Origin of the sequence: Pseudomonas lyxosi, assembly GCF_047758685.1 — a bacterium.
GTDB lineage: Bacteria > Pseudomonadota > Gammaproteobacteria > Pseudomonadales > Pseudomonadaceae > Aquipseudomonas > Aquipseudomonas lyxosi.
The window spans coordinates 6,036,897-6,722,390 of sequence record NZ_CP180481.1; the positions used below are offsets into that span (position 1 = coordinate 6,036,897).

The following is a 685,494-nucleotide window of genomic DNA, read 5'->3' on the forward strand; positions in this document are numbered from 1 at the left end:
CGACTTCGTCCGCAACCGCCTTGACCAGTACATGGGCATCTGCGGTATCGCCAAACAGCATGCTGTCAAAGCGGTAGTCAAGCCCATCGGCCCGACCATATTTACTGACGGTGTTCATCATTGCGACAGCGGAATCCGGATTGCCGAGCTTGCGTTTAAGGGCCGCGATCATAGGCTCTGGTGCGTGATTCGCCGCCAGACGATAGGCCCTGACGTTGATTTGTACATTGTCTTTTTCAGCAAATTTATCGAGCGCCTGCTCGAATCGGCGCTTGGCTACCCAGCACCAAGGGCAAACAAAATCAGACCAGATATCCACTGCATATTTTTTCGAAGAAGTTTGCATGTCTAGTCCTGTACTCAAAGAAATTAAGACCGCGTTACCAGCGTTTCAAGCAAATGATCGAAGCCTGCCAACGGGTCGGTTGATCGGCCCAATGTCCAATCGATAAGGCTCGCGCCCTCCAAGCTGCTCAGCAGCATGAACGCGTAGGTCTCAACGGGTTTGTCCAGCGACCAGTTGCGCTGCCGGCCCCCTGCATTGAGGGTGGCCTGAAGCCAATCGAGCTGGGTTTCAAAGAACGCCCGAGTGAGCCCTTGCAGCGACAGCGGCAGTGCCGCCATTTCTGCCGCCAGGGCACCACACAAGGGCAGCAGCCCCTCGTTGGCGCTGAGGATGAAAAGCCGGGCAAAACCACGAAGCCGCAGCAGCGGATCGACATGCGTTTCTTCGATCGAACTGAGGGTCGCATCGAAGCGTTTGATGTAGTCCTTGATCAACTCCGCGCCCAGGCTTTCCTTGGTCGGGAAGTGATGGTGAATACTGGCTTTTCTAATGCCGATCTGCGCCGCAAGATCGGCATAACTGAACGCGGAATAGCCCTTGGAGCGCATTTGGGTTTCCGCAGCTCTCAACAGCGCTGCTTTTGTCGTGATCGACATTGAAGACTCCTGCAGCCAGCATTCAGCCTACTTTCACTTGTACTGAGTGAAGGCGTGAAAGCTCCCGCGATGGGAGCTTTCATCAGGCCGCGCTCGCCACTGTGGTCAGGCCCGAACAGCCATAATTCCAGCATCCACGTCCCAGATTGCGCCAGTCACCCAGGACGTCTTATCCGACAGCAGGAACAGGATGGTGTTGGCGACGTCTTCGGGAACGCCGACTCGTCCCAACGGGTGGAAATCGTTCAGCGACTTCATCGCTTCCGGGATCGCCTCTTTGTCCATGAACCCTTCATAGATCGAGGTGTGAACGATCCCTGGCGAGACAGCGTTGACCCGAATACCCGAGTGAGCCAACTCAATTGCCAGGTTGCGTGTCAGCGCATGCAAACCTGCCTTTGCCATGGAGTAGGCAGAGGCCGGCGAACCTGCCAATGCGGCCTGTGCACCGATGGAGCCGACGTTGACAATTGCCCCTTCAAGCTTGGCGGCCAGCATGTTCTTGACCACGGCCTGAGTGATGAAGAAGGTCGCGCGGTTGAGCGACAGGTACATGTCGTACTCGGCCTCATCGTGCTCGGTGAACGGCTTGGGAATAAAGATCCCGGCGGAGTTCACCATCAGGCTGATATCGCGATGGTTGGCATTGATTTCCATACGAACGAAATTCATGCCCTCTTCAGTCATCAGGTTGGCGACGATCACCGACACAGGGCCCAGCGAGCTCAGCTCGTTACGCACCGCATCAGCCTTGTCTTGCTTGCTGCCGGTGAGAACTACGCTGCCGCCTGCCTTGAGCACCATGCGGGCCGTTTCCAGGCCCATGCCACTGGTGCCACCGACAACTAGCAGTTTTTTACCTTTGAAAAAATCGTTCATTGCAGACTCCGGTTATCCAGAACTAATTAGGGTCGGCACCAAGGCGGCTGGCTGCCTGCTGGTGCACGCAAGGTTTGAATCTCTTTGAAACGAGCGAATCAGCCCTCACGCACTTCGAGGGTCGGCACCATACGGATAGCTTTCGAAAAGTTGGCGTAGTTGACAGAGGTTTTGAGCACCACGTTGTGCAGCTCTTCAACACGCTCACGGGAGGCGTCGGTATGCAGGCGAATCACTACACTCACTTCGTCGTAGCCCGGGTTGACGCTTTCGTCGATGCCCAGGAAGCCACGCAGGTCGAGGGTGCCGTCAGTCTCGATTTCCAGGCTGTGAATCTTGATCCCCATCATCGCGGCATTGGCGGCATAACCGACCGACATGCAGGCGTTGAGAGCGGCCATCAGCAGCTCTTGAGGGTTAGGCGCAGTGTTTTGGCCCAGCAATTCATTAGGCTCATCGGCGACGATTTCGAAATCCCGCGAGTAGGTTTCACCGGCCAGACTGTAGCGATTGACTTTGGCCACAGAGCGAGTCTGGCCTTTCCACTGAGTCTTGACGTTGAAGCTCGCGTGGCGCTTGGTCGCATCCTCAGCAACGCCTTGGGCAAACTGCTGGAGTGCGGCGACATCGATACCATTCAGGTTGTTGCTCATGTGTTCGTTCCTCTTCGGATGGACCGGGCGTTTGGCCCGGAAGAGAAACAAGCCTACCAACTAGTAGGTTGTCGATCAATAGATTATTCTTCTTATAACCAATCGCCAAAAAAAACCAGCTTCGACAGAGTTTTCCTGAATAGGGATAACTCCGATAACAATGCAGTAATTTCTACTTAATCTTGTACTTCTGGTCACACACCGAAAGTGTAGACATGGGTAGGTATCCGCAACCCAAATGCGAGACTAGACGTACGCTCGTCAGATTGAGTGCGCGCAAAAAGAATTCAGAGAGTGCGAGCTAAGCGGCTGAAACCACTTACGAGGCGGGAAAACGGACCGAGCCAGCAGGGGCAGAATCGGTCGTTTTATGACGCAGAAAAAAGCTGATCGAACCTCAGTGATGCGTTTCGGTAACCCGAAGCCCATCTAAAATGAAATCAAATCCTGAAGACTGTTCGTAATTGTCGCTCAGCGCCCAAGATACAAAGCTGCCACCTTCCAACGTATTCAAGATGAACCTGGCAACCTTCACGCCGTCCAGCTCAGCTTTGAGTTCCCCTGCCGCCTGGCCCAGTGCGATATTGGCCTGAAGCCAATTGAGATGGATTTCGAAAAAGTCCCGCGTCAATTCCTTTAGGCTTTCAGGCAAAGCCAGCAATTCCGCTGCCAGGGCGCCGCAGAGTGGAAGCATCGCGTTTTTACTGCTTTGCGCGAACATCAGGGCGAAGGCATTGAGCCGATCGATAATGCCGGTATTTTCATCATTGATGCATTCCAGCTGATTCTTGAACCGGAACAGATAACTCTCAACGATGGCGATCGCCAGACTTTCTTTGGTGGGAAAGTGGTGGTGAATACTCGCCTTCTTGATACCGATGTCTTCCGCCAGATCGGCATAGCTGAAGGCTGCGTAGCCCTTGGTACGCAACAGAATCTCAGCGCTGGTCAGGAGGTCGGAACGTGTACTCATGATGCCGTTTCCAAATTTATCAATGCGGCATCATAAATTAGTACTTCTTCATAAGACAGCGCTCAGGTTGCGCACCTATGAACCACCCTCTGGAATCGGCCACAAGCAGTCAGCCGTTTCACAGCGCTGCATTCTCCTCAGTGAAATAGGCCCAACGTTAGATTATTAATTTTCTACTGTTGCCGCTGCCGCGCTCATGAGGTACTGAAAGAACTCGCATAAAATACTGGCTTGATTAGGATAATCGTAGGGATAAAGACTTTAGAAATCAGCATGAATTTATTGTAAAACAGGTACTTAAGTTTTCATTCGAGTCCAGGTCGGGAGCCAGACAGCAATATCGAAAAGCCCCTGAATCGAAAGGTTCAGGGGCTTTTTTGTGGCTTTTCATAAAGTCAAAAGATCGCAGCCTGCGGCAGTTCCTACATGTAGGAACTGCCGCAGGCTGCGATCTTTTCCTCCCGCTATAAACCGTCAGACATGCTCACTGCTTTTCGCATGCACCGAGCGCGGTTCCGCCGGTCCATGGTCCACCTCCACCACCGGAATCTCATTCCCGTCGCAGTCACGCAACTTGCCTTCGCTGAAATAATCCCCTTCACGCAACGCTGCCAGATCCTGATAACGCAGGACGCGCTCAGTACCGGCCGCGAACACCGACTGCTGATCGGAGTTGCCGGCAGTGAGGTGGTTGAAGGTCAGGTTCAGCACGATCGCCATGATCGCCGAGGAGCTGATGCCCGAGTGGAAGATCGTGGCGAACCAGCTTGGGAAGTGGTCGTAGAAGTTCGGCGCAGCGATGGGGATCATGCCGAAGCCGATGGAGGTGGCGACAATGATCAGGTTGACGTTGTTGCGGTAGTCGACCTTGGACAGCGTACGAATACCGCTCGCCGCCACGGTGCCGAACAGTACGATACCGGCGCCACCGAGGACAGAAGTCGGTACAGCCGCGATGACGCGGCCCATAAATGGCAGCAAACCGAGGATCACCAGAAACAAACCGCCGGTAGCCACCACGAAGCGGCTCTTGATCCCGGTCACCGCCACCAGCCCGACGTTCTGGGCGAACGCGCTTTGGGTGAAGGAGCCGAAGATCGGCGCGATCATGCTCGACAGCATGTCGGCGCGCAGGCCGTTGCCCAAGCGTTTGGAGTCGACTTTGGTGCCGATGATTTCACCCACCGCCAAGATGTCGGCCGAGGTTTCCACCAGGGTCACCATGACGACGATGCACATCGACAGGATCGCGGCGAAGTGAAAGGTCGGCATGCCGAAATGGAACGGTGTCGGGAAGCCGAACATCGGGCCTTGAGTGACGGACGAGAAATCCGCCATGCCGAGGAACACCGCGATCACCGTACCGATAACCATCGCCAACAGGATCGACAAACGGGAGATGGTCGCGCTGCCGATCTTGCTCAACAGCAGTACCAGCACCAGCGTCACCGCCGCCAGACCGATGTTCGCCATGCTGCCGAAGTCCGGGGCATGGCTGTTGCCGCCCATGGCCCAGCGTGCAGCGACTGGCATCAGCGTCAGGCCGATGGTAGTGATCACAATGCCCGTGACCAGCGGCGGGAAAAACTTGGTGATCCGAGAGAACACCGGCGTGATCAGCAGGCCGATCAACGACGCGGCAATCACCGCCCCGAGAATCGATTGAAACCCGCCCTCCCCGCCACTGCTGACAATCGCCACCATCGTCGCGACGCCAGAGAAAGACACGCCCTGTACCAGCGGCAATTGGCAGCCGAAAAACGGCAAGCCCAGGGTTTGCAGCAATGTCGCCAGCCCCCCTGCAAACAATGAAGCAGCAATCAACAAACCGATGTCCGCCGGCGAGAGCCCGGCCGCCTGGCCGATGATCAAAGGCACCGCGACGATGCCGCCGTACATGGTCAGAACGTGTTGCAGGCCGTAAGCCATATTCGCGCCGACCCCGAGATTTTCATCCTCAGGCCGTTGGTGTGAAACATGGGGCGTTTTCATGGTTTGGGGGGTTCCCTGGTTTTTGTTGTGCGCACACTGTATGCAAGACCCAGGACAAATGTCTATAGAGTTGTATACAACTAATCGGTCAGATGATGGACACATAGCCATTTCACACCAGAGACTTGCGCCGCAGCATCCCTGATATGAAGCCAACACCTCCCGGCAACATGACGCAAGGCAAGACGTGCACTACTTTGATAGAGGTACGCTCTCACTGAGACCACGATAGGAAATCGACATGAGCAAGGCTGACCAACTCGCCGCAAAACTGAAGCAAACCCAGCACTCCAGCGCCGACGAGACACTTCGTGCAGATCACCAAATAGACAGCTGGCCTGCACAGGTTTACGAGCTGTACCACCTCATCGAATCCTGGCTGGCGCCGCTCAGCGAAGCCGGGCTGAACATCCGGCGAGTGCCGACGCACGTCTTCGAGCGTCATCCCGATGGGGCGACCTACGACTACGCCATCGACCAGTTACTGATTGAAAGCAACCACCACAGCATCACCTTCGACCCCGTTGCTCGTTTCACTGAGGATGGTGCCGGGCGGGTCGAGATCCGCACCCAAGGGAAAGCACTCTCGATGCTGCGAACCGTGAGCGAACACGGCGAGACACAGTGGTGGCTGCAAGCGATCGATCAATCCGGGCAACAGCCGGATGCGATTGCCATGACCGAAGACAATCTGCTTTCGGTGGTACAGGAGGGTCTGCAGCTTTGAGGCTCAGGGCTGTTGAATCAGCCCTTCAATAACCCGGCGCAACGCCGCCTCCCGCGGCACCCGAATGTCGAATTCGCTGCGCAACAACCCCAGCAATTCATCCACATCAGTCACCTGCCGCCGTTCAGTCTCACGGCCGATCCGATGAATCGCAAAACTGCCGTTGTTCAGCGTGCGGCGCCATCCTTCGCCGGTGCGCGCCACCATCAGCTGCCTGGCAAACGACGATTCGGGATGGGTCGAGACGTACCAGTTACCGACGGCGTAATCGATGTCTTCCTGGCGCTGCAAATCGAAAATGTACATCGCCCGCCATTCGCCGCCGACGTTGGCGCGCAGGGTGTAGCCATCCTCGTGCTGCTCGATGCGATAGGGCTCGTGAGGTGTGAACTGTTCAGCCGGGGTATCGAGCATCAGCGGTGCGGTGGGCACCATGCCGCCGAAGCCGACGTCGGTGATGTAGCGCACGCCGTCCAGGGTTACCAGGCTCAAGCGGTGTGTACGGGCGGTCCATGCGCCTTCGGGTTGGCCCATGACCACTCGGCCGGAGATGCCGCGAGCGTCGAAGCCCAGCGTCTGGAGCAAGGCCAGGAACAGGTTGTTGAGTTCGTAGCAGTAACCGCCGCGTCCATCGTGCAGGACCTTTTGTTCGATAGACGGCAGGTCGATGAGCACCGGTTGGCCCGACAACGTGCTGAGGTTTTCGAACGGAAAGGCGCCGGTGTGGCGCAGTTGAAGTTGGCGCAGGGTTTCCAGGGTCGGCGCCGGAGGCGCGTCGAAGTCCAGGCGCTGCAGGTACAACGCAAGATTGCTCAGGTGTGGCTCGCTCATTGCTCAGTCCTTATGCATGGCGCCGGATTTCTCCGCCGATGGGCGCCATGTATAAGGGAAAAAGCGGTTCGACTGACAATTGATTTAGCCAATCGCCGCACACCTGAAGATCAACGCCGCTTGCGCGAACTCAAGCGAATCCACGTCGGTGCATGATCACTCGCGTGGGGCTCGTTGCGAACCCAGGCATCGACTCCGGCCTCCTGCAGATAAGGACTCAGCGCCGGGTTAAGCAACAGATGATCGATGCGCAGCCCTGAGTTTTTCTGCCAGTGCTGGCGAAAGTAATCCCAGAAGGTATAGAGCCGATCCTCTGGATACAGATGGCGCAAGGAGTCGGTCCAGCCCTGGGTCAGCAGGCGCTGATAACACTCGCGGCTTTCAGGTTGCAGCAACGCATCCTTCAACCAGGATCGCGGGTTGTAGATGTCCAGATCGGTGGGCACCACGTTGTAGTCACCGGCCAGCACCACGGGATGCTCACTGGCCTGAAGCGTCTGCGCGTAGTGGATCAGCCGTTCGAACCACGCCAGCTTGTACTCGAACTTCGGCCCCGGCTGCGGGTTGCCGTTGGGCAGGTACAGGCAGCCCACCAGAATCCCGTGCACGGCGGCCTCCAGATACCGGCTATGGGTGTCGCTGTCATCACCCGGCAGGCCTCGACGACTCTCCAGCGGCTGAGCATCCCGCGCCAGAATCGCTACGCCGTTCCACGAAGACTGACCTTGCCAGATCGCGCCGTAGCCAGCCGCCTCTAGCTCGGCAGCGGGAAATGCACTGTCAACCGACTTGAGCTCTTGTAAACACGCGATGTCTGGCTGCTCTCGCTCAAGCCAGGCCAGCAAGTTCGGCAGTCGGGCGCGCATGCCGTTGACGTTGAATGTCGCGATTTTCAGGTTCTTCATGCTCCAACGCTCGCAACGCAGGGTCGATGTCCAGTTGTGACCGGGGGTGCGTCCCGGCAGTTGCCTCTACGAGCGAGTCAGGCGACTAAAGGCACGCCCCTACACTGGAAACTCGTCATACGACGCCTTGAGCAACGGTAGCAATGCCTGCTTTTCCATGGGGCGACTCAAGTAGAAACCCTGCACTTCATTGCACTGGTCCGAGACCAGGAAGTCCAGTTGCTCCAGGGTCTCGACGCCCTCTGCCGTCACGGTCAGGCCCATGGCTTTGCCCAGGTTGATGATCGCCTGCACCACGGCGCGGTCATTGCCGCCGCCGCTCATGGACGAGATGAAACGCTTGTCGATCTTGATTCCGTCGAACGGGTACGTGCGCAAGTAACCCAGGGACGAATAGCCGGTACCGAAGTCGTCCATGTTCAACCGCACGCCCAGTTCCTTGAGCGCATTCATGGTCGCCAACGCGCCCTCCACATCGATGAGCATCACGTTTTCGGTGATTTCCAGCTCCAGACGACTGGCCGGCAAACGGGTCTGGATCAATGCCTCCCTGACGTCCTCCACCACATCGCTGCGGGCAAATTGAACAGGCGACAAATTGACCGACACCATCAATGCACCGGGCCAGGTCAGGGCCGTTTCACAGGCTTCACGCAACACCCAGCGCCCCAAAGGCACGATCAGGTCAGTCTGCTCGGCCAAAGGGATAAACTCGTCGGGGCTCAGCAGCCCCTGTTCCGGATGCTGCCAGCGCAGCAACGCTTCCACCGAGACGACCTGCTTGCCGCCCATGTTGTAGCGCGGCTGGTAATGCATCACGAACTCGTTGTTCTTGATCGCCCGGCGCAGGTCGTTTTCCAATTGTCGGCGGTGCTGGATCTGATCGTTCATGTGCGGCGCAAAGTAGCACCAGGTCTTCTTGCCGTTGGATTTAGCCTGATACAGCGCAATGTCGGCACACCGGATCAGCTCGTTGGGAATGTGACCCTGACGCCGACTCAAGGCGACACCGATGCTCGCGCCGATGTGCAGCGTGTGATGCTCGTAATGAATCGGCTGCTGCAGGTTCTCGAGCAAGCGTTCGCAGAACCGGTCGATTTCAGCGTGGCTGTCCATGCCGTTGAGCACCAGCACAAACTCATCACCACCGAGCCGGGCGACCAGATCGATGTCCCGCGTGCACTCGCGCAATCGGGTGGCCACTTCCAGCAGCACGGCGTCACCAGCCGGGTGACCAAGGGAATCGTTGATCGGCTTGAAGTTATCCAGATCGATCATCAACAGCGCCAGCGCCGCCGAATGCCCTTTCTGCGCCAGGGCCTCGTCGAGGAAACGCGCCAGTTTGTTGCGATTCGGCAGCCCCGTCAGGGCATCGTGCAACGACAGATGCTGGATCTGGGCATGGGCGGCGACTTCATCGGTGATGTCGCTGGCCGTTCCGCGATAGCCCAGCACCGCGCCCTTGCGTTGGATCGGTCGTGCCGAAACCCGGCAAATACGCTGTTGCCCCGACTGATCGCGATAGGAGCAGCGCAAATGGCTGACGGGCTGTTCTTCATTGAGCTTATGCAGCCACTGCGACAAGGACATCGTATCGCAATTGAGCAGTTGCCCGATGTCCTGCCCTATCCATTGCTGATCGGAAAAACCGGTGACGGTGGCAAAACGTCCTGACAGATAAGAGATGCAATGCTTGTCGTCGATCTCCCAGATCCAGTCGGAAGCGGCCTCAGCCACGGCGCGAAAACGTTCTTCACTGGCCTCCAGCGCCTGGTTCGATAAATCGAGGCTGGTGTAGCTGGCATCCACGTGCCCGGACGTGCGCAAGACATACCGGAAGAAATAAGTCGTTAACAACGCCAGCACCAACAGCGCGCCGCCCAATGGCGGCAGCAGCGACCAGAGTAACTGGTGACCCGGTTGCTCAAGTCGGGAAACCAGGTTGTAGCCGGTGTCCGCCAGTGCCACGGCTGGCCTGCCGGGCGAGATGGTGTTATCAGGCGCCAGGTTCAAATCATGCAAACCGTAATCGGCGCTCAAGGCACTGAGTTTGTCAGGGCTTAATTGATCGACGAACACCAGCACCGAAGTGCTTTGGGGATCGACCGCCGGCCTTTCGTCATTGGGGACGATCGCGGCAGCCGTCAACAATGCCGGTTTGCCCTCGAACAACGTGAACTGGCTGATCGGATCAATGAGGCTTTCCTGACGCTGGACTGTCTGTATCAGCGTCGCCATCGATGCCGAAAGGTAGGTGGTCGCCGCCTCCTGCACCTGAAGCCCGCGCACCATTGCGTATTTGGTTTGCTGATGATCGACCACGAAGACGCCATCGTAGTGATCGATGCTGAACAAGGTTTTGCCCATGTTCTGCTCGACGTAAGCCCACTGCACATCGACCTGGCCGTTCAAGTGGTCGTAGGCAGTCGTCCAGTTTGCATAACTGGCGATGTAGTTTTTCGAGGCGGTGATGCGGTTTTCCAGCGCACGCTGGGTGTAGAACGTGGTCTTGGCCAGGTCCTGGGCGTCCAGCCGCCCGGCAATGTTGAACAAGGCCAACAGGGCGATCAGCACACCCAGAACAAACAGCAGGCCGACGACCAACACCAGGTTACGGGTTATCGGCGTATGACGAGGAGCGGTGACGGTGGTAACGGCGGTCATATCCATGCACTTGATCCTGTCAATCGATTGCCTGATCGGGATGCGACGCTCGCAATGCTTTTTTAACAGGGCACTCGCCGAACGTTCATTGACCATAGCAGCCATGCTGGGCCCTGGCGCCTGGATAACGCAAGGCATTGCAGCAATTGAAGAACCGTTAATACAACCATTGCCAATCGACGGCCGCTGCCCTGTAATTGCACGAATCGCCCGCGTACCTTTTGATGCCGAGAATGCCTGTTGATGGACACACTGGAAGGCATCGTGCTCCACGAACGGATCATGCCGGACGAACGCAAGCGCCCTGCCCTTCACACCGACATCAGGTAACGACTCATCTTGGAGACGCACCATGATGACCATCAAAATGACTTCGCGGTTACTGGCTGGAGTGCTGTCCGCCATGTCCGTCGGCATTTTTGCAGCCTCAGGCGATGGCGCTGATGCGACCGGTGCCCGATCGGGTTCAATCGGCGGCTCGACAATGGCGCCCAACAATAACCCTGGCCACCCCTCGAGCGACCATAACGCTAACGGCGGCAACAGCGGATCGGGATCGCCGGGTGGCGGAAATGGTGGCAATGCCGGGAACAGTGGCTCTGGCGCGGGGGGTGGCACGGGCGCGGCGGGCGGTGGAACAGGCGGTGCCGGCGGCGGGACGGGCAGCTGGACGCGTAAAAGCAGCCGATGATCGACGGCTGCTTTTGGGCCTGAAACGCGGGGCTAGGCTGGCTTGACGGGTGGCGGGTTCCACTTGCCGTTCAAAACCGCGGGCTTGGGCCCATACAAACGCATGGTCAGATTGAGCCTACCCTTCGCCCGTTGACCACGCGAGTGAGCGTTGGAACCTTCCACGTCTTCAGTGCCTGCGCGTCCTCGGGCACGGTCTGCAGCGCTGCTTTGATTTCAGGGTCCAGCGTATCCATGTTGAACGATTTTCCGGGTTCGATACCGATACGCTTCATCTGCGCCAGGATCGGTTGATCACTGATGTGCGCAGGGTGCACTTTGAGCAATTCGGCGGCGTAGGCGAAGTAGTCGGCCGCCGACATTGAGTCCACCTGGATCTTGGGCGGGGTCTTCATGTCCACGACCGGGTCAATGTTCACGTTGACCGGCTCGGGGCTTTTACCCAGCCGGGACAACGGTGTCACGGTGTAGCCAGCCTGAATTTTGTGCACGGCCGCGTAGTCCGCAGCGCCGTCGGTCTTGGTGCGGCCAATGACCCAGACAAAGGGCGTAGGCGCCGGCAGATGGTTCAGTCCGGCAGGCACCGTCCCGGTCCAGCCCGGCGGTGTCACCAGAAACTGCCCCGCCTGGGTGCCCGTGGTGCGCCAGCCCGGTGAGGCGAATACATCGGTCCACATGTCGAGCATCGGCAGCAAGTAAAAACGCCCGGCCGTATCGGGTGCCGCGATCACCAGCGGTTCTTGGGTCAAATCCAGCCAGGCAATGGAATACAAGGTGTCGACGTTCGAGCGCACCACCCCTTTGAAATCTGCAGGTGGATACTGCGGAACGCTGACAAACATATTCATCGGGCCTTTACCGAATTCCTTGCCCGATTCGATGTTGGTGAATTGTTTGCGGGTGATGTCCATGGTCAACAGCGGATACAAATGAAGGTAGGCATCCACGCCGATGGCGTGTGCTTCTTCGGCTGTGACTTTCGATTGAGCATGGCTCGCGAGCGGAAAGATGACGCAGGCTGCAACGGTTAGAGCAACGGCTGTCAATGCTTGAGTAATCAACATTTTGACGATCATCCGTGCGGTGGGGAGGCCTGCCAGGATCGGCAGCGTTACCGCAACTCTAGACGATCAATTGAAGAGGATCTGACAGGCAGACAGCCGGCTGGCCGGGGTGTTGCGCGGGTGAAACAACATCGAGGGACACCTCAACGATCCGAACGCAGCAGTGCCTCGACACCGCCCTCCATCGACAGCACCGCCGAGCGGTTTCGCCCCGAATGCTTGGCTTGATACAGCGCCGCGTCCGCACGTTCGATGAACACTTCCATGCTGTCTCGACCCGTCGGCACAAACGAATAACAACCCAGACTGACCGTCACGAAGCCCGAGGGCGAACCGCTGTGGATGATGTTCTTGTCCATGACACTGCGGCGTATCTGCTCGGCAATCACCATCGCGCCGTGAATGTCGGTGTCGGGCAGCAATACCGCAAATTCCTCACCGCCGTAGCGCACTGCCAAATCGGCTTTTCGATGGCAGCAACCCTTCACCGCCCGCGCCACTTCAGCCAGGCAATGGTCCCCCGCCACATGGCCGTAAGCGTCGTTGTAGCGTTTGAAGTAATCGATATCGAGCATGATCAGGCTCAGCGAACTCGACTGCCGGGCGCCTCGGCCGAACTCGATGTCCAGCGCCCCCTCGAACAGCCGGCGATTGGCCAGGCCGGTCAGGCTGTCGTGGGTCGCGATCAGTTTCAGCGCTTCCTTTGCCTTGCGCAAATCCGCCTCGACCTGTTCACCGACACGCACCTGATAAAGGAACATCCAACCGAACAGCCCCACGCCCAGCACCACCAGGGCAACGATGACCGAGGAACGAAACGCCGTGTCGTACCAATCCTTGAGAATCGATTCCTTGGACGAGGCGGCAGACACGACCAGCGGATAAGTGTCGAGCTGACGGTAGCCATACAACCGCACAACACCATCGACCAGCGAGCTGAACATCGCGTTACCAGAGGGCGCGTTGGGCAGCAATTTCTCGAAGATCTCGCTCTTGGCCAGAGACGTGCCAATCAGAGACTCCACAAACGGCCGTCGCGCCAGCAACGTTCCGTCGGTCAAGCCCAAAAACATCGAACCGTTGTCATCAATGCTGAAGCTTTTGAAGAACTGATCGAAGTACGCCATCTTGATACCGGCCAACAAGACGCCCTGGAAATTGCCATTCTTGTCGTTCACCCGTTTGGATATCGGAATGATCCACTCGCCATTTTTTCGACTGCGAATCGCCGGCCCGATGTGCGCCAGGGATGAGGCATTCTGCTGGTGATACTTGAAGTACTCGCGATCCGCCACACCCGGGCCGCGCGGCAGATCGTCGAAAGAGGTAACGACCCACTGACCCTTTTGATCGAACAGAAATATCCCGTGCAATTGATTCAGCGCCTGCACCCGCCGGGCGAACGTTTTCTGCAAGCGTGCCTTTTGGGGCGCGCCGAAACCGTCAGCCTGAATCCAGTCGGCCAGACTGGTCAGCACCAGATCGGCTTGCATGAAGGTGTCTTCGGCTTGTTGCGCCATGGCCCGCGTCAGGTTTGTAGACGCCACTTGCGCCAATGCCAGGTCATGCCGGCGCGATTGCTCCAGTTGCAGGTACAGCAAACCGCACAGGCTCAGGCACACGACCGCGATAAACAGCACCGCTGCTTTGCGCAGAGGTAACCGTTTCAACGTGACGCCGGTGGCGTTGTGCGGATCGTGAAGAGGGATAGGCAAAAGCGCGTCCTGTAAGGGTAAGGCATGGGTAACACCCCAAAACCCTTATTTTTTGTGAGCTTAGTCTACGGGGGGGTATGGGGCAAATGTCCTTTGGCCAGTCGCCGCATCGCGCTGTGCAAATGCGCCCGAGCACTTTCTGCATCCCCCAGGCGCATTTGTTCGTATGCCCGCTGGGCAATCTCATGGGGCACCGGTTTGAGTTCGCGCTGGGTCGCCATCGCCATCAACTGCACCTGGGCGGCACGCTCCAGGTAATACAGATCGTCCCAGGCTTCGGCGATGGTTGGCCCGGCGACGATCACCCCTGGTTCTTCAGAAACAGAATGTCGGCATCGCCCATGACGCTGGCAATCCGGTCGCCTTCAGACTCGTCGAGCGCCAGACCGTTGTAGTCCTCGTCCACCGCCGTACGGCCGTAGAATTTCAAGGCCGTTTGCCCCTGCCACAACAGCGGCGGGCCTTGCAGCAGGCACAACGCCGTGGCGTGAGTGGCGCTGTCCTCTGAAGCCGTTGAAGCGTTGGCCAGCGACCTCGATCTGGAGATTTTGCGCATTGGTGAACCGGAGGATTTCGACGCTCGACGCCTGGCAGTCATTCTCGCCGGCTTCAACCGGGCCAGACCTGAAGCGCGCCTGGAAACCGTCAGCGGCATGAGCATCGATCTCAAGCAGAAACTGAGCGCGGACGCCCTCGACATTGCGCTGGTCAAGCGCGAACCGGACAGCGGGCCGTGTTGGGCAGCCTGGCCGGAAGTGTTGGTGTGGGTCAAAGGTGCAGGCGTGGATTCAGCCAACGGGGTATTGCCATTGGCGCTGTTCCCGCAGGGCTGCATTTACCGTCAACGGGCCATCCGCCTGCTGGATGTGGCCCAGCGTCCCTGGCGGGTTGCGTTCGGCAGTCATAGCCTGACAGGCATTCAGGCCGCGGTGGCTTCAGGCCTGGGCGTGTCGGTGTTGCCCGCTTCGGCGGTATTGCCTGAGCACAGTGTGTGCACCGACCTGCCCGAATTGCCGCCGACGGAGTTGGCGTTGATCAGCCGCGAGGGAACGCTGACGGGGTTGCAACGAGCGTTGGTGGAGTTTTTGCGGGATGAGCTGGGCCAAGCATAATCACCAGACAAAAAAATGGGCGCCTCGCGGGCGCCCATTTCAATAAAGCACGAACAACTTTTAGATCATCTTGTCGATCTCATCCAGCGTCACTCGGGGAATGAGCTCACCCGGAATCCTTGAGGAACTGGACAGGTTGTAGACCTGAAAATCATCATCCACAACGTACTTCGACATGATCTCGAACGACGGCAGGATTCTCGTATGAAAATGCTGATCAAGCAGGCATGGTGACGCGACCGTGTCGGTCCCTTCGTAAAAACGGCTTACAGACTGGTTCAAGTCGACGCCGACCAGAAACACCTTGGTAAACCCCACGTGATAGGCAATCTGTAACGCCAGATAGGCTACCGTACGGGCATCAAAATAACCGCGTTTAAGGTTCTTGCTGAAACCAAGGGTTCTATTACGGCCAGTTCCGAGTTTGCGACTTCTGATGAGTTCTTTATCGGCCCTGAAAACCAGGTCCGTCCAGGAGAGTTTGGGTGCCCGGCCGAGTAAATACAGTTCGCCCTCAGGCGCTACCGTCGTATGCCAGATGTGCTCTTGCCACAGTGCAACCCGCTGACTGATGCGCATGGCCTCTGAAAACAGTTCGGGTTGCTGTCGGGAAAAGCCTTGATCCGTACAGGCATAAAAGAACGGCTTGATGCCCGTCCCGGAGAACATGGAAATGGCGCCGTTCATCGTGATCATCGGAACGTCTGCAAACTTTTCCAATGGAAAATCTTTAGCGGACGCCCCCGAGGCAATGATAAACACGGCACCTTTTTGGATGTTGCGGCACTCATCGAGGTCATGCACATCAAGCATACCTGTGTTGAATGACGGTTTTTTTTGCGCAACATCCATCTTCAATTTCCTATCCTTCACATCGATGATCGGTAACGATTTTTTACATTGTGATAGTTTTCAACGGGTGAGCCAACCTTTTGGCTTCGCCAACCCCGGAATCTGCGACGGAGCGCAAAGCTTGACGCAGAGCGCTTGCATCGTTGGCGCATCGATGACCTGCCCGTTACATACGGATAGCAAGTCCCGCTTCCTTCACGGCTATTGCCGGTATTGCCCCGTCGCGACAGCGGAAGTTCCTGCTCGTCGCACATCCAGAACGGGCAGTTCCGAAGGCAGATTCAACCCCCGAAGTACTGCGGAATCGTACCCGTAAACATCGGGTTTAAACATCACTCGACCATCGTTACTCAGGTCCACGGTCCAGTAAGCCAACAGCACCGGCACCTTGACGGGCAGCCTGATATTTTCGGTCTTGCCGTTAGCCAGTTGGGCCTGTATTCCGGCGCTGTTCCAACGAACCGGGTCGTTGAACAGTAGCTCTACTAACTGCAGCGGGTTCTCCACCCGTATGCAGCCTGAACTGGTGGCACGGCGCGATTGGGCAAACAACTCGCGATGCGGCGTGTCGTGGAGGTAAATCGAATAGTCATTGGGAAAGCGAATGACCACCTGCCCCAGCGAATTATCCGGCCCGGCATCCTGTCGCAGCGTGATACCGCGCGCGTTATCCCAGTCGACGGTCGACGGATCGAGCACATTCCCCTCTCGATCAAGGGCTCTTATACGGTTGGCGGCAAGGTAGCCAGGATCTCGTTGAATCTTCGGCAGCATATCTTTGACGAGGATCGTCGGTGGCACGGTCCAGGTGGGGTTGAACGTTACATAAGTAATCTCGGATTGAAACATCGGCGTACTGCGGAACGGCTTACCGACCTGAACCCGGGAACGCCATATCGCCTTACCGTCGCGATAGAGCGCCACTTTGTAACCCGCAATATCAACGATGACAAAAGTGCCCTGAAGTTTGAACAGCAACCAACGCGCACGCTCCATGTTCACCCGAACCTGGTCTATCCGCGCCTCTACGGGCACATTCAACGCAGCCAGTGTCGCGGCCCCCGCCACGCCATCCGCCCCCAGGTATTGCTCAGTCTGATACTTCTTCACCGCCGCGGCGACGCTGTCGTCGTAATCAGTGCGTTGCTTTTTTGATGGGGCCAGATAACCACCCGCCACCAATCGTGCTCGCAACTGCGCGACAGAGGCGCCATCCATGCCTGGCTTGAGCGATTGACCTTCGGCAATCTTCGGCCAGCCACCCGCGTCCCGAACCTTGCGCAGTTGCGCCAGGCCCACGCGCAGGCTGCGGTAAACCGCCTCTTGTGGTGGCGCTTCGGCAAAAGCGCGCGCCACGTCATGAGCATCGAGCGCGGCGAACAAGTTATTCATGTCTCCACGAGGATCGGCGCCGACGGGGTCGAAGTTCCAATGGATGTCCAGACGCGAAGGGTCAACCTTGCCACGCCGCAATTGCAGCAGCGCCGTGATAAAGGTCCGGGTGGCCGCAATATCGAACGCCGCCCGTTGCGCCACTGTCGGCTCTGCTGCCTGCATCGATGCTCTGGCCTTCGCCAGCTCATCAATATGAAAGTCCGCAGGATCCAACCCGTCGGCCTGGGTCTCGCTCAGGCTTTTCAATAACTGGATGACATCGCTGTCGTTCGCCCAGGCCGAGCGATAACTCCGGTGCATGTAAAAATCCATGACCACGCGACTCGGGTCCACCCGTCGATGGCCACGGGAAGTGAGCAAGGGTGGAAACGATGAACTCAATGGCTCAAGTGCCGCCTGAATCGTTTGAGCGACGTAATCGTCAGGTGCTGCGCCAGTTCTGCTGATGACGGCAGATACCGCCTCAATCGGCGAAGTTTCTGCAATCGCTGCGCCGCTGATCAGAAAGCCCATAAAAAAGATGCGGCTTATGACGAATAACCTTGTTAACTGCCCCATGGATAATCCTTAATCGCCCCGTATTCAACGGCTAGCATCCTGCACACTGCTAGACTCGAAACATTAATGTGAGACTTACATATGGCGCTAGACCGCTTTGGTTTCCTATTCACGGCCTTGCTGCTGACGTCAGTTTCGGTACCGGCAGCCTACGCCGATTCGCTTGAAGCCGCGCTGCTCAAAGCAGCACCAGGCGCCAACGCCAAAGTCATCGGGCTGGCCGTACGTGCTACCCAATGCAGCTTGGCCCAAGGTAAAGCACCTGTCCAAAGACTTGCTGTCATCGACTACTCACTGCCTTCGACCGAACAACGGTTGTGGGTGTTCGATCTGAAGAAACGTAAATTACTGTTCCACGAACTGGTCGCCCACGGTCGCAACAGCGGCGAGAACATGGCGGTCAAGTTCTCCAACCAGAATGAAAGCTTTGCCACCAGCCTCGGTTTGTACCGCACCCAGTCAAGCTATGTCGGCCAGAACGGTTATTCCTTGCGCATGGAAGGTCTGGAGCCTGGTTTCAACGACAACGCATTTGAGCGGGCGATCGTTATTCACGGAGCGCCCTATGTCAGTCCGGTGCTTGCCCGAGCGAATGGCCGGATCGGCAGAAGCCTGGGTTGCCCGGCTGTGCGGCCGGCGATTGCGCATAAGTTGATTGATTCGATGAAAGATGGGCAGTTGCTGTTTTCTTATTATCCGGATCAACGCTGGTTGAAGTCGTCTTCGTATATCAATTGCGGTGGCGGCACTGTGGCCGCAGCGTCAACGCCCGGGACACGCCAATAAATACGGGCATGAACCTGACAAAACTGTAATCCCCGCCTCAGCCTGCTGAAAGGCACCGCCCGTTAGCCTCGTCGTCAAGCTCTCTCCACGCTGACGGACCGGGAACACGGCATGCATTCCAACACATCAAGACGCACCTTCGTGAAGGGGCTCGCCGCGGGCGGGCTCCTCGGCGGCCTCGGGTTATGGCGCACGCCTGTCTGGGCGGTCACCAGTCCTGGCGAGCCTCAGGTGCTGGCGGGCACCGATTTCGACCTGCTCATCGGCGAAACCCCGATCAACATCACCGGCACCTCGCGCACCGCGATGACCATCAACGGCGGTATTCCCGGTCCCCTGCTGCGCTGGCGAGAAGGCGACACGGTTACATTGCGGGTGAAGAACAAACTCAACGCCGACACCTCCATTCACTGGCACGGCATTTTGTTGCCGGCCAACATGGACGGCGTGCCGGGGCTGAGCTTTCACGGCATCGAGCCGGATGGCATGTACGTCTACCAGTTCAAGGTCCGGCAGAACGGCACTTACTGGTACCACAGCCATTCGGGTTTTCAGGAGCAGTCCGGCGTTTACGGGCCGTTGGTGATTGACGCCAAGGAGCCGGAGCCATTCCAGTACGACCGCGATTACGTGGTGATGCTGACCGACTGGACCGATGAAGATCCGGTCAGCCTGATGAAGACGCTGAAAAAACAGTCCGATTACTACAACTACAACAAGCCCACCGTGGGTGATTTCATCCACGACGTCAGTGAGAAAGGTTGGGGTTCCACGGTCGCCGATCGAAAGATGTGGGCCGAAATGAAGATGAACCCCACCGACCTGGCCGACGTCAGCGGCGCGACTTACACCTACTTGATGAACGGCCAGGCGCCGAACGCGAACTGGACGGGTGTGTTCCGGCCGGGCGAGAAGTTGCGCCTGCGCTTCATCAATGGCTCCGGCATGACGTACTTCGACGTGCGCATTCCCGGGCTGAAAATGACGGTGGTCGCGGCGGATGGGCTGCACGTCAAACCGGTGAACGTCGATGAGTTTCGCATTGCGGTGGCGGAGACCTACGATGTGATTGTCGAGCCGACCGAAGCGGCTTACACCTTGTTCGCCCAGTCGATGGATCGGACTGGCTTCGCATGCGGCACGCTTGCAGCGAAGGCTGGTTTATCCGCGCCAGTACCGCCGCTGGACCCTCGACCGCTGGTGACCATGGATGACATGGGCATGGGCGGAATGGATCACGGCAGCATGGCGGGCATGGATCACAGCGCCATGGCCATGCCCGGCATGCAGTCCCATCCCGAGACGGAAAAAGACAACCCGCTGGTGGACATGCAAGCCATGACCACCACCCCCAAACTCGACGATCCCGGCCTGGGCCTGCGCAACAACGGCCGCCGCGTCCTGACCTATTCCGACCTGCGCAGCACCTTTGAAGACCCGGACGGCCGCGAGCCGAGCCGCACCATTGAACTGCACCTCACTGGCCACATGGAAAAATTCGCCTGGTCATTCAACGGCGTGAAGTTCTCCGACGCCGAACCTGTGCGCCTCAAATATGGCGAGCGGGTTCGGGTGGTGCTGCTCAACGACACGATGATGACTCACCCGATCCATCTGCACGGCATGTGGAGCGACCTCGAAGACGAGAACGGCGAGTTCATGGTGCGCAAACACACCATCGACATGCCGCCCGGTTCCCGCCGCAGCTATCGGGTCACCGCCGATGCGCTCGGCCGCTGGGCCTATCACTGCCATCTCCTGTACCACATGGAAATGGGCATGTTCCGTGAAGTTCGGGTGGAAGAATGAGGCGCCAACCCATGACCAGACTCACTCCAATCTCATTGGCACTCGTGACCGCGAGCCTCACACTCTCTTCGGCGATGGCCGCCACCGACGACATGCAGAGCATGGATCACAGCCAGATGCAGGGCATGGACCCTAGCCAAATGCAAAGCATGGACCCTAGCCAAATGCAAAGCATGGACGACGGCCAGATGCAGCCCGCCGCGCCGACCGAAAGCCGCACGCCGATCCCGGCGCTGACCGATGCCGACCGTGCCGCCGTGTATGCCAGTCCGGCCGGCCACAAGGTGCATGACACCGCGCTCAACCATTACTTGCTCGTCGACAAACTCGAATGGCAGGACGCTGACGACGGCAGCACCCTGGCCTGGGATCTCTCCGGCTGGATCGGCGGCGACATCGATCGCCTGTGGCTGCGCTCCGAAGGCGAACGCACTAACGGCAAAACCGAAGACGCCGAAGTCCAGGCCCTATGGGGCCACGCTATCTCCCCGTGGTGGGACGTGGTGACCGGCATTCGCCAGGATTTCAAACCCGGCGACCCGCAAACCTGGGCCGCGTTTGGCGTGCAAGGCATGGCGCTGTACAACTTCGAAACCGAAGCCACCGCCTTCATCGGCGAAGGCGGCCAAACCGCCGCACGACTGGAAGGCGACTACGACATCCTGCTGACCAACCGACTGATTCTGCAGCCGACCGCCGAGCTCAACTTCTACGGCAAAAACGATCCGCAACGGGGTATCGGTTCCGGATTATCCAACACTGAAGCCGGCTTGCGGCTGCGCTATGAAATCCGCCGGGAAATCGCGCCCTACATCGGCGTGACCTGGAACCGGACCTACGGCAAAACCGCCGACTACGCCAACGATGAAGGTGAGGATCGCAGCGAAGCACGCCTGGTCCTCGGTGTTCGCCTGTGGTTCTAAACGCATTAACTCAACAACCCAAAAAACAACCGCTTAAAGCGGTAAGAGGCATTGCATGCGCATGATTAAAACGACCGCTGTTGCCATTGGGCTGCTCATGAGCGCGCTCGCTCAAGCCCACCCGAAACTGCTCTCCTCCACTCCGGCGGAAGGTGCGGATGGCACGGCACCCGGCAAAATCGAACTGCACTTCTCCGAAAACCTCATGACCCAGTTCTCCGGCGCAAAATTGGTCATGACGGAGATGCCCGGCATGGCGCACTCCCCCATGCCCATGAAAGCCAAAGTCTCTGGTGGTAGCGATCCGAAAACCATGGTCATCACGCCGCTCTCGCCACTGCCTGCCGGCACCTACAAAGTCGATTGGCGCGCCGTGTCTTCGGACACCCACCCGATCACCGGCAACGTCACGTTCAAAGTGAAGTGATTGATGAGCGACTCAGTCAGCATTGCACTGCGCTTTGGGTTGTATGTGGATTTGATGCTGCTGTTTGGGGTGGCGCTGTTTGGGCTTTACAGCCTTAAAGGACAGGAACGGATATCGGGCGCGGTGTTGCCGTTTCGGTCGATGTTGACGGGAACGGCGGTGCTGGGCGTGCTGCTTTCTGTCGCCAGCATGGTGGTGATGGCGAGCGCCATGAGCGGTGAGTCGGACTTTGCCGAGCTGCGTCCGCATATCGAGATGATGGTGTTTGAAACGGATGTCGGGTTGGCCTGGGTCGTGCGTATCGTCGCGCTGGTTATCGCCAGTCTGGCGGTGATGCTCAATCACCGTGCGCCCGGATTCAGCCTGCTGATCGCGTCTTTTGCCGGCGCTATCGCCTTGGCCAGCCTGGCCTGGAGCGGTCATGGGGCGATGGATGAAGGCAGCCGTCGTTATTGGCATTTCATCACTGACATCTTGCATCTGCTGGCCTCGGGGGCCTGGTTCGGTGCGCTGGTCGCGCTTGCCTTGATGGCAAAGATCAACGATCTGCAAACCGAGGAACGCATCAGATTGCTGGCTCGGGCTGTCAGCCGATTTGAATGGGTGGGCGCGGTGATCGTGGCCGTCATCACGGTCACGGGCGTCGTGAATTACCTGTTCATCGTGGGCCCAACGCTCGACGATGTATTGCTCAGTACCTACGGGATTTTGCTGTCCATCAAAATCGCGCTGTTTGCCGGAATGCTGGTGCTCGCCGCGTTGAACCGGTTTCACCTGGGGCCGTTTTTGCAGCGGTCGTTGCGTGAGGGTCAGTATCGGGTGGCAGCGAATATGTTGCGGCGCAGCGTGGTGGTTGAATTGACAGCGGCGGTGTTGATTATGGGGTTGGTGGCTTGGTTGGGGACGTTGAGTCCGGAAATGGAGATGACGGGGCAATAGCTCTCGCGAATCGAGACCGATTCGAAAACCCAGGATGATGTTGAGCGGTGCAGCAGAAAGTAAGTACTCTCAGCCCCCACTCCATCATGGAAGCCGGATAACAATGAACAACCTGAAAAGCACAATGATGCTCGGTGGCCTGCTCGCTCTATCGTTTGGCGCTCAGGCAGAGCCATCGCATCTGGACAGCGTCATCCAACAGGGCCAACTGCGCGTGTGCACAACAGGCGACTACAAACCCTATACCGTCAAAGCCGAAGACGGCGAGTACTCGGGCATCGACATCGCCATGGCCCGTTCGTTGGCCGACAGCCTGGGCGTCAAGGTCGAATGGGTGCAGACCACCTGGAAAACCCTGATGCCCGACATGCTGGCGGGCAAATGCGACATCGGCGTCGGTGGCATCTCGGTCACGCTGGAGCGCCAGAAAAAAGCCTTCTTCAGCACCACGCTGGACGTCGACGGCAAAATCCCGCTGGTGCGCTGCGAAGATCAGGCGCTGTACCAGACCGTCGAGCAAATCAACCAGCCTTCGGTTCGTTTGGTCGAACCGGCCGGCGGCACCAACGAAGCCTTTGTTCACGCCTTTCTACCCAAGGCGCAATTACGGCTTCACGACAACGTGACCATCTTCCAGGAGCTGCTGGACAAAAAGGCTGACGTGATGATCACCGATGCTTCGGAAGCGCTCTATCAGCAGAAACTCAAACCCGGTCTGTGCGCGGTGAACCCGAAGCAATTCATGCAATACGGCGAGAAAGCTTACTTGCTACCGCGTGATGACATGACCTGGAAGTTGTACGTCGATCAGTGGCTGCACCTGGCCAAAGTCACAGGCAACTACCAAAAAGTTCTGGGCCAGTGGATAGCGACACACGAGACCAAATAACCGCACGTACACAATCCCTGTAGCCGCTGGCGAAGCCTGCGTCCGACTGCGCAGCAGTCGCCAACCCAAAGCACACGGCACATCAGGCAAAACGCAAAACGGCGGAAACACTTCCGCCGTTAATCGTCGTGCAACAACCCCGAACTGTACTCGCCGAAGCTGTTGCCGAGCGCACTGCCATGGAAACTCATCTTATTGGGGTTGTTGGTAGGCCCCGGACCAAAACCGGCAGACGGCAGGGTGGCTTCCGAATATTCGCTATGGGTGCTTGCACCTGAACAGGCGCTCAATAGCAATGCGCCGGCGATCAGAGCGACTTTTAAGAGATTCGAGATCATTTTTCAGTTTCCTGTGGGTTGGAAGCGCGGTGACCTTAGGGAGTCATCCTATGCCGCGAGACTGCCGGGAATTATGAAACTTTGCTGGGCGACAGCGTTTGTTCAGGTAGTGATTGCTTGAGGCAAAAAAAAGGGAGTTCTCCAGACAAACTGTCAAAAGAGCATCGTCCTACACGACTCTGGGAATTGTCCGTACACTTGCGCATTGCTGTGCTTTTGTCACGAGGCCTATAGTCCGATCCGCGTCCATAAGACGTATCGGGTTTGGCGACTCGATGACAACGGTAAAGAAACCTCCGAGCTCTTCTCGGAGGGTTTCTGAACGCACTTGGCTACCTGTTTTTTGGTGGCTGTGCGTGGGAGACCTTCGGGTCTGCCGGTTTTACCATTGTCCGGTTCGCCAACCCGCGTACAGCTACCACCCTTTTGTTTGGCGACAATTGAGTGGTAGGTCTTCCACCTACAATTGGTAACCACTCATGAAAGAATATATGGCTTTAACCAGCAACGCAGATGACCTTCCCTCGCTGTATGTAAACACCACCCAACCGCTGCATTCGCTGCTTAGCACCGCACGCTACCGAATTGGTGCGGTAACACAGATCCTGGAAAACCTCGCAATGCGCGGCGACATCACCACGGACTCGGTGATACTCAGCGACTTCGCAATGCTTTGCTGCATACCCTTGCGCGATGGCTGTGATGTGCTGGATGTAGTTGCGCGACGTATGGATGCTGAACCGTCCTGACGTCACAACGGGGCGCCCACCCGGACGCCCCTCCGCTCTCTCAGGGGGCTGGCAGCATAAGCCTTCCTGTTTACCGCTCATGCGGTTTGCCCGAGGACTATCAGCATGAATACGCACCCTTCGGAATCTCCGATGACCACTACCAAAAAAACCGATAAACGCTACAGAAAAGTCATTCGTAAAGAATTGACGTTCCTGGATATTCGGGAAGCAGTACGTGATGGGCAGAAAGTGTTTGATACGTTTTTGATCACTGGCAAGCTTCCTAGTACAAAGCAGGCCTGAATGCCGGTTACGAAAAATAAATCCGTCCCCTTTTCTATCCACAGACTGCTGTGAAATCAAGTTAGGCTCCAGCAAACCTGATGAAGAGCAATATAAAACCTTCTGATAGGCTGCTATCGGCCAAAAGCGCTTATTTTTCAGTCAATCGTCGTGATAGAAACGTTTACCCAAAACCCGCTTCATCATGGTTTCCATCTCTTTAGCATCTTTTATAGCTTTATCAAGTTCAGCTTTGTTGTTTGGACGGCGGCCGAATTCATCCTGAAAATAGTAAGTCCCATCCTGCATTTTCACTGTCATGAAGCCGACTTGAAGCGCCGTCGCAAAGCTCCGAGGCAGGAGAAACTTACCTAGCTTGCTCCAAAGCGTTGTTCTGAGATGGCGCTCAGGAAATAGGTCTCCTTCAGTACAGCTAGCGATGTAACGCTCCGCACGCATCTTAACTATGTAATTGACCTCTCGGACCTGCTTTTCAGAAAGCTGCCTTCCTCTCTGAATCCCGTCGTAGGTAATCAGTGGATTATCAAATAGCCGAGGATTGGTACGGGACTTTCTGGCTCGAAACTCGCCTTGCTTGCGCCCCCATTCCCGATGAGTGATTACCATCAAGCGGTCACTATCAAGAGGCAAAAGAGTTTGAGTTCCTAACCAATGCTGGGGCGCGTCCAAGCCTTCAGGTATTCCTAGATCTTTTGGGAAAACGTGAGGGTTAAAAAACGTCACAGGGTGGTCTGAAAAAATAAACTTTGTAGCAGACTGGACAGCCTCAAAAATTTCAATCGCGCCCTCCATCCACATAACGCAGTGCATCCTGCGAACTTCTTGCATACGAACCATGAGTTCTTGCTGATTTCTCGCTTGAAGTGTTGCCCGAAGGAAACGGAGGCCTTTGGGTGTACGCAGCCTGAGCGCGTCGAGGAACTCAAAAACCTGGGTGTATGTAAAGTGTACTTTCTCTAAGTCACTTTCTACTAACGCCTTTATTGCTTCCTTCCCTGTTCTATCTATTTCTCCGAACAGCAATCTCTCAATATCATCGTTCGGTTCCCCCAACACTCGAGTCGTGTACAGATTTCGCTCAAAAAACCAAGCATCCGGACCTTTGGTCAGTATCTGTCTTCCTTTCCCAACAATCACACCATTGTCATCGCGGAAGACCTCCGGGTGCATATCCAATATTTTGAGTACTGTATACCCTTCTAAAAGGAATCCCCTTTGGTACCACTGCGGCACGTAGTGGTGCCGGTACGATTGTTGTTTTGGCATAAAACAGCACCTACTAAAGTATTAATTGAAATGCATGCATTCAAATTTTTGGCTAAAGTTTTATTTTTTTAACTCTTCTATAAACATTCGTGGCGACCATCCTCGAGTGAGACCTTCAAGAAAGTACTGGCCTATTAAGTCAAGGCCAAAGTCAGCAGCGGGGCTGAACAAAGGGGACGGATCTATTTTTCTCATAGAAAACAAATCCGTCTCCTTTAGCTTCTAAAAGAGGGGCACATCTAAACTGGATATAGCCCTCTTTTTTTTTACCCCCGGACGAGACTTGTTAGCCCTTCGGCAATGGCCCACACGGTTCAATGCGGCGACTGTCCGTGCGGCTATCAATCTCACCCTGTGGCCCAATGTAAATGTCAGTATTAGGCCATGTCGGTTTGACGCGGATGCAGTGCGATTTGCCTCCGTTGTTCCAGTCAAACTCCATGAAAAACTTCTTATCAGGGAAGATGTGACCGGGACCTCCGGTCACTTCGCCGGGGTAAATTTCGCCCTTGGAGATGTCGTGTTGGACATTCAAGATGTAGCCAAGCCGACCCTGGCCTTTCTCGGAAAAGTAGAAATTCACCTGAGGCGTAGCAAAATACCAAAAGATGATGGGCGCCAGGAACAGCATGATAAGCCAGCGCCAGATATGCCGCGGGCGGGATTTACTTACAGATGTGGTCACGGATGCCATCCCCCCAGCTTGAGCGCGGTAGAGCTAACATTTCGTTCATCAACATTTTCGCTGTTATCCCGCCCTTTGGATGCTGCCTGTAGAGTTTGACGCCGATGCTGATAGACACTCTGTCTCCAATATCATCCCACGCCCGCATCCCTTCGATGTCTGCCGACCGGTGCGGCCCCTGTCTTTTATCCCACTTTTGAATTTTGCGGATGGAGTCCGAGGCGATCTGCTCAACACCTGCGCCATCCAGCAGAACGCCTTCGGAAAGTCCTCCCGCCATGCCGACGTATCCGTAATGTACGTTCGACCAGATGTCATAGAAATAATCAACCTTGCCCTGTTTCTGCCAAGGCCCGCCAAACTGTTCTCCTATCGTAACTTTGTGATCCCACGGTCTGTTCTGGCCAACCCGCTCCGCCCAAAGGGCCATCGCGGCGCCCTTGTTCCCCAGTTCCATGGCTTCGAAGTTGGGCGGAGACAGGCGGACATACCAAGCCTTTTGCTGAAGCTTCTTATATTCAGTAGCAGCGTCAAAGCTGTTGAGCTTCTTCATCTTCACCACTGACGGGTGAGTAATGTTGCGGTTCATTTCACCAGCAATGTAACTCGCGACCTCTTCCATTAAGTCAGGGTCTTTGCAAACGACAGGCTCCGTTTTCTTCTCTTCTGCTTTAGGTCCGGGAGGTGGGGTTGCCTGAGCAGCAGGGTCTACCAAAGCATTCGCAGCAGAGGCCTTGTCTGTCAGCTTCGGATCAGCCAGCAGGGTTGCCATGCGTTCTTCATCCACGGAGCCATCAGGGCGGATTGCTCCCATGACGGCAAAGTTGATGATTGATGCACCAGGAGCAACCCCCATGACAAAACCACCGCCGACATCGCCTGACCCGGTGATGATGGTTCCACCATGGCTGGTAGGGCTACCCAAGTGCGCCATGGGGCGCCCATTCACTTGAATGGAAGGAAAACCTGTAGTGATAACAGCGCCACAGCCACAGGTATCACCAACACGGGCCGAGCCCATGAAGTTAATGTTCGTGTCAGCGCTGGCGGAGGCAATGGGCGTAGTGCCGTGTCCCGGCAATGGGCAGACATGCTTATCGCCCAGTCGTGCAGAAGAGATCATTCGTCGTCCTTGATACATCTTTGAATCCCGGCCTGAGGCTGGGGGGCAGCTTCACATTACTGGGAAGTCCAGGTGCTGACTGTAGGGAAACTCCTAAAAGCCACCCTCGATTCCCTGCTCCATGTCATTGATGAGGTGAATGATAACCGCTCTGGTACGGTGCGTTGAATGATGGCAGATCGCTTTCCGCGAATCGGGATCAATGTTGTCCGTTTCTGATGACCCCGGCTGGCGCCTCCACTGAAAAATGGGGATTTATTTATTCGTAGCGATCCAGTCGATTTCCTCCCATACCTTTGCTCAGATGTCCTGAACCATGGCAGCAAGACTCGCCTGAGCCCTGCAACCCCAATCCTGATAAACTCCCCACCTCCCAGCCCCACCCATCTCAGAACCGCCAATGCCCCCAATCACCGCCACACCCGCCCCGCTCTCCCGCCGCTTCTCCGTCGCGCCGATGATGGATTGGACAGACCGCCATTGCCGTTTTTTCCTGCGCCTGCTCTCCAAGCACGCGCTCCTCTACACCGAAATGGTCACCACCGGCGCGCTCCTCAACGGCGATCACGACCGCTTCTTGCGTCACAACGAAGCCGAGCACCCGCTCGCCCTGCAGCTCGGCGGCAGTGTTCCGCTGGACCTGGCGATGTGCGCGCGCATGGCGCAGGAGCACGGTTACGACGAGGTGAATCTGAATGTCGGCTGCCCGAGTGATCGGGTGCAGAACAATATGATCGGTGCGTGCCTGATGGGGCATCCGCAGTTGGTGGCGGATTGTGTGAAGGCGATGCGGGATGCGGTGTCGATTCCGGTGACGGTGAAGCACCGGATCGGGATTAATGGGCGGGACAGTTACGAGGAGTTGTGTGATTTCGTCGGCACGGTTCGGGATGCCGGGTGCACGAGTTTTACGGTGCATGCGCGGATTGCGATTCTGGAGGGGTTGTCGCCGAAGGAGAACCGCGACATTCCGCCCCTGCGTTATGACGTGGCGGCGCGGTTGAAAACGGATTTTCCGGAGTTGGAGATTATTCTCAACGGCGGGATCAAGACGCTGGAAGCCTGTCACGAGCATTTGCAGACGTTCGACGGCGTGATGTTGGGTCGCGAGGCGTATCACAATCCTTATGTGATGGCTGAGGTGGATCAGCAACTGTTCGGCAGCACAGCGCCGGTGATCAGCCGGGCCGAGGCGCTGGCGCAGTTGCGGCCTTATATAGCGGCGCATATTGATGCGGGCGGCTCGATGCACCACATCACTCGGCATGTGCTGGGGCTGGGCACCGGGTTTCCGGGGGCGCGCAAGTTTCGGCAGTTGTTGTCGGTGGATATTCACAAGGCTAAAGAGCCTTTGGTCTTGCTGGATCAGGCGGCGGAGTTGCTTGAGGGGCGTTAACGGTCGCTCGGGTTGAACCTGTGGTCTGATTTGGCATCGTATTTACCGATACCACGCCCCACCATTCAAACAGCCGTTTTCAGGTTGTTGCCTCTGGGGCCATCGATACGTACACGCACCCTTGAGTGGCTGTCAGCGCTCGGGTAATGTCATTAGACCCATAGGACAGAGCACGCCCATGACTTCCAAGCTGGAACAACTCAAACAAATGACCACCGTAGTTGCCGACACCGGCGACTTCGAAGCTATCGCTCGCGTTAAACCCGTGGACGCTACCACCAACCCTTCCCTGCTGCTCAAAGCGGCGGCCATTCCCGGTTATGCCGAGTTGCTGAACGCTTGCGTCAGCGACTGCAAGGGCGATGTCGGCCTGGCCAGCGACCGTTTTGGTGTCGCGGTAGGGCAAGAAATTCTGAAAGTGATCCCGGGCCGTATTTCCACCGAAGTGGATGCGCGCCTGTCGTTCGACACTGACGCCGTATTGAAGCGGGCGCACCGTCTGATCGACCTGTACGACAAGGCCGGCATTGGCCGTGACCGCGTGCTGATCAAGATCGCTTCCACCTGGGAAGGCATCCGCGCTGCCGAGAAGCTGGAAAAGGAAGGCATTCAGTGCAACCTGACGTTGCTGTTCTCCTTCGCTCAGGCTGCGGCGTGTGCTGATGCAGGCGTATTCCTGATTTCGCCGTTCGTGGGTCGCATCTACGACTGGTACAAGAAAGCCAACGGCAACGACTACACCGGCGCGGATGATCCGGGCGTGCAGTCGGTAACGCGCATCTACAACTACTACAAGGCCAATGACTACAAGACTGTGGTCATGGGCGCGAGCTTCCGTAACCTGAATCAGATCGAGCAGCTGGCCGGTTGCGACCGTCTGACCATCAGCCCGGATCTGATTGATAAGCTGGCGGCGGATACTGGCAAACTGGAGCGCAAATTGGCCCCGGGTCATGCCGGTGAAGCTCGTTTGATCTTGAATGAAGCGCAGTTCCGTTGGTTGTCCAACGAGGATGCGATGGCGACCGAGAAACTGGCTGAGGGTATTCGTCAGTTCGCTCGCGACCAGGAAAAGCTTGAGGCGTTGCTGCAAGCCAAGCTGTGATTTGATTTAGCTAGTTGCAAAAAGGGCGAACCTTAACGGGTTCGCCCTTTTTTATGCGTTGAATTCGAGTATTGGATGGGCTTCGCACTGAAGGATGTGGGGCTTGTTATGGCGCCATCGCGGGCAAGCCCGCTCCCACAGGGGATTTGTGATGGATCGCGATAGTGTTTACGACTGAGGTTATGTGGGAGCTGGCTTGCCTGCGATAGGGCCTGTAAGGCCCACATCACTTTCAGGTGATCAGTGACGCTCGAGGGCGTTCACCAGATCATGGAATGCTTCACGATTGGAGTCGTTCAGGCCCATGAGGATCTTGTGCGCTTCGAGCACTTTGATCCGCACCACTTCTTCGGACTGATCCTGGTCTGGCAGATCGGTCAGGCACTCAGGGCACGGGATCGGGCGGTCAACGATGTTGAACACTTGCTCGAAGCCCATGGACTGCAGCAGACGGGTGATGTCTTCGTGGGTGGTGACGACGGTCGGCAGCAAGCCGACCTTTTGCCGAGACAGGATCGACAGCTTGGCCAAAAGGCCAAGGGTGGTGCTGTCGATGCTGCGGGTTTCGGTCAGGTCGATCACGATCGCGTTGAAGTTCAACGCCGTGAAGATCCGCTCAATAGTCGCATCCAACGCCGAACACAGGGTCAGGCGAACTTCACCGACGAACTTCAGGACGAAGGTGCCATCCTGCTCGGCGAACTGGATTCTACCGGTACTCATTAAAGATTCCTGCTCAACACCAACAGGGCGATATCATCCGGCATCTCCCCTAGCGTGGCCAATCCAAAAACCTGCCGCAGACCATCCAGGCTGCCGCCCGCTGCCTTGACCCGTTGGGGCAAAGCCGCTTCTTTTTCTTTGAGTGTAGGTTCTGGCAAAAGGTCCAGAATACCGTCGGACATCAGCGTCAGGCTGAACGTCGGCGGCAGCTCCAGTACGTGGTCTTCGTAGGTGGCTTCATTGAAGAGGCCCACCGGCAGACCACGCCCTTCCAGATAACGAACACTGTCTGGCGTGTACAACACAGGCAACGGCAAATGACCGCCGATGCTATAGGTCAACAAACCTGTCTCCTCGTCGATGACTCCACCGACCATTGTGACGTGTTTACCCAGCTTACAACTGATCAGGCCTCGGTTGATATGACCAAGGACCTCTGAAGGCTTGAATTCCGGCAATGTACCGCTGCGCTTGGACTCGAACAGCAAGCGCGTGGTCATGAACTTCAGCAGCACGGTAACGAAGGCTGAAGAGGCGCCATGACCGGAAACGTCCGCCAGGTAGAAGGCTACCCGACGCTCGTCGACCCGAAAGTAGTCGACGAAATCACCCGACAGGTACAGCGACGGGATGATCTGGTGAGCAAACTGGAACTCGTCGATGGTCCAGGGGCTGACCGGCAGCATGTTCATCTGCACCTGGCGACCGGCGTTCTGGTCTTCCTGGAGCAGGTTCAGGCTGGCGGCGAGCTCGCGGTTGGCCTTTTCCAGCTTCTCGCGGTAGCGCTGGTTTTCCAGCAGCAGGCGCGCACGATCCAGGGCCCGGCGCACAGAGTGCTCGAGCACAGCCAGATCTTCGAGAGGCTTGATCAGGTAGTCCGCCGCGCCCAGGCGCAGGGCCTCGACCGCGTCGTTCATCACGCCGGCGCCCGAAACCACGATCACCGGGGTTTGTGGCGACAGCTCGGTGACCTGGCGAATGAGTTCGAGTCCGCCCATCTGTGGCATGCGCAGATCGCAGATGACCAAGTCGGGCTTGTCTTGCTCGAATACCTGAAGACCCTGCTGGCCATTGCTGGCCTGCAAGACGCTGAAACCACTGTCTTCCAAATAGGCGGCGAGGCTCGCGCGCACTACTTCGTCATCATCGATTATCAGCAGCGTGGCACTGGTTTTTGGCATGTGGGCAAACGGCGCCAGAATTAGGTTGGCGTAGCAGGCAGGGGCTTTGTCCCGGCTCACACTACTGGATTCGCTTTCTAGCCTCTCTACTGCACTGTTTTCGAGCGTTTGCCCTACACACAGGTACACCAGAGGTGCCCTTCTAAGGCGCAGACGGTACTCCCATCCGCGGGGTGTTTCAAGCTCACGCCGATGGTCGCTTGACGTCTTTCCATTTCAAATCACCGGGAGTTATAAGAACCGGCAAAACCGTAACGTAATGGAAGGTTCAAACCCATCAGTCAAACCAGCCCGGAAAGCCAAACGAAAGAAGGCGGCCCACTGGCCGCCTTCTTCGTTTTACCGGTCGAGATCAAAAATCGTCTTCGACCTGGCCGTCTTTTACTTTGAATTCGCGGTTCTGCAGGTACGCATTGCGGATGAAGGTGTACTTGTCGCCGGTGATCAGCTTTTCACTCGACAGCAGATTGGCGCGGGTGTCGATGATGTTCAGGCCGAAGATCGAGTTACGCACGGGTACGTCGTTGATGTAAGGGTACGGGCCGGTGTAGCCGTCGACATACTTGGACGGCGCGTCACGCAAGGTGCTTGGGCCCAGAAGCGGCAGCATCACGTACGGGCCGCTGCCTACGCCCCAGTAGCCGAGGGTCTGGCCGAAGTCTTCGTCATTGCGTTGCAGGCCCATTTTGGTGCCCACATCGAAGAAGCCCAGCAGGCCGAAGGTGGTGTTGAAGATCAAGCGTGCGGTGTCGACGCCAGCGGCGGCCGGTTTGGCCTGCAAGATATCGTTGGCAAGGTTGGTGACCTCACCGACGTTGCGGAACATGTTGTGGATGCCGTCTTCAAGGAACTGCGGCGTCACGAACTGATATCCCTGGGCCAAAGGCTTCAGCGCATAGGTGTCGAGCACATCGTTGAACTTGTAGATCGGGCGGTTGATGCTTTCCCAAGGGTCGTCTTCCGAGGCTGCCTGGGCAACGAACGGCACCAGCAATACGCTGGCAAACACACAAAACTGAGCTAGATGATTGCTCCAGCGCATAGAAAAACTCCTTGGATTGTACTGGCGCGGGCGCTTGGCCCAAGCGGTAAGCGGGCTAGTATAAGACGGAAAAGCCGCTTTAGGCAGCACCGTGCGAGGCAGCCTGCGGATCATTCGTGATGATTGTGAGCGATTCACATCAGTGTCACTCAACTGTCACCGTCGCCCCCTAGCCTTGAGGCTATTTCAGGGACGTTGATATGCCGCACGCCGAAACCTTGCCCCACATTGCTCCCAGCCTGACCGCCGTCCTGTTCGGCCTCAGTGGTTGCCTGGTGGATTTCGGTGCCCGCACACGCGCACACGGCGTCCCCTCTGCCATGCACGCCGAGGCCACGCCCGGCGCGCTGGATAGCCTGCGCAGCTTGCAGCATCAGCAGATTCCCTGTGCCTGGCTCGATGAACTCCCCCCTGCCCTCAGCCATTCCCTGGCCGCTGCCTTGCCTTCATGGATCAAACCCTCGCAACACCCCGAAACAAACAATCCATGGCCGGCACCGCATGCCTGCTGGCAAGCCTTGATGACGTTAAATGTTGAACGACTGGAGGGTTGCGTGCTGGTCAGCGGCGAACCGCGATTGCTGCAAGCGGGGCTCAATGCCGGATTGTGGACGATCGGGTTGGCGTCCTGCGGCTCACTCTGCGGCCTGGCGCCCAACGAATGGCAGGCGCTGACTCAGCAGGAACGGGAATTCAAACGCGGCAAGGCAACGATGCAACTGTTCGGTCTGGGTGTGCATTCGGTGATCGATCACCTCGGTGAACTCGACACCTGCCTGGCCGACATCAGCCTGCGCCGGCTCAAGGGCGAAAAGCCCTGATCGAGATCATGCAGGTTGCGCGCGAGTGGATTAATCTAAAGGTCAAGCCATAGACCTTTGGCGTGCTGCTGCGGTCTATGCCAGTGCCTATCGATAAAAGGAAGAACGCCATGCCTGCCCGCGAACTGCAACAACAGCTCAATACTCTGCGCGAGCAATTGGAACAAAATCCACCGCTGACCGAAGCCGAGCGCGAAGACCTGCACGCGCTGATGCAACAAATCGAACTGGAAATTGAGCTGGAAACCAAAACCCAGGACTCCAGCCTCTCCGACAATGTGAACCTGGCCGTTGAACGCTTCGAAATCGAACACCCGACCCTGGCCGGCACCTTGCGCAACATCGTGCAAGCCCTGGCCAACATGGGGATCTGAACCCGCCGAATACAAAAAAGCCCCGCTAGTGATAGCGGGGCTTTTTTCTTACTGACGGACCAGCCGATGGTTCGGCAACTGCACGTCTTCGGTGCTGCGATACGGGTTGATGTCCAACCCACCGCGCCGCACATACCGCGCATACACCGTCAGTTTCTCCGGTTTCAACAACCGTTGCAGGTCGAGAAAGATCCGCTCCACGCACTGCTCGTGGAAGTCGGAGTGCTGACGGAAACTCACGATGTATTCCAGCAAACTCGCGTGATCCAGCGCCGCGCCACGGTATTCCACCGCCACGCTGCCCCAGTCCGGCTGACTGGTGACCGGGCAGTTGGATTTGAGCAAATGACTGTGCACGCTCTCCTCCACGATGCGCGATTCATCGCAACGCAGCAGTTCCGGACGCGGATGCTCATAGTTGCTGACGCTGATATCCAGATCATCAATGCACACACCCGGCAACGCCACGACGCCTTCAGCCTCGACGTCCTTCAGGCTGCGAATCCGCACGCCGACCGGTTTGCCGGCAGCGGCCGACAGGTCTTTGGTCAACGTCGCTTCAAGGCTCGCGGTGTCGGCAAACGGCGTCTGGTTCAGGGAGTTGAGGTACAGCTTGAACGACTTCGATTCGATGATATTCGGCGAATCCGCCGGGATAGTGAACTCGCCAATTGCCACCACTGGCTTGCCGGACGGCAACAGCCACGACAGCTCGAAGCAGTTCCAGAAATCCACGCCCTTGTACGGCAGGGTTTCAGCCGTCAGGCCCAGCTCGGCCCATTTCGCGGTGCGCGGGATCGGGAACAGCAAGGACGGCGTGTAGGTGGCGATGTATTCGCTGGATTTGCCCAGCGGCGAGTGTTCGGCTGCGGGATGCATGGCGGAAACCTGACTGAAGAATCAGCGGATTCTACCAGCCTTTGCTCCCGCCTTTGAGTGCTTACTGACTGACAGTCAACTTGCCGACCATGCCGGCCTGGTAATGACCGGGGATGTTGCAGGCAAATTCCAGGTTGGTGGCCTTGGTGAAGGTCCAGGTCAGCTCGGCGGTTTTGCCCGGTTCGACGAGCACGCTATTGGGGTCGTCGTGTTTCATTCCATGCTCCATACCGGCCATGGCGCCGTGGTCCATTTCCTTCATGCCTGTAGGCATCAGCATGCCGTTCTGCTGCATCTTCATCATTTCCTGCTGATGCTTGGCATGCATTGCCGCGTCACCGAGGTTGAATTCGTGCAGCAACTGGCCTTTATTCACCAACACAAAACGAACCGTCTCACCGGCCTTGATATCAATCGCCTTGGGCGTGAACGACATATCGCCCATGACCACTTCAATGCTGCGAGTCGCGTTTGCCGCCGGGGCCGGTTGGCCGAAGTCGTAGGTATGCGCTGGGGCAGCCCACGCCGGCGAGCTCAGCGCCAGCAAACACGCGACGCGCACCAGTGAATTGCGCAAAAACATAGTCGTACTCCAACAAGATAAGGTTCAGCCTGTGGAAAACTCTAAACTGCTGCGACTGCCCGCAACCTGACAACCAGATTACAACTTTGTCAGGTTGACCTGTATTAACGCCGCCCACGGTATAAAGCGTTCGTTCCATTTGCCTCGAGTCGCCCATGAAACTGCTGATCGTCGAAGACCAACCGAAAACTGGCCACTACTTGCACCAAGGCCTGACCGAAGCCGGTTTCAATACTGAACTGGTGGCGGACGGCAGCACCGGCCAGCAATTGGCGCTGACCGGCGATTACGCCCTGTTGATCCTTGATGTGATGCTGCCCGGTCGCGATGGCTGGCAGATTCTGCAAGCGGTGCGCGGTGCCGGCCTCGACACGCCGGTACTGTTTCTGACAGCGCGCGACGCGGTGGAGGACAGGGTCCACGGCCTCGAACTGGGCGCCGACGATTACCTGGTCAAACCGTTCGCCTTCTCCGAACTGCTGGCCCGGGTCCGCAGCCTGTTGCGCCGTGGTAACGCCACACCTCAGGAAACCAGCCTGCAACTGGCGGACTTGCGTCTGGACCTGATCCGTCGCCGGGTCGAACGCAGCGGTCAGCGCATCGACCTGACGGCCAAGGAGTTCGCCCTGCTGGAAATGCTCCTGCGCAGGCAAGGCGAAGTCCTGCCCAAGTCGTTGATCGCTTCCCAGGTCTGGGACATGAATTTCGACAGCGACACCAATGTCATCGAAGTGGCGATCCGTCGTTTGCGCCTGAAGATCGACGATGAATTCCCCAACAAGTTGATTCACACCGTGCGCGGCATGGGTTATGTCCTTGAAGAGCGCCCCGCCTGATGCGTCGACTTTCGTTAAGCAGCCGTCTGGCGCTGCTGTTTGCGGCGTGCACCGCCGTGGTGTCGCTGTTCGCCGGGGTGTTGTTCAGCCGGGCCAGTGAAGCGCATTTCGTTGAACTCGATCAGCAGTTGCTGGACGGCAAGTTGATTGGTTTGCGCCGGGCGCTTCACGACATTCAGTCGAGTGAAAGCGAAATTAAACTGGCCGATGAATTGAGCCGACAGGCTGATCTGTCGCTACGAATCACTGGCAGCGACGGCAAGCGCTGGTATGACGGTTCAACGAACCTGCCCCAGGAATTACCTATCCAGGCGGGTTTGTCCACGGTGAGCAGCGAAGGTACTGACTACCGCGTCCTCAATGCTCCGTTGTACCTCGACAAACCTGACTCGCCGCAGTTGACCTTGCTGTTGGACATCACCCATCACCAGCACTTTCTGCAACGCATGCAGCACCTGATCTGGCTGACAGTCAGTTTGTCGGCACTGGCCACCGCCCTGCTCGGTGCCTGGGCCGCACGCAGCGGGTTGCGGCCGTTGCGGCGCATGAGTGCGGTTGCCAGCGGCGTTTCAGCGCAATCGCTCAATGCGCGCTTGCCCGAAGAAAATATGCCGCCAGAACTCGCGGAAATGGCCCACAACTTCAACGCCATGCTCGGGCGCCTCGACGACTCTTTTCAGCGGCTCTCGGCCTTCTCCGCCGACATCGCCCATGAATTGCGCACGCCGTTGTCGAACCTGCTGACCCACACCCAGGTCACCCTCACCCGCCCACGCCCCATTGAGGATTACCGCGAAGCACTGCACAGCAATCTCGAAGAACTGCAATGGATGGCGCAACTGGTCAACGACATGTTGTACCTGGCCAAGGCTGACCACGGGTTGTTGATGCCCAAGCGCGAACCGCTGGAGCTGGCGGAAGAAGCGGATCTGTTGCTGGAGTTTTTTGCGCCGTTGGCGGAAGACGCTCAGGTCAGGTTGAGTCGTGAAGGCAGTGCGCGCATGGAAGGTGATCGCAGCATGTTGCGGCGGGCGCTTTCCAATTTGCTGGACAATGCGTTGCGGTTTACACCGGTCGAAGGCGAGGTTCGGGTGCGGATTGTTGATCAGCCCAAGGGGTTGAGCTTGACGGTCGAGAACAGCGGCGACGGAATTGACGGGGCGTTGCTGCCGCGTTTATTTGATCGCTTCTACCGGGCTGATCCGGCGCGCCAGGAAGGCAGTAGTGAACATGCGGGATTGGGGTTGGCGATCACTCAGTCAATCATCCGCGCCCATGGCGGGCAGATTCGTTGCGAATCGGAGAATGGGTGGACGCGGTTTGTGATTGAGTTGCCGCGAACCTGATCGTTTGATCGTTCCCACGCTCTGCGTGGGAACGCAGCCCGTGACGCTCCGCGTCACATCAAGAGCCGAACGCAGAGCGTCCGTTGAGGCATTCCCACGCAGAGCGTGGGAACGATCAGGGTGGGGTTATCAAAGCTTACGAATACCGCAACGCGGTAGCCGGCTCGACTTTCGCCGCACGCCATGCCGGGTAAACGGTGGCGAGGAAGCTCAGAATAAACCCGGCGGAGCAGATCAATACCACATCCGCCCCCTGCAGTTCGGACGGCAGGTTACTGACGAAGTACACGTCTGAACTGAAGATGTGCTGCCCGCTGACCCGCTCCATCCAGCCCACCAGTTCGCTGACGTTCAGCGCCGCAATCACGCCGAGCACGCCACCAATCAACGTACCGACAACCCCGATCACGGTGCCCTGCACCATGAAGATCGCCATGATCTGCCGCGGCGTGGCGCCGATGGTGCGCAGGATCGCGATGTCCGCGCCCTTGTCGTTAACCACCATGATCAGGGTTGCGATGATGTTGAACGCCGCCACGGCGACGATCATCAGCAACAGCAAGCCGATCATGGTTTTTTCCATCTTCATCGCACTGAACAGACTGCCCTGTGTGTGAGTCCAGTCATCAGCCTTGTAAGCGGTGCCCAGCCCCCCAGCAATATCGCTGGAAACCTGCGGCGCAGCGTACAAATCCTTTACCGCCAGGCGCACGCTCTGGACTTGATTCGGTGCCCAGTGCTGCATCTGCGCGGCATCGGCCACGTGGATCAGCGCCATGGAACCGTCCAGCTCGGCGCCGACCTTGAACACGCCGACCACGTTCAACCGCTGCATGCGCGGGGTGATGCCGCCCGGTGCAGTACTGACTTCCGGCACGATCAGGGTGATCTTGTCGCCAACGTTCAAGCGGAAGCGGCGTGCCGTGATCTCACCGATCACCACGCCGAACTCACCCGGCTTCAAGGCATCGAGATGGCCCTGAACGATGTGCTGGGCAACGATCGACACCTTACCTTCCAGCGCCGGATCAACGCCGCTGACCTGGATCGGCTGCATCGTCCCCTTGTAGGACAGCATGCCTTCCATCTCGGTGAACGGCACGGCCGCTGTCACTTCAGGATTCTTCATGGCCGCCGCAGCGACGGGTTGCCAATCGTCGATCGGGTTGACGCCGACGATAGTCGCGTGAGGCACCATGCCGAGGATGCGCGAGCTCATTTCGCGCTGGAAGCCGTTCATCACCGACAACACCACGATCATCGCCAGCACGCCCAGGGCGAGGCCGATCATCGAGGTCATCGAGATGAAGGAAACAAAGCGATTGCGGCGCTTGGCGCGGGTATAGCGCGCGCCGATAAAGATCGATAACGGTCTGAACATTCGCTGGGGCACCGTATAAAAATAAAAGACCCGACGCACTGTTCAGTACGCCGGGTTTCGGTCAATCAGATGGGTGTCAGGTAACCTTCCTGCAAATGCAGGACGCGATCCATCTGGCGGGCCAGGTTCATATCGTGAGTCACCACCAGGAACGCCGTGCGCATCGAGGTGCTGAGCTCCAGCATCAAATCCTGAATGCCCTGGGCGGTGTGGGAATCGAGGTTGCCGGTCGGCTCGTCGAGCATCACCAGGCCTGGCTTGTTCACCAGAGCGCGGGCGATGGCCACACGCTGACGTTCACCACCGGACAATTCGGCCGGTTTGTGTTCCAGACGATGGCCCAGCCCTACCCGCTCCAGCAATGCCGTCGCACGCTGACGCGCTTCCGGGATAGCCGTCTTGCCGATCAGCAGCGGCATGCAGACGTTTTCCAGCGCGGTGAACTCAGGCAGCAAGTGGTGGAACTGGTAAACGAAACCCAGCGACCGATTGCGCAGCAGGCCACGGGCCTTTTCGTTCAATGCCGAGAGCTCTTCACCGGCCAGCCAGACGCTGCCCTTGGTTGGTGTATCGAGGCCGCCCAGCAGGTTGAGCAAGGTACTTTTGCCCGAGCCCGACGTACCGACAATCGCCACGCGCTCACCCGGATGCAGCTCCAACTGCAGACCGGCCAGAACCTCTACCGATTCCGGGCCTTCCTCGTAGGATTTGCCCAGGTCGCGGCAGCTCAAGATTGCTTTATCACTCATGCCCAACTCACTCATAACGTAGCGCCTCCGCAGGCTGGGTGCGCGCGGCACGCCAGGCTGGATACAGGGTGGCGAGGAAACTCAGGACCAACGCGGCGGCGCAGACCATCAACACATCCTGGCTCTGCACTTGCGACGGCAGGTAATCGATGAAGTACACGTCGGCGTTCAGGAATTTGTGCCCTATCAGCCCTTCGAGGGCCGAGATCGCAGCGCTGACGTTCAGCGCGGCGAAGATCCCGACCACGGCGCCGATCAGCGTCCCTACCACACCAATGACGGTGCCCTGCACCATGAAGATCGCCATGATCGAACCCGGCGTGGCGCCAAGGGTGCGCAGAATCGCGATGTCGCCCTTCTTGTCGTTCACCACCATCACCAGCGTGGAAATAATGTTGAACGCAGCAACGGCGACGATCAGCAGCAACAGCAGACCGATCATGGCTTTTTCCATGCGGATCGCCTGATACAGATTGCCGTGGGTGCGCGTCCAGTCGCGGGCATAGAAATGGTCTTCGCCGAGCTGCTGGGCGATGCTCCACGCGACGCGTGGCGCCTGGAACAGGTCGTCGAACTTCAGGCGGATGCCCTGGACCTGATCCGGTTTCCAGCGATGCAATTTGGCCAGGTCTTGCAGATTGGTGATGCCCAGGTAGCCGTCCAGCTCACCGGCGCCGACATGGAAGATGCCGACCACGGTAAAGCGTTTCATGCGCGGGAACATCCCGGCCGGGGTCACGGTGACTTCCGGCGCCACAAACGTCAGTTTGTCGCCGATCGCCGCACCCAACTTGGCCGCGGCCTTGTCACCGATGACGATGCCGAAACTGCCCGGTGCCAGGTCGTCGAGTTTGCCCTGCTGCATGAAGTTATCAATGATCGAGACCTGCCGTTCCAGCACAGGGTCGATGGCATTGAGCAAGACTTTGGAGACCTTGCCGTTGTTGGTCAGCAAACCCTGCATCTGGGTAAACGGCGCCACGGCCGTCACCTGCGGGTTCTGCTTGACCTTGGCGGCCAGGCTTTGCCAGTCGCTGATCGGTTCACCGGACTCGATGGTCGCGTGGGGCACCATGCCCAGCACGCGGGTGCGCATCTCATGGTCGAAGCCGTTCATGACCGACAGCACCACGATCATCACGACCACGCCGAGGGCGAGTCCGATCATTGAAGTCAGGGAAATGAACGACACAAAATGATTGCGACGCTTTGCACGGGTATAACGCGTGCCAATAAATACGAAGAGAGGTCTGAACATGTCGGGGCTTGTTCGGAGGGAAAAGGAACGTCCTTGTGGCGGGGGTCGATAACCAGCTTTACACTCAGACCACCGCCGCTACCATGGGTTCGCCATGTCGACATTAGATGAAGAAGATCGCCGCGAATACTACCGTATCGAGGACACGATCGCACTGGAAATTCGGCCCCTGTCCGCTCCCGAAGCCGCAGGCCAGGAAGTGTTGCAGGATGCTTCTCCACTGTTCAACTTGCTCAGCGAGCTGCACCTGAGCGAATTCGAGTCACAGCACCTGTTGCGCCAGATCAGTGAGCGCGATCGGAATCTCGCGGCGTTCCTGAAATCCCAGAATAAACGCATCGACTTACTGAGCCAGGTGATCGCAATCACCGTGCTCGGGCAGATCGGCGAGCCGCAGCCGGTGATCATTTCCGAAGGCGGGATCGAATTTCAGCATCCGACGCCCATTGCCGAGGACACGCACCTGTCGGTCAAACTGGTGCTGATGCCGCAAGCCCTCGGCCTGTTGCTGCGAGCCCGGGTCACCCATTGCGATCGCAAAGGCGACGGCTATGACGTCGGTACCGAGTTCGAGTACCCGACCGATGCCCAGCGCCAATTGCTGGCCCGCTACATTTTGCAGAAGCAGGCCCAGGAACGACGTCTGGCCCGCGAACAAAACGAATCAGGCATTTAATTTAAGGAAGAACCGTGACTCTCATCTACGGCCATCGCGGCGCCAAGGGCGAAGCACCGGAAAACACGCTGACCAGTTTTCAGCAATGCCTCAAGCACGGCGTGCACCGCTGCGAACTGGACCTGCACCTGTCCATGGACGGCGAGTTGATGGTCATCCACGACCCGACACTCAAGCGCACCACCGACCGTCGCGGCAAAGTCGTCGAGCACACGGCGGCCGAGCTGGTGACCTACGACGCGCGCACTGGCGGACCAGGCTGGATCAAACCGTGCCCGATTCCAAAACTGGAAGAACTGTTCGAGAAATGCGATTTCGAGCACTGGCAACTGGAAGTCAAAAGCGCTTCGCGCACCCGCGCCGCGACTACCGTACTGGCGATTCGCGAAATGGCTCAGCGTTTCGGCCTGCTCGACAAGGTCACGATCACCTCGAGTTCGCGGGAAGTATTGAAAGCTGCCCTGGACTTCGTGCCGGATGTTTCTCGCGGATTGGTGGCCGAGTACGCCTGGCTCGATCCGTTGAAGGTCGCGCAAAGCTATGGCTGTGAGATTCTGGCGCTGAACTGGACCCTGTGTACGCCGGAACGCCTGCAGAAGGCGCAGCGTCAGGGACTGCATGTGTCGGTATGGACAGTCAACGAGCCTGCGCTAATGCGCAGACTCGCCGACTTCGGCGTTGACAGCCTGATTACAGACTTTCCCGGTTTGGCCAGCGCCACGCTCGAGAATTGCTGAAATCGGTCTCCCCGGCCGGCTCAGGCCACCGGCCGGAGCCACTCAAAAAAGCCGGTTGAGACCATCGTACGCCGCTACCCGATAGGCTTCGGCCATGGTCGGGTAGTTGAACGTCGTGTTGACGAAGTACTTCAGCGTGTTCATTTCGCCCGGCTGATTCATGATCGCCTGACCGATGTGAACGATCTCCGACGCCTGATAACCGAAGCAGTGAACGCCCAGCACTTCCAGGGTCTCGCGGTGGAACAGAATCTTCAGCATGCCCTGAGGCTCGCCGGCGATCTGTGCACGCGCCATGCCCTTGAAGAACGCCTTGCCCACTTCGTACGGCACCTTGGCCTGAGTCAGTTCCTGCTCGTTCTTGCCGATCGAGCTGATCTCCGGAATGGTGTAGATGCCAGTCGGCACGTCGTTGACGAAACGCCAGCTATGGTTGTCAACGATGCTGCCAGCGGCCGAACGACCCTGGTCGTGAGCAGCACTGGCCAGGCTCGGCCAACCAATCACGTCACCGGCGCCGTAGATGTTCGGCTTGCAGGTACGGTAGGCCTCGTCCACTTCGATCTGGCCACGGCTGTTGACCTTCACGCCGATGTTTTCCAGACCCAACTGATCGGTGTTGCCGGTACGACCGTTGCACCAGAGCAAGGCGTCGGCCTTGATCTTCTTGCCGGACTTGAGGTGCAGGATCACGCCGTTGTCCACGCCTTCGACGCGGTCGTAGTCTTCGTTGTGGCGAACCGTGATGTTGTTGTTGCTGAAGTGATAGCTCAGGGCCTGGGAAATTTCCGAGTCGAGGAAGCTCAGTAATTGACCGCGGTTATCCACCAATTCAACCAATACACCCAGACCGCTGAAGATCGAGGCGTATTCGCAACCGATCACGCCGGCGCCGTAAACGATGAGTTTGCGTGGGGTGTGGCCGAGGCTGAGGATGGTGTCGCTATCGTAGATGCGCGGGTGGTGGAAATCGATGTCCGCCGGACGATAAGGACGCGAACCGGTGGCGATGATGATGTGCTTGGCAACAAGCTTCTCCACAACACCGTTGGCGCAGACCACTTCAATGGTTTGCTCATCAGCGAAGCTGCCGGTGCCGAAGAACACGTCGACGCGGTTACGGGCGTAGTAGCCGGTGCGCGATGCGACTTGTTTGGAGATGACTTTTTCGGCGCTTTTCAAAACGTCCGGAAACGAGAACCAGCGTGGCTCACCAATGGCCCGGAACATCGGGTTGGTGTTGAACTGCATGATCTGCCGGACCGAGTGACGCAGTGCCTTGGACGGGATGGTGCCCAGGTGGGTGCAGTTGCCGCCGACCTGGCGACGGCTATCGACCATCGCCACCTTGCGCCCTGCTTTGGCGGCGTTCATTGCCGCGCCTTCTCCCGCCGGGCCGGAACCCAGCACCACCACGTCGTAGTTGTAGACAGCCATGCATACTCCTCAGAACAGGCCGCGGCGCCCTCGGCACCTGCGGCTAAATCACGCCGATCTGCGGCGTGAAGGAACAATTTGGGGCCAGTGCAGAACCCGGACACAGTCTATATAAGCGTCAACGCCGCGCACATTAACCCTTGGTCGCGTCGTAGGCTAGTTTTGCCTGCACTACAACACCAGTCTTTGCTGCTTGAATCGCCGTGATCACTCGGTTTTTCCGCCACTCAGGCGTTCAAAAGCCTGCGTGGTTCGTGTGACGAATCCTGTATCGGCACGAATCACAAAGAATGCACCGATGTCATGCGTTTGGGCATAGTCCCAACCCCTTTCGGGACCCAGAATCAGCAACAGCGTCGATAAGCCATCGGCCATCAACGCTGAAGGATGAATCACCGTGACTGACGCCAGGGTGTGTAGGACCGGCGCCCCGGTGCGGGCATCGAAGGTGTGGGAATAACGCCGACCGTCCTGCTCGAAATAGTTGCGGTAGTCGCCGGAAGTGGAAACGCCGTAACCGTCAACGGCGATGATGCGCTCGGCCACTTGCTGGTCGTCGCGAGGTTCTTCCAGGGCGACGCGCCATGGTGATCCGTCGAGTTTTTTGCCGGCAGCCTTGAGTTCGCCGGTGGCTTCGGCGAGGTAGTTGTGGATGCCCATTGCTTCGAGTTTTGCGGCAATCGTGTCGACTGCATAACCGGCGGCGATGCTATTGAAGTCGACCTCGACCGCGGCGTCCTTGCACAGCTGATCGCCATCGATACGCAGGTGACTGTGACCGACGCGCTGCCGCACCTCGGCCAGCGCTTCGGCGCTCGGAACCTTTTCCTCACGCGCCTGCGGGCCGAATCCCCAGAGGTTGAGCAGCGGCTCCACCGTCAGGTCGTAGGAGCCTTCGCTTTGTTCCGACAGACGTTCACCGACGCGCACCAGCTTGAGGATCGGCTCGGGCATTTTCTGACAATGATTGGCGGGCAGATCGTTGAAGCGCTCGATGTCCGAGTCGCTGCGGTAGGTCGACATTTGCTGATCGACTTCGACGAGGATCTTTTCTACTTCGGCCTGCACCGCTTTCGGCCCGGGCGTGGGGGAATGTCTTACGTATTGAATGGAATAACGGCTGCCCATGGTCGGGCCGTCGAAGCGTTCCAGGCTGTCGCCGTTGCCACAACCGGACAAAACGCCGGCCAGCATCACAACCCCACTCCACCGTCCAGTTAACAAATCTTCATCTCCCCTCAAAACCGCGCCCGCCATTATGGGCTTCAGAGCGCACGGGAGCGAGGCCTGCCTCTGCTGCCTGTCAGACGCAAACCTGTGAAGCCCCCCTCGCCACACAGGCCCGCACAGGTGCAGCGCTTCCAAACAAGATTTACCAGAGTGAGTATCTACAAATGGCTTCCAATACGAGCAAAGGCAAAGCGATTTTTCGCGTTGTCAGCGGTAACTTTCTCGAAATGTTCGACTTCATGGTCTACGGCTTTTACGCCACGGCCATCGCCAAAACCTTTTTCCCTGCCGATAGCGCTTTCGCTTCCCTGATGTTGTCGCTGGCCACCTTTGGTGCCGGCTTCCTGATGCGCCCACTGGGTGCGATTTTCCTCGGGGCCTACATCGACCGTCACGGCCGGCGCAAAGGCCTGATCATCACACTGGCAATGATGGCCGCCGGCACGGTGCTGATTGCCTGCGTGCCGGGTTACGCCACGCTGGGCGTTGCGGCGCCGCTGATTGTATTGTTCGGTCGTCTGCTGCAAGGTTTCTCGGCGGGCGTGGAGCTGGGCGGTGTGTCGGTGTACCTCGCTGAAATTTCTACGCCAGGTCGCAAAGGTTTCTTCGTCAGTTGGCAGTCCGCCAGTCAGCAAGCCGCGGTGGTATTCGCCGGCCTGCTGGGCGTTGGTTTGAACCACTGGCTCAGCCCGGAACAAATGGGCGACTGGGGCTGGCGTGTGCCGTTCCTGATCGGGTGCATGATCGTGCCGGTGATTTTCGTGATTCGACGCTCGCTGGAAGAAACACCGGAATTCCAGGCGCGTAAACACCGCCCGACCCTGCGGGACGTCGTCCGCTCGATCAGTCAGAACTTTGGCATCGTCATCGCCGGCATGGCGTTGGTGGTGATGACCACGGTGTCGTTTTACCTGATCACCGCCTACACCCCGACCTTCGGTAAAGCCGAGCTGCACTTGTCGGATCTGGATGCTTTGCTGGTGACGGTGTGCATTGGCCTGTCGAACTTTTTCTGGCTGCCGGTAATGGGCGCCGTGTCTGACAGGATCGGGCGCAAACCCTTACTGCTGGCGGCGACCATACTGGCGATCCTCACCGCGTACCCTACCCTGTCATGGCTGGTGGCGAACCCGAGCTTCAGCCATTTGCTGATTGTCGAGTTGTGGCTGTCGTTCCTGTATGGCTCGTATAACGGCGCCATGGTCGTGGCACTGACCGAGATCATGCCGGTGGAAGTTCGTACGACCGGTTTCTCTTTGGCCTACAGCCTGGCGACAGCAACCTTCGGCGGGTTTACACCGGCGACCTGTACGTACCTGATTCATGTGCTGGATAACAAGGCTGCACCAGGGATCTGGCTTAGTGGTGCGGCGGTATTGGGATTGATTGCGACGCTGGTGTTATTCCGTGGCAACTGGCATGAACTGCGGACGGCGCAAGCAGCTGTGGTCGGCGGCGCCTGATAAATCGCCATCGCGGGCAAGCCCGCTCCCACAGGGTTCTGCGGCGCTCCCACCATTGCGAAACCACCACCAAAACATGTGGGAGCGGGCTTGCCCGCGATGAGGCCCGCATAAACAACACACCTACAACTGACAAACCGCACAAACAAAAACGCCCCGACCAAAGTCGGGGCGTTCTCATGTGCAGCTAATGCTTAGCGCGGGAATGCAGGCGGGTTTACACCGGCCATGTCTTCCATCACGCGAACCACCTGGCAGCTGTAACCGAATTCGTTGTCGTACCAAACGTACAGAACAACGCGGTTGTCTTGGCTGATGGTTGCTTCAGCGTCCACCACGCCTGCGTGGCGCGAGCCAACGAAGTCGGTGGAAACCACTTCCTGCGAATTGACGTAGTCGATTTGCTTATGCAGATCGGAGTGCAGCGCCATGTAGCGCAGGTACTCGTTCATCTCTTCACGGGTGGCGGCTTTCTCAAGGTTCAGATTGAGAATGGCCATCGACACGTTAGGCGTCGGAACGCGGATCGCGTTACCGGTCAGCTTGCCGGCCAGCTCAGGCAGCGCCTTGGCAGCAGCGGTGGCAGCACCGGTCTCGGTGATTACCATGTTCAACGCGGCGCTACGGCCACGGCGATCGCCTTTGTGGAAGTTGTCGATCAGGTTCTGGTCGTTGGTGTACGAGTGAACCGTTTCAACGTGACCGTTGATGATGCCGAACTTGTCGTTGACGGCTTTGAGCACCGGCACGATGGCGTTGGTGGTGCAGGAAGCCGCGGAAACGATCTTGTCATCAGCGGTGATTTCACCGTGGTTGATGCCGTGAACGATGTTCTTCAGCTTGCCTTTGCCAGGCGCGGTCAGAACAACGCGATCGATACCAGGGCAAGCCAAGTGCTGGCCCAGACCGTCGGCGTCACGCCATACACCGGTGTTGTCCACCAGCAGCGCGTCTTTGATGCCGTACTGGGTGTAGTCCACTTCAGTCGGGTTTTTCGCGTAGATAACCTGGATCAGGTTGCCGTTGGCGGTGATGGTGTTGTTGGCTTCATCAATGGTGATGGTGCCATTGAACGAACCGTGCACCGAGTCGCGACGCAGCAGGCTGGCACGCTTGACCAGATCGTTCTCGGCGCCCTTGCGGACAACGATGGCGCGCAGACGCAGGCCGTCGCCACCACCGGTTTTCTCGATCAGGATGCGCGCCAGCAGACGGCCGATACGACCGAAGCCGTACAGGACAACGTCGGTGCCTTTGCGGGCGGAAACATTTTGCTGACCAACGACGTCAGCCAGTTCTTCACGGACGAACTGCTCGGCAGTACGGCCATTGCCTTCAGCCTTGAACTTGATTGCAAGCTTGCCCAGATCTACCGAAGCAGCGCCGAGCTTGAGCTCGCTCATTGCCTTGAGCAGCGGGAATGTTTCGTGGACGGACAATTCGCTGTCATCGGACTGGCGATGGCGAGCAAAGCGGTGAGCTTTGAGAATCGCGATGACAGACTGGTTGATCAGACTGCGGCCATAGATCGAACTCACCACGTTGTTATTGCGGTAGAGCTGACCGATAAGCGGAATCATCGCTTCTGCGAGTGCTTCACGGTCGATCCATTCACCAAGACACTGGTCGGGCTTCTGAGTCACGGGAACCTTCCACATGTAGGGGCAGAAAAAAGGGGCTACATTATGCCGCCGAGTGCCTCCCGTAGCAATGCGCGCCTGTCGCGCGGTCAGTAACAAATTCCTCTTCAAAAAAATGACGTACGGCTCAAGCCCAATAAAACCGCGGCCTGCAGCGCAGTCATTTTTTGGGAGACAACGCTGTCTTGTCTGTAACCCTCCGTAACACTCGGTCGTTTTGCCACTACATATTCAGCTATTTTTACTAAAAAACGGGATGATTTTGTCTTTACCACTACATTTCGCCCAACCTGCGTAATAGACACAGTCTGCAACTGACAGGCGGCACCCGAGGCCGCTACAATTACCGACTTTGTCGCAACGCTTGGAGCTCAACCTTCCGTGCCCGTTCTGCGTCTACCGCTACTCCCTGCCGCGGCAGGTAAACAGCACTGGGGCAACCTGCCCGGTGCCGCCCTGAGCCTGGCCATTGCCGAGGCCGCCAGCGCTGCCAAGCGCTTCACCCTGCTGCTGACTGCCGACAGCCAAAGTGCCGAACGGCTGGAACAGGAGCTGAGTTTCTTCGCCCCGGATTTGCCGGTGCTGCATTTCCCGGACTGGGAAACCCTGCCCTACGATCTGTTTTCGCCGCACCAGGACATTATTTCCCAGCGAATCTCCGCGTTGTATCGATTGCCGGAGCTGAGTCATGGCGTTTTGGTCGTGCCTATCACGACGGCCCTGCATCGCCTGGCGCCGACCAAATTCCTGCTCGGCAGCAGCCTGGTGCTGGACATCGGCCAGAAGCTCGATGTCGAGCAAATGCGCACCCGGCTCGAGGCCAGCGGCTATCGCTACGTCGACACCGTCTACGAGCACGGCGAATTTACCGTCCGAGGCTCGCTGATCGATCTGTTCCCGATGGGCAGCAAACTGCCTTTCCGCATCGACCTGTTCGACGACGAAATCGAGACCCTTCGTACCTTCGATCCGGAAAACCAGCGCTCCATCGACAAGGTTGAAACGGTTCGCCTCCTGCCAGCGAGAGAGTTTCCGCTGCAAAAGGATGCGGTCACCCGCTTCAAGGCACGCTTCCGTGAGCGTTTCGATGTCGACTTCCGTCGCTGCCCGATCTTCCAGGACTTGAGCAGCGGGATTACACCAGCCGGCATCGAGTACTACCTGCCGCTGTTCTTCGACGAAACTTCCACGCTGTTCGATTACCTGCCGCAGGACACGCAAGTGTTTTCCCTGCCCGGCATCGAGCAGGCGGCGGAAAACTTCTGGAACGACGTACGCAATCGCTATGAAGAGCGTCGCGTCGATCCGGCCCGTCCTTTATTGCCGCCAGCCGAGTTGTTCCTGCCGGTGGAGGATTGCTTCGCTCGATTGAAGAACTGGCCGCGCGTGGTCGCCAGTCAACAGGACGTGGAAACCGGCGTTGGCCGCGAGCGCTTCCCCGCTCGGGAGCTGCCGAACCTGGCCATTGAAGCCAAAGCCACCCAGCCATTGGCAGCGCTGGCCGGTTTCCTCGACGAGTTTCCCGGTCGCGTGCTGTTTACCGCCGAGTCCGCGGGCCGTCGTGAAGTGTTGCTGGAATTGCTTGAACGCCTGAAGCTGCGACCGAAAACCGTCGACAGTTGGCCGGACTTTGTCGCGAGCAAGGAGCGTCTGGCGATCACTATCGCGCCGCTCGACGAAGGATTGGTACTCGACGATCCGGCCCTGGCCCTGGTCGCTGAAAGCCCGTTGTTCGGTCAGCGCGTGATGCAGCGCCGTCGCCGCGAGAAACGCGCCGACGCCAACAACGATGCCGTGATCAAAAACCTCACCGAGTTGCGCGAAGGCGCACCGGTGGTGCACATCGATCACGGTGTCGGTCGCTATCTCGGGCTGACGATTCTGGAAATCGATAGTCAGGCCGCCGAATTCCTGACCCTCGAATACGCCGAAAACGCCAAGCTTTATGTGCCGGTGGCCAACCTGCACCTGATCGCCCGATACACCGGTAGCGACGATGCCCTGGCCCCGCTGCACCGTCTCGGCTCCGAGACCTGGCAGAAAGCCAAACGCAAAGCTGCCGAACAAGTACGCGATGTGGCCGCCGAGTTGCTCGACATCTATGCCCGTCGCGCCGCTCGCGAAGGTTATGCGTTCGCCGACCCGAAAGCCGATTACGCGACCTTCAGCGCCGGCTTCCCGTTCGAAGAAACCCCGGACCAACAAACCACCATCGAAGCGGTGCGCGCCGATATGCTCGCGCCGAAACCGATGGACCGTCTGGTTTGCGGCGACGTCGGTTTCGGCAAGACCGAAGTGGCGATGCGCGCAGCGTTCATCGCGGTGCATGGCGGTCGTCAAGTGGCGATTCTGGTACCGACCACCCTGCTCGCCCAGCAGCATTACAACAGCTTCCGCGACCGCTTCGCCGACTGGCCGGTGAGCGTGGAAGTGATGAGCCGCTTCAAGTCGACCAAGGAAGTCAACGCCGCGGTCGCGGATCTGGCCGAAGGCAAGATCGACATCGTCATCGGCACGCACAAGCTGCTGCAGGACGACGTAAAAATCAAAAACCTGGGGCTGGTGATCATCGACGAAGAGCACCGTTTCGGTGTCCGTCAGAAGGAACAGCTCAAGGCCCTGCGCAGTGAAGTCGACATCCTCACCCTGACCGCCACGCCGATTCCGCGCACGCTGAACATGGCGGTGTCGGGCATGCGCGACCTGTCGATCATCGCCACGCCACCGGCGCGTCGCCTGTCGGTACGGACGTTCGTCATGGAGCAGAACAAGAGCACAGTCAAAGAGGCCTTGCTTCGTGAGCTGTTGCGTGGCGGTCAGGTCTACTACCTGCACAACGACGTGAAGACCATTGAGAAATGCGCCGCCGACCTCGCCGAACTGGTGCCGGAAGCACGGATAGGCATCGGCCACGGGCAGATGCGCGAACGCGATCTCGAACAAGTGATGAGCGACTTCTATCACAAGCGCTTCAACGTGCTGATCGCCTCGACCATCATCGAGACCGGCATTGACGTGCCGAGCGCCAACACCATCATTATCGAGCGTGCCGACAAGTTCGGCCTGGCGCAGCTGCACCAGTTGCGCGGCCGGGTCGGTCGCAGTCACCACCAGGCTTACGCTTATTTGCTGACGCCGCCGCGCCAGCAAATCACGCCTGACGCCGAAAAACGTCTGGAAGCGATTGCCAATACCCAGGACCTCGGTGCGGGCTTCGTGCTCGCCACCAACGACCTGGAAATCCGTGGCGCCGGCGAATTGCTCGGCGATGGGCAGAGCGGGCAGATCCAGGCCGTCGGTTTCACCCTGTACATGGAAATGCTCGAGCGCGCGGTGAAGTCGATCCGCAAGGGCGAACAACCGAACCTCGATCAACCGCTCGGCGGTGGTCCGGAAGTCAATCTGCGGGTACCGGCGTTGATTCCCGAGGACTATCTGCCGGACGTGCATGCCCGACTGATTCTCTACAAACGCATCGCCTCGGCCACCGACGAGGAAGGCCTCAAGGACTTGCAGGTGGAGATGATCGATCGTTTCGGTCTGCTGCCGGAACCGACCAAGAACCTGATGCGCATTACCGCGCTGAAATTGCAGGCCGAGCTACTGGGCATCAAGAAAGTCGACGGCGGCCCGCAAGGTGGCCGAATCGAGTTCGCGACGCAAACCCCGGTCGACCCGCTGACGCTGATCAAACTGATCCAGAGCCAGCCCAAACGCTACAAATTCGAAGGCGCCACGATGTTTAAATTCCAGGTGCCGATGGAGCGCCCGGAAGAGCGCTTTAATACTGTAGAGGCGCTGTTTGAGCACCTCATTCCGAAAACTGCTTGAAGGACGCCGCATGCGCCTGTTTCGCTTACTGACCTCGTTGACAATGTTAATAACAGCGCTGGTCACCCCTACGGCATTTGCCGATGACTTGTATCAGATTGAAATGATTCTGGTCCGCCAAAACGCCGTGCCCGCCATCGTCAGCCGAGCCGCACCGGAAGACTGGGCTGCAGGAGCTCAGCCCATCAGCCCCGACAGCCTGCGCACACCGAGCCTCAATGCTGAAGTGGAAAAACTCACCGCCAGCAATGAATACACGGTGTTGCTGCACAAGGCCTGGCAGCAGAACCTTGACGAAGAAGCCAGCAAAGTCGCGATCAGCGAGGGCAAAGAACAGTTCGGCCAGTTCCCGATCGAGGGCACGCTGAGCATGAAACTGGGACGATTCACCGATGTGGATGCAGACTTCTGGGTCAACCAGATCGACGCCAACGGCATGGTTACCGCCAGCGAACGCATGAAACAGGAAAGCCACACCAAGAACGGCCAACTGAACTTCCTCGACAACGGCCATCTCGGCCTGCTGATCAAGATCACCTCGCTGACTACCCCTGCGCCTCGGCCAGTCCCCGATGAAATTCCGGACTGATTGAGTCCTTATGTCAGCGACCCTGAGCAAACCCCTGGCACCTTCCTGGGTCAGCCGATTCAAGGAACAGAGCCTGGAGCGTGGCCGTCGCTACGCTTTGGAGAACCGCGTCAGGATCGTCGAGGCCGGCGACGCCACGATCATTGCCGCCTGCGAGGGCTCTGGCGGTAACGTTTACCGTCAGACCATTCGCCTGCGCGAGTCAGCCAAAGCCACGTTACTGATGATTGACGCCACCTGCACCTGCCCGGTCCACAGCAACTGCAAGCATTGCGCGGCGGTGCTGCTGAAAGTGCAGGAAACCCTGGCCTACCCCGCTGCGGCGCAAGACGCCGAGCTACTCGAGAAACTGCAAGCCGTACTGGAAAACCGTAGCCCTAAGGCGCCACCTCAAGTGCTGGTGGATAACGTGCAACCGGTGCCGCGCCTATGGCTGGCGAGCATCGAGTTCAGCGCCTTCGAACCGCGCAATGGCAAGATGCAGCGTTATATTCAGCATCGCGCGGCGTTGTCTTTCAGCTATCTGGATGAATATGTTTCCGGGCAGAAGAACGCCGACATTCTGATTCGTCAGGAGACACAAACGTTACGGATAAAACGCCACCCGGAAGTCGAACAGACCTACAGGGAGCAGCTGCGAATCCTCGGCTTCAAAATTGCCACTCGGCAAAGCAAGGCCTTGCCGGAAAGTGCCGGCGAACTTTTCGAGATGGTCAACGACAGCGCCTGGCTGACCTTCACCCTCAATGAACTGCCGAAGCTGCGTACCCAGGGTTGGGAGTTGCAGATCGACGAAGACTTCGGTTTCGACCTGACGGCCGTGGACGATTGGTACGCCACTGTCGAACAGGCACCGGAACGCGACTGGTTCGATCTGGAACTGGGGATCATCGTCAACGGTGAGCGGCTAAGCCTGTTGCCGATCCTGTTGAACCTGATGCGCTCCCACACCGAGATCCTCAACCCGGAGCGACTGGCCCGACGTCGCGACGACGAGTTGATCCTGGTGAACATTCCTAATCGCCCGAACTCCGAGTACGGCCCGTTGCAAGTCGCCCTGCCCTTCGGCCGATTGAAACCGGTACTGGCGACCCTCGGCGAGTTCTACCTGCAAGGGCCCGGCGAAACGACGCTGCGCCTGAGCAAAGCCGATGCCACGCGACTGAATCCGCTGGAAGACCTGCCGTTACTCTGGGAGGGTGGCGAGCAAATTCGCACCTTTGCCCAGCGGCTGCGGGACATCAAGGACTTCACCGCGACCGCACCGGAAGGTCTGAACGCGACCTTGCGCCCCTATCAGCTGGAAGGCTTGAGCTGGATGCAGTCGTTGCGGCAACTGGAAGTCGGAGGGATTCTCGCGGACGACATGGGTCTGGGTAAAACCCTACAAACCCTGGCGCACATTCTCAGTGAGAAGAACGCCGGACGCCTCGATCGGCCGTGCATGGTGGTGATGCCCACCAGCCTGATTCCCAACTGGCTGGATGAAGCAGCGCACTTCACACCGCAACTCAAAGTGCTGGCGCTGTACGGTGCCAGTCGCAAAAAGCATTTCGACACGCTGGCCGATTACGACCTGATCCTGACCACCTATGCGCTGCTGCCCAAGGACGTCGAACGTCTCGCCGCGCAGCCTTTGCACGTGTTGGTTCTGGACGAGGCGCAGTACATCAAGAACCCCAACAGCAAGGCCGCCCACGCCGCCCGCGAATTGAATGCCCGTCAGCGTCTGTGCCTGAGCGGTACCCCGCTGGAAAACCACCTGGGTGAACTGTGGTCGCTGTTTCACTTCCTCTTGCCTGGCTGGCTCGGTGACGTGAAAAGCTTCAACCGCGATTACCGCGTGCCGATCGAAAAGCGCGCCAGCGAAGTACGACTTCAACACCTCAATGGCCGGATAAAACCGTTCCTGCTGCGTCGAACCAAGGAACAAGTGGCGACCGAGTTGCCGCCGAAAACCGAAATAATCCATTGGGTCGAGCTCAACGAAGCCCAGCGCGACGTGTACGAAACCATGCGCCTGGCGATGGACAAGAAAGTCCGCGACGAGATCACTCGTAAGGGCGTGGCGCGCAGCCAGATCATCATTCTTGAGGCGCTGCTGAAGCTGCGTCAGGTCTGCTGCGATTTGCGCCTGGTCAACGATGCCACCCTGCCCACTCGCGGCAGCACGTCGGGCAAGCTCGACAGCCTGATGGAAATGCTTGAGGAATTGTTCGATGAAGGTCGGCGGATCCTGCTGTTCTCGCAGTTCACTTCAATGCTGTCGTTAATTGAAGATGAGCTGAAAAAACGCGGAGTCGATTATGCGCTGCTGACCGGGCAGACCCGCGACCGGCGCGCCCCGGTAAAAGACTTCCAGAGCGGCAAGCGTCAGATCTTTCTGATCAGCCTGAAGGCGGGTGGCGTCGGCCTGAACCTGACCGAAGCCGACACGGTGATTCACTACGATCCGTGGTGGAACCCGGCGACGGAAAATCAGGCGACTGACCGGGCGTATCGCATTGGTCAGGAGAAACCGGTGTTCGTCTACAAGATGATTGCCAGGGGCACGGTGGAAGAGAAGATTCAGCATCTGCAGAAGGAAAAATCCGACTTGGCGGCTGGCGTGCTGGATGGGCGCAAGACCGGGGACTGGAAGTTGCAGAGTGATGATATTGAAGCGTTGTTTGCGCCGTTGCCGGACAAACTCGAAAAATAGCGGCGATTACTGAATCATCATCGTCGGAACGCTGCCCGGAGCAAGCTCGCTCCCACAGGGTTATCGCTGTACCTGTGGGAGCGAGTTTGCTCGCCTCGGTGTGACGACTGCTCAGCCTTTAAGCACCCGAGCCAACGTCGATTTCACCTTGCCCATCCCGTCATGCAGCACTTGCTCGATCTCGGCCATGGTGATCACCGAAGTGGACTTGCCCGCTGCCGGGTTCACCACCAACGCCAGACAGGCGTAATCCAGTTCCAGCTCGCGAGCCAATGCCGCTTCAGGCATCCCGGTCATGCCGACGATGTCGCATCCGTCGCGCTCCAGTCTCGCGATTTCAGCGACGGTTTCCAGCCGTGGCCCCTGGGTGCAGGCGTACACGCCTTGACTGGCAAAACCAACGCCTTCAGCCGCCAATGCCACGATTAGCTGCTGACGCAGGGCTTCGCTGTAGGGATAGCTGAAATCGATGTGGGTAACCTGTTCGAGATTATCGGCGAAATAGGTGTGTTCGCGACCGCTGGTGTAGTCGATCAGCTGATGCGGCACGCAGAAATGTCCGGTACCCATCGCAGAATGAATCCCACCCACGGCGTTGACTGCCAGAATCGCTTCGGCGCCAGCCTGTTTCAGTGCCCACAGGTTGGCGCGGTAGTTCACCTGATGCGGCGGAAAACGGTGAGGATGACCGTGGCGCGCGAGGAACAGCACTTCCTTGCCGGCGTACTCGCCAATCTGCACTTCAGCCGAAGGCGCACCGTACGGCGTGTCCACTGCCAATGATTGACGAATACTCAGGCCTTCGAGTTGAGTCAGGCCGGTTCCACCGATAATTGCGTAAACCGTCATAACGAAAAGCCCTCAATCAATCAGTTGAGCTTCTTTGAGCGCGCCCACGGCTGTCAGCCAGCGCGGGTCTTGACGATATTCGGTATTTGCGTACGACTGGCCGCGCATCCGCGCAATGCGTTCGGATGGCTTGACCTTCAGACGCTGGGCAGCGCTCAGGGCCAATTCAGCGGCCGCGCGATCGTTGCACACCAGGCCCATGTCGCAACCGGCAGTCAGCGCCGCTTCGATACGGCTGGCAGCATCGCCGACCACGTGGGCGCCGGCCATGGACAGGTCATCGCTGAAGATCACGCCGTCAAATTGCAGCTCGCCGCGCAGAATGTCCTGCAACCAGCGGCGGGAGAAGCCGGCGGGTTGGGAATCGACTTGTGGATAGATCACGTGGGCCGGCATGACCGCAGCCAATTGCTTGCTCAGCCGGGTGAACGGCACCAGGTCGTTGGCGCGGATTTCGTCGAGACTGCGCTCATCAACAGGGATCGCAACGTGGGAATCGGCCTCGGCCCAGCCGTGACCGGGAAAGTGCTTGCCGGTGGCGGCCATGCCGGCGCTGTTCATGCCGCGAATGAAGGCTCCCGCCAGCAACGCTGCACGCTCGGGATCACCTTCAAATGAACGGGTGCCGACGACGGCGCTGCGCTGGAAGTCGAGGTCCAGCACCGGAGCGAAACTCAGATCGAGGCCGACAGCCAGCACTTCAGTCGCCATGATCCAGCCGCACTGCTCGGCGAGGTACTCGGCATTCGGGTTGTCAGCGATGGCGCGCATGGCCGGCAGTCGTACGAAGCCCTGACGCAAACGCTGAACCCGGCCGCCCTCCTGGTCGACTGCCAGCAACAGATCGGGGCGAATGGCGCGGATTGAGGCGCTCAATTCGCGCACCTGACGCGGGTGTTCGATATTGCGGGCGAAAATGATCAGGCCGCCCACTTCGGGTTGGCGCAACAGTTGGCGATCTTCAGCCGTCAGCCAGGTACCGGCGACGTCCACCATCAACGAGCCTTGCAGGCCAGCAGTCATAGAGATTCCTTGATAACGATAGACCCGGCTCGCACGAAATCGCCGCCACGGGCTGTGCCCGGCAGGTCGGCGATATAAATGGGGAGCGGGTTCAGAACGAGAGTCGGCATGGGCGGCTAGCTTAGCGGATGTCAGCTGCCGCGCCCACCCGTGCGCGGTTAAACCTTGGCGGCAACCGGGGTTGATTTGCTGCGCGGACGTAGCTGCGCGGTGGCCATGGCCGCGTCGGTCACACCGGTTTCGGCGCGCATGCCCGCTGCCAGGAACGGCACCATCAGACGCATGACTTGCTCAATGGAGGTGTTGACGCCGAAGTCGGTCTCGGCAATTGCGCGCAGGGCTTTGATACCGGACATGCTGAACGCGGCGGCGCCGAGCATGAAGTGCACGCGCCAGAACAGCTCAATCGGCGGAATACGCGGTGCCGCTTCGTTGACCAACATCATGTAGCGGCGGAACACCTTGCCGTACATGTCTTCCAGATAACGCCGCAAGTGCCCTTGGCTCTGACTGAAAGCCAGACCCAGCAAGCGCATGAAAATCGACAGATCGTTGCCGCTGCGTGGTTGCACCACCAGGGCTTGCTCGACGAGGATTTCCAGCAGTTCTTCAAGCGTCGGCTTGTTCTCCGGCTTGGCCTGACGCCGCTCCAGCTCTTTATCAAGGCTTAAGCAGAACGGCCCGAGAAAGCGCGAAAAAACTGCCTGGATCAGGGCCTTCTTTGAGCCGAAGTGATAGTTCACCGCCGCCAGATTGACTCCAGCCTTGCTGGTGATCAGACGCAATGAGGTTTCAGCGAAACCTTTTTCCGCGAACAATTGCTCGGCAGCATCAAGAATGCGTTCAACGGTTTCCGACTGGGCCATGACTACTCCGCCTGACAAACACTTGTTTGAAACATACGTTTCAGCCTGTGCCTTGTCAAGCCTGGCAGTTCGTTTTGAGAATGGCCGGTCAGCTATTTAACCATACAACTCGCAAGCGTGAGTCAGCAGGCTTATCGACCGTCTGGCGGCCGGCAAAAAAAGGGGCATTGCCAAGACCGTTTCACTGTATATAATCCCAGTCACTGTATAAAAAGACAGAGCGATCAATATGCTAAAGCTGACGCCACGCCAAGCAGAGATTCTGGCCTTCATCAAACGCTGCCTCGAAGACAACGGCTACCCGCCAACCCGTGCGGAAATCGCTCAGGAACTGGGTTTCAAGTCACCCAATGCGGCGGAAGAACACCTCAAGGCGCTGGCCCGCAAGGGTGCGATCGAGATGACGCCCGGTGCTTCCCGTGGCATTCGTATTCCCGGCTTCGAAGCCAAGGCCGACGAGTCCACCCTGCCGATCATTGGCCGAGTGGCTGCCGGTGCTCCGATCCTCGCCCAGCAGCACATCGAAGAGTCCTGCAACATCAACCCGTCGTTCTTCCATCCTCGCGCCGACTATCTACTGCGGGTTCATGGAATGAGCATGAAGGATGTGGGCATTTTCGACGGTGACCTGCTGGCAGTGCACACCACCCGCGAAGCCCGCAATGGCCAAATCGTAGTCGCGCGGATCGGCGACGAAGTGACCGTCAAGCGTTTCAAGCGCGATGGTAGCAAGGTCTGGTTGATTGCCGAAAACCCTGAATTCGCCCCTATCGAAGTGAACCTGAAAGATCAGGAACTGGTGATCGAAGGCTTGAGTGTCGGCGTCATTCGCCGCTAAAGGAGGCTTTATGCAGTTCCCACACACATCACAGCAAGCCCAACTGCCGTTGTTCGAGGCTTTCATGGTGCAGCCATTGGCACCGATCCTGAAAGACGTGGTCGAGTCACCCTGGAGCGCCGAGCCCGAAGTCTTCAGTGAGCTGTCGCTGCGTGGTGCAGCCGGGAACTGCCTGAACCTTCTTGCGCCAATTCTCAGGGAACTGAGCCAGGACCAGGACGCGCGCTGGCTGACGTTGATCGCGCCGCCCGCCAGCCTGACCCAGGCCTGGTTGCGGGACGCCGGCCTTAACCGCGAACGCATCCTGCTGCTGCAACCGCGCGGCACTCAGAGCGCTCAGCAGTTGACCTGCGAGGCCTTGCGCCTGGGCCGCAGCCACACGGTGGTCAGCTGGCTCAACCCATTGAGCACAACTTCACGGCAACAGTTGATCAGCGCCGCCCGGATCGGGGACGCACAAAGTCTGAATATTCGATTGGGTTAACTGACAAACAATGCGCGCATTGAACAGCGCGGGGCTTCTCCAAGGATAGAGAAGCCGACCTGTAGTGATATCAGCAAAAAAGCGACGGGCGGGATCAATGAAGAACCCGAGACCCCTCGTCCGTATTGAAATCGCCTTCAACCAAGCGTCCGGCCATCTGAACGCCGACGCTCAACATCGCCTTGGCGACTTCAACGTGCTGGCCTTGCAGGAACGCTTTGGCATCCTCGGAGAAATCCAAAGTAACCAGAGAACCCTCGTCCTCGGCCCTGCGCAGCTCAATACGGCCGTCTGGTAACTCGACAATTTCTAGAAAGGACGTTGGCATAAAGGTCTGTTCTCCACGAAAGGCGGGGATTATATAGGCATCGACCAGGCTTCGCTCGGTAACTTGACCGGATGTCATTGCGAAGAAATATCTGCTAGCACTCATCCCTGAGCGGACAACCCATCGGGTCATCCTTCCCTCAACACTCGTTCAAACCTTCGCGAAACCGAATCGCCAACCCTTTGAGGTTCTGACGCCAGCTCTCCAGCTCTTCCCGACTCAGCTCTTGTGGAGCCTCTTCTTCATCCAGGTTAACGGCGAGGATCAGCGGCTGCGTCACGTCACCCTTAGGCTTGTGCGGCGCCCGTGGCGGCTGAAACAGTGCAGCATGGGCTGCCAGCAGTTTGGCCAGCCAGGTTTCCGGATTATTGGCTAACTCGACCATCTCGGCCATTTCCGGAATCGCGATGGCTTCAAGCACTTCGCGCGTCAGCAATAACTCGGCCCGAGGCGCATTAGCTTGAGGCAAGCGATAGAAACCGGCGATTTCATGGCACAGTCCCAGCAACGCACCGTACAGGTGAAACAACGCCGACTCGCGTCCAGCCTGGATCAGCGCCAGGGAGTTCATCGCCCGCCCCTCTTCGGCTTTGGCGAGCGCTTCCAGCGACAGGCCGGCGAAGTAAATCTTCTGGTTGGTACGGGTATAGAGTTCGTGGGCCATGACGGCAGCCTCCACAACGAAATAATTGCTTCACGCAGGTCAGACAGTGTCGTGGATCACCCGAGTTCACCGCAAGCACAAAACAAAAAGGCCGCATGAAAACCCGAGGGTTGTCATGCGGCCTTTTCAGTACAGCACCTGTTAAGCCTTGGCGGTCTTCGCCGGGCGCTTGTCTTCAACCGTCCACTTGCCGCCGTCGTAGTACGCCTTCCAGCCAGTCGGCTTACCGTCGACTTCAGTCTGTACGTACTGCTCTTTGGTTTTACGGCTGTAACGGATCACAGCAGGCAGGCCGTCCGGATCTTTCTTCGGTGCTTCGCAGAGGAAGTGGTACTTCGGATCGATCTCATCCTTGTGCGGCACAATTTCCATGACCAGCGGAGCACGCGTCTCGCGGTTTTTCGGAAATTGGCTGGCCGCCAGGAACAGGCCGGAAGCACCGTCGCGCAGGATGTAGGTGTCATTGACCTTTTCGCATTTCAGCTCAGGCATCTTCACCGGATCCATCTTCGGCGGCGCTGCATCACCGCTTTTTAGCAGTTTGCGGGTGTTCTTGCACGTCGCATTGGTGCAACCAAAGAACTTGCCGAAACGGCCGGTCTTGAGCTGCATCTCACTGCCGCACTTGTCGCATTCCAGGCTCGGACCTTCGTAGCCTTTGATGCGATAAGTGCCCTCTTCGATTTCGTAGCCAGAGCAATCCGGGTTGTTACCGCAGATGTGCAGCTTGCGCTTCTCATCCAGCAGGTATGCGTCCATCGCCGTGCTGCAGATCGGGCAGCGATGCTTGCCACGCAGCACCAGCGATTCCGATTCACCCTCGTCGTCCGCCGCGATTTCGTCGCCCGGCACCAGGTTGACCGTGGCCTTGCAGCGCTCTTTCGGCGGCAGGCTGTAGCCTGAGCAACCGAGGAACACGCCAGTCGATGCGGTACGAATCTGCATCGGACGACTGCACAACACGCACGGAATGTCCGTCATCACCGGTTGGTTGGCGCGCATGCCGCCTTCGGCGCTTTCGGCTACTTCGAGTTTCTTCTTGAAATCGCCGTAGAACTCGTCAAGTACGTTTTTCCAGTCGCGCTCACCTTGAGCCACGTCATCGAGGTTCTCTTCCATGCCGGCGGTGAAGCCGTAGTCCATGAGATTGGAGAAGCTCTCGGCCAGACGTTCGGTAACGATGTCGCCCATTTTTTCTGAGTAGAAACGACGGTTGTGCAGCGCTACGTAGCCACGATCCTGGATGGTCGAAATGATCGCTGCGTAGGTCGAAGGACGACCGATGCCGCGTTTTTCCATTTCTTTAACCAGGCTCGCTTCCGAGTAACGCGCTGGCGGCTTGGTGAAGTGCTGGGTCGGATCAAGCTTGATCAGCTTCATCGCGTCGCCCTGGGCCATGTCCGGCAGCACATCGTCATCACCAGGCTTGGCGATTTGCGGCATGACGCGGGTGTAACCGTCGAATTTCAGGATGCGACCCTTGGCGCGCAACTCGAAGTCACCGGCACCGACGGTGACAGTGGTCGACAGGTATTGGGCCGGCAGCATCTGGCAAGCGAGGAACTGGCGCCAGATCAGCTCGTAGAGCCGCTCAGCATCGCGTTCCATGCCCGACAGCTTGCTTGGCTCGGTGTTGGCATCGGAGGGACGAATCGCTTCGTGAGCCTCTTGTGCGCCTTCCTTGCTGCTGTAAACATTCGGGTTTTCCGGCAGGTACTTCTTGCCGAACTCACCTTCAATATAAGTACGCGCCATCGTCACGGCATCGACCGAGAGATTGGTGGAGTCGGTACGCATGTAAGTGATGTAGCCGGCTTCGTACAGACGCTGGGCCATCATCATGGTTTTCTTCACGCCGAAGCCCAGGCGGTTACTTGCGGCCTGTTGTAGAGTGGACGTGATGAACGGTGCCGACGGCTTGCTGCTGGTCGGCTTGTCTTCGCGCTTGACGATGCTGTAGCTGGAAGCCTTGAGCTTCTCCAGCGCGGCCATGGCCTGGGCTTCGTTGAGCGGCTTGAAGGCTTCGCCTTTCTCGCGAGCGACGTCAAAGCGCACGGTCGCGCCCTTGGCGGTGCCGAGGTCGGCGTGAACTTCCCAGTACTCTTCCGGGTTGAACGCGCGGATTTCACGCTCACGCTCGACGACCAGCTTCACGGCAACCGATTGCACGCGACCGGCGGACAGGCCACGAGCGACCTTGGCCCACAGCAGTGGCGAAACCATGTAACCCACCACGCGGTCGAGGAAACGACGCGCCTGTTGGGCGTTGACACGATCGATGTCCAGCTCGCCCGGCTTGGAGAAGGCTTCCTGGATCGCTTTCTTGGTGATTTCGTTGAACACCACGCGCTTGTAGCGGCTGTCATCACCACCGATGGCCTCGCGCAGGTGCCAGGCAATGGCTTCCCCCTCGCGATCCAAGTCGGTTGCGAGATAGATGGTGTCAGCATCTTTGGCGAGCCGGCGCAGCTCTTCGATGACCTTTTCCTTGCCCGGGAGGATCTCGTACTTGGCTTTCCAGCCATGATCGGGATCGACACCCATGCGCGAGACCAGCTGCTTGCGCGCTTTCTCTTTCGGCGTGAGCACCGGACCTTCACCCGCGGCGGCCTTGCCGCGCTTGGCGGCTGGCTCTTTGCTGGCGCTAGCCGAACCGCTGGTGGGCAGGTCTCGGATATGGCCGATACTCGACTTCACCACGTATTGGTTACCCAGATACTTGTTGATGGTCTTGGCCTTAGCCGGGGATTCCACAATGACCAGCGATTTGCCCATGGATCAGAAAATTCCTGAATTCTAGAAGTGAAAGGCGGTTGGCGCCTGACGCGGCACCGCTATATATAGTGGCTACAAGGTGAGGTCAAGCGCAGGGTCTTGCGCGCACTCAGCTTATGGCTTGGAAAAAAGGCTCGGTTCGGCTTGCACCAAAGCAAAGCGTGGCACCTGTTCGCCGTCAACCTCGACCGACTCCAGGAACATGCTCAAGGGACGCACCCAAAAGCCGTAATCGCCATACAGGGCTTGGTAGAAGACCACTTCTTCTTCGGTTTCCGAATGCCGCGCAATACTGAATACGCGGTACTGCGGACCTTTGTAATGTTGGTAGAGCCCAGGTTGTATCGGCATGGTTTGGCCCTCGCTCAAATCTTTTCAAAATAAAAACAAAAATAAATTCAGAAAAACAAAAACCGGGGCACTTGGCCCCGGCTTCCTTCAACGAAACGCTTAAACGCGTTCGAAGACGGTGGAGATGCCTTGGCCGAGACCAATGCACATGGTGGCTACCCCGAAGGTGCCGCCATTTTGCTTCATCACGTTCAGCAGAGTGCCGGAGATACGCGCACCGGAGCAACCGAACGGGTGACCCAGGGCGATGGCGCCGCCGTGCAGGTTAACCTTCTCGTTCATCTTGTCGAGCACTTTCAAATCTTTCAGCACTGGCAGGGCCTGTGCGGCGAAAGCTTCGTTGAGCTCGAAGAAGTCGATATCGTTAATGCCAAGACCCGCGCGCTTCAGTGCTTTTTGTGTGGCCGGTACTGGACCATAGCCCATGATTGCCGGGTCCACACCTGCCACTGCCATCGAACGAATCACCGCCATAGGCTGGATGCCCAGGTCCTGTGCACGCTGCGCCGACATCACGATCATGCACGAAGCACCATCGGTGATTTGCGACGAAGTACCGGCTGTCACGGTGCCGCCCTTAGGGTTGAACGCTGGCTTCAGAGCCGCCAGGCTTTCCAGGGTAGTTTCCGGACGAATGGTTTCGTCGTAGTCGAACAGTTTCAGGAAACCGTTCTCGTCGTAGCCCTGCATCGGGATGATTTCGTCTTTGAACTTGCCTTCCAGTGTCGCCTTGTGAGCGAGCTGGTGGGAGCGCACGCCGAAAGCGTCCTGTTGTTCGCGAGTAATGCCGTGCATTTTACCCAGCATTTCAGCGGTCAAACCCATCATGCCCGAGGCTTTCGCCGCGTACAGGGACATGTGCGGGTTCGGATCGACACCGTGCATCATGCTCACGTGACCCATATGCTCGACGCCGCCAACCACGAACACGTCACCGTTGCCGGTCATGATCGCTTGCGCAGCAGTGTGCAGAGCGCTCATCGACGAACCACACAGACGGCTGACGGTCTGGCCGGCAGCAGTGTGCGGGATCTGAGTCATCAGAGACGCCATGCGGGCGATGTTCCAGCCCTGCTCCAGGGTCTGGTTCACACAGCCCCAGATCACGTCTTCGACTTCGCTCGGATCAACCTTGACGTTGCGTTCCAGCAGTTTACTGATCAAGTGCGCCGACATGTCTTCAGCGCGGGTGTTGCGGTGCATGCCGCCCTTGGAGCGGCCCATCGGAGTACGACCGAAGTCGACAATCACGACGTCTCTAGGATTCAAGCTCATATATTCACTCTCACTCTAGTTGGGGGCGCTTAACCGAAGAACCGCTGGCCGGTTTTGGCCATTTCACGCAGTTTTGCGGTCGGGTGGTACAGCGCGCCCAAATCAGCGTACTGGTCAGCCAGGGCAACGAACTCTGCAACACCGATCGAATCGATGTAGCGCAGCGCACCGCCACGGAATGGAGGGAAACCAATACCGTAGACCAGACCCATGTCGGCTTCGGCAGCGGTTTCGACAATGCCGTCTTCCAGGCAACGCACGGTTTCCAGGCACAGCGGGATCATCATCCAGTTGATGATGTCTTCGTCGGTGACTTCACGCTGTTCGAAGACGATCGGCTTGAGCACTTCCAGTACCGTCGGGTCGGCGACTTTCTTCTGCTTGCCGCGCTTGTCGGTCTCGTAGGCGTAGAAGCCCTTGCCGTTCTTCTGGCCCAGGCGTTTGGCTTCGTACAGCACGTCGATGGCCGAACGACGGTCGTCTTTCATGCGGTCCGGGAAGCCTTCAGCCATCACGTCACGACCGTGGTGACCGGTGTCGATGCCGACCACGTCCATCAGGTATGCCGGGCCCATTGGCCAGCCGAATTTTTCCATGACCTTGTCGATACGGACAAAGTCCACACCGGCGCTGACCAGTTTGGCGAAACCGCCGAAGTACGGGAACAGCACGCGGTTGACCAGGAAGCCCGGGCAGTCGTTGACGACGATCGGGTTCTTGCCCATTTTCTTGGCGTAGGCAACGGTGGTGGCAACTGCCAGCTCGCTGGACTTCTCGCCACGGATCACTTCAACCAGCGGCATCATGTGCACCGGGTTGAAGAAGTGCATGCCGACGAAGTTTTCCGGACGCTTGAGGGCTTTGGCCAGCAAGGTGATGGAAATGGTCGAGGTGTTGGACGCGAGGATGGTGTCCTCTTTGACCTTGTCTTCCACTTCAGCCAGAACGGCTTGCTTGACCTTAGGGTTCTCGACGACCGCTTCAACCACCAGGTCGACGTGACCGAAATCACCGTAGGACAGGGTCGGACGAATGCCATTGAGCACTTCGGCCATTTTCGCCGGGGTCATGCGACCTTTATCAACGCGGCCCACCAGCAATTTGGCAGCTTCGGCCAGACCCTGCTCGATGCCGTGCTCGTTGATGTCTTTCATCAGGATCGGCGTACCTTTGGAAGCCGACTGATAAGCGATACCGCCACCCATGATACCGGCGCCCAATACGGCAGCCTGCTTCACGTCCTTGGCGATTTCGTCGTAGGCCTTGGCCTTTTTCTTCAGCTCCTGATCGTTCAGGAACAGACCGATCAAGCTCTGCGCGGCAGAGGTCTTGGCCAGTTTGACGAAACCGTTGGCTTCAACTTCCAGCGCCTTGTCGCGACCGAAGTTCGCGGCTTTCTGGATAGTTTTGATCGCTTCAACCGGCGCCGGGTAGTTCGGGCCCGCTTGACCGGCCACGAAACCCTTGGCGGTTTCGAACGACATCATTTGTTCGATGGCGTTGAGCTTGAGCTTTTCGAGCTTCGGCTGACGCTTGGCCTTGTAGTCGAACTCGCCAGAGATGGCGCGCTTGATCAGCTCCAGGGCCGCTTCCTGCAATTTCTCGGGAGCAACCACTGCGTCGACTGCGCCGACTTTCAGCGCGTCGTCAGGACGGTTTTCCTTACCGGCGGCAATCCATTCGATGGCGTTGTCGGCACCGATGATGCGCGGCAGGCGCACGGTACCGCCGAAGCCCGGGTAGATGCCCAGTTTGACTTCCGGCAGACCGATCTTGGCCTTGGTGGACATGACGCGGTAGTCCGCCGCCAGGCACATTTCCAGACCGCCACCCAGGGCGATGCCGTTGATCGCGGCGACAGTCGGGACGTTGAGGTCTTCGAAATCGCTGAAAATCTTGTTGGCTTCCAGGTTGCCAGCAACAAGCTCTGCATCAGGCAGCTTGAAGTTCTCGACAAATTCGGTGATGTCGGCGCCGACGATGAACACGTCCTTGCCACTGCTGACGATCACACCCTTGATCGAAGCATCTGCCTTGATGGTGTCTACGGCCTGACGCAGTTCGTTCAGGGTTAGACGGTTGAACTTGTTGACGGACTCACCCTTGAGGTCGAATTTCAATTCGACAATGCCACTTTCAAGAGCCTTAACCGTGATGGCTTTACCTTCGTAAATCATCAACTGATCTCCACGATATGGAAGCTGAACAGTACACGTCGGACGCAGGCGAATGGCTCGGCAGGGACGTTTAACGTCAATGCTACGCCCATCCACCCGGCACACCCGCCAACGCGATAGTCGGGATTCTGTAGGAGCGGTCTGTAATACAAACGCTCAATTCATACGCCCGTTTGATTTGGGTACGTCACCTTCACGGAATTTCCGACAATTGTCAATCGCCCAAAATACGGGTTGAAACGCGACTTTCCGGTCATTTCCGTAACACGAAGACCTGCAACACGCGGCTGCATGTGAGGCCATTCATAGAATCAATAGTTAGAAAAGTCGCCCTAATTCGCTGCAGCCTTTGTTTAACAAGCTACGCTGGCGGGACCTTGAGGAAAAAACATGAACGCTTTTGGCGAATGCCCAGCGTAATATCAGCGCCACACAGAATTACCGGCCTGCCTGGCCAACTCCAGCCCGATGATGATGTCGGGCTTTTTATTGCCTGTCTGCCGGACGTTTCGCGCCATTGCGGCGCGAAATTTCCGCGTTTTATGCCAGCGCCTTCAGCACCGCATCAATATCCTGCAAAACCGTCGCCTCGCCCTTCTCGCCCCAATACAACGTGATCATCTGCTTGTCTGCTTCGACCTTGTAAACGTTGTCTGGCAACTTTTCGAAATGAATCAGCAACGCCGGTTCCTCACAGACCTCCTGCCACTGATTGACCCACACACCCGGCGCTTTTTGCCAGTAACACCAGCACGCCGGCCGATTGCCACGCCGCGGTCGATGGTACTGGGCGCAAGGGCTCGGCGGCTCCTTGCTCAGCCAGTGCGGCCAGTCCTGAGGCGCCAGCTGCATCGCCAATCCGATGCGTCGCGCCTCCATGCGCAGGGCCATGCGGCCGCTCTGGTGGCGCGACGGCCGCAACCATGCCAGCGGACTCAGTACCACCAACAGGATTGACACCACTATCCAGACCGTCATATCTGTACTCCCGATTCTTGATGAGCGCATTGAGTCACTTTGAAAACAATGCGCTTGAAACCAGCCATACTTACCAATATTGCAACCCTCAGGAGGAGCACCTCATGCCCTACAACCACATTCTGGTCGCTGTAGATCTAACCGAAGAGTGCGATCCTGTAATCCACCGCGCTCGCGAACTGTCGGTGAGCAACGGGGCGAAGCTGTCCCTGGTGCATATTGTCGAGCCAATGGCCATGGCCTTTGGTGGCGACGTCCCCATGGACCTGTCACAACTGCAACAACAGCAGTTCGATCAGGCCAAGGAACGCCTGGACCGGCTGATCGTGAAGTATCCGGAACTCTCCAAGGAATACAGCCACCTGACCTACGGCCAGCCACGCCAGGAGATCCACCACCTGGCCAAGGAACAAACCTGCGACCTGATCGTGGTGGGCAGCCATGGCCGACACGGCCTGGCATTGCTGCTGGGCTCAACTGCCAATGACGTGCTGCATGGTGCGCCCTGTGATGTGCTCGCGGTGCGCCTGATCAAAAGCTAAACCACAGTGCCTACGAAAAGCCCGGCGTTCATCACTGAACGCCGGGCTTTTTTATAGCAGGATCAATCAGGCATCCAGCTCGGCCCAGCGCTCGACCATTACTTCGAGCTCAGCCTGCAACTGCTCCAACTGAGCAATCACTGCAGCGGTCTCGGCAGCAGGACGCTGATAGAAACCGGCATCAGCCATTTGCGCCTCAACGGTAGCGATCTGCTGTTCCATGGCTTCGATCTGACCCGGCAACATTTCCAGCTCACGCTGCAACTTGTAGCTGAGCTTCTTCTTCGCCACCGGCGCTTCGACTACCGCAGCAACTGGCGCAGCTTCGGCCGTCACGACCGCGGAGGTCAGGTCGGCTTTGCCGGACTTGCTCTCAGTCACGCCCAGCAGGCGCGGCGAGCCGCCCTGACGCAGCCAGTCCTGATAACCACCGACGTATTCGCGAACCTTGCCTTCACCTTCGAAGACCAGGGTGCTGGTGACCACGTTGTCGAGGAATGCCCGGTCGTGGCTGACCATCAGCACGGTGCCGTTGAAGGTCAGCAAGACCTCTTCCAGCAACTCGAGGGTTTCGACGTCGAGGTCGTTGGTCGGTTCGTCGAGGACCAGCAGGTTCGCTGGTTTGCTGAACAGTTTCGCCAGCAACAGACGCGCACGTTCACCACCTGACAGCGCCTTCACCGGCGTGCGGGCACGCTGCGGGCTGAACAGGAAGTCGCCGAGGTAGCTCAGCACGTGACGGCTCTGACCATCGATATCGATGAAGTCGCGACCTTCTGCAACGTTGTCAATTACAGTCTTTTCCAGGTCCAGCTGATGGCGCAACTGGTCGAAGTAGGCCACGTCGATGCGAGTCCCCTCTTCCACTGTGCCGCTGGTTGGCTGCAGACCGCTGAGCATCAGCTTCAGCAGCGTGGTCTTGCCGGTACCGTTGGCGCCCAGCAGACCGATACGGTCGCCGCGCGTCAGGACCATCGAGAAATCCTTGATCAGGAACGGGCCACCCGGGTGAGCGAAACTTACGTTCTCGAGGACCATCACCTGCTTGCCGGATTTATCAGCGGTGTCCAGCTGAATATTAGCCTTGCCGGTGCGTTCACGACGCTCGCTACGCTCGACGCGCAGGGCTTTCAGTGCGCGTACGCGGCCTTCGTTACGGGTGCGACGCGCCTTGATGCCCTGGCGGATCCAGACTTCTTCCTGGGCCAGTTTTTTGTCGAACAGCGCGTTGGCGGTTTCTTCGGCAGCCAGACTCGCTTCCTTGTGCACGAGGAAACTGGCGTAGTCGCCGTTCCAGTCGATCAGGCCACCGCGATCCAGTTCGAGAATGCGGGTCGCGAGGTTCTGCAGGAATGAACGGTCGTGCGTGATGAACAGCACGGCGCCCTGGAAATCCTTCAGCGCTTCTTCGAGCCAGGCAATTGCACCGATGTCCAGGTGGTTGGTCGGTTCGTCGAGCAGCAGCAGATCGGGTTCGGAAACCAGAGCCTGAGCCAGCAGGACGCGACGACGCCAGCCGCCGGACAATTCGGCGAGGGTCTTGTCGGCCGGCAACTGCAGACGGCTCAACGTGCTGTCGACCAATTGCTGCAAACGCCAGCCATCACGGGCTTCGAGGTCGTGCTGGACGTGCATCAGTTTATCCAGGTCGGCGTCGGTGACGATGTTCTGGCTGAGGTGGTGATACTGCGCGAGCAGCTCGCCGACACCGTCCAGGCCTTCGGCCACCACGTCGAACACGGTCCGCTCGTCGGCTACCGGCAATTCTTGCGGCAATTCGCCAATCTTGAGGCCAGGTGCGCGCCAAACGGAGCCTTCATCAGGCTTCTGGTCGCCCTTGACGAGCTTCATCATGCTGGACTTGCCAGTGCCATTGCGGCCAATGATGCACACCCGCTCACCACGGGCGATCTGCCAGGACACCTTGTCCAACAACGGCATAGCGCCGAAAGCAAGGGACACATCGCTGAATTTGAGCAGGGTCATGAGCTTCTCCAAAAACCGGGCGCGCATTCTACCTGACTTGAGGCTTCAGAAGGCCGGCAATTTCACCTTCGCGACACTCTGCATGACAAATGTTGCGAACTGATGCTGACAGGCCGGCAAAGCTTTCGCCCGCTGCTGGCAAAAGGCTAAGCTACAGACAATTCAGTGCAGGCCATGCCCGCACTTGTCATGATTTCTCTGCCCGGACGTCTCATGCGCAGTCGCCTTTTCAGTCTTTTATCCTGTTTTCTTCTTTCTGCCACTGCCGTTCAAACCGCCCAGGCGGTGGACCTGTCCACCCAGCGCCAGTATTACGATGAAGCCAAGCGTGCCCTCGCCAAAGGGGATACCGGTCCTTATTTCCGTTACAGCCAGGCCCTCAGCGATTACCCGCTGGAGCCGTACCTGGCGTATGACGAACTGACCGCCCGCCTTAAAACCGCGAGCAATGCCGAAATCGAGAAATTCCTCGCCGAGCACGGTGACCTGCCCCAGGCCAACTGGATGAAGTTGCGCTGGTTGCGTTGGCTGACCGAACGCGGCGACTGGGCGACTTTCGTCAAGTACTACGACCCCAAGCTCAATTTCACCGAACTGGATTGCCTGAACGCGCAGTATCAGATCGGGCATAACCAGAAAGCCGAAGGTTACGCCAACGCCAATAAACTCTGGCTGACCGGCAAATCCCAACCCGCCGCGTGCGATGCGCTGTTTGGGCAATGGGCTGCCGAAGGCCAGTTGACCGAGCAGAAACGCTGGGAGCGCACCAAGTTAGCCGCCCAGGCGCGCAACTATCCGCTGGCCAACAGCCTGGTCAACGGCCTGACCACCCTCGCCCCTCGCGGCCGCTTGCTGGTGGATGTGGCGCAGAAACCCGAGCTGCTCAACCAGCCGTCGCGCTTCACCCCGGCCGATGAACCGATGTCTGACATCGTCAGCCTCGGCCTGCGCCGCTTGGCCAAGCAAGACCCGGACAAGGCCATGGAGCTGCTCGACGGTTACGCCAGCAGCATGCACTTCTCCCGTGATGAGAAAGTGGCCATCGCCCGTGAAATCGGCTTGACCCTCGCCCGCCGCTTCGACCCTCGTGCGCTGGACGTGATGACCAAGTACGACCCGGAACTGCGTGACAACACGGTTTCCGAATGGCGTTTGCGCCTGCTGCTGCGCCTGGCCCGCTGGGACGATGCCTATCAATTGACCCGCCGTTTGCCGCAGGATCTGGCGACCACCAACCGCTGGCGCTATTGGCAGGCCCGCAGCCTGGAACTGGCGCAGCCGCAGAACCCGGAAGCGCAGACGCTGTATAAAGGCCTCGCCCGCGAGCGTGATTTTTACGGCTTCCTCGCGGCGGATCGCTCGCAGTTGCCCTACTCGCTGAACAACAAACCGTTGGTGCTCAGCCAGGCGCTGATCAACAAGGTCCGCAATACACCGGGCGTGCGTCGGGCGCTTGAGTTTCACGCTCGCGGGCAGATCGTCGATGGTCGCCGCGAGTGGTACCACGTCAGCCGCCACTTCAGCCGCGACGAAATGGTCGCCCAGGCGAAACTGGCCTATGACCTGAAATGGTATTTCCCGGCGATCCGCACCATCAGTCAGGCGCAGTACTGGGACGACCTGGACATCCGTTTCCCGATGGCCCACCGCGAAACCCTGGTGCGCGAAGCCAAGGTTCGCGGCCTGCATTCGAGCTGGGTGTTCGCTATCACCCGTCAGGAAAGTGCCTTCATGGCCGACGCCCGTTCCGGCGTCGGCGCCAGCGGCCTGATGCAACTGATGCCCGGCACCGCCAAGGAAACTGCGCGCAAGTTCAGCATTCCCCTGGCCTCCCCGCAGCAAGTGTTCGATCCGGACAAGAACATCCAACTCGGCGCCGCTTACCTGAGCCAGGTCCACAGCCAGTTCAACGGCAACCGCGTCCTCGCCTCCGCCGCCTACAACGCCGGCCCCGGCCGCGTGCGCCAGTGGCTGCGTGGTGCGGACCACCTGAGCTTCGACGTATGGGTGGAAAGCATTCCGTTCGACGAAACCCGCCAGTACGTGCAAAACGTGCTGTCGTACTCAGTGATCTACGGCCAGAAGCTCAACTCACCGCAGCCGCTGGTGGATTGGCATGAGCGCTACTTTGACGATCAATGAACCTGCTTTGAAGCACTGACAAAAATGCCCACATCGATTGATGCGGGCATTTTTTTGGGCTCTACCGGGTCGGTTACTTAGTCGGTTACCGGGTCGGTGAGAGCGCTGTGCCCATCACTGAACTGCAACGCCGCCAACCGCGCATACAACGCATTACTCGCAATCAATTCCTGATGCGTCCCCACCGCCACCAGTTTCCCTTGGTCCATCACCGCGATCCGGTCAGCGTTTTTCACCGTGGCCAGCCGGTGGGCGATGACCAGCGTGGTGCGGTTTTTCATCAGGCTTGGCAGGGCTTGCTGGATCAGGTATTCGCTCTGGGCGTCGAGGGCGCTGGTGGCTTCGTCCAGCAGCAGGATCGGCGCGTCCACCAGCAGCGCCCGGGCGATGGCCAGGCGTTGGCGTTGACCGCCGGACAAACCGAGGCCACCGTCGCCAAGGTGGGTCTGGTAGCCGTTGGGCATTTGTTCGATGAAGTCGTGGGCGTAAGCGATTTTCGCCGCTTCCTGAACCTGAGCCAGGGTTGCCGTCGGGTTGCCGTAGCGGATGTTCTCTTCGATGCTGCCAAAGAACAGCGCCGGGGATTGCGAGACCAGGGCAAAGCAGCGGCGCAGGTCCAGCGGATCGAGTTGAGTCAGCGGCACGCCATCAAGCAGGATGCGTCCTTCGGCCGGGTCGTAAAAGCGCAGCAGCAAGTCATACACCGTTGACTTGCCGGCACCGGACGGCCCGACCAACGCGAGGGTTTCACCGGCATTGATCGTCAGATTCAAACCATCGACCGCGAAGCTTTCGGGACGCGACGGGTAGGAAAAGCGCACGTCTTGCAGCACCAGGTCACCCTTCACCCGTTCAGGCAAGGTCACCAGGCCAGTAGTTGGTGACTGGATAATGTTTTCTGAGCGCAGCAACTCGGCAATCCGCTCGGCGGCGCCGGCCGCACGCTGCAGTTCGCCGATTACTTCGCTCAACGTGCCGAATGCGCTGCCGACAATCAGGCTGTAAAACACAAACGCCGCCAGCTCGCCCGCGGAAATCCGCCCGGCGATGACATCCATTCCGCCGACCCAGAGCATCACTCCGACCGCGCCAAGCACCAGTACGATCACCAGGGTAATCAGCCAGGCCCGCTGGAAGATCCGCTTGCGAGCGGTGTTGAAGGCCTCCTCCACCGTTGCGGCAAAGCGCTGCTCATCCTGGACCTGATGGTTGTAGGCCTGCACGGTTTTGATCTGGCCCAGGGTTTCGGAAACATAGCTGCCGATATCGGCAATCCGGTCCTGGCTCAGGCGTGACAGGCTACGCACCCGACGGCCGAAGATCAGGATCGGCGCGATCACCAACGGCAACGCGACCACCACGATGCTGGTGAGCTTGGGGTTGGTGATGAACAGCAGGACGATCCCGCCGATCACCATCAACAGATTGCGCAAAAACAGCGACAGCGAAGAGCCAATCACCGATTGCAGCAGCGTGGTGTCAGCGGTCAATCGCGACTGGATCTCGGAGCTGCGGTTGTCTTCGTAGAACCCGGGATGCAGGTAGATCAAATGGTTGAACACCTGACGGCGGATGTCCGCGACAACGCGTTCGCCGATCCATGAGACCAGGTAAAAACGCGCGAAGGTGCCAATCGCCAACCCGACCACCAGCAACATAAACAGACCGATGGACTGGTTGAGCAAATGCGGCGATTGGGTCATGAAACCCTGATCCACCAGCAGGCGAATCCCCTGCCCCATAGACAAGGTGATGCCCGCCGTGACGATCAATGCGAGCAAGGCACCGACGGCCGGCCAGCGATAAGGCGCGATGAAACGCAGGGCCAGGCGCATGGCGCGCCGATGACGGGAAGAGAGGATGGAGATCATTCGATGGCGCAACCAGTAGGGTTTGACGCGATCAAGCCTACACCGGTCGATGGGCTTGAACGCTGTAAATCATAATGAGTCAGGTTAAATATGACCACAAAGCCTAGGTCCTAGACGGTATTGGTCTAAAGTCCGGGTGGCAACACCGTGTTATTTCTGGTGGACTGATGTTGCCGCTCTGGAAAGATCGCAGGGAGTTGTCACAGCCCGGTCACCTGGCGGTTCTATAGTAAGCACACAACCTGATGAGGAGACAGGCCATGTCCTTGCAAAACAGCAGCGAAGACAAAATTGAAGTGATCCGCACACAGCCAGACCAGTCTCTGGGTTGCTCAATTATCGATAAGGACGGGCGCGAAGTACCGATCACTGAAGGCATGATCCAGGACGCTTGCCGCGAACTGGAAAAGCGATTGGTCAAGCCTGCCGAACAAAAGTGATATAGCCACCGTCTTCTTGACCCGGCCTCTGATGGCCGGGTTTTTTATGCCTGTTTTTCGAGGGTGCAGTTATCGGATCGCCTGCGCACCGAGTGCCGCCACTATCTTCAGCAACGCAGGCGAATCGCCATCAATGCGCACCTGCAACCCATCGATCTCACGCCGCAGCGGATAATGCTTGCGCAGTGAATCAAACGCCGCACGCTGCTCGTTCACATTGCCGACAAGGCTGCGACGGAAATCCGCATCATCACGGCGCGGGTCGTACACGCCACGGCACAACATGGCCAGCGACCAGGCCGGATCGCTGTTAGCGTTCAAGGTCACTTGCGACAACCAGGGTGCGGGCAGCAAATCGCTCAAGCTGATCTGGGCCGCTTGCCCGAGAAAATCGCAATAGGCTTGATAGATCTGCGCGGTCCCACGCTGTCTGCCGTCGAGGCTGTAACCGGCAATGTGCGGCGTCGCCAGCACGCAGAGTTCGGCCAGTGCCACATCGACCTCAGGCTCACCTTCCCAGACATCCAGCACTGCTTGCAGGTCTTCGCGTTGCAGCAGCACCTGGCGCAGCGCGGCATTGTCCACCACCGGGCCACGACTGGCGTTGATCAGCCAGGTGCCGGGTTTGAGCTGGTTCAAACGATTTTTATCGAACAGATGCCAGGTCGACTGGGCGCCGTGTTTCTTCAACGGCGTGTGCAGGCTGATGACATCGCACTGCTCGATGATCTGTTCGAGGCTGACGTAATAGCCACCTTCTGCGGCTTGCCTTGGCGGATCGCAGACCAGCACGTTCCAGCCCAGACCTTGCAGAACCTTGACCAAGCGGCCGCCCACTTCACCGGCACCGACGACGCCGTAGGTGCGTTGAGTCAGGTCGGCGCCTTCGATTTCGGCCAGGGTCAGCAGACTGCCGAGCACGTAGTCGACCACGCCCCGGGCGTTGCAGCCGGGCGCACTGGACCAGGTGATGCCAGCCCGCTGAAAGTAATCCAGATCCAGGTGATCCGTGCCGATGGTGCAGGTGCCGACAAAGCGTACCTTGCTGCCTTCGAGCAGCGCGCGGTTAACGTTGGTCACCGAGCGCACCAGCAGCACATCAGCCTGTTCGACAGTGGCGCGGTCAATGGAACGTCCCGGCACCCGGCGGATTTCACCGAAACCTTCGAAGAAGGCATCGAGCAGCGGGATATTTTCGTCGGCAACAATCAGCATGGCAGGCTCCTTTGGCGGATCGGCAGTGTAGGCGGAGATGGAGGTGATGAGCCACCGGGGATGCAGAAACATTCAAAATCCGATTACAAATCCGCAACACAGGACTTTTCCTGACCACTGCGTCAGGGCGTAGAATGCGCCGCCTTGCGCATCAACATCTTTGGACGTTTCGCCCTTGAATTCCGTGACTGACCGCCCCGCCGCCATTTCCCTCACCCGCCCGGCCCGGGTTCGCCTGGAGCTGAAAAACCTGCTCGGCCTGGCCTTGCCGATCATGATCGCGCAACTGGCGACCACCGCCATGGGCTTCGTCGATGCGGTGATGGCGGGCCGGGTCGGGCCACGGGATCTGGCGGCCGTGGCGCTGGGCAACTCGATTTGGGTGCCGGTGTTTCTGTTGATGACCGGCACGCTGTTGGCCACGACCCCGAAAGTCGCGCAACGTTTCGGCGCCGGCACCCACAGCGAGATCGGCCCGATCGTGCGCCAGGCACTATGGCTGGCGCTGGTGGTGGGGTTGATGGCGACTGGCATGTTGTTCAGCGCCGAACCGATTTTGCACATCATGAAGGTCGACCCTGAATTGATCGGCCCGTGCATGCAATACCTGCATGGCATCGCCAGCGGTTTGCCCGCCGTCGCGTTCTACCATGTGCTGCGCTGCTTCAGCGACGGCCTGGGGCGTACACGTCCGGCCATGGTGCTGGGTCTGTGCGGGCTGGCGCTGAACATTCCGCTGAACTACGTCTTCATCTATGGCCACTTCGGTGTGCCGGCCATGGGCGGTGTCGGTTGCGGCTGGGCCACGGCGATCGTGATGTGGGTGATGGCGCTGGGCATGGCCGGCTGGGAGCGCTGGGCGCCGGCGTATCGGTCGAGTGAGTTGTTCAGCCGTTTCGACTGGCCGCAGTGGTCGGTGATCAAACGCCTGCTGGGCATCGGCCTGCCGATCGGCATCGCGGTGTTCGCCGAGTCGAGCATCTTCGCTGTGATTGCGCTGCTGATCGGCAGCCTCGGTGCGACGGTGGTGGCCGGGCATCAGATCGCGCTGAACTTCAGCTCGCTGGTGTTCATGATCCCCTACTCCCTCGGCATGGCCGTGACCGTGCGGGTCGGCCAGGCGCTCGGCCGTCAGGAGCCGCGTGAAGCACGCTTCGCCGCCGGTGTCGGCATGGGCACGGCGCTGGCCTATGCGTGCATTTCCGCGAGCATGATGCTGTTGCTGCGTGAACACATCGCAACGATCTACACGGCTGATCCGACGGTGATTCAGGTCGCGGCGATGCTGATTGTGTATTCGGCGCTGTTCCAGTTTTCCGATGCGATCCAGGTGACGGCTGCTGGCGCGTTGCGCGGCTATCAGGACACGCGGGTGACGATGATCCTGACACTGTTCGCTTACTGGGGGATTGGTTTGCCGGTGGGTTACGCGCTGGGCCTGACCGATTGGCTCGGCGCGCCGAGCGGCCCGAGCGGCCCGAGCGGGCTGTGGCAGGGTTTGATCGTGGGCTTGAGTTGCGCGGCGTTGATGCTGTCGATCCGCCTGACGCGCAGTGCACGCAAGCGGATCCGCATCAGTCAGTCGGCGGGTTAAGCGAGTTTCTTGCGGATCCAGTAGAGGTAGGTGCCTGCCTCTTCGTGCTGCGCGACCAGTTCGTGGTCCAGAAACACGCAGAACTTGGGAATGTCGCGACGGGTCGACGGGTCGGTGGCAATCACCTTGAGCAGGCCGCCGGGCACCAGGTCACGAATGTGCTGGTGCAGCATCATCACCGGTTCCGGGCAGTTGAGACCGGTGGCGTCGAGGGTGCCGTCAACCGGCGTATCAATCATTTCACTCATGATTCACTCCTGAAACTTGCCGGCATTGTCGCGCATTGCCGGGGGTCTAGTCACTGGCAGCTGATCGTTCCCACGCTCTGCGTGGGAATGCATCCCGTGACGCTCTGCGTCACATCCAAAGGCGGAACGCGGAGCGTCCCCGGCGGCATTCCCACGCAGAGCGTGGGTACGATCGGTGCAAAGTCAGCGGGACTTGGGTTTCTTTACGTCGAGTCGGCGCAGGTGGCAGGTTACTTCTTCGCGGTCGTGGTACAGCTGCTTGCAGCCGATCTCGACCCGAATGCCGCGTTCCTTGAACCCATCGGCAATGCGTTCCAGCAAGCGCTTCACTTCGGCGTAACGCTGTTTCATCGGCAGTTTGAGGTTGACCACCGCTTCGCGGCAATGCCCCTCGCCAATCCATTCTTCCAGCATCGCGGCGTTGCGCGCCGGTTTCTCGACGATGTCGCAGACCATCCAGTCCACCGGTTGCTTGGGCTTGAAGGTGAAACCGTCAGCCATCAAGTGTTGCACCAGACCAGTGTCCATCAGGCTTTCGGCCATCGGGCCGTTGTCGATTGCGGTCACCAGCATGCCGCGGTTGACCAGTTGCCAGGTCCAGCCGCCGGGTGCGGCGCCAAGGTCGACGCCGGTCATGTCGCTGTGCAGACGCTCATCCCACTGATCGCGCGGGATGAAGTGGTGCCACGCCTCTTCCAGCTTTAGCGTCGAACGGCTCGGCGCCTCACGCGGAAACTTCAGACGCGGGATGCCCATCGGCCACATCGCCGAGTTGTTCGACTCGGCCAGGCCCATGAACACTTCACGGCCACTTTTGAAGGTCAGCAGCAGACGCGGCTTGTGGGCATCTTCAACCAGTTTGCCAGCGGCCATCAGCGCCTTGCGCAGGTGGCCTTCGAACTTCTTGCAGAAGTTCGACAGTTCCTTGCCATCGTTGGTGTCGACCATTTCCAGCCACAGGCTGCCGCACAGCGGGAAGTCCGCCATGTGGGCGAGGATCACGCTGATGCGGTCGGTTTCCGGCAGATCGATGAAGATCCCGCGAGCCCACTGCCGCGGGAAGATCAGATCGGCGAATCGCTGGCCACGCATCAGACGCTCGGCACCGTCTTCTTCGGTGCAGATGAATTCGGCGCAGGCGCTGGCGGTCTTGGCCTTGGCATAACCGGCCACGTTCAGCCGCGCGGCGTGTTCGGATATCTCGGAACAGACTTCGCTTTCGAAGCCCGGCCGGCAATGCATAAAGAGGGTGTTCATTCTTACTCCTGGGCAGATGGCGAGAAATTCAACCACTGCGCGATGCCCAGGCTTGCGTTGAAGCAAAGCCTGTCACGAAAACCGGCGCATGATAGCCGAGTTCGGAACCTCGGACTTGCCGATAGAGTCCAGTTATTAGCCAGCTACTTAAAACAGGGCTAGTTTTAATGCTCTGCCCGTCCCCTCAGTCCGTAGCCGTGCGGACTCAAAGGAGTGATCGTAATGCCGTCCCTTAATAGCCTGAACACCCTTAAAACCCTGCAAGTCGACGACAAGACCTACCATTATTTCAGTCTGCCCGACGCTGCCAAAAGCCTCGGTGATCTCGACAAGCTACCGATGTCGTTGAAAGTGCTGCTGGAAAACCTGCTGCGCTGGGAAGATGAAAAAACCGTCACCGGCGCCGACCTCAGAGCGATTGCCGCCTGGCTCAAGGAGCGTCGCTCCGACCGTGAAATTCAATACCGTCCCGCGCGGGTATTAATGCAGGACTTTACCGGCGTTCCCGCCGTGGTCGACCTGGCCGCCATGCGCGCCGCGATGGCGAAGGCCGGCGGCGACCCGCAGCGAATCAACCCGCTCTCCCCGGTGGATCTGGTCATCGACCACTCGGTGATGGTCGACAAGTTCGCCAGCAGCAGCGCCTTCGAACAGAACGTCGACATCGAAATGCAGCGCAACGGTGAACGTTATGCGTTCCTGCGCTGGGGCCAAAGCGCCTTCGACAACTTCAGCGTGGTGCCGCCGGGCACCGGGATCTGCCACCAGGTGAATCTGGAATACCTGGGGCGCACGGTCTGGACCAAGGACGAGGACGGCCGCACGTATGCCTTCCCCGACACCCTGGTCGGCACCGACTCCCACACCACCATGATCAACGGCCTCGGCGTGCTCGGCTGGGGCGTCGGCGGGATCGAAGCGGAAGCGGCGATGCTTGGCCAACCGGTGTCGATGCTGATCCCGGAAGTGATCGGCTTCAAACTCACCGGCAAGCTCAAGGAAGGCATCACCGCCACCGACCTGGTGCTGACCGTCACCCAAATGCTGCGCAAGAAAGGCGTGGTCGGCAAATTCGTCGAGTTCTACGGCGATGGCCTCGCCGACCTGCCGCTGGCGGACCGTGCGACCATCGCCAACATGGCCCCGGAGTATGGCGCCACCTGCGGCTTCTTCCCGGTGGACGATATCACCCTGGAATACCTGCGTTTATCCGGCCGCCCCAGCGAGATCGTGAAACTGGTCGAGGCGTACAGCAAAGCCCAGGGCCTGTGGCGCCTGCCGGGCCAGGAACCGGCGTTCACCGACAGCCTGGCGCTGGACATGGGCAGCGTCGAAGCCAGCCTTGCCGGGCCGAAACGCCCACAGGACCGGGTATCGCTGCCAAATGTTGCGCAAGCGTTCACTGACTTCATCGACCTGCAATTCAAACCCACCAGCAAGGAAGTCGGCCGTCTGGAAAGTGAAGGCGGCGGTGGCGTTGCGGTGGGCAATGCCGATCTGGCCGGTGAAGCCGACTACGAATACGACGGTCAGGTTTATCGATTGAAAAACGGCGCGGTGGTGATCGCCGCGATCACCTCCTGCACCAACACCTCCAACCCGAGTGTGATGATGGCCGCCGGCCTGGTGGCGAAGAAAGCCGTGGAGAAAGGCCTCAAACGCAAACCGTGGGTCAAGAGTTCGCTGGCCCCAGGCTCGAAAGTGGTCACCGACTACTACAAGGCTGCCGGCCTGACTCAATACCTTGATGAACTGGGTTTTGCTTTGGTCGGTTACGGCTGCACCACGTGCATCGGCAACTCCGGGCCATTGGCGGAGCCGATCGAAAAAGCCATCCAGGCCGCCGACCTGACCGTCGCCTCGGTGCTGTCGGGCAACCGCAACTTCGAAGGTCGCGTACATCCGCTGGTGAAAACCAACTGGCTGGCCTCCCCGCCGCTGGTCGTCGCCTATGCGCTGGCCGGCACGGTGCGCATCGACATCAGCAGCGAGCCTTTGGGTACCGACAAAGAGGGCAATCTGGTGTATCTGCGGGACATCTGGCCAAGCACCAAAGAGATCGCCGACGCAGTGAACCAGGTCAACACCGCGATGTTCCACAAGGAATACGCCGAAGTGTTTGCCGGCGATGAGCAATGGCAGGCGATTGAAGTGCCGCAAGCGGCGACGTATGTCTGGCAGGACGATTCGACTTACATCCAGCACCCACCGTTCTTCGATGACATCGGCGGCCCGCCGCCGGTGGTCAAGGACGTCACCGGTGCCAGAGTCCTCGCATTGCTCGGCGACTCGGTAACCACCGATCACATCTCCCCGGCCGGCAACATCAAGGCCGACAGCCCCGCAGGCCATTACTTGCGCGAGAAAGGCGTGGAGCCACGGGACTTCAACTCCTATGGTTCGCGTCGCGGCAACCACGAAGTGATGATGCGCGGCACCTTCGCCAACATCCGCATTCGTAACGAAATGCTCGGCGGTGAAGAAGGCGGCAATACGATTTACATTCCCACCGCGGAGAGGATGCCGATCTACGATGCGGCGATGCGTTATCAAGCCTCGGGCACACCGCTGGTGGTGATTGCCGGGCAAGAATACGGCACCGGCTCGAGTCGTGACTGGGCGGCCAAGGGCACTAATCTGCTGGGGGTCAAAGCGGTCATTGCGGAAAGTTTCGAACGGATTCACCGCTCCAACCTCGTGGGCATGGGCGTGTTGCCGTTGCAGTTCAAGCTGGATCAAAACCGCAAGAGCCTGAACCTGACCGGCAAGGAAACACTGGATATTCTGGGTTTGACCGGCGTCGAACTGACGCCGCGGATGAACCTGACGCTGGTGATCACCCGTGAAGACGGCAGCCGCGAGAAAGTCGAGGTGTTGTGCCGGATCGATACCCTTAATGAAGTGGAGTACTTCAAATCGGGAGGGATTTTGCATTATGTGTTGCGGCAATTGATTGCGTCGTAACAGCCTGCTGACACAGACACCGCCTTCGGGCGGTGTTTTTGTTTGGGTTGCGAGCGTCCCTATAATCCCGCGCCTCTATGTAGCAGCTGCCGAAGGCTGCGTTCGACTGCGAAGCAGTCGTAAACCCTGAATCCACGATGAATCTGAAAGACCGCAGTGCCTGATTTGCGACTGCTTCGCAGCCGAACGCAGCCTTCGGCAGCTGCTACAGGTTATCCGCTGACCAAAAGACCAAGGACTTCACATGATGACTCTGCCATGGATCTACCTGGCCCTGCTTTCTACTGGCTATGGTCTGGCACTGACCTACGGTCACCTCGGCTTGATGGCCGCAATCTCCGTCGCGTTGCTGCTGTTCGCCGGCTTCGCAGTCCGCCAACAAAAGCTCCCCATCGCGCGCTACCTAGGTCACGCCTTATTTATCTTTATGGCTCTAGCGCTCGCAATGCACTGGCTTCCCGGTTTCTACAACGGTCGCGCCATCGACCCTCAGCGACTCACCGACGATGCCGTGCCGTTTTCCATGTACCTGAACCTGGACAAACCCCTGATCGGTTTCTGGCTATTACTGGTCTGCCCGGGGATTGTCGGCCGGCGTTCGCTGCGCCTTTCCATCTATGCCACCGCTATGGCGCTGTGCCTGAGTGCCGTGCTGGCCTTGGGCGGCGCGCTGTTGCTGGGCGTGATCAGTTGGGCACCGAAGTGGCCCGATCAAGCCTGGTTATGGACGCTGAACAACCTGCTGCTGGTGACGCTGGTCGAGGAAGCACTCTTTCGCGGTTACATCCAGGGCGGTCTGACCCGGTGCTTCAAAAACCTGCCCTACGGTGAAAACCTCGCCCTGCTCCTCGCCTCGCTGCTGTTCGGCCTGGTGCATGTGGGTGCCGGCTGGCAATGGGTGTTGCTGGCGAGCCTGGCGGGTGTCGGCTATGGTCTGGCCTACCGTTTTGGTGGCTTGGGTGCGGCCATCGCCACCCATTTCGGCCTGAACCTCCTGCACTTCGGGCTGTTCACCTATCCGATGCTCGCCGGCTGACGCAAGGGTCGTTTTGCGACGAGCCACCGATTAATGAAAAATAATCTCAATAAATGACTGACGATGCCGACAACCCGTCAAAGCCTTGCGGATTGAAAAAGCCATGCGTAACAACCAGCCTATTACACAACGCGAACGGACCTTCCCGGCTCAGCAACGGTTGATTTCCACCACCGATGCCAAGGGCGTGATCACCTACTGCAACGACGCTTTCGTCGAGATCAGCGGGTTTTCTCGTGAAGAGCTGATCCGTGCGCCGCATAACCTGGTCCGTCACCCTGACGTCCCGGCCGCGGTATTCGCGCACATGTGGGGCACACTGAAACAAGGCTTGCCATGGATGGGCATTGTCAAGAATCGCTGCAAGACCGGTGATCACTACTGGGTTAACGCCTATGTCACGCCGGTTTTCGAAGGCAATCAGGTGGTCGGTTACGAATCGGTGCGGGTCAAACCCACCGCCGAGCAGATCCGCCGTGCCGAAGCGCTCTACCAACGCATCAACCAGGGCAAGTCGGCGATTCCTTCAACGGACAAATGGCTGCCGGTGCTGCAGGACTGGCTGCCGTTCATTCTGGTCAGCCAGCTGAGTTTCATGATCGGTACGTCGCTCAATTCCCAATGGGGTTTTGCGTTGGCCGCCGGCCTGTCGGTGCCATTGGGCCTGCTGGGGTTGAGCTGGCAACAGCGCGGCCTCAAGCGTCTGCTGCACCTGGCCGGGCAGACGACCTCCGACCCGCTGATCGCGCAGATGTACACCGACAGTCGCGGCGCTCAAGCACGTCTGGAAATGTCGATCCTCAGCCAGGAAGCCCGCCTGAAAACCTGCCTGACGCGCCTGCAGGACACCGCCGAGCACCTCAGCGACCAGGCGAAACAGTCTGACGCCCTGGCTCACAGCAGCTCCACCGGCCTGGAACGCCAGCGCGTCGAGACCGAGCAAGTGGCCACCGCCGTCAACCAGATGGCCGCCACCACTCAAGAAGTCGCCAGCCACGTACAGCGCACGGCCGATGCGACTCAGGAAGCCAATCGCCTGACCGGTCGCGGTCGCGACATCGCCGGGGAAACCCGCGAAGCCATCCAGCGCCTGTCGGTGGTGGTCGGTGAAACCGGGCTGACCGTGACCCAACTGGCCAAGGACAGCGACGAAATCGGTGGCGTGGTCGATGTGATCAAAGGCATCGCCGACCAGACCAACCTGTTGGCGTTGAACGCGGCTATCGAAGCTGCTCGTGCCGGCGAGATGGGTCGTGGCTTTGCGGTGGTTGCCGACGAAGTTCGCCAACTGGCGCAGCGCACCAGCGAATCCACCGGGCAGATCCACGCTTTGATCGCCAAGCTGCAACAGACCGCCAGCACCGCGGTGCAAACCATGGAAGCCGGGCATCGCCAGGCCGAAGAAGGTGTCGCGCGGGTACTGGAAGCGGATAAGGCACTGGTGGGCATCAGCGAAGCGGTGGCCAACATCACCGATATGACCACCCAGATCGCAGCGGCGACCGAAGAGCAAAGTGCTGTCGCCGAAGAGATCAGCCGCAACATCAGCAACATCTCGCACCTGGCGGATCAGACGTCGGAACAGGCTCAACACTCGGCGTTGTTGAGTGAAGAGCTGACGAAGACGGCGAATACTCAGTATTCGTTGGTGGAGCGGTTTAACCGCTGATTGCGCCTCGCCTGATCGTTCCCACGCTCTGCGTGGGAATGCCTCAATGGACGCTCTGCGTCCGCTGTTGGGACGCGGAGCGTCCCGGGCTGCATTCCCACGCGGAGCGTCACTAGTGTCCGGTAAAAACCGAAGGGGGAGCTTGCTCCCCCTTGCTGTGCCTGCTTCGTAAGCAATAATCAGGTTTTCAGACTTGATTTTCGCCCATGTTCAGCAGCACTCGATTTGCGCAAATGCTTCAAGCCCTTCCTCATCAGCTCTTCAAAGCCGCCGTCAAACGCTGTGGCGCTGATCGTTACGCCAAACAATTCACGTCCTGGGATCTGCTCGTCACGCTGATTTACGGTCAGCTGACGCAAGCCAAAAGCTTGCGTACGTTGGCGACAGCCTCGCAGTCGCTGCAACCCCATCGCCACCACCTCAACGCCAAGAACATGGTGCGTTCGACCCTTTGTGATGCGTTGAACAAGCGCAGCTCAGAGCCGTTTCGGCTGGCCTGTGAGCACTTGCTTCAAGGCATTGGCCGCAAGCAGCGCAAGTCGCTCGAAGCCATGATCACCCTGATCGATTCGACCTCGATCAGCCTGCGCGGACCCGGTTTTGACGAATGGACCACCGCGACGAAAACCCGCATAACCCAAGGCTTGAAGGTACATGTGGCCATCGATCCACAGCAAACAGCCCCGACTTACGTAAACATCACCGCCGCCAACGTCAACGATCTGAGCGATGCCCTGACCATGCCGCTTGAAGCAGGTATGACGTACGTTTTCGACAAGGGTTACTGCGACTACAACTGGTGGCACCAGATTGATCAGATGGGTTCTTTCTTCGTCACCCGACTGAAGAAAAACGCCAATCTAAAGCCGGTAGAAAATTTGAGGGAAAAGGATGCACCCGAATTCATTGAGGCGGACGAATCGGTATTGTTCGGGAAGAAATACCTGAACACTCGACGTCCGAATCTCTACCAAAATCAGGCTGTGCGTCGGGTTCAGATCCGCCGAGAGGACCACGAAACGCCATTGATTCTGGTCACCAACGACTTCTCTCGCTCAGCGGAGGAGATCGCCGATCTGTACAAACAACGTTGGCAGATCGAACTGTTTTTTAAGTGGATCAAGCAAAACCTCAAGCTCAAACGGTATTTCGGCTTCTCTGAAAATGCCGTTCGTTTGCAGATCTACAGCGCCTTGATTACCTATCTTTTGCTGCATCTTTATCAGCGCCGTTCAGGTTGCTCGGGATCTATTTCAGACTTTGCCATTCGGCTAACCCACAGCTTGTTCGAACGCCCATTAAGCATTGAACACCTTGAACAGCGAAGGCAAAAGCGAACAAAGCTGAAGGCTGCCCAAGGCAGCCTTCAGCTTTGAAAAGGTTTTACCGGACACTAGTGACGCGGAGCGTGGGAACGATCACTGGCCTAAAAATGCAGCTACCTTGCTCGCCGCAACCGCCAAATGCTGCTCATGGGTAAACCCGGAAGCCTTCAACGGCTTCAAGTCATGATCTCCCGCAACCAGCCAGAACATCTCGATCCCTGGCGCCAACGTGTAAGCCTCAACGGCCTCACGATTCCCCAACGCATCCCGCTCGCCCTGCACGATCAACGTCGGCGTCTGAAGCGCGGCCAAATGCTCAACCCGAGGCTTCTCCGGTTTCCCCACCGCATAAAACGGATACCCGAGGCACACCAAAGCATCGGCCTCTAGTTCATCCACCAACAAACTCGCCATCCGCCCACCCATGGACTTGCCGCCAATGGCCAGACGCCCAGCGACATGGCGTCGCACCACGCCATAGACCTCACGCCAACACTCGAGCAGTTTCGGTGCCGGGTTCGGTGGACGTTTACCCCCATCAACACGCCGTTGCGCCATGTACGGAAACTCGAAGCGCAGCACGTTGATCCCGGATGCAGCAAGGCGCGCAGCCATGTCGTTCATCCAGCCGCTGTCCATTGGTGCCCCGGCGCCATGAGCGAGAATCAGCGTCACAGGTTCCGCCGAGGTCTTTGAAGCCGCCTCACTCCACAACCATCCATGATCCCGCACACACCGCGCCCATTGATCCCCGTCAATACTGGCCTTGTGCTCTTTGTCCATGCTTGCCTCGCTTTTAGTCTGCCTATAACTCCAGGCGAAGGGAGCGTCTGCCGTGCGGCTTACTCGCAAAGACAGGCCTTCACTTCGGCTGAACCGTGGATGGGGAACCATGAACACTTCTATCAGTACCGCCTACAACTACAAGGTGGTCCGCCAATTCGCCATTATGACGGTGGTGTGGGGCATCGTCGGCATGGGGCTCGGGGTTTTTCTCGCGGCTCAATTGGTCTGGCCTGAACTCAACTTCAATCTGCCGTGGACCAGCTTCGGGCGCCTGCGCCCGTTGCACACCAACGCAGTGATCTTCGCCTTTGGCGGTTGCGCCCTGTTCGCCAGTTCGTTCTATTCGGTGCAGCGCACCTGCCAGACCCAATTGTTCGCACCGAAAATCGCCGCGTTCTGCTTCTGGGGCTGGCAAGTGGTGATCTTGCTGGCGGCGATCAGTCTGCCGCTGGGTTACACCAGCTCCAAGGAATACGCCGAACTGGAATGGCCGATCGACATCCTGATCACCATTGTCTGGGTCGCCTACGCCGTGGTGTTCTTCGGCACGATCATGCAGCGCAAGACCAAGCACATCTACGTCGGCAACTGGTTCTTCGGTGCGTTCATCATCACCGTGGCGATTCTGCACATCGTCAACAACCTTGAACTGCCGGTGAGTTTCACCAAGTCCTACTCGGTGTACGCCGGTGCGACCGATGCCATGGTTCAGTGGTGGTACGGGCACAACGCCGTAGGCTTTTTCCTCACTGCCGGTTTCCTCGGGATGATGTACTACTTCGTGCCGAAACAGGCCGAACGCCCGGTGTATTCCTATCGCTTGTCGATCGTGCACTTCTGGGCGCTGATCACCCTGTACATCTGGGCCGGTCCGCACCACTTGCACTACACCGCGCTGCCGGACTGGGCACAGTCGCTGGGCATGGTGATGTCGCTGATCCTGCTGGCGCCGAGCTGGGGCGGGATGATCAACGGGATGATGACGCTTTCGGGCGCCTGGCATAAGTTGCGCAGCGACCCGATCCTGCGCTTCCTCGTGGTCTCGCTGGCGTTCTACGGCATGTCGACCTTCGAAGGGCCGATGATGGCCATCAAAACGGTCAACGCCCTCTCCCACTACACCGACTGGACCATCGGCCACGTGCATGCCGGCGCCCTCGGTTGGGTCGCGATGATCTCGATCGGCGCGCTGTACCACATGATCCCGAAAATCTTCGGTCGCACGCAGATGCACAGCATCGGCCTGATCAACGCGCACTTCTGGCTCGCCACCATCGGCACCGTGCTCTACATCGCGTCCATGTGGGTCAACGGCATCGCCCAGGGCCTCATGTGGCGCGCTGTCAACGAAGACGGCACGCTGACCTACTCCTTCGTCGAAACCCTGGTGGCCAGCCACCCAGGCTTCGTCGTGCGCCTGGTAGGCGGTGCGATCTTCTTCAGCGGCATGTTGCTGATGGCCTACAACACCTGGCGCACCGTTCGGGCCTCGCAGCCTGCCGAAGTCGCCGCTGCTGCGCAGATCGCCTGAGGAGGCCGCCATGAAACACGAAACAATCGAGAAAAACGTCGGCCTGCTGATGTTGCTGATGGTGCTGGCCGTGAGCATTGGCGGTCTGACCCAGATCGTCCCGCTGTTCTTCCAGGACGTGACCAATAAGCCGGTGGAAGGCATGAAGCCCTACACCGCGCTGCAACTGGAAGGTCGCGACATCTACATCCGCGAAGGCTGCGTCGGTTGCCACTCGCAGATGATCCGTCCGTTCCGCGCCGAGACCGAACGCTACGGCCACTATTCGGTGGCCGGTGAAAGTGTCTGGGATCACCCGTTCCTGTGGGGCTCGAAACGTACCGGTCCGGACCTGGCCCGGGTCGGCGGTCGCTACTCCGAAGACTGGCACCGTGCGCACTTGTACAACCCGCGCAACGTAGTGCCGGAATCGAAAATGCCCGGCTATCCGTGGCTGGTGGCCAATCAACTCGACAGCAGCCACACCGAAACCAAGATCCGCGCCATGCGCACGTTGGGCGTGCCGTACACCGACGACGACATCGCCGGCTCAGTCGCCTCGCTCAAGGGCAAAACCGAAATGGACGCGCTGGTCGCTTACCTGCAAGTGCTCGGCACGTCCATCAAGAGCAAGAGGTGAGCCATGCCCTTTGAAATCATAAGTGAAATGAGCAGTGGAATGATCCGCGGCCTGGGCACGGTCGTGGTGTTCGTGGCCTTCGTCGGCCTGACGCTGTGGGTGTTCAACGGCAAGCGCAATCCGGAATTCGCCGAAGCGCGTTTGCTGCCGTTCGCCGATGAACCGCTACCCGATGACGTCACCCAAGAACCTGAAACAAGGAGTACCCGGCCATGACCACCTTCTGGAGTACGTGGATCTGCGTACTGACCATCGGCAGCCTGATCGGCCTGACCTGGTTGCTGATCGGCACCCGCAAGGGCGAAACCAAGGGCAGCGTCGACCAGACCATGGGCCACAGTTTCGACGGCATCGAGGAGTACGACAATCCGCTGCCGCAGTGGTGGTTCATGCTGTTCGCCGGCACGCTGGTGTTCGCCGTGGGCTATCTGGTGCTTTACCCCGGCCTGGGCAACTGGAAAGGCATTCTGCCGGGTTACGAGGACGGCTGGACCGGTGTCCACGAGTGGGAAAAGGAGATGAACAAGGCCGATGCGAAGTTCGGTCCGATCTTCGCCAAATTCGCGGCGATGCCCGTGGAAGAAGTGGCGGCGGACCCGCTAGCGTTGAAAATGGGCGGTCGCCTGTTTGCCTCCAATTGCGCGGTCTGCCACGGCTCGGATGCCAAGGGCGCTTTCGGGTTCCCCAATCTGGCTGACAACAGCTGGCGCTGGGGCGGCAACGCCGACACCATCAAAACCACGATCATGGGCGGTCGCATGGCTGCGATGCCGGCCTGGGGTGAAATCCTTGGTGATGCCGGCGTGAAGAACGTCGCGACTTATGTGCGCCATGATCTGGCCGGCCTGCCGTTGCCTGCCGAAAGCGGTGCCGACCTGCACGCCGGACAGCAAGCGTTCAGCACGATGTGCGTAGCCTGCCATGGGGCAAACGGCCAAGGTACCGAAGCCATGGGCGCGCCGAATCTGACGCAACCGGCCGGTTTTATCTACGGAACAAGCCTGGCGCAACTGCAACAGACCATTCGCCATGGTCGCCAGGGCCATATGCCGGCGCAAAACGAACTGCTCGGCAACGACAAGGTGCAATTGCTGGCCGCTTACGTTTACAGCCTGTCTCATGGGCTGAGCACCGAGCGTTTGCAGGCTGAAGGCAAACACGAATAAATCTCGACCGCTCTGCTGCCGCATTCTCCCGGATGCGGCAGTTCCCTGCCCCTTTGCGACCAAGTGTCGCACCCCTCCGTTGGTCCTCCTTTCGGTTCCCCAGATTCGGGTCTAAGCTTCCCCCGATGCGGACTGGCATGAGCCGGTTCCAGGTCGACCCAACCCGATGTGTTCGACGAATCTGCTCGATGACAAGCCGCAAAGGCTGGTAGATACCGGCTGTCGTGCCAATTGCCATCTGTCACCCGATCGTTGTGTTTGAACACACCCCGTTACATCCGACCTGACCCCCTCACCATTTTCGTCTGCTGCGACATTTTGCCCTTGGGCAATTTTGTCCCTACGCGGCGCATGGAAAGGCCGCAGAATCAGCTTTTGAAAGCATTGACCCAGGTCATGGCGCGTTGCAATGACCCCCCGCTTTCTCCATACTTGCGGCCGATTTTTACTCCTAATAAAACACCCAAACCGTGGAACCTTAGAATGAGCACAGCAATCAGTCCGACTGCTTATAACTATAAGGTAGTCCGCCAGTTCGCCATCATGACGGTGGTCTGGGGGATCCTTGGCATGGGGCTTGGTGTCTTCATCGCCTCACAGCTTGTATGGCCCGAATTGAACTTCGGTCTGCCGTGGACGACTTTTGGACGCTTACGCCCGTTGCACACCAACCTGGTGATTTTCGCCTTCGGTGGTTGTGCTCTGTTTGCCACTTCTTATTACGTCGTGCAGCGAACCTGCCAAACGCGACTGATTTCCGACAGCCTCGCCGCCTTCACCTTCTGGGGTTGGCAAGCGGTGATCGTCGGCGCGATCGTTACCTTGCCGCTGGGTTACACCACCACCAAGGAATACGCGGAACTGGAATGGCCCCTGGCTATTCTGCTGGCCATCGTCTGGGTTACTTACGGTCTGGTGTTCTTCGGCACCATCACCAAACGCAAAACCAAGCACATTTATGTGGGTAACTGGTTCTACGGTGCCTTCATCGTTGTGACGGCGATGCTGCACATCGTCAACCACGCTTCCCTGCCGGTCAGCTTCTTCAAGTCCTACTCGGCCTACGCCGGTGCGACTGACGCGATGATCCAGTGGTGGTATGGCCACAACGCGGTGGGTTTCTTCCTGACCACCGGCTTCCTGGGGATGATGTACTACTTCGTTCCGAAGCAGGCCGAGCGTCCGATCTACTCCTATCGTCTGTCGATCGTGCACTTCTGGGCGCTGATCACCCTGTACATCTGGGCCGGTCCGCACCACCTGCACTACACCGCGCTGCCGGACTGGGCTCAGTCCCTGGGCATGGCGATGTCGATCATCCTGCTGGCACCAAGCTGGGGCGGCATGATCAACGGCATGATGACCCTGTCAGGCGCCTGGCATAAGCTGCGTACCGACCCGATCCTGCGCTTTCTCGTTGTGTCGCTGGCCTTCTACGGCATGTCGACCTTCGAAGGCCCGATGATGGCCATCAAGACCGTCAACTCGCTGTCTCACTACACTGACTGGACCATCGGCCACGTACACGCCGGCGCCTTGGGCTGGGTAGCGATGATCTCGATCGGCGCCATCTACCACATGATCCCGAAACTGTTCGGTCGTGTGCAGATGCACAGCATCGGCCTGATCAACACGCACTTCTGGCTCGCGACCATCGGTACCGTTCTGTACATCGCTTCGATGTGGGTCAACGGCATCACCCAGGGTCTGATGTGGCGTGCAATCAACGACGACGGCACCCTCACCTACTCGTTCGTTGAAGCGCTGCAAGCCAGCCATCCTGGTTTCATCGTTCGCGCCCTGGGCGGTGCGTTCTTCGCCAGCGGCATGCTGTTCATGGCCTACAACGTATGGCGTACCGTACGTGCCTCGAACCCGGCTGAAGCCAAAGCTGCTGAACAGATTGCTGTAGTTGGAGCTCACTGATGAAGCATGAAGCAGTCGAGAAGAACATTGGCCTGCTGGCCTTCTTCATGGTTATCGCCGTCAGCATCGGCGGCCTGACCCAGATCGTTCCGCTGTTTTTCCAGGACGTCACCAACAAGCCGGTCGAAGGCATGAAGCCTCGCACCGCCCTTGAACTGGAAGGCCGCGACATCTACATCGCCAACGGTTGTGTCGGCTGCCACTCGCAGATGATCCGCCCGTTCCGCGCTGAAACCGAACGTTACGGCCACTACTCGGTCGCCGGTGAAAGCGTCTGGGACCACCCGTTCCTGTGGGGTTCCAAGCGTACCGGTCCGGACCTGGCCCGTGTTGGCGGTCGTTACTCCGATGACTGGCAGCGTGCGCATTTGTACAACCCGCGCAACGTGGTGCCTGAGTCGAAAATGCCGGCCTACCCGTTCCTCGTGGAAAACAAGCTCGACGGCAAAGACACCGCCAAGAAAATGGAAGTCTTGCGCACGCTCGGCGTCCCTTACACCGACGAAGACATCGCCGGCGCCAAGGATGCTGTGAAGGGCAAAACCGAAATGGACGCGCTGGTGGCCTATCTGCAAGGCCTGGGCACCATCATCAAAAGCAAACGGTGATTTAGATGGATATCGGGATGATTCGTGGCCTGGGCACCGTTGTTGTGATGGTGGCCTTCATCGGTCTGGCGTTGTGGGTATTCAGCCCCAAGCGCAAGTCGGAGTTTGAAGACGCGACCTTGCTGCCTTTCGCGGATGATCCCGAAGCCATCAAGCACGTCGAGCAAGCTTCTAGGAGTAACAAAGAATGACTACGTTCTGGAGTCTGTACGTCACAGTCCTCAGTCTCGGCACGATCTTCGCCCTGACCTGGCTGCTGCTGTCCACTCGCAAGGGCCAGCGCAGCGAAGCCACCGAAGAAACGGTTGGCCACTCCTTCGACGGGATCGAGGAGTACGACAACCCACTGCCGAAATGGTGGTTCATGCTGTTCGTGGGCACCATCATCTTCGCCCTGGGCTACCTGGTGCTGTACCCGGGCCTGGGCAACTGGAAAGGCCTGTTGCCGGGTTACAACTACCTCGATAACGAAAAGCAGACCGCGTTCGCCAACGGCCAGAGCGGCTGGACCGGCGTTCACGAGTGGGAAAAGGAAATGGCCAAGTCGGATGCCAAGTTCGGCCCGATCTTCGCCAAGTTCGCTTCCATGCCAATCGAAGAAGTCGCCAAGGACCCGCAAGCCCTGAAGATGGGTGGCCGCCTGTTCGCCTCCAACTGCTCGGTCTGCCACGGTTCCGATGCCAAAGGCGCTTATGGCTTCCCTAACCTGACCGACGCCGACTGGCGCTGGGGCGGCGAAGCGGAAACCATCAAGACCACCATCATGGGCGGTCGTCACGCTGTGATGCCGGCCTGGGCAGAAGTGATCGGCGAGCAAGGCGTTGCGAACGTTGCCGCGTTCGTACTGACCAACCTCGATGGCCGCAAGTTGCCGGAAGGCACCAAGGCTGACCCGGTTGCCGGCCAGAAACTGTTCGCCGCCAACTGCGCGGTGTGCCACGGTCCGGAAGGCAAAGGCACGCCAGCGATGGGCGCGCCTAACCTGACCCACCCGGCAGCGTTCATCTACGGTTCGAGCTTCGCTCAACTGCAGCAGACCATCCGTTACGGCCGTCAGGGCCAGATGCCTGCGCAAGAACAGCTGCAAGGCAACGACAAGGTTCACCTGCTGGCGGCTTACGTCTACAGCCTTTCTCACGGAGAGAAAGCGCCAGTGGCGGACGCCCAGTAAGGCAAACGCTTGATGCAACACAACGGCCCCGCCAATGAAAATTGGCGGGGCCGTTTGCATTTCGGCGCTTTAATGTTTTGAGATAAATGCTCAATAGACTCGAACTTCAACGCCCTGTAGCTTGCTTTTCACCCCGACAAGACCGTCAGGGTCATCGTCAAATACCTGCAATTCAAGGAAGAAAGCAATGAGAGAAGCCGATCACGACTGTGTGCAATCCAACGAGGATTTCACCGACTTCGATCACACCGTTGATGTCGCCCCCACTACGGACGATTCCACGAATGAATCCAAAACCACCGATACCGTCTATGAAAATAAAGGCAGCGGACTGGACAGCCTCGGAGGCGGAAGATTGATTTGATATCCGATCAAATCAGACCGTTTAACACGATCCATGAACGTCGCTTGCAAGAGCGAGTTTCATGGATCGTATATAGTCAATTGATCTGGATCAGGACTTGTTACATCTGCTACACCATTTACACCTCTCCCCCCAACGCGACCAAAGGTCGCACCCTTGACCTAGAGCGACAGGCGTATCATTACGCCACTGCAACACCTCTTTTTGACCGCGGTCGGCATGTACTGACCGGGGCATTTTTCCACTGCCGTGGGATGCAATGATGAGCAACCAGATTCCGGTACACGACGTCACCCCTGCCAAGAACGCGAACAACAGCGTCGACCTCTACGCCTCTCGAGAAAAAATCTACACCCGCGCCTTCACCGGCCTGTTCCGCAACCTGCGGATGATGGGCGGTGCCGGGCTGTTTCTGCTGTATTTCGGTACGGTCTGGCTGAGCTGGGGCGGCCATCAGGCCGTCTGGTGGAACCTGCCGGAGCGCAAATTCTTCATCTTTGGCGCAACCTTCTGGCCTCAGGACTTCATCCTGCTCTCGGGGATACTGATCGTCAGCGCCTTCGGCCTGTTCTTCATTACCGTGTATGCCGGGCGGGTCTGGTGCGGCTATACCTGCCCACAGAGTGTCTGGACCTGGATTTTCATGTGGTGCGAGAAGGTCACCGAAGGCGACCGCAACCAGCGCATCAAGCTCGACAAAGCGCCCATGAGCGCCAACAAATTCCTGCGCAAATTCAGCAAACACACGATGTGGCTGTTGATTGGTTTCGTGACCGGCATGACCTTCGTCGGTTACTTCTCGCCGATCCGCGAGCTGACCATCGACTTCTTCACGGGCGAAGCCGACGGCTGGTCGTATTTCTGGGTCGGCTTCTTCACCCTCGCCACCTACGGCAATGCCGGCCGGTTACGCGAGCAGGTGTGCATTTACATGTGCCCGTACGCGCGCTTCCAGAGCGTGATGTTCGATAAAGACACCCTGATCGTTTCCTACGACCCGCGCCGTGGTGAAAGCCGCGGCCCGCGCAAGAAAGGCGTCGACTACAAGGCCATGGGCCTGGGCGACTGCATCGACTGCACCATGTGCGTCCAGGTCTGCCCGACCGGTATCGACATCCGCGACGGCCTGCAAGTCGAATGCATCGGCTGTGCGGCCTGCATCGATGCCTGCGACAGCATCATGGACAAGATGGATTACCCGCGCGGTCTGATCAGCTACACCACCGAGCACAACCTGTCCGGGCAAAAAACCAATAAACTGCGCCCGCGCCTGATCGGCTACGCCACGGTGCTGCTGGCGATGATCGCTTTGCTGATGACCGCATTCTTCATGCGTTCGCTGGTCGGTTTCGACGTCAGCAAGGACCGCGTGCTGTACCGCGAGAACGCCGAAGGCCGGATCGAAAACGTCTACAGCCTGAAGATCATGAACAAGGATCAGCGCGACCACACCTACGTGCTCGAAGCCGCTGGCCTGCCGGACCTCAAGCTGCAAGGCAAGCGCGAGATCAAGGTCGCCGCCGGGGAGATTTTCAGCCAGCCGGTCGAACTGTCCATCGCTCCGGAAAAACTGCCATCGAGCACCAACGAGGTGAAATTCATCCTCAAGGATGCCGATGACGAGAACGTCCACATTGAAGCCAAGAGCCGGTTCATCGGCCCACAAGTTCGTTGAGAGAAGTGATCATGCCCGCAGCAAATGCCGCAAGTCCCTGGTACAAGCACCTTTGGCCGTGGATCATCATCGCCATCCTGGCGTGTTCCGTGACCCTGACCTTGTCCATGGTGACGATCGCGGTGAACAACCCGGACAACCTGGTCAACGACAACTATTACGAGGCCGGCAAAGGCATCAACCGTTCCCTCGACCGTGAGTTGCTGGCGCAGACCCTGCTGCTGCGCGCCAGCGTTCATCTGGACGACGTAACCGGTGAAGTCGACCTGCGCCTGAGCGGCAACAGCCAACCGAAAACCCTGGAGCTGAACCTGATCTCGCCGACCCAGCCAGAGAAAGATCGCAAGATCACCCTGGCGCGCAGCGAAACCGAACAGGGCCGCTACATTGGCCAGCTGAACGACAAGATCGATGGTCGCCGCTTTGTAGAGTTGTTGGGTGTACAGGACGACAAGACCTGGCGCATGTTCGAAGAAGAACAGGTCAGCCATGACAAGGATCTGCTGCTGGGTGATGAACCGCTGCAAGGCGCCGAAGACCTGAAGAAGTAAAAGCCTGCGCTTCGCGCATCGCGAGCAAGCTCGCTCCCACAGGGTTTTGTGAACGCCACAAATCCAATGTGGGAGCGAGCTTGCTCGCGATGAGGCCCTTCCGGACGATATAGACTTCACCTCATGACCACTCCACTCCCCTGCTACCACTGCGCCCTGCCCGTCCCGGCCGGCAGCCGCTTCACCGCTGCCGTCCTCGGTGAAACCCGCGAGTTCTGCTGCCCGGGTTGCCAGGCCGTGGCCGAAGCCATTGTGGCCGGTGGACTGGAAACCTATTACCAGCATCGCAGCGAGTCATCGGCCAACCCCGAAGCCTTGCCGGTGCAGTTGGTGGACGAACTGGCGCTGTACGACCGTGCCGACGTGCAAGCCCCCTTCGTTCGCCACGAAGGCGAACTCGCCGAAACCACCCTGTTGATGGAAGGCATCAGTTGCGCCGCCTGCGGCTGGCTGATCGAGAAACACCTGCGCGGCTTGCCAGCGGTGGCCGAAGCACGCCTCAACCTGTCCAACCATCGCCTGCACGTACGCTGGGCCGATGCGCAACTGCCGCTGAGCCAGGTCCTCAGCGAATTGCGCCACATCGGTTACGCCGCGCATCCCTATCAGGCCGACCGCGCCAGCGAACAACTGGCCAGCGAAAACCGCCTGGCCCTGCGTCAACTCGGCGTGGCCGGGTTGCTGTGGTTTCAGGCGATGATGGCAACCATGGCCACCTGGCCGGAATTCAACATCGACCTCAGTCCCGAGCTGCACACCATCCTGCGTTGGGTCGCGCTATTTCTCACCACCCCGATCGTGTTCTACAGCTGCGCGCCATTCTTCAAAGGCGCGATGCGTGACTTGCGCACCCGGCACCTGACCATGGACGTCTCGGTGTCGCTGGCAATTGGCAGCGCCTACATCGCCGGGATCTGGACCTCAATCACCGGCGTCGGTGAGCTGTATTTCGATGCGGTCGGCATGTTCGCGCTGTTCCTGCTGGCTGGGCGTTATCTCGAACGTCGCGCCCGCGAACGCACCGCCGCCGCCACCGCACAACTCGTCAATCTGTTACCCGCCTCGTGCCTACGCCTGAGTGCCGATGGCCAGAGCGAACGAATCCTGCTCAGCGAACTGCGTGTAGGCGATCAGGTGCTGGTGCATCCCGGCGCGATCCTCCCGGCTGACGGCAAGATCCTCGACGGCCAATCGAGCATCGACGAATCCCTGCTCACCGGCGAATACCTGCCGCAACCGCGCACGCCGGGCGATGCGGTCACCGCCGGCACCCTGAACGTCGAGGGTGCGCTGACCGTGGAAGTCCTTGCCCTCGGCCAGGACACCCGACTGTCCGCCATCGTCCGCCTGCTGGACCGCGCACAGGCCGAGAAGCCGCGACTGGCGGAAATTGCCGACCGCGCCGCGCAATGGTTCCTGCTGCTGTCGCTGATTGCCGCTGCCGTCATCGGCCTGATCTGGTGGGAACTGGATTCTTCGCGAGCCTTCTGGATTGTGTTGGCGATGCTCGTTGCGACGTGCCCGTGCGCCTTGTCCCTGGCCACGCCGACCGCCCTCACAGCCGCTACCGGTACGCTGCACAAGCTAGGTTTGCTGCTGACTCGCGGCCATGTGCTGGAAGGTCTGAATCAGATCGACACGGTGATTTTCGACAAGACCGGCACGCTCACCGAAGGGCGCCTGGCGTTGCGTTCGATCCGCCCGCTCGGCGCACTCAACAGCGATCAATGCCTGAGCCTGGCCGCCGCCCTGGAAAACCGCTCTGAACACCCGATCGCCCGCGCGTTTGGCCGGGCGCCGCTGGCTGCCGAAGAAGTCCACAGCACGCCCGGACTTGGCCTCGAAGGACTGGTCGGCGAACAACGCCTGCGCATCGGCCAACCGGGTTTTGTCTGTGAACTCAGTGGCGCTGCCGTGCCGTTAATGCCGGACGAAGCCGGCCAATGGCTGTTGCTCGGCGACAGCCAGGGACCTTTGGCATGGTTTGTTCTCGACGACCGCCTGCGTGCCGATGCACCTGCCCTGCTCGCCGCCTGCAAGGCTCGCGGCTGGCACACATTGCTGCTGTCCGGCGACAGCTCGCCGATGGTCGCCAGTGTCGCCGCAGAACTGGGCATCGATGAAGCCCGTGGCGGTTTGCGTCCGGACGATAAATTGCAGGTCCTGCAACAGCTGCACAAGGAAGGCCGCAAGGTGTTGATGCTCGGTGACGGGGTCAACGACGTGCCAGTGCTGGCCGCCGCCGACATCAGCGTGGCCATGGGTTCGGCCACCGATCTGGCGAAAACCAGTGCCGATGCGGTGCTGCTGTCGAACCGCCTCGATGCACTGGTACAAGCCTTTAGCCTGGCTCGACGCACCCGCCGGGTAATCATCGAGAACCTGCTGTGGGCCGGGCTGTACAATGGCCTCATGTTGCCGTTCGCCGCCCTCGGCTGGATCACTCCGGTATGGGCCGCGGTTGGCATGTCCATCAGTTCGTTGACCGTGGTGCTGAACGCCCTGCGCCTGACTCGCATGCCAAACACGCCTGCGATCAGCGCCACGCCAGAAACCCGTCCGCTGCCGGCTTGAGCCGCGCGGGCATGGAGTCCAGATGCCAGCTCTCTACGTGATGATCCCGGCCGCGCTGCTGATCGTGGCCATCGCCATTTACATCTTCTTCTGGGCAGTCGACAGCGGTCAGTACGACGACCTCGACGGCCCGGCCCACAGCATCCTTTTTGACGACCAGGACCCGAACCACAAAGCCGCGGTCGACGAAGCCAGCGGTCAGCCGGCCAAACCGGACGACAAGGCGCCACCCCATGCTTGAGTTGGCGCCGCTGCTGGTGTCTGCGGTGATTCTCGGTCTGCTCGGTGGCGGGCATTGCCTGGGCATGTGCGGCGGCTTGATGGGCGCGTTGACCCTGGCGATTCCCAAGGAGCAACGCAGCCGACGCTTTCGACTGCTGCTGGCCTACAACCTGGGGCGAATTCTCAGCTATGCAACGGCCGGCCTGCTGATCGGCCTGGCCGGTTGGGCGGTGGCCAACAGCCCGGCGGCGATGTTCATGCGCGTCATCGCCGGATTGCTGTTGGTCGCCATGGGTCTGTACCTCGCTGGCTGGTGGAGCGGCCTGACCCGCATTGAAAGCCTCGGTCGCGGCCTGTGGCGGCACATCCAGCCGGTTGCCAACAAACTGCTGCCGGTGTCGAGCGTCCCCCGCGCGTTGCTGCTGGGCGCGCTCTGGGGCTGGCTGCCGTGCGGGCTGGTTTACAGCACCCTGCTGTGGTCGGCGAGTCAGGGCAATGCGCTGGACAGTGCGCTCTTGATGCTCGCGTTCGGGCTCGGCACCTGGCCGGTGTTGCTCGCCACGGGGTTGGCGGCAGAGCGGGTCACGGCGTTGTTGCGCAAACGTAGCGTGCGGATGACGGGCGGATTACTGGTGATCCTGTTCGGCATCTGGACTTTGCCGGGGCCGCATCAGCATTTGTTGATGGGGCATTAATCGACCGTTGATGCAAATCAAGATGCCCCACCGCGCCTCCCCCTAGACTCGCTGACACTGCCAGCCTATCCGGGGAATGCCCGCATGATGCTCGACGCCATTCGTTGGGATACAGATCTGATCCGCCGTTACGACCTGGCGGGACCGCGCTACACCTCCTACCCGACCGCGGTGCAATTCGACGGTCAGGTCGGCACGTTCGACCTGTTCCACGCCCTGCGCGACAGCCGCAAAGCCCTGCGCCCGATATCGCTGTATGTGCACGTGCCGTTCTGCGCGAACATTTGCTACTACTGCGCCTGCAATAAAGTCATCACCAAGGACCGCGGCCGGGCCCAGCCCTATTTGCAGCGCCTTGAGCAGGAAATCCAGCTGATCGCCTGCCATCTCGACCCCGCGCAGAAAGTCGAGCAACTGCATTTCGGCGGCGGCACCCCGACCTTTCTCAGCCACGATGAACTGCGCCAGTTGATGGCCCAGTTGCGCAAAAGCTTCAACTTGCTGGACGACGATTCCGGCGACTACGGCATCGAAATCGACCCTCGCGAAGCCGACTGGTCGACCATGGGCCTGCTCCGTGAACTGGGTTTCAACCGGGTCAGTATCGGCCTGCAAGACCTCGACCCGGCGGTGCAACGAGCGGTCAACCGCTTGCAAAGCCTGGAGGAAACCCGCGCGGTGATCGACGCTGCCCGCACGCTGCAGTTTCGCTCGATCAACATTGACCTGATCTATGGCTTGCCGAGGCAGACACCCGAGAATTTCGCCCGCACCGTCGATGAAGTGATCAACCTGCAACCCGACCGCCTCTCGGTGTTCAACTACGCGCACCTGCCGGAACGCTTCATGCCGCAACGGCGAATCAACAGCGACGAACTGCCGACACCAGCGCAAAAACTGGAAATACTCCAGGGCACCATCGAGCAGTTGACCAAGGCCGGTTACCGCTACATCGGCATGGACCACTTCGCGCTGCCCGACGATGAACTGGCGATTGCTCAGGAAGAATCGACCCTGCAACGCAACTTCCAGGGCTACACCACACACGGTCATTGCGACCTGATTGGTCTGGGCGTGTCGGCCATCAGCCAGATCGGCGACTTGTATTGCCAGAACAGCAGCGACCTGAATCAGTACCAGAACACGCTGGCCAGCGCGCAGCTGGCCACCAGCCGCGGCCTGCTGTGCAACGCCGATGACCGCCTGCGACGTGCGGTCATCCAACAACTGATCTGTAACTTCAGTCTGGAATTCGCCGAGATCGAACACGCCTTCAACATCGACTTTCAGGGTTACTTCGGCGGACTCTGGCCACAGTTGCAGGGAATGGCCGACGACGGGCTGATCGAACTTGATAACGAACGGATTACCGTATTGCCCGCCGGACGATTGCTGGTGCGTTCGGTGTGCATGGTGTTCGACGCGTACCTGGAACAGCACAATCACCAGCGGTTTTCGCGGGTGATCTAGCCATTACTTCACTGCCGGTCTGCGAAACGCTGACTTTACGACCCTGCGACAAAATCGCCGCGTGCCTGAATGTCCTCCCGTGGGTTACCCTTACGGCTTATGTGTGTTTTTCCCACAAGGATTGAAGAAATGTCCGAGCCAGTAAAGCTGCGCGCTCATAGCCAGGCCCATTGCAAGGATTGCAGCCTGGCCCCCCTCTGCTTGCCACTTTCTTTGAATCTGGAAGACATGGATGCGCTGGACGAAATCGTTAAACGTGGCCGCCCGCTGAAAAAGGGCGAATTCCTGTTCCGCCAGGGCGACACGTTCGATTCCGTTTATGCAGTACGCTCTGGCGCCCTGAAAACCTTCAGCCTGAGCGATGGCGGCGAAGAACAACTCACCGGTTTTCACCTGCCGAGTGAACTGGTCGGCCTGTCGGGCATGGACACCGAAAAACACCCGGTCTCGGCGCAAGCCATGGAAACCACATCGGTGTGTGAAATTCCTTTCGACCGCCTCGACGAACTGTCGGTGCAACTGCCGCAACTGCGTCGTCAGTTGATGCGCGTGATGAGTCGCGAGATTCGCGACGACCAGCAAATGATGTTGCTGCTGTCGAAAAAAACCGCCGACGAGCGCATCGCCACGTTCCTGGTCAACCTGTCGGCCCGTTTCCGCGCCCGGGGGTTCTCGGCCAACCAGTTCCGCCTGAGCATGTCGCGCAACGAAATCGGCAATTACCTGGGCCTGGCGGTGGAAACCGTGTCCCGGGTGTTTACGCGTTTCCAGCAAAACGAACTGATCGCCGCCGAAGGCAAGGAAATCCATATCCTCGACCCGATCCAGCTCTGCGCCCTGGCCGGCGGTTCGCTAGACGGCTGATTTCGGCGTTTGCGGCTGAGCGAAACGGTTCAGCCGCCGTTATACTGCATCGTTTGCAGCCTGCCAGGACACCTCGACGATGGTCTTCGACTCCTTCGACATCAAATCCCTCATCCGCCCTGTGATCGACTTTCCCAAGCCGGGCGTGATCTTTCGCGACATTACCCCGCTGTTCCAGTCGCCCACGGCCTTGCGCCTGGTGATGGACAGCTTCGCCCACCGTTATGTCGAGGCTGACTTCACCCACATCGGTGCGATGGACGCGCGTGGTTTTCTGATCGGTTCGGTCCTGGCCTATCAGCTGAACAAGCCGCTGGTGCTGTTCCGCAAGCAAGGCAAGCTGCCGGCCGACGTGCTGGCCGAGGGTTATGCGACCGAATACGGCGAAGCTTTCCTCGAAGTCCACGCCGACAGCCTGTGCGAGGGCGATTCGGTGGTGATGTTCGATGACCTGATCGCCACGGGCGGGACGCTGATTGCGGCGGCGAACCTGGTTCGACGCATGGGCGCGCGAGTTCACGAAGCGGCGGCGATCATTGATTTGCCAGAGTTGGGCGGGTCGCAGCGTCTGGAAGATATGGGGATTCCAACGTTTTGCCTGACGCAGTTTGCGTTGAGCGATAAGTAAGGCGGCGCCTGGACTGACGCCTTCGCGAGCAAGCCCGCTCCCACATTGGCTCTCCTGTCAGACACAAGATTTATGTACGCAGGAGATCCTATGTGGGAGCGGGCTTGCTCGCGAAAGCGTCAGCCGCAACACCGCAAAAACTCAAAGCCCCATCTGCTTGCTGATGATCTCGTTCATCACTTCCCGCGTCCCCCCTCCAATCGAAAGAATGCGGTTATCGCGGTACAGCCGCTCCACCAAGCTCTCACGCATGTAGCCGAGACCACCCAGAATCTGCACAGCATCCGTAGTAATCCGATCAGCCGTATCGGTAGCAAAATTCTTGGCCATGGAAATCTCCTTGATCACACTCTGCCCCGCCGTCATTTTCGCCGCCTGGCGGTAGGTGAATTCCCGTGACACTTCCAGCGCCGTGGCCATTTCCGCAAGGCGATGCTTGAGTACCTGAAATTTGCCGATGGGTTTACCGAATGCTTCACGTTGACGAGCCCATTTCAGGCTCTCTTCCAGCGCCAGTTGCGCGGTCATGTTGGCCATTAGCGCCAGCGCCAGGCGCTCGCTCTGGAAGTTACCCATGATGCAGGCGAAGCCCATGTTTTCGGCGCCAATCAGATTTCCTACCGGCACCCGGCAATCGTCGAAGAACAGTTCGGCGGTGTCCGACGCCCACCAACCCATTTTCTTCAACTGACGGCCTACGGTGAAACCGGGTGTGCCCCTCTCGATCAACAGCAGGCTGATGCCAGCGAATCCCGGCGCACCGGTACGCACCGCGACGGTGTAGAAATCCGCGCGAACGCCACTGGTGATAAAGGTTTTGCTGCCGCTGACCCGGTAGAACTCGCCGTCACGTACGGCGCGGGTTTGCAGGTTGGCGACGTCGGAGCCGCCGCTGGGCTCGGTCACGGCCAGGGCGCTGATCTTCTCGCCGGCGAGCACCTGAGGCACAACGCGATCGCGAACTTCAGGCCTGGCCCACTTGAGGATCGGCGGCAGGCCGATGTCCAGCGAGCCGAGCCCCGCCACCAGACCGCCGGAGCCACAGCGCATCAACTCTTCGCTGGCGGCGACCTTGGCGAACAGATCACCTTCGTGACTGCCACCCATGGCTTCGGGGTAACCGATCCCCAGAATCCCCGCCGCGCCGGCCTTGAGGTAGAGCTCGCGGGGAAAGCTTTCGGCTTCTTCCCACTGGTCGATGTCCGGCAAGATCTCGCGCTCGACGAAACGTCTGACGCTGTCGCGGACCAATTGGTGGCTGGGGTCGAAGTATTCCTGAAAGGCAGGCATCGGCGAACTCCACTGAAGGTTCAGCGAAGTTAACCGAGCGCTTGCTTGGCTTTCAACAGGATTGTGTGAATCAGATGGACCGAGGCGCACCCATCGCGAGCAAGCCCGCTCCCACATTGGATTTGTGGTGTTTACAAAACCCCTGTGGGAGCGAGCTTGCTCGCGATGGCGTCAGTTCAAACACTACAAAGCGATCGGCTTACGCCCGGCAAACGAATGCGCCAGCGTCCCGCCATCCACCAATTCCAGCTCGCCGCCCAATGGCACGCCGTGGGCGATGCGCGAGGCGATCAGGCCTTTGTTGCTGAGCAACTGGGCAATGTAATGCGCTGTGGCTTCACCTTCCACGGTCGGGTTGGTCGCCAGAATGACTTCAGTGAACGTGCCCGCCTCTTCGATCCGCGCCAGCAGTTGCGGAATACCGATGGCTTCCGGCCCGAGTCCGTCGAGTGGCGACAGATGGCCCTTGAGCACGAAGTAGCGACCACGGAAACCGGTCTGCTCCACCGCGTAGACGTCCATCGGCCCTTCCACCACGCAGAGCAAGGTGTCGTCGCGACGGGTATCGGCGCATTGCGGGCAGAGATCGTCTTCGGTCAGCGTGCGGCACAACCGACAGTGACCCACCCCTTCCATGGCCTGGCTCAGCGCCAAGGCGAGTCGCGAGCCGCCGCTGCGATCACGCTCGAGCAGCTGCAACGCCATGCGTTGGGCAGTTTTCTGACCCACACCTGGCAAAATTCGCAGGGCGTCGATCAGTTGGCGAATCAAAGGGCTGAAGCTCATGGGGAAAAGTCCGACAAAACAACGAGACGCGGTTTATACCCGCGCCTCTGTTTAGCGTCAATTACTCAGTCCTGGGCGACCCGCACAACCAGTTTACCGAAGTTGCGTCCTTCCAGCAGACCGATGAACGCTTCAGGTGCCTGCTCCAGGCCATCGACCACGTCTTCGCGGAACTTCACCTTGCCGTCGCGCACCCACGGCGCCATGGCGCTGACGAATTCCGGCTGACGATCACCGTAGTCGTCGAACACGATGAAACCCTGGATTCGCACACGCTTGGTCAGCAGCGTGCGCTGCAATTGCGGCAGACGATCCGGGCCGGTCGGTGCTTCATTAGCGTTGTAGGACGCGATCAGTCCGCAGAGTGGAATTCGCGCCTTGGGCTTGAGCAGCGGCAGCACGGCATCGAACACCTTGCCGCCGACGTTTTCGTAATAGATGTCGATGCCTTCGGAGCACGCCTTGGCCAATTCATCGGCGAAGTTCGGGCTCTTGTGATCGATGCAGGCATCAAAACCCAGCTCATCGACCACATAACGGCACTTGTCCGCGCCACCGGCCACGCCGACCACGCGCAAGCCCTTGATCTTCGCCACCTGACCGACCACCGAACCCACGGCGCCGGATGCAGCCGCAACCACCAGGGTTTCGCCGGCCTTGGGCTGGCCGATGTCCATCAGCCCCATATACGCAGTCATGCCGGGCATGCCCAACACGCCCAACGCCATTGACGGGCTCGGCAGCCCGGACGGCACCGGAATGATGTCGCGACCGTCGCTGAGGCTGTGGCTCTGCCAACCGGTAGAACCGACCACCAGATCACCTTCGTGGAATTTCGGATTCAGCGAGCGCTCGACTCGGCTGACAGCGCCACCGGTCATCACCTCGCCGATTTCCACCGGTGCCGCGTAGGACGGCGCGTCGCTCATGCGTCCGCGCATGTAGGGATCGAGTGACAGGTAGAGGGTCTTGAGCAGCACCTGACCGTCGGCCAGGTCCGGCAGCGCAACGCGCTCCAGGCGGAAATTCTCCGGCGTCGGCGCGCCTACCGGGCGGGACGCCAGGACGATACGTTGGTTGAGGGTCAATGCTTGTGGCATGTGAGCTTCTCCTTTTGATCGATGAATTCGGCGGTATAGGGGAGCAGACACTTGTGGTGATGACGCGTTCGATGTTTCTGGTCCCGATCGGTGTGCCAGAAACAAAAATGCCAAGCGCGATGCCTGGCATTTTTTTGTAGCCCATCCGACGCGCTTTGGCGAATCAGAATGGCAGTTTCATACCCGGTGGCAGTTGCATGCCAGCGGTCATGCCGGACATTTTGTCCTGGCTGTTGGCTTCGATCTTGCGCACGGCATCGTTGACGGCGGCGGCGAACACAGCCTCCAGCATCTCTTTGTCGTCTTCGCTCAAGCCTTCGACCAGGCTTGGATCGATGGTCACGCGCTTGACGTCGTGACGACCGGTCATCACCACGGTGACCATATCGCCACCGGCTTTACCGGTGACTTCGGCGTTGGCCAGCTCTTCCTGCATCTTGGCCATTTTTTCCTGCATCTGCTGTGCCTGCTTCATCAGGCCGGCCATGCCACCTTTCATCATGGGAATCACCTCAAAAGTACTTGGATAAATACAGCGCCCGGCCCTTTCGGCCGAACGCCTTCAGTTATTAGCCCTGAGTGACCAGGGTCTCGACAGGTTCAATAGTATCGTTACGGACCACTGCACCGAACTGCTGCATCATTTGCTGGATGAACGGATCACCGTGGATCGACTCTTCGGCCTCGCGCTGACGGTTCGCACGGCGCCGGGACGCAGCCTGGGCCGGGGTTTCCTGCTCGGGCTTGATCAGCTCCATGCGCAGGGTCAGCGTACGCCCGTGAAACTGGTTCAACGCATCGTTCAAGCGACGCTGTTGAGTCGCGTTGAACAACGCGCTGTGAGCCGGGTCCAGGTGCATCAGCCAATTGTCACCGTCGACGGCGATCAGCGTGCAGTTGGCGGCGATGCTGCCGGTCATGCCGGAGATCGGCAGTTTCGGGAACAACTCCAGCCATTGCGCCGCCAGACCGGTGGCCGGCATGGCGGCCGGTTCAGGTTCGGCTTCCGGCGCTGGCTCAGCGGTGTGTTCGCTGGCCAGTTCATCGAGGTAGCTGTAGGCCGACTCCATGTCCGGCTCGATGTAGTCCTCGTCCAGCGGCGGCTCATCGTCCAGGTCCATGCCCGGCGTGGCTGCATCGACTTCGGCCACCGACGGCTCTGGAATCGGCGCAGCAGCCCACTCCGGTGCGTCCGGCACCACGCTGTCGGGGGTCGGCAATGGCATCGGCGCCAATTCGGGTTGTTCGCTGGCGGTTTCCAGCACCGGCTCGACGGCGGGTTGCTGAACGACTTCGGGTTCTATCGGGTCGTTCCAGGGCAAATCGACGACGGCTTCGACCGCTACTGCCTCAACAACAGGCTCAGGCACGACGACGGGCGCGACCGGCTCAGGCTCAGGCTCGGGCACTTGCACTGGAGCAACCACCGCCGCAACCGGTGCAGGCGCGACGGGTGCAACTGCCGCAGCGACTACCGGCGCAACAACGGGCGCGGCAGCCACTGAATTTGCGGAATCAACTGTGGCTTGGCTGATCCCCACTGGCTTTAGCGGTTGCCTCGGGGCGTCCGTGGTGTCTGCCGGCCGGAATGCGAGCATCCGCAGCAGGACCATTTCGAAGCCACCGCGCGGGTCTGGCGCCAGCGGCAAGTCGCGACGACCGATCAGGCCCATCTGGTAATAAAACTGCACGTCTTCGGCCGGCAAGGCCTGGGCCAGTGCCAGCACCCGGTCACGATCGCCATGACCGTTGTCGACGCCTTCAGGCAGGGCCTGGGCAATGGCGACACGGTGCAGCACGTTGAGAATTTCCGAGAGCACGCCGCTCCAGTCCGGGCCTTGTTCGGCCAGATGACGGACGGCTTCAAGCAATGCCTTGGCGTCGCCTTCGATCAGCGCATGCAGAACGTCGTAGACCTGACCGTGATCGAGCGTGCCGAGCATCGCCCGTACGTCGGCGGCCATGACTTTGCCTTCACCGAAGGCAATCGCCTGGTCGGTCAGGCTCATGGCGTCGCGCATCGAACCGTCGGCAGCACGACCCAGCAGCCACAGCGCGTCGTCTTCGAACGGCACGTTCTCGACACCCAGCACATGGGTCAAATGCTCGACAACACGCTCCGGCGTCATGTTCTTCAGAGAGAACTGCAGGCATCGCGAAAGAATGGTTGCAGGAAGTTTCTGCGGATCGGTCGTCGCCAGGATGAACTTGACGTAGGGCGGCGGCTCTTCAAGGGTTTTCAACAGCGCATTGAAGGAATGGCTGGAGAGCATGTGCACTTCGTCGATCAGGTAGACCTTGAAGCGCCCGCGGCTCGGCGCGTACTGCACGTTGTCGAGCAGTTCGCGGGTGTCCTCGACCTTGGTCCGGCTCGCGGCGTCGATCTCGATCAGGTCGACAAAGCGGCCTTCATCGATCTCGCGGCACACCGAGCACTCGCCGCAAGGCGTTGAAGTGATACCTGTTTCACAGTTCAGGCATTTGGCGATGATCCGCGCGATGGTGGTCTTGCCGACCCCGCGGGTACCGGTAAACAGATAGGCGTGGTGCAGCCGCTGGCTGTCCAAGGCATTGATCAGAGCCTTGAGCACATGGGTCTGGCCGACCATTTCGCGGAACGAGCGCGGACGCCATTTACGTGCAAGAACCTGATAACTCATCGAAAACCGTCGCAACTAAGGAACAGAAGCGGCTAATGCTAGCGGAGCAAGGCCAAAATTGCATCCGGTGCGCTCGTCTAATCTGGCTAAGATGGTCTTTGGGGGGCTTTTATCGGCTCGGGTTTTATCAGCACCGGAGCATTTATGCGGCGGGTCTTGGGGGCACTGCTGTTAATCAGCCTGAATGTCGCTGGCGCAGAGCCGCCATTGCGCTTCGCGGTGCCCGATAGTTGGGCGATGCCGATGGTGCAACTGGATCGCGGCCACCCCACCCAAGGCATCCTGCACGACGTAATGGTCAGCCTCGCGACCCAGGTCGGCGTGCCGGCCGAATTTCACGTGCTGCCTCGCACGCGAGTGCAAAACGCCATGGAGCACGGCGAAGTCGATATCCGCTGCTATGCGGCGCAGTCCTGGCAGCCGAATCAGTCCGGGGATTACATCTGGAGCATCCCACTTTGGTTTCAGCGCGACATGCTGATCAGCCGGCCAGATCCGCTGACCTCAGTGACGCCTGCGGACTTGTCGCGACAATCCATCGGCACGGTACTCGGCTACAGCTACCCGACCCTGCAACCGCTGTTTGACGCCGACCGACTGCATCGCGAAGACGCGCGCAACCAGGAACAGGTGCTGGAAAAACTCCTGGCCGGACGCTATCACTACGCCGTGAGCAATCAATGGACGCTGGACTGGTTCAATCAGCGCCTGCTGCCTGGTCGGCAACTGCAAGGCGTGGCGGTGTTGCAGGAACAGAGTGTCGGTTGTTATGTGCGCAACGATTCCAAGGTGCCCGTGCAGCGGATTTTGCGCACCTTGGAACGAATGAAAATGTCCGGGGAAATCGACGACATTATCCGACTGTATATCGGTGGCCCCGGAGACCTGTAGCAGCTGCCGAAGGCTGCGTTCGGCTGCGTAGCAGTCGTCAAAATCAGGCGCTTTGTTTTCCCGATAGATCCTGCACACCGGTTTTGCGACTGCTGCGCAGCCGAACGCAGCCTTCGGCAGCTGCTACATAGACCGCGTTCAGACTGCCTGCTCCAGTACCTGCCATTGCGCCGGAGCGACAAAACCCTCGACCCAGCCCGGTACTTCTGCGGGCGGCATCGGCTGGGCAATGAAGTAGCCTTGAGCAACTTCGCAGCCCAGGCGCAGCAACAATTCGCCATGCTCGATACTTTCCAGCCCTTCGGCGATCACCTGCCGACCAAAGGCCCGAGCCAGGCCAATGACCGCCATGGTCAGGGCCAGATCATCACGATCATTAAGGATGTCGCGCACGAACGACTTGTCGATCTTGATGGTTTGGGTTTGCAAACGCTTGAGGTAGCTGAGGGACGAATAACCGGTGCCAAAGTCCCCCAGTGAAAACTGCACCCCCAACGCCTGACAGGCCTGCAGACAGGCACTGACATGTTGAATGTTCTCGATCGCCACCGACTCGACGATTTCCAGATCGAGCATCTGCGGAGCCACCTGGGCATGCCGGGCGAGCACGTGCTTGAGCCGGTCGACGAAATCCGCGCGCTGGAAATGTCGTGCCGCAATATTAATGCTGACGGGCCAGCCCTGCCCCGCTTGCTGCCAATGGTGCAACTGCGACAGGACCTGATCCATCACCCACTCTCCAATGTCGATGATCAGGTCCGTTTCTTCCACCAGCGGCAAAAACTCCCGGGCCGGCACCATGCCGTGTTCCGGATGCTCCCAACGTAACAACGCCTCGAAGCCGACAACCTCGCCACGACGCATGTTCACCTTGGGCTGAAAATGCACACGCAACTCACCGGCAGCCAGCGCCTGGCGCACTCGCTCGACCGTCTGGTGAGTGGCCTTGACCTCCTGATCCCGGGAAACGTCGAACAAATGAAAGCGATTGCGACCGCGTTGTTTCGCCACGTACATGGCCTGATCGGCATGACGCAGCAGGGTTTCGGCATCTTCATTGTCGTCGGGGAACAAGGTGACGCCGATACTGGCAAACACATTGACGCCCTTGCCATGCAGCGAGTACGGCGCCGAAATGGCGCCCAGCACCCGGTTCAACGCCGCACGCAGTTCCGGCAGATCTCGCACGTATCGCAACACCAGCACAAACTCGTCACCGGCCAACCGTGCCACCACATCTTCGCCGCGCACAATGGTGCGTAAACGCTTGGCCACCTCGACCAACAGCAGATCGCCACTGGCATGCCCGTAGCCGTCGTTGACCGCTTTGAAGCCGTCGAGATCGAGCATGCACACCGCCAACGGGATGTTTTCGTGACGGGAGAACTCCAGCGCCTGATCCAGCAAATCCGAGAGGAACGCGCGATTCGGCAGCCCGGTCAGCACGTCATGCCCCACCCGCCATTGCAGTGAATGCAGCAATTGGTGTTTTTCGCTGATGTCGAAACGAATCGAAAGATAACGGTCAACCCGCCCGGTGGCGTTATCGAGCACCGGCACCATGGTGCTGTCGACCCAATACAGGCTGCCATCCTTGGCGCGATTACAAATTTCGCCTTTCCAGACCTTGCCCAAGGCGATGGTGCGCCACATGGCCGCGAAGAAATCGGCGGAATGCAGTCCCGAGTTGAGGAGACGATGATTCTGTCCGAGCAGTTCTTCGCGGCTGTAGCCGGAGACAGCACAGAACTGATCGTTGACGTGGGTGATCCGGCCGTTCAGATCGGTCTCGGAAAAAATCGCGGCGGCATCCACGGCCCTGCGGTATTTCTCATCCATGAGTCAGGCTCGCTGTGGCTAGCGGTGGTACCGCTCGACCCGTGCAGGATGCCCGGAAGAGGTGTTTTTATAGGTAATGCACAGAAACACGATGTCACTCCATGAACAGTGTTTGATGGTCTCCTGACAACAGAGATCAACTAACCTTAAAGGCCCCAGATACCCATTTTGAGCGGCGATTCTACGAAACGCATCACATTTTGCAAAGCAAGGTGATGGATCATGCAGTTGTCTAATGCAAAAATCTATCGTTAAGTTCTTGATTCTAAATGGGAATTAAGCGATGCAAATTTCAAGTTTGGGTGCGGCCATTCGGCGCTACCGCAAGGTCGCTGGGCTTACTCAGGCTGAACTCGGTGAAAAAACCGGTTTTGACCCCAAAACCATCAGCCGCTTCGAAACCGGCACCTACACCCCCAGCGTGGAAGCCTTGTTCCTGTTTGCCGATGTGCTGGGTGTGAAGCTGAAAGCCTTTTTCGCAGATTTAGGCGATGAAGACGAACAGCGGGCGTATCTGTTCGGTGTCATACATAAAGCCACCCCGAAGGATCTGGGAAAGCTGATTGCAGCGGTTGACCAGGCCTTGTCCAAGCCTTAGTGCCAGAAATAAAAAAGGAGGCCGAGCTGTCGTATTCGACAGCTCGGCCTCCTTTTATGTGTTCGCTCTGAAAACCGGAAACGAAAAAACACCGCCCTGGACACGATCCATGGCAGAGCAACAATAATATATTTTTAGACAGATCACGCGAGAGAGGACTCACGGCGCGTTATGGAGGCAACCCCACCAGCCACACCCCGGCACACAATGTTCCCGCTGTGGCTGCTTCCTTCCGGATCTGACCAGGTTCACGGGTAATCGTTGCGGGGGGACCGATGGGGTAAGGGTTTCAGGCTTTTGAGGTTGCTGGATATCTACCGTGCGAACGCGCTGCACGGGCAGTTAGAACTTGGGGTGTAGCCAGCACTGTCACACTTTGCTGTAACACTTTGGTGTCACACCCATGGCTTACATGATCAAGCGCGGAGCGCTCTACTACCTCAATCTCAAGCTGCCCAAGCATCTCTTCCCGAGGTGTCACACCTTGCGTTTGAGCCTGAACATTCGACATCGTCAACACGCACTCTTCCTGGCGACCTCACTCGCCCAGCAAGTCCACAACCACCTGAACGCACACCCTCTAGCAGACCTTCAGACGCTGCGTAGGCTGTGTTCGGAGTGGCGAGACTCTGCCCCCTCACCAACTATCCAGCCTTCTGCACGGAAGGCGCCAACCAATGCCGTGATCCGGAACAGCGCCGGCCCTACCCTCGCCACCTTGTCGAAGCTCTATATAGAAGAAGGAAAACGTGGCGGCACGTGGCGGGAGGTCAGCACCTTCGAGGTGGAACGTGCCTTACGCGATCTGTTCGAGTTGATCGGTGATATGCCCGCCGAAGCCTTCGACGCTCAGCAAGCTCGACTGCTGAAGGAGCGGCTAAGCCGATGCCCGCAATACTTCGGCCTACGCCCTGAATATAAAGGCAAGACTCTGAGGCAGGTGGTTGAGTCTGGCACCACTTACAAAACCATCACCGCCGTTACCGTAAACAACCGTCTACGCAAACTCTCTGCCTTCCTGAACTGGTGCAAGACAAATGGATACGTAGCGGACAATCCATTGATGGGACTCAAGGTCATGACCGGGTCAGCCAAGGAAGCCCGGCTGTCCTTTGATCGACAGGATCTGACGACCCTACTGGATCTGGTTGCACTCAAAACAGAAGCCCGCAAGCATCCATGGCGTTACTGGTTGCCGCTCCTTGGGAGAGCCACCGGGGCCCGACTGGAAGAACTCTGCCAATTGCGCGTGGATGACTTCATCGAACAACAGGGTATCCCGTGCATCCGCATCGATGACAGCCGCGAAGGCCAGAACCTGAAGAACTCCAGCAGCCGACGCATGCTCCCCTTGCACCCTGCACTGATCGACCTGGGGCTGTTGCAGCATGTTGAATCAGTCAGGAGCACCCGAGCAGATCGCCTGTTCCCTGAACTGGAAGCTGTGCGGGGGAAACTTGGTCACGCACCGTCGAAATGGTTCGGTCGGTACAAGACGAAGCTGGGCATCACTGATCCGAGGAAGACGTTCCACAGTTTCCGCCACACGCTCATTGATGATCTGCGAGATGCCGGGGTTCAGGACTCATTGATCAAACGGATTGCCGGACACGAGGATGGCGCGGTGACGTTCAGCATTTACGGCAGTCGCAACCCATTGAAGGCAATGGTGGACGCACTGCGACACATTGAGCTGGCACCTCACGCCCAAGCAGATGATCTAGGTCATGCATACCAAACATCCATGGGTGTGGAGACCAGCGATGAATGACATCCGCTTGCTGGCTGACATGATCGCCCGGCTTGAAAAACTAATAAGCCCTAGCCGTTACTGTTGACAAGATTGCCTTGAGCATCGACCAGCAGGGTTCACTTGTCGTTGCAGACATACCTTCAAGACCACAGCCAGACAGGTTGGAATCCCCAAGAGGTCAGCGATTGGATCACCGGTCACGCGTATTCAAACGAGGGTGACCGTTACGGGGTGAATCCCTTGTCCAGGATAGCAGAGGAAATACAGAAACTTCCGAGCATTGCAAAAGCCGCTGGACTAATACCCAGCGAATATAAAAGGGGGCTTCTCGGAGCAATATATTACCGAGAAGGCTCCCCAAGCAATTGCATCGAATTAAAAACAAACAAGCAACACTACAGTACACCACCAACAAAACAGCACCCATATCGATTTAATCAAATCATTGTTCGATATAAGTAAGCGAACCCCAAGCAACACCATTACAAGACCCCTAACATTAAAAAACTTTTGAAAGTGTTTAGAATCGGCCGAAAACGCGTTATAGTTATCTCAATTCAAACACAAATCCCCGCTGACACTACTGACAACCGTCATTGCCAGCCCGGATTTTATTCACCAAAAAAAAGGTATATTCGTAATGTCCAAGAAAACCATCTATACAGCTATCGCCGCCCCTGGGGCTGGGAAAACGCACGCCGTAATCAATAAGATTCCAGATTATATTGGAAACGGGCACAACGTCATCATGGCGCTTCCAACTTTAAAATTAAACGACGACATTTTGAAAAGCATGAAAAAAGCAAATCTAACCCCGCTGATCATTAACAGCAAACAGGATGAAATCAAACACAACAGAACATCGGTTACCAGGGTTCTGGCCGAAGTTCTTAAAAACAAGGATGCCCCCTTAATTATCATCACACACGACGCTCTGAGACGTACCGACCCCGCTCTTCTCAAAGGTTATATCTTGATCATTGATGAGCTTCCAGAAATCATGGATATCAATCATTTTTCCATGAAACCTAAAGAAGCAGAAGCAATTTACGCAGCCACTTATGCTATCCACAATCAATTAAAAATCTGGGATGATCGAATCACGGAAATTAAGGAACGGGTAAAGACTTATAAATCCTCCTTGTCGAATAGGGACACCGCCTCTACGTTATCAGCAGTGGAACACAAGATCTACGATACTATTTTGACCGGAAACATCGTGCTCTCCGAAACGGACAGCAACGGGAATATCAATGTCCACACCATTGTTGAAAAATCTGTTTTCGCCCAGATCGACCAGGCGAGAGAAACCCATATCCTGGCTGCAAATATTGAAGGAGGTATGTTTGACCTTTTTGCAAAAAAACTGGGATACCAATACGAGCGTTCTCTGTTTACCCCCGAACCTGCCAAGTATAACTGCGACATCTTTATTTATCCGATGATGAAAGGCAGCTGGTCGAAAACCAAAGTGCTAGCAAACGAAGAAGGAAACCAAGGACATACTCACGACGGGCAGAACAACCAAATCGTCGACCGGGTATTCGAGACAGCAATTCAGCATACGCCCAATGAGAGTTTCTTGGTCATTCAGAACTCATGGTCGAAATTCAGCGAAAATTATCGGCCTTCGACCCAAGAAGTAAAAACTGAAATTAAATTCGTCCCCATGGATTGTCGAGGGTTGAATTGCTACCAAGACAGTACTGCTGCGCTGTTGTTGTTTAGCGGGAAACCAAGCCCAAATGATAGGAACTGCCTAAAGATTGTAGGTGACAAGCACGGCTTCAGCTTAACTGAATTAATTGAAGCTTGGATCGTCAAAAACAAATACGAAGCTAGTTTGCAAGCCGTGACCCGTACTGCGATTCGAAATCGGTGCAATACCAAACCAGTATACTTCTATGTACAGGATACAGAAGTCGCGGACTACTTTAAACAGACTTACATGAGAGACGCTATCATTGATGATCGTCTCGCGCTAACCATTCCTACAAAACCAGATGGTAGGTCTAAAACCCCACCTGACGAGAAAGCCAAGGCCTTGACCTTTATCGGGCACGCTTTCAACAACGGTTTTAAACAGGCCGATATTAATAAGGCTGTGATGGAGTTTTGGAGCGTAGCGGAGAGAACTGCCCGTACATGGACAAAGAACGTACGCGAAAGCTTACAATCCAAGCCTGTCGAGGGCCTTGAAAGGTTCTTCGCATAATACTGATTCCGCCCGGTGCAAGCTGGGCGGCCAGCCTGCATAGAAACGGCTGCAATACGAAGAGTACCTCTTAGAGATATAGCCGCCTCTAAGACCTTTGAGGTCTTTAAACTTCTAAAACCTTGAAGGCGCTCTATAACTGAAAACCTATATCAATCAAGACCGAAATTAGAATGCACGAAGTGCGTTCTACCGTGCGAAGCGCGGATATACTCGGTTCAATTGATTCTCCGCCCCGTACCGGGGCACACTCGCGAGCTCGTGTAATCAAAGTTAACAGACCATAACCCTAGCGATCATCTATGATGTTTTAAAAGCATAGAGATTTAACAAACACATCCGTTCCGATTGCCCACGGCGTCACCTCGGACATTAACCAGGAGTTTCACATCAAACGCTATGCAGCTTGAGTAAAATCACACCCCGCATAGAACAACACAAAATATTAATATAAAAACATTTCTTGTTATTTTTAATGCCACAACCTTCGCTGGCCACAGCCTAAAAACCTGAGGACAAGTGATATGGCTATTGTACCAATGCGCCAAAACACGCCATTTAGAGGCGTTTCCTTACACAACAGTATGATAGAGCGACCAGACCACATAGCACTGGCCTTATGTGCCTTTTTATATTTTCAAGCTGAGTCATTCCATCCTATGACCTAATAAAATCGGGGCATCCTAGAGGACACAATACAACAGATCAAATAACCTTCAGAAATAAATGCGTATGAAAAAGCCCCTGAAAACGGGGCTTATATCTTTAACTTTTATGCTACCTTCAAACTGAACCAAACTTATACATAATGAGGAGCGACGATATCAAGGCACTGTTGACGCACCTCGAGCCTCAGCACGGTTTAGGCCTGCATGAGTTCGCTCGATCTGCGTCGATCAACTGCGACACCCACAACCAAAGTACAGGAATTAAAATCCAAAGGGCTCGTCCAATCAGCCACCGCATCTGACCTAGGAGTCAACCTGAGCACTGTCAAAAGGTTGGGGAACAAGGCCGGGTAAACTCACCCACGATCCCTTCACCTTACCTAAGGTTTGACACCCCCTATTTTAGGGGCTGAAGCCCTATTTGGATCCCCTTGGCCTGATTAGAACTAGGCTCTAAGTTAGAATCTTAAAAAATGGCCATCTTTTAGCCATAGTTCGCGTTTTTCCATTAGACTCGTTTTTTTGGATACCGTGAGAATATGGAAGTGGGCCCATCATTCGTAGACAAGAGCTGGAATTGCTATGCACGTCCGTTGTTTCTGGGGCTTTGCCTCATGCAGGCGGCCTGCTATGCATATGCTTCGCAGGATCTAACAGAAACCAAGAGTATGGCCGAAAACGGCGATACCTCTGCCCAAACACTGTTCCATTCCAGGGAAAGTGCCGAGGCGGAAGCTAAGGCAAAAGCCGCCGAATATGCCAAGGCTAGAATGGTAGAAGATGCTAAGGCTAAGGCGGCAGAAGAAGCCAAAGCTATAGCACAGTTAAAGACGTTAGAAAGTATCAATGGAGTGAAGTATTCCGGTGGGCTTTCAGATGCACTAGCGAACAACAAAGATAAGGGGTTGGACTGGTTCAAAAACAAGCTTTTCAAGCTGGACAAAGCCTCTGCCATCACCGCGTGTGATCCAGGCATATGTTACATTTTTGCATTTAATGGACTTTCTTCTCTTGGTATAACCCAAGAAGATGGAGACTTCAACGGTCGACAGCTGCAAGGGCAATTTGTTCGTGTCGTTGGCACGGACCGTTTCGGAAATATTGTGGTCACTAGATTAACCACAAATGATAAACCCTCGCAAAATTCACGCCCAGCGAAACATGTGGAGGAAGTGCGACAACTACCTATAGCTACAAACAAACCTGAGCGTCAGCCTATAGACGAAACTTTACGTCAGCTTTTAGCCGAACCTGAACGTCAGCAGGAACCGGCCGATCATGGTGGTGAAGAAGTTGCGGGCACTTTCGAAGATCTGATTCTTGCTCGGGCATCAGAAGGCTGGGCTCGCCCACCGTCAGCAAAGAAAGGCATGAAGGTCGTACTACAGATCAATATGTTACCGGATGGCACAATGAAATCAGTCAGTGTAGCCAGGTCCAGTGGAGATACTCCTTACGATAACTCGGCGGTGGCTGCTGTCAAAAACGTCGGTCGATTGCCAGAAATGCAGGGACTTAGGCCTAGTGATTTCCAACAGTACAGTTCATTCAGGATGACAGTAACGCCTGATGATCTAGCCTTGTAATCAATGGGCCAGCATGCACGTGAGGTGCTTTGAGGATTCGTGATATGCGCGTCTTCGATGCTGGGGTCACCATAGCCAAATATCCACTGCCCAGCCCCCAGCGTCATTCCGCAGGGGGCTTGGACTATTAAAACTCTGCTTGCTCGATAAACCCGGTAGCCAACATCGATCACCACCCACTCAAGGATGACCACCATGCCAGACAATACAGATGCCAACATCGCCTCAGCGGACGTACTGACCTTGCTACTGCACAACCAGCACGCGCTAGCCGTAGCAATTGAAGAAGTCGCCTTGTGGGCAAGGTCAACTGGTTCGCCCGAAGCACATAACAACGCCATCGCGGCGCTGGAAACCCTCGACACAAATGCCTCGGCCATCACCGCCGGGATTCTCAAGTTGAGGCAATAACCTCTATCAAAGACGTCTAGGATCAAGCGTGAGACGAAATAGCCATTGTGGTCGTTCACATAAAGCTCCCGCCCCCTCACCTCCAAGCCCTGACTAAGCTGGGGTAATGTGATCACCAGGAAGCCAGGAGCAATTTATGGATAGCAAGCGGGCGATAGAACTGGGCGCTAAGGTCATAGCAATACAGACGTTAATGATCGCGTATGCCACCGATGGCCGGACCCCTGCTCAAACTGCCGAATACCGGGAACTCTATCCGGAGGTGACGATTGATCTGGAAGAAGCGAAATATACGAATCCCAACCCGCACAAATCTCTCGAAGTCTTCATGGCATTTTGCAAGCTCCAGGAAATGAGCACCTATGCAAGTCGGCGTGTCTACGTGCAGGAACTCTATGCAGATGTCTTGCTCGACCTAAAACGGATACAACGACACGCCCCATCATCTAGGAATTGGAGCAAGGCAAATGAAGCGTTGGCCAACGAACTGACGCCAATCCGTGCGCAATGGCTAAAGGCGAAGAACTTCATCTACTCAGCAACGCCTGACTTCGAAAATTCCATAAAGGAGTCAATCAGCTCCGTTGAGTCAAGCCTCATGGTGCTGCTGAATGAGCCGAACGGAACGCTCGGCAAGATCATCAGACAAGCAAAGCTCGACGCTGATATTGAACGCTTGATCACCCAAGCCTATGGCTATGCGAGTAACAAAGATTTCGTTAGGCACGGTGGCACAGTCGAGTCAGGCCTTTCAAAGGCAGAAGCAGAGTTTTTCCTTGAGTTCGCAGCAACATCCATCGTCTACATCACTAATCGGCTAAAAAAGGGCTGACACCAGGGACCGACTACGTGCACTCAAAAAGGGCTAAAGGGGCTAAATGGGTCCACATTATCGGCATGGTCCAATCAAAAAATCGCCGCCCGTATTTTTTTGCATCCCGAAGTTTTCGGGCTGCGAATTTACGTACAACGCCTACGCACAATGCAGAAACGAAAAAACAAAGTGGCCACGTTTTATGCGAGTGGAGCATCATTAAACGACCGTTAAACGATACGAGCGAATCAGGCCAAAACTGGTATCAACAAAATAGGGTTGACGATAATTTACGATCCATTCACACTGATACCACCTTTAGCGATACCAGTGGAATCAGCAATCATGAGCCGCACATTTCTCTACTGCCGAGTCAGCACTTCCTACCAGTTCACTGAGAACCAAGTGCAGGAAGTGAAAACCGCTGGGTTCGATGTTCAGCCGAGCCGGGTGGTGGAAGAAACCATTTCAGGCAGCATCGCAGCCAATGAACGACCTGGCTTTACAAAGTTGTTGGAGCGCATGGAGTCGGGTGACGTGCTGATCGTTACCAAGCTTGACCGTCTCGGGCGCAATGCAATGGACGTACGTCAAACAGTCTTGCATCTGGCTGCTACCGGCATCCGTGTCCACTGTCTTGCACTTGGTGGCGTAGACCTCACCAGCGCAGCCGGGAAGATGACCATGCAGGTTCTAGGCGCCGTGGCGGAGTTTGAGCGTGACTTGTTAATCGAACGCACACAGTCAGGATTGCAACGTGCAAAGGCTGAAGGTAAGAAGTTGGGTAGACCAGAGGCTATCGACACCACCGCCGCCGTGCAGCGACTCAAGGCACAGGATAAGTCGCAATCTGAAGTTGCAGGTGACCTCAAGATTGGCATCGCGACAGTAAAGCGTCACTGGAACAGAGCCTGATTTAAAGCCCCAATGGGTAAGACTGTGGTTCGGTATGAATATCAGAAACCGCAGTCAAAGGTAGCCTTGCCGTTCGAAGTCATACCAAGGACTGTGGTTCTTCCATTTCAACCCTCGCATTTCGACTCCCGCTCCGCTGGTGAGCAAGGACATTTCCCTTTTGTTCTCCTCACTGGTGTCCTCACCAAACACCATACCCACCAAAGCACTTCCATATTTTACATCCAGCGGCTCCGTCGATTTCGAAAACGCGATCCAGCGAAATTCATTTTCAGCTTGCCAATCGCTCATTTTCTCGAAAAAAAGCTGGCGGTAATGTTTTCTTAAGTGGATCAACGGGTATTCTTCGCGGCCATATTTTTCAAGATCGTCAGTATTGATACTGAAGAGCACTTCTTCAAATATGTCTCGCGCGATCCCACAATCTTTGTACTGCACCGCACCACCGAGCAGTGGTGTGTGCGCAGCAAGCTGAGTGGTTATTTCTTTCTCTAGACTCTCGCGGTTGAACACCAGACAAACGCCGGTGTGTTTTTCAGCGTACTGCGCCCACATTCGAGGTTTACAAAAACCCCGGTTGAAAATGTCTGCGAGATGGGTGCCGGTCAACGGTCCTGTATCACGCGAGAAGCAGACTAGTCGCGTGTCGCGCTTCAACTCATCTGAAAGCCAAGCCGACATGACATTCCGGTCGTAATCTATGCGGTCGCGCTTCGGCTCGAACGATACGAAATCGAACTGCCAGTTTTTACTTTCCTTGGGGTCATTGGTCCGTTTGTACTCTCCAAACCGGAGAGTACGAAACTTGAGGATGCAATTGATCGCGGTCGCGGCACTGGTGTAGTGGTAAAGGTACTTATTGTGGTCAGTGACATTGAAAATCACGGTTTCATCCTTGGCGGCGCTGCATGAGGTGGTGATAGCCAAGGATGGTACTGCGGACTCCGCCCGAGACTCCATTCAAATGAGTAACCAATCGCAGCGTCACGAGTTGCAATACCTGGAGCGTTACTTCTCTCAGCTAGGCCGGGGGCAATCCACACTGCGTGTTTGCCCTAGCACTCACTCAAACGCGCTGATACGAGCTCACAGAAGCTTTCATGGCCATGCGTCTGTCGCTACTCAGGATTTCAGAATCATAAGGCGGGTGGCATGTTTCTAAAGCACGTAACCATTGAGCATGGGTGACAAATATCCATACCGGATTCTCACTGATGTCAGCACGCGGTTGAACGCCGATTGCCAACTTGGTTTTGGCGGGGGTTGAGTAGTAGAGATAGTAGTAGAAGAATTGAAAAATACCCAGACACAGAAAAGCCTCGCTGTCACAAAGGCATTTATTGGCATCATTTCGGGAGACGTGCGACCTATCACAAGTTCGTTTTCTAGACGCTGTAAGCTTCACGGCCTGACTACACGCTGCTTACTGGTGGCTTTTTTCTTGCTCGTTATATTTTTGAAGTCAGTGGCGGGGGGTGGACTACAGCGCGGCCTCTAAGGGGTTAACAATCAACCGAATTAGGGCCATCCTGAAATATCAGTGATTCCCGCATACAAATTACCCCTCGATTGCTTCCCAGAGTCGGTGAGGGCTACCCCCTAGGCGAGGGTAAGCAACGCAGGATTTCCACAGGAAAATTACTATTTAACATGAAATTACAGCAAGATGCTGGGAGCTAAAAACTATAGCTACCAGCACCCAAGGACTGAGCAGTGTTAATGGTTTATTTGTTAGCCTTCACCCATCCCAAAAAATCACTTAATCCCGGTGGGAAAACCGACCTGGAGGCTACGCAATCAAGATTAACAGATGCAACAGCCTCCGCCGTTTTAACTCCCATAAAATACTTACTATTATCTGAATTACGATCTCTGACCAATAAGTCTAACCATCGCATTAAAAACATCATTGCATATTTACCGCGATAATCTCGCTTCGCAGTCAGCTTAGAAAATTCTGCTCTTGCCATATCCAATTCAGCCTGCGACGGCTCGCGACTAAACTTAATAATATTTTCAGCAGACTCACCAACAGGAGACACGCCGTCCAGCTCCACAACCGCCAGTTTATTTAATTTTTTAGGAAGCCCTGGCACCGCTTCTATCTTCAGGTGCCTACAGACAAAGCTTCTAAAATTAATTTCGTGTGTAACGCTCAGAAACTCCGAATAAAGCTGATCAAAAAGATCCACCAATTTAGCCCTTAACGCTACATCCGGCAAAAAGTGAAAATGCGTTTTCAGCAATTCAACAACCGTTTCGGTTCTAACTATGTAATTTTCCACTGAGTATGCTTCAGTTAAAAATATTTTTTTGCTGACCGGATGCTCACATACTGGATCAAAATCCCTATCAACAAAAAAGTAAACGCCCTCCCCCAAACCATTGACATCTTTCTGAACCGTAGAAAAAAGCTTTAAAACCTGACTTTTACCATTACACACAAAAGGCTCATAAGACTGCGCATAATTAACCTTACATATCCAATGATGATAGACCGTCTTATCTTCGGGACCTTCAAACACGAACACTGTTGGATTGCGCAATGACGACTTGAGCACTACCAATTGCGTCTTTAAAACCGCCGATCGGTTTCGAGAATTTTTAAGGACCTGCAAAAGCCCGTCCCCTCCCGCAGGGGGTAAAGCCTCAGCATTACTCATTCATGTCCCCTCGCTCGTCATCCTTGGCTTCATCCATCTCAGCTTTCAAATCGATCACAAAGTCCAACGACTTTGCATAGGGCTCTAAAGCATTATCGAAGACAAATGGAGAATGAGTAATTGCAATAACCTGCTCGCAAGAATTGCTATTCAAAACATCAATCAAAATTTTTCGCTGCCAGTTTAGCGATAGCGACAACTCTGGCTCATCAATTAAAACGATTTTCTTTTCCGGGTAAAGATAGAGTCGAGCAAACAGCGAAATCATCTGCTTCTCCCCCGAAGAAAGAAATTCCAATGAAATCGTTTTGCCAGTGACGAGACTCTTTACTTTTACCTGAAGGGTTTTTCGATCAAGAATCAACTCTTTATCATCAGAGTAAGAGTATCTGCCATCCCCATTTTGATAAGCAGCTACACTATCATCTTCCTCCGATAAATATTTATTACAGCTTTTGATAAACTCCTCGACCTTCTCCTCAACACCTCTTGTAGCCTTAATCACAGAATTAAGCTTATCAAGGAAGTACGAAAGGAACTTATTCGACTCCACCGATATATCACTACCATAAACTTTATCTAAATCCGGAATCGTAACATCATCCCTGAAGTGAATCCCTCTATTATCCCTCAACCTAGCAAAAAATATATTGAGCGCTTCTTTATCAGGCCGCTCGAACGGCCCCACTTGATCTTTATCAAACCCACCGCCAATTAGATCACTAATAATATTAGCACTAATCTTCCGATAACCTTGATTCGACTCAAACAATATTTCTTGATTCAAATAATTAAGCCGCTCAGAGATATCAGCAAGCCCAAATTGAATATCGGTACTGAATAACGAACGACGACCAAGACCAAGCCTTGACTTTACACTCTTTTTTCTTCTTGGCCTTCTTACATCTTCGCTTTCATTATCCAGGGGTAGTTCGATCCGCCTATAAGTCGGAAGATAAACAACCTCACAGCCATTCAAAGCTTTCCTGGTGATACTTCTAACTTCTTGAATATTTGGAACTGCGTCATATAATGTCGCGAACAACTTATCACAAGTTTTGATTGAAATGTGTGTAGAATAGTTATTATTGTTTACGATTTTTTCGGCAATCTCTTCTCCAGAATACTCATTGATCGAAGTTCTGTAATCCCCATCCAGCAACTCCATAAGAGCGAATGAATCGACGCCGATCCGTCTAGCGTAGAGACCCACCTCAGAGCTATCTGAAATTTTACCAAGCTCATCAATCTCTGCCCTCTCAACAACCAGCTCTCGATCAACCCCCCTTAACTTGCAGGTTATTCTAGAAAACTGCAAATCAATTAGCCGGAGAAACTGCCCTTTCAAGAACGCATCAAGAGCCCCGAGCAATGTGGTTTTTCCGGAACCATTCTTGGCGATCAAGATAGTTGCAGAATATTGTGACGAAAGGCTAATTGTTCTGTACTTATAGAGTCCTTCAATTGTAAATTTCTCCACAAGTGAAGGTGCACTACCCACATTGTCCATAATACTATGCTCTTCCCAGCTATCATCCACATCCATGCAATATCTCCAAAGTCAATTCACCCTGCCTAGCGTTTTGCTGATCGACCGAGAGCAATTTCAGCAAAATTCAACACTGCTCATCGTTACGCGCAACAGGCCATCCATTGATGGCAGATTACTACCACATGGATCATTTAAAAAGCTAAGGTCGCAGAGAAAAAAAGAATAGACACCACCGATCCTCAGCGCTGTGAGGACGATGCAACAGTCATTGGAGAGCTGTCTAGATGCTGATTACAATGCTTAGAGGAATACACCACTTAGGTGTACCTAAACGCTGTCACACTTCGAGATTTTCGACTGATAAATCCTTGTAGAATCAAGGATTTAGAGATAGGAGGCAACCCCAGCAACTGCGCCCCAGATCACTATCAAAGAAGTAGACATGTCTGGTAGCCCGGCAACACCCTCAAAACCACTATCAAATGACTATTGCGGATAGCTATACGATTCAATTATCATTGACCTATCGATTCTTATGACAAAGGATAGTAGGTCATGAATACTCATCTTTACCTGCGTGCATCAACCAAGGATCAAGATGCCCACCGGGCGAAAGTCGCACTGGAATCGTTCGCTGCTGGCAAGGGCTTGAACATCACTGGTGTGTACGCCGAGAACATCAGTGGCACCAAACTCCTTCGTCCTGAACTGATACGCCTGTTGGACACTGCCGCAAAGGGTGATGTGCTGCTGGTGGAGTCTGTAGACCGCCTGAGTCGCCTGTCACAAGCCGATTGGGAGACGCTCAAGTCAACTATCAAGGCCAAAGGACTTCGCCTGGTGGTAGCTGACCTGCCGACCAGTCATATGATGGTTGAGGACAAGGGCATCACCGGCCAGATCATGGAGGTAATCAACAGCATGTTGCTGGACCTGATGGCAACCATGGCCCGCCTTGATCAAGAGAAGCGGGTACAGCGGATTCGGGAAGGCCTGGAAAACAAGCGTGCTGCTGAACCTGAGTGGAAGCCAGCGGGCAAAGGGCGTAATCAAGCGAAGTGGGGCAAGGTTGTGGGCTTGCTTAAGCGGAACGGCAACACTGTGGAAGAAATCGCCAAGATCGCCGACGTGGGAATTGCAACCGTGTACCGCATCAAGCGGGAGCTGACTCTGTAAACCATACCAGGGTGACATCCGCCACCTACGGGCGGTTTCTCATACCCGTGATATTTTGAATTCGTAGCCGTCGACAGCGAAGTGGTACGGGAATGGCTCTTAACCTCGACCCATCCTGTACAGGAAATCCGCCGATCTACCATATTCTCCGCCTTGATATTCCGCTACGGATTCGTGGGCGATATTCGATCTAGGGCAGGTGCCGATTTTGAAAAGTTTGGGTATCAAGGATTTCAAAGGGTGGCTTATGACCGACAGAGAACGGCCATAAGCAGCCTTAGAAAGTCGCCAAAAAATTGATTGTTTTAACACTAAAATTTTATATCTCGCACGCATCTACAGAGTTAGGACGCTTACTTCGATGATACCAAAGACCATAACTCGAGATCACGTTCTACAAGCAATCGCCAATATTCTGGCTGAGGGCGTACCTAAAAAGCGTAAATCTACCAAATTTGGTTTGATTCATGATGGACAATCCTACCCCCCAAAACTTGTCCTTTCCCTTGCTGCAAAGTATGCCTACGGTGAGGAACTCACTACAACCGAATTCTCGGGCGGAGTTGAATCCAATGTTTTCCTGGAACGCCTTGGTTTTCAAATCGAATCTAATTGGGAAGACTGGAGTTGGAAGGAGTGCTATTTCGCCGTTTGGGGATATGACCAACTAAATCTTGAACCCGGGCAAGTCAAAAAAGCGCTATACCGTGAAATCTCACAGCTTATTGGACGGAACGCCGGTTCGATCTATTACAAGATTCGGAACGTCGCGTCATTTGACCCGCGCCCCAGCGGAGAAAAGCCAATGGCCGAGGCTAAGAACGCACAGATATTACTGGGTGAAGTCTATCAGTGGTATTGGGACGATCGCTCAAAAGCCAGAGATTTTTATAATCAATACCGTGACGAGTTCCTATTCGTTTTAGACTCCACTACTAACGCTAAACCTAATCTGTCCCCGACCCAGACTCTTACAATTATTGAGGAGGGCGGTACCAATACCAGCCCCGCATCGAGACGGAAGCGTTCACAGAAATTACTTAATGAAGGTCGGCGCTACTTCCGGGGTTTGCACAAGGATGGAAGACTGCAATGCCAGGCCTGTGGGTTTTCAACCCCCGATGGATTAGATTTTGAAGTCATTCAACTACACCATACCAACCCGATCTATGAGTCCGACGTTGCGGGTAGGCGCATCCTGCTCTTGGATGCATTAAAATCGCTTGTCCCCCTATGCCCAACCTGCCATGCGCTTGCACATACGAGCCGCCCCCCTTTGTCAGTGCAGGCGATAAAAAAACTGCGTGAATCACTCCAAACTTACAGTGTTAATAAATAGATATCAGCCATTAGCACACTATGGTAGAGCCGCTTTGCAAATAGTCACCTAATGTGCCGAAATAATACTACGCAATGCTGATCCGCCATCTTTTACTAGCCCGTAATGTTCGGAAAGCGGAAGGATTACGCTTTTTGCTCAATCACAGCTATTCCCAAAAGAATCCATTGCCTGATGTCGGCTTTGGGTCGACCCCTGCCAGTCATGACATGCTAGAGCCGACCCGAGTTGCGCGAATGACAGAATATGTTAGAGGTTGTGTAAAAAAGATACCGAACCAAAACGTTGCTTGCGTTTTTACACAGCTGGCCCAAAGCAGCCCCGCGCACCTAAAATTGCACAAACGACTCATTCAACCAGTAAAGCTCCGATTAAATGTAAGTCCTTCAGTGATTGCGTATGTTTCCAACTGTTCCGGTATGTATCGTAAATAAGAGGTCATAACATCAGTATCGGATAACGCTTCGAAAACCACACTTCTAGTTTGAGGTGCCAACTCCATGAACGAATTCCACTCCCCCATTAAATCTTCGAGCATTGCAAAGCTCCCTCTAAACTCAAAAAAAGTCCCATCCACCTTCTTCAAATAAAGAATTTGCCGACCAGGGCGTCTACCCTTAATAAACTTAAGCTCATGAACAGTGTTTTTATCCATCAACAAATCCAGATCCTCGATGGAATCAATCTGCACATGCTTCAGCAATGTATCCCAAGAGTGTTTTTTCGCGAGAAACGCTAAATCCTTCATACCTAAAGCACGCACGAAGTTAAGCAACCGTCTATATTTAACAACAGCCTTGGCAACTTCACGCTCTTTAATATCGCCCATCGAGTTCAAAATAGCAGCCTTAAGATCCTCGAATTTCTCAGTAAGGTTATCCAGTCGCTTTGAATCTGTAACTTTCTGTCGCTGCTCATGAATCAAGCGCTGAAACAGAGATGACCACTGCGAACGCAAAACCTCTTCAATATCCTGAAGCTTTGAAAAGGTAAATACACTATTCCCTTTTGCGCGATGCCTCAAGAAATTAATAAACTCAAAAATAAATCTTGCAGTCTCTTGCTTTTCAATCGAAGGAATTGAATATCGTTAATAATCTTCCCTCCTTTATTTTTTTCATAAAGAGCATGATCATGCCAAACTGAGTTATCCACAAAAGTAAATACGGGAATACCTGACTCTACCGCCTTCAAAATCTCCAGTTGCGTAACGGAAAGAGACTCTTGCGACTTTAATAGCTCAACACTTTTGCTTTCGGCTTTCAGCAAATCAAAGTCCAACCTTGCCAACGCCTCAGGAAATACTTTTCCTCCAAATCGCGACCCGACAATTAAAACAACGACATCCGCTGCTGCCACTTCATCCACGCAACTTGAGTGTGTATGCAATCTCGGGTCATACAACAAGTCACTATAATCACTCATTAACGGTTCATGACCAAGAGCTTTAATAAAGACACGAAGTTGTGATCTAATAACGGATAGATCATAACATGTTGACGAAACAAAAACCCTTAGGCCAGCCATAAACCCCTCGTTAGCACAAATACATTTTTCGAATATACAAACAATTACATCCGTCACTATTGACGGCCCAATGCTATCATCCAAAAGGGGAGGCGTGTACTGATTTTCCGCATAAATCGCCACCGCTTTTGCGGGTATTTATGAACGTCTGCTTAGGGTCGATAACAGCCTCTCACGAAGGGTAGCTATCAGCCAGAAGCGGGCGTTTAAAACTATTTATAAAGCCGAAGGCGGAACAATGACCAAGGAGCCAGGGCACTTAAAAAATTGACTGGACCCAGTTATTTTTTGGGTGCCGCATAAAGCCCTATTAGCTGCTTTGCAAGTTCAGCAGTCGTTTCTTCACGCAGAGAGGCTGACTCATTAGAAATATTCGATATTACCTGGACTGCCATGCCTACAGCATTAATTCGTTCCAGAACGGATACATACTCTGTGGATTGAGCAAGAATTGACCGATAAATAATTAAAAATGAACCGCCTATCAAGCTAACTAAAACACCCGATGCGGAAGCGACTATAGATACAGGTAGTTTATCGGGCGATTCAAATGCATGATACAGCCCATACAGTATAAAGCCGAAGCCAACAAGCATGACTAGTAGAGTCAACCAAAATATGGATTTTACTTGACTAAGGTTTCTATCGAGATAGTTTTCTAATTTGGATCGTGCAAGATCCCAGGCTAGCTGGGGTTTTTCCGGGTGCTCGCGCACTCGTTTCTCGACCTGCTCAATTTTTGTGTTCTTTTCTTCCTGCTCGATATAACTTTGATACGCTATAACACCACTTGACAAAAGTAGAGCAATTACTGCAAATATTGCTGCAATAGGCTCGGCAATCCGCTGCTCAAGATAAGCCGGCTCTAAAAGACCTACAACAATAAAGGCCATGAATGCAAAAACAAATGAAACAATTATTATCGGTCGCGTGTAAGCTTGGTGTTTAAACCAAGCTCTATAAAGAAGCTCAACAAAATTACCAAAGGGAAAAGGGAACATTTATTAATCCTTCTAAGTATAATTTTACGACTGCATCGTTAGCCTGTAAGCCATATCAAGAAGCTCTAATTTCTTCAATTCATATGTTGTGGCTGTTTCGCCACAACACCAACATTTTGTTTGATTACTTTATTATACGAATGTCGCGACGATAGCCGAATGCCATCATACTGTCCACCTTTCCCTATACGCAGCGGCCTGTTGCTCCTCTCACGAACCGTTTTTGGTGCAGCGCCGACCGGTTTGGTCTTGACTGAAACCGGAATTACTCTACAGATAGATTTAAAGGCAGCGCATATATAGCTGAGAACACGCACTGTATTATCCATGCCAAGCCTTCAAGTTTTTAAGGCCAGACTATCGATGCCAGTTTTAGGTAGAGGTAGCCGAATACAGCTTCGGGGTTGTTCTACGATCTGGACGGCTTTGAACGATAGGGATTCGAACCCCTTCTCGCGTCCTTGTAGACCGCTTAAGGCCAGAAAATATTGTGCTTTCTTCCTTTGCTCATGGCGTCCTGCGGTCTTTGGCGGCCCTGATTTTGCCCTAATTTTGCCCTAAACCTCTTCACCACTACCGTTGCTATGCTTGTGTTTTTCTCGAAAGCAGTCGACTCCATGCCAGGTGATTACTCACGACCCGATGTGTTGGAAAGGATCTACCACAATCAACTCGCCCTGGAGGCGGCGATAATGGAGTTGACGTTGTGGGTGGAACAGCGAGATTCGCCAGAGGTAGGCGACAATGTTTCAAAATATCTGGGCGAATTTAACAGGACAACAAATTCGTCAAGTCTGATCTGGCAAATCCTCTTCCATGCCTATCGAGGAAATATTCGAAGTAAGAGTTAAGCGCTCATGACGGACCGACTCTAGCTCTGCCTCCAACTGAGAAACAAGAAAAGTCATATTACGAACACTTTCTACACACTTCCCGTAAGCCTGATCATCACGATTTACATTAAGCAAAACCATATCTTCAAGCAACTCTGCCAAAGCCCTAAGTTGAATACGAGCATCATGCAGATCAGTTCGAATCTTCGCCTCTTTCCCCCTTAGAGCAGCATCACTATCCTTCATCCAACTCGCCAATGTTTTATTAAAATACCACTTGTTCGGCGTGCTCTTTTCAAGCCAAGAATTCACTAAATCTAAGTTACGTTCCAAGCTAACCTTAGCATCTACTTGAACATCTCGAATCTCTTTGACGGCCTCCTCCGACGCAGCCTGATTCAGATATTCACTTGCCCTTTCCATAAATCGATCAGGGGGATACATATAAAAAGAGAAGCCGACAATGGATAGAAACTCCTCAATCAACTTTGGCTGAGGTCCAAGTGTTTTCCCTTGAAAGGAAGCCCACCAGTCTTCCTTTGAATCACCAGTTACAAATATAACCGGCTTCCCATCATTCTTTGCTTTGTCGAGAATTTGCAGCCAAACAATATAATCACCAAACGGCCTGCACTTTTCATCGAACACTACCGAATCAGTAAATTTTTTGGCATCACAAAATCCAGGAGGGGTTTTTTGCTCGTACCGAATTTGCCCGTCCTTTAAGACTTGCTCCAAGCGCTCACGAGAAAAAACCTGCCCAACCTTACCATCGAGCAGCTCACCTAACTTATCTTTAATCTCGTCAGAACTTATTCGCTTATCATGGATACGCTTATTTTCAATGAGCTCCGCAACCAACCGTTCGAATACAGCTAAGCTCTCCTTGAGAGTAACCTCACTAACGAACGGATGCTGATTATGATTTTCTAAACTTCTCTTTAGCGCTTCAACCTTCTTAACTGCGTCATCGTATACTTTCCCCTGCTCACCAATAACAGTGAGTCGATTGTTTAAATACTCTAACGCGACCTGATGAGGAATCCAAAGACGATCCCCTAGCGCCTCAAAGACACCAAGTAATTTTTCGCAAGTAGAGTCTGAGTACCGATACAGATTCAGTAAGATATTTGCATCCAGGACAAATAAACACTCGTCCCACATCTTATCGATATCATCAGCTGCGCTCGAAAAAAAACCCGGAAACTCACTTTTCATCTTCTGCTCTGTTCGACGAGGTAATGGCTAGTTGACAGCGTACCACTCAAAATAGACCCGACTGGCCTTTTCCACCACCCCCCTATGATAACCTCACTCTACAGCGCGAAAATTCGGTACCGCCTGATTGGCAATTTGCCCCATTTTTGCCTCACACTTTTGACAGAGCAGCCCTAAACCACTGATAAATAAAGCAATTCCGACCTATCCTCCCACACGCCAATTGTGCTCGAGTATTAACGTCATAGTAGGCGAAATGCCCGTCCTTACTGGTGTTAGTAGCGCTCTCATCGAACATGCATAAGCGCATAACTGGCATTGAATGGCATAGATTGGGGTATGAATTGCCCCATTTCTTCCCAACAAGTTCTGCGCCATTCGGAATATAACAATCCCGACAGGCTGGTTTCGGCCGATTCTGTTGAAAAAGTCGGTTTGCCCAAAACGCGCGAATATTGATTGATGAAAACACCTCTTTTGCACGCTGCTACGTGAAATCCGAGTACTTTAACCTTCTACAAAAACACAGATTTCAATCTCAGGCGCGTACTTTTCTACCATGGAAACCGAAGCCGACTTTTTCAACAGAATCGGCCAGAAGCAGACCGTCATCGCACCTTACTCGGCTTTGCATCAGAGCTATCCATAGCAAGGTCTTAGTAAGCTGCTGCCAGCTCATTGGCCCCAACATTGGCCCAAACCGCGGGCCTACTATCGGCCGAACACAATCCTACAAACGAAACTTTCAAGATGCTACGCTCACCTTGCGAAGGATGATTCACGACGCCTAAGTCTGACCTCCTCCCTTCCCTGTTGTTTTTTTACACCTTCAAGAAAATTCCATTTAGACCTCAACGGATTCGATGAAAACCTTCTAGAATATTATTCAGCTTTAAAATAATGATATAGCACCACTGGACGCATTATTGACCCGAGCCGTCTTGTATGACCTGGTTTCCCACCACAAGATTTTGAAGTATATGCTTCAAGCTCGGCCTTAATTCGATCAGCGCTTCCCTTTGCACTTTTTATTGCGCATGCAGCTGTCACCGGACTAGAGTTTCTTATACGCGCATTGATCATAGCTTCCTCAACAGTCCCGCCTGCTGCTAAAACGGCATTATATGAAGGCAACCAAACTTTGTTGAGCCAGCGCTCAATAATGTATCGTTGCACATCTTTTTCGCGAACACTGGCGCGCATCCAGTGCCTAAATATCTGCCAATCCTCCATGGTGGTACTACCTTTCTTATAAATTGGGCAGTATTTTTTTCCGCCTGGAAATTTATCGTGCTTAAATGGCTTCCCATCTAAATCATTCTTAATCTCAGAGCGAGGTTCTGTACATACGCCGCCATTTGCGCGGATAAGATCATAATTTATGCCTCGTAACTTAAAAAAATTATCAGATTTGGGTGCCAAATTAGGATGTTTTGTTTTCAAGTAATCAAAAAGCTCCTTCAACTCACCGCTATCTGTATGATTAATACCTATACCACCTACCGCATAACTCATTAGATGCTTACCATCGTCTCCAACAACGGGCCCCCTCCATTTCACACTGTGCGTGGTACTGTGAGGGTCCGGGGGTAAGGTAGCGTCAGATGAAACTCCCCATTCAGCAACGGAGGTGGTGAGTACCATAACCCCGAGGCCGACGGTAGATTCGAGATCTGAAGCCTTATAATTATCTACCCACTTTTTAATTATTGTGGAAGGAAGTTGCTCACTATAATATTGAGCGCTGTCATCCACAGATACACTCCAGTGACCCGCATTCAGAACCTCCTCAAAATCACTGTCTGGCAGATGTAGAGCTGCAAAAGAAGAAGATGTGAGTGCGAAAACACACGCTCCTACGGCGAAATTTACTTTTTTCATGCCAATACCTGCCCATTAAGAAAACCCAAGTCATGTGATTTTACCGCGATGAAAAGTCATAATTTTTAAGGCAACGCTCACTATTCATTGTGTACTCTCCATCATCCCCAAGCTGGGTGATATCGTCAGCGACGACGATAGAGGTTATCATTGAGTGACTACCCTGATCTTCCTGCTCTTTTGTGTAAGCTTGATCAACAGACGTTTTAAAGTAATAAACCTTCCTATCAATAGCTTTTGTAAAATAGAACTGCCTTGAATTTATTTTTGAAAATTGATAACAACCAGCCTCCCGTTGGTTCTGAGCAGTCAAAATTTCGTTAGCGGTTCTAAAAGGAAATCCTATAGGCGCGAAGTCGATTTTGAGATTTCTATCAAAAGGAGGATTGCCGGAATTCGGATTGAAAGTCTTCATAAATGAAGTGCCGCGCAGATCTGAAGCGGAAATACGAGAGTCTATTACCTCCTCTTTTAATGAATAAACGGAAAGCCCATCTACTTGAGTCGTACCGAAGCAAGCATCCAAAAAACTTGAATTCAAGAGCCCTTTGTGCGTCCCTACCAAGTAACTCTCCAAGAGGTAATTCAGATCATAGTTCGTCAAAATCCCCGCGTAAGTTTCACGCAAGAAGTCACATTCCTGTCGAGCAACCTTCAGGTTTCCACGATAATCTCTTATGGACATGCCATGCCGACCTACCTTTAGTTGGTCATCAACGGTTTTGTCACTGATTGTTCGCTCGAAAATAACGTCACCCGGTATCTTCCCCTTTAAAAGCGATTGGGTTTGTACAACTCTTATTTCTCCCAAGTCTTGAAATGGCGCCCCATCAATAGATAATTTAATGACCAACCTCTTATTTCCTTCAGAAGGCAACCTCAAGAAGGTAGTATTAGTGTCATTTGAACTTAAAGCATTACTAAGCACCACATCAACTTTGGCCGCTAGAGCATTCAGTGGGATAGCTGCCGCCGCGCTTATCAAAACATAGCCACTAAGTGCCGCTGTATCTGACGCCAAACTTACCACTTCCTTTAGCGACTCTACTTTTGTGGAATCTAAATATGCAATTATTATCTTATGTCTTTCCTGCGCCGCCATATCTAACCTCTTTTGCGGCAGAGCATCCACAGACGTATTGTTTATTCTTGTGCATTTTCCCGCTGCGCGGTCATATTCATATGCAACAATCGGAACATCATCAAGAAGAACGGTCAGTGCAGCAGTATCTCCGTATTTTAGTAATGACTTGGTAAAACGCCCAGCAAAACTACTTTCACAAGCTTTCAACCCTGCATTTGAGGACACAACAACTTTTTGATATCCGGAATCAATAGTTCCATTCTCCATCGAATCAATTCGCTGCCTGATTTTTTCGCCATCCTTGAAAACATCCGCAGCAACGAGGCCTGGCCCAAATAAAATTAGGGCCATCAGGGGAAGAGTTTTCCATAATTTCATAGATAAGCCCTCTACGACACTACTGACTTCATCTCGATCACTTCAACATTGTTTAGACCAGTATTGCGATGATTGCAAGCCATCCCAATAGGGTGTTTCACAAGGCTTACAACTACTGTCTAAAAATGCTAAAAACGCAAAGTTTTACAATCGACCTCCAATCGCCTGCCAGACTAAAATACTGGGCTACCATCAAGAACTGTGCAGTTACAAAAAAACGAAGGGTCAACACTGGCACAATCGGAATAACCATTATGAATAAAAAATCACAAGTGAGCTTCCTGGCTTTAGCTATCTGCTTACCCAGCATCGCACTGGCAACTGAAAAAATTGATCGTGTGTCCTTTTTTAAAAAGTGCGAGCAAACCGTAAAATCGAAGCGCAGTTTTACCGCGCTAGATAGGGAAGAAATGCGGACGTTCAAACTCGACAACAGAATTTTAAATGGTAGTGGACGACAGGGAATAAACTACATATTCGATGAAATAGAAAGGGTACCCCACCGAACCTCAAACTTGAAACAAGTGGCCTACGTCATCGGCACAGCCTATCGTGAAAGTGAAGGTTCAATGCTATCCACCACGAAGGAAAAATTATGGTGCCTTACAGAAGAAAGCTGTCGCGCCATGGGAAAGGAATTAAAAAAATACGCAAAAATTGATCCTAAAACAAACAAAAACTATGTAGGGCGAGGTTACGCCCAGCTCACATGGAGTGAGAACTACTTAAAGTTTGGAAAACTATTAAGCTTAACCCCGAACACAGCACTTTATATCAATCCTGATCTAGCGATGGATCCAGAGATCGCAGCAAGAATCCTAACCATTGGCATGTATCGTGGTGAGTTTACGAAATACAAACTAGAAAACTTTTTCAGTAACAGTAAAGAGGAATGGATAAAAGCGCGAAAGATCGTTAATCCGCATTCTCCGCGCGCGCACGTGACGGCTGGATATGGGATGTTATTTTACGAGTGTCTCGGTGGAAAACCTGAGATTTCAGAAGACACTGAAGGTAAATTAGTCTGGCCTGGTTAAGCGAAGGATGGATGTTTATTTGTTCGTACAGATAACCAAGAGTTTTCAATCGATCCTTTCGAATTAGCCATTTATAGAAAAGAAAATTTACCTAGGCACAACGTGCCTAGGTATTCAATCTGCTACTTCAAGCACGACCTTCTGTGGCTTACCGGAGACATTTGCCTTGCCCTCCTTACCTCCGTTGCACTCTACCGATACCGTCCGCCCCAACGGGGTGAGCGTGTGATCCACCGACTCCACCAGGTATCACGATCGAGCCCGCGGGCGATCGGTATGCATCGGCGGCATGCCCTCGGGCACGTAGGGGTTGTCCAGGTGCGAAATCAGCGGTTCGCTCGGTGACCGAGTCGTGAACGCGACGTTCCCGATGGACTGATATGGATGCTTCAGGTAAAAACATACGCCAGGCGGCGGATTGAGATCACTGGAGAGTTGAAGGATTTGATTGATCGAATCATGTCCCGAAAATCAGAACACAAGGTCGGTTCGACGAGGCTGATCAGCTTGATCCACATGGGTGTCAGGCACGATTCGGTCGTAGCCAACGATGAGGAAACGGGTTCAACCGGTCAGGTTGAGTTAAAGGTCAAACCCTGCAGTTAGAACTGCAGGACGCGCGGTCTTTTAACCTTGACTCGAGACCGGCTAATGGGTGTCCGCCTTATCCGTCCCCTTTATCCCCTCTTAATCCCCTTTATCCCTGAGCTCAGGCCGCTCTTGAAACTGGATACCTTAGGGCATGTTTTTTAGGGCTCATTTATCATCGGGCTTAATACTATTTGTGCGAATATATTGAACACCCACACCGTCGACAATAGTAGTGGAGTTAAAAAATCGATTAAGATCTATATGATTTGGCTCGCCTTTGGATTGCTTATCGGCGGATGCAAAAACCCCGCGATGGGTATATTGATGAACAATACATCGGTTTCCGCCCGAAGCAGAGAAGCACACTCGACCGATCGTTTTTTTACTAAAGTCAATATCTGATGCGTCGGCTCGGGTGTTTGCTAGCCAGATTGGCATTCCGTGTATTATCTTATTATCTTCTCGCTCTGCATATAGAAGATAATCTTGAAATATCGCTGGAAAAGTATAAAAAAATGTTATCAACTGTGGATACGTTTTTCTAACTTCGACTATCCAACTGCCAACCATCGCGCCATAGAACCCGCCATAAGCTTGCCTCTGCAAACTAGTTGGTTTGAGCGTGTCAGCAAACACATCTTCCACATCTAATGCAATCATTTGTCCTGAAAGACCAGCGATATTTGTGGCTGGAAAATTTTCTGGATGAGCCGTTTGCAAATCCTTTACAAACTGGGCAGCTTGGAGACGTCCAATTTCGCGTCCTTTTTCTAGTAGGTCGGCATAGGCAGATACATTATCCTTGTTGAATATTTTAGGATTTTTTTGGTACGCTCCGGGAACATCTAGAAAATAATATGGCACAACCACCACTGTCTGAGCTAAGAGTTTTTGGTAATGTTTTTGATAGCCTCCAATAGAATTTGCTCTCATTTTCACAAAGGCAAATGTCGCTCCGCATCGGCGCAGTTCGTCGTAGCGGACATTGTTGTATTCAGATAAATCTACCCCATGAACAACTTCAGTGTTTATATTGTTGATGACGAGATCTACGAAACCATAAACAACGGCACCTGAGTCGGTTTTTGTCTTGCCCCAAGGTTTCGGGTTCTCAAATTTTGTACCTGGCGCTTGCGAGTTGGGTACGCAATCTTTTTCTGCCAAAGCTTGATTGCTGGCAATTATACAAAAAACGCCTAAAATCAAAGAGTTTTTTAAATTATTCATTTTGAAAAAAGCTCCTTCATTTCCAACTCAGTGCCATAAAATCGATTTAAGTCTATTGGTGCGTCCTTTTCGTAAACTCCGAAACCACCAAAGCTTGTATATTGGTGCAGAATACATCTGTTTGTTTTTTCAGATCCACACAACTCGGAGACTTTGGCGAGCTTTATCGGATCTTTTTCTCTGTCAAATTTGTCACCATCATCATTTCGCCATCTGATCCAGATTGATGTCTTGGAAAGATCGCAGGCAGTACCATGATCAAGGTATGTGGCATAAACATATGGGGTCGTGAAAAGTATGACTTTCGAGGTGTATTTTGATTTTTGTAATGTATTTATCCACTCGCACACCATAGACTCATAAAGTGGTGAAAGTTGCTGCTTCTCCAACAAGGTCGCCTCTGCTAAAGGGTCGGTTGTGGCGTCAATAACAGACCGAAGATATGTAGGAGCCTCAGAACCTGTTAAAGGATCAGGTCGAGGATCCAGTTCCAAAACCTCATCTAGCTTTGAGATAAATAGTGATGCTTGAGATCTAGCGGACTCTAATGCCGGCCCCATCAAATCTTTTATAATTGCGGGGCGTTCATCAATGCTTGCCGCTTTTAGATGCTTAATTTCTTCAGGGATTATACTAAGATTGTGATAAGGACCCACATAAAGCCCCGCAGACCTTGCGTTTGCCCAATGGACCCGATATAGGGTTTCGTTCTTTTCGGAACTTCCTCCAGACAATCTGACATAAGCGAACATTGCACCGCATTTTTTTGCCTTGTCAAAATTCAGTTCGTCCTGGTACTTTGATACATCAACGCCATGTACAACTGGTGTATTATCGGCCAAACTGACGAAGCCTCTAGGAATGATTCCATCATTTGTGGGGTAGCCAGTCTTTGAAAGGCTAGATTGATGAAATTCAAATTTGCCGGGAGCAAGCGGCCGTGAGCACTCTGCATAGCTACCAGTTGAGAATTGTAATAACACCAAGCACGCAAATAGCTCCACTAACAACTCGCGTGATAAACTACGACTATTTTTTTGTAAATATTTCTCCTTTTTAAAAAATCGATTATTTTCTTTTACATTTATAGATTTACCAAAATAATTTAGCAGAACTCCAGAGAACAAAGCATCGTTGCTTTTTTTGGCATAGGGTTCCTCGAGCATTAAGAAATTCCACATAGGAACAGCCCTCCTACCCATTAAAAGAAATTAAGCATAACAGTCACAATATGGCGTCAAAGATTACTTTGGTTTAGCTTAAAAAACTGCGTTTGCAAACACTAATGGCGATTTTTTCTAAAATCGTTTTCCTCGATGTTGCGCAACATGCAAAAACCCCCTTCCGAACTAGGATACACGGGCAGGAAAAAAGGCGAACACACCGCGTTTCCTGGCTGATATCGAGCGGTTGGTGCCTTGGGCAGAACTGGAGGCGAAGGTGGTGCCGTTCTAATGCGAGACCACAAGCAAGCGAGGTTCCCCGCAATGGGATTGCTGCGCACGCAGGGCATGCAGCAGTGTCGGTTTCTCCGATGAATGCACCGAAGATGCTGCCTACGACAGCCAGGCCATTTGTGGCTTTTTGGGCATCGACTTGGGCGGCGAGTCGGCACCGGACGCTACTACCTATTGTGTTTTCGCCGCTTGCTGGAAACTCATCAGCTGACGATGGTGCTATTTGAAAACGAAATACCGGCATCTGGTGAGTCGTGGTCTGATCAAAGAAGGTACCACTGTCGATGCCGCCCTGATCGCCGCGCCGCCCTAGGTCAAGAATCGAGAACACAAGCGCGAACCTGAGATGCATCAGGTCAAAAAAGGCAATCAGTGGCACTTCAGGATGAAGGCCTAGAGTGGTGTCGACGCCATGTCGGGGTTGGCGCACAGCTTGGTGGGGACGGCAACGTCCTCAGGCCTGCTTCGCCGAACGTTGGGCGATATCGCTCAGCTCGGACGCCGGCACCACCGCTTCACCGGCACTGACCGCCTAGAGGCTGCTGTCCTGGTAAAGCTTGCGCGACAGGAACAACTGGTTGACATTGATGCCGTTACGCCGAGCGACCACTGAAACGGTTTGTCCTGCCTTAAAACTTTCGGTAACCATGCCAAGTTTTCGCTTTGGGCTCCAGCACCACCGCTCCTAACCCAAAAGCTCCCCACTCTTATCGTTGCTATTTTTCATAAACATAACCGGTTGCCTATCCCTAATCGTAAGGGGAAACGGTGTCCTGTCTTTCATGGGGCTCGCTCATTGCGAATCAGTACACGACATACCTAGATACGGGCATTGAAATACACTCTGCAACAGACAAGCTGCTCTTCTGTGCAGTAGGTGTGCAATTTTAAGGGTTGTCCATCCTGGAGCAATGTCTTGCGATTGATCGTATGTCCTTTAGGGATACCTTCAAATTGATTGCCCCATAGAGTTAGTATTTTGTCACCTTGATCTGCTAGGAAAAAGCCCGCATGGCCATTCCCAGATGATTTGACGTTTTTGAAAACTACGATGTCGTTAGGTCTTGTACAATCAGTGGTCTTTCCCCCGTTTCTAAAGGAAAGCGCCCTAGCAATTAGGGTTTGTGGACTTGCGCCTGCTGGCATAGTTTTGCCGGTAGCGGCTTTCATCAAGCAGTAGTTCATGTAAGTCGCACACCAAGCACTCGCAACACCACTCGGCTGCAATTTTGTGGCCTTAAAAAACTGTACGATCACCTGATTCCATTGCACAGGCCAAGCCATGATGTGTTGCTTACGATCATCTCCAAACTTGCCTTGGCCGACATCGTGAAAGTAAATCGCAACATCGATGACGGAGCAGTTGCTCGGAACACCGTCCAGTATTTTCCTCGCTAGCGATTCTTCGGCGTTTGTAGCTACCATGGTACACATCGGCTGATAGTCGGTAGGAAATTTGTCTTTGAACACTGCTGGACCGGCCGGGGTTATCCTGGTTTGAGTATCTTCATGAGATACTTCTGCCAAGTCAGGACTGGTGGCGAGACTTAAGCGTGGGGCAATAAGGGTGATACTGCTTACGAAAAGAATCTCACGTCTAGAAAGTGCCATGATGTCCCCCTCGGCGACGTGATGAAGTGCTGCTCATGGTCCAATGAGTCAGACCGTCTTAAAAATGGTATAGCAGATACCCCCTAACTTGCTCGGGAGATGCTGAACAATGCACCCCTTTACGCGCCCGCCATGATCGAACAATTTTTTCAATCTACCGGTCTGATACTGGGTATCCCGGGCCAATTTCAGGTCCGATTTTTTACCAATTAGCGAGTACGCCCCACCCTTCAGGAGGATTTATCCTCATGCGTGTTGAAAATACCGTTTTAACCTGTATCGGATTGGCCAATCCGAACTGACTGAACGGCTGCACCAAGTTCTTTTCCAGTCCGCGGCAAAGGACTGCTGCAGCGCAGATGGTTTCACAAGGGCACAATCAATCTTTGCCTCGAAGCTACCCAAGCGCAGCCGCAAATGTTAGGCAGCGATACAGGACTTTTTTGGCTGGGATACCCAGTGCAGCATTGCTGATAATCGGATTCAGGGGTTATGGTCTAGGCTTACATGCTGAACTCATCTGCTGAACAACTAGTTCACTAGACCGCAACAGCCTGTGCTGATGCAGGTACCAAGAGTGCCCAAGCTTGCTTGAAAGCCGTTTCCAATCAAATCCTTTCTGCGTTATCCGGGTGTTCCCCGTGGCTGGTTTTGTTGCAGAACCGGCGAATTCGGGTGGTGGCCAAGGTCAGCAGATACTGTGTTTCTTGTTCAGGATGGCATAACTGTCAACACAAGCTCGCGCCCCATGTGGCAACTTCGAACCGGTCTCCACCTCCCACAATAATTGTCGAGCTAGCGGCGAAACCGAGCCGGTGGGTACTAACCAAGATGGTGATCTAGGTTGGCTTGACGTGGTCCGTACTCTCTACAAAAAACCTGGCGCAGCGAGCGCAATGAGCTAATCTCCGCCAGGGCTAAGTCTATGCGTGCCCTGCACCTGTTTGATTAGGTGGATTATAGGACGCCTCCAAAAGGACAAACCATCGAGGGCTATCCATGCTTTTACGCACACTCTTGTCATTGATGCTTTTATACTTCATCCCTCAAGTGCAGGCCGAGTCTATTCGACTGACCATGTATGACGACGGCCTTTCATGCCCAGGGAATTGTGATGCGCACGTTGTATTTGAGGCTAACCTGAATGGTACAGAGTTCGCTCATAGCCCTAGCACTCAGGCTCGACCATTTACGAAGTGCGTCAACGGACAAAAATGCCGAATATGCCTGGAGTCAGGCGGTAAACAGTGCCTGGAGACTATTTATCGAGGCGGGGGACCAGCACCTAAAACTTTTGACTTCACGGCAGCTTTTTATCAAAAGGCATGTGCTACTGCGCCTGAGCAACCGTTGCTTGCAGCAAAATGTTTGCAATTAGAACGGGCAGCCAAAACGCTGGTAGGCCGTATCAACTGCATCGCGAGTCCAGACAATAGCGCCTGTAGATCACTTATGCCGCTAGCTATAGCCGCTCGAGATCAGGACCAAGTAAAGTACCGTAGATGCACGTCGATGGGAGCGGCGATATACAATCGGACAGTTTCTGCCAGCGAGAAGCGATCTCTAAATTGTGCATATGAGTTCAATGGCACTGGGGGTCCGAACTCGGCTGGAACAACTTGGCGGAGGTTGCTACCGGGAGCATGTCGCGCAGGAACGTTTGTCGGCCGAGATGGGCTGGATTGTTGCAGCGGAATTCTTCTCGCTGACGGCCCCTTGGTTCAAGAGTGCTCACGATTCTACCCAGAACCATAATGCGTCACCGATTGACGGAGCGGACTGTCTTCATAGTTGAGTCGGGGTAAATGGCTGTCACCCGGAAGAGTGCGAGCGGGAAGTGGGGAAGGCTTGGGAAGATTGCTGACCGACAGCTGTGGGTCCAGGCTGTGTGAAAACACCTGCAATTGTCTAATCTTCTGTTCGTCGAGATCGTAGCGGGGGCGATCATGAAGCGATTTATTGAAGGTGAGGCTCGGACGCAAGTCACGTTGCTGCCGGAGTGTCTGGACGATTACGTAGCCGAAGAAAATCCAGTGCGCGTGGTCGATGTTTTCGTCGATGAACTCGACCTGGGCGCACTTGGTTTTGAGGGCGTCGATCCTGCCGCAACGGGTCGTCCTGCCTACCACCCAGCGGTGTTGCTGAAGATCTATATCTACGGCTACCTCAATCGGATTCAGTCCAGCCGTCGGCTTGAGCGTGAGGCCGAGCGCAACGTCGAGTTGATGTGGCTAACGGGGCGTTTGGCTCCGGACTTCAAAACCATTGCCGACTTTCGCAAAGACAACGGCAAAGCCATCCGCAGCGTATGCCGCCAGTTCGTAGTTCTTTGCCGCAACCTCAACCTCTTCTCCCAGTCGATCATCGCCATCGACGGCAGCAAATTCAAAGCCGTCAATAATCGCGACCGCAACTTCACTCAGGGCAAAGTGAAGGCACGCATGCAGCAGATCGAGCAGAGCATTGATCGCTATCTGGCGGCGATGGATTCGGCGGATCGGGCAACGCCTGAAGTGGCCGAGGCCAAAGCTGAGCGGCTTAAAGAAAAGATAGAAACACTGAAAAAGCAGATGCAGAAACTCAAGGAAATCGAGGTGCAGCTCCACGAAAGTCCAGACCAGCAGATCTCCCTCACAGACCCAGATGCACGCTCAATGGCCACGAGCGGCCGAGGCACCGGAACGGTTGGTTACAACGTACAAACAGCTGTCGACGACAAACACCATCTGATCGTTGCCCATGAGGTGACCAACGTTGGTAATGATCGTGGGCAACTGAGCAATATGGCGAACCAAGCGCGTGAAGAAATCGTGGCTGAATCGCTAACGGTGGTGGCCGACCGAGGCTATTACAAAGGTCTGGAAATCCTTGCTTGCGAGCAAGCCGGCATCACTACCTACGTACCGAAACCCCTCACATCTGGCAGCAAAGCCGAAGGCAGATTCGGCAAGCAGGATTTCATTTATCTTATTGCGTCGAACGAGTATCGATGCCCTGCGGGGCAGTTACTAACCAGGCGGCATTCGTCGATGGAAGACGGCATGTTATTGCATTGTTACTACTTCTCGGGCTGCCAGTCTTGCTCAATGCAAAAACAATGTACGACGGGTAAGGAGCGTCGGGTGAAGCGCTGGGAACACGAGGCTGTAGTCGACGCGATGCAGGTTCGGCTAGAACATGATCCAGCGATGATGAGGGTTCGTCGACAGACCGTTGAACATCCTTTTGGAACGCTCAAGTTCTGGATGGGAAGTACCCACTTCCTGACCAAAACACTGCCGAGAGTGAGCACTGAGATGAGCCTTCATGTGCTCGCCTACAACCTCAAACGAATGATGAGCATCTTCGGTATTCCAGGGTTGCTTGAAGCGATCAGTGCGTGATCAACACGCTTGATCGTCCGTGAGCGACCGTTTGGGCCGCTCACGCGGCCCAAACGGCATTACGAACACCTATGTAGCTGACTTTGGCAATTCGCGCTTTCGCCCGCTGATTCCACAGGCAACCTTCGCAACTCTCAGTATCCAACGCGTTTTCACACAGCCTGGGTCGTTTCTTACCTCTCGCGACGGGCCAAAAACGGCCAAAAGCGGCCGGCGAGTACCAACAAGAGTCGGAGATCAGTGGGGCGTTCGGTTGCGTCTACTAAGCCAGGGGCTATTCAATGCTACGCTTCCTGTGATTCGTACTCGAACCCTCATCTAGGGCCAAAAAATGACAGCACTGAGGTTCTTTTTCGTGAAGTACAGATATCGCCTCAAGTCGTCGCTCGATAGCGAGTCCTGGTCCGAAGGCACAAGGCCGATTCGGGCGGATGGCCAATAAGATGCCAATTACAGTGCTAGGCAAATGCTCCCGCAGGAGATGCCAGATCATGTGGTTGAAATTTTAGACCTCAGAAACGAACCATAGGCCGCATACATGTCAACCGAACACCATCAAGCAACATCTGTGTCGCTTCCTCCGGAGTCGGCGATTGCTAAAGCCTACGCATCGATGAATCTCGCCGACGCTTACTCGATCGAGCTTCCCACCGGAGCGTCAACCAATCCCGAATTGTTGGCGAGGTTCATCTTCGCTCACCAAGCGCCTTGGGTCAGCAGCCTCTTAACGGTTCGAGACGCGCTCGTAGCCGGTTTCGGCCTCAAGACAGCTAAGCATCTCGCATCACTGGATGCGGAGAGCGGAGCGGGCCGACTCGGCATCTTTAAGATCTACAGCACAAGTCCAACTGAAGTTGTTCTTGGAGAAGACGACAAGCACCTGGACTTCAGGCTCTCTGTTCTGTGTTCCGGTCAGTCGTCGCCGGGAGCTAAACGTCACTTGACTCTGTCGACCGTTGTTCATTGCCACAATCGCTTAGGTCGTCTCTATATTTTTCTCATTGCCCCGTTTCATCGCTTAGTCGTTCAGTCCAATCTTCGTAGTGCGGCACGGATCGGCTGGCCGTCGGCGACGGAGGCGTAAGCCAAAGTCCAAATCATCATGCGCGGCCAACTGAGGTCTAACCCTTCCCTCAACTCGGACCGCAACCGAAGACTGCCGCTGCGCGGCATAGGTTGCGGCCTGTTAGCTCGGCTTTGAACGACAGCTTCCGGGAAGCATGACCGACGGCAAAGGGTCGTCTTCTGCCGGTCATAACCAGGAGCCGTGCTGGTCAAATCCGGTCCAAAGGACTGGTCAGGTCGAACGCAAACAATTTACCCACCAGCCCCAGCCACCGGCAAGATGATCTAGGATTCCCGCATATCACTCAAGGACGATAATAGCCATGCCAGATAACTCAAAAGCCAAGATCGCCACAGCGGACGCACTGACATTGCTCCTGCACAACCAGCACGCCATAGGTGCTGCCATAGAAGAAATTACGAAGTGGCTCTCTGAGAATGGGGAGAGGAGTGTTGCAGCTAACGCTATAGCGGCCATGGAAACGCTGGACACAAATGCTCAAGCCATCACAGACGCCATTATGCAGCTACGCCAGTCGTAGGCGTCGTCTAACACCCCCTGCTCCCTTCATGTGCCTACATTTCTTTCAACTACACAGTTATCTGTCAATGCTTCACATAGGCCCTATTTCCGCCTGATGTAATACAGTAATGCCCGCCCCGAGGCCCATAACAAAAATTCCCGCCGCCGCAGCTGCAGTCAGGTTCGGAGTAACCGCTATCGGATCTGGTTTTGGCCGAGCTTGTTGAGGTCTTTGGGATTTTTATGGCTTTAACCTGCTCAACCCGACTGGTCACGAATGAATCCGTGGTCTTCACGTTGCGGATGATCCGGCACTCAAGCACAGTCACCATTGCCGCCCCTAACCGGGAATCGCTCTTACCCAATTTTTCGAACGCATCAATGGCGTAACCTCGCTGGTCCATATGGGTGTTGTACGCATACACATACTTGCTGCGCATAGGCTCTTTGGCAGCCTGCTGAAGTATGGAAGTGAATGCCGGTGCTATGGGGCGACCCAAAGCCCGCAGTCGGTCAACAACCTTTGTTGATGCGCCTTCGCGGCCCACCAAGTCCTCCGATAAGTCAGCCCACAGGACCTCTGAGATCAGTCGAGTGAGCCCTGCCAACTGTCGCGGATCAAGCGATGGAAAGAAGTGCTTTTCAAGGTTTGGTGCCAAGCAATACTCGGTGTAGAACTGTTCAACATCTTGGCCGGGTTCCCACGGAGAAACACTTTCTGCATACACATAGGCGACCGGCCAAAAGGCCACAGTCAAAAATACAATCACTCGAAACATAGGACCGTCCTTTTCCTATCAGTTAGTGTCGCCCAGATAACGCTAATTTAAGCCTCGCCAAAAAACTCAGAAGGTAAATAACTTTCACCATGCCATTGTACTGGACGTGGATCGTGGCGACCGTGTCAGGCTCCTTTTTGTACGGAGCCTGTATGTAAAAGGACTTGATTGCTTGACTCTCGATGCGAATCTTTTCAGCTGGCTCCAGAAACTGATATCCCGGGTGCCACGCTTCGAATTCTTCACCCGAAACCGTACGAACCCGCACTTTTCTAATCGTTATCGGAGAATCGTGAGTCTGAATGTCCACGGTGTAGAAGTGAATCAAAGTAGTCTCACGTCCCCGCATATCCTGGCCTTGCATCGCCCCAAACTCAGAGCTGGCTTGCTCCCGAGCTTCATAGGAAACATCGAAAGGTTTCGGTGGCATAAGACGTGTGAATATCCACTTCACTAGTTTAAAAATCCATTTCCACTTCCAAGCAATGAGCGCCGTTGCTAACAACGACCACACCCAGCCTGGTGTAAGACTTCCAAGACTTTCCATTATGCCTACTCGATGCCGATGGCTTGAAAATGGCCCCCTCCTTATAGAGATAGCCCGTAATGATGGAGCGGAGAGCGACTTAAAGTATTTTTTTCAGAGGTTTGCAGCATGGAAGGCAAGCATCGTTAGGACGCTGCCGTCGAGGCAAGTGCCTCCGGATGTACTTTCAAGTCGTCGCACGCCGCCGCTATCCCTACTTTCGGGTTCGTTGTCTCGCTGTGTAATCTCAGTAGCAGTCCATGCTCACTGTCTGACCGTAAGCCATCGAAGTGCAATGTGTTTGTTTGGGCGCTGTGTAGGGTTGCGGTAGTGGCTGCTGATACTGCTGACTCTGCGAGTTCAACATTTGCACGATACGCTGTCGCCGTTCGTTCTCGGCTTGAGCGAGCTGACCCGTTGCTGTCTTGTCCAGTTGCACACGACAGTTCACGTAAGCGTCTGAACCCGGTGCTGCACCATAGGACCGGCACTGGGCATCGTCTTTAGATGATTGCAGCTCCTTAGCCGCCGCCAGGATTTTAAGGGTCTCTTGTCTGTTCGCGTAGCCATTGGTACCGGGAAGGCAGTCGTCCCTCGCAACCCCCATCGAACAATCGAGTGGATGATTAGCACACCCGGCCAACACCAGCAGTGCCGCAGCTCCAATCCAGACCTTCATGCGGAAATCCTTTTGAGTGAGCCGTCCATGTTAAGGGGTGGAGTGGCCGCCTGCCATCACGCTGAATACAACATGATATTCAATCGTCACTGCGTCGGTGATTAGCCGCTGAAGGAAGTCGGCTCTTCAATCAACGTAACGCTGTACTCCCCATAAGTTAGTGTTTGATGCAAATCGATTCCAGCGGTAGCAATCCATTCGCTCCAGATTTCATCAATGTCGTCAGAGCACTGTCGCATGAAGCCGATGGTCAGAGACGCTTCCCACTTAGCCCGCAAATCAAAATCGTCATAGTTTGTCCCCGGATGGAAATCCACCACCTCATTAACCTCGGCGACAGCGGGTTTGCCGTGGGCAATGGTGTCGCGGAAATCCTTCAGCTCCTTGATGGACGAATAAGGACGTACTGAAAAGTCAGGTTCCAACCCCAGCGCCTCCACCACAAGCTCGACTTTCTTGTTGAAAACCTGCCTTTCCTTAAACCCCTCCACCTTCTGTTCGCCGACGAAGTTGAGCCGTGATTCAAAGGAGAACGCCAACATGACGAGACAGGCAGTAATGTCGAGTGAGATCCCATGCCGGCTCCCCACTGCTTCCATTTCCTCGATACGAGTCTTGAGGTGATGTGCAGTGTTGGCAATATCGTTATGGATGTTGATGATCTTCTTGGCGGTCTTCTGCACCTGACGTTTTGTCATGTCACATTCTTCGCTGGAGTCGTAGTCACCAGAGCTTACCGACTCAGTGGAACGCGTGCCATCAAGTCACTCGGCTGCCCTGGAACTAGGTCTTGCCTTTGGTGTGATCACCATATGCGTAGCCCATCCGCGATGTTTCTTGCTCACGCTCACGCCGATACATATCACTCAGTGTCCTCCTCAGCCGTTCGTGTTCGATCTTCAGGGCGGCAAGCTCCTTCGATCCGTCACGGTACATCACGATCAACCCGGCAATGGTCTTATGGGCCCTGCGTAGATCCTGACGTGTTGTGTCCAACTCAGCTTCCAGCACCGAGCAGTAGTGCTGGAGCATTTCCACGTGTGAAGGCAATCCAAGCTCAAACCCAGAATCGTCGATCAAATCGTCTTCCATCACGCACACACCAATTACTGTATATGCGTACAGTACCGATTCGCAAGCGGTCGCTCAAGCGAGAGATGACAGGTGGTGATGAGGATCAAGTTATGGGAAAAGAAAATGCGATGGATGAGCAGGACGCTCTACTGAGTCACTGGAGTGGGTATTGCAGACACGATAATATGCCGCTCAAGGTGCACCACTTGGGTGTACCTAAACGCTGTCACACTTCGAGTTTTTTGACTGATAAATCCTTGTAAAATCAAGGACTTAGAGATAGGAGGCAACCCCACCAGCCACACCCCGGCACACAATGTTCCCGCTGTGGCTGCTTCCTTCCGGATCTGACCAGGTTCACGGGTAATCGTTGCGGGGGGACCGATGGGGTCACCATAACGACGCCCGCCTGACGGCGAGCCGCGCCATTGTACCTATCTGAGACGAAGTTACAACCGTTCGGGCGGATTAAAAAATATGAGAGGGCTCAAGCACTTGCTACTGCGCCTGCAACACCTCATCCGCCCGGCCGCCCTCTTGCTGGATCACCAGGTGGATGAAGTGCAGCTTGGCGATTACTGCCGGCGGCAGGACGAACGGATAGAAATCAGGCTGCCCCATGCTGCGTGACAGTTCATTCAGCATGCCGGCCAGTTCGATCCACGCATTGACGAACGACAGGAACGCCGCGCCGCCGGGATGCTGTGGATCGTAGAGGGTGCTTGGGGGAAACGGCTGATAGTCGAAGTCCATTTCCCGCGCACTCATGCCGAACCCCAACGCCGTATCCACCGCATCCATCATGTGCAGGTAGTGAGCCCAGGTTTCGGCCCAGTCCTCCCACGGGTGCATGGTCGCGTAGGCGCTGACGTAATGTTGCTGCCAGTCGAGCGGCGCGCCTTGCTGGTAATGCTGCTCGAGGGCGTCGGCGTAGCTGGTGCGCTCGTCGCCGAACAGGCCGCGGAACGGTTCCAGCCAATGGCTGTTGGCGATCAGCCGATCCCAGTAGTAATGCCCGACTTCATGCCGAAAATGCCCGAGCAGCGTGCGGTAAGGTTCGTGCATCTGCACCCGAAGCTGCTCGCGATGAGCGTCGTCGGCTTCTTTGATATCGAGGGTGATCAGACCATTGGCGTGACCAGTGGTTGGCGGTTTGCCTTCGAGGTCGACACCGATGAAATCAAAGGCCAGCCCCGTCTCTTTGTCCACGGCTTTGGGAATCACCTGCAAACCCAGGCTGACCAACTGCGCGACCAGACGCCGCTTGGCCGTTTCGACCTTGCGCCAGCGTTCGTGGTTTTCGACAATCGAAAGGTCGGGGATGGTGTGGTTCAGGCTACAGGCGATGCATAGCGCATCGTGGTCATTGGCGGGGAGCAGCCAATTGCACGCGGCCGGGGAATCGAGGTTGGCGCAGCGGCGGAATACGCCGGCCTCGGGATCGGCGTCGAGTAACCAGGTATCAGCCTGCAAGCCGGGCTGCAGCGACGATAAACGGCTCTGCTCCGGTTGATACCCCAACGCCGCCGAACACGCCAGGCACTGGCTGTTGCGAAAAAACAGCGACTGCCCGCACCGGCACTGCCAGACCTTGCTGTTGCGCGAGCTTTCGCCCATGAAGGGCGCGGCGATGCGTGTACTGAGCTGTTCGAAGAAGCGGTACATGGCGATCTCTCCCTGGGGCTTGCCAAGACTAGATCATTCCCGTGCGGAGATCGTTCCCACACTCTGCGTGGGAACGTTCGACTAAACAGAAATACCGTGCTTCTTGAGAAACTCGACAAACGCTTCTTCATCGAGAACCTTCAACCCAAGCTCATTGGCCTTCGCCAACTTCGAGCCGGCACCCGGCCCGGCGACCACACAATGAGTCTTGGCCGACACCGAGCCCGCCACCTTGGCACCGAGGCTTTCAAGTTTGTCCTTGGCGATGTCGCGGCTCATCAACTCCAGCGAACCGGTCAGCACCCAGGTCTGCCCGGCCAGCGGCAAGCCTTCAACGACTTTCTTCTCGCTCTGCCAGTGCATGCCGAAATCGCGCAGCTGTTTCTCGGCGGCTTCAGCAATTTGGCGATTTTGCGCAACTGCAAAGAACTCCCGAACCGAAGTGGCCTGTTTTTCCGGCAGCGCCTGACGCATATCCAGCCAGTCGGCGCTGAAAACCCCTTCAAGCGAACCAAACTTGTCCGCCAGTTTCTGCGCCCCACCCGGCCCCACCGAAGGAATGTGCAACTTGTCGAGGAAGCCACCCAACGTAGTGCTGGCAGCAAACTCGGCGCCAAGCTCACCCTGATCCTGAATCTGCATACCGTGCTTGAGCAGGTCTTTGATCACCTGCTGGTTATGCGCATCTTCAAAGAAGCTGTGAATCTCGTGAGCCACTTCCAGACCAACGTCCGGCAAATACGTGAGCACTTGCGGCAATGCCTGCTGAACCCGCTCCAGCGAGCCGAGAGAACGCGCCAGCACCTTGGCCGTCTCTTCGCCGACATCGGGAATCCCGAGGGCGTAGATGAAGCGTGCCAGGCTCGGCTGCTTGCTGTCTTCGATGGCGCTGAGCAAGTTCTTGCTCGACAGTTCGGCAAAGCCTTCCAGATCGACGATTTGCTCGAACGTCAGGGCGTAAAGATCGGCCGGCGAATTTACCAGACCTTCATCCACCAGTTGCTCGACGCTCTTCTCTCCCAGGCCTTCGATGTCCATGGCGCGACGGGAGACGAAGTGAATGATTGCCTGCTTGAGTTGCGCACCGCAGGCCAGACGACCAACGCAGCGGTAAACCGCACCTTCACTGACGGTCTCGCGACCTTTGCTGCGTTTGACCAGTTGCGTGCGCTCGACATGCGAGCCGCAGACCGGGCACTTCTCGGGAATCTGCACGGCTCGCGCGGTTTCCGGGCGACGCTCCATGACCACCTGCACCACCTGCGGAATTACATCGCCAGCGCGGCGGATGATCACGGTGTCGCCAATCATCAGGCCCAGACGCGCCACTTCGTCCATGTTGTGCAGCGTTGCGTTGGCTACGGTGACACCGGCCACCTTGACCGGTTTCAAGCGCGCCACGGGCGTCACCGCGCCGGTACGACCAACCTGGAATTCCACGTCGAGCAATTCAGTGAGTTCTTCCATCGCTGGGAATTTGTGCGCGATCGCCCAGCGCGGTTCACGAGCACGAAAGCCCAGCTCACGCTGAGAGGCAATGCTGTTGACCTTGAACACCACGCCGTCAATTTCGTAGGGCAGCGAATTTCGGCGCTCACCGATGTCGCGGTAATAGTCCAGGCATTCATCAATGCCCTGAGCCAGTTTCAACTCATGACTGATCGGCATACCCCAGGCTTTGAGTTGCTGCAGATTGCCAATGTGCGTATCAGCAATATCGGCCGAAATCTGACCGATGCCATAGCAGCAGAACTCCAGCGGACGGTTGGCCGTGATCTTCGAATCGAGCTGGCGCAAGCTGCCGGCCGCCGCGTTGCGCGGATTGGCGAAGGTCTTGCCGCCAACTTCCAGCTGCGTGGCGTTGAGGCGTTCGAATCCGGCCTTGGACATGAACACTTCGCCGCGTACTTCCAGGGTCGCCGGCCAACCAGTTCCGTGCAGCTTGAGCGGGATGTTGCGCACGGTACGCACGTTGACGCTGATGTCTTCGCCGGTGGTGCCGTCGCCGCGAGTCGCGCCGCGCACCAGCACGCCGTCCTGATACAGCAAGCTGACCGCCAGGCCATCGAGCTTGGGTTCGCAGCTGTATTCCACCGCCGCGCCGCCGCCAAACAAGTCGCCGACCGGCAGGTCGAGACCTTCAGTCACCCGACGATCGAACTCGCGCATGTCGGTTTCTTCGAAGGCGTTGCCGAGGCTGAGCATCGGCACTTCGTGACGCACCTGAGTGAACGCCGACAGCGCCGCACTGCCGACGCGCTGGGTTGGCGAGTCGCTGGTGATCAGTTCGGGATTGGCCGCTTCGAGGGCCTTGAGCTCATTGAACAACCGATCGTATTCGGCGTCCGGAATGCTCGGCTCGTCCAGCACGTGGTAGCGATAGTTGTGCTGATCCAGCTCAGCGCGCAGCTCTAGAATGCGGTTTTTGGCGGCGGTCATGGGTGTTCTCTCATAAAGCAAAAGAGCAGCCGAGGCTGCTCAATCTATTTTGCTGATCGTCCCGCGCGCGGCGCGGGAACAACCTTTTGAATCAACGCTTCTGGGTCAAGGCGCGACGTTCGAATTCAACGATGCGCTGACGGTAATGCTCAATCGTCTGGGCAGTCAGCACGCTGCGCTGGTCGTCTTTCAGTTCGCCGTTCAGCTCCTGAGACAGTTTGCGCGCCGCGGCCACCATCACGTCGAAGGCTTGCTTCGGATGACGTGGGCCTGGCAGACCGAGGAAGAAGCTCACTGCCGGCGTGCTGAAGTGGTCGATGTCGTCCAGATCGAAAACGCCCGGCTTGACTGCATTGGCCATCGAGAACAGGACTTCGCCGTTGCCAGCCATGCTTTCGTGGCGGTGGAAGATGTCCATCTCACCAAAACGCAGACCGCTTTCCAGAATGTTCTGCAACAGCGCCGGGCCTTTGAAGCCGGCAGCGTCGCGGCAGATCACGCTGATCACCAGCACTTCTTCGGCTTGTGGTTGTTCCTTGTCGCTGGCCGAACTCGAAGCCTTGGTGTCATCCGGGAAATCGTCGTCACGGCTGCTGAAGCTCGGGCCGCCGTCCAGGTCCAGACTGAGGTTCATGTCGCCTTGCGAAGGCTCGCCATGACCACGCTTGCCGCGCTTGGAACCCGACTCACGCTGCTCACGAGCAGGCATGCTCACCGACGGCAGATCGTGCTCGTCCAGTTGCGGTTCTTTATGCGTATCCAGCACGCGGGGCGGGCCCAACAGCTCGGCGCTGGTGTCCTCGTCCGGCAAATTGGACAAACTTCGGTCGAGACGGAATTTCAGTTTCCCCTTGCCGCCGCGCATGCGACGCCAGCCATCGAAAAGAATACCGGCAATGACAATAATGCCGATGACGATCAGCCACTCGCGCAGACCGATTTCCATGTAATCCCGTGCCTCTATAAAAAATGCTGAAAAATAAGAGGTTTACAACTCGTAAACCGCTTTAAAACGTGGCGCCAACTCTATGTTCTGACAGGCGTTTTGCCCACGTATACGAAAAATTGACATTAAACTAGCACGACCAAAGGCAACTTTACACCGTCTGTCACAACGGCTTGCGCGAATATGTCGATTGGCCAGCAAGTCAGGGTAGGTAAATAAGTCCTACAACTCAAAAATACCTCTCCTACAAGCGCCGACTCAGGCATCCACCATCGCCATCGCCTCCTCGACATCCACTGCCACCAGACGCGAACAACCCGGCTCGTGCATCGTCACCCCCATCAGTTGCTCGGCCATTTCCATGGCGATCTTGTTGTGGGTGATATAGATGAACTGCACCGTCTGCGACATTTCTTTGACCAGCCGTGCGTAGCGTCCAACGTTAGCGTCATCCAATGGCGCGTCAACTTCATCGAGCATGCAGAACGGCGCCGGATTCAACTTGAAGATGGCAAAAACCAGGGCCAAGGCAGTCAGGGCTTTTTCGCCACCGGAGAGCAAATGGATGGTGCTGTTCTTCTTTCCTGGCGGCTGCGCCATGATCGTTACCCCTGTATCGAGTAGATCTTCGCCCGTCAGTTCCAAATAGGCGCGTCCTCCACCGAAAACTTTTGGGAAAAGGGCCTGTAAACCGCCATTGATCTGATCAAAGGTATCTTTGAAGCGGTTTCGGGTTTCCTTGTCGATCTTGCGAATCACGTTTTCGAGCGTATCCAGCGCCTCGACCAAATCGTCGTTCTGCGCATCCAGATAACGTTTACGCTCGGATTGTTGCTGGTATTCGTCGATGGCCGCCAGGTTGATCGCACCGAGGCGCTGAATCCGCGCGGCAATGCGTTCGAGTTCTTCTTCGGCGTCTTTCTCGTTGGCCTCGGCCACCAGCGTGGCGAGTACGCCGTGGAGATCGTAGCCGTCTTCCAGCAACTGATCTTCGAGCGCCTTGCGGCGCACGGTCAGGGCTTGCCATTCCATCCGCTGCGTTTCCATCTGGCCGCGAATCAACTGGGATTGCTGTTCGGCCTGACTGCGACGTTTTTCCGCGTCGCGCAATTCACGGTCAGCGTCTTCCAGAGCGATCTGCGCAGTCTTGAGTTCTTCGTCAACGGTCATGCGCTTGTCGAGCAACTCTTCGAGTTTGAGGCGCAACTCTTCCAGCGGCGCCTCGCCCTCCTCCAGGTTGAGGCTGAGCTGTTCGCGCTTCTCGGTCAGGCGCTCGGACTGCATTTCCAGACGTTCCAGCGCCTGACGAGTGGAATCGTGCTGGGCCTTGAGCGAACCCAGACGCACCGCCAGCTGATGCGCGTGATCCTTGTGTTGCCGGGCTTCCTGCCGCACCCGATCAAGTCGCTCGCGCAAGCTGTCGCGCTGGGCCAGCAGCAACTCACGTTGCTCGGTGTCCAGCGCCATGCTGTCGAGGGCTTCCTGCAATTGCAGACGCGCCTCGCCGATATTTTCATGTTCCAGAGCGCGTTGCTCAGCCAGCTCGGTGAGTTCTTCATCCAGGCGAGTACGGCGCAAGGTCAGTTGTTCGGCCTTGGCTTTGCCGGCGGACAACTGGGCTTTCAACTCACCTTGCTGACGCGCTTCGTCTTGCAGCAGACGGCGCAAATGTTCGCGACCGTTTTCCTGTTGACGCTGTTGCGCCCGCAGGTTTTGTAATTGGGTTTCCAGGGTTTCGACCGTGGCTTCGCGCTCTTCGCGTTCAAGGCCCAGACGCTGGATTTCCTGGCCACGAGCCAGCACACCGCTTTCCGCTTCGCTGGCCCGGCGTACGCGCAAGAAGTGCCGACCAACCCAGTAACCGTCGCGGCTGATCAGACTTTCGCCGGCCGCCAATTGACCGCGCAGGGCCAACGCCTGTTCGAGGCTGTCGACCGGTTTAACCTGCCCCAACCATGGCGCCAGATCGATCCGCGCTTCGACCTTGTCGAGCAAGCTTCCGGGCACGCGCACGCCATCAGTGGCCGGGCTGAGCAAACGCAAATCGCCCTGGGCAAAACCGGCCAGATCGAAATCGCCGAAATCATCCACCAGCACCGCTTGCAGGTCGGCGCCGAGCACGGTTTCCACCGCCAGCTCCCAACCGGCTTCGACTTTAAGACCTTCGGCCAGACGCGGACGGTCCGCCAAATGTTGTTCGCGCAGCCATTCGGCAGTGCCGGTGCCCGGATCGAGTGCGGCTTGCTGCAAAGCTTCAAGGGAGGCGAGGCGACCGTTCAGACGCTGCAAATCGCCCTGGGCCTGCTGCTGATTTTGCAGTGCTAATTGCAATTCCTGACGCAGTTGCTCGAGGCGTTCGACCTGGGCTTCTTCACTGGCCTGCAAATCTTCGAGGGTCGCTTCACTCGCGGCCAATTGCTCGCTGAGTTCCATGATCGCCGCGTCTTCCGGGTCTGCCGAGAGCAACGCGCGCTCTTCGTTAAGACGCTTCTGACGATCGGCCAGGCGCTCCATGCTGGTTTCCAGCTGCTGGATCCGCGACTGCTGAACTTCGGATTGGCGACGCGGTTCGGCGGCCGTCAGGTTGAAGGTGTCCCACTGCTCTTGCCAGGCATGCATGGTGGTTTCGGATTCTTCCAGCGCGGCGGCAGCTTCTTCGGCGGCGGCGCTGGTGACTTCCTGTTCAGGGGTGAGCATGTCCAGCTCTTCGCCCAGGGTCAGGAGCAAGGTGCGGTCATGACCCAGGTGAGACTCGGTTTCCAGACGCGCGCGCTCGGCCTCTTTCAGGTCGTCCTGCAATTGGCGCAAACGCTGTTGACCGTGCTGGATGCTCTGCTCGACCCGGGCAATGTCGCCGCCGACCGAATAGAAGCGCCCCTGCACCAGATTGAAGCGCTCGGACAGGTCGTGGTGCCCGTCCCGCAAGCGTTCGATAGCCGCATCAGCATTGCGCTGCTCGGCCACCAGCGCTTCGAAGGTGACTTCCTGATTGCCGATGATCGCTTCGCGCTGACCGACCTGTTCATTCAACGCCTGCCAGCGCAGGGCCGACAGTTGGGCCTTGAGCTGACGCTCCTCGCCCTTGTATTCCTGATACTTCTTGGCGGCCTCGGCCTGGCGGTACAAGCGTTCAAGTTGACGCTCGAGCTCTTCGCGCAGGTCGGTCAGACGGGCCAGGTTTTCGTGGGTGCGGCGGATGCGGTTTTCGGTCTCGCGTCGACGTTCCTTGTACTTGGAAATACCGGCGGCTTCTTCGATGAAATTGCGCAGGTCTTCGGGCTTGGACTCGATCAGCTTGGAGATCATCCCCTGCTCGATAATCGAGTAGCTGCGCGGGCCCAGGCCTGTACCCAGAAAGATGTCGGTGATATCGCGGCGGCGGCATTTGGTGCCGTTGAGGTAGTAAGTGGTCTGGCTGTCGCGGGTCACTTTGCGGCGAATGGAAATTTCCGCATAGGCCGCGTATTCGCCGAGCAGGGTGCCGTCGGAGTTATCGAACACCAGCTCGATGCTGGCCTGGCTCACCGGTTTACGGCTGGTCGAGCCGTTGAAGATGACGTCGGTCATCGACTCGCCGCGCAGGTTCTTGGCCGAACTCTCGCCCATCACCCAGCGAACGGCGTCGATGATGTTCGACTTGCCGCAACCATTGGGCCCGACCACCGCCGCCATGTTACTGGGGAAGTTCACCGTGGTCGGGTCGACGAAGGATTTGAACCCCGCCAGCTTGATGCACTTTAGCCGCACGCTTAAGCGTCCGTCAGGGCAGAAACCACCAGATCACTGCTGCGCTGGGCATACGCCGTCAGCACGATGCGGATCTGCGGAAAATCACGGGCCAGCACGGCGGCGAGCAAGCGTTCGAACAGTTCGAGGAACTCGCTCATCGAGGCCTTGCGCTGTTCCAGGGCGAGGAAATACGCGCGGCTCATGGCCGGCTGCAGATTCTCGACGGTTTCCTGCAAGTACGGGTTGTTGGCGAACGGATACGCGGCGCGCATCACACTGAAGCTGTCGTCGACAAAGGTGCGAATGTCCTGGCGCTCGTAGCTGGCGGTCAGACGCTGCTGGATTTGCACGAACGGCGCCATGTCGGCCTGGACTTTCCAGCCGCTGGCCACTGCATTGCCCAGCAGGATGTAAAGCTCGCTCATCAGCGTGCACAGGCTCTGGACCTTGTGGACCGTGAGCTCGGTCACGTGGGCGCCGCGTCGCGGCAGGATCGCGATCAGGTGGCGACGCTCGAGGATCAGCAAGGCTTCACGAACCGAACCGCGGCTGACATTGAGGGCCAGCGTGACCTTCTGTTCCTGGATGCGCTCCCCGGGCTTCATTTCGCCACGAATGATGCGTTCGGCGAGGTGGTGAGCAATTTGCTCGGCGAGGCTGTCCGGCGCCTTGAACGTCATGGTTGTCCCTTCAAACTCTTCGATCTGCACAAGCGGCGCAGTGTACCGCACATAAAGGGTCATGGCGGAGTGCCCACTCAGCGGTTTTTGGCACGATTCAAGCAAAAAGCAGGCTATCCCATGAGGGTCAATAATGAAGGAACGAGTCGTTGATCGACAAAATGCTATTTCCTGACCTTTAAGTCAGAAAATCATTGACCGCGAAGTCAGACCTGATAAATTCGGTTCAAGTCGGTTAACAACAATAATGAGTCTGCGAGGCCTTCCGTGATCCAGTTTTTACTTAACCAGGAACTCCGTAGCGAGCACGCCCTGGACCCAAACCTGACCGTGCTCAATTATCTGCGCGACCATGTGGGCAAACCCGGCACCAAAGAAGGCTGCGCCAGCGGTGACTGCGGCGCCTGCACCGTGGTGGTCGGCGAGCTGCAAACGGATGACGATGGCCGCGAACACATTCGCTATCGCAGCCTCAACTCGTGCCTGACGTTCGTTTCGTCATTGCACGGCAAACAACTGATCAGCGTCGAAGACCTCAAGCACCAAGGCGAGCTGCACAGCGTGCAGAAAGCCATGGTCGAGTGCCACGGTTCGCAATGCGGCTTCTGCACACCCGGCTTCGTGATGTCGCTGTTTGCGCTGCAAAAGAACAGCGATCAACCGAATGCTCATAAAGCCCACGAAGCGCTGGCCGGCAATCTCTGCCGCTGCACCGGCTATCGGCCGATTCTGGCTGCCGCCGAACAATCCTGCTGCGGCAAGCAAACGGACCAGTTCGATGCGCGTGAAGCCGACACCATCGCTTGCCTTAAAGCCATCGCCCCTACCGACATCGGCGAACTCAACAGTGGCGACAAGCGCTGCCTGGTGCCGCTGACCGTCGCCGATCTGGCTGATCTCTATGACGCTTATCCCCAGGCTCGCCTGCTGGCCGGCGGCACGGATCTGGCGCTCGAAGTCACGCAGTTCCACCGCACCCTGCCGGTGATGATTTACGTCGGCAACGTCGCCGAGATGAAGCGCATCGAGCGCTTCGACGATCGCCTGGAAATCGGCGCCGCCACCGCCCTGTCCGATTGCTATGAGGCCTTGAAAGCCGAGTACCCGGACTTCGGCGAATTGCTGCAGCGTTTCGCCTCGTTGCAGATCCGCAACCAGGGCACCCTCGGCGGCAACATCGGCAACGCCTCGCCGATCGGTGACTCCCCGCCCCTGCTGATTGCACTCGGCGCGCAGATTGTCCTGCGCAAAGGCGAAGTCCGCCGCACGATGGCGCTGGAGGATTACTTCATCGATTACCGGGTCACCGCGCGTCAGGAAAGCGAGTTCATCGAAAAGATCATCGTGCCGCGTGCCAGCGCCGAACAACTGTTCCGCGCCTACAAAGTCTCCAAGCGTCTGGACGATGACATTTCCGCCGTCTGTGCCGCGTTCAACCTGCGCATCGACAACGGCGTGATCGCCGACGCCCGCGTCGCCTTCGGCGGCATGGCCGCAATCCCGAAACGCGCAAAAAACTGTGAAGCCGTTCTGCTCGGCGCCATCTGGAACAACGACACCGTCGAACGCGCCTGCGCTGCATTGGCCGAAGATTTCACGCCACTCTCGGACTTCCGCGCCAGCAAGGAATACCGCCTGCTTAGCGCACAGAACCTGCTGCGTAAATACTTCATCGAACTGCAAACACCGCACATCGAGACTCGGGTGACCGCTTATGTCTAATCATCACGCAGTAGAGAAGACCCAAGCCGAACTGGCTGAACTGTTCGCCAAGGACCTGACCACCGGTGTCGGCCGCAGCGTCAAGCACGACAGCGCCACCAAGCACGTGTCCGGTGAAGCGCAGTACATCGACGACCGGCTGGAATTTCCGAACCAGTTGCATGTTTACGCACGCCTGTCGGACCGCGCCCGCGCGAAAATCATCAGCATCGACACCCAGCCTTGTTACGCCTTCGACGGCGTGCGCATCGCTATCACCCACAAAGACGTGCCGGGCCTGAAAGACATCGGCCCATTGCTGCCGGGTGACCCGCTGCTGGCCATTGATGACGTGCAATTCGTCGGTCAAGTGGTGCTCGCCGTTGCAGCAAAAGACTTGGAAACCGCGCGTAAAGCCGCGATGGCCGCGATCATCGAATACGAAGATCTGGAGCCGGTGCTGGACGTTGTCGAAGCGCTGCGCAAACGCCACTTTGTGCTCGACAGCCACACCCATCAGCGCGGTGATTCGGCCGGTGCCTTGGCAACCGCCGAGCATCGTATCCAGGGCACGCTGCACATCGGCGGTCAGGAACATTTCTACCTTGAAACCCAGATCTCTTCGGTGATGCCGACTGAAGACGGCGGGATGATCGTCTACTGCTCGACGCAGAACCCCACCGAAGTCCAGAAGCTCGTTGCCGAAGTGCTCGATGTGTCGATGAACAAAATCGTCGTCGACATGCGCCGCATGGGCGGTGGTTTCGGCGGCAAGGAAACCCAGGCCGCGAGCCCGGCGTGCCTGTGCGCAGTGATCGCGCACCTCACCGGCCAGCCGACCAAAATGCGCCTGCCACGGGTCGAAGACATGCTGATGACCGGCAAGCGTCACCCGTTCTACGTCGAATACGACGTGGGCTTCGACAGCACCGGTCGCCTGCACGGTATTGCCCTGGAGCTGGCCGGTAACTGCGGTTGCTCGCCGGACCTCTCGGCGTCGATTGTTGACCGCGCGATGTTCCACGCCGACAACTCGTACTACCTGGGTGACGCGACCATCAATGGTCATCGATGCAAAACCAACACCGCGTCGAACACCGCTTACCGTGGTTTCGGTGGCCCGCAAGGCATGGTCGCTATCGAAGAAGTGATGGACGCGATTGCCCGGCACCTGGCCCTCGATCCGCTGGCGGTGCGCAAGGCCAACTACTACGGCAAGACCGAGCGCAACGTCACCCATTACTACCAGACCGTCGAGCACAATATGCTCGAGGAAATGACCGCCGAACTCGAAGAAAGCAGCCAGTACGCCGAGCGCCGCGAAGCGATTCGGCGCTACAACGCCAACAGCCCGATCCTGAAAAAAGGCCTGGCGCTGACCCCGGTGAAATTCGGTATTTCCTTCACCGCCAGTTTCCTCAACCAGGCCGGTGCGCTGATCCACGTCTACACCGATGGCAGCATCCACCTGAACCATGGCGGCACCGAAATGGGCCAGGGCCTGAACACCAAAGTCGCGCAGGTCGTGGCCGAAGTGTTCCAGGTGGAAATGGACCGCGTGCAGATCACCGCAACCAACACCGACAAGGTGCCGAACACCTCGCCGACTGCCGCTTCCAGTGGCGCCGACCTGAACGGTAAAGCCGCGCAAAACGCAGCTGAGATCATCAAGAAACGCCTGGTTGAATTTGCCGCGCGGCAGTACAAAGTCAGCGAAGAAGACGTGGAATTCCACAACGGACACGTGCGGGTTCGCGATCATATCCTGACGTTCGAAGCGCTGATCCAGCAGGCGTATTTCGCGCAGGTGTCGCTGTCGAGCACCGGGTTCTACAAGACCCCGAAAATCTTCTACGACCGTAGCCAGGCGCGGGGCCGGCCGTTCTATTACTACGCCTTCGGCGCAGCGTGCTGCGAGGTGATCATCGACACCCTGACCGGCGAATACAAAATGCTGCGCACCGACATCCTCCACGACGTCGGCGACTCACTGAACCCGGCGATCGACATCGGCCAGGTCGAGGGCGGTTTCATCCAGGGCATGGGGTGGCTGACCATGGAAGAACTGGTGTGGAACAACAAGGGCAAACTGATGACCAACGGCCCGGCCAGTTACAAGATTCCGGCGGTGGCAGACATGCCGCTGGACCTGCGCGTGAAGCTGGTGGAAAACCGCAAGAACCCGGAAGACACGGTGTTCCATTCCAAGGCGGTGGGCGAGCCGCCTTTCATGCTCGGCATCGCGTCGTGGTGTGCGATCAAGGATGCCGTGGCGAGCCTTGGCGACTACAAGCATCAACCGAAAATCGACGCACCGGCGACCCCGGAGCGGGTGTTGTGGGGCTGTGAGCAGATGCGGCAGTTGAAGGCGGCGAAGGCTGTCGAAGCTGAGCCTGAGTTGGCTTCGCTCTAGACCGAGGCGCGGTCTTCGCGAGCAGGCTCGCTCCCACAGGGGAATGCATTACAAAGTGGGTAGCGAGCCTGCTCGCGAAGAGGCCCGAACAGACAACAAAGATGTCGAGGTGAAACATGTACAACTGGATCGACGCCCTCGCCGACCTGCAATCCCAGGGTGAACCCTGCGTGTTGGTGACCATCATCGAAGAGCTCGGCTCGACCCCGCGAAATGCCGGTTCGAAGATGGTCATCAGCGCCAACCAGACCTTCGACACCATCGGTGGCGGGCATCTGGAATACAAGGCCATGCAGATCGGCCGCGAGATGCTGGCCAGCGGCAAACAGGACACCCATCTGGAACGCTTCAGCCTCGGCGCCAGCCTCGGCCAGTGCTGCGGCGGCGTGACCGTATTACTGTTCGAACCGATGGGTCAGGTCCAGGCGCAGATCGCCGTATTCGGTGCCGGCCACGTCGGCCGGGCGCTGGTGCCGCTGCTCGCCAGCCTGCCCTGCCGGGTGCGCTGGATCGATTCGCGGGAAGCCGAATTCCCCGAACAAATCCCCCACGGCGTACGCAAAATCGTCGCCGAAGAACCGGTGGACGAAATCGATGATCTGCCCGCCGGCAGCTACTGCATCGTCATGACCCACAACCACCAGCTCGACCTCGAACTCACCGCCGCGATCCTCAAGCGCAACGACTTCACCTACTTCGGCCTGATCGGTTCGAAGACCAAACGGGTGAAGTTCGAACATCGCCTGCGTGATCGCGGTTTCGACAGCGACGTGCTGCAACGCATGCGCTGCCCGATGGGCATCGGCGAAGTCAAAGGCAAGTTGCCTGTGGAAATCGCCATCTCCATCGCCGGCGAAATCATTGCCACCTATAACGCCAATTTCGGCCAGCACACCGCCAGCGCCGGATCATCGATTGCCAAACTGCTGCCTGCTTCACGCCGCAGCCAAGCTTCGAATTAAAAAGCCTCGAACTGAAAAGCTCCGAACTAATTGAGAACCCCCATGCCTCTGACTCGCAAAGCCTACCGCGCCGCCATTCTGCACAGCATCGCCGATCCTGCCGAAGTCGGTATCGAAGCCTCTTATGAGTATTTCGAAGATGGCCTGCTGGTGGTCGATAACGGCCAGATCAGCGCCCTCGGCCACGCCAGCGACTTGCTGCCGACCCTGCCGGCCGATATCGAGATCACCCATTATCAGGACGCGCTGATCACCCCGGGCTTCATCGACACCCACATTCACTTGCCGCAAACCGGCATGGTCGGCGCCTACGGCGAGCAGCTGCTGGACTGGCTCAACACTTACACCTTCCCGTGCGAAAGCCAGTTCGCCGACAAGGCTCACGCTGACGAAGTCGCGGGCATTTTCATCAAGGAACTGCTGCGCAACGGCACCACCACCGCGCTGGTGTTCGGCAGCGTGCACCCGCAATCGGTGAACTCGTTCTTCGAAGCCGCCGAACAGCTGGACCTGCGGATGATCGCCGGCAAGGTGATGATGGACCGCAACGCACCGGACTACCTGACTGACACCGCCGAATCCAGCTATGTCGAAAGCAAGGCGCTGATCGAACGCTGGCACGGCAAGGGTCGCCTGCACTACGCGGTCACCCCGCGCTTCGCCCCGACCAGCACCCCTGAACAACTGACCCTCGCCGGCCAATTGCTCAGCGAATTCCCAGACCTGTACATGCAGACTCACATCAGCGAAAACCTCAAGGAAGTCGAGTGGGTCAAGGCGCTGTTCCCGGAGCGCAAGGGTTACCTGGACGTCTACGACCACTACAAACTGCTCGGCGAGCGCTCGGTATTCGCCCACGGCGTGCACCTGTGCGATGACGAATGCGCGCGGCTGGCGGAAACCGGCTCGGCGATCGCCTTCTGTCCGACGTCGAACTTCTTCCTCGGCAGCGGTTTGTTCAACCTGCCGATGGCTGAGAAGCACAAGTTGAATGTCGGCCTCGGTACGGACGTCGGTGGCGGCACCAGTTTCTCGCTGCTGCAAACGTTGAACGAAGCGTACAAGGTCATGCAGATGCAAGGTGCGCGACTGAGCCCGTTCAAATCGCTGTACCTGGCGACCCTCGGTGGTGCGCGTGCGCTGCGACTGGAAGACAAGATCGGCACCCTGCAACCGGGCACTGATGCGGACTTCCTGGTGCTGGACTACAACGCCACGCCGCTGCTCAGCTACCGCTTGAAGCAGGCCAATAACATTGCCGAGACGTTGTTTGTATTGATGACGCTGGGGGATGACCGGACGGTGTTGCAGACGTATGCGGCGGGGAATCAGGTGCATCAGCGCTAAGATCTCTCCACGCTGATCGTTCCCATGCTCCGCGTCACTAGTGTCCGGTAAAACCTTTTCAAAGCTGAAGGCTGCCTTGGGCAGCCTTCAGCTTTGTTCGCTTTTGCCTTCGCTGTTCAAGGTGTTCAATGCTTAATGGGCGTTCGAACAAGCTGTGGGTTAGCCGAATGGCAAAGTCTGAAATAGATCCCGAGCAACCTGAACGGCGCTGATAAAGATGCAGCAAAAGATAGGTAATCAAGGCGCTGTAGATCTGCAAACGAACGGCATTTTCAGAGAAGCCGAAATACCGTTTGAGCTTGAGGTTTTGCTTGATCCACTTAAAAAACAGTTCGATCTGCCAACGTTGTTTGTACAGATCGGCGATCTCCTCCGCTGAGCGAGAGAAGTCGTTGGTGACCAGAATCAATGGCGTTTCGTGGTCCTCTCGGCGGATCTGAACCCGACGCACAGCCTGATTTTGGTAGAGATTCGGACGTCGAGTGTTCAGGTATTTCTTCCCGAACAATACCGATTCGTCCGCCTCAATGAATTCGGGTGCATCCTTTTCCCTCAAATTTTCTACCGGCTTTAGATTGGCGTTTTTCTTCAGTCGGGTGACGAAGAAAGAACCCATCTGATCAATCTGGTGCCACCAGTTGTAGTCGCAGTAACCCTTGTCGAAAACGTACGTCATACCTGCTTCAAGCGGCATGGTCAGGGCATCGCTCAGATCGTTGACGTTGGCGGCGGTGATGTTTACGTAAGTCGGGGCTGTTTGCTGTGGATCGATGGCCACATGTACCTTCAAGCCTTGGGTTATGCGGGTTTTCGTCGCGGTGGTCCATTCGTCAAAACCGGGTCCGCGCAGGCTGATCGAGGTCGAATCGATCAGGGTGATCATGGCTTCGAGCGACTTGCGCTGCTTGCGGCCAATGCCTTGAAGCAAGTGCTCACAGGCCAGCCGAAACGGCTCTGAGCTGCGCTTGTTCAACGCATCACAAAGGGTCGAACGCACCATGTTCTTGGCGTTGAGGTGGTGGCGATGGGGTTGCAGCGACTGCGAGGCTGTCGCCAACGTACGCAAGCTTTTGGCTTGCGTCAGCTGACCGTAAATCAGCGTGACGAGCAGATCCCAGGACGTGAATTGTTTGGCGTAACGATCAGCGCCACAGCGTTTGACGGCGGCTTTGAAGAGCTGATGAGGAAGGGCTTGAAGCATTTGCGCAAATCGAGTGCTGCTGAACATGGGCGAAAATCAAGTCTGAAAACCTGATTATTGCTTACGAAGCAGGCACAGCAAGGGGGAGCAAGCTCCCCCTTCGGTTTTTACCGGACACTAGTGATGCTCCGCGTGGGAACGATCTGACACTCAAAAAAAATCCCCCGCAGCCTCACACTGCGGGGGATTTTTTATCATCGGTACTTCAGAGCTTCGCGACCGGCCGCCCTGGCTTCTTGGTCTGCAACAAATGCGAGAACACCGCATGCAAATCATCCGACGCGCTTTCCTCGTCGAGGTTGAGTTTGCTATCGATGTGATCCATGTGATGCATCATCAGGTCCACCGCCAGCTCAGCGTTGCGCGCTTCGATGGCGTCGATCAGCTGGGTGTGCTCGTCGTAGGAACAGTGGGAGCGATTGCCGCTTTCGTACTGGGCAATGATCAACGAAGTCTGTGACACAAGGCTGCGCTGGAAGCTGATCAGCGGCGCATTTTTCGCCGCTTCTGCCAGCTTCAAGTGGAACTCGCCCGACAGACGAATACCGGCGCCGCGATCGCCACGGGAGAAGCTGTCGCGCTCGTCGCTGACCATCTGGCGCAACTCGGCAATCTGTTCGGCTGTGGCGTGCTGTACCGCCAATTCAGTGATCGCACGCTCCACCAGACGCCGGGCCATGAACACCTGGCGAGCTTCTTCGACACTCGGGCTGGCCACGACAGCGCCACGGTTCGGACGCAGCAGCACGACGCCTTCATGGGCCAGGCGCGACAGCGCGCGGCGAATGATGGTGCGACTGACCCCGAAAATTTCCCCCAGCGCTTCTTCGCTCAACTTGGTACCGGGCGCCAGACGCTGTTCGAGGATGGCCTCGAAGATATGCGCGTAGACAATATCGTCCTGGGTACCGCTGCGGCCGGCTTTACCTGCTCGCGGTTGTTTCTTTAGGGGTTGCAACTGTTCGTTCATGGGCACTCGAGTCGGGAGAACTGCGGCGAATTGACCGTGACTGTAATACGGCACAGTGGGTCGCTGGCAAGTATCGCGTAAAAAACACTGCGATTGTACACAATGGAGGGTGGCAACACGACTGTACGGCTGTTTGTCACTTCCGCTGTATTGCAACGACTGGTTACTTTTGAGTTTAGGCTTGAACGCAGAATCCGCAGCCTGAACAAGGAACACCGTTGTCATGACTGACGCCACGCACACACAGCTCCGCCCTTTGGCCGATACGTCGCCTTCTGCGATCGTCGCCGGCTTCATCGCGATGATGACCGGCTACACCAGCTCCCTGGTGCTGATGTTCCAGGCCGGGCAAGCGGCAGGTCTGACCAGCGGGCAGATTTCCTCGTGGATCTGGGCGATCTCGATTGGCATGGCGGTGTGCTCGATTGGCCTGTCTCTGCGTTACCGCACGCCGATCACCATCGCCTGGTCGACCCCCGGCGCGGCGTTGCTGATCACCAGTCTGGGCGGCGTGACCTACGGCGAAGCCATTGGCGCCTACATTACCTGTGCGGTGCTGGTGACGATTTGTGGTTTGACCGGCAGCTTCGAGCGGCTAGTGAAAAAGATTCCGGCTTCATTGGCAGCGGCGCTGTTGGCGGGGATTCTGTTCAAGATCGGCAGCGAAATCTTCGTCGCCGCGCAGCATCGCACCGCGCTGGTATTGGGCATGTTCTTCACTTATCTGGTGATCAAACGCCTGTCGCCGCGTTATGCCGTGCTGGCCGCGCTGTTGATCGGCACGGCGCTTTCCGGGTTCATGGGCCTGCTGGACTTCAGCGGCTTCCATCTGGAAGTGGCGACGCCGGTCTGGACCACGCCGCACTTCTCCCTGGCCGCGACCATCAGCATCGGCATTCCGCTGTTCGTCGTGGCGATGACCTCGCAAAACATGCCCGGAATTGCCGTGTTGCGCGCCGACGGTTACACCGTGCCGGCCTCGCCGCTGATCACCACCACCGGCATCGCCTCGTTGCTGCTGGCGCCGTTCGGTTCCCACGGGATCAACCTGGCAGCCATCAGCGCGGCGATTTGCACCGGGCCGCATGCCCATGAGGATCGCAACAAGCGCTACACGGCGGCCGTCTGGTGCGGGATTTTCTACGGGATCGCCGGGGTGTTCGGCGCGACACTGGCGGCACTGTTTGCCGCGCTACCGAAAGAGTTGGTGCTGTCGATTGCGGCACTGGCGCTGTTCGGCTCGATCATCAATGGCTTGAGCATCGCCATGAATGAAGTGAAGGAACGTGAAGCGGCGCTGATTACCTTTATGGTCACGGCGTCGGGGCTGACGCTGTTTTCCATCGGTTCGGCGTTCTGGGGGATTGTGGCGGGGGTGTTGACGCTGGTGATTCTGAACTGGCGTAAAAGCTAAAAGCTCGCAGCCTCGTTTCACTCGACAGCTGCTACAGGGCAATGCAATCCATGTAGCAGCTGTCGAGTGAAACGAGGCTGCGAGCCTTTGATCGTCACAAAAAAAAACGGCGACCCTTGGGTCGCCGTTTTTTACAACATCAAGCTACCGGATTGATCGGCTTTTCCGGGTACCAGACGTCGATCAGCGGGCTGACAGTCGCTTCAGTCAGTTCGCTGCGGCCTTTGAGCCAGGCTTCAACAGCGGCACGCTGCTCTTCGGACACCGAGCCACGCTTCTGCAGGCAAACCAGACCGAAGTCGTCGCCGCCAACATAGCCCAGACCGTTGGCTTCCATGGCTTCTTTCAGGAACGCGTCGAGGAAAGCATCAATGGCTTCATCGGCCAAATCTTCTTTGAAATCCAGGTTCAGTTCGAAACCCAGCTCTTGAAATTCATCGACGCACAGTTTTTTGCGCAGACGCTGGGAACGGTTAGTCGCCATTGGAACAATCCTCATAAGTAATAACGGGCGGCACTTTAGCAGTTTAAGGCGCCGATTGCCCGTCTCTCTGGGCTGCAAGCCCTACCGTCGGTAAAAAATAGCCAATTAGAAGGCCAGGGCACGGCACAAGCCGCTACACCTTGGGGCATAATGCCGACACTTTCATGACCACTGAGGGAATTTATCTTCATGCCCTCGTCTTTTTTCCCCTCGGCTGTAGGGTTTTATTTCACATGATCAAATCTTTGCGTCCATTGTTACTGGCCGGTTTTCTGCTCCCTCTGGCCTTCTCTGTTTCCGCCGCTCCGATCAACACCGCGCTGACGCCCAACGTTGAAAAGGCCATCAAGGCCAGCAAAATGCCAGCCAACGCCTTGTCGCTGGTGATGATTCCACTCAACGGCCCTGGCACCCCGACCATTTACAACGCTGATGTATCGGTCAACCCGGCCTCGACCATGAAACTGGTCACCACTTACGCAGCCCTGGAAATGCTCGGCCCGAACCACCAGTGGAAAACCGAGTTCTACACCGACGGCACGCTCAGCGGCGGCATCCTCAACGGTAACCTCTACCTCAAGGGTGGCGGCGATCCGAAGCTGAACATGGAAAAACTCTGGTTGCTGATGCGTGACCTGCGCGCCAACGGTGTGACGCAAATCACCGGCGACCTGGTGCTGGACCGCAATTTCTTCGTACAACCGCAATTGCCGCAGTTCAACGACGACGGCAATGACGATAACAAGCCGTTCCTGGTCAAACCTGACGCGCTGATGGTCAACCTCAAGGCCTTGCGCTTTGTGGCGCGTAACGACAATGGCCGGGTGCTGGTGTCGGTGGAACCGCCGATTGCCACCATTCGCATCGAAAACCAGGTCAAAGCCGTCAACTCCAAGCAATGCACCGGTGGCGTGCGTTACAACCCGGTGACCCAGGCCGATGGCAGCGTGACCGTGACGGTCGGCGGCCAGTTGGGCGAGGGTTGCAGCTCCCAGACTTACCTGTCGCTGCTCGACCACGCGACCTACACCGCAGGCGCCGTGCGAGCGATCTGGAAGGAACTGGGCGGCAGCATTCAGGGCGTGGACCGTTTGGCGCCAACGCCTAAAGATGCCAAGGTTCTGGCTCGGGCCTTTTCGCCGGACCTGGCGGAAATCATCCGCGACATCAACAAATACAGTAACAACACCATGGCCCAGCAACTGTTCCTGAGCCTGGGTGCGCAGTTCCGCACCGAGGCCGACGGTGACGATGCCAAGGCTGCACAGCGTGTCGTGCGTCAGTGGCTGGCGAAGAAAGGCATCACCGCGCCGCACCTGGTGATGGAAAACGGTTCCGGCCTTTCCCGTGCGGAACGTGTAAGTGCGCGTGAAATGGCCGGCATGCTGCAAGCGGCCTGGAAAAGCCCGTATTCGGCCGAGTTCATCAGCTCGATGCCGATTGCCGGCACCGACGGCACCATGCGCAAACGCCTGAAGACCACGGCGATGCGCGGTGAAGCGCACATCAAGACCGGCACCCTGAATACGGTTCGGGCGATTGCCGGGTTCAGCCGCGACATCAACGGCAATACCTGGGCGGTAGTGGCGATCCTCAACGACAAGGCACCGTTTGGCGCGTCGTCGGTGCTGGATCAAGTGCTGCTGGACCTGTATCGCCAGCCGAAACTGCCGGAAACGGCTTCGGTGTTGTAACGCCCCCTCCTGATCGTTCCCACGCTCTGCGTGGGAATGCAGCCCGTGACGCTCCGCGTCACTGGACGCAGAGCGTCCCTAGAGGCATTCCCACGCAGAGCGTGGGAACGATCATCCTCCCGGGGTTAATTCATCTCCCCCTCAACCCGATCCCGTCCTGCCTGTTTCGCCGCATACACCCCCGAATCCGCCCGCAGCAGCAGCGCATCCGCACCCTCCCCGACTCGCCAGCTGGCAATCCCGAAACTGGCGGTCACGGTCCCGACGCCTTCGATCGGCGAACTGCGCAGCCCTTGCCATAGCTGCAAGGCCAGGACATGGGCATGCTCGCCGTTGATGTCCGGGCAGAGCACCATGAACTCCTCGCCACCCAGGCGACAGAACACGTCGGTGCGGCGCAGCCTATGGCCGATGCGTTCGCACACGATCTGCAACACCCGATCGCCGACCGCGTGGCCATGCTGGTCATTGATGCGTTTGAAATGGTCGATATCGAGCATGATCACCGACAGTTCGCCACCACCGCGTTCGACCCGGGCCATTTCCGTGGTCAGGCGCTCCTGGAAATAGCGGCGGTTGTGGATCCCGGTCAGGGAGTCGGTGATCGATAGCGCCCGCAGTTCTTCTTCCACCCGTTTCAAGTCGGAGATGTCCGAAACATAGCCGTGCCAGAGCACGCCGCCACCGGGCAATTCCTCCGGCGTCGCCTCGCCACGAACCCAGCGCAGGCCGCGCAGGGGCAGCTGCACGCGGTATTCCTCGCGCCAAGGGCTGAGGGTGTCCGCCGACGCCCGGATCGAAGCGCGGACCCGGGTGGTGTCCTGCGGATGAATCCGCGTGAAAATCGCCTCGGCGTTGAGCAACATCACATCCGGTTCAAGTTCGTAGATATCGCGAATACCGTCGCTGGCGTAGATCACGCTGAAGCGACCATCGAATTCCATCTTGAATTGGTAGATCCCGCCGGGCACATGAGCGCTGAGTTTCTTCAGCAACAAATCCCGTGCCGCCAAGGCCTCGTGGACCCGCTTGCGTTCGGTGATGTCAATACAGATCGCCAAGTGCCCGACCCACAAGCCTTGCTCATCGAGGACCGGGGTCGCCAGCATGTTCACGGTCAAATGGCTGCCGTCGCTACGCAGCAGCGTCCATTCCCGCGCTTCGTGACCGCCCTCCTCGCCGCCCTCGACCAACATCGCCTGGCAGGTCGGGATCGGTTTGCCATAACGCGCGCTCAACTCCGCCGAACGTGCCAGGAGCTCCCGGGGCAGGTGCAGGTTTTCCAGGGTCATGTGGCCCACCACCTCGGTGCTGGTGTAGCCCAGCATTTGCTCGGCACCGGCATTAAAGGTTTGGATAACCCCGCGCAGATCAGTGGCGATGATCGCCACTTGGGTCGCGGCATTCAGCACGCCACGCAACTGGCCATGGGTGCCGCGCAACTCCTGCTCGCGGGCACGCAGTTCCTGGGTCCGTTGTTCGACCATTTTCAGCGCCCGTCGACGCTGACTGACCAGCACATAGAGCAAGGCACTGAGCAACAGACTGAGCAAGCCGCCCAGCACCACCAGGGTGGTCACCGAAGAATGATTGGCTCGCAGGAAGGCATCGCTGGGCTGAATGTCGACTTGATAGTCATGGTCGGCAAGCCGTAGCAGTCGGGTCGCGAACAACTCACTGGGGGCTGGGGGGTTGGGGGACTCATAAAGCACTTCGTGCTGATCATCTGTGGATAAGTCGAGGATGCGCACCGAAAGATAGTCACGGCCAGCCTCCGGCAGCCCGTCCGCCAGCAACTGATGCATGCTGATCACCGCCATGACATAACCGTACGGTTTCACCCCCGCCGTCGCCGGACTATTGCGCAGCAACACCGGTGCGACCAGCAGCACGCCGCGCGCATAGGCCGGTTCGATACTGACCAGATGCATCGGCTGCGATACCGCCATGCCGCCGTGCTGATCGGCCCGTTCAAGGGTGGCACGGCGCAAGGGTTGAGCCCACAAGTCGTAGCCCAGCGGCGAACCCAGTTTGCTTTGGGTCTGGCTATACAGCACCGCCACGTACTCATCCCGTTCGGCCGCCAGTTGCAGTTGGCCGTCGGCATTGAGTTCGCGCAGGGTGAAGTCGGGTAAACCCTCTGCACGCACCTGGCGTTCAAATACCGCCCGTTCGGCACCGGTTACCCGCTTGGCGAAGGAATAGGCCTGAGTCCGGTGCAACAGCGGTTGGGTGTAACCGTCGAACTCCGCGCGGGAGACCGAATCGGAATTGGCAAAGAACCGGCGCAGGCCATCGAGGCGCTGCTCCTGATCTTCGAAGCGTTCTTCGATACGGCTGTAACGTTCACTGGCCAGCAGTTGGAAACGTTGCCGCAATTGATGGTGGAACAGATTCAGCGTCGACCACGCCAGCAATCCCGTGAGAATCCCGCCGACAACCAATACCAGCAGAGCGACCAGCCAGGCCGAGACATCTTCACTGATAAAACCCAGGATCTTCGGGCGCACGGCGTGCAACGACATAGACGCAACTCAAAACGCCAGGTGCGGGAAAGCCCATTGGCCATGCGTTGAGTTATAGCTATTAGCCATCAATTTGACCAGCACAGAAAGAAGCCAAGAGCCTTTAAAAATCAAGGCTCTGTGGATCCAATCCCTTCAAGTTTCAACGAGCCGTGATTTTCCAGGCACGGTGGATCTTGCCATTACGGGCGAAATCCGGATCGATGGTCTGGGCGGTGATTTCCTCGACCGCATAACGCTCGGCAAGGTTTTCCTCGAGCTGGAACTTGCGGAAGTTGTTGGAGAAGTACAACACGCCGCCCGGGGCCAGACGCGCCATGGCCAGGTCGATCAATTGCACCTGGTCACGCTGCACGTCGAAGATCCCTTCCATGCGCTTGGAGTTGGAGAACGTCGGCGGATCGATGAAGATCAGGTCGTATTCGTCACGGCAGGCGTCGAGCCAGGCCATCACGTCGCCCTGCTCCAGACGGTTCTTCTCGGAGAAACCGTTCAGCGACAGGTTGCGACGCGCCCAGTCCAGATAGGTTTTCGACAGGTCGACGCTGGTGGTGCTGCGCGCGCCGCCCTTGGCTGCGTGAACACTGGCGGTTGCGGTGTAGCTATACAGGTTGAGGAAGCGCTTGCCAGCCGCCTCTTTCTGAATCCGCATGCGCATCGGCCGGTGATCGAGGAACAGCCCGGTGTCGAGGTAGTCGGTAAGGTTGACCAGCAACTTCACGCCGCCTTCGTTGACCTCGACGAACTTGCCCTGTGCCGCTTGGCGTTCGTACTGCTTGGTGCCGCTCTGACGCTCGCGACGCTTGACCACCACGCGGCTCTTGTCGATGTTCAGGGCCTGCGGAATGGCAGCCAAGGCATCGAACATGCGCGCCGAGGCTTTTTCCGGATCGATGGACTTCGGCGCGGCGTATTCCTGGACGTGGACCCAATCCTGATACAGGTCGATGGCCATGGAGTATTCCGGCATGTCGGCATCGTAGACGCGGTAGCAGTCGATACCTTCGCGCTTGACCCACTTGCCGAGGGCCTTGAGGTTCTTTTGCAGACGGTTGGCAAACATCTGCCCGCCTTCGCTCAAGCGCGGCTGCTCGATCACCACCGGTGCCGGTTTGATCGGGTTGCCGTTCTTGTTGTATTTCTCGTATTTGCCGGGTGCTACGTTGTTGTCTACGACTTCGACTTCGGCCTGCTCACGCTCGACCTGACGCTGTTCCGGAGTGCGACGTTCGCCGGTAACAAACTGGTCCGGCGTGACCTTGATCAGCAGCAACTTGCACGGCAAGGCGCCGTTCCAGAACGAATATTGTTTGTGGCTGCGGATGCCCATGCGCTTGCCCAGGTCCGGGGCGCCGGTGAATACCGCGGCTTCCCAGTTCAAGCAAGCCTGACGCAGACGTTCGCCGAGGTTCTGGTAGAGATAGAGCAAACTCGCTTCGTCACCCAGACGTTCGCCGTACGGTGGGTTGCAGATCACCAGGCCTTTCTGGTTCTGATCCGGACGCGGCTCGAACGTCCCGACCTCGCCCTGGTAGATCTTGATCCACTCGCTCAGGCCGGCACGTTCAACGTTGTTGCGGCCCGGTTGAATCAGGCGCGGATCGGCTTCGTAACCGCGAATCCACAGCGGTGGCTTGGCCAGACCGGCCGCGCAACGCTCAGTGGCTTCTTCGTGAAGCTTTTTCCACAGGGCCGGGACGTGACCGAGCCAGGCCGTGAAACCCCACTGCTCGCGACGCAGGTTCGGCGCCATATCGGCGGCGATCATCGCAGCTTCGACGAGGAACGTACCGACACCGCACATCGGGTCAGCGAGCGCGCCGCCATCGGCCGCAATGCGTGGCCAGCCGGAACGGATCAGGATCGCTGCCGCGAGGTTTTCCTTCAGCGGCGCCGCGCCTTGCTGCAAGCGATAACCGCGCTGGTGCAGGCTGTGGCCGGAGAGGTCGAGGGACAGAATCGCTTCGCCACGGTCCAGGCGCAGGTGAATGCGCAGGTCCGGGTTGAGCTTGTCGATGGACGGACGATCGCCCTGCGGCGTGCGCAGTTTGTCGACGATGGCGTCCTTGACCTTCAAGGCGCCGAAGTGGGTGTTGTCGATGCCCGAGCCGTGACCGCTGAACTCGACGGCCAGGGTGCCATCGTTGAGCATGTGGTCTTGCCACTCGATATCCAGCACGCCGTGATAGAGGTCTTCGGCGTCTTTCATCGGGAAACGCTTGAGCACCAGCAGCACCCGGTTCGCCAGACGCGACCACAGGCACAGGCGATAAGCGGTTTCCATGGTGGCCATGCCGCGCACGGCAGAGGTGTGCTCACGTGCTTCTTCAAGGCCAAGCCCGACGGCTTCCTCGATCAGCAGGCCTTCAAGGCCTTTAGGGCAGGTGAGGAAGATTTCGAATTGATCGGACATTGGAGTCTCAGAGCCTTTAGCTAAGTGAACCGGCAACGCATTGCCGGCCCGGTTTTCAATCAGGCGCTTTTCTAAAAGAGCGCCCGCGTGGCACGAAGGTGTGCCGTCCCACCCTTGCTGCTCGGGTTAAAAGAGCTTAGATGCAAAGACAGATAAAAAAGTTGATGCAACAAAATGTCATAAGTCGACCCTTCGTCGAATAGTCCCCCTGCTCAACAGGAGGCATTCTCACTAAAGGATTACCCCCATCATCCAGCGAGGAGCTGATCATACCGGGGTTTTGCCAATAAACACGGGACAACATCGTGTTACTTATCGCCATACCATCTTTATGGTTACGTCCTTATGACAAAACGATCATTCCCTCGATGTGACGCATTGGTTAGAACTCAATACAGGTTGACGCCGCAATGACGTCAACACCTTGGCTCGCGACGCCGGCAGCGAGCCCCCAACGGCAGGAGTTTTTCTGCCAGACCTCAATTGAGGTCGACGCGATAAATACAGTCAACAAGTGAGGGCAACACCCTATGAGAAGACTTAAGCGTGATCCGTTGGAAAGAGCATTTTTGCGCGGATATCAATATGGCGTTGGTGGCAAATCCCGTGAGCTTTGCCCATTTACTCTACCGTCGGTACGCCAAGCCTGGATTAACGGCTGGCGAGAAGGACGCGGCGACAACTGGGACGGTATGACCGGCACTGCGGGAATCCATAGACTCAACGAACTTCACGCCGTCGGCTAACACAGGGCACACACTCCGACACGACAATCTGATTACGTAACGACTTACCACGCACGCCCCATCCGGGCGGCGGGCTTCGGCCCAGGGGCTCCCTCGAGGAGCCCTTTTTTATGCCTGCTTTTCGCCGAAATACAATTCCCTTGTAGCAGCTGCCGAACGCAGCCTCGCGGTGCTCGGCAGCTGCTACAAGTCAGCGCAAGGCGGCGATGGCGTCTACAGATTCACGAATCAGCGCCGGGCCTTTATAGATGAAGCCGGAATAGAGCTGCACCAAGCTGGCACCCGCAGCGATTTTCTCAGCCGCGTGCTTGCCTTCGGTGATGCCGCCCACGGCGATGATCGGCAAGCGACCGGCCAACTCGGCCGCCAGCACCTTCACGGTGTGGGTGCTCTTGTCGCGAACCGGTGCGCCGGACAAACCGCCCGCCTCGTCACCATGCTCCATGCCTTCTACGCCGACGCGGCTCAGGGTGGTGTTGGTGGCGATCGCCGCGTCCATCCCGGTTTCGATCAGCGCTTGCGCAACCTGAGCGGTTTCTTCGTCGGTCATGTCCGGCGCAATCTTGATCGCCAGTGGTACATGCTTGCCATGGCGCAGCGCCAGTTCTGCGCGACGCGTGGCCAGGTCGGCCAACAATTGCTTCAGCGAATCGCCGAATTGCAGGCTGCGCAGGCCCGGGGTGTTCGGCGAGCTGACGTTGACCGTCACGTAGCTGGCGTGGGCGTAGACCTTGTCCAGGCAGATCAGGTAGTCGTCGACCGCTCGCTCAACCGGGGTATCGAAGTTTTTGCCGATATTGATGCCCAGCACGCCCTTGTACTTGGCCGCCGCCACTCGGGCCAGCAGGTGATCGACGCCGAGGTTGTTGAACCCCATGCGGTTGATGATCGCCTCGGCATCCGGCAGACGGAAAATCCGTGGCTTCGGGTTGCCCGGTTGCGGACGCGGGGTGATGGTGCCGATCTCGACAAAGCCAAAACCCAGTTGCGCAAAACCGTCGATGGCCGCGCCGTTCTTGTCCAGACCGGCCGCCAGACCCACCGGGTTCGGGAAGTCGAGGCCCATGACGGTCACCGCCATTTTCGCCGGCGCCTTGCACAGCAAGCCGTTGAGCCCCAAACGCCCGCCCGCGCCGATCAGGTCCAGGGACAGATCGTGGGAGGTTTCCGGGGAAAGTTTGAACAACAGCTGACGGGCCAGGGTGTACATGGGCGGGTTTGACTCTGGGCTACGAAAAGTGGCGGCGATTATAGCCGGGCATCGGGGTTGCAGGCGAGGCACACGACAAAATCAGCGGGCGATGGCATATGCCTTGCACCGTCACTGACATCAGCACTCATGCCAACGGCGGGATGAGTCGAAAGACAAAGGCGTCGTCACTTGGCCTTGCCCTGGCAAGCAGCCCGGTCCGGCGCTTTTTTATGGAAGGTGTTTACCGATGATTGAAGTTCCAGCCAACCCTCTGGCCTGGGTCAACGGCAGCGATGCCCCGGAAAAGACCGAAATCAACCTCGGCTTCATGGCCCTGAGCGACTGCGCTTCCGTGGTGGTCGCGGCCACGCAGGGCTTTGCCCAACCTTATGGCCTGACCCTGAACCTCAAGCGCCAGTCGTCCTGGGCCAACCTGCGGGACAAACTGGTCAGTGGCGAACTCGATGCCGCCCACAGTCTGTACGGTTTGATCTACGCCGTGCATTTGGGCATCGGCGGTGTCGCGTCGACCGACATGGCGGTGCTCATGGGCCTCAATCAGAATGGCCAGAGCATCAACCTTTCCCATGGCTTACAGACTTTAGGCGTGACCAGTCCTGAAGCACTGGACCGACACGTGCACCAAAGTCGCCCAAAACTCACCTTCGCCCAGACATTTCCTACGGGCACCCACGCCATGTGGCTGTATTACTGGCTCGCGAGTCAGGGTATTCATCCGTTGCAGGACGTCGACAGCGTGGTCGTGCCGCCGCCGCAAATGATCGCGCACCTGCAAGCCGGGCGCATCGATGGCTTCTGCGTCGGCGAACCATGGTCCGCCAGCGCGGTGCAGCAAAACCTGGGGTTCACGATGGCCACCACCCAGACCATCTGGCCCGATCACCCGGAAAAAGTCCTCGGCTGCACCCGTGCCTTTGTCGAGCAATACCCCAACACCGCACGGGCGCTGGTGATGGCGATCCTCGAAGCCAGCCGTTTCATCGAACAAAGCACGGAAAATCGCTGCAGCACCGCGAAGCTGTTGAGTGCGCCCGAATACCTCGACGCGCCACTCGATTGCATCGCGCCGAGGTTGCTTGGTGACTACGCCGATGGCCTGGGTAATCGCTGGCAGGACCCGCACGCGCTGCGCTTCCATGGTGATGGCGAGGTCAATCTGCCGTATCTGTCCGATGGCATGTGGTTCATGACCCAGTTCCGCCGCTGGGGTTTGTTGCGCGACGACCCGGACTACCTGGGCGTGGCCCGGCAGGTCCAGCAACTAGACTTGTATCGAGAGGCCGCCACCGCTGTAGGTGTGGCCACGAGTGATCAGCCAATGCGCAGCAGCCAGTTGATCGACGGCAAGGTCTGGGATGGCCTGGACCCCGCCGGCTATGCCCGCAGTTTCAAGCTGCACGCCATGAGCGACAGCTCGCCCCTTCTCGCCAGCCGCTGACAGGAGACTGCGAATATGTTGCGTATCCTGCTGATCAACGACACCGCGAAGAAAGTCGGTCGCCTGAAGGCGGCGCTGACCGAAGCCGGGTTCGAGGTGATCGACGAGTCGGGCCTGACCATCGACCTGCCCGCACGCGTCGAAACGGTGCGTCCGGACGTGATTTTGATCGATACCGAGTCACCGAGCCGCGATGTGATGGAACAAGTGGTGCTGGTAAGCCGCGATCAACCGCGACCGATCGTGATGTTTACAGACGAACATGACCCCGATGTGATGCGTCAGGCGATCAAGTCCGGGGTCAGTGCCTACATCGTCGAAGGCATCCACGCACAGCGCTTGCAGCCGATTCTCGACGTGGCCATGGCGCGCTTTGAAAGCGACCAGGCCCTGCGCGCCCAACTCAACGCCCGTGACCAGCAACTGGCCGAGCGCAAGCGGATCGAGCTGGCCAAAGGGCTGCTGATGAAAATGAAGGACTGCAACGAGGAAGAGGCCTACACCCTGATGCGCCGGCAGGCCATGAGCCGGCAGCAGAAGCTGATTCAGGTGGCGGAGCAGATCATTGCCATGAGCGAGTTGCTCGGGTAACCGATCGTTCCCACGCTCCGCGTGGGAATGCCGCCATGGACGCTCTGCGTCCGCTTCGAGCTGTGACGCAGAGCGTCACGGGATGCATTCCCACGCAGAGCGTGGGAACGATCTGCGTGAACCTGGCACAGATCTCGCTAGGTAATCACTACAGGTAACCAACGGCGGTTGCCCCACCTACGACAAAGACGTCGCTCACCTCATTCGCCCTTTGGCGAATCCGGTGGCGGCGTTTTTTTGTTTTGGCCCCACAGACCGGGGCCGGTGGTGCGGCCGATGCGGCGCCCCACCTGCAAGCTCATGACTCCTTCTCGAGACTCCTAACAGCTGAGGTGCGCGATGAATTCAAGCTTCTGGAAATCTGGCCATACCCCGACATTGTTCGCGGCCTTCCTCTATTTCGACCTGAGTTTCATGGTCTGGTACCTGCTCGGCCCACTGGCAGTGCAGATCGCCGCCGACCTGCACCTGACCACCCAGCAGCGCGGGCTGGTGGTGGCCACGCCGATTCTGGCCGGGGCCGTATTGCGCTTTGTAATGGGCTTGCTGGCTGATCGCCTGTCGCCGAAAACCGCCGGGCTGATTGGCCAGGTAATCGTCATCTGCGCCCTGTTCGGTGCCTGGAAACTCGGCATCCACAGTTATGAACAAGCGCTGGTGCTGGGCCTGTTCCTCGGCATGGCCGGCGCGTCCTTCGCCGTCGCCCTGCCGCTGGCCTCGCAATGGTATCCACCACAACACCAAGGCAAAGCCATGGGCATTGCCGGTGCCGGTAACTCGGGCACCGTGCTCGCTGCACTGATCGCCCCGGTGCTGGCCGCTGCATTTGGCTGGAGCAACGTGTTCGGCTTCGCCCTGATCCCGCTGATCCTGACCATCATCGTCTTCGCCTGGCTGGCCAAAAACGCGCCTGAGCGGCCGAAAGCCAAGTCGATGTCCGACTACTTCAAGGCCTTGGGCGACCGCGACAGCTGGTGGTTCATGTTTTTCTACAGCGTGACCTTCGGTGGCTTCATCGGCCTGGCCAGCGCCCTGCCCGGCTATTTCAACGACCAATATGGCCTGAGCCCGGTGACCGCCGGTTATTACACCGCCGCCTGTGTATTTGGTGGCAGCTTGATGCGTCCGTTGGGCGGCGCTCTGGCCGACCGTTTCGGTGGCATTCGCACCCTTTTGGGGATGTACACGGTGGCGGCGGTCTGCATCGCAGCGGTGGGTTTCAATCTGCCGAGTTCCTACGCGGCACTGGCACTTTTCGTCTGCACCATGCTCGGTTTGGGTGCCGGTAACGGCGCTGTTTTCCAATTGGTGCCGCAGCGTTTTCGTCGCGAGATCGGTGTGATGACCGGTTTGATCGGCATGGCCGGCGGTATTGGTGGATTTGCACTGGCAGCGGGCATGGGCGCGATCAAGCAAAGCACCGGCAGTTATCAACTGGCCTTGTGGTTGTTCGCCAGCCTTGGCGTTCTGGCCTGGTTCGGTCTGCACGGCGTGAAACGTCGCTGGAGAACCACTTGGGGTTCGGCAGCCGTGACCGCAGCTCGGGTGTGAGGGCTGAATGAGCCTGCAACTGAGTTTTGCCGAAGCGAGCGCCATCGGCCCTCGCGAGGAGAATCAGGACGCCCTGCGTCTGGTCACTCCGGCCCCGGCGCTGGCGGCGAGCAAGGGTTATCTGTTCGCCATCGCCGATGGCGTCAGCCAGTGTGCCGATGGTGGCCTCGCCGCCCGCTCGACGTTGCAGGCCCTGGCGCTGGATTACTACGCCACGCCGGAAACCTGGGGCGTCGCGCAGGCACTGGATCGCCTGCTGCTGGCACAAAATCGCTGGTTGCAAGCCAATGGCGGTGGGCAACCATTACTCACCACTGTCAGTGCTTTGGTCATGCGCGGTAGGCGTTTTACCTTGGCACATGTCGGCGATTGCCGGGTTTATCGCTGGCACACTGACACTTTGCAACGGGTCAGCGAGGATCACGTCTGGGACCAACCGGGCATGCAGCATGTGCTCAAACGGGCACTTGGGCTCGATCAGCATTTGGTGCTGGATTTTCTCGATGGCGAACTGCGGCTGAACGAAAGTTTCGTATTGCTCAGCGATGGTATTTGGGCCGTGCTGGGCGACACCGCGATTGCGGCAATTCTGCGCGATCAACCGGATCTGAACAGCGCGGCGCAGACCTTGGTCAGTGCGGCGCATCTGGCCGGCAGCCAGGACAACGCCAGCGCCCTACTGGTGCGGGTCGATGCCCTCGGTGAAACGAGCATCGGCGATGCGTTGATTCATTTGCAGCAATGGCCGCTGCCGCCAGCCTTGAAACCAGGCCAGACTTTCGAAGGCTGGCAAGTCGAAGGGATACTCGGTCAGAGCCAGCAATCGTTGCTCTATCGGGTGCGCGATGGGCAACAACAACCCTGGCTGCTGAAAACCTTGCCCGGAGCACTGCGTGACGATCACTTGGCCGGGCAGGCGTTGCTGTCGGAAGAATGGTTTCTCAAGCGCGTGGCCGGGCGGCATTTCCCTGAAGTCCATGCCGCCAGTCAGCGTCAGCATTTGTACTACGTGATGCGGGAATATTCCGGATCTACCTTGGCGGAACTGAACGCAGAGGTCGGACCGCTGCCTCTGCCCCAATGGCAGGATTTGGCCGAACGCCTGCTGCGAGCCGTTGGCATGCTGCATCGACGGCAGATTCTCCACCGCGATATCAAACCGGAGAACTTGCTGCTGGGGGACGACGGCGAATTACGCCTGCTGGACTTCGGTCTCGCCTACTGCCCTGGCCTGTCCGAAGACCAGCCTTCTGCCCTGCCCGGAACGCCCAGCTATATAGCGCCGGAAGCCTTTCGCGGGGAAGCGCCGACACCGCAACAGGACTTGTATGCCGTCGGCGTGACCTTGTATTTCCTGCTCACCGGGCATTATCCCTACGGCGAAATCGAAGCCTTTCAGCGCCCACGGTTCGGGGTTTCTGTCAGCGCCAGTCGCTATCGACCCGACCTGCCGGAATGGATCGCGCAAAGTCTGGAGCGCGTCGTGGCGGCGGATCCGGGTCAACGCTTTGAAACGGCGGAAGAATGGTTGCTGCTGCTGGAACAGGGCGAGCGGCGCAGTTTGAGCGTGCGACCCAGACCGCTGCTGGAGCGCGAACCGTTGAAGGTCTGGCGGACCTTGGCGCTGGTGTCGTTGCTGGTGAACCTGGTGCTGCTGTTTTTACTGTTTCATGGCTGAGTTTTTCACTGCCCCCAAAAGATCAAAAGATCGCAGCCTGCGGCAGCTCCTTCCGGTGCCCACGATCTCCTGTGGAGCTACCGTAGGCTGCGATCTTTTGACTTTTCTGCTTCAAAACCGGGCATCGCGCATTGAACCGGTGCACAGAAACACCCTCCTCCCGTGACAAGAGCCCATTAATTCGGCATTTGTGCGACTTGGCACAACCACTGCATTACCTCTCTCACCATACATAAAGCCCAACCTTCAACGTAGAAGGCTGCGCTGCCCGAGAGAACGGGACAAGGACAAAGGCGTCCTCGCTAGGCAACTAGCGGGACGCCTTTTTTTGTTTACGCAAAATTTGTCGAGCAAGACCTGAAAGCCCTGATGAGGCGGGTCCGAGCTCCCCGGAGAACCTGATGAAAAAACTAAAACTGGTGATGATCGGCAACGGCATGGCCGGGGTTCGCACCCTGGAAGAACTGCTCAAGCTGAGCAATGAGCTGTACGACATCACGGTCTTCGGCGCCGAACCCCATACCAATTACAACCGCATCCTGCTGTCACCGGTACTGGCCGGCGAACAGACCTTCGAAGAGATCGTGCTGAACGATCTGGATTGGTACCTGGACAACAACATCAAACTGCTGCTCAACCGCAAAGTGGTGGAGATCGACCGGGTCAAACGCCGCGTGATCGCCGAAGATGGCAGCGAGGCCGAATACGATCGCCTGCTGATCGCCACCGGTTCGACCCCGTTCATCCTGCCGATCCCCGGCAACACCTTGGACGGCGTGATCGGCTACCGCGACATCGCCGACACCCAGGCAATGATCGACACCGCGAAAACCCACAAACACGCCGTTGTGATCGGTGGCGGCCTGCTCGGCCTGGAAGCCGCCAACGGCCTGATGCTGCGCGGTATGCACGTCACCGTGGTGCACATCGGTGAATGGCTGCTGGAGCGGCAACTGGATAAAACCAGCGGCCAGTTGCTGCAAACTGCCCTGGAAGCCCGCGGCCTGCACTTTCGTCTTTGCGAGCAAACCCAGGCCCTGCACGATGCCGGCAATGGCCGGGTCGGCTCGGTTGAGTTCAAGAATGGCGACATCATCCCCGCCGACCTGGTGGTGATGGCCGCCGGCATTCGCCCCAACACCGAACTCGCGGAAAAATCCGGCATCCCCTGCAACCGCGGGATTCTGGTCAACGACACCCTGCAAACCTACGACCCGCGCATCTACGCCATCGGCGAATGCGCCAGCCACCGCGGCATCGCTTACGGCCTGGTAGCGCCGCTGTTCGAACAGGCCAAGGTCTGCGCCAACCACCTCGCTCAACTGGGCTTCGCCACCTACAAGGGCTCGGTGACGTCGACCAAATTGAAAGTGACGGGCATCGACCTGTTTTCCGCCGGCGACTTCATGGGCGGCGAAGGCACCGAAACCATCACCCTCTCCGACCCTATCGGCGGGGTCTACAAAAAACTGGTGATCAAGGATGACGTGCTGGTCGGGGCCTGTCTGTACGGCGATACGGCAGACGGTGGCTGGTATTTCCGGCAGATCCGTGAGAATCACGCCATCGACGAGATCCGCGATCACCTGATGTTTGGTGAAAACGCCCTGGGCGACGTAGGACATCAGGGCCAGGATAAAGCCATGAGCATGGCCGACACCGCCGAAGTCTGCGGCTGTAACGGTGTGTGCAAAGGCACCATCGTCAAGGCGATTCAGGAACACGGGCTGTTCAGCGTCGATGATGTGAAGAAACACACCAAGGCTGCCAGCTCCTGCGGCTCCTGCGCAGGGTTGGTGGAACAGATCCTGATCAACACCGTGGGCGGCGCAGCAGACGTCAAACCGAAAAGCGAAAAAGCCATTTGCGGTTGCAGCGACTTGAATCACGGGCAAATCCGCCAGGCCATCCGCGAGCAGCATCTGCTGACCATCGCCGGCACCATGAGCTATTTGAACTGGCGCACGCCGAACGGCTGCGCCACGTGCCGGCCGGCGCTCAACTACTACCTGATTTCCACCTGGCCCGGCGAAGCCAAGGACGATCCGCAATCGCGGCTGATCAACGAACGGGCCCACGCCAACATTCAGAAAGACGGCACTTACTCTGTAGTCCCACGGATGTGGGGCGGTGTGACCAATCCTTCGGAACTGCGGCGCATTGCCGACGTGGCCGACAAGTACAACGTGCCGATGGTCAAGGTGACCGGCGGCCAGCGTATCGATTTGCTGGGGATCAAGAAGCAGGACCTGCCGGGCGTCTGGAAGGACCTCGACATGCCGTCCGGCCACGCCTACGGCAAATCCATCCGCACCGTGAAGACTTGCGTCGGCAGTGAGTTCTGCCGCTTCGGCACCCAGAATTCCACGCAACTGGGCATCGAGCTTGAGCACGACCTGTTCAACATGTGGTCGCCGCACAAAGTGAAACTGGCTGTCTCCGGTTGCCCACGCAACTGTTCGGAAGCGGGCATCAAGGACGTCGGAATTATCGGCGTGGATTCGGGTTGGGAGATGTACATCGGTGGCAACGGTGGGATCAAAACCGAAGTCGCTGAGTTCTTCGTCAAGCTCAAGACCGCCGAAGAAGTGCGTGAATACAACGGCGCGTTCCTGCAGCTCTATCGCGAAGAAGCGTTCTACCTCGAGCGCACCGTGCACTACCTGCAACGGGTCGGCATGGAGCACATCAAGAAAGCCGTGCTGGAAGACCCGGAGCGGCGCAAGGCGCTCAACGATCGCTTGCAATTCTCCTTGTCGTTCGAGCAGGACCCGTGGAAGGAACGCCTGGAACAACCGTTGCTGAAGAAAGAATTCGACGTCATCGCAGTGAAGAACCTGGAGGTGTCGGCATGAACTGGCTGGATATCTGCGCACTGGAAGAAATCAATGCCCTCGGCTCGCGGATCATCGCCGGCCCGAAAGGCGACATTGCGATTTTTCGTACCAGCGACGATGAGGTTTTCGCACTCGACGACCGTTGCCCGCACAAGGGCGGGCCACTGTCCCAAGGTTTGATCTACGGCAAACGGGTGGCCTGCCCGCTGCATAACTGGCAGATCGATCTTGAGACCGGCGAAGCCCAGGCCCCGGACATCGGTTGCGCTCACCACCATTCAGCACGGGTCGAGAATGGCCGGGTGTTGCTGGCCCTGCGGGAAGCAAGCTGATGAACCAGATCACCGCTTCCACCTGCTGCTACTGCGGGGTCGGCTGCGGCGTGCTGATCGAGCATGACGGCGAGCGCATTCTCGGCGTCAGCGGCGATCCGGCCCACCCGGCCAACTTCGGCAAACTGTGCAGCAAAGGCTCTACCTTGCACCTGACCGGCGACCTCGCAGCCAGGGCGTTGTATCCCGAACTGCGTCTGGGCAAAGGCCTGGCCCGCAGCCGCACCGACTGGGACACCGCCCTCGATCATGCCGCCAGCGTTTTTGCCGAGACCATCGCCGAACACGGCCCGGACAGCGTGGCGTTCTACATTTCCGGGCAATTGCTGACCGAGGATTACTACGCCTTCAACAAACTGGCGCGAGCGCTGGTGGGCACCAACAACATCGACAGCAATTCGCGCCTGTGCATGTCTTCGGCTGTGGTCGGCTACAAGCGCAGCCTGGGCGCCGACGCACCGCCGTGCAGCTACGAAGATCTCGAATTGAGCGACTGCGTGATGATCGTCGGCAGCAACATGGCCTACGCCCACCCGATACTTTTCCGTCGCCTGGAGGAAGCTAAATCCCGGCGGCCGCAGATGAAAGTCATCGTCATCGACCCGCGTCGTACCGACACATGCGATCTGGCTGACCTGCACCTGGCGATTCTGCCAGGCACCGATGTCGCCTTGTTCCATGGGATTTTGCACCTGCTGTTATGGGAAGACTGGGTCGACCGCGACTTCATCAAGGCCCACACCGAAGGCTTGACCGAACTGAAAAACCTGGTGCGCGATTACACGCCGCAGATGGTTTCGCAGCTCTGCGGGATCAGCGTCGAGCAACTGCAGCAATGCGCCGAATGGGTTGGCACTTCACCGAGTTTCCTGTCGCTGTGGTGCATGGGCTTGAACCAGTCCACCGCCGGCAGCGCGAAAAACAGCGCACTGATCAACCTGCACCTGGCCACCGGGCAAATCGGCCGCCCCGGTGCAGGACCTTTCTCCCTGACCGGTCAGCCGAATGCCATGGGCGGCCGTGAAACTGGCAGCTTGTCGAACCTGCTGCCAGGCCATCGCGAGGCTGCCAATGCCGAACATCGCGCGGAAGTGGCGGCGTATTGGGGCGTGGATCAACTGCCTGCAAACACCGGGCTCACTGCTATCGAGTTGTTTGAGCAGGTACGCAGCGGCAAGATCAAGGCGCTGTGGATCGCTTGCACCAACCCCGCGCAATCAATGCCGGATCAAACCGCTGTGCGCGAGGCACTGCAAGCCTGCCCGTTCGTGGTATTGCAGGAAGCCTTTCGCACCACCGAAACCGCCGCCTTCGCTGACCTGCTGCTGCCTGCCGCCAGTTGGGGCGAAAAGGACGGCACGGTGACCAACTCCGAACGGCGCATTTCCCACGTTCGCCGAGCCATCGTCGCACCCGGTGAAGCCCGCTCTGATTGGGCGATCACGGTGGATTTCGCACAGCGCCTGGAAAAATATCTGCGTCCCGAGCAAACCAGCCTGTTCGCCTTTGAAAACCCGGCACAGGTCTTCGACGAGTACAAGCAATTGACCCGCGGGCGTGATCTGGACTTGTCCGGCATCAGTCATGCACTGATCGACCACCTCGGCCCGCAGCAATGGCCTTTCCCCACTGGCGCCAGCGAAGGCACGGCCCGGCTGTACCTGGACGGAATTTTCCCGACGGCCAGTGGACGTGCGCAATTCGTGGCCGACCCGTATCGCGCCGCCAAGGAACAACGCGACGCGCGCTTTCCGCTGACCCTGATCACCGGCCGCCTGCGGGATCAATGGCACGGCATGAGCCGCACCGGCACCGCCGCGCAATTGTTCGGCCACGTCAGCGAGGCCGTGTTGAGTTTGCACCCGGATGAACTGCGCCGGCATCGGCTGCAATCGGGCGACCTGGTCAGCCTGAAAAGTCGCCGTGGCGCGGTGATTGTCGCCGTCGGCGGTGACGACAGCGTGCGACCCGGCCAGGCCTTTCTGCCGATGCATTGGGGTGACCGCTTCCTCAAGGGTGGCGTCAATACCCTCACTCTTCCCGCCTTCGACCCGCTATCGAAACAGCCCGAACTCAAACACAGCGGCGTGCGCCTCGAACCTGTGGAACTGCCGTGGAACCTGTTCGCCCTGATCGAGGGCGATGTTCAACAGCACTTTGAGACGCTACGACCGCTCTGTGAGGCGTTTTCCTACGTCAGCCTCAGTTTGGCCGGCCGCGAACGCCCCGCGCTGCTGATACGCGCTGCCAGCGCCGTCGCGCCTGATTCGCAATTGCTGCGTGATATCGATCAATGCCTGGGACTCAACGATGGCCCGGTTTTGGCCTACGACGACCCACGGCGCTCCATCGGCAAACGGGTGCGGATCGAAAATGGCCGGATCACCGCGATTCGCCTGGCCGGTGAAACCCTTGCCCAACACTGGCTGCAAAGCCTGTGGCTGGAAGGTCGCGCTGACGAACAGCTGCGGCGCTGGCTGCTGGCGCCGCTGAGCGCACCGCCGGGCAACACCAGTACGCCGGCCATCGGTAACAAAACCCTGTGCAACTGCAAAAACGTCAGCCAAAGCGCGGTCTGCGCCGGCATTAGCCGCGGTCTGGACCTGCAGGGTTTGAAACAAGAATTGGGCTGCGGCACGCAATGCGGCTCCTGCGTCCCGGAAATCAAGCGTTTGCTGGCCGCCACTGTGCAGCCGGTCGCCGTCACCTCGTGAGGAAAACACTATGAGCGCAAAAGTCTGGCTGGTGGGTGCGGGTCCTGGCGATCCGGAATTGTTGACCCTCAAGGCCGTGCGGGCGTTGAGCGAAGCGGATGTGGTGCTGATCGATGACCTGGTCAACGATGCGGTGCTGGAGCATTGCCCGCAGGCGCGGATCATTCCCGTGGGCAAGCGCGGCGGCTGTCGCTCCACACCTCAGGCGTTCATTCATCGCCTGATGCTGCGTTATTCCCGCCACGGTAAATGCGTGGTGCGGCTCAAGGGTGGCGACCCGTGCATTTTTGGCCGGGGCGGCGAAGAGGCGCAGTGGCTGCGTGAACATGGGGTCGAAGTCGAACTGGTCAACGGCATCACTGCCGGGCTTGCCGGCGCAACGCAATGCGATATTCCGTTGACACTGCGGGGCGTTGCGCGCGGCGTAACGCTGGTCACCGCCCACACTCAGGATGGCAGCAGCCTGAACTGGCAAGCCCTGGCCCAAGGTGGCACGACGCTGGTGGTGTATATGGGTGTCGCAAAACTGAGCGAGATTCGTGAACAGTTGCTCGCCGGAGGAATGGCGGCGGATACACCGGTGGCAATGATTGAAAACGCTTCCCTGCCGCACCAACGGGAATGTCGGAGCGACCTGACAGCGATGGAAGAAGATGCCTACGCCTTTGAGTTGAAAAGCCCGGCAATCCTGGTCATCGGCGCGGTCGCGGCCTGTGCAGAAGTATCCCTGTCGGTATCTGATTTTCCCGCGAATGCAGTCAACCAGTCAGCCTGACTCTCCCCGCTTCAACCCTGCCTCATCAAATCGCAGACAAAGAAAAGCCCGGCCTAAGCCGGGCTTTTCAGAGCTGCGCGCTAATTACTTAGCGTTAGCTTCAACCTGCGCTTCTACGCGACGGTTTACAGCGCGACCAGCGTCAGTTTTGTTGTCAGCAACTGGGCGGGATTCGCCGTAGCCAACAGACTGAACGCGGGACGATTCAACACCGTACTGGTTGGTCAGAACTTGCTTAACGGCGTTTGCACGACGCTCGGACAGTTTCTGGTTGTAAGCGTCAGGACCGACGGAGTCAGTGTGACCTTCAACAGTAGTGCTGGTGGATGGGTACTGCTTCATGAAGTCAGCGAGGTTTTTGATGTCGCCGTAGCTGTTAGGCTTGACTACCGACTTGTCGAAGTCGAATTTCACGTCCAGCTCAACACGAACAACTTCAGCAACTGCTGGGCAGCCATCAGCGTCAACAGTTACGTTGGCTGGGGTGTCCGGGCACTTGTCAACGTTGTCGCAAACGCCATCGTTGTCGCTGTCGGAGCAGACTTCAGCTGGTGCTGGAGCTGGAGCTGCAGCAGGCTTGGAGCCGCCACCGAAGTTCACACCGATACCGACGCTTGGAGCCCACTCGGTGTCGCCCTGGTCGATGTTGTATTGAGCTTCAACGCCAGCACGGGCGTAGAAGTTCTCGGTGAAGTACAGCTTGGCACCGCCGCCAACGTTGGCGAATGTGGAACGGTTACGACCGCCGGAGCCGTTCTGACCGATGCTTTGATCGGAGAAGCCAGCCGATACGTACGGACGCAGCATGTCGCCCGGGTTGTTGAAGTGGTACAGAGCGTCCAGAGCGGTGTTAGCGCCCTTGATGTTACGACCGTCGTCGGAACGCACGTTGTGCACTTCGTCGTAGCCCAGACGCAGTTCTACGTCGTCGGTCAGGAAGTAACCAACCGAACCACCGAAGAGGTTGCCGTTGTTCTTGAAGTTACGAGCGCTGTCGAATTGTTCTTTCTTTGCGAAGCCTTCGATTTCAACTGCGCCTTGGCCTTGTGCCAGAGCGCCGAAAGAAGTGGCGGCAATCAAAGAACCAATGGCCAAGCCCAAGGTGTTTTTCAGTTTCATCCGTTAAATCCCCATCTGGTGATTGTGAAGCAGTCCCGCAAACCGGGGGACAACTCGGCGGCAAGTCTATCAGAACTTGCCTACACGTAAGAGATATTTGCGCCGAACTAAGTTTCAGCAATGCCTGCAAATTTCTCACGCAATTTATCTAGAGCACGTTTGTAACGCATTTTTGTTGCACTCAAACCCATGTGCATGATATCCGCGATCTCTTGAAATTCCAGCTCTGCGACAAATCGTAGCACCAGAATTTCACGGTCAATCGGGTTCACATACACTAACCAGCGATCAAGTCCACCCTTATCCTCAGGTTTCGGCGCCTTCTCTTCAGACGCTTCCTCGAGGGGGTCCAGACTCAAAGCATCCATCAAGCGACGCTTTCGCCGTTCTTTCCGATACTGCGTGATGCACTCGTTGTACGTGATGCTATAGAGCCATGTCTTGAACTTCGATTTGCCCTCGAAGTTCTTCAGGCCATACAGCACCTTCAACATCACTTCCTGACAGACATCGTCTGCGTCACGATCGTTCCCAAGATACCGTGCACAGACGTTAAATAATGTTCGCTGGTAACGCCGCATCAGTTCTTCATAGGCGCGCGTTACGTGAAACAGCTCGGTATGCGAGCGCGCGACCAACTCCTCATCAGAGAGCTCGCGGGGGTCGTAGCGCGTGGACAGCGATTGAGCTTTATTCAAAACAAGTCGGGCCGACAGTCAGGTCAATGTCCGCCAAAGCGCTTTCAGGGCACTTTGCGGCGGCATACATTAGCAGGGTTTGCCGAATTAGCGGCTACTCACATGCTGCTCCAGGAGGATCCGATTGGAGAGAGAGACTAGCTCACCCTCCTCGGTCAGCAATGTGGTCTTAACCGTGCCGATCTCTTCGATCTGACCTTCGACCTCGCCAACACGCACTTGTTGCCCAACCTGATACAACTCACGCACATAGATTCCCGCAAGAATCTGACCGGCAATTTCCCGGCTTCCCAACCCCATGGCCAGCGCAACCGCCAGACCAACGGTAATCAATACGATCACAATCACGTGGTTGAGCAGGTCAGTCTTGACCTCCAGCTGGCTGATTGCGACCGAAATACTGATGATAATCACCAGGCCCTGGGCAATTCTCCCCAGGCCCGCAGCGTAGTCCAGCCCTACGCCCTCTGCCGCACCCCGCACCAGCCCATTGGCCAATTGCGCGAGCAAAACACCCACAAGCAGCACCAGCGCGGCGCCAAATACTTTCGGCAAATACAGCGCAAGCATGTCAAGCGTAGCCGAAACTCGCTCAAGTCCAAGGGATTCTGCGGCAGAAACCAGAAAAATCAGCAGAACGAACCAATAGACAATCTTGCCAATCAAGGTCGAGATCGGCACTTGAAGTCCGGCCCGGGACAGCAATTTGGTCAGTCCGGTGCCGCCCATCAGGCGATCGAGCCCCAGCTTGGCGAGCAACTTGGACAACAAAGTGTCCAAAAGTTTCGCAACGACGAAACCCAACAGCAACACAACCAGTGCGCCGAACAGGTTCGGGATGAAATTTGCAACCTTGGTCCATAACGCAGTCATTGCAGTGACGAGGCTCTGAGTCCAGAGATCAAGTTCCATATTCAATCAGCCTTATCAGCAGTGCGAACGGTAGGTTTACGGTGGCGGGAAACCGGAGCGACATGGGCCGATCCGTTATTCAAGGCAATCATCAGCGCGGGCAGCCAGCGGCCCAGCAGGCTGAACAGATCACCGGCGCCGACCTGGCGGTTGGCGGTTTTCAGTACACGCCCAAGGCACGCATCGTCGTCCCGGGTGGACGGTGATGCCTTGAGCATGTCACGCAAAGACTGTTCAAACGGATCGTGCATACGCACCTCTCGTGATGTCAGTGAAAGACGCGGTCAAATTTGCTCGGGTCACATGGCTCACCCTCATACCCAGCGCAAACGTCGGAATAACCACCACTGCCCCAGCGCCACCGAGACCATCATCAGACACGCGATCAGGAAGCCATAGGGGCTTGCAGAGAACGGAATCCCACCGACATTGATACCTAAAAGACCCGCTAGAAAACTCATCGGCAAAAAGATCCCGGTGATGATCCCGAAGCGGTACATCGTGCGGTTCATTCGCACGCTCAAACGTCTATCTTCGGCCTCAAGGACCAACCCCACCCGCTCCCGGGTCAATTCCAGCTCCTCGAGATACCGGGTCAGGCTGTTGTTCAATTCGTTCCAGTAATCGCCATCGTCCTCGACGAACCATGGCAGCTTTATACGCGTCAGTTGGCCAAAAATATCCCGTTGAGGTGCAAGAAAACGTTTCAGCGCAGCGGCCCTGCGACGGATCTGTAAAACGGCGCCGTGCTCGGGCGTGTACCGTTCGTCGGCATCCAGCTTTTCTTCTTCCTCATCGACCACTTCCGAGAGGCAACTGACCAGATCCTGCACCTTGTTGGTGAGGTATTGCGCCATATAAAGGATGAGTTCTGACGCCGTTTTCGGTCCTTTGCCTTCGGCGAGCTGCACCAGCAACTCATCGGTGGCGCGCAACGGACGCAAACGCAGAGAAATAACCCGCTGGGCCGACGCGAAAATCCGCACCGAGACCATGTCTTCAGGCTCGGCGCCCGGATTCAGGTTGACCCCACGCAAAAATAGCAGCAGTTCGCTGTCCGAAAGCTGTAAAAGACGCGGTCGGGTGTTTTCTTCAAGTAAAAGATCACAGCTGAATTCGCTCAGACCGCTGGATTTGCGCAGCCAAGTCTGGGTTTGCGGGTGACTGCGATCCCAGTGCAGCCACAGGCTTTCATGGGCCTGCAGCTGCAAGTCATCGAGTTCAGTCCGGGCTATCGAACGCGCACCGCCTTTACCGTCCAGCACCAGGGCATGCACCAGCCCCCACTGCGCGTTTTCTTCCTCGAACATCCGCATCCCTTTGTTGGTTTCTGTTTATTCAGGCATTTTCAGCGGGCTTGGCGAGATGATCACGCCGTTGTTGTCCGCATAGATGTAATGGCCTGGATGGAACGTCACGCCGGCAAAGGTCACCGCTACGTTGAGATCGCCGATGCCGCGTTTGTCGGTTTTCATCGGGTGGCTGGCCAGCGCCTGAACACCTAGATCGGTTTGCGCAATGACGTCGACGTCACGGATGCAACCGTAGATCACCAGCCCTTCCCAACCGTTTTTCGCGGCTTTCTCGGCGATCATGTCGCCCAGCAGCGCACGACGCAGGGAACCGCCACCATCAACCACCAACACCTTGCCATTGCCCTTGAGCTCGGCTTGTTCCTTGACCAGCGAGTTGTCTTCGAAGCATTTGATGGTCACGATTTCGCCGCCGAAGGAATCACGGCCGCCGAAATTGTTGAACATCGGTTCCAGCACCTGCACCAGCTCCGGATAGGCGTCGCACAGGTCAGGCGTGAGGTAATGGTTCATCGAGAAACTCCTGTAAAGAGGAAGACAATCGAGGGTGTCAAAACGTGACCAGAACAGCTCAATGCGTCATATCTTAGCCGCAAGCCGAACAGAGCGAAATGCCCTTGTTAGAGCATCAGGCTCAGACCGCCGCAGCCCGATCCGGTTTTTCACCCAGCAATGGCGTCTGCTGATCTGCCAACCAGCGCGCCACCAGCGGCCAGACTTCCGTCTGGGCGGCTTTGCTGACAAGCATCTCCACATGACCGAAATTATCGCCAAAGCCCTGCTCGCGACCCAGGTTGATAAATTGCTTATGCTCGGAACCCACCTGATCGAACAACTTGCGACAAGCCCAGGTCGGGTCCTGATGGTCACCTGCGGCACTCACGGCCAATACCGGCAACTGAACGTCGGCCAATCCGGCCCACCAATCCTTGTCGGCATCGCCAAAGCGCCCGAACAGGCCATACCAGCGCATGCTTTCCAGGGCCAGGCCAATGGGCTCGTCCTCCGGGCCGCGCTTGAGCCGTGAACCGGACAACTGGGCAAAACGTTTGAGAATGAAGCGCCCGCTCCACTCCACCGGCGGAATCTTCAACGGCCAATAGGTGCGGCTCACTTGCGTACCGAAAAACGCCGCGGAAGCCACCACCGGCTCACCGATGTACTCACCACCCAGCGCTGCCGCCAGGGTAATCCCGCCCAGCGAGTGGCCGATCCAGTGCGGAATCTGGCCGCTTTGCTCGCGCACGAACGCGCCAATGGCCGGCAAATCGTAACGGGCGTAGTCGGCGACGCGGTTCTTGCGGTAGTTCTGGTTACGCTGGGACAGGCCGTGGCCACGCATTTCGGGAATCCATACATCGAATCCCAGACGCGTCAGATAGGCGCCCAGTCCAAGCCCCTTCGGGGAAAACCAGAACCGGCGATTGGAAAAGCTGCCGTGAAGCAAAATAACCGGAACGCCACGCGCGTCTGAGCCATCCGCCATGCCCAGGCGCGTCACAGCCAGTTCGACGGTGCCGTCAGGGCTGTTGCCGGGTTTCAGACGATAGACGTCTTCGCTCAGATCGCCGCGCCGCTCGGCGCTGATCAGGGCGACAGGAAATAGGTTGCTGCTGCTTTGCATATGCTCTTGCACAAAAAAGGGCGGCTTCCAGAGGAGCCCGCCCTACTTGATTCTTAAAGCCTCGGCCACTTGACCGAGGCTTCATTCACATCAAGCCGAAGCTTGACCTTCAGCCAGGAAGAACCAGGTTTCCAGTACGGAATCGGGGTTCAACGAAACGCTTTCGATGCCCTGCTCCATCAGCCATTTGGCCAGATCAGGGTGGTCCGAAGGACCCTGACCGCAAATGCCGATGTACTTGCCAGCCTTGTTGCAGGCCTGAATCGCGTTGGCCAGCAGCTTCTTGACCGCCGGATTACGCTCGTCAAACAGGTGCGCGATGATCCCGGAGTCACGGTCCAGGCCCAGGGTCAGCTGGGTCAGGTCGTTGGAGCCAATGGAGAAGCCGTCGAAGAACTCGAGGAATTCTTCAGCGAGGATCGCGTTGGACGGCAATTCGCACATCATGATGATGCGCAGACCATTCTCGCCGCGAGCCAGGCCATTTTCGGCCAACAGATCGATCACTTGGCTCGCTTCGCCCAATGTACGGACGAACGGCACCATGATTTCAACGTTGGTCAGGCCCATCTCGTTGCGCACACGCTTGAGGGCGCGGCACTCGAGCTCGAAGCAGTCACGGAACGCTTCGCTGATGTAACGCGAAGCACCGCGGAAGCCCAGCATCGGGTTTTCTTCTTCCGGCTCGTAGAGCTTGCCGCCGATCAGGTTGGCGTATTCGTTGGACTTGAAGTCCGACAGACGCACGATGACCTTTTTCGGGGTGAACGCAGCGGCCAGGGTGCTGATGCCTTCAACCAGCTTGTCGACATAGAAGCCAACCGGATCGTCGTAACCGGCGATGCGCTTGTCGACGCTGTCCTTGATGTCCTGCGGCAGACCGTCGTAGTTCAACAGCGCTTTCGGGTGAACACCGATCATGCGGTTGATGATGAACTCCAGACGGGCCAGGCCCACACCGGCGTTCGGCAACTGTGCGAAGTCGAAGGCGCGATCCGGGTTGCCGACGTTCATCATGATCTTGAACGGCAGATCAGGCATGGCGTCCACGGAGTTTTTCTTGATGTCGAAGCCCAGTTCGCCTTCGAAGATGTAACCGGTGTCACCTTCAGCGCAGGACACGGTCACGCCCTGGCCGTCTTTCAACAGCTGGGTAGCGTTGCCGCAACCGACCACGGCCGGGATGCCCAGCTCGCGAGCGATGATCGCCGCGTGGCAAGTACGGCCGCCACGGTTGGTGACAATGGCGCTGGCGCGCTTCATGACCGGTTCCCAGTCCGGGTCGGTCATGTCGGAGACCAGAACGTCGCCTGGCTGGACCTTGTCCATCTCGGACACGTCCTTGATGATGCGGACCTTGCCGGCGCCGATGCGCTGGCCGATGGCGCGACCTTCAACCAGCACGGTGCCGGTTTCTTTCAACAGGTAGCGTTCCATGACATTGGCCGAAGTGCGGCTCTTCACGGTTTCAGGACGCGCCTGAACGATGTAGAGCTTGCCGTCGTCGCCGTCTTTGGCCCATTCGATGTCCATCGGGCACTTGTAGTGCTTCTCGATGATCATCGCTTGCTTGGCCAGTTCGCTGACTTCGGCGTCGCTCAGGCAGAAACGTGCGCGATCAGCCTTGTCGACGTCGATGGTCTTGACCGACTTACCGGCCGTGGCGACTTCGCCGTAGATCATCTTGATGGCCTTGCTGCCCAGGTTGCGACGCAGGATGGCCGGACGCCCGGCTGCCAGCGTGCCTTTGTGGACGTAGAACTCATCCGGGTTCACCGCGCCTTGTACGACGGTTTCACCCAGGCCGTAGGCGCCAGTGATGAACACCACGTCACGGAAGCCCGATTCGGTATCGAGGGTGAACATCACGCCGGCGGTGCCGGTTTCGGAGCGGACCATGCGCTGCACGCCGGCCGACAGGGCAACCAGCTTGTGGTCGAAGCCCTGGTGGACGCGGTAGGAAATCGCGCGATCGTTAAACAGCGAAGCGAACACCTCTTTGGCGGCACGAATAACGTTTTCGACACCACGGATGTTCAGGAAGGTTTCCTGCTGACCGGCGAAAGAAGCGTCCGGCAGGTCTTCGGCGGTAGCGGAAGAGCGCACGGCCACAGCCATGTCAGGGTTGCCGGCCGACAGCGTGGCGAACGCGGTGCGGATCTCGGCGTTGAGCTTCTCGGGGAATTCGGCTTCCATGATCCATTGACGGATCTGGGCACCGGTCTTGGCCAGGGCATTGACATCGTCGACGTCCAGGGCGTCGAGGGCGGCGTGGATCTGATCGTTCAGGCCGCTCAGCTCGAGAAAATCACGATAAGCCTGAGCTGTCGTGGCGAAGCCACCGGGCACCGATACACCGGCACCTGCAAGGTTACTGATCATCTCGCCCAGGGATGCGTTCTTGCCCCCTACGTGCTCTACATCATGGACGCCGAGCTTATCGAGGGAAACTACGTACTCTACCAAGGTGATCTCTCCACTAACTGTGTTGGAAAAGCTCAGAAGCCGGCTGCTCTATGGAGCGTTTGCCAGCTGTATGGCCTGGACCTGGAAAATAAGTGAGAATGCGGGCCACTGGCGGCCGGCAAATCGCGCCTATCATATCCAAGATTCGTCACTAGCTTAAGGCCCAAGGTGCAAATGAAACGATCTGCTTTCTTTATCTCCGATGGCACCGGCATCACAGCCGAGACCCTCGGCCAAAGCCTCCTGGCGCAGTTCGAAAACATTACCTTCAGCAAATTCACGCGGCCCTACATCGACAACGTGGATAAAGCGCGGGCCATGGTACAACAAATCAACAAAGCCGCCGAAACCGACGGCTTTCGGCCGATCATCTTCGACACCATTGTCAATCAGGACATCCGTGAGATCCTCGCAACGTCCAATGGTTTCATGATCGACATTTTCTCGACCTTCCTGGCGCCTCTTGAACAGGAATTGACCGAGCATTCTTCCTACACCGTCGGCAAGTCCCACTCGATTGGCAGCAACTCCAATTACATGGAGCGGATCGAGGCGGTGAACTTCGCCCTCGACAACGACGACGGTGCGCGCACGCATTATTACGACAAGGCAGACCTGATCCTAGTGGGCGTGTCGCGTTGTGGTAAGACGCCGACGTGCCTGTACATGGCCATGCAGTTCGGCATCCGCGCGGCCAACTATCCGCTGACCGAAGACGACATGGAACGCCTGCAACTGCCAGCCACCCTGCGTGCCCACCAGCACAAACTGTTCGGCCTGACCATCGATCCGGACCGCCTCACCGCGATCCGCAACGAGCGCAAGCCCAACAGCCGCTATTCGAGCTACGCCCAGTGCGAATTCGAAGTGCGCGAGGTGGAGAATCTGTTCCGCCGCGAGAACATTCCGCACATCAATTCCACGCATTTTTCGGTGGAAGAGATTTCGGCGAAGATTTTGGTGGAGAAAGGGGTCGAGCGGCGGTTCAAGTAGTTCTTTAGCGTCTGTCAGGCCGCCTTCGCGAGCAGGCTCGCTCCCACATTTGACCGCGCACTTTTCCCGCGACTCGATCTAATGTGGGAGCGAGCCTGCTCGCGAAGAACGATCACTCGGTCTCAGCCAATGCCCCCGCCAACGCTTCAAACCCTTGAAGCAACAACCGATCATCCCCCGCCGAATTGCAAACACTCGCCCTGATGAACTGCGGCACCGCCCCATGCCCGACCGCAAACGCCTCAGCGGTGGCGATCAGATAATTATTCTCCTTGAGCTCCTCAGCAATTTGCGACGCCCGCCACGGCTCAGGCACTTCAATCCAGAAGTGCGGACTGTGTGAATGAGTTTTGTACGCCAAGCCTTCCAGCACACCACTCACCAACGCCTTGCGCCGACCGATCTCGGCAATCTGCTGGCCCAGCAACTGCTCGGCAATACCGTTTTCTATCCACAGACTCGCCACCTCCAGCGACAACGGGCTGGCCATCCAGCACGTCCCGCGCACGGCTGCGCTCAAGCGTCCGATCAACGGTTGCGGCGCATGCAGGTAACCGACTCGCAAACCCGCCGAAACCGCCTTGCTCAGGCTGCCGATCAGCACCGAGCGCTCCGGGGCGAAATGGCTCAAGGGTAACGGTCGCTGTTGAGCCAATACCGCGTGGGCTTCGTCTTCAAAGATCAACAGATTGTGCTGCCGACAGACCTCTGCAATCGCCTCGCGCCGTGCGACGGACATCACTGCAGCCGTAGGATTCTGGATCGTCGGTCACCAAATTGCCTGTGGAAAAGTGGCTCATCGGCAAAAAAGCAAACCCCTGGGCGACGGTCAGATCACAAACAAATCCACAAACCGATTCACCGGTGTCGCCTCAAGCGCAGCCTGATCCTTGCACAACGCAAAAATCTCGGCGCTGCGCTGGGCGTTGAAGCGGGTCGCCAGGTTGGCCTTGAACTTGTCTTCCAGCAGCGGAATACCGTCGGTGCGGCGACGGCGATGGCCGATCGGGTATTCCACCAACACGTTCTCGGTGCTGGAGCCATCCTTGAAGAACACCTGTATCGCATTGGCGATGGAGCGTTTGTCGGCCTCCAGGTATTCGCGGGTGTAGCGCGGGTCTTCGACGATGACCATTTTTTCGCGCAGCACATCGATGATCGGATGCGCCGCGTGGAAGTCGTCCTCGTACTGCTCGGCCACCAGATTGCCGAACGCCAGCGGCACGGCGGTCATGTACTGAATGCAATGGTCACGGTCCGCAGCGTTGGCCAGCGGGCCGACCTTGGAGATGATGCGGATCGCCGATTCGTGGGTAGTGATGACGATTTTGTCGATTTCGTGCAGGCGATTTCTGACTTGCGGATGCAACGTCACTGCCGCTTCGCAGGCCGTTTGCGCGTGAAATTCGGCGGGGAAGCTGATTTTGAACAGCACGTTTTCCATCACGTAACTGCCGTACGGCCGGGAGAAGCTGAAGGCGCGGCTGTCTTCGGGCTTGAGCGCCAGGTCGTTGTTGGTGTGGCTGAATAGCACGTCGTAGAAGCCCCATTGTTTGGCGGTCAGTACGCCGGGGATGCCCATTTCGCCGCGCATCGCGATGTCCGCCAATCGCACGCCACGGCTGGACGCGTCGCCTGCCGCCCAGGATTTGCGCGACCCGGCATTAGGCGCATGACGATAAGTGCGCAGCGCCTGACCGTCGGCGAACGCATGGGACAACGCGGACAACAACTGCTCACGGTTGGCGCCCATCAGCTTGGCGGTGACGGCGGTCGAGGCGACTTTCACCAGGATGACGTGATCAAGACCTACGCGATTGAAGGAGTTTTCCAGCGCGATCACGCCCTGGATTTCGTGAGCCATGATCATGGCTTCGAGTACCACGCGAACGGTCAGCGGCGCATCGCCATTGGCGAGGCGTTTTTGCGACAGGTGATCGGCCACCGCGAGAATGCCGCCGAGGTTATCGGACGGATGGCCCCATTCGGCGGCGAGCCAGGTGTCGTTGTAGTCGAGCCAGCGGACGATGCAACCGATGTCCCACGCCGCCTTGACCGGGTCGAGGCGATAACTGGTGCCGGGGACGCGGGCGCCGAACGGGACGACGGTGCCTTCCACCATGGGGCCGAGGTGTTTGGTGCATTCGGGAAAGCGCAGGGCCAGCAGGCCGCAGCCCAACGTGTCCATCAGGCAGTTGCGGGCGGTGTCGAGGGCTTCGGCGGATTGGATCTTGAAGTTGAGGACGTAGTCGGCAATGTCCTGCAGGACTGTGTCGTAGTCGGGGCGGTTGTTCTGGTCGACGTTGGTGCTCATGTTCGATTCACTCTTGAAGTGGTTCGTTGATGGGACCTCGGTTCAGGGGGCAATCTCAGTCAGTTACTACTTTCTTATTTTGGAACGCGGTCACCTGTGGGAGCGAGCTTGCTCGCGATTAGGCCATCACATTCAACATTGATGTCGACTGACCCACCGCTATCGCGAGCAAGCTCGCTCCCACAGGGTTTTGTGTTTATTCAGAAAGAATCGCAGGGAATACGGACAAAGCCTTCCATCAACACCCGCGCACTGCGGCTCATGATGGCTTTGTTCACGGTCCACTCACCGTTCACCTGGTTCGCCTCAGCACCCACGCGCAACGTGCCGGACGGATGCCCGAAACGCACAGCATTGCGCTCAATACCACCCGCTGCAAGGTTCACCAGCGTGCCGGAAATCGCCGCCGCCGTACCAATCGCCACCGCCGCCGTGCCCATCATCGCGTGGTGCAACTTGCCCATGGACAGCGCCCGCACTAGCAGATCGACATCGCCCGCAGCAATCGCTTTGCCACTCGAAGCAACGTAGTCCGCAGGCTTGGCCACAAAGGCAACCTTGGGCGTGTGCTGACGCTTGGCCGCTTCGTCCAGATCCTTGATCAGGCCCATGCGCAGTGCACCGTAAGCCCGAATGGTTTCAAACATCAGCAGCGCTTTCGGATCACTGTTGATCGCGCCTTGCAGCTCGGTACCGGTGTAACCGATGTCTTCGGCATTGACGAAAATCGTCGGAATACCGGCATTGATCATGGTCGCCTTGAAGGTTCCGACGCCGGGCACTTCGAGGTCATCCACCAGGTTGCCGGTAGGAAACATCGAACCGCCACCGCCCTCTTCTTCCGCTGCCGGGTCCATGAATTCGACCTGCACTTCAGCGGCTGGAAAGGTCACGCCGTCGAGTTCGAAATCGCCGGTTTCCTGCACTTCACCGTTGGTGATCGGCACGTGGGCGATGATGGTCTTGCCGATGTTGGCCTGCCACACGCGAACCACGGCAACGCCGTTCTGCGGGATACGGCTGGCGTCCACCAAACCATTGCTGATGGCGAACGAACCGACCGCCGCCGACAGGTTGCCGCAGTTGCCGCTCCAATCGACGAAAGGCTTGTCGATGGACACCTGACCGAACAGGTAATCGACGTCGTGATCGGCCTTGATGCTTTTCGACAGGATCACGGTTTTGCTGGTGCTGGAGGTCGCGCCGCCCATGCCGTCGATTTGCTTGTCGTACGGGTCGGGGCTGCCGATCACGCGCAGCAACAAGGCATCGCGAGCAGGCCCTGGAACCTGTGCCGCTTCGGGCAGGTCTTTCAGGCTGAAGAACACGCCTTTGCTGGTGCCGCCGCGCATGTAGGTGGCGGGGATTTTGATTTGAGGTGCGTGAGCCATGGTGCTCCTTCAAAGCAGACACGGGACTCAACATCCCGTGTCCGCACGTCGTGATTTAGACGGCTACTGCCGATTCAAGGAAGTCCTGAGCGAAGCGTTGCAGCACGCCGCCAGCCTCGTAGATCGACACTTCTTCGGCGGTGTCGAGGCGGCAGGTCACCGGCACTTCGACGCGTTCGCCGTTCTTGCGGTTGATCACCAGCGTCAGCTCGGCACGCGGGGTGCGCTCACCGATCACGTCGTAGGTTTCGCTGCCGTCGATGCCCAATGTCTTGCGATCGGTGCCCGGTTTGAACTCCAGCGGCAACACGCCCATGCCCACCAGGTTGGTGCGGTGAATGCGCTCGAAGCCTTCGGCCGCAATCGCTTCCACACCCGCCAGACGCACGCCCTTCGCCGCCCAGTCGCGGGACGAACCCTGACCGTAGTCGGCGCCAGCGATGATGATCAGCGGCTGCTTGCGTTCCATGTAGGTTTCGATGGCTTCCCACATGCGCATGACCTGGCCTTCCGGCTCGACGCGAGCTAGCGAACCCTGTTTGACCTTGCCGTTTTCCTGGACCATTTCGTTGAACAGTTTCGGGTTGGCGAAGGTGGCGCGTTGCGCGGTCAAGTGATCACCGCGGTGCGTTGCGTAAGAGTTGAAGTCCTCTTCCGGCAAGCCCATTTTCGCCAGGTATTCACCGGCGGCGCTGTCGAGCATGATCGCGTTGGACGGCGACAGGTGATCGGTGGTGATGTTGTCCGGCAGCACTGCCAGCGGGCGCATGCCCTTGAGCGGACGTGCACCGGCCAGCGCGCCTTCCCAGTACGGCGGACGGCGGATGTAGGTGCTCATCTCGCGCCAGTCGTACAGCGGCGTCACTTTCGGACCGGTGTCTTCGTGGATGGCGAACATCGGGATGTAGACCTGACGGAACTGCTCAGGTTTGACCGATGCCTTGACCACTGCGTCGATTTCTTCGTCGCTCGGCCAGATGTCTTTCAGGCGGATTTCCTTACCGTCGACCACACCCAACACATCTTTTTCGATGTCGAAACGGATGGTCCCGGCGATGGCGTAAGCCACGACCAACGGCGGCGAAGCGAGGAACGCGTTCTTGGCGTACGGGTGGATCCGGCCGTCGAAGTTGCGGTTACCGGACAACACGGCAGTGGCGTACAAGTCGCGGTCGATGATCTCTTGCTGAATCACTGGGTCCAGCGCGCCGGACATGCCGTTGCAGGTGGTGCAGGCGAAGGCGACGATACCGAAACCGAGTTGCTCCAGTTCGGTGGTCAGGCCGGCTTCATCCAGGTACAGCGCCACGGTTTTCGAACCCGGCGCCAGGGACGATTTGACCCACGGCTTGCGGGTCAACCCGAGCTTGTTGGCATTGCGCGCCAACAGGCCGGCGGCAATGACGTTGCGCGGGTTGCTGGTGTTGGTGCAACTGGTGATGGCGGCGATGATCACCGCGCCGTCCGGCATCTGGCCGGGCACTTCGGTCCACTGACCGGAGATGCCTTGGGCGGCGAGGTCCGAGGTCGCGACGCGGGCGTGCGGGTTGCTCGGGCCGGCCATGTTGCGCACCACCGAGGACAGGTCGAAGCTCAACCCACGCTCGTATTGCGCATTCTTCAAGCTGTCAGCCCACAGGCCTGTGGTCTTCGCATAGTTCTCGACCAGTTGCACCTGCTCGTCTTCACGGCCGGTGAGTTTCAGGTAGTCGATGGTCTGCTGGTCGATGTAGAACATCGCTGCGGTGGCGCCGTATTCCGGGGCCATGTTGGAGATGGTCGCGCGGTCGCCGAGGGTCAGCGCGGAGGCGCCTTCGCCGAAGAACTCCAACCACGCGCCGACGACTTTTTGCTGACGCAGGAACTCGGTCAGCGCCAGCACCATGTCGGTGGCGGTGATGCCCGGTTGCAGCTTGCCAGTCAATTCGACGCCGACGCTTTCCGGCAGACGCATCCAGGACGCGCGGCCAAGCATCACGCTTTCAGCTTCCAGACCGCCGACACCAATGGCGATCACGCCCAGTGCATCGACGTGCGGGGTGTGACTGTCGGTGCCGACGCAAGTATCGGGGAACGCCACGCCGTCGCGCACCTGGATCACCGGAGACATTTTCTCCAGGTTGATCTGGTGCATGATCCCGTTGCCCGGTGGAATCACATCAACGTTCTTGAAGGCTTTTTTGGTCCAGTTGATGAAGTGGAAACGGTCTTCGTTGCGACGGTCTTCGATGGCGCGGTTCTTCTCGAACGCCTCCGGATCGAAGCCACCGCGCTCGACGGCCAGGGAGTGATCGACGATCAATTGCGTCGGTACCACCGGGTTCACTTGCGCCGGGTCGCCACCTTGCAGGGCGATGGCATCACGCAGGCCGGCGAGGTCGACCAGCGCGGTTTGGCCGAGAATGTCGTGGCACACCACACGGGCCGGGAACCACGGGAAGTCAAGGTCGCGTTTGCGCTCGATGAATTGCTTCAGGGATTCGGTGAGCGTGGCCGGGTCGCAGCGACGCACCAGGTTTTCCGCCAGCACGCGGGAGGTGTACGGCAGAGTGTCGTAGGCGCCGGGCTGGATGGCTTCGACAGCCGCACGGACGTCGAAGTAATCCAGATGGCTGCCGGGCAGCGGTTTACGGAATTCAGTGTTCATCGTCAGGACTCGGTCACGGTAGTTTCAAAAGGTGGGGCCTGGCAGCAGACTTGAAGTTCACACCATCCACTGTGGGAGCGGGCTTGCCCGCGATGACTGAGTCACATCCAACATACATGTCGACTGACCCACCACTATCGCGGGCAAGCCCGCTCCCACAGGGATTTCGGTGAACTTCAATTTCAGTGACCGGCCCTCCCCGGTCAGCGTTGTTCGATTGGCACGAACTTGCGCTGTTCAACGCCGACGTACTCGGCGCTCGGGCGGATGATGCGGTTGTTGGCACGTTGTTCGAACACGTGCGCCGCCCAGCCGGTCAGGCGCGAGCAGACGAAAATCGGTGTGAACAACTTGGTCGGGATGCCCATGAAGTGGTACGTCGACGCATGGTAGAAGTCGGCGTTCGGGAACAGTTTTTTCTGCTCCCACATGGTCTTGTCGATGGCCTCGGAAACCGGGAACAACACGGTGTCGCCCACTTCGTCAGCGAGTTTTTTCGACCAGCCCTTGATCACCTCGTTGCGCGGATCGTTGTCCTTATAGATCGCGTGGCCGAAGCCCATGATCTTGTCCTTGCGCTCGAGCATGCCGAGGGTGCCTTTGATCGCCTCTTCCGGCGAGCTGAAGCGTTCGATCATTTCCATTGCCGCTTCGTTGGCGCCGCCGTGCAGCGGACCGCGCAGCGAGCCAATGGCCGCCGTGACGCAGGAATACATGTCCGACAGGGTCGAGGCGCACACCCGTGCGGTGAAGGTCGAGGCGTTGAACTCGTGTTCCGCGTAGAGGATCAGCGAAACGTTCATCACTTTGACGTGCAACTCGCTCGGCTTCTTGTCGTGCAGCAGGTGCAGGAAGTGGCCGCCGATGGATTGTTCGTCGCTCACGCAACTGATGCGCTTGCCGTCGTGGCTGAAGCGATACCAGTAGCACATGATCGCCGGGAACGCGGCCAGCAGGCGGTCAGTCACGTCGTGTTGTTCGGAGAAGTCTTTCTCCGGCTCGATGTTGCCCAGGAACGAGCAACCGGTGCGCATCACGTCCATCGGGTGGGCGTCGGCGGGGATGCGTTCCAGCACTTCTTTCAGCGCTTGCGGCAGGTCGCGCAGCTTGCCCAGTTTGCTGATGTAAGCGGCGAGTTGAGTTTTGGTCGGCAGTTCGCCGTAAAGCAGCAGGTAGGCCACTTCTTCGAATTGTGCGTCAGCCGCCAGTTCGCGAACGTCGTAGCCACGATAGGTCAGGCCTGCGCCCGACTGGCCCACGGTGGACAGTGCGGTTTGCCCGGCAACCTGGCCACGGAGCCCGGCGCCACTGAGTACTTTTGCTTCGGCCATTGCTGCCTCCAATCTTGAATTTGTTAGGGAATCTGCAATTTCTACACGGTTATCTTTTTTTCGTAGCAGCTGTCGAGCCTGCGAGGCTGCGTCCGGCTGCGCAGCAGTCGTAAATCCTGCTTACGCGAGCGCCTGGCTTGGCGAGTCCTTCGGCCTCGAACGCAGCCTCGCGCTGCTCGGCAGCTGCTACATAAACCTCTACTTCTTCGCGGCAAACAACGCATCGAGCTTCTGCTCGAAGGTGTGGTAATCGATGCGATCGTAAAGCTCCATGCGGGTCTGCATGGTGTCGATCACGTTCTGTTGCGTGCCGTCGCGGCGGATCGCGGTGTAGACGTTTTCTGCGGCTTTGTTCATCGCGCGGAACGCCGACAGCGGGTACAGCACCAGCGACACATCGGCAGCGGCGAGTTGCTCGGTGGTGTACAGCGGTGTCGCGCCGAATTCGGTGATGTTGGCCAGGATCGGCGCTTTCACGCGGCTGGCGAACAGCTTGTACATGTCCAGTTCGGTGATGGCTTCCGGGAAAATCATGTCGGCGCCGGCCTCGATGCACGCGGCGGCGCGATCCAAAGCGGATTCCAGACCTTCCACCGCGAGGGCGTCGGTGCGGGCCATGATCACGAAGCTGTCATCGGTGCGCGCATCAACAGCAGCCTTGATCCGATCGACCATTTCCTGCAGGGATACGATCTCTTTATTTGGACGGTGACCGCAGCGCTTGGCGCCGACCTGGTCTTCGATGTGAATCGCCGCCGCGCCGAACTTGATCATCGACTTGACGGTACGCGCGACGTTGAACGCCGAGGAACCGAAACCGGTGTCCACGTCCACCAGCAGCGGCAGGTCGCAGACGTCAGTGATGCGGCGCACGTCGGTCAGCACGTCATCCAGGCCGGTGATGCCCAGGTCCGGCACGCCGAGGGAGCCGGCAGCCACCCCGCCACCCGACAGATAAATAGCCTTGAAACCGGCGCGCTTGGCCAGCAACGCATGGTTGGCGTTAATCGCGCCGACCACTTGCAGCGGATGTTCGCTGGCGACCGCATCGCGGAAACGCTGGCCTGGAGTGCTCTTGTTGGAACTCATGACTCACCTCGTTCAGTGGCTGTCTGGTTAGCGCCGTCCTGGTAGTGACGGGCGATATTGCGTTTGGAGGCGCCGATGTGGCGGCGCATCAACAACTCGGCCAGCTCACCGTCACGGTCGGCAATGGCGTCGAGAATTCGGTGGTGCTCGGCAAAGGCCTGACGCGGACGATTGGGCGTGGTGGAAAACTGGATGCGGTACATGCGCACCAGTTGATAGAGCTCGCCGCAGAGCATCTGCGTCAGGGTACGGTTGCCGCTGCCCTGGATGATTCGGTAATGGAAGTCGAAATCGCCTTCCTGCTGGTAGTAGCCGACACCGGCCTGAAACGCCGCATCGCGCTCATGGGTTTCGAGGACCCGGCGCAGTTCGTCGATTTCTTCAAGAGTCATGCGTTCGGCCGCCAGACGGCAGGCCATGCCTTCGAGGGATTCGCGGATTTCGTAGAGTTCCAGCAGCTCGGCATGGCTCAACGAAACCACCCGCGCTCCGACGTGCGGCACGCGAACCAGCAGGCGCTGGCCTTCCAGACGGTGGATCGCCTCACGCAGCGGCCCGCGGCTGATGCCATAGGTGCGCGCCAGTTCCGGCTCGGAGATCTTGCTGCCCGGGGCGATCTCGCCCTTGACGATGGCCGCCTGAATGCGCCGGAAGACGTTCTCGGAAAGTGTCTCCGAATCGTCTTGGGCTATTACCGGGGGATCGAGTTGATCCAGCATATTGTCGACACCTTGAAAGCTGATGCCGCAAAAACTAGCGAATACAGACCTTTTAGTCAAAGGATAAATAGGTATTGTCGACAATCGTCTAATAACCGACTGCACCAGAACGACGCAGCCCCTCTGTTTATAGCCGCCTCCCGGCGGTGGCGCCATAAAACCACCGTGCTAGAATGCCGGCCGCATTTGTTTGTGACATCTGCACGGCTTGTCATAAACAGTTGATAGGCATACGAGGGAGCTTGCGCAGCGATGCCAGGGCCTTGAATCGAAGTACGGACCGCTGCGCACCAGGATTTATGAGACTCAAGCCCTTCCCCACCTTCCTTTATCTTCTTTGCCTGCCCGGTTTCGCCGCGGCGGCGGAAAAGACTGTTTACGGCCTCAACGAGTACGCCTCCCTGGACGGCATCGACCTGGAAGTCGCCGCCAAACTCGACACCGGAGCGAAAACCGCGTCCCTGAGTGCCCGTGACATCAAACGTTTCAAACGCAATGGCGAATCCTGGGTGCGCTTCTATCTGGCGATCGACGCTGCGCACTCGCACCCGATCGAACGGCCACTGGCCCGCGTCAGCAAGATCAAGCGCCGGGCCGGCGACTACGACCCGGAAGAAGGCAAGAAATACACCGCCCGTCCGGTGATCGAGCTGAATATCTGCATGGGTTCGGCTTTACGCAGCATCGAAGTGAACTTGACCGACCGCAGCGCCTTCCAATATCCGCTCCTGATCGGCTCCGAAGCGCTGAAACGCTTCGATGCGCTGGTCGACCCCAGTCTTAAATACGCTGCTGGCAAACCCGCCTGCGCCACCGACGCTCATACCGCAGAGTAATTCCAATGCGCTCTCTTACCCTTCACCTGAAATTCCTGATCGCCATCCTGGTGGTGCTGGGTATTTCAGTCACGGCCTATCAGATCTTCGTGCTCGGCATCCCCGTGACCGAAGACGCCACCGACGACTTGTGGAACATCGACGCCAAAGTCGAGTTCGTCGCCAGTACCAAGGACCCGGTCAAGATCCAGATGTTCGTGCCGCCGCTGAGCCGCGATTACGTCAGCCTCAACGAGAGCTTCATTTCCAATAACTACGGCGTGGCCGTGAACCGTGCCGACGGCAACCGCAAAGTCACCTGGTCGGCACGTCGGGCCAAGGGCAATCAGACCCTTTATTACCGCCTGGTGCTGACCAAGCGCTACACCGGTGAAAAATCCAAGGTCAAAGGTCCGACCTTCCGCGACAGCATTGCGGTTGAAGGCGCGGAAAAAGTCGCCGCCGAAGCCCTGCTAGCACCGATCCGCCAGCACTCGGCCGACGTTGAAACCTTCATCGGCGAAGCCATCAAGCGTGTCAACAATCTCAACGACGACAATGTGAAGCTGTTGCTGGGCGGCGATCCGTCCCCCGGACACAAGGCGAAAATCGTCGAATTGGTGCTGTCCATCGCGCACGTGCCTGTGGAAAAGGTCCACACCATTCGTCTGGTGGCCGACCAACCGCAAATGCCGGAACTGTGGTTGCGCAGCTTCAATGGCACCGACTGGCTGTACTTCAACCCGGAAACCGGTGAACAGGGCCTGCCGACCGATCGCCTGTTGTGGTGGACTGGCGACGAAAACCTGATCACGGTCGATGGCGGCAAGAAAGCCAACGTGACCTTCAGCCTGAACAACAGCGAAATGAACGCGATTCGCCTGGCCAAGCTGACCGACGAAAACACCGACGCCAACTTCCTCGAATACTCGCTGTACGGCCTGCCGCTGCAAACCCAGCAGACCTTCATGATCATGGTGATGATCCCGATCGGTGTGCTGGTGATTTTGATCCTGCGCAACCTGATCGGTATTCAGACCCTCGGCACCTTCACTCCGGTGCTGATCGCCCTGGCGTTCCGGGAAACCCAGCTCGGCTTCGGTATTGTGCTGTTTACGATCATCACGGCGCTGGGCCTGTCGCTGCGCTCCTACCTTGAACACTTGAAGCTGCAAATGCTGCCGAGGCTGTCGGTGGTGCTGACTTTCGTGGTGGTGCTGATCGCGGCGATCAGCCTGCTCAGCCATAAACTCGGCCTGGAACGCGGGTTGTCGGTGGCGCTGTTCCCGATGGTGATTCTGACCATGACCATCGAACGCCTGTCGATCACCTGGGAAGAACGCGGTTCCGGCCACGCAATGAAAGTGGCGATCGGTACGCTGTTCGCCGCGTCGCTGGCGCACCTGATCATGAGCGTTCCGGAGCTGGTTTACTTCGTGTTTACCTTCCCGGCGATCCTGTTGATCCTGGTGGGCTTCATGCTGGCGATGGGTCGTTATCGCGGCTACCGCCTGACCGAACTGGTGCGTTTCAAGGCCTTCCTGAAGAAGGCTGACGCCTGATGTTCGGCTTCTGGAAGACCTGGAAGGCCTTGGAAGCCCGGGGCATCATGGGGATCAATCGGCGTAACGCAGACTACGTGCTCAAGTACAACAAGCGCAGTCTGTACCCGATTGTCGATGACAAGATCATCACCAAGGAACGCGCCATCGCCGCCGGCATTCATGTGCCGGAACTGTATGGCGTGATTTCCACTGAAAAAGAAATCGACAACCTCAACGACATCATCGGCGGGCGCAACGACTTCGTGATCAAACCGGCCCAAGGCGCGGGTGGTGACGGCATCATTGTGGTTGCCGACCGGTTCGAGGGCCGCTATCGCACAGTGTCCGGCAAGATCATCGACTATGAGGAGCTCGAGCACCATATCTCCAGCATCCTGACCGGCCTCTATTCCCTGGGCGGTCACCGGGATCGGGCGCTGATCGAGTACCGCGTGACCCCGGACCAGATCTTCAAGAGCATCAGCTATGAAGGCGTGCCGGACATTCGGATCATCGTGCTGATGGGCTACCCGGTGATGGCCATGCTGCGGCTACCCACTCGCCAGTCCGGCGGCAAGGCCAACCTGCACCAGGGCGCCATCGGCGTTGGTGTCGACCTCGCCACCGGCCTGACATTGCGCGGCACCTGGCTGAACAACATCATCACCAAACACCCGGATACCACCAACGCAGTGGATGGCGTGCAACTGCCCTACTGGGACGGTTTCATGAAACTTGCCGCAGGCTGCTATGAGCTGTGCGGGCTGGGTTACATCGGTGTCGACATGGTGCTGGACCAGGAGAAAGGGCCGCTGATTCTTGAGCTCAACGCCCGTCCTGGGTTGAACATTCAGATTGCCAATGATTGCGGGCTGACGTTGCGCACCCATGCGGTTGAAGCGCGCCTGGAGGAGTTGAAGGCTCGTGGGGTTGTTGAGACGGTGCAGGAACGGGTTGAGTTTGTTCAGGAAATGTTTGGGCATATTCCGGCCGTCGAAGGTTGATCCTCCCACATTGATCGTTCCCACGCTCTGCGTGGTAATGCCGCCACGGACGCTCTGCGTCCGCCTGTGACGCGGAGCGTCACGGGATGCATTCCCACGCAGAGCGTGGGAACGATCAAACAGCCCGCCAATCTGCCAATCCCCGACATCCCTCTAGGAGCAATTCCCCGAGGGGACTACAATCGCCACCCCGCCTCGTTGGCTGATCTGCCCCGCCCATGTTGACCTGTTCCGTACACCCGCTCCCCTATCGCGCCAACCCCGCCGAGTACTTCGCGGCGATTCGTCATGCCCCCGGTGCCGTGCTGCTCGACAGTGGCCGGCCGAGTGCCGAGCGTGGACGTTATGACCTGCTCAGTGCCTGGCCGCTGGAGCAAATAGCAGTATTGCCTGACGAAAGTGGCAGCGATTTCCTGCAACGCCTTCGCGACAATCTGACACGACTCGGTGAAGCGGCTGTTCCTTGCGACTTGCCCTTTGCTGGCGGCCTCATCGGTTACCTGAGCTACGACTTCGGTCGGCATCTGGAAAACCTGCCGAGTCAGGCGCAGGACGATCTGCAATTGCCCGACGCACGTTTCGGGCTGTACGACTGGGCGCTGATCAGCGATCACCAACTGAGTACAAGTCAGTTGGTCTTCCACCCGTCGCTGATCGACAGCGAACGTCGGCGTCTTATCACGCTATTCAGTGAGCCGACGGCTGAAGCAATCGAGTCTTTCAAGTTGAAAGCCCCGATGAAGGCCGACCTGAGCGCTGACGAGTATCGCCATGCGTTAGAACGCATTCAGCAGTACATCCAGGCCGGCGACTGTTACCAGGTCAATTTCGCCCAGCGTTTCCGCGCTCAGTGCCAAGGCGATCCATGGGCCGCATATTGCGCGTTGCGGGCGGCGTGCCCGACGCCGTTTTCCGGTTTTCAGAGCTTGCCCAACGGCGGTGCGGTACTGAGCCTGTCGCCAGAACGTTTCGTCAAAGTCAGCGAACGCCATGTGGAAACCCGCCCGATCAAAGGCACCCGCCCTCGCGGACTGACCGCTGCCGAAGATGCGGCAAACGCCGCCGAACTGCTGGCCAGCCCCAAGGACCGCGCGGAAAACCTGATGATCGTTGACCTGCTGCGCAACGACCTCGGCCGTACGTGCCGCATCGGTTCGGTGCGGGTGCCGGAGTTGTTCAGCCTGGAAAGTTACCCGAACGTACATCACCTGGTGAGCAGCGTCACCGGGGAACTGGCGGATGACCGGGACGCGCTGGACCTGATCGCCGGCAGCTTCCCTGGCGGCTCGATTACCGGTGCACCGAAAATTCGCGCGATGCAGATCATCGACGAGCTGGAGCCGACGCGTCGTGGGTTGTACTGCGGGTCTTTGCTGTATCTGGACGTGCGCGGCGAGATGGACAGTTCGATCGCGATTCGCAGTTTGCTGGTCAAGGATGGGCAGGTGTGCTGCTGGGGCGGTGGCGGGATCGTCGCGGATTCCGAGTGGCAGGCCGAGTATCAGGAATCGATTACCAAGGTAAAAGTACTGCTCGATACCCTGCAAAACCTCTGACTCTACGCTTGATCGTTCCCACGCTCCGCGTGGGAATGCAGCCCGGGACGCTCCGCGTCCCAAAGCGGACGCAGAGCGTCCATTGAGGCATTCCCACGCAGAGCGTGGGAACGATCAGCGGCGGCAATTACAGGCTCAACGCCCTGTTGGAAGCCTTGATGAATTCCTGCTTCAGCTCTTCAAAGCTGTGCACCGCCGGGAACTGCGGAAACTCGCGAATCACATTGTCCGGCGCATGGAACAGAATCCCCGCATCCGCCTCGCCCAACATCGTGGTGTCGTTGTAGGAATCCCCCGCCGCGATCACCCGGTAGTAGAGGCTCTTGAAGGCCAAAACCGACTGGCGCTTGGGATCTTTCTGACGCAACTGATAGCTCGTCACCCGCCCGGAATCGTCAGTAATCAGACGATGGCAGAGCAAGGTCGGGAAGCCCAGTTGACGCATCAGCGGCTGGGAAAACTCATAGAACGTGTCCGACAGAATCACCACCTGAAAGCGTTCACGCAGCCAGTTGACGAACTCGATGGCGCCGTCCAGCGGCTTGAGCGTGGCGATCACTTCCTGGATATCAGTGAGTTTCAAGCCGTGCTCGTCGAGAATCCGCAGACGCTGCTTCATCAGCACGTCGTAGTCGGGGATGTCCCGGGTGGTAGCCCTGAGGGACTCGATCCCGGTTTTTTCGGCGAAGGCGATCCAGATTTCCGGGACCAGTACACCTTCAAGATCCAGACAGGCAATTTCCACAAGACACTCCCATTTGTAGTGATTATTGAGTCGAGCGAGCAAAAGGACTGCCGAACTCTAGCGACTCAGGCTGACCGGTGCAACGCAGAGGGCGCGCCAGCGGCTGCAGGATTTTGTTACCATCAGACCCATATAGAGCGCCCAGCGCCACCGACCTGTAGGAAGCCGCCCTGATGAGCCCAACGTTCGACGTCGTGGAACTCGCCACGACCTATGCCAACAAATCCGCCCAGGACATCCTGAAACTCGCGTTCGCCGAGTTTGGCGATGACCTGTGGATATCTTTCAGCGGCGCCGAAGACGTGGTGCTGGTGGACATGGCCTGGAAGCTGAACAAGAACGTCAAAGTGTTCAGCCTCGACACCGGCCGCTTGCACCCCGAGACCTACCGCTTCATCGATCAGGTGCGCGAGCACTACAAGATCGACATCGAACTGGTGTCGCCGGACTACACCAAGCTCGAACCTTTCGTGAAGGAAAAAGGCCTGTTCAGTTTCTACAAGGACGGCCATGGCGAGTGCTGCGGCATCCGCAAGATCGAGCCGCTGCGTCGCAAGCTCTCGGGTGTGACGGCCTGGGCCACCGGTCAGCGCCGGGATCAGAGTCCTGGAACTCGCAGCGCCGTCGCAGTGCTGGAAATCGACACCGCGTTCTCCACCCCGGAACGCACCCTGTACAAATTCAACCCGCTGGCACAAATGACCAGCGAAGAGATCTGGGGTTACATCCGCATGCTGGAGCTGCCGTACAACAGCCTGCACGAACGCGGGTTCATCAGCATCGGCTGCGAGCCCTGCACCCGTCCGGTGTTGCCGAACCAGCACGAGCGCGAAGGTCGCTGGTGGTGGGAAGAAGCGACGCAGAAAGAATGCGGTCTGCATGCAGGCAACATCATCAGCAAATCCAAGGGATAACCTGAGTCTTGTGAGGATCTAAATGTAGGAGCGAGCCTGCTCGCGATAGCGGTGGGGCAGTCAACATCGATGTTGAATGTCCCACCGCTATCGCGAGCAGGCTCGCTCCCATAGGTTCTGTGACCCGCTTACAAAATGTGTACACACGAATGTCACCATAGGTGCCATTTGTGTGTGCACTTTTCATTTCTTCGCCTCAAAAAGTTACACGGCCCTGCCCCGACTTCCTCAGTCGACCTTTCGTACAAATCCCGCTGAAAAATAAATACCTGTTCAAACAGTCAATTTATATCGCCTTTATTTCAGTCACTTATCGCTTACCGATAACAAAACGAAATTAGCAGTGAAATTCATAGATCGCTGACTGGCATGGATCTGGCTTAAGTGCATACATGTTTTGTATACAATCATACCAAAACATACACACACTTTAGATCCGCAAGCGTGAAGCGCTCTATCCCGTACAGGCTGCAGATGCCCGTAACCAATGATGCTGACTGCCCGCGACGAAGATTTGTCGAGCCAACGCTCATGCACAGTCATCGCGACGCCAAGCTCGGAGCCTGCCGGAATGCGTACTAGCCTCTCCAATAACAACATCGCGCTGGATCTGCCCTCCTTCCCACCCACCTCAACCCCTCACGACCAAACGTTTCAAGAACCTGTCGTACTCAGCCCTCGCCTGCACAATAAGGATCTGGCGCCGACCAAGGCCGAAGGTAGCCTGGGCTGGGTGTGCTTCGTGGCGATCTGGTTCGTGCAACTGGCGATCCTCGCCTATGGCATGGAGATGGTGCGGCGCTACGAGGCATTCGCCGGGCCAGTGATTCTGTTGACCGTCGCCGCCCTCGCCGCGTGGATGTACTTTCAGGCCAACGCGACCATCGCCTGGTCGATCCGCGAGCCGCTCACCGGCGGCGAGATGTGGCGCAACATCTTTGCCGGGGGGGCGTTGTGGCTGTCGATCTACGGCACGCTGATCCTCAACTTCTGCGACTTCGCCCGTTCTTCGCCGTGCCGCAAGACCATCAAGGTCGGCAATTTCTGGGGCCTGCCGGTAAATATTCTGGTGTTCGCCAGCATCACCGTTCTGCTCTGCGGCGCGCAATTTCAGATCAATGGCCGGATTATCGAAAGCCCGACCGAGATCATTGCTTCGATTCCCAACACCTTCTTTCTGGTGCTCGGTTGCCTGGCCTTCCTGATCGTCACCGTGGCGGTGAACATCATGGCCAATTTCGTCGCCCCGGCCTTCGTGCTGAGCAACCTGGCGCCCAAATACCTGACATTCCGCCGTGCCGGCCTGATCAGCGCGACCATCGCGGTGCTGATCCTGCCGTGGAACCTCTACAATAGCCCGTTGGTGATCGTGTATTTCCTGTCCGGCCTCGGCGCCCTGCTCGGCCCGTTGTACGGCGTGATCATGGTCGACTACTGGCTCGTACGAAAAGGTCAGGTCAACGTGCCGCAGTTGTACAGCGAAGACCCCAACGGCGCTTATTACTACAGCCGCGGAGTCAATTTACGCGCCGTCGCGGCGTTCATTCCTGCAGCGTTGATCGCCATTGTCCTGGCACTGGTACCGGGCTTCGACAGCGTATCGCCCTTCTCCTGGCTGATTGGTGCCGGGATTGCCGGGATGCTCTACCTGATCATCGCCAAACGGCAGCCCCACTACGCAGACGTCAGCGGCGAAACCATCGCCGTCGATAACGTCAGCCATTAATCCCCTGGCGGCCCGGCACCGTAGGGCCGCAGAACCACCCGCTATAAGGACTTCACATGCGAATTCTCGTGGTCAACGTCAACACCACCGAATCCATCACCCAGGCCATCGCACGTTCGGCTTAGGCCGTGGCCGCGCAGGGAACAGAAATCATCGGCCTGACGCCCTACTTCGGTGCTGACTCCATCGAAGGCAATTTCGAAAGTTATCTGGCCGCTATCGCGGTGATGGATCGGGTGATGTCCTACGACCAACCCTTCGATGCCGTGATCCAGGCCGGTTACGGCGAACACGGCCGCGAAGGCTTGCAGGAGTTGCTCAACGTGCCGGTGGTGGACATCACCGATGCGGCAGCCAGCACCGCCATGTTCCTCGGCCATGCTTACTCGGTGGTCACCACGCTGGACCGCACCGTCCCACTGATCGAGGATCGCCTCAAACTGTCCGGACTCTGGGACCGTTGCGCATCGGTGCGGGCCAGTGGTTTGGCGGTGCTGGAACTGGAATCCGATCCTGAGCGTGCACTGGAGGCAATTATTCGTCAGGCGGAATTGGCCGTGCTTGAGGACAAGGCCGAGGTGATTTGCCTGGGCTGCGGCGGCATGGCCGGGCTGGATGAACAGATTCGTCAGCGCACTGGCGTGCCGGTGGTGGATGGAGTGACGGCGGCGGTGACGATTGCCGAGTCGTTGGTGCGGTTGGGGTTGTCCACTTCCAAAGTGCGGACTTATGCGACGCCGCGGCCGAAGAAAATTATTGGCTGGCCGGGGCGTTTTGGCAGGTAGACCGCGTTATCGTTCATCGCGAGCAAGCTCGGCTCCCACAGGTTATGCGCGGTTCCACAATTATGTAAACGACGCAAAACCTGTGGGAGCCGAGCTTGCTCGCGATGGCCGCGCCTCGGTTTTGAAGCTGGCTCAGAGCGCACTAAACCGCTGCCCCAACCCCTGCTCCGCAAACTGCTCAATGATGAAATCCACAAACGCCCGGGTCTTGCCGGGCAGCAGTTTGTGCTCCGCGTAATAGATCGAAATGTTGCCATCGTCGACAAACCAGTCCGGCAACACCCGCTGCAAGGTCCCGGCCTCCAGATAGCCCACGGCAAACGGCATGCTCACCAGCGCAATGCCCAACCCTTGGGCGGCCGTGGCGCAGGCCGCCTCCGAATCACTCATGGTCATCCGCGTCTTGAGCGTCAGCGGGCTGTGTTGCTGGGTGCGACTGGTCAATTGCCAGGAACGCACACGCCCCGTCTGTGGCGATCGAATCAGGATGCCATCGTGATGCTTCAGATCGTCGGGCTCGGCAATCACCTCACGCCTCGCAAGGTAGTCAGCTGACGCGACCAGCACCCGATGGGCCGGTGTCAGCTTGCGTGCCACCACCCCCTGCGGCAGCTCGAATCCCCCACCAATCGCCGCATCGAAACCCTGAGCAATCAGATCGACCTGACGATTATCGAAGTGCCAGTCCGGGTTGATCGCCGGAAAGCGCCGCAGAAACTCCCCGAGCAACGGCACAATGTACAAACGCCCGAAAACCGTGCCCATGCTGACCTTCAACGTCCCCGCTGGTAGCCCCTCGGCGCTGGCCAGATTGGCCACGGCATTCTGGATCGTGTGAAGACTGGAACTCACTTCGCCGAGAAACCGATGACCCGCTTCAGTGAGTGTCAAGCTGCGAGTGCTGCGCTGAAACAGCCGCACACCCAGTCGCGCCTCAAGTTTGGCAACACTCTTGCCCACCGCCGCCGGGGTCAGACTCAGACGGCGCGCGGCTTCGGCGAAGCTGCCGACCTCGGCACTGCGCACGAAGCATTCGATACTGCTGAAGGTTTCCATAAGCGCCACTATAAACTTTTGGTTTACACAGACTATCGCAATTACCGTCTACACAGCCGGTAATCCTGAATCGATACTAGGCTCCATCAACCGAGACATCTCGCCTCGGGACTTTGGAGATCGATATGACTACTCAGAACCTCAGCGGCAAAGTGGCTTTGATTCAAGGCGGATCCCGCGGTATCGGTGCCGCCATTGTCAAACGCCTGGCTGCTGAAGGCGCGACAGTCGCCTTCACCTACGTCAGCTCCACGGCCAAAGCCGAAGAATTGCAAAACAGCATCACCGGCAACGGCGGCAAAGCCCTCGCGATCAAGGCTGACAGCGCCGATGCCGAGGCCATCCGCAACGCGGTGACCGCCACTGTAAAAGCCTTTGGTCGCCTGGACATTCTGGTCAACAACGCTGGCGTGCTGGCCGTTGCCCCCTTGGAAGACTTCAAACTCGAAGACTTCGACCAGACCCTCGCGATCAACGTGCGCAGCGTATTCATCGCCACCCAGGCCGCCGCCAAACACATGACCGAAGGCGGTCGCATCATCAACATCGGCAGCACCAACGCCGACCGCATGCCCTTCGCCGGTGGTGGCCCGTACGCCATGAGCAAGTCGGCGCTGGTCGGCCTGACCAAAGGCCTGGCTCGCGACCTCGGCCCGCGCGGCATCACCATCAACAACGTGCAGCCGGGCCCGGTCGACACTGACATGAACCCGGCCAGTGGTGACTTCGCCGAAAGCCTGATCCCGTTGATGGCGGTGGGTCGTTACGGCAAAGCGGAAGAAATCGCCAGCTTCGTCGCCTACCTCGTCGGTCCCGAAGCCGGCTACATCACCGGTGCCAGCCTGACCATCGACGGTGGTTTCGGCGCCTGATGTTCTGACTCACGCATAAAAAAACGCCGGCAACCCTGATCAGGTTGCCAGCGTTTTCATGTACGCAGCTTTAAGCCCATTCGAGGGCTGGCAAACCGCAAGCGCTCGGTTTGAACGCTTTCAGCGTACGAAGAATGCCGTCGGCGTGTGCGTATTTTTCATCAGCCATCGCCGCATCCGGGATCGCAATCGCGGTCATCCCCGCCGCTTTCGCCGCCGTGACACCGAACGGCGAATCCTCGAACACCAGGCAATCCTCAGGCGCAACACCCAAGCGCCGCGCCGCCGTGAGGAAAATGTCCGGCGCCGGTTTGGCTGCGCCGACTTCCGGATCGTCAGCCGTCACGATGAAATCGAACAGCGCGAACCAGTCGCGGTGCAAGGTGGTTTTCTGGCCGAACGACTGACGCGAAGAGCTGGTGCCCACCGCGATCGGAATGTTATTGGCCTTCAGATGCCGAACCAGCTCCTGTGCGCCAGGCATCGCCAGTGCTGTAGGAAAACGCTCGCGCATCAGTGGTTCGCGGATCACCAGGAACTCTTCGGCGGTAATCGGCAGGTCCAGCGCCTTGACCACATAACGCGCCAGATCACCCGCGCCACGGCCGATGATGTTCTGTTTGACGCTCCAGTCGAAGACCCGACCGTAACGCGCGGCAATCATGGACGTGACTTCGGTGTAAATGCCCTCGGTGTCCAGCAACAAGCCGTCCATATCGAATATCACGGCCTTGATCGGGCCGAATTCATTCAGTGGTGCATTCATCGCATCTGATCCGTTTTCTAATGACATCCCAGAGGCGGCTCAGGTACGGCCGGGTCCGCGATCGATTAAAGGATTCAGCAGCATAGCGAGCGCGGCAGGCATAGGGCAACGGGCAATGCCTGAACGGTACTAAAACCTGCGCCAAAGTGCTCTTCGTCATTTAGCGATTTCCCCTACACCAAACACTTACTTTCCCGACTTCTTTCCCCGCCGATCCCACGCAAAGTCTCGCGCTCTGAATTGATCCGCGCGAGGGACTGCGAATGTTCGTACCTGACAAGGTCCTGGCCTTGAACAACACCATCGGGCTGCTGGTGGTCGCCGCCATGGACCCTGACCAGCCGAATGTCGAAGCACTGCTCGATGACTTTCGACTGTGCCTGAATGACTACGACGCCTGGGCTGAAAGTTTCTGGACCGGCAAGGCCCTGGATGTCGAGCAAGTGTTCAAGGTCGGCAATGAAGTCCGTCTAAGCGCGCCGAAGTATTCGACCACGCCTGTCAGTGCGACAGTCGCCGCGTGCCCGGCCAGTGGTCCGTTGACCCTGGTGCATATGTTTGAGGCAGCGCGTTTCGTGCCGATCGGCAATACGCCGGTGATGCTTGAACCTTTGATTTCCGATGTGGCGGGTGTACAGACGTTTGGCGAGCCGATCTACGACGAGATCGGCCCCAGCGGCATCCTGGAAATCCCCGATTGCCCGCGCGGCCAGCGTTATCGCATCACGTTCTTTCCCGATGTATCCGCTGATCACGTCAAAGCACTTTACGCCTCCTATCAGGGCGTCATCGGTGAGCTGGAACGCTGGTTGCGCAACGAATGGACGACCGAGTTCGAGCCATCGTGGGCCGGTTTCTCACAGGCCGGTTTCATCAAGCGCTACGGCATGCTGCAACAAGCCGATTGGCGCGGCTTCGAGAACTCGCTGAACGGTTTGTGGGATGACGTGAAGCAGATTTATGCCCTGATCGCGGACCTGCAGGCCAACAGCGAAAAACTCCTGGAATACCTGACCCAATCCGAGCTTGAAACGCTGCTGAACGCTTCGGCGGAGTCCATCGCCAAGGTGTTGCTGATGCTGAGCGACGAGCCGTTGATGTTCATTCATCTCGCGGCGTTCACCAGTTGGCTGAGGATGCTGCCGCCGCAGTACATCGCCGAGGTTCTGGCGGAAATTCGTACGGAGATATTGATCAGTTTCCTGCTCATGTGCCTTACCGGTCCTGCGGGACTGGAATTGCGTCTGAGTGAGAAGGTGCTGTCCAGGATCAAGTCCCCGCAGACCCGGCAATGGCTGGCGGCCGCCAGTTTGCGATTGGCTGAGCTCACCGCCAGGTCCGACCTGACAGCCCACGCTGGCGCGCTCAAACCGCTGATGGTCAACGCCCGGAATGCACCGATCAAACCTGCGCCCGCCGTGTCGTTGCAAATCACCGCGGGTGTTGCGCCGGTTTTGTTGGTGAAGAATCCGGTGGCCATTGCTCGCGACAAATCCGAGGCCATGACCAGGATTGGCAGGCAGGAACATCGCGACGATGCCCCGGATCAAGCGAAAAACCCCAACGGTGACAGCGCCGATTGCGGACCGCTGACCTGTACCAATGGCTGTCCGGTATCGATGGTCACGGGCGAAGAACTGCTCACCCTGACCGATGGTTCACTGGACGGGATCCTGCCATTCGATTTCACCCGGCTCTACCGCACCAGTGCGGTGGAGATCGATTGCGGGCTCGGCTTCGGCTGGAGTCACTCCCTCGCGCATCACCTGGAAATCGATGGCGACACCGTCATCTGGATCGACCACGAAAACCGTCGTACGACCTTTCCGCAACCGAATATCGAGCGCCCGTCGATTCACAACAGCCTGTCGCGGGCTGCGATTTATCTAGGTGACGAGCCCGAAGAACTGATCCTCGTCCTGGCTGGCGAAAAATCGCGTTTTTTCCATTTTCGTGCAGGACGTCTGACGGCTATCAGCGATGCCTACGGCAATCGGCTGACGGTGCACCGGGACACTTCTGACAGGATCAAGCGCCTCGATAACGGCGCAGGGCGTTCCCTTCTGTTGCGCTATGAGCGCCGGCACATGGTCGCCGTCGAGTATCAGCATTTTCATCCGGCCGACACCCTGGAAGATTCCTGGCGTACCGAGCAAACACTGGTTGCCTACCGCTACGACGCTCGTCATCGCTTGATCGAAGCGACCAATGCCGCCGGCGAAAGCGAACGCTACGACTACGACGATCAGCACGTGATCCTGCAGCGGCAGTTGGCCGGCGGAGCAAGTTTCTACTGGGAGTGGGAACGTGCTGGTAAAGCGGCCCGGTGCGTGCGGCATTGGGCGACTTTTTCGCAGATGGACACGCGTTATGTCTGGGATGACAACGGCAGTGTGCTGGTTAAAAACGCCGACGGTAGCGAAGAGATTTACGAGCACGACGACCGGGCGCGGATGGTGCGCAAGGTCGAGCTGGACGGCGGCGAACACCTCAAGGCTTACGACGACAACGGTCGGCTGATTGCCGAGCAAGACCCGTTAGGCGCCGTAACCGAATACCGTTACGACGAAATCGGACGGTTGGTTGCGCTGATTCCGCCGGAAGACGAGCCGACGGCCTACGAATATCGCAACGGTTTCCTGCACGCACGGTTTCGCGGCAAAGCCGTCTGGAAATATCTGCGCAATGCGCAAGGCGACGTCACCGAGGCGACCGATCCTGACGGTCATGTCACCCACTATCACTACGATGAAAAAGGTCAGCTGCTGTCGATCCGTTACCCGGACACCAGTCGGCATGTCTTCGTCTGGAACGCCTTGGGACAACTGCTCGAAGAGACCTTGCCGGACGGTGGCCAGCGGCGGTTTTCCTACGAGGCGTTGGGCCGGCAGATTACCCGTCAGGATGAACACGACGCCGTCACGAAGTACCAATGGGATGCCGTTGGCCGACTGATCCAGACGACGCTTCCCACAGGCGCCAGCCGCGCGTTCAGCTACAACGCCTACGGCAAGATCACCGCCGACCGCGATGAGCTGGGCCGCGTCACCCGCTACGAATACGTCGACGACCTGCACCTGGTCAGCCGCCGGATCAATGCCGACGGCACCGAGCTGAAGTACCGCTACGACAACGCCCAGCTGTTACTCACGGAAATCGAAAACGAATCCGGTGAAAAATATTTCCTGGACTACACGCCTAATGGCTTGATCCGACAGGAAACCGGCTTCGACGGCCAACGCACGGCGTACACCTACGACCTCAACGGCCAGCTGCTGGAGAAAACCGAGTTCGGCGAGGACGATTCGCAGCTGGTGACGGCTTATCAGCGGGACTCAGCCGGGCGGTTGCTGGTCAAAACCCTGCCCGACGGCATCAAGGTTGAATACCGCTACGACAGCCTCGGCCGGCTGGTCAGCGTCGACGATGGCTACGACCATCCGCTGGAATTCGAGTACGACCAGCAAGACCGCCTGATCACCGAGCACCAAGGCTGGGGCACGTTGCGCTACGGCTATGACGCCTGTGGTCAGCTGAATCGCCTACGCCTACCGGACAACAGCAAACTCGACTACCACCACGCCAAGGGTGGCGCGCTGACGGCCATCGACCTCAACGGCACCCGACTGACGTCGCATACATTCTTCGCCGGGCGCGAACTAAACCGCCAACAAGGCCTGTTGCTCAGTGACTACCAATATGACAACCAGGGCCGTCTGAAAGCCCACGCTGTCAGCCAACACCTCCAACCGCTGTATCGCCGCGACTATGCCTACAGCACCAACGGCAACCTCGACTACATTGCCGACACGCGACACGGCCAACGCAGCTACCAATACGATCCACTCGACCGCCTGATCCGCGTCCGCCACTCCCGCGATCAACAACCGGAAAGCTTCGCCCACGACCCGGCGGGCAACCTGCTGATGCAGGATCGTCCCGGTCCGTCCACCGTCAAAGGCAATCGCCTGCTCATGCAAGGCGACCGCCATTACGACTACGACTCCTTTGGCAACCTGATCCGCGAGCGCCGTGGCACCGGGCAAAAACTCGTCACCGAGTACCGCTACGACTGCCAGCACCGCTTGATCGGCGTCACAACCCCGGACGGCCGTTGCTCCAGCTATCGCTACGACGCCTTCGGCCGCCGCATCAGCAAAACCGTCGACGGCAACACCACCGAGTTCTTCTGGCAAGGCGACCACCTCATCGCCGAAAGCAGCCGCGAGCATTACCGAAGCTACCTCTACGAACCCGGCACTTTCCGTCCGCTCGCCATGCTCGACGGCAAAGGCCCACACCAGGCCTGCCCGTTCTACTACCAGCTCGACCACCTCGGCACACCGCAAGAACTCACCGACTACAGCGGCGACATCATCTGGGCCGCCCGATACACAGCCTATGGCCGCCTGACTCGCCTCAACCGCGACACTCATCAGGTGCTTGATCAGCCGTTGAGGTTTCAGGGGCAGTATTTCGATGCGGAGACGGGCCTGCATTACAACCGGCATCGCTACTACAATCCGGATGTTGGACGGTATTTGACGCCGGATCCGAGTAGGTTGGCGGGTGGGTTAAACGGGTATCAGTACACGCGGAACCCGACGGGGTGGGTAGATCCGCTGGGGTTGAGTGAGTGTCCGGGTGGGGATGGGTGTAAGAAGCCGTCGTTTGGGGATGAGGATCCGGCGGGGAAGTTGGGAGTTAATGAGGGGGAGCCCGGCGCTCCATCCACAAAACCAAAAAATCGGTACTTGTACCGCGGAGACTCCCGGGAAGACTGGGAGATTTTCGAAACGGGGTTTGAGCCCTTGGGAGACAGTATGGATCTCTACTTACATGCCTTGGATAATCGAAGCCCTCCCAGTTTTTTTGTCAGCACTTCAACCTCGGAAAAAGAGGCCATAAAGTTTGCAACGGGATATGGTTTTGATGATGGCTTCGTCTATGTAATAAAAAACATTCGCGGAATAGATGTGAATAAAAGGCTTGGCATGCTTTCGCCTCACCGCAAGGAGGTTGAAATTGCATTTCCAGGAGGAATAGACAGCCACGACATCCTCGGCGTTACCCCCGTCAACGCCGATGGTAGCTATAAGGGCTACTCAACCCCTAACCCGCGTAGGAAGTAATCATGAAAATAATAGAAATATCTATCAACGCCCACGGAGTCACTCAGAACGTCGCTATCGAATGCGATCGACAAAACCGGACCTTAACTTACATATTAGAAAACGGCTTAAGAAAAACATATACAGCCCATGATCTTTACGTATGCCTTGGACTATTACGAGCCGATTTTCCAGAAACAAAATTTTTATGCAAAGGGGCTAAACTCAACGTTTACCCATCACGCATGTCATCGCAAATGTCTGCTGGGGTAGTGGCATATGAACTACACATGGGAAAACCCGCTGAATCGGAAGATATTGTAAATATTTTCGACTATGAAGAAAACGAAATCACACAGGATATTCAACAACAAAGGGATTACTACAAGCGATGGATTGAGTCACTGACAGAATAAATCCGGCTTATATCTGCCTAAAATCACCCAACACAAAAAGGTCATTGATGGCGTTAAATGGCACGTGACCAAAGAACGATCTGATCACCTCATTCTATCCAGCGGGAGGTAAACCGTGAGGAAAGAAGATAAGAATGGCACTTTCAGAAGCTTGGCCTGGACTGGTGATTCAGAAAAACTCGTTGAACTACTCCACGCCAAACCCAAGCAGGAGATAAAATGGAAACCACAAAATTATCCATAGTCGTTGACGGCCATAAGGAGCAGGCACAACTGCAATATGATGCTGCGAAAATATTTATAACCTTCACAATGAAAAATGGTTTCCGTAAAAAATATGAAGGCGAAGATCTCTACTTATGCCTAGCAAAAATCAGACATGATCTTCCACATATAAAATTTCTATGCAAAGGTTCAAAACTTAATGTAACCCCATCCACAATGTGCTCTCAAATGAGTGGTGGATTCGTCGCATACGAACTAACAATGGGAAAATCCGCAACATTCAACGACATAGTTCACATATTCAATTACGAGGAAAATGATATTGCACAAACATTGGAAGAACAGAAAGAATTTTATAAAACCTGGATACAATCGCTGAATACGAAATAATCAAAAAAGTCAAAGGAACAGAGCTATTTATTATGTGCATCGAGCTAAGCGCTCTAACCGCCGCTCAAAATATAATCAACAAGGATTATTCTCAGCGGTCAAAATCCATCTTGGCGCCACGAAAGCCCAGCAATTTGCTGGGCTTCAAAGTGAGATACCTAACAACTTAACCACCCGAACTACCGGATCCTCCAGACCCACTCCCAGAACCGCTCCCACTCGAACCTCCACCACTCATCGCCCCGCTTCCCTTCTCCGGGCTGGTGCTACTTCCGTTTGCATCACCACCATTCCCACCCTTAATAGTGCCTGGCGGCAACGCATTCCCGTCCGCTGAGCCCGCATTCATTTCAGAATAAGGCGGCATCCCGCCCTTATCCACAGGTGCATCGTTGCCGGAGGACTGAGCAAACGCCGACATTGAGGCGGCCAACAACACGCCGATCACCGTCAGGGTCGTCAATTTGGACCTGATCATGGTGTATCTCCTTTAACAAGGTGCGTACCTGAATTCTGGCAGCCATCGCTTTTTAAAGGTGCCGCACAATCGACGAGCGGCGCTGCGCCACCGCGTATGTTCAGCTCGGTTCGTTTGAGCCGTCTTCACCGGCAATGTCCGGGTCATCAGGGTGAGCTTCAACATCCCCGCGCTTCACTTCATCAGACGGCAACTGCTCTACAGCAGAGTCGTCATCAGGCGGACGTTGATCACGACTCAGGGGATCGGTCGGTGAAGGCAACGGATATTCGGGGGTATCGTCGATGTCGGAGTCTTTCGGATCAGCGTTCATAAGGCACCTCTCGTGGGGCCTGAAAAAAGCAGGCCCTGAAGTTTCGAGGATTGCGCCCTGCATTGCGTTCGATCAGAGAGACGATCGGTCGAATCGCAAAGCAGGATCAATCCTCGTCCTCATCCTCTTCCTCGTCTTCGAACTCGATATTTCCGACATCGCCCGCATCATCGGAATCATTGAGCGGCACCGTTGCGTCATCCATCAACGAGCCTGGGTCTTCGTTTCCTGGATCGTTAATGAACGGAAGCCCGCTTGGGCCTTTTTCTTCCTTGCCTTCGGTTTCAGGAGTCATGGCATGCCTCACAACGTTCTAGGGTGTATGGAGTTCGAGGCGGCCTACGACCAAACGTTCCAGAGTCCTACACCAGAAACGAAAAACCCGGCGCTTGGCCGGGTTTCTGCTGTGACTCAATGAAGAATCAGTGATGTTTGTTTCTGTGCTTATTTTTATGCTTATGCTTGTGGCCGTTACCGGAGTGCGAACTGCCGCTGTCGCTACCCAAGTTGTTGCCGACTGCCCCACCCGCCGCGCCGCCCAGGCCTGCGCCAATGGTCGAACCGGTAGAACCGCCGAGGCTATTGCCGATCACCGAGCCACCAGCCGACCCCAAACCACCACCAATCGCCGCTTCTGTGCGACTGCCTTTGTTCGCGCCGACCGCGCTACCTGCCGCGCCGCCTACACCGGCGCCAATCGCGGCACCCGTGCTGCCGCCCATTTGCTGGCCGACCACGTTACCTAGCGCACCGCCAATACCACCGCCAACTGCAGCGGTGCCGTCACCGGCTGCCATTGCACCTTGAGCGACCAAAAGTCCCAGAACCAACGTGGACAATGTCAAACGCATGATATGAACCTCTAAATTCCGTATCGGGGGTAAGAGAACGCGTTACGGATGGCGTCAGTCTAGCTTTTTCATCACGCCAGCGCTGATCGTTGGACAACGATAGAGTCAAAGAGCGTGAAGAAGAAATATCCAGATACGAAAAGCCCGGCATCAAGCCGGGCTTTTTGAGCTGATCGATCAGGATCAGTGACGCTTGTGACCTTTGGCCAGGTTGCTGCCGACGCCGCCGCCCAATGCGCCGCCCAAGCCTGCGCCGATGGTGGAACCGGTCTTGCCGCCCAGGCTGTTACCGATCACCGAACCACCGGCCGCGCCAACACCACCGCCAATGGCGGCTTTAGTGCGGCTGCCTTTGCGTGCTGCAACAGCACTGCCGGCCGCGCCCGCTACACCAGCACCAATCGCGGCACCGGTGCTGCCACCCATGCTCTGGCCGACCACATTACCCAGCGCGCCACCCAAACCACCACCGATGGCGGCAGTACCATCACCCGCAGCCATCGCACCTTGAGCAACCAAAAGCCCCAGAACCAAAGCAGGCAGTGTTAAACGCATGACAAGAACCTCAAAAAAGGGGGTAACCGAAAGGGACGAGATTGAATGCTTTAGAGGAGACAAAGTCCAGACACGCACGGGTACAACCTCGCAATAGGCGACGGTTGGACAGCGTTTTTAGAAAAGGTTTTATGACAGGCAAAAAAAAGCCCGCTGGGGAACGGGCCAGGTACTGCTTTCTAACGGATGAGTTGAGCCTACGTAGGTAGGTGTGAAAAGTTTGTGAAAAAAAACACCAACAGCGGGATGTGCATCTGTAGTCCAAATCCCAACAGCCGACCTTGTGAAAATAAAAACCCCGCTCAATGGCGGGGGGTGTTCGGTTTACTGTTACTTCCTGGAAGACGGCATCCTCTTGGGCAAGAATTTCGCCTTTTCGGTTCGGGGCGCCTTGGATTTCAATTTGGCGACCTGGGTCCGGTCTTCACCAAAGCCAGACACATACTCCGCTTGACCACACTGCACGCAATTGTTGATCGGAAACTCAGACCCGTCGTCTTCGATATACGAATCAGCCATACCTTTCCCCTCTCAAAAAAGGGTCGACACCGGCAAGCCCTATTTGCCTGAAAAATATCGACCTTCAACGCGTTTGAGACTAGTCAGTCATTACCGGACTTGTAGTTCAGATTATTGCGTCCCCGACGAACGGACTCGTGACCACATTCACCTCAACTTGACCGCCGTCCCGGTCACAAACACCACCACCATCCCGCCCTTCCCGGCCGGCATGCTGATCTCATAATCAAGCCCCACCACCGCATCAGCTTGAAGTGCCCGCGCCCGCTCCTTTAACTCGTCGGTGGCCTGAATCCGTGCTTCCTTCAACGCCCGCTCCAATGTCTGAGAGCGCCCACCGAAAAAATCCCGCATCCCGGCGAACATATCGCGGATCACGTTGACACCCTGCACCGACTCGGCACTGACGATGTCCAGATAGGCGGTGATTTGTCGGCCTTCGATGGTGTGGGTTGTGGTGGTGATCATTCAATTTCCTTCTTCATGGTCCGGGGGTAATTACTCAAGGCAACCTGGACAGGTGTTGAGCCAACGCATCAAACGCCGGCAAGGTCACCGGATCATTAGCCGAGTTACTGGCGACCGGATGGGAGGCGTAGCGAACAATCACCATTTCGGCTTTCGGGTCGACATAAATGCGCTGCCCATGGACCCCGCGCGCCATGAAGGCTCCGCCCTCTTTGTTGGTCACCCACCACATTGAACGGTAGCTCCAACCCTTCAACAAATCGTAACCCGCCTGGGCGAATGCCTGCTTGTCGCCGCCGCGACGGAGGTCGTCAACCACCGCTTTGGGCACGATTTGCTGACCGTTGAACTGGCCGTCATTACGCAACATCTCGCCAAATCGTGCCAGGTCACGCAAACCGGTGTTCAAACCGCCGCCGGCAAATGGGGTGCCAATGGAGTCCACCGTGAAATAGGCGTCCTGCTCAGCACCCAAACGACTCCAGATACGTTCCGACAACAACTGTGCGACGTTGCGACCGGTCGCTCGAGCGATGATCCAGCCTAGTTTTGCGGGGTCGCTGGCTATGGCATCGGGGAAAGTTTTATTCGTGGATGCAGTGGCGAATAAAGAGACGGTACTTATCAGCGCGGCGGTGAGGGAAATAGCTATGCGGCGGGAAGCGGCGCGAGGGTGAGGCATAGTGTCGATTCCAATCGAGGGGTTTGGGCAGTCCAACAGGTTAGAGCAGCTTGACCAACACAGTTGTGACAGTGGCCACCGTGCCAATCAACCCAGTCGCCACAGCCACCGGATACCAAAAAGTTTCACGGGTCATCTTCCCGGCCTCGGCGTTCAGCTTGCGCTGCTCAGCCATCAGCTTGACGATCTCCACGTGAACCTTTTCCAGTTCGGTCTGTTCCATGGTGAATTCCTGCATAACGTGCGTTCGTCCTTCCAGATAATCGGCCGCGTCATGTGCCTTGCCGTTGATTCATTTTGCCCCCTAAAGGCGCAAAGCGAATACCCCTCACGAAACGGCTCGTGTCAGGTGCTGAAACCTATGAACGCACCCAACTACCTGGCTTTCCAGCATTACTTCCCACATGCCTATCACCCGTCCTCCATGAATTTCGGAAGCGCCTTCGCCGATGGGCTTGGGTCAATAACATTGCCATCCACGAAATCCCGACGCCAGAAACCACAAAACCCCTGACTTCTTTCGAAATCAGGGGTTTTGGTTACATCGAATTTGGCGGTGAAGGAGAGATTCGAACTCTCGATACAATTTCTTGTATACACACTTTCCAGGCGTGCTCCTTAAGCCACTCGGACACTTCACCGTATCTCGTCAAACATGTTCTGTCTGTCGAGGCGCGCTAATGTAGTCGAAAGCTTTTCTGATGGCAAACTTTTTTTGCAGAATTTTCATGCGCTTAGCGTTTCAGTCGCTCTGGCGGTTTCCGGGCCATGGCAAACCCGCCAATCTCCGGCTTCGCGCCCTCCTCTATATAGAGGGGAATGCGCGGCCGGTGTGGCGGGCGACGCTTGCCGGGCGGGGGAAGGGTGACTGGGCGGTCAGTCACGGCGCTTTACCTGGCCTGCGGCGGTGGGTAACGTCTGCCCTACTTTATTGAAAGGAATAGCGTCATGAGTGAGTTGATTTCCTACCATCTCGAAGACGGTATCGCGACCCTGACCTTGAGCAATGGCAAGGTCAATGCCATCTCTCCGGACGTGATTGCTGCGTTTAACGCCGCGCTGGATCAGGCGGTGACTGATCGTGCGGTGGTGATCATTACCGGTACGCCCGGGATGCTGTCGGGCGGTTATGACTTGAAGGTGATGACCTCCGGTCCTAAAGAAGCCGTGGCGCTAGTGACCGCCGGTTCGACCCTGGCCCGTCGTCTGTTGGCGCACCCGTTCCCCGTGATCGTGGCGTGCCCTGGGCATGCGGTGGCCAAGGGCGCGTTCCTGCTGTTGTCGGTGGATTACCGCATTGGTGTCGACGGCCCGTTCACCATTGGCCTGAACGAAGTGCAGATCGGCATGACCATGCACCACGCCGGTATCGAGCTGGCCCGTGATCGTCTGCGCAAGTCGGCGTTCCACCGTTCGGTGATCAATGCCGAGATGTTTAATCCGCAGAGTGCCGTGGATGCCGGTTTCCTCGACCTGGTGGTGTCGGCCGAAGAGTTGCAAGACGCGGCGCTGGCGGCGGCTCGTCAGTTGAAGAAAATCAACATGACCGCTCACAAGAACACCAAGCTCAAAGTGCGCAAAGCGCTGCTGGAGAGGCTGGACAACGCGATCATCCAGGATCAGGATTTTTTGGTTTAAACCCAAACGTCCCGCACCGAAAAGCCCGACCGTCGTGTCGGGCTTTTTCTTACGCGCTCCGTTGAAAAGCCTACAACCGCTCTAGATCGCGTCTGACCCATAAGTCGGAAACATGCGCTCAAACATCGCCTATCTCCCACCTCTATAGCGGCAATTGCCGAAAACAGTGCACATCCGTACACTGCGCCACCTTTTGTCCCGGTGGGGCCTGTAAATGCTGTTTGTGTTTCGTATGTTATTGATGGGCTTGCACTTTATTCTGGCCGGCGTGCTTGGGGTGATTCTCGGCCTGTGCCGACCATTTAATCCGGACAACAGCCGTTTGTGCGCGCGTCTTTATGCATGGCCGGCGATGTGCATTTTGCGTCTGCGGGTGAAGGCTGACGTCGGGCCGCTGATGGACAAACCCGACAGTTGCGTGATCATCGCCAACCACCAGTCCAACTATGATCTGTTTGTGTTCGGCAACGTGGTGCCCCGCCGCACCGTGTGTATCGGCAAGAAGAGTCTGAAGTGGGTGCCGCTGTTTGGTCAGTTGTTCTGGCTGGCGGGCAATGTGCTGATCGATCGTGGCAATGCGCAGAAAGCGCGCCATTCGATGCTGACCACTACCCACACGCTGCAGAATGAAGACACGTCGATCTGGGTCTTCCCGGAAGGCACGCGCAACCTGGGCGAAGAGTTGCTGCCGTTCAAGAAAGGCGCCTTTCAAATGGCCATTGCCGCCGGCGTGCCGATTGTTCCTGTGTGCGTCAGCAGTTACGTTAAACACATGCGATTGAACCGTTGGCGCAGTGGGAAGATTCTGATCCGCTCGTTACCGGCAATTCCTACGGCTGGATTGAGCCTGGATGACATGCCGCTGCTGATTGCCCAGTGCCGCGAGCAGATGCGCGAGTGCATCGCTTCGATGGATCGGCAACTGCAAGCCGCGTAAAAAAAACCCGCCTTGTGCGGGTTTTCTTTTGCCCGCGAGCTTTTGCCTACGAACTCCGCAGATTTCACTGACTCTCAAGCAGTAGACAGGGCTAAGCTGGAGACTGCCTGCCACTGCCATCTTTGCTAATAGAAAGCTGCCAATAAGAAGTGAATCACTATCATGGGTAGAGTTGTTGCTGCTGCGGTTTATAGCGCCGGTAAGAAAGTCACCAATATCACCCTCGACGAAGGCGCTGCCTGGGCTGCAAAGCCCGGCCACTTTGTCTGGATCGGCCTTGAAGAGCCGAACGCTCAGGAGCTGTTCAACCTGCAACGCCAGTTCAACCTGCACGAACTGGCCATCGAAGACGCCCTGGAAAAACACAGTCGACCGAAACTCGAAACCTTCGGCGATGCACTGTTTATCGTCACGTATTCGCCTATCCGGCATGAAGGCAAACTGGAGTTCATTGAGACTCACATCTTTGCCGGCAAGGGTTACATCATTACCGCACGCAATGGTCACTCGGCATCCTACGCCCATGTCCGACAACGCTGTGAGGCGCGTCCGCTGTTGCTGGAGCACGGGGAAGATTTCGTACTCTATGCCATCCTCGACTTCGTGATCGAAAACTACCAACCCATGGGCGAAGCGATCCATGCAGAGATCGATGAGCTGGAAAGCAACGTCATGTGTAGTTCCCTGAACGAGCGCGACATTCAAAAACTCCACAGCCTGCGCCGGGATGTATTGCGTTTGCGTCGTTATGCGGCGCCGATGGTGGAGATTGGCGAGGAACTGCAAAAGCTCAACTTTCCGTTCATCGACAAGAACATGCGCCCGTACTTTCGCGATGTGCAGATCCACGTCACGCGGCAGATGGAAGACCTGACGACCCTGGCGGACATTGCCAGCCAGACCATTGAGGTTGGGGTGTTGCTGGAGGCATCACGCCAAAGCGTGGTGCAGCGCAAGTTTGCGGCGTGGGCAGCGATTCTGGCGTTTCCGACGGCAGTGGCCGGGATATACGGGATGAACTTCCAGGACATGCCGGAGTTGAGTTGGCATTACGGATATTTCGGGGTGTTGGGAGTTATTGCGGTGGGGTGCGTAAGTTTGTGGGCGAGTTTCAAGAAATCGGGTTGGCTTTAACGAGCTGTTGTGGCGAGGGGCTTGCCCCCTCACCACAGGTACTTTTCAGCTCATTGAACCGATCCAGCTTCAGGCTTGTGCGCCACAAACCGCATCATCCACTCCGCAACGGTAGTGCCGTGATGGTCGTGCTCAAGGCTCGCCATACCTTTCGAATAGATCTGCTCACCCAGCGCTTCCTGACGAATATCCAACAGCGCGCGCGAGTAATCGTGAATGAACTCCGGATGCCCCTGGAAGCACAGCACCTGATCGTTGATGTGGTACGCGGCGAACGGGCAGAAATCGCTGGAAGCGATGACCGTGGCGTTTTCCGGGAGCGCGGTGACCTGATCCTGATGGCTGATCAACAAGGTCAGTTCTTCCCTCACCGGGCTCATCCACGGCGCCTTGGCGGCGAGTTTGTACTTGTGGGTGCCGACGCCCCAGCCTTGGGTCGCACGTTCGCTCTTGCCGCCCAGCAGCAGCGCCAGCAGTTGATGGCCGAAGCACACGCCCAGCAGTTTGTCGCCACGCTCGTATCGGGTCAGCAGGTAAGCCCTGAGGGTTTCAATCCACGGGTCGGTGCCGAAGGAATCGGCCTTGCTGCCAGTGACCAGATAGGCGTCGAAGGTCAGCTCACCGCCGGGATATTCGCCCTGCATCACGTTGTACACGGTGAACTCGGCAGCGATGGGTTGCTGCGAAAACAGACGCTGGAACATCTGCCCGTAACCCTGATATTGATCGACCAGTTCCGGACGCAGGATGTCGGTTTCCAGAATGCAGATGCGTAACGACATAAAAAATACCTGACACGTGATGGGAATAATGCACACCCCAGAGCCTGCCTTGAAACACAGTGGCAAGGCAAGCCCCGGAATGCGTCACCCGTCCCCTAGAACGCCTCCCCTTTTGCAGCTTTCTCCAGCAATAGCGCAGGAGGTGCGAATCGCTCGCCATACTGATCCGCCAGGTACTGGGCGCGGGCGACGAAATCTTTCACGCCGTACTGATTGATGAACTGCAGCGCGCCGCCGGTCCAGGCGGCGAAGCCGATCCCGAAGATCGAGCCGACGTTGGCGTCCGCCGTCGAGGTCAACACCCCCTCCTCCACACAGCGCACCGTTTCGATGGCTTGCACGAACAGCAGCCGATCACGCACGTCCTTCGGCGAAATCTGCCCGTCAGCCTTCTCGAAACGGCTTTTCAGCTCCGGCCACAGATGCTTCTGCCCACGGGCCGGATAATCGTAGAAACCACCACCCGCAGCCTTGCCCGGACGCTTGTATTCGTTGAGCAGCAAGTCAATCACGGCGAATGCCGGGTGCTCAATCAGCGGTTTCCCTTCTGTTTGCAGGTCTTTGGCGGTTTGCTGACGGATATGGCTCATCAGGCTGAGGGAAACTTCGTCGGAGATCGCCAGAGGTCCGATCGGCATGCCGGCCTTGCGCGCTTCAGTCTCGATCATCGGCGCGCTCACGCCTTCGCCCAGCATGGCGATGCCTTCGTTGGTGAATGTGCCGAACACCCGCGAAGTGAAGAAACCACGACTGTCGTTGACCACAATCGGGGTTTTCTTGATTTGCAGGACGAAATCGAACCCGCGAGCCAGGGTTTCGTCGCTGGTGTGGGCGCCTTTGATGATTTCCACCAAGGGCATTTTCTCCACGGGGCTGAAGAAATGCAGGCCGATGAACTTGCTCTGATCCGGCACGGCGGTCGCGAGGCCGCTGATTGGCAAGGTCGACGTGTTGGACGCAATCACCGCATCCGGGCCAACGACTTTTTGCGCCGCCGAAGAGACCTTGGCTTTCAGATCGCGATCTTCAAACACCGCTTCAATGATCAGATCACAACCGGCCAGATCGGCATCGCTTTGGGTGGGGTGAATACGCGCCAGCGTTGCATCGCGCTGATCGGCACTCAATTGGCCGCGCGCAACCTTCTTGTCCAGCAGCGCAGCCGAATGAGCCTTGCCCTTCTGCGCGGCAGCAAGATTGATGTCCTTGAGCACCACATCGATGCCGGCCGACGCGCTGACAAAGGCAATTCCGGCGCCCATCATGCCTGCGCCCAGTACGCCCACCCGACGCGTCACGTAAGGTGCAAAGCCCTGGGGCCGCGAGCTGCCGGCATTGATTTCGTTAAGCTGGAACCAGAACGTGCCAATCAGGTTTTTCGACACCTGGCCGGTGGTCAATTCGGTGAAGTAACGGGTTTCGATCAAGTGCGCGGTGTCGAAATCCACCTGAGCACCTTCCACTGCAGCGCAGAGGATTTTCTCTGGCGCGGGCAGGCAGCCCTGGGTTTTGCTGCGCAGGATAGACGGCGTGATGGCTAGCATTTGCGCGACTTTCGGGTTCGACGGCGTACCACCGGGAATCTGGTAACCCTTCACGTCCCAGCGCTGCACAGCTGAAGGATGGGCGATAATCCAGGCGCGAGCCTTGGCCAGCAGTTCATCACGATCCGCCGCCAACTCATCAATCAAACCTGCCCGCAACGCCTGCTGCGGCCGGACTTTTTTGCCTTCGAGCAGATAGGGCAAGGCGTTTTCAATACCAAGCATCCGCACCATGCGCACCACCCCGCCGCCGCCCGGCAACAGGCCGAGGGTCACTTCCGGCAAGCCGAGTTGCACCGAAGAATCGTCCAGCGCAACCCGGTGATGACACGCCAGGCAGATTTCCCAACCGCCGCCCAACGCAGCGCCGTTGATCGCGGCGACCATCGGTTTACCGAGGGTTTCCAGGGTGCGCAGTTGCCCTTTGAGCGTCAGCACCATGTCATAGAAAGCTTTGGCTTCGGGCTTGCCGACCTTGATCAGTTCGTTGAGGTCGCCGCCAGCGAAGAAGGTTTTCTTGGCTGAGGTGATGATCACGCCAGCGATGGTGTCTTTGTCGGCAACCAGTCTGGCAACACACGCGGCCATGGCTTCGCGGTAGAGCGCGTTCATGGTGTTGGCGCTCTGGCCCGGCATGTCGATGGTCAGGACGACGATCTGGTCCTGACCTTTTTCGTAACGAATGGCTTCAGTCATGATGAAAGTGCTTCCTTGAAGTCGGTCGGGGCTCAGAGGCGTTCGATGATGGTGGCGATGCCCATGCCGCCGCCGACACACAGCGTCGCGAGGCCATAGCGCAGGCGCCGGGTTTCCAGTTCATCGAGCAGCGTGCCGAGGATTGCGCAGCCGGTGGCACCCAGCGGGTGGCCCATGGCGATGGAGCCGCCGTTGACGTTGACCTTGTCCGGGTCGATCGCCATGTCCTTGATGAATTTCAGCACCACCGAGGCGAAAGCTTCGTTGACCTCGAACAAGTCGATGTCCTCAACCCGCAGCCCGGCCTTGGCCAGTGCCTTGCGAGTGGCCGGCGCGGGGCCGGTGAGCATGATGGTCGGGTCGGTGCTGGTGACCGCCGTGGCGACGATCCGCGCCCGCGGTTGCAAGCCCAGCGCCCGGCCCTTGGCTTCGGAGCCGATCAGCATCAGCGCCGCGCCATCGACGATCCCGGAACTGTTACCCGCCGTGTGCACGTGGTTGATCCGCTCGACATGGCTGAAGACTCGAAGCGCGGTGGCATCAAAGCCCATTTGCCCGATCATCTCGAAGCTCGGCTTGAGCTGGCCCAAGCCTTCCATGGTCGATCCGGCGCGGATGAATTCATCGTGATCGAGCAGGATAATGCCGTTCTGGTCCTGCACCGGCACCAGCGATTTATTGAACGAACCGTCGGCCCTTGCCCGCGCAGCCTTTTGTTGGGAGTGCAGCGCATAGGCATCGACGTCTTGACGGCTGAAGCCTTCGATCGTGGCGATCAGATCAGCGCCCACGCCTTGAGGGGCGAAATGGCTGTGAAAACTGGTTTCCGGGTCCTGTGCCCAGGCGCCGCCATCGCTACCCATCGGCACGCGGGACATGGACTCGACGCCACCGACCACCACCAGGTCTTCGAAGCCGGAACGCACTTTCATCGCGCCGAGGTTCACCGCCTCCAGTCCCGAGGCGCAGAAGCGGTTGATCTGCAAACCCGCCACGCTGACGTCCCAATCCGCCACCTGGGTCGCGGTTTTGGCGATGTCGGAACCCTGGTCGCCGATGGGCGTCACGCAGCCAAGTACCACATCGTCGACCTGACTGGTATCGAGAGACGTGCGCTGTTGCAACGCCGTGAGCAGCCCGGCTATCAGGTTCACCGGTTTGACGCTGTGCAAGGCGCCATTGGCCTTGCCTTTGCCGCGGGGCGTGCGTAACGCGTCGAAAATCAAAGCTTGGGTCATGACGTCCTCGAACCTGAGCGGGGAGTAAATACAGAGTCCCCACCTTAGGCCGAGCGGCCCTGGATTCAATGACCGCAGTGCTCACAGACGTTGACGGTCACGCTCAGACGGACGGTAGGCAACCACCGGATTAACCGATTCATGACACCAAGCTGTCTAGCAAACGGGCGCCCAAGAAGCTGGCAATAGGCCTCATGCCTTTTTAAGAGCAATTTATGCGAAGTCCATACGAAATGGATCTAAACCAAGCGTGACGCGGGCTCTAAGGTGAACTTGTACGAAGTTGTCGTCGGGTTTTGCCGAGGCGCTCGTCAAACAGGAAGTGCAACGCTCTGCCGTCATGGAGAAATGCAGGCAGGCATCAGGAAATAACAATAAAGGCGGTCAAGCCATGTTCAAACAATCGAAAGTACGTCAAGCCGGGCTCATTCTTTTCGCCACTACGCTGTTGTTGATTTTGCCGAACCTGACCAAGGTGATCGGCTAGTCGGTCAATAAAAAATACGGCGCCAGGTTTTATATCGCCCTCCAAAAATGTGACTGGTTCGCTACCCGGGCCAGCGTGGGTGTGCCAACCTTTGCGGCACTTCCACGACATGGACGGCGATCACTTGAAAACGCTCATTCTGTTCGGGGCCTTGCTGCTCAGCACGCCTCTGTCTGCCGCACAGCTGAACCTTGAGCTCGGCGCGAGCAGTCGCACCTGGCAAACCGAGGAATTGCTCAAGCATCCTCAGGCTCAGACCATCACCATCAGCAACGACGTTTCCTACAAACAGGACATGCGCTATCGCGCTGTTCCGGTGGCTGCGTTGTTGACGGGCATCAAGCCTGAAGACCATTTACAGGCGGTAGCCCTGGATGGTTTTGCCGCAGAACTGTCGGCTGCGCCATTGCTTAATACCAAGGGCGCGCGCGCGTGGCTGGCGATTGAAGAACCCGCCAAGCCGTGGCCACCGCTGTCGGAAGGCAAACCCGGCGCCGGGCCGTTCTATCTGGTCTGGACCGATCCGCAGGCGGGAGATATCAGCCCCGAGCAATGGCCCTTTCAAGTGGCGAGCATCAAACGCTTGGCACCGGTGGCCGAGCGCTTCCCTGCCCTGCTGCCTGACCCGGCGTTGAAGGCTGACGATCCGGTGAACAAGGGCTTTGCGCTGTTTCAGAAGAATTGCCTGGCGTGCCATCGATTGAACGGCGCGGGGGATGCGCAGTTTGGGCCGGACCTGAATATTCCGTTTAACCCGACCGAGTACTTCGGCGCGGATTTCCTCAAGCGCTACATTCGTGATCCGCAGAGCTTGCGCCAGTGGCCACAGGCGAAGATGCCCGGGTTCTCGGCGACGGTGTTGCCGGAAGGGGATCTGGAGAGGTTGGTGGGGTATTTGAAGCACATGGCTGGGCGCAAGGTTAAACCCTAGCCGATCGCAGATCGTTCCCACGCTCTGCGTGGGAATGCAGCCCGGGACGCTCTGCGTCCCATCAAGAGCCGAACGCGGAGCGTCCGTTGAGGCATTCCCACGCGGAGCGTGGGAACGATCAGCGTGCAGGTTTACTGCTGTTGGACGGAGATAATCGGCATCGGTGTCGGTGACACAAACACCTTCGCATGCATCTGCTCGCAACCACCGCCACGCCGCATGCCACGCACCGGGCAGGCATCCAGGTAATCCAGGCCCACCGCCAGTTTCAGATGACGCTCAGGCCGCGCCAATTCATTGGTCACGTCAAAGCTGTACCAGGCGTCATCGAGCCAGGCTTCCGCCCAGGCGTGACTGGCCAGGTGTTCGCTGTTTTCGCTGTACAAATAGCCCGACACATAACGCGACGGAATGCCCAGGCTGCGGGCGCAGGCGAGAAACGCGTGGGTGTGATCCTGGCAGACGCCCGAACGCCCGGCGAAGGCCTGCGCGGCGCTGGTGTCCACTTCGGTGGAGCCCGGCGTGTAGGTCATGTGCTGGTTCAGGCCATGCATCAAGTCGATCAACGCCGTGCGATCCCGGCGTTGCTTGCATTCCTTCTCGGCGAACGCACGCAGGGCTTCGTCGGCTTCGGTCAGGCGCGTGAAGCGCAAGAACGGCAGCGCCGACTGGCTTTCATGCTCCGCCTCGCGCAATTCGTCGATGTCCACCTGCCCACGAGCACCGATGATGATCGCCTCGTGGGGCTCGTCCATGGTCAGCACGTGCAGGATGTTGCCGAACGGATCGAGTTGCGCGCGCACCGGGCGCGGCAGGTCGAGCTGCCAGCTGAGCACGTGCTGGCGCTCGCTGTCGTGGGGTGTCAGTCGCAGATACTGGATGCTCGCCCGCACCTGATCTTCGTAGTGATAGGTGGTCTCGTGGCTAATGGAAAGTCTCATGCAGCCTCCAGGTAGGAACTGTGTATGGCGTTACCCAACTGGCGCACCAGCGGGATGAACTCGGTCAGCCAGGCATGCAGGCCTTCGTCGAGAATTTCGGTGATGCCGGTGTAGCGCAGGCGTGCGTCCATTTCCGCTGCCAGGCGTTGCGCGGGACGGCCGTTGGCCCCCGGCAATTGGGCAAGGATCTGGTCGATTTCTTCTGTGCAGGCTCGCAACGACCGCGGCACATCAGCACGCAGCAACAGCAACTCGGCCACATGCCGGGCGCCGGGCGCATCGCGGTAGATCTCGGTGTAGGCCTCGAACGAGGACAACGCCCGCAGCAAAGCACTCCACTGGTAATACGCGTGAGCGGTGCCGTCGCTGACCGCCTCTGCCTGATCGCCGGCCATTTCGTAGCGGGCGTCGAGCAGGCGCAACGTGTTGTCCGCCCTTTCAATAAACGTCCCCAGACGAATGAAGCGGAACGCATCGTTACGCATGATCGTGCCGTAGGACGCGCCGCGGAACAGGTGGGAACGTTCCTTGATCCACTCGCAGAAACGGCTCATGCCGTAGCGACTCAAGCCCTGATCGGCAATCCCGCGGATTTCCAGCCAGGTGGCATTGATGTTTTCCCACATGTCAGCGGTGATTCGCCCACGTACCGCATGGGCACTGGCCCGCGCGGCGCCGAGGCAGCTGTAGATGCTCGCCGGGTTGGCCGCGTCCAGGGCGAAGAAATGCAGCAGCCGTTCGGCGTGCAATTCGCCGTGGCGCTCCAGGTAATCGTCCAGGGTGCCGGTGATCAACAACGGCATGGCGAGTTCATGCAGGCCGTCACCACGACCATCCTGTGGCATCAGCGACAGCGAATAACTGATGTCGAGCATCCGTGCGAGGTTTTCCGCCCGCTCCAGGTAACGCGACATCCAATACAAATCCGAGGCAGTTCTACTTAACATGGCAGGCTTCCTTCAATCCTCGACCACCCAGGTGTCCTTGGTTCCGCCACCCTGGGATGAATTCACCACCAGCGAGCCTTCGCGCAGGGCAACACGGGTCAAACCGCCGGGTACAACCCGGGTTTCGCGGCCAGACAATACAAACGGACGCAGGTCGATGTGGCGTGGAGCGATGCCGTTTTCGACAAAGGTCGGACAGGTCGACAGGGACAACGTCGGTTGCGCGATGTACGCATGGGGCTTGGCTTTGATCCGCGCGCGGAATGACTCGATTTCCGCCGCCGTCGCCGCCGGCCCGACCAGCATTCCGTAACCGCCGGAGCCCTGGGTTTCCTTGACCACCAGTTCCGGAAGATTGGCCAGTACGTGGGACAATTCGGAGGGATTACGACACTGCCACGTCGGCACATTCTTCAGAATCGGCTCTTCATCCAGGTAGAAACGGATCATGTCCGTGACGAATGGATACACCGACTTGTCGTCCGCGACCCCGGTGCCGATGGCATTTGCCAGCACGACGTTGCCGGAGCGATACGACGACAGCAGCCCTGGAACGCCAAGCATTGAATCCGGGTTGAACGCCAGCGGATCGAGGAACGCATCGTCGAGACGACGGTAGATCACGTCGACGGCTTTCGGCCCGTCCGTGGTGCGCATGAAGACCTTGTCATCCCGCACGAACAGGTCCGCGCCTTCCACCAGCTCAACGCCCATTTCCCGCGCCAGAAACGCATGTTCAAAGAACGCGCTGTTGAAACGGCCCGGCGTCAGCACCACCACGCTCGGGTTATCAATCGGGCTGGAGCTTTTCAGGGTGTCGAGCAACAGGTTCGGATAGTGGTCGATAGGGGCAATGCGCTGGGCCGAGAACAACTCGGGGAACAACCGCATCATCATCTTGCGGTCTTCCAGCATGTAACTGACGCCGCTCGGTGTACGAAGATTGTCTTCAAGCACGTAGTACGTGCCGTCGCCATCGCGCACCAGATCGACACCGGAGATGTGGGAATAGATATCGCGGTGCAGATTCAGCCCTTGCATCGCCAACTGGTATTGCTCGTTGGCCAGCACTTGCTCGGCCGGGATGATGCCGGCCTTGATAATGCGCTGCTCGTGATAGAGGTCGGCGAGGAACATGTTCAACGCCTTGACCCGCTGAATGCAGCCGCGCTCGACCACTCGCCATTCACTGGCGGGGATGCTGCGGGGGATGGTGTCGAAGGGAATCAGGCGCTCTGTCCCTTGCTCATCACCATAGAGCGTGAAGGTAATCCCGGCGCGATGAAATAACAGATCGGCCTCGCGTCGCCGTTGTGCCAAAAGCTCGTCAGGCGTTTCGGCCAGCCAACGGGCAAACTCCCGATAATGCGGGCGGACCTGGCCGCCGGCATCGTACATCTCATCAAAATAGGTGCGGATCATGCCGTACTCCTTGTCACCCGGACATCTGGGCTTCGCAAAGCCCGTGCCATCGGCATAAACGCTTTGATATCAATCAGTTGGATAATCGCACTGCACGCACCGCACCAATCCTGTGCGGTAAATGCCCCCACCTGATCGCCCCCGCTTCATTGCGAAGCAATCCTGTCGCCTATCACCAGCATAGCCAGAGTTGATTTCACTGCCCGTGAGTCGCTGCGGATAATCCGCACATTCGCTGAAAATCTTGACGAACTTCCCTTTAGCCGCCTGTTTAGGCGGCGTTTTTTTGTGTTTTTGAAACGTTATGAATCAAAAACACGATCAAGAGATCGCAGCCTCGTTTCACTCGACAGCTCCTACAGGAGAAAACGAGACTGCGATCTTTTGATCTTTCCAAACCCCACAAACGAAAACGGCCAACCCGAAGGTCAGCCGTTGCTGAGTGTTGTCACTGTTCATAAGTTATGCGAGTCGCCCTCGTACCTCCTGCTTGACGCCCCATCCTTCGATGATGCCGCCCAAAGGCTCGACCACCGCCTCGAAATCCTGCTCAAAATCGCCGATGCCGTCATAGGTGGCGTACATCACTTTGCTCAGTTCCAGGTACCACGCGCCGTCGTCGCGCACGCTGATTTGTGCATTCAAGGATTCACCGCAGTAATGCCCTGCCGCCCTGCGTGCCCGCTCCTCGTCCGGGAAAATGGCGTAGAACTCGATGGGATGGAATCGTGAAAAGTCGAAACCGCCTTCTTTCATGCGGCGCAAGACGCTGGTGCTGATGTCTTCTTGATAGGCTGTGCTCATGAAACGTCCCCCTCAGACTGATGGATAGACTTTCCGTATTCCCGGCACTCGCAACCGAATGGGGCGAGCGATGCGGCAACAACGTTGCCGGTGGGAAGCAAGCATGTAGCTGACAAGACCAGACCTTAGCGATCCGTTCGCTGATCTCGATTGCAGAGTAGCCTCAAGATAGAGCCGCTGCCAAGGCCTGGTTAGGAATGTGACAGGAGATGTTCAGATTGGCGTGATGCTGAGGATTTCAATGCTGTACTGGGTCTTCAGACTTTTGACAGTCGGATCATCGGTGCGCCCTTCCAGATCGTTGAGGTCCAGTTCGGCAGCCACAGGCAGGCACCGGGCACGAATGAGCTTCGCGGCTTGTTCGTTGTTCGGGCATTCATCGCTCTCGAACACTTCGTCTACTTGTTCACCGTGATCATCAACGAAAGTGACTTTCCACTTTTGCATCAGGTGCCTCCTCGATAAAACCCATGGATGGGTTTACATGTATCTCGACATTCTTCCCCGGCCAATCGTTCAACCGGACCTTCTATAAGTGAAGCATGAAAAAAGGGCCGTCTCCGGTGTGTTTTCACACAACCTGAGAGGGCCCTTTCTGGCTTGCTCGATATCAGTCGTTGCTAGGCTTGTTCACAGCCTGCAGGACGTATTGCGGCAAGGCGAACGCGCCGATGTGGATTTCCGGATTGTAGTAGCGGGTGATGATGCCGCTGCCGGCGAAGCGCTGCTGCAGGGTTTCGCGGGACAACTTGCGATAGGCGGTATTGGTCGCGCCCCAGGCAAAGGTCATGGAGCCGCCGATGTAGGTCGGCACGGCCGCCTGATAGAAGTGCCAGTCCGGGAACAGGCTGCGCAGACGCCCGGCGGTGGTTTTGACTTCTTCGATTTGCATGAACGGCGTGCCGTTCTGGGTCACCAGGATGCCGCCTTCGTTCAGGCAGCGACGGCAGGCCTGGTAGAAGTTTTCCGAGAACAGCACTTCGCCCGGGCCGATCGGGTCGGTGGAGTCGGAAATGATCACGTCGAATTTTTCGGTGGTGGTGGCGACGAAACGCATGCCGTCGTCGATCACCAGGTTCAGGCGTGGATCAGCGAACGCCCCCTTGGAGTGGTTCGGCAGGAATTCCTTGCACATGTCGACCACGGTGCCGTCGATCTCGACCATGGTGATGTGCTCGATGCTGCGGTGCTTGGCCACTTCACGCAGCATGCCGCCGTCGCCGCCACCGATGATCAGCACGCGCCTGGCAGCGCCATGCGCCAGGATCGGCACGTGGGTCAACATCTCGTGGTAGATGAATTCGTCGGCTTCGGTGGTCTGGATCACACCGTCCAGCGCCATGACGCGGCCCATGCGCGGGTTTTCGAAAATCACCAGGTGTTGGTGTTCGGTGCGCACTTCGTGCAACAGTTTTTCCATGCGAAAACGCTGGCCGTAGCCTTCATAGAGGGTTTCCAGGTACTCGCTGGTCGGGGTGTTGCTCATGGGAAGTGCTCCGATGAATGCGGGTGGCAAGGCGCGAATTCTACGTCGCGGGATATGACAGGTCGAACCTCGCTTGACGCCTCGACACAATCCCTGTGGGAGCTGGCTTGCCTGCGATGGGATCGCCGCGGTATGCCTGACAGACCTTGCCGCCTGAATCGCAGGCAAGCCACCCACAGGTTCGGTGTCGTTTTCGGGGATGCAGTCAGATTCGGACGTTGCCTCGTGGCCCGGCAATCGCCCAGATGATCAGGCCCAGCACCGGCAGCAGCAGGATCAGCAGCACCCAGATGATTTTCATCCCTGTGTCGGCACCACTTTTGAGCACGTTGATGATTGCCCAGATATCCAGGGCAAGAATAATCAGGCCAATCAGACCGTTGAACGTGGAACCCATGGTGTCGCTCCCTAAGAGTGGTTTGCACTCTTAGGATAGCCGGGCCTTGCGAGGGTTCCGTTTTTTAAACGTGGACGGCGATTTTGAGGGCTTCCAGCGAGGGCGCGGCAGCGATGCCGACCTTGGCGCACAACTCAAGCACGCGCGGCACGTCGTTGCCGTAGACCAGCACCACTTGCAGTTCGTCGTCGAGCAACTGACTGAAGTTCATCAGCGTGTAACCGCCGTTTTCCTTGTTCATGCTACCCATCTGCACCTGAATGCGATTGAGCGCGGTAAGGGCTTCAGTCTTGGCCAGTTGCTTGGGTTTGATATTGAAATCAACGCCGGGGCCGAACGAGGAAACGATCTGGGCGAACAGGTCCACATAGGTGTCGGCCTGGAACAGCACGGTCTCCGGAAGACTGCCGACAACGACCCACTCGCCCAGCGGAATCGGGAACGTTTCGTCGTAGTTGATATCCGGATTGGCCGTCAGAAAAGCCTCGGGATCGGCGTAGGCCTGGGCCGCTTCGTCAGCGACTTTCAGGATTTCGTCATCGCTCATGCACCCGGAGCTGATTTTGCTGATGAGTTCGACGAGTGCGGCTTTCATGGGGCGGAATCCTGTAGCGAGGGAAATTTGAAGGCGCGAAGGATAGCGCATTACGCCCCGCAATTCCTGTGCTCAAGCATGGCCGGGAACGTTGACCCACATCAAGATCCGGCGCCCCGAGTAGCGGCACAATACTGGCACCTTGCCGAAACTGTTTCCGCTATCAGAGAAGACCTCCATGGGTGCCTGGCTTAGCAATATCTCGCTGAAATACAAATTCTGGGCGGTCAACGCCGTCGCCTTCGTCACGACCTTGCTGCTGGTGTTGTACGCCGTACAGCTCGAACAACAGGCCCGCAGCCATGCTTATCAGGCATCGGCACAAGCCCAGGCGCGACTGCTCAACGCCTGGCCCGCCGGGCAGCCGCTCCCCAAAGCCGATAACGTGCTGACGTTCAGTCGCGGGCAGGCACCATTGCTGAACGGGCAGCCGGTACTGGAACTGGCCGATACCAACGGCTGGGTCGAAATCAATGCCATGCCGCTGTTCGGCAACAACCCGTTGATGGGCGCTGAAGTGTTTACGCGCACGGATGGCATCCAGGTCGCGGTGATTGCTCATGGCCCGAGCCTGACCCAGGTATTTGGCGAGCGTTTTCCCAACTATGCGGTGGCGGTGGCGATCCTGATGCTGGCGATGCTCGGCGCCTCGCAATTGTTGATCCGCTTTCTGCTCAGCCAGCTCAATACGCTGAAAGACGTGATGCTTCACGTCGAGAAAACCGGCGACCTCTCGGCCCGTGTGCCGCTGGCCTGCACTGACGAAGTCGGGCAGATGGCCAATGCCTTCAATGCCATGCAGGCCGGATACCAGCGGGTGGTCAACACTGTCGCCAGCACCGCCCGGCAACTGGATGTCGGCGCGGCGCGGCTGGCGTCGAGCATGAACGAGGTGCGTCACGGCATGCTCGGCCAACAAAGCGAAACCGATCAGGCCGCCACGGCGATCAATGAAATGACCGCCACGGTCTATCACATTGCCCAGCACGCTGGCGCCACCCGCGACCTCTCGCAAACCGCCGACACCCTGGCCGGCAGCGGGCAGGAAGTGGTCAGTCGGGTGCAGAAATCGATTGCTGGCCTATCCAGCGGAGTGCAGCAGACGGCCGAGATGATTCAGCGCCTGGCTGAGGACAGTCAGAAGATCAACGGCGTGGTTGGTGTGATTCACAGCATCGCCGAGCAGACCAATCTGCTGGCGCTGAACGCAGCGATTGAAGCGGCCCGTGCCGGTGAAATGGGGCGCGGTTTTGCGGTGGTTGCCGATGAAGTGCGCAACCTGGCCAAGCGTGTCCAGACCTCCACTGACGAGATCACGATCATGGTTTCGGCGTTGCAGGCCGGGACTCGGGACGCGGTGGATTTCATGCAGGAAAGCTCGTTCAAGGCCGACGATTGCGTGCAGCAGGCTCAGGAGGCCGGCGTAGCGTTGGCAGAAATCACCAGCGCCGTGGCACAGATGCGTGAAAGCAACACGCAGATCGCCGTGGCGGCTGAGCAGCAGAGCCACGTGGCGGAGGAGATGAATCGGTCGGTGGTGAGCATTCGGGATGTGACCGAGAACACCGTGCAGCAGACCGTGGATTCGGCGACTACCAGCCATGAGCTGGCGGCGTTGGCCGGGGAGTTGAGCAAGGCTATCGGGCAGCTCAAGCTGTAAGGGCCTCATCGCGAGCAAGCTCGCTCCCACAGGATTAGCGCTATTTCAAGATTTGCGCATTACCTGTGGGAACGAGCTTGCTCGCGATAGCGTCAGCCCGACCAACATCAATATTGAACATGACACCTATCACTCCGATAGCCAGCCTTGATTCGCCGACTGGTTTAGCCCGGCCTATTCTTTGTTCAAGAGCCTCAACGAACCAAGGAGTACCATCATGGGTAAACGTCACCCCAACCTCCCCGCCTGGCAATGGCGAGCGTACCCGAACAATCACCAGCACCCGACCAATCTGGTGCTGCACCTGATTGCCGTGCCGCTGTTCATCGTGGCGTTTCTGCTGATTGTCTCGGGAGTGTTCAGTCTGAGCTTCACCAATGTCGCGATTGGCGTCATCGGCCTGCTCGCCGCCCTCGGCTTGCAACGCCACGGTCACAGCCTGGAGGTGCAAGCCTCCGAGCCATTCAGTGATCGCAAAGATGCCGTGTCGCGCTTGCTGGTCGAGCAGTTTCTGACCTTCCCACGGTTCTTCCTGAGCGGCGGCTGGTGGCGCGCCTGGCGTGAGCGCCACCGTCGTCACTGATCAGGCGAAAATCGTCACCGTCTGCCGGCTCATGGCAATCAACTGACCGTCCGCGTTCCACAGCTTCGCGGCCGCATGGCCGTAGCCGTCATCGGCATGTTCGGTTTCAACCAGGTATTTGCACCAGTCCAGCGTGCTCAGTTCCAGCAATGGCTGGACGAATTCAATGGTCCAGGTCAGCGTGCTGCCCATCGCCGGTTTATTCAAATGCGGCATCAGGGCCGGTGGCCAGGCGTCGACCAGCGCCAATATATGCGCTTCGCTGACCGCCTCTTCCTTCACGTCCCCACGCAAGCGCACCCAGCCGCCCATCTCGCGGGATTTGTTGCCCGTGAACGGCAGACCGCCAACGCTCCAGCGCATCGCCAGATGCTGCATGAACTCCGGGAGTACCCCTTTGATGAACGGCAGTTCCTGACAATCGTCCCAGTGCTTCATCTCGGGCGCCGGTTCGGCGATCACCGCCACTTCCGACGCTCGCGAGGCGCCGAAGCTGCCCTGGACCAACGTCACCACTTGGCCGTTTTGCATTGCCCGACCCAGCACCTGGCTGACAGCCTTGCCTTCGCGCAACACATCGACTTCAAAGCTGACCGGCACTTCAGGCTCGACCGGGCCGACAAAGGTGATCGCCAACGAGCGCACCGGACGATCCGCCGGGACCTTCGCGCGCATGGCTTCGTACTGCAAGGCGGCCACCAGGCCACCGAAACTGGCACGCCCCTGAGCCCATTTGGCCGGAATAGACAGCTCCAGCGGCTGGCTGCGGACAGCGTCGAGCAGATCGGAAAAGCGCATGAAAACCTCGGTGCGGGAAAAGGATGAAGGGATCTTAACCAGCCTGTGGGGATGGCACAGCGCTTATTCCGGCCAAATTGACTGACAGATGAGCCGGATAGAGCCACCGCCCTTTGTAGCAGCTGCCGAAGGCTGCGTTCGGCTGCGTAGCAGTCGTAAAACCTGCCAATGCGGTTTACAGGTATACCGAGATAACCGGATTAGCGACTGCTACGCAGCCGAACGCAGCCTTCGGCAGCTGCTACATAGATCTGTCTTGTGGTGGTTTCAGGATTTGAAACAGGCAGCGCTGAGTTTGTCGAGGACGCGGTCGGCGCGGCCTTCGGCTTTGGCCATGGCAGTTTTCCAGGCCGCGACGCAGGGCTGCAAATCGGTTTCCTGCTCAGCTATGGCCAGCCATTGCAAGCAATCGTGCCAATCGCCCAAGGCACCTTGCGCGGCCTTCAAGCGCGGCATCGCCGCTTTCGGCAGTCGATCCAGTTCGGGATAGGCTTCGATGCCGTAACGCACACGCTTGATCAGCAGGCGCAAACGGTGGCGATCATGCGCCGGATCGTGCAGGGCTTTGTCGAGTTTTTTCCATTGCTTGGCCAACCGTTTTTCGATGCGCTGACGCAAGCCCTTGAGCAAGCCCTGACGCTGGGAGGCCCGCAGAAAACGCGGAAAGGCATCGAGGATCATCAGCAACTGCGCCACTTCAGGACTCGTCGCGACCGCCGGGTAAGCCTCGGCCATCTGCGCCATACGCCGATGGGCAGCCTCGGGTTGATCATGCTCGAGCAGGTACGCCGCCAGCACTTCGCGATCGCGCAACGGCGTGGTCAGGTCGCCGACCCGGGACGCCGCTGCTTCCAGCTGTTCGACCCCGGGCAAGCCGCGCAATGGCCGCAGCAAACTGCGTAAACGGCGCACCGTGGTACGCAGATCGTGCAGCGCTTCAGGGTCGGTGCGGGCACTCAAGCGTGCCTGACAGGCCAGCAAACGGACTTCCAGGCCCAGGACATGAGCCACCAACCGGTTAATCATGGGGGTTTACTCCGTAAACAGCTGCAAGCCGCCAGCCGAAATCCGGGGCGACCGACTTATTGCTTGCAGCTTAGAGCTTAGAGCTGCTTTCAGCGCCCCGCGCGCGATTCACGAATATAAAAACGCGCCTTCTCGGCCTTCTTGGCGCAGCCTTCGAACGCTTCGAATTGCTGCTGGGTCTTGGCGCCGGTCAGCAGCGACAGGGCCTTGGAATAGCTGACAGTTCCGGCAAAACCTTCAGCCTTGGCCAGATCCAGTTCACGCCACGCGGCATCGATCCCGCTACCGCAGCTGTCACGGTAAGCGGTTTTGCCGGCACAACCGGCAAGTACCAGGGCGATCAAAGGTACACAGATCCAGGCTTTCATTATTCACACCTCAAAGATAGGTAAACAGTCGTGCAGTTAAGACGGTCTGGCGCGTGAAAAGTGCCTTGGCCCCGCCTCGGAAACTCTAGTGCTCGCGAGAATACCCATCTGCCGCCAAAGAGTGTCGAAAAAACGACGCCCTCGCCTCGCGGAACGACCTTAGCGATTGAAGCGCGCCCCTCGATGGGTGCATTGTTGAACCTTGTCAGACGAGGGCGATTCATGAAAAAGCGTGTCGCGCTGGTGCTGGGCTCAGGTGGGGCCCGGGGCTACGCCCATATCGGGGTCATTGAAGAGATCGAACGGCGTGGCTACGACATTGCCTGCATTGCCGGATGTTCCATGGGCGCGGTGGTTGGCGGGATCTATGCCGCCGGCAAACTCGACGATTATCGCAACTGGATCGAAAGCCTGGATTACCTCGATGTCTTGCGTCTGGTGGACGTCAGTTTTCGTCTGGGCGCGATTCGCGGGGAGAAGGTTTTCGGGCAGATCCGCAAGATCGTCGGCGAGATCAATATTGAAGACTTGCGCATCCCCTACACGGCGGTGGCTACCGACCTGACCAACCAGCAGGAAATCTGGTTCCAGGAAGGCTGCCTGCACCAGGCCATGCGCGCCTCGGCGGCGATTCCCAGCCTGTTCACCCCGGTGATGCAGGGCAACCGCATGCTGGTGGACGGCGGCATCCTCAACCCTTTACCGATCGTACCGGTGGTGTCGAGTCATTGCGACCTGATCATCGCGGTCAACCTCAACTCCACCAACCAGCGCCACTATCAACTGCCGGTGATCCAGCGCCCGGCGGCGTTCAAGACCCGTTTCGACAGCCTGATCAACTCGCTCGGTTCAAAATTGCCCTTCCGCCGCAAGCAGGCAGAACAATTGCTGCTGCTGGAAAAAGAAGCGTTGATGGCGGAAGCGGCCGAGATCAACCCGTGGATCGAATCCGCCGAACCCGAAGCCCAGCAACCGGCCGCTGCCCCTGAACGCGACGGCGCGCCGAAATCCGCCACTGGTTCATTCATCATCGACAACGTCGGGCCGGCGTCTTTGCTGGACCTGATCAACCAGAGTTTCGAGGTGATGCAAACCTCATTGGCGCAGTACAAGATCGCCGGTTATCCGCCGGATATTTTGATCAACGTGCCGAAACGGGTGTGTCGGTTTTTCGAGTTTTACAAGGCGCCGGAACTGATCGCGCTGGGACGGGAGATTGCGCGGGATACGCTGGATCGGTATGAGAATGAACGGGACTCCTGAGATCAGGCATCAAGCAACCGATACCCAACCCCAGCCTCGGTGACGATAAACCGCGGCTGAGTCGGATCATCCGCCAGTTTCTGCCGCAAGTGCCCGACCACAATCCGCAAATAGTGAGTGTCCTCGGTATGGGTCGGCCCCCAAATATCCTTGAGTAATTGTTGCTGGGTGATGACCCGCCCCGGATGTCGCGCCAGTTGCGCCAGTACCGCGTATTCCTTGCGGGTCAGTGCGACTTCTGTGCCGTCGAGCAACACCCGGCGATAAGCCAGATCCACGGTCAACGGGCCGAATGTCAGCGCCGCTTGTTGAGCTTCTCCCGCCGGAGCCTGACGCAACAAGGCGCGCACCCGCGCAAGAAACTCCTGAATGCCAAACGGTTTGGTCACGTAGTCGTTGGCGCCGTTGTCGAGCGCTTCGACCTTCTGCCCTTCACTGGCGCGCACCGAGAGCACCAGCACCGGCACTGTCGACCACTCGCGAAACTCGCGCAGCACTTGCTGCCCGTCCATGTCCGGCAAGCCGAGGTCGAGTACCAGCAGGTCCGGTTTATTCAGGGCGGCCTGGGCCAGGCCCTCGGTGCCGGTGCCGGCCTCCAGCACTTTGTAGCCCTGGGAGACGAGGCTGATGCGCAGAAATTTGCGGATCTGCGGTTCGTCGTCGATGACCAAAATGGTCGCGGTCTGGTTCATGAATTCACATCAACACAAAGAAGTGGCAAGAGAGTAACGCAAGCACGATCAGGCTTCACTTTCGGCTCTTAATTTTCAAAGGCCGGCTGAGCCTGCAACGGCAGGTGCAAGGTGATGCAGGTGCCGCGCCCTTCGATGCCATCGGCGACGCTGATCCGCCCGCCGTGAGCACCGACCATGCCCTGGCAGATCGCCAGCCCCAGACCGGTGCCTTGCCCGCCACGATCACCGCGCGCGGCGGTGTAGAACATGTCGAAAATCTTCGCCCGCTCTTCCTGCGGAATCCCCGGTCCTTCATCGCTCACCGAAAAAAACAGCTCGCTGTCGTCGGCTCCAGCGCGCAATTGCAGACGACCGTGAGGCGGTGAAAACCGCGCGGCGTTTTCCAGCACGTTGACCAGCGCCTGTTCGATCAGCGCGGCGTGGACGTACAGCAGCGGCAACTCCGGCGGCACTTCGGTGGTCACCTGCAACGGCGCCAGCACGGCGCGCAGACGATTGAGCGAACTGCCGACGATGTCGGCCGGCGACACCCAGTCCCGCGCCAGCTTCAGGGCGCCGTGTCCGAGACGGGTCATGTCCAGCAGGTTCTGGATGTAGCGATCGAGGCGCTCGGCTTCATCGCGAGTGCCTTCGAGCAGTTCGCGGCGATCCTCCAGCGGGATCGCTTCACCGAGGGCCAACAGGCTGTCGATGCTGCCGCGCATGGAGGTCAGCGGCGTGCGCAAATCATGGGACACCGAGGCCAGCAAGGCACTGCGTAGTTGCTCGGTTTCGCCATGCAGCCGGGCGGCTTCGAGGTCTTCGGCCAATTGCGCCCGGGCCAGCGCCTGAGCCAGCGGCTGGCTCAACGCGGTCAACAAACGGCGACGCTGACCGCTCAAGGTCTGGCCCTCTTTGGCGCACACACCGAGCAATGCCAGCGGCCCGTCTTCCACCGACAACGGCCACCACCACCAACGCCCGAACGGCAGCGTGCCGGTGCCCGCGCCCGCCGGTTGATCGTGTTGCCAAGCCCAATCGGCGGCAGCGCGCTCGGATTCAGAAAATTCCAACGGGCCACCGGTTTCGACTTTCCAGCCGCCCTGCCCGTCTTGATTGAGCAGGCAGAGTTGCAGATCACTCCAGCCATTGAGGTGCTGGGCCGCTGCGCTGACCACTGCCTGGCGGTCGGTGGCGGCGGTGAGTTTGCGCGACAGGTCGAGCAGTTCGGTGGTCTCTTCCTGAGTGTCGCGCAGCGCCTGCAATTGCCGCCGTTGCCGGGCCGCGAGGTTGCCGGTGAGCGCCGCCATCAGCAGGAAGAACAGTAAGGTCAGCACGTCTTCTTCGCGCTGGATGCTGAAGGAAAAATTCGGCGGGATGAACAGAAAGTCATAGGTCAGAAACGACAGCGCCGCACAGGCCAGCGCCGGGCCGAGGCTGCTGCGCACCGCCACCAGCAACACCGCGGCGAGGAACACCAGCGAGATATTGGGCAGCGGCAAGACACTCGCCACCGCCCAGGCCAAGGCACTGGCGATCACCGTCGCCACCAGCGCCAGCGCGTAGTCGAACCACACCAGTGCCTGCGCCGAACGCTGACGCGGTTGATGCTGTTCGTGATCGCTGTCGAGGACGTTGATTTCCAGCCCGCGCGCATCGCGCAGTAAACGCGACGCCAGTCCGCCGCCGAACAGCCGTCGACGCAAACGCTGCCGGGACTGACCGACCAGCACTAGACTCGCGCGGCGTTCGGCGGCGTGCTGGATCAGGGTTTTCGCCACCTCGCCGGCGCGCAACAGCACCACTTCACCGCCGAGGCGTTCGGCCAGTTGCTGGGCACTTTGCAGACGTAGGCGCGACTGCTCGTCACGCACACTGCCGTTGTCCACATGCACCAGGCTCCACGGCAAATGCCGACGCTGAGCGACGCGACTGGCGTGACGCACCAGACGCTCGGCCTGTGCATCGCCATCGACGCCGACCAACAGACGACCGCGTATCGCCGGCGCCGCTTGGCCAAGCTGGCGATAGCCCTGGGCCAAATCATCATCGACCTGAGCGGCGGCGGTTTGCATCGCCAGCTCCCGCAAGGCCGTGAGGTTGGTCTGGGTGAAGAAAGCGTCGATGGCCGCCCTCGCCTGCTCCGGCACGTAAACCTTGCCATCGCGCAAACGCTCGAGCAGCTCGCGCGGTGGCAGGTCGATCAGCAGCAGTTCGTAGGCTTCTTGCAGCACCCAGTCCGGCAGGGTTTCGCGAACCTGCACACCCGTGATGCCGCGCACTTTGTCGTTAAGACTTTCCAGGTGCTGGACGTTGACCGTGGTGAACACGTCAATGCCTGCCGCGAGCAATTCCTGAATGTCTTGCCAGCGTTTGGTGTGGCGACTGCCGGGGGCGTTGCTGTGGGCCAGTTCGTCCACCAGCACCAGTTTCGGTTTGGCTGCGAGCAGGCCGTCGAGGTCCATTTCTTCGAGCATCACGCCACGGTATTCCGAGCGCACCAACGGCTGCTGTGGCAAGCCGCCGAGCAGCGCTTCGGTCTCGGCGCGACCGTGGGTTTCGACCACGCCGGCAATGACTTTCACGCCTTGGCGCAATTGGGTGTGGGCCGCTTGCAGCATGGCGTAGGTCTTGCCGACACCGGGCGCGGCGCCGAGAAAAACCTTGAGCCGGCCACGGCCGTCGCGGGGCAGGTCTGCTAACAGCGCGTCGGCGCGGCCGGAGTCACTCATGCTTGAAGTTCTCTCTATTGATCGTTCCCACGCTCCGCGTGGGAATGCAGCCCGGGACGCTCCGCGTCCCATCCAGAAGCGGACGCAGAGCGTCCATTGATGCATTCCCACGCAGAGCGTGGGAACGATCATTTGCTACAGGTTTTCCAGCGCGATGTTCAGCGCCAGCACATTCACCACCGGCGGACCAACGAGCGGCTGCTCGATATGCGCATCCATCAACTGCTGAAGGGTCGCCACCGGCAGATTGCGCGCCGCTGCAACACGCGCCAGTTGATAGGCAATCGCGGCCGGTGGCAAGTGTGGATCGAGGCCGCTGCCGGAGGTGGTGACCATCGCCAATGGCACTGGCCCCTGTCCCGGCACCAGCAGCTTGTTGGCATCGTCGATCACCCGAGTAGCCAGGGCCGGGTTGCTCGGCGAAAGGTTGCTGGCACTGCTCGACACGGTGGCAAATGCACCGGCCGATGGCCGCGGATGGAACCAGGCGTCGCCGACGAAATCCTGGGCGATCAGTGAGGAACCTCGGACCTTGCCGTCGGCGTCGTGGACCAGGCTGCCATTGGCTTGATCGGGGAATGCGACCTGGGCGACACCGGTGACGACCAGTGGATAGGCAACGCCAGTGATCAGGGTCATCAGGACGAGCAGGCTCAGGGCCGGGCGTATCATTGTGGACATTTCAAAATCCTCGAATTCGCAGAAAGCGGTGTGCCTGGCACACCGCCCCAGGGTCAAACCAGATGCAACGCCGTCAACAGCATGTCGATCGCCTTGATCCCCACAAACGGCACCAATATCCCGCCCAATCCATAGATCAACAGATTGCGTCGCAGCAACGCCGCCGCACTCGCCGCTTGCACGCGCACGCCGCGCAATGCCAATGGAATCAGCACCACGATGATCAAGGCGTTGAACACGATTGCCGAGAGAATCGCGCTCTGCGGACTGCTCAGGTGCATGACGTTCAGCACGCCCAGTTGCGGGTAGATCGAGGCGAACAGCGCCGGCAAAATCGCGAAGTATTTGGCCACGTCGTTGGCGATGGAAAACGTCGTCAGCGCACCACGGGTCACCAGCAATTCCTTGCCGATCTGCACCACGTCCAGCAGCTTGGTCGGATCGCTGTCGAGGTCGACCATGTTCGCCGCCTCGCGTGCCGCTTGCGTGCCGTCGTTCATCGCCATACCCACGTCCGCCTGGGCCAGGGCCGGGGCATCGTTGGCACCGTCGCCGCACATGGCGACCAGGCGACCGTCGTTCTGCTCGTGGCGAATGCGCGCCAGTTTTTTCTCTGGCGTGGCTTCGGCCAGCACGTCATCGACGCCCGCTTCGGCCGCAATCGCTGCGGCGGTCAGCGGGTTGTCGCCGGTCACCATGACGGTGCGGATGCCCAGTTTGCGCAGTTCGGCGAAACGCTCGCGGATGCCGGGTTTGACCACGTCTTTCAGGTGGATCGCGCCGAGCAATTTACCGTCGGCGCAGACCAGCAACGGGGTGCCGCCGCTCTGAGCGATCTTGTCGATTTCTCGGGACAGCGGCGCGGCCAGATCGGAGCGTTTCAGGCCAACGAAGGCCAGCAACGAATCCACCGCGCCTTTGCGATACACGCGGCCCCGATAGTCGACACCAGACAGACGCGTCTCGGCGCTGAACGGTACGGCGGTGAGCAACTCGGTGGCCGGCTCAGGTTGTGGCTGAGTACCACGCAGGTATTCGACGATGGATTTACCTTCAGCCGTGTCATCGGCCAGCGAGGCGAATAAGGCACCCTCGGCGAGTTCCCTGGCAGTGACGCCAGGTGCCGGATAAACCGCGGTGCAACGACGGTTGCCGAAGGTGATGGTGCCGGTCTTGTCCAGCAGCAGGACGTGTACATCCCCCGCCGCTTCCACGGCGCGACCGGATTTGGCGATCACATTCAGGCGTACCAGACGGTCCATCCCGGCGATACCAATAGCCGACAATAGACCGCCAATGGTGGTCGGGATCAGCGTGACCAATAACGCCACCAGGAACACCAGCGGCAGGCTGCCGTTGGCGAAGTGAGCGAACGGTTGCAGGGTGACAACCACCAACAGGAAGATCAGGGTCAGGCCGATCAGCAGGATGTCGAGCGCCACTTCGTTCGGGGTTTTCTGGCGTTTGGCGCCTTCGACCAGGGCGATCATGCGGTCCAGGGTCGACTCGCCCGGGTTGGCGGTGATCCGCACCAACAGCCAGTCGGACACCAGTCGGGTGTTGCCGGTGACGGCCGAACGGTCGCCGCCGGACTCGCGAATCACCGGCGCGGATTCACCGGTAATCGCCGCTTCGTTGACCGCTGCGATACCTTCGATCACCTCGCCGTCACCGGGGATCATTTCCCCCGCTTCAACGCGGACCACATCGCCCTTGCGCAAGCTGGTGGCCGGCACCACTTGAAAGGCGCCGTTGCTGGTTTTGCGCCGAGCACTCAGACCTTCGCTACCGGCCTTTAGGCTGTCGGCGCGAGCCTTGCCGCGACCTTCGGCCAACGCTTCGGCGAAGTTGGCGAACAGCACGGTGAACCACAACCACAAGGCGATTTGCGCGGCGACAAAGGTCGGCACGCTGCTGTCGGGAATGAAGCACAGCACGGTGGTCAGGATCGCGGTCAGCTCGACCACCAGCATCACCGGCGCGCGTTGCAATTGCCGAGGGTCAAGCTTGACGAAGGCTTGCACCAGCGCCGGACGCCAGAGGGCCGAGATCGCGGTTTTTGGTTGTTCCGGCGCCTTGACGGCAGCGGCTTTAGTTGCGGGCATATTCATCATTGACTCCTTAGAAGCCCAGGCTCAGATGTTCAGCAATAGGACCCAGCGCCAATGTCGGCAGGAAGGTCAAACCACCCACCAGCAAAATGGTCACGGTCAGCAGAGTCACGAACAGCGGGCCATGGGTCGGGAAGCTGTTCTGGCCGATCGGTGCGGTTTTCTTCATCGCCAGGCTGCCGGCCAACGCCAGTACCGGGAGGATGTAACCGAAGCGACCGATCAACATGCCAAGGCCCAGCATCAGGTTGTGGAACGCGGTGTTGGCACCGAAGCCACCGAACGCCGAACCGTTGTTGGCACTGGCCGAGGTGTAGGCGTATAGCAACTGGCTGAAACCGTGGGCACCGGGGTTGCTCACCGCTGCAACTGGGCCAGGCAGGCTCGCGGCAATCGCGCCGAGTACCAGCACACCGACCGGCATGACCAGCAAGGTCACGACCAGCAACTGGACTTCCCTCGCCTGCAGTTTCTTGCCGAGGTATTCCGGGGTGCGGCCGATCATCAGGCCGGCGAGGAACACCGCGATCAACACGTTCAACAACATGCCGTAGAGCCCGGCACCGACGCCGCCGAAGATCACTTCGCCGACCATCATGTTGACCATCGCGACCATGCCGCTCAGCGGGTTGAGGCTGTCGTGCATGCCGTTGACCGAGCCGTTGGACGCCGCGGTGGTGGTCACCGACCACAGCACCGTGGCGGTCGTGCCGAAGCGTGCTTCCTTACCTTCCAGCGGCGCGGTCTGTTCGACAGCAACATTGTTCAGGGTCGGGTTCGGCTGGTATTCAGCCCACAGCGACGTCGCGCCGCCGATCAGGAACAGCGCCAGCATGCAGGCGATGATCGCGCGGCTCTGACGCAGGTCTTTCACGTAGTGGCCGAAGGTGAACACCAGCGCCACCGGGATCAGAATGATCGAGCCGACTTCGAACAGGTTGCTCCACGCCGTCGGGTTCTCGAACGGGTGCGCCGAGTTGACGCCGAAGAAGCCACCGCCGTTGGTGCCCAGTTGCTTGATCGCAATCTGGCTGGCGGCCGGCCCGAGCGGGATCACCTGATTGACGCCTTGCATGGTCACCGCATTCACGTACTGAGTGAAGGTTTGCGGCACGCCCTGCCAGACCAGATACAGCGCCAGCAGCAGGCACAACGGCAGCAAGCCGTAGAGGGTGGCGCGGGTCATATCGACCCAGAAGTTGCCGAGGGTCTTGCTCGACTTGCGGCCAATACCGCGACACAAGGCAACTAGCACGGCGAGGCCGGTGGCGGCGCTGACGAAGTTCTGCACGGTGAGGCCGACCATCTGACTCAGGTAGCTCAGGGTCGCTTCGCCGCTGTAGGACTGCCAGTTGGTATTGGTCATGAAGCTGACGGCAGTATTGAAGGCTTGCGTCCACTCCTGACCCGGTAGGTTTTGCGGATTCAGCGGCAAGTAATCCTGGAACAACAGAATCGCGAACAACAGCAAAAAGCCCGCGAGGTTGAAAGCGAGCAAGGCCAGGGTGTATTTCTGCCAGCTCTGTTCGGCCTGCGGATCGACGCCGGCCACCCGATAACACCCGCGTTCAACCGGTCCGAGAATCGGCGAAAGCCAGGTGCGCTGACCTTCCATCACCTTGTAGTAGAAGCGCCCCAGAAACGGTGCCGGGATCAGCACCAGGGCAAAGAAGGCCAGGATCAGCCAATAGTCATAACTGTGCATAGCCGCTCCTAGTTCCGGTCCGCGCGCAACAGCGCAACCAACAGATAAATGAACAGCCCCACTGCCAGTAGCAGTGACACCCCGTCCAGAACGCTCATGGAAGTTCTCCGTGTTACGGCGTATTGCCGCGTGTGGAGCCATTGTCGGGAGGGAGGCTGTAAAGGAGCGAGATCGAGGGGTGGGGCGGGGAATAAAGAATGCGTAAAGAGTGGTCTTATGCTGCGGTTACAGCGGTGTTCGGGCGGGCCTCTTCGCGAGCAAGCCTGCTCCCACAGGGATCGACGTAGTGCGGGCAAACGTATTCCAAATGTGGGAGCGGGCTTGCTCGCGAAGACGGCAGAACAGGCAACAACGCCCCCAACTGGCGCACAAAAAGCGCCCATCCAGCCACGAACATCCCCGATACGACAGCTTTCAGCGCTTTACGACGCCCTCCTGCAAAATGGCACGCCCACTGCAAACGCCCTCTCCCGAGCTTTCCAAACCGTTCAGGGAGCAACGCATGAACACACAACTCAAACCCACGCTGGGCACGCTGCACCTGTGGGGCATTGCGGTCGGACTGGTGATTTCCGGTGAATACTTCGGCTGGAGTTACGGCTGGGGCGTGGCAGGCACACTCGGTTTTCTGGTGACGTCCTTCATGGTCGCCACCATGTACACCTGCTTCATCTTCAGTTTCACCGAACTGACCACCGCGATTCCTCACGCTGGCGGTCCCTTTGCCTACAGCCGCCGCGCCTTTGGCGAGAAAGGCGGATTGATCGCGGGGCTGGCGACGCTGATTGAATTTGTCTTCGCACCGCCAGCCATCGCTCTGGCGATCGGTGCGTATCTGAACGTGCAGTTTCCAGCGCTCGACCCGAAACACGCCGCGGTCGGCGCCTACATCGTGTTCATGGGCCTGAACATCCTCGGGGTGAAACTGGCCGCAACCTTCGAACTGGTGGTCTGCGTTCTCGCAGTGGCCGAGCTGCTGGTGTTCATGGGCGTGGTCGCCCCGGCGTTCAGCTTCAGTAACTTCGCGCTGAACGGCTGGGCCGGTTCCGATGTGTTCGGTGCGCCGGCGATTGCCGGGATGTTCGCGGCGATTCCCTTCGCCATCTGGTTCTTCCTGGCCATCGAAGGCGCGGCCATGGCCGCCGAAGAAGCCAAGGATCCGAAACGCACCATTCCGAAGGCCTACATCAGCGGCATTCTGACGTTGGTATTGCTGGCGATGGGCGTGATGTTCTTTGCCGGCGGCGTCGGTGACTGGCGCACCCTGTCGAACATCAACGACCCACTGCCGCAAGCGATGAAAACCGTGGTTGGCGAAAGTTCGGGCTGGTTGCACATGCTGGTGTGGATCGGCCTGTTCGGCCTGGTGGCGAGTTTCCACGGAATCATCCTCGGCTACTCGCGGCAGTTCTTCGCCCTTGCCCGGGCCGGTTACCTGCCGGCGTCCCTGGCCAAGTTGTCACGTTTTCAGACTCCGCACCGGGCAATCATCGCCGGTGGCGTGATCGGCATTGCCGCGATTTATAGCGATGGTTTGATCAACCTGGGCGGCATGACACTGACGGCGGCGATGATCACGATGGCGGTATTCGGGGCGATCGTGATGTACATCATGAGCATGCTCAGCCTGTTCAAACTGCGCAAAACCGAACCGAATCTGGAGCGCACCTTTCGCGCGCCGTGCTATCCGCTGGTGCCGTTCATTGCGCTGGTGCTGGCGGTGGTCTGCCTGGTGGCAATGGCCTGGTTCAACACGTTGATCGGGTTGATCTTCCTGGGCTTCATGGCTGTGGGGTTCGTGTACTTCATGCTCACGGCGCAACTGCGTGCCGATGCGCCGGCGGATGCGATGCTGACCGGGCTCTAAACAGGCGAAGTGCGGCTGTCAGAACAGGCATAGAATGGAACCACTGCGAAATTTAATCGCTCAAAGTGGTATGCACGATCGGTTGGCAAAACCCGCCAATCGGCCTGCCCTCAAGGAGAGCCCTATGCCCTGGTATGCCTGGTTGATTCTGATCGTTGCAATCGGCTCGATCGTTGGTGGTTTGATGATGTTGCGTGACACCGCCAACAAGGTCGAACTGACCGAAGAGCAACGCAAACGCGTCGCTGAACGCAACGCGGAAGCGGATGCCAAGGATGCGCAGGACCGCTAAAACAAACCCTGTCATTCTCATTGAATGACAGGGTTTTGCGTTTCTACTTTTCCCAATCGGCCTTGGCAATGTGCAGGCCGTGCAGCCCTTTGTATGCCGCGCGTTCCGGCTGGCTCCAGCCCTCAAGCAACGAATCCTCCAACCGATAAATCTCCACCCCAAGCGGGCGACACACGCTTAGCGGGTCCTGCGCATCCGGCCCCCACATGGCCAGCGACAGGTCACCACCCGGGCAGGTCGAGAGCGCACACAACAGATCGATTTCGGCAAAAAACTCCAGGTAATCGCCCTTCTGCGCCGGACAGGCTTTCATGAAGTACATGTCATCGTGGTTCAGGCCCGTGCACTGGAAAATGTTCAGCACGTCATGCACGTCGAACTCGGTCAGCCCATGAGGTAGCACTGCGCGGGTCAGGTTCGAGTGGCAGTGATGATGGAAGTCTTCGCCGGTGAGCATTTTGTTCACATAGGGATCGCAGCGAGTGCCCAGCAAGTCGTGCAGGCGACCGCCATGTTCGTCGATCCCGTAACCGGCCAGGCTGTCATCGGTGATGGTCACCAGCGGCCGCAGAAAAGGCAGGTTCGACCAAAGCCGATCATGGGTGCTGACGTGTGCGCCCTGTAATTGCCGGGTGCGCGCCGCCCACAAACGCTCCCGTGGATCGTTGGCATTCCAGACGTTGAAATCCCCGACTTGCGGCCCGACGGGCGTGGTCACGCGAAACACATGCCCGGCTGGCACTTTCCAGGCGCGGCCGGTGCGGATCGGCACTTCGAATTCCTCGATCAGCGTGCGCCCGTCCTTCTTGTCGCGGATCCGTTCGTAGAAGGCTTTGTCCACCTGCAAGGCTGAGCCTTTGCTGACTTGATAGGCCGCCGGATAGTCTTTGTACATGGCACGAATCCTCGATCAGTGATGGGAAACTGGGGCAAGCATTTGCAACAGGAGGTGTTCGGAATCGTCGAGATACAGGCTCATGGCATCCTCGGCCGCGCGCCTGTCGCCCTCGGCCAACAACTCATGAATCTGCCGGTCACGCGCCAGCCAGGGCGCCTGAAAACGAGATTCATCGGGGGCGGTGCAGAACACCAGGCGCAATTGCGCGACGACGTTGGTGAAGAACTCATCAAACAACGGACTGCGCAGCAATCCGACGATGTGTTGATGGAAAGCCAGGCTGTGGGTGCCGACAGCGCGCCAGTCTTCGCGCTCCCGGGCAAGCTCGGTGGCTTCCAGGGCTTCGAGCATCCGGTCGGATTGATAGTCGCGCAGCGGCTGACTCGCGCTGATGGCCTGCAGCTCCAGGGTGCGCCTGACCTTGAACAGATCCCGCACGTCCTCGATGCCCAGCCTGCGCACCATCACGCCCTTGTTGCGCACATAACGGGTCAGACCTTCCTGCCCCAGGCGATGCAGCGCTTCGCGAATGGTATTGCGGGATGCGTTGTAGGCAGACACCAGATCGTTTTCCACCAACGCCATGCCGGGCAGCAAACGGCCGCCAATGATGTCGGCGCGCAACTCAAGTGTGATGTGGTCAGCCAGGGACAGTCCGCTGTTCATACTCATTGCCTCGTGATTGTTCAACAATCGTCAGTTAATGAGTAATCACTATTCGTGCCACTTTATTCTAGACAGAAGGACGAAGTTGGACGCATCTGCATGCTTTTTAGAAGTAGAAGTACAATCACCATCCCATTTTCATTGGTTAATATGGCGCATTGTTGCGGAGATCCCCGATGCGTTACTCGCAGGACCATAAAGCCCAGACCCACGAACGCATCATCAAGGAAGCGTCAGCGCGCTTTCGCCGCGATGGCATTGGCGCGACAGGTCTGCAACCGCTGATGAAAGCACTGGGCCTGACTCACGGCGGCTTCTACTCGCATTTCAAGTCCAAAGACGAACTGGTGGAAAAGGCGTTGCAAGCCGCAGGCGAGCAGGTCGATGTGATTTGCGCTGAGCTCTTCGCTCAAGATCGTCCGCTGGAAGCGTTCATCGACACCTATTTGTCCGAATGGCACCAGACTTCACCCGATGAAGGTTGCCCGTTGCCGACCATGTCATCGGAACTCGGCCTGCGCAGGCAGCAGAGCCCGACCACTGACGTGGTGCTCAACGCACGGCTCGCACAAGTGCAAGGCACTCTTGAAGACGAGGACGCCGCCGACCAAAGCATCGTCATCATGTCGACACTGGTCGGGGCTTTACTGCTGTCACGCAGTGTCGAGAATCCCGAGCTGGCTCAGCGGATTCTCGACGTGACTCGCGCCTATCTCAAACAGACCCGGGACTAACCCTCCCAACGCTTGAACAGCACGCTGGCATTCACCCCACCAAACCCGAAGCCATTCGACAGCGCGTATTCGATGGCCATCGGTCGCGCCTGACCGTGGACGATGTCCACGCCCTGGGCGGCGGGGTCCGGGTTATCGAAGTTGAGGGTGGCCGGCACGACCTGATCGCGAATTGCCAACAGCGTGAAGATCGCCTCGATACCGCCCGCTGCACCGAGCAAATGCCCGGTGGCCGATTTGGTCGATGTCACGGCGATTTTGTTATCCGTGCCGAACAATGCCTTGATGGCTGCCAACTCCCCCAGATCGCCGACCGGCGTCGAGGTGGCGTGAGCGTTGAGATGCTGCACCTGAGCGGCCGAAATGCCCGCCTGGGCCAACGCCAGTGACATCGCCCGTTGCGCACCGCTGCCATCCTCGGGACCCGCCGTCAGGTGATAGGCGTCGGCACTGGTGCCGTAACCGACCAGTTCCGCCAGCGGTTGGGCACCGCGGGCCAAGGCATGTTCCAGGGATTCGATCACCAGAAGGCCAGCGCCCTCCCCCATGACGAAGCCATCGCGATCACTGTCGAACGGCCGCGAGGCACGCTCCGGGGTGTCGTTGTAACCACTGGACAAGGCGCGAGCAGCGGCAAACCCGGCGAGACTGACGCGATCGATCGCCGCTTCCGCGCCACCACATACCGCGATGTCTGCCTCGCCACAACGAATCAACCGCGCCGCATCACCAATCGCCTGGACCCCGGCGGCGCAAGCTGTCACCGGAGCACCCAATGGGCCCTTGAAGCCGTGCTGGATCGACACATGACCCGCGGCGAGGTTGACCAGGAATGAAGGGATGGTGAACGGCGACAGGCGTCGCGGCCCACGGCTGTCCGTGGTGCGCACCGCATCCGCTATCGCACCGAAACCACCCACGCCGGAACCGATAATGGTTGCCGTACGCTCCTGGGCATTGGCGTCCGCCGCTTGCCAACCGGCCTGCTCCAGCGCCTGACGCGCCGCTTCCATGGCGAACATAATGAAGCGGTCCATCTTCTTCTGCTCTTTGGGCGCCGTCGCCCGATCCGGGTCAAAACCCGCCTCGGGATCGTCAGCCAGTGTCGGCACTGCGCCACCGACCTTGGCCGGCAAATCGGCAACCACCTCATCCGGCAAATTGCGCAACCCGGAACGCCCGGCCAACAGACGCGACCAAACGGCTTCGACGCCAGAACCCAATGGAGACACCAGGCCCATGCCCGTTACAACTATTCGACGATCACTCATACCGCACATACCTCAAGCCGATTCATGACGCCTCACTTGTAACGCGCGGCGGCCTTACTTTTGGAAAGATTCGGCGCCAATACATGACGCGCCGCAATGAAGGCATCCCAGTCGGCCGCATCCGGCAACGAAGGAATGGTGATCAACTCACCCTGGTCCAGACCCGACAACGCTGCATCGACCATATCATCGGCTTCCATGACCATGTCCGCCGGAATCTGGGTTGCGTCAATACCGGAGCGCTCCCAGATTTCGGTACGTGTGACGCCTGGCAACACGGCCTGCACCTTGACCCCGGTGCCATCCAGTTCGGCGTTCAACGACTGCGTCAGACTTAACACATAAGCCTTGCTGGCGGTGTAAGTTGCGTTGAAGCGCTCGGGAAACAACGCCACCACTGACCCGATATTGATGATCGTCCCCCGACCCGCCTTGGCAAAACTGGCGGCTGCTGCCGACGCCAGCCGCGTTACCGTCGTAACGTTCAATTGAATCAAACGTTCCAGCTGATCCATGTCTGAGTTAGCCAACAACCCCTCGGACGCGACACCGGCATTATTCAGCAACAGGCTGATACTCGAATCACTGCGAAGACGCTGTTCAAGCTTCAGCACATCATCCTTTTGTGTCAGATCCGCCTTGAGCACCTCGACCTGAACGCCATGTTCGGCGCGCAATTTGGTAGCCGCTGCTTCCAGCCGCTCTTGATCACGGGCGACCAATAACAAATCAAAACCACGCGCCGCCAACCGCTCGGCGTAAATCGCACCGATACCGGAAGAAGCACCGGTGACGAGGGCCGTACCTTGGGACTGGACAGAATTCATGACTGTGCTCCTGGAAGATGCCTAAGGGAAAGACAAGCGCCTGAGGCTCAGAACGCTTGGCGGAAACCAATTTATTATAGGCATAATCTTAGCTGTATATGATAGCCGTAATTTTTCCCATATCGACGAAAGGCGCACCCTCACAGCGTTCGCCAGAAAGCAAAAAGGCCGATCAATGACCGGCCCCTGGCGCTGACATATAAGCTTAGTTCACCTCAAGCTTCTCGCGATTCTTATCCAGAATGGCTTTACCTATTCCCTTCACTTCGAGCAGCTCGTCCACGGACGCAAACGGCCCATTACTCTCACGATAGGCAACAATCGCCTTGGCCTTGGCCTCGCCCACACCGGACAACTCGCGCTGAAGAGTTGGCACATCAGCCTGATTCAGATCGACCTTGCCGGACTGTGCCTTGGGAGAAACCTCCAGCACCAAGGGTGCATTGCCAGCCTCGGGCTTGGCCGTCGGCGCAGCAATGGCAGCAATAGAGGCGCTGGTGAGCAGGGCAAAAACCAGAGAGTAGAAATAGCCAGTACGCATAAATGACGCTCCATGACATCAATTGAGAAAGCAGCTTTTCCGAAGCTGCCTCCCAAACTTAGGCGATGTCTGGAGCCTGTCAAAAATGTGTCCGTTACAGGATGTGAAACAATCAGGGTTCGAGGCGACGTTGCTGGTAGATCCAGTCAACGATATCGCCGTCGGGGGTGTAGCCGCTGACCGTTTCGCGCAGGAGCTGACGGACACGACTGTAATCGTCATGATCGACAGCAATCAGCAACTCCCTCAATCGGCCTTTGAGCACATCCCAGGGCAAATGATCTTCGTTGGCGCTCATGATCATCGGATGTTGCGTCGCTGCCACGTTGTCGCCAATCAGCAACTCCTCGTAAAGCTTCTCACCGGGACGCAGCCCGGTGAACTCGATGGAGATGTCGCCTTGCAAATTCTTGTCCGAACGAACGCTCAAACCGGACAGGTGAATCATCTTCTCCGCCAGCTCGACAATCTTCACCGGCTCGCCCATATCCAGAACAAACACATCACCGCCCTGCCCCATGGAACCCGCCTGGATCACCAATTGCGCGGCTTCCGGGATCGTCATGAAATAGCGAGTGATTTTCGGATGCGTGACCGTCAACGGGCCACCGGATTTAATCTGGCTGTGGAACAGTGGGATCACTGAGCCGGAGGAACCCAGCACATTACCAAAGCGCACCATGGTGAAACGGGTCTTGTTGACCCGGGAGACATTGGCCTTGTCACCGAACATCACCGGGGCGATTTCACGACTCAACGCTTGAAGCGTCATTTCGGCGAGACGCTTGGTACTCCCCATCACATTCGTGGGGCGTACGGCCTTATCGGTGGAGATCAACACAAAGTTGGAGACACCTGATTGCAACGCAGCCTGAGCGGTGTTGAGCGTGCCAATGACGTTGTTGAGCACGCCTTCGGCGATGTTGTGCTCGACCATCGGGACGTGCTTATAAGCGGCAGCGTGGTAGACGGTGTCCACACCCCAGGTTTTCATCACATCCAGAAGTTTGTCCTGGTGGCGGATGGAACCGAGAATTGGCAACAATTTGACCGAAACCGACTTACGACAAGCGCGCTGCTCCAGTTCCGAGAGGATGCTGTATAGATTGAATTCGCTGTGTTCAAACAACAAAAGCGTCGTCGGGCCAAGCGAGAAAATCTGCCGGCAAAGCTCAGCGCCGATCGATCCGCCAGCCCCAGTGACCATCACGGTCTTGCCTTTGATACAGCGTTCGAGCAAGTCCGATTGCGCAGGCACCGAGTCGCGTCCCAACAGGTCCGCGATATCCACTTCCTGGATGTCTTCGACCTTAACCCGGCCACTGGCCAGATCGGTGAAGTTTGGAACGCTTCGGATGTGAAGTGGGAAACGTTCCAAAACAGTGAGAATTTCCCTACGTCGTGCACGCGTCGATGACGGTAGCGCCAGGAGAATTTCCTGCGCGCCGGTTACGTCGATCATCTGTTGGATATGTTTGGGTTTGTAGACTTGAAGGCCCGAAATTGATCGATCGGCGATGCTGGCATCGTCGTCGATAAAAGCGACCGGACGCATCACCTTACCCATACGCAATGCTGCAACAAGCTGGTTACCTGCAACACCGGCCCCGTAAATCGCGACTTTGGTCAAACCGTTGTCGCGGTTGGTAAACGGCACATGCTGAGCTGCGCTGAACCAATCGCCCATAAAGTACTGGCGCATGCACAGCCGCAGGCCACCGATAATGACCAGACTGAGCCACCAGTAGTTGAAGACGATGGAGCGCGGCACCACAGATTCGTGATTGCTGTACCAATAGACCACGAGCGCCAGAATCAGCGACGACAAACTGACGGCCTTGATAATGGCGATCAAGGCGTCGTTGCCGAAGTAGCGCATGACGGCCCGATACATACCGAAGCGGATAAAGAGAGGAATCGCGACGACAGGAGCGCAAACAAACAGCCAGAAATGTACTCTGAACGGGTTGTACATATCATCAATACCCAAACGTACGATGAACGCCAACCACAAAGCAATCCAGACCAAAAAAATGTCTGTGCCGACCTGAATCAGTCGTTTCTGACGCCTGGGAAGCGCCAATAGACGCTCTCTGACCCTGTCCATAAACTCTTCAAACACCTCAGCACTCTCCCTTCAACTGCGGTTTCAGCGTAGTGAAACCTTATAGGCCCATCTCATTCACTTTAAAACCTAAATAACAGCGCTGCTACTCAGTCCTTCATCAGCGGCTTTTCAAGCTCGCCTGCGCGGAATTTGATGGCCACCACAACCAATGGAGCATAGGCCAGAATAATGCCAAGACTTGAATCAGGCCAAATTGCGTAACGCCTGATGCCATGGGCAACAACCAAAGCAAATTGATCGCACCGACGGCCACTGTAACCGGTAAATGGCTACCAAATCGACGGAAGGCAAACTGATAGGCGTGACTGCGATGCGCTTCGTAAACCTTGTCTACCCTGAGCAACCGGCAAAACAACGTGAACGTTGCATTGATTATGAATACCCCAGGCAAGCACAAATCGCTTCTACACTGGCAATGCCATCGATTCCGTCCATGAGACACCAGATAAAAAGCTGTCAGTACGTGACCTGCCCAACCCAAATCGAGATGGGAACCAAAAATCTCAATGGGCGGCAATCCACCCATCCAACCCAGAAGCCAGGTTGCCGCGTCACACATAACTCATTTTTTGCAGGACTCCAGAAAGCGCTGCGCCGCCAGCTTCAATCCATCATTCAGACTTCCGGGTGGACTCCAGCCCAGTAACTCTCTATTTTTTTCAAAGGCGCCGCATCAACTCGGTCGTTGAAACATCCTCATCATCGCTCACCAGAAAAACCTGGTTCACGGCCCGGGGATGATCGAGGCACGTTTTGACCAGATCAACGACGTTCTCCAGTGACACAAGACTTCGAAGATTGGTCACCACCCCGAACGGGAGTGAAATGCCCATCACAAGCCAGCGCATCATTTGCTGAAAGTTTGCGCCCACGTCCGAACCATAAATAACTACTGGACAGATGATGACCACTTCTATTGCACCGATTGTTGGCGCTGTTTGCGGATTAATCCAACGCTTACCACTTTGAATTGCTGAAGAGATATGAAATAAATTAATCGGGACGATCGAGTCATCCCGAGCTTATTAAAAAATCACCGATTTTATACCTAGCGCTTTATAACCCTGAGGATTTTATCCAATTATAAGTTTCAATGATGCCATCATGCAAAGGCGTCAGAGGCTGCCAGTTCAAGTGACTTTTTGCTCGGTTTATATCTAATATACTGACGGGAATATCCATGTTCCGGCCAGGTAGATAGTTGACAGCGAGCGATTTTCCGACCGCCTGTTCAAGTGTCGAGATGATCTCATTGAGACTAATACCCACACCAGAACCAATGTTAAAGACCTTATAGGGGCTATTGTTAGTGAGTGCCAGATCAATTGCATTAACAACGTCGTCGATAAATACGTAATCTCTTACAACGGTGCCATCCCCCCAAACATCTATCGGCTCGTCATGTATAGCATGTTGGAAGAAAGCAGAAATTACGCCTTGATTCTTCTTGTTAGTCTGATATGGGCCGTAGGGGTTAGCTACACGCAGAACGCAATAGTCAAGTTTATACAGGTGATAGTACAGAGAAAGATATTTCTCAATCGTAAGTTTACTGACGCCGTAGGCGGTGATTGGGTTATTTTCGGAGGCTTCAGGAGTGGGAATAATTGACGGAACACCATACACAGTGCCACCCGAAGACAAAAATATGACTTTCTTCACTCCCGAGTTTACGCATGCATCAAGCAGATTCAGCGTAGACACAACATTCGCCTGAAGGTCAGCAACACGATTGATGTTCGCGCTTGCTGGTGTTGAGGCATTAACGAGATGGATCACTGTATCACAATCACCAATGGCGTTCGCAATCTGGTTCGCATCCGCGAAATCACCCTCAATCCATTTGCATTTTTTAAATGCATCTTTATACATAGGGTTTCGACCGAATGCTTTGATATTGGAGTATTTCTCCCCGAGTTTTTCGCAAAGACGGGAACCAATGAAGCCGCTGGCACCTAAGACTATACAACGAGAGTTGTTTTGCATCACCAATCCCTGCAAATTAGTTATCAATTTCAATTAAGGCGTTTTTTAGTTTTTCAGCCTCGTATTCCCAGCTAGAGATATTAGCTGTTTTCAGCCCTTCAGAGCGAATTGCGGCATGCTTCTCCGGATTCTGTAATAGCTCACAAATAGCGTCAGCAAGACTTTCAGGGACCGCTTTAGTAAGTACCGAATTATGATCGTTCAACAGCCACTCCGTGCAAGGAGCACGGTTGCTGACAACCGGCACTCCGCACGCCATCAGCTCTAGAGGAAGGAGAGACAGGTTCGTAAAAGACAGCACAAGAGCAACATCGCACTGATTATAGAGATCTGGCAGGTCGCTGACATCCATGGTCCCTGCATTAATGTGATCGAACGGGATTTTAAAGGATGAAACATCCCAGCCAGCAAATACTATCTCGACGCCAGGAACTCTTTTGACGACTTCGTTCAACGTGATTAGTCCAAGTTCAAACGCGCGTCGCGGGGTGGGAGGGCGAGCGTAGAAGAAGACTTTTTTATTTTCTGGCTGTCTCCGCTCTATAACTCTGTACAAAGCTCGGTCATATGAAAAACTAATGGGATATGTCTTAGAGCCATATTCAGCGCAAAGCTTTTTCGCTAACCAATCCCCGGAAGTTATACTGTCGAAGCCGAAAGAATAAGTAGCTTCGGCCAACGCTGACTCCGATCCGACTGCGTAAAAATAAGGCTCAAAATCCTGGACAAAGTAACATTTATACTTGGTATTTTGAAAGTTACGGACATAGTATGCGGTCTGCCAGGATGTTGCCATCGTGTAGTAAGAGGCTGGAACAGAAGCCATCCCGTCATAGACTTGAGCTTTCAATGGGAAAAACCAGTCAGCAATCTGCTTCTTTGCTTCTTTGGTATCGTATTCCGGGTGAGATCCGACGATTACAACCCGACACTCATAGCCGAGCGCCTCCAGTAGAAATACGAACCGGAAAATATTGAGATGTCCACCTGATCCTTTTCCATAGGCAGGCACAACCCATGTAATAGTATTTGCTTCAGCGCTACCCTCCTGATAGGTCACACCTGAAGGGTTGTAGAGCGCAAAATCATAAGTACCCAGAACGTCATTTTTTTTAAAAATTGCCGTCCTATCAGACCTGAGGCTTTCTATCGTTTTTTTAAGCAAAGGTAGTAAGCCGTGCGTGCGATGATAGCTTATCGCTTGTTTGGCTTTGTTCTTGGCAACTATAAAATTCATGAAAATCCCTACTGTGCAAACAACTTTTTATCGCGAGATATACGACTTACAATCGCAGCGGGCAATCTGTCGCCTTTTGCTCCCAAGTAGTGTCCAAGAACCCTCATCAAATTATCTACCACCGCGTGAAGGACCGTTCCAGGGGAGGTCTTTATCAACCCGGTTTTTTTAGCAAAGCTAATATCACGCAAACTTAGCGCGCCTACAGATCTGATCATGAACTTGAGATCTGGAGAAAGAACGTATCCGAAAAAACGCCGAAATGCGTAGCTCTCGTCAAAGCTACGCTGAAAGCGCTCGAACAAGGTATAGTCATGAGAGTGATACACTGCGCCCGCTTCGGAGTACGCTTTATAATATCCGGCTTCAATAATCAGCTTTGCCCATGCCTGGTCTTCAGCAAAGTCAACGTCGGGATATGGTATAGACTCCCACACCGAGCGCCTGATTAACGCGTTATTGTCCGAAAAAAAATGTAGAAACTGCTTATATACAACATCGCTATTATATCGATCTTCATCTTCTAGATGAACAATCGGAACTAAATTGAAGCCACTAAAATGCAGCTCCAGCTCCCTCTTTGTGAAAACCGACGCGTGTGGGTAGGCGATATGACGTCCAAAAACGCCAGCAATCCTTTCGTCACTTTCTGCGCAGGAAACCAAGTTAGCTAGCCAATTATCGTCAACGGGTTTTGCGTCATGAGTAATAACGGCAATAAATTCACCCTTGGATTTCGAGATCGCAAGATTACGTGTACGCCCGTGCCCGAACTCACTGGCAGGAATCTCTATAAGCGACGCTTGAGGGCGACTCTTCACAAACTCAACAGTGCCATCCTTGGAGCCGGAGTCGATAACTATTATGTCGAACGGCCAATTAGTTTTTTGTGCAATAACCGCATCAAGAACTTCTTGAAAGATTCTTCCGGGATTCTTTGTGGGTATTATGATGGAGGCTTTTATGCTATTCATATTAGGCTCTAATAGCAATGGATGTGCTATTTGGATTAATTATCATCCACGCATTGCGCAGTTGTTGTGCCAGTCTGCAGCCAGGTTACGGCACATGCGCGCTAGGAAATGGACCACCCTGCAATACGTATTTTGCCCCGAACAACAAACGGGGCGGTTTCTGCATAGTGCAGCGTGCAATGTTATGGTTTTTTTTAGTTTTCCATATTTCGTGCGTACGATAAGGGGGCTCCAACAGGATGACTCAGACCCTCCCGCCGATGCTGAGTGATCTAGTTGATGTTGCCTCGGCTGGCTGGTTTCACCGGTCATTAATGTGCCGCCCTCATGAGCTGAATGCTATTGAAAACGCTTGTACATTATCATACGCTGGCCCGAGGGGTATTGTGTGCGGGCATGCAGTAGGCCAGCACTGCGGCTGCCTTTCCTATTCAGCCTAAAGCGGTGCACACGCTCTCCCGGCCCTCAAACTCTCCCGAGACAGGCCGCCAGGATCAGGCTGATGTTGGCCCCATGCGTCTGACGATAGATGCCCGCTCTGTGAAGCTCGCGGAGCCGCCCTCTCAAGCCTAGGTTGCGACCCGTTTCAAAGTGCTCAAGTATTGTTCGGGCTTCCTGAGTCAGCAAAGGGGACAAGGCCCTGAGAATCTCCAAATTCGCGTCATTCCACTCGATGAATCGTCCTGACAGCATCTTGCGAATTCGAACGACGCGATCCTTAAAGCCAGCATTCGCCCCGATGAGGTTCCCGCCATGCTGGCGATAATCCAGAGTTGCTCCCGAGTCGTAGAACGCCCGGCCGCCGCACGCAGTGACCAATATATAGGTGAGCCAATCATGCGCTACCACGGTAGCATTCTCGGGAACGCTTAACAGGACTCTACGAGCAGCCTGATTGATTAGCATGGTGTTGGCACCCGCGATGCTCTGGACGAGAGCGTTCTGAAAAGAAAGCGGGCGAGAGAACAGCGGGGAGAACCCGGTCGGATTGCCTTCGGCGTCAATCAATCTGGTTCTCGAGCAATAGAGTGCGGGCTGCTGCTCGGGCAATGACGCCAAACGGTCCACACTACGCTCTAGTTTGTCATCGAACCAAATATCGTCCTGGTCGCTGAACGCGTAATAGCGCGCCTGCACCTCAGGTCTTTTGAGCAGTGATATGAAATTCTTTCCGAAGCCTTGGCAAGGGCCGTCAAAAACGACTAAGCGGTCCTCACCCCAGCGACGCCGATAATCATCCAGTATGCTCCGCGTCGCATCAGTAGACGAATCGTCCGAAACGTAAAGGGTCCAGTTACGCAAGGTCTGCCGGCTGAAGGAGTCAAGCTGCTCCCGCAGGAATGATGATCCGTTGTAGGTGCACATCAAAATTGCGACATTGGCGCGATCTATGCCGCCACTTTCGCCCTGCAACACACTCGAGGCGCTCACCGATTTAGCGACGCAACCCTCATCTTTTTCCGTAAGCTGGGTTTTCAAAGAGATCTTCGCTAGTAAAATGACGTATTGTAACCTTAGTGGCTGCGTAGGTCTAAGCGGGATGTTCGCTGGCCGAGAGAGCTTGACCCGCTGAGGCTGCAGCAAGAGCTTATTTTCTGGAAATGGACGTTCGAACGCTGGCATTGAACATGTCAGCCACGATGAAATTTCGCGCTCAGACGCATTAGCACATGCCTGATCTCCAGCGGAGGCGCTCATGAGCCACGCGGTGCCGGACCTTCGAGATTGTAGAATAGTAGCTGGTGGAGGATATCGCATGGCAGTGTTGGTGCCGGTGATAGGAGGAGATTGCTTTGACTTTTAATTGCATTTTCAAGGCCCTGTCCGGGAGTGGTTACAGAGTTTTGACAATCAACTCTATAGCGGCTGGCTTTCCCAAACCTATGGGGCGCTCAGGATCAGGTATCCCAGTGGTGCGCGGTGTGCCGAGTACGGACGTCTGACAGGCAGCTGGTTGTTGCTGGATGGCGCAAGGCAATATTACTGATGTTATGTGTCACTCCATAGGCGGGCGGTTACGCCGAGCCGATGACAATAGAAAATTCACCCACTCTGGATTACAATCTGCGGCGCTATGGTCAACAGCTACTGGACAAGCGCCAAAGGTGAGCGTCCGATCAGCCTCAACGAATACAAATAGAGACACACAAACCTACCCTTAGGTAACATTTTTAGGGGAATAAGCCAAGCTTCAGGGATTTAGAATGACGTCGGTTACAGGCGGTGCAAGGTTGATAGATACAAAATTTGTGCTGGACTGGCTGCCCATATCTGATCAAGTGGTCAAATGCGTCAATGCACTTAACTACCCAGGTAACCGCGAGAATCCTATCCCACTGGATCGGGATGAAAGACGTTTTTTCGTGCACAACGTGACTAGGGACCCCACATTTTTTTCTGGTGCCCCTGCCTATTCGCAGGCTGACCCCATCAGCAATGTGGAAGACGAGAGCCGCGCAGGCCGATTCACCCGGTGGCGAGATGCGTTCACCAAGAGCTATACCGCGACCACCTTCCCCCTGTTGAATCCAGTAAGCATCCACCGCAACCACTGGAAAGCTGAAACCAGCCTGACTTCTTGCCTCCTGCGCAGATTGCACGATGGAGGCTTCAGTCCTCTCACTAAACGCGCCCGGTCCTTAGCGAGAACAAATCGCCGCAAGCGTCACGGTCAATACTTGGCGAATAATATCTAATGCGGGCCTGTCAACATCTTCTTGGATCTGCTCGTGATCGCGCGCCCCGCCTCACGCAACTGCAGTCCTCCTCACTCCCCGAAACACATCTACCCATCAACGTTCGCTTTTGCGGTCGCGGGCAGGATGCTGCCCGGGACTGGAGATGAGCAGCCAGTCGTGAGCTTGCCTTTGAGGAATACGACGTGGCATTGCCTCGCACACACTAACATGGCGTCACCGCCCTCGCTCAAAGATAGCGTGGGCATAGCGCGGATACACAAAGAGGTACATCTATGATTTTAGTTACAGGTGGGGCTGGCTACATCGGTTCACATACCGTCGTAGCTCTTGCTGAAGCAGGTTATAAGACGCTGATTCTAGACAATTTTTCTAATAGCCACCCAGCTGTTCTTGACAGGCTGGAGCGCATATCCGGGACCCGACCGAATTTCGTCGAAGGCGACATCCGGGATGGTGATTTGCTGGATAGCATTTTCAAGCAGTACTCCATCACCGCCGTCATGCACTTTGCCGGTCTAAAATCAGTGAGCGAGTCGGTAAGCAAGCCACTTGAGTATCATGCTAACAACGTCCTTGGCACTCTTAACCTTCTGGCAGCGATGCAACGCGCTGAACTTTTTACATTCATTTTTTCATCATCCGCCACAGTGTATGGTGACCCAGATAGCGTACCGGTCAAAGAAGAGTCGCCCCGTTCGACAACTAATCCATACGGACGCTCTAAGCTGATAATGGAAGATATTCTTGACGATCTGCACCGCGCAGAAGCGAAATGGAATATTGCCCGTCTTCGGTACTTCAATCCCGTTGGCGCACACGAAAGCGGTCTGATCGGTGAGGACCCGCAGGGCATTCCTAATAACTTGATGCCCTATGTTAATCAGGTCGCGATAGGGCACCGAGAAAAACTCTCCATCTTTGGGGGCGATTATCCGACTGTGGACGGGACGGGGGTGCGTGACTACATCCACGTTATGGATCTAGCAGAGGGGCATGTATCAACATTGGACTACCTGTTGAAGTCAGGCGGAATGCTAACAGCGAACCTAGGAACAGGCCGCGCCTATTCTGTGTTAGAAATGGTGAAAGCTTTCGAAGTCGCTAGCATGCGATCGGTGAAATACGAGATTGTTTCTCGTCGTTCTGGTGATATTGCTGAGTGCTGGGCAGACCCCTCTCATGCGGAAAAGGTATTGGGCTGGAAGACAAGACGTGGTCTCGACCAGATGTGCGCAGACAGTTGGCGCTGGCAACAACGGAATCCAGAGGGATACCAATGAATCCTCATGCCAACCAACCCACCTCCATTTTGGCGCTTACCCGAAGCCTGTGTACCAATCGTCGGCTGATCATGCAGATGATCAAGCGTGAGGTGGTAGGACGCTATAAAGGGTCCATGATGGGGTTGCTTTGGTCATTTCTGAACCCAGTATTCATGCTGCTTATATACACCTTCGTTTTTTCGGTGGTCTTCAAGGCTCGCTGGAATGTTGGCACTGAAGAAACCAAAACTCAGTTCGCTGTCGTGTTATTTGTCGGCATGATTGTGCAAAGCCTATTTGCCGAAGTATTGAATCGAGCACCAGGATTAATTCTCGCCAACACCAACTATGTTAAGAAAGTGGTGTTTCCTTTGGAAATACTTCCCGTTATCACCTTAGGGGCCGCGCTGTTTCACTGCGGTGTAAGCTTCCTCGTGCTATTGGGTGCTTTCGTCATTTTAAATGGCTTTTTACATTGGACAGCGATATTCGCACCGCTCATTATCCTGCCATTGATAATAATGACGCTAGGGTTTGCCTGGATGTTGGCGTCACTTGGAGTTTTTCTACGCGACATTGGGCAGACAATCGGCGTATTGATGACGGTTTTGACCTTTCTAGCCCCGGTTTTCTATCCTGTCAGCGCCTTACCCGAGAATCTCCAGCCTTTAATGAATGCTAATCCGCTAACAATGATCATCGAGCAGCAACGAGCGGTGTTGATATTTGGAAAAATGCCAGACTGGTATGGGTTAGGCCTTTATACGTTAGTGTCGATTGCCATCGCTTGCCTAGGCTACGCCTGGTTCCAAAAAACGAGAAAAGGATTTGCGGATGTCCTCTGATATCGTAATTTCTGTTGAAAACGTTTCCAAGATGTACCAGGTGTATAGCAAGCCCAGCGATCGAATGATGCAGATGATATATCGCGGTCATCGCCAGCTATACAAGGAATTCTGGGCTCTTAACGACATTAGTTTTGAAGTGCGACGTGGCGAAACGATTGGCGTGATTGGACGTAATGGCTCAGGGAAATCCACGCTGCTACAAATACTTGCAGGAACCTTGACGCCCACGTCTGGTCGCGTAGCCATCAACGGGCGCGTTACAGCGCTTCTTGAATTGGGCGCTGGATTCAATCCTGAATTTACTGGTCGTGAAAATATTTTTCTAAACGCTACAATCCTGGGGGTTACCCAGGAAGTCGTAGAGCGTAAGTTTGACGAAATCGCTGCATTTGCCGACATTGGAGATTTTCTCGAGCAGCCAGTAAAGACATACAGTAGCGGAATGTACGCACGCCTAGCGTTTGCTGTAGCTATATCATTCGAGCCTGAAATTTTAATAGTCGATGAAATTTTGTCCGTCGGTGACGTATTTTTTCAAGCCCGCTGCATGCGCAAGCTAGATGAATTCCGAGAGAATGGGGGCACTGTATTCTTCGTTACTCACGACACCCATGCGGTCGAGCGAGTATGCACCCGGGCCATTGTTCTTAGTCACGGAAAAAAAGTGTTCGAAGGTGGTACGGCCGATGGCGTCACGGTGTACTACAAGATGAGCCGGGAAGAGGCGAAGGCCTCGGGCAAACTGAATGAGTTGGAGACTGTAACGGTCGCTCAATCAGAGGGTAAGCATTCCGCGATAGCCGAACTTGAATCTATAAATATTCGGCGTGACCATGTTGTTGGTGATAATAGCGCGTTCATTGAGGAAGTCTATTTAACGGATGATGATGGCGTCCAGCGCTCTAACTTTGTAGTCGGGGAATGGATGACCGTTCGCCTGATGGTCCGATTTAATGCAGCCTTTGACTCGGTAGATTTCGGTGTCGGCATTCGCGACCAGTCGGGCACGTTAATTGGGGGGGCGCACTCAATGTATGAGAACTCATCGATTGGCCCAATTAATTCCGGCGAGCGGCGCTGTCTCTCGGCTAAAATCAAACTTGACTTGGCACCGCGCGAATACCTACTAATCGCGGGAATAGCGCGCCACGACTCTCTGCAAGTCTACCAAGAGTGCTATGGTCTATACGATTTTTGCGCCATCAGTGTGACTGGTAACAAGAAATTCTGGGGCGAAGTCGCTCTGCCCAGTAGCACCGCTGATGAGGGCGAGGCTACCCCTTCGCTCGAAACCGCGCTGTAAATGTCATTTCAACAAACTCGTACCTTATCTTCGTCGAGATATTATCCAGGCCTATGTCAAAATTTAACTTTGAAAACGAACTAATCGCCACGCCAGAGCACATTTTTCCAGCGATCGGTCTGCACTTTACAACGCCTGAGCGTAATTTCTCCTCCGAAGGCGAGGCGCGTTCCGTTAACGTCATTTACGAAGATGCTCAAAGCAATAACGTGGTTTGGCAACCAGATGTTCTCTGGGAGGCAAGAAATATTGCTGATCGTCAGGGAATCACACATGTAATCGATATTGGATGCGGTGGTGGCCATAAGCTTGTTCACTATTTCCAGGGTGGCGGATATGACGTCATGGGTATTGACTATCATGGATCGCTGTCCCTAAGCCGTGCTAGCTATCCTGAATGGCAATGGGTCGAGTGTGATCTGACGTCATGGGATGACCTTTCCCGAATCTCGCTTGGGCTGTCGACTACAGAGCCAGTAGTGATGATTCTGTCAGATGTGATCGAGCATTTAACCGACCCAAGACCTTTGGTTGCATGGATGCGCACTCAACTGATTGGGCGGCCTGGTAGCCGGTTAGTTGTGTCAACTCCTGATCGTTTGCGCCTCGGTTATGAAAGCGTGACTAGCCGACCGGAAAACAAAGCACATGTCCGGGAATGGTCCTTCACGGAACTTGAACGGTTTTTTGTCTCCAGTGGTCTGCAGATTATCCGATCCGGGCATACGCGGGCGAATCAATTTGATCCTGTTAATTCTACGATTTTCATTGAGAGTACTTGTTCCCACGAATACTACCAAGCGTTCCTCCTTGATGTCGGCTTACTGCACGGTAACGATCGACCGCGGCATCTTCTAGTCACTACAGAGTACGCCGGAATCCACAATACAGGAGGAATTGGGACTTTTGTACGGGAGCAGCGGGAGTCGTACGGCTACGATGAGTCGCTTTGCTTGTTTGGAGGAAGCGCTGATGGGCTGGACCAAGAACGTCTGCGCGCTGAAAAGCTTGTGTCTCCCTCGATGTTACTAGTTGAGTCCGACATTCAATCCCTGCCTTTAGAAGATCAGTTTCTAAAAGCCGTTCAGCAATTGCTATTTTATTTTCCTGAAATTGAAACAGTGCAATATGGCGATTATCAAGGTATTGGCTGTCGAATCGCGCAGGGAAAACAGACAGGGTTACTGCCGCAAACGGTCAGAGTTATAGCTCACTGTCATGGCATAACGCATTATCTTGAAAATGCGCATGAATCGTGGCTCGGGTTATCACATTCAGGAGTAGCCGAAAAAGAGAAAATTTCAGTAGAAGGTGCTGACCTAGTAGTTTTCCCGACTACGTTCTTGCGCGAACTTTATACTGAAGTTGGCATTAACGTCCCAGCGGAAAATACTTTCCTGCTGCGCTATCCTCTTCATAGCTCAATATCCGAACTTCACGCATCGGCCCCTATCGATACGTTAATATTTTACGGGAAACGTTCCCGTATGAAAGGCTATGACTTGCTCCTGAACACCTTGGTTGGGGTGGATGTCGAGCAATGGAAAAACGCCGGGATCACTACCATTTGCTTGATCGGGCCTAAAGTTGATGGTAGTCAAGAACGAGACTCAATGCTTGAGGTGCTACGGCAGCATTATCAAGTTGAAGAGTTTTGTAACTTGAGTAGGCAGCAGGCGATTGATGTCTTGCACGATCGAGCACATCGAGCGGTTTGCGTGATGCCCTATCTTGGCGACAATCACCCCTATGCGCTACTCGACGTTGCCTTCTCCACTGCATTTCCATTGATGGTCAGTGCTGGTGGGGTTCCTGAAATGATCCCTGAGCAATTTCAAAGTATTTGTTTAGCCGACCCCGATGCTTTAAGTCTCCGTGCGCGGCTTCAGCACCTCCTCGCAATGTCGCCAAATGCATTCCATAACCTGCGCGCGACCTTCGTTTCGACAATGGTCCAGACTCAAAAAGATATCAATGAGCTAGTCAAGGCGTTCCCTGGACATCACCAACCTAAGGCGCTTTCACGGGCCGTAGGCGACGCCACCATAATTGTCCCTGTATTTAATACACCGCTTAATTATATCGAAGATCTTATCTTCGGAATAAACAATCAGAGTCTTAAGCCAGCGGAAGTTGTTTTCGTGGATGACGCCTCGGAGGACAGCTACGTTTTAGAAATGCAAAGTTTGGTGAAAGAACTCCTTCAATTACCATACCGGATAATACGGCATAGCAAAAATAAGGGCTTGGCTGGGGCGCGAAACACTGGCCTCGCTGCCGTGCAAACCGATTTCATCATTAATATCGATTCAGATGATGTACCGTTGAATGATTTTGTGAGAGACATTGTTTTTACTCTCAAATCGAATCCGGGGCACGTGGCTGCTGTTCCCTATCTCTGTGCTTTCAATGACGGTACAGATTTCAACGTCGTGCGATTTGGCGGATATGTATACCGCCCTCTTGGTGACGGCGTAATTGCGTCGCAGCTGGACAATCAACTTGGGCATGCAAACGCGGGATTTAGAACATCGGTAATGCGAGAATTTGGTGGATGGGACGAGTCCAGCAAAGCGATGTGGGAAGATTGGGCGCTGTATCTGAAGTTGACCGCAGCGGGCCGAAAAATTGCGATCATTCCCAAAAATGGTTGCCTTTATCGTGTCCGAGCGGAGTCCATGCTGCGCACCTATAAGACTTGGCCAGCTATGCGGCGACTGGCCAACAACATGCTCGGGCTACCCAGGTACGAAAATTTCCGTTTACAGGCAATGCTCCGTAGCTATCGCGACATCGCGACGCAGGAAGCGGAATTACGTCACCGCATAACTGCTCGGGAAGCGGAACTGCATCATCGCATAGATGATCTTCAGCAAGAGCTAAATAGAGGAGCGGTTCGTGCCGCACGCAGTGTGGCCAACCGGTTCGCGCGATATCCTCGGCTGTTTAAGGTGGCAAGCAGATGTGGACGCATTAGTTGGAAAATCTTGCGCCGATTGATTCATCTGGCACGTCGATTCAAGGGATAAGCCGGCACCGAGTTGAGAACGGTCCAACTGACAATTGAACCTAAGGAAAGTCTGAAGTACCCACCGATTTTTTGATACTCCAACCATTTGGAGTTCAAAAAATCGGTGACCGGTCAAAAATCAGGCTTTGGCTCTCCTTAGTTCTTGTTTTGCAAAAAAACCAAGCTTTCGCAATGCACTGGTACAGAGTATCGCTCGGGTGAACACGATGTTGATAAATAACGCTGCACGTACATTAATGCAACAAGTACCCGGCATCGTTTCCTACTTATCTATCGGGAACTCCTGCCTTGCATTTCCACGCCAATAGCATTAATGGAAAATAAGCCAAGAGCACACCCAGAGCACCATTCAACCAACCGCTTCCGACCAACAAAGCCAATGGAAGCAAGAAGCAAACGTTTATTATCACTACCCCCACCGTTACCACCATGTGACTCTTAAATCGGTTAGTCGCATGTTGATATCCGTGACTGCGATGAGCTTCATATACTTTGTCGCCACGTATGAGACGCTGAATTAAAGTCCAGGTTGCATCCACGACAAAAATGCCGAGCAAAATTATCCAGCTCCAAAGCATCTCGGGAGAGCTTTGCGCCGACTGTATAGCCAGCCCCCCAAGCACCACCCCTAGAAAGCCACTCCCCGCATCCCCCATAAAAATCCGTGCTGGTGGAAAATTCCACCAAAGGAAACCTGCTACCGCCGCCGCCAGAATCAAAGGCGCCCAGATCAGCTCAACGTTTCCGCTTACCCAATAAACTAGACACATCCCCACACAGACGCTAATAGCCTCAGCGCTGGCCAAACCATCAATCCCATCCATGAAGTTATAGAGATTCAGCATCCATACCAAATACACCACCGCCAGTATGTTGCCCACCCATCCCAAATCAATTACGACGCCAAAGAACTCAATCGAAGGAAGACCGTTAAACCAGAACAACGCCCAACCTGCAGCAATGAAATGCCCCAGCAACCGCCATCTGGCAGCGATATGCCCATGGTCATCGGCGAACCCGATAATCGCAACGAGTAGACCCGAGCCAAGTAGCCCATACAGAGTCGAGGGGCTCAGCAGATTTAGGCCGCCAAGGACTGGAAGCGCCAAAAGGAAGGAAACAACAATGGCCACCCCTCCCCCGCGCGGCGTCGGGATCGAATGAGAGCTGCGCTCATTAGGTATATCCATCAAACTCTTCGTCAAAGCATAACGGCGCAAGACCAGCGTCAATACCCAAGAAACGGCGAATACAGCTAATAGAATCCACCAAACAATCATTTCGTTTGCGTTTCCAGATAATGGCCAGCGGTCTGACGCATGGCTTTGTCCATGTTGACGGGAGGGGTCCACCCCAGTAAGTCGCGATTTTTACTGATATCGACTTGTAGTGATCCACATACTCTCTGTGCAATGGCCTGCTTGCCCAGTGTGGATGCTGCCAGTTTCAATAACCACTCGGATAGCGGCAGAAGTCGGGCAGGCTTACCCAACGCCTTCGACAGACGACGCAGCAGTTGAGTTGTAGATAAGTCTTCACCGTCGCTTACCAGAAAGGTTTGGTTGGCGGCTGCCGGATGATCAATACACGTGACAATGAGGCTCACCAGATTTCCGATCGAAACCAGACTTCGCTGATTTCTAATCGCGCCTAAAGGCAAAGGAATACCTCTGCCAAGCCAGGTCAGCATGCTCAGGAAATTAGCTTTCACGCCAGGACCATAGACCAGCGGAGGACGGATGATCACCACTTCCATGCCGGTGTCTCGACCTAATTGCTTTAAACCCTCCTCAGCTTCGTACTTGGATACACCGTACGGATCCTGCGGATTGGGTCGGTCATCGGCTTTGAACGGCTTGCCCGCAACGGTACTTTCGCCATTGACCTTGATTGAACTGACGAAGATGAAGCGTTTTACCCCTGATGCAGCGGCACGTTGCGCCAACCTGAGGGTGCCTTCCACGTTGTACTTACGAAACTCGGCCAACGCGTCCACTGCGGTTTCATTCATGACATGCACTCTAGCAGCGGCATGAATGACTACTTGAACATCATCAAGCGCAGGCGGGGCCTTGGCGTTGGTCAAGTCGAAGGGCTGGATCGGACACAGCCCGTGCAAGTGCGTGGCACCGCGTGCAGCTGCGATCGGGTAAAACTTCTTATCCACCAACAGCCTGAAAACCACTGCTTCTCCAACAAAACCGCTTGCTCCTGTAACTAATACCTTCAGGGCGGTCATCTAGCCTTTTTCCCTATCAACGCAGTCACCCAGCAAATACAAAAGAAAAACACTTTATCCCGCACCCGCCGTCGGCAACGCCAGGCACTGAAGGAAAGCGTCATCAGGTGTCTGCGCCGCAATTCCAGCCACGTTCGCACAAAAGGATCAGTACCCTGCCCGACCAAGTGCGCAATCAACTGCACCTGTTTGAACCACCAACCGTCATGGATGCTTTTGTAACGGGCAATCAGCGGACTCAACCCCTTATTGGCGCCTACCTGGTTACGCTCATGTTGGCGATAGTCCATGGACGGCACAGGGTCGATGTACCAGCGGTAACTATGGCTACGGGCGAAGGCGTAGCAATACCAGTCGTGCAAGCTGACATCTTGTAGTTGCTGCCAGTTGGCGAGCATCGAAGCCTTTAGCGAGTCCGCGAGGCTTTTGCTCATTACATAAGTACAGCCGGGCCCCGCCGCTTCGAACAGGAAGTCCCATTCAACCTGAGGCTGTGCTTTGTCCAGCAAATGGGTTTTACCATCTGGCCAAAAAGCCGTGACGTTACTGGAGTAGGCGTCGACCTGACGGGTTTGAATGACATGGGTTGCACGCTGAAGCTTATCCGTATGCCAGACGTCATCCTGATCGGCGAAGGCAACGAAGTCGTAACCTTCAAAGTCGACATCGCGGATGAGTCGGAAGAAGTTGCGAGAGGCGCCACCAAAACTGCCGGCAGCTGGCAAGACCAGAACTTCGGGGTGTTTGGCAGCATAAGCCGCACACCAAGCTTCGGTACCGTCAGTAGAGGGGTCGATACTGATGTAAACGGTTACATCGGCAGCTGACTGGCCGAGGATCGAGGTCAACTGCTCCTCGATCCACTGCATGCCATTGTAGGCAGCCAGCAAAACCGCAAACTTCGGATGTTTTACTGGCATGCCATTCCTGCTTGCACCGGTTAAACGCTACTGTTAGAAAAGATTGAGCGTTCGTATCAGCGGGAAGGCGAGTCCAGCAACTTCTGCAGGTACTGACCGTAGCCAGTCTTCTTAAGGGCATCGGCTTGAGCGCCTAGCTGCCCGGCAGTGATCCAACCATTGTTGTACGCAATCTCTTCCAGGCAAGCCACTTTCAGACCTTGGCGCTGCTCGATGGTGTGCACGAAGTGACTGGCTTCCAGCAGCGAATCGTGGGTACCGGTATCGAGCCAGGCGAAACCACGGCCCAGCATTTCGACATTGAGCGTCTTCCGCTCCAGGTACGCACGGTTAACATCGGTGATTTCCAGCTCCCCACGCTCGGACGGCTTGATGCTCTTGGCGATCTCGACAACATCGTTGTCGTAGAAGTACAAACCGGTCACCGCATAGTTGGATTTTGGCTTCAGCGGTTTCTCTTCAATGCTAAGAGCGCGACCGGTTTTGTCGAACTCGACAACACCGAAGCGTTCCGGATCGGAGACGTGGTAGCCGAATACGGTAGCGCCTTGTTGTTGAGAGCTGGCAGAGCGCAGGTTGTCCGAAAAATGCTGGCCGTAAAAGATGTTGTCGCCCAGGATCAGGCAGCAAGGATCTTCGCCGATGAACTCTTCGCCGATGATGAAGGCTTGTGCCAGACCATCCGGACTAGGTTGTTCGGCGTAGGTCAGCTTGATGCCGTACAGGCTTCCGTCACCCAGCAACTTGCGGAAACACGGCAAGTCTTCAGGCGTGGAGATAATCAGGACTTCACGCATGCCCGCGAGCATCAGCACCGACAGCGGATAGAAGATCATCGGCTTGTCGTAGATCGGCAGCATCTGTTTGGACACGCCGAGGGTCAACGGATGCAGACGCGTGCCCGAGCCGCCAGCGAGGATGATGCCTTTACGATTTGTCGTGCTCATTTATTCAGAACTTCCCTAAGCATTCGGGTTACGCCACTTTGCCAATCCGGCAAGTGTAGAGAAAAATTGTCACGTAGCTTCTGAGTATTCAAACGCGAATTCAGAGGGCGGCGCGCAGGTGTTGGATAAGCCGTCGTTTCAATCGGATTGATCGCCGTTACGGCGAGCTGTTCGCCGTTGGCCTGGGCGAAACCGATCACATGGCTAGCATAGCCGTGCCAGGACACTTCGCCACTGGCCGCCAAGTGATACAAGCCCGACAGCTCGGGACGTTGCAGAACTTGCTGAATGGCCAGCGCGGTCACGTCGGCAATCAGGTCTGCCCCCGTCGGGGCTCCGATCTGGTCGGCGATGACGCTCAGGGTTTCGCGATCTTTGGCCAAACGCAACATGGTCTTGGCAAAGTTGTTGCCGCGAGCGCCATAGACCCAGCTGGTGCGAAAGATCAGATGTTTGCAGCCCGACGCAGTAATCGCCTGTTCACCGGCCAGTTTACTGGCGCCGTAGTGATTCACCGGAGCGACTGCATCTGACTCTTGCCACGGAGCAGAACCCAGGCCGCTGAAGACGTAGTCAGTCGAGTAATGAATCAGCCAGGCACCCAGAGTCGCGGCCTCTTCGGCCATGACTTGGCTTGCCTGACCGTTCACACGGTCGGCCAACTCGGTCTCGGACTCGGCTTTATCGACGGCAGTGTAGGCCGCAGCGTTGACGATGACGTCGGGTTTGACCTGACGGATCGTTACACGCAAGGCATCGAGATCGGACAGATCGCCGCACAAGCCATCAACAGTATGGCGATCCAGGGCGATTAACTCACCCAGCGGCGCGAGCGAGCGCTGCAGCTCCCAGCCTACCTGGCCGTTTTTTCCCAGCAGGAGGATTTTCATGCCTTGTTCGAGCGGTCTGCGTAGTTCTGGTCGATCCACTGCTGATAGCTACCGCTCTTAACATGAGCGACCCATTCAGTGTTGTTGAGGTACCACTCGACCGTTTTGCGGATGCCGGTTTCAAAGGTTTCTTCCGGCGTCCAACCCAGTTCACGCTGAATTTTGCTGGCGTCGATTGCATAACGCTGATCGTGGCCCGGGCGGTCCTGAACATAAGTGATCAGGCTGGCATGTGGACGGTGAGCAGAATCGGGACGCAGTTCGTCGAGCAGTGCGCACAGGGTATGCACCACTTCGATGTTTTGCTTTTCGTTATGACCACCGATGTTGTACGTCTCGCCGATGACGCCTTCGGTCACGACTTTGTACAGTGCGCGGGCATGATCTTCGACGTAGAGCCAATCGCGAACCTGGTTGCCTTTGCCGTAGACCGGCAGCGGCTTGCCTTCCAGTGCATTGAGGATGATCAGCGGGATCAACTTCTCAGGGAAGTGGCACGGGCCGTAGTTGTTCGAGCAGTTGGTAACCAGGGTCGGCAAGCCGTAAGTACGGCTCCAGGCGCGAACCAGGTGATCGGAACTGGCCTTGCTGGCGGAGTATGGCGAGCTTGGCTGATACGGTGTGTTTTCGGTGAAGAGGTCTTCCGGACCTTCGAGGTCTCCGTAAACTTCGTCAGTCGAAATATGGTGAAAGCGGAAGTTGGCTTTACGCGCATCATCCAGCGCCGCCCAATAGTGGCGCGCAGCTTCCAACAGGGTGTAAGTGCCGATGATGTTGGTCTGGATGAATTCAGACGGACCAGAGATCGAGCGATCAACGTGGGACTCTGCGGCCAGGTGCATGATCGCATCCGGTTGGTGCTCACGCAGAACACGGTCGATTTGATCACGATCGCAGATGTCGACGCGCTCGAACACGTAACGCGAGCTCTGGCTAACTTCGGCCAATGACTCAAGGTTACCGGCGTAAGTAAGCTTATCGACGTTAACGACAGCATCGGTAGTGTTGGAGATGATATGACGGATGACTGCCGAGCCGATAAACCCGGCGCCGCCGGTTACTAGAATTTTCACGCGAAACCATACCCTTGAGTTACTGACAGGGCCGCCAACCGAGCACTGTCTAATCCATGAATGCAGAAGCCATCAAGACAGCTGAGGCCTCTGGCAGAGTCAGTTTGAACCGACGTGGGCATATGCCACTATCGGACAAGCGCAGCATTTTACAGCTTAATGGCGGTTTTACTAATGGATATAGACAAGCTGTGGCTAAAGTTTAGTGCGCCTTCCGCATCATGTCGCAATCAGACAAGGCGCTTGCGTGAAACTCTGGACGTACGCCCCAGAAACCAGCCAAGAATCGGCCCGATCACCATCCCGATCAGCAGCGCAACAACGATGACCAGCGATACCGGTAGTTGCGGCCCCGCCCACCCGAGGAACAGCAGCGAAACCGATTGTTGATTCTCTAGAACGAACGCCAGAATCGCCAGAACCAGCAACAGGACGAATACGGCGAGCAGTACGCGCTTGAGGTTACGCATGAGCGACTCCTTGAATTGCGGTGGCCGTCAAAGCCCTTCCTCCTCGTCCTCGTTCACACGATCGCGCAATTCTTTGCCTGGTTTGAAATGCGGCACAAACTTGCCGTCGAGGCTGACGGACTGACCGGTTTTTGGATTGCGACCTACGCGCGGTGCGCGGTAGTGCAAGGAGAAGCTGCCAAACCCACGGATCTCGATGCGATCACCGGTGGCCAGACATTGGGACATTTGTTCGAGCATGGTCTTGATGGCCAGCTCCACATCCTTGGATGAGAGCAGCCCTTGATGGGTGACAATTCGTTCGATCAACTCCGACTTCGTCATATTTTTCCCTTCTTTTTCAAGCAGCTAGATCAGCGCTTCAAAGGTTTTAGCACGCCCGGATGGATTTGAACAGCCCGAGCTTTGACATATCTTTACCCTCAAAGGAATGCCCGATTTAAGATCACTGGAACGCTGATCATGCCCTTCCGGACTCACCTGCAGACAACCAGCATGGTGCGCGTCAGATAGCCCGCGGGATTGAAGCCAAAGGGGTACTCATCCTCTTCTTTGGCATCATCGGACCGGGCTACGACTTTGTAGCCCGCCGCCTTGCACTCTTTGCTGGCTCGCTTGCGACATTTATCCCAGCCCGACCCCAACCCCGAACAATCGACCTCGATGCCACTGACCCCATGCACCGCGTGAGTCTTGGCACTAGTGGTACAACCCGCCAATGTCAGTACTGCTATTACGACAATGAGCTTGTTCATTCGCTTCCTTAGGTCGGCGCTCTGTCTGACTGTCGTTCGCTTCAGGCTAAAGACTAGCCCCAAATAAACGATTGATCCGATTAAAGAAAGAGACAGCCTTGGGAGACAATTGGTTTCATGGGAATTTTGAGAAGGAAACGTGATCGCAAGATTCCAGCCGCCCCTGATGATCTAAGGGCTGCGCGCGCCCAGACCAATACGATCACATCGAAATACAGCTGAGCTCACTGAGAACCTCACCACCACAGCGACATCAAAGGTCGTTAAAAACTATTATTACGCAACGTAACATCTCAGGCTTGACCAATGCTCTTGCCACGAAAGGATGCTACTTTCACAACGACGGCGCCGGACAAGCATTTGGTTTAGGGATGGATCACGTGTACAAACTTTCTTCGTTGCAAGCCGCCAGAGGCCTGGCAGCTCTTATGGTCGTTGCATTCCACTCACTGTTTATTAGTGCCAAATATGTAGAAAGCAAAAATTTGCTACCCGAAATATTTTCTTTCGGACAAACCGGTGTTGATCTTTTCTTTGTAATCAGCGGTTTTGTGATGATTATCGCCTTCCGTAACAAATTCGGAAAAAAAGGTGAAATAGTCAATTTTTTGAAAGGCCGCTTCTTTCGTATATACCCTACTTACTGGATTTACTTCCTCGCCGTTTTTCTTGTATTCCAGATAAAACCCGAAATGATGAACGGCTCGCAAGGTGGGAACGTCGACCTAACGACTTCGTTGCTGTTGCTACCCGCCTCAACGTTACCGTTGCTGATGGTCGCCTGGTCATTGATCCACGAAGTGTGGTTCTATCTGGTATTTGCTGTAATTTTGCTACTGCCGTCCAAATGGGTATTGAGTGCCTTTTCCTTCTGGCTTTTCGCAATCATTTGCGCTTCTTCATTCACGACCACCCCTGACAACCCATATTTACGCGTGATGACCCACGCGTTTTCACTTGAGTTCATCTTTGGCGCATTGGCTGGCATCGCCTACTTAAAGCTTTCGAAAAGACCTACATCCTCGCCTCTCGCTGCGGCATTAATGGCACTTGCCGGACTGGGCGCTATCACTTTTGCCTTGAGAGCAGGGGCTGTCGACGGCTCTGACGTGATTCAATCCATATCCCTGGAGCGGGCCTTCGCGGTTGGAGGCGGATACACCCTTCTTCTGTTGGCATCCGCATTGCAAGAGTCGCATAACAGATTGAAGGTGTTTGGATTTCTGAAGTCAGTTGGGGACATGTCCTACTCACTTTATCTCTCGCATATTTTGACACTCAGTGTTTGCGGGAGGGTGTGGTTGTCGCTTGGCTATACGGGGAGCGGTGCTTGGGGGGCGATGGTGTTTTGGGCCACCTCGTACAGCGCTGTTCTTTTGGTCGCCTACTTGAGCTACCGCCTGATCGAAACGCCTTTACTGGCACTTACAACCTCATACAGAAAACCAAAACTTGTCAAAACACTACCGACAGCCGAAGGAGATACCTGATACACCAGCAACAGAGCTAGATACCCGCCGCAACTTGTCAGCCATCGTCTTCCCCCCTGACTGACTTACACCGACGATTGCGCAACTTCGCGCAGCAACCAATCAATAGAAAGCCGGACCCACTTCTTAGAACTAGAGTTTGTGGCTCGCGAGTACCGGCCTAGCCACTTCAGCAGCAGCCCCTACTCATACCCAACAGGAGATAAAACTCGCCAGGAAGGTAAATTCCAGACACAAAAAAGGGCGACCGAAGTCGCCCTTTTTCTATGGTCTGACAGAACTTAGTTCTGTTTTTCCATTTGTGCACGCAACAGGTCGCCCAGAGTGGTAGGACCAGCAGCGATGCTATCCGAAGGCTTGTCTTTCAAGCTCTGGATTGCTTCTTTCTCTTCAGCATCGTCTTTCGACTTGATGGAGAGCTGGATTACGCGGCTCTTGCGGTCAACGCTGATGATCTTGGCTTCTACTTCCTGGCCTTCTTTCAGAACGTTACGCGCGTCTTCAACGCGGTCACGGCTGATTTCGGAGGCTTTCAGAGTCGCTTCGATATCGTCGGCCAGAGTGATGATGGCGCCTTTAGCGTCAACTTCTTTCACGATGCCTTTAACGATTGCGCCTTTGTCGTTCTCTTGAACGTACTCGGAGAACGGATCGCTTTCCAGTTGCTTGATACCCAGGGAGATGCGCTCGCGCTCTGGGTCAACCGACAGGATAACGGTGTCCAGCTCGTCGCCCTTCTTGAAGCGGCGAACGGCTTCTTCGCCCACTTCGTTCCAGGAGATGTCGGACAGGTGAACCAGACCGTCGATGCCGCCGTCCAGACCAATGAAGATACCGAAATCGGTGATCGACTTGATGGTGCCGGAGATTTTATCGCCCTTGTTGAACTGGCCAGAGAAATCTTCCCATGGGTTAGATTTGCACTGCTTGATGCCGAGGGAGATACGACGACGCTCTTCGTCGATGTCCAGAACCATAACTTCCACTTCGTCGCCGACTTGTACGACTTTCGAAGGGTGGATGTTCTTGTTGGTCCAGTCCATTTCGGAAACGTGTACCAGACCTTCAACGCCTTCTTCCAGCTCAGCGAAGCAGCCGTAGTCGGTCAGGTTGGTTACACGAGCGGTAACGCGAGTGCTTTCTGGGTAACGGGCTTTGATAGCAACCCATGGATCTTCGCCCAGTTGCTTGAGGCCCAGGGAAACACGATTGCGTTCGCGATCGTACTTCAGAACCTTGACATCGATCTCGTCGCCAACGTTGACGATTTCGGAAGGATGCTTGATACGCTTCCAAGCCATGTCGGTAATGTGCAGCAGGCCATCGACGCCACCCAGATCGACGAATGCGCCGTAATCGGTGAGGTTTTTGACGATACCTTTGACTTGTTGGCCTTCCTGCAGGGATTCCAGCAGAGCTTCACGCTCAGCGGAGTTCTCGGCTTCGAGGACGCTACGACGGGAAACGACAACGTTGTTGCGTTTCTGGTCAAGCTTGATGACCTTGAATTCCAGCTCTTTGCCTTCCAGGTGCGTGGTGTCGCGCACAGGACGGACGTCAACCAGAGAACCTGGCAGGAACGCACGGATGCCGTTAACGTCGACAGTGAAGCCGCCTTTAACCTTACCGTTGATAACGCCCTTGACCACTTCTTCGGCTGCGAAGGCTGCTTCCAGAACAATCCAGCATTCAGCGCGCTTGGCTTTTTCACGGGACAGCTTGGTTTCACCAAAGCCGTCTTCAACCGAGTCCAGAGCAACGTGAACTTCGTCACCGACGTTGATAGTCAGTTCGCCAGCATCGTTGTAGAACTGCTCAAGCGGGATGAGTGCTTCAGACTTCAGGCCAGCGTGAACGGTTACCCAGCGAGCTTGGTAATCGATATCAACGATAACACCGGTGATGATGGAGCCTGCCTGAAGGTTCAGGGTTTTTAGGCTTTCTTCAAAGAGTTCCGCAAAGCTTTCGCTCATTTTAATTCCTGTTGAATAAGGGCGAAGGATACGCCCATCTCCACGTCCCAGACGACGTGGGTTATGTTCATTAGAAGAAACACCGCAAGACTATGACTGGTCCCCTACGGAGTTTCTTGGTCACCCGGCGATATCGCGAATGGCGATCTCGCTCATGATGCGTTCCAGCACCTGCTCGATGGATAATTCCGTGGAATCCAGCTGTATGGCGTCAGCCGCCGGCTTGAGCGGGGCTACCGCTCGCTGGGTGTCACGCTCATCGCGGACACGTATCTCATCTAGCAGACTCGACAGACTAACACCATCGACTTTGCCCTTCAACTGCAAGTATCGACGGCGCGCACGCTCCTCGGCACTGGCAGTGAGGAATATCTTCAGCGGTGCATCGGGGAAAACCACCGTGCCCATGTCGCGACCATCGGCCACTAGCCCCGGAGCCTCCTGAAACGCCCGCTGGCGCTGGAGCAGCGCATCACGCACCGCCGGCAACGCAGCGACCTGGGAAGCCCAGGCGCCAACTTGTTCGTTGCGCAGATCATCAGTGACATCGTCACCTTCAAGAATGATCCGCTGCGGATGACCTTCGGTCGCACCGACGAACTGCACGTCCAGATGAGCGGCCAACAGCTTCAGCGACTCTTCATTGGTCAGATCGACGCCATGGTTACGCGCGGCGAATGCCAGCAGACGGTACAGCGCACCGGAATCCAGCAGGCACCAGCCCAGGCGCTTGGCCAGAATCCCGGCAATAGTGCCTTTGCCCGAACCGCTAGGCCCGTCGATGGTAATGACCGGTGGCTTGATAATCACGACTGAGCCTCTTGTGCAACACGGATACCGACCTGCGCGCACAGCGCGAGGAAGTTCGGGAACGACGTCGCGACGTTGGCGCAATCATGGATGCGGATCGGTGCAGTGGCGCGCAGCGATGCCACGCTGAAGGCCATGGCAATCCGGTGATCGCCGTGTCCGTGCACTTCGCCGCCACCGATCTGGCCGCCGTCGATGATGATGCCGTCCGGGGTCGGCTCGCACTTGACGCCAAGCGCCAGCAAGCCATCCGCCATGACCTGAATCCGGTCCGACTCCTTAACCCGCAGCTCTTCGGCGCCACGCAGGATGGTGCGCCCTTCGGCACAGGCAGCGGCCACGAACAGCACCGGGAATTCGTCGATGGCCAGCGGAACCAGCGCCTCGGGAATCTCGATACCTTTGAGTTTAGCTGCACGTACGCGCAGATCCGCAACCGGCTCACCGCCGACTTCACGCTGGTTTTCCAGGGTGATATCAGCGCCCATCAGACGCAGGATGTCGATCACACCGGTACGGGTCGGGTTGATGCCGACGTGCTCAAGCACCAACTCAGAACCTTCGGCGATCGACGCGGCCACCAGGAAGAACGCGGAAGACGAGATGTCGCCCGGCACTTCAATGTGGGTCGCGGTCAGCTTGTGGCCGGACTCGACCGAAGCGGTCGCACCGTTGACGGAGACCGGGTAGCCAAAGCCACGCAGCATGCGCTCGGTGTGGTCGCGGGTTGGAGCCGGCTCGGTGACGGTGGTCTTGCCTTCGGCGTATAAACCCGCCAGCAGCAGACAGGATTTAACCTGGGCACTGGCCATCGGCATGGTGTAGGTCAGGCCATTGAGCTTGTTGCCGCCGCGAATGGTCATCGGTGGACGACCTTCAGCAGCGGTCTCGATCACAGCGCCCATTTCACGCAGCGGATTGGCCACGCGATTCATCGGACGCTTCGACAGCGAAGCATCGCCCGTCAGCGTGCTGTCGAAGTTCTGCGCAGCCAACAGGCCAGACAGCAGACGCATCGACGTGCCGGAGTTGCCCAGATAGATCGGACCCGGCGCAGGCTTCAAGCCATGCAGGCCGACGCCGTGAATGGTCACGCGACCGTGGTGCGGACCTTCGATCACGACGCCCATGTCGCGGAAGGCTTGCAAGGTTGCCAGGGCGTCTTCGCCCTCGAGGAAACCTTCCACTTCGGTAACGCCTTCAGCCAGGGAGCCAAGCATGATCGAACGGTGGGAAATCGATTTGTCGCCCGGTACTCGAATCCGCCCAGTCAGGCGGCCACCAGGTTGTGCCAGGAAAATCAGGTCGTTGGAATTCATAGCGTCCACATATGCCCGGCGGGCCAGGATTTTACTGAAATGTTCGCGGGCAACCCGGGCGCGAGTGAACACGCCCAACAATTGGTGCCCATCCCCTGCATCGACCGCGTCGCGCAAGGCGTCGAGGTCGCTGCGAAATGTATCGAGTGTGCGCAGAACAGCTTCGCGGTTGGCGAGGAAGATGTCGTGCCACATGACCGGGTCGCTACCCGCGATTCTTGTGAAATCGCGGAAACCGCCGGCAGCGTAACGGAAGATCTCAAGGTTTTCATTGCGCTTGGCCAACGAATCGACCAAACCGAACGCCAACAAGTGCGGCAAATGGCTGGTCGCCGCCAACACTTCGTCGTGACGCTCGACCTGCATGTGCTCGACATCGGCGCCCAATTCGCGCCACAACCGGTCGACCACTGCCAGGGCTGCCGGATCAGTTTGATCCAGCGGAGTCAGAATTACTTTATGGCGACGGAACAACTCTGAGTTAGAGGCTTCCACCCCGCTCTGCTCGGAACCGGCAATCGGGTGACCCGGCACGAAACGCGCCGGCATGCCGCCAAACGCCTCGGTTGCCGCCCGCACCACATTGCCTTTGGCGCTGCCGACGTCGGTCAGAATCGCTTGACCCAGGTCCATGCCGGCCAATCGGCCGAGCATTTTTTCCATGGCAAGGATCGGCACGGCCAGCTGAATCACGTCGGCGCCCTGGCATGCAGCGGCCAGGTCTTCTTCGCAGCGATCCACCACACCCAACTCAACCGCCAGTTTGCGCGACTGCGGGTCGAGATCGACCCCGACCACTTCGCGGCACAGGCCGCTTTCACGCAAACCCTTGGCAAACGAACCGCCGATCAGCCCCAGACCGACCACCACCAGGCGACCGATCATAGGTTCAGCAGATTGCAGTGCAGTGACATCAACCACGAGCCAGAACCTTGCTCAGCGCTTCGAGGAAGCGGCTGTTTTCCGCCGGCAGACCGATGGTGATGCGCAAGTGGTTCGGCATGCCGTAGTTGGCCACTGGACGCACGATCACGCCTTCGCGCAGCAAACCCTGGAAGACCGGAGCCGCAACACGACCCAGATCGACACAAATGAAGTTGCCCTTGGACGGAATCCAGCTCAGCCCCAGCTCACGGAAACCCGCTTCCAGTTGCTGCATGCCGGATTCGTTCAGGCGACGGCTTTCAGCCAGGTACTCGGTGTCTTGCAGCGCAGCGCACGCAGCGGCCAGGGCCAGGCTGTTGACGTTGAACGGCTGACGCACGCGGTTCAGCACATCCGCGACCACCGCAGTGGACAAGCCATAGCCGACCCGCAACGCTGCCAAGCCATAAGCCTTGGAGAACGTGCGCGAAACCAGCAGGTTCGGGTAAGCCGCCAGGAAATCCAGGCCATCCGGCAAGTCGCTGCCTTCGGCGTATTCGATATAGGCCTCGTCCAGCACCACCAGCACGTGTTCTGGTACGTCCTGCAGGAATTCGTCCAGCGCTTCGGCGCCAAACCAGGTCCCGGTCGGGTTGTTCGGGTTGGCGATAAAGACTACGCGGGTATCAGCATCGATCGCGGCGAGCATGGCCGACAGATCATGACCCCAGTCTTTGGCCGGGATCACTTTGGCTGTAGCGCCGACGGCTTGAGTGACAATCGGATAGACCGCAAACGCGTGCTCGCTGAACACGGCGTTCAGACCCGGCGCCAGGTAGGCACGGGCGACCAACTCCAGAATGTCATTGGAACCGTTGCCCAACGTCACCTGATTCAGCTCGACGCGGCACTGTTTGGCCAGCAGGGTCTTGAGCGCAAAACCGTTGCCGTCCGGATAGCGGGTCAGCTCGGCCAGCGCTTCGTGAATGGCTGCCAGAGCCTTGGGACTGGCACCCAACGGGTTTTCGTTGCTGGCCAGTTTGACGATGCTGGCCGGATCAAGGTCCAGTTCGCGCGCCAGTTCGTCCACAGGCTTGCCCGGAACGTAAGGCGAAAGTTGTTGCACGCCCGGCTGTGCCAGAGCGAGGAAGTCACCACTCATTTGCTACCGCCCTTAGAGAACTGCTTTCGGGTAGGAACCCAGCACTTTGAGTGCCACTGCTTCCTGACTGATCTTTTCCAGCACACCCTTGATCAACGGATCACGGTGGTGGCCGACGAAGTCGATGAAGAACACGTAGGTCCATTTACCGCTGCGCGACGGACGCGTCTCGATGCGCGTCAGGTCGATGCCGTTGTCGTGGAACGGCACCAGCAACTCGTGAAGAGCGCCGGGCTTGTTGCTCATGGAGACGATGATCGAAGTCTTGTCGTCGCCGGTCGGCGGTACTTCCTGGCTGCCGATCATCAGGAATCGCGTGGAGTTGTCCGGACGATCCTCGATTTTCTCGGCCAGACGGGTCAGCCCGTACAAGCCTGCGGCCATGTCGCCGGCAATCGCCGCCGAGTTCCACTCACCCTTGACCCGCTTGGCCGCTTCGGCGTTGCTGGACACCGCCACGCGCTCGACATTCGGGTAGTGCGCGTCCAGCCACTTGCGGCACTGGGCCAGGGACTGGGCATGGGAATAGATGCGGCTGATGCTGTCGGTCTTGGTGTTTTCACCGACCAACAGGTGGTGGTGAATCCGCAGCTCGACTTCGCCACAGATCACCATGTCGTGTTCGAGGAAGCTGTCGAGGGTGTGGTTGACCGCGCCCTCGGTGGAGTTTTCCACCGGGACCACGCCAAAGTTCACCGCACCGGCCGCCACTTCACGGAACACTTCGTCGATCGCCGCCATCGGCTTGCTGATCACGGCGTGGCCGAAGTGCTTCATGGCTGCGGCTTGGGTGAAGGTGCCTTCAGGGCCGAGGTACGCCACTTTCAACGGCTGCTCGAGGGCCAGGCACGAGGACATGATTTCGCGGAACAGCCGCGCCATCTCTTCGTTGCCCAGCGGCCCCTTGTTGCGCTCCATGACACGCTTGAGCACCTGAGCTTCACGCTCAGGACGATAGAACACCGGCACTTCGCCTTCGGCCAGCGAGGCCATCTTTACTCGCGCAACTTCCTGGGCGCAGCGTGCGCGCTCACTGATCAGCTCCAGGACTTTCTCGTCCAGGGCATCAATGCGCAGGCGCAGTGCCTTGAGTTCTTGCTCAGACATTAGCCGTGTTCCTTCTCGAACTCTGCCATGTACGAAATCAGTGCGTTGACCGCAACGATGTCGACGGCGTTATAGATGGAGGCACGCATGCCACCCACGGAACGGTGACCCTTGAGATTCAACAGGCCACGCTCTTCGGCACCGACCAGGAATGGCTTGTCGAGACGGTCGTCAGCCAGGCGGAACGGCACGTTCATCCACGAGCGATCCGACTTGTTGATCGGGTTGCTGTACAAGCCGCTGGCGTCGATGAAGTCGTACAGCGTGCGCTGTTTAACTTCATTGAGCTTGCCGATGGCTTCAACACCACCCTGCTCTTTCAGCCACTCGAATACCAGACCCGAGAGGTACCAGGCCAGGGTTGGCGGGGTGTTGTACATCGAGCCATTGTCGGCCGCGACCTTGTAATTAAGCATGGTCGGGCACAGGGAACGGGCGTGACCCAACAGGTCTTCGCGAACGATGTTGACGACGACGCCGCTCGGGCCGATGTTTTTCTGGGCGCCGGCATAGATCATGCCGAAGCGCGAAACATCGATCGGACGCGAGAGAATGTCGGAAGACATGTCGGCCACCAGCGGAACATCACCGGTTTCCGGGACCCAATTGAATTCCAGACCGCCGATGGTTTCGTTCGGCGCGTAGTGAACGTAGGCCGCGTCTTTCGACAGGTTCCATTCGTTCTGACCGGGAATAGCGAAATAGTCGTAAGGCTTGGCGGTAGCGGCAACGTTGACGTTTCCGTAGCGCGAAGCTTCTTCGATGGCTTTCTGCGACCAGATACCGGTGTCGATATAGTCGGCGGTGCCGCTTTCCGGCAACAAGTTCAGAGGAATCTGAGCAAATTGCTGGCTGGCGCCACCTTGCAGAAACAGCACTTTATAGTTCGAGGGGATATTCAGCAGATCACGCAGATCCTGCTCGGCCTTGGTGGCAATGGACACGAACTCATCGCTGCGATGGCTCATTTCCATGACCGACAGGCCTTTACCGTGCCAGTCGAGCAGCTCGGACTGGGCACGCAACAGGACAGCTTCAGGAAGCGCAGCAGGACCTGCGCAGAAGTTATAGGCTCGTTTGCTCACATCCACTCTCGCTATGCAATCACGGTAGCGGACAGAGCAAACACTCTGCCCTGCTACGATTTGGTTAGTCTTGCGGCTCTTCTTCGTCTGCGGCGTCAGCCTGCAGGTTGTCGACAGCATCGTCCGGCTCGGCACCGATTACGGTTCCTTCCAGTTCGACACCCTCTTCACCTTCTTCCAGCTCTTCACCTTCGACTTCCGACGGTTCCTGAACCCGCTCCAGACCTACCAGCGTTTCATCGCTGGCCAGTTTGATGAGGGTCACGCCCTGGGTGTTACGACCCAGACTGGAGACTTCGTCGACACGAGTACGAACTAGTGTGCCCTGATCGGAAATCAGCATGATTTCCTCACCGTCGAGCACCTGGACTGCACCGACCAGACGGCCGTTACGGTCGTTGCTGACCATGGCGATAACGCCCTGCCCGCCACGTTTGTACTCAGGGAATTCGGTGATCGCCGTGCGCTTGCCATAACCACGCGCCGAAGCGGTGAGGATCTGGCTGCCTTCTTCCGGGATCAACATCGAAATCAGCTTCTGACCTTCCGGCAGACGCATACCGCGAACACCGCGAGCGGTACGTCCCATGGCGCGAACGTCGGTTTCCTTGAAGCGAGTGACCTTGCCGCCGTCGGAGAACAGCATGACTTCGCGTTCGCCATCGGTAATCGCGGCAGAAATCAGTACGTCACCTTCGTCCAACTCCAGCGCGATCAGACCGACGCTGCGTTGACGGCTGAAGGATTCCAGCGGGGTCTTCTTCACGGTGCCTTTGGCAGTGGCCATGAAGATGAAGTGACCTTCGGTGTATTCGTCGACCGGCAGCATGGTGGTGATGTATTCATCACTGTCCAGCGGCAGCAGGTTGACCAGCGGACGACCACGGGCAGCGCGGGAGGCTTCCGGGATTTCATAGGTTTTCAGCCAGTACACTTTGCCTTTGCTGGAGAACAGCAGCAGCGTGGTGTGGCTGTTGGCGACCAGCAGGTGAGCGATGTAGTCCTCATCCTTCACGCCGGTAGCCGATTTGCCTTTACCGCCACGACGCTGAGCCTGGTACGCAGCCAATGGCTGGGTCTTGGCGTAGCCACCGTGGGAAATGGTCACGACGCGCTCTTCTTCCGGGATCATGTCACCCAGGGTCAGGTCGAGACGGGCATCGAGAATCTCGGTGCGACGCACGTCGCCGTATTCGGCACGGATCACTTCCAGCTCTTCGCGGATCACTTCCATCAGGCGCGTGGCGCTGCTGAGGATGCGGATCAGTTCGCCGATCTGGTTGAGGATCTCTTGATACTCGGCCAGCAGCTTTTCGTGTTCCAGACCGGTCAGGCGGTGCAAACGCAGTTCCAGAATGGCTTGCGCCTGCTCTGGCGACAGGAAGTACTTGCCTTCGCGCAGACCGTATTGCGGGTCCAGGGTCTCTGGACGGCACGAATCGGCACCGGCACGCTCAACCATCGCGACCACGGCGGAAGATTCCCACGCAGTCTTGATCAGCGCTTCCTTGGCTTCCGACGGCGTTGGCGAGGCTTTGATCAGGGCGATGACCGGGTCGATGTTCGACAGGGCAACCGCTTGGCCTTCCAGAATGTGACCACGTTCGCGCGCTTTACGCAGTTCGAAAACGGTACGGCGGGTAACGACTTCGCGACGGTGACGAACGAAGGCTTCCAGCAGGTCCTTGAGGTTCAGGATCCGCGGACGGCCGTCGATCAGCGCGACGATGTTGATACCGAACACCGCTTGCAGCTGGGTCTGGGCGTAGAGGTTGTTGAGGATCACCTCAGGCACTTCGCCGCGACGCAGCTCGATCACGACGCGCATACCGTCCTTGTCGGACTCGTCGCGCAGTTCGGTGATGCCTTCGAGCTTCTTCTCTTTTACCAGCTCGGCGATCTTCTCGATCAGACGGGCCTTGTTCAGCTGGTAAGGGAGTTCGGTGATGACGATCTGCTGACGGCCACCGACCTTGTCGATGTCTTCGATCATCGAGCGGGCGCGCATGTAAATGCGGCCACGACCGGTGCGGTAGGCTTCGATGATGCCGGCGCGACCGTTGATGATCGCGGCGGTCGGGAAGTCCGGACCAGGGATGTATTGCATCAGCTCATCGATGGTCAACTCAGGGTTGTCGATGAGTGCCAGGCAACCGTCGATGACTTCACCGAGGTTGTGCGGCGGAATGTTGGTTGCCATGCCCACGGCGATACCGCTGGAGCCGTTGACCAACAGGTTGGGAATACGGGTCGGCATGACCGCAGGGATCATTTCGGTGCCGTCGTAATTCGGCACCCAGTCCACGGTTTCTTTGTGCAGGTCAGCCAGCAGCTCGTGCGCCAGCTTGGTCATGCGCACTTCGGTGTATCGCATGGCTGCGGCGTTGTCGCCGTCCACGGAACCGAAGTTGCCCTGACCGTCTACCAGCAGGTAACGCAGCGAGAATGGCTGCGCCATCCGAACGATGGTGTCGTACACCGCGGTATCACCGTGAGGGTGATACTTACCGATCACGTCACCGACAACACGGGCAGATTTCTTGTACGGCTTGTTGAAGTCGTTGCCCAGCTCGCTCATCGCGAACAGCACACGCCGGTGCACGGGCTTCAAGCCATCGCGCGCATCCGGCAGTGCCCGCCCGACAATTACGCTCATCGCGTAGTCGAGGTAGGACTGCTTCAGCTCGTCTTCGATATTGACCGGGAGGATTTCTTTGGCCAGTTCGCCCATGAGAAGCCTGATTCCTTTTTCTGGTGAAACTTCGTCACATCCATATGGGACGAACGAAGCTCGCCGCTGCAGGCTGAGTGCCATGCACCGACTTACGACAAATCAACGAGTTATGCCATGGATCTGCGCAGTAAAGGCAGCCACATCGGGCTACCTTGGAAACCGCCGGATGTTATCACAAGAGCCGCCACGCACCTATCCCCCTGATGCGCATGGAGCATAGTTAGTTGACCGGTGACAGGCTTGAAGGGGACGAGAGAGGCTTAGAGGCGTCACAACCCAAGATTTGCAAGCAAAATGCCGGGTATCAGGGGCGGTAGACCGTGTCATCGTTCATCGCGGGCAAGCCTTGCTCCTACAGGAATGTGGAACCTGTAGGAGCAAAGCTTGCTCGCGATAGCAATTTATCCGACAACACAAAGCGTCAATGCAGACGCTTGCGACACATCAACTGCGCCATTTTCGCGGTGTCCGGGCGCTCGACGATGCCTTTTTCGGTGACGATCGCATCGATCAAGTCAGCCGGGGTCACGTCGAATACCGGGTTGAACGCATCGACATCCGCCCCGACCCGCTTGCCGCCGACTTCCAGCAACTCGCGACCATCGCGTTCTTCAATCGGAATGTCATCACCGCTGGCCAGGTTCATGTCGATGGTCGAACTCGGCGCCACCACCATGAAGCGCACGCCGTGGTGCATGGCGTTCACCGCCAGCTGATAAGTGCCGATCTTGTTGGCCACATCACCATTGGCGGTGATCCGGTCAGCGCCGACGATTACCCAGGTAATGCCCTTGGTCTTCATGATGTGGGCGGCGGCGGAGTCGGCATTGAGCGTGACGGGAATGCCTTCGTTGGCCAATTCCCATGCGGTCAGCCGCGAACCTTGCAGCCATGGACGGGTTTCGTCGGCATAGACGCGCTCGACCATGCCTTCAATGAAAGCGCCACGAATCACGCCGAGCGCCGTGCCAAAGCCGCCGGTGGCCAGAGCGCCGGTGTTGCAGTGGGTCAGAATCGCCTGAGCGTTGCCCTGGTGCTTGCGGATCAGGTCCACACCCAGTTGCGCCATGGTCAGGTTAGCTTCGCGATCACTTTCGTGAATGGCGATAGCCTCCGCCTCCAGCACCGCCAGCGGATCGGCGTGATGCTTCAGACGTTCAAGCCGGTCGCGCATGCGGCCCAGGGCCCAGAACAGGTTGACCGCGGTCGGACGGGAATCGGCCAGCAGCGCGAAATCCTCTTCCAGCGCCGCCTGCCAGTCACCGCCCTCGGCAAACCGCGCGCGGGCCGCCAGCACAACACCATAGGCGGCACTGATGCCAATCGCCGGCGCGCCGCGCACCACCATCGAGCGAATGGCCTCGGCCACGCCAGCAGCACTGGTGTAGGCGATCCAGGTTTCCTCGAACGGCAAAATACGCTGATCCAGCAGGTACAGGGCATCATCGCGCCAATCGATGGCCTTCACCTTCTCCGCAGCCAACAGTCGATCGCGCATCCGTCACCCCGTACTCATGAACAAAAGCCGTCGATTATAGCGATCCCCCTGCGAAGACGCTCGGGTATACTTCGCCATCCTTTACAAAAGCTCTGGAACCGATTCTCGATGCCGAACACTGCCGCTGCGCTCGACTTGCTATTGCTGCCGACCTGGCTGGTACCCGTCGAACCCGCTGGCGTTGTCCTCAAAGAGCACGCCCTGGGCATCCGCGACGGACGCATCGTATTCATCGGCCCACGCTCGGCTGCGCTGAAGCTTAACGCAACCGAAGTCCGCGAACTGCCGGACATGTTGCTCTGCCCCGGTTTGATCAATGCCCACGGGCATGCGGCGATGACGCTGTTCCGTGGCCTGGCCGATGATCTGCCGCTGATGACCTGGCTGGAAGACCACATCTGGCCGGCCGAAGCCAAGTGGGTCGATGAAGCTTTCGTACGTGACGGCACGGATTTGGCGATCGCCGAGCAGATCAAAGGTGGCATCACCTGTTTCTCTGACATGTATTTCTTCCCGAAGGTTGCCAGCGAGCGCGTGCATAACAGCGGCATTCGCGCACAAATCGCGATTCCGATCCTCGACTTCCCGATTCCAGGCGCCAGCACGGCGGACGAAGCCATTCGTCAGGGCGTCGAATTGTTTGGCGATCTCAAGCACCACGAGCGTATCAAAGTGACCTTTGGCCCCCACGCACCCTACACGGTGGGCGACGAGAACCTGGAGAAAATCCGGGTAATCGCCGAAGAACTGGACGCCTCGATCCATATGCATGTGCATGAAACTGCTTTTGAAGTGCAGCAATCCGTCGAGCAGCGCGGCGAACGCCCGTTGGCCCGCCTCGGGCGCCTGGGCTTGCTTGGGCCGCGTTTCCAGGCCGTCCACATGACTCAGATCAGCGACGAGGACCTGGTGTTGCTGGTAGAAAATAACACCAACGTGATTCATTGCCCGGAGTCGAACCTGAAGCTGGCCAGCGGGTTCTGCCCGGTGGAGCGTTTGTGGCAGGCTGGCGTCAATGTGGCGATCGGCACCGATGGTGCGGCCAGCAACAATGATCTGGACCTTCTCAGTGAAACCCGCACCGCCGCCTTACTGGCCAAAGCCGTCGCCGGTTCGGCCACCGCACTGGACGCTCATCGCGCCCTGCGCATGGCCACACTCAACGGCGCCCGCGCGCTGGGTATTGAATCAGAGGTGGGATCGCTGGAAGTCGGCAAAGCGGCAGACATCGTCGCATTCGACCTCTCCGGCCTGGCGCAGCAACCGGTCTACGACCCGGTTTCGCAGCTTATATATGCCACCGGCCGCGACTGCGTGAAACACCTTTGGGTCGCCGGCAAGCAACTGCTCGACGACCGTCGCCTGACTCGCCTGGATGAACAACAGCTCTGCGCCACCGCCAAGGCGTGGGGCCAGCGCATCAGCGGCCATACCGAATCGTAAGCACCCCGGACTCACCACCGGGGCAACAGGATTTTTCAAGTTTTAGAGGACTGAACCATGAGCAACGTCGACTACGCCGAAATCGCCAAATTCGAAGCCCTGGCCCATCGCTGGTGGGACCGCGAAAGCGAGTTCAAACCGCTGCACGACATCAACCCGCTGCGGGTCAACTGGATTGACGAACGGGTCAATCTGGCTGGCAAGAAAGTCCTCGACGTCGGTTGCGGCGGCGGCATCCTCAGCGAAGCCATGGCCCAGCGCGGCGCTACCGTCATGGGCATCGACATGGGCGAAGCGCCGCTGGCGGTCGCGCAACTGCATCAACTGGAATCCGGCGTGAGCGTCGAATACCGGCAGATCACCGCCGAAGGCCTGGCTGAAGAAATGCCCGAGCAATTCGACGTGGTCACTTGCCTGGAAATGCTCGAACACGTGCCGGATCCATCCTCGGTGATCCGCGCCTGCTTCCGCATGGTCAAGCCCGGCGGCCAGGTGTTCTTCTCCACCATCAACCGCAACCCGAAGGCGTACCTGTTCGCCATCGTCGGCGCGGAATACATCATGAAGCTGCTGCCGCGCGGCACCCACGATTTCAAGAAATTCATCCGCCCTTCGGAGCTGGGTGCCTGGAGCCGCATGGCCGGCCTGACCGTCAAGGACATCATCGGCCTGACCTACAACCCGCTGACCAAGCACTACAAACTGGCCTCCGACGTGGACGTCAACTACATGATCCAGACCCTGCGCGAGGAGTAAGCCGATGCGTATCAGAGCAGTTCTTTTCGACATGGACGGCACTCTGCTCGACACCGCGCCGGACTTCATTGCGATTTGTCAGGCGATGCGTGCCGATCGCGGCTTGCCGCCGATGAACGACAAACACATTCGCGACGAGATCTCCGGCGGCGCCAAGGCGATGGTCGCCGTGACCTTCTCCATGGACCCGGAATCACCGGGTTTCGAGGAGTTACGCCTGGAGTTTCTGGAGCGTTACCTCGCCGGTTGCGCGGTTCACAGCAAACTCTTCGACGGCATGGGCGAACTATTGGCCGACATCGAAAAGGCCAACCTGATCTGGGGCGTGGTCACCAACAAGCCGCTGCGGTTCGCCGAGCCGATCATGCAGCAGCTTGGCCTGGCCGAGCGCTCGGCGCTGCTGATCTGCCCGGACCATGTGAAGAACAGCAAACCGGACCCCGAGCCGTTGATCCTGGCGTGCAAGATGCTCGACCTGGACCCGGCCAGCGTGTTGTTTGTGGGTGATGACTTGCGCGATATCGAATCCGGTCGCGATGCCGGCACCAAGACGGCCGCCGTGACTTATGGCTACATTCATCCGGACGATAACCCGCGGCATTGGGGCGCGGATGTGGTGGTCGATCATCCGCTGGAGTTGCGCAAGGTGCTCGATAGCGCCCTGTGTGGTTGCTGAGCCTGTTTTCTGATTTGTTGAGGGGTTTTTATGTTTGATTATTCCGCCCGCCCAGAATTGCTCAAGGACCGAGTCATCCTGGTCACCGGCGCTGGCCGTGGCATCGGTGCTGCCGCCGCAAAAACCTTCGCTGCACACGGCGCCACCGTGCTGTTGCTGGGCAAGACAGAAGCCAACCTGACTCAGGTCTACGACGAAATCGAAGCCGCCGGCCACCCACAACCGGCCGTGATCCCGTTCAACCTGGAAACCGCCCTGCCCCATCAATACGATGAGCTGGCAGCGATGATCGAAACCGAATTCGGCCATCTCGACGGTTTGCTGCACAACGCGTCGATCATTGGCCCGCGTACGCCGATCGAGCAGCTGTCCGGCGAAAACTTCATGCGTGTCATGCACGTCAACGTCAACGCCATGTTCATGCTCACCAGCACCCTGTTGCCGCTGCTCAAGCTGTCCCAGGACGCCTCGGTGGTGTTCACCTCCAGCAGCGTCGGCCGCAAGGGTCGTGCGTATTGGGGCGCTTATGGCGTGTCCAAGTTCGCCACCGAAGGCTTGATGCAAACCCTCGCCGACGAAGTCGACACCGTGGCACCGGTGCGCTCCAACAGCATCAACCCGGGTGCCACCCGCACCAGCATGCGCGCCCAGGCTTACCCGGGTGAAAACCCGCTGAACAACCCGACACCCGAGGAGATCATGCCGGTCTACCTCTACCTGATGGGCCCGGACAGCACCGGCATCAATGGCCAGGCGTTCAACGCTCAGTAACGCCCGTGCGTCGCTTTTGTGCCGCGACGAGTTCCCGTCGCGGCACTCAAAGGGCGTCGTAACCGCACAGTGGCAAGTCAAACAACTGTCACTGCTTCCGGAAAGAAATTTAAAATAACCATCAAGATATTGATTTACAACGTTTTTTAATCGACTGAACTGAATGGCACGACTTTCGCTCTAAATTTGCTCAGACACGCAGTGTGAAAGCAAACGGGCGGACGCCTGAGCCGATGAGTTACTCATCTTCGGCAAAGCGGACTAAACTTGCGCCAAATGTCCTACGGGACTGATGGACCAGTATGACGCGCAGCCCAAAGCCGCTCTCACCCAGCCTGTAAGACAGCCTTACTGCTTAGGGGCGCATGCCATATGAAATCACCTTCCCAGACCAACGCAATTGACTTCGATGTTGCCAAATTGCAACGCCTGGGCTTTGGTCAGCAGGTTCCCCTTCGGGAGAGGCCTGTCAACCTTGCGCAACTGCGCCAGAAGCTGAGCTTGCAGCTACAAACCAGTCTCGAGCCGCAACGCATTCTTGGGCTCTTTTTCCGTGAGATTCAGCGACTTGTACCGCTCGACGCCTTGAGCTACCAGCACGAGGTCAGCGATTTGCGCCTGGAGTTCGGCCTGCGCGGCCATCACTCGATCAGCTACAGCCTCAGCCATGAAGGCGAGCATCTGGGTGAACTGGTATTCCGCCGCAATCAGCGCTTCAGTGAGCAGGAACAAGGCAACCTCGAGTCGCTGCTGTCCGCATTGATGTATCCGATGCGCAATGCCCTGCTCTACCGCGCCGCGACCCAAAGTGCCTTGCGCGATCCGCTCACGGACACCGGCAACCGCATCGCCATGGATCAGACCCTGCAACGGGAAATCGAGATGTCGCGTCGGCATCTGCAACCCTTGTCGCTGCTGATGCTGGACATCGATCACTTCAAACGCATCAACGACAACCACGGACACAGCGCCGGCGATGACGTGCTCAAGGCCGTTGCAGCCTCGATCAAAAACCAGTTGCGGAATGTGGACATGGTCTTCCGCTTTGGTGGCGAAGAGTTCCTGATCCTGCTTTCCAACACGAGTCGTGAGGCGGCGGCCATGGTTGGCGAACGGCTACGATTTGCAGTGCAGGCAGAGGAATATTCGGCCGACGGCCATGCGATTGAGCTGACGGTCAGCCTTGGCTGCTCGACGATATTGCCCGGCGAGTCTGCCGACAGCCTGTTGCGACGAGCCGACAGTGCGTTGTATGTGGCCAAGCGCGAGGGACGTAACCGGTTGGCGATGGCGGGCTGAATGCCCAGAGCGGGCACGCTTGGTTAGCGGCCCGCAACGAAGGAATTAGCGCACAGCGCCGCGCAATTCCCCCACCATCCCTTGCAACCGGGCTGGCTCTGCCACTTCAACCGACACCGCAGGCCCTGCCACCAGCGTCACCCGTGACCACAACCGGCGAAACACGCCCTTCTGTGGATCGCGACTGAAGAAACTCCCCCACAACCCCTGCAATGCCAACGGAATCACCGGCACCGGCGTCTCTTCGAGAATCCGCGTCAGCCCGCCCTTGAACTCGTTGATCTCGCCATCGGCGGTCAATTTGCCCTCAGGGAAGATGCACACCAACTCGCCGTCCTTCAGATACTGAGCAATGCGCGTGAAGGCTTTTTCGTAGATCTGAATGTCTTCCTGACGCCCCGCGATCGGAATGGTCCCGGCCGTGCGGAAGATGAAGTTCAGCACCGGCAGGTTGTAGATCTTGTAATACATCACAAAGCGAATCGGCCGACGCACCGCGCCGCCAATCAGCAAGGCATCGACGAAGGACACGTGATTGCACACCAGCAACGCTGCGCCTTCATCGGGAATCAGCTGCAGATTGCGATGCTCCACGCGGTACATGGAATGGCTGAGCAGCCAGATCATGAAGCGCATGCTGAACTCGGGGACGATGCTGAAGATGTAGGCGTTGACGCCGATGTTCAGCAGCGACACCACCAGGAACAGCTGCGGGATCGACAGTTTGACCATGCTCAGCAAGACGATCGAAACAATCGCCGAGACCACCATGAACAGCGCGTTGAGAATATTGTTGGCGGCAATCACCCGCGCCCGCTCGTTCTCGGGGGTACGAGACTGAATCAGCGCGTACAGCGGCACGATGTAGAAACCGCCGAACACCCCAAGCCCCAGAATGTCGATCAACACCAGCCAGGCGTGGCCAAAACCCAAGACTTCAATCCAGCCATGGCCTGTAACGCTGTCCGGAATTCCGCCGGAATGCCACCACAGCAGCAAACCAAACACCGTCAGACCAAACGAGCCGAACGGCACCAGACCGATCTCGACTTTGCGGCCGGACAGTTTCTCGCAAAGCATCGAACCCAGCGCGATACCGACCGAGAACACCGTAAGAATCAGCGTCACCACGGTTTCGTCGCCGTGCATCCACTCCTTGGCATAAGCCGGGATCTGCGTCAGATAAATCGCCCCGACAAACCAGAACCACGAGTTGCCGACAATCGAGCGCGACACCGCTGGCGTCTGCCCCAAGCCCAGCTTCAACGTGGCCCAGGACTGGCTGAAAATGTTCCAGTTCAGACGCATTTCCGGTGAGGCGGCCGCGGCCCGTGGAATGCTGCGACTGGCCAGATAGCCGAGCACCGCAACACCGATGATCGCCGTGGAGACGATCGGCGCGTAATGACTGGAGGACATCATGATTCCGGCACCGATGGTCCCGGCGAGGATCGCCAGGAAGGTGCCCATCTCCACGAGGCCGTTGCCACCCACCAGCTCTTCGTCACGCAACGCCTGGGGCAGGATCGAGTATTTCACCGGCCCGAACAGCGCCGAGTGAGTGCCCATGGCAAACAGCGCCACCAGCATCAGCGACAGGTGATCGAACATGAATCCGACCGCGCCTACCGCCATGATGGCGATTTCCCCGAGCTTGATCAGACGAATCAGCGCGTCCTTGGCGAACTTTTCACCGAACTGCCCGGCCAGCGCCGAGAACAGGAAGAACGGCAGGATAAACAGCAGCGCACACAGGTTGACCCAGATCGAGCGATCACCGTCGATAGTCAACTTGTAGAGAATGGCGAGGATCAGCGACTGCTTGAAGATGTTGTCGTTGAACGCCCCGAGCGACTGCGTGACGAAGAACGGCAGGAAGCGCCGGGTGCGAAGCAAGGTGAACTGTGAGGGGTGACTCATCTTCCATGTGTCCCTGATGTTGGGTAGAGAGTGGCGTGGATGCAGTTATTGGAATATCCAACGGCGATCCAGGCCACACATTACCTAAAACTTGCAGGTTATTTGTTTAATCCTGCAATGCACGGCGAGACAAATAACTCACCCCGCCAGGCGCCCTGCACTGTCCGTTTGGCGACGATCAGCCACATCACCGCCAGCAACACCACCAGCACACCGCCGAAGGCACTGAAAAACGTCAGGTTCAAGGTGCTGGCCAGTTTTAACGTCGCCAGGGAATAGACGCCCAACGGGAAGGTGAAACCCCACCAGCCGAGGTTGAAAGGGATGCCGACGCGCAGGTAACGCAGGGTGATGAGCACCGCGATCAGCATCCACCACAGACCAAAACCCCACAGGGTAATCCCGGCCACCAACCCCAGCCCTGCGGCGATTTCACCAATGCCTGGCAGACCGTTGGCAGCGAAGATCGCCGGTGCGTCCGCGCCCAGCAGCAACATGCCCAGCGCCCCGGTGCCGATCGGGCCGAGCGCCAGCCAACTGGAAGCGGCCATGTTTTCATGGGGCAACTTATGCAGCGCCATGCGCAGCAACAGAATGGTCAGAATGCTGAACGCAACTGGTAGGGAAAAGGCCCAGAGCACGTAGCTGGTCACCAGCACCACCAGTTGCGAATGGGCATCGGCCAGGTGCGGCGCCAGCAGACCACCGCTGGCGGCTGCCACTTCTGCCGCCACCACCGGCAACAGCCAGACGGCGGTCATCTGGTCGATGCTGTGCTCCTGACGGGTGAACATCAGGTAGGGAATCAGCACGCCGCACGCCACAGACATCGCCACATCCAGCCACCACAGCACCTCGGCGACATCAATCACACCCCCACCCCAACGCGGCAGGCCGAACACCAGGAAACCATTAATGATGGTCGCCAGGCCCATGGGGATGGTGCCAAAAAACATCGAAACCGTGGAGTGACCGAAAATCCGTCGCGCCTCATCGAAAAACAGCGCCCAACGCGCCGCATACATAACCGTGAATAAAACGAACAGCACGATGTTGAACAACCAAAGGGCTTCGGCAATCGCGTGTAAACCGGCATTTGCGCCAGGCAGCTGCGCCAGCGCCAACGCCAGCACACCGGTGCCCATGGTGGCGGCGAACCAGTTCGGCGTGAACTGGCGGATGACCTCACGCGGATGCTGCAAATGACTGAAGGGTTTGAAACTGACTGGGGCGGCGTTGGGGCATGTCATGGTGAACTCCTGTCCTCTGTTGAGGTGGAGCTCATGGTAGATCCGAATCGAATATCGATATAACGGGTAATATCTCTAACTGTTATCTGTTTTACAGATATTCCATCAGGCGCAGACTTTCACGGACCGCTGACGCATCAACGCAAACAGAGCGCCGACCGAGAGAATAATCAGCACCGCGCCGTAACCATCGGTGGTAGCCACCAGCCCGAAGGTCCGGGTCAAGTTCCCGGCCAGCAACGACGGCAAGCAGAACGCCAGATAACTGAGCACATAGAAAGCCGACATCAGCCCAGCCCTTTCGTGGGGCGAGGCCAGCGGCACGACGCTGCGCAATGCACCGAGGAAACCGGCGCCGAAACCGCATCCGGCCACCAGCGTCCCTATGAAAAACAGCGTAAGGCTGGCGCCGTGCACCGCCATCAGAACCAGCGCCACGCCGGCGGGCAGCAGACTGCCGCCCAAGCGCAACACCTTGTCGGCCGGCCGATTGCGCAAGGTATAGATCATCAACGCGCCGGTCACCGTCAACACGGCCACCGTCGCACCGCCAATCAGATTTGAGGTCGATCCGGTGGCAGTGCGTACCAGAGACGGTGCCAACGAGGCGTAAAAACCACCGAGCGCCCACACCGCGATATTGATCGGCAGCACCAGCCACAACGCGCGTCGCGCCTGGATCGGCACATGCAGGGTCGGACGCAGCGAGGCCCAGGCTCCCGGTTGGGGACTGACGCTTTCCGGCAAACGCCAGACGTACAGCGCCTGCATCACAAACAGCGCTAGCAACACCCAATAGGTCAATTGCAACGGCAGTGGTGCGAACTCAGCCAGCAATCCGCAGCCCATGGCGCCCGACGCCATGCCCAGCAACGGCGCGACACTGTTGACCAGCGACCCTTGCTGGCGATCGGTGTCCAGCAGCGCCGCACTCAATACGGCAGTGGCCATCCCCGTAGCAAAACCCTGAAGCACTCGTGCGCTGATCAACCAGGCGACACTGTCTGCATTGATAAACAGCAGCATCGCCAGCATGTTCAACATCACAGCGGTAAAAATCACCGGTTTGCGCCCCAGGTAATCCGAGAGCGAACCGACCGTGAGCAATGCCGCCAGCAAGCTGATGGCGTACACGCCGAAAATCAGGGTCAGGGTCGCTGCCGAGAATTGCAGGTGCTCCTGGTACAAGTGATACAACGGCGTCGGCGCGGTGGAAGCGGCAAGAAAACTGAGTAAGGTGATCGCCAGGAACCACAGGCTTGAACGATTAGACGTTGAACTGGACATGAGCACTCCATAAAAGCTAACTTTTTGCTTTTGCGGAGTGTGCGACTGGCTGACGCTTAAAGCAAATTCTTTGTGTTAAGGTCCGATGCATGGCTATTAAAGAAGGTTTACGCCCGGGCGGCCGCAGTGCCCGGGTGCAAGAGTCGGTTCATTCGGCAGTCCGCGATCTTCTCGAAGAGCAGGACCGCGCCACCGTGACCGTCCCGCAAATCGCTGCGCGTGCCGGCGTCACGCCGTCGACCATCTACCGGCGCTGGGGCGATCTGTCGGTGTTGTTGGCGGACGTCGCCCTCGCCCGCATGCGCCCCGAGGGCGAGCCGGCCAATACCGGCAGCCTGCGCGGTGACGTGCGCGCCTGGGCCGAGCAGTATCTGGACGAGATGAGTTCCGAGCCCGGCCGCAACATCTTGCGCGACGTGCAATGCAGCACCACGCCGGCCCTTTGCGCGACGATCATTGGTGGGCAGCTGCAGACGATTCTGGATCGTTACCCCGATCAACCGAAGCCGAACGTTGATCGGCTGATCAACATGGTGGCGGCGCCGACGGTGTTCAGGATCCTGTTTTCAGCGACGCCGCTGGAGGTTGAGGAATTACATCGGTTGATCGAGATTGCGTTGAGTCAGTAACGGCAAAATTCACCCTGCGACACCCCGCCGCGCCGCGACCTTGGTCGACACTGACTAACCCCTGCCATCGTGCGAGACTGTCTGTCCGGGCGCGAATCCCGGGTGTCTTTTGTCTGGAGTTCCCATGTCGCTGTCCAGCGGGCTGATCGCCGCCGTCGCCCTGGCCTATATGGCCATCATGTTCGCCATCGCCTTCTACGGCGACCGTCGCAGCACGCCGTTGCCGCCGCGAGTGCGCGCCTGGGTGTACAGCCTGTCGCTGGCCGTCTATTGCACCAGCTGGACCTTCTTTGGCGCCGTGGGCCAGGCCGCCGAACAGCTCTGGTCTTTCCTGCCGATCTACCTCGGGCCGATCCTGCTGCTGGTGTGCGCGCCGTGGGTCCTGCAAAAAATGGTGATGATCAGCAAGCAGGAGAACATCACCTCCATCGCCGACTTCATCGCTGCGCGCTATGGCAAATCCCAGTCGCTGGCCGTGGTGGTGGCGCTGATCTGCCTGGTTGGCGTGTTGCCCTACATCGCGCTGCAACTCAAGGGCATCGTGCTCGGGGTGAACCTGTTGATCGGCGCCGGTGCCGACGCCATGGGCACTCGCGCCCAGGACACGGCGCTGATCGTGTCGCTGGTATTGGCGCTGTTCACCATCGTTTTCGGTACCCGCAACCTCGACGCCACGGAACACCACCGCGGCATGGTGCTGGCGATTGCGTTCGAATCACTGGTCAAGCTGTTCGCTTTTCTCGCGGTCGGCGCGTTCGTGACCTACGGCCTGTACGACGGTTTCGACGACCTGCTCGACCAGGCCATGCTCGCCCCGCGCCTGGAAGAATACTGGAAGGAAACCATCAACTGGCCGTCGATGGTGGTGCAGACCGGCGTGGCAATGATGGCAATCATCTGCCTGCCCCGGCAGTTCCACGTGACCGTGGTGGAGAACATCGATCCTCAGGATCTGCGCCTGGCCAAATGGGTGTTTCCAGCTTATCTGGCGCTGGCGGCGTTGTTCGTCGTTCCTATCGCCCTCGCCGGTCAAATGCTGCTCCCAAGTTCGGTACTGCCGGACTCTTTTGTCATCAGCCTGCCGCTGGCCCAATCCCATCCTGCCCTGGCGATGCTGGCGTTTATCGGTGGCGCCTCGGCGGCGACCGGCATGGTGATTGTTGCCAGCGTGGCGTTGTCGACCATGGTCTCCAACGACATGCTGTTGCCATGGTTGCTGCGGCGCAACAACGCCGAGCGGCCGTTCGAAGTGTTCCGCCAGTGGATGCTCTCGGTGCGCCGAGTGAGCATTGTGGTGATTCTGCTGCTGGCCTACGTCAGTTATCGCCTGCTCGGCTCAACGGCGAGCCTTGCGACTATCGGCCAGATCGCCTTCGCCGCCGTGACCCAACTGGCCCCGGCCATGCTCGGCGCGCTGTATTGGAAACAGGCCAATCGTCGCGGTGTGTTCGCCGGTCTCGCCGCCGGCACATTCCTGTGGTTCTACACCCTGATTTTGCCGATAGCCGCCCACAGCCTCGGTTTGTCCTTGAACAGTTTCCCGGGGCTGGCCTTGTTGCACAGCAACCCGCTGAGCCTGCCGCTGACCCCGTTGACCCAAGGCGTGGTGTTGTCGCTTGCGGCCAACTTCACGCTGTTCGCCTGGGTCTCGGTGCTGTCACGTACGAGGGTTTCGGAACATTGGCAGGCGGGTCGCTTCATCGGTCAGGAAATCAGTGCCCGCCCCAGCGCCCGCTCGATGCTGTCGGTGCAGATCGACGATTTGTTGCAGCTGGCCGCACGCTTCGTCGGCGAAGAACGCGCCCGTCAGAGTTTTATCCGCTTCGCCTACCGCCAAGGCAAAGGCTTCAACCCGAACCAGAACGCCGACGGTGAATGGATCGCCCATACCGAGCGTTTACTGGCCGGTGTGCTCGGTGCTTCTTCGACCCGGGCGGTGGTAAAAGCCGCCATCGAAGGCAGGGAAATGCAACTCGAGGACGTCGTCCGAATCGCCGACGAAGCCTCGGAAGTGCTGCAGTTCAACCGCGCGCTGCTACAAGGCGCGATCGAAAACATCACCCAGGGCATCAGTGTGGTCGACCAGTCGCTGAAACTGGTGGCCTGGAACCGGCGCTATCTGGAGTTGTTCAACTACCCGGATGGACTGATCAGGCTTGGCCGCCCGATTGCCGACATCATTCGCTACAACGCCGAGCGCGGCCTGTGCGGTCCCGGCGAAGCCGAAGTGCACGTCGCCCGGCGCTTGCACTGGATGCGTCAGGGTCGCGCCCATACTTCTGAAAGACTTTTCCCCAATGGCCGTGTGATCGAGCTGATCGGCAACCCGATGCCGGGCGGTGGTTTCGTCATGAGTTTCACCGACATCACCGCGTTCCGCGAGGCTGAGCAAGCGCTGACCGAAGCCAACGAGGGCCTGGAGCGTCGGGTCACCGAGCGGACCCACGAGCTGTCGCAACTCAACGTAGCCCTGACCGAAGCCAAGGGCACCGCGGAGTCGGCCAACCAGTCGAAAACCCGTTTCCTGGCGGCGGTCAGCCACGACTTGATGCAACCGTTGAACGCGGCGCGACTGTTCTCGGCCGCCCTTTCCCACCAAGACGACGGCCTCTCCGGTGAGGCGCAGAAACTGGTCCATCATCTGGACACGTCACTGCGCTCGGCCGAGGACTTGATCAGCGACCTGCTGGACATTTCCCGCCTGGAAAACGGCAAGATCAACCCCGATCCCAAACCGTTCGTGCTCAATGATATGTTCGATGTCCTCGGTGCCGAGTTCAAGGCGCTGGCCCACGACCAGGGGCTGAAATTCCGCGTCAGGGGCAGTACGTTGCGCGTCGACAGCGACATCAAACTATTGCGACGAATCCTGCAGAACTTCCTGACCAATGCCTTCCGCTACGCCAAAGGGCCGGTGCTGCTGGGGGTTCGCCGACGCAAGGGCGAGTTGAGCCTGGAAGTCTGGGACCGTGGTCCGGGCATTCCGCTGGATAAACAGCAGGTCATTTTCGAAGAATTCAAACGCCTCGACAGCCACCAGACGCGCGCTGAGAAAGGCCTGGGGCTGGGCCTGGCGATCTCCGACGGATTGTGTCGCGTGCTGGGTCATACCTTGCGCGTACGCTCCTGGCCGGGGCGCGGCAGCGTGTTCAGCGTCAGTGTGCCGTTGGCCCGAGCTCAAGCCGCCCTGCCGCCCAAGACCGCCGAACTCAATGGCAAATTGCTGAGCGGCACGCAGGTGCTGTGCATCGACAACGAAGACAGCATTCTGATTGGCATGAACAGCTTGCTCACGCGCTGGGGTTGTCAGGTCTGGACCGCGCGCAACCGCGATGAATGCGCGGCGCTGCTCAGCGACGGAATGCGACCTCAATTGGCCTTGGTGGATTACCACCTGGACGATGGCGAGACCGGAACCGAACTGATGGCATGGCTGCGAACCCGATTGGGTGAGCCAGTGCCAGGGGTAGTGATCAGCGCCGATGGGCGACCGGAGACGGTGGCCCAAGTGCATGCGGCGGGGCTGGATTACCTGGCAAAACCGGTGAAACCGGCGGCGTTGCGGGCGTTGCTGAGTCGGCATTTGCCGTTGTAACCCTGCAGGCTCATCATTTACTCGGGTAACTCAGCCAACCCATCCACATCCGTCATCGCCCGCTCCAGCAAGTCTGCCGGCAGGCTCTTGCTCGCTCGCGCGCCAAGCAACTTGAGCTGCTCGCTACGGCTGACCAGATTGCCGCGGCCTTCCGTCAGCTTGTTGCGCGCAGAGCTGTAGGCTTTGTCCAATTGTTGTAAGCGATTGCCGACTTCATCCAGATCCTGGATGAACAACACGAACTTGTCGTACAGCCACCCGGCCCGCTCGGCGATTTCCCGGGCGTTCTGGCTCTGGCGCTCCTGCTTCCACAGGCTGTCGATGACACGCAGGGTCGCCAGCAACGTGGTCGGGCTGACGATCACGATGTTGCGGTCGAAGGCCTCTTGGAACAGCGTCGGCTCAGCCTGCAATGCGGCGGAAAACGCCGCTTCGATCGGTACGAAGAGCAGGACGAAATCCAGGCTGTGCAAGCCATCGAGACGCTTGTAATCCTTGCCGGACAACCCTTTGACGTGATTGCGCAGGGACAGCACGTGCTGCTTGATGGCGATCTGGCCGATGGCATCGTCTTCGGCCGCGACGTATTGCTGATAGGCCGTGAGGCTGACCTTGGAGTCGACCACCACCTGTTTGTCGCCCGGCAGATAAATGATCACGTCCGGCTGGAAACGCTCACCATCCGGGCCCTTGAGGTTGACTTGGGTCTGGTACTCGCGCCCCTTTTCCAGGCCCGCGTGTTCAAGCACTCGCTCAAGAATCAGCTCACCCCAGTTGCCTTGGGTTTTCTGGCCTTTCAAGGCGCGGGTCAGGTTGGTGGCTTCGTCGCTCAGGCGCAGGTTCAACTGTTGCAGCCGCTCCAGTTCCTTGGCCAGGGAAAAACGTTCGCGGGCTTCAGCCTGATAGCTTTCTTCGACACGTTTTTCAAAGGACTGGATGCGTTCTTTCAACGGATCGAGCAACTGACCAAGGCGCTGTTGACTGGTTTCGGCAAAGCGCTGCTCGCGCTCGTCGAAGATTTTGCCCGCCAGCTCGGCGAACTGGGCGCGTAACTCATCTCGCGAGCCTTGAAGGTCGTTGAGGCGCTGCTGATGGCTTTCCTGCTGCTCACGCAGCTCGGCGTTGAGCGAAGCGGCCTGGGCGTCCAGACGGCGCAACTCAGCCTCTTTGCCGGCGCGTTCCAGATTCCAGGCGTGGGCGGCGTCGCGGGCATCGTCGCGTTCGATCTGCAGCAATTCGACTTCACGGCGCACGGCGGCCAGGTCTGCTTGTTTGGCGGCGTTGGCCTGGCCCAGATCACCAATTTCATCGCGACAGGCTTCGAGTTGCGCGTTCAATCCATCCTGAGCCAGATGGGCCGTGGCCAGACGCTCCTCCAGCAGCGCAACCTCTGACTGCGTGGCGCTCGCTCGGCGTTGAAGTTGCCAGGCCAGTACCAGTAACGGCAGCGCAGCGCCCGCCAGACCGAGCAATGCGCTGGTCAAGTCCATAGCCATAGCCACTCCTGCCAATGAAATAAAGCTTGAAGGTTAACCAAGGCGTCAGGTCTTGGACAGCTCAGTCTTCGATCAGACCCAGTTCCTGCTGGGCGCGCCGATCCCCTGCCCGTGCGGCCGAACGCAAAAGGTCCTGGCCGATACGGCGATCCCGGGCATTCCCGCATTCACGGCACATCAGCTGACCGAGACGGCTTTGCGCGGCCACGACCCCTTCACGGGCCGGCTGCTTGAGCAAACGTCCGGCGAAGTGTTTGACGTTGTGGTTTTCGCCCAGACGCGGGCTGTCCAGCAGCCACTCGGCCACACGCATCGAAAAGCGCTTGGGCGGGGTAATGCTGGGAGGTGTGGAGGTTGCAGAGACTGATACTGAGCGAAACTTCATAAAGCACTGTGGGGCAGATCGGAAGGCGCGCCACTCTACTCTTTTTTTCTTACAGGTAAAGCCTAAAAAAACCCGGCACGCCCGTCCTAGAGCAAGCGCTCGGGACAATCCACAGAAGCTGTGGATAACTCAGTGGACAACCGCCCTTGAACTCTCGCAAAGCCGTATGGAATGGGGCTCGCAGTCAAACTGACGATTTTTTCACCAGTAAAAAAAAGCGATGTTTTTCATTGACTTAAATTTTGGTTACAGGCACCCACTGCGTTTGAAGGGAAGATGACAGCGGCGTGACACCCTCCGTGACTTATGTGCACAAGTACCTTCGAGGCAGTTATATCGATGCGCTTTTTCGGCGCATTTTTTGCCTGCACCTGGGGATAAACCTTGGCAAACCCATGATCCAGGCTGGTCCTGGCCCGATGAGCCGTGACTACCAATGGTCGGAATTTGTGCTATTACAGGGCAAGCCTGCGGGTCATGGCTTTTCCGAGTGCCAATCCGGACGTTGAATGAGGGGCATCCAGAGAACTTTTTTGCTAACACACTTCCCTTCAGCAATTCAATCCGTTAATATCCGCGGCGTTAGTACCAAGCTGAAAGTCAATTCTGGTCGAACAAATCCTCCCGGTCAGCCTTCCCAAAGGAAGCCTCCACCGACAAAGCGGGATCGACCACCTCGATGGTTTCCAGGTAAACCTTGCGTCAACACAGCCTTTGAATCGAAAGCAAAGGGTGTTGCGAAGCTCACTTACTCTGACCGAACCAACCTGCAAATTGATCAGGATCTTCACCCCGGGCCCAGAACCTTTGCCCTTGATGTGTTGCCTGCCCTCCTAAGTACCTACCTGCCAGCCCAAGCGCGCCAATTTATAGCGCTTCAAACTGGCTGCTTTGTTCCAGTCGGGTTCTTCGTTCGACCAATGGTGGTCGTCGTCACTGGAACGTTTTAATTTTGCACGGTTCTTATCCGTGTCGCTTGTAGGAACACCCAATGACTATGTCTACTCAAATCCACACCCAGGATGCCATCCGCACCCTAACCAACGCTTTTGCACCAATGAACTGCCTGATCATGGCTGCTCGCAAAGGCTGCTTCAGCTTCACTCTGGTCAACGAACACGGCATCGCTCGTCACAGCGAACGCCTGTACCCCGATCAATACTCCAGCGCCGAGCCGCTGCAGGCCGTGATCGAGCGTACCCGTCAGGCACTGGTTGCCTGATACGCCAGAAAGACTGAAAACCTCAAAAGCCTCGCTTAAAAAGCGGGGCTTTTTATTGCCCGATATTTCTCTTTTCGCTGCCACCGCCTAAGCACTAAGCGATATAACGGTTATAACTCGCAGCCGGAAATATTTTAAAAACAGGCCTTTACGGCGCGAATATGACACTACACTTCAACTCAAGCGGCTTCAGCCGCTTCCGGCGAGCCTGAGTCGATTCACCCGCTGCCAACGCTATCTTCAGGTATCGCCGACCATTTCACGTTTCGAGGGCTTTATGGGTATCGCTGCCAGCGAACTGTGCCGTTATGTGATTCGCCCGACATTGATTTACCTCGGGTGCCATAGCGCAACTGCCGAATCCCTGCTGCTGGGCGTCGCCGCCAGCCAGTCAGCCCTTGGAACGGCCCTGCATGACCGCCGTGGGCACGGCCTGTACCGAATCGCCGAACCCCGCCATCAAGCCCTTTGGGACCACTACCTGGCACTTGACCCGGAACGCGCAAGCCTGGTTCGCGGCCTGGCCAGCCAACATGCTTTCCTGAGTGGTCCGCACCTCGAATTGACCGTCAACCTGCGTTACGCCACCGCCATCGCCTGGCTGTTGGTAGAAGAACAGAACACCCCCCTCCCCGAAGCAGACGATCTACTGGGAATGGCCCGCATCTGGCGCCAGACCTTCCAGCCTCAAGGACGCCTGAGAGACTTCACCTGCGCCTGGCAAACCTGTGTTTCACCGCTGAATCTGGTCGCCTGCTGATCTGCGTTTCCGCAAGATCGCGCAACTGCTGCGATTTTGGTCGGATTGTCCTACAAAACCGCTCTAAATCAAGCATTACAGCCTATGGCGCTGGGACGAAAATGTTGGTAATTTTCGCCCCGGTGATCACCAGGAGTTCTAATAATGAAAAAAGTAATGCTCAAAACCACCCTTAGCCTCGCCGTTACCGTGGCATCCACCCAGATCTTCGCAAGTGGCTTTGCCCTCAACGAACAAAGCATCAGCGGGATGGGGACAGGTTTTGCCGGGCGATCTTCTTCTGCCGACGACGCATCCACCGTTTTTGGCAACCCTGCCGGCATGTCTCGCCTCAAACGCGAACAAGTGACCGGTGGTGTTGCATTTATCGACGCGCACGCTGATATCAGTGATGCGAGCTCCAGCCCGAATGGCGGTACCAATAAAGGTGACATGGTCCCTTTCATGGGCGTGCCCATGGGCTACTACGTAAAGCCAATTGATGACCACTGGGCAGTCGGTTTCGGCGTCTACGCTCCATTCGGCCTGGTGACCGACTACGAGAACGGCTTCGCCGGCCGATACTTCGGCAGCAAGAGCGAAGTCAAGATCGTGACTCTGCAGCCAACCGTCAGCTACGCCTTCAACGACAAGGTGTCGATCGGTTTCGGTCCGACCATCAACCGCATCGACGGTACCCTGGAATCGAACCTGTCGCTGAACCCTCGCGCAGCGGACGGCACCGTCAAGATCAAGGGTGATGACACCGCGCTGGGCTACAACATCGGCATCATGGTTCAAGCCCTCGAAAGCACTCGCCTCGGCCTGACCTATCACTCGAAAGTGAAGTACAAGCTCGAAGGTGACACCAAGGTGAACTACGGCGTGCTCGCGGCACTTGGCCAGAACCCGAACCAGAAGTTCGACGCTTCGCTGGACATCACCACGCCTGAGTCGGTGGACTTCTCGGTCACTCATCAGCTGGACGACCAGTGGACCCTCTACGCAGGCAGCACCTGGACTCGCTGGAGCCGCCTGAAAGAGATCACCGTCGAGAACGAAGGCGTTCCTGCCGCCCTGGCCGCACGCGGCTTTGGCACCATAACTGAAGAGCAGAACTGGCACGACACCTGGGCTCACGCCATCGGTGCTTCGTACCAGCTGAACAAGCAGTGGGTGCTGCGTACCGGCCTGTCGGTTGACCAGGCACCGACCAACAACGTAAACCGTTCCCCACGTATCCCGACGGGCGATCGCAAGATTTTCAGCCTGGGCGCTGGCTGGAGCCCGACCGATGACCTGACCATCGACGTAGCGTATTCGTACCTGCGCGAAGAGTCGGTCAAGGTCAACAACAGCAACGGCCGCCAGAACTACAGCGCAGAGTATGAAAACTATGCGAACGGTTTCGGTGTTGGCGCAACCTACCGCTTCTGATGATTCACGGCGAGCTTGAACCACTCGCTGCCTGAATTGAAAAAGCCCCGCTCTCTTGTACAGAGGCGGGGCTTTTTAATGGACGTCGATCAAGGTTGCGAGGCCAGTGCCTTCTCCACCGCTTCGATGAACTCGGGATCGTCAGGCTTGGTCAGGCTGGAAAAACTGGCGATCACTTTGCCCTTGCGATCGACCACATATTTGTAGAAGTTCCACTTCGGCGCGGTGCTCTGCTTGGCGATGATCTTGAACAAGTGAGTCGCGTCATTACCGCGGACTTTCTGCGGTTCAATCATGGTGAACGTCACACCGTAGTTCACGTAGCAGACCTTGGCAGTCTCCTCGCCATCCTTGGACTCTTGCTTGAAGTCGTTGGACGGAACGCCAATCACCTCCAGCCCCTGATCCTTATAACGCTGATTCAGCGCCTCAAGGCTTTTGAACTGTGGGGCGAAACCACAGAAGCTCGCAGTATTGACCACCACCAGCGGTTTGCCAGCGAAGCGCTGGCACAGGTCAATGGATTCCTTGGCGCGCAGCTTCGGCAACGAGCCTTGCAAAAGCTCCGGGCACTCAGCCGCTTGAGCCAATCCACTAAACGCTACCAGTAACGCGGGAACTGCGAGCCAACGCATCAGCATGTCGGTGCATCCTTAGAAGTCGTCAAAACGAAGTTACTCGCCCTCACATCCTGCTAGCAAGCACCCATGCCCAGTTGCATCAACGCCAGCCCGCCCTGATGCCAGCCCCACCACGACAGGGCCAGCAGCAAAGCGCAGACAGCGACGACAGCGATCCGCGGCCAGAGACTGTTCATATCGCACTCATCTGTGTTTGCAGACGCGCGACCGGCCGCTCACGCACCGGCCAGTTCAGGGCGGCGGCCAACAGGCTCAAGAGAATCGCCACTTGCCAGATCAAGTCATAGCTCCCGGTTCGGTCGTACACCACCCCGCCCAACCAGCCGCCGAGGAACGATCCGAGCTGGTGAAACAGGAAAACAATCCCACCGAGCATGGACAGATTTCGCACGCCGAACAAGGTTGCGACGGTGCCGTTGGTCAAGGGCACCGTCGACAGCCACAGGAAGCCCATCGCCATGCCAAACAGGTACGCGGTGGTCGTCGTGACCGGCGCCCAAAGGAACAACCCGATCACCACTGCCCGCAGCAGATACAGGCCGGTGAGCAAACGTGGCTTGGACATCCGCCCGCCGAGCCAGCCCGCCGTGTAGGTACCGAAAATATTGAACAGCCCGATCAACGCCAGCACTGTCGTACCGACGCTCGCCGGGAGGTGCTGATCCACCAGATAAGCCGGCAAATGCACGCCGATGAATACCACCTGGAAGCCACAAACAAAAAAGCCGAATGCCAGCAGCCAGAATCCCGAATGGGAACAGGCCTCGCGCAGTGCCTCGGACAGTGTTTGCTCATGTCCGAACACCGGCAGCGGTTTGTCCTTGAGCATGCTCACTAGCGGCACAATCAGCGCCACCAACAGGCCCAACACCAGCAATGCCGCGGACCAGCCGAGCCAGCCGATCAACCCCAGCGTACCGGGCAACATCGCGAACTGGCCGAAAGAGCCGGCAGCACTGGCAATGCCCATGCCCATGCTGCGTTTCTCCGGCGGCACTGCGCGGCCGACCACGCCAAGGATCACCGAGAACGAGGTGCCGGACAGACCGATGCCGATCAACAGGCCGGCACTCAGGGACAAGGTCACGGCGGAATCCGACAGGCCCATGAACACCAGACCCAATGCATACAAGACACCGCCGACCAGCACCACTTTCGCGGCGCCAAAGCGGTCGGCCAGCGCGCCGGTGAATGGCTGCGCCAGGCCCCAGATCAGGTTCTGCAAGGCAATGGCGAAGGCAAACGTCTCACGCCCCCAGCCGAACTCGGCACTCATCGGCGCCAGAAACAGCCCGAAGCCGTGTCTTACCCCCAAGGACAACGCGAGAATCAGCGCACTCCCCAACAAAACCCAACCACACGTACGCCACATCGATGTCATTCTTATTCTCCGGTAGCGGGTATATACCCGCTTAAGATCGGAAAAACCGGCATCACGCCAGTTCGTCCAGCAGTCGCAGCAAGGTTTCGCGTTTCTCGGCACCCAAGCGGTCAATCAATCGCTGTTGCGCCGCTTCCCAGGCTGGCAGGGCCGCTTTCAGGCGTTCAACACCGGCCTCGGTGAGCATGACGATGCGGTTACGCATGTCTTCGCCCTCGACCAGCATCAGCAGGCCTTCGCCTTCCAGCACCCGCAGATTGCGCCCCAAGGTGCTGCGATCCAGCCCCATGGCCTCGGCCAACGTGGAAATACTCGGTTTATCCAGACGCTGCAGATTACACAGCAGAGAATACTGGGCAACGTTGATCCCGAAGCCGTCGAGAGCGCCGTCGTAATGCCTGCTGACGCCACGGGCGGCGCGACGCAGGTTGATGCATAAACATTGGGAGTCGAGCATGGTGCGTGTATATACCCGCGGTTGTGTTAAATCAAGTTACATGATGTGGGAAGTTCAGCAGATCGCCAATCCCACCAGCACCGCGACCTCAAGAATTTCCAGCAACGCCCCCGCCGTATCGCCCGTCGTGCCGCCCAATCGGCGCAGCATCACTTGCCGCAGCCAGACAAACACCAGCGCCGCCAGCACAACTGCCAACACGCCGCTGAGACCAGCAATCAAAACACACACCAACGCACTCACCGCCAACACCTGCTTGCCCGCCAAACGCGGCAGATGATCAGCCAGCGCTTGCCCCAACCCGCCGGCACGCACATAAGGAGTGGTCAGGAACAAGCCCAGCATCGCGCTGCGCCCGATCAACGGAATGATGATCAGGACAACGGCGTGTTGCTGCTCGATTAATGCCAGCAACGCGGCGAATTTGAGCAGCAACACCAGCACCAGCGTCACGACCGCAATCGGCCCGCTGCGCGGGTCCTTCATGATCGTCAGGGTGCGCTCGCGGTCGCCGAACCCGCCGAGCCACGCATCGGCGCTGTCGGCCAGGCCGTCCAAGTGCAACGCGCCGCTGAGCAATACCCAAACCGTCAGCAACAGCGCGGCATGAAGCAATAACGGAGTGCCGAACAACAGCCAGTTGAACGCCCACAAGATCACGCCAAACAGCAGGCCGACCAGCGGATAAAACAGCAGCGACCGCCCCAACTCCTGTGGCGCCGGCATGCCCGGCAGACGAATCGGCAGACTGCTCAAAAATTGCAGGGCGATCCAGAACGGCAACATGATCAGATCGCTTCCTTTAACGACACGCCGGATTCGACCGACAGCGAAAACAGCGCGCCATGCCCGACTTCGACGTTGAGCAACTGCTCACGAGGCAATCCCCGCGCCTGAGCCAGCAACAAGCGCATGACCCCGCCGTGACTGATCAGCAACACTCGCTCGCCGGCGTAGGTAGCCTGCAAGCGCTCAACGGCTGCCAACACCCGCGTCGAAAAATCCACCACCGGCTCACCCTGAGGCGGTGTAAACGAATAAGGGTCGGCCCAGAACAATCCCAACGCCTCGGCATCGGTTTCCATGAGCGCGGCGGCGCTCTGCCCTTCCCAGGCGCCGAAGTGCAGCTCTTGCAGGTCTTTGTCCAACTGCACCGGCAAACCCAGCTGTGCGCCGAGTTCTTCGGCGAACCGCGCACACCGCTGCAACGGCGAGCTAATCAAACGATCCCAAGGCCCCTGCTCGACCACCGCCGCGCGCATCTGCGCCCAGCCCTTTTCAGTCAGCGCATCGTCGAGGCTACCGCGCAAACCGCCGCCGAGTTCGGTTTCACCGTGACGCAACAGGTCCAGGTGCAAGGTCATGCCGGACGGTCCGCCACGGCGGCCTCGGCGAAAGTCGCCATCTGCCCGTGAAGGTCGCACGCCAGACGCAACAACGGCACGGACAACGCCGCGCCGCTGCCCTCGCCCAGACGCAAGCCGAGGTCCAGCAGCGGTTCGGCGTTCAGGGTTTCCAGCACATGACGATGACCCGGCTCGGCGCCGCGATGACCGAACAACAGCCACTGACGGCATTCAGGGTTCAAGCGCACCGCCACCAACGCCGCAACGCTGCAGATGAAACCGTCCACCAGCACCGCAACGCCTTCCTGGGCACACGCCAGATACGCGCCGACCAATGCAGCGATTTCAAAACCGCCGAGGTTGAACAGGGTTTGCAGTGCGTCGCCACGTTGAGCGCTGTGCAACGCCAAAGCGCACTCGATGACCTGAGCTTTATGGCTGACACCCGCCGCATTCAAACCCGTGCCCGGCCCCGCCAGATGCACCACCGGGCAATCGAGCAAGGCACACGCCAACGCGCTGGCTGCGGTGGTGTTGCCGATGCCCATCTCGCCACCGATAAACAACTGCGCACCCGCCGCGATGGCGCGCTGCACGCTGTCGCGGCCGGCCTGCAAAGCGAGTTCGCCCTGAGCCGAGGTCATGGCCGAACCTTCGACGAAATTCGCCGTGCCCGGGCCAATGTTCAAGTGACGCACACCCGGCAAATTCAACGACGGCGTCACCGTGCCGAGGTCGACAACTTCCAGCGAGGCCCCGAGTTGCCGCGCCAACACGCTGATCGCCGCTCCACCGCTGACGAAGTTGTGCAGCATCTGCCCGGTGACTTCCTGAGGAAATGCCGACACCCCTTCAGCGACCACGCCATGGTCACCGGCAAAAATCGCGATCCACAGCTGATCCAGACTCGGTTTGACCTGCCCCTGCATACCGGCCAATTGCACGGCCACCGACTCAAGCCGGCCGAGGGAGCCGGCCGGTTTGGTCAACTGCTGTTGACGAGCTTGCGCCTGCTCGACCGCTTGAGCATCGATCGGTTTGCACGGGTTAAGCCACCAGGATTGAGTCATAACGCAGTTCCTTTCAAAGTCATGGGCAGACCAGCGATGGTCAGGACGACGCGTTGACAGCGCTCGGCCAACGCTTGATGCAGCCAACCGGCTTCATCGACATAGCGGCGAGTCAATTCGCCCAGCGGCACGACACCCATTCCGGTCTCGTTGCTGACAAAAATGATTTCACCCGGCAACGACGCCAGGCAGTCCAGCAAAGCATCACGTTCGGCCGACAGCCGCTCGGTGTCGTCGAGCATCAGCAGATTAGTCATCCACAACGTCAGGCAATCCACCAGCAAGCACTGATCGGCGCTGGCGGTTTCGCGCAGGATGCGGGCGAGTTCCACCGGCTCTTCGATCAACGCCCATTCGGCTGGACGACGGGCGCGGTGATGGGCCACCCGCTCGTTCATTTCACCGTCGAGGGGTTGGCTGGTGGCGATGTAGGTCACTGCCAGACCGCTGTCGGAGGCGAGTTTTTCAGCCAGGCGACTTTTGCCGGAACGGGCGCCGCCGAGGATCAGTTGCAGCATGGTGATAACCCCTCTTTAAAACCCACAGAGTTCCCGCAACAACCCGGTATCCAGATGCTTCTCCACCAGATCCGCCAGCCGCTCGATATCGCGCTCACGCAACGCGTGATAATCCACGTCCTGCACAGCCTGCAAACCTGCCCAGCGCAACAGCGCACTGCACGCCGCGGGCGATTCAAACAGCCCATGCAGATAGGTGCCGAAAATCTGCCCGTCCACACTTTGCGCACCGTCGCAGCGACCGTCGTCCAGCTGCACCGCGGCGTTTTCCAGCGCCGGCCCGGTGGTCACCCCGGCATGAATTTCATAGCCGCTGACCGCCGCGTCTTCCAGTGCCAGACGCCCGCGCACATTGCGCAGTTGCTTCTCTTCTTCGAGCTGGGTTTCGAACGCCAGCAAGCCCAGACCGGCGCTGGAACCCGGTGCGCCTTCAAGGCCCAGCGGATCGTGTACCTGCTCGCCGAGCATTTGCAGACCGCCGCAAATCCCCAGTACTTTGCCGCCATAACGCAGATGACGACTGATCGCGATGTCCCAGCCATTGGCCCGCAGGTACGCGAGGTCGCTGCGCACGCTTTTCGAGCCGGGAAGAATGATCAGGTCCGCCGGCGGAATCGCCTGACCGGGGCCGACAAATTGCAGATCCACCTGCGGATGCAAGCGCAGCGGATCGAAGTCGGTGTGGTTGCTGATGCGCGGCAGCACCGGCACCAGCACTTTCAGCACCTGGTCGGCCTTGTCGGTCTGACGCTGATCGATGCCGTCCTCGGCTTCCAGGTGCAGGTCCATCACGTAAGGCAGAACGCCGATCACCGGTTTGCCGGTGCGCGCTTCCAGCCAGTCGAGCCCCGGTTGCAGCAAAGCGATATCGCCACGAAACCGGTTGATGATGAAGCCTTTGACCCGCGCCTGCTCGCTGGGTGACAGCAGTTCCAGCGTGCCCACCAGATGCGCAAAAACGCCGCCGCGATTGATGTCGGCGATCAACACCACCGGACAATCCACCGCCTCGGCAAAGCCCATGTTGGCGATGTCACCGGCACGCAGATTGATCTCGGCCGGCGAACCCGCGCCTTCGACCATGACCACTGGATACGCCGCGCTCAGCCGTTCATGGGAAGCCAGCACTGCTTGCATGGCGATGGCTTTGTAGTCGTGATACGCGACCGCGTTCATCGTCGTGACCGCGCGACCATGGATGATCACTTGGGCGCCGGTGTCGCTGTTGGGTTTGAGCAGCACCGGGTTCATGTCGGTGTGCGGCTCAAGGTTGGCGGCTTGAGCCTGCACCGCTTGCGCGCGACCGATCTCGCCACCGTCGGCGGTCACGGCACTGTTGAGCGCCATGTTCTGCGGCTTGAACGGCACGACGCTGACGCCCTGACGCGTGACCCAGCGGCACAACGCCGTCACCAGCGTGCTTTTACCGGCGTCGGAAGTGGTGCCTTGCACCATCAACGTAGTCATTGGGTTTCCTTGGCGTAGGCTTCGAACGCTTGCGCGAGACGTGTCCAGTCGGCTTCATCGGCGGGCAAGCCGAAACGCAGGCTGCTGTTGTTCGTGAACAACCGCAGCAGAATGCCGCGCCGGGCCATGAACTCATGCAGGGCTTCGGCGCGGTCGGTGATCAGCCATTGAAACAAGGCGCAGCCGCCCTGGGGCTTGAAGCCGTGCTGTTCAAGCAGCAGTGCCAGACGCTCACTGGCTTCATCAGCGCGAACCCGTTGCCGGGCATGCCCTTCGGTATCCCGCAGACAGGCCTGCCCCAACACCCTCGTCGGTCCGCTGACCGCCCACGGCCCCACTTGCTCGGCCAGCAACTTGAGCAACTTGCGCTCGGCCAGCACGAAACCCAGGCGCACACCGGCCAGGCCGAAAAACTTGCCGAAGGAACGCAGCACGATCAACCCGACCTGATTGGCAAAAGGTGCCAGGCTCAGCTGCGGTGTGTTGTCCATGAACGCCTCATCCACCACCAGCCAGCCACCGCGCTGGGTCAATCGCGAGTGCCAGTCGAGCAGACGACTCGGCGTCAGGCTCAGGCCAGTGGGATTGTTCGGGTTGACCACCACCAGCACGTCGAGGCTGTCGAGAAAGAAGTCGACTTCCTGCTCCAGCACTTCACGCACGATGTAGCCATTACGGCGCCACGCTTCGGCGTGTTCGGCGTAACACGGCGAGAGCACGCCGACCTTGCCGACCCGGCGCAAACGCGGCAGCAACTGGATCGCCATTTGCGAGCCGGCCACCGGCAGCACCTGAGCGGCACCGTAATAATCACAGGCCGCCTGCTCCAGACCGTCATCGGTTTCCGGCAAACGCGCCCAGGCCCGCAACGGAATCTCCGGGACCGGAAACGGCCAGGGTGCGAGGCCGCTGGACAGGTCGAGCCAATTGGCTTCGGCGATGCCGTAATCGAGCGCCGCCTTGCGTAACCGACCACCGTGCTCAAGCATAAAATTCAGCCCCCACGCAGAGGATCAGCAACCATAACCATACCCCGCGCTGGACCAATTGCCAGCCACGGTCGATGGAGTCGGCGTCCGCCGGCATGCCTTCGCCCAGTGGCGGACGCTGATGCAGTTCACCGTGATAAATCGCCGCCCCGCCCAACTCGACACCGAGCGCACCGGCACCGGCCGCCATCACCGGACCGGCATTCGGGCTGTCCCAGGTCGGCCCCTGGGTGCGCCAGCATTTCAGCGCCAGTCGGGTTTTGCCCAGCAGCGCGTAGGTCAATGCCACCAGGCGTGCAGGAATGTAGTTGAGGACGTCGTCGATCTTTGCCGCGGCCCAGCCGAAACGCTCGAAGCGTTCGTTGCGGTAACCCCACATCGCATCCAGCGTGTTGCTCAAACGGTAGAGCACCACGCCAGGCGCGCCGGCCACGGCAAACCAGAACAGCGCAGCGAATACCGCGTCGCTGCCGTTCTCCAGCACCGATTCTGTGGCGGCGCGGGCGACTTCGGTTTTATCCAGTTCGCTGGTCTGGCGGCTGACCAGATAACTGACACGTTTGCGCGCCTCGTCCAGATCATCGCTGCGCAGTGCCTTGGCCACCGGCTCGACGTGTTCACCGAGGCTGCGCATGCCGAGGGCGCAATAGAGCACGAGAATCTCGACGATCCAGCCGACATAGGGCGCCCAGGAAAACGCCGTGGCCAGCAAGGTCAACGGCAACACTGCAATCACCCAAGCGGTGACACCATGGCTACGCCAGCCACGACCTTCACCATTGAAACGTTGCTCGATGCGGTCGGCAAAACGGCCGAACGCCACCAGCGGATGCCAGCGTTTGGGTTCACCCAGCAGCGCATCCAGCGCAACCGCGGCGACACTCAACAACGCCACACTCATTGACTCACTCCCCAATAATTTTCATACAGCAGCTCACTGAGTGGACGCGCCTGCGCCCAGCCTTCGAGTACCAGCATCGGCGCCGGATAGAATTCCTTGACCGGGCCGAGACAAAGAACGGCCAACGGCTTGGCTCCGGCGGGCAAACCCAGCAAGTCCGCCAGTGCTTGCGGCTCGAACAGCGAGACCCAGCCCATGCCCAATCCTTCAGCGCGGGAGGCCAGCCAGAGGTTCTGGATCGCGCAGGACAGCGAGGCCATGTCCATTTCCGGCATCGTGCGACGGCCGAAAATGTGGCGCTCGCGATCGTCCATCAGCGCAGCGACCAACACCTCGGCGCAGTCGTTGATGCCTTCGACTTTCAGCTTCATGAATTCGTCAGTGCGCTCGCCGAGGGCTTCAGCGGTGCGGATGCGTTCTTCTTCCACCAACAACTGGATCTTGCCGCGCAAGGCTCGATCGCTGATGCGGATGAACCGCCAGGGCTGCATCAGGCCGACACTCGGTGCCTGATGCGCGGCTTCGAGCAGGCGCCGCAGTAGCTCGGGCTCGACGGTGCCGCCGCTGAAATGACGCATGTCGCGGCGTTCGCCGATAGCTCGGTAGACCGCCGCACGCTCAGCTTCGCTGAACGCTAGATCATCTGGGTTCATGGCTTGAACAACGCCGCCACCGCCTGGGGATTGGAAGGGAAATAAAAGTGCACGTAGGACGCGGTCATCCGCCCTTCGCGGTAAACCGCCTCTGCCCCTCGCCCACCGTTAGGGCTCAGGCCACGAGCAATCGGCTCAAGCTCGGTGCTGGTCAGCGAATGGTGATAGGTGTGCCCGCGCAACGAACCTTCCGGCAACTCGACCGCCTGCAACGCCAGCGCGGCCAAACGCTTTTGCATCACCGCATCACCGGCCAGCAAGCCGACCAATTCAGCGCGAGTGCCCTCGACATCGGTCAACGAATCGAGCAAATACAGCATGCCGCCGCACTCGGCCAACAACGGTTTCCCCGCCGCATGGTGAGCGCGGATTGCGGCCAGCATCGTGGTGTTCTGTGACAGCGCCACATGGTGCAATTCGGGATAACCGCCCGGCAGATAGAGGCTGTCTGCCTCCGGCAATTGCGTGTCACGGATCGGCGAGAAAAACAGCAACTCAGCGCCCATGGCGCGGAGCAGATCCAGGCTTGCGCCGTAAGTGAAGGCGAACGCTTCGTCACGGGCCACAGCAATCCGCACACCAGCCAGCAACGACTCGGCAGCGATCACATCAGGGGCGGCGAATTCCACCGCTGGTGGCAGCGCGACCTCGCAGCTGCTGGCCAGTGCATCGGCCGCCGCATCGAGGCGCAGATCGAGATCGTTCAACTCACTGGCCTGAACCAGACCGAGGTGTCGACTCGGCAATTCGATCCCGGTTTCCCGGGACAAGGCGCCGTACCAGCGCAAACCTTCAGTGAGGCTGCCTTCAAGTAATTGCGCATGACGCAGGGTGCCGACACGGTTGGCCAGCACACCGGCAAACGGCAAGTCCGGCTGATAACGCGCCAGCCCCAGGGCCAGTGCGCCAAAGGTCTGGGCCATGGCAGTGCCGTCGATCACACCGAGCACCGGCACACCGAAATGTCGTGCCAGATCAGCGCTGGACGGCGTGCCGTCGAACAGGCCCATGACGCCTTCGATGAGGATCAGATCGGCTTCGCCGGCGGCTTCCCACAACAGTCGACGGCTTTCCTGCTCGCCGACCATCCACATGTCCAGTTGATACACCGGCGCACCGCTGGCGCGCTCGAGAATCATCGGGTCGAGAAAATCCGGGCCGCATTTGAACACGCGCACCTTGCGCCCCTGATTGCGATGCAAACGGGCCAGCGCGGCGGTGACGGTGGTCTTGCCCTGACCGGAAGCCGGCGCGGCAATCAATACCGCCGGGCAATGACGATGGCTATTCATAAAGTGCAGCTCACAACTCGACGCCTTTTTGCGCTTTGATCCCGGCCTGGAATGCGTGCTTGATCACGCCCATTTCGGTGACGGTGTCGGCCAGTTCGATCATCTCCGGTTTCGCACCACGACCGGTGACCACCACGTGCTGCATTGGCGGACGGGCCTGCAAGTCGCTGAGCACTTGATCGAGATCCAGATAACCGTGCTTGAGCGCAATGTTCAATTCATCCAGCACCACCAGGCCGATCGACGGATCACGTAACAATTCGCGGGACACCGCCCACGCGGCTTCAGCGGCGGCGATGTCACGCTGGCGATCCTGGGTTTCCCAGGTGAAGCCCTCACCCATCACATGAAAACGCACCTGTTCCGGAAAGTGCCGGAAGAACAGTTCTTCGCCGGTGCTGCTGCGCCCTTTAATGAACTGCACCACGCCACACTGCATGCCGTGGCCCATGGACCGGGCGAGCATGCCGAAGGCCGAGCTGCTTTTGCCTTTGCCGTTGCCGGTCAGCACCAGCAGCAGGCCACATTCATTCGGGGAATTGGCGATGCGTTCGTCGATCACGGCTTTTTTGCGCAGCATGCGCGCCAGATGACGTTCGTCACGATCGGGGGTATCAGTCATGGGGGAGCTCTCCGTTGAGGCTGGATAACGGCGGGCAGGCACAAGAATAGACGGCAAAAAGCCTGGCATCGCCCACCGTGATGCCGCTGGATGGATCAGGCCGGTCTCCGGGCTCATGAGCGGCATTTTGCCTGACTGCGCGCCTTCCCATGTCATACGACACAGTGGCTAGGGCCTGTCATCAGCTTTTTCCTATACCGCGCCACAGCAGGCCCGGCCCTTCGGGTTGTGTCTGAAAGCGGACCAGACTGCGTTGCAGTCCTTGGCAAGGGAACAACCATTACCAGCGGACTGCGCCTTGCCTGGTCCGCTTTCAGACCTCAACGCGGTATAGGAAAAAACTGATGACAGGCCCTCGCGCAGTCTTCACTCATTTACCGTTGCGGGGGCAGCGCCGGGATCATGGCTCTTCGTCGCTTGAAGAGAGTCACTCACCGGCTTCCCTGTTTCACTCTGTCGACCAAGGTCACAGAGCACCTGAAACAAGCCGCGAAGGTTAGAGGGTTGGGGATGGAGCGTCAATTGAAGACGGGCGGCCTGCTAGCGAATAACTGCCGTCGATCAATTATCTGACGCCAATCTTGTGCCACACTCTCAGCAGTGATATCAAAGAGCCACAATCTCACAACACAATAACAAGGGTGAGCCACATGCAAGGCATGATCATCAGCAATCCGAAGCTGGAATTCCTGCGCCCGGTGCTGGAACGCTGGTTTGACTGTATCGACCGCTACAACGCCGTGCGCGGCGATAACGACACGCCTTACTGGTTCGACGAAAAAGCCAACCTGAGCCTGCTTTCCGCCGCGGCCTGGATGGCGGAAATGGTCACGCTGCAACAAACTCCAACCCGTAAACAGACCGAAGAAGGCGAACGCAATGGCCGCGCCGATCTGTTTATCGCGACCAGCGAAGAGCGCGCGTACCTTCAAGCCACTCAACGCTGGCCACGCGTCAACAGCCTGAACCTGACTCAAGCCTTGCAGGACATCACCAGCGATGCCAAACGCATCAGCTACGCCAGCGACCTGAAACTCGGCTGCCTGTTCGTCGCGCCACAAAAAGCTCAACAAAGCGCCACCCCGGAAGAACTCCAGGACATGGTCGACGACCTGCAAAAGGAACACACCTGCGCGGTGGCCTGGTACTTCCCCTACGCCTATCGCAAGTTGCGCAACGAAGCCGGCAACTATCACCCCGGCATTGCCGTGCTGTTCAAGGAAGCCCGCGGCTGACCGGTTGAACCATCGCGTACCTGTGCTTCTCTACTGATTAGGTCAATGCATTCATAGGGAAGATCAGCATGCGCAAGCCCCAGCTCGCTCTCGTTATCGTGCTCGCCGGAGGGCTTGCCGCCTGTGGTGAAACCGCCAGGCTGCAAGTCTCCGACGGCATCGGCCCATCGCCCAAGCTGCCAGAACCGAACAAAACCCTGATCCCGACGGTGAACATCGCCCCGGCGATCGGCTGGCCGGACGGCACGAAACCCATCGCCGCGACAGGGACTCAAGTCGCGGCTTTTGCCGAAGGTCTCGATCACCCGCGCTGGCTTTACGTGTTGCCCAACGGCGACGTGCTGGTGGCCGAAACCAACGCACCACCCAAACCCGATGACGGCAAAGGCATTCGCGGTTGGGTCATGGGAAAAGTCATGGGCCGTGCCGGCGCCAAAGTGCCGAGCCCGAATCGCATCACGCTGCTGCGGGACAAGGACCACGACGGCATCGCCGAAACCCGCACGGTGTTCCTGGAAAACCTCAACTCACCCTTCGGCATGACCCTGGTCGGCAATGACCTGTACGTCGCCGACTCGGATCGCTTGCTGCGCTTCCACTATGAAAACGGCGAGACGGCGATCAAGTCGCAGCCGATGAAGGTGATCGACCTGCCGGGCGGTACGCTGAATCACCACTGGACCAAAAACGTCATCGTCAGCAAGGACGGCAGCAAGCTGTACGTCACGGTGGGTTCCAACAGTAACGTTGCGGAAAACGGCATGGACAAGGAAGAAGGTCGCGCGGCGATCTGGGAAGTGGATCGCGCCACCGGCAACCATCGGATCTTCGCCTCGGGGATTCGCAATCCAAACGGGCTAGCCTGGGAACCTCGGAGCGGCGCATTGTGGACAGCGGTCAACGAGCGCGACGAGATCGGAAGTGATCTGGTGCCGGACTACATCACCTCAGTGAAGGACGGCGGGTTCTACGGCTGGCCTTACAGTTATTACGGTCAGCACGTCGACATCCGCGTCGAGCCGCAAAACCCCGAGCTGGTGGCCAAGGCCATTGCGCCGGACTACGCGCTCGGGCCGCATACCGCATCGTTGGGCCTGACGTTCGCTGAAGGCAACAAGCTGCCGGCGCAGTTCAAGGAAGGGGCATTCGTCGGCCAGCATGGCTCGTGGAACCGTAAACCACACAGTGGCTACAAAGTGATTTTTGTACCGTTCGCGGGAGGCAAACCGACTGGGCAACCGATCGATGTGCTCACAGGTTTCCTCAACGCAGATGAGAAAGCCATGGGCCGGCCAGTGGGCGTGGTGATTGATCAGCAAGGGGATTTGTTGGTGGCGGATGACGTGGGCAATAAGGTGTGGCGCGTATCGGCGGCCAAGTAAACGCTTAGCGCTTGCGGCACAGCGTTAACCCATCACCCAACGGCAACAGCGACAGATCCACACGCGAGTCATCCTTCAAGGCGCGATTGAGCGCCTGGATGGCTCGGGTGTCTTCACTTTCGGGATTGTCCTCAAGCACCCGGCCACTCCACAGTGTGTTATCGAACACCGCCAGACCGCCGACGCGCAGCAGACGCAATGCGTGCTCCAGATAGCGTGGGTAGTTGGCTTTGTCGGCATCGATGAAGATCAGGTCGAATGGCTCTTGCTGATTCAGCTGAGCCAAGGTTTCCAGCGCGGGCGCCAGACGCAGATCGATCCGCTCGGCAAGCCCCGCTTCCTGCCAGTAACGCCGTGCAGTGGTGTTGTAGTCGCCGGGTATGTCACAGCAGATCAGAGAACCGTCATCCGGCAATGCAGCCGCCATGCACAAGGCGCTGTAACCGGTGAAGGTGCCCACTTCCAGCAGACGCTTGGCGCCGGTGAGCTTCACCAATAGCGCGAGGAACTGACCTTGCTCGGGCGCCACCTGCCAGCGAGCCATGGGCAGCGCTTGGGTTTCGTCACGCAAACGCTTGAGTAGCGGCGTTTCGCGCAGGGAAACGTCGAGCAGGTATTGATACAGGGAATCGTCGAGATTGAGTGTGCGAGCGGTCATGACAACCTCTGCAATTTAGGGGTTGCGTGCCAAGTGCTCAGGTTGCAAGACGCGCTTGGCACTCAGATAGGCTTTCTGCCAGTAAGCTTTGGACAAACTGTCGAGCTTCACCGTGCCGCCGGTGGCGGGCGCATGGACGAAGCGACCTTCGCCGACGTAGATCCCGGCGTGGCTGACCTGAGAACCGCCATTGGTGGCGAAGAAGATCAGGTCGCCGGTTTGCAGACCTTCCTTGCCCACGCTGGCCGCCTGCATGCTGATCATCTCGCGCGTGGTACGCGGCAGAGAAATGCCGGCGACGTCACGGTAGACATAACCGATCAGCCCGCTGCAATCGAAACCCGAATCCGGCGTGTTACCACCCCAGCGATACGGTGTGCCCACCAGGCCGAGCGCGCGGAACAAGACGTCTTCTGCCTCAGGGGAGAATGCTTGGGAGGAACTGAAAATAATGGGAGCGCGAACCACCGGCGAAGGTGGCGGTGTACGGCTGGCGCAGGCGCTGAGCAGCGCTGCGAAGAACATGATTGCGAGGCGGGCCGACGTCGACATATGCAGAGCATCCTGATCTGGCTGCGGCTTTTTCTGCAGGGGGCGCAGAAAAGAAAACCGCCTGCGCAGGACGCAGGCGGTTTGCCATCAATAATAGATCAGGATTCTAGCTGCTACGTGGCAAACTTCAAGTAAGACTTTAAGTTCACCTTACAAAAAGTCCGCTTACTTGCGAGCCGTGACGATCGTCGGTGCCATCGCCAGTGCGCGCTTGGCTTCGATGAAGGTTTTGCTCCAGTAGCTGTCGCCCAGGCTATCGATCCGGACACCACCGCTGCGGCGGCTGCTGGAATGGATGAACTGGTTGTCACCCAGGTAGATCCCGGCGTGACTGACGCGGCCGCGACGGCCATTGGTGGCGAAAAACAGCAAGTCGCCCGGCTCCAGTTTGCTGCGAGAAACCAGCGGAGCGTCGACGTTGATCATTTCGCGAGTGGAACGTGGCAGGTTCAGGCCGGCTTCTTCACGAAACAGGTAACCGATGAAGCCGCTGCAATCAAAGCCAGCTTCGGAGGTGCCGCCGAAACGGTAACGGGTACCGATCAGGGACATGCCGCGTTCGAGGATGCTGTCAGCCAGAACCGGAAGCTGGTACGACTTGCCGCCGGCGAAGTCTGCCAGTTCTTTTTCGGTGGCCGCCTCTTCCTGGAAAAGAGCTTGCTGATAAAGAGCGGAAGATTGGGCAGTAGCAGAATTTTTAACCTGCTGTTGTTGCTCTTGCTGGGACACTGGAGAGTGGGCAGCGCAACCGAACAACAGGGTGACGAGTGCGAGGGGCACGAGGGGTGCAAAGCGATTTAGCATGGGCACGACCGTGGCTGATAGTTCTAAAGAAGCCGAGACTATGCCTACTATCATCCTCATTTGCAAATTCAATCGAACTTTATGTGACTTCTTGGTTTCGCGTTTACATCTAAGCGCTTAAGCCCGTTTTAGACACTCGCGCAGCCTGCAACCCTGTAGGAAAGCGGATTTCTTGACGCCTGAAATATGCCAAAACCCGCTACAGGCCTTGGCTTTACCAGCCTAGCGTTTCTTTCAGAAAGGGAATTGTCAGCTTGCGCTGAGCTTGAAGGGAAGCCTGATCGAGACGCTCAAGCAGCTCGAAAAGTGCACTCATGCTGCGCGTACCGCGGGTCAAAATAAAATGCCCGACTTCATCGGTCAGGTGCAGACCGCGACGAGAGGCGCGCAGTTGCAAGGCACGCAACTTGTCTTCGTCGGAGAGTGGACGCATCTGAAAGATCAGCGCCAACGTCAGTCGGGATTTGAGGTCCGCCAGCTTCACCGGCAGTTCACGCGGGGATGTCGAAGCGGCAATCAGCAGGCGTCGACCGCTGTCACGCAAACGGTTGAACAGATGGAACAACGCCTCTTCCCAATCCGCCCGACCGGCCACCGCCTGCAAATCATCCAGGCAGACCAGTTCGTACTGTTCGAGGTTGTCGAGGATGGCGATGCCGCGATCAAGCAGTTCGGCCAACGGCAAATACACCGCCGGCTCACCCAGTTGCTCGAAGCGCAGGCAGGCCGCCTGCAACAAGTGCGTACGCCCTACCCCGTCCTTGCCCCAGAGATAAATCAGGCTTTCGGTCCAGCCGGCGTCGGCTTCGCATAGCCGCTCGACATAGCCGAGTGCAGCGGCATTGGCGCCTGGGTAGTAATTGATAAAGGTAGCGTCATCACGCAGACGCACACCTAGGGGCAGCTGAATCGGTTTCATGCTGACTGAACAGTTCCAAAGGAACCGTTAGTGGCCTCTGTGTAAAGTTTGCGAAGTTTATACCCGTGAGGCGGGTCGCACAATGCGACAGACCACAAGCAAAATCAAAGGTTTGCGTTAACGCACTGGTTTTATGACAGTTTCTTTGGCGGCGCATGTGACAGCCGCGCGAGGGATTCGGGTCAACCTGGCAATGAACCAGGCTGCCCGCCATGCTTGATCAGGCCCTCTTAAATCTCTGGCTCATCACCACCGCTGTACATATCCGAATCTTTATACAAATCATGCACATGGCGCACCAGCACCATGATCACCGCCGCCACTGGCAGCGCCAGCAGCACACCGGTAAAACCGAACAGCTCGCCCCCCGCCAGAATCGCGAAGATCACCGCCACCGGGTGTAGACCGATCTTGTCCCCCACCAACAATGGCGTCAGCACCATGCCTTCCAGCGCCTGCCCCACCATGAACACCGCGACGATACCGAACATGGGATACAGATCGCCGCCGAACTGGAACAGACCGGCAATCAAGGCCGCGCCAATCCCGATGACAAACCCCATGTACGGCACGATCGCCGCCAGACCGGCGATCAAACCGATCAACAGCCCCAGCTCCAGCCCTACCAGCATCAAGCCGGCCGCGTAGATCACACCCAACGCCACCATTACCAGCAACTGCCCGCGCACGAATGCACCCAGCACTTCATGGCATTCACCCGCCAGGATCACAACGCGCTCTTCGCGATCACGGGGCAGCAGGCTGCGGATCTTGGCCATCATCAGGTCCCAGTCCCGCAGCAAATAGAAGACCACCACCGGGATCAGCACCAGATTCGCCAGCAAGCCAATCAATGCGAGGCCGGAGGCCGTCGCCTGACTCAGAACGACCCCGACAATGTCAGTGGTCTGGCCCATGTGCTCACTGATCGCAGCCTTGAGCTTGTCGAACTTCCAGAAATTATCCGACAGTCCGAATTTCGATTGCGCCCACGGCAGTGCGGTGTGCTGCAACCAATCGAGCATCTGCGGCGTCAGTTCGTACAAACGAAACAACTGCTTGGCGAGCATCGGCACCAACACCAACAGCAGTGTCGTGAAGATCAAGGTAAACAGCGCAAACACCGCCACCACGCCCCAAGTCCGAGACAGACCGGCCTTCTCCAGCCGATCCACCAGCGGGTCGAACAGATAGGCCAGCAGCAACGCGATCAGGAACGGGGTCAGAATCGGATGCAACAACCAGACAAACACGCAGAGCAGAACCACCCCACCCAACCAGAACCAACGCCGCGTATCGGCCATGTACCACTCCATATGCATCTATATAAAGAAAGAAAACCTTACCAACGGAATCGCAACTGCGGCACAGGTGCCGGAGTCGGCGCTACTACCGGTGCCGAACCCTCGGCCGGTTGAACCGGTGCGACTGGCGCCGGCGCTTCACCGGCCGGAACCTCCTGCAACTTCGCCAGTGACAATTGCGCCCTCAACTGTTCGGCGCTGCCATTGACCCGATAGAGAATCCGGTCGCCGTCGACACTCTGCAGACGCGCACCAAACGGTTCCAGCAAACGCCCAAGCGCCGCGTAATGTTCCAGATTCATGCCCTGCACTTCGAGCAATTGTTCGCCCGAAGCACCCGGCTTGACGACAAACCGCGGCGCCAGCCGCTGATTGACCGCCAGCATCACCGCATCGGCCACCGCGGCCTGATCCGCGCCCTGCACGCTGCCTGCCTCCTTCTTGTCGCCGAGCCACAAATGCCACTTGGCCTGCCACTGCCCGCCCTCTTCACGGGCATGCACCGCGAGCAAGGCGTCAGCGTTGTAACGCTCCGATACCCCGCGCAGTGGCGTCGCGTCCGTACCTTCCAGATTCGGTGCCGTGGCGACGATCTGCTCACTCAGATCGGCCAGCGGCAGGCGCAGCGGCAAACCACGGTGTTGCGCGGCTCGACGCAGCGGTGCAGCACTGGCCTGGCCATCGCCGACCAGGCTCGAACCCTCGGTAGAGTCGTTCAACCACCAGCCAAGGATCGAAGGCCGGTTCGCCCCCCACAACGACAGCCCGGCACGGCGCAACGCTTGCTCGGTGGTGGCCGGGTCGAAATCGACCTTCAGCACTTCCGGCGGGCCAGCGTCAAAACCGTACTGACTGATGATTTGCTGCGGGTCTTTGCGCAATGCCGCCAACCCGGGGCTTTGTGCAGCCTTGGGATCGCCGGTCAGACGCAATACCAGCGTGTCCAGCGCGCGCTGGGTCGCTTGATCGCGCTCCTCGGTCGACTGGCTGCTGACAGGCTCGCGCACTTGATAAAGGCCTTTGACGGTTTCGGCATGACTCGCCAGGCTGACCAATGACATACAGCCTGCAAACAAAAATCTAGAAAAAAAACGCATGGAGGATTCCTGACGACAAGAGCGGCTGGAACAGGCCGCGTGAACCGGATTGAGCAAGGCTGTGACCACGCCCCCACGCAAAACATTCACCTGACCCTGGTAAGTTTTTGCACTGTGCTAACGATAGACGGTTAATAGCGATACCTTATACAGCCATGAAGGATGCAGCCAACACGGGCAATGAAGGTTTTTTTAAGCGGATATGCCCCTGCCGTCGGCCTGAGGATGGCCGCTGCCTCTCAAGCCTGATAAAATCGCGCGCCTTCGCAGACCGGCAACAGCCGGGCACCCTGAAATTCGCGGATGGCAATCGCCTTCGTCAGTTTCGGTGGTCCCACTGGACTCGGTCGTTACCCCTGAATCCCCCCTAAAGGCCTGGATCATGAGCAAGCAACCCTCCCTGAGCTACAAGGACGCCGGTGTAGACATCGACGCCGGTGAAGCATTGGTCGAACGCATCAAGAGCGTCGCCAAGCGCACTGCGCGCCCGGAAGTCATGGGCGGCCTGGGCGGTTTCGGCGCCCTCTGCGAAATCCCGGCCGGCTACAAACAGCCCGTGCTGGTTTCCGGTACTGACGGCGTTGGCACCAAGCTGCGCCTGGCACTGAACCTGAACAAGCACGACAGCATCGGCATCGACCTGGTTGCCATGTGCGTGAACGACCTGGTGGTCTGCGGCGCCGAGCCGCTGTTCTTCCTCGACTACTATGCCACCGGCAAACTCAACGTCGAAACCGCGACCCAGGTCGTGACCGGCATTGGCGCTGGCTGTGAATTGTCCGGCTGCTCCCTGGTTGGCGGCGAAACCGCTGAAATGCCAGGCATGTACGAAGGCGAAGACTACGACCTGGCTGGCTTCTGCGTCGGCGTCGTGGAAAAATCCGAAATCATCGACGGCTCCAAAGTCGCTGCCGGCGATGCCCTGCTCGCCCTGCCGTCTTCCGGCCCGCACTCCAACGGCTACTCGCTGATCCGCAAGATCATCGAAGTGTCCGGTGCCGACATCGAAAACATCCAGCTCGACGGCAAACCGCTGACCGACCTGCTGATGGCCCCGACCCGTATCTACGTGAAGCCGCTGCTCAAGCTGATCAAGGAAACCGGCGCCGTCAAAGCCATGGCCCACATCACCGGTGGTGGCCTGCTGGACAACATCCCGCGCGTTCTGCCAAAAGGCGCACAAGCCGTGGTTGACGTTGCGAGCTGGACCCGTCCTGCCGTGTTCGACTGGCTGCAAGAGAAAGGCAACGTCGACGAAAACGAAATGCACCGCGTGCTGAACTGCGGCGTGGGCATGGTTATCTGCGTCGCTCAAGAGCACGTCGAAACCGCGCTGAACGTCCTGCGCGAAGCCGGCGAGCAGCCTTGGGTCATCGGTCAGATCTCCACCGCTGCCGAAGGCGCGGCTCAGGTTGAACTGAAGAACCTCAAGGCTCATTGATGTCCCAGACCTGTGATGTGGTGGTGCTGTTGTCCGGCACCGGCAGTAACTTGCAGGCCTTGATCGACAGCACGCGGACCGGCGACAGCCCGGCCCGCATCGCTGCGGTGATTTCCAACCGCGCCGACGCCTACGGCCTGCAACGCGCCAGGGACGCGGGTATCGACACCCGCACCCTGGATCACAAGGCTTTCGAAGGCCGCGAGGCCTTCGATGCCGCGCTGATCGAACAGATCGACGCGTTCAACCCCAAACTCGTGGTACTGGCCGGCTTCATGCGCATTCTCAGCGCTGACTTCGTGCGCCACTACGCGGGTCGCCTGCTCAACATCCACCCCTCGCTGCTGCCCAAATACAAAGGGTTACACACTCATCAGCGCGCGCTGGAGGCCGGCGACACCGAGCACGGCTGCTCCGTGCACTTTGTCACCGAGGAACTCGATGGCGGACCACTGGTCGTACAGGCAGTAATACCGGTAGAGTTGCACGATTCGCCGCAGAGTCTGGCGCAGCGGGTTCATACCCAGGAACACCTGATTTACCCGCTGGCTGTACGCTGGTTTGCCGAAGGTCGTTTATCACTCGGCGAGCAAGGTGCTTTACTGGATGGAAAGTTACTCGCGGCCAGCGGCCACTTGATTCGAACCTAGGAGATTTTATGCGTCGCGCCCTGCTCTTCGCTTGCGCTCTGCTCGCACTGCCATTTGCGCAGGCTGCAGAACTTCAACCTTTCTCCGCCAGCTACACCGCTGACTGGAAGCAGTTGCCCATGAGCGGCACCGCTGAACGCAGCCTGACCAAGCAAGCCAACGGCGCCTGGAAGCTCAGCTTCAAGGCCTCGATGATGATCGCCAGCCTGACCGAAGAAAGCACCCTGACGCTGGACAAGGACACCTTGCTACCGCAGTCCTACCACTTCGAACGTGGCGGCCTGGGTAAAGCCAAGAAGGCTGACCTGGATTTCGACTGGACCAACAAAATGGTCACCGGCACCGATCGCGGTGACCCGGTCAAGATCCCGCTCAACCGCGGCATGGTCGACAAATCCACTTATCAGCTGGCCCTGCAGCACGACGTGGCCGCTGGCAAGAAAAGCATGAGCTATCAAGTTGTCGACGATGGTGAAGTCGATACCTATGATTTCCGCGTGCTGGGTTCGGAAAAGGTCGACACCAAGGCCGGCCAGATCGATGCAATCAAGGTCGAGCGCGTGCGCGACCCGACGCAAAGCAAGCGCATCACCGTCCTGTGGTTCGCCAAGGACTGGGATTACCTGCTGGTTCGTCTGCAACAGGTTGAAACCGACGGTAAGGAGTACAACATCATGCTCCTCGACGGTACGGTCAACGGCAAGGCTGTCAAAGGCAGCTGATCCGGCTCGACACAAAAATCCGGAATCCGATAAGGGTTCCGGATTTTTTTTGCCTGCTGACATTCAGATCCGCGCCAGCGCCTGCGCCAGGTCGGCGCGCAGGTCTTCGACATCCTCAACCCCCACGGACAACCGCACCAACGCATCGCCGATGCCGAGTTGCGCGCGGGTGTCTGCGGGGATGGTGGCATGGGTCATGATCGCCGGGTGCTCGATCAGGCTTTCCACCCCACCCAGGCTCTCGGCCAAGGCGAAGATCCGCACATTCTCGAGGAAGCGCGTGGCGCCGGCCAGGTCGCTGTTCAGGTCGAGGGAAATCATCCCGCCGAAGCCGCGCATCTGCCGCTGCGCCAGGTCGTGCTGCGGGTGCGACGGCAGGCCCGGATAATAGACGCGCGCCACCTGCGGCTGACGCTCCAGCCATTGCGCCAGGTCCAGCGCGTTGTTGCAGTGACGTTCCATGCGCAGCGCCAGGGTCTTCACGCCGCGCAGGGTAAGGAAAGCGTCGAACGGCCCGGCGATCGCGCCGACTGCGTTTTGCAGGAAGCCCAGACGCTCCGCCAGGTCTGCGTTTTGTCCGACCACCGCGATGCCGCCGATCACGTCGGAGTGGCCATTCAGGTACTTGGTCGTCGAGTGCAGCACGATGTCAAAACCCAGTTCCAGCGGGCGCTGTATCCATGGGCTGGCAAAGGTGTTGTCGGCCACACAAATGATCCCTCGCTGGCGGCAGATGCGCGCGATGGCAACGAGGTCGGTGAGGCGCAGCAAAGGATTGCTCGGCGTCTCGACCATGACCATTCGCGTGTCGTCCTGCAGCGCCTCTTCGAAGGCCGACAAATCAGTCAGGTCGACAAAGCTGAAGCGATGCCCGGCGCTGCGCCGGCGCACCTTGTCGAACAGGCGGAAAGTACCGCCGTACAGGTCGTTGCCGGAGACGATGTGCGAATCAGCATCGAGCAATTCGAGCACGGTGGAAATCGTCGCCAGCCCGGACGCGAACGCGAAGGCCTGGGTGCCGCCTTCGAGGTCCGCAACACAACGCTCCAGCGCAAAGCGCGTCGGGTTGTGCGATCGCCCGTAGTCGAAGCCCTTGTGCACGCCGGGGCTCTGCTGCAAATAGGTGGAGTTGGCGTAAATCGGCGGCATCAGCGCCCCGGTGGTAGGGTCGGGCGTTTGCCCGGCATGGATCACTCGGGTGGCGAAGGCACGTGGCACAGCGTTTTCATCGTGTTGACTCATGTAAGGGATCTCCGTAGATGAATGAGCATGTCGACTCGAGTAATCAAGCCGTAGAAGCCCGAAGCGTCGGCGATGATCGCCACCAGCCCGCGGTCGAGCTCCGCCCGCAGTTCGGCCAGACTGGCGCCTGGAGGCAGGGTTTGCAGCTTATCGGTCATTGCGCTGGCCACGCTCGCGCGAAAGTGCGAAGCCTCTTCTTGCATGCCCAGCAGAATGTCGGACTCGTCGATCACACCGACCAGCCGCTGCCCGCCCTCCAGCACCGGTAGTTGCGACACATCCGCCAGGCGCATGCGCTGGAACGCGGTGAGCAGCGTGTCGTCCGGGCCCACGCTGATCACCCGGCCATCCTCGAAGCGCCGTGAGATCAGGTCGCGCAGATCGCCATAATGTTTGTACTGCAGCAGGCCCTGATCGTTCATCCACTGGTCGTTGTAGACCTTCGACAGGTAGCGCGTGCCGGTGTCGCAGACGAAGCTGACGACCCGCTTCGGCTCGGTCTGCTCGCGGCAGTAACGCAGCGCCGCCGCCAGCAGTGTGCCGGTCGAAGAGCCGCCGAGTATGCCCTCGGCGCGCAGCAGTTGGCGGGCATGATCGAAGCTTTCCTCGTCGCTGATCGAGTAGGCGTGGCGCACGCTGGACAGGTCGGCAATCGACGGAATGAAGTCCTCGCCGATGCCCTCCACCGCCCAGGAGCCGGGCGTGCTCATGGTGCCGCTGCGGCTGTATTCGGCCATCACCGAGCCGACCGGATCGGCCAGCACCATGACCAGGTCCGGTTGCACGCGGCGAAAGAAACGGGTCAGCCCGGTCAGCGTGCCGGCCGACCCGACGCCGACAACAATGGCGTCCACATCATGCTGAGTCTGCGCCCAGATCTCCGGCGCGGTGCTGCATTCGTGGGCCAGCGGGTTGGCCGGGTTGTTGAATTGATCGGCGAAGAAAGCGTCAGGAATTTCCTGCGCCAACCGCGCCGCAACGTCCTGGTAGTAATCGGGATGGCCCTTGCCGACGTCGGAGCGGGTGATGTGCACCTCGGCGCCCATCGCCTTGAGGTGCAAAACCTTCTCGGTGGACATCTTGTCCGGCACCACCAACACCACTCGGTAACCCTTGGCACGGCCGACCAGGGCGAGGCCAAGACCGGTGTTGCCGGCGGTGGCCTCGACGATGGTGCCGCCGGGGCGCAGGCTGCCATCGCGCTCGGCGGCGTCGATCATCGCCAGGCCGATGCGATCCTTGATCGAGCCGCCAGGGTTCTGCGATTCGAGCTTGAGGAACAGCGTGCACGGGCCGGTATCGAAACGGCTGACGCGCACCAGCGGCGTATTACCGATCAGTTCGAGTACGGCGGGTCGGGAGTCGGTGGGCATGTCGTCACCTCGCTACGCAAATCAGCACTGGATGGACAGCGACCGGCGTCGAATCATTGCGCGCCAGTCGCGGCAAAGTATCGCTTGGACCATAGGCCGGGATGGCGTCACCCGCAACCTTGCACAGCCAGCCGGTAGCGTCGCCGGAACGACAAAGCCGCTCGGCGTTCAGACCGAGAACCGCGCCACCATCGTATTCAGATCGACCGCCAACCGAGACAGCTCCTGGCTCGCAGCACTGGTTTGATTCGCCCCGGCCGACGTCTGCAACGCAAGATCGCGAATGTTCATCAGGTTGCGATCCACCTCTCGCGCGACAGCCGCTTGCTCCTCTGAGGCACTGGCGATCACCAGGTTGCGCTCATTGATCAGGGTAAACGCCGAGGCAATTTCTTCCAGCGCCGTGCCGGCCGCTTTCGCCACTTCCAGAGTCGAACGCGCCCGCGTGTTGCTCTGCTGCATCGAGCTGACCGCAGCATCGGTGCCTTGCTGGATGCCGGAGATCATCTGCTCGATTTCCTGGGTCGATTGCTGCGTCCGGTGCGCCAGCGCCCGTACTTCATCGGCCACCACCGCAAACCCGCGCCCGGCACTCCCGGCCCGCGCCGCTTCGATGGCCGCGTTCAGCGCCAGCAAGTTGGTCTGTTCGGCAATCGAGCGAATCACCTCCAGGACTTTACTGATGCCATAAACCTTCTGCGCCAGGTCCTCGACCTGGGTCGCATTGGCCGTGACATCGTCGGCCAGGGATTCGATGGACAACACGGTCTGATTCACCTGCTCGCGACCGTGCTGGGCGATCCGGTCGGATTCCCGAGACGCTTCGGACGTGGCCACCGCATTGCTCGCAACCTCCTCCACCGCCGCGGTCATCTGATTCACCGCCGTCGCGGCCTGGTCGATTTCCAGGCTCTGCTGATGCAGGCCCCGGGTGGCCTCTTCAGTCACACAACTGAGTTCTTCCGAAGCCGAGGCCAATTGGCTGGATGAGTCGGAAATACGCCGCAGGGTTTCGCGCAAACTCCCCTGCATGCTCTTGAGCGCGTGCAACAGCCGCGCCGGCTCGTCCTTGCCGCTGATGCTGATATCACCGGTGAGATCGCCGCCAGCCACCCCTTCAGCCACCTTCAACGATTGGGAAAGCGGCACGACGATGCTGCGGGTCAGCAGCAGCGCCAGGCCGATGGTCATCAGCGCCGTCAGGCCGATCATCACCCCGACCCAGATCCGCGACTGGCTGAACACCTGGCGCCCCGCCTCCGTCGCCAGGTTAGCGTTGTGTTTATTCAGTTCGACCAATGCCTTGAGGGTGGCGGCGATTTCATCGGCCAACGGACTCATCTCGCCATTGAGGATGGCGGCCGCCTCATCCACCCGTCCCTGAGCAGACAGCGTCATCACCTGCGTCTGGAACTGCAGGTATTTTTGCTCCGAGGCTTTGAAGCGGTCGAACAGCACACGCTCTTCGGGCAGCACGATCAGCGCGTCATAACGCTGCTGAGGCTCACCGAGGTTACCTTTGAGCTCGTTGAGTTTGCTGACGTTTTGCGCCAGCGCCTGCGGGTCTCGATTGATCAACAGGCGCATGGTCAACGCCCGCAGCCGCAGCATGTCCTGATTCATCTCCCCGACCGCCATTACGCTGGGCAGCCAATTGTCATCGACCTGATCGGACTGCGCGCGCATGTTCGACATTTGCAGCAGGGCGAACGCCCCCAATCCAAACACCATCAACGCCAGCAGGCCAAAACCCAGGCCCGCACGCGGCGCAATATTGAGACTTCTGATACTCATTGCTCTGGTTCCTTCCAAAAGCGCTGCATCAACCCTGCAGCGGGTTGCTTAAGAAGGTATCGGCCCGGAGAAATTTTGCGTAAGACGAAAACGTGATATCAAAACGCCTCAACTGCTTCGATCGCCGGGCGGTAACGATTCAGCGCACGGCAATGGGCACGCAAGAAAGTGGAACGCGTAACCGGAGGATTGCTCTATACCTTCAAGGTCTTTTTTGATCGAATGACTTTTCCTGTTGCCTACGAGGTTTCCCATGACTGTCACCGTCAATACCGTCTCCGCCGAAGGTTTTCGTCACAGCGTACAGATCGATGACCATCAACTCTTTGCCGACGTACCGACACTCTCCGGCGGCGAAGGCTCGGCGCCCGAGCCACACGATTACTTCGACGCGGCCCTGGGTGCCTGCAAGGCCCTGACCCTGAAGATGTACGCGAAGAAGAAAGACATCCCGCTGACCGGTGTCACAGTCGAAGTCAAACGTGACAACAGCGAAGAGCAGAAAGGTAAATATGCCCTGCACGTCAAACTGACACTCAAAGGTGTGCTCACCGACGCTCAGCGCGATGAGCTGCACCGCGTGGCCGACCGCTGCCCGGTCCACAAGTTGATGACCACCACCGATGTCAGCATCGAAACGCACCTGTCTGAAGGTGCCTTCAGCCAATAGCGGCAAGGGCTGCGCAAGCGGGTTATGCTCCACGCATTACCCGCTCAGCCTGGAATGCAGCATGAACACTCCGCTCGTGATCCGTCCCCGCGCCGAAGATGTCGAAGGCCAGCCAATTCTTCGCGCGCTGCCGTCAGCCAAATGCCGCAGTGTCGGGCCTTTCGTGTTTTTCGACCACATGCTTGAAACCCGTTATGAGGCGGGAAAAGGCATGAACATCCGTCAGCATCCGCACATTGGTCTGTCGACCCTCACGTACTTGTTCGAAGGAAAAATCCAGCACAAGGACAGCCTCGGCTCCGATCAGGTGGTGGAGGCCGGTGATGTCAGCTGGATGACGGCGGGCAGCGCGATTGCCCACGTCGAGCGCACCCCTGAGGCGTTGAAGGAGAGCGGCTTCACCCTGCACGGTTTGCAGATTTGGCTGGCCTCGCCAAAAGATAAAGAGCACGGCCCCGGACACTACAGCCACCATCCGGCGGCCACGCTGCCGGTCAGCGATAACCTGGGAGTGAAGATCCGGATGATTGCCGGGTCAGGCTTTTGCCTGGAATCACCGGTCCCGGTGCTTTCTCCTACGCTGTATGCCGAATTGAACCTGCAAACGGCGACCACATTGCTGATTCCAACCGAGCATGAAGAGCGGGCGTTGTATGTGCTGGACGGCGAGGTGCGACTGGATGGCGAACTGATAGAACCGCTTTCGCTGGTGGTGTTGCCGGTCGGGGAAGAGATGACGCTGTTCGCTGAAAGCGACTGTCATGCCGTGTTGTTTGGCGGGGCGCCGCTGGATGGGCCGCGGCGGATCAACTGGAACTTCGTGGCGAGCGATCCGGCGTTGATCGATGAAGCGCGGCGACGCTGGGCGGCCGGGGATTGGCCGACGGTGGCGGGGGAAAGTGAGCGGATCGAGTTGCCAAAAGGACGAAGCGAGCCAACCCCGTTGTAATGATCGTTCCCACGCTCTGCGTGGGAACGATCACATCACAAGCAAGTATCAGCCTTTAAACACTTCATCCAGCAAGTTGTGCATCGAGGTAAACGCACGACTTGCCGTCTTCGCGTCATACATCATCATGCCCGGCACATTGGCATGCGGATCGGTGAAGGAATGCACCGCGCCGCCGTAGCTCAGCAGTTGCCAATCCACACCCGCCGCATTCATTTCTTCTTCAAACGCCGGCAGTTGCTCTTTCGGCACCAATGGGTCGGATGCACCGTGCAGCACCAATACCGAGCCTTTGATGTTTTTCGCATCGTTGACGTTCGGCGTATCCAGCGTGCCATGAAACGAAACCGCCGCTTTGACCGGCGCACCCGTGCGGGCCAGTTCCAGTGCACAGCAACCGCCGAAGCAGAAACCGAAGGTCGCCAGCTTCGCGGTATCGACTGCCGCCTCGCCCTGGGCCTGCAATTGCTCGAAGGCCGCCGCCATACGCTTGCGCAGCAATGCGCGGTCGTTCTTCAGCGGCATCATCGCCGCACCCGCCTCGTCGCCGTTTTGCGGACGGACCGACTGGCCGTAAAGGTCCGCGATCAGCACCACATAACCCTTGGACGCCACAGACTTGGCGATCTCCTCGGCACCGGCGCTGACGCCCATCCAGTTCGGCGCCATCAACAGACCGGGACGTGGACCTTTGTAGTCGGCATCAAACGCCAGACGGCTTTCATACGACTGGCCATCAATCTGATAAGCGACGGAACGAACAGTGATCTGGCTCATGACTAACTCCCAGTAAAAGACACCAGAATAAAAAAACCCGCCGAAGCGGGTTTTTGTACAACGCAGTTAAACCGACAGTTCAACCAGCAGCTTGTTGAGACGGCGCACGTAGGCGGCCGGGTCTTTCAAGCTGTCGCCGGCGGCCAGGGCCGCCTGATCGAAGAGAATGTGCGACAGGTCGCCGAAGCGTTCGTCGCTCTGCTCGTTGTCGAGCTTCTCGATCAGCGGGTGAGCCGGGTTGAATTCGAAGATTGGCTTCGATTCCGGAACTTTCTGACCGCTGGCTTCGAGGATCTGACGCATCTGCATGCCCAGGTCCTGCTCGCCGATGGCCAGAATCGCCGGGGAATCGGTCAGACGGTGGGAAACCCGCACTTCCGCGACGGAATCGCCCAGTGCAGTTTTCAGACGCTCAACCAGACCTTCTTTGGACTTGGCGACTTCTTCCGCAGCTTTCTTGTCTTCTTCCGAATCCAGGTTGCCCAGGTCCAGATCACCGCGCGCCACGTCGACAAAGCTCTTGCCGTCGAAGTCGCTGAGGTAGCTCATCAGCCACTCGTCGATGCGGTCGGTCAGCAGCAGCACTTCGATGCCTTTCTTGCGGAAGACTTCCAGGTGCGGGCTGTTTTTGACTTGCGCGTAGGTTTCGCCGGTCAGGTAGTAAATCTTGTCCTGACCTTCCTTGGCGCGAGCCAGGTATTCGGCCAGACCCACCACTTGCTCGCCTTCATCACCGTTGGTCGATGCGAAACGCAGCAGACCAGCGATTTTCTCTTTGTTGGCGAAGTCTTCTGCCGGGCCTTCTTTCATGACCTGGCCAAAGTTTTTCCAAAAGCTCTTGTATTGCTCAGGCTCGTTCTTCGCCAGCTTTTCCAGCATGTCGAGAACGCGCTTGGTCAGCGCCGACTTCATGGAATCGATGATCGGATCTTTCTGCAGGATTTCCCGCGACACGTTCAGCGACAGGTCGTTGGAATCGACCACGCCTTTGATGAAGCGCAGGTACAGCGGCAGGAACGACTCCGCCTGATCCATCACGAACACGCGCTGCACGTAAAGCTTCAGGCCTTTCGGCGCTTCACGCTGGTACAGATCGAATGGAGCACGAGCCGGCACGTAGAGCAGCGAGCTGTATTCGAGCTTGCCTTCGACCTTGTTGTGGCTCCAGCTCAGCGGGTTCTCGAAGTCATGAGCGACGTGCTTGTAGAACTCCTGGTATTCCTCGTCCTTGATCTCGGTACGCGGACGGGTCCACAGGGCGCTGGCGCGGTTGACAGTTTCCCATTCAACGGCCGGCTGCTCTTCGCCTTCAACGGCTGCCACTTCTTTCGGCAACTCGATCGGCAGAGCGATGTGGTCGGAGTACTTCTTGATGATGTTGCGCAGACGCCAGCCATCGGCGAATTCGTCTTCACCGGACTTCAGGTGCAGGACGATGCGAGTGCCGCGCTCGGCTTTATCAATGGTGGCAACTTCAAAATCGCCTTCGCCCTTGGACGACCAGTGCACGCCTTCGCTGGCAGCAGCACCGGCACGACGGCTGAACACGTCGACTTTATCGGCGACGATGAATGCAGAGTAGAAACCCACACCGAATTGACCGATCAGGTGCGAGTCTTTTTTCTGATCGCCGGAGAGATGTTTCATGAAGTCGGCAGTGCCGGATTTGGCGATGGTACCCAGGTGGGTGATCGCATCTTCACGGCTCATGCCGATGCCGTTGTCTTCGAGGGTGACGGTTTTAGCGTCCTTGTCGAAGCTCACACGGATTTTCAGTTCGGCGCCACCTTCCAGCAACTCAGGCTTGGACAGGGCTTCGAAACGTAATTTGTCGACAGCGTCAGAGGCGTTCGAGATCAATTCGCGAAGGAAAATTTCCTTGTTGGAATACAGCGAATGGATCATGAGGTGCAGCAGTTGCTTCACCTCGGTCTGGAAGCCCAGGGTTTCCTTTTGAGTTTCCACACTCATGGTCATCAAACTCCAATCAGATGGCAGTGGCCGCGACCTGAAGGGTCGGCGGCGGGTTGTCATCAAAGTTGGGGGCTGAGTTCAGGATTTCAAGGGCTCTTCAATTTTGAAATGGGCGCGGGCCGTGGCAATCGGTTCGGCTTCAGTGCTTTGCCAGGCCGTAATCGCAACGTTGGCGACCCGGCGACCCTGCCGGCAAAGCTGGCATCTGGCCCAGGTGTCGCGAAACTGCCCGGCGCGCAGATAGTCGAGGGAGAAATCGATGATCTTCGGCACACCCGGCGAACCGGTGAAAATCAGCAGGTGCAGCGCTGCGGACAGCTCCATGAACCCGGCAATCACGCCACCATGAATCGCCGGCAATAAAGGGTTACCAATGTTGTCCTTGTTGGCCGGCAAGCGAAACAGCAGATCATCCCCCACCCGCGAACATTCGACGCCGATAAGTTTGGCGTAGGGAATCAAGTGCAGCAGCGAAGCGTAGTCACCCTGCTCATGTGCCTGCTGAAGTTGTTCCTTGAAGGAATCGGTCATTTCGCACCTCCGGCGATGACGCCACCAAAGCCTTTGGTGCCCTTGATGGCTTTGCCCATGCGCATGAAGGTGCCCACCACATGGGCGATGGGCTGCTCGGGGTCGTCCTGGTAGGCAAAGCCGCGAGCAAAGATCACATCCGTGGTCACCCGGTAGCACTGGGCAAAACCGTAAACATCTTTATGCGGCTCGGCGGCGTGCATGTAGTCGATGCGCAGGTCAAGGGTCGGACAAACTTCGAACTCGGGCAGTACGCAGAGGGTGGACATGCCGCAGGCAGTGTCCATCAGCGAGGTCAGCGCCCCGCCATGAATCACGCCGGTTTGCGGGTTGCCAACAATTTGAGGACTGTACGGCAGGATAACCGTTAATCCTTCGCCGCTGGCGCTGAGAACCCGCAGCCCAAGTACCTGACAATGTCGCAGCGCCGATAGAAATCGTGTAGCGCGCTCAAAAACGGGGTTTTCGGCCATTTTGATAAAACTCTTCTTAGTGTTCAGGCAACGCATTAGGCGTTTTTAGTAAAAGTTCCCGTCGGAATAATCTTATATATCTGTATGAATTGAGGAACTTAACGCTATGGGCTGTGCTCTTAAGGCCAGTAGATATATTTTCCATAAGGAGAAACACCCCATGCGTAAGACTTTAGCTATTGCCTTGATGTTGACCGCTTCCCTCGGTCTCGCAGCCTGCGATAAAAAATCCGAGGACAAAGCTCAAGATGCTAACCAACATGCCGAGCAAGCTCAGCAAGATATGAGTAAAGCTCAGGATAAAGTGAACGACGCTGCGAAAGAAAACGCCGAAGCAGCCAAAGCTCAGGCTGAATCGAACGAAGCAGCCACAAAAGAAGCACCTAAAAACTAAAACAGTTTTTAGCGTGATAAAGAAAACCCGCCAAGTGCGGGTTTTCTTTTGTCTGGTTTTTTTGTTTGCAATGCAGGTGCTACAGCAAAATAGTTCTAAAAGTCGGACTAATCATCAACAACAACGAACACACTAGTCCAACGAACCATACCAGGCTTCGCTGCCAGGCCAGATCAACCCAATAGCACAGCAAATAAATGATTCGCGTGATCACGAAGATGATTGCCAGCAAGTCGATCAACCACCCCGCTGTCTGCGTGGTGTGCGCCATCAACACCCCCACCGCGAAGAGAATGAACGCCTCAAAACAGTTTTGATGAGCTGCCAACGCACGGGCACCAAAGCCTGTCAGTAGCGCCTGTTGCTGGCGCGGCAAGTGGTTGTCATAACCGCCATGGTCATTCATCGCCTTGGCCACGGGAATTTTTGCCACAAAAATCAGCAAGGCACTGATAAACACACACCAGAACGGAATACTCATCAAACAGCCTCTTTAATCGCCTCGGGCAATGGTGCCTCTGTAGGTGTATAGACCATCACGTCGAGAACGTCGGAATGAAACTCCCGGCGATACAACACCAGCACCACCCCGGCACTCATCAACATGAACAACCACGGGCTGACAAACCAGGCCAGCATGGTCATGCCGAAGTAGTAGGAGCGCAGTCCGAAGTTGAACTGGTTGGCGGCCATGGAAATGACGCGGGCCGCCCGGGCAGCAAAGGCTTTGCGCTCTTGTTCGGAAACGTGACGCTCACCGACCATAGGTGCCGAGCCCACCAGAATGGCCGCAAAGTTGTATTGGCGCATGCACCAGCTGAACGTAAAGAACGCATAGACAAAGACCAGCGCCAGGCACAGCAACTTGATCTCAGACATCCCTTGAGATGCCTGCTGCACCATCGGGATATCCGCCAACAACGACACCGCCCGTTCGGAGGCGCCGAGCACCGTGAGAATGCCGGCCAGGATAATCAGTGTGCTGGAGGCGAAGAACGAGGCGTTGCGCTCCAGGTTACCGATCACGCTGGCGTCAGCGATGCGGTTGTCGCGCAACAGCATGCGGCGCATCCAGTCTTCGCGATAAAGGTGCAGCACGCTGGCCAGGCACGCGGTGTCGCGGCCCTTCCACGTTGCATAACGGGTGTAGCCGCCCCAGCAGATGGCGAACCAGAGCGCGGCGAGGATGTGGATCATGTTGGCGTGGATGAACGACATGCAGGTCCTTGTGATGTGTTTGGCAAAGCAAGTAGTGCTTCGACGTTAGCTCAAGGAAAAAGACACTGCACCGACTCCAAAAAAAATGCCCCGTATCGATTGATACGGGGCATTTCCATGTGTGTTCACGACCCGCTTGTGGCGGGCCATGAAGCGGCTTAAGCCAGTGCTTCTTCGCGCTTGCCCAGCATGCGATCGCAAACCACCGCCACGACCAGGGTCATGACCGACGGCACCAGCCAGGCCAGGCCTTGCTCGCTCAGCGGCAGGTGGGACAACTGAGTCGGCATCCAGTCTGCCAGACCCGCGCCCTTGAGGGCGTCGATCAAACCGAAGATGAACGACACCAGCATCACCGGACCGACGATGCGGCCCTGCTCATGCCAGAAGTCCTTGCAGAAGCTCAGGGCGACCAGGGCAATACACGGCGGGTAGATCGCGGTCAGCACCGGGATCGAGAACGCAATCAGCTTGGTGAGGCCCAGGTTGGACACCAGCAGGGAGAATGCGGCCAGGATGATGACCAATGTCTTGTAGGAAAGCGGCAGCACACGGCTGAAGTATTCGGCGCAGGCGCAGGTCAGACCCACCGCCGTCACCAGACAGGCCAGGGAGATCAGCACCGCCAGAAAACCGCTGCCCAGAGAGCCGAAGGTGTGTTGCACGTAAGCGTGCAACACCGCCGCGCCGTTGGTGGCACCCGCGGCCACTTCATGGCTGCCCGAACCGAGACGGAACAGGCTGACATAAACCAGCGCCAGACCCACGCCGGCAATCAGCCCGGCGATGATCGCGTAACGGGTAATCAACACCGGCGACTCGACGCCACGGGAGCGGATAGCGTTGACGATGACAATGCCGAACACCAGCGCGCCCAGGGTATCCATGGTCAGGTAACCATTGATGAAGCCTTGGGAGAACGGTGCTGCCACGTATTCCGGAGTGGCTACGCCGACATCACCGGCCGGCAATGCAAACGCTGCGATGCCGAGCGCGGCCAGGGCGATGATCTTCAGCGGTGCGAGGAAACGTCCTACGGTATCCAGCAGCCGGCCCGGGTAGAGCGAGATGAAGAACACCAGTAGGAAGTACACCGAGCTGTAGAGGAACAGCGCCAGCGGGCTCTCGCCGGTCAGCGGCGCCAAGCCGACTTCGAATGACACGGTGGCGGTGCGCGGTGTCGCGAACAGCGGGCCGACAGCGAGGTAGCACGCGGCCGCCAGCAGGCCACCGGCGACTTTCCCGATCGGGCTGCTCAAGGCATCCATGGCGCCACCGACCTTGGCCAGGGCGACAACGGTGATCACCGGCAGACCGACCGCGGTGATCAGAAAGCCCAGCGCCGCCATCCAGACATTTGGACCGGACTGCAGACCGACGATAGGCGGGAAGATGATGTTGCCAGCCCCGACAAACAGGGCAAACGTCATAAAACCAAGTGCCAGGATGTCCTGGCCTTTCAACACTTTCATTAAGGAAATACCACACTACTGAATCGGAATTTAGAGAGGGATTTCCCTGAGGGGTGAGGGAAATGCTGTCGGTCCGTATAGGACTGACCCGTTTAGCGCGTAGCAACCTTGTGGGCCGCGGACGCAAAAATGGCTGCTAGCCTAACGAATTTGCCCGACAAACGCACTGTTAGGGTGCGATCTATCCGATACGCGACATTTCCGTGTCGCGTTTACATATCTAAATTTCCTACCTCAGCACAGATCGTTCCCACGCTCTGCGTGGGAATGCATCCCGTGACGCTCTGCGTCACATCCAAAGGCGGAACGCGGAGCGTCCCCGGCGGCATTCCCACGCGGAGCGTGGGAACGATCACCCAGAAACGACAAAGGCCACCCGAAGGTGGCCTTTGTTTGGTGAAGCGTCAGATAAGCGCGAGGCTTACTTGATCGCCCAACCGGTCAGCTCGGACAAAGCCTTGCCGATGTCTGCCAGCGAACGCACGGTTTTAACGCCTGCGTCTTCCAGGGCAGCAAACTTCTCGTCTGCAGTGCCTTTGCCGCCAGAGATGATTGCGCCAGCATGGCCCATGCGCTTGCCCGCAGGGGCAGTCACACCAGCGATGTAGGAAACAACCGGCTTGGTCACGTGTGCCTTGATGTAGGCAGCCGCTTCTTCTTCAGCCGAACCGCCGATCTCACCGATCATTACGATCGCTTCGGTCTTCGGGTCTTCCTGGAACAGCTTCAGGATGTCGATGAAGTTCGAACCCGGGATCGGGTCACCGCCGATGCCGACGCAAGTCGACTGACCGAAACCGGCGTCAGTAGTCTGCTTAACAGCTTCGTAGGTCAGGGTGCCGGAACGGGAAACGATACCGACCTTGCCTGGCAAGTGAATGTGACCTGGCATGATGCCGATCTTGCATTCGCCTGGGGTGATCACGCCTGGGCAGTTAGGGCCGATCAGGACTACACCCAGCTCGTCGCACTTAACTTTAGCGTCCAGCATGTCCAGGGTAGGAATGCCTTCGGTGATGCAGACGATCAGCTTGATGCCGCCGAATGCTGCTTCCAGGATGGAGTCCTTGCAGAAAGGAGCTGGAACGTAGATCACGCTGGCGGTGGCGCCAGTGGCAGCTACAGCATCTTTCACGGTGTTGAACACTGGCAGACCCAGGTGCTCGGTGCCGCCTTTGCCAGGAGTTACGCCACCAACCATCTTGGTGCCATATTCGATGGCTTGCTGGGTGTGGAAACTACCTTGCGAACCGGTAATGCCCTGGCAGATAACTTTGGTGTCTTTATTGATCAGGACGCTCATTATTTGCCCTCCGCAGCTTTGACAACTTGTTGAGCAGCGTCGGTCAGGCTGGTAGCAGCGATGATGTTCAAACCGCTTTCTGCCAGTACTTTAGCGCCCAGCTCAGCGTTGTTGCCTTCAAGGCGAACAACAACCGGGATTTTCACGCCGACTTCTTTCACAGCGCCGATGATGCCTTCGGCAATCATGTCGCAACGAACGATGCCGCCGAAGATGTTGACCAATACTGCAGCGACGTTAGTGTCGGACAGGATGATCTTGAACGCTTCGGTAACGCGTTCTTTGGTAGCACCGCCGCCCACGTCGAGGAAGTTGGCTGGTTTGCCGCCATGCAGGTTGACGATGTCCATGGTACCCATGGCCAGGCCAGCACCGTTGACCATGCAACCGATGTTGCCTTCCAGCGCTACGTAGTTCAGTTCGAACTTGGCAGCGTGCGCTTCGCGCGGATCGTCTTGCGACGGATCGTGGAAAGTCTTCAGCTTAGGCTGACGGTACATGGCGTTGGCGTCGATGTTGATCTTGGCGTCGAGGCAATGCAGATCGCCGTCAGCCTTGATCACCAGCGGGTTCACTTCCAGCAGAGCCAGGTCGTGATCCTTGAACAGCTTGGCCAGACCTACGAAGATCTTGGCGAACTGAGCAACTTGCTTGCCTTCCAGACCCAGCTGGAATGCCAGCTCGCGACCCTGGAATGGCTGAGCGCCAACCAGTGGATCGATAGTGGCCTTGAGGATTTTCTCAGGGGTGTCGTGAGCGATTTTCTCGATGTCCACGCCACCTTCGGTGGAAGCCATGAACACGATGCGACGGCTCGAACGGTCAACGACAGCGCCCAGGTACAGCTCTTTAGCGATATCAGTGCACGATTCAACCAGGATCTTGGTGACTGGCTGACCATTGGCATCAGTCTGGTAAGTCACCAGACGCTTGCCCAACCACTGTTGAGCGAATGCTTTGGCGTCTTCTTTGCTGCGAACCAGCTTAACGCCGCCCGCTTTACCGCGACCACCTGCGTGAACCTGGGCTTTGACAACCCATTCGGTCCCGCCGATCTTGTCGCACGCTTCTGCTGCTGCTTCCGGGGTGTCTACGGCGAAACCCTGGGATACTGGCAGGCCGTATTCAGCGAACAGCTGCTTACCCTGATACTCGTGAAGATTCATGCTTATTACCGTCTTCGTTAGGTACTGCGCATTCGGTGCTGCACTTGTTCAAGTGCCGCACCACCTGTGACTGCTGCTTGCGTAGGTGTTCCGGATAACCGGTGAGACTACGCAAGGCTGCGTCCGGCGGACATTCCGCGGTGAGTCTTGCACGCAAGGCTCACGACGGGCCTTCCGCCGTGGTTTCTTATTGTCTTGTCTTAACGCTTCTTGCGGTTGGCAATGTGGATGGCGCCGCCATTCACAGCCAAAGCTGCTTCGTGCAAGGCTTCGGACAGGGTCGGATGGGAGAAAACCATCATGCCCAGGTCTTCAGCGCTGGTGCCGAATTCCATGCCGATCGCGCCCTGCTGAACCAGTTCTGCAGCGCTCGGGCCAATCACGTGGACGCCCAATACGCGGTCAGTCTTGGCATCAGCAATGACTTTCACGAAACCGCCGGTATCGTTGGCTGCCATGGCACGGCCACTGGCTGCGAACGGGAAGGTGCCAACGTTAACTTCAACGCCTTCAGCCTTCAAGACCTGCTCGGTTTTGCCGACCCACGCGATTTCCGGGTGAGTATAAATAACAGACGGGATCAGGTCATAGTTGATTTGGGCTTTGTGGCCCTTGATGCGCTCAACCACCATGATGCCTTCTTCGGACGCCTTGTGCGCCAGCATCATGCCGCGAACCACGTCGCCGATCGCGTAAACGCCCGGCACGCTGGTCGCGCACTGGTCGTCAACGAAAACGAAACCACGCTCGTCGATGTTCACACCGCTGTCAGATGCCAGCAGTTCAGTGGTCACTGGACGGCGACCAACGGCAACGATCAGCTTGTCGAACGTGATGTTCTGCTCGCCGTTGGCATCGGTGTAGTTCACGACAACTTCGTTGCCGTTCACTTTGGAACCGGTAACGCGAGCGCCCAGCTTGATGTCCAGGCCTTGTTTGGTCAGGGTTTTGTAGGCTTCTTTGGAAACGGCGTCGTCAGCTGCTGGCAGGAACTTCTCCAGCGCTTCCAGAACAACCACTTCGGAACCCAGACGGGACCAGACCGAACCCAGTTCCAGGCCGATCACGCCAGCGCCGATCACGCCCAGACGCTTGGGTACCGATTGGAACTCCAGCGCGCCAGTCGAATCGACGATCACGTTCTGGTCAACCGGAGCCGGTGGAATGTCGATCGGACGCGAACCCGAAGCCAGGATCACGTTCTCGGCTTCGATGATTTCGACGGTGCCGTCTGGCTTGGTCAGTTCGACTTTCTTGCCGGCCAGCAGTTTGCCATGGCCTTGCAGGGAAGTGACGCCGTTCGCCTTGAACAGGGTGGCAACGCCAGAGGTCAGACCTTTGACGATGTTGGCTTTACGGCCAACCATTGCCGCCACGTCCATGGTCACGCCAGCGTGATTGATACCGTGAATCGCGAAGCCTTCTTTGGCTTCCTTGTATTTCCAGGAGCTGTCCAGCAGCGCCTTGGATGGAATGCAGCCGACATTCAGGCAAGTACCGCCGAGGGCCAGTTTGCCTTCCTTGTCGGTGTATTTCTCGATGCAGGCAGTGGAGAGGCCCAGTTGCGCTGCTTTAATGGCAGCCACGTAGCCGCCAGGGCCCGCGCCAATCACTACCACGTCGAATTTCTGAGTCATGTGTCATTCCTTCTCGAATCAAACCGGACGGGCCCTTTTGAGGACCGTCGTGGGACGAAGCTGGTCATTACAGAAGGGCCGTCCATCACTGGACGGCCCGTGCAACGAAATCAGATATCCAGCAGCAAACGAGCCGGGTCTTCCAGCAGGTTCTTGATGGTAACCAGGAAGGTCACAGCTTCTTTGCCATCGATCAGACGGTGATCGTAGGACAGAGCGAGGTACATCATCGGACGGATAACAACCTGACCGTTGATCGCCATAGGACGTTGCAGAATGTTGTGCATGCCCAGGATGGCCGCTTGTGGCGGGTTGACGATCGGGGTCGACATCATCGAACCGAAGGTACCACCGTTAGTGATGGTGAACGTACCGCCGGTCATCTCGTCCATCGACAGTTTGCCGTCACGAGCCTTCTTGCCGAAGGTGGCGATGCCGCCTTCGATTTCAGCCAGGCTCATCAGTTCGGCGTTACGCAGAACCGGAACAACCAGACCGCGGTCGCTGGAAACAGCAACACCGACGTCGGCATAGCCGTGGTAAACGATGTCAGCACCGTCGATCGACGCGTTGACAGCCGGGAAGCGTTTCAGCGCTTCGGTGGCAGCCTTGACGAAGAACGACATGAAGCCCAGGCGCACGCCGTTGTGGGACTTCTCGAACAGGTCCTTGTACTTCGAACGCAGGGCCATGACTTCGGTCATGTCGACTTCGTTGAAAGTGGTCAGCATCGCCATGTTCGATTGAGCTTCAACCAGACGCTTGGCAACGGTGGCCCGCACGCGGGTCATCGGTACGCGCTTCTCGATGCGATCGCCGGCAGCGAACACTGGAGCAGCAGCGGCAGGAGCAGCAGCCTTGGCAGGCGCGGCAGCCGGAGCAGCTTTCTTGGCAGCTACAGCAGCAACAACGTCTTCCTTGGTCACACGACCGCCTTTGCCAGTGCCGGCAACGGAAGCGATGTTGATACCGTTTTCTTCAGCCAGCTTGCGAGCAGCCGGTGCAGCAACAGGATCATCTTCGCCTTCAGCGGCTGGAGCAGCAGCTTGTGCAGCGGCCGGAGCAGCGGCAGCAGCTGGAGCGGCAGCAGCGCCGCCCGCTTCGATGGAGCCCAGGACTTCGTCGGACAGAACGGTGTCGCCTTCGTTCTTGACGATAGCGCCCAGCACGCCATCAGCGGTGGCCAACACTTCCAATACGACTTTGTCAGTTTCGATGTCGACGATCAGGTCATCGCGCTTGACGGCGTCGCCCGGCTGTTTGTGCCAGGTGGCAACGGTGCCATCGGCAACCGATTCCGGGAAAGTGGGGGCTTTGATTTCGATAGCCATTATCTGTGGGTCCTTAAATTCGGTTTCAGGTGCGCGAAGGCGTTAAACAGTAAAGGCGTCTTGCAGCAGTTTTTCCTGCTGCTCAGCGTGCATCGATGCATAACCACAAGCAGGTGCAGCAGAAGCATCACGGCCCGCGTACTCGAGTACGAGAGACTTGTTGTGATTGCCAACGATGCGGCGCATGTGGTGTTGGCTGCAGTACCAGGCACCCTGGTTCATCGGCTCTTCCTGACACCAAACGATATGTTTGAGGTTGGTGTACGGAGCCAGGACTTCGTTCAAGTCGTCCTCAGGGAATGGGTACAGCTGCTCGATACGCACGATGGCGATGTCATCACGACCTTCGGCACGGCGTTTTTCCAGCAGGTCGTAGTAGACCTTGCCGCTACACAGAACAACGCGTTCGACCTTTTTCGGGTCCAGGGCATCGATTTCCGGGATAACGGTCTGGAACGAACCTTCGGCCAGATCTTCCAGGGTCGAGATGGCCAGTTTGTGACGCAACAGCGACTTCGGAGTCAGGACGATCAACGGCTTGCGCAGCGGGCGAATCACCTGACGACGCAGCAAGTGGTAGATCTGAGCCGGCGTAGTCGGTACGGCTACCTGAATGTTGTGCTCGGCGCACAGTTGCAGGTAACGCTCCAGACGAGCCGAAGAGTGCTCCGGACCCTGACCTTCATAACCGTGCGGCAGCAGCATGGTCAGACCGCAGAGACGGCCCCACTTGTGCTCGCCACTGGTGATGAACTGGTCGATAACCACTTGGGCACCGTTGGCGAAGTCGCCGAACTGGGCTTCCCAGATCACCAGCGCCTCAGGCGTGGTGGTCGAGTAACCGTATTCGAACGCCAGCACGGCCTCTTCGGACAGGAACGAATCGTACAGGTCGAAACGTGGCTGGCCCTTGTACAGGTTTTGCAGCGGGACGTAGGTGCCCGCGTCTTTCTGGTTGTGCAAGACAGCGTGACGGTGCGAGAACGTACCGCGACCGATGTCCTGGCCCGTCATGCGAATCGGGTGACCTTCGAACGCCAGGGTCGCGTACGCCATGGTTTCGGCGTAACCCCAGTTGATCGGCAGGCCGCCGGCTTGCATTTTCTGACGGTCTTCGTAGATTTTCGAGACCTGGCGCTGAACCACGAAGCCTTCCGGAATTTCCAGCAGCTTGGCGGACAGTTCCTGCAAGGTTTTCAGATCGAAGCGAGTGTCGTGACGCGCGGTCCAGGCGTGGCCCAGATACGGACGCCAGTCCACGAACAACTCTTTGTTCGGCTCTTTGACCAGGCTTTTTACAACATGCAGACCGTTGTCCAGCGCATTGCGGTATTCGTCGACTTTCGCCTGTACACGCTCTGCGTCCAGCACACCGCCTTGAGTCAGACGATCGGCATACAGCTCACGGGTGGTGCGCTGTTTGGTGATCTGCTGATACATGATTGGCTGGGTGCCGCTTGGCTCGTCGGCCTCGTTGTGGCCACGACGACGGTAGCAGACCAGGTCGATCACCACGTCACGCTTGAACTGCATGCGGTAGTCGATGGCCAGCTGGGTCACGAACAACACGGCTTCCGGATCATCACCATTCACATGGAGGATCGGCGCCTGGATCATCTTAGCAACGTCGGTCGCGTACTCGGTGGAGCGCGAGTCCAGCGGGTTGCTGATGGTGAAACCGACCTGGTTGTTGATCACGATGTGCACGGTGCCGCCGGTCTTGAAACCGCGGGTCTGCGACATCTGGAAGGTTTCCATGACCACGCCCTGACCGGCGAATGCCGCATCACCGTGGATGGAGATCGGCAGAACCTTCTCGCCGGTAGGGTCGTTACGACGATCCTGACGGGCGCGAACCGAACCCTCGACCACTGGAGATACGATTTCCAGGTGGGACGGGTTGAAAGCCATCGCGAGGTGAACTTCACCGCCGGTGGTCATCACGTTGGACGAGAAGCCCTGGTGATACTTAACGTCACCGGAACCCAGCTCGACCTTCTTCTTGCCTTCGAACTCGTCGAACAGCTCGCGCGGGTTCTTGCCGAAGGTGTTGACCAGCACGTTGAGACGGCCACGGTGGGCCATGCCGATGACGATTTCCTTGGTGCCGTAGGAACCGGAACGCTGGATCAGCTCGTCGAGCATCGGAATCAGGCTCTCGCCGCCTTCCAGACCGAAACGCTTGGTACCCGGGTATTTGGTACCCAGGTATTTTTCCAGACCTTCGCCGGCGGTGACACGCTCAAGCAGGTGGCTCTTGATGTCGGCGGAGTACGTCGGACGGCCGCGCACGCTTTCCAGACGCTGCTGGAACCACTGGCGTTGCTCGGAATCGGTGATGTGCGTGAATTCAGCGCCGATGGTGCGGCAATATGTCTGCTGCAACGCTTCGTGAATTTCGCGTAGGCTCGCCTCCTCTTTGCCGATGAACAGGTCGCCGGCACGGAAGGTCGTATCAAGATCGGCATTGGTCAAGCCGTAATGATTGATCGACAGGTCTGCAGGTGCAGGACGCTGCCACAGCCCCAGCGGGTCAAGCTGGGCTGCCTGGTGGCCACGCATACGGTAGGCCTGGATCAATCGCAGCACTTCAACTTGCTTCTTCTCGTGCTCACTGCTCACGCTGCCGGCGGAAACCGGTTGGGCGCGGCGCTGGTTCTTTGCCAGCAAGACGAAATGATCGCGAATTGTGGAGTGCGAAACATCGGTGGCAGTGTTGCCGTCAGCAGGCAACTTCTGAAAGTAGGTGCGCCACTCTTCTGGCACAGCGTTAGGGTCGTGCAGGTAGAGCTCGTAGAGCTCTTCCACATAGGCAGCGTTACTACCGGATAGGTAGGCGCTGTTCCACATGCGCTGCATCACGCTTTCTTGCATGCTTGGTCACCCTCGGTTAGGGGAACACCACCGGCGTCGACACCGAGCACGCTTGCAGAAGTCCGAATGCAGCGACTAAAACAAGCCACTTAGGATCACGCTGATAGTCCGGGTACCAGCCCGGATGCCCCTGCTTGTCTCATTTCTTCAAAATAAGAGCCGCAGCCTTATAAGCTGCTGCTCAGGTTAAAACTACGGCGCCGGTTGAAGCCTGCGCCGTAGCATCTACGGGTACAGCGGTACTACATTTACAGCAGCTGAATCACACGCCGCTTTGCAGCAGCATGTTACGTACGTGACCGATGGCCTTAGTCGGGTTCAGGCCTTTCGGGCAGACGTTGACGCAGTTCATGATCCCGCGGCAGCGGAATACGCTGAACGGGTCATCCAGCGAAGCCAGACGCTCGGCAGTCTTGGTGTCGCGGCTGTCTGCCAGGAAGCGATACGCTTGCAGCAGAGCAGCTGGACCCAGGAACTTGTCCGGGTTCCACCAGAAGGACGGGCAAGAGGTCGAGCAGCAAGCGCACAGGATGCACTCGTACAGACCGTCGAGCTTTTCACGCTCTTCTGGGGTCTGCAGACGTTCGATGGCCGGAGCCGGCGTGTCGTTCTGCAGGTATGGCTTAACCTTTTCGTATTGCTTGTAGAAGATGCTCATATCGACGACCAGGTCACGAATAACCGGCAAACCTGGCAGAGGACGAACGATCAGCTTGTTACCTTTTACGACAGCGGACAGCGGCGTGACGCACGCCAGACCGTTTTTGCCGTTGATGTTCATGCCGTCGGAACCGCAAACACCTTCACGGCAAGAGCGACGATAGGAGAAACCTTCGTCCTGCTCTTTGATCAGGGCCAGCACGTCCAGCACCATCAGGTCTTTACCACCGGTATCGACCGAAAATTCCTGCATGAACGGCGCAGCGTCCTGATCAGGGTTGTAGCGATAAACACTGACTTGCAACATGGCGGCCACCCTTAATAAGTCCGAATCTTAGGTTCAAAAGTCGGAACAGTCTTCGGCGAGAAGTTCACAGCACGCTTGGTTACGCGCTTGTCACCCGGGAAGTACAGGGTGTGGCACAGCCAGTTTTCGTCGTCGCGATCTTCGTAGTCTTCACGGGCGTGAGCGCCGCGGGACTCTTTGCGGATCTCTGCGGCGATGGCGGTAGCTTCGGCCACTTCCAGCAGGTTCTGCAATTCCAGAGCTTCGATACGAGCGGTGTTGAACGCCTGGCTCTTGTCGTTGATCTTGACGTTGGCGATACGGCCACGCAGATCAGCCAGCTGAGCAATACCCTTCTGCATGTATTCGCCGGTACGGAATACACCGAAGTAGTTCTGCATGCAGTTTTGCAGTTCTTTACGCAGGGTGGCGACGTCTTCGCCTTCGGTACGCGAGTTCAGGCCATCGAGACGTGCCAGGGCAGCGTCGATGTCGGACTGGCGAGCGCGGGTGTAATCAACGCCTTCTTTCAGGGTCTGCTCCAGGAACAGGCCGGCCGCACGGCCGAATACCACCAGGTCGAGCAGCGAGTTGCCGCCCAGACGGTTGGCACCGTGAACCGATACGCACGCCACTTCGCCTACAGCGAACAGACCAGGAATGATCTGGTCAACGCCGTCTGCGTCCTGAGTGATTGCCTGACCATGGATGTTGGTGGCAACGCCGCCCATCATATAGTGGCAGGTTGGAACGACCGGAATCGGCGCCACGGCTGGATCGACGTGAGCGAAGGTCTTGGACAGTTCCATGATGCCTGGCAGACGGCTGTGCAGAACTTCTTCACCGAGGTGATCGAGTTTCAGCATTACGTGGTCGCCATCCGGACCGCAACCGTTGCCGGCGATGATTTCTTTAACCATCGAGCGAGCAACCACGTCACGACCAGCCAGGTCTTTGGCGTTCGGAGCATAACGCTCCATGAAACGCTCGCCGTGCTTGTTGATCAGGTAACCGCCTTCACCGCGGCAGCCTTCAGTAACCAGTACACCGGCGCCGGCGATGCCGGTTGGGTGGAACTGCCACATTTCAATGTCTTGTACCGGCACGCCAGCACGCAGGGCCATGCCGACGCCGTCACCGGTGTTGATCAGAGCATTGGTGGTGGACGAGTAGATACGACCTGCACCGCCAGTCGCCAGTACGGTGGCGTTAGCGCGGACGTAGGAAGTTTCGCCGGTTTCGATGCAGATGACGATCATGCCGACAAAGGCACCGTCTTCGTTCTTCACCAGGTCGACGCCGTAGTATTCGTTGAGGAATACGGTGCCGGCCTTGAGGTTGGCCTGGTACAGGGTGTGCAACAGTGCGTGACCGGTACGGTCGGCAGCGGCGCAAGTACGTGCAGCCTGGCCACCTTTACCGAAGTCTTTCGACTGACCGCCGAACGGACGCTGATAGATGCGGCCTTGTTCGGTACGGGAGAACGGCAAGCCCATGTGCTCGAGCTCGAAGACCGCTTCCGGGCCTACGGAACACATGTATTCGATAGCGTCCTGGTCACCGATATAGTCGGAACCCTTGACGGTATCGTACATGTGCCAGCGCCAGTCATCGTTCGGATCAGCGGACGCGATGGCGCAGGTGATGCCACCCTGGGCGGATACAGTGTGCGAGCGAGTCGGGAAAACCTTGGTAACTACGGCAGTCTTGTGACCACCTTGTGCCAGCTGCAGAGCAGCGCGCATGCCAGCACCGCCGCCGCCAATAATGATGGCGTCGAACGAAAGCGTATTAACTGTAGTAGACATGAATCAGATACCCCAAAGAATCTGCACACCCCAGACGAAGTACGCGAACATCGCGACGCCGCATACCGCCTGGAAGAGGAAACGTATTGCAGTCGCGGACTTGCCGAACGCCATTGGCGTCAGGTAGTCGGTCGCAATGGTCCACATGCCGACCCAGGCGTGAGCGCCGAGGGCAACGAGGGCCAGGAGACTGAAAATACGCATCCAGTTGCTTGCGAACAGTTCATGCCATTGGGCGTAGCCGATGCCAGGATGGGCAACGACGTATCCGATCAGGAAGATGAAATAAGCCGCGAGAACGACCGCAGACACACGTTGTGCCATCCAGTCATAGAGGCCCGAACGCGACAGGTTCGTGACGTTAGTTACCATATCCAAACTCCTGCCAGAACGATTACCACCACGGAAACGGCGATAACGATTTTCGAGCCCAGTTTGCCGCCCTCAAGCGACTCGCCGATGCCCATGTCCATCATCAAGTGGCGCACACCGGCAACCAAGTGATACAGCAAGGCGGACAGGATGCCCCATGTCACTAGCTTGGCTAGCGGACTGGTCAGACACGCTTTCACCTGACCGAAGCCTTCTTCCGAGTCGAGCGACTTGTCCAATGCATAAAGCATGATGGCCAGGCTGACAAAGAGGATGATTCCGGAGATTCGGTGAAGAATGGACGTGTAAGCAGTGACTGGGAGTTTGATGGTCCTTAGGTCTAGGTTTACAGGTCGTTGGCTATTCACGGCTTTTTTTCACACTGAAGAGCCCCTAACAATCAGGGCAAAGTTGTTGGGGAGTGCACTGGTCAGGTACCCACCACCCAGGGAGTGCGACCCCCAGTAAAGCAGGCCCAAAAGCCCCTGGCGGTCGGAGGCCGAGTATAGACAGTTAGGCTACTAATGACAACGCAATCGCCTTCCCCTAATAGCTCATTGCACAAGTCGTATAAAAGGCGTAAATGGCAGTCAATTTCGAGGAAAAAGTCCGGTTAAAGCCTTCTGGAGCAAGACTTTAGGCAAATTGACATTCGAATTTATCTCACTATAGTGGTGCGGGCCCTGCGTGGGGGGTCTGTCTGATGATTTCAAGCATAAATAGGAGGCCACATGGCTGACAAAAAAGCGCAGTTGATCATCGAGGGCGCAGCCCCCGTCGAGCTGCCCATTTTAACCGGCACCGTTGGTCCCGATGTTATCGATGTTCGGGGCCTGACGGCCACGGGCCGTTTCACCTTTGACCCTGGTTTCATGTCGACAGCTTCCTGCGAGTCGAAGATCACCTATATCGACGGCGACAACGGCATTTTGCTGCACCGCGGCTACCCGATCGAACAGCTGGCTGAAAAGTCGGACTACCTGGAAACCTGCTATCTGCTGCTCAACGGCGAATTGCCGACAGCAGAACAGAAGGCCCAGTTCGTCAGCACCGTGAAGAACCACACCATGGTTCACGAGCAGCTGAAGACGTTCTTCAACGGTTTCCGTCGCGACGCCCACCCGATGGCCGTCATGTGCGGCGTAGTCGGCGCCCTCTCGGCCTTCTACCACGACTCCCTGGACATCAATAACCCGCAGCATCGCGAAATCTCCGCGATCCGCCTGGTTGCCAAGATGCCGACCCTGGCAGCGATGGTTTACAAGTACTCGATGGGGCAACCCATGATGTACCCGCGCAACGACCTGACGTACGCGGAAAACTTCCTGCACATGATGTTCAACACCCCGTGCGAGATCAAACCGATCAGCCCGGTGCTCGCCAACGCCATGGACAAGATCTTCATCCTCCATGCCGACCACGAGCAGAACGCATCGACTTCCACCGTACGTCTGGCCGGCTCTTCGGGTGCCAACCCGTTCGCCTGTATCGCCGCCGGCATCGCTGCACTGTGGGGTCCTGCCCACGGCGGCGCGAACGAAGCTGTTCTGACCATGCTCGATGAAATTGGCGATGTGTCGAACATCGACAAGTACATCGCCAAGGCCAAGGACAAGAACGATCCGTTCAAACTGATGGGCTTCGGTCACCGGGTTTACAAAAACCGCGACCCACGCGCAACAGTCATGAAGCAGACCTGCGACGAAGTGCTGAAGGAACTGGGCATCACCAACGATCCGCAACTCGAACTGGCCATGCGCCTGGAAGAGATCGCCCTGACCGACCCGTACTTCATCGAACGCTCGCTGTACCCGAACGTCGACTTCTACTCGGGGATCATCCTCAAGGCGATCGGCATTCCAACCAGCATGTTCACCGTCATCTTCGCCCTGGCGCGGACTGTCGGCTGGATCTCCCATTGGAAAGAAATGCTCTCCAGCCCGTACAAGATTGGCCGTCCACGCCAGCTGTACACCGGCTACGAGTCGCGTGACATCACCAAGCTGGAAGACCGCAAATAAGACCTGTCTTGCGATAACGTCTTGAGTTGCACCGGGAACGGCCTCTATTTATATAGAGGCCGTTTTTGTTTGTGCGGTCTCAGCGGCCTGGGGGCCGACTGGCTTTTGGGTCGTGTACATATCCGTTTCTTCGGTAACGGCGGCTATTGGTTCCGCTCTTACAGCGGGTCACTTGGAAAAGCCCCAAGTAACCAAGGGCTCTTGCCCCTGTCGTTCGGTGCCTCGCTAAGGCTCGGCATGCCCTCGCTCCGGTCCTGCTCCGTGGGCACGCCGCCATCGGCCATCCATGGCCGGGGGCGGCTACCGCAAAAGCAAAGCGAGGCGGCCTACCGGCCGACCTGGCTTTGGCGAATGTACCCAATCCCCCTGTGGGAGCGAGCCTGCTCGCGAAGGGGCCGTGCCAGTCAACATCAATAGCGAACATCAGTCCGCTTTCGCGAGCAGGCTCGCTCCCACAGGGACCAGGCCGGCCAGGAGGCCGCCTCGCTTTGGCTTTTGTTTTTGCTTTGGCTTTTGATCTTGATCTGCCCCGTCGGAAGGCAGAGTGGAGGTTCTGCGCAGTGGGCAGCCCGGCATGGATGCCGGGTTAGCCGCCCCCGGCCATGGATGGCCGATGGCGGCGTGCCCACGGAGCAGGACCGGAGCGAGGGCATGCCGAGCCTAGGCGAGGCACTGTACGTCAGGGGCGAAAGCGCTTGGTTACTTGGCGCTTTTCCAAGTAACCCGCCGTAAGGGCGGAACCAATAGCCGCCGTTATCGCAGGAATGGATATGTACACCCCCAAAAAACATATCGCCTGAAACATCGCCATCGCAGGCAAGCCAGCTCCCACAAGAAATCGGGGAACACTCGCAAAATCTTCGTCGCCCCCTGAGGCCGCCTTCGCGAGCAGGCTCGCTCCCACAGAGTCAACGCAGCGTCCAAAAAAATGCCCCGATCTCTCGACCGGGGCATTTCTGTTTAACGCAGCTTATATATACAAGCCTGAAGCCTTAGTGAGCAACCGCCCCACTCGCCCCCAAGCCCGTCTGCGAACGAACAAACTGAGGGAAGAACAGCGCCCGCTCATTGTCAGCCGCGCTCGACTTGTCAGTGATCGAGAAGAACCAGATCCCGATAAACGCAATGGCCATGGAGAACAGCGCCGGGTACTCATACGGGAAGATAGCCTTCTCGTGATGCAGGATCTGCACCCAAATGGTTGGCCCAAGGACCATCAAACCAACGGCACTGATCAGGCCCAACCAGCCGCCGATCATCGCACCACGCGTGGTCAGCTTCTTCCAGTACATGGAAAGCAGCAGCACCGGGAAGTTACAGCTCGCCGCGATGGAGAACGCCAGGCCTACCATGAACGCGATGTTCTGGCTTTCGAACAGAATGCCCAGGCCAATCGCCAACACACCCAGACAGATGGTGGTGATTTTCGAGACACGGATCTCATCCTTGTCGTTGGCCTTGCCCTTCTTGATCACACTGGCGTAAAGGTCGTGAGACACCGCCGTAGCGCCGGCCAGCGTCAAACCAGCCACTACAGCCAGAATGGTTGCGAACGCGACTGCCGAGATGAAGCCCAGGAAGATACTGCCACCCACCGCGTTAGCCAGGTGCACTGCCGCCATGTTGTTGCCGCCCAACAGCGCGCCAGCAGCATCTTTAAAGGCAGGGTTAGTGCTTACCAGCAGGATCGCGCCGAAGCCGATGATGAACGTCAGGATGTAAAAGTAGCCAATGAAGCCAGTTGCATACAGCACGCTCTTGCGAGCTTCCTTCGCGTCACTCACGGTGAAGAAGCGCATCAGAATGTGCGGCAGGCCAGCGGTACCGAACATCAGCGCCAGGCCAAGCGAGAATGCCGAAACCGGATCCTTCACCAAACCGCCCGGGCTCATGATCGCCTCACCTTTAGGGTGAACCTTGATCGCCTCGGAAAACAGCAAGCTGAAGTCGAAGTTGACGTGCTTCATGACCATCAGCGCCATGAACGAAGCACCGGACAGCAGCAACACGGCCTTGATGATCTGCACCCAAGTGGTCGCCAGCATGCCGCCGAACAACACGTACATGCACATCAGGATACCGACCAGGATCACCGCAACGTAGTAGTCAAGACCGAACAGCAGCTGAATCAGCTTGCCAGCACCGACCATTTGCGCGATCAGGTAGAACGCCACTACCACCAGCGAGCCGCAAGCGGACAGCGTGCGGATCTGGGTTTGCCCAAGGCGATAGGACGCCACGTCGGCAAAGGTGTATTTACCCAGGTTACGCAGGCGCTCGGCGATCAGGAACAGAATGATCGGCCAGCCCACCAGGAACCCGATCGAGTAGATCAGGCCGTCGTAGCCAGAGGTAAACACCAGGGCGGAAATACCCAGGAAGGACGCCGCCGACATGTAGTCACCGGCAATCGCCAGACCGTTCTGGAAGCCGGTGATCTTGCCACCCGCCGCATAGTAGTCGGCTGCCGAATTGTTGCGCTTGGAAGCCCAGTAGGTGATGCACAGGGTCAGACCAACGAACGCGACGAACATCAGGATCGCGGAAACGTTGAGCGGTTGTTTGTGCACTTCGCCGGTAAGGGCTTCACCCGCCCAGACGACAGGTGCAAAGGCTGCGATGCTCAATAGAGCCATTAGACGCCGGATCATTGCTGAGCCTCCTTGAGAATCGCATTGTTCAGGTCGTCGAATTCGCCATTGGCGCGTTTTACGTAGATTGCAGTCAGGATAAAGGCCGAGAGAATCAGCCCGACACCAATCGGTATCCCCCAGGTAATCGAAGACTCGGGGCTGATTTTCGCGCCCAGAATATGCGGCCCGTAAGCAATCAAAAGGATGAATCCGGAGTAAAGCCCAAGCATGATCGCCGAAAGAATCCAGGCGAACTTTTCTCGCTTACTAACCAGCTCCTTGAAGCGCGGGCTGTTTTGAATCGAGAGGTAAATGCTGTCGTTCATTGTTTTTATCCTCGCAGCACAGATGAAGTTGGAACGTTATCCACTCTATGCGGCTACGGAACTGGTTCCAGACGACCTTAGTATTAGAACGACATGACGGTTTGGCCTTTTTTCAGCACATAATAATTAGCCTGCTTTGCACCCATCTTCTCACTACAAGTAACGCAGGAACGCAAAAGGCCGCTTGGCAGTGATACCAAGCGGCCCTGTAAGGTGCTGACCAGACGCGTCAGCTCAAATCATTTGGTCCAGTCTGCAACGCGTTCCGGGTGTTTGGCCACCCAATCCTTCGCTGCGGCTTCAGGTTTGGCACCATCCTGAATGGCCAACATGACTACACCGATTTCGTCTTTCGATGCCCACTGGAAGTTCTTCAGGAACTTGGCAACTTCCGGAGCCTTGGTTGCCAGTTCTTTGCTGCCGATGTTGTTTACGGTTTCAGCCGCGCCATAAACGCCTTTCGGGTCGTCCAGGAAGCGCAGTTTCCACTTGGCGAACATCCAGTGCGGCACCCAACCGGTGACAGCAATGGATTCGTTTTTCTTCTCGGCACGGGTCAGCTCGGCAATCATGCCGGCGCCGGAACTGGCCTTGAGTTGATACCCGGTCAGATCGTAGTCCTTGATCGCCTGTTCGGACTTGAGCATCACACCCGAACCGGCGTCGATGCCGACGATGCGTTTTTTGAAGCTCTCGTCGGTTTTAAGATCTTCAATGGATTTGGCTTTGACGTACTCCGGCACGATCAGGCCAATTCTTGCGTCCTTGAAGTTCGGACCATAATCGACGACTTGATCCTTGTTCTTGGTCCAGTATTCACCATGAGTCACAGGCAGCCACGCAGACATCATGGCATCGAGTTTGCCAGTGGCCACACCCTGCCACATGATCCCGGTGGCGACTGCTTGCAGTTTCACGTCATAACCGAGTTTCTGCCTGATCACTTCAGCGGCCACGTTGGTCGTGGCGACACTGTCCGACCAGCCGTCGACATAACCGATAGTCACTGCCTTGCCTTCGGCGCTGGCTACAGTAGAACTGATCGCCAGCACCAAAGCGGCACCTGCGCCCAAGAGTCGTCGCATCTTCATCGTTACTTCCCCGAAAGTGCTGCGCTCGACGGATGCCGAGTCGCGTCAACGTATTGTTATGGTGCACAGCGCCCCCATCACGCCCACTGCAAACTCGTCCGAACGTCAGCGGAGTACTGACGCCTCGATAATCAACCTCACGACAATGGCGACCTTCTCTGCCAGCGACCTCAAGGCATCGAGAAACGACATCAGAACGCCATTAATCTAGACCACCGGAAGTCCGCCGGCCAATCCGTCCAAACTTTGCATGTCAAAAGTATGCAGGCCACCAAGCACGCGGCAAATGAAGGTAACATGCGCGGCTTTGCTCCCAGACGGCCTGACCATGCCCGCGACATCCCGCTTTCCTTTTTTTGCTTATCTATTCGCCTGCCTGCTGGGGCTTTTTGCCCTTGGTGGCTTCTGGTACGGCCTCGGTAAACCGGTGGTGCTGCCGGACGTGGCCAGCGCGACGCACAAGCTGCAATGCGCCTCCTACACCCCGTTCGACAAGGACCAATCGCCGTTCGATCAGCCGTTCAAGCTGCGCCCCGAGCGCATGGACGCCGACCTCGCACTGCTGGCCAAAAGCTTCGAATGCATCCGCACCTATTCCATGACCGGCCTCGAAGCCCTGCCCGACCTGGCGCGCAAGCACGGGTTGAAGTTGATGATCGGCGCCTGGGTCAACAGCAACCCGGTGGACACCGCCAAGGAAGTCGACCTGCTGATCGCCTCGGCCAACACCAACGCGGACGTGGTGACCTCGGTGATCGTCGGCAACGAAACCCTGTTGCGCAAGGAGATCACCGGCGCGCAGTTGGCCAAGCTCATTGATAAAGTCAAAAGCCAGGTCAAACAGCCTGTCACTTACGCCGACGTCTGGGAGTTCTGGCTCAAGCACCCGGAAATCGCCCCGGCGGTGGATTTCCTGACCATCCATTTGTTGCCGTACTGGGAAGATGACCCGTCGAACATCGATGCCGCCCTGCAGCATGTGGCCGAAGTACGTCAGGTGTTCGGCAACAAGTTCGCACCCAAGGACGTGATGATTGGCGAAACCGGCTGGCCGAGCGAAGGCCGTCAGCGTGAAACGGCCCTCCCGAGCCGGGTCAATGAAGCCAAGTTCATTCGTGCTTTTGTCATCATGGCGGAGCAGCAAGGCTGGCATTACAACCTGATCGAAGCCTTCGACCAGCCATGGAAACGCGCCAGCGAAGGTGCGGTCGGTGGTTACTGGGGGCTGTTCGATGCCGATCGCCAGGACAAGGGTGTGCTCGCCGGTCCGGTGTCGAACGTGCCTTACTGGTCGCAGTGGCTGGTGGTGGGTGGTTTGATCTTCCTTGGCACGCTAATCCTAGGTGGACGTGTCCGCAGCACTCGCGCAGCGCTGGTTCTACCGCTGCTGGGTGCGCTGGCCGCTTGCTCGATTGGCGCCTGGGGCGACCTGGCCCGCGTCACTACGCGGTTTACCAGTGAATGGCTGTGGGTCGCTTTGCTGACGGCGTTGAACGTGTTGGTGCTGGCCCATGCGGCACTGACCCTGAGCGCTCGCACTGGCTGGCGCGGACGGGCGTTCAATGCGCTGGAACGTCGCGCGGGCTCGTTGCTCGCTGTGGCCGGGTTTGCCGCTGCGGTGACGATGCTGGAGCTGGTGTTCGATCCGCGTTATCGCAGCTTCCCGAGTGTCGCATTCATCCTGCCGGCGCTGGTCTATCTGTGCCGCCCGGTGAGCGTGCCGCGTCGGGAGATTGCCCTGCTGACCTTCATCATCGGTGCTGGCATTGCGCCGCAGCTGTATCGTGAAGGGTTGCAGAATCAGCAGGCCTGGGGTTGGGCGCTGGCGAGTGTGTTGATGGTTGCAGCGTTGTGGCGCAGTTTGCGGGTTCGCAAGGGGTAAATTTTCAGCGCCCCTGATGGCCCCTTCTCGAGCAAGCCCGCTCCCACATTTGACCGCGTTCTCATGATAGATGCGTTCGAATGTGGGAGCGGGCTTGCTCGCGAAGACGGACTATCAGGCGCTGCGGGAAGCCCTGACCAGACGCAAAGCAGCAATCACCACCGCAAAAACAGCCAAAGTCGTGTTGTACAACGCCAGCGCCGGAAACCCGAACACCAGCGCCAGCACCGCCAACCACCACCCTGCCCGGCCTGGCAGCACAAAACCGATAACGGCTGCCGCCAATGCCGCGAAGCCCAGGACATTGAAGTGAATCATCAGGCCCAGGCTCGAACGAACCAGGCATTCCCAGCGACTCGCTTCGTCCACGCAGATGCCGACCCATTGAGCATCCTCCATAAAGCCATAACGCGCGCCATAACTGGCGGCCAACCATAACGGCAGGAGAACGAGCAGCAGAATCACAGGCAGACGGCGGGACATGAAGCACTCCAATAAACGAAAACGGCGGCCAGCTTAATCCCCCGCCAGTAGTAAGCAAACGCGTGTGAGAGATAATTGGTCACGAAATCGCTGCAAAGTGTATCGTCCAGCTACTATTACTCCGAAATTAGGCCTGATTGGTGCCGATCCATGGCACTTTGGCGCAAACCCCGTGGTCATAGCCTGCGAACTTCATTCGGCACCTTTCTCTAAGGGATCTAGTCATGCTCCGTTCCTTGCGCTTCGCCGCCCTGTTTGGCGGCCTTATTTTGAGTGCGTCCGCGCTGGCGGTGGACATCGACGCCGCCAGTTATGGCTACCCCTTGACCAACCCGTTCGAGGCGACCATTGCCACGACACCGCCGGACTTGCGCCCGGAGTTGCCGCTGGATGACGACATCGATCAGCAGACACGCAGCGTTACCTTGCGCCCGGAGCGTGCATTCGAACTGCCGGACAACTTCTGGCCGGTCAAAAAGCTGACCTACCGCATCGCCACGCAAGACAAGGCAGCACCGCTGATCTTTCTGATCGCCGGCACCGGCGCGCGCTATGACAGCAGCCTCAACGAGTACCTGAAAAAGCTCTACTACAAGGCCGGCTACCACGTGGTGCAACTGTCGTCGCCGACCAGTTTCGACTTCATGAGCGCCGCCTCACGCTTTGCCACGCCCGGTATCACCAAGGAAGACGCCGAAGACATGTACCGGGTGATGCAGGCCGTGCGGGCGCAAAACCCGAACGTCGCCGTCACCGATTACTACCTGACCGGCTACAGCCTGGGTGCGCTGGACGCGGCATTTGTCGCACACCTGGATGAAACCCGCCGCAGCTTCAACTTCAAGAAAGTCTTGCTGCTCAACCCGCCGGTCAACCTCTACACCTCGATTACCAACCTTGACAAGCTCGTCCAGACCGAGGTCAAGGGCATCAACAACACCACCACTTTCTATGAGCTGGTGCTGGACAAACTAACCCGCTACTTCCAGCAGAAAGGCTACATCGACCTCAACGATGCGCTGCTCTACGACTTCCAGCAGTCCAAGCAGCACCTGAGCAACGAGCAGATGGCCATGCTGATCGGCACTTCGTTCCGCTTCTCGGCAGCCGACATCGCCTTCACCTCGGACCTGATCAACCGTCGCGGCCTGATCATTCCACAGAAATACCCGATCACCGAAGGCACCAGCCTCACGCCGTTCCTCAAACGCGCGCTGCAGTGCGACTTCGACTGCTACATCACCGAGCAAGTCATCCCGATGTGGCGCGCCCGCACCGACGGCGGCAGCCTGCTGCAACTGATCGACCAGGTCAGCTTGTATGCACTCAAGGATTACCTGCACGACAGCCCGAAAATCGCCGTTATGCACAATGCCGACGACGTGATTCTCGGCCCTGGCGACCTTGGTTTCCTGCGCAAGACCTTTGGCGATCGTTTGACCGTTTATCCACTGGGCGGCCATTGCGGCAACCTTAATTACCGCGTCAACAGCGACGCCATGCTGGAGTTCTTCCGTGGCTAAATACCTCCTGCTTATTGCAGCGCTACTCTGCGCAGGCGTCGCCAATGCCGACAACAGCAAAGCCAACGCACCGGTTGTGATTGACAGTGACGGCTTCAAGCAGCCGCTGACCAAACTCAAATTCAACCCGGGGCTGGATCAGCGCGAGTTCGAACGCTCGACGCTTAGCGCGCTGGCCGTCTACGACCCGCTGGAAGAGTGGAACCGCCGCGTCTACCACTTCAACTACCGCTTCGACCAATGGGTGTTCCTGCCAGTGGTCGATGGCTATCGCTATATCACGCCGAGTTTCCTGCGCACCGGTGTCAGCAACTTCTTCAATAACCTCGGCGACGTGCCGAACCTGTTGAACAGCTTGCTGCAGTTCAAGGGGCAGCGCTCGATGGAAACCACCGCGCGCCTGCTGCTCAACACCACCGTCGGCATCGCCGGCCTGTGGGACCCGGCCACCGCCATGGGTCTGCCGCGCCAGAACGAAGACTTCGGCCAGACGCTGGGCTTCTACGGTGTACCGGGCGGCGCCTACTTCGTGCTGCCGATCCTCGGACCTTCCAATATCCGCGACACCGGGGGCCTGGCGGTCGACTTCACCGCAGAGTCGGCGATCAACTTCCTGAACGTCTCCGAAGTCAGCGAAAACCATCCGGAAATCTGGGTCCTGCGTGGCGTCGACAAGCGCTACCAGACCGGCTTCCGCTATGGCCAGCTGAACTCGCCGTTCGAGTACGAGAAAGTGCGCTACGTGTACACCGAGTCGCGCAAGTTGCAGATCGCCGAGTAATTCATCGGCAACAAAAAAGGCCATTCGATGCGAATCGAATGGCCTGATCGTTCCCACGCTCCGCGTGGGAATGCCTCTCGGGACGCTCCGCGTTCCTGCGGCTGTGACGCAGAGCGTCACGGGCTGCATTCCCACGCGGAGCGTGGGAACGATCACAACAAATTGGTTGTGGTTGTCTTCAGCCTTTGACTGAGCGCCAGATTTTGCTCGCCGCCATGACGCCGGCCAACACCACCGCCCCCGCCACAATCCCCGCCACCGCATTCAGCAACGTCGGCACGACAAACCCGGCACCGCCCGCCCCTGCGCTGACGCTTTCAATCCAGTGATGAACCACCGGCACACCATGGGTCAGAATCCCGCCGCCGACGAGGAACATCGCCGCCGTGCCGATCACCGACAGGCTTTTCATCATGTACGGCGCCGCTCGCAAAATCCCGCCGCCAATGCTTTTGGCCATTTGACCAGGCTTCTGGGTCAGCCACAGGCCGAGATCATCGAGTTTGACAATGCCCGCCACCAAGCCATAGACGCCGATGGTCATGACGATGGCGATGCCCGAGAGCACGACGACCTGCTGGGTCAACGACGCACCCGCCACCGTGCCCAGGGTGATGGCGATGATTTCCGCCGACAAGATGAAGTCGGTGCGGATGGCGCCTTTGATCTTGTCTTTTTCGAACGCCACCAGATCGACCGCCGGATCAGCCACCGCCTCGACCAGCTCTGCATGCTCGGCCTGGTCTTCAGCCTTGCTGTGCAGGAATTTATGCGCCAGTTTTTCGAAACCTTCGAAACACAGGTACGCGCCGCCGATCATCAACAACGGTGTGACCAGCCAGGGAATGAACGCGCTGATGGCCAACGCCGAGGGCACCAGGATCAGCTTGTTGAGGAACGACCCCTTGGCCACCGCCCACACCACCGGGATTTCCCGCTCGGCACGCACACCGGAAACCTGTTGGGCATTGAGCGCCAGATCGTCGCCGAGCACGCCGGCAGTCTTCTTGGCGGCCATTTTGGTCATCAACGCCACATCGTCGAGTACCGCGGCGATGTCGTCGATCAGCAACAGCAAACTGCTTCCTGCCATGAATCAGGTTTCCTTCTTGAATGGATGCCGCGCAGCATAACGCGGCCGGGAGCCGCACGGGGCATTCTTGAGCGCCGCGCGAGGCCGGTGCTACCATGCGCAACCGCCAGAACAGGCAAGGAACCCCCTGGTTTATGAGCACCATCCGCGAGCGCAACAAAGAACTGATCCTGCGTGCCGCCAGTGAAGAATTTGCCGACAAGGGCTTCGCTGCGACCAAAACCAGTGACATCGCAGCCAAGGCGGGATTGCCCAAGCCCAACGTCTACTACTACTTCAAATCCAAGGAAAACCTCTACCGCGAGGTCCTGGAAAGCATCATCGAACCGATTCTGCAGGCCTCGACACCGTTCAACGCCGACGGCGTGCCCAGTGAAGTGCTGAGCGGCTACATCCGCTCGAAAATCCGCATCTCCCGCGACCTGCCCTTCGCCTCCAAGGTGTTCGCCAGCGAAATCATGCACGGCGCCCCGCACCTGAGTGCCGATCTGGTTGAACGGCTCAACGGCCAGGCCAAGCACAATATCGACTGCATTCAGACCTGGATCGACCGCGGCCAGATCGCCCCGATCGACCCCAACCATCTGATGTTCAGCATCTGGGCCGCGACCCAGACCTATGCCGACTTCGACTGGCAGATTTCCGCGGTAACCGGAAAGGCCAAGCTCGATGAGGCCGACTATGAAGCGGCGGCGCAGACCATTATTCGGTTGGTGCTGAAGGGGTGTGAGCCTGACCGTTAAACCGTGGTGCGGCCCATTCGCGAGCAAGCCCGCTCCCACACTCGATCTCCAACACACCGAAGATCCCCTGTGGGAGCGGGCTTGCTCGCGAATGGGGCAACTCAGTCCTGAGACTAAAGCCAAATGGCGTCCCACAGCGGATAGTCGCCAAGCTTCTCCACCAGCCCCGCCCGCAATGGGTTGGCGACAACATATCGAGCAAGCTTCACCAAATCCTCCTCTCGCCGCACCGCATGATCATGAAAACTCTGCTGCCAAAGACTGCCCGTCCTGCCGGTAACCGCATTGATTGTTCGAGTACTTAACGATTTTGCCTGGCACATCAATTGGCCCAGCGATCCTTTTTGCAACTGGACAAGCCAATGAAAATGATCAGGCATGACGACAAAGGCCAAAGAGTCGGCAAACCCTTGGTCCTGTGCTTGCTTGAATTGGTGTACGACCAATCTTCCCAAGGTGAACTCCCTGAAAACCGGCTCCCGCTTCAGGGTATTGGCAGTCAGGAGATAGATCCGGTTTTGCTCGGCATAGCGGCCGACTCGCAGGCGATGTGAAGCTGACAGTTCAGGCATTCCTTTGCCTCTCTCATGGATGAATTCATGAAAAGGCTAGATCAGTGAACTGAAGACAGAGGGACGGACTTTTAGCTGGATGTGTCTGGGGGATTGCCTTCGCGAGCAAGCCCGCTCCCACAGTGGATTGGCGGTATTCAGACATTTTGTGTCCACCACCGAACCATTGTGGGAACGGGCTTGCTCGCGAAAGCGGTAGGTCAGTCACTACAAAATCAAGCAGTCACCCCCGCATCCGCCCGCAACCCCAAAGCCTCGATTGCGTTGATCGCACATTGCTCATCAACATCAGAAAGATCACCGCTGATACCCACCGCCCCCAGCACGTTCCCTTCCTGATCCCGAATCAACACGCCGCCCGGTGCCGGGACGACGCTGCCCTGCCCCAGACTATTCAACGCAGCGATAAACGCCGGGCGTTGTTGTGCGTCCAGCGCCAGCAGGCGTGAACCTTTGCCCAGGGCGATAGCGCCCCAGGCTTTGCCGATGGCGATCTGCGGGCGCAGCAGACTGGCGCCGTCTTCACGCTGCAGGGTGACCAAGTGCCCACCGGCATCCAGTACGGCGATGGTCAATGGAGCCGCCGAGATTGCACGCCCTGCGGAGATAGCCTGATTGGCCAGGTTGACTGCGACTTTCAAGGTTAAAGCGCTCATGGTGCCGTCCTCATTTTGTTATAGGGAAAGCTGCTGGACTGCGTTTTGTTCAGTAGTCCGATGCAACAAATAGAACACAATGAATTATTTTTTTGTATACAATAATTCTCGAAAAGCGCCACATGCGACGAAAAGCCACAGTAGAACGGGCTTCCGACGAATGAAACGGCTGCTTGAGAAAATGGATTGACCTGCGCCGTCCGCCGTGAATACACTCTGCGCAAAGCCACTTGTATACAATTACAAAACGTAAGAGGCACAAAACCATGAGCAAAATGAGAGCAATCGAAGCCGCCGTTCTGGTGATGCGCCGTGAAGGGGTTGATACCGCTTTTGGCATCCCCGGCGCCGCGATCAACCCGCTGTACTCCGCCCTGCAGAAGGTCGGTGGCATCGATCACGTCCTTGCTCGCCACGTTGAAGGCGCCTCGCACATGGCCGAGGGCTACACCCGCACCAAGGCCGGCAACATCGGTGTGTGCATCGGCACTTCGGGACCTGCCGGTACCGACATGGTCACCGGGCTCTACAGCGCCTCGGCCGACTCGATCCCGATTCTTTGCATTACCGGCCAGGCACCCCGCGCCCGTATGCACAAGGAAGACTTCCAGGCTGTCGACATCACCGCGATCGTCAAACCAGTGACCAAGTGGGCAACCACCGTCATGGAACCGGGCCAGGTGCCTTACGCGTTCCAGAAAGCCTTCTACGAAATGCGCTCCGGCCGTCCAGGCCCGGTGCTGATCGACCTGCCGTTCGACGTGCAGATGGCTGAAATCGAATTCGACATCGACGCCTATGAACCACTGCCGCTGGCCAAGCCAACCGCTAACCGCGTGCAAATCGAGAAGGCCCTGGCCATGCTCGATCAGGCCGAGCGTCCGTTGCTGGTGGCCGGTGGCGGCATCATCAATGCCGACGCCAGCGAATTGCTGGTGGAATTTGCCGAGTTGACCGGTATTCCGGTGGTCCCGACCCTGATGGGCTGGGGCACCATTCCGGACGATCACCCATTGATGGTCGGCATGGTCGGTCTGCAAACCTCACACCGCTACGGCAACGCCACGATGCTCAAGTCCGACCTGGTGCTGGGTGTCGGTAACCGTTGGGCCAACCGTCACACCGGTTCGATCGATGTTTACACCGAAGGCCGCAAGTTCATCCACGTTGACATCGAACCGACCCAGATCGGCCGCGTGTTCACCCCGGACCTGGGCATTGTTTCCGACGCCGCTGCCGCGCTGACCGTGTTCATCGAAGTCGCTCGCGAATGGCAAGCCGCCGGCAAGCTGAAAAACCGTAGCGCCTGGTTGCAAGACTGCCAGCAGCGCAAATCCAGCCTGCAGCGCAAGACTCACTTCGACAACGTGCCGGTCAAGCCGCAGCGCGTTTACGAAGAGATGAACCAGGTGTTCGGCAAAGACACTTGCTACGTCAGCACCATCGGTTTGTCGCAGATTGCCGGCGCGCAGTTCCTGCACGTCTACAAACCGCGCCACTGGATCAACTGCGGTCAGGCCGGCCCATTGGGCTGGACCATTCCGGCAGCGCTGGGCGTGGTCAAGGCTGATCCGACCCGTAAAGTTGTGGCGCTGTCGGGCGACTATGACTTCCAGTTCATGATCGAAGAGTTGGCGGTGGGCGCGCAGTTCAAGCTGCCGTACATCCACGTGGTGGTGAACAACTCGTACCTGGGGTTGATTCGTCAGGCTCAGCGCGGTTTCGACATGGACTACTGCGTGCAGCTGTCCTTCGACAACCTCAATGCTCCGGAACTCAACGGTTACGGTGTCGACCACGTCGCGGTCGCCGAAGGCCTCGGCTGCAAGGCGCTGCGTGTATTCGAACCAGGTCAGATCCAGCCTGCCCTGCGCAGGGCTCAGGAGCTGATCGAGGAGTTCAAGGTGCCGGTGATCGTCGAGATCATTCTGGAGCGCGTGACCAACATTTCCATGGGCACCGAGATCAACGCCGTCAACGAATTCGAAGACCTGGCGCTGGTCGGCAACGATGCGCCAACCGCGATTTCGTTGCTGGATTGATGATCGTTCCCACGCTCTGCGTGGGAATGCAGCCCGGGACGCTCCGCGTCCCAAGCGGACGCAGAGCGTCCATAGAGGCATTCCCACGCAGAGCGTGGGAACGAGAACTTAAAACGGGAGACCACCATGCCGCGTTTCGCAGCCAACCTGTCCATGCTGTTCACCGAGCAGGATTTTCTTGCCCGTTTTGAAGCTGCCGCCAAGGCCGGCTTCAGTGGTGTCGAATACCTGTTCCCTTACGACTTCAGCTCCGCCGAGATCAAAGCCAAGCTCGATGCCAATGGCTTGACCCAGGTGCTGTTCAACCTGCCGGCTGGTGACTGGGCCAAGGGCGAACGCGGTATCGCGTGCCTGCCGGACCGGGTTGAAGAGTTCCGCGCCGGTGTCGACCTGGCGATTGCCTACGCGAAAGTGTTGGGCAATACCCAGGTCAACTGCCTGGCCGGTATTCGTCCACAAGGCATCGACGATGCCAGCGTGGAAAAAACCTTCGTCGCCAATCTCAAATACGCCGCCGACAAGCTGCAAGCGGCGGGCATCAAACTGGTGATGGAAGCGATCAACACCCGCGACATTCCGGGTTTCTACCTGAACAACACCGCACAAGCCCTGTCGATTCGCGAACAGGTCGGCAGCGCCAACCTGTTCCTGCAGTACGACATCTATCACATGCAAATCATGGAGGGCGACCTGGCCCGCACCATGGCTGCGCACCTGGGCGAGATCAACCATATCCAGTTGGCCGACAACCCAGGGCGCAACGAACCGGGCACCGGTGAAATCAACTACCGCTTCCTGTTCGAACACCTGGACCGCATCGGTTATCAGGGTTGGGTTGGCTGCGAATACAAGCCGCTGACCACCACCGAAGCTGGTTTGGGGTGGTTGAAAACCCATAACGCGATTTGACGCAATCCATGTGGGAGCGGGCTTGCTCGCGAAAGCGGTGTAACAGTCACATAGATGCTGAATGTTATGGCCTCTTCGCGAGCAAGCCCGCTCCCACCAAAAGCGCTCCCCTATTTGCTTGAGCAATACAAAAACAAGAGGAATTTCTCATGGCTAAAATCGGATTTATCGGCACCGGCATCATGGGCCACCCAATGGCGTTGAACCTGCAGAAAGCCGGTCACAGCCTGTTCCTGTCGGCACATCACGACCCCGCGCCTGCCGATCTGGTTGCCGCTGGCGCCGTCGCCCTGGCGAACCCGAAAGAAGTCGCGCAAGAAGCCGAATTCATCATCGTCATGGTGCCGGATACCCCGCAGGTCGATGACGTGCTGTTCCGCGCCGACGGTGTTGCGGCCGGTGTTGGCAAAGGCAAAGTCGTGATCGACATGAGCTCGATCTCGCCGACTGCAACCAAAGCCTTCGCTGCCAAAATCAACGAAAAAGGCGCTCAGTACCTCGACGCGCCAGTGTCCGGCGGTGAAGTCGGCGCCAAGGCCGCGACCCTGAGCATCATGGTCGGCGGCGATGCCGATGCCTTCGAACGCGTTCTGCCGCTGTTCCAGGCGATGGGCAAGAACATCACCCTGGTGGGCGGCAACGGCGACGGTCAAACCGCGAAAGTGGCGAACCAGATCATCGTGGCGCTGAACATCCAGGCCGTGGCCGAAGCCCTGCTGTTTGCTTCGAAAAACGGTGCCGATCCCGCCAAGGTCCGTGAAGCGCTGATGGGCGGTTTCGCATCCTCGAAGATCCTCGAAGTGCACGGCGAGCGCATGATCAAAGGCACCTTCGACCCAGGCTTCCGCATCAGCCTGCACCAGAAGGACCTGAACCTGGCCCTGGCCGGCGCACGCGAACTGGGCATCAACCTGCCGAACACTGCCAACACCCAGCAAGTGTTCAGCACCTGTGCGGCCATCGGTGGCAGCAACTGGGACCACTCGGCGCTGATCAAGGGCCTGGAACACATGGCGAATTTCTCGATTCGCGATAAGTAAGCCCTGCCCCGGCACTGATCGTTCCCACGCTCTGCGTGGGAATGCAGCCCGGGACGCTCTGCGTCCCAAAGCGGACGCGGAGCGTCCATAGATGCATTCCCACGCGGAGCGTGGGAACGATCATCTGCGTAAACCAAGAACAATAAGATTGGGAGCCCGCCATGTCGGTCAATCCGCAACAATTCCTGCGCGAGCTGTTTGCCACAGCCATCGACGCGGCCCATCCGCAGCAAGTCCTCGAAGCCCATTTGCCCAAAGACCGCAGCGGTCGGGTGATCATCATCGGCGCCGGCAAGGCCGCCGCGGCCATGGCCCAAGTGGTGGAGCGTTGCTGGCAGGGTGAAGTGTCAGGCTTGGTAGTGACTCGTTACGGTCACGGCGCCCCGTGTGAAAAAATCGAAGTGGTCGAAGCCGCTCACCCGGTGCCTGACGCTGCCGGTCTGGCAGTCGCCAAACGCGTATTGGAACTGGTCAGCAACCTGACCGAAGACGACCGCGTGATCTTCCTGCTCTCGGGCGGTGGCTCTGCCCTGCTGGCATTGCCCGCAGCCGGCATCACCCTGGCCGACAAGCAATCGATCAACAAAGCCCTGCTCAAATCCGGCGCCACCATTGGCGAGATGAATTGCGTACGCAAGCATCTCTCGGCGATCAAGGGTGGCCGCCTCGGCAAAGCCTGCTGGCCTGCCACTGTTTATACCTACGCGATTTCCGATGTACCGGGCGACCTCGCCACGGTCATCGCCTCCGGCCCCACCGTGGCCGACCCGAGCACCTCGGCCGAAGCACTGGCGATCCTCAAGCGCTACAACATTGAAGTCCCGACCTCGGTGCGCAACTGGCTGCAGAGCCCGGAATCAGAGACGGTCAAACCCGGCGACCCTAGTCTGGCGCGCAGCCACTTCCAGCTGATCGCGCGTCCGCAGCAGTCGCTTGAAGCCGCTGCGGTAAAAGCACGTCAGGCCGGTTTCAGTCCGCTGATCCTCGGCGACCTGGAAGGCGAGTCCCGCGAAGTGGCCAAGGTTCATGCTGGTATCGCCCGTCAGGTCGTGTTGCACGGTCAACCATTGGCGGCGCCCTGCGTGATCCTCTCTGGCGGTGAAACCACCGTCACCGTACGCGGCAATGGCCGTGGCGGACGCAACGCCGAATTCCTGCTGAGCCTGACCGACAGCCTCAAAGGCCTGCCTGGCGTCTACGCGCTGGCCGGTGACACCGATGGCATCGACGGCTCCGAAGACAACGCCGGCGCGATCATGACCCCGGACAGCTACGCCCGCGCCGCCGCACTCGGTCTGAGCGCCAGCGACGAGTTGGACAACAACAATGGCTACGGCTATTTCGAGGCGCTGGACGCGCTGATCGTCACCGAGCCGACCCGCACCAACGTCAACGACTTCCGCGCCATCCTGATTCTCGAGAGCCCTAAAAATGACGCCTGACAAGAAGGTTAAAATCCTCGCCACCCTCGGCCCTGCCACTAACGGGATCGACGACATCCGTGAGCTGGTGCAGGCCGGGGTCAACATCTTTCGCCTGAATTTCAGCCACGGCGATCACGCCGACCATGCGCAGCGCTATCAGTGGATTCGGGAAGTCGAGCGCCAGCTGAATTATCCGCTGGGCATTCTGATGGACCTGCAAGGCCCGAAATTGCGGGTCGGCAAGTTCGCCAAGGGCAAGGTGCAGTTGCATCGCGGTCAGGCGCTGCGTCTGGATCTTGACCCGACGCCGGGTGATGAACGCCGGGTCAACTTGCCTCACCCGGAAATCATCGCCGCACTCGAGCCTGGGATGGACCTGCTGCTGGACGACGGCAAGCTGCGTCTTCGCGTGGTGACCAAGTACTCCGACGCCATCGACACCACCGTGCTCAATGGCGGCGAACTCTCGGATCGCAAAGGCGTGAACGTGCCACAAGCGGTGCTGGAACTGAGCCCACTGACGGCCAAGGATCGTCGCGATTTGAGCTTCGGTCTGGAGCTGGGTGTGGACTGGGTGGCGCTGTCATTTGTGCAGCGTCCGGAAGACATTCGCGAGGCGCGCGAACTGATCGGCGACAAAGCGTTTTTGATGGCCAAGATCGAGAAGCCATCGGCGGTGACGCAACTGCGCGAGATCGCCGAATTGAGCGACGCGATCATGGTCGCTCGCGGTGACCTGGGCGTGGAAGTGCCGGCCGAAAGCGTGCCGCAGATTCAGAAAAACATCATCACCATCTGCCGTCAGCTCGGTAAACCGGTGGTGGTGGCGACGCAGATGCTCGAGTCGATGCGCTTCTCCCCTGCCCCGACCCGTGCCGAGGTGACCGACGTTGCCAACGCCGTGGCTGAAGGTGCGGATGCGGTGATGTTGTCGGCAGAAACTGCCTCTGGCGAGTACCCGCTGGAAGCCGTGCAGATGATGAGCAAGATCATCCGCCAGGTGGAAAATGGCCCGGACTATCAGGCGCAACTCGACGTGAGCCGGCCTAAGGCTGAAGCGACTGTTTCCGATGCGATCAGCTGCGCGATACGTCGCATCAGCAATGTGCTGCCGGTGGCGGTGCTGGTGAATTACAGCGAGTCCGGCACCTCGAGTTTGCGTGCAGCGCGGGAACGGCCGACGGTGCCGATTCTGAACCTGACACCGAACCTGCAGACTGCGCGCCGGTTGACGGTGGCGTGGGGTGTGCACTCGGTGGTCAATGATCGGCTGCGTCAGGTGGATGAGGTGTGCTCGACGGCGCTGGAGATTGCCCAGGCGCAGGGCATGGCCAAGCGTGGCGACACGTTATTGATCACGGCGGGTGTGCCGTTTGGGCAGCCGGGGTCGACTAACTCCTTGCGAATAGAAACCCTGATCTAACCCACAAGATGATCGTTCCCACGCTCCGCGTGGGAATGCAGCCCGGGACGCTCTGTGTCCCAAGAGCAGACGCAGAGCGTCCATTGAGGCATTCCCATGCAGAGCGTGGGAACGATCTGTACTGAACGACCCTTACCATGCCTGCCAACCACTTCAACACCCACTGCCCCGACTGGGCGACAGCCCTGCTCAACGGCTTCAGCCAGATCTTTCTCCAGCGTCATCCGCTGTGCGGTCTGCTGTGCCTGCTGGCCATTCTTTTCACCGCGCCCGCCTTGCTCGGCGGTGCACTGCTGGGCGGTGTCGCCGGGCTGCTCACCGCGCAACGACGCGGTTATGCCAAGGCCGATCGTCAGGCCGGGCTGTTCAGTTACAACGGTGTCTTGCTCGGTTTGCTGCTGAGCCTCTACTTCCCGTGGTCAGCGATGTTGCCGCCGCTGATCATTGCCGCGGGCGGCCTGAGCGCGATGTTCACTCAACAGTGGCTCAAACGCGTCCGGGTCAGCCAATACCTGCCTGCCTATACGGCGCCCTTCGTGGGGCTGGGCTGGTTGCTGCTGTGCTTCGCCACGCCCTCGACAAATGCACACTTGATCGAAATCAATACGCTGAACATGCTCGCCGCACCATTAAAAGGCCTCGGCCAGGTGATGTTCCTCGGTCATCCGCTGGCCGGTGCGATGATTGCCGTGGGTTTGCTGATCGCTGATCGCCGCGCATTCTGCTGGGCGTTGTTGGCGTCTGTCGCGGGCATGGGTTGGAGCCTGCTGCATCACGACTTCTATACCGCGTTGATCGGCCTCGGTGGCTATAACGCCGTGCTCGCCGCCCTCGCCTTCAGCTCGCAGCGCCAGAAGCCTTGGCTGCCGCTGGTCGGTATTGCATCAGCGCTGTTGCTGACGCCGGTGTTTGCCGCCATCGGTCTGCCAACGCTGACCGCGCCGTTCATCCTCGCCTGTTGGCTGATCCGTGCCGGCAATCGGGTGCTGCGCCAGGCCGCTGTCGACAGTGCGCCTCGCGCTATTGAGCGCCAAACCAAGGGTGGCGCCTGAAAGGCGCTGAATCTGCATTCAGCGCAATGGGTCCGTCTCGCAAGCCAATGGCAGATCCGACCGCGAGCCCCAGCTTTCGTCGTATCCCTGATCGTGGGTGGCGAGGGTTTCGACAACTTCCAGGCATTTGCCCTGAAGCTGCGTGGTGTAGACCTGGAGCATTTGAGGCGGCACGACCTTGTCATTCGAACCGATGAAATGACGTTGCGGGAGCGCACGCAACTTGTCGCGAAACTGCAGAGGTGTCACCGGTTTCGAGAATGGCGCGAGCTGCATCAGCTTCGCCCACTCTACAGGGTCGAGATTCCCGGCAATCGTTTGCACCTGAGTGACGTCGTTACGAGAACCCGCAAGGATCAAGGCAATCGCGGCACCGCCCGAGTATCCGACCAGTTCGAACTGCTCCACTGCAAAGCGACTTTTCAGACGATCGAGGGCCGCGCTCATGGTCTCTATGACCGATGAATTGAAACGACCGGAAGTCCACACATCAGTGTTGCAACCCGGTGATGTCACGAACTGACAAGGGCGCGCCAGATAGGCACTGGGCCCCCGATCTCCAGCGGCCAATCTCGCCATCAAGGACACGCGAGGGGTCGGATCGATACTCGGTTGAGATCGTGTTGCCCACGCCCGACCATCGCCTTCAATGTAAACACGCAGATGCTTGTAGCCCCCTGGTGGCGGAAGCAAGGCCATGAGTGTGTAAGGTGAACTATCGAGCGTGCCAGGCGTAAGCGAAGAGCCTTGGCTTACCGCCTGCAAATCGACTTTACCCGCGCACCCGCTGAGCCCGAGGAGCGCGAAGCCGATGGCGGCCAGTGCTTTAAACATGGTTTTAATCTGTTGATCAGACGCAACGGTCCGCCAGCGCGAACCGTTGCAATCCAGTCGATCAAAAAGCGTAGCGCGCTTCAAGGGTAAAGGTGTCGGCGTTAAAACCGGTCTTCGCTTGATAGCTGTAATTCGTCCCCAAGGTTAGAGCATCAATTTGATACTTCACCCCTACGCGACCTTCATAACTATCACGCACCGGACTGGCTCCCGCGACAATGAAAGGCGAGCCCCCCAAGGTGAAACTGGAGGTCTGATTGATCTGGTCACCGATGAAGTCATGGTAAGCCATCACGCTCGCTTCAGGTGTAAGGGTGCCATTGAGCAATGGCACGTCAGCGGCCATTCGCAACCCGGCACCCAGCTCGCCAATTTCGAAGCGCTGGGCATTGGAGTGCAGGGCGGCCGAAGAGCCATGCTCATTAAAACTGTCCAGCTGAATATTGGTGTAACGTGCGGCGACACGCGGCTCGATAATCAATTGGTCGGTGAGTTTGAAGGTATAACCGCTCAAGGCGCTCAGGCCCCACGCGTCACTGTTGTAGCTGGCTTTGGCCACGCTGTCGGCAATATAACGTTTGCTGTCATTGTCATTGCGCCCGTAACTGAGGCTGCCATCGACAAACCAGTTGCGCAGATCCCAGCTACCGTACAGCGTCAATGCGCTGCCCTGCACATCGGTTTTATTTCCGGTATCGGAAGTGACGTTAGTGTTCAGATACGAATAGGCCAGACCTACGGTGGAGTTGGCATTCAGCTTGCCATCCGCCCCGACAGCAACACCGCTGCTGTTGGCCGAATAACCGGCGACCGCATCACGACTGTCCTGATCCTGGTTGCTGCTCAGCCCCTGAATCCATACGCCGGTATCTGCCAGCGAATCCCCTGATGAGAGCCCCGAGCGCAGACCGGACACGCGGTTGCTGATCGCGCCATTCATCATCGCCTGACCCGACACTGCCGCATTGACCGCCCCACCGCTGACTTCCGGAGCCAGTTGCTCACCGAGCTTGGCCAGTTCCTCTTGGGAGGACGCGTTGGCAAAGGCTTTGAAGACCGCATCATCACTGTTCAATTGTCCCAGCGGGCCATTCTTGAAGCGATTGAGGATCTCACGGGTGCTGCTGGAGGTGCCGATGCTCCCCTGCTCTTCATCCACCTGATTGTCACTTTTCAGTGTGACCAGCGCGTTGACAGTCTGGGCATCGGTTGTATAGCTGGCGACGTTCAACAACGAGGACGAACTGGTAACGCTCAACCCATTGTTCTGCAGGCTGCCGGCCTTGACCAGTGTGTATTGAGTGCCGGCAGCGGTCGGCGTGAAATCACCTGGTTTGGCATTCAATGTCACTTTGGAGGACTGGGCGAAGGTGGCCTTGCCGTCCACCGTCAAATAAGGCGTACCGGGCGTGACGCGATCCGAAAGCAACATATCGATGCCACTGTTGGCACCGACGTTCAGGTCACCGGTAATTTCGGCCCCCTGGTTCTGAAGGTTCAGAGATCCCGAAACGATGGAAACCGTGCTGTCGATTTTGCTACCGGTGTAATTGGCCTGACCAGCGACATTCACCCCATTGAGGTTGAGCAGATCGCCCTTGATCGCACCGCCGGTCCAGTTCAGTTGCGCCAACCCTGCGCCATCGATGGCCGCCGCATGATTGCTGCGAATTTCGCCACCTTGCTGGTTGATCTCGAACGCCGATGTCTGGTGCGCATCGACCCGGATCGCAACACCGTCCGCAGTGATATTGCCGGAGTTGATAATGCCCCGAGCGCCAGACACAGCATTCTGCGTGAAAGTGGCACCCCCGAGCTTGATGCCAACGGCGTCTTCACCCGATGCCTCAATAGTCCCGGTGTTGAGCAAATAATCGACTGAACCCTCCAAAAACCCGATAGCCTCGGAGTTCTTGCCAACGCTCATGATCGAGCCGCTGTTCTCGATCCTCAACGCGCTGGTTTGGGTCTCGACGTGAAAAGCGGAGGCGTTCGGACCCGTGGCACGAATCGTTCCTGAGTTGAGAAGCCTGCCGGCGATGCTCACGGGAAGTCCGGAATGGGAATCCAGAATCAGCCCCACGGCATAATCACCCTGCACATCGACGACACCACTGTTGATCAGATCACCGCCAATAGTGGTCCCATGGAGGTAGATACCCTCAGGCGAGCCATAGATATTGGCTCCCGATGCCTGGGTGATGGAGACAGTCCCGGCGTTGATGACATTGCCGGTGATAGTCGCATTGGCGATCTCGATTCCCTCAGCGCTATTCACGTTGGAAAGAGAAAGCTTGCCGGCATTGATGAAGTCACCCTGAATGTTGCTGCCGCTGGAGTTGCGGAAACCGACATCCAGTCCGATCCCGGTCACCGTCGCGCCTTGAGCGTCGAAAGTGAAGTCGCCCCGGTTGATGAGTGAGCCCGCGACAGTGTTCTGGAAGAACGTGACACCCGTTTTGTCTGTGTTGCTCTGGCGGGTTCGTTGCCCGGTCAGGGTCAAGGTTTCACTAAGGGTTTGACCCGTCCAGTCCTTGAAACCCTGGCTCAGGTCGTACTCGCTGGCAAATACCTGAGCGGTCGAAGTGCTGACAACCATTGCCAGTAGGCTTTTCTTGAAAAACTGACTATCCATATCGCTTCCGTGTGGTTTTGAAACCCATCGCCTGAAATCTGGGCAGCACATCGAGACAAAGGTTCTTGTTCTGTGGGAAGTCGATATATCGACGAGATAATCAATTTCTTAAGCCATGAACGACTAGAACCGGCTGAACACGGCGTACCTGGCATCCAGCTTGCGCAATCCTCGCCAATCACCCAGGCTTCTCTCATTTTCGGCTTGGGCAAGACCTTATGGACAGCAGCAAAAACTGGCGTGAAGAGCTTTACGTCATGGTTTTCCAGAGCGACACAGTGGCCGGTCGGCGCTTCGACGGCATCCTGCTGTTGATCATCCTCGCCAGCATTGTGATCGTGATGCTCGACAGCATCGACTCCATTCACCAGAACTACGCCAACGTGCTGGCGTACATCGAGTGGGGCTTCACGGTCATCTTCGCCATCGAATACGGCCTGCGGCTGTACTGCTCGCCCAAACCGTTGCGCTATGCGTTCAGCTTTTATGGGCTGGTGGATTTGCTGGCAATCGTGCCCGGCATTCTTGCGCTGTATTACGCCGATGCGCAGTACCTGCTGATTATCCGGATCATCCGGATGCTGCGGATTTTCCGTGTGCTCAAGCTCAGCCCGTACCTCAAGCAAGCCAACTATCTGATGTCCGCATTGCGCGGCAGCAAGCAGAAGATCGTGGTGTTTCTGGTCAGCGTCTGCACCCTGGTGACGGTGTTCGGTACGCTGATGTACGTGATCGAAGGCCCGGAGCACGGCTTCACCAGCATTCCCAAAGGCATCTATTGGGCTATCGTCACGCTGACCACCGTGGGCTTCGGCGACATCGTGCCGAAGACACCGCTGGGTCAGGTGATTTCGTCGCTGGTGATGATCACCGGTTACTCGATCATCGCCGTGCCGACCGGGATTTTTACCGCCGAACTGGCCAACGCGATGCGCGGCGAACAACTGCAACATGACTGCCCCGTGTGCAAGAAGAACAGCCATGAACACGGGTCGGCGTTTTGCTCGCGCTGTGGCAATGCATTGTTTAAGAAACTGGAATAAGCAAAGTGCTTTTTAATCTTTAAAGGACTATGCGAGCCCCGTTATAGTCGCTGGCAAATTGCCTCACTTTTAAATAAAAACTTTACGAACAAGGACTGCGCAGTGAAAAAACTCTTTGGCGCCTCACTTCTGGCCGCTGGCCTGGCACTGACCAGCATGGCTCAGGCCGCACCGACCCTGCTTAACGTTTCCTACGACGTGATGCGCGATTTCTACAAGGACTACAACACTGCCTTCCAGAAACACTGGCAAGCCGAGCACAACGAAAACATCACCCTGCAGATGTCCTTCGGCGGCTCCAGCAAACAAGCGCGTTCGGTGATCGATGGCCTGCCGGCTGACGTCATCACCATGAACATGGCTACCGACATCAACGCCCTGGCGGACAACGGCAAACTGGTCCCGGATAACTGGGTCACCCGTCTGCCGAACAACAGCGCACCGTTTACCTCGGCCACCGTGTTCATCGTCCGCAAAGGCAACCCGAAAGCACTGAAAGACTGGCCCGACCTGCTCAAGGACGGCGTGCAGGTGATTGTGCCAAACCCGAAAACGTCGGGTAACGGCCGCTACACCTACCTCTCGGCCTGGGGTTATGTGCTGAAAAACGGTGGTGACGAAAGCAAAGCCAAAGACTTCGTCGGCAAGCTGTTCAAACAAGCGCCGGTCCTCGACACCGGTGGCCGCGCCGCCACTACGACCTTCATGACCAACCAGATTGGTGATGTGCTGGTGACCTTCGAAAACGAAGCGGAAATGATTGCCCGTGAGTTTGGTCGTGACCAATTTGAAGTGATTTACCCAAGCGTCTCCGCCGAAGCCGAGCCGCCAGTGTCGGTGGTCGACAAAACCGTCGACAAGAAAGGCACTCGCGCTGCTGCCGAGGAATACCTGAAGTACCTGTGGTCGCCGGAAGGTCAGGAGATTGCTGCGGCGAACTACCTGCGTCCGCGTGATCCGGCGGTGCTGGCCAAGTACACCGATCGTTTCCCGAAAGTGGATTTCCTGTCGGTAGAGAAGACCTTTGGTGACTGGCGGACTGTGCAGAAGACCCACTTCAATGATGGCGGGATTTTTGATCAGATCTACAGCGGTCAGTAATTCCTGAGCCCGATGAAAAAGGCGACCTGAGAAGGTCGCCTTTTTTGTGGCCGCTGACTGATCGTTCCCACGCTCTGCGTGGGAATGCAGCCCGGGACGCTCCGCGTCCCAACAGCGGACGCAGAGCGTCCAATGAGGCATTCCCACGCAGAGCATGGGAACGATCAGTGGTGAGTTCATTCCTCGATGCACCGTTACATCGGCGGTGTAACACCATCCTTGCCGGCTGAGATGGATTGGGCGGTCAGCGTCCCGTCGGCACTTTGGGTCACAAACGTCACGATCTTCACCCCCACCTTCAGCAAGCTGCGATCACCCGGCACCAGGTTCACGATCGGCACATCCTCTGGCACCAGAATCTTCTGCTGACCGCCCTTGTAGTTGACGGTCAAAACCCGGCCATTGCTGACGACCAGATCACCGACGCTGCCATTGGTCATGCTACTGCCCTTCGCCAGATCAAACGGCCGATGCCCGTCGCCGCTGCCGGCCAGTTCCGGAGGGAAGACATGGACTTCCAGCGCCTTGAGGGTGCCGTCCTCTTGCGGAATGGCAGCCGAGCCGATATAGCTGCCGGGTTTGATGTCTTCGATATTGGCCAGGGTGACGGCGCGGACCTTGGTGTCCTTGGTCAGGTTGATCACCACGTTTTCACCACTGTTGACGTGGACTTTCAGCACGTCGGGGCTGACCCCGGTGATCTCGCCGCGAACGCCGACGCGCATGCCTGGCGCGTCAGCAGCCTGGGCAGGACCTGCCGTGAACAAGCCGATCAAGGAAACAACTGAAGCGCCGCGAATCAGGTGACGAAACATCGCATTCATGGAAGTGCCTTCCGGTTATGAAACGTGAGGAGAGAACATAAGCACGCTATCGAAAAGGATGTAAGTGAATGTATCATCGGACCTCGATATTTTGACGCAAGGCTCCTCGATGGACATCACACACGTCCGTCACTCATTCCGCAACGGAATGATTGCTATCACTTCAAACCCTCTTCTGCCCATTCCGATAGCCCTTTAGCCTGCGCGCATTCCCTTTTGTTCAGCGAGACCCGTTATGAACCCAGCGAACCCAGTGCCCCACGGCACTGCAACAATGACCCGAGGCATGGTGCTGCTGTTTGCCTTCTGCTGCGGCGCCATCGTTGCCAACATTTACTACGCCCAACCGATCATCGGTCTGATCGCGCCGGACATCGGCCTGACCAGCACCATGGCCAGCCTGATCGTTTCACTGACCCAGATCGGTTACGCGTTGGGTCTGTTCTTCCTGGTGCCGCTGGGCGATCTGCTGGAAAACCGCCGCTTGATGATCATCACCACGGTGGTGGCGATTGCCAGCCTGCTGGGCGCGGCGTTCACCGATCAGCCAAACGTATTTTTGCTGATCTCGCTGCTGGTGGGGTTCAGTTCGGTGTCGGTGCAGATCCTGATTCCACTGGCCGCGCATCTGGCGCCGGAAGAGTCTCGCGGGCGCGTGGTCGGCGGGATCATGGGCGGTTTGTTGCTGGGGATTCTGTTGGCGCGGCCGGTGTCCAGCGTGGCTGACCATTTCGGTTGGCGTGCGATGTTTGTGATTGCGGCGGTGTTGATGGCGGCGATCAGCATCGTACTGGCGCTGACGATTCCCAAGCGTCAGCCTGATCACAGCGCTTCTTATGGTCAGTTGTTGGGCTCTCTGTGGACCCTGTTGCGTCAACAACCGGTGTTGCGTCAGCGCGCGTTTTATCAGGGGTGCATGTTCGCCACCTTCAGCCTGTTCTGGACCGCCGTGCCGCTGGAACTGGCTCGCAATCATGGTTTGTCGCAAACCCAGATTGCGGTCTTCGCCCTGGTCGGGGCCATCGGCGCCATCGCCGCCCCCATTGCCGGTCGACTGGCTGATGCCGGCCACACTCGCATTGCATCACTGCTGGCCCTGCTGTTCGCCAGCCTGAGCTTCCTGCCCGCCTTCATCCACCCGGCCTACAGCGTCATCGGCCTCGCGGTCACCGGCGTGGTGCTCGACTTCTGCGTGCAGATGAACATGGTCCTCGGCCAACGCGCGGTCTACGCCCTCGACGCCAAAAGCCGCAGCCGGCTGAATGCGTTGTACATGACCAGCATCTTCATCGGTGGCGCGTTTGGTTCTTCGGTGGCCAGTGCGGTGTATGAGCACGGTGGCTGGTTGTGGATCGTGATTGTGGGTAGCGCGTTTCCGCTGTTGGCGTTGTTGCGGTTTTTGGGTGTTTCGCAGAAGCGTTCGTTGGCGACGGCATAGTCCACCAATAGCTTCGCGGGCAAGGGGTAGGCGCCCGCGAAGGCGATGGTCTCGATCTCACTCAGTGCCGAACCAACTTCTCCATCGCCGCATCCGCCAGAAAGGAAGAGCGGCTTTTGACATTGTGCTCACGCACATAACGATCGATACGCTGGATCACGTAGCCGGGCAGCGTCACGTTGACCTTCTCGGTTTTACCCATGTACGGCGCGATGTCCAGCTCCAGCATTCCCCAGCCCATGTCGGCAAAGTCCGGATTCCCACGGTGAGCGGCAGCAGATGTAGGCATGGGAATTGACTCCCCGTCAGCCGCAATCTCCTGAAGCATGATGTGGGCAATCTCGACCGCTGCGTTATAGGCGTCTTCAAACGTATCCCCGGCCGTTACGGCGCCCGGAATATCGGGAATCTGAATACCGATGGCGGTGTTCTCGTCGCCCCACTCGATACAGATTGGATATTGCATTATGGATCTCCTGCGTAACTGGCTCCCGGGCAATACAGCCCGGCTCGCCTCCTGATGCTTTTGACCGTCCCGATCGGTAAATCCTTTTTCGGATGAGGGACGGGTATCGTGTACGGGTTGTATCGGTGTTTGAAGATGTGATAGCTGCCGGTAATCCGATCCAGTATCCAGCCAGCCTCCTCCAATTCCTTGATCAGTAGCCTGCTCTGCACCAATAGCCTCCTTGCTCAGGCTCAAACAAAAGTAACCCTAGAGTTATCTTTACTCAAGCACAAAAATCCAGATCGCGACGCTCGGTTGTTTTGCAGAGTGTGATCGAGAGACGCGTCATCCCACCCAGGAATGGATCTTTTCAAGTCGCCTGATCCGTTACGCCGAGGTCAACCCGGATTACACTCAGCGTCCTGAGCCTGACGCGATGATGGATGCGATTCGCGGCTGAACCGATCAAATGCCGCCTGACCCGCGGCATGTTCTTTCAAGGAGTGTGCAATGACCCGACGTACCTTTCTCATCACCGGCGCCAGCAAAGGCATTGGCCGCGCGGTAGCGGAGCACCTGGACCGCGCGGGTCATCGGGTGGTCGGTATTGCCCGATCGCCCGATCTAAGCTTTCCCGGCATCCTGTTTCCGCTGGATCTGAGCGACAGAGCACTGACTCAGGAAGTGCTGGCGGATCTGGCCAGGACCTATGAGTTCGACGGGCTGGTGAATAACGTCGGTCTGGTGCGCCCGCAGGTGCTGGGGGAAATCGACCTCGATACTTTCGACGACGTGATGCGAATCAACCTGCATTCGGCGTTGCAGGCTACTCAGGCACTGCTGCCGAACATGCGCGCCAAGGCCTGGGGTCGGGTGGTGAACATTTCCAGCCTGACGGTGCTGGGTATCACGCAGCGCACCGCCTACGCGGCGGCCAAAGCGGCGCTGATCAGCTTCACGCGATCCTGGGCGCTGGAACTGGCGCACACCGGCGTGACGGTGAACGCCGTGGCCCCGGGCCCGACCGAAACCGAACTGTTTCGCGCCAACAATCCGCCGGGCAGCGAAGGTGAGGCGCGGTATCTGGCCGGCGTGCCGATGGGGCGGCTGGGGCAGCCGCAGGAGGTCGCTGCGGCGATTGCGTTTTTGTTGTCCGAGCACAGCGGGTTTATCACCGGGCAAACCTTGTTTGTCGACGGTGGGTCTTCGATAGGTAAAGCGGCTTTCTGAGCTGAACATTGATCAAAACAAGGACCCTCGATGGACCGCCTCGCCGCAATGGAAACCTTCGTCTACGTGGTAGAAACCGGCTCCTTTTCCGCCGCCGCCCGGCGCTTGAATATCGGCCAGCCCGCCGTCTCGAAAGCCATCGCGCATTTGGAGGCGCGCCTCGCGGTCAGGTTGCTGTTGCGCTCGACCCGAGGCCTGACACCTACCGAAGCCGGCCTGGCCTTTTTTGAACGCTCCAAGCGCGCCATCGAAGAAGCCGATGAGGCTGACAATGCCGCTCGCGGTGCCGCCAGCGGTCTGGCCGGCAACCTGCGCATCTGCGCCGCCGTGACCTTTGGCCGGCTGCACATCGTTCCGCACCTGGGGCCATTTCTCGATCAGAACCCGGACCTGAACATCGATTTGATGCTGGACGATCGCAACGTCAATCTGGTGGAAGAAGGCGTCGACATCGCCCTGCGCATGGGCGCCCTGAGCGACTCCGGCCTCACCGCCCGCAAGATCGCCGAGTGTCGGCGCGTGGTGTTGGGCACGCCCGCTTATTTCGAAAAACATGGCGACCCCACCTGCCCTGCCGATCTGAGTAAACACCAAGCAGTCGTCTACACCTTGGGTGGCGGTGCCAATTGGCAGTTCCGCAACGGGACAGATGATCAGTCAGTCATCATCAGCGGGCGAATCCGCGTCAACGCCGCCGAAGGTCTGCGTGCAGCAGTGCTAGGCCATCAAGGGCTGACCATGGCGTCCGAATGGATGTTTGCACCGGAACTGGCCAACGGCGCGGTCAGGGAAGTGATGAAGGATTGGACGTTGCCGAATCAGGACCTTTGGGCAGTGTTTCCCACGGGCAGAATGGCCAGTGCGAAGGCCCGGGCGTTTGTGGAGTATGTGCAGGGGTTGCTGAAAAAGGAGGTCTGAGAAACGCTCAGAAAGCAAAACGGCGATCCAAGGATCGCCGTTTCTGTTTACTGCCCGAATTGCCGTCCCAACCCGCCCGGAACGCCATGGATGTCGGTCTCTTCCCATGGACCGTTCGGGCTGATCGACCGGCTCCAGCCGTTGTCCCAGCGATAGTACGTACGCTGGCGGTAGAAGGTGTTGGTCTGATCATCGAGTACGTACACGCCTAGCTTGGCGTCCCAATGGCTGTTGCCGCCCGGCGGCGGTGCGAAGCTCGCGGAGGTGCGTGGCAGCGGTTTGGCGGGCTTGGCCGGAATGCTCGGCTTGCCCGGTGTCGGTGTCGGGGACGGCGTCGGACGCGGCTGCGACGGCGGGATTGGTGGCAGCCGTTCAGGCTGCTGCGGTTGGACCACGCAAGCGCTTAACCCCAAAACCATACTGAGCAGGGTGATACGAGCGATGGCGGTCATAGTGGCGTTTCCTGTCATTTGTCCGGGCTGTCGATGGTCAGTGTTTGCTGCGCAGTGGTGCTGCTGGCCAGAGGCTGGCTGCGACCGATCCATTCACCGGCAGTGGGTTGGCCGGCGCGGGAGATGCGCGCAACCAGTTGGACTTCAGGGAAGTTCGACAGTTTCAACTGCGGCATCATTGCGTCGGCATCGCCCAGCTCGACGGTCGCCGGCAAGTCGGCCACAGTCAGGCGCTTGGCGGCCAATGGCGCAGGAGGCCCTGCGGTGGCGCGAGCGAAGATGAATACGCTGTCGCCCGGCTGAACCTTGGCTTTCAGCTCTGGTGCCAGATCCACGCGCACCTTGAGCAGTGCCGCCACCTTGGCAGCGGGCGCCTGGGCCACCTTGCCACCGCTGGCTTCGAGTTTCTCGGTGGCCCGAGTGATGCCGCCTTGCAGCGCGGCGCGGGAACTGTCCTCCGGTGGCAGTTGCACCAGCAGGCGATTCCAGTAGTCGATGGCGTCCTGATAACGCTGGCTTTCAAAGGCAGCAATACCGAGCAAGCCAAGACTGGTGACTTCTTTCGGATCGGCTTTGAGTGCTTCGTCAGTCAGGGCCTGAACCTTGTCCGACCACTTCTTGCCGTCGGCGAAGTACTGGGCCTGCGCCCACTGACCCAACAGCTCCGGCTGACGACCGGCCAGGGTCACCGTGCGTTCGAAGATCTTCGCCGCATCGCCAGGACGGTCCTGAGCCATGTACGTGCGACCGAGGAAATACAGGCCTTCAGCCGAATCCGGTTGAGCCTCGACCGCGCGTTCCAGGCGGCGGGTCATCTCTTCCATCGACTGCGGCGCCTGGGAGAATTCGCGGGTCAGTTCAACCTTGTCGCTCGCCCCGAAATGCAGATACAAGCCAAGACCCAGCACCGGCACCAGAATCGCCGCCAGCAAGGGCCACGGTTTGCCCAGGCGGGACACGCGTGGCGCCTCGACGCCTTCAGTGTCGGCGAGCAATTCACGGGCGGCTTCGGCGCGACCGGTGTCCATTTGCGCGGTGTCTAGAACACCCTCTTCCTGCTGAGTCTGCAACTCAGCCACGCGCTCCTGATACAGCGCGACGTTCAGGGCCGTACGATCCTCTTCAAGCTGGGCGCGACGGCCACGCAGAACGGGAATCAGCAGAAAACTCAGGGCAACCAGAAGTAGCAGACCTGCAGCGAGCCAGAAATCAATCATTCTTGGTTTTATCCAACAGGTGGTCGAGGCGCTCACGCTCCTCGGCAGAGAGCTCATCCTTGGTGTCAGCGCGTTGCACGCGACGACGGCGGACGATCACGGCGATGATCACAAAACCGCCCAGCAGCAGGCCGGCAGGGCCGAACCAGAGCACAGCAGTCTTGGCGTTCAGAGCAGGTTTGTAGCGGACGAAATCACCGTAGCGGTCGACCATGAAGTCGATGATCTGCTGATTGTCCTTGCCCTCGTTGAGCATGCGGAAAATCTCTTTGCGCAGGTCAGCGGCGATCGGTGCGTTGGAATCGGCAATGTCCTGATTCTGACACTTGGGGCATCGCAGTTCTTTGGTCAGCTCGCGAAAACGCTCGCGATCACCTTCTTTGGCGAACTCGTAGGTGTCGATGGCCGCGTGCGCCACGCCGGCCATGCTCAAACCCAATACTGCGGCGGCTATCCAGCGCTTCATGGCTTGGCCTCATCAACCAGCGCCTGATACTTGGCCGCCAGTTTTTCGCGCCAGACCTGTTCATCGATCACGCCAACGAACTTGTCGCGGATGATGCCCTTGGCGTCGATGAAGAAGGTTTCCGGAGCGCCATACACGCCGAGGTTCAGACCCAATGTGCCTGCGTCGTCACGTATGTCCAGCTGGTACGGGTTGTGGAATTCCACCAGCCACTTCAAGGCGTCAGCGTTGACGTCCTTGTAGTTGATGCCGTAGATCACCACGCCCTTCTCGGCCAGTTTATTCAGCACCGGGTGCTCGACCCGGCAAGAAATGCACCAGGTGCCCCAGACGTTAACCAGCGCTGGTTTACCCAGAATGTCCGCCTTGGTCAGGGTTTTGTCGCCCTGCACGGCCGGCAGGGAAAACTCCGGGAACGGCTTGTTGATCATCGCCGAAGGCAACTCGGCCGGGTTCAGGAACAGACCGCGATAAAGGAAAACAGCCACCACCAGAAAAATCACCAGGGGCAACAGCATCAACCAACGTCTCATGCCGTGGCTCCCGTCATACCCAGTGCTTCACGCACACGGCTGTTCACCTTGACCCGGTAACGGCGATCCAATGCCGCCAGCAACCCGCCCAAACCGGTGAGCAGACCACCGAACCAGATCCAGCGCACGAACGGTTTGACGTGGACGCGAACGGCCCAGGCGCCATCGCCCAACGGTTCGCCGAGTGCGACGTAGAGGTCGCGGGTGAAACCGGCGTCGATCCCGGCTTCGGTCATCACCGAGTTCTGCACGGTGTAGAGGCGTTTTTCCGGGTGCAGCACGCTGACTTCCTTGCCGTTGCGGATCACCCGAACGGTGCCCTTGTCGGAGGTGAAGTTCGGGCCTTCGAAGTGCTTGGCGCCTTCGAACACGAAGTGATAACCGCCCAGGTCCATGGACTCGCCCGGCGCCAGACGCAGGTCGCGCTCGGCACTGTTCTGGCTCGACAGCACGACGCCGAGGGCGCACACGGCGATGCCGAGGTGAGCGACCTGCATGCCCCAATAACTGCGGGTCAGGGTCGGCAAGCCTTTGATCAGGCCTTTGTGGCGAGTCTTGTCGAAGATGTCACGCACGCCAGCCAACAGCACCCAGGCCGCGAGCATGAACGTGGCGATCACCGCCCAATTGAAATCGCCATAAGCGACGCCGGCAACGACGGCCAGCGCGGCGCTGCCGAGCAACACCGGGGTCAGCATGCTCAACAGCCATTTGACCGGGGTGTCTTTCCAGCGCACCAACATGCCGACCGCCATCACCATCATCAGCAAGGCCATCAGCGGAATGAACAGTGCGTTGAAGTACGGCGGGCCGACCGACAGCTTGGCGCCGGTCATTGCATCGAGAATCAGCGGATACAAGGTGCCGAGCAGGATCATCGAAGCGGCGACGACCAGCACCAGGTTGTTACCCAGCAGCAGGGTTTCCCGGGACCAGAGGTTGAAGCCGACGTGGCTTTTCACCACGGGAGCGCGCAGGGCAAACAGCGTCAGCGAACCACCGACCACGAACAGCAGGAAGATCAGGATGAACACGCCGCGTTCAGGGTCGGACGCAAAGGCGTGAACCGAGGTCAACACGCCGGAACGCACGAGGAAGGTCCCCAGCAAGCTCAGCGAGAACGCGGCGATGGCCAGCAACACGGTCCAGCTCTTGAACACGCCACGTTTTTCCGTGACCGCCAAGGAGTGAATCAGCGCCGTACCCACCAGCCATGGCATGAAGGAGGCGTTTTCCACCGGGTCCCAGAACCACCAGCCGCCCCAGCCGAGTTCGTAGTACGCCCACCACGAACCGAGGGTGATACCGATACCGAGGAAAGCCCAGGCGACGATGGTCCACGGACGGGACCAGCGAGCCCACGCCGCATCAAGACGACCGCCCAGCAATGCAGCGATGGCAAAAGCGAACGCCACGGAGAAACCGACATAGCCCATGTACAGCATCGGCGGGTGAACGATCAGGCCGATGTCTTGCAGCAGTGGGTTGAGATCACGACCGTCCGCAGGAATTTGCGGCAGGATGCGTGCAAACGGGTTGGACGTGAGGATCAGGAACAGCAGGAAACCGGTGCTGATCATGCCCATCACCGCCAGCACGCGAGCCAGCATCACTTGCGGCAACTGCCGGGAGAACACCGACACCGCGAAGGTCCAGCCGCCGAGAATCAGAGCCCAGAGCAGCAACGACCCTTCGTGAGCGCCCCACACCGCACTGAACTTGTAGTACCACGGCAACGCGCTGTTGGAGTTGCTGGCCACATAGGCGACGGAGAAATCGTCGGCCATGAAGGCGTAAGTCAGGCAACCGAAGGAGAACAGCAGAAACGCGAATTGCCCCCAGGCGGCCGGCTGAGCGAGGCTCATCCACAAACGGTCACCGCGCCAGGCACCGAACAACGGCACCACGGCCTGAACCAGCGCGAAACACAGCGCCAGAATCATGGCCAGGTGGCCGAGTTCAGGAATATAGAGTCCAGACGTCATCGATCAACCCTCCTTCGCGGGCGTTGGAGCAGATTGACCACTGTCTTTCAAAGCCTTGGTCACTTCTGGCGGCATGTACTTTTCGTCGTGCTTGGCCAGCACTTCATCGGCCACCACCACGCCATCGGCGTTGAGCTTGCCCAGGGCAACAATGCCCTGCCCTTCGCGGAACAGGTCCGGAAGGATGCCGCGGTAACTGATGGTCACGGATTTACTGAAGTCGGTGACGATGAATTTCACGTCCAGCGAATCGCCGGAACGTTGCAGCGAACCTTTCTCGACCATGCCGCCAGCGCGGATGCGCGTGTCTTGCGGGGCTTCGCCGTTGGCGATCTGGGTCGGGGTGTAAAACAGATTGATGTTCTGCTGCAGGGCGCTCAGGGCCAGGCCGACGGCGGCGCCGACACCGACCAGAATCGCGAGAATGATGATAAGACGCTTTTTGCGCAGCGGATTCACTTGCCGTTCTCCCGGCGCAAACGACGCGCCTCTTGTTGCAGATACCGCTTGCGGGCCAGGATCGGCGCCGCCACGTTGAGGGCCAGCACCGCCAGGCAGATGCCATAGGCTGACCAGACATACAGGGCATGATGGCCCATGGCGAGGAAGTCGCCGAATGAAGCAAAACTCATCGAGCGGCCTCCAGACTGTTCTGCACTTCGGCCTTGACCCAACTGGCGCGGGCTTCGCGCTTGAGCACTTCAAGACGCATGCGCAGCAGCAACACCGCGCCGAAGAAACAGTAGAAACCCAGTACCGTCAGCAGCAATGGCAGCCACATCTCGGCGGGCATCGCCGGTTTTTCGGTGAGGGTGAACGTCGCGCCTTGGTGCAGGGTGTTCCACCACTCCACCGAGTATTTGATGATCGGGATGTTAATCACGCCGACAATCGCCAAGACCGCGCAGGCCTTGGCGGCACTGTCACGATTGCTGATCGCGTTGCCCAGCGCAATAAGACCGAAGTACAGAAACAGCAGAATAAGCATGGACGTAAGTCGTGCATCCCAGACCCACCACGAGCCCCAGGTCGGTTTGCCCCAGATCGCACCGGTGACCAGCGCTACGGCGGTCATCCAGGCGCCGATGGGCGCCGCGCATTGCAGGGCGACGTCGGCCAGCTTCATCTTCCACACCAGCCCGACGATGCCGCACACCGCCAGCATCACGTAGATGGACTGGGCCAGCATGGCGGCTGGAACGTGGATATAAATGATGCGAAAGCTGTTGCCTTGCTGGTAGTCCGGCGGCGCGAAGGCCAGGCCCCACACTACACCAACGCTGATCAGCAACAACGCCGCGACGCTCAGCCACGGCAGCAGTTTGCCACTGATGCCGTAAAACCATTTGGGCGAGCCGAGCTTATGAAACCAAGTCCAGTTCATTACTGTTTCCATCACGGTTGCTCTTCGCTATGAAGAGCCAAGGGTCTTTACTGATCAAAAAATGACCAGACCTCATTATTCGCCGACGCTGATCTTCAGGCCAGCAGCTATTGCAAAAGGTGTAAGGGTTATCGCCAGGGCGGTCAGGCTACCAAGCCACAGGAGATAACCGGTCGCCGGCATGCCCTGCAAGGCTGCCTGCAAGGCGCCACTGCCGAGAATCAACACCGGGATGTACAGCGGCAGAATCAGCAGCGCCAGCAACAGGCCACCACGCTTCAATCCCACCGTCAGGGCTGCGCCCACCGCACCGAGCAGGCTCAGCACCGGTGTACCCAGCAACAAAGAAAGCAGCAACACCGGCAGACAGGCGGTTGGCAAACCGAGCATCAATGCCAGCAATGGAGCGAGCAAAACCAGTGCCAGGCCGGAGAAGGACCAGTGTGCCAGTACCTTGGCCAAAACCAGAAGAGGCAGGGGGTGCGACGAAAGGACCCACTGTTCGAGCGATCCGTCTTCGAAATCACTGCGGAAAAGCCCGTCCAACGAGAGCAAAACCGATAAAAGGGCCGCTACCCACACCAGTCCCGGAGACAAGGTTTGCAACAATTGAGACTCGGGGCCGACCGCCAACGGGAACAGGGAAACGACGATCGCGAAGAATACGAGCGGATTGGCCAACTCCGCCGGACGGCGGAACAACAATCGGGCCTCGCGGGCGACCAACAGGCCGAAAACACTCATACGGCCCAATTCCCCAGATCAATGTCGCGATAGCCGGCCGGCATCCGGGTCAGCGTGTGGTGAGTGGTCAAGACCACCATGCCACCGCGCTCGCAGTGTGCGGCCAAATGTTCTTCGAGTTGCGCCACGCCTTGTTTGTCGAGCGCGGTGAATGGCTCATCGAGGATCCATAGCGGCGGGCTTTCCAGGTACAACCGCGCCAACGCGACCCGGCGTTGCTGCCCGGCAGACAGCGTGTGGCAAGGAACATCCTCGAAACCGCGCAGTCCGACGGCCGTCAGCGCTTGCCAGATCGCCTCATGGGAGGCCGGTTGATGCAAGGCGCAAAGCCAGCTCAGATTCTCTTCCGGCGTCAGCAAATCCTTGATCCCGGCGGCATGGCCGATCCACAGCAGGTTACGCGCCAGCTCAAAGCGTTGCTCGTTCAGTGGTTGGCCGTTGAGTAGCACTTGACCGGCAGTCGGCTGCATCAGACCGCAAAGCAGACGTAAAAGGCTGGTTTTGCCACTGCCGTTGGGGCCGCTGATTTGCAACATTTCGCCACTGGCCAGTCTCAATTCGAGATTTTCGAAGAGCAGCCGAAGGTCTCGCTCACAGGCGAGGGCAACGGTTTGCAGGACAGGACTGGTCAAGAGATCACGGGCCTTTTGGGTTCAAGTCGGCAGTGGAGCGGCCGTTAAAGATATGCAGGATAAATGCATTGGCGGCCCGTTCTAAGGAGCTGGATCAAGTATTTGAAATGTTTTCAGCGCCCCGGATACAACGGGGCGGCATTATACATGCCATGCCCTACTCTAAAGAGGGCAATTTCCTCAGGTTGTGACCGCGTATGACAGGCGAAATGAACATCCTCCCGCTACCGCAGACCACGCCCGCGACTTCGCGGCCGCTGGTGGTGAGTGGCGACCTGCTGAAGTTACTGACGCCGATGGAGGGCCTGATCACTCCGGGCCAGACCGCCAAAGCCGAAGTGCTGTCGCTCAAGCAGGCGGATCAGACCTTTCAACTGTTGCTCAAGGTCACCCTCGACAGCGGCCGTCAGACCACGGTCCAGGCCACCAGCACCCAACCGCTGCCTCAGGGCACCAGCCTGGCGATCACCCAGCCATCGGCGGGTAACCTGGCCGTCACCGTGCAACAGGCCATCGCCTCCAGCGTCGCCACTCTCACTCGTATCGATACCGCGCAACTGCCGGTCGGCACGCTGCTGCAAGGCAAAGTGCTGACCTCTCAGGTGTTGCCGCAGGTGCCGGGCCAGCCGACGGTGTTTCGCTCGATGGTGAGCTTGCTCAACACCGCGTTGAGCGGCAGCACCCTGAGCATCGACAGCCCAACCCCGCTGCGCATCGGCACCTTGCTGAGCGCGCTGGTGCAGGACACCCAGACGCTGAAGTTCGTGCCATTGAGCAGCCGTCAGGAGCAATTGGCGGTGACCCAACAACTGGTCAGTCAACAGAGCCGCCAGGGTTCGCTGGATGGCCTGCTCAAGCTCCTGCAAAACCTGCCGTCTTCGAATCAGACGTCCAGTGATCTGCGTGCCGCCGTCGACAAGTTGCTCGCAGGCCTGCCCGATGTTCAACAACTCAGCACGCCAAAGGGGCTGGCCCAGGCACTGGCCAATAGCGGGCTGTTCCTTGAAGCCAAACTGCTCAGCGGTCAGAACCCGACACTGGCCCCGGACATGAAAGGCGATCTGCTCAAGCTGATCGCACAACTGACCCCGGCCAACACCAATTTAAACGCGATCATTGCCGCCAACACTTTGGCCCAGGCCATGCCGAACTTCGTGCGCAGCGCCCTCGGCATGCTCGGTCAGGTCAGCGCCAAACCGCAACCAACCAGCTTCCCGTTGCCCGAACGCCTGCTACAAAGCACGGACGGCGAAGGCGATCTCGAGCACTTGCTGCGTTTGGCAGCAGCGGCGGTTTCGCGCCTGCAAAGCCATCAACTGTCGAGCCTGGAACAGACCGGCGTCACTGACGACGGACGGTTGATGAGCACCTGGCAACTGGAAATCCCGATGCGCAATCTTCAGGACATCGTGCCGTTGCAGGTCAAATTCCAGCGCGAAGAAGCGCCCGAGAAAGAACAGCAAAACGAACGCCGCGACGAGCGCGAACCCAAACAACAATTGTGGCGAGTGGACCTGGCGTTCGACATGGAGCCTTTGGGCCCGCTGCAGATTCAGGCACAACTGATCAAAGGCAGCCTGTCCAGCCAGCTGTGGGCCGAACGCCCGTACACCGCCAGCCTGATCGACAGTAATCTGGCCGAACTGCGCCAGCGTCTGCTGGCGTCCGGCCTGAATGTCGGCGATCTCGATTGCCACCTCGGCACACCGCCACAAGGCCCTCAAACCCGCCTCGAACAACGCTGGGTCGACGAAACCGCATGAAAAACCCCAACACCCCGCGCCAGGCCATCGCCCTCAAGTACGACGGCAGCCACGCCCCTACCCTCACGGCCAAAGGTGACGAAGCACTGGCCGAAGCCATTCTGAAGATTGCCCGCGATTATGAAGTGCCCATCTACGAAAACGCCGAGCTGGTGAAACTGCTGGCGCGGATGGAACTGGGGGAGAGTATTCCGGAGGAGTTGTATCGCACGATTGCCGAGATTATTGCGTTTGCGTGGAATCTGAAGGGCAAGTTTCCGCAGGGACAGGATCCCAATGCGCCGATGGTCGAAAAGGACATTACCGAGCGCGGGGATGATTATTGAGGTTTCGAGGACGCCTTCGCGAGCAAGCCCGCTCCCACATTGGATAAGCGGTGGACACAAAATGTGTGAACACCGCCAATCCAATGTGGGAGCGGGCTTGCTCGCGAAAGCGGTCTCGGCTGAAACGCAAAAATCAGTTCTTGTGCAGCTTACGCATCAACTCCGCTTCAGCCTGGGTCAAACCGCAAGACTGAGTCAGCTCATCAACGGTAGCCCCCATCCCGACCAATCGCGCCGCCTGGGCAAACGACAGGCTCGACGGGTCGCGTTGTTCCAGCTGAGCCAGTTTGTCCGGCAACGGGCCGACCACCGCGCGCAGTTCGTGCAGGTCTTCACCCATGCGCACGTTGCCGCTCTGGTAGTCCTCGACACGCCGGGCCAGGTCCTTGATGCGCTGATCGCGCAGCGCATCGCCCTGGGCCTGTTGCGCGGCGATCAGTCGTTGGCCTCGTATGTACGCCAGAAACATCGCCAGCGTGCCTGCCCAAAAGAGGAACAGGACAATGACCGCTACCTCAAGAATCAATCAGATGTTCTCCAGATCCGACCATTCTTCTTCGCTCATCATCTTGTCCAGCTCGACCAGGATCAGCAGTTCGTTGTTCTTGTTGCACACGCCTTGAATGAACTTGGCGGATTCTTCGTTACCGACGTTCGGCGCGGTCTCGATTTCCGACTGACGCAGGTAAACCACTTCGGCCACGCTGTCGACCATGATTCCGACCACTTGCTTGTCGGCTTCAATGATGACGATACGGGTGTTATCGCTGATCTCAGCATTCATCAGGCCGAAGCGCTGACGGGTGTCGATCACGGTGACCACGTTACCGCGCAGGTTGATGATGCCCAGCACGTAGCTCGGGGCACCCGGGACCGGGGCGATCTCGGTGTAACGCAGGACTTCCTGAACGCGCATCACGTTGATGCCGTAGGTTTCATTGTCCAGTTTGAAGGTCACCCATTGCAGGATCGGATCTTCAGAACCTTTTGCATTCGTCGCTTGATTACTCATACCCTGACCCCTCGAAAAACCGCTTCTGGCGGTGTGTGTTCTGTTGGCGGCATTCAACAATGCCGTCGCATACTTGTTATGTCGGCAGCTATGTCGGTTTGTGTAGCGGCTTGCTGCTGCCCATGTGCTTTGCCCCGCCGCTGGCGATCAACTCGGCCAGGGCGGAAACGTCCAGCAGCGCACACATGTGCTCAATCACCGTGCCGGCGAGCCATGGCCGCTGACCTCGATGACTTCTCCATTTGATTTCGTTCGGGTCCAGGCGCAACGAACGGCTGACCTGATGCACCGCCAGTCCCCACTCGTAGCCCTGAACCGAAATAACGTATTGCAGGCCCTGACGGAAATCGTCGCGGTAACGGTCGGGCATGACCCAACGCGCGGTGTCCAATACTTTCAGGTTGCCGGCCTGGCTCGGCAGGATCCCGAGGAACCATTCCGGCTGACCGAACAGCGGTGTCAGCTCGTGACCGGCCAAAGAATAAATAGAACCCAGACACACCAGCGGCACCGCCAGGGTCAGCCCGGCGACATCGAACAACAGGCATTCGAATGGCTCGGCGGCCCAGGACGGGCGACCATCGGTTTCCACTGGCGGTGGCGTGTTGCTCGGTGGCAGGTGGACTTCGACCACCGCTGGCACCAAGGCTTGCAGCAACGGTGCGATGGTCGATACCGGCGCGAGAACCGGCGCTGGCGCTTCGATCACAGCTACCGGTGCTTTCGCCACGGGCGCTGCTACCGGCGCGGCAACCACGGCGGGTTTCTGCGCATCGCGAGCCTGCTCTTCGAGTACCGCTGCCTGGAACTCGTCCAGCGCAGCTTCAACTTCGACAGCTTCAACAACCTCAACGATTTCAACCAGCGCTTCGGTTTGCGACGGCAACTCTTCGGTCGCCTCCATCAGCAAACTGTCCAGATAAGACTGGAGAGCCAGTTGCGGGCGTGAGGTGATTTTTACCGGGCGGTTCATCTCACGCCACCTGCGGAACAAGTTGTGCGGCCAGCAAATGCTTGAGCAACGCGCGATAAGCCAGCACCCCACGGCTCTTGCCGTCGAACTGCGAAGGCGTCACGCCAGCACGACTGGCATCACGCAAGCGAGTATCGACCGGGATGTAGCCCTGCCAGATGTCTTCCGGGTATTTGTCGCGCAACACCCGCAGCGTGCCGAGGGACGCCTGCGTGCGGCGGTCGAACAAGGTCGGCACGATGCTGAACGGCAGCGCCTGTTTACGCGAACGATTGATCATCGCCAGGGTGTTGACCATGCGTTCCAGGCCTTTGACTGCCAAATGTTCGGTCTGCACCGGGATCACCAATTGCTGGCTCGCCGCCAAGGCATTGACCATTAGCACGCCGAGCAACGGCGGGCTGTCGATCACGGCGTAATCGAAGTCCTGCCAAAGTTGCGCCAGGCTCTTGGCAATCACCAGGCCCAGGCCACTCTGCCCCGGCGACTGACGCTCGAGGGTCGCGAGCGCGGTGCTCGACGGCAACAGGGAAATACTCTCGTGGCTGGTCGGCAACAACAACTGACCGGGCAGGCCTTGCGGCACACTGCCCTTGTGCAGGAACAGGTCGTAGCTGCTGTGTTCCAAGCTGTCGGGGTCGTAACCGAAGTAGCTGGTCATGGAGCCGTGGGGGTCGAGATCGACCACAACCACGCGCTTGCCTGCCTCGGCCAGTAAACCGGCTAAAGCGATAGAGGAAGTGGTTTTACCAACACCACCCTTTTGATTGGCGACTGCCCAGACTCTCATTCGGATTGTTCCTCCCGGTCGAAATGGTCGACCGAGGAAAAGCTCAACGTATTAATGCGGGTGACGGAGAATTGACGGCACTCTCTCGTCCCGGCGACTTGACCGGGGTCGGTGCAGTTTGTGTGCCAGCACGCTTCAACGCGGCATCCGGTTTAGCATTGGCGGTTCCGGTTCCCGTGAGGCTGCGGCGTACATCGAGATTTCGTGACACCACCAGCACGACGCGACGGTTACGCGCCCGGCCCTCGGCAGTCGCGTTGTTGGCCACTGGCTGGAACTCGCCATAACCCACCGACGCCAGGCGACCGGGGTTCACACCCTGCATCGCCAGCATGCGCACGATGCTCGCCGACCGGGCCGAGGACAGCTCCCAGTTGGTCGGGTATTGCGCGGTGCGGATCGGTTGATCGTCAGTGAAACCTTCGACGTGAATCGGGTTGTCGAACGGCTTCAGAATCGCGGCAACCTTGTCGATGATGTTGAACGCAATGTCGCTGGGCATGGCGTCGCCACTGCCGAACAACAGGCTGGAATTGAGTTCGATCTCGACCCACAGCTCGTTGCCACGAATGGTCATCTGGTTGGAGCTGATCAAGTCGCCGAACGCGGCGCTGATGTCGTCGGCGATGCTTTTGAGCGGATCGCTGGCACCTGCGATACCGGCGTCGACCTGCTCGGCGTCTTTGACCAGCGGCTTGGCCGGGGTCACGGTCTTCGGTCGCTCGTCGCCGATAGGGATCGGCTTGAGGGCACGATCCGAATCGGTGAACACGCCAATCAACGCTTCCGAGATGACCTTGTACTTGCCTTCGTTGATCGAAGAGATCGAGTACATCACCACGAAGAAAGCGAACAGCAATGTAATGAAGTCGGCGTACGAAACCAGCCAACGTTCATGGTTTACATGTTCTTCAGGTTGCCGGCGACGTGCCATGGTCCATTACCCCCATCAATCCATGAAGCCCTGAAGCTTCAACTCAATAGAGCGAGGGTTTTCACCTTCGGCGATCGACAGAATGCCTTCCAACAACATTTCGCGATAACGCGACTGCCGCAAAGCGACGGACTTGAGTTTGGCGGCAATCGGCAGCAGCACCAGGTTGGCACTGGCCACGCCGTAGATGGTCGCGACAAAGGCCACGGCAATGCCGCTACCCAGTTGCGATGGATCGGCCAGGTTGCCCATCACGTGGATCAGGCCCATCACCGCACCGATGATGCCGATGGTCGGCGCGTAGCCGCCCATGCTTTCGAAGACTTTGGCGGCTTCGATGTCGCGGCTTTCCTGGGTGTAGAAATCCACTTCCAGGATGCTGCGAATCGCTTCCGGCTCGGCGCCGTCCACCAGCAGTTGCAGGCCTTTGCGCGCGTAGTTGTCAGATTCGGCGTCGGCCACCCCTTCCAGACCGAGCAAGCCTTCCTTGCGTGCGGTCAGGCTCCAGTTGACGACGCGATCGACGCCACCGGCGAGGTCGATGCGCGGAGGGAACAGGATCCAGGCCAGAATCTGCATGGCGCGCTTGAAAGCGCTCATCGGCGCCTGCAACAGCGCCGCACCGACGGTTCCGCCGATAACGATCAACGCCGCCGGGCCGTTGGCCAGGGCGCCGAGATGGCCGCCTTCAAGGTAGTTGCCACCGATGATGGCGACGAACGCCAGGATGATCCCGATAAGGCTTAAAACATCCATCAGATACAAGCCTCGACCAGATGCTTGCCGATATCGTCCAGGCCGTACACCGCGTCGGCGAGTTCAGCTTTGACGATGGCCATCGGCATGCCGTAGATCACGCAGCTGGCTTCATCCTGAGCCCAGATCGAGCTGCCGCCCTGCTTGAGCAGGCGCGCGCCTTCACGACCATCGGCGCCCATGCCGGTCAATACGACCGCCAGAACTTTGTCACCGTAGGACTTGGCTGCGGAACCGAAGGTGATGTCCACGCACGGCTTGTAGTTCAGACGTTCGTCGCCCGGGAGGATTTTCACCGCGCCACGGCCGTCGATCATCATTTGCTTGCCACCCGGCGCCAGCAACGCCAGGCCCGGACGCAGGATGTCGCCATCCTCGGCTTCCTTGACGCTGATGCGGCAGAGCTTGTCCAGACGCTCGGCGAAGGCCTTGGTAAAGGCAGCCGGCATGTGTTGGATCAATACGATCGGTGCGGGGAAGTTGGCCGGCAACTGGGTCAAAACCCGCTGCAAGGCAACCGGGCCACCAGTGGACGTACCGATGGCGACCAGTTTGTAGGCTTTACGTTTCGGCGCGGGCGACGACGAGGCTGGCGCGTGGGTACGCGCCGGAATCGGAGCCGGTGCCGGACGCGCAGGCGCGCTGCTGCCGTAGCTGCTGACGCTCGAAGGTACAGGCGTCGGAGCGGGTGCGGCGACAGGTGCCGGAGCGCTGTAGGTGTTGGCGCGACGGTTACTGCGCGAGATGCTGAGAATCTTCTCGCACAGCAGTTGCTTGACCTTCTCCGGGTTACGGGAGATGTCTTCGAAATTCTTCGGCAGGAAATCCACCGCGCCGGCGTCCAGCGCATCGAGGGTTACCCGAGCGCCTTCATGGGTCAGCGAGGAGAACATCAACACCGGCGTCGGGCAACGCTGCATGATGTGCCGCACCGCCGTGATGCCATCCATCATCGGCATCTCGTAGTCCATGGTGATCACGTCTGGCTTGAGGGCCAGCGCCTGATCAATCGCCTCTTTTCCGTTGGTCGCCGTGCCGACGACCTGGATATTCGGATCCGCTGAAAGAATTTCCGAGACGCGGCGGCGGAAAAACCCCGAATCGTCCACCACCAGGACTTTAACTGCCATAAACACTCCGTTAGACGGAGCGAGGCTCAGTCGCCCCGCCCCACCAGAATCAAATACGCCGTGCGGCGTAACGCTTGAGCATGCTCGGAACATCGAGAATCAGCGCAATGCGGCCGTCACCGGTGATGGTGGCGCCGGACATGCCTGGGGTTCCCTGGAGCATTTTGCCCAATGGCTTGATGACCACTTCTTCCTGGCCCACCAGTTGATCGACGACGAAGCCGATCCGCTGAGTGCCCACCGAAAGGATCACCACATGGCCTTCGCGCTGCTCTTCGTGAGCGGCGGAGCTGACCAGCCAGCGTTTGAGGTAGAACAATGGCAGCGCCTTGTCCCGCACGATCACCACTTCCTGGCCGTCCACCACGTTGGTGCGCGACAGGTCGAGGTGGAAGATCTCGTTGACGTTCACCAGCGGGAACGCAAACGCCTGGTTGCCCAGCATGACCATCAGCGTCGGCATGATCGCCAGGGTCAACGGGACCTTGATGACGATCTTCGAGCCCTTGCCCTTGGTCGAATAGATATTGATGGTGCCGTTGAGCTGGGCGATTTTGGTTTTCACCACGTCCATGCCCACGCCGCGTCCGGAGACATCGGAAATTTCGGTCTTGGTCGAGAAACCCGGCGCGAAGATCAGGTTGAAGCAATCGGATTCGCTGAGGCGATCCGCTGCATCCTTGTCCATCAAGCCTTTCTTCACGGCAATGCCGCGCAGAACATCGGCGTCCATGCCCTTGCCGTCATCGGAGATCGACAGCAGGATGTGGTCGCCTTCCTGCTCAGCGGACAGGATCACCTTGCCGCTGCGAGGCTTGCCCATCGCTTCACGTTCGGCCGGCTCTTCAATACCGTGGTCGACCGAGTTGCGCACCAAGTGGACCAGCGGGTCGGCCAGGGCCTCGACGAGGTTCTTGTCGAGGTCGGTTTCTTCGCCGACCAGTTCCAGGTTGATCTCTTTCTTGAGCTGGCGAGCCAGGTCGCGAACCAGACGCGGGAAACGTCCGAAGACCTTCTTGATCGGTTGCATCCGGGTCTTCATGACCGCGGTTTGCAGGTCGGCCGTGACCACGTCGAGGTTCGACACGGCCTTGGACATGGCTTCGTCGCCGCTGTTGAGGCCCAGACGGACCAAGCGGTTACGCACCAGTACCAACTCGCCGACCATGTTCATGATTTCGTCGAGACGCGCGGTATCGACCCGCACGGTGGTTTCGGCTTCGCTGGCCGGTTTTTCCGGTGGCGGCGCGGACGGGGCACGCGCCGGAGCCGGGGCAGCAGCAGCGGCAGGCTTCGGCGCTTCGGCTTTAGGCTCGGGCGCTTTGGCAACGGGTTTCGCAGCCGGTGCTGGCGCCTTGGCGACAGGAGCAGAAACCACTGCGCCAGTGCCAACCTCAGTGAACTTGCCTTTGCCGTGCAATTCGTCGAGCAGCGATTCGAACTCGTGATCGGAGATCAAATCGCCGCCGGCCGCTTTAGCGGTGGGCGCAGCCGGGGCCGGGACCGCAGCAATGGCCGATTCCAGCGCATCAACGGCAAAGTTGCCCTTGCCGTGCAACTGATCGAGCAGTGCTTCGAACTCGTCGTCGGTGATATCGGAGCTGTCGCCTGCCGCTTTCGGGGCAGCCGGTGCGGCTGGCGCCGGGGCCACCGCATCGACGGCGAACTGACCTTTACCGTGCAGTTGATCGAGCAACGACTCGAACTCGGCATCGGTGATTTCGTCGCTGGCTGCCGCATTGCTGCTCGGCGCTGGCACGGCTGCCGGGGCTTCTGCCTGAGCCTTGACGGCGTTCAGCGAGTCCAGCAGTTGTTCGAATTCGTTATCGGTGATGTCGCCTTCAGCCGCCGGTGTTTCGACCACTTCGGCAACTGGCGCGGCTTCTTCAGTTTGCGGCTCGGCCAGACGGGCCAGTGCCGCAAGCAATTCTGGCGTGGCAGCCGTGATCGGGCTGCGCTCACGGACTTCGGTAAACATGCCGTTCACCGCATCCAGCGCTTCGAGAACCACGTCCATCAGTTCCGAGTCGACGCGACGTTCACCCTTGCGAAGGATGTCGAACACGTTCTCGGCGATGTGACAGCACTCCACCAGCTCGTTGAGCTGGAGGAAGCCGGCGCCTCCTTTTACAGTGTGAAAACCGCGAAAAATTGCATTGAGCAAATCCGCATCATCAGGTCGGCTTTCAAGCTCGACCAGCTGTTCGGACAGTTGCTCTAGAATCTCGCCGGCCTCAACCAGGAAATCCTGAAGGATCTCTTCATCGGCGCCGAAGCTCATGTGTAGGGGTGCTCCTAGAATCCAAGGCTGGAAAGCAAATCGTCTACATCGTCCTGACCGGACACAACGTCTTCTCTTTTATCGGCATGAATCTGCGGACCTTCACCCTGAGAGAGATGTTTTTGCGGATCTTTTTCTGCCAGCATCGCTTCACGGTCATGTTCGATGCCCGCAAAGCGGTCCACCTGACTGGCCATAAGCACGAGCTTGAGCAGGTTGCTTTCAACTTCGGTGACCAATTGGGTCACACGCTTGATCACCTGACCGGTGAGGTCCTGGTAATCCTGAGCGAGCAGAATATCGTTGAGGTTGCTCGACACAACGCGATTGTCTTCGCTGCTGCGTGTCAGGAAACCGTCGACTCGCCGAGCCAGCTCGCGGAACTCTTCAGCCCCGACTTCGCGACGCATGAACCGTCCCCAATCGGTGCTCAAGGCCTGGGCTTCGTTGCTCAGGCCGTTGACCAGCGGCGTGGCGTTTTCCACCAGGTCCATGGTGCGGTTGGCAGCCGCCTCGGTCAGCTTGACCACATAACCCAGACGCTCGGTGGCATCCGTGATCTGCGAGACTTCCTCGGCTTGCGGCATGTTCGGGTCAATCTGGAAATTGACGATCGCGCTATGCAGCTCGCGAGTGAGCTTGCCCACTTCCTGATACAGGCCGCGGTCACGGGTCTGGTTGAGCTCATGGATCAGTTGCACGGCGTCGCCGAACCTGCCTTTTTCAAGGCTTTCGACCAGTTCGACAGCGTGTTTTTTCAGGGTCAACTCGAAATCGCCCTGTGAAGATTCGTAATGCTCCATAGCTCCCCCGTGGCGCAGTTTCTCAACCGATGCGTTCGAAAATCTTTTCGATTTTTTCTTTCAACGCCTGGGCCGTGAAGGGCTTGACCACATAGCCGTTAACACCGGCCTGGGCTGCCTCGATGATCTGCTCGCGCTTGGCTTCAGCGGTCACCATCAGCACCGGCAGGTGCTTGAGCTTTTCATCGGCACGCACGTGGCGCAGCAGATCGATACCGGTCATGCCAGGCATGTTCCAGTCTGTTACCAGAAAGTCGATGCTGCCGCTGTTGAGAACCGGAATGGCAGTAGTGCCATCATCGGCCTCGACCGTGTTGGTGAACCCAAGGTCACGCAACAGGTTTTTAATGATCCGCCGCATCGTTGAGAAGTCATCAACGATGAGGATTTTCATGTTCTTGTCCAATTCGACCTCCAAGCAGTCTTAAACGCGCCCAGCACCTGGACGCGCCATTTCAATCAATCCGGCAAAGCACTCAATGACTGTCTGGAGCACAACAGATCGCGACCGGTGCAGTTAATCCCACACCGGTCCCGCTCGCAGTGTCCCCACACTGCCTTCAGCGCGCTCGCCACTCCCCCAAACGCCCCCGCAAGCGGGCCGCGCACTGGCTGTGTAACTGGCTGACCCGAGATTCGCTGACCCCCAGGACCTCACCGATTTCCTTGAGATTCAACTCTTCGTCGTAGTACAGCGCCAACACCAGTCGCTCACGCTCCGGCAAATTGGCAATCGCGTCCGCCAGCGCCGCCTGGAAGCGTTCATCTTCCAGATCGCGTGACGGCTCGAGATGAGCACTCGCGCCATCCTCGTGCAGCCCTTCGTGTTCGCCGTCCTGCAACAGATCGTCGAAACTGAATAACCGGCTGCCCAGGGTGTCGTTCAAAATCCCGTAATAATCGTCGAGACTCAATTGGAGTTCGGCCGCAACTTCGTGATCTTTAGCGTCACGGCCGGTTTTAGCTTCAATCGAGCGAATTGCGTCGCTGACCATCCGGGTATTGCGGTGGACCGAACGTGGCGCCCAGTCCCCCTTGCGTACTTCATCGAGCATCGCGCCGCGGATTCGAATGCCCGCGTACGTCTCGAAACTCGCGCCTTTGCTGGCGTCGTATTTGGTCGACACTTCAAGCAGGCCGATCATCCCGGCCTGGATCAGATCTTCAACCTGGACACTGGCTGGCAGACGTGCCAGCAAGTGGTAGGCAATGCGTTTAACCAGTGGCGCGTAACGCTCGATCAGCTCGTACTGCGCGTCACGTGCCGACTTCTTGTAGAGGTTGTAGCCACTGGCTGTCATAGCACAGGTCCTGCGGTTTGTTGCACGAGGCGCTCGACGAAAAACTCCAGGTGCCCGCGCGGGTTGGCAGGCAGCGGCCAGGTATCGACCTTTTGTGCAATGGCCTTGAACGCCAGTGAGCACTTGGACCGCGGGAAGGCTTCGTAGACGGCGCGCTGCTTCTGCACAGCCTTGCGCACGCTTTCGTCGTAAGGCACCGCGCCGACGTATTGTAAGGCGACGTCCAGGAAGCGATCCGTGACCTTGGTCAACTTGGCGAACAGGTTGCGACCTTCCTGCGGGCTCTGGGCCATGTTGGCCAGGACGCGGAAGCGGTTCATGCCGTAATCGCGGTTCAGCAGTTTGATCAGTGCATAGGCATCTGTGATCGAGGTCGGTTCGTCGCAGACCACCAGCAACACTTCTTGCGCGGCGCGAACGAAACTGACTACCGAGTCACCAATGCCCGCAGCGGTGTCGATCACCAGTACGTCAAGGTTGTCGCCGATATCGCTGAACGCCTGGATCAGGCCGGCGTGTTGGGCCGGGCTCAAATGAACCATGCTCTGTGTGCCGGACGCGGCCGGGACGATGCGAATGCCGCCAGGGCCCTGCAACAGAACGTCGCGCAGCTCGCAGCGGCCTTCGATCACGTCGGCCAAAGTACGTTTGGGTGTCAGTCCCAGCAGGACGTCGACGTTCGCCAGCCCCAGATCGGCGTCCAACAGCATGACGCGTCGACCGAGCTCTGCTAGAGCCAGGGACAAGTTCACTGACACGTTAGTCTTCCCGACGCCACCTTTGCCGCCGGTCACCGCGATCACCTGTACGGGATGCATGCTGCCCATGAATTTTCTTTACCTTGTCTTACTTAGACGGAGGCCACATTACTGGCTGCGCGTTCACGAACTGAACAATGCATGGCAGACCATCGATGTAGGTACAAAAACTGTTCATTAATACCTCAGCCGACCTGCTTGGTCGGGCTGTGGTAAATATCAGCGAACATGTCAGCCATGGCTTCTTCGCTGGGTTCTTCTTGCATTTGCACGCTGACGGCGCGACTGACCAACTGATGACGACGCGGTAGATGCAAATCATCCGGAATCCGCGGGCCATCGGTCAGGTAGGCCACCGGCAATTCATGACTGATGGCCAGGCTCAACACCTCGCCCAGACTTGCCGTTTCATCCAGTTTAGTCAGGATGCAGCCAGCGAGCCCACAACGCTTGTAACTGTGATAAGCGGCCGTTAGAACCTGTTTCTGGCTGGTGGTTGCCAAAACCAGATAATTTTTCGATTTGATGCCACGACCGGCCAGGCTTTCGAGCTGCATGCGCAGTGCCGGATCGCTGGCCTGAAGGCCCGCGGTATCGATAAGCACCACGCGTTTGCGCAGCAAAGGCTCCAGCGCCTGCACCAGCGACTGGCCCGGATCGACATGCGTCACTGACACATTGAGGATCCGGCCCAACGTCTTGAGTTGCTCCTGAGCACCAATACGGTAGCTGTCCATGCTGACCAGCGCGATATTCTGCGCGCCGTACTTGAGCACGTAACGGGCCGCGAGCTTGGCCAGGGTGGTGGTCTTGCCCATGCCGGCAGGGCCGACCATGGCAATCACGCCGCCCTCTTCCAGAGGCTCGACTTCGGGTGTGACGATCATCCGCGCCAGGTGTGCCAACAACATGCGCCAGGCCTGACGAGGTTCTTCAATATCGGTAATCAGCGCCAGCAAATCGCGCGACAACGGGCCGGACAGACCGATGCGTTGCAGGCGACGCCAAAGATTGGCCTGGGCCGGACGGCTGCCTTGCAGCTGATTCCAGGCCAGGGAACCGAGTTGCACTTCCATCAGTTCGCGCAGGCTGTTGAGTTCGAAACGCATCGAGTCGAACGCCCGTGGGTCAACGCCACCGGAGGCAGGTGCCGCAGCCGGCGCAGGGCGACGGGGTTCGGTGTAGGTTGGCTCGATCAGCGGCTCGGCGGCGGTCAGTGGCAGGCCGGCGAACAATTGGCGATTGGTGGACTTATCGCTCTCACCATCGCTGCGCAGGCTCAGTTCGGCCTGGGCGGTGACGATCCGCGATTGGGTCTTGCGCAGCTCGTCTTCGAGTTCCATGTTCGGAACGCGCGGAGCCAGCGCCGACAACTTGTAATCCAGGGCAGCCGTCAGCTCGACACCACCGGCGATCCGGCGGTTGCCAATGATGGCGGCATCAGCGCCCAGCTCATCACGAACCAGCTTCATGGCCTGACGCATATCGGCGGCGAAAAAACGCTTAACTTGCATAAACCACTACCTCAGCCGTTGGGCCCTACTGTCGCAACGATGGTCACTTGCTTGTTGTCAGGAATTTCCTGGTAAGCCAACACATGCAAACCCGGGACTGCCAATCGGCCGAATCGCGACAGCATCGCGCGAACCGGACCGGCTACCAGCAGAATCACCGGTTGACCTTGCATTTCCTGACGCTGCGCCGCATCGATCAACGAGCGTTGCAGTTTCTCAGCCATGCTTGGCTCCAACAGAACACCCTCTTCCGAGCCTTGTCCTGCCTTCTGAAGACTATTGAGCAATATTTGTTCCAACCTTGGCTCCAGGGTGATCACTGGTAGCTCGGAGTCAGTGCCTACAATGCTTTGGACGATTGCGCGGGATACGCCGACGCGCACCGCAGCCACCAGCGCGGCAGTATCTTGACTCTTGCTGGCATTGTTGGCGATGGCCTCGGCAATGCTGCGAATGTCCCGTACTGGCACCTGTTCGGCCAGCAACGCCTGCAAAACCTTGAGCAACTGAGACAGAGACACCACACCAGGCACCAGCTCTTCGGCGAGTTTTGGCGAGCTTTTGGCCAGCAATTGCATGAGTTGCTGCACTTCTTCGTGACCGATCAACTCACTCGAGTGCTTGTACAGAATCTGGTTCAAGTGGGTTGCCACTACCGTACTGGCATCGACCACGGTGTAACCGAGGGATTGCGCCTGGGCACGCTGGCTGATTTCGATCCAGACCGCCTCAAGACCGAAAGCCGGATCTTTGGCGGTAATGCCGTTGAGCGTACCGTAGACCTGCCCCGGGTTGATCGCCAGCTCGCGGTCCGGGTAAATCTCCGCTTCGGCCAGGATCACCCCCATCAGGGTCAGGCGATAGGCACTCGGCGCCAGGTCGAGGTTGTCACGGATATGCACGGTCGGCATCAGGAAGCCCAGGTCCTGGGACAGCTTCTTGCGCACGCCCTTGATCCGCGCCAGCAATTGACCACCCTGATTGCGGTCCACCAGCGGAATCAGCCGGTAGCCGACTTCCAGGCCGATCATGTCGATCGGAGTGACGTCATCCCAGCCAAGCTCCTTGGTTTCCTGAGCGCGAGCGGGCGATGGCAGCAGTTCCTGTTGACGCTTGACCTCTTGCAGGGCCTGAACCTTGACCACGTTCTGCTTCTTCCAGAACAGGTACGCGCCGCCAGCCGCCAGGGCCGCCATGCTGAGAAAGGAAAAGTGCGGCATGCCCGGCACGAGGCCCATCACCGCCATCAAACCCGCCGCCACGGCCAACGCTTTGGGCGAGGCGAACATCTGGCGATTGATCTGCTTGCCCATGTCTTCCGAACCGGAAGCACGGGTTACCATGATCGCTGCAGCTGTAGATAAAAGCAGTGATGGCAATTGCGCCACCAAACCGTCACCGATGGTCAGCAGTGCGTAAACCTTGCCGGCATCGCCGAAGCTCATGCCGTGCTGGAAGATACCAACCGCCATGCCGCCGATCAGGTTGATGAACAGAATCAGCAGGCCGGCAATGGCGTCACCGCGAACGAACTTGCTGGCACCGTCCATGGAACCGTAGAACTCGGCTTCCTGTGCCACTTCCATCCGCCGCAGTTTGGCCTGGTTCTGATCGATCAGGCCGGCGTTCAAGTCGGCGTCGATGGCCATTTGTTTACCGGGCATCGCATCGAGGGTGAAACGCGCACTCACCTCGGAAATCCGCCCGGCACCCTTGGTCACCACGACAAAGTTGATGATCATCAAAATCGCGAAGACGACGATACCGACCACGTAGTTGCCGCCGATCACCACCTCGCCGAACGCCTGGATCACCTTACCGGCGGCGGCATGGCCGTCCTGACCGTGGAGCATCACCACTCGCGTGGAGGCCACGTTCAGCGCCAGTCGCAACAGGGTCGCCACCAGCAGAATGGTCGGGAACACCGCGAAATCCAGTGGCCGCAACGCGTAAACACAGACCAGCAAGACGACAATCGACAACGCGATGTTGAACGTGAAGAACACGTCCAGCAGGAACGGCGGCACCGGCAACATCATCATCGCCAGCATGACCAGCAGCAACAACGGCACACCCAGATTGCCTCGACTTAAGTCGGCAACGTTTGTGCGAGCACTGTTGAATAACTGAGAGCGATCCACCGGTTTTCCCCGTTCCTTTAAAGCAAACTTTTTGACGCCTGAAGCAGGCGCAGAGCCGCTACTGCAAGAAGCCTTCCAACTTTTGCCGAGGCGGGAAATAGAGGGGTGTAATGAGCTTTTGTAGCAGCTGTCGAGCCTGCGAGGCTGCGTCCGAGAACGAAGTTCTCGCAAAGGTTTACGACTGCTGCGCAGCCGGACGCAGCCTCGCAGGCTCGACAGCTGCTACAAGCGCGGACCTCAGGAATCGCGCCGCAGGTCCGGCGGAATCGGCAGGTCGTCCTTGAGCGGATCCGGGCGTTTGCCCTTGCCGGCGCGGTGCTGGCGGATCTGGTAGACGTAAGCGAGCACCTGCGCGACGGCAAGGTAGAGCCCGCCAGGGATTTCCTGGTCAAGTTCGGTGGAGTAGTAGATCGAACGCGCCAGTGCCGGCGACTCTAGCAGCAGCACTTCGTTGGCCACTGCGATTTCACGGATCTTCAAGGCCAGGAAGTCGCTGCCCTTGGCGATCAGCATCGGCGCCCCACCCTTGTCCGGATCGTACTTGAGCGCTACGGCGTAGTGGGTCGGGTTGGTGATGACCACATCGGCGTCGGGAATCGCCGCCATCATCCGGCGCTGGGACATTTCGCGCTGCAGCTGGCGAATCCGTTGTTTAACCTCTGGCTTCCCTTCCTGATCTTTATGCTCGTCACGCACTTCCTGCTTGGTCATCAGCAGTTTCTTGTGGCTTTCCCAAAGCTGCACCGGCACGTCCACCGCGGCGATGATGATTAGCCCGCAAGACATCCATAACGTACTCCAGCCCACTACCTGCAGGCAGTGAATGACGGCCAGCTCCAACGGTTCGTGGGCGATGCGTATCAGGTCATCGATGTCTGACGATAACACCTGCATAGCCACAGCCAGGATGATCAAAAACTTCGCAAACGCCTTAAGCAGCTCCGCCACCGCCTTGAACGAAAACATTCGCTTGAGGCCGGCGGCAGGGTTCATCCGACTGAATTTCGGTGCCAGGGAACCCGCTGCGAATAGCCATCCACCAAGGGAGATCGGCCCGATCAACGCTGCCAGCACCAGGGTGATCATGATCGGCTGAATCGCCAGCAAGGCTGTCAGCCCTGAATTCAACAGGTAAGTGCTCATGGAGCGCTGATCGAGAATGACTTCACGCGACAGGGAGAAATTCTGCCGCATCAATTCCATCAAGTCTTGCGCCAGCGCCCCGCCGAAAATCAGCAGCGCGACGGAACCGGCAATCATGATCGCAAGGGTGTTGAGCTCTTTTGAACGCGCGATCTCACCCTTCTCACGGGAGTCTTTTTTGCGCTTCTCCGTGGGGTCTTCTGTTTTGTCCTGACCGCTTTCGCTCTCAGCCATGACTCAGCGCGCCCGTGCCAGTTCGCGTAACAACTGCAAAGCCTCGGAGGCCAGCGGTTGATACTGATTGATGATGTCCGCCAGCCCGACCCAGACGATGAACAGCCCGAGCACCAGTGTCAGCGGGAAGCCGATGGAGAAGATGTTCAGTTGTGGCGCCGCCCGGGTCATGATGCCAAACGCAATGTTGACCACCAGCAACGCAGTGATCGCCGGCAACACCAGCAACAGCGCGGCACCGAGGACCCAGCCGAGCTTGCCGGCCAGCTCCCAGAAATGATTGACCATCAACCCGCTACCGACCGGCAGCGTAGTGAAGCTTTCGGTGAGGATTTCGAACACCACCAGATGGCCGTTCATGGACAGGAACAACAGCGTCACCAGCATGGTGAAGAACTGCCCGATCACCGCCACCGAGACGCCGTTGGTAGGGTCGACCATCGAAGCGAAGCCCATGCCCATCTGGATAGAAACAATCTGCCCGGCGACCACGAAGGCCTGGAAGAACAGCTGCAAGGAGAAACCCAGCACCGCGCCGATGAGGATCTGCTCGGCAATCAGCAGCAGCCCGCTCAGGTCCAGCGCATTGACCGACGGCATCGGCGGCAACCCGGGAGCAATCACTACCGTGATCGCCAGGGCGAAATAAAGGCGCACCCGCGTAGGTACCAGAGTCGTACCGAAAACCGGCATGACCATCAGCAAGGCACCGATACGAAACAGCGGCAGCATGAACGTCGCCACCCAGGTACTGATCTGGGTATCGGTCAGCTGGAGCAGCGACATGGTTTAGCCGATGACCTGAGGAATACTGCCGTACAACTGCAGGATGTATTCCATGAAGGTCTGCACCAGCCACGGACCGGCGACGATCAACGTCACCAGCATCACCAGCAGACGCGGCAGGAAGCTCAGGGTCTGTTCGTTGATCTGCGTAGCGGCCTGGAACATCGCCACCAACAGACCCACGAGCAAACTCGGAATCACCAGCACGGCAACCATCATGGTGGTCAGCCACAGTGCTTCCCGGAAGATGTCTACCGCAACTTCTGGCGTCATGGCGATACACCGCCGAAGCTGCTCGCCAGCGTACCGATGATCAACGCCCAGCCATCCACCAGCACGAACAGCATGATCTTGAATGGCAGGGAAATAATCAGCGGCGAGAGCATCATCATACCCATCGCCATCAGGACACTGGCCACGACCAGGTCGATGATCAGGAACGGAATGAAGATCATGAAGCCAATCTGGAACGCGGTTTTCAGCTCGGACGTGACGAACGCCGGGACCAGAATTGTCAGCGGCGCCTGATCCGGCGACGCAATATCAGTGCGTTTGGACAAGCGCATGAACAGCTCCAGATCGCTAGTGCGAGTCTGGGCGAGCATGAAGCCCTTGATCGGCACCTGCGCCTTGGCCACGGCGTCTTGAGCGGTGAGTTTCTCCGCCAGATACGGCTGCAAGGCATCCTGATTAACCCGGTCGAATACCGGCGCCATGATGAACAGGGTCAGGAACAGCGCCATGCCCGTGAGGATCTGGTTAGACGGTGTTTGCTGCAGGCCCAGGGCCTGACGCAGGATCGAGAAGACGATGATGATCCGGGTGAAACTGGTCATCAGCATGACGAACGCCGGGATAAAACTCAGCGCCGTCATGATCAGCAGAATTTGCAGGCTGACCGAATACTCCTGAGCACCGTCGGCATTGGTACCCAGGGTAATCGCCGGGATCGACAACGGATCGGCGGCGACCGCCAGCGGCGCGGCCAGCATCAGGGCAAGCGTCAAGATGATGCGTAGCGCACCCATTACTTCTTATCCTTATGATCCTTGCCCATCAGCTCCATCAGGCGCTGGGCAAACTCGGGGGTCGCTTTTTCAGTCCCGCCGGGCACTTGCACCGGTTCCTTGAGCACGTGCAATGCGGTGATGGTGCCGGGGCTCAAGCCAAGCAGAATCTGCTCGTTGCCGACCTGCACCAGCATCAGACGGTCACGCGGGCCCAGCGCGCGGGAACCGATCAGCTCGATCACCTGCCCCTTGCCGGCGGGTCCGGCCTGTTGCACCCGACGCAGCAACCAGGCGAGGAAGAAGATCAACCCCAGCACCAGCAGCAAACCGAACACCAACTGCGTCAATTGCCCGGCCACACCACTGCTGACCGCCGGCGCGGCGGCCGCAGTAGCGGTCGCTACCGGCTCGGCTGCCAGAACACTGAACGGCAACGCCAGCACAAACCCCAGTACCTTTTTCACTCAGCGCAGCTTCTTGATGCGTTCGCTTGGGCTGATCACGTCGGTCAGGCGGATGCCGAACTTCTCGTTGACCACTACCACTTCACCGTGAGCGATGAGCGTGCCGTTGACCAGCACGTCCAGCGGTTCACCGGCCAGACGATCGAGCTCGATCACCGAACCCTGGTTAAGCTGCAGCAGGTTGCGGATGTTGATATCAGTGCTGCCGACTTCCATGGAAATCGACACCGGAATGTCGAGGATCACGTCCAGGTTAGGACCGTCCAGAGTGACTGGATTGTTGTTTTTCGGCACGCTGCCGAACTCTTCCATCGGCAGACGGTTGGACGGCGAACTGGCGGCATCGGCGGCCAGCAAGGCGTCGATATCGTCCTGCCCGGCGTCACCGGTTTCTTCCAGGGCCGCAGCCCATTCATCGGCCAGCGCCTGGTCGTCCTGGGTGTTCATATCGTTAGCCATCAATTTGTCCTCGGCGGGCATCCATTCAATCAGGAGCCGTCAGTTAAAAGCACAGGGGGTTTTGGAGCGCCGGTCAGCGGCGCTCGATCGGCTCGATCACTTGCAACGCGAGGTTGCCTTTGTGCGAGCCCATCTTGACCTTGAACGCAGGCACGCCGTTGGCGCGCATGATCATCTCTTCCGGCATCTCGACCGGGATAATGTCCCCCGGCTGCATGTGCAGAATGTCCCGCAGGCGCAACTGACGACGGGCAACCGTGGCACCGATCGGAACGTCAACGTCCAGCACGTCCTGGCGCAAGGCGTTGACCCAGCGTTCATCCTGATCGTCGAGGTCCGACTGGAAGCCGGCATCGAGCATTTCGCGTACAGGCTCGATCATCGAGTACGGCATGGTCACGTGCAGGTCGCCGCCACCGCCATCGAGTTCGATGTGGAAGGTCGACACCACAATGGCTTCGCTCGGACCGACGATGTTGGCCATGGCCGGGTTCACTTCCGAGTTGATGTACTCGAAGTTCACTTCCATGATCGCCTGCCAGGCTTCCTTCAAATCGACGAAGGCCTGTTCCAGCACCATGCGCACCACACGCAGTTCGGTGGGGGTGAATTCACGCCCTTCGATCTTCGCGTGACGGCCGTCGCCGCCGAAGAAGTTGTCCACCAGTTTGAACACCAGTTTGGCGTCGAGGATGAACAACGCGGTGCCGCGCAACGGTTTGATCTTGACCAGGTTGAGGCTGGTCGGCACGTACAGCGAGTGTACGTATTCGCCGAACTTCATCACCTGCACGCCACCGACGGCAACGTCCGCCGAGCGGCGCAGCATGTTGAACATGCTGATGCGGGTGTAACGGGCGAAACGCTCGTTGATCATCTCCAGGGTCGGCATGCGTCCGCGGACGATGCGATCCTGGCTGGTCAGGTCGTAGCTTTTGACACTGCCGGGTTCAGCAGCGGTATCGGTCTGTACCAGACCATCGTCGACGCCATGCAACAGCGCATCGATCTCATCCTGGGACAGCAGGTCCTGCACGGCCATGTCGTGTTCCTACTGCAGTACGAAATTAGTGAAAAGCAACTGTTCGATGACCACTTTGCCGAGTTCTTTCTGCGCTACTTCCTGGACGCTGGCCGTGGCTTTCTGACGCAGCATTTCCTGGCCGACCGGCGACGCCAGGGTGGCGAAGTCTTGCCCGGAGAACAGCATGACCAGGTTATTGCGGATGACGGGCATGTGGACTTTGAGCGCTTCCAGATCGGCCTGATTGCGACCCTGCATGGTGATGCTCACCTGCATGTATCGCTGACGACCGTTCTGGTTGTAATTGGCCACGAAGGCCGGAGCCATGGGCTCGAAAATCGCTGGCTGCTTGCCGATCGGGGCGGTTTCGGCCGCGGCGGCAGGCTTGCTTTGGGCGCTGTGCATGAAGAACCAGGTTGCTCCCACGGACAAACCGATCGCCAGCAGCAGGGCCACCACGATCACAATGATCAGCTTGAGTTTGCCTTTGGTTGCGGGGTCTTTTACTGCTGCTTCGCTCTTCGCCATGCCAATAATCCGTCACTATTCGGGTTTTCACAGTCGCACGGCAAGGCAAGAGCAAGTGTTATGCCAGAAGTGTCTGAAGGAAAACCGGAAGGACAGATTGGATCGTTCCCACGCTCTGCGTGGGAATGCAGCCCGTGACGCTCCGCGTCACATGCAAGAGCGGACGCGGAGCGTCCATTGAGGCATTCCCACGCAGAGCGTGGGAACGATCGGAGAGAAATCAGGCGTAGTAGTCGACGGCGCTGGAGCCTATGACGCTGGTGGTGCTGGCCGCTACTTCGGCAACTGTTGGCGCAAGCTCTTCATCCATAGAGTCGAGACGACCACCGCTGGCATTGGTGCGTCCTCCCTGGCTTTGACCCTGTTGAGCCTGTTCCTGCCCCTGACCTTGCCAGCCACGGGACTGGTCGGACACATTGACGTCGACCTGGCCCATGCCCTGCTGCGCAAACATGTCACGCAAGCGATGCATTTGTCCGTCCAGCGCTTCGCGAACACTTGGATGGGCACTCATGAATGTCACTTGGGTCTGCTGATCCAGAACCATGTTCACCCGAATGTCCAGGCGCCCCAGTTCGGCCGGTTGCAACTGGATGTCGGCCGCCTTGAGATTGGCACTGGACAGGTACATGACCCGGTTTACTACTTCTTCGGTCCAGCCGCTCTGATGCATGGCGATCGGTTGATTCACCGGCAATGCGTTGGCGGTTTTCGGCGTGGCCGCCTGGGTCAGTGCAGCCAGACGGTTGGCGAAATCGTCGACCCGGGTATCGCTACTCGCCGACTTCAGGTCCTTGAGACCGTCATCGATAAGACCACCGAAGGCCTTGTCGCCGCCCTGGCCGGTGCTGTCCTTGTCGACTTGCACATCGAGCATGCTCGCCATGCCGGCGGCGAAGGTCTGCGCCGAGGTTGACTCGCCGTCGGCCTGGGTCTGGGCCGAGGTCGGTGCCGCTTTGGGCTGGGCCTGACTCGCAGCCGAAATATGGCCGCCCTGCTCCATGGCCATGCGCACGGCAGGCAGTGCATCGAGGGGATCGGCTTCGGGATCGAAATCGGTGTCAATGCTTGCAACGACCGGAGTCGTTGCCGCCGTCACAGCCACCTCGACCTGCGGTTGTGGGGTGACTACAACGGGCGGAGCTGCCGGTACCGGCGCTGGCACCGCAGGTTGTACTGCCTGCATCAACGCAGGATCCAGCGTCGGGTCAACGGGCGCGGCATCGGCAACCGGCGTCTGCGCAGTATCCGACCCGTCGTCGCTGGCGGCCTCGTCCTCAGCCTGCGCCGGTTTATCGGCGGGCAAGGATTTGCCGCTATCGGCAACCACAGGTTCCGGGGCGGCAGACTTGTCGTTGCTGACGTCCTTTTTATCGGGGCTGTCCGGCGCTTTATCGCGTATCGGCTTGGCCGATCCATCACCCACCGCAGAGGGTTTGTTCCTGGCTTGATTGGCGTAGACCTGAGCGAAGCTGGATGCCTTGTCCCCAGGCTCAGCGGCCAGCGCCGGTGTATTGGCGGAAGCGGCTTGAGTCTTGGCCTGCGCGGCGGCCTGAAGAAGCATATTGGGGGTAACGGGCATGGAACGGTCTCCGCTGCACTGGGATCGTAGGTACAGTTGACGAAGATACTGCAAAGGTCGCGCCAGGTTTGAGTGACAGGCGCTAAAAGCGCCGGACGGGCTCATTGGCAGAGAGGGAACGCTGACGCTCCGCCTCATAGAGAGGTCGGACGATGGCGAATTCGCCGTCAATTTCCCCGATCAGCTTTTCGATGCCAGCGAGACTTTTTTGCTTGGCGCGTTGCTCCAGCTCATGGCACAACTCAGCCAGGCGAATGGCGCCCATGTTGCTGCTGCTGCCCTTGAAGCTATGGGCAGCATTCATGAGTTGCGCGGCATCTTCAGCCATTCGCAAGATGCGTAAACGCTCTTCGGAATCGGCAAGAAAGGTATCCAGCAACGTCGGATACTCATCCTCCATGACCTCTTGCAACGCGTTCAGCACGTCGCGGTCCAGGTGCGTGTCAGCCACTTGCTCACTCCTTGATCAAGAATGCGTGGATTATGCCAGAGCCTCCCAGAAAAACTCCACGCGGGCACTTCGTCCATTGTCGGACCAACTCGCATTGTGGCCCAGCTGACGGATCAGACTGACGCCACGTCCCGACAGACGGACACCATCGACGGGCCGCTCCATCACCCGCGCAACATCGAAACCCTTGCCACTGTCTTCAACCCGAATAGTCAGGCAACCGCCCTCGCCCTTGGGTATCACCTGCAAATGCACCCGCACGAATCCGTCCTGCAACTCGTCCAGGCGTGTATTGCGTTGTTGATAATAGCGGGTAAACCCCGAGGCATCGCGCTTGAGCGCCGAATCCAGCCCCAGCACCCCATGCTCCAGGGCATTGGAATACAGTTCGGCCAAAACACTGTAGAGCGCCCCGCTCTGAGCCCGCAGACCGTGGACCTCAAGCAGCAATTGCAGAAGATACGGCAGCGGATTGAAGCGTTTGAGCGTGGCGGCGCGAAATTCGAAACTCACTGACCAGTCCAGCGGGCAGGACTGACCACTGTCGGAATACACCAGCGCCGGCGGGCTCAGTTGTGCGGCCTCCAGCAGACTGACCTCGACCATGCTCACGTCATCACGGGCCTCGCCGCGAAAGTCCCGCAATGCCTGCTCGATCTCTTCGAACAACTCATCAGGCTGACGATTGGCCGCAAACACCCGCTGCAATCGCTCCACACCAAACAACTGTTCGTTGGCATCGCAGGTATCGATCACCCCGTCGGACAACAGGAAGACCCGATCCCCGACCGCCATCGGAAACACCTCGGTGCGGTCATCAAAGGATTGCGGACTCAGCACGCCGAGCGGCAAATGCCGAGCCCTCAGTGGCGTTCGCTCACCGCTGGCGATGCTGTGCAGGTAACCGTCCGGCATCCCGCCATTCCAGACCTCCACCGAGCGTCGCTGAAAACTCAGGCACAGCAGCGTTGCACAACAGAACATGTCCACCGGCAGAATGCGCTTGAGCTTGGCATTCATCTCGCGCAGGGTTTCGGACAGGCCGTAACCCTTGGCGGTCATCCCATAGAAAACTTCGGCCAAAGGCATGGCACCGACCGCGGCCGGCAAACCGTGACCGGTAAAATCGCCGAGCAGCACGTGCATGTCGCCGGCCGGGGTGAACGCGGCCAGCAGCAGATCGCCGTTGAACAACGCATAGGGCGATTGCAGGTAGCGGATATTTGGCGCACTCAGACAGCCGGAGTGGGCCACCTTGTCGAACACGGCTTTGGCCACCCGCTGCTCGTTGAGCAGGTAGTCGTGGTGCCTGGCGATCTGGTCGCGCTGCTGCAACACCGTGGCCTGCAACCGCCGCAAGCGGTCCATCGCCTTGATCTTGGCGGCGAGGATCACCTGGTTGTAGGGCTTGGCCAGAAAGTCGTCGCCCCCGGCCTCCAGACAGCGGGCCAGCGCTTCGCTTTCGGTCAGCGAGGTGAGGAAGATGATCGGCACCAGGGTTTCCCCTGCCAATACCTTGATCTGCCGCGCCGCCTCGAAACCGTCCATCACCGGCATCATCGCGTCCATGAGCACCAGTTGCGGTCGTTGCTGGCGAAACGCTTCAACGGCTTCGGCACCGTTGGCGGCCGTCAGCACCTCATGCCCCTGGCGACGAACGATAGTCGACAGCAGCATGCGATCGGCCGCACTGTCTTCGGCGATCAGGATCGTCAGCGGTTCGAACAAGGACTGCATGGCGGTCACGCCACGTCGAAGATTTGTTCGAAGTTGGAGATGGCGAGGATCTTGCGCACATCTGCGTTAGCGTTGGTCAACGTGATCTCGGCATTCTCGCCGCCAGCGTGATCACGCAATAGCAACAGCATGCCGAGCGCTGAGCTGTCGAGGTAGGTAGCGTCTTTCAGATCCACCTCGAAGGATTCAGGTTTTGGCTGAAGATTTTCGTAGGACTCGCGAAATTCCTGATGCTTGGCGAAATCGAACCGTCCCTTGACCGATATCGTCAGCTTTTGCCCATTTTGGGAGACTTCTGTAACAACTGGCATTTAACGGCTTCCTTGTCATTGGTGAACGTACGTGTACAAGGTTTAGCACTTGGCGAGGGCAGGAGCAAGGCGGGAAAACGGTTGAACCCTGCCTGATCAATAGGGATCCTGACGCGGCAGCCGCTGGGACAACTCATCCAGCAGCTTTTGCTCACGCCGGTCTTCCAGCCGCCGCGCCTCATCCATGTAGCGCAACACCAGTTTGCGCAAGCCTTCGACCCGTGCAAACGCCTGCTGCCAGGATTCCCGCGCCTTGTTCAGGTTGTTTTGATGCCATAGCAGGCTTTGTCGCTGCTGGTCGATGGCGGTACCCAGTTGCGCCAGGAAGCCTTGATAACCCAGCAGCCATTGGCCCGACACGCCACTGCTGCCGCGCACGATCCATTGTTCTTGATAGTCGAGACGAAAGGCTTCGAGGTCGGCGAGTTTACTTTCGGCCAGACGGACCTGCCCCTGGAAGTGCCCCAGACGCAGGACCGCGGTTTTCTCGGCCTTTTCGGCCATTTCGACCACGGGGGCCAGGCGCGAGGCGCGACTCTGGGCCATGGCCGGTTAGCCGCCGGTCGCGGGAGCGAAAATCGTGCCGAGATAGGCTTCGCTTTCGCCCAGGCTGATGCTGTCGTTCAGGCCCTGGCGCAGGTATTTCACCAGCTGCGGTTGCAGGGAGATCGCCAGGTCGGTTTCCCGATCACCACCGGCCACATAGGCGCCGACGCTGATCAAGTCACGACTCTGCTGATAACGCGACCACAGTTGCTTGAAATACTGGGCGCGCATCATGTGTTCCGGCGTAACCACCGACGGCATGACCCGGCTGATGGAAGCTTCGATATCAATGGCCGGGTAATGACCTTCCTCGGCCAGGCGCCGGGACAGCACGATGTGCCCGTCGAGTACGCCTCGCGCGGCGTCGGCAATCGGGTCCTGTTGGTCATCCCCTTCGGACAGTACGGTGTAGAACGCGGTGATCGAACCGCCGCCCTTCTCGGCATTACCGGCCCGCTCCACCAGTTTCGGCAGTTTGGCGAACACCGATGGCGGATAACCCTTGGTCGCTGGCGGCTCGCCGATGGCCAGGGCGATTTCCCGCTGGGCCTGGGCGAAACGGGTCAGGGAGTCCATGAGCAACAGGACGTTCTTGCCCTTGTCGCGGAAATACTCGGCGATTCGCGTGCAGTACATCGCCGCGCGTAGACGCATCAGCGGCGCATCGTCCGCTGGCGACGCCACCACCACCGAACGCTTGAGCCCTTCTTCACCGAGGATGTGCTCGATGAATTCTTTAACTTCACGACCCCGCTCACCGATCAGCCCGACGACGATGATGTCGGCCTCGGTGAAGCGGGTCATCATGCCCAGCAGCACACTCTTGCCCACCCCAGTACCGGCGAACAGGCCCAGACGCTGACCGCGACCGACCGTCAACAAACCGTTGATGCTGCGAATGCCCACGTCCAGCGGCTCGCTGATCGGTTCGCGCTTGAGCGGGTTGATGGTCGGGCCGTCCATCGGCACCCAGTCTTCGGCCTTCATCCCGCCCTTGCCGTCCAGCGCGCGACCGGCGCCATCAAGCACCCGCCCCAGCATGCTCATGCCCATCGGCAGACGGCCGGTGTCGGCCAGAGGAACCACACGGGCACCGGGAGCGATGCCGGCAACGCTGCCGACCGGCATCAGAAACACCTTGCTGCCGGAGAAGCCCATGACTTCGGCTTCGACCTGCACCGGGTGATAACTGTCGTCGTTGATGACCATGCAGCGGCTGCCCATGGCGGCGCGCAAGCCCTCGGCCTCGAGGGTCAGGCCGACCATGCGCAGCAAGCGGCCCTCAAGGATCGGCGCGCCTTCCAGCTCGGTGGCCTCGGCGTAGCTGCCGAGGCGCTTGGCGAAGCTGGTGCGATCAAGGCGCATCGGGAACATCCGGTTCAGGTTCGACCGGCGAGACCGCTGGCTTGTCGCTGATCGGCAGTTCCAGGCTCAGATCCGGCTCGGCCGGGTGCAAGGCCTGTTCGTGCAATTGATCGAAGAGCTTGTCCATGACCCGCACAACGCGGGTTTCGACCGTGGCGTCGATGCGGCTGTGTTCAGTCTCGACCCGGCAACCGCCGGGCAACAACGCCTCGTCCTCGACGATGCGCCAGGTTTCTTCATGGCGTTCGCGCAGGGCTTTGACCTGTTCGAAATCTTGCGGATTGATGTACAGCCGCACATTGCCCACGCCCAGCGGCAAGAGCTTGAGGGCCTCGCGCATGACGTGTTCGATCTGCGTCGAGTCGATGGCGAGTTCGCGCTGAATCACCTGTTTGGTGATGTGCTGCACCAGGTCGACCAGGGACTTTTCGATCAAGGTGTCCTGCTCGGCGATAGGCTCGAACAGATGGCCCATCAGTTGCTCCAGAGCGGCAATCTTGGCGGCCAGGGCCACCTCGGCTTCCTGACGGACCTTGAGCGTGGTGCTGTGGAAACCTTCTTTCTCGCCCGTGGCGAAGCCTTCGTTGTAAGCCTCCTGGCGAATGCTTTCGAGCTCTTCGAGGGTCAGTGGCTGGACTTCATCCAGCGGCACTTCTTCCATTTCCGGCGGCTCGGGCTCAGGTTCCGGCTCGGGTTCCGGCACGAACGGATCGAAACTGGGCAGCGACCAGACGTCGAAACCATCGACGTCCTTGCCACGGATCAGATCGGTGTTGGACTCATCATGTTTGGACGACATAGTGACCTTAGATCATCTCTTCGCCGCCCTTCCCGCCGAGAACGATTTCTCCGGCTTCGGCCATACGGCGGGCAATGGTGAGGATTTCTTTCTGCGCGGTTTCCACGTCGCTGACGCGCACCGGGCCTTTGGCCTCGAGGTCGTCGCGCAACAGTTCGGCCGCCCGTTTGGACATGTTCTTGAAGATCTTCTCTTTGACGCCTTCGTCCGAACCCTTGAGGGCCAGCACCAGCACGTCGGAGGACACTTCGCGCAGCAGCGCTTGAATACCGCGATCGTCGACATCGGACAGGTTGTTGAACACGAACATGAGGTCTTCGATCTGACCGGACAGGTCTTCGTCGACTTCGCGGATCGAGTCCATCAGCTGACCTTCGATCGAGCTGTCGAGGAAGTTCATGATATCCGCCGCACGCTTGATGCCACCCAAGGTGGTGCGCGAGGCATTCGAGTTGCCGGAGAACTGCTTCTCGAGAATCTGGTTGAGTTCTTTCAGGGCCGCAGGCTGCACGGTATTCAGCGAGGAGACCCGCAGAATAATGTCCAGACGCACCTTGTGGTCGAAGTTGCCGAGCACTTCACCGGCCTGGTCCGGATCGAGATACGCCACGACGATCGCCTGGATCTGCGGGTGCTCGTAACGGATCACGTCGGCGACGGCGCGTGGCTCCATCCACTTCAGGCTGTCGAGGCCACTGGTGTTGCCGCCCAGCAGGATGCGGTCGATCAGGCCGTTGGCCTTGTCTTCGCCCAGAGCCTGGGTGAGCATTTTGCGCACGTAGTCGTCGGAGCCGACGCCGAGGCTGGTCTGGTCGCCGACGATGTCGACGAACTCGCTCATCACCTGCTCGACCTGCTCGCGGTGCACGTTACCCATCTGGGCCATGGCCACCCCCACACGCTGGACCTCTTTGGGCCCCATATGGCGCAGCACTTGGGCGGCGTCGGTAGAACCCAGGGACAGCAGCAGAATCGCGGCTTTGTCGACCTTGGTCAGTTTGGCGGCAACGGCTCGGTTATCACTCATCTGCGTTAATCCACTCTTTCACGACCTGGGCCACGCGACCCGGATCTTCTGCCACCAGACTCTTGATTGCGTTCAACTGTGCGTCATAGCCTTCGCTCGGGCTCGGCAGCAGAATGCTGGTCGGGCCACCGAGACTGACGCGGTCGTTGGCCAGTTCGCCGTCCAGGCCGCCCATGCCGCCCAACTCGACGTCGCTGCCCAAGCCTGCAAACTGCTTGCCTTTGCCGCCACCAGTGATGTTGTTGAGCACCGGACGCAGCACACCGAACACCAGCACCAGGATGAACAACACACCCAGCACTTGCTTGACGATGTCCCAGAACCAAGGCTGGGAGTAGAACGGAATTTCGGCAATCACTTCACCGCGCTCGGCGGAGAACGGCATGTTGATCACGCTGACACTGTCGCCACGGCTGGCGTCGAAGCCGACGGCGTCCTGTACCAGGCGAGTGAAGCGCGCCAATTCATCAGCGGTCCACGGCGCACGAGTGGTTTCACCATTGGCCGCGTTGATCTTGACCTGGTCATCCACCACCACCGACACCGACAGGCGATTCAAACGGCCCTGCTGTTGTTTGGTGTGGCTGATGGAACGGTCAAGCTCGAAGTTCTTGGTGGATTGTTGACGCTTGTCCGCCGGGTACGGTGCAAGCATAGGCTGGCCGGTGGCCGGGTCCATGATTTGCTGACCGTTGGCATCCAGCAGTGGCTGGCCTGGCTGCACCATGCCGGCCGACGCGGTAGCGCCACCGGTGGTTTGTGGTGCGGAGGCAGGCGACGGCGGCTGGTTGCTCAGGGCACCCGGCACACCTTGCGGGCCATTGCTGGCGGTACGTTGTTCGTTGACCGACTGCTCGCTGCGCAACGCCGGTTGGTCCGGGTTGAATTGCTCGGAGGTCGACTCGACGGCACTGAAATCCACATCGGCCGAGACTTCGGCTTTATAACGATCATTGCCCAGCACCGGTTGCAGAATGTTGTGCACGCGCTGAGTCAGCATGCTTTCCATGCGACGGCTGTAATCGAATTGCTTGCCGGCCATGGTCAGTTCGGAGTTTTCCGCCTGATCCGACAGCAGGTTGCCCTTCTGGTCGACAACAGTAATCTGGGATTTGCTGAGTTCAGGAACGCTGGTGGCTACCAGGTTGATGATCGCCAGCACTTGACCAGGCTCCAGCGAGCGGCCGGAGTACAGTTCCACCAGAATCGAAGCGCTCGGCTTGCGCTCGTCGCGCACGAACACCGAACTTTTCGGAATCGCCAGATGCACGCGGGCACCCTTGACGTTGTTCAGGCTGGAAATGGTGCGGGCCAGCTCGCCTTCGAGACCGCGACGATAACGGGTCGCTTCCATGAACTGGCTGGTGCCCAGGCCCTGGTCCTTGTCGAGAATTTCAAAACCGATGTTGCCGTCGCTGGGAGTGACACCAGCCCCCGCCAGTTTGATTCGCGCACGGGACAGATCATCGGCCTTGACCAGCAAGGCACCGGAGTTCGGTTCAACGGTATAGGGAATGTCGGCTGCGGCCAGGGTATCCATGACCTGTTTGGCGTCCATACCGGCAAGGCTGCCGTACAGAGGCCGGTAGTCCGGCTGCTGGGACCACAACACTACGGCAAAGCCAATCGCCACGCTCGCAGCCAGGCCGACCAACAGGCCTACCTGACGCAACATGGTCATCTCGGAGAGGTTTTCCAGGAAGGACAACCCGAACAGCGGCGGCTTGCCGTCTATTGGAGTGGCCTTGGCCGGAACATTATCGGCGACTGCTTCTGCCATGACTCAAATCGTCCTTAAACCGGCATCTGCATGATGTCTTGGTATGCCTGAACCAGCTTGTTGCGTACTTGGGTCAACGCTTGAAAAGACACGCTGGCCTTCTGCGAGGAAATCATCACGTCCGTCAGGTCGACGCCACTCTTGCCGATCTCGAAGGCACTGGCCAACTGACTGGACGCCTGCTGCGTCTCGTTCACTTTATTGACGGCCTGACCGAGCATGTCGGAAAAGCTGCTGCCACCCACTTCAGGAACAGCGGCAGTCGATTTCGACGCAGACATGGCATCCATTTGCATGGAACGCATGTCCAGCATCAATCGATTGAATTCAATACCTTGGCTCATGGCTTCTCTCTTTGACGAGCTACGTCTTTGGCGACCCGCAATTTTTTGACACTCACTCGGCGGGTAGTGAGGTGTTAGCAACAAGGGTGCCAGCTCCGTGGCCGCTCTAAACAAAAGCCGTCCAGGCTTTACATGGCTAACGAATCAGGTGGCGAACAAATAAGCTTCCACGTCCATTCCGGCATCACGCATCTGCGCCAGCTTGTAACGCAGGGTGCGCGGGCTGATACCCAAACGCTCGGCGGCCTCTTTGCGACGGCCGCGTTCGGAGCGCAAGGTGTCAATGATCATCTGGAACTCACGGCGACGCAGGTCATCGCCCAGCGCCCCGGCAGACTCGGCTTCGATCTCAACCGCCCGCACTGGCGTCGCAGCCAGTGCCGGCAACGGCGCACAGGCGACCGGCCCGGACAGGCAGAAATCCTGCGGCTGAATCAAACCACCCTGCTGCAGAATCAGCGCACGCTGGATCGCATTATCCAGCTCTCGCACGTTGCCCGGCCATGGATAGCCGACCAGGCACGCCTGCGCCTCGGGCGACAGCCTCGCTGCGGCATGCTTCATTTTATTGACGTGCTTGGCCAGCAGACGCTCGGCCAGCGGCAAGATATCGGCGGTTCGCTCGCGCAGCGGACGCCAGGCCAGCGGAAACACCGACAGGCGATAGTAAAGGTCTTCGCGAAAACGCCCCGCCGCTACTTCCCCTGCCAGGTCACGATTGGTCGTTGCCACGACCCGAATGTCCAGCGTGATCGGCTTGCGTGCGCCGACTCGCTCAACTTCGCGCTCCTGCAAAACTCGCAGTAACTTGGCCTGGAGCCCGAGAGGCATTTCTGAGATTTCATCGAGCAGGATAGTCCCGCCATCAGCCTGCTCGAACTTGCCGGCCTGCGCCGCGATGGCGCCAGTGAACGAGCCCTTTTCGTGACCGAACAAGGTAGCTTCGAGCATGTTGTCGGGAATGGCTGCGCAGTTGATCGCAATGAACGGCTGACTGGCGCGGTGAGAGTGCTGATGGATGTAACGCGCCAGCACTTCTTTACCCGTCCCGGACTCACCGGAGATCAATACTGTGGAATCACTGCGCGCTACCCGCGCGGCCAGTTCCAGCAATTGCGCACTGGCCGGCTCGAACGCTACAGGCCCCTCGCCCTCAGCCGCACCGAGACTGCCCAGCGCATGACGCGCCACCAGATCAAGTAAAGCCTTGGGCTCGAACGGTTTGACCAGGTAATCCGCCGCGCCCTGGCGCATCGCATCGACCGCCCGTTCGACAGCACCGTGAGCGGTCATCAGCAACACCGGCAACTGCGGCTGACGAGTGCGCAGCAATCCGAGCAGTTGATGGCCGTCCATACCCGGCATGTTGACGTCACTCAGCACCAGGTTGAACGCCTCATTACCGACCGCCGCCAACGCTTCTTCTGCCGAACCGACGGCTTTGAAATCGTGCCCGGCGAGCAGCAGCGTATCCGCCAGTGCTTCGCGTAGCGCGCGGTCATCCTCGACCAGTAAAACCTTGATTGCCATGTCCTTCACTCCGCTCCCTGAGCGTGGGGCTTTTCACCGGAAAAAAGCGGCAGGATGACCTGTGCACACGTGCCGCGACCGAGCCGCGAGCGCAGCTGCAATTCTCCTTGATGAGCACGCGTCACTGCCTTGACCACGGTCAGACCGAGGCCGGTTCCAGTGGTTTTAGTGGTAAAGAAGGGTTCACCCAGACGCGCCAGTACTTTCGTATTGATGCCACTACCGCTGTCGCTGACCGCTACACGCAGGTTGTTGTCACGGGTATAGAAATGGACTTTCAAACGCACATCGCCGGCGCTGGCCTGGATCGCGTTCTCGATCAGGTTAAGGATCGCCCCGACCAGCGTGTCGCGATTGCACAGCAACTCGCCGGAATGACTGTCGCACTGCCAGCGAATCGGCAGGTCCTGCACATGGGTCAGTGCTGCCGCCTGCAGCGACTGCATCAGCACTTTGGGTGTGACGCGATCGGTCAGCGGCAGCTCGCCGCGCGCAAACACCAGCATGTCGCGAACCTGATGCTCCAACTCATGCAGACGTTCTTTCAGGCGCCCGGCAAAACGCTGCTGGGTCTCGACCGGCAACGCTTGCTCAGTCAAATGACTGGCGTAGAGCAAGGCGGCGGACAAGGGGGTACGAATCTGATGAGCCAGCGAAGCGACCATTCGGCCGAGAGACGAGAGTCGTTCGTGGCGGGCCAGCTGATCTTGCAGATGACGGGTTTCAGTCAGGTCATTGAGCAACACCAACTGTCCGGGCTCGGCATCCAGCGAGCGAGTGGAGATCGACAAACGCCGACCGTCCTTGAGCGAAATTTCGTGACCGTCGTCTTCACGAGGCGCAAAGCAGCGGGCAATGACATGACGCCACAGCTCGCCTTCGAGGGGCAGACCGAGCAGTTCGCAGGCAGCGGGATTGGCTTCGCGCACGATGCCTTGGGCGTCGATGACGATGACGCCGCCGGGCAACAGATCGAGGAGGTTTTGCAGCCGGTTGGCCAGGCGTTCTTTTTCCGCCAGCTCCTGCATGCGCTGAGCACTGACCACCGCCAGCTCACCCTTGAGCTCGGTGACCCGGGCTTCGAGCATGCTGTAGGAATCGGTCAATTGGCTCGACATCTGGTTGAACAGCGCAAATGCCTGCTCAAGGCCAAGCCGGCTCGCCTGCTCTACGGACGACGGTTGTCCCGAAGCGTCGGGGACAGGAGACATCTGGGCGGCTTGGGGCATCGTGGTCTCTCGCTTGGCTGACCGTCAGTTAAACGGAACGTTGCGAGGGATGTAGCAATACCCGTGCCTAAAAAAAACTGCCTACAAATGAAGGACTTGAAAAACAGGCGTCAATCATCCGCCTGTTCATCTCCATCACGACGGCTCATGCCGTACTTGCGCATCTTTTCCACCAGCGTAGTGCGACGAATGCGCAGGCGTTCGGCGGCGCGCGCCACGATGCCATTGGCATCATCCAGCGCCTGCTGAATCAGCCCTTGCTCCAGACCACCGAGGTAGTCCTTCAGGTCCAGACCTTCCGGCGGCAGCAGGGCGCCGGCAGAGAAGTCCGGAGTATGACCGTTGATGGCCACGCGCTCTTCAAGATCGCTGCGAAAGCTGTCGACCAGTTGCTCGTCCTCGTCATCGACGTAACGGAATTTTTTCGGCAGCTCGACCACGCCGATCACTCCATACGGATGCATGATCGCCATGCGTTCCACCAGGTTGGCGAGTTCGCGGACGTTGCCCGGCCAGCCATGGCGGCACAGCGACATGATCGCCGCGGAATTGAAACGGATCGACCCACGCTTCTCGTGCTCCATGCGCGAGATCAACTCGTTCATCAGCAGCGGAATGTCTTCGACACGCTCGCGCAGTGGCGCCATTTCGATCGGGAACACGTTCAGGCGGTAGTACAAGTCTTCGCGGAAGGTACCGATCTCGATCATGCTTTCGAGATTCTTGTGGGTCGCCGCAATGATCCGCACATCGACGCTTTGGGTCTTGTTGCTGCCCACGCGTTCAAAGGTGCGTTCCTGCAATACACGCAGCAACTTGACCTGCATCGGCAGCGGCATGTCGCCGATTTCATCGAGGAACAGCGTGCCGCCATTGGCCAGTTCGAAACGTCCGGCGCGGCTGGTGATTGCCCCGGTGAAGGCGCCCTTCTCGTGGCCAAACAGTTCGCTTTCCAGCAACTCGGCCGGGATCGCCCCGCAGTTGACCGGTACGAACGGCGCGTCACGACGCTTGGAGTGATAGTGCAGGTTGCGTGCGACCACTTCCTTGCCAGTCCCGGACTCACCGAGGATCAGCACACTGGCGTCGGTGTCGGCGACTTGCTGCATCATCTGACGGACGTGTTGAATCGCCCGGCTGGTGCCGACAAGACTGCGGAAAAGATTGGGTTCACGGTGACGGCCGCGCTCGCGGGCCTGGTCGTACATCTCGCGATAGACCTGGGCACGGTGCAGGGAATCGAGCAATTTGCTATAGCTGGGCGGCATCTCGAGGGTCGAAAGCACTCGGCGACGCTGGTCTTCTGGCAAGTCAACGGAAGAATTATCGCCCATTAACAAAACCGGAAGGAACTCATCCCAGGTTGAGAGTGTCTTTAACAAGCCCACGAGTGCACCAGGAGCATTGACCGTCCCGATAAGGACACAGATTACTTCGCGACTTGATGACAATGAGCCGACAGCCTGCTGCCAGTCATGGCTACCGCAGGGTAAATTTTCTTCGCCAAGAAAATTTAAAATCACCGCCAAGTCGCGGCGGCGGACGCTATCGTCATCAATCAGCAGGATTTTGGTTTCACGCCACATGCAATAGCAACTTCCCTAGTCAACTCAATGCCCAAAATGAAGGGGCAAGCTAGACGCTTGCAGACACGTTATGCCTGTAGACGCCTGAAATCTGGTACCAGCCACTAGTTAAGTCAAAAAACCGTGCACAGTCAAATTTATGGCGCACTATGTTTGGATTAACCGGGGATTAACCAAACAGATGGTAAACCTTTGCCGCGCTCTGTGCTTGGTGGATCTGCGACATCTCATCAACTATCGCTTGCCGCTCCCCTGTCGCCGCCTCAAGAAGCTGTTTGTACACCCCCAACAACTCCTCAAGATTATCGCGTAACGCAGCCTCGTCCACCGAAGCTTCACTCAAGACGTCTTCCATGCAGGAACGGCAAGCCAGGTCTAACTCACCAATGGCTTCCCAGTTACGCTCAGCCAAAGCACCGACCAGGCCTTCACGGGTTTGTTCGATTCGCTGCAATACAAGACTCATGGTGATCTCCTTAAAACTGCGGACCCGGCGCGGCGATAGCATCCCAGCCGTCTTTGACGGTGCGAAGCAAATCAGCGACTTCGTCGAGAATCTTTGGATCGGTTTTGACGTTGGCTTCTGTCAGACGCTTCATCATGTAGGTGTACAACTTGTCCAGCTCACCCACAGACTCAACAGAGTTTTCCAGGTCCAGGCCCTCACGCAATCCGCCGATGATCCCGATCGCCTTGCCGATGAAAATACCTTTATTGGGGATATCCCTGCGCTCCATGGCACCCTTGGCCTGAGCAATGCGATCCAGCCCACCCTCCATGAGCATTTGCACCAAGCGATGGGGGCTGGCTTCGGAAGTCTGGGCCTGAGCGCCAATCTTCTGGTACTGCCGAAGGGCTAACATCGGGTTCATGTTCTACCTCATTAAAACTTTGTGATTCGTATAGCCAGTGTATCGACACGGCGTCAAAAATCTTTAGATCGAAACAAAAAAAGCCCGACAAGCGGAATCCGCTGCCGGGCTTTTGGCGTTTATGCGCTATGAGGCGTTTTTCTGCGCGTTCATCGCCTCGAACATCGAGGTAATGTTGCTGGCAGTAGCCTTTAGCTTACCGACCAGGGTGTCCATGGCGTTGTACTTCTTGGTCAGCACGTCGGTCAGCGTCGCGATCCGACGATCCAGTGCTTCCTGCTGGCTGGCCAGGTTGGTTTTGACCTTCGCCAGGCTGGTCGAACGCGCATCAAGGATGCCTTCGCTGCCAGTGACGGTATAAGGCGTAATCACCGCATTCATTCGTTCCAGCAGCCCCTTGGCCGCATCACCGGTCGCCGTTGGATCACCCAGGAACAGCTTCTGAACCTCACCACCCAGCTTCTGCGTATCCATAGCTGCAGAGAACTTGGTGCTGTCAAAATCGAGCGCACCGGTTTTCTGGTTGGTGGTAATGCCCAACTGTGAAAGTACGGTCAGCTTGTCGCCTGCACCAGTACTGGCCAACGGTTCACGGATCGACGCCAGGATGCCCCGAGCCAGCGGGTCACCGGTCAATGCCGCGGCAACGGTTAGCTTGCCATCTGCATCCAGGGAGGGCTTGGTCAGCGTATTGACGCTGGTGACAACCTGGTTGTAAGCATCGACGAAGGCCTGGATCGATTTTTTCAAACCGTCATTGTTCGGCCCTACCGTCACGGTGGAAGTCGCCCCCACTCCCCCTGCCACCAGATTCAGTGTCAGTCCGGAAATGGCGCCATCCACGGTGTTGGATTTGCTGGTGATCGCCAGTCCGTCAACCGTGAAGCTGGCGTCCACAGCGAGTTCACCGATCGCACCGGCCGAGGTCGCCGTAGGCGTGGTGCCCATTTTCTGGCCCGCGGTGATTTCCAGGCCGGCAATACCGCTGAGAGTGATATCGGAACCTGCACCAGTAGCAGTGGACCCCATCACCAAACGAGAGCCGAAGGAGTCAGTGACAATGTTGGCACTGAAGCCATTGGCGCCTTGCTGGGTGTTGATCGCATCCCGTACCGATTGCAGCGTGGCGCCGGCGGGAATGTCGACAGGACGGGAAATGCCATTTTGAGTGATATTGAGCGTACCACTCGGAATGGCACTGCTAGGGCCGCCGGCAAACGCGGCAGTCGCCACTTTCGACGAGGTCGCGAGATTGTTGACCTTGATGACATAAGTGCCGTTGACCGCCGAGTTGCTGGCGACAGAAGTCAGCACTTTGGGATCGGAACTCGTGGCGCTGTAACCCAGGAACTGCTGGGTCTTCGTATCACCGAGGTTTTTGATCGCGGCCTGGAAATTCGCGAGGACACTCTTGAGGGTCCCGACACCGGAAATCTGCGAAGTATTGGTGGTCGTCTGTCGGTTGATCTGACTCTGCTTGGCCGCTTTGTCAGCATCAACCAAGGCTTTGACGATAGCACCGGTATCAAGCCCGGAGCCTAACCCCAGACCCGGTAGAATTGGACTTGCCATGTGGGACTCCTTTCAGTGTGTCGCCGGCCTTTTGACCATTACAACGTCCAAAAGAACATAGCAACAAAATTCGTGCCAGCTGTCAGGCCTTAGCGCTGAACAACAGACTGCTTGCATCATTCAAACTATTGGCCAGCTTGAGCACTTCTTCGTTGGGGATTTGGCGAACCACTTCACCCGAGTCGCTGGCAATCACTCTGACAATTACTTTGCCTGAAGGCTCATCGATCGAGAACTCCAGATTGCGCTTGACCGATTGAACGAACTTTTCAATTTCCTGAACGGCCATCTTCAGTTTGTCCTGCTCAGTTGCCGCATCTTTTGGCTCATCCTTGACCGTTGCCACTGTGGCAGCATCGGCTCGAGGTTTTTCCGCCGGCTTGTCAGCAACAGTCGTCGCCGGCTTCGCAGCTGGATAAGACAAGTTCAGCTTCACGCTCATATCCATGTCCATCACCTCTTAAACTGAAAAAGCGAGAGAGCACGCGTGCGCACTCCCCCGCCAAAACTTACCCAGCTATTACTGAAGCAGTTTCAGTACAGCGGATGGCAGTTGGTTGGCCTGAGCCAGAACTGCGGTGGAAGCTTGTTGCAGAGTTTGTTGCTTGGTCAACTGTGCAGTTTCAGCAGCGAAGTCGGTATCTTGAATGCGGCTCAGTGCAGCACTGGCGTTTTCGTTGATGTTTTGCAGGTTGGAGATGGTGGTGGCGAAACGGTTTTGAGCAGCACCGAGGTCAGCGCGAGTGGCGTTGATTTTGGCCAGGGCGGTTTCGATGGCCGAGATCGCCGACAAAACAGAGTTGTGGTTACCCGAGTTGGTAGCACCGGAGATGGTAGTACCGGTCATGCCCAGGGCGCTGGCGTCGAAGCTCGTCGACAGGGTCAGGGTGATCTGGTTGTCAGAAGTAGTGTTCGAACCTACCTGGAATTCCATCGCGCCAGCAGTACCGTCGATCAGTGCCTTGCCGTTCAGGTTGGTGGACTGAGCAATACGGGTCAGTTCCGCGACCGACTGTTGGTATTCTTTGTCCAGAGCGGTACGGTCAGCAGTGCCGTTGGAGTCGTTACGCGATTGCAGTGCGATTTCACGCATACGCTGCAGAATGTTGGACGACTCTTGCAGAGCGCCTTCAGCGGTCTGAGCGATCGAAACACCGTCGTTGGCGTTTTTGATAGCCATGGTCTGACCACGGATCTGCGAGGTCATACGGGTAGCGATTTGCAGGCCGGCGGCGTCGTCTTTGGCGCTGTTGATTTTCAGGCCGGAAGACAGGCGAGTCATCGAAGTCGACAGAGCGTCGGAAGCACGGTTCAGGTTTTTCTGAACGTTCAGCGAAGTAGTGTTGGTGTTTACTGTCAAAGCCATGACGAATTCCTCGTTGGTTGGGTACTGCGGCTTCCGGCCCTGGCAACCGCCGGGTATGGCCTAGAGAACCTTCGTAATAGTTATCGTCGCGAACGCAGGTTGCTTTAGGGCATTTTGAAAAAAATTTGCCATCACACTGCCACCCCCAATGAAACAAGGGTCTGGCGGCAATCCAACCCAAAAAAGTGACGTCAGAGAAATGCCGGTAACGGGACAGCGAGGACTCACCTGTACCGGCAATTGTCAAAAAGCCTTAACCGGCAGCGGCTGCTTCCAGCAACTGGGGCAACTCATGATCGAGATAATCAGCCAGCGCCAACCAATCCAGCGCCTCCTGACAGGCAAGCATGTCGGTGAGCAACGCCGTCCAGCGGGATTGGACCTCGACATTCTCCCGAGCCATCGCGGATTGCACATCACTGCAGATCTGGACCATCAGCAGCGCAGCTTCGACATCTCGTCCCAGTCGGAACAAAACGGAACACTGCCGCGCCTCGGCAACCAGGGAGGATTCAGTCATCGCGTGAGCTCCGGGTGAAACGTCGTGCCGACGATCATCGCCCCTGCCCGACTGCTGTTATAGAAAGCCACCCGAGGATGCCCGGCGATGTACCGCTCCAGCTCGCACAGGTAACTGCGGAAATTGAGCTGCGTCTTGACTCGCTGACCGTGGCCATCGAGGACCCAGTGCCGGGCAGCGCCCACTTGCGGTCCAAGATCACCGTCATTCCAGCCGGCGTGGGTCTTGTTGTTCGGGAAAGCAAAGTCGGCGCCGAACAGAGTGATCTGGCTGCCCCCCATGTGTACCGCCAGGTCCACCGCCGGGTGAATCACACTGCCGCCGACAAAGAGCTGGGCCTTGGGTAATTGCTGGCGCATGTCCTTATAGACAGGACTGGCGGAATAGGCCACGTAACGCTTGCCCTGCCAGCCCCCCAAAACCGCCGGATCGACCATAGGCATGTAGACCAGCGTGATATCGCTCGTGGCATCGGACGGCAAATGTCGCGTCGAGATGCGCTGGTCAATCGTGACCACCACATCCGGTTTGATCCCATGCTCGACAAGTGGTCGGTAGGCTGTATCGACGCAAATGAACAGCGGCCGCCGCGCCTGTTCGCGTACCGTACGCAGCGTGTCGAAGTGCTGTTCCAGGCTCGGCCCGGTGGCAATGACAAACACTTCCCTGCCGGAACAGGTGGCAAACAGCTCGGCAACATCGGCATCGGCGCGAACGTGCTCTACACACGCCTGCAAACGCTCTGCAATTTCAGGATTGTCGGCATCGAATTCGCGATTATTGAAGGTCAGGTGGGTTTCGCTGATCAGCCGGTCGCGGATTTTGGCGTTGAAGTCGTCCGCCAGCACCAGCTCCGAAGGCAGCGCGAAGTACGGCAACTGGATTTCCGCCAGATCGCCGGCGTACAGCAGCACCACTCGCGAATCGTCGAGCCACGGCTGCTGATCGAGCAGTTGCAGCACCAGGGCAAACACCGCACCGTTCAGAATGTGCACGTACAGCCGTTCAAGCCCGGCACGCTCCAGCAATTGCAGCTGCAAATCACCTAGCCCGGTGCCATAGACATGCACCACCGGACTATCGACGGGCAGGCTGTCGGCCTGAAGCAACGCTTCGCGAGTGCGGTCATGGCGACTGGTCAACTGAATGCCATTGATGCTCAACGTCGAGCCCAGGCCTTCCACCAGATCAGCTTGCAAGGCGGCGCTGTTCTCCACCGTCAGTCGATGCCAGACCTTGGGCCAGCGTCGCTGTATCAACTCGCCGTTGCGCTCAAAGAACTCGCTCATGGAGCCTCGCTTTTCATTCGGGCAAAAAAATAGCGCTCAAGGTTACACCTTGAACGCTTTTTTTGTGCCTGGCTTTTGAAAGATCAAGGGCGATAGATAATCGCCGAGCCCCACGACAAACCAACGCCGAAACCGCTCAACGCCACGCGCTTCCAGGTGGAGTCCAGCACATGTTTTTCCAGCAGCAACGGGATGCTCGACGACACCGTGTTGCCGGTCTCAACCATGTCCTTGATGAACTTCTCCGGCTCGCCTTCGAAGCGTCGCGCCACGGCATCGACAATCGCTGCACTGCCCTGATGGATGCAAAAGGCATCGATATCGTCAGCGGTCAGTTGCGAATCGGCCAGCAACTCATGCAAATGCGCCGGGACTTTAAGCAGCGCAAAATTGAACACCTGACGGCCGTTCATGTAGAACACGCCATCGGTCACCTTCAGGTGCGGTGCGCCGGAACCGTCGGTGCCGAACTTGGCCTTGCCCAATTGCCATGGCGCGTTTTCACCCATCCAGGTCGCGGTGGCGGCATCACCAAACAACATGGTGGTGTTGCGGTCTTCCGGGTCGACGATCTTCGAGTACGGATCAGCGGTGATCAGCAGGCCATTCTTCAAGCCTGCGGCTTCCATGAAACCCTTGATAGCGTAGATGCCGTAGACGTAGCCGGAGCAGCCCAGGGAAATATCGAACGCGGCCACGGTAGTCGGCAGGCCCAGTTTGTCCTGAACGATAGCTGCGGTGTGCGGCAGGCCTTCTTCGTCGCCGTTCTGGGTGACAACGATCAGCACGTCGATGTCTTCACGTTTCAAGTCGGGATTGTTGGCGAACAGCGCATTGGCTGCTTCGACACACAGGTCCGAGGTTTCCTGCCCGGCGTCTTTACGCGGCAGGAAGGCCGAACCGATTTTGCCCAGGATGAACTCTTCATCCTTTTCGAATTTTGCACCTTGTGCGTAATTGTCCACGCCGGCTACAGGAACGTAGCTCGCAATGCTTTTTATGCCAATCATTACGGCTTCCCAATAATAAACAGCCCAATACCACCGCTCGCAAGGAATCGAGGGGCGCCGACAAACAGAGAAAAATGTCGCCCCGAGGGAGCGACGGACGGGAAGAATAAAAGGCTATCACTGGGCCAAACAGACACCAGGCGCCACCTCCCCGATTAATACAATACAGTGAAGATGCGCGTTATGACTCGCAGGTCACGCTATTTTGCCGAATCAGCCCCACAACAGGTTATTCGACCAACGACCAGTCCAGCGGCGTTCCGCGTTTGATCGCCTGGCGAGCGCGGCGCCCCAGAAGGCTTTCAGCGTGTTTGGGAGCGAGTCCCAGGCCAGGACGAATGGCCCGCAGATTGGCGGCAGTGAAGGGCTCACCGGCAGTCATGTCCTGACTCACATAGAGCGAACGGCGGTACACCAGGGACATGCGCTCGGCTTCAGTCACGCCGTAATGCACATGGCCCATGGCTTGCCAGGCGCGCTCGGTTTCGATTACCAGGCTGGCCAGCTCCGCAGGTTCGAGGGAGAAACTGGCATCCACGCCACCCGCCGCACGATCGAGAGTGAAATGTTTTTCCACCACCGTAGCCCCCAGTGCCACCGCGGCGACAGACACTCCGACACCCATGGAGTGATCGGACAGGCCAACTTCGCAGCCAAACAATTCGCGCAAGTGAGGAATCGTCCGCACGTTGCTGTTGGCTGGCGTCGCAGGGTAAGTGCTGGTGCATTTGAGCAACACCAGATCCTTGCAACCGGCCTCACGGGCGGCACGCACGGTTTCGTCGAGTTCAGCGATGCTGGCCATGCCGGTAGAAATGATCAACGGCTTGCCTGTGGCTGCGACCCGCCGAATCAGTGGCAGGTCGGTGTTTTCGAAACTGGCGATCTTGTAGGCCGGTACGTCGAGGCTTTCGAGGAAGTCCACCGCGGTGTCATCGAACGGTGTGGAGAACGCGAGCATGCCCAGCTCTTTTGCCCGGGCGAAAATCGGCGCGTGCCATTCCCACGGTGTGTGGGCCTTCTCGTACAACGCGTACAGCGAAGAGCCGGCCCAGAGGCTGTTCGGGTCCTTGATGAAGAACTCACCTTCGGACAGGTCCAGGGTCATGGTCTCGGCGGTGTAGGTTTGCAACTTCAAGGCATGGGCACCGGCCTTGGCCGCGGCTTCGACGATCTGCAGCGCCACATCAAGGGACTGGTTATGGTTGCCACTCATCTCGGCAATGATGAATGGCGGTGCATCGGCACCGATGGAGCGATGGCCGATCTTGAAGCTAGTCATTGCGGTGATCCTTCAATATGCGCGTGAACGCGCAAGCACGCTGGGTGAATCCTGCCTCGCGAAACAGCTTCAGCGACGGCTGATTCTCCGGCAACACTTGAGCGGTGATGGCCTGCAGTTGCGGCCAGTGGGTGGTCACGAAGGCTTCGCCCCGCGCCAGCAGCGCCCTGCCCCACCCCAGACCGAGGCGGCCTTCAAGCAGGTAAATCGAGACTTCGGCTTCAAGCCCGGCCAGGTCATAACGCAGTACCCCGACCGGGCCATTGTCCGCCTCGGCAATCAACAGTAATCGCCCCGGGTTGCTCAGGCTCGCGGCCAGCCAGTCTTGATGCCGTTGCCAATCGATGACTTGCGTATCCAGCGACCCGCGCCGCACCGACTCGGCATTGCGCCCCTCGAGCAGCAGCTGCGCATCGTCCAGGGACGCCTTGCGAACCTGCAGTACCGCACCGGCGAGCGCTGCCGCAACCCGTTGCGCACCACGCCCATCGACCAACTGTCGCGAGTGTTCGGCCAGGCTTTGGCGTAACCCCTGATTGCCCGCAAGAAAAGCGATGGCCTGATGCAACTGCTCGACGCTGACGTGTTCACGGGAGCCCAGATACACATGGGAGCCTGAGCTCGCCATGATTTCGCCGTTGGCTTGTTGATTGTTCGAGACCGCAATGCAGATCGTCGGCAACCCCATGGCCGCCCGCTCCCAACTGGTACCGCCACCGGCACCGACAAACAGGTCAGCCTCGGTCATCAAACGATAGAAGTCGCTGACAAAACTGTGCAAGCGCCAATTCGGACGATTGGCTGCAAGCGCCTGCATCTGTGCCAAGGCCGGGTTGTCGGCACCGGCGACGAAATCGACTTCGAGCTCATGCAAATCCGTCATTGCCAGCATCGCGTGATGGGTTTGCATCGCCGCATCGAAGCCACCGAAATTCACCAGCACTCGCCTGGCCTGGGGCTTGACCGGAATCGCCGGGCAGCAGAATTCATCGCGCAGCAAGGCAAAACGTGGGCCGAGCAAGGTCTGGCAACCGGGCGCCAGCAGTGAAGCATAGGCTTGTGGCGTACCCGATAAATTCTGGTTGAGCAGCAAATCAACGCTGTAGGTGCGCGTGGCGAGGTCGTCCACAGCGGCAATCCTTGGCGCCCAGCGGCGGGCGGCGGTCTGCCAATGATGGTCGAGACCGTAGTGGTCGACGATGACCCAATCGAACCCCGGATGATTACTCAGCGCCTGCCCAAGCGCGGCGATGTCCGCCTGCCAAGGCAGCAAGGATTCGATCGCCTGCTGCGAGTCTTCATCAGGGTAACGAGCCGCCAGGGCGAAGACTTCAAAGCCCTCGGCTTGCAGTGCATCCAGTCGATGGCCCGGCAACAGGCGGCAAGCGAAGGCCACCTGCGCGCCCTGCTTGCACAAGACTTTGGCCAGGGTCAAACAGCGAGCAATGTGGCCGCTGCCAATGGTCGGCGACGCATCGGCGCGTATCAGCACCCTCATTGCAGCTCTCCGCCAGCTTTCAATGCGGCATAGAGGTATTCGGCACGCTTCCAGTCTTCAAGGGTGTCGATGTCCTGCACCAGATGCCGCGGCAGAATCACCGGCAGGCTCGCCGCAGAAAACAGCACATCGCCGCGCAACCAGGCTTCTGTGCGCCCCCAATAGAACTGGCCGGCATCCTGATAGGCTTCAGGCAAATCCTGGGAACGGGTGTTGCGAAACTCCGGATAGAGCGAGGTCAAGGCACCCTGCTCGTCGAGGGTCAAGGCACGTTGCACCGGGAAGCCGAAACCGGCCACGGAAAAAGCGAAGGACTTGTCCGGATGCTGCACCAGTAATTCATACCCCTGACGCAGATAGCGCGCCTGCAACAGCGGCGCGGTAGCGTAGATGCAGCAGACGTAGTCGAAGATCGGCAATTGGCTCAAGGCATGCACGATCACCGCAGCTGTCCCGGTGAAATCATCAGCCAGTTCGACAGGCCGCACGAATGGCACCAGCGCGCCATGAGCGCGGGCGACGTCGGCAATTTCTTCGTCATCCGTGCTGACGACGACTTGATCGAACAACCCGCAATCGAGCGCCGTACGGATCGAACGGACGATCATCGGTACACCGTCGAACGGTTTGAGGTTCTTGCGCGGGATTCGCTTGCTGCCACCGCGGGCCGGAATGATTGCAACGCAGCTCAAGTGTCACTACTCCTCAAGAACCAACCGACGCAGTTGCTCGACCACGAAGTCCTGTTGTTCATCGCTCAGCAGAGGGAACAGCGGCAGGCTGATGGCTTCGGCGTAATAACGCTCGGCCTGCGGGAAGTCTCCCTCGGCAAACCCCAGATCACGATAGTACGGCTGCAAATGCAGCGGAATATAGTGCAGGTTCACCCCGATCCCGGCCGCCCGCAACCCTTCGAACACCTGTCGATGGCTAAGATTGATCCGGTCCGTCTGCAAGCGCACCACGTACAGATGCCACGCCGACTCTGCCTCGGGCTGAGGACTGGGCAAGGTCAGCGGCAAGTACGCCAACAATCGATCATAACGCTCCGCCAGCTCACGGCGGCGCTCGATGAAGCCATCGAGTTTATTCAGTTGCGACAGACCGAGGGCCGCTTGCAGGTCAGTGATCCGGTAGTTGAAGCCCAATTCCACTTGCTGGTAGTACCAGGGACCGTGACTGGATTCGGTCATCTGCTGTGGATCGCGGGTCATGCCGTGGCTGCGCAAGCGCTGCAAGCGTTCGGCCAGTTCCGGGCGGTTAGTCAGGACCATGCCGCCCTCAGCACTGGTGATGATCTTCACCGGGTGAAAACTGAATACCGTCATCGCCGCAAATTCGCCGCAGCCCACCGGGCGCCCGGCATAGGATGCGCCGACCGCATGGGACGCGTCCTCGATCACCGTAAAACCATAGCGTTCGGCCAACTCGGCGATCATGCGCATGTCGCAGCTTTGACCGGAAAACGCCACGGCCACCAGAACCTTCGGCAGCGTGCCGTCACGCTCGGCAGCTTCGAGCTTCGCCGCCAGGGTGTAGGCGTCGAGGTTCCAGGTCAGCGGATCGATATCCACGAAGTCGACGTCAGCGCCGCAGTAACGGCCGCAGTTGGCCGAGGCCAGAAAAGTGTTCGGCGTGGTCCACAAGCGATCGCCCGGACCGAGCCCTGCCGCCAGGCAGGCAATGTGCAGCGCCGCCGTGGCATTGCACACCGCCACCGCGAAATCGGCCTGACAACGCTCGGCCATGGCTTGTTCGAAGCGTTCAATGGTCGGCCCTTGTGTCAGCCAATCGGACTGCAACACGGCGACCACCGCATCGATGTCCGCCTGATCGAGGCTTTGCCGACCGTAGGGAATCATGCCGACAGCTCCGCGTGCAGATCTGCGATCTGGCCTACCGACAGGAATTGCGGGTTGGTGTCGGAGCGGTACTCGAAATCCTCGCTCACAGGCTTGCCCTGCTCGCCCAGTTTGTCGACGGCAAAATCCACATCGACGCTGGTGAAACGAATCGACGGCTGAATGGTGTAGTGATCATCGAACTCCAGGGTCATGCGCGCGTCATCCAGCGGCACCATCAGCTCATGGAGTTTTTCTCCCGGACGAATGCCGACGTTTTTGTGCGGCAAATGTTCAGCCATGCCCAACGCCAGATCGACGATGCGGATCGACGGGATTTTCGGCACGAATACCTCACCACCGTGCATGCGCGCAAAGCTGTCGAGCACAAACTGCACGCCGTGATCGAGGGTGATCCAGAAACGGGTCATGCGCTCATCGGTGATCGGCAACTCTGTCGCGCCCTCGGCAATCAGCTTGCTGAAAAAAGGCACCACCGACCCCCGCGAGCCGGCCACGTTGCCGTAACGGACCACCGAAAAACGCGTGTTCTGATCCCCGGCAATGTTGTTCGCGGCAACGAACAACTTGTCCGACAGCAACTTGGTCGCGCCGTACAGGTTGATCGGGCTGGCGGCCTTGTCGGTGGACAGCGCGACGACCTTTTTCACGCCGTTATCGATGGCCGCGGCAATGATGTTTTCCGCACCGTTGACGTTGGTGCGAATGCATTCGGTGGGGTTGTATTCCGCGGCCGGTACTTGCTTCAGCGCTGCGGCATGCACCACGTAATCGATGCCGCGCATGGCCTGACGCAAACGCTCGGCATCACGCACATCGCCGAGAAAATAACGCATGCACGGCGCGTTGAACGTCTGTTGCATCTCGTACTGCTTGAGTTCATCGCGGGAGAACACCACCACACGCTTGGGCTGATATTGCTCCAGCAAGCGGCGGATGAAATTGCGCCCGAACGAACCGGTACCGCCAGAGATGAAAATCGATTTACCGTTAAACATGCCTTGAGTCCTTTTGCCTGTCAGCCAGTCTTATGCGAGCAACTGCGCCCAGTTCACCGGGGCGGGTTCACCCAGGGCAAAGCCCTTGCCGGTCAAGGCCAGGTTGTTGTTGTAAGCCTCGTCGTGCGCAAAGCGCGCCTGCCACTTGTCTCGCAAGGCTGCCACTGCCTGAGGTTCGTTCGGCAAAACGCCCGGGTGGGCAATCTGAACCTGCGGCGTCCACACCGTGAGCAAACCGGCGTCGGCAACTTTCAGGCAGAGATCGACATCGGCGTACACCTCATCGAAATGCTCACGATCCAGTCCGCCGAGGGCAACGAAAACCTCCTTGCGAATCATCAGGCACGCCCCGGAGACGGCCGAATAGTTCTGTTCGACGAGCAGTCTGCGCATGTAGCCCGGCGCCTCCTTTTTCTCGCCGATGAAGGGCGAAGCGATCTCGCCGTTGAGCCCCAGAATCAGGCCGGCACCGGTGACATTGCCTTCGCGGTCCAGCAGTTTGGCGCCGACCACCCCGACTTCGGGACGCTGGGCCTGATTGAGTAACGCCTCGATCCAGTTCGCGTTGACCACTTCGGCGTCCGCCGCCAGCAGCACCAGGTATTCACCCAGCGCCTGTTCGGCGGCCAGGTTGATCAGGGCCGACGTGCTCAGGCGTTGCGTTGTCTTGACCAGACGAATCCGGCCTGCGCCGTTTTTCTCCAGGCTGTCGAGCCAGGCGAGCAGCTCGGTGGACTGGCTGTGGTTATCGGCAATGACGATTTCATTATGTTGATAGCGTGTGCGTTGCAAAACGCTGACCAGGCAGCGCTGCAAGTGCTCGAGGTTGTCCTGGCTATGGATGATGATCGACACCTTCGGGCGACCGGCATGACGGTAGTCGATACTGTAACCACCCGACACTTCGGCGTTGACCTGGGCCTGATAACCGCGCGTCGCCAAATGACGAACCAACGTCTGACGCTCATGGTCATTGGCTGTCAGCTCGGGTGCAGCGGTGATCAGCAACGGCTCGGCAAAATGCGCAAGGCCGGCCAGGCCACCGGTTTCGATCAAGCGCAGCAGCAGGTCGAACTCGAGTGCCGAGGTGAGTTCGCGGGCAAAACCGCCGACCTCCACCAGCGCCTCGCGGCGGATCAGCCAGTGCCGCGCGACGAGTGACGGCAGGCTCTGCAACAAGTCGAGGTTGAAGGCTGGCCGGAACACATCGACCAGCGTGCCATTGGCCTGGCGATGAATTTCGTCCATCGCCACCGCACGGCAACCCTCGGCGTTCTGCAACTCGAGGCTGGCACGCAGGAAACCGGCAGCGGTGAACTCGTCGCCCGCCTCGGCCAGCAGCAACCAGTCCGACGTCGACTGGCGAGCGATCTGGTTCAGCTTGTCGACGTAATTGGCCGCCGTGACCTTGACGAAATGCAGCGTGTTTTGTGCCGTGGTGACCGCCGGCAAGTCGCCCGTGGTGAAGACCACCACTTTGAACGCCCGGAACGCACTCTCCATGAGGCTATCCAGAGTGACCTGGAGTTTGTCCATGTCTGCGTCCAGATCGAGCAGCAGAACACCAAACTGAGGCCCCCCTTCGTTGGCCGCCAGGTGCTGGTTGATTTTCCTCACCACGGTGTCGTTCGGTTGCCGGGCTTGCAGCCAGTTGCGCAGACGTCCCGATGGCATCGTGTCGAGTAACTGGCGACTGTCGAAGATTGGCACGCTGTCCAGACGCTGAACCCAGTCGGTCAGCACCTGGGCATCAGCGGGCTCATCCATTTGCTGGAGCTGCTGCCCAAGCTTTTGCAGCACCCGACGGTTGAAGGCCCCCAACCGAACGGCTTCAAGCAGACGGTTCTGGATCGTCGCCGAACTGTCATTGGAGTAGGTGCGCTGCAAGGCCTCTTGTTTGAGCAATGCGCCTTCCATTTCTTCGAGTTGCAAGCGCCCGGCCGGCATCGCATGCAGCAAAAATTCGCACTGAGTGAGTTGTTCGAACAAAGCGCTGTTGTAGAACGGCATTTCGACGTATTGCTCAGCGCCAAAGACCCGCTTCGGCCCCACCGTCGGATCTGTCCAGTAGGACTCGAAAATCGGTTCAAGGGTCAGCGCGTTACGGGTCATCAGGCTCTTGGCCAGGGCGGCGAAACTTTGCAAGGCAAGTTGCGCGGTCTGCTGCTTATTCAGACCGCTGATGCCGGTCGGCAGCGATGCCAGAAACCCGGCAAAACGCTCACGGTCGGCGACAGATCGCGCGTCCTTGAAGGCCAGGGTCGTCATGATTTCGGTGTTGTGATCCGAGCGGCCATAGTTGACCTCACGCACCACGTAAGGCATCGGAAGAATCCGCGCCTTGGCCCGGGCCAGCATGTAGTAGACATGCCCGATCTCCTGCCACTGGAAGATCGTGCCTTCCGGCATCGCGTCATACCAGTCACGCAACAGCGAAGTACGGTGCACCGCGTAGAACGGCGGAATGTACTGGCTCATGTAATCCAGGACACGATCCTGACCGCGCTCGGCGTTGTAGTCCTCGTGTACTTTCTTGTCACGACGGTAGTACTGCACATAGTTGGAGTGGGTCAGGTACATCAGGCAATAGCCATGGCACAGACCGTAGTCGGGGTTGGCTTCGAGGAAGTTCACCGACTCGGTGAGGGCACCGTGCAACAGAAAATCATCGTCGGAGGCGAAGACCATATAGGGCGTGGTGACCTGCTCGACGCCGTACACCAGTTTGGCCTGGATTCCCCAGTAGCCAAATTGCGGCAAATGCCGATAGTCGATGGTGTCCGCAACCGTCGCCGCGCCCTCCAGCGCGATGGCCGATGAGTCGAGGACCAGAATCTTGCAAGGCAACGTGCTGTAGAACTGCAATGCCCTGCGCAGGAACGCCGGGCGATTGTGTGTAATCAGCACCAGAGTGAACAGTTCACTCAAGGGCCGCGTGTTTTCAGAACCGTAAATGCCTTGCATATCCTTCCCCACCACAGACCGATTGCCTGATGAACGCTTGAATAAAGGTGTCGCTTAACGCACTCGACGCAGGTAGCCATCTGGCGCGACAGTGATCAGCAGCTTGCTGTGAATGGCCTGGTCGATCTCGAAATCACGGTTCTCTTCCAGGTAGGCCCAGACCGCGGTTTTAGGGTTGTCACCCTTGCCCCACGGACGGTCCGGGAACGCATCTTCCGGCATGTCTTCGACCACGGTGTCCATGACCACGCAATAGCTGCCCACCGAGACCATCGGTGCATACAGGCGCAGCTCTTCGAGTACGTGTTCGTGGGTGTGATTGGAGTCGAGTACCACCAGCACTTTCTTGCCCTGGATGCGCTCGCGCACCTGGTCGACAATGGCAGTATCGATGCTCGAACCCTGAATCATCCGGATGCGTTTGCTCATCGGGTGAGCTTCGATCGCTTCGCGGTTGTGCTGGCGGATATCGATGTCGACACCCAGCACTTCACCATGGCCCATCAGTTCCAGGATCGAGGCGTAAAACACCAACGACCCACCGTGGGCGATGCCGGTTTCAACGATCACGTCCGGACGCAGGTTCCAGATGATTTCCTGCATGGCGACCATGTCCTGGGGGAACTGAATGATCGGCCGGCCCATCCAGCTGAAGTTGTAGGTGTACTTGTGCTTGGCCGTTGTGCCAACCCAGTCCAGCGACTCGGCTTGCAACGCCTTGTCCTTTTTCAGGCCTTCGATGTTGTCTTTTACTTCTTCGCGAAACTGCTCATGGGGATTCATTGCAACGCTCCAAAAAAATAGGGAAACGGGTTACTTGAAGACCCTACCGTCGGGGTAAGGCACCACGTTGGTCTTGATGATCCTGGCGGGATTGCCCGCCACGACTGAATAATCCGGGACATCTTTGGTGACGACGGCACCGGCGCCGATGGTCACCCAGCGACCGATGCGCAAGCGCGGAAGAATGGTGGCGTTGGTGCCGATGAACGTGCCGTCGCCAATCTCCACGCAACCGGCGATGCACACGCCGGGCGCCATGAACACCGAGTGGCCGATCTGGCCTTCATGCCCCACGACACTGCCGGCGCTGATACTAGTGTTGTCGCCCAGCGTCACCTCGGCCTGCATGAGTACGCCTTCCTGCAGATAACTGCCCTGCCCCATGCGAATCATGCTCAGGTCAATGCCGGGGTGGACGAACTGGCCCAGCGTGGCACCGGCCTCGACCAATTGGCGGGTGGTCTCGTAGCGCAGTCGGGTGCTGCCGGTGATCAGGTTGACGAAACACACGTCCGGCCCTTTAAGTTCACTCACCAGCCCGGAACCGCCAATAACCGGCACGCCATAAAACAAGGTGCCCTGTTTGCCCGGGTCATTGTCCAGAAACGCAAACTCGACGTTCGGCGTGCTGCGCTTCACCGCGTGCAGCATGCGCACCGCTTCCGGGTTCGCCGCACCCAGCAAGTACATCTTCACAGCGATTGCCTTTTGGCCAGCAGCGCACGTACCACATCCACCACCCGCGCCTGATCGGCGTCAGTCATGTCGTGATAACTCGGCAGGTTGAACGCACGCTCCGGCAAGGCAAACGAAACCGGTGTGTCGACCACGTGCTCGCTGAACATGGGCAACGACGACAGTGGCCAGAAGAACACCCGGGCGTCGATATCGGCAGCCTGGAACGCGGCGATCATCTCGTCGCGATGAATCCCGGTCCCGGCATCGAATACCACAGTGGGCATCCAGTAACCGTTGCGGGCATGGGCAGGTTCGGGGTTCAGCGAAACACCCGGCAGCGATGACAGCGCGTGGGCGTAATTGGCGAATATCGTCCGTTTGCGTTCGATCAGCTCATCGATCCGCTCGACCTGAGCGCAGCCGACGGCAGCCTGCAAGTTGCTCATCTTGTATTTGAAGCCAATGAACTCCGGCCAGAATTGTTTGGTGCTGCCCGCGACACGACCATGGTTGGACAAGGTCAGGACCCGCTCGTACAAGGCTTTATCCGACGTGACGAAAATGCCGCCCTCGCCGGTGGTCATGGTTTTGGTGCCATGGAATGAAAACGCACCGAACGCCCCCATCGAACCGGCAGCCTTGCCGCGCCACTGCGAGCCGATGGCTTCGGCAGCGTCTTCGATGACCGCTATACCGTGTTCGCGACCCATCGCCAACAATGCATCCATGTCACACAGGTTGCCGTAAAGGTGAACCGCGAGAATGGCTTTGGTCTTCGGGGTAATTGCACGCCTGACGAGTTGCGGGTCCAGGCACCAGCTATCTGGCAGAACATCGACAAACACCGGCGTAGCGCCCAGATACGTGATCGGTGCCGCCGAAGCGATCCAGTTGGTGTTGGCCAGAATCACTTCATCTCCCGCGCCGATGCCCAGCGCCGCCATACCCATGTGCAGCGCGCCGGTGCAGCTTGAAGTCGCAATGGCGTAGGTCGCACCAAGGTGCTCGGCAAACCCGTGCTCGAAACGCGTCAGGTATTCGTAGCAACGCGCGCCCCAACCATTCTGCACGGCATCCAGGGCATACCGGGCTTCCAGTTCGCCGACACTCGGTTTGGTGTAGTGAATTCTGCTCATTGAATACTCAACTCCGGAACGGCAACGACAAACTGTGCGCCCCACTCGTTGACCGAGGCGAATTGCTGGGTGATTTCCGTCAACAGGTTCCATGGCAGAACCAGGATGTAGTCGGGCTGTTCGAGGGCGATACGCTCGGGTGAAACCACCGGAATCCGGCTGCCAGGCAAAAATTTGCCCTGTTTATGCGGATTGGCGTCGGCGACCCAGGCCAACAGATCAGGCTTGACCCCGGCGTAGTTGAGCAACGTGTTGCCCTTGGCGGCGGCGCCGTAACCGACCACTCGTTTGCCATCGGCTTTCGCCTGCAACAGAAAGCGCAGCAATTGGTGTTTGATGCCCTCGGCGGCTGGCGCAAGGGTCGCGTAGTACTCGGGGGTTTGAACCCCGGCGACGATTTCGGCCTGCAATTGAAGCGCAACCGCGGGCTGCACTTCACGACGAAGCCCGTCAGCACGTTGCACGAATACCCGCAACGAACCGCCGTGGGTCGACAGCTGACTGACGTCGAACACTTCCAGGCCGTTGCGTTCGCACAATGTATGCACGGCAGTCAGGGACAGGTAGGAATAGTGCTCGTGATACAGCGTGTCGAACTGTTGCCCGGCCATCAGCGTCAGCAGTTGCGGAAACTCGAACGTCGCCACGCCAGCCGGCTTGAGCAAGGTCGCAAAGCCGCCGAGAAAATCATTGATGTCCGGCACGTGGGCCAACACGTTGTTGGCAGCCATCAGGTCCGCAGACCAGCCTTCGCCGACCAATTGCGCAGCGGTGTGACGGCCGAAGAACAACTCGCGGATTTCCAGGCCCTTTTCGCGCGCCGCTTGCGCGGTGCTGCGGGTCGGTTCAACGCCCAGGCAAGGGATGCCGCGACCGGCGACGTACTGCAACAGGTAACCGTCATTGGCAGCGATTTCCACCACACGGCTGTCGGCGGTCAGGCCGAAGCGCTCGACCATCTCGGCCACGTAGCGATCGGCATGCGCCAGCCAGGTGCTGGAAAACGAACTGAAATAAGCATACTCAGCGTCGAACAGGCTGTCGGCACGGGTGTAATCCTCGGTTTGCACCAACCAGCACTGCTGACACACCGCAACCTTCAGTGGCACCCATTGTTCGGCCTGTTCCAGCTGATCGGCACGTACGTAGGCGTTCGACGGCGGCGACGTGCCGAGGTCGATCAGCGGCAAGGCCAAAGGAGTTCCGCAACCACGACAGTTCATAGACGCACTCCAGCAAAGCGTTCATCGAGCAAGGGATGGCTGGCGTCCCTGTCTGACAGATTATTGACAGGCAACGGCCAGGCAATCGCCAGCCGTGGATCGTTCACCGACAAACCGCCTTCGTGCTCCGGCGCATAGTCGGCGCTGTGCAGATAAAGCAATTCGGCGTCGTCGGTCAGGGTCTGGAAGCCGTGGGCAAATCCGGCAGGAATGAGCAGGCTGCGACCGTCGCCAGCGCGCAGGTGTTCGGCGTGCCAGTGCAGGAACGTTGCGGAGTCGGGCCGCAAGTCCACCGCCACATCCCAGACTTCACCGCGCAGGCAGGTGATCAGCTTGGCTTCCGGCGCGTTGGCATTCTGGTAATGCAAGCCACGCACACTCCCGCGTGCGCGGGTGCAGGAATGGTTGATCTGGCGAATGGAAAACGCTTGACCGAAGGCACTCAGGCTGCCCTCGCAGAACAACCGGGCGAAGTGCCCACGATCGTCTTCGAAGCGTTTGTGCTGCACGCTGAACAAGCCCGTCAGCGGCAGCGTTTTCAACAAAAATTCGCTCACAGCGCGCCTCGGTACAGGTTCAACTGGCCCAAGGTGAAGTCACGCATGTCGTCGCCGTTTTGCCAGGCCAGGTGCCAATCCAGGGTCTGGGTCAGGCATTGCTGCAACGACCAGCGCGGTTGCCAGGCCAACAGTTGACGGGCGCGGCTGCTGTCCAGGCGCAACAGGCCTGCTTCGTGCAGATCACTCGGTTCGATGCGCAATCCGCGCGCTTGTGGCCAGCGGTTGGCGAGCAGTTCGACGACTTCGCCGACGCTGCACATGTCCGCTTCGCTCGGGCCGAAGTTCCAGGCGCCGGCAAACTCGGGACCTTTTTCATAGAGGCTGGCGGCCAGTTGCAGGTAACCCGCCAGTGGTTCCAGCGCATGCTGCCAGGGACGCACGGCTTGCGGGTAGCGCAGGGTCACGGGCTCGTTTGCGGACCAAGCCTTGAGTACGTCGGGAATCAACCGTTCCGGCGCGAAGTCGCCACCACCCAATACGTTGCCGGCCCGGGCTGTGGCCAGGGCCAAACCGTGCTCGGCATACTTTTCGGCCGGGAAGAACGAAGCGGCGTAAGACTGCGCCAGCAACTCGCAGCAGGCCTTGCTGCTGCTGTAAGGATCGTGTCCGCCGAGGGCTTCGTCTTCGCGGTACGGCCACAGCCATTCTTTGTTCGCGTAAACCTTGTCGGTGGTCACCAGCACGCACGCACGCACGCCGCCGACCTGACGGATCGCTTCGAGCAGATTGAGGGTGCCCATGACATTGCTGGAGTACGTCCCCAGCGGGTCTCGATAACCTTCGCGCACCAAGGGCTGAGCCGCCAGGTGCAGGACGATTTCTGGTTGGGTATCGGCGATCAGTTCCAGCAGCGCGCCCAAGTCACGCAGGTCGCCGCGCTGATCATTTATGCCTTCGGCCACCTTTGCCAGGCCGAACAGATTCGGCTCGGTGGATGGATCAAGCGAAAACCCGCTGACCTTCGCGCCCAGACTTTGCAGCCACAACGTCAGCCAACTGCCTTTGAAACCAGTGTGACCGGTCAACAACACTCGCTTGCCGCGCCAAAATTCCGGGCTCAGTCCCATTGCTTCCATGGGGCCTCCCCTGTCTGCCACAACGCCTCGAGATGGTTTTTGTCGCGCAGAGTATCCATCGGCTGCCAGAAGCCATCGTGCTGGAAGGCCATCAACTCACCCCGCCCGGCAAGGACGTCGAGAGGGCCTGACTCCCACGAGGTTTCATCGCCATCAATCAGTGGCAGAACCTTGGGTGACAACACAAAGAAACCTCCATTGATCCAGCCACCATCACCGCGCGGTTTTTCAGTGAACCCCAACACCCGATCGCCCTCACGATCCAGCGCACCGTAGCGGCCGGGTGGCTGCACCGCCGTGACCGTGGCCTGCTTGCCATGAGACAGGTGAAAATCCACCAGAGCACCGATGTTCAAATCGGACACCCCGTCGCCGTAGGTGAAGCAAAACGCTTCTTCGTTTTCCAGATAGCGGCTGGCGCGACGCAAACGGCCACCGGTCATGGTTTCTTCACCGGTATCGATGAGCGTGACGCGCCACGGCTCGCTGTAGTTCTGGTGAACGTCCATGCGGTTGTTGCACATGTCGAAGGTGACGTCAGAGGTGTGCAGGAAGTAGTTGGCGAAGAAGTCCTTGATTGCATAGCCCTTGTAACCCAGGCAAATCACGAAGTCATGAATCCCGTGAGCGGAGTACTGCTTCATGATGTGCCAGAGAATTGGCTTGCCGCCGATTTCAATCATCGGCTTGGGTTTGAGGTGCGACTCCTCACTGATGCGCGTGCCCAGGCCGCCCGCCAAAATAACTGCCTTCATCGTCTCCCCTCTTGTTCGTCACAGGGCTCAGCCAAGCTGTATCAAGCTTTTGCAGGCCTTCTGGATAAAACCTTCAATGCCGCTCAGGGCGCTTCTGGATTCACCGGAAGTGCTCGTTTTATGGCGATATCGGGGGGACTTGCAGGAAACGCGCCAGCTCTTTCAGTGCGGTGGGCGAGCGCTGAGACGAAAGAACCAGGTATTGAAGGCCTGATGCTGTTCACTTGGCTGGCGGTTCGAGGGTTGGGGTACATATCCGTTTCTGCGGTAACGGATATGCCCCCCAATCGCTAAAAAAAACCGAATCAGTTCGGCAACCAACCCTCAGCCCAATAATTCAGGTTATTACCACGCAGCATATAGTCGCGCAGCACTTCCTCACGCAGCGCGTCGCCCATGCGATAACTCGCGTCCGGGTCAGCCAGGTGCATACGGATTGCCTCAAGCCATTCTTCGGTACTGTTGCTCACCACCTTGGTACACGGCAGGTAACCCCGATAAGCCTCGGTGTCCGTACAGATCACCGGATAACCGCACGCGCCATATTCCAGAAGGCGCAAGTTGCTCTTGCAGTCGTTGAAGATGTGAAACTCCAACGGCGCCAAAGCCAGATCAAGGTTCAGGCTCGCCAGCTTGGCGGGGTAAGCCTGCAGGCCAACGGCGGGATGGAATTCATGTACGAAAGGCTTGAGTGCCGGTGGGCACATACCGAAGAACACCCATTCCACTTCATCCGCCAGCAGGCGAATGACATCGGCAATGATCGCCAGATCCCCATCATGACTGGTCCCCCCCCCCCAACCTACCCTCGGCTTGCGCGACGTACGTCGCAGGCTGCTCAGACCGGTCCACAGATGCGGAGCGAGCATGTTCGGCACCACGCGAATATCGTCATGCATGCCTTTGAGAGCATCGGCCAGCGGCTGGGTCGACACCACCACCCGGTCACACAGCCCGATCGCACGCCGCACGATCTGCTCAACGCCAACGATGGCCTTGCGTACGTGAGCATTTTTCTTCGGCACATCGATGACATAGTCATCAAGCTCGAAGATCCGGAAGGCCCGGGAGCTGTTTCTGACCCGCTCCACTTCATTCACCGCGCCCTCACTGTAGCGCCCTTGCAGGATGATGACGTCGGGCGACTGGCGCTCCAGCTCAATGTCCGAGGGCGTATGGTAAGAAAGGTTGCCGAGCACTTGCCCCGCAGCCTCCAGCTCGAGAAATGGCTGAGTGACACGGTAATGCCCTACTGCGGTCTCATTGATCGGAATCGCCAGAACCCGTGGCAGCATGTGACGGGCGAACGGATTCCAATCGTTCTTGAAACCAGGTTCAAGACTGAAATTATTGGTGTTGAGGCTCAGGTTGACGTTGTACGCCGGATCTCTTGCGATGATCGGCAGCCAGCGCTGATAAAACAGCTTGTGCTCAGCCACCAGCGTTGACACCACCGACCCGCTCTCCGTCTCGGCAGCCACGTGGACCGATTCGGCATACGGCGTCCAGACCACCAGATACCCCTTCTGTCTGACACGCAGGCAGAAATCCGGGCCGTTGAGCCTGTGCGAAAAGGCCTGCTCGTCAAACCCCTGAAGATCATCGAACACCTGCTTGCGGATCAGCAGGCATTCGGTGCTCACCGCGCTCAGGTTCTGCACCGCTTGCTGGCGCTGCATGTAACCCGGGGTGGTCACCACTTCCCCGCGCCAAGGCACGCCGACAGGGCCGCGCATCCCCAGTACCAGCGCCGAACCTTCGATACGCCCCTGCGGGCTGACCATCCGACCGCCCACCACTCCCACTTCCGGGCGCAAGCCGTGATTCAGCAGTTCGCCAAGCCAGTCTCGGTTGACGATCAGGCTGTCCGGGCTGAGCAACAGCACATATTCGCCGCGAGCCTGAGTCATCGCGAAGTTCTGCGCCGCTGCCGGGTTGTCGGGGTAATCGCAATGCAATACGCGCAGTTTTTCACCGCCCATTTGCGACATCGCGGCCAGCCAGTCCTGCGCTTCGATCGAGGTGCTGGCATTGTCGACGATCAATAATTCGTAGTGCGCATACGCCGTGTGCTCCAGCACACTCTCGATGCAGCGCTGAAGCGGGCCGAGCCGATTACGGGCCACCACAACAATGGACACCAGCGGTTGAAAGCCATGGTGGTAGTCAATTCGATTGATCAGCGGCACGTTGCCCTGCCGGACGTCGTGTGCCGCACCGATACGGTCAAGGTGCGCGGTCACTACACGGGAGTTTTGCTCGATCACTTGCGGCAATGCGAGCCACTGAGACATGCCGAACGAGGACTCGACCAACACTTGGGCGACATGCTCCACGACATGCGGGCCATGGCTTTCGACGAGGCGCCAGAGCAGATCATGAGGACTGAGCTCGGTGAAATCCGGGTTGAATCCACCGGTGTCCACAAAGCGCTCACGCCGAATGGCCAGTGTCCGCCCGATGTAGGGATAACTGCGCAACAGGTCAAGATTGAAATCCGATTTTAAGATCGGCTCGACCGACAACTCGTTGCGCAGACCACCTTCATCGCTGTAAATGCACATCGCGCCGGCACTCTCGACCATGCGCTCAGCCAAAAGCAGCAAGGCCAGTTCAGTCAGGCGATCACCCGCCCGCAGGAGATAGAACCAATCCGCACCGTCCATTTGCATCAGAAGGACGTTGAGCTGCTCAAGTCCGTCGCCTTGCAAGACCACACGAATCACGTTACCTGCAAGGGCACCGGTACGATCTTCACCGGAGAGCACCAACACTGTTTCGGCGGCATAAACCTGCCGATCGATGCTGTCCAGCGTGACGCCCAGCGCGGCATCGTCGGCATCAGCATCAATCACCACCGGCACAATGCGCGGTCGGGATGGCCACGAGGCAAGGCGCGTGGGCAACAGGCGCTGCTGGGCCGGGTTCAAGGTGCGACAGGCCAGCCATTGCTGGTACACATCAGCGAAGCTGTCACAGTTTTCACCCACCCGCGAACGGATCAAAGTCGCGGTAAAGCCCAGAGAACGACTCAGCGCCATTTCCTCCCAGGCATACGGCTCACCGAGGGCGGCACTGGCCAGATCGATGTAGCGAACATGCCCCGGCGCTGGCGCCGGCTCGCCGCTGCGCACCGCCAGCATTTGGGTCAGCCAGCCAAGTTCGACCGCCACGGCCTGGTCGACCTCCGGTTGATTGCTCAGGCGCGCCGGGTGCAAGCGTTCAAAGCTGAGCACCTGCGCTATTACCGCCAGATTGCCGCGACGCAACAGGCAGACAAACAAGGCGAAATCGAGACGGGCGACAAACCCTTCGCCGACCTGGGTCAATGCGGGCAGATACTCCAGCACCTGATGAGTACGCATCAGCGCACCACTCAAATTGCTGAGGAAGTTCAGGGCCGTGCTTTCCAGCACATCCAGCAGGTCTTCACCCTTGAACAGGGTATCCCCCGAGGCAAAGCTGGAGTTCTCCAGACGCTCGGGCAGCAGCAGGTAGTCGCCGTCGCAATACTGACGCTGGGCAATCACCAGGTTCACGTCGTCATGATCGATGAAACCCTGCACCTGACGGGTAATGCTCTCAGGCAGCAACTGATCATCATCACAGAGAAACTTGAGATACTCCCCGGTTGCCTGCTCGGCGCAGGCCAACAGATTCCCCTTGAACCCCAGGCGTTGTTCATTGCGCACATAACGCAATGTCACGGTTTGAGGCACCGTGCAGGCCTGGACCAGCTCATGGATTTTGTCGCTGTCGCTGTCGTCACACACGATCACTTCAAGCGACGCATAGGTCTGATTCAGAGCACTTTGCAGCGCTGCCTGAAAGTACAGCGGGTTGTAGGCGGGAATGGCGATGCTGACAAGAGGAGTTGGTTTCACGACAGGGGAACTCGCGAGCGGCGGGCGCCCACTCCGGAACGAGTGGAGCAGCCCTGAACCGCTGAAAAAAGACGGTTTGCACTCGGTGCCTCAACCTTCGCGCCAACAGCGCGAAGGCCTCGACTCAGACTTTGTTGAACAGCCCCAACTGAGCGATTTTGCTGAATGCCAGTTGCGAGGCCTGCAGCATGGTTTGCTGCAAGGTCAGGCGGGTCATCACCGTGGCCGGGTCCGAATCACGGATCGCCCCCTGGGTCTGCGTGTTGGCTAGCGTCAGGCTCTGGTTGATCTCGGTCTGAGTCGTCAGCGACGAACCGCGACCACCCACGGAGCTGATGCTGGAGGTCAACTGGTCAATGCCACTGGCCAGGTTGCCGATGCCCGAACCAATGGCTGCGTTGAGTTTTTGAATGGCCAGCGGATCGTTGTTGGTCGGCGTCGACAGCGCGGTTTTCAGCTGGCTGACGGTGTCCAGAATGTTCTGCGTCTGGTGAGTGTTGACCGTGACAGAGAACTGGTCACCGGCAAGCATCGACGGCGCAGGCACGCCGCTCAGCGTGAAGGCGACACCCGATGCGGTGGCGACGTTGCCCGCCAGAACGCCGCTGGAAACCGGCTTGCTGTTCGCGGTCAGAGGCGCCGCATACAAGTCGAAAGCCGTGGGACTGGTGAACTTGAGAATCGCCCCGCCTTCCGGAAAGCTGGCGTGGTAGGCGGCACTGTTGGTGATGCTCGTATTGGTGACTACTTCGGTAGACAGGTTGCCTGGACTGCGCGACGCATTGAAGCTGTCCGGCTTGGCCGCCAGGGTGAAACTGTAGGCGTTGCCAAACACGGTCGCCGGGATGTCACCAGGCTTCATGTTGATGTTCAACTTCAGATCAACGCCACGGAAACTGATCGTCTGGGTAGCCGCCCCGCCGGTAGAGTTGAACACGCCGTTCTCGCTGACTTCGGACGTGACGTCGGTACCCGACGAGTCTCTGATTTCCAGCTGTGTGGGGCTGAGGAAATTCACGGTGTAAGGCTCGCCACTGCGGAATTTGGCGTTGTAGGTCACGTCGGAACCTACCTGACCATTGGAAAGCACCACGCGACCGCCATCGACGAGCGCCGAGGGCGAAGTCATTGTGGTCTGCGTGCGACTGGTGTTGATGGCTTGCTGGAACACAGCCCAACCGGTGCTGTTGGTGGCCATCGACTGGGTATCACCAATCGGCAGGTCCAGCGTGACCTGATCACCGTTATAGCTGTAGGTGCCGTCGGTATTGCGCGAGAACGGAACGGTATCGCCTTTGGAACCGGCGAAAATGTATTTGCCGTTTTCGTCCTTGGTGTTCATCAGGCTCAACAGCTGCTCTTCGATCTGGCTGAGCTCCGAAGCATTGGCCTGACGGTCGGAATCGGTATAACCGGCGTTGCCGGCACCCAGGGCCAGTTCCTTGGCGCGTTGCAGCACGTTGCCGATACTGGTCATGACTGCTTCAGTCTGGCCAAGCGTGGCTTTGATCGTTGTCATGTTGTTCGAGAACTGATCGAGCATCGAAGCCTGCTGGCCTAATTGCAGCAGGCGCGAGGCGCCGACCGGATCATCAGCGGCGGTGTTGACGCGAACCAGGCTGCTCGCCTCTTCGCTGCTCTTGACCACGTTGGCGAAGTTCTTCTGATAGCTCGCAGCCGAGGACTCGTAAAACTGGGCGGTAGAAATGCGCATGGGCTACGACTCCTTAAATGCTGTTGATCAGTGTGCTGAAGATTTCCTGCGCAGCCTTGATGATCTGCGAAGAGGCGGTGTAGTACTGCTGATACTTGACCAGGTTGCCGGTTTCCTCATCGAGGTCGACACCCGAAAGCGAGTCGCGCGCACCTTTGGCGTTCGCCAGGATGGCTTCGGTCGCGGCGCTGTCGAGCTTGCCCTGGGCGGCCTTGGAGCCAACGCCTTCGACCAGTTTGCCGTAAGCGTCGTTCAGGGAAATACCTTTGCTGGCGGAGCCGGTGTCCACGGTCTGCGCGGTCTGCAAGCCGGCCAGCGTGGTGCCGTTACGGTTGTCCAGGCTGCCCGGCTGACTGAGCGAGACGTTAATTGCCGCGCCATTGCTCGGGGCACCGGCGAAGGTCATGCTGAAGGTCGCGGTGTACTGAGTGGCAGGCGCAGGCGGGATCGGCGCACCCGTGGCATCCTTGAGCGGAATGCTCAGGTTCAGGGTGTTGCTCTCACCTGGCTTGATGGTGCCGCTGCTGATCAACCCGCCCTTGGCATCCAGGAACTGGTAGGTCTGGCTGGTGCCGTCGGCGGACACCGCACCAAATACCACCTTGGTCGGCGTGGAGTTTTTCAGGCCGTTCTGCATCGCGGTGGCGGTCGCCGCATCGTAGATATCGAACTTGGTGGTCAGGGTCGGTTGACCGCTGGCCGGGATCGTCAGGGTGCCGCTGCCACTGCCGCTCGCTGCAATTGCCGCGCCCAACGGTGCCGCGATGGCCAGACGCTTGGAGTCGGTCATCTCGGTCTTGATGTTGGCGGCCGCATTGCGGGTCGGGGTGATCTTGAAGGTATCGCCTGCAGCCGCGGTGCCACCGGCAAGATTCAAGGAGAAACCGTCGATCACCGGCGCTGGCGTGGTCAGTGTGCTGAAGCTGCCCATAGACGAATTGTCTGGCAGGCGCTGCACGGTGTAGTCGGTGGCGCTGGTGAACGTCACCTTGTAATCGTTGATGGTCAGCTTGCCAGTGTCTTCGATGCTGACATCGAAGTTGCCCGAGCCTGCGCTGTTACTGCCCGAAGCGATGCTGCGCTGAGCCATCTGCGCGGCACTGTTGATGCTGTTGAACAGGTTCGAACCGAAGTCACCGTTCTTGTCGATGCCCTGGGCCTGGATGCTGTTCATCTGATCAGCGACGACCAGCGCCACGCGACCCAGTTCGTTCATGGCCGGGTCGAGCACGGTGCTGCGATAGCGCAGCAAACCGCCGATTTCGCCACCGGTCATGATCGACGTGATATCGATGGTGCTCGAACCACGATTGAGTTGCAGCGCCAAACGGTTCGGGTCGTCTTTGCCCGGCACGACTTCGAGTTTGTTGACGGTGTTGCCCATGACCAGCGGCTGGCCGCTACCCAAGTAGATATCGACGTTGCCTTCGCGTTCGACGATTTGCGCGCCGGTAAAGGTCGAGAGCTGGCGTACGGTCTCGTTACGGGCGTCGAGCAGCTCGTTCGGCATGCCGCCGGAGCTGGAAATCTCGCTAATCTTCTGGTTCAACTGCGCCACGGTGGCGGCCAGTTTGTTGACCTGATCGGCCATGTTCGTCAGGTTGCCATTGATGTTCGCGTTCTGCGCGTTCAACTGGCTGGACACCGAATTGAAACGGTTGCTCAAGGCCTGGGCATCGCTGAGCAGCAACTGGCGTGAAGCGTCGTCACCCGGCTTGGCGTTGACGTTCTGTACCGAGGCGAAGAATTTGGTCAGTGCGCCATTGAGGCCGGTGCTGCTGTCCGACAGCAGTTTGTCCAGCGGCGTGACTTGGCCCAGGTACGCGGCCGAATCGCTGTTGAGCGACGTGGTGGTCTGCAGTTGGGCATCAAGGTAGCTGTTGTACACCCGACGTACATCGGCCAGGGTCGTACCGGTACCGATGTAGACATTGCCGAACTGCTGCGAGGCTTTAGTACCCTGCACGGTCTGCTGACGCGAGTAACCCGCGGTATCGACGTTGGCGATGTTGTTACCCGTCGTCATCAACGACGATTGGCTGGCTGACAGCCCCGACATCCCGATGTTGAGCAAACTCATGGTTCAGACCTTATAGCTTATGCCTATAGAGGCGTGGTGGTAGCGCCCGCCGCAGCGTAGTTCTGGTAACTCGTCATCTGCTTGGCTATCTGCGAAATCTTGCTTGCGTAGTCCGGGTCGGTTGCGTAACCGGCCTTTTGCAACTCGCGTACAAACTGTTCTGGGTTATCGGCCGACTTCACAACATCTTGATAGCGATTGTTGGTTTGCAGCAGCGTCACAAGGTCATGGAAGCTGTCCTTGTAAGAGTCATAGGAACGGAACTGAGCCGTCTCCTTGACCATCTCGCCATTCCTGAATTCGCTGGTGATTGCCCGCGCCGATTCGCCCTTCCAACTGCTGCTGGCCTTGATGCCAAACAGGTTGTGGCTGCTGCTGCCATCCTGGGCACGCATGACCGATTTGCCCCAACCGGTTTCCAGGGCGGCCTGCGCCACCAGGTAACGCGGATCGACACCAATGCGTTCGGCGGCTTCTTTGGCCATCGGCAGCATGGTGTTGACGAATTCGTCGGCGGAACTGAACGCTTTCTTCGCCGGTGCCAGCGGTATTTGCGCCATGGCACGACCATAAACCTGCAGGCGCCCGGTGGATGTCGCATCCGTTTGCGAAGCCAGCCAATCGCCGTTGTACAGGGGGCCGGCACCGGTCTTGGTGCTCTGCGGCATTTGGATGTTGTTCTGCGCCGTCGTGGCGGTCGCGGCAGCGGTCGATGCCGACGGCACCAGCCCTGCGAGCAAGCGATCGGCCAGTTTCGGTGGCAGCGCCAGACGTCGCTGATTGATCAGCGCCATATCATTGCGATGAGTGCCCTCGCCCGCACTGGCTGGCGACCTCACTGAGCGCGAAGCCCACAACGGACGCTCGCCATTGAGACGCGACAGCGGCCCGTTGGTGGCGACCGTGCCAGCGCCAATCGGTGTTTCTACGGCGGCTTTCGCGGCAGCTTGCTTGGCGGCTGACGCGGCAGCAGCCTCGCCCGGGGCCAGCGGTTTGTTCTTCGACATCTGACGCATCAGCACGTCAGCCAGACCAATACCGCCACCCTCACGGGACATGGAAACGGCCAACTGCTGGTCGTACATTTCCTGGTATTGCTTGGCTGCCGGCGTGTTGAGCGGATTGTCCTGGCCCAGCGCGTCGGTGGCCGAGCGCATGGACTTGAGCATTTCACCGAGGAACAGCGACTCGAATTCCTGCGCAACCTTGCGCATGTTCCCGTCACTGTCCTTGTCGCCGACCTTGAGCTGGTTCAAGCGATTCAGGTCCGAATAGGAACCCGAATCGTTGCTGCTGACCCCCAATCCGCCCTTGCGCATATCCATGGTCGCCGTCCTCAGATCACGATCAGGTCGGCTTGCAACGCGCCGGCCTGTTTCAGTGCTTCGAGGATCGCCATCAAGTCACCCGGCGCCGCGCCGACCTGGTTCACCGCACGCACGATTTCGTCGAGGGTGGTACCCGGACCGAACTTGAACATCGGCTTGGCTTCCTGCTGGGCGTTGACCCGCGAGCGCGGCACGACCGCCGTCTGCCCATTGGACAGAGGGCCGGGCTGGCTGACGATCGGGTCTTCGGTGATGGTCACGGTCAGGCTGCCGTGGGTCACGGCGGCCGGGGAAACCTTGACGTTCTGGCCGATCACGATGGTGCCGGTCCGCGAGTTGATGATGACTTTCGCCACCGCCTGACCCGGGTCGACTTCAAGGTTCTCGATGATCGACAAGTAGTCGACGCGCTGGCTCGGATCGAGTGGCGCACTGACGCGAATCGAACCGCCGTCGATGGCCTGGGCAACGCCAGGGCCGAGCATATTGTTGATCTTGTCGACGATGCGCTTGGCCGTGGTGAAGTCCGAACGATTGAGGTTCAGCGTCAGGCTGTTGCCCTGGTTGAAGCCGCTCGGCACCGAACGCTCAACCGACGCACCGCCCGGGATACGACCGGCCGACGGAACGTTGACAGTGATCTTCGAACCGTCACGACCTTCGGCATCAAAACCGCCGACCACCAGGTTGCCTTGAGCGACCGCATAAACGTTGCCGTCGATACCCTTCAGCGGCGTCAGCAGCAAAGTGCCGCCGCGCAGGCTCTTGGAGTTACCGATGGACGATACGGTGATGTCGACCTGCTGACCCGGCTTGGCGAACGCCGGCAAATCAGCACTGATCGACACCGCCGCGACGTTCTTCAACTGCACGTTGCCCGAACCCGGCGGAACCTTGATGCCGAATTGCGAGAGCATGTTGTTGAAGGTCTGCAGGGTGAACGGGGTTTGCGTCGTCTGGTCGCCGGTGCCGTTAAGCCCGACCACCAGGCCGTAGCCGATCAATTGGTTGGAACGCACGCCGGAAATACTGGCGATATCCTTCAGCCGCTCGGCTTGCGCGTTGAACGCTGCGGACAGCATCAGGGCGGCCACCATGAGGTGTTTAAGATTCAACGTAGCCACCTAGAAAGGGAACAGCGGGCTGAGGAAGAAACGGTCGAACCAGCCTGGCTGACTCGCATCGGCAAACGCACCGGTGCCCGAATAGGTGATGCGCGCATCGGCGACACGGGTCGACGAAACGGTGTTGTCGGTGGCGATGTCATCGGCGCGAACGAGCCCGGCAATCCGCACCAGCTCATCACCGGTGTTGAGGGTCAGCCACTTCTCGCCACGCACGGCGATGATGCCGTTGGGCAACACATCAGCGACGGTCACGGTGATCGAACCGGTCAGGCTGTTGCTCTGGCCGGACTTGCTGTCGCCCTTGGTTGCGCGGTCACCTTCGTAACCGACATCCAGACTCAGGCTACCGCTGCCCACTGGATCACTGGTGCTCAGGCCGCCACCGAAAAACGAGCTCAGGCCGATGTCGGTCTTGCTGTTCTTGGCCATTTGCGAGTTGGCGTTCTTGCTGGCCTGGGTGCGTTCGTTCAGGGTGATGGTGATGATGTCACCGACCCGGAACGCCTTGCGGTCGCTGTACAGGTTCTGTTCGAAACCGGCCTGGTAGATCGAGCCGTTATTGGCGGCAGCCGGTAGTGGCGTGCGCGGCAACACCGGGGCGTAGTAAGGGTCATTGGGCTTGGGCGGCGGGGCAACGCAGCCCGCGAGCACGACGGCCCCACTCAGTGCCAGAACAGATACAAAGCGATTCATGACCCTACCTCACGGTGTTGCAGGCGACCTCATGGTCGCCTCATAGACTTGATTACAGATTCTGCGTTACGAACGAGAGCATCTGGTCGGCGGTGGAGATCACCTTGGAGTTCATCTCGTAAGCGCGCTGAGTGGTGATCATGTTGACCATCTCTTCAACGGTGCTGACGTTCGAAGTTTCCAGGGTGTTCTGCAGCGTGGTGCCGAAACCGGCCAGGCCCGGGGTACCGACTTGCGGCGCGCCGCTGGCAGCGGTTTCCAGGAACAGGTTGTTGCCCACAGCCTGCAGACCGGCCGGATTGATGAAGTCGGCGGTTTGCAGGTTGCCGATCACCTGGGATGCCGCGTTGCCGGCAACGGTGACGGACACGGTGCCGTCGCGACCGACCGTGAAGGTCTGGGCATCGTTCGGGATGACAATGGCCGGTTCCAGAGCGAAGCCGCTGGAGTTCACGATCTGACCGTTGGAGTCCAGGTGGAACGTACCGTCACGGGTGTAGGAAGTCGTGCCGTCCGGCTGCAGAATCTGGAAGAAACCGCGACCGTCGATGGCCATGTCCAACGGCTGCTCGGTGGTTTGCAGGCTGCCGGCGGTGAAGTTTTTCTGGGTGCCGACGATGCGCACACCGGTACCCACCTGCAGACCCGACGGCAGTTCACTGTCCTGGGTCGACTGGGCGCCTGGCTGGCGTTTGATCTGATAGAGCAAGTCCTGGAACTCGGCGCGGTCACGTTTGAAACCCGTGGTCGACACGTTGGCCAGGTTGTTGGAAATGGTCGTCAGGTTGGTGTCCTGGGCGGACAGACCTGTTTTGGCAACCCATAGAGCCGGAAGCATTCGATTCTCCTCGTGCGCCTGTTTTACGGCGCGACGTTCTGATAATTAGCTGATCTGCAAGACCCGAGCCATGGCCTGGTCATCGTCTTTGGCGGTGTTCATCATCTTGATGTGCAGCTCGAACTGCTTGGCCAGGGCCAGCACCGAGGTCATCTCTTCCACGGCGTTGACGTTGCTCGACTCAAGGAAACCGGACACCAGTTTGACGTTGGCATCGGCTTGCGCCGGCTTGCCGTCCTTGGTGTGGATCGAACCGTCCAAGCCTTTGGTCATGTTCTTGAAGTCAGGATTAACCAGTTTGATGCGGTCGACTTCCGCCATCACGCGCGGACCTTCGCCCATCGCACGAATGCTGATGGTGCCGTCTTCGCCTACTTCGATTTGCTGCTCGGGCGGCACGGCAATCGGCCCGCCATTGCCCATCACCGGCATACCGTTGCCGGCCCGCAGCACGCCCAAGGCGTCGACGTTCAGGCTACCGGTGCGCACGTAACTTTCGCCGCCGTCAGGGTTCTGCACGGCGATCCAGCCATTGCCTTGCACCGCGACATCGAGGTCGCGACCGGTTTCCACCAATGCGCCAGGGGAGAAATCGGTGGCCGGACGTTCGGACAGGGCAAACGCACGCGCCGGAAAGCTGTCACCGAACACCGGCATCGAACGAGCCTGCTCCAGGTCTTTCTGGAAACCGTTGGTGGAGATGTTCGCCAGGTTGTTCGCATGAGCCTTCTGCGCCAGTGCATTCTGGCTGGCGCCGGTCATTGCCACATAAAGGTACTTGTCCACACTCTTTCCTCTGCATGCCGGACGTTTGCCGCCCACTGCTGTACTGCTGAGCGATAAGCAATTTGCAGACCAACTTTTTTCTGGCGGCGCAGGGCCCGGCAAACAAAGGGCTTGAGGGATTTAGAGGGGATTGGAGGATTGTGTCGAAGACGAAAAACCGGCGGTGTTATGCCGCTTACGGCAAGTGTCGACCTCTTGGGCTCAACACCGACCTCGTAGCAGCTGTCGAGCCCGCGAGGCTGCGTTCGGCTGCGCAGCAGTCGTAAAACCATCCACCGCGGTGTATCAGTAAAACCTTGTATGCAGGGTTTGCGACGGCTTCGCCGCCGAACGCAGCCTCGCGGGCTCGACAGCTGCTACAGGGGCCTATGCGCTGCCGGGTTCTTTGCCGACTTCGTACTCACGCAGTTTGTTGGCAATGGTCGTATGCGAAACCCCCAACCGCTTGCCCAATTGCCGACTGCTCGGGTGCTCGGAGTACAAGCGCTCAAGCACCGCTTTCTCGAAGCGCCCGACAATCTCGTCCAACCCGCCCTCGAGCGAGAAATCGCCAAGTGGCTGACGCACGCCGTAGTCCGGCAGGCGAATATGTTCGGCCTTGACGGTCCCGCCCTCGCACAAGGAAACCGCCTGGAACAACACGTTTTCCAGTTGCCGGACATTGCCCGGCCAGTGGTAATGACTGAGCCGCTCCATCGCCGCTGGCGCCAGTTTCGGCAGCGGGCAACCGATCTGCCGACTGGCCTGATCGAGGAAGTGTTCCACCAGCGGCGTAAGTCCATCGAGGCATTCGCGCAGTGGCGGGATGTGCAGCGAAAGCACGTTCAAGCGGTGATACAAATCCTGGCGAAACTCGCCGCGTGCACACAACTCGGACAGGTCGACCTGCGTCGCGCAGATCACCCGCACATCTAGATAAACCTCTTCATCACTGCCCACACGACGGAAGCAACCGTCCTGCAGGAAACGCAGCAATTTCACCTGCAAGCGTGGGCTCATTTCCCCGACGCCATCGAGGAACAGCGTACCGCCCGCCGTCAGTTCCAGCAGCCCGAGTTTGCCTTCGGCCCGCGCCCCTTCGAAAGCGCCGGGGCCGTAGCCGAACAGCTCCGTCTCAGCCATGGATTCCGGCAGGCCGGCGCAGTTGAGCGCCATCAATGGTGACTGCCCCCGCGGACTCGCCAGGTGGCAGGCGCGCGCCAACAACTCTTTACCCGTACCGGTTTCACCTTCTATTAATAGCGGCGCATCCAGCGGCGCCATGCGTCGGGCTTCGCGCACCACCGCGGCCATCACCTTCGAGCTTTGGAAAATGCTGTCGAAGCCGCGCAACTCCTGCTTGCGCACGTTATAGATGCGCTCCCCTACCCGATCCGCGCGGTGCAGTGTCAGCACCGCGCCAGCCATGGCTTCGCTGTCGTCATGCTCCGATTGCAGCGGCGCGATGTCGGCGAGAAACACGTCACCCTTCACCTTGACCCGCAAGCCGTTGATCCGCGACTTGTTGGCGCGCACCAGTTCCGGCAAGTCGAAATCCTCGGCGTAACGCGACAGCGGAATCCCCGGCACCTCATCCACCCGCACGCCGAGCAATTGCGCCGCCGCGCGATTGGCGGCAACGATAGAGCCGCCCATGTCGATCGACAGCACCGGAAACTCCAGGGCACCGAGCAACGCATTGAGTTCCATGTGCCGACGTTCGCTGGGCATCAGCCCTACACGCTTGACGCCAAAAACCCCGGCAATCGACTCGAACTTGGGACGCAACGCCTGGAACTGAATGTTGATCAGGTTCGGGCAATGCAGGTAGATCGCGTTGCCATGCTCACCGCCAACCTCGCCGCGAGCGACGTTAATCCCGTACTCGACCAGCAAGTTGAGAATGTCGCGCAGGATACCGATGCGGTTCTGGCAGTGGACTTTGATACGCATATAAAGGCCCGAAACAGGAGAGATCGAGGGCCTGAGCAAGGATTTTTCTGCACAGGCGCCAACTTGGTCGTCAAGATTATGTGACACCTGCACTCCATTTCAAACCCGTAAATCCCAATCCCTGCGCCATAGCGGTCGATCCGTAACGAATACTTTACAAAAATCGACGATTTTTCCTACGCGCAGCGCAACTCGCGTGCTGCAACACCGCATTTCTTGAGGTATTTCTAGGTCCATAGCAGGACATAACAAGAACGAAATCCCCTAGCAGGAGAGCAGCATGAAGCAGACGCAATACGTGGCTCGCGAGCCCGATGCGCAAGGTTTTATCGACTACCCCGCCGAAGAACATGCGGTGTGGAACACGCTGATCACTCGCCAACTGAAAGTGATCGAAGGTCGTGCGTGCCAGGAATACCTGGACGGTATCGAAAAACTCGGTCTGCCCCACAACCGCATTCCGCAACTCGGTGAGATCAACAAGGTCCTCGGTGAAACCACCGGGTGGCAAGTTGCCCGAGTCCCCGCACTGATCCCCTTCCAGACCTTTTTCGAATTGCTCGCCAACAAGCAGTTCCCGGTAGCGACGTTTATTCGTACCCGCGAAGAACTGGATTACCTGCAAGAGCCGGACATTTTCCACGAGATTTTTGGCCACTGCCCGCTGCTGACCAACCCTTGGTTCGCCGAATTCACCCACACCTACGGCAAACTTGGTCTGCAAGCGACCAAGGAAGAACGCGTGTACCTGGCGCGCCTGTATTGGATGACCATCGAGTTCGGTCTGGTCGATACAGCTGAAGGTATGCGCATCTACGGCGGCGGCATTCTTTCTTCTCCAAAAGAAACCGTTTACTGCCTGTCGAACGAACCTGAGCATCAGGCGTTCGATCCGCTGGAATGCATGCGCACGCCGTACCGCATCGACATCCTGCAACCGCTGTACTTTGTCCTGCCGAACCTCAAGCGCCTTTTCGACCTCGCCCACGAAGACATCATGGGCATGGTCAAGCAAGGCATGCAGTTGGGCTTGCACACACCAAAATTTCCGCCAAAGGCTGCGTGATCCGCAGCTTTTAGAATCAAGTGAGCCTGTCAGGAACCACCGCTTTGGTTTAGCGTGGTGAATTGACGGCCGAATTCCAATAATTCGATTTCAGGAACCCATCATGTCCACATTGAACCAAGCCCACTGCGAAGCCTGCCGCGCCGATGCCCCTCAGGTCAGCGACGAAGAACTGCCGGTACTGATCAAGCAGATTCCTGACTGGAACATCGAAGTACGCGACAGCGTGATGCAGCTGGAAAAAGTTTTCCTGTTCAAGAACTTCAAACACGCACTGGCGTTCACCAACGCCGTCGGTGAAATCTCCGAGGCCGAAGGTCACCACCCAGGCCTGCTGACCGAGTGGGGCAAAGTGACCGTGACCTGGTGGAGCCACTCCATCAAGGGCCTGCATCGCAACGATTTCATCATGGCCGCGCGCACTGACGAAGTGGCCAAGGACGCCGAGGGCCGCAAATAATGCATTTCGACGCCATCGGACGAGTACCCGGCGACCCGATTCTCGGCCTGATGGAGGCCTATGCGCAGGACCCCAACCCGCGCAAATTCGACCTCGGCGTGGGCGTCTATAAAGACGCCCAGGGCCTGACACCGATTCCCCAGTCCGTGAAGCTCGCCGAGCAGCGTCTGGTGGATCGTCAGACCACCAAGACCTACATCGGTGGCCACGGTGAACCGGCGTTCGGCAAGGCCATCGTTGAATTGGTGCTCGGCGCCGACTCCGCGTTGATCGCCGAGCAACGGACCGGCGCGACGCAAACACCGGGCGGCACCGGCGCGTTGCGCTTGAGTGCCGACTTCATCGCCCAGTGCCTGCCGGGGCGTGGCGTGTGGCTGAGCAACCCGACCTGGCCGATCCACGAAACCATCTTCGCGGCGGCCGGGGTCAAGGTCAGTCATTACCCGTACGTCGGCAGCGATAACCGACTCGACGTCGAAGCGATGCTCGCGGTTCTCAACGAAGCGCCGAAGGGCGATGTGGTGCTTCTGCACGCCTGCTGCCACAACCCGACCGGGTTCGATCTGTCCCATGACGATTGGCGCCGGGTGCTGGACGTGGTGCGCAGTCGCGATTTGGTGCCGCTGATCGACTTCGCCTACCAAGGCTTCGGCGATGGTCTGGAACAGGATGCCTGGTCGACCCGGTTGTTCGCTGCCGCGTTGCCGGAAGTGCTGATCACCAGTTCCTGCTCGAAGAACTTCGGCCTGTACCGCGACCGCACCGGCGCGCTGATTGTCTGCGCGAAAACCGCTGACAAGCTGGTGGATATCCGCAGCCAACTGGCCAATATCGCCCGCAATCTGTGGTCGACACCGCCGGATCACGGCGCGGCTGTGGTAGCGACCATCCTTGGTGATCCAGAGCTGAAAAGCCTCTGGGTCGACGAAGTGGAAGCCATGCGTTTGCGTATCGCCCAACTGCGCAGCGGTTTGGTTGAAGCGCTTGAACCTCATGGTTTGCGCGAGCGCTTTGCGCACATCGGCGTGCAGCGCGGGATGTTTTCCTACACCGGTTTGACGCCGGACCAGGTCAAACAGCTGCGAGATCATCACAGCGTTTATATGGTGGGCACTGGCCGGGCGAACGTCGCCGGAATCGATGCCACACGCCTTGATTTGCTGGCCGAAGCCATCGCCGAAGTCTGCAAATAACCATCAAGCACCGCAAGTCCCCTGTGGGAGCGAGCTTGCTCGCGATAGCGATTCTTCAGCCACATTGATGTTGGATGTGCCACCGCTATCGCGAGCAAGCTCGCTCCCACATTTGTTTTGTGTCGCTCCCTCTTGTAGACCTGTCTAGACAACCCCATCCGTCGCAACAATTAGATATAAAAGTCTATTTGTCATTTCTTCTGCTGTATCCTCCCCAAGCTTTTTAAAAGCGCGGATCTACCAGATCTATCAACAGACTTTGCGAGGAGCGCGATATGCACGAGATCCCTAATCTCCCCTTCCCAAGCCTGCACGAAACTGAGCAGACGCCCACGCAACAAGCCGGTGCCCAACAGCCCGAGCCAAAAGAAGCCACTGAACGCCGCAAGGCCGACAGCGAAGACTGATTCACCTGCAATGCCAGACCGTGTGGAAAGCGCTAACATGCGCTTTCCACACCGCCTGAACCCTTGAGTTACCCACCATGACCGACGACTTCACTCCTCCTTTTGATGAAGAGCTGCAGGCCAGCGTCTTGATCGGCACCACCGAGAAGATGATCGATATCTGGAATCGCCTGTCCCCCGAGAAACGCGCCGCGCTGCTCGCCCGTTTCGGCAGCGAAGAAAACGCCCTGGCCGCCCTGGTCACCACGCACCTGGTCGCTCCTGCCAAACCCTGATTCATCCCCGCCCGGCAAATAGTTTTACTTTTTCCACGACCCGCAGCCGCTTGCGCCGCTATCATAAGCAGCCTATCTATCCTGCTTCCCCGTGGATCTTTACCCATGTCTGAAAACCAGCGCCCCCTGGCGGTCACGCTGCAAGTCGTTTCCATCGTCCTGTTCACCTTCATCGGCTATCTGAATATTGGCATTCCCCTGGCCGTGTTGCCGGGCTACGTCCACAGCGATTTGGGCTTCGGCGCCGTAATCGCCGGCCTGGTGATCAGCGTACAATACCTGGCCACCCTGCTCAGCCGTCCGTATGCCGGGAAAATCATCGACAACAAGGGCAGCAAACTCGCCGTGATGTACGGCCTCGCCGGCTGCGGGTTGAGCGGAGTTTTCATGCTGATTTCGGCCTGGACCCAGAGCCTGCCGACCTTGAGCCTGATCAGCCTGTTGATCGGCCGCCTGGTGCTCGGCAGCGCGGAAAGCCTGGTGGGCTCCGGTTCGATCGGCTGGGGCATCGGACGGGTCGGCGCGGCGAACACTGCCAAAGTCATTTCCTGGAACGGTATCGCCAGCTATGGCGCCATCGCCATCGGCGCACCGCTGGGCGTGCTGCTGGTCAATAAGCTGGGCTTGTGGAGCATGGGCGTGAGCATTGTACTTCTGGCCGTGCTGGGCCTGGCGCTCGCCTGGCCGAAGACCGCCGCGCCGATTGTGGTCGGCGTGCGTTTGCCGTTCATGCATGTGCTGGGGCGCGTGCTGCCACATGGTTGCGGTCTGGCGCTGGGCTCCATCGGTTTCGGCACTATCGCGACTTTCATCACGTTGTATTACGCCACGCAGCATTGGGACAACGCGGTGCTGTGCCTGAGTTTGTTCGGTGCCAGTTTCATCGGTGCGCGGCTACTGTTCGGCAACCTGATCAACCGCCTCGGCGGCTTTCGCGTGGCGATTGCCTGCCTGTCGGTGGAAACCCTCGGCTTGCTGCTGCTATGGCTGGCGCCGGACGCTCATTGGGCTCTGGCCGGTGCGGCACTGAGCGGGTTCGGTTTCTCGCTGGTGTTTCCGGCACTGGGCGTGGAAGCGGTCAACCTGGTGCCGGCCTCAAGTCGTGGCGCGGCAGTCGGGGCTTATTCGCTGTTCATCGATTTGTCGCTGGGGATTACCGGGCCGCTGGCGGGTGCGATTGCGGCAGGTTTTGGTTTTGCCTCGATTTTCCTGTTCGCCGCGATTGCCGCGTTGAGCGGTTTGGCACTGAGCGTTTACCTGTACCGGCAAGCGCCAAAGCACCTCAATGAAAAGTACCGGGAAGAACGAACAGCGCGCTAAAAGTCGACCTTGCCGCGCCCGGCCTTGATGCTGCCGCGTTTGGTCTTGGATTCGAGCCGACGCTTCTTCGAACCGAGGGTCGGTTTGGTCGGACGACGCTTCTTTTCGACCTTGATGGCACTGAGGATCAACTCGGTCAGCCGTTCCAGCGCATCCGCGCGATTGGCTTCCTGCGTGCGGTATTGCTGGGCCTTGATGATCAACACCCCTTCGCTGGTGATGCGACTGTCACGTAGCGCCAGCAACCGTTCCTTGTAGAACTCGGGCAAGGACGAGGCCGGAATGTCGAAGCGCAGGTGCACGGCGCTGGAGACCTTGTTGACGTTCTGCCCACCGGCGCCCTGGGCACGGATGGCGGTCAATTCGATCTCGGCATCCGGCAGATGCACATTGTTGGAAATCACCAGCATGGAAAAGCGTCCGTATTCAGAACGCGCAGGATACCGCGAATAGACTGAAGGAATGCGGCCCCTGTGGGAGCGTGGCTTGCCCGCGATTCAGGCACCGCGGTTCATCAGGCATACCGCGTTATCGTTCATCGCGGGCAAGCCGCGCTCCCACAGGTTTTGCATCGCGCACAAAAAACCCGGCAGTGGCCGGGTTTGTTGTTTCTGCATGCTGCGCTTACTTCGCGTTTGCCGCGTGCAACACATGCCGGTCACGACGCTTGTTCTTGATGCCGTAGCAAACCCACATGAACGCGACCCACACCGGAATCGCATACACCGAGATCTGAATCCCCGGAATCAGCAGCATCACGCCCAGAATGAACACCACGAACGCCAGGCAAACATAGTTGCCGTACGGGTACCACAGGGCCTTGAACAGCGGCGTCTGCTTGGTTTTGTTCATGTGCTGGCGGAACTTGAAGTGCGAGAAGCTGATCATCGCCCAGTTGATCACCAGGGTGGCAACCACCAGCGACATCAACAGTTCCAGCGCGTTTTGCGGGATCAGGTAGTTCAGCAATACGGCAATCAACGTCACCGCCGCCGAAGCAAGGATCGAACGCACCGGCACGCCGCGCTTGTCGATCTTCGACAAGGCTTTCGGCGCATCGCCCTGCTCGGCCATGCCCAGCAGCATGCGGCTGTTGCAGTAGGTGCCGCTGTTGTACACCGACAATGCCGCGGTCAACACCACGAAGTTGAGGATGTGCGCAGCGGTGTCACTGCCAAGCATCGAGAACACTTGCACGAACGGGCTGCCGCTGTAGGAATCACCCGACGCGTTCAGGGTCGCCAGCAGGCTGTCCCATGGCGTCAGCGAAAGCAGGATAACCAGCGCACCGATGTAGAAAATCAGGATCCGGTAGATCACCTGGTTGATGGCTTTCGGGATCACGGTTTTCGGCTTGTCGGCTTCAGCTGCGGTGAAACCGAGCATTTCCAGGCCGCCGAAGGAGAACATGATGATCGCCATGGCCATCACCAGGCCGCTGACACCATTAGGGAAGAAGCCACCGTGGGCCCACAGGTTGGTCACCGACGCTTGCGGGCCGCCGTCGCCGCTGACCAGCAGGTAGCTACCCAACGCAATCATGCCGACGATGGCCACCACCTTGATGATCGCGAACCAGAACTCGGCCTCACCAAAGACTTTGACGTTCGCCAGGTTGATCAAGTTGATCAAGACGAAGAAGCCGGCTGCCGAGACCCAGGTCGGGATGTGTGGCGCCCAGTAGTGGATGTATTTGCCGACCGCGGTCAGCTCCGACATGCCCACCAGAATGTACAGAATCCAGCAGTTCCAGCCCGACAGGAAGCCGGCGAAACCGCCCCAGTATTTATGGGCGAAGTGGCTGAAGGAACCGGCCACTGGCTCTTCGACGATCATTTCGCCGAGCTGGCGCATGATCATGAAAGCAATGAAGCCGCAGATGGCGTAGCCGAGGATCATCGACGGGCCGGCGGATTTCAGGACGCCGGCCGAGCCGAGGAACAGCCCGGTACCGATCGCGCCGCCAAGGGCGATCAGTTGAATATGGCGATTTTTCAGGCCGCGTTTCAGCTCGCCTGAATGCGAGTTTTGTCCACTCATGAAAAGGGTCTCACGCAAGGTTTGATGATGTTCGTTAGACGTTGCTGCTCGGTTGCGATTTCAAGCAGCGCCGATCAAACCCCAGCGAAGGCAAAAGGAGTTCAGCGTTTTTACAACGGTCATGCGTCACCTGTTTGTTTTTATCTGTGACGAAATCGAACCCGACACGCTTGTGGCGCGGCGGAGTGAACAAGGCGGATAGCCTTGAGGTTTGCGCAGATGCGCAGGAGGTCACAGTTAAAACGCGGCGCATTGTACACCTGTAACCCCCTGCTGCCAGACACCACTGGATCAGCGTGTCATTTGCCGGGATTGCCTGTGTCCGCCTCGAGGGTCTCGGGCGGCTGCAAAAATAGAGTCAGACCTTTGCGGGTCATCGACGGGGACGGCGGAAAAATCGCCCCACGGGGAGAGATGGAGATGAATCACGGCGTACATTGCGCCTCCTTCTTGTTATGCACCTGCACGACAGGCATGGGGCGCATCTCACCCTTCAACCGCGCCTGAAACAAGCGGGCCAGAGCCTTACGGAGGAGCGAATTGGCTGTTGGGCGGAAGGTTTTCCTTACATCCCTTCCGCAAGCGTCAAACCAAGGGCTTTGAGGCTCTATTTCGTCAGCATTTCTTTACATGCCGTAACGTAAATTTGCCGAATCAGATCTGACTGTAGGCTGACTGCAAATTGACGGTAGGACGTTTCCTAAGGAAAAGGTCGAGTTAGTTTTTTGTTTTTTATTAACAAATTGTTTAATAAAAAACAGAATAAAAAGTTCAAATAAATCTTATTTGATTATTTTTTTGCAATTTAAAAACCTGTGAACTAGGTTTTCAGCGACTTGCCGAGCCGCATCAATCAGCAAGTTGGCGGGTTGTTCAATGACTGAAAACGCGCCGCAGCACTTACCGAAAAAGTCATCTAGGAGATTCACAATGCAAGCACTTGAAAAAGACTTGGAAACTGAACTGCAACTGGACGATTGGTTTGAAGCACCGACCCATGAAGCCGCCGTTGAAATGATGCAAGCCGATGCGGTTGTTCCGTTCGGCACGGCGATGTGGCCTCTGTAAGACATCCCGGCAGGCACGATCCGGCCGGTTGTGCCTGCCACTTTTTCTCGGTTTGTCAGGGAGGACTACATGGATAAGCAACGCGCCATTTCGCATTTCCTTTACTACCTCGAACATCACCCTGCCCTTGCCGGCATCAACCCGGCGAAGGTCTTGCTCGGTCACACGGCTGATTACCAGGCACTGACGGGCGCCATCGCCGAACAGGTCGGTGACAGCCCACGGTTCAGTTTCAGCGCGATGCGGCTGGATCTGGAACCCACGGAATTGCTGGCCCAGGCGATTGCCGACAGCGATCTGTACATTTTCTTCTACGACTCTTCCACCCTGCCCAACCCACGCCCCGACGGCCCGGAATTTGTCCGCGCGCTGCAAGGCGTCATGGCCCAGAACTGGAAGAAGTCGTTGCTGTTCAAGGATTACGGCGATTACTTCTACGACACGTTCAGTGTCACCCCGCAGCGCATTGCCGGGTTGAACAGCCACTTGATCCAGCGCATGTCCCATGCCACCACGTTAAGTTTCAAAGATGATCACGGCTCGTGGTTCGAAACACCGTTGAGCAGTATCAAGAAGTGGACCGACATCAACGGTGTCGGCAACTTCGATCTGGCGCCTGGTGAAATAGCCACGCACAGCGAGGCGATTAACGGCCGGGTCAAGTTCATGGGGACTTTTCTCAGCACGATTCCTTTTGCCCGCAAATACGGGGTGCTGGAGTCGCCGCTAGAGTTGTGGATCGAAAACTCGACCATCAGCAAAATCGCCACCGAGGTGCCGGGGCTGGAACATGACTTCAACAAGTACCTGGAGGCCAATCCATCCAACAGACGGATTGAGGAGTTGGGGATCGGCACCAACGAAGGCGTTAAAGCGTTGTATGCGCGCAATGCAGGGTTTGAGGAGCGCCATTGCGGGCTGCATCTCGGGTTGGGCGGTGGCGCGAAGGGTAGCCATCATCTGGACCTGATCTTCTCCAGCGGCGTGTTGGCGCTGGATGATGAGCCGGTGTTTGATGGACGGTTTGTCTTTTAACCAAGATGATCGTTCCCACGCTCTGCGTGGGAATGCAGCCCGGGACGCTCTGCGTCCCATTGGAACGCGGAGCGTCCCTTGAGGCATTCCCACGCGGAGCGTGGGAACGATCAGCCAGACCAAAAAAAACGCCAACCCGAGGGTTGGCGTTTTTTATGCGGCGCTTACCGATTACTCAGGCTTGCGACGACCGAAGCCCGGGCGCTGGCCCGAACCGGCTGGCGCACCACGGCGTTTGCCCGATGGCGCGTCCTTGTCGACCAGGACGATGCCTGGACGCTTCTTCGCCGGAGCCTTGGCCGGGCGCTTGGTGTCGGAAGGACGATCTGCCACTGGCGTACCGCGACTCGAATCACCACGAGGAGCACCGCGATCGCTACGACCACCGCTAGGCGCACCACGGCCTTCGCCGCGCTCGGTGCGACCGTTGGCCGGACGCGGCGTGCGTGGACCGCGCTCGCCATCAGCGCGTGGCGCTGCTGGTTTGCGGGCTGGACGCTCGCCTTCGATTTGCGGTTCACGGGAGTCACGCGGTGTAGCAGCGGTCTGGTTACCGATGGCTGGACGCAACGAACGCACGCGCTCGGTCTTGCCCATTGGACGCGACGATTTACGCTGCATGCGGTCGAGCTTGTCTTTGCTCTTAGCGTTCATCTGCGGCATGGCCACAGGCGTCAGGCCCACTTCAGCACTCAGAATGTCGACTTCGTACTGGCTCATTTCGCGCCAGCGACCCATCGGCAGGTCGGAGTTGAGGAACACCGGACCGAAACGCACGCGTTTCAGACGGCTGACCACCAGGCCCTGGGATTCCCACAGACGACGAACTTCGCGGTTGCGACCTTCCATTACCACGCAGTGGTACCAGTGGTTGAAACCTTCGCCACCTGGCGCCTGCTTGATGTCGGTGAACTTGGCCGGGCCGTCTTCGAGGACGACGCCTGCTTTCAGACGCTCGATCATCTCGTCATCGACTTCACCACGCACACGTACCGCGTATTCACGGTCCATTTCGTAGGAAGGGTGCATCAGGCGGTTGGCCAGCTCACCGTCGGTGGTGAACATCAGCAGGCCGGTGGTGTTGATGTCCAGACGACCGATGTTGATCCAGCGACCTTCTTTCGGGCGCGGCATCTTGTCGAAAACGGTCGGACGGCCTTCCGGATCAAGGCGGGTGCAGATTTCGCCGTCCGGCTTGTTGTACATGATCACGCGGCGTACCGACTCGGCGGCTTCTTCGCGCTTGATCACCTTGCCATCAATGGTGATGGCGTCGTGCATGTCGACGCGCTGCCCGAGGGTGGCGTCTTTGCCATTGACCTTGATGCGGCCGTGGCTGATCCAGGCTTCTACGTCACGGCGCGAGCCGACGCCGATACGGGCGAGGACTTTCTGCAGTTTTTCGCCTGCTGGGCCGATTTCCTGGTCGTCTTTCTGGTCGTTGATACTCATCTGGGCACCTCCCGGTGTGGTCTGTTCAGGCAGCTCTGAAGTGAGGGTCCTGAAGAGTTGAAAGCTGGTACTTGGGCAAAGGGATCGCCGAAGGGTCGCGAATCATACGCTCATGGGAGCGTTTGCGCATCAGAGACTAGCTGATGAATGGAGAGTTATTTGTTTTTCCGCCGACCGGTGGCGCCGAGCTTGATTAGCCTGAGCGACGCTTCGGCGAGAACCGTGCGTTTGTCGTCCTTGTCGAATTTCTTCCATGCCTTGATCTCGCGCTTGCTGCGGCCGCAGCCGACGCAGATGTCGTCGGTGAATTTACAGACGCTGATGCAGGGGTCTTTAGTTGAACTCATTTTTTCACTCCGCTCGTTCCCACGCTCCGCGTGGGAATGCATCCCGTGACGCTCTGCGTCACAGCGGACGCGGAGCGTCCGTAGCGGCATTCCCACGCGGAGCGTGGGAACGATCTGTCAGGTTAATCGTCTTCGAATTCGCGGCGTTCGGCCTCGATCGCTTCGGCGAGGGCCCGGACTTCGGCTTCTTCGTCGGTCAATTCGGGCTCGGGTTTCGGTTGTTCAAGAGCGGCGACAGCAGCCAGGAGTTTTTCGCGCGCTTCGGCAACGCCAAGCACATCATCTTCCTGCTCTTCTTCGACTGTGGCTTCTGGTTCTACCTGAAATTCAACTTCGATCTCGGGCTCAGGCTCAGGCTGATCCAACACCTCTTCGGAATCCGTCACCGCGCTATCGCGCAGAATGTCGTCGAAATCGGTCTTGAGCCCCTCCTCCATGGTATCCAGCTCCAGCAACAACGTGTGGAAACTGGTTTCTTCCTTCGGCTCTTCCGGCTCGGCGCTGGCATCTGCCAATTCCTGTAACCCGGCAGGCACTGGCGCATCGTCGAAATCGAGCACTGGATCAGGCTCAAGCTCGCGCAATTCGGCCAGCGGTGGCAAATCGTCGAGGTTTTTCAGGTTGAAGTGATCGAGAAAAGCCTTGGTGGTCGCGAACATCGCCGGCTTACCCGGCACGTCGCGGTAGCCGACGATGCGGATCCACTCGCGCTCCAGCAAGGTTTTGACGATGTGACTGTTGACCGCCACGCCCCGCACGTCTTCGATCTCGCCCCGGGTGATCGGTTGGCGATAGGCGATCAGCGCAATGGTTTCGAGCATGGCGCGGGAATAGCGCTGAGGCCGCTCTTCCCACAAACGTCCTACCCACGGCGAGAACTTTTCACGGATCTGCAAGCGATACCCGGAGGCCACTTCCTTCAGCTCGAAGGCGCGGCCGTCGCAGGACTTGGCAAGAATCGTCAGGGCTTTCTTGAAGACTGGCGGCTCCGGGCGCTCGCCCTCTTCGAAGAGTTCGAACAGGCGTTCAAGCGATTGCGGTTTTCCCGAGGCCAACAGAAAGGCTTCAAGCAATGGCGCCAGCTCGCGGGGTTCAGTCAGGTTCATGATTCAACTCGTTATTCGGCTCGGGCCCGCACGTGGATCGCTGCGAACGGCTCATTCTGCACCAGCTCGACCAAGGATTCCTTGACCAGTTCAAGGATCGCCATAAAGGTTACCACCACCCCCAGACGTCCTTCCTCAGCGGTGAACAGCTCGGCAAAGGGCACGAAACCGCCGCCCTTGAGGCGCTCCAGCACGTCGCTCATGCGTTCGCGGGTGGACAGTGCCTCGCGGCTGACCTGGTGACTTTCGAACATGTCGCCACGGCGCAACACTTCTGCCATGGACAACAACAGCTCTGAAAGACGCACGTCTGGCAACAGCTTGCGCGCCCGGGCTTCCGGAGCGTCGAGTTTGGGGACGACCACGTCACGACCCACACGGCTCAGGCCATCGATGCCTTCGGCTGCAGCCTTGAAGCGTTCGTACTCTTGCAAGCGGCGGATCAGTTCAGCGCGAGGATCGTCTTCTTCGGCCTCAATCGTTTCGGCACGCGGCAGCAGCATCCGCGATTTGATCTCGGCCAGCATCGCGGCCATGACCAGGTACTCGGCGGCCAACTCCAGGCGCACCGATTGCATCAACTCGACATACCCCATGTACTGACGGGTGATTTCCGCCACCGGGATGTCGAGGATGTTGATGTTCTGTTTGCGGATCAGGTACAGCAGCAGGTCGAGGGGGCCTTCGAAGGCTTCGAGAAAGACCTCAAGCGCATCCGGCGGAATATACAGGTCCAGCGGCATTTCCATGACCGCCTGGCCATAGACCATCGCGAAGGGCAGCTCTTGCTGGGCTCCGGCCTGACTGTCGACAACGGGTTCTACTGCAGACATCTACGCCTCGGCCATGAACGGCGTCGGGTCGCCGCAACCGACGCGGATCACTTCCGGCTCGCCGTCGGCGAGGTTGATCACGGTGGACGCCTTGATCCCGCCGAAACCGCCGTCGATGATCAGGTCGACCTGATGCTCGAGCAACTGACGCATTTCGTAAGGATCGGTCATCGGGTCTGTGTCGCCGGGCATGATCAGGGTCACGCTCATCAGCGGTTCGCCGAGCTCTTCCAGCAGCGCCAGGGCAATCGGATGGCTTGGCACGCGCAGGCCGATGGTGCGTTTTTTCGGGTGCAACAACAGTCGCGGGACTTCGCGGGTGGCGTTCAGAATAAAGGTGTAAGGCCCCGGCAGGTGAGCTTTAAGCAGGCGGAAGGTGCCGGTATCAATCTTGGCAAACAGTCCCAGTTGCGACAGGTCGCTGCAAATCAGCGCGAAGTTATGCTTTTCGTCCAGCTGTCTCAACCGGCGCACGCGCTCCACGGCATTCTTGTCGCCGATCTGGCAACCAATGGCGTAGGACGAGTCTGTGGGATAAATCACCACCCCGCCGCTGCGGATGATCTCGACAGCCTGTTTGATCAGGCGCGCTTGCGGGTTTTCCGGATGAATCTGGAAAAATTGACTCACATTCTCTACCTGTTCAGACGGCGGCAATAATTGGGTCATGTTTGAATCGACACCACAGTGGTGGCAGATCCTCCGGGAGCGGGCGGTACTCACCGATCTCGGACCAGCCTCCAGGGCCATGAAAATCACTGCCGGCGCTGACCAGCAGACCGAATTCACGGGCGAGAATCGCCAGGCTGCCCACTTGCTCGGCGGGCTGATGGCCATTGACCACTTCGATAGCGTGGCCCCCTGCTTGAATATAGTCGGCAATCAGCCGGCGACGTTTGCTGCGAGTGAAATCGTAGTGCCACGGATGGGCCAGGCTGACCCAGGCCTTCGCGGCCCGCAGGGTTTCGACCGTGTCTTCCAGGGTCGGCCAGTGCTGCTTGACGTCCCCCAGCTTGCCGGCGCCCAGCCATTTACGGAACGCTTCGGCGCGGTCCTTGACGAAACCTTCACGCACCATCCAGTCGGCGAAATGCGGGCGGGCCGGCGCATTGCCGCTGTCGCCCAGCTCCTGCTGGATGGCCCGAGCCCCTTCGAGCGCGCCCGGCATGCCTTTAAGCGCCAACTTGCGACTTATTTCTTCGGACCGTAACCAGCGACCATCGTGCAATTTTGCGATGGCCTCGACCAACGGTGCAGCGTTGACGTCGAAACCATAGCCCAGCACGTGAATGGTCGCGCCGCCCCAGGTGCAGGACAATTCGACGCCGTTGACCAGTTGCATCCCCAGCGCAGTCGCCGTGCTGCGGGCCTCGTCGAGGCCCTCGAGGGTGTCATGATCGGTCAAGGCCAGGACTCGCACGCCTTTCTCGAACGCACGCGCAACCAGTACTGCTGGCGCGAGAGCGCCATCGGAGGCCGTGCTATGGCAGTGCAAATCAACGTTCACGGGGCTTTTTTACCTCAAATCAGCTGGCGCTATCGCGCGCCCATATGTTTGTTATTATGCCGCCACATCCTGCTTCTGGCTGCCACTGTGAAACAATTCATCGATTTCATCCCGCTTCTGCTGTTCTTCATCGTCTTCAAACTCGATCCACGGGTCGTCGACATCGCCGGTCACGAGGTAACTGTAGGCGGTATTTACAGCGCCACCGCCATGCTGATCATCAGCTCCCTGGTGGTTTACGGCACGCTGTTCATCAAGCAGCGCAAGCTCGAGAAGAGTCAGTGGCTGACCCTCATCGCCTGCCTGGTCTTCGGCAGCCTGACCCTGGCGTTCCACAGCGAAACCTTCCTGAAATGGAAAGCCCCGGTGGTGAACTGGCTGTTCGCCCTGGCGTTCATTGGCAGCCACTTCGTTGGTGAGCAACTGCTGATCAAACGCATCATGGGCCACGCGCTGACCCTGCCGGAGCCGGTCTGGACCCGTCTGAACATCGCCTGGATCGGGTTCTTCCTGTTTTGCGGTGCCGCCAACCTGTTCGTCGCGTTCACGTTCCAGGAATACTGGGTCGACTTCAAAGTCTTCGGCAGCCTGGGCATGACGCTGTTGTTCCTGGTTGCCCAGGGCATTTACCTGTCCCGCCACCTGCACGACGCCGATACCACCACGCCAAAAACCGAGGACTGACATGCTTTACGCAATCATTGCCACAGACGTCGCCAACTCCCTGGAAGCCCGCCTGGCCGCACGGCCTGCACACCTTGAGCGCCTGCAAGTGCTCAAAGGTGAAGGGCGCATCGTTTTGGCCGGCCCACACCCGGCGGTCGACAGCAATGATCCGGGCGCTGCGGGTTTCACCGGCAGCCTGATCGTCGCCGAATTCGATTCCCTGAGCGCCGCCCAGGCTTGGGCCGACGCTGATCCGTATATCGCTGCAGGCGTCTACGCCAACGTTTCGGTCAAGCCGTTCAAGCAAGTCCTGCCGTAATATCCCTCCAGCGCGATGAACCTTATCGGTTCATCGCGCTCTCAACGCTCATTATTCTCGTTTACCGGCCGACAACCTGCCCAATACTCGTATTGGAATCAGGAGTGGCGATGCGCAAAGGTCCGTTGTGTCTGATGTTGGTGACGTTGTCGATTGTGGCCCCTGCCCACGGTGAAGAAAGTGCCGAGGGCGGTAATTCCACACCGCTGTCCCTGAGCGCCGGCAGCCAGATCACCGAGTTACAACAGCGCTTGAAGGTAAGCGAACAGCAACGAGAAGTACTGAGCAAACAACTGCAGAATACCGATGCCGAACGCGAAAGCGCTCAGCTGAGCCGGTTGCGCCAAGAGAATCAGCGTCTCAAGCTGCAACTCAAGGAAGCCCAGGCCAGCAGCCCGCTGCCGCGTCTATTGACCGATCAGCAACAGTGGTTCGTCATCGGCGCCGCAGTAGCGCTATTGGCGCTGCTCTGCGGTATCTTCGCCAGTGGTGCCACCAGAAAACGTAGGCAATGGCTAAATTGAGTGAGTCATGAGCGAGCTGTTATTAATTGATGATGACCAGGAGCTGTGTGAGCTCCTGAGCAGTTGGCTGAGCCAGGAAGGCTTCCAGGTCCGCGCCTGCCACGATGGTCAGAGCGCCCGTCGCGCACTGGCCGAAACGTCGCCGGCAGCCGTGGTACTGGACGTGATGCTGCCGGACGGCAGCGGCCTGGAACTGCTCAAGCAATTGCGCAGCGATCACCCCGACTTGCCGGTGCTGATGCTCTCGGCCCGCGGCGAGCCGCTGGACCGCATCCTCGGCCTGGAACTCGGCGCCGACGATTACCTGGCCAAACCGTGCGACCCACGGGAACTGACAGCCCGCCTGCGCGCCGTGTTGCGCCGCAGTCATCCGGCTGCAGTCTCCAGTCAGCTCGAACTGGGCGACCTGTGTTTCAGCCCGGTGCGCGGCGTGGTCAGCATCGATGAACAGGAATTCACCCTCACCGTCTCCGAAAGCCGTTTGCTCGAAGCCCTGCTCAAGCAACCCGGCGAGCCGCTGGACAAACAGGAACTGGCGCAAATCGCCCTCGGCCGCAAACTGACGCTGTACGACCGCAGCCTGGACATGCACGTCAGCAACCTGCGCAAAAAGATCGGCCCGCACCCCGACGGCCGCCCACGCATCGTGGCCCTGCGTAGCCGCGGTTATTACTACAGCCTCTGAACCCTAGCGCGAACCTTCGTAGCAGCTGTCGAGCCCCAGCGAGGCTGCGTTCGGCTGCCCAGCAGTCGTAAAAACCAATCACCTCGGTGCTTCAGTTGAACTGCGCCGACAGGGTTTACGACTGCTTCGCAGCCGAACGCAGCCTCGCAGGCTCGACAGCTGCTACACCGGTCATGTTTGGTCAATGAAATCGGCGAAAGTGTTGGATTTGTCAGGAAGGTCCAAATTCGTCTTTACCCAAGCTTTACGCTCCGCTGACCGCCGCTGACCTTGATCTCCGTAATCTGTACTCATCCGGAACGTACCGGGAACGAGACAAGGAGATTCACCATGCGCAAGACTCTTATCGCTCTGATGTTCGCTGCCGCCCTGCCGACCGTTGCCATGGCCATGCCTGAAGGTGCCGACCCGATGGGTGGCCCGATGGACGGCTCACGCCATGGCGGTCAAATGCACGGCATGCACGGCAAAGGCCCGTACAGCCAGCTGGACCTGAGCCGCGAACAGCGCGAGCAGATCCGCAAAATCATGGGCGAGCAGATGCATGAGCGTAAGCAAGTGGTCGACAAGTACCTGGAAAAACTCTCGCCAGCCGACCAGAAAGCCATGAAAGATGAAATGGCGGCCAACCACAAGAAAGCAGAAGCTGACGTGCGTGCCTTGCTGAAACCGGATCAACAGAAGCAATTCGACGAGATCCAGAAAAAACAGGCTGAGCGTCGCGCCGAATGGGCCGAGTTCAAGGCCTGGAAAGCGCAACAGCCGCAAAAGGCGCAATAATGTTCTAGCGTCATATCACAGCCCAACGGTTAATCGCCGTTGGGCTTTCTTTGCTTGAGGATTTTCTGTGCGCTCATTGTTCTGGCGTATTCTGGCCAGCTTCTGGTTGGCCATCGCTCTGGTTGCAGGGCTCTCCATTCTGCTGGGGCACATGCTCAACCAGGACGCGTGGATTCTCAGCCGCCATCCCGGCCTCAATACCTTGGCCGAACAGTGGACGCAAACCTACGAGTCACAGGGTGAAGACGCGGCCCAGGACATTCTGGAACAGCGCAAGCGCCAGTATCACATCGACGTTCAAGTGCTCAACGAGAGCGGCGATCCGGTGGTGCGCGGTACTTTCCCACGCCGTGCGGCGGCCTTCGAAGCTCGGCAGAACAACGATGATCGACGCTTGCCGTGGCGTCGTCTGACCGCGGAATACACCAGCGAAAAAACCGGCGACACCTACCTGCTGATCTATCGAATTCCGCACCCGGAACTGGACTCATGGCACCGCGAAAGCCTGCTCTGGCCATTAAGTGCACTGGGTATCGCGCTGGTGGTCCTGACCTTGTTCAGCCTGTTCGTGACGATGTCCATTACTCGCCCACTCAACCGCTTGCGCGGCGCGGTGCATGATCTGGGGCAAACCACCTACCAACAAAACAGCCTGGTAAAACTGGCCAACCGCCGCGATGAGTTCGGCGTGCTGGCCAATGACTTCAACCGCATGGGCGCGCGCCTGCAAAGTTTGATCGGCAGTCAGCGGCAGTTGCTGCGGGATGTGTCCCATGAACTGCGTTCACCGCTTGCCCGGCTGCGTATCGCGCTGGCTCTGGCCGAGCGGGCGAACCCTGAAGAACGGGAAAAACTCTGGCCGCGCCTCACTCGGGAGTGCGATCGACTGGAAGCGCTGATCAGCGAAATTCTGGTACTGGCACGGGTCGATGCCGACAACGCCAGCGCTGAAGAGGTTGATCTCAATGCGCTGCTCAACACCCTGCAAAAGGACGCTCAATTGGGTTCCCCGGAGCAGAACGTGCACCTTGAGGCCGAGCCGCAGCTGAACCTTAAAGGCTGGCCGACCATGATCGAGCGCGCCGTCGACAACCTGCTGCGCAATGCTCAGCGGTTCAATCCGGTGGGGCAAGCGATTGAAATGCAGGCGGTGCGTCAGGGTGAGCGGATTGTGGTCAGTGTGCGTGACCATGGGCCGGGCGTAGAGGCTACGCATTTGAGCCAGCTGGGTGAGCCGTTCTATCGGGCGCCGGGGCAGACGGCGGCTGGACATGGTTTGGGATTGGCGATTGCACGCCGTGCGGCGGAACGGCACGGCGGGAGCCTGGTGCTGGCCAATCATCCCGACGGCGGGTTTATCGCCAGTCTCGAATTGCCGTTGGTGCCGGGAGTCGCCTCTTAAATCGTTCCCACGCTCTGCGTGGGAATGCCTCAAGGGACGCTCCGCGTTCCAATGGGACGCAGAGCGTCCCGGGCTGCATTCCCACGCAGAGCGTGGGAACGATCCTTACGCGGCTGGCCAGGCGCTGACGAATTCAGCCAGATCGACTTTCTCCGCCACGCGCGGTTCCTTCTGCGGCGTGCCGAGGTAAAGAAACGCGATCACCTCTTCCCCTTCCGCCAAACCCAAGCCCTTCGCCACATGCGCCGAATACGCCAGTTCACCCGTGCGCCACACCGCGCCAATCCCTTGCGCATAAGCCGCCAGCAAAATCCCGTGAGCCGCACAGCCCGCCGCCAGCAGTTGTTCGGACTTCGGATATTTAACGTGATCCTGCAACCGCGCGATCACCACAACCACCAGTGGTGCGCGCAGTGGACCGTTACGCGCCTTGTCCAGCGCCGCCTCGGACACCTCACTGTCCTGCAACTTCGCCGCTTCGGCCAGCAACTCGCCCATTTGCTCGCGCGCCGCGCCTTCGACTGTCAGGAAGCGCCAAGGCTGCAAGTGGCCATGGTCTGGCGCTCGCATCGCAGCGCCAAACAACACTTCGCGTTGTTCTGCGGTCGGTGCCGGTTCTATCAGTCGAGGAACGGAAACACGGTTGAGCAAAGCGTCGAGAGCCTGCATCGGCCACCTCCTGAAAAAAATGTGAAGCTATTCTAGGGCCTGCCATCAATTATTGCCTGCGCCGCGTTGTTGCCTGGAAGCGGGCCAGGCAAGACGCAGTCCGCCGGTAATGGTCGTTCCCTTGCCAAGGACTGCAACGCAGCCTGGCCCGCGTCCAGGCACAACCCGAAGGGCCGGGCCTGCTGTTGTGCAGGGCTGCGTTGCTCGGAGCTTATTTGGAATGACCAAACTACGCTCCTCGCGCCTTGCCCTGCACAACAGCAGACCCGGCGCGGCACAGGCAATAATTGATGGCAGGCCCTGCAACCACCTCGGGAGTGCCGGTTTACATAGCAGGCCCCACAGGTAGAATGGCGCCCTTCCCTATTTCAGCCCGAGCGGACTTCATGGCGTTGCCGACCTTACGGACTATTGGTTTCATCATCGGCATCTTCCTGATCACGCTGGCCATCGCCATGGTCGTGCCCATGGCCACGCTGGTGATTTTCGACCGCACCAGCGACCTGCCGTCGTTCCTCTGGGCGAGCATGATTACCTTTGTCGCCGGCCTCGCGCTGGTCATCCCCGGTCGCCCGGAACATGTACACCTGCGTCCGCGAGACATGTACCTGCTGACCGTCAGCAGCTGGCTGGTGGTGTGCATCTTCGCCGCGTTGCCGTTCCTGCTGACCCAGCACATCAGCTACACCGACTCGTTCTTCGAAAGCATGTCCGGCATCACCGCCACCGGTGCGACGGTGCTCACAGGCCTGGACAACATGTCTCCCGGCATCCTGATGTGGCGCTCATTGCTGCACTGGATCGGCGGCATCGGCTTTATCGGCATGGCGGTAGCGATTCTGCCCTTGTTGCGCATCGGTGGCATGCGGCTGTTTCAGACCGAGTCGTCGGACCGTTCCGAAAAAGTCATGCCCCGTTCACACATGGTGGCGCGTTTGATTGTTGCGGCCTACGTCGGCATCACCATTTTCGGCAGCCTGGCGTTCTGGTTGGCCGGAATGAGCCCGTTCGATGCGATCAACCACGCGATGTCAGCGATTTCCACCGGTGGTTTCTCGACCTCCGACCAGTCTCTGGCCAAGTGGCCGGAGCCTGCAGTGCATTGGGTCGCGGTCGTCATCATGATTCTTGGTGCCCTGCCGTTCACCCTGTATGTAGCGACCTTGCGCGGTAACCGCAAAGCACTGATCAAGGATGAACAGGTTCAGGGGCTGCTCGGCATGTTGCTGGTGACCTGGCTGGTGCTCGGCACCTGGTATTGGTGGACCACCCAGCTGCATTGGCTGGAAGCCCTGCGACATGTGGCGCTGAACGTGACCTCGGTGGTCACGACTACAGGCTTCGCGTTGGGGGACTACAGCCTCTGGGGCAATTTCTCGCTGATGCTGTTCTTCTATCTGGGCTTTATCGGCGGTTGCTCGGGCTCAACCGCTGGCGGGATCAAGATTTTCCGCTTCCAGGTCGCGTACATCCTGCTCAAGGCTAACCTTAACCAGCTGATTCACCCGCGCGCGGTGATCAAGCAAAAGTACAACGGTCACCGCCTCGACGAAGAGATCGTGCGTTCGATTCTGACCTTTTCATTCTTCTTCGCCATCACCATCTGCGTCATCGCGCTGCTGTTGTCGCTGCTGGGCGTGGACTGGATGACCGCCCTCACCGGCGCGGCCGCCACGGTGTCCGGCGTCGGTCCGGGACTGGGCGAGACGATTGGCCCGGCGGGCAACTTTGCCACCCTGCCGGACGCCGCCAAGTGGATTCTCTCGTTCGGCATGCTGCTGGGCCGACTCGAGATTATTACGGTGTTTGTTCTGTGTATTCCGGCGTTCTGGCGTCACTGACAGGAGCAGGCGTGCCCATCAGCCGCGCCCGGTACTCGCCCGGGGTGGCGTCGAACCAGCGGCGGAAAGCGCGGAAGAAGTTGCTCGGATCGGCGAACCCCAGCAGGTAGGCAATTTCCAGCAGGGTCATGGTCGGCTGCGCCAGGTATTGCTCGGCCAGTTCACGCCGGGTGTCATCCAGCAATGTTTGAAAACTCGTGCCCTCTTCCTGCAAGCGTCGTTGCAAGGTGCGTTGCGACAGGTGCAGCGTCTGCGCCACGGTATCGCGCTTGGGTTCGCCCTGGGGCAGCAAACGGCACAGCACCTGTCGCGCCTTGTGAGTCACGCGACTCTCGGAAAACCGCGCCAGGTATTCACCGGCAAACCGGTCATGCAACAGCGCCATCGCCTCATTGGCGGTAGGCAGCGGTGCTTCCATGTCAGCGCGTTCGAAGATCAAGGCGTCATAAGGTGCGTTGAACACCAAAGGCGCATGGAAGGCTTGTTTATAGGGTTCGAGATCGATGGGCTGATCGCCCTGCACCAGCACCTTGCGCGGCTGCAGGGTGCGTCCGGTCAACCAGCCGCACAGCGCCAGGGCACAGGCCAGTGACGCTTCGGCACTTTGCCGGGTCGGTGGCAGATGGTCGCCGTGGACCGTCAGAATCAGCGCGTAGCCTTCTTCCAACAATCGGAAACTCAGGTCGGCACTTTCCGCAATGATCCGCTGATAGCGCACCAGCCGTTGAAAGCCTTCAGCCAGGGTCTGGCTGGACATCAACGCGTAGCCCGCCACATGGAAGGAGGCCGGTCGCACCACCTTGCCCATGTTCAGGCCAATCGCCGGGTTGCCGGACAGCTCAACCGCGCGCTGCCACAGGCGTGTCATGGAATCTTGCGGGAAGCGCGCGTCCGGATCATCCAGTGCCGCGTAGTCGAGCCCCAGCTGCTTGAACAGAACCCGGCAATCCAGGCCGTCCATCTCCAGTGCTTTGACAATCCCCATCGCCCAGCTTGCAGAAGTCGTTCGTTCGCTCATGTCGTCCACTTACATGATGAGCCGCATGCTACGGCCAATTTCCGAAGGATACTAAAGTGGCGCCCATTGTCACTGGCTGATGCCAATGATCACTCTAGACTCAAATAAGGTACCCGCAGAACAACTTGCCGCCAGAACAATAACCACAGAGATCGCAGTCGTGGAAAACATCAAACGTTTCAACAGCTTCGCTGAGTTTTACCCGTATTACCTCAGCGAACACAGCAACAGCACCTGCCGACGATTGCACTTTATCGGCACGACGCTGGTTATTTTCATCCTGGCCCTGACCATGGGAAAAGGCGCCTGGCTGCTGTTATGGGCCCTTCCACTGGCGGGTTACAGCTTCGCCTGGGCCGGGCATTTCTTCTTCGAGAAGAACCGTCCCGCGACCTTTCAACATCCGTTTTACAGCCTGCTCGGCGATTTCGTCATGTACCGAGACATGATTCTGGGTCGCGTGCCGTTCTAGGCGCAATGAACCACAGGAGGACAGCCGATGAATGCCAACGCCCGTTTCACCCACATGCAGGACGGCACGCAGGAAGACTGGGCGATCATCGCCGCAGATTTCAGTGCCTATGCGAGGCAATTGCCGACTCGGATTGTGGCGCACCTGAAATTACTGGAGGGTGATTTTGGCGGCTTCCCGGTGGATCGTCTGACCCATTCCCTGCAAACCGCCAGCCGTGCCTGGCGCGATGACCGCGATGAAGAATACGTGGTCTGCGCGCTGCTTCACGACATCGGCGACACCTTGGGTTCCTACAACCACCCGGACATCGCCGCAGCGATTCTCAAGCCGTTCGTCAGCGCCGACAACCTGTGGATGGTCGAGAAGCACGGAATTTTCCAGGGCTATTACTTCTTCCATCATCTAGGGATGGACCGGCATCTGCGCGAGCAATTCAGCGGGCATCCGCAGTATCAGGCGACCATTGAGTTTTGCGCCAAATATGACGCAGCGGCGTTTGATCCGGCGTATGACACGCTGCCGCTGAGCTTCTTTGAACCGATGATGGAACGGCTGTTTGCGCACCCCAAGCATTCAATTTACAAAGCGGCGATGGAAGAACACGCGCCGGCTTAAGATCAAAAGATCGCAGGCTTCGCCAGCTCCTACATGGAAACGCGATCCCCCTGTAGGAGCTGGCGAAGCCTGCGATCTTTGCTTTTTTGCGGCCTACGCCGGCTCTGCGACTTTCGCCAACTTCAACTCGGCCTCCCGCGCCTGGGCATCCGCCAATCGATACAACTCGATCGATCCGTCCCAATGCTCGATCAGAGCGGTGCACGACTCCACCCAATCCCCGCAATTGAGGTAATCCACCCCGCCGACCTTGCGAATTTCGGCATGGTGAATGTGCCCGCATACAACGCCGTGCAACTCGCGTTTGACGCATTCGTGAGCGATGGCTTCTTCGAAATCGCTGATGAAGCTGACCGCGGTTTTGACCTTGTGCTTGAGGTACGCCGACAGCGACCAGTAACCATAGCCATAATGGGCACGCCAATGGTTGAGCCAGCGGTTGAGGGTCAGGGTGAATTCGTAGGCCGAGTCACCGAGAAAGGCCAGCCAGCGGTGATACCGGGTGATCACATCAAACTGATCGCCGTGGATCACCAACAGATGCCGACCATCGGCGGTCACGTGCACCGCCTCGTCCACTAATTGGATATTGCCCAGAATCAGCTTCGAATAGCGGCGCAGGAATTCGTCGTGGTTGCCGGTGACGTAGATCACCTCGGTGCCGCGCTTGCTCATGGTCAGCAAGCGGCGGATCACATTCGTGTGCGCCTGCGGCCAGTACATGCCGCCGCGCAGCTTCCAGCCATCGATGATGTCGCCGACCAGGTAGATCTTGTCCGCGTGGTAGCCCTTGAGAAACTGCGACAGGTGTTCGGCCTGGCAATCCCGGGTGCCCAGATGCACGTCGGAAATCCACAAGGTCCGCACACGTTGTTTACGACTGGGTTTGGCGAGCTCGGCGCTGGTCATGGGCAACCCTCTGCAAAAGTTTTTGCAACTTTGCGCCGGTCGGGTTAATTGCCCATGACAGTGGCGAGTCAGTCCTGTGACAGCGCCCCACGATTGCCCTCGGTGTAGACTGGCACCCTTGCCTGGGAGACCTGCGATGAGACCGATCCTCACGCTACGCCAATACACTCATGACCTGATCGTCCATAGCCACGACCACGCGCAGCTGGTGTTCGGGCTGTCGGGTGCGCTGGATTTCGAGGTCGACGGGCATGGCAGTCAGGTGGTTCAACAGAGTTTCGTGGTGGTGCCGTCCGGTTTCCATCACGCCTGCGGTAGCGCCAACGGCAGCCGTTGCCTGGTGCTGGATGTGCCCAGCGACCAATGGGTTTCTCAATCCCTGGGGGATCACGCCGAAGCCAGTCGTCGTTTACTCGACAACGCCGGTCGCCTGTCGCTGGATGCAGGGCAAAGCCAATTGGTCAGCTGGTTAGCCGGCAGTCAGGTCAGCGATCCACTGATCGCGCAACAAGGCGCGGTGTTGCTGCTGGCCAGCCTCAACAACGCCAAACCCGAGATCGTCGGCGGTCGGCGCCTGCCTTATGCGGCGCTGAATGCGCACATCGATCAGTACGCCGCCTATCCGCTGCAAGTGGCCGACCTTGCCCGCGTGGCCGGCCTGTCCAGCGCTCGGCTGCATGCACGATTCGTTGCTGAATGCGGGCAGACGCCGATGGATTACATCCGCAGTCGACGGCTCCATATCGCTGTGGGACTGCTGCGGGATTCGCCATTGCCCATCGGCGAGGTTGCCAGTCGAGTGGGTTACAGTTCGCAGAGTGCATTTGCTGCAGCGGTGTTGCGGGAGTTTGGCGCATCACCTGGCAAGTTGCGCCGAGAGGCTGGCGACAAAGGACGATAGTCTGGCGACAGACACAACGGGAAGTTGCGCGGTTCAATGTAGGACCTGGCTCTATACGTTTTTCAAGGATTGCAATGACTCCCCGTACCGCCCTTGGCGCCCTGCATATCGGCGCACTGATGTTCGGCCTGACCGGTGTCTTCGGCAAACTGGCTGCAGCCTCCCCCGCCGTCATCGTCTTCGGGCGTGCCGCGTTTGCTGTGCTGGCGTTGGCCGTTTTTGCACGGTTCGCCAGCCATACCCGCTGGCAGAGACTCGAGGCTGTGGACTGGCGCCGACTGTTGCTCAGCGGCTTACTGCTGGCCGGGCACTGGGTGAGTTTCTTCATCGCAGTGAAGGTCGCAGGCGTGGCAATTGCGACCCTGGGTTTCGCCAGCTTCCCGGCGTTTACCGTGATCCTTGAAGGGTTGATCTTCCGCGAGCGAATTCGCGCCAACGAAATCCTGCTGGTGGTGCTGGTCAGTGTCGGGCTGGTGCTGGTCACCCCTGATTTCGATCTGGCCAGCGGCGCCACAATTGGTTTGCTGTGGGCGGTGGGCTCAGGTTTGCTGTTCTCTCTGCTATCGCTGACCAACCGTGCCAGCTCCGGGCGAATCCCGGCGGTGCAGGCGGCGCTGTGTCAGAACGTGGTGGTCGCGTTGTGCCTGTTACCGGTGGCGGCACCGCAGTTGAGCGAAGTGCGCGCCATCGACTGGTTGTGGATCGGTCTGCTCGGGGTGTTCTGCACCGGCGTCGCTCACAGTCTGTTTGTCGCCAGCCTCGCCGTGATCAAGGCGCGGACTGCGGCAGTGGTGTTCGCCCTTGAGCCGGTTTACGGCATCACCATGGCCTGGCTGCTGTTTGATGAAAATCCGACGCTGCGCATGCTGCTCGGTGGCGCGTTGATCATCGTGGCGATCGTGGTCTCCAGCCGACTCTCGGGCGGCTCAAGCAAGAAGGTCGTTGCGGCAGAAGCCGCCTCTCACTGAGTGCGGTCGTTGTGCCCCAGGTCGCGGTCCGGATCAATTTGATCGCGGACCCGCTGCTTCAGCACTTTGGCCTCAGGGAAACCGCCATCAGCCTTGCGCTCCCAGATCTGCACATCGTCACAGAAAATGTGAAACACCCCTCCGGTGCCAGGCACCAGCGACACTTTGCCCAAGTCGTCACCGAAGGTGCTGAGCAGTTCCTGGGCCAGCCAGGCAGCACGCAACAGCCACTGGCATTGCGTGCAATACGTGATGATGATTTCCGGTTTGCGTGCAGTCATGATCGGCGAAACTCCTGAGCCAGAGGGCGCCGCTATGATAGCCCGGCGAGCAGGTTCCGGGCGGTCTGCTTAAGCGGCTCGTTACCTTCCTTGAGCAACTCGTTGAGCAGTTCGATGGCGCTGTCCACATCGCCGTCATCAATGCAGGTCTGGGCTTGCTCCAGTTTGTCGGCGCTGCTCGGCTCGGCTGGTTCCAGGTTCAGCGGTTCCAGTTCCAGCGACTGGTCGGGGTCGCCGAACTCGTTGAGAAAGGTGTCATCCAGAGACTGCGAATCTGGCTCGGCGACCCATTCAAGCTCGGGCTCGTCCAGCGTCGAGTCGTCGGGCATTTCAAATACCTCGGGCAAGACGTGCAGGTTCGAGACAAACAGCGGCTCGACCGGCTCGGATTCGCTCGATGGCTTCGCGGCGGACGGCGAGTGTTCAAAAGGGCTGATCAAGTCCCAACTCGAATCCATCGACAGGTCATCCAGGTTCAACTGGAATTCATCCCTGGGCACTGCTTCGGGTATCGCAGCCTTGGAGAGAGTGATTGGCGCTGCGACGGTCAACGCTACCGCACTGCTCAATTTCGGGTGTCGGGCGCGAATAGTCTTAAGCTCTTGCAGGTCGTATCCGGCGTCACGCAGGTTGTTTTCCTGTGTTTCATAGGCGGGTACGTCACCCTGTTTACCCAAGACTTCCAATAGCTGAACGGCCAGATCCGTGCGTTGCGGCTCCTTGATCAGCGCCTCTCGCAACAAACCGGCCGCTTCGGAAAAACGGCCATAGGCCAGATAGATATCAACCCCTTCAAGCACATCGCCTGCGGGCGACTCTTCACCCGATTCAGTTGCCGGTTGCAACTCTGACGATTGGGCAACCGGTTCTGCCGTGCGATTGAGCACCGGTTCATGCCGTGACGGCAAAACAGGTAAAGCGTCGGGCAATGCCTGAACCTGTTGTCGTTGACGCCGAACGAACAACCCCAGCAACACCAGAGCCACCACCGCCAACAACCCGAAAATCAGCCCCCAGTTGGTAGCCGCAGGCTCTTCAACAATGGCCGGCGCGGGAGCCACAACGGCGGGTGCAACCGGCTCCGCCGCTGCGGTCTTGATTTCCGCCAATTGGGTTTGCAGTTCAGTCACCTGCTTTTTCTGACCGGCGACCTGCTCTTCCTGGGCCTGAAGCTTCGCAGTCAATTCATCGATGGTTGCTTGCAGCTGCTGGTTCTGCAGCACGCTGGCGGCCAGTTGTTCGGCAATGGGATCACTCACAGGCGCTGCGGCAGGTTGATCGACGCGAGGAGCAGGGGGCTTTTTGCCCTTCGCCGCAGGTGGCTGCGCAACGGCCGGCTCAACCGTCGGGAATCCGGAGGACTGAACGTCGGTCACCGGTTCGTCAGTGACGGGAACAATCCCCGGTGAACCCGGCGGATCGATAAGCACCGTGTACTCGCGCAGCACGCGCCCGTTGGGCTGATTGAGCTGCACCAGGAAATTCAGGAAAGGTTCATTGACCGGTTTGCTGGAGCTCACCCGGATCAGGCTGCGGTTGCCGCGCAGGATCGGCGTGAATTTCAGATTATTGAGGAAGAACACCCGATCGACGCCGGCGCGGCTGAACTCGTCCGCTGTCGCCAGGCTGACCGAGAGTTCGCCCTCCTCCAGACCTGCGGCATCTTCGAGTGCGATGTCGGCGCGAAACGGCTGATTCAGCGCCGAATGCAGGGTGATATCACCCAGGCCCAACGCGGGCGCCAATGCCGAGTAAGTGACAGCACCACCGACCAGAAGCAGCCTGGCGCAACACCGTAAAGCCATATGCCAACTCTCGAGCATGAGCATCCCTTAGATAACCAGAACAATCTTGTACGCGTTCGCACATCCGGTACGAACACGATATTGCCAAGTAGTTCTTTATAGTCTGCCCAACGGGGTATCTCAAAAGTCCTGGGTGCGTTTATACCTCAAGACTTTTCCAGGTTGGCCAGAATGTGCCCGTGGACACGCATGCAGACCTTCAAATCCGCCTCATCGACGCCGTCGAACAACTCGTGGCGCAGTTGGGTGGCAATGGTTTCAATTTGTTCGATCAAGGGAAGGGCCGGGGCACAGAGGACGATTTTCTTCGCCCGGCGGTCTTCCAGCACCGATTGACGTTGCACCAGTCCCTGGCCTTCGAGGCTGTCGAGCAGACGAGCCAGGGTCGGCCCTTCAACGCCGACGCTCTGCGCCAGTTCACGTTGGGTCGGGGCATCATCAAAACGCGCCAGGTGCAGCAGCACCAGCCAGCGCGCCTGGGACAGACCCAGGCCAGCCAGACGGCGATCCAGTTCGGCACGCCAGCCGCGCGACATCTGGGCCAGTTGCATGCCAAAGCGGTGTTGGTCGGTTAACGGCATAAAACACTCATGATTAGACTGAAATAAAGAAAAACTAATTATTAGTCAGCTAAGCATGACCCTTGGTCCGAGGCAAGGCTTGCTCTGTACTGAATCGTTACATCTATGGGGCAGATCACCTAAATCTCGAATTCGGATTGCAGCGCCGCCCGAACACAGTACAAAACGCCTTCCGGCACTCTCCCGGCGAACAGTGCGGTAATCTCCGACACCGGCGGTAATTCGCCCTCGCCGTCAAGGAACGCGTCCTGGATTTCGCCCATCAACTCTTCGGGCAGATCCAGCGCTTGCTCCAGCGACAACTGCTGCTTGCCAATCGCTTCGGCGAGCAGTGTGTAGACGTTCTTTTCCGAGCATTGCAACTGACCGGCGATCTGCAACGGTGTCATACCGGCGCGGGCCAGGGTGATCAGTTCGTGGCGCAGGTCGGCCACCACTTTCGGCGCCTCGACTTGCCCGCCGAGGACTTCGAGGAAGGCCTCGCCGTACCGCTCCAGCTTGCGCGCGCCAACGCCGCTGACCGTGGCCATTTCCGACAGCGAGGTCGGTTGGCTGCGGAGCATTTCCAGCAGTGTCGAGTCGGGGAAGATGACGTACGGCGGCACGCCATGCTCTTCGGCGAGCTTGCGGCGCAGGGCGCGCAGGGCTTCCCACTGTTCGCGTTCTTCGCCGCGAACCAGTTGGCTCGCCTGGCTCTTGCTGCTTTTGGCCGTGGTTTGTGGCTTGAGGTCGCGACGCAGTTCCAGGGTCACTTCGCCCTTGAGCAGCGGTCGACAAGTGTCACTCAAGCGCAGGCCGCCGTAGCCTTCCAGGTCGATGTCCGCCAGACCGCGGGCAACCAGCTGACGGAACAAGGAGCGCCATTCGCTCTCGCCCATTGCTTTGCCAACGCCATACACCGACAGATGTTGATGGCCGAAGCTGCGAACCTTTTCGTTGTCCTTGCCCAGCAATACATCGACCAAATGCCCGACGCCGTAGCGCTGGCCGGTGCGGTAGATCGCCGAAAGTGCCTGACGCGCCGGTTCGGTGGCGTCCCAGGTCTGCACGCCATCGACGCAGTTGTCGCAATGGCCGCACGGCTCGGGCATGTCTTCGTCGAAGTAGGCCAGCAGCGTCTGGCGACGGCAGCGGGTTTCTTCGCAGAGCGAGAGCATGGCGTCGAGCTTGTGCTGCTCCAGACGCTTGTGGCGCTCGTCGCCCTCGGAGTTCTGCAACATCTGCTTGAGCATCACCACGTCTTGCAGGCCGTAGGCCATCCAGGCGTCTGCCGGCAGACCGTCACGGCCGCCGCGACCGGTTTCCTGGTAGTAAGCCTCAAGGGATTTTGGCAAGTCGAGGTGAGCGACAAAGCGCACGTTGGGCTTGTCGATGCCCATGCCGAACGCCACGGTGGCGACCATGATCAGGCCTTCCTCATTGAGGAAGCGCTTCTGGTGGTGAGCCCGGGTATCGTTGGGCAGACCGGCGTGGTACGGCAGCGCCGGGAAGCCTTGCTCGCTGAGGAACACCGCCACTTCGTCGACTTTCTTGCGCGACAGGCAATAGACAATACCGGCATCGCTGCGCCGTTCGGCGAGGAACGCCAGCAACTGCTTGCGCGGCTGCTCTTTGGGCACGATGCGATAGAAGATGTTGGGGCGGTCGAAACTCGACAGGAAGCGCTCGGCATCCTGAAGATGAAGGCGGTCGACGATTTCTTCCCGGGTACGCTTGTCGGCGGTCGCGGTCAGGGCGATACGCGGGACATTGGGAAACAATTCCGCCAACTGGCCCAGTTGCAGGTATTCGCGGCGGAAATCGTGGCCCCATTGGGATACGCAGTGGGCTTCGTCGATGGCGAACAGGGAAATCTCAAGACTTTGCAGGAACGCCAGCATTCGTGGCTGAACCAGACGCTCGGGCGCGAGATAAAGCATTTTCACTTCACCGCGCTTGATCCGTGCCGCCAGATCGCGCTGCTGCTCGGCGCTGAGCGTGGAGTTCAATGCCGCCGCAGCGACGCCCAGCTCTTCGAGGGTGGCGACCTGGTCGTCCATCAGGGCGATCAGCGGCGACACCACCACCGCCAGGCCTTCGCGCAACAGCGCCGGTACCTGAAAGCACAAGGACTTGCCGCCACCGGTAGGCATCAGCACCAGGGCGTCGCCGCCACTGGCCACGCGCTCAATGATTGCACCCTGACGGCCACGGAAACTGTCGTAGCCGAAGATGTCCTTGAGGACGCGTTGAGCCTGTTCGAGCATAGAAACTCCAAAAATCACAAAAACATCCCTGCAAGGCTGGTTCAGAACCGCGAAGGCTGCACCGACAAATCGTAAGTGCGCATTGCATGACGCTTTACATTTCAGCCACGACGCCTGCAGGGCATCACAAAACGCGGGAGTATACCCGACCCCTCCCCTGCAAAGGGTGCCGCTGATAAGGCACACAAGGACAAACACTGCGCAACCTGTGGGAGCGGGCTTGCCCGCGATGGCGGCGTGTCAGGCGATAAATGTATTGGATGTTCCAGCCTCATCGCGGGCAAGCCCGCTCCCACAGGGAATTGCGGTGCTCCATACTCCTGCATGGGGCCAAAAATGCCGCGCGGCTGGCCCAAGCGCTCAAGAAGGCCTAGAATTCCCGCATCTGTTTAATTCCCAAGGTAGCCCTTTAATGTCCTTCGCTGAGCAACTAACCCGCCTGCAAGTCTTCCTCGACGCCGACGAACTGCATGACGAGGCGCTGGACTACGTGGCCGCCCACGGCTACCTCACTGCGCTGTCGATCTGTTCCGAAACCGTTCCCGACCGTGAATGGATCGACGCCCTCTTCGCCGAAGAACCGCATTACGCCGACGACACCGAGCGTGAAGCGATTGAATCCACCCTGCTGGCCCTCAAGGCTCACATCGCACGCCAACTGGCGTCCGATGAAGAGTTTGAGCTGCCTTGCGACCTGGACCTGGGCGAAGAGCCGGATGACTCCGACCTGCGCGGCTGGTGCATCGGGTTCATGGAAGGCGTGTTCCTGCGCGAAGCAGCCTGGTTCGAAACCGCCGAAGACGAAGTCAGCGAAATGCTGCTGCCGATCATGGTCGGTTCGGGTCTGTTCGACGAACAGCCTGAGTTCGAAGACATCGCCAAAGACGCCAACCTGATGGACGACATGATCGTGCAGATCCCGGAAGCCCTGACCGCGCTGTACCTGCTATGCCAGGCGCCAGACGAAAAACCGGCGATCCTCAAGCCTCGTCACCACTAAGGTTTTGCCTATGGACAACCCCATAGGCAACCGCTCCCTGATGTTGCGTTACGTACTGCTGGCCATCGGCTGGCTGAGCGTAGCGCTGGGGGTAATCGGGATTTTCCTGCCGGTGTTGCCCACCACGCCCTTCCTGCTACTGGCGGCCGCCTGCTTCGCCCGCAGTTCGCCGCGTTTCTATCATTGGCTGGTTGAACATCCGCGGCTTGGGCCGTGGGTTCGCGATTACCTGAGCGGCAACGGCATCCCGCTCAAAGGCAAGGTCTACGCCATCGGGTTGATGTGGGTGAGCATCCTGCTCTCCTGCTATCTGGTGCCCCTGCCGTGGGCGCGGGGGTTCATGCTGACCAGCGCCGTGCTGGTGACGATCTACATCCTCAAACAGAAAACCCTGCGCAAATCCTGAAAACGCCACAATCCCTGTAGCAGCTGGCGAAGCCTGCGTTCGGCTGCGAAGCAGTCGTGAAATCAGGCGGCGCGGTCTTCCAGTTAAATCCGGGACTCAGGATTTACGACTGCTGCGCAGCCGAACGCAGGCTTCGCCAGCTGCTACAAGTCCGCGTACCAACCCGACGATCAACCCTCCCTTTCAAAAAACACCGCCTAGACTTCAGGCATCTGCACCCGAGCGGCCAGACATGTCCCGCAGTCCGCGTAGTCCAGGATGGTCAACGCTCCGACTTCGGCTCGGCGGATGGCTGTTGCTGATCACTTTTCTGTTGGCCGGGCTGGGCAGTGTCTGGGCCAACTGGAGTTTTACGCAGATTCTGCAAACCGCCGAAGATCGCTACGGCACCCTCGGCCAGGGACGGGGACGGATCGAGGCCTGGAGTCAGATGCTGCAAAGCGAAGTCAACGCCCCCGAGCGCGAGCAACTGAACGCGGTCAATCGCTTCTTCAATCAGCAACTGAGCTTTCTGGACGACACCCGCATCTGGCACCAGACCGATTACTGGGCCACGCCCGTCGAATCCCTGATCAAGGGTTCCGCTGACTGCGAGGACTACGCACTGGCGAAATATTTCAGCCTGCGCTACCTGGGAATTCCCAGCGAAAAACTACGCATCACCTACGTGAAAGCCCTGACCCAGAACCAGGCGCACATGGTGCTGACTTTCTACAACAGCCCCACGGCCGACCCGCTGGTGCTGGACAACTTGATCGGCGAGGTCCGCCCCGCCTCCCAACGCAAAGACTTGCTGCCGGTGTACGCCTTCAACGCAGAAGGCCTGTACTTGCCGGGAGCCAATGGCGGCAAACGCAGCAGCGACTCGAAAAAACTGTCGCGCTGGCAGGACGTACTAAAAAAGATGCAGGCCGAAGGGTTCGCCGTGGGCGACGGCTAGCCACCTGAGCAAGGAGCGATTTATGTCACTGCGTAAACAGTTGTTTCTCGCCATTTGCCTGTTCTTGCTGGTGGCGTTCAGCGGCAGTTTTTTTGTCAGCCTGGAAAGCTCTCGCGACCAGATGCTCGGCCAGTTGCGCTCCCACGCCCAGGACGCCGCCACCGCGTTGGGTTTGTCGTTGACGGCGCAAATCGATGACCCGGCCATGATCGAATTGATGGTCAGCTCGATTTTCGATAGCGGTTACTTCAGCAGTATTCGAATCATCAACATTGAGGATGCGCAGGTGCTGGTGGAGCGCAGTGCGCCGGGGCAAATCGACGGCGTTCCCGCCTGGTTTGTGAACCTGGTCAACCTGCACCCACCCGGCGGCGAAGCGCTGATCATGCGCGGCTGGGTGCAGGCGGCACGGGTCGAAGTGTTGAGCAATCCGCAGTTCGCCCTGGCCAAACTCTGGGACAGCACCCTCGGCAGCCTGATCTGGTTGCTGGTGTGCGGCCTGCTCAGTGCCGTGTTTGGTGGCTGGTTGCTGCGCCGGCAATTTCGTCCACTCGACACCATGGTCAAACAGGCCGAAGCCATCAGCAAACGCGAGTTCCTCAGCCTGCCGAAACTGCCGCGCACACCGGAGTTGAAACGCGTGGTATTGGCCATGAACCAGATGGTCGAGAAGCTCAAGGCGCTGTTCGCCGAAGAGGTCGCACGCAGTGAAAAACTGCGGGTCGAGTCCTATCAGGACAGCCTTACAGGCCTGGCCAATCGACGCTTGCTGGATGAAGAATTGGCCGACGAGTTGCTGGTCTCCGAGCAGAGCAGCGACGGCCATTTGCTGATGCTGCGGATCAACGATCTGGTCGGTCTCAACCAACGCTTGGGCGGCCAGCGCACCGATGCGCTGATCAGCGCCGTCGGTGAACTGCTCAAGCGTCTGACCCAGCCACCGGAACGTCGCACCTGGCTTGCCGCGCGCAATCGTGGCGGTGAATTCAGCCTGCTGACGCCAGGGCTGGACAGCACCGACGCCGCACGCCTGGCCTCCGAGATCAGCGCCACCCTGGAAAACCTGCGCCTGACCGGCGCCAGCGACGCCATGCCGGTGGCGCATTTGGGGATCGCCCCTTACCACCCCGGTGAGCCGGCCAGTGACGTGCTGACGCGGCTGGATCAGGCGTTGACCGAAGCCCGGCAACATCCCGAGCGCCCGTGGGTTCACTTGGCCGATTCCATCACCGCGCCGACCCCGTCCCAAAACGACTGGCAAACCTGGATCGACGACGCCTTGAACCAAGGCAAGATGCAGTTGTATTTCCAGCCAGTGGTGCAATGCGCCGACACCAGTCAGGTGCTGCATCACAAAGTCCTCGCGCGCCTGCTCGACCCGCAGGGCGAGGCCATTGCCGCCGGGCATTTCCTGCCGTGGATCGAGCGACTCGGTTGGTCGGCCCGATTCGACCTGGCCATGCTCGAAGCCACCCTCGACTACCTCATCGTCAATCGTTGGCCCCTGGCGTTAAGCCTGTCCGGCAGCACCCTGCGCGATCCAGCGCAGCTGCAACACATCCTCGACATGCTCGAATCGCTGCCCGAACTCGCGCCGTTGCTGATTCTGGAAATCGACGAACGCCAACTACCCCCTCAGGAAGAACTGCAACGCCTGAGCCACAGCCTGCTCAACACCGGTTACCGCATCGGTCTGCAGCATTTCGGCGGCAGCTTCGGCCAGATCGGCAACCTGGCTCAACTGGGGCTGGCTTACTTGAAAATCGATGGTGCTTACATCCGTCACATTGATGAGCAGAGTGATAAACGGCTATTTATCGAAGCGATATTTCGGGCAACCAACAGCATTGATTTGCCGTTGATTGCGGAGATGGTGGAGACCAAGGGGGAGTTGGAGGTGATCCGGGAGTTGGGGTTGTTTGGGGTGATGGGGCGGTTGATTGGGCCGCCGGAGCCTATGTAGTTGTGCAACGCCTTATGTCCCTGGTATTCACCTGTTTTCATTCACAGTAGAATCCGCGCCATATATGTTCCCCGGAAACATCACCTCTGCCGCAGCCTGGCATCGGTCCACATGGAGGAAAGTCTGTGAAACTGATCAGGCTGGAGCTGGAAAACTATCGCTGTTTCCCCACACTCAATCTCGAGCTCGATACCCAACTGACTTTGTTGGTGGCACGAAATGGCCAAGGCAAGACCAGTCTGCTGGACGCCATCAAAGTTGCATTGTGGCCCTATGTTCGTGGTTTCGATCTTGGCAGCGCTACCAACGATCTTACGGGGATACATCCTGACGACGTTTTTTTGCGTCCTGTTAAAGCACATCAGATGGAACCTTCACTTCCCGCCTGCCTGACCGCCCATGCTGTATTCCAAGGTGAGCAATTGCACTGGTCACGCCGGCGGGAAAGCATCCGCAAAGGTACGCAAACTCGTGGCGACGCCGGTGCCGCCCGGTTGGAAGCCTCCGCTCATGTACTGGAAGCCCTGATTTTCAACAGCGCTTTAAAGGACCAATTACCTCCAACCTTGCCCGTCCTTGCTTACTACGGCACAGGCCGACTCTGGAGCCAGAAAAAACTGACGGCAGCTTTCGAAAAGGCCGAAAACGCGGAATTTTCGAGGACCTACGGCTATCGTGATTGCCTGGATCCTGCCTCCAGCTATAAACACTTTGCCAAGTGGTACACACGAATTTTTCGCAGCTATCGTGAAGAACAAATTCGTAATCTTGAACGTGGGAAGCTCAGTATTGACGTGAAGGACGAGTTTGCCCATCCGGTGATAGCGGTACAGAACGCAGTGAATGCAGTCCTGGCCACCCAGACAGGATGGCGAGACTTGGCTTATAGCAGTGAGTTCGCTGATCTGGTGCTCGAGCATCCAGTTCATGGAATTTTGAAGGTCAGTCAGCTCAGTGACGGGATTCGCAATATTGTTGCTCTGGCTGCCGATGTCGCGTACCGCTGCGTCAAACTTAATCCACACCTGGGCATCATCGCCCCTCGCGAAAGCACTGGAGTCGTGTTGATTGATGAGGTCGACATGCACCTTCATCCCGCGTGGCAGCAAACCGTCATACCTGACTTGCTCGGGGCTTTCCCGTGTATTCAATTCATTGTGAGCACCCACAGTCCGCAGGTAATTACTTCAGTACCGGCACACTGTATCCGCGTGTTGCAAACAATAACCGATGAGCAGGGACGGCGGGTCACCGTGAGTAATGTGGATCAACAGACTCAGGGCGTTGCCAGTTCTCAGGTACTGGCCCACGTCATGCAAATCGACCCGACGCCCGACAATGAGCCTGCGAACAAATTGAGCGAATACCTGGCGCTGATTCAGCAGGATTTACAGGAGTCAGAAGATGGTTGGGTGCTGCGTAAATATCTTGATGCACATTTCGGGACTCAACATCCCGACATGCTGGACTGCGAACGTCTGATTAGGCTGCAAGCATTCAAGCGTAAACAACAGACGAATTAGTAAGCGAAGGAAGCAGGTACATGCACAAGCTTGTTCGGGGTGAAGGACCGCGCTGCCTGACCCGCTACCAACACGGTGTTCACAACTGGTCATTGAATTCGCCCACTCGGGAGGAGCGCGGGCAAATCTGGAATCACCTGAAGTCGGTGCACGATTCTCGCTGTGCCTATTGCGAAGCCGATATAAGCAATCGCGGCAACGCACACCTGGAACATTTCCGACAGCGGGACAGATTTCCTCAAGGAACGTTTGCCTGGAGCAATCTATTCGGCTCATGTAATCGTGAAGAGTCGTGTGGAAAATTCAAAGACAGGTGCGGCAAATATGATCACCGAGTTCTGATAAAACCAGATGACGATAACCCTGATGATTACTTCGTTTTTGTCAGCGACGGCACCATTGCCGTGCGAGCAGGCATTGATGACGTCTCTCGTCATAGAGCTGCGGAAACCCTGCGCATCTTCAATCTCAATGCTCAAAACGGTGCGCTTCGTCAAATGAGACGGGAAGCCGTTCGCCCATATCGGGACACCGCCCAAGCCCTTATGGACATGTTTATAGAAGATCCGGAAATCGAAGGTTTGCAGACGTTTTTTGACGAGGAGATTCAGAAAACCGCGCACTTGCCTTTTTCCACTGCTATCCGCCACTCCTTGTCTGCGTGCCTCTGAAAACATCCCCCAATTGAGGATTCAACAGCGATGTTTAATGGACACCTCAAGATACTCTCTGAGGCTACACAACCTTGCGTCGTTACCTACAACTCCGCCAGAATCCGCCGGCTTGTGCGCCTTGTACCGGGTCTCTATTGTTTCCGGGTCGCTGCCAATTCAGCGATCGGGTTTAGCAGCTCGGAGAATATCAAGGCACGTCAGTGCCGCCTCTGAACAACCGACAGTGTTTTCGTCAGTTGGTCTGCGTTATGGCGGCTTTGCGTGGGGCACTTCGGTGCGCCGGGTTCCTTGATCCCTGGTCTGCTAACCCGCGTACAGCCGCCACCCTTTTCGTTTAGCAGCGATGGGCGACGGCTCCAATGATCAAGGAGCTTCACCATGTTCAAAATCACACCCAACCCACCCGAAACCGACGACGTTTCCCCCTACGAAACCCCCGACTCGAAAAAATTCAACGAAGCCGCCGACCGCGCGCTCGACCACTACCTCAACCCGTCTGCCCACATCAAAGCCACCCCGCGCACACCCGGCACGATGTTCATCGTCAATCCGGAGCTCGATACCGAAACCCTGCTGGCCCACGCTTGCGAGTCGCTGGCCTCGGCCAATGTCATGACCATGGATCTGGCGGATCATATGGAGGGGCCGAGTCGCAATTCCCTGTTGGGTATTGCGCAAATCATCATGCTGGGGGAGCTGGCGGTGAATCGGGCGCTGGACAACATCGATCCGCAGGACTAGCGAGGGACTTGTGACGAGGGTGCTTACCTCCTCGCCACAAAGGTTTGGTCAGCGGCACCGCGTGCGCAGAGTTTGGGGCCGCTTCGCAACCCAGCGGGAGCAAGCTCCCTCGCCGCAGGGATCGTGGTTCATCAGATGAACCGCGTTATCGTTCATCGCGAGCACGCTCGCGATAGCGATGCTACGGACAACAAAAAAAACCCCCATCCCCTTTAACAGGGATGGAGGGTTTTGTTGTTTCAGATCACACCGTATCCACCTTCAACGAATGATCATTCAACATCCCGTTGATAATCGTCGCCGTATCGTGCCCACCGGCAATCACCCCACCCGCCCCCGGCGTTACGCCGTAATGGCTGGCCAGATTCACACCCGCCAGGTCGATGGTTTGATTCGGCGCGGCGCCAGCCATGGCGCTGACGTCGATGCTGGTGACCAGTGAATCGCCGCTGCCGGTGACTTTGAATTGCAGGTAGTCATCCAGCGACGCCGCGGTGCTGTTTTCCCCTTGCAGCAGTTGCGACAGGTCGAGTTTGTCGATGCCCGGCGTGAAGTCGGTGACCACGTCGTGGCCGCTGTTGCCTTTGAGCCACTGGAAGGTGTCGGCACCGCTGCCACCGGTGAGGGTGTTGTTGCCCAGGCCGCCGATCAGGAAGTCGTCGCCGCCCCCGCCGTTGAGCATGTCATTACCCAGGCCGCCGTTGATGATGTTGCTGTGGTCGCCGCCGGTGAGCGAGTCGTTGAAGTTTGAGCCGGTCAGGTTTTCGATCGCCGTCAGGGTGTCGGTCCCGGCGCCCACGGTGTTCTGCGCACCGAGCACGCCCAGATTGACCGTGACGCCGGCCGTCGCGTGCGCATAGCTCGCAGTGTCGACGCCGGTGCCGCCGTCGAGCAGGTCGTTGCCCGCACCGCTGAACAGCAAGTCATTGCCGGCGCCGCCGTGCATTTCGTTGTTGCCGGAACCTGCGGTCAGCACGTCGTTGCCGTCGCCGGCATTGATCACGTTGTTACCGGCACCCGCCACCAGTACATCATCGCCCGCCGTACCGGTGAGGGTGTGGCCGTCCTGATAGGTGATGGTCACGGCGGCGTTGTCGCTGCCGCCATGGCTGTCGTTGGCGGCGTAGGTGCCGTGGGCATCTGGCGCGATGTCGTGGGCACCGGCGTAGTTGACGGTCATGGTCAGCTGGTAGTTTTCTGCCCCCTTCCCGCTGTTGCCCGGACCGCCGTTGTCGATGTTGGTGATGTGGATCTGGTAGGTGCTGTCCGACGTTGCGGTGAGGGTTTGCCCGTCCGCGAGGGCGATCCATGCGCCGCCGTTGATTGAGTACTCCATGGCGACATGACCGGCCGCCAGGTTGTGGTCCAGGTTGAGGGTTTCACCCTGTTTGAGGTCGACGGTGATGCGGTCCTCATCGTGGGGGTTGTTGACCGCTCCCAGCGCCCCGCTGACTACCAACACTGCCGTCATGGCTGCCGTGTTGGCGACGAATGCACTGCGGGCGAGGGTCACCGCCTGCGCGTTACCGCCGGTGAAGCTGAAGTTTTGATGGGTGCCGATGAAGTCCGCGCCTTTGGCAATCCAACCGGTGCTGACGGTGGTCGGCGAAGCGGTCAGCGGATCGCCATTCGGATCGGTGTCGTTGGTCAGCAACAACTCGTCCGGTACTACGATGTTGCCTGACAGCACGTTGGTGATGATGTGGTCATCGACCGCCACCGGTGGCGCGTTCGCAATGACCGGCAACACCGGGCTGGCCAGGTCGTTGTCGCTGATGCAGCTATTGTTCACGTCGATGGTGATGGTGGTGGTCCTCTCGTCGCCATCGCCATCGCGCAAGGTGTAGGTGAACACGTCGGTCGCACCGGGACCGTTCACGGCGTCCGGGTTACTGTGGTACACGGCGTTGCCGTTGGCATCCAGCGTCAGGTAACCGTAGGTGCCATTGATCTGGCTGTTGAGGCCGCCGATGGCCGAGGTCGAGGTGTCTGAACCGGCACGCACGCCGACCACCCCAATCCCATCGGCATCGCTGAAGTCGTTCACCAGCACGTTGCCACTGACGATGCCGCCCTCCGCGACCGAGGCCGCGTCGGGGTTGGCGGTCGGCAGGTCATCGACGATTTTGACCACGATGGTGCTGGTGGTGGAATGGCCCAGGGCGTCGGTGGCTTTGTAAGTGAAACTTTCGCTGAGGGTATTCGCGCCATCGTCGGCGTGCGGCGTGGTGCTGGGCGCCGAGGTCAGCGTGTAGGTGTAGGAGCCATCGGGATTGAGCAGGATTTGGCCGTAGGTACCAGTGGCGCTGCTGACCAAGGTGTAGGTGATTGCGCCGACCGCGCCGCTGACGGAGCCGACCAGGGTGCCACTGGCGGTTTCAAGCGTGTGGCCCGGCTGACTCCCGGTAACGGTGCCGGGCGCCAGATCCTGGCCGTCCTGGTTCAGATCGAGGGCTTTTTCGTAGACGGTCACGTCGCTGTCGCTGACCGCGCTGAGGCAGCTGTTGATCACGTCGATGGTGATGGTGGTGGTGCTTTGGTCACCGTCAGCATCGCGCACGGTGTAGGTGAAGACGTCGGTCGCACCGGGGTCGCTCACGGCGTTCGGGTTGCTGTGGTAGACCGCGTTGCCGTTGGCATCCAGCGTCAGGTAACCGTAGGTGCCATTGATCTGAGTGTTCAGGCCACCAACGGCCGGGGTCGAGGTGTCGGAACCGGCACGTACGCCGACCACCGCGCCTCCTGCGGCGAGGCCATCGGCGCCGCCGACGTCGTTCCACAGCACGTTGCCACTGACGATGCCGCCCTCCGCGACCGAGGCCGCGTCGGGGTTGGCGGTCGGCAGGTCATCGACGATTTTGACCACGATGGTGCTGGTGGTGGAATGGCCCAGGGCGTCGGTGGCTTTGTAAGTGAAACTTTCGCTGAGGGTATTCGCGCCATCGTCGGCGTGCGGCGTGGTGCTGGGCGCCGAGGTCAGCGTGTAGGTGTAGGAGCCATCGGGATTGAGCAGGATTTGGCCGTAGGTACCAGTGGCGCTGCTGACCAAGGTGTAGGTGATTGCGCCGACCGCGCCGCTGACGGAGCCGACCAGGGTGCCACTGGCGGTTTCAAGCGTGTGGCCCGGCTGACTCCCGGTAACGGTGCCGGGCGCCAGATCCTGGCCGTCCTGGTTCAGATCGAGGGCTTTTTCGTAGACGGTCACGTCGCTGTCGCTGACCGCGCTGAGGCAGCTGTTGATCACGTCGATGGTGATGGTGGTGGTGCTTTGGTCACCGTCAGCATCGCGCACGGTGTAGGTGAAGACGTCGGTCGCACCGGGGTCGCTCACGGCGTTCGGGTTGCTGTGGTAGACCGCGTTGCCGTTGGCATCCAGCGTCAGGTAACCGTAGGTGCCATTGATCTGAGTGTTCAGGCCACCAACGGCCGGGGTCGAGGTGTCGGAACCGGCACGTACGCCGACCACCGCGCCTCCTGCGGCGAGGCCATCGGCGCCGCCGACGTCGTTCCACAGCACGTTGCCACTGACGATGCCGCCTTCGGCGACCGAAGTCTCGTCGGCATGGGCAGTCGGCAGGTCATCAACGATTTTGACCACGATGGTGCTGGTGGTGCTGTTGCCCAAAGAGTCGGTGGCTTGGTAGGTGAAGCTTTCGCTCACGGTGTTGGCACCGTCGTTCGCATGCGGCGTGGTGCTTGGCGCCGAGGTCAGCGTGTAGGTGTAGGAGCCATCGGGATTGAGCAGGATCTGCCCGAAGGTGCCGGTGGCGCTGCCGACCAGGGTGTAGGTGATCGCACCGACCGCGCCGCTGACCGAACCGACCAGCGTGCCACTGGCGGTTTCGCCCGTATTGCCCGGCAGGCTCCCGGTAACGGTGCCGGGCGCCAGATCCTGGCCATCCTGGTTCAGGTCGAGGGCTTTTTCGTAGACGGTCACGTCGCTGTCGCTGACCGCTTGGATGCTGCTGTTGATCACGTCGATGGTGATGGTGGTGGTGCTTTGGTCACCGTCGGCATCGCGCACGGTGTAGGTGAACACGTCGGTCGCACCGGGACCGCTCACGGCGTTCGGGTTGCTGTGGTACACGGCGTTGCCGTTGGCGTCCAGCGTCAGGTAACCGTAGGTGCCATTGATCTGGCTGTTGAGGCCGCCAACGGCCGGGGTCGAGGTGTCGGAACCGGCACGCACGCCGACCACCGCGCCTCCTGCGGCGAGGCCATCGGCGCCGCCGACGTCGTTCCACAGCACGTTGCCACTGACGGTGCCGCCTTCGGCGACCGAAGTCTCGTCGGCATGGGCAGTCGGCAGGTCATCGACGATCTTGACCACGATGGTGCTGGTGGTGCTGTTGCCCAAAGAGTCGGTGGCTTGGTAGGTGAAGCTTTCGCTCACGGTGTTGGCACCGTCGTTCGCATGCGGCGTGGTGCTTGGCGCCGAGGTCAGCGTGTAGGTGTAGGAGCCATCGGGATTGAGCAGGATCTGCCCGAAGGTGCCGGTGGCGCTGCCGACCAGGGTGTAGGTGATTGCGCCGACCGCGCCGCTGACCGAACCGACCAGCGTGCCACTGGCGGTTTCGCCCGTGTTGCCCGGCAGGCTCCCGGTAACGGTGCCGGGCGCCAGATCCTGGCCATCCTGGTTCAGGTCGAGGGCTTTTTCGTAGACGGTCACGTCGCTGTCGCTGACCGCTTGGATGCTGCTGTTGATCACGTCGATGGTGATGGTGGTGGTGCTTTGGTCACCGTCGGCATCGCGCACGGTGTAGGTGAACACGTCGGTCGCACCGGGACCGCTCACGGCGTTCGGGTTGCTGTGGTACACGGCGTTGCCGTTGGCGTCCAGCGTCAGGTAACCGTAGGTGCCATTGATCTGGCTGTTGAGGCCGCCAACGGCCGGGGTCGAGGTGTCGGAACCGGCACGCACGCCGACCACCGCGCCTCCTGCGGCGAGGCCATCGGCGCCGCCGACGTCGTTCCACAGCACGTTGCCACTGACGGTGCCGCCTTCGGCGACCGAAGTCTCGTCGGCATGGGCAGTCGGCAGGTCATCGACGATCTTGACCACGATGGTGCTGGTGGTGCTGTTGCCCAAAGAGTCGGTGGCTTGGTAGGTGAAGCTTTCGCTCACGGTGTTGGCACCGTCGTTCGCATGCGGCGTGGTGCTTGGCGCCGAGGTCAGCGTGTAGGTGTAGGAGCCATCGGGATTGAGCAGGATCTGCCCGAAGGTGCCGGTGGCGCTGCCGACCAGGGTGTAGGTGATCGCACCGACCGCGCCGCTGACCGAACCGACCAGCGTGCCACTGGCGGTTTCGCCCGTATTGCCCGGCAGGCTCCCGGTAACGGTGCCGGGCGCCAGATCCTGGCCATCCTGGTTCAGGTCGAGGGCTTTTTCGTAGACGGTCACGTCGCTGTCGCTGACCGCTTGGATGCTGCTGTTGATCACGTCGATGGTGATGGTGGTGGTGCTTTGGTCACCGTCGGCATCGCGCACGGTGTAGGTGAACACGTCGGTCGCACCGGGACCGCTCACGGCGTTCGGGTTGCTGTGGTAGACCGCGTTGCCGTTGGCGTCCAGCGTCAGGTAACCGTAGGTGCCATTGATCTGGCTGTTGAGGCCGCCAATGACCGGGGTGGAGGTGTCGGAACCGGCACGCACGCCGACCACCGCGCCCCCTGCGGCGGGGCCATCGGCGCCGGTGACATCGTTCCCCAGCACGCTGCCGCTGACGATGCCGCCCTCTGCGACTGAGGCCGAGTCAGGGTTGGCGGTCGGCAGATCATCGACGATGTTGACGTTGATTTGCCCGGTCGCCGTGCTGCCGTCGGCATCGGTGGCAATGACGTCGAAGTTCTCGTAGATGCTGTTGGCGCCATCGGCATTGGGGTGGTCGCTGTCGTAATTCAGGGTGTAGCTGTAGCTCACCACGCCCGTGGCCGGGTCGTAACCGGTGATGGTGAAGGTAGCGCCCGTCCAGGTAGTGGCGGATAGCGGGAAACCTACCGCCACCCCACCGCTGACCACCGTGACGCCGCTCACGGTCAGGGTTTGCAGGCCATCCGGTGCGTTGACGGTGAAGGTGCCACTCTGGGTCAGGGCCGGGGCATCAGGATCGCTGCCGTAGGCGAGATTTTTTTCGTAGACGGTGAGTTCGCCGCCTTCGACGTTCAGGCCGCCTATCGTGACCGGGTCATCGTTGTTATGGATGTTCAGCACAAGCTTGGCAGTGCTGTTGTCGCCGTCGGCATCGGTCAGGGTGTAAGTGAAGGTTTCGGTCCCGGCGCCACCCGCGTGCAAGGCTTTGAAGTCGGCGTCGCTGGTGTTCAGGGTGTAGGTGTATGTGCCGTTGGCGTTGAGTACCAGGGTGCCGTATTTACCGGTGAAAGTGCCGCCAACCACTGGCCCGCTCTCGGGTCCGGAAGGAATGCGATCAGCGCCCTGAACGTCGTTGGGCAGCACACTGCCGGTCAGGGTCACCAGGGTTTCCGACGCGGTGCTGGCGTTGCTGTCATCGAATGCCTTGGGCACGTCGTCGGTGATGTTGACGTCCAGGGAACCGGTGGTGGTATCGCCATTGCTGTCGCCGGCCACCACGGTGAAGTGTTCGCTGAGGTTGTTGGTACCGTCACCAGTCGGATGGGTTTCATTGTCGTTGAGGGTGTAGCTGTAACTCACAACCCCCGTGGCCGGGTTGTAGCCGGTGACTGTCAGGGTGTTGCCCAACGGGGTGGTGATCGATTGCGGGAAGCCTGCGGCAACGCCACCGCTGATCACGTTGATCCCACCGACGCTCAGGCTGGTCAGCCCGTCAGGAGCAGACACGCTGAACGTGCCGGTCTTGGTCAGTGCCCCAGGATTGGGGGCCGAACCGTCGGCCAGGTTGGCCTCATTGAGGGTCAGTTCCCCCCCTGCCACCGACAGGCCGGTGAGGGTCACCGGATTGTTCGGTACATCAGGAACAACCGGTGTCACAGGAACAACCGGTGTTACAGGAAGATCGCCTGAACCTCCTGAACCTCCTGAACCTCCTGAACCACCCGAACCGCCTGCACCGCCAGCACCGCCAGCACCATTGTCTCCGTTGTCTCCGTTGTCTCCGTTGTCCGGGTTTCCGGCCAGACGCTCCAGGGGAAATTCGGGAATGCCGTTGAAGCCTGCGGTAGGAAAACCAATAATCGGATCGACCCGCCCGCCCACCTCTTCAAGCATGACAAACGTGTGGCCGCCACCCAGTGCACCAGGTGCGCCGGTCGAACCCGGTCCGGCCGCCGTGGCTTCTGCGGTCTGGGTCGGGTCGTCGCCGGCAGCGATCGCTTTTTGCAGTTGCTCGACATCGGTCAGTTGCGCCTGAGTCGGCGTCACCGCTTCAGCGGTCTCTACATGGGGTGTTTGATTCGCGAGTAACTGGGGCGTCATCTCCATACTGCTGCCACGCCCGAGGGTCAGTTCCTGGCCATTCTGCAGATTCACCGCCACCGCGCCTTCGGCCCCGGTGACCAGTTGATCGCCGGCGAATAGCCGGTCCCCCTCGACCAGCGCGCGTCGGGTGCCATCGCTCGCAACCGCGAACACCTGACCAATGACCTTACTGACAATACCGATGAGCGTAGCCATGTGCACTTCCTCCGCTGCCAACCGCTGTCGGCATCCTGTTTTTGCGAAGAACGTGCTCCTGGCTTCAACGGGTTGCCTGACGGAATCGCCTGCTGGCAGCGGTTACCTGAAGTAAGCCGCTGCCCTGGCGCCGTTCTCGCCAAGCGTGCCGCTCGCGGGCGACGTGTCTGCTGCGGGATAAAAACCCTCTGCAATCAATGGCATCGGGATCCACTTGCGCAACAAGTCATCCTTTGAGCGATGCGTAACGGTTTTGATCCACTAAAGTGACAAAAAACCGTCACCTCAAAACCGTCCGCTTCCCTCCCCTCCAGCACTTCCCCGCCCTAAGTCGATATGTGGTTTGGAACTTTCCTCAAACCCCGTCGAGCGCCCTAACGCTCATAAATCAAGGGCTTTCGCAGTGAACAATGTGCTGGATTTTACGGAGCGCATAAGTTTTTTTTGGCATAAGCCTTATGAAAAATTCTTCTATGCTTTTCCCCAGAATGTTCTTAGCTCTGTTGTTACAAGCATGAAACGGTTTTCACTATAAATGCCGTCAAATATTTGGCGACTAATAAGCACCATTAGGAATCAGGGAGAGGCACCCATGCGCGTATTAACCCCCCTCTGCAGCGCAATTCTGCTGGCCATGGCCTGCACTTCTCAGGCTCAAGCCATGTCATTGACGGAGGCGATTCAAAGCACCATCGCGACCCACCCGGAGCTGGCGTCGCGTGTAGACAGTCGCCTCTCGGCCGATGAGCTAGTGAAAGTCGCCAAGGGAGGATTTTATCCATCGGTTGATCTGAATGCCGCGTACGGGCGCGGGTACAGCGATAACACCAGCACCCGGGCATTCGGTAATCACCACACCGAAATCCTGACCTACACCCAATCGGAATTGCGTCTGCGGCAGATGCTCTTCGATGGTTTCAATACCTCCAACGAAGTCCAGCGCACCAAGGGCGTGGTCAATTCCCGGGCCTATTACGCTCAGGGCACCGCTCAGGATCTGGCCCTGCGCACCATCGAGGTCTACCTCGAAGTGCTCAAGCGCCGCGAACTGGTGACCCTGGCCACGAACAATCTGCAAGCTCACATGCGGGTCAACGATCAGATCGGTCTGCGCACCCAGCGTGGTATCGGTAGCACCGCCGACTCCGACCAGTCCGTCGCTCGCCGGGCACTGGCGCAAAACAACCTCGATACCGCTGAAGTCGATCTGGCGGATGCCGAGTCGAACTTCTACGCCGTCGTGGGGCGCCTGCCCGATGAACTCGAAGCCCCGCCCTCGACCCGCGGCGAACTGCCCGCCACCTTGCAGGAAGCCCAGCAAAGCATGGTGGAAAACAACCCGTACCTGAAATCCGCCCAGGCCGATGTGCAATCGGCCGAGAGCCAGTACGAAGTTGCCAAGTCGCCGTTCTACCCTCGCTTCGACGCCGAAGCCGCCGTGGGTGCGAACAACAACGTGCAGGGCGATGAAGGCCACGACAACGAATGGCGAGTCGGCGTGGTGATGAACTACAACCTGTTCCGCGGTGGCAGCGACAAGGCTCGCCTGGCCTCCGATGCGCACCAGATCAACCAGGCGATGGACATCCGCAACAACGCCCTGCGCCAACTCAACGAGAACATTCACCTGGCCTGGAACGCCATGGTCAATGCCAAGAAACAAACCCCGACTGCCCGCGAATACGCGGATACCAGCCGACGTGTGCGCGTGGCGTATCAGGACCAGTTCGGCCTCGGCCAACGCACCCTGCTCGACCTGCTGGACAGTGAAAACGAGCTCTACAACGCCAACCGCCGCTACACCGAAGTGCGCTACACCGAGGAGTTCTCGATGTACCGCGTGCTGGCGAACATGGGTCAGTTACTGAGCAAACAACGGGTGGTGTTGCCCGCCGATGCGATCGCCTCCACGGAAGTAAAAAACGAAGCCCGTTTGCCTGAACTGAAGTAGGCCTGTGGAGAGATCAATGTGACCAGCATGGAACCCGGCAACATCGGTGTCGATCCGCGCCTGAGCTTCGATGACCCGCTTCTGGACGGTCTGTTGATCCTCTGCAAACTCCACGGCGCGACGGTCAGTCGCGCCAGCCTGAGTGCCGGGCTCCCCCTGAACAAACAACGTATGAGCCTGGACCTGCTGCCTCGCGCAGCGGCCCGGGCCAGTTTGCAGGCGCGATTGCTGCGCCGTGAACTGGCGGATATTTCCGCCCTCAACCTGCCTGTGATGCTGATCCTCAACAACGGCCGGACTGCCATTCTGCGACGTTTCGGCGATGACGGTCAGTTGCTGATTCTGCCCAGCGAAGCCGACGGCGGTGAGCAATGGGTCAGCCGCGATGAACTGGCCGAGAATTACAGCGGCCAGGCCTTGTTCGCGCGGCCACGGCATGAACTCGAAGACTTGCGTTCGCCGCTGGTGCCGCGGGTTGAGGCGTGGTTTCGCGACACCTTGAAGCTGTCGAAGTGGCTGTACAGCGATGCGATTCTGGCGAGTTTTCTGATCAACCTGCTGGGGTTGATGGTGCCGCTGTTCGTGATGCAGACCTACGATAGAGTGGTGCCGAACCAGGCCACGTCGACGTTGTGGGTACTGTCCATCGGCTTGCTGATCGGCACCGGTTTCGAATTGGTGTTGCGGGTGGTCCGCGCGCACCTGCTGGACACCGCAGGGAAGAAAACCGACGTGATCCTTTCGGCCACGTTGTTCGAACGCATTACCGGCATGGCGATGAAAGCGCGGCCGGCGACCATTGGTGGTTTCGCCCAAAGCATCCATGACTTCCAGGGCCTGCGGGAATTCCTCACCGCCGTGACCCTCACCAGCCTGATCGACCTGCCCTTTGCCGTGCTGATGCTGGTGGTGATCGGCCTGCTCGGCGGCTGGCTGGTGGTGATTCCGTTACTGGCGTTTCCGATCACGATCATCTTTGCGATGGTGATCCAGGTGCGCCTGCGCGACACCGTACAGAAAAGCCTGACCCTGGGCGCCGAACGCCAGGCGTTGCTGATTGAAACCCTCGGCGGCCTGGAAACCCTCAAGGCCTGCAGCGCCGAAAGCGAACGCCAGCACAAATGGGAAAGCACCCACGGCGCCCTCACCCGCCTCGACAGCCATGCCCGCAACCTCTCGGCGCTGGCCACCAACGGCACGCTGTTCATCCAGCAATTCTCCGGCATGGCGACCATCGTCGCCGGGGTCTACAGCATCATCGCCGGCAACCTCAGCGTCGGCGCGCTGGTGGCGACCTACATGCTCGGCAGCCGGGTGCTCGCGCCGCTGGGGCAGATTGCCGGTTTGATCACCCGCTATCAGCAAGCGCAACTGACCATGAAAAGCACCGATGCGCTGATGTCCTTGCCGCAGGAACGCGATGCCAAACAACGGCCGCTGGAGCGCACGCAACTGCAAGGCGCGATAGACGTCAGCAGTGTGACGTTCCACTACAACGGCCAGAACGCTCCGGCCCTGGCCAACATCAGCTTCAGCGTGAAACCCGGCGAGCGGATCGGCATCATCGGTCGCAGCGGCTCGGGCAAAAGTACGCTGGCGCGGCTGGTGATGGGTTTCTACGCACCGGAAGAAGGCCAGCTGCTGCTCGATGGCCTGGACCTGCGGCAACTGGACGTCGCCGACCTGCGCCAGCAAATCGGTTACGTCGCCCATGACCTGCCGCTGTTGGCCGGCAGCCTGCGCGACAACCTGACCCTCGGCGCCCGCTACATCAGCGATTCACGGATGCTCGAAGTCGCCGAACTGACCGGCGTCACTGAGCTTGCGCGTCAGCATCCGCAAGGCTTCGACCGCCCGGTGGGTGAACGCGGACAACTGCTGTCCGGCGGGCAACGTCAGGCGGTGTTGCTGGCCCGCGCGTTGTTGCTGGATCCGCCGATCATGTTGCTCGACGAACCCACCAGCGCCATGGACAACAGCAGCGAAGACGTTCTGCGGCAAAAACTCCACCGCTGGGTCCAGGGCAAAACCCTGCTGCTGGTGACCCACCGCACCTCGATGCTCAGCCTGGTGGATCGGCTGGTGGTGCTGGACAACGGGCGGATCGTCGCCGACGGTCCGAAAGAAGTGGTTATCGATGCACTGCGCAAGGGCCGTGTCGGCTCTGCGGCTGTCTAGGAGCTAGCCATGGCCCGTTCATCATCCGACGTTTCAAAGGATCGCGGCTACTTCGGCAGTTTCAGCAAAAGCGCGGAAAGCGAATACATGCCAGAAACCGCCGGCGCCGCATTGCAGGACTCCCCGCGCTTGTCGCGGATCACCGTGTGGCTGGCGGCTGGGTTGCTGATCTCGGCGCTGGTCTGGGCCAAGTTCGCGGTGCTGCAGGAAGTGACCATGGGCGAAGGCAAGGCGATTCCGTCGAGCAAGGTTCAAGTGATCCAGAACCTGGAGGGCGGCATCGTCACTGAGATCTTCGTTCGCGAAGGGCAAATGGTGAACAAGGGCGACACCTTGCTGCGCCTCGATGACACTCGATTCCTGTCGAACAAGGGCGAAAGCGAGGCGGATCGATATGCGCTGACCGCGCAGGTCGAACGGCTGTCGGCCGAAGCGGAAGGCCGGCCGTTCAGTCTGTCTCCCGAAGTGATCGCCAAGGCGCCGCAAGTGGCCGAAGACGAGCGCTCGCTGTACGAGCAACGGCAGCGTCGACTGGCCAGCGAACAGCGCACCCTGAGTGAGCAACTCCGGCAAAAAACCCAGGAACTGGCAGAGTTCCGCTCCAAACAAGGCCAATTCAGTTCAAGCCTGGCATTGCTGCAACAAGAGATGAACATGTCCGCGCCGCTGGTGGGCACCGGGGCGGTTTCGCCGGTGGAAATCTTGCGACTCAAACGCAGTGCGGTGGAGATTCGCGGTTCATTGAACGCCACGACCCTGGCGATTCCCCGTGCGGAATCGGCGATCAATGAGATCAAAAGCAAGATTGATGAGTCCGAACAATCCTTCCGCTCCGACGCGGCGAAAGAGCTGAATGAAAAACGCACCGACCTGTCGAAAATCACGGCATCGAGCATTGCGATCGATGACCGCGTAACCCGCACCACGGTGGTGTCGCCGGTGCACGGGATTATCAAAGTGCTGAAGGTCAACACCATCGGCGGCGTGGTCCAGCCGGGCAGCGACATGGTGGAAATCGTGCCCATTGAAGACAACTTGCTGATCGAAGCCAAGGTCCGGCCACAGGACGTAGCGTTTCTGCACCCGGGGCAGAAAGCGATGGTCAAGTTCAGTGCTTACGACTACACGATTTATGGGGGGCTGAGTGCGAAGCTGGAGTTGATTGGGGCGGACACGATTACGGATGACAAGGGCAACAGCTTTTATTTGATTCAGGTGCGGACGGATAAGAATCATTTGGGCGGGGATGTGAAGCCGTTGCTGATCATTCCGGGGATGGTGGCGACGGTGGACATCATCACCGGGGAGAAAAGCGTGCTGGATTATCTGCTCAAACCGGTGCTCAAAGCCCGGACCGAGGCGATGCGCGAACGGTAGTCTCTGGCCGGGATTTTCTGTGATTGTTCTATCGCCATCGCGAGCAAGCTCGCTCCCACAGGGGGCTGCGGTGATCAAAAATGTGGGAGCGAGCTTGCTCGCGATGAGGCCCGCACAGGCAATGATCATTTCGGCCCATGATTACGTTGAAAAACCTCCTCCCCCATCGCCGCAATTTGCCCCTCGATCAGTGCTTCGAATGGCTTTAACAACGACTCAAAAGAGGTTGGTGCTTCGAGGGTCTGCAACGCCTGAACAATCGCCTCCACCGTCGACAACGCACCCGGCCCCGGTGCCTTGCGCAATCGATATCTCGATACCGCGCCCTGCGCCAACGTCACCCTCGGCAACGCAGCCAACAACGGATTGAGGTGCAGCATCTTGCGCGCCTTGCGCCAGGTGCCGTCCGGAACCACCAACAACATCGGTTCATCATTTTGCGTGTAAGCCTGCAACGGCTGCGCATCATCAGCAGGAAAAAGCAGCCGCGCCTGATAGCCCGGTTGATTCAACAACGCTGGCAAATCCTCGAACACCTCGCCAACTATCAACTCGGCATTCTTCAACCCCAACGCCGCCAACCGCGCGGTGTTCAGCGCATGGTTCACTTCGCTGGGATGCTGCAACAACAGCACTCGGGTGCGGCTGTCGAGGCTCGGAATCAGCGGGCACAAACAGTGAGTTTGCGGGCGCAGGCAGCGCGGACATTGGATTCTGGACATTTTTTCAAGCCTGATTCAGTTGCGCTTTGAGCAGGTCGCGGAAGGTCTGGATCAACGGCTCGCGGCTGCGGCCACGACGCACGATCATCGAGAACGGCGCCTGATAGCCGAAGGTCGCCGGCAGCAGCACCCGCAGATCGCCCTTGTCAGCCCACGCCTGGGCGTAATGCTCCGGCAAGTAACCGATGTAGGCACCGGACAGCACCAGAATCAGCTGCGCTTCCATACTTTCCACCGTCGCCGCGCTGTGCTTGAAACCGTGGCGCGCCAGTTCCGCCTGGCTCCAGTAGCCGCGGCCAACCATGCGTTGCTGAGTGATGACTTGCTCGGGAATGCGCCGCTCGGTGAACAGCGGATGACGACTGCTGCAATACAACCAGTGTTGTTCGCGGTACAGCGGCATGTAGACCAGACCGCTCATGCGCGTGGAGAACGCGCCGATGGCCAGGTCGAGACGGTTGTCCTGCACGCCGAGTTGTAGCTCGTAAGGGCTCATCACCGAGAGGTGCAAATGCACGGCCGGGTGTTCCTGGCTGTAAGCGCCAATGGCTTCGGCGAAGGGCAAGGCCTTGTCGCTGACGGTGGAGTCGATGACGCCGAGGTTCAAGGTGCCGCGCAGTTCGCCCTTGAGCGCCGCGGCGTATTGCTCGAAGCCTTCGAGTTCGCCGAGCAGGCGCAGGGTTTCCTGGTGGAATAGCTCGCCCTTGCTGGTCAGGCTGAAACCACCCCGGCCGCGATGGCACAGGACCAGACCGAGGGCGGCTTCGAGCTGGCTCATGTAAGTGCTGATGGCCGAGGTCGAGAGGTTGAGCTCTTGCTGGGCGTTGGCAAACCCCTGATGGCGAACCACGCTGACGAAGATGCGCAACAGTTTCAGGTCGGGTAATGCGTTGGCCATGGTGACTCCATAGATCGTTCCCACGCTCTGCGTGGGAATGCAGCCTTGGACGCTCTGCGTCCGCTTCGACGGTGTGACGCGGAGCGTCACGGGATGCGTTCCCACGCAGAGCGTGGGAACGATCGGTATCAAGTCTATCGTCGCCCAAGCCATTAGTTTAGAAAAATCTGAACTAAGTATTTGCCCGTAGCGATTCTTCCCGGCCACTACATTTCGCAGAATCGGCCCACAGCGGTGCCCGTCACTTCCGTGAACGGCGCAACCGACATAAATAAAACAACGACGATGAGGCCTTACCCGTGGACAAGATTCTTCACCAACCACTGGGCGGCAATGAAATGCCGCGCTTCGGCGGCATCGCCACCATGATGCGACTCCCCCATGTGCCAACCGCTGCCGGTCTGGATGCTGCCTTCGTTGGCGTCCCGCTGGACATCGGCACCTCGCTGCGCCCAGGCACCCGTTTCGGACCTCGCGAAATCCGCGCTGAATCGGTGATGATCCGCCCGTACAACATGGCCACCGGCGCTGCACCGTTCGACTCGCTGTCGGTTGCCGACATCGGTGACGTGGCGATCAACACGTTCAACCTGCTGGACGCCGTACGGATCATCGAAGAGTCCTACCACAAAATCCTCGAACACAATGTGATCCCCCTGACCCTCGGCGGCGACCACACCATCACCCTGCCAATCCTGCGTGCGATTCATAAGAAGCACGGCAAGGTCGGCCTGGTGCACATCGACGCTCACGCCGACGTGAACGACCACATGTTCGGCGAGAAAATCGCCCACGGCACCACCTTCCGTCGCGCTGTCGAAGAAGGCCTTCTGGATCCGGACCGCGTGGTGCAAATCGGTCTGCGCGCTCAGGGTTACACCGCTGACGACTTCAACTGGAGCCGCAACCAGGGCTTCCGTGTGGTTCAGGCCGAAGAGTGCTGGCACAAATCCCTGGCACCGCTGATGGCCGAAGTTCGCGAGAAAGTCGGCGGCGGTCCGGTGTACCTGAGTTTCGACATCGACGGCATCGATCCAGCGTGGGCACCAGGTACCGGCACCCCGGAAATCGGTGGTCTGACGACCATTCAGGCGATTGAAATCGTTCGCGGTTGCCAAGGCCTCGACCTGGTCGGCTGCGATCTGGTAGAAGTCTCGCCCGCTTACGACACCACCGGCAACACCTCGCTGCTGGCCGCCAACCTGCTGTACGAAATGCTCTGCGTACTGCCTGGCGTGGTCCACCGCTGAGGATTGGTCGTGAACGAACGTGATCAGGTACTCAAGGCCGCTGCCGATCTGGTAACCGCCTTTGCCCGTAACGATCGCGAAGCCTACTTCGGCGCCTTCAGCGCCGATGCCAGCTTCGTGTTCTACACCCTCGAACAGCCCCTGCTGTCGCGCGATGCCTATCAGGCGTTGTGGGACACCTGGCGCTCGGAGGATGACTTCGAGGTGCTTTCGTGCACCTCGAGCAACGCCTTCGTCAGCCTGCAGGGTGACGTGGCGATTTTCATCCATGACGTGGCCACCGAGCTGCGCATGCAAGGGGAGCAACACTTCAGCCAGGAGCGCGAGACGATTGTGTTTCGCCGACAACAACAAGGCCTATGGCTGGCCTGCCACGAACATTTGTCCGCGATGCCGGAAGGGCTGCCAACCCCTTAGCCAAACAGGTGACGCTCACACACGATGAGCGCGCCTTTATGATCGGAGCTGATCATGAATAACAACAACAAAGACCAAAGCCTTACGCACATTGAAACCTACGGGGTCGAACAGATCCCGGACAGCGAACGCACCGCAGGCCCGACGGATTTGTTCCGGATGATCTTCGGTGGTTCCAACACTTTTGCCACCGCCGTGCTCGGCAGTTTCCCGGTACTGTTCGGCCTGTCTTTTCAGGCGGGCGTCTGGGCGATTGTGCTGGGTGTGTTGCTGGGCTCGCTGATCCTCGCGCCCATGGGCCTGTTCGGCCCGATCAATGGCACAAACAACGCAGTGTCTTCCGGTGCGCACTTCGGCGTGCACGGGCGGATCGTCGGTTCGTTTCTGTCGCTGTTGACCGCCATCGCCTTCTTCTCGCTCTCGGTGTGGAGTTCGGGTGATGCGCTGATCGGTGGCGCCAAACGCCTGATCGGACTTCCGGAAACCGACCTGACCCTGGGCCTGGCCTACGGTCTGTTCGCGATCCTGGTGCTGACCGTTTGCATCTACGGCTTCCGCTTCCTGCTGTGGGTCAACAAGATCGCGGTGTGGAGTGCCAGCCTGTTGTTCCTGCTGGGCATCTTCGCCTTCGTCGGTCCGTTCGATGTGAACTACGCCGGCACCGTCAGCATGGGTCAACCGGGTTTCTGGGCGGCCTTCATCGGCGCGGCGCTGGTGGCGATGAGCAACCCGATTTCCTTCGGCGCGTTTCTCGGTGACTGGTCGCGTTACATCCCGCGTGACACCTCCAAGCGCCGCATCATGGCCGCCGTGGTGATCTCGCAGATCGCAACCTTCATCCCGTTCCTGTTCGGCCTCGCCACCGCCACCATCGTAGCGATCAAGGCGCCGGACTACATCGCCGCCAACAACTACGTCGGCGGCCTGCTGGCCGTTTCGCCGAGCTGGTTCTTCCTGCCGGTGTGCCTGATCGCGGTGATCGGCGGCATGTCCACCGGCACCACTTCGCTCTATGGCACCGGGCTGGACATGTCCAGCGTGTTCCCACGGGTACTGTCGCGGGTCAAGGCCACTCTGCTGATCGGTGTGATGTCGATTGCCTTCATCTTCATCGGGCGCTTTGCAGCGAACCTGGTGCAGAGCGTATCGACCTTCGCCGTGCTGATCATCACCTGCACCACTCCTTGGATGGTGATCATGATCATCGGCCTGCTGGTGCGTCGCGGCTTCTACTGCCCGGACGACCTGCAAGTGTTCACCCGCGGCGAGAAAGGTGGTCGTTACTGGTTCACCCATGGCTGGAACTGGCGTGGGCTGGGTGCCTGGATCCCGAGTGCTGCGGTGGGCTTGTGCTTTGTGAACCTGCCTGGGCAGTTCGTGGGTCCGCTCGGTGAACTGGCCGGCGGCATCGACATCAGCTTGCCGGTCACCCTTGGCCTGGCGTCGCTGGTGTACCTGGCGCTGTTGAGCCTGTTCCCGGAATCGGCCGCGGTGTTCGGTCCAAACGATCCACGCAGCAAGGGCACGGCGCTCGCTAAACCAGCGGTGCGACAAGTCGCCTGATTAAACGCATTACCTGTGGGAGCGTGGCTTGCCCGCGATGAACGATGACGCGGTGTCTCTGAGAGACCGCAGCGCCTGAATCGCGAGCAAGCTCGCTCCCACAAGGGATTGATTTTCGCCTCACATAAAAAAGACAATCGGAGACACGCCATCATGGCATTGGATTTATTCGTCGTACTCATCTACGCCGCCGCGATGCTGATACTCGGCTACTACGGCATGCGCAAGGCCAAGACCAACGAAGACTTTTTGGTCGCCGGTCGTAACCTCGGCCCGAGCCTGTACATGGGCACCATGGCCGCCACCGTTCTGGGCGGCGCGTCCACCGTCGGCACCGTACGCCTGGGCTACGTCCATGGCATCTCCGGTTTCTGGCTCTGCGCAGCACTGGGTTGCGGGATCGTCGCGCTGAACCTGTTCCTCGCCAAACCGCTGCTGAAACTGAAGATCTACACCGTTACCCAGGTATTGGAAAAACGCTACAACCCGATGGCCCGCTCCGCGAGCGCGGTGATCATGCTGGCGTACGCGCTGATGATCGGCGTGGTTTCGATCCTGGCCATTGGCACTGTGCTGCAAGTGCTGTTCGACCTGCCGTTCTGGCTGTCCGTATTGGTCGGCGGTGGCGTGGTGGTGATTTATTCGGCGATCGGCGGCATGTGGTCCCTGACCCTGACCGACATCGTCCAGTTCGTGATCAAGACCGTGGGCCTGATGTTCATCCTGTTGCCAATCTGCCTATACCGCGTCGGTGGTTGGGATGAGTTGGTGTTGAAACTGCCGGCCACCGCCTTCAGCTTCACCACGATTGGCTGGGACACCATCATCACCTACTTCATGATCTACTTCTTCGGGATCCTGATCGGCCAGGACATCTGGCAGCGTGTGTTCACCGTCAAGAGCGCCAAAGTGGCTCAGGTCGCCGGTACATTCGCAGGCTTCTACTGCATCCTTTACGGACTGGCCTGCGCCCTGATCGGCATGGCCGCTCATGTGCTGATCCCGGACCTGGACAACGTCAACAACGCCTTCGCCGCCATCGTCAAACTGTCCCTGCCGGACGGTATCCGTGGCCTGGTGATTGCGGCTGCCCTGGCGGCCATGATGTCCACCGCCAGCGCCGGCCTGCTCGCCGCCGCCACCACCCTGACCGAAGACCTGCTGCCGAAACTGCGCGGCGGTAAACAGTCGACTCTGGGCATCAACCGCCTGTTCACCCTGCTGACCGGCATCGTGGTACTCGGCATCGCTCTGGTCGTGAATGACGTGATCAGCGCCCTGACCCTGGCGTACAACCTGCTGGTGGGCGGCATGCTGATCCCGCTGATCGGTGCGATTTTCTGGAAACGCGCAAACACCGCCGGCGCTATCGCCAGCATGGGCATGGGCTTCGCCACAGCGTTGCTGTTCATGTTCAAAGACGGTCTGGATGCCAACACCCCGATCTACTACAGCCTCGGCGTAGGTCTGGTGAGTTTCGTGGTGGTCAGCTTGCTGTCCCCTCGCCCTGCAGTGGTAGCCAGAGCCGCCTAAGCTGAACATAACGACTTGATGCTTTCTTCGACGGGTGTGGCGTCGGTTGCCACACCCGTTTTTTTTCGTCTGGAGAAAATCGTTTATGAAGATCGTCAGCCGCGATCAATGGTTCGAGGTGAAACAGCTCAGTGACGGCATTCGCCTGATTCACGAGCCTTACATCCGCCCCTTCTATCGCTGCAACCTCTGGCACATCCAGGGTCGCGACAAGGACTTGCTACTGGACAGCGGTTCCGGGCTGGTCAGCCTGCGCGAGCAACTGCCGTGGATCACCGAACGGCCGCTGGTAGCCGTGGCCAGTCATTGCCATTTCGACCACATCGCCGGTCATCACGAATTCCCCGAACGGCTGGTGCATCCGGCTGAGGCGGACATCCTCGCTGCCCCCGACGGCGACAACGATTTGAGCAAAGCCTTTGTCGGCGACGACATGTTCGAGGCTCACCCCGATTGCCCGTTGTGCTACGCCGAATACCGGGTCAAAGCCGCACCAGCCACAGGTTTGATCGAAGAAGGCGACGTGCTGGATCTGGGCAACCGCACGCTGCAAGTGCTGCACACGCCGGGGCATTCACCGGGCGGTATCAGCCTGTATGAAGCGGCGACCGAGACGCTATTCAGCGGCGACATCATCTACGACGGGCCGTTGATCGAAGACGCCTACCACTCCAACCTCGACGACTACGCCCACAGCCTGCAGCGTTTGCGCGAGTTGCCGATTCGAACGGTGCACGGCGGGCATTTCGGGAGTTTTTCCGGGGAACATTTGCGCACGATGATTGACGAGTGGCAGCGCTTGCACGCCTGAAGCCTGCTGTACTCAGCCCCAGGGACAACAATAATAACGCCCTCGAAGAACCACCATGAAAAGAGCTGCCGTTCGTGCTGTCGTACATCGTTTCATCCGCCGCCTGCTGGAGGGTCAGGATGACTTCGACGACAACGCGAGCCTGGCGCAATTGGGATTGGATAAAGAAGATATCGAAGAGCTGATCTTCCATCTGGAAGATGAGTTGGGTTTGACGGCGTTTACGGCTGAGGAAGATCAGATGCTCAAGAACGCCAAGACGGCGAATGACTTGAGTCGGTTTTTGATGGAGATCGGAAGGCATTGACCTGTAGACCGCCAAGATCGCAGCCTTCGGCAGCTCCTACAGTTACACGGGCAATCGCAGCATTGGCGTTACTCCCTGTAGGAGCTGCCGAAGGCTGCGATCTTTTAGGCCTTGACGCGTTTACCGGCGGCGCTGCTGGCGTCGGCGTTGTTCGTCGTCAGTGCGAATAGGCACAGGTTGCAGTGGCGGTTCGATCAAACCGAGTGCAACACCCAGGTCGTGCAGCCAGTTTTGGATTTTCTCTTTCATGGTGCCCCCTTCAGGGTAGTGCCGAGTGGCCAAAATTCTGTAGCCACTTCGCACTGATAATAGTCCGAAGTCCTACGCAATGCTCGCCCAAAGTCGCAATGATCTGTTACTGAATTGATCAAAATACCTGACCGATAGTTCAAGCCATCGCCCAAGCCTGACTCGGCGCCGACGGATAGACCAATTGTTGCTGCTCAAGCCAGGCGTTCAAGTTCGCCCCAACCATGCCTCTGCGCCACATCAGCCATGTGGTGGCACTGGCAAATGGCTCGGCCAACGGATGCACCGCCACGCTTTCGCGGCCCGGCAGGCTGGCGAGCATCGACTCCGACATCAGCGCCACGCCTGAGCCGGCGATCACGCAAGCGAGCATCCCCGGATAAGACTCGATTTCCATCGCCCGGCCCATGGCTGCGTGGGAATGGGAGAACCAGGCTTCCAGGCGCATCCGGTAGGAACAACCCTGCCGAAACGTGAACACCGAGCGCCCTTCCACATCCAGCGCGCTGAGGATCGGCGGGTGATCGGCCTCGCTGATCAGCACCAGCCGTTCGTCGCACAACGGCACGCCGTCGAGCCCGGCCAGTTCCAGCGGACCGTCCACCAACGCCGCATCGAGACGCCCGGTGAGCAATCCTTCAAGCAATTCGCCGCTTGGCCCGGACTGCACTTGCAGGTTCACCGCCGGGTAAGTGCGGTGATAACGCGCCAACAACCCCGGCAGATGAATCGCCGCCGTGCTGTACATGGTGCCGAGTACGAAGTCCCCGGCCGGTTGCCCGCCCTGCACCGCCGCTTGAGCTTCGTCGCGCAGATTGAACAACTTGGCGGTGTAGTCCAGCAGGACTTTTCCTGCAGGCGACAACTGCAAACGCTGACGTTCACGCACGAACAGTTCTACGCCGAGTTGCTCTTCCATCTGTTTAAGCCGGGTCGACAGGTTCGATGGCACCCGGTGCAGGCGTTCGGCAGCGCGGGTGATGGAGCCCTCCTGCGCTACAGCCTGGAAAATCCGCAATTGGCTGAATTCCACGCCATTCTCCAAATCAGAACAAGTTACTCACTATTATTCATTTTAAAAGAAAGTCAATCAGTCCTAGCCTGACGGTCATTGATCCTCTGTTGGAATTCAGACTATGTCCCCTCTGATTCGCTTACTCGCCAGTTTCATCGCCCTGATGATGGCCATGGGCATCGGGCGTTTCGCCCTCACGCCTCAGTTGCCGCACCTGCTGAGCGAGGGTCAGATCGACCTGACCGCCGCCGGTCTGATTGCTGCGGCCAACTACCTCGGCTACTTCGTTGGCGCGGTGGACGCGATGTTCTCCCGCCGTCCCGATCAGGTTCGTCGGCGGCTGCTGGGTGGTTTGTGGCTCTGTGTACTGCTGACCCTGGCGTCGTTCTGGGCCAACGGGTTTTGGTCCCATCTGGTGCTGCGGTTCGGCACCGGCGTGGCCAGCGCCTGGGTGTTGGTGATGATCACCGCGTTGAGCCAGCCACTGGCCGCGGCGGCCGGTCGCCCACGGCTTGGCGCCCTGGTATTTGCCGGACCGGGTTTGGGGATTTTTCTGACGGGGTTGTTAGCCTTGGGGTCGAACCTGCTGGGTCAGACTTCTGCAACGTTGTGGCTGGTGTATGCCGGCGTCGCGTTGGTGATGCTGTTGGGAATTCTGCCGTTCCTGCCGCAACCGACCGCCACGGTGGCAGCAGCAGCGACCGTTACTACGTCAGGTAACCAAGGCATTGGCCGCTTAGGTGTGATCTACGCCTTGTACGGTTTGGGCTACATCATCCCGGCCACTTTCCTCTCGCAAATGGCCAACGCGCAGTTTCACGGTCAATGGATGGCTGATCTGTTCTGGCCGTGCTTCGGCCTGGCGGCCGCTATCGGCGTGGTGCTGGTGAGTTTGCGTCGACATAACCCGAACGCTACCCGTCATTGGCTGATGGCGACGTTGTGGCTGCAAGCCGCCGGGGTCTTCGCTTGCTTGTTGGGCAGCGGCCCAGGCCTGGCCTTGGGCGTGATCCTCTGCGGCACGCCGTTCCTGGCCTGCATGCAGCTGGTGATGCAACGTTCCCGGGAACTGGCGCCCCACGCCACCCAGCGCAACGCCGGGATGCTGACGGCGTGCTTTGCCGTGGGCCAGCTCAGCGGGCCGTTGCTGGCGGCGCTGAGCAGCCACTTCAGTGGTGGTTTGCAGCCAGCGCTGGTGTTCGCTGGCTGTGGTTTGTTGGTGGCTGGCGGTTTGCTGCTAAGCCCGGTTACTGCTGCCCGAGGGCTTTGCGCAAACGACGGCGCACCCACTGCTCAGCGCTGACAAACGTGATGCCCAGCAACACCAGCACCGCGCCGACAACGAAGTTGAAGCTCAGCTCTTCGCCCAGCAGCACCACACCGAACGTGACGCCGAACAACGGCGTCATGAACGAAAACACCGCCAGGTTCGCCGCCAGATAACGGCGCAACAGCCAAAACCAGGTCAGGTAACTGAAGAACGACACCACCAATCCCTGAAACAACACACTGGCCACCGCGACCGTGGTCAAGCTGACATGGGTGACCTGGCCGCTGAGGATCGCGATCAGCAACAGGCCTACGAAACCGATAATCAATTGATAGAACAGCGTCAGCGTCACCGGCGCTTCCGACAGGCGCGAAGCGCGCACCACCACCGTGGTTGCCCCCCATGACGCGCCAGCCAGCACGCCCAAGGCATCGCCCATCAACATGCGGTGATCGAGGTTGTCCCAGGAAACCCCACCGGCAAAGGCGATGGCGATCCCGACGAAGGCGAGGAAAATCCCCAGCCATTGGACCGGTCTTAAACGCTCACTCGGCAACAGCCAATGAACGCCCAATGCAGTGAAGATCGGCGCGGTGTAAAGGAACACCGACATGTGCGCGGCGGTGGTGAGTTGCAAGCCTTCGGAAATGAAGAAGAACTCCAGGCCAAAAAGCGCGCCAGCCAGTAGTCCACCGCGCCAGGTGTTGCCCACTTGATCCCAGCCGCCCTTCCAGCAGATCAACAATCCTACGAGCAACGCGGAAATACCCGAGCGCCCGGCGGCCTGCATGACCGGCGCGATGTCTGGCGCCGCCCACTTGATCATCACCTGCTGAATACCCCAGATCAGGCACAACCCAATCATCACTTGCAGGGCAAACCCATCGGCGCTGCGCCGGGTGGCGCTCACCGGAACACCTCGACAACACAATCCATGGCAGAGACTCGACAGTGCAGTGAACGTACATGCAGGGGACCCATGCCGGTAGGAGCTGCCGCAGGCTGCGATCTTTTGATCTTGATCTTTTACAGTCAAAAGATCGCAGCCTGCGGCAGCTCCTACAGGGGCCGGCGTCAGGTCAGCTCAGTTCTATGCGATCAGCGTGAATGACGATCTGGCCGTTCTTGTACAACGCACCGATGGCTTTCTTGAAGTTGCCCTTGCTCACGCCAAACATACTGCTGATCACCGTCGGGTCGCTCTTGTCGCTGACCGGCAGGCTGCCATTGTTGTCGCGCAACTTGGCGAGAATCTTCGAGTTCAGGCTGGTGGCGGCTTCTTCGCCGACCGGTTGCAGGCTCAGGCTGATCTTGCCGTCGGCACGGACTTCTTTGATAAAGCCCTTCTCTTCTTTACCGGCGCGCATGAACTTGAAGATTTCGTTCTTGTGGATCAGACCCCAATGCTTGTTGTTGATGATCGCCTTGAAGCCCATATCGGTGGCTTCGGCAACCAGCAAATCAACTTCCTGGCCAGGGGTGTAGTTGGCCGGGGTCTTGTCGAGGTAGCGGTCCAGACGCGCCGTCGCGGTGATGCGGCGGGTGTGCTTGTCGAGGTAGACGTGTACCACGACATATTCACCGGCGGTCATCTGGCGCTTTTCTTCGGAGTACGGCAGCAACAGATCCTTCGGCAAACCCCAATCCAGGAAAACACCGATGCTGTTGACTTCAACGACTTTTAAACTGGCGAATTCACCGACTTGAACTTTCGGCTTTTCGGTAGTTGCGATGAGTTTGTCATCGCTGTCCAGATAAATAAAAACGTTGAGCCAGTCTTCATCTTCGCTGGGAATATCTTTGGGAATATAACGATTAGGCAGGAGGATTTCGCCATCCGCGCCACCGTCCAGATATAAACCGAAGTTAGTGTGTTTAACCACTTGCAAACTGTTGTAGCGCCCGACTAAAGCCATTTCCAATACCCTCATTGCGTGGGCGGCATTCTACCCGGTTTTGCGGGCCGCGTTCGCTGGCCAGCCCGGTGGCGCAAGAAAATCCTCTGAAGGGCTTAATTTTCCTGGGCTTTACCGCACGCGCCTGGCCGCTCGTCAGGCCGTTCTGGCGATTTTCGCACCTGTCCGCCGGGCGGAAAACAGTAATTTTTCACGATCGTTCTTAGTTAAAACAGCAGCTTAGAGGCCTATTCAGAATAATAACTTGTGATTAATTCTTCATCTGCCCTGTGTATTTCGGGGGGATATTTACCAAGCAATTGTCAAGTATTTCCTGTACGATGCCTGGCCAAGTTAATTTTCTATAGGTTAATGGCCGCCATGCGTGTAAAAGCATCCAACAGCAAAGCAAAGCCAGCTCCAGCCGTTGAAACCAGCGAATCGATCAACAACCAGATTGCTGCGTTCCTCAAGTCCGGCGGAGAGATCCAGCAAATTGCCAAAGGCGTCAGCGGCCAGACGTTCGGCCCGTCCAAGCAGATCACCCTGGGCAAGAAGTAACTTCCCCAAGATCCGCCGCGTCACCTGGTCCCTAAGCGCTTTGAGCTTCGAAGCGCTTGGACTGGAACCTCCTCGCAACACCCCGCCAAACACATCAATATTTCAAAAATCGACGAACGGCCCTCGATGCCGAGCATTCGCCGGTATGCTTGCACACGTCTAGATCAAGCGTTTCAGTAGGTTTCAGTTCCTGCTCCTCGCTGTCATGGAGTGACGCATGCTCAAACCCTCCTATTTGTTGCTCGGCAGCCTGCTGTCGTGTTCGCTCGCCAATGCGCAAATCTTTCAGCGTGAACTGGGCGACTTCGATCTCAAACTCGGCACCACCCCCAGCCGCAGCATGGCCCAGGGGCTGGTCAAACCTTCCAGCACCGGCTCCTTCCACGGTGGTCTCGACCTGAGTCACGACAGCGGTTTTTACGTGGGCCAATGGGCACCGAGCATGGGTTTAACGCCTGGGGCCAACCTTGAAGTCGACTCCTACATGGGCTTTAAACAGCCTTTCGACAATACCCTCGGGTACGAAGTCGGCATGATCCGTTACAGCTATCCGAAAGTGGACACCCTCGACAGCCAGGAGCTTTTCGGTGGTCTGACCTTTCTGGGCAGCCGTTTCGGCGCAGCCTTCAGCAACGACCCGGACAAACAGAACAGCACCGTTTTCGCCGACCTGGGCGGCAATCAGCCGTTTGGCATCGGCATCAGCATGAAATACACCACCCACCAGCTCAACACGCCGGTGTCCGTCGACGGTGGATATGTAGGCAGTTTCACCGACTGGTCAGTGCAATTTTCCCGCCCGTTCATGGGCGTCGATCTGAACCTGATCTACAGTGATTCCAGCTTGAGCGGCAACAGTTGCTCCGCCTATTCCGGGCACAACAGCCAATGCGACGGGCTGGTCACCCTCAAGGCCGAACGCGCCTTTTATTGATCGGCTGAACTGCGAGGCTCATCCTGCGTTCACATAGAGAAGCCCATTAAAAAGCCAGGCCTTCGCAAAGGATTCGCCCATGTCGCGCTGGTTGAAGTGTCTCGTCGTCGTTATCACCCTCAGTCTCGCCCTCGGTGCGTGCAGTCGCGTGGGCCTGGCCTATCGCAACCTCGATGTAATCATTCCCTGGACGCTCAGCGATTATCTGAACATGAACGGGGAGCAGAAAGACTGGTTCAACGAGCGCCTCAAAGAGCACCTGAGCTGGCACTGCACCACGCAACTGCCGGGCTACCTCGACTGGCTGGATCGCTTGCAGGTCATGGTCGAGACCAACCAGGTCACCGAAGCCGCACTGCAAACCCGCGTCCAGGAAGCCAAACAAGCCATCGCCCAAACCGCACGGGAAATCACCCCGTCGGCCATTGCGCTGTTGCAGGGGCTGAATGACCAGCAAGTCGCGGAGATGAACGAGGCCTTTGCCAAGGACCAAAACAAACGCCAGGAGCGATACCTCAAACCGTCTCTCGATCAACAGATCAAAGCGCGCAGCCAGCGCATGGAAAAACGTCTGAATGACTGGCTCGGACCGCTCAGCGCAACCCAGCAGTTACGTGTTGTCGCGTGGTCCAACGCCTTGGGCGACCAGAATACGCAATGGATCGCCAACCGCGTCCATTGGCAGAAGCAGTTCAGTGCAGCGGTTGCGCAGCGCCAGAGTCCAGAATTCCCACAGAGAATCGAGACGCTTCTGGTCAATCGCGAAAGTTTGTGGACGTCCGCTTATCGCCAGGCCTACGCCAGCACCGAAGCCCAGGCACGGGGGCTATTTGTGGATTTGATGGCCGAAAGCACGCCGGAACAGCGCCAGCGGTTGTTGAAGAAGATCGAGGGAGTGAGGAAGGATTTCAATGATTTGAAGTGTTTGAAGGCGGTGCATCAGGGATAGCTTTCAGTCAGCCAAACATCGCGGGTAAGCCCGCGATGTTTTTAGAGGTATCAGGCAATCTGCGCCTTCGACGCCACCTCATCAAACGTCACCTCATCCAGCGCATCCTCCTGCTCATCCAACACCTGCCGCGGATGGTCATTGCCCGGAATGCTGCTGTCGATCAGGCTCAATAAGCTCGAACCCCGAGGCGTCAAAATGTAGTTCGAACCGTTACCACCTTGATCCTCAGGCCGAGGCTCAATATAGCCGCGCGCCAACAGTAACTTTTCATACTCACCGGCCACTGCTTTCAGATGATCCAGGTTCTCGATCTCCTCGCCGTTCGCCGCTTTCTCCGCCGCATACTGCTCGGCGTAGGGCCGTGGCGTAAAGCTGTGGCCGGCGCTGTTCTGCACCTCGTGCAGCAAGCGTTCAATCAAATCCCAGTTATAAGTCGTCATCCTGATCAACCTCCAGTACCCGCGAGTGAAATGGCCTTCATAGGTTGTGACCGACGCGGTTCGTAGCCGTTCAGCCGAGGTTTTTGCCTTTACCGACCGGCGGCCTGTCGAATTGGGCGTAGGCCAAACGACTAGGCTGTGTAAGTCACCTCCCAGCACCCCGCAGGAGAATCCCATGAACATTCAGAATCATCCCGTCGTCTCCCGAGAAGAATGGCTCGCCGCCCGCAAGCAACACCTGGCCCACGAAAAAGCCTTCACCAAAGAACGAGACAAACTCAGCGCCGAACGCCGCGCCCTGCCCTGGGTGAAAATCGACAAGGACTACCGCTTTCAGGGTCCGAACGGTGAACTGAAACTGGCTGACCTGTTCGGCGGCCGTAGCCAGTTGGTCATCTACCACTTCATGTTTGGCAAAGGTTGGGACGAAGGCTGTTCCGGCTGCTCGTTCCTGTCCGACCACATCGACGGCGCCAACCAGCACCTGGCCCACCATGACGTCGCCGTGGTGGCGGTTTCCCACGCACCGTTCGCCGAATTTCAGGCCTTCAAACGGCGCATGGGCTGGAAATTCGATTGGGTGTCGTCAGAAGGCTGCGACTTCAATTATGACTTCGGCGTCTCGGCCCGAGCAGAAGACGTCACCGCCGGTAAAGCCACCTACAACTACGAAAAATCCGACGGCGCCGAAGAAGAACTCCCCGGCCTCAGTGTGTTTTATCGCAATGAAGCCGGCGAGATTTTCCACACCTATTCCACCTATGCCCGAGGTCTCGACATGTTGGTCGGGGCTTACAACTACCTCGACCTCACGCCCAAGGGGCGTAATGAAGAGGAAATCATGGAATGGGTGAGGCTTCATGATAAGTATGACGATGAAGCCCCAGCCGGCTGCTGCCATGAGGGATAGAAATCGACTGTGGGAGTGAGCTTGCTCGCGGTGACTGGCAAACATTCATTACTGATATCGCCTGATACACCGCTATCGTCGAATCGCCGCCCGGAGCAAGCTCACGAAACCGTCGCCCAACAGGCGACCGGGTTTGGCGTCTCTGAACTTTTTACGCCCTTCAACCCTCAACCGGATAACCCGCCTTAACCGGAAATGAGGCCTGCCCCATGAAAACCCTGCTGAAACTCACCCTCGCCGCTACCCTCGCCTGCGCCCTTCCCGCTTGGGCCTGCACACCCGAAGAAGCCACCATTAAGCGCGAACAACTGGCCAAGGAAGTCACCAAACTCACCGAGCAAAACCCGGCCAAGGCCAAGGAAATCAACGATGAACTGCAGCAGATGGATCTGGGGACGGCCAGCAAGGATCTGCCGGACAAGTGCCAGTTGATTGATCAGCGACTGAAGGAACTGGGATCGGCGGAGAAGAAAGCCGAGAGTTAATCGAACCAGGAATTTCAGGCATAAAAAAACCGGACATTGGTCCGGTTTTTTATTGGTCGCTAAAACTGCTTATTCAGCAGCCGGCGCTTCCGGCTTGCGGCGTTTCAGCGGGGCCATGCCGTCCTTGCTGACCAGCGACAGGGCGTCGGTCTTCGGGCGGTTGGCGATTTTGCGTTTGGTCGGTGCCTTGGCGCCGGTTTTCTTCTTGTCGCCCTTGGCGTCGACTTTTTTCTTCTTCACGCCAACGGCTTTGCCCGAGGCCTTGACCTTTTTCGGTCCGCCGTAGGTGCCTTTGACTTCCTTGATGGTGCGGCGCTCGAAGCTCTGCTTGAGGTAGCGCTCGACGCTCGACATCAGGTTCCAGTCGCCGTGGCAGATCAGCGAGATGGCCAGGCCATCGTTACCGGCACGACCGGTACGACCGATGCGGTGAACGTATTCGTCGCCGCTGCGCGGCATGTCGAAGTTGATCACCAAGTCCAGGCCTTCCACGTCGAGGCCGCGAGCGGCGACGTCGGTGGCGACGAGGATTTTCACGCCGCCCTGCTTCAGACGATCGATGGCCAGCTTGCGATCCTTCTGGTCTTTGTCACCGTGCAGGACGAACGCCTTGTATTCCTGCGCCACCAGGCGGCCGTAGATACGGTCGGCCATGGCCCGGGTGTTGGTGAACACAATGGCCTTCTGATAGGTCTCATTGGCCAGCAGCCAGTTCACGATCTGTTCTTTGTGCTGGTTGTGGTCAGCGGTGATGATCTGCTGACGGGTGGTCGCATTCAGATCGCTGACGTTGTTGAGCTGCAGGTGCTCAGGGTTGTTCAGCACCTTGGCGACCATCTCGCGCAGGCCCGAACCACCGGTAGTGGCGGAGAACAGCATGGTCTGCTGACGGTTGGTGCACTCTTCCACCAGACGCTGGACGTCTTCGGCAAAGCCCATGTCGAGCATGCGGTCGGCTTCGTCGAGGACCAGGACTTCGACTTCCTTGAGGTCGAGGTTACCGGCGTTCAGTTGCTCGATCATCCGGCCCGGCGTACCGATCAGGATGTCCGGTACCTTGCGCAGCATGGCAGCCTGGACCTTGAAGTCTTCACCGCCGGTGATCAGGCCGGACTTGATGAAGGTGAACTGAGCGAAACGCTCAACTTCCTTGATGGTTTGCTGGGCCAGCTCGCGGGTCGGCAGCAGGATCAGGGTCTTGATGCTGACGCGGATTTTAGCCGGGCCGATCAGACGGTTGAGGATCGGCAAAACGAATGCAGCGGTTTTGCCGCTACCGGTTTGCGCTGTCACCCGCAGGTCACGCCCTTGGAGCGCCAGCGGAATAGCCGCTGCTTGCACAGGCGTTGGCTCGACAAATTTAAGCTCGGCCACGGCTTTGAGCAGGCGTTCGTGCAGGGCGAATTGGGAAAACACGGGTGCTACCTCGAAGAAATACAAAAAAACAGCTGCATAGGGTAACGGTTTCGAGCGCTAAGGCCGAGTTTCTTTATACAAACGGCGCTAAACAGTGGTTTTTTTGTTGCGTCTTTTGTCCTCAAACGTCATCCAAAGCGTCTTAAATGCTCTAATCGCCCCGTCGCGTCCTACAGAAGAACCGTTTTCGCCCATGGATATCAAACAGCTCTGGCTCAACGTCCAAGACCTTTGGGGTGCCCTTGATCAGCACCCGCTCCTGCATTCCAGCCTGGCATTGGTGGTATTGCTGGTGGTTGCGCTGGTCCTCGGACGAGTGGCGCGCTACCTCATTCTGCATGTGACCAAAATGCTCGGTCGCCAGCCGGCATTGCACTGGATCAACGACTTTCGGCATAACAAGGTCTTTCATCGCCTGGCGCAGATCACCCCCTCGCTGGTGATCCAGTTCGGCTTGCACCTGGTGCCGGAGTTGGGCAAGACCAGCCTGATCTTCCTCGGTAACGTCGCACTGGCATTTACCATTCTGTTTTTGCTGTTGGCGGTCAGTGCCCTGCTCAGCGCCCTGCTCGACATCTACGCGCGCACCGAACATGCCCGAACCCGCTCGATCAAAGGCTACATACAACTGGCGAAAATGGTCTTGTACGTGTTTGGCGCAATCATCATTGTCGCTACCCTCATTGACCGTTCGCCGCTGTTGCTGCTGTCGGGTCTGGGCGCCATGTCGGCAGTGATTCTGTTGGTCTACAAGGACACCCTGCTGTCGTTCGTCGCCAGCGTGCAGCTGACCAGCAATGACATGCTGCGGGTCGGCGACTGGATCGAGATGCCGCAAGTCGGCGCCGACGGTGACGTGGTCGACATCACGCTGCACACGGTCAAGGTGCAGAATTTCGACAAGACCATCGTTTCGATTCCAACCTGGCGCCTGATGTCCGAGTCGTTCAAGAACTGGCGCGGCATGCAGCAGTCCGGTGGGCGACGGATCAAGCGCAGCCTGTTTATCGACGCCAGTGGCGTACGATTCATCCGCGATGACGAAGAGCAGAAGCTGTCCCAGGTGCATCTGCTGACCGACTACATCAGTCGCAAGCAGGCTGAGCTCAAGGCCTGGAACGAAGCCCAGGGCAACGTTGCAGCGATGTCGGCCAACCGTCGGCGGATGACCAATATCGGGACTTTCCGCGCCTATGCACTGGCGTACCTAAAGAGTCACCCGGAAATTCAACCGAACATGACCTGCATGGTTCGGCAGATGCAGACTACCGCTCAGGGGATTCCGCTGGAGATCTACTGCTTCACCCGCACTACCGTGTGGGCGGATTACGAGCGGATTCAGGGGGATATTTTCGATTACTTGCTAGCGGTGTTGCCGGAGTTTGGCTTGAGCCTTTATCAGCAACCCAGTGGCGGAGACCTAAGGGCCGGGTTGCTACCGGCCATGTTAGGCGCGAGCCATATCCCCGAGCCAGAAAAACACATCATGTAGCCACACATTCCCCCCTGTGGGAGCGGGCTTGCTCGCGAAGGCGGAGTTTCAGTCGACATCTATATTGACTGACACTCCGCCTTCGCGAGCAAGCCCGCTCCCACAGGGTTAGGTGTCTATTTTCCAAAGAGTCGGCGCACCTGAACCGCGTCGGCGCTCCCATTCTGTTCAAGTGCGAAGAAATACTTCAGCTGCCATTGCTGCGTCCTGATCGCCTGTTTTGCAACAGGTCTGGCCCAGGGCGGATAGACGCGAATTGCGCGCTTGCCACCGTCACCGTCAATCGACATGACCCCTTTGGCAGCCAGTATCTTCTGGTCGAACACGAACTGCCCACAGTGCGTTTCATCAGCAACGCTCACCACCACAAAGGCAACTCCATCACCGGTGTCGAGCGGTGCAATCTCGCTGGCCGGCGTCGGCCGCTTCCACAGCGTGACGAACTGGCCGATCTTGGTCGGCGTGGTTTTCGCCACACGGTAGACGATCGTCTGCCCATCGAGGCCAAAGCGGCAGGCGCCGTATTCGGCGCTCTCTTCCTCGCGTTGAGCCTCATTCGTTAATGTCATGCCGGCGGGCTCGTAGATCTGCTCGATGGCGGCGATCAGATCCATCATTGCCGTTCCTGCACCGGCTTCGCTTGTCGTCTGACACCCAACCGACTGATCCACACCGCCATCAAAATCACCGACCCACCCAGGAACAACCGTCCCAGCGCTTCATGCTGATTCCAGATCAGCAGATTGATCAGCAACCCCACCGGCACATGCAGGTTGTTCATCACCGCGAGCGTCCCGCCATTCACCAGGCACGCGCCCTTGTTCCACCAGTACAACCCGAGCGCAGTCGAGACCAGGCCGAGGAACACCAGCACACCCCATTGCAGCGGTGCTTCGGGAAGGAAGTTCTGTTTGCCGAACAGCAAAAACGCCGGCAACGCCACCGCCAATGCGCCCAAATAGAAGTAGCCAAAGCGCCGGTAATGCGGCAAATCGCTCGGATGGCGGGCCACCAGATGCTTATAGAGCACCTGCCCGGCGGCGTAGGTGAAGTTGGCCAGTTGCAACAGCAGGAAGCCCATGAAGAAATCCGGGTTGATCCGGTCGTAGCGAATCACCGCCGCGCCCATCACCGCCACCAGTGCCGCGACCAATGCCCATGGATTGAAGCGCCGGTTCAGCGCATCTTCGATCAAGGTCACGTGCAGAGGCGTGAGGATGGTGAACAGCAACACCTCCGGCACCGTCAAAACCCGAAAGCTCAGGTACAGGCAGACGTAGGTCACGCCGAATTGCAACGCGCCGATCAGCAGCATGCCGCGCATGAACGCCGGTTCAACCGAGCGCCAGCGGGTCAACGGAATGAACACCAGCCCCGCCAGCACCACTCGCACCAGCACCGCAAAGTAACTGTCGACATGACCGGCCAGGTATTCGCCGATCAAGCTGAAGGAAAACGCCTGAATCAGCGTGACAAAAAGTAGATAGCCCATGCTCGCCTCGTTTCGAATGGCGGCGACGATAGCGGTTTTTGCCGGCCATCGCTAAATCGCAGGCAAAAAAAAGCCCGATCTCGCTAAAGCGTTCAATCGGGCTACAGCACTCAGGAGCAACAAGTGCAAAGGGAGGTTCGATGCGCGTAAAGCCTTGAAGAGGTTGCGCCAGGTCACTTGAACATCAAGGGATTATCTGGCGATTAAAGCCTCAGGCGACGAGGGAAAGCTTGGCGTTGGCCTGGCTCAGGCCTTTCTCCTGGAAGTCACCGCCCAGGTTCATGCCTTCGGCGTGAATGAACGTCACGTCGTGAATCCCGATGAAGCCCATGACCTGACGCAGGTAGGGTTCCTGGTGATCCGCCGGGCTGCCGGCGTAGATCCCGCCGCGCGCAGTCAGCACGTAGGCACGCTTGCCGCTGAGCAAGCCTTGCGGGCCGGTGTCGGTGTACTTGAAAGTCACGCCGGCACGCAGCACATGGTCGAGCCAGGCTTTGAGGGTGCTCGGGATGGCGAAGTTGTACATCGGCGCGGCCAGGACCAGTACATCGGCGGCCAGCAGTTCGTCGGTCAACTGGTTGGAGCGTTCCAGGGAAACCTGTTCGATGTCGTTGCGCTGCTCGGCAGGTTTCATCCAGCCGCCCAGCAGGTTGATGTCCAGATGCGGCACCGGGTTGACGGCCAGGTCACGAACGGTGATCTGGTCGTTCGGGTGTGCGGTTTGCCACTGGCTGATGAAGGTCTGGGTCAGTTGACGCGAAACCGAGTCTTGCTGACGAGCACTGCTTTCGATGATCAGAACGCGGGACATGGGATGTAGCCTCCATCTGAGAATGTTGTAAGTCGATGGAGTGAAGGTTAAACAGAGTTAAATCGATGAAAAATCGCAAATAACTGCTATAAACCATCAATAAATTCGTTTATAAGCGGAGCATGCCTGGCGGGCGTGCTCCGCTTGAGGTCATTTGGGGGTGCAGGTCAGTTTGATACGCATCTTGATGATGCTTCGGTTGAACTTGGCGGTGGCATTTTTGTGTTTACCAGCGGCGACTTCGATATTGCGGGTGCGTGGCGCTTCCGGGCCATTGTTGAAAACCACCTTACAGGCCGCATCGGTGGTGCCGTAGTTGTTCACCTGAATGGAGGCGATGTCACTATCCGTGTCATACGCGTTGTAGTCGATGCTCAAGCCGTTCAGCTGTTTTTCAACGTCGATCGGATAGGCAAACGCCGTCAGCGGCAGCATTGCCAACAGCACGCAACAGAATTTTTTCATTCAGCAGTCTCCAATAAGGACTGCCAGCTTAGGACAAGAGGAGCTATTCATGAAAGCGCCCCGCGTGACCCTTGATCAATGGCGAACGTTACAGGCCGTGGTCGACCACGGCGGTTTCGCCCAGGCCGCCGAAGCGCTGCACCGCTCGCAATCATCGGTGAGCTACACCGTGGCGCGCATGCAGGACCAGCTCGGCGTGCCGCTGTTGCGCATCGACGGCCGCAAAGCGGTGCTGACCGAAGCCGGCGGCGTGCTGCTGCGCCGTTCGCGGCAACTCGTGAAACAGGCCAGTCAGCTGGAGGACCTGGCCCATCACATGGAGCAAGGCTGGGAAGCGGAAGTGCGGCTGGTGGTCGACGCCGCCTACCCGAGCGCCCGCCTCGTCCGCGCCTTGACCGCGTTCATGCCGCAAAGCCGTGGCTGCCGGGTGCGTCTGCGCGAAGAAGTGCTGTCGGGGGTAGAAGAAGTCTTGCTCGAAGGCGTGGCCGATCTGGCCATTACTGGCTTCAGCATTCCCGGGTATCTGGGCGCGGAATTGAGCGACGTCGAGTTTGTGGCTGTCGCTCACCCCGAACACCCGCTGCATCGTCTGAACCGCGAACTGAACTTCCAGGATCTGGAATCCCAGATGCAAGTGGTCATCCGCGACTCCGGTCGCCAGCAGCCACGGGACGTCGGCTGGCTCGGCGCGGAACAGCGCTGGACCGTCGGCAGCCTGGCCACCGCGGCAACTTTTGTCAGCAGTGGCCTGGGTTTCGCCTGGTTGCCTCGGCACATGATCGAACGGGAACTCAAGGAAGGTCTGCTCAAGCTGCTACCGTTGGACCAGGGTGGCAGCCGCAACCCGAGCTTCTACCTGTACTCGAACAAGGACAAACCCTTGGGTCCGGCCACGCAGATTCTTATCGAACTGCTGCGCACTTTTGACACAGCGCCGCTGGATGCACCTTTCGCCGCCCCTGAACAAGCCTGACACGGAGTGTACGCATGGCCTATTTCGAACACGATGGTTGCAACCTGCACTATGAGGAATATGGCCACGGTACGCCGTTGCTGCTGGTCCACGGGCTGGGTTCCAGCACCCTGGACTGGGAAAAGCAGATCCCGGCGTTGTCGGCCCGCTACCGGGTGATCGTGCCGGATGTACGCGGCCACGGTCGCTCCGACAAACCCCGCGAGCGCTACAGCATCGCCGGCTTCAGCGCCGACATGGTCGCCCTGATTGAACACCTGAACCTCGGCCCCACTCATTACGTGGGCCTGTCCATGGGCGGCATGATCGGTTTTCAACTGGCCGTGGATCAGCCGCAATTGCTCAAAAGCCTGTGCATCGTCAACAGCGCGCCCGAGGTCAAACTGCGCAGCCGCGACGATTACTGGCAGTGGTTCAAGCGCTGGAGCCTGATGCGCGTCCTCAGTCTGGGCGCCATCGGCACGGCCCTGGGCGGCAAGCTGTTCCCCAAACCCGAACAGGCCGACCTGCGACAAAAAATGGCTGAGCGCTGGGCAAAAAACGACAAACATGCTTATCTCGCCAGCTTCGATGCAATCGTTGGCTGGGGGGTTCAGGAACGACTTTCGCGGGTCTCCTGTCCAACCCTCATCGTCAGCGCCGACCGTGACTACACACCGGTCTCGCTGAAAGAGGCCTACGTAAAACTGCTGCCCGATGCGCGGCTGGTGGTGATCGCCGATTCGCGCCACGCCACCCCGCTGGATCAACCCGAAATATTCAACCAAACGCTGCTCGAGTTTCTCACCGCAGTCGACACCACCTCACTCAGGATCACTGACCCATGCTGAAAAAAATCGCCCTCGTCGCTGGCTCCGTTCTGTTTGCCGCCAACCTGATGGCCGCAACGCCCGCCAAGGCGCCGCACGTTCTGCTGGAAACCACCAACGGCCAGATCGAGATCGAACTGGACCCGGTCAAGGCGCCGATCAGTACCAAGAACTTCCTTGATTACGTCAACAGCGGCTTCTACAACAACACGATTTTTCACCGTGTAATTCCAGGGTTCATGATCCAGGGCGGCGGTTTCACTCAACAAATGCAGCAGAAAGAAACCAAGGCACCGATCAAGAACGAGTCCAAAAACGGTCTGCATAACGTCCGTGGCACGCTGTCCATGGCCCGCACCTCTAATCCTGATTCGGCCACTAGCCAGTTCTTTGTGAACGTCAAAGACAACGACTTCCTGGATCAGGGCGATGGCTATGCCGTGTTCGGTAAAGTCGTGAAAGGCATGGACGTGGTGGACGTCATCGTCAACTCGCAAACCACCACCCGTGGCGGCATGAAAGATGTGCCAGCCGACCCTGTGTTCATCAAGTCGGCCAAAGTCATCGACTAAGCTACACAGGAAGTCTTGAGCGGCTGCCGGAGTGCGCCGCTCACACTGTTCAAAGGAGAGCCCGTGCGCGGGCGGAGAACTGATGCTTTATCGCCGTTTCGAGAAACTGATCGACATTTTCCGCGAGGCCCCGACGGCCGCTCCGCCGGATCGGGTTCTCCCTTTTTATACCTATTACTTGAAGCAGGTCTGGCCGAGTTTCGCCGTCCTGCTGTTGGTCGGTCTGATCGGTGCGCTGATCGAAGTGGCGCTGTTCAGTTACCTGAGTCGCATCATCGACCTGACCCAAGGCACGCCTAACGTCGATTTCTTCAAGGAACACGGCATCGAGCTGGCCTGGATGGCGGTGGTAGCCCTGGTTTTTCGGCCGATTTTTGTTGGCCTGCATGACCTGCTGGTGCACCAGACCCTGAGCCCCAGCATGACCAGCCTGATTCGCTGGCAGAACCACAGTTATGTGCTCAAACAGAGTCTGAATTTTTTCCAGAACGACTTCGCCGGGCGCATCGCCCAACGCATCATGCAGACTGGCAACTCGCTACGCGATTCAGCCGTGCAAGCGGTGGACGCGCTGTGGCACGTGCTGATCTACGCGATCAGCTCGCTGGTGCTGTTCGCCGAAGCCGACTGGCGCCTGATGATCCCGCTACTGACCTGGATCGTCGCCTTCATCAGTGCCCTTTACTACTTCGTGCCACGGGTCAAGGAACGTTCGGTCGTGTCCTCCGATGCGCGCTCCAAACTCATGGGGCGGATCGTCGACGGCTACACCAACATCACTACCCTGAAGCTGTTCGCCCACACCAACTTCGAGCAGCAATACGCTCGCGAAGCGATCAAGGAACAAACCGAAAAAGCCCAACTGGCCGGCCGGGTGGTCACCAGCATGGACGTGGTCATCACCAGCATGAACGGCTTGCTGATCGTCGGCACCACCGGCCTGGCCCTGTGGCTGTGGACGCAGTCGCTGATCACCGTAGGCGCGATTGCCCTGGCCACCGGCCTGGTGATCCGCATCGTCAACATGTCCGGCTGGATCATGTGGGTGGTCACCGGGATTTTCGAAAACATCGGCATGGTTCAGGACGGTTTGCAGACCATTTCCCAACCGGTCAGCGTCACCGATCGCGAGCAGGCCAAACCGCTGGCGGTCAGCCGTGGCGAAGTGCGTTTCGAGCACGTGGATTTCCACTATGGCAAGAAGAGCGGGATCATCGGCGACCTCAACCTGACCATCAAGCCCGGCGAGAAAATCGGCCTGATCGGTCCATCCGGCGCAGGCAAGTCAACCCTGGTCAACCTGCTGCTGCGCCTCTATGACGTGGAGGGCGGGCGCATCCTCATCGACGGCCAGAACATTGCCGAAGTCGGCCAGGAAAGCCTGCGCGAGCGCATCGGCATGATCACCCAGGACACGTCCCTGCTGCATCGCTCGATCCGCGACAATTTGTTGTATGGCAAACCCGATGCCACCGACGCCGAACTCTGGGAAGCGGTGCACAAGGCCCGTGCCGACGAGTTCATCCCATTGTTGTCGGACTCCGAAGGCCGCACCGGTTTTGATGCCCACGTCGGTGAACGCGGGGTGAAACTCTCCGGCGGTCAGCGTCAGCGGATTGCGATTGCTCGCGTGCTGCTCAAGGACGCGCCGATCCTGATCATGGACGAGGCCACCTCGGCGCTCGACTCGGAAGTCGAAGCGGCGATCCAGGAAAGCCTCGAAACCCTGATGCAGGGCAAAACCGTGATCGCCATCGCCCACCGGCTCTCGACCATCGCTCGCATGGACCGGCTGGTGGTGCTGGAAAAAGGCAAGATCGCCGAAACCGGCAGCCACGCCGAACTGCTGGCCCATGGCGGGTTGTATGCGCGGTTGTGGCAGCACCAGACGGGTGGATTTGTCGGCATCGACTAAATTTTTCGGACGCCAATGCCCTTGTAGCAGCTGGCGCAGCCTGCGTTCGGCTGCGGAGCAGTCGTTCATCCAGCACATGCGTTTTACCTGAAACACCGCGTTGTTTGATTTTACGACTGCTCCGCAGCCGAACGCAGGCTGCGCCAGCTGCTACATAGACTTCCTACATCATTAAAACCGTCAGAGACCGCCAACCACGGGCTCTGGCGGTTTTTTATGGCTGCTGGAAATCCGCCAAAACCCTGCTGTAATCAGCCAAGGTTCTGGAGATGAGCCTGTCGTAAATGTGCAGGAGGCATCACTCGATACAGTCTCGATAGGAAGCCTATCAAGGACGCTCTCATGTCTCTGTTCAAACGTTCAGTCACTGAGTTGTTAGGTACGTTCTGGCTGGTGTTGGGGGGTTGCGGCAGTGCGGTCCTGGCCGCGTCTTCTCCGCTGGGGATCGGGGTGCTGGGTGTGGCCCTGGCCTTTGGTCTGACGGTACTGACCATGGCATTCGCCATTGGCCATATTTCCGGCTGCCATCTCAACCCCGCCGTCTCGGTCGGTTTGTTCGTTGGCGGTCGATTCCCCGCCAAAGAGCTGCCCGCCTACATCATCGCTCAGGTGATTGGCGCGATTATCGCGGCGGCCTTGATCTACTACATCGCCAACGGCAAGGATGGCTTCGATGTCGCCAACGGTCTGGCTTCCAACGGCTACGGCGAGCATTCTCCCGGCAAATATTCGATGGCCGCAGGCTTTGTCTGTGAGCTGGTGATGACGGCGATGTTCGTGCTGATCATCCTCGGTGCCACCGACAAGCGCGCCCCCGCCGGGTTGGCACCGATCGCCATCGGCCTGGCCCTGACGCTGATTCACCTGATCTCGATCCCTGTCACCAACACCTCGGTCAACCCGGCCCGCAGCACTGGCCCGGCGCTGATCGTCGGAGGCTGGGCCATCGCGCAATTGTGGATGTTCTGGGTGGCGCCGCTGCTCGGCGCGGTGATCGGCGGCGTGACGTATCGATGGTTAGGCAAGGAAGGCAGCTGAAGCCCAGGGCGAGGATCAGTCTTGCCGGTAAGGCAAGGCCGTCCTCGCTTCCTCGGCATACGCCAACACACCGACGCGCTCTTGCTGCAAGAAGTCTTTGACGGCAGCTTTCAGGCCGGGATGACGCAAGTAGTGCCATGAATGAGTGATCACGGGTTCGAACCCGCGAATCAACTTGTGCTCGCCCTGGGCACCGGCATCGAAACGCTGGAAGCCATTGGCAATCGCGTAGTCCATGCCTTGATAGAAACAGGTCTCGAAGTGCAGACGGTCGAACTCCGCCAGACAGCCCCAGTAACGACCGTAAAAACTGTCGCCGCCCACCAGACTGAACGCCATGGCCACCGGCCGTGAGCCTTGCTTGGCCAACACCACACGAATCGACTCTGGCATGCGCTCGGCCAGCAAACTGAAAAACTCCCGCGTCAGATACGGTGCTTGCCTACGCACTGCGTAGGTGTTGGCGTAGCAGGCATAGACAAAATCCCACTGCGCCTGATCGAGTTGCCTACCTTCAAGCCATTCGAAATCAATGCCCTGCCCCGCCACTTGTTCGCGTTCCTTGCGCATCTGCTTGCGCTTGCGCGAACTGAGGACGTCGAGGAAGTCCTGAAAGTCCCGATAGCCGCGATTCTGCCAGTGGTACTGACAGCCGATACGCTGCAACCAGCCCGGCTGCTCGGCCAAGGCTACGTCAGTGAACGGGTCGGTGAAGTTGATGTGGGCACTGGAGAGTTGTTCGATTTCAAGGTAGCCCGGCAGGCTTTTCAACAGTTCGAAACCGTCCTCGAGCGTGGCCGCCAGTAAACGCGGGCCACTGACCGGACTGAACGGTACGGCCGTCAGCAGCTTGGGGTAGTAATCGATACCGGCACGCTCGCAGGCATCAGCCCAGGCGTGATCGAACACGTACTCGCCGTAGGAATGCCATTTGCGGTAACTGGGCAGCGCGGCAATCAGGCGATCGCCTTCGATATGCAGCAAATGCTCGGGTTGCCAGCCGGAATGAGGGCCGACGCTACCGCTGTCTTCCAGCGCGCTGAGAAAGGCGTGGCGCAAAAAGGGCTGATTCTCGGGCACCAGGGCGTCCCACGTCTGCGACGCGATTTCGGACAGACTTTCCAGACGTTGCAGCGGCATCAGTTCTTTCCCTACTTCTTTGCGTGAAAGCCCGGCGAGTATCGCCCATCGCCAAAAAATCCACACGAGCAATCCGCCGACAGGGCTCTGGATAAGGGTGTTCGCCATATTTGTATCGTCATCGAGATGCCATCACATTGCCACTGCTCTGTCATAAACCATCGCGATACTGGCGCCTGTTTTTAGAGCGCCGGGTTCTATACCTGGTCACTGTTTTCCGTCCGTCAACGGTCGGTTGTGTCCTGGATGGCTCAGTCATCCCATTACATCTTCGGAGATTGATATGCGTCTTGCTTCCACGAAAACTGCGGCGGCCTTGTGTGGCGGGTTGCTGCTGGCCATGAGTGTTCCGGCCAGCGCCGCAGTCGACGCCAAACTGCTCGACATGCTCAAGGCAAACGGCTCGATTTCGCCTGCGCAGTACACCGAACTGCAAGCCGAGCTGGCCAGGGATCAAAAAGACCAGCAAATCGCCCGCCAGGCTCAACAAGAGACCAACGAACAGATCGCGGCGACTGCGAAGAAAACCAATGAACTGAGTACCTTCGACCAGAAACTGGCGTGGGCTGCCAAGACCCAGTTCAAGGGTGACGTGCGTTTCCGTCAGGAAACGGTCAAGAACGATGGTGTTTCCAACACCGGCGACCAGGATCGTCAACGTATTCGTGTCCGCCTGGGTGCCTACACTGCAATCAACCCGCAAGTGGACACCGGCATCCGTATTGCCACTGGCAGCGACAACGATCCTCGCTCCACCAACCAGAGCCTGGACAACAACTTCACCAAGAAGGATATCTGGCTGGACCAGGGTTACGTCGACTACCACCCTGACGCCATCAAGAACCTGCACCTCGTTGGCGGCAAGATGCCCCAGCAATGGGTGAGCATGGGCGACATCATCTGGGATAGCGACATCAGCCCGGAAGGGCTGGCACTGACTTACAAATACCCGCTGGGCGGCAGCACCGAGCTGTTCGGTAGCGCTGGCCACTACACTCTCAAGGACAACGTCGACGGCGAAGGCAAGCAGTTCCGTCACGACCTGCGTCTGTATGCAGGCCAGTTGGGTGCGCGCTTCGCGATCACCGACAACTTGAAAATGACGCTGGGCGGCAGTCTCTACGCTTACGACAACGACAACGACATCAACAATACGTGTGCTGCGAACACCTGCCGACTGGCCATTAACGGCAACACGGCGAATGAACAGTTCAAACTGTACGAAGGCTTCGGTCAGCTCGACATCGGCGGCCTGCCAATGCCGCTGTCGATCTACGGTCAAGTCGTCAACAACGACGATGCCAGCAACGATCAGGACATGGGCTGGTTGGCCGGTGTCAAGACCAACGTCTTCGGCTTCGGTGTGGACTACAACTATCGCGACGTACAGCGTAACGCGGTGGTCGGTGCCTTCACCGACTCTGACTTCGCCAACGGCTTCACCGGTTCGCGCGGCAGCAAGTTGAAAGTGAGCTACGAGATCGACAAGAATTTCGCCCTCGGCGCGACGTACTTCATGGCTGATTCCGACTACACCAACGCCACTCTGCGGGACTCGAAAATCAACACCCTGCAACTGGATGCTGAAGCCAAGTTCTGATTCCCCGCTACACGACTCGGGCAAGGACGCCTGAGCCGCTTTTACAAACTCGCGTTGTGGTATCGGTCCCCATCATCCGTCCGATACTGCAGCGCGAGTTTTTTTGTCGGCGCAAAAAAAGATCGCAGTCTTCGGCAGCTCCTACACCGACCGTATTCCAACCCCGATATCGCGTTGAAATCCAATCCCGTGCAGGAGCTGCCGCAGGCTGCGATCTTTTAAAGCGAACTCAACGCTTACGCAGAATCACGCTACCAATCGAGTAACCGGCGCCGAACGAGCTGAGCACTGCCAGCGAACCGGCGGCCAGATCGTCCTGGTTCTTGTGAAACGCGATCACGGAACCGGCGGAGCTGGTGTTGGCGTAGGTGTCGAGAATCACAGGGGCTTCTTCTTCGGTGGCTTCACGGCCCAGCAGTTTCTTGACGATCAGGTGGTTCATGCTGAGGTTGGCCTGGTGCAGCCAGAAGCGTTTCACGTCGCTGATGTTGAGCGTGTTCTCTTCCAGGTGCGTAGCGATCAGCTCGGCGACCATCGGGCAGACATCGCGGAACACCTTGCGGCCTTCCTGCACGAACAGTTTGTCCTTGGCGCCGATACCCTCTTCCGCCGCGCGGTTGAGGAAGCCGAAGTTGTTGCGGATGTTGTTGGAGAACTTGGTCAGCAGCTTGGTGCTGACGATATCGAACTGGTACTTGGACGTTGCCAGGTCAGCACGTTCAATGATCACCGCGGTCGCGGCGTCGCCGAAGATGAAGTGACTGTCACGGTCGCGGAAATTCAGGTGACCGGTGCAGACCTCCGGGTTGACCATCAAAATCGCCCGGGCCTGACCCAGTTGCACGCTGTTGGCCGCAGCCTGAATGCCGAAGGTCGCCGAGGAGCAGGCGACGTTCATGTCGTAACCGAAACCCTGGATGCCCAAGGCTTCCTGGACTTCGATGGCGATGGCCGGGTAGGCACGTTGCAGGTTGGAGCAGGCGACGATCACGCCGTCGATGTCCGCAGCGGTCTTGCCGGCACGCTGCAAGGCTTGCTCGGCGGCACCGATAGCCATTTGGCAAAGCACCGACCACTCGTCATTCGAGCGTTCCGGCAGGCGTGGCGCCATGCGTTGCGGGTCGAGAATGCCTTCCTTGTCCATGACAAAGCGGCTTTTGATGCCAGAGGCCTTTTCGATAAACGCCGCGCTGGACTCGGTCAACGCTTCGATTTCGCCGCGCGCGATGGCGTCGGCATTGTCGGCGTTGAATTGCGCGACGTAAGCGTTGAAAGACTGCACCAGCTCTTCGTTGGAGATGCTGTTGGCCGGGGTGTACAGGCCGGTGCCGCTGATGACGACGTTATGCATGGTCGTTTCTCTAATCTATTCAGGCAGAAAGTGTTGGCACCGACGTACCAACACACAAAGGATCTGCTCCCGTCAGGGGGAACAAACCTGGCATCGCTTTATTCCGATCCGCCCAGACCTGTGAAGGCTCAAAACCGCGGGGCCGGCGCTTATAGGCGCGAAGTTTGCCATAAACATTGGGTTTTGGCGCCTTTTGCGAGATCGAAAGCTACGGCTCGACTTGGGTCCACTGCTTGTTCAGGCGCTTGTCGGAGATCGGCACCTTGGTCCCCAATTGTTGGGCGAACAGGGAAACCCGATATTCCTCCAGCCACCAGCGATACAGTTCCAGCTGCGGATCGCGTTTGCCTTCCTGAGCGTGCTTGTTGGCGCGAGTCTGATATTGCGTCCACAGACCGGACAATTCGCCGCTCCAGACCCGATCCCTCTGCACCTGAGCGCCGATTTTCTCGAAGCGCTGCTCGACCGCTTTCAGATAACGCGGCAGCTCCTTGAGCCACTGCATCGGGGTTTCGCGGACGAAGCCCGGATACACCAGATGACTGAGCTGCTGCTTGATGTCGTTCAGGGCCACGGCTTGCGCCAGATCAATCTTGCCCTTGAAGCGCTTTTGCAGGCCGTGCCAGAGCTTGAGAATCTCCAGCGTCAGCTTCGCCAGCCGTTCGGCGTGCTCGGTCCAGCCGCCGCGTTTGCGCTCAGCCAGTGACGCCAACCCGGCGCCATCCCGTGGCAGCGGGTCTTCGCCGTCGAGAATGCAGCTGTCGAGGCTGGCCAGCAGGATGTCCTCCACCAAAGCATCGATGCGCCCCAGTTCGCGGTACATCAGCCCCAGCTCGGTCAGCCCCGGCAACTTGCCGCGCAGGAACTTCGCCGGTTCGGCCAGTTGCTGCATCAGCAAACGCTGCAAGGCGCGGCGATGCTGGAACTCGGCTTCGGCCGGCGTCGAAAAACGTCCTTCCTTGACCGTGCCGCTCTCTTCCACCAGCGCCGGATACACCGTCATCGATAGCCCGGCGATCTTCTGCTGGGTTTTCTCGGCGACGGCGGCAAACACCTTCGGCTCCACCGGTTGCTGATTTTTCACAGTTTGCGGCACGGCCAACGCGGCCTGACTGGCTTCGGCAAAGCGTGCGGTCAGTTCCGCCAGATCACGCCCTTCGCCAAGGAATTTGCCCTGGCCGTCGACGATTTCCAGGTTCATCCGCAAATGACTGTCGACCTGCTGCGACGCTTCGGCCCAGGCTTCATCGCTGACCCGCGCACCGGTCATGCGCAACAGTTCACGGCCCAGCGCTTGAGGCAACGAGCCCTCGGCGAAAGTCATGCGTTGCAATGCGGCTTTGACGAAGTCCGGCACCGGTACGAAATTCTTGCGCAGGGCTTTGGGCAGGTTACGTACCAGCGCGATGCATTTGGCCTCGATGACGCCCGGCACCAGCCATTCCAGACGTTCCGGCGGCAGCATCGGCAACAACGGTGCTGGCACGCGCAGGGTCACGCCGTCACGCGGGTGGTTCGGCTCGAAGTGGTAGCTCAGCGCCAACTCCAGATCACCGATGTGCAAGGTGTCCGGGTAATGCAGGGCGGTGACTTCACTCGCCTCGCGTGCCAGCACGTCTTCTTCGCGCATGATCAGCAGCTGCGGGTCTTTCTGGCTGTTGACTCGGTACCAGCTGTCGAAGGTCGCGGTCTGGTGGATCTCCGCCGGCAGTCGCGCATCGTAGAAGGCGAACAGGGTTTCTTCGTCGGCCAGAATGTCGCGACGGCGAGCCTTGGCTTCCAGTTCGTCGAGCTGTTCCAGCAACTGCGCATTGGCGGTCAGGCACTTGGCCTTGGACTGAATCTCGCCGCGCACCAGGCCTTCACGAATGAAGAACTCACGAGACACCACCGGGTCGATCGGCCCGTAATGCACCGGCCGGCGACCGACCACGATCAGTCCGAACAAGGTGATTTGCTCGAAGGCCACGACCTGGCCGCGCTTCTTCTCCCAATGGGGTTCGAAGTGGTTTTTCTTGATCAGGTGTCCGGCCAAGGGCTCGATCCAGTCGGCGTCGATCTTGGCGACCATGCGCGCGTAGAGCTTGGTGGTTTCCACCAGTTCGGCGGCCATCAGCCATTGCGGACGCTTCTTGCCGAGGCCCGATGACGGGTGAATCCAGAAGCGCCGCTGACGGGCGCCGAGGTAGTCGCCCTCTTCGGTTTTTTGGCCGATCTGGCTGAGCAGCCCCGAGAGCACGGCTTTGTGCAGTTTCGGGTAATCCGCCGGCTCTTTGTTAATGCTGAGCTGCATGTCGCGGCAGATCAGGCTCAGCTGGCGGTGAGAGTCGCGCCATTCGCGCAGACGCAGATAATTCAGGAAGTTCTTGCGGCACCAGTTGCGCAGCGGACTGGCGGTCAGCGCCTGGCGCTGTTCTTCGAAACCACGCCACAGATTGACCAGCCCGGCGAAGTCCGAGTCCACGTCTTTCCACTGAGCGTGCGCCTGATCCGCCGCTTGCTGACGTTCCGGCGGACGCTCGCGCGGGTCTTGAATCGACATGGCGCTGGCGACGATCAGCACTTCCTGCAAGCTGCCGAGTTTCGCCGCCTCCAGCAGCATGCGCCCCATCCGCGGGTCCACTGGCAGTCGGGCCAATTGGCGGCCAAGCGGCGTCAGTTGGCTGTTGCGGTCGACCGCCGAGAGTTCTTGCAGCAGGTTGAAACCGTCGCTGATGGCCTTGCCATCCGGCGGCTCGATAAACGGGAAATCGGTGATCTCGCCGAGGCGCAGATGCAGCATCTGCAAAATCACCGCTGCGAGGTTGGTTCGCAGGATTTCCGGGTCGGTAAATTCCGGGCGACCGATGAAATCCTCTTCGCCGTAGAGGCGGATGCAGATACCCGGTTCGACCCGTCCGCAGCGACCTTTACGCTGGTTGGCGCTGGCCTGGGAAATGGCTTCGATGGGCAGGCGCTGGACCTTGGCGCGGTAGCTGTAACGGCTGATGCGCGCGGTGCCGCTGTCGATCACGTAACGAATGCCCGGCACGGTCAGCGAGGTTTCCGCGACGTTGGTCGCCAACACGACGCGACGGCCTGGGTGCGACTGGAAAATCCGCTGCTGCTCGGCCGGCGACAGTCGTGCGTAGAGCGGCAGAATCTCGGTGTGTTTGAGTTGGGCCTTGCGCAGCATGTCGGCGGCGTCACGAATCTCGCGCTCGCCGGGCAGGAACACCAACACATCGCCGGGGCTCTTGCGCTCGCTGCGTTCGAACGCGGCGATTTCGTCGAGGGTGGCGAGGATCGCCTGATCCACGGTCAAGTCATCCTCGACGCGGTTGCCCTCTTCGTCTTGCTCCAGGGTCAGCGGGCGGTACCAGGTTTCCACCGGGAAGGTGCGGCCCGAGACTTCGACAATCGGCGCATCGTCGAAATGCTTGGAGAAACGCTCCAGATCGATGGTGGCCGAGGTGATGATGACCTTCAGATCCGGACGACGCGGCAGCAGGGTTTTCAGGTAACCGAGCAGGAAGTCGATGTTGAGGCTGCGTTCGTGGGCTTCGTCGACGATGATCGTGTCGTAGCGTTCGAGGTAGCGGTCGTTCTGGGTTTCCGCCAGCAAGATGCCGTCGGTCATCAGTTTGATCAGGGTGTTGGAATCGCTCTGGTCCTCGAATCGCACCTGATAGCCGACCAGCGCACCCAACGGCGTCGCCAGTTCTTCGGCGACCCGGCTCGCCACGCTGCGGGCGGCGATTCGACGCGGCTGGGTGTGGCCAATCAGGCCATGCTGGCCGCGACCGATTTCCAGGCAGATCTTCGGCAACTGGGTGGTTTTACCCGAACCGGTTTCACCGGCAATGATCAGCACCTGATGCTTGAGCAGCGCTGCTTTGATTTCATCGCGCTTGGCGGCGATCGGCAGGCTGTCGTCGTAACGAATCACCGGCAGGCTGGCCCGCCGCGCCAATACCTGATCACAGGACACCTGCGTGCGCGTCACCCACTGGGCCAGCTTGGCTTCGTCAGGTTTTTTGCGCAGCTCAAGCAACTGCCGCCGCAGCCGGTGGCGGTCGGCGAGCATGGCGTGATCGAGGTTTTTCAGCAGTTTGTCGATGGAAGGCGATTCGTCAGTCATCAGGTACGCAATAAGTCGTCTAGTGGCGCAGGGGGGCGATTGTCGCAGATTTGCGCCGCCATGTGATCGTTCCCACGCTCTGCGTGGGAATGCAGCAAGGGACGCTCTGCGTCCCAAGAGCGGACGCGGAGCGTCCGGGGAGGCATTCCCACGCGGAGCGTGGGAACGATCAGTGCGGGGGGTTATTCGTTATCCAGGCCTTTGCGCCGATACGGGAACACGTCGATGACCTTCCCGGCGCGAATGGCGTCCTGAAGGCTTTTCCAGTAATCGGCGTTGTACAACTCACCATGCAACTGATCAAACAACTTCCTTTGCCCCGAATCAGCAAACAAAAACGGCGGAAACTCTTCAGGAAACACATCCAGCGGCCCAATCGAATACCACGGCTCCGACGCCATCTCGTCTTCCGGCGTACGCGGTAGCGGGATATGCCGGAAGTTGGCTTCAGTCAGGAAGCAGATCTCGTCATAGTCATAAAACACCACCCGCCCGTGACGCGTGACGCCAAAGTTCTTCAGCAGCATGTCGCCGGGAAAGATGTTCGCCGCCGCCAGTTGCTTGATCGCCAGGCCGTAATCTTCCAGCGCCTCGCGAACTTGAGCGTCGTTGGCGTTCTCCAGATACAGGTTCAACGGCGTCATCCGCCGTTCGGTCCAGCAGTGGCGGATCAGCACGGTGTCGCCTTCCACCGACACCGTGGACGCGGCCACCTCAAGCAGCTCTTCCAGGCACGCTGGGTCGAACTTGCTCAACGGGAAACGGAAGTCGGCAAATTCCTGGGTGTCGGCCAGGCGCCCGACCCGGTCGACGCTTTTCACCAAACGGTACTTCTCGATCACCGTGGCGCGGTCGACGTTCTTTGACGGCGAGAAGCGGTCCTTGATGATTTTGAATACGGTGTTGAAGCCCGGCAGGGTAAACACGCTCATCACCATGCCACGCACGCCCGGGGCCATGATGAACTGGTCGTCGGTGTTGGCCAGGTGATTGATCAGCGCCCGGTAGAACTCGGATTTACCGTGTTTGTAGAAGCCGATCGAGGTGTACAGCTCGGCGATGTGCTTGCCCGGCAGGATGCGCTTGAGGAAACCGATGAACTCCGCCGGCACCGGCACGTCGACCATGAAGTACGAACGGGTGAACGAGAAGATGATCGACACGTCCGCTTCATCGGTGATCAGCGCATCGATCTGAATCCCGCGACCTTCGCGGTGCAGCAGCGGAATCACCAGCGGCCATTGTTCGTCCTGGGTGTAGATGCGCCCGACCAGGTACGCGCCTTTGTTGCGGTAAAGCACCGAGGAAAACAGTTCGACGCTCAATTCCGGGTCCTTGCAGACCCAGTCCGGCAGGTTCTCGCGCAATTGCCCTTCGAGTCGAGACAGGTCGCCCGCCAGGTTGGCGTAATCCTCGCTGAAACGGTAGTCGGCAAAAATGCTCGCGAGCATCCCGGACAACTGGCCCTGGGGCTTGTACGTGCGGGTTTGTGCGGCACGGGCCCGACGCAGGCTCGGCCGGGTGGTGTGGATGAACATGCAGCCGTCGCTGATCAGGTCGTGGCTGAACAGCCCGCAGAAAATCGAGTTGTACCAGGTTTCGGACAGTTCATCGTCGAAGCGCAAGTCGATCAGCGTGATGTAAGCGCTTTTGACCAGCGGCCAGCAACTGACATCCAGCGTGTCGGCGTCGAAAGCGATGTGCAGCCGTCCCACCGTTTCGCTGACTTTTTCTTCGTAGAGATTGATCCGCGCGGCCGACGCCGTTTGCGTCTCCTGCCACTTGGCTTGCTCGAAGCGAGCCCGGGCGCCGTCGGTGATCTGGCGGAAATGCTCGCGATAATCGTCAAAGCCATCGAGGATCATTCGGGCGATGTCGGCGGCTGGCCATTGCTGCGGCATAGGTAAAACCTCGGCGGCTGATTCTTATCGTGGGGCCTGAGCTTAGTGGCCCTTTGTTACGCAACGCAACCATTGCCTTGCGTCCTGACTGGCGCGACACTTGCGCGCCAATCAAGGAAGGAACGTGCTGTGAACCCCGTCGATACTCTGCGTTTGTTATCGCTCGCCGCCATTTGGGGCGCTAGCTTTCTGTTCATGCGCATCATTGCCCCGGTGATTGGCACAATCCCCACTGCTTTTTTCCGCGTGTCGATTGCCGCGGTCGGCCTGTTGGTGATTCTCGGTCTGATGCGCATCAGCTGGGATTTCAAAGGCAAACTCAAAACCGTGATGCTGCTCGGAGTGATCAACTCCGGGATTCCAGCGACCCTGTACTCGGTAGCCGCCCAGGTGCTGCCGGCCGGTTACTCGGCGATTTTCAACGCCACCACGCCACTGATGGGCGTGCTGATCGGCGGTCTGTTTTTCCATGAAAGGCTCACGGCCGCCAAGCTCGGCGGGGTGTTTCTCGGGCTGTTGGGCGTGGGCATCCTGACCCGAGCTGGTCCGGTGGCGTTCGACATGGAACTGTTGATGGGCGCCCTCGCCTGCCTGCTCGCCACGACCTGCTACGGTTTCGCCGGGTTCCTCGCGCGCCGCTGGCTTGATCAGGCCGGTGGTCTCGACAGTCGTCTATCGGCGGTGGGCAGCATGCTCGGCGCGACGTTGTTTCTGTTGCCGCTGTTCGGTTACAGCGTGATCAGCCAGCCACCGGAGAGCTGGGGCGGCTGGAGTGTCTGGTTGTCATTGCTGGGTTTGGGGCTGGTGTGTACGGCGCTTGCGTACATTATTTACTTCCGGTTGCTCAGCTCGGTCGGGCCGGTGAAGTCGATGACCACGACCTTCCTGATCCCGCCGTTCGGGGTGTTGTGGGGGGCGTTGTTGCTGGATGAGCCGTTGTCGATGGCGCACATCTATGGCGGGGTGTTGATTGCGGCGGCGTTGTGGTTGGTGTTGAAGACGGCAGTGGTGAAGTCTAAAGAGGTGGCTGCCAGGTAGTTTTGTGGTGCGGGCCGAGCATGCGCGGGCCAAATAAACAAGGCCTGGAACTCATGCCCCAGGCCTTGTTTTGCTTCAAGCGTTTTTACGGAATACGAACACCAGACCGATGATGATCAGCAACATGCCAAGCATGCTCAACGCCGCCAGCCGGTTGCCGAAAATCAGGTAGTCCATGACCGCCGTCACCGCCGGCACCAGGTAAAACAGACTGGTGACATTGACCAGGTTGCCCCGTGCAATCAGCCGATACAGCAACAAGGTCGCCAGCACCGACACCACCAATCCCATCCACAACACCGGTACGATGAAACCGGTGCTGTGTTCGAAATGAAAGGGCTGGAACGGCACGAAGACTCCGCAGAGCAACAGCCCGGCCAGGTACTGCACTGGCAGCGTGCCCAGGGGATTGTCGGTGATGCGCTTCTGCATGATCGAACCGAACGTCATGCTCGCCAGCGCCAGCAAACCGAAGAGCATGCCGGCCAGCGACATATCGGCCAGACCGATGCCTTGGTAAACCACCATGATCAACCCGGCCAAACCCAGTGCCAGACCGAACATTCTGCTGGCTGATCGCTGACGCTCCATGATCACCACCGTGAGAATCGGCTGCACGCCCATGATCGTTGCCATGACGCCGGGTGTGACTTTGAGGTCCAGGGCCAGCAGATAGAAAATCTGATAAGCCCCCAGCAACACCACGCCCGTGGCCATCGCATACAACATCGGCTTGCCGCCCTTGGGCAGTTTCAGCTTGAGCAACGGCACCAGCAGCACCAATCCGCAGATTGCGATAGCGAAGCGAATCAGCAGAAAAGCAAAGGGTGACGCGTGGGCCAGGCCCCATTTGGAGAAGATCGCCCCGCTGCTCCACAGCAAAACGAACAGGCTCGTGGACGCCGCCGCGAGCACGGTTTTTTTTGAAAGGACAAACATGAATACCACCTGTAGTCAGGCAAAAAGCCAACTCAGCCGAAGCTGAAATTCAGTAGTTTTTTCAGGCGGGCAGAGAGAACAGCAAAAAGAAGCTGATCAGCCCGAAAGACCAACGCCTGGCGGTGATACGACTGCGCACACCGGCGTGCTACTGACAGGTGGGGGGTAATGACTGATCTGCGCAGGCTGCTGATTCCCGCACGGCACGACGCCAGCGTTGACCGCTGAATCGACTACCGCGTTGATGAGGGAAGCTGGCATGGGCTGATCTTTTTTGAAGGGGAGAAAGGTGGGTTGGAAAACATCGAGCGCCGACTATAACCAGCGTGTGAGATGGATTGCAATGACTAAGCCGGAAGAACCAATAAGCAAGAGTCTTACACCAATCCCAGTGCCGAACCGGTGCATAAAAAAACGCTCCCAAGGAGCGTTTTTTTATTCAGGAATCGGTTTCAGCCAAACAACCAATACCCCAACAACGTCAATACCACCACCGCCAACACCGGCCGCAGCACGCGGTACGCCTTGGGATTACGACGCTTCCACCGTTTGACCACACCGCTGAACTTGTCGCTGGAGTTCTTGCTCCAGGCATAAACCTGGTTAATCCCGCCAACACGTTCATCATCAAGATTCTGCGGCGCAGTGGCGCGCCCCAAAAAGCCGCTGATCCCGCGGTTGATGCGGGTCATGAGACGGTTGCTCAACGGTCGTTCGATGTCGCAAAACAGGATGACCCGAGTCTTGTCGGTTTCGTTCTTGACCCAATGCACGTAGGTTTCGTCGAACATCACGTCCTCACCATCACGCCAGGCGTAGACCTGACCGTCGACGAAGATCCGGCAATCGTCGGAGTTCGGCGTCGACAGCCCCAAGTGATAACGCAGGGAACCAGCGAATGGATCACGGTGCGGGTTGAGGTGGCTGCCGCCTGGCAGCAACGCGAACATGGCGCCTTTGACGTTGGGAATGCCGCTGAGCAGTGCCACGGTTTTCGGGCACAGGGCTTCGGCCGATGGCAGTGGTTTGTCGTACCACTTGAGGTAAAAACGCTTCCAGCCTTTCTTGAAGAACGAACCGAACCCGGCGTCGTTGTTCCTTTCGGCGGCGCGGATGTAACCCTCGTCGAACAAATGCATCGCTTCGTCGCGGATGACTTCCCAGTTGTCCTTGAGCACATCCAGTTCCGGGAACTTGCTGCGGTCAAGATAGGGTTTGGATGGCACGCTGGAGAACAGGTACATCAAGGCGTTATAGGGCGCGAACAAAGCTGAATGGTTGACGAACTGACGCAAGACCGGCAAACGCGCCTTCCCGCGTAAATGCACATAGAGGGTGCTGCCGAGGAACAGCAGCAACAGCGACGCCTTCGCGGCAAGGGAAACGGTCATCAACAACTCCTTGATAGTAGACAACTTTGCACAACGCCATTTGCCCGACGTAGCAGTCGGCCATGATAAACATTACCAGCCTCGGGAAGAACCCGTGTATCTCAACATTCAGTGTTAAGGATTGCGCAACAAAGCACTTCTTAACATAAGGTTCCTGAACGGGGGCTGACCTGAGTCACCCCCCTTACAGACGTTCAAAAACAAGATCAAAAGATCGCAACCTGCGGCAGCTCCTACTGCTGATTCTCCTGCTCGGTAAACAGATCACTGAACAGCATGCTCGACAGGTAGCGTTCACCGGAGTCCGGCAGGATCACCACGATGGTCTTGCCCTGCATTTCCGGGGTTTCCGCCAGACGCACGGCCACCGCCATGGCGGCGCCGCAGGAAATGCCGCTCAAAATCCCTTCTTCCTGCATCAGGCGCAGGGCCATGGCCTTGGATTCTTCATCGCTGACCAACTCAACCCGATCGACCATCGACAGATCAAGATTCTTCGGCACAAAACCGGCACCAATACCCTGGATCTTGTGAGGGCTCGGCTTGATTTCTTCACCGGCCATTGCCTGGGTGATAACCGGCGACACCGCTGGCTCCACCGCCACCGAAATAATCGGTTTGCCCTGGGTATTCTTGATATACCGCGAAACCCCGGTGATGGTTCCACCCGTTCCGACGCCTGCCACCAGTACGTCGACTGCACCGTCGGTGTCGTTCCAGATTTCCGGACCGGTCGTTTTTTCGTGGATGGCCGGGTTGGCCGGGTTTTCAAACTGCGACGGCATGAAGTAGGCAGTCGGGTCGCTGGCGACAATTTCAGCAGCCTTCTCGATTGCTCCTTTCATGCCCTTGGCCGGTTCGGTCAGTACCAGTTCGGCCCCCAGTGCCTTGAGCACTTTGCGGCGCTCGATACTCATGGACGCCGGCATGGTCAGCATCAGCTTGTACCCGCGAGCTGCAGCAACGAACGCCAGGCCGATACCGGTATTGCCTGAGGTCGGTTCGACGATGGTCATGCCAGGCTTGAGTTTGCCGGTGCTTTCGGCGTCCCAGATCATGCTCGCACCGATCCGGCACTTGACCGAGTAACCGGGGTTACGCCCTTCGATCTTGGCCAGGATGGTCACGCCGCGCGGGGCGATACGGTTGATCTGCACCAGCGGCGTATTGCCGATGGAATGGGCGTTGTCAGCGTAGATACGGCTCATGGCTGGGTCCTTATACAGCGTTAAATAAGCTCTCCAAGGTATGCCTGTTGCCGTTGATCGTCCAGTCAGTCGAACGTCCCGTAACCGCAGCAGTCAATGGCTTTACAATGCCAGAGATTTGCCATCATGAAACGCAGATACAGTTGGCCCCTGTGGACCCTCGCCGGCCTCGTTGTGCTACTGATTGCCCTGCACATCGCCCTGCCCTACCTGGTGCGCGACTACCTGAATGACAAGCTGGCGAACATGGGCGACTACCGTGGCCAGATCACTGATGTGGACCTGGCCCTGTGGCGCGGTGCGTACAAAATCAACGGGCTGAAAATCGTCAAGGTCGAGGGCAAGGTCCCGGTGCCTTTCGTCAACGCGCCGCTGATCGACCTTTCCATCAGCTGGCACTCGCTCTTGTACGACCACGCCGTCGTGGCCGAGGCGCAGTTCTTCAAACCCGAGGTGAACTTCGTCGACGGCGGCGCCAACAAGCAAAACTCCCAGACCGGTCAGGGCACCGACTGGCGTGCGCAGTTGAGCAAACTGGTCCCCATCACCTTGAACGAAGTTCAGATCAGCGATGGCAAGATCACTTTCCGCAACTTCAACTCCAAGCCCCCCGTGAACATGAACGCCACTCAGGTCAACGCCAGCATTTACAACCTGACCAACGTGGTCGACATCAAAGGCAAACGCGACGCTCGCTTCGACGGCAAGGCGCTGCTGCTCGGGCACGCGCCACTGGAAACCACCGCCACCTTCGACCCATTAAGCAACTTTGAAGATTTCGAGTTCCGCCTGCGGGTCAAAGACATCGAACTCAAACGCATGAACGACTTCGCCTCAGCCTATGGCAAGTTCGACTTCAATGCCGGTCACGGTGATGTGGTCATTGAAGCCGAGGCTAAAAAAGCTCAATTGACGGGTTACATCAAACCGCTGCTAAAGGACGTCGACGTGTTCAATTGGCAGCAGGACGTCGAGAACAAGGACAAAGGGATTTTCCGTTCCATTTGGGAGGCCATCGTCGGGGGGTCCGAAACGGTGTTGAAAAATCAAGGCAAGAACCAGTTTGCCACTCGCGTCCAACTCAGGGGCAGCGTGCATCAGCGAGATATCAACGCATTCGAGGCTTTTTTGCAGATTTTACGCAACGGCTTCATCCAGGCCTTCAATGCCCAATACGAACGGCCCAAGCCGGACGCCGGTTAAGGCTTGCGTGTGACGGTATAGCGACCGGTTTCTTCGGCCGCCCGCGCCGGGCTCGATTGCTGCTGCAAGAAGTCCCAGCCCAGACAGGCCAGTGCCAGCGATCGTGGTACGGCTTCACGACCACTGCTGTAGCGCGTGATGCTGCGGGCACTGACCCCTAACGCTTCGGCCGCCTGATTGAGCGGCAGCCCGGTACGAGCGCGCCAGTCGATGAAGATCCGGGTGTTTTCGTCCGATGCGTTTTGCGCGAGCGCATCCAGATAAAGGGTGTCTGCGCCGATCTGGATGTCCAGTTCGGGCCACTCAACGCTCCAGCCTTCATCACCCAGGGTTGCACCGTCGAAAGCGCCAACCTCCAGCAACGGCTGCAACCCTGGATAGAGGAACAGGTCCCGACTCAAATCGAGGTTCAGTTGCTGACCATCGATAAAGGTCAGCATAAGACGGTGATCCGGCAACGCCTGCACGGCCGACAGCCGTGGTCGTTTCATGGGTAACATCGTTTCCAATCCTCCAGCAATTGCACCTGATGGGCCCTGACCCACTCCAGCGCTTCCTTGATAATCAGCGGCGGCGCCTTTTGCCCACCATCACTTCGACGGTTTCCAGGCTGAGCATGACGTCCAGCCCGCCACCGGTCAGGTGGACATGGGGCGGCGGATGATCCTTCTCACGCAACTGAATGCGGTACGTATCGCGAAACCGATATTTAGTAGACATGCCCGGCAACCTATCGCCAAAATGGCGATATCTCAATACTGGCCAGCAGCCGAGACTGAGTCAAGATGTGACGCCCCATTCAGAGACTGAATAAGCCGTCTGCGTTCACAGTCGACCGGGCACCGCGTTATAGTCGGGTACTACAATTATTGCGCCCCGCCCTGCCTTGTTCAGGTCGGCATCACCGTTCGAGGATTAGCAGATGAAGTTCGAAGGCACCCAGGCCTACGTCGCCACCGATGACCTGAAGCTGGCGGTCAACGCCGCCATTACCCTGGAACGTCCGCTGCTGGTCAAGGGCGAGCCGGGCACTGGCAAGACCATGCTCGCCGAGCAACTGGCCGAGTCCTTCGGCGCCAAATTGATCACCTGGCACATCAAGTCCACGACCAAGGCGCATCAGGGCCTGTACGAGTACGACGCGGTCAGCCGTCTGCGCGACTCGCAGCTGGGCACAGAGAAAGTCCACGACGTTCGCAACTACCTGAAAAAGGGCAAGCTCTGGGAAGCTTTCGAGTCCGAAGAGCGGGTGATCCTGCTGATCGACGAAATCGACAAGGCCGACATCGAGTTCCCGAACGACTTGCTGCAAGAACTCGACAAGATGGAGTTCTACGTTTATGAGATCGACGAGACCATCAAGGCCAAGAAACGCCCAATCATCATCATTACCTCCAACAACGAGAAAGAACTGCCGGACGCCTTCCTGCGCCGCTGCTTCTTCCACTACATCGCCTTCCCGGATCGCATCACGATGCAGAGAATCGTCGATGTGCACTACCCAAACATCAAGAAGGATCTGGTCAGCGAAGCGCTGGACGTGTTCTTCGACGTGCGCAAGGTGCCGGGTCTGAAGAAGAAGCCATCGACCTCCGAACTGGTGGACTGGCTGAAGCTGCTGATGGCCGACAACATCGGCGAAGCGGTACTGCGCGAGCGCGATCCGACCAAGGCCATTCCGCCGCTGGCAGGCGCTTTGGTGAAGAACGAACAGGACGTGCAGTTGCTTGAACGCCTGGCGTTCATGAGCCGTCGCGGCACTCGCTGATCCCTCTGTTTAACAAGATAGAGGGCGATAGCCATGCTGCTTAACCTGTTCAATGAAATGCGCGCAGCCAAGGTGCCGGTCTCGGTACGGGAGCTGCTGGACCTGATCAATGCGCTGAAACAGCGCGTGACCTTCGCCGACATGGACGAGTTTTATTACCTGTCCCGGGCGATTCTGGTGAAGGACGAAAAGCATTTCGACAAGTTCGACCGGGCATTCGGTGCCTATTTCAACGGCCTGGAAAAACTCGACGACCACCTTCAGGCATTGATCCCGGAAGACTGGCTGCGCAAGGAGTTCGAGCGTTCGCTGACCGACGAAGAGCGGGCGGCGATCCAGTCCCTCGGCGGCCTGGACAAGCTGATCGAGGAGTTCAAGAAACGCCTCGAAGAACAGAAAGAACGTCATGCCGGCGGTAACAAGTGGATCGGCACCGGCGGCACCAGCCCGTTCGGCTCCGGCGGCTTCAACCCGGAAGGCATTCGGGTCGGCGATGCCGGCAAGCGTCAGGGCAAAGCGGTCAAGGTCTGGGATCAACGCGAGTACAAGAACCTCGACGATTCGGTGGAGCTGGGCACGCGCAACATCAAGGTCGCCCTGCGCCGGTTGCGCAAATTCGCGCGCCAGGGGGCGGCGGAAGAGCTGGACATCGATGGCACCATCGACCACACCGCGCGCGATGCCGGACTGCTGAATATTCAGATGCGTCCGGAGCGGCGCAACACCGTCAAGTTGTTGCTGCTGTTCGACATCGGCGGCTCAATGGACGCCCACGTGAAGATCTGCGAAGAGCTGTTCTCGGCCTGCAAGACCGAGTTCAAGCACCTGGAGTATTTCTACTTCCACAACTTCATTTATGAATCGGTGTGGAAGAACAACATGCGCCGGAGCTCCGAGCGCACTTCGACCCAGGACCTGCTGCACAAATACGGCGCCGACTACAAAGTGATCTTCATCGGTGACGCCGCCATGGCGCCGTACGAAATCACCCAGGCCGGCGGCAGCGTCGAGCACTGGAACGAAGAAGCGGGTTATGTGTGGATGCAGCGGTTCATGGAGAAGTACAAGAAGGTCATCTGGATCAACCCGTATCCGAAAGATACGTGGGGCTATACGTCGTCGACCAACATCGTGCGGGACTTGATTAACGACCAGATGTATCCGTTGACGTTGCGGGGGCTTGAAGAAGGGATGCGGTTTCTTTCCAAATAGAGCACTGACCTTGTGGCGAGGGAGCTTGCTCCCTCGCCACAGTTAGAACCGGCGCAGATATTCGACTTGCTCCCGATGGGCGACATCCTGCACCACCGGTTTCAACCGCACCTGCGCCCCCGGCAGACATTGCGCCAACCTGGCCAACGCCAACGGCGTCAACGCCCCCAATCGCGGATAGCCGCCAATGGTCTGCCGATCATTGAGCAACACAATCGGCTGCCCGTCCGGCGGCACTTGAACCGCACCCAGCGGGATGCCTTCAGAAATCATCGGCTTACCCTGATACTGCAACGCCGTTCCCAGCAAGCGGATGCCCATCCGGTCGGCACGGCTGTCGAGGGTCCAGACGCTATTGAACGCGTCGAACGAACTCTGTCCACTGAACTCGCCGATCTGGGCACCGAGCACCAAGTCCAGTGGCGCGTTGAGTTTGAAATCCGGCACCTGTTCGGGCGTCAACGCCCGCAGCAGGAGCAGCGAGCTGCCCGAGTAGCTCAACTGTGCATCTTTGGCCAACGCCCGGCCCATGCCATCCAGCCCGCCGAGCTCCTCACGGACCACCGTTGCGCTACTGCCCAACACCTTTGGCGCATCAAATCCGCCTGGGGCTGCCAAATATGCTCGAGCGCCAAGCAGCGGCTGAGTGAATTGCAATTGCTGACCTTTGTTCAGCCTGAAACTGCGCCACGGTGCCAACGCCTCGCCATCCACCTGCGCCCCCAGATCCGCCCCGGCCAACGCCAGCACGCAATCCTCTTCGGCAACGACGGTGAACCCGCCAAGGGTGATTTCAATCACCGGTGCATCCAGGCCATTGCCCAGCAGCCAATTTGCCCAAGACATCGATCGCCAGTCCGCCGCCCCGCCCTGGGTCACGCCCAGATGCCGCACGCCAAAACGGCCAGCGTCCTGCAACAGGCACAGCGGCGTACTCGCTTCTATTGATAGACGGCTCATGCCTGCGCCTCCAACGGCGTGTCATCACCGCCCAGATTAATGAATTCTGCATGGCTGACAGCTTCGAAGCGCACCGTGTCGCCCGGTTGCATCAGGCTGTAGCCGTCGCGTTCGCGGTCGAACAATTTGGCCGGGGTGCGACCGATCAGATTCCAGCCACCGGGAGACACCACCGGGTAAGCGGCCGTTTGGCGTTCGGCGATGCCGACACTGCCGGCGGCCACCTTTTTGCGCGGAGTGTTCAAACGCGGCGCCGCCAGCACTTCCTCCACCAACCCCATGAAGGCGAAACCCGGCGCAAAACCCAAGGCGAATACCTGATATTCGCGCTCGCTGTGGCGGCGGATCACTTCATCCACGGCCAATCCGCTGCGCTGGGATAACAGGCTCAACTCCGGGCCAACACTCAAGTCATACCAGACCGGCAACGCATGACATTTGCCGCGGGTGCAGGCGTTGGGCGACAGATCGATCAAGGCCTCAGCGATCAGCTCCCGAGCCTGGGCCGGACTCAACGCGGTCAGATCGTAATGCACCATCAACGTCGTATAAGACGGCACCAGATCGATCAGATGCCCGGCGAACGCGGCACGCAGACTTTCACTGGCGGCGAGCATCCACGGCATGTTGGCCTCGCTGATCTCATCAAACAGACGGACCATCAAGCAATCCAGCGCCACCACTTCGACCCGGATTTTCATGGCGCGCTCTGCTGATCAAGTGCTTCGCGAATACGCCGCACGGCGGCTACCGAACTGGCATTGTCGCCGTGTACGCAAAGGGTATTGGCCTGCAAGTGCAAGGCGCTGCCATCGCTGGCCGTAAGGTTGCCGCCGCGGGCAATAGTCAGCGCCTGCTCAATGATTGTCTCGGGATCGTGATGCACCGCGCCCGGCAGTTGCCGCGAGACCAGCATTCCCGCGCTGTCATAAGCGCGATCGGCGAAGGCTTCAAACCACAGGGTTACGCCGTATTCATCGCCCAACTGCTGGGCGGCGCTGTTGTCGCGAGTGGCCATCAACATCAGCGGTAACTCACGATCATAGGACGCCACGGCCTGAAGCACGGCGCGCAATTGCGCCGGGTTGGCCATCATGTCGTTGTACATCGCGCCGTGCGGCTTGACGTAACTCACCCGCCCGCCCTGAGCCCGGCAAATGCCGTCGAGGGCGCCGATCTGGTAATGCACAATGTCCTGAATTTCCTGGGCGGTGTAGGCCATGGAACGGCGGCCGAAGCCGACCAGATCCTGATACGCCGGATGTGCGCCGATCTGCACCCCGTTGCTCAGGGCCAGGCTGACGGTCTTGCGCATGATGCTCGGGTCGCCGGCGTGGAAGCCGCAGGCGATGTTGGCGCAATCGATGAAGGGCATGACCTCGGCGTCCAGACCCATGGTCCAGTTACCGAAACTCTCGCCGATGTCGCAGTTCAATAGCAGGCGGCTCACGGTGAACACTCCTGTAAGTTTTATTCTTTTCTATCTGTAAGGCATTTGCCCGCAGATTATCAGTTGCTGTGCATTATGTTATTGGGCTTCGAGTTGCTTGCCACGGGTTTCCGGCAAGCTCAGGGCCGCAAGGATCACTACCCCGTAGGACACCGCCGCAAAAGCACCGATTCCCACGCTCAATGGCACCTTCTGGCTCATCACGCCGATCAACAGCGGGAACAACGCCGCCAGCGCCCGGCCGATGTTGTAGCAAAAGCCCTGACCCGAACCGCGAATCCGCGTTGGAAACAGCTCGGTCAAAAACGCGCCCATACCGCTGAAGATCCCCGAGGCGAAGAAGCCCAGAGGAAAGCCCAGCCAGAGCATCACGCCATTGCTGACCGGCAATTGGGTGTAGAGCAGAACAATGGTGAACGAGCCGACCGCGAACAGAATGAAGTTCTTTTTACGCCCGAGGATGTCAGTCAAATACGCGCTGATGACATAACCGACGTAGGAGCCGACGATCACCATCGCCAGATAACCGCCCGTACCGAGTACGCTCAAACCGCGTTCGTTCTTCAGAAAGGTCGGCAACCAGGAGGTGATCGCGTAGTAACCGCCCAGAGCGCCTGTAGTCAGCACCGAAGCGCGAATCGTGGTGAAAAGGATGCCGGGAGCGAATATCTCGTAGAATTTTGCCGGATTGCTGGGTTCTTCCTTAGCCTTGGCTTCGCGATAGATTTCCGGGTCCTTGACCAGTCGGCGGACGAAGATCACGAAAATCGCCGGCACGATGCCAAGGATGAACAGTGCGCGCCAGGCGTCTTCCGGTGGCAGCACCGAGAACAGCAGCGCATACAAAATCGCCGTCAGCCCCCAACCCAATGCCCAGCCGGATTGCACCATGCCAACAGCCTTGCCGCGGTCCTTGGCGCGAATCACTTCACCCATCAGCACCGCGCCGGCGGTCCATTCGCCGCCGAAACCGAAGCCCATCAGCGTGCGGCTGATCAGCAGTTGTTCGTAGTTCTGGGCGAAACCGCAGAGGAAGGTGAAGAAGGCGAACCACAGAACGGTCAGTTGCAGAGTGCGTACTCGACCGATGCGGTCGGAGAGAATCCCCGCCACCCAACCGCCGATGGCTGAGGCAATCAGGGTGCTGGTGTGAATCAACCCGGCCTCGCCGGTGGTGATGCCCCACATCGCAATCAGGGTCGGCACCACGAAGCTGAGCATCTGGGTGTCCATGCCGTCCAGGCCATAGCCGATCTTGCAGCTCCAGAAGGTGCGGCGTTCCTGTTTATTGATGTTGCGGTACCAGTCGAAAGGTCCTGGACGAACCGTGGCTTTGGGGATATCGAGCGTGTCGGGCGCACTCATGGCAAATCTCCGCGCTAATTTTTATTGGTATTGTTCTGAGCCCCGACGACGCCTATCGTGGGAACCGGATGGCCTGATTTTTGGGCTGCTGGCCCTGCTGCGTCCAACTAATAAAAACCCGCTCTAGACATAAGAAAAACTTGTCCCTATGAACCTGAAGTTTCTCGAAACCTTTGTCTGGGTCGCCCGACTCAAGAGTTTTCGCCTGACGGCAGACAAGCTCTTCACCACCCAGGCGTCGATTTCCAGCCGCATTGCCGTGCTCGAAGGCGAGCTCGGGGTGAAGCTGTTCCTGCGCGATTCACGTGGTGTGAGCCTGACGCCCGAAGGCTTGAAAGTGCTCGAGTACGCCGAGCAAATGATGGACACCATGCAAGCCCTCAAGCAGTCGATCGAAACCCGTTCGAGCAAGGTCGGACGAGTTCGCATCGGCGTGATGGACACGGTCATCCATACCTGGCTGAGCCCGTTGGTGGCGCAAATGATGGATCACTATCCGCTGGTGGAAATCGAGTTAGTGGCCGATACCGCACTCAACCTCTGCGATCAGCTGCAAAAAGGCTTTCTCGATCTGATTCTGCAAACCGACCTGTTGCGTCAGGAAAGCGTGCGCAGCCTTGAGCTGGCCAGTCACCCGATGGGCTGGATTGTGGCGACTAACTCGATCTACAACCGCGAGTATTCAGGGATTGCCGACCTCGCGCGGGAACGGATCATTACCTATTCGAAAAACTCCCATCCGCATCAGGAGATTCTCGCCCTGATGCAGGCCAACGGCATAATGACGCCACGGTTGAACTGCGTGAACTCGGTATCGGCGATCACCCGGTTGCTGCGGGACGGTTTCGGTATTGGTGCACTGCCGCCGGTGCTGGTAGCCGAGGAACTGGCGCGGGGGGAATTGACCTTGCTGGCTATCGATCAACGGCCACCAAATTTGCAGGTGGTGGTGTCGTGGCGGGTTGGCGTGGAGTGGGTCGAAGAAATCGTGACGTTGTGTCAGCAGGTCGTGGAGCGCTATGCGCAGAAAGTGGGCGAGCACTACATCGTTTTGAGCAAACCCATGGCCAGAATCTGAAGGACATTTCCCAAGTTTTAAATATGAACCACTATCATTTGCATTATTTTTTCAGAACGGTATTCTCTGCGCGCTTTCAGCTAACCAACTGTCCACAAGGAATCGGACTTGATGCGCGCCTACACGCAAAAACAGCAGCAATTGCTCGCTCACTGGAGCGAAGCCCTCGGCACTGAGGCTTTCCAGTCCCACCGCATCACCCTCGATCATTTGAGCAATGCGCTCGAGCCCGCCGCCCAGCGCTGCTTCCAACGCCTGATCCAGGCGCTGTTTCGTGAAGGTCTGATCAACCCCGACGCTTGCGAATACGACGACAATAACCATTGCTGGTTGCCACTTGGCGATGGCACGCATCTTTGCTTCGAGCACTTGTCCGGCGGAAGAATGAACAGCTGGGACGTGCGCGGCAGCATCGTCCTGCACACCCCCGACAAACTGCCCCACAAAATCCAGCTGCCCAGCGAATTGCTCGCTCACCTCAGCACTCAGCTCAACCCGCCAGCCTCACCGCAGGTACTGGAACGTCTGGCCCTGGAACTGGATGACAGCTTCAGCAACGACACCCTGTGCCTGGCGTTTCACCATGGATGGACCGAGCGCCTGAGAGAGCAGATCGACACCGAGTACGACGACAACCTGCTCGCTTGGCTCAAAGCCGGCACCAGCCACCAGAACCCTACGTCATTGCTCGAACAGTGGGGCACTCTCGGCCATCCGTGGCACCCGAACTACAAGACCAAACTGGGTTTGAGCGCCGCTCAGGTCATCGCTTTCTCACCAGAATTCGAAGCGAGTTTTCCGATAGTCCTGTGCGCCGTGCACCGCCAGCACGCACACGTCGAGGCGCTGGCGGGTACCGCCGATTACCGGGACTGGTGGCAAGGTCACTTCCCACAGGCCGCCGAACAATTGCAGCGCCATTTGCAGCAACGGGGTCTGGACGAAAAGGACTACCTCCCGCTCCCGTCGCACCCATGGCAAGCCCATGAAGAGCTGCCACATTCGTTCGCCAACGAGATCGCCGACAACCTGCTGATCGTCACTGACATCGTCGCGTTTACCGGTCACCCGACCATGTCCTTCCGCACAGTCCTGCCGGAGGCCAGTCGCGTTGCGCCGATGGTCAAACTGCCGGTGGCTCTGCGATTGACCAGCGTGCAGCGCACCGTGTCGCCGCGCTCCGCCCGGATGGGGCCGCGCATCAGCCAACTGATACTGAATATTCTCGCTCAGGAGCCGCAGATTCAGCGTCTGCTGAACATCGTTCCAGAGCGCATCGGCGTGCACTACGCACCACTACCGGCCGATGACGAGCGCTCCCGGCATGCTGCCGTGCTGTATCGCGACAACCCGCTTACCCTTCTGCAAGAAGGCGAGTTGGCGGTGCCGGTCGGCAGTCTGTTCGCCGTCAACGAATTCGAACAACCGTTACTGCGTGATTGGGTAAGACTGGCTCAGGGCCGTGACGACAGCGAGGCCATGTTGGCGTTCTTCGACGATTACCTGTCGATTGCCGTACCGAGTCTGTTGGGCATTTACCTGATGTATGGCGTGGCGTTCGAAGCACATCAGCAAAACAGTTTCATGGTGATGGGTGCTGACGGTCAGTTGAATCGGCTGCTGTTGCGTGACTTCGGCGACGTTCGTATCGATCGCAAAACCCTGCACGCCAAGGGCCTGGATATCCAGTTGCACGATCCGAAAATGACCCTGTATGACGAGTCCGGTTTTGTCCGCGACAAACTCCTGCACACCACATTCATGTGCCACCTCGGTGAGCTGACGTTGCTCTGCGCCCGCCACTGGAATGTGCCGGAAAATATCCTTTGGGAGCGCTTGGCAACGCACGTTGCGCAGTGCTTCGAGACCTTGCGCGAGCGCGTTGAACCGGCACGTTGGGAAAGCGAACGCCAGGCCTTGCTGGAACAGGATTGGCCCGCCAAATCGTTCATGCGCATGCGCTTGCTCGACAGTCATGCCGACATCGTCGGACGCCTGAGTAATCCGCTGCAACCAATCGCCCATGCTCGCTGACGGTCGCGCCTTGCGACTGCTGATCGTCATCCAGTTTGTCTCCATGGGCGCAATGGAAATGAGCGGTCCGTTCTGGCCTTTGCAGATCCAGCATCTGCTCGGGCCGGAGGGCGCCGGCTACACCGCGCTGTTATCGGCGATGGTCTATGCCGGTCCGATGCTGGCCGCCATGCTCCTGACTCCCATGTGGGGCCGGTTGGGGGATCGCACCGGACACAAACCGATGATTGTTCGGGCGTCGCTGGCACTCGCGCTGTGCCAAGGGTTGGCGGCCATCACCCTCGACCCGTGGTTGCTGGTGGGTATTCGCGTGATGCAAGGCGCATTGGCCGGTTTTCTCGCTGCCGCGCAAGCCTATGCCTTGGCCTGCTGCGACAGTTCCAGACGTGGTCACACCTTGGCCCGCCTGCAATCGGCGACTGCCGTCGGCTCGTTGATCGGCCCGGTACTGGGCGGCTGGCTGATGGACGTCTCGGGGTTTGCCTTGCTCTGTTATGGCGCGACGGCGATTTGTCTGCTGTGCGCACTGGGGAGTTTTTTCCTGCCGGCCGACAAGGCTCGGGCCTCGAAGAAAAAAGCTGTTGAACCAGTGGCTCTGCCCAAAGGCTGGCTCGGTGGAATCCTGTTGGTGATCGTGTTGATTCAGGCCGCGAAGATGATGCCGCAGTCGTTCTACGCGCTGTACGTCGCGAACATTCTGCATGCCCCAAGCTGGCTGATCGGCGCCACCTACGCGGCGAGCGCCGCGACCCTGGCCATTTCCGCACCACTGTGGGGACGCCTGTTCGACCGCTGGCAGCCGGCCTACACCTTGCGCGTCATTGAAGGCGTGGCCTGGCTGTGTGCCCTGACGCTGGCGGCCACGGCATTGGCCAACGAATGGCTGGGGTTTCTCGTCAGTCGACTCGTCTGGGGCATCTGGCAAGGCGCCCTGCTGCCCGTCGCCTATGCACTGATCGCCAACACCATTTCCGTAAACCAGCAGGGCTTCGCGCTCGGCCTCGGCAACAGCGCGGCAAAGGCGGGTGCTCTGATCGGTGTCGTCCTTGGCGGGATCGGCATGGGCCTGGTCGGCCTGGCTCACAGTTTCTGGCTGGTGGCGCTGACCTACGCCATAGCCGCCATCGGGATCCGCTGGGTGCGGTCGTCCAACTCCGCGCCTGACCGCTCGACCTTATCGCCACACACTTATCACAACTAAAAAAGACCACGTCATGACCCGAACCAAACTCTCCCTGCTGATCCCGTTGCTCGGTACCTTCAGCGCCCAGACCTGGGCCGAGGATACCGAGCAGCAGCCCGGCACCTTGAACATGCAAGCCACCGTTGTCTCCGCTACTCGCAGCGAAGCGAGCATTGCTTCGATTCCGGGCTCGGTCCAGGTGATCGACGAACAGCAGGTCCGTGAACAGAGCGGTGCGGGTCGCCGGGTCGCCGATATCCTCGGGCAACTGGTCCCCGGTCTCGCGCCGTCCAGTGGCGGGATGAGCAACTTCGGTCAGACCCTGCGCGGACGCAACATGCTGGTGTTGATCGACGGCGTATCGCAGAACGCCACGCGCGACAACTTCCGCCAGCTCAACAGCATCGCCCCGGCCAGCATCGAACGTATCGAAGTGATCTCCGGCGCCAGCAGCATCTACGGTGCCGGTGCTTCAGGCGGCATCATCAACATCATCACCAAGCGCAATCAGGGCCAGGACATTGCCTACAGCAGCAAACTGGGCCTGACCAGCGGCAACAATCTCAACCGCAAAGGCTTCGCCTACGAAGCCTTTCAGAGTGCGACGGGGCGCAAGGATGCCCTGGACTGGTACGTCTCCGCCGACCTGACCCAGCGCAACGATCAGTACGATGGCAACGGCAACCGCATCCCTCAAGACACTTCCCAGGGCAGCAACATGGACACCGAAACCTATGACCTGCAAGGTCGTTTCGGTTACGAACTGGATGCCGACAAAAAACTCAGCCTGTCGCTGCAGGACTACAAGGATCAACAGGACACTGGCTACACAAAAGACCCGACAAACCGGCAGCAAGCCGTGGCAGTCAAAGGGCTGAAACTCGACGACCAACCCTATACCCATAACCAGTCGGTCAACCTCAATTACACCGACAAGGACTTCTACGGCCAGGGCCTGCAACTGGAAAGCTACTGGCGTCGCGCCGATGCGCTGTTCTTCCCGGACCTGTCGCGGGGCAAGGCCGGGATCTCCGACAACAACAGCGTGCAGGATGTCTACGGCCTGCGCGCGGCCATCGACACGCCGCTGCCGGCCATCGGCAGCGCCACGGGCAACCTGGTCTGGGGCGCCGACTATGATCATGAGCGCTCCCGCCAACGAGGTGATCAATACACGCTCAAGGGCCTGACCTACACCAAGACCGGCACCACCTACGAGCTGGGCCCCGACATTGAAACCACCACCAAATCGCTGTTCGGGCAGATGTCCTGGGACATCGGTGACTGGACCTTGCGTGGCGGTGTGCGCCGTGAATGGATCGAAAGCGAGGTCTCCGACAGCATCGCTTATGGCCAGATCGTCCAGACCGGCATACGCGCAACGCTGCCCGGCGACACCCTCAAATACGATGCCACGCTGTACAACCTGGGGGCGGTCTACCACCTGAGTGAAAACCAGGACATCTTCGCCAATTACAGCCAGGGGTTTTCGCTACCGGATATCCAGCGCTTCATGCGTGATGTCAGCAGCACCTTCGACATTCAGAGTCTCAACGCCCAGGCCATCAAGGTCGACAGTTACGAGTTGGGCTGGCGGGGCAACTGGGATCAGTGGCAAGCCGACGTCACCGTGTACGAAAACACCTCGGACGTGACCCAGTTCTACGATGCCAATGATCGCGTATTGCGCCTGATCAACCAGAAAGAGCGAGTTCGCGGCATCGAAAACAGCCTGACCTACCGCGCGACCGATCACTGGTCGGTGGGTGGCACTTACGCCTGGGCCAAAGGCGAGACCGAGCAGAACGGCAAATGGATCGATCTGCCGGCTACGCGCATCTCACCCGCCAAGACCACACTGTTCGTCGGCTACACCGAAGACGACTACACCCTGCGCCTGCAAGGCATGCATTTGTCCAGTTACGACGCCGCCGCCAAGGACAATAACGGACGCGACATCGAAGGCTATACGCTGGTGGACCTGCTCGGCTCCGTGCAACTGCCGGTCGGTCGTCTTGAAGGCGGGGTGTACAACCTGACCAACCGCACCTACCAGAACCTGTTCACCCAGGCCAACGCCAGAGCGCCGTACGCCAATGCCGAAGGTCGGACGTTGAGCATGAGCTACTCGGTCGACTGGTAAAAACAGGAGCCGGCTTGCCAGCGATGCGATCTGCCAGGCATACCGTGTCGCGGCAATCGCCGGCAAGTCGGCTGTAGGAGCTGCCGAAGGCTGCGATCTTTTGATCTTTTTCTTACAGCCCGCGCACATCCCGATCTTCGATCGGCCGGCTCTGGCGCAGGCGTTTGCCGCCCAGCACCACCCAGTCGATCAGACGGAACAGGCATTCAATGCCGAACGACAACAGCAACGCCCCGCTCATGCCCCAGATCATCGCTTCCGGCGTCAGCAGAATCTGGTAGCTGTAGCCGTTCCAGGTTTCCTTGCGAATATCCGGATCAGCCGCCAGTGCAACCTGCAGGAAGCGGATGTACCACGGGCCCTGCATGGCCTGGAACTGTTTATCGAGCGCCAGTTGACGGGTCAGCAAGGTGCTCAGGCTGTCGGCATCGCTGCGAAAGATCGGGTCTTCGCTGGCGCGGTAATGGGCCACCAACGCCTGCATGTCACCCTTGAAGAACTGATTCGCCGTGCCCTGAAAACCGCTTAAACCGGTCTGCGCCTCAATCAAATGCGCTTCGACCCGTTTGGCATAATCGCTGATAAACCCCGGCACCTGGACACCGATCAACAGGCCTGCCGCGAACAACACCAGCCGTAGATAACTGAGCAACATGAGGGGAAATCCTTATTCGGTCTTGCCCTGGCTGACGCATTCACCGCGTCGCCAGAGGCTCCATTGGCCCGGTTCGTAGCGGGTCCAGGTTTCGTTTTCGGTCAAGGGTTCGGTGGCGATCACCGTGACCACGTCGTTGGGCGTGGTTTCGGCCTGGAAATCGACGATCACATCGACGTCCTTCAAGCGCGCCGGGCCAAAGGGTGCACGACGAGTGATTTGCGCCAATTTGGTCGAGCAATAGCAGAACAACCAATCGCCGTCGCTGAGCAGGCAGTTGAACACGCCTTTGCTGCGGTATTCGGCGCAGGCGGCGACCAGGTCCGGCAGCAGTTCTTCGACCTCGACCGGTTCCGGGAACGCTGCACGCACGCGATTGAGCAAATCGCAGAATGCCGCTTCGCTGTCGGTATCGCCGACCGGGCGGTAAAAGCTCTTGATCGGTTGAAACTCCGCGAGTTGGCCGTTGTGGGCAAAACACCAGTTACGGCCCCACAGCTCACGCACGAATGGATGGGTATTCGACAGGCAGACCTTGCCGACATTGGCCTGGCGGATATGCCCGATCACCACTTCGCTCTTGATCGGATAGCGCTGCACCAGGTTCGCGACTTCGGACTCACAGCTCGCCGCCGGGTCCTGAAACAGGCGCAGGCCACGGCCCTCGTAAAAGGCGATGCCCCAGCCGTCACGGTGCGGACCGGTGCGGCCGCCGCGCTGCATCAGCCCGGTGAAGCTGAACACGATATCGGTCGGCACATTGGCGCTCATGCCCAATAACTCACACATGCTCGGATTCTCGCTGAAAGGCAGGGGCAAGGTTACAAACGCGGTTCGACCCGCAATCGCTGAGGGTTGCTCGGCACCGGTGGACGCCCGTAACGGTCATCGCCCGCACCACCGAAAGGATGATCCTCTTCAGGGTCATCGGCCCGGGCAGCAGCCTTGGCAGCGGCAGCCTGTTCCTTGCGAGCGTTGGACGCACGTTCGATAGGGAAACGGATCGCCACGAATACCAGGTAAATGCCGAAGGCGATCATGCCGTACATGAACAGGTCGGAAACCGCCCGCCAGGCGTTGTTGCCGACCTTGAACAATAGATCAAGGGCAGTAATGGCGATGGCCGGGGCAACCTTTTCCTTCACCGGATCAATGATGGTCGGGCTGAACAGCAACACGGCAACCAATAGCCGCAGCGGCTCACGCAGCCAGCGCCACATCCAGCGGGTGATACGCATCCACACCAACAGGCAGCCCAAAGCGGCAAAGGCGTAGAGGCCCCAAGCGATCAGATAGTCGTTCTCGGTCATGGTGTCCATGGCAAGGCAGGCAAAGAGGCGCTTATAGTAACGACTTTTCGCACGTCAGGCTTGCCCGCCGTCTGCGAACCCTATTTCGTAAAACGCTCGAGAGTCCTTCATGCCCCTATCCGTCAACGTTTCCGACGCTCCCATTGCCCACAAGGCCGAAGGCGACGACCCGTATGCCTGGCTGCAGGAGCGCGACACCGACGCGGTGCTCGACTACCTGAAAGCGGAAAACATCTATCAAGAGGCGCAAACCGCCGATCAGGCCGGGCTGCGTGAAACCCTGTTCGAAGAGATCAAGGGCCGGATACTCGAAACCGACCTGTCCTTGCCCTCCCCTTGGGGTCCGTACCTGTATTACACGCGCACCACGGCCGGGGATGAATATGCCCGTCACTACCGCTGCCCGCGCCCTGCCGATGACAGCCTGCAGCTTGACGAAAGCAAGGAACAGCTGCTGCTGGACCCTAATGCGCTGGCCAAAGGCGGCTTCTTTTCCCTGGGCGCCTTCAGCATCAGCCCGGACCACCAGCGTCTGGCCTACAGCATCGACGCCACGGGCGATGAGATTTACACGCTGTTCGTGAAGGAATTGTCCAACGGACGTGTCAGTGAACTGGAATTCCAGGATTGCGACGGCAGCATGACCTGGGCCAATGACAGCCTGACGCTGTTCTTCGGCGAACTGGACGACACCCATCGCCCGCACAAACTGTTCCGCTATCGGCTGGACGGTACGGCAGCCGAAGAAGTGTTCCATGAGCAGGACGGTCGATTCTTCATGCATTGCTACCGCTCCAGTTCCGAGCAGCAATTGCTGCTGTCCCTGGGCAGCAAAACCACCAGCGAAGTCTGGGTGCTTGACGCGTTCCAGCCGCAGCAGGCTTTTACCTGCATCGCACCGAGGGTTGAAGACCATGAATACGACGTCGACCACGGCGCGCTGGACGGCCAATGGACCTGGTTCATTCGCACCAACCGCGACGGCATCAACTTTGCCCTGTACCACGCCGTAGACACCGGTGTGGCGCCGACCGAGGCCGACTGGCAGAACCTGATCCCGCACAGCGACACGGTGATGATCGAAGGCATGAGCCTGAATACCGGTGCCATGACCCTGAGCTTGCGTGAGGGTGGCTTGCCGATCATCGAAGTTCATCCGCAAGACCTGCCGAGCTACCGTGTGCAATTACCGGATGCGGCCTACAGCCTGCACGTGCAGAACAGCCTGGAATTCGTCAGCGACAGGATCCGCCTGCGCTATGAAGCGCTGAACCGTCCGGCGCAAATCCGCCAACTGATGTTGGGCGGCGGCGAGCAGAAAGTGCTCAAGGAAACACCGGTGCTCGGTCCGTTCGACGCCGACGCCTACGTCAGTCAGCGACTGTGGGCGACCGCACCTGACGGTACGAAAGTGCCGATCAGCCTCGTCGTCAAACGCGAAGCACTCGGCAAGCCGACGCCGCTTTATCTGTACGGCTACGGCGCTTACGGCGAAAGCCTCGACCCGTGGTTCTCCCACGCCCGCTTGAGTCTGCTGGATCGTGGCGTGGCGTTTGCCATCGCTCACGTGCGTGGTGGCGGCGAATTGGGCGAGGCCTGGTATCGCGCCGGCAAGCAGGAACACAAACACAACACCTTCAGCGACTTCATCGCCTGCGCCGAACACCTGATTGCCAACGGTTTCACTACTTCACAGCAATTGGCGATCAGCGGCGGCAGCGCCGGCGGTCTGCTGATCGGCGCGGTGCTCAATCAGCGGCCGGAGTTGTTTGCTGCTGCGATTGCGGAAGTGCCGTTCGTCGACGTGCTGAACACCATGCTCGACCCGGATCTGCCGTTGACCGTCACCGAGTACGACGAGTGGGGCAATCCTGAAGAACCGGACGTCTATGATCGGATCAAGGCCTACGCCCCGTACGAAAACGTCACCGCGCAAGCCTATCCGGCGACCCTGGTGATCGCCGGCTACAACGACAGTCGCGTGCAGTACTGGGAAGCAGCCAAGTGGGTAGCGAAATTACGCGCGACCAAAACCGACACCAATCCTTTGCTGCTCAAGACCGAATTGGGTGCCGGGCATGGCGGGATGAGCGGTCGTTATCAGGGATTGCGTGACGTAGCACTCGAATACGCATTTGTTTTCAAGGTTTTGGGCATCGCCTGAGGAACTTGGCCCGGCGTGTCGGTCTTAACACCGAACACCGGGCTGACGCTGCTACAGAGAATCGCGACATTCTCGCCAGACCGGAACAGCAACAGACACAAGAAAAAGACCGTGACGACATGTCAGAACCGACCTTACTGAACAACGAAATTCGCGACTGGCTGATGGACTGTGGCCTGTTCGATCAACTGCTGCCGGCGGACTTCGCCACGGCCTCGGGCTACTTCAGCATCAGCACCATTGCTCAGGGCGAAGAGATTTTCCATGAGGGCGATGCCGGCAGCTTCATGTGCATCATCCACACCGGCCAAGTGGCGGTGCAGAAAACCAACAGCGACGGGCATCAGGTGACCATGGCAACGTTGCGCAGCGGTCGGGCGTTCGGCGAAATGGCCGTACTCGACGGCGAACGGCGCTCGGCCAGTTGCGTGGCCGCGAGCAATTGCCAGTTGCTCAATCTGGGCAAGGACTCGTTGGAAAAGATGCTCAACGATGCGCCGAAAATCGCCGCTAAAATCATCCGTGCCCTCGCCGTCTCCCTCTCCAAACGCTTGCGCATGGCCGATGGGCAACTGCTCTCGCAGCAGGTTTAACCGCCGGGTGATTTGGTTTTCGACGGGTTTTGCTCCAGCCCAGGCAGTGGCTGGTCCTTGCTCGGCGGGCTAGGCATTTCAATGGGCACCAACGGCGGACCGCCACTGCCGGGCCCGGTTCTGGGCGCGGCGGTCGGGGTGATTTGCGGGTACGGTGTCGGGGTCGCGGTGCCGGGCGAACCGGGCAGCGGCGCAGGGTTGGTCGGAATGGTTTGCAACTGCTGGGCCTGCACTGCAGTTATCGAGAGCGCGGCCAAGGCAATGACCGTTAGAATGGTGCGCTTCATCAATGGCTCCGTTGGCCTTGTTGTCTTTTTGCAGGCTACTCCCAACTGCGCGTGTTTGCCTTCCCCCTCTTATGCCAATTTCTCCTCAAGTGAGTCCCATGAAACGTTTCGTTCTGCTCGACACCACTCCAATTCCTGAAAATGGCGGTGCCTTGTGCCTGTTCGAATACGGTGAGGATTTCGTCATCAAGATCCAGGGCGGCGACGGCGGGCAACTGATGAACACCCGCATGCACGGCTCGGAAGATGCACTAGCGGAGATCCCGTGCCGTAAAGTGGCTGGCCGGCCGAATTCGCGCGTGCTGATCGGCGGCCTGGGCATGGGCTTCACCCTCGCCTCGGCCCTCAAGCACCTGGGCAAGACCGCTGAAGTGGTGGTCGCCGAACTGGTGCCGGGGGTGGTGGAGTGGAACCGTGGACCGCTGGGCGAGAAAGCCGGGAACCCGCTGCTGGACCCGCGCACGGTCATTCGCATGGAAGACGTGGCCAAAGTCCTGCAGGCCGAGCCGCAAGGTTTTGACGCGATCATGCTCGACGTCGACAACGGCCCCGAAGGCCTGACCCAGAAGGCCAACAGCTGGCTTTACTCCGCTGGCGGCCTGAGTGCCTGCGCCAAGGCCCTGCGGCCCAAAGGCGTGCTGGCCGTCTGGTCCGCGAGCGCTGACCGACAGTTTTCCGACAAACTGAAGAAGGCCGGCTTCAAGGCCGAGGAAGTCCAGGTCTTCGCCCATGGCAACAAAGGCACCCGTCACACCATCTGGATTGCCGAGAAGCTCAAGGGCTGAGCTAAACTTGGCTCATAACCGTCATTAGTCTTTTACAAAGGTGAACCCATGAGTTCGTCAACACCTGCGACCAACACGTCGAAACTCGACCGCATCCTTGCCGACAACCAGCGCGACAAGGAAATGGGTTACCGCGACAAGGCCCTGAAAATGTACCCGCACGTGTGCGGCCGCTGCGCCCGTGAGTTTTCCGGCAAGCGCCTGAGCGAACTGACCGTGCACCACCGCGACCACAACCACGACAACAACCCGCAGGACGGCTCGAACTGGGAATTGTTGTGCCTGTACTGCCACGACAACGAACACTCGCGGTATACCGACCAACAGTATTTCGGTGAAGGTTCGCTGAGCTCGCCGAAAATCGCCAAGGCGACGCATAACCCGTTTGCCGCGTTGGCGGGGTTGATGAAGAAAGACGAGTAACCCGCTTACTGATCGTTCCCACGCTCTGCGTGGGAATGCATCCCGTGACGCTCTGCGTCACATTCAGAAGCGGAACGCGGAGCGTCCCTGGCGGCATTCCCACGCGGAGCGTAGGAACGATCAGTGCCCCCCTCCCCCAATCCCCGTATAATCGCCGTTTTTTCCCCGAAGGCACCCGCTCGTGGCAGACAAACGGTACAGCTGCATTGGTTTGTATAACCCCAAATCACCGGAGAACGTCGGTTCGGTGATGCGCGCCGCTGGCTGCTATGGCGTGGCGTCCGTGTTCTACACCGGCAAACGTTATGAACGCGCCGCCGACTTCGTCACCGACACCAAGCGCGTCCACTACGACATTCCGCTGATCGGCATCGACGACCTGAAAAAAATCCTGCCGCTGGGCTGCGTTCCGGTCGCTGTGGAACTGGTGGACGGCGCCCGTTCGCTACCGGAATACACGCACCCGGACCGCGCGCTGTACATCTTTGGCCCGGAAGACGGCTCGCTGGATAAAGAGATTCGCGACTGGTGCGAAGACGTGGTCTACATCCCGACCACCGGTTGCATGAACCTGGCGGCCACCGTCAACGTCGTGCTCTATGACCGCATGTCCAAGGGACTCAACACCCGCTCCGGGGCGAAATTTCGCTGATTCACCGCACATCCGATGGAACAAGCCGCCCGCCTTGGCAGTCAGCTTAAGTATCTATTCTTGAAGCAGTCATTCCAGCCAGGAGACAGATCATGAGCGAACTCAAACGCGTAGAACGCATCGAATCCACCCCGTTCCAGACTCACCCTGAGCAGAACGTGCAGGGTTGGGAACGCATCGGTTCCCTGGCCGGCGGCGTGGTGATGGTCGGCAAGGGCCTGCGTCGCGGTGGTCTGTTCGGGTTGATTCAAGTGGCGATCGGCGGTGTAGCCCTGGCGCGAGGTATTACCGGGCACAGTTCGGCGAAAAGCCTGCTGGAGAAAAGCCGTCAGGACATGAACAACGTGCGGGCGAAGATTCAACGGGCGGGTGAAGAGTTGAACCGGTTGAAGGCGAATGCTGAAGCGGCGACCAATACCGCTACCGTGACCGGTAATGATTCTTTGACGTCGCCGAAAACCGGGGCCTGATCCGAGCGTTGCGGTGGGGCATAAGGCCTCATCGCGAGCAAGCTCGCTTCCACATTGGAATGCGGTCACCTGTGGGAGCGAGCTTGCTCGCGATGGCGGTGTTACTGAAGCAACTCGGTATCAAGGACTTTGGAAGATTCACCGATAATGCTTTCAGCCAGTTGAACAAACTCCTTGGTATCCACGCTCTCCAGATGCATCGCCCCGCGCAACACATCATCCAGCGAACGCTTGTTGCGGGTCTTCAGGCGAATCTCGCGATCCAGTTCCTGCAATAACACGACCGCTTTTGACACCTGTGCCGGGCTGACCTGCTCAGCGCGCAAGGTCGTGACTTTCTGGCTGTCCTTGGCCAACTTCTTCTGCAAACTCTCATACCGCTCATCACTCATGCCGCCGGCGCGGCGCACCAGTTCGATGGCGTAATACTCGGCAAATCCTTCGCTGATCCAGTCACTGCGCTGCTGGTCGTTGATCCGCCCGAACACCTGCGCCAATTCCCGCACCAGCGCACTGCTGCCGCTTTCGCTGACCATCGGCAGACGCGTGTTCAGATAGATCGATTCGCGCGCGCCCAGACTGCCGCGCCACATCGGGTCGTTGGCGCCGACGATCAACAGTTTGGTGGGATGACGGGGATACACCGCCTGCACTTGCGGCCAGACAAAGGTCAGCAGTGTCAGCACATCCATGCGGCGCATGCCCTGGCCCTGAGGCGAGGCGACGGTGACCTCGGTTTCCCCCAGCCGCGTACGACGGGTGCCGAGGTGGCCGGCGAGCATCCAGCCCGTGGGCCGGTCGAACAGGCGCGAGACGTTATCGACGCGGAATTTGTTCTTGCCGATTCGCGGCCAGGCGGTTTCAACGCTTTTCCAGCCGGTGGGCAATTCGAATTCAAGGCGTGAGACCAGCTCAATGCCGTCCTGCTGATCGAGCTTGGCCGCTGGTACCAGATCGTCACCGCGCATCAGCGCCCAAGTTGGCGTCATGCGTGTATCGAAGCTGCCGCTCTTGCGTCCGTGGCTGATGCGTACGCGGTAGGTCAGGCTGGCCTTGTCGGCGGCCGGACGCCAGACACCACGGGCCTGCTTGCCCGGCGTGAGTTGCCATTGGCCGTCGGCCTTGAAATCGCTGTAGTGGCTGCCATCGCCCAAGTCAAAATCCAGACTGCGTACCGCCGAACCCTGAGCCAGAGTCAGCCGCACTTCGGCCTGATCGCTTTGCGGCAACAGGCGCACGTGGTAATCCAGATCGACCTTCTTCGCCGCCCACACGGGCGAACCCAGGGCCAATAGCCCAAAAGCCAACGCCAGCCGCAATCCCACAGCCATACACACTCCTTGTGGCGAGCGAGCTTGCTCGCGCTGGGCTGCGTAGCAGCCCTGAATTCTAGTAATCACTGCCGATTTTGTGAGTGGGAATTAACCCGCCCGGAAAATCAGATGGTCTTCCCAATCGTCTTCGGCCACGCTGCCTTCGGCGAGCATGCGCCCGGACTGGGAAATACGTTCGTGGTGCACCGCATCGCGATCACCGCACACCAGATGGTGCCAGAGCGGCAGGTCCTTGCCTTCGCTGACCAGTCGATAGCCGCAGGTCGGTGGCAACCATTTGAATTCGTCAGCCTTGCCCGGCGTGAGCTGGATGCAGTCGGGGACGAAATCGCGGCGGTTCGGGTAATCGGTGCACTGACAGGTTTTCAGGTCCAGCAGTTTGCAGGCGATACGCGTGTAATAGACGCTGTTGTCGTCTTCATCTTCGAGCTTTTGCAGGCAGCACAGGCCACAGCCGTCGCACAGCGATTCCCATTCCTCTTGATCGAGTTGATCGAGGGTTTTGCGTATCCAGAACGGTTCGACTTTGGCGGCCATGGCTCAAGCATCAACATCAGGTGGTGAAAAGGCCGCCAGTCTAGTGCCAAGGCCCTTGTGGGCCAAGCGTTGGCGACTGCCGGTAAAAAACGAGCTTGTCAGTTATTGTGCCGCCCAGTAGGGTTTTGCGTCGCCCCTCACCTTCAAACGTAGCAAGGAATCTCTTGATGAGTGCCAATCCACGCGTTGCCGACTATGCCATCCACCCTCAGTTCACCGACCGCTGGTCGCCCCGCGCCTTCACCGGCGAAGCGATCTCCGAAGAAACCCTGCTGAGCTTCTTCGAAGCTGCACGCTGGGCGCCATCGGCCTACAACTCGCAGCCTTGGCGGTTTCTGTATGCGCGTCGCGACACGCCAAACTGGGAGCGCTATCTGGGCCTGCTGAATGAGTTCAACCGCAGCTGGGCGCAACACGCCTCGGCACTGGTGATCGTGATCTCGAAAACCACCTTCGCGGTGCCTGGCGCCACCGAAGAAACCCCGGCCTTGTGGCACACCTTCGACACAGGTTCCGCTTGGGGCCATCTGGCACTGCAAGCGAGCATCAGCGGCTGGCACACCCACGGCATGGCCGGTTTCGATCAGGACCTGACCCGCAAAGAGCTGAATATTCCCGAGGGTTATGCGCTGCACGCTGCGGTAGCGGTGGGCAAACTGGGCGATAAGGCGACGCTGGCGGACTATCTGCAAGCACGTGAAGAACCGAGCCCGCGTCGTCCGCTGAGCGAGTTGGCCGCCGAAGGCGACTTCACCCTCTAAGCCACACCGCTGATAATCGTTCCCACGCTCCGCGTGGGAACGATTAGCGGTGGTTTCAGTAGCCGCGATTGAAATCCACTTCCCCGCGCAACGCCTCACCCGCCTGATATGCCCGCAGGTTCTCGACAAACAGATTCACCATCATCGATGGCGAGGTCGGTGCCGAGCTGTGGCCAGTCAGCAGCAAGCCCCAAGCGGTCCAGAACGGATGACGTTGCGGCAGCGGCTCCTGACGGCAGACGTCGATCACGGCTCCGGCCAGATGCCCTTCTTTCAAGGCTTCCACCAGGTCCGCGTCGACCACTGCTACGCCGCGTCCAACGTTGATGAACAACCCGGTCGGCTTGAACTGCTTGAACAGCGCCGCGTCGTACAGGTCATGGGTGTTCGGCGTATTCGGCAGCAGATTGATCACGTAATCCACTTCACCCACCAGACGCGGCAAATCAGCCAGCGCTCCGACTTCGACAAACGGCGCCTGCTCGCGGGCTTCGCTGGCGATGCCGTACAACTCGACGCCAAACGGCACCAGGAACTGCGCCACGGTCTGGCCGATATCACCGGTGCCGACGATCAATACTTTGCGCCCGGCCAGGCTTTGGCCCTGGCGACTGTCCCACTTGCGCTCGACCTGGCTGACCAGCCGCGGCAGCACTTCGCGTTCGTGGCCGAGCATATAGGTCAGCACGTATTCGGCCATGACCTGCCCGAAAATCCCCACCGCCCGGGTCAGGCGATAGTGACGTGGCAAGCCATCGGCCAGCAGCGGCGTAATGCCCGCCCAGGTCGATTGCAGCCATTGTGGCTCGTGGCCCTGACGCAGCAAGGTCGCCAGCAGGTCCGGCTGGCCGAGCCAGATCGGACAATCAGCAGCCTGGCTGGCCAGTTCGGCGGAGTCGCCGCTGGTCAGCACTTCCAGGTCGGGCGCTGCTTGACGCAACAGCTGGGCGTACACCGGGTGGTCGTGTTCAGCAATCAGAACGCGCATGGTTCAAACCTTTCAAAAACAGTGCAGACGGCCGCCGATGGAGTAACGCTCCATCGCCCTGGCCATCGCCAAAATCATTCCAGTGTTTCATAAAGGCTCTGAACAGAGCCTGTCTGCCGGTCACATCGGGTCGTTGCGGCGCAGCAACTCTTCCGGCAAGTGTTCGATGTACTCGTCTTCGGCCGGCGGCATTTGCAAGTGATAACCCTGCCTCTCAAGGTTTTCCAGCACCACGGTGATGTCCTCGCGCGACAGTTTGCGCTCGGGGGTCAGCACCAGATCAAAGGCGTGATGCGGTTTGCCGAAGGCGGCCATCAGACTTTCCGGGACGCGCTCCAGTGCATCGCTTTTGAGCACATAGAGGTACATCTCGTTTTTCTTCAAGCTTCGATAAATGGAGCAAATACGTTTCAAGGCTGTTCTCCGGCGGTGGCCAGGCTGTCGAGCAGCGCCTGGCCCATCAATTCGCGGCGCCAGCCACGCAGCGAATCAGGCAATTGGTAGGGACCGTTGGGATAGCCGCTCTTGAGCAGCGCCTCCAGGGTTTTCTTGCGCAGCATCAGCTCTGGCGCAATGTTCAGGCGTTCAGCTTCGGCCTGGCCGATCGCACGCAGCTGTTTGATCAGCGCGGCGGCGTCCACCGGCAAAGGCTCCGGCACCGCTGGCGGCCATTGATCAGGCGACACACTGCCTGAGCGCTTGATCAGATCAAGCAGAAATTCGCCGTCCTGACGCACGGTACGCGGGTGCATGTCTTCGATTTTCGCCAACGCGCCAAGGTTATCCGGCTGAGTCCGCGCCAGCGGCCACAGGGAATGCTCACGCACGATGCGGTTGCGCGGCAGATCACGGGCGCGGGCCTCGCGCTCGCGCCAGGCGCACAGTTCACGCAACACGGCGAGCTGGGCGCGGGAAAGCTTCCAGGCCAGCTTGGCTTCGCGATAGACCTCATACGGATCAACTTCGCGGCGCAGGTTGGCCACCAGCTCGGCGCCGTCTTCCAGGACCCAGGCGTACTTGTCGTCAGAAAGCTTCGGACGCAGCTGTACGAAAACTTCCGCCAAGTGCAGGGCATCTTCGGCGGCATAGCTGATTTGGGTGTCGGAAAGCGGACGTTGCAGCCAGTCGGAACGGGTCTCGCCCTTGGGCAGGTCGATGCCGAGCACTTCCTGCACCAGCCGCGAATACCCCATGGAAAAACCGAGGTTCAGGTAAGCCGCGGCCAACTGGGTGTCGAACAGCGGCACCGGCAGGCTGCCGGTCAGGCGCAGCAGGACTTCGAGGTCTTCGCTGCACGCATGGACGACTTTGACCACGGCCGGGTTTTCCAGCAACGCGGCCAGAGGTTGCCAGTTGTCGATGGTCAGTGGATCAATCAGGTAAGCGCGTACGCCATCGCCGATCTGCAGCAGGCCTGCAATCGGATAAAAGGTGTCGACCCGCATGAATTCGGTGTCGAGGGCAACGTATGGCAGCTGCTGCCACTCGGCGCAAAACTGACCGAGGCTATCGTTGTCGCGAATCCAGTGAATATCGATGGCCACACGGCTCTCCCTTGAAGAATGGCGCGCAGTATATATCGCCCCCGGCGATTTCCGCGCATCCACTGAACAAGAGCTTTAGCGAAAATGCCTGCCAAACAGCAAGAAATGTCTGACAAGCGGAGACTAACTGGCCTTACGCAGTACGTAGACGCGCATCCGCGCACAGCCGGGCAGGAAGTCCTGATGACTGAGCACGCGCAAACCTGCGCGCTTGAACTCGGCTTCCACGTCGGCCTTGCTGGCCAACGGTCGGGCCGGAACGCCCTGTGCATCCGTGCGCCGGCCTTTGAAATGAGCATCGACCCGTAACGCCACAATCACCGTATCGCGACTGACCCGATGGAACTCCTTAAGCATGGCCAAACGATGCTCGGGGCAGGCGATGTGTTGAAACAGCTGCATGCAAAAAATGCAGTCAACCGCATTCGCCGACAAGCCGATGTTGAACGCTGAACTCTGAAAGGTCTTGACCCGTTTCAGCAGGTTCTGCGGATGGTGGGTGCGGGCATGATCGAGTATGTCCTGCGACGGGTCGGCCGCGAGAATCACCCGGTTGGCATGCTCGGCCAGTACCGGCCAGAAGCGCCCGACACCGCAGGCCAAATCGAGAACCAGGCCCGGCTCGCCGGCAGCCTTGAGCGCGTTGCGCACCAGTTGCTCGTCACGCCAGAACGTCAACCGCCCGGCCAGGCCACGCGGTCGCGGCTGAAGACAGACGCGGGCGTGCTCCTGATCGTAGCGCCGGGCGATCTCAAGCTCGATGGCGGATGGGGGTTGAGCGGACATGTGCAATGTTCTCGGGGGGAAACTCTACCGGCCGCAGGTTAGCCGCCGGTGCGTGAAAAAAAGGTTGAAGCGCTCACTCTTTGGCCAATACGCCGTCGATCACCGCACCGCGACACCCGGCAAACATATCCAGGTCCTGGTTGTAGACCTTGCTCTTGACCTCCAGCAAACCGAGCATCGAATGGAACAGGTTGTCCTGGCTCAAGGGCGTTTCGCGACTCAGTTGCAGGCAATGGGTGTCCACCGAGAACGACTTTTGATAGCTGTCGGAAAACCATGCCAGCATCGCGACATGCTTTTGTTGTTCCGGCGCCAGCATGTAAGGCGTGCCATGCAGGAACAAGTTGTACTCGCCCAGGGATTCGCCGTGGTCCGACAGATAGAGCATCGCGGTGTCGACTTTGTCCTGATTGTTACGCAGCAAATCGATCAGGGTGGACAGCACGTGGTCGGTATACACCAGGGTATTGTCGTAGCCATTGACGATACTTTCGCGACTGCAATTGTTCAGGGCGTTACTTTCACAAACCGGGGTGAAGCGCTCGTATTCTTTCGGGTAGCGCTTGAAGTATTCCGGACCGTGACTGCCCATCTGGTGCAACACCAGTACCGTGTCTTTATCCAGGGTATCGATGAAGTGCTGCAAACCCTGCAGCAGGATTTCATCGCGGCATTCGCTATTGGCACACAGCACCGGGTCTTTCAGGTTACTGACGTCGTCGAGGGTGACCCGATCGCAAGTGCCTTTGCAGCCCGATTGGTTATCGCGCCAGATCACGTCGAGCCCCGCGCGTTTGAGTACATCCAGCAGGCCTTCCTGGTTCTTTGCCTTGCTGGCGTTGTAATTCTTGCGGCCCATGTCGGAGAACATGCACGGCACCGACACCGCTGTTTCCGTCCCGCAGGAATGCACGTCGGTGAACGCGATCAAGCCGGCCTCTTTATCCAGTTTGGGGGTGGTGTCACGGTCATACCCCAGGATGCCGAAGTTCTCGGCCCGGGCACTTTCGCCCACCACCAGCACGGTCAGGGATTTGCGGCCGTGGGTTTGCCAGGCAGGATCCCGCTGGGCATCTTCGCCCAGTTTGACGAAGGGTTGCCGCGCAGAGGCGACCTGCTCACGCAGATAGCCGGCCGAGGCGCCGATGTAGTTGCTCGGCACCACCATCAGGCGCAACTCATGATGATTGCGCAACAATGAGGACAAGCCTTGATAGTTAACCAGTGCGACACCACCGATCACAGCAACTGATGCGGCACTCACGAGAATTTTACTGAGTAGTTCACGGTGCCAGCGACGGTAACTAACCGGCGTCCTCCATAACAACCAGGACGGCAAAACACCGAGCAAAACAATATAGACAAGCAACTTGATCGAGAGTAAGTCACGCACTTCCGTCGCATTGGTTTGAGCAAAGTTACGCAACATGCCGGTGTCAATCAAAACACCATATTGACTCATGAAGTACGCCACACCAGCACTGACCATGAAGATCAGCGTCAGGACCGGTTTCATCACGGGCCGGAAAGCCAGCAGGGTCAGCACAATGTTGAAGGCAGCCAGGATCATCAAGCCGAAAGCCACGCGCATGACGATGCCCTGACCGTCCGATGCCGTGATTTCAAACAGGTGTTGCCAGAGAACAAGATTGAAGCCCGTTAATAGAAAGGCGCTGGCAATCAGTGTCACCCACTCGGGGCGCACGGCTTTAATCTTCAACATGATGATCGGCTGTTCCTGAAAAGAAGTGCCTTCGGTAAATGTGAAAATTTCATTTACCGCGACAGCACTAATTTTAGGCAGCCAACCATCAATTTTTCGTGAAAAAGAAGCCAACGATTAGTTGGCTCATGGCGCCAGGCCAAAACCTTTAACTTATTTGAGAATGGTTCAGGTTCTGTTCAGGCTTGATGCAAATACCAACGCCAGTCCTGCTCGCCGACTTCGCCCATGAACTGTCGGTACTCGGCACGTTTTACCGCCAGGTACACGCCGAGGAACTCACCGCCGAACGCTTCCCGCGCCCAGCTCGAACCTTCCAGCGCCCGCAACGTGGTCAGCCAGTCAGTCGGCAACAGTTCCGTGGCCTGGGCGTAGCCATTACCCTCCACCGGCGCACCGGGATCGAGTTGTTCGCGAATACCGCGATGGATCCCGGCCAGAATCGCCGCAGCCGCCAGATACGGGTTGGCGTCGGCGCCACAGATGCGGTGTTCGATATGCCGGGAAAACGCTGGCCCGCCGGGCACGCGCAAACTCACGGTGCGATTGTCCACGCCCCACGTGGGTGCCAGCGGCGCATAGCTGTTGGTCTGGAAGCGACGGTAAGAGTTGGCGTTCGGACAGAACAGCAGCAATGAATCGAGCAACGTACTGAGCATCCCGCCGACCGCCTGTTTCAGCAACGGCGTACCGTCCGGGGCTTCGCTGGCGAACAGGTTGTTGCCCTCCTTGTCCGCCAGGCTGACGTGCATGTGCATGCCAGTGCCCGCCAGGTCATCGAACGGTTTGGCCATGAAGCACGCCGTCATCCCGTGCTTATGCGCCACGCCCTTGACCAGTCGTTTGTAGCGCACCGCCTCGTCCATCGCCTGCAAGGCGTCGGTGCGGTGTTCGAGGGTGATTTCCACTTGCCCCGGCGCGTATTCAGAAATCGCCGTGCGCGCCGGAATGCCCTGGAGTTTGCAGGCGCTGTAGAGATCGGCCAGAAACGGCTCGATCTGTTCCAGTTCACGCAAGCCATAGACCTGAGTGCCCCGCGGTCGCCCGCCATCGACATCTCGCGCCGGTTGCGGCCGACCGTTGCCGTCGCGCTGCTGATCCAGCAGGTAGAACTCCAGCTCCGCCGCCATCACCGGGTAATAACCGTCGGCCTGCAAATCTTCGATCACTTTCGCCAGCAGATGCCGTGGATCGGCAATCGTCGCGGGCATCCCCTCCTTCGGGTGCATGCTGACCTGCACCGCCGCCGTAGGAATCAGCCGCCACGGCATGCGCGTCAAACTGCCGCTGATCGGGTACGCCCGGCAGTCGATATCGCCAACGTCCCAGACCAGGCCGGAGTTTTCCACGTCATCGCCATTGATGGTCAGGCCAAGAATGGTGCTCGGCAATGGCCGCCCGCTTTCGTACACCGCCAGCAGTTCATCGCGATGCAGCAACTTGCCCCGCGGTACACCGTTGTTATCGAGGATGAACAACTCGAACATCTCGATATCCGGGTTCTGTTCCAGAAAGGTCAGGGCTTCTTGCTTGGAGGCGAAAGATGTCGTGGCAACACTCATGGGAATTCTCTTATTTCCGCGTCAGGCAAACGCACAGGCGTCGCCGCTTTGATCCCGGCGCATAGCGCGGGACCTGTAAGAACAATCAACGGGAAATGCAGGAATCCGGTGGGCGCGCGTGACGGCAGTGCCACAGCGCCCAAAAGGCTAATTCGGAGGGAAGTGCGACGGGACAACCGTCCATAGATAAAACCGCAGAGAACAGATGACCGGCAGCGTCACACGGGAGGTTAAGTCGTTAAATCGGGATTTGAAGAACCTTGGTTGCAGGTTGGCTAAACATTCACAGACGGATCAAGTGTGAACAACATCTACCAAACACTGCATCGCCTGTGGGAGCGGGCTTGCCCGCGATGGCGGTTTCACATTCAGCGACTATGTCGACTGTCAGTACGCTATCGCGGGCAAGCCCGCTCCCACAGAAGTTTTGTATTTAATTTCTAAATACTGCTCAGGACTTTCTGATTTGCGACCCGTAGGCCTCGCGCGCCTAATCGGCTCCTTGTCATTCAAGGTCCGATAGATGGAAAACGTTCGCGCAACCTCTCGCCCCGCCCTCTGGCTGATGTTCAGCATCATTCTTGTCGCCCTGAACCTGCGGCCTTCCATGGCCGCCGTCGGTCCTTTGCTGTCGGCGATTCGCGGCGACATTGCACTGAGTTTCAGCCTGGCGTCGCTGTTGACCATGCTGCCAGTGATGGCGATGGGGCTGGCGATGTTCGTTGGGCTGAGCGTCAGCCAACGAATCGGCGAACAACGCACCGTGGTGCTCTCGCTGCTGATCATCAGCGTGGCCACGGTGTCGCGGTTATTCCTCGATTCGGCGGCCGAACTGATCCTCAGCGCCGTGCTGGCGGGTATCGGTATCGCGCTGATCCAGGCATTGATGCCGGCGCTGATCAAATCCCGCTTCAGCGACAACGTTTCCCTGTGCATGGGGCTCTACGTCACGTCGATCATGGGCGGCGCAGCGATTGCGGCGTCGTTTGCGCCGCTGGTGATGATCCGCACCGGCAGCTGGCGTGTAGGCCTGGCGATCTGGGCGGCGCTGGCGCTGGTAGCGCTGCTGTTTTGGTGCCTGCAACGTGAACGGATGCCAACACAGCCTGCTCAAGCGCAACGCAATGGGTCCTTCTTCGGCAATTCCCGCGCCTGGCTGCTCGCCATCTTCTTCGGCCTGGGCACTGCGTCCTACACCTGTGTGCTGGCCTGGCTGGCGCCGTACTACGTGGAAAAGGGTTGGAGCGAACAAAACGCCGGGTTGCTGCTGGGTTTCTTGACCGCCATGGAAGTGTTGTCCGGCCTGCTGACACCGGCCATCGCCAACCGCAGCCGTGACCGGCGCGTGGTGCTGGTGGTGTTGCTGGCGCTGATCATGGCCGGTTTCTGCGGGCTTGTTCTCAGCCCGCAACACCTGACTCTGTTGTGGCCATGTCTGCTGGGGCTCGGCATCGGCGGACTGTTCCCGATGAGCCTGATCGTGTCCCTGGATCATCTGGACAATCCCCAGCGTGCCGGCGGCCTGACCGCGTTCGTGCAAGGCATCGGCTACCTGATCGCTGGTCTCTCGCCGCTGATTGCCGGGTTGATCCGCGATCAGCTCGGCAGCTTCGAATGGGCCTGGTGGTCACTGACCGGCGTTATGGCACTGATGATCCTGATGGTCTTGCGCTTCGATCCGCGGCATTACGCCCGACACATCCACTGACCCGGACACCCCACCATGAAACACACCGGTTCCGCCGCCGCTCACGTCGGCATGTTGCTCTGGGCACTGTTGATCGCTGCATCGTTTTCTGCGGCAGCACAGGTCAGCCAGGCCATTGACCCGATCCTGCTGACCGGTTTTCGCCTGCTGTTCTGCGCCCTGGTGTTTTTGCCGCTGCTGCTGATCAAGGGCGATACCGCCATGACCGCCCGCGGACTGTTCGGCCATGCCGTGCTCGGCTTACTGCTGGCGGTGTATTTCGGCTCGTTGTTCGAGGCACTGCGCTACACCTCGGCCGTCTATACCGGAACGATGTTCACTTTGGTGCCACTGCTGACATTGCTGTTCGAAGCCGTATTGATGCCCGACAGCAACCTGAAACAGCGGGTGCTGCCGATGCTGATTGCCGCTGCCGGAGCCGTGTTGCTGGTTTTGAAAGGCGCAGGCCCTGGTGACCTGCCGTCGCTGTATGCAGTGTCGGTGTATGGCGTCGGTTGCCTGGCGATGGCGCTCTACTCGCCCCTGAGTCAACGGCTCAAGGCCAGCAGCCTCAAGGGTCGCGGCCCGGTGGGCATGACTTTCTGGAACATGCTGTTCGGCGCACTGTTTCTGCTGGCATTCTGTGGGTTCAGCGGCGGCTGGCGATCGGCGTCATTGCTGACCGTGAGCGATTTCTGGTGGCTGATTTACCTGGCGGTGTTCGCCACCCTGGCGACCTTCTGGCTGCTGCATCGGGCCATCGGCGTTATCGCCCCTTCCTCGGTCATTTCCTACATTTACCTGAGCACGCTGTTCCTCACATTGTTTCACTGGCTCTGGTTACGTCAGTCGCCACTGCCGCTGGAAATCATCGGTGCGCTGCTGGTGGGAGTCGGTATGTGGGCACTGCTGATGTCCAGCCGCCGCGGGGTGCCAGCAGCCGTTCAGGGCTGAAGGCCTCTGGAATTGCCCCACAACTTTCCATGAAAACTCCTACAAGGCATTCTCCTGGCACCATCGTTCCGTTAGGATCACTCGCACAAGTTTGCGCACAGTCAGCGCAAGGAGCACAGCGAGACGAAACGGATGTTGAACAGTAACTTGCTTAGAAAGCTCGATATGCAGGACCTCATGGTATTTATCGCCGTGTATGAGCAAAGCAGCGTCAGCGGTGTATCCGAGGCGCTCTGCGTCAGCCAGTCCACCGTGAGTTACTGCCTGAAAAAGCTGCGCACCAGTTTCGAAGACGAACTGTTCATCAATACCCGCGCGGGTATGCGCCCCACCTACAAAGCCAGCACCATGTACGCCCACGTGCTGAAGATCCTCGAAAGCATCAACCTGTGTCACGCCGGTGCACCAGCATTCGACCCCACCCTGCAACCAGTCACCTTCAATATCTGCGCACCGGAATACTTCGAGCAGTTGATCCTGCCGCGTCTGTTGAAAAGCTTCGATTTCGCCGACCTGCCAGTGATGATCAACATGCACAAGTTCGAAACCGACATCCCGGCCGAAGAACTGCGCGACGGCAGCCTCGACCTGGTAATTTGCTTCGGCCCGAACTTTCATCGCAGTCACGGCGATTTCAATTCCCGGATGTTGCTGGAGGATGACCTGGTCTGTGTCTTCGATAAACGTGCCACACCACCGGAGCCGCGTTTAAGCCTGCAAGCCTTCGTCGAACGCCGGCACGTGTTCCCGACACCCTGGACTTCCACCACCAACATGGTCGACGGCTGGCTGGCGCAGCAGGCGCAAAAACGGCAGATCATCGCGCGCTCCAACAGCTACAGCGCGGCACTGAAGATGATTACCGGTACCGACTTCATCCTGACCCTGCCTCGGCGTATCCAGCAATTGCTGGCCAACGACGCGATCTTCAATCATTGCGAAGCGCCCAACGGCTTGCCGGGGTTCAGCCTCGACATGCAGTGGAGCCAGAATGTCGATCAGGACAGCGCCAACACCTGGCTGCGCGAGCAAGTGGTCAAGGCCTGCACCGAGCAGGAAATGGCCTGAAACTCAGTGGCTGATGGCTATCTTGGTGTAGGACTCTCGATCGATGTCGAGGATTTCCACGGCCAGCTGGACTCCAATGTTCGCCGGCCAATCACACAGCTCCTGCACCACGGCCAGCAAACTTTCGGACAACTGCTTCTTGATCTGCGGTGAGCGACCGCTCAACAGTGCCAGTTTCACATGCACAAAGGCTCGCTCACCTGACACCGTACCGACCTTGAACGTCTCAACCTTCACCGCTCGGCTCTTGATGTCGTATTCGGCAGCAAACTGACCGGAGGCCACCAACGCATTGTTGAGCCGGATCAACGCCACGTCGGCATTGAGCTCGGGCAGGTTGGCGGTGTATTCCATGTGCAGGTGAGGCATGACTGAGCTCCTGAAAGTGGACAGAAAGGTCGTACATATAACACAGCATCGCCCTGCTCACTCGGGCGGTAAAACCGCGCGTTCACTCATAAACGCCTCCAGCCGCGACCTCAACCAGCGCTCGGCGGGGTCGGTATCGACATGACTGAGCCAGACCATCGACAGATCCAGGGTCGGCGTCTTGAACGGGAACGGTTCCTTGAACAGCAGGCCGGACGCGGCCATCGCTTCGGCGGCGTAATCCGGCAGACTGGCGATCAGATCGGTCCCGGCCAGCAAGGCCGGTAGCGAGCTGTATTGCGGCACGGAAAGGACGACTTGGCGCGTACGACCAATCTCCGCCAGCCACTCATCGGCGTAGCCACTGACATTGGCGGTGTGGGAAACCAGCACGTGTGGTCGCGCGCAATACTCATCGAGTGTTAGCGGTGTGTCCGATGCGTCCGCGCGCAAAATGTTGGGAAGGATGTGCCGCAATAACTTGCGCTTGGCGTTGGCCGGCAGCCCGCGGGTCTGGCTGATACCAACGGTGATATCGCCGGACGCCAGCAAATCCGGAATCCGCCAGTAATCGACATGTTGCACCACGAACACCACCTTCGGTGCTTCCTGGCGCAAGGCGCGCAGCAACGGCGGTAGCAGGCCAAACTCGACATCGTCCGACAGTCCGATACGAAAGGTCATGGTGCTGCTGGCGGGGTCGAAATCATGGGTCAGGCTCAACGCCACCGACAACGAATCCAGCGCCGGAGACAGGTGCAGAATAATCTCCTCGGCCCGCGCCGTCGGCTCCATACGATGCCCGACACGTATGAACAGTGGATCGTTGAACATCGTGCGCAAGCGATTGAGCGCAGAACTGATGGTCGGCTGGCCGAGAAACAACTTCTCCGCCACCCGGGTGACGTTGCGTTCGAGCATCAGCGTTTCAAACACCACCATCAGGTTGATGTCGGCCTTGCGTAGTTCGTTACGATTCATCCACTGACCCCGCTCCCAAATCTGCTGACAGTTTAGGTAGCTGTCGCAATCGGCGTCTATGCGACTCAAGCAGTTTGCGTTTAAACCGGACTCAGGCAGCGGATTCATAACCGTAAGACCGCCCGTTGGAACGAAGCTGCTCTGACTGAGCAGCTTCACCGCCTGAAGCCTAGATTTCCTTGACCGGGGTCTGATCGTGGGTCCCTTTGATCAAACTGATGGCATGCACACAATCAGACTTGTTGACGTAAGCCTCCCCGCTGGCAATCGTTTCATGGTTTCCCGCCCTCAAACGCCACCGCCATTGACCTTTGCCGGTCTGTGCGATGCCACGGGTTTGCCTGTAAATCTCAAAATACATTGCTCGCTCCTTGCGATTGCTGATGACGGCAGATCAGTGATCTGCGAAACCAGAGTAGATGAGGTTTTTTTTGAGGCAGAGTCTTTCAATGTCAGGGGATGTTTCGCAGATCCAGCCTTGATTGGCGGGACGACCAATAGATTCGGGGGCCGGTAAATTGGGTGACTGCGCTGAGTAACTTTTCCCTTGAAGAGGCATATTTTTCTTACGCTGCGGTGCTGTCTGGTCCGACGCGACTGTTCACTGATTTTTCTGCTGAGTTGAATCGTCAGCTGACAGGGCCAAAGGCTGTTCTTCCATCAGCACGGCATCTTCCTCAAGTTCTGTTTGAGGTTGAGACGCGACAGCGGTGGTGACTGGGTCAGGATGGGGCAGGAAACCCCGTACAGCCCTTTCAATCAGTGAAAGGATTCCATAGGTGATGAAGCCAAAGATCAGTCCAACAACCAAAATGCTCAAAGGGTGCATCTGCGCTGCATCGGGGCTTTCCAACATGTAGCTAAAAGCCTGAACAGCAACGGTCAGGCAAGCCGCAAATGCTGCCACCAGCTTCACAAACACCCAAATCCGTCGCCATCTGTTCATGCACGCCCCCGTCATCCGGTGATTTGCTCTGTATTGCATGATAGCTAATGACCGGGGTTACATCGAAAGCCATCGCCGGCAGAAAGGCGACTCTCTTCAGCAGATTGCGCAACTGCTTGATCGAAATCACTCATCGATACAGCGTATGTTGGCGGAGGTAGCGGCCACGCGGCGGCTGGGGGCGAGGCGCAATTAGAGGCCTACACCAAAACAGGTTTTCGAGGATCATGATGAAAACTACTGACAAGTCGGGTGACACTTCGATTACTGCGCCAATCAAGAAGGCGTCAACCGGGAATGTCTGGCGCACCATGCCTGGCGGCATCTGGGCGTTGGGCTTCGTCTCGATGCTGATGGACATCTCTTCAGAGATGATCCATGCATTGTTGCCGCTCTATATGGTCACCGTACTGGGTACCTCCGTTTTGGCGGTGGGTCTGATCGAAGGCATAGCCGAGGCTACGGCCTCGATCACCAAGGTATTCTCCGGGGCACTCAGTGATCGATTGGGCAAGCGAAAACTGCTCGCGGCGCTGGGCTATGGGCTGGGGGCGCTGTCCAAACCGATCTTTCCTTTGGCGGGCTCGCTGGACTGGCTGATCGGGGCGCGCTTTATCGACCGCATTGGCAAAGGTATTCGCGGCGCCCCGCGCGATGCGTTGGTGGCCGACATCACGCCGTCCGCGATACAGGGGGCAGCTTTCGGCCTGCGGCAAACTCTGGATACCGTTGGTGCATTCCTGGGACCGTTGCTGGCGATCGGATTAATGTGGCTAACCGCAAACCACTTCCAGACTGTGTTCTGGGTGGCCGTCATCCCGGCCTTCCTTGCCGTCGCGGTGCTGCTGGTGTTCGTTCATGAGCCCAAACAAGTGGAAGGAGCGCGCCGGGTGCGTGCGCCTTTGAGCCGGCGGGAATTAGCCCGACTGGGCGCTGGCTACTGGTGGGTGGTGGGTGTCGCTGCGGTGTTCACCCTGGCGCGCTTCAGCGAAGCCTTTCTGATTCTGCGCGGTCAGGCCGTCGGGCTGGCGCCGATGTGGGCGCCAGCGGTGCTTGTCCTGATGAGCGTGGCGTACTCACTGTCAGCCTATCCCGCCGGTGCCTTGTCTGATCGTGTCAGCCGCGTGGCGGTGCTCGGCGTAGGTCTGATATTGCTGATTGCTGCCGACCTGACTCTGGCGTTCGCGCCGGGTATCGATGGCCTGGTCGTCGGCGTCGTTCTATGGGGGCTGCACATGGGGTTTACCCAAGGGATATTCGCCGCACTGATCGCCGATTGCGCGCCGGCTGAACTGCGCGGGACGGCATTTGGCATGTTCAATCTGTTGACCGGGTTGACCTTGCTGCTGGCCAGCGTCATCGCTGGGGCGTTGTGGGACACGGTAGGCTTCCAAGGCACTTTCTTGATGGGTGGCGGCTTTGCTGTTCTGACTTTGCTGGGATTGTGGGTGATCCAGGCGAGAGTTCAGGTTCGATAGCAAAGAGCACAGGCGGCAAATTTGCCCTAAACGAAACGCCAGAAACGAAAAAGCCCCTGAAATCTTTAACAATTTCAGGGGCTTAGTCTTATTCAATAATGGCGGAGAGATAGGGATTCGAACCCTAGGTACCGGTGAAGGTACAACGGATTTCGAATCCGTCCCATTCGGCCACTCTGGCATCTCTCCAACGGCGCGCATCATAACAACACTTTTGCCGGAAGCGAACCCCCTAAGCGAAATTTTTCCGTGCTATCAGATGCTTGCGTCGATTAAAGCGGTACGCCCAGACGATTGGCGACTTCTTCGTAGGCTTCGATAACGTCACCGAGGCCCTGACGGAAGCGGTCCTTGTCCATTTTCTTGCCGGTGGCCTTGTCCCACAGACGGCAGCCGTCCGGACTGAATTCGTCGCCCAGGACGATGGAACCGTCGGAGAACACGCCGAATTCCAGTTTGAAGTCGACCAGCAGCAGGCCGGCGTCGTCGAACAGTTTGCTCAGGACTTCGTTGACCTTGAGCGACAGTTCTTTCATGCGAACCAGTTGCTCGGCGGTGCCCCAACCGAATGCCACGACGTGGGATTCGTTGATGAACGGGTCGCCCTTGGCGTCGTCCTTCAGGAACAGTTCGAAGGTGTAAGGGTTGAGCTTCATGCCCTCTTCGACGCCCAGGCGCTTGACCAGGCTGCCGGCGGCGTAGTTACGCACGACGCACTCGACCGGGATCATGTCGAGTTTCTTCACCAGACATTCGTTGTCGCCCAGCAGTTTGTCGAATTGGGTCGGCACGCCGGCTGCTTCGAGTTTCTGCATGATGAAGGCGTTGAACTTGTTGTTCACCATGCCTTTGCGGTCGAGCTGCTCGATGCGCTTGCCGTCGAACGCCGAAGTGTCGTTGCGAAACAGCAGGATCAAGCGGTCAGCGTCGTCGGTCTTGAAAACCGATTTGGCTTTGCCGCGGTAGAGTTCTTCACGTTTTTCCATGATGGGCTCCGCTTGCTAAGTAGGTGGGCTAGGCGATGTGTCGCCAGTCGAGCCCTGAATCTTGATCGGCCAGTTGCAGCCAGTCCGGGTCGCACCCGAGGGTGTCGACAAAACATTGCCGGGCCAGCTGCGGCAGGTTGTTCTTGCTGCTCAGATGGGCCAGGACCAGGTGTTGCAGGCCTTGCCAGCCCAACTCGGACACCAGGAATGCCGCCTGATGGTTGTTCAAATGCCCCAGTTCACCGCCTACCCGTTGCTTGAGAAAGTACGGATAGTGACCGCGAGCCAGCATGTCACGGCAATGGTTGGACTCGATCATCAACGCATCGAGATCCCGATAGCCGTCCAGCACCTTGTTGCAATACGAGCCCAGGTCCGTCAACAGGCCAAAACGCCGCTCACCGTCACTGAAGACATATTGCGTCGGCTCCTGTGCATCATGGGCGACGGCAATGACGCCGATGCTCAGTGCGCCGATCTGCAGTTGCTCGCCGCCAGCCAGAAGGCCAGCCGGTTCAATCGGTTTGCGCATCCCGCGCAGGGTCCCGCGACTGAGGTAGACAGGCAGATTGTAGCGCCGAGACAGCAAACCCACGCCATGCACGTGGTCGGCATGTTCGTGGGTCACGAGTATCGCGCTCAGCTGCGCAGGGTTCACACCCAGGCGCAGCAGGCGTTTTTCGGTTTCCCGCAGGGAGAAACCACAATCCACCAGCACATACGTGTCAGCGCTGGCTATCAGCGTGCCGTTCCCTTGGCTACCGCTGCCGAGAACGGCAAAACGCATGTGATCAGCCCAGGTTGTCCTGAATCACGCTCAACACTTTGCGCGCCACGTCTGCTGGCGCCACGGTGTTGATGTTTTTCTCGACGGTGACCTGGACGTTGTCGCCAACCTTGCTCAGGCGAACCTGATAACGCTCGGCACGGGCTTCAACTTCTTCCTTGTCCGGCTTGCTGCCGAACAGACCACTGAAGAAACCAGGCTTCTCGTCCTTCTTCTCGGCTTTTTCGGCCAGGTTGATGTAGTACAGACCCAGGCTGCGGTTGATGTCTTCTACGCGCCATTCGCCCTGTTCCAGCGCACGACCGACGCTCGACCAGGCACGATCCAGATCGGTGCCGACGTTCAGGACAGGGTTACCGCTGCCGTCTTCGCTCAGGCTGACACGACTTGGTGTATCGGAGTCACGCGAAGCCAGCATGGAGACCGAACCGCCCTTCTCCGAGGTGCGGCTCATGCTTGCGAGCATGTCGTCGACCAGTGCCGCGTCCAGGCCAGTGTTGACCGAACGGTTGGTGAAGGCCACGTCGGCGGTGCTGCCGGCAGGACGCTCGGCGCTGACCACGTAGATTTCACTGGTGTTGCGCTGCACGCCAGGCTCGATGCGGACCCGCACGCGGGTTTCGCTGTCGGCGCCGACACCGGCTGCGCTCAGGCGCTTGGCCATCGCTGCGGACAGTTCGTCGGAATGCTGCCAGGTGGTGGTGAATTCGCCGGTTTGCGGACGCTGTTCGTCCAGACGGAAACCGTTGTCCTGGAAGAACTGCACGGCCACTGGCCAGGCTTCGGCCGGTGGGTTCTGAGCGACGATCCAACGCGAATCACCGGTCTTTTGCAGGGAGTAGGCGCTGGCGTCGGCCCCGGCCCCGGCCGACAACGGCTGCGGACGAGGCACGATGTACTCGCCCTTGACGGTGTCATCGGCCACGTTGCGCGGGATCGGCAACAGCGGATCCAGACGTTTGGCGGTGCTGACATCCGGCGGCAATTGCATGGGTGCAGTCTGTTGCGCTTCCAGGTAATCGCTACCGCGGTCACGGAAATAACCTTCCGGGCCCCAGACCCATCCGCAGCCACTGGTGCTGGAGATGATCAAGGCAAGTGCGGAAAGTCCGGCCAATCGCTTCATGCGTAGTACTTCCTCAATTAAACCAGGACGCCGGACTGGCGCATGGCCTGCCGCAGCGGTTCGTGACAGGCAGCACTGAGCCAGGTGAGCGGCAGACGGATACCGTCCGGCATCAAGCCCATTTCATGCAGTGCCCATTTCACGGGGATAGGGTTGGATTCGATAAACAGGGTTTTATTGAGCGGCATCAGCTTTTCGTGAATCGCGCGGGCCGTCACGGCGTCGCCTTTCAGAGCAGCGTTGCACAGGTCGGCCATGTCGCGCGGCGCAACGTTGGCGGTCACCGAGATGTTGCCCTTGCCGCCAAGCAGGATCAGCTCGACTGCGGTGGCGTCGTCACCGGAGATCACCAGGAAGTCTTTGCTCACGCCGTCGATGATGGCCTTGGCACGGGACAGGTCGCCGGTGGCTTCCTTGATGCCGATGATATTTTTCACGGTCGACAGGCGGATCACGGTTTCGGCTAGCATGTCGCACGCCGTACGGCCGGGCACGTTATAAAGGATCTGCGGGATGTCGACGGCTTCGGCGATGGCCTTGAAGTGCTGGTACAAGCCTTCCTGGGTCGGCTTGTTGTAATACGGCGTCACCAGCAGGCAAGCATCGGCGCCGGCGGTCTTCGCATTGGTGGTCAGCTCGATGGCTTCGCGCGTCGAGTTGGCGCCAGTACCGGCGATCACCGGAATGCGCCCTGCAACCTGCTTCACCACGTAACGAATCACTTCGATGTGCTCGTTCACGTCAAGGGTGGCCGATTCACCTGTGGTGCCGACCGCCACGATGGCGTGGGTGCCGTTTTGCAGGTGAAAGTCCACCAGTTTGCTCAGGCTGTCCCAGTCGAGACGACCTTGTGCATCCATGGGTGTGACCAGTGCCACCATACTGCCCGCAATCATGCAACCGCTCCTGCCGGAAAAAGAGAGCGGTAATGGTACTGGCGCCAAGATGCTTGTACAAGCGAAGTACTGCGCTGCTGCCATTCCCCTTGGCGCTGCTTTTCGCTACCCTTCAGACTTTGATCGGTACTGATAAGCTCGTACGCCGGGTTCCAGCCTCCATTTTCGGCATCACAAGCCCCGATCCAGCGTTGCCACCCCTCGCTCTTGCCACTCTGGAGCACGTTGCAACCTTGCGGCTCGGGTTTTTTGAATTCGCATCCGCAGGCTCGCTCCCGGTAAAAAAAGCCCGTAGAAGTATCGACCGCTCATCGCTTTAGGAATGCTGCATGTCCACCCCCACAGTTCGCGAACAATTCCTTGTCATCAGTGCCCTCGGCGCCAACCCCATGGAGCTGACTAACGTCCTGTGCCGCGCCAGCCATGAAAACCGCTGCGCCGTGGTCACCTCTCGCCTGACGCGCCATGGCGAGTGCAGTGCGTTGATCCTCGAGATCTCCGGCAGCTGGGACGCCTTGGCGCGCCTCGAAGGCAGCCTGCCGAGTCTCGCCAAGAAGCACGCCTTTACGGTCAATGTGGTACGCAGCGCGGCGCTGGAGAATCGTCCCCAGGCCCTGCCATACGTCGCTTATGTCAGCTCGGCTTACCGCTCGGACATCATCAACGAGCTGTGCCAGTTCTTCATGGACCACAACGTCGAGCTGGAGAACCTGACCTGCGACACCTATCAGGCTCCGCAAACCGGCGGCACCATGCTCAACGCCACGTTTACCGTGACCTTGCCGGCCGGTGTTCAAATCAGCTGGCTGCGCGATCAGTTCCTGGATTTCGCCGACGCGCTGAACCTGGATGCCCTGATCGAACCGTGGCGCCCACAAAACCCAATGTAAGGAAGCTTTCATGGCCGTTGCCATCGACCAACCGGTTGCCGACTTCGAAGCACCCGCCACCAGCGGGCAGACCGTCAACCTCGCGAGCCTCAAAGGCAAGCAGGTGGTGATTTACTTCTATCCGAAGGACAGCACGCCAGGCTGCACCACTCAGGGTCAGGGCTTTCGCGACCAGCTCGACGCCTTTAAAGCCGCCAACACTGAAGTGTTCGGCGTGTCCCGCGACAGCCTTAAATCACACGAAAACTTCAAGGCCAAGCAGGCGTTCACCTTCGAGCTGATCAGCGACAAGGAAGAAGCGCTCTGCCAGCAGTTCGACGTGATCAAGCTGAAAAAGCTCTATGGCAAAGAATATATGGGCGTTGATCGCAGCACGTTCCTGATCGACAAGGACGGTGTGCTGCGTCAGGAATGGCGCGGTGTGAAGGTGCCGGGCCATGTGGATGCGGTATTGGCTGCGGCTCAGGCGCTGAACAAGGCCTGATCGTTGACGTCTGTGGGAGCCCGCCCCACAGACTCCTTACAACAGCGGCGCCACCACCGGTTCTTTGCGCGGCCATGCGTCCAGCACAGCCTTGAACAGGGTTGCTAGCGGAATCGCAAAGAACACGCCCCAAAACCCCCACAGCCCGCCAAACAACAACACCGCGCAGATGATCGCTACCGGATGCAGATTGACCGCTTCCGAGAACAGCAGCGGCACCAGCACGTTGCCGTCCAGTGTCTGGATGATCCCGTAGACCGCCATCAAATAGATGAACTGATCGCTCCAGCCCCACTGGAACAGCGCAATCAGCATGACCGGCACGGTCACCACCACTGCGCCGACGTAAGGCACCACCACCGACACGCCCACCAGTAATGCCAGTAGCGCCGCGTAGTTCAGCCCCAGAACAACGAAACCGATGTAGGTCACGCCACCGCAAATGAAAATCTCGATGACCTTGCCGCGAATGTAATTGGCGATCTGCCGGTTCATCTCGTGAGCGACGCGGGTGATCAGCGCCCGCTCACGGGGCAGGTAACCACGCACCCAGTGACCAATCATCTCTCGGTCCTTGAGAAAGAAAAACACCAGGATCGGCACCAGCACCAGGTAGATCATGATGTTCACCAACAGCGGCAGACTCGACAGCGAGAACGTCAGCGCCCACTGACCGAACTTGCCAATCTCACCCCGCGCCACTTCGATGGCCTGCAGCACCTGCTCATCGGATACCAGATGCGGGTAGCGCTCGGGCAGCAGCAATAACAGCGACTGCCATTTGGCGAGCATGCCGGGTAACTCGTTGAACAGCGTAATCAACTGATGCCAGAGCAACGGCACCACAACCACGATGAACACCAGCAATAGCCCCATGAACAACGCAAAGACCAACCCCACCGCCACCCCGCCCGGCATGCGCAGGCGTTCGAGAGTGACGACCAACCCTTGCATCAGATACGCCAGCACCATCCCGGCCAGCACGGGTGCAAGCATGCCGCCCAGCGTCAGCACGGCGGTAAACGCCAGAAACAGCAGGACCGCCAGCACAACGGCTTCTTCATCGGAGAAGTAGCGCTGAATCCAGTCGCGTAACACCTTGAACATCAATAATCCTTAGAAACGAACGCAGCAGAATTCAGGCTTTTTTCAACCAGTAGCGGTAAACACCCGCGTCATCTTCTTCACGAAGCAGCGTATGACCGGCCAATCGGGCAAAGGTGCGGAAGTCGCGCTGCGAGCCCGCATCGGTGGCAATTACCTTCAGCACTGCGCCGCTGGCCAGTCGATTGAGCTCCATCTTGGCCTTGAGCAACGGCAAGGGGCAGTTCAGGCCGCTGGCGTCGAGCTCGGCGTCATGGGCTACAGCGTCGGTCATTGCATCACTCCGGGGTCAGGTGGTCGAGCGGCTAGAATATCTGGTCCGAAGCGTAGTGTCCGGCTACAGTAAGGTCTTTGTCGACTAAGGCTTTGTGCATGACTTTTTTGCGCCCTACCCTGCTGACGCTCGCTTGCCTGCTCGCCTCACCGGGCTTCGCCGACGACCTGCCGTCACTCGGCGACGCCAGTTCTGCCATCGTCTCGCCGCAACAGGAACACCAGTTGGGCCGTGCCTGGCTGGCGCTGTTGCGCAGCCAGGTTTCGCAGCTCAACGATCCACAGCTCAAGGACTACGTCGAATCCAGCGTCTACAGGCTGGTAGAGACCAGCCAGGTCAATGACCGGCGCCTGGAATTCATCCTGATCAACAGCCCGCAACTCAACGCCTTCGCGGCACCGGGCGGCATTGTCGGGGTTAACGGCGGCTTGTTCCTCAATGCCCAGACCGAAGGCGAATACGCCTCCGTACTCGCTCACGAATTGGCTCACTTGTCGCAGCGCCACTTCGCCCGTGGCGTCGAAGCCCAACAGCGCATGCAGGTGCCGATGATGGCCGCGCTGCTGGCCGGGATCGTGATTGCCGCAGCTGGCGCCGGTGATGCCGGGATCGCGGCCATTGCGGGTACGCAGGCGGCGGCCATTCAGGAACAGCGGCGTTTCTCGCGCCAGAACGAACAGGAAGCTGACCGCATCGGCATCCTCAATCTGGAGAAGGCCGGTTACGACCCGCGCTCGATGCCGACCATGTTCGAGCGATTGGCGCGCCAATACCGCTTTGACGCCAAGCCACCGGAATTTCTGCTGACTCACCCGGTGACCGAGTCGCGGATTGCGGACACCCGTAACCGCGCCGAACAGGCAAAACCCGGCGGCATCGAAGACACGATGCGTTATCAGCTGATTCGTGCACGGGTCCAGTTGATCTATGAAGAAACCCCAGGCCTGGGCGCCAAACGCTTTCGCGCCCAGCTTGATGAAAACCCGAAAAATGATGTCGCTCGCTATGGCCTGGCCATCGCCCAGATCAAGGGCGGCCAGTTGAATGAAGCACGGGAAAACCTCAAGTTGCTGCTGGCCAAGTCGCCGAACGAGATCATCTACAACCTGGCGCAGGTCGATCTGGACATCACCAACAATCGCCTGCCGGACGCCCAGTCCCGGGTTGACCGGATGCTTACTCAGTACCCAGGTAACTATCCGCTGAATTCGGTGCGAGTCGATCTGCTGCTCAAGCAGAACCGCGCGCCCGAAGCGGAAAAAGCACTGGAGAATCTGCTCAAGAGCCGTCCGGACGATCCGGACGTCTGGTACATGGTGGCCGAGACTCGCGGTCTGTCAGGCAACATCATCGGCCTGCATCAGGCCCGCGCCGAGTATTTCGCCCTGGTCGGGGATTACCGCCAGGCCATTCAGCAGCTGGACTTCGCCAAGCGCAAGGCAGGTACCAACTTCCCGCTGTCGTCGCGGATCGATGCAAGGCAACGTGAGCTGATGGAGGAAGAGCGCATGATCAAGGACATGATGGGCTGACGCTTGTCAGAAAAAATTTCAGACATAAAAAAACCGCCTCTTTCGAGGCGGTTTTTTATTCAACCAACAACCGGATTATTCAGCCAGTTTGAAGGTGATGAAGCTGGCACGTCCTTGACGCAGAACCCGCATCGACACCGAGCGGTTCTTCGGCAGCGCCTTGGCGATATCGGTGAACTCCTTGGTGGAACCGATTGCCTGATTGTTCAGGTGAGTGATCACGTCGCCTGGCTGCAGGCCAATCAGAGAAGCAGGACCGTCCTGGACTTCCTTGATGACGACGCCGCCTTTGAGGTCGTAGGTTTTCTTCTGCTCATCAGTCAGTTCGACCACGGAAACACCCAGACGATTGCTGCTGCGCTCGGTGGCAGATTTCGGCAGCGCATCCAGCTCTTTGCCTTCTTCCGGAATAGCGCCGACGGTCAACTCGACATTCTTGCGCTTACCTTCACGAATCACTTCCAGATCAGCTTTCGAGCCGGCCTTCAGCGCACCTACCAGGTGTGGCAGATCGGCGGACATGACGATCGGTTGACCGTTCATGGTCAGGATCACGTCACCTACTTGCAGGCCACCCTTGGCGGCCGGGCCGTCATCCTGGATCTGAGCCACCAGCGCACCGGCTGGCTTATCCAGACCGAACGACTCGGCCAGGTCCTTGTTCACTTCCTGAATCACTACACCCAACCAGCCACGGCTGACTTTTCCGCCGCTTTTGAGCTGATTGGAAACGTCCATCGCGACATCGATAGGGATCGCGAACGACACGCCCATGAAGCCGCCGGAACGGGTGTAGATCTGCGAGTTGATGCCGACCACTTCACCAGCCAGGTTGAACAGCGGACCACCCGAGTTACCCGGGTTGATCGGCACGTCGGTCTGGATGAACGGCACATAGTTTTCGTTCGGCAGGCTGCGACCGATGGCGCTGACAATACCTTGGGTCACGGTATGGTCGAAACCGAATGGCGAGCCAATCGCCACGACCCACTGGCCGGCTTTCAGATCCTGGGATTTGCCGAGTTTCAGGACCGGCAGATCCTTGCCTTCGATTTTCAACAGCGCCACGTCGGAACGTGGATCGGTGCCGATCAGCTTGGCCTTCAATTCGCTGCGGTCGGCGAGACGAACGAGAATTTCGTCGGCATCGGCAATTACATGGTTGTTGGTCAGGATGTAGCCATCAGGCGAGATGATGAAGCCCGAACCCAGGGACTGGGCTTCGCGCTGACGATCACCGCGTGGCGTACGAGGCTGTGGCGGCATGCCGCGCTCAAAGAACTCGCGCAGCATTGGTGGCAAGTCATCAAGGTTAGGCATCTCCTGGCTCGACACTTTGCGGTCCGGCAGTTTCTGCGTGGTACTGATGTTCACCACCGCGGGCGAGGCCTGCTCGACCAACTGTGTGAAGTCAGGCAACTCGGCCGCCTGAACAGCGACCGCCTGACCAAGCACCAGCACGGTGGCAAAAATAGAGAGATAAGACTTCAAGCGTGGTATCGACATACGGCTCCCGTTACGACGAGCATGGTTAAGCAATATGGAGCAAGGAACACCGGGAACGATACGCCGGTATTTTTGTTCCGGGAACAACAAACAAGGCCAGAGCCGAGGGGCTCTGACCTATAGAAAAAATCGGGGATATTTGCAAGTTGAAATGCTCACCAAACATTTCGATTTCAGCTCACTACTTGGTTGCAGTGGCGTCGCTGCGCATGGATAGCGCAATCCGTTCAGCGGTGCCAATCGGAATCTCACCGACCACGGTCACCATCATTTCGCCTTGCGGGGTAGTCAAGCGTCGGGAAACTGCAACGGTCGGCCCCAACTGGGTGCGAGTGTCAGTAATTGTTGCGCCATTCAACGGCTCAAGGAAAACCGAGAAACGGGCCAGACCATCGTCATACATCAGACTGTTGACTTGGGTTTTGGTCTCTGGATCTTTGCGGGAGGTACTGCTGGTCAGCTCGAAACCAGGTGGTAACCAGTCCGAACGCCATACTTGCGCTGCCTTGACTGCAGATGCCTTGTCACTGTCGAGGGCAATAGTTTTGCAATCGGCGCCAGGCTGCAAGTCACTGTCGGACGGAACATCGGCGGTATCCAGTTGCGTGAACTGGAATCGCTCCAGCAACTGCCCTCGCTCATTCAGAAGCAATGATTTGAGAGGCAGACCGGTTTCTTTATCCAGATGCAATTCAAAACCGTAGCGGTGTTGATCGCGAGGTGTCAGTGAAACGATCACTGCCGCACGCCCGGCCACACGCGACTTGCCAATGACGGCAAGGTCATACCAATTCTTTAGCTTTTGTGGATCGAGTGTACGAGCAGAGGAGCTGGGGGAATCTCCAAGCCCTGCTATCAGAATGCCGCTGACGCATTGAGTACGCCCATCAATGCGCACGACTTCCTGTGCCGAGCCGTCGAGCTGGAGTAAACGCTCGCGGACCTTGCCATCCTGGACGCGGTGCCAGATGTTATGGGTAGAAAAACTACCGTTACGCTCGTAGACGAATGTACCGTGAAAGCTTTGCTGTTGCTCGGCTTGGCCCAGACGGGTCAACCAGTCCTGGGCTTCATCAGCATGGGCTGGAACAACAAACCAGCCACCGAGCAGAAGCGTAAGTAGAGGGATGGCGCGCATGATCCTCCTTAACGGTTTTCCAGACTTGCTGCACGAGCGTAAGGCAGAGCGCTCTCAGTACCTTTCAGTGCAGCCTGTTGAGCATGTTGGCGCAAGTAGCCTGGCAGACGCTGATCGTGCCACCCTGGCTGACCTTGCAATACGCCGTTGGCCATAGGGCCAGTGGCTTCCGAACTCTCATTGTAGCCTGCTAATACAGCTGGACCCTTGACCTGAGGAACGGCCAGACCTGGTTGACTGGATTGTTGAGCCAGTTCGACCCCAGCGATCTCGTCCTGGTTATACAGGCGAACACCTGCCAGTACAGCGAGGGTTACCGAAGCAGCGACCGCCAGACGACCCAGGCTGCGCCATGGACCACGGGAGGCTTTTGCAGGTACAGCTTCGTCAGCCAGCGCAGCAGAGACTGCCGCAGCGATATCCAGACGTGGAAGCAGCAAATCCTTGTGCATAACTGCCCGAGCGATTTGATAACGAGCCCAGGTATCACGGGTTTCAACATCGTCAAAGGCATTCAATACCCGACGCAATTCCAATTCGTCCGCTTCGTTATCCATCACTGCGGACAGCGATTCCTGCAGGGCTTCACGACTCATGGCGTTCCTCTCTTGGCTGTCGCCGCTGTCTCAGTTTTCCTGCAACAACGGCTGCAGGGCTTTATCGATGGCCTCCCGAGCGCGGAAAATCCGGGAGCGCACGGTACCCACCGGACATTGCATGACTGCTGCAATGTCCTCGTAACTCAGACCATCGAATTCACGTAAAGTTAAAGCCGTACGCAAATCTTCTGGAAGTTGCTGGATGGTTCGATGGACGGTGCCTTCGATCTCATCCCGCAGCAATGCACGCTCTGGCGACTCGAGATCCTTGAGGCCATGATCGCCATCGTAGAACTCTGCATCTTCGGAACTGACATCGCTATCCGGCGGCCGACGGCCGCGTGAAACCAAATAGTTTTTCGCCGTGTTGATGGCGATGCGGTAAAGCCACGTATAAAACGCGCTGTCCCCGCGAAAATTTCCAAGTGCACGGTACGCCTTGATAAAGGCTTCCTGCGCCACATCCTGGGCTTCATGGGTGTCGTGCACGAAACGCACGATCAACCCGAGAATTTTGTGCTGGTATTTCAGCACTAGCAGATCGAAAGCTCGCTTGTCGCCGCGTTGAACGCGTTCGACCAGCTGCTGATCCTCTTCCTGGGTTAGCATGAACACTCCTCGATAAGCTCGGAGGAGGCTTGCATAACTAAACGACCAGACTTGCAAACATAGACTCGGGCTTTTCGCAAAAGTTCTCCCCCTCCAAGCAAGTTTCCTGCGGGCTCTGATTTGGCACGCACGAAAAGCGCAGCGCGGGTTAACCCGGCTGCGCGAATAATCTTGTCATCGGATTCGCCGGCAAGGATCAAATCACAGATCCCGCGTTGAAGCCGACACTGTCCCTTGAATCAGGCAACGGTCTATTGATCTTGGGCCTTTGGCAAAAGTTCCAAATATTTATAGCTGCGCAGAACCGACATTGTGCAACCGTGAATAGAAAAAGACTGTTAAATCGTTGATACAGTCGTCTTGTCGCCTAACCGGCCGAAAAACCATCCGACGAAGCGTCAGGTATTTTCCGTCACAGTAGTTTCACAATGCCATGTGCGCTCGCTATTGTGCCGCTCCCCCCCTCTATATACTAGTGGGCTGTGTGGCTGTCTTGACTCGCCGATCCAGGTGTCTTGCGCCAACCCCGACCCGGGTCGCTTTGAGCGGAATCCTGAAATGAGCCAACAGTTTCAACACGATGTTCTGGTAATTGGCAGCGGTGCTGCCGGCTTGAGCCTTGCGCTGACCTTGCCCGGTCATTTGCGCATCGCCGTACTGAGCAAAGGCGACCTCGCCAATGGCTCGACTTTCTGGGCCCAGGGTGGCGTCGCTGCCGTCCTGGATGACACCGACACCGTTGAATCACATGTCGATGACACCCTCAATGCTGGCGGCGGCCTGTGCCACGAAGACGCCGTGCGCTTTACCGTCGAGCACAGTAAAGAGGCGATTCAATGGCTGATCGACCAAGGTGTGCCTTTCACGCGCGATGAACAGTCCGGCACCGAAGATGGCGGATTCGAGTTCCACCTGACCCGCGAAGGCGGTCACAGCCATCGGCGCATCATCCATGCCGCCGATGCCACGGGCGCAGCGATTTTCAGAACCTTGCTCGACAAGGCCAGGCAACGACCGAACATCGAACTGCTGGAACAGCGGGTCGCGATCGACCTGATCACCGAAAAGCGCCTGGGCCTTGAAGGCGATCGCTGCCTCGGCGCCTACGTCCTCAATCGCGGGACCGGTGAAGTCGACACCTACGGTGCTCGCTTTGTGATCCTCGCATCGGGCGGCGCAGCAAAGGTCTATCTCTATACCAGCAACCCCGACGGCGCCTGCGGTGATGGCATTGCCATGGCCTGGCGTTCGGGCTGCCGGGTGGCGAATCTGGAATTCAACCAGTTCCACCCCACTTGCCTGTATCACCCGCAAGCCAAGAGTTTCCTGATCACCGAAGCCCTGCGCGGCGAAGGCGCACACCTGAAGCTGCCCAACGGCGAACGTTTCATGCAACGCTTCGACCCTCGCGCCGAACTGGCCCCCCGCGACATCGTCGCCCGGGCCATCGACCATGAAATGAAGCGCCTGGGCGTCGATTGTGTCTATCTGGACATCAGCCATAAACCGGAAGCGTTCATCAAGACTCACTTCCCGACGGTGTACGAACGCTGCCTCGAATTCTCCATCGACATCACCAAACAACCGATTCCGGTGGTTCCGGCGGCGCACTACACGTGCGGCGGCGTGATGGTCGATCAACAGGGTCGCACCGATGTGCCGGGGCTATATGCCATTGGCGAAACCAGTTTCACCGGCCTGCACGGCGCCAACCGCATGGCCAGCAACTCGTTACTCGAGTGTTTCGTTTACGCGCGTTCGGCGGCGGCGGACATTCTTGAGCAACTGCCGCAGGTTTCGATTCCGATCGCCCTGCCCGTCTGGGATGCGAGCCAGGTCACCGACTCCGATGAGGACGTGATCATTGCGCACAACTGGGACGAACTGCGGCGATTCATGTGGGACTACGTCGGCATTGTGCGCACCAACAAGCGCTTGCAACGGGCACAGCACCGCGTGCGGTTATTGCTGGACGAAATCGACGAGTTCTACAGCAACTACAAGGTCAGTCGGGACTTGATCGAACTGCGTAACCTGGCCCAAGTGGCCGAACTGATGATTCGGTCAGCCATGGAACGCAAGGAGAGTCGCGGCCTGCATTACACCCTCGACTATCCAAATATGCTGCCGGTTGCCTTGGACACTATTCTGGTGCCGCCCACCTACGTCGACTGAACGTGAGCCGAACCCGCAGGCGCCGGTGCAGATCCGCCGCCTGCGAGTCGCGGGGAACGCAGATTGATCTGACCCTCCGTTCGTCTCGCAGACGAAAACGCAGTACAACGAGCAAAGGTAGCGCCAGGCTGTCCGGTCGTAGCTGCACCGATTGCCAACCCTCCTCCTGATTCCACAATTGCCAGCCATCGGCATTGCGACGCAAGCCGCGAAATGCCCTTGGGTGTGTCAGCAGAATCTGTCGCGGTAACGCCCAAGCGCCGTGAGCCAGACAGCAAAAAGCGCCGAGCAGACTGGCCCAGACCGGTATAGAGAGAAGGTACAGCGAACCCAGCGCGAACAGCTGGGCCAGAAGATACGCCGCCAGCAATTGCCGTGAGGCATGCCAGCGGCATTCGAACGCATTACTTGGGCTGGACACGATCCAGGATCATGCGAACCATGCGCTGAAGCTCCGGATCTTCCGATTCGGCGCGTTCCATGAACCAGCCGAACATGTCCTGATCTTCGCATTCGAGCAGCCTGCGGTAGCAATCGCGGTCGACGTCATTGAGGTGCGGATAGACCTCTTTCACGAACGGTACCAGCAACACGTCAAGCTCAAGCATGCCGCGGCGGCTGTGCCAGTAGAGGCGATTCAGTTCAACATCTTCGACCATGGAGCGCTCCTCAAATAGGCGGCAAGTATACAGCCCCAGGCACAGTCGAACACTCGGCTTTGGTCGGCCACCAACGATCCTTTGTGAACTACCCATTTCAAGAGCGCCCCCTTATGATGTCCTCCAGACTCTTTACCCTGCGATGACCCATGGCCGATTCTGCTTTTTTCTGCACCCTGTCTCACGAAGGCGTTCTCGCAGTACGCGGCGCGGATGCCAGTAAATTCCTGCAAGGCCAATTGACCTGCAACCTCAATTACCTGAGTGACACCCAGGCCAGCCTCGGCGCCCGCTGCACACAGAAGGGCCGGATGCAGTCGAGTTTCCGCATCCTGCTGGAAGGCGACGGCGTTCTGATGGCCATGGCCACCGAATTGCTGGAACCGCAACTGGCGGACCTGAAAAAGTACGCGGTGTTTTCCAAATCCAAACTGACCGACGAAAGCGCCGCCTGGGTCCGCTTCGGCATCGACCATGACGATGTGGCACTGATCAGCCTCGGTCTTGATCTTCCGGCCGACACCGACAGCGTCGCGCGCAATGACGACTTGATCGCCATTCGCGTCTCGCCGGACCGCGCCGAACTCTGGGTCGCCGCCGACCAGACCGACCTCATCAAGGGCAAACTGTCCGCCGTATTGGCCGAAGGCGATCTGAATCAATGGCTGTTGGGCCAGATCCGCGCAGGGATCGGTCAGGTCATGCCGAGTACTCGCGAACTGTTCATCCCGCAGATGCTCAATCTGCAAGCCGTGGGTGGCGTGAGTTTCAAGAAAGGTTGCTATACCGGCCAGGAAATCGTCGCGCGCATGCAGTACCTGGGCAAACTCAAGCGCCGCTTGTATCGCCTGACGCTGGATGCCAGCGAATTGCCTGAACCTGGCACACAATTGTTTTCCCCTACCCACGGCAGCTCTATCGGCGAAGTGGTGCTGGCCGCCAACGCCGGGAAAAATATTGAACTCCTGGCCGTGCTGCAAGCCGAAGCAGCTGAAGGGGGTGATATCCATCTGGGCGCGCTCGAAGGGCCAGCCCTGCACCTGCTCGACCTGCCTTACGAACTGGATCGCGATCGCGAAATCCAGCGTTAACAGCAGCATTTGTCGCAATACCTAGAGAAACGAAATGAGTGAGCTGGCGGAAAAGGTCCAACAGGATTTGGTTGAGGCCATCGATAACGATGACCTGGTTCTGCCAACGTTACCGGAAGTGGCCCTGCAGATTCGCAAGGCCGCTGAAGATCCGGAAATCAGTGTCAGCACCCTGAGCAAAGTGATCGGCCGCGATACCGCGCTGTCGGCGCGTCTGATCAAAGTGGTCAATAGCCCGCTGTTGCGTGCGACACAGGAAGTCACTGACCTCCACACGGCAATCACTCGATTGGGCGTCAATTACAGCAGCAACCTGGCCATCGGACTGGTCATGGAACAGATTTTCCATGCCCGCTCCGAGGTGGTGGAACAGAAAATGCGCGATGTCTGGCGCAAAAGCCTGGAAATCGCCGGGATCAGCTATGCATTGTGCCGCCGGTACACGCAGCTCAAACCCGATCAGGCAGCCCTTGGCGGACTGGTGCATCAGATCGGTGTGTTGCCGATCCTGACCTACGCCGAAGATCACTATGAACTGCTGGCTGATCCGGTCAGCCTCAACCATGTGATCGATCACATTCATCCACTGCTCGGCGACAAACTGCTCAGGGTCTGGGAGTTTCCGGAAATGCTGGTACAGGTGCCGGGGCTTTATCTGGACTTCAATCGACAGTCCGAGCGGGTCGATTATGTCGATCTGGTGCAAGTGGCCAGCCTGTATTGCCACAAGGACACCGACCATCCCCTCGCCCGCATCGACGCATTCAGCGTGCCGGCGTTCAAAAAGCTGGGGATTGATCCGGAGAACGAGGCGACGTGCCGCGATCTGGAAGAGTCGCAGTCGATGTTTTATTAAGAGCGAAGAGGCCATAACAGGCACCATCACTCCCCGACAATAAAACTCACCCGCACCTTCAACCCCGCCTGCTCGCCATCGTGCAGGCTGATTTGAGCCAGGTGTGCGCGGCAGATCTCGCCAACAATCGCCAGCCCCAACCCCGAACCGGCCACCTGCTGGTTGCGCCGGTAAAAGCGCTCGAACACCCGATCGCGCTCTTCAAGAGGAATGCCCGGGCCGTCGTCCTCGACCTCCAACACGGCCGGTGCCGTGACCCGAAGAATCACGTTGCCACCCGACGGCGTGTGCGCCAGCGCGTTATCCACCAGATTGCTCAACAGTTCATTCAACAGCGTTGGCTCGCCGCGCAACCACACCGGTTCGTCCGCTTCCAGCGCCAGCGCCACACCGCGTGCGTGGGCCAGCGGTGCCATGGCCATGCCGAGTTCGCGAGCCAGCTGACTGAGGTCAAGCAACTGCGCGCCGCCCTCGGCGATGGCCCGGGCACCATTTTCGACCCGTGCCAGCGAGAGCAATTGATTGGCAAGGTGGGTCAAACGGTCCGTGCCTTGGGCGACGGTTTCCAATGTACTGCGCCAGGTTTCAGGTTCGGTCGAGCGCAAACCCAGTTCCAGTCGAGCCTTGAGCGCCGCCAGGGGAGTACGCAGCTCATGGGCGGCATCGGCGATGAACTGCGCCTGACGCTCGAACTGCCCGCGCAGACGCTCGGTAAAGTGATTGAGCGCGCGCACCAGCGGCCATAATTCGTGTTGCACTTCCACCAACGGCAATGGCCGCAGATCGTCCGACTGACGCTCTTCCACCGCAGTGCGCAAACGTTCCAGCGGACGCAGCGCGGCGCTGACCGCAAACCACACCAGCAACAACGCCCCCACCGCCAGCATGCCCAGGCGCAGCAACGTGTCCGCCGCCAGGCTGCGGGCCATGCTGACCCGCGCCTCATCGGTTTCCGCCACGCGGATTTCCGCCATGCCGTTCATGTTCGGCTCGCTCACGGGTTTGAGCAGGCTCACCACACGTACGTTCTGCCCTTGGTATTTGGCGTTATAGAAGCGTGCCAGTGCCGGATAGTCGTCCGTTCGCGGGGTTCCCGGCGGCGGTGGCGGCAGGTTTTCGTAACCCGAGATCAGTTTCTGATTGATGTCGTTGACCAGGTAAAAAATCCGTCCCGCACTGTCGTAGGCGAAGGTGTCGAGGGCCACGTACGGCACGTCGGCGCTCAGCGTGCCGTCGCGCTGGGATACGCCCGCCGCGATGGTCCGCGCCGAGGCCAGCAAGGTCCGGTCATAGGCGGTGTCGGCAGCTTCGCGACCGTTCCAGTAAGCGCTCAAACCACTGGCCAACATCAACACCACCAGCAACAGCGCCAGATTCCACAGCAACCGCCAGCGCAGGCTGCTGGGCTTATGCATCGCGGCTTTCCAGCAAGTAGCCGAGACCGCGGAAGGTCACGATGACCACCGGTTGGCCATCGAGCTTCTTGCGCAGACGATGGACATAGATCTCGATGGCGTCGGGACTGGCCTCTTCGTCCAGTCCGAAGACTTGCGAGGCCAGTTGCTCTTTGCTCATTACCCGACCGGGACGCGCGATCAGGGCTTCGAGCACGGCCTGCTCGCGGGAAGTCAGGGTCAGCAACTCTTCGCCGAGGGTGAAGCGCCGAGTGTCCAGGTCATAGGCCAGCACGCCGCAGCGCTGCAGGCGTTCACCGCCGAGCACACTGCGGCGCAGCAAGGCTTTGACCCGGGCTTCGAGTTCAGTCAGTTCGAATGGTTTGGCCAGGTAATCGTCAGCGCCGAGGTTCAGGCCGTGGACCCGATCCTTGACGTCGCTGCGGGCGGTCAACATCAATACCGGCAGGTTCTTGCCCCGCGCCCGCAGACGCGCCAGCACTTCGAAGCCATCCATGCGCGGCAGGCCGACGTCGAGGATCGCCATGGCGTATTCCTCGCTGCTCAACGCCAGGTCCGCCGCCACACCGTCGTGCAGCACATCCACGGTCAGCCCGGTGCTCTTGAGCGCCTGGGCGACACTTTCGGCGAGCTGCAGGTGGTCTTCGACGAGCAGAACACGCATGGATCTTTACCTCATTCAGGGATGGTCGACGCCATTCTTTGGCGCGGAGTTTACAGCCGCAACCGCCGCTGTGAAGCCCGAAAACCGTGAAAGTCTTCTGAAAGGTTAGCGAAAGGTTGGCCGGTTAGAGTCCAGCCACGGACAGTTTCGACTGCCGTGCGCTACCGCACATAGCGATACGAAAAACGCCTCGAAGCGTTTTCGCCAATAAGAACAATAAACGGAGTACTTCAAGATGCTGTCCATGCAGCTTCAGGCTTGCCCGCCTGCTCGCTTTTCCCGCCTCAGCCACACCGCCCTTGCCAGTGCCGCCGCCCTCGCCGGCTTTTCGCCGTTGAGTCAGGCTGCCTTCTTCGAAGACAGTACGGCAACCCTCGAAACCCGCAACATGTATTTCAACCGCGACTTTCGCGACGGTACCAGCGCCCAGCAATCCAAGCGGGACGAATGGGCTCAGGGGTTCATGCTCAATCTGCAATCGGGTTACACCGACGGCGCCGTGGGGTTCGGTGTCGATGCGCTGGGCATGCTGGGGGTCAAACTCGATTCGAGTCCCGACCGCACTGGCACCGGCCTGCTGCCAACCCATGACGACGGCCGCGCAGCCGATGAGTACTCCAAGCTTGGCCTGACCGGCAAAGTGAAAATCTCCGCCACGGAACTTAAAATCGGCAGCCTGATTCCGGAACTGCCAATCCTCAAGCCCAACGACGGGCGCATCCTGCCGCAGACCTTCGAAGGCGGCCTGCTGACCTCCAAAGAGATCAAGAACCTGACCTTCACCGGCGGGCGTCTGGAGAAAGCCAAGGACCGCGACAGCACCGACTTCGAGGACATCGCCCTCAACAACAAGAACAGTCGCTTCGCAGGTACCGCAGCCGGCAAGCATTTCGACTTTGGCGGCGTGGACTACAAGTTCACCGACAAAATCACCGGCAGCTACCACTTCGCGCAACTTGATGAAGTCTACAACCAGCACTTCCTCGGTGTTGTCGCTTCGCAACCGTTCGGCCCCGGCACTTTCGGCACTGATCTGCGCCTGGCCATCAGTGATGACCAGGGCGCGGCCCGTGGCGGAAATATCGACAACAAATCCCTCAACGGCCTGGTGAGCTACGCCTTGAGCGGGCATAAATTCAGCGCCGGCTATCAGCACATGTCCGGCGACAGCGCGTTCCCTTATGTCGATGGCAGTGACCCGTACCTGGTCAACTTCGTTCAGATCAACGACTTTGCCGGCGCCGAAGAACGTTCCTGGCAGGCACGTTACGACTTTGACTTCGCCAGGCTTGGGATTCCCGGCCTGAGTTTCATGAGCCGTTACCTGAGCGGTGACAACATCAAGCTCAAGAACGGTGACGAAGGCAAAGAGTGGGAACGCAACACCGAAATCAAATACGTCGTACAAAGCGGCGCGCTCAAGGATGTCGCCGTGCGCCTGCGTAATGCCACTTACCGTTCCAACTACTCCGCTCGCGATGCCGATGAAGTGCGTCTGCTGGTGAGCTATAGCGTTGTCCTTTGGTAATTCAGTAAACCTATAACAACAACTCCCAAGGAGACTTGAATGAACTTATCACTGCGTAAAGTTGCTCTCACCGCCAGCGCCCTGCTGTTCGCCGGCCAATTGCTCGCCGAACCCAAACGTCCGGAATGCATCGCCCCGGCCTCGCCCGGCGGCGGATTCGACCTGACCTGCAAACTGGCGCAAAGCGCGCTGGTGAATCAGAAACTGCTGACCAAACCGATGCGCGTGACCTACATGCCCGGCGGCGTTGGCGCGGTAGCGTACAACGCGGTGGTCGCCCAGCGTCCAGCCGACGCTGGCACGTTGGTAGCTTGGTCCAGCGGTTCGCTGCTGAACCTGGCCCAAGGCAAGTTCGGTCGTTTCGATGAAAGCGCCGTGCGCTGGCTGGCGGCGGTTGGAACAAGCTACGGCGCCATCGCGGTGAAAAGCGATTCGCCTTACAAGACTCTGGACGATCTGGTTAAGGCGCTGAAGAAAGATCCGAGCAAAGTGGTGATCGGCTCCGGCGGCACCGTTGGCAGCCAGGACTGGATGCAGACCGCCCTGATCGCCAAGGCTGCCGGGATCAACCCGCGCGACCTGCGTTACGTCGCCCTCGAAGGCGGCGGTGAAATCGCCACCGCCCTGCTCGGCGGCCACATCCAGGTCGGCAGCACCGACATCTCCGACTCCATGCCGCATATCCAGAGCGGAGACATGCGCCTGCTGGCCGTGTTCTCCGAGAAGCGTCTGGACGAGCCGGAAATGAAGGACATTCCGACCGCCAAAGAACAAGGCTACGACATCGTCTGGCCAGTGGTTCGCGGCTTCTACCTCGGGCCAAAGGTCAGCGACGAAGACTACGCCTGGTGGAAAGACGCTTTCGACAAGCTGCTGGCTTCCGAAGAGTTCGCCAAGTTGCGCGATCAGCGTGAACTGTTCCCGTTCGCCATGACCGGCCCGGAGCTGGACACCTACGTGAAGAAGCAGGTCACGGACTACAAAGTGCTGGCCAAAGAGTTCGGCCTGATTCAGTGATCGCCTCTGTCTAGCGGCTGCGGCCCCCGTTCTGGAGGGCTGCGGCACAGGAGTTTCCCATGCTCTTACAACGCATTTTTGCTTCGGTGCTGTTGCTGGCCTGTATCGGCCTGGCGCTGATGGCCTGGCCGTATCAAGCGTCTTTTTCCTACGAACCGGTGGGGCCGCGCGCCTTTCCACTGTTGATGCTCGGCCTGATGGGCCTTGGCTTGCTGTACATGGTGTTTCGACCGACACCGATCATCCACAGTGATGACGACCCGAAACTGGACCGTGAAACGCTGATCAAAATCGGCATCTGTGTGGTGCTGTTGCTGGTGTTCGCCGGGGCCTTCGAACCCCTTGGTTTCATCGTCGCCAGCATTCTGATTGGAATCCCTATGGCACGCCTGTATGGCGGCCGCTGGCTACCCAGCACGGTGATCATCAGCCTGATGGCTATCGGTCTTTATCTGCTGTTCGACAAGGTGATGGACGTGCCACTGCCGCTGGGCGTGCTCGACGTTCTGGAGAACTGATATGGATACTCTTGGCTATTTGGGTCAGGGCTTCGGCGTCGCGCTGAGCCCGTACAACCTGGTGACCGCGCTGTGCGGCACCCTGATCGGCACCGTCGTCGGGCTGTTGCCAGGCCTGGGCCCGATCAACGGCGTAGCGTTGCTGATTCCGATCGCATTCGCCCTCGGCCTGCCACCGGAGTCGGCTCTGATTCTGCTGGCGGCGGTGTACCTGGGTTGCGAATACGGCGGCCGGATCAGTTCGATCCTGCTGAACATCCCGGGTGAAGCTTCCACGGTAATGACCACCCTCGACGGTTACCCGATGGCCCGCAAGGGGCTGGCCGGTGTAGCGCTGTCGCTGTCGGCGTGGAGCTCGTTCATCGGTGCGTTCATCGCGACTTGCGGCATGGTGCTGTTCGCCCCGCTGCTGGCGAAATGGGCGATTGCCTTCGGACCCGCGGAATACTTCGTACTGATGGTGTTTGCGATTGTCTGTCTCGGCGGCATGGCCGGCGACCGACCACTAAAGACCTTTATCGCCGCGCTGATCGGTTTGTTTCTATCGACCGTAGGGATCGATGCCAACAGCGGCGTGTACCGTTTCACCGGGGATAACATCCATTTGACGGACGGCATTCAGTTCGTTGTGCTGGTACTGGGCTTGTTCTCCATCAGTGAAATCCTTCTGCTGCTGGAAAAAACTCATCGCGGCCAGGAAGCGGTGAAAGCTACCGGCCGGATGATGTTCAACTTCAAGGAAGCATCGTCGGTGTTCGTGGTGAACATCCGTTGCGGTCTGCTCGGTTTCATCATGGGCGTTCTGCCAGGTGCCGGTGCAACACTGGCCAGTGCCGTGGCCTACATGACCGAAAAACGTATCGCCGGCGCCAATGGCACGTTCGGACAAGGCGACATGCGTGGCCTCGCAGCGCCGGAAACCGCTATCGGCGGCGCAGCCTGCGGTGCCCTGGTGCCGATGCTGACCCTCGGCGTTCCAGGTTCGGGCACCACGGCGGTGATGATCGGCGCGCTGTCGCTGTACAACATCACCCCTGGGCCGCTGTTGTTCCAACAGCAACCGGACATCGTTTGGGGCCTGATCGCGTCGTTGTTTGTCGCCAACATCATGCTGGTGATCCTCAACATCCCGATGATCCGCATCTTCACCCGCATCCTTGCCGTGCCGAACTGGGCGCTGGTGCCGGTGATCGCGATTATTACCGGAATCGGCGTCTACGCGGTACACGCCACCACCTTCGACCTGTTCCTGATGATCGGTATCGGTATCTTCGGCTACATCCTGCGCAAGCTGGACTTCCCGTTGTCCCCGGTATTGCTGGGTTTCATCCTCGGCGGTTTGATGGAGCAAAACCTGCGTCGCGCCCTGTCGATTTCCAACGGTGCGCTGGAAATCCTCTGGTCGAGCCCGATCACCTTCGGTGTCTGGGTGCTGACCGCAATCATGCTGCTCATGCCGATCCTGCGGATCTGGCGCAAACGTTCGGTCGCCCGGCGCGTTATCGCCGATGTCTGATCGAACACCCTTCAAAGCCTGGTGGGGAACTCCGCTGGTCGGTCTGCTGGGTGGTTACCTGGCCAGCCAGATCGGCTGGCCACTGCCGTGGATGGTCGGCTCGTTGTTGGCGATCATCCTGGTGCGTTGCCTGACACCCTGGCAATTGGCGGAAATCCCTGGCGGCCGCAAGTGCGGCCAGTGGGTTGTCGGCATCGGCATCGGCCTGCACTTCACCCCGGTGGTGATGGAGCAGGTGCTGAGCCACTTCGGTCTGATCTTCTTCGGTGCGTTGGTCACCAGCCTCTCGGCGGTGGTCGGGGTCTGGTTGATGCGGCGTACCGGTGAAGATCGCGCCACGGCGTTCTTTTCCAGCATGCCCGGCGGCTCCGGGGAGATGGTCAACCTCGGCGCGCGTAACGGCGCGGTGCTCAGTCGTGTTGCGGCGGGGCAAAGCCTGCGGGTGTTGGTGGTAGTGCTGTGTGTACCGGCGGCGTTCAAGTATTTGCTGGGCGGCGGCGCACCGATTTTTCATCCGTCCACCGTCAATTGGTGGTGGCTCGCTCTGCTCTTCCCGGCGGGCGCCTTGGCGGCGTGGCTCTGGGAACGTCTGCGTCAACCCAATCCATGGCTGTTCGGACCGTTGCTGGTGAGTGCGGCGGTGAGTATCGGTTGGGACTTGCACATCGGTTTGCCCAACGGGGGCAGCCAGATCGGCCAATGGCTGATTGGCAGCGGCTTGGGTTGTCACTTCAATCGGCAGTTTTTCCGGCGTGCGCCTTCGTTCATGGGGCGGACCTTGATCGGCACAGCGTTGACGATGTTGATCGCCACGGCAGCGGCGTTGGGGTTGAGTGCGCTGACGCATTTGGATTTGCGTTCGCTGACGCTGGGCATGATGCCCGGCGGGATTGCGGAGATGAGCCTGACGGCAGAGACGTTGCAGTTGTCGGTACCGCTGGTGACGGCGATGCAGGTAATGCGGCTGTTGTTTGTGTTGTTTCTGGCGGAGCCGTTGTTCAGGTATTGGAATCGGGTGCCGGAGCAGTCCCCACCATGATCGTTCCCACGCTCCGCGTGGGAATGCAGCCCGGGACGCTCTGCGTCCCATCCAAAGCCGAACGCGGAGCGTCCGTTGAGGCATTCCCACGCAGAGCGTGGGAACGATCATTACGCGACTGGCGGCAACCGCCATTCGATCGGCGTTTCGCCATTCTGCTCAAGAAACTTATTGGTTCGGCTGAAATGTCCGCACCCGAGGAAGCCACGATAGGCGGACAACGGTGACGGATGCACCGACGTCAGCACCAGATGCTTGGTGGCATCGATCAGTTTCTGCTTGCTCTGGGCATGCGCGCCCCACAGCATAAACACCAGATGCGGCTGCTTCTGACTGACGAGCTCAATGATCCGGTCCGTGAAAAACTGCCAGCCCTTATCCTTGTGCGCATTGGCATTGGCGCGCTCAACCGTCATGGTGGTGTTGAGCATCAGCACGCCCTGGTCAGCCCAGCTCTGCAAATAGCCATGGTTGGGAATATCGATGTTCAGGTCGCGTTTCAACTCTTTATAGATGTTCACCAGCGACGGCGGCGCCGGTACGCCCGGTTGCACCGAGAAGCACAAGCCGTGGGCCTGTCCCGGACCGTGGTACGGGTCCTGGCCGAGGATGACGACTTTGACTTTATCCAGCGGCGTCGAATTGAGCGCGTTGAAAATCATCGGTCCTGGAGGGTAGATTTCCTTGCCGGCCGCGCGCTCCTCTTGCAGGAAGTTGCGCAACTCTGTCATGTAGGGCTGGTCGAATTCGGCACGCAGTGCCTCCTTCCAGCTCGGTTCGAGTTTGATACGGTCGTCAGCAGTCATGGTTACATCCGGCAAAAACAATGGGGCGAACCCTAGGAAAGCCCATCACGCTTGTCAATTGATCTGACGCAGATCCGGCACTTTCCTGTACAGCGATCATACTGAACGCTCAAATTCCCGATCGAGGTCACGATGAATCTGCACTTCGAAGAACTCACTGGCACCGACGGCGCACGCATCGGAGTCGCCAGCCTGGATGCCGAAAATTCCCTCAATGCCCTGTCCTTGCCGATGATCAACGCCTTGCGCGATCAACTGGACGTCTGGGCCAAAGAACCGCAAATCGTCTGCGTAGTGCTGCGCGGCAACGGTGCCAAAGCCTTCTGCGCCGGTGGCGAAGTCCGCAGCCTGGTGGAAGCCTGTCGCGCCCATCCCGGCGAAGTGCCGCCGCTGGCCGCGCATTTCTTTGCGGCGGAATATCGCCTGGACTTCAATCTGCACACTTACCCTAAACCGCTGATCTGCTGGGGGCATGGCTATGTGCTCGGCGGCGGCATGGGGCTGCTGCAAGGGTCGGGCATCCGGATTGTCACGCCGAGCAGCCGGTTGGCGATGCCGGAGATCAGTATCGGTTTGTACCCGGATGTCGGGGCCAGTTGGTTTCTGTCGCGCCTGCCCGGCAAGCTCGGATTGTTTCTCGGCCTGACCGGCGCCCATATGAACGGTCGCGATGCGATCGATCTCGACCTGGCCGACCGTTTCCTGCTCGATGAACAGCAGGAAGAGCTGATGGAAGGCCTGCTGCAGTTGAACTGGCAGGAACAGACGCAGATGCAGCTGAACAGCCTGCTCAAGGCCTTGCAGCAGGAAGCGATCGCGCAAATGCCCGAAGCCCAGTGGCTGCCACGACGCCAGCAGATCGATGAGCTGCTGGATGTCAGTGACGTGCGCTGCGCCTGGAAGGCCATCAGCCAGCTGCGCGACAACACGGATCTGCTGCTCAGCCGTGCCGCGAAAACAATGAGCGAAGGCTCGCCCCTGACCGCTCATCTGGTGTGGGAACAGATCGCCCGCGCCCGGCACATGTCGCTGGCTCAAGTCTTTCAGATGGAATACACCATGAGCCTCAACTGTTGCCGTCATCCTGAGTTCAGCGAAGGCGTGCGCGCACGGCTGATCGACAAGGATCAAAAACCCCATTGGCACTGGCCAGACATCAATAATCTGCCGGATGCGGTGGTAGAAGCGCATTTCCACAAGGCCTGGGAAGGCCGGCATCCTCTGGCCGATTTGTAGGAATACTGAAATCAGGGCATTGCCCGCGATTGCTATCTCAAGGGCTTATCGCGGGCAAAACATGCTCGTACACGTTGTTAACTGCACTTCGTCCCTGCCCTATTCCCGGAACGAGCCTCCTACCGCAAGTGGAGGAACGGCTTGTAGTCATCACCTGTTTGGCATCGAAGTAGTAATTAACCGTTAAGCTCATAAAATTGTATTATTTCCTTCACTGCCTGCAACGCTTCATCGTCATTACGCAGCAAGATGTCTTCCACATCTCTTAGTGGGGGCAAAGCGTGCAGAAGCTCAACAAGTTGGTCCGCAGTGTAGTCTTGAGGAATTCTGTCCACTCCTTGTACTCTTATAAAACTTATCGCAGCATCGCCTCCTAAAAAATGATTAACCACTCGTATCTTCGGAGACGAACCATAATTCACCACTACTACGAGATCATCATTATCGCGATGAAATTTCAGCTGAAGGATGGAGACATCGAAATCCGTAAAATCAATTCCATCAATACCGCCAGATGCATTAACAATCAAATCTCTTCCCAGCCCGTCATATTTGTAAACGTCATTACCCGCACCACCTGCTAGAGTGTCGTCACCCGGTCCTCCCCAAAGAACATCTTCTCCTGGCCCGCCCGAGATCGAGTCATCTCCCTGCATACCTCTTATCTCACCTGCCCCACTCAAAGTGTCATCACCTCGACCACCAACGAGAGGAAGCGCTTTATTATCACGAGAAGATCTGACCAAAGGAGCACCCGCCACCAAAACACCACTATGGTAAGTATCAGGAGCAGGACCTAATTTGCTGTTAGCGATAAGCTGTTCCAAGCGAATGGTCGCACCGTCTGCAAACTTTATAACTTCAATACCAGAACCACCAAGATCACTTGCATTCGGCAATACAATACGAACTTGTTGTTCCGTACCCCAGGAAATATCAAGCGTTGAGTACAGCATCAGCCCTCGGGGTGGACTGCGATAGGTGCCACGCTGTGGTTTTGGTGATAACTCTATATTGACCGCTTCAACCAATACGGTACCCCAACTTAATCGCAACTGACCAAGCGTTATCCCACCCGGAAGTCTAACGGCATCAGTATCGTCTATTCCGGACTCAGATTTCCACCCGGCAACCCCAACTTCAGGACTGAGAAAAACAGGGCTTAACATATCCGCAATAATTGTAGTCGCGCCTGCATGCGCGCCTATTATATAAGTGTCAGGACCGTTCTCACCGTAAAGCCAATCATACCCTGAGCCACTGACTAAATAATCCGCACCGTCTGATCCAAGCAGCGTATCGTTTCCCGCTCCGCCTGAAAGAAACGCACCGGGTGTCTTACCTTCATGTTCACCATAATAAACGTCGGGATCCTTACAGGTGACTACTAAATCATCGCCCGTCCCGCCATGAAAAATATTGCCACCTTCAAGATTTACTCTACCGCCTGCGTCATCGCCCTGAACAACTTGGTGCCTAACGGTTTCAGTCGTGACATCCCAACTGAACTGTTTATAACTAACCGCACCCTCTTCGAAGCTTCCAGCTGGATAAACATACCAACCTTGAATGACACCTGTGACGCTTTTATTTTCGATGACAATTTCTCCAGCACTTAAAGCAAATCCACTATTGCTTGAGCCAGATGGATAGTATTTTGGCTCTTGTTTTGGCGTATATTTCAGCCCACCCACCACTGAAGGTATTGACTCAGAGCGGGACGTTGTATTTGAGGACCTCTCACTGAGTACTGCTCTACCAGAAACAAGACTCATTCGATCCGGAGTTTCCGACAATGATCCAGCCTGGAAGCTTTCAACAATTAAATTGGTTTTTTCGTGGTAGTTGTACTCATCATCAGTTATATGGCTTTTACTCCAGGCGCCCTGAGCATTTAGCACGAACCCCGATGCCAGTATAAATGCCGAGCGGCGCTTTTTCATGCTCGCCATAAACTCTTCGCCCCACAGTTTGTCACTATCACCGTCAAGGCGAGGAGTATCGGCCGCAGCATTATTGGTATCCGCCGCCTCATTATAATTTTCATTATCTCCGGATTGCTCCGTAACATCAGGGCTATCTCTAACCCCGACGCTACTTCCGTCTGCGCCACCTACCAGAGATGTTTCTACCAAAGACGAAACTTCTGCCGGCTCCTGGACTATTTTCATAACATCCTGAAAACTTAAAACAACCCCGTCACTGAAACCAAATGATGAATTTTGCCATTTTTCAAAATCGCGAATCAGAGTGGCGTCACCTGAACCATTCGACAGTCGTAATACCGGCCCAATATCAACAACAATAATGTCAGCCTTTAAACTATCCGCAGTAAATCCAGATCCAAATTTTATGACGTTATTTCCGCCTGTATCTGCGATAACGTCGAGACCATCACCGGCACCAAAATGATAAGTATCGTCGCCGTCTTGCCCATCCAGGTAGTCGTTGCCGCTGCCTCCTCTAAAAAAATTATTACCGGAGCCACCGCGAAGATAGTCCACACCTGCACCGCCATATAACGTGTCGTTTCCACCGCCGCCTAGCAGCGTGTCGTTACCTGCACCGCCATCAAGATAATCTGCGCCATGTTCCGTTTCGGGTCTTAGCTCATAATCACCCAGCAAGAAGTCATCATCAGCACCGCCATAAAGTGTATCGGCGCCCAAGCCTCCCCAGAGCGTGTCGTTTCCTGCATTTCCTTGAATGTAGTCATCATTAGTTCCCCCCGCCTCCTGGTTGTGCTCATCTCCATCCAGGGCGTCATTCCCTTGCCCCCCTATCAGCGTATCGGAGCCACCCATGCCTAAAAGCGTGTCATCACCAACCCCGCCATCAAGAAAATCATTACCGTGGTAACGAACTGGGTGATCGGTGTAATCGCCAGATAGATTATCGTTACCTGCGCCACCATAAAGTGAATCATCAGCACCGCCACCTTGTAGGGTGTCGTCGCCCGCACCACCATCCAGAAAATCATTACCAAAATAATTCGCGGCATCACCCTCAATACCCTGCAATACAGAGTCATCTCCTTTTAGATCATCGTTACCCATTCCGCCGTACAACACATCGCTACCGCCATTACCGGCAAGTTCATCATTGCCGCCCCCCCCAACCAACAAATCGTTCCCATGGTGTCTGCTTTGGAGACCACCAGCCCAATCAAGGTTGTCTCCCAACAATCTATCGTTGTCTTCGCCCCCCCAAAGAGTGTCATTTCCCCCATCGCCGCTCAGGTCATCGTTTTCAGTTCCGCCATCGAGCAAGTCGTCGCCCCAGCCGCCATTGATAAAGTCCCGATCACCTTGACCGTAAAGAATGTCATTGCCACCCTCGACAGGATTGCTGAGGGAGGCATTGGCGTAGACGTTACGCGTACTGACAACTCCATCGCCGAGAGGGACGTCAACCCTTTTAAAATCCCAATTTTTCGCAAGTCCACCGGTCGTACTATCACCGGATAGATTGTCGTCGCCAGCGCCCCCAATTAGCGTATCTCGACCATTTCCACCGAGTAGCACGTCTCGGGAGCCAGTGCCCACAAGTAGATCATCATCCTGCCCCCCATCAAGCCAATCACCACGACTTGTCTTCCCTTTAACGGCGCCATCTGCCATCGCTTTTTCAATAGTTAACTGCTTATCTCCAAACAAACGGTCATTTCCAGCTTTACCAAATAACCGATCAGAACCGCCAAGCCCAATGAGCAAGTCGTCGTTCGGCGATCCGTGCAGCATGTCGACCTTGTTTCTCTGCTTTACATTCGGCATCACCACAACATTGCCTAGTTCATCGTAAGAGAACTGATCACCGGGAACATCTGGATCGATATCTTTTGCTTTCCAATCACCCATTACGGTTAGATCGGGTCTCGAAATGGGCTGACCTTTGTAATCCGGGAGTTGGATGCCCAACATTCCTGGCGTGTAGTGTTTTATAACAACCAGGTCATTCTGACCGTATTTGATATTAAGTGTTTTTTCAGCGAGTTCTTCGATGAGAGTTAAAGTAATGGTGCCATCTTCAGTAACCCAGGTATTGCTCAGAGGACCACTACGTTTAGGGACAGGAATCGGAAGGCCATTTATAAGTATCTCACCATCAATGTTTAAATCGAAAATCTGATCGATTCCATCGCCACTCGAAAATTCATACCTATCGTTTCCGGTGCCTCCAATCAGAATATCGTTACCCTTGCCACCCACTAAGACATCGTCACCCGACATCCCATGTAGCGCATCATTCCCCTCTCTGCCGCTTAACGAATCGGGACCATGACCACCTTCAATATAATCATTTCCTTCGAGGCCGTTGATCGTGTCGTTGCCCCCACCACCATAAAGATGGTCGATATTTGTTCCTCCGCTGAAAGAGCGGCCTCCATCATCACCAAACATGACCAGCGGATTTGAAACCCCCGTAGTCATTGGCGCGTGCTTGCCTGATGCAAGATCTGAGTAGGAAAACTTCTGAGCGGTGTTTTCTCCAAATGATCCGTTGGTCCTGGCTATCAGGCGGCCTAACATATCTGCGCGATCAATAAGCCATTGCTCAGTGATGACGCCTTCGCCGGTTTTCGAGTCATAGAGTTCCAGACCGTGACCTGAAAAACCGTCCTGTCTTTCTATAACTATTTCGCTCAGGTTTTTTAGAGAGTTCCGTAACGCCTGCCCGATAGTCGTATCTTGGGCGGCTAGTACTCCCCACTCAGAAGCGCTTCCGTATTCCCCAATTGTCTTCGCAACAATGCTTTGGGATTGACTCGGTGGGAACGCCGAAAAAAACGTATAGGCGTTAGCGGCAAACGTTTCATCCGTAGTAGGTGCAACAGTAGAGTCTCCTTCGTATGTTCGTCTAAACATGTCAAAAAAGGCATTCGCGCCGTATCTTAATATCAGATTAACCAATGGTGAAATAGGTGTACCTTTAACCACATACTGGATTAGCGGATTAACACTCCCGCTACTAAGTGCCACATTTATCTGCTCTGGCACAACTGAAAACAAGCTCTCAAAAATATTCCTGCCGAAATTTCTGATCACCGCTTCAAGCGCCACATTGTATGAATCTATGGCAAACAGGATATTCTTGAAATCATCGATTCTATTAACCTTCGCTTGTTCATGACTGCCTTTTATTTCCGATCCGGGATCACCCGCTGATATCAATCTCCACGTTTCATAGGGAAACTCCCCACCCAACAGACTAAACGCGATTGTCCCCGACCATCCTGAATTACGACTTGAGGCAGTGTCTTCTTCGCCAATCTTTTGCCTGAACAATATTTCACCAACGGCTCTTGCATCGATTGAAGCGATTTGGCTAATTAAAGGCACAGTCCATGGATCCAAATCATCTATTACTGATCCGCGCACCAGAGAATTAACGAAATTGACCGCCACCCCATTAGATGACTCTTGTATCAACTCAGCACTAAACGTTTCATTCAACCTCAACTGCCCTTGCCGTACCGTATAAGCACGAATCAAAGCTGAGTATGCACCTCGTCCTCCATTGGCATCAATCGCCACATCGAGCCAGAGCTTCGCACTCTTCAAAGTACCTCTTACATTTTCGTTGAAAACATCTCGTCCAGATAGTTTTTCACCAATAATATCTGATAACGTCCGATAGAAAGGTACGCAATTATTACCTTCCATCGCTACTGCCTTATACTTTTCTTCTTCCGAATCAAACACCATCCCGCTGCATATGCTGACAGCATCGAAATTCTTTTTTTCTCTAAGACACTAAAAACATAGCTCATAGTTACTTCCCTGTAATTATAGAGTTCGAAAGATATTCACTAATCATCTGAAGCGCCATGGGAGCCCCACGTAACGAACCAGTTCCAGTCCCCACACGGGCATCCCCTCCTGCAAAATCGAAATTATGCAATCCGACCGTACAATAGGCATCCAAACCACCAAAATCTAAATTTTCCAGTTGCGACTTATTAAACCTTAATAGATCCGCCCCACTCACTCCGCTTTCTAAAGTTTCCTTCCACGGAGAATCCAAGCCGTCACACGATATCGTGCGCGGTGTTCCGTCACGTCGGCGCCAATCACGCATTACAAATCTTGTAACCGAAAAGTTATTCTTACTACTAGCAGGAGGAGCGGTAAGCCAAAGCTCTAAGCCCGGATAGTTTTTGAGTTTTACAATCAGTTCTTCAGGCCAATCAACAACCTTCAGTCCCATATTGTATGGTTCGGTGGATGGTTTTCTGGTGTATAGCCTGGCCGCTACATTGAAATGCCCCCAGCTAGATGGTTTTTCTTTCCCACTCTCCTGGTATTCTGTGCGGAGTTCAGTCCCCGTCCACCAAAAAGAACCCTCAAGAACATCAGCAATACACAGCCCGTCCCGCGTTGAAGAACCAAAGTGAAACCCTGGTATCCGAGTTCTATCAAGAAGACTTCCGCCCAAGATGGGAACCTGTTCCATGTCAGCAAGTTTTTGACTACATTTTTTTGATACCTCACGATGATGTTCTCTTGCTTCTGCCATGCGCTCCCATTCAATATAAAAATCCACCACCCAATAACATAGAGCCAAAACCAAACCGTACTTCAGGATAGCCTTACACCACCAACTTACGCCTTTGCCAAACAGTTTATGCATTTCAAACTCCATTTTAAAATGATCAAACAGTCTATTTAGAAAAACAACCAAACATCACATGGTCAAAAATCTCAAAATAACCTTTTACACCATGCTTTACATCGAACCTGCTTGCTGTCGATATCGCTGATTCTTTAATCAAACTAAAATCATCAGAAGACTTTAGAATATTACAAACTTTTCCAGCCATAGCCTCACTATCAAAAAAATCCACCAAAACCCCATTTACACCGTCAACAACCACCTCCTTAACTGGAGCAGTATCGGAAGCTATCACTACACATCCAGACGCCATCGCCTCTAACAACGACCAAGACAAAACGAAGGGATAAGTCAAATAAACATGCACTTTAGAAACCTGCAAAACAGCTCTATAAGTTGTATAAGGCAGTTTGCTGGAAAAATGCACCCTGGAAAGATCCACTTTTAATTCAGCCACCATTTTGCTGCGCCAATTTTCATGCCCCACCGGCATTCGCCCATAACTTACGCCATCCCCTCCTACTATTACGATTTGAGCGTCTGGGCACTGCGCTTGAATATATGGAATGGCTCTCATGAAACTATGAAACCCACGATAGGGTTCGAGGTTTCTGGCAACGTACGTCACGATTGATTGGCCGGCTTTTATCACGTGTCCACCGGGTAACTTTACAGAGGTAACCGGCACAGGTTCAGGAGATTGCAAAGGGACACCTTCATGAATCACATGAATTTTAGAGTGATAATTGGGTGGAAACAGACTGCGTTGCCAATGTGTTGGTGAAATTCCAACATCACATTGCTCAAGGTTCAAAAGGTGCATCGAATTCAGGAGACGAAGCCTTGATGATGCATCTACGGCACACGGGAATTCCGGATCGAAACCCATATCCGCACCCTTTGAATGATAATAATACTCACAGAAATGAATGAGCGGAGTGCCAGGATAAACATCCTTTACGAACAGTGTTTCACCCCATCCCGGATGAGCGAGTATCACATCAGGGCAATAACCTTCTTGCTTGAGCTTACTCAACACTCTAAGGACTTGCTGACCATCAAGTATCGCTTCTTCATATTTATGCAAATACGGATGAACATCATCTGATTTTTTTCTTAAAGGCCGATATCGAAATAGCTTTACTCCAGAAACACCTGGAGCCGTATCTCGCCCTATCGCAGTAACTGTGATGCTTGGTCGACTCAGCGCGGCCAATGCAACATGCCGAAATTGACCGGGGAAGTTTTGATGAATAATGAGTAAATTCATGATTTAACCGACCTTCTTCCTTGGATACCCCCGTTAAATTGAAGTTTTTCCAACATCAATGTGAATGCACAAACGCTAACAAATGCGCAGAAATAAAACTGTAGGAGGGTTCCGAGAACACCCGAGGAGATGGGCAAGATGAGTGATTTTTCGAATCGAGCAGGAGCGCCCCTCTTTCTTTCCCGCCACCGGCTGTACGATTTCGTTGAGGGCTTCACCCCCCAACGCCAGTCATGACCCAACGAGCGATGCCTGACACAGCGCAAAAAAAAGCGGCGCTTGATGCGCCGCTATTTTGTAGAGGTTTTTGTGAGGACTACCGGTGACCGCCTCGGCCATCGTGATCGCCGCGACTGTTGTGGTCGCCCCTTCCGCCACGGTTGTCGCGTCCGCCATGGCCGCCGCGATAGTCGTTGTTTCCACCGCGGTTACGGCCGTCCCAACCGCCACGGTTATGGCCATCCCAGCCGCGATTCTGATGAGCCCGGTAATCGGCTCGTGGCGACGACTGGTAATAACGCGGTGCCGGTTGATAAACCCGCGGCTGATGGTAATACCGCGGTGTTGGCTGGTAATACCGCGCTGGCGGTGCGTAGTACCTGCGTGGTTGCGTGTAATAACCGCCGCCACCTGAGTAGTAAGGCCCGCCGTCATAATAGGATGGCGAGGTATAGACCTCGGAACGGTAATAGCTGGCTCCTCCATCGGAATAAGGCACGCATGCACCAAGAGACAATCCCAATACAGCAATCAGAAGAATTCGCAGATACATGGCGGCCTCCTGGACCGCGAGTGAGCCACACCAGCGACGCTGGCAGGCGACAGTCAATTATTCGGTGACTGTCGAAAGATCAGACATCGTTTTCCAAATCTGGTGCGTTCCTGAAACACATTGAAACAAGTCGCCGATGAAAGGTTTTTCATCCATTCACCCGCTGATTAATGGTGGCCACCGCGATATCCACCTCCGTAATAACGTGGCGAATGCCCGCCCCAATAGTAGTAGCGATAGCCGCCATAAAAGCGCGGACCATAGTAATAACGCGGTCCGTAATAGTAGGAATAGGGAGAATAACCGGGCTAGTAATAAGGCGCGGAATACACATCATAGCCACCGGCATAGTAGTAGCAGCCGGAGAGCCCAAGACCCAGAACAGCACCAAGCAACAGTCGACGAAACATGGCGGCCTCCTGAAAGACCCACAGTCGGAACAGGCCGGCTGACACCTGTTTTGACTGGCAATGCTGCGCCGAGTGCCGAGCCCCCTGGACCTTCAGATCAGCGGCCGGCCCGATCCATTGCGGTGCACCCATGCACCATCACAAGGCAACGCCGCCACCTCATCCCTATGCGCCAATTGCGTAATCGCCCACGCTAGAGCGTTCAAGCCGACTTGGCACGGCTCTCGCTTTAGCAAAGACGTGCAGGAGTCATCACAGGTTCGCGGCACCACAATTTGCAATGGCTGACTAGGGTTCCGGCTCGCTAAGGCGAGTGGCTGGTCCGAGAGTTGGCGACCTCCAGTTGAGGTTACACGGCGGGACAAAAGCCCGGGAGACAAGCCACCGTTCACGGTGCCGCGTTGACTCCTGCCCGCCCTTGATCAACTGGAGAACCACCCATGCTCAAGCTTCGTTTACCCGCCCTGCTCGCCGCTGCATTCGCAGCCTTCGTGAGCGTCTCGTCCCAGGCCGCACAGAAAGACCACTTCAGCGTCTGCTGGACCATCTACGCCGGCTGGATGCCCTGGGAATACGCGGGCAGCCAAGGCATCGTCGATAAATGGGCGAAGAAGTACGGCATCAAGATCGATGTGGTACAGCTCAATGACTACGTCGAATCCATCAACCAATACACCGCCGGCCAGTTCGACGGCTGCACCATGACCAACATGGACGCGCTGACCATTCCGGCGGCCGGTGGCGTCGACAGTACTGCGCTGATCGTCAGCGACTTCTCCAATGGCAACGACGGCATCGTGCTCAAGGGCGACGGCAAGAAAGTCACCGACCTCAAAGGCATGGACGTCAATCTGGTGGAGCTCTCGGTTTCCCACTACCTGCTGGCCCGGGCGCTGGATTCGGTCGATCTCACCGAGAAAGACCTGAAAGTGGTCAACACCTCCGACGCCGACATCTCGGCGGCCTTCAACACTGATCAGGTCAACGCCGTCACCACCTGGAACCCGATGCTTTCGGACATCAAGGCCAAGCCAGCGGTGACCGAAGTGTTCAACTCCAGCCAGATCCCCGGCGAAATCATGGACATGATGGTGGTCAACAGCGCCACCCTCAAAGACAACCCGGCGCTGGGAAAAGCGCTGACCGGCGCCTGGTTTGAAGTGGTGGAGTTGATGAACGCGAAAAACGCCGCCAGCAAAGCCGCACTCGAACACATGGCCAAAGCTTCGGGCACCGATCTGGCCGGTTTCCAGTCGCAACTGGACACCACCAAATTGTTCGCCACCCCGAAAGAAGCCCTGGCGTTTTCCACCAGCAAGCAACTGCCGGAAACCATGCGCAAGGTGGCCGAGTTCTCCTTCCAGCACGGCTTGCTCGGTGAAGGCGCCAAGGACACCAGCGCGGTCGGCATGGCGTTCGCCAACGGCGTGACCAGCGGCGACAAAACCAACCTCAAGCTGCGCTTCGACCCGACCTACGTGCAGATGGCCGCCGACGCGAAGCTGTAATCAGGAGGACCTAGCCATGCGCCTGATCAATCGCCACCCGGATCGCCCGAGTCGCCTGCTGTTGGTGATCCTGCCGTTCGCCCTGGTGCTGTTCGCCTACTTCATGGGCTCGGCCGAGCGGCTGACGGACAACCCCAATGACAAGCTGCTGCCGAGCGCCGTGCAGATGACTGACGCGGTGAAGCGCCTGGCGTTCACCGCAGACACCCGCACCGGTGAATACGTGTTGTGGCAAGACACCGCGTCCAGCCTGCGACGCCTGGCCATCGGCCTCGGTATCAGTGCGCTGGCCGGGATGTGCCTGGGGATTGCCGCTGGTACGCTGCCGCTGTTCGGCGCGCCGTTGTCACCGTTGCTGACGGTGCTGTCGATGGTGCCGCCGCTGGCGATTCTGCCGATTCTTTTCATCGTGTTCGGGCTGGGGGAGTTGTCGAAAGTGATGCTGATCGTGATCGGCATCACCCCGTGCCTGGCTCGCGATCTGGAGCAACGCGCCCGGGAAATTCCCGTCGAGTTGCTGATCAAGGCCCAGACCCTCGGCGCTTCGACCTGGACGCTGATGCTGCGAGTAGTGTTGCCGCAACTGTTGCCACGCTTGTTGATCTCGCTGCGGCTGATGCTTGGCTCGGCGTGGTTGTTCCTGATCGCCGCCGAAGCCATCGCCTCTACCGACGGCCTCGGTTACCGGATTTTCCTGGTGCGCCGCTACCTGGCGATGGACGTGATTCTGCCGTACGTGGTGTGGATCACCCTGCTCGCCTGGCTGATGGATTGGGGCCTGAAGCGCCTGACCCAACGGGCGTTCCCTTGGTATGAGGGGGCCCGCGCATGAGCTTCATCACAGTGAAAAACGTCTGGCAGCAATACGCCGATCAGGTGGTACTCGAAGGGTTGAACCTGAACGTCAACGAGGGTGAGTTCTGCACCTTGGTCGGTGCGTCGGGTTGCGGCAAGTCGACATTCCTGCGGCTGTTGCTGGGCCAGGAACGCGCCAGTCGTGGCGAGATTCTGTTGGATGGCCAGGCCTTGGCCGGCGAGCCGGATGCTAGCCGTGGCGTGGTGTTCCAGCGTTACTCGGTGTTCCCGCACTTGAGCGTGCTGGACAACGTCGCCCTCGGCCTCGAACTGCCGCGCTCGCCTCTGCTTGGGCGCTTGTTTGGCAGCGCAAAAAAAGACGCACGCGAACAAGCCTCAGTGCTGCTGCACAAAGTCGGCCTCGGCCATTCGCTGGACAAGTACCCGGCGCAACTCTCCGGCGGCATGCAACAACGACTGGCGATTGCCCAGGCGCTGATCATGAAACCCCGCGTGTTGCTGCTCGACGAACCGTTCGGCGCCCTCGATCCGGGCATCCGCAAAGACATGCACGGCCTGCTGCTGGAGCTGTGGCGCGAGACGCAACTGACGGTGTTCATGGTCACCCACGACCTGTCCGAAGGTTTCAGCCTCGGCACGCGCCTGTTGGTGTTCGACAAGGTTCGCCTCGACCCGCACGCCCCCGGCGCCTATGGCGCGCGCATCACATACGACATCCCTTTGAACAGCGACCGCCGCACCAACCGTGCCGCCGTCGATGCCTTGCCGGCTGAGCTGGCAGGCACGCTTCGTACCGCTTAAGAGGATTTTCACATGACTGATTCGACCCAACTGTTCTCGCCCTTCGCCGAAGAAATGCTCCCCGGCGGCGGCCATCGCTCTTTCGTGTTGAAACGCGGCCAACTGCTGCGTCTGACCGACCTGCGCGGTGGTGCCAACGTCAGCCTGACGCTGCTCAACGCCAATGAAAAAACCGAACGCCTGAACCTGCCCGACAGCCTCAAATGCCAACACACCGCCAAGCTCACCACCGGCCATTGCCTGTACTCGGACATGGGCCGCGTGCTGGCCGCCATCACGGCTGACACCTGCGGCTGGAGCGACAGCCTCGGCGGCGTGCTCTGCGCTGAAGAGGTCGCGGAAAAATACGGTGCGGGGCGCTATCAGGAACTGCGCAACGGCTTCTTCCGCAACGGCACCGACAACCTGTTGGTGGAGCTGGGCAAGTGGGGTTTGGGCCTTTCCGATTTGCTGATGACGCTCAACCTGTTCAGCCGCGTGAACGTCGATGAGGCCGGGCGCTTTCATTTCGTCGAAGGCAATTCCAAGGCCGGCGACTACATCGAGTTGTATGCGCCGATGGACACGCTGGTGGTGCTCACCGCGCTGCAACATCCGATGGACCCTTCGCCTGAATACGCGCCAAAACCGTTGAAGCTCAGTTGGATGAGCGCCGATGCCAGCGTCGCCGAACACTGCCGCACCTCGCGCCCGGAAAACGAGCGCGGCTTCATCAACACCGACCGTCTGTTCGCCTGAGGATCGCTGCCATGTCACTTGCAATCGCTACTGCTCAAAAGCATCCAGAAGCTGCGGTCTACCGTGCCACCATCCCGGCCGGCGAACCGTGGCTGATGGAGGTCAAGGCTGGCCAGACCTTGCGCATCCTCGATCTGGAAGGCAATCAGGCCGTCGACACGTTGTTCTACAGCGTTACCAACCCAAAGGAGCGCTATGACGTGCAACGCACGTTGCGCCGACAGAACAGCGTCTACCTGAGCACCGGCAGCGTGCTCTATTCCAACCTCGGCAAACCGATGCTGACCATCGTTGCCGACACCTGCGGCCGTCACGACACCCTCGGCGGTGCCTGCGCACAAGAGAGCAACACCGTGCGTTACGCATTGGAGAAACGCTACATGCACAGCTGCCGCGACAACTACCTGCGCGCCTGCGTCCATGACGGACGACTGGGCAAGGGCGACATCGGGCCGAACATCAACTTCTTCATGAACGTGCCGGTCACGGCGGATGGCGGGCTGACGTTTGAAGACGGGATTTCGGCGCCGGGCAAATACGTCGACCTGCGGGCCGAGATGGACGTGATCGTGCTGATCTCCAACTGCCCGCAACTGAATAATCCGTGCAACGCCTACAACCCTACGCCTGCGGAGCTGCTGGTATGGAACTGAAAATGGCGCGGTTGCGTAAATGGTTGTTTGCCCTGTGCCAGACCCGTTCCGGGCAGTGCCTGGCCAGGCAACGAGGACCCTTGTAGCAGCTGGCGAAGCCTGCGTTCGAGGGCGAAGCCCTCGCAAATCCGGTCACCTCATTCTGTCAGAACGATGGAGCTGTCTGACTGAGCGACCGCTTCGCGGCCGAACGCAGCCTGGCGGCAGCTGCTACAAAAATATGCGTCAACTTTAGCCACCCGGGACGGCCCGGGTGCATCTCGAAAAACTGCGGGACGGCCCGCATCCCAGGTCGAGGCTGATGCGCTATCGCCTCCGGGGGTTATGCCATGTTCGAAAAAGTCCTGATTGCCAACCGTGGCGCCATCGCCTGCCGCATCCTGCGCACCCTGCGTGAATTGCAGGTCCAGGGCGTTGCCGTTTACTCCGAAGCCGATGCCGCCAGTTTGCACATTCTGCAAGCTGATGAAGCCCACAGCCTCGGTGAAGGCGCAGCCGCCGGCACCTATCTGGCCGTCGAAAAAATCCTCGCCATCGCCAAATCCACCGGCGCCACGGCGATCCATCCGGGCTACGGCTTTCTCTCGGAAAACGCCGCTTTCGCCGAAGCCTGCGAAGCCGCCAACATCGCCTTTATCGGCCCGACGCCAGAGCAGCTGCGAGTGTTCGGCCTCAAACACACCGCGCGCGCCTTGGCCAAGCAACACGGCGTGCCGATGCTCGAAGGCACCGAGTTGCTCGACAGCCTCGACGTGGCGCTGATTGCCGGCGAACAGGTCGGCTACCCGGTGATGCTCAAAAGCACCGCCGGCGGTGGCGGCATCGGCATGCGCGTGTGCCGCTGCGCTGCCGAATTGAGCGAATCCTTTGAGGCCGTCAAACGCCTCGGCCAGAACAACTTCAGCGACGCCGGGGTGTTCATCGAGAAGTACATCCAGCGCGCCCGTCATCTGGAAGTTCAGGTGTTCGGCGACGGCCGGGGCGAAGTGATCGCCCTCGGCGTGCGCGACTGCTCGGTGCAGCGCCGCAACCAGAAAGTCCTCGAAGAAACCCCGGCACCGAACTTGCCCGAGGGCATGGCTAAGGAGCTGTGTGCAGCGGCGATCAAACTGGCGAAAGCGGTGAATTACCGCAGCGCCGGCACCGTTGAATTCGTCTTCGACAGCGAGGCTCAGCGGTTTTACTTTCTGGAAGTGAACACCCGTTTGCAGGTGGAGCACGGCGTCACCGAGCAAGTCTGGGGTGTGGATCTGGTGCGCTGGATGGTCGAATTGGCGGCAGGTGATTTGCCGTCGTTGAGCGAGTTGAGCCAAGGTTTGAAAGCCTGCGGTCATGCGATTCAGGCACGGCTCTATGCCGAAGATCCGGGTCGCGATTTCCAGCCGAGCCCAGGCTTGCTGACCTCCGTGAACTTCCCTGCCGCCGATGGCAAACACCTGCGCATCGACACGTGGGTCGAGGCCGGTTGCGAGATTCCGCCGTACTTCGATCCGATGATCGCCAAGGTCATCAGTTGGGCGCCGACTCGTGAAGAGGCCGCTGCGGATCTGCATCAGGCGTTGGGCGACAGCCTGCTCTATGGCGTGGAAACCAACCGCGATTATTTGCGGCAGATTCTGCTCGATGTGCCCTTCGCCAGCGGCCAGCCGTGGACGCGTTGCCTGGAAGGTTTGGTGTATCAGGCCACCACGCTTGAAGTGCTCAGTGCCGGCACTCAGACCAGCGTCCAGGACTTTCCCGGCCGCCTCGGCTACTGGGCGGTGGGCGTGCCGCCGTCGGGGCCGATGGACAGTCGGGCGCTGCGTCTGGGCAACCTGTTGCTGGGTAACGACCAAGGCGCCGCTGCGCTGGAAATCACCATGAGCGGGCCGCTGCTGCGCTTCAATTGCGACGCGGTGGTGGCGGTGACCGGGGCAGTGATTCCACTGACCCTTAATGGTGAAGTCGTGCCGATGAACACGGCTTTGCTGGTAACGGCGGGTGCTACTTTGAGCCTCGGCACGATTGCCGGTGCAGGCGCTCGCAGCTATTTGTGCGTGCGTGGTGGCCTGCAAGTGCCGGATTATCTGGGCAGCAAAAGCACCTTCACTCTCGGCCAGTTTGGTGGGCATGGTGGTCGCGCCTTGCGTGCTGGTGATGTGTTGCATATACCGACCTTGAGCGACCGCTGTGCCGGTCAACAACTGGCTGAAGAACAGGTCACCGAGTTGCCCGTTCTGCGGCAGATCCGCGTGATCTACGGCCCTCATGGTGCACCGGAATACTTCACCGAAAACTACATTGGCACCTTCTTCGCCACCCAGTGGGAAGTGCATTTCAACTCCAGTCGTACTGGCGTTCGGTTGATCGGGCCGAAACCTGAATGGGTGCGTGCCGATGGTGGCGAAGCGGGTCTGCATCCGTCGAATATTCATGACAATCCATACGCCATCGGGGCGGTGGATTTTACCGGCGACATGCCGGTGATCCTCGGTCCCGACGGCCCTAGCCTCGGCGGGTTTGTCTGCCCGGTGACGGTGATCGAAGCCGACCTCTGGCAGCTTGGGCAACTCAAGGCTGGGGATAAAGTGCAGTTCCTCCCGGTAGATCTCAAGACCGCCCGCAACCTCGCCTTGAAATGGAATTCCTGTGGGAGCGGGCTTGCCCGCGATGAGGCCCGACCGGACACCGCATCAACTTCATCGCAGGCAAGCCAGCTCCCACAGGGGATTGAGTCGCCTGTGGTGTTGGATTTGGGTCAGGGTGATACGCGACTCGTTGCGAGATTATCGGGCGACACGCATTTGCTTTTGGAAATCGGCGCCCCCGAGCTTGACCTGGTCCTGCGCTTCCGCGCCCACGCCTTGATGCAAGCACTGGAAAGCCAAAACCTGCACGGCGTCATCGACCTGACACCCGGTATCCGCTCGCTGCAAGTGCACTACCAACCCGAGCAACTGCCGCTGACCGATTTGCTCGGTATCGTCGCCGGCGAATGGGACGCTGTGTGCGCCGCCAAGGACCTGCAAGTCCCTTCGCGCATCGTTCACTTGCCATTGTCTTGGGACGACCCGGCCTGCCAGTTGGCAATCGAAAAATACATGACCACCGTGCGCAAGGACGCCCCGTGGTGCCCGAGCAATCTGGAGTTCATCCGCCGCATCAACGATCTGCCAAACCTCGACGAAGTGCAGCGCACGGTGTTCGACGCCAGCTACCTGGTGATGGGCCTCGGTGATGTTTACCTCGGTGCACCGGTCGCCACGCCACTCGATCCGCGTCATCGCCTGGTGACCACCAAATACAACCCGGCCCGCACCTGGACCGCGGAAAACTCGGTGGGCATCGGTGGCGCTTACATGTGCGTCTACGGCATGGAAGGCCCTGGCGGTTATCAGTTCGTCGGCCGCACGTTGCAGATGTGGAATCGCTATCGCGAGGTCGCCGCATTCGATGGCAAACCGTGGCTGCTGCGCTTCTTCGATCAGATCCGTTTCTACCCGGTCAGCGCCGATGAACTGCTGCGCATTCGACGGGATTTCCCGCTCGGGCGCTTCGATCTGAACATCGAACACAGTCAGCTGAATCTGGCGGATTACCAAGCCTTCCTGACGAAGGAAGCCGAGAGCATTGCCGCGTTTCGTGATCAGCAAAAAGGCGCGTTCAACGCCGAACGCGAACGCTGGATCGCCAGTGGCCAGGCGCATTTCGACAGTGAAGAACTTGTCCCGGAAGTGACCGACGACGCACCGCTGGCCAGCGGTCAACAAAGCGTCGACAGCCACATCGCCGGCAACCTTTGGCAGGTTCAGGTTGAAACCGGTAGCCGGGTTGCCGCGGGTGATGTGCTGGTCATTCTGGAGTCGATGAAGATGGAAATCCCGCTGCTCGCGCCTATGGCGGGGGTGGTACGCGAGATTCGTGTACAACCGGGTTCGGCGGTGCGCGCCGGACAGCGCGTCGTGGTGCTGGAACTTGAGTGAACCCACTTTGAAAAGGATCAAGCCATGAACATCAATCTGCAACTCGACGCCCTGCGCAGCGCTTACCGCGTCGGCAACATCACGCCTCGGCAACTGCTGCTGAGCCTGCGCGACAAAGCCGCGGCGCTGAACCCGGACTATCACCTGTTCATCCACTTGCTCAGCGTTGAAGAACTGGAACCGTACCTCGCCGCACTCGATGGTCGCGATATCGAAAGCCTGCCGCTGTACGGCGTGCCGTTTGCGATCAAGGACAACATCGATCTGGCCGGTATTCCGACGACCGCAGCGTGCCCGGCGTTTGCCTACGTGCCGGAACGTTCGGCGACCATCGTCGAGCAATTGCTGGCGCTGGGCGCGATTCCGTTGGGCAAGACCAACCTCGACCAGTTCGCCACGGGGCTAAATGGCAGTCGCTCACCGTATGGCGCGTGCCCGAACAGCGTGTTGCCGGAATATCCATCGGGCGGTTCCAGCGCCGGGTCGTCGCTGGCGGTGGCGCTCGGCGTGGCGAGTTTTTCCCTGGGCACGGACACGGCGGGTTCCGGGCGTGTGCCGGCGGCGCTGAACAACCTGGTCGGGTTGAAAGCCAGCAAAGGGTTGATCTCCACGGCCGGTGTGGTTCCGGCCTGCCGCACCCTCGATTGCGTGACCACATTCACCGCAACTGCTCGGGAAGCCAGTCAGTTGCTCGCGCTCACTGCGCACCTTGATCCCCGCGATGAATACAGCCGCAGTAATCCGCTGTGGAATGACGGCTCGGCGTTTGGTGCACCTCGCCCCTTCCGCTTTGGCGTGCCGCGTGCTCAGGATCTGGAGTTCTTCGGCTGCCCTGAGGGTCCGCTGTTGTTTGGTGATGCCATCGATCAGCTCAAGGTTTTGGGCGGTGAAGCGGTGGAGCTGGATATGTCGCCATTCCTTGAAGCGGCGCGGTTGCTCTATGAAGGGCCGTGGGTCGCCGAGCGCTACAGCGTCGCCGGCGAATTGATGGAGCAAAACCCTGAAGCCGTACTGCCGGTGATTCGCGCGGTGCTGGCCAAGGCTCCAGCGGTGAGCGGCGTGCAAACCTTCCGCGCCCAGTACCGGCTGCAAGCCCTGAAAGCCCTGTGCGACGAGGCGCTGGACAGTCTCGATTGCGTGCTCACACCCACCATCGGCCGCCCCGTCACGCGGGCGGAACTGGACGCCGAGCCGGTGCTGCGCAATTCGGAACTGGGCTACTACACCAACTTCATGAACCTGCTCGATTACGCCGCCGTCGCCGTGCCCAGCGGTTTCATGGGCAATGGTTTGCCCTGGGGCGTGACGTTGTTCGGACGGGCGTTTACTGATCAGTATTTGTTGGGTGTGGCGGATGCCTTGCAGCGCCTGCAAGGTTTGACGACACCGCTTCCGTCGGCTGTCGCACGCAATGATCGTGCGCGGTTGGTGGTGTGTGGGGCGCATCTGGATGGATTAGCGCTGAATTGGCAACTGAAGCAGCGCGGGGCTCGACTGGTCGAGACGACGTTCAGCTCGCCGGATTATCAACTGTATGCCCTGGCCGGCGGCCCGCCGTTTCGCCCCGGAATGGTTCGCGTGAAGGACGGGGGTGTAGCGATTGCGGTGGAGGTATGGGAATTACCGAGCCGTGAGTTGGGTTCGTTTTTGACCGGAATTCCTGCGCCGCTGGGGTTGGGCAAGGTGCAATTGGCGGATGGGCGTTGGGAGAGTGGGTTTATTTGTGAGGCGTATGGGCTGGAGGGGGCGGTGGATATCAGCCATCTGGGCGGATGGCGGCGTTACCTCGCTCAATGATCGCGAAGGGACGCAGAGCGTCCCGGGCAGCGTTCCCACGCAGAGCGTGGGAACGATCTATTTCGGTGGGGCGTGTGTACGATCATTCGCCCGGCACATAGAACAGTTATTTCCCGGCGGTGCCATTAGAATGCCTGCCATCGGGTCACTGCCAACGGAATCGTCATGCCGCTTCGCTCGCCGCTGTATTCGCAACGTTCGTTGGTCCTCACGCTGATCGCGTTGCTGGGTGCAGGCTTTCTCGCCACGTCCTTCCTCAGTTACTACGCCTCGCGAGCGTCGATCCGCGACAACATCATCAACACCGAACTGCCGCTGACGTCGGACACGGTCTACTCGGAAATCCAGAAAGACCTCGTCAGACCGATCCTGATTTCCTCGATGATGTCCCGCGACACCTTCATGCGTGACTGGGTGGTAAACGGCGAGCAAGATCCCGAAAAAATGACCCGTTACCTCAACGAGGTCATGACCCACTACGGCGCCTACACCGCATTTTTCGTCTCCAACACCAGCCTCACCTACTACCACGCCAAGGGCGTACTCAAACAGGTCAAAGTCACTGAACCCCGCGATGCGTGGTATTTCCGTGTACGAGACATGGCCGATCCCTACGAGATCAATGTCGACCCGGACCTTGCCAACAAGGACAACCAGACCTTCTTCATCAACTACAAGGTCTACGACTACAACAACCGATTCATCGGCGCGGCGGGCGTCGGTCTGACAGTCGATGCGGTGATCAAGCTGATCGACAAATACCAGCAGCGTTACCAGCGCAGCGTGTTTTTTGTCGACAGCTTCGGGCGCCTGGTACTGACGGGCGCCGAGGGTGGCCCGGAAGGCGCGCGGATCGGGCGGACCCTCGGCGAGCTCGACAGCATGAAGGACCTGGTCAGCCAACTGCCCAAACCTCACAGCGGTAGCTACGAATATTCCGTCCGGGGCCAGGGACATTTCCTCAACGTACGGTTCATCCCGGAGCTGAACTGGTACTTGTTCGTCGACAAACGCGAAGAAGGCGCCCTCAGTGAAATCCGCCAATCGTTATACCTCAACCTCTTGATCTGCCTGATCGTCACGCTGATCGTGCTGATCCTGCTCAACCGGGTGATCAAGCGCTACCAGGGCAAGATCCAGGCCCAGGCAACGCTGGACAGCCTGACCGAGTTGCCGAACCGCCGCGGTTTCGACCTGTTGGCGGCGCAAGCCATGCACGAAGCCCAGCGCGAGCCCAAACCGCTGACCGCGTTGCTGCTGGATCTGGACCACTTCAAGGTTCTGAACGACACCTACGGTCACCTTGCCGGCGATCAGGTACTGATCGGCTTTGCACGGGATCTGGAGAGTTGCCTGCGGCACTCCGACATCGTCTGCCGTTGGGGCGGGGAGGAATTTATCGTGTTGCTCAAGGACACTGATGGTGAGACCGGTCTGATGGTCGCCGAGAAAATTCGTCAGCATGTCGAGCAACAGCGTTATGCCTACAACGATAAGGCCTTGCAGCTGACCGTGAGCATCGGCCTTACCACCCTGCAGACCGATGACACCTTGCACACGCTGCTCTCGAGAGCGGATCATGCGATGTACCGGGCCAAGCAAGCCGGCCGTAACCGCACCTGCGTGGAAATGCCTCACTCCAGTTATGCGTAACCCTAAATGAATAAGCCAGATTTCTGCCCGGCCTGCGGCGCCTCCAACGACTGCACTCTGGCCGACCCGCGAACCGCCGATCGGGCCTGCTGGTGCTACGGCGTCAGCATCGACCCGGCGGTGCTCGAAGCACTGCCGCCCGAACTGCGCGACAAATCCTGTTTGTGCCCACGCTGCGCGCAAGTCGAGGCGCAGCTGTAAGCAACCGCACAACCGATCACGTAAGATACGCGCCCCTTTCCTACCGATCCCTCGTCATGCGCATTGACCGTTTCCTCAGCAACCTGCCGCGCTTCAACCGTAAGCAGGTGCGTCTGTTGCTGGTGGAAAAGCGCGTCAGGATCGACGGAAAAGTCGTCAGCGACCCTCACGCCGACGTACTGGAATTCAGCCGCGTGGACGTCGACGATGAGCTGCTGCAAGTCGGCAAGCCAGCACGCTACTTCATGCTGCACAAACCGTCTGGCTGCGTCAGCGCCACCCGCGATCCGCAACACCCGACCGTGCTCGACCTGATACATGAGCCGGACAAGGAGGACCTGCACATCGCCGGGCGCCTGGACTTCAACACCACCGGCCTGATGCTGATCACCAACGACGGCAGCTGGTCGCGACGCCTGACCCAGCCGCAAACCAAACTGCCCAAGGTCTACTACGTCGAGACCGAGCAAGAGATTGGCCCGGAATACGCATTGAAATTCACCGAAGGCCTGTACTTCGCCTTCGAAGACCTCACCACTCAACCCGCCGAGCTGGCCGTACTCGGACCAACATCCGCACGACTGAGCATCGTCGAGGGCCGTTATCACCAGGTGAAGCGGATGTTCGGCCATTTCGACAACAAGGTGCTGCGCCTGCACCGCGAAAGCATGGGCCCGCTGGTGCTCGACAGTGCCCTGAAACCGGGCGAGTACCGCGCATTACGCACCGAAGAGATTCAATTGATCTAAGCAGGCGACCGCTCAGCAGAAGTTGTCGAACAATTTGCCAAAGATACTTGCGCGATGACGTGACCCCTGCTTGAATCAGGACGTCGGCCGAAATGTGACCGACGAGTCACAACATACTTCTAAGAAACTTTTTGCCGGTAGAGAACCCTCAGGTTCCGCTTTCCCCCGGCAGACTGCCCGCCAATAACAATACCCGTCGACCGGACTGCAATGGATCGACATGGGCCCCAAAAATTCCAGGCGTATGCCTACCTGTCACAAAGCTCGTGCAATCTCATTTGCGCGCATACCCGCTTGCTTGGAGTCTTATGACATGAGGCCAGAAATCGCTGTGCTGGATATACAGGGTCAGTACCGGGTTTACACGGAGTTCTATCGCGCAGACGCCGCTGAGAAGACCATTATTCTGGTCAACGGCTCGATGGCCACGACTGCGTCGTTTGCACAAACCGTGAAAAACCTTCACCCGCAGTTCAATGTGGTTTGCTACGACCAGCCCTACGCGGGCAAGTCGAAAGCCCACAACCTGCACGAGAAATTGCTGACCAAGGAAATCGAAGGGCAGATCCTCCTGGAGCTGATCGACCACTTCGCCGCCGAACACGTGCTGTCGTTTTCCTGGGGTGGCGCCGCGACCCTGGTCGCCCTGGCCCAGCAGCCACGACGCATCGAAAAAGCCGTGATCAGCTCGTTCTCTCCGGAGATCAACGCGCACATGCTCGACTACCTCGAGCGAGGCATCGATTATCTCGGCAGCCGGGACGGTGACCGGGTCGGCAACCTGGTGAACAGCACCATCGGCAAACACTTGCCGACACTGTTCAAGCGCTTCAATTATCGGCACGTCAGTTCCCTGGCCGAGCATGAATACGGGCAGATGCACTTCCACATCAGCGATCTGCTGCACAGTGATCGCCAGTGCTTCTTCAAAGCCGCGGAGAAAATCAACGTGCCGGTGCTGTTCATGAACGGCGAATGGGACGAGTACACCGCTGCCGACGGCGCTCAACTGTTCGCCAACCATGTGCAACACGCTACTTTCACCACCCTGCAGGCCACCGGCCACTTTCTCGACATGGAACACAAAGCTGCTTGCCGAGACAGCCGCAACGCATTGCTGGGCTTTCTGAAACCTTCGCAACACGAAAGTCGACCGCGTTATCACTACGTCCAGGACCAACATGCATTGGCCATCTGAAACAGCGTCATCGCGAGCAGGCTTCGCCCTACAGTGTTGAGTGCATTCCTGTAGGAGCAAGGCTTGCCCGCGATAGACAGCCATCCGGTCTCTGCTTTGTTTCAATTGCGCTAAAGCCGTCCCACGCAAAGAAAAACTTCATTTCCACGCCCACATCTGGTACAAAGTCAGCCGCTCTGAGCGGGTGTCGTATAATGGCATTACTCCAGCTTCCCAAGCTGATAACGAGGGTTCGATTCCCTTCACCCGCTCCAATCGAATTTGGTCTCACGTCAGGAGGGTTTTGACGGGAGACGCAGGAACACAAAAAAACCGGTCCGTTGTGACCGGTTTTTTTGTGCCCGGGATTTGGGGTGCCAGGGAACCTGCCGGGAGCATCAGACCGCATGCATCCCGTCCCCATGCCTGAATGATATGCAGTGCTATACTTTTTTATGGCTTGAACGAAGGGTGTAACGTTGCCCACGGGTACTGATACCGACTGTAAATCTCGACAGGCAGCTGCAAGACAAAGGAGGTCTACGGCAAGCACGAGATGGGAGGTGTGGCATGAATCGACACTATTACATCAGCAACAATCTCGACGATCTTGAAGCCGTTGAAAATGAGCTGGAAGCCAGCGGCATCAATTCCGAACAAATTCATGTGCTCAGTGAGCACGTTGCCGAGGTTGAACAACATCACCTTCACGAGATTAACTCGTTAATGGAACAGGATGTTGTCCACTCTGGCGAAATTGGTGCAGTGGTCGGTGTGCCACTCGCGGCGCTGGTTCTTGGCGGCGCCTATTGGCTGGGCTGGACCGAATCCGCCGCAGGCTGGATGCCTTTTATCTTTCTTGCCATTGTTGTATTTGGCTTCTGCATCTGGGAAGGCGGTTTTTTTGGTATCCAGGTGCCAAATACTCACTTCCGCAGTTTTAAACAGGTGGTAGCAGAGGGAAAACATATTTTCTTCGTAGATGTCGATCCGAATCAGGAGTCGGTATTGGACGGGGTTATCGAACATCATCCAATGCTGGAGATCGCCGGTACGGGAACGGCAGCCCCCCACTGGACAGTCGCCTGGCAGCACAAATGGCATCAGTTCAAGCGAGTGATATCGGGTTAGCCCCCGGAGACTGAAGGCCATCCGGAAGCTGCTTATTGGCCGAAGGAAATGACCCGACTGAGGAAAACATAGTCCGCTTCGGTGGCCATCAGTCCGACGAGTACCAGCAAACACAGAGGTGGTACCAATATGGCGTAGACCATGGCCAACCGCTCCCAGGCCATATGCATGAAGATGGAGACAATTAAACCTGCCTTCAACAACATGAAAGTGATAATCAGGGACCACCGAAGGTAACCATGGAAGTGGAAATAGTCGACAAGGTACGACAGCGTGCTGAGGACGAATAACAGCCCCCAGATTTTAAGGTACAAGCTGATTGGATGTTGCTGACCCTGAGCATGTGCCATCACCAGCGCTCCTCTACCATAAATAGAAGAAAGCAAAAATAAACACCCACACCAAATCCACAAAGTGCCAGTAAAGCCCGGCTATCTCGACGTTCTGATAGTTTCCGGAGCGCTCATAATCTCCCCGAAATACTTTCATTGCCACAATGCTGAGGTAGATGGCACCGATTGATACATGCAGTCCGTGGAACCCGGTAATCATGAAAAAACTGGCACCAAACTGCGCCGCCCCCATAGGGTTCCCCCAGGGACGCACCCCTTCTGCGATGAGCTTGCTCCATTCGAATGCCTGCATCCCGACGAAGGTCACCCCCAAGGCAGCGGTCGCCAGCATCAGGGCAGTGGTTTTCGCGCGATCGCGGCGATAGGCGAAATTGACGGCCATGGCCATGGTGCCGCTGCTACTGATCAGCACAAAGGTCATGATGGCGATGAGAATAAGCGGGATCGCCTGACCGCCGATCGTCAATGCAAACACTTCACTGGGGTTCGGCCAGGCGGTGGTGATGGTCATGCGTACCGACATGTAGCCGGTTAAAAAACAGGTGAATATAAAAGTATCGCTGAGCAGGAATATCCACATCATCGCCTTGCCCCAGGGGACCTGCTTGAAAGCCTCCTTATCCGAGGACCAGTCGCTGGCGATGCCCTCCCATCCCGGTACAAGCGGTGCGCCGGGTGGATTGGATGAACTGGACTCGCCTGGGGTTGCTGGGTGCGATGCCATGGCTTTTCACCTCAGGCCGCAGAATCTGGCAATGGCTTCATAGGTTTGGGGCGTGCTGGTCAGCAGAGCGAATAGCACGAACCAAAGACCCAGTAAGTAATGCCAATAGATGGCACACAGCTCTACGCTGGCGCTGAGTTGCGGCAACGGCACGCGCTGCAGGAATTTAGCAACGATTATGCCCCAGGCTATCAGCCCGCCCAGCAGGTGGAGCGCATGCAGGCCGGTCAACAGGTAGAAGAAGCTGTTGGCCGGATTGCTGGCGAGAAAGTAACCCCAGGCGACAAACTGCTGCCAGACCCAGAGCTGTCCCGCCAGAAAAGCAATGGCGAATACGCCCGCCAATGCAAAACCAATCACAGTTGCACCCAGTCGCGCCTTTCGGGCGGCCATACGCGACCACTGCAGTGCGATGCAACTGAGTACCAGAAAAGCCGAATTCAGCCATAACTGCGAGAGATTGGCTAACGGCGCCAAGGGCTCTGTCAGGGGTAGCCAGTCGGTCATTTGTGAACGGGCGATAAAGGCGAGCAAGAAGAGAGAGAACAACGAACTCACCACAACCAGAAACAAGCGCAGGCCTGTTTTGGCGATTTGGTTTCGATCGGGCCCCACGCCGGCCCCGATATCCTCCGGATCGCGATTCCAGCTGCCGCCGGGGTCAGCGCCGTCGGCGTTTCTCAATAGCAGCCTGCTCATGGTTTAACGTCCGCTATCGTGGTTCCGGCACTGAGTTGCCGCATGTGCTCCAGCTCCTCGGCGGAGACTGTTTGCGGAACGAAATCCTGTTCTATCCCCGGCACACTGTAGTCATAGGCCCAGCGATGCACGATCGGCAGCTTCGCTCCCCAGTTACCGTGTATCGGCGGGGTGTTCGGTGTTTGCCATTCCAGACTGGCCGCGCCCCAGGGATTACTGCCTGCGGGTTTGCCTTTAAACGTGCTCCAGGCCAGGTTAAACAGGAACAGCAACTGGGAAACGCCGACGGCCAATGCGATCACCGTAATGAAGGCATTCAGCTCTTGCGCCGACTGCGGAATGAACGCGTAGTTTTCATAGGCGTAGTAACGGCGTGGCATGCCCTGGAATCCCAGGTAGTGCATGGGGAAGAAGATGGCGTAGGTACCCAGAAAGGTAATCCAGAAATGCAGCTTGCCCAGGGTGTCGTTCAACATGCGCCCGGTGACTTTCGGGAACCAATGATAGATGCCGCCGAACACCACCAGTACCGGCGCAACCCCCATGACCATATGAAAATGAGCCACAACGAAATAGGTGTCCGAGAGCGGAATATCCACGATCACATTGCCCAGAAACAACCCGGTCAGACCGCCGACCAGGAAAGTGACGATAAAGGCCAGGGCAAACAGCATCGGCACGGTCAGATGAATGTCGCCGCGCCACAGGGTCAGCACCCAGTTGTAGACTTTCAGTGCGGTCGGCACCGCGATGATCAAGGTGGTGACGGCGAAGAAAAAGCCAAAGTACGGGTTCATTCCGCTGACATACATATGATGCGCCCAGACCACAAAGCTGAGTACGCCAATCGCAATAATGGCCCACACCATCATTCGGTAACCGAAGATATTTTTACGCGCATGCGTGCTGATCAAGTCGGAGACCAGACCAAACGCAGGGAGAGCAACGATGTAGACCTCCGGGTGACCGAAGAACCAGAACAGGTGCTGGAACAAGATGGGGCTGCCCCCCTGGTGATCGACCGCCTGCCCCAGCGAGATCATCGCCGGCATAAAGAAGCTGGTGCCCAACAGCTTGTCAAACAGCATCATGACCGCACTGACAAACAGCGCCGGGAATGCCAACAAGGCCATGATCGAGGCCATGAAGATTCCCCATACGGAGAGCGGCATGCGAAACAATGTCATGCCGTGCGTGCGCGCCTGCAACACCGTGGTGACGTAGTTCAACCCACCCATGGTGGCTGCGACAATAAAAATCGCCAGAGAGACGAGCATCAGGACAATGCCCCACTCGACCCCCGGTGTCCCCTGAGAAATGGACTGTGGCGGATAGAGCGTCCAGCCCGAACCGGTGGGGCCGCCCGGTACAAAGAAACTGGAGAGCAACACCACTACCGCCAGCAGGTAGAACCAGTAACTCAGCATGTTGACATAGGGGAAGACCATGTCGCGGGCGCCCACCATCAGCGGGATCAGATAGTTACCGAAGCCACCCAGAAACAAGGCCGTCAGCAAATAAATGACCATGATCATGCCGTGCATGGTCATCGCCTGATAGTAAGCACTGGCGTCCATGAACTCCAAAGTGCCGGGGAAGCCAATCTGTATGCGCATCAAGCCGGACAACACCACGGCGATAACGCCCACGAACAGAGCCGTCAATGAATATTGAATGGCTATGACCTTGTGGTCCTGACTCCAGATATATTTGGTCAGGAAACTTTTGGGTTCGTGCAGTGCTTCTGTTTCGGCTTGCTCCGCATAGGCCATCACGTCATCCTCCTGTTCGAAGTTTCGGTGCATTCCTGGCTGCTTTACGGCTACTTCCCTGGCTCCGCCTTGCTCGCATCAGCGTCGGCATTCGCTTTGGATTTGATAAAAGCGATCAGTGCGTTCAACTCCTGATCACTCGGGGTAAAGGCCGGCATGACGGCTGCGTAGCCTTTGACGATTTTGGCGCTGGGATTAAGAATCGAATCCTTTATATAGCCCTCATCGGCCTTGATACTCGTACCGTCGGCAAGGGTTACGGTCTCGCCATACAGGCGCTGCCAACTGGGGCCGATACCCTTGCTGCCATCGACACTGTGGCAGGCCAGACAGCCGAGCGACTGAGCCAACCCCTGCCCCTGTGTCGCCAAATCGTCACCTGGGCTCGACGCTTCGCCAGGTTCAACGTTTTGCTGCCCGGCACCGAGCGATTTGATCAGGGCGACGACAGCACCCAGTTCATCTTCAGTGAGAGTATAGGCCACCATGACTGGCGGGTAGCCCTGTACCAGTCGGGCCTTCGGATCGAGGATCGACTCTTTCACGTAGGCCTCATCGACCAGCGCACTGGTGCCATCGGCAAACTGTTCAGTGCGGCCGTACAGCCCCTTCCATCCCGGGCCGAGACTGGCACTGCCATCCTGGCTATGGCAGGCACCGCAGCCGTATTTTTCGGCCAACAAGCGACCTTTTTCCAGCACGCTGTCCTGACTGGGTTTGGCAGCTGTCGTTAATGTCTGCGCAAAAGTCGGTTGGCTGTTCAGCCATTGATCGAAGGCGCCCTGCTCTTCCACGATCATATGGCCGCGCATGTTGTAATGACCTACGCCACAATACTCGGCACACAGGACTTCGTACTTCCCGATTACAGTCGGCGTAAACCAAAAGTACGACACCATCCCTGGCACCATGTCCATCTTGCTGCGAATCTGAGGTATATAGAAGTTGTGCAGTACATCTTTGGAACGCAATAAGACCTTTACCGGTTGATCGAGCGGAAGGTGAACTTCATTACTTTTTATAAGCACATCGTCCTGGCCAACAGGATCCTTGGGATCAAGGCCGAGAGGATTGACCGAATCAACAAACTTGATGTCCGACTTTCCAAGCTTTCCGTCTTGGCCCGGAAAACGAAAAGCCCATTGCCACTGCTGGGAGACCACTTCAAGTTCATAAGCATTTTTTGGCACCCGGATAAAATCATCATAAACAACCAGGCCGGGCGCCAACATCGCGGCAATACCTATCGAGGTCACGATAATTAACCATGTTTCCAACTTTTTATTTTCTGGCTGGTAAGCCGCCCTGCCACCTTCCTTGTGACGGAAACGTATCAAGGCCACCGCCATGAATAGGGTGACGGCGATGAAAAATATTCCGCTAATGATCAGGGTGATGAACAGGGTGGTGTCTATTGACCCCCAGTTGGACGCTGGCGGTGCCGCATGCCAAGGCGCTAATAGATGGAACAGCACGGATGCAATAACGATTAGTACAAGAATAATTGCCATTGCCATTTTGCTTCCATCCTATTCCTGTTACTCATCGGTATGCCTAAGCATCGCCACAGAACAACATCGTCAGATCAATACTAATCTGACGCCAAAACAGGCTAGACAAATACCACTTATCTTCGTAGCAAAGTCCGCAGGAAGTATAGTTCATGGCAGGAACAAACGCTTTTCCTGAAAACGTTACGGCCTCGATATTCCAACTTCAGCATCAACTTGATCACTTAAAATCCATTCGCTATATATAACTGTAACTATTCAGCAACACATTTCGCCTGAACGACACATCGAGCAAGCGAGGCCCGGTTGCCAGCTATAATTAGGTCTGATTACGGAAGGCAAAGATCGGCTAAAAGTACCCGCAAAGATCCTCGCCTATGCATAGCGGTCAGACAAGTGACGGCCAAGAGCGATAGCGTCCAGCCGTCCATAACGGAGATTTCGTCATGAGTGCCTTGACGATCGAAGGCTGGTGCAAAGTCAACGGACAACAAAAGTCGACCCCGATGGGTGAAATCCATTTTTACGTCGATGGTCCACTTCATAAGGGTCTGGAGGACGCTGAAGAACGCCTGCAGAAGACCCATGAGCGTGAAGCCATGGTCGATGTCGACATGGACACACTGGAGTTGAAATTGCCAGAGGGATACGCCCCTTTGTCCGACTGCCAGATGCGCGTCTATATACACAACGAGCGCGGTCAGTTCCATTTGGTCGGGCATCGAGCGAGTGATGGAAGCTTGATCTATAGCAACGCGGTTTTGATTGATCAGTTGATTGACGCCTAACTACGACGGAATTCTCGGCCATTGGTACGCGAAAGGGACAGACGAAAAGAGCGGAATCTGTCCCTTTTTCGTTAACGCATCAGCGCGTCGCAACGATAAACAACCGCGGGAACGGCAGCAGCACGGAACCATCGGCCAACGGCGGATAGGCCCGTTCGATTGCCGCTTGGTACTGCTTGAGATACTGCACCCGCTCCGCCTCATCCAGCGGATCGAGAAACGGCCGCAAACCGCTGCCCTTGAACCACTCGACGACACCAGACGCGCCGCCAGCCAGTGGATGATGGTAAGTCGTGCGCCACACATCGACACGGGAACAGTGGGCTCGCAGCATCGAGTAATAACCACTGGCATCTGCCATCTCCGTCCGCTGCCCGGCGGCGCCCGCCAGTTTGCCAACCCATGGACCATCGGCTGCAACTTCGCGCATCAAGCGATGCGAAGGTTCGTTGAGATTGTCCGGCATCTGGACCGCCAGGCTGCCACCGGGTGCGAGTTTGCTCACCAGCGAAGGCAGCAGCTGTGCGTGATCAGGAACCCACTGCAACACCGCGTTAGCGAAAATCACATCGAACGGGCCGTTTTCGTTCCAGGTATCAATATCAGCCGTATCGAATTGCACCTGCGGCAAGCGCTTGCGGGCGGCGTCGATCATATCGGTCGAACTGTCCAAGCCACGTACCGTGGCATTGGCGAAGCGCTCAACCAGCAACTCGGTCGAATTGCCTGGGCCGCAACCGATGTCGATTGCCGAGTGCGCGTCCACAGCAGGGATCGCGGCCAGCAGGTCACGGGCGGGACGTGTGCGTTCATCTTCAAAGGCGACGTATTGTTTGGCGGACCAACTCATTGCGTTCTCCTGTCGGTGCGTTGTTGTAGCAAGAGGCGGAAAACCGGTTCGCTACGATACCTCGACCAGTGCGCTCTGCCCTAGCCGACCTATGGCGAAAGAGGTCAGTTAACCCCCTCGCTGCCAATACCCACGGGGCCAGACGTACAAAGAGGATTTGGATGAGCATTTTTATCGCAAAATCTTCTGAAGTCATAACCAAAGCGACCGTTCGTCGAACTAGAAGCAAAGCAATTTTGACAGCCTAAAATTCACATCTATAGTCCTATCGCGGCCCGTCGGAAGGAACCCGAACCCGTTAGTTTGCACGCAAGGAGCAAGGCCAGCTCATGCCCGTGACAGGTGGGTTCCGCCCGTAGTGTGTTCGCAACGGCCGTAAGGCAAGCAAGCGTTGTTGTGCCTGGAAGATGTCAGGCATTCACTATGAACAAGGAGCTTTACTATGTCTCGAGTCACGGATGTACTTGTTTCAATCGACACTGAAACCATTCTGAAAAACTACCCGAACATCAGCAAAAACCCTGCCTCGCCGACGTTAATCGACGTCAATCATGTGTACATGGTGACCAATCAGAACAACGTGGTCAGCGGCCAGGCCGGTGGCGAACTCAACTTGAAGGCACAGGTAGGCGACTTGATTCGCTGGCGTGAAACCAGTCTGTCGCAGAGCTTCGAGACTGCAGTGATTTTCTACAAGTTTGTTGGCAACGTCGGCAACGAGTTGATTTCCACACCCACGCCCCGCAAGGCTACAGCGTGCGTTGCCGTTCCCAACACCAGCAACCCGTCGGTGCCGAGCTGCCAGAAAGTTGATAACCATTACTGGTCTTCGGAAACACTTTCGTGCGGTAGCGTGACCTACCACTTCCATTTCCTGATCGTTGATCGCGACTGCAAGATTGTAGGTTGCTGCTCGTGGGATCCGTTCATTACCATCCGAAACTGACGATGACCAGGCCCCTTGGCAACGAGGGGCCTACCGAGTTCGTTGCCGCACCGGCCGGGACGGGATGTCTTGCTTGAACCGATGCGGCTACCGTCTTGAATCAACATCATGAAAGGAATCCATGATGACTTCCGAACCGATTGCCTCCCCCTCGACGAGTATCGCGCCAGCCAATAATGTGCTGCTGATCGTCGATGCCGAATCGCTGCTTTTACGTTATCCGCAACCCAGTCTTGAGCCGCAAAACCCGACCAGGATTGAGGAAGGTTTCATCTTTGCCATCAGCGGCACAAAACCAACACAAAGTACAATTAATGACAGCTTAATGACGCTTACCGCCAATAACGGAAAGAACTTCCAAATCCGTGGCAGGACCGTCAGCTTGCTCGCCGAACACAGCGTGGTGTTCTACGAGATGTCTGTCGGTGATGCCGGGGTACTTTCACCGCCTGAACTGGTGGTCCACACAGACCTGACAGTCCCCGCACCCGATCCCGAAAACCCGACCCAACCGGGCAGCCACACGGCCAATGATCATTACTGGCATTGCACGCAATTGGCGGCTGGGGTGGCAGCGTGCGAACTGAAATTCATGCTGATCAATAAAAGCTGCGAGGCATTGGGGTACTTCAGTTGGTCGGTGGACGTGAAGTTGGCGGAGTGAACAGACATCCACAAAAAACCGGCCTCAAGGGCCGGTTTTTTATTGAATATGAAAATGTAATTAGAATTTCCAACACGCCGTCGCTGTCTGAAAATCAGGCGCATCCCTATAAGGAGCACGGCTATGAAATTCGCAAAAGTCGCTCAAAAACTTGCCCTGTGGGCCGGCAGCCCCAAGACGTTCATGGGGGCGATCATTCTGATTTTTCTGTGGGGTCTGAGTGGGCCGATTTTTAACTTCAACGATACCTGGCAGCTGGTCATCAATACGTCGACCACCATCATCACCTTCCTGATGGTGTTCCTGATCCAGAACACCCAGAACCGCGACACGGACATTTTGCACTTGAAAGTCGATGAGTTGTTGCGGGTGACGAAGGAGGCGCAGAACGCGATGCTGGGGCTTGAGGCGCTGGACCTCAAGCAACTGGAAGCGCTGAGAAAGCAGTATCGGAAACTTGGCGAGGGCGAAACGATTTCCCTGGACGGCACCGTCGTCCAGGAAAAAGGTAAGCAGGATTTAAATGAATGCTGATCGGGACATCGCGGGTGGCCCGAGGTCACCCGCGTACTTCCTGGGTTAGCGACTGGCCTGCAGCGCCTTGGCCATTTGCAGGTGGTTCTGCAGTTTGGGCAACGTTTCTTCGGCGAAGGCTTTGATTTCAGGCACGTCGGTGGTCTGCGCTGCCTGTTGAAGCTGTTCGATGGCGTCCTGGGTGGTTTTCACCTGACTGGCCGCGTAGGCCTGGTCGAAGCTCGCGCCGTCCTGCACTTGCGGCATCAAGGCTTTGGCTTTATCGACTACCTCTTCGCGCGGGGCCACCGACAAATCCAGTTGCTTGGCGATTTTCGCCAGGTGCTGGTTGGCGGTGGTGCGGTCGTTGATGACGACGATGGTGTAGTCCTTGACCTCTTTGGATTCGGTTTTCTGGTGCGCCAGGCGGCTGGCTTCGATATCGGCCATGCCTTTGGCCGACGCATCGTTAATGAATTCGGCGGGGGACTGGGCAAAGGCACTGCTGGCGCACAGGCCCAGCAACATGGCGAAACTGGCATTGCGTAATCGGGTGGCCATCCGGCTCATGGTCGCGCCCTCCTCGTAAAAAATTCAAACGGGAGCTTACGCTCCCGCCTCTCAATCAAAACTACCTTCACCGCTACTTCGATTTCTGACCACCTTTGCGGCCCATATCGGGTTTCGCAGGGTCTTTATCGACGGTCGTGGTGGTAGTTTTCCCACCTTTGCGACCGGCTTCAGACGCCTTCGTTCGATCGTTGGCGAAGTTTCCCGAGTTCGAGTTTCTTGAATTAGGCATGATTCTCTACCTCTTGGTGATGATCGCGGCGAGCAGGAGCCCGCATAGGATCAGAATTTCGATCACCGCAAAGGTTTAGAAAAATTGAAATCGCCGCGACGAACGGTGGCAGATTTTTCAGGCCCCGAAGCGCTGGTGATGTTGGCGCTTGGCGGCGTACATGGCCTCATCGGCATGCCGGAACAACTGCTTTTCTTCTGTGCCGTGGTCGGGGTATCGCGCAATGCCGATGCTCGTCTGGATGATCAGGCTGTGGCCGTCCAGGCGCAGGGGTTGAGCCAAAACCTGTCGGATTTTTCCCGCCACGCTGTCGGCGTCTTCCGAGGCGTGGATGCTGTGCAACAACACTACAAACTCATCACCGCCGATGCGCGCCACCGTGTCGGTTTCTCGCACGCAGCCTTTGAGACGATTGGCGACCGCTTGCAGCAGCATGTCGCCGACCGCATGACCGTAGGTGTCGTTGACTTGCTTGAAGCGGTCGAGGTCGACATACAGCAATGCCATATGCCCGGAATCCGCCCGAGCCAGCGTCAGTGAGTCTTTAAGCCGTTCACGGAGCAACTCTCGGTTGGGCAGTTGGGTCAGTTGGTCGTACTGGGCCATGCGCTGCAGTCTGGCATGCAATTGCTTGCGCTCAATCGCGGTGGCGACCTGGGCGCAAACGTATTGCAGCAGCTCCTTGTCCTGTTCGGTGTAGCGCTCACCACCGGGCACGCTTTTAACGATCAGCGCACCGATGGTGCCGTTTTGTGAACTCAACGGCACACCCAGCCAGCAGGGTGAATGCTGGCCCGCGACCAACGCCTCAAACCCCGCCAGTGGATTGTCCTGACCCGGGGTCAGCAGAATCGGCTGACCGCTGCGAATCACCTCGGCGCAGAGACGTCCGGTGATCGTTCCGGGCTGCTCGGGTTGCAGCTCCAGGTCATCCACGTGATAAGGAAAATTCAGCTGTGCACAGTGTTCGTCATACAGCGCCACGGAGAAATTCAGCGCCGGCAGCCATTCTCCGATGATCAAATGGATGCGTTTGAACAGCGCCAGTAAATCTTCCGCCGCGTGGGCCGCTTCGGAAATCGCATACAACGCCGCTTGTCGGGATTCGGCCTGCTTGCGCTCAGTGATGTCGCGCGCCACGGCGATGCGCAGCTGGTCGACCTCCGACCAGCGCGCCGACCAGAGGATGTGCGCCACTCGGCCATCCTTGCGCAGGTAGCGGTTTTCAAAATTGAGCTTGGGGTCGCCGCCCATGATCTCCCGCGCGGCATCGAGGGTGCGCTGACGATCGGCGGGATGCACCAGGTCGATCATCGGCTGGCCGATCAGCTCTTCGGGGGTATAACCGAAAATACGCTCGCAGGCCGCGCTGACAAATACGAAGCGACCTTGTTTGTCGACCGCACAGACGGCGTCCAGCAAGAGATCGATGAAGCTCGCCAACGGCGCGGAATTTCTGGTTGCCATAGTGCGATGAGCGTGTCCGGACAATGCAGCAATAAAGAACCCTCCCTGACCCCATCAGTGCAACTGACGCCTCCTTGCGATCAGTCTCAAGCCTTGTTCGTCACCAGCCCCGGCAATGCATGCGCCAGGGCGTTGATGGCGAAACCGATAAACATCACCCCACACAACCGGGTGATCAACAGCTCATGGCGCTGGTACAAGCTGCGCACCTGCCGCGCACCGACAATGCCAATGAGGATAGCGTAGGCCATGAGGCCGCCAACGAAGCTCAGAACAATCAACCACGGCAGCATCGACCAGTGCAGCAATTCAGCACGGCTGGACAGCAGCGCGGTAAAAGTCGCTACCGCCACCGGGTAAGCCTTCGGATTGGTCAGGCCAAACAGAATGCCATGCCAGAACGGCTGCCGTGCCGGCCCCTGTGGCGCTTCGACACTGCTGCGACGGGCACGAACCGCGCGCAGACCGAGCCAGAACAGATACAACCCGCTGAGCACGCCCAGCACATCGAACGCGGTGCTGCCGATTTCCCGCGCACCGACAATCGCGATCAGCGCGGTGCTGCACCAGACCACATCCCCCAGCAAATGCCCGCAGAGAAACCCCGCCCCGGCCCGCCGACCACGCGCAGCACCGATGCCGAACACCGCCAACACACCCGGCCCCGGCGTGATGCCGTAGATAAAGCCCGAGGCGAGAACAGCCATTAGCAGCGATGGGGTCATTGGAAGTCCTGTTGAGCCGGGGTGAATGCACGCAAGTCTATCTCAGGTCTCCGGGACCCGACTTACTGATCGTCGACGAACTTCAGGGGGTGGCGCGGCAGATGAGTTTATCGCGCGAGTTGGGGCGGGGTTGTTGATCGCCGGTGTGGTGTTAATTCAGTTCGGTGCTTCGCCGGCCAAAGCGGTGATCGCGACATCCTGATCGTTCCCATGCTCTGCGTGGGAATGTAGCCCGTGACGCTCCGCGTCACTGGACGCGGAGCGTCCCTTGAGGCGTTCCCACGCAGAGCGTGGGAACGATCATCATCTTGTGATCGCAGCCTTCGCCAGTGCCTGCAGCGATGCGAGGTCGATGCAGGAACCGGCGTAGCCTGCGAAACTTTTAAAACTTGTCGAGCGTGCGCAGCTTCTGCGGCAACCCCCACAACAGCAGCGCGACGGCGATCAGCGCAGCGACGCCGATGACATACAGTGCCGGCGTGGTGCTGCCCGTCAGGTCTTTGATCCGCCCCACCATCACCGGGCTGACGATGCCGCCGAACTGGCCGAGGGTGTTGATGACCGCGATTCCGCCCGCAGCCCCTGCGCCAGCACCCGCCAGCAGTTTGGGCGGCAGGGTCCAGAAGCTCGGGATGGACGCGATGATCCCGGCACCGAGCAAGCCCAGCGCGACAATCAGGAAGGTCGTGTGGTTAGCGAAGATCCCCGCACAGAAGAACCCCACCGCGCCCACCGCCACCAGACCTGCGACAAACTTGCGCCGTTCACCGGTCGAGTCGGACAACCGCCCGATCACCACCATGCTGATGGCGCCGCAGATGTAAGGGATGGCGGTCAGCAAACCAATCATCACCGGGCTTTCGGTGCCGGCGCTGCGAATCAGTTGCGGGGCCCAGAAGTTCAAGCCGTAGGACGCCACCTGAATCAGGAAGTAGATCAGCCCGAGGGTCAGGAAGCCCGGAATCCGTAGCGCGGCGAGCAACGAGCCGCCACTCTTGTGCGGTTCATGGTGCGCGATACGGCTGGCCAGCAGCGTTTTCTCTGACGACGTCAGCCAATGGGCGTCTTCGATGCGGTCCTTGAGCAACGTCAGCACCAGCAAGCCGAGGCCAATGCAAGGCACGCCGCCCAGCAGAAACAGCCAGTGCCAGCCGCGCATATCCATAAAACCGTCGAGGTGTTGCAACACCAGCCCGGAGAACGGTGCGCCGACCAGGCCGGCAAACGCCGACGACAGAAACAACATCGACGTGATGCGTCCGCGATAGTGCTGCGGGAACCACAGCGTCAGGTAATACAGGACTCCCGGCGCAAAACCGGCCTCCATCGCACCAATCACAAAGCGCAGCGCGTAGAACTGCCATTCGCTATTGACGAAGACCATGGCCGCAGTGGCGAGGCCCCAAGACATCATGATCCGGGCGATCCAGCGCCGGGCGCCGACCTTGTACAGCATCATGTTGCTCGGCACTTCGAAGATCACGTAACCGACCACGAACAACCCGGCGCCGAGGCCGTAAGCGGTGTCGCTCAGGCTCAGGTCGGTCTGCAGCTGGAACTTGGCGAAGCTGATGTTGATGCGGTCGAAAAACGCGAACAGGTAGCACACCATGATCAACGGCATCAGGCGCCAGGCAACTTTGCTGACCAGGGCTTTTTCTTCGTCGTGGCTAACGGACGGGCTCGCGCCCGCCTCCAGTACATTAAGGCTCATGATGGTTCTCCAGGCGGACTGCCCGTGGGTGTCCGATTGTTTTTGTTGTCTGGTGTGGGATTACAAGGTTGTGGTTTGCGGGGACGGATGCAGATCGCAATTGCGTCCGGCCTTGGCCAGCTGACCGGGCACTTCGTGGCCCAGCAGCGCGGGTAAACCTCGTGACAATTGCAGCAACAGCGGCAGATCGATGCCGGTATGAATGCCGATTTCATCGCACAGGTTGACCAAATCTTCGGTGCAGATATTGCCCGAGGCACCCGGTGCGAACGGGCATCCGCCGAGCCCGCCAAGGGCCGCGTCGAAGCGTCGGGCACCGGCCTCGTAGGCGGCCAGCACATTGCATAAACCGAGGCCGCGAGTGTTATGGAAATGCAGGGTCAAATCAGCGGGCGAAACTCGCTGCAAGACCCGCCGCACCAGACGATCAACCTGCCGCGGATTGGCCATGCCGGTGGTGTCGGCCAGGGTGATGCCCTGAATCCCGAGCTCTTGATAAGCCTCGACGATTTGCAGCACGCGATCCTCATCGATCTTGCCTTCAAACGGACAGCCGAAGGTGGTGGCGATGCTGGCGTTGAGTCGCACCGTCGTCCCATGAACGTATTGCACGATCTCGCCGAACGCAGCCAATGAGGCTTCGCAACGCATGCGCATGTTGGCCAGGTTGTGGGTCTGGCTGGCGGACATCACCAGATTCAGCTCGTCAGCCCTCGTCGCCAGCGCCCGTTGCGCGCCTTTGAGATTGGGGATCAACGCGACGTAGATCACCCCCGGTTGCCGGGTGATGCCCTTGAACACCAGCTCACCATCGCGCAGCGCCGGAATCGCCTTGGGGGAAACGAACGAGCCTGCTTCGATGCGGCTGAAACCGGCCAGTGACAACTGATCGATCAAGGCAATCTTGTCGACGGTTTCGACCCAGGTCGGCTCGATCTGCAAGCCGTCGCGGGGGGAGACTTCCTGAACAATCAGGGTCTCGGAAAAATCAGTGATCATTGCACCACCCCTTGAGCTTTCAGCCGTTCGATGTCCGAACCGGTAAGTCCCAGCCCCGCGAGGATGCCGTCGGTGTGCTGGCCCAACGTAGGTCCGGACCAGTTCACGCCACCGGGGGTCTCGGACATTTTCGGCACAATGCCGGGCATCTTCACCGTGGTACCGCCGGGCAGGTCGGCGTTGAGCAGCATGTCCCGCGCCTGGTAGTGCGGATCGGCGACGATGTCGGCCACCGAATAGATGCGCCCGGCCGGTACTTCGGCAGCTTCCAGTGCCGACAACACATCGTCGATCGGCAGGCTGCTGGTCCAGTGTGTGATCGCCGCATCGAGCACGTTGCTCTTGGCGGCACGCCCGTCGTTATGGGCAAACTCCGGCGCATCGGCCAGATCACGGCGACTGATGACGTCCATCAAGCGCTTGTAGATCGGGTCGCTGTTGCCGGCGATCACCACGTAGGCGCCATCGGCCGTCAGATAAGTGTTGGACGGCGCGATGCCCGGCAAGGCCCCGCCGCTGCGCTCACGAACATGGCCGAGCATGTCGTATTCCGGCACCAGGCTTTCCATGACGTTGAACACACTTTCAGCCAGGGACACATCCACGACTTGCCCACCGCCCTGCCCGGTCTTGACCCGCAGCAGCGACATCAAGGCACCGATCACCGCATGCAGCGAAGCCAGGGAATCGCCGAGGCTGACGCCCACCCGGGCCGGTGGTGAACCGGGGGTGCCGGTCGTGTAGCGGATCCCGCCCATGGCCTCGCCGATCGCACCGAAACCTGGACGATCACGGTACGGACCGGTTTGGCCATAACCGGAAATGCGCACCAGGGTCAGGTTAGGGTTGAGGGCGTGCAACACGTCCCAACCCAGACCGAGTTTTTCCAGGGCGCCGGGGCGCAGGTTTTCGATCAGCACGTCGGCGCTGGTCGCCAGTTGCTTGACCAGTTCAATGCCTTCGGGAGATTTGAGATTCAGTGCGAGGGACTTCTTGTTTCGCGATTGCAGGTACCACCACAGCGACGTGCCTTCGTGCAGCTTGCGCCATTTGCGCAGCGGGTCGCCCTGACCCATGGCTTCGATCTTGATCACTTCGGCGCCGAACTCGGCAAGCATGCGCGCGGCGAACGGCGCGGCGATCAGCGTGCCGATCTCGATCACTTTGATTGCACTTAAGGGGGCAGTCATCGCGGGGTACCTCATGTTGTTCTTGGAATATGAGCCAAGGCTAGAGGACCACGGGGCCTGGAATCCAACCTTCAGTTGGCAACGTTCGTTCGCGAAACGCGAACGCTCAATCCGCTCCGCGCAACTGCTCGAACAACATCCGGCTCACCGGCGACAGCACCGCTTCATCGCGTACCACCAGAACCAACGCGCGATCCGACCAGTCATCCGTCAACGGCACCGCGTGCAAGCCCAACGCCCGGCCAAACAGCTCATAGGCCTTTTGCGGCAGGATGCCGATGCCCATGTTGGCCTGGACCATCCGGCACATGGCGTCGAAACCCGGTACATGAATCCGCAGCCGCAGCACTTTGCCGGCCTCTCGCGCGGCTGCGTGGGTACGCATATTGATCGAACTGGCGGAATGCAGACCGACATAATCGCTGCCCAGCGTATCGGCGAAGGCCAGGCTGGAACGACTCGCCAACGGATGATCGGGAAGCATCAACACCATCAGCTTGTCCTGTCGATAAAGCACGCTGTGCAGACCTTTGACGTCGCTGTCACTTGAGCAGATCCCAAGGTCGGCCACGCCATCCAGCACACCCTGAATCACCCCGCTGCTGGGGCGTTCTTCGAGGTCGGTCTTGACCTCAGGATGACGCTCGGAAAAGTCCCGCAGGTCTTCGGGCAGAAACTGAATGATCGCCGACAGGTTGGCGAGCATCCGCACATAGCCGCGGATACCGTGGCTGTGTTCGCCCAGTTCGAGCCCCATTTTCTCGACGTTGAACAGCATCTGCCGAGCATGGTGCAACAAGGTTTCACCGGCCGGCGTCAGGGTCATGCCCTTGGCCTGGCGCACGAACAGACTGATGCCCAGCGCTTCTTCCAACTCCATCAGCCGCTTGCTGGCCGCCGACACGGCGATGGCCTCACGCGCGGCCGCACGGGTCAGCGTGCCCTCCTCATGAACGGCGACAAACAGCTGGAGAGTGATCAGGTCGAGGCGGCGGATCAGGCTTTTTTGCAGCATGGAGGGCTCGATGACTTCTGTTCGGCTGAATCGGCAGGATAGCCCGGTTTCTACGCGACTCGGCAAAGCAAATTGCCCACAACATCACGAGGCATCGCCCTACGCATAAATCTCTTGTAACACTCAGCCCTACCGGAAACAGCCGATTCAAAGCCTCCGCCGCGCTCTGTAAAGTCTGGAAACACACACGAACTGCAACACACCCATGGATCGTTTCACTCAAGGAAAGTCATCTTCACATGGACCAGACAGCACACGCGGCAAACCGCTACACCAACTACCGCAAAGTCATTGCGTTGGCCGATCACGATTGGGAGAGCGCTGAAGCCGGGAAAATTTCGGGGCTTAACGTCGAAATCAAAAGTGCCAACCGAATGCTCGATCAACACGGGCGCGCGTTTCATCATTTCTGCACGACGTCGTACCTGGGCCTGGATCACCATCCCGATATTCTCGACGGCGCCATGAATACCCTGTGGGAAACCGGCACCCTTCGCGTCGCCAACTCAAAGAACCGCTGCAAGCTGGCAATTTTGGAACAGTACGAAACCGAGCTGTCCGAGCTGTTCGGTGCCAGCTGCCTGAGCACCTTGTCGTGCAGTGCGGCGAGTGCCGGAATCCTGCCGTTGCTGGCCAGCGGCGTGTTCACGGAAAACCGCCCTCCCGTGATGGTCTTCGACCGGTTGGCGCATTACTCGATGAATCACCTCAAAGCCGCCTGTGCCGACGAAACCACGGTCGTGACCTGTCCGCATAACGACATGGATTTTCTCGAAAAGCAGTGCCAGCAGCACCGCTCCGTCGCGTATGTCGCCGACGGTGCCTACAGCATGGGCGGGGTCGCAGACCTGGACAGTCTTTTGTATCTGAAGGACCGCTATGGATTGTTTCTCTACCTGGACGATTCCCACGCACTGTCCGCCGTCGGAACATTCGGCGCAGGCCTCGTACGCCCCAGGTTGCACGCACTGGAGGATGACTGCCTGATCGTCGCCTCGTTGGCCAAGTCGTTTGGCGCCAGCGGTGGTCTGGTAATGCTGGGCAATGAACGGCAGAAGAAGCTCATTGCACGTTACGGCGGCCCCAGCAATTGGTCGCAAAGCCTGAACAGTGCAGCCATTGGCGCGGGCAGAGCGTCCATCCTGCTTCATCGCACGCCGGAATTTGCCGCGTTGCAGGAAAAACTTCAGGTTAATATCCGGCTGTTCGACAGCCTCGTACGCACCGATCAACACAACAGCAACATGGCCATTCGACTGGTCAACTGCGGCGAAGCAGCGCTGGCCAACACCATCGCCATGGAACTGGCCAATCACGGTTTCTTCACCTCGGCCGTGTTTTTTCCGGTGGTCGCACAAGGCAAGGCGGCCATCAGAATCACCCTGCGCGCCGACATGGAGCCGACGCTGATCCGCCACTTTTGTGAACTCATTACCGAGCTTTTACGCACTCAAGGCCGGGACATCGGCTGTTGAACTGAAATCAGGGAAGATTCAATGAAGAGCAGCACCACCCTCCTCGTCACCTGCTGCACGGTTTTCCTCGCCCAGTTGGGCATGAGCATTTATCTGCCGGCGCTGCCGGAGATTGCCCGGGACCTGTCCGCCGACGCCTCGCAGGTGTCCTGGGGGCTGGCGGTGTACCTGATCGGCATGGCGTTGCCAATGTTGTTCTGGGGCAGTCTTGGCCAGCGCATCGGCCGCAAACCGGTGCTGCTCGCCGCGCTGGGCATCTACGGGCTGGGCAATCTGGCCCTGCCGCTGAGCCAGACGCTTGAATCGTTCCTGGCGTTTCGACTGATTCAGGGCATTGGCGCCAGCGGCATTTCGGTCATGGCCCGGGTGCTGATCCGCGACAGTTTCCGCGGCGACCTGCTGGCCAAGGCGTTGTCCTGGATTTCGATTTCCTTTGTGGTAGCGCTGGGGATCGGCCAATACCTGGGGTCGATCATCCAGGTGGCACTGGGCTGGCCAGCGATTTTCTACCTGTTGGGGGGTGTGAGTCTGATGATGGGGCTGGTCGTGGCTCGGGTTACGTTCCCGGTGCTGGCCAAGGAGAATGTCCCGTCATCCGCCTGGCCGAGCTACTGGCGCATTTTTCGTCATCGAGCCTTTCTGTTGCCGGCCCTCACCGGTGGTCTTGGGTACGGGGTGATTGTGGCGTTCAACACCGCCGCGCCGCTGATTCTGCAAGGACCGTTCAACTGGTCGGCCGTGGAATACGGCTTGTTGGGCTGGCCGATCAGCGCGGCTTATTTTCTGGGGGCTTTGGCGGTCAATGGCTTTGTACTTCGCACCGGTCAACGCGGGTTGATGACGGCGGGCGTAGGGCTGGTGCTGGTCGGCAGCACGGTGATGTTGCTGGGGAGTCTGGCGGGCACTTCAGTGGCGCTGCTGTTCTGGTTGCCCTATTGCGTTGCGGTGTTCGGCCAGTCGTTGACTTACCCCATCAGCCTGTCCCTGGCCAATGACGGTTCGCCGGTCGGCGGTGCGTATGCGATGGCGTTGAGCGGTTTCATTCATCAACTGATGGCTGCCGTAATCGGCGGGATCGCCAGTTTGATCGCAAGCCCGCAAGCATGGCCGTTGTCGCTGTTATGTACCTTGCTGGCGTTGGGCGCGATGCTCTGCGTGATGCTCGCGCCCGGTCGCAAAACCTCCTAAAAAGCGCTGCGGAAAATCTCCTCGATCTGGCGCTGATCCGCCACGCGAGGATTGGTCAGGCCGCACGCGTCTTTCAAGGCATTGCTGGCGAGGGTCGGGATGTCGTTGAGCTTGGCGCCGAGCTCACGCAAACCGGCGGGAATTTCCACGTCTTTGGACAGGCGGCGGATCGCCACGATGGCCGCCTGGGCGCCCGCTTCCGGAGTGAAACCGTGAACATTGGCGCCCATCGCAAGGGCTACATCGGTGAGACGATCGGCGCAAACCAGCGCGTTAAAGCTTTGTACGTGGGGCAGCAGGATCGCGTTGCACACACCATGAGGCAAGTCGTAGAACCCGCCCAACTGGTGAGCCATGGCGTGGACATAACCCAAGGATGCGTTATTGAACGCCATGCCGGCGAGGAACTGCGCGTACGCCATGTTTTCCCGCGCGGCCATGTCACTGCCGTCGCGGACGACCAGGCGCAGGTTGTTGCTGATCAACGTGATCGCCTTCAGTGCGCAGGCATCGGTGATTGGATTGGCCGCCGTGGAAACGTAGGCTTCGATGGCGTGGGTCAGTGCGTCCATGCCAGTGGCAGCCGTCAGGCCCTTGGGCATGGCGACCATCAGCGCCGGGTCGTTGACCGACAGCAGCGGCGTGACGTTGCGATCGACAATGGCCATTTTCACGTGACGGGATTCGTCGGTGATGATACAGAAACGGGTCATCTCGCTGGCGGTGCCGGCGGTGGTGTTGATGGCGATCAGCGGCAGTTGCGGCTGGGTGGATTGATCGACGCCTTCGTAATCGCGAATCTGCCCGCCGTTGGTCGCGCATAACGCGATGCCTTTGGCGCAGTCATGGGGCGAACCGCCGCCCAGGGACACCACGAAGTCACAGCGGGTTTCTTTCAGCAGACCCAGACCGCTCTCGACGTTGGCGATGCTCGGGTTAGGCTTGGCGCCGTCGAAAATCACCGAATCGATGTCCTGCATCGCCAGTTTCTCGGCAATCATCTTCGCTACGCCCGCCTTGGCCAGCCCGGCGTCGGTGACAATCAGCGCCTTGCGAAAACCGTACTTGCGAATGGCGTCCATGGCTTCGTCGAGGCAACCGATGCCCATGATGTTCACGGAGGGGATGAAAAACGTGCTGCTCATGAGCGAGTCTCCTGGCTGAGGCCAAACCGGCAGCGCCGATCCAGCGGGTACCCACAGGATCGACCTATCGGTCACGCAGTAACTTGATCTGGCTCAAGTCTTGGTCGTGATAAAGTCGCCGCCCATCAGACCTTCTGCTTTGAGACTTTGAACGCAATGACCGATTTCCAGGATGTTGATGCCCAACTTGAAGACTGGAACGCCTTGCGCGCCACCGCCTCGTTCAGCGGCCTGCTGGTGGGCAACGGCGCCAGTCGCGCCGTGTGGGACGACTTCGGCTACGACTCGCTGTTCGAAAACGCCCGCACCGTCGAAGAAAAACCCCTGAGCCAGTCCGAGCTGAGCGTGTTTGACGCCATGCAAACGCGCAGCTTCGAGCAGGTGCTCAGCGCGCTGAAAACCACCAGCCGGGTCAACAAGGCCCTGGCCGTGAGCTCCGCCGCACCACGCAATCGCTACTACGCGATCAAGGAAGCGCTGATCAACACCGTGCACGCGGTGCACATCCCGTGGCGGCTGGTAGTGCCTTCGACACTGGCGACGATCAATCAGGAACTGGGCCGCTACCGGACCGTGTTCACCACCAACTACGACCTGCTCAACTACTGGGCGACTCAGCACCAGCCTGATGCGATCAGCGACCTGTTTCAGGGTGCAGAATCAAGCTTTGATCTGAGCGCCACGGCGACCGATAAAACCCGCCTGCTTTACCTGCATGGCGGATTGCATCTGGTGCGAAATCAGGACGGCACCGCGCGCAAACTGATGTCGACCGAGGGCACGTTGCTCGGCAGCTTCGCGATCAACAACACGATCAAGACCCTCGACGACGTGCCGCTGTTCGTCAATGAAGGTCCGTCGCAGGACAAGCTCAAAACCATTCGCAGCTCGGACTATCTGTCGTTCTGCTACGACCAGTTACTTGGCCATGGCGACGGGTTGTGCCTGTTTGGCCATGCCCTGGGTGAGCAGGACAGCCACATCATTCACGCTTTGCTCGAGGCGAAACCGCAGGTGGTGGCGATCTCGATTTATCCGCGCAGCAAGGCGTTTATTCAGCACCAGAAGCGGCACTACGCGAAGGTGTTTGAAGGAACCGGGAGTGAGTTGCGGTTTTTTGATTCGAAGACGCATGCGCTCGGCAGCCCGAAGCTGACGGTACCGGTCGAGGTTTAGCGGCGACGCAGCCGACGCCATCGCGGGCAAGCCCGCTCCCACAAGGATTAGCAGTGTTCACATATTTTGTGGTCACCTCACCTCCTGTGGGAGCGGGCGTGCCCCCGATTGCGATCTTAAATTAAACCTCATAGTTGAATGTT

Annotated in this window: 607 protein-coding genes, 3 tRNA genes, 2 other RNA genes, 16 pseudogenes and 2 riboswitches (1 of these 630 cut by a window edge); of the genes and pseudogenes, 246 read left to right on the plus strand and 382 right to left on the minus strand. The window is 58.2% G+C overall.

The features are described from left to right. The 6 genes from ACMXYI_RS27735 to ACMXYI_RS27760 form a co-directional block, all read right to left on the minus strand. On the minus strand, nt 1–346 hold the beginning of the coding sequence (locus ACMXYI_RS27735) for a DsbA family oxidoreductase (protein ID WP_415770156.1). It extends 353 nt beyond the left edge of the window; 346 of the gene's 699 nt are visible here — the first part of the coding sequence; its start codon is at nt 344–346; its stop codon lies off the left edge, out of view. Between the two features lie 23 nt (nt 347–369). Beyond that, nucleotides 370–942 carry a TetR/AcrR family transcriptional regulator gene (locus ACMXYI_RS27740; RefSeq protein ID WP_415770157.1) on the minus strand — a complete coding sequence of 191 codons (573 nt, stop codon included), beginning with the start codon at nt 940–942 and terminating at the stop codon, nt 370–372. A 105-nt stretch (nt 943–1,047) separates the two neighbouring features. Beyond that, nucleotides 1,048–1,821, minus strand: coding sequence for an SDR family NAD(P)-dependent oxidoreductase (locus tag ACMXYI_RS27745; RefSeq protein ID WP_415770158.1), 774 nt, complete (start codon nt 1,819–1,821; stop codon nt 1,048–1,050). 98 nt (nt 1,822–1,919) lie between these two features. Then, nucleotides 1,920–2,474, minus strand: coding sequence for an OsmC family protein (locus ACMXYI_RS27750; protein ID WP_104910643.1), 555 nt, complete (start codon nt 2,472–2,474; stop codon nt 1,920–1,922). 397 nt (nt 2,475–2,871) lie between these two features. After that, nucleotides 2,872–3,447 (minus strand): TetR/AcrR family transcriptional regulator, encoded by a 576-nt coding sequence (locus ACMXYI_RS27755; RefSeq protein ID WP_071550876.1) that lies wholly within the window; start codon nt 3,445–3,447, stop codon nt 2,872–2,874. A 474-nt stretch (nt 3,448–3,921) separates the two neighbouring features. Then, entirely contained in the window at nt 3,922–5,439 is a 1,518-nt protein-coding gene (locus tag ACMXYI_RS27760) for a nucleobase:cation symporter-2 family protein (RefSeq protein WP_415770161.1), read from the minus strand. Between the two features lie 241 nt (nt 5,440–5,680). Between ACMXYI_RS27760 and ACMXYI_RS27765 the strand changes: the two genes are divergently transcribed. Next, nucleotides 5,681–6,166, plus strand: coding sequence for a hypothetical protein (locus tag ACMXYI_RS27765; RefSeq protein WP_415770163.1), 486 nt, complete (start codon nt 5,681–5,683; stop codon nt 6,164–6,166). A gap of 3 nt (nt 6,167–6,169) precedes the next feature. Here the strand turns inward: ACMXYI_RS27765 and ACMXYI_RS27770 are convergent, their stop codons facing one another. From ACMXYI_RS27770 to ACMXYI_RS27780, 3 genes are all read right to left on the minus strand, one after another. Further along, nucleotides 6,170–6,997, minus strand: coding sequence for an arylamine N-acetyltransferase family protein (locus tag ACMXYI_RS27770; protein WP_415770165.1), 828 nt, complete (start codon nt 6,995–6,997; stop codon nt 6,170–6,172). Nucleotides 6,998–7,107: 110 nt separating this feature from the next. Then, a complete protein-coding gene (locus ACMXYI_RS27775) occupies nt 7,108–7,902 on the minus strand; it encodes an exodeoxyribonuclease III (protein ID WP_415770167.1) in 795 nt (264 codons plus the stop codon). Nucleotides 7,903–8,001: 99 nt separating this feature from the next. Next, complete coding sequence (locus ACMXYI_RS27780; RefSeq protein WP_415770169.1) at nt 8,002–10,572, minus strand: bifunctional diguanylate cyclase/phosphodiesterase; 2,571 nt, start codon at nt 10,570–10,572, stop codon at nt 8,002–8,004. On the opposite strand from ACMXYI_RS27780, the gene ACMXYI_RS27785 reads away from it, so the two are divergent. Further along, the gene (locus ACMXYI_RS27785) at nt 10,571–10,810 is read left to right on the plus strand and encodes a hypothetical protein (RefSeq protein ID WP_415770171.1); all 240 of its coding nucleotides are present in this window, start codon (nt 10,571–10,573) and stop codon (nt 10,808–10,810) included. The two genes, ACMXYI_RS27780 and ACMXYI_RS27785, sit on opposite strands and share 2 nt — an antisense overlap. Nucleotides 10,811–10,918: 108 nt before the next feature. Then, nucleotides 10,919–11,257 carry a hypothetical protein gene (locus tag ACMXYI_RS27790; RefSeq protein ID WP_415770173.1) on the plus strand — a complete coding sequence of 113 codons (339 nt, stop codon included), beginning with the start codon at nt 10,919–10,921 and terminating at the stop codon, nt 11,255–11,257. A gap of 127 nt (nt 11,258–11,384) precedes the next feature. On the opposite strand, the pseudogene ACMXYI_RS27795 reads toward ACMXYI_RS27790, so the two are convergent. From ACMXYI_RS27795 to ACMXYI_RS27805, 3 genes and pseudogenes are all read right to left on the minus strand, one after another. After that, a pseudogene (locus tag ACMXYI_RS27795) lies at nt 11,385–12,320 on the minus strand (DUF1254 domain-containing protein); the annotation flags it as partial. Nucleotides 12,321–12,463: 143 nt separating this feature from the next. Continuing rightward, entirely contained in the window at nt 12,464–14,035 is a 1,572-nt protein-coding gene (locus ACMXYI_RS27800) for a sensor domain-containing diguanylate cyclase (RefSeq protein ID WP_415770175.1), read from the minus strand. Nucleotides 14,036–14,100: 65 nt separating this feature from the next. After that, nucleotides 14,101–14,528: pseudogene (locus ACMXYI_RS27805) on the minus strand (class II aldolase/adducin family protein); the annotation flags it as partial. Here ACMXYI_RS27805 and ACMXYI_RS27810 point away from each other — a divergent pair. Then, nucleotides 14,527–15,147: pseudogene (locus ACMXYI_RS27810) on the plus strand (LysR substrate-binding domain-containing protein); the annotation flags it as partial. The pseudogenes ACMXYI_RS27805 and ACMXYI_RS27810 sit on opposite strands and share 2 nt — an antisense overlap. Nucleotides 15,148–15,207: 60 nt before the next feature. Here the strand turns inward: ACMXYI_RS27810 and ACMXYI_RS27815 are convergent. Both ACMXYI_RS27815 and ACMXYI_RS27820 read right to left on the minus strand, forming a co-directional pair. After that, nucleotides 15,208–15,999, minus strand: coding sequence for a lipopolysaccharide biosynthesis protein (locus ACMXYI_RS27815; RefSeq protein WP_415770176.1), 792 nt, complete (start codon nt 15,997–15,999; stop codon nt 15,208–15,210). Nucleotides 16,000–16,200: 201 nt separating this feature from the next. Continuing rightward, the gene (locus ACMXYI_RS27820) at nt 16,201–17,952 is read right to left on the minus strand and encodes a L,D-transpeptidase family protein (RefSeq protein WP_415770178.1); all 1,752 of its coding nucleotides are present in this window, start codon (nt 17,950–17,952) and stop codon (nt 16,201–16,203) included. An 81-nt stretch (nt 17,953–18,033) separates the two neighbouring features. Between ACMXYI_RS27820 and ACMXYI_RS27825 the strand changes: the two genes are divergently transcribed. The 6 genes from ACMXYI_RS27825 to ACMXYI_RS27850 all read left to right on the plus strand — a co-directional run bounded on the left by ACMXYI_RS27825 (nt 18,034) and on the right by ACMXYI_RS27850 (nt 23,725). After that, on the plus strand, nt 18,034–18,738 hold the full coding sequence (locus tag ACMXYI_RS27825) for a murein L,D-transpeptidase catalytic domain family protein (protein ID WP_150655366.1): 705 nt from the start codon (nt 18,034–18,036) through the stop codon (nt 18,736–18,738). A 111-nt stretch (nt 18,739–18,849) separates the two neighbouring features. Then, the gene (locus ACMXYI_RS27830) at nt 18,850–20,547 is read left to right on the plus strand and encodes a copper resistance system multicopper oxidase (protein WP_415770179.1); all 1,698 of its coding nucleotides are present in this window, start codon (nt 18,850–18,852) and stop codon (nt 20,545–20,547) included. A gap of 11 nt (nt 20,548–20,558) precedes the next feature. Continuing rightward, nucleotides 20,559–21,470, plus strand: coding sequence for a copper resistance protein B (locus ACMXYI_RS27835; protein WP_415770181.1), 912 nt, complete (start codon nt 20,559–20,561; stop codon nt 21,468–21,470). 55 nt (nt 21,471–21,525) lie between these two features. Then, on the plus strand, nt 21,526–21,897 hold the full coding sequence (gene copC, locus ACMXYI_RS27840; RefSeq protein ID WP_415770183.1) for a copper homeostasis periplasmic binding protein CopC: 372 nt from the start codon (nt 21,526–21,528) through the stop codon (nt 21,895–21,897). Nucleotides 21,898–21,900: 3 nt separating this feature from the next. After that, on the plus strand, nt 21,901–22,836 hold the full coding sequence (copD, locus tag ACMXYI_RS27845) for a copper homeostasis membrane protein CopD (RefSeq protein ID WP_415770185.1): 936 nt from the start codon (nt 21,901–21,903) through the stop codon (nt 22,834–22,836). A gap of 103 nt (nt 22,837–22,939) precedes the next feature. Beyond that, nucleotides 22,940–23,725, plus strand: a complete 786-nt coding sequence (locus ACMXYI_RS27850; RefSeq protein WP_415770187.1) for a transporter substrate-binding domain-containing protein — start codon at nt 22,940–22,942, stop codon at nt 23,723–23,725. A 119-nt stretch (nt 23,726–23,844) separates the two neighbouring features. Here the strand turns inward: ACMXYI_RS27850 and ACMXYI_RS27855 are convergent, their stop codons facing one another. Next, the gene (locus ACMXYI_RS27855; RefSeq protein WP_415770188.1) at nt 23,845–24,063 is read right to left on the minus strand and encodes a hypothetical protein; all 219 of its coding nucleotides are present in this window, start codon (nt 24,061–24,063) and stop codon (nt 23,845–23,847) included. A 479-nt stretch (nt 24,064–24,542) separates the two neighbouring features. Here ACMXYI_RS27855 and ACMXYI_RS27860 point away from each other — a divergent pair, with 479 nt between their 5' ends. Next, complete coding sequence (locus ACMXYI_RS27860; protein ID WP_046057033.1) at nt 24,543–24,812, plus strand: hypothetical protein; 270 nt, start codon at nt 24,543–24,545, stop codon at nt 24,810–24,812. Between the two features lie 105 nt (nt 24,813–24,917). Continuing rightward, nucleotides 24,918–25,097, plus strand: a complete 180-nt coding sequence (locus ACMXYI_RS27865; protein ID WP_415770190.1) for a hypothetical protein — start codon at nt 24,918–24,920, stop codon at nt 25,095–25,097. Between the two features lie 141 nt (nt 25,098–25,238). Here ACMXYI_RS27865 and ACMXYI_RS27870 read toward each other — a convergent pair whose 3' ends face one another. The 3 genes from ACMXYI_RS27870 to ACMXYI_RS27880 all read right to left on the minus strand — a co-directional run bounded on the left by ACMXYI_RS27870 (nt 25,239) and on the right by ACMXYI_RS27880 (nt 28,171). Beyond that, a complete protein-coding gene (locus ACMXYI_RS27870; RefSeq protein WP_415770191.1) occupies nt 25,239–26,363 on the minus strand; it encodes a DUF4238 domain-containing protein in 1,125 nt (374 codons plus the stop codon). Between the two features lie 286 nt (nt 26,364–26,649). After that, a complete protein-coding gene (locus ACMXYI_RS27875) occupies nt 26,650–27,048 on the minus strand; it encodes a hypothetical protein (protein WP_415770192.1) in 399 nt (132 codons plus the stop codon). After that, nucleotides 27,029–28,171, minus strand: a complete 1,143-nt coding sequence (locus ACMXYI_RS27880; protein ID WP_415770194.1) for a polymorphic toxin type 44 domain-containing protein — start codon at nt 28,169–28,171, stop codon at nt 27,029–27,031. Before ACMXYI_RS27880 ends, ACMXYI_RS27875 begins: the two co-directional genes overlap by 20 nt. Before the next feature lie 400 nt (nt 28,172–28,571). Between ACMXYI_RS27880 and dusA the strand changes: the two genes are divergently transcribed. Both dusA and tal read left to right on the plus strand, forming a co-directional pair. Next, nucleotides 28,572–29,567 carry a tRNA dihydrouridine(20/20a) synthase DusA gene (gene dusA / locus ACMXYI_RS27885; RefSeq protein ID WP_008151348.1) on the plus strand — a complete coding sequence of 332 codons (996 nt, stop codon included), beginning with the start codon at nt 28,572–28,574 and terminating at the stop codon, nt 29,565–29,567. Nucleotides 29,568–29,745: 178 nt separating this feature from the next. Next, complete coding sequence (tal, locus tag ACMXYI_RS27890; protein WP_415770196.1) at nt 29,746–30,672, plus strand: transaldolase; 927 nt, start codon at nt 29,746–29,748, stop codon at nt 30,670–30,672. Nucleotides 30,673–30,912: 240 nt separating this feature from the next. Here the strand turns inward: tal and rssC are convergent, their stop codons facing one another. The 3 genes from rssC to ACMXYI_RS27905 form a co-directional block, all read right to left on the minus strand. Further along, nucleotides 30,913–31,395 (minus strand): anti-sigma factor antagonist RssC, encoded by a 483-nt coding sequence (gene rssC, locus ACMXYI_RS27895; RefSeq protein ID WP_007935262.1) that lies wholly within the window; start codon nt 31,393–31,395, stop codon nt 30,913–30,915. Beyond that, complete coding sequence (gene rssB, locus ACMXYI_RS27900; protein ID WP_010456296.1) at nt 31,395–32,576, minus strand: two-component system response regulator RssB; 1,182 nt, start codon at nt 32,574–32,576, stop codon at nt 31,395–31,397. The genes rssC and rssB overlap by 1 nt, the downstream gene beginning before the upstream one ends. A gap of 352 nt (nt 32,577–32,928) precedes the next feature. Continuing rightward, nucleotides 32,929–33,618, minus strand: coding sequence for an MlaA family lipoprotein (locus ACMXYI_RS27905; protein WP_415770198.1), 690 nt, complete (start codon nt 33,616–33,618; stop codon nt 32,929–32,931). A gap of 200 nt (nt 33,619–33,818) precedes the next feature. Between ACMXYI_RS27905 and ACMXYI_RS27910 the strand changes: the two genes are divergently transcribed. Continuing rightward, nucleotides 33,819–34,439: an HAD family phosphatase gene (locus ACMXYI_RS27910; RefSeq protein ID WP_415770200.1), complete on the plus strand. Its 621-nt coding sequence runs from the start codon at nt 33,819–33,821 to the stop codon at nt 34,437–34,439. A 110-nt stretch (nt 34,440–34,549) separates the two neighbouring features. Next, a complete protein-coding gene (locus ACMXYI_RS27915; protein WP_129442940.1) occupies nt 34,550–34,813 on the plus strand; it encodes a DUF4404 family protein in 264 nt (87 codons plus the stop codon). A gap of 48 nt (nt 34,814–34,861) precedes the next feature. Here the strand turns inward: ACMXYI_RS27915 and queF are convergent, their stop codons facing one another. After that, the gene (gene queF, locus ACMXYI_RS27920; RefSeq protein ID WP_415770201.1) at nt 34,862–35,692 is read right to left on the minus strand and encodes an NADPH-dependent 7-cyano-7-deazaguanine reductase QueF; all 831 of its coding nucleotides are present in this window, start codon (nt 35,690–35,692) and stop codon (nt 34,862–34,864) included. A gap of 61 nt (nt 35,693–35,753) precedes the next feature. Then, nucleotides 35,754–36,275 (minus strand): copper-resistant cuproprotein CopI, encoded by a 522-nt coding sequence (locus ACMXYI_RS27925; protein ID WP_415770203.1) that lies wholly within the window; start codon nt 36,273–36,275, stop codon nt 35,754–35,756. Between the two features lie 155 nt (nt 36,276–36,430). Between ACMXYI_RS27925 and ACMXYI_RS27930 the strand changes: the two genes are divergently transcribed. Together ACMXYI_RS27930 and ACMXYI_RS27935 are read left to right on the plus strand one after the other, a co-directional pair. Then, a complete protein-coding gene (locus ACMXYI_RS27930) occupies nt 36,431–37,111 on the plus strand; it encodes a heavy metal response regulator transcription factor (RefSeq protein WP_415770205.1) in 681 nt (226 codons plus the stop codon). Then, on the plus strand, nt 37,111–38,457 hold the full coding sequence (locus ACMXYI_RS27935) for a heavy metal sensor histidine kinase (protein WP_415770207.1): 1,347 nt from the start codon (nt 37,111–37,113) through the stop codon (nt 38,455–38,457). The genes ACMXYI_RS27930 and ACMXYI_RS27935 overlap by 1 nt, the downstream gene beginning before the upstream one ends. Nucleotides 38,458–38,593: 136 nt before the next feature. On the opposite strand, the gene ACMXYI_RS27940 is transcribed toward ACMXYI_RS27935, so the two are convergent. The 3 genes from ACMXYI_RS27940 to ACMXYI_RS27950 all read right to left on the minus strand — a co-directional run bounded on the left by ACMXYI_RS27940 (nt 38,594) and on the right by ACMXYI_RS27950 (nt 41,845). Further along, complete coding sequence (locus tag ACMXYI_RS27940) at nt 38,594–39,838, minus strand: lipoprotein-releasing ABC transporter permease subunit (RefSeq protein WP_415770209.1); 1,245 nt, start codon at nt 39,836–39,838, stop codon at nt 38,594–38,596. A 65-nt stretch (nt 39,839–39,903) separates the two neighbouring features. Further along, nucleotides 39,904–40,587, minus strand: a complete 684-nt coding sequence (gene lolD / locus ACMXYI_RS27945) for a lipoprotein-releasing ABC transporter ATP-binding protein LolD (protein ID WP_176471549.1) — start codon at nt 40,585–40,587, stop codon at nt 39,904–39,906. A 7-nt stretch (nt 40,588–40,594) separates the two neighbouring features. Continuing rightward, nucleotides 40,595–41,845 (minus strand): lipoprotein-releasing ABC transporter permease subunit, encoded by a 1,251-nt coding sequence (locus ACMXYI_RS27950; RefSeq protein ID WP_415770211.1) that lies wholly within the window; start codon nt 41,843–41,845, stop codon nt 40,595–40,597. Nucleotides 41,846–41,939: 94 nt separating this feature from the next. Between ACMXYI_RS27950 and ACMXYI_RS27955 the strand changes: the two genes are divergently transcribed. Beyond that, complete coding sequence (locus ACMXYI_RS27955) at nt 41,940–42,521, plus strand: PilZ domain-containing protein (RefSeq protein ID WP_415770213.1); 582 nt, start codon at nt 41,940–41,942, stop codon at nt 42,519–42,521. 14 nt (nt 42,522–42,535) lie between these two features. Next, the gene (locus ACMXYI_RS27960; RefSeq protein WP_415770215.1) at nt 42,536–43,258 is read left to right on the plus strand and encodes a glycerophosphodiester phosphodiesterase; all 723 of its coding nucleotides are present in this window, start codon (nt 42,536–42,538) and stop codon (nt 43,256–43,258) included. 42 nt (nt 43,259–43,300) lie between these two features. On the opposite strand, the gene sthA is transcribed toward ACMXYI_RS27960, so the two are convergent. Together sthA and ACMXYI_RS27970 are read right to left on the minus strand one after the other, a co-directional pair. Next, complete coding sequence (sthA, locus tag ACMXYI_RS27965) at nt 43,301–44,695, minus strand: Si-specific NAD(P)(+) transhydrogenase (RefSeq protein ID WP_415759904.1); 1,395 nt, start codon at nt 44,693–44,695, stop codon at nt 43,301–43,303. A 207-nt stretch (nt 44,696–44,902) separates the two neighbouring features. After that, nucleotides 44,903–45,889 carry an FAD:protein FMN transferase gene (locus tag ACMXYI_RS27970; RefSeq protein ID WP_415770216.1) on the minus strand — a complete coding sequence of 329 codons (987 nt, stop codon included), beginning with the start codon at nt 45,887–45,889 and terminating at the stop codon, nt 44,903–44,905. A 200-nt stretch (nt 45,890–46,089) separates the two neighbouring features. Between ACMXYI_RS27970 and ACMXYI_RS27975 the strand changes: the two genes are divergently transcribed. Then, nucleotides 46,090–47,388, plus strand: a complete 1,299-nt coding sequence (locus tag ACMXYI_RS27975; RefSeq protein WP_415770218.1) for an MFS transporter — start codon at nt 46,090–46,092, stop codon at nt 47,386–47,388. A gap of 194 nt (nt 47,389–47,582) precedes the next feature. Here the strand turns inward: ACMXYI_RS27975 and ACMXYI_RS27980 are convergent, their stop codons facing one another. Continuing rightward, a complete protein-coding gene (locus tag ACMXYI_RS27980) occupies nt 47,583–49,046 on the minus strand; it encodes a glyceraldehyde-3-phosphate dehydrogenase (protein WP_150655323.1) in 1,464 nt (487 codons plus the stop codon). 363 nt (nt 49,047–49,409) lie between these two features. On the opposite strand from ACMXYI_RS27980, the gene mfd reads away from it, so the two are divergent. From mfd to ACMXYI_RS27995, 3 genes are read left to right on the plus strand one after another with little or no spacing between them, the layout of a single operon-like run. Continuing rightward, the gene (mfd, locus tag ACMXYI_RS27985; RefSeq protein WP_415770220.1) at nt 49,410–52,859 is read left to right on the plus strand and encodes a transcription-repair coupling factor; all 3,450 of its coding nucleotides are present in this window, start codon (nt 49,410–49,412) and stop codon (nt 52,857–52,859) included. A 10-nt stretch (nt 52,860–52,869) separates the two neighbouring features. Beyond that, nucleotides 52,870–53,448, plus strand: a complete 579-nt coding sequence (locus ACMXYI_RS27990) for a CsiV family protein (protein WP_415770222.1) — start codon at nt 52,870–52,872, stop codon at nt 53,446–53,448. A 10-nt stretch (nt 53,449–53,458) separates the two neighbouring features. Then, a complete protein-coding gene (locus tag ACMXYI_RS27995; protein WP_415770223.1) occupies nt 53,459–56,149 on the plus strand; it encodes a DEAD/DEAH box helicase in 2,691 nt (896 codons plus the stop codon). A 111-nt stretch (nt 56,150–56,260) separates the two neighbouring features. Here the strand turns inward: ACMXYI_RS27995 and ACMXYI_RS28000 are convergent, their stop codons facing one another. From ACMXYI_RS28000 to ACMXYI_RS28010, 3 genes are all read right to left on the minus strand, one after another. Further along, on the minus strand, nt 56,261–56,998 hold the full coding sequence (locus ACMXYI_RS28000; protein WP_415770224.1) for an S-methyl-5'-thioinosine phosphorylase: 738 nt from the start codon (nt 56,996–56,998) through the stop codon (nt 56,261–56,263). Between the two features lie 12 nt (nt 56,999–57,010). Next, nucleotides 57,011–58,009 (minus strand): beta-N-acetylhexosaminidase, encoded by a 999-nt coding sequence (gene nagZ / locus ACMXYI_RS28005; RefSeq protein WP_415773991.1) that lies wholly within the window; start codon nt 58,007–58,009, stop codon nt 57,011–57,013. A gap of 170 nt (nt 58,010–58,179) precedes the next feature. After that, complete coding sequence (locus tag ACMXYI_RS28010) at nt 58,180–58,887, minus strand: TetR/AcrR family transcriptional regulator (protein ID WP_033061916.1); 708 nt, start codon at nt 58,885–58,887, stop codon at nt 58,180–58,182. A gap of 229 nt (nt 58,888–59,116) precedes the next feature. Here ACMXYI_RS28010 and lexA point away from each other — a divergent pair, with 229 nt between their 5' ends. Both lexA and sulA read left to right on the plus strand, forming a co-directional pair. Continuing rightward, nucleotides 59,117–59,725: a transcriptional repressor LexA gene (gene lexA, locus ACMXYI_RS28015; RefSeq protein ID WP_007933171.1), complete on the plus strand. Its 609-nt coding sequence runs from the start codon at nt 59,117–59,119 to the stop codon at nt 59,723–59,725. Nucleotides 59,726–59,735: 10 nt separating this feature from the next. Beyond that, complete coding sequence (gene sulA, locus ACMXYI_RS28020) at nt 59,736–60,209, plus strand: SOS-induced cell division inhibitor SulA (RefSeq protein ID WP_008151409.1); 474 nt, start codon at nt 59,736–59,738, stop codon at nt 60,207–60,209. 94 nt (nt 60,210–60,303) lie between these two features. Here the strand turns inward: sulA and ACMXYI_RS28025 are convergent, their stop codons facing one another. From ACMXYI_RS28025 to ACMXYI_RS28055, 7 genes are all read right to left on the minus strand, one after another. After that, the gene (locus tag ACMXYI_RS28025; protein WP_046048057.1) at nt 60,304–60,537 is read right to left on the minus strand and encodes a hypothetical protein; all 234 of its coding nucleotides are present in this window, start codon (nt 60,535–60,537) and stop codon (nt 60,304–60,306) included. A 139-nt stretch (nt 60,538–60,676) separates the two neighbouring features. Continuing rightward, nucleotides 60,677–61,201, minus strand: a complete 525-nt coding sequence (locus tag ACMXYI_RS28030) for a DUF6586 family protein (protein ID WP_415770226.1) — start codon at nt 61,199–61,201, stop codon at nt 60,677–60,679. Nucleotides 61,202–61,342: 141 nt separating this feature from the next. Further along, on the minus strand, nt 61,343–63,976 hold the full coding sequence (topA, locus tag ACMXYI_RS28035) for a type I DNA topoisomerase (protein WP_415770228.1): 2,634 nt from the start codon (nt 63,974–63,976) through the stop codon (nt 61,343–61,345). A 114-nt stretch (nt 63,977–64,090) separates the two neighbouring features. Further along, complete coding sequence (locus tag ACMXYI_RS28040) at nt 64,091–64,327, minus strand: DUF1653 domain-containing protein (RefSeq protein WP_046047845.1); 237 nt, start codon at nt 64,325–64,327, stop codon at nt 64,091–64,093. A gap of 99 nt (nt 64,328–64,426) precedes the next feature. Beyond that, nucleotides 64,427–65,602, minus strand: coding sequence for an acetyl-CoA C-acyltransferase FadA (gene fadA / locus ACMXYI_RS28045; RefSeq protein ID WP_008007076.1), 1,176 nt, complete (start codon nt 65,600–65,602; stop codon nt 64,427–64,429). A gap of 29 nt (nt 65,603–65,631) precedes the next feature. Beyond that, nucleotides 65,632–67,779, minus strand: coding sequence for a fatty acid oxidation complex subunit alpha FadB (gene fadB, locus ACMXYI_RS28050; RefSeq protein ID WP_415770230.1), 2,148 nt, complete (start codon nt 67,777–67,779; stop codon nt 65,632–65,634). A 540-nt stretch (nt 67,780–68,319) separates the two neighbouring features. After that, on the minus strand, nt 68,320–68,757 hold the full coding sequence (locus ACMXYI_RS28055; RefSeq protein ID WP_008151424.1) for a hypothetical protein: 438 nt from the start codon (nt 68,755–68,757) through the stop codon (nt 68,320–68,322). 104 nt (nt 68,758–68,861) lie between these two features. Between ACMXYI_RS28055 and ACMXYI_RS28060 the strand changes: the two genes are divergently transcribed. Continuing rightward, a complete protein-coding gene (locus ACMXYI_RS28060; protein ID WP_008151425.1) occupies nt 68,862–69,299 on the plus strand; it encodes a universal stress protein in 438 nt (145 codons plus the stop codon). Between the two features lie 66 nt (nt 69,300–69,365). Here the strand turns inward: ACMXYI_RS28060 and ACMXYI_RS28065 are convergent, their stop codons facing one another. Further along, a complete protein-coding gene (locus ACMXYI_RS28065) occupies nt 69,366–71,285 on the minus strand; it encodes an ATP-binding cassette domain-containing protein (RefSeq protein WP_415770232.1) in 1,920 nt (639 codons plus the stop codon). A gap of 213 nt (nt 71,286–71,498) precedes the next feature. Here ACMXYI_RS28065 and ACMXYI_RS28070 point away from each other — a divergent pair, with 213 nt between their 5' ends. Continuing rightward, nucleotides 71,499–73,427 (plus strand): transglycosylase SLT domain-containing protein, encoded by a 1,929-nt coding sequence (locus tag ACMXYI_RS28070; RefSeq protein WP_415770234.1) that lies wholly within the window; start codon nt 71,499–71,501, stop codon nt 73,425–73,427. A 77-nt stretch (nt 73,428–73,504) separates the two neighbouring features. Here ACMXYI_RS28070 and ACMXYI_RS28075 read toward each other — a convergent pair whose 3' ends face one another. Further along, nucleotides 73,505–75,298 carry an ABC transporter transmembrane domain-containing protein gene (locus ACMXYI_RS28075; protein ID WP_415770236.1) on the minus strand — a complete coding sequence of 598 codons (1,794 nt, stop codon included), beginning with the start codon at nt 75,296–75,298 and terminating at the stop codon, nt 73,505–73,507. Nucleotides 75,299–75,558: 260 nt separating this feature from the next. On the opposite strand from ACMXYI_RS28075, the gene ACMXYI_RS28080 reads away from it, so the two are divergent. Continuing rightward, nucleotides 75,559–75,738: a PA1571 family protein gene (locus tag ACMXYI_RS28080; protein ID WP_033061931.1), complete on the plus strand. Its 180-nt coding sequence runs from the start codon at nt 75,559–75,561 to the stop codon at nt 75,736–75,738. A gap of 69 nt (nt 75,739–75,807) precedes the next feature. Here ACMXYI_RS28080 and pdxB read toward each other — a convergent pair whose 3' ends face one another. Further along, nucleotides 75,808–76,953, minus strand: a complete 1,146-nt coding sequence (pdxB, locus tag ACMXYI_RS28085; protein WP_415770238.1) for a 4-phosphoerythronate dehydrogenase PdxB — start codon at nt 76,951–76,953, stop codon at nt 75,808–75,810. A gap of 175 nt (nt 76,954–77,128) precedes the next feature. Here pdxB and ACMXYI_RS28090 point away from each other — a divergent pair, with 175 nt between their 5' ends. After that, nucleotides 77,129–78,547, plus strand: coding sequence for an MATE family efflux transporter (locus ACMXYI_RS28090; RefSeq protein ID WP_415770240.1), 1,419 nt, complete (start codon nt 77,129–77,131; stop codon nt 78,545–78,547). On the opposite strand, the gene tusA is transcribed toward ACMXYI_RS28090, so the two are convergent. Beyond that, nucleotides 78,544–78,795, minus strand: a complete 252-nt coding sequence (gene tusA / locus ACMXYI_RS28095; protein ID WP_007907805.1) for a sulfurtransferase TusA — start codon at nt 78,793–78,795, stop codon at nt 78,544–78,546. The genes ACMXYI_RS28090 and tusA overlap by 4 nt on opposite strands. A 183-nt stretch (nt 78,796–78,978) precedes the next feature. After that, on the minus strand, nt 78,979–80,052 hold the full coding sequence (gene rlmM, locus ACMXYI_RS28100) for a 23S rRNA (cytidine(2498)-2'-O)-methyltransferase RlmM (protein ID WP_129442892.1): 1,074 nt from the start codon (nt 80,050–80,052) through the stop codon (nt 78,979–78,981). 222 nt (nt 80,053–80,274) lie between these two features. Between rlmM and acnA the strand changes: the two genes are divergently transcribed. The 4 genes from acnA to ACMXYI_RS28120 all read left to right on the plus strand — a co-directional run bounded on the left by acnA (nt 80,275) and on the right by ACMXYI_RS28120 (nt 87,097). After that, nucleotides 80,275–83,016 (plus strand): aconitate hydratase AcnA, encoded by a 2,742-nt coding sequence (gene acnA / locus ACMXYI_RS28105; protein WP_415770242.1) that lies wholly within the window; start codon nt 80,275–80,277, stop codon nt 83,014–83,016. 244 nt (nt 83,017–83,260) lie between these two features. Further along, entirely contained in the window at nt 83,261–84,052 is a 792-nt protein-coding gene (locus ACMXYI_RS28110; RefSeq protein WP_415770244.1) for a CPBP family intramembrane glutamic endopeptidase, read from the plus strand. Between the two features lie 103 nt (nt 84,053–84,155). Continuing rightward, nucleotides 84,156–85,721, plus strand: a complete 1,566-nt coding sequence (locus tag ACMXYI_RS28115; protein WP_415770246.1) for a methyl-accepting chemotaxis protein — start codon at nt 84,156–84,158, stop codon at nt 85,719–85,721. Between the two features lie 206 nt (nt 85,722–85,927). Next, nucleotides 85,928–87,097, plus strand: coding sequence for an IS4 family transposase (locus ACMXYI_RS28120; protein WP_415768078.1), 1,170 nt, complete (start codon nt 85,928–85,930; stop codon nt 87,095–87,097). A gap of 42 nt (nt 87,098–87,139) precedes the next feature. Here ACMXYI_RS28120 and ACMXYI_RS28125 read toward each other — a convergent pair whose 3' ends face one another. Next, entirely contained in the window at nt 87,140–87,829 is a 690-nt protein-coding gene (locus tag ACMXYI_RS28125; protein WP_415770248.1) for an alpha/beta family hydrolase, read from the minus strand. Between the two features lie 109 nt (nt 87,830–87,938). On the opposite strand from ACMXYI_RS28125, the gene ccoN (ACMXYI_RS28130) reads away from it, so the two are divergent. The 17 genes from ccoN (ACMXYI_RS28130) (at nt 87,939) to ACMXYI_RS28210 (ending at nt 103,896) form a co-directional block, all read left to right on the plus strand. Then, a complete protein-coding gene (ccoN, locus tag ACMXYI_RS28130; protein WP_046057047.1) occupies nt 87,939–89,363 on the plus strand; it encodes a cytochrome-c oxidase, cbb3-type subunit I in 1,425 nt (474 codons plus the stop codon). Between the two features lie 10 nt (nt 89,364–89,373). After that, nucleotides 89,374–89,982 (plus strand): cytochrome-c oxidase, cbb3-type subunit II, encoded by a 609-nt coding sequence (gene ccoO, locus ACMXYI_RS28135; RefSeq protein ID WP_150655306.1) that lies wholly within the window; start codon nt 89,374–89,376, stop codon nt 89,980–89,982. A 15-nt stretch (nt 89,983–89,997) separates the two neighbouring features. Next, nucleotides 89,998–90,198, plus strand: a complete 201-nt coding sequence (locus tag ACMXYI_RS28140; protein ID WP_415773992.1) for a cbb3-type cytochrome oxidase subunit 3 — start codon at nt 89,998–90,000, stop codon at nt 90,196–90,198. Next, nucleotides 90,195–91,148, plus strand: a complete 954-nt coding sequence (gene ccoP / locus ACMXYI_RS28145; RefSeq protein WP_415770251.1) for a cytochrome-c oxidase, cbb3-type subunit III — start codon at nt 90,195–90,197, stop codon at nt 91,146–91,148. Before ACMXYI_RS28140 ends, ccoP (ACMXYI_RS28145) begins: the two co-directional genes overlap by 4 nt. A gap of 483 nt (nt 91,149–91,631) precedes the next feature. Next, nucleotides 91,632–93,074, plus strand: coding sequence for a cytochrome-c oxidase, cbb3-type subunit I (ccoN, locus tag ACMXYI_RS28150; protein ID WP_008157290.1), 1,443 nt, complete (start codon nt 91,632–91,634; stop codon nt 93,072–93,074). Beyond that, nucleotides 93,074–93,682, plus strand: coding sequence for a cytochrome-c oxidase, cbb3-type subunit II (ccoO, locus tag ACMXYI_RS28155; protein ID WP_018925301.1), 609 nt, complete (start codon nt 93,074–93,076; stop codon nt 93,680–93,682). Before ccoN (ACMXYI_RS28150) ends, ccoO (ACMXYI_RS28155) begins: the two co-directional genes overlap by 1 nt. A gap of 5 nt (nt 93,683–93,687) precedes the next feature. After that, complete coding sequence (locus ACMXYI_RS28160; RefSeq protein ID WP_003175465.1) at nt 93,688–93,873, plus strand: CcoQ/FixQ family Cbb3-type cytochrome c oxidase assembly chaperone; 186 nt, start codon at nt 93,688–93,690, stop codon at nt 93,871–93,873. Next, entirely contained in the window at nt 93,870–94,853 is a 984-nt protein-coding gene (gene ccoP, locus ACMXYI_RS28165; protein WP_415770252.1) for a cytochrome-c oxidase, cbb3-type subunit III, read from the plus strand. Before ACMXYI_RS28160 ends, ccoP (ACMXYI_RS28165) begins: the two co-directional genes overlap by 4 nt. Nucleotides 94,854–95,040: 187 nt before the next feature. Next, nucleotides 95,041–95,217, plus strand: coding sequence for a hypothetical protein (locus ACMXYI_RS28170; RefSeq protein WP_415770254.1), 177 nt, complete (start codon nt 95,041–95,043; stop codon nt 95,215–95,217). 262 nt (nt 95,218–95,479) lie between these two features. After that, the gene (ccoG, locus tag ACMXYI_RS28175; protein WP_415770256.1) at nt 95,480–96,892 is read left to right on the plus strand and encodes a cytochrome c oxidase accessory protein CcoG; all 1,413 of its coding nucleotides are present in this window, start codon (nt 95,480–95,482) and stop codon (nt 96,890–96,892) included. 11 nt (nt 96,893–96,903) lie between these two features. Then, nucleotides 96,904–97,443, plus strand: coding sequence for a FixH family protein (locus tag ACMXYI_RS28180; RefSeq protein ID WP_415770258.1), 540 nt, complete (start codon nt 96,904–96,906; stop codon nt 97,441–97,443). Nucleotides 97,444–97,566: 123 nt separating this feature from the next. After that, the gene (locus ACMXYI_RS28185; RefSeq protein ID WP_415770260.1) at nt 97,567–100,017 is read left to right on the plus strand and encodes a heavy metal translocating P-type ATPase; all 2,451 of its coding nucleotides are present in this window, start codon (nt 97,567–97,569) and stop codon (nt 100,015–100,017) included. A gap of 22 nt (nt 100,018–100,039) precedes the next feature. Further along, on the plus strand, nt 100,040–100,258 hold the full coding sequence (ccoS, locus tag ACMXYI_RS28190; protein WP_102616084.1) for a cbb3-type cytochrome oxidase assembly protein CcoS: 219 nt from the start codon (nt 100,040–100,042) through the stop codon (nt 100,256–100,258). Further along, a complete protein-coding gene (locus ACMXYI_RS28195) occupies nt 100,251–100,934 on the plus strand; it encodes a sulfite exporter TauE/SafE family protein (protein ID WP_415770261.1) in 684 nt (227 codons plus the stop codon). The genes ccoS and ACMXYI_RS28195 overlap by 8 nt, the downstream gene beginning before the upstream one ends. An 87-nt stretch (nt 100,935–101,021) precedes the next feature. After that, complete coding sequence (gene hemN / locus ACMXYI_RS28200; protein ID WP_415773993.1) at nt 101,022–102,404, plus strand: oxygen-independent coproporphyrinogen III oxidase; 1,383 nt, start codon at nt 101,022–101,024, stop codon at nt 102,402–102,404. Nucleotides 102,405–102,533: 129 nt separating this feature from the next. Further along, nucleotides 102,534–103,268, plus strand: coding sequence for a fumarate/nitrate reduction transcriptional regulator Fnr (fnr, locus tag ACMXYI_RS28205; protein ID WP_415770263.1), 735 nt, complete (start codon nt 102,534–102,536; stop codon nt 103,266–103,268). A gap of 79 nt (nt 103,269–103,347) precedes the next feature. Further along, nucleotides 103,348–103,896, plus strand: a complete 549-nt coding sequence (locus ACMXYI_RS28210; protein WP_008146813.1) for an adenine phosphoribosyltransferase — start codon at nt 103,348–103,350, stop codon at nt 103,894–103,896. 141 nt (nt 103,897–104,037) lie between these two features. Here the strand turns inward: ACMXYI_RS28210 and ACMXYI_RS28215 are convergent, their stop codons facing one another. From ACMXYI_RS28215 to dnaX, 5 genes are all read right to left on the minus strand, one after another. Next, on the minus strand, nt 104,038–105,186 hold the full coding sequence (locus ACMXYI_RS28215) for an acyl-CoA dehydrogenase family protein (protein WP_415770265.1): 1,149 nt from the start codon (nt 105,184–105,186) through the stop codon (nt 104,038–104,040). Nucleotides 105,187–105,369: 183 nt separating this feature from the next. Then, the gene (gene recR / locus ACMXYI_RS28220; RefSeq protein ID WP_033055661.1) at nt 105,370–105,972 is read right to left on the minus strand and encodes a recombination mediator RecR; all 603 of its coding nucleotides are present in this window, start codon (nt 105,970–105,972) and stop codon (nt 105,370–105,372) included. 65 nt (nt 105,973–106,037) lie between these two features. Further along, the gene (locus ACMXYI_RS28225) at nt 106,038–107,072 is read right to left on the minus strand and encodes an NADP-dependent oxidoreductase (RefSeq protein WP_415770267.1); all 1,035 of its coding nucleotides are present in this window, start codon (nt 107,070–107,072) and stop codon (nt 106,038–106,040) included. Nucleotides 107,073–107,235: 163 nt separating this feature from the next. Continuing rightward, the gene (locus ACMXYI_RS28230) at nt 107,236–107,574 is read right to left on the minus strand and encodes a YbaB/EbfC family nucleoid-associated protein (RefSeq protein ID WP_008028561.1); all 339 of its coding nucleotides are present in this window, start codon (nt 107,572–107,574) and stop codon (nt 107,236–107,238) included. A 67-nt stretch (nt 107,575–107,641) separates the two neighbouring features. Then, nucleotides 107,642–109,732, minus strand: a complete 2,091-nt coding sequence (dnaX, locus tag ACMXYI_RS28235; RefSeq protein WP_415770268.1) for a DNA polymerase III subunit gamma/tau — start codon at nt 109,730–109,732, stop codon at nt 107,642–107,644. Between the two features lie 144 nt (nt 109,733–109,876). On the opposite strand from dnaX, the gene ACMXYI_RS28240 reads away from it, so the two are divergent. Continuing rightward, nucleotides 109,877–110,623, plus strand: a complete 747-nt coding sequence (locus ACMXYI_RS28240; RefSeq protein WP_415770270.1) for a substrate-binding periplasmic protein — start codon at nt 109,877–109,879, stop codon at nt 110,621–110,623. Nucleotides 110,624–110,761: 138 nt separating this feature from the next. On the opposite strand, the gene ACMXYI_RS28245 is transcribed toward ACMXYI_RS28240, so the two are convergent. After that, on the minus strand, nt 110,762–112,462 hold the full coding sequence (locus ACMXYI_RS28245) for a putative bifunctional diguanylate cyclase/phosphodiesterase (protein WP_415770272.1): 1,701 nt from the start codon (nt 112,460–112,462) through the stop codon (nt 110,762–110,764). 283 nt (nt 112,463–112,745) lie between these two features. Here ACMXYI_RS28245 and ACMXYI_RS28250 point away from each other — a divergent pair, with 283 nt between their 5' ends. Then, nucleotides 112,746–113,060 (plus strand): helix-turn-helix domain-containing protein, encoded by a 315-nt coding sequence (locus ACMXYI_RS28250; protein WP_008146799.1) that lies wholly within the window; start codon nt 112,746–112,748, stop codon nt 113,058–113,060. A gap of 181 nt (nt 113,061–113,241) precedes the next feature. On the opposite strand, the gene ffs (ACMXYI_RS28255) is transcribed toward ACMXYI_RS28250, so the two are convergent. Beyond that, nucleotides 113,242–113,338: signal recognition particle sRNA small type (ffs, locus tag ACMXYI_RS28255), an RNA gene on the minus strand. A 125-nt stretch (nt 113,339–113,463) separates the two neighbouring features. Here ffs (ACMXYI_RS28255) and ACMXYI_RS28260 point away from each other — a divergent pair. The 6 genes and pseudogenes from ACMXYI_RS28260 to ACMXYI_RS28285 all read left to right on the plus strand — a co-directional run bounded on the left by ACMXYI_RS28260 (nt 113,464) and on the right by ACMXYI_RS28285 (nt 121,422). Next, nucleotides 113,464–114,831 carry a site-specific integrase gene (locus ACMXYI_RS28260; protein WP_415770274.1) on the plus strand — a complete coding sequence of 456 codons (1,368 nt, stop codon included), beginning with the start codon at nt 113,464–113,466 and terminating at the stop codon, nt 114,829–114,831. A 622-nt stretch (nt 114,832–115,453) separates the two neighbouring features. Further along, a complete protein-coding gene (locus tag ACMXYI_RS28265) occupies nt 115,454–117,028 on the plus strand; it encodes a hypothetical protein (protein ID WP_415770276.1) in 1,575 nt (524 codons plus the stop codon). 1,906 nt (nt 117,029–118,934) lie between these two features. Then, nucleotides 118,935–119,282: pseudogene (locus tag ACMXYI_RS28270) on the plus strand (energy transducer TonB); the annotation flags it as partial. 195 nt (nt 119,283–119,477) lie between these two features. After that, nucleotides 119,478–119,693 carry a hypothetical protein gene (locus ACMXYI_RS28275; protein ID WP_415770278.1) on the plus strand — a complete coding sequence of 72 codons (216 nt, stop codon included), beginning with the start codon at nt 119,478–119,480 and terminating at the stop codon, nt 119,691–119,693. A gap of 136 nt (nt 119,694–119,829) precedes the next feature. Beyond that, entirely contained in the window at nt 119,830–120,525 is a 696-nt protein-coding gene (locus ACMXYI_RS28280) for a hypothetical protein (protein ID WP_415770279.1), read from the plus strand. Nucleotides 120,526–120,852: 327 nt separating this feature from the next. Next, nucleotides 120,853–121,422: a recombinase family protein gene (locus ACMXYI_RS28285; RefSeq protein WP_415770281.1), complete on the plus strand. Its 570-nt coding sequence runs from the start codon at nt 120,853–120,855 to the stop codon at nt 121,420–121,422. Between the two features lie 54 nt (nt 121,423–121,476). Here ACMXYI_RS28285 and ACMXYI_RS28290 read toward each other — a convergent pair whose 3' ends face one another. From ACMXYI_RS28290 to ACMXYI_RS28300, 3 genes are all read right to left on the minus strand, one after another. Beyond that, nucleotides 121,477–122,349, minus strand: a complete 873-nt coding sequence (locus ACMXYI_RS28290; RefSeq protein ID WP_415770283.1) for a DUF2971 domain-containing protein — start codon at nt 122,347–122,349, stop codon at nt 121,477–121,479. A 797-nt stretch (nt 122,350–123,146) separates the two neighbouring features. After that, nucleotides 123,147–124,085: a DUF4435 domain-containing protein gene (locus ACMXYI_RS28295; RefSeq protein ID WP_415770284.1), complete on the minus strand. Its 939-nt coding sequence runs from the start codon at nt 124,083–124,085 to the stop codon at nt 123,147–123,149. After that, nucleotides 124,078–125,631 (minus strand): AAA family ATPase, encoded by a 1,554-nt coding sequence (locus tag ACMXYI_RS28300; protein WP_415770286.1) that lies wholly within the window; start codon nt 125,629–125,631, stop codon nt 124,078–124,080. Before ACMXYI_RS28300 ends, ACMXYI_RS28295 begins: the two co-directional genes overlap by 8 nt. Before the next feature lie 501 nt (nt 125,632–126,132). Here ACMXYI_RS28300 and ACMXYI_RS28305 point away from each other — a divergent pair. Continuing rightward, complete coding sequence (locus tag ACMXYI_RS28305; RefSeq protein WP_415770288.1) at nt 126,133–126,753, plus strand: recombinase family protein; 621 nt, start codon at nt 126,133–126,135, stop codon at nt 126,751–126,753. 361 nt (nt 126,754–127,114) lie between these two features. Next, nucleotides 127,115–128,092: a hypothetical protein gene (locus ACMXYI_RS28310; RefSeq protein ID WP_415770290.1), complete on the plus strand. Its 978-nt coding sequence runs from the start codon at nt 127,115–127,117 to the stop codon at nt 128,090–128,092. 352 nt (nt 128,093–128,444) lie between these two features. On the opposite strand, the gene ACMXYI_RS28315 is transcribed toward ACMXYI_RS28310, so the two are convergent. The 3 genes from ACMXYI_RS28315 to ACMXYI_RS28325 all read right to left on the minus strand — a co-directional run bounded on the left by ACMXYI_RS28315 (nt 128,445) and on the right by ACMXYI_RS28325 (nt 130,620). After that, the gene (locus ACMXYI_RS28315; RefSeq protein ID WP_415770292.1) at nt 128,445–129,050 is read right to left on the minus strand and encodes a hypothetical protein; all 606 of its coding nucleotides are present in this window, start codon (nt 129,048–129,050) and stop codon (nt 128,445–128,447) included. 62 nt (nt 129,051–129,112) lie between these two features. Beyond that, entirely contained in the window at nt 129,113–129,619 is a 507-nt protein-coding gene (locus ACMXYI_RS28320; RefSeq protein WP_415770293.1) for a DUF4062 domain-containing protein, read from the minus strand. 281 nt (nt 129,620–129,900) lie between these two features. Next, on the minus strand, nt 129,901–130,620 hold the full coding sequence (locus ACMXYI_RS28325; RefSeq protein ID WP_415770295.1) for a TRADD-N-associated membrane domain-containing protein: 720 nt from the start codon (nt 130,618–130,620) through the stop codon (nt 129,901–129,903). Between the two features lie 617 nt (nt 130,621–131,237). On the opposite strand from ACMXYI_RS28325, the gene ACMXYI_RS28330 reads away from it, so the two are divergent. After that, nucleotides 131,238–131,471: a hypothetical protein gene (locus ACMXYI_RS28330; RefSeq protein WP_415770296.1), complete on the plus strand. Its 234-nt coding sequence runs from the start codon at nt 131,238–131,240 to the stop codon at nt 131,469–131,471. On the opposite strand, the gene ACMXYI_RS28335 is transcribed toward ACMXYI_RS28330, so the two are convergent. The 3 genes from ACMXYI_RS28335 to ACMXYI_RS28345 form a co-directional block, all read right to left on the minus strand. Next, nucleotides 131,409–132,671: a PIN domain-containing protein gene (locus ACMXYI_RS28335; protein ID WP_415770298.1), complete on the minus strand. Its 1,263-nt coding sequence runs from the start codon at nt 132,669–132,671 to the stop codon at nt 131,409–131,411. The two genes, ACMXYI_RS28330 and ACMXYI_RS28335, sit on opposite strands and share 63 nt — an antisense overlap. A gap of 882 nt (nt 132,672–133,553) precedes the next feature. Beyond that, nucleotides 133,554–134,552, minus strand: coding sequence for a hypothetical protein (locus ACMXYI_RS28340; RefSeq protein WP_415770300.1), 999 nt, complete (start codon nt 134,550–134,552; stop codon nt 133,554–133,556). 40 nt (nt 134,553–134,592) lie between these two features. Next, nucleotides 134,593–136,014 carry a hypothetical protein gene (locus ACMXYI_RS28345; protein ID WP_415770302.1) on the minus strand — a complete coding sequence of 474 codons (1,422 nt, stop codon included), beginning with the start codon at nt 136,012–136,014 and terminating at the stop codon, nt 134,593–134,595. Between the two features lie 254 nt (nt 136,015–136,268). Here ACMXYI_RS28345 and ACMXYI_RS28350 point away from each other — a divergent pair, with 254 nt between their 5' ends. Next, nucleotides 136,269–137,051, plus strand: a complete 783-nt coding sequence (locus ACMXYI_RS28350) for a hypothetical protein (RefSeq protein WP_415770304.1) — start codon at nt 136,269–136,271, stop codon at nt 137,049–137,051. 756 nt (nt 137,052–137,807) lie between these two features. Here ACMXYI_RS28350 and ACMXYI_RS28355 read toward each other — a convergent pair. Beyond that, nucleotides 137,808–138,869 carry a hypothetical protein gene (locus ACMXYI_RS28355; protein ID WP_415770306.1) on the minus strand — a complete coding sequence of 354 codons (1,062 nt, stop codon included), beginning with the start codon at nt 138,867–138,869 and terminating at the stop codon, nt 137,808–137,810. Continuing rightward, complete coding sequence (locus ACMXYI_RS28360) at nt 138,866–140,035, minus strand: glycoside hydrolase family 25 protein (protein ID WP_415770308.1); 1,170 nt, start codon at nt 140,033–140,035, stop codon at nt 138,866–138,868. The genes ACMXYI_RS28355 and ACMXYI_RS28360 overlap by 4 nt, the downstream gene beginning before the upstream one ends. 162 nt (nt 140,036–140,197) lie before the next feature. On the opposite strand from ACMXYI_RS28360, the pseudogene ACMXYI_RS28365 reads away from it, so the two are divergent. Further along, nucleotides 140,198–140,837: pseudogene (locus tag ACMXYI_RS28365) on the plus strand (transposase); the annotation flags it as partial. 21 nt (nt 140,838–140,858) lie between these two features. Here the strand turns inward: ACMXYI_RS28365 and ACMXYI_RS28370 are convergent. After that, nucleotides 140,859–140,987 (minus strand): annotated as a pseudogene (locus tag ACMXYI_RS28370) (transposase); the annotation flags it as partial. A 158-nt stretch (nt 140,988–141,145) separates the two neighbouring features. Next, entirely contained in the window at nt 141,146–141,937 is a 792-nt protein-coding gene (locus tag ACMXYI_RS28375) for a hypothetical protein (protein WP_415770310.1), read from the minus strand. A gap of 1,946 nt (nt 141,938–143,883) precedes the next feature. On the opposite strand from ACMXYI_RS28375, the gene ACMXYI_RS28380 reads away from it, so the two are divergent. The 3 genes from ACMXYI_RS28380 (at nt 143,884) to ACMXYI_RS28390 (ending at nt 146,927) form a co-directional block, all read left to right on the plus strand. Then, complete coding sequence (locus tag ACMXYI_RS28380; protein WP_415770312.1) at nt 143,884–145,320, plus strand: IS1182 family transposase; 1,437 nt, start codon at nt 143,884–143,886, stop codon at nt 145,318–145,320. Between the two features lie 538 nt (nt 145,321–145,858). Then, nucleotides 145,859–146,404, plus strand: coding sequence for a DUF2867 domain-containing protein (locus ACMXYI_RS28385; RefSeq protein ID WP_347806450.1), 546 nt, complete (start codon nt 145,859–145,861; stop codon nt 146,402–146,404). A gap of 304 nt (nt 146,405–146,708) precedes the next feature. Beyond that, nucleotides 146,709–146,927, plus strand: coding sequence for a hypothetical protein (locus ACMXYI_RS28390; protein ID WP_415770313.1), 219 nt, complete (start codon nt 146,709–146,711; stop codon nt 146,925–146,927). Between the two features lie 64 nt (nt 146,928–146,991). Here ACMXYI_RS28390 and ACMXYI_RS28395 read toward each other — a convergent pair whose 3' ends face one another. The 11 genes from ACMXYI_RS28395 to ACMXYI_RS28445 form a co-directional block, all read right to left on the minus strand. Beyond that, nucleotides 146,992–147,687, minus strand: a complete 696-nt coding sequence (locus ACMXYI_RS28395) for a hypothetical protein (RefSeq protein WP_415770315.1) — start codon at nt 147,685–147,687, stop codon at nt 146,992–146,994. Between the two features lie 22 nt (nt 147,688–147,709). Further along, the gene (locus ACMXYI_RS28400) at nt 147,710–148,234 is read right to left on the minus strand and encodes a hypothetical protein (RefSeq protein WP_415770316.1); all 525 of its coding nucleotides are present in this window, start codon (nt 148,232–148,234) and stop codon (nt 147,710–147,712) included. Between the two features lie 226 nt (nt 148,235–148,460). Further along, nucleotides 148,461–148,892, minus strand: coding sequence for a hypothetical protein (locus ACMXYI_RS28405; protein WP_415770318.1), 432 nt, complete (start codon nt 148,890–148,892; stop codon nt 148,461–148,463). Nucleotides 148,893–148,993: 101 nt separating this feature from the next. Then, the gene (locus ACMXYI_RS28410; protein WP_415770320.1) at nt 148,994–149,590 is read right to left on the minus strand and encodes a hypothetical protein; all 597 of its coding nucleotides are present in this window, start codon (nt 149,588–149,590) and stop codon (nt 148,994–148,996) included. An 85-nt stretch (nt 149,591–149,675) separates the two neighbouring features. After that, entirely contained in the window at nt 149,676–149,984 is a 309-nt protein-coding gene (locus ACMXYI_RS28415) for a hypothetical protein (protein ID WP_415770321.1), read from the minus strand. A gap of 272 nt (nt 149,985–150,256) precedes the next feature. Next, an RNA gene (gene ffs / locus ACMXYI_RS28420) (signal recognition particle sRNA small type) lies at nt 150,257–150,353 on the minus strand. A gap of 111 nt (nt 150,354–150,464) precedes the next feature. After that, complete coding sequence (locus ACMXYI_RS28425; protein WP_415770322.1) at nt 150,465–151,631, minus strand: zinc-binding metallopeptidase family protein; 1,167 nt, start codon at nt 151,629–151,631, stop codon at nt 150,465–150,467. A gap of 81 nt (nt 151,632–151,712) precedes the next feature. Beyond that, nucleotides 151,713–154,070: an NAD-dependent DNA ligase LigA gene (gene ligA / locus ACMXYI_RS28430; protein ID WP_415770324.1), complete on the minus strand. Its 2,358-nt coding sequence runs from the start codon at nt 154,068–154,070 to the stop codon at nt 151,713–151,715. A 91-nt stretch (nt 154,071–154,161) separates the two neighbouring features. Further along, nucleotides 154,162–155,016 carry a cell division protein ZipA gene (gene zipA / locus ACMXYI_RS28435; protein WP_415770326.1) on the minus strand — a complete coding sequence of 285 codons (855 nt, stop codon included), beginning with the start codon at nt 155,014–155,016 and terminating at the stop codon, nt 154,162–154,164. A 258-nt stretch (nt 155,017–155,274) separates the two neighbouring features. Then, nucleotides 155,275–158,763, minus strand: a complete 3,489-nt coding sequence (smc, locus tag ACMXYI_RS28440; RefSeq protein WP_415770328.1) for a chromosome segregation protein SMC — start codon at nt 158,761–158,763, stop codon at nt 155,275–155,277. Nucleotides 158,764–158,765: 2 nt separating this feature from the next. After that, nucleotides 158,766–159,425, minus strand: a complete 660-nt coding sequence (locus tag ACMXYI_RS28445; protein ID WP_046053172.1) for a GntR family transcriptional regulator — start codon at nt 159,423–159,425, stop codon at nt 158,766–158,768. 267 nt (nt 159,426–159,692) lie between these two features. Here ACMXYI_RS28445 and xdhA point away from each other — a divergent pair, with 267 nt between their 5' ends. The 4 genes from xdhA (at nt 159,693) to guaD (ending at nt 165,848) form a co-directional block, all read left to right on the plus strand. After that, on the plus strand, nt 159,693–161,147 hold the full coding sequence (xdhA, locus tag ACMXYI_RS28450; protein WP_415770330.1) for a xanthine dehydrogenase small subunit: 1,455 nt from the start codon (nt 159,693–159,695) through the stop codon (nt 161,145–161,147). Continuing rightward, nucleotides 161,140–163,539: a xanthine dehydrogenase molybdopterin binding subunit gene (gene xdhB, locus ACMXYI_RS28455; RefSeq protein WP_415770332.1), complete on the plus strand. Its 2,400-nt coding sequence runs from the start codon at nt 161,140–161,142 to the stop codon at nt 163,537–163,539. Before xdhA ends, xdhB begins: the two co-directional genes overlap by 8 nt. Before the next feature lie 116 nt (nt 163,540–163,655). Continuing rightward, nucleotides 163,656–164,501: a xanthine dehydrogenase accessory protein XdhC gene (gene xdhC / locus ACMXYI_RS28460; protein ID WP_415770334.1), complete on the plus strand. Its 846-nt coding sequence runs from the start codon at nt 163,656–163,658 to the stop codon at nt 164,499–164,501. Nucleotides 164,502–164,543: 42 nt separating this feature from the next. After that, on the plus strand, nt 164,544–165,848 hold the full coding sequence (guaD, locus tag ACMXYI_RS28465; protein WP_415770336.1) for a guanine deaminase: 1,305 nt from the start codon (nt 164,544–164,546) through the stop codon (nt 165,846–165,848). A gap of 58 nt (nt 165,849–165,906) precedes the next feature. On the opposite strand, the gene ACMXYI_RS28470 is transcribed toward guaD, so the two are convergent. Further along, on the minus strand, nt 165,907–167,076 hold the full coding sequence (locus ACMXYI_RS28470) for an IS4 family transposase (RefSeq protein WP_415768078.1): 1,170 nt from the start codon (nt 167,074–167,076) through the stop codon (nt 165,907–165,909). Between the two features lie 178 nt (nt 167,077–167,254). Next, nucleotides 167,255–168,019, minus strand: coding sequence for a GntR family transcriptional regulator (locus tag ACMXYI_RS28475; RefSeq protein WP_415770337.1), 765 nt, complete (start codon nt 168,017–168,019; stop codon nt 167,255–167,257). A gap of 223 nt (nt 168,020–168,242) precedes the next feature. Here ACMXYI_RS28475 and ACMXYI_RS28480 point away from each other — a divergent pair, with 223 nt between their 5' ends. Then, nucleotides 168,243–169,433 (plus strand): benzoate/H(+) symporter BenE family transporter, encoded by a 1,191-nt coding sequence (locus ACMXYI_RS28480; protein ID WP_415770339.1) that lies wholly within the window; start codon nt 168,243–168,245, stop codon nt 169,431–169,433. Nucleotides 169,434–169,572: 139 nt separating this feature from the next. On the opposite strand, the gene ACMXYI_RS28485 is transcribed toward ACMXYI_RS28480, so the two are convergent. After that, entirely contained in the window at nt 169,573–169,917 is a 345-nt protein-coding gene (locus ACMXYI_RS28485; protein ID WP_007896965.1) for a YggL family protein, read from the minus strand. A gap of 233 nt (nt 169,918–170,150) precedes the next feature. On the opposite strand from ACMXYI_RS28485, the gene dacB reads away from it, so the two are divergent. Next, the gene (dacB, locus tag ACMXYI_RS28490; protein WP_415770341.1) at nt 170,151–171,611 is read left to right on the plus strand and encodes a D-alanyl-D-alanine carboxypeptidase/D-alanyl-D-alanine endopeptidase; all 1,461 of its coding nucleotides are present in this window, start codon (nt 170,151–170,153) and stop codon (nt 171,609–171,611) included. 125 nt (nt 171,612–171,736) lie between these two features. On the opposite strand, the gene ACMXYI_RS28495 is transcribed toward dacB, so the two are convergent. After that, nucleotides 171,737–174,136, minus strand: coding sequence for a sensor domain-containing diguanylate cyclase (locus tag ACMXYI_RS28495; protein ID WP_415770343.1), 2,400 nt, complete (start codon nt 174,134–174,136; stop codon nt 171,737–171,739). Between the two features lie 142 nt (nt 174,137–174,278). Next, a complete protein-coding gene (gene rlmKL, locus ACMXYI_RS28500; protein ID WP_415770345.1) occupies nt 174,279–176,549 on the minus strand; it encodes a bifunctional 23S rRNA (guanine(2069)-N(7))-methyltransferase RlmK/23S rRNA (guanine(2445)-N(2))-methyltransferase RlmL in 2,271 nt (756 codons plus the stop codon). A gap of 530 nt (nt 176,550–177,079) precedes the next feature. Between rlmKL and rmf the strand changes: the two genes are divergently transcribed. Then, nucleotides 177,080–177,295 (plus strand): ribosome modulation factor, encoded by a 216-nt coding sequence (gene rmf, locus ACMXYI_RS28505; protein ID WP_003223300.1) that lies wholly within the window; start codon nt 177,080–177,082, stop codon nt 177,293–177,295. Between the two features lie 190 nt (nt 177,296–177,485). Here the strand turns inward: rmf and ACMXYI_RS28510 are convergent, their stop codons facing one another. Beyond that, nucleotides 177,486–178,505: a quinone-dependent dihydroorotate dehydrogenase gene (locus tag ACMXYI_RS28510; protein ID WP_415770347.1), complete on the minus strand. Its 1,020-nt coding sequence runs from the start codon at nt 178,503–178,505 to the stop codon at nt 177,486–177,488. 229 nt (nt 178,506–178,734) lie between these two features. Here ACMXYI_RS28510 and ACMXYI_RS28515 point away from each other — a divergent pair, with 229 nt between their 5' ends. The 8 genes from ACMXYI_RS28515 (at nt 178,735) to cobA (ending at nt 190,424) form a co-directional block, all read left to right on the plus strand. Then, complete coding sequence (locus ACMXYI_RS28515) at nt 178,735–179,946, plus strand: CmpA/NrtA family ABC transporter substrate-binding protein (protein ID WP_415770349.1); 1,212 nt, start codon at nt 178,735–178,737, stop codon at nt 179,944–179,946. A 15-nt stretch (nt 179,947–179,961) separates the two neighbouring features. Further along, nucleotides 179,962–180,537, plus strand: a complete 576-nt coding sequence (locus ACMXYI_RS28520; protein WP_008146285.1) for an ANTAR domain-containing response regulator — start codon at nt 179,962–179,964, stop codon at nt 180,535–180,537. A 339-nt stretch (nt 180,538–180,876) separates the two neighbouring features. Beyond that, nucleotides 180,877–182,088 (plus strand): nitrate/nitrite transporter, encoded by a 1,212-nt coding sequence (locus ACMXYI_RS28525; protein WP_415759845.1) that lies wholly within the window; start codon nt 180,877–180,879, stop codon nt 182,086–182,088. Nucleotides 182,089–182,095: 7 nt separating this feature from the next. Next, on the plus strand, nt 182,096–183,766 hold the full coding sequence (locus ACMXYI_RS28530) for a protein kinase domain-containing protein (protein ID WP_415770351.1): 1,671 nt from the start codon (nt 182,096–182,098) through the stop codon (nt 183,764–183,766). 401 nt (nt 183,767–184,167) lie between these two features. Beyond that, nucleotides 184,168–186,621 (plus strand): nitrite reductase large subunit NirB, encoded by a 2,454-nt coding sequence (gene nirB, locus ACMXYI_RS28535; protein ID WP_415770353.1) that lies wholly within the window; start codon nt 184,168–184,170, stop codon nt 186,619–186,621. Continuing rightward, nucleotides 186,618–186,935: a nitrite reductase small subunit NirD gene (gene nirD, locus ACMXYI_RS28540; protein WP_008146292.1), complete on the plus strand. Its 318-nt coding sequence runs from the start codon at nt 186,618–186,620 to the stop codon at nt 186,933–186,935. Before nirB ends, nirD begins: the two co-directional genes overlap by 4 nt. Further along, nucleotides 186,935–189,649, plus strand: coding sequence for a nitrate reductase (locus tag ACMXYI_RS28545; RefSeq protein WP_415770355.1), 2,715 nt, complete (start codon nt 186,935–186,937; stop codon nt 189,647–189,649). Before nirD ends, ACMXYI_RS28545 begins: the two co-directional genes overlap by 1 nt. Before the next feature lie 10 nt (nt 189,650–189,659). Next, on the plus strand, nt 189,660–190,424 hold the full coding sequence (cobA, locus tag ACMXYI_RS28550; protein ID WP_415770357.1) for a uroporphyrinogen-III C-methyltransferase: 765 nt from the start codon (nt 189,660–189,662) through the stop codon (nt 190,422–190,424). Nucleotides 190,425–190,508: 84 nt separating this feature from the next. Here the strand turns inward: cobA and ACMXYI_RS28555 are convergent, their stop codons facing one another. From ACMXYI_RS28555 to ppsA, 8 genes are all read right to left on the minus strand, one after another. Continuing rightward, nucleotides 190,509–191,543: an OmpA family protein gene (locus ACMXYI_RS28555; protein WP_415770359.1), complete on the minus strand. Its 1,035-nt coding sequence runs from the start codon at nt 191,541–191,543 to the stop codon at nt 190,509–190,511. Nucleotides 191,544–191,650: 107 nt separating this feature from the next. After that, nucleotides 191,651–192,241 (minus strand): RNA polymerase sigma factor SigX, encoded by a 591-nt coding sequence (gene sigX, locus ACMXYI_RS28560; protein ID WP_008146300.1) that lies wholly within the window; start codon nt 192,239–192,241, stop codon nt 191,651–191,653. A gap of 87 nt (nt 192,242–192,328) precedes the next feature. Then, nucleotides 192,329–193,153, minus strand: a complete 825-nt coding sequence (locus ACMXYI_RS28565; RefSeq protein ID WP_415770361.1) for a mechanosensitive ion channel family protein — start codon at nt 193,151–193,153, stop codon at nt 192,329–192,331. 2 nt (nt 193,154–193,155) lie between these two features. Continuing rightward, the gene (locus tag ACMXYI_RS28570) at nt 193,156–193,404 is read right to left on the minus strand and encodes a hypothetical protein (RefSeq protein ID WP_008146303.1); all 249 of its coding nucleotides are present in this window, start codon (nt 193,402–193,404) and stop codon (nt 193,156–193,158) included. A 63-nt stretch (nt 193,405–193,467) separates the two neighbouring features. Next, the gene (locus ACMXYI_RS28575; protein ID WP_415770362.1) at nt 193,468–194,463 is read right to left on the minus strand and encodes a zinc transporter ZntB; all 996 of its coding nucleotides are present in this window, start codon (nt 194,461–194,463) and stop codon (nt 193,468–193,470) included. Nucleotides 194,464–194,487: 24 nt separating this feature from the next. Then, nucleotides 194,488–194,979: a ribonuclease E activity regulator RraA gene (gene rraA / locus ACMXYI_RS28580; RefSeq protein WP_415770364.1), complete on the minus strand. Its 492-nt coding sequence runs from the start codon at nt 194,977–194,979 to the stop codon at nt 194,488–194,490. A gap of 121 nt (nt 194,980–195,100) precedes the next feature. Continuing rightward, nucleotides 195,101–196,090 (minus strand): alpha/beta fold hydrolase, encoded by a 990-nt coding sequence (locus ACMXYI_RS28585; RefSeq protein ID WP_415770366.1) that lies wholly within the window; start codon nt 196,088–196,090, stop codon nt 195,101–195,103. A 90-nt stretch (nt 196,091–196,180) separates the two neighbouring features. Then, on the minus strand, nt 196,181–198,556 hold the full coding sequence (ppsA, locus tag ACMXYI_RS28590) for a phosphoenolpyruvate synthase (RefSeq protein ID WP_095128801.1): 2,376 nt from the start codon (nt 198,554–198,556) through the stop codon (nt 196,181–196,183). Nucleotides 198,557–198,730: 174 nt separating this feature from the next. On the opposite strand from ppsA, the gene ppsR reads away from it, so the two are divergent. Continuing rightward, on the plus strand, nt 198,731–199,549 hold the full coding sequence (ppsR, locus tag ACMXYI_RS28595) for a posphoenolpyruvate synthetase regulatory kinase/phosphorylase PpsR (RefSeq protein ID WP_033055694.1): 819 nt from the start codon (nt 198,731–198,733) through the stop codon (nt 199,547–199,549). 112 nt (nt 199,550–199,661) lie between these two features. On the opposite strand, the pseudogene ACMXYI_RS28600 reads toward ppsR, so the two are convergent. The 7 genes and pseudogenes from ACMXYI_RS28600 to ACMXYI_RS28630 form a co-directional block, all read right to left on the minus strand. Beyond that, nucleotides 199,662–200,318, minus strand: a pseudogene (locus ACMXYI_RS28600) (aminotransferase class I/II-fold pyridoxal phosphate-dependent enzyme); the annotation flags it as partial. Between the two features lie 60 nt (nt 200,319–200,378). Further along, nucleotides 200,379–201,863 carry a 2-methylcitrate dehydratase gene (prpD, locus tag ACMXYI_RS28605; RefSeq protein WP_415770368.1) on the minus strand — a complete coding sequence of 495 codons (1,485 nt, stop codon included), beginning with the start codon at nt 201,861–201,863 and terminating at the stop codon, nt 200,379–200,381. 200 nt (nt 201,864–202,063) lie between these two features. Continuing rightward, the gene (gene prpF, locus ACMXYI_RS28610) at nt 202,064–203,254 is read right to left on the minus strand and encodes a 2-methylaconitate cis-trans isomerase PrpF (RefSeq protein WP_415770369.1); all 1,191 of its coding nucleotides are present in this window, start codon (nt 203,252–203,254) and stop codon (nt 202,064–202,066) included. Between the two features lie 55 nt (nt 203,255–203,309). Further along, complete coding sequence (acnD, locus tag ACMXYI_RS28615) at nt 203,310–205,901, minus strand: Fe/S-dependent 2-methylisocitrate dehydratase AcnD (protein ID WP_415770371.1); 2,592 nt, start codon at nt 205,899–205,901, stop codon at nt 203,310–203,312. A gap of 203 nt (nt 205,902–206,104) precedes the next feature. After that, nucleotides 206,105–207,232 carry a bifunctional 2-methylcitrate synthase/citrate synthase gene (gene prpC, locus ACMXYI_RS28620; RefSeq protein WP_056744199.1) on the minus strand — a complete coding sequence of 376 codons (1,128 nt, stop codon included), beginning with the start codon at nt 207,230–207,232 and terminating at the stop codon, nt 206,105–206,107. Nucleotides 207,233–207,430: 198 nt separating this feature from the next. Continuing rightward, nucleotides 207,431–208,321 (minus strand): methylisocitrate lyase, encoded by an 891-nt coding sequence (gene prpB, locus ACMXYI_RS28625; RefSeq protein WP_008146328.1) that lies wholly within the window; start codon nt 208,319–208,321, stop codon nt 207,431–207,433. Beyond that, nucleotides 208,318–209,037, minus strand: a complete 720-nt coding sequence (locus ACMXYI_RS28630; protein ID WP_177327884.1) for a GntR family transcriptional regulator — start codon at nt 209,035–209,037, stop codon at nt 208,318–208,320. Before ACMXYI_RS28630 ends, prpB begins: the two co-directional genes overlap by 4 nt. 302 nt (nt 209,038–209,339) lie before the next feature. On the opposite strand from ACMXYI_RS28630, the gene ACMXYI_RS28635 reads away from it, so the two are divergent. The 4 genes from ACMXYI_RS28635 to pabB all read left to right on the plus strand — a co-directional run bounded on the left by ACMXYI_RS28635 (nt 209,340) and on the right by pabB (nt 213,959). Next, complete coding sequence (locus tag ACMXYI_RS28635) at nt 209,340–209,876, plus strand: ATP-dependent zinc protease family protein (RefSeq protein ID WP_415770373.1); 537 nt, start codon at nt 209,340–209,342, stop codon at nt 209,874–209,876. A 5-nt stretch (nt 209,877–209,881) separates the two neighbouring features. Continuing rightward, nucleotides 209,882–211,417 (plus strand): inactive transglutaminase family protein, encoded by a 1,536-nt coding sequence (locus ACMXYI_RS28640; protein WP_415770375.1) that lies wholly within the window; start codon nt 209,882–209,884, stop codon nt 211,415–211,417. Next, the gene (locus ACMXYI_RS28645; protein WP_415770377.1) at nt 211,417–212,403 is read left to right on the plus strand and encodes an alpha-L-glutamate ligase-like protein; all 987 of its coding nucleotides are present in this window, start codon (nt 211,417–211,419) and stop codon (nt 212,401–212,403) included. The genes ACMXYI_RS28640 and ACMXYI_RS28645 overlap by 1 nt, the downstream gene beginning before the upstream one ends. Before the next feature lie 218 nt (nt 212,404–212,621). Continuing rightward, nucleotides 212,622–213,959 carry an aminodeoxychorismate synthase component I gene (pabB, locus tag ACMXYI_RS28650; RefSeq protein ID WP_415770378.1) on the plus strand — a complete coding sequence of 446 codons (1,338 nt, stop codon included), beginning with the start codon at nt 212,622–212,624 and terminating at the stop codon, nt 213,957–213,959. A 127-nt stretch (nt 213,960–214,086) separates the two neighbouring features. On the opposite strand, the gene thrH is transcribed toward pabB, so the two are convergent. Continuing rightward, nucleotides 214,087–214,704, minus strand: a complete 618-nt coding sequence (gene thrH, locus ACMXYI_RS28655) for a bifunctional phosphoserine phosphatase/homoserine phosphotransferase ThrH (protein WP_056744191.1) — start codon at nt 214,702–214,704, stop codon at nt 214,087–214,089. 173 nt (nt 214,705–214,877) lie between these two features. Between thrH and ACMXYI_RS28660 the strand changes: the two genes are divergently transcribed. The 3 genes and pseudogenes from ACMXYI_RS28660 (at nt 214,878) to ACMXYI_RS28670 (ending at nt 218,129) form a co-directional block, all read left to right on the plus strand. Continuing rightward, nucleotides 214,878–215,618, plus strand: a complete 741-nt coding sequence (locus ACMXYI_RS28660; protein WP_077430595.1) for a phosphoadenylyl-sulfate reductase — start codon at nt 214,878–214,880, stop codon at nt 215,616–215,618. A gap of 571 nt (nt 215,619–216,189) precedes the next feature. After that, nucleotides 216,190–217,344 carry a cytosine permease gene (locus ACMXYI_RS28665; RefSeq protein WP_415770379.1) on the plus strand — a complete coding sequence of 385 codons (1,155 nt, stop codon included), beginning with the start codon at nt 216,190–216,192 and terminating at the stop codon, nt 217,342–217,344. A 56-nt stretch (nt 217,345–217,400) separates the two neighbouring features. Then, nucleotides 217,401–218,129: pseudogene (locus ACMXYI_RS28670) on the plus strand (aspartate/glutamate racemase family protein). Between the two features lie 132 nt (nt 218,130–218,261). Here ACMXYI_RS28670 and ACMXYI_RS28675 read toward each other — a convergent pair. Then, nucleotides 218,262–219,185: a LysR family transcriptional regulator gene (locus tag ACMXYI_RS28675; RefSeq protein WP_415770381.1), complete on the minus strand. Its 924-nt coding sequence runs from the start codon at nt 219,183–219,185 to the stop codon at nt 218,262–218,264. 125 nt (nt 219,186–219,310) lie between these two features. Here ACMXYI_RS28675 and ACMXYI_RS28680 point away from each other — a divergent pair, with 125 nt between their 5' ends. Beyond that, nucleotides 219,311–220,057, plus strand: coding sequence for a 3-oxoacyl-ACP reductase family protein (locus ACMXYI_RS28680; RefSeq protein ID WP_008146002.1), 747 nt, complete (start codon nt 219,311–219,313; stop codon nt 220,055–220,057). A gap of 70 nt (nt 220,058–220,127) precedes the next feature. Here the strand turns inward: ACMXYI_RS28680 and ACMXYI_RS28685 are convergent, their stop codons facing one another. Beyond that, nucleotides 220,128–220,823: an HAD-IA family hydrolase gene (locus tag ACMXYI_RS28685; RefSeq protein ID WP_415759818.1), complete on the minus strand. Its 696-nt coding sequence runs from the start codon at nt 220,821–220,823 to the stop codon at nt 220,128–220,130. 263 nt (nt 220,824–221,086) lie between these two features. On the opposite strand from ACMXYI_RS28685, the gene ACMXYI_RS28690 reads away from it, so the two are divergent. From ACMXYI_RS28690 to ACMXYI_RS28700, 3 genes are all read left to right on the plus strand, one after another. Next, a complete protein-coding gene (locus ACMXYI_RS28690; RefSeq protein WP_415770383.1) occupies nt 221,087–225,955 on the plus strand; it encodes an RHS repeat-associated core domain-containing protein in 4,869 nt (1,622 codons plus the stop codon). 2 nt (nt 225,956–225,957) lie between these two features. Further along, the gene (locus ACMXYI_RS28695; protein ID WP_415770385.1) at nt 225,958–226,350 is read left to right on the plus strand and encodes a hypothetical protein; all 393 of its coding nucleotides are present in this window, start codon (nt 225,958–225,960) and stop codon (nt 226,348–226,350) included. Between the two features lie 219 nt (nt 226,351–226,569). Further along, complete coding sequence (locus ACMXYI_RS28700) at nt 226,570–226,965, plus strand: hypothetical protein (protein WP_415770387.1); 396 nt, start codon at nt 226,570–226,572, stop codon at nt 226,963–226,965. A gap of 578 nt (nt 226,966–227,543) precedes the next feature. On the opposite strand, the gene ACMXYI_RS28705 is transcribed toward ACMXYI_RS28700, so the two are convergent. The 8 genes and pseudogenes from ACMXYI_RS28705 to ACMXYI_RS28740 form a co-directional block, all read right to left on the minus strand. Beyond that, entirely contained in the window at nt 227,544–227,756 is a 213-nt protein-coding gene (locus ACMXYI_RS28705) for a hypothetical protein (RefSeq protein WP_415770389.1), read from the minus strand. Nucleotides 227,757–227,862: 106 nt separating this feature from the next. After that, nucleotides 227,863–228,051, minus strand: a complete 189-nt coding sequence (locus ACMXYI_RS28710) for a hypothetical protein (RefSeq protein WP_046047922.1) — start codon at nt 228,049–228,051, stop codon at nt 227,863–227,865. A 127-nt stretch (nt 228,052–228,178) separates the two neighbouring features. Next, nucleotides 228,179–228,607, minus strand: coding sequence for a glycine zipper domain-containing protein (locus tag ACMXYI_RS28715; RefSeq protein ID WP_415770391.1), 429 nt, complete (start codon nt 228,605–228,607; stop codon nt 228,179–228,181). A gap of 183 nt (nt 228,608–228,790) precedes the next feature. Then, a complete protein-coding gene (locus ACMXYI_RS28720) occupies nt 228,791–229,162 on the minus strand; it encodes a hypothetical protein (RefSeq protein WP_059404653.1) in 372 nt (123 codons plus the stop codon). Between the two features lie 666 nt (nt 229,163–229,828). Then, nucleotides 229,829–230,149, minus strand: a complete 321-nt coding sequence (locus ACMXYI_RS28725; RefSeq protein ID WP_095130296.1) for a YbjQ family protein — start codon at nt 230,147–230,149, stop codon at nt 229,829–229,831. Nucleotides 230,150–230,183: 34 nt separating this feature from the next. Further along, a pseudogene (locus ACMXYI_RS28730) lies at nt 230,184–230,696 on the minus strand (serine hydrolase domain-containing protein); the annotation flags it as partial. Nucleotides 230,697–230,871: 175 nt separating this feature from the next. Further along, entirely contained in the window at nt 230,872–231,054 is a 183-nt protein-coding gene (locus ACMXYI_RS28735; RefSeq protein WP_415770393.1) for a hypothetical protein, read from the minus strand. Between the two features lie 328 nt (nt 231,055–231,382). Then, nucleotides 231,383–231,472 (minus strand) — tRNA-Ser (locus ACMXYI_RS28740). A 307-nt stretch (nt 231,473–231,779) separates the two neighbouring features. Between ACMXYI_RS28740 and ACMXYI_RS28745 the strand changes: the two genes are divergently transcribed. The 3 genes from ACMXYI_RS28745 (at nt 231,780) to ACMXYI_RS28755 (ending at nt 234,540) form a co-directional block, all read left to right on the plus strand. Next, entirely contained in the window at nt 231,780–232,469 is a 690-nt protein-coding gene (locus ACMXYI_RS28745) for a crotonase/enoyl-CoA hydratase family protein (protein ID WP_415770395.1), read from the plus strand. 214 nt (nt 232,470–232,683) lie between these two features. Further along, the gene (locus tag ACMXYI_RS28750; RefSeq protein WP_415770397.1) at nt 232,684–233,406 is read left to right on the plus strand and encodes a 1-acylglycerol-3-phosphate O-acyltransferase; all 723 of its coding nucleotides are present in this window, start codon (nt 232,684–232,686) and stop codon (nt 233,404–233,406) included. Between the two features lie 162 nt (nt 233,407–233,568). Further along, entirely contained in the window at nt 233,569–234,540 is a 972-nt protein-coding gene (locus ACMXYI_RS28755; RefSeq protein ID WP_415770399.1) for a magnesium and cobalt transport protein CorA, read from the plus strand. Nucleotides 234,541–234,590: 50 nt separating this feature from the next. On the opposite strand, the gene ACMXYI_RS28760 is transcribed toward ACMXYI_RS28755, so the two are convergent. The 3 genes from ACMXYI_RS28760 to ACMXYI_RS28770 form a co-directional block, all read right to left on the minus strand. Continuing rightward, complete coding sequence (locus tag ACMXYI_RS28760) at nt 234,591–235,322, minus strand: amidotransferase (RefSeq protein ID WP_415770401.1); 732 nt, start codon at nt 235,320–235,322, stop codon at nt 234,591–234,593. A gap of 95 nt (nt 235,323–235,417) precedes the next feature. Then, nucleotides 235,418–237,562 carry a 3-hydroxyacyl-CoA dehydrogenase NAD-binding domain-containing protein gene (locus tag ACMXYI_RS28765; protein WP_415770403.1) on the minus strand — a complete coding sequence of 715 codons (2,145 nt, stop codon included), beginning with the start codon at nt 237,560–237,562 and terminating at the stop codon, nt 235,418–235,420. A gap of 32 nt (nt 237,563–237,594) precedes the next feature. Further along, nucleotides 237,595–238,800, minus strand: a complete 1,206-nt coding sequence (locus ACMXYI_RS28770) for an acetyl-CoA C-acetyltransferase (RefSeq protein ID WP_415770405.1) — start codon at nt 238,798–238,800, stop codon at nt 237,595–237,597. Nucleotides 238,801–239,396: 596 nt separating this feature from the next. Here ACMXYI_RS28770 and ACMXYI_RS28775 point away from each other — a divergent pair. Next, nucleotides 239,397–240,218, plus strand: coding sequence for a c-type cytochrome (locus ACMXYI_RS28775; protein WP_415773994.1), 822 nt, complete (start codon nt 239,397–239,399; stop codon nt 240,216–240,218). 131 nt (nt 240,219–240,349) lie between these two features. Here the strand turns inward: ACMXYI_RS28775 and ACMXYI_RS28780 are convergent, their stop codons facing one another. The 8 genes from ACMXYI_RS28780 to ACMXYI_RS28815 all read right to left on the minus strand — a co-directional run bounded on the left by ACMXYI_RS28780 (nt 240,350) and on the right by ACMXYI_RS28815 (nt 246,810). Continuing rightward, complete coding sequence (locus ACMXYI_RS28780; RefSeq protein WP_283183697.1) at nt 240,350–241,159, minus strand: transglutaminase family protein; 810 nt, start codon at nt 241,157–241,159, stop codon at nt 240,350–240,352. Further along, on the minus strand, nt 241,156–242,106 hold the full coding sequence (locus tag ACMXYI_RS28785; protein WP_008148807.1) for an alpha-E domain-containing protein: 951 nt from the start codon (nt 242,104–242,106) through the stop codon (nt 241,156–241,158). The genes ACMXYI_RS28780 and ACMXYI_RS28785 overlap by 4 nt, the downstream gene beginning before the upstream one ends. A 12-nt stretch (nt 242,107–242,118) precedes the next feature. Next, nucleotides 242,119–243,528: a circularly permuted type 2 ATP-grasp protein gene (locus tag ACMXYI_RS28790; protein WP_415770407.1), complete on the minus strand. Its 1,410-nt coding sequence runs from the start codon at nt 243,526–243,528 to the stop codon at nt 242,119–242,121. Nucleotides 243,529–243,990: 462 nt separating this feature from the next. Then, nucleotides 243,991–244,332: a ribonuclease E inhibitor RraB gene (locus ACMXYI_RS28795; RefSeq protein WP_008148805.1), complete on the minus strand. Its 342-nt coding sequence runs from the start codon at nt 244,330–244,332 to the stop codon at nt 243,991–243,993. Between the two features lie 213 nt (nt 244,333–244,545). Then, complete coding sequence (locus ACMXYI_RS28800) at nt 244,546–244,779, minus strand: hypothetical protein (RefSeq protein ID WP_129442539.1); 234 nt, start codon at nt 244,777–244,779, stop codon at nt 244,546–244,548. Between the two features lie 163 nt (nt 244,780–244,942). Then, nucleotides 244,943–245,818, minus strand: a complete 876-nt coding sequence (speE, locus tag ACMXYI_RS28805; protein ID WP_415770409.1) for a polyamine aminopropyltransferase — start codon at nt 245,816–245,818, stop codon at nt 244,943–244,945. Nucleotides 245,819–246,023: 205 nt separating this feature from the next. Then, entirely contained in the window at nt 246,024–246,215 is a 192-nt protein-coding gene (locus tag ACMXYI_RS28810) for a PLDc N-terminal domain-containing protein (RefSeq protein WP_008148797.1), read from the minus strand. A 64-nt stretch (nt 246,216–246,279) separates the two neighbouring features. Beyond that, nucleotides 246,280–246,810, minus strand: a complete 531-nt coding sequence (locus ACMXYI_RS28815) for a hypothetical protein (protein WP_046047937.1) — start codon at nt 246,808–246,810, stop codon at nt 246,280–246,282. A gap of 178 nt (nt 246,811–246,988) precedes the next feature. Between ACMXYI_RS28815 and ACMXYI_RS28820 the strand changes: the two genes are divergently transcribed. Both ACMXYI_RS28820 and ACMXYI_RS28825 read left to right on the plus strand, forming a co-directional pair. Next, nucleotides 246,989–248,470, plus strand: a complete 1,482-nt coding sequence (locus tag ACMXYI_RS28820) for a methyl-accepting chemotaxis protein (protein ID WP_415770411.1) — start codon at nt 246,989–246,991, stop codon at nt 248,468–248,470. Between the two features lie 217 nt (nt 248,471–248,687). Next, a complete protein-coding gene (locus ACMXYI_RS28825; protein WP_415770413.1) occupies nt 248,688–249,053 on the plus strand; it encodes a terminase in 366 nt (121 codons plus the stop codon). On the opposite strand, the gene ACMXYI_RS28830 is transcribed toward ACMXYI_RS28825, so the two are convergent. From ACMXYI_RS28830 to ACMXYI_RS28840, 3 genes are all read right to left on the minus strand, one after another. Beyond that, nucleotides 249,054–249,851 carry an acyl-CoA thioesterase gene (locus ACMXYI_RS28830; RefSeq protein WP_415770415.1) on the minus strand — a complete coding sequence of 266 codons (798 nt, stop codon included), beginning with the start codon at nt 249,849–249,851 and terminating at the stop codon, nt 249,054–249,056. It abuts the gene before it with no gap. A 267-nt stretch (nt 249,852–250,118) separates the two neighbouring features. After that, a complete protein-coding gene (locus ACMXYI_RS28835; protein ID WP_415770416.1) occupies nt 250,119–250,877 on the minus strand; it encodes a CHAD domain-containing protein in 759 nt (252 codons plus the stop codon). Between the two features lie 89 nt (nt 250,878–250,966). After that, complete coding sequence (locus tag ACMXYI_RS28840) at nt 250,967–251,245, minus strand: hypothetical protein (RefSeq protein ID WP_415770418.1); 279 nt, start codon at nt 251,243–251,245, stop codon at nt 250,967–250,969. Between the two features lie 222 nt (nt 251,246–251,467). On the opposite strand from ACMXYI_RS28840, the gene ACMXYI_RS28845 reads away from it, so the two are divergent. Beyond that, entirely contained in the window at nt 251,468–252,508 is a 1,041-nt protein-coding gene (locus tag ACMXYI_RS28845; RefSeq protein WP_259152413.1) for a patatin-like phospholipase family protein, read from the plus strand. 2 nt (nt 252,509–252,510) lie between these two features. Here the strand turns inward: ACMXYI_RS28845 and ACMXYI_RS28850 are convergent, their stop codons facing one another. From ACMXYI_RS28850 to kdpF, 6 genes are all read right to left on the minus strand, one after another. Then, nucleotides 252,511–253,200, minus strand: a complete 690-nt coding sequence (locus ACMXYI_RS28850) for a response regulator (RefSeq protein WP_415770420.1) — start codon at nt 253,198–253,200, stop codon at nt 252,511–252,513. A 68-nt stretch (nt 253,201–253,268) separates the two neighbouring features. Then, nucleotides 253,269–255,914, minus strand: a complete 2,646-nt coding sequence (locus ACMXYI_RS28855) for a DUF4118 domain-containing protein (RefSeq protein ID WP_415770422.1) — start codon at nt 255,912–255,914, stop codon at nt 253,269–253,271. 135 nt (nt 255,915–256,049) lie between these two features. Continuing rightward, a complete protein-coding gene (kdpC, locus tag ACMXYI_RS28860; RefSeq protein WP_415770424.1) occupies nt 256,050–256,595 on the minus strand; it encodes a potassium-transporting ATPase subunit KdpC in 546 nt (181 codons plus the stop codon). 53 nt (nt 256,596–256,648) lie between these two features. Next, nucleotides 256,649–258,706: a potassium-transporting ATPase subunit KdpB gene (gene kdpB / locus ACMXYI_RS28865; RefSeq protein ID WP_415770426.1), complete on the minus strand. Its 2,058-nt coding sequence runs from the start codon at nt 258,704–258,706 to the stop codon at nt 256,649–256,651. A gap of 10 nt (nt 258,707–258,716) precedes the next feature. Further along, entirely contained in the window at nt 258,717–260,411 is a 1,695-nt protein-coding gene (gene kdpA, locus ACMXYI_RS28870; protein ID WP_415770428.1) for a potassium-transporting ATPase subunit KdpA, read from the minus strand. An 8-nt stretch (nt 260,412–260,419) separates the two neighbouring features. Continuing rightward, nucleotides 260,420–260,509 carry a K(+)-transporting ATPase subunit F gene (kdpF, locus tag ACMXYI_RS28875; protein WP_007899818.1) on the minus strand — a complete coding sequence of 30 codons (90 nt, stop codon included), beginning with the start codon at nt 260,507–260,509 and terminating at the stop codon, nt 260,420–260,422. 404 nt (nt 260,510–260,913) lie between these two features. Here kdpF and eat point away from each other — a divergent pair, with 404 nt between their 5' ends. Continuing rightward, on the plus strand, nt 260,914–262,278 hold the full coding sequence (gene eat / locus ACMXYI_RS28880) for an ethanolamine permease (RefSeq protein ID WP_033055766.1): 1,365 nt from the start codon (nt 260,914–260,916) through the stop codon (nt 262,276–262,278). A 124-nt stretch (nt 262,279–262,402) separates the two neighbouring features. Continuing rightward, nucleotides 262,403–262,570, plus strand: a complete 168-nt coding sequence (locus ACMXYI_RS28885; protein ID WP_008006000.1) for a DUF2897 family protein — start codon at nt 262,403–262,405, stop codon at nt 262,568–262,570. 43 nt (nt 262,571–262,613) lie between these two features. Here the strand turns inward: ACMXYI_RS28885 and ACMXYI_RS28890 are convergent, their stop codons facing one another. Together ACMXYI_RS28890 and ACMXYI_RS28895 are read right to left on the minus strand one after the other, a co-directional pair. Further along, nucleotides 262,614–263,465 (minus strand): urea carboxylase-associated family protein, encoded by an 852-nt coding sequence (locus tag ACMXYI_RS28890; protein WP_008148761.1) that lies wholly within the window; start codon nt 263,463–263,465, stop codon nt 262,614–262,616. Between the two features lie 15 nt (nt 263,466–263,480). After that, a complete protein-coding gene (locus tag ACMXYI_RS28895) occupies nt 263,481–264,134 on the minus strand; it encodes a GntR family transcriptional regulator (protein WP_415770431.1) in 654 nt (217 codons plus the stop codon). A gap of 176 nt (nt 264,135–264,310) precedes the next feature. On the opposite strand from ACMXYI_RS28895, the gene ACMXYI_RS28900 reads away from it, so the two are divergent. Then, nucleotides 264,311–264,868: a TetR/AcrR family transcriptional regulator gene (locus ACMXYI_RS28900; protein ID WP_415770433.1), complete on the plus strand. Its 558-nt coding sequence runs from the start codon at nt 264,311–264,313 to the stop codon at nt 264,866–264,868. Here the strand turns inward: ACMXYI_RS28900 and fabF are convergent. From fabF to ACMXYI_RS28950, 10 genes and pseudogenes are all read right to left on the minus strand, one after another. Continuing rightward, entirely contained in the window at nt 264,865–266,139 is a 1,275-nt protein-coding gene (gene fabF, locus ACMXYI_RS28905; protein ID WP_415770435.1) for a beta-ketoacyl-ACP synthase II, read from the minus strand. The two genes, ACMXYI_RS28900 and fabF, sit on opposite strands and share 4 nt — an antisense overlap. Nucleotides 266,140–266,171: 32 nt before the next feature. Next, a complete protein-coding gene (locus ACMXYI_RS28910) occupies nt 266,172–266,966 on the minus strand; it encodes an SDR family NAD(P)-dependent oxidoreductase (protein ID WP_415770436.1) in 795 nt (264 codons plus the stop codon). Between the two features lie 205 nt (nt 266,967–267,171). After that, nucleotides 267,172–267,507, minus strand: a complete 336-nt coding sequence (locus ACMXYI_RS28915) for a ComEA family DNA-binding protein (protein WP_415770437.1) — start codon at nt 267,505–267,507, stop codon at nt 267,172–267,174. A gap of 112 nt (nt 267,508–267,619) precedes the next feature. Beyond that, complete coding sequence (locus ACMXYI_RS28920; RefSeq protein ID WP_415773995.1) at nt 267,620–269,614, minus strand: polysaccharide biosynthesis protein; 1,995 nt, start codon at nt 269,612–269,614, stop codon at nt 267,620–267,622. 107 nt (nt 269,615–269,721) lie between these two features. After that, a pseudogene (locus tag ACMXYI_RS28925) lies at nt 269,722–270,185 on the minus strand (glycosyl transferase); the annotation flags it as partial. A gap of 109 nt (nt 270,186–270,294) precedes the next feature. Beyond that, nucleotides 270,295–270,546, minus strand: coding sequence for a hypothetical protein (locus ACMXYI_RS28930; protein ID WP_415770438.1), 252 nt, complete (start codon nt 270,544–270,546; stop codon nt 270,295–270,297). Between the two features lie 145 nt (nt 270,547–270,691). Next, entirely contained in the window at nt 270,692–271,621 is a 930-nt protein-coding gene (locus ACMXYI_RS28935; protein WP_415770439.1) for an NAD-dependent epimerase/dehydratase family protein, read from the minus strand. Nucleotides 271,622–271,637: 16 nt separating this feature from the next. Further along, complete coding sequence (locus ACMXYI_RS28940) at nt 271,638–272,858, minus strand: glycosyltransferase family 4 protein (RefSeq protein WP_415770441.1); 1,221 nt, start codon at nt 272,856–272,858, stop codon at nt 271,638–271,640. An 8-nt stretch (nt 272,859–272,866) separates the two neighbouring features. Beyond that, complete coding sequence (locus ACMXYI_RS28945) at nt 272,867–273,832, minus strand: glycosyltransferase family A protein (RefSeq protein ID WP_415770443.1); 966 nt, start codon at nt 273,830–273,832, stop codon at nt 272,867–272,869. Nucleotides 273,833–274,297: 465 nt separating this feature from the next. Further along, nucleotides 274,298–275,311: a glycosyltransferase family 2 protein gene (locus tag ACMXYI_RS28950; protein ID WP_415770445.1), complete on the minus strand. Its 1,014-nt coding sequence runs from the start codon at nt 275,309–275,311 to the stop codon at nt 274,298–274,300. Between the two features lie 725 nt (nt 275,312–276,036). Between ACMXYI_RS28950 and ACMXYI_RS28955 the strand changes: the two genes are divergently transcribed. The 5 genes from ACMXYI_RS28955 (at nt 276,037) to ACMXYI_RS28975 (ending at nt 282,973) form a co-directional block, all read left to right on the plus strand. Further along, the gene (locus tag ACMXYI_RS28955; protein ID WP_415770447.1) at nt 276,037–276,528 is read left to right on the plus strand and encodes a hypothetical protein; all 492 of its coding nucleotides are present in this window, start codon (nt 276,037–276,039) and stop codon (nt 276,526–276,528) included. Between the two features lie 275 nt (nt 276,529–276,803). Next, nucleotides 276,804–277,811, plus strand: a complete 1,008-nt coding sequence (gene galE, locus ACMXYI_RS28960; protein WP_415770448.1) for a UDP-glucose 4-epimerase GalE — start codon at nt 276,804–276,806, stop codon at nt 277,809–277,811. After that, the gene (locus ACMXYI_RS28965) at nt 277,808–278,638 is read left to right on the plus strand and encodes an ABC transporter permease (protein WP_415770449.1); all 831 of its coding nucleotides are present in this window, start codon (nt 277,808–277,810) and stop codon (nt 278,636–278,638) included. The genes galE and ACMXYI_RS28965 overlap by 4 nt, the downstream gene beginning before the upstream one ends. Beyond that, nucleotides 278,628–279,944 carry an ABC transporter ATP-binding protein gene (locus ACMXYI_RS28970; protein WP_415770451.1) on the plus strand — a complete coding sequence of 439 codons (1,317 nt, stop codon included), beginning with the start codon at nt 278,628–278,630 and terminating at the stop codon, nt 279,942–279,944. The genes ACMXYI_RS28965 and ACMXYI_RS28970 overlap by 11 nt, the downstream gene beginning before the upstream one ends. 53 nt (nt 279,945–279,997) lie before the next feature. After that, on the plus strand, nt 279,998–282,973 hold the full coding sequence (locus ACMXYI_RS28975; protein WP_415770453.1) for a glycosyltransferase: 2,976 nt from the start codon (nt 279,998–280,000) through the stop codon (nt 282,971–282,973). A 268-nt stretch (nt 282,974–283,241) separates the two neighbouring features. Here ACMXYI_RS28975 and ACMXYI_RS28980 read toward each other — a convergent pair whose 3' ends face one another. From ACMXYI_RS28980 to ACMXYI_RS29020, 9 genes are all read right to left on the minus strand, one after another. Next, nucleotides 283,242–284,255: an MraY family glycosyltransferase gene (locus ACMXYI_RS28980; RefSeq protein WP_415770455.1), complete on the minus strand. Its 1,014-nt coding sequence runs from the start codon at nt 284,253–284,255 to the stop codon at nt 283,242–283,244. Beyond that, entirely contained in the window at nt 284,252–285,214 is a 963-nt protein-coding gene (locus ACMXYI_RS28985) for a UDP-glucose 4-epimerase family protein (RefSeq protein WP_415770457.1), read from the minus strand. Before ACMXYI_RS28985 ends, ACMXYI_RS28980 begins: the two co-directional genes overlap by 4 nt. Continuing rightward, a complete protein-coding gene (locus tag ACMXYI_RS28990) occupies nt 285,211–286,134 on the minus strand; it encodes a glycosyltransferase (protein ID WP_415770459.1) in 924 nt (307 codons plus the stop codon). Before ACMXYI_RS28990 ends, ACMXYI_RS28985 begins: the two co-directional genes overlap by 4 nt. 56 nt (nt 286,135–286,190) lie before the next feature. Then, nucleotides 286,191–287,081 (minus strand): glucose-1-phosphate thymidylyltransferase RfbA, encoded by an 891-nt coding sequence (gene rfbA, locus ACMXYI_RS28995; RefSeq protein WP_415770461.1) that lies wholly within the window; start codon nt 287,079–287,081, stop codon nt 286,191–286,193. Continuing rightward, nucleotides 287,078–287,971 (minus strand): dTDP-4-dehydrorhamnose reductase, encoded by an 894-nt coding sequence (rfbD, locus tag ACMXYI_RS29000; protein ID WP_415770463.1) that lies wholly within the window; start codon nt 287,969–287,971, stop codon nt 287,078–287,080. The genes rfbA and rfbD overlap by 4 nt, the downstream gene beginning before the upstream one ends. Beyond that, nucleotides 287,968–289,044 (minus strand): dTDP-glucose 4,6-dehydratase, encoded by a 1,077-nt coding sequence (gene rfbB, locus ACMXYI_RS29005; RefSeq protein ID WP_415770464.1) that lies wholly within the window; start codon nt 289,042–289,044, stop codon nt 287,968–287,970. The genes rfbD and rfbB overlap by 4 nt, the downstream gene beginning before the upstream one ends. 230 nt (nt 289,045–289,274) lie before the next feature. Continuing rightward, complete coding sequence (locus ACMXYI_RS29010; protein ID WP_415770466.1) at nt 289,275–289,514, minus strand: LapA family protein; 240 nt, start codon at nt 289,512–289,514, stop codon at nt 289,275–289,277. 27 nt (nt 289,515–289,541) lie between these two features. After that, the gene (ihfB, locus tag ACMXYI_RS29015) at nt 289,542–289,838 is read right to left on the minus strand and encodes an integration host factor subunit beta (RefSeq protein WP_003369729.1); all 297 of its coding nucleotides are present in this window, start codon (nt 289,836–289,838) and stop codon (nt 289,542–289,544) included. Nucleotides 289,839–289,990: 152 nt separating this feature from the next. Beyond that, nucleotides 289,991–290,269 (minus strand): hypothetical protein, encoded by a 279-nt coding sequence (locus ACMXYI_RS29020; RefSeq protein ID WP_415770468.1) that lies wholly within the window; start codon nt 290,267–290,269, stop codon nt 289,991–289,993. A 371-nt stretch (nt 290,270–290,640) separates the two neighbouring features. On the opposite strand from ACMXYI_RS29020, the gene ACMXYI_RS29025 reads away from it, so the two are divergent. Then, nucleotides 290,641–291,759 (plus strand): acyltransferase family protein, encoded by a 1,119-nt coding sequence (locus tag ACMXYI_RS29025; protein ID WP_415773996.1) that lies wholly within the window; start codon nt 290,641–290,643, stop codon nt 291,757–291,759. Nucleotides 291,760–292,040: 281 nt separating this feature from the next. Here the strand turns inward: ACMXYI_RS29025 and rpsA are convergent, their stop codons facing one another. From rpsA to mtnA, 8 genes are all read right to left on the minus strand, one after another. Then, complete coding sequence (rpsA, locus tag ACMXYI_RS29030; protein WP_008148721.1) at nt 292,041–293,732, minus strand: 30S ribosomal protein S1; 1,692 nt, start codon at nt 293,730–293,732, stop codon at nt 292,041–292,043. Nucleotides 293,733–293,852: 120 nt separating this feature from the next. Then, nucleotides 293,853–294,542 (minus strand): (d)CMP kinase, encoded by a 690-nt coding sequence (cmk, locus tag ACMXYI_RS29035; protein WP_415770470.1) that lies wholly within the window; start codon nt 294,540–294,542, stop codon nt 293,853–293,855. Beyond that, entirely contained in the window at nt 294,539–296,746 is a 2,208-nt protein-coding gene (locus ACMXYI_RS29040) for a bifunctional prephenate dehydrogenase/3-phosphoshikimate 1-carboxyvinyltransferase (RefSeq protein ID WP_415773997.1), read from the minus strand. Before ACMXYI_RS29040 ends, cmk begins: the two co-directional genes overlap by 4 nt. Nucleotides 296,747–296,774: 28 nt before the next feature. Then, nucleotides 296,775–297,887 carry a histidinol-phosphate transaminase gene (hisC, locus tag ACMXYI_RS29045; RefSeq protein WP_415770472.1) on the minus strand — a complete coding sequence of 371 codons (1,113 nt, stop codon included), beginning with the start codon at nt 297,885–297,887 and terminating at the stop codon, nt 296,775–296,777. Between the two features lie 12 nt (nt 297,888–297,899). Further along, nucleotides 297,900–298,994: a prephenate dehydratase gene (gene pheA, locus ACMXYI_RS29050; RefSeq protein WP_033055815.1), complete on the minus strand. Its 1,095-nt coding sequence runs from the start codon at nt 298,992–298,994 to the stop codon at nt 297,900–297,902. Then, nucleotides 298,994–300,079, minus strand: coding sequence for a 3-phosphoserine/phosphohydroxythreonine transaminase (gene serC, locus ACMXYI_RS29055; protein ID WP_415770474.1), 1,086 nt, complete (start codon nt 300,077–300,079; stop codon nt 298,994–298,996). Before serC ends, pheA begins: the two co-directional genes overlap by 1 nt. A gap of 64 nt (nt 300,080–300,143) precedes the next feature. Continuing rightward, nucleotides 300,144–302,810, minus strand: a complete 2,667-nt coding sequence (gene gyrA, locus ACMXYI_RS29060) for a DNA gyrase subunit A (protein ID WP_415770475.1) — start codon at nt 302,808–302,810, stop codon at nt 300,144–300,146. Nucleotides 302,811–303,234: 424 nt separating this feature from the next. Then, nucleotides 303,235–304,311 carry an S-methyl-5-thioribose-1-phosphate isomerase gene (gene mtnA, locus ACMXYI_RS29065; RefSeq protein ID WP_201186645.1) on the minus strand — a complete coding sequence of 359 codons (1,077 nt, stop codon included), beginning with the start codon at nt 304,309–304,311 and terminating at the stop codon, nt 303,235–303,237. A gap of 108 nt (nt 304,312–304,419) precedes the next feature. Here mtnA and ACMXYI_RS29070 point away from each other — a divergent pair, with 108 nt between their 5' ends. The 5 genes from ACMXYI_RS29070 (at nt 304,420) to ACMXYI_RS29090 (ending at nt 309,256) form a co-directional block, all read left to right on the plus strand. Next, on the plus strand, nt 304,420–305,754 hold the full coding sequence (locus tag ACMXYI_RS29070) for a TRZ/ATZ family hydrolase (protein ID WP_415770478.1): 1,335 nt from the start codon (nt 304,420–304,422) through the stop codon (nt 305,752–305,754). A 57-nt stretch (nt 305,755–305,811) separates the two neighbouring features. Then, complete coding sequence (gene ubiG, locus ACMXYI_RS29075; protein ID WP_123364644.1) at nt 305,812–306,510, plus strand: bifunctional 2-polyprenyl-6-hydroxyphenol methylase/3-demethylubiquinol 3-O-methyltransferase UbiG; 699 nt, start codon at nt 305,812–305,814, stop codon at nt 306,508–306,510. A 4-nt stretch (nt 306,511–306,514) separates the two neighbouring features. Next, nucleotides 306,515–307,186 (plus strand): N-acetylmuramic acid 6-phosphate phosphatase MupP, encoded by a 672-nt coding sequence (gene mupP, locus ACMXYI_RS29080; protein ID WP_033055824.1) that lies wholly within the window; start codon nt 306,515–306,517, stop codon nt 307,184–307,186. 30 nt (nt 307,187–307,216) lie between these two features. Further along, nucleotides 307,217–307,957, plus strand: coding sequence for a YciK family oxidoreductase (locus ACMXYI_RS29085; protein WP_033055825.1), 741 nt, complete (start codon nt 307,217–307,219; stop codon nt 307,955–307,957). A gap of 372 nt (nt 307,958–308,329) precedes the next feature. After that, nucleotides 308,330–309,256, plus strand: a complete 927-nt coding sequence (locus ACMXYI_RS29090) for a GGDEF domain-containing protein (protein WP_415770480.1) — start codon at nt 308,330–308,332, stop codon at nt 309,254–309,256. A 45-nt stretch (nt 309,257–309,301) separates the two neighbouring features. Here ACMXYI_RS29090 and ACMXYI_RS29095 read toward each other — a convergent pair whose 3' ends face one another. From ACMXYI_RS29095 to ACMXYI_RS29105, 3 genes are all read right to left on the minus strand, one after another. Then, nucleotides 309,302–311,176 (minus strand): MFS transporter, encoded by a 1,875-nt coding sequence (locus ACMXYI_RS29095; protein WP_415770482.1) that lies wholly within the window; start codon nt 311,174–311,176, stop codon nt 309,302–309,304. Nucleotides 311,177–311,274: 98 nt separating this feature from the next. Further along, nucleotides 311,275–312,426: a TDT family transporter gene (locus tag ACMXYI_RS29100; RefSeq protein WP_415770483.1), complete on the minus strand. Its 1,152-nt coding sequence runs from the start codon at nt 312,424–312,426 to the stop codon at nt 311,275–311,277. 105 nt (nt 312,427–312,531) lie between these two features. Then, nucleotides 312,532–313,713 carry an MFS transporter gene (locus ACMXYI_RS29105; protein ID WP_415770485.1) on the minus strand — a complete coding sequence of 394 codons (1,182 nt, stop codon included), beginning with the start codon at nt 313,711–313,713 and terminating at the stop codon, nt 312,532–312,534. 89 nt (nt 313,714–313,802) lie between these two features. On the opposite strand from ACMXYI_RS29105, the gene ACMXYI_RS29110 reads away from it, so the two are divergent. Then, nucleotides 313,803–314,342, plus strand: coding sequence for a TetR/AcrR family transcriptional regulator (locus tag ACMXYI_RS29110; protein WP_415770486.1), 540 nt, complete (start codon nt 313,803–313,805; stop codon nt 314,340–314,342). A 124-nt stretch (nt 314,343–314,466) separates the two neighbouring features. Continuing rightward, complete coding sequence (locus tag ACMXYI_RS29115; protein ID WP_415770487.1) at nt 314,467–317,937, plus strand: hybrid sensor histidine kinase/response regulator; 3,471 nt, start codon at nt 314,467–314,469, stop codon at nt 317,935–317,937. A 17-nt stretch (nt 317,938–317,954) separates the two neighbouring features. On the opposite strand, the gene rmuC is transcribed toward ACMXYI_RS29115, so the two are convergent. Both rmuC and ACMXYI_RS29125 read right to left on the minus strand, forming a co-directional pair. Further along, the gene (rmuC, locus tag ACMXYI_RS29120) at nt 317,955–319,319 is read right to left on the minus strand and encodes a DNA recombination protein RmuC (protein ID WP_415773998.1); all 1,365 of its coding nucleotides are present in this window, start codon (nt 319,317–319,319) and stop codon (nt 317,955–317,957) included. A 175-nt stretch (nt 319,320–319,494) separates the two neighbouring features. Beyond that, nucleotides 319,495–319,818, minus strand: coding sequence for a sel1 repeat family protein (locus tag ACMXYI_RS29125; protein ID WP_415770488.1), 324 nt, complete (start codon nt 319,816–319,818; stop codon nt 319,495–319,497). Nucleotides 319,819–320,815: 997 nt separating this feature from the next. Here ACMXYI_RS29125 and ACMXYI_RS29130 point away from each other — a divergent pair. From ACMXYI_RS29130 to ACMXYI_RS29140, 3 genes are all read left to right on the plus strand, one after another. Further along, on the plus strand, nt 320,816–321,040 hold the full coding sequence (locus ACMXYI_RS29130; protein WP_007898912.1) for a hypothetical protein: 225 nt from the start codon (nt 320,816–320,818) through the stop codon (nt 321,038–321,040). 277 nt (nt 321,041–321,317) lie between these two features. Continuing rightward, a complete protein-coding gene (locus ACMXYI_RS29135; protein ID WP_046048004.1) occupies nt 321,318–321,800 on the plus strand; it encodes a hypothetical protein in 483 nt (160 codons plus the stop codon). 144 nt (nt 321,801–321,944) lie between these two features. Next, nucleotides 321,945–323,216, plus strand: a complete 1,272-nt coding sequence (locus ACMXYI_RS29140; RefSeq protein WP_415770490.1) for an OmpP1/FadL family transporter — start codon at nt 321,945–321,947, stop codon at nt 323,214–323,216. A gap of 89 nt (nt 323,217–323,305) precedes the next feature. Here the strand turns inward: ACMXYI_RS29140 and ACMXYI_RS29145 are convergent, their stop codons facing one another. The 14 genes from ACMXYI_RS29145 to cobO are packed head-to-tail and all read right to left on the minus strand — an operon-like array spanning nt 323,306 to nt 334,553. Then, complete coding sequence (locus tag ACMXYI_RS29145; RefSeq protein ID WP_415770492.1) at nt 323,306–323,857, minus strand: glutathione peroxidase; 552 nt, start codon at nt 323,855–323,857, stop codon at nt 323,306–323,308. A gap of 53 nt (nt 323,858–323,910) precedes the next feature. Beyond that, nucleotides 323,911–324,033 carry a hypothetical protein gene (locus ACMXYI_RS29150; RefSeq protein ID WP_008148682.1) on the minus strand — a complete coding sequence of 41 codons (123 nt, stop codon included), beginning with the start codon at nt 324,031–324,033 and terminating at the stop codon, nt 323,911–323,913. Then, on the minus strand, nt 324,030–325,238 hold the full coding sequence (locus ACMXYI_RS29155; protein WP_415770494.1) for an MFS transporter: 1,209 nt from the start codon (nt 325,236–325,238) through the stop codon (nt 324,030–324,032). Before ACMXYI_RS29155 ends, ACMXYI_RS29150 begins: the two co-directional genes overlap by 4 nt. A gap of 52 nt (nt 325,239–325,290) precedes the next feature. Beyond that, on the minus strand, nt 325,291–325,695 hold the full coding sequence (locus tag ACMXYI_RS29160; RefSeq protein WP_033055842.1) for a MarR family winged helix-turn-helix transcriptional regulator: 405 nt from the start codon (nt 325,693–325,695) through the stop codon (nt 325,291–325,293). Between the two features lie 54 nt (nt 325,696–325,749). Next, on the minus strand, nt 325,750–326,481 hold the full coding sequence (locus ACMXYI_RS29165) for an adenosylcobinamide-GDP ribazoletransferase (protein WP_415770496.1): 732 nt from the start codon (nt 326,479–326,481) through the stop codon (nt 325,750–325,752). A 2-nt stretch (nt 326,482–326,483) separates the two neighbouring features. Continuing rightward, nucleotides 326,484–327,059, minus strand: a complete 576-nt coding sequence (cobC, locus tag ACMXYI_RS29170) for an alpha-ribazole phosphatase family protein (RefSeq protein WP_415770498.1) — start codon at nt 327,057–327,059, stop codon at nt 326,484–326,486. Then, on the minus strand, nt 327,056–328,111 hold the full coding sequence (cobT, locus tag ACMXYI_RS29175; RefSeq protein ID WP_415770500.1) for a nicotinate-nucleotide--dimethylbenzimidazole phosphoribosyltransferase: 1,056 nt from the start codon (nt 328,109–328,111) through the stop codon (nt 327,056–327,058). The genes cobC and cobT overlap by 4 nt, the downstream gene beginning before the upstream one ends. Continuing rightward, nucleotides 328,108–328,629, minus strand: a complete 522-nt coding sequence (cobU, locus tag ACMXYI_RS29180) for a bifunctional adenosylcobinamide kinase/adenosylcobinamide-phosphate guanylyltransferase (RefSeq protein ID WP_415770502.1) — start codon at nt 328,627–328,629, stop codon at nt 328,108–328,110. The genes cobT and cobU overlap by 4 nt, the downstream gene beginning before the upstream one ends. 15 nt (nt 328,630–328,644) lie before the next feature. Then, nucleotides 328,645–330,096, minus strand: a complete 1,452-nt coding sequence (locus tag ACMXYI_RS29185; protein WP_415770504.1) for a cobyric acid synthase — start codon at nt 330,094–330,096, stop codon at nt 328,645–328,647. After that, nucleotides 330,093–331,085: a threonine-phosphate decarboxylase CobD gene (gene cobD, locus ACMXYI_RS29190; protein WP_415770506.1), complete on the minus strand. Its 993-nt coding sequence runs from the start codon at nt 331,083–331,085 to the stop codon at nt 330,093–330,095. Before cobD ends, ACMXYI_RS29185 begins: the two co-directional genes overlap by 4 nt. Beyond that, nucleotides 331,078–331,986, minus strand: a complete 909-nt coding sequence (gene cbiB, locus ACMXYI_RS29195; RefSeq protein WP_282479746.1) for an adenosylcobinamide-phosphate synthase CbiB — start codon at nt 331,984–331,986, stop codon at nt 331,078–331,080. The genes cobD and cbiB overlap by 8 nt, the downstream gene beginning before the upstream one ends. Further along, nucleotides 331,983–332,639 (minus strand): 5,6-dimethylbenzimidazole synthase, encoded by a 657-nt coding sequence (gene bluB / locus ACMXYI_RS29200; protein ID WP_415770508.1) that lies wholly within the window; start codon nt 332,637–332,639, stop codon nt 331,983–331,985. Before bluB ends, cbiB begins: the two co-directional genes overlap by 4 nt. Beyond that, nucleotides 332,636–333,931: a cobyrinate a,c-diamide synthase gene (locus tag ACMXYI_RS29205; protein WP_415770509.1), complete on the minus strand. Its 1,296-nt coding sequence runs from the start codon at nt 333,929–333,931 to the stop codon at nt 332,636–332,638. Before ACMXYI_RS29205 ends, bluB begins: the two co-directional genes overlap by 4 nt. Before the next feature lie 10 nt (nt 333,932–333,941). Continuing rightward, nucleotides 333,942–334,553 carry a cob(I)yrinic acid a,c-diamide adenosyltransferase gene (gene cobO / locus ACMXYI_RS29210; protein ID WP_415770511.1) on the minus strand — a complete coding sequence of 204 codons (612 nt, stop codon included), beginning with the start codon at nt 334,551–334,553 and terminating at the stop codon, nt 333,942–333,944. Nucleotides 334,554–334,886: 333 nt separating this feature from the next. Next, a riboswitch (cobalamin riboswitch) is annotated at nt 334,887–335,049 on the minus strand. A 154-nt stretch (nt 335,050–335,203) separates the two neighbouring features. Here cobO and ACMXYI_RS29215 point away from each other — a divergent pair. After that, complete coding sequence (locus ACMXYI_RS29215; RefSeq protein WP_309678127.1) at nt 335,204–335,788, plus strand: hypothetical protein; 585 nt, start codon at nt 335,204–335,206, stop codon at nt 335,786–335,788. Nucleotides 335,789–335,856: 68 nt separating this feature from the next. Beyond that, nucleotides 335,857–337,170: a PQQ-dependent sugar dehydrogenase gene (locus ACMXYI_RS29220; RefSeq protein WP_415770512.1), complete on the plus strand. Its 1,314-nt coding sequence runs from the start codon at nt 335,857–335,859 to the stop codon at nt 337,168–337,170. Nucleotides 337,171–337,174: 4 nt separating this feature from the next. On the opposite strand, the gene ACMXYI_RS29225 is transcribed toward ACMXYI_RS29220, so the two are convergent. From ACMXYI_RS29225 to ACMXYI_RS29250, 6 genes are all read right to left on the minus strand, one after another. Then, a complete protein-coding gene (locus ACMXYI_RS29225; RefSeq protein WP_415770514.1) occupies nt 337,175–337,828 on the minus strand; it encodes an O-methyltransferase in 654 nt (217 codons plus the stop codon). Between the two features lie 15 nt (nt 337,829–337,843). Continuing rightward, on the minus strand, nt 337,844–338,380 hold the full coding sequence (locus tag ACMXYI_RS29230) for a C40 family peptidase (protein WP_415770516.1): 537 nt from the start codon (nt 338,378–338,380) through the stop codon (nt 337,844–337,846). A gap of 165 nt (nt 338,381–338,545) precedes the next feature. Further along, nucleotides 338,546–339,184, minus strand: coding sequence for a C40 family peptidase (locus tag ACMXYI_RS29235; RefSeq protein WP_415770518.1), 639 nt, complete (start codon nt 339,182–339,184; stop codon nt 338,546–338,548). Between the two features lie 214 nt (nt 339,185–339,398). After that, on the minus strand, nt 339,399–340,103 hold the full coding sequence (gene hda / locus ACMXYI_RS29240; RefSeq protein ID WP_008148645.1) for a DnaA regulatory inactivator Hda: 705 nt from the start codon (nt 340,101–340,103) through the stop codon (nt 339,399–339,401). A 230-nt stretch (nt 340,104–340,333) separates the two neighbouring features. Next, entirely contained in the window at nt 340,334–341,407 is a 1,074-nt protein-coding gene (locus tag ACMXYI_RS29245) for an AI-2E family transporter (RefSeq protein ID WP_415770519.1), read from the minus strand. 38 nt (nt 341,408–341,445) lie between these two features. Further along, complete coding sequence (locus tag ACMXYI_RS29250; protein ID WP_415770520.1) at nt 341,446–342,504, minus strand: DUF2066 domain-containing protein; 1,059 nt, start codon at nt 342,502–342,504, stop codon at nt 341,446–341,448. A gap of 382 nt (nt 342,505–342,886) precedes the next feature. On the opposite strand from ACMXYI_RS29250, the gene purM reads away from it, so the two are divergent. The 3 genes from purM to ACMXYI_RS29265 are packed head-to-tail and all read left to right on the plus strand — an operon-like array spanning nt 342,887 to nt 345,317. After that, nucleotides 342,887–343,945, plus strand: coding sequence for a phosphoribosylformylglycinamidine cyclo-ligase (purM, locus tag ACMXYI_RS29255; protein WP_008148639.1), 1,059 nt, complete (start codon nt 342,887–342,889; stop codon nt 343,943–343,945). After that, the gene (gene purN / locus ACMXYI_RS29260) at nt 343,945–344,595 is read left to right on the plus strand and encodes a phosphoribosylglycinamide formyltransferase (RefSeq protein ID WP_008148637.1); all 651 of its coding nucleotides are present in this window, start codon (nt 343,945–343,947) and stop codon (nt 344,593–344,595) included. The genes purM and purN overlap by 1 nt, the downstream gene beginning before the upstream one ends. A gap of 8 nt (nt 344,596–344,603) precedes the next feature. Next, on the plus strand, nt 344,604–345,317 hold the full coding sequence (locus tag ACMXYI_RS29265) for a DUF3108 domain-containing protein (RefSeq protein ID WP_056744016.1): 714 nt from the start codon (nt 344,604–344,606) through the stop codon (nt 345,315–345,317). 63 nt (nt 345,318–345,380) lie between these two features. On the opposite strand, the gene ACMXYI_RS29270 is transcribed toward ACMXYI_RS29265, so the two are convergent. The 4 genes and pseudogenes from ACMXYI_RS29270 to ACMXYI_RS29285 all read right to left on the minus strand — a co-directional run. Continuing rightward, complete coding sequence (locus tag ACMXYI_RS29270) at nt 345,381–346,559, minus strand: trans-sulfuration enzyme family protein (RefSeq protein ID WP_415770523.1); 1,179 nt, start codon at nt 346,557–346,559, stop codon at nt 345,381–345,383. Then, a complete protein-coding gene (locus tag ACMXYI_RS29275) occupies nt 346,556–347,932 on the minus strand; it encodes a pyridoxal-phosphate dependent enzyme (protein ID WP_415770525.1) in 1,377 nt (458 codons plus the stop codon). The genes ACMXYI_RS29270 and ACMXYI_RS29275 overlap by 4 nt, the downstream gene beginning before the upstream one ends. Nucleotides 347,933–348,100: 168 nt before the next feature. Beyond that, nucleotides 348,101–348,964 (minus strand): methyl-accepting chemotaxis protein, encoded by an 864-nt coding sequence (locus ACMXYI_RS29280; RefSeq protein ID WP_415773999.1) that lies wholly within the window; start codon nt 348,962–348,964, stop codon nt 348,101–348,103. Further along, nucleotides 348,956–349,726, minus strand: a pseudogene (locus tag ACMXYI_RS29285) (MCP four helix bundle domain-containing protein); the annotation flags it as partial. The pseudogene ACMXYI_RS29285 and the gene ACMXYI_RS29280, both read right to left, overlap by 9 nt. Before the next feature lie 253 nt (nt 349,727–349,979). On the opposite strand from ACMXYI_RS29285, the gene ACMXYI_RS29290 reads away from it, so the two are divergent. After that, the gene (locus ACMXYI_RS29290; protein ID WP_046048029.1) at nt 349,980–350,396 is read left to right on the plus strand and encodes an OsmC family protein; all 417 of its coding nucleotides are present in this window, start codon (nt 349,980–349,982) and stop codon (nt 350,394–350,396) included. A 61-nt stretch (nt 350,397–350,457) separates the two neighbouring features. Continuing rightward, on the plus strand, nt 350,458–351,345 hold the full coding sequence (locus ACMXYI_RS29295) for a pirin family protein (RefSeq protein WP_415770527.1): 888 nt from the start codon (nt 350,458–350,460) through the stop codon (nt 351,343–351,345). A gap of 48 nt (nt 351,346–351,393) precedes the next feature. On the opposite strand, the gene ACMXYI_RS29300 is transcribed toward ACMXYI_RS29295, so the two are convergent. From ACMXYI_RS29300 to ACMXYI_RS29315, 4 genes are all read right to left on the minus strand, one after another. After that, complete coding sequence (locus ACMXYI_RS29300) at nt 351,394–352,122, minus strand: dienelactone hydrolase family protein (protein ID WP_415770529.1); 729 nt, start codon at nt 352,120–352,122, stop codon at nt 351,394–351,396. A gap of 66 nt (nt 352,123–352,188) precedes the next feature. Beyond that, nucleotides 352,189–354,093, minus strand: a complete 1,905-nt coding sequence (gene htpG / locus ACMXYI_RS29305; RefSeq protein WP_415770531.1) for a molecular chaperone HtpG — start codon at nt 354,091–354,093, stop codon at nt 352,189–352,191. A gap of 81 nt (nt 354,094–354,174) precedes the next feature. After that, complete coding sequence (locus ACMXYI_RS29310; protein ID WP_415770533.1) at nt 354,175–354,627, minus strand: PaaI family thioesterase; 453 nt, start codon at nt 354,625–354,627, stop codon at nt 354,175–354,177. Further along, complete coding sequence (locus ACMXYI_RS29315; RefSeq protein WP_415770535.1) at nt 354,624–355,100, minus strand: PaaI family thioesterase; 477 nt, start codon at nt 355,098–355,100, stop codon at nt 354,624–354,626. Before ACMXYI_RS29315 ends, ACMXYI_RS29310 begins: the two co-directional genes overlap by 4 nt. Before the next feature lie 160 nt (nt 355,101–355,260). Here ACMXYI_RS29315 and ACMXYI_RS29320 point away from each other — a divergent pair, with 160 nt between their 5' ends. Beyond that, entirely contained in the window at nt 355,261–355,494 is a 234-nt protein-coding gene (locus tag ACMXYI_RS29320) for a hypothetical protein (protein WP_415770537.1), read from the plus strand. A 79-nt stretch (nt 355,495–355,573) separates the two neighbouring features. On the opposite strand, the gene ACMXYI_RS29325 is transcribed toward ACMXYI_RS29320, so the two are convergent. From ACMXYI_RS29325 to sdhC, 12 genes are all read right to left on the minus strand, one after another. Further along, nucleotides 355,574–355,975 (minus strand): MAPEG family protein, encoded by a 402-nt coding sequence (locus tag ACMXYI_RS29325; protein ID WP_415770539.1) that lies wholly within the window; start codon nt 355,973–355,975, stop codon nt 355,574–355,576. Further along, on the minus strand, nt 355,975–356,712 hold the full coding sequence (locus tag ACMXYI_RS29330) for a DUF599 domain-containing protein (protein WP_008148609.1): 738 nt from the start codon (nt 356,710–356,712) through the stop codon (nt 355,975–355,977). The genes ACMXYI_RS29325 and ACMXYI_RS29330 overlap by 1 nt, the downstream gene beginning before the upstream one ends. A 158-nt stretch (nt 356,713–356,870) precedes the next feature. Then, the gene (brnQ, locus tag ACMXYI_RS29335; RefSeq protein ID WP_415770541.1) at nt 356,871–358,184 is read right to left on the minus strand and encodes a branched-chain amino acid transport system II carrier protein; all 1,314 of its coding nucleotides are present in this window, start codon (nt 358,182–358,184) and stop codon (nt 356,871–356,873) included. Between the two features lie 421 nt (nt 358,185–358,605). After that, nucleotides 358,606–359,487 carry a succinate--CoA ligase subunit alpha gene (sucD, locus tag ACMXYI_RS29340; RefSeq protein WP_008148605.1) on the minus strand — a complete coding sequence of 294 codons (882 nt, stop codon included), beginning with the start codon at nt 359,485–359,487 and terminating at the stop codon, nt 358,606–358,608. Next, complete coding sequence (gene sucC / locus ACMXYI_RS29345) at nt 359,487–360,653, minus strand: ADP-forming succinate--CoA ligase subunit beta (RefSeq protein ID WP_008148602.1); 1,167 nt, start codon at nt 360,651–360,653, stop codon at nt 359,487–359,489. The genes sucD and sucC overlap by 1 nt, the downstream gene beginning before the upstream one ends. A gap of 200 nt (nt 360,654–360,853) precedes the next feature. Beyond that, complete coding sequence (gene lpdA / locus ACMXYI_RS29350; protein WP_415770543.1) at nt 360,854–362,290, minus strand: dihydrolipoyl dehydrogenase; 1,437 nt, start codon at nt 362,288–362,290, stop codon at nt 360,854–360,856. Between the two features lie 110 nt (nt 362,291–362,400). Then, nucleotides 362,401–363,621, minus strand: coding sequence for a 2-oxoglutarate dehydrogenase complex dihydrolipoyllysine-residue succinyltransferase (gene odhB / locus ACMXYI_RS29355; RefSeq protein ID WP_033056077.1), 1,221 nt, complete (start codon nt 363,619–363,621; stop codon nt 362,401–362,403). A 42-nt stretch (nt 363,622–363,663) separates the two neighbouring features. After that, nucleotides 363,664–366,495, minus strand: coding sequence for a 2-oxoglutarate dehydrogenase E1 component (locus tag ACMXYI_RS29360; protein WP_415770545.1), 2,832 nt, complete (start codon nt 366,493–366,495; stop codon nt 363,664–363,666). A 262-nt stretch (nt 366,496–366,757) separates the two neighbouring features. After that, nucleotides 366,758–367,462, minus strand: a complete 705-nt coding sequence (locus tag ACMXYI_RS29365) for a succinate dehydrogenase iron-sulfur subunit (protein ID WP_008148594.1) — start codon at nt 367,460–367,462, stop codon at nt 366,758–366,760. Between the two features lie 11 nt (nt 367,463–367,473). Continuing rightward, entirely contained in the window at nt 367,474–369,249 is a 1,776-nt protein-coding gene (gene sdhA / locus ACMXYI_RS29370) for a succinate dehydrogenase flavoprotein subunit (RefSeq protein ID WP_008148591.1), read from the minus strand. A 3-nt stretch (nt 369,250–369,252) separates the two neighbouring features. Further along, the gene (gene sdhD, locus ACMXYI_RS29375) at nt 369,253–369,621 is read right to left on the minus strand and encodes a succinate dehydrogenase, hydrophobic membrane anchor protein (protein WP_027922414.1); all 369 of its coding nucleotides are present in this window, start codon (nt 369,619–369,621) and stop codon (nt 369,253–369,255) included. Further along, nucleotides 369,615–369,989 (minus strand): succinate dehydrogenase, cytochrome b556 subunit, encoded by a 375-nt coding sequence (gene sdhC / locus ACMXYI_RS29380; protein WP_033053500.1) that lies wholly within the window; start codon nt 369,987–369,989, stop codon nt 369,615–369,617. Before sdhC ends, sdhD begins: the two co-directional genes overlap by 7 nt. A 363-nt stretch (nt 369,990–370,352) precedes the next feature. Between sdhC and gltA the strand changes: the two genes are divergently transcribed. Continuing rightward, complete coding sequence (gene gltA / locus ACMXYI_RS29385) at nt 370,353–371,642, plus strand: citrate synthase (protein WP_008148584.1); 1,290 nt, start codon at nt 370,353–370,355, stop codon at nt 371,640–371,642. Between the two features lie 992 nt (nt 371,643–372,634). Here gltA and ACMXYI_RS29390 read toward each other — a convergent pair. The 3 genes from ACMXYI_RS29390 to ACMXYI_RS29400 form a co-directional block, all read right to left on the minus strand. Then, nucleotides 372,635–374,293: a cation acetate symporter gene (locus ACMXYI_RS29390; protein ID WP_415770548.1), complete on the minus strand. Its 1,659-nt coding sequence runs from the start codon at nt 374,291–374,293 to the stop codon at nt 372,635–372,637. Next, entirely contained in the window at nt 374,290–374,601 is a 312-nt protein-coding gene (locus ACMXYI_RS29395) for a DUF485 domain-containing protein (RefSeq protein WP_415770550.1), read from the minus strand. The genes ACMXYI_RS29390 and ACMXYI_RS29395 overlap by 4 nt, the downstream gene beginning before the upstream one ends. A 239-nt stretch (nt 374,602–374,840) precedes the next feature. After that, nucleotides 374,841–375,692: a glycine betaine ABC transporter substrate-binding protein gene (locus ACMXYI_RS29400; protein WP_415770552.1), complete on the minus strand. Its 852-nt coding sequence runs from the start codon at nt 375,690–375,692 to the stop codon at nt 374,841–374,843. 286 nt (nt 375,693–375,978) lie between these two features. Between ACMXYI_RS29400 and ACMXYI_RS29405 the strand changes: the two genes are divergently transcribed. After that, complete coding sequence (locus tag ACMXYI_RS29405; RefSeq protein ID WP_415770554.1) at nt 375,979–377,574, plus strand: beta (1-6) glucans synthase; 1,596 nt, start codon at nt 375,979–375,981, stop codon at nt 377,572–377,574. Nucleotides 377,575–377,688: 114 nt separating this feature from the next. On the opposite strand, the gene ACMXYI_RS29410 is transcribed toward ACMXYI_RS29405, so the two are convergent. Continuing rightward, the gene (locus ACMXYI_RS29410) at nt 377,689–378,057 is read right to left on the minus strand and encodes a hypothetical protein (protein ID WP_415770556.1); all 369 of its coding nucleotides are present in this window, start codon (nt 378,055–378,057) and stop codon (nt 377,689–377,691) included. Between the two features lie 224 nt (nt 378,058–378,281). Between ACMXYI_RS29410 and ACMXYI_RS29415 the strand changes: the two genes are divergently transcribed. Both ACMXYI_RS29415 and ACMXYI_RS29420 read left to right on the plus strand, forming a co-directional pair. Next, a complete protein-coding gene (locus ACMXYI_RS29415) occupies nt 378,282–379,580 on the plus strand; it encodes a serine/threonine protein kinase (RefSeq protein ID WP_415770558.1) in 1,299 nt (432 codons plus the stop codon). Further along, entirely contained in the window at nt 379,573–380,361 is a 789-nt protein-coding gene (locus ACMXYI_RS29420) for an MlaA family lipoprotein (RefSeq protein ID WP_415770559.1), read from the plus strand. The genes ACMXYI_RS29415 and ACMXYI_RS29420 overlap by 8 nt, the downstream gene beginning before the upstream one ends. Nucleotides 380,362–380,539: 178 nt before the next feature. On the opposite strand, the gene ACMXYI_RS29425 is transcribed toward ACMXYI_RS29420, so the two are convergent. Further along, entirely contained in the window at nt 380,540–381,454 is a 915-nt protein-coding gene (locus ACMXYI_RS29425) for a DUF808 domain-containing protein (protein WP_415770561.1), read from the minus strand. 134 nt (nt 381,455–381,588) lie between these two features. Between ACMXYI_RS29425 and ACMXYI_RS29430 the strand changes: the two genes are divergently transcribed. Next, nucleotides 381,589–382,197: a TetR/AcrR family transcriptional regulator gene (locus tag ACMXYI_RS29430; RefSeq protein WP_046054318.1), complete on the plus strand. Its 609-nt coding sequence runs from the start codon at nt 381,589–381,591 to the stop codon at nt 382,195–382,197. A gap of 113 nt (nt 382,198–382,310) precedes the next feature. Here ACMXYI_RS29430 and ACMXYI_RS29435 read toward each other — a convergent pair whose 3' ends face one another. Further along, nucleotides 382,311–382,769 carry an REP-associated tyrosine transposase gene (locus ACMXYI_RS29435; protein ID WP_415770563.1) on the minus strand — a complete coding sequence of 153 codons (459 nt, stop codon included), beginning with the start codon at nt 382,767–382,769 and terminating at the stop codon, nt 382,311–382,313. A 215-nt stretch (nt 382,770–382,984) separates the two neighbouring features. Continuing rightward, on the minus strand, nt 382,985–383,425 hold the full coding sequence (locus ACMXYI_RS29440) for a GlcG/HbpS family heme-binding protein (protein ID WP_149629130.1): 441 nt from the start codon (nt 383,423–383,425) through the stop codon (nt 382,985–382,987). 266 nt (nt 383,426–383,691) lie between these two features. Here ACMXYI_RS29440 and gcl point away from each other — a divergent pair, with 266 nt between their 5' ends. The 6 genes from gcl to ACMXYI_RS29470 all read left to right on the plus strand — a co-directional run bounded on the left by gcl (nt 383,692) and on the right by ACMXYI_RS29470 (nt 391,315). Beyond that, nucleotides 383,692–385,467, plus strand: coding sequence for a glyoxylate carboligase (gene gcl, locus ACMXYI_RS29445; RefSeq protein WP_140681915.1), 1,776 nt, complete (start codon nt 383,692–383,694; stop codon nt 385,465–385,467). A gap of 126 nt (nt 385,468–385,593) precedes the next feature. Continuing rightward, nucleotides 385,594–386,376 (plus strand): hydroxypyruvate isomerase, encoded by a 783-nt coding sequence (hyi, locus tag ACMXYI_RS29450; RefSeq protein WP_415770565.1) that lies wholly within the window; start codon nt 385,594–385,596, stop codon nt 386,374–386,376. A gap of 149 nt (nt 386,377–386,525) precedes the next feature. Further along, nucleotides 386,526–387,416, plus strand: a complete 891-nt coding sequence (locus ACMXYI_RS29455) for a 2-hydroxy-3-oxopropionate reductase (RefSeq protein ID WP_415770567.1) — start codon at nt 386,526–386,528, stop codon at nt 387,414–387,416. Nucleotides 387,417–387,577: 161 nt separating this feature from the next. Continuing rightward, nucleotides 387,578–388,858: a glycerate kinase type-2 family protein gene (locus tag ACMXYI_RS29460; protein ID WP_415770569.1), complete on the plus strand. Its 1,281-nt coding sequence runs from the start codon at nt 387,578–387,580 to the stop codon at nt 388,856–388,858. Next, complete coding sequence (pyk, locus tag ACMXYI_RS29465; RefSeq protein ID WP_415770571.1) at nt 388,848–390,263, plus strand: pyruvate kinase; 1,416 nt, start codon at nt 388,848–388,850, stop codon at nt 390,261–390,263. The genes ACMXYI_RS29460 and pyk overlap by 11 nt, the downstream gene beginning before the upstream one ends. Nucleotides 390,264–390,400: 137 nt before the next feature. Then, complete coding sequence (locus tag ACMXYI_RS29470; RefSeq protein WP_415770573.1) at nt 390,401–391,315, plus strand: urea transporter; 915 nt, start codon at nt 390,401–390,403, stop codon at nt 391,313–391,315. A gap of 18 nt (nt 391,316–391,333) precedes the next feature. Here the strand turns inward: ACMXYI_RS29470 and ACMXYI_RS29475 are convergent, their stop codons facing one another. Together ACMXYI_RS29475 and ACMXYI_RS29480 are read right to left on the minus strand one after the other, a co-directional pair. Beyond that, nucleotides 391,334–392,149: an alpha/beta hydrolase gene (locus tag ACMXYI_RS29475; RefSeq protein ID WP_415770575.1), complete on the minus strand. Its 816-nt coding sequence runs from the start codon at nt 392,147–392,149 to the stop codon at nt 391,334–391,336. A gap of 61 nt (nt 392,150–392,210) precedes the next feature. Further along, nucleotides 392,211–394,784, minus strand: a complete 2,574-nt coding sequence (locus tag ACMXYI_RS29480; RefSeq protein WP_415770577.1) for an autotransporter domain-containing protein — start codon at nt 394,782–394,784, stop codon at nt 392,211–392,213. 218 nt (nt 394,785–395,002) lie between these two features. Between ACMXYI_RS29480 and ACMXYI_RS29485 the strand changes: the two genes are divergently transcribed. Next, entirely contained in the window at nt 395,003–395,827 is an 825-nt protein-coding gene (locus ACMXYI_RS29485) for an ion transporter (RefSeq protein ID WP_415770579.1), read from the plus strand. A 102-nt stretch (nt 395,828–395,929) separates the two neighbouring features. Then, nucleotides 395,930–396,928, plus strand: a complete 999-nt coding sequence (locus ACMXYI_RS29490) for a sulfate ABC transporter substrate-binding protein (RefSeq protein WP_033056035.1) — start codon at nt 395,930–395,932, stop codon at nt 396,926–396,928. A 194-nt stretch (nt 396,929–397,122) separates the two neighbouring features. Here the strand turns inward: ACMXYI_RS29490 and ACMXYI_RS29495 are convergent, their stop codons facing one another. Beyond that, nucleotides 397,123–397,752, minus strand: a complete 630-nt coding sequence (locus tag ACMXYI_RS29495; protein WP_415770581.1) for a hypothetical protein — start codon at nt 397,750–397,752, stop codon at nt 397,123–397,125. A 235-nt stretch (nt 397,753–397,987) separates the two neighbouring features. Between ACMXYI_RS29495 and ACMXYI_RS29500 the strand changes: the two genes are divergently transcribed. Then, on the plus strand, nt 397,988–399,190 hold the full coding sequence (locus ACMXYI_RS29500) for an MFS transporter (RefSeq protein ID WP_415770583.1): 1,203 nt from the start codon (nt 397,988–397,990) through the stop codon (nt 399,188–399,190). Between the two features lie 61 nt (nt 399,191–399,251). On the opposite strand, the gene ACMXYI_RS29505 is transcribed toward ACMXYI_RS29500, so the two are convergent. Together ACMXYI_RS29505 and ACMXYI_RS29510 are read right to left on the minus strand one after the other, a co-directional pair. After that, nucleotides 399,252–399,656, minus strand: coding sequence for a type II toxin-antitoxin system HicB family antitoxin (locus ACMXYI_RS29505; RefSeq protein ID WP_056742059.1), 405 nt, complete (start codon nt 399,654–399,656; stop codon nt 399,252–399,254). Beyond that, nucleotides 399,656–399,868 carry a type II toxin-antitoxin system HicA family toxin gene (locus ACMXYI_RS29510; RefSeq protein WP_415770585.1) on the minus strand — a complete coding sequence of 71 codons (213 nt, stop codon included), beginning with the start codon at nt 399,866–399,868 and terminating at the stop codon, nt 399,656–399,658. Before ACMXYI_RS29510 ends, ACMXYI_RS29505 begins: the two co-directional genes overlap by 1 nt. 280 nt (nt 399,869–400,148) lie before the next feature. On the opposite strand from ACMXYI_RS29510, the gene ACMXYI_RS29515 reads away from it, so the two are divergent. Beyond that, a complete protein-coding gene (locus ACMXYI_RS29515; RefSeq protein WP_415770587.1) occupies nt 400,149–400,868 on the plus strand; it encodes an SDR family oxidoreductase in 720 nt (239 codons plus the stop codon). A 30-nt stretch (nt 400,869–400,898) separates the two neighbouring features. Next, nucleotides 400,899–401,786: a LysR family transcriptional regulator gene (locus tag ACMXYI_RS29520; protein WP_415770589.1), complete on the plus strand. Its 888-nt coding sequence runs from the start codon at nt 400,899–400,901 to the stop codon at nt 401,784–401,786. 47 nt (nt 401,787–401,833) lie between these two features. Here the strand turns inward: ACMXYI_RS29520 and ACMXYI_RS29525 are convergent, their stop codons facing one another. From ACMXYI_RS29525 to ccmA, 10 genes are all read right to left on the minus strand, one after another. Continuing rightward, entirely contained in the window at nt 401,834–402,238 is a 405-nt protein-coding gene (locus ACMXYI_RS29525) for a hypothetical protein (RefSeq protein ID WP_129442235.1), read from the minus strand. Nucleotides 402,239–402,252: 14 nt separating this feature from the next. After that, nucleotides 402,253–403,455, minus strand: a complete 1,203-nt coding sequence (gene ccmI, locus ACMXYI_RS29530) for a c-type cytochrome biogenesis protein CcmI (protein WP_415770591.1) — start codon at nt 403,453–403,455, stop codon at nt 402,253–402,255. Continuing rightward, complete coding sequence (locus ACMXYI_RS29535) at nt 403,448–403,921, minus strand: cytochrome c-type biogenesis protein (RefSeq protein WP_415770593.1); 474 nt, start codon at nt 403,919–403,921, stop codon at nt 403,448–403,450. Before ACMXYI_RS29535 ends, ccmI begins: the two co-directional genes overlap by 8 nt. Continuing rightward, the gene (locus tag ACMXYI_RS29540; protein ID WP_008145551.1) at nt 403,918–404,454 is read right to left on the minus strand and encodes a DsbE family thiol:disulfide interchange protein; all 537 of its coding nucleotides are present in this window, start codon (nt 404,452–404,454) and stop codon (nt 403,918–403,920) included. Before ACMXYI_RS29540 ends, ACMXYI_RS29535 begins: the two co-directional genes overlap by 4 nt. Continuing rightward, nucleotides 404,451–406,439: a heme lyase CcmF/NrfE family subunit gene (locus ACMXYI_RS29545; RefSeq protein WP_415770595.1), complete on the minus strand. Its 1,989-nt coding sequence runs from the start codon at nt 406,437–406,439 to the stop codon at nt 404,451–404,453. Before ACMXYI_RS29545 ends, ACMXYI_RS29540 begins: the two co-directional genes overlap by 4 nt. Nucleotides 406,440–406,442: 3 nt before the next feature. Further along, on the minus strand, nt 406,443–406,898 hold the full coding sequence (ccmE, locus tag ACMXYI_RS29550; RefSeq protein WP_283183583.1) for a cytochrome c maturation protein CcmE: 456 nt from the start codon (nt 406,896–406,898) through the stop codon (nt 406,443–406,445). After that, entirely contained in the window at nt 406,895–407,071 is a 177-nt protein-coding gene (gene ccmD / locus ACMXYI_RS29555) for a heme exporter protein CcmD (RefSeq protein ID WP_008145547.1), read from the minus strand. The genes ccmE and ccmD overlap by 4 nt, the downstream gene beginning before the upstream one ends. Further along, on the minus strand, nt 407,068–407,823 hold the full coding sequence (locus ACMXYI_RS29560; protein ID WP_111451896.1) for a heme ABC transporter permease: 756 nt from the start codon (nt 407,821–407,823) through the stop codon (nt 407,068–407,070). The genes ccmD and ACMXYI_RS29560 overlap by 4 nt, the downstream gene beginning before the upstream one ends. A gap of 75 nt (nt 407,824–407,898) precedes the next feature. Next, nucleotides 407,899–408,567 (minus strand): heme exporter protein CcmB, encoded by a 669-nt coding sequence (ccmB, locus tag ACMXYI_RS29565; protein ID WP_008155797.1) that lies wholly within the window; start codon nt 408,565–408,567, stop codon nt 407,899–407,901. Next, a complete protein-coding gene (ccmA, locus tag ACMXYI_RS29570) occupies nt 408,564–409,199 on the minus strand; it encodes a cytochrome c biogenesis heme-transporting ATPase CcmA (RefSeq protein ID WP_007894233.1) in 636 nt (211 codons plus the stop codon). Before ccmA ends, ccmB begins: the two co-directional genes overlap by 4 nt. 197 nt (nt 409,200–409,396) lie before the next feature. Between ccmA and ACMXYI_RS29575 the strand changes: the two genes are divergently transcribed. Then, the gene (locus tag ACMXYI_RS29575; RefSeq protein ID WP_415770596.1) at nt 409,397–410,962 is read left to right on the plus strand and encodes a flagellar hook-length control protein FliK; all 1,566 of its coding nucleotides are present in this window, start codon (nt 409,397–409,399) and stop codon (nt 410,960–410,962) included. Beyond that, the gene (locus ACMXYI_RS29580) at nt 410,959–411,288 is read left to right on the plus strand and encodes an EscU/YscU/HrcU family type III secretion system export apparatus switch protein (protein ID WP_415770597.1); all 330 of its coding nucleotides are present in this window, start codon (nt 410,959–410,961) and stop codon (nt 411,286–411,288) included. Before ACMXYI_RS29575 ends, ACMXYI_RS29580 begins: the two co-directional genes overlap by 4 nt. A 133-nt stretch (nt 411,289–411,421) precedes the next feature. Here ACMXYI_RS29580 and ACMXYI_RS29585 read toward each other — a convergent pair whose 3' ends face one another. The 65 genes from ACMXYI_RS29585 to ACMXYI_RS29905 all read right to left on the minus strand — a co-directional run bounded on the left by ACMXYI_RS29585 (nt 411,422) and on the right by ACMXYI_RS29905 (nt 481,442). After that, complete coding sequence (locus ACMXYI_RS29585) at nt 411,422–411,814, minus strand: DUF2802 domain-containing protein (protein WP_415770598.1); 393 nt, start codon at nt 411,812–411,814, stop codon at nt 411,422–411,424. Next, on the minus strand, nt 411,815–412,300 hold the full coding sequence (locus ACMXYI_RS29590) for a chemotaxis protein CheW (protein ID WP_008155806.1): 486 nt from the start codon (nt 412,298–412,300) through the stop codon (nt 411,815–411,817). Between the two features lie 88 nt (nt 412,301–412,388). Continuing rightward, nucleotides 412,389–413,273: a CheW domain-containing protein gene (locus ACMXYI_RS29595; RefSeq protein WP_415770599.1), complete on the minus strand. Its 885-nt coding sequence runs from the start codon at nt 413,271–413,273 to the stop codon at nt 412,389–412,391. A 1-nt stretch (nt 413,274) separates the two neighbouring features. Continuing rightward, nucleotides 413,275–414,063 (minus strand): ParA family protein, encoded by a 789-nt coding sequence (locus tag ACMXYI_RS29600; RefSeq protein WP_415770601.1) that lies wholly within the window; start codon nt 414,061–414,063, stop codon nt 413,275–413,277. A 43-nt stretch (nt 414,064–414,106) separates the two neighbouring features. Then, nucleotides 414,107–414,997 (minus strand): flagellar motor protein MotD, encoded by an 891-nt coding sequence (gene motD, locus ACMXYI_RS29605; protein WP_008155811.1) that lies wholly within the window; start codon nt 414,995–414,997, stop codon nt 414,107–414,109. A gap of 15 nt (nt 414,998–415,012) precedes the next feature. Next, nucleotides 415,013–415,753: a flagellar motor protein gene (locus ACMXYI_RS29610; RefSeq protein ID WP_415770603.1), complete on the minus strand. Its 741-nt coding sequence runs from the start codon at nt 415,751–415,753 to the stop codon at nt 415,013–415,015. Further along, nucleotides 415,753–416,883 (minus strand): protein-glutamate methylesterase/protein-glutamine glutaminase, encoded by a 1,131-nt coding sequence (locus ACMXYI_RS29615; RefSeq protein ID WP_415770605.1) that lies wholly within the window; start codon nt 416,881–416,883, stop codon nt 415,753–415,755. The genes ACMXYI_RS29610 and ACMXYI_RS29615 overlap by 1 nt, the downstream gene beginning before the upstream one ends. 49 nt (nt 416,884–416,932) lie before the next feature. Next, nucleotides 416,933–419,164 (minus strand): chemotaxis protein CheA, encoded by a 2,232-nt coding sequence (locus tag ACMXYI_RS29620; protein ID WP_415770607.1) that lies wholly within the window; start codon nt 419,162–419,164, stop codon nt 416,933–416,935. A 14-nt stretch (nt 419,165–419,178) separates the two neighbouring features. After that, nucleotides 419,179–419,967, minus strand: coding sequence for a protein phosphatase CheZ (locus ACMXYI_RS29625; RefSeq protein WP_415770609.1), 789 nt, complete (start codon nt 419,965–419,967; stop codon nt 419,179–419,181). A 22-nt stretch (nt 419,968–419,989) separates the two neighbouring features. Further along, nucleotides 419,990–420,361, minus strand: coding sequence for a chemotaxis response regulator CheY (locus ACMXYI_RS29630; RefSeq protein ID WP_003183998.1), 372 nt, complete (start codon nt 420,359–420,361; stop codon nt 419,990–419,992). A gap of 166 nt (nt 420,362–420,527) precedes the next feature. Further along, nucleotides 420,528–421,268 carry an RNA polymerase sigma factor FliA gene (gene fliA, locus ACMXYI_RS29635; protein WP_007894214.1) on the minus strand — a complete coding sequence of 247 codons (741 nt, stop codon included), beginning with the start codon at nt 421,266–421,268 and terminating at the stop codon, nt 420,528–420,530. Then, nucleotides 421,265–422,095: a flagellar synthesis regulator FleN gene (fleN, locus tag ACMXYI_RS29640; RefSeq protein ID WP_008001746.1), complete on the minus strand. Its 831-nt coding sequence runs from the start codon at nt 422,093–422,095 to the stop codon at nt 421,265–421,267. Before fleN ends, fliA begins: the two co-directional genes overlap by 4 nt. Before the next feature lie 116 nt (nt 422,096–422,211). Further along, nucleotides 422,212–423,540: a flagellar biosynthesis protein FlhF gene (gene flhF, locus ACMXYI_RS29645; RefSeq protein ID WP_033055998.1), complete on the minus strand. Its 1,329-nt coding sequence runs from the start codon at nt 423,538–423,540 to the stop codon at nt 422,212–422,214. An 11-nt stretch (nt 423,541–423,551) separates the two neighbouring features. Next, on the minus strand, nt 423,552–425,681 hold the full coding sequence (flhA, locus tag ACMXYI_RS29650) for a flagellar biosynthesis protein FlhA (RefSeq protein ID WP_129442203.1): 2,130 nt from the start codon (nt 425,679–425,681) through the stop codon (nt 423,552–423,554). A 237-nt stretch (nt 425,682–425,918) separates the two neighbouring features. Continuing rightward, nucleotides 425,919–427,058 carry a flagellar biosynthesis protein FlhB gene (gene flhB / locus ACMXYI_RS29655; protein WP_415770612.1) on the minus strand — a complete coding sequence of 380 codons (1,140 nt, stop codon included), beginning with the start codon at nt 427,056–427,058 and terminating at the stop codon, nt 425,919–425,921. 3 nt (nt 427,059–427,061) lie between these two features. Further along, the gene (gene fliR / locus ACMXYI_RS29660) at nt 427,062–427,844 is read right to left on the minus strand and encodes a flagellar biosynthetic protein FliR (RefSeq protein WP_415770614.1); all 783 of its coding nucleotides are present in this window, start codon (nt 427,842–427,844) and stop codon (nt 427,062–427,064) included. Nucleotides 427,845–427,847: 3 nt separating this feature from the next. After that, complete coding sequence (fliQ, locus tag ACMXYI_RS29665) at nt 427,848–428,117, minus strand: flagellar biosynthesis protein FliQ (RefSeq protein ID WP_007948918.1); 270 nt, start codon at nt 428,115–428,117, stop codon at nt 427,848–427,850. Continuing rightward, nucleotides 428,114–428,872: a flagellar type III secretion system pore protein FliP gene (gene fliP / locus ACMXYI_RS29670; protein WP_415770615.1), complete on the minus strand. Its 759-nt coding sequence runs from the start codon at nt 428,870–428,872 to the stop codon at nt 428,114–428,116. Before fliP ends, fliQ begins: the two co-directional genes overlap by 4 nt. Further along, nucleotides 428,872–429,318 (minus strand): flagellar biosynthetic protein FliO, encoded by a 447-nt coding sequence (fliO, locus tag ACMXYI_RS29675; protein WP_309676313.1) that lies wholly within the window; start codon nt 429,316–429,318, stop codon nt 428,872–428,874. The genes fliP and fliO overlap by 1 nt, the downstream gene beginning before the upstream one ends. Beyond that, nucleotides 429,319–429,777 (minus strand): flagellar motor switch protein FliN, encoded by a 459-nt coding sequence (gene fliN / locus ACMXYI_RS29680; RefSeq protein ID WP_415770617.1) that lies wholly within the window; start codon nt 429,775–429,777, stop codon nt 429,319–429,321. It abuts the gene before it with no gap. Between the two features lie 73 nt (nt 429,778–429,850). Continuing rightward, nucleotides 429,851–430,819 (minus strand): flagellar motor switch protein FliM, encoded by a 969-nt coding sequence (gene fliM, locus ACMXYI_RS29685; protein WP_008024584.1) that lies wholly within the window; start codon nt 430,817–430,819, stop codon nt 429,851–429,853. Nucleotides 430,820–430,828: 9 nt separating this feature from the next. Then, nucleotides 430,829–431,329 carry a flagellar basal body-associated protein FliL gene (gene fliL / locus ACMXYI_RS29690; protein WP_415770619.1) on the minus strand — a complete coding sequence of 167 codons (501 nt, stop codon included), beginning with the start codon at nt 431,327–431,329 and terminating at the stop codon, nt 430,829–430,831. 220 nt (nt 431,330–431,549) lie between these two features. Beyond that, nucleotides 431,550–432,911, minus strand: a complete 1,362-nt coding sequence (locus ACMXYI_RS29695) for a flagellar hook-length control protein FliK (protein WP_415770620.1) — start codon at nt 432,909–432,911, stop codon at nt 431,550–431,552. An 82-nt stretch (nt 432,912–432,993) separates the two neighbouring features. Then, nucleotides 432,994–433,362: an Hpt domain-containing protein gene (locus ACMXYI_RS29700; protein WP_415770622.1), complete on the minus strand. Its 369-nt coding sequence runs from the start codon at nt 433,360–433,362 to the stop codon at nt 432,994–432,996. A gap of 30 nt (nt 433,363–433,392) precedes the next feature. Then, on the minus strand, nt 433,393–435,099 hold the full coding sequence (locus tag ACMXYI_RS29705) for an ATP-binding SpoIIE family protein phosphatase (protein WP_415770624.1): 1,707 nt from the start codon (nt 435,097–435,099) through the stop codon (nt 433,393–433,395). Between the two features lie 5 nt (nt 435,100–435,104). Then, nucleotides 435,105–435,410: an STAS domain-containing protein gene (locus ACMXYI_RS29710; RefSeq protein WP_415770626.1), complete on the minus strand. Its 306-nt coding sequence runs from the start codon at nt 435,408–435,410 to the stop codon at nt 435,105–435,107. A 96-nt stretch (nt 435,411–435,506) separates the two neighbouring features. Next, nucleotides 435,507–435,956, minus strand: coding sequence for a flagellar export protein FliJ (fliJ, locus tag ACMXYI_RS29715; RefSeq protein ID WP_415770628.1), 450 nt, complete (start codon nt 435,954–435,956; stop codon nt 435,507–435,509). Nucleotides 435,957–435,962: 6 nt separating this feature from the next. Continuing rightward, nucleotides 435,963–437,321 (minus strand): flagellar protein export ATPase FliI, encoded by a 1,359-nt coding sequence (gene fliI, locus ACMXYI_RS29720; RefSeq protein ID WP_415770630.1) that lies wholly within the window; start codon nt 437,319–437,321, stop codon nt 435,963–435,965. Next, nucleotides 437,311–438,120 (minus strand): flagellar assembly protein FliH, encoded by an 810-nt coding sequence (gene fliH, locus ACMXYI_RS29725; RefSeq protein ID WP_415770632.1) that lies wholly within the window; start codon nt 438,118–438,120, stop codon nt 437,311–437,313. The genes fliI and fliH overlap by 11 nt, the downstream gene beginning before the upstream one ends. A gap of 7 nt (nt 438,121–438,127) precedes the next feature. Next, nucleotides 438,128–439,147: a flagellar motor switch protein FliG gene (gene fliG, locus ACMXYI_RS29730; protein ID WP_007894195.1), complete on the minus strand. Its 1,020-nt coding sequence runs from the start codon at nt 439,145–439,147 to the stop codon at nt 438,128–438,130. Further along, entirely contained in the window at nt 439,140–440,927 is a 1,788-nt protein-coding gene (gene fliF / locus ACMXYI_RS29735) for a flagellar basal-body MS-ring/collar protein FliF (RefSeq protein WP_056742086.1), read from the minus strand. Before fliF ends, fliG begins: the two co-directional genes overlap by 8 nt. Before the next feature lie 14 nt (nt 440,928–440,941). Then, entirely contained in the window at nt 440,942–441,271 is a 330-nt protein-coding gene (fliE, locus tag ACMXYI_RS29740; RefSeq protein ID WP_415765177.1) for a flagellar hook-basal body complex protein FliE, read from the minus strand. A 144-nt stretch (nt 441,272–441,415) separates the two neighbouring features. After that, nucleotides 441,416–442,801, minus strand: a complete 1,386-nt coding sequence (gene fleR, locus ACMXYI_RS29745; protein WP_415770634.1) for a sigma-54-dependent response regulator transcription factor FleR — start codon at nt 442,799–442,801, stop codon at nt 441,416–441,418. A gap of 5 nt (nt 442,802–442,806) precedes the next feature. Next, entirely contained in the window at nt 442,807–444,012 is a 1,206-nt protein-coding gene (locus tag ACMXYI_RS29750) for a sensor histidine kinase (protein ID WP_415774000.1), read from the minus strand. Between the two features lie 128 nt (nt 444,013–444,140). After that, entirely contained in the window at nt 444,141–445,616 is a 1,476-nt protein-coding gene (locus ACMXYI_RS29755; RefSeq protein WP_415770636.1) for a sigma-54 dependent transcriptional regulator, read from the minus strand. Nucleotides 445,617–445,785: 169 nt separating this feature from the next. Next, nucleotides 445,786–446,082 carry a hypothetical protein gene (locus tag ACMXYI_RS29760; protein ID WP_008151048.1) on the minus strand — a complete coding sequence of 99 codons (297 nt, stop codon included), beginning with the start codon at nt 446,080–446,082 and terminating at the stop codon, nt 445,786–445,788. Between the two features lie 10 nt (nt 446,083–446,092). After that, entirely contained in the window at nt 446,093–446,488 is a 396-nt protein-coding gene (gene fliS / locus ACMXYI_RS29765) for a flagellar export chaperone FliS (RefSeq protein WP_414878519.1), read from the minus strand. 126 nt (nt 446,489–446,614) lie between these two features. Beyond that, complete coding sequence (gene fliD / locus ACMXYI_RS29770; RefSeq protein WP_415770638.1) at nt 446,615–448,060, minus strand: flagellar filament capping protein FliD; 1,446 nt, start codon at nt 448,058–448,060, stop codon at nt 446,615–446,617. 82 nt (nt 448,061–448,142) lie between these two features. Next, nucleotides 448,143–448,508: a flagellar protein FlaG gene (locus ACMXYI_RS29775; RefSeq protein ID WP_415770640.1), complete on the minus strand. Its 366-nt coding sequence runs from the start codon at nt 448,506–448,508 to the stop codon at nt 448,143–448,145. A gap of 72 nt (nt 448,509–448,580) precedes the next feature. Beyond that, nucleotides 448,581–449,426 (minus strand): flagellin domain-containing protein, encoded by an 846-nt coding sequence (locus ACMXYI_RS29780; protein WP_415770642.1) that lies wholly within the window; start codon nt 449,424–449,426, stop codon nt 448,581–448,583. 253 nt (nt 449,427–449,679) lie between these two features. Beyond that, nucleotides 449,680–449,946, minus strand: coding sequence for a hypothetical protein (locus ACMXYI_RS29785; protein ID WP_415770644.1), 267 nt, complete (start codon nt 449,944–449,946; stop codon nt 449,680–449,682). Beyond that, nucleotides 449,943–451,235, minus strand: coding sequence for a motility associated factor glycosyltransferase family protein (locus ACMXYI_RS29790; RefSeq protein ID WP_415770645.1), 1,293 nt, complete (start codon nt 451,233–451,235; stop codon nt 449,943–449,945). Before ACMXYI_RS29790 ends, ACMXYI_RS29785 begins: the two co-directional genes overlap by 4 nt. 83 nt (nt 451,236–451,318) lie before the next feature. Beyond that, a complete protein-coding gene (locus tag ACMXYI_RS29795; protein ID WP_415770646.1) occupies nt 451,319–452,245 on the minus strand; it encodes a ketoacyl-ACP synthase III in 927 nt (308 codons plus the stop codon). A 229-nt stretch (nt 452,246–452,474) separates the two neighbouring features. Then, complete coding sequence (pseI, locus tag ACMXYI_RS29800; protein WP_415770647.1) at nt 452,475–453,527, minus strand: pseudaminic acid synthase; 1,053 nt, start codon at nt 453,525–453,527, stop codon at nt 452,475–452,477. After that, on the minus strand, nt 453,520–455,025 hold the full coding sequence (gene pseG / locus ACMXYI_RS29805) for a UDP-2,4-diacetamido-2,4,6-trideoxy-beta-L-altropyranose hydrolase (RefSeq protein WP_415770648.1): 1,506 nt from the start codon (nt 455,023–455,025) through the stop codon (nt 453,520–453,522). The genes pseI and pseG overlap by 8 nt, the downstream gene beginning before the upstream one ends. Beyond that, nucleotides 455,022–455,717, minus strand: coding sequence for a pseudaminic acid cytidylyltransferase (gene pseF, locus ACMXYI_RS29810; protein WP_415770650.1), 696 nt, complete (start codon nt 455,715–455,717; stop codon nt 455,022–455,024). The genes pseG and pseF overlap by 4 nt, the downstream gene beginning before the upstream one ends. A gap of 6 nt (nt 455,718–455,723) precedes the next feature. Then, nucleotides 455,724–456,887: a UDP-4-amino-4,6-dideoxy-N-acetyl-beta-L-altrosamine transaminase gene (gene pseC, locus ACMXYI_RS29815; protein ID WP_415770652.1), complete on the minus strand. Its 1,164-nt coding sequence runs from the start codon at nt 456,885–456,887 to the stop codon at nt 455,724–455,726. After that, nucleotides 456,884–457,885 carry a UDP-N-acetylglucosamine 4,6-dehydratase (inverting) gene (gene pseB, locus ACMXYI_RS29820; RefSeq protein ID WP_415770653.1) on the minus strand — a complete coding sequence of 334 codons (1,002 nt, stop codon included), beginning with the start codon at nt 457,883–457,885 and terminating at the stop codon, nt 456,884–456,886. The genes pseC and pseB overlap by 4 nt, the downstream gene beginning before the upstream one ends. A 30-nt stretch (nt 457,886–457,915) precedes the next feature. Beyond that, nucleotides 457,916–460,849, minus strand: a complete 2,934-nt coding sequence (locus ACMXYI_RS29825) for a glycosyltransferase family 2 protein (RefSeq protein WP_415770655.1) — start codon at nt 460,847–460,849, stop codon at nt 457,916–457,918. 54 nt (nt 460,850–460,903) lie between these two features. Beyond that, nucleotides 460,904–461,632 (minus strand): cephalosporin hydroxylase family protein, encoded by a 729-nt coding sequence (locus ACMXYI_RS29830; RefSeq protein ID WP_415770657.1) that lies wholly within the window; start codon nt 461,630–461,632, stop codon nt 460,904–460,906. Between the two features lie 30 nt (nt 461,633–461,662). Beyond that, a complete protein-coding gene (locus ACMXYI_RS29835) occupies nt 461,663–462,328 on the minus strand; it encodes an acetyltransferase (protein ID WP_415770658.1) in 666 nt (221 codons plus the stop codon). Next, the gene (locus ACMXYI_RS29840; RefSeq protein WP_415770659.1) at nt 462,325–463,446 is read right to left on the minus strand and encodes a DegT/DnrJ/EryC1/StrS family aminotransferase; all 1,122 of its coding nucleotides are present in this window, start codon (nt 463,444–463,446) and stop codon (nt 462,325–462,327) included. Before ACMXYI_RS29840 ends, ACMXYI_RS29835 begins: the two co-directional genes overlap by 4 nt. Continuing rightward, nucleotides 463,443–464,669, minus strand: coding sequence for a methyltransferase domain-containing protein (locus ACMXYI_RS29845; RefSeq protein ID WP_415770661.1), 1,227 nt, complete (start codon nt 464,667–464,669; stop codon nt 463,443–463,445). Before ACMXYI_RS29845 ends, ACMXYI_RS29840 begins: the two co-directional genes overlap by 4 nt. After that, entirely contained in the window at nt 464,666–465,226 is a 561-nt protein-coding gene (locus ACMXYI_RS29850) for a dTDP-4-dehydrorhamnose 3,5-epimerase family protein (RefSeq protein ID WP_415770663.1), read from the minus strand. The genes ACMXYI_RS29845 and ACMXYI_RS29850 overlap by 4 nt, the downstream gene beginning before the upstream one ends. Continuing rightward, nucleotides 465,223–466,305: a CDP-glucose 4,6-dehydratase gene (rfbG, locus tag ACMXYI_RS29855; protein WP_415770665.1), complete on the minus strand. Its 1,083-nt coding sequence runs from the start codon at nt 466,303–466,305 to the stop codon at nt 465,223–465,225. Before rfbG ends, ACMXYI_RS29850 begins: the two co-directional genes overlap by 4 nt. Next, entirely contained in the window at nt 466,287–467,060 is a 774-nt protein-coding gene (gene rfbF, locus ACMXYI_RS29860) for a glucose-1-phosphate cytidylyltransferase (RefSeq protein WP_415770666.1), read from the minus strand. The genes rfbG and rfbF overlap by 19 nt, the downstream gene beginning before the upstream one ends. Nucleotides 467,061–467,365: 305 nt before the next feature. Beyond that, nucleotides 467,366–470,944 carry a glycosyltransferase gene (locus ACMXYI_RS29865; protein WP_415770668.1) on the minus strand — a complete coding sequence of 1,193 codons (3,579 nt, stop codon included), beginning with the start codon at nt 470,942–470,944 and terminating at the stop codon, nt 467,366–467,368. A gap of 124 nt (nt 470,945–471,068) precedes the next feature. Then, complete coding sequence (locus tag ACMXYI_RS29870) at nt 471,069–472,658, minus strand: flagellar hook-associated protein 3 (protein WP_415770670.1); 1,590 nt, start codon at nt 472,656–472,658, stop codon at nt 471,069–471,071. Between the two features lie 13 nt (nt 472,659–472,671). Beyond that, nucleotides 472,672–474,738 carry a flagellar hook-associated protein FlgK gene (flgK, locus tag ACMXYI_RS29875; RefSeq protein WP_415770672.1) on the minus strand — a complete coding sequence of 689 codons (2,067 nt, stop codon included), beginning with the start codon at nt 474,736–474,738 and terminating at the stop codon, nt 472,672–472,674. A gap of 23 nt (nt 474,739–474,761) precedes the next feature. Then, entirely contained in the window at nt 474,762–476,063 is a 1,302-nt protein-coding gene (gene flgJ / locus ACMXYI_RS29880; protein WP_415770674.1) for a flagellar assembly peptidoglycan hydrolase FlgJ, read from the minus strand. A gap of 11 nt (nt 476,064–476,074) precedes the next feature. Next, entirely contained in the window at nt 476,075–477,163 is a 1,089-nt protein-coding gene (locus ACMXYI_RS29885; RefSeq protein WP_046056003.1) for a flagellar basal body P-ring protein FlgI, read from the minus strand. A gap of 27 nt (nt 477,164–477,190) precedes the next feature. Continuing rightward, on the minus strand, nt 477,191–477,886 hold the full coding sequence (flgH, locus tag ACMXYI_RS29890) for a flagellar basal body L-ring protein FlgH (RefSeq protein ID WP_309677797.1): 696 nt from the start codon (nt 477,884–477,886) through the stop codon (nt 477,191–477,193). A 52-nt stretch (nt 477,887–477,938) separates the two neighbouring features. Further along, nucleotides 477,939–478,724, minus strand: coding sequence for a flagellar basal-body rod protein FlgG (gene flgG / locus ACMXYI_RS29895; RefSeq protein ID WP_415770676.1), 786 nt, complete (start codon nt 478,722–478,724; stop codon nt 477,939–477,941). A gap of 45 nt (nt 478,725–478,769) precedes the next feature. After that, entirely contained in the window at nt 478,770–479,510 is a 741-nt protein-coding gene (locus tag ACMXYI_RS29900; RefSeq protein WP_008146778.1) for a flagellar basal body rod protein FlgF, read from the minus strand. Nucleotides 479,511–479,876: 366 nt separating this feature from the next. Beyond that, on the minus strand, nt 479,877–481,442 hold the full coding sequence (locus ACMXYI_RS29905) for a sigma-54-dependent transcriptional regulator (RefSeq protein ID WP_282479852.1): 1,566 nt from the start codon (nt 481,440–481,442) through the stop codon (nt 479,877–479,879). A gap of 280 nt (nt 481,443–481,722) precedes the next feature. On the opposite strand from ACMXYI_RS29905, the gene phhA reads away from it, so the two are divergent. The 6 genes from phhA to ACMXYI_RS29935 all read left to right on the plus strand — a co-directional run bounded on the left by phhA (nt 481,723) and on the right by ACMXYI_RS29935 (nt 486,163). Further along, complete coding sequence (gene phhA, locus ACMXYI_RS29910; protein ID WP_415770678.1) at nt 481,723–482,508, plus strand: phenylalanine 4-monooxygenase; 786 nt, start codon at nt 481,723–481,725, stop codon at nt 482,506–482,508. A 103-nt stretch (nt 482,509–482,611) separates the two neighbouring features. Continuing rightward, complete coding sequence (locus tag ACMXYI_RS29915) at nt 482,612–482,968, plus strand: 4a-hydroxytetrahydrobiopterin dehydratase (RefSeq protein WP_008030478.1); 357 nt, start codon at nt 482,612–482,614, stop codon at nt 482,966–482,968. Beyond that, nucleotides 482,968–484,161 carry an amino acid aminotransferase gene (locus ACMXYI_RS29920; protein ID WP_415770680.1) on the plus strand — a complete coding sequence of 398 codons (1,194 nt, stop codon included), beginning with the start codon at nt 482,968–482,970 and terminating at the stop codon, nt 484,159–484,161. The genes ACMXYI_RS29915 and ACMXYI_RS29920 overlap by 1 nt, the downstream gene beginning before the upstream one ends. A gap of 275 nt (nt 484,162–484,436) precedes the next feature. Next, on the plus strand, nt 484,437–484,568 hold the full coding sequence (locus tag ACMXYI_RS29925) for a hypothetical protein (RefSeq protein ID WP_008156098.1): 132 nt from the start codon (nt 484,437–484,439) through the stop codon (nt 484,566–484,568). 77 nt (nt 484,569–484,645) lie between these two features. Further along, on the plus strand, nt 484,646–484,843 hold the full coding sequence (locus tag ACMXYI_RS29930) for a hypothetical protein (RefSeq protein WP_046046420.1): 198 nt from the start codon (nt 484,646–484,648) through the stop codon (nt 484,841–484,843). Between the two features lie 105 nt (nt 484,844–484,948). Next, nucleotides 484,949–486,163, plus strand: coding sequence for an MFS transporter (locus ACMXYI_RS29935; protein WP_415770682.1), 1,215 nt, complete (start codon nt 484,949–484,951; stop codon nt 486,161–486,163). Here the strand turns inward: ACMXYI_RS29935 and arfB are convergent. Next, nucleotides 486,160–486,573: an alternative ribosome rescue aminoacyl-tRNA hydrolase ArfB gene (arfB, locus tag ACMXYI_RS29940; RefSeq protein ID WP_157714241.1), complete on the minus strand. Its 414-nt coding sequence runs from the start codon at nt 486,571–486,573 to the stop codon at nt 486,160–486,162. The two genes, ACMXYI_RS29935 and arfB, sit on opposite strands and share 4 nt — an antisense overlap. 214 nt (nt 486,574–486,787) lie before the next feature. Next, nucleotides 486,788–488,203: an amino acid permease gene (locus ACMXYI_RS29945; protein WP_415770685.1), complete on the minus strand. Its 1,416-nt coding sequence runs from the start codon at nt 488,201–488,203 to the stop codon at nt 486,788–486,790. 930 nt (nt 488,204–489,133) lie between these two features. Between ACMXYI_RS29945 and ACMXYI_RS29950 the strand changes: the two genes are divergently transcribed. Both ACMXYI_RS29950 and ACMXYI_RS29955 read left to right on the plus strand, forming a co-directional pair. After that, on the plus strand, nt 489,134–489,271 hold the full coding sequence (locus tag ACMXYI_RS29950; protein WP_010461921.1) for a hypothetical protein: 138 nt from the start codon (nt 489,134–489,136) through the stop codon (nt 489,269–489,271). A 69-nt stretch (nt 489,272–489,340) separates the two neighbouring features. Next, complete coding sequence (locus ACMXYI_RS29955; RefSeq protein ID WP_415770687.1) at nt 489,341–490,306, plus strand: leucyl aminopeptidase; 966 nt, start codon at nt 489,341–489,343, stop codon at nt 490,304–490,306. Between the two features lie 171 nt (nt 490,307–490,477). On the opposite strand, the gene rluB is transcribed toward ACMXYI_RS29955, so the two are convergent. The 6 genes from rluB to ACMXYI_RS29985 form a co-directional block, all read right to left on the minus strand. Next, the gene (gene rluB / locus ACMXYI_RS29960; protein ID WP_415770689.1) at nt 490,478–491,758 is read right to left on the minus strand and encodes a 23S rRNA pseudouridine(2605) synthase RluB; all 1,281 of its coding nucleotides are present in this window, start codon (nt 491,756–491,758) and stop codon (nt 490,478–490,480) included. Between the two features lie 155 nt (nt 491,759–491,913). After that, nucleotides 491,914–492,105: a DUF1289 domain-containing protein gene (locus ACMXYI_RS29965; RefSeq protein WP_415770690.1), complete on the minus strand. Its 192-nt coding sequence runs from the start codon at nt 492,103–492,105 to the stop codon at nt 491,914–491,916. A gap of 122 nt (nt 492,106–492,227) precedes the next feature. Further along, the gene (gene scpB, locus ACMXYI_RS29970) at nt 492,228–493,211 is read right to left on the minus strand and encodes an SMC-Scp complex subunit ScpB (protein WP_415770692.1); all 984 of its coding nucleotides are present in this window, start codon (nt 493,209–493,211) and stop codon (nt 492,228–492,230) included. A gap of 11 nt (nt 493,212–493,222) precedes the next feature. Then, the gene (locus ACMXYI_RS29975; protein ID WP_008156118.1) at nt 493,223–494,044 is read right to left on the minus strand and encodes a segregation and condensation protein A; all 822 of its coding nucleotides are present in this window, start codon (nt 494,042–494,044) and stop codon (nt 493,223–493,225) included. Further along, the gene (locus ACMXYI_RS29980; protein WP_033056081.1) at nt 494,045–494,674 is read right to left on the minus strand and encodes an L-threonylcarbamoyladenylate synthase; all 630 of its coding nucleotides are present in this window, start codon (nt 494,672–494,674) and stop codon (nt 494,045–494,047) included. Between the two features lie 13 nt (nt 494,675–494,687). Beyond that, entirely contained in the window at nt 494,688–495,551 is an 864-nt protein-coding gene (locus ACMXYI_RS29985; RefSeq protein WP_046046431.1) for a PHP domain-containing protein, read from the minus strand. 87 nt (nt 495,552–495,638) lie between these two features. On the opposite strand from ACMXYI_RS29985, the gene ACMXYI_RS29990 reads away from it, so the two are divergent. The 6 genes from ACMXYI_RS29990 (at nt 495,639) to ACMXYI_RS30015 (ending at nt 499,927) form a co-directional block, all read left to right on the plus strand. Continuing rightward, nucleotides 495,639–496,235, plus strand: a complete 597-nt coding sequence (locus ACMXYI_RS29990; RefSeq protein WP_283190230.1) for a septation protein A — start codon at nt 495,639–495,641, stop codon at nt 496,233–496,235. Between the two features lies 1 nt (nt 496,236). Further along, nucleotides 496,237–496,536, plus strand: coding sequence for a YciI family protein (locus tag ACMXYI_RS29995; RefSeq protein ID WP_008156126.1), 300 nt, complete (start codon nt 496,237–496,239; stop codon nt 496,534–496,536). A gap of 110 nt (nt 496,537–496,646) precedes the next feature. Continuing rightward, nucleotides 496,647–497,060, plus strand: coding sequence for a translation initiation factor 2 (locus tag ACMXYI_RS30000; protein WP_223433546.1), 414 nt, complete (start codon nt 496,647–496,649; stop codon nt 497,058–497,060). Nucleotides 497,061–497,067: 7 nt separating this feature from the next. Continuing rightward, nucleotides 497,068–497,745 carry a response regulator transcription factor gene (locus tag ACMXYI_RS30005; protein WP_027922300.1) on the plus strand — a complete coding sequence of 226 codons (678 nt, stop codon included), beginning with the start codon at nt 497,068–497,070 and terminating at the stop codon, nt 497,743–497,745. A 330-nt stretch (nt 497,746–498,075) separates the two neighbouring features. Next, the gene (locus tag ACMXYI_RS30010) at nt 498,076–498,525 is read left to right on the plus strand and encodes an LTXXQ domain protein (protein ID WP_415770695.1); all 450 of its coding nucleotides are present in this window, start codon (nt 498,076–498,078) and stop codon (nt 498,523–498,525) included. Between the two features lie 67 nt (nt 498,526–498,592). After that, on the plus strand, nt 498,593–499,927 hold the full coding sequence (locus ACMXYI_RS30015) for a sensor histidine kinase (RefSeq protein ID WP_415770697.1): 1,335 nt from the start codon (nt 498,593–498,595) through the stop codon (nt 499,925–499,927). 105 nt (nt 499,928–500,032) lie between these two features. Here the strand turns inward: ACMXYI_RS30015 and ACMXYI_RS30020 are convergent, their stop codons facing one another. Then, nucleotides 500,033–500,596, minus strand: a complete 564-nt coding sequence (locus ACMXYI_RS30020; RefSeq protein ID WP_415770699.1) for an NAD(P)H nitroreductase — start codon at nt 500,594–500,596, stop codon at nt 500,033–500,035. A gap of 386 nt (nt 500,597–500,982) precedes the next feature. Here ACMXYI_RS30020 and ACMXYI_RS30025 point away from each other — a divergent pair, with 386 nt between their 5' ends. Beyond that, nucleotides 500,983–502,437, plus strand: a complete 1,455-nt coding sequence (locus tag ACMXYI_RS30025) for a TrkH family potassium uptake protein (RefSeq protein ID WP_415770700.1) — start codon at nt 500,983–500,985, stop codon at nt 502,435–502,437. Here the strand turns inward: ACMXYI_RS30025 and ACMXYI_RS30030 are convergent. Next, nucleotides 502,394–503,455 carry an AraC family transcriptional regulator gene (locus ACMXYI_RS30030; RefSeq protein ID WP_415770701.1) on the minus strand — a complete coding sequence of 354 codons (1,062 nt, stop codon included), beginning with the start codon at nt 503,453–503,455 and terminating at the stop codon, nt 502,394–502,396. The genes ACMXYI_RS30025 and ACMXYI_RS30030 overlap by 44 nt on opposite strands. 160 nt (nt 503,456–503,615) lie before the next feature. Between ACMXYI_RS30030 and ACMXYI_RS30035 the strand changes: the two genes are divergently transcribed. After that, the gene (locus ACMXYI_RS30035) at nt 503,616–503,927 is read left to right on the plus strand and encodes an Mpo1-like protein (protein WP_415770703.1); all 312 of its coding nucleotides are present in this window, start codon (nt 503,616–503,618) and stop codon (nt 503,925–503,927) included. Between the two features lie 27 nt (nt 503,928–503,954). Further along, a complete protein-coding gene (locus ACMXYI_RS30040; RefSeq protein ID WP_415770704.1) occupies nt 503,955–504,545 on the plus strand; it encodes an HD domain-containing protein in 591 nt (196 codons plus the stop codon). 93 nt (nt 504,546–504,638) lie between these two features. On the opposite strand, the gene ACMXYI_RS30045 is transcribed toward ACMXYI_RS30040, so the two are convergent. After that, a complete protein-coding gene (locus ACMXYI_RS30045; protein WP_415770706.1) occupies nt 504,639–505,454 on the minus strand; it encodes a UDP-2,3-diacylglucosamine diphosphatase in 816 nt (271 codons plus the stop codon). Nucleotides 505,455–505,590: 136 nt separating this feature from the next. Here ACMXYI_RS30045 and ACMXYI_RS30050 point away from each other — a divergent pair, with 136 nt between their 5' ends. Further along, on the plus strand, nt 505,591–506,355 hold the full coding sequence (locus ACMXYI_RS30050) for a helix-turn-helix transcriptional regulator (RefSeq protein ID WP_415770708.1): 765 nt from the start codon (nt 505,591–505,593) through the stop codon (nt 506,353–506,355). 74 nt (nt 506,356–506,429) lie between these two features. Continuing rightward, nucleotides 506,430–507,323, plus strand: coding sequence for a DMT family transporter (locus ACMXYI_RS30055; RefSeq protein ID WP_415770710.1), 894 nt, complete (start codon nt 506,430–506,432; stop codon nt 507,321–507,323). Here ACMXYI_RS30055 and ACMXYI_RS30060 read toward each other — a convergent pair. From ACMXYI_RS30060 to recQ, 4 genes are all read right to left on the minus strand, one after another. Then, a complete protein-coding gene (locus ACMXYI_RS30060; protein ID WP_033055915.1) occupies nt 507,317–507,604 on the minus strand; it encodes a SelT/SelW/SelH family protein in 288 nt (95 codons plus the stop codon). The two genes, ACMXYI_RS30055 and ACMXYI_RS30060, sit on opposite strands and share 7 nt — an antisense overlap. Before the next feature lie 32 nt (nt 507,605–507,636). Further along, a complete protein-coding gene (locus tag ACMXYI_RS30065; protein ID WP_415770712.1) occupies nt 507,637–509,427 on the minus strand; it encodes a FimV/HubP family polar landmark protein in 1,791 nt (596 codons plus the stop codon). A 128-nt stretch (nt 509,428–509,555) separates the two neighbouring features. After that, the gene (locus ACMXYI_RS30070; RefSeq protein WP_415770714.1) at nt 509,556–509,990 is read right to left on the minus strand and encodes a MarR family transcriptional regulator; all 435 of its coding nucleotides are present in this window, start codon (nt 509,988–509,990) and stop codon (nt 509,556–509,558) included. Nucleotides 509,991–510,109: 119 nt separating this feature from the next. Further along, a complete protein-coding gene (gene recQ, locus ACMXYI_RS30075; RefSeq protein ID WP_415770716.1) occupies nt 510,110–512,236 on the minus strand; it encodes a DNA helicase RecQ in 2,127 nt (708 codons plus the stop codon). 412 nt (nt 512,237–512,648) lie between these two features. On the opposite strand from recQ, the gene ACMXYI_RS30080 reads away from it, so the two are divergent. From ACMXYI_RS30080 to ACMXYI_RS30110, 7 genes and pseudogenes are all read left to right on the plus strand, one after another. Then, the gene (locus ACMXYI_RS30080) at nt 512,649–513,236 is read left to right on the plus strand and encodes a YecA family protein (protein ID WP_008156162.1); all 588 of its coding nucleotides are present in this window, start codon (nt 512,649–512,651) and stop codon (nt 513,234–513,236) included. A gap of 10 nt (nt 513,237–513,246) precedes the next feature. Continuing rightward, on the plus strand, nt 513,247–513,642 hold the full coding sequence (locus tag ACMXYI_RS30085) for a YbaN family protein (protein WP_415770718.1): 396 nt from the start codon (nt 513,247–513,249) through the stop codon (nt 513,640–513,642). A 232-nt stretch (nt 513,643–513,874) separates the two neighbouring features. Continuing rightward, nucleotides 513,875–514,582: a cysteine protease LapG gene (lapG, locus tag ACMXYI_RS30090; protein WP_415770720.1), complete on the plus strand. Its 708-nt coding sequence runs from the start codon at nt 513,875–513,877 to the stop codon at nt 514,580–514,582. Between the two features lie 22 nt (nt 514,583–514,604). Beyond that, a complete protein-coding gene (gene lapD / locus ACMXYI_RS30095) occupies nt 514,605–516,545 on the plus strand; it encodes a cyclic di-GMP receptor LapD (RefSeq protein ID WP_415770722.1) in 1,941 nt (646 codons plus the stop codon). Between the two features lie 125 nt (nt 516,546–516,670). Further along, nucleotides 516,671–517,750, plus strand: a pseudogene (locus ACMXYI_RS30100) (AAA family ATPase); the annotation flags it as partial. Nucleotides 517,751–518,088: 338 nt separating this feature from the next. Continuing rightward, on the plus strand, nt 518,089–518,739 hold the full coding sequence (gene ptuB / locus ACMXYI_RS30105; protein WP_415770723.1) for a retron Ec78 anti-phage system effector HNH endonuclease PtuB: 651 nt from the start codon (nt 518,089–518,091) through the stop codon (nt 518,737–518,739). 381 nt (nt 518,740–519,120) lie between these two features. Continuing rightward, nucleotides 519,121–519,483 carry a DUF6124 family protein gene (locus tag ACMXYI_RS30110; protein WP_415770725.1) on the plus strand — a complete coding sequence of 121 codons (363 nt, stop codon included), beginning with the start codon at nt 519,121–519,123 and terminating at the stop codon, nt 519,481–519,483. 244 nt (nt 519,484–519,727) lie between these two features. Here ACMXYI_RS30110 and ACMXYI_RS30115 read toward each other — a convergent pair whose 3' ends face one another. Beyond that, entirely contained in the window at nt 519,728–527,092 is a 7,365-nt protein-coding gene (locus tag ACMXYI_RS30115) for a retention module-containing protein (protein ID WP_415770726.1), read from the minus strand. A gap of 592 nt (nt 527,093–527,684) precedes the next feature. Between ACMXYI_RS30115 and ACMXYI_RS30120 the strand changes: the two genes are divergently transcribed. Genes ACMXYI_RS30120 through ACMXYI_RS30130 form a run of 3 tightly spaced genes read left to right on the plus strand, consistent with a single transcriptional unit; the run spans nt 527,685 to nt 532,598 of the window. Further along, entirely contained in the window at nt 527,685–529,043 is a 1,359-nt protein-coding gene (locus tag ACMXYI_RS30120) for a TolC family outer membrane protein (protein ID WP_415770728.1), read from the plus strand. Nucleotides 529,044–529,061: 18 nt separating this feature from the next. Continuing rightward, complete coding sequence (locus ACMXYI_RS30125) at nt 529,062–531,221, plus strand: type I secretion system permease/ATPase (RefSeq protein WP_415770729.1); 2,160 nt, start codon at nt 529,062–529,064, stop codon at nt 531,219–531,221. 9 nt (nt 531,222–531,230) lie between these two features. Continuing rightward, nucleotides 531,231–532,598 carry an HlyD family type I secretion periplasmic adaptor subunit gene (locus ACMXYI_RS30130; protein WP_415770731.1) on the plus strand — a complete coding sequence of 456 codons (1,368 nt, stop codon included), beginning with the start codon at nt 531,231–531,233 and terminating at the stop codon, nt 532,596–532,598. Between the two features lie 125 nt (nt 532,599–532,723). On the opposite strand, the gene ACMXYI_RS30135 is transcribed toward ACMXYI_RS30130, so the two are convergent. Beyond that, nucleotides 532,724–533,320, minus strand: coding sequence for a tRNA-uridine aminocarboxypropyltransferase (locus tag ACMXYI_RS30135; RefSeq protein WP_415770733.1), 597 nt, complete (start codon nt 533,318–533,320; stop codon nt 532,724–532,726). Between the two features lie 4 nt (nt 533,321–533,324). Beyond that, nucleotides 533,325–534,218: a LysR family transcriptional regulator gene (locus tag ACMXYI_RS30140; protein WP_007945995.1), complete on the minus strand. Its 894-nt coding sequence runs from the start codon at nt 534,216–534,218 to the stop codon at nt 533,325–533,327. Nucleotides 534,219–534,517: 299 nt separating this feature from the next. On the opposite strand from ACMXYI_RS30140, the gene speB reads away from it, so the two are divergent. The 6 genes from speB (at nt 534,518) to ACMXYI_RS30170 (ending at nt 540,099) form a co-directional block, all read left to right on the plus strand. Beyond that, nucleotides 534,518–535,468, plus strand: coding sequence for an agmatinase (gene speB / locus ACMXYI_RS30145; RefSeq protein WP_008153224.1), 951 nt, complete (start codon nt 534,518–534,520; stop codon nt 535,466–535,468). A 9-nt stretch (nt 535,469–535,477) separates the two neighbouring features. After that, complete coding sequence (locus tag ACMXYI_RS30150; protein ID WP_415770735.1) at nt 535,478–535,885, plus strand: YybH family protein; 408 nt, start codon at nt 535,478–535,480, stop codon at nt 535,883–535,885. Between the two features lie 54 nt (nt 535,886–535,939). After that, nucleotides 535,940–537,448 carry a purine-cytosine permease family protein gene (locus tag ACMXYI_RS30155; RefSeq protein WP_415770737.1) on the plus strand — a complete coding sequence of 503 codons (1,509 nt, stop codon included), beginning with the start codon at nt 535,940–535,942 and terminating at the stop codon, nt 537,446–537,448. Between the two features lie 153 nt (nt 537,449–537,601). Then, nucleotides 537,602–538,981, plus strand: a complete 1,380-nt coding sequence (locus ACMXYI_RS30160; RefSeq protein WP_415770739.1) for a sodium:solute symporter — start codon at nt 537,602–537,604, stop codon at nt 538,979–538,981. An 85-nt stretch (nt 538,982–539,066) separates the two neighbouring features. Beyond that, entirely contained in the window at nt 539,067–539,792 is a 726-nt protein-coding gene (locus tag ACMXYI_RS30165; RefSeq protein ID WP_415770741.1) for an MBL fold metallo-hydrolase, read from the plus strand. A gap of 55 nt (nt 539,793–539,847) precedes the next feature. Then, nucleotides 539,848–540,099 (plus strand): acyl carrier protein, encoded by a 252-nt coding sequence (locus ACMXYI_RS30170; RefSeq protein ID WP_415770743.1) that lies wholly within the window; start codon nt 539,848–539,850, stop codon nt 540,097–540,099. A gap of 120 nt (nt 540,100–540,219) precedes the next feature. Here the strand turns inward: ACMXYI_RS30170 and ACMXYI_RS30175 are convergent, their stop codons facing one another. After that, nucleotides 540,220–540,348: a PA1414 family protein gene (locus tag ACMXYI_RS30175; protein ID WP_007914492.1), complete on the minus strand. Its 129-nt coding sequence runs from the start codon at nt 540,346–540,348 to the stop codon at nt 540,220–540,222. 139 nt (nt 540,349–540,487) lie between these two features. Next, nucleotides 540,488–541,381, minus strand: a complete 894-nt coding sequence (gene ptrR, locus ACMXYI_RS30180; protein WP_415770745.1) for a putrescine utilization regulator PtrR — start codon at nt 541,379–541,381, stop codon at nt 540,488–540,490. Between the two features lie 103 nt (nt 541,382–541,484). Between ptrR and ACMXYI_RS30185 the strand changes: the two genes are divergently transcribed. Then, entirely contained in the window at nt 541,485–542,666 is a 1,182-nt protein-coding gene (locus tag ACMXYI_RS30185) for an MFS transporter (protein WP_415770747.1), read from the plus strand. Here ACMXYI_RS30185 and ACMXYI_RS30190 read toward each other — a convergent pair. Together ACMXYI_RS30190 and ACMXYI_RS30195 are read right to left on the minus strand one after the other, a co-directional pair. After that, nucleotides 542,611–543,543 (minus strand): DMT family transporter, encoded by a 933-nt coding sequence (locus ACMXYI_RS30190; protein ID WP_415770749.1) that lies wholly within the window; start codon nt 543,541–543,543, stop codon nt 542,611–542,613. The two genes, ACMXYI_RS30185 and ACMXYI_RS30190, sit on opposite strands and share 56 nt — an antisense overlap. 169 nt (nt 543,544–543,712) lie before the next feature. Beyond that, entirely contained in the window at nt 543,713–544,549 is an 837-nt protein-coding gene (locus ACMXYI_RS30195) for a CvfB family protein (RefSeq protein WP_033056115.1), read from the minus strand. 351 nt (nt 544,550–544,900) lie between these two features. Here ACMXYI_RS30195 and ACMXYI_RS30200 point away from each other — a divergent pair, with 351 nt between their 5' ends. The 3 genes from ACMXYI_RS30200 to ACMXYI_RS30210 all read left to right on the plus strand — a co-directional run bounded on the left by ACMXYI_RS30200 (nt 544,901) and on the right by ACMXYI_RS30210 (nt 546,972). Then, nucleotides 544,901–545,089, plus strand: coding sequence for a hypothetical protein (locus tag ACMXYI_RS30200; RefSeq protein WP_017337097.1), 189 nt, complete (start codon nt 544,901–544,903; stop codon nt 545,087–545,089). A 217-nt stretch (nt 545,090–545,306) separates the two neighbouring features. After that, nucleotides 545,307–546,023, plus strand: a complete 717-nt coding sequence (locus ACMXYI_RS30205) for a TorF family putative porin (RefSeq protein WP_415770751.1) — start codon at nt 545,307–545,309, stop codon at nt 546,021–546,023. Between the two features lie 79 nt (nt 546,024–546,102). Then, on the plus strand, nt 546,103–546,972 hold the full coding sequence (locus tag ACMXYI_RS30210) for a DUF6279 family lipoprotein (protein ID WP_415770753.1): 870 nt from the start codon (nt 546,103–546,105) through the stop codon (nt 546,970–546,972). A gap of 50 nt (nt 546,973–547,022) precedes the next feature. Here ACMXYI_RS30210 and ACMXYI_RS30215 read toward each other — a convergent pair whose 3' ends face one another. After that, on the minus strand, nt 547,023–547,415 hold the full coding sequence (locus ACMXYI_RS30215) for a transcriptional regulator (RefSeq protein WP_415770755.1): 393 nt from the start codon (nt 547,413–547,415) through the stop codon (nt 547,023–547,025). Nucleotides 547,416–547,590: 175 nt separating this feature from the next. Between ACMXYI_RS30215 and ACMXYI_RS30220 the strand changes: the two genes are divergently transcribed. Both ACMXYI_RS30220 and ACMXYI_RS30225 read left to right on the plus strand, forming a co-directional pair. Next, on the plus strand, nt 547,591–548,325 hold the full coding sequence (locus ACMXYI_RS30220) for a DUF899 domain-containing protein (protein WP_415770757.1): 735 nt from the start codon (nt 547,591–547,593) through the stop codon (nt 548,323–548,325). A 209-nt stretch (nt 548,326–548,534) separates the two neighbouring features. Next, entirely contained in the window at nt 548,535–548,810 is a 276-nt protein-coding gene (locus tag ACMXYI_RS30225) for a hypothetical protein (RefSeq protein ID WP_415770759.1), read from the plus strand. Between the two features lie 69 nt (nt 548,811–548,879). On the opposite strand, the gene ACMXYI_RS30230 is transcribed toward ACMXYI_RS30225, so the two are convergent. Further along, on the minus strand, nt 548,880–550,226 hold the full coding sequence (locus ACMXYI_RS30230; protein WP_095054295.1) for a DEAD/DEAH box helicase: 1,347 nt from the start codon (nt 550,224–550,226) through the stop codon (nt 548,880–548,882). 193 nt (nt 550,227–550,419) lie between these two features. Between ACMXYI_RS30230 and ACMXYI_RS30235 the strand changes: the two genes are divergently transcribed. Beyond that, entirely contained in the window at nt 550,420–551,718 is a 1,299-nt protein-coding gene (locus tag ACMXYI_RS30235) for a mechanosensitive ion channel family protein (protein ID WP_415770760.1), read from the plus strand. 116 nt (nt 551,719–551,834) lie between these two features. Here the strand turns inward: ACMXYI_RS30235 and ACMXYI_RS30240 are convergent, their stop codons facing one another. From ACMXYI_RS30240 to ACMXYI_RS30255, 4 genes are all read right to left on the minus strand, one after another. Further along, entirely contained in the window at nt 551,835–552,335 is a 501-nt protein-coding gene (locus ACMXYI_RS30240; protein ID WP_415770762.1) for a MepB family protein, read from the minus strand. After that, a complete protein-coding gene (locus ACMXYI_RS30245) occupies nt 552,332–553,210 on the minus strand; it encodes a carboxylate/amino acid/amine transporter (RefSeq protein WP_415770764.1) in 879 nt (292 codons plus the stop codon). Before ACMXYI_RS30245 ends, ACMXYI_RS30240 begins: the two co-directional genes overlap by 4 nt. Nucleotides 553,211–553,421: 211 nt before the next feature. Beyond that, nucleotides 553,422–554,021, minus strand: coding sequence for an FMN-dependent NADH-azoreductase (locus ACMXYI_RS30250; RefSeq protein ID WP_415770766.1), 600 nt, complete (start codon nt 554,019–554,021; stop codon nt 553,422–553,424). Between the two features lie 150 nt (nt 554,022–554,171). After that, the gene (locus ACMXYI_RS30255; RefSeq protein WP_129442039.1) at nt 554,172–554,486 is read right to left on the minus strand and encodes a 3-phosphoglycerate kinase; all 315 of its coding nucleotides are present in this window, start codon (nt 554,484–554,486) and stop codon (nt 554,172–554,174) included. 49 nt (nt 554,487–554,535) lie between these two features. Here ACMXYI_RS30255 and ACMXYI_RS30260 point away from each other — a divergent pair, with 49 nt between their 5' ends. The 5 genes and pseudogenes from ACMXYI_RS30260 (at nt 554,536) to aqpZ (ending at nt 559,793) form a co-directional block, all read left to right on the plus strand. Further along, nucleotides 554,536–555,459, plus strand: coding sequence for a LysR family transcriptional regulator (locus ACMXYI_RS30260; protein WP_056742659.1), 924 nt, complete (start codon nt 554,536–554,538; stop codon nt 555,457–555,459). A gap of 14 nt (nt 555,460–555,473) precedes the next feature. Further along, nucleotides 555,474–556,279: pseudogene (locus ACMXYI_RS30265) on the plus strand (alpha/beta fold hydrolase). Between the two features lie 3 nt (nt 556,280–556,282). After that, nucleotides 556,283–556,840, plus strand: a complete 558-nt coding sequence (locus ACMXYI_RS30270; RefSeq protein WP_415770767.1) for a peptidylprolyl isomerase — start codon at nt 556,283–556,285, stop codon at nt 556,838–556,840. An 82-nt stretch (nt 556,841–556,922) separates the two neighbouring features. Then, entirely contained in the window at nt 556,923–558,755 is a 1,833-nt protein-coding gene (locus tag ACMXYI_RS30275) for an ABC transporter ATP-binding protein (RefSeq protein ID WP_415770769.1), read from the plus strand. Nucleotides 558,756–559,097: 342 nt separating this feature from the next. Further along, nucleotides 559,098–559,793, plus strand: coding sequence for an aquaporin Z (aqpZ, locus tag ACMXYI_RS30280; RefSeq protein ID WP_415770770.1), 696 nt, complete (start codon nt 559,098–559,100; stop codon nt 559,791–559,793). A gap of 15 nt (nt 559,794–559,808) precedes the next feature. On the opposite strand, the gene ACMXYI_RS30285 is transcribed toward aqpZ, so the two are convergent. Further along, nucleotides 559,809–560,933, minus strand: a complete 1,125-nt coding sequence (locus ACMXYI_RS30285; protein ID WP_415770772.1) for a GNAT family N-acetyltransferase — start codon at nt 560,931–560,933, stop codon at nt 559,809–559,811. Between the two features lie 283 nt (nt 560,934–561,216). On the opposite strand from ACMXYI_RS30285, the gene ACMXYI_RS30290 reads away from it, so the two are divergent. Then, nucleotides 561,217–562,533 carry a putative porin gene (locus tag ACMXYI_RS30290; RefSeq protein ID WP_415770774.1) on the plus strand — a complete coding sequence of 439 codons (1,317 nt, stop codon included), beginning with the start codon at nt 561,217–561,219 and terminating at the stop codon, nt 562,531–562,533. Nucleotides 562,534–562,762: 229 nt separating this feature from the next. Here the strand turns inward: ACMXYI_RS30290 and ACMXYI_RS30295 are convergent, their stop codons facing one another. The 3 genes from ACMXYI_RS30295 to aceK form a co-directional block, all read right to left on the minus strand. Then, entirely contained in the window at nt 562,763–563,884 is a 1,122-nt protein-coding gene (locus ACMXYI_RS30295; protein WP_129442027.1) for a beta-ketoacyl-ACP synthase III, read from the minus strand. A 208-nt stretch (nt 563,885–564,092) separates the two neighbouring features. After that, on the minus strand, nt 564,093–568,004 hold the full coding sequence (hrpA, locus tag ACMXYI_RS30300) for an ATP-dependent RNA helicase HrpA (protein WP_415770776.1): 3,912 nt from the start codon (nt 568,002–568,004) through the stop codon (nt 564,093–564,095). A gap of 182 nt (nt 568,005–568,186) precedes the next feature. Beyond that, entirely contained in the window at nt 568,187–569,905 is a 1,719-nt protein-coding gene (aceK, locus tag ACMXYI_RS30305) for a bifunctional isocitrate dehydrogenase kinase/phosphatase (protein ID WP_415770778.1), read from the minus strand. 129 nt (nt 569,906–570,034) lie between these two features. Here aceK and ACMXYI_RS30310 point away from each other — a divergent pair, with 129 nt between their 5' ends. Further along, nucleotides 570,035–570,943 carry a DMT family transporter gene (locus tag ACMXYI_RS30310; protein WP_415770779.1) on the plus strand — a complete coding sequence of 303 codons (909 nt, stop codon included), beginning with the start codon at nt 570,035–570,037 and terminating at the stop codon, nt 570,941–570,943. A gap of 75 nt (nt 570,944–571,018) precedes the next feature. On the opposite strand, the gene ACMXYI_RS30315 is transcribed toward ACMXYI_RS30310, so the two are convergent. From ACMXYI_RS30315 to cysK, 3 genes are all read right to left on the minus strand, one after another. Then, complete coding sequence (locus tag ACMXYI_RS30315) at nt 571,019–571,882, minus strand: DMT family transporter (protein ID WP_415770780.1); 864 nt, start codon at nt 571,880–571,882, stop codon at nt 571,019–571,021. 452 nt (nt 571,883–572,334) lie between these two features. Beyond that, a complete protein-coding gene (locus ACMXYI_RS30320) occupies nt 572,335–573,273 on the minus strand; it encodes an aspartyl/asparaginyl beta-hydroxylase domain-containing protein (protein WP_415770782.1) in 939 nt (312 codons plus the stop codon). 233 nt (nt 573,274–573,506) lie between these two features. Further along, on the minus strand, nt 573,507–574,481 hold the full coding sequence (gene cysK, locus ACMXYI_RS30325; RefSeq protein WP_282483377.1) for a cysteine synthase A: 975 nt from the start codon (nt 574,479–574,481) through the stop codon (nt 573,507–573,509). A 126-nt stretch (nt 574,482–574,607) separates the two neighbouring features. Here cysK and ACMXYI_RS30330 point away from each other — a divergent pair, with 126 nt between their 5' ends. Beyond that, nucleotides 574,608–575,684 carry a DUF748 domain-containing protein gene (locus ACMXYI_RS30330; protein WP_415770783.1) on the plus strand — a complete coding sequence of 359 codons (1,077 nt, stop codon included), beginning with the start codon at nt 574,608–574,610 and terminating at the stop codon, nt 575,682–575,684. Here ACMXYI_RS30330 and ACMXYI_RS30335 read toward each other — a convergent pair. Then, complete coding sequence (locus ACMXYI_RS30335; RefSeq protein WP_415770785.1) at nt 575,681–576,184, minus strand: DUF2442 domain-containing protein; 504 nt, start codon at nt 576,182–576,184, stop codon at nt 575,681–575,683. The genes ACMXYI_RS30330 and ACMXYI_RS30335 overlap by 4 nt on opposite strands. Beyond that, nucleotides 576,172–576,404, minus strand: a pseudogene (locus tag ACMXYI_RS30340) (DUF4160 domain-containing protein). The gene ACMXYI_RS30335 and the pseudogene ACMXYI_RS30340 overlap by 13 nt, the downstream one beginning before the upstream one ends. 202 nt (nt 576,405–576,606) lie before the next feature. On the opposite strand from ACMXYI_RS30340, the gene ACMXYI_RS30345 reads away from it, so the two are divergent. Continuing rightward, a complete protein-coding gene (locus ACMXYI_RS30345; protein ID WP_008067574.1) occupies nt 576,607–577,452 on the plus strand; it encodes an AAA family ATPase in 846 nt (281 codons plus the stop codon). A gap of 33 nt (nt 577,453–577,485) precedes the next feature. Continuing rightward, nucleotides 577,486–578,664, plus strand: coding sequence for a vWA domain-containing protein (locus tag ACMXYI_RS30350; protein WP_415770787.1), 1,179 nt, complete (start codon nt 577,486–577,488; stop codon nt 578,662–578,664). Between the two features lie 42 nt (nt 578,665–578,706). Here the strand turns inward: ACMXYI_RS30350 and ACMXYI_RS30355 are convergent, their stop codons facing one another. From ACMXYI_RS30355 to ACMXYI_RS30370, 4 genes are all read right to left on the minus strand, one after another. Continuing rightward, nucleotides 578,707–579,624 (minus strand): biotin-dependent carboxyltransferase family protein, encoded by a 918-nt coding sequence (locus ACMXYI_RS30355; protein ID WP_415770788.1) that lies wholly within the window; start codon nt 579,622–579,624, stop codon nt 578,707–578,709. Further along, the gene (locus ACMXYI_RS30360; RefSeq protein WP_415770790.1) at nt 579,621–580,325 is read right to left on the minus strand and encodes a 5-oxoprolinase subunit B family protein; all 705 of its coding nucleotides are present in this window, start codon (nt 580,323–580,325) and stop codon (nt 579,621–579,623) included. The genes ACMXYI_RS30355 and ACMXYI_RS30360 overlap by 4 nt, the downstream gene beginning before the upstream one ends. Beyond that, nucleotides 580,322–581,074, minus strand: a complete 753-nt coding sequence (locus ACMXYI_RS30365) for a 5-oxoprolinase subunit PxpA (RefSeq protein ID WP_415770792.1) — start codon at nt 581,072–581,074, stop codon at nt 580,322–580,324. Before ACMXYI_RS30365 ends, ACMXYI_RS30360 begins: the two co-directional genes overlap by 4 nt. Before the next feature lie 78 nt (nt 581,075–581,152). Next, entirely contained in the window at nt 581,153–582,439 is a 1,287-nt protein-coding gene (locus ACMXYI_RS30370) for an MFS transporter (protein WP_415759553.1), read from the minus strand. Between the two features lie 148 nt (nt 582,440–582,587). On the opposite strand from ACMXYI_RS30370, the gene ACMXYI_RS30375 reads away from it, so the two are divergent. The 4 genes from ACMXYI_RS30375 to ACMXYI_RS30390 all read left to right on the plus strand — a co-directional run bounded on the left by ACMXYI_RS30375 (nt 582,588) and on the right by ACMXYI_RS30390 (nt 588,877). Then, nucleotides 582,588–583,517, plus strand: a complete 930-nt coding sequence (locus ACMXYI_RS30375; RefSeq protein ID WP_415770794.1) for a LysR family transcriptional regulator — start codon at nt 582,588–582,590, stop codon at nt 583,515–583,517. Nucleotides 583,518–583,628: 111 nt separating this feature from the next. Beyond that, nucleotides 583,629–585,551 carry an IucA/IucC family protein gene (locus ACMXYI_RS30380; protein ID WP_415770795.1) on the plus strand — a complete coding sequence of 641 codons (1,923 nt, stop codon included), beginning with the start codon at nt 583,629–583,631 and terminating at the stop codon, nt 585,549–585,551. Further along, entirely contained in the window at nt 585,541–586,752 is a 1,212-nt protein-coding gene (locus tag ACMXYI_RS30385) for an MFS transporter (RefSeq protein WP_415770796.1), read from the plus strand. Before ACMXYI_RS30380 ends, ACMXYI_RS30385 begins: the two co-directional genes overlap by 11 nt. 13 nt (nt 586,753–586,765) lie before the next feature. After that, complete coding sequence (locus tag ACMXYI_RS30390; protein WP_415770797.1) at nt 586,766–588,877, plus strand: TonB-dependent receptor; 2,112 nt, start codon at nt 586,766–586,768, stop codon at nt 588,875–588,877. A gap of 112 nt (nt 588,878–588,989) precedes the next feature. Here ACMXYI_RS30390 and ACMXYI_RS30395 read toward each other — a convergent pair whose 3' ends face one another. The 3 genes from ACMXYI_RS30395 to ACMXYI_RS30405 are packed head-to-tail and all read right to left on the minus strand — an operon-like array spanning nt 588,990 to nt 590,851. Next, a complete protein-coding gene (locus ACMXYI_RS30395; RefSeq protein ID WP_123366761.1) occupies nt 588,990–589,532 on the minus strand; it encodes a DUF2937 family protein in 543 nt (180 codons plus the stop codon). A gap of 12 nt (nt 589,533–589,544) precedes the next feature. Continuing rightward, complete coding sequence (locus ACMXYI_RS30400) at nt 589,545–590,321, minus strand: class II glutamine amidotransferase (RefSeq protein WP_046046095.1); 777 nt, start codon at nt 590,319–590,321, stop codon at nt 589,545–589,547. A 32-nt stretch (nt 590,322–590,353) separates the two neighbouring features. Then, complete coding sequence (locus ACMXYI_RS30405) at nt 590,354–590,851, minus strand: MFS transporter (RefSeq protein ID WP_415770798.1); 498 nt, start codon at nt 590,849–590,851, stop codon at nt 590,354–590,356. A 100-nt stretch (nt 590,852–590,951) separates the two neighbouring features. Here ACMXYI_RS30405 and ACMXYI_RS30410 point away from each other — a divergent pair, with 100 nt between their 5' ends. Together ACMXYI_RS30410 and ACMXYI_RS30415 are read left to right on the plus strand one after the other, a co-directional pair. Next, entirely contained in the window at nt 590,952–593,006 is a 2,055-nt protein-coding gene (locus tag ACMXYI_RS30410; protein WP_415770799.1) for a S9 family peptidase, read from the plus strand. 119 nt (nt 593,007–593,125) lie between these two features. Continuing rightward, nucleotides 593,126–593,599 carry a cyclic nucleotide-binding domain-containing protein gene (locus ACMXYI_RS30415; RefSeq protein WP_074880516.1) on the plus strand — a complete coding sequence of 158 codons (474 nt, stop codon included), beginning with the start codon at nt 593,126–593,128 and terminating at the stop codon, nt 593,597–593,599. Here ACMXYI_RS30415 and ACMXYI_RS30420 read toward each other — a convergent pair. Further along, nucleotides 593,596–593,886, minus strand: a complete 291-nt coding sequence (locus ACMXYI_RS30420; protein WP_415770802.1) for a hypothetical protein — start codon at nt 593,884–593,886, stop codon at nt 593,596–593,598. The genes ACMXYI_RS30415 and ACMXYI_RS30420 overlap by 4 nt on opposite strands. Before the next feature lie 98 nt (nt 593,887–593,984). On the opposite strand from ACMXYI_RS30420, the gene ACMXYI_RS30425 reads away from it, so the two are divergent. The 4 genes from ACMXYI_RS30425 to ACMXYI_RS30440 all read left to right on the plus strand — a co-directional run bounded on the left by ACMXYI_RS30425 (nt 593,985) and on the right by ACMXYI_RS30440 (nt 596,216). Continuing rightward, nucleotides 593,985–594,671 (plus strand): spermidine synthase, encoded by a 687-nt coding sequence (locus tag ACMXYI_RS30425; protein ID WP_007898703.1) that lies wholly within the window; start codon nt 593,985–593,987, stop codon nt 594,669–594,671. 48 nt (nt 594,672–594,719) lie between these two features. Continuing rightward, complete coding sequence (locus ACMXYI_RS30430) at nt 594,720–595,094, plus strand: YajD family HNH nuclease (protein ID WP_283183420.1); 375 nt, start codon at nt 594,720–594,722, stop codon at nt 595,092–595,094. 181 nt (nt 595,095–595,275) lie between these two features. Beyond that, the gene (locus ACMXYI_RS30435) at nt 595,276–595,746 is read left to right on the plus strand and encodes an RNA methyltransferase (RefSeq protein ID WP_007944014.1); all 471 of its coding nucleotides are present in this window, start codon (nt 595,276–595,278) and stop codon (nt 595,744–595,746) included. 92 nt (nt 595,747–595,838) lie between these two features. Further along, a complete protein-coding gene (locus ACMXYI_RS30440) occupies nt 595,839–596,216 on the plus strand; it encodes a YgaP family membrane protein (protein WP_415770804.1) in 378 nt (125 codons plus the stop codon). Nucleotides 596,217–596,317: 101 nt separating this feature from the next. Here ACMXYI_RS30440 and ACMXYI_RS30445 read toward each other — a convergent pair whose 3' ends face one another. Beyond that, complete coding sequence (locus ACMXYI_RS30445; RefSeq protein WP_415770806.1) at nt 596,318–597,547, minus strand: hypothetical protein; 1,230 nt, start codon at nt 597,545–597,547, stop codon at nt 596,318–596,320. Nucleotides 597,548–597,637: 90 nt separating this feature from the next. After that, the gene (locus tag ACMXYI_RS30450; RefSeq protein ID WP_007898698.1) at nt 597,638–598,087 is read right to left on the minus strand and encodes a YcgN family cysteine cluster protein; all 450 of its coding nucleotides are present in this window, start codon (nt 598,085–598,087) and stop codon (nt 597,638–597,640) included. Nucleotides 598,088–598,254: 167 nt separating this feature from the next. Here ACMXYI_RS30450 and ACMXYI_RS30455 point away from each other — a divergent pair, with 167 nt between their 5' ends. Next, complete coding sequence (locus ACMXYI_RS30455; protein ID WP_033054040.1) at nt 598,255–598,848, plus strand: nitroreductase family protein; 594 nt, start codon at nt 598,255–598,257, stop codon at nt 598,846–598,848. Between the two features lie 55 nt (nt 598,849–598,903). On the opposite strand, the gene ACMXYI_RS30460 is transcribed toward ACMXYI_RS30455, so the two are convergent. The 6 genes from ACMXYI_RS30460 to ACMXYI_RS30485 form a co-directional block, all read right to left on the minus strand. Beyond that, nucleotides 598,904–599,836, minus strand: a complete 933-nt coding sequence (locus tag ACMXYI_RS30460; protein ID WP_123366771.1) for a D-2-hydroxyacid dehydrogenase — start codon at nt 599,834–599,836, stop codon at nt 598,904–598,906. Nucleotides 599,837–599,956: 120 nt separating this feature from the next. Beyond that, the gene (locus ACMXYI_RS30465) at nt 599,957–600,250 is read right to left on the minus strand and encodes a YcgL domain-containing protein (protein WP_415770808.1); all 294 of its coding nucleotides are present in this window, start codon (nt 600,248–600,250) and stop codon (nt 599,957–599,959) included. After that, nucleotides 600,247–601,380 carry a ribonuclease D gene (gene rnd, locus ACMXYI_RS30470; protein ID WP_415770810.1) on the minus strand — a complete coding sequence of 378 codons (1,134 nt, stop codon included), beginning with the start codon at nt 601,378–601,380 and terminating at the stop codon, nt 600,247–600,249. Before rnd ends, ACMXYI_RS30465 begins: the two co-directional genes overlap by 4 nt. Nucleotides 601,381–601,503: 123 nt before the next feature. After that, a complete protein-coding gene (locus ACMXYI_RS30475) occupies nt 601,504–602,166 on the minus strand; it encodes a class I SAM-dependent methyltransferase (RefSeq protein ID WP_415770812.1) in 663 nt (220 codons plus the stop codon). 73 nt (nt 602,167–602,239) lie between these two features. Continuing rightward, the gene (locus ACMXYI_RS30480; RefSeq protein WP_415770814.1) at nt 602,240–603,889 is read right to left on the minus strand and encodes a phosphoethanolamine transferase; all 1,650 of its coding nucleotides are present in this window, start codon (nt 603,887–603,889) and stop codon (nt 602,240–602,242) included. Between the two features lie 179 nt (nt 603,890–604,068). After that, nucleotides 604,069–605,451 carry a glutamine synthetase family protein gene (locus tag ACMXYI_RS30485; protein WP_415770816.1) on the minus strand — a complete coding sequence of 461 codons (1,383 nt, stop codon included), beginning with the start codon at nt 605,449–605,451 and terminating at the stop codon, nt 604,069–604,071. 523 nt (nt 605,452–605,974) lie between these two features. Here ACMXYI_RS30485 and ACMXYI_RS30490 point away from each other — a divergent pair. From ACMXYI_RS30490 to ACMXYI_RS30500, 3 genes are all read left to right on the plus strand, one after another. Continuing rightward, nucleotides 605,975–607,159 (plus strand): cyanate transporter, encoded by a 1,185-nt coding sequence (locus tag ACMXYI_RS30490; protein WP_415770818.1) that lies wholly within the window; start codon nt 605,975–605,977, stop codon nt 607,157–607,159. Nucleotides 607,160–607,174: 15 nt separating this feature from the next. Next, the gene (locus tag ACMXYI_RS30495) at nt 607,175–608,092 is read left to right on the plus strand and encodes a DMT family transporter (protein ID WP_415770820.1); all 918 of its coding nucleotides are present in this window, start codon (nt 607,175–607,177) and stop codon (nt 608,090–608,092) included. Between the two features lie 132 nt (nt 608,093–608,224). After that, the gene (locus ACMXYI_RS30500) at nt 608,225–609,160 is read left to right on the plus strand and encodes a LysR substrate-binding domain-containing protein (RefSeq protein WP_415770822.1); all 936 of its coding nucleotides are present in this window, start codon (nt 608,225–608,227) and stop codon (nt 609,158–609,160) included. 3 nt (nt 609,161–609,163) lie between these two features. Here the strand turns inward: ACMXYI_RS30500 and ACMXYI_RS30505 are convergent, their stop codons facing one another. The 4 genes from ACMXYI_RS30505 to ACMXYI_RS30520 form a co-directional block, all read right to left on the minus strand. Beyond that, complete coding sequence (locus ACMXYI_RS30505) at nt 609,164–609,529, minus strand: 5-carboxymethyl-2-hydroxymuconate Delta-isomerase (protein ID WP_415770824.1); 366 nt, start codon at nt 609,527–609,529, stop codon at nt 609,164–609,166. A 57-nt stretch (nt 609,530–609,586) separates the two neighbouring features. Beyond that, nucleotides 609,587–610,510 carry a LysR substrate-binding domain-containing protein gene (locus ACMXYI_RS30510; RefSeq protein ID WP_415770826.1) on the minus strand — a complete coding sequence of 308 codons (924 nt, stop codon included), beginning with the start codon at nt 610,508–610,510 and terminating at the stop codon, nt 609,587–609,589. A 169-nt stretch (nt 610,511–610,679) separates the two neighbouring features. After that, nucleotides 610,680–610,871, minus strand: a complete 192-nt coding sequence (locus ACMXYI_RS30515; protein WP_008074435.1) for a YegP family protein — start codon at nt 610,869–610,871, stop codon at nt 610,680–610,682. Between the two features lie 240 nt (nt 610,872–611,111). Then, nucleotides 611,112–611,456 carry a hypothetical protein gene (locus tag ACMXYI_RS30520; RefSeq protein WP_415770828.1) on the minus strand — a complete coding sequence of 115 codons (345 nt, stop codon included), beginning with the start codon at nt 611,454–611,456 and terminating at the stop codon, nt 611,112–611,114. A 37-nt stretch (nt 611,457–611,493) separates the two neighbouring features. Between ACMXYI_RS30520 and ACMXYI_RS30525 the strand changes: the two are divergent. Then, nucleotides 611,494–611,613, plus strand: a pseudogene (locus ACMXYI_RS30525) (helix-turn-helix domain-containing protein); the annotation flags it as partial. 154 nt (nt 611,614–611,767) lie between these two features. After that, nucleotides 611,768–612,934 carry an MFS transporter gene (locus ACMXYI_RS30530; RefSeq protein ID WP_415774001.1) on the plus strand — a complete coding sequence of 389 codons (1,167 nt, stop codon included), beginning with the start codon at nt 611,768–611,770 and terminating at the stop codon, nt 612,932–612,934. A 99-nt stretch (nt 612,935–613,033) separates the two neighbouring features. On the opposite strand, the gene ACMXYI_RS30535 is transcribed toward ACMXYI_RS30530, so the two are convergent. From ACMXYI_RS30535 to dapA, 5 genes are all read right to left on the minus strand, one after another. Then, nucleotides 613,034–613,123, minus strand: a tRNA-Ser gene (locus tag ACMXYI_RS30535). Nucleotides 613,124–613,206: 83 nt separating this feature from the next. Beyond that, on the minus strand, nt 613,207–613,920 hold the full coding sequence (gene purC, locus ACMXYI_RS30540) for a phosphoribosylaminoimidazolesuccinocarboxamide synthase (RefSeq protein WP_008034929.1): 714 nt from the start codon (nt 613,918–613,920) through the stop codon (nt 613,207–613,209). Between the two features lie 28 nt (nt 613,921–613,948). Further along, nucleotides 613,949–614,707: an MBL fold metallo-hydrolase gene (locus tag ACMXYI_RS30545; protein ID WP_008153089.1), complete on the minus strand. Its 759-nt coding sequence runs from the start codon at nt 614,705–614,707 to the stop codon at nt 613,949–613,951. Nucleotides 614,708–614,711: 4 nt separating this feature from the next. Next, entirely contained in the window at nt 614,712–615,833 is a 1,122-nt protein-coding gene (gene bamC, locus ACMXYI_RS30550; RefSeq protein ID WP_415770830.1) for an outer membrane protein assembly factor BamC, read from the minus strand. A gap of 17 nt (nt 615,834–615,850) precedes the next feature. Further along, nucleotides 615,851–616,729 (minus strand): 4-hydroxy-tetrahydrodipicolinate synthase, encoded by an 879-nt coding sequence (gene dapA, locus ACMXYI_RS30555; RefSeq protein ID WP_129441946.1) that lies wholly within the window; start codon nt 616,727–616,729, stop codon nt 615,851–615,853. Between the two features lie 329 nt (nt 616,730–617,058). Here dapA and ACMXYI_RS30560 point away from each other — a divergent pair, with 329 nt between their 5' ends. After that, nucleotides 617,059–617,619 carry a glycine cleavage system protein R gene (locus tag ACMXYI_RS30560; RefSeq protein ID WP_008034925.1) on the plus strand — a complete coding sequence of 187 codons (561 nt, stop codon included), beginning with the start codon at nt 617,059–617,061 and terminating at the stop codon, nt 617,617–617,619. A gap of 10 nt (nt 617,620–617,629) precedes the next feature. Next, complete coding sequence (locus ACMXYI_RS30565) at nt 617,630–618,103, plus strand: peroxiredoxin (protein ID WP_008153083.1); 474 nt, start codon at nt 617,630–617,632, stop codon at nt 618,101–618,103. A 36-nt stretch (nt 618,104–618,139) separates the two neighbouring features. Here the strand turns inward: ACMXYI_RS30565 and ACMXYI_RS30570 are convergent, their stop codons facing one another. Next, entirely contained in the window at nt 618,140–619,210 is a 1,071-nt protein-coding gene (locus ACMXYI_RS30570; protein ID WP_415770832.1) for an AI-2E family transporter, read from the minus strand. Nucleotides 619,211–619,241: 31 nt separating this feature from the next. Next, nucleotides 619,242–619,481 (minus strand): sulfurtransferase TusA family protein, encoded by a 240-nt coding sequence (locus tag ACMXYI_RS30575; protein ID WP_123366784.1) that lies wholly within the window; start codon nt 619,479–619,481, stop codon nt 619,242–619,244. A gap of 98 nt (nt 619,482–619,579) precedes the next feature. Here ACMXYI_RS30575 and ACMXYI_RS30580 point away from each other — a divergent pair, with 98 nt between their 5' ends. Then, nucleotides 619,580–621,013, plus strand: a complete 1,434-nt coding sequence (locus tag ACMXYI_RS30580) for a M48 family metalloprotease (protein WP_415770835.1) — start codon at nt 619,580–619,582, stop codon at nt 621,011–621,013. A gap of 75 nt (nt 621,014–621,088) precedes the next feature. Here ACMXYI_RS30580 and ACMXYI_RS30585 read toward each other — a convergent pair whose 3' ends face one another. From ACMXYI_RS30585 to rpoE, 4 genes are all read right to left on the minus strand, one after another. Further along, nucleotides 621,089–622,519, minus strand: a complete 1,431-nt coding sequence (locus ACMXYI_RS30585) for a DegQ family serine endoprotease (protein WP_415770836.1) — start codon at nt 622,517–622,519, stop codon at nt 621,089–621,091. 181 nt (nt 622,520–622,700) lie between these two features. Beyond that, nucleotides 622,701–623,657: a MucB/RseB C-terminal domain-containing protein gene (locus ACMXYI_RS30590; protein WP_415770838.1), complete on the minus strand. Its 957-nt coding sequence runs from the start codon at nt 623,655–623,657 to the stop codon at nt 622,701–622,703. 8 nt (nt 623,658–623,665) lie between these two features. Then, a complete protein-coding gene (locus tag ACMXYI_RS30595) occupies nt 623,666–624,253 on the minus strand; it encodes a sigma-E factor negative regulatory protein (protein ID WP_033054066.1) in 588 nt (195 codons plus the stop codon). A 30-nt stretch (nt 624,254–624,283) separates the two neighbouring features. Continuing rightward, nucleotides 624,284–624,865 carry an RNA polymerase sigma factor RpoE gene (gene rpoE / locus ACMXYI_RS30600; RefSeq protein ID WP_007944079.1) on the minus strand — a complete coding sequence of 194 codons (582 nt, stop codon included), beginning with the start codon at nt 624,863–624,865 and terminating at the stop codon, nt 624,284–624,286. A gap of 558 nt (nt 624,866–625,423) precedes the next feature. On the opposite strand from rpoE, the gene nadB reads away from it, so the two are divergent. Beyond that, on the plus strand, nt 625,424–627,040 hold the full coding sequence (gene nadB, locus ACMXYI_RS30605) for an L-aspartate oxidase (protein ID WP_415770840.1): 1,617 nt from the start codon (nt 625,424–625,426) through the stop codon (nt 627,038–627,040). On the opposite strand, the gene ACMXYI_RS30610 is transcribed toward nadB, so the two are convergent. Next, complete coding sequence (locus ACMXYI_RS30610) at nt 627,009–627,461, minus strand: protein YgfX (RefSeq protein ID WP_415770842.1); 453 nt, start codon at nt 627,459–627,461, stop codon at nt 627,009–627,011. The genes nadB and ACMXYI_RS30610 overlap by 32 nt on opposite strands. After that, nucleotides 627,445–627,699, minus strand: coding sequence for a succinate dehydrogenase assembly factor 2 (locus tag ACMXYI_RS30615; RefSeq protein ID WP_033054070.1), 255 nt, complete (start codon nt 627,697–627,699; stop codon nt 627,445–627,447). Before ACMXYI_RS30615 ends, ACMXYI_RS30610 begins: the two co-directional genes overlap by 17 nt. A 149-nt stretch (nt 627,700–627,848) precedes the next feature. Between ACMXYI_RS30615 and ACMXYI_RS30620 the strand changes: the two genes are divergently transcribed. Both ACMXYI_RS30620 and ACMXYI_RS30625 read left to right on the plus strand, forming a co-directional pair. Further along, complete coding sequence (locus tag ACMXYI_RS30620) at nt 627,849–628,790, plus strand: YgfZ/GcvT domain-containing protein (protein WP_415770844.1); 942 nt, start codon at nt 627,849–627,851, stop codon at nt 628,788–628,790. A gap of 34 nt (nt 628,791–628,824) precedes the next feature. Continuing rightward, nucleotides 628,825–629,646 carry an HDOD domain-containing protein gene (locus ACMXYI_RS30625; RefSeq protein WP_415770846.1) on the plus strand — a complete coding sequence of 274 codons (822 nt, stop codon included), beginning with the start codon at nt 628,825–628,827 and terminating at the stop codon, nt 629,644–629,646. 26 nt (nt 629,647–629,672) lie between these two features. Here the strand turns inward: ACMXYI_RS30625 and ACMXYI_RS30630 are convergent, their stop codons facing one another. Beyond that, nucleotides 629,673–631,061, minus strand: coding sequence for a sensor histidine kinase (locus ACMXYI_RS30630; RefSeq protein WP_415770848.1), 1,389 nt, complete (start codon nt 631,059–631,061; stop codon nt 629,673–629,675). Beyond that, nucleotides 631,054–631,725: a response regulator gene (locus ACMXYI_RS30635; protein WP_008153060.1), complete on the minus strand. Its 672-nt coding sequence runs from the start codon at nt 631,723–631,725 to the stop codon at nt 631,054–631,056. Before ACMXYI_RS30635 ends, ACMXYI_RS30630 begins: the two co-directional genes overlap by 8 nt. Before the next feature lie 235 nt (nt 631,726–631,960). Between ACMXYI_RS30635 and ACMXYI_RS30640 the strand changes: the two genes are divergently transcribed. From ACMXYI_RS30640 to ACMXYI_RS30660, 5 genes are read left to right on the plus strand one after another with little or no spacing between them, the layout of a single operon-like run. Beyond that, complete coding sequence (locus ACMXYI_RS30640) at nt 631,961–633,253, plus strand: OprD family porin (RefSeq protein WP_415770850.1); 1,293 nt, start codon at nt 631,961–631,963, stop codon at nt 633,251–633,253. A gap of 39 nt (nt 633,254–633,292) precedes the next feature. Beyond that, a complete protein-coding gene (locus ACMXYI_RS30645) occupies nt 633,293–634,270 on the plus strand; it encodes a Bug family tripartite tricarboxylate transporter substrate binding protein (RefSeq protein ID WP_415770852.1) in 978 nt (325 codons plus the stop codon). A gap of 59 nt (nt 634,271–634,329) precedes the next feature. Further along, nucleotides 634,330–634,788, plus strand: a complete 459-nt coding sequence (locus ACMXYI_RS30650; RefSeq protein ID WP_415770853.1) for a tripartite tricarboxylate transporter TctB family protein — start codon at nt 634,330–634,332, stop codon at nt 634,786–634,788. Nucleotide 634,789: 1 nt separating this feature from the next. Then, a complete protein-coding gene (locus ACMXYI_RS30655) occupies nt 634,790–636,304 on the plus strand; it encodes a tripartite tricarboxylate transporter permease (RefSeq protein WP_192406616.1) in 1,515 nt (504 codons plus the stop codon). Further along, entirely contained in the window at nt 636,297–637,343 is a 1,047-nt protein-coding gene (locus ACMXYI_RS30660) for an AbrB family transcriptional regulator (protein ID WP_415770855.1), read from the plus strand. The genes ACMXYI_RS30655 and ACMXYI_RS30660 overlap by 8 nt, the downstream gene beginning before the upstream one ends. 110 nt (nt 637,344–637,453) lie before the next feature. Here ACMXYI_RS30660 and ung read toward each other — a convergent pair whose 3' ends face one another. After that, entirely contained in the window at nt 637,454–638,149 is a 696-nt protein-coding gene (gene ung, locus ACMXYI_RS30665; protein WP_415770857.1) for a uracil-DNA glycosylase, read from the minus strand. Nucleotides 638,150–638,281: 132 nt separating this feature from the next. Here ung and ACMXYI_RS30670 point away from each other — a divergent pair, with 132 nt between their 5' ends. Further along, nucleotides 638,282–639,385 carry an enoyl-CoA hydratase/isomerase family protein gene (locus ACMXYI_RS30670; RefSeq protein ID WP_415770859.1) on the plus strand — a complete coding sequence of 368 codons (1,104 nt, stop codon included), beginning with the start codon at nt 638,282–638,284 and terminating at the stop codon, nt 639,383–639,385. A 176-nt stretch (nt 639,386–639,561) separates the two neighbouring features. Here the strand turns inward: ACMXYI_RS30670 and ACMXYI_RS30675 are convergent, their stop codons facing one another. The 5 genes and pseudogenes from ACMXYI_RS30675 to ACMXYI_RS30695 form a co-directional block, all read right to left on the minus strand. Further along, a complete protein-coding gene (locus ACMXYI_RS30675) occupies nt 639,562–645,048 on the minus strand; it encodes a calcium-binding protein (protein ID WP_415770861.1) in 5,487 nt (1,828 codons plus the stop codon). Between the two features lie 109 nt (nt 645,049–645,157). After that, complete coding sequence (locus ACMXYI_RS30680) at nt 645,158–646,015, minus strand: hypothetical protein (protein WP_415770862.1); 858 nt, start codon at nt 646,013–646,015, stop codon at nt 645,158–645,160. Between the two features lie 31 nt (nt 646,016–646,046). Further along, the gene (locus ACMXYI_RS30685; RefSeq protein ID WP_415770864.1) at nt 646,047–647,267 is read right to left on the minus strand and encodes a glycosyltransferase family 4 protein; all 1,221 of its coding nucleotides are present in this window, start codon (nt 647,265–647,267) and stop codon (nt 646,047–646,049) included. Between the two features lie 316 nt (nt 647,268–647,583). After that, a complete protein-coding gene (locus ACMXYI_RS30690) occupies nt 647,584–648,039 on the minus strand; it encodes a hypothetical protein (RefSeq protein WP_415770866.1) in 456 nt (151 codons plus the stop codon). A 167-nt stretch (nt 648,040–648,206) separates the two neighbouring features. Continuing rightward, nucleotides 648,207–648,449: pseudogene (locus ACMXYI_RS30695) on the minus strand (hypothetical protein). 277 nt (nt 648,450–648,726) lie between these two features. Beyond that, nucleotides 648,727–648,827: riboswitch (guanidine-I (ykkC/yxkD leader) on the plus strand. A 62-nt stretch (nt 648,828–648,889) separates the two neighbouring features. On the opposite strand from ACMXYI_RS30695, the gene ACMXYI_RS30700 reads away from it, so the two are divergent. The 13 genes from ACMXYI_RS30700 to ACMXYI_RS30760 all read left to right on the plus strand — a co-directional run bounded on the left by ACMXYI_RS30700 (nt 648,890) and on the right by ACMXYI_RS30760 (nt 663,635). After that, nucleotides 648,890–649,957, plus strand: coding sequence for a putative urea ABC transporter substrate-binding protein (locus ACMXYI_RS30700; RefSeq protein WP_415770868.1), 1,068 nt, complete (start codon nt 648,890–648,892; stop codon nt 649,955–649,957). Between the two features lie 16 nt (nt 649,958–649,973). Then, nucleotides 649,974–650,789 carry an ABC transporter permease gene (locus ACMXYI_RS30705; RefSeq protein ID WP_415770870.1) on the plus strand — a complete coding sequence of 272 codons (816 nt, stop codon included), beginning with the start codon at nt 649,974–649,976 and terminating at the stop codon, nt 650,787–650,789. Next, nucleotides 650,786–651,574 (plus strand): ABC transporter ATP-binding protein, encoded by a 789-nt coding sequence (locus ACMXYI_RS30710; protein ID WP_415770872.1) that lies wholly within the window; start codon nt 650,786–650,788, stop codon nt 651,572–651,574. Before ACMXYI_RS30705 ends, ACMXYI_RS30710 begins: the two co-directional genes overlap by 4 nt. A gap of 12 nt (nt 651,575–651,586) precedes the next feature. Beyond that, entirely contained in the window at nt 651,587–652,312 is a 726-nt protein-coding gene (locus ACMXYI_RS30715; protein WP_415770874.1) for an urea amidolyase associated protein UAAP1, read from the plus strand. Nucleotides 652,313–652,323: 11 nt separating this feature from the next. Further along, nucleotides 652,324–652,965 (plus strand): urea amidolyase associated protein UAAP2, encoded by a 642-nt coding sequence (locus tag ACMXYI_RS30720; protein WP_415770876.1) that lies wholly within the window; start codon nt 652,324–652,326, stop codon nt 652,963–652,965. A gap of 329 nt (nt 652,966–653,294) precedes the next feature. Continuing rightward, the gene (gene uca / locus ACMXYI_RS30725; RefSeq protein WP_415770878.1) at nt 653,295–656,927 is read left to right on the plus strand and encodes an urea carboxylase; all 3,633 of its coding nucleotides are present in this window, start codon (nt 653,295–653,297) and stop codon (nt 656,925–656,927) included. Between the two features lie 24 nt (nt 656,928–656,951). Then, nucleotides 656,952–658,724: an allophanate hydrolase gene (atzF, locus tag ACMXYI_RS30730; protein WP_415770880.1), complete on the plus strand. Its 1,773-nt coding sequence runs from the start codon at nt 656,952–656,954 to the stop codon at nt 658,722–658,724. 165 nt (nt 658,725–658,889) lie between these two features. Beyond that, nucleotides 658,890–660,377 carry a sensor domain-containing diguanylate cyclase gene (locus tag ACMXYI_RS30735; protein WP_415770882.1) on the plus strand — a complete coding sequence of 496 codons (1,488 nt, stop codon included), beginning with the start codon at nt 658,890–658,892 and terminating at the stop codon, nt 660,375–660,377. Between the two features lie 6 nt (nt 660,378–660,383). After that, nucleotides 660,384–660,578 (plus strand): cysteine-rich CWC family protein, encoded by a 195-nt coding sequence (locus ACMXYI_RS30740; RefSeq protein WP_008153014.1) that lies wholly within the window; start codon nt 660,384–660,386, stop codon nt 660,576–660,578. A gap of 56 nt (nt 660,579–660,634) precedes the next feature. After that, on the plus strand, nt 660,635–661,327 hold the full coding sequence (locus tag ACMXYI_RS30745) for a pseudouridine synthase (protein ID WP_415770884.1): 693 nt from the start codon (nt 660,635–660,637) through the stop codon (nt 661,325–661,327). Between the two features lie 313 nt (nt 661,328–661,640). Beyond that, nucleotides 661,641–662,525 carry an alpha/beta fold hydrolase gene (locus tag ACMXYI_RS30750; RefSeq protein ID WP_415770886.1) on the plus strand — a complete coding sequence of 295 codons (885 nt, stop codon included), beginning with the start codon at nt 661,641–661,643 and terminating at the stop codon, nt 662,523–662,525. Nucleotides 662,526–662,705: 180 nt separating this feature from the next. Next, a tRNA-Gly gene (locus ACMXYI_RS30755) sits at nt 662,706–662,779 on the plus strand. 295 nt (nt 662,780–663,074) lie between these two features. Further along, nucleotides 663,075–663,635, plus strand: a complete 561-nt coding sequence (locus ACMXYI_RS30760; RefSeq protein WP_415770888.1) for a magnesium transporter — start codon at nt 663,075–663,077, stop codon at nt 663,633–663,635. A 32-nt stretch (nt 663,636–663,667) separates the two neighbouring features. Here ACMXYI_RS30760 and ACMXYI_RS30765 read toward each other — a convergent pair whose 3' ends face one another. Genes ACMXYI_RS30765 through ACMXYI_RS30785 form a run of 5 tightly spaced genes read right to left on the minus strand, consistent with a single transcriptional unit; the run spans nt 663,668 to nt 668,700 of the window. Then, entirely contained in the window at nt 663,668–663,985 is a 318-nt protein-coding gene (locus ACMXYI_RS30765; RefSeq protein WP_008074510.1) for a cytochrome C oxidase subunit IV family protein, read from the minus strand. A 13-nt stretch (nt 663,986–663,998) separates the two neighbouring features. Further along, nucleotides 663,999–664,712: a heme-copper oxidase subunit III family protein gene (locus ACMXYI_RS30770; RefSeq protein WP_415770890.1), complete on the minus strand. Its 714-nt coding sequence runs from the start codon at nt 664,710–664,712 to the stop codon at nt 663,999–664,001. A 6-nt stretch (nt 664,713–664,718) separates the two neighbouring features. Then, the gene (locus ACMXYI_RS30775; RefSeq protein WP_415770892.1) at nt 664,719–665,411 is read right to left on the minus strand and encodes a cytochrome c oxidase subunit 3; all 693 of its coding nucleotides are present in this window, start codon (nt 665,409–665,411) and stop codon (nt 664,719–664,721) included. Continuing rightward, the gene (gene ctaD / locus ACMXYI_RS30780; RefSeq protein WP_415774002.1) at nt 665,408–667,183 is read right to left on the minus strand and encodes a cytochrome c oxidase subunit I; all 1,776 of its coding nucleotides are present in this window, start codon (nt 667,181–667,183) and stop codon (nt 665,408–665,410) included. The genes ACMXYI_RS30775 and ctaD overlap by 4 nt, the downstream gene beginning before the upstream one ends. Before the next feature lie 50 nt (nt 667,184–667,233). Next, complete coding sequence (locus tag ACMXYI_RS30785; RefSeq protein WP_415770894.1) at nt 667,234–668,700, minus strand: c-type cytochrome; 1,467 nt, start codon at nt 668,698–668,700, stop codon at nt 667,234–667,236. A 440-nt stretch (nt 668,701–669,140) separates the two neighbouring features. Between ACMXYI_RS30785 and ACMXYI_RS30790 the strand changes: the two genes are divergently transcribed. Beyond that, complete coding sequence (locus ACMXYI_RS30790) at nt 669,141–669,482, plus strand: hypothetical protein (RefSeq protein ID WP_415770896.1); 342 nt, start codon at nt 669,141–669,143, stop codon at nt 669,480–669,482. A gap of 79 nt (nt 669,483–669,561) precedes the next feature. Here the strand turns inward: ACMXYI_RS30790 and tam are convergent, their stop codons facing one another. Continuing rightward, entirely contained in the window at nt 669,562–670,332 is a 771-nt protein-coding gene (tam, locus tag ACMXYI_RS30795; protein ID WP_415770898.1) for a trans-aconitate 2-methyltransferase, read from the minus strand. Between the two features lie 442 nt (nt 670,333–670,774). Here tam and ACMXYI_RS30800 point away from each other — a divergent pair, with 442 nt between their 5' ends. The 3 genes from ACMXYI_RS30800 (at nt 670,775) to ACMXYI_RS30810 (ending at nt 672,476) form a co-directional block, all read left to right on the plus strand. Further along, nucleotides 670,775–671,278 (plus strand): inclusion body family protein, encoded by a 504-nt coding sequence (locus ACMXYI_RS30800; protein WP_033061388.1) that lies wholly within the window; start codon nt 670,775–670,777, stop codon nt 671,276–671,278. A 124-nt stretch (nt 671,279–671,402) separates the two neighbouring features. Then, nucleotides 671,403–671,942, plus strand: a complete 540-nt coding sequence (locus ACMXYI_RS30805) for an AidA/PixA family protein (protein WP_415770900.1) — start codon at nt 671,403–671,405, stop codon at nt 671,940–671,942. 123 nt (nt 671,943–672,065) lie between these two features. Next, on the plus strand, nt 672,066–672,476 hold the full coding sequence (locus tag ACMXYI_RS30810; protein ID WP_415770902.1) for a low affinity iron permease family protein: 411 nt from the start codon (nt 672,066–672,068) through the stop codon (nt 672,474–672,476). A gap of 45 nt (nt 672,477–672,521) precedes the next feature. Here the strand turns inward: ACMXYI_RS30810 and ACMXYI_RS30815 are convergent, their stop codons facing one another. From ACMXYI_RS30815 to ACMXYI_RS30850, 8 genes are all read right to left on the minus strand, one after another. Next, entirely contained in the window at nt 672,522–673,025 is a 504-nt protein-coding gene (locus tag ACMXYI_RS30815; RefSeq protein ID WP_415770903.1) for a DUF4142 domain-containing protein, read from the minus strand. Between the two features lie 73 nt (nt 673,026–673,098). Next, complete coding sequence (locus tag ACMXYI_RS30820) at nt 673,099–673,257, minus strand: KGG domain-containing protein (RefSeq protein ID WP_010462447.1); 159 nt, start codon at nt 673,255–673,257, stop codon at nt 673,099–673,101. 117 nt (nt 673,258–673,374) lie between these two features. Further along, the gene (locus tag ACMXYI_RS30825; RefSeq protein WP_415770905.1) at nt 673,375–674,724 is read right to left on the minus strand and encodes a sensor domain-containing protein; all 1,350 of its coding nucleotides are present in this window, start codon (nt 674,722–674,724) and stop codon (nt 673,375–673,377) included. An 86-nt stretch (nt 674,725–674,810) separates the two neighbouring features. Next, on the minus strand, nt 674,811–675,449 hold the full coding sequence (locus tag ACMXYI_RS30830; protein WP_033061380.1) for a LysE family translocator: 639 nt from the start codon (nt 675,447–675,449) through the stop codon (nt 674,811–674,813). Between the two features lie 382 nt (nt 675,450–675,831). Then, on the minus strand, nt 675,832–677,163 hold the full coding sequence (locus ACMXYI_RS30835; protein WP_415770907.1) for an MFS transporter: 1,332 nt from the start codon (nt 677,161–677,163) through the stop codon (nt 675,832–675,834). Nucleotides 677,164–677,223: 60 nt separating this feature from the next. Further along, nucleotides 677,224–678,162: a hydroxymethylglutaryl-CoA lyase gene (locus tag ACMXYI_RS30840; protein ID WP_415770909.1), complete on the minus strand. Its 939-nt coding sequence runs from the start codon at nt 678,160–678,162 to the stop codon at nt 677,224–677,226. Further along, nucleotides 678,159–679,352 carry a CaiB/BaiF CoA transferase family protein gene (locus ACMXYI_RS30845; protein ID WP_415770911.1) on the minus strand — a complete coding sequence of 398 codons (1,194 nt, stop codon included), beginning with the start codon at nt 679,350–679,352 and terminating at the stop codon, nt 678,159–678,161. Before ACMXYI_RS30845 ends, ACMXYI_RS30840 begins: the two co-directional genes overlap by 4 nt. Before the next feature lie 106 nt (nt 679,353–679,458). Further along, entirely contained in the window at nt 679,459–680,367 is a 909-nt protein-coding gene (locus ACMXYI_RS30850) for a LysR family transcriptional regulator (protein ID WP_415770912.1), read from the minus strand. A 239-nt stretch (nt 680,368–680,606) separates the two neighbouring features. On the opposite strand from ACMXYI_RS30850, the gene ACMXYI_RS30855 reads away from it, so the two are divergent. Both ACMXYI_RS30855 and ACMXYI_RS30860 read left to right on the plus strand, forming a co-directional pair. Beyond that, nucleotides 680,607–681,842 carry an aminotransferase class I/II-fold pyridoxal phosphate-dependent enzyme gene (locus ACMXYI_RS30855; RefSeq protein ID WP_415770914.1) on the plus strand — a complete coding sequence of 412 codons (1,236 nt, stop codon included), beginning with the start codon at nt 680,607–680,609 and terminating at the stop codon, nt 681,840–681,842. A gap of 21 nt (nt 681,843–681,863) precedes the next feature. After that, on the plus strand, nt 681,864–683,030 hold the full coding sequence (locus ACMXYI_RS30860) for a multidrug effflux MFS transporter (protein WP_415770916.1): 1,167 nt from the start codon (nt 681,864–681,866) through the stop codon (nt 683,028–683,030). Here ACMXYI_RS30860 and yiaY read toward each other — a convergent pair. After that, entirely contained in the window at nt 683,027–684,175 is a 1,149-nt protein-coding gene (gene yiaY / locus ACMXYI_RS30865) for an L-threonine dehydrogenase (protein ID WP_415770918.1), read from the minus strand. The genes ACMXYI_RS30860 and yiaY overlap by 4 nt on opposite strands. A 156-nt stretch (nt 684,176–684,331) precedes the next feature. Between yiaY and ACMXYI_RS30870 the strand changes: the two genes are divergently transcribed. Next, nucleotides 684,332–685,351, plus strand: a complete 1,020-nt coding sequence (locus tag ACMXYI_RS30870) for a DUF4917 family protein (protein WP_415770920.1) — start codon at nt 684,332–684,334, stop codon at nt 685,349–685,351. Nucleotides 685,352–685,494 lie beyond the last annotated feature (143 nt).

Excerpts from the sequence above, each read along its gene's own strand:
- ACMXYI_RS28000 (WP_415770224.1), bottom strand. The coding sequence starts at position 56,998 with ATGACGGTTTACGCAATTATCGGTGGAACCGGCCTGACTCAACTCGAA.
- ACMXYI_RS30225 (WP_415770759.1), top strand. The coding sequence starts at position 548,535 with ATGAAAACCCTGCTGAAACTCACCCTCGCCGCTACCCTCGCCTGCGCC.
- ACMXYI_RS30700 (WP_415770868.1), top strand. The coding sequence starts at position 648,890 with ATGCTCAAGCTTCGTTTACCCGCCCTGCTCGCCGCTGCATTCGCAGCC.
- ACMXYI_RS30030 (WP_415770701.1), bottom strand. The coding sequence starts at position 503,455 with ATGAGCGAACGAACGACTTCTGCAAGCTGGGCGATGGGGATTGTCAAA.
- ACMXYI_RS30060 (WP_033055915.1), bottom strand. The coding sequence starts at position 507,604 with ATGACTGCACGCAAACCGGAAATCATCATCACGTATTGCACGCAATGC.
- ACMXYI_RS30760 (WP_415770888.1), top strand. The coding sequence starts at position 663,075 with ATGAATCGACACTATTACATCAGCAACAATCTCGACGATCTTGAAGCC.
- purC (WP_008034929.1), bottom strand. The coding sequence starts at position 613,920 with ATGGAAAAACGTGAAGAACTCTACCGCGGCAAAGCCAAATCGGTTTTC.
- ACMXYI_RS28170 (WP_415770254.1), top strand. The coding sequence starts at position 95,041 with ATGAGAGAAGCCGATCACGACTGTGTGCAATCCAACGAGGATTTCACC.
- ACMXYI_RS29470 (WP_415770573.1), top strand. The coding sequence starts at position 390,401 with ATGCCTGCCAACCACTTCAACACCCACTGCCCCGACTGGGCGACAGCC.
- kdpB (WP_415770426.1), bottom strand. The coding sequence starts at position 258,706 with ATGAATATGCCCGCAACTAAAGCCGCTGCCGTCAAGGCGCCGGAACAA.
- ACMXYI_RS28515 (WP_415770349.1), top strand. The coding sequence starts at position 178,735 with ATGATTGAAGTTCCAGCCAACCCTCTGGCCTGGGTCAACGGCAGCGAT.
- ACMXYI_RS29840 (WP_415770659.1), bottom strand. The coding sequence starts at position 463,446 with ATGAGCAGAATTCACTACACCAAACCGAGTGTCGGCGAACTGGAAGCC.
- pdxB (WP_415770238.1), bottom strand. The coding sequence starts at position 76,953 with ATGCTGATTGTTGCCGACGAAAATATCCCGCTGCTCGATGCCTTCTTC.
- ACMXYI_RS30155 (WP_415770737.1), top strand. The coding sequence starts at position 535,940 with ATGAATAACAACAACAAAGACCAAAGCCTTACGCACATTGAAACCTAC.
- ACMXYI_RS27990 (WP_415770222.1), top strand. The coding sequence starts at position 52,870 with ATGCGCCTGTTTCGCTTACTGACCTCGTTGACAATGTTAATAACAGCG.
- ACMXYI_RS28300 (WP_415770286.1), bottom strand. The coding sequence starts at position 125,631 with ATGGATGTGGATGATAGCTGGGAAGAGCATAGTATTATGGACAATGTG.
- ACMXYI_RS30390 (WP_415770797.1), top strand. The coding sequence starts at position 586,766 with ATGACCCGAACCAAACTCTCCCTGCTGATCCCGTTGCTCGGTACCTTC.
- ACMXYI_RS28250 (WP_008146799.1), top strand. The coding sequence starts at position 112,746 with ATGCAAATTTCAAGTTTGGGTGCGGCCATTCGGCGCTACCGCAAGGTC.
- ACMXYI_RS28755 (WP_415770399.1), top strand. The coding sequence starts at position 233,569 with ATGGGTAGAGTTGTTGCTGCTGCGGTTTATAGCGCCGGTAAGAAAGTC.
- ACMXYI_RS29500 (WP_415770583.1), top strand. The coding sequence starts at position 397,988 with ATGAACCCAGCGAACCCAGTGCCCCACGGCACTGCAACAATGACCCGA.
- ACMXYI_RS30250 (WP_415770766.1), bottom strand. The coding sequence starts at position 554,021 with ATGTCCCGCGTTCTGATCATCGAAAGCAGTGCTCGTCAGCAAGACTCG.
- cobA (WP_415770357.1), top strand. The coding sequence starts at position 189,660 with ATGAGCGCAAAAGTCTGGCTGGTGGGTGCGGGTCCTGGCGATCCGGAA.
- ACMXYI_RS30845 (WP_415770911.1), bottom strand. The coding sequence starts at position 679,352 with ATGACTGCCCCCTTAAGTGCAATCAAAGTGATCGAGATCGGCACGCTG.
- ACMXYI_RS30670 (WP_415770859.1), top strand. The coding sequence starts at position 638,282 with ATGAATCTGCACTTCGAAGAACTCACTGGCACCGACGGCGCACGCATC.
- ACMXYI_RS27950 (WP_415770211.1), bottom strand. The coding sequence starts at position 41,845 with ATGTTCAGACCTCTCTTCGTATTTATTGGCACGCGTTATACCCGTGCA.
- ACMXYI_RS28890 (WP_008148761.1), bottom strand. The coding sequence starts at position 263,465 with ATGTACAAAGACTATCCGGCGGCCTATCAAGTCAGCAAAGGCTCAGCC.
- sdhA (WP_008148591.1), bottom strand. The coding sequence starts at position 369,249 with ATGTCTACTACAGTTAATACGCTTTCGTTCGACGCCATCATTATTGGC.
- ACMXYI_RS29405 (WP_415770554.1), top strand. The coding sequence starts at position 375,979 with ATGAAGGTAACATGCGCGGCTTTGCTCCCAGACGGCCTGACCATGCCC.
- ACMXYI_RS28185 (WP_415770260.1), top strand. The coding sequence starts at position 97,567 with ATGACCACTCCACTCCCCTGCTACCACTGCGCCCTGCCCGTCCCGGCC.
- ACMXYI_RS30275 (WP_415770769.1), top strand. The coding sequence starts at position 556,923 with ATGCTTTATCGCCGTTTCGAGAAACTGATCGACATTTTCCGCGAGGCC.
- ACMXYI_RS29540 (WP_008145551.1), bottom strand. The coding sequence starts at position 404,454 with ATGAGACGTTGGTTGATGCTGTTGCCCCTGGTGATTTTTCTGGTGGTG.
- ACMXYI_RS30440 (WP_415770804.1), top strand. The coding sequence starts at position 595,839 with ATGAGCGAACTCAAACGCGTAGAACGCATCGAATCCACCCCGTTCCAG.
- ACMXYI_RS29435 (WP_415770563.1), bottom strand. The coding sequence starts at position 382,769 with ATGCCTGAACTGTCAGCTTCACATCGCCTGCGAGTCGGCCGCTATGCC.
- ACMXYI_RS28025 (WP_046048057.1), bottom strand. The coding sequence starts at position 60,537 with ATGCCAACGTCCTTTCTAGAAATTGTCGAGTTACCAGACGGCCGTATT.
- ACMXYI_RS30140 (WP_007945995.1), bottom strand. The coding sequence starts at position 534,218 with ATGGCCAACGCATTACCCGACCTGAAACTGTTGCGCATCTTCGTCAGC.
- ACMXYI_RS30385 (WP_415770796.1), top strand. The coding sequence starts at position 585,541 with ATGCTCGCTGACGGTCGCGCCTTGCGACTGCTGATCGTCATCCAGTTT.
- rfbF (WP_415770666.1), bottom strand. The coding sequence starts at position 467,060 with ATGAAGGCAGTTATTTTGGCGGGCGGCCTGGGCACGCGCATCAGTGAG.
- ACMXYI_RS30715 (WP_415770874.1), top strand. The coding sequence starts at position 651,587 with ATGACTGATTCGACCCAACTGTTCTCGCCCTTCGCCGAAGAAATGCTC.
- flhB (WP_415770612.1), bottom strand. The coding sequence starts at position 427,058 with ATGGCTGAGAGCGAAAGCGGTCAGGACAAAACAGAAGACCCCACGGAG.
- ppsR (WP_033055694.1), top strand. The coding sequence starts at position 198,731 with ATGAAACGATCTGCTTTCTTTATCTCCGATGGCACCGGCATCACAGCC.
- ACMXYI_RS28285 (WP_415770281.1), top strand. The coding sequence starts at position 120,853 with ATGAGCCGCACATTTCTCTACTGCCGAGTCAGCACTTCCTACCAGTTC.
- ligA (WP_415770324.1), bottom strand. The coding sequence starts at position 154,070 with ATGACCGCCGCCAAAAACCGCATTCTAGAGCTGCGCGCTGAGCTGGAT.
- dnaX (WP_415770268.1), bottom strand. The coding sequence starts at position 109,732 with ATGAGTTATCAGGTTCTTGCACGTAAATGGCGTCCGCGCTCGTTCCGC.
- ccmD (WP_008145547.1), bottom strand. The coding sequence starts at position 407,071 with ATGAGTTTTGCTTCATTCGGCGACTTCCTCGCCATGGGCCATCATGCC.
- ACMXYI_RS29885 (WP_046056003.1), bottom strand. The coding sequence starts at position 477,163 with ATGGTGGCCGCCCTGATGCTGTCCGCAGCGTTCAACGCGCAAGCCGAG.
- ACMXYI_RS30215 (WP_415770755.1), bottom strand. The coding sequence starts at position 547,415 with ATGACGACTTATAACTGGGATTTGATTGAACGCTTGCTGCACGAGGTG.
- ACMXYI_RS29485 (WP_415770579.1), top strand. The coding sequence starts at position 395,003 with ATGGACAGCAGCAAAAACTGGCGTGAAGAGCTTTACGTCATGGTTTTC.
- ACMXYI_RS28325 (WP_415770295.1), bottom strand. The coding sequence starts at position 130,620 with ATGTTCCCTTTTCCCTTTGGTAATTTTGTTGAGCTTCTTTATAGAGCT.
- brnQ (WP_415770541.1), bottom strand. The coding sequence starts at position 358,184 with ATGAAAGTGTTGAAAGGCCAGGACATCCTGGCACTTGGTTTTATGACG.
- ACMXYI_RS28910 (WP_415770436.1), bottom strand. The coding sequence starts at position 266,966 with ATGAATTCTGTCCAGTCCCAAGGTACGGCCCTCGTCACCGGTGCTTCT.
- pseI (WP_415770647.1), bottom strand. The coding sequence starts at position 453,527 with ATGACTAGCTTCAAGATCGGCCATCGCTCCATCGGTGCCGATGCACCG.
- fliM (WP_008024584.1), bottom strand. The coding sequence starts at position 430,819 with ATGGCCGTGCAGGACCTGCTGTCCCAGGATGAGATCGATGCGCTGTTG.
- ACMXYI_RS29845 (WP_415770661.1), bottom strand. The coding sequence starts at position 464,669 with ATGAACTGTCGTGGTTGCGGAACTCCTTTGGCCTTGCCGCTGATCGAC.
- ACMXYI_RS29790 (WP_415770645.1), bottom strand. The coding sequence starts at position 451,235 with ATGAGCGAGTTCTTTGAGCGCAACGGCGAGTTGATACAGCGACGCTGG.
- ACMXYI_RS28070 (WP_415770234.1), top strand. The coding sequence starts at position 71,499 with ATGCGCAGTCGCCTTTTCAGTCTTTTATCCTGTTTTCTTCTTTCTGCC.
- phhA (WP_415770678.1), top strand. The coding sequence starts at position 481,723 with ATGAAGCAGACGCAATACGTGGCTCGCGAGCCCGATGCGCAAGGTTTT.
- ACMXYI_RS29235 (WP_415770518.1), bottom strand. The coding sequence starts at position 339,184 with ATGCTAAATCGCTTTGCACCCCTCGTGCCCCTCGCACTCGTCACCCTG.
- ACMXYI_RS28780 (WP_283183697.1), bottom strand. The coding sequence starts at position 241,159 with ATGAGACTTTCCATTAGCCACGAGACCACCTATCACTACGAAGATCAG.
- atzF (WP_415770880.1), top strand. The coding sequence starts at position 656,952 with ATGAACATCAATCTGCAACTCGACGCCCTGCGCAGCGCTTACCGCGTC.
- ACMXYI_RS30045 (WP_415770706.1), bottom strand. The coding sequence starts at position 505,454 with ATGACCAGCGCCGAGCTCGCCAAACCCAGTCGTAAACAACGTGTGCGG.
- ACMXYI_RS29695 (WP_415770620.1), bottom strand. The coding sequence starts at position 432,911 with ATGCCCGTTACCCCCAATATGCTTCTTCAGGCCGCCGCGCAGGCCAAG.
- uca (WP_415770878.1), top strand. The coding sequence starts at position 653,295 with ATGTTCGAAAAAGTCCTGATTGCCAACCGTGGCGCCATCGCCTGCCGC.
- ACMXYI_RS30115 (WP_415770726.1), bottom strand. The coding sequence starts at position 527,092 with ATGGCTACGCTCATCGGTATTGTCAGTAAGGTCATTGGTCAGGTGTTC.
- ACMXYI_RS28850 (WP_415770420.1), bottom strand. The coding sequence starts at position 253,200 with ATGAACCAGACCGCGACCATTTTGGTCATCGACGACGAACCGCAGATC.
- ACMXYI_RS30500 (WP_415770822.1), top strand. The coding sequence starts at position 608,225 with ATGTTGAACAGTAACTTGCTTAGAAAGCTCGATATGCAGGACCTCATG.
- ACMXYI_RS28735 (WP_415770393.1), bottom strand. The coding sequence starts at position 231,054 with ATGGAACAGACCGAACTGGAAAAGGTTCACGTGGAGATCGTCAAGCTG.
- ACMXYI_RS27860 (WP_046057033.1), top strand. The coding sequence starts at position 24,543 with ATGAAAGAATATATGGCTTTAACCAGCAACGCAGATGACCTTCCCTCG.
- ACMXYI_RS28660 (WP_077430595.1), top strand. The coding sequence starts at position 214,878 with ATGAGCCCAACGTTCGACGTCGTGGAACTCGCCACGACCTATGCCAAC.
- ACMXYI_RS30410 (WP_415770799.1), top strand. The coding sequence starts at position 590,952 with ATGCCCCTATCCGTCAACGTTTCCGACGCTCCCATTGCCCACAAGGCC.
- ACMXYI_RS27760 (WP_415770161.1), bottom strand. The coding sequence starts at position 5,439 with ATGAAAACGCCCCATGTTTCACACCAACGGCCTGAGGATGAAAATCTC.
- cobT (WP_415770500.1), bottom strand. The coding sequence starts at position 328,111 with ATGACTCAATCCTGGTGGCTTAACCCGTGCAAACCGATCGATGCTCAA.
- ACMXYI_RS28800 (WP_129442539.1), bottom strand. The coding sequence starts at position 244,779 with ATGCAAAAGTGGAAAGTCACTTTCGTTGATGATCACGGTGAACAAGTA.
- ACMXYI_RS28720 (WP_059404653.1), bottom strand. The coding sequence starts at position 229,162 with ATGCGTTTAACACTGCCTGCTTTGGTTCTGGGGCTTTTGGTTGCTCAA.
- ACMXYI_RS30130 (WP_415770731.1), top strand. The coding sequence starts at position 531,231 with ATGGCCCGTTCATCATCCGACGTTTCAAAGGATCGCGGCTACTTCGGC.
- ACMXYI_RS27995 (WP_415770223.1), top strand. The coding sequence starts at position 53,459 with ATGTCAGCGACCCTGAGCAAACCCCTGGCACCTTCCTGGGTCAGCCGA.
- ACMXYI_RS27820 (WP_415770178.1), bottom strand. The coding sequence starts at position 17,952 with ATGGGGCAGTTAACAAGGTTATTCGTCATAAGCCGCATCTTTTTTATG.
- fadB (WP_415770230.1), bottom strand. The coding sequence starts at position 67,779 with ATGATTTACGAAGGTAAAGCCATCACGGTTAAGGCTCTTGAAAGTGGC.
- topA (WP_415770228.1), bottom strand. The coding sequence starts at position 63,976 with ATGGGCAAATCGCTGGTCATTGTGGAATCCCCGGCTAAGGCCAAGACC.
- fadA (WP_008007076.1), bottom strand. The coding sequence starts at position 65,602 with ATGAGCTTGAATCCTAGAGACGTCGTGATTGTCGACTTCGGTCGTACT.
- ACMXYI_RS30360 (WP_415770790.1), bottom strand. The coding sequence starts at position 580,325 with ATGAAAATCCGGGTCGAAGTGGTGGCGCTGGATTGCTTGATGGTCCGT.
- ACMXYI_RS28265 (WP_415770276.1), top strand. The coding sequence starts at position 115,454 with ATGTCCAAGAAAACCATCTATACAGCTATCGCCGCCCCTGGGGCTGGG.
- ACMXYI_RS28700 (WP_415770387.1), top strand. The coding sequence starts at position 226,570 with ATGGAAACCACAAAATTATCCATAGTCGTTGACGGCCATAAGGAGCAG.
- ACMXYI_RS30680 (WP_415770862.1), bottom strand. The coding sequence starts at position 646,015 with ATGCATAAACTGTTTGGCAAAGGCGTAAGTTGGTGGTGTAAGGCTATC.
- ACMXYI_RS27770 (WP_415770165.1), bottom strand. The coding sequence starts at position 6,997 with ATGAGCGAGCCACACCTGAGCAATCTTGCGTTGTACCTGCAGCGCCTG.
- purM (WP_008148639.1), top strand. The coding sequence starts at position 342,887 with ATGAGCAAGCAACCCTCCCTGAGCTACAAGGACGCCGGTGTAGACATC.
- speE (WP_415770409.1), bottom strand. The coding sequence starts at position 245,818 with ATGAGCAACACCCCGACCAGCGAGTACCTGGAAACCCTCTATGAAGGC.
- ACMXYI_RS30640 (WP_415770850.1), top strand. The coding sequence starts at position 631,961 with ATGCTGTCCATGCAGCTTCAGGCTTGCCCGCCTGCTCGCTTTTCCCGC.
- ACMXYI_RS27970 (WP_415770216.1), bottom strand. The coding sequence starts at position 45,889 with ATGCTGGCCGGCGTTTTGTCCGGTTGTGGCAACGGCGACAGCCTGGAA.
- kdpC (WP_415770424.1), bottom strand. The coding sequence starts at position 256,595 with ATGTCCACAATGATACGCCCGGCCCTGAGCCTGCTCGTCCTGATGACC.
- ACMXYI_RS28835 (WP_415770416.1), bottom strand. The coding sequence starts at position 250,877 with ATGATTAACCGGTTGGTGGCTCATGTCCTGGGCCTGGAAGTCCGTTTG.
- dacB (WP_415770341.1), top strand. The coding sequence starts at position 170,151 with ATGATCAAATCTTTGCGTCCATTGTTACTGGCCGGTTTTCTGCTCCCT.
- ACMXYI_RS30620 (WP_415770844.1), top strand. The coding sequence starts at position 627,849 with ATGGCCGATTCTGCTTTTTTCTGCACCCTGTCTCACGAAGGCGTTCTC.
- fliH (WP_415770632.1), bottom strand. The coding sequence starts at position 438,120 with ATGTCGTCCAAACATGATGAGTCCAACACCGATCTGATCCGTGGCAAG.
- ACMXYI_RS30110 (WP_415770725.1), top strand. The coding sequence starts at position 519,121 with ATGTTCAAAATCACACCCAACCCACCCGAAACCGACGACGTTTCCCCC.
- ACMXYI_RS29125 (WP_415770488.1), bottom strand. The coding sequence starts at position 319,818 with ATGAAGTTTCGCTCAGTATCAGTCTCTGCAACCTCCACACCTCCCAGC.
- ACMXYI_RS30210 (WP_415770753.1), top strand. The coding sequence starts at position 546,103 with ATGTCGCGCTGGTTGAAGTGTCTCGTCGTCGTTATCACCCTCAGTCTC.
- ACMXYI_RS30650 (WP_415770853.1), top strand. The coding sequence starts at position 634,330 with ATGCTCTTACAACGCATTTTTGCTTCGGTGCTGTTGCTGGCCTGTATC.
- ACMXYI_RS27930 (WP_415770205.1), top strand. The coding sequence starts at position 36,431 with ATGAAACTGCTGATCGTCGAAGACCAACCGAAAACTGGCCACTACTTG.
- ACMXYI_RS29105 (WP_415770485.1), bottom strand. The coding sequence starts at position 313,713 with ATGTCCAGTTCAACGTCTAATCGTTCAAGCCTGTGGTTCCTGGCGATC.
- ACMXYI_RS27750 (WP_104910643.1), bottom strand. The coding sequence starts at position 2,474 with ATGAGCAACAACCTGAATGGTATCGATGTCGCCGCACTCCAGCAGTTT.
- ACMXYI_RS30505 (WP_415770824.1), bottom strand. The coding sequence starts at position 609,529 with ATGCCTCACCTGCACATGGAATACACCGCCAACCTGCCCGAGCTCAAT.
- aceK (WP_415770778.1), bottom strand. The coding sequence starts at position 569,905 with ATGCCGCAGCAATGGCCAGCCGCCGACATCGCCCGAATGATCCTCGAT.
- ACMXYI_RS30635 (WP_008153060.1), bottom strand. The coding sequence starts at position 631,725 with ATGCGTGTTCTGCTCGTCGAAGACCACCTGCAGCTCGCCGAAAGTGTC.
- ACMXYI_RS30405 (WP_415770798.1), bottom strand. The coding sequence starts at position 590,851 with ATGGACACCATGACCGAGAACGACTATCTGATCGCTTGGGGCCTCTAC.
- ACMXYI_RS29295 (WP_415770527.1), top strand. The coding sequence starts at position 350,458 with ATGAACACTCCGCTCGTGATCCGTCCCCGCGCCGAAGATGTCGAAGGC.
- htpG (WP_415770531.1), bottom strand. The coding sequence starts at position 354,093 with ATGAGTGTGGAAACTCAAAAGGAAACCCTGGGCTTCCAGACCGAGGTG.
- ACMXYI_RS29150 (WP_008148682.1), bottom strand. The coding sequence starts at position 324,033 with ATGAACAGTCTCTGGCCGCGGATCGCTGTCGTCGCTGTCTGCGCTTTG.
- ACMXYI_RS29560 (WP_111451896.1), bottom strand. The coding sequence starts at position 407,823 with ATGAACTGGACTTGGTTTCATAAGCTCGGCTCGCCCAAATGGTTTTAC.
- cobO (WP_415770511.1), bottom strand. The coding sequence starts at position 334,553 with ATGACTGATACCCCCGATCGTGACGAACGTCATCTGGCGCGCATGCTG.
- ACMXYI_RS28965 (WP_415770449.1), top strand. The coding sequence starts at position 277,808 with ATGAATCCTCATGCCAACCAACCCACCTCCATTTTGGCGCTTACCCGA.
- ACMXYI_RS29300 (WP_415770529.1), bottom strand. The coding sequence starts at position 352,122 with ATGAGCCAGATCACTGTTCGTTCCGTCGCTTATCAGATTGATGGCCAG.
- ACMXYI_RS28790 (WP_415770407.1), bottom strand. The coding sequence starts at position 243,528 with ATGATCCGCACCTATTTTGATGAGATGTACGATGCCGGCGGCCAGGTC.
- ACMXYI_RS30850 (WP_415770912.1), bottom strand. The coding sequence starts at position 680,367 with ATGCTGCAAAAAAGCCTGATCCGCCGCCTCGACCTGATCACTCTCCAG.
- ccoO (WP_150655306.1), top strand. The coding sequence starts at position 89,374 with ATGAAACACGAAACAATCGAGAAAAACGTCGGCCTGCTGATGTTGCTG.
- ACMXYI_RS30220 (WP_415770757.1), top strand. The coding sequence starts at position 547,591 with ATGAACATTCAGAATCATCCCGTCGTCTCCCGAGAAGAATGGCTCGCC.
- ihfB (WP_003369729.1), bottom strand. The coding sequence starts at position 289,838 with ATGACGAAGTCGGAGTTGATCGAACGAATTGTCACCCATCAAGGGCTG.
- ACMXYI_RS28395 (WP_415770315.1), bottom strand. The coding sequence starts at position 147,687 with ATGTTTCGAGTGATTGTATTTTTGACTGTGGCCTTTTGGCCGGTCGCC.
- ACMXYI_RS30840 (WP_415770909.1), bottom strand. The coding sequence starts at position 678,162 with ATGATCACTGATTTTTCCGAGACCCTGATTGTTCAGGAAGTCTCCCCC.
- ACMXYI_RS29100 (WP_415770483.1), bottom strand. The coding sequence starts at position 312,426 with ATGACATGCCCCAACGCCGCCCCAGTCAGTTTCAAACCCTTCAGTCAT.
- ACMXYI_RS28340 (WP_415770300.1), bottom strand. The coding sequence starts at position 134,552 with ATGAAAAAAGTAAATTTCGCCGTAGGAGCGTGTGTTTTCGCACTCACA.
- ACMXYI_RS28055 (WP_008151424.1), bottom strand. The coding sequence starts at position 68,757 with ATGACGGTCTGGATAGTGGTGTCAATCCTGTTGGTGGTACTGAGTCCG.
- ACMXYI_RS30580 (WP_415770835.1), top strand. The coding sequence starts at position 619,580 with ATGACTTTTTTGCGCCCTACCCTGCTGACGCTCGCTTGCCTGCTCGCC.
- ACMXYI_RS29270 (WP_415770523.1), bottom strand. The coding sequence starts at position 346,559 with ATGAGTCAACACGATGAAAACGCTGTGCCACGTGCCTTCGCCACCCGA.
- ACMXYI_RS29215 (WP_309678127.1), top strand. The coding sequence starts at position 335,204 with ATGCAAGGCATGATCATCAGCAATCCGAAGCTGGAATTCCTGCGCCCG.
- ACMXYI_RS30615 (WP_033054070.1), bottom strand. The coding sequence starts at position 627,699 with ATGGTCGAAGATGTTGAACTGAATCGCCTCTACTGGCACAGCCGCCGC.
- rlmKL (WP_415770345.1), bottom strand. The coding sequence starts at position 176,549 with ATGTCCGATCAATTCGAAATCTTCCTCACCTGCCCTAAAGGCCTTGAA.
- ACMXYI_RS28675 (WP_415770381.1), bottom strand. The coding sequence starts at position 219,185 with ATGGAAACCTTCAGCAGTATCGAATGCTTCGTGCGCAGTGCCGAGGTC.
- ACMXYI_RS29365 (WP_008148594.1), bottom strand. The coding sequence starts at position 367,462 with ATGTTGCAAGTCAGTGTTTATCGCTACAACCCTGATCAGGACGCTGCG.
- ACMXYI_RS28375 (WP_415770310.1), bottom strand. The coding sequence starts at position 141,937 with ATGGCACTTTCTAGACGTGAGATTCTTTTCGTAAGCAGTATCACCCTT.
- ACMXYI_RS29520 (WP_415770589.1), top strand. The coding sequence starts at position 400,899 with ATGGACCGCCTCGCCGCAATGGAAACCTTCGTCTACGTGGTAGAAACC.
- recQ (WP_415770716.1), bottom strand. The coding sequence starts at position 512,236 with ATGCTCGAACAGGCTCAACGCGTCCTCAAGGACATCTTCGGCTACGAC.
- ACMXYI_RS28585 (WP_415770366.1), bottom strand. The coding sequence starts at position 196,090 with ATGCAAAGCAGCAGCAACCTATTTCCTGTCGCCCTGATCAGCGCCGAG.
- ccoN (WP_046057047.1), top strand. The coding sequence starts at position 87,939 with ATGAACACTTCTATCAGTACCGCCTACAACTACAAGGTGGTCCGCCAA.
- ACMXYI_RS28705 (WP_415770389.1), bottom strand. The coding sequence starts at position 227,756 with ATGAACGCTGATCCGAAAGACTCCGACATCGACGATACCCCCGAATAT.
- ACMXYI_RS29750 (WP_415774000.1), bottom strand. The coding sequence starts at position 444,012 with ATGTCTCCTGTCCCCGACGCTTCGGGACAACCGTCGTCCGTAGAGCAG.
- ACMXYI_RS30815 (WP_415770903.1), bottom strand. The coding sequence starts at position 673,025 with ATGAGCCGGATGGCCACCCGATTACGCAATGCCAGTTTCGCCATGTTG.
- ACMXYI_RS30200 (WP_017337097.1), top strand. The coding sequence starts at position 544,901 with ATGGCCGCCATGCGTGTAAAAGCATCCAACAGCAAAGCAAAGCCAGCT.
- fliG (WP_007894195.1), bottom strand. The coding sequence starts at position 439,147 with ATGAGTGATAACCGAGCCGTTGCCGCCAAACTGACCAAGGTCGACAAA.
- ACMXYI_RS28060 (WP_008151425.1), top strand. The coding sequence starts at position 68,862 with ATGCCCTACAACCACATTCTGGTCGCTGTAGATCTAACCGAAGAGTGC.
- fliE (WP_415765177.1), bottom strand. The coding sequence starts at position 441,271 with ATGAGCCAAGGTATTGAATTCAATCGATTGATGCTGGACATGCGTTCC.
- ACMXYI_RS28065 (WP_415770232.1), bottom strand. The coding sequence starts at position 71,285 with ATGACCCTGCTCAAATTCAGCGATGTGTCCCTTGCTTTCGGCGCTATG.
- ACMXYI_RS28745 (WP_415770395.1), top strand. The coding sequence starts at position 231,780 with ATGAGTGAGTTGATTTCCTACCATCTCGAAGACGGTATCGCGACCCTG.
- ACMXYI_RS29615 (WP_415770605.1), bottom strand. The coding sequence starts at position 416,883 with ATGGCAGTTAAAGTCCTGGTGGTGGACGATTCGGGGTTTTTCCGCCGC.
- ccoS (WP_102616084.1), top strand. The coding sequence starts at position 100,040 with ATGCCAGCTCTCTACGTGATGATCCCGGCCGCGCTGCTGATCGTGGCC.
- ctaD (WP_415774002.1), bottom strand. The coding sequence starts at position 667,183 with ATGGCCTATGCGGAGCAAGCCGAAACAGAAGCACTGCACGAACCCAAA.
- ACMXYI_RS28495 (WP_415770343.1), bottom strand. The coding sequence starts at position 174,136 with ATGTCGTTGCACGCCGTGCGCCCGAAGATCCTGGGTTTTATCAGTGAA.
- hemN (WP_415773993.1), top strand. The coding sequence starts at position 101,022 with ATGCTCGACGCCATTCGTTGGGATACAGATCTGATCCGCCGTTACGAC.
- ACMXYI_RS28725 (WP_095130296.1), bottom strand. The coding sequence starts at position 230,149 with ATGATCACCACCACAACCCACACCATCGAAGGCCGACAAATCACCGCC.
- ACMXYI_RS30745 (WP_415770884.1), top strand. The coding sequence starts at position 660,635 with ATGCGCATTGACCGTTTCCTCAGCAACCTGCCGCGCTTCAACCGTAAG.
- hrpA (WP_415770776.1), bottom strand. The coding sequence starts at position 568,004 with ATGACTGACGAATCGCCTTCCATCGACAAACTGCTGAAAAACCTCGAT.
- ACMXYI_RS28945 (WP_415770443.1), bottom strand. The coding sequence starts at position 273,832 with ATGAATAGCATAAAAGCCTCCATCATAATACCCACAAAGAATCCCGGA.
- ACMXYI_RS30135 (WP_415770733.1), bottom strand. The coding sequence starts at position 533,320 with ATGTCCAGAATCCAATGTCCGCGCTGCCTGCGCCCGCAAACTCACTGT.
- scpB (WP_415770692.1), bottom strand. The coding sequence starts at position 493,211 with ATGAACCTGACTGAACCCCGCGAGCTGGCGCCATTGCTTGAAGCCTTT.
- rluB (WP_415770689.1), bottom strand. The coding sequence starts at position 491,758 with ATGAGTATCAACGACCAGAAAGACGACCAGGAAATCGGCCCAGCAGGC.
- ACMXYI_RS27815 (WP_415770176.1), bottom strand. The coding sequence starts at position 15,999 with ATGGATGTTGCGCAAAAAAAACCGTCATTCAACACAGGTATGCTTGAT.
- ACMXYI_RS29220 (WP_415770512.1), top strand. The coding sequence starts at position 335,857 with ATGCGCAAGCCCCAGCTCGCTCTCGTTATCGTGCTCGCCGGAGGGCTT.
- rraA (WP_415770364.1), bottom strand. The coding sequence starts at position 194,979 with ATGAACCATTACCTCACGCCTGACCTGTGCGACGCCTATCCGGAGCTG.
- ACMXYI_RS28825 (WP_415770413.1), top strand. The coding sequence starts at position 248,688 with ATGGGTAAACGTCACCCCAACCTCCCCGCCTGGCAATGGCGAGCGTAC.
- ACMXYI_RS30485 (WP_415770816.1), bottom strand. The coding sequence starts at position 605,451 with ATGAGTGTTGCCACGACATCTTTCGCCTCCAAGCAAGAAGCCCTGACC.
- ACMXYI_RS29915 (WP_008030478.1), top strand. The coding sequence starts at position 482,612 with ATGTCCACATTGAACCAAGCCCACTGCGAAGCCTGCCGCGCCGATGCC.
- ACMXYI_RS29945 (WP_415770685.1), bottom strand. The coding sequence starts at position 488,203 with ATGAGTGGACAAAACTCGCATTCAGGCGAGCTGAAACGCGGCCTGAAA.
- ACMXYI_RS28345 (WP_415770302.1), bottom strand. The coding sequence starts at position 136,014 with ATGAAATTATGGAAAACTCTTCCCCTGATGGCCCTAATTTTATTTGGG.
- ACMXYI_RS30630 (WP_415770848.1), bottom strand. The coding sequence starts at position 631,061 with ATGCATAAGCCCAGCAGCCTGCGCTGGCGGTTGCTGTGGAATCTGGCG.
- ACMXYI_RS29925 (WP_008156098.1), top strand. The coding sequence starts at position 484,437 with ATGCACGAGATCCCTAATCTCCCCTTCCCAAGCCTGCACGAAACTGAG.
- ACMXYI_RS30705 (WP_415770870.1), top strand. The coding sequence starts at position 649,974 with ATGCGCCTGATCAATCGCCACCCGGATCGCCCGAGTCGCCTGCTGTTG.
- ACMXYI_RS29325 (WP_415770539.1), bottom strand. The coding sequence starts at position 355,975 with ATGAGTATTCCGTTCTGGTGTGTGTTTATCAGTGCCTTGCTGATTTTT.
- ACMXYI_RS30170 (WP_415770743.1), top strand. The coding sequence starts at position 539,848 with ATGAAAAGAGCTGCCGTTCGTGCTGTCGTACATCGTTTCATCCGCCGC.
- ACMXYI_RS27790 (WP_415770173.1), top strand. The coding sequence starts at position 10,919 with ATGATGACCATCAAAATGACTTCGCGGTTACTGGCTGGAGTGCTGTCC.
- ACMXYI_RS29825 (WP_415770655.1), bottom strand. The coding sequence starts at position 460,849 with ATGCAAGGCATTTACGGTTCTGAAAACACGCGGCCCTTGAGTGAACTG.
- sucD (WP_008148605.1), bottom strand. The coding sequence starts at position 359,487 with ATGAGCGTCCTGATCAATAAAGACACCAAAGTTATCTGCCAGGGCATT.
- fliI (WP_415770630.1), bottom strand. The coding sequence starts at position 437,321 with ATGCGCCTTGATCGCACCAGCTTCGCCAAGCGCCTCGGCAGCTACGCC.
- ACMXYI_RS30490 (WP_415770818.1), top strand. The coding sequence starts at position 605,975 with ATGGAAAACGTTCGCGCAACCTCTCGCCCCGCCCTCTGGCTGATGTTC.
- ccmI (WP_415770591.1), bottom strand. The coding sequence starts at position 403,455 with ATGATTGATTTCTGGCTCGCTGCAGGTCTGCTACTTCTGGTTGCCCTG.
- ACMXYI_RS29265 (WP_056744016.1), top strand. The coding sequence starts at position 344,604 with ATGCGTCGCGCCCTGCTCTTCGCTTGCGCTCTGCTCGCACTGCCATTT.
- ACMXYI_RS29600 (WP_415770601.1), bottom strand. The coding sequence starts at position 414,063 with ATGAGAGTCTGGGCAGTCGCCAATCAAAAGGGTGGTGTTGGTAAAACC.
- ACMXYI_RS30735 (WP_415770882.1), top strand. The coding sequence starts at position 658,890 with ATGCCGCTTCGCTCGCCGCTGTATTCGCAACGTTCGTTGGTCCTCACG.
- ccoP (WP_415770251.1), top strand. The coding sequence starts at position 90,195 with ATGACCACCTTCTGGAGTACGTGGATCTGCGTACTGACCATCGGCAGC.
- ACMXYI_RS29575 (WP_415770596.1), top strand. The coding sequence starts at position 409,397 with ATGACAGGCGAAATGAACATCCTCCCGCTACCGCAGACCACGCCCGCG.
- nirB (WP_415770353.1), top strand. The coding sequence starts at position 184,168 with ATGAAAAAACTAAAACTGGTGATGATCGGCAACGGCATGGCCGGGGTT.
- ACMXYI_RS28010 (WP_033061916.1), bottom strand. The coding sequence starts at position 58,887 with ATGGCCCAGTCGGAAACCGTTGAACGCATTCTTGATGCTGCCGAGCAA.
- cobU (WP_415770502.1), bottom strand. The coding sequence starts at position 328,629 with ATGCTGCAACTGATCCTCGGCGGCGCCCGTTCCGGCAAAAGTCGCCTG.
- ACMXYI_RS28295 (WP_415770284.1), bottom strand. The coding sequence starts at position 124,085 with ATGAGTAATGCTGAGGCTTTACCCCCTGCGGGAGGGGACGGGCTTTTG.
- ACMXYI_RS27825 (WP_150655366.1), top strand. The coding sequence starts at position 18,034 with ATGGCGCTAGACCGCTTTGGTTTCCTATTCACGGCCTTGCTGCTGACG.
- ACMXYI_RS30590 (WP_415770838.1), bottom strand. The coding sequence starts at position 623,657 with ATGCGCGCCATCCCTCTACTTACGCTTCTGCTCGGTGGCTGGTTTGTT.
- ACMXYI_RS29495 (WP_415770581.1), bottom strand. The coding sequence starts at position 397,752 with ATGAATGCGATGTTTCGTCACCTGATTCGCGGCGCTTCAGTTGTTTCC.
- ACMXYI_RS30855 (WP_415770914.1), top strand. The coding sequence starts at position 680,607 with ATGGACCAGACAGCACACGCGGCAAACCGCTACACCAACTACCGCAAA.
- ACMXYI_RS30545 (WP_008153089.1), bottom strand. The coding sequence starts at position 614,707 with ATGCGTTTTGCCGTTCTCGGCAGCGGTAGCCAAGGGAACGGCACGCTG.
- ACMXYI_RS28125 (WP_415770248.1), bottom strand. The coding sequence starts at position 87,829 with ATGGACAAAGAGCACAAGGCCAGTATTGACGGGGATCAATGGGCGCGG.
- ACMXYI_RS28570 (WP_008146303.1), bottom strand. The coding sequence starts at position 193,404 with ATGCACGATCCGTTTGAACAGTCTTTGCGTGACATGCTCAAGGCATCA.
- ACMXYI_RS28115 (WP_415770246.1), top strand. The coding sequence starts at position 84,156 with ATGCGTAACAACCAGCCTATTACACAACGCGAACGGACCTTCCCGGCT.
- ACMXYI_RS30870 (WP_415770920.1), top strand. The coding sequence starts at position 684,332 with ATGACCGATTTCCAGGATGTTGATGCCCAACTTGAAGACTGGAACGCC.
- ACMXYI_RS30020 (WP_415770699.1), bottom strand. The coding sequence starts at position 500,596 with ATGCAGGCTCTCGACGCTTTGCTCAACCGTGTTTCCGTTCCTCGACTG.
- nadB (WP_415770840.1), top strand. The coding sequence starts at position 625,424 with ATGAGCCAACAGTTTCAACACGATGTTCTGGTAATTGGCAGCGGTGCT.
- ACMXYI_RS29130 (WP_007898912.1), top strand. The coding sequence starts at position 320,816 with ATGTCTACTCAAATCCACACCCAGGATGCCATCCGCACCCTAACCAAC.
- ACMXYI_RS29795 (WP_415770646.1), bottom strand. The coding sequence starts at position 452,245 with ATGATTGGCATAAAAAGCATTGCGAGCTACGTTCCTGTAGCCGGCGTG.
- ACMXYI_RS28680 (WP_008146002.1), top strand. The coding sequence starts at position 219,311 with ATGACTACTCAGAACCTCAGCGGCAAAGTGGCTTTGATTCAAGGCGGA.
- ACMXYI_RS29545 (WP_415770595.1), bottom strand. The coding sequence starts at position 406,439 with ATGACGTCTGGACTCTATATTCCTGAACTCGGCCACCTGGCCATGATT.
- ACMXYI_RS29905 (WP_282479852.1), bottom strand. The coding sequence starts at position 481,442 with ATGCGTATCAAAGTCCACTGCCAGAACCGCATCGGTATCCTGCGCGAC.
- ACMXYI_RS29780 (WP_415770642.1), bottom strand. The coding sequence starts at position 449,426 with ATGGCTTTGACAGTAAACACCAACACTACTTCGCTGAACGTTCAGAAA.
- ACMXYI_RS29020 (WP_415770468.1), bottom strand. The coding sequence starts at position 290,269 with ATGAACAAGCTCATTGTCGTAATAGCAGTACTGACATTGGCGGGTTGT.
- fliN (WP_415770617.1), bottom strand. The coding sequence starts at position 429,777 with ATGGCTAACGATATGAACACCCAGGACGACCAGGCGCTGGCCGATGAA.
- flgK (WP_415770672.1), bottom strand. The coding sequence starts at position 474,738 with ATGAGTTTGCTCAACATCGGGATGTCGGGGCTGTCAGCCAGCCAATCG.
- rssC (WP_007935262.1), bottom strand. The coding sequence starts at position 31,395 with ATGAGTACCGGTAGAATCCAGTTCGCCGAGCAGGATGGCACCTTCGTC.
- ACMXYI_RS29755 (WP_415770636.1), bottom strand. The coding sequence starts at position 445,616 with ATGTGGCGTGAAACCAAAATCCTGCTGATTGATGACGATAGCGTCCGC.
- ACMXYI_RS30480 (WP_415770814.1), bottom strand. The coding sequence starts at position 603,889 with ATGTTGAAGATTAAAGCCGTGCGCCCCGAGTGGGTGACACTGATTGCC.
- ACMXYI_RS30530 (WP_415774001.1), top strand. The coding sequence starts at position 611,768 with ATGCCTGGCGGCATCTGGGCGTTGGGCTTCGTCTCGATGCTGATGGAC.
- ACMXYI_RS28635 (WP_415770373.1), top strand. The coding sequence starts at position 209,340 with ATGAGACTCAAGCCCTTCCCCACCTTCCTTTATCTTCTTTGCCTGCCC.
- hisC (WP_415770472.1), bottom strand. The coding sequence starts at position 297,887 with ATGAGTGGTGACTTCCTCGCTCTGGCACAGCCGGGCGTGCAACAACTT.
- ACMXYI_RS30010 (WP_415770695.1), top strand. The coding sequence starts at position 498,076 with ATGCGCAAGACTCTTATCGCTCTGATGTTCGCTGCCGCCCTGCCGACC.
- ACMXYI_RS30655 (WP_192406616.1), top strand. The coding sequence starts at position 634,790 with ATGGATACTCTTGGCTATTTGGGTCAGGGCTTCGGCGTCGCGCTGAGC.
- ACMXYI_RS29410 (WP_415770556.1), bottom strand. The coding sequence starts at position 378,057 with ATGTCCCGCCGTCTGCCTGTGATTCTGCTGCTCGTTCTCCTGCCGTTA.
- ACMXYI_RS30420 (WP_415770802.1), bottom strand. The coding sequence starts at position 593,886 with ATGAAGCGCACCATTCTAACGGTCATTGCCTTGGCCGCGCTCTCGATA.
- nirD (WP_008146292.1), top strand. The coding sequence starts at position 186,618 with ATGAACTGGCTGGATATCTGCGCACTGGAAGAAATCAATGCCCTCGGC.
- ACMXYI_RS29595 (WP_415770599.1), bottom strand. The coding sequence starts at position 413,273 with ATGAACCGCCCGGTAAAAATCACCTCACGCCCGCAACTGGCTCTCCAG.
- ACMXYI_RS29480 (WP_415770577.1), bottom strand. The coding sequence starts at position 394,784 with ATGGATAGTCAGTTTTTCAAGAAAAGCCTACTGGCAATGGTTGTCAGC.
- ACMXYI_RS27980 (WP_150655323.1), bottom strand. The coding sequence starts at position 49,046 with ATGTGGAAGGTTCCCGTGACTCAGAAGCCCGACCAGTGTCTTGGTGAA.
- flgG (WP_415770676.1), bottom strand. The coding sequence starts at position 478,724 with ATGCTTCCGGCTCTATGGGTTGCCAAAACAGGTCTGTCCGCCCAGGAC.
- ubiG (WP_123364644.1), top strand. The coding sequence starts at position 305,812 with ATGAGCAACGTCGACTACGCCGAAATCGCCAAATTCGAAGCCCTGGCC.
- ACMXYI_RS29245 (WP_415770519.1), bottom strand. The coding sequence starts at position 341,407 with ATGGCCGATACGCGGCGTTGGTTCTGGTTGGGTGGGGTGGTTCTGCTC.
- lexA (WP_007933171.1), top strand. The coding sequence starts at position 59,117 with ATGCTAAAGCTGACGCCACGCCAAGCAGAGATTCTGGCCTTCATCAAA.
- ACMXYI_RS27830 (WP_415770179.1), top strand. The coding sequence starts at position 18,850 with ATGCATTCCAACACATCAAGACGCACCTTCGTGAAGGGGCTCGCCGCG.
- ACMXYI_RS29785 (WP_415770644.1), bottom strand. The coding sequence starts at position 449,946 with ATGACTGAATCCTCCCTGGTTGCCGAGGCGCGGCAGTGTTCCGTTTTG.
- ACMXYI_RS27955 (WP_415770213.1), top strand. The coding sequence starts at position 41,940 with ATGTCGACATTAGATGAAGAAGATCGCCGCGAATACTACCGTATCGAG.
- ACMXYI_RS28480 (WP_415770339.1), top strand. The coding sequence starts at position 168,243 with ATGACTGACGCCACGCACACACAGCTCCGCCCTTTGGCCGATACGTCG.
- fleR (WP_415770634.1), bottom strand. The coding sequence starts at position 442,801 with ATGGCAATCAAGGTTTTACTGGTCGAGGATGACCGCGCGCTACGCGAA.
- ACMXYI_RS30245 (WP_415770764.1), bottom strand. The coding sequence starts at position 553,210 with ATGGGCTATCTACTTTTTGTCACGCTGATTCAGGCGTTTTCCTTCAGC.
- ACMXYI_RS30575 (WP_123366784.1), bottom strand. The coding sequence starts at position 619,481 with ATGACCGACGCTGTAGCCCATGACGCCGAGCTCGACGCCAGCGGCCTG.
- fliR (WP_415770614.1), bottom strand. The coding sequence starts at position 427,844 with ATGTCGCTGCTCCAGCTGACCGATACCCAGATCAGTACCTGGGTGGCG.
- sulA (WP_008151409.1), top strand. The coding sequence starts at position 59,736 with ATGCAGTTCCCACACACATCACAGCAAGCCCAACTGCCGTTGTTCGAG.
- ccoO (WP_018925301.1), top strand. The coding sequence starts at position 93,074 with ATGAAGCATGAAGCAGTCGAGAAGAACATTGGCCTGCTGGCCTTCTTC.
- ACMXYI_RS30450 (WP_007898698.1), bottom strand. The coding sequence starts at position 598,087 with ATGGCCGCCAAAGTCGAACCGTTCTGGATACGCAAAACCCTCGATCAA.
- ACMXYI_RS28275 (WP_415770278.1), top strand. The coding sequence starts at position 119,478 with ATGCCAGACAATACAGATGCCAACATCGCCTCAGCGGACGTACTGACC.
- eat (WP_033055766.1), top strand. The coding sequence starts at position 260,914 with ATGAACACACAACTCAAACCCACGCTGGGCACGCTGCACCTGTGGGGC.
- ACMXYI_RS29950 (WP_010461921.1), top strand. The coding sequence starts at position 489,134 with ATGCAAGCACTTGAAAAAGACTTGGAAACTGAACTGCAACTGGACGAT.
- ACMXYI_RS29830 (WP_415770657.1), bottom strand. The coding sequence starts at position 461,632 with ATGAATCCCCATGAGCAGTTTCGCGAAGAAGTAAAAGACAACATCGAA.
- arfB (WP_157714241.1), bottom strand. The coding sequence starts at position 486,573 with ATGCTGGTGATTTCCAACAATGTGCATCTGCCGGATGCCGAGATCGAA.
- ACMXYI_RS27755 (WP_071550876.1), bottom strand. The coding sequence starts at position 3,447 with ATGAGTACACGTTCCGACCTCCTGACCAGCGCTGAGATTCTGTTGCGT.
- ACMXYI_RS30560 (WP_008034925.1), top strand. The coding sequence starts at position 617,059 with ATGTCCACCCCCACAGTTCGCGAACAATTCCTTGTCATCAGTGCCCTC.
- ACMXYI_RS28415 (WP_415770321.1), bottom strand. The coding sequence starts at position 149,984 with ATGGAAGACGATTTGATCGACGATTCTGGGTTTGAGCTTGGATTGCCT.
- lolD (WP_176471549.1), bottom strand. The coding sequence starts at position 40,587 with ATGAGTGATAAAGCAATCTTGAGCTGCCGCGACCTGGGCAAATCCTAC.
- ACMXYI_RS29775 (WP_415770640.1), bottom strand. The coding sequence starts at position 448,508 with ATGGATATGAGCGTGAAGCTGAACTTGTCTTATCCAGCTGCGAAGCCG.
- dapA (WP_129441946.1), bottom strand. The coding sequence starts at position 616,729 with ATGATTGCGGGCAGTATGGTGGCACTGGTCACACCCATGGATGCACAA.
- ACMXYI_RS28080 (WP_033061931.1), top strand. The coding sequence starts at position 75,559 with ATGTCCTTGCAAAACAGCAGCGAAGACAAAATTGAAGTGATCCGCACA.
- ACMXYI_RS30005 (WP_027922300.1), top strand. The coding sequence starts at position 497,068 with ATGAGCGAGCTGTTATTAATTGATGATGACCAGGAGCTGTGTGAGCTC.
- ACMXYI_RS28750 (WP_415770397.1), top strand. The coding sequence starts at position 232,684 with ATGCTGTTTGTGTTTCGTATGTTATTGATGGGCTTGCACTTTATTCTG.
- flgH (WP_309677797.1), bottom strand. The coding sequence starts at position 477,886 with ATGAATCGCTTTGTATCTGTTCTGGCACTGAGTGGGGCCGTCGTGCTC.
- ACMXYI_RS28795 (WP_008148805.1), bottom strand. The coding sequence starts at position 244,332 with ATGAGCACAGCCTATCAAGAAGACATCAGCACCAGCGTCTTGCGCCGC.
- fliF (WP_056742086.1), bottom strand. The coding sequence starts at position 440,927 with ATGGCAGAAGCAGTCGCCGATAATGTTCCGGCCAAGGCCACTCCAATA.
- ACMXYI_RS28335 (WP_415770298.1), bottom strand. The coding sequence starts at position 132,671 with ATGAAAAGTGAGTTTCCGGGTTTTTTTTCGAGCGCAGCTGATGATATC.
- lpdA (WP_415770543.1), bottom strand. The coding sequence starts at position 362,290 with ATGACTCAGAAATTCGACGTGGTAGTGATTGGCGCGGGCCCTGGCGGC.
- ACMXYI_RS28545 (WP_415770355.1), top strand. The coding sequence starts at position 186,935 with ATGAACCAGATCACCGCTTCCACCTGCTGCTACTGCGGGGTCGGCTGC.
- ACMXYI_RS29290 (WP_046048029.1), top strand. The coding sequence starts at position 349,980 with ATGACTGTCACCGTCAATACCGTCTCCGCCGAAGGTTTTCGTCACAGC.
- ACMXYI_RS29230 (WP_415770516.1), bottom strand. The coding sequence starts at position 338,380 with ATGTCGACGTCGGCCCGCCTCGCAATCATGTTCTTCGCAGCGCTGCTC.
- ACMXYI_RS30415 (WP_074880516.1), top strand. The coding sequence starts at position 593,126 with ATGTCAGAACCGACCTTACTGAACAACGAAATTCGCGACTGGCTGATG.
- ACMXYI_RS29395 (WP_415770550.1), bottom strand. The coding sequence starts at position 374,601 with ATGAACGACAGCATTTACCTCTCGATTCAAAACAGCCCGCGCTTCAAG.
- ACMXYI_RS29185 (WP_415770504.1), bottom strand. The coding sequence starts at position 330,096 with ATGACTACGTTGATGGTGCAAGGCACCACTTCCGACGCCGGTAAAAGC.
- aqpZ (WP_415770770.1), top strand. The coding sequence starts at position 559,098 with ATGTCTCTGTTCAAACGTTCAGTCACTGAGTTGTTAGGTACGTTCTGG.
- ACMXYI_RS27975 (WP_415770218.1), top strand. The coding sequence starts at position 46,090 with ATGGCTTCCAATACGAGCAAAGGCAAAGCGATTTTTCGCGTTGTCAGC.
- ACMXYI_RS30165 (WP_415770741.1), top strand. The coding sequence starts at position 539,067 with ATGAAGATCGTCAGCCGCGATCAATGGTTCGAGGTGAAACAGCTCAGT.
- ACMXYI_RS30050 (WP_415770708.1), top strand. The coding sequence starts at position 505,591 with ATGAGACCGATCCTCACGCTACGCCAATACACTCATGACCTGATCGTC.
- ACMXYI_RS28575 (WP_415770362.1), bottom strand. The coding sequence starts at position 194,463 with ATGTTCGAGGAAGAAAACGCGCAGTGGGGGCTGGTGCATGCCCTGGTG.
- bamC (WP_415770830.1), bottom strand. The coding sequence starts at position 615,833 with ATGAAGCGATTGGCCGGACTTTCCGCACTTGCCTTGATCATCTCCAGC.
- ACMXYI_RS28330 (WP_415770296.1), top strand. The coding sequence starts at position 131,238 with ATGCCAGGTGATTACTCACGACCCGATGTGTTGGAAAGGATCTACCAC.
- ACMXYI_RS28520 (WP_008146285.1), top strand. The coding sequence starts at position 179,962 with ATGTTGCGTATCCTGCTGATCAACGACACCGCGAAGAAAGTCGGTCGC.
- prpF (WP_415770369.1), bottom strand. The coding sequence starts at position 203,254 with ATGGCTCACGCACCTCAAATCAAAATCCCCGCCACCTACATGCGCGGC.
- ACMXYI_RS30685 (WP_415770864.1), bottom strand. The coding sequence starts at position 647,267 with ATGAATTTACTCATTATTCATCAAAACTTCCCCGGTCAATTTCGGCAT.
- ACMXYI_RS30690 (WP_415770866.1), bottom strand. The coding sequence starts at position 648,039 with ATGTATCTGCGAATTCTTCTGATTGCTGTATTGGGATTGTCTCTTGGT.
- dusA (WP_008151348.1), top strand. The coding sequence starts at position 28,572 with ATGCCCCCAATCACCGCCACACCCGCCCCGCTCTCCCGCCGCTTCTCC.
- ACMXYI_RS29025 (WP_415773996.1), top strand. The coding sequence starts at position 290,641 with ATGGATCACGTGTACAAACTTTCTTCGTTGCAAGCCGCCAGAGGCCTG.
- ACMXYI_RS28160 (WP_003175465.1), top strand. The coding sequence starts at position 93,688 with ATGGATATCGGGATGATTCGTGGCCTGGGCACCGTTGTTGTGATGGTG.
- ACMXYI_RS29460 (WP_415770569.1), top strand. The coding sequence starts at position 387,578 with ATGTCGGTCAATCCGCAACAATTCCTGCGCGAGCTGTTTGCCACAGCC.
- ACMXYI_RS28760 (WP_415770401.1), bottom strand. The coding sequence starts at position 235,322 with ATGTCGTTACGCATCTGCATTCTGGAAACCGACATCCTGCGTCCGGAA.
- ACMXYI_RS28935 (WP_415770439.1), bottom strand. The coding sequence starts at position 271,621 with ATGCAAAACAACTCTCGTTGTATAGTCTTAGGTGCCAGCGGCTTCATT.
- ACMXYI_RS29610 (WP_415770603.1), bottom strand. The coding sequence starts at position 415,753 with ATGGATGTTTTAAGCCTTATCGGGATCATCCTGGCGTTCGTCGCCATC.
- tal (WP_415770196.1), top strand. The coding sequence starts at position 29,746 with ATGACTTCCAAGCTGGAACAACTCAAACAAATGACCACCGTAGTTGCC.
- ACMXYI_RS28355 (WP_415770306.1), bottom strand. The coding sequence starts at position 138,869 with ATGAATAATTTAAAAAACTCTTTGATTTTAGGCGTTTTTTGTATAATT.
- ACMXYI_RS30355 (WP_415770788.1), bottom strand. The coding sequence starts at position 579,624 with ATGAGCCGTCTATCAATAGAAGCGAGTACGCCGCTGTGCCTGTTGCAG.
- ACMXYI_RS30595 (WP_033054066.1), bottom strand. The coding sequence starts at position 624,253 with ATGAGTCGTGAAGCCCTGCAGGAATCGCTGTCCGCAGTGATGGATAAC.
- gyrA (WP_415770475.1), bottom strand. The coding sequence starts at position 302,810 with ATGGGCGAACTGGCCAAAGAAATCCTCCCGGTCAATATCGAAGACGAG.
- ACMXYI_RS30515 (WP_008074435.1), bottom strand. The coding sequence starts at position 610,871 with ATGTATTTTGAGATTTACAGGCAAACCCGTGGCATCGCACAGACCGGC.
- rpsA (WP_008148721.1), bottom strand. The coding sequence starts at position 293,732 with ATGAGCGAAAGCTTTGCGGAACTCTTTGAAGAAAGCCTAAAAACCCTG.
- ACMXYI_RS30330 (WP_415770783.1), top strand. The coding sequence starts at position 574,608 with ATGAAACGCAGATACAGTTGGCCCCTGTGGACCCTCGCCGGCCTCGTT.
- ACMXYI_RS28715 (WP_415770391.1), bottom strand. The coding sequence starts at position 228,607 with ATGCGTTTGACATTGTCCACGTTGGTTCTGGGACTTTTGGTCGCTCAA.
- ACMXYI_RS30475 (WP_415770812.1), bottom strand. The coding sequence starts at position 602,166 with ATGTCCGCTCAACCCCCATCCGCCATCGAGCTTGAGATCGCCCGGCGC.
- cobD (WP_415770506.1), bottom strand. The coding sequence starts at position 331,085 with ATGCTTGAGCACGGTGGTCGGTTACGCAAGGCGGCGCTCGATTACGGC.
- ACMXYI_RS28350 (WP_415770304.1), top strand. The coding sequence starts at position 136,269 with ATGAATAAAAAATCACAAGTGAGCTTCCTGGCTTTAGCTATCTGCTTA.
- sucC (WP_008148602.1), bottom strand. The coding sequence starts at position 360,653 with ATGAATCTTCACGAGTATCAGGGTAAGCAGCTGTTCGCTGAATACGGC.
- ACMXYI_RS27905 (WP_415770198.1), bottom strand. The coding sequence starts at position 33,618 with ATGCGCTGGAGCAATCATCTAGCTCAGTTTTGTGTGTTTGCCAGCGTA.
- ACMXYI_RS29070 (WP_415770478.1), top strand. The coding sequence starts at position 304,420 with ATGCCGAACACTGCCGCTGCGCTCGACTTGCTATTGCTGCCGACCTGG.
- ACMXYI_RS30585 (WP_415770836.1), bottom strand. The coding sequence starts at position 622,519 with ATGTCGATACCACGCTTGAAGTCTTATCTCTCTATTTTTGCCACCGTG.
- ACMXYI_RS29505 (WP_056742059.1), bottom strand. The coding sequence starts at position 399,656 with ATGCAATATCCAATCTGTATCGAGTGGGGCGACGAGAACACCGCCATC.
- ACMXYI_RS28940 (WP_415770441.1), bottom strand. The coding sequence starts at position 272,858 with ATGAATTTTATAGTTGCCAAGAACAAAGCCAAACAAGCGATAAGCTAT.
- rmf (WP_003223300.1), top strand. The coding sequence starts at position 177,080 with ATGAGAAGACTTAAGCGTGATCCGTTGGAAAGAGCATTTTTGCGCGGA.
- ACMXYI_RS28040 (WP_046047845.1), bottom strand. The coding sequence starts at position 64,327 with ATGCCGATACAACCTGGGCTCTACCAACATTACAAAGGTCCGCAGTAC.
- ACMXYI_RS30270 (WP_415770767.1), top strand. The coding sequence starts at position 556,283 with ATGCTGAAAAAAATCGCCCTCGTCGCTGGCTCCGTTCTGTTTGCCGCC.
- ACMXYI_RS27935 (WP_415770207.1), top strand. The coding sequence starts at position 37,111 with ATGCGTCGACTTTCGTTAAGCAGCCGTCTGGCGCTGCTGTTTGCGGCG.
- ACMXYI_RS28695 (WP_415770385.1), top strand. The coding sequence starts at position 225,958 with ATGAAAATAATAGAAATATCTATCAACGCCCACGGAGTCACTCAGAAC.
- rfbD (WP_415770463.1), bottom strand. The coding sequence starts at position 287,971 with ATGAAAATCCTCCTGCTGGGAAAAAACGGCCAGGTAGGCTGGGAGCTG.
- ACMXYI_RS28685 (WP_415759818.1), bottom strand. The coding sequence starts at position 220,823 with ATGAATGCACCACTGAATGAATTCGGCCCGATCAAGGCCGTGATATTC.
- ACMXYI_RS30345 (WP_008067574.1), top strand. The coding sequence starts at position 576,607 with ATGAAGTTCGAAGGCACCCAGGCCTACGTCGCCACCGATGACCTGAAG.
- ACMXYI_RS28470 (WP_415768078.1), bottom strand. The coding sequence starts at position 167,076 with ATGTTCAGCAGCACTCGATTTGCGCAAATGCTTCAAGCCCTTCCTCAT.
- ACMXYI_RS29140 (WP_415770490.1), top strand. The coding sequence starts at position 321,945 with ATGAAAAAAGTAATGCTCAAAACCACCCTTAGCCTCGCCGTTACCGTG.
- ACMXYI_RS30040 (WP_415770704.1), top strand. The coding sequence starts at position 503,955 with ATGAATGCCAACGCCCGTTTCACCCACATGCAGGACGGCACGCAGGAA.
- ACMXYI_RS30455 (WP_033054040.1), top strand. The coding sequence starts at position 598,255 with ATGAGTGCCAATCCACGCGTTGCCGACTATGCCATCCACCCTCAGTTC.
- ACMXYI_RS30160 (WP_415770739.1), top strand. The coding sequence starts at position 537,602 with ATGGCATTGGATTTATTCGTCGTACTCATCTACGCCGCCGCGATGCTG.
- ACMXYI_RS30235 (WP_415770760.1), top strand. The coding sequence starts at position 550,420 with ATGGATATCAAACAGCTCTGGCTCAACGTCCAAGACCTTTGGGGTGCC.
- pabB (WP_415770378.1), top strand. The coding sequence starts at position 212,622 with ATGTTGACCTGTTCCGTACACCCGCTCCCCTATCGCGCCAACCCCGCC.
- ACMXYI_RS28525 (WP_415759845.1), top strand. The coding sequence starts at position 180,877 with ATGAATTCAAGCTTCTGGAAATCTGGCCATACCCCGACATTGTTCGCG.
- ACMXYI_RS29040 (WP_415773997.1), bottom strand. The coding sequence starts at position 296,746 with ATGATCGGTCGCCTGGTGGTGGTCGGTCTGGGGCTGATCGGCGGTTCG.
- ACMXYI_RS30120 (WP_415770728.1), top strand. The coding sequence starts at position 527,685 with ATGCGCGTATTAACCCCCCTCTGCAGCGCAATTCTGCTGGCCATGGCC.
- ACMXYI_RS30205 (WP_415770751.1), top strand. The coding sequence starts at position 545,307 with ATGCTCAAACCCTCCTATTTGTTGCTCGGCAGCCTGCTGTCGTGTTCG.
- ACMXYI_RS29620 (WP_415770607.1), bottom strand. The coding sequence starts at position 419,164 with ATGAGCTTCGGCGCCGATGAAGAGATCCTTCAGGATTTCCTGGTTGAG.
- ACMXYI_RS30430 (WP_283183420.1), top strand. The coding sequence starts at position 594,720 with ATGAGTTCGTCAACACCTGCGACCAACACGTCGAAACTCGACCGCATC.
- ACMXYI_RS29455 (WP_415770567.1), top strand. The coding sequence starts at position 386,526 with ATGGCTAAAATCGGATTTATCGGCACCGGCATCATGGGCCACCCAATG.
- ACMXYI_RS30085 (WP_415770718.1), top strand. The coding sequence starts at position 513,247 with ATGGACAACCCCATAGGCAACCGCTCCCTGATGTTGCGTTACGTACTG.
- ACMXYI_RS27855 (WP_415770188.1), bottom strand. The coding sequence starts at position 24,063 with ATGATCTCGAATCTCTTAAAAGTCGCTCTGATCGCCGGCGCATTGCTA.
- ACMXYI_RS28785 (WP_008148807.1), bottom strand. The coding sequence starts at position 242,106 with ATGTTAAGTAGAACTGCCTCGGATTTGTATTGGATGTCGCGTTACCTG.
- ACMXYI_RS28380 (WP_415770312.1), top strand. The coding sequence starts at position 143,884 with ATGAAGCGATTTATTGAAGGTGAGGCTCGGACGCAAGTCACGTTGCTG.
- ACMXYI_RS29400 (WP_415770552.1), bottom strand. The coding sequence starts at position 375,692 with ATGAAGATGCGACGACTCTTGGGCGCAGGTGCCGCTTTGGTGCTGGCG.
- ACMXYI_RS28260 (WP_415770274.1), top strand. The coding sequence starts at position 113,464 with ATGGCTTACATGATCAAGCGCGGAGCGCTCTACTACCTCAATCTCAAG.
- ACMXYI_RS30750 (WP_415770886.1), top strand. The coding sequence starts at position 661,641 with ATGAGGCCAGAAATCGCTGTGCTGGATATACAGGGTCAGTACCGGGTT.
- ACMXYI_RS28445 (WP_046053172.1), bottom strand. The coding sequence starts at position 159,425 with ATGACGTTCAAGGCGCCGGACAGCCTCGCCGAGCAAATTGCTCACCAC.
- ACMXYI_RS27925 (WP_415770203.1), bottom strand. The coding sequence starts at position 36,275 with ATGTTTTTGCGCAATTCACTGGTGCGCGTCGCGTGTTTGCTGGCGCTG.
- ACMXYI_RS29115 (WP_415770487.1), top strand. The coding sequence starts at position 314,467 with ATGTCGCTGTCCAGCGGGCTGATCGCCGCCGTCGCCCTGGCCTATATG.
- ACMXYI_RS29440 (WP_149629130.1), bottom strand. The coding sequence starts at position 383,425 with ATGAGCGCTTTAACCTTGAAAGTCGCAGTCAACCTGGCCAATCAGGCT.
- ACMXYI_RS28320 (WP_415770293.1), bottom strand. The coding sequence starts at position 129,619 with ATGGCTGGCCTAAGGGTTTTTGTTTCGTCAACATGTTATGATCTATCC.
- ACMXYI_RS30460 (WP_123366771.1), bottom strand. The coding sequence starts at position 599,836 with ATGCGCGTTCTGATTGCTGAACACGACCACCCGGTGTACGCCCAGCTG.
- tusA (WP_007907805.1), bottom strand. The coding sequence starts at position 78,795 with ATGAGTGAAATGATTGATACGCCGGTTGACGGCACCCTCGACGCCACC.
- ACMXYI_RS30445 (WP_415770806.1), bottom strand. The coding sequence starts at position 597,547 with ATGGCTGTGGGATTGCGGCTGGCGTTGGCTTTTGGGCTATTGGCCCTG.
- ACMXYI_RS28405 (WP_415770318.1), bottom strand. The coding sequence starts at position 148,892 with ATGAAGGTCTGGATTGGAGCTGCGGCACTGCTGGTGTTGGCCGGGTGT.
- ACMXYI_RS29975 (WP_008156118.1), bottom strand. The coding sequence starts at position 494,044 with ATGTCTGCAGTAGAACCCGTTGTCGACAGTCAGGCCGGAGCCCAGCAA.
- ACMXYI_RS27910 (WP_415770200.1), top strand. The coding sequence starts at position 33,819 with ATGCCGCACGCCGAAACCTTGCCCCACATTGCTCCCAGCCTGACCGCC.
- ACMXYI_RS29330 (WP_008148609.1), bottom strand. The coding sequence starts at position 356,712 with ATGTCGTTCATCCACGCCAACATGATCCACATCCTCGCCGCGCTCTGG.
- ACMXYI_RS30660 (WP_415770855.1), top strand. The coding sequence starts at position 636,297 with ATGTCTGATCGAACACCCTTCAAAGCCTGGTGGGGAACTCCGCTGGTC.
- sthA (WP_415759904.1), bottom strand. The coding sequence starts at position 44,695 with ATGGCTGTCTACAACTACGACGTGGTGGTGCTGGGTTCCGGCCCGGCG.
- fliD (WP_415770638.1), bottom strand. The coding sequence starts at position 448,060 with ATGGCAAGTCCAATTCTACCGGGTCTGGGGTTAGGCTCCGGGCTTGAT.
- ACMXYI_RS30260 (WP_056742659.1), top strand. The coding sequence starts at position 554,536 with ATGAAAGCGCCCCGCGTGACCCTTGATCAATGGCGAACGTTACAGGCC.
- acnA (WP_415770242.1), top strand. The coding sequence starts at position 80,275 with ATGCCGTCCCTTAATAGCCTGAACACCCTTAAAACCCTGCAAGTCGAC.
- cysK (WP_282483377.1), bottom strand. The coding sequence starts at position 574,481 with ATGAGCCGTATCTACGCTGACAACGCCCATTCCATCGGCAATACGCCG.
- ACMXYI_RS30565 (WP_008153083.1), top strand. The coding sequence starts at position 617,630 with ATGGCCGTTGCCATCGACCAACCGGTTGCCGACTTCGAAGCACCCGCC.
- ACMXYI_RS30285 (WP_415770772.1), bottom strand. The coding sequence starts at position 560,933 with ATGCCGCTGCAACGTCTGGAAAGTCTGTCCGAAATCGCGTCGCAGACG.
- rfbG (WP_415770665.1), bottom strand. The coding sequence starts at position 466,305 with ATGGAAGCAATGGGACTGAGCCCGGAATTTTGGCGCGGCAAGCGAGTG.
- ACMXYI_RS28815 (WP_046047937.1), bottom strand. The coding sequence starts at position 246,810 with ATGAAAGCCGCACTCGTCGAACTCATCAGCAAAATCAGCTCCGGGTGC.
- ACMXYI_RS30380 (WP_415770795.1), top strand. The coding sequence starts at position 583,629 with ATGCGCGCCTACACGCAAAAACAGCAGCAATTGCTCGCTCACTGGAGC.
- ACMXYI_RS28640 (WP_415770375.1), top strand. The coding sequence starts at position 209,882 with ATGCGCTCTCTTACCCTTCACCTGAAATTCCTGATCGCCATCCTGGTG.
- ACMXYI_RS29920 (WP_415770680.1), top strand. The coding sequence starts at position 482,968 with ATGCATTTCGACGCCATCGGACGAGTACCCGGCGACCCGATTCTCGGC.
- flgJ (WP_415770674.1), bottom strand. The coding sequence starts at position 476,063 with ATGGATATGCGCAAGGGCGGATTGGGGGTCAGCAGCAACGATTCGGGT.
- ACMXYI_RS30820 (WP_010462447.1), bottom strand. The coding sequence starts at position 673,257 with ATGCCTAATTCAAGAAACTCGAACTCGGGAAACTTCGCCAACGATCGA.
- ACMXYI_RS28400 (WP_415770316.1), bottom strand. The coding sequence starts at position 148,234 with ATGGAAAGTCTTGGAAGTCTTACACCAGGCTGGGTGTGGTCGTTGTTA.
- ACMXYI_RS30350 (WP_415770787.1), top strand. The coding sequence starts at position 577,486 with ATGCTGCTTAACCTGTTCAATGAAATGCGCGCAGCCAAGGTGCCGGTC.
- ACMXYI_RS30510 (WP_415770826.1), bottom strand. The coding sequence starts at position 610,510 with ATGAATCGTAACGAACTACGCAAGGCCGACATCAACCTGATGGTGGTG.
- sdhD (WP_027922414.1), bottom strand. The coding sequence starts at position 369,621 with ATGGTAACTAACGTCACGAACCTGTCGCGTTCGGGCCTCTATGACTGG.
- ACMXYI_RS27915 (WP_129442940.1), top strand. The coding sequence starts at position 34,550 with ATGCCTGCCCGCGAACTGCAACAACAGCTCAATACTCTGCGCGAGCAA.
- ACMXYI_RS28915 (WP_415770437.1), bottom strand. The coding sequence starts at position 267,507 with ATGCGTACTGGCTATTTCTACTCTCTGGTTTTTGCCCTGCTCACCAGC.
- ACMXYI_RS29535 (WP_415770593.1), bottom strand. The coding sequence starts at position 403,921 with ATGAAGCGCTGGATAGCCGCCGCAGTATTGGGTTTGAGCATGGCCGGC.
- xdhC (WP_415770334.1), top strand. The coding sequence starts at position 163,656 with ATGTACAACTGGATCGACGCCCTCGCCGACCTGCAATCCCAGGGTGAA.
- ACMXYI_RS29955 (WP_415770687.1), top strand. The coding sequence starts at position 489,341 with ATGGATAAGCAACGCGCCATTTCGCATTTCCTTTACTACCTCGAACAT.
- ACMXYI_RS28975 (WP_415770453.1), top strand. The coding sequence starts at position 279,998 with ATGTCAAAATTTAACTTTGAAAACGAACTAATCGCCACGCCAGAGCAC.
- prpD (WP_415770368.1), bottom strand. The coding sequence starts at position 201,863 with ATGAGCACCAACGTCGACCAGAACAACCGCCCCGACTACGACACAGTC.
- ACMXYI_RS30065 (WP_415770712.1), bottom strand. The coding sequence starts at position 509,427 with ATGCTCGAGAGTTGGCATATGGCTTTACGGTGTTGCGCCAGGCTGCTT.
- ACMXYI_RS29310 (WP_415770533.1), bottom strand. The coding sequence starts at position 354,627 with ATGACCGATTCCTTCAAGGAACAACTTCAGCAGGCACATGAGCAGGGT.
- cobC (WP_415770498.1), bottom strand. The coding sequence starts at position 327,059 with ATGACCTTGCACCTGGACCTGTTGCGTCACGGTGAAACCGAACTCGGC.
- ACMXYI_RS29930 (WP_046046420.1), top strand. The coding sequence starts at position 484,646 with ATGACCGACGACTTCACTCCTCCTTTTGATGAAGAGCTGCAGGCCAGC.
- ACMXYI_RS29625 (WP_415770609.1), bottom strand. The coding sequence starts at position 419,967 with ATGGAGCATTACGAATCTTCACAGGGCGATTTCGAGTTGACCCTGAAA.
- galE (WP_415770448.1), top strand. The coding sequence starts at position 276,804 with ATGATTTTAGTTACAGGTGGGGCTGGCTACATCGGTTCACATACCGTC.
- ACMXYI_RS28840 (WP_415770418.1), bottom strand. The coding sequence starts at position 251,245 with ATGAAAGCCTGGATCTGTGTACCTTTGATCGCCCTGGTACTTGCCGGT.
- purN (WP_008148637.1), top strand. The coding sequence starts at position 343,945 with ATGTCCCAGACCTGTGATGTGGTGGTGCTGTTGTCCGGCACCGGCAGT.
- ACMXYI_RS30625 (WP_415770846.1), top strand. The coding sequence starts at position 628,825 with ATGAGTGAGCTGGCGGAAAAGGTCCAACAGGATTTGGTTGAGGCCATC.
- ACMXYI_RS29430 (WP_046054318.1), top strand. The coding sequence starts at position 381,589 with ATGAGCACCATCCGCGAGCGCAACAAAGAACTGATCCTGCGTGCCGCC.
- ACMXYI_RS30825 (WP_415770905.1), bottom strand. The coding sequence starts at position 674,724 with ATGGCAACCAGAAATTCCGCGCCGTTGGCGAGCTTCATCGATCTCTTG.
- ACMXYI_RS29760 (WP_008151048.1), bottom strand. The coding sequence starts at position 446,082 with ATGAGTCTTGTATTGCAGCGAATCGAACAAACCCGTGAAGGCCTGGTC.
- ACMXYI_RS28210 (WP_008146813.1), top strand. The coding sequence starts at position 103,348 with ATGGTCTTCGACTCCTTCGACATCAAATCCCTCATCCGCCCTGTGATC.
- ACMXYI_RS29525 (WP_129442235.1), bottom strand. The coding sequence starts at position 402,238 with ATGACCGCCATCGCTCGTATCACCCTGCTCAGTATGGTTTTGGGGTTA.
- ACMXYI_RS28530 (WP_415770351.1), top strand. The coding sequence starts at position 182,096 with ATGAGCCTGCAACTGAGTTTTGCCGAAGCGAGCGCCATCGGCCCTCGC.
- ACMXYI_RS29965 (WP_415770690.1), bottom strand. The coding sequence starts at position 492,105 with ATGAGTTCAACTAAAGACCCCTGCATCAGCGTCTGTAAATTCACCGAC.
- fabF (WP_415770435.1), bottom strand. The coding sequence starts at position 266,139 with ATGAGTGATCGTCGAATAGTTGTAACGGGCATGGGCCTGGTGTCTCCA.
- ACMXYI_RS27835 (WP_415770181.1), top strand. The coding sequence starts at position 20,559 with ATGACCAGACTCACTCCAATCTCATTGGCACTCGTGACCGCGAGCCTC.
- ACMXYI_RS30195 (WP_033056115.1), bottom strand. The coding sequence starts at position 544,549 with ATGGCTTTAGTCGGGCGCTACAACAGTTTGCAAGTGGTTAAACACACT.
- ACMXYI_RS30805 (WP_415770900.1), top strand. The coding sequence starts at position 671,403 with ATGACTTCCGAACCGATTGCCTCCCCCTCGACGAGTATCGCGCCAGCC.
- yiaY (WP_415770918.1), bottom strand. The coding sequence starts at position 684,175 with ATGAGCAGCACGTTTTTCATCCCCTCCGTGAACATCATGGGCATCGGT.
- ACMXYI_RS30395 (WP_123366761.1), bottom strand. The coding sequence starts at position 589,532 with ATGTTGCTCAGTTATCTACGGCTGGTGTTGTTCGCGGCAGGCCTGTTG.
- fliJ (WP_415770628.1), bottom strand. The coding sequence starts at position 435,956 with ATGGCCCAGAGTCGCGCCTCGCGCCTGGCCCCCGTGGTCGAAATGGCC.
- ACMXYI_RS27850 (WP_415770187.1), top strand. The coding sequence starts at position 22,940 with ATGAACAACCTGAAAAGCACAATGATGCTCGGTGGCCTGCTCGCTCTA.
- ACMXYI_RS27780 (WP_415770169.1), bottom strand. The coding sequence starts at position 10,572 with ATGGATATGACCGCCGTTACCACCGTCACCGCTCCTCGTCATACGCCG.
- fliP (WP_415770615.1), bottom strand. The coding sequence starts at position 428,872 with ATGGGTGCGCTACGCATCATCTTGACGCTTGCCCTGATGCTGGCCGCG.
- kdpF (WP_007899818.1), bottom strand. The coding sequence starts at position 260,509 with ATGAGCGTTCTGGACGGGGTGTCACTGCTACTGGCAGTGGGGCTGTTC.
- ACMXYI_RS28485 (WP_007896965.1), bottom strand. The coding sequence starts at position 169,917 with ATGGCGACTAACCGTTCCCAGCGTCTGCGCAAAAAACTGTGCGTCGAT.
- ACMXYI_RS29280 (WP_415773999.1), bottom strand. The coding sequence starts at position 348,964 with ATGCAGGGGAGTTTGCGCGAAACCCTGCGGCGTATTTCCGACTCATCC.
- ptuB (WP_415770723.1), top strand. The coding sequence starts at position 518,089 with ATGCACAAGCTTGTTCGGGGTGAAGGACCGCGCTGCCTGACCCGCTAC.
- ACMXYI_RS29415 (WP_415770558.1), top strand. The coding sequence starts at position 378,282 with ATGCTCCGTTCCTTGCGCTTCGCCGCCCTGTTTGGCGGCCTTATTTTG.
- ACMXYI_RS30710 (WP_415770872.1), top strand. The coding sequence starts at position 650,786 with ATGAGCTTCATCACAGTGAAAAACGTCTGGCAGCAATACGCCGATCAG.
- ACMXYI_RS28120 (WP_415768078.1), top strand. The coding sequence starts at position 85,928 with ATGTTCAGCAGCACTCGATTTGCGCAAATGCTTCAAGCCCTTCCTCAT.
- ACMXYI_RS27765 (WP_415770163.1), top strand. The coding sequence starts at position 5,681 with ATGAGCAAGGCTGACCAACTCGCCGCAAAACTGAAGCAAACCCAGCAC.
- pseC (WP_415770652.1), bottom strand. The coding sequence starts at position 456,887 with ATGATTCCCTACGGTCGGCAAAGCCTCGATCAGGCGGACATCGATGCG.
- ACMXYI_RS28980 (WP_415770455.1), bottom strand. The coding sequence starts at position 284,255 with ATGATTGTTTGGTGGATTCTATTAGCTGTATTCGCCGTTTCTTGGGTA.
- ACMXYI_RS30000 (WP_223433546.1), top strand. The coding sequence starts at position 496,647 with ATGCGCAAAGGTCCGTTGTGTCTGATGTTGGTGACGTTGTCGATTGTG.
- ACMXYI_RS28305 (WP_415770288.1), top strand. The coding sequence starts at position 126,133 with ATGAATACTCATCTTTACCTGCGTGCATCAACCAAGGATCAAGATGCC.
- ACMXYI_RS29995 (WP_008156126.1), top strand. The coding sequence starts at position 496,237 with ATGCTTTACGCAATCATTGCCACAGACGTCGCCAACTCCCTGGAAGCC.
- ACMXYI_RS29165 (WP_415770496.1), bottom strand. The coding sequence starts at position 326,481 with ATGTTGCCGTTCTGGATCGCCCTGCAATTTTTGAGCAGTCTGCCGATT.
- ACMXYI_RS28555 (WP_415770359.1), bottom strand. The coding sequence starts at position 191,543 with ATGAAACTGAAAAACACCTTGGGCTTGGCCATTGGTTCTTTGATTGCC.
- kdpA (WP_415770428.1), bottom strand. The coding sequence starts at position 260,411 with ATGCACAGTTATGACTATTGGCTGATCCTGGCCTTCTTTGCCCTGGTG.
- ACMXYI_RS28765 (WP_415770403.1), bottom strand. The coding sequence starts at position 237,562 with ATGACTGAAGCCATTCGTTACGAAAAAGGTCAGGACCAGATCGTCGTC.
- ACMXYI_RS29095 (WP_415770482.1), bottom strand. The coding sequence starts at position 311,176 with ATGAGTCACCCCTCACAGTTCACCTTGCTTCGCACCCGGCGCTTCCTG.
- rssB (WP_010456296.1), bottom strand. The coding sequence starts at position 32,576 with ATGCCAAAAACCAGTGCCACGCTGCTGATAATCGATGATGACGAAGTA.
- ACMXYI_RS30080 (WP_008156162.1), top strand. The coding sequence starts at position 512,649 with ATGTCCTTCGCTGAGCAACTAACCCGCCTGCAAGTCTTCCTCGACGCC.
- ACMXYI_RS30740 (WP_008153014.1), top strand. The coding sequence starts at position 660,384 with ATGAATAAGCCAGATTTCTGCCCGGCCTGCGGCGCCTCCAACGACTGC.
- ACMXYI_RS28770 (WP_415770405.1), bottom strand. The coding sequence starts at position 238,800 with ATGACCCAAGCTTTGATTTTCGACGCGTTACGCACGCCCCGCGGCAAA.
- ACMXYI_RS28225 (WP_415770267.1), bottom strand. The coding sequence starts at position 107,072 with ATGCCACAAGCATTGACCCTCAACCAACGTATCGTCCTGGCGTCCCGC.
- gcl (WP_140681915.1), top strand. The coding sequence starts at position 383,692 with ATGAGCAAAATGAGAGCAATCGAAGCCGCCGTTCTGGTGATGCGCCGT.
- ACMXYI_RS29360 (WP_415770545.1), bottom strand. The coding sequence starts at position 366,495 with ATGCAAGAAAGCGTGATGCAGCGCATGTGGAACAGCGCCTACCTATCC.
- ACMXYI_RS28895 (WP_415770431.1), bottom strand. The coding sequence starts at position 264,134 with ATGAACAGCGGACTGTCCCTGGCTGACCACATCACACTTGAGTTGCGC.
- ACMXYI_RS30785 (WP_415770894.1), bottom strand. The coding sequence starts at position 668,700 with ATGGCAATGGCAATTATTCTTGTACTAATCGTTATTGCATCCGTGCTG.
- ACMXYI_RS27940 (WP_415770209.1), bottom strand. The coding sequence starts at position 39,838 with ATGTTCAGACCGTTATCGATCTTTATCGGCGCGCGCTATACCCGCGCC.
- ACMXYI_RS29590 (WP_008155806.1), bottom strand. The coding sequence starts at position 412,300 with ATGAGTAATCAAGCGACGAATGCAAAAGGTTCTGAAGATCCGATCCTG.
- ACMXYI_RS29320 (WP_415770537.1), top strand. The coding sequence starts at position 355,261 with ATGCGTAAGACTTTAGCTATTGCCTTGATGTTGACCGCTTCCCTCGGT.
- bluB (WP_415770508.1), bottom strand. The coding sequence starts at position 332,639 with ATGAACCCAGATGATCTAGCGTTCAGCGAAGCTGAGCGTGCGGCGGTC.
- fnr (WP_415770263.1), top strand. The coding sequence starts at position 102,534 with ATGTCCGAGCCAGTAAAGCTGCGCGCTCATAGCCAGGCCCATTGCAAG.
- ACMXYI_RS28645 (WP_415770377.1), top strand. The coding sequence starts at position 211,417 with ATGTTCGGCTTCTGGAAGACCTGGAAGGCCTTGGAAGCCCGGGGCATC.
- fliA (WP_007894214.1), bottom strand. The coding sequence starts at position 421,268 with ATGACAGCCAGTGGCTACAACCTCTACAAGAAGTCGGCACGTGACGCG.
- ACMXYI_RS29110 (WP_415770486.1), top strand. The coding sequence starts at position 313,803 with ATGGCTATTAAAGAAGGTTTACGCCCGGGCGGCCGCAGTGCCCGGGTG.
- ung (WP_415770857.1), bottom strand. The coding sequence starts at position 638,149 with ATGACTGCTGACGACCGTATCAAACTCGAACCGAGCTGGAAGGAGGCA.
- ACMXYI_RS30800 (WP_033061388.1), top strand. The coding sequence starts at position 670,775 with ATGTCTCGAGTCACGGATGTACTTGTTTCAATCGACACTGAAACCATT.
- ACMXYI_RS28820 (WP_415770411.1), top strand. The coding sequence starts at position 246,989 with ATGGGTGCCTGGCTTAGCAATATCTCGCTGAAATACAAATTCTGGGCG.
- ACMXYI_RS28390 (WP_415770313.1), top strand. The coding sequence starts at position 146,709 with ATGCCAGATAACTCAAAAGCCAAGATCGCCACAGCGGACGCACTGACA.
- ACMXYI_RS28900 (WP_415770433.1), top strand. The coding sequence starts at position 264,311 with ATGCGTTACTCGCAGGACCATAAAGCCCAGACCCACGAACGCATCATC.
- ACMXYI_RS28385 (WP_347806450.1), top strand. The coding sequence starts at position 145,859 with ATGTCAACCGAACACCATCAAGCAACATCTGTGTCGCTTCCTCCGGAG.
- ACMXYI_RS29250 (WP_415770520.1), bottom strand. The coding sequence starts at position 342,504 with ATGCGTTTTTTTTCTAGATTTTTGTTTGCAGGCTGTATGTCATTGGTC.
- ACMXYI_RS30775 (WP_415770892.1), bottom strand. The coding sequence starts at position 665,411 with ATGAGCAGGCTGCTATTGAGAAACGCCGACGGCGCTGACCCCGGCGGC.
- prpC (WP_056744199.1), bottom strand. The coding sequence starts at position 207,232 with ATGGCCGAAGCAAAAGTACTCAGTGGCGCCGGGCTCCGTGGCCAGGTT.
- ACMXYI_RS28030 (WP_415770226.1), bottom strand. The coding sequence starts at position 61,201 with ATGGCCCACGAACTCTATACCCGTACCAACCAGAAGATTTACTTCGCC.
- ACMXYI_RS28280 (WP_415770279.1), top strand. The coding sequence starts at position 119,830 with ATGGATAGCAAGCGGGCGATAGAACTGGGCGCTAAGGTCATAGCAATA.
- ACMXYI_RS28565 (WP_415770361.1), bottom strand. The coding sequence starts at position 193,153 with ATGGAACTTGATCTCTGGACTCAGAGCCTCGTCACTGCAATGACTGCG.
- ACMXYI_RS28215 (WP_415770265.1), bottom strand. The coding sequence starts at position 105,186 with ATGCCTGCCTTTCAGGAATACTTCGACCCCAGCCACCAATTGGTCCGC.
- ACMXYI_RS29515 (WP_415770587.1), top strand. The coding sequence starts at position 400,149 with ATGACCCGACGTACCTTTCTCATCACCGGCGCCAGCAAAGGCATTGGC.
- ACMXYI_RS30425 (WP_007898703.1), top strand. The coding sequence starts at position 593,985 with ATGAAACGTTTCGTTCTGCTCGACACCACTCCAATTCCTGAAAATGGC.
- ACMXYI_RS28775 (WP_415773994.1), top strand. The coding sequence starts at position 239,397 with ATGGACGGCGATCACTTGAAAACGCTCATTCTGTTCGGGGCCTTGCTG.
- ACMXYI_RS28510 (WP_415770347.1), bottom strand. The coding sequence starts at position 178,505 with ATGTACACCCTGGCCCGTCAGCTGTTGTTCAAACTTTCCCCGGAAACC.
- acnD (WP_415770371.1), bottom strand. The coding sequence starts at position 205,901 with ATGAACACTGAATTCCGTAAACCGCTGCCCGGCAGCCATCTGGATTAC.
- ACMXYI_RS30835 (WP_415770907.1), bottom strand. The coding sequence starts at position 677,163 with ATGAGCCTTAATGTACTGGAGGCGGGCGCGAGCCCGTCCGTTAGCCAC.
- gltA (WP_008148584.1), top strand. The coding sequence starts at position 370,353 with ATGGCTGACAAAAAAGCGCAGTTGATCATCGAGGGCGCAGCCCCCGTC.
- ACMXYI_RS30400 (WP_046046095.1), bottom strand. The coding sequence starts at position 590,321 with ATGTGTGAGTTATTGGGCATGAGCGCCAATGTGCCGACCGATATCGTG.
- ACMXYI_RS28710 (WP_046047922.1), bottom strand. The coding sequence starts at position 228,051 with ATGACTCCTGAAACCGAAGGCAAGGAAGAAAAAGGCCCAAGCGGGCTT.
- ACMXYI_RS28810 (WP_008148797.1), bottom strand. The coding sequence starts at position 246,215 with ATGGGTTCCACGTTCAACGGTCTGATTGGCCTGATTATTCTTGCCCTG.
- hda (WP_008148645.1), bottom strand. The coding sequence starts at position 340,103 with ATGAAACCGATTCAGCTGCCCCTAGGTGTGCGTCTGCGTGATGACGCT.
- ACMXYI_RS28955 (WP_415770447.1), top strand. The coding sequence starts at position 276,037 with ATGACGTCGGTTACAGGCGGTGCAAGGTTGATAGATACAAAATTTGTG.
- ACMXYI_RS29135 (WP_046048004.1), top strand. The coding sequence starts at position 321,318 with ATGGGTATCGCTGCCAGCGAACTGTGCCGTTATGTGATTCGCCCGACA.
- ACMXYI_RS27870 (WP_415770191.1), bottom strand. The coding sequence starts at position 26,363 with ATGCCAAAACAACAATCGTACCGGCACCACTACGTGCCGCAGTGGTAC.
- ACMXYI_RS30495 (WP_415770820.1), top strand. The coding sequence starts at position 607,175 with ATGAAACACACCGGTTCCGCCGCCGCTCACGTCGGCATGTTGCTCTGG.
- hyi (WP_415770565.1), top strand. The coding sequence starts at position 385,594 with ATGCCGCGTTTCGCAGCCAACCTGTCCATGCTGTTCACCGAGCAGGAT.
- ACMXYI_RS30255 (WP_129442039.1), bottom strand. The coding sequence starts at position 554,486 with ATGAAAAAATTCTGTTGCGTGCTGTTGGCAATGCTGCCGCTGACGGCG.
- pheA (WP_033055815.1), bottom strand. The coding sequence starts at position 298,994 with ATGTCTGAGCAAGAACTCAAGGCACTGCGCCTGCGCATTGATGCCCTG.
- ACMXYI_RS28240 (WP_415770270.1), top strand. The coding sequence starts at position 109,877 with ATGCGGCGGGTCTTGGGGGCACTGCTGTTAATCAGCCTGAATGTCGCT.
- ACMXYI_RS28970 (WP_415770451.1), top strand. The coding sequence starts at position 278,628 with ATGTCCTCTGATATCGTAATTTCTGTTGAAAACGTTTCCAAGATGTAC.
- prpB (WP_008146328.1), bottom strand. The coding sequence starts at position 208,321 with ATGAGTTCCAACAAGAGCACTCCAGGCCAGCGTTTCCGCGATGCGGTC.
- ACMXYI_RS27775 (WP_415770167.1), bottom strand. The coding sequence starts at position 7,902 with ATGAAGAACCTGAAAATCGCGACATTCAACGTCAACGGCATGCGCGCC.
- ACMXYI_RS30790 (WP_415770896.1), top strand. The coding sequence starts at position 669,141 with ATGAGTGCCTTGACGATCGAAGGCTGGTGCAAAGTCAACGGACAACAA.
- fliQ (WP_007948918.1), bottom strand. The coding sequence starts at position 428,117 with ATGACGCCAGAAGTTGCGGTAGACATCTTCCGGGAAGCACTGTGGCTG.
- ACMXYI_RS29160 (WP_033055842.1), bottom strand. The coding sequence starts at position 325,695 with ATGCTCGACTCCCAATGTTTATGCATCAACCTGCGTCGCGCCGCCCGT.
- ACMXYI_RS27865 (WP_415770190.1), top strand. The coding sequence starts at position 24,918 with ATGAATACGCACCCTTCGGAATCTCCGATGACCACTACCAAAAAAACC.
- ACMXYI_RS28245 (WP_415770272.1), bottom strand. The coding sequence starts at position 112,462 with ATGGATGAGAAATACCGCAGGGCCGTGGATGCCGCCGCGATTTTTTCC.
- pyk (WP_415770571.1), top strand. The coding sequence starts at position 388,848 with ATGACGCCTGACAAGAAGGTTAAAATCCTCGCCACCCTCGGCCCTGCC.
- ACMXYI_RS29145 (WP_415770492.1), bottom strand. The coding sequence starts at position 323,857 with ATGCTGATGCGTTGGCTCGCAGTTCCCGCGTTACTGGTAGCGTTTAGT.
- ACMXYI_RS28985 (WP_415770457.1), bottom strand. The coding sequence starts at position 285,214 with ATGACCGCCCTGAAGGTATTAGTTACAGGAGCAAGCGGTTTTGTTGGA.
- ACMXYI_RS28990 (WP_415770459.1), bottom strand. The coding sequence starts at position 286,134 with ATGCCAGTAAAACATCCGAAGTTTGCGGTTTTGCTGGCTGCCTACAAT.
- fliS (WP_414878519.1), bottom strand. The coding sequence starts at position 446,488 with ATGAACCCGATGTTAGCCCTTCGGCAGTACCAGAAGATTGGCGCTCAG.
- ACMXYI_RS30055 (WP_415770710.1), top strand. The coding sequence starts at position 506,430 with ATGACTCCCCGTACCGCCCTTGGCGCCCTGCATATCGGCGCACTGATG.
- ACMXYI_RS29705 (WP_415770624.1), bottom strand. The coding sequence starts at position 435,099 with ATGCAGTCCTTGTTCGAACCGCTGACGATCCTGATCGCCGAAGACAGT.
- ACMXYI_RS30570 (WP_415770832.1), bottom strand. The coding sequence starts at position 619,210 with ATGTTCAAGGTGTTACGCGACTGGATTCAGCGCTACTTCTCCGATGAA.
- ACMXYI_RS29870 (WP_415770670.1), bottom strand. The coding sequence starts at position 472,658 with ATGCGCATTTCTACCGCCCAGTTTTACGAGTCCTCGGCTGCGAGCTAT.
- ACMXYI_RS27745 (WP_415770158.1), bottom strand. The coding sequence starts at position 1,821 with ATGAACGATTTTTTCAAAGGTAAAAAACTGCTAGTTGTCGGTGGCACC.
- ACMXYI_RS28230 (WP_008028561.1), bottom strand. The coding sequence starts at position 107,574 with ATGATGAAAGGTGGCATGGCCGGCCTGATGAAGCAGGCACAGCAGATG.
- ACMXYI_RS30290 (WP_415770774.1), top strand. The coding sequence starts at position 561,217 with ATGCGTCTTGCTTCCACGAAAACTGCGGCGGCCTTGTGTGGCGGGTTG.
- ccoN (WP_008157290.1), top strand. The coding sequence starts at position 91,632 with ATGAGCACAGCAATCAGTCCGACTGCTTATAACTATAAGGTAGTCCGC.
- ACMXYI_RS30860 (WP_415770916.1), top strand. The coding sequence starts at position 681,864 with ATGAAGAGCAGCACCACCCTCCTCGTCACCTGCTGCACGGTTTTCCTC.
- copD (WP_415770185.1), top strand. The coding sequence starts at position 21,901 with ATGAGCGACTCAGTCAGCATTGCACTGCGCTTTGGGTTGTATGTGGAT.
- ACMXYI_RS30765 (WP_008074510.1), bottom strand. The coding sequence starts at position 663,985 with ATGGCACATGCTCAGGGTCAGCAACATCCAATCAGCTTGTACCTTAAA.
- recR (WP_033055661.1), bottom strand. The coding sequence starts at position 105,972 with ATGAGCTTCAGCCCTTTGATTCGCCAACTGATCGACGCCCTGCGAATT.
- ACMXYI_RS29085 (WP_033055825.1), top strand. The coding sequence starts at position 307,217 with ATGTTTGATTATTCCGCCCGCCCAGAATTGCTCAAGGACCGAGTCATC.
- pseG (WP_415770648.1), bottom strand. The coding sequence starts at position 455,025 with ATGAGGGTGCTGATACGCGCCGATGCGTCGCCGACCATTGGCAGCGGC.
- ACMXYI_RS28690 (WP_415770383.1), top strand. The coding sequence starts at position 221,087 with ATGTTCGTACCTGACAAGGTCCTGGCCTTGAACAACACCATCGGGCTG.
- ACMXYI_RS27880 (WP_415770194.1), bottom strand. The coding sequence starts at position 28,171 with ATGATCTCTTCTGCACGACTGGGCGATAAGCATGTCTGCCCATTGCCG.
- ACMXYI_RS28830 (WP_415770415.1), bottom strand. The coding sequence starts at position 249,851 with ATGCGCTTTTCCGATCTGCTCGACGCTGTCCGCAGCCAGCCGCTGGAG.
- ACMXYI_RS29935 (WP_415770682.1), top strand. The coding sequence starts at position 484,949 with ATGTCTGAAAACCAGCGCCCCCTGGCGGTCACGCTGCAAGTCGTTTCC.
- ACMXYI_RS28425 (WP_415770322.1), bottom strand. The coding sequence starts at position 151,631 with ATGTACCGCTTCTTCGAACAGCTCAGTACACGCATCGCCGCGCCCTTC.
- ACMXYI_RS28110 (WP_415770244.1), top strand. The coding sequence starts at position 83,261 with ATGATGACTCTGCCATGGATCTACCTGGCCCTGCTTTCTACTGGCTAT.
- ccmB (WP_008155797.1), bottom strand. The coding sequence starts at position 408,567 with ATGAGTGTTTTCGGCCTGTTGGTCGCCCGCGAGGCCCGATTGTTGTTC.
- rlmM (WP_129442892.1), bottom strand. The coding sequence starts at position 80,052 with ATGAACACCCTCTTTATGCATTGCCGGCCGGGCTTCGAAAGCGAAGTC.
- ACMXYI_RS30175 (WP_007914492.1), bottom strand. The coding sequence starts at position 540,348 with ATGAAAGAGAAAATCCAAAACTGGCTGCACGACCTGGGTGTTGCACTC.
- ACMXYI_RS30185 (WP_415770747.1), top strand. The coding sequence starts at position 541,485 with ATGTCCCCTCTGATTCGCTTACTCGCCAGTTTCATCGCCCTGATGATG.
- ACMXYI_RS29425 (WP_415770561.1), bottom strand. The coding sequence starts at position 381,454 with ATGGCAGGAAGCAGTTTGCTGTTGCTGATCGACGACATCGCCGCGGTA.
- ACMXYI_RS30025 (WP_415770700.1), top strand. The coding sequence starts at position 500,983 with ATGGCGTTGCCGACCTTACGGACTATTGGTTTCATCATCGGCATCTTC.
- xdhB (WP_415770332.1), top strand. The coding sequence starts at position 161,140 with ATGTCTAATCATCACGCAGTAGAGAAGACCCAAGCCGAACTGGCTGAA.
- guaD (WP_415770336.1), top strand. The coding sequence starts at position 164,544 with ATGCCTCTGACTCGCAAAGCCTACCGCGCCGCCATTCTGCACAGCATC.
- ACMXYI_RS28920 (WP_415773995.1), bottom strand. The coding sequence starts at position 269,614 with ATGGACAGGGTCAGAGAGCGTCTATTGGCGCTTCCCAGGCGTCAGAAA.
- pseB (WP_415770653.1), bottom strand. The coding sequence starts at position 457,885 with ATGTTTAACGGTAAATCGATTTTCATCTCTGGCGGTACCGGTTCGTTC.
- ACMXYI_RS28410 (WP_415770320.1), bottom strand. The coding sequence starts at position 149,590 with ATGACAAAACGTCAGGTGCAGAAGACCGCCAAGAAGATCATCAACATC.
- ACMXYI_RS30645 (WP_415770852.1), top strand. The coding sequence starts at position 633,293 with ATGAACTTATCACTGCGTAAAGTTGCTCTCACCGCCAGCGCCCTGCTG.
- ACMXYI_RS30375 (WP_415770794.1), top strand. The coding sequence starts at position 582,588 with ATGAACCTGAAGTTTCTCGAAACCTTTGTCTGGGTCGCCCGACTCAAG.
- ACMXYI_RS29010 (WP_415770466.1), bottom strand. The coding sequence starts at position 289,514 with ATGCGTAACCTCAAGCGCGTACTGCTCGCCGTATTCGTCCTGTTGCTG.
- ccoP (WP_415770252.1), top strand. The coding sequence starts at position 93,870 with ATGACTACGTTCTGGAGTCTGTACGTCACAGTCCTCAGTCTCGGCACG.
- cbiB (WP_282479746.1), bottom strand. The coding sequence starts at position 331,986 with ATGAGTGTGGCGTTGTTGAGTGTCGCCGCGGTTGCGCTGGATGCGCTG.
- ACMXYI_RS30295 (WP_129442027.1), bottom strand. The coding sequence starts at position 563,884 with ATGCATAACGTCGTCATCAGCGGCACCGGCCTGTACACCCCGGCCAAC.
- ACMXYI_RS28475 (WP_415770337.1), bottom strand. The coding sequence starts at position 168,019 with ATGAACGAACAGTTGCAACCCCTAAAGAAACAACCGCGAGCAGGTAAA.
- ccoG (WP_415770256.1), top strand. The coding sequence starts at position 95,480 with ATGAGCAACCAGATTCCGGTACACGACGTCACCCCTGCCAAGAACGCG.
- ACMXYI_RS30070 (WP_415770714.1), bottom strand. The coding sequence starts at position 509,990 with ATGCCGTTAACCGACCAACACCGCTTTGGCATGCAACTGGCCCAGATG.
- tam (WP_415770898.1), bottom strand. The coding sequence starts at position 670,332 with ATGAGTTGGTCCGCCAAACAATACGTCGCCTTTGAAGATGAACGCACA.
- ACMXYI_RS28075 (WP_415770236.1), bottom strand. The coding sequence starts at position 75,298 with ATGATCTCCATCCTCTCTTCCCGTCATCGGCGCGCCATGCGCCTGGCC.
- ACMXYI_RS30720 (WP_415770876.1), top strand. The coding sequence starts at position 652,324 with ATGTCACTTGCAATCGCTACTGCTCAAAAGCATCCAGAAGCTGCGGTC.
- ACMXYI_RS30320 (WP_415770782.1), bottom strand. The coding sequence starts at position 573,273 with ATGACCGTTTCCCTTGCCGCGAAGGCGTCGCTGTTGCTGCTGTTCCTC.
- ACMXYI_RS30810 (WP_415770902.1), top strand. The coding sequence starts at position 672,066 with ATGAAATTCGCAAAAGTCGCTCAAAAACTTGCCCTGTGGGCCGGCAGC.
- ACMXYI_RS30830 (WP_033061380.1), bottom strand. The coding sequence starts at position 675,449 with ATGACCCCATCGCTGCTAATGGCTGTTCTCGCCTCGGGCTTTATCTAC.
- lapG (WP_415770720.1), top strand. The coding sequence starts at position 513,875 with ATGTCCCGCAGTCCGCGTAGTCCAGGATGGTCAACGCTCCGACTTCGG.
- ACMXYI_RS28855 (WP_415770422.1), bottom strand. The coding sequence starts at position 255,914 with ATGAGTGACTCCGGCCGCGCCGACGCGCTGTTAGCAGACCTGCCCCGC.
- copC (WP_415770183.1), top strand. The coding sequence starts at position 21,526 with ATGCGCATGATTAAAACGACCGCTGTTGCCATTGGGCTGCTCATGAGC.
- ACMXYI_RS27740 (WP_415770157.1), bottom strand. The coding sequence starts at position 942 with ATGTCGATCACGACAAAAGCAGCGCTGTTGAGAGCTGCGGAAACCCAA.
- ACMXYI_RS28180 (WP_415770258.1), top strand. The coding sequence starts at position 96,904 with ATGCCCGCAGCAAATGCCGCAAGTCCCTGGTACAAGCACCTTTGGCCG.
- lapD (WP_415770722.1), top strand. The coding sequence starts at position 514,605 with ATGTCACTGCGTAAACAGTTGTTTCTCGCCATTTGCCTGTTCTTGCTG.
- ACMXYI_RS29225 (WP_415770514.1), bottom strand. The coding sequence starts at position 337,828 with ATGACCGCTCGCACACTCAATCTCGACGATTCCCTGTATCAATACCTG.
- ACMXYI_RS30240 (WP_415770762.1), bottom strand. The coding sequence starts at position 552,335 with ATGATGGATCTGATCGCCGCCATCGAGCAGATCTACGAGCCCGCCGGC.
- ACMXYI_RS29275 (WP_415770525.1), bottom strand. The coding sequence starts at position 347,932 with ATGCCCACCGACTCCCGACCCGCCGTACTCGAACTGATCGGTAATACG.
- ACMXYI_RS30520 (WP_415770828.1), bottom strand. The coding sequence starts at position 611,456 with ATGAACAGATGGCGACGGATTTGGGTGTTTGTGAAGCTGGTGGCAGCA.
- ACMXYI_RS29315 (WP_415770535.1), bottom strand. The coding sequence starts at position 355,100 with ATGGCCGAAAACCCCGTTTTTGAGCGCGCTACACGATTTCTATCGGCG.
- ACMXYI_RS28360 (WP_415770308.1), bottom strand. The coding sequence starts at position 140,035 with ATGCTCGAGGAACCCTATGCCAAAAAAAGCAACGATGCTTTGTTCTCT.
- mtnA (WP_201186645.1), bottom strand. The coding sequence starts at position 304,311 with ATGCGCGATCGACTGTTGGCTGCGGAGAAGGTGAAGGCCATCGATTGG.
- queF (WP_415770201.1), bottom strand. The coding sequence starts at position 35,692 with ATGCATCCCGCAGCCGAACACTCGCCGCTGGGCAAATCCAGCGAATAC.
- ACMXYI_RS29580 (WP_415770597.1), top strand. The coding sequence starts at position 410,959 with ATGAAAAACCCCAACACCCCGCGCCAGGCCATCGCCCTCAAGTACGAC.
- ACMXYI_RS30770 (WP_415770890.1), bottom strand. The coding sequence starts at position 664,712 with ATGGCATCGCACCCAGCAACCCCAGGCGAGTCCAGTTCATCCAATCCA.
- motD (WP_008155811.1), bottom strand. The coding sequence starts at position 414,997 with ATGGCACGTCGCCGGCAACCTGAAGAACATGTAAACCATGAACGTTGG.
- ACMXYI_RS29155 (WP_415770494.1), bottom strand. The coding sequence starts at position 325,238 with ATGACATCGATGTGGCGTACGTGTGGTTGGGTTTTGTTGGGGAGTGCG.
- fliL (WP_415770619.1), bottom strand. The coding sequence starts at position 431,329 with ATGGCGAAGAGCGAAGCAGCAGTAAAAGACCCCGCAACCAAAGGCAAA.
- ACMXYI_RS29710 (WP_415770626.1), bottom strand. The coding sequence starts at position 435,410 with ATGCCAGTTGTTACAGAAGTCTCCCAAAATGGGCAAAAGCTGACGATA.
- ACMXYI_RS30370 (WP_415759553.1), bottom strand. The coding sequence starts at position 582,439 with ATGAGTGCGCCCGACACGCTCGATATCCCCAAAGCCACGGTTCGTCCA.
- ACMXYI_RS30315 (WP_415770780.1), bottom strand. The coding sequence starts at position 571,882 with ATGTTTGTCCTTTCAAAAAAAACCGTGCTCGCGGCGGCGTCCACGAGC.
- ACMXYI_RS29630 (WP_003183998.1), bottom strand. The coding sequence starts at position 420,361 with ATGAAAATCCTCATCGTTGATGACTTCTCAACGATGCGGCGGATCATT.
- ACMXYI_RS28665 (WP_415770379.1), top strand. The coding sequence starts at position 216,190 with ATGCGTACTAGCCTCTCCAATAACAACATCGCGCTGGATCTGCCCTCC.
- odhB (WP_033056077.1), bottom strand. The coding sequence starts at position 363,621 with ATGGCTATCGAAATCAAAGCCCCCACTTTCCCGGAATCGGTTGCCGAT.
- zipA (WP_415770326.1), bottom strand. The coding sequence starts at position 155,016 with ATGGAAATCGGTCTGCGCGAGTGGCTGATCGTCATCGGCATTATTGTC.
- rfbA (WP_415770461.1), bottom strand. The coding sequence starts at position 287,081 with ATGAGCACGACAAATCGTAAAGGCATCATCCTCGCTGGCGGCTCGGGC.
- ACMXYI_RS28310 (WP_415770290.1), top strand. The coding sequence starts at position 127,115 with ATGATACCAAAGACCATAACTCGAGATCACGTTCTACAAGCAATCGCC.
- ACMXYI_RS27785 (WP_415770171.1), top strand. The coding sequence starts at position 10,571 with ATGCACTTGATCCTGTCAATCGATTGCCTGATCGGGATGCGACGCTCG.
- ACMXYI_RS28195 (WP_415770261.1), top strand. The coding sequence starts at position 100,251 with ATGCTTGAGTTGGCGCCGCTGCTGGTGTCTGCGGTGATTCTCGGTCTG.
- ACMXYI_RS29205 (WP_415770509.1), bottom strand. The coding sequence starts at position 333,931 with ATGAATAGCCATCGTCATTGCCCGGCGGTATTGATTGCCGCGCCGGCT.
- ACMXYI_RS29090 (WP_415770480.1), top strand. The coding sequence starts at position 308,330 with ATGAAATCACCTTCCCAGACCAACGCAATTGACTTCGATGTTGCCAAA.
- fleN (WP_008001746.1), bottom strand. The coding sequence starts at position 422,095 with ATGGGCAGCATGCATCCCGTACAGGTGATCGCGGTGACCGGCGGCAAA.
- ACMXYI_RS28885 (WP_008006000.1), top strand. The coding sequence starts at position 262,403 with ATGCCCTGGTATGCCTGGTTGATTCTGATCGTTGCAATCGGCTCGATC.
- ACMXYI_RS29390 (WP_415770548.1), bottom strand. The coding sequence starts at position 374,293 with ATGATCCGGCGTCTAATGGCTCTATTGAGCATCGCAGCCTTTGCACCT.
- ACMXYI_RS28845 (WP_259152413.1), top strand. The coding sequence starts at position 251,468 with ATGAAAAAGCGTGTCGCGCTGGTGCTGGGCTCAGGTGGGGCCCGGGGC.
- mupP (WP_033055824.1), top strand. The coding sequence starts at position 306,515 with ATGCGTATCAGAGCAGTTCTTTTCGACATGGACGGCACTCTGCTCGAC.
- ACMXYI_RS30675 (WP_415770861.1), bottom strand. The coding sequence starts at position 645,048 with ATGGAAGGTAATAATTGCGTACCTTTCTATCGGACGTTATCAGATATT.
- ACMXYI_RS30335 (WP_415770785.1), bottom strand. The coding sequence starts at position 576,184 with ATGTTACCCATGAAACGACCACGGCTGTCGGCCGTGCAGGCGTTGCCG.
- ACMXYI_RS29475 (WP_415770575.1), bottom strand. The coding sequence starts at position 392,149 with ATGTTTAAAGCACTGGCCGCCATCGGCTTCGCGCTCCTCGGGCTCAGC.
- rpoE (WP_007944079.1), bottom strand. The coding sequence starts at position 624,865 with ATGCTAACCCAGGAAGAGGATCAGCAGCTGGTCGAACGCGTTCAACGC.
- flhF (WP_033055998.1), bottom strand. The coding sequence starts at position 423,540 with ATGCAAGTTAAGCGTTTTTTCGCCGCCGATATGCGTCAGGCCATGAAG.